This window comes from Nocardia sp. NBC_01377 (genome assembly GCF_045040005.1).
Classification (GTDB): Bacteria; Actinomycetota; Actinomycetes; order Mycobacteriales; family Mycobacteriaceae; genus Nocardia; species Nocardia noduli.
The window spans coordinates 574,520-1,497,265 of record NZ_CP109566.1 but is presented as its reverse complement, the minus strand read 5'-3'; the positions used below and the strand labels follow the sequence as shown (position 1 = coordinate 1,497,265).

General features: G+C 67.0%; 813 protein-coding genes, 4 tRNA genes, 6 rRNA genes, 1 other RNA gene, 33 pseudogenes and 1 riboswitch (2 of these 858 only partly in view). Of the genes and pseudogenes, 391 read left to right on the top strand and 466 right to left on the bottom strand.

What is annotated here, in order from left to right; genetic code table 11:
• The 5 genes and pseudogenes from OG225_RS06850 to OG225_RS06830 form a co-directional block, all read right to left on the bottom strand.
• A pseudogene (locus OG225_RS06850) lies at positions 1 to 2,474 on the bottom strand (type I polyketide synthase) (its annotated part extends 2,968 nt beyond the left edge of the window); the annotation flags it as partial.
• A gap of 74 nt (positions 2,475 to 2,548) precedes the next feature.
• Entirely contained in the window at positions 2,549 to 13,624 is an 11,076-nt protein-coding gene (locus OG225_RS06845; RefSeq protein WP_405180892.1) for a type I polyketide synthase, read from the bottom strand.
• 49 nt (positions 13,625 to 13,673) lie between these two features.
• Positions 13,674 to 25,706, bottom strand: coding sequence for an SDR family NAD(P)-dependent oxidoreductase (locus OG225_RS06840; RefSeq protein WP_405180891.1), 12,033 nt, complete (start codon positions 25,704 to 25,706; stop codon positions 13,674 to 13,676).
• Positions 25,707 to 25,747: 41 nt separating this feature from the next.
• Positions 25,748 to 35,125, bottom strand: a complete 9,378-nt coding sequence (locus tag OG225_RS06835; protein ID WP_405180890.1) for a type I polyketide synthase — start codon at positions 35,123 to 35,125, stop codon at positions 25,748 to 25,750.
• Positions 35,126 to 35,421: 296 nt separating this feature from the next.
• Entirely contained in the window at positions 35,422 to 36,663 is a 1,242-nt protein-coding gene (locus tag OG225_RS06830; protein WP_405180889.1) for a cytochrome P450, read from the bottom strand.
• A 1,098-nt stretch (positions 36,664 to 37,761) separates the two neighbouring features.
• Between OG225_RS06830 and OG225_RS06825 the strand changes: the two genes are divergently transcribed.
• From OG225_RS06825 to OG225_RS06780, 10 genes are all read left to right on the top strand, one after another.
• Entirely contained in the window at positions 37,762 to 38,745 is a 984-nt protein-coding gene (locus OG225_RS06825) for a patatin-like phospholipase family protein (RefSeq protein WP_405180888.1), read from the top strand.
• Positions 38,746 to 38,998: 253 nt separating this feature from the next.
• The gene (gene fabD / locus OG225_RS06820) at positions 38,999 to 39,901 is read left to right on the top strand and encodes an ACP S-malonyltransferase (protein ID WP_405180887.1); all 903 of its coding nucleotides are present in this window, start codon (positions 38,999 to 39,001) and stop codon (positions 39,899 to 39,901) included.
• A gap of 117 nt (positions 39,902 to 40,018) precedes the next feature.
• The gene (locus OG225_RS06815) at positions 40,019 to 41,281 is read left to right on the top strand and encodes a hydroxymethylglutaryl-CoA synthase family protein (protein ID WP_405180886.1); all 1,263 of its coding nucleotides are present in this window, start codon (positions 40,019 to 40,021) and stop codon (positions 41,279 to 41,281) included.
• Positions 41,269 to 42,060: an enoyl-CoA hydratase/isomerase gene (locus tag OG225_RS06810; RefSeq protein ID WP_405180885.1), complete on the top strand. Its 792-nt coding sequence runs from the start codon at positions 41,269 to 41,271 to the stop codon at positions 42,058 to 42,060. The genes OG225_RS06815 and OG225_RS06810 overlap by 13 nt, the downstream gene beginning before the upstream one ends.
• An 11-nt stretch (positions 42,061 to 42,071) precedes the next feature.
• The gene (locus tag OG225_RS06805; protein ID WP_405180884.1) at positions 42,072 to 42,317 is read left to right on the top strand and encodes an acyl carrier protein; all 246 of its coding nucleotides are present in this window, start codon (positions 42,072 to 42,074) and stop codon (positions 42,315 to 42,317) included.
• On the top strand, positions 42,298 to 43,548 hold the full coding sequence (locus tag OG225_RS06800; protein WP_405180883.1) for a beta-ketoacyl synthase N-terminal-like domain-containing protein: 1,251 nt from the start codon (positions 42,298 to 42,300) through the stop codon (positions 43,546 to 43,548). The genes OG225_RS06805 and OG225_RS06800 overlap by 20 nt, the downstream gene beginning before the upstream one ends.
• A 190-nt stretch (positions 43,549 to 43,738) precedes the next feature.
• The gene (locus OG225_RS06795; RefSeq protein WP_405180882.1) at positions 43,739 to 45,277 is read left to right on the top strand and encodes an acyl-CoA carboxylase subunit beta; all 1,539 of its coding nucleotides are present in this window, start codon (positions 43,739 to 43,741) and stop codon (positions 45,275 to 45,277) included.
• Between the two features lie 505 nt (positions 45,278 to 45,782).
• Positions 45,783 to 45,980, top strand: a complete 198-nt coding sequence (locus OG225_RS06790) for a hypothetical protein (RefSeq protein WP_405183530.1) — start codon at positions 45,783 to 45,785, stop codon at positions 45,978 to 45,980.
• Positions 45,902 to 47,293: an MFS transporter gene (locus OG225_RS06785; RefSeq protein WP_405180881.1), complete on the top strand. Its 1,392-nt coding sequence runs from the start codon at positions 45,902 to 45,904 to the stop codon at positions 47,291 to 47,293. Before OG225_RS06790 ends, OG225_RS06785 begins: the two co-directional genes overlap by 79 nt.
• A complete protein-coding gene (locus OG225_RS06780; RefSeq protein ID WP_405180880.1) occupies positions 47,283 to 48,053 on the top strand; it encodes a thioesterase II family protein in 771 nt (256 codons plus the stop codon). The genes OG225_RS06785 and OG225_RS06780 overlap by 11 nt, the downstream gene beginning before the upstream one ends.
• A gap of 737 nt (positions 48,054 to 48,790) precedes the next feature.
• On the opposite strand, the pseudogene OG225_RS06775 reads toward OG225_RS06780, so the two are convergent.
• From OG225_RS06775 to OG225_RS06765, 3 genes and pseudogenes are all read right to left on the bottom strand, one after another.
• Positions 48,791 to 50,053, bottom strand: a pseudogene (locus tag OG225_RS06775) (IS1380 family transposase); the annotation flags it as partial.
• A 72-nt stretch (positions 50,054 to 50,125) separates the two neighbouring features.
• Entirely contained in the window at positions 50,126 to 50,341 is a 216-nt protein-coding gene (locus tag OG225_RS06770) for a transposase (protein ID WP_405180879.1), read from the bottom strand.
• Positions 50,248 to 50,493 carry a hypothetical protein gene (locus OG225_RS06765; protein ID WP_405183529.1) on the bottom strand — a complete coding sequence of 82 codons (246 nt, stop codon included), beginning with the start codon at positions 50,491 to 50,493 and terminating at the stop codon, positions 50,248 to 50,250. The genes OG225_RS06770 and OG225_RS06765 overlap by 94 nt, the downstream gene beginning before the upstream one ends.
• A 303-nt stretch (positions 50,494 to 50,796) precedes the next feature.
• On the opposite strand from OG225_RS06765, the gene OG225_RS06760 reads away from it, so the two are divergent.
• Positions 50,797 to 51,069 carry a hypothetical protein gene (locus OG225_RS06760; protein ID WP_405183528.1) on the top strand — a complete coding sequence of 91 codons (273 nt, stop codon included), beginning with the start codon at positions 50,797 to 50,799 and terminating at the stop codon, positions 51,067 to 51,069.
• Between the two features lie 89 nt (positions 51,070 to 51,158).
• Here OG225_RS06760 and OG225_RS06755 read toward each other — a convergent pair.
• The 4 genes from OG225_RS06755 to OG225_RS06740 form a co-directional block, all read right to left on the bottom strand.
• Positions 51,159 to 52,303 (bottom strand): IS3 family transposase gene (locus tag OG225_RS06755; protein ID WP_405180878.1). Its coding sequence is split into 2 segments (ribosomal slippage): positions 51,159 to 52,027 and positions 52,027 to 52,303, totalling 1,146 coding nucleotides; the frame shifts between segments, so codons are not numbered across the junction.
• Between the two features lie 45 nt (positions 52,304 to 52,348).
• On the bottom strand, positions 52,349 to 52,549 hold the full coding sequence (locus OG225_RS06750; RefSeq protein ID WP_405183212.1) for a transposase: 201 nt from the start codon (positions 52,547 to 52,549) through the stop codon (positions 52,349 to 52,351).
• A 622-nt stretch (positions 52,550 to 53,171) separates the two neighbouring features.
• Positions 53,172 to 53,834: a hypothetical protein gene (locus tag OG225_RS06745; RefSeq protein ID WP_405180877.1), complete on the bottom strand. Its 663-nt coding sequence runs from the start codon at positions 53,832 to 53,834 to the stop codon at positions 53,172 to 53,174.
• A gap of 30 nt (positions 53,835 to 53,864) precedes the next feature.
• Entirely contained in the window at positions 53,865 to 54,530 is a 666-nt protein-coding gene (locus OG225_RS06740; protein ID WP_405180876.1) for a hypothetical protein, read from the bottom strand.
• Between the two features lie 270 nt (positions 54,531 to 54,800).
• On the opposite strand from OG225_RS06740, the gene OG225_RS06735 reads away from it, so the two are divergent.
• The 4 genes from OG225_RS06735 (at position 54,801) to OG225_RS06720 (ending at position 56,070) form a co-directional block, all read left to right on the top strand.
• Positions 54,801 to 54,965: a hypothetical protein gene (locus tag OG225_RS06735; protein WP_405180875.1), complete on the top strand. Its 165-nt coding sequence runs from the start codon at positions 54,801 to 54,803 to the stop codon at positions 54,963 to 54,965.
• Between the two features lie 282 nt (positions 54,966 to 55,247).
• Positions 55,248 to 55,526 (top strand): hypothetical protein, encoded by a 279-nt coding sequence (locus OG225_RS06730; protein ID WP_405180874.1) that lies wholly within the window; start codon positions 55,248 to 55,250, stop codon positions 55,524 to 55,526.
• A gap of 76 nt (positions 55,527 to 55,602) precedes the next feature.
• Positions 55,603 to 55,827 (top strand): hypothetical protein, encoded by a 225-nt coding sequence (locus tag OG225_RS06725; protein WP_405180873.1) that lies wholly within the window; start codon positions 55,603 to 55,605, stop codon positions 55,825 to 55,827.
• Positions 55,828 to 55,881: 54 nt separating this feature from the next.
• Positions 55,882 to 56,070, top strand: a complete 189-nt coding sequence (locus OG225_RS06720) for a hypothetical protein (RefSeq protein ID WP_405180872.1) — start codon at positions 55,882 to 55,884, stop codon at positions 56,068 to 56,070.
• A 1,424-nt stretch (positions 56,071 to 57,494) separates the two neighbouring features.
• Here the strand turns inward: OG225_RS06720 and OG225_RS06715 are convergent.
• Entirely contained in the window at positions 57,495 to 57,764 is a 270-nt protein-coding gene (locus OG225_RS06715) for a hypothetical protein (RefSeq protein ID WP_405180871.1), read from the bottom strand.
• Positions 57,765 to 58,164: 400 nt separating this feature from the next.
• On the opposite strand from OG225_RS06715, the gene OG225_RS06710 reads away from it, so the two are divergent.
• From OG225_RS06710 to OG225_RS06700, 3 genes and pseudogenes are all read left to right on the top strand, one after another.
• A complete protein-coding gene (locus tag OG225_RS06710) occupies positions 58,165 to 58,755 on the top strand; it encodes a recombinase family protein (protein WP_405180870.1) in 591 nt (196 codons plus the stop codon).
• Positions 58,752 to 59,243: a DUF5946 family protein gene (locus tag OG225_RS06705; protein ID WP_405180869.1), complete on the top strand. Its 492-nt coding sequence runs from the start codon at positions 58,752 to 58,754 to the stop codon at positions 59,241 to 59,243. The genes OG225_RS06710 and OG225_RS06705 overlap by 4 nt, the downstream gene beginning before the upstream one ends.
• Before the next feature lie 20 nt (positions 59,244 to 59,263).
• Positions 59,264 to 59,464, top strand: a pseudogene (locus OG225_RS06700) (ATP-binding protein); the annotation flags it as partial.
• 182 nt (positions 59,465 to 59,646) lie between these two features.
• On the opposite strand, the gene OG225_RS06695 reads toward OG225_RS06700, so the two are convergent.
• Together OG225_RS06695 and OG225_RS06690 are read right to left on the bottom strand one after the other, a co-directional pair.
• Positions 59,647 to 60,486 (bottom strand): aminoglycoside phosphotransferase family protein, encoded by an 840-nt coding sequence (locus OG225_RS06695; protein ID WP_405180868.1) that lies wholly within the window; start codon positions 60,484 to 60,486, stop codon positions 59,647 to 59,649.
• Positions 60,487 to 61,070: 584 nt separating this feature from the next.
• The gene (locus OG225_RS06690; RefSeq protein ID WP_405180867.1) at positions 61,071 to 61,952 is read right to left on the bottom strand and encodes an alpha/beta fold hydrolase; all 882 of its coding nucleotides are present in this window, start codon (positions 61,950 to 61,952) and stop codon (positions 61,071 to 61,073) included.
• A gap of 106 nt (positions 61,953 to 62,058) precedes the next feature.
• Here OG225_RS06690 and OG225_RS06685 point away from each other — a divergent pair, with 106 nt between their 5' ends.
• Both OG225_RS06685 and OG225_RS06680 read left to right on the top strand, forming a co-directional pair.
• Positions 62,059 to 62,697, top strand: a complete 639-nt coding sequence (locus tag OG225_RS06685) for a TetR/AcrR family transcriptional regulator (protein WP_405180866.1) — start codon at positions 62,059 to 62,061, stop codon at positions 62,695 to 62,697.
• A gap of 268 nt (positions 62,698 to 62,965) precedes the next feature.
• Positions 62,966 to 63,664, top strand: a complete 699-nt coding sequence (locus tag OG225_RS06680; RefSeq protein ID WP_405180865.1) for a hypothetical protein — start codon at positions 62,966 to 62,968, stop codon at positions 63,662 to 63,664.
• A gap of 89 nt (positions 63,665 to 63,753) precedes the next feature.
• Here OG225_RS06680 and OG225_RS06675 read toward each other — a convergent pair whose 3' ends face one another.
• Complete coding sequence (locus OG225_RS06675; protein ID WP_405180864.1) at positions 63,754 to 64,200, bottom strand: SRPBCC domain-containing protein; 447 nt, start codon at positions 64,198 to 64,200, stop codon at positions 63,754 to 63,756.
• Between the two features lie 144 nt (positions 64,201 to 64,344).
• Complete coding sequence (gene acpM, locus OG225_RS06670) at positions 64,345 to 64,671, bottom strand: meromycolate extension acyl carrier protein AcpM (RefSeq protein WP_405180863.1); 327 nt, start codon at positions 64,669 to 64,671, stop codon at positions 64,345 to 64,347.
• A gap of 162 nt (positions 64,672 to 64,833) precedes the next feature.
• On the opposite strand from acpM (OG225_RS06670), the gene OG225_RS06665 reads away from it, so the two are divergent.
• Together OG225_RS06665 and OG225_RS06660 are read left to right on the top strand one after the other, a co-directional pair.
• Positions 64,834 to 65,358: a TetR/AcrR family transcriptional regulator gene (locus OG225_RS06665; RefSeq protein ID WP_405183211.1), complete on the top strand. Its 525-nt coding sequence runs from the start codon at positions 64,834 to 64,836 to the stop codon at positions 65,356 to 65,358.
• A 246-nt stretch (positions 65,359 to 65,604) separates the two neighbouring features.
• Positions 65,605 to 67,128 (top strand): ArnT family glycosyltransferase, encoded by a 1,524-nt coding sequence (locus OG225_RS06660; RefSeq protein WP_405180862.1) that lies wholly within the window; start codon positions 65,605 to 65,607, stop codon positions 67,126 to 67,128.
• A gap of 596 nt (positions 67,129 to 67,724) precedes the next feature.
• On the opposite strand, the gene OG225_RS06655 is transcribed toward OG225_RS06660, so the two are convergent.
• A complete protein-coding gene (locus OG225_RS06655; protein WP_405180861.1) occupies positions 67,725 to 68,063 on the bottom strand; it encodes a hypothetical protein in 339 nt (112 codons plus the stop codon).
• 472 nt (positions 68,064 to 68,535) lie between these two features.
• On the opposite strand from OG225_RS06655, the gene OG225_RS06650 reads away from it, so the two are divergent.
• On the top strand, positions 68,536 to 69,138 hold the full coding sequence (locus OG225_RS06650; RefSeq protein WP_405180860.1) for a hypothetical protein: 603 nt from the start codon (positions 68,536 to 68,538) through the stop codon (positions 69,136 to 69,138).
• Between the two features lie 35 nt (positions 69,139 to 69,173).
• On the opposite strand, the gene OG225_RS06645 is transcribed toward OG225_RS06650, so the two are convergent.
• The gene (locus OG225_RS06645; RefSeq protein WP_405180859.1) at positions 69,174 to 69,626 is read right to left on the bottom strand and encodes a hypothetical protein; all 453 of its coding nucleotides are present in this window, start codon (positions 69,624 to 69,626) and stop codon (positions 69,174 to 69,176) included.
• 207 nt (positions 69,627 to 69,833) lie between these two features.
• Positions 69,834 to 70,475, bottom strand: coding sequence for a DUF6907 domain-containing protein (locus OG225_RS06640; RefSeq protein ID WP_405180858.1), 642 nt, complete (start codon positions 70,473 to 70,475; stop codon positions 69,834 to 69,836).
• Between the two features lie 80 nt (positions 70,476 to 70,555).
• On the opposite strand from OG225_RS06640, the gene OG225_RS06635 reads away from it, so the two are divergent.
• The 24 genes from OG225_RS06635 (at position 70,556) to OG225_RS06520 (ending at position 89,799) form a co-directional block, all read left to right on the top strand.
• A complete protein-coding gene (locus tag OG225_RS06635; protein ID WP_405180857.1) occupies positions 70,556 to 71,134 on the top strand; it encodes a DUF4192 domain-containing protein in 579 nt (192 codons plus the stop codon).
• 67 nt (positions 71,135 to 71,201) lie between these two features.
• The gene (locus OG225_RS06630) at positions 71,202 to 71,777 is read left to right on the top strand and encodes a hypothetical protein (protein WP_405180856.1); all 576 of its coding nucleotides are present in this window, start codon (positions 71,202 to 71,204) and stop codon (positions 71,775 to 71,777) included.
• 241 nt (positions 71,778 to 72,018) lie between these two features.
• Positions 72,019 to 72,189, top strand: coding sequence for a hypothetical protein (locus OG225_RS06625; protein ID WP_405180855.1), 171 nt, complete (start codon positions 72,019 to 72,021; stop codon positions 72,187 to 72,189).
• Positions 72,190 to 72,402 (top strand): hypothetical protein, encoded by a 213-nt coding sequence (locus tag OG225_RS06620; RefSeq protein WP_405180854.1) that lies wholly within the window; start codon positions 72,190 to 72,192, stop codon positions 72,400 to 72,402.
• A 453-nt stretch (positions 72,403 to 72,855) separates the two neighbouring features.
• A complete protein-coding gene (locus tag OG225_RS06615; protein WP_405180853.1) occupies positions 72,856 to 73,791 on the top strand; it encodes a hypothetical protein in 936 nt (311 codons plus the stop codon).
• Positions 73,779 to 74,588, top strand: a complete 810-nt coding sequence (locus tag OG225_RS06610) for a class II glutamine amidotransferase (protein WP_405180852.1) — start codon at positions 73,779 to 73,781, stop codon at positions 74,586 to 74,588. The genes OG225_RS06615 and OG225_RS06610 overlap by 13 nt, the downstream gene beginning before the upstream one ends.
• Positions 74,589 to 74,733: 145 nt before the next feature.
• On the top strand, positions 74,734 to 75,948 hold the full coding sequence (locus tag OG225_RS06605) for a hypothetical protein (protein ID WP_405180851.1): 1,215 nt from the start codon (positions 74,734 to 74,736) through the stop codon (positions 75,946 to 75,948).
• Positions 75,942 to 76,703, top strand: coding sequence for a hypothetical protein (locus OG225_RS06600; protein WP_405180850.1), 762 nt, complete (start codon positions 75,942 to 75,944; stop codon positions 76,701 to 76,703). The genes OG225_RS06605 and OG225_RS06600 overlap by 7 nt, the downstream gene beginning before the upstream one ends.
• 66 nt (positions 76,704 to 76,769) lie before the next feature.
• Entirely contained in the window at positions 76,770 to 77,108 is a 339-nt protein-coding gene (locus OG225_RS06595) for a hypothetical protein (RefSeq protein ID WP_405180849.1), read from the top strand.
• Between the two features lie 57 nt (positions 77,109 to 77,165).
• Complete coding sequence (locus tag OG225_RS06590) at positions 77,166 to 77,639, top strand: hypothetical protein (protein ID WP_405180848.1); 474 nt, start codon at positions 77,166 to 77,168, stop codon at positions 77,637 to 77,639.
• Positions 77,636 to 77,860: a hypothetical protein gene (locus OG225_RS06585; protein ID WP_405180847.1), complete on the top strand. Its 225-nt coding sequence runs from the start codon at positions 77,636 to 77,638 to the stop codon at positions 77,858 to 77,860. Before OG225_RS06590 ends, OG225_RS06585 begins: the two co-directional genes overlap by 4 nt.
• Before the next feature lie 54 nt (positions 77,861 to 77,914).
• A complete protein-coding gene (locus tag OG225_RS06580; protein ID WP_405180846.1) occupies positions 77,915 to 78,580 on the top strand; it encodes a hypothetical protein in 666 nt (221 codons plus the stop codon).
• A 41-nt stretch (positions 78,581 to 78,621) separates the two neighbouring features.
• Positions 78,622 to 79,206 carry a hypothetical protein gene (locus tag OG225_RS06575; protein WP_405180845.1) on the top strand — a complete coding sequence of 195 codons (585 nt, stop codon included), beginning with the start codon at positions 78,622 to 78,624 and terminating at the stop codon, positions 79,204 to 79,206.
• Positions 79,203 to 80,114 carry a bifunctional DNA primase/polymerase gene (locus tag OG225_RS06570; protein ID WP_405180844.1) on the top strand — a complete coding sequence of 304 codons (912 nt, stop codon included), beginning with the start codon at positions 79,203 to 79,205 and terminating at the stop codon, positions 80,112 to 80,114. The genes OG225_RS06575 and OG225_RS06570 overlap by 4 nt, the downstream gene beginning before the upstream one ends.
• A 107-nt stretch (positions 80,115 to 80,221) precedes the next feature.
• Entirely contained in the window at positions 80,222 to 80,389 is a 168-nt protein-coding gene (locus tag OG225_RS06565) for a hypothetical protein (protein WP_405180843.1), read from the top strand.
• A 243-nt stretch (positions 80,390 to 80,632) separates the two neighbouring features.
• A complete protein-coding gene (locus OG225_RS06560) occupies positions 80,633 to 81,661 on the top strand; it encodes a tyrosine-type recombinase/integrase (RefSeq protein WP_405183210.1) in 1,029 nt (342 codons plus the stop codon).
• Positions 81,658 to 81,984: a helix-turn-helix domain-containing protein gene (locus OG225_RS06555; protein ID WP_405180842.1), complete on the top strand. Its 327-nt coding sequence runs from the start codon at positions 81,658 to 81,660 to the stop codon at positions 81,982 to 81,984. Before OG225_RS06560 ends, OG225_RS06555 begins: the two co-directional genes overlap by 4 nt.
• On the top strand, positions 81,981 to 84,224 hold the full coding sequence (locus tag OG225_RS06550) for an XRE family transcriptional regulator (protein ID WP_405180841.1): 2,244 nt from the start codon (positions 81,981 to 81,983) through the stop codon (positions 84,222 to 84,224). Before OG225_RS06555 ends, OG225_RS06550 begins: the two co-directional genes overlap by 4 nt.
• A gap of 113 nt (positions 84,225 to 84,337) precedes the next feature.
• Entirely contained in the window at positions 84,338 to 84,559 is a 222-nt protein-coding gene (locus OG225_RS06545; protein WP_405180840.1) for a hypothetical protein, read from the top strand.
• A 138-nt stretch (positions 84,560 to 84,697) separates the two neighbouring features.
• Entirely contained in the window at positions 84,698 to 84,931 is a 234-nt protein-coding gene (locus OG225_RS06540; protein ID WP_405180839.1) for a hypothetical protein, read from the top strand.
• Positions 84,932 to 85,034: 103 nt separating this feature from the next.
• Positions 85,035 to 86,693 carry a ParB/RepB/Spo0J family partition protein gene (locus OG225_RS06535; protein WP_405180838.1) on the top strand — a complete coding sequence of 553 codons (1,659 nt, stop codon included), beginning with the start codon at positions 85,035 to 85,037 and terminating at the stop codon, positions 86,691 to 86,693.
• Positions 86,694 to 86,783: 90 nt separating this feature from the next.
• Positions 86,784 to 87,323 carry a single-stranded DNA-binding protein gene (locus OG225_RS06530; protein WP_405180837.1) on the top strand — a complete coding sequence of 180 codons (540 nt, stop codon included), beginning with the start codon at positions 86,784 to 86,786 and terminating at the stop codon, positions 87,321 to 87,323.
• 130 nt (positions 87,324 to 87,453) lie between these two features.
• Entirely contained in the window at positions 87,454 to 87,834 is a 381-nt protein-coding gene (locus OG225_RS06525) for a hypothetical protein (protein ID WP_405180836.1), read from the top strand.
• Between the two features lie 357 nt (positions 87,835 to 88,191).
• The gene (locus tag OG225_RS06520) at positions 88,192 to 89,799 is read left to right on the top strand and encodes a hypothetical protein (RefSeq protein WP_405180835.1); all 1,608 of its coding nucleotides are present in this window, start codon (positions 88,192 to 88,194) and stop codon (positions 89,797 to 89,799) included.
• Positions 89,800 to 90,090: 291 nt separating this feature from the next.
• On the opposite strand, the gene OG225_RS06515 is transcribed toward OG225_RS06520, so the two are convergent.
• From OG225_RS06515 to OG225_RS06500, 4 genes are all read right to left on the bottom strand, one after another.
• Complete coding sequence (locus OG225_RS06515; protein WP_331758286.1) at positions 90,091 to 91,218, bottom strand: TniQ family protein; 1,128 nt, start codon at positions 91,216 to 91,218, stop codon at positions 90,091 to 90,093.
• Positions 91,215 to 92,330 carry an ATP-binding protein gene (locus tag OG225_RS06510; RefSeq protein WP_331758288.1) on the bottom strand — a complete coding sequence of 372 codons (1,116 nt, stop codon included), beginning with the start codon at positions 92,328 to 92,330 and terminating at the stop codon, positions 91,215 to 91,217. Before OG225_RS06510 ends, OG225_RS06515 begins: the two co-directional genes overlap by 4 nt.
• A complete protein-coding gene (locus OG225_RS06505; RefSeq protein ID WP_405176979.1) occupies positions 92,327 to 94,285 on the bottom strand; it encodes a Mu transposase C-terminal domain-containing protein in 1,959 nt (652 codons plus the stop codon). The genes OG225_RS06510 and OG225_RS06505 overlap by 4 nt, the downstream gene beginning before the upstream one ends.
• 74 nt (positions 94,286 to 94,359) lie before the next feature.
• Positions 94,360 to 95,121, bottom strand: coding sequence for a TnsA-like heteromeric transposase endonuclease subunit (locus OG225_RS06500; protein ID WP_331764093.1), 762 nt, complete (start codon positions 95,119 to 95,121; stop codon positions 94,360 to 94,362).
• A gap of 432 nt (positions 95,122 to 95,553) precedes the next feature.
• Between OG225_RS06500 and mobF the strand changes: the two genes are divergently transcribed.
• Positions 95,554 to 101,619 (top strand): MobF family relaxase, encoded by a 6,066-nt coding sequence (mobF, locus tag OG225_RS06495; RefSeq protein ID WP_405180834.1) that lies wholly within the window; start codon positions 95,554 to 95,556, stop codon positions 101,617 to 101,619.
• Between the two features lie 154 nt (positions 101,620 to 101,773).
• Here the strand turns inward: mobF and OG225_RS06490 are convergent, their stop codons facing one another.
• From OG225_RS06490 to OG225_RS06480, 3 genes are read right to left on the bottom strand one after another with little or no spacing between them, the layout of a single operon-like run.
• Positions 101,774 to 102,178: a hypothetical protein gene (locus OG225_RS06490; RefSeq protein WP_405180833.1), complete on the bottom strand. Its 405-nt coding sequence runs from the start codon at positions 102,176 to 102,178 to the stop codon at positions 101,774 to 101,776.
• Positions 102,179 to 102,238: 60 nt separating this feature from the next.
• Complete coding sequence (locus OG225_RS06485; RefSeq protein WP_405180832.1) at positions 102,239 to 103,063, bottom strand: SAM-dependent methyltransferase; 825 nt, start codon at positions 103,061 to 103,063, stop codon at positions 102,239 to 102,241.
• A gap of 37 nt (positions 103,064 to 103,100) precedes the next feature.
• Entirely contained in the window at positions 103,101 to 103,994 is an 894-nt protein-coding gene (locus OG225_RS06480) for a helix-turn-helix domain-containing protein (protein WP_405180831.1), read from the bottom strand.
• A 621-nt stretch (positions 103,995 to 104,615) separates the two neighbouring features.
• Between OG225_RS06480 and OG225_RS06475 the strand changes: the two genes are divergently transcribed.
• Together OG225_RS06475 and OG225_RS06470 are read left to right on the top strand one after the other, a co-directional pair.
• Positions 104,616 to 105,692 carry a hypothetical protein gene (locus tag OG225_RS06475; protein ID WP_405180830.1) on the top strand — a complete coding sequence of 359 codons (1,077 nt, stop codon included), beginning with the start codon at positions 104,616 to 104,618 and terminating at the stop codon, positions 105,690 to 105,692.
• A 9-nt stretch (positions 105,693 to 105,701) separates the two neighbouring features.
• Positions 105,702 to 106,610, top strand: coding sequence for a phosphotransferase (locus tag OG225_RS06470; protein ID WP_405180829.1), 909 nt, complete (start codon positions 105,702 to 105,704; stop codon positions 106,608 to 106,610).
• A 459-nt stretch (positions 106,611 to 107,069) separates the two neighbouring features.
• Here the strand turns inward: OG225_RS06470 and OG225_RS06465 are convergent, their stop codons facing one another.
• Positions 107,070 to 107,507 carry a hypothetical protein gene (locus OG225_RS06465; RefSeq protein ID WP_405180828.1) on the bottom strand — a complete coding sequence of 146 codons (438 nt, stop codon included), beginning with the start codon at positions 107,505 to 107,507 and terminating at the stop codon, positions 107,070 to 107,072.
• Positions 107,508 to 107,953: 446 nt separating this feature from the next.
• Between OG225_RS06465 and OG225_RS06460 the strand changes: the two genes are divergently transcribed.
• The 9 genes from OG225_RS06460 to OG225_RS06420 all read left to right on the top strand — a co-directional run bounded on the left by OG225_RS06460 (position 107,954) and on the right by OG225_RS06420 (position 112,821).
• Positions 107,954 to 108,502 carry a hypothetical protein gene (locus OG225_RS06460; RefSeq protein WP_405180827.1) on the top strand — a complete coding sequence of 183 codons (549 nt, stop codon included), beginning with the start codon at positions 107,954 to 107,956 and terminating at the stop codon, positions 108,500 to 108,502.
• 80 nt (positions 108,503 to 108,582) lie between these two features.
• Positions 108,583 to 109,131 (top strand): hypothetical protein, encoded by a 549-nt coding sequence (locus OG225_RS06455; protein ID WP_405180826.1) that lies wholly within the window; start codon positions 108,583 to 108,585, stop codon positions 109,129 to 109,131.
• Between the two features lie 197 nt (positions 109,132 to 109,328).
• Complete coding sequence (locus OG225_RS06450; protein WP_405180825.1) at positions 109,329 to 109,454, top strand: hypothetical protein; 126 nt, start codon at positions 109,329 to 109,331, stop codon at positions 109,452 to 109,454.
• Between the two features lie 29 nt (positions 109,455 to 109,483).
• Positions 109,484 to 109,687 carry a cold-shock protein gene (locus OG225_RS06445; RefSeq protein ID WP_405180824.1) on the top strand — a complete coding sequence of 68 codons (204 nt, stop codon included), beginning with the start codon at positions 109,484 to 109,486 and terminating at the stop codon, positions 109,685 to 109,687.
• On the top strand, positions 109,684 to 110,274 hold the full coding sequence (locus tag OG225_RS06440) for a TetR/AcrR family transcriptional regulator (RefSeq protein WP_405180823.1): 591 nt from the start codon (positions 109,684 to 109,686) through the stop codon (positions 110,272 to 110,274). The genes OG225_RS06445 and OG225_RS06440 overlap by 4 nt, the downstream gene beginning before the upstream one ends.
• 46 nt (positions 110,275 to 110,320) lie before the next feature.
• On the top strand, positions 110,321 to 110,509 hold the full coding sequence (locus OG225_RS06435) for a hypothetical protein (protein WP_405180822.1): 189 nt from the start codon (positions 110,321 to 110,323) through the stop codon (positions 110,507 to 110,509).
• Positions 110,510 to 111,036: 527 nt separating this feature from the next.
• Positions 111,037 to 111,279: a hypothetical protein gene (locus OG225_RS06430; RefSeq protein WP_405180821.1), complete on the top strand. Its 243-nt coding sequence runs from the start codon at positions 111,037 to 111,039 to the stop codon at positions 111,277 to 111,279.
• A 363-nt stretch (positions 111,280 to 111,642) separates the two neighbouring features.
• Positions 111,643 to 112,068 (top strand): GNAT family N-acetyltransferase, encoded by a 426-nt coding sequence (locus tag OG225_RS06425; protein WP_405180820.1) that lies wholly within the window; start codon positions 111,643 to 111,645, stop codon positions 112,066 to 112,068.
• A gap of 129 nt (positions 112,069 to 112,197) precedes the next feature.
• On the top strand, positions 112,198 to 112,821 hold the full coding sequence (locus tag OG225_RS06420) for an NUDIX hydrolase N-terminal domain-containing protein (protein ID WP_405180819.1): 624 nt from the start codon (positions 112,198 to 112,200) through the stop codon (positions 112,819 to 112,821).
• Between the two features lie 19 nt (positions 112,822 to 112,840).
• Here the strand turns inward: OG225_RS06420 and OG225_RS06415 are convergent, their stop codons facing one another.
• The 9 genes from OG225_RS06415 to OG225_RS06375 all read right to left on the bottom strand — a co-directional run bounded on the left by OG225_RS06415 (position 112,841) and on the right by OG225_RS06375 (position 122,188).
• Positions 112,841 to 113,515, bottom strand: coding sequence for a ribulose-phosphate 3-epimerase (locus OG225_RS06415; RefSeq protein WP_405180818.1), 675 nt, complete (start codon positions 113,513 to 113,515; stop codon positions 112,841 to 112,843).
• Complete coding sequence (locus OG225_RS06410; protein ID WP_405180817.1) at positions 113,512 to 114,636, bottom strand: DegT/DnrJ/EryC1/StrS family aminotransferase; 1,125 nt, start codon at positions 114,634 to 114,636, stop codon at positions 113,512 to 113,514. Before OG225_RS06410 ends, OG225_RS06415 begins: the two co-directional genes overlap by 4 nt.
• Positions 114,633 to 115,703 carry a hypothetical protein gene (locus tag OG225_RS06405; RefSeq protein WP_405180816.1) on the bottom strand — a complete coding sequence of 357 codons (1,071 nt, stop codon included), beginning with the start codon at positions 115,701 to 115,703 and terminating at the stop codon, positions 114,633 to 114,635. Before OG225_RS06405 ends, OG225_RS06410 begins: the two co-directional genes overlap by 4 nt.
• On the bottom strand, positions 115,700 to 116,818 hold the full coding sequence (locus tag OG225_RS06400; protein WP_405180815.1) for a hypothetical protein: 1,119 nt from the start codon (positions 116,816 to 116,818) through the stop codon (positions 115,700 to 115,702). The genes OG225_RS06405 and OG225_RS06400 overlap by 4 nt, the downstream gene beginning before the upstream one ends.
• Before the next feature lie 5 nt (positions 116,819 to 116,823).
• Positions 116,824 to 117,951, bottom strand: a complete 1,128-nt coding sequence (locus OG225_RS06395; protein ID WP_405180814.1) for a sedoheptulose 7-phosphate cyclase — start codon at positions 117,949 to 117,951, stop codon at positions 116,824 to 116,826.
• Positions 117,952 to 117,957: 6 nt separating this feature from the next.
• Complete coding sequence (locus OG225_RS06390; RefSeq protein WP_405180813.1) at positions 117,958 to 119,022, bottom strand: ROK family protein; 1,065 nt, start codon at positions 119,020 to 119,022, stop codon at positions 117,958 to 117,960.
• On the bottom strand, positions 119,019 to 119,711 hold the full coding sequence (locus tag OG225_RS06385; protein ID WP_405180812.1) for a 6-phosphogluconolactonase: 693 nt from the start codon (positions 119,709 to 119,711) through the stop codon (positions 119,019 to 119,021). Before OG225_RS06385 ends, OG225_RS06390 begins: the two co-directional genes overlap by 4 nt.
• 14 nt (positions 119,712 to 119,725) lie before the next feature.
• Positions 119,726 to 120,979, bottom strand: coding sequence for a cytochrome P450 (locus OG225_RS06380; RefSeq protein ID WP_405180811.1), 1,254 nt, complete (start codon positions 120,977 to 120,979; stop codon positions 119,726 to 119,728).
• A 66-nt stretch (positions 120,980 to 121,045) separates the two neighbouring features.
• Positions 121,046 to 122,188, bottom strand: coding sequence for a cytochrome P450 (locus OG225_RS06375; protein WP_405180810.1), 1,143 nt, complete (start codon positions 122,186 to 122,188; stop codon positions 121,046 to 121,048).
• A 488-nt stretch (positions 122,189 to 122,676) separates the two neighbouring features.
• Between OG225_RS06375 and OG225_RS06370 the strand changes: the two genes are divergently transcribed.
• From OG225_RS06370 to OG225_RS06355, 4 genes are all read left to right on the top strand, one after another.
• Positions 122,677 to 124,023, top strand: a complete 1,347-nt coding sequence (locus OG225_RS06370) for a hypothetical protein (protein ID WP_405180809.1) — start codon at positions 122,677 to 122,679, stop codon at positions 124,021 to 124,023.
• Positions 124,020 to 124,343, top strand: coding sequence for a 4a-hydroxytetrahydrobiopterin dehydratase (locus tag OG225_RS06365; RefSeq protein ID WP_405180808.1), 324 nt, complete (start codon positions 124,020 to 124,022; stop codon positions 124,341 to 124,343). The genes OG225_RS06370 and OG225_RS06365 overlap by 4 nt, the downstream gene beginning before the upstream one ends.
• Positions 124,344 to 125,074: 731 nt before the next feature.
• Positions 125,075 to 126,400, top strand: coding sequence for an esterase/lipase family protein (locus OG225_RS06360; RefSeq protein ID WP_405180807.1), 1,326 nt, complete (start codon positions 125,075 to 125,077; stop codon positions 126,398 to 126,400).
• Positions 126,401 to 126,642: 242 nt separating this feature from the next.
• Entirely contained in the window at positions 126,643 to 130,965 is a 4,323-nt protein-coding gene (locus OG225_RS06355) for a hypothetical protein (protein WP_405180806.1), read from the top strand.
• A gap of 1,870 nt (positions 130,966 to 132,835) precedes the next feature.
• Here OG225_RS06355 and OG225_RS06350 read toward each other — a convergent pair.
• Positions 132,836 to 134,380: a DUF6119 family protein gene (locus OG225_RS06350; RefSeq protein ID WP_405180805.1), complete on the bottom strand. Its 1,545-nt coding sequence runs from the start codon at positions 134,378 to 134,380 to the stop codon at positions 132,836 to 132,838.
• A gap of 396 nt (positions 134,381 to 134,776) precedes the next feature.
• Here OG225_RS06350 and OG225_RS06345 point away from each other — a divergent pair, with 396 nt between their 5' ends.
• Entirely contained in the window at positions 134,777 to 137,635 is a 2,859-nt protein-coding gene (locus OG225_RS06345) for an NACHT domain-containing protein (protein ID WP_405180804.1), read from the top strand.
• A gap of 646 nt (positions 137,636 to 138,281) precedes the next feature.
• Here the strand turns inward: OG225_RS06345 and OG225_RS06340 are convergent.
• The 17 genes from OG225_RS06340 to OG225_RS06260 all read right to left on the bottom strand — a co-directional run bounded on the left by OG225_RS06340 (position 138,282) and on the right by OG225_RS06260 (position 154,617).
• The gene (locus tag OG225_RS06340) at positions 138,282 to 138,731 is read right to left on the bottom strand and encodes a hypothetical protein (RefSeq protein WP_405180803.1); all 450 of its coding nucleotides are present in this window, start codon (positions 138,729 to 138,731) and stop codon (positions 138,282 to 138,284) included.
• 2 nt (positions 138,732 to 138,733) lie between these two features.
• Positions 138,734 to 139,579 (bottom strand): hypothetical protein, encoded by an 846-nt coding sequence (locus tag OG225_RS06335; protein ID WP_405180802.1) that lies wholly within the window; start codon positions 139,577 to 139,579, stop codon positions 138,734 to 138,736.
• An 875-nt stretch (positions 139,580 to 140,454) separates the two neighbouring features.
• The gene (locus OG225_RS06330) at positions 140,455 to 141,129 is read right to left on the bottom strand and encodes a GNAT family N-acetyltransferase (RefSeq protein ID WP_405180801.1); all 675 of its coding nucleotides are present in this window, start codon (positions 141,127 to 141,129) and stop codon (positions 140,455 to 140,457) included.
• A gap of 65 nt (positions 141,130 to 141,194) precedes the next feature.
• Complete coding sequence (locus OG225_RS06325) at positions 141,195 to 142,061, bottom strand: MBL fold metallo-hydrolase (protein ID WP_405180800.1); 867 nt, start codon at positions 142,059 to 142,061, stop codon at positions 141,195 to 141,197.
• 172 nt (positions 142,062 to 142,233) lie between these two features.
• Positions 142,234 to 142,902 carry a hypothetical protein gene (locus OG225_RS06320; RefSeq protein WP_405180799.1) on the bottom strand — a complete coding sequence of 223 codons (669 nt, stop codon included), beginning with the start codon at positions 142,900 to 142,902 and terminating at the stop codon, positions 142,234 to 142,236.
• 216 nt (positions 142,903 to 143,118) lie between these two features.
• Positions 143,119 to 143,283, bottom strand: coding sequence for a hypothetical protein (locus tag OG225_RS06315; RefSeq protein ID WP_405178874.1), 165 nt, complete (start codon positions 143,281 to 143,283; stop codon positions 143,119 to 143,121).
• Positions 143,280 to 144,425, bottom strand: a complete 1,146-nt coding sequence (locus tag OG225_RS06310) for an IS701 family transposase (protein ID WP_405180798.1) — start codon at positions 144,423 to 144,425, stop codon at positions 143,280 to 143,282. The genes OG225_RS06315 and OG225_RS06310 overlap by 4 nt, the downstream gene beginning before the upstream one ends.
• A 105-nt stretch (positions 144,426 to 144,530) precedes the next feature.
• Positions 144,531 to 145,430 (bottom strand): hypothetical protein, encoded by a 900-nt coding sequence (locus OG225_RS06305; RefSeq protein ID WP_405180797.1) that lies wholly within the window; start codon positions 145,428 to 145,430, stop codon positions 144,531 to 144,533.
• Positions 145,427 to 146,338 carry a DUF4913 domain-containing protein gene (locus OG225_RS06300; RefSeq protein ID WP_405180796.1) on the bottom strand — a complete coding sequence of 304 codons (912 nt, stop codon included), beginning with the start codon at positions 146,336 to 146,338 and terminating at the stop codon, positions 145,427 to 145,429. The genes OG225_RS06305 and OG225_RS06300 overlap by 4 nt, the downstream gene beginning before the upstream one ends.
• Positions 146,335 to 148,218 carry a type IV secretory system conjugative DNA transfer family protein gene (locus tag OG225_RS06295; protein ID WP_405180795.1) on the bottom strand — a complete coding sequence of 628 codons (1,884 nt, stop codon included), beginning with the start codon at positions 148,216 to 148,218 and terminating at the stop codon, positions 146,335 to 146,337. Before OG225_RS06295 ends, OG225_RS06300 begins: the two co-directional genes overlap by 4 nt.
• 52 nt (positions 148,219 to 148,270) lie before the next feature.
• Positions 148,271 to 149,290, bottom strand: a complete 1,020-nt coding sequence (locus OG225_RS06290) for a hypothetical protein (RefSeq protein ID WP_405180794.1) — start codon at positions 149,288 to 149,290, stop codon at positions 148,271 to 148,273.
• Positions 149,291 to 149,470: 180 nt separating this feature from the next.
• On the bottom strand, positions 149,471 to 150,469 hold the full coding sequence (locus OG225_RS06285; protein WP_405180793.1) for a hypothetical protein: 999 nt from the start codon (positions 150,467 to 150,469) through the stop codon (positions 149,471 to 149,473).
• Between the two features lie 13 nt (positions 150,470 to 150,482).
• Positions 150,483 to 151,418 (bottom strand): hypothetical protein, encoded by a 936-nt coding sequence (locus tag OG225_RS06280; protein WP_405180792.1) that lies wholly within the window; start codon positions 151,416 to 151,418, stop codon positions 150,483 to 150,485.
• 71 nt (positions 151,419 to 151,489) lie between these two features.
• On the bottom strand, positions 151,490 to 152,398 hold the full coding sequence (locus tag OG225_RS06275; RefSeq protein ID WP_405180791.1) for a hypothetical protein: 909 nt from the start codon (positions 152,396 to 152,398) through the stop codon (positions 151,490 to 151,492).
• 46 nt (positions 152,399 to 152,444) lie between these two features.
• Positions 152,445 to 153,521: a hypothetical protein gene (locus OG225_RS06270; RefSeq protein ID WP_405180790.1), complete on the bottom strand. Its 1,077-nt coding sequence runs from the start codon at positions 153,519 to 153,521 to the stop codon at positions 152,445 to 152,447.
• A complete protein-coding gene (locus OG225_RS06265; RefSeq protein WP_405180789.1) occupies positions 153,518 to 154,051 on the bottom strand; it encodes a hypothetical protein in 534 nt (177 codons plus the stop codon). Before OG225_RS06265 ends, OG225_RS06270 begins: the two co-directional genes overlap by 4 nt.
• Positions 154,048 to 154,617 (bottom strand): hypothetical protein, encoded by a 570-nt coding sequence (locus OG225_RS06260; RefSeq protein WP_405180788.1) that lies wholly within the window; start codon positions 154,615 to 154,617, stop codon positions 154,048 to 154,050. The genes OG225_RS06265 and OG225_RS06260 overlap by 4 nt, the downstream gene beginning before the upstream one ends.
• A 360-nt stretch (positions 154,618 to 154,977) precedes the next feature.
• Between OG225_RS06260 and OG225_RS06255 the strand changes: the two genes are divergently transcribed.
• On the top strand, positions 154,978 to 155,412 hold the full coding sequence (locus tag OG225_RS06255) for a bleomycin resistance protein (RefSeq protein WP_405180787.1): 435 nt from the start codon (positions 154,978 to 154,980) through the stop codon (positions 155,410 to 155,412).
• A 70-nt stretch (positions 155,413 to 155,482) separates the two neighbouring features.
• Here the strand turns inward: OG225_RS06255 and OG225_RS06250 are convergent, their stop codons facing one another.
• The 7 genes from OG225_RS06250 to OG225_RS06220 form a co-directional block, all read right to left on the bottom strand.
• A complete protein-coding gene (locus OG225_RS06250) occupies positions 155,483 to 156,604 on the bottom strand; it encodes a C40 family peptidase (RefSeq protein ID WP_405180786.1) in 1,122 nt (373 codons plus the stop codon).
• A gap of 72 nt (positions 156,605 to 156,676) precedes the next feature.
• On the bottom strand, positions 156,677 to 158,374 hold the full coding sequence (locus tag OG225_RS06245) for an enoyl-CoA hydratase-related protein (RefSeq protein ID WP_405180785.1): 1,698 nt from the start codon (positions 158,372 to 158,374) through the stop codon (positions 156,677 to 156,679).
• A gap of 216 nt (positions 158,375 to 158,590) precedes the next feature.
• Positions 158,591 to 161,515 carry a TniQ family protein gene (locus OG225_RS06240; protein ID WP_331758360.1) on the bottom strand — a complete coding sequence of 975 codons (2,925 nt, stop codon included), beginning with the start codon at positions 161,513 to 161,515 and terminating at the stop codon, positions 158,591 to 158,593.
• Positions 161,515 to 162,603, bottom strand: a complete 1,089-nt coding sequence (locus tag OG225_RS06235; protein WP_331758362.1) for an ATP-binding protein — start codon at positions 162,601 to 162,603, stop codon at positions 161,515 to 161,517. Before OG225_RS06235 ends, OG225_RS06240 begins: the two co-directional genes overlap by 1 nt.
• Complete coding sequence (locus OG225_RS06230) at positions 162,600 to 164,660, bottom strand: helix-turn-helix domain-containing protein (protein WP_331758364.1); 2,061 nt, start codon at positions 164,658 to 164,660, stop codon at positions 162,600 to 162,602. The genes OG225_RS06235 and OG225_RS06230 overlap by 4 nt, the downstream gene beginning before the upstream one ends.
• Positions 164,657 to 165,448, bottom strand: coding sequence for a TnsA-like heteromeric transposase endonuclease subunit (locus OG225_RS06225; protein WP_331758366.1), 792 nt, complete (start codon positions 165,446 to 165,448; stop codon positions 164,657 to 164,659). Before OG225_RS06225 ends, OG225_RS06230 begins: the two co-directional genes overlap by 4 nt.
• Positions 165,449 to 165,580: 132 nt before the next feature.
• Positions 165,581 to 167,287, bottom strand: a complete 1,707-nt coding sequence (locus tag OG225_RS06220; RefSeq protein ID WP_405180784.1) for a hypothetical protein — start codon at positions 167,285 to 167,287, stop codon at positions 165,581 to 165,583.
• Between the two features lie 176 nt (positions 167,288 to 167,463).
• Here OG225_RS06220 and OG225_RS06215 point away from each other — a divergent pair, with 176 nt between their 5' ends.
• The 4 genes from OG225_RS06215 (at position 167,464) to OG225_RS06200 (ending at position 171,588) form a co-directional block, all read left to right on the top strand.
• Positions 167,464 to 168,537 carry a tyrosine-type recombinase/integrase gene (locus OG225_RS06215; RefSeq protein WP_405180783.1) on the top strand — a complete coding sequence of 358 codons (1,074 nt, stop codon included), beginning with the start codon at positions 167,464 to 167,466 and terminating at the stop codon, positions 168,535 to 168,537.
• Positions 168,538 to 168,864, top strand: coding sequence for a helix-turn-helix domain-containing protein (locus OG225_RS06210; RefSeq protein ID WP_405180782.1), 327 nt, complete (start codon positions 168,538 to 168,540; stop codon positions 168,862 to 168,864). It begins immediately after the preceding gene.
• Positions 168,865 to 168,966: 102 nt separating this feature from the next.
• Positions 168,967 to 170,493, top strand: a complete 1,527-nt coding sequence (gene xerC / locus OG225_RS06205) for a tyrosine recombinase XerC (protein ID WP_405180781.1) — start codon at positions 168,967 to 168,969, stop codon at positions 170,491 to 170,493.
• Between the two features lie 72 nt (positions 170,494 to 170,565).
• On the top strand, positions 170,566 to 171,588 hold the full coding sequence (locus OG225_RS06200) for a hypothetical protein (protein WP_405180780.1): 1,023 nt from the start codon (positions 170,566 to 170,568) through the stop codon (positions 171,586 to 171,588).
• A gap of 299 nt (positions 171,589 to 171,887) precedes the next feature.
• Here OG225_RS06200 and OG225_RS06195 read toward each other — a convergent pair whose 3' ends face one another.
• The 12 genes from OG225_RS06195 to OG225_RS06140 all read right to left on the bottom strand — a co-directional run bounded on the left by OG225_RS06195 (position 171,888) and on the right by OG225_RS06140 (position 183,092).
• Positions 171,888 to 173,360 (bottom strand): SCO6880 family protein, encoded by a 1,473-nt coding sequence (locus tag OG225_RS06195; protein WP_405180779.1) that lies wholly within the window; start codon positions 173,358 to 173,360, stop codon positions 171,888 to 171,890.
• On the bottom strand, positions 173,357 to 174,835 hold the full coding sequence (locus OG225_RS06190) for a hypothetical protein (protein WP_405180778.1): 1,479 nt from the start codon (positions 174,833 to 174,835) through the stop codon (positions 173,357 to 173,359). Before OG225_RS06190 ends, OG225_RS06195 begins: the two co-directional genes overlap by 4 nt.
• Entirely contained in the window at positions 174,832 to 175,626 is a 795-nt protein-coding gene (locus tag OG225_RS06185; protein WP_405180777.1) for a hypothetical protein, read from the bottom strand. Before OG225_RS06185 ends, OG225_RS06190 begins: the two co-directional genes overlap by 4 nt.
• A gap of 14 nt (positions 175,627 to 175,640) precedes the next feature.
• Positions 175,641 to 176,288, bottom strand: a complete 648-nt coding sequence (locus OG225_RS06180) for a hypothetical protein (RefSeq protein WP_405180776.1) — start codon at positions 176,286 to 176,288, stop codon at positions 175,641 to 175,643.
• A 20-nt stretch (positions 176,289 to 176,308) separates the two neighbouring features.
• Positions 176,309 to 176,611 (bottom strand): hypothetical protein, encoded by a 303-nt coding sequence (locus OG225_RS06175; RefSeq protein ID WP_405180775.1) that lies wholly within the window; start codon positions 176,609 to 176,611, stop codon positions 176,309 to 176,311.
• A 2-nt stretch (positions 176,612 to 176,613) separates the two neighbouring features.
• On the bottom strand, positions 176,614 to 176,910 hold the full coding sequence (locus OG225_RS06170; protein WP_405180774.1) for a hypothetical protein: 297 nt from the start codon (positions 176,908 to 176,910) through the stop codon (positions 176,614 to 176,616).
• A complete protein-coding gene (locus OG225_RS06165) occupies positions 176,907 to 177,566 on the bottom strand; it encodes a hypothetical protein (protein WP_405180773.1) in 660 nt (219 codons plus the stop codon). The genes OG225_RS06170 and OG225_RS06165 overlap by 4 nt, the downstream gene beginning before the upstream one ends.
• Positions 177,567 to 177,569: 3 nt before the next feature.
• The gene (locus tag OG225_RS06160; protein WP_405180772.1) at positions 177,570 to 178,277 is read right to left on the bottom strand and encodes a hypothetical protein; all 708 of its coding nucleotides are present in this window, start codon (positions 178,275 to 178,277) and stop codon (positions 177,570 to 177,572) included.
• 113 nt (positions 178,278 to 178,390) lie between these two features.
• The gene (locus OG225_RS06155; RefSeq protein WP_405180771.1) at positions 178,391 to 179,860 is read right to left on the bottom strand and encodes a cutinase family protein; all 1,470 of its coding nucleotides are present in this window, start codon (positions 179,858 to 179,860) and stop codon (positions 178,391 to 178,393) included.
• Positions 179,861 to 179,923: 63 nt separating this feature from the next.
• Complete coding sequence (locus OG225_RS06150; protein WP_405180770.1) at positions 179,924 to 181,063, bottom strand: lipase family protein; 1,140 nt, start codon at positions 181,061 to 181,063, stop codon at positions 179,924 to 179,926.
• Entirely contained in the window at positions 181,060 to 182,298 is a 1,239-nt protein-coding gene (locus tag OG225_RS06145; protein ID WP_405180769.1) for a cutinase family protein, read from the bottom strand. The genes OG225_RS06150 and OG225_RS06145 overlap by 4 nt, the downstream gene beginning before the upstream one ends.
• Positions 182,295 to 183,092 carry a hypothetical protein gene (locus OG225_RS06140; protein WP_405180768.1) on the bottom strand — a complete coding sequence of 266 codons (798 nt, stop codon included), beginning with the start codon at positions 183,090 to 183,092 and terminating at the stop codon, positions 182,295 to 182,297. The genes OG225_RS06145 and OG225_RS06140 overlap by 4 nt, the downstream gene beginning before the upstream one ends.
• Before the next feature lie 775 nt (positions 183,093 to 183,867).
• Here OG225_RS06140 and OG225_RS06135 point away from each other — a divergent pair.
• The gene (locus OG225_RS06135; protein WP_405180767.1) at positions 183,868 to 184,659 is read left to right on the top strand and encodes a hypothetical protein; all 792 of its coding nucleotides are present in this window, start codon (positions 183,868 to 183,870) and stop codon (positions 184,657 to 184,659) included.
• Positions 184,660 to 185,440: 781 nt separating this feature from the next.
• Here OG225_RS06135 and OG225_RS06130 read toward each other — a convergent pair.
• A complete protein-coding gene (locus OG225_RS06130) occupies positions 185,441 to 186,331 on the bottom strand; it encodes an alpha/beta hydrolase (RefSeq protein WP_405180766.1) in 891 nt (296 codons plus the stop codon).
• 614 nt (positions 186,332 to 186,945) lie between these two features.
• Between OG225_RS06130 and OG225_RS06125 the strand changes: the two genes are divergently transcribed.
• Positions 186,946 to 189,675: an ATP-binding protein gene (locus OG225_RS06125; RefSeq protein ID WP_405180765.1), complete on the top strand. Its 2,730-nt coding sequence runs from the start codon at positions 186,946 to 186,948 to the stop codon at positions 189,673 to 189,675.
• Between the two features lie 589 nt (positions 189,676 to 190,264).
• On the opposite strand, the gene OG225_RS06120 is transcribed toward OG225_RS06125, so the two are convergent.
• The 4 genes from OG225_RS06120 to OG225_RS06105 are packed head-to-tail and all read right to left on the bottom strand — an operon-like array spanning position 190,265 to position 192,940.
• Complete coding sequence (locus OG225_RS06120; protein WP_405180764.1) at positions 190,265 to 190,786, bottom strand: hypothetical protein; 522 nt, start codon at positions 190,784 to 190,786, stop codon at positions 190,265 to 190,267.
• A 17-nt stretch (positions 190,787 to 190,803) separates the two neighbouring features.
• On the bottom strand, positions 190,804 to 192,273 hold the full coding sequence (locus OG225_RS06115) for a hypothetical protein (protein WP_405180763.1): 1,470 nt from the start codon (positions 192,271 to 192,273) through the stop codon (positions 190,804 to 190,806).
• A 31-nt stretch (positions 192,274 to 192,304) separates the two neighbouring features.
• Positions 192,305 to 192,598 carry a WXG100 family type VII secretion target gene (locus OG225_RS06110; protein ID WP_405180762.1) on the bottom strand — a complete coding sequence of 98 codons (294 nt, stop codon included), beginning with the start codon at positions 192,596 to 192,598 and terminating at the stop codon, positions 192,305 to 192,307.
• 9 nt (positions 192,599 to 192,607) lie between these two features.
• A complete protein-coding gene (locus OG225_RS06105) occupies positions 192,608 to 192,940 on the bottom strand; it encodes a WXG100 family type VII secretion target (RefSeq protein ID WP_405180761.1) in 333 nt (110 codons plus the stop codon).
• 413 nt (positions 192,941 to 193,353) lie between these two features.
• On the opposite strand from OG225_RS06105, the gene OG225_RS06100 reads away from it, so the two are divergent.
• The 3 genes from OG225_RS06100 (at position 193,354) to OG225_RS06090 (ending at position 196,558) form a co-directional block, all read left to right on the top strand.
• Positions 193,354 to 193,692, top strand: a complete 339-nt coding sequence (locus tag OG225_RS06100; RefSeq protein WP_405180760.1) for a hypothetical protein — start codon at positions 193,354 to 193,356, stop codon at positions 193,690 to 193,692.
• 1,140 nt (positions 193,693 to 194,832) lie between these two features.
• Positions 194,833 to 195,051 carry a helix-turn-helix domain-containing protein gene (locus tag OG225_RS06095; RefSeq protein ID WP_405180759.1) on the top strand — a complete coding sequence of 73 codons (219 nt, stop codon included), beginning with the start codon at positions 194,833 to 194,835 and terminating at the stop codon, positions 195,049 to 195,051.
• A gap of 253 nt (positions 195,052 to 195,304) precedes the next feature.
• Entirely contained in the window at positions 195,305 to 196,558 is a 1,254-nt protein-coding gene (locus OG225_RS06090) for a hypothetical protein (RefSeq protein WP_405180758.1), read from the top strand.
• A gap of 85 nt (positions 196,559 to 196,643) precedes the next feature.
• On the opposite strand, the gene OG225_RS06085 is transcribed toward OG225_RS06090, so the two are convergent.
• The 3 genes and pseudogenes from OG225_RS06085 to OG225_RS06075 all read right to left on the bottom strand — a co-directional run bounded on the left by OG225_RS06085 (position 196,644) and on the right by OG225_RS06075 (position 199,976).
• Positions 196,644 to 196,717: transfer RNA gene (locus OG225_RS06085), tRNA-Pro, on the bottom strand.
• Positions 196,718 to 196,897: 180 nt separating this feature from the next.
• A pseudogene (locus OG225_RS06080) lies at positions 196,898 to 197,751 on the bottom strand (crotonase/enoyl-CoA hydratase family protein).
• A gap of 395 nt (positions 197,752 to 198,146) precedes the next feature.
• Positions 198,147 to 199,976, bottom strand: coding sequence for a flavin-containing monooxygenase (locus OG225_RS06075; RefSeq protein WP_405180757.1), 1,830 nt, complete (start codon positions 199,974 to 199,976; stop codon positions 198,147 to 198,149).
• A gap of 137 nt (positions 199,977 to 200,113) precedes the next feature.
• Between OG225_RS06075 and OG225_RS06070 the strand changes: the two genes are divergently transcribed.
• The 7 genes and pseudogenes from OG225_RS06070 to OG225_RS06040 all read left to right on the top strand — a co-directional run.
• Positions 200,114 to 201,403, top strand: a complete 1,290-nt coding sequence (locus tag OG225_RS06070; RefSeq protein ID WP_405183209.1) for a GAF domain-containing protein — start codon at positions 200,114 to 200,116, stop codon at positions 201,401 to 201,403.
• A 10-nt stretch (positions 201,404 to 201,413) separates the two neighbouring features.
• Positions 201,414 to 202,628 (top strand): transcriptional regulator, encoded by a 1,215-nt coding sequence (locus tag OG225_RS06065; protein ID WP_405180756.1) that lies wholly within the window; start codon positions 201,414 to 201,416, stop codon positions 202,626 to 202,628.
• 115 nt (positions 202,629 to 202,743) lie between these two features.
• Positions 202,744 to 204,261: an aldehyde dehydrogenase gene (gene adh, locus OG225_RS06060; RefSeq protein ID WP_405180755.1), complete on the top strand. Its 1,518-nt coding sequence runs from the start codon at positions 202,744 to 202,746 to the stop codon at positions 204,259 to 204,261.
• The gene (locus OG225_RS06055; protein WP_405180754.1) at positions 204,261 to 204,653 is read left to right on the top strand and encodes a DUF779 domain-containing protein; all 393 of its coding nucleotides are present in this window, start codon (positions 204,261 to 204,263) and stop codon (positions 204,651 to 204,653) included. Before adh ends, OG225_RS06055 begins: the two co-directional genes overlap by 1 nt.
• Before the next feature lie 96 nt (positions 204,654 to 204,749).
• A complete protein-coding gene (locus OG225_RS06050; protein WP_405180753.1) occupies positions 204,750 to 205,829 on the top strand; it encodes an alpha/beta hydrolase in 1,080 nt (359 codons plus the stop codon).
• Positions 205,830 to 205,943: 114 nt separating this feature from the next.
• The gene (locus OG225_RS06045; RefSeq protein WP_405180752.1) at positions 205,944 to 206,930 is read left to right on the top strand and encodes an alpha/beta hydrolase; all 987 of its coding nucleotides are present in this window, start codon (positions 205,944 to 205,946) and stop codon (positions 206,928 to 206,930) included.
• Between the two features lie 98 nt (positions 206,931 to 207,028).
• Positions 207,029 to 208,420 (top strand): annotated as a pseudogene (locus OG225_RS06040) (carotenoid oxygenase family protein); the annotation flags it as partial.
• A 33-nt stretch (positions 208,421 to 208,453) separates the two neighbouring features.
• On the opposite strand, the gene OG225_RS06035 reads toward OG225_RS06040, so the two are convergent.
• From OG225_RS06035 to OG225_RS06020, 4 genes are all read right to left on the bottom strand, one after another.
• Positions 208,454 to 208,765: a Rieske (2Fe-2S) protein gene (locus OG225_RS06035; protein WP_216907718.1), complete on the bottom strand. Its 312-nt coding sequence runs from the start codon at positions 208,763 to 208,765 to the stop codon at positions 208,454 to 208,456.
• On the bottom strand, positions 208,762 to 211,278 hold the full coding sequence (nirB, locus tag OG225_RS06030; RefSeq protein ID WP_405180751.1) for a nitrite reductase large subunit NirB: 2,517 nt from the start codon (positions 211,276 to 211,278) through the stop codon (positions 208,762 to 208,764). The genes OG225_RS06035 and nirB overlap by 4 nt, the downstream gene beginning before the upstream one ends.
• Positions 211,279 to 211,298: 20 nt before the next feature.
• Positions 211,299 to 211,652 carry a molybdopterin oxidoreductase gene (locus OG225_RS06025; RefSeq protein WP_216907720.1) on the bottom strand — a complete coding sequence of 118 codons (354 nt, stop codon included), beginning with the start codon at positions 211,650 to 211,652 and terminating at the stop codon, positions 211,299 to 211,301.
• Between the two features lie 100 nt (positions 211,653 to 211,752).
• A complete protein-coding gene (locus OG225_RS06020; RefSeq protein WP_405180750.1) occupies positions 211,753 to 212,280 on the bottom strand; it encodes a hypothetical protein in 528 nt (175 codons plus the stop codon).
• A 262-nt stretch (positions 212,281 to 212,542) separates the two neighbouring features.
• Here OG225_RS06020 and OG225_RS06015 point away from each other — a divergent pair, with 262 nt between their 5' ends.
• Complete coding sequence (locus OG225_RS06015; RefSeq protein ID WP_405180749.1) at positions 212,543 to 214,663, top strand: acyltransferase family protein; 2,121 nt, start codon at positions 212,543 to 212,545, stop codon at positions 214,661 to 214,663.
• A gap of 107 nt (positions 214,664 to 214,770) precedes the next feature.
• Here the strand turns inward: OG225_RS06015 and OG225_RS06010 are convergent, their stop codons facing one another.
• From OG225_RS06010 to OG225_RS06000, 3 genes are all read right to left on the bottom strand, one after another.
• Complete coding sequence (locus OG225_RS06010) at positions 214,771 to 217,302, bottom strand: DUF6493 family protein (protein ID WP_405180748.1); 2,532 nt, start codon at positions 217,300 to 217,302, stop codon at positions 214,771 to 214,773.
• A 2-nt stretch (positions 217,303 to 217,304) separates the two neighbouring features.
• Complete coding sequence (locus OG225_RS06005) at positions 217,305 to 218,630, bottom strand: SWIM zinc finger family protein (protein WP_405180747.1); 1,326 nt, start codon at positions 218,628 to 218,630, stop codon at positions 217,305 to 217,307.
• A 92-nt stretch (positions 218,631 to 218,722) separates the two neighbouring features.
• Entirely contained in the window at positions 218,723 to 219,010 is a 288-nt protein-coding gene (locus OG225_RS06000) for a hypothetical protein (protein WP_405180746.1), read from the bottom strand.
• Positions 219,011 to 219,190: 180 nt separating this feature from the next.
• Here OG225_RS06000 and OG225_RS05995 point away from each other — a divergent pair.
• Together OG225_RS05995 and OG225_RS05990 are read left to right on the top strand one after the other, a co-directional pair.
• Positions 219,191 to 219,769, top strand: a pseudogene (locus OG225_RS05995) (histidine kinase); the annotation flags it as partial.
• Positions 219,767 to 220,037 (top strand): annotated as a pseudogene (locus tag OG225_RS05990) (LuxR C-terminal-related transcriptional regulator); the annotation flags it as partial. The pseudogenes OG225_RS05995 and OG225_RS05990, both read left to right, overlap by 3 nt.
• A gap of 35 nt (positions 220,038 to 220,072) precedes the next feature.
• Here the strand turns inward: OG225_RS05990 and OG225_RS05985 are convergent.
• Positions 220,073 to 221,287: an amidohydrolase family protein gene (locus tag OG225_RS05985; protein ID WP_405180745.1), complete on the bottom strand. Its 1,215-nt coding sequence runs from the start codon at positions 221,285 to 221,287 to the stop codon at positions 220,073 to 220,075.
• Positions 221,288 to 221,500: 213 nt separating this feature from the next.
• Entirely contained in the window at positions 221,501 to 221,893 is a 393-nt protein-coding gene (locus tag OG225_RS05980) for a pyridoxamine 5'-phosphate oxidase family protein (protein WP_405180744.1), read from the bottom strand.
• Between the two features lie 226 nt (positions 221,894 to 222,119).
• On the opposite strand from OG225_RS05980, the gene OG225_RS05975 reads away from it, so the two are divergent.
• Positions 222,120 to 225,356, top strand: coding sequence for a BTAD domain-containing putative transcriptional regulator (locus OG225_RS05975; protein ID WP_405180743.1), 3,237 nt, complete (start codon positions 222,120 to 222,122; stop codon positions 225,354 to 225,356).
• Here the strand turns inward: OG225_RS05975 and OG225_RS05970 are convergent.
• The 4 genes and pseudogenes from OG225_RS05970 to OG225_RS05955 all read right to left on the bottom strand — a co-directional run.
• On the bottom strand, positions 225,343 to 226,017 hold the full coding sequence (locus tag OG225_RS05970; RefSeq protein ID WP_405180742.1) for a hemerythrin domain-containing protein: 675 nt from the start codon (positions 226,015 to 226,017) through the stop codon (positions 225,343 to 225,345). The two genes, OG225_RS05975 and OG225_RS05970, sit on opposite strands and share 14 nt — an antisense overlap.
• Before the next feature lie 306 nt (positions 226,018 to 226,323).
• Positions 226,324 to 226,569 (bottom strand): annotated as a pseudogene (locus OG225_RS05965) (SDR family oxidoreductase); the annotation flags it as partial.
• A 6-nt stretch (positions 226,570 to 226,575) separates the two neighbouring features.
• Positions 226,576 to 227,337: a crotonase/enoyl-CoA hydratase family protein gene (locus OG225_RS05960; RefSeq protein WP_405180741.1), complete on the bottom strand. Its 762-nt coding sequence runs from the start codon at positions 227,335 to 227,337 to the stop codon at positions 226,576 to 226,578.
• Positions 227,338 to 227,474: 137 nt separating this feature from the next.
• Positions 227,475 to 228,323, bottom strand: a pseudogene (locus OG225_RS05955) (thiolase family protein); the annotation flags it as partial.
• 128 nt (positions 228,324 to 228,451) lie between these two features.
• Between OG225_RS05955 and OG225_RS05950 the strand changes: the two are divergent.
• On the top strand, positions 228,452 to 229,873 hold the full coding sequence (locus OG225_RS05950; protein ID WP_331758060.1) for an NF041680 family putative transposase: 1,422 nt from the start codon (positions 228,452 to 228,454) through the stop codon (positions 229,871 to 229,873).
• A gap of 127 nt (positions 229,874 to 230,000) precedes the next feature.
• On the opposite strand, the gene OG225_RS05945 is transcribed toward OG225_RS05950, so the two are convergent.
• Positions 230,001 to 230,237, bottom strand: a complete 237-nt coding sequence (locus OG225_RS05945) for a rubredoxin (protein ID WP_405180740.1) — start codon at positions 230,235 to 230,237, stop codon at positions 230,001 to 230,003.
• Here OG225_RS05945 and OG225_RS05940 point away from each other — a divergent pair.
• Positions 230,169 to 230,339, top strand: a pseudogene (locus tag OG225_RS05940) (AMP-binding enzyme); the annotation flags it as partial. The gene OG225_RS05945 and the pseudogene OG225_RS05940 sit on opposite strands and share 69 nt — an antisense overlap.
• Positions 230,340 to 230,385: 46 nt before the next feature.
• Here OG225_RS05940 and OG225_RS05935 read toward each other — a convergent pair.
• Together OG225_RS05935 and OG225_RS05930 are read right to left on the bottom strand one after the other, a co-directional pair.
• A pseudogene (locus OG225_RS05935) lies at positions 230,386 to 231,672 on the bottom strand (acyl-CoA carboxylase subunit beta); the annotation flags it as partial.
• Positions 231,673 to 231,771: 99 nt separating this feature from the next.
• Positions 231,772 to 233,007 carry a cytochrome P450 gene (locus OG225_RS05930; RefSeq protein WP_405180739.1) on the bottom strand — a complete coding sequence of 412 codons (1,236 nt, stop codon included), beginning with the start codon at positions 233,005 to 233,007 and terminating at the stop codon, positions 231,772 to 231,774.
• A gap of 156 nt (positions 233,008 to 233,163) precedes the next feature.
• On the opposite strand from OG225_RS05930, the gene OG225_RS05925 reads away from it, so the two are divergent.
• From OG225_RS05925 to OG225_RS05915, 3 genes and pseudogenes are all read left to right on the top strand, one after another.
• Positions 233,164 to 233,961, top strand: coding sequence for an SDR family oxidoreductase (locus OG225_RS05925; RefSeq protein ID WP_405183208.1), 798 nt, complete (start codon positions 233,164 to 233,166; stop codon positions 233,959 to 233,961).
• Positions 233,962 to 234,137: 176 nt separating this feature from the next.
• Complete coding sequence (locus tag OG225_RS05920; RefSeq protein ID WP_405180738.1) at positions 234,138 to 235,346, top strand: cytochrome P450; 1,209 nt, start codon at positions 234,138 to 234,140, stop codon at positions 235,344 to 235,346.
• Between the two features lie 46 nt (positions 235,347 to 235,392).
• Positions 235,393 to 235,897: pseudogene (locus tag OG225_RS05915) on the top strand (CoA transferase); the annotation flags it as partial.
• Positions 235,898 to 235,949: 52 nt separating this feature from the next.
• On the opposite strand, the gene OG225_RS05910 reads toward OG225_RS05915, so the two are convergent.
• Positions 235,950 to 237,167, bottom strand: coding sequence for an IS110 family transposase (locus OG225_RS05910; RefSeq protein ID WP_405183207.1), 1,218 nt, complete (start codon positions 237,165 to 237,167; stop codon positions 235,950 to 235,952).
• 268 nt (positions 237,168 to 237,435) lie between these two features.
• On the opposite strand from OG225_RS05910, the gene OG225_RS05905 reads away from it, so the two are divergent.
• A complete protein-coding gene (locus OG225_RS05905; protein ID WP_405180737.1) occupies positions 237,436 to 238,236 on the top strand; it encodes an enoyl-CoA hydratase/isomerase family protein in 801 nt (266 codons plus the stop codon).
• A gap of 310 nt (positions 238,237 to 238,546) precedes the next feature.
• Entirely contained in the window at positions 238,547 to 239,302 is a 756-nt protein-coding gene (locus OG225_RS05900) for a TetR/AcrR family transcriptional regulator (RefSeq protein ID WP_216907792.1), read from the top strand.
• A 98-nt stretch (positions 239,303 to 239,400) separates the two neighbouring features.
• On the opposite strand, the gene OG225_RS05895 is transcribed toward OG225_RS05900, so the two are convergent.
• Positions 239,401 to 240,309: an enoyl-CoA hydratase/isomerase family protein gene (locus OG225_RS05895; protein ID WP_405180736.1), complete on the bottom strand. Its 909-nt coding sequence runs from the start codon at positions 240,307 to 240,309 to the stop codon at positions 239,401 to 239,403.
• Positions 240,310 to 240,332: 23 nt separating this feature from the next.
• Positions 240,333 to 241,040, bottom strand: coding sequence for a hypothetical protein (locus tag OG225_RS05890; RefSeq protein ID WP_405180735.1), 708 nt, complete (start codon positions 241,038 to 241,040; stop codon positions 240,333 to 240,335).
• 112 nt (positions 241,041 to 241,152) lie between these two features.
• Between OG225_RS05890 and OG225_RS05885 the strand changes: the two are divergent.
• From OG225_RS05885 to OG225_RS05855, 7 genes and pseudogenes are all read left to right on the top strand, one after another.
• Positions 241,153 to 241,954, top strand: a pseudogene (locus OG225_RS05885) (enoyl-CoA hydratase/isomerase family protein).
• Positions 241,951 to 242,796 (top strand): enoyl-CoA hydratase/isomerase family protein, encoded by an 846-nt coding sequence (locus OG225_RS05880; protein WP_405180734.1) that lies wholly within the window; start codon positions 241,951 to 241,953, stop codon positions 242,794 to 242,796. Before OG225_RS05885 ends, OG225_RS05880 begins: the two are co-directional and overlap by 4 nt.
• Positions 242,796 to 244,280 carry a class I adenylate-forming enzyme family protein gene (locus tag OG225_RS05875; RefSeq protein ID WP_405180733.1) on the top strand — a complete coding sequence of 495 codons (1,485 nt, stop codon included), beginning with the start codon at positions 242,796 to 242,798 and terminating at the stop codon, positions 244,278 to 244,280. The genes OG225_RS05880 and OG225_RS05875 overlap by 1 nt, the downstream gene beginning before the upstream one ends.
• Positions 244,270 to 245,481, top strand: a pseudogene (locus tag OG225_RS05870) (class I adenylate-forming enzyme family protein); the annotation flags it as partial. The gene OG225_RS05875 and the pseudogene OG225_RS05870, both read left to right, overlap by 11 nt.
• A gap of 51 nt (positions 245,482 to 245,532) precedes the next feature.
• On the top strand, positions 245,533 to 247,143 hold the full coding sequence (locus tag OG225_RS05865) for an AMP-binding protein (RefSeq protein WP_405183206.1): 1,611 nt from the start codon (positions 245,533 to 245,535) through the stop codon (positions 247,141 to 247,143).
• Complete coding sequence (locus OG225_RS05860; RefSeq protein WP_405180732.1) at positions 247,140 to 247,649, top strand: PaaI family thioesterase; 510 nt, start codon at positions 247,140 to 247,142, stop codon at positions 247,647 to 247,649. Before OG225_RS05865 ends, OG225_RS05860 begins: the two co-directional genes overlap by 4 nt.
• Entirely contained in the window at positions 247,646 to 248,251 is a 606-nt protein-coding gene (locus tag OG225_RS05855; RefSeq protein ID WP_405180731.1) for a TetR/AcrR family transcriptional regulator, read from the top strand. The genes OG225_RS05860 and OG225_RS05855 overlap by 4 nt, the downstream gene beginning before the upstream one ends.
• Positions 248,252 to 248,284: 33 nt before the next feature.
• On the opposite strand, the pseudogene OG225_RS05850 reads toward OG225_RS05855, so the two are convergent.
• A pseudogene (locus tag OG225_RS05850) lies at positions 248,285 to 248,917 on the bottom strand (LysR substrate-binding domain-containing protein); the annotation flags it as partial.
• Positions 248,918 to 249,326: 409 nt separating this feature from the next.
• On the opposite strand from OG225_RS05850, the gene OG225_RS05845 reads away from it, so the two are divergent.
• The 9 genes from OG225_RS05845 (at position 249,327) to OG225_RS05805 (ending at position 257,551) form a co-directional block, all read left to right on the top strand.
• Complete coding sequence (locus OG225_RS05845) at positions 249,327 to 250,148, top strand: mycofactocin-coupled SDR family oxidoreductase (RefSeq protein WP_405180730.1); 822 nt, start codon at positions 249,327 to 249,329, stop codon at positions 250,146 to 250,148.
• A gap of 112 nt (positions 250,149 to 250,260) precedes the next feature.
• Positions 250,261 to 250,989 carry a 3-oxoacyl-ACP reductase FabG gene (gene fabG, locus OG225_RS05840; RefSeq protein ID WP_405180729.1) on the top strand — a complete coding sequence of 243 codons (729 nt, stop codon included), beginning with the start codon at positions 250,261 to 250,263 and terminating at the stop codon, positions 250,987 to 250,989.
• Entirely contained in the window at positions 250,986 to 251,885 is a 900-nt protein-coding gene (locus OG225_RS05835; RefSeq protein WP_405180728.1) for a hypothetical protein, read from the top strand. Before fabG ends, OG225_RS05835 begins: the two co-directional genes overlap by 4 nt.
• Positions 251,878 to 253,089, top strand: coding sequence for an acetyl-CoA C-acetyltransferase (locus OG225_RS05830; RefSeq protein WP_405180727.1), 1,212 nt, complete (start codon positions 251,878 to 251,880; stop codon positions 253,087 to 253,089). Before OG225_RS05835 ends, OG225_RS05830 begins: the two co-directional genes overlap by 8 nt.
• A 2-nt stretch (positions 253,090 to 253,091) precedes the next feature.
• Positions 253,092 to 254,360, top strand: a complete 1,269-nt coding sequence (locus tag OG225_RS05825) for a CoA transferase (protein ID WP_405183205.1) — start codon at positions 253,092 to 253,094, stop codon at positions 254,358 to 254,360.
• Positions 254,357 to 255,547 (top strand): acyl-CoA dehydrogenase family protein, encoded by a 1,191-nt coding sequence (locus tag OG225_RS05820; RefSeq protein WP_405180726.1) that lies wholly within the window; start codon positions 254,357 to 254,359, stop codon positions 255,545 to 255,547. The genes OG225_RS05825 and OG225_RS05820 overlap by 4 nt, the downstream gene beginning before the upstream one ends.
• Before the next feature lie 123 nt (positions 255,548 to 255,670).
• On the top strand, positions 255,671 to 256,438 hold the full coding sequence (locus OG225_RS05815) for an alpha/beta fold hydrolase (RefSeq protein WP_405180725.1): 768 nt from the start codon (positions 255,671 to 255,673) through the stop codon (positions 256,436 to 256,438).
• Between the two features lie 220 nt (positions 256,439 to 256,658).
• Entirely contained in the window at positions 256,659 to 257,135 is a 477-nt protein-coding gene (locus OG225_RS05810; RefSeq protein WP_405180724.1) for a DNA-directed RNA polymerase subunit beta, read from the top strand.
• A gap of 152 nt (positions 257,136 to 257,287) precedes the next feature.
• Positions 257,288 to 257,551 (top strand): hypothetical protein, encoded by a 264-nt coding sequence (locus OG225_RS05805; RefSeq protein WP_405180723.1) that lies wholly within the window; start codon positions 257,288 to 257,290, stop codon positions 257,549 to 257,551.
• Between the two features lie 43 nt (positions 257,552 to 257,594).
• Here OG225_RS05805 and OG225_RS05800 read toward each other — a convergent pair whose 3' ends face one another.
• From OG225_RS05800 to OG225_RS05790, 3 genes are all read right to left on the bottom strand, one after another.
• On the bottom strand, positions 257,595 to 258,086 hold the full coding sequence (locus OG225_RS05800) for a hypothetical protein (protein ID WP_405180722.1): 492 nt from the start codon (positions 258,084 to 258,086) through the stop codon (positions 257,595 to 257,597).
• Between the two features lie 273 nt (positions 258,087 to 258,359).
• The gene (locus OG225_RS05795; protein WP_405180721.1) at positions 258,360 to 259,640 is read right to left on the bottom strand and encodes an MlaD family protein; all 1,281 of its coding nucleotides are present in this window, start codon (positions 259,638 to 259,640) and stop codon (positions 258,360 to 258,362) included.
• Positions 259,637 to 259,990: a hypothetical protein gene (locus tag OG225_RS05790; protein WP_405180720.1), complete on the bottom strand. Its 354-nt coding sequence runs from the start codon at positions 259,988 to 259,990 to the stop codon at positions 259,637 to 259,639. Before OG225_RS05790 ends, OG225_RS05795 begins: the two co-directional genes overlap by 4 nt.
• A 144-nt stretch (positions 259,991 to 260,134) precedes the next feature.
• Between OG225_RS05790 and OG225_RS05785 the strand changes: the two genes are divergently transcribed.
• The 3 genes from OG225_RS05785 to OG225_RS05775 are packed head-to-tail and all read left to right on the top strand — an operon-like array spanning position 260,135 to position 264,110.
• Positions 260,135 to 260,599, top strand: coding sequence for a hypothetical protein (locus OG225_RS05785; RefSeq protein WP_405180719.1), 465 nt, complete (start codon positions 260,135 to 260,137; stop codon positions 260,597 to 260,599).
• Positions 260,600 to 260,655: 56 nt separating this feature from the next.
• Positions 260,656 to 262,380 (top strand): ABC transporter ATP-binding protein, encoded by a 1,725-nt coding sequence (locus tag OG225_RS05780; protein ID WP_405180718.1) that lies wholly within the window; start codon positions 260,656 to 260,658, stop codon positions 262,378 to 262,380.
• On the top strand, positions 262,377 to 264,110 hold the full coding sequence (locus tag OG225_RS05775) for an ABC transporter ATP-binding protein (protein ID WP_405180717.1): 1,734 nt from the start codon (positions 262,377 to 262,379) through the stop codon (positions 264,108 to 264,110). The genes OG225_RS05780 and OG225_RS05775 overlap by 4 nt, the downstream gene beginning before the upstream one ends.
• Before the next feature lie 56 nt (positions 264,111 to 264,166).
• On the opposite strand, the gene OG225_RS05770 is transcribed toward OG225_RS05775, so the two are convergent.
• Positions 264,167 to 264,808 (bottom strand): TetR/AcrR family transcriptional regulator, encoded by a 642-nt coding sequence (locus tag OG225_RS05770; RefSeq protein ID WP_405180716.1) that lies wholly within the window; start codon positions 264,806 to 264,808, stop codon positions 264,167 to 264,169.
• A 74-nt stretch (positions 264,809 to 264,882) separates the two neighbouring features.
• Between OG225_RS05770 and OG225_RS05765 the strand changes: the two genes are divergently transcribed.
• The 4 genes and pseudogenes from OG225_RS05765 to OG225_RS05750 form a co-directional block, all read left to right on the top strand.
• Positions 264,883 to 265,710: an SDR family oxidoreductase gene (locus OG225_RS05765; protein ID WP_405180715.1), complete on the top strand. Its 828-nt coding sequence runs from the start codon at positions 264,883 to 264,885 to the stop codon at positions 265,708 to 265,710.
• A 124-nt stretch (positions 265,711 to 265,834) separates the two neighbouring features.
• Positions 265,835 to 266,437: a TetR family transcriptional regulator gene (locus OG225_RS05760; protein ID WP_405180714.1), complete on the top strand. Its 603-nt coding sequence runs from the start codon at positions 265,835 to 265,837 to the stop codon at positions 266,435 to 266,437.
• Positions 266,438 to 266,657: 220 nt separating this feature from the next.
• Positions 266,658 to 267,339: pseudogene (locus OG225_RS05755) on the top strand (hypothetical protein).
• Positions 267,336 to 267,707, top strand: a pseudogene (locus OG225_RS05750) (AAA family ATPase); the annotation flags it as partial. The pseudogenes OG225_RS05755 and OG225_RS05750, both read left to right, overlap by 4 nt.
• On the opposite strand, the pseudogene OG225_RS05745 reads toward OG225_RS05750, so the two are convergent.
• A pseudogene (locus OG225_RS05745) lies at positions 267,624 to 268,415 on the bottom strand (SDR family NAD(P)-dependent oxidoreductase); the annotation flags it as partial. The pseudogenes OG225_RS05750 and OG225_RS05745 sit on opposite strands and share 84 nt — an antisense overlap.
• Before the next feature lie 200 nt (positions 268,416 to 268,615).
• Between OG225_RS05745 and mftA the strand changes: the two are divergent.
• The 3 genes from mftA to mftC are packed head-to-tail and all read left to right on the top strand — an operon-like array spanning position 268,616 to position 270,228.
• The gene (gene mftA, locus OG225_RS05740) at positions 268,616 to 268,723 is read left to right on the top strand and encodes a mycofactocin precursor MftA (RefSeq protein ID WP_405180713.1); all 108 of its coding nucleotides are present in this window, start codon (positions 268,616 to 268,618) and stop codon (positions 268,721 to 268,723) included.
• Positions 268,713 to 269,006, top strand: a complete 294-nt coding sequence (gene mftB, locus OG225_RS05735; protein ID WP_109530701.1) for a mycofactocin biosynthesis chaperone MftB — start codon at positions 268,713 to 268,715, stop codon at positions 269,004 to 269,006. Before mftA ends, mftB begins: the two co-directional genes overlap by 11 nt.
• Before the next feature lie 16 nt (positions 269,007 to 269,022).
• The gene (mftC, locus tag OG225_RS05730) at positions 269,023 to 270,228 is read left to right on the top strand and encodes a mycofactocin radical SAM maturase (protein WP_405180712.1); all 1,206 of its coding nucleotides are present in this window, start codon (positions 269,023 to 269,025) and stop codon (positions 270,226 to 270,228) included.
• A gap of 19 nt (positions 270,229 to 270,247) precedes the next feature.
• Here mftC and OG225_RS05725 read toward each other — a convergent pair whose 3' ends face one another.
• The gene (locus OG225_RS05725) at positions 270,248 to 271,162 is read right to left on the bottom strand and encodes a formylglycine-generating enzyme family protein (protein ID WP_405183204.1); all 915 of its coding nucleotides are present in this window, start codon (positions 271,160 to 271,162) and stop codon (positions 270,248 to 270,250) included.
• A gap of 296 nt (positions 271,163 to 271,458) precedes the next feature.
• Here OG225_RS05725 and OG225_RS05720 point away from each other — a divergent pair, with 296 nt between their 5' ends.
• The 4 genes from OG225_RS05720 to OG225_RS05705 all read left to right on the top strand — a co-directional run bounded on the left by OG225_RS05720 (position 271,459) and on the right by OG225_RS05705 (position 276,438).
• Positions 271,459 to 272,436: an HAD family hydrolase gene (locus OG225_RS05720; RefSeq protein ID WP_405180711.1), complete on the top strand. Its 978-nt coding sequence runs from the start codon at positions 271,459 to 271,461 to the stop codon at positions 272,434 to 272,436.
• 132 nt (positions 272,437 to 272,568) lie between these two features.
• Positions 272,569 to 274,926, top strand: a complete 2,358-nt coding sequence (locus tag OG225_RS05715; protein ID WP_405180710.1) for an arylsulfatase — start codon at positions 272,569 to 272,571, stop codon at positions 274,924 to 274,926.
• Positions 274,927 to 274,996: 70 nt separating this feature from the next.
• Complete coding sequence (locus tag OG225_RS05710) at positions 274,997 to 276,166, top strand: DUF2254 family protein (protein ID WP_405180709.1); 1,170 nt, start codon at positions 274,997 to 274,999, stop codon at positions 276,164 to 276,166.
• Between the two features lie 107 nt (positions 276,167 to 276,273).
• On the top strand, positions 276,274 to 276,438 hold the full coding sequence (locus OG225_RS05705) for a hypothetical protein (RefSeq protein WP_405180708.1): 165 nt from the start codon (positions 276,274 to 276,276) through the stop codon (positions 276,436 to 276,438).
• 70 nt (positions 276,439 to 276,508) lie between these two features.
• Here OG225_RS05705 and OG225_RS05700 read toward each other — a convergent pair whose 3' ends face one another.
• The 3 genes from OG225_RS05700 to OG225_RS05690 all read right to left on the bottom strand — a co-directional run bounded on the left by OG225_RS05700 (position 276,509) and on the right by OG225_RS05690 (position 278,326).
• The gene (locus tag OG225_RS05700) at positions 276,509 to 277,105 is read right to left on the bottom strand and encodes a TetR/AcrR family transcriptional regulator (protein ID WP_405180707.1); all 597 of its coding nucleotides are present in this window, start codon (positions 277,103 to 277,105) and stop codon (positions 276,509 to 276,511) included.
• Between the two features lie 145 nt (positions 277,106 to 277,250).
• Positions 277,251 to 277,670 carry an ArsR/SmtB family transcription factor gene (locus OG225_RS05695; protein ID WP_405180706.1) on the bottom strand — a complete coding sequence of 140 codons (420 nt, stop codon included), beginning with the start codon at positions 277,668 to 277,670 and terminating at the stop codon, positions 277,251 to 277,253.
• Positions 277,670 to 278,326 carry an SRPBCC family protein gene (locus OG225_RS05690; protein ID WP_405180705.1) on the bottom strand — a complete coding sequence of 219 codons (657 nt, stop codon included), beginning with the start codon at positions 278,324 to 278,326 and terminating at the stop codon, positions 277,670 to 277,672. Before OG225_RS05690 ends, OG225_RS05695 begins: the two co-directional genes overlap by 1 nt.
• Between OG225_RS05690 and OG225_RS05685 the strand changes: the two genes are divergently transcribed.
• A complete protein-coding gene (locus tag OG225_RS05685; protein ID WP_405180704.1) occupies positions 278,325 to 278,939 on the top strand; it encodes an alpha/beta fold hydrolase in 615 nt (204 codons plus the stop codon). The genes OG225_RS05690 and OG225_RS05685 overlap by 2 nt on opposite strands.
• Here OG225_RS05685 and OG225_RS05680 read toward each other — a convergent pair.
• Complete coding sequence (locus tag OG225_RS05680) at positions 278,872 to 279,534, bottom strand: TetR/AcrR family transcriptional regulator (protein ID WP_405180703.1); 663 nt, start codon at positions 279,532 to 279,534, stop codon at positions 278,872 to 278,874. The two genes, OG225_RS05685 and OG225_RS05680, sit on opposite strands and share 68 nt — an antisense overlap.
• 134 nt (positions 279,535 to 279,668) lie before the next feature.
• On the opposite strand from OG225_RS05680, the gene OG225_RS05675 reads away from it, so the two are divergent.
• The 6 genes from OG225_RS05675 to OG225_RS05650 all read left to right on the top strand — a co-directional run bounded on the left by OG225_RS05675 (position 279,669) and on the right by OG225_RS05650 (position 286,549).
• Positions 279,669 to 280,814, top strand: coding sequence for an acyl-CoA dehydrogenase family protein (locus OG225_RS05675; RefSeq protein ID WP_405180702.1), 1,146 nt, complete (start codon positions 279,669 to 279,671; stop codon positions 280,812 to 280,814).
• A gap of 97 nt (positions 280,815 to 280,911) precedes the next feature.
• Positions 280,912 to 281,808, top strand: a complete 897-nt coding sequence (locus tag OG225_RS05670; protein WP_405180701.1) for an NAD(P)H-binding protein — start codon at positions 280,912 to 280,914, stop codon at positions 281,806 to 281,808.
• Positions 281,805 to 282,464: a CPBP family intramembrane glutamic endopeptidase gene (locus OG225_RS05665; protein ID WP_405180700.1), complete on the top strand. Its 660-nt coding sequence runs from the start codon at positions 281,805 to 281,807 to the stop codon at positions 282,462 to 282,464. The genes OG225_RS05670 and OG225_RS05665 overlap by 4 nt, the downstream gene beginning before the upstream one ends.
• Positions 282,465 to 282,554: 90 nt before the next feature.
• Positions 282,555 to 283,484 carry an ADP-ribosylglycohydrolase family protein gene (locus OG225_RS05660; RefSeq protein WP_405180699.1) on the top strand — a complete coding sequence of 310 codons (930 nt, stop codon included), beginning with the start codon at positions 282,555 to 282,557 and terminating at the stop codon, positions 283,482 to 283,484.
• A 121-nt stretch (positions 283,485 to 283,605) separates the two neighbouring features.
• The gene (locus tag OG225_RS05655; RefSeq protein ID WP_405180698.1) at positions 283,606 to 284,868 is read left to right on the top strand and encodes a TMEM143 family protein; all 1,263 of its coding nucleotides are present in this window, start codon (positions 283,606 to 283,608) and stop codon (positions 284,866 to 284,868) included.
• 427 nt (positions 284,869 to 285,295) lie between these two features.
• Positions 285,296 to 286,549 (top strand): PucR family transcriptional regulator, encoded by a 1,254-nt coding sequence (locus OG225_RS05650; RefSeq protein WP_405180697.1) that lies wholly within the window; start codon positions 285,296 to 285,298, stop codon positions 286,547 to 286,549.
• A gap of 91 nt (positions 286,550 to 286,640) precedes the next feature.
• Here OG225_RS05650 and OG225_RS05645 read toward each other — a convergent pair whose 3' ends face one another.
• Both OG225_RS05645 and OG225_RS05640 read right to left on the bottom strand, forming a co-directional pair.
• Entirely contained in the window at positions 286,641 to 288,056 is a 1,416-nt protein-coding gene (locus OG225_RS05645) for an FAD-dependent oxidoreductase (RefSeq protein WP_405180696.1), read from the bottom strand.
• A gap of 14 nt (positions 288,057 to 288,070) precedes the next feature.
• Entirely contained in the window at positions 288,071 to 288,958 is an 888-nt protein-coding gene (locus OG225_RS05640) for a diiron oxygenase (RefSeq protein ID WP_405180695.1), read from the bottom strand.
• A 332-nt stretch (positions 288,959 to 289,290) separates the two neighbouring features.
• Between OG225_RS05640 and OG225_RS05635 the strand changes: the two genes are divergently transcribed.
• Together OG225_RS05635 and OG225_RS05630 are read left to right on the top strand one after the other, a co-directional pair.
• A complete protein-coding gene (locus OG225_RS05635; RefSeq protein ID WP_405180694.1) occupies positions 289,291 to 290,175 on the top strand; it encodes an MFS transporter in 885 nt (294 codons plus the stop codon).
• On the top strand, positions 290,175 to 290,852 hold the full coding sequence (locus tag OG225_RS05630) for an MFS transporter (RefSeq protein ID WP_405180693.1): 678 nt from the start codon (positions 290,175 to 290,177) through the stop codon (positions 290,850 to 290,852). Before OG225_RS05635 ends, OG225_RS05630 begins: the two co-directional genes overlap by 1 nt.
• Here OG225_RS05630 and OG225_RS05625 read toward each other — a convergent pair whose 3' ends face one another.
• The gene (locus tag OG225_RS05625) at positions 290,853 to 291,599 is read right to left on the bottom strand and encodes an MBL fold metallo-hydrolase (RefSeq protein ID WP_405180692.1); all 747 of its coding nucleotides are present in this window, start codon (positions 291,597 to 291,599) and stop codon (positions 290,853 to 290,855) included. It abuts the gene before it with no gap.
• Between the two features lie 391 nt (positions 291,600 to 291,990).
• On the opposite strand from OG225_RS05625, the gene OG225_RS05620 reads away from it, so the two are divergent.
• A complete protein-coding gene (locus OG225_RS05620) occupies positions 291,991 to 294,540 on the top strand; it encodes an MFS transporter (protein WP_405180691.1) in 2,550 nt (849 codons plus the stop codon).
• On the opposite strand, the gene OG225_RS05615 is transcribed toward OG225_RS05620, so the two are convergent.
• The 3 genes from OG225_RS05615 to OG225_RS05605 are packed head-to-tail and all read right to left on the bottom strand — an operon-like array spanning position 294,525 to position 297,162.
• Positions 294,525 to 295,139: a TetR/AcrR family transcriptional regulator gene (locus tag OG225_RS05615; RefSeq protein WP_405180690.1), complete on the bottom strand. Its 615-nt coding sequence runs from the start codon at positions 295,137 to 295,139 to the stop codon at positions 294,525 to 294,527. The two genes, OG225_RS05620 and OG225_RS05615, sit on opposite strands and share 16 nt — an antisense overlap.
• A gap of 8 nt (positions 295,140 to 295,147) precedes the next feature.
• Positions 295,148 to 296,368, bottom strand: coding sequence for a cytochrome P450 (locus OG225_RS05610; RefSeq protein WP_405180689.1), 1,221 nt, complete (start codon positions 296,366 to 296,368; stop codon positions 295,148 to 295,150).
• A 53-nt stretch (positions 296,369 to 296,421) separates the two neighbouring features.
• A complete protein-coding gene (locus OG225_RS05605; protein ID WP_405180688.1) occupies positions 296,422 to 297,162 on the bottom strand; it encodes a helix-turn-helix transcriptional regulator in 741 nt (246 codons plus the stop codon).
• 716 nt (positions 297,163 to 297,878) lie between these two features.
• On the opposite strand from OG225_RS05605, the gene OG225_RS05600 reads away from it, so the two are divergent.
• The gene (locus OG225_RS05600) at positions 297,879 to 298,790 is read left to right on the top strand and encodes a helix-turn-helix domain-containing protein (protein ID WP_405180687.1); all 912 of its coding nucleotides are present in this window, start codon (positions 297,879 to 297,881) and stop codon (positions 298,788 to 298,790) included.
• A gap of 70 nt (positions 298,791 to 298,860) precedes the next feature.
• On the opposite strand, the gene OG225_RS05595 is transcribed toward OG225_RS05600, so the two are convergent.
• Positions 298,861 to 299,109 carry a DUF397 domain-containing protein gene (locus tag OG225_RS05595; protein WP_308165177.1) on the bottom strand — a complete coding sequence of 83 codons (249 nt, stop codon included), beginning with the start codon at positions 299,107 to 299,109 and terminating at the stop codon, positions 298,861 to 298,863.
• 122 nt (positions 299,110 to 299,231) lie between these two features.
• Here OG225_RS05595 and OG225_RS05590 point away from each other — a divergent pair, with 122 nt between their 5' ends.
• Complete coding sequence (locus OG225_RS05590) at positions 299,232 to 299,813, top strand: winged helix-turn-helix domain-containing protein (RefSeq protein WP_405180686.1); 582 nt, start codon at positions 299,232 to 299,234, stop codon at positions 299,811 to 299,813.
• Positions 299,814 to 299,848: 35 nt separating this feature from the next.
• Here OG225_RS05590 and der read toward each other — a convergent pair whose 3' ends face one another.
• The 10 genes from der to OG225_RS05540 all read right to left on the bottom strand — a co-directional run bounded on the left by der (position 299,849) and on the right by OG225_RS05540 (position 310,651).
• The gene (gene der, locus OG225_RS05585; protein ID WP_216907906.1) at positions 299,849 to 301,264 is read right to left on the bottom strand and encodes a ribosome biogenesis GTPase Der; all 1,416 of its coding nucleotides are present in this window, start codon (positions 301,262 to 301,264) and stop codon (positions 299,849 to 299,851) included.
• A complete protein-coding gene (gene cmk, locus OG225_RS05580) occupies positions 301,261 to 301,938 on the bottom strand; it encodes a (d)CMP kinase (RefSeq protein ID WP_405183203.1) in 678 nt (225 codons plus the stop codon). Before cmk ends, der begins: the two co-directional genes overlap by 4 nt.
• Positions 301,939 to 302,009: 71 nt before the next feature.
• Positions 302,010 to 303,338: a pseudouridine synthase gene (locus tag OG225_RS05575; protein ID WP_405180685.1), complete on the bottom strand. Its 1,329-nt coding sequence runs from the start codon at positions 303,336 to 303,338 to the stop codon at positions 302,010 to 302,012.
• An 8-nt stretch (positions 303,339 to 303,346) separates the two neighbouring features.
• Positions 303,347 to 303,991 (bottom strand): SMC-Scp complex subunit ScpB, encoded by a 645-nt coding sequence (scpB, locus tag OG225_RS05570; protein ID WP_405183202.1) that lies wholly within the window; start codon positions 303,989 to 303,991, stop codon positions 303,347 to 303,349.
• Between the two features lie 119 nt (positions 303,992 to 304,110).
• Complete coding sequence (locus tag OG225_RS05565; RefSeq protein WP_405180684.1) at positions 304,111 to 305,040, bottom strand: segregation and condensation protein A; 930 nt, start codon at positions 305,038 to 305,040, stop codon at positions 304,111 to 304,113.
• Positions 305,037 to 306,017 carry a ParA family protein gene (locus tag OG225_RS05560; protein WP_232840341.1) on the bottom strand — a complete coding sequence of 327 codons (981 nt, stop codon included), beginning with the start codon at positions 306,015 to 306,017 and terminating at the stop codon, positions 305,037 to 305,039. The genes OG225_RS05565 and OG225_RS05560 overlap by 4 nt, the downstream gene beginning before the upstream one ends.
• A 350-nt stretch (positions 306,018 to 306,367) precedes the next feature.
• Positions 306,368 to 307,345 carry a site-specific tyrosine recombinase XerD gene (locus OG225_RS05555; protein ID WP_405180683.1) on the bottom strand — a complete coding sequence of 326 codons (978 nt, stop codon included), beginning with the start codon at positions 307,343 to 307,345 and terminating at the stop codon, positions 306,368 to 306,370.
• A gap of 1 nt (position 307,346) precedes the next feature.
• Entirely contained in the window at positions 307,347 to 308,003 is a 657-nt protein-coding gene (locus tag OG225_RS05550) for an NUDIX domain-containing protein (protein WP_405180682.1), read from the bottom strand.
• Positions 308,004 to 308,250: 247 nt separating this feature from the next.
• A complete protein-coding gene (locus OG225_RS05545; protein WP_405180681.1) occupies positions 308,251 to 309,972 on the bottom strand; it encodes a CTP synthase in 1,722 nt (573 codons plus the stop codon).
• 97 nt (positions 309,973 to 310,069) lie between these two features.
• Positions 310,070 to 310,651 (bottom strand): TetR/AcrR family transcriptional regulator, encoded by a 582-nt coding sequence (locus OG225_RS05540; protein WP_405180680.1) that lies wholly within the window; start codon positions 310,649 to 310,651, stop codon positions 310,070 to 310,072.
• Positions 310,652 to 310,735: 84 nt separating this feature from the next.
• Here OG225_RS05540 and OG225_RS05535 point away from each other — a divergent pair, with 84 nt between their 5' ends.
• Complete coding sequence (locus OG225_RS05535) at positions 310,736 to 311,155, top strand: 4-oxalocrotonate tautomerase family protein (protein WP_405180679.1); 420 nt, start codon at positions 310,736 to 310,738, stop codon at positions 311,153 to 311,155.
• Between the two features lie 21 nt (positions 311,156 to 311,176).
• Here OG225_RS05535 and OG225_RS05530 read toward each other — a convergent pair whose 3' ends face one another.
• Positions 311,177 to 312,121 (bottom strand): copper transporter, encoded by a 945-nt coding sequence (locus tag OG225_RS05530; RefSeq protein WP_405180678.1) that lies wholly within the window; start codon positions 312,119 to 312,121, stop codon positions 311,177 to 311,179.
• 32 nt (positions 312,122 to 312,153) lie between these two features.
• Positions 312,154 to 313,362, bottom strand: coding sequence for a putative cytokinetic ring protein SteA (steA, locus tag OG225_RS05525; RefSeq protein WP_405180677.1), 1,209 nt, complete (start codon positions 313,360 to 313,362; stop codon positions 312,154 to 312,156).
• Positions 313,363 to 313,652: 290 nt separating this feature from the next.
• Between steA and OG225_RS05520 the strand changes: the two genes are divergently transcribed.
• Positions 313,653 to 314,027, top strand: coding sequence for an SHOCT domain-containing protein (locus OG225_RS05520; RefSeq protein WP_216907924.1), 375 nt, complete (start codon positions 313,653 to 313,655; stop codon positions 314,025 to 314,027).
• A 98-nt stretch (positions 314,028 to 314,125) separates the two neighbouring features.
• Entirely contained in the window at positions 314,126 to 314,506 is a 381-nt protein-coding gene (locus OG225_RS05515; RefSeq protein WP_405180676.1) for a nuclear transport factor 2 family protein, read from the top strand.
• On the opposite strand, the gene OG225_RS05510 is transcribed toward OG225_RS05515, so the two are convergent.
• Both OG225_RS05510 and OG225_RS05505 read right to left on the bottom strand, forming a co-directional pair.
• Positions 314,503 to 315,816: an NtaA/DmoA family FMN-dependent monooxygenase gene (locus OG225_RS05510; RefSeq protein ID WP_405180675.1), complete on the bottom strand. Its 1,314-nt coding sequence runs from the start codon at positions 315,814 to 315,816 to the stop codon at positions 314,503 to 314,505. The genes OG225_RS05515 and OG225_RS05510 overlap by 4 nt on opposite strands.
• Before the next feature lie 160 nt (positions 315,817 to 315,976).
• Positions 315,977 to 316,882 carry a LysR substrate-binding domain-containing protein gene (locus tag OG225_RS05505; RefSeq protein WP_405180674.1) on the bottom strand — a complete coding sequence of 302 codons (906 nt, stop codon included), beginning with the start codon at positions 316,880 to 316,882 and terminating at the stop codon, positions 315,977 to 315,979.
• 179 nt (positions 316,883 to 317,061) lie between these two features.
• On the opposite strand from OG225_RS05505, the gene OG225_RS05500 reads away from it, so the two are divergent.
• A complete protein-coding gene (locus OG225_RS05500; RefSeq protein WP_405180673.1) occupies positions 317,062 to 317,481 on the top strand; it encodes an SRPBCC family protein in 420 nt (139 codons plus the stop codon).
• Positions 317,482 to 317,521: 40 nt separating this feature from the next.
• Here OG225_RS05500 and recN read toward each other — a convergent pair whose 3' ends face one another.
• From recN to OG225_RS05415, 17 genes and pseudogenes are all read right to left on the bottom strand, one after another.
• Positions 317,522 to 319,291 carry a DNA repair protein RecN gene (recN, locus tag OG225_RS05495; RefSeq protein ID WP_405180672.1) on the bottom strand — a complete coding sequence of 590 codons (1,770 nt, stop codon included), beginning with the start codon at positions 319,289 to 319,291 and terminating at the stop codon, positions 317,522 to 317,524.
• Positions 319,269 to 320,261 (bottom strand): NAD kinase, encoded by a 993-nt coding sequence (locus OG225_RS05490; RefSeq protein ID WP_216907934.1) that lies wholly within the window; start codon positions 320,259 to 320,261, stop codon positions 319,269 to 319,271. Before OG225_RS05490 ends, recN begins: the two co-directional genes overlap by 23 nt.
• Positions 320,258 to 321,079 (bottom strand): TlyA family RNA methyltransferase, encoded by an 822-nt coding sequence (locus OG225_RS05485; protein ID WP_405180671.1) that lies wholly within the window; start codon positions 321,077 to 321,079, stop codon positions 320,258 to 320,260. The genes OG225_RS05490 and OG225_RS05485 overlap by 4 nt, the downstream gene beginning before the upstream one ends.
• A 1-nt stretch (position 321,080) precedes the next feature.
• Positions 321,081 to 321,353: a hypothetical protein gene (locus OG225_RS05480; RefSeq protein ID WP_216907939.1), complete on the bottom strand. Its 273-nt coding sequence runs from the start codon at positions 321,351 to 321,353 to the stop codon at positions 321,081 to 321,083.
• A gap of 48 nt (positions 321,354 to 321,401) precedes the next feature.
• Positions 321,402 to 322,301 (bottom strand): HAD-IIA family hydrolase, encoded by a 900-nt coding sequence (locus OG225_RS05475; RefSeq protein ID WP_405180670.1) that lies wholly within the window; start codon positions 322,299 to 322,301, stop codon positions 321,402 to 321,404.
• A gap of 290 nt (positions 322,302 to 322,591) precedes the next feature.
• Positions 322,592 to 323,245 carry a cutinase family protein gene (locus OG225_RS05470; RefSeq protein WP_405180669.1) on the bottom strand — a complete coding sequence of 218 codons (654 nt, stop codon included), beginning with the start codon at positions 323,243 to 323,245 and terminating at the stop codon, positions 322,592 to 322,594.
• A 648-nt stretch (positions 323,246 to 323,893) separates the two neighbouring features.
• Positions 323,894 to 324,904, bottom strand: a pseudogene (locus OG225_RS05465) (tetratricopeptide repeat protein); the annotation flags it as partial.
• Between the two features lie 1,156 nt (positions 324,905 to 326,060).
• Positions 326,061 to 326,177, bottom strand: a 5S ribosomal RNA gene (gene rrf / locus OG225_RS05460).
• Positions 326,178 to 326,381: 204 nt separating this feature from the next.
• Positions 326,382 to 329,515, bottom strand: a 23S ribosomal RNA gene (locus OG225_RS05455).
• A gap of 338 nt (positions 329,516 to 329,853) precedes the next feature.
• Positions 329,854 to 331,372, bottom strand: a 16S ribosomal RNA gene (locus tag OG225_RS05450).
• Together the 16S, 23S and 5S rRNA genes form the textbook arrangement of a ribosomal RNA operon.
• Before the next feature lie 554 nt (positions 331,373 to 331,926).
• Positions 331,927 to 333,216, bottom strand: coding sequence for a tyrosine--tRNA ligase (tyrS, locus tag OG225_RS05445; protein ID WP_405180668.1), 1,290 nt, complete (start codon positions 333,214 to 333,216; stop codon positions 331,927 to 331,929).
• Between the two features lie 180 nt (positions 333,217 to 333,396).
• Positions 333,397 to 333,822 (bottom strand): DoxX family protein, encoded by a 426-nt coding sequence (locus OG225_RS05440; RefSeq protein WP_405180667.1) that lies wholly within the window; start codon positions 333,820 to 333,822, stop codon positions 333,397 to 333,399.
• Positions 333,823 to 333,928: 106 nt separating this feature from the next.
• Positions 333,929 to 334,543, bottom strand: a complete 615-nt coding sequence (locus OG225_RS05435; protein ID WP_405180666.1) for a DNA-3-methyladenine glycosylase — start codon at positions 334,541 to 334,543, stop codon at positions 333,929 to 333,931.
• A 158-nt stretch (positions 334,544 to 334,701) separates the two neighbouring features.
• Positions 334,702 to 335,436 carry a hypothetical protein gene (locus OG225_RS05430; protein ID WP_405180665.1) on the bottom strand — a complete coding sequence of 245 codons (735 nt, stop codon included), beginning with the start codon at positions 335,434 to 335,436 and terminating at the stop codon, positions 334,702 to 334,704.
• Between the two features lie 139 nt (positions 335,437 to 335,575).
• Positions 335,576 to 336,466, bottom strand: coding sequence for an RNA polymerase sigma-70 factor (locus OG225_RS05425; protein WP_405180664.1), 891 nt, complete (start codon positions 336,464 to 336,466; stop codon positions 335,576 to 335,578).
• Positions 336,467 to 336,495: 29 nt separating this feature from the next.
• On the bottom strand, positions 336,496 to 337,227 hold the full coding sequence (locus OG225_RS05420; RefSeq protein ID WP_405180663.1) for an NAD(P)/FAD-dependent oxidoreductase: 732 nt from the start codon (positions 337,225 to 337,227) through the stop codon (positions 336,496 to 336,498).
• A complete protein-coding gene (locus OG225_RS05415) occupies positions 337,206 to 337,682 on the bottom strand; it encodes an FAD-dependent oxidoreductase (protein WP_405180662.1) in 477 nt (158 codons plus the stop codon). The genes OG225_RS05420 and OG225_RS05415 overlap by 22 nt, the downstream gene beginning before the upstream one ends.
• A 190-nt stretch (positions 337,683 to 337,872) precedes the next feature.
• Between OG225_RS05415 and OG225_RS05410 the strand changes: the two genes are divergently transcribed.
• The 4 genes from OG225_RS05410 (at position 337,873) to OG225_RS05395 (ending at position 341,811) form a co-directional block, all read left to right on the top strand.
• Positions 337,873 to 339,396, top strand: a complete 1,524-nt coding sequence (locus tag OG225_RS05410; protein ID WP_405180661.1) for a multicopper oxidase family protein — start codon at positions 337,873 to 337,875, stop codon at positions 339,394 to 339,396.
• A 95-nt stretch (positions 339,397 to 339,491) separates the two neighbouring features.
• The gene (locus OG225_RS05405) at positions 339,492 to 340,223 is read left to right on the top strand and encodes an ABC transporter ATP-binding protein (RefSeq protein ID WP_405180660.1); all 732 of its coding nucleotides are present in this window, start codon (positions 339,492 to 339,494) and stop codon (positions 340,221 to 340,223) included.
• Positions 340,220 to 341,002 carry an ABC transporter permease gene (locus tag OG225_RS05400; RefSeq protein WP_405180659.1) on the top strand — a complete coding sequence of 261 codons (783 nt, stop codon included), beginning with the start codon at positions 340,220 to 340,222 and terminating at the stop codon, positions 341,000 to 341,002. Before OG225_RS05405 ends, OG225_RS05400 begins: the two co-directional genes overlap by 4 nt.
• Positions 341,003 to 341,076: 74 nt before the next feature.
• Positions 341,077 to 341,811, top strand: a complete 735-nt coding sequence (locus OG225_RS05395) for a TetR family transcriptional regulator (protein WP_405183201.1) — start codon at positions 341,077 to 341,079, stop codon at positions 341,809 to 341,811.
• Here the strand turns inward: OG225_RS05395 and OG225_RS05390 are convergent.
• From OG225_RS05390 to OG225_RS05375, 4 genes are all read right to left on the bottom strand, one after another.
• The gene (locus OG225_RS05390) at positions 341,808 to 342,041 is read right to left on the bottom strand and encodes a Trm112 family protein (RefSeq protein WP_405180658.1); all 234 of its coding nucleotides are present in this window, start codon (positions 342,039 to 342,041) and stop codon (positions 341,808 to 341,810) included. The genes OG225_RS05395 and OG225_RS05390 overlap by 4 nt on opposite strands.
• A 10-nt stretch (positions 342,042 to 342,051) precedes the next feature.
• Positions 342,052 to 342,552, bottom strand: coding sequence for a GtrA family protein (locus OG225_RS05385; RefSeq protein WP_405180657.1), 501 nt, complete (start codon positions 342,550 to 342,552; stop codon positions 342,052 to 342,054).
• On the bottom strand, positions 342,549 to 344,783 hold the full coding sequence (locus tag OG225_RS05380; RefSeq protein WP_405180656.1) for a hypothetical protein: 2,235 nt from the start codon (positions 344,781 to 344,783) through the stop codon (positions 342,549 to 342,551). Before OG225_RS05380 ends, OG225_RS05385 begins: the two co-directional genes overlap by 4 nt.
• A gap of 116 nt (positions 344,784 to 344,899) precedes the next feature.
• Complete coding sequence (locus tag OG225_RS05375) at positions 344,900 to 347,101, bottom strand: hypothetical protein (RefSeq protein WP_405183200.1); 2,202 nt, start codon at positions 347,099 to 347,101, stop codon at positions 344,900 to 344,902.
• A 290-nt stretch (positions 347,102 to 347,391) separates the two neighbouring features.
• Here OG225_RS05375 and OG225_RS05370 point away from each other — a divergent pair, with 290 nt between their 5' ends.
• A complete protein-coding gene (locus tag OG225_RS05370; protein ID WP_405180655.1) occupies positions 347,392 to 348,537 on the top strand; it encodes a glycosyltransferase in 1,146 nt (381 codons plus the stop codon).
• Complete coding sequence (gene rffA, locus OG225_RS05365) at positions 348,527 to 349,666, top strand: dTDP-4-amino-4,6-dideoxygalactose transaminase (protein WP_405180654.1); 1,140 nt, start codon at positions 348,527 to 348,529, stop codon at positions 349,664 to 349,666. Before OG225_RS05370 ends, rffA begins: the two co-directional genes overlap by 11 nt.
• Before the next feature lie 4 nt (positions 349,667 to 349,670).
• On the opposite strand, the gene OG225_RS05360 is transcribed toward rffA, so the two are convergent.
• Together OG225_RS05360 and OG225_RS05355 are read right to left on the bottom strand one after the other, a co-directional pair.
• Complete coding sequence (locus OG225_RS05360) at positions 349,671 to 350,270, bottom strand: class I SAM-dependent methyltransferase (RefSeq protein ID WP_405180653.1); 600 nt, start codon at positions 350,268 to 350,270, stop codon at positions 349,671 to 349,673.
• A gap of 92 nt (positions 350,271 to 350,362) precedes the next feature.
• The gene (locus tag OG225_RS05355; RefSeq protein ID WP_405180652.1) at positions 350,363 to 353,332 is read right to left on the bottom strand and encodes an AMP-binding protein; all 2,970 of its coding nucleotides are present in this window, start codon (positions 353,330 to 353,332) and stop codon (positions 350,363 to 350,365) included.
• Positions 353,333 to 353,406: 74 nt separating this feature from the next.
• Here OG225_RS05355 and OG225_RS05350 point away from each other — a divergent pair, with 74 nt between their 5' ends.
• Positions 353,407 to 354,015 carry a TetR/AcrR family transcriptional regulator gene (locus tag OG225_RS05350; RefSeq protein ID WP_405180651.1) on the top strand — a complete coding sequence of 203 codons (609 nt, stop codon included), beginning with the start codon at positions 353,407 to 353,409 and terminating at the stop codon, positions 354,013 to 354,015.
• A 1-nt stretch (position 354,016) separates the two neighbouring features.
• Here the strand turns inward: OG225_RS05350 and OG225_RS05345 are convergent, their stop codons facing one another.
• Entirely contained in the window at positions 354,017 to 354,907 is an 891-nt protein-coding gene (locus OG225_RS05345) for an SGNH/GDSL hydrolase family protein (RefSeq protein WP_405180650.1), read from the bottom strand.
• Positions 354,908 to 355,196: 289 nt separating this feature from the next.
• On the opposite strand from OG225_RS05345, the gene OG225_RS05340 reads away from it, so the two are divergent.
• Complete coding sequence (locus OG225_RS05340; RefSeq protein WP_405180649.1) at positions 355,197 to 357,413, top strand: beta-glucosidase; 2,217 nt, start codon at positions 355,197 to 355,199, stop codon at positions 357,411 to 357,413.
• On the opposite strand, the gene OG225_RS05335 is transcribed toward OG225_RS05340, so the two are convergent.
• On the bottom strand, positions 357,391 to 358,179 hold the full coding sequence (locus OG225_RS05335; RefSeq protein ID WP_405180648.1) for a hypothetical protein: 789 nt from the start codon (positions 358,177 to 358,179) through the stop codon (positions 357,391 to 357,393). The genes OG225_RS05340 and OG225_RS05335 overlap by 23 nt on opposite strands.
• A 310-nt stretch (positions 358,180 to 358,489) precedes the next feature.
• On the opposite strand from OG225_RS05335, the gene OG225_RS05330 reads away from it, so the two are divergent.
• The 6 genes from OG225_RS05330 (at position 358,490) to OG225_RS05305 (ending at position 364,217) form a co-directional block, all read left to right on the top strand.
• Positions 358,490 to 359,890 carry a family 2B encapsulin nanocompartment shell protein gene (locus OG225_RS05330; protein WP_405180647.1) on the top strand — a complete coding sequence of 467 codons (1,401 nt, stop codon included), beginning with the start codon at positions 358,490 to 358,492 and terminating at the stop codon, positions 359,888 to 359,890.
• Between the two features lie 13 nt (positions 359,891 to 359,903).
• Positions 359,904 to 361,439, top strand: a complete 1,536-nt coding sequence (locus OG225_RS05325; RefSeq protein ID WP_405180646.1) for a family 2 encapsulin nanocompartment cargo protein terpene cyclase — start codon at positions 359,904 to 359,906, stop codon at positions 361,437 to 361,439.
• Positions 361,440 to 361,468: 29 nt separating this feature from the next.
• A complete protein-coding gene (locus OG225_RS05320; RefSeq protein ID WP_405180645.1) occupies positions 361,469 to 362,341 on the top strand; it encodes a geranyl diphosphate 2-C-methyltransferase in 873 nt (290 codons plus the stop codon).
• A complete protein-coding gene (gene idi / locus OG225_RS05315; RefSeq protein ID WP_405180644.1) occupies positions 362,338 to 362,907 on the top strand; it encodes an isopentenyl-diphosphate Delta-isomerase in 570 nt (189 codons plus the stop codon). The genes OG225_RS05320 and idi overlap by 4 nt, the downstream gene beginning before the upstream one ends.
• Before the next feature lie 137 nt (positions 362,908 to 363,044).
• Positions 363,045 to 363,593 (top strand): GrpB family protein, encoded by a 549-nt coding sequence (locus OG225_RS05310; RefSeq protein ID WP_405180643.1) that lies wholly within the window; start codon positions 363,045 to 363,047, stop codon positions 363,591 to 363,593.
• A gap of 273 nt (positions 363,594 to 363,866) precedes the next feature.
• Positions 363,867 to 364,217, top strand: coding sequence for a hypothetical protein (locus OG225_RS05305; protein WP_109530013.1), 351 nt, complete (start codon positions 363,867 to 363,869; stop codon positions 364,215 to 364,217).
• Positions 364,218 to 364,220: 3 nt separating this feature from the next.
• Here OG225_RS05305 and OG225_RS05300 read toward each other — a convergent pair whose 3' ends face one another.
• From OG225_RS05300 to OG225_RS05290, 3 genes are all read right to left on the bottom strand, one after another.
• The gene (locus tag OG225_RS05300) at positions 364,221 to 364,952 is read right to left on the bottom strand and encodes an aspartate/glutamate racemase family protein (protein ID WP_405180642.1); all 732 of its coding nucleotides are present in this window, start codon (positions 364,950 to 364,952) and stop codon (positions 364,221 to 364,223) included.
• Entirely contained in the window at positions 364,952 to 366,499 is a 1,548-nt protein-coding gene (locus tag OG225_RS05295; RefSeq protein ID WP_405180641.1) for an NCS1 family nucleobase:cation symporter-1, read from the bottom strand. Before OG225_RS05295 ends, OG225_RS05300 begins: the two co-directional genes overlap by 1 nt.
• Positions 366,500 to 366,583: 84 nt before the next feature.
• Entirely contained in the window at positions 366,584 to 367,309 is a 726-nt protein-coding gene (locus OG225_RS05290) for a GntR family transcriptional regulator (protein WP_405180640.1), read from the bottom strand.
• 146 nt (positions 367,310 to 367,455) lie between these two features.
• Here OG225_RS05290 and OG225_RS05285 point away from each other — a divergent pair, with 146 nt between their 5' ends.
• The gene (locus OG225_RS05285) at positions 367,456 to 368,631 is read left to right on the top strand and encodes a serine hydrolase domain-containing protein (protein ID WP_405180639.1); all 1,176 of its coding nucleotides are present in this window, start codon (positions 367,456 to 367,458) and stop codon (positions 368,629 to 368,631) included.
• A 10-nt stretch (positions 368,632 to 368,641) separates the two neighbouring features.
• Here the strand turns inward: OG225_RS05285 and OG225_RS05280 are convergent, their stop codons facing one another.
• Both OG225_RS05280 and OG225_RS05275 read right to left on the bottom strand, forming a co-directional pair.
• Positions 368,642 to 369,094, bottom strand: a complete 453-nt coding sequence (locus tag OG225_RS05280; protein WP_405180638.1) for a pyridoxamine 5'-phosphate oxidase family protein — start codon at positions 369,092 to 369,094, stop codon at positions 368,642 to 368,644.
• Between the two features lie 33 nt (positions 369,095 to 369,127).
• Entirely contained in the window at positions 369,128 to 369,946 is an 819-nt protein-coding gene (locus OG225_RS05275; protein WP_405180637.1) for an SDR family oxidoreductase, read from the bottom strand.
• A gap of 127 nt (positions 369,947 to 370,073) precedes the next feature.
• Here OG225_RS05275 and OG225_RS05270 point away from each other — a divergent pair, with 127 nt between their 5' ends.
• Positions 370,074 to 370,889 (top strand): TetR/AcrR family transcriptional regulator, encoded by an 816-nt coding sequence (locus OG225_RS05270; RefSeq protein ID WP_405180636.1) that lies wholly within the window; start codon positions 370,074 to 370,076, stop codon positions 370,887 to 370,889.
• A gap of 210 nt (positions 370,890 to 371,099) precedes the next feature.
• Positions 371,100 to 372,086 carry an alpha/beta hydrolase gene (locus OG225_RS05265; RefSeq protein ID WP_405180635.1) on the top strand — a complete coding sequence of 329 codons (987 nt, stop codon included), beginning with the start codon at positions 371,100 to 371,102 and terminating at the stop codon, positions 372,084 to 372,086.
• Position 372,087: 1 nt separating this feature from the next.
• Here the strand turns inward: OG225_RS05265 and OG225_RS05260 are convergent, their stop codons facing one another.
• Positions 372,088 to 372,411: a multidrug efflux SMR transporter gene (locus tag OG225_RS05260; RefSeq protein ID WP_216913022.1), complete on the bottom strand. Its 324-nt coding sequence runs from the start codon at positions 372,409 to 372,411 to the stop codon at positions 372,088 to 372,090.
• A gap of 78 nt (positions 372,412 to 372,489) precedes the next feature.
• On the opposite strand from OG225_RS05260, the gene OG225_RS05255 reads away from it, so the two are divergent.
• Positions 372,490 to 373,188, top strand: a complete 699-nt coding sequence (locus tag OG225_RS05255; protein WP_405180634.1) for a hypothetical protein — start codon at positions 372,490 to 372,492, stop codon at positions 373,186 to 373,188.
• A gap of 31 nt (positions 373,189 to 373,219) precedes the next feature.
• Here the strand turns inward: OG225_RS05255 and argH are convergent, their stop codons facing one another.
• Complete coding sequence (gene argH / locus OG225_RS05250; protein ID WP_405180633.1) at positions 373,220 to 374,656, bottom strand: argininosuccinate lyase; 1,437 nt, start codon at positions 374,654 to 374,656, stop codon at positions 373,220 to 373,222.
• 664 nt (positions 374,657 to 375,320) lie between these two features.
• Positions 375,321 to 376,523: an argininosuccinate synthase gene (locus OG225_RS05245; protein ID WP_109529977.1), complete on the bottom strand. Its 1,203-nt coding sequence runs from the start codon at positions 376,521 to 376,523 to the stop codon at positions 375,321 to 375,323.
• A 273-nt stretch (positions 376,524 to 376,796) separates the two neighbouring features.
• Between OG225_RS05245 and OG225_RS05240 the strand changes: the two genes are divergently transcribed.
• On the top strand, positions 376,797 to 376,973 hold the full coding sequence (locus OG225_RS05240; protein WP_198654665.1) for a hypothetical protein: 177 nt from the start codon (positions 376,797 to 376,799) through the stop codon (positions 376,971 to 376,973).
• 195 nt (positions 376,974 to 377,168) lie between these two features.
• Here the strand turns inward: OG225_RS05240 and OG225_RS05235 are convergent, their stop codons facing one another.
• The 7 genes from OG225_RS05235 to OG225_RS05205 all read right to left on the bottom strand — a co-directional run bounded on the left by OG225_RS05235 (position 377,169) and on the right by OG225_RS05205 (position 385,697).
• Positions 377,169 to 378,305, bottom strand: coding sequence for a Fic family protein (locus OG225_RS05235; protein WP_405180632.1), 1,137 nt, complete (start codon positions 378,303 to 378,305; stop codon positions 377,169 to 377,171).
• 404 nt (positions 378,306 to 378,709) lie between these two features.
• Positions 378,710 to 379,177 carry a type II toxin-antitoxin system VapC family toxin gene (locus OG225_RS05230; protein ID WP_405180631.1) on the bottom strand — a complete coding sequence of 156 codons (468 nt, stop codon included), beginning with the start codon at positions 379,175 to 379,177 and terminating at the stop codon, positions 378,710 to 378,712.
• Entirely contained in the window at positions 379,167 to 379,433 is a 267-nt protein-coding gene (locus OG225_RS05225) for a type II toxin-antitoxin system Phd/YefM family antitoxin (RefSeq protein WP_405180630.1), read from the bottom strand. The genes OG225_RS05230 and OG225_RS05225 overlap by 11 nt, the downstream gene beginning before the upstream one ends.
• A gap of 254 nt (positions 379,434 to 379,687) precedes the next feature.
• Positions 379,688 to 382,600, bottom strand: coding sequence for a hypothetical protein (locus OG225_RS05220; protein ID WP_405180629.1), 2,913 nt, complete (start codon positions 382,598 to 382,600; stop codon positions 379,688 to 379,690).
• A gap of 279 nt (positions 382,601 to 382,879) precedes the next feature.
• Positions 382,880 to 383,329 (bottom strand): hypothetical protein, encoded by a 450-nt coding sequence (locus OG225_RS05215; RefSeq protein WP_405180628.1) that lies wholly within the window; start codon positions 383,327 to 383,329, stop codon positions 382,880 to 382,882.
• Between the two features lie 263 nt (positions 383,330 to 383,592).
• The gene (locus OG225_RS05210; RefSeq protein WP_405180627.1) at positions 383,593 to 383,724 is read right to left on the bottom strand and encodes a hypothetical protein; all 132 of its coding nucleotides are present in this window, start codon (positions 383,722 to 383,724) and stop codon (positions 383,593 to 383,595) included.
• Entirely contained in the window at positions 383,721 to 385,697 is a 1,977-nt protein-coding gene (locus OG225_RS05205) for an N-6 DNA methylase (RefSeq protein ID WP_405180626.1), read from the bottom strand. The genes OG225_RS05210 and OG225_RS05205 overlap by 4 nt, the downstream gene beginning before the upstream one ends.
• A 162-nt stretch (positions 385,698 to 385,859) precedes the next feature.
• Here OG225_RS05205 and OG225_RS05200 point away from each other — a divergent pair, with 162 nt between their 5' ends.
• The 4 genes from OG225_RS05200 to OG225_RS05185 are packed head-to-tail and all read left to right on the top strand — an operon-like array spanning position 385,860 to position 393,913.
• Complete coding sequence (locus OG225_RS05200) at positions 385,860 to 387,389, top strand: TIGR02677 family protein (RefSeq protein WP_405180625.1); 1,530 nt, start codon at positions 385,860 to 385,862, stop codon at positions 387,387 to 387,389.
• Complete coding sequence (locus tag OG225_RS05195; RefSeq protein ID WP_405180624.1) at positions 387,386 to 388,549, top strand: TIGR02678 family protein; 1,164 nt, start codon at positions 387,386 to 387,388, stop codon at positions 388,547 to 388,549. Before OG225_RS05200 ends, OG225_RS05195 begins: the two co-directional genes overlap by 4 nt.
• A 13-nt stretch (positions 388,550 to 388,562) precedes the next feature.
• The gene (locus OG225_RS05190) at positions 388,563 to 392,690 is read left to right on the top strand and encodes a TIGR02680 family protein (RefSeq protein WP_405180623.1); all 4,128 of its coding nucleotides are present in this window, start codon (positions 388,563 to 388,565) and stop codon (positions 392,688 to 392,690) included.
• The gene (locus OG225_RS05185) at positions 392,687 to 393,913 is read left to right on the top strand and encodes a TIGR02679 family protein (RefSeq protein WP_405180622.1); all 1,227 of its coding nucleotides are present in this window, start codon (positions 392,687 to 392,689) and stop codon (positions 393,911 to 393,913) included. The genes OG225_RS05190 and OG225_RS05185 overlap by 4 nt, the downstream gene beginning before the upstream one ends.
• A gap of 977 nt (positions 393,914 to 394,890) precedes the next feature.
• Here OG225_RS05185 and OG225_RS05180 read toward each other — a convergent pair.
• The 4 genes from OG225_RS05180 to OG225_RS05165 form a co-directional block, all read right to left on the bottom strand.
• Entirely contained in the window at positions 394,891 to 398,253 is a 3,363-nt protein-coding gene (locus OG225_RS05180; RefSeq protein WP_405180621.1) for a DUF499 domain-containing protein, read from the bottom strand.
• A 2-nt stretch (positions 398,254 to 398,255) separates the two neighbouring features.
• Positions 398,256 to 398,534 carry an HNH endonuclease family protein gene (locus OG225_RS05175; protein ID WP_405180620.1) on the bottom strand — a complete coding sequence of 93 codons (279 nt, stop codon included), beginning with the start codon at positions 398,532 to 398,534 and terminating at the stop codon, positions 398,256 to 398,258.
• Positions 398,535 to 398,536: 2 nt separating this feature from the next.
• Positions 398,537 to 399,382: a transposase family protein gene (locus OG225_RS05170; protein WP_331758801.1), complete on the bottom strand. Its 846-nt coding sequence runs from the start codon at positions 399,380 to 399,382 to the stop codon at positions 398,537 to 398,539.
• Between the two features lie 115 nt (positions 399,383 to 399,497).
• Entirely contained in the window at positions 399,498 to 399,827 is a 330-nt protein-coding gene (locus tag OG225_RS05165; protein WP_405180619.1) for a DUF1524 domain-containing protein, read from the bottom strand.
• 62 nt (positions 399,828 to 399,889) lie between these two features.
• Here OG225_RS05165 and OG225_RS05160 point away from each other — a divergent pair, with 62 nt between their 5' ends.
• Positions 399,890 to 400,954 carry an IS630 family transposase gene (locus OG225_RS05160; protein WP_405180616.1) on the top strand — a complete coding sequence of 355 codons (1,065 nt, stop codon included), beginning with the start codon at positions 399,890 to 399,892 and terminating at the stop codon, positions 400,952 to 400,954.
• Here the strand turns inward: OG225_RS05160 and OG225_RS05155 are convergent.
• The 5 genes and pseudogenes from OG225_RS05155 to OG225_RS05135 all read right to left on the bottom strand — a co-directional run bounded on the left by OG225_RS05155 (position 400,851) and on the right by OG225_RS05135 (position 409,486).
• Positions 400,851 to 402,062, bottom strand: coding sequence for a DUF262 domain-containing protein (locus tag OG225_RS05155; protein ID WP_405180618.1), 1,212 nt, complete (start codon positions 402,060 to 402,062; stop codon positions 400,851 to 400,853). The two genes, OG225_RS05160 and OG225_RS05155, sit on opposite strands and share 104 nt — an antisense overlap.
• Entirely contained in the window at positions 402,062 to 404,515 is a 2,454-nt protein-coding gene (locus OG225_RS05150; RefSeq protein WP_405180617.1) for a DUF1156 domain-containing protein, read from the bottom strand. The genes OG225_RS05155 and OG225_RS05150 overlap by 1 nt, the downstream gene beginning before the upstream one ends.
• A gap of 56 nt (positions 404,516 to 404,571) precedes the next feature.
• Positions 404,572 to 405,636, bottom strand: a complete 1,065-nt coding sequence (locus OG225_RS05145; protein ID WP_405180616.1) for an IS630 family transposase — start codon at positions 405,634 to 405,636, stop codon at positions 404,572 to 404,574.
• 49 nt (positions 405,637 to 405,685) lie between these two features.
• A pseudogene (locus OG225_RS05140) lies at positions 405,686 to 405,943 on the bottom strand (DUF1156 domain-containing protein); the annotation flags it as partial.
• A 132-nt stretch (positions 405,944 to 406,075) separates the two neighbouring features.
• The gene (locus OG225_RS05135) at positions 406,076 to 409,486 is read right to left on the bottom strand and encodes a helicase-related protein (protein ID WP_405180615.1); all 3,411 of its coding nucleotides are present in this window, start codon (positions 409,484 to 409,486) and stop codon (positions 406,076 to 406,078) included.
• A gap of 130 nt (positions 409,487 to 409,616) precedes the next feature.
• Here OG225_RS05135 and OG225_RS05130 point away from each other — a divergent pair, with 130 nt between their 5' ends.
• Positions 409,617 to 412,253: a DEAD/DEAH box helicase gene (locus OG225_RS05130; RefSeq protein ID WP_405180614.1), complete on the top strand. Its 2,637-nt coding sequence runs from the start codon at positions 409,617 to 409,619 to the stop codon at positions 412,251 to 412,253.
• A 675-nt stretch (positions 412,254 to 412,928) separates the two neighbouring features.
• Here the strand turns inward: OG225_RS05130 and OG225_RS05125 are convergent.
• From OG225_RS05125 to OG225_RS05070, 12 genes are all read right to left on the bottom strand, one after another.
• Positions 412,929 to 413,462, bottom strand: coding sequence for a hypothetical protein (locus tag OG225_RS05125; RefSeq protein ID WP_405180613.1), 534 nt, complete (start codon positions 413,460 to 413,462; stop codon positions 412,929 to 412,931).
• A gap of 4 nt (positions 413,463 to 413,466) precedes the next feature.
• Positions 413,467 to 414,684, bottom strand: a complete 1,218-nt coding sequence (locus OG225_RS05120; RefSeq protein WP_405180612.1) for a DUF6973 domain-containing protein — start codon at positions 414,682 to 414,684, stop codon at positions 413,467 to 413,469.
• Complete coding sequence (locus OG225_RS05115; protein WP_405180611.1) at positions 414,681 to 414,947, bottom strand: hypothetical protein; 267 nt, start codon at positions 414,945 to 414,947, stop codon at positions 414,681 to 414,683. Before OG225_RS05115 ends, OG225_RS05120 begins: the two co-directional genes overlap by 4 nt.
• A 39-nt stretch (positions 414,948 to 414,986) precedes the next feature.
• Positions 414,987 to 415,298: a hypothetical protein gene (locus OG225_RS05110; RefSeq protein ID WP_405180610.1), complete on the bottom strand. Its 312-nt coding sequence runs from the start codon at positions 415,296 to 415,298 to the stop codon at positions 414,987 to 414,989.
• A 316-nt stretch (positions 415,299 to 415,614) separates the two neighbouring features.
• Positions 415,615 to 415,857, bottom strand: a complete 243-nt coding sequence (locus OG225_RS05105; protein WP_405180609.1) for a ribbon-helix-helix protein, CopG family — start codon at positions 415,855 to 415,857, stop codon at positions 415,615 to 415,617.
• A gap of 96 nt (positions 415,858 to 415,953) precedes the next feature.
• Positions 415,954 to 416,559, bottom strand: a complete 606-nt coding sequence (locus tag OG225_RS05100) for an arginine repressor (protein ID WP_405180608.1) — start codon at positions 416,557 to 416,559, stop codon at positions 415,954 to 415,956.
• A 192-nt stretch (positions 416,560 to 416,751) separates the two neighbouring features.
• Positions 416,752 to 417,708, bottom strand: a complete 957-nt coding sequence (gene argF / locus OG225_RS05095; protein WP_405180607.1) for an ornithine carbamoyltransferase — start codon at positions 417,706 to 417,708, stop codon at positions 416,752 to 416,754.
• Complete coding sequence (locus OG225_RS05090) at positions 417,705 to 418,919, bottom strand: acetylornithine transaminase (RefSeq protein ID WP_405180606.1); 1,215 nt, start codon at positions 418,917 to 418,919, stop codon at positions 417,705 to 417,707. Before OG225_RS05090 ends, argF begins: the two co-directional genes overlap by 4 nt.
• An 85-nt stretch (positions 418,920 to 419,004) precedes the next feature.
• Positions 419,005 to 419,913 (bottom strand): acetylglutamate kinase, encoded by a 909-nt coding sequence (argB, locus tag OG225_RS05085; protein WP_405180605.1) that lies wholly within the window; start codon positions 419,911 to 419,913, stop codon positions 419,005 to 419,007.
• Positions 419,910 to 421,121 carry a bifunctional glutamate N-acetyltransferase/amino-acid acetyltransferase ArgJ gene (gene argJ, locus OG225_RS05080; protein WP_405180604.1) on the bottom strand — a complete coding sequence of 404 codons (1,212 nt, stop codon included), beginning with the start codon at positions 421,119 to 421,121 and terminating at the stop codon, positions 419,910 to 419,912. Before argJ ends, argB begins: the two co-directional genes overlap by 4 nt.
• On the bottom strand, positions 421,118 to 422,176 hold the full coding sequence (argC, locus tag OG225_RS05075; RefSeq protein ID WP_405180603.1) for an N-acetyl-gamma-glutamyl-phosphate reductase: 1,059 nt from the start codon (positions 422,174 to 422,176) through the stop codon (positions 421,118 to 421,120). Before argC ends, argJ begins: the two co-directional genes overlap by 4 nt.
• Positions 422,177 to 422,207: 31 nt before the next feature.
• Positions 422,208 to 422,456, bottom strand: a complete 249-nt coding sequence (locus OG225_RS05070) for a hypothetical protein (protein WP_405180602.1) — start codon at positions 422,454 to 422,456, stop codon at positions 422,208 to 422,210.
• 222 nt (positions 422,457 to 422,678) lie between these two features.
• Between OG225_RS05070 and OG225_RS05065 the strand changes: the two genes are divergently transcribed.
• Entirely contained in the window at positions 422,679 to 423,452 is a 774-nt protein-coding gene (locus tag OG225_RS05065; protein WP_405180601.1) for an isocitrate lyase/phosphoenolpyruvate mutase family protein, read from the top strand.
• A 96-nt stretch (positions 423,453 to 423,548) separates the two neighbouring features.
• The gene (locus OG225_RS05060; RefSeq protein WP_405180600.1) at positions 423,549 to 424,718 is read left to right on the top strand and encodes an alpha/beta hydrolase fold domain-containing protein; all 1,170 of its coding nucleotides are present in this window, start codon (positions 423,549 to 423,551) and stop codon (positions 424,716 to 424,718) included.
• A gap of 62 nt (positions 424,719 to 424,780) precedes the next feature.
• Here the strand turns inward: OG225_RS05060 and OG225_RS05055 are convergent, their stop codons facing one another.
• A complete protein-coding gene (locus OG225_RS05055; RefSeq protein WP_405180599.1) occupies positions 424,781 to 425,269 on the bottom strand; it encodes a pyridoxamine 5'-phosphate oxidase family protein in 489 nt (162 codons plus the stop codon).
• Between the two features lie 62 nt (positions 425,270 to 425,331).
• On the opposite strand from OG225_RS05055, the gene OG225_RS05050 reads away from it, so the two are divergent.
• Complete coding sequence (locus OG225_RS05050) at positions 425,332 to 426,312, top strand: helix-turn-helix transcriptional regulator (protein WP_405180598.1); 981 nt, start codon at positions 425,332 to 425,334, stop codon at positions 426,310 to 426,312.
• Between the two features lie 37 nt (positions 426,313 to 426,349).
• Here the strand turns inward: OG225_RS05050 and OG225_RS05045 are convergent, their stop codons facing one another.
• A complete protein-coding gene (locus tag OG225_RS05045; RefSeq protein ID WP_405180597.1) occupies positions 426,350 to 427,525 on the bottom strand; it encodes an epoxide hydrolase family protein in 1,176 nt (391 codons plus the stop codon).
• A 62-nt stretch (positions 427,526 to 427,587) separates the two neighbouring features.
• On the opposite strand from OG225_RS05045, the gene OG225_RS05040 reads away from it, so the two are divergent.
• Entirely contained in the window at positions 427,588 to 428,553 is a 966-nt protein-coding gene (locus OG225_RS05040) for a helix-turn-helix transcriptional regulator (RefSeq protein ID WP_405180596.1), read from the top strand.
• On the opposite strand, the gene OG225_RS05035 is transcribed toward OG225_RS05040, so the two are convergent.
• On the bottom strand, positions 428,554 to 429,654 hold the full coding sequence (locus tag OG225_RS05035; protein ID WP_405180595.1) for an FAD-dependent oxidoreductase: 1,101 nt from the start codon (positions 429,652 to 429,654) through the stop codon (positions 428,554 to 428,556).
• A gap of 114 nt (positions 429,655 to 429,768) precedes the next feature.
• Here OG225_RS05035 and OG225_RS05030 point away from each other — a divergent pair, with 114 nt between their 5' ends.
• Positions 429,769 to 430,317: a TetR/AcrR family transcriptional regulator gene (locus tag OG225_RS05030; protein WP_405180594.1), complete on the top strand. Its 549-nt coding sequence runs from the start codon at positions 429,769 to 429,771 to the stop codon at positions 430,315 to 430,317.
• A 31-nt stretch (positions 430,318 to 430,348) separates the two neighbouring features.
• Here OG225_RS05030 and OG225_RS05025 read toward each other — a convergent pair whose 3' ends face one another.
• The 8 genes from OG225_RS05025 to OG225_RS04990 all read right to left on the bottom strand — a co-directional run bounded on the left by OG225_RS05025 (position 430,349) and on the right by OG225_RS04990 (position 440,978).
• Positions 430,349 to 431,656, bottom strand: coding sequence for an amino acid deaminase (locus OG225_RS05025; RefSeq protein WP_405180593.1), 1,308 nt, complete (start codon positions 431,654 to 431,656; stop codon positions 430,349 to 430,351).
• A gap of 22 nt (positions 431,657 to 431,678) precedes the next feature.
• Complete coding sequence (gene ppc, locus OG225_RS05020; RefSeq protein WP_405180592.1) at positions 431,679 to 434,498, bottom strand: phosphoenolpyruvate carboxylase; 2,820 nt, start codon at positions 434,496 to 434,498, stop codon at positions 431,679 to 431,681.
• 87 nt (positions 434,499 to 434,585) lie between these two features.
• The gene (locus tag OG225_RS05015) at positions 434,586 to 435,005 is read right to left on the bottom strand and encodes a VOC family protein (protein WP_405180591.1); all 420 of its coding nucleotides are present in this window, start codon (positions 435,003 to 435,005) and stop codon (positions 434,586 to 434,588) included.
• A gap of 117 nt (positions 435,006 to 435,122) precedes the next feature.
• Complete coding sequence (locus OG225_RS05010) at positions 435,123 to 435,680, bottom strand: sugar O-acetyltransferase (RefSeq protein WP_405180590.1); 558 nt, start codon at positions 435,678 to 435,680, stop codon at positions 435,123 to 435,125.
• Between the two features lie 35 nt (positions 435,681 to 435,715).
• Complete coding sequence (locus OG225_RS05005; protein ID WP_405180589.1) at positions 435,716 to 436,291, bottom strand: GTP-binding protein; 576 nt, start codon at positions 436,289 to 436,291, stop codon at positions 435,716 to 435,718.
• Positions 436,292 to 436,334: 43 nt separating this feature from the next.
• Positions 436,335 to 436,763, bottom strand: a complete 429-nt coding sequence (locus tag OG225_RS05000; RefSeq protein WP_405180588.1) for a DUF742 domain-containing protein — start codon at positions 436,761 to 436,763, stop codon at positions 436,335 to 436,337.
• Entirely contained in the window at positions 436,760 to 437,191 is a 432-nt protein-coding gene (locus tag OG225_RS04995; protein ID WP_109529904.1) for a roadblock/LC7 domain-containing protein, read from the bottom strand. The genes OG225_RS05000 and OG225_RS04995 overlap by 4 nt, the downstream gene beginning before the upstream one ends.
• A 64-nt stretch (positions 437,192 to 437,255) precedes the next feature.
• On the bottom strand, positions 437,256 to 440,978 hold the full coding sequence (locus OG225_RS04990) for a nitrate- and nitrite sensing domain-containing protein (RefSeq protein ID WP_405180587.1): 3,723 nt from the start codon (positions 440,976 to 440,978) through the stop codon (positions 437,256 to 437,258).
• Positions 440,979 to 441,641: 663 nt separating this feature from the next.
• Between OG225_RS04990 and OG225_RS04985 the strand changes: the two genes are divergently transcribed.
• From OG225_RS04985 to OG225_RS04970, 4 genes are read left to right on the top strand one after another with little or no spacing between them, the layout of a single operon-like run.
• On the top strand, positions 441,642 to 442,166 hold the full coding sequence (locus OG225_RS04985; RefSeq protein WP_405180586.1) for a DUF3558 domain-containing protein: 525 nt from the start codon (positions 441,642 to 441,644) through the stop codon (positions 442,164 to 442,166).
• A gap of 18 nt (positions 442,167 to 442,184) precedes the next feature.
• Positions 442,185 to 442,568: a hypothetical protein gene (locus tag OG225_RS04980; RefSeq protein WP_405180585.1), complete on the top strand. Its 384-nt coding sequence runs from the start codon at positions 442,185 to 442,187 to the stop codon at positions 442,566 to 442,568.
• 3 nt (positions 442,569 to 442,571) lie between these two features.
• Positions 442,572 to 443,903, top strand: coding sequence for a hypothetical protein (locus tag OG225_RS04975; protein ID WP_405180584.1), 1,332 nt, complete (start codon positions 442,572 to 442,574; stop codon positions 443,901 to 443,903).
• A gap of 22 nt (positions 443,904 to 443,925) precedes the next feature.
• Positions 443,926 to 444,699 (top strand): ESX secretion-associated protein EspG, encoded by a 774-nt coding sequence (locus OG225_RS04970; RefSeq protein ID WP_405180583.1) that lies wholly within the window; start codon positions 443,926 to 443,928, stop codon positions 444,697 to 444,699.
• A gap of 18 nt (positions 444,700 to 444,717) precedes the next feature.
• Here OG225_RS04970 and OG225_RS04965 read toward each other — a convergent pair whose 3' ends face one another.
• The 7 genes from OG225_RS04965 to OG225_RS04935 form a co-directional block, all read right to left on the bottom strand.
• Positions 444,718 to 445,737 carry a hypothetical protein gene (locus OG225_RS04965; protein ID WP_405180582.1) on the bottom strand — a complete coding sequence of 340 codons (1,020 nt, stop codon included), beginning with the start codon at positions 445,735 to 445,737 and terminating at the stop codon, positions 444,718 to 444,720.
• A gap of 36 nt (positions 445,738 to 445,773) precedes the next feature.
• On the bottom strand, positions 445,774 to 446,283 hold the full coding sequence (locus tag OG225_RS04960; protein WP_405180581.1) for a PspA/IM30 family protein: 510 nt from the start codon (positions 446,281 to 446,283) through the stop codon (positions 445,774 to 445,776).
• 53 nt (positions 446,284 to 446,336) lie between these two features.
• On the bottom strand, positions 446,337 to 447,104 hold the full coding sequence (locus tag OG225_RS04955) for an alpha/beta hydrolase (RefSeq protein WP_405180580.1): 768 nt from the start codon (positions 447,102 to 447,104) through the stop codon (positions 446,337 to 446,339).
• Positions 447,105 to 447,161: 57 nt separating this feature from the next.
• Positions 447,162 to 447,452, bottom strand: coding sequence for a DUF427 domain-containing protein (locus tag OG225_RS04950; RefSeq protein ID WP_109529956.1), 291 nt, complete (start codon positions 447,450 to 447,452; stop codon positions 447,162 to 447,164).
• Positions 447,453 to 447,700: 248 nt separating this feature from the next.
• Entirely contained in the window at positions 447,701 to 450,205 is a 2,505-nt protein-coding gene (gene pheT / locus OG225_RS04945) for a phenylalanine--tRNA ligase subunit beta (RefSeq protein ID WP_405180579.1), read from the bottom strand.
• 31 nt (positions 450,206 to 450,236) lie between these two features.
• A complete protein-coding gene (pheS, locus tag OG225_RS04940; RefSeq protein WP_198654650.1) occupies positions 450,237 to 451,301 on the bottom strand; it encodes a phenylalanine--tRNA ligase subunit alpha in 1,065 nt (354 codons plus the stop codon).
• A gap of 383 nt (positions 451,302 to 451,684) precedes the next feature.
• Positions 451,685 to 453,097 carry an MFS transporter gene (locus tag OG225_RS04935; RefSeq protein WP_405180578.1) on the bottom strand — a complete coding sequence of 471 codons (1,413 nt, stop codon included), beginning with the start codon at positions 453,095 to 453,097 and terminating at the stop codon, positions 451,685 to 451,687.
• A gap of 112 nt (positions 453,098 to 453,209) precedes the next feature.
• On the opposite strand from OG225_RS04935, the gene OG225_RS04930 reads away from it, so the two are divergent.
• Positions 453,210 to 453,764 (top strand): TetR/AcrR family transcriptional regulator, encoded by a 555-nt coding sequence (locus OG225_RS04930; RefSeq protein WP_405180577.1) that lies wholly within the window; start codon positions 453,210 to 453,212, stop codon positions 453,762 to 453,764.
• Between the two features lie 169 nt (positions 453,765 to 453,933).
• On the opposite strand, the gene OG225_RS04925 is transcribed toward OG225_RS04930, so the two are convergent.
• The 4 genes from OG225_RS04925 to infC form a co-directional block, all read right to left on the bottom strand.
• Entirely contained in the window at positions 453,934 to 454,761 is an 828-nt protein-coding gene (locus OG225_RS04925; RefSeq protein WP_405180576.1) for a TrmH family RNA methyltransferase, read from the bottom strand.
• A 43-nt stretch (positions 454,762 to 454,804) separates the two neighbouring features.
• Positions 454,805 to 455,185 (bottom strand): 50S ribosomal protein L20, encoded by a 381-nt coding sequence (gene rplT / locus OG225_RS04920; protein WP_109529892.1) that lies wholly within the window; start codon positions 455,183 to 455,185, stop codon positions 454,805 to 454,807.
• A gap of 101 nt (positions 455,186 to 455,286) precedes the next feature.
• Positions 455,287 to 455,481 (bottom strand): 50S ribosomal protein L35, encoded by a 195-nt coding sequence (gene rpmI / locus OG225_RS04915; protein WP_109529891.1) that lies wholly within the window; start codon positions 455,479 to 455,481, stop codon positions 455,287 to 455,289.
• A gap of 57 nt (positions 455,482 to 455,538) precedes the next feature.
• Positions 455,539 to 456,231: a translation initiation factor IF-3 gene (gene infC / locus OG225_RS04910; RefSeq protein ID WP_109529953.1), complete on the bottom strand. Its 693-nt coding sequence runs from the start codon at positions 456,229 to 456,231 to the stop codon at positions 455,539 to 455,541.
• 403 nt (positions 456,232 to 456,634) lie between these two features.
• Here infC and OG225_RS04905 point away from each other — a divergent pair, with 403 nt between their 5' ends.
• The 4 genes from OG225_RS04905 (at position 456,635) to OG225_RS04890 (ending at position 458,661) form a co-directional block, all read left to right on the top strand.
• Positions 456,635 to 456,973, top strand: a complete 339-nt coding sequence (locus tag OG225_RS04905; RefSeq protein WP_109529890.1) for a DUF1844 domain-containing protein — start codon at positions 456,635 to 456,637, stop codon at positions 456,971 to 456,973.
• A 68-nt stretch (positions 456,974 to 457,041) separates the two neighbouring features.
• Positions 457,042 to 457,281, top strand: a complete 240-nt coding sequence (locus tag OG225_RS04900; RefSeq protein ID WP_405180575.1) for a type II toxin-antitoxin system Phd/YefM family antitoxin — start codon at positions 457,042 to 457,044, stop codon at positions 457,279 to 457,281.
• Positions 457,278 to 457,670 carry a type II toxin-antitoxin system death-on-curing family toxin gene (locus OG225_RS04895; RefSeq protein ID WP_405180574.1) on the top strand — a complete coding sequence of 131 codons (393 nt, stop codon included), beginning with the start codon at positions 457,278 to 457,280 and terminating at the stop codon, positions 457,668 to 457,670. The genes OG225_RS04900 and OG225_RS04895 overlap by 4 nt, the downstream gene beginning before the upstream one ends.
• Positions 457,671 to 457,959: 289 nt before the next feature.
• Positions 457,960 to 458,661: an alpha/beta fold hydrolase gene (locus OG225_RS04890; RefSeq protein ID WP_405180573.1), complete on the top strand. Its 702-nt coding sequence runs from the start codon at positions 457,960 to 457,962 to the stop codon at positions 458,659 to 458,661.
• Between the two features lie 566 nt (positions 458,662 to 459,227).
• Here the strand turns inward: OG225_RS04890 and uvrA are convergent.
• A complete protein-coding gene (uvrA, locus tag OG225_RS04885; RefSeq protein WP_405180572.1) occupies positions 459,228 to 462,266 on the bottom strand; it encodes an excinuclease ABC subunit UvrA in 3,039 nt (1,012 codons plus the stop codon).
• 656 nt (positions 462,267 to 462,922) lie between these two features.
• On the opposite strand from uvrA, the gene OG225_RS04880 reads away from it, so the two are divergent.
• Positions 462,923 to 463,555: a response regulator gene (locus OG225_RS04880; RefSeq protein ID WP_405180571.1), complete on the top strand. Its 633-nt coding sequence runs from the start codon at positions 462,923 to 462,925 to the stop codon at positions 463,553 to 463,555.
• A 12-nt stretch (positions 463,556 to 463,567) separates the two neighbouring features.
• Here OG225_RS04880 and OG225_RS04875 read toward each other — a convergent pair whose 3' ends face one another.
• Positions 463,568 to 464,353 (bottom strand): sigma 54 modulation/S30EA ribosomal C-terminal domain-containing protein, encoded by a 786-nt coding sequence (locus tag OG225_RS04875; RefSeq protein WP_405180570.1) that lies wholly within the window; start codon positions 464,351 to 464,353, stop codon positions 463,568 to 463,570.
• Positions 464,354 to 464,491: 138 nt separating this feature from the next.
• Between OG225_RS04875 and OG225_RS04870 the strand changes: the two genes are divergently transcribed.
• Entirely contained in the window at positions 464,492 to 466,249 is a 1,758-nt protein-coding gene (locus tag OG225_RS04870; protein WP_405180569.1) for a GAF domain-containing protein, read from the top strand.
• On the opposite strand, the gene OG225_RS04865 is transcribed toward OG225_RS04870, so the two are convergent.
• Positions 466,250 to 467,440, bottom strand: coding sequence for a beta-ketoacyl synthase N-terminal-like domain-containing protein (locus tag OG225_RS04865; protein ID WP_405180568.1), 1,191 nt, complete (start codon positions 467,438 to 467,440; stop codon positions 466,250 to 466,252).
• 207 nt (positions 467,441 to 467,647) lie between these two features.
• Here OG225_RS04865 and OG225_RS04860 point away from each other — a divergent pair, with 207 nt between their 5' ends.
• The 3 genes from OG225_RS04860 to OG225_RS04850 all read left to right on the top strand — a co-directional run bounded on the left by OG225_RS04860 (position 467,648) and on the right by OG225_RS04850 (position 471,771).
• Complete coding sequence (locus OG225_RS04860) at positions 467,648 to 468,988, top strand: diguanylate cyclase domain-containing protein (RefSeq protein WP_405180567.1); 1,341 nt, start codon at positions 467,648 to 467,650, stop codon at positions 468,986 to 468,988.
• Between the two features lie 10 nt (positions 468,989 to 468,998).
• On the top strand, positions 468,999 to 469,337 hold the full coding sequence (locus OG225_RS04855) for an antibiotic biosynthesis monooxygenase family protein (RefSeq protein WP_405180566.1): 339 nt from the start codon (positions 468,999 to 469,001) through the stop codon (positions 469,335 to 469,337).
• 85 nt (positions 469,338 to 469,422) lie between these two features.
• A complete protein-coding gene (locus OG225_RS04850; protein WP_405180565.1) occupies positions 469,423 to 471,771 on the top strand; it encodes a HelD family protein in 2,349 nt (782 codons plus the stop codon).
• Positions 471,772 to 471,835: 64 nt separating this feature from the next.
• Here OG225_RS04850 and OG225_RS04845 read toward each other — a convergent pair whose 3' ends face one another.
• Both OG225_RS04845 and OG225_RS04840 read right to left on the bottom strand, forming a co-directional pair.
• The gene (locus OG225_RS04845; protein WP_216911167.1) at positions 471,836 to 472,288 is read right to left on the bottom strand and encodes a universal stress protein; all 453 of its coding nucleotides are present in this window, start codon (positions 472,286 to 472,288) and stop codon (positions 471,836 to 471,838) included.
• Between the two features lie 306 nt (positions 472,289 to 472,594).
• A complete protein-coding gene (locus OG225_RS04840; RefSeq protein ID WP_405180564.1) occupies positions 472,595 to 473,467 on the bottom strand; it encodes a helix-turn-helix domain-containing protein in 873 nt (290 codons plus the stop codon).
• 52 nt (positions 473,468 to 473,519) lie between these two features.
• On the opposite strand from OG225_RS04840, the gene OG225_RS04835 reads away from it, so the two are divergent.
• Complete coding sequence (locus OG225_RS04835) at positions 473,520 to 474,002, top strand: glyoxalase/bleomycin resistance/extradiol dioxygenase family protein (protein WP_216911169.1); 483 nt, start codon at positions 473,520 to 473,522, stop codon at positions 474,000 to 474,002.
• A 17-nt stretch (positions 474,003 to 474,019) separates the two neighbouring features.
• On the opposite strand, the gene uvrB is transcribed toward OG225_RS04835, so the two are convergent.
• Positions 474,020 to 476,209, bottom strand: coding sequence for an excinuclease ABC subunit UvrB (uvrB, locus tag OG225_RS04830; protein WP_405180563.1), 2,190 nt, complete (start codon positions 476,207 to 476,209; stop codon positions 474,020 to 474,022).
• A 297-nt stretch (positions 476,210 to 476,506) separates the two neighbouring features.
• On the opposite strand from uvrB, the gene OG225_RS04825 reads away from it, so the two are divergent.
• The 5 genes from OG225_RS04825 to OG225_RS04805 all read left to right on the top strand — a co-directional run bounded on the left by OG225_RS04825 (position 476,507) and on the right by OG225_RS04805 (position 479,193).
• Positions 476,507 to 477,127 (top strand): DUF402 domain-containing protein, encoded by a 621-nt coding sequence (locus tag OG225_RS04825; protein WP_405180562.1) that lies wholly within the window; start codon positions 476,507 to 476,509, stop codon positions 477,125 to 477,127.
• Between the two features lie 69 nt (positions 477,128 to 477,196).
• Complete coding sequence (locus OG225_RS04820) at positions 477,197 to 477,721, top strand: DUF402 domain-containing protein (protein WP_405180561.1); 525 nt, start codon at positions 477,197 to 477,199, stop codon at positions 477,719 to 477,721.
• 93 nt (positions 477,722 to 477,814) lie between these two features.
• Entirely contained in the window at positions 477,815 to 478,153 is a 339-nt protein-coding gene (locus OG225_RS04815; protein ID WP_405180560.1) for an ArsR/SmtB family transcription factor, read from the top strand.
• Positions 478,150 to 478,641 carry a pyridoxamine 5'-phosphate oxidase family protein gene (locus OG225_RS04810; RefSeq protein WP_405180559.1) on the top strand — a complete coding sequence of 164 codons (492 nt, stop codon included), beginning with the start codon at positions 478,150 to 478,152 and terminating at the stop codon, positions 478,639 to 478,641. Before OG225_RS04815 ends, OG225_RS04810 begins: the two co-directional genes overlap by 4 nt.
• A 63-nt stretch (positions 478,642 to 478,704) precedes the next feature.
• On the top strand, positions 478,705 to 479,193 hold the full coding sequence (locus OG225_RS04805; RefSeq protein WP_405180558.1) for an SRPBCC domain-containing protein: 489 nt from the start codon (positions 478,705 to 478,707) through the stop codon (positions 479,191 to 479,193).
• On the opposite strand, the gene coaE is transcribed toward OG225_RS04805, so the two are convergent.
• Positions 479,163 to 480,359 (bottom strand): dephospho-CoA kinase, encoded by a 1,197-nt coding sequence (gene coaE / locus OG225_RS04800; RefSeq protein ID WP_405180557.1) that lies wholly within the window; start codon positions 480,357 to 480,359, stop codon positions 479,163 to 479,165. The genes OG225_RS04805 and coaE overlap by 31 nt on opposite strands.
• A 320-nt stretch (positions 480,360 to 480,679) precedes the next feature.
• Here coaE and OG225_RS04795 point away from each other — a divergent pair, with 320 nt between their 5' ends.
• On the top strand, positions 480,680 to 480,892 hold the full coding sequence (locus OG225_RS04795) for a hypothetical protein (protein WP_157978896.1): 213 nt from the start codon (positions 480,680 to 480,682) through the stop codon (positions 480,890 to 480,892).
• A 64-nt stretch (positions 480,893 to 480,956) separates the two neighbouring features.
• On the opposite strand, the gene OG225_RS04790 is transcribed toward OG225_RS04795, so the two are convergent.
• Both OG225_RS04790 and OG225_RS04785 read right to left on the bottom strand, forming a co-directional pair.
• The gene (locus tag OG225_RS04790; protein WP_405180556.1) at positions 480,957 to 482,495 is read right to left on the bottom strand and encodes a phospholipase C; all 1,539 of its coding nucleotides are present in this window, start codon (positions 482,493 to 482,495) and stop codon (positions 480,957 to 480,959) included.
• A 148-nt stretch (positions 482,496 to 482,643) separates the two neighbouring features.
• On the bottom strand, positions 482,644 to 484,062 hold the full coding sequence (locus OG225_RS04785) for an SPFH domain-containing protein (RefSeq protein WP_405180555.1): 1,419 nt from the start codon (positions 484,060 to 484,062) through the stop codon (positions 482,644 to 482,646).
• 152 nt (positions 484,063 to 484,214) lie between these two features.
• Here OG225_RS04785 and OG225_RS04780 point away from each other — a divergent pair, with 152 nt between their 5' ends.
• Both OG225_RS04780 and OG225_RS04775 read left to right on the top strand, forming a co-directional pair.
• Positions 484,215 to 484,757, top strand: a complete 543-nt coding sequence (locus tag OG225_RS04780; protein ID WP_405180554.1) for a pentapeptide repeat-containing protein — start codon at positions 484,215 to 484,217, stop codon at positions 484,755 to 484,757.
• Positions 484,758 to 485,075 carry a pentapeptide repeat-containing protein gene (locus OG225_RS04775; RefSeq protein WP_405183199.1) on the top strand — a complete coding sequence of 106 codons (318 nt, stop codon included), beginning with the start codon at positions 484,758 to 484,760 and terminating at the stop codon, positions 485,073 to 485,075.
• Here OG225_RS04775 and OG225_RS04770 read toward each other — a convergent pair.
• Both OG225_RS04770 and OG225_RS04765 read right to left on the bottom strand, forming a co-directional pair.
• Complete coding sequence (locus OG225_RS04770; protein WP_405180553.1) at positions 485,060 to 485,890, bottom strand: GNAT family N-acetyltransferase; 831 nt, start codon at positions 485,888 to 485,890, stop codon at positions 485,060 to 485,062. The two genes, OG225_RS04775 and OG225_RS04770, sit on opposite strands and share 16 nt — an antisense overlap.
• Before the next feature lie 87 nt (positions 485,891 to 485,977).
• Complete coding sequence (locus OG225_RS04765; protein WP_405180552.1) at positions 485,978 to 486,100, bottom strand: hypothetical protein; 123 nt, start codon at positions 486,098 to 486,100, stop codon at positions 485,978 to 485,980.
• Positions 486,101 to 486,292: 192 nt separating this feature from the next.
• Here OG225_RS04765 and OG225_RS04760 point away from each other — a divergent pair, with 192 nt between their 5' ends.
• A complete protein-coding gene (locus OG225_RS04760; RefSeq protein ID WP_405180551.1) occupies positions 486,293 to 488,524 on the top strand; it encodes an MMPL family transporter in 2,232 nt (743 codons plus the stop codon).
• On the opposite strand, the gene OG225_RS04755 is transcribed toward OG225_RS04760, so the two are convergent.
• Positions 488,496 to 489,128 (bottom strand): TetR/AcrR family transcriptional regulator, encoded by a 633-nt coding sequence (locus OG225_RS04755; RefSeq protein WP_405180550.1) that lies wholly within the window; start codon positions 489,126 to 489,128, stop codon positions 488,496 to 488,498. The genes OG225_RS04760 and OG225_RS04755 overlap by 29 nt on opposite strands.
• A gap of 128 nt (positions 489,129 to 489,256) precedes the next feature.
• Positions 489,257 to 490,735, bottom strand: a complete 1,479-nt coding sequence (rpsA, locus tag OG225_RS04750; protein WP_109529865.1) for a 30S ribosomal protein S1 — start codon at positions 490,733 to 490,735, stop codon at positions 489,257 to 489,259.
• A gap of 290 nt (positions 490,736 to 491,025) precedes the next feature.
• Here rpsA and OG225_RS04745 point away from each other — a divergent pair, with 290 nt between their 5' ends.
• A complete protein-coding gene (locus OG225_RS04745) occupies positions 491,026 to 491,877 on the top strand; it encodes a class I SAM-dependent methyltransferase (protein ID WP_405180549.1) in 852 nt (283 codons plus the stop codon).
• 172 nt (positions 491,878 to 492,049) lie between these two features.
• On the opposite strand, the gene OG225_RS04740 is transcribed toward OG225_RS04745, so the two are convergent.
• The 3 genes from OG225_RS04740 to OG225_RS04730 form a co-directional block, all read right to left on the bottom strand.
• Complete coding sequence (locus tag OG225_RS04740) at positions 492,050 to 492,250, bottom strand: cold shock domain-containing protein (protein WP_109529863.1); 201 nt, start codon at positions 492,248 to 492,250, stop codon at positions 492,050 to 492,052.
• Between the two features lie 85 nt (positions 492,251 to 492,335).
• Positions 492,336 to 492,512 carry a hypothetical protein gene (locus OG225_RS04735; RefSeq protein WP_216909339.1) on the bottom strand — a complete coding sequence of 59 codons (177 nt, stop codon included), beginning with the start codon at positions 492,510 to 492,512 and terminating at the stop codon, positions 492,336 to 492,338.
• Between the two features lie 8 nt (positions 492,513 to 492,520).
• Positions 492,521 to 493,405 (bottom strand): SPFH domain-containing protein, encoded by an 885-nt coding sequence (locus OG225_RS04730; protein WP_216909337.1) that lies wholly within the window; start codon positions 493,403 to 493,405, stop codon positions 492,521 to 492,523.
• 192 nt (positions 493,406 to 493,597) lie between these two features.
• On the opposite strand from OG225_RS04730, the gene OG225_RS04725 reads away from it, so the two are divergent.
• Positions 493,598 to 494,281 (top strand): respiratory nitrate reductase subunit gamma, encoded by a 684-nt coding sequence (locus tag OG225_RS04725; protein WP_405180548.1) that lies wholly within the window; start codon positions 493,598 to 493,600, stop codon positions 494,279 to 494,281.
• 178 nt (positions 494,282 to 494,459) lie between these two features.
• Positions 494,460 to 494,999 carry a hypothetical protein gene (locus tag OG225_RS04720; RefSeq protein ID WP_405180547.1) on the top strand — a complete coding sequence of 180 codons (540 nt, stop codon included), beginning with the start codon at positions 494,460 to 494,462 and terminating at the stop codon, positions 494,997 to 494,999.
• Positions 495,000 to 495,082: 83 nt separating this feature from the next.
• On the opposite strand, the gene OG225_RS04715 is transcribed toward OG225_RS04720, so the two are convergent.
• Genes OG225_RS04715 through OG225_RS04705 form a run of 3 tightly spaced genes read right to left on the bottom strand, consistent with a single transcriptional unit; the run spans position 495,083 to position 497,760 of the window.
• Positions 495,083 to 495,835 (bottom strand): amino acid ABC transporter ATP-binding protein, encoded by a 753-nt coding sequence (locus OG225_RS04715; protein ID WP_405183198.1) that lies wholly within the window; start codon positions 495,833 to 495,835, stop codon positions 495,083 to 495,085.
• Between the two features lie 47 nt (positions 495,836 to 495,882).
• On the bottom strand, positions 495,883 to 496,836 hold the full coding sequence (locus OG225_RS04710) for an amino acid ABC transporter permease (RefSeq protein WP_405180546.1): 954 nt from the start codon (positions 496,834 to 496,836) through the stop codon (positions 495,883 to 495,885).
• 3 nt (positions 496,837 to 496,839) lie between these two features.
• Positions 496,840 to 497,760 carry an ABC transporter substrate-binding protein gene (locus tag OG225_RS04705; RefSeq protein ID WP_405180545.1) on the bottom strand — a complete coding sequence of 307 codons (921 nt, stop codon included), beginning with the start codon at positions 497,758 to 497,760 and terminating at the stop codon, positions 496,840 to 496,842.
• 378 nt (positions 497,761 to 498,138) lie between these two features.
• Here OG225_RS04705 and OG225_RS04700 point away from each other — a divergent pair, with 378 nt between their 5' ends.
• Both OG225_RS04700 and OG225_RS04695 read left to right on the top strand, forming a co-directional pair.
• A complete protein-coding gene (locus OG225_RS04700) occupies positions 498,139 to 498,468 on the top strand; it encodes a hypothetical protein (protein ID WP_157978895.1) in 330 nt (109 codons plus the stop codon).
• Between the two features lie 512 nt (positions 498,469 to 498,980).
• Positions 498,981 to 499,475 (top strand): DUF6764 family protein, encoded by a 495-nt coding sequence (locus OG225_RS04695; protein WP_405180544.1) that lies wholly within the window; start codon positions 498,981 to 498,983, stop codon positions 499,473 to 499,475.
• A 669-nt stretch (positions 499,476 to 500,144) separates the two neighbouring features.
• On the opposite strand, the gene OG225_RS04690 is transcribed toward OG225_RS04695, so the two are convergent.
• From OG225_RS04690 to OG225_RS04680, 3 genes are all read right to left on the bottom strand, one after another.
• A complete protein-coding gene (locus tag OG225_RS04690; protein ID WP_405180543.1) occupies positions 500,145 to 500,939 on the bottom strand; it encodes a hypothetical protein in 795 nt (264 codons plus the stop codon).
• Positions 500,940 to 501,176: 237 nt separating this feature from the next.
• Entirely contained in the window at positions 501,177 to 501,836 is a 660-nt protein-coding gene (locus tag OG225_RS04685; protein ID WP_405180542.1) for an ammonium transporter, read from the bottom strand.
• Between the two features lie 275 nt (positions 501,837 to 502,111).
• Positions 502,112 to 502,624: a hypothetical protein gene (locus tag OG225_RS04680; RefSeq protein WP_405180541.1), complete on the bottom strand. Its 513-nt coding sequence runs from the start codon at positions 502,622 to 502,624 to the stop codon at positions 502,112 to 502,114.
• Between the two features lie 831 nt (positions 502,625 to 503,455).
• Between OG225_RS04680 and OG225_RS04675 the strand changes: the two genes are divergently transcribed.
• Positions 503,456 to 503,734, top strand: a complete 279-nt coding sequence (locus tag OG225_RS04675; RefSeq protein ID WP_405180540.1) for a cold shock domain-containing protein — start codon at positions 503,456 to 503,458, stop codon at positions 503,732 to 503,734.
• Positions 503,735 to 503,798: 64 nt separating this feature from the next.
• Positions 503,799 to 504,503 carry a hypothetical protein gene (locus OG225_RS04670; protein WP_405180539.1) on the top strand — a complete coding sequence of 235 codons (705 nt, stop codon included), beginning with the start codon at positions 503,799 to 503,801 and terminating at the stop codon, positions 504,501 to 504,503.
• Positions 504,504 to 504,538: 35 nt separating this feature from the next.
• Here OG225_RS04670 and OG225_RS04665 read toward each other — a convergent pair.
• Together OG225_RS04665 and OG225_RS04660 are read right to left on the bottom strand one after the other, a co-directional pair.
• A pseudogene (locus tag OG225_RS04665) lies at positions 504,539 to 504,833 on the bottom strand (SDR family NAD(P)-dependent oxidoreductase); the annotation flags it as partial.
• A gap of 164 nt (positions 504,834 to 504,997) precedes the next feature.
• Entirely contained in the window at positions 504,998 to 506,125 is a 1,128-nt protein-coding gene (locus tag OG225_RS04660) for an MCE family protein (RefSeq protein WP_405183197.1), read from the bottom strand.
• 308 nt (positions 506,126 to 506,433) lie between these two features.
• On the opposite strand from OG225_RS04660, the gene OG225_RS04655 reads away from it, so the two are divergent.
• Positions 506,434 to 507,798, top strand: a complete 1,365-nt coding sequence (locus OG225_RS04655) for a cytochrome P450 (protein ID WP_405180538.1) — start codon at positions 506,434 to 506,436, stop codon at positions 507,796 to 507,798.
• Positions 507,799 to 507,886: 88 nt separating this feature from the next.
• On the opposite strand, the pseudogene OG225_RS04650 reads toward OG225_RS04655, so the two are convergent.
• The 7 genes and pseudogenes from OG225_RS04650 to OG225_RS04620 form a co-directional block, all read right to left on the bottom strand.
• Positions 507,887 to 508,961: pseudogene (locus OG225_RS04650) on the bottom strand (S-(hydroxymethyl)mycothiol dehydrogenase).
• Positions 508,946 to 510,070: a dihydrodipicolinate reductase gene (locus OG225_RS04645; protein ID WP_405180537.1), complete on the bottom strand. Its 1,125-nt coding sequence runs from the start codon at positions 510,068 to 510,070 to the stop codon at positions 508,946 to 508,948. Before OG225_RS04645 ends, OG225_RS04650 begins: the two are co-directional and overlap by 16 nt.
• Positions 510,070 to 511,686: an acyl-CoA synthetase gene (locus tag OG225_RS04640; protein ID WP_405180536.1), complete on the bottom strand. Its 1,617-nt coding sequence runs from the start codon at positions 511,684 to 511,686 to the stop codon at positions 510,070 to 510,072. Before OG225_RS04640 ends, OG225_RS04645 begins: the two co-directional genes overlap by 1 nt.
• A gap of 16 nt (positions 511,687 to 511,702) precedes the next feature.
• Entirely contained in the window at positions 511,703 to 512,947 is a 1,245-nt protein-coding gene (locus OG225_RS04635) for a hypothetical protein (RefSeq protein WP_405180535.1), read from the bottom strand.
• Between the two features lie 5 nt (positions 512,948 to 512,952).
• Positions 512,953 to 513,504 carry a nuclear transport factor 2 family protein gene (locus OG225_RS04630; RefSeq protein ID WP_405180534.1) on the bottom strand — a complete coding sequence of 184 codons (552 nt, stop codon included), beginning with the start codon at positions 513,502 to 513,504 and terminating at the stop codon, positions 512,953 to 512,955.
• On the bottom strand, positions 513,504 to 513,728 hold the full coding sequence (locus tag OG225_RS04625) for a ferredoxin (RefSeq protein ID WP_216909303.1): 225 nt from the start codon (positions 513,726 to 513,728) through the stop codon (positions 513,504 to 513,506). The genes OG225_RS04630 and OG225_RS04625 overlap by 1 nt, the downstream gene beginning before the upstream one ends.
• Positions 513,725 to 514,546, bottom strand: a complete 822-nt coding sequence (locus OG225_RS04620; RefSeq protein WP_405180533.1) for an SDR family oxidoreductase — start codon at positions 514,544 to 514,546, stop codon at positions 513,725 to 513,727. Before OG225_RS04620 ends, OG225_RS04625 begins: the two co-directional genes overlap by 4 nt.
• Before the next feature lie 387 nt (positions 514,547 to 514,933).
• Here OG225_RS04620 and OG225_RS04615 point away from each other — a divergent pair, with 387 nt between their 5' ends.
• The 7 genes and pseudogenes from OG225_RS04615 (at position 514,934) to OG225_RS04585 (ending at position 521,558) form a co-directional block, all read left to right on the top strand.
• Positions 514,934 to 516,400 carry an aldehyde dehydrogenase gene (locus tag OG225_RS04615; protein WP_405180532.1) on the top strand — a complete coding sequence of 489 codons (1,467 nt, stop codon included), beginning with the start codon at positions 514,934 to 514,936 and terminating at the stop codon, positions 516,398 to 516,400.
• Between the two features lie 96 nt (positions 516,401 to 516,496).
• Positions 516,497 to 517,243: an SDR family oxidoreductase gene (locus tag OG225_RS04610; RefSeq protein WP_405180531.1), complete on the top strand. Its 747-nt coding sequence runs from the start codon at positions 516,497 to 516,499 to the stop codon at positions 517,241 to 517,243.
• Positions 517,240 to 517,554 (top strand): annotated as a pseudogene (locus OG225_RS04605) (carboxymuconolactone decarboxylase family protein); the annotation flags it as partial. The gene OG225_RS04610 and the pseudogene OG225_RS04605, both read left to right, overlap by 4 nt.
• A gap of 81 nt (positions 517,555 to 517,635) precedes the next feature.
• Positions 517,636 to 518,508, top strand: coding sequence for an LLM class F420-dependent oxidoreductase (locus tag OG225_RS04600; protein ID WP_405183196.1), 873 nt, complete (start codon positions 517,636 to 517,638; stop codon positions 518,506 to 518,508).
• Positions 518,508 to 519,776, top strand: coding sequence for a glycosyltransferase family 4 protein (locus OG225_RS04595; protein ID WP_405180530.1), 1,269 nt, complete (start codon positions 518,508 to 518,510; stop codon positions 519,774 to 519,776). The genes OG225_RS04600 and OG225_RS04595 overlap by 1 nt, the downstream gene beginning before the upstream one ends.
• Positions 519,770 to 520,501, top strand: coding sequence for a class I SAM-dependent methyltransferase (locus OG225_RS04590; RefSeq protein WP_405180529.1), 732 nt, complete (start codon positions 519,770 to 519,772; stop codon positions 520,499 to 520,501). Before OG225_RS04595 ends, OG225_RS04590 begins: the two co-directional genes overlap by 7 nt.
• Positions 520,488 to 521,558: a prenyltransferase gene (locus OG225_RS04585; RefSeq protein WP_405180528.1), complete on the top strand. Its 1,071-nt coding sequence runs from the start codon at positions 520,488 to 520,490 to the stop codon at positions 521,556 to 521,558. Before OG225_RS04590 ends, OG225_RS04585 begins: the two co-directional genes overlap by 14 nt.
• 18 nt (positions 521,559 to 521,576) lie before the next feature.
• On the opposite strand, the gene OG225_RS04580 is transcribed toward OG225_RS04585, so the two are convergent.
• Positions 521,577 to 522,239, bottom strand: coding sequence for a class I SAM-dependent methyltransferase (locus tag OG225_RS04580; RefSeq protein ID WP_405180527.1), 663 nt, complete (start codon positions 522,237 to 522,239; stop codon positions 521,577 to 521,579).
• Between the two features lie 121 nt (positions 522,240 to 522,360).
• Here OG225_RS04580 and OG225_RS04575 point away from each other — a divergent pair, with 121 nt between their 5' ends.
• Positions 522,361 to 522,939 carry a TetR/AcrR family transcriptional regulator gene (locus OG225_RS04575; RefSeq protein ID WP_405180526.1) on the top strand — a complete coding sequence of 193 codons (579 nt, stop codon included), beginning with the start codon at positions 522,361 to 522,363 and terminating at the stop codon, positions 522,937 to 522,939.
• A gap of 3 nt (positions 522,940 to 522,942) precedes the next feature.
• On the opposite strand, the gene OG225_RS04570 is transcribed toward OG225_RS04575, so the two are convergent.
• Positions 522,943 to 523,548 carry a TetR/AcrR family transcriptional regulator gene (locus OG225_RS04570; RefSeq protein ID WP_405180525.1) on the bottom strand — a complete coding sequence of 202 codons (606 nt, stop codon included), beginning with the start codon at positions 523,546 to 523,548 and terminating at the stop codon, positions 522,943 to 522,945.
• A gap of 146 nt (positions 523,549 to 523,694) precedes the next feature.
• Between OG225_RS04570 and OG225_RS04565 the strand changes: the two genes are divergently transcribed.
• The 4 genes from OG225_RS04565 to OG225_RS04550 all read left to right on the top strand — a co-directional run bounded on the left by OG225_RS04565 (position 523,695) and on the right by OG225_RS04550 (position 527,374).
• Positions 523,695 to 525,071 (top strand): flavin-containing monooxygenase, encoded by a 1,377-nt coding sequence (locus OG225_RS04565; protein ID WP_405180524.1) that lies wholly within the window; start codon positions 523,695 to 523,697, stop codon positions 525,069 to 525,071.
• Positions 525,068 to 525,997 (top strand): alpha/beta hydrolase, encoded by a 930-nt coding sequence (locus tag OG225_RS04560; RefSeq protein WP_405180523.1) that lies wholly within the window; start codon positions 525,068 to 525,070, stop codon positions 525,995 to 525,997. Before OG225_RS04565 ends, OG225_RS04560 begins: the two co-directional genes overlap by 4 nt.
• Entirely contained in the window at positions 525,994 to 526,785 is a 792-nt protein-coding gene (locus tag OG225_RS04555) for an SDR family NAD(P)-dependent oxidoreductase (RefSeq protein WP_405180522.1), read from the top strand. Before OG225_RS04560 ends, OG225_RS04555 begins: the two co-directional genes overlap by 4 nt.
• Positions 526,786 to 526,882: 97 nt before the next feature.
• Entirely contained in the window at positions 526,883 to 527,374 is a 492-nt protein-coding gene (locus tag OG225_RS04550; protein ID WP_216909274.1) for a GyrI-like domain-containing protein, read from the top strand.
• 9 nt (positions 527,375 to 527,383) lie between these two features.
• Here OG225_RS04550 and fadD1 read toward each other — a convergent pair whose 3' ends face one another.
• Both fadD1 and OG225_RS04540 read right to left on the bottom strand, forming a co-directional pair.
• The gene (gene fadD1 / locus OG225_RS04545; protein WP_405180521.1) at positions 527,384 to 528,976 is read right to left on the bottom strand and encodes a fatty-acid--CoA ligase FadD1; all 1,593 of its coding nucleotides are present in this window, start codon (positions 528,974 to 528,976) and stop codon (positions 527,384 to 527,386) included.
• 72 nt (positions 528,977 to 529,048) lie between these two features.
• Complete coding sequence (locus OG225_RS04540) at positions 529,049 to 529,693, bottom strand: TetR/AcrR family transcriptional regulator (protein WP_405180520.1); 645 nt, start codon at positions 529,691 to 529,693, stop codon at positions 529,049 to 529,051.
• Positions 529,694 to 529,853: 160 nt separating this feature from the next.
• On the opposite strand from OG225_RS04540, the pseudogene OG225_RS04535 reads away from it, so the two are divergent.
• A pseudogene (locus OG225_RS04535) lies at positions 529,854 to 530,342 on the top strand (NAD(P)/FAD-dependent oxidoreductase); the annotation flags it as partial.
• A 202-nt stretch (positions 530,343 to 530,544) separates the two neighbouring features.
• Positions 530,545 to 531,915 carry an FAD-dependent oxidoreductase gene (locus tag OG225_RS04530; RefSeq protein WP_405183195.1) on the top strand — a complete coding sequence of 457 codons (1,371 nt, stop codon included), beginning with the start codon at positions 530,545 to 530,547 and terminating at the stop codon, positions 531,913 to 531,915.
• Between the two features lie 28 nt (positions 531,916 to 531,943).
• Here OG225_RS04530 and OG225_RS04525 read toward each other — a convergent pair whose 3' ends face one another.
• The 4 genes and pseudogenes from OG225_RS04525 to OG225_RS04510 form a co-directional block, all read right to left on the bottom strand.
• Positions 531,944 to 532,528 carry a hypothetical protein gene (locus OG225_RS04525; RefSeq protein WP_405180519.1) on the bottom strand — a complete coding sequence of 195 codons (585 nt, stop codon included), beginning with the start codon at positions 532,526 to 532,528 and terminating at the stop codon, positions 531,944 to 531,946.
• A gap of 288 nt (positions 532,529 to 532,816) precedes the next feature.
• Entirely contained in the window at positions 532,817 to 533,452 is a 636-nt protein-coding gene (locus tag OG225_RS04520) for a TetR family transcriptional regulator (RefSeq protein ID WP_405180518.1), read from the bottom strand.
• An 82-nt stretch (positions 533,453 to 533,534) separates the two neighbouring features.
• On the bottom strand, positions 533,535 to 533,837 hold the full coding sequence (locus OG225_RS04515; RefSeq protein ID WP_405183194.1) for an alpha/beta-hydrolase family protein: 303 nt from the start codon (positions 533,835 to 533,837) through the stop codon (positions 533,535 to 533,537).
• A gap of 72 nt (positions 533,838 to 533,909) precedes the next feature.
• Positions 533,910 to 534,636 (bottom strand): annotated as a pseudogene (locus tag OG225_RS04510) (alpha/beta-hydrolase N-terminal domain-containing protein); the annotation flags it as partial.
• A 322-nt stretch (positions 534,637 to 534,958) separates the two neighbouring features.
• On the opposite strand from OG225_RS04510, the gene OG225_RS04505 reads away from it, so the two are divergent.
• From OG225_RS04505 to OG225_RS04495, 3 genes are all read left to right on the top strand, one after another.
• On the top strand, positions 534,959 to 535,465 hold the full coding sequence (locus tag OG225_RS04505) for a flavin reductase family protein (RefSeq protein ID WP_405180517.1): 507 nt from the start codon (positions 534,959 to 534,961) through the stop codon (positions 535,463 to 535,465).
• A 118-nt stretch (positions 535,466 to 535,583) separates the two neighbouring features.
• Entirely contained in the window at positions 535,584 to 535,757 is a 174-nt protein-coding gene (locus tag OG225_RS04500; RefSeq protein ID WP_405180516.1) for a CsbD family protein, read from the top strand.
• 133 nt (positions 535,758 to 535,890) lie between these two features.
• On the top strand, positions 535,891 to 536,049 hold the full coding sequence (locus OG225_RS04495; protein WP_405180515.1) for a hypothetical protein: 159 nt from the start codon (positions 535,891 to 535,893) through the stop codon (positions 536,047 to 536,049).
• A gap of 68 nt (positions 536,050 to 536,117) precedes the next feature.
• Here OG225_RS04495 and OG225_RS04490 read toward each other — a convergent pair whose 3' ends face one another.
• Positions 536,118 to 536,363 (bottom strand): CsbD family protein, encoded by a 246-nt coding sequence (locus tag OG225_RS04490; RefSeq protein WP_216909256.1) that lies wholly within the window; start codon positions 536,361 to 536,363, stop codon positions 536,118 to 536,120.
• A 186-nt stretch (positions 536,364 to 536,549) separates the two neighbouring features.
• Positions 536,550 to 537,635 (bottom strand): isocitrate/isopropylmalate dehydrogenase family protein, encoded by a 1,086-nt coding sequence (locus OG225_RS04485; protein ID WP_405180514.1) that lies wholly within the window; start codon positions 537,633 to 537,635, stop codon positions 536,550 to 536,552.
• 79 nt (positions 537,636 to 537,714) lie between these two features.
• On the opposite strand from OG225_RS04485, the gene OG225_RS04480 reads away from it, so the two are divergent.
• Together OG225_RS04480 and trxA are read left to right on the top strand one after the other, a co-directional pair.
• Positions 537,715 to 538,281, top strand: coding sequence for a 2'-5' RNA ligase family protein (locus OG225_RS04480; RefSeq protein WP_405180513.1), 567 nt, complete (start codon positions 537,715 to 537,717; stop codon positions 538,279 to 538,281).
• A 43-nt stretch (positions 538,282 to 538,324) separates the two neighbouring features.
• Positions 538,325 to 538,696 carry a thioredoxin gene (gene trxA / locus OG225_RS04475; protein ID WP_216909250.1) on the top strand — a complete coding sequence of 124 codons (372 nt, stop codon included), beginning with the start codon at positions 538,325 to 538,327 and terminating at the stop codon, positions 538,694 to 538,696.
• A gap of 114 nt (positions 538,697 to 538,810) precedes the next feature.
• On the opposite strand, the gene OG225_RS04470 is transcribed toward trxA, so the two are convergent.
• Complete coding sequence (locus OG225_RS04470; RefSeq protein ID WP_216909248.1) at positions 538,811 to 539,248, bottom strand: alpha-isopropylmalate synthase regulatory domain-containing protein; 438 nt, start codon at positions 539,246 to 539,248, stop codon at positions 538,811 to 538,813.
• A 357-nt stretch (positions 539,249 to 539,605) separates the two neighbouring features.
• On the opposite strand from OG225_RS04470, the gene OG225_RS04465 reads away from it, so the two are divergent.
• Positions 539,606 to 539,914: a DUF6191 domain-containing protein gene (locus OG225_RS04465; RefSeq protein ID WP_405180512.1), complete on the top strand. Its 309-nt coding sequence runs from the start codon at positions 539,606 to 539,608 to the stop codon at positions 539,912 to 539,914.
• Positions 539,915 to 540,043: 129 nt separating this feature from the next.
• On the opposite strand, the gene OG225_RS04460 is transcribed toward OG225_RS04465, so the two are convergent.
• Entirely contained in the window at positions 540,044 to 541,348 is a 1,305-nt protein-coding gene (locus OG225_RS04460) for a DUF3533 domain-containing protein (protein WP_405180511.1), read from the bottom strand.
• A gap of 65 nt (positions 541,349 to 541,413) precedes the next feature.
• Here OG225_RS04460 and OG225_RS04455 point away from each other — a divergent pair, with 65 nt between their 5' ends.
• Positions 541,414 to 542,013 (top strand): TetR/AcrR family transcriptional regulator, encoded by a 600-nt coding sequence (locus OG225_RS04455; RefSeq protein WP_405180510.1) that lies wholly within the window; start codon positions 541,414 to 541,416, stop codon positions 542,011 to 542,013.
• A 6-nt stretch (positions 542,014 to 542,019) separates the two neighbouring features.
• On the opposite strand, the gene OG225_RS04450 is transcribed toward OG225_RS04455, so the two are convergent.
• From OG225_RS04450 to OG225_RS04410, 9 genes and pseudogenes are all read right to left on the bottom strand, one after another.
• Complete coding sequence (locus OG225_RS04450) at positions 542,020 to 542,511, bottom strand: beta-class carbonic anhydrase (protein WP_405180509.1); 492 nt, start codon at positions 542,509 to 542,511, stop codon at positions 542,020 to 542,022.
• A 201-nt stretch (positions 542,512 to 542,712) separates the two neighbouring features.
• Entirely contained in the window at positions 542,713 to 545,457 is a 2,745-nt protein-coding gene (gene polA / locus OG225_RS04445; protein ID WP_405180508.1) for a DNA polymerase I, read from the bottom strand.
• A gap of 66 nt (positions 545,458 to 545,523) precedes the next feature.
• A complete protein-coding gene (locus OG225_RS04440) occupies positions 545,524 to 546,540 on the bottom strand; it encodes a neutral zinc metallopeptidase (RefSeq protein ID WP_405180507.1) in 1,017 nt (338 codons plus the stop codon).
• 89 nt (positions 546,541 to 546,629) lie between these two features.
• Positions 546,630 to 547,403, bottom strand: a complete 774-nt coding sequence (locus OG225_RS04435; protein WP_405183193.1) for an ABC transporter ATP-binding protein — start codon at positions 547,401 to 547,403, stop codon at positions 546,630 to 546,632.
• A 153-nt stretch (positions 547,404 to 547,556) separates the two neighbouring features.
• Positions 547,557 to 548,510: pseudogene (locus OG225_RS04430) on the bottom strand (ABC transporter ATP-binding protein); the annotation flags it as partial.
• Positions 548,507 to 549,946 (bottom strand): branched-chain amino acid ABC transporter permease, encoded by a 1,440-nt coding sequence (locus OG225_RS04425; protein WP_405180506.1) that lies wholly within the window; start codon positions 549,944 to 549,946, stop codon positions 548,507 to 548,509. The gene OG225_RS04425 and the pseudogene OG225_RS04430, both read right to left, overlap by 4 nt.
• Positions 549,943 to 550,980 (bottom strand): branched-chain amino acid ABC transporter permease, encoded by a 1,038-nt coding sequence (locus tag OG225_RS04420; RefSeq protein ID WP_109529810.1) that lies wholly within the window; start codon positions 550,978 to 550,980, stop codon positions 549,943 to 549,945. The genes OG225_RS04425 and OG225_RS04420 overlap by 4 nt, the downstream gene beginning before the upstream one ends.
• Positions 550,981 to 551,058: 78 nt before the next feature.
• On the bottom strand, positions 551,059 to 552,285 hold the full coding sequence (locus tag OG225_RS04415; RefSeq protein ID WP_405180505.1) for a branched-chain amino acid ABC transporter substrate-binding protein: 1,227 nt from the start codon (positions 552,283 to 552,285) through the stop codon (positions 551,059 to 551,061).
• Positions 552,286 to 552,485: 200 nt separating this feature from the next.
• Positions 552,486 to 553,103, bottom strand: a complete 618-nt coding sequence (locus OG225_RS04410; protein ID WP_109529809.1) for an ANTAR domain-containing response regulator — start codon at positions 553,101 to 553,103, stop codon at positions 552,486 to 552,488.
• Positions 553,104 to 553,348: 245 nt separating this feature from the next.
• On the opposite strand from OG225_RS04410, the gene OG225_RS04405 reads away from it, so the two are divergent.
• The 4 genes from OG225_RS04405 to OG225_RS04390 all read left to right on the top strand — a co-directional run bounded on the left by OG225_RS04405 (position 553,349) and on the right by OG225_RS04390 (position 555,593).
• Positions 553,349 to 553,435 (top strand) — tRNA-Leu (locus OG225_RS04405).
• A 262-nt stretch (positions 553,436 to 553,697) separates the two neighbouring features.
• Positions 553,698 to 554,210 carry a monooxygenase family protein gene (locus OG225_RS04400; RefSeq protein ID WP_109529808.1) on the top strand — a complete coding sequence of 171 codons (513 nt, stop codon included), beginning with the start codon at positions 553,698 to 553,700 and terminating at the stop codon, positions 554,208 to 554,210.
• A gap of 236 nt (positions 554,211 to 554,446) precedes the next feature.
• Complete coding sequence (locus OG225_RS04395; RefSeq protein WP_405180504.1) at positions 554,447 to 555,067, top strand: low molecular weight phosphatase family protein; 621 nt, start codon at positions 554,447 to 554,449, stop codon at positions 555,065 to 555,067.
• Between the two features lie 154 nt (positions 555,068 to 555,221).
• A complete protein-coding gene (locus OG225_RS04390) occupies positions 555,222 to 555,593 on the top strand; it encodes a hypothetical protein (protein WP_405180503.1) in 372 nt (123 codons plus the stop codon).
• Between the two features lie 78 nt (positions 555,594 to 555,671).
• Here OG225_RS04390 and OG225_RS04385 read toward each other — a convergent pair whose 3' ends face one another.
• The 9 genes from OG225_RS04385 to OG225_RS04345 all read right to left on the bottom strand — a co-directional run bounded on the left by OG225_RS04385 (position 555,672) and on the right by OG225_RS04345 (position 566,146).
• The gene (locus tag OG225_RS04385; RefSeq protein ID WP_405180502.1) at positions 555,672 to 556,574 is read right to left on the bottom strand and encodes an acyl-CoA thioesterase; all 903 of its coding nucleotides are present in this window, start codon (positions 556,572 to 556,574) and stop codon (positions 555,672 to 555,674) included.
• Entirely contained in the window at positions 556,575 to 557,993 is a 1,419-nt protein-coding gene (pyk, locus tag OG225_RS04380) for a pyruvate kinase (RefSeq protein ID WP_355088820.1), read from the bottom strand.
• Between the two features lie 454 nt (positions 557,994 to 558,447).
• A complete protein-coding gene (locus OG225_RS04375; RefSeq protein WP_405180501.1) occupies positions 558,448 to 558,906 on the bottom strand; it encodes a TM2 domain-containing protein in 459 nt (152 codons plus the stop codon).
• Between the two features lie 377 nt (positions 558,907 to 559,283).
• Positions 559,284 to 560,654, bottom strand: a complete 1,371-nt coding sequence (gene lgt, locus OG225_RS04370; RefSeq protein ID WP_405180500.1) for a prolipoprotein diacylglyceryl transferase — start codon at positions 560,652 to 560,654, stop codon at positions 559,284 to 559,286.
• Between the two features lie 152 nt (positions 560,655 to 560,806).
• Positions 560,807 to 561,607 (bottom strand): tryptophan synthase subunit alpha, encoded by an 801-nt coding sequence (trpA, locus tag OG225_RS04365; RefSeq protein WP_405180499.1) that lies wholly within the window; start codon positions 561,605 to 561,607, stop codon positions 560,807 to 560,809.
• The gene (trpB, locus tag OG225_RS04360) at positions 561,604 to 562,869 is read right to left on the bottom strand and encodes a tryptophan synthase subunit beta (RefSeq protein ID WP_405180498.1); all 1,266 of its coding nucleotides are present in this window, start codon (positions 562,867 to 562,869) and stop codon (positions 561,604 to 561,606) included. Before trpB ends, trpA begins: the two co-directional genes overlap by 4 nt.
• Positions 562,869 to 563,687: an indole-3-glycerol phosphate synthase TrpC gene (gene trpC / locus OG225_RS04355; protein ID WP_216909217.1), complete on the bottom strand. Its 819-nt coding sequence runs from the start codon at positions 563,685 to 563,687 to the stop codon at positions 562,869 to 562,871. The genes trpB and trpC overlap by 1 nt, the downstream gene beginning before the upstream one ends.
• A 183-nt stretch (positions 563,688 to 563,870) precedes the next feature.
• Positions 563,871 to 564,566, bottom strand: a complete 696-nt coding sequence (locus OG225_RS04350) for a TIGR02234 family membrane protein (RefSeq protein ID WP_405180497.1) — start codon at positions 564,564 to 564,566, stop codon at positions 563,871 to 563,873.
• Positions 564,567 to 564,577: 11 nt separating this feature from the next.
• A complete protein-coding gene (locus tag OG225_RS04345) occupies positions 564,578 to 566,146 on the bottom strand; it encodes an anthranilate synthase component I (protein WP_405180496.1) in 1,569 nt (522 codons plus the stop codon).
• 175 nt (positions 566,147 to 566,321) lie between these two features.
• Here OG225_RS04345 and OG225_RS04340 point away from each other — a divergent pair, with 175 nt between their 5' ends.
• Positions 566,322 to 566,783: a peroxiredoxin gene (locus OG225_RS04340; RefSeq protein WP_405180495.1), complete on the top strand. Its 462-nt coding sequence runs from the start codon at positions 566,322 to 566,324 to the stop codon at positions 566,781 to 566,783.
• Between the two features lie 730 nt (positions 566,784 to 567,513).
• On the top strand, positions 567,514 to 568,011 hold the full coding sequence (locus tag OG225_RS04335; RefSeq protein ID WP_405180494.1) for a MarR family winged helix-turn-helix transcriptional regulator: 498 nt from the start codon (positions 567,514 to 567,516) through the stop codon (positions 568,009 to 568,011).
• Between the two features lie 10 nt (positions 568,012 to 568,021).
• Here the strand turns inward: OG225_RS04335 and hisI are convergent, their stop codons facing one another.
• Together hisI and OG225_RS04325 are read right to left on the bottom strand one after the other, a co-directional pair.
• Positions 568,022 to 568,369, bottom strand: a complete 348-nt coding sequence (hisI, locus tag OG225_RS04330; RefSeq protein WP_216909206.1) for a phosphoribosyl-AMP cyclohydrolase — start codon at positions 568,367 to 568,369, stop codon at positions 568,022 to 568,024.
• Between the two features lie 43 nt (positions 568,370 to 568,412).
• The gene (locus OG225_RS04325) at positions 568,413 to 569,708 is read right to left on the bottom strand and encodes a PucR family transcriptional regulator (RefSeq protein WP_405180493.1); all 1,296 of its coding nucleotides are present in this window, start codon (positions 569,706 to 569,708) and stop codon (positions 568,413 to 568,415) included.
• Positions 569,709 to 569,928: 220 nt separating this feature from the next.
• On the opposite strand from OG225_RS04325, the gene OG225_RS04320 reads away from it, so the two are divergent.
• The 6 genes from OG225_RS04320 (at position 569,929) to OG225_RS04295 (ending at position 575,445) form a co-directional block, all read left to right on the top strand.
• Positions 569,929 to 570,687 (top strand): ABC transporter ATP-binding protein, encoded by a 759-nt coding sequence (locus OG225_RS04320; protein WP_405180492.1) that lies wholly within the window; start codon positions 569,929 to 569,931, stop codon positions 570,685 to 570,687.
• A complete protein-coding gene (locus OG225_RS04315) occupies positions 570,684 to 571,409 on the top strand; it encodes an ABC transporter ATP-binding protein (protein ID WP_405180491.1) in 726 nt (241 codons plus the stop codon). The genes OG225_RS04320 and OG225_RS04315 overlap by 4 nt, the downstream gene beginning before the upstream one ends.
• Before the next feature lie 3 nt (positions 571,410 to 571,412).
• Positions 571,413 to 572,294 carry a branched-chain amino acid ABC transporter permease gene (locus OG225_RS04310; protein WP_405180490.1) on the top strand — a complete coding sequence of 294 codons (882 nt, stop codon included), beginning with the start codon at positions 571,413 to 571,415 and terminating at the stop codon, positions 572,292 to 572,294.
• Positions 572,291 to 573,370, top strand: a complete 1,080-nt coding sequence (locus OG225_RS04305; RefSeq protein WP_405180489.1) for a branched-chain amino acid ABC transporter permease — start codon at positions 572,291 to 572,293, stop codon at positions 573,368 to 573,370. The genes OG225_RS04310 and OG225_RS04305 overlap by 4 nt, the downstream gene beginning before the upstream one ends.
• Positions 573,360 to 574,616: an ABC transporter substrate-binding protein gene (locus OG225_RS04300; RefSeq protein WP_405180488.1), complete on the top strand. Its 1,257-nt coding sequence runs from the start codon at positions 573,360 to 573,362 to the stop codon at positions 574,614 to 574,616. The genes OG225_RS04305 and OG225_RS04300 overlap by 11 nt, the downstream gene beginning before the upstream one ends.
• A gap of 76 nt (positions 574,617 to 574,692) precedes the next feature.
• Complete coding sequence (locus OG225_RS04295) at positions 574,693 to 575,445, top strand: hypothetical protein (protein ID WP_216909192.1); 753 nt, start codon at positions 574,693 to 574,695, stop codon at positions 575,443 to 575,445.
• 66 nt (positions 575,446 to 575,511) lie between these two features.
• Here OG225_RS04295 and hisF read toward each other — a convergent pair whose 3' ends face one another.
• From hisF to OG225_RS04275, 4 genes are all read right to left on the bottom strand, one after another.
• Positions 575,512 to 576,285 (bottom strand): imidazole glycerol phosphate synthase subunit HisF, encoded by a 774-nt coding sequence (gene hisF / locus OG225_RS04290; protein ID WP_405180487.1) that lies wholly within the window; start codon positions 576,283 to 576,285, stop codon positions 575,512 to 575,514.
• Between the two features lie 70 nt (positions 576,286 to 576,355).
• Complete coding sequence (locus tag OG225_RS04285; RefSeq protein WP_405180486.1) at positions 576,356 to 577,168, bottom strand: inositol monophosphatase family protein; 813 nt, start codon at positions 577,166 to 577,168, stop codon at positions 576,356 to 576,358.
• A 7-nt stretch (positions 577,169 to 577,175) separates the two neighbouring features.
• Positions 577,176 to 577,907 carry a bifunctional 1-(5-phosphoribosyl)-5-((5-phosphoribosylamino)methylideneamino)imidazole-4-carboxamide isomerase/phosphoribosylanthranilate isomerase PriA gene (gene priA / locus OG225_RS04280; RefSeq protein WP_216909188.1) on the bottom strand — a complete coding sequence of 244 codons (732 nt, stop codon included), beginning with the start codon at positions 577,905 to 577,907 and terminating at the stop codon, positions 577,176 to 577,178.
• A gap of 86 nt (positions 577,908 to 577,993) precedes the next feature.
• Positions 577,994 to 578,446 carry a MarR family winged helix-turn-helix transcriptional regulator gene (locus tag OG225_RS04275; protein WP_405180485.1) on the bottom strand — a complete coding sequence of 151 codons (453 nt, stop codon included), beginning with the start codon at positions 578,444 to 578,446 and terminating at the stop codon, positions 577,994 to 577,996.
• Between the two features lie 98 nt (positions 578,447 to 578,544).
• Here OG225_RS04275 and OG225_RS04270 point away from each other — a divergent pair, with 98 nt between their 5' ends.
• Positions 578,545 to 579,075: a nuclear transport factor 2 family protein gene (locus OG225_RS04270; RefSeq protein ID WP_405180484.1), complete on the top strand. Its 531-nt coding sequence runs from the start codon at positions 578,545 to 578,547 to the stop codon at positions 579,073 to 579,075.
• A gap of 81 nt (positions 579,076 to 579,156) precedes the next feature.
• On the opposite strand, the gene hisH is transcribed toward OG225_RS04270, so the two are convergent.
• Genes hisH through hisD form a run of 4 tightly spaced genes read right to left on the bottom strand, consistent with a single transcriptional unit; the run spans position 579,157 to position 582,884 of the window.
• Positions 579,157 to 579,792, bottom strand: coding sequence for an imidazole glycerol phosphate synthase subunit HisH (gene hisH / locus OG225_RS04265; protein ID WP_405180483.1), 636 nt, complete (start codon positions 579,790 to 579,792; stop codon positions 579,157 to 579,159).
• Entirely contained in the window at positions 579,789 to 580,403 is a 615-nt protein-coding gene (hisB, locus tag OG225_RS04260; protein ID WP_405180482.1) for an imidazoleglycerol-phosphate dehydratase HisB, read from the bottom strand. Before hisB ends, hisH begins: the two co-directional genes overlap by 4 nt.
• A 19-nt stretch (positions 580,404 to 580,422) precedes the next feature.
• Positions 580,423 to 581,550 (bottom strand): histidinol-phosphate transaminase, encoded by a 1,128-nt coding sequence (locus OG225_RS04255; protein ID WP_405180481.1) that lies wholly within the window; start codon positions 581,548 to 581,550, stop codon positions 580,423 to 580,425.
• Complete coding sequence (gene hisD, locus OG225_RS04250; protein ID WP_405180480.1) at positions 581,547 to 582,884, bottom strand: histidinol dehydrogenase; 1,338 nt, start codon at positions 582,882 to 582,884, stop codon at positions 581,547 to 581,549. The genes OG225_RS04255 and hisD overlap by 4 nt, the downstream gene beginning before the upstream one ends.
• A gap of 329 nt (positions 582,885 to 583,213) precedes the next feature.
• Between hisD and OG225_RS04245 the strand changes: the two genes are divergently transcribed.
• Complete coding sequence (locus OG225_RS04245; RefSeq protein WP_216909174.1) at positions 583,214 to 583,795, top strand: TerD family protein; 582 nt, start codon at positions 583,214 to 583,216, stop codon at positions 583,793 to 583,795.
• 95 nt (positions 583,796 to 583,890) lie between these two features.
• Here the strand turns inward: OG225_RS04245 and OG225_RS04240 are convergent, their stop codons facing one another.
• From OG225_RS04240 to OG225_RS04225, 4 genes and pseudogenes are all read right to left on the bottom strand, one after another.
• Positions 583,891 to 585,513 carry a serine/threonine-protein kinase gene (locus OG225_RS04240; RefSeq protein ID WP_216909172.1) on the bottom strand — a complete coding sequence of 541 codons (1,623 nt, stop codon included), beginning with the start codon at positions 585,511 to 585,513 and terminating at the stop codon, positions 583,891 to 583,893.
• Positions 585,514 to 585,675: 162 nt separating this feature from the next.
• Positions 585,676 to 587,268: pseudogene (locus OG225_RS04235) on the bottom strand (penicillin-binding transpeptidase domain-containing protein).
• A 68-nt stretch (positions 587,269 to 587,336) separates the two neighbouring features.
• On the bottom strand, positions 587,337 to 588,194 hold the full coding sequence (locus tag OG225_RS04230; protein ID WP_405180479.1) for an arylamine N-acetyltransferase: 858 nt from the start codon (positions 588,192 to 588,194) through the stop codon (positions 587,337 to 587,339).
• A gap of 64 nt (positions 588,195 to 588,258) precedes the next feature.
• Entirely contained in the window at positions 588,259 to 589,260 is a 1,002-nt protein-coding gene (locus OG225_RS04225) for an alpha/beta hydrolase family protein (RefSeq protein WP_405180478.1), read from the bottom strand.
• 182 nt (positions 589,261 to 589,442) lie between these two features.
• On the opposite strand from OG225_RS04225, the gene OG225_RS04220 reads away from it, so the two are divergent.
• Both OG225_RS04220 and OG225_RS04215 read left to right on the top strand, forming a co-directional pair.
• Entirely contained in the window at positions 589,443 to 589,937 is a 495-nt protein-coding gene (locus tag OG225_RS04220) for a tellurite resistance TerB family protein (RefSeq protein WP_405180477.1), read from the top strand.
• 57 nt (positions 589,938 to 589,994) lie between these two features.
• Complete coding sequence (locus OG225_RS04215; RefSeq protein ID WP_405180476.1) at positions 589,995 to 591,176, top strand: winged helix DNA-binding domain-containing protein; 1,182 nt, start codon at positions 589,995 to 589,997, stop codon at positions 591,174 to 591,176.
• Positions 591,177 to 591,424: 248 nt separating this feature from the next.
• On the opposite strand, the gene nadC is transcribed toward OG225_RS04215, so the two are convergent.
• From nadC to nadA, 3 genes are all read right to left on the bottom strand, one after another.
• On the bottom strand, positions 591,425 to 592,285 hold the full coding sequence (gene nadC, locus OG225_RS04210) for a carboxylating nicotinate-nucleotide diphosphorylase (RefSeq protein WP_405180475.1): 861 nt from the start codon (positions 592,283 to 592,285) through the stop codon (positions 591,425 to 591,427).
• A 133-nt stretch (positions 592,286 to 592,418) separates the two neighbouring features.
• Positions 592,419 to 594,122: an L-aspartate oxidase gene (locus tag OG225_RS04205; protein ID WP_405180474.1), complete on the bottom strand. Its 1,704-nt coding sequence runs from the start codon at positions 594,120 to 594,122 to the stop codon at positions 592,419 to 592,421.
• Between the two features lie 117 nt (positions 594,123 to 594,239).
• The gene (gene nadA / locus OG225_RS04200; RefSeq protein WP_405183192.1) at positions 594,240 to 595,283 is read right to left on the bottom strand and encodes a quinolinate synthase NadA; all 1,044 of its coding nucleotides are present in this window, start codon (positions 595,281 to 595,283) and stop codon (positions 594,240 to 594,242) included.
• Positions 595,284 to 595,469: 186 nt separating this feature from the next.
• Here nadA and OG225_RS04195 point away from each other — a divergent pair, with 186 nt between their 5' ends.
• Positions 595,470 to 596,129, top strand: a complete 660-nt coding sequence (locus tag OG225_RS04195) for an NrtR DNA-binding winged helix domain-containing protein (RefSeq protein ID WP_405183191.1) — start codon at positions 595,470 to 595,472, stop codon at positions 596,127 to 596,129.
• Positions 596,130 to 596,213: 84 nt separating this feature from the next.
• On the opposite strand, the gene OG225_RS04190 is transcribed toward OG225_RS04195, so the two are convergent.
• From OG225_RS04190 to bioB, 4 genes are all read right to left on the bottom strand, one after another.
• A complete protein-coding gene (locus tag OG225_RS04190; protein ID WP_405180473.1) occupies positions 596,214 to 596,393 on the bottom strand; it encodes a hypothetical protein in 180 nt (59 codons plus the stop codon).
• A 283-nt stretch (positions 596,394 to 596,676) separates the two neighbouring features.
• The gene (locus OG225_RS04185) at positions 596,677 to 597,348 is read right to left on the bottom strand and encodes a DUF2567 domain-containing protein (protein WP_405180472.1); all 672 of its coding nucleotides are present in this window, start codon (positions 597,346 to 597,348) and stop codon (positions 596,677 to 596,679) included.
• Positions 597,348 to 597,575 carry a hypothetical protein gene (locus tag OG225_RS04180; RefSeq protein WP_254189595.1) on the bottom strand — a complete coding sequence of 76 codons (228 nt, stop codon included), beginning with the start codon at positions 597,573 to 597,575 and terminating at the stop codon, positions 597,348 to 597,350. The genes OG225_RS04185 and OG225_RS04180 overlap by 1 nt, the downstream gene beginning before the upstream one ends.
• A 9-nt stretch (positions 597,576 to 597,584) precedes the next feature.
• Positions 597,585 to 598,598: a biotin synthase BioB gene (bioB, locus tag OG225_RS04175; RefSeq protein WP_109529763.1), complete on the bottom strand. Its 1,014-nt coding sequence runs from the start codon at positions 598,596 to 598,598 to the stop codon at positions 597,585 to 597,587.
• 107 nt (positions 598,599 to 598,705) lie between these two features.
• Between bioB and OG225_RS04170 the strand changes: the two genes are divergently transcribed.
• Positions 598,706 to 599,290: a TetR/AcrR family transcriptional regulator C-terminal domain-containing protein gene (locus OG225_RS04170; protein WP_216909150.1), complete on the top strand. Its 585-nt coding sequence runs from the start codon at positions 598,706 to 598,708 to the stop codon at positions 599,288 to 599,290.
• A 12-nt stretch (positions 599,291 to 599,302) separates the two neighbouring features.
• On the opposite strand, the gene OG225_RS04165 is transcribed toward OG225_RS04170, so the two are convergent.
• The gene (locus OG225_RS04165; RefSeq protein ID WP_405180471.1) at positions 599,303 to 599,929 is read right to left on the bottom strand and encodes a TetR/AcrR family transcriptional regulator; all 627 of its coding nucleotides are present in this window, start codon (positions 599,927 to 599,929) and stop codon (positions 599,303 to 599,305) included.
• A 253-nt stretch (positions 599,930 to 600,182) separates the two neighbouring features.
• Here OG225_RS04165 and OG225_RS04160 point away from each other — a divergent pair, with 253 nt between their 5' ends.
• The 3 genes from OG225_RS04160 to OG225_RS04150 all read left to right on the top strand — a co-directional run bounded on the left by OG225_RS04160 (position 600,183) and on the right by OG225_RS04150 (position 602,375).
• Entirely contained in the window at positions 600,183 to 601,469 is a 1,287-nt protein-coding gene (locus OG225_RS04160; protein WP_405180470.1) for an oxygenase MpaB family protein, read from the top strand.
• Between the two features lie 100 nt (positions 601,470 to 601,569).
• Positions 601,570 to 601,782, top strand: coding sequence for a hypothetical protein (locus OG225_RS04155; RefSeq protein ID WP_405180469.1), 213 nt, complete (start codon positions 601,570 to 601,572; stop codon positions 601,780 to 601,782).
• The gene (locus tag OG225_RS04150; protein WP_405180468.1) at positions 601,779 to 602,375 is read left to right on the top strand and encodes a maleylpyruvate isomerase family mycothiol-dependent enzyme; all 597 of its coding nucleotides are present in this window, start codon (positions 601,779 to 601,781) and stop codon (positions 602,373 to 602,375) included. Before OG225_RS04155 ends, OG225_RS04150 begins: the two co-directional genes overlap by 4 nt.
• A gap of 211 nt (positions 602,376 to 602,586) precedes the next feature.
• Here OG225_RS04150 and OG225_RS04145 read toward each other — a convergent pair whose 3' ends face one another.
• From OG225_RS04145 to OG225_RS04075, 15 genes are all read right to left on the bottom strand, one after another.
• A complete protein-coding gene (locus OG225_RS04145) occupies positions 602,587 to 603,813 on the bottom strand; it encodes an MFS transporter (protein ID WP_405180467.1) in 1,227 nt (408 codons plus the stop codon).
• A 73-nt stretch (positions 603,814 to 603,886) separates the two neighbouring features.
• Complete coding sequence (locus OG225_RS04140) at positions 603,887 to 605,236, bottom strand: LLM class flavin-dependent oxidoreductase (RefSeq protein WP_405180466.1); 1,350 nt, start codon at positions 605,234 to 605,236, stop codon at positions 603,887 to 603,889.
• A complete protein-coding gene (locus OG225_RS04135) occupies positions 605,233 to 606,006 on the bottom strand; it encodes an ABC transporter ATP-binding protein (protein ID WP_405180465.1) in 774 nt (257 codons plus the stop codon). The genes OG225_RS04140 and OG225_RS04135 overlap by 4 nt, the downstream gene beginning before the upstream one ends.
• The gene (locus OG225_RS04130) at positions 605,982 to 606,854 is read right to left on the bottom strand and encodes an ABC transporter permease (RefSeq protein WP_216909138.1); all 873 of its coding nucleotides are present in this window, start codon (positions 606,852 to 606,854) and stop codon (positions 605,982 to 605,984) included. The genes OG225_RS04135 and OG225_RS04130 overlap by 25 nt, the downstream gene beginning before the upstream one ends.
• A gap of 1 nt (position 606,855) precedes the next feature.
• Positions 606,856 to 607,950, bottom strand: coding sequence for an ABC transporter substrate-binding protein (locus OG225_RS04125; protein WP_405180464.1), 1,095 nt, complete (start codon positions 607,948 to 607,950; stop codon positions 606,856 to 606,858).
• A gap of 104 nt (positions 607,951 to 608,054) precedes the next feature.
• Positions 608,055 to 608,195: a hypothetical protein gene (locus OG225_RS04120; RefSeq protein ID WP_405180463.1), complete on the bottom strand. Its 141-nt coding sequence runs from the start codon at positions 608,193 to 608,195 to the stop codon at positions 608,055 to 608,057.
• A complete protein-coding gene (locus OG225_RS04115) occupies positions 608,192 to 608,389 on the bottom strand; it encodes a hypothetical protein (protein WP_405180462.1) in 198 nt (65 codons plus the stop codon). Before OG225_RS04115 ends, OG225_RS04120 begins: the two co-directional genes overlap by 4 nt.
• Before the next feature lie 184 nt (positions 608,390 to 608,573).
• Positions 608,574 to 609,740, bottom strand: coding sequence for an alpha/beta hydrolase (locus OG225_RS04110; RefSeq protein ID WP_216918338.1), 1,167 nt, complete (start codon positions 609,738 to 609,740; stop codon positions 608,574 to 608,576).
• A gap of 385 nt (positions 609,741 to 610,125) precedes the next feature.
• Entirely contained in the window at positions 610,126 to 610,596 is a 471-nt protein-coding gene (locus OG225_RS04105; RefSeq protein WP_405180461.1) for an SRPBCC family protein, read from the bottom strand.
• A gap of 110 nt (positions 610,597 to 610,706) precedes the next feature.
• Positions 610,707 to 610,823: ribosomal RNA gene (gene rrf, locus OG225_RS04100) — 5S ribosomal RNA — on the bottom strand.
• Positions 610,824 to 611,027: 204 nt separating this feature from the next.
• Positions 611,028 to 614,161: ribosomal RNA gene (locus tag OG225_RS04095) — 23S ribosomal RNA — on the bottom strand.
• 338 nt (positions 614,162 to 614,499) lie between these two features.
• Positions 614,500 to 616,018: ribosomal RNA gene (locus tag OG225_RS04090) — 16S ribosomal RNA — on the bottom strand.
• 476 nt (positions 616,019 to 616,494) lie between these two features.
• Positions 616,495 to 617,172 carry a dethiobiotin synthase gene (bioD, locus tag OG225_RS04085; protein WP_405180460.1) on the bottom strand — a complete coding sequence of 226 codons (678 nt, stop codon included), beginning with the start codon at positions 617,170 to 617,172 and terminating at the stop codon, positions 616,495 to 616,497.
• Positions 617,173 to 617,224: 52 nt separating this feature from the next.
• Positions 617,225 to 618,379, bottom strand: a complete 1,155-nt coding sequence (locus tag OG225_RS04080; RefSeq protein WP_405180459.1) for an 8-amino-7-oxononanoate synthase — start codon at positions 618,377 to 618,379, stop codon at positions 617,225 to 617,227.
• Positions 618,380 to 618,507: 128 nt separating this feature from the next.
• On the bottom strand, positions 618,508 to 618,990 hold the full coding sequence (locus tag OG225_RS04075; RefSeq protein ID WP_405180458.1) for a MarR family winged helix-turn-helix transcriptional regulator: 483 nt from the start codon (positions 618,988 to 618,990) through the stop codon (positions 618,508 to 618,510).
• A 60-nt stretch (positions 618,991 to 619,050) separates the two neighbouring features.
• Between OG225_RS04075 and OG225_RS04070 the strand changes: the two genes are divergently transcribed.
• On the top strand, positions 619,051 to 619,425 hold the full coding sequence (locus OG225_RS04070) for a cupin domain-containing protein (protein WP_405180457.1): 375 nt from the start codon (positions 619,051 to 619,053) through the stop codon (positions 619,423 to 619,425).
• A 14-nt stretch (positions 619,426 to 619,439) separates the two neighbouring features.
• Here the strand turns inward: OG225_RS04070 and OG225_RS04065 are convergent, their stop codons facing one another.
• The gene (locus OG225_RS04065; protein WP_405180456.1) at positions 619,440 to 620,717 is read right to left on the bottom strand and encodes an adenosylmethionine--8-amino-7-oxononanoate transaminase; all 1,278 of its coding nucleotides are present in this window, start codon (positions 620,715 to 620,717) and stop codon (positions 619,440 to 619,442) included.
• Between the two features lie 544 nt (positions 620,718 to 621,261).
• On the opposite strand from OG225_RS04065, the gene glgX reads away from it, so the two are divergent.
• Both glgX and treY read left to right on the top strand, forming a co-directional pair.
• Positions 621,262 to 623,382 carry a glycogen debranching protein GlgX gene (gene glgX / locus OG225_RS04060; protein ID WP_405180455.1) on the top strand — a complete coding sequence of 707 codons (2,121 nt, stop codon included), beginning with the start codon at positions 621,262 to 621,264 and terminating at the stop codon, positions 623,380 to 623,382.
• Positions 623,383 to 623,395: 13 nt separating this feature from the next.
• The gene (gene treY / locus OG225_RS04055) at positions 623,396 to 625,831 is read left to right on the top strand and encodes a malto-oligosyltrehalose synthase (RefSeq protein ID WP_405180454.1); all 2,436 of its coding nucleotides are present in this window, start codon (positions 623,396 to 623,398) and stop codon (positions 625,829 to 625,831) included.
• A 78-nt stretch (positions 625,832 to 625,909) separates the two neighbouring features.
• Here treY and OG225_RS04050 read toward each other — a convergent pair whose 3' ends face one another.
• The gene (locus tag OG225_RS04050; protein WP_405180453.1) at positions 625,910 to 626,521 is read right to left on the bottom strand and encodes an MspA family porin; all 612 of its coding nucleotides are present in this window, start codon (positions 626,519 to 626,521) and stop codon (positions 625,910 to 625,912) included.
• A 100-nt stretch (positions 626,522 to 626,621) separates the two neighbouring features.
• Positions 626,622 to 626,978 (bottom strand): nuclear transport factor 2 family protein, encoded by a 357-nt coding sequence (locus tag OG225_RS04045; protein ID WP_405180452.1) that lies wholly within the window; start codon positions 626,976 to 626,978, stop codon positions 626,622 to 626,624.
• Between the two features lie 159 nt (positions 626,979 to 627,137).
• Between OG225_RS04045 and OG225_RS04040 the strand changes: the two genes are divergently transcribed.
• Entirely contained in the window at positions 627,138 to 629,816 is a 2,679-nt protein-coding gene (locus tag OG225_RS04040) for an ATP-binding protein (RefSeq protein ID WP_405180451.1), read from the top strand.
• A gap of 165 nt (positions 629,817 to 629,981) precedes the next feature.
• Here OG225_RS04040 and OG225_RS04035 read toward each other — a convergent pair whose 3' ends face one another.
• Positions 629,982 to 630,218 carry a hypothetical protein gene (locus OG225_RS04035; protein ID WP_405180450.1) on the bottom strand — a complete coding sequence of 79 codons (237 nt, stop codon included), beginning with the start codon at positions 630,216 to 630,218 and terminating at the stop codon, positions 629,982 to 629,984.
• An 87-nt stretch (positions 630,219 to 630,305) separates the two neighbouring features.
• On the opposite strand from OG225_RS04035, the gene OG225_RS04030 reads away from it, so the two are divergent.
• Positions 630,306 to 630,740: a nitroreductase family deazaflavin-dependent oxidoreductase gene (locus OG225_RS04030; RefSeq protein WP_405180449.1), complete on the top strand. Its 435-nt coding sequence runs from the start codon at positions 630,306 to 630,308 to the stop codon at positions 630,738 to 630,740.
• Positions 630,741 to 630,814: 74 nt separating this feature from the next.
• Entirely contained in the window at positions 630,815 to 632,167 is a 1,353-nt protein-coding gene (gene ilvA / locus OG225_RS04025) for a threonine ammonia-lyase IlvA (RefSeq protein WP_216916828.1), read from the top strand.
• 6 nt (positions 632,168 to 632,173) lie between these two features.
• Here the strand turns inward: ilvA and OG225_RS04020 are convergent, their stop codons facing one another.
• Both OG225_RS04020 and treZ read right to left on the bottom strand, forming a co-directional pair.
• Positions 632,174 to 633,427, bottom strand: a complete 1,254-nt coding sequence (locus OG225_RS04020; RefSeq protein ID WP_216916827.1) for a serine hydrolase domain-containing protein — start codon at positions 633,425 to 633,427, stop codon at positions 632,174 to 632,176.
• A 63-nt stretch (positions 633,428 to 633,490) separates the two neighbouring features.
• Positions 633,491 to 635,227 (bottom strand): malto-oligosyltrehalose trehalohydrolase, encoded by a 1,737-nt coding sequence (gene treZ / locus OG225_RS04015; RefSeq protein ID WP_405183190.1) that lies wholly within the window; start codon positions 635,225 to 635,227, stop codon positions 633,491 to 633,493.
• Between the two features lie 155 nt (positions 635,228 to 635,382).
• Between treZ and OG225_RS04010 the strand changes: the two genes are divergently transcribed.
• Positions 635,383 to 636,000 carry a class I SAM-dependent methyltransferase gene (locus OG225_RS04010; protein ID WP_405180448.1) on the top strand — a complete coding sequence of 206 codons (618 nt, stop codon included), beginning with the start codon at positions 635,383 to 635,385 and terminating at the stop codon, positions 635,998 to 636,000.
• Positions 636,001 to 636,021: 21 nt separating this feature from the next.
• Here OG225_RS04010 and dnaE read toward each other — a convergent pair whose 3' ends face one another.
• On the bottom strand, positions 636,022 to 639,588 hold the full coding sequence (dnaE, locus tag OG225_RS04005; protein WP_405180447.1) for a DNA polymerase III subunit alpha: 3,567 nt from the start codon (positions 639,586 to 639,588) through the stop codon (positions 636,022 to 636,024).
• Positions 639,589 to 640,090: 502 nt separating this feature from the next.
• Here dnaE and OG225_RS04000 point away from each other — a divergent pair.
• The 13 genes and pseudogenes from OG225_RS04000 to OG225_RS03940 all read left to right on the top strand — a co-directional run bounded on the left by OG225_RS04000 (position 640,091) and on the right by OG225_RS03940 (position 653,175).
• Positions 640,091 to 640,549: a hypothetical protein gene (locus OG225_RS04000; RefSeq protein ID WP_216916823.1), complete on the top strand. Its 459-nt coding sequence runs from the start codon at positions 640,091 to 640,093 to the stop codon at positions 640,547 to 640,549.
• 130 nt (positions 640,550 to 640,679) lie between these two features.
• On the top strand, positions 640,680 to 641,873 hold the full coding sequence (locus OG225_RS03995) for a sensor histidine kinase (RefSeq protein ID WP_405180446.1): 1,194 nt from the start codon (positions 640,680 to 640,682) through the stop codon (positions 641,871 to 641,873).
• Between the two features lie 57 nt (positions 641,874 to 641,930).
• Positions 641,931 to 642,728, top strand: coding sequence for a LytR/AlgR family response regulator transcription factor (locus OG225_RS03990; RefSeq protein WP_405180445.1), 798 nt, complete (start codon positions 641,931 to 641,933; stop codon positions 642,726 to 642,728).
• Positions 642,725 to 643,093 (top strand): hypothetical protein, encoded by a 369-nt coding sequence (locus tag OG225_RS03985; RefSeq protein ID WP_405180444.1) that lies wholly within the window; start codon positions 642,725 to 642,727, stop codon positions 643,091 to 643,093. Before OG225_RS03990 ends, OG225_RS03985 begins: the two co-directional genes overlap by 4 nt.
• A 45-nt stretch (positions 643,094 to 643,138) precedes the next feature.
• A complete protein-coding gene (locus tag OG225_RS03980; RefSeq protein ID WP_405180443.1) occupies positions 643,139 to 644,893 on the top strand; it encodes a cation acetate symporter in 1,755 nt (584 codons plus the stop codon).
• A 177-nt stretch (positions 644,894 to 645,070) separates the two neighbouring features.
• The gene (locus tag OG225_RS03975) at positions 645,071 to 645,433 is read left to right on the top strand and encodes a DUF485 domain-containing protein (protein ID WP_405180442.1); all 363 of its coding nucleotides are present in this window, start codon (positions 645,071 to 645,073) and stop codon (positions 645,431 to 645,433) included.
• Positions 645,430 to 647,064, top strand: a complete 1,635-nt coding sequence (locus tag OG225_RS03970) for a cation acetate symporter (protein WP_405180441.1) — start codon at positions 645,430 to 645,432, stop codon at positions 647,062 to 647,064. The genes OG225_RS03975 and OG225_RS03970 overlap by 4 nt, the downstream gene beginning before the upstream one ends.
• Positions 647,065 to 647,235: 171 nt before the next feature.
• Positions 647,236 to 647,316 (top strand): annotated as a pseudogene (locus tag OG225_RS03965) (hypothetical protein); the annotation flags it as partial.
• A 358-nt stretch (positions 647,317 to 647,674) separates the two neighbouring features.
• Complete coding sequence (locus OG225_RS03960; protein ID WP_405180440.1) at positions 647,675 to 648,121, top strand: SRPBCC family protein; 447 nt, start codon at positions 647,675 to 647,677, stop codon at positions 648,119 to 648,121.
• A 112-nt stretch (positions 648,122 to 648,233) separates the two neighbouring features.
• Positions 648,234 to 649,796 carry a serine hydrolase gene (locus tag OG225_RS03955; protein WP_405180439.1) on the top strand — a complete coding sequence of 521 codons (1,563 nt, stop codon included), beginning with the start codon at positions 648,234 to 648,236 and terminating at the stop codon, positions 649,794 to 649,796.
• 196 nt (positions 649,797 to 649,992) lie between these two features.
• A complete protein-coding gene (locus tag OG225_RS03950) occupies positions 649,993 to 651,972 on the top strand; it encodes a CocE/NonD family hydrolase (protein ID WP_405183189.1) in 1,980 nt (659 codons plus the stop codon).
• 5 nt (positions 651,973 to 651,977) lie between these two features.
• Positions 651,978 to 652,160 carry a hypothetical protein gene (locus tag OG225_RS03945; RefSeq protein ID WP_405180438.1) on the top strand — a complete coding sequence of 61 codons (183 nt, stop codon included), beginning with the start codon at positions 651,978 to 651,980 and terminating at the stop codon, positions 652,158 to 652,160.
• A 112-nt stretch (positions 652,161 to 652,272) separates the two neighbouring features.
• Positions 652,273 to 653,175 (top strand): dienelactone hydrolase family protein, encoded by a 903-nt coding sequence (locus tag OG225_RS03940; RefSeq protein ID WP_405180437.1) that lies wholly within the window; start codon positions 652,273 to 652,275, stop codon positions 653,173 to 653,175.
• A gap of 215 nt (positions 653,176 to 653,390) precedes the next feature.
• On the opposite strand, the gene OG225_RS03935 is transcribed toward OG225_RS03940, so the two are convergent.
• On the bottom strand, positions 653,391 to 654,164 hold the full coding sequence (locus OG225_RS03935; protein WP_405180436.1) for a maleylpyruvate isomerase family mycothiol-dependent enzyme: 774 nt from the start codon (positions 654,162 to 654,164) through the stop codon (positions 653,391 to 653,393).
• A gap of 247 nt (positions 654,165 to 654,411) precedes the next feature.
• Between OG225_RS03935 and OG225_RS03930 the strand changes: the two genes are divergently transcribed.
• The 3 genes from OG225_RS03930 to OG225_RS03920 are packed head-to-tail and all read left to right on the top strand — an operon-like array spanning position 654,412 to position 656,111.
• Positions 654,412 to 655,092 carry a hypothetical protein gene (locus tag OG225_RS03930; RefSeq protein ID WP_405180435.1) on the top strand — a complete coding sequence of 227 codons (681 nt, stop codon included), beginning with the start codon at positions 654,412 to 654,414 and terminating at the stop codon, positions 655,090 to 655,092.
• The gene (locus OG225_RS03925; protein ID WP_405180434.1) at positions 655,082 to 655,657 is read left to right on the top strand and encodes a DUF6529 family protein; all 576 of its coding nucleotides are present in this window, start codon (positions 655,082 to 655,084) and stop codon (positions 655,655 to 655,657) included. Before OG225_RS03930 ends, OG225_RS03925 begins: the two co-directional genes overlap by 11 nt.
• Positions 655,658 to 655,670: 13 nt before the next feature.
• Positions 655,671 to 656,111, top strand: a complete 441-nt coding sequence (locus OG225_RS03920; protein ID WP_405180433.1) for a Rieske (2Fe-2S) protein — start codon at positions 655,671 to 655,673, stop codon at positions 656,109 to 656,111.
• Between the two features lie 416 nt (positions 656,112 to 656,527).
• On the opposite strand, the gene OG225_RS03915 is transcribed toward OG225_RS03920, so the two are convergent.
• The 3 genes from OG225_RS03915 to OG225_RS03905 form a co-directional block, all read right to left on the bottom strand.
• Positions 656,528 to 656,989, bottom strand: coding sequence for a VOC family protein (locus OG225_RS03915; RefSeq protein WP_405180432.1), 462 nt, complete (start codon positions 656,987 to 656,989; stop codon positions 656,528 to 656,530).
• Between the two features lie 113 nt (positions 656,990 to 657,102).
• Entirely contained in the window at positions 657,103 to 657,816 is a 714-nt protein-coding gene (locus OG225_RS03910) for a hypothetical protein (protein WP_405180431.1), read from the bottom strand.
• Positions 657,813 to 658,700, bottom strand: coding sequence for a hypothetical protein (locus OG225_RS03905; protein ID WP_405183188.1), 888 nt, complete (start codon positions 658,698 to 658,700; stop codon positions 657,813 to 657,815). The genes OG225_RS03910 and OG225_RS03905 overlap by 4 nt, the downstream gene beginning before the upstream one ends.
• 178 nt (positions 658,701 to 658,878) lie before the next feature.
• Between OG225_RS03905 and lspA the strand changes: the two genes are divergently transcribed.
• The 3 genes from lspA to OG225_RS03890 are packed head-to-tail and all read left to right on the top strand — an operon-like array spanning position 658,879 to position 661,353.
• Entirely contained in the window at positions 658,879 to 659,670 is a 792-nt protein-coding gene (gene lspA, locus OG225_RS03900; protein ID WP_405180430.1) for a signal peptidase II, read from the top strand.
• Positions 659,667 to 660,593, top strand: a complete 927-nt coding sequence (locus tag OG225_RS03895) for an RluA family pseudouridine synthase (RefSeq protein WP_405180429.1) — start codon at positions 659,667 to 659,669, stop codon at positions 660,591 to 660,593. Before lspA ends, OG225_RS03895 begins: the two co-directional genes overlap by 4 nt.
• Positions 660,586 to 661,353: a hypothetical protein gene (locus tag OG225_RS03890; protein WP_405180428.1), complete on the top strand. Its 768-nt coding sequence runs from the start codon at positions 660,586 to 660,588 to the stop codon at positions 661,351 to 661,353. The genes OG225_RS03895 and OG225_RS03890 overlap by 8 nt, the downstream gene beginning before the upstream one ends.
• Here the strand turns inward: OG225_RS03890 and OG225_RS03885 are convergent.
• From OG225_RS03885 to OG225_RS03875, 3 genes are all read right to left on the bottom strand, one after another.
• The gene (locus tag OG225_RS03885) at positions 661,320 to 662,138 is read right to left on the bottom strand and encodes a PhzF family phenazine biosynthesis protein (protein WP_405180427.1); all 819 of its coding nucleotides are present in this window, start codon (positions 662,136 to 662,138) and stop codon (positions 661,320 to 661,322) included. The genes OG225_RS03890 and OG225_RS03885 overlap by 34 nt on opposite strands.
• A 92-nt stretch (positions 662,139 to 662,230) precedes the next feature.
• Positions 662,231 to 664,654 (bottom strand): HAD-IC family P-type ATPase, encoded by a 2,424-nt coding sequence (locus OG225_RS03880; RefSeq protein ID WP_405180426.1) that lies wholly within the window; start codon positions 664,652 to 664,654, stop codon positions 662,231 to 662,233.
• Positions 664,655 to 664,717: 63 nt separating this feature from the next.
• Positions 664,718 to 664,921, bottom strand: coding sequence for a hypothetical protein (locus OG225_RS03875; RefSeq protein ID WP_405180425.1), 204 nt, complete (start codon positions 664,919 to 664,921; stop codon positions 664,718 to 664,720).
• A gap of 134 nt (positions 664,922 to 665,055) precedes the next feature.
• Between OG225_RS03875 and rarD the strand changes: the two genes are divergently transcribed.
• Together rarD and OG225_RS03865 are read left to right on the top strand one after the other, a co-directional pair.
• Complete coding sequence (gene rarD / locus OG225_RS03870; RefSeq protein ID WP_216909885.1) at positions 665,056 to 665,967, top strand: EamA family transporter RarD; 912 nt, start codon at positions 665,056 to 665,058, stop codon at positions 665,965 to 665,967.
• 169 nt (positions 665,968 to 666,136) lie between these two features.
• Positions 666,137 to 667,051, top strand: coding sequence for an ADP-ribosylglycohydrolase family protein (locus OG225_RS03865; RefSeq protein ID WP_405183187.1), 915 nt, complete (start codon positions 666,137 to 666,139; stop codon positions 667,049 to 667,051).
• A gap of 479 nt (positions 667,052 to 667,530) precedes the next feature.
• Here OG225_RS03865 and OG225_RS03860 read toward each other — a convergent pair whose 3' ends face one another.
• The 3 genes from OG225_RS03860 to OG225_RS03850 form a co-directional block, all read right to left on the bottom strand.
• Positions 667,531 to 670,800: an arabinosyltransferase domain-containing protein gene (locus OG225_RS03860; protein ID WP_405180424.1), complete on the bottom strand. Its 3,270-nt coding sequence runs from the start codon at positions 670,798 to 670,800 to the stop codon at positions 667,531 to 667,533.
• 170 nt (positions 670,801 to 670,970) lie between these two features.
• On the bottom strand, positions 670,971 to 671,468 hold the full coding sequence (locus tag OG225_RS03855; protein WP_216910071.1) for a hypothetical protein: 498 nt from the start codon (positions 671,466 to 671,468) through the stop codon (positions 670,971 to 670,973).
• 106 nt (positions 671,469 to 671,574) lie between these two features.
• Positions 671,575 to 672,882 (bottom strand): DNA polymerase IV, encoded by a 1,308-nt coding sequence (locus OG225_RS03850; protein WP_405183186.1) that lies wholly within the window; start codon positions 672,880 to 672,882, stop codon positions 671,575 to 671,577.
• Positions 672,883 to 673,405: 523 nt separating this feature from the next.
• Here OG225_RS03850 and OG225_RS03845 point away from each other — a divergent pair.
• Complete coding sequence (locus tag OG225_RS03845) at positions 673,406 to 674,290, top strand: UTP--glucose-1-phosphate uridylyltransferase (RefSeq protein ID WP_405180423.1); 885 nt, start codon at positions 673,406 to 673,408, stop codon at positions 674,288 to 674,290.
• A 22-nt stretch (positions 674,291 to 674,312) separates the two neighbouring features.
• Here the strand turns inward: OG225_RS03845 and OG225_RS03840 are convergent, their stop codons facing one another.
• The 23 genes from OG225_RS03840 to OG225_RS03730 all read right to left on the bottom strand — a co-directional run bounded on the left by OG225_RS03840 (position 674,313) and on the right by OG225_RS03730 (position 701,726).
• The gene (locus OG225_RS03840) at positions 674,313 to 674,834 is read right to left on the bottom strand and encodes an NlpC/P60 family protein (protein WP_405180422.1); all 522 of its coding nucleotides are present in this window, start codon (positions 674,832 to 674,834) and stop codon (positions 674,313 to 674,315) included.
• Positions 674,835 to 675,371: 537 nt separating this feature from the next.
• Positions 675,372 to 678,521, bottom strand: coding sequence for an isoleucine--tRNA ligase (gene ileS / locus OG225_RS03835; protein ID WP_405180421.1), 3,150 nt, complete (start codon positions 678,519 to 678,521; stop codon positions 675,372 to 675,374).
• Positions 678,522 to 678,802: 281 nt separating this feature from the next.
• The gene (locus tag OG225_RS03830) at positions 678,803 to 679,003 is read right to left on the bottom strand and encodes a hypothetical protein (RefSeq protein ID WP_109526237.1); all 201 of its coding nucleotides are present in this window, start codon (positions 679,001 to 679,003) and stop codon (positions 678,803 to 678,805) included.
• A 102-nt stretch (positions 679,004 to 679,105) separates the two neighbouring features.
• Positions 679,106 to 679,963 (bottom strand): DivIVA domain-containing protein, encoded by an 858-nt coding sequence (locus tag OG225_RS03825; protein ID WP_109526238.1) that lies wholly within the window; start codon positions 679,961 to 679,963, stop codon positions 679,106 to 679,108.
• 66 nt (positions 679,964 to 680,029) lie between these two features.
• Positions 680,030 to 680,332 carry a YggT family protein gene (locus tag OG225_RS03820; protein WP_109526393.1) on the bottom strand — a complete coding sequence of 101 codons (303 nt, stop codon included), beginning with the start codon at positions 680,330 to 680,332 and terminating at the stop codon, positions 680,030 to 680,032.
• Positions 680,333 to 680,421: 89 nt separating this feature from the next.
• Positions 680,422 to 681,216 carry a cell division protein SepF gene (locus tag OG225_RS03815; protein ID WP_109526239.1) on the bottom strand — a complete coding sequence of 265 codons (795 nt, stop codon included), beginning with the start codon at positions 681,214 to 681,216 and terminating at the stop codon, positions 680,422 to 680,424.
• 188 nt (positions 681,217 to 681,404) lie between these two features.
• Complete coding sequence (locus OG225_RS03810) at positions 681,405 to 682,175, bottom strand: YggS family pyridoxal phosphate-dependent enzyme (RefSeq protein ID WP_405183185.1); 771 nt, start codon at positions 682,173 to 682,175, stop codon at positions 681,405 to 681,407.
• Positions 682,176 to 682,237: 62 nt separating this feature from the next.
• A complete protein-coding gene (pgeF, locus tag OG225_RS03805) occupies positions 682,238 to 682,966 on the bottom strand; it encodes a peptidoglycan editing factor PgeF (RefSeq protein ID WP_405180420.1) in 729 nt (242 codons plus the stop codon).
• Between the two features lie 189 nt (positions 682,967 to 683,155).
• A complete protein-coding gene (gene ftsZ, locus OG225_RS03800) occupies positions 683,156 to 684,379 on the bottom strand; it encodes a cell division protein FtsZ (RefSeq protein WP_405180419.1) in 1,224 nt (407 codons plus the stop codon).
• Between the two features lie 323 nt (positions 684,380 to 684,702).
• Positions 684,703 to 685,434, bottom strand: coding sequence for a cell division protein FtsQ/DivIB (locus tag OG225_RS03795; protein ID WP_405180418.1), 732 nt, complete (start codon positions 685,432 to 685,434; stop codon positions 684,703 to 684,705).
• 6 nt (positions 685,435 to 685,440) lie between these two features.
• Positions 685,441 to 686,880: a UDP-N-acetylmuramate--L-alanine ligase gene (gene murC, locus OG225_RS03790; RefSeq protein WP_405183184.1), complete on the bottom strand. Its 1,440-nt coding sequence runs from the start codon at positions 686,878 to 686,880 to the stop codon at positions 685,441 to 685,443.
• A gap of 163 nt (positions 686,881 to 687,043) precedes the next feature.
• Positions 687,044 to 688,162 (bottom strand): undecaprenyldiphospho-muramoylpentapeptide beta-N-acetylglucosaminyltransferase, encoded by a 1,119-nt coding sequence (gene murG / locus OG225_RS03785; RefSeq protein ID WP_405180417.1) that lies wholly within the window; start codon positions 688,160 to 688,162, stop codon positions 687,044 to 687,046.
• Positions 688,159 to 689,649 carry a putative lipid II flippase FtsW gene (gene ftsW / locus OG225_RS03780; protein ID WP_405180416.1) on the bottom strand — a complete coding sequence of 497 codons (1,491 nt, stop codon included), beginning with the start codon at positions 689,647 to 689,649 and terminating at the stop codon, positions 688,159 to 688,161. The genes murG and ftsW overlap by 4 nt, the downstream gene beginning before the upstream one ends.
• The gene (gene murD / locus OG225_RS03775) at positions 689,646 to 691,106 is read right to left on the bottom strand and encodes a UDP-N-acetylmuramoyl-L-alanine--D-glutamate ligase (protein WP_405183183.1); all 1,461 of its coding nucleotides are present in this window, start codon (positions 691,104 to 691,106) and stop codon (positions 689,646 to 689,648) included. Before murD ends, ftsW begins: the two co-directional genes overlap by 4 nt.
• Before the next feature lie 47 nt (positions 691,107 to 691,153).
• Positions 691,154 to 692,230, bottom strand: coding sequence for a phospho-N-acetylmuramoyl-pentapeptide-transferase (mraY, locus tag OG225_RS03770; RefSeq protein ID WP_109526247.1), 1,077 nt, complete (start codon positions 692,228 to 692,230; stop codon positions 691,154 to 691,156).
• Between the two features lie 70 nt (positions 692,231 to 692,300).
• Positions 692,301 to 693,815, bottom strand: coding sequence for a UDP-N-acetylmuramoyl-tripeptide--D-alanyl-D-alanine ligase (gene murF / locus OG225_RS03765; protein WP_405180415.1), 1,515 nt, complete (start codon positions 693,813 to 693,815; stop codon positions 692,301 to 692,303).
• Positions 693,816 to 693,936: 121 nt separating this feature from the next.
• Positions 693,937 to 695,604 (bottom strand): UDP-N-acetylmuramoyl-L-alanyl-D-glutamate--2,6-diaminopimelate ligase, encoded by a 1,668-nt coding sequence (locus OG225_RS03760; RefSeq protein WP_405180414.1) that lies wholly within the window; start codon positions 695,602 to 695,604, stop codon positions 693,937 to 693,939.
• 121 nt (positions 695,605 to 695,725) lie between these two features.
• Positions 695,726 to 697,618 carry a penicillin-binding protein 2 gene (locus OG225_RS03755; protein WP_216909922.1) on the bottom strand — a complete coding sequence of 631 codons (1,893 nt, stop codon included), beginning with the start codon at positions 697,616 to 697,618 and terminating at the stop codon, positions 695,726 to 695,728.
• Positions 697,615 to 698,484, bottom strand: a complete 870-nt coding sequence (locus OG225_RS03750; RefSeq protein WP_405180413.1) for a hypothetical protein — start codon at positions 698,482 to 698,484, stop codon at positions 697,615 to 697,617. The genes OG225_RS03755 and OG225_RS03750 overlap by 4 nt, the downstream gene beginning before the upstream one ends.
• Before the next feature lie 52 nt (positions 698,485 to 698,536).
• A complete protein-coding gene (rsmH, locus tag OG225_RS03745) occupies positions 698,537 to 699,526 on the bottom strand; it encodes a 16S rRNA (cytosine(1402)-N(4))-methyltransferase RsmH (protein ID WP_405183182.1) in 990 nt (329 codons plus the stop codon).
• 173 nt (positions 699,527 to 699,699) lie between these two features.
• A complete protein-coding gene (mraZ, locus tag OG225_RS03740) occupies positions 699,700 to 700,131 on the bottom strand; it encodes a division/cell wall cluster transcriptional repressor MraZ (protein ID WP_405180412.1) in 432 nt (143 codons plus the stop codon).
• Between the two features lie 599 nt (positions 700,132 to 700,730).
• Entirely contained in the window at positions 700,731 to 701,159 is a 429-nt protein-coding gene (locus OG225_RS03735; RefSeq protein ID WP_405180411.1) for a DUF3040 domain-containing protein, read from the bottom strand.
• Positions 701,160 to 701,285: 126 nt separating this feature from the next.
• On the bottom strand, positions 701,286 to 701,726 hold the full coding sequence (locus tag OG225_RS03730) for an SAV_6107 family HEPN domain-containing protein (protein WP_216909928.1): 441 nt from the start codon (positions 701,724 to 701,726) through the stop codon (positions 701,286 to 701,288).
• A gap of 147 nt (positions 701,727 to 701,873) precedes the next feature.
• Between OG225_RS03730 and OG225_RS03725 the strand changes: the two genes are divergently transcribed.
• From OG225_RS03725 to OG225_RS03705, 5 genes are all read left to right on the top strand, one after another.
• On the top strand, positions 701,874 to 702,491 hold the full coding sequence (locus OG225_RS03725) for a GNAT family N-acetyltransferase (RefSeq protein ID WP_405180410.1): 618 nt from the start codon (positions 701,874 to 701,876) through the stop codon (positions 702,489 to 702,491).
• A 7-nt stretch (positions 702,492 to 702,498) separates the two neighbouring features.
• Positions 702,499 to 704,067, top strand: coding sequence for a phytoene desaturase family protein (locus OG225_RS03720; RefSeq protein ID WP_405180409.1), 1,569 nt, complete (start codon positions 702,499 to 702,501; stop codon positions 704,065 to 704,067).
• 341 nt (positions 704,068 to 704,408) lie between these two features.
• Positions 704,409 to 705,209: a carotenoid biosynthesis protein gene (locus OG225_RS03715; protein WP_405183181.1), complete on the top strand. Its 801-nt coding sequence runs from the start codon at positions 704,409 to 704,411 to the stop codon at positions 705,207 to 705,209.
• Positions 705,210 to 705,485: 276 nt separating this feature from the next.
• Positions 705,486 to 706,226: an LppM family (lipo)protein gene (locus tag OG225_RS03710; protein WP_216909932.1), complete on the top strand. Its 741-nt coding sequence runs from the start codon at positions 705,486 to 705,488 to the stop codon at positions 706,224 to 706,226.
• Between the two features lie 47 nt (positions 706,227 to 706,273).
• Positions 706,274 to 707,422 carry a glycosyltransferase gene (locus OG225_RS03705; protein ID WP_405180408.1) on the top strand — a complete coding sequence of 383 codons (1,149 nt, stop codon included), beginning with the start codon at positions 706,274 to 706,276 and terminating at the stop codon, positions 707,420 to 707,422.
• 177 nt (positions 707,423 to 707,599) lie between these two features.
• On the opposite strand, the gene OG225_RS03700 is transcribed toward OG225_RS03705, so the two are convergent.
• Positions 707,600 to 708,286 carry a hypothetical protein gene (locus OG225_RS03700; RefSeq protein ID WP_405183180.1) on the bottom strand — a complete coding sequence of 229 codons (687 nt, stop codon included), beginning with the start codon at positions 708,284 to 708,286 and terminating at the stop codon, positions 707,600 to 707,602.
• A gap of 295 nt (positions 708,287 to 708,581) precedes the next feature.
• A riboswitch (SAM riboswitch) is annotated at positions 708,582 to 708,677 on the top strand.
• Positions 708,678 to 708,857: 180 nt separating this feature from the next.
• Here OG225_RS03700 and OG225_RS03695 point away from each other — a divergent pair.
• The 11 genes from OG225_RS03695 to OG225_RS03645 all read left to right on the top strand — a co-directional run bounded on the left by OG225_RS03695 (position 708,858) and on the right by OG225_RS03645 (position 719,788).
• Positions 708,858 to 709,877: an amino acid ABC transporter permease gene (locus OG225_RS03695; protein ID WP_405180407.1), complete on the top strand. Its 1,020-nt coding sequence runs from the start codon at positions 708,858 to 708,860 to the stop codon at positions 709,875 to 709,877.
• Positions 709,874 to 710,659 carry an amino acid ABC transporter ATP-binding protein gene (locus tag OG225_RS03690; protein ID WP_405180406.1) on the top strand — a complete coding sequence of 262 codons (786 nt, stop codon included), beginning with the start codon at positions 709,874 to 709,876 and terminating at the stop codon, positions 710,657 to 710,659. The genes OG225_RS03695 and OG225_RS03690 overlap by 4 nt, the downstream gene beginning before the upstream one ends.
• Before the next feature lie 33 nt (positions 710,660 to 710,692).
• Positions 710,693 to 711,652 (top strand): ABC transporter substrate-binding protein, encoded by a 960-nt coding sequence (locus tag OG225_RS03685; protein WP_405180405.1) that lies wholly within the window; start codon positions 710,693 to 710,695, stop codon positions 711,650 to 711,652.
• Positions 711,649 to 712,182 (top strand): GNAT family N-acetyltransferase, encoded by a 534-nt coding sequence (locus OG225_RS03680; RefSeq protein ID WP_405180404.1) that lies wholly within the window; start codon positions 711,649 to 711,651, stop codon positions 712,180 to 712,182. Before OG225_RS03685 ends, OG225_RS03680 begins: the two co-directional genes overlap by 4 nt.
• A 40-nt stretch (positions 712,183 to 712,222) precedes the next feature.
• Positions 712,223 to 713,842, top strand: coding sequence for an ABC transporter substrate-binding protein (locus OG225_RS03675; protein ID WP_405180403.1), 1,620 nt, complete (start codon positions 712,223 to 712,225; stop codon positions 713,840 to 713,842).
• A 3-nt stretch (positions 713,843 to 713,845) separates the two neighbouring features.
• A complete protein-coding gene (locus tag OG225_RS03670; RefSeq protein ID WP_405180402.1) occupies positions 713,846 to 714,853 on the top strand; it encodes an ABC transporter permease in 1,008 nt (335 codons plus the stop codon).
• Between the two features lie 41 nt (positions 714,854 to 714,894).
• Positions 714,895 to 715,767 carry an ABC transporter permease gene (locus OG225_RS03665; protein ID WP_405180401.1) on the top strand — a complete coding sequence of 291 codons (873 nt, stop codon included), beginning with the start codon at positions 714,895 to 714,897 and terminating at the stop codon, positions 715,765 to 715,767.
• Positions 715,764 to 717,422 (top strand): dipeptide ABC transporter ATP-binding protein, encoded by a 1,659-nt coding sequence (locus OG225_RS03660; RefSeq protein WP_405180400.1) that lies wholly within the window; start codon positions 715,764 to 715,766, stop codon positions 717,420 to 717,422. Before OG225_RS03665 ends, OG225_RS03660 begins: the two co-directional genes overlap by 4 nt.
• Positions 717,419 to 717,604: a hypothetical protein gene (locus OG225_RS03655; protein WP_405180399.1), complete on the top strand. Its 186-nt coding sequence runs from the start codon at positions 717,419 to 717,421 to the stop codon at positions 717,602 to 717,604. The genes OG225_RS03660 and OG225_RS03655 overlap by 4 nt, the downstream gene beginning before the upstream one ends.
• A 226-nt stretch (positions 717,605 to 717,830) precedes the next feature.
• Positions 717,831 to 718,640, top strand: a complete 810-nt coding sequence (locus OG225_RS03650) for a DUF1684 domain-containing protein (protein ID WP_405180398.1) — start codon at positions 717,831 to 717,833, stop codon at positions 718,638 to 718,640.
• On the top strand, positions 718,637 to 719,788 hold the full coding sequence (locus tag OG225_RS03645; RefSeq protein WP_405180397.1) for an LLM class flavin-dependent oxidoreductase: 1,152 nt from the start codon (positions 718,637 to 718,639) through the stop codon (positions 719,786 to 719,788). Before OG225_RS03650 ends, OG225_RS03645 begins: the two co-directional genes overlap by 4 nt.
• A gap of 20 nt (positions 719,789 to 719,808) precedes the next feature.
• Here OG225_RS03645 and OG225_RS03640 read toward each other — a convergent pair whose 3' ends face one another.
• Complete coding sequence (locus OG225_RS03640) at positions 719,809 to 720,810, bottom strand: methylenetetrahydrofolate reductase (RefSeq protein ID WP_405180396.1); 1,002 nt, start codon at positions 720,808 to 720,810, stop codon at positions 719,809 to 719,811.
• Positions 720,811 to 721,052: 242 nt separating this feature from the next.
• Here OG225_RS03640 and OG225_RS03635 point away from each other — a divergent pair, with 242 nt between their 5' ends.
• The 5 genes from OG225_RS03635 to OG225_RS03615 all read left to right on the top strand — a co-directional run bounded on the left by OG225_RS03635 (position 721,053) and on the right by OG225_RS03615 (position 727,121).
• A complete protein-coding gene (locus tag OG225_RS03635; protein ID WP_405183179.1) occupies positions 721,053 to 722,225 on the top strand; it encodes a polyprenyl synthetase family protein in 1,173 nt (390 codons plus the stop codon).
• Positions 722,222 to 722,425 carry a hypothetical protein gene (locus OG225_RS03630; RefSeq protein WP_109526272.1) on the top strand — a complete coding sequence of 68 codons (204 nt, stop codon included), beginning with the start codon at positions 722,222 to 722,224 and terminating at the stop codon, positions 722,423 to 722,425. Before OG225_RS03635 ends, OG225_RS03630 begins: the two co-directional genes overlap by 4 nt.
• Before the next feature lie 196 nt (positions 722,426 to 722,621).
• A complete protein-coding gene (crtI, locus tag OG225_RS03625) occupies positions 722,622 to 724,184 on the top strand; it encodes a phytoene desaturase family protein (protein ID WP_405180395.1) in 1,563 nt (520 codons plus the stop codon).
• 85 nt (positions 724,185 to 724,269) lie between these two features.
• On the top strand, positions 724,270 to 725,952 hold the full coding sequence (locus OG225_RS03620) for an alpha-(1->6)-mannopyranosyltransferase A (protein ID WP_405180394.1): 1,683 nt from the start codon (positions 724,270 to 724,272) through the stop codon (positions 725,950 to 725,952).
• Complete coding sequence (locus OG225_RS03615) at positions 725,949 to 727,121, top strand: phytoene/squalene synthase family protein (RefSeq protein WP_405180393.1); 1,173 nt, start codon at positions 725,949 to 725,951, stop codon at positions 727,119 to 727,121. The genes OG225_RS03620 and OG225_RS03615 overlap by 4 nt, the downstream gene beginning before the upstream one ends.
• Here the strand turns inward: OG225_RS03615 and OG225_RS03610 are convergent.
• Positions 727,093 to 727,461, bottom strand: a complete 369-nt coding sequence (locus OG225_RS03610) for an Rv2175c family DNA-binding protein (protein ID WP_405180392.1) — start codon at positions 727,459 to 727,461, stop codon at positions 727,093 to 727,095. The two genes, OG225_RS03615 and OG225_RS03610, sit on opposite strands and share 29 nt — an antisense overlap.
• A gap of 215 nt (positions 727,462 to 727,676) precedes the next feature.
• On the opposite strand from OG225_RS03610, the gene pknB reads away from it, so the two are divergent.
• Complete coding sequence (gene pknB / locus OG225_RS03605; RefSeq protein WP_405180391.1) at positions 727,677 to 729,644, top strand: Stk1 family PASTA domain-containing Ser/Thr kinase; 1,968 nt, start codon at positions 727,677 to 727,679, stop codon at positions 729,642 to 729,644.
• A gap of 65 nt (positions 729,645 to 729,709) precedes the next feature.
• Here pknB and OG225_RS03600 read toward each other — a convergent pair whose 3' ends face one another.
• Complete coding sequence (locus tag OG225_RS03600; RefSeq protein WP_405180390.1) at positions 729,710 to 730,342, bottom strand: glyoxalase; 633 nt, start codon at positions 730,340 to 730,342, stop codon at positions 729,710 to 729,712.
• 169 nt (positions 730,343 to 730,511) lie between these two features.
• Here OG225_RS03600 and OG225_RS03595 point away from each other — a divergent pair.
• A pseudogene (locus OG225_RS03595) lies at positions 730,512 to 731,480 on the top strand (ADP-ribosylglycohydrolase family protein).
• A 39-nt stretch (positions 731,481 to 731,519) separates the two neighbouring features.
• Here OG225_RS03595 and OG225_RS03590 read toward each other — a convergent pair.
• Positions 731,520 to 732,446, bottom strand: a complete 927-nt coding sequence (locus OG225_RS03590; RefSeq protein ID WP_405180389.1) for a LysR family transcriptional regulator — start codon at positions 732,444 to 732,446, stop codon at positions 731,520 to 731,522.
• Between the two features lie 133 nt (positions 732,447 to 732,579).
• Here OG225_RS03590 and OG225_RS03585 point away from each other — a divergent pair, with 133 nt between their 5' ends.
• A complete protein-coding gene (locus OG225_RS03585) occupies positions 732,580 to 733,827 on the top strand; it encodes an MFS transporter (protein WP_405180388.1) in 1,248 nt (415 codons plus the stop codon).
• Positions 733,828 to 733,963: 136 nt separating this feature from the next.
• Here the strand turns inward: OG225_RS03585 and OG225_RS03580 are convergent, their stop codons facing one another.
• Entirely contained in the window at positions 733,964 to 735,352 is a 1,389-nt protein-coding gene (locus tag OG225_RS03580) for a class II 3-deoxy-7-phosphoheptulonate synthase (RefSeq protein WP_216909972.1), read from the bottom strand.
• 186 nt (positions 735,353 to 735,538) lie between these two features.
• Between OG225_RS03580 and OG225_RS03575 the strand changes: the two genes are divergently transcribed.
• Positions 735,539 to 736,027 carry a polyadenylate-specific 3'-exoribonuclease AS gene (locus tag OG225_RS03575; protein ID WP_405183178.1) on the top strand — a complete coding sequence of 163 codons (489 nt, stop codon included), beginning with the start codon at positions 735,539 to 735,541 and terminating at the stop codon, positions 736,025 to 736,027.
• A 66-nt stretch (positions 736,028 to 736,093) separates the two neighbouring features.
• On the opposite strand, the gene OG225_RS03570 is transcribed toward OG225_RS03575, so the two are convergent.
• From OG225_RS03570 to OG225_RS03555, 4 genes are all read right to left on the bottom strand, one after another.
• Positions 736,094 to 737,713, bottom strand: a complete 1,620-nt coding sequence (locus OG225_RS03570; RefSeq protein ID WP_405180387.1) for a cytochrome bc complex cytochrome b subunit — start codon at positions 737,711 to 737,713, stop codon at positions 736,094 to 736,096.
• The gene (locus tag OG225_RS03565) at positions 737,710 to 738,885 is read right to left on the bottom strand and encodes a ubiquinol-cytochrome c reductase iron-sulfur subunit (protein WP_405180386.1); all 1,176 of its coding nucleotides are present in this window, start codon (positions 738,883 to 738,885) and stop codon (positions 737,710 to 737,712) included. Before OG225_RS03565 ends, OG225_RS03570 begins: the two co-directional genes overlap by 4 nt.
• A 20-nt stretch (positions 738,886 to 738,905) precedes the next feature.
• Positions 738,906 to 739,793, bottom strand: a complete 888-nt coding sequence (locus OG225_RS03560) for a c-type cytochrome (protein ID WP_216909984.1) — start codon at positions 739,791 to 739,793, stop codon at positions 738,906 to 738,908.
• Positions 739,794 to 739,854: 61 nt separating this feature from the next.
• Positions 739,855 to 740,463: a heme-copper oxidase subunit III gene (locus OG225_RS03555; protein ID WP_216909986.1), complete on the bottom strand. Its 609-nt coding sequence runs from the start codon at positions 740,461 to 740,463 to the stop codon at positions 739,855 to 739,857.
• Between the two features lie 220 nt (positions 740,464 to 740,683).
• Here OG225_RS03555 and OG225_RS03550 point away from each other — a divergent pair, with 220 nt between their 5' ends.
• The 3 genes from OG225_RS03550 (at position 740,684) to OG225_RS03540 (ending at position 742,790) form a co-directional block, all read left to right on the top strand.
• On the top strand, positions 740,684 to 741,109 hold the full coding sequence (locus OG225_RS03550; RefSeq protein ID WP_405180385.1) for a hypothetical protein: 426 nt from the start codon (positions 740,684 to 740,686) through the stop codon (positions 741,107 to 741,109).
• A gap of 53 nt (positions 741,110 to 741,162) precedes the next feature.
• Complete coding sequence (trpD, locus tag OG225_RS03545) at positions 741,163 to 742,224, top strand: anthranilate phosphoribosyltransferase (RefSeq protein ID WP_405180384.1); 1,062 nt, start codon at positions 741,163 to 741,165, stop codon at positions 742,222 to 742,224.
• A 284-nt stretch (positions 742,225 to 742,508) separates the two neighbouring features.
• On the top strand, positions 742,509 to 742,790 hold the full coding sequence (locus OG225_RS03540) for a hypothetical protein (protein WP_405180383.1): 282 nt from the start codon (positions 742,509 to 742,511) through the stop codon (positions 742,788 to 742,790).
• 6 nt (positions 742,791 to 742,796) lie between these two features.
• On the opposite strand, the gene OG225_RS03535 is transcribed toward OG225_RS03540, so the two are convergent.
• Both OG225_RS03535 and OG225_RS03530 read right to left on the bottom strand, forming a co-directional pair.
• Positions 742,797 to 743,072: an Lrp/AsnC family transcriptional regulator gene (locus OG225_RS03535; protein ID WP_405180382.1), complete on the bottom strand. Its 276-nt coding sequence runs from the start codon at positions 743,070 to 743,072 to the stop codon at positions 742,797 to 742,799.
• Between the two features lie 36 nt (positions 743,073 to 743,108).
• Positions 743,109 to 744,944, bottom strand: a complete 1,836-nt coding sequence (locus OG225_RS03530) for a DEDD exonuclease domain-containing protein (RefSeq protein ID WP_405180381.1) — start codon at positions 744,942 to 744,944, stop codon at positions 743,109 to 743,111.
• Between the two features lie 590 nt (positions 744,945 to 745,534).
• On the opposite strand from OG225_RS03530, the gene OG225_RS03525 reads away from it, so the two are divergent.
• The 15 genes from OG225_RS03525 to OG225_RS03455 all read left to right on the top strand — a co-directional run bounded on the left by OG225_RS03525 (position 745,535) and on the right by OG225_RS03455 (position 760,513).
• On the top strand, positions 745,535 to 746,101 hold the full coding sequence (locus OG225_RS03525; protein ID WP_405180380.1) for a C40 family peptidase: 567 nt from the start codon (positions 745,535 to 745,537) through the stop codon (positions 746,099 to 746,101).
• 257 nt (positions 746,102 to 746,358) lie between these two features.
• On the top strand, positions 746,359 to 747,420 hold the full coding sequence (locus OG225_RS03520) for an NlpC/P60 family protein (RefSeq protein WP_405180379.1): 1,062 nt from the start codon (positions 746,359 to 746,361) through the stop codon (positions 747,418 to 747,420).
• A 6-nt stretch (positions 747,421 to 747,426) separates the two neighbouring features.
• On the top strand, positions 747,427 to 748,425 hold the full coding sequence (locus OG225_RS03515; protein WP_405180378.1) for a hypothetical protein: 999 nt from the start codon (positions 747,427 to 747,429) through the stop codon (positions 748,423 to 748,425).
• Positions 748,426 to 748,520: 95 nt separating this feature from the next.
• Complete coding sequence (locus tag OG225_RS03510; protein ID WP_405180377.1) at positions 748,521 to 749,648, top strand: glycosyltransferase family 4 protein; 1,128 nt, start codon at positions 748,521 to 748,523, stop codon at positions 749,646 to 749,648.
• A gap of 86 nt (positions 749,649 to 749,734) precedes the next feature.
• The gene (locus OG225_RS03505; RefSeq protein WP_405180376.1) at positions 749,735 to 750,118 is read left to right on the top strand and encodes a polyketide cyclase / dehydrase and lipid transport; all 384 of its coding nucleotides are present in this window, start codon (positions 749,735 to 749,737) and stop codon (positions 750,116 to 750,118) included.
• Between the two features lie 82 nt (positions 750,119 to 750,200).
• Positions 750,201 to 750,638, top strand: coding sequence for an SRPBCC family protein (locus OG225_RS03500; protein WP_405183177.1), 438 nt, complete (start codon positions 750,201 to 750,203; stop codon positions 750,636 to 750,638).
• A complete protein-coding gene (locus OG225_RS03495; protein WP_405183176.1) occupies positions 750,635 to 751,900 on the top strand; it encodes an ArsA family ATPase in 1,266 nt (421 codons plus the stop codon). Before OG225_RS03500 ends, OG225_RS03495 begins: the two co-directional genes overlap by 4 nt.
• Positions 751,897 to 752,412, top strand: a complete 516-nt coding sequence (locus tag OG225_RS03490; protein ID WP_405180375.1) for a hypothetical protein — start codon at positions 751,897 to 751,899, stop codon at positions 752,410 to 752,412. Before OG225_RS03495 ends, OG225_RS03490 begins: the two co-directional genes overlap by 4 nt.
• Complete coding sequence (locus OG225_RS03485) at positions 752,409 to 753,422, top strand: ROK family glucokinase (protein WP_216910010.1); 1,014 nt, start codon at positions 752,409 to 752,411, stop codon at positions 753,420 to 753,422. The genes OG225_RS03490 and OG225_RS03485 overlap by 4 nt, the downstream gene beginning before the upstream one ends.
• 191 nt (positions 753,423 to 753,613) lie before the next feature.
• Entirely contained in the window at positions 753,614 to 754,339 is a 726-nt protein-coding gene (locus tag OG225_RS03480) for a lysophospholipid acyltransferase family protein (RefSeq protein WP_405180374.1), read from the top strand.
• Positions 754,340 to 754,469: 130 nt separating this feature from the next.
• The gene (locus OG225_RS03475; RefSeq protein ID WP_405180373.1) at positions 754,470 to 755,240 is read left to right on the top strand and encodes a sporulation protein; all 771 of its coding nucleotides are present in this window, start codon (positions 754,470 to 754,472) and stop codon (positions 755,238 to 755,240) included.
• A gap of 192 nt (positions 755,241 to 755,432) precedes the next feature.
• Positions 755,433 to 756,311: a hypothetical protein gene (locus OG225_RS03470; RefSeq protein WP_405180372.1), complete on the top strand. Its 879-nt coding sequence runs from the start codon at positions 755,433 to 755,435 to the stop codon at positions 756,309 to 756,311.
• Between the two features lie 130 nt (positions 756,312 to 756,441).
• A complete protein-coding gene (locus OG225_RS03465; RefSeq protein ID WP_405180371.1) occupies positions 756,442 to 757,833 on the top strand; it encodes an ABC1 kinase family protein in 1,392 nt (463 codons plus the stop codon).
• 407 nt (positions 757,834 to 758,240) lie between these two features.
• A complete protein-coding gene (locus OG225_RS03460) occupies positions 758,241 to 759,518 on the top strand; it encodes an FAD-binding oxidoreductase (RefSeq protein WP_216910020.1) in 1,278 nt (425 codons plus the stop codon).
• A 140-nt stretch (positions 759,519 to 759,658) separates the two neighbouring features.
• Positions 759,659 to 760,513 (top strand): SDR family NAD(P)-dependent oxidoreductase, encoded by an 855-nt coding sequence (locus OG225_RS03455; protein WP_405180370.1) that lies wholly within the window; start codon positions 759,659 to 759,661, stop codon positions 760,511 to 760,513.
• Positions 760,514 to 760,588: 75 nt separating this feature from the next.
• Here the strand turns inward: OG225_RS03455 and OG225_RS03450 are convergent, their stop codons facing one another.
• Both OG225_RS03450 and OG225_RS03445 read right to left on the bottom strand, forming a co-directional pair.
• Positions 760,589 to 761,005 (bottom strand): cytochrome c oxidase subunit 4, encoded by a 417-nt coding sequence (locus OG225_RS03450; RefSeq protein ID WP_109526301.1) that lies wholly within the window; start codon positions 761,003 to 761,005, stop codon positions 760,589 to 760,591.
• Between the two features lie 15 nt (positions 761,006 to 761,020).
• A complete protein-coding gene (locus OG225_RS03445; protein ID WP_405183175.1) occupies positions 761,021 to 762,001 on the bottom strand; it encodes a cytochrome c oxidase subunit II in 981 nt (326 codons plus the stop codon).
• A 617-nt stretch (positions 762,002 to 762,618) separates the two neighbouring features.
• Between OG225_RS03445 and asnB the strand changes: the two genes are divergently transcribed.
• Positions 762,619 to 764,562 carry an asparagine synthase (glutamine-hydrolyzing) gene (gene asnB / locus OG225_RS03440; RefSeq protein ID WP_405180369.1) on the top strand — a complete coding sequence of 648 codons (1,944 nt, stop codon included), beginning with the start codon at positions 762,619 to 762,621 and terminating at the stop codon, positions 764,560 to 764,562.
• Between the two features lie 63 nt (positions 764,563 to 764,625).
• Here the strand turns inward: asnB and OG225_RS03435 are convergent, their stop codons facing one another.
• Positions 764,626 to 765,594 carry a carbohydrate kinase family protein gene (locus OG225_RS03435; protein ID WP_405180368.1) on the bottom strand — a complete coding sequence of 323 codons (969 nt, stop codon included), beginning with the start codon at positions 765,592 to 765,594 and terminating at the stop codon, positions 764,626 to 764,628.
• Positions 765,595 to 765,677: 83 nt separating this feature from the next.
• Positions 765,678 to 766,028 carry an iron-sulfur cluster assembly accessory protein gene (locus tag OG225_RS03430; protein ID WP_109526305.1) on the bottom strand — a complete coding sequence of 117 codons (351 nt, stop codon included), beginning with the start codon at positions 766,026 to 766,028 and terminating at the stop codon, positions 765,678 to 765,680.
• Between the two features lie 223 nt (positions 766,029 to 766,251).
• On the opposite strand from OG225_RS03430, the gene OG225_RS03425 reads away from it, so the two are divergent.
• A complete protein-coding gene (locus tag OG225_RS03425) occupies positions 766,252 to 766,923 on the top strand; it encodes a DUF3043 domain-containing protein (RefSeq protein WP_109526306.1) in 672 nt (223 codons plus the stop codon).
• A gap of 91 nt (positions 766,924 to 767,014) precedes the next feature.
• Here OG225_RS03425 and OG225_RS03420 read toward each other — a convergent pair whose 3' ends face one another.
• Positions 767,015 to 767,176: a hypothetical protein gene (locus OG225_RS03420; protein WP_405180367.1), complete on the bottom strand. Its 162-nt coding sequence runs from the start codon at positions 767,174 to 767,176 to the stop codon at positions 767,015 to 767,017.
• Positions 767,177 to 767,262: 86 nt separating this feature from the next.
• On the opposite strand from OG225_RS03420, the gene OG225_RS03415 reads away from it, so the two are divergent.
• From OG225_RS03415 to OG225_RS03395, 5 genes are all read left to right on the top strand, one after another.
• Positions 767,263 to 768,261 carry a helix-turn-helix domain-containing protein gene (locus OG225_RS03415; protein WP_405180366.1) on the top strand — a complete coding sequence of 333 codons (999 nt, stop codon included), beginning with the start codon at positions 767,263 to 767,265 and terminating at the stop codon, positions 768,259 to 768,261.
• A 165-nt stretch (positions 768,262 to 768,426) separates the two neighbouring features.
• A complete protein-coding gene (locus OG225_RS03410) occupies positions 768,427 to 768,987 on the top strand; it encodes a bifunctional adenosylcobinamide kinase/adenosylcobinamide-phosphate guanylyltransferase (RefSeq protein WP_405180365.1) in 561 nt (186 codons plus the stop codon).
• Between the two features lie 134 nt (positions 768,988 to 769,121).
• Complete coding sequence (cobT, locus tag OG225_RS03405) at positions 769,122 to 770,315, top strand: nicotinate-nucleotide--dimethylbenzimidazole phosphoribosyltransferase (protein WP_405180364.1); 1,194 nt, start codon at positions 769,122 to 769,124, stop codon at positions 770,313 to 770,315.
• Positions 770,316 to 770,430: 115 nt separating this feature from the next.
• Positions 770,431 to 771,180 carry an adenosylcobinamide-GDP ribazoletransferase gene (locus OG225_RS03400; protein WP_405180363.1) on the top strand — a complete coding sequence of 250 codons (750 nt, stop codon included), beginning with the start codon at positions 770,431 to 770,433 and terminating at the stop codon, positions 771,178 to 771,180.
• A 290-nt stretch (positions 771,181 to 771,470) separates the two neighbouring features.
• Complete coding sequence (locus OG225_RS03395) at positions 771,471 to 772,184, top strand: MBL fold metallo-hydrolase (protein WP_216910047.1); 714 nt, start codon at positions 771,471 to 771,473, stop codon at positions 772,182 to 772,184.
• 52 nt (positions 772,185 to 772,236) lie between these two features.
• Here OG225_RS03395 and OG225_RS03390 read toward each other — a convergent pair whose 3' ends face one another.
• Positions 772,237 to 773,337, bottom strand: coding sequence for a branched-chain amino acid aminotransferase (locus OG225_RS03390; protein ID WP_405180362.1), 1,101 nt, complete (start codon positions 773,335 to 773,337; stop codon positions 772,237 to 772,239).
• A gap of 111 nt (positions 773,338 to 773,448) precedes the next feature.
• Positions 773,449 to 774,549, bottom strand: coding sequence for a glycine cleavage system aminomethyltransferase GcvT (gcvT, locus tag OG225_RS03385; RefSeq protein WP_405180361.1), 1,101 nt, complete (start codon positions 774,547 to 774,549; stop codon positions 773,449 to 773,451).
• 185 nt (positions 774,550 to 774,734) lie between these two features.
• Here gcvT and OG225_RS03380 point away from each other — a divergent pair, with 185 nt between their 5' ends.
• Complete coding sequence (locus OG225_RS03380) at positions 774,735 to 776,246, top strand: leucyl aminopeptidase (RefSeq protein WP_216910059.1); 1,512 nt, start codon at positions 774,735 to 774,737, stop codon at positions 776,244 to 776,246.
• Positions 776,247 to 776,377: 131 nt separating this feature from the next.
• Here the strand turns inward: OG225_RS03380 and OG225_RS03375 are convergent, their stop codons facing one another.
• A complete protein-coding gene (locus OG225_RS03375; protein WP_405180360.1) occupies positions 776,378 to 776,740 on the bottom strand; it encodes an oxidoreductase in 363 nt (120 codons plus the stop codon).
• 257 nt (positions 776,741 to 776,997) lie between these two features.
• On the opposite strand from OG225_RS03375, the gene sucB reads away from it, so the two are divergent.
• The 11 genes from sucB (at position 776,998) to OG225_RS03320 (ending at position 788,806) form a co-directional block, all read left to right on the top strand.
• Positions 776,998 to 778,791 carry a 2-oxoglutarate dehydrogenase, E2 component, dihydrolipoamide succinyltransferase gene (gene sucB, locus OG225_RS03370; protein ID WP_405180359.1) on the top strand — a complete coding sequence of 598 codons (1,794 nt, stop codon included), beginning with the start codon at positions 776,998 to 777,000 and terminating at the stop codon, positions 778,789 to 778,791.
• Between the two features lie 23 nt (positions 778,792 to 778,814).
• Entirely contained in the window at positions 778,815 to 779,723 is a 909-nt protein-coding gene (locus tag OG225_RS03365) for a TIGR01777 family oxidoreductase (protein WP_405180358.1), read from the top strand.
• Positions 779,720 to 780,244, top strand: coding sequence for a GNAT family N-acetyltransferase (locus OG225_RS03360; protein WP_405180357.1), 525 nt, complete (start codon positions 779,720 to 779,722; stop codon positions 780,242 to 780,244). Before OG225_RS03365 ends, OG225_RS03360 begins: the two co-directional genes overlap by 4 nt.
• Before the next feature lie 120 nt (positions 780,245 to 780,364).
• Positions 780,365 to 780,712, top strand: a complete 348-nt coding sequence (locus tag OG225_RS03355; RefSeq protein WP_405180356.1) for a DUF3024 domain-containing protein — start codon at positions 780,365 to 780,367, stop codon at positions 780,710 to 780,712.
• A gap of 87 nt (positions 780,713 to 780,799) precedes the next feature.
• A complete protein-coding gene (gene lipB / locus OG225_RS03350; RefSeq protein WP_405180355.1) occupies positions 780,800 to 781,570 on the top strand; it encodes a lipoyl(octanoyl) transferase LipB in 771 nt (256 codons plus the stop codon).
• On the top strand, positions 781,567 to 782,583 hold the full coding sequence (gene lipA, locus OG225_RS03345; protein ID WP_405180354.1) for a lipoyl synthase: 1,017 nt from the start codon (positions 781,567 to 781,569) through the stop codon (positions 782,581 to 782,583). Before lipB ends, lipA begins: the two co-directional genes overlap by 4 nt.
• Before the next feature lie 302 nt (positions 782,584 to 782,885).
• A complete protein-coding gene (locus OG225_RS03340) occupies positions 782,886 to 783,998 on the top strand; it encodes an ATP-binding protein (protein ID WP_405180353.1) in 1,113 nt (370 codons plus the stop codon).
• An 83-nt stretch (positions 783,999 to 784,081) separates the two neighbouring features.
• Positions 784,082 to 784,909, top strand: a complete 828-nt coding sequence (locus OG225_RS03335; protein WP_405180352.1) for a hypothetical protein — start codon at positions 784,082 to 784,084, stop codon at positions 784,907 to 784,909.
• Positions 784,909 to 785,994: a hypothetical protein gene (locus OG225_RS03330; RefSeq protein WP_405180351.1), complete on the top strand. Its 1,086-nt coding sequence runs from the start codon at positions 784,909 to 784,911 to the stop codon at positions 785,992 to 785,994. Before OG225_RS03335 ends, OG225_RS03330 begins: the two co-directional genes overlap by 1 nt.
• Positions 785,991 to 787,475, top strand: a complete 1,485-nt coding sequence (locus OG225_RS03325) for a hypothetical protein (protein WP_405180350.1) — start codon at positions 785,991 to 785,993, stop codon at positions 787,473 to 787,475. Before OG225_RS03330 ends, OG225_RS03325 begins: the two co-directional genes overlap by 4 nt.
• On the top strand, positions 787,472 to 788,806 hold the full coding sequence (locus OG225_RS03320) for an AAA domain-containing protein (protein ID WP_405180349.1): 1,335 nt from the start codon (positions 787,472 to 787,474) through the stop codon (positions 788,804 to 788,806). Before OG225_RS03325 ends, OG225_RS03320 begins: the two co-directional genes overlap by 4 nt.
• A gap of 79 nt (positions 788,807 to 788,885) precedes the next feature.
• Here the strand turns inward: OG225_RS03320 and OG225_RS03315 are convergent.
• From OG225_RS03315 to OG225_RS03305, 3 genes and pseudogenes are all read right to left on the bottom strand, one after another.
• Positions 788,886 to 789,500: pseudogene (locus OG225_RS03315) on the bottom strand (vWA domain-containing protein); the annotation flags it as partial.
• Positions 789,501 to 789,609: 109 nt separating this feature from the next.
• The gene (locus OG225_RS03310) at positions 789,610 to 790,440 is read right to left on the bottom strand and encodes a siderophore-interacting protein (RefSeq protein WP_405180348.1); all 831 of its coding nucleotides are present in this window, start codon (positions 790,438 to 790,440) and stop codon (positions 789,610 to 789,612) included.
• 109 nt (positions 790,441 to 790,549) lie between these two features.
• A complete protein-coding gene (locus tag OG225_RS03305) occupies positions 790,550 to 792,838 on the bottom strand; it encodes an NERD domain-containing protein (RefSeq protein ID WP_405180347.1) in 2,289 nt (762 codons plus the stop codon).
• 364 nt (positions 792,839 to 793,202) lie between these two features.
• Between OG225_RS03305 and OG225_RS03300 the strand changes: the two genes are divergently transcribed.
• The gene (locus OG225_RS03300; protein WP_109526324.1) at positions 793,203 to 793,457 is read left to right on the top strand and encodes an excalibur calcium-binding domain-containing protein; all 255 of its coding nucleotides are present in this window, start codon (positions 793,203 to 793,205) and stop codon (positions 793,455 to 793,457) included.
• A 54-nt stretch (positions 793,458 to 793,511) separates the two neighbouring features.
• Here the strand turns inward: OG225_RS03300 and OG225_RS03295 are convergent, their stop codons facing one another.
• Complete coding sequence (locus OG225_RS03295) at positions 793,512 to 794,375, bottom strand: Scr1 family TA system antitoxin-like transcriptional regulator (RefSeq protein ID WP_405180346.1); 864 nt, start codon at positions 794,373 to 794,375, stop codon at positions 793,512 to 793,514.
• A 200-nt stretch (positions 794,376 to 794,575) separates the two neighbouring features.
• On the opposite strand from OG225_RS03295, the gene OG225_RS03290 reads away from it, so the two are divergent.
• The 5 genes from OG225_RS03290 to OG225_RS03270 all read left to right on the top strand — a co-directional run bounded on the left by OG225_RS03290 (position 794,576) and on the right by OG225_RS03270 (position 799,061).
• Positions 794,576 to 794,854: a hypothetical protein gene (locus tag OG225_RS03290; protein WP_405180345.1), complete on the top strand. Its 279-nt coding sequence runs from the start codon at positions 794,576 to 794,578 to the stop codon at positions 794,852 to 794,854.
• 1 nt (position 794,855) lies between these two features.
• Positions 794,856 to 795,326, top strand: a complete 471-nt coding sequence (locus OG225_RS03285; protein WP_216911827.1) for a DUF4254 domain-containing protein — start codon at positions 794,856 to 794,858, stop codon at positions 795,324 to 795,326.
• A 114-nt stretch (positions 795,327 to 795,440) separates the two neighbouring features.
• Positions 795,441 to 795,902, top strand: a complete 462-nt coding sequence (locus OG225_RS03280; RefSeq protein ID WP_405180344.1) for a hypothetical protein — start codon at positions 795,441 to 795,443, stop codon at positions 795,900 to 795,902.
• Positions 795,903 to 796,026: 124 nt separating this feature from the next.
• Entirely contained in the window at positions 796,027 to 798,225 is a 2,199-nt protein-coding gene (locus OG225_RS03275; protein WP_405180343.1) for an elongation factor G-like protein EF-G2, read from the top strand.
• A gap of 92 nt (positions 798,226 to 798,317) precedes the next feature.
• The gene (locus OG225_RS03270; protein WP_109526330.1) at positions 798,318 to 799,061 is read left to right on the top strand and encodes a DUF4191 domain-containing protein; all 744 of its coding nucleotides are present in this window, start codon (positions 798,318 to 798,320) and stop codon (positions 799,059 to 799,061) included.
• Between the two features lie 12 nt (positions 799,062 to 799,073).
• Here OG225_RS03270 and OG225_RS03265 read toward each other — a convergent pair whose 3' ends face one another.
• On the bottom strand, positions 799,074 to 799,526 hold the full coding sequence (locus tag OG225_RS03265; protein ID WP_109526331.1) for an RDD family protein: 453 nt from the start codon (positions 799,524 to 799,526) through the stop codon (positions 799,074 to 799,076).
• 252 nt (positions 799,527 to 799,778) lie between these two features.
• On the opposite strand from OG225_RS03265, the gene glnA reads away from it, so the two are divergent.
• Positions 799,779 to 801,215: a type I glutamate--ammonia ligase gene (gene glnA / locus OG225_RS03260; protein ID WP_216911835.1), complete on the top strand. Its 1,437-nt coding sequence runs from the start codon at positions 799,779 to 799,781 to the stop codon at positions 801,213 to 801,215.
• A 153-nt stretch (positions 801,216 to 801,368) separates the two neighbouring features.
• Here the strand turns inward: glnA and OG225_RS03255 are convergent.
• From OG225_RS03255 to OG225_RS03245, 3 genes and pseudogenes are all read right to left on the bottom strand, one after another.
• Positions 801,369 to 801,905 (bottom strand): annotated as a pseudogene (locus OG225_RS03255) (IS630 family transposase); the annotation flags it as partial.
• Between the two features lie 119 nt (positions 801,906 to 802,024).
• On the bottom strand, positions 802,025 to 803,536 hold the full coding sequence (gene ltrA / locus OG225_RS03250; RefSeq protein ID WP_331758516.1) for a group II intron reverse transcriptase/maturase: 1,512 nt from the start codon (positions 803,534 to 803,536) through the stop codon (positions 802,025 to 802,027).
• 545 nt (positions 803,537 to 804,081) lie between these two features.
• On the bottom strand, positions 804,082 to 804,672 hold the full coding sequence (locus tag OG225_RS03245; protein ID WP_405179462.1) for an IS630 family transposase: 591 nt from the start codon (positions 804,670 to 804,672) through the stop codon (positions 804,082 to 804,084).
• A gap of 597 nt (positions 804,673 to 805,269) precedes the next feature.
• Between OG225_RS03245 and OG225_RS03240 the strand changes: the two genes are divergently transcribed.
• From OG225_RS03240 to OG225_RS03215, 6 genes are all read left to right on the top strand, one after another.
• Positions 805,270 to 805,917 carry a hypothetical protein gene (locus tag OG225_RS03240; RefSeq protein WP_405180342.1) on the top strand — a complete coding sequence of 216 codons (648 nt, stop codon included), beginning with the start codon at positions 805,270 to 805,272 and terminating at the stop codon, positions 805,915 to 805,917.
• Entirely contained in the window at positions 805,914 to 806,240 is a 327-nt protein-coding gene (locus tag OG225_RS03235) for a hypothetical protein (protein ID WP_405180341.1), read from the top strand. The genes OG225_RS03240 and OG225_RS03235 overlap by 4 nt, the downstream gene beginning before the upstream one ends.
• Positions 806,237 to 806,992, top strand: a complete 756-nt coding sequence (locus tag OG225_RS03230) for a hypothetical protein (protein ID WP_405180340.1) — start codon at positions 806,237 to 806,239, stop codon at positions 806,990 to 806,992. The genes OG225_RS03235 and OG225_RS03230 overlap by 4 nt, the downstream gene beginning before the upstream one ends.
• The gene (locus OG225_RS03225; RefSeq protein WP_405180339.1) at positions 806,989 to 807,534 is read left to right on the top strand and encodes a hypothetical protein; all 546 of its coding nucleotides are present in this window, start codon (positions 806,989 to 806,991) and stop codon (positions 807,532 to 807,534) included. The genes OG225_RS03230 and OG225_RS03225 overlap by 4 nt, the downstream gene beginning before the upstream one ends.
• Positions 807,535 to 807,931: 397 nt before the next feature.
• Entirely contained in the window at positions 807,932 to 808,324 is a 393-nt protein-coding gene (locus OG225_RS03220; RefSeq protein ID WP_216911868.1) for a YciI family protein, read from the top strand.
• A gap of 13 nt (positions 808,325 to 808,337) precedes the next feature.
• Positions 808,338 to 809,597, top strand: a complete 1,260-nt coding sequence (locus OG225_RS03215) for an RNA polymerase sigma factor (RefSeq protein WP_405180338.1) — start codon at positions 808,338 to 808,340, stop codon at positions 809,595 to 809,597.
• 183 nt (positions 809,598 to 809,780) lie between these two features.
• Here OG225_RS03215 and OG225_RS03210 read toward each other — a convergent pair whose 3' ends face one another.
• The gene (locus tag OG225_RS03210) at positions 809,781 to 810,308 is read right to left on the bottom strand and encodes a signal peptidase II (protein WP_216911872.1); all 528 of its coding nucleotides are present in this window, start codon (positions 810,306 to 810,308) and stop codon (positions 809,781 to 809,783) included.
• Positions 810,309 to 810,441: 133 nt separating this feature from the next.
• Here OG225_RS03210 and OG225_RS03205 point away from each other — a divergent pair, with 133 nt between their 5' ends.
• The 4 genes from OG225_RS03205 to OG225_RS03190 all read left to right on the top strand — a co-directional run bounded on the left by OG225_RS03205 (position 810,442) and on the right by OG225_RS03190 (position 815,915).
• Complete coding sequence (locus OG225_RS03205; RefSeq protein WP_405180337.1) at positions 810,442 to 811,302, top strand: hypothetical protein; 861 nt, start codon at positions 810,442 to 810,444, stop codon at positions 811,300 to 811,302.
• 188 nt (positions 811,303 to 811,490) lie between these two features.
• On the top strand, positions 811,491 to 814,571 hold the full coding sequence (locus OG225_RS03200) for a CocE/NonD family hydrolase (RefSeq protein ID WP_405180336.1): 3,081 nt from the start codon (positions 811,491 to 811,493) through the stop codon (positions 814,569 to 814,571).
• A 24-nt stretch (positions 814,572 to 814,595) separates the two neighbouring features.
• Entirely contained in the window at positions 814,596 to 815,438 is an 843-nt protein-coding gene (locus tag OG225_RS03195; protein WP_405180335.1) for an alpha/beta hydrolase, read from the top strand.
• 9 nt (positions 815,439 to 815,447) lie between these two features.
• Complete coding sequence (locus tag OG225_RS03190) at positions 815,448 to 815,915, top strand: 6,7-dimethyl-8-ribityllumazine synthase (RefSeq protein WP_109526341.1); 468 nt, start codon at positions 815,448 to 815,450, stop codon at positions 815,913 to 815,915.
• A 9-nt stretch (positions 815,916 to 815,924) separates the two neighbouring features.
• Here the strand turns inward: OG225_RS03190 and OG225_RS03185 are convergent, their stop codons facing one another.
• From OG225_RS03185 to OG225_RS03175, 3 genes are all read right to left on the bottom strand, one after another.
• On the bottom strand, positions 815,925 to 817,379 hold the full coding sequence (locus OG225_RS03185; protein ID WP_405180334.1) for a metallopeptidase: 1,455 nt from the start codon (positions 817,377 to 817,379) through the stop codon (positions 815,925 to 815,927).
• A 133-nt stretch (positions 817,380 to 817,512) separates the two neighbouring features.
• Positions 817,513 to 818,466 carry an endonuclease/exonuclease/phosphatase family protein gene (locus OG225_RS03180; protein ID WP_405180333.1) on the bottom strand — a complete coding sequence of 318 codons (954 nt, stop codon included), beginning with the start codon at positions 818,464 to 818,466 and terminating at the stop codon, positions 817,513 to 817,515.
• Between the two features lie 89 nt (positions 818,467 to 818,555).
• Positions 818,556 to 819,161, bottom strand: a complete 606-nt coding sequence (locus OG225_RS03175; protein WP_405180332.1) for a uridine kinase — start codon at positions 819,159 to 819,161, stop codon at positions 818,556 to 818,558.
• A 131-nt stretch (positions 819,162 to 819,292) separates the two neighbouring features.
• On the opposite strand from OG225_RS03175, the gene OG225_RS03170 reads away from it, so the two are divergent.
• Positions 819,293 to 819,571, top strand: a complete 279-nt coding sequence (locus OG225_RS03170) for a hypothetical protein (RefSeq protein ID WP_405180331.1) — start codon at positions 819,293 to 819,295, stop codon at positions 819,569 to 819,571.
• 214 nt (positions 819,572 to 819,785) lie between these two features.
• Here the strand turns inward: OG225_RS03170 and OG225_RS03165 are convergent, their stop codons facing one another.
• The 3 genes from OG225_RS03165 to OG225_RS03155 form a co-directional block, all read right to left on the bottom strand.
• The gene (locus tag OG225_RS03165) at positions 819,786 to 822,797 is read right to left on the bottom strand and encodes a bifunctional [glutamine synthetase] adenylyltransferase/[glutamine synthetase]-adenylyl-L-tyrosine phosphorylase (RefSeq protein WP_405180330.1); all 3,012 of its coding nucleotides are present in this window, start codon (positions 822,795 to 822,797) and stop codon (positions 819,786 to 819,788) included.
• 88 nt (positions 822,798 to 822,885) lie between these two features.
• Complete coding sequence (locus OG225_RS03160) at positions 822,886 to 824,226, bottom strand: glutamine synthetase family protein (protein ID WP_109526345.1); 1,341 nt, start codon at positions 824,224 to 824,226, stop codon at positions 822,886 to 822,888.
• Positions 824,227 to 824,383: 157 nt separating this feature from the next.
• The gene (locus tag OG225_RS03155; protein WP_405180329.1) at positions 824,384 to 825,931 is read right to left on the bottom strand and encodes an alpha/beta hydrolase; all 1,548 of its coding nucleotides are present in this window, start codon (positions 825,929 to 825,931) and stop codon (positions 824,384 to 824,386) included.
• Between the two features lie 239 nt (positions 825,932 to 826,170).
• Between OG225_RS03155 and panB the strand changes: the two genes are divergently transcribed.
• The 4 genes from panB to OG225_RS03135 all read left to right on the top strand — a co-directional run bounded on the left by panB (position 826,171) and on the right by OG225_RS03135 (position 829,538).
• Positions 826,171 to 827,028, top strand: a complete 858-nt coding sequence (panB, locus tag OG225_RS03150) for a 3-methyl-2-oxobutanoate hydroxymethyltransferase (RefSeq protein WP_405183174.1) — start codon at positions 826,171 to 826,173, stop codon at positions 827,026 to 827,028.
• A gap of 215 nt (positions 827,029 to 827,243) precedes the next feature.
• Entirely contained in the window at positions 827,244 to 827,687 is a 444-nt protein-coding gene (locus OG225_RS03145; RefSeq protein ID WP_405180328.1) for a hypothetical protein, read from the top strand.
• The gene (pip, locus tag OG225_RS03140) at positions 827,687 to 828,649 is read left to right on the top strand and encodes a prolyl aminopeptidase (RefSeq protein ID WP_405183173.1); all 963 of its coding nucleotides are present in this window, start codon (positions 827,687 to 827,689) and stop codon (positions 828,647 to 828,649) included. The genes OG225_RS03145 and pip overlap by 1 nt, the downstream gene beginning before the upstream one ends.
• Before the next feature lie 4 nt (positions 828,650 to 828,653).
• Positions 828,654 to 829,538: a CHAD domain-containing protein gene (locus OG225_RS03135; RefSeq protein ID WP_405180327.1), complete on the top strand. Its 885-nt coding sequence runs from the start codon at positions 828,654 to 828,656 to the stop codon at positions 829,536 to 829,538.
• A gap of 11 nt (positions 829,539 to 829,549) precedes the next feature.
• Here the strand turns inward: OG225_RS03135 and OG225_RS03130 are convergent, their stop codons facing one another.
• The 4 genes from OG225_RS03130 to OG225_RS03115 all read right to left on the bottom strand — a co-directional run bounded on the left by OG225_RS03130 (position 829,550) and on the right by OG225_RS03115 (position 832,557).
• On the bottom strand, positions 829,550 to 830,167 hold the full coding sequence (locus OG225_RS03130; protein ID WP_405180326.1) for a chloramphenicol phosphotransferase CPT family protein: 618 nt from the start codon (positions 830,165 to 830,167) through the stop codon (positions 829,550 to 829,552).
• A 47-nt stretch (positions 830,168 to 830,214) separates the two neighbouring features.
• Complete coding sequence (locus OG225_RS03125) at positions 830,215 to 830,637, bottom strand: hypothetical protein (protein ID WP_405180325.1); 423 nt, start codon at positions 830,635 to 830,637, stop codon at positions 830,215 to 830,217.
• 165 nt (positions 830,638 to 830,802) lie between these two features.
• Positions 830,803 to 832,239, bottom strand: a complete 1,437-nt coding sequence (locus tag OG225_RS03120) for an RNB domain-containing ribonuclease (RefSeq protein WP_405180324.1) — start codon at positions 832,237 to 832,239, stop codon at positions 830,803 to 830,805.
• Positions 832,240 to 832,242: 3 nt separating this feature from the next.
• Positions 832,243 to 832,557 (bottom strand): hypothetical protein, encoded by a 315-nt coding sequence (locus tag OG225_RS03115; RefSeq protein WP_232839872.1) that lies wholly within the window; start codon positions 832,555 to 832,557, stop codon positions 832,243 to 832,245.
• A gap of 455 nt (positions 832,558 to 833,012) precedes the next feature.
• Here OG225_RS03115 and OG225_RS03110 point away from each other — a divergent pair, with 455 nt between their 5' ends.
• Entirely contained in the window at positions 833,013 to 833,402 is a 390-nt protein-coding gene (locus OG225_RS03110) for a hypothetical protein (protein ID WP_405180323.1), read from the top strand.
• A 76-nt stretch (positions 833,403 to 833,478) separates the two neighbouring features.
• Here OG225_RS03110 and rnpB read toward each other — a convergent pair.
• An RNA gene (rnpB, locus tag OG225_RS03105) (RNase P RNA component class A) lies at positions 833,479 to 833,909 on the bottom strand.
• Positions 833,910 to 833,984: 75 nt separating this feature from the next.
• Between rnpB and OG225_RS03100 the strand changes: the two genes are divergently transcribed.
• The 4 genes from OG225_RS03100 (at position 833,985) to OG225_RS03085 (ending at position 836,485) form a co-directional block, all read left to right on the top strand.
• Entirely contained in the window at positions 833,985 to 834,872 is an 888-nt protein-coding gene (locus OG225_RS03100) for an alpha/beta fold hydrolase (protein ID WP_216911891.1), read from the top strand.
• A gap of 133 nt (positions 834,873 to 835,005) precedes the next feature.
• Positions 835,006 to 835,524, top strand: coding sequence for a TrmH family RNA methyltransferase (locus OG225_RS03095; RefSeq protein WP_216911892.1), 519 nt, complete (start codon positions 835,006 to 835,008; stop codon positions 835,522 to 835,524).
• 40 nt (positions 835,525 to 835,564) lie between these two features.
• The gene (locus OG225_RS03090; RefSeq protein ID WP_405180322.1) at positions 835,565 to 836,158 is read left to right on the top strand and encodes an NUDIX hydrolase; all 594 of its coding nucleotides are present in this window, start codon (positions 835,565 to 835,567) and stop codon (positions 836,156 to 836,158) included.
• Positions 836,159 to 836,200: 42 nt separating this feature from the next.
• The gene (locus OG225_RS03085) at positions 836,201 to 836,485 is read left to right on the top strand and encodes a hypothetical protein (protein ID WP_405180321.1); all 285 of its coding nucleotides are present in this window, start codon (positions 836,201 to 836,203) and stop codon (positions 836,483 to 836,485) included.
• A gap of 100 nt (positions 836,486 to 836,585) precedes the next feature.
• Here OG225_RS03085 and OG225_RS03080 read toward each other — a convergent pair whose 3' ends face one another.
• The 7 genes from OG225_RS03080 to cobC all read right to left on the bottom strand — a co-directional run bounded on the left by OG225_RS03080 (position 836,586) and on the right by cobC (position 843,371).
• Entirely contained in the window at positions 836,586 to 837,290 is a 705-nt protein-coding gene (locus OG225_RS03080; RefSeq protein ID WP_405180320.1) for a hypothetical protein, read from the bottom strand.
• Between the two features lie 163 nt (positions 837,291 to 837,453).
• Positions 837,454 to 838,578 carry a bifunctional RNase H/acid phosphatase gene (locus tag OG225_RS03075; RefSeq protein WP_405180319.1) on the bottom strand — a complete coding sequence of 375 codons (1,125 nt, stop codon included), beginning with the start codon at positions 838,576 to 838,578 and terminating at the stop codon, positions 837,454 to 837,456.
• A gap of 231 nt (positions 838,579 to 838,809) precedes the next feature.
• The gene (locus OG225_RS03070) at positions 838,810 to 839,547 is read right to left on the bottom strand and encodes a zinc ribbon domain-containing protein (protein WP_216911894.1); all 738 of its coding nucleotides are present in this window, start codon (positions 839,545 to 839,547) and stop codon (positions 838,810 to 838,812) included.
• A 142-nt stretch (positions 839,548 to 839,689) separates the two neighbouring features.
• Positions 839,690 to 840,331 carry a hypothetical protein gene (locus tag OG225_RS03065; RefSeq protein WP_405180318.1) on the bottom strand — a complete coding sequence of 214 codons (642 nt, stop codon included), beginning with the start codon at positions 840,329 to 840,331 and terminating at the stop codon, positions 839,690 to 839,692.
• Between the two features lie 97 nt (positions 840,332 to 840,428).
• Entirely contained in the window at positions 840,429 to 840,995 is a 567-nt protein-coding gene (locus tag OG225_RS03060; protein WP_405180317.1) for a hypothetical protein, read from the bottom strand.
• A 95-nt stretch (positions 840,996 to 841,090) separates the two neighbouring features.
• Positions 841,091 to 842,215: a Nif3-like dinuclear metal center hexameric protein gene (locus OG225_RS03055; RefSeq protein ID WP_405180316.1), complete on the bottom strand. Its 1,125-nt coding sequence runs from the start codon at positions 842,213 to 842,215 to the stop codon at positions 841,091 to 841,093.
• Between the two features lie 118 nt (positions 842,216 to 842,333).
• Positions 842,334 to 843,371, bottom strand: a complete 1,038-nt coding sequence (gene cobC, locus OG225_RS03050; protein WP_405180315.1) for an Rv2231c family pyridoxal phosphate-dependent protein CobC — start codon at positions 843,369 to 843,371, stop codon at positions 842,334 to 842,336.
• Positions 843,372 to 843,415: 44 nt separating this feature from the next.
• Between cobC and OG225_RS03045 the strand changes: the two genes are divergently transcribed.
• Together OG225_RS03045 and OG225_RS03040 are read left to right on the top strand one after the other, a co-directional pair.
• Complete coding sequence (locus OG225_RS03045) at positions 843,416 to 843,919, top strand: low molecular weight protein-tyrosine-phosphatase (protein ID WP_216911906.1); 504 nt, start codon at positions 843,416 to 843,418, stop codon at positions 843,917 to 843,919.
• Positions 843,919 to 844,785, top strand: a complete 867-nt coding sequence (locus tag OG225_RS03040) for an SURF1 family protein (RefSeq protein ID WP_405180314.1) — start codon at positions 843,919 to 843,921, stop codon at positions 844,783 to 844,785. Before OG225_RS03045 ends, OG225_RS03040 begins: the two co-directional genes overlap by 1 nt.
• Positions 844,786 to 844,791: 6 nt before the next feature.
• Here OG225_RS03040 and OG225_RS03035 read toward each other — a convergent pair whose 3' ends face one another.
• Positions 844,792 to 845,715 (bottom strand): cobalamin biosynthesis protein, encoded by a 924-nt coding sequence (locus OG225_RS03035; protein WP_405180313.1) that lies wholly within the window; start codon positions 845,713 to 845,715, stop codon positions 844,792 to 844,794.
• Between the two features lie 110 nt (positions 845,716 to 845,825).
• On the opposite strand from OG225_RS03035, the gene OG225_RS03030 reads away from it, so the two are divergent.
• Both OG225_RS03030 and sigJ read left to right on the top strand, forming a co-directional pair.
• Entirely contained in the window at positions 845,826 to 846,248 is a 423-nt protein-coding gene (locus OG225_RS03030; protein ID WP_405180312.1) for a TIGR03618 family F420-dependent PPOX class oxidoreductase, read from the top strand.
• 106 nt (positions 846,249 to 846,354) lie between these two features.
• On the top strand, positions 846,355 to 847,308 hold the full coding sequence (gene sigJ, locus OG225_RS03025; RefSeq protein WP_405180311.1) for an RNA polymerase sigma factor SigJ: 954 nt from the start codon (positions 846,355 to 846,357) through the stop codon (positions 847,306 to 847,308).
• 63 nt (positions 847,309 to 847,371) lie between these two features.
• On the opposite strand, the gene ald is transcribed toward sigJ, so the two are convergent.
• Complete coding sequence (ald, locus tag OG225_RS03020; protein ID WP_405180310.1) at positions 847,372 to 848,487, bottom strand: alanine dehydrogenase; 1,116 nt, start codon at positions 848,485 to 848,487, stop codon at positions 847,372 to 847,374.
• A 137-nt stretch (positions 848,488 to 848,624) separates the two neighbouring features.
• On the bottom strand, positions 848,625 to 849,389 hold the full coding sequence (locus OG225_RS03015; RefSeq protein ID WP_405180309.1) for an MBL fold metallo-hydrolase: 765 nt from the start codon (positions 849,387 to 849,389) through the stop codon (positions 848,625 to 848,627).
• 71 nt (positions 849,390 to 849,460) lie between these two features.
• Between OG225_RS03015 and OG225_RS03010 the strand changes: the two genes are divergently transcribed.
• From OG225_RS03010 to OG225_RS02995, 4 genes are all read left to right on the top strand, one after another.
• On the top strand, positions 849,461 to 850,441 hold the full coding sequence (locus tag OG225_RS03010) for a GlxA family transcriptional regulator (protein WP_405180308.1): 981 nt from the start codon (positions 849,461 to 849,463) through the stop codon (positions 850,439 to 850,441).
• Positions 850,438 to 850,953, top strand: coding sequence for a gamma carbonic anhydrase family protein (locus OG225_RS03005; RefSeq protein WP_405180307.1), 516 nt, complete (start codon positions 850,438 to 850,440; stop codon positions 850,951 to 850,953). The genes OG225_RS03010 and OG225_RS03005 overlap by 4 nt, the downstream gene beginning before the upstream one ends.
• Positions 850,954 to 851,136: 183 nt before the next feature.
• Entirely contained in the window at positions 851,137 to 851,301 is a 165-nt protein-coding gene (locus OG225_RS03000; RefSeq protein ID WP_254190344.1) for a hypothetical protein, read from the top strand.
• Between the two features lie 150 nt (positions 851,302 to 851,451).
• Positions 851,452 to 852,069, top strand: coding sequence for a TetR/AcrR family transcriptional regulator (locus OG225_RS02995; protein ID WP_232839877.1), 618 nt, complete (start codon positions 851,452 to 851,454; stop codon positions 852,067 to 852,069).
• Between the two features lie 1,047 nt (positions 852,070 to 853,116).
• Here OG225_RS02995 and OG225_RS02990 read toward each other — a convergent pair.
• Positions 853,117 to 853,728: pseudogene (locus OG225_RS02990) on the bottom strand (Eco57I restriction-modification methylase domain-containing protein); the annotation flags it as partial.
• Between the two features lie 151 nt (positions 853,729 to 853,879).
• Here OG225_RS02990 and OG225_RS02985 point away from each other — a divergent pair.
• The gene (locus tag OG225_RS02985) at positions 853,880 to 854,575 is read left to right on the top strand and encodes a nitroreductase (RefSeq protein ID WP_405180306.1); all 696 of its coding nucleotides are present in this window, start codon (positions 853,880 to 853,882) and stop codon (positions 854,573 to 854,575) included.
• Positions 854,576 to 854,688: 113 nt separating this feature from the next.
• Entirely contained in the window at positions 854,689 to 855,150 is a 462-nt protein-coding gene (locus OG225_RS02980; protein WP_405180305.1) for a hypothetical protein, read from the top strand.
• Here the strand turns inward: OG225_RS02980 and OG225_RS02975 are convergent, their stop codons facing one another.
• From OG225_RS02975 to aceE, 7 genes are all read right to left on the bottom strand, one after another.
• Complete coding sequence (locus tag OG225_RS02975; protein WP_109526373.1) at positions 855,151 to 855,618, bottom strand: helix-turn-helix domain-containing protein; 468 nt, start codon at positions 855,616 to 855,618, stop codon at positions 855,151 to 855,153.
• A gap of 124 nt (positions 855,619 to 855,742) precedes the next feature.
• Positions 855,743 to 857,176, bottom strand: a complete 1,434-nt coding sequence (locus OG225_RS02970) for an acyl-CoA carboxylase subunit beta (protein ID WP_405180304.1) — start codon at positions 857,174 to 857,176, stop codon at positions 855,743 to 855,745.
• Positions 857,177 to 857,285: 109 nt separating this feature from the next.
• A complete protein-coding gene (locus tag OG225_RS02965; protein WP_109526375.1) occupies positions 857,286 to 858,536 on the bottom strand; it encodes a KasA/KasB family beta-ketoacyl-ACP synthase in 1,251 nt (416 codons plus the stop codon).
• Positions 858,537 to 858,546: 10 nt separating this feature from the next.
• Positions 858,547 to 858,846, bottom strand: coding sequence for a meromycolate extension acyl carrier protein AcpM (gene acpM / locus OG225_RS02960; protein WP_109526376.1), 300 nt, complete (start codon positions 858,844 to 858,846; stop codon positions 858,547 to 858,549).
• A gap of 123 nt (positions 858,847 to 858,969) precedes the next feature.
• Entirely contained in the window at positions 858,970 to 859,884 is a 915-nt protein-coding gene (locus OG225_RS02955; protein WP_216914216.1) for an ACP S-malonyltransferase, read from the bottom strand.
• A 128-nt stretch (positions 859,885 to 860,012) separates the two neighbouring features.
• Entirely contained in the window at positions 860,013 to 861,314 is a 1,302-nt protein-coding gene (locus tag OG225_RS02950) for a PucR family transcriptional regulator (RefSeq protein WP_405183172.1), read from the bottom strand.
• A 44-nt stretch (positions 861,315 to 861,358) separates the two neighbouring features.
• A complete protein-coding gene (gene aceE, locus OG225_RS02945) occupies positions 861,359 to 864,259 on the bottom strand; it encodes a pyruvate dehydrogenase (acetyl-transferring), homodimeric type (RefSeq protein ID WP_405180303.1) in 2,901 nt (966 codons plus the stop codon).
• 271 nt (positions 864,260 to 864,530) lie between these two features.
• On the opposite strand from aceE, the gene OG225_RS02940 reads away from it, so the two are divergent.
• From OG225_RS02940 to OG225_RS02925, 4 genes are all read left to right on the top strand, one after another.
• Positions 864,531 to 865,088: a hypothetical protein gene (locus OG225_RS02940; protein ID WP_405180302.1), complete on the top strand. Its 558-nt coding sequence runs from the start codon at positions 864,531 to 864,533 to the stop codon at positions 865,086 to 865,088.
• A gap of 117 nt (positions 865,089 to 865,205) precedes the next feature.
• Positions 865,206 to 865,628, top strand: coding sequence for a DUF3052 domain-containing protein (locus OG225_RS02935; RefSeq protein WP_109526416.1), 423 nt, complete (start codon positions 865,206 to 865,208; stop codon positions 865,626 to 865,628).
• Between the two features lie 73 nt (positions 865,629 to 865,701).
• Positions 865,702 to 866,166, top strand: coding sequence for a peroxiredoxin (locus OG225_RS02930; protein ID WP_109526417.1), 465 nt, complete (start codon positions 865,702 to 865,704; stop codon positions 866,164 to 866,166).
• Positions 866,167 to 866,196: 30 nt separating this feature from the next.
• Positions 866,197 to 866,268 (top strand) — tRNA-Val (locus OG225_RS02925).
• Positions 866,269 to 866,419: 151 nt separating this feature from the next.
• Here the strand turns inward: OG225_RS02925 and OG225_RS02920 are convergent.
• The 5 genes from OG225_RS02920 to OG225_RS02900 all read right to left on the bottom strand — a co-directional run bounded on the left by OG225_RS02920 (position 866,420) and on the right by OG225_RS02900 (position 869,679).
• Entirely contained in the window at positions 866,420 to 866,959 is a 540-nt protein-coding gene (locus OG225_RS02920) for a hypothetical protein (RefSeq protein ID WP_405180301.1), read from the bottom strand.
• Between the two features lie 177 nt (positions 866,960 to 867,136).
• Positions 867,137 to 867,439 carry a hypothetical protein gene (locus OG225_RS02915; protein WP_405180300.1) on the bottom strand — a complete coding sequence of 101 codons (303 nt, stop codon included), beginning with the start codon at positions 867,437 to 867,439 and terminating at the stop codon, positions 867,137 to 867,139.
• Between the two features lie 591 nt (positions 867,440 to 868,030).
• Positions 868,031 to 868,165, bottom strand: coding sequence for a hypothetical protein (locus OG225_RS02910; protein WP_405180299.1), 135 nt, complete (start codon positions 868,163 to 868,165; stop codon positions 868,031 to 868,033).
• Between the two features lie 172 nt (positions 868,166 to 868,337).
• Positions 868,338 to 868,886 (bottom strand): hypothetical protein, encoded by a 549-nt coding sequence (locus OG225_RS02905; RefSeq protein ID WP_405180298.1) that lies wholly within the window; start codon positions 868,884 to 868,886, stop codon positions 868,338 to 868,340.
• A gap of 184 nt (positions 868,887 to 869,070) precedes the next feature.
• Positions 869,071 to 869,679: a TetR/AcrR family transcriptional regulator gene (locus OG225_RS02900; protein WP_405180297.1), complete on the bottom strand. Its 609-nt coding sequence runs from the start codon at positions 869,677 to 869,679 to the stop codon at positions 869,071 to 869,073.
• Positions 869,680 to 869,771: 92 nt separating this feature from the next.
• On the opposite strand from OG225_RS02900, the gene OG225_RS02895 reads away from it, so the two are divergent.
• Complete coding sequence (locus tag OG225_RS02895; protein ID WP_405180296.1) at positions 869,772 to 870,965, top strand: FAD-dependent oxidoreductase; 1,194 nt, start codon at positions 869,772 to 869,774, stop codon at positions 870,963 to 870,965.
• A 365-nt stretch (positions 870,966 to 871,330) separates the two neighbouring features.
• Here the strand turns inward: OG225_RS02895 and OG225_RS02890 are convergent, their stop codons facing one another.
• Positions 871,331 to 871,753, bottom strand: a complete 423-nt coding sequence (locus OG225_RS02890; RefSeq protein WP_216914234.1) for a DUF4189 domain-containing protein — start codon at positions 871,751 to 871,753, stop codon at positions 871,331 to 871,333.
• Between the two features lie 391 nt (positions 871,754 to 872,144).
• On the opposite strand from OG225_RS02890, the gene OG225_RS02885 reads away from it, so the two are divergent.
• Positions 872,145 to 872,813, top strand: coding sequence for an HAD family hydrolase (locus tag OG225_RS02885; RefSeq protein WP_405180295.1), 669 nt, complete (start codon positions 872,145 to 872,147; stop codon positions 872,811 to 872,813).
• Positions 872,814 to 872,841: 28 nt separating this feature from the next.
• Here the strand turns inward: OG225_RS02885 and OG225_RS02880 are convergent, their stop codons facing one another.
• The 4 genes from OG225_RS02880 to OG225_RS02865 form a co-directional block, all read right to left on the bottom strand.
• Positions 872,842 to 873,186: a toxin-antitoxin system YwqK family antitoxin gene (locus tag OG225_RS02880; RefSeq protein WP_405180294.1), complete on the bottom strand. Its 345-nt coding sequence runs from the start codon at positions 873,184 to 873,186 to the stop codon at positions 872,842 to 872,844.
• 107 nt (positions 873,187 to 873,293) lie between these two features.
• Positions 873,294 to 873,983, bottom strand: a complete 690-nt coding sequence (locus tag OG225_RS02875) for a lipase family alpha/beta hydrolase (protein ID WP_405180293.1) — start codon at positions 873,981 to 873,983, stop codon at positions 873,294 to 873,296.
• A gap of 253 nt (positions 873,984 to 874,236) precedes the next feature.
• On the bottom strand, positions 874,237 to 874,773 hold the full coding sequence (locus OG225_RS02870; protein ID WP_109523525.1) for a DUF3145 domain-containing protein: 537 nt from the start codon (positions 874,771 to 874,773) through the stop codon (positions 874,237 to 874,239).
• 97 nt (positions 874,774 to 874,870) lie between these two features.
• Positions 874,871 to 875,701, bottom strand: coding sequence for a serine hydrolase domain-containing protein (locus OG225_RS02865; protein WP_405180292.1), 831 nt, complete (start codon positions 875,699 to 875,701; stop codon positions 874,871 to 874,873).
• A 204-nt stretch (positions 875,702 to 875,905) separates the two neighbouring features.
• Here OG225_RS02865 and OG225_RS02860 point away from each other — a divergent pair, with 204 nt between their 5' ends.
• A complete protein-coding gene (locus OG225_RS02860) occupies positions 875,906 to 877,099 on the top strand; it encodes a serine hydrolase domain-containing protein (protein ID WP_405180291.1) in 1,194 nt (397 codons plus the stop codon).
• Positions 877,100 to 877,241: 142 nt separating this feature from the next.
• On the opposite strand, the gene OG225_RS02855 is transcribed toward OG225_RS02860, so the two are convergent.
• From OG225_RS02855 to OG225_RS02845, 3 genes are all read right to left on the bottom strand, one after another.
• Complete coding sequence (locus OG225_RS02855) at positions 877,242 to 878,372, bottom strand: NDMA-dependent alcohol dehydrogenase (protein WP_405180290.1); 1,131 nt, start codon at positions 878,370 to 878,372, stop codon at positions 877,242 to 877,244.
• 143 nt (positions 878,373 to 878,515) lie between these two features.
• On the bottom strand, positions 878,516 to 879,100 hold the full coding sequence (locus OG225_RS02850) for a DinB family protein (protein WP_405180289.1): 585 nt from the start codon (positions 879,098 to 879,100) through the stop codon (positions 878,516 to 878,518).
• A gap of 72 nt (positions 879,101 to 879,172) precedes the next feature.
• Positions 879,173 to 880,237 carry a phosphotransferase family protein gene (locus OG225_RS02845; protein ID WP_405180288.1) on the bottom strand — a complete coding sequence of 355 codons (1,065 nt, stop codon included), beginning with the start codon at positions 880,235 to 880,237 and terminating at the stop codon, positions 879,173 to 879,175.
• Positions 880,238 to 880,317: 80 nt separating this feature from the next.
• Here OG225_RS02845 and pabB point away from each other — a divergent pair, with 80 nt between their 5' ends.
• Complete coding sequence (gene pabB, locus OG225_RS02840; RefSeq protein ID WP_405180287.1) at positions 880,318 to 882,618, top strand: aminodeoxychorismate synthase component I; 2,301 nt, start codon at positions 880,318 to 880,320, stop codon at positions 882,616 to 882,618.
• On the opposite strand, the gene OG225_RS02835 is transcribed toward pabB, so the two are convergent.
• Positions 882,548 to 883,039, bottom strand: a complete 492-nt coding sequence (locus OG225_RS02835) for a hypothetical protein (protein ID WP_405180286.1) — start codon at positions 883,037 to 883,039, stop codon at positions 882,548 to 882,550. The genes pabB and OG225_RS02835 overlap by 71 nt on opposite strands.
• A 183-nt stretch (positions 883,040 to 883,222) precedes the next feature.
• On the opposite strand from OG225_RS02835, the gene OG225_RS02830 reads away from it, so the two are divergent.
• Positions 883,223 to 885,139, top strand: a complete 1,917-nt coding sequence (locus OG225_RS02830) for a TerD family protein (RefSeq protein WP_405180285.1) — start codon at positions 883,223 to 883,225, stop codon at positions 885,137 to 885,139.
• Positions 885,140 to 885,141: 2 nt separating this feature from the next.
• Here OG225_RS02830 and OG225_RS02825 read toward each other — a convergent pair whose 3' ends face one another.
• From OG225_RS02825 to OG225_RS02810, 4 genes are all read right to left on the bottom strand, one after another.
• Complete coding sequence (locus OG225_RS02825; protein WP_405180284.1) at positions 885,142 to 885,480, bottom strand: hypothetical protein; 339 nt, start codon at positions 885,478 to 885,480, stop codon at positions 885,142 to 885,144.
• A 121-nt stretch (positions 885,481 to 885,601) separates the two neighbouring features.
• Entirely contained in the window at positions 885,602 to 886,333 is a 732-nt protein-coding gene (locus tag OG225_RS02820; RefSeq protein WP_405180283.1) for a TetR/AcrR family transcriptional regulator, read from the bottom strand.
• A gap of 53 nt (positions 886,334 to 886,386) precedes the next feature.
• Positions 886,387 to 887,616 carry a cytochrome P450 gene (locus OG225_RS02815; RefSeq protein ID WP_405180282.1) on the bottom strand — a complete coding sequence of 410 codons (1,230 nt, stop codon included), beginning with the start codon at positions 887,614 to 887,616 and terminating at the stop codon, positions 886,387 to 886,389.
• 260 nt (positions 887,617 to 887,876) lie between these two features.
• Entirely contained in the window at positions 887,877 to 888,170 is a 294-nt protein-coding gene (locus tag OG225_RS02810; RefSeq protein ID WP_405180281.1) for a hypothetical protein, read from the bottom strand.
• Positions 888,171 to 888,418: 248 nt separating this feature from the next.
• On the opposite strand from OG225_RS02810, the gene OG225_RS02805 reads away from it, so the two are divergent.
• Complete coding sequence (locus tag OG225_RS02805; RefSeq protein ID WP_109523533.1) at positions 888,419 to 888,694, top strand: hypothetical protein; 276 nt, start codon at positions 888,419 to 888,421, stop codon at positions 888,692 to 888,694.
• Here the strand turns inward: OG225_RS02805 and OG225_RS02800 are convergent, their stop codons facing one another.
• The 4 genes and pseudogenes from OG225_RS02800 to OG225_RS02785 all read right to left on the bottom strand — a co-directional run.
• Positions 888,695 to 889,978, bottom strand: coding sequence for a vWA domain-containing protein (locus tag OG225_RS02800; RefSeq protein ID WP_405180280.1), 1,284 nt, complete (start codon positions 889,976 to 889,978; stop codon positions 888,695 to 888,697).
• 54 nt (positions 889,979 to 890,032) lie between these two features.
• Positions 890,033 to 891,106, bottom strand: a complete 1,074-nt coding sequence (locus OG225_RS02795; protein ID WP_405180279.1) for an alpha/beta hydrolase — start codon at positions 891,104 to 891,106, stop codon at positions 890,033 to 890,035.
• Between the two features lie 139 nt (positions 891,107 to 891,245).
• Complete coding sequence (locus OG225_RS02790; RefSeq protein WP_405180278.1) at positions 891,246 to 891,737, bottom strand: TetR/AcrR family transcriptional regulator; 492 nt, start codon at positions 891,735 to 891,737, stop codon at positions 891,246 to 891,248.
• Positions 891,738 to 891,818, bottom strand: a pseudogene (locus OG225_RS02785) (TetR family transcriptional regulator); the annotation flags it as partial. It abuts the gene before it with no gap.
• Positions 891,819 to 891,981: 163 nt separating this feature from the next.
• Here OG225_RS02785 and OG225_RS02780 point away from each other — a divergent pair.
• Complete coding sequence (locus tag OG225_RS02780) at positions 891,982 to 892,455, top strand: hypothetical protein (RefSeq protein ID WP_405180277.1); 474 nt, start codon at positions 891,982 to 891,984, stop codon at positions 892,453 to 892,455.
• 120 nt (positions 892,456 to 892,575) lie between these two features.
• Complete coding sequence (locus tag OG225_RS02775) at positions 892,576 to 892,746, top strand: hypothetical protein (RefSeq protein WP_405180276.1); 171 nt, start codon at positions 892,576 to 892,578, stop codon at positions 892,744 to 892,746.
• A 384-nt stretch (positions 892,747 to 893,130) separates the two neighbouring features.
• Here OG225_RS02775 and OG225_RS02770 read toward each other — a convergent pair whose 3' ends face one another.
• The 3 genes from OG225_RS02770 to OG225_RS02760 all read right to left on the bottom strand — a co-directional run bounded on the left by OG225_RS02770 (position 893,131) and on the right by OG225_RS02760 (position 894,879).
• Entirely contained in the window at positions 893,131 to 893,340 is a 210-nt protein-coding gene (locus OG225_RS02770; protein WP_405180275.1) for a hypothetical protein, read from the bottom strand.
• Positions 893,341 to 893,391: 51 nt separating this feature from the next.
• The gene (locus OG225_RS02765) at positions 893,392 to 893,829 is read right to left on the bottom strand and encodes a hypothetical protein (RefSeq protein ID WP_405180274.1); all 438 of its coding nucleotides are present in this window, start codon (positions 893,827 to 893,829) and stop codon (positions 893,392 to 893,394) included.
• Positions 893,830 to 894,300: 471 nt separating this feature from the next.
• On the bottom strand, positions 894,301 to 894,879 hold the full coding sequence (locus tag OG225_RS02760) for a dihydrofolate reductase family protein (RefSeq protein ID WP_405180273.1): 579 nt from the start codon (positions 894,877 to 894,879) through the stop codon (positions 894,301 to 894,303).
• Positions 894,880 to 895,058: 179 nt separating this feature from the next.
• On the opposite strand from OG225_RS02760, the gene OG225_RS02755 reads away from it, so the two are divergent.
• Entirely contained in the window at positions 895,059 to 895,370 is a 312-nt protein-coding gene (locus tag OG225_RS02755) for a hypothetical protein (protein ID WP_405180272.1), read from the top strand.
• 99 nt (positions 895,371 to 895,469) lie between these two features.
• The gene (locus OG225_RS02750; protein ID WP_405180271.1) at positions 895,470 to 895,925 is read left to right on the top strand and encodes a hypothetical protein; all 456 of its coding nucleotides are present in this window, start codon (positions 895,470 to 895,472) and stop codon (positions 895,923 to 895,925) included.
• Positions 895,926 to 896,074: 149 nt separating this feature from the next.
• On the opposite strand, the gene OG225_RS02745 is transcribed toward OG225_RS02750, so the two are convergent.
• The 4 genes from OG225_RS02745 to OG225_RS02730 form a co-directional block, all read right to left on the bottom strand.
• The gene (locus OG225_RS02745) at positions 896,075 to 896,392 is read right to left on the bottom strand and encodes a hypothetical protein (protein ID WP_405180270.1); all 318 of its coding nucleotides are present in this window, start codon (positions 896,390 to 896,392) and stop codon (positions 896,075 to 896,077) included.
• Between the two features lie 805 nt (positions 896,393 to 897,197).
• A complete protein-coding gene (locus tag OG225_RS02740) occupies positions 897,198 to 897,728 on the bottom strand; it encodes a hypothetical protein (protein WP_405180269.1) in 531 nt (176 codons plus the stop codon).
• Between the two features lie 354 nt (positions 897,729 to 898,082).
• Entirely contained in the window at positions 898,083 to 898,460 is a 378-nt protein-coding gene (locus tag OG225_RS02735) for a hypothetical protein (RefSeq protein WP_405180268.1), read from the bottom strand.
• Complete coding sequence (locus OG225_RS02730; RefSeq protein ID WP_405180267.1) at positions 898,457 to 898,729, bottom strand: hypothetical protein; 273 nt, start codon at positions 898,727 to 898,729, stop codon at positions 898,457 to 898,459. Before OG225_RS02730 ends, OG225_RS02735 begins: the two co-directional genes overlap by 4 nt.
• A 241-nt stretch (positions 898,730 to 898,970) precedes the next feature.
• Between OG225_RS02730 and OG225_RS02725 the strand changes: the two genes are divergently transcribed.
• On the top strand, positions 898,971 to 899,321 hold the full coding sequence (locus OG225_RS02725; RefSeq protein ID WP_405180266.1) for a hypothetical protein: 351 nt from the start codon (positions 898,971 to 898,973) through the stop codon (positions 899,319 to 899,321).
• 247 nt (positions 899,322 to 899,568) lie between these two features.
• Here OG225_RS02725 and OG225_RS02720 read toward each other — a convergent pair whose 3' ends face one another.
• Positions 899,569 to 900,027, bottom strand: a complete 459-nt coding sequence (locus OG225_RS02720) for a DUF4231 domain-containing protein (protein WP_405180265.1) — start codon at positions 900,025 to 900,027, stop codon at positions 899,569 to 899,571.
• Positions 900,028 to 900,198: 171 nt separating this feature from the next.
• On the opposite strand from OG225_RS02720, the gene OG225_RS02715 reads away from it, so the two are divergent.
• Positions 900,199 to 900,978, top strand: coding sequence for a TIR domain-containing protein (locus tag OG225_RS02715; protein WP_405180264.1), 780 nt, complete (start codon positions 900,199 to 900,201; stop codon positions 900,976 to 900,978).
• Positions 900,979 to 901,083: 105 nt separating this feature from the next.
• Positions 901,084 to 902,073, top strand: a complete 990-nt coding sequence (locus OG225_RS02710) for a hypothetical protein (RefSeq protein ID WP_405180263.1) — start codon at positions 901,084 to 901,086, stop codon at positions 902,071 to 902,073.
• 247 nt (positions 902,074 to 902,320) lie between these two features.
• Here OG225_RS02710 and OG225_RS02705 read toward each other — a convergent pair whose 3' ends face one another.
• The 17 genes from OG225_RS02705 to OG225_RS02625 form a co-directional block, all read right to left on the bottom strand.
• Positions 902,321 to 902,929, bottom strand: a complete 609-nt coding sequence (locus tag OG225_RS02705) for a hypothetical protein (RefSeq protein ID WP_405180262.1) — start codon at positions 902,927 to 902,929, stop codon at positions 902,321 to 902,323.
• Positions 902,930 to 903,836: 907 nt separating this feature from the next.
• Positions 903,837 to 904,307: a hypothetical protein gene (locus OG225_RS02700; RefSeq protein ID WP_405180261.1), complete on the bottom strand. Its 471-nt coding sequence runs from the start codon at positions 904,305 to 904,307 to the stop codon at positions 903,837 to 903,839.
• A gap of 137 nt (positions 904,308 to 904,444) precedes the next feature.
• Positions 904,445 to 905,389 carry a hypothetical protein gene (locus OG225_RS02695; RefSeq protein ID WP_405180260.1) on the bottom strand — a complete coding sequence of 315 codons (945 nt, stop codon included), beginning with the start codon at positions 905,387 to 905,389 and terminating at the stop codon, positions 904,445 to 904,447.
• Positions 905,390 to 905,403: 14 nt separating this feature from the next.
• Positions 905,404 to 906,123, bottom strand: coding sequence for a hypothetical protein (locus tag OG225_RS02690; RefSeq protein ID WP_405180259.1), 720 nt, complete (start codon positions 906,121 to 906,123; stop codon positions 905,404 to 905,406).
• A gap of 31 nt (positions 906,124 to 906,154) precedes the next feature.
• Positions 906,155 to 907,246, bottom strand: coding sequence for a toprim domain-containing protein (locus OG225_RS02685; protein WP_405180258.1), 1,092 nt, complete (start codon positions 907,244 to 907,246; stop codon positions 906,155 to 906,157).
• 8 nt (positions 907,247 to 907,254) lie between these two features.
• Complete coding sequence (locus OG225_RS02680; protein ID WP_405180257.1) at positions 907,255 to 907,623, bottom strand: hypothetical protein; 369 nt, start codon at positions 907,621 to 907,623, stop codon at positions 907,255 to 907,257.
• A 5-nt stretch (positions 907,624 to 907,628) separates the two neighbouring features.
• Entirely contained in the window at positions 907,629 to 907,985 is a 357-nt protein-coding gene (locus OG225_RS02675; RefSeq protein ID WP_405180256.1) for a hypothetical protein, read from the bottom strand.
• Positions 907,986 to 907,987: 2 nt separating this feature from the next.
• Positions 907,988 to 909,757, bottom strand: a complete 1,770-nt coding sequence (locus OG225_RS02670) for a hypothetical protein (RefSeq protein WP_405180255.1) — start codon at positions 909,755 to 909,757, stop codon at positions 907,988 to 907,990.
• Between the two features lie 59 nt (positions 909,758 to 909,816).
• On the bottom strand, positions 909,817 to 910,464 hold the full coding sequence (locus OG225_RS02665; protein WP_405180254.1) for a hypothetical protein: 648 nt from the start codon (positions 910,462 to 910,464) through the stop codon (positions 909,817 to 909,819).
• Between the two features lie 48 nt (positions 910,465 to 910,512).
• A complete protein-coding gene (locus tag OG225_RS02660; RefSeq protein WP_405180253.1) occupies positions 910,513 to 912,540 on the bottom strand; it encodes a hypothetical protein in 2,028 nt (675 codons plus the stop codon).
• Complete coding sequence (locus OG225_RS02655) at positions 912,537 to 913,631, bottom strand: hypothetical protein (protein WP_405180252.1); 1,095 nt, start codon at positions 913,629 to 913,631, stop codon at positions 912,537 to 912,539. The genes OG225_RS02660 and OG225_RS02655 overlap by 4 nt, the downstream gene beginning before the upstream one ends.
• On the bottom strand, positions 913,628 to 914,035 hold the full coding sequence (locus OG225_RS02650; protein WP_405180251.1) for a hypothetical protein: 408 nt from the start codon (positions 914,033 to 914,035) through the stop codon (positions 913,628 to 913,630). The genes OG225_RS02655 and OG225_RS02650 overlap by 4 nt, the downstream gene beginning before the upstream one ends.
• Complete coding sequence (locus tag OG225_RS02645) at positions 914,032 to 914,364, bottom strand: hypothetical protein (protein ID WP_405180250.1); 333 nt, start codon at positions 914,362 to 914,364, stop codon at positions 914,032 to 914,034. Before OG225_RS02645 ends, OG225_RS02650 begins: the two co-directional genes overlap by 4 nt.
• Positions 914,361 to 914,711, bottom strand: coding sequence for a hypothetical protein (locus OG225_RS02640; protein ID WP_405180249.1), 351 nt, complete (start codon positions 914,709 to 914,711; stop codon positions 914,361 to 914,363). The genes OG225_RS02645 and OG225_RS02640 overlap by 4 nt, the downstream gene beginning before the upstream one ends.
• Positions 914,708 to 914,857, bottom strand: a complete 150-nt coding sequence (locus OG225_RS02635) for a hypothetical protein (RefSeq protein WP_405180248.1) — start codon at positions 914,855 to 914,857, stop codon at positions 914,708 to 914,710. Before OG225_RS02635 ends, OG225_RS02640 begins: the two co-directional genes overlap by 4 nt.
• On the bottom strand, positions 914,857 to 915,126 hold the full coding sequence (locus OG225_RS02630; protein ID WP_405180247.1) for a hypothetical protein: 270 nt from the start codon (positions 915,124 to 915,126) through the stop codon (positions 914,857 to 914,859). Before OG225_RS02630 ends, OG225_RS02635 begins: the two co-directional genes overlap by 1 nt.
• Positions 915,123 to 915,404, bottom strand: a complete 282-nt coding sequence (locus OG225_RS02625) for a helix-turn-helix domain-containing protein (RefSeq protein ID WP_405180246.1) — start codon at positions 915,402 to 915,404, stop codon at positions 915,123 to 915,125. Before OG225_RS02625 ends, OG225_RS02630 begins: the two co-directional genes overlap by 4 nt.
• Positions 915,405 to 915,629: 225 nt before the next feature.
• Between OG225_RS02625 and OG225_RS02620 the strand changes: the two genes are divergently transcribed.
• Positions 915,630 to 916,241, top strand: coding sequence for an XRE family transcriptional regulator (locus OG225_RS02620; RefSeq protein ID WP_405180245.1), 612 nt, complete (start codon positions 915,630 to 915,632; stop codon positions 916,239 to 916,241).
• Entirely contained in the window at positions 916,216 to 916,683 is a 468-nt protein-coding gene (locus OG225_RS02615) for an NUDIX hydrolase (RefSeq protein WP_405180244.1), read from the top strand. The genes OG225_RS02620 and OG225_RS02615 overlap by 26 nt, the downstream gene beginning before the upstream one ends.
• On the opposite strand, the gene OG225_RS02610 is transcribed toward OG225_RS02615, so the two are convergent.
• From OG225_RS02610 to OG225_RS02600, 3 genes are all read right to left on the bottom strand, one after another.
• Positions 916,676 to 917,224, bottom strand: coding sequence for an HD domain-containing protein (locus OG225_RS02610; RefSeq protein WP_405180243.1), 549 nt, complete (start codon positions 917,222 to 917,224; stop codon positions 916,676 to 916,678). The genes OG225_RS02615 and OG225_RS02610 overlap by 8 nt on opposite strands.
• A gap of 59 nt (positions 917,225 to 917,283) precedes the next feature.
• Complete coding sequence (locus OG225_RS02605) at positions 917,284 to 918,216, bottom strand: tyrosine-type recombinase/integrase (protein WP_405180242.1); 933 nt, start codon at positions 918,214 to 918,216, stop codon at positions 917,284 to 917,286.
• Positions 918,217 to 918,314: 98 nt separating this feature from the next.
• Positions 918,315 to 918,388: transfer RNA gene (locus OG225_RS02600), tRNA-Ile, on the bottom strand.
• Between the two features lie 122 nt (positions 918,389 to 918,510).
• On the opposite strand from OG225_RS02600, the gene OG225_RS02595 reads away from it, so the two are divergent.
• Positions 918,511 to 918,942 carry a nitroreductase/quinone reductase family protein gene (locus OG225_RS02595; protein WP_405180241.1) on the top strand — a complete coding sequence of 144 codons (432 nt, stop codon included), beginning with the start codon at positions 918,511 to 918,513 and terminating at the stop codon, positions 918,940 to 918,942.
• A gap of 7 nt (positions 918,943 to 918,949) precedes the next feature.
• Here OG225_RS02595 and OG225_RS02590 read toward each other — a convergent pair whose 3' ends face one another.
• From OG225_RS02590 to OG225_RS02580, 3 genes are all read right to left on the bottom strand, one after another.
• Positions 918,950 to 919,117: a hypothetical protein gene (locus tag OG225_RS02590; RefSeq protein WP_216912502.1), complete on the bottom strand. Its 168-nt coding sequence runs from the start codon at positions 919,115 to 919,117 to the stop codon at positions 918,950 to 918,952.
• 67 nt (positions 919,118 to 919,184) lie between these two features.
• Positions 919,185 to 920,180: a zinc-binding dehydrogenase gene (locus OG225_RS02585; RefSeq protein ID WP_405180240.1), complete on the bottom strand. Its 996-nt coding sequence runs from the start codon at positions 920,178 to 920,180 to the stop codon at positions 919,185 to 919,187.
• Between the two features lie 112 nt (positions 920,181 to 920,292).
• Positions 920,293 to 920,691 carry a hypothetical protein gene (locus OG225_RS02580; RefSeq protein ID WP_405180239.1) on the bottom strand — a complete coding sequence of 133 codons (399 nt, stop codon included), beginning with the start codon at positions 920,689 to 920,691 and terminating at the stop codon, positions 920,293 to 920,295.
• Between the two features lie 85 nt (positions 920,692 to 920,776).
• Between OG225_RS02580 and OG225_RS02575 the strand changes: the two genes are divergently transcribed.
• Complete coding sequence (locus tag OG225_RS02575; protein WP_308165380.1) at positions 920,777 to 921,304, top strand: hypothetical protein; 528 nt, start codon at positions 920,777 to 920,779, stop codon at positions 921,302 to 921,304.
• On the opposite strand, the gene OG225_RS02570 is transcribed toward OG225_RS02575, so the two are convergent.
• Positions 921,301 to 922,746: the 3' portion of an SDR family oxidoreductase gene (locus OG225_RS02570; RefSeq protein WP_405180238.1), read on the bottom strand. It continues 336 nt past the right edge of the window; 1,446 of the gene's 1,782 nt are visible here — the last part of the coding sequence; the start codon falls outside the window, past its right edge — the gene reads right to left on this strand; its stop codon occupies positions 921,301 to 921,303. The genes OG225_RS02575 and OG225_RS02570 overlap by 4 nt on opposite strands.

Here is a 922,746-nt window from a genome sequence, read left to right as displayed (position 1 = left end):
GGCATCCGGACGTGGTCGACCCAATGGCGCGACGAACGAAAACCGGTGTCGGCAAGTTCACCGTTGAGCGTGGACACGATCGAGATCTCGGGCTGCTCGTAGGAGATGCCGTTGGCGATGGTCTCGAACTCCGCCAACATGGGTTCCATCAACGGGGAATGGAACGCATGAGAAACCGCCAACTGTTTCACGTGCCGCCCCAGCGCACGGAGTTTCGCCGCGATCTCGAGTACGGCGGTCTCCACACCCGACACCACGACCGACTCCGGTCCGTTGATCGCGGCCACGCCGACCTCGTCGGTCAACAGCGGCGCCACCTCGAACTCACTGGCCTGCGCGGCCACCATCGCCCCACCCGCCGGCAGCGCGTCCATCAACCGGCCACGCGCGGCGACCAGGACAGCGGCATCCTCGAGTGACAAGACCCCCGACACGTGAGCCGCGGCCAGCTCACCCACCGAATGCCCCGCGACGTAGTCCGGGCGCACACCCCAACTGGCGAGCAACCCGAACAACGCGACCTCGACCGCGAACAACCCCGCCTGCGTGAACAACGTCCTGTTCAACCGCGCATCGTCATCACCCCAGACGACCTCACGCAACGAGCACCCCAACTGGGCATCGAGCTCCGCGACCACGGCGTCGAACCCCACGGCGAACTCGGGGAAAGCCTCATACAACTCCCGCCCCATGCCCAACCACTGCGCGCCCTGGCCCGGAAAGACGAACGCCGTCTTACCGCTACCGGCCACCCCCTCGACCACACCGGCCACCGACCGACCCTCAGCCACCGCGACCAAACCGGCGAGCAAGTCCTCGCGGGCTCGGCCCAGTACGACGGCCCGATGTTCGAACCGTGATCGCGCCGACAACGATGGTCCGATATCGACGTGATGGAGCTCGGCTCGTTCGTTCACGAACCGCGTCAATCGGGCCGCCTGCCCCGCCAAGGCCTCCCGGCTGCGACCCGACACCACCCACGCAACCAGCGGCGCCGCCGCCGACGCGGTCGCCGTGCGCGTATCGAGGTCCTCCACCGCGGATTCCTCCACCGCGGAGCCGTCAACGGGCGATGTCGACACGGCGGGCGCTGAGTCTCGTGCCGGTGCCTGCTCGAGGATCACGTGGGCGTTGGTGCCGCCCAGGCCGAAGCTGGACACCGCCGCTCGTCGTGGGCGATCCACCTCTGGCCACGGCTGCTGCTCGGTCAACAACGCGACCGACCCCGAGGACCAATCCACGTGCGGGGACGGCGCGTCCACGTGCAGCGTGCGCGGCAACACACCCCCGCGCAACGCCATGACCATCTTGATCACGCCTGCCACGCCCGCCGCCGCTTGCGCGTGTCCGATGTTGGACTTGATCGACCCCAGCCACAGCGGACGATCGTGCGGACGGTCCTGACCGTAGGTCGCCAACAACGCCTGCGCCTCGATCGGATCACCCAGCGTCGTGCCGGTCCCGTGCGCCTCCACCACGTCGACCTCCGACGCCGCCACCCGCGCGTTGGCCAACGCCTGACGGATCACCCGCTGCTGAGCCGGTCCGTTCGGCGCGGTCAAACCATTCGACGCACCATCCTGATTCACCGCCGAACCGCGAATCACCGCCAACACCTCGTGCCCGTTGCGTTCGGCGTCGGACAAGCGTTCGACCAGCAGTACGCCGACACCTTCACCCCATCCGGTGCCGTCGGCGGCCGCGGCGAACGACTTGCAACGTCCGTCGGGGGACAGACCCCGCTGATAGGAGAACTCCACGAACGTTCCCGGGGTCGCCATCACCGTCACGCCGCCGGCCAGCGCCAGCCCGGATTCGCCCGATCGGACCGAGGCCACCGCGTGATGCAACGCCACCAATGACGACGAGCACGCGGTGTCCACCGTCACCGCGGGCCCTTCCAGTCCCAGCACGTAGGAGACGCGGCCCGAGGCCACGCTGCCGGTGCCGCCGGTACCCAGGTAGCCGTCGACCTCCGCGGGAACCTCCAATCCGCGCACCGTGTAGTCGTGGTACATCAACCCGGTGAAAACGCCGGTGTTGGTGCCCTTCAACGATTTCGGGTCGATCCCCGCTCGCTCGATCGCCTCCCATGACACTTCCAACAGCAGCCGCTGCTGCGGATCCATGGCCAACGCCTCGCGAGGGCTGATCCCGAAGAACCTCGCGTCGAATTCGTCGGCGTCGTAGAGGAATCCGCCCTCGCGTGTGTACGACTTCCCGCGTGCCGCGGGGTCCGGGTCGTACAGGTTATCCAGATCCCAGTACCGGTCGGTCGGGAACTCACCCACCGCGTCCGAGCCAGACACGACCAGATCCCACAGGTCCTGTGGTTCGGTCACGCCGCCGGGGAACCGGCACGCCATGCCGACCAGCGCGACCGGTTCGGTCAAGGAGTCGGCGAGTTCTTTGTTCCGTACTCGCAGATTCGCCGCGTCGACCAACGCGGCACGAAGCGCTTCGGCCAGTCTGTTGTCCGAACTTGTCAAGGGTAGGTCCACTCTTTCTCGATCATGCGTTCCGGCACACCGCTCCTGGGAGCGTTCGTCTATTCCCCGAAAGCCATACGGATGAGGGCTTCGTTGTCCATTTCCTGGATGCGCGCGATGGTGTCTTCGCTTTCGGACTTCTCCGGCGCGCCGGCGGAGGACGATGCCCTCACTCCGGCCAATTCGAGAAGGGTCTCCAATAGGCCCGCGTCACGAATCTTGCTGATCGGAATTGAATTGATCAGAACGTGCAATTCCGTATCGTCGTTTCGGCCCCCTCCCTCCGCTTTCTCGTACTCAGCGGCGAGGTGTTTGGCGAGGGTGTGGGGTGTGGGATGGTCGAAGATCAGGGTCGCCGTCAGCGACAGCCCCGTCCCCCGCGACAACGTGTTGCGCAGCTCGAGCGCGGTCAACGAATCGATACCGAGGTCCTTGAACGGTTGATCGGGACCGACCGTGTCCGGTGTCGGATGTCCCAGCAGTGTGGCCGTGGTATCACGCACCAGATCGGTCAGGTGACGATGGCGCTGCTCGGAGGTCAACGCCGCCAACTGTGAGATCAACACCGCGCTCGGGTCGACCGAACGACCCGCCGACGCCCGCGGACGAGCCGTGACCAACGCCGACAACACCGGCGCCAACGTGCCCTCGTGTGCCTGTTGGGTCAGCGCCCGCGTGTTGACCGGCGTGGCCGCCAACACCGCCACACCGCTGTCCAGGGCGGCGTCGAACATCGCCAGACCCGCCTGGTCGGTCACCGGACTCAAACCACTACGCGCGATACGCGCGGTATCGGCGCCGGACAGATGACCGGTCATACCCGACGCGGTGGCCCAGTAACCCCACACCAGACTCGTCGCGGGAAGACCCAGACCACGCCGGTACTCGGCCAGGGCGTCGAGAGCGGTGTTGGCCGCGGCGTAGTTGCCCTGACCGGCCCCACCCAACACACCCGCCACCGACGAGTAGAGAACGAACGCCGCCAGATCCAGATCCGCGGTGAGCTCGTGCAGATGCCAGGCCGCGTCGGTCTTGGCCGCCAGCACCCGATCCAACCGCTCGGCGGTCAGATCCGCGAGCGGCGCGTCGGCCAACACACCCGCGGTGTGCACAACCGCGGTCAACCGATGACGACTCGGGATCGACGCCAACAACGCCGCCACCGCGTCACGATCACCGATGTCGCAGGCACTGATCGTGACCTCGGCACCCAGCTCGCTCAACCGCCCAGCGAGCTCGGCGGCACCCGGCGCCGCCGACCCCCGACGAGACACCAACCACAGATGCCGCACACCGTGCGCGGTGACCAGATGCTCGGCCAACAACCCACCCAGCGTCCCGGTACCACCGGTGATCAACACCGTGCCCTCACCGTCGAAGACGAACGAGTCCTGCGATCCCGAGACCGCGGCGGGCACGAGTCGGGGGATGTGGATGGTGTCGCCCCGCAGGGCGAGTTGAGTTTCGTGGGGGCTGGTGGCCAGGACGCCGGCCAGCACCACCGGGATATCGGTGTCGGGTGTGTCGAGGTCGAGAAGGGTGATGGGATGGTTGGGGTGTTCGGTTTGGGTGCTACGGGTCAAACCCCACACCGCGGCCTGCGCGAGGTCGGGCGCGCGGTCGTGGGGGCCGACGGTGACCGCGCCGCGGCTGCGCATGAGCAGACGGACCCCGGCCAGCTCGGGGCGAGCCGTCCACGCCTGCAGCAGCGACAGGGCCTCACCGGTGACCGCGCGGATCCGCGCCGGAACATCGACACCGTCGTGGGTGGGAACCGGCCAGACCACGACCTCGGGAAGCGGACCCACCTCGAGCAGGGCGTCCAGATCACGATGCACCGCGAGCGCACCCAACGCGCCCTCGACCGGGCCTGCACTCAACACCGCCCACCGACCGGCCTCGAACACCCCGGTGGTGTCGGGTGTAGGGGCCGGTGACCAGGACATGTGCAGCAGGGTGGGTCGTTGCTGTCGGGTCGCGCCCTGATGCAGGGCTTCGGGCGACAGGCGCCGCACGGTCAGAGACTCGACGGTGGCCACGGGCGCGCCGGTGGAGTCGCTGGTGTGCAGGGCGACGGTCTCGGGTCCGGTACGTGTCATCCGTACCCGCAACGCGGTGGCGTCGGTGGCGTGCAGGCTGACCCCGGCGAACGCGAACGGCACCACCAACACATCGCCGTTGGCGACGTCGGCGTCGGTGCCCAGCAGGTGCAGGGCGGCGTCGAGCAGCGCCGGGTGGATGCTGTATCCGGTGGTGTCGGTGCCCGCGGGCAGTTCGACCTCGGCGTAGACGGTGCTGTCGTTGAGGCTGCGCCACAGGGTGCGCAGGCCCTGGAACATCGGCCCGTAGTCGTATCCGAGGTCGGACAGGTTCTGGTAGAAGCGGGCTTGGTCGACCTGTTCGATCCCGGCCGGCGGCCAGGTCGCTGCCCACGGCTCGACCACCACACCGGTGTCGGGTGTGAGCCGTCCGGTGGCGTGCAGTGTCCACTCGGGTCGTTCCCCGCCGCCGCCGTCGGTGTCGGGTCGGGTACGGATGACGATACGACGCTCGTCGAGCGCGTCGCCGGTGTCGGTGACGGTGATCCGCAGTTGCAGGTTGGTGTGTTCGGGAATCGACAACGGGGCCTGCAAGGCCAGTTCGGCCAGGCGGGGGTAACCGGTGTAGTGACCGGCATGCAGGGCTAGATCGACCAGTCCGGCACCGGGCACCACCGCGGTCCCGAACAGCGAGTGGTCCACCAGCCACGGGTGAGCGCGCAGCGAGAGCTGTCCGGTGAACACCCATCCCTGGTCCTCGCCCAGGTCGGTGACCGCGCCGAGCAGCGGGTGGGTGGCCGGGTCGAGTCCCGCGCTGGTCACGTCGGTGATCGGGGCGGCGTTGAGCCAGTACCGTTGGTGTTGGAAGGCGTAGGTGGGCAACGCGATCGCCGATGTTCGTGGCGAGAAGACCCGGGTCCAGTCCGGGCTGTGGCCGTGGACGTGCACGCGGGCGAGCGCGGTGGTGAACGCGACCGTGTCGGGATGGTTCTTGCGCAACGTCGCGATCGCCACCGAACCCATCCCCACACCGGCACCGGTCGAGTCGGCCCGCGCGGTACCGGCGTGGTGGTCTTCGATGCTCTCCGCGATCGACGCGGTCAGGATCGGATGCGCCGACAGTTCCACGAACGTGTGCTGTCCGCGCTCGAGCAACGTCGTCACCGCGTCGTGGAAACGCACCGTCTCCCGCAGGTTCCGACACCAGTACTCGGGTGAGCCGAGGTCCTCGTCGGTGGCGATCGCTCCGGTGACGGTGGAGACGATCCCCACGGTGGCCGGTCGGTAGGTCACCGCGGCGGCGATGTCATGGAACGGAGACAACGCCGAATCCATGTAGGGGGAATGGAAGGCGTTGCTGACCCGTAGCGGTTTGGTCTTGTGGCCCTGCGCGGTGAGTTGCTCGCCGAGCATGTCGATGTCGTGAGGGTCTCCCGACACCACGACCGAGGTAGGGCTGTTGACCACGGCGATCGCGACCCGCCCGTGGTTCTCAAGCAGGGAACGTACCTGCGGCTCGTCGGCTTGAACGGCGAGCATCACTCCCCCGACGGGGCAGGACTGCATCAGGCGCGCGCGGGCGGTGACCAGGATCGCCGCGTCGGTCAGGGAGAACACTCCGGCGACGTGGGCCGCGGTGAGTTCACCGATGGAATGGCCCAGCAGGTAGTCCGGAACGATCCCGAGCGAGGTGTAGAGCCGGTACAAGGCGACACCGAACGCGAACAACGCCGGCTGGGTGTAGACGGTCTGATCCAGCAACTGCGCGGTCGCGGTGCCCGCTTCGGCGAACATGACCTGCGACAACGCGACGTCCAGGTGTGGATCCAGCGCCGCGCACACCTGGTCGAGGGCGGTGCGGAACGCCGGGTAACTCTGGTAGAGGCCCATGCCCATGCCGAGGTGTTGGGCGCCTTGGCCCGGGAACACGAACACCGTCGCGCCCCGGCCCGCGGGACCCACCACACCGTGGACCAGTTGCGGATCCGGACGATCGGATTCGAGCGCGCCCAGTACCGCCAGCAACCGTTCCCGCGCGGTATCGGTGTCGGGATCCACGGTGATCGCGGCACGATAGGGGTGATGGGTTCGCGTGGTGGCCAGCGAATACGCCAGATCCGTCAAACCCGACTCAGGGTGGGTATGCACGTGTTCCCGCAACCGCGCGGCCTGATCGACCAACGCCTGCTCGGACTTGCCCGAGACCGTGAACACCCACGACGACACCGGGTCCTCGACATCGGATCGCTCGAGCGGTGTGGTGGTTCCCCCGTCACCAGCGCTGTCGACGGGATCGGCCGCCGGGGCCTGCTGCAGGATCAGGTGGGCGTTGGTCCCGGAGATACCGAACGAGGACACCGCCGCGGTCCGCGGGTGACCGTTGACCGGCCATTCGGTCGACTCGGTGAGCAGGCGTACCGCCCCGGCATCCCAATCGATGTGCGGCGACGGCGCGTCGACATGCAGAGTCCGCGGTAGCACACCGTGCTGCAGCGCCATCACCATCTTGATCATCCCGGCCGCACCCGCCGCGGCCTGCGTGTGACCGATGTTGGATTTGACCGACCCCAACCACAACGGTGTCACCACGCCCTCGGCGTCGGTGGGCCGGGTCTGACCGTAGGTCGCCAACAACGCACCGGCCTCGATCGGATCACCCAGCTTCGTGCCGGTCCCGTGCGCCTCCACCACGTCGACCTGGTCCGCGGAAACTCTCGCGTTGGCCAACGCCTGCGTGATCACCCGCTGCTGCGAGGGACCGTTGGGCGCGGACAACCCGTTGGAGGCCCCGTCCTGATTCACCGCCGAACCCCGGATCACCGCCAACACCCGACGACCCTCACGACGAGCATCCGACAACCGCTGCAGAACCAACACCGCCGAACCCTCACCCCAGCCGGTGCCGTCCGCCGCGGCCGCGAAGGACTTGCACCGCCCGTCGCGGGCCAGTCCCCGCTGGCGGGAGAACTCGCTGAACGCCCGCGGTGTGGCCATCACCGTGACGCCACCGGCCAGCGCCAGCGACGACTCACCGCTGCGCAGCGACTGACACGCCAGATGCGCGGCCACCAACGACGACGAACACGCGGTATCGACGGTGATCGCCGGACCCTGCAGTCCCAGGGTGTAGGCGATACGACCGGACGCGACACTGGTCGCGGTCCCGGTCAGCGAGTAACCCTCCGCGGACTCCGAACCGGCCGAACCGTATTCCTGACTCCAGATACCGGTGAACACACCGGTATCGCTACCGGCCACCCCGGCCGGATCGATCCCGGCGGCTTCCAGCGCCTCCCAGCACACCTCCAACAGCAACCGCTGCTGAGGATCCATCGACAAGGCCTCACGAGGAGAGATCCCGAAGAACGCCGCGTCGAACCCGGCCGCCTCCCGCAGGAACCCGCCGTGCCGGGCGTAGGACTTGCCCACCGCGTCCGGATCCGGATCGAACAAACCCTCCAGATCCCAGCCTCGATCGGTCGGGAACTCACCCACCGCGTCCGAACCCGACACGACCAGATCCCACAGATCCTGCGGACCGGCCACACCACCGGGGAACCGGCACGCCATCCCCACCACCGCCACCGGCTCGTCGGTACCGACGCCGACGGCGGCTGCGGGCGTGAACGTGGTCGTGGTCGTGGTCGGTGTCAGTCGTTCGGCGAGGTGTTTGGCGAGGGTGTGGGGTGTGGGATGGTCGAAGATCAGGGTCGCCGTCAGCGACAGCCCCGTCCCCCGCGACAACGTGTTGCGCAGCTCGAGCGCGGTCAACGAATCGATACCGAGGTCCTTGAACGGTTGATCGGGACCGACCGTGTCCGGTGTCGGATGTCCCAGCAGTGTGGCCGTGGTATCACGCACCAGATCGGTCAGGTGACGATGGCGCTGCTCGGAGGTCAACGCCGCCAACTGTGAGATCAACACCGCGCTCGGGTCGACCGAACGACCCGCCGACGCCCGCGGACGAGCCGTGACCAACGCCGACAACACCGGCGCCAACGTGCCCTCGTGTGCCTGTTGGGTCAGCGCCCGCGTGTTGACCGGCGTGGCCGCCAACACCGCCACACCGCTGTCCAGGGCGGCGTCGAACATCGCCAGACCCGCCTGGTCGGTCACCGGACTCAAACCACTACGCGCGATACGCGCGGTATCGGCGCCGGACAGATGACCGGTCATACCCGACGCGGTGGCCCAGTAACCCCACACCAGACTCGTCGCGGGAAGACCCAGACCACGCCGGTACTCGGCCAGGGCGTCGAGAGCGGTGTTGGCCGCGGCGTAGTTGCCCTGACCGGCCCCACCCAACACACCCGCCACCGACGAGTAGAGAACGAACGCCGCCAGATCCAGATCCGCGGTGAGCTCGTGCAGATGCCAGGCCGCGTCGGTCTTGGCCGCCAGCACCCGATCCAACCGCTCGGCGGTCAGATCCGCGAGCGGCGCGTCGGCCAACACACCCGCGGTGTGCACAACCGCGGTCAACCGATGACGACTCGGGATCGACGCCAACAACGCCGCCACCGCGTCACGATCACCGATGTCGCAGGCACTGATCGTGACCTCGGCACCCAGCTCGCTCAACCGCCCAGCGAGCTCGGCGGCACCCGGCGCCGCCGACCCCCGACGAGACACCAACCACAGATGCCGCACACCGTGCGCGGTGACCAGATGCTCGGCCAACAACCCACCCAGCGTCCCGGTACCACCGGTGATCAACACCGTGCCCTCACCGTCGAAGACGAACGAGTCCTGCGATCCCGAGACCGCGGCGGGCACGAGTCGGGGGATGTGGATGGTGTCGCCCCGCAGGGCGAGTTGAGTTTCGTGGGGGCTGGTGGCCAGGACGCCGGCCAGCACCACCGGGATATCGGTGTCGGGTGTGTCGAGGTCGAGAAGGGTGATGGGATGGTTGGGGTGTTCGGTTTGGGTGCTACGGGTCAAACCCCACACCGCGGCCTGCGCGAGGTCGGGCGCGCGGTCGTGGGGGCCGACGGTGACCGCGCCGCGGCTGCGCATGAGCAGACGGACCCCGGCCAGCTCGGGGCGAGCCGTCCACGCCTGCAGCAGCGACAGGGCCTCACCGGTGACCGCGCGGATCCGCGCCGGAACATCGACACCGTCGTGGGTGGGAACCGGCCAGACCACGACCTCGGGAAGCGGACCCACCTCGAGCAGGGCGTCCAGATCACGATGCACCGCGAGCGCACCCAACGCGCCCTCGACCGGGCCTGCACTCAACACCGCCCACCGACCGGCCTCGAACACCCCGGCGCGCGGGTCTGTCCGCAACAATGCCCAAGTCAGCGCCCACAGATCCGAGCGACGACGGCTGACGAGGGAGGACAGGACGGCCTCGGCGACGGGCCTGAGCGTCAAGGACTCGATGGTCAGAATCGGCTCGCCGGCGAAGTCGTCGGCGTAGAGAGCGACGGTGTCGGTGCTGGTACGGGTCATCCGCACCCGCAGCCGGGTCGCGTTGTCCGCGTGCAGGGTGACACCGGCGAACGCGTGAGGCAGCCGGATCGCGTCGGAGAGGTCATGGTTATCGAGCAGGGGATGCAAGGCGGCGTCGAGCAGCGCGGGATGGATTCCGTAGCCGACAGGATCACTCACCTCCGGCAACTCGATGTCGGCGTAGACGGTGTCGGTGACATCGTCACGCCAGACACCGCGGACACCTCGAAACAGACCGTGGTAGTCGTAGCCATCGTCGGTCAACCGCTCGTAGAAGTCCTCCATCACCGGCGGGTCGATCGCCACTGCGTCGAGCGGCGGCCAGATCGCGAGGTCGTCCGGGGTGTCAGGCGTGGATGGTGCCATGGACAAGGTGGCGGTGGCGTGCAACGTCCATGCCGTCGCGGCGGCCGGTTCGGCGAGGAGATCGCCCGCGCCGTGCGGACGGGAATGAATGGTGACGGGGCACCGGTCCGCGTCGGTGGTGTGCACGGCGATCTGCAAATCGACCACAGCGTGGTCGGACAGGACGAGTGGTGCGTGCACGACGAGCTCGTCCAGACGAGGGTGTCCCATACGGTCGCCCGCGTACAGCGCTAGGTCCAAGAGCGCGGTACCGGGCAGCACCACCGTTCCCCATAGGGCGTAGCCCTCCAACCAGGAGTGCGTCGAGGTCGACAGGCGACCGGACAACACGGTCAGGTCCTGATCCGCGACTTCGGTGACCGCGCCGAGCAGCGGGTGGGTGGCCGGGTCGAGTCCCGCGCTGGTCACGTCGGTGATCGGGGCGGCGTTGAGCCAGTACCGTTGGTGTTGGAAGGCGTAGGTGGGCAACGCGATCGCCGATGTTCGTGGCGAGAAGACCCGGGTCCAGTCCGGGCTGTGGCCGTGGACGTGCACGCGGGCGAGCGCGGTGGTGAACGCGACCGTGTCGGGATGGTTCTTGCGCAACGTCGCGATCGCCACCGAACCCATCCCCACACCGGCACCGGTCGAGTCGGCCCGCGCGGTACCGGCGTGGTGGTCTTCGATGCTCTCCGCGATCGACGCGGTCAGGATCGGATGCGCCGACAGTTCCACGAACGTGTGCTGTCCGCGCTCGAGCAACGTCGTCACCGCGTCGTGGAAACGCACCGTCTCCCGCAGGTTCCGACACCAGTACTCGGGTGAGCCGAGGTCCTCGTCGGTGGCGATCGCTCCGGTGACGGTGGAGACGATCCCCACGGTGGCCGGTCGGTAGGTCACCGCGGCGGCGATGTCATGGAACGGAGACAACGCCGAATCCATGTAGGGGGAATGGAAGGCGTTGCTGACCCGTAGCGGTTTGGTCTTGTGGCCCTGCGCGGTGAGTTGCTCGCCGAGCATGTCGATGTCGTGAGGGTCTCCCGACACCACGACCGAGGTAGGGCTGTTGACCACGGCGATCGCGACCCGCCCGTGGTTCTCAAGCAGGGAACGTACCTGCGGCTCGTCGGCTTGAACGGCGAGCATCACTCCCCCGACGGGGCAGGACTGCATCAGGCGCGCGCGGGCGGTGACCAGGATCGCCGCGTCGGTCAGGGAGAACACTCCGGCGACGTGGGCCGCGGTGAGTTCACCGATGGAATGGCCCAGCAGGTAGTCCGGAACGATCCCGAGCGAGGTGTAGAGCCGGTACAAGGCGACACCGAACGCGAACAACGCCGGCTGGGTGTAGACGGTCTGATCCAGCAACTGCGCGGTCGCGGTGCCCGCTTCGGCGAACATGACCTGCGACAACGCGACGTCCAGGTGTGGATCCAGCGCCGCGCACACCTGGTCGAGGGCGGTGCGGAACGCCGGGTAACTCTGGTAGAGGCCCATGCCCATGCCGAGGTGTTGGGCGCCTTGGCCCGGGAACACGAACACCGTCGCGCCCCGGCCCGCGGGACCCACCACACCGTGGACCAGTTGCGGATCCGGACGATCGGATTCGAGCGCGCCCAGTACCGCCAGCAACCGTTCCCGCGCGGTATCGGTGTCGGGATCCACGGTGATCGCGGCACGATAGGGGTGATGGGTTCGCGTGGTGGCCAGCGAATACGCCAGATCCGTCAAACCCGACTCAGGGTGGGTATGCACGTGTTCCCGCAACCGCGCGGCCTGATCGACCAACGCCTGCTCGGACTTGCCCGAGACCGTGAACACCCACGACGACACCGGGTCCTCGACATCGGATCGCTCGAGCGGTGTGGTGGTTCCCCCGTCACCAGCGCTGTCGACGGGATCGGCCGCCGGGGCCTGCTGCAGGATCAGGTGGGCGTTGGTCCCGGAGATACCGAACGAGGACACCGCCGCGGTCCGCGGGTGACCGTTGACCGGCCATTCGGTCGACTCGGTGAGCAGGCGTACCGCCCCGGCATCCCAATCGATGTGCGGCGACGGCGCGTCGACATGCAGAGTCCGCGGTAGCACACCGTGCTGCAGCGCCATCACCATCTTGATCATCCCGGCCGCACCCGCCGCGGCCTGCGTGTGACCGATGTTGGATTTGACCGACCCCAACCACAACGGTGTCACCACGCCCTCGGCGTCGGTGGGCCGGGTCTGACCGTAGGTCGCCAACAACGCACCGGCCTCGATCGGATCACCCAGCTTCGTGCCGGTCCCGTGCGCCTCCACCACGTCGACCTGGTCCGCGGAAACTCTCGCGTTGGCCAACGCCTGCGTGATCACCCGCTGCTGCGAGGGACCGTTGGGCGCGGACAACCCGTTGGAGGCCCCGTCCTGATTCACCGCCGAACCCCGGATCACCGCCAACACCCGACGACCCTCACGACGAGCATCCGACAACCGCTGCAGAACCAACACCGCCGAACCCTCACCCCAGCCGGTGCCGTCCGCCGCGGCCGCGAAGGACTTGCACCGCCCGTCGCGGGCCAGTCCCCGCTGGCGGGAGAACTCGCTGAACGCCCGCGGTGTGGCCATCACCGTGACGCCACCGGCCAGCGCCAGCGACGACTCACCGCTGCGCAGCGACTGACACGCCAGATGCGCGGCCACCAACGACGACGAACACGCGGTATCGACGGTGATCGCCGGACCCTGCAGTCCCAGGGTGTAGGCGATACGACCGGACGCGACACTGGTCGCGGTCCCGGTCAGCGAGTAACCCTCCGCGGACTCCGAACCGGCCGAACCGTATTCCTGACTCCAGATACCGGTGAACACACCGGTATCGCTACCGGCCACCCCGGCCGGATCGATCCCGGCGGCTTCCAGCGCCTCCCAGCACACCTCCAACAGCAACCGCTGCTGAGGATCCATCGACAAGGCCTCACGAGGAGAGATCCCGAAGAACGCCGCGTCGAACCCGGCCGCCTCCCGCAGGAACCCGCCGTGCCGGGCGTAGGACTTGCCCACCGCGTCCGGATCCGGATCGAACAAACCCTCCAGATCCCAGCCTCGATCGGTCGGGAACTCACCCACCGCGTCCGAACCCGACACGACCAGATCCCACAGATCCTGCGGACCGGCCACACCACCGGGGAACCGGCACGCCATCCCCACCACCGCCACCGGCTCGTGTCGGCTGGCTTCCACCTCCCGCAATCGACGACGAACGCTGTGAAGTTCACCGGATGCGCGTGCCAGGTAGTCTCTGAGTTTCTCTTCGTTCGACATTCCAGCTTCTTTCGGGACTGAGAGTTTGGTATCGGCGTCGACGACTCGGTCAGATGCCGAGTTCGTTGTCGAGAAATTCGAAAAGGTCGTCGTATGTCGACGATCGGAGCCTTGCCGTGACGGATTCACCGTTCGAGTCGTCTTCTGGCCCTTTGTGTTTCGACAGAATTTCCTGAAGCCGCTCGAGGTGCTCAGCCTTGGCGGCCCCGCTCGCGGCGTTCAACAGGGCGTCGACTCTCGCGAGGTCCACATACACCGGCGCGGCAGCCGAGCTCTCATCCGGTGTCAGTCGCTCGGCGAGGTGTTTGGCGAGGGTGTGGGGTGTGGGATGGTCGAAGATCAGGGTCGCCGTCAGCGACAGCCCCGTCCCCCGCGACAACGTGTTGCGCAGCTCGAGCGCGGTCAACGAATCGATACCGAGGTCCTTGAACGGTTGATCGGGACCGACCGTGTCCGGTGTCGGATGTCCCAGCAGTGTGGCCGTGGTATCACGCACCAGATCGGTCAGGTGACGATGGCGCTGCTCGGAGGTCAACGCCGCCAACTGTGAGATCAACACCGCGCTCGGGTCGACCGAACGACCCGCCGACGCCCGCGGACGAGCCGTGACCAACGCCGACAACACCGGCGCCAACGTGCCCTCGTGTGCCTGTTGGGTCAGCGCCCGCGTGTTGACCGGCGTGGCCGCCAACACCGCCACACCGCTGTCCAGGGCGGCGTCGAACATCGCCAGACCCGCCTGGTCGGTCACCGGACTCAAACCACTACGCGCGATACGCGCGGTATCGGCGCCGGACAGATGACCGGTCATACCCGACGCGGTGGCCCAGTAACCCCACACCAGACTCGTCGCGGGAAGACCCAGACCACGCCGGTACTCGGCCAGGGCGTCGAGAGCGGTGTTGGCCGCGGCGTAGTTGCCCTGACCGGCCCCACCCAACACACCCGCCACCGACGAGTAGAGAACGAACGCCGCCAGATCCAGATCCGCGGTGAGCTCGTGCAGATGCCAGGCCGCGTCGGTCTTGGCCGCCAGCACCCGATCCAACCGCTCGGCGGTCAGATCCGCGAGCGGCGCGTCGGCCAACACACCCGCGGTGTGCACAACCGCGGTCAACCGATGACGACTCGGGATCGACGCCAACAACGCCGCCACCGCGTCACCATCACCGATGTCGCAGGCACTGATCGTGACCTCGGCACCCAGCTCGCTCAACCGCCCAGCGAGCTCGGCGGCACCCGGCGCCGCCGACCCCCGACGAGACACCAACCACAGATGCCGCACACCGTGCGCGGTGACCAGATGCTCGGCCAACAACCCACCCAGCGTCCCGGTACCACCGGTGATCAACACCGTGCCCTCACCGTCGAAGGGGTGGGGGGTGGTGAGGACGATCTTGCCGGTGTGCCGTGCGGCGCTCATGTCGCGGAAGGCGTGTTGGGCTTGGCGCAGGTCGTAGCCGGTGATGGGCAGGGGTGTCAGGGTGGCCGCCGCGAAGAGGGCCTCGAGGTGTGCGAACGTCCGCTGGATGTCGTCGGGTGTGGCGACGGCCAGGTCGTAGGTGCGGTAGGTCACGTTCGGGTGGACGGTGGCGATGTGGTCGGGGTCGCGGATGTCGGTCTTGCCGATCTCGACGAACTGGCCGCCGTTCGGGAGCAGCCGCAAGGAGGCGTCGACGAATTCGCCGGCCAGGCAATCCAGGATCACGTCCATGCCCGCGCCGTCGGTGACCTCCAGGAAGGTATCGGCGAAGTCCAGGGTGCGAGAGGAAGCGATGTGGTCGTCCGGAATTCCCAGCGCCCGCAGCACACCCCACTTGTGGCGTGAGGCGGTGGCGAATACCTCGGCGCCCAGGTGGTGGGCGAGTTGGATCGCCGCGATGCCCACGCCGCCGGCACCGGCGTGGATCAGCACGCGTTGGCCGCGGGTCAGCCCCGCGATGTCGACCAGAGCCGGGTAGGCGGTGAGGAACACCGCCGGTACGGACGCCGCCTGCGCGAACGACCACCCCGGTGGGATCGGGATGACCATTCGGTGGTCGGTGACCGCGGTCGGGGCGAACGCGTCGGCGAAGATGCCCATCACCTCGTCGCCGACCGCCAGGTCATCGACGCCGGGGCCGATTTCGGTGATCACGCCGGCCGCTTCGGCGCCCAATCCCTCGTCGTCGATCAGTCCCAGGGCGATAACCACGTCTCGGAAGTTCAGGCCCGCGGCGCGCACCTGGATCCGGATCTGGCCTTCCGCTAGAGGGGTTGTCGCGACGGGCAGCAGCGCCAGATGCGCAAGGTGACCTTTGCCGGTCGTGTCCAGTCGCCAGGAGTCGGTCTCCGGGGGGACGAGAGCGTGAGTGTGGGTGAGTCGGGGGATGTGGATGGTGTCGCCCCGCAGGGCGAGTTGAGTTTCGTGGGGGCTGGTGGCCAGGACGCCGGCCAGCACCACCGGGATATCGGTGTCGGGTGTGTCGAGGTCGAGAAGGGTGATGGGATGGTTGGGGTGTTCGGTTTGGGTGCTACGGGTCAAACCCCACACCGCGGCCTGCGCGAGGTCGGGCGCGCGGTCGTGGGGGCCGACGGTGACCGCGCCGCGGCTGCGCATGAGCAGACGGACCCCGGCCAGCTCGGGGCGAGCCGTCCACGCCTGCAGCAGCGACAGGGCCTCACCGGTGACCGCGCGGATCCGCGCCGGAACATCGACACCGTCGTGGGTGGGAACCGGCCAGACCACGACCTCGGGAAGCGGACCCACCTCGAGCAGGGCGTCCAGATCACGATGCACCGCGAGCGCACCCAACGCGCCCTCGACCGGGCCTGCACTCAACACCGCCCACCGACCGGCCTCGAACACCCCGGTGGTGTCGGGTGTAGGGGCCGGTGACCAGGACATGTGCAGCAGGGTGGGTCGTTGCTGTCGGGTCGCGCCCTGATGCAGGGCTTCGGGCGACAGGCGCCGCACGGTCAGAGACTCGACGGTGGCCACGGGCGCGCCGGTGGAGTCGCTGGTGTGCAGGGCGACGGTCTCGGGTCCGGTACGTGTCATCCGTACCCGCAACGCGGTGGCGTCGGTGGCGTGCAGGCTGACCCCGGCGAACGCGAACGGCACCACCAACACATCGCCGTTGGCGACGTCGGCGTCGGTGCCCAGCAGGTGCAGGGCGGCGTCGAGCAGCGCCGGGTGGATGCTGTATCCGGTGGTGTCGGTGCCCGCGGGCAGTTCGACCTCGGCGTAGACGGTGCTGTCGTTGAGGCTGCGCCACAGGGTGCGCAGGCCCTGGAACATCGGCCCGTAGTCGTATCCGAGGTCGGACAGGTTCTGGTAGAAGCGGGCTTGGTCGACCTGTTCGATCCCGGCCGGCGGCCAGGTCGCTGCCCACGGCTCGACCACCACACCGGTGTCGGGTGTGAGCCGTCCGGTGGCGTGCAGTGTCCACTCGGGTCGTTCCCCGCCGCCGCCGTCGGTGTCGGGTCGGGTACGGATGACGATACGACGCTCGTCGAGCGCGTCGCCGGTGTCGGTGACGGTGATCCGCAGTTGCAGGTTGGTGTGTTCGGGAATCGACAACGGGGCCTGCAAGGCCAGTTCGGCCAGGCGGGGGTAACCGGTGTAGTGACCGGCATGCAGGGCTAGATCGACCAGTCCGGCACCGGGCACCACCGCGGTCCCGAACAGCGAGTGGTCCACCAGCCACGGGTGAGCGCGCAGCGAGAGCTGTCCGGTGAACACCCATCCCTGGTCCTCGCCCAGGTCGGTGACCGCGCCGAGCAGCGGGTGGGTGGCCGGGTCGAGTCCCGCGCTGGTCACGTCGGTGATCGGGGCGGCGTTGAGCCAGTACCGTTGGTGTTGGAAGGCGTAGGTGGGCAACGCGATCGCCGATGTTCGTGGCGAGAAGACCCGGGTCCAGTCCGGGCTGTGGCCGTGGACGTGCACGCGGGCGAGCGCGGTGGTGAACGCGACCGTGTCGGGATGGTTCTTGCGCAACGTCGCGATCGCCACCGAACCCATCCCCACACCGGCACCGGTCGAGTCGGCCCGCGCGGTACCGGCGTGGTGGTCTTCGATGCTCTCCGCGATCGACGCGGTCAGGATCGGATGCGCCGACAGTTCCACGAACGTGTGCTGTCCGCGCTCGAGCAACGTCGTCACCGCGTCGTGGAAACGCACCGTCTCCCGCAGGTTCCGACACCAGTACTCGGCGTCGAGGGTGTGGGGCGAGTGGTTGGGTTCGCCGTCGACGGTGGAGCGGAAAGCGATGGTCGGGGCTTGAGGGGTGATGTCGACGAGATCGGTGAGGAGCCGGTCGCGGAGTTGGTCGATACGCGCGGAATGGGCGGGGTAGTCGACCGGGATCAGGCGTGCCTGGATGTCGTGTTCGGCGCAGTGGGCGAGCAGTTCGGCGATGGCGGTGTTGTCGCCGGCGACGGTGGTGTTGGCCGGACCGTTGACCGCGGCGATCGAGATCGCGCCGTTCCATCGATCCAGCAGTTCTCGGAGGAGTTCTGCCGCGAGCAGGACCGAGGCCATGGTGCCGGTTCCGGCCAGTTCGATCAGGGCACGACTGCGCAGGGCCACGACTTTGGCAGCGTCGCGAAGCGACAGGGCGCCGGCGACGTGGGCCGCGGCGATCTCGCCTTGGGAGTGTCCGATCACCGCGTCGGGGGTGATGCCGATCGAGTCCCACAACGCGGCCAGCGACACCATGATCGCGAACAGGGCGGGTTGGACGACATCGACACGATCGAGCGACGGTGCGTCCGGTTCGCCGCGCAGCACCGCGAGCAGCGACCAGCCGGTGAACGGGGCCAGCGCCGCGTCGCAGTCGTCGAGGGCGGTGCGGAACGCCGGGTAACTCTGGTAGAGGCCCATGCCCATGCCGAGGTGTTGGGCGCCTTGGCCCGGGAACACGAACACCGTCGCGCCCCGGCCCGCGGGACCCACCACACCGTGGACCAGTTGCGGATCCGGACGATCGGATTCGAGCGCGCCCAGTACCGCCAGCAACCGTTCCCGCGCGGTATCGGTGTCGGGATCCACGGTGATCGCGGCACGATAGGGGTGATGGGTTCGCGTGGTGGCCAGCGAATACGCCAGATCCGTCAAACCCGACTCAGGGTGGGTATGCACGTGTTCCCGCAACCGCGCGGCCTGATCGACCAACGCCTGCTCGGACTTGCCCGAGACCGTGAACACCCACGACGACACCGGGTCCTCGACATCGGATCGCTCGAGCGGTGTGGTGGTTCCCCCGTCACCAGCGCTGTCGACGGGATCGGCCGCCGGGGCCTGCTGCAGGATCAGGTGGGCGTTGGTCCCGGAGATACCGAACGAGGACACCGCCGCGGTCCGCGGGTGACCGTTGACCGGCCATTCGGTCGACTCGGTGAGCAGGCGTACCGCCCCGGCATCCCAATCGATGTGCGGCGACGGCGCGTCGACATGCAGAGTCCGCGGTAGCACACCGTGCTGCAGCGCCATCACCATCTTGATCATCCCGGCCGCACCCGCCGCGGCCTGCGTGTGACCGATGTTGGATTTGACCGACCCCAACCACAACGGTGTCACCACGCCCTCGGCGTCGGTGGGCCGGGTCTGACCGTAGGTCGCCAACAACGCACCGGCCTCGATCGGATCACCCAGCTTCGTGCCGGTCCCGTGCGCCTCCACCACGTCGACCTGGTCCGCGGAAACTCTCGCGTTGGCCAACGCCTGCGTGATCACCCGCTGCTGCGAGGGACCGTTGGGCGCGGACAACCCGTTGGAGGCCCCGTCCTGATTCACCGCCGAACCCCGGATCACCGCCAACACCCGACGACCCTCACGACGAGCATCCGACAACCGCTGCAGAACCAACACCGCCGAACCCTCACCCCAGCCGGTGCCGTCCGCCGCGGCCGCGAAGGACTTGCACCGCCCGTCGCGGGCCAGTCCCCGCTGGCGGGAGAACTCGCTGAACGCCCGCGGTGTGGCCATCACCGTGACGCCACCGGCCAGCGCCAGCGACGACTCACCGCTGCGCAGCGACTGACACGCCAGATGCGCGGCCACCAACGACGACGAACACGCGGTATCGACGGTGATCGCCGGACCCTGCAGTCCCAGGGTGTAGGCGATACGACCGGACGCGACACTGGTCGCGGTCCCGGTCAGCGAGTAACCCTCCGCGGACTCCGAACCGGCCGAACCGTATTCCTGACTCCAGATACCGGTGAACACACCGGTATCGCTACCGGCCACCCCGGCCGGATCGATCCCGGCGGCTTCCAGCGCCTCCCAGCACACCTCCAACAGCAACCGCTGCTGAGGATCCATCGACAAGGCCTCACGAGGAGAGATCCCGAAGAACGCCGCGTCGAACCCGGCCGCCTCCCGCAGGAACCCGCCGTGCCGGGCGTAGGACTTGCCCACCGCGTCCGGATCCGGATCGAACAAACCCTCCAGATCCCAGCCTCGATCGGTCGGGAACTCACCCACCGCGTCCGAACCCGACACGACCAGATCCCACAGATCCTGCGGACCGGCCACACCACCGGGGAACCGGCACGCCATCCCCACCACCGCCACCGGCTCGTCGGTACCGACGCCGACGGCGGCTGCGGGCGTGAACGTGGTCGTGGTCGTGGTCGGTGTCAGTCGTTCGGCGAGGTGTTTGGCGAGGGTGTGGGGTGTGGGATGGTCGAAGATCAGGGTCGCCGTCAGCGACAGCCCCGTCCCCCGCGACAACGTGTTGCGCAGCTCGAGCGCGGTCAACGAATCGATACCGAGGTCCTTGAACGGTTGATCGGGACCGACCGTGTCCGGTGTCGGATGTCCCAGCAGTGTGGCCGTGGTATCACGCACCAGATCGGTCAGGTGACGATGGCGCTGCTCGGAGGTCAACGCCGCCAACTGTGAGATCAACACCGCGCTCGGGTCGACCGAACGACCCGCCGACGCCCGCGGACGAGCCGTGACCAACGCCGACAACACCGGCGCCAACGTGCCCTCGTGTGCCTGTTGGGTCAGCGCCCGCGTGTTGACCGGCGTGGCCGCCAACACCGCCACACCGCTGTCCAGGGCGGCGTCGAACATCGCCAGACCCGCCTGGTCGGTCACCGGACTCAAACCACTACGCGCGATACGCGCGGTATCGGCGCCGGACAGATGACCGGTCATACCCGACGCGGTGGCCCAGTAACCCCACACCAGACTCGTCGCGGGAAGACCCAGACCACGCCGGTACTCGGCCAGGGCGTCGAGAGCGGTGTTGGCCGCGGCGTAGTTGCCCTGACCGGCCCCACCCAACACACCCGCCACCGACGAGTAGAGAACGAACGCCGCCAGATCCAGATCCGCGGTGAGCTCGTGCAGATGCCAGGCCGCGTCGGTCTTGGCCGCCAGCACCCGATCCAACCGCTCGGCGGTCAGATCCGCGAGCGGCGCGTCGGCCAACACACCCGCGGTGTGCACAACCGCGGTCAACCGATGACGACTCGGGATCGACGCCAACAACGCCGCCACCGCGTCACGATCACCGATGTCGCAGGCACTGATCGTGACCTCGGCACCCAGCTCGCTCAACCGCCCAGCGAGCTCGGCGGCACCCGGCGCCGCCGACCCCCGACGAGACACCAACCACAGATGCCGCACACCGTGCGCGGTGACCAGATGCTCGGCCAACAACCCACCCAGCGTCCCGGTACCACCGGTGATCAACACCGTGCCCTCACCGTCGAAGACGAACGAGTCCTGCGATCCCGAGACCGCGGCGGGCACGAGTCGGGGGATGTGGATGGTGTCGCCCCGCAGGGCGAGTTGAGTTTCGTGGGGGCTGGTGGCCAGGACGCCGGCCAGCACCACCGGGATATCGGTGTCGGGTGTGTCGAGGTCGAGAAGGGTGATGGGATGGTTGGGGTGTTCGGTTTGGGTGCTACGGGTCAAACCCCACACCGCGGCCTGCGCGAGGTCGGGCGCGCGGTCGTGGGGGCCGACGGTGACCGCGCCGCGGCTGCGCATGAGCAGACGGACCCCGGCCAGCTCGGGGCGAGCCGTCCACGCCTGCAGCAGCGACAGGGCCTCACCGGTGACCGCGCGGATCCGCGCCGGAACATCGACACCGTCGTGGGTGGGAACCGGCCAGACCACGACCTCGGGAAGCGGACCCACCTCGAGCAGGGCGTCCAGATCACGATGCACCGCGAGCGCACCCAACGCGCCCTCGACCGGGCCTGCACTCAACACCGCCCACCGACCGGCCTCGAACACCCCGGTGGTGTCGGGTGTAGGGGCCGGTGACCAGGACATGTGCAGCAGGGTGGGTCGTTGCTGTCGGGTCGCGCCCTGATGCAGGGCTTCGGGCGACAGGCGCCGCACGGTCAGAGACTCGACGGTGGCCACGGGCGCGCCGGTGGAGTCGCTGGTGTGCAGGGCGACGGTCTCGGGTCCGGTACGTGTCATCCGTACCCGCAACGCGGTGGCGTCGGTGGCGTGCAGGCTGACCCCGGCGAACGCGAACGGCACCACCAACACATCGCCGTTGGCGACGTCGGCGTCGGTGCCCAGCAGGTGCAGGGCGGCGTCGAGCAGCGCCGGGTGGATGCTGTATCCGGTGGTGTCGGTGCCCGCGGGCAGTTCGACCTCGGCGTAGACGGTGCTGTCGTTGAGGCTGCGCCACAGGGTGCGCAGGCCCTGGAACATCGGCCCGTAGTCGTATCCGAGGTCGGACAGGTTCTGGTAGAAGCGGGCTTGGTCGACCTGTTCGATCCCGGCCGGCGGCCAGGTCGCTGCCCACGGCTCGACCACCACACCGGTGTCGGGTGTGAGCCGTCCGGTGGCGTGCAGTGTCCACTCGGGTCGTTCCCCGCCGCCGCCGTCGGTGTCGGGTCGGGTACGGATGACGATACGACGCTCGTCGAGCGCGTCGCCGGTGTCGGTGACGGTGATCCGCAGTTGCAGGTTGGTGTGTTCGGGAATCGACAACGGGGCCTGCAAGGCCAGTTCGGCCAGGCGGGGGTAACCGGTGTAGTGACCGGCATGCAGGGCTAGATCGACCAGTCCGGCACCGGGCACCACCGCGGTCCCGAACAGCGAGTGGTCCACCAGCCACGGGTGAGCGCGCAGCGAGAGCTGTCCGGTGAACACCCATCCCTGGTCCTCGCCCAGGTCGGTGACCGCGCCGAGCAGCGGGTGGGTGGCCGGGTCGAGTCCCGCGCTGGTCACGTCGGTGATCGGGGCGGCGTTGAGCCAGTACCGTTGGTGTTGGAAGGCGTAGGTGGGCAACGCGATCGCCGATGTTCGTGGCGAGAAGACCCGGGTCCAGTCCGGGCTGTGGCCGTGGACGTGCACGCGGGCGAGCGCGGTGGTGAACGCGACCGTGTCGGGATGGTTCTTGCGCAACGTCGCGATCGCCACCGAACCCATCCCCACACCGGCACCGGTCGAGTCGGCCCGCGCGGTACCGGCGTGGTGGTCTTCGATGCTCTCCGCGATCGACGCGGTCAGGATCGGATGCGCCGACAGTTCCACGAACGTGTGCTGTCCGCGCTCGAGCAACGTCGTCACCGCGTCGTGGAAACGCACCGTCTCCCGCAGGTTCCGACACCAGTACTCGGCGTCGAGGGTGTGGGGCGAGTGGTTGGGTTCGCCGTCGACGGTGGAGCGGAAAGCGATGGTCGGGGCTTGAGGGGTGATGTCGACGAGATCGGTGAGGAGCCGGTCGCGGAGTTGGTCGATACGCGCGGAATGGGCGGGGTAGTCGACCGGGATCAGGCGTGCCTGGATGTCGTGTTCGGCGCAGTGGGCGAGCAGTTCGGCGATGGCGGTGTTGTCGCCGGCGACGGTGGTGTTGGCCGGACCGTTGACCGCGGCGATCGAGATCGCGCCGTTCCATCGATCCAGCAGTTCTCGGAGGAGTTCTGCCGCGAGCAGGACCGAGGCCATGGTGCCGGTTCCGGCCAGTTCGATCAGGGCACGACTGCGCAGGGCCACGACTTTGGCAGCGTCGCGAAGCGACAGGGCGCCGGCGACGTGGGCCGCGGCGATCTCGCCTTGGGAGTGTCCGATCACCGCGTCGGGGGTGATGCCGATCGAGTCCCACAACGCGGCCAGCGACACCATGATCGCGAACAGGGCGGGTTGGACGACATCGACACGATCGAGCGACGGTGCGTCCGGTTCGCCGCGCAGCACCGCGAGCAGCGACCAGCCGGTGAACGGGGCCAGCGCCGCGTCGCAGTCGTCGAGGGCGGTGCGGAACGCCGGGTAACTCTGGTAGAGGCCCATGCCCATGCCGAGGTGTTGGGCGCCTTGGCCCGGGAACACGAACACCGTCGCGCCCCGGCCCGCGGGACCCACCACACCGTGGACCAGTTGCGGATCCGGACGATCGGATTCGAGCGCGCCCAGTACCGCCAGCAACCGTTCCCGCGCGGTATCGGTGTCGGGATCCACGGTGATCGCGGCACGATAGGGGTGATGGGTTCGCGTGGTGGCCAGCGAATACGCCAGATCCGTCAAACCCGACTCAGGGTGGGTATGCACGTGTTCCCGCAACCGCGCGGCCTGATCGACCAACGCCTGCTCGGACTTGCCCGAGACCGTGAACACCCACGACGACACCGGGTCCTCGACATCGGATCGCTCGAGCGGTGTGGTGGTTCCCCCGTCACCAGCGCTGTCGACGGGATCGGCCGCCGGGGCCTGCTGCAGGATCAGGTGGGCGTTGGTCCCGGAGATACCGAACGAGGACACCGCCGCGGTCCGCGGGTGACCGTTGACCGGCCATTCGGTCGACTCGGTGAGCAGGCGTACCGCCCCGGCATCCCAATCGATGTGCGGCGACGGCGCGTCGACATGCAGAGTCCGCGGTAGCACACCGTGCTGCAGCGCCATCACCATCTTGATCATCCCGGCCGCACCCGCCGCGGCCTGCGTGTGACCGATGTTGGATTTGACCGACCCCAACCACAACGGTGTCACCACGCCCTCGGCGTCGGTGGGCCGGGTCTGACCGTAGGTCGCCAACAACGCACCGGCCTCGATCGGATCACCCAGCTTCGTGCCGGTCCCGTGCGCCTCCACCACGTCGACCTGGTCCGCGGAAACTCTCGCGTTGGCCAACGCCTGCGTGATCACCCGCTGCTGCGAGGGACCGTTGGGCGCGGACAACCCGTTGGAGGCCCCGTCCTGATTCACCGCCGAACCCCGGATCACCGCCAACACCCGACGACCCTCACGACGAGCATCCGACAACCGCTGCACCAGCAGCAGGCCTACGCCTTCCGACCAGCCGGTGCCGTCCGCGGCGGCGGAGAACGATTTGCAGCGACCGTCACGAGCGAGCCCGCGCTGGCGGGAGAACTCCACGAACGTGGCCGGTGTCGACATCACCGTCGCTCCGCCGGCCAACGCCATCGAGCACTCCCCCGAGCGCAGCGCCTGCACCGCGAGGTGCATCGCCACCAACGTCGAGGAGCACGCCGTGTCCACGGTCACCGCCGGGCCCAGAAGCCCGAGGTTGTAGGCCACCCGTCCCGAGGTGACACTGCCGGCGTTGCCGGTGAGTACCGTGCCTTCCGTCTTGATCTGGGACTCATTGGCGCCCATGTTCAGGACATAGTCGTGATACATCTGGCCGACGTACACGCCGGTGTCGGTGCCCTTCAATACCGCCGGGTCGATGCCGGCGTTCTCGAGTGTCTCCCAGGCCACTTCCAACAGAAGTCGCTGTTGGGGATCCATGACGGCGGCCTCTCGTGGCGAGATTCCGAAGAATCCCGCGTCGAACTGCGCCGCTTCGTGCAGAAATCCGCCCTCGAAGGCGTAGCTTTTGCCGGTCGCGTCCGGATCGGGGTCGTAGAGGTCTTCGGGCCAGCCACGATCTGTCGGGAACGGTGAAACCGCGTCGGTTCCCTCGACGACCACGCGCCACAGGTCCTGAGCCGAGGCGACTCCTCCGGGGAATCGGCAGCCGATTCCCACGATGGCGATCGGCTCCTGGTATCGATCCTCCAATCGTCTGAGACGGTTTCTCGTCTTGAGGAGATCGGAGGTCACCTTGCGTAGGTATTCGGCGGTCTTGCTTTCCAGCGCTTCTTTTTTGTTCGTCATTTCTCGAACGATCCCCAGCCCTAATTCGTCAATGCGTCCAATTATCGAAAATCGTCGTCGATGAGATCGAAGAGATCTTCGATGGAACTGTCGATTATCAAGCTCTCCTGCATGTGGTCGGCTTGCGTCGAGGCACGGCCTCGCATATTCGCGAGTACTCGTTCCAAGCGCGTTTCCATCGCCTTGTTGCCGTGGTTACCGAATCTCTCGTCCGCGACGATGCTTTCCAACAGGCCGATTTGTTTGATCAGCATCTGATCGACGTCGAATTCCGAGTCATCCGTGTCGCCCAGGTGCTCGAGCAGATGGGTGGCCAGTGTGGCGGCGGTGGGGTAGTCGAACACGACACTGGCCGACAGAGACACTCCGGTCGCGGCCTTGAGTCGGTTACGCAGTTCGACCGCCGCCAGCGAGTCATATCCCAACTCCTTGAATGGCTGCTCGGGTGGGATCGCCCGCCCGGGCGGGTATCCCAGCACCGACCCGACCTCAGCGACGACCAGTCCCAGAACCTCGCCGTGTCGTTGCGCGGCGGTGAGGTCGGCGAGCCGTTCGTGCAGCCCGCGGTGTTGCGTGAGCGCCGCGATGGGGCGATGCCCCGGGCTTCGTGCGAGGCCACGCAATACCGTCGGCACGACGTCGGGAGTATCCGCCCACCCTCGAGTGTCGATCCGTACCGGCATCACGACCGGATGGGGGTCACCGGCGAGGACCGAGTCGAACAGTTCCATCGCGGCGTCCGAGGCGAGGGGGACGATGCCGGTGCGGGCCATGCGGCGGATGCCGATCTGGCCCAGATGAGCGGTGAGTCCGCTGGTCTGCTCCCACAGGCCCCACGCCAGTGACGTGGCAGGGAGTCCCAGCCCGGCACGATGAAGGGCCAATGCGTCGAGGAAGGAGTTGGCGGCCGCGTAGTTGGCTTGGCCTGCCGACCCGAGCACGCCCGACACCGAGGAGTAGACGACGAAGGCGGTCAGGTCGAGCGCCTTGGTGAGCTCGTGCAGGTGCCAGGCGGCGTCGACCTTCGGTGTCAGGACCCGTTCGAGCTGGTCTGGACTCATCGCGGTGACGGTGCTGTCCTCGACGACACCGGCGGTATGGATCACCGCTCGCAGCGGGTTGTGTCGGGGCAGAGACCCCAGCAAAGCGGCGAGCTGCGCGCGGTCGCTGACATCGCAGGCGGTGAGATCCACCCGCGCGCCGCGAGCTTGCAGCTGCTGTTGCAGCAGCACCGATTCGGGGGCGTGGGAGCCGCGACGGCTGACCAGCAGCAGGTGTCGCACGCCGTGTTCGTCCACCAGATGCCGCGCCACGAGACCGGCCAGTGTCCCGCTCGCTCCGGTGATCAACACCGTGGCGTCCGGATCGAAGGACGCACCGGCCGACGCGTCGTCGCTCCGGCCGGCGAGGGGGAGCGGCAGTCGGGCCAGCCGCGGTGCCCAGACCTCGCCGCCGCGTAGCGCCAGTTCGGGTTCGTCGAGGTCAGCCAGTGCGGCCAGCAGGCGCGAGGAGGGATGTTCGTCGATGTCGACGAGCAGGAATCGTCCCGGGTTCTCGGTCTGCGCGGTGCGCAGCAGCCCCCATACGGCGGCACCGGCAAGATCGGTGGGGACATCTCCGGTGGCGCCACAGGTGAGCAGCATCAGTCGTGAGTCGACGAACTGGTCGTCGTCGAGCCATGTCTGGACCAGTGCCAGGGCTTCGGCACTGCGTCGATGGGTGTCGGCGATCGGCTCGGGATCCACAGACAGCGAGGCCGCGATCACCACCGGTGGCACCGCCTCGCCGCTGTCGAGGAGTTCTCGCAGGGACGCCAGGTCAGCGCACACCCGCCCCACGTCCGCCTTGAGCGATTCCTCGATCGTCGTCTCATCGACCCCGGTGGTCGTCGAGGCGGTGAGCAGGGCCCAATCCTCGAGCGTGGTCGTGGGGTGGGTGGTGGCGAGACGAATCCAGTCGAGCCGGAACAGCGAGTCGTGTCCTGGTCGGCCCGCCGCGCGCAGCGCATCGGGCGAGATCGGCCTGGTTAACAGTGCCTCGACCGTCGCCACCGGCGTGCCCTCGGTGTCGGCCAGCGACACCGACATCGCTCCGCTGGCGGTCGGTGCCAGTCGCGCTCGCAACCGCGACGCGCCCGAGGCGTGAATGCGCACTCCGATCCAGGAGAACGGCAGCTCGCTCGGACGCGGGTGACCGGACACCGCGGGCAGCATCGCGTGCAGGGCCGCGTCGAACAACGCGGGGTGCAGCACGTAGGAGTCGAGGTCCTCGGCGAGGTCGGCGGGCAGGACGACCTCGGCGAAGGTTTCCTCGCCGCGGCGCCATAGCTGGCGCAATCCCTGGAAACCGGGACCGTAGCCGAACCCGTCGGCGGCGATGCGGGTGTAGACACCGCTGAGGTCCACCTCGATCGCGCCGACCGGTGGCCACGTCACCAGCTCGGTGATCGGCTGCCTGTGCTCAGCGACCGCACGCGCCATGCCGGCGGCATGCTCGGTCCATGTCGGGGGGGTGCTCGTGTCGGTTTCGGGCCGAGAATGCACCGAGACCTCGCACCGGCCCATCCGGTCGGGTTGGGAGACCACGACCTGGATTTGCACCGCGCCCTGCTCGGGGATCACCAACGGCGCCGTCAGAGTCAGTTCATCGATCTGATCGCACCCGAGACGGTCCGCGGCCGAGACCACGAGCTCCACGAACGCGGTGCCCGGCAGCAACACGGTGCCCCCGACCGTATGATCGGCCAGCCAGGGATGGGTGTCCAACCCCAATCGGCCGGTCATCAGCACTCCCCCGTCGAACATTTCCGTCACGGCTCCCGCCAGCGGATGGCTCGATGTCCCCGCACCCACCGCCGCGGCGTCGGCGGTGGTCGGCGAGGGCACCAACCAGAATCGTTCGTGTTGGAACGCGTAGGTGGGCAGATCGACCCGCTGCGCGCCGGTCGCGGCGAACGCCTGCCGCCAGTCCACCTCGATCCCCCGGGTGAACAACCGCGCCAGCGCGGTGCGGAACTGATCAGATGCGTCCTGGTCGATACGTGACAGCGATATCGCGGTATGGCTCTGGTCGGGCAGGCAGTCCGCGGTCATCGCCGCGAGGACCGTGTCCGGGCCCACCTCGAGGAAGGTGGTCGCCCCCTGGGCGGTGACGGTGGCGATGGCGTCGGCGAACCGCACCGATCGGCGCAGGTGCTCGACCCAGTAGTGCGGCGTGCTCCACGCCTGTCCACCGGCGTGCCCGCTAACTGTGGAGATCACCGACAGCTGGGCGGGGGCGAACTCCAGTCGCTCGACCACCCGCTGGAACCGGTCCATCATCGGTTCCATCAACGGGGAGTGGAAGGCGTGGGAAACGCGTAGCGGTTTGACGCGCCGCCCGCGCACTCGCAAGTGTTCGACGACCTGCTCGACCGCCTCGGCGGCTCCGGAGACCACCACCGACTCTGGGCCGTTGACCGCGGCGATCCCTACCAGCGATTCCCGTCCGGACAGCAGGTCGATGACCTCTTCTTCGGAGGCGGCGACCGCCACCATCGCCCCGCCTGTGGGCAACTCCGCCATCAACCGGCCACGGGCGGCGACCAGGGCGCACGCGTCCGGCAGCGACAACACTCCCGCGACGTGCGCGGCGGCGACCTCACCGACCGAGTGTCCGAACACCACGTCGGGCATCACGCCCCAGGACCGCAGCAGCGCGAACGCGGCGACCTCGACGGCGAACAACGCCGGCTGCGTCCATTCGGTCCGGTTCAGCAGAGCGTCGGGATCGGTGAAGACGACCTCGCGCAGCGATCGCCCGAGGTGAGGGTCGAATTCGTCGCAGATCGCGTCGAACGCCGCGGCGAAGACCGGAAACGCCCGGTACAGACCAGCGCCCATCCCGGCGCGCTGGGTGCCCTGCCCGGCAAACATCACCGCCAAACGCCCCCGAGCGGCCGATCCGGTGACGACGTTGTCGCCGTGCTCACCCGAGGCCACCGCCTCCAATCCGGCCACCAGGCCTCGCCGATCGGCGCCGAAGACCACCGCGCGATGCGCGAACAGCGACCGCGTCGTGACCAGCGACCATCCCACGTCGGTCGCGGCCTGGCTCGGCCAGCGCGCCAATCGTGCCGCTTGCTCGGCGAGTGCCTGCGGGCTGCGCGCCGAGAGCACCCAGGGCACCGTAGTAGATCCCGCGACCGGCTCTCTCGTACTCGCGTCCCCGAGGGTGTCGCGCTGCGCGGTCGTGGCCTCGACGAGCGGTGTCGGGGGTGATTCCTCGAGGATGAGATGCGCGTTGGTGCCGCTGATGCCGAAGGAGGAGATTCCGGCGCGCCGAGGGCGCTCACCGGCTGGCCAGGGCTGGGGCTGGGTGAGCAGTTCGACGCGGCCGGCCGACCAGTCCACGTGGGGTGTCGCGACATCTGCGTGCAGGGTGCGGGGCAGGGTCTCGTGGCGCAGCGCTTGCACCATCTTGATGACGCCGCCGACACCGGCGGCCGCGACGGCGTGACCGATGTTGGACTTGAGCGAGCCGATGCGCAGCGGGTGTGCGCGGTCGTCTCCGTAGGCGGCGATCAGTGCTTGGGCTTCGATCGGATCGCCCAGGGTCGTTCCGGTGCCGTGCGCTTCGACCGCGTCCACGTCGGAGGGTTCCAGGCCGGCATTGGCCAGCGCCTGGGCGATCACCCGTTCCTGTGACGGGCCGTTGGGCGCGGTCAACCCGTTGCTCGCGCCGTCTTGATTGATCGCGCTGCCAAGCACCACCGCCAACACCGGGTGGCCGAGTCGTCGGGCATCGGAGAGTCGCTCGACGACCAGCACGCCGACGCCCTCGGACCAGGTGACGCCGTCGGCGGCGGCGGCGAAGGCCTTGCTGCGACCGTCGGCGGCCAGGCCACGCTGGCGGGCGAAGTCGACATAAAGCCCGGGTCCGGCCGAGACGCTCACGCCACCGGCCAGCGCGAGGGAGGTCTCACCCTGACGGAGCGCCTGGCAAGCCAGGTGCAGGGCGACCAGCGACGACGAGCAAGCCGTGTCGACGGTCACCGCGGGGCCCTGCAGTCCCAGAACGTAGGCGATACGACCGGAGATCACGCTGTGGGAGGTGCCGGTCAACCGGAACGGTTCGTACTCACCGGTGACCGCGCGCGAATAGCCCGAGGCGCAGGCGCCGACGTACACGCCCGCGTCGCTGTCACGCAGCGAGGCCGGGTCGATTCCCGCGTGCTCCAACGCCTCCCAGGAAGTCTCCAGGATCAACCGCTGCTGGGGGTCCATCGCGGCGGCCTCGCGCGGACCGATCTCGAAGAATCCGGCGTCGAAACCGGCTGCGTCGGTGAGGAATCCGCCTTCACGCGTGTAGACGGTGCCCGGTGTGTCGGGGTCCGGGTCGAACAGTCGATCTAGGTCCCAGCCGCGGTCGGCGGGGAACGCGGTGATGGCGTCGGTACCGGCTGCCAGCAGGTCCCACAGATCCTCGGCCGAGTCGACTCCGCCGGGGAACCGGCAGCCGATACCGACGATCGCGATGGGCTCCTCGGAGCGGGTGCGTCCCATCGCGCGGGTCGAGCCACCGAGCAGGCCCTCGAGTCGCGAACGCACCAGCCGGGCCACCGCGGCGGGGGTGGGGTGGTCGAACATCAGCGTGCCCGGCAATTCCAGGCCAGTCGCGGTGACCAGCCTATCGCGTAGTCGCAGGCCACTGAGCGAGTCGAACCCGAACGCGGTGAACGGTTGATCCGGGTCGATCGCGTCAGCGCTGTCGTGGCCCAGCACCGCGGCGGCCTCGCCGAGCACGACGCTCAGGATCAACGCCTCACGCGTGGATTCCGGTGCCGCGAGCAGGCGCGGAGCCAGTGGACCCGTCGCGAGCGCACGTCGCGTACGGGGGGCATGAGAGTTCACGCGTGCGCCACTGGTCGCGGCGAGGGAATCGAGCTTCTCGCTTGCGGGCGGGTCGACCGGGGCCAGCAGCATCGATCGAATCGACAACACGGGCGCGCCGTCGGTGTCCTCGGCCGAGACCCGGACAACGTCCGCGTCGACCCGGGCGATACGTACCCGCACGGCGGTGGTGCCCGGGCGGTGCAGACGAACCTCGCTCGCCCTCGACGGCGTCGAGATCCGGTCCTCAGCGTGGCCGAACGCGTCAAGGGCGGCGTGGGTGAGCGCGTCCAGCAGGGCTGGATGGATACCGAATCGGTGTGCCGAGTCGACCGTCGTCTCGTCGAGGGAGACCTCGGCGAAGACCTCGTGCCCGCGCCGCCAGGCCGCGGTGACGCCCTGAAACGCGATCCCGTGGTCAAGGCCGCGTTCGGCCAACCGGTTATACAGCGCCTCGACGGGCACCGGGTCAGCCGGGGGGGGCCACGGGCCCACCGGCGCTGGCGCGCTATCGGTCGCCGGTGCGAGCACGCCGTGGGCGCAGCGCACCCACCCCGCCTCCTCGGCGTCCTCGGAGTCGTCGGCGGCGCGAACATGGATCGAGAACGTCCGGTGCCCGTCGCCATCGGGAACGGCGACACTGAGTTGGGTCACCAACACCTGCGCGTGGGTGGGTGCCGGTGCGTCGACGCGCAGGTCGGCCACCGTCGGGGCACCGACGCGGTCGCCGACGGCCAACGCCACCTCGAGCCACACCGCCACCGGGACGACGGGGGTGCCGAACAATCGATGCTCGGCGAGCCACGGGTGCCGCCCGAGCGTCAGACGCCCGGTGAACAGCCATTCATCGCGATCGGCCATCAACACCGCCGCGCCCAGGATCGGGTGGTCGGGATGGATCAATCCGGCGCCACGCAGATCTCCGGTCGCCGCCTGCGCCGAATCCGGGGTCCACGCCCGCTGCCGTTGGAAGGCGTAGGTGGGCAGATCGAGTCGGCGTGCGGTGGCCGCGACCGGCAGATCGACCGCGATACCGAGGCAGTGCGCGCGCACGAGCGAGGCCAGGAACTGTCGTGGTCCCCCGTGCTCGCGATGCAGGGTGCCAATCACCGCCACCCGGTCGGCTAAGCCGATCGACTCGGCGGTCTGCTGCATCGCCGGTGACACCACCGGGTGCGGGCTGACCTCGATGAATCCTGTCACGCCGTCCCGCAGCAGGGTCTCGATCGACTCGGCGAAGCGCACGGGCTCGCGCAGCGACCGGTACCAGTAGTCGGCGTCCAACCGCGCGGTATCGATGTAATCGGCGTGCACCGTGGAGAAGAACGGGATTTCGCTCGAGCGCGGACGGATCGAAGCCAGCTCGGCCAGCAGTCGGTCGCGGATGCGCTCGACCAGCTTCGAGTGGCCCGGCCAGGTCGCCGGTACGCGCCGGGCCCAAACGCCCTCGCCCGCGCACCGCGACACGAACTCGTCGAGGGCCGCGTTCTCGCCGGAGACCACCACCTGGGTGGGGCCGTTGACCGCCGCGAGCGACAGTCGATCGCCGAAAGGCGTCAACCGTGTCGCCACCGCCTCGGCCGACAAACCGACCGCAGCCATTCCTCCGAGTTGCACCAGCAGTTCGGCACCGGCCTGGGACCGCAGCGCGATCACGCGTGCGCCGTCCTCGACCGAGAGCGCCCCGATCGCCACGGCCGCAGCGAGCTCGCCCTGCGAATGCCCGATGACCACGCTCGGGTGCACTCCGTGCGCGCACCAGTGTCGCGCCAACGACACCATCACCGCGAACAGTGCCGGCTGTACGACGTCGACACGTTCCAGCGATGCCGCGCCGGACACTCCGCGCAGCACGTCGAGCAGCGACCAGTCCAGATACGGGTCCAAAGCCGCCTGGCACTCGGCCACCGATTCGGCGAATACGCCGCCGGCGTCGAGCATCTGCGCGGCCATGCCGAGCCATTGACTGCCTTGTCCCGGGAACACCAACGCGACGGTGCGTTCGGTCCCGCGGGCGAACACCACGCTCGACTCGCCGGACTCACCGCGCTCGGCGGCCCCGGCGAGCGCGTCGAGTCCGGCGCTCAGCTCGCCGAGCTCGCGACCGACGACCGCGCCGCGCCATTCCAGCGGCGCGCGCAACCGCAGCGCGTGAGCCACCTCCCCGGGGCGTGCCCGCGGGTTCTCCTGGACCCAGCGCCGTAGTCGCGCGGCCTGCGCGCGCAACGCCTCGCGACCACGTGCGGAGACTATCCAGGACACCACCGTCTGCTCATCGGTGTCCGCGTCGGCGCTCGACGCCGCCGCGGGAGCCTGTTCGAGCACGACATGGGCGTTGGTGCCGCCCATACCGAAGGCGGACACACCGGCGCGGCGTACCGGCGCGACCGGCCAGTCCTCGGTGCGGGTCACCACGCGCAATCCCAGTTCCGCCAACGGAATTCGCGGGTTCGGGTGACGGAAGTTCAGGCTGGCGACGAGTTCGCCGTGCCGCAGGCACAACGCGGTCTTGATCAGACCGGCGATACCGGCCGCGCCTTCGAGGTGTCCGATGTTGGTCTTGACCGAGCCCACCGCCAGCGGCGTCGCCGCCGCGCGGCCCAGGCCGTAGGTCTGTCCCAGACCATCCGCTTCCACGGGGTCACCCGCCGGAGTGCCGGTCCCGTGCAACTCGACGTACTGCACCGAGGCACCCTCGAGGGCGCCCGAGGCCAGCGCCGCGCGGATGACGGCCGCTTGCGCGGGCGCGCTCGGCGCGCTCAGTACCTGTCGTGCGTTGCCGTTGTTGACTGCGCTGCCGCGGACCACCGCGTAGATCCGGTCACCGTCGGCCAGTGCCCGTGCCAGCGGCTTGAGGACGACGATACCGCCGCCTTCCCCGCGCACGATGCCGTCGGCGCGGTCATCGAAGGTGTGGCAGGCCCCCGATTCCGAACCGGCGCCGAACTGGTGGATCCGCTGTACGCCCAGGTCGGAAAGGATCAGGTTCACACCACCGGCCAACGCGAGGTCGCATTCCCCACCGCGCAGCGCCTCACAGGCCAGGTGCACCGCGACCAGCGACGAGGACTGGCCGCTGTCGACTACCAGGCTCGGGCCGGTAAAGCCGTAGTGGTTGGAGATCCGGTTGGCGGTCACGCCACGTCCGACCGCCGCCAAAGTGTGACGCCCGATACCCGCGACACCGCGCGTGGCCACCAGTTCCGCGAAATCGGTGCCGCTGGCGCCCAGGAAGACCCCGGCACTCGTACCGGCGAGATGGCCGTAACCCGCGTCCTCGAGGGCGACCCAGCTCAGTTCGAGGCCGAGCAGCTGCTGCGGGTCGATCGCTTTGGCCTCCTTCGGCGACACGCCGAAGAAGTCTGCGTCGAACTCGGTCGCCGAGTCGAGAAATCCGGCCCGCTCACTGAGCCCGGGCCGGTCCGCGGGCGCGGCACCGATCGCGTCGCGTCCCTCCCGCAGCAGTCGCCAGTACTGCTCGAGATCGACAGCGCCCGGCAATCGGCACGCCATGCCGACGATAGCGATCTCATGCGCCGAATCGACCATGGAAATTCCTCTGTCTCGCAGTTTTCGAGGTTCGACACGCGTCGGAGGCACCCCCGGGTGGATCACCGTCGTGATCGGCGATCGGTTCGGCCAAGCCCGTGTCCGCGGCACCGGCGCGCCGGGGTCCCGCGACGCCGCGGTGACCGGATTCGAGCGGTGCGGCGACCGTCGCGGGCGCGTGGTCGCGGTCCGTCACGCCGTCGTCCCCAGCGATCGCGTGCTCTGTGGTCCGGGCACTCCGGCACCGAACCTTCGAGCACGAGGCACGGTCGCTCAGGGCCGACATCGTCGCCGGCTCAGATCTCGAGGAGCATGGTCGCCGGGCCGCGCAGGTTGACGTGAGGTCGATACGGCGGAGGATCGGCCCGCAGCCGCGGCGACTCGATACGTTGGGCGAATCGCCTGAGCGCGATGGCGGTCTCGAGGCGAGCCAACGGGGCGCCGAGGCAGAAATGCGGGCCCAGACCGAAGGCCAGATGTCGGCTGGCGCGGGTGGGGTCGAACCGGTCAGGGTCGGGGAAGGCCGAGCCGTCACGATGCGCGGCGGCGAACAGCAACACGACCATGTCCCCGCGATGGATGTCGATGCCACCGATCTCCAGGTCGTCCGCGGCGATCCGCGCGACCATCTGCCCGGGTGGGTCATAGCGCAGGGTTTCCTCGACCACGGCGTTGGCGAGGTTGGGGTCGGCCCGCAGCGCGTCGAGGTGCTCGCGGTTTCGCAGCAGCGCCAACACCGCGTTGGCGATCAGGTTGGCGGTGTTCTCGTGACCGGCGATCAGCAGCAGCGCGCAGATCGAGATCAGCTCGTTGTGACTGAGCTTGTCACCGGCTTCCTCGGCCGCGATCAGTTCCGAGAGCAGGTCGCTGCCCGGACTCGTGCGTCGGATCCGGGTGAGGTCCTCGAAGTAGGCATACATGTCCGCGGCTGCGTGCTGCAGTTCACGCGGGTCGACCCGGAACTGGGGGGCGAAGCGAGAGGCCGGGTCGAGACTGCGCGAGACGATGCTCGACCAGTGGCCCAACCGTTCCTCGTCGGCCAACGGCACGCCCAGCAACTCGCAGATCACGGTCACCGACAGCGGGTAGGCGAAGTCGGCGACGACATCGGAGGTGCCGGCGGCCAGCGCCGTGTCCAACAGCGCGTCGACGATCTCGGTGATGCGAGGCTGCAGCTGGGCTACGACACGGGGAGTGAAGGCCTTGGTGGACAGTCGCCGCAACCGCGTGTGGTCGGGCGGGTCGAGGAACAGGAACATCGGTGCCGCCTCCGAGGTCGGCGCACCGGGCGGGCCGTCGTAGGCCGGAAGGGTCTCGAGCGGCAGCGTGGACAGTGCCCGCTCGACGCTGGCGGCCGGATGCCGCAGCATCGCGGCGCAGTCCTCATACCTCGACAAAACGACGACCGGTGAGTTCGCCACCCGGAATGCTCCGGTGGCGCGGATGTCGGCGAATACGGGATACGGATCGGCGCGCACCGCCGGGTCCAGCAAACGGAGATAGGCGGTCGCACCGCCCTGCCGATCGTTCGTAATCATGCTTATTCGCCTCCAAAGCTACAAATACCGACGCGTGAACAACCTCACGCGCGATCGCCCGACGGACTCCCACCACGGAAACCCGGTCATCGGAACAGAGCCGCGATAAGGACACGCGTGCGCGTCCAAATCCGCGCTCAGACACGGAATTCGCTCATGTATCGACGCCCCACGCCACGAGGCGCGAATGACACGAGCACTTAGCGTGACGAGGATCGGTCGCGCCCACTTTCCGCGGCCGCGATACCCGATCATCGGAACACGGGCCCATCGACGTATGACACACCAATCCCGGATGGTTGACGCCTCGGATTCGAGGTCGTCGCGGAACGTCGAGTGTTCACCCGAGCTGTCCGAGACGGTATCGCCGCCATCGACGAGAAATTACCGACCTTCGTTTATCGACCGAATGCCACGAAATACGCCACATACCGGGATCGAGCCGGCGCAGCCGTACTCGACATGACGAATTCACCGTTCCGACACCGAACCCGTTGTCCACGCGGCGCCCGAATCGTGTCGTTCGCGCCTGAAATCGTTATCACAGCCGTCGGTTTCAACGTGAGACATCTCGTGGTGGTATCTACTTCACGCCGAAGACGACGCCACCCACCCGAACACCTCACCCGACGACGGCGACAAGCGGCCATGGGCTCATCGGCGAGTCGAACGACTAGGAGCTGGACTCCGTCACAGCATCAGCACTCGACAATCGCGCGAAGAATCTGGCACTCGAAGAAACTGAACATACAGGACCACGAGGCTCCCCCCCCTGGTAAGTGATTACTATCGAATTACGCAGCGCTCCAACAGCTTTGTGCCGCGCATCCTCAGCATCGTCCAGCGCCATAAATCTGTCAACTCGAACTGATCACCCGATCCTCACCGACGGCGACGCGACGCCAGGACCCTACCTACGGGCGCGCGCCGTGCGCTGGTATCGGCGGCACGCGACGAGGTGGCACGCGAATCACTTTGGCGTGGACGCTGTTTCCAGCCGCCACGCCGTCCGCCGCCGGGCGGCGACTCCGTGACAGAACGCTCGCGCCCGATCCGACAGGGCGATCGGTCGAGGTCGACGATGCCTGTGACGGCGCGATGTGCGTTGTGCCACTAACGGTTTTGCGTCCGCCGGCGCCCGCGGTTCGGTCGCGTTGCCAGTCCCGAACCCATCACCTAGGGTGGGATGCCATGGGGAGTTACAGTGCTGAAAATCTTTCTAACACCGCGATACAACGTTCAGTGGTGTTGGCGGGTGGGGCGGCATCGGGGACAGCGTGGATGATTGGATTGGTCGCCGAACTCAAGCGGCTGGGAATAGATTTCGGCAATGCCGAGCTGATCGTCGGCACGTCGGGAGGAGCGCTCGCCGGGGCGATGCTGGCGACCGGACGTGACCTCGACGTCCTCGCGGTCGCGTCACGATTCCCCGGAGGCGCCGAAGCGCCGATGCCAACGAATTTGACGCTGATGTCGGAGTCGCTGGCCATATTGTCGGGGCGCGTGCGTGACCGCACCGCGGCGCGACGGCGTCTGGGACGGCATGCGAAGGCCGAACGGCAGGCCTCGCCCGCCCAGATCGACCAGATCGCGGCGCTCGTCGGCGGCGACGCATGGCCGGATACCACGTTGCGGATCGTGGCGGTGGACGCCGAGACCGGTCAGCGTCGGGTGTTGGACGCGGCCAGCGGCGTGCCGATGGCGCAAGCGGTCGCGGCCAGCCGTGCCCTGCCTGGCCGATACCCTCCCGTCGTGATCGACGGCCGGCATTATCTCGACGGCGGGTTGTGGTCGTTCACCAGCGCCGATGTCGCCGACGCCGCGGGCGAGGTACTGGTCATAGACCCGCTGGCGAACGGATTTCCACGCGAACAACTCCAGGCCGAACTCGATGATCTCGGTGCCGAGTCCGTCGTGCATTTCAGCGCCGACCAAGCAGCGATCGACGCGTTCGGCACCTCATTGAGTGTCTGGGACTCGGCCTTCGCCGCGGGAGCCCGCCAGGCCACCGTGTTGGCGGGGCGACTCGACCCACGAGTCTGGACGCGGCCCAAGCAGGCGGCCCAGATCGCTACAAGCTAGGCGCCCGCCCGATCGCGGGCTTCTCGGGTACCGCCGTACGACCGCCGTCGGTCCACGGCCTCACCCCGCCCTCCGCCGGCAGGCTGAACACGCAGTCGGGCATTCCGGACCACGGCCACGTCGAACCGGTTCGCCTACCCGAATCCATCACAGCTATCACGAACAGCTAGAGAACAATGCTGGCACGCCGCGCGACGACACCACCCAGCGTCCATTCTGGCCAATTTCAGAATTCCACCGCAGGGGGTGCCGCATGAGAACGTTCATCTTTCCCGGCCAGGGATCCCAGACGAAGGGAATGGGCGCCGATCTATTCGACAGATTCGCACCATTGACCGACATCGCGGACTCGATCCTGGGTTACTCCCTACGAAGGCTGTGCCTCGACGATCCCGACGACCGCCTCAACGACACCGAGTTCGCCCAGCCCGCGCTATACGTGGTGAACGCGCTGTGCTACCTGGACAAGCTCGACGAGCGGGGACCCGAACCGGACTTCGTCGCCGGTCACAGTCTCGGCGAGTTCAACGCGCTTCTGGCCGCAAACTCGTTCGACTTCGAAACCGGCCTGCGGCTGGTGAAACGACGGGGCAAACTGATGGCCTGCGCCACCGGCGGAGCGATGGCAGCCATCCTCAACACCTCGGAAACCGAGGTGCGGTCCATCCTCGAGCGCGAGGACCTCACCGCCGTCGATATCGCGAACTACAACACGCCTTCGCAGATAGTGATCTCCGGTCGAACCGAGGACATCGAGGCCGCACGACAGGCGTTCCACGACGGACTGCACCTGTTCGTACCACTGAAGACCAGCGGCGCGTTCCATTCCCACTACATGGCCCAAGCTCGGGCCGAATTCGCGGAATTCCTCGAGCGCGTCCCCCTGGCCGAACCCACCATTCCGGTCATCTCGAACGTGACCGCGCGACCCTATCAGCGCACCACGATCAAAAAGCTTCTCACGCGACAGATCTCCAGCCCGGTTCGGTGGACCGAGACCATCGACTACCTCGCACGCTATCCAGGAATGGAATTCGAAGAGATCGGGTGGGGAACCACCCTCACCAAGCTGGTGCGAAAAATCCGAAGAGAGGCGCGTGAACCCGCCCGGACGAGCGACCCGCGGCCGGCCGCGAGCACCCCGGCGGATCGATGATCGACACCCCGGCAACCTGCCACCGATATGACCGTAAAACCCCGAGACAGACGCCATGTCGACCACAGCCCACCACGGGCCACGGGCCATTACGGCTCGACGGCCAGAGGAGAACCGATGACACGCACCGTCGGAATTGAAGCCTTGAACGTGTTCACTGGCACCTGCTATGTCGACGTCGACAAGCTCGCCGAACATCGAGGACTCGACAACGCGAGGTTCCGCAACCTTCTGATGAAGGAAAAGACCGTCGCCCTGCCCGACGAAGATCCGATCACCTACGGAATGACCGCGGCGAAACCCTTGATCGACGCCCTCAGCCCGGCCGAACGAAACAAGATCGAACTGGTGATCACCGCCACCGAATCCGCGTTCGACTTCAGCAAATCCATGAGCGCCTATTTCCACGACCTGCTCGGACTCAAACGCAATTGTCGCCTCCTGGAGGTGAAGAACGCGTGCTACTCGGGCGTCGCCGCACTGCAGATGGCCGCGAACATGGTCCTCTCCCAAACGTCACCCGGCGCGAAAGCCCTGGTCATCGCGACCGACATTGCGCGCCTGGCCTTCGCCGAAGGCGGCCAGACACTCTCGCACGACTGGTCGTTCGCCGAACCGACCGGCGGCGCCGGCGCCGTCGCCATGTTGATCAGCGACACCCCGCACGTCTTCCAGATCGACGTCGGCGCCAGCGGCTACTACGGCCACGAGGTGATGGACACCTGCCGTCCACTGCCCGACCGCGAAGCGGGCAACGCCGAGCTGTCGCTGCTGTCGTATCTGGACTGCAGCGAGAACGCCTTCGCCGCCTACCAGGAACGCGTCCGCAACATCGAGTTCGCCAAGAGCTTCGACTATCTCGCCTTCCACACCCCCTTCGCCGGCATGGTCAAGGGGGCCCACCGCAACCTGATGCGCAAGACGACCAAGACCAGCGCTGAGGACATCGAAACGGACTTCCGACGCCGGATGCACCCGGGCCTGCGGTACTGCCGACGCGTCGGCAACGTCATGGGAGCGACGACGCTGCTGGCGCTCACCAGCACAATCGACCACGCCGAACTGCGCGGCCCCGCGCGCATCGGCTGCTTCTCCTACGGTTCGGGTTGCTGCTCGGAATTCTTCAGCGGCGTGATTCGACCCGAGAGCCAGACCCGAGTGCGCGCATTCGACATCGCCCGACAACTCGACGCGCGATGCGAGCTGAGCCTGCCCGAGTACGAGATGCTCTTCACCGGCGCTCACCACGTCAAATTCGGGACCCGTGATTTCGTCCCCGATCAATCGATCGTCCCCCGATCCCGGATCGCGCTCGATACCAAACGCCTGGTCCTGAAGAGGATCACCGAATTCCATCGGGAGTACGAATGGATCTCCTGAACCCGCCGCGATACGACACCGTCAAAGTCAGATTCGACAACGAGATCTGCCACCTCCAGATCCACCGGCCCGACGCCGGAAATTCCATCGACTCCCGTCTGATCGAGGAATGCGCCGAGGTCGTTCGGGCCTGCGAGGAACACGCCAGGATACTGATCCTGGAAGGCCTGCCTGACGTGTTCTGCTCGGGCGCCGACTTCCGCGCCGTCAAGGCCGCGAACAACCGTCACGGCGACGATCGCGACCCGTCGAACGCCGCGGCCCTGTACGACCTATGGTTGGCGTTGGCGTTCGGATCGTTCGTCTCGATCGCCCACGTACGCGGCAAGGTCAACGCCGGAGGCGTGGGTTTCGTCGCCGCCTGCGACCTTGTGATCGCGGAAACCAGAGCGGTGTTCGGCCTGTCGGAGCTGCTGTTCGGTCTCACACCCGCGTGCGTGCTCCCCTTCCTCGAACGGAAGATCGGCTTCGCCCGCGCCAACCACATGACGCTGACCACGCGTCCGATCGACGCCGCCCAAGCCGCGCAGTGGCAGCTCGTCGACGCCCACGGCGACGACAGCGCGGCCCTGCTGTCCCGACACCTGCTGCGGCTGCGGTACCTCCCCAAGGCCGGTCTGCGCCGCCACAAGAACTACCTCCGAACCCTCGACACACACCTGCTCGTCTCCCGCGCGCATGCCATCAACACCAACATCGCGGCGTTCACCGACCCCGAGAACCGACGCGCGATCGCACGCTACGTGGAATTCGGACAATATCCCTGGGAACAAGACTAGGAACAATCACCATGTCGAACCAACACATCTTCGAGCTCGTTGTCAGCAACGTCCGCGAAGTCGTCCCCGAACTCGAGAACCATGACTTCTCGCGAACCGACTCGCTGCGCGACCTCGGCGCCAACTCGATCGACCGAGCCGAGATCATCATGCTGACCCTCGAATCGCTGTCGCTGCGCATCCCACTGGTCGAACTGGCGGGCGCGAAGAACCTCGACGAGCTTGTCATCGCCATCCATGCCAAATCACACCAGTAGCTCCGGCGACATCGTCATCACCGGCGTCGGTGTCACCTCCGCGATCGGCCAGGGCACGACCGACTTCACCACCGCCCTGCTCAACGGCGACCATGCCTTCTCGGTCATGCGGCGCCCCGGCCGCCAGGTCCCCACCGGCAAGGGGCACCCCGCCACGCCCTTCCTCGGCGCCGAACTCGCCGAGGTGGCGATGCCTCCCACCGTCCGCCGGGGCGTGCTGCGCGCGGCGTCGTTGTCCTCGCGCGTCGCGCTGACCACGCTCGACGAAGCCTGGCACGACGCGCGCCTGTCGGAGGTCGCGCCCGACCGTATCGGCCTGGTGGTCGGCGGATCCAACCTCCAGCAACGGGAACTGACCCAGTTGCACGCCCGCTACGCCGACACGCCCGAATTCCTGAGCCCCACCTACGGCATGACCTTCATGGACACCGACCTGTGCGGGTTCTGCACGCAGCTCTATCCCATCCGCGGCTTCGCTTACACCCTCGGTGGCGCCTCGGGCAGCGGCCTGCTCGCCGCCCTGCAAGCCATCCGCGCCGTCCAGTCCGGTTTGGTGGACGCCTGCGTCGCCGTCGGAGCGCTCTGCGACATCTCCTACTGGGAATGCCTGGCATTCCGGGCCATGGGCGCGATGGGCTCGGACCGCTACGCAGACGACGCCTCCTCGGCATGTCGACCGTTCGACCGACACCGTGACGGATTCGTCTACGGCGAAGCATGTGGCGCGATCGTCGTGGAACGCGACCGCACCCGACACCATCATGCACCGTACGCGCGGTTCCTGGGTGCGGGCACCGCCGTCGACGGCAACCGCAACCCCAACCCCTCGCTGGAAGGCGAGATCTCGGTCATCCAGGCAGCCTTACGGGAGGCGAAACTCAACGCCGACGAGATCGACTACGTCAACCCTCACGGCACCGGCTCGGTCATCGGCGACGAAATCGAACTCCAGGCTCTCCAACACTGCGGACTCGCCTCCGCCCGGATCAACGCGACCAAATCGATCACCGGACACGGTCTCACCGCCGCCGGCATGGTCGAGGTGATCGCGACGGTCTTGCAGATGAGAGAGCGGCGGCTCCATCCCACGCGTAACCTGTCCGAACCGATCGACACCTCGTTCAACTGGGTGGAGAAGGCAGCGGTGTCCGATCCCATCGACACCGCCGTCAGCCTCAGCATCGGATTCGGCGGAACCAGCTCGGCGATCTGCCTTCGACGATATTCCTGACCATCCACCGAGGAGCTCCCCACTCCGCTGTCCTGAATCCCCAACGACCCACATCCCACCACGGCACGCCGCGCGCCACCCCCACTCCCCACAGCACGCACCGGATCCGGCGCCAGTCCCCGTTCGGGCCGGGAACACACCGCGCATCCGCACCACCGCTGTCACAGCCACCAGTACAGAAAGTAGTTCGTTGACGACGACGGAAAAGCTCGCCCAACTCCACGAGAAACTCGAAGTCTCCAAAGAACCGGCCGGCCAGGTCGGCGTACTCAAACGCGCCAACAAAGGCATCCCGAGCGCCCGCGAACGCATCGCGATGCTGCTCGACCCGGGCACCTTCATGGAACTCGACGCGCTGGCCAAACAACCCGGTGACAACGCCCTCTACGGCGACGGCGTTGTGACCGGCCACGGCAGGATCGACGGGCGTCCGGTCGTGGTCATGTCCCACGACCAGACCGTCTACGGCGGCAGCGTCGGTGAGATCTTCGGCCGCAAGGTGGAAAAGGCGATGCAACTCGCTCACAAGATGCGGGTGCCATTCATCGGAATCAACGACTCCGGCGGCGCGCGAATCCAGGAGGCGGCGACCTCCCTGGCCTGGTACGCCCGCATGGGGCGCACCCTCGAACCTATGTCGGGATTCGTCCCCCGCATCTCGATCATGCTCGGCAAATGCGCCGCGGGCTCGGTGTATGCCCCCATCAACACCGACGTCCTCGTCGCGACCAGAGATTCCTACATGTTCGTCACCGGCCCCGACGTCATCCGCGACGCCACAGGCCAGGAAGTCGACATCGACGAGCTCGGCGGCGCCTACAACCAAGCCGAGTACGGCAACCTGCATCATGTGGCCGAGGATGAGGCCGGGGCCTACCTGTGGGTACGAAACTATCTGTCCTACATGCCCTCCAGCGTTCTCGACGCTCCTCCCGTGGTGAACCCCGGCCTCGAGCCGACGACCACCGAATCGGACCGGTCCCTCGACACGCTGATACCGGACTCCGACAACGCCTCCTACGACATGCACGACGTCCTGCTGCGCATCTTCGACGACGGCGAATTCCACGAGATCGCCGCCCAACGCGCGCAGAACATCATCACCGGATTCTCGCGCGTGGACGGCAGACCTGTCGGCGTGATCGCCAGCCAACCACTGGTCATGGCAGGCGCGGTCGACGCACGCGCCTGCGACAAGGCAGCGCACTTCATCCAGCTGTGCGACGCCTTCAACATCCCCCTGATCTTCGTCGTCGACACCCCCGGCGTGCTGCCCGGCGTCGAAGAGGAGAAACTCGGCGTCATCAAACGCGGTGGCCGGTTCCTGATCACCCTGGCCGGCGCCACTGTCCCGATCGTGACCGTGGTCATCCGCAAAGCCTACGGCGGCGCCTACGCGCTCATGGGCTGCAAACAGCTCGGCGCAGACCTAAACTTCGCCTGGCCCACCGCGCGCATCGCGGTGATGGGCGCCGAGAGCGCGGTGGGCATCATGGGCCGACGACAGCTGGCCGCGGCCCCCGAGGAACAACGCGCGACGATCCGCCAGGAGATGGTCGACTTCTACAACGCCACCATGGCCACGCCCTGGATCGCAGCGGAGAGCGGCTACATCGACGCGGTCATCGAGCCCAGCACCACACGACTGGAAATCCGCAAGGCCCTGAAACTCCTGAAATACAAGGACCTTCCGCCGAACCCCCGCAAGCACCCCGTCCTGCCGCTGTAGCGCTGGGCCCGCGGGTCCGGGCACGACCCCGGTCACTCGCTCACGACGGCTCCTCCGACCGTGGCGCCCACGACCCTGCCCGCCCACGCGCGAGGACGGCCGCGCGAGCGGTCGACTCGGACACGATCGGCGCGAAGGCCTCGATCGCGTCCTGGCGAACCTCCGCGTCGGCGGGCGGCACTCGCGCTGGGCCGGACACCCGCCGCCGCGGTCCGACACGAGCTCCACGACCACACGCCGCCCCGTCGGCACGTGCCCGCCGCCGGTCGCGATCCACCCAGCCCCTCACTCCCAAATACGAACCCCGCAGAGGACACCTCGTGAGCGGACACGCCGAAGCGGCCGAACCCGAGATCAATTCGGCCGGCTTCACCCACAAACAGATCCTGGTCATCATGAGCGGACTGCTCCTGGGCATGCTGCTGGCGCCCTGGATCAGACCATCGTCTCGACCTCGATCCGCACCATCGCCGATGAGCTGCACGGCTATTCGGCGCAGGCATGAGTGACCACCGCCTACCTGATTACCTCGACCCTGGCCACACCGCTCTACGGCAAACTCTCCGACATGTACGGCCGCAAACCGTTCTACCTGGCCGCCATCTCCATCTTCGTGGTCGGTTCATGGCATGCTCCCTGGCGACCTCCGTGTACGAGCTGGCCGTCTTCCGAGCACTGCAGGGACTGGGCGCGGGCGGCCTGATGTCGCTGGCGCTGACCATCGTGGGCGACATTGCCTCCGCCCGCGAACGTGCCCGCTACCAAAGCTATTTCCTGGCCGTGCTCGGCACCTCGAGCGTGGTGGGTCCGGTCGACGCCGGTGTCCTCTCCGGCACCGACCAGATCCTGGGCATCACCAGCTGGCGCTGGGTGTTCCTGGTGAACGTGCCCGTCGGCCTGGTCACGCTGGCCGTGGTGACCAGCCGTGCTGCGACTGCCCAAACGTTGCGTCACCGAGAGCCTCATCGGCTGGATGGGCATCTCGGGGCTCACCGCCGGCCTGTTCCTACTGCACTTCGTCACCGCCGACACCGACCTGCGGATCGTCATGGCCTTCATGGCCGTCGCCGGCTTCGGTCTGGGCAATCTGATGCAGCCACTGACCCTGGCGATGCAGAACGCGTTGCCGCCCACCGACATGGGCGTGTTTACCGCGGCCGCGACCTTCTCCCGACAGATCGGCGGCACACCGGGGGTGGCGGTATTCCTGTCGATGCTGTTCACGCTGCTGCCCACGAACATCACCACCTCACTCGAGACCGTCAGGTCCGATTCAACCTACCAACAGGCCGCCACCGACGCTGTGAAGGGCACCGACCCGGTCGACAAGAACGTCGTTCTCGGCCTGTCGAAGGAGACCACCGCCCCGGCGATCGTGGATTAGGTCCTCACCGACAGCTCGGTCATCCAACAGCTCGACCCGACTTTGGCCCACCCGTTCAAGGAGGGCTTCGCCAACTCCACAGACAAGGTGTTCCTTGCGTCCACCCTCGTAGTCCTGATCGCGTTCGTTCTGGTGCTGTTCTGGAAGGAGGTACCACTACGCACCGTCGGCGGACTCCGAACCCACGAGGCAAAGCCCGACACGGCCGACGACGCAGCCGTTTGATCCCACGACCGGCCCGCCACCGCGCCCACACGACCGGCGCACGACATCGCGAGCCGAAGGCCGTCGCTGGACCACCCCGACCACACTGGACACTGAGAGGTCGACCGTGCGCGCCCCGAGGGAACGAAGCCGAGCCCGAGCTCAAAGATGTTGCCGAGCAACATCTTTTGATACAATGTTCCGGTGGCGCGCCGGGGGGTGTTCGCAAACTGCGCGCCGACGAACCCCGCGGCGCTAGATACACCGATCTACCTCTTGAGCTGCTGCCGGGTCGCGAAGCGCGAGCAAGACTGGCCGCCGAGGGTCATCGCAAACGACATCCGAACCCGCCGTCGGCCGTCGGATCAGGACAAACACAAATCGTGATTTGTACCGTGCATGGAGTGGAGCAGATGAATGAACCGTGAGCCTTGGATCGTCCCGATGATCGGTGCCTCCGGACCAGCTGCCCGACTGGTGTTCTTTCCTCACGCGGGCGGCTCGGTGAACTTCTACCTACCACTCGCACGCTTGCTGTCCATCTCCGCGAGCATCAGTGGGATCCAGTACCCGGGACGACAGGAACGCCGGGCCGAACCCGGACTGGAAGACCTCACCGCCATCGCCGACCACGCCTACGACGCCCTCACCCGTGCCTTCGATGAACCCCTGATCCTTTTCGGCCACAGCATGGGAGCCATCGCAGCCTTCGAAACCGCGAGGCGATATGCGCGTGACGGCCGCCACGACGTCGCGGCGCTCGTCGTATCCGGACGGGCTGCACCCGATGTCAACCACTCCGCCGGACTCGAACTCCTCAACGACGACGACATGATCGCCGCACTGATCGCCCAGTCCGCGATCGATGCGGCACTGATACGCGAACCCGATGTCCGCGAAATGATCCTGGCACCCCTGCGCACCGACTACAGGGCCGTCGGACGCTACCGCCACGCGGGTGAGGACAGGCTTGAATGCCCTGTCCTGGCCTACTGGGGAGATCGTGATCCGGCGACGCCACCCGCCGATATTCCCGGGTGGGAGAAGTACACGACAGGCACGTTCTCGACCCGATCGTTCGACGGGGGCCATTTCTTCGTCAACGAGCTACGCACCGATGTCGCTCACCGACTGAGCCAGGATCTGCAAGGAATCGACTTCGGCACCTACTCCACCGCCCGCTCGTAGCCGCGATCCGCCCACAGCGTCCGGCTTACCATCGCCGGCCATCGCCCCGACGCGGTCGTCTCGTCGAGCCCCTGCCACGAGGCGCCTCATACGACGCCGACAAGACGCCGAGCCCACATCCGAAGTTCCAAATCCTCACGAGCGCAGCGACTCTCAGGACCTCAGTTTGCCGCTCGACCGGGGATCCTGGCCCGATAAACTCGCGCCGATCATGCGGTATCGCTTCTAGAACACCGTTGGGGCGTAACCTACCCCCGTGGCATCTGGGCTCGATCGAAAGGCTGCTACGTCGACGACCGCCAAGGCCACGAGGGAGATCGTGTATCGCTTGGAGATTCCCGTGTCGCTCCATCCCGTTTCTGGGTTGTGTGGGTCCTGTGCGGGATGTTATTGCTGATCGGCTCGGGCTTCTCAATCTGGTGCCGGCGCGATATCGCGGTCGCGTACAGCAAACAACTGCTGTGACTTCGAGCGTCGAACTCGTGGAAAGTCATCCTGCTCAGAGCGGGGTGTCACCGGTCGACCCCGGTTAGGATTCATATGTCGGCTGGGTAGGTCTCGGCTAGCCTCAATCTTTCGTGGGGCCGAGGTGCTTGCCTGAGCGGCTTCGGATTGGTGTTTCGATCGTAGTTCCCGATTGCGGGTGTGGTCGGCAGCCCGTGTAGCGGGCTGACTGCCGGGTTCCACGGACCGGGGGTGGTTGGTTTCTTGGTTGTCGGGACAGGTGAGGTAGCTGGTCAGCCGGGTTGCAGGCGCGTCGCGGCGGTGATGAGCAGGTCGGTGAAAGGCCCGTGCCGGACGAGGTGGAGCCGGGTTTTGCGGGCATGGCGGGCAATCCGCCCCGCTGCGGAGAACAAGCGCAGCCGCAGCGTTTTGGGTTCCCAGCGGCGCGCGTGGTGGTCGTGCAGGGCGAGGGTTTGTATCCAGGCGGTCAGGTCTATTGCGAGCATGACGAGCGCGAGCCAGATCTGGTTGGCGTCGAAGGAATGGAACGGAAGGTTGCGTAGTCCGGTGTCTTTCGCGGCGCGGATGCGGTCCTCGCAGCGGGCTCGGCGTCGGTGGCGTAGTTCCATGTCTGGGAGTTGCCCACGGGTGGTGTTGGTGACGAACGCGGTCAACCGCAACCTGTCGCGGTCGGTGAACCGTAGTTGAGCACCGGGATGGGGTCGTTCTTTCCGCACGACCAGGCGCATGCCGGGAGGCCGACCGGACAGGTCGGTGATGCCGGTGACTTCCACAACCCAGGCGCCGGGGCGGACCTGCCTGTCTGCGTCGTAGGCCGGGGTCCAGTCACGTTCGGTCAGGTGGGTGTCCATGGCTTCGACGATGTCGTCGGCGAGGATGAACCCGATCGAGTACTGCACCCTGCGGCGGTGGCAGTAGTCGAGGAACTGGTGGGTGCCGCCCCCGGAATCGATGCGCACCAACACTTTCCGTCCGACCCGCCACGACGGTCGCCACGGCAGCTGGGCGAGGGCGTCGTGCAGGACGCGTTTGTGGTCGGCGGCGGTGTTGGAACCGGCGTTGCCCGGGCGCAGTATCACTGTGGCAGGGTTCCCGGTCCCGGCGGGTCCGTGGTCGATGAACGACCACAGTGAGTGGAAACCGAATCCGCGTTTGAATGTCGGCGCCGCATACTGTTTTTCCGACCGCGCGTCGGTGAGGGTGGCGTCGATATCGATGATCACCGGATTGTCGATACCTATCCGATGATCGGGGGCGTTGGATCCGGACAGGGCCCACGCTCGGGCTCTCGCTCGCGCACGGGCCGAAGCGATGGCGTCCAACACTTTCGGTGCGTCGGCGGCCAGCGCGGTGATCGTGCGTGACACGGTCGAGTCCGAGGCCACCGAACCGAACACGCCCGGTTCGGTCCGTAACAACGACAGGTCCGCGGCGCAATCACCCCCGATCGCGAGGATGACCGCGAGATCGAGCACGATCTTGCCGGGGTCGTGGATGGCCATCGGCTTGCGCCAAGGCTCCAACAGTTCGGACAAACCACTGGTCTGTCAACGGCACGCCAATCCTGGTTCTGGCCCAAATTTCGTGAGGTCGATAGTTCTGCTTGCTCAGTCGCTCAGCAGGATTCGTTTTCTCAACAGGTCAAGCTTGGCCCGGCCGAACATCTGCCGTTTGAGCATCTTGATCCGGTTGACGTGGCCCTCGACCGTGCCGCTGCTCCAGTGCATGGTCAGGCCTGCGGTAACCGCGTCCTGATTGCGGCGCAGGCCACGACGAACGAGTGCAGTGCGGGCTGGTCGTCGGCATCGACGCATCTCATCCACTGTTCGAGCTGTTCGCCTTTCAGTTCGGTCATCATGACCGCGAACGCGCGGACATGGCTGGTGAGGGATTGCAACTCCGGGCTGGCGGTAAGGATCGCGTCGAGGTGCCGTAGGTCATCGGGATCATCGTGGCGGGATTGGTCATGATCCATGCCGCGACCCGACGTGCGGCCGGGGGCGGCGCCGGGACGTGAGCGGGCGTCCGGAACTGGTGCAGGTATGTGCGGACCATGCTCGCTTGGCCTCGGTAGCGGCGGGCGCGGATCTCCTCGAACAATCGGGTAGCGTTCGTGCAGCCCTCGTTCCAGCGTCGGTGTAGGTAGGGCTTGAATTCGTCGAGAAGACCCGCGCGGTAGCCGGTTCCGTTGGTGACCAGTAATTCCTCCGGCGACCCAGCGCGTGCGAATCGGCGGGCGGTGTTGCGCGCCAGACCCAGTCGGGTCCCGATGGCCCGGATGGTTTCGCCCTTCGGCCAGCAACGCGTGGACCTGCACGTAGCGTTCCCGAGTGCGGACCGCGACGCGGTCGCGGCGGTGCGACGGATCGGCCGGCCCGCGACGCATGGCCGCAGCGATCTCGCCTATATCGGGCAGTCGCTGCTCGTCGTGATGGGTGACCGCTGCGCTGAGATGGGCCCGGTGGCGAGCAACGGTGCGCTCGAATTCGCCGAGGTTGTGCCAGAGGTGCCAGCGATCCGCCACCTGGATCGCATCGGGTGCGCCCCGTGACCCGGCTTCGGCGTAAGCACTGGCGCGATTGAGCAGTCCCCGATAACGCGACCACCCGGGAATAGAGTCAGGTGATATTGGTGCGGTGTTCAGTTGGTTCCGCATCCCACCGGGTGGTGGGTGTGGGTGCAGGCCGCAGCGTACTCGGCCGGTGTCCGGTAGCCCAGCGCCGAATGCCGGTGCCGCCGGTTGTGGTCGGTCTTGAAATCTCCGATCACCACCCGGGCCTCGAGCAGGCTGGTCCAGTGGTTGCGGTTGAGGCACTCGGTCCGCAGCCGCCGGTTGAACGATTCGACGAACCCGTTGTTCCAGGGCGTGCCCGGTGGAATGTAGGAGATCCCGACCCTGTCAGCGCAAAACTGTTGCAGGGCATGAGAAATCATCTCCGGACCGTTGTCCATCCGTAATACCCTCGGCGGGCCGCCGGCCGCGGCGAATACTTTGTCCAACTCGGCGACGAGCCGGTCGGCGGTGATCGACCGTTCCACCAGGTGCAGCAGGCATTCGCGGGTGTGTTCATCGATCATCGACGCGATCTTCACCGCCCGACCGTCGGTGGTGGAGTCGAACTGGAAGTCCAACGCCCACACCACCTTCGGTGCATCGGCCTCGACCGGTGGGACCGAGGAGACCCCCGCTCGTTTGCGGGGATGATGTTGCCGGACCTGAAGGCCTTCCTCGCGCCAGAGCCGGTGGACCTTCTTGATATTGACCCACGCGCCCTCGTCGAACCGCAGAGCCGCCCAGGCGCGACGGAACCCGTGCCCCTGATTCTTGACCGCATACGAGCGCAGCCAGGCCCGCAAACCGGCGTCCGGATCGGTCGGGGTGTCCTTGATCGGCAGCCGCCGATAGGTCGACCGACTCAGCCCAACAACCTTGCACGCGAACCGTTCCGACACATTCAGTACCTCTTTGAGCATGTCCACGGCACGGCGTTTGGTCGCTGGGCTCAGAATTTTCCCCGTCCGATCTCCCGCAACGCGTCCTTCTCCAGCTCCGCATCCGCCAGCAACCGCTTCAACCGGGCGTTCTGCTCCCGCAACTCCTTGAGCTCCTTGGCCGCCTCGGTATCCACCCCGCCGTACTGGCGGCGCCAGTTATACAACGTCGCAGCCGAGATACCCAGATCGGCGGCGATCTCCTCGCCGGTCTTCCCTGCCGCGGTCAAATCGTCGGCACGGCGCAGCTTCCTCACGATGTCTTCCGCGGAATGCCGCTTGCGTCCTGCCATGTCCTCAGTGTCCCTTCTCGGCCCTCACCAGGCCAAACAAGGACTCTAATACCGGGCGGTCCCATCTACGGGGTACGGCCCACGATCACGGCAGATGATCTCGACGCCCGGATGGGCCAGCAGCCATGTGGTCAAGGTGTCAGCGGTGCGGTCGCGCAGGACCTCGACCGGGCGGCGGGTGTTCATGTCGATCAGGATCGTTGCGTAGCGGTGCCCGCGGCGCAGAGCGAAGTCGTCGACCCCCAGGACCCGCGATGTCTTTCGTTTCGGGTCCGGCAGTGCGCGGATCTGGCGTAGCAGGGTCGTCCGCCCCTTCCACGATCACCGTATCGCCGGGCCTGTCGACGCCTACGACCAAAATTAACGCCCAGCAGACGGCGGGTGACGGTCACGGCCATCCGCGGCGCGACCCCGCAGTACCCCGATAAGGTGTTCGCGCGGTGAACGTCCCCAGCCCACACGGCCAGGCGCGACCTCGGTGTGGCGTACCGCGGTTTCTCCGACGAGGTCCATTGGGTGGCCTTCGTGGTGGGCCCGCGAGATTCCTGAGGGCACCCAGATGCGGTTGGAGGTGACGCGACGGCGACCGTCGCATGTTGCGACCCCGGACGACGTTCACCGTCCACCCCCGCCACCGACCGTTCCGAACACCAGACAAGCGTCCACACCCGCGAGGCGACGGGTCACGAACCGACGCGGTGAAATCGCATTCGACGCATGCGCGAACGATCGGTGTCAGGATCGCGGACGCGGTCGTGTCCACACCATCGACATCGCGCACGACCGAATGATTCGTCACGTCGACGACCGAGCGACACGCTTTCTTCGAGTCGGTGCGACGCAGACCGAGGCTAAGACCGGTGCTACCTCACCGCGGGCGCAACGGCCGCGCGGATTTTGATGGCCAGGGACTGGCCAGTTTGCCTTGCTGTTGAAGAGATTTGATCCAGTCTTGAGCGATATGGTGGGGGATGTCGTAGTGCTTGGCCACTTTAGCGATGCTGCCGAGTCTCCAGTAGGTCACCCCGAAATCCGCCGGGGCTCCCGCCTTTTCCTCCGGAGAGGGTTTCGCTCGAACCGCGGTACTCGCGATTGTCTTGCGCGGGTCGCTATTTGCCGCCTCGCGACGACCAGCTACCACCGTGGAGGTAACCACGTCGTGGTTCGTCTTCGCCTGGTTCGGCTCGCCGGTACCAACGAGCGGTGAGGGCGACGTCGGGTCCGCCAGGTTCGGTTCGCTATCGCCGCCCGGAATCGGCGGCGAGGTCGGTGGTTCGGAATCGTCGGCACTGACGGGAGCCGGTGCCGACGAAGGGTCCGCAGGAGCGGACACGCTCGACAACATGCGTGCGGTTCGAACGAGCAGCGGAAAGTTTATACTTGCTAGGGCTTCAGGAACTGAGCCCTGGCCACTCGGTTCGGCGCGTACTTCGGTCAATCGCGCTCCAGCGGTATCGATCTCGACCGTGGCGGAGGCCACGACGATACCCGTTCGACTGTGAGAGATCGCGATCGTGTAGCTGTCTGCCATTACCAACCGAGTCCGTTCCAGGGTGACAGTCTAGTTGTTGGTCGCCGAGCCTGCGTCCACAGGCTGGTCAAGCTTACGCAACCGGCCCATCCACCCCTGGGCGGTATGTCGAGGAACACCGTAATGCTTGGCTACGGCGGTCACCGTCCCCAGATTCTCATACGCCGCGCGCAGTTCGCTGACGTCGGGCATTCTCCGATACGCCCTTCCAGCATCCTCGCCGGTCGCACCGGGCACCGCAGCCGCGGAAGTCACTGCCGTGGTGCGTGTAGGCACCGAAATCTCCTCCCGGACAATCCGTTCCGATGCCGACGCGGGGGCTCGATCCGAGACCGGGACGGCCGACTTCACTGCCGCGACGCGCGCGGTGGACGGCGGGAACCTGAGCGACAACGCGGTCGCGATCGCGGTCATGTCGATGACGTCCAGGCTCTGCGAGGTCAACCCGGTCGGCGCCGTTGTGCTGATGGCGATTTCGGTAACCCGCGCATCCTGGGCTGTCGCCTCGACCCGAACCGTGAGCTGCGGCGCATCACCGCTCTCCCCTTGATCACCCACCGAATCGGGAGTGATCACTACAGTGTAGTTAGGCATGTGTGATGCGTCCCTTGTGACGGCTTCGAGTGTCGGGTCTAATGCCTTCGAAAGATAGCATGTCCACCTACAATCTCGGCTTCGCGAGTAGGCACTCGGCATGGGATCACACAACGTACTCCAGTGGCGATTTTGCGCCGATACCCCGGGTCGGAGAATTGACGCACGTCGGAGGTGATCGTTGAGGTCGATGGCGGTGTCGGTGAGTCGCCATCGCTGGGGCAGTCCGAGCTCGGGAGTGATCTCCCTCTCGCGGTGCATCAGTCTGCGCGCAGCAGCGCGGATGGTGCCGGTGCGGGCGACGGCCGGGCAGTGCGCGGCGGCCCGCGCGCAATCCGGATTTCAGCCCGTCGGCTGCTACTTGGTACAAACGTGGTTCCAGATGGTGGCGCGAACGCCTGGGCTGTGATGGCCATCGTCGTGCTCATCGCCGCCGACACCGACAACGCCACCGACCGGGTGACAAGCCACATCCAATCTGTCCTGACCGGGGCTATGACACTGCTACTGCGACAGGGGGCCACACCTGTGGATTGACCGCCGAGCATGCTGCTGATCTGCTGTGTGTGCTGGACCGCGGAAGTCGGTGGGCTTAGAGGTGCCTGGTGGTCAACCGGTTCGGGTGTGTCCGGCGCGTGGCCGGGTGCACGACCGTACCCGTCACGATCTGTGCCCATCGCGTAGCACACGGCATATCGATCCCTGCGCGGTTATCACTGCTGATCGTGGCTGCTGCGGTGGATAATCGGCGGGTGCTCGACAACGTCTCACCGCAATCACCGGCGTCGGTCCCCGTGCAACGCACCGGGAGGTGCCACGGTGCTGATCGGGCCCGGCACTGCTGCGGCACAGCCGGTCTCCTACATCCCCGCCCACCACCCCGGGCTGGCGATGGCATTGATCCGCGTCGAGAACGCCGGGGCCTCACCCAGAACCGATCCCGACGGCACCCCCAGATGGGAGACCGATCCTTTCGGAATCGGCCTGCCCGAATTCGGGTGGCACCTGACCCCCGCTGAACACACCGGATCCCGGTGGGTCCTGGCCGCGGGCTGGTGGCTGCCAGTGGCCGCCAAGCTGTGCTCGCGCGCACGCTGACCACCCTGGTCCTCGGCGCACCGACGGTCGTGGCCGTGCACGATCACGACCCGCGCACCGGCCGCCGCTGGCAACCGTGATCGTCCACGCCAGCGACCTGCTCGCCTGGATCGAGGCGAACCTGCCCGCCCTCGACGCCGACCGCTACCACCCCTGGACCAGCGGCCCCGCCCCGCCCGGCGCGCTTACTGCCCGGATCGAGGTCACCATGACCAGCCCCGGACGCGAGGTTCGGCGCGTGTGTGTGCGGTTGTCCGCCGAACCCCTCGAGCCCACGACGCCGCCGCCCCGACCCACGTGACCGGGTCGGTCCTGGGGCTGTTTCCCGTACTCCCACTCAAGATTCGAGGTAGTCATGGTTCCCACGTCACCGTCGGGCCCGGATCGTGTGGCGGTCCCTGCCCGTCTGTCCGATGCGCGTCGGGCACGTGGCCTGGTCGTCCCCTACATCACGCTGAGCCACCGCGATCCGGCACGACCGGTGTGGGGAATGCTGGTCAATATCGACCGTGATCCATCCCTCGCCGAGCTGGAACCGACGTGAACCTACTGGAAACAATGGTTAGACCATCCGCGATGACCCATACGGCTTTCAACCGCAGAGGAGGCGGAACGATGACTCCCATCGACACGCAGGATCCGAACACGGCTTCACCCTCCCCGGACGGGTTACCCGGACCATGGCCAAGTTGCTACGAAAGTTCCTGGCCTCCCCCGATGAACCAGTCTTTGGGTTCGAGCTGATGCGCCAACGCGGCCTCCCCAGCGACGCTGTGTACCCGACGCTCGCCATCCTGGAGAAGGCTGGTTGGATCGAAGGCCATCTCGAGGCGACAGACTCGGAGGTCGATAGGCGACGCCCGCATCGGTACTACACAATGACACCTACCGGCGCGGTCAAGGGAGCCCGCGCTCTCGAACACTTCACCACCCAGCGTCGGGTTCCATTTTGGAGAAAGCGACCAGCGATCGGCGACGAACAGTGAATTCATTGACTAGCTCTGGCGTTTTTATGCGCTCCATTCTCAGGAGAGCCGTGCCAGATCCTATCGAAGGCGATAGCGGCACCGAAAAAGTCGGCTATATCCTGCTGCGTTTATACTGCCGACGCCTACCCGAAGAGCTACGCGCGCCCTATTATGAGTTGTGGGCTTCCGAACTGGAAGAACACTTTCAGGTAGAGCCACATCTGCTCAATAAGATATTTTGGGCCTTATGGTTTCCGGTAGTTATATTCTCCGCCGGGCTCAGAATCGCGAGAACCTTGAATCCGGAGGCCTTCCCGGCCACCTGGGTGCGGACATCCAATAGAGAAGTACTCGCACAAATTGCATAATCTCGTCGCTCGGTATTGCAACATCGCTAATGCTCCACGATATAGGAACACCATCCTGGATACGGATGGTCGTTCTCAGTGCAGGTGTTATTCCACTCATTGAACACCCTGGCACTATGCTTGAGAGAATAATTCTTCTATTCAAGGCAATAAAGAATCATTTGAGTTTGGGAGAGTAAACAACTACCGAATTCAGGCTGCCTCGGCTACGCACGACGCGCCCTGGCCTGAATCATGCCGGGGTAAGGGTGGATCTGGATGGACGGGGTTCCGGACAGACAGGGCGCGGCGAGGCGGCCGTTGAGCAGTTACCCGTTGATGAAGACGCCGGCGTCACCGCCACCGCCACGCCACGATCGAATAGATCCCCTTGGAGAACAACAGGTCCGGAACGGCGGAGGTGGCATCGGTCATGGCTCGGGACTGTACTAGAAAGGGCCGACAAGCCTTGTTGGACAGCAACAACTTTCCAACACGTTTTACGACACCACGCCAGCAGTCTCATGCTGGCGTGTGACTCGCAGCGGTAGATGGCGGTGTTCTCGCACCATCAGGTGGCGCTGATGAGACCGAACGCACCGTGCGCGTGCGCCCGGCCATCTGATCACACGGGCGAGCGGTATCGGCTGCGATCAAGGGTGCTGCACCGCGATCGCGATCCAGCCGACGCGGATTTGCCCCGGGGAGACTTTCCGAAGCCGCAGCCCCACGTTGTCGCCCGGCCACCCGGTGGGCTCGCCGACTCCCCGCCAGCAGAGAAATTCCACGCGCGCAACGGTTGCGGTGACCGTGCCGTCGTCGCCCGAGATCTCGATGACATCGCCGCCGCCGACCGTACCCTGTTCGGCGCGACCGCCGATGACGATGCACCGGTTGACCACGAAGACGTCCTCGACCGGCATCCGGAAGGGCGCCCTCGGCTCCTCCCTCATGACGAACAAGTCCGAGAATGTATGCGCACAAGAATCCTCTTCTCTGGAAACTCACGGTTCCCGTAGTATCGGCGGAAAATGTAGCGTATATGCTGGTCAAGGCGTAATTTCTGGTACGTGATAGCCCTCCGGTGTACTGCCGAGTGAGGCGCGACCACGGTCGACGCTGGTTGGGTTCGCCCGGAACCTGCAAATCTGCCCCAAAAATTCGGCGAGTTGTACCGGTACCCCGAACTACACCCGAGATGGATCGAAAACGATCGTTCACGAGACACCCTCCGCGACAGAGTGTTTCCGCAGGCGGGGTTTGTAACGCATGCCGTGTACGCGCCAAGGTAAACCTGTCGGGGGTTTCCGATACATTCCCGGCGTGAGAATCGGCTACGGACGCGTATCGACCACCGACCAGAACTCCGACGGGCAACATGACGCGCTCACCGCGGCCGGGTGCGAGCAGATCTTCCTCGACAAGGCCTCGGGCAAGTTGGCTGCGCGCCCGGAGTTGGACAAGGCGCTGCTGGTGGCGACCCGGCCCGGCGACCAACTGGTGGTCACCAAACTCGACCGCCTCGGACGCACTCTCGAGCATCTGATCGACCTTGCCGCCGACCTCGCCGAGCGGAAGGTGGATCTGGTGGTGCTCGATCAAGGCATCGACACCTCGACCGCGGTCGGGCGGATGTTCTTCCAGATCCTCGGTGCGATCGCCGAGTTCGAGCACGCACTGATGTCGGAGCGCACCCGCGACGGTCTGGCTGCCGCCCGTGCCCGTGGGCGCACCGGCGGGCAGAAACCGAAACTCGGACCCCGTCAGGTGACCCTGGCTCGGCAGATGTATGCCGAACTCGACGAGACCGGCCGCCGTCGCTACACCGTGGCCCAGATCGCCGCCGAGTTCGGGGTAACCCGTCCCACCATCTACCGGCACCTCACCGCGGCCGCCGAGAAAACAAGCGCGTGAGCCCGACGTTCGTGGCTGGAATTGAGGTACCGGCGTGCGAATGTGGTGCTGCGATGCCATGCATCGACTCCTGGCACGCCGCGTTGGCGGTTGAGCAATCAGACCCCATGATGTACGCATGGCACGCGCCTTTGGTGTGCGCATTCGTGCTCCAACATCGCTCGCGTCTCTTACCGCGCCACGCCGATGGGCAGTTTCGAATCCTCCAGTTCTATGTCGATCAGGGCATCGAAGCGACGAACCGCCTCGCTCAGCATCAGATCAGCCGCAACAGGCGATCCGCGAGCGGCTACGATATGGCGCCGTTGGCTCCATATACCGCTCTGCCGAAATCCGTCCCCCCAGCAGACTTTCCACTCGGCGTAAACGACCTCAGAGATTCGGCTGGCGGGTTCGTCAGCGACGGTCATCGGGCCTACGGCGACCGGATGTACCGTTTGGCCCAGACCACAATCCGCGCCTGGCTTCGACCACGTGAACAAAGTTGAACACCGCCCAGGCCGCGCACAAACTCGGCCTACAACTCGACCCCGACGACTTCACCGACACCCAAGCCATCGCCGCGGTCGCCCACACCAGCGGCAACTTCCGCCTCCTGCAACGCCTGTTCACCCAGATCCAACGCATCATGAAAATCAACGAACTCCACACCATCACCACCGACGTCGTCGAAACCGCCCGCAGCACCCTCGTCATCGGCACCACATAACGACACGAAAGACCGCCACCCAACGCGAGTGACAACGTTGTCAGGTGCCCCCACACCGACGAACGCAGGCGGATGGGTCCGGCTCCACAGTGGACGCGGGCCCCGGGGGGTTGAGGCTCATCCTTGAGAAAGTCACGCTAAGCAGGCGGGTGCGGTGATTGCTGCGCGGAGGAGCGGTGTGGCTAGGCGAAGGGTTCGGGGTGGCGGCTCGCTTGCGACTCCAGCCACGGAACGACGGCGCGGACGAAGCTGTCGGGGTTGGTCATGGGACGGCCGTTCATACACGCGACGAGGTGGCCGACACCGAGGAGTGCGTCCCAGGTGTGGGCTCGGTGGAACATCTCGGCGGGCACAGCCCGGCGGACGGTGTCCCAGCCGTGCCAGGCCATCGCGGCTACGTCGAGAGCGGGATCGCCGGGCATGGCCAGATCCCAGTCGAGGATGCCGAGCAACTCGCCTTCGGCTGACCAGTGGATGTTGGGACCGCAGAGGTCGCCGTGCACCAAGGCGTCGGGGACCGGTTCCAAGGCCAAGACGGCATCGAGGCGGCGAAGGATCTCGGGCTGCCACCGGCCCGGCAGGCGAGGAACGATGTCGGCGGTGATGATCTCCGCCCAGTGGCGGCCCTCGGGCCGGGTGTCGAGTACGGCCAGCAGGTCACCGTCGAGAGGTACTGAGCGCACAGCCGAGAGCACCTCGGCGATCTGGGCGACGGAACCCGCGCCTTCGGGCAGGGCGGTACCGTCGATCCAGGAGACGGCGACAGCGGCCCGGTCACCGAACATTGTGACCGGAGTCAACGGTTCCGGAACCTGAAACGGCAGCCCCGCCCCGGCCAATCGGCGCAACACCTCCACCCGCCGGGGCATGGCGGCCGCGGCCAAAGGGCGCTTGCTGACCCGGACGGCGGCGCTGCCCGGGATCAGCAGCACGTCGTGGACGTTGCCGTCGGCCGCGGGGATCGCCCGGTCGAGGCGGACACCGGGCAGGAGAGCCGCAGCGATCTCCAGCAAATTGTCCACAAGACCCCTTCCACGGCGGATCGGGCCAGCATCCGAAGACGGACCGATGCGCCGCTACCCCCGAGTGGTGATCCGGTACTACGGCAACGGTAGCGGGCGACTACCACAGCACGAGCACCTGGTCGGCGAGATCGATCGGTTCCAGGCCGGGGGCCTGCGGTCATTGCCGGGAGATGTGATGTTCAGGTGAAAAGTCACGCTTAGCGCGTTGCCACAGATAGCCGCGCACAATGTGCGGCAACTCGGCGGCCGAGCTGGCCTACCCGGCTCCTCGCCTATGGTCGACTCACGAAACTATCTGCAGCCGTTGTCAGTTCAGGCGCTCAGCTGCACTTCCCGAAGGGACGGACGGGCGCTACCGGAACATTTCGCGCCGATGTTCCCCAACCCCCGACTCCACCATGGCCGACGAAATACCCCTCCCAGACTGACCAACCCGATAGCAGCCCTTTTCGGAGGCCAGAATCAGGGGAGAGATCCGACACTGGCGCTCCGAGCTGAAGCTGTGACTTGCAGTGATGGGTGGCGGGATTCTCGCGTTGTCAGGTGGTGGGCGAGTGGTGATCGGTCGAGGGTGGGGTATTTCAGGCCTGGATGTGGTCGTGATGGTCGGCGAAGTCCAGGTAGCGGGGAATGATCTGTTCGGGGTTGGACCACAGTAGGTCGTGTCCGACTCCCGGGTAGATCTCGACCGTGACCGACGGGATGTGTTCACGAGCAGGGGCCGCAGCGCGTTCGACGTCGTTGACAACTGTCTCGGCGCCGAAGAAAACCAGGGTCGGGGCAGTGATGGCAGCCAACTGCTCGGCGGTGAACGGACGGTCCCAGGGCATGCCCGGCCGGAACTTCAGCGTGGCCAACGCCAGGGCGAATTCCTCGTCGTCGAGTTCGAAGCCGGGCATCGCCCACTTGTTGAATTTGCGCATTCGCTCGGGTGTAGGTCGCATCCCGGCCTTCAGTATTTTGAGCAGGAGACCCACCCGCGGTTTGACGAAGGTGCCCGCGCTCGGTTCGAACATGGTCAGACTCGCCAGCCGATCGCTGCGGTGCACAGCGACCGCTCCCGCCAGCCACGCCCCCAGGGAGTTTCCGGCCAGATGGGCACGGTCGACGCCGAGTCCGTCGAGCATCTGCACGATCCACGACGCGATGTCCTCGGTGTCGCGCACGGGAGCGGTCTGTACGCAGTGTCCCGCCCATCCCATGACATCGGGTGTGTAGACGACGCGCTCGCGGGACAGTTCCGCGATGAACCGCCACCACACCTGACCATTTCCCCCGATACCCGGCAGCAGCACGATCGGCGCGCCCGCGCCGTTTCCGGACCGGCGTACTCGTGTTGTCCCGAACGATGTCTCGACGTCGATCTGACTCGAGGGCACCGGCCACTTGGCGGCGACGGCGTCGTAGGCGCGATGGAAGGCTGCTTCGGCTTTCTCGTTGGTGAATCGTCCGATCTTCGGCATGAACATCCCCTTCGTCCTTTTTTGTTGATATGAACATACCATATACATGGTATGGGCGTACCATCCAAGTGGGAGAGCGTTCGACGAAGAGGAAGGTGTAGGTCGCGTGCCACGATTGGTCGACCATGAGGTGCGCCGCCGTCAGATCACCGATGCCGTGCGCCGAGTCATCGTCGACGGCGGACTGGAAGCGGTGACTTTTCAAACAGCGGCCGCCGAGGCAGGGATCTCGATACGGCTGGTGCAGTACTACTTCGGAACCAAGAACGAGTTCCTGCTGGCGACCCACCGTTCGGTCATGCACGACACCGGCGCCCGATTCACGCAACGGTGGACCACGCTGGGCGCGGACGCCACACCCCGCGAAGCGATCCGCGCGGTCCTGACCGAATTGCTACCCATGGACGAGCAAAGACGCGAAGAAGCCATCGTGCTCGGCGCTTTCGGCACCGCGGCGATCACCGGCAGAAGCGTCACCGCGGAAGAGACCTTCGCCGCACCCAACGCCCTCGTCGCGATCCTCACCGATCAACTCCGCCGAGCCCAACGGGCCGACGGATCAGGTCCTCGCGCACCCGAGCGCGACGCCGAACTCGTTCTCATGACCATGGGCGGACTCGCCCAGGCAATGCTCCAGGGGTACAGCACCACACAAGCCGCGCTCGAACTCCTCGACCATCTCCTCGATCACGTGCTGGGCACGCCCACCTCGGGTGTCGACTCGACCCGCTCGGCACCTGCCTGAGCGCCGTCGGGACGCTGTATCGGTAGGCGACCAAGGATCGATTCGATGGCAGACATGTCGTTTTGGGGTAGAACCCAGGCATACACTCGGTAGCCGCCCGAAATCGCATCAGACTGGGGTTGTTTCGCGTTCTCTGACGTTGTCCGGCTGGACCCTGAGCGCCTTCTGGTGACTGCGCCCGATGGGCCGTTTCGAGTTTCGCGGGCTCGGGCCGGAGGGCCTTTGGGGACACGCGGTAAACCCTGTCGGGACCTACTTCGATGGCGGAGTGTCCAACGCCAAAGCCCTGGGCACCTTTCTGGCATGGATGCTGGCACGTCGACTGATCACCGGCATCGAGGTGCCTCGCGAGAAGGACGGTCTGCCGTATCGGTTCCAAGATCAAGACGACCACTCCGCGCAACTACGGCGGTGCTTGACCGACAGCGAAGTCCCGCTGGAAGTCCGTGTCGTCGGCGCTCTGGTCCGGCTCTATGCCATACCGGTGGCCCGCATTGTCGCGCTGACCACAGACCGGTTCAGCCGCGACGAGACTCACTCCTATCTGATGATCGAGCAGAACGCGGTCATCCTTCCACCGTCACTTGCTGCTCTGATCGAGGAACTGATCGCGGCTAGGCAACGCGACGGCCTGAAACGACGCGGTATACGTGCAGGTGCGGGGCCGGGTGTGCCAGCCTTCATGTTCCCCGGCCGACCCCCGAGCCGGCCGCGCAACACGACATCGCTGGGTAAAGAGTTGAGAAGATTCGGACTGCCGACGCTGGCTGCTCGTAACTCGGCGATGATCGCCAACATTGTCGACCTGGAACCGGTCGTGGTCAGCGACCTATTCGGTATCGCTCCGCAGACAGCGCACAAGTGGGCCCAATACGCTCAAACCAGCTGGGCTACATACCTTGCGGCTCGATCCGCTGAAACAGCGTCAGGACACAACGTTCAGCGGTCCAGTCGGATGAGTGTTTGACGTGCTGGCACTGAGGCACGCGGCTTCGAAGCCATCGCGGCCGCCGTCACGAGCACGGCGTCGATAGGGTGTGAGCTCCGATCGACGCACTACAGGTCGTCGATTACGGCGACGAGCTTCGTCGATAGAACTTGTCGCCATCCGCGCTCCATCGCGTTGCGTGCCATCTTGTGCCGCTTGTTGTCGATATCGAACCCGCTGTGCGTGAGCACAAGTCGGGTACCCCGACCCTGGGCATGTACTTCCCAGGCCACAATCCAGCGTGGAGGGAGCGCGAAGCGTAGATCCATCCAGCTCCAGGTCATCGCCTCATGCGGAGAAGCGACAAGCACCACGCAGGCGATCTCCGCCGACGCATCGGAGGACACTGACAGGAGGAAATGAGTGCCGACCTCCGCAGTGAAACCGGTCGATGCCATCAACCACCGCTCGAGTAGGGCAGGTTCGGTCAGGGCCCGCCAAACGATCTCAGGCGGACGTGGGTAGAACCTTCCCAGCTCGATCCGTGAGGGGTCGGGCCGGAGTTCTGTCGTCACTGAATCGCCTCTCGGGACAGCAGACCATTGATATTGCCGCCGAGGCGGCTGACTGGCCCCTGGCGCTTTGGGTATTGTGATCGCATTCGCGCGCGCCGCTTGTTCTGAAAGTCCGGTTGAGGCTCACTCGCGCGGTCCACAACGTCACAGCTGAGTCGGCTGCCTGTCGGGCCCGTGGGTGTCGGCGAACTTGGTCTTGAGTTCGGCTGCCAGCGTTGAGTTTTCGAGTTCCATCCGTTGAACGAAGGCGACTGCGTCGCCCACCACCTTCAGATTGGACATCTCTTCATCCGGGATGCTCACCCCGTACTTGTCCTCAAGCTGTACAGCGATCTCGACCATCGACAACGAGTCGATCTCGAGGTCATCGATGAACGACTTCTCCGCAGTTACCTCCGTCGGGTCGACACCGGTCACCTCCTCGATGACCTCGGCGATACCCGCGACGATTTGTCCTTCGGTGATGGCCATGTGCATCCAATCTCAATGTTGGGAGGGTGCTGTACTTGCGAGACTCCGACGCCTCTGCATGAGACAATATTGTCTCGACATGGGATGCTATCAGCTCATCATGGTTCTCGATAGACTCGCAGCATGACAAGACGGCCCGCGCTACGTGACCACGTGGCGACGATGATCATGGAGCGTGCGGCCGCGGTGTTGGCCGAACGCGGCGACGCTGTGAGCATGACCGAGATTGCGAAAGCGGCCGACGTCGGCCGCGCGACGATCTATCGATACTTCCCGACGCGTGATGCCTTGTTTGCCGCTATGGCTGATGCCGCGCTCGAAGACTTGGGCGCTCGAGTGGAGGAAGCGGGCCTGCACAACGTCCCGGTCGACGAAGCCATCGCGCGAATCACCCGAGCATTCATCGGAAGTGGCCAGTACGCGGCATTGTTGCGGGGGCAACGCGACGAGTGTCTGAGTTCGGCCGAGATCGACCGACGTATCACCGAACCGATCCGATCATTGCTTCAGCGAGGCATCGACAGCGGCATACTCCGAAACGACATGTCCGCGGACGTGATGCTGACGATTTCCGGAGGCCTCCTGCAAGCCGGAATCACTTTGGCAACCAGCCTCGGTGGCGAGCAGGCCAGTGCGACCATCACGACCGTTCTGCTCGACGGCGTCAGTACACGCGCCCGCGGCTAGTAGCGAAGAACTGAGCCTCTTGTCGGCACCCGCCTCGAAATGCCTCCCGGCGCCTGTTCGCCACGACCGGCGAGCTCGACATCAGTAGCCGCACGCCCGGTTTGCGGTTGGCGGTCGTGCGCTGATCGAACTACTCACGGTTTGAAGACCCACGCTCCACCGGGCCGAGGCGCCTTGCAGACCTGTCGGTTCACGTTCGCTGTCATTGTGTACCTTTTTCTGGCAGTGCCGGTAGCGTCGGGCACCGTGACAGGGGTGGTTCTCGACTCAACTCAATCTTGTTCTGCGACCGATGATGCGAGCCCGCCGTTCGCGGTGGGTGCAGTCTCCGCAGTGGCGGCGCTCGCCGGGGTGGTAGCGGCGCTGTCCGCAACGCGGTACGGCTATTACTACGACGAGCTGTACTTCATAGCCGCCGGCAAGCGACCTTCCTTCAGCTACGCAGATCAGGGACCGGTACTGCCGCTACTGGCTTGGTCGATGGACTGGTTGTTTTCAGGATCGTTTGCCGCCCTGCGCATTCCCTCGATCGTCGCGGCATTGGTAGTGGTGATCTTCGGCGCTGCCACCGCGCGTGAGCTAAGTGGCGGGCGCGGTGCGCAGGTGCTCACCGCGACGGCCTGCAGCACATCGTTCTATCTGCTCGGCCAGGCCGGGACGTTATCAACCAACAGCATCGACACCGCGTTGTGGGTGGTGCTCACTTGGCTACTCGTGCGGTGGGTCCGCACCCGTCGCGACGTGCTGCTACTGGTGGCCGGGTTAGTCACTGCGGTGGACATGCAGGTGAAATGGCTCGTTCCGGTGTTCTGGGTCGCGGTGTTCGTCGCGGTTGCCTGGCTGGGGCCCAGGGAGCTGCTGCGCCGACCGGCACTGTGGTGGGGTGCGGGCTTCGTGGTGGTAGCGACGGCGCCAGCGGTCGTTTGGCAGGCTCGCCACGGGTGGCCGCAGCTGGGCATGGGTGCAGTAGTCCGTGGCCAAACCAACGGGTTCTCCGGATCGTTGATGTTCGTGCCGGCGGCGGCCCAGATGTGCGGCATCCTCGGTGGTGTGCTGTTGGTGTACGGCGCGTGGCGGCTGTGCCGGTCACCCCGTCTGCGTCCTTATCGGTTTCTGGGTGTGGCGTTTCTGCTTGTCGTCGCAGTTTTCGCGATCAGCGGTGGCCGTATTGGTTACGGCGTCGGCGCGTATGTGGCGATGATGGCCGCCGGGGCTGTGGAACTGACCGCGTTGGGCAAGCGGTGGCTCGTGTTCGCGGCCGTGCCCACAGTTGTGTTGTCGGTCCTGGCGTTCGTGGTGTTGACCACGCCGTGGCGTCCCGCATCCGAACTCACCCCGGCATCAAATTTCGCAGTTGCGGTCGCGTCACCGGTGTATGGCGAGTTCGGATGGGCGGAGCTGACTTCGGCGACCGTCGATGCCTACCGCGCATTGCCGGTAGACCAACGAAGCGCCGCCGTGATCGTCACCGACCGCTACATTCAGGCCAGCGCGCTGGACCACAGCCGTTCAGGTGCTGGTTTGCCTGCGGTCTTCAGCCCCCATCGTGGCTTCGGGTATTTCGGCACCCCTCCCGACACGGCCGTGACCGTCCTCTGGGTCGGCGGTGATGAATCCAAACTCCGCACCTTGTTCAGCTCGGTCGCACCGGCTGCGAAATCCGATGTTCGAGTGGGTATTCCGGGCATTACCACTGACGTCACGATCTGGGAGTGCAACGGACCGACCCTGCCATGGTCGGCCATGTGGCCGAGTTTGCGACAGCTCTGACATCAGACCGCACGAGGTTGCCTCACAGCGGCGGCCGGATCGACATCATCGCCGTCCTAATGGAACATCGCTGACAGGGAACTGCCGACACCGCACCGCATCCGCCGGAGAACGGGCATCAACCGCACGGGAATAGCGCACGGTTCGAATACCTACGCTCCACCAGACTTCACCGGAGACGGAGTACTGCGACACCCCAGCTTCCGTGGGCTGCGGCACGACCGCTCACCCGCCGAAGTTGTGCTTCCGACGCGGTAACCAAACGCGACACTCGAGCCTCCCGCATCGCCACGCCGAGGCCAGGAAGGTGCAGCACGGCAATCGGTCCGGTCGACTTTGTTGGATAGCCAGGCGGACCGCTACACGAGTCTCCACACCAATTCGCCGACGCTGAACCGTGTGACGCACTGCGATCAGTGCCGGTGATTTACGTCGCCTGGTGGCGCAACGTCTGACCGACAGGCCGGATGCGCGGTGTGGTTCGGTGTGCCTTCGGCTTCGGGGGTCGGAGCGGCCGATGACCGAGTGCGCTGGGGGCTGGGGGCTGGGGGCTGACAGGCAATCCAGCAGCTATTCCTACGAACGACAAATCCAATTTAACCGTTCATCGTTGCCATCTCGCGCAGGTCCGCGGCGTGGCTGTGCAGCACCGTGGGAAGATCCGTGAGGCCGATTGTTTCGGTGCGCTGCTCGACGATTTCGTGGTTCTGCCAGCCGACAGCCCTGTAGCAGACCTGCACGGCGCCTGATCGGCACGCCTGCGCGACAGCGGGATCGAGATGAACGCGTACGACCAGTTCATCGAGAGCAGCGGCGATCTGGATCGGGCTACCGAGATGTCGGGTCTTCCACCATGCCCGAGGTTCCGTGCGCCAGCGCAACTCCACCGTGTAGTGCAGTTCCGGACCAGCGCCCCTACTCGCCAATGTGTCCATCGCTGTCTATTCTTGCCGCCTCCGAGGCGCGATCACATCCCGCCGGATGGTGTGATCGACCACAGTCGCCAGTGAAAGCGGCTCTGCCAGCGCCCAATTCGTCCGCATTTCGCTGGGCGCGGCCCCGGTCCGCGCATACCTTGTTGCCGGAAGACATTCAGCCGTACGACAACTTCAGCGCCAACCCATCCCTGCGCCGACCCCGTGCGCAGCGGTCCGGCACGACGGCCTAGCGGTGCCCCTGAATGTCTGCGCGCGATCCGACCGATCAACAGGACCGCGACGCAGCGCCGCTCCGATCCACAACCCCGCTCACCGACTCGATTCCGAAGGAATCTCCATGAATCAGAGGTCGTTCAGCCATCGACAACACAGCCAGCAACCGCTTGGATACCAAGGAGAAGATCTATTGACGGCACCTGCCCCACAGACGCGCACTCCTGGCGCGATTGTTTCGGAGGGGGATCCACGGATGGACCTCGACATCACCTGCCCGCAGTGCCATCGGCTCGATCTGGTGCAGAGCATCACCGCTCTATGCTCCGATGGCCTGTTTACGAGCTACGGGTCCGGCCTGTATTCCGGGGTCGGTGTCTCGGCCGGTGGACTGGTGCCTGTGGTCGGTACCGCGACCATGCAACGCACACACACCAGCGCTCTTGCTCGCGTGTTCGACCGCGGTCCCGCTCAGGTTCGCACGGGCCGTCTCACCGTTTTCGGTGTGCTGCTGCTGATCCTGCCGTTGATCTCCCTCGGGAGTATCTTCGAGTTTCTGCGCCCGGAAAATCCTCACGACATCGTCACCTTCCTCGGGACGATGGCGGTCCCGTTCACGGTGGGCATTCCAGCGGCTGCCCTGTTGCTGGGTGCCCGAAGTCGCCGCCGCCTCAACGCCCGCATCGCGGCCGGTCGACCCCGCGCGCACGCCGTATGGGCGGCCGGGTTCTACTGCCACCGCTGCGGTCTCGCGTCCTGGCCGTACTCACCCGCCCCGGGTGTGCCCGCCCGGCAACCGGTGAGCCCGCAGCAGTTCCGGTGGTGGGTGTGGGAGGCGGCGGGCTACCACAACCTGTAACCCGACATCACGGGGACGAACACCCCGTGCAGGGGTCAATCAGGCGAGCCTCGATCGAGGGGGCCGGTCCCGAAATCAGCCCCGGTTGCGGGGACTTCTCCGCTTTCTGATTCCGGAGGAGCCTGCCTTCGTTCTCGGCGATCCTGCGAGCTTCCTCGCGATGTCCGAGGGTCGCTGGCGTGTGCCCGTGCCGTGCTGATCAGCTGGCGGACTTGCTTCGCGGAAATCTCGAGCAGGTCGGCGACGTCGTCGTCGCTCTGGCCCTGATCACGGATCAGCGCGGCGACCACGGCCTGCTCGGCACGTAACCGCGTGATCTCCTCGGTGGCGCGATTCTGCACCGCGCTGATCTGACCGCGCAGATCCGCGACCTCACGATCACGAGCGGCCTCGCACGCGTTGATCGCCTGCCAGGCTTGCAAGTAACCCCGCACCGCCGCGGCGATGGTCTGTTCGCGCTGGCGGGCGAGCACGCGGCGCTGACGCACCCGTTCACGCGAGCGTTCCAGACGTTCAGACAGTTCCGGTGATGCAGAATTCCGCGGAGACCGCGAAGGACGACGCGACGACATCGCTGAACCTCACAAACATTCGTTGAGTCAGCCCGCTGATCCGTCCGCCCACCAGGCTACGCCTCTTTCACACCGCCCCGCGTGGGCTCGGTGAGGCCTTCACAGAGCGGCGGCGGGTGGGCGCTACCCGGCGTCGATCTGGTCGGCAGCGTTGAGCAAATGGGCAGCGATCTTGCATGCCTCGCTCCCGGTCAGGTCGGTGGCGAGCCCGTGGGTGATCAACTCCAGACACACCTCGCGGCGATCATCGAAATCGAACGCGCTCACTCGCACCGCGATCGCGACACCGCAGGTGTAGGGGTGCGGGTGGCGCACCACCATGAACGGTCCGCGATGCTCCACGGCCGCGAGACCGAGTTCGTGGCCGACTTCGCTGTGGCCGAGGCACCACGACGGACAAGCCCCGTCAGCGGGCGCCAGCACCAGATCCGCGCCCAGGATGAGGATCCGTGCGGCTCGGCGCGCGTCGGCGGTACTCAACTCGACGCCCACGCCGTGCGGGTCGATCACACCGATCAGGCACTGGCGGTGCCCTTCACGGTCGTGAGCGCTCGACTGGATCCACACCTGGCGGGTCGTGTCGAACTCAAGTTGGTCGTACAGATTGACCGCGACTTCCGGACCGTAGTGCGCACCCCCACCCGGTGGATCACCGGGCAACGCGCCGCGATGGTCGACGCACCACGACGGACAGGAAAACACCACGGCCACAACGACTCCCCACAAGTCACCCGACACTCCGAGCCTGCCGAACCCCAGGCCCACCCGGCCACTGTAACCACGCCCTACGACACCGAGGGCGTAGGCCCACCCGATTCCCATTCCACAACCAGTAGGGAGTTTTGATGACTGCGCCCGACCCGCTGTTCCTTCGAGCCGGATCGGCACCGGATCCCGCGCTCGCCGACATGGTGACGGCGGTGCTTCCCGAGGCTCGTGCCGAGGCGTTACGACGCCGCGCCCAGGTGCAACACGAGGATGAAGAGTCCGGCTACGACGGCCGCGACCTCGAACTCGTACTGCACGCCATCGCTACTGTCGCCGACGAGACCGCGCTGCCCGCAACCGATCTCGCACGGTTGGGTGCGGTGCTCAGCATCCCGGCGGTGTCGCAGTGCCTGCCCGCGACCGCCACCGGCGCGCACGCCCACGAGGCCGAGAAATTGTGGACGCTGTTGACCCGCGTTCTCACCGGCACGCACCGCGCCAACCCCGCAGTCCTACTCTGCTACAGCGCATTCCTACGCGGCGACACCGCCCTCACCCAGACCTCGCTGTCGATCGCACTCGAGGCCGATCCCGGGCACGTGACTGCCCGACTGCTCGAGGCCGTCTACGAGGGTGTTCTCCCACCCACGACTCTGCCCCGGATCGCACGATTGGCCGCCGCGGCCGCCACCGACGTCGGCGTAACCATCGATTAGACCCTCGGACTCTCGGTAAGGAGACTCTCCATGCCCTCGACCAGTGAGGCGCGCCCTGGCAGGCTCGATGCCGGCCCTCAAAGCCCTGATCGATCACCCACGGACTCCGGACTACGAACGTGAAGTCGCGCGGGCCATGCTGGCACGACTACTCGACCAGCAGGACACCCCGACGCGTTCGGACTATATCGATCCCACCTGGTACGGCGCGAAGTACACCGAGGTCCCTCGTTTCTGTGCGACCTCGGTGATCTCCAAGGCGATCCGGGAGGAGATCGAGACCCTACGCAAGGTCGCGGGCAAGATCGGCGATCAGGGCGAGGTGAAGCTCTACGACCCCATCGGCGACGCGCACGCAGGGATCCGCTTCGCTGTCACCACCTCCAGGCACGGGTCAATCACCATCACGATCCGCGACATTCCCGACGAGTGGGGCTGGGTACGCGAAGACCGCCACCACACCGGCCATGTCGCTGACTGGCCGAGCCAGGCCCTGCGCGATGTGGGCCGCGCCCTGCGCGCGCTGGCGAACGCCTACAACCACGACAACAGCGACATCACCACCGACTACTTCGACCAACGCTTCTTCCTCAACATCACCGCCTGCAAGGGCAGCGACCGCTACGGCGTCTCCGTCAGCTGAGACCTCCCACAGCCCTCGCTCACGCACCCGACCACGCGCCGGACAAACCCGAACCGGTTGACCACCAGGCACCTCTAAGCCCACCGACTTCCGCGGTTCAGCACACATCCAATACATGCACTCATTCGCACTATTTTATCTTTCCGTCCTGTGCCTGCCAGGTCGCGAGCACCTAGGAACAGCCCATATCCGGGCCCCGAGGTGCCGCTGCCGCCGATCTCACTGCCGAAGGAGTCCGGAGATGACACCGCCACTGCCCACCGATGACAGCACCGCGCCGCTCCCGGGTCTGCCGGGACGCGTTGTGCGGGTGAGCGATCCGCACTTCGGTCAGGGTGATCCGTTCGTGGAGAACCTGGCCGATTTCCTGTTGTTCCTCGTGCCGCTGATGCTGGCCGCGATGCGGGAATGAATGCCCGAACAGCGCGCACGCAGTGCCGTGGACACCGCGACGATCATCGCCTCTCACGGCGACGACGCCCTCTACGGCGGTCGCCACCAGGGACCGGCCCGCACCGCCATCGCTCGCGCACTCGCCCTGGGCGCCTACTCCCCGGGCGGGATCACCCAGTTCGGAGTGCACGCCTGCCTGCACGACCATCCCGACTGCACCGCCACCCGATAACCGCCGCACCGGGCGACATCGTCCGCGAGGCCCTCGTCCTCCGAATGCCGGTCCTCGGCCGACGCTCGCCACCCATTCATGGCCGCGAACGCGCTGTCCCGCAGCGATTTCCGCCCGCCATCCGCGCTGGGTCGGGCGTTCACCGCTGGTCCCGGCTGTCCTTTCACTTCCGCCGAAAGGGGTTCTGTCATGCCCGAATCCGATCTTGCCGCCGCGTGTGCGGTGTGTGCAACGCGCCGGGCGGGTCCCCGATACCCCGTCGAGCAGCAACAGGTGTGTGGATCCTGCGTTGGCACGGTGGCGGTCTGTGACGGCTGCCACGAGCAGGCGCTGACACTGTCCGACACCGCGGAACAGACCCGGCTGTGCTCGCACTGCACGCCCGGCTGGTGCGACTGTGTCTCGTGTGCGCGGCTCAGCGCGCCGCACGAACGTACCGACTCCGATCACATCGTGTGTTGGAGGTGTGCGGAGGCGTTCTTCGACCGCTGCTTCGCCTGCGGGCGTCACAGCGCCGCGTCCCGCTACGTGTCCGGGGGTTTGCGGGCGTGCACGGTGTGCGCGGCCGGATTCGGCAGTTGTGACCGATGTGGGACGTTGCTGCGCGGATACGGCTCCTGTGACTGGTGCGCCAATCCCGCGCGGGTACGCAATTACAGCTTCAAACCCGATCCCCGCTTCCACGGCACCGGGCCGTTGTTCCTCGGCCTGGAACTCGAGATCGTGGTCCCCGACTACTGCCACGGCGACGCCGTGGAGGTGGCGACCGACCACTTGGACGGTCTCGGATATCTGAAGCGGGACTCCTCGATCCAGCCGGGTGGATTCGAGCTGGTCACACACCCGATGAGCTACCGGTATGCCTTGGCGTCGTTCCCGTGGACGTTGCTGGACGAGCTGGATGACCTCGGCTGCACGACCCATGCCGGAGTCGGGTTGCACGTGCACGCCTCCCGCGCCGGATTCGCCTCCCCCGCGCACATGTTCCGCTGGATGAAATTGTTGTACCGCAACGAATCCCAGCTCACCCGCCTGGCCGGGCGGCGCTCGCGTTACGCCCCGTTCGACCCGACCGCGCGCGCGAAGGTCAAAGACACCGCCAAGAACCACGTCCACGCGCTCGGGCTGGACCGGTATCAGGCGATCAACCCGCATCCGCGCCACACCCTGGAACTGCGGATCTTCTCTTCATCTCTTGAGGCAAGGCGGGTGCAAGCCGCGCTCGCGTTCACCGCAGCCTCGATCCACTACACCCGCGACCTGCGCATCGCCGATATCCGCGCCGGCGCGTGGGAGTGGGACGCCTTCGCCGCCTGGGTCGCCGCACGCCCGGTCTACCAGCCACTGTCCGACCAGCTACGTCACCTGGAGCTCGCATGTGCCTGCTGACCTACTTCCCACCCGGCGTCCAACCCGACCCCACGGCATTGCGGACCGGCGCGACGGTCAACCCGCACGGACACGGCTACGCGCTGATCATCGACGGCCGGATCCGCACCGGCCACAGCATGGAGCCCGACCCGCTGATCGCCGAATTCTTCGCGCTGCGCGCCGAACACCCGGAGGGGGCGGGGTTGTTCCATTCCCGCTACGCCACCCGCGGCGCCCGCTCGCTGGCCAACTGCCACCCTTTCCCATTCGGCCATGATCCGCGAACGGTGTTGGCGCACAACGGGACCCTGCCCAAACGGGTGCATCCACGCGCCTACGATCCGCGTTCGGACACCCGCATCGCCGCCGAGGACTATCTGCCGCACCAGCCGTTCGGGTCGATCGACACCCACCGCGGCGCACGCGGTCTGGCCTCCTGGCTGGGCAGCAGCAAACTGGTGATCCTGACCGTCGACCCCACCTACGCCCGCTGCGCCTACATCCTCAATGAGCAGGCCGGGATCTGGGAAGACGGGATCTGGTACTCCAACACCACCTACCAGCCGTTCTCACGGCGCAGACCGCAACACTTGCCGAGCGTGCGCTGCGACGGCTGCGGGCACGTCGACCTGTACCGATCCGGGCGCCACTGTGACACGTGCGGGTGGTGTTTCGACTGCTGGCAGAGCTTCCCCCACTGCGACTGCCTCACCACCACACCACGCACCACTACCCGCGCGGAAGCGATCGCTTTCCTGACCCGGTCCTCGGGCGGACGCCACCGCACCGCCCCTCTCTCCCCGACCAACGGCTGACACCCACCTCACACATCACCACATCCCGAGGATCCGCCGCTGCCGGTCCTCTGGAGTGCACCCCTTCCCTCGAAGCCCCGCGCACCGCCGACTCCCGGCCCGTGCGCGGGGCTTCGCCGTTTCCGTCGAAAGGTCGTGACCCGCCATGCCCACCGCCACCGTGCCCGAAGAGCAGTGCGAGGAGTGCTCACTGCCCGTGCCCGCCGATCACCTCGTGACCCTGATCGAGGGAGACCGATGGTGCCCGGACTGCGTATCCGACACCTACATCTGCCATGGTTGCGCCTCCCCGACGCGGCACACCAGCCACACCGTCGACGACACCTACCTGTGCTCACGCTGCCTGCTCGGCTGGCAGCGCTGCGAGCGCTGCGACCTGTTCGCCGAAGACCTCGTCTCGGTCGTGAGCGGCCCGCAGGTCTGCTCGGACTGCTCACAGCACTACGACCTGTGCACCGACTGCGGCGACCGCACCGACTTCACCTACACCGTCGACGGCGGCAGCGAGGTCTGCTCGGACTGCCGCAACGACTCCTACCACTACTGCTCCGACTGCGAACTGCTCATCCCTACCTGCGATTCGCGCTGCGAGGACTGCGCGCGCGGCAGCGACGACTACCGCGTGCACGACTACTACTACCGCCCGAACCCGGTCTTCCACGGCGACGGTCCGCTGTTCCTCGGCATGGAACTCGAACTCATCACCCCCAACTCGACCTTCACCGACGCCGTCGACCTCTCGATCGAGCACCTCGGTGGCCTGGGCTATCTGAAGGAGGACGGCTCGATCCGCCCGAACGGATTCGAGATGGTCACCCACCCGATGTCGTGGGACTACGCCCGCACCGACTTCCCGTGGCGGCTGTTGAACAAACTACGGCTGCTGGGCTGCCGCACCAACTCCTCGGTCGGCATCCACGTCCATGTCTCCCGCGCCGGATTCACCTCTTCCGCCCACATCTACCGGTGGCTGAAGTTCGTGTACCGCAACGAATCCCAGGTCTGCACCCTGGCGCGCCGCCGCGGCTCGGAGTGGGCGGAGTTCTCCCCCCAGGCGCGTGAGGCCGCGGCCGAGTTCGCGAAGGGCTCCACGGCCGGGTTCGGTCGCTACCAGGCGATCAACGTCTACCCCGAGCACACCTTCGAACTGCGGATCTTCGCCTCCTCGCTGGCTCCGCGCCAGGTCAAGGCGGCCCTCGGATTCGCCGCCGCCTCGGTCGAATACACCCGCACCCTCACTGCGGCCGAGGTCGCGCGCCGCCGCGGCTGGGAATGGTCGGCGTTCTGCGCCTGGCTGGGCGCGCGGCCCGAGTACAGCGATCTGCTCACCGAACTCCAGGAGCTGGCATGTGCATGCTGACCTTTTTCAAACCCGACACCACCCCCGATATGAACGCCCTGCGCAACGGCGCGGAATGTAACCCGCACGGACACGGCTACGCCCTGCTCACCGACAACGACACGATCACCGTCGGCCATAGTCTCGACGCCGAGACCGCGATCGGTGAATTCGCCGCCCTGCGTGTGCAATACCCGCACGGGCCCGCGCTGTTCCACTCCCGCTACGCCACCCACGGGCTACGCAGCCTCGATAACTGCCACCCGTTCCGTCTCGGTGGTGACGAGCGGACGGTGCTGGCACACAACGGTGTCCTGCCCTCCAACGTGCACCCGGCAGAGGGCGATCAGCGTTCCGATACCCGGATCGCGGCCGAGGACTTCCTACCCGCCGCGCCGTTCGGTTCGCTGGATTCCTGGACCGGCCGCGAGGGCCTCGAAAGATGGTTGGGCACCGACAAACTCGTACTGCTCACCGTCGATCCCGCCTACACCCACCGCGCCTACATCTTCAACGAGGCGCGCGGGCACTGGGAAACCGAAGCCGGGATCTGGTATTCGAATCGTGACTATCTCGACTACCGGTGGGGCTACGCCGCCGGCTGGGATTTCAGCTTCTGCGAGTTCTGCGGGGCGAACGACGACGACGGCGTCGGCCCGCACTGCGGGTTCTGTGGATTCTGCGCCGAATGCAAGAACCAGTTCCCGCACTGCGACTGCCCCGACCTCGACGGCCACGACCGCTACGCCGACCTGATCGACCTCGAATACGCCTGAGCCCCAGAGGGACCGGTTCCCCACCGAACCGGCCCCTCTGCTCACGCGTGGAACGGAGCACCGGCCATGCCCGACACTCTCAAACCATTACGTCTGCTGCTGGGCCTGCGTGGGCTGCTCTCCCGACAGATCACCACGGTCACCTCCACCGTCGGCACCAGTGCCGCGCTCGGTGATCCGGTGATCGGTCTGGTCACCGTCGAGTTGCACCGGCTGCGCCGCAGCGCGGGGCTGGCCACGATCACCACCCGCGGCGGACATCGCCACGACCGGGTCCGCGTCGCCGCGGTCGGCTGCCACCACACCGTCCTGCTGCGGCCCGGCGGCCGGATCCTGCTGCCGCTGCGCTTCATCGAAGCCCTCGCACCCCACACCCCCACGAGAGACGGAGTCCAACCGCGATGACCAACCTCGTCCCCAACCGCGGCTCCACCGCAGTGGTCACCGCGCGGGAGTCCACCGATGTCGACTGATCGCTACACCGCCCGGCTACGAGCCGACCCACGGTATGTGCCCTACCTACCCGAGATCGAGGCCGCCACCTCGGTCCTGGTCGTGGGTTATCACGCCGCCTTCGCGACCACGCCACGGCCCGGAACCCCGATCGCCGCGTTCGACGGCATCCCCGCCCACCACCCCGGGCTGGCGATGGCATTGATCCGCGTCGAGAACGCCGGGGCCTCAGCCAGAACCGATCCCGACGGCAACCCCAGGTGGGAGACCGATCCTTTCGGGATCGGCCTGCCCGAATTCGGGTGGCACCTGATCCCCGCCGAACACACCGGATCCCGGTGGGCCATCGCGGCGGGCTGGTGGGCTGCCGGTGGCCGCCAAGCCGTGCTCGCGCGCACGCTGACCACCCTGGTCCCCGGCACACCGACGGTCGTGGCCGTGCACGACCACGACCCGCACACCGGCCGCCGCTGGCAACCGTGATCGTCCACGCCACCGACCTGCTCGCCTGGATCGAGACGAACCTGCCCGACCTCGACACCGACCGCTACCACCCCTGGACCAGCGGCCCCACCCCGCCCGGCGCGCCCACCGCCCGGATCGAGGTCACCATCACCAGCCTCGGACACGAAGTTCGGCGGGTGTGCGTGCGGTTGTCCGCCGAACCCATCGAGCCCACGACGCCGTCGCCCCGGCCCCGGTGACCAGGACGGTCCTGGGGCTGTTTCCCGTACTCCCACTGAAGATTCGAGGTAGTCATGGTTCCCACGTCACCGTCGGGCCCGGATCGTGTGGCGGTCCCTGCCCGTCTGTCCGACGCGCGTCGGGCGCGTGGCCTAGTCGTCCCCTACATCACGCTGAGCCACCGCGATCCGGCACGACCGGTGTGGGGAATGCTGGATCCGGCCCGCGCACACCGGGCGCTGTGGGGTAAGCGGTGTCAGATCTGCGGTGAACCACTTACCGACCGGGTGGTGGTGTTCATCCGCTCGATCGACTACCTGCGTGGACTGGCGATCGAGCCCGGCAGCCACCCCGAATGCGGGCACTATTCCCGCCGTGCGTGCCCGATGCTGGCCGGGCAACAGCACCACTACCACGCCAACCCCGCGGTGCGGTTCGCCCGCTGCGACGATCCGGTCTGCGAATGCCGGTACTGGCAGCCGCGCGAGGCCGACCCGCGCGAACCCGCCCGCGACGGCCGACCCGCCGAAGCCTGGTACGAAGCATGGCTCGACCTCGCCGACTACCAAGTGATCGAAGACCCCGGCAACCAGACCACCGCACCCGCCGTCGGCATCGCACTGTCCAGGATCCGGTTCCTGCGGCTGCGCAAGATCCGCGACACCGCCGTCCCCGAGACCGACCGCCGTCGCGAGGCGCTCGATCAACTCATCGCCGCCAAAACACTGCTCGGCTTCTGACCACACCCCATTCCACGAGACGCGGAAGGAGTTCACCGCGTATGGATTTCGACGACCTCACCGCGCGGATCGCTACGGCGCTCGCGCCCGGGTGGCGCGTGCAGCGTCGCTCGACCGCTCTACGTCATGCCGTGCTGGCCGGTCCCGAAGACCAGTCACTGATCCTCGAACACGGCGACGATTCCCACCGCCGCAGCCGCCACGGACGCCTACTCATCGAAGGCGGCTACAGCCCGTTCGGCGCGTACCGGCACTCCGGGGACCCCGACCATCGCATCACCGTCGCGGCTCACCGGACACCCGAAGCGATCGCCGCCGACATCACCAGCCGCCTACTGCCCGACTACCGACAGACTCTCGCCGACTACCGGACCCGCGCCCACCACGACGCTGCCGCACTGACCCAGCGCGACGCGCTCGCCGATCAACTCGCGACGCTGCTGGCACCGGTCCGGCGTCCACAGCCCGACCACCTCGAATACGGCAGCACCGACGACCCGGTCTCCGGACGGATCCGTCTGCTCCACCATGGTGACGCCGAGGTCGAACTCCGGTTGAGTCGAGACCGCGTGGTCGAACTCGTCCGGCTTCTGGCCTCCCAACGCAAGAACACGAGGTCCTCGTGACCACCGCCCACCCCTCCACCGGTCACCTCGCCGATGCGCAGAAGCGGTGGCCCGCGGCGTTGGCGTGCGCGGCGCGCGGGTTTCGGGTGTTCCCACTGCACCCGGGCGCCAAGACACCCGCGATCGAGAACTGGAACGCCGCCGCGACCCTCGACGAGCGGCGTATCCGCTGGTGGTGGCACCGCTGGCCGGACGGCAACATCGGCATCGCCTGCGGGCCCAGTTCGTTGCACGTGCTCGATCTCGACACCGGCCACGACCAGCCACCACCCGCGCCGTGGACCGGAGCGCGCGACGGACGAGACGTGCTCGCGGACGTAGCCGACCAGGCCGGGCAGCCGCTTCCTGTGCCGACGTTCACCGTGGCTACCCCCTCTGGTGGCCTGCATCTGTATTACCGGGCTCCGCGAGAACCCTTGTTACGCAACACTGTGGCTCGTCTAGGCTGGCGGGTCGATAGCCGTGGCGAGGGCGGATACGTCGTCGCCCCCGGATCTGTCCTTCCCACCGGCCGGTACCGGGTCCTCGACGATCGCGCTCCCATACCGCTGCCGCAGTGGCTGATCCCCCTTCTCAGCCCACCACCACCACCGGCGCTCCCGGTATCGGCCGCGCAGATCACCCATCCCGACGCCTACGTCGCCGCCGCCCTGCGCAACCAAGCCGACCGGATCTCGCACGCGCGCACCGGGACCCGGCATCGGGCGGTGCTGCTGGCCGCCAACAGCCTGGGGCGGCTCGTCGGGGCGGGGGTGCTCGACCGCGACCACGCCTACACGGTTCTGTTCGACGCCGCCGCACGTCATGTCGGCGTCGACGGATTCACCGAGATCGAAGCCGCCCGCACCATCGACGACGGCCTCACCTACGCCGCGCACCGCACGGCGACCCGCCCACACCGGCACTGACACACCCCACCGCGTCGCCCCGGTACCGCCTTTCACACCGACGGTGTGCCGCGTTCCCGGCCCGCCAATCGGCGCGCGCTATTTCAGATGAGGAGTTGATTTCCGTGATGTCATCGATCGATTTGTGGTTTCCGTTGGATCAGGTGTGGCCGATCGCCGAGCACGCGATGGCCGCACCGGAGCATTCCTGGTCTCCCTACGACACCGAGAATCCGGCGGTTCCGGCGTTGATCTGGGCCAAGGACGAGGGCACCTACCTGCTCAGCAACAAATAGGCGGAATTGCATTCAACGCAACAATTGGTCACATGCGGACACCAGGATATCACCTGGTCAGTGCGGTGATCTTGTGAGGGTGTCTGCGATGTCCGGACTCTCCCAACTGCGCCTGGACACGCGGCACATCAATGTTGCATCGGTTACAACGCTCGTGTGACCTTGCAGCCACCTGGTTCGGCGCGGTTGGTACTGGTCGGGAACGTGGTCCACCTGGACCCGGCTCCGGCGGTGTTCGAGGCGATGTTGGAAGGCTGGCGCCGCCAGCAGTCGGCCCGATACCTGAAGGGTGCGACGATCGGGCCTCGCTTGCGTCTGATCCGGCGGATGGCCCTGTTCACCGGCTTGTATCCCTGGCAGTGGACACCGGTCGAGGGCGAGGCGTTCATCGATCAGCTGCGCAACGGCGACTGTCCGCGCGCGGTGTCGACGGCGCGGGGTTACGAAGTGACGATCGGCCTGTTCCTGGAATTCCTGCTCGATGCCCGCTACGGCTGGGCTCAGGTGTGTGAGCAGCGCTTCGGTGAGGTGCCCGCGCAGGTCTTCCACGAGGGCAACTCGATCCTTCACCGGGTCGACTACGAGGGAGATCCGCGGCGTCGACCGTTGACCTACGACGAGGTCCAAGCTCTGTTCGACGCAGCCGACGCCAGGCCGGGCCGGATCGTCGAACGCGGCGTGAAAGGTGCGCTCGGCGCGGCCCGCGACGCCGCGGTGCTGAAAACGGTCTACGCCTACGGCCTGCGCCGCACCGAGACATCGAAACTGGACTTGGTCGATCTGCGCCGAAACCCGAAAGCACCACAGTTCAACGGATTCGGATCGGTCATGGTCCGATACGGCAAGTCCTCGAAAGGGTCGCCGCCGAAGCGGCGCACCGTGCTGCTGGTGCCCGAAATGGACTGGATCGTCGATGTTCTCGACTATTGGCTGACCGATCTGCGGCCACGGTTCTGCCCGGGTCGGCATCCGGCACTCTGGATCACCGAACGCATCGGCCGACTTTCGCCGAGATCGATCAACGAGGCGTTCGTCGCGGCCAAACGCGCCGCGGGCCTCGAGGAGCACCTCGACGTCCACTGTCTACGACATTCGGCCGTCACGCACTGGACCGAATTCGGTTATCCCCCGAGGTTTGTCCAGGAGCAAGTCGGTCATGCGCATGCTGCCACGACTGCGATTTACACCGGCGTGTCCGACGAGTTCCGCAACCGGCTGCTACTCGCTTCGCTCAAAGGGCGTCTGGGCGCCGCTTGGGATGTGAGGGCATGAACAAGAAGATGGGCTACCGCTGGCGGCTGCGGGATTTGATGGCCGATCAGCAGATGTTCCAGACCTCGAATCTGGTCCCGTTGCTGGCCGAACGCGGCATCGTCTTGTCGCGCGAGCAGGTCTATCGCCTGGTCACCACCGCGCCGCAGCGGCTGAGTATGGACGTCCTGGTCGCGCTCTGCGACATTCTCGCCTGCACTCCCAACGACCTCATCCAGCCCGAGCCCGTCAATCAGCAGATCCGCAAAACCGCTGGCGCGCAGGCAGAACCGACTCCGATCGCTTCCCGCCGCAGCGTGATTCGCAAGCCGGGCAAGCAGTGACCCGCCCGGGAGCCCTCGCCGCCGCGCGGGAGCGGCTGATCGGCATTCTCCACGAGACCATCGGCCCCCAACTGACCACGGAGGCCGCCCAGACCATGCTCGAACAGGCCAAAGCCTGGAGCCCTGGCGGCGCGCGCACGCTGGATCGTCATATCGCCGAGCATCCGGACGCGTTCCTGACACCCTCGCCGCACTGCCCGACATCGTTGCCACGGCTGCTGAGAGCGCTCACGGCTTCCGGATTCGGCGACAAGGTCGTGCTGCTGGGCTGCGCCCGCTGCGGACGAACCGACGTCGTCCTGAACAGCCTCACTCCGGACGGACGATGCTGCCCCCGCTGCGCTGTCCGGTTGCGCCCCTGCGCGCGTTGTCATTCCGACGGCGAGATCGTCGCTCGCCGTCGCGAGGGGCCGATCTGTCGACGCTGCTACACCAAGGACCCGGAGTTCATCACCGAATGCGCAGGCTGCGGTCGCATCCGGATACCGGCCAAACGGCTCGACAACGGCGACGCGCTCTGCCAGACCTGCATCCCCAAGCAATTACAACCGTGTTCGCACTGCGGCCGGACCCGGCCCGTTCACGCCCACACCCTCAAGGGACCAACCTGCCGCAGCTGCCACACCACCCCGCCGAGGCTCTGCGGCGTCTGCGGACAGATCCGTCCGATCGGCGCCCGCGCCGACGGCAACGGGCGCCCGGACATCTGCCGCCGTTGCTATCGCCACCTGGGCGATTGTGTTGTCTGTGGTCGGCACCGTCATGGCAGCAATGTCGGAGGCGGGCAATTCCAGTGCAGTTCATGCAGCCCCAGACCGGTCCGAGCCTGCGCTCTCTGCGGAGCAACCGCAATCACCAACACGACATGGCCATTGGGGCCGGTCTGTCGTCGTTGCTACTACCAGCGGCGGGCCAATCCCGCGCCCTGCCGCGCCTGCGGACACACCAGAGTGCTGGTCGGGCCTGGCGATATCTGCGCCGTCTGCGCTGGAACCGACCTGGATCTCACCTGCAGGACCTGCGGCAAAGAGGGCCACAACTTCTTCGACGGCCGCTGCGAGGGATGCGTCGCGACCCAGCGAATCCACGATCTTCTCTCCGACAAGGACGGAACACTCCTTCCAGCCCTGCAACCACTCGCGCAAGCCCTCACCACCGCACATCCGAGCACAGTGCTCACCTGGCTCCAACGCAGCGCCTCCTCTCTGCTGCTGGCAGGACTGGTCGTCGACCGGGTCGAAATCTCCCATGCAGTGCTCGACAGACTTCCCCAGGACGCCAGCACTCGACGAGTCCGTGACCTGCTGGTCACCACCGCAATCCTGCAGCCCCGCAACGAGAATCTTGCCCAGCTGCAGCTCTGGGTCGAACGCACCACACCGACCCTGCCGCCCCAGCACCAGCCGGTCATCCGAGCTTTCGCCGAATGGTATGTCCTGCGCCGCGCCCGCCAGCGAGCCGACCGCAGACCCTATCGAGAAGCCGCTGCCGCCCAAGCCCGCTACCGAATTCGCACCGCCGCCCTGTTCCTTCAATGGCTCGACACCACCGACACCCCACTGGCCGACCTCACCCAGCACCACATCGACACCTGGTTCGACGCCAACCCCGGCAAATGCGGAGTAATCGTCGTGTTTCTCGACTGGCTTCGCCGACGCCACCTCATCGGCGACATAGACATCCCACGACGAAAAGACAGTCTGCCCAGACAATTCCACGATCAGCACGAGCAGGAGAGTCAGCTGCGCCGCTGTCTCACCGATGACTCCATTCCTTTACCGGTACGAGTCGCTGGCGCGTTGATCAGGCTCTACGCCCTGTCCCTGGTCCGCATCGTCGAAATCACCGCCGACCAACTCCACCGCGACGACACCCACAGCTATCTCCATATCGATCAACACCCAGTCATCCTGCCGCCAACACTTTCTCGGCTGTTCGATCAGCTGATCACCCAGGGCGGATTGACTTCCATGGTCCGGCACGTCACTCGAGACCAACCCACCTACCTGTTCCGCGGCCGGCCTGGCGGCCGTCCACGGAACAGCGCGGGCCTCGCCGTCCTGTTGAAGGAACACGGGCTTCCAAGCATCGCCGCAAGGAACACAGCGATGATGGCCAACATCACCGATCTCGACGCAGCAGTGGTCAGCGACCTGTTCGGAATTCACCCCGCGACCGCGCACCGATGGGCTCGATTCGCCAAAACAAGCTGGGCCGACTACCTCTCCCACGCACCCTGAAACCCCGGCCTACCAACAGGAATACCGCAACACTCGAATATCACTCTCCACCGGTTGGCCGCCCCCGCCAACTCGACCCACACCGGCCCGGCCACTCGATCACCTGCCACGCCGTGGGCTGGACCGACTCCCACACCGGCCTGGGCACCACCGCGGTCGGCGGTGACGACTTCGCCGAATACATCACCCTGACCGACCCCGACGAAACGACCCCACCGTTGATCGACCTGATCCGCGAATTCGCACCACACCACGGATGGCTCATCCTCCTCGTCGAGGAAAGCAAATACTCCATCGCCATTCAACGCCCCGGACCGACCGGTCCACACTCCTGACCCCTGCCGAAGACGCCCGAATCCGGCCTCTTCCACCGACGGTCACTTCCCGGTCGGTGATCGGTGACCGCTCTCCCTCATCGCGCACCACCCGCCGGGTGGTGTCTTCTTCCCGACTCACACCACGGAGGATCCGTCATGTCCAATCCTGTGACCGTGCAGGTCGTGACCCGCACCGAGTACGAGCAGCTGCTCGAGCGCGGGTATGCCGGTGCGCTCTCCGCGCTGACCGAGGACCGGGTCAGCGCGGACTGGCGGGATCGGTTCCCGGACTGGCGCGCCCGCAACTGGGTCTACACCGACACTGCCGGTGACGGGGTACTGCGCCTGGCCCCGCTCAACGTGACCCGCCAGCGCCGCGCCGCCGCCTGAGACCCGCACCCACCCAACCCATCCGGATATCGACGCCCACCCTTGCCCTCGGCGCGTTCACGCCCTCGGGTGGGCGTCGACTCACTTTCCGAGGAGTTCACCGATGAGTACCGCTTCCCTGTCCCTCGTCGCCGACACCATCGAGACATCCGACCAGCCCGACACCGACCAGACCACCACCACCGACACCGACCCCATCGGGGAGAACGCGGACGTGGAGTTGGTGGCGCCGCCGGAAGCGGTGGCGGAGTACAAGAATCCGCACGAGCTGATCATCGATGAGAACGTGCGGATGAGTTTCGATCTGGACGACTACCCCGAGCAGGAAGCCTCGATCCGCGTGCGGGGAGTGCGGGCACCGGCGCTGGCGCAGCGCGGAGCGGACGGAAAGATCCGTGTCTACGACGGGCAGCTGCGGGTCCTGTTGGCCCGCAGAGTCGGACTCGAGTCGGTGCCGGTGTGGATCACTCCCGCCGATCCCGATGTCGAAGACAACGAACAGCGTATCGAGCGCCTGCTGGATCAGATCACCCTCAACGACCGACGCATCCCACTACCCGAGGTCGACCGCGCCCGCGGGATCGCAATGATGCTCGAACTCGGCGCGACCCCGACCCGGATCGCGCAAGGGCTGGCACGCAAACGTGGCGAGGTCACCAAGACCGGTGCGATCGGCGCGTCCCAGACCGCGACCCGACTGCTGGCCGAGCAGCAGTTCGATCTCGACCAACTCGCGGTCATCGCCAACTACGACACCCGCGGCGACACCGACGCCGTGACACGTCTCGAAAACGCCGGACGCTGGAACTTCGCCTACACCCGCCGCCTGATTGACAACGAACGCACCACCACCAAGGATCGGCTCGAGACCGGGCTCGCCTACGCGGTCTACGGATTCGGCATCCTCACCAACGAACCCAACCCCGACACCGGATACCTGCCGATCGACCGGCTGGTCACCGAGGCGGGCGAGCCGGTCACCGTCGAGCACCTCTACACCGACCCGACCCTCTGGGTGGTATGGCTGGCCGTCGAACGCGGCCGACTGCTCATCGACACCGAAACCGGTGCCCACGTCGCGATCGAGGACGTGGACTGGAACACGCGCGGCAATCCCGCCGCCCAACCTGGCGAGGGGTTGCGCCACGTCGACACCGTCACCCGCGCCGACGAGTGGACACCGACCTACTACCTGCCCGAGAAAGCTTTGCCCGGTAGCGGATTCACCCTCGTCGCAACCGAGCCCGATCCGGAGGCCGAAGCCTCTGCCGTGGCTGCCCGGGAGCAGGCACGGTTGGATCGGCGGCGGGTACGCGTGCTCAACGAACGCGGCGAGGCGGCCAACGAACGTCGCCACGAGTTCCTGCCACGTTTACTCGCCGGAGCCACACTGCCGCGTGACACCGCGGCCTTCGTCGCCGAAACCCTCGCTCACCGACTCGGCGTCGACGAACGAGCACAAGTGAGCGCGCTGCTGGGTATCGAGGCCAGCAGCGAGGCACTCGTGGTCGCGATCAGGGCGGCGTCGCCGAATCGGGCGTGGAAGATCGTGCTCGCCATGCAGGTCGCCATCGCCGAACTGAAGATCGGCAAGAGCCTGTGGCGCGACGGGGGCGAGTCCACCGGGCGGTATCTGCGGTTTCTGTCCGAGGCCGCCACCGAACTCACCATACGCACCGGCGACACCGACTTCGCTCTGGTCGAGGTCGAACAAGCCGCCGCCGGACTCATCGACTACCGCGACATCAATATCGAGTCCTGAACCCACACAACCACCGACCGGCCCGCCACCGATCCTCGTGGCGGGCCGGTACGCGTTGTGTCCCAACCGAACAGAAAAGGAAACACCCTTATGGCCGGAGACACGAGCATCACCGTGACAGGAAATCTGACCGCCTCGCCAGAGCTGAGGTTCACACCCTCGGGCGTCGCTGTCGCCAATTTCACCGTCGCCTCGACCCCCCGGTATTTCGACCGCACCAGCAATGACTGGAAAGACGGCGATGCACTGTTCCTGCGCTGCAATGTCTGGCGCGAGGCCGCCGAGAACGTGGCTGAGAGCCTGACCAGGGGCTCACGGGTGATAGTCAGTGGGCGTCTGAAGCAGCGCAACTGGACAACCGACGACGGCCACAACCGCAGCACCATAGAACTCGAGATCGACGAGGTCGGCCCGTCGCTGCGTTACGCCACCGCCACGATCAACCGCGTCCCCCGCAACCCCGACCCGGGCGACAACAACAACCGTCGCTCGGCCGGACGGCCCGCCACGCAGGAGCGCTCCGGCGATCTCGTCGGCGCGAGTGTCGGTACCGGTTCCGGCTCCGAGGATCCGTGGGCGTTCACCGGATCGGATTCCTTCGGCGGGCCCGGCGAGTCGCCGTCCTTCTAACACAGCGCACCGACCTTGTGATGCCCGGCGCGGCCGATTCTGTGCTGCCGCCGGGCATCGTCGCGCCCCCGGACCTGTCAACGACACCGCTCGACCGCCAGCCTCACTGCCATCTCGAGGAGGAACCGCTATGCCCAGCACCACGATCCCAACCACCCACTCCCAGGATTTCAGCGCCGTGCCCGGATACCGCCCCGACGAACCGAATCCCGTCTACGCCGCGCTCGCCGGAGCGGTCATGGTCCCTATCGCCGACGAACTCGCCGCCTGGGCACGCCCGATACCCGAGTTCGGACACGATCTGCGACTGGTCGCAGCACCCAGTCCGGCCACCGACGCCGTGCGCACCGATCCGGACGCCGTCGCGGCCCGACGCGCCCGCCACACCCCGCGCGCGACCCCTGTGGCGTTGCGTCATCGGGTCCGTGACGCCCACACCGCGGCGAACCGCCGCAGGGCCGAGGCCGACCTCGACGCCTACTTCGCCGACCGCGAACCGTTAGCGGCCTGAGAAGAGGCCGGGTCGAGAAGGAGTCGGGTCGGGGTGTCCGGGGTGTTCGTCTGCCCGGGTGCCCCGCCTTCCTGAAGGGCTACCAGGGCGGTGCCCGCCACGCCTGCGGGCCCGCGCCCGGACCGCCCACGAATTTCCCCAGCGCGACGACCACATGCATGACCGGGTTCGGGGGTGTGCGCGGAAATTCGTGCTCGCCCGCAAGGGGCGCGTTCCCTCCGCCGTGTCGGTCCCCACCCTGGTCGGGCGCCCTTCAGGCGGGTCACCCGACCAGCCGCCCACCCCTCGTGTCGCGAAAAGCACACGCCAGCACCGGGGTCGGTTACCTGTTTCTCGCGCGAACGGAGAACCCCTTCCATGACACTGCGATTCCCCACCCTGTTCCAGACCGCGCTGTTCTGCCTGCACGGCCTCCACACCACCCACCCAGCCCTGGCCCGGCAGAAGTTCCCCGACATCCTGCCCCTGGCCTCCGAGGCCGAACGCGCGGTCCTCGACCAGATCGCCGACGCCTTCACCCAACACCCCTTCCAGACCGCGCACAAACGCATCGACGCCCTCTGGCGCAGTGTCGACGAGGATCTGAAGGACCTGGTCAACGCCGCCGCGTCCCTGTCCGACCCCGGCCTCTACCAACCCACCACACCCGAGTTCGTCGAGGTGTCGCTGGCGGCCGCAGAACTGCCACCCATGCCGATGCGGATGCGCTACCGCCCAGCCGTCACCACCCGACGACCCTCGCGAGCCATCGACGCCGCCCGCCACCACCCCGACGCCATCGCCGCACGCACCCAGACCCGGGCCCTGCGAAGCCGTCCGATTCCGGGCGATCACCGCGCGCCCATGCTCGCCTGCCTGATCGAGCGTGAACGCCGAGTCGACGAATACACAGACACGAACCTGTTCCGGGACGCCACCTCCATGCCCGACCCCGACGACAGCACCCTCGAACCCGAAACACCGCAGCGCCACCGACAACGGCCGACCGCGAACGAACCGGCCACCGCGAACGATCAGCCGGTCGAAAAGGAGGGCACGGTCGAGGACGAACAGCGGGCGCGGGAGTTGAAGCAGCGGCGGCGGCCCCGCGATCACGAAGAATCCACCACCGGGTGGGACCGCGAATACCTCAACTACGTCCTCGGCCAGCACGAGCACCTGCGCCGCGACACCGACCAGACCCTCGACCAAGCCACCACCGACTACCTCGCCGACCACGACACCGACGCCGAGTCCGCGCCGCAGGGTCGCCGCGCTCGACAGGGTGCGCGACGACGCGGGGACCGTGTCGCGTGGGGGGAGGCCGAGCATTTCGCCCGCCAGCGCACCGGACTGCGGGTGCGTGACGACGCCCGCCCCGAGATCCCGACCCAGGGCAACGGTCTGGACTACGACGCCGCCGCGATGGTGCCGGTCATGGGATGGCGGTGCGTGTCCTGCTTCATCGAACGCGCCATGACCGACCAACGCCCCCTCCACTCCCGTGGTGGACGGTTGGTCTCCGATGACGGACTGTGCGACAGCTGCCGCGCCGACGACCGTCCTGGGATCGCGCCGCTGCCCGAAAAGTTCACCCTCGAACAATTCGCGGTATCCCGCTGCGACTACCTCACCACCAACTACCCCACCGCAGCGCACGCGCTGATCATCGAAGTCTGGAACCGAGCCTCACCACACCCGATCTGCCGACACCTCACCCGCTACCTCGCCACCCACCCCGAACTGACACCCAACCCGAACCGCCCGTTCGAACTCACCACCGAGCCCGACGCCGACCGGACACACTCGCGACGCTCCACACCGACCAAGACCCGAAAGAACCGGGTGCGACTCGGAGCCGGTCAACGCCACGGCCGCTGCGAAGGATGCCTGAACCACACCGTCGTACACGCCGACAACTACTGCACCGGCTGCCGCATCGAGCTCGCAACGGTCATTCCCGCCCGCCGCACCCACGCGGCCTGACTACTCCACCCCCGATCGCCGGTCCGCCGCGGTGTCCATTCCCGCGGCGGACCGGACCACCAACCCCAGGACCGGACCACCGTCACCAACCGCCTACTCGGCAACTCCCGGCGATACCCTCACCTCACCCCTGCCCACAACGAACACTCCCCACTCGCTTCGCTCTCATCCACCCATCTACCCCTTACTCCACCTTCCACTGTCCGTTCCGAGTTTTGTTGGTGTGCGAGTTGCTCGTGAGCTGCGGTTCGCCATCTTGGTCTGGACGATGTTTGATGGTGGTGTCCAGGTCTAGTTGGCGGATTGTGGCTGCCTGAACCGCTTGTCAGTTCGTTGGCTGTTCCAAATCGCGCCGCGGAACTCCTGCATGTCGGGTGACCATTCTCGGATGATCACGGGGCGAAGTGTGACGTGGTGCAGGACGGCGTCACCCATCCCGCGGCGGTCTTTCAGCGCGAACCATGCCGCGGATCGGATGGTCCGTTCTGCGCTGGGTAGTTTCATTCGTCCGACCTGGCTGGGTTTGCGGTTTCCTCGTGCGGTGGCGAAGGTGTTCGGCGGCGTGGTCGGTGGTCGCCAGCAGTCGGTCGCGATCCAGTGCGCAATGGCGTCTTGTTCTGCCTGTGGCTGGTAGTCGTGGTCACGCAGTCTCCGACGAACCTCGGCAACGAACCGCGTGAGTTGGTCCCCGCCGCTTGCGGCGAATTGTCGCCAGCGGGGCGCGGCGATCAGCGGGGCGAGATCGACCGCTTCGGGATAGAGGCAGGCGAATAGTTTCGACGCGGTGAAACTCGACAGTTCAGCGCCCGCGGGCATGAACTGGAAGCTGCGTTCTCTCCAGATCTGTTGTTGCCGGTGTAGTCCGCTGGTGGGGCGGAATATTTCCCATCGATGGGCGCAGATCATGAAGGCGGTCAGCACGGCGTCGTAGGTCGCGCCCGGGCCGAAGTGTTGGACGAGGCGCAGGTGTTTGCGCTGGGCCGCGATCACCTCCCGGTTTCCCCGCAGCGAGGGACCGTGACTGTCGTTGTCGGGTGGGCCGATCCAATAGTGGTGCCGGGTGCAGACGTAGCGATGATGCGGCAGGATCCGCCAGACCGGTCCGCCCGGGTGGCGTGCGTCGCAGCGTGGGCAGCCCGGTTGCGGACGATGCCGAAACAGCGGCCAGTGCTCCGCGGTGGCCCGAAGCTCGGGCAATGCTCCCGCCAGATGCTCGGCTGGTCGGCCGGTCAGTGCCGACATTCGTTCGGCGGTCACGATCCGCCGGGCCGCTGTCGGGCCGGGAACGCTCACGCTTTTCCAGAGTTCGTCGCCGTCGAGGTGGTTCAGCGCAGCCAAGCGCGCCAGGTAGGAGGCGACGATCTCATGATGGGCGGGGGCGGCGGTGCGCGGCAGGCGCCGCGGAAGCGCGCGCCTCACCGGGGCGCTGCCGCAGACGTCCTCGATGTCGATGCCGCGATCGGTAGGTTGCTGCGTTGTGCGGCGTAGTCGACCGGGACCAGGTCGAGCAGGTTGCTGGTGATCTTCTCGGTGCCGTCCTCGATCGCGAGGATCGCTGCGCCGCGGATGATTTGGGAAAGGCTGCCGATCATGCCACCGCTGCGGCGGTAGAGCTGCTCGGCCATCGAGGCCAGCGTTCCCGGGATGTGGTCGCGCAACCGCAGCGTCGACTCGACCGCCGCGACCAGGGCTTGCCATTGCGTGCGTTGCTCGGCGGTGCCGTAGGCGAACGACGTGGCCGGGACGACGGTGAACCGCCCAGCGATCTGACGGCCGCGGGGACCGGCGAACAATCCTTGTGCTTCGACTTCGACCCCGGCGTAGATGAACGTCGCCGGAAGTCGTTCGGCGAAATATTTGAGTTGATCGGAGGCTTCCGCGCCGGAGCGGCTGGTCAGGGAGATGTTGTGGATCTCGTCGACCAGGACCAGGTCGACGTGAGTGTGCGCGGCGACCGAGCAGACGGCATCGGTGATGTCGGTGACGTTGGCGCGGGTCGGGAAGTCCAGGCCGAGGAAGCGCGCGAACTCGACGGCCAGCATCCGCGGTGTGGCCGCCGGTGGAACGGTGACGTAGATGATCGGCAACCGCTCACCTTGGCCGGGATAGCGTCGGCGGACCGCGATTTCGTGTGCGCGTCCGAGTTGAGTGAGCGCGGTGGTCTTGCCGGTTCCCGACATGCCGCTGATCACCATCCCGCGTCGGGCCGAGATCTGACGGCGGTTGAGTTGGACCAGCAGCCGTCCCGCCGAGATCACTTCCTGGATCGTCGGAGTGTTCACCAACGGGAGATCCGCGTGGTAGTCCAACAATCGGTCCTCGTGTGCGGCGCGATCCTGCGGTGTCATGCCCAGCAGTTGCGCGGCAGTGAGCAACGGTGGCGGCGCGGGGGTGTGCCCGACGAAACGGCCCCATCCTTCCTTGGTCGTCAACGGGCTGTCAGGCGGGATCGCAGTGATGGTCTTCGCGGACGACGCCGGGGTGTAGGCGGACTCGCGTCGGCGGACCGGTTTGCGGGTTCTGCTCGTCATCTCCACTTCTCGGCTTCAGTGGCGGCGTCGAAAATCCCGAACGGGATCACCGTCGCCTCAACAGATTCGATCGAGGTCGGTTCGACCGGTTCAGCATCGGATGTCGGTGGGCGATGTGTCGCGGCAGCGACCCTGCCGCGGGCAGCGGCTCTGCGGCCGGCGCGCTCGTTCGGCCGAACCGGTCCGTTCTCGCTGCGGGTCAGCAGATCATCGAGGGCGCGAGCGATGTTGGTCTCGTCGGTGTCGTCGACGCCGCGTTGGGCGAGCAGTCGGCGAGCTTCGCGCCAGGTGAAGTCAGCGAACGGTGCACTCACCATCGGCTTGTGCGTCCACTCGGCGGTGACCCAGCCGTTGGGGGTGCGGACGAACACCTGCGACAGATCGTAGGGGTCGTAGTGCACCTCCCAGAGATCCCTCTTCGCGGCGTTGCCCGAGGGCTGACGTCGGTGTGGCTCCAGCGCTTTCGCGTCGTAGGTGCGGTAGTCGAGGCGGATGCCGTAGTCGTTGATCGCCCGCCAGGTCACCGGCAGCAACTCGAGGTAATCGAGCCCGGTCAGCATCACCGGCAGATAGCCCGCCGCCGCGACCATCGCCGCATAGGCGTCGTTGGGCGACAACGCTCTGCGCGGGAAGTCCGGATCCCGCAGGCTGTCGTGCGGGCGCGGCTGCCAGCCCGCGATCACCCATTCGTCCAGCAATTCCTGCAACTCCGGGATCGTCCAGACCGCCTGCTCGTCGACGCGTTCCCCGCGGCGGCTGGTGTTGGCGCCGGTATAACCGGGCAGGTGCTGACACCACAGAGTGTTGATCGATCCGAACGTCGCTTCGACGATCGCCTTGTCGGTCGGGGTGCGTTTGCGTGCGCGCTGGATCGAGATGCCCAAGCGTTCGCAGGCCCGGGTGAAAGTCTCGGAGATGAAGACGTTCCCGCCGTCGATCGTGATCGTGTCCGCCACGATCACCGGCTTGGCTGCCGCGCGCGCCATCCGCTCATCGACCGACATCAGCCGATCGTGGGGCAGCCGTGACGCCGACATCGCCAACGTCGCCGACCATCCCGGTCGCATCGGCTCGGGAACCAGCATCCGCGCCAGCAGCAGCGCCGCATCGACCGCCTTCGTTCCGACCGGTCGCAGCACCGCCGCGCAGATCGTGCGGGTCGCGACGTCGACCGCGATCGTCAGGTCCGCGCGCGAGAGGACCCCGGGCTCCAACACCACCATCACATCCAGCGGTGTCGAATCGATCTGGATCTGCTCACCAGGCCGAGCCGCCAACGTCGGAGTAAACGGCCGCGCCGGACGATTCGCTGCCTGCCGCCGCGTCACCGCCGAGGCGAAGCTGTGCCGCCCCGTCGATAACGCCTCGATCAACGCATAGAAGGTGCTGCGGCCCGGCAACGGGACCACGTCTGGACCGTGCTCTTCCTCCAGAGCCTTGCTCACCCGCCGGATCACCCGCGACCGCGTGCCTGTCGAAGCACCGGTCTGCGCGTCCAACTCTCGGCGGACCGCAGTGACGACTCGCTCATCGACCCGACCGACCGCCGTCGACTCGCGCAGCACCCGTTGGTCGACCAGTCCCCAGAGTCCTTGCTCTGCATAGTTGGCGCGCAGCCGCTGGAGTGTCCGGACACCGACCCGCCGACCCGCGTCGGTCAGCTCGGCCGCCTTTGCCGTGTCCCGCTCATGCTGTGTCCGCGTCAGCGGATCGTAGGTCGCGCGGCGAGCCCCGTCCGGCGCGACGCCGGTGGTGATCTCGATGATGTGTTGTTCCCACTCACGGGCCGTAGCCAGGGCCGATTCGGGTAGCGAGTCCAGGATCCCGAATGGTGTCATCGGCTGCCGCGGTTCGGATCCGACGACTTCGAAGTCCGCCGAACCCATCAGATAGGCGGCGAGCACGACGGTCTCGACGCCGTCACCGGCCCGCAGCCGGACCGAGGTCCCGCTCACAGCGACTACTTGATGCTCGGTGTTGTCGAACACTATCCAGTCACCGACCCGGAGCACCGAATCCCTCTGGGCCATCATCGCATCGCCGTCACGATCGTCTCCCCGCGCAGCGGCAGGGAAAGGTCTGCGTTCAGTTCGTGTTGCCAGATCAGATGAAAGAGCACCGGCAACACCGCGATGCGATCCCCCACCGCCGTCGCGCCGTCCATCAGTGTCAGCGGATCAGCGAACGCAGCACGAAGTCGCTCGGCGATCTCGGAGATCCGATGACGAGGATGCCGATACCCGCTCAGCCATCGAAGGTTCGCGGTGACGATCGGGTCCGGGGCACCCAACAGCCGATACTCCCACCCGACGAGCTCGCAAGCACGGCGAGTCGATTCGAACGCCGCCAAGTCACGCGGCCCGCGCCGATCCACCGGTCGACAGTCGATCACCACCCCGGTCCCGTCGACCTTGCGGACAAAATAGTCCGGGGCGTGTGACCGCGGCCGAGGAGCCGGTTCCTCGGCCGACCAGAACAGCCAGAACGGTTGCGAGGCAATACCCACCACCGCCGGGTCGAAGTCCAGCGCCACCAGCTGGTCACGTTCCAGCCAGGACTCGAACCCCACGTGCCGCCCCGTCGTTGCCGACCACCACTGACCAGATAAATGCCTCTGGCCCCGATAAGAACGGAACCGACGCACCGGCCGCAGCGATTCCAACCGCAGCGACCACGCCTCCGCCAACGGAACCCGCACCTCGCCGACCGCATCGGCCGAGTAGGACAACTCGAACACCGACAGCGCGTATCGCGCGCCCCCTTCAACCACGTTCAGCCCCGCCGACGTCACGGGCTGTGATTCTCAACCACCCAGCAGCACAGCGCAACGCGTACCACCCAGCTCGCCCACGAACCTCCGAACACCGCCGACCTCCGGTCGGCGAAGCGAAGCGACGCGGTGGACCGAAAATCGCACCGACTCCTGTACCGGTCAGCCGATCACTTCGCGTACTCTGCTCGCCAACAAAACCTGGACTTCGCCACTCACTCGCCAACTACATCTGGACTTCGCCAACTAAAACTGTAACGGACATCCACACGCCCCCATCACCTTTCCCTCCTCCGCCTCCTCTTTTCTCAAGCACACCTCTTGCATTCAGGGTCATCCACGAGGGTGGTTTCGGTAACGATCCGGTCACCTCCTGGATAGTTGCTTGATCAACCACTAAATAGTTAATTAAATCCCCTCGACTTTTCGGGTCTTTTCGTGCTCGATGGAGTTATGACCGCGACGATCCATAAAGTCGTCGCAGGCAATGGCTATCAGTATTACCTGCGCAATGTAGCCGCAGGAGATAACGACTCCCGCGGTCGATCCTCGCTGTCCGATTATTATTCTGCCCACGGCGAGTCTCCGGGTGCTTGGCAGGGCTCCGGCTTGGCCTCCGTCGACATCGTCGCGGGTGCGGAAGTGACCGAGTCGCAGATGAAATCGCTGTTCGGACTGGGGCGACATCCGAACGCCGAACAGATCGAAGACGATGTCTACGACGCGCGCCTGACGATCGGTGATACGCCGCAAGCGGCGCACAAAGCGGCCGACAAAGCGTCACGTCTCGGCAATCCATTTCGCGTTTACACACCCACTTCCGATTATCGAAAACAGTGCGCGAAGGCGTACGAAGCACACAATATCGCGCAAGGAAAACCGCGAACCGATCGCATTGCTGATGAGGTGCGGGCGCAGATCCGGTCGTATGTCGCGTTCGATATGTTCACCGACGAGTACGAGCGGCCACCGTTGGATGAGCGGGAACTGTCGGGATGGATCGCCAAGAACTCACGCCCACCGACGACCGCGGTGGCGGGTTTCGACATCACTTTCTCCCCGGTGAAGTCGGTGTCGGCGCTGTGGGCGCTGGCCCCGCGCGGTATCTCGGAGAAGATCGAGGCCGCCCACCACGCGGCGATCGGGGATGCGTTGGGGTGGTTGCAGCGCGAGGGGATCTTCACTCGCCTGGGCCGAAACGGTGTCCGACAGGTCGATGTGGAGGGCATCGTCGCCGCGTGTTTCACCCACCGTGATAGCCGTGCTGGTGACCCGGACCTGCACACGCATGTGTTGATCGCCAACCGTGTCCGGACTGTCGACGGGCTGTGGCGCACTCTGGACGGCGCCACCCTGCATCACGTGGTGGTGACGGTGAGCGAGATCTACAACACCCGCCTCGAGCACCACCTCGAGGACACCGTCGGTGTCGAGTTCGCGCCACGGCCGGGCACCGACCCGACCAAACGTCCGATCCGCGAGATCGTCGGCATCCCCCTCCGGCTCATCGAGGCATGGTCGCGGCGCGAAACCGCGATCCGTGCCCGCGTCGGGGAACTGTCCGCCACCTTTCAACACCACCACGGCCGCGAACCCATCCCCAGCGAAGTGCGTGACCTGGCCCAGCAAGCCACCCTCGAAACCCGACCCACCAAACACGGTCTGCGGTCCTTCGCCCAGCAACGCAGCAGCTGGCGGGCCGAAGCGATCGCGCTCCTCGGTGACCGCGAGGCCCTCGCTCGGGTGGTCTCGACCGCGTTGAATCCGCTGCGCGCACCACGAGTTACGGCCACCGGTGAGTGGATCGCCGCCACCGCTGACCAGGTCCTCGAGGTCGTCGCCGAACACCGCTCGACCTGGCGGGCAGCCAACGTTCGTGCCGAGATCGAACGGCAGATCCGTGGCAAGATCCGCAGCAGGGACTGGGAACAGGTCGCCGCGGCCGTGCTCACCGAAGCTCTCGCCCCTTCTCGTTCGATCCCACGCGGTGACCCTGATATCGCCGCACAGCCCGACCTTGCGAGGGTTCCAGCAGCGTTGCGGCGCGCCGATGGCGCCAGCGTCTACCGACACGCGGGTTCGCAGATCTACACCTCCACACCGGTGTTGGCGGCGGAGAAGGCACTGATCGAGCTGTCGGTGCAGGCCGGGGCCCGCCAACTGGACCGGGCCACCGTCACCGCGGCGGTGCGTGACTACAACTCCGCAAATCCGGATCGGCCGTTGAACGCCGGACAGGCTGGGGTGATCGAAGGGTTCGCCACCTCCGGCCTGCGGGTCCATACCGCCAACGCGCCAGCGGGTTCGGGCAAGACCACCGCGATGGCGGTACTCACTGCGGCCTGGAATTCCAGCGGCGGTGTAGTGCTGGGGTTGGCGCCGACGGCCTCGGCCGCGGCGGTGCTCGGTGAGTCGATCGGCGCGCGGTGTGAGACCGTCGACAAACTTCTCGACGTCCTCACCCGGCATGCACCGAGCGCGAACAATCCCGCACCGGAGCGGGATCTCCCCGCGTCGTTGCCGCAGTGGGTGCTCGACATCGACGCTGACACGTTGGTGATCGTCGACGAACACGTCAAACTCGGCACCCTCAAACGCCTGCGCCTGCTGCAATTCCTGACCGATCGCGGCGCGACCATCCGGTGCATCGGCGACGATCACCAACTCCCCAGCATCGAGGCCGGCGGCGCGGACACCGACATGCACACCGCCGCACCCGAGCACACTCTCACGCTCACCCACGTCGTGCGGTTCGCCTCCACCGCCGAAGCATCAGCCAGCCTGGGCCTGCGCGAGGGCGATCCGGCAGCGCTGGGCTGGTACCTGGACAACCACAGGATCCACGCCGGACACGTCGGCGCCACCCACGACGACACCTACACCGGCTGGGCCGCCGATCACCTCGCCGGTCGCGACACCATCATGCTGGCCGCCAATCACGAAGTCGTCACCGCGTTGAACGAACGCGCCCGCGTCGACCGACTCGCGCGTGAGGGTGGGGTTGTCGGCGCGGAAGTGATGCTCGCCGACGGCCTGGCAGCGAGTGTCGGTGACACGATCCGTACCCGCCGCAACAACCCGCGCCTGCGGTTGGGTGACGCCGATTGGGTACGCAACGGCTACGTCTGGACCGTCGAGACCGTGCATTCCGACGGCAGTGTCACCGCGAGCCTGCACGGAAGAACGCGCGCGAGTGTGCGTCTTCCGGCCGACTACGTGCCACAGTTCGTGCGGTTGGGGTACGCGGCGACGATCGACTCCGCGCAAGGAATCACCGCGGACTCGTGTCACGTCGCGCTCACCGGGGGCGAAACCAGGCAGCAGCTGTATGTCGCGATGACGCGCGGTGTGCACACCAACGATGCCTACATTCCGACCGCGTTGAGCGGTGAAGAGGGCTCGTTCTGGACCGAACCGGCGGTGTATCCACGCACCGCCGTCGAAACTATCGTGGCGATCCTGGCGCGCGACGGCGCCCAGAAATCGGCGCACACGCAGTTGCGGGACGTGCTGGATCCGCACCGACGGCTCGGACGCGCACTCGATATCTACCTCGACTCCCTCGGCGTCACTGCGGAAAACACTCTCGGCGAACTCGGTCTAGCTCGTCTGGACGCCGCCGCTGAAGCGCTGGTGCCCAACCTGACCGACAGCCCCGCCTACCCGGTCCTGCGCCAACACCTCGCGATACTCGCCGCCTCCGGCCGCGACCCGATACATGAACTCCACACCGCCGCCGCCATGCACGAACTCGACACCGCCGCCGATCCCGCCGCCGTCTTGATCTGGCGACTCGACCCGACCGGGACGCACTCGGCCGGAACCGGGCCACTGCCCTGGACGCACGGCGTCCCGGCCGGTCTCGACTCCGATGCCACTCAGGTCGCTGCCCGCGCGCGGATCGTCGCCGACCTGGCCACACAAATCCGTCGCGACACACAGACATGGACACCCGTGACCGCGCCCGTGTGGGCGCGCCCGCTACTCGGCACGAAGGGCGACGTGCTCGCGGAGGTGGCGGTGTGGCGTGCCAGCCTGCACATCGACGACACCGACCTGCGGCCCACCGGACCGAACCGGTACGCGGTCCTCGAACGCGAACACCAGCATCGTCTCGACACCCGCGTCGAGGCCGCGCTCGGTGACATCACGCGCCCGATCCACCACTGGGCCGACACGATCGACCGTATCGAGCCCCGGATCCTGACCGACCCGTACTGGCCGGTCCTCGCCGACCGCATCGACCTCGCCGCCCTCGCCGGAATCGACATCACCCACCGGCTCACCGAGGCCGCCGCATTGCGGCCGTTGCCCGACGAGATGCCCGCCGCCGCGCTCTGGTCACGCCTGGAACTCGAACCCTCCGCCCTCGACGGCGACCTCAACCTGCGACCGGACTGGATCACCGACCTACACAACGTCCTCGGCCACGACCTCACCGACCGCGTCGTCAACGATCCCGCCTGGCCACGCCTGGTCGCCGCCATCGACCGCGCCACCAACACCAACTGGACACCACTGCAACTACTCACCACCGCCCACGAACTGCTCACCGCCGCCACCCCGGACGACAGCACCGCACTACGTCCCGACCAGATCGCCGCCGCACTCGCCTGGCGTATCGACGCACTCCTCCACCACACCCCCACCACACCCACCACAGAAAACCAGCCCACCACACCACGGGACGAACCACACATGACACAGCAACCCACCACAGAAACGCACGAGCCCGAGCACCCGCCGGACTCCGAACCCAGTCACGCCGAAGTCGAATTCGACGAGCCAATGCCGCCGCTCGAACCCGAACCTGACCGCAACCCCGAGACCGGCCACACCGACACGATCCGGACGATCGCCGAACTGTTCCACAGCGGCCACATCAATGCCGCGGTGCAACGATTCCGCGAATTCGACCACCACGCCACCGACGACCAACGCTGGGTCATCACCGAAGTCGCCGACACCCTCTACCGCAACGCCTTCCCCGTCGCCCGCGCGCGACTGCACTGGGCCGGTGAACGTTTCCCACAGCACCGCGCGCTCATCGATGCCTGCACGCCCGCAGAAGATCCCCACGTCTACCAACCCGACACCGCGCCTCGGCGATCCTCATTCGACCGCAGTCATCCAGCCCCGCGCGATCACACGGCCCGCCTCGACCGCACGCTCATCAGCGACCCGCTGCCCGACCCGATAGTCCGCGCACGACGCGCCGAACAGGAATATCAGGACACCCGCGCCGGAGTCGACGACCAGCCCTACGCTCGCCCCGACGCCGACGAAGTACGCCGACTCACCGGCGACCCGAACCAACGCCGACCGGGTCGCGAGCGCGCCGACGATGTCGATGACCGCCCCACAAACCCAGTGGCCGGACGCAGCTACCGCCGAGACGAAGCCAAAGACCTCGTCCCCGACGGCTACGCCCTCGACTACGACAAAGCCGGTGCCGCCCGCACCCGCAGTCTGGAATGCGTGTCCTGTGGCATCGAACGCCGACCCATCGACGCCACCCCCATCCCGCCACGCCGCAGCGACGACGGCCTGTGCGAAGACTGCCGCGAGGACAACCAACCTGCCATCCCCGACCACGACCCCACCCACCATGCGACGGCACGCGCGCAACACCTCGCCGCCACCAAACCCCTGCCCGCCGTGCACGCCATCCTGCGCCGCGACTGGCAAGCCACCCCCAGCCTGGTCTACCGCGCCAGAATCGAAGCCTGGGTACGCGCTCATCCCCTCCCTGACCCGGCTACTACTGTCGCCCCCGGCTACGAGCCGCCCGTCGGTGATCCGTTGTTCGCCTACACCGACGGCGAACTCGAAGACCGGATCACCGAACTCCAACAAGAACTCGCCCTGGCCGCTACCAACGCCGTCATCTACTCCCCCTCACTACCCGCCCCTGCCGACCACCCCGACGTAGACACCGTGGTCGCCCGCCATATGGCAGCCCAAGACGCGATTCGTGCCGCATTGGCGGCCAGTGATGAACTCCATCGTGCCGCACGAGCGATGTACGCCACACGCACCGAATTGGCCACCCACCGTGAACGCCTCGACACGACACCCACCCGCAAACGGACCACACGCCACACCCTGCGCACCCGCATCGATGAACTCATCGACGAACAAGCCACCCGCGAACGCGAACACACCAGCGCCCGCGACACAGCTCGCCTGACACGCAACAACGCCGTCGGCTACGCCGGAACTCCTGAGCACTGGGACGACGTACTCGCCACCAGCCCCCATCAGATCGAAACCGAAACCCGCGCACGGCAGCAGGGAAGTAACAACCTCGACACCAGGACAGAGGCATTTATCGCCGAAACGAACACCGAAATCGACCGCTACCGTGCCGAACAACACCGCCGCAGCGATCTCACCCCCGCCCAACGTCAGTACGAGCACGCGGTGCGACACACCACCGACGATGTCGATACGGCCACGGACACGCCACTCGATGAACCGCAACCCTGGAACGACACTGCGCCAGACCTCGGGATATGACCACGTAGAAGAACGCGAATCCTACCGCGCGACAACCATGCTCCAGTCCACGACACTTCACTTGCTCCGCAGCGTTCGCCCTCGCGCAGTATTGGCGATACCGGGCAGTTCAAGCCCACGATCCGATTCCGATGGCACACCGGCCCGTCGGACCTCAATCCAACGGAACCGGGGTGAAGAGTTCTCGTTCGAACTCTCGATCTCGTACCCCGGTTATAAAGGCGTGGTATTCGTGGCGATCGAAGTGCAATCTGGCCGATCCGGCGCTTCCGGCGAACTCAGCGGCAGCGCTGAAAATGAATGCTCCGCTACTTGTTTGGGTGATTGTGAGCGCATTGCGTACCGGTTCACCTGTCCGGATGGTGTGTTGGATTTGCTCGAACTGGTCGTGCTCGAAGGTCAAGCACTGCTCGGGGGAGACTTCGTGGTCGCCGATATCGGCCAGTTTGTCGTCCCAGAGAATGGCTCGGGTGGCATCGCGATAGATCATGACGCATGCCTGTTGGGGTGAGCTGGCGGCAGCCTTGCGGAATTGACTCACGGTCGGTGTCGGCAGCATGGAGGCTTCCTTTCGAGCGTGCGTGACCATGTCGTTTCGCGGTTCACGCACCAGTTCAGGCTACGGGAGGATGCCGGTAGCGGCGAAGTTGCAGGGACGTGCGTGGTCGGTAGTGTCGATGGGGGCGTCGGAATGCCAGTCGGTCGCGTAGGTGATACCGGGCTCGGTGAGTGTCCAGCCATCGAAGAAACCCAAGAACTGTTGCCGGGTTCGCAGAGTGACAGGGGTACTCGCATCGGTGAAGGCAGAGGCACCGGCAGCGACCTGGGCCTTGATTTCGGATCCCGCGTCTTCGAGGGAAACATGGCTCATCGCGATGCGGCTACCAGGTGGCAAGGCATCGCGTAGTTGTGCGAGAAGTTCGGCGGGTTCATCCGCGTCGGTGATCCACGGCAGTACGGATATCAGGAGCAACCCGACGGGCTGGGTAAAGTCGAGAAGTCTCCTGGTGTCGGGATGTTCGAGGATGCGTGTTGGTTCGCGCAAGTCGGCGTCCACCATTGCGGTGGTGCCGAGGAGCCCTTGCTGGCAGAGGAGGTCGCGGGCTCGGTTGATGGCTTCTTCGTCGTTGTCGACGTAGACCACCCGAGGGTCGGTAATGAGCTCGCGGGCGACTTCGTGGGTGTTCCCACCTGCTGGTAGTCCTGATCCGATGTCGAGGAATTGCCGGACGCCGTTGCCGACCATATGCCGGACTGCGCGGCCGAGGAAGGCGCGGTTGTGTCGAGCCCACTTGGGATAGAAGGGGATCGCGGTGTAGAGCTGTTGAATGAACGGTAGGTCGGCTTCGTAGATGACTTCACCGGTGATCATGTGGAGATAGATGCGCGCCGAGCTCGGCTTGGCGGTATCGAGGTGGCGAGGTTCGAACTCGGATTCAGACATCGAGCAATTTCCTATTCGGTTGTGGTTGCGCGGTCGGTTACCGCGCGACGGTGGGGCGGCTGCGCAGACCGCGGAGCAGGTGGTGCATGAATTTCCGTGAATCGGCTGGGCTGAGGGCGGTCATCGTGAGACGGTTGAAGATCTTGTCCCGGATGGCGACGGCAGGTTTGTCGTCTATATAGCGGATCTCGCCCTGCGCTTCGACGACGGCCATTTCGAGGTCACCGGCCGCTCCGGGGGAGGGAACACGGACCAGGATGTAGCGGTCCTCCATTCCGGCGCCGGGCGCTTGGTGGGTAAAGGGCATCACCTGGATCTGGATGTTGGACCGCTCGGACAGTTCGATGATGTGGCCGATCTGATCGACCATCACCTGGTCGCCGCCGTATATGCGGCGTAGGCAGGACTCCGACAGGATCGCGTGGAACTCCGGTGGATTGCGGGTGAAAAGGATCTGCTGGCGCGCTTCTCGAGCTTCGACGTAGTCATCGACTGTGATGGCATCCGGGTCGTGGTCGTCGGGCTGGAACGGTTGGTGCAGGGCACGGATGTAGTCGGGGTGTTGGAGTAGCCCGGGGATGATTTCGGCGGCCGTTTCGCGAAGTCGGTCGGCCACGGCTTCGAGATCGACAAGCAGTCGCAGGTCCTCGATGTAGGCGCGCCGGTACCCCGAGGTCCAGTACCCACGTCGATGGTTGTCCTCGCGGAGTTCGAGCAGGATCTGGAGATAGTTCTCATCGCCGATCTCCAGTCCGGTGATCAACTTTTCGAGTGCTTCGGCGGTGAGATTTCCAGTGCCCGCGATCGCAGCGGCGATGCGAGACTGCCCGACACCGATCAGCCTGCCAGCCTCGGCTTGTGTGACACGCGACCGCCGCAGCAGGTCATCGATTTCCCGTCCGAGCAACACTTTCCGCGCGGTCCTCGCCATGGTCTCCCACCGTATTAACGAACTCGATCGAACGCTTCCTGCCCTCAAATCTGATTATCAGGTTAGATTATCAGGCAGAATTATCTGACGGGTTGGACTGACTCGCGTTGGCGGCTCGGCTCCGATCCGGGCCGCTGATGCGCTGACGCAACCTCACGCTGAGTTGCACAGGCATCAGGGGCAACGAGTCAGGACTGAAGTCCGAAGGTTAAGGGGTGGCCAGTGGAGCCAGCGACGTTCCGCAATTCCGCAGCCGAGTCCCAGCCAGGCACGCGCACAGACGATCGATCCTGGGGCGATCGACTGCGGTCGTTCCGACGTGACCACCTACAGATCAGTCGAAAAGACTTTGCCGAACTGATCAACGCGCGTGGCCGCGACCAGCACATCAACATTGCCTGTTCTGAACGCCAAATCGCACGATGGGAAGACGGCGATGTCCAGACACCGAGCACACCGTATCGACGCCTGCTAGTTGCAATCGGCGCACCTGTCCCCCAGGACGACCGAACATCTGTACTCACGCGACCTGCCCCAGATGCCATGTCTTCGGCGGCGTCGATGTCGTGGTCTATCGGAACAGACGCACCAAGCCTGCATACCACGCGAGAATTGACGCTGATGGAGGCTGTCGCCGCAGCGGTCGTCGGCTCCCCCGCCGCTTTGCTCCCATGGCTACCCCGACTCGATGACATACCGTCGACCGGGAGGCTCGATCGTCGCGAGGTGCCGGACGCCGACGACATCCAATCGACCACAGCGCGATTGCGGACGCTCGATCAACAGCGTGGCGGCTTCGCCGTGGCCGATTCGGCAGCCGAGCTGTTGCGCTCGACCGCGGATCTGCGAAAGTTGTGCCGCCACGACACCGCTGATCAGGAGATACTGGTCGCCTCGGCTGACCTGGCCCGGTTGATCGGCTGGGCCAGTCACGATGCCGGGGATCAGTATCGTGCGCGCCAGTACGCCACCCTCTCCTTGGTCTTCGCGCGCCGAGCGGGCGCGGACAGTTTGGTCGCGTCGATCCTGTACGTACTGGGTCGCATCAGTTTGATCGAACGCGACCCGCGCACAGCACTGCGCATGTTCCAGCTCGGCCAACTTCCCGCTCAGGACGCCGCCGACAGCGGCGAATCCGCTCGCCTGTACGCCAACGAGGCGTGGGCACACGCGATGCTGGGCGATCAGAATCGCATGCACTTCGCCTTGGCTCGCGCCGAGGACGAAATCACCCGTGTCGGAGATATCGTCGCACCCTGGACTCGCGTCTTCTTCACGCCCGGCGAATTCACCGGAATCCAGGCTGTGATCTACAACGAATACGCGACCACTGCACCCCGCCCTATCGCCGAGCGCTATACCCGCGCCGCCATCGACAACGCCCGCGCTTCCCTGCAAGCCTCGGCCCCGAGCCGACCCGCCCGCAGCATCCTGTTCGACAACATCACCGCCGCCAGCGCCCACTTCCGACTGGGCGAGATCGACACCGGTCTGTCCTTCGCCAGCACCGCCATCGAGATGGCCGAGCAGGTCACCAGCGCCAGAGTCGCTGACCGCCTCGCCAACATGGTCCGTTGCGCCACCCACGCCTCACCGCGCAGCGACGTCCACGACATGTCCGACATGGTCCGAGGCACCCTACTGGCAATCCCACACGCATCACGCCACCCACTCCTCGGGAGAGTCACGACCGCATAGGCTGTGGTCGTGGCGACCGAGATCGCGGCGGGGCGTGCCGCCGAGCTGCACCGCATCGTCGAGCTGGCATGCGCTCGAATCGGATTGGACGCCAGCGGCGCCGAACTGATCAAGTACACCGTCAACGCCGTATACCGACTGCCCCGTGAGCAAGTCGTCGTGCGCGTCGCCTCCGACCGAAGCGGAGTTTCGCGCGGACAACGGGTCGTCACCGTGGCCCGCTGGTTGCAAACTCGGGGCGCGCCTATCGCAACGCTCTTGGACGGCGATCAGCCACTGAGCGTCGACGGCTACACCGTGACCTTCTGGCGCGAACTCCTCCGCCGAACGGACTGGTCCGCAGCCGATCTAGCGACACCGCTGCATCACCTCCACGCTCTCGAACTCGACAGCGACGACCGCACCGCACTGCCGCTCTGGGACCCGTTTTCCACTGCCCGCGAGCGGCTGGCACACGCCGACACCTCAGCCCTCGCTCGGGCGGACATAAGGTGGCTGACCGAGCAATGGGACGAAGCCGAACAGGGATACCGGGATGTCCGGGCCCGATTGCGAACCGGGATCATCCACGGCGACCCACACACCGGCAACCTGCTCAATCGACCCGACGGCGCAATCGTGCTGTGCGACCTCGATGAGTCCGGGATCGGGCCCCTCGCATACGATCTCGTCCCCCAAGCTGTCGGAGCAACACGGTTCCACCGACAGCACTTCTACCGTGAATTCGTCCAGGCATACGGCAGCGATGTCCGCGACGACTCAGCCTGGCCGACCCTGTCCCGCATCCGCGAATTGATCATGGTCACCAGCGTCCTGCCCGACCTCCAACACCGCCCGACCGTCGCCGTCCAACACGCACACCGCCTGGCCACACTCAAAGCTGGCCGGCACGGCGAGCCGTGGGACCTCTACACCTAACTCCACATCACGGCAGCAACAACCTCGCGCCGACACCGGCGGGGATCAACCAACGCGACCGGCACCGTTCCCGAACATGCTCGGGGCTCAGCGAGCCGAATGTCCGAAAGTGTCATCTAGCCACCCGTAAAGATGCCCGATTCTGACGGGCTCGATGTCATGGTGGCAGCTCTCCAGCGACGATTAACTCTGTCTATGAACGCAGTTGACGCACTGACCACCACAACGCATCTGCGCCGGACCGGGGCACCGCGGTAGATCTCGGCCCAACCGGCAGAAACGACCAGGCAGATCGTTGCCGGAGTTACATCCTCCAGATTCGGACCTCAAACGACTGCGTCATGACACCTGAGTCGTCGTCAGGCGAGGGAACCCGCCTTCGATCAGATCCTGAAACCTGCACTCGCAAAACATCATCTGTCACTCCCATTACCTCCTCGAGGAGAACCAGCTAAGGGGTCACACGAAATGTGGATTGGATATGCCCGTTCCGACATGCTGACCAGGCATGACGCCGACGCGCTCCAGCAGGTCGTGCACGACTTCGCCGCGCAACAACGATATGGCGACGGCCGCGTATATTTCGAGCCGGTAGCGCCGGAGATCCTCGTCCGCGACATGCTCGCTGAGGTCGACCGCAGCGTGCCGGTGATGAATCTCCTCAAGGCGCTGGCACCATCGTGGCGAGTGGACCTCGGACGGATCTTCGCGCCGACCCACCGGCGGGCCGACCTGCTCTGGCGGATCCTGCGGGGGATACCGGATGCGACCGACGTCGAGTTCATCGTTGCCTCGGAGCAGCATCTCAGCAATCTCGACTTCGCTGGACAGGCAGCTCTGTACCAGCTCACAAACCTGCCAGCGCTCACCGTGCACTATCTCGACGCAACCGATCACGCATCGGCTTCGGACTCGGGACTAGTCGCCGAAGTCGACACGCAGCATGAACGGGTGGTGGTCGAGTCTCGAGTGGGTGCAATTCCGGCTGCTGCGCAACTGGACGCTGCGGAAGCACTGACTCGCAACAGATGGCCCGAGGCTATGGGGTGCGTCGACGCGGTCTACGTAGCCCTTATCGCCGACAGAGTCCACACGACACCACAGTCCTTGTGGATAGAACCTAGTCCGACCCCCGACGCGATGATCCGACTGCTGGTCCACACCGCGACCGGAGCCCTGATCATCGAACTCGATGAACCCCACCCGCGACACGACCAACCTCCGGAAGCACTAGTCGCTTTGTGCGAGAACGTGCGACGCCATCCCAGCGGTGGACACACCATCACCCGATGCACATTGCCCACCCGTGTCAACACGACAGGTGAACCAGCAGCGAGTCCGCGATGAGCGCCACGACACCCGCCGCAGCGACAGGCCCGACTCCGAAGAACACCGGTGAGCATCATGATTCCGGCAGGACGGCCCTGGGTCTGCTCGACGCTCGACAACTTCACATGGCGGTAGCCGGTTGCCGTGTCAAGGGCCAGTCGCCGGTGATCCCGTGGTCACGGGAGTTGGCCGACATGCACGCGACATTGCTGAATGCCGCGCTGTCGGTGGAACGGCGTCCCGTCGGGTTCGACGAGCCTGCCATGCGCGACCGTATGACCGCAGTCGTGGCATTGATCGACGAGTGGGCGATATTTCATCTGCCTCGTCCGGTCAACGCCGTGCATCACACCCACTCTCTCGGTGAGGTGATCAGCCACTTCGCGCAGGTCTTCGCCCAGTCACAGTGCGCTCTACGCCGCGCGACCAACGCAGAACAGCAGCACGAGGCCGCCCTACGAATGGCCCAGACGCTACAAGGCTACGCCGACCTGGTCACCGCGATCCGCGCCCGACGGGTCCAACTGCCCCTGGGATGGCGCGGAATTCGGGTCATTCGATGAATCGGACCCACCCGGAACCGCTGTCCCGGACGCGCCACACCGTCCCACCTTCCGCACAACGAACACCGAGCGAGAAGCCCATGTCCACGAACGATGATCACCGCACCAACACGAACAACTCGACACTGGGCACGACAGCACACCGGGTCCGGGAGACCGTCATGGTTATGGTGCTGGCCCACATCCCGTTCTACTCGGGTCTCACCCACCTGTGGAGTTCGCTCGCTCTGCTCATCGCGATAGCCACGACTTCACTGCTGATCAGCGTCGGCATGCTACACAGAGTGGCGAGACCGCTGTGTGAGCAGTGCGCCGAGCAAGTGCCGAACGACCCGACCACGAGCGCTCGCCGAAATCGACTGCTGCTGTGGATCTACCACCGGCGATGGCACCGGTATTGGATGTGCGTCACAGCCTGCCTCCTCGTCGCCTACGCACTGAACCGCTATGCCGGTTTCCCGCGCCTGGCCTTCCTGCCCATGGACCTTCTGGCGGTGGCCCGCATGTACGGACACTGGCTACACCCCCAACTCACACCATGGTGCCCCTACTGCCGCTGGGGCCGCGACGACGAGGGCGACGCTATCACCGAACCAAGCCCCGATCCCTCGATGGCAGCGATCCGATGATCTGGGATCTCCTCCCGAAAGACCCGACTGTTCCTTAGCGGGATCAATTCTCGTGCCCAAGCCACTGGCACTGTCGGAAAACACGAACGCAAACCCTGATTCAGGACCCACACCGAAAAGGCCCCTGCACGATGCGCGTCTTCCGATCGATTCCCTCGCTCCTGCACACCGTTGTGCGGACCCTACTTCAAGCACTGATGTACACGTTTTTGGCCAGCTTCGTCATCGACATGGCCACAGCCGTGGCACGCCGCTCCAGCTTCACCAACGCCGCCCACGACGCCGTCATGCACTTCGGCGACAACCGTCCCGACCCGGTCTGATCCGGGACCCCTCAGAGAAAGGCGCATCCATGGCACGCGGAACTGTTCGATGGTTCAACAGCGACAGAGGCATCGGGTTCATCGCACCCGATGACGGCACCGACGACATCTTCGTCCACCACTCCGAAATCCAGGCCGAGGGGTTCCGTGCACTCGTCCAAGGCCAGGAGGTCGAGTACGAGCCCGGCCTCGGACCGAAAGGCACGGCAGCCAAGCAGGTCCGAGTGCTGTGAGGAGCACTGTCGATGCCCGCGACCGCGCCTACAGCGACCGAGATGGCACCTATCGCGCACTGCTGAACTCGGCAACGACGCTGTTTCTCACCCTGGGCTACGAGCAGACCGGCCTGGCCCGGATCAGTACTCACGCCGGACACTCCGAGGACACGGTTCGCGGCTACTACACCAGCAAGAACGATATCGGTCACGACGTCGCCGATCACCTGTGCCACCACGCCCTGCAACGCCTACACCGGACCCGCCCCGACGACAACGCCGAACTGGTCACTGTGCTGTCGCGATGGGCGCGGATCGCGATCCACCGTCCGGGATGGCTGCGACTGGAACTCGCACTCGCTGCCCACGACGGCGACGCCCCTCTGCAATACAGTCTCCGTCTGTCCCGGATCCGGACCGCGCTCACCCATCTCCTGACCGCGACTATCCCGGCTGCACCCGGCGCCGACAATCACCAGGTCACCGCCGATTTCCTGCTCACCATGGTCGCCGGACTCACCACCCTGCATCCCGGCGACGCCCACCCCGACCACCTCCAGATCAGCACACAAATCGAACTGGTTCTGCGTGGCGCAACCAACTGACACACCCGCATCCGCCGTTCACCCGCCCCCCAAGGGGAACCCGAACATGCCGATATCAACCAACCCCACTGCCTCGCTCGGGGACGGCCAGATCTATGACATCACCGACGCACGGGCACTGGTGATCACCACCCCCGTTGCCTCGGAACCGGATGTCGTCTACGCCGTCCTCAAGGGACTACACGCAGTCGACGATCAACAGTCGCTACAGTCCGCCCCCCACGCGGACCAGTGACTCCCAGCGGTACCCGAGCCACCATCAGCAGTTCCGATCTCGGCCGCTCCGATATCGCTCGCATGATCGACCACGACCTCCTCTATCGCCGAAACCGTCCACATCTGCCATCTGATGCCATGCCGACTCGGGCGCAGGCCCTGATCCAGAGGTAGATGCAGTCTGTGATTTGAATCGCCCCCCGCCCAGGGCTCAGGGGCTGCGAGGCGAATGTTGCACACACACCTACAGACCACCGGCCCCCGTCACCACTCGAGCGTGCCGCGCGCGATGTCCACCGAACGAAAGCCTTCGTGATGTTCGAACACTGTCATTCCACGTCCGAGGTCGCGGCCGTATATCGCGGGTTGGGGTTCACGGTGACGTGCTCGCTCGAACGTGTCTTTTTGATCGCCTCCGCGACCGTGGGCGCTATCGTGATGCCCGCCGATCTAGGGCGCGCTGTGCGTGGATTGGTCGCAGCCGAGAGCAAACATACGACGATGCCGATCCTCACCTACCCAGGTCCCCACAGGGAGTGGGTGTGCTTGGTAGGCCCGGTGGCCCGTGGCGGCAAACTCAGCGCACGAACGCTGGCCGACCTCGAGGAACAGCGTGTACGGATCTTCGAATCCGGCCAACGGGTATGGCTACCAACGACCGACTACTCCACCGGCTGGTCCTGGATAACCCCACCGGGCAAGGCCAGCGAGATGCCGCCACGCAGCACCCTGATTTCGAGGACGATCGAGTCCTTGCACCGGGCTCGTCTTTCCGCAGCATGGACGTGACCAGCTCTTCCATGCCTGGCGCGGCGCGCAGGGCAACCCCAGTTTCCGCTCAGGTGCGGTCGATTCCGCTTAAATCGGTTCGGAGTCTGACTAATTCGCTGACACACTGCTTCATCAACGAATCCGACGGTCGGAACTTCCGCGATGAAATCGCCGAGTTCACCGACGGGAGTTCCGCGCTGCGATCGGTCCGAGGGATACCGCGGGGACGCACTGTTCACAGATAGGCTGTGCAGTCGCCGCCAGTATTTTGAGGTTGTGTTTTGTCAGTGAGGCCGGGGGCCTACGCGGGGGATCCGAGGACTGCGCTGTATTCAGGATCGAACAGGAGGTGTGTTGTTGGGCCACGTAGAACCAAGCCCGGTGGTGGTCAAGCTGGTGACCGAACCTACACAAGACATATTGACCGCGTTGGGCGGGCTTGTCTCGCAGTTGTCCACCTCGGCACCGCCGCTGAGTCTGGTCATGCTGGAGCAGATCGTGAATTCGCCTGCCACACGCTTGTTTCTCGCGCACCACGACGGCGACGTGGTTGGCGCGTTGACGTTGGTGTTGTACGCGATTCCGACGGGTCTGCGGGGAAGGATCGAGGACGTCGTGGTCGACCACGCCATGCGGGGCCGGGGTATCGGTTCGGCGTTGACCGAGGCCGCGATCGAGCTGGCCCGTGCCACCAACGTGCGCACTCTCGACTTGACCTCGAGTCCCGCCCGAGAATCGGCGAATCGCCTGTATCGGCGTCTGGGTTTTGCTGCCCGCGACTCCGTGGTCTACCGGTTGCAGCCGTGACCTGACCGACCCGGCAGAGGTCGCGCAAGCGTAGCCAGCACAGCGGATCCAGCGATTGATGCTTGTCGGCGGCCGTATTGTTCATCCCTACTCGCAAAGGAAGCATTCGTGAATGGACCGCAGTCGTCGGTGGAGGAGCAGATTCGTACTGCTGCTTTGACTTTGGCCTCGATCGCCAACAACGGTTTGGTGTTCGCTACCGATGTGTTCGACCGGCAGCGCTATGAGCAGACCAGTGCGATTTCGATGCAGTTGCTGTCGTTGATCAGCGCCGGTACTCCGCAGCAGTTGAACGAGATCGTGTCCTTGGAGTCGGGGTACATGACCCCCAAGGTCGACGTGCGTGGGGGTGTGTTCGACAAGGCGGGCCGGATCTTGCTGATCCGCGATCGCAGCGATGAGCGATGGACGTTGCCTGGCGGGTGGTGCGACATCCTCGAGCCGCCGTCACAGGCGATCGAGCGCGAGGTCGAGGAGGAATCAGGGCTGGTCGTGCGCGCGGGCAAGTTGGTGGCCTTGCTGGATCGTGACGTTCAAGGCCACCATCCCGTATTCCCGTATCACGTCTACAAGCTGTTCTTCCTGTGCGAGAAGATCTCCGACGGAGAACCCAGTCCCGTCGAGACGATGGAGGTGGGTTGGTTCGACGTCGAGGAGCTTCCCGAGTTGTCCACCACACGGGTTCTCGCGAGCCAGATCCGATTGCTGCATGAGCATTGGGGCAAGGCCGAGTTGCCCACGGTGTTCGACTGACCTGTTGGATCGGTCCCCGCTATTGGGGTGCGGTCGAACGGTTCGCATGTGCGAGCCGTTCGACCGCCGCGTGCGGGTCTGCGTCGGCAGCGCGGAAGACGGCGCTTGCGGCGACGAGTGTGTCGATTCCGGCGGCGATCACGTGTGGTGCGGTGTGGTCGGTGATTCCGCCGTCAGCGACGAGTTCGGTGGTGTCGAGGAACCGTTCGGTCAACAGCGCGCGCAGTTCTTTGATCTTCGTAACAACGGTGGGGTCGAACGTGCTGGTGCCAGGTTGGCTGGTCATCAGGATGACGAAGTCGAGCCGGTCCAGATGCGGTTCGAGCCGGTGCAGTGGCAGGTCGGGGTTGAGGACGAGCCCTTTTCCGACACCTGCGGATTGCAGCGTGTCCAAGGCGGTGGCGATCCGGTCGCAGGCGTCGACGTGTATCGACACTCGTTCGACGCCGATGTCGATCAGCGCTTCGAGGTAGCGTTCGGGTTGCAGGGTTTGCAGGTGTATATCCAGGGGCATCGTTGTGCGTTCGCGGATTGCGGCGATGGTGCGTAGCCCGAAGTTGATGTCGTTGGTGTAGTGCCCGTCCATGACGTCGAGGTGCAGGTACGGCACGTCGATGCGTTCGACGTGGGTGATCGCGGTGTCGAGGTTGAGCGGATCGGCTCCGAGCAGGGCTGGCGCGACGCGAATAGTCATGTCGTGGGGTTCCTTTCGCTGTTGATGATCGCGGCTTCGAGGCGATCACTGACGTAGTCGATGTCGGGTTCGGTGAGATCCGGTCGCATCGGCAGGCAGAGGGTCGTCGCGGCCTGCTGCTCGGCGTTCGGGTAGTGGTGCCGTGCGAACGGCTGCTGACCGAAGGCAGTTTGGTGGTGGATAGGGACCGGGTAGCGCACCACGGCATCGACCCCGTCACCGCGCAGACGCTTCACGATGGTGTCGCGGTTGGGTACCTCGACCTGGAACAGATGGTGGACGTGATCACCAGGCGGCTGGGCAAGCGCGGACCCCGCCAGTCGTGGGTTGGTGAGGCTTTCGTGGTAGCCCAGCGCCACCCGGCGGCGGGCTTGGTTCCATTCGTCGAGGTGGCCGAGTTTGCTGTGCAGGATGATCGCTTGGATTGCGTCGAGTTTCGAGTTCATTCCGACGGTGACGTGATTGTCTTGTCCGTCCTGTCCCAGTCCGCGCAGGATCCGAAGTTGTTGGGCGAGTTTGTCATCGCTGGTGGTGACGGCGCCGGCGTCTCCGGCTGCGGCCAGGTTCTTACTCGGATGGAAGCTGAAACACCCTAGTGCGCCGAAGGTTCCGACTCGTTGCGTGCCCCACCGGGCGCCGACAGCCTGGGCACAGTCTTCGATGAGCAGCAGGCCGTGTCGGTGGGTCAGTGCGGTGAGTCGGTCCATGTCGAGGGTCCGGCCGAACAGGTGCACGGCCATGATCGCGCAGGTCCGCGGCCCGATTGCGGCCTCGACCGCGTGCAGGTCCATCAGATAGGTCCTGGGTTCGCTGTCGACCAGGATCGGTCTGGCACCGACAGCGACGATCGCGGCGACGGTGGCGTGGAAGGTGTTCGCGACGGTGATCACTTCATCACCGGCCTCGACTCCGGCCGCGATGAGAGCCAGCGCAAGAGCATCGGTGCCGGAGTTGACACCGACCACGTGCGCGGCACCGAGGTAGTCGGCGAACGCCTGCTCGAATCGGGCGACCGACTCTCCCAAGATGTAGTCGCCATCGAGTAGTGCCCGCCCGATTCGGGCTTGTACGGTGTCCAGGTCGGGGAACTGGGCCGGGTAGTTGTAGCGGGGAACCTTCATTGCCGCTCGCTCGGGCCGGTGGTGATGTGGACGACAGCTTTGCCGAGGTATCCGCTGGTGGCGGCGGCGGTGAGGTATGCGGGCGCCTCCGATAGTTCCAGTCGCCGGGCGATCAATCGGTGTGCGCAGTCCGCCAGCGACCACTGCCCTGCGGTGGTGGGGGCGCTGAGCAGGGTGAGTGCTTCGGTGAAGTCGGCGCGGGTGGCGCCGTAGGTCCCGGCGAGGGTGAATAGTTTGCCGGGGACGGCCCCGGCCTGGGTCAGTTCGTGGCGGCGGATCTGGTCGATGTCGAGGTCGTACAGCCGGTCACCAGGCCGGGTTCCGGCGAACAGCATCAGCAATCCGCCCTCGGCGAGCAATCGCACGCTGGTGTCCAGATACCCGGGTGATGCGTGGGCGGTGGCCAGAATGACGTGTTCGAAACTCGTTCTACTGAGGTCGGTTTCGGCAACTTTTGACGGGAGGGCTCCGCGGTCGAGCAGGAATCGGATTCTGTCAGCGCGGCGGTTGAACAGGGTGCACCGGTATCCGAGGGCGAGCAGCGTCGCCGCGATCAGGGTGCCCGCGATCCCGGCCCCCACGACGGCCACCGGCGAGGAGAGGGGTGTGCCGCGATCTTCGGTGACGGCGAGCAGGCGGCGCACACAATGCACGGCACACGCCAGTGGTTCACCCAGGACCGCGCTCTCGGTGGGCACACCAGGCGGGGCCGGGACGAGCGCGGCACGTAGTTGAGTGGGTTCGGCGACGAGTTCGACCAGCTGAGCGAACCCGGAGGTGCGGTGACGCAGCAGCGGGTGCGGATCGAACAGCACTGTGCGTCCGCGCAGGTCCGCCAGCGCCTGTGGGGCGTCCAGAACGGTGCCGAGGATTTCGTGTCCGAAGTCGCGTCTGCCGAATCGTTCACCGCGGATCTCACGCAGGTCCGATCGACACACGCCGACCACACGAGGAGCCAACAGCACTGTCTCGCCCTCGGATTCCGAACCGTCATAACGAGTTTGGGCGGTGGTGAGGAAGGCGAGGCCGTCGGCGTGGTCGATGCGCTGGTAGGTGTGAGTGTTCATCGCAGCTGCCTGAGGTGTTGGGCGACGGTGGTGTGGATGTCGGCGGGCCGTGTCGGTTCGGTCATGGTCGGGTCGATGACGACCTTGATGTGCTCGCCGTGTGCGCGGTCCCGCTCGGCGAGCGCGGGGATACGGGTCGCGGCCTCCTCGAGGGAGATCACATGGGTCACCAGTGCCCCGTATCGTGCGGGATCGTCGATGAGCTGCTGCTGGGCGGCGTCGAGTTGTTGTGGGGAGCTGCCGCGATGCCCGGTCACCCAGACCGGTTTTCCCGTCGCGGTGCTCACCAGCTCGCTCGCGCTTCCTCGGGTGTGTCCGCACACGTTGCGCCGTCGGATCGCGGCGAGATGCACGCCGGACAGGTCAGGATGGTCGAACGCGGCGGGGATACCGCCGAACAGATTCAGTACTCCTCCAGCGCGCAGGGACGCGACGGCGCTGTCGAGGGCCGGGTGGACAGCTTCGCGAGGCAGGCACACGATCGCGCCGTCGGCGCTGTCCGCCGCGGCGTGTGGACGAAGTTCTGTCGTGCCCAGGATGGAAAGTCCGGTGAGGAATTGCGCCCGTTCGGGCCGAGGGTGGATCAGTTCGATCCGGTACCCCAGCTGTTCTCCGGTGAGGGCCAGTAGAAGTGCGGCGCTGCCCGCACCGAAGATCGCCACCCGCCCCGGTGGGCGCAACTGTTCGCCGATCAACTCCCACCCGTAAAGGGCGGTAGCGAGCGGTTCGGTCAGGGGTGCGAGGTCCAACGGCAACAGATCCTGCGCGGCCACCACTGAGTAGGGGTGGCCGCTGGTGGTGAGGTAGTCGCGCAGCAGACCGTCGTAGCTGTGCCCGAGGATCGTGTCCTGGTCGTGCCGGTCGACTGGGTTGAAGATCTCGCACGCCGGGATCGTCTCGTGGTCGGTGTCGGATAGGCGGACGCCGATGCCTTCGTGCCCCAGAATTCGAGCTCGGTCGCCGCGGACACCGCGTTGGATCTGTAGGTCGGTTCCGCATACTCCTACCCGCAGCATCCGGTGCGTTACCTCCGTACTCGGGTGGAACCTGGTGCGCCGCAGTTGCAGAGCGGTGCCGGTGCGCACGAGTGATCTGTTTTCGAGCAAGGCTTCCACGATGCTCACCCTCGCCCGAGCCGAACATGGAGGGGGTGCAGTGCGTGTGCGGCGTCGACCAGTTCCTCGACGCGGATGTCTTGGGCGAAGATGGCGGTTCCGATCTTGGTGAGCAGGGGGATGTTCTGGCGTCCGTCGCGATGTCGGGTCGAGTCGGCCAGTCCGGCGGCGAGGAGGTCTTGGTTCAGGCAGGGATGTGTCAACGGCAGCCCGATCCTGGCCATGAGAGCCAGGATCCGGGTGAGGGATTCCTCGTCGATGAGTGCGCGGTGGTGGGCGATCAGGCACGACACCGCCATATCGATCGCGACGGCTTCCCCGTGGAAGAGCATCGGTGTGGCAGCCAGTTCGAATGCGGGGCTGAAGGTGTGCCCGAAGTCGGGCAGACGTTGCAAATCGTCTTCCCACAGGTTGGGTTCGAGTTCGGCCAGGATCGCGGTGATCGCGGCGTCGATCACCGGCCCGCTCACCGTCGCGTCGGCCGCGAAGCTGTTCGCGCTGACCCATTCGCGGTGAATCACCTCGAACAGGGCCTGGTCTTTGACCAGTGCCATTTTCATGATTTCGGCCATTCCATTGGCGATCTGCCGGGCGGGCAGGGTTGCCAGGAAGTCGGGATCGATAAGGGTGTGAGTGGCCGGGAAGTAGGTGCCAAGGCGGTTCTTTCGCCCGTTGAAGTTGATACCGGTCTTGACCCCGACAGCGGCGTCGACCATCCCCAACAGCGTGGTCGGCACCCGAACGTAGGGGACACCGCGCCGGTAGATACTCGCGGCGAACCCGACCAGATCGGTGAGCACCCCACCACCCACGGCCACGACGGCGTCACGGCGACGGCTGAGCCCGAACTTGTCGAACTCGCGCACGATCCGCCCGACCGTGTCGGCATTCTTGCCGACCTCGCCGGTCTCGATCGGCAGCACCGTGTACGGCGCGCTGTAGTTGCCGAAGTAGCCGCGAATGCGGTCACCGTAGAGATGGGTCACCGCGGAGTCGACGATGATCAGGGATCGCCGGTTGTCGATTCCCACAACGTCGGCCAGATCCGGATTCGCAGGCTCCAGGCAGCCGCGGGTGCGCCGGATCGCATACGACATCGCCTGTGTCGCATCAACCGACCATTGACGTTCCATTCCTCGTCACTCCTTTCCCGGTACTAAGGGGCCGCCGTCGAGTCGGCGGCGTGTGTATTCGCCCGCCCCGCGCAGGGGATCGAGACCATCGGAAACCCACCGGGATATCCGGTCGCGGAACACCGTCGGCTGGTAGGTGGAGATCAGATACAGCCCGTCGGCCTCGGCATTGCGATACACACTCGCGAGGTAGTGCTCCCCCAGACTGTCGAGAACCCCACCAGCCAGCACTACCTGCTCGACACGGGCATCGACCGCCATCAGATACAGCAACGCCCGAGTCAGAGGAGCGGTCACATAGTCGAGGAACGCCCGCGCTGAATCCGAGCCCGCGTCGAGTCCGGCCCGCAACCGCGCAAGCCTCGACCCCGTATCAGGGTCGGCCAAGCCCAAGACGTCGGCCAGGCCCGCGAGTTGTTTGTCGATCGCGGTCCCCGAGGAAATCGCGGCGACGTGCCCAACGGCCGCGCAGTCGCATACCGGCGGCTCACCCCACAGTGATGACGCCGTCGTGAGGCTGGGGAGATGCCCGATTTCGCCCTGGATTCCGTGGACGGGATCCAGGTCCACCCAGCCGGTCTCGACGTTGATGGTGCGGGCGCCGATACCACTGCTCACCGTTACCGCGGTCAGGAATCTCGGGCCGCGCTCCCGCACAAGCGGATTGCTGGCGATCGCTATCGCCAGGCTGGTGAGATCGTTGACGATCCACCACCGCAACGTTGGTTCGGCCGTGGACAGCGCCGCGTGGAGGTCGACCGGATCGGTGCAGTCACCCCATAGCGGGGCGCTGGCCAGGACTTGCCCGGTGTGGCCGTTGGTCGCCGCGCCGATCGAGATCCCGACAGCCACAGCATCCGGCTGGCGGGCAGCCAACTCCCGAGACCGGTCGAGCACGTGTCGAATCAGCAACTCTTGCAGGGACGCCGCGTTGCTGCCGGTACGCGCTCGCGTCACGGCCGGATGAATCTCGACCTCGAATAGGACGCCGTCGGTGTTCAGGATCGCTGAGCGCCACCAGGTTCCACCGAGGTCGAAGACGATGACCGGAGCGAGCGCTTCCTGCCTCACGGTCGGGTTCCCGCGGCCGGCTCGTCGACGAGCAGGTAGCCGTCGTCGCCCAGGATCACCGCGGCCGGAGACAATGGGGTTGCGGCACTGCGGATTGCGGCCACGGCGGCGGCTTTGGCCGGTCCCATCGCGAGGATGAGGCGGGTTGGCACAGCCTGGAGATACGGCACGTTCAAACTCACGCGCGGCTGCCCGTCGCAGCTCGTAGCGATCGCGCGTTCGGGACGCTGCGCGTTGAGGTCTCGGGGAAAGATCGATGCGGTGTGGCCGTCGACGCCCACACCCAATATCGCGATATCCGGCACGCCCACCGGGCGCACGACCGACAGTTGTTTGTCGTAGAGGGCCGCGATCTGCTCAGCGGGCCCATCCGGGATCGGAAACCAGTTCGGGCGATTTCCACGCTCACCGTGCGTTGTGAGGCCGAAGATCTCCTCGATCCCCGCCGAACTGCGGACATCGGGATCGACGAGCATGCGTTCGTCGGTCTGGACCAGACAGATTCGTGTCCAGTCCACATCCAAACGAGCCAACCGACGGTAGGTCTCCACCGGGGTCGAGCCACCTGTCAACGCGATCACGCATTCACCCCGGTCGGTGATCGCCTCCTCGATCTTCGCGCCGACTATCCCAGCGGCGGCCACGGCGACGGTCCTGGCGGTTTCCAGTACTCGGCAGGTGAACGACATCGGGTACTCCTTTCCTATCGGCCATTCGCAGACGCGGGGACGCGGGTCAGCTGCACCGGTAGTTCCTGGTGGCCGTGGCTGATGAAACTGTCCAGCGTCGTCAAGGTCGCCGGTTCGACGGCGAGCGTCAGGTCCGGGAACCGGGCGAACAGGGCGGGCAGCGCGACAGCGGCCTCGAGACGGGCCAGACCGGCCCCGAGGCAGTAGTGCGGTCCGTAGCCGAAGCTCAGATGTTCGGTCGTCGGCCTGCTGGGATCGAATTCGTCGGCGTCGGGACCAGACGGGTTCGCGGTGCGGTTGGCGGCGGCGATCGCGGCGACGATGGGATCACCGGCAGTGACGTGTTGGTCGGCTATGTCGAAATCGGTGACCGCGTAGCGCAGGGGCAAGGTCGCCACCGGTGGCGCGTAGCGCAGTGCCTCCTCGATCAGATGCGGCCATTTCACGGCGTCCGCGCGGACTCGAGCGAGGAGTCCGGGCCGGGTCAACAGCTCATAGATCGCCTGGTCGAGCAGATTCACCGTCGTCTCGAACCCAGCGGTGATCACCAACAGCAGCGTGTGCACGAGTTCTTCTTCGGTGAGCCGGTCCCCCTCGTCGCGGTGATCGATCAGCAGACTGGTCATGTCCTCGCCCGGCCTCGCGCGGCGCAGCGCCACCAGAGTGGTCAACAACTCCAGCATCTCGGCGAAGGTGAGCGCCGGATCGCGACGAGGGGCCGTGGAGAAGATCTCCTCCACGCACACCCGCAACCGTGGCTGGAGCAGATCGGGCACGCCCATCAACCCGGTGATCACCCGGACCGGCACCTGGGCGGCGAATTCCTCACGCAGATCGACCACCTCACCGTCAGGACGCGCAGCCAACCCGTCGAGGAGATCGTTGACGATCTGATGGACCTGTAGTTGTAGTGCGGCGATTCTGCGACCTGTGAAGGCGGGACCGACGAGTTTGCGCAGCCGCTGATGGTCTTTGCCGTGCGCGGTGAACATGTTCCGGACGCTGACCCACGTGATCAGCGGCCAATCTGGCGGGATCTCGCCAGCGAGGAAGGCTGGCCAGTGTCGGTAGGTGTCCTTCGACACCCGGTGATCGATGAACAGCTCTTTGAGCAGGTCGGGGGTGGTGATCGCCCAGGCGCGTATTTCGCCTGGCAGCACAACCGGAACCAATGGTCCCCGTTCGCGAAGCTGAGTCGCTTCACCGGGTATATCGGCGCCGCTGACATCGAGCACGTACGGGCCGGAAGCGGATTTCAGATCGGTCATGCCAGGGCTCCAAGAGACGAGAGGTGTCGGGTCGTACGTGGACGGGAGGTCGCTCGGCTGCATCGGTCAGCAGTGGGTGTGCGGCGTGGTCGGGGTGAAGACCACCGGCAGGATTTCGAGTGCGTGATGGAACGGCCCGGCCCGCCACACCAACTCCTCCACCGAGCAAGCCAGTCGCAGATCGGGCAGCCGATCGAGCAACTCATCGATGGCGTCGACCGCGCACTGATAGGCGAGGGTGCGGGCCGGACACGAATGCGGCCCCGCCGAGAACGACAGGTGTGAGGCGTTGCGTCCGACCCGACCGAAACGGTCGGACTCGGGGGCACGGTTGCGGGGGTCGGTGTTGCAGGCCGCCATACCGATGAGCACCGGCTGATCCGCAGGCAAGGTGACACCATCGACCAGCACAGGCCGAGGCGGATACCGCACACACAAGTTCGCCAACGGCGGATTCCGACACAGCACCTCGTTCAACGCGTCCTCGGTCCGACACGCCCCACTCACGACCTGGTCACCGAAACCCCGATCGGTCACCATCAACAGCGCAGCGTTCGCGATCAGGTGTTGCAGCGGTTCGATCGCTGCCGCGTACATGGTCAGGACCTGCTCCCGCAGCTCCTGCTCGCTCATCCGGTCGGCGTGCGCGATCAACCGCGTCGGGATATCGCGGCCCGGTTGGGCGCGTTTGAGATCGATCAACGCACCCAACGCGCCATCGATGACCGCATCGACCACACCGGGGTCGGTGTCGGCCTCGAACATCATCGCGAAACCGCGAGCCAACTCTGCGCCGATCTCGGGTGGGCAGCCCATCATCGTGTTGATCGTCCGAAACGCGAGCGGTCCCGCGTAGTCGGCGATGAGGTCCATCGCGCCGTCGGCGGCGACCGCCGCGACGAGGTCGTGGCCGTGTCCGGCGACCACCGCGTGCAACTCGTGTAGGTCCACTCCCGCCAGCGCGGCGTTGGTGGCCTGCCGATAGAGAGCATGGGCATGCCCGTCGCTCCGCAAGGCGTTCTTGCGGGCTCCCATCATCGGCAGCACCGGGCACCGTGGATCCATCGTGGCCTGCCAGCGGCTCGGGTCCGCCCGGAAACGGTCCGTGTCGTGCAGGATCGCCACTGCCATCCGCCACCCGATCACCAGCGTCGCCGTAACTCCCGGGGCGAGTTCGACGTGCGCGAAATCAGGGTGGTAGCGGCGCATCTCGGCATACACGCGGTGCGGAGCGCTCGCGAAATCCGGTGAATATAACCGGAAGAGGGGACCGTCCAGGCCGTAGGGTCCCGGTTCCTGTCTGACCGGGCACCGCGGCGAGGGCGACAGCGGGCCATGGTTTGCGGGCGGCCGAGGGGCGGTGATGGTCATGAAGCGAACCCCGAAATCTGTTGCGACGACTGGCTCTGCCTGTCAGTTCATCGACTTCGATGTCGATGAACTGGCCGGAGTTGTAGCGGCAAGGGAGCTTTGATGCTGTGGTCGACCGCGCGAGGGTGCGTGGTGGCCGCCTCAGCCCCGATGCCGGGTACCGCATTCACAGTGGTTCAGAATGATTTCCAGTGGTATCGGACAACGTTGGGATACTGTTCGGATAGCGTGTGGATTTGCCTGGTCAGGCGGTTGAACCGGTGGGGGCGGTGATGGTCAGAGGGCGGGAATGGACCGGCTTCGAAGCGGTAGCTCTGCAGGAGGCGATGCGTCGGTCGATCCGTGAGTTCGCCGCGATGCTCGGCATCGACACCACCACGATCGCCAACTGGCGCTCCGGCCTCGCCGCGGTGACTCCACGACCTCGAACCCAAGCGATCCTCGACACCACGCTCGAACGACGCGCGACACCCGAAGACCGAGCCCGATTCGAGCAGATCGTGGCTGAAGGCCACACGGTCTGGCGCGAACGGCACCCTGGAACCAACCCCCGCACACTGATCCCAACGCAACCCCCACAGCCTCCCGACACCACGACTACCGCACCTGCGCCGAGCACGGCTAGCGTGGAGGTCAGCTATCCACGTGTGAAAGGCGAGGATCCTGTGGAGCGCACGGCATTCCTCCGGGTGATGACCGGCTCGGCCGCCGGGCTGATCCTCGGCGCAACCGGGCTCAACGAGCCCCACGAACCTCTCGACACACTCGAAAGCGCGCATATCGCACCCGAACTCGTGGACTACTTCCGCACCCAGCTCACCGGGCATTACACAGCGGACGCTGCCCTGGGACCACGGCACCTCATTCCCACCGTGCACGCTCAAACTGAACTGATCATCGGCCTGGCCAGCCGAGCCGATCCCCGCACACGCGGCGACTTACTCGAAACCGGTGCCGCCTACGCCGCTCTGCTCGGATGGCTACACCAAGACGCGGGCGACCTCGCCACGTCCACGCAATGGCGCCACACGACCTTGACCCTCGCACACCGTGCCGGTGCCCCGCAGATAATCTCCTACGCACTGTCCAACATGGCGATGCTCGCACTGGACCAACACGACGGCCGCGTCGTGGTCGAATACGCCCAAGCCGCCCAAGCCGCCGGACCCGCGCTGTCCCCGAAATGCCGCGTCATCGCGCTCCAACATGAAGCACACGGCCACGCCATGCTCGCCGACCGCGCCACCGCCGACCGCCTCCTCGATTACGTCGCCACCCTCATCCCCAGAGTCGATGACCAACACCCCTGGGGCAACGCGTGCCGCCGTACCCCGCACCACGTCGAAGTCCAACGCGCGATCAGCTACGGCCGCACCGGCACAACGCGAGACGCCACCGACGCCGTGGTCCTCTGGGACGAAATCATCGACTTACTGCCCGAATCGGGCCGCCGCGACAACGCGGTCTTCCGCGCCCGGCAGTCCACCGCGCTCGCCAAAATCCCCGACCCCGAGCGCGCCGTCTGGGCCGCCACCAAAGCCGCTACAGCCCTCGAAACGACCGGATCGGCCAGACTCCGCCGCGAATTGAAAGCCCTCCCCGGCCATGCCAGCGCATGGGCGCATACCTCAGCCGGTAGCGAACTCCACGCCGTCGTAGGGTCGCTGCCATGACCACCCCGCCCGCACCCTTGAACGACGAACAGATCGCCACCGCCCTCACCGGGCTGCCCGGCTGGAAACGCGACGGCCACGAGATCACACGCACCTTCGCCCACAGCTACCACGAATGCGTACACCTGGCGGTTTACGTCGCTGCCAAGGCCCGCGAGGTCAGCCACCACCCCGACATGCTGATCACCTGGCAACGCATCGAGTTCCGCATCACCACCCACGACTCCGGACGCAAACTCACCGAACTCGACTTCGACCTCGCACGACAAATCGATCAGATCGCCGCCGCCGCCGGAGCCACACCCGCCAGCGATATGTAATGCCGATTGCCGTTCGACCTGAGACGGACATTGGTGACCCCAGCCCAGGGAACGGCTCGTGAATCGCGCTCACCAGCGACCTTGAGCCCGCAGTTCGCCCTTGTCGCAGCTGATCAGCTCACAGCACGCTGAGCGTGGCCCTGACTTGGTCGATGCACGTTCAACGCCCCGACAGCGATAGTTGGTGCCGCCAGCAACGGAGCTGCACCGATTGCGCGACTACGTTTCCAGGACCGCGATTTCGCCGTTAGTACTCGGAATCAGTCTCACGCGATCCCTTCCACCAGAGAACGATCTCTCAGACACCGGCCGGACTCACTCAGAGCGAATCCAGGACGGTGGGTGGGCACCCGCACAAGCACGACTCCTCGCCCCTACCGCAGAGGTGCTGATGAATCTTCCACCGCGCCAAATCCCGCCACGTTGACCGACTTGAGGCTTGTCGAGGAACCTCACCGCCGACACCTGGGAGCGCCGATTGCCTGCGCCGGGAGTTGAAACACGCCGATAGTGCGGCTGATTCGCGCCGAATTGCGGCTGAGAGGGTCAGATCAGGTCGCTCCACGTCCACTCCGGGGCATCGCTCCCGGCGGGCTCGCGCCCGAACCGAAATCGCCCCAAGATCGAGATGTCGTTCACGACGAAGTGTGGGACAGAGCCTATAAATCCACAGTCCCCAGGAGGCTGGTTTAGGGTCGCTGGAGGACATGTCGAGGGCGGGAGCCGCATCTGTGAGCGCTGATGTTGTTGTGATCGTGCCGGGTATCACCGGCAGTGTTCTGGCTCGCGGACAGCGTGAGTTGTGGAGTCTGTCCGCCGCAGCGTTGCGTCGGGGTGTGCTGCACACCAGCGAGGTCCTCGATGAATTGCGGTTGCCTGCCGTGCCCGGGGATCGCGATGAGTACGCCGAGTTGGCGTTGGACAGCCCGGAGGTGATTCGAGGCATTCATGTATGGCCGGGGTTCTGGCACGGCTCGGGCTATGGCACGCTGATTGACAGGCTGACCAAGGCCGTCCCCGGTCGGGTACTGACCTTCGCCTACGACTGGCGACTGCCGAACGCCTACACTGCCTCGAATCTCAAACAGTTCGTCGAGGACTCGTTGACCCGGTTTCCAGGCAGCCGAATCACTTTCGTATGTCACTCGATGGGCGGGTTGATCACCCGCTACTACCTCGACGTGCTGGGCGGTCACGTGCATGCCGCGCGGTTAATCACGATCGGCACCCCGTTCAGCGGGTCGGTCAAAGCGGTGAAAGCGTTGACCGGAGACCTCTACCCCCGCATCCCTGGACTGGGCGAACGAGTCGCGCGGGTCGCGCGCACGTTCCCGTCGGTGGCCGAATTGCTGCCCACCTATAGGTGCGTCGACACCGGCCCGAACAGCGAACCAGTGGGACTCACCGACATCGAGATCCCCGGCCTCCCGGTCGAGACAGTGCTGCGGGGTCGACGTTTCCACGACGATCTGAATGCGGCGGTCGCCAGCGGCGGCAGTGGTTCGTACGCGTTGCACGTGTTCGCGGGCAAGCTTCAAGCCACCGACCAGAGCATCACTGTCAACGGCGCCAGCCTCGGATTTCAGCGGACCCAGCGCGGGATCGACCACGCCGGAGACGGCACGGTGTCGAGTTTCAGCGCGGTCCCGCCGGAGTGGGAACGCGACGAGCACGCTCTGTTCCGCCCCGCTAAACACGGACCGTTGGCCAAGCACCGAGATCTGCTCGACGACGTGATCGCCAAGGCCACCGCCCGCGAACTCGGCGCCATCCTCGCCCCGCTCGACGAACTGTCTCTGGACCTTCCCGAAGCCGCAGCGGCCGAGGGGCCGGTGGAGCTCGTGGTGACCAGCGGGTCGGCGAATCTGCGATTGCAGGCCACTGTTTTCGACGCCGACGACAACCCGCACGACACTCATATACCCGTTCGTCCGGACGAGAGCGGTCACCGGTACCGGACTGCGTTGCGGTTGCCGCCCGGGTTGTGGCAGATCCGCGTCGAGGAAATAACCAGACAGCCACGCGCCTTCGTCGAAGACCTCATCACCGTGCTGTGACTCCGGTTTCGGTGACGGCGGCAACAATCGATCGGTGTCCGCTGCCGCGCAATTGGACCCGGTCGAAGGCGCACGCGGCAACCGTCCCGCCTGTGCGAGTGCAGCGGCGACAGTCTCGCTATCCTTATCTGGTTCTGGCAGGACCGCCATGTCAGCGCTCCAGTCGAGCGAAGGTCCTCAGCACAACGATCGGATGACACCGTAACGAACTGCGGGCGATTGGCGAGGAGGGCACGCGTCCGGTGGAAGCGCAGGATGTGCACGGCTGGTTCACTACTGTGGTCATCGACGCATACGGTGACCACACGCTGAACCTGCCCAATGCTGCCGAGCATGCAGAACTCATCGCCGATGTGCTGCATGAACGCGGTTTCATGGAGAACCCGCGAATCGGTAGCACCGCGACTCACGATGTGCACAATTGGCTCAACGGTTGGAAACCGGTCGGACCCCGAATGTTGTTGTATTGGACAGGACATGCTCAGGCATCCGTTGATGATATCGCGTTGTTCTGCGGCGACTACGAACCGAGTAAACCTGCCAACAAAGTGACCGGTCGGCTGCTCGCGGAAGTGCTGGCACAGCAGGCCGCGATACAGATCGTGGTGATCCTCGACACCTGCAAAGCAGGGATCGGCGTGGACTCGATCACCGAAACATTCCGCCGCCATGTCAAGAGCCGTTCCTATCCGGTTGGGCGAGAACCACAACTCGCTGTTCTGAGTTCGGCCGGAAACCAAGAATTCGCACGGGACGGCGTTTTCGCTGAAGCCATGGCACACGTCCTACGTCATGGCCCCCCGGCCTCGACTGCCACCTACAACAGTTGGACACAACACGACATCCTGATCACACCCTACGAACTGTTCGATGCCATCCGACAACGTCTGCACGACATCGACGCCCACCAACAACCCGATTTCAATCAGGCGATTTCTGTCCCCGGCTTCTTCCCGTTCTTGCCCAACCGTCGCCACAATCCGTACCGCCCCGACGCGATCGTGGAAACTCTGCGTCAGCGAGCATTTGCCGAGTCCGACCTGCTCGAACACTTCCTCATCAAATTTCGTGGCATCGACACCCTGACTGCCGACGGTTGGCACTACTCACCGCGACCCGAACCTCAGGCCCGGATCACGCGGTGGTTGCTCGATGGAGACGGAATCCTCATCGTCACAGGACCACCGGGCTCCGGCAAGTCAGCGCTGCTGGGTTGGCTGGCAGCGATATCGATGCCCGAATATCGTGGTCATGTAGCGGCCATGCTCAGCGATGGGGGAATCGAGCTCCCACCCCCCGATGTGGTGGACGCCGGTATTCACGCCAAGCAACGCACCCTGCAGGAATGCGTGAGCTTTCTCGGCGACGCGCTCAACCTGCCTCAACCGGACAGAGGATGGCAGGAGCCAGGTCCGCTGGTCAACGCTATCGGTCTCCTCCCCCTCCAGAAGGGACGGAAGGTCACTATCCTCCTCGACGCGCTCGATGAAGCTTACGCGGCTGACCAAACGCGGATCGCTCGCGATCTGCTCGTCGCTCTGGCCGCGCTCGAAGGAGTACGAGTGATTGTGGGTACGCGGCCCAACCGCGAAGACCACGCCGACCCGACCCACGCGACACCAGACGGAGCATGGAGCTCCGACGGCCCGCTCATCCGGGCTCTCACCACCACAGAAGATCGGATACTGCGCCTGGACACCGACCCCGGCGCAGCCCATGCGATCACAACCTATGTGTCTCATCGCCTGCTCGACTCCACCACCAATTCTCCCTATCGCGGCCGATCAGACCTCGCCGAGTCCGTCGCAGAAGTCATAGCCAAGAAAAGCGACGGAATCTTCCTGTTCGCCCGTCTGGTAACCCGCGCCCTGATCAGACGCAGCACCGTCCTCACCCCATCCGATCCCGAAGCCAACGCGGTATTCAACGGCGGCGTCGCCGAGGCATTCGACGCCGACCTCACTAGCTACGGAACCGACCGCAATCGTGTACACGACCTGCTCAAACCCCTCGCATGGGCACAAGGGGCCGGACTACCACGTCGCGATATCTGGTTGACGATCGCCAACGCCATCGCACCTGTCGGCGCGCGCTATCACGGAGACGACCTGGCATGGGTTCTCGAATATGCCGGTGCTCACATCATCGAGTCCGGCGAGGACGGCCAAACCGTCTACCGCCTCTACCACCAAGCCTTCAACGACTACTTCCAACATGGCATAGATCCCATCCAAGTCCAGACAGCCATCACCGACGCTCTGATCACTCTCGTCGAAGCGGTGCCCAACCAAGCTCGGGACTGGGCACACGCCAACGCCTACCTGCACCGTCATCTCACCACCCATGCCACCGCCGCTGGCACCCTGGCCGAACTACTTACCGACACGCGTCTCTGGCTCTATACCGATATCGACCGTCTCGCCCGTGCACTCGTCAGCACCAAACTTCTCAACACTCCCAGCACGCGCCTGCTTCGAAGGGCACTCGACACCCTCCGCGCCGCCCACACTGCCGCCGAGCGAGCCACGATCCTCGCCGAGTTCGGTCTTCGCGATGAACCGCAGTCACTTCGGGATCTGACCACCAGACCTGAACTCGATTGGGAGCCCTGCTGGACGACAGCTCAACCGACATCGTTCCATCGCACGTTTCCCGAGCACTCCGGACAGATGAATTCTGTCGCCTTCGCACACAGACCCGGGAAGACTGCATTACTGGTCGGTGGCTCCAGTGAGGGGTATCTGCGGGTCTGGGACGCGGAAACAGGTGAGCCGATCGGAGCACCTATCGAGACCGCCGTCGGCCCGGTGTGGTCGATCGCAACGGTGACCTGTTCAGAGCATTCAGTGTTGGTGGCCAGCGGCTCAAGCGATGGAATTGTGGCGGTATGGAATGCCCTGACGGGAGAGCTTGAGGGAGCAATATTGGAGCACAGCGATTCAGTGTTTTCGGTCGCAATGACAACTCGCTCTGATGGCTCACCGATACTTGCGAGCGGTTCAATCGATGGAACCGTGACCATGTGGGATGTAATTTCAGGTGAGCAATTGAAACAAACGATTTCCGCGCACAACGAGCCCGTCTACTCGGTGGCACTCGGAACTCGCGCCGCCGACTCAATGGTTCTCGCGAGCGGCGCCGAGGACGGAACCATTCGATTGTGGGACGTGCAGTCGCTCGAGCCTCTCGGACAACCTCTTGTCGGGCACACCGAAGCGGTGCTGGCAGTAGCCTTCGGAACTACGGCCGACGGCCAGTTCATACTTGCCAGCAGTTCTGCCGATCAAACGGCACGACTTTGGGATGTCCAGTCGGGGGGGCCTATCGGCGCACCATTGGCGGGCCACACAGGCGCGGTGAATTCTGTAGCGCTCGGCTATCTCCCGAACGCTCACCTGCTATTGGCCAGCGGCTCAATTGATCGGACAGTGCGGGTTTGGGATGTCAGCTCCGGGAAACTGGTCGCGCCGCCGCTGACCGGACACACCGATGAGATCGTATCGGTGTCCTGTGCACCACACGGTGATTCCATACTGTTGGCAAGCGCGTCCAACGATCGAACCGTGAGAGTCTGGGACGTCGACGTCGGCTACATGATCGGATCACCTTCGGTCGAATCAACACAGCTCGTGAATGCTGTCGCCATCGTGTCACGCGACGCTGATTCCGCGCTGGTAGCAAGTGGTTCAACGGACCGAACCGTGCAGGTATGGGATGCGACTTCGGGTGTGCCTCTCACCGCACCTATACGAGGTCACACCAATGAAGTACTCGCCGTGACCTTGGGGCAAGCGACTGACGGGCGGGTTCTGCTGGCCAGCGGATCGGCCGATCGGACCATTCGCGTCTGGGACGCAGAGACTGGTGAACCTGTCGGCCATCCTCTGACGGGCCACAGCGGCGATGTCCTGTCGGTAGCCCTTGTGCCTCTCCCTGACAACAATGTGCTCCTCGCAAGCGGATCGAGCGACCGGACCATCAGGCTCTGGGGTTCGATGAGAGGAAGGCCCATCAGGAGAGAAATAGCAGGGCACTCGGGTGCGGTTACATCGGTCGCTATCGCACCCAGGCCGAACGGATCGATACTGCTGGTCAGCGGTTCCACCGATGGAACCGTACGGATGTGGGATGTCGACACCGGCGCGCCGATCAGACAACCTGTGACCAACCGTCACGATAGGGTGAACGCGGTCTCGGTAGCGACTTGCTCGAACGGTCGGGTGCTTGTGGCCTGCGGATGCTCGAATGGCTCCGTGTGGATCTGGGAAGTCGAGTCCGGAAAACTCGTCCGATCGCTCCTCATCAAGCACCCTGACGAGGTCTGGTCGGTGGCATTGGCCACCAAAGCAGACGGATCCGCAGTCCTTGTCAGCGGCTGCGGTGACCAAACGATGCGCTTGTGGGATGCAATGACAGGTCGAGAAATGGGACCACCCATAACTGGCCACACCGGCACTACCAACGCGACAGCGTTGACAACTCAGTCGGACTCGACAATCCTGCTGGCCAGCAGTTCAGGCAACCTGTACATGCGCGCTATCCCCGACGTACCGCAATCTCCTTAGGCGGTGAACGCGCAGTTCATCAAGTCCACAGTCGTGTTGACCCGACCCCGTTGGTGCGTTCCCGTGGACGAACACTGCCGCCGCACTGTACGCACACACCGGCCGATGCTGGCTTGCCTCCGAGATCGCGATCATCGGCGCTGCCTCCCCCTTTCCAACCGCTTACACGAAACAGCCCGACGAAAGGCCGTTCGGAAACACCGGGCATCCCGCCGAACTCCATGCCCAAACCCGCACGAACAATCACAATGCCGAATGGTGGCGCGAGCAACTCGGTACCCTCGACAATGAACTTGCCCAAGCAGAGTGGGCGCTCGCGCTGTGGAGCATCGCCACCGGACCAGTCGTCTCAGAACTGCTACCTACGCTGGAAACGTGCTCGGCCAGCTTCCTGAACCACGCAGCATCGTACTGAGTGCCGCGGAACGGATCTCTCGCTTCGGTTGGCTGAATAATCGACCTCTCACAGCCGCTCCGGACGGCCAGGAGTTGGCTGCACTACACAAACTCCGCGCCGAGCTGTCGCCACCGGAACGACGTCACGCGATGCCCACATGGCCTGAACGTTCCGCACAACCGTCTTCGTTGCTCAGCGTTGCGAGGCAGGAGTCATGGCTGAAAGTCGACGCGAAGCCCACATAACGATAGCAAGACCGCGCCTACACCGCAGGCGCGGTCACAAGTACTCGCACAGGCCACAACTCGTCACCTTGAGTCGCATGAAGGTGATCCCTGTCGGGCATACCCGTCCAAGAAGATAAGAATGCCCGACAAACTATTCACCCAATTGAGAAATAGGACTAATCCGGCCGCAAGTAGTCGAATCCCGCTTCAATCGTCAGCATGCCCCAGGAAAAACGCTGTTCAGCGCCGGTCCCATCCGTGTGGTACCCCGCCGAGAGCTCGAACCTGCGACATCCGGGATCGTCTCGTCGCTGCTATTTGCCGATGACCAGCAGTTTTCGATGTTGAAACAGGTTGGCGTACTGGTCGATCCCCCCTCCGGCCACAACGCTTATTATTGATTTACCCCTTTTGACCTGTGCATATAGATGCGAGTCAAAGCTGTATCCGTGCCGTGCGAGTCGCGAAACCGCAGGCAGGAGCCCGTGGGGGCCAACACGGGTCAATCTGAGAGATCCTTGAGAAACCGACGACATCAGCGGATCATCGGACCTCCCTACCGCAGACGACATCAACCGATCGCATCCACCGCAGGCAACCCTGGCTGCACCGCTTCCGAAGGTGGACCCAATGCAGAAACCGGACCTGTCCCAGAACTCTTCACCGACGCACGCCACCCGCCGAGGAGGCCGGCACCGAGCCTGCAGAGCTCGAAGTCATAATCCCGACGAATCCGCCCGACCCCACACCCGCCGCGGCTTGAGCATTGCTGGATCTCCTCACCAACCTCGTAACCAGGCCGCTATAGCCGAACCCGCGAAACAGATGACGATCCCCACGGCGCAGACCGAGCACAAGAGTTGTTCGCCGACGCGACGGGCAAGTTCCGGTAGCGGCTCGAGGCGTGCAACGGCGAGATCATCGCCCGGTCCCAGACCAACGTCGGTCCAGCGGACGATCGCGCGGACGCCGTCGGATTTCATTTCCGCGTACCAGCCAGCGGCCGCGGGGCCGTCCAGGTTTGGCCAGCATCGGTGCTGGCATCGCCAGACCCATAACCAATAACCGTATGTGAGGTTCCCCGCTAATCCGGGGGAAAACCAAACCGCCCGAACGCGCTGACTCTGCGCCAGGCCTGGCGCGACAGAGTCGCCGAGTTCATGCGACCGGTGACAGCCGCGTCCACGCAGGCGTCATCAACGTCATGACCCACAACAACCTAGTAGGTATCGGGCCCACTCATTTTCTAGAAGCTCAGCGTCGGGTCACTTCCGGCGTGCCTACTCAGTTTGATGACCGGGACAACTCCGACGTCGAGGCACAGCTTTGCCCAGTCGGCAATCTTCTGCTTCAGGATCACCGATTTGATGTCGGCGATGTTGGCGGGCAGCTTCTTCGCCTTGTAGCCGAGCCACAGGCAGTATCGTTCAGGTTTGGCTAGGTCGGTGACAGTGGCTTTGTTCCGGATGAGTTCCAGGACCGTTGTCGCCTGGTCGCAGACATAGCCGAGCTTCTGTGCGGTGCCGAACTTCACGGCGAACACGGTCTTTTCGAGGCTCAGGTCCCATGCTTCGACCGGTGTGCCGGACGCGATCACCGCCAGACTGAAATCCTTGTCGGCCTTCTTATAACCCGCCCCGCCGACCTGATCGGAATCATTGAATGACGGTTCTGTTCCGGTGAGCACCTCGAAGATCTCCTCGGTCGGCTCGACCTTGATTTCCCGCACGTATTTATCGATGAAAGCCAGGTAGTCCTGGTTGAATTGCTTCCAGACGCCGCCGGACAGTGTCGCCCTGTGCGAGTCGACCGTGTATTCCAGGGCCTGTTTCAAGGTTAGGTGCGGCTTGTGCCAGTCACCGTCGTCCGTGAACCGTGTGATCTCTATGGCGAGTATTTCGTCGCGCGTCAGTTGTCGGGAACTTATATACAGGCGGAGGTCTGCGACGGTGAGGTCGTGGTCGAAACCCTTCTCCGGGAACAGCATCGACTTCTTGTGGCGGGCTTTCAGGTCATATTTTCCGGGCTTTCCAAACAGAGAGTTGAAGTCGGCATCACACAGATCCAAGCTGTTTGTGGCGAATTCACCCTGGTCGCCGATTCCGAGAATAGCATCGAGGAGGAGGTCGTCCAGTACGGCCAGCAGTTGCTTGTCCTTCACCGGTGTTTCGCGGGGCAGACTGAACTGTTCCGGGTTTTTCAGTTCCGTCTCGATAGACGACAGAAACGCGGGGATCCCTCTTATATCGATAGGCGGCGACAGGGCGGCAGAGGCGCTGAAATTGCCGGCCGTCCCGTACATATCCCGCTTCGATCCGATGATTGCCGCACGGATCTGGTCGATCGACTCGCCGCCCTCGATGTCGAGGTGGGTGTGCGACCGGTAGACCCGGCTCTCCCTCCTCCTGACGCTGTGGGACCGCTTCGTCCCGGTTTGCTTGACATCGCGTTCGTTGGCGATCCGTTTGGCCAGGTCGAGACCGAACTCGTAGTCACACAGCGACCGGGCCTGGTGATGGCCTGATCCATAGGACGCGGCATAGCACGAGGAGTCATGGTGGAAGATGTGCAGGCCCGCATGCTCCTTCCTAGTGGGAACTTCCCGGTTCTGGAAGAACGACTCGTACCGCTTCACCCACCCCGTAACAGCATCCTCGCCCTCCTCGAACCAGAATTCCGAATCCCATCCGCCGTCAGCGTATGCGTGGATCAACGTATAGCCGTCGTCTTGGAGACGTGCGCGAAGTGCCTCCAGCGAATTTCGTGGAATCTTGAAGATGCTCAGTTCCATCCCGTGGCTCCCGGCCGGTGCTCGTGGTCGAACGTTGAGCGCTGTCACGGCAAGTCGCGATCTACACCACCGTGATCCATTGCCCGGCGCTACCCCGCCTCGAAAAGTACCGCATCCCGACGGAATCGGTAACGGGAACACTCGGCGGTACCGGATGGACTCGGCGATCTCAAGGTCGGTGGTGGAACGTCCAAGGCCGAACGCGAGCGGGGCCACACCGGTCCAAGCACTACACCCCCACCCACAGTCGCCGCCTACTGCGAAGCCACCGACTCACCCTCACCGGCCACACCGGCATGGTGAACTCGGTGGCGTGCACCACCCTCGACGGGCACCCCGTCACCGCCAGCACCGATGAGACGGTGCGGGGACCGCCACACCGGCCATGAAGACACTGTGCTCACGCCGTTCACAGCACCGATTCCGGACCGTCTGGCTCAGCCGGTCAGACCTTCAGAGCAAACCTTTCGTGGTCAACCCGCGCCAGCGGCATCCGATCACGTAGCTTTGGACGCCATGACCTACGACCTGTCCCGGCTCGGCAGCAACCGATTCGAACACATGGTGCAGGCGCTGGCGTTGGCCAAACTCGGGCCCGGAATCCAGATCTTCGGGGCCGGGCCGGACGGTGGGCGTGAAGCGACCTTCCGCGGCGAGATCGCCATGGAGGGCAGGGGTACGTGGAACGGCTACGGAGTGATTCAGGCGAAATACAAAGAGCGGCTGGGTGAAACGGCAGCGGACCAAAAGTGGTTCTTCGAACAGATCACCGCCGAGCTCAACGATTGGATCGATCCGAAGAAGAAGCGTCACCACAACAAGCCCGACTATCTCATCCTCGTCACCAATGTCGCGCTGACCGGCGTCTCCCAGACGGGAGGACTGGACCGTCTCGACCGAATGTTCTCGCAATACCGCGAAATGGGCGAAAAGCAGTCGGACGGAACCCTCCGGAAGACCGGTATGCCCGACTTCCGGGACTACCACGTGTGGCACGCTGAGTACCTGGACCGCCTACTGGAGGCCCATGCCGAGATACGCCGGTGTTACGCGGATCTGGTCCTGCCCGGAGACATACTGACGCGACTGCTCGGTCAGGTCGAAGAGGACGACGCGCGGATCGCCCACGCATGGATCGGCCACGTCGCGGGCGCCATGAAATCCGATACCACCGTAGAACTCGGTGAATCCGGCGATAATACCAACTCGAAGTTGTCACTCGCAGAAGTCGCTGTGGACCTTCCTGCTTCGTCCGTGGCGGGTTCCCGAAAGACCTCGCCGGTACTGAAGGCACTCGTCGAACGAGGCGATCAAGTCCTCTCGCCCGCGCATAGACCCGCCGCGAAAGATCGAATGGTGGTCCTGGGCGGACCCGGCTCCGGCAAATCGACGATCTCCCGACTGCTGTGCCAACTCTATCGGGTGCCACTACTGGAGAACTCAGCCTCCGGCCGGATCACTGCGCAGACAGCCGAACGCGCGAACCGGATACGCATTAGTTTCGAGGCCGCCGGTCTGCCGGATCCGACCCTGCACCGCCTTCCAGTCCGGGTGGTGTTGAGCAAGTTCGCCGACCTGGTGAGCCGAGACACCGACCTGACCCTGCTCCAGCACATCGTCAGCCTGATCAACCACCGCGCGTCGGATCCGATCACCGTGGTACAGGCCAAGCGCCTGCTGAACGCCTGGCCTGTGCTCGTGGTCCTCGACGGCATGGACGAGGTGGCTTCCGCCGTCATCCGTGAGGAAGTGTCAGCGCGGATCGCGGACTTCCTGAACGAGATGGCGGCCCTGCGAGCCGATGTCTTCACCGTGTGCACCTCCCGGCCGATAGGCTTCGACCGCGACCCGGACATCGACTACGAAGAACTGCATCTCGCTTCGCTGACAACCACAGACGCGATGCACTACGCCTCACGTCTATTGGCGTGTCGATTCGCGGACAACCTCGACCGGCAGGAACAAGTAGTCGAACGGTTGACCACGGCCTCGCGCAGTGAGGACACGGCTCGATTGATGACCTCACCGCTGCAAGTGACGATTCTGAGTCTCCTGCTCGAGCAACGGCGTCAGGCGCCCGCCAGTCGATATGCCCTGTTCAAGAACTACTACGACATCATCTACGCACGTGAGTGCGACAAGCCAGAAGGCATCGGCGACGTCCTCGAGATGTACCGTTCTCAATTCGATCAGCTTCACGAACAATGCGGACTGGCGATCCACGCGCGCGCCGAGCGTGGCGGTGCCGCCGAATCGATCCTGCCGGTCGATGAACTGGAGAACATCGCACGCGGGATCCTCGAAGCCGAGGGACACCAGGAATCGCAGCAAGAAACCCTGATCGAGAAGATCCTGCACCTCGCCAGGCAACGACTCGTTCTGTTGGTCGCGCGAGGAGATGGCCTTGCCTTCGAGGTCCGCAGTCTCACCGAGTTCTTCGCAGCACGCTGCCTCATGGCCAAAGAGGACGCCGCCGACAAGCTCGAACTCATGGTCCCCTCCGCCCACTGGCGCCATACCTGGCTGCTGGCGGCGGGCTACATCTTCTCCGAAAGGCACTGGCTGCGAGACACGGTATTGAACCGCCTGAACACCGTGGACAACCGGGACGCGGTGAATCGGCTCGTGATGCCCGGCGCGGTCCTGGCCATCGATGCCCTTCAGGATGGATTCGCCGCCAACGCGCCGAGATTCGAGCAGGACCTGGCGCAGGCCGCCATGAAGCTGTTGAAAGGCCCCATCGGCAGCCACATAACGTGGCTCGCCGACGCGCTCGCTCCATTCATGGATCGTTCCGACAATATCGCGCGATCCGTGTGGCGCGAAGTCGAAGCCCTCCTGGCCGACCAGAGCCCCGGCGCGACCCGGGCGTTTCTCACAGGTCTGGGAACAACCGAATTCGAGGCGATAGCGGCCCGCGCGACCAACAGACTCGTCGAGTACAGCGAACGCAACAGCACTGCTTCCACCGATGACGCCCCAACCGACCTCTCAGCCATCGCAACCCTCCGCGGTCAACTCCTCGAGATGGGCTTTACCGACCTCTCACCGGCGATCAGCATCCGAGCCGATCTGGATTTCTTCGATGCCGTCGTGCGCCAAAGCATCGACGATGGCCCGGCCGACGTAGCCGTCGTCAAAGCGCGAGAACTCATCATCGAGGGCGTACGAAACAACTACCGCCACAGATCGAGAATCCGCGCCCGCCTCGCCGAAGCGATCGCCCACGACTACATCGGTCATCACCTCATCTGACTCAGCTCAAGGCCAGGCAGGCTCGCTCAAGCATCTCGGGATCGGTCCGTCAGTCGCGATTGATGGCTGTGCCGAGCCGTGCACGTATTTCAGCTCACCTCGGCACAACTCGCCGTAACGAACCGGGATTTGACCGGTCGATGAGGAAGGGGTCGCGGTCGATGATCGTTTAGTCGCCCCTGGAATCGGCGGGTGTTGCCATGCTGCGTGTGCTGATAGAACGGTGTGAGATCCCGCAACGGAAGGAACCCGATGGGGCGAATAACTCCCGCAACTGCCGCGCCGGTACTCCGCACCCTGGTTGTAGCGCTGATTGCCGCGACGATCGGGGCGCCGAGCGCGGTGACGACGACCGCCGAGGCGCCTCCGACTCGGGATGACGGCTTTTGCATCGATGAGAAGACGCGCGTGCGCAACGGGTTGCGCGTCAGTGACCCCAGTTGCCTTCATGACCACGGCCGCTTCCACAATCACGAGCGCTTCCATATTCCGCCGACTCTTCTTGAACCCGGCTATCTCCCGAAGGTTGGGGCTTCGTGACCACAGACGCGCACGCGGTACAAGATCAGGTGCCCGTTCGTCGCGGCCACCTCGGCAGTTAGACGGGGCCGCTGTCCCGACTGTCGACGATTCACTCGGCACAGAGTCAGGTATTCGTAAAAATAACGGACAAGCATGTGTCCATCTCATTCAAAATGGTGTTGGCTTCGAGTCGATTCGGCATGGTGCCTGCCTGGTGCATATATCGATTTCTTTTGTCGACGATGGCCTTCTGAAAATTGTCTCGTTGTCTCGGTGTCAGAACGCCGTGGATCTGGAGCTCGATGAGATAGGCCCCCAAGCCGAACTTCGGCTTTCCGGTTTTCTTGTCTGTGGGTGTCCATCCCTTGTGTGCCAGCACTTCCTTGAGCGAGGTGTCCAGTGCGCGGGTGGTGTGAAGGACCTTCAGCAGCCAACTGTCGGTCTTGTCGGAGCGCTCAGCAGCCGCGATCCGGTTGAGCTCGTGGATGATGTCGTTCAGGAGTAGCGAGCCTCTGAGCGCGGGATGAGCACTCGCAAGGACACGCATTGTGTTGAGACGGTTCTTCTTCGGCACCCTCATACCCCATCGTTGATCATCTGGAAGCCCGCGAACGCGGCAGCGCGGTACGGCTTGAGAATGTCGGACGCCACGCCCTCGATCACCGGCCCTGTACGTGCGTGATGCAACGGCAGGTACGCGTCTTGTGAGTACAGTGCCTCGACGGCTGCGGACAATGTGTCCGAATTCGACGAGTAGTCGAGGTTGACCGCAGCGGAGATCCACTGTCCGATAACGCGGATTACGGCTGAGCGCGTGGGTAGAGGTGTCCGGGGGGCCGCGTAGAGAATTCCATTGTCAAGGTCGATGGTTGGCGGCAGGCGGTGTCTTCGACCGACAGTATTACGGCCCAAGTAGGAGATCGGCACCCCTTGCGCCCGTCGCTCAGGAACGGCGTCTCGCGTGAACACCAGTTCGTCTTCCCCGGTGCCATCCCGCATCGCCCAAGCGTCACCGAAGCGGCGCATGTGGAACGGCCTCAGCTCGGCGACGATTCCCCTCGGGGCGTAGCCCGACGGCTCCAGGCGGCTGCGATGCGACTGCACGGTCGTTACGCCGTACCGGATCGCATCGAACAATTCGACGTCCCCGTCGGACAACTCCCGAGTCGGTGGCTCGCACACCAGCACGAACTCGGTGTTCTTCGGTAGGGCAAGCCGAGACAACAGCGTCCGCGCACGCCCGGCGGACAGACCCGGTCTCGGGTCGCCCGACGCGTACACGAAGTAGGCCACCAACCCCTCGTCATCGCGGGCCAGTACGTCGGGACCGCGGACAAGGAACGGGTGGTCCGGATAGGCGACGATGTTGTCCTGATCTGGAGTAGACCTGCACAGAGCTTGCACGAGATCGCGACGACGCATGCCCTACAGAATATTTGCCCAGCAAGGCGGACTCCCGCCCCCTCCCGCTACACCGATCCGCCACAACGGTTACACGAGCGAACACAACGGCACAGCACGGTCCTGCGCGACCGAAAACGCGGGGTCGCCGCGCAATCTCGCCCCTCGAAGCAGGTGAGGGAGAAGTTTCTGCGGGCAACCGAAGCTGACCCGCGCATCCTGTACGAGTCACCGACACCCATAATGCCGTATCGCTATCAAACACCAGTGAAGGGTCGGCACTGTTTTCGGCATTGAAGAAGGTCAACGTGTTGGTCGATTCCCCTCTCTGAACACCTCTTCTGGGAAGTCCGGCACCCCCAATACGAAAGGCGCTTTGAGTAGCGTGGCCTTCAACTCCGCTTTGATATTCTTATCAGCCGATGACCAGCAGTTTTCGGTTTTGCAAGATGTCGGCGTACTGGTCGATTCCCCCTACGGACACAGACACTACGCACACGGGAGGTGGAGCGGCTTCAGCGACGAGACTGTATTGGTGGCCACGCCTTCCAATGAATTGTCAGCGATACAGCTCCCGGGCAGACCGTCGGGGATACGTAACTATGAAAAGATCAGGCCTACCCGACGGTCCGGTCTCGAAATGGCGAATGGGTTAATCCGACTTCAGATATCCGAATCCTGCTTCAATCGACAGTGTGCCCCAGGAAAACCGCTGTTCATCGCCGGTCCCATCCTTGTGGTGCCCCGCCAAGGGCTCGAACCTTCGACAGCAATCCCCGATCGCTCCATTCCCAGCACTGGGCCGCGTCGAAGCGACTCTCGTGCTGCACACACAGAATTTCGCCGTGCCAGTCCCGGCCATCGGGGCGATGTGTGGGCGTAGTCCTGTGGATCGATCAGCGCAGGACGCGCGTGAGGAATCGTTGCTCGTCCTCGATGGTGACGGTGAGGTCGATGGCGGCGAGTTCGGTGAAGTCGATCCCGGTTCCTGGGCGATGAACTGTCAGTCCGCAGCCTCGATAGAAACTGGCCAGGCTCGGGTCGTCGAGGATCTGCCCGTGCAGGACATGGGCTTTCATGGTGCGGGCCGCGGCGAGAGCGGCGCGGACGAGTACGGTTCCGATACCTCGGCGTTGGTATTGGTCATCGACTGCAAGGACTTGGATTTCGACGGTGCGCAACAACGCGGGCAGCAGTTGGTCGGGGTTGTTGGCCAAGACCCGGGTCAGCAGCCAGACCGCGGGTCCGGCGATGATCCCTCCAACGAGTTGGCCGTCGAGGACCGCGACGGCCACCGTGGTGCGGGTGGCTGCGGCAGAGGGCACACCGTGGCTGTCGAGGGTTTCCGCGATGGTGTGCGGGGTCGTGTCGGCGGCGACGCCGAGTAGCCCGTTGCGGTGGGACCCGAGTAGCTGATCGACCAGGGACTCCGGGTCACCCACCCCGGACTCTTGCGACCAGCCCACGAACCGATGTAATTCGGATTCGCTGTCCACGGAGCGGACGGCGATACGTCGAGGGGGCCGGTCGATGTCGACGCGGGGGCGTCCCGTGAGGTGTTGTCCGAGCATGGATGTCTCCCTTCGTGCACCGAGGCGGGCGTGGCAGCCCGCCTCGGTGGTGATGGTTTGTGGGGCTATTCCGCGGTCCATTGCTGTTGGCCGTCACGGGTGTTGGTAATGCGGCCGTATTGGATGTCGGCGAAGTGGATTCCGAATCCCCAGGTGTCGGGGCGGGTGAGTTCATCCAGTAGCCAGGCGGCGGTGCGGCGGGAGGCGGCGGGGTCGTCGTCGCCTCGGGCGGTCAGTTCGGGGTATTGGATTTGGGCGGGGGTGGTGAACGCGTCGCCGAACACGATCAGTCGTCGCGGACCGGAACACAGCAGGTAGCCGGTGTGGCCGAGGCTGTGCCCGGGGGTGGCGATCGGGGTCACGCCGGGGAAGATCTCACGGTCGTGGTCGGTGAGGGGTTGGACTCGGGATGCGAAGCTTTCGAGGACTTCTCGGGGTGTGAGGTCTGCGATCGCCAGATCCTGACGTGCCCATTCGAGGTCACCGACCAGAATCGGGATCCCGGCGAACAGCAGGTCGCTGGTGTCGGGGTGGGTTTGCCACAGCCAGCCGATGTGGTCCATGTGCAGGTGGGTGATCGCGACCAATTCGATGCCGGACACCGACTTCCCGGCGGCGGACAGGCTGTTGAGGAGTTGGCCGCCGGTGAGGGTGCCGACGTCGGTGGGCACTGCCAGTGGCCCGAATCCGGCGTCGATCAGCATGGCCCGGTCGCCGTGTTCGATCATGACCGCACCGACGCTGGCGGCGAGGTAGCCGTCGGCGTCGATCAGACTGCGATATTCGGACCAGATCGTGTCGTCGGCCTCGGGCAGCCACAGGTGCGGGTCGATCCGGGCCACCCCGTCGGGGAGGTAGGTGACTCGATGCTCGCCGAAGTCGATGCTGCGCAAACCGGCGGCGCTGGTGAGGGAATCGTTGCTGGTGGTCATGAAATGTCCTCCTGAATATCGCATCCGAGACCGGTCGTCTCGGATCATGGGTGGTCGCCGACGCCGGTGGCGTCGGTGGATGTCGGGGTGAGTGCAGGCGCGTCGTCCGTGAGGCCGAGTCACGCCCACTCGCTGATGAAATCGGCAGTTGCGCGACAGAATCGACCTGTGGTCACGGGTCGGGTCCGGTCTCTGCCGAGTACTGCGGACCGATGGGTTCACCGGCGTTCGGATCGGTGCTCGGGTCCCAGTACTCGGGCGATCCCAGCTCGGCGACAGCGGCGGCCACCGCGGCGGCGATTCGATCGCCAGGTTCGGCGGTGCTGTCGCTGTCGAGGCTGGTGCGGGCGTGGTCGAGCCACTGTTGCGGTGAGAGCAGGATCGGGTCCTCGCCAGTGTGGAGGCCGAGGCTGTTTCGGTCGGGGTGTTTGCGCAGTGAGCTGCGGACTTCGTCACCGAGGCGGCCGCTGGTGTAGGGGTGCCACAGGGTGTCGATGTCGTCGAGGCTGTAGTCCCGGTAAGCGCTGACCCGTCGAGTCAGATCGGTCTTGGCGGTCTCGATGAGGCGGGTGCGGTGGTTGGGGTCCATGTCGATGGCGTTGGCGGTGACGACAGCGCGTTGCCACACTGCGGTCATGTTGCGCCGGAACTGGTGGGCGTCGGCGGAGTCTGGGTCGGCAGTTATGCGGTGGTGCTGATATTTGTGGGCGCGCACGACCTCGACGGCGGCCATGTCGGCCAGAAGATGAGTATCGGCGGCGACGCGGCTGCCGTTGCGACGCATGATGGTGGGGCGTTGCGGGGGCAGGATCTGGGTGTCGGTCCAGGGTTGGCGGTTCACGCCGAGTCGGCGTGCGACGTCGATCCAATTCGCGGGGACACCGTCGGCGCGGGTACGGATTTCGAGTAGGCCGCGATCATGGTCGAGGGCGTTGATCTGTTCGAGGCGTTCGAGCCGATCACGGTCGCTCGCCCCGGGCGCGGAAGCATTGCGTAGGCGGCTGCTCTCCGAGGCTAGGCGATGGATCTCCCCTAATACTGCAACGGCACTCGGCGCTCAGGTAAGTGGATGTCCGCGTCGCCGGTAGTGGCTGAGGCGGGCTTGGTGCTGGCGTCGTCGTCGCCAGGTCGACCATGACCAGATGTGATCGGCGGCATGGCGTGGGGTGAGGACGAACGCGATGAGCAGGCGGCGGATCTCCGGTAGCGTGAGAGCGATCATGCCCTCGTCGAGGTCACTGGTTCCCCTTTTGCAGCAAGGGTTTTCGACGCGGCGAGCCATGCCAGGGCGAGCATCGACAGGGTGATGTGGGCGTGCCAGGCCCGCCAGCTGCGGACTTGGTAGTGATCGAGTCCGGCTTCCCCTTTGGCCTGCTGGAACGCCTCTTCCACATGCCAGCGTGACCCGGCCGTCCAGGCCAGATCGACCAGCCGGGCGGTGGCGGGGCCGTAACAGATGTAGTAGGCGATCTCGAGTTCGCCTCTGCTGTTGGGTGTGAGCGAACGTCGCGCCAGCAGCCAGTGTCCTCGCCCGGCGGCCCAGGTGCCCTCGATTTGGCGGCGCGCCCAGTCGTATTCGCGCGGTCCGTGCGCGCCGGCGCCGACCGAGAGCCGCTGCCAGGTGCGGCCGCCGAACTCGGCGACCAGATCATCGGCGCGCGCGACACGGTCGGCGCGGGTGGCCATCTGGTGGTCGCAGCGGGTGGCCATCACGTAGAACACGTCGTGGTCTTCGCACCAGTCCCGTAGGTAACCGGCCTGCCCGTAGGCCTCATCGGCGGTGAACCACCCGAACGGCACCTTCGCGGCCAACGCGCGTTCGAGCATGGCGATCATCAGCCGGGGTTTGGTGGCGAACTCGACCTCGTCGGGAATCCCAGCGTCGCGGCAACGCTCGCGATCGCTGGTCCACGACTCGGGAACATAGAGTTCCCGATCGATCAGCGCGTGCCCCTGCTTCGACGCGTACGCCAGGAACACCCCGATCTGACAGTTCTCCGTACGCCCGGCTGTGCCCGAGTATTGGCGTTGCACCCCAGCAGATTTGGTGCCCTTCTTCAAGAACCCGGTCTCGTCACCGGCCAGCACAGCGTCAGGGTCGCCGAGGTGTTCGACCACGTAGTCCCGCACATCGTCACGCACCCCCTCGACATCCCAATCGGCTTTGCGCAGCAGCCGCTGCATCCCGTCCGGGCACCCCTCACCAGCGCGTTCGGCCAGAGTCCACCCGTTCTTGCGTTCCAAACCGGCCAGCAGGCCCGACACGTACTCCCGCGCCCGCTGCCGCGGCTCGGACCGCGCGAACCGGGAACCTATCCGAGACATCAACGAATCCAACTCGGCCACAACACGATCCAACACCACATGCCAGATCTACCAGCACACACTCAACCGAGTGCCGTTGCAGTACTAATGCCTCAGCTTGTCGTGCGGGTATATCGCGCACCCGTAGTGGCATCGGTACGGCGTTCACAGTTCGGCTCCGTCTGCGGACAGGAACAACGGGACGGCCTCGAGGTCGCTCGGGTCGTAGCCGGATACGGGTTCGGGTTCGGCCGGGTGGCTGAAGGCCACGGCTGGGTCGAGGTCTTGTGGGAGAGCAGCCGCGACCGCCGCATCGATACCGACCGCGGCCTCGGCGCCGCGCGCGGAGACGAACAGCGGTGCGACCGGGTCGAGTTCGGCGCTGATCGCCTCGTAGAGTTCCTCGGACGAGGGCAGCGCGGCAGCGGTATCGACCGCGATACCGGCCAGCGAGAGCGCGGTTGCTTGCCCCGTTAAGTTGCGGGTGTCGGTCTCGGCGGCGGCGTGCCACCGGTGGGTGATCTGTTCAGCGGGAACCTCGGCGAGCGTGGCTGCGACTTCCTGTGCCCAAACGGTGGTGTCTCCCCACAGCAGTTCGCCTTCTTCGGCGTCGAGTCCGAGGAGATTCGCGACCCCGGCGGTGCGCATTCGTAGCGCCTCGATATTGGTTCGCAGCGCTGCCGCCCGGGAGTCCGGGGCCAGGTCGCGGTGCGCGACGTCCAGGCCCGCCCATTCCCGCAACCGGGTGACGTCGGTGGTGAGGTCGCCGAGCACTCGGTCCCAATCGGTGGGGTCGGGTTCGCGCAGGTACATCTCGGGCCGATAGGCGATCCCACGTTCTCCGCGGGCTTGGACATGTTCGATCCACACCGGCGGTACCCCGCCCGCTGCCGCGGCGGTGGCGAGGTCGGTGCGGGCGACGGCGTGGTGGTGGTAGTCGACCAGCCAGGACTGCGGGGCGGGTCCGTCGAATTTCGTGGCCTGGGTAAGGAGTTCGGTGATGGCGACGGTGTGGTTCTGCAACGCCTCGAGCACGGCGGCTTGCCGCTGGGTCGGCTCGATCACGACGATCCCCCCTCACCGGGTGTCCGGTAGGCGCGGAAGTCGGGGGCGAACCCGAGACGTTCGGTCGGGATCCGGGCGTGCGCCGGGCCGAACCAGTGGCGGGGCACCCGCGCGGACCCCAGGCTGGGCAGCAGTTGGTGGTCGCCCGGTTTGCAGCGGTGTAGGGGGCCGTTGGCGGCGTCGAGGATCAAGCGCATGGCGGGGTCGATCTGGCGGGTGAACAGACTCGACATCGCGGTCTTGTCCTCGGCGATCACCGCGGCCTCGAACGCTCTGTGCAACAGAGCGAATCGCAGTTCGACACCGTGATGCTCGAACCAGCGCGTGCACCAGGTGTAGGTGTTCTCCCGGTGGTTGCCCGAGATCCGCACCGCGGTCACCGGCAGCAGCCACTGCCGCACCCACAGCGTGTGATGGGCGAACCTCGGCGGCGGCGGGGGCTTCTTCTGCTCCTTGTCCGTAGCCTCACTGGTCGGCGGTGTGGTCTCGGATTCACCGGCAGGTGGTGGACCGGTTTTGTCGGCGGGTACCGGTTCGCTGGGCAGCCAGGGTGTCTCGATGTGTTCGCGGGGAGTGCAGCGGTGTAGGGGGCCTTTGGCGGCGTCGAGGATGACCCGGAAGTGGGCATCGACATGAGTGCCGACGAACGCGCTGGCGCCGGGGCCGCGGGAGGCTTCGAACGCGGCGTGCAGGTGCGCGATCCGGACCGCGACGGGGCGGTGTTCCCACCACTGTTCACACCAGGTGTAGGTGTTCTCCCGCTGCCCCTCGGCCAAGCGCACACTGATCAACGGCAACAGCCACTTCTCGGCGAAGTCCACGAAATGCGGATACGACGGCTTCGCCGGCTGCTTCTTCGGCGGTTTACTCGGATTCGCGGCCGCGGGCGGCGGATTCGTGGCGTTCACGATGCCCCCGCCTCGACGTCGCCATCGCCGTCACCGTCGTCGGGTACCGAGACCGTGAGGACGGTGTCGGTTCGGGCGGTGAACCGTTGCAGGGACTGGTGGATCTGGGGTGCGTATTCGGTGTCCTGCCACCAGGTTTTGGACACCACGACCGGGCCGTGTCCGGGGAGCCGGACCAGGGCGCGGTCTTTGGGGAGGGCTGCGAGGTGAGAGATGTCGAGGATGGGTTCCGCGCGCCAGGACAGGGTGCGGTTGACGCCGTTGGCGCCGTGGCTGCGGGAGCGGTCGGCGACATCGTGTTGTCCGGTCATCTGTGACCAGTGCTGCAGGTAGTCGACTGCGGCGATGCCGCCGCCGTAGACCTCGATGGATTGGGCGCGCATGGTCTTCAAACCGTTGACCCCCCACAGGTCTTCGCCCTGTTCGAGGACTTGCAGGATGGTCATGAGGATGATCCCGCAGCCGCCCGCGTAGGTGTAGTAGGACGGCAGTTCGGAGATCCGCGCGCAGTTGGCGGCCTCGTCGAGCACCCCGAGCAGGGGTACCGCCAACCGCCCATCCGGACGGGCACGCGCGGTGGTCAGGGCGGCTTCGAGGATTTGTCCGACCAGCGCCGAGGTGAGCGGTGTGGCGCCGTCGGGTCCTGCCATCGACAGTGCGTAGACGGTGTCGTGGGAGGTGACGAACTCGGCGGGTTCGAATTGGGGCAGGTTGTGGGTGGCGGGTTGTTCGGTCTTTTCCACCACGACGGCGGGTTTGCCGGTCCGCTCATCGATTTCCTCGATAGCGCGTAGGTGGGTGCGGGCGGGTGGGGTGATCATGCGGGCGTAGTCAGAGTCGGCCAACACGTTGAGGAACCGGCGTGCCATGTCGTAGAGACCGTCGCGTTGACGGGCGTAGAGGGCCTGGGATTCACGGATGCGGTCGGCGGGGCGCGCCTGGCCGTAGGCGTCCAGGATCATCGCCGGGGTCGCGTCCTGGTCACGGCCCAGCCATTCGGCCACATGCAACAAGTCCCCGTCCGCGCAGGCCGCCGCGAACATGTAGAGCGCGAGGAGTTCTTGGGCACCGCCGTCGAAATACGAATCCACTTTCGCGTTTGCGGCTTGGGAGGCAGATCCGGAGGCGGCGGAGACGAAGAACCCGGCCAGTTTCCGTGCGGCGGGCAGGTTGGTGACCTGACCGAGGAGGTTGACCCAGAACCCGCACACCGGGGTCCCGGTGACACCTTGCAGGTCCGAGAGCCAGATCGTGCCGTGTTCTTCGCGTCCGCCGACGGTGTGCCGGTACAGGTCGGGCTTGTTGCTCGTGGCCAGGCACGGCCCCCACGCCGCCAGGACCGCCGGGATCGCCCACGCCATCGTTTTGCCGGTGCGGGTGCCCGCCGCGATCGTCACTCCGAGTTCGGCCGGAACGAACAGTTCGACACCGCCGACCACGGTCTTTCCCAAGGGCGGCCCCATTTTCCCTCGTATCTCCGGTGCCGCGTCGAGCAACAACCGCTGATTGGCCGCGAGGTTGTCCTGCACGCGGCCGACTCGGATCTTGTGGGGTCGCTGCATAGTTCGCGCGGCGGCATCGAGTTCACTCGGTGTCCGCAGCAGCCGCCAGCAGCCCACCACCGACAAGGCTTCGGCGAGAAGGAACAGCACGAGCAGGACGGTGGCCTGCCAAGGCCACCGATGCTGGCCGAGGACGACTTGCAGCAGCGCGGTCACCGGATGTTTGGTGACCGGCAGCCCGGCCCCCCAGCTACCCAGTGCCAACGCTGCCCACACGGTGACCGCGACCGCGATCACCGCAAGGACCAACAGCAGGAGGGTGGTTTCCTCGCCGAGCCCGGCCTTGTTGCGGCGGCGGGTCTCACGTGTCGAGATCATGACCGGACTCCTCGGGGTGTGTTCAGGGAAAGTGACTGGAGTGCTGGAGTTTTCACACCGCCACCCCTAGATCGGGATCGATTCCGTACTCCTGCACGGCGTCGACGTCGGCGTCGACACTGCGTTGCTCGCTCGCCGGGTCGAGATCGCTCATGGCGGCAGCGACAGCCGCGTCGACTCCGGTTGCGGGGCTCGTATCGTGGGCGCCGACGGTCTCGCTGGTGCTGTGGTGGGTGTAGGTGCCGTCGCGTCCGGCGAGGTAGGCGGCATCGATGTCGGGCTGGCTGGCACCGGCGGTCACGGCCTCGATCCGCGCGTCACGGACCTGACCGAGCAGATCCTCCAGCCGCTCCAGCAGGTCCTGGTCGTGGCTGACGACACCGGCGAACCGCTCGCTCGTGCGGGTGTGTTCGGCGGTGAGGTCCTGGACCCGGCGTAGCGCGGCTCGTTGCGCGACCTCGCGTTCGACGGCGCCGGCGTCGCTGTCGCCGTAATGTTCCTCCGCATCGAGGAGTTCGTCGGTGGCGGCGATGATCGCGTCGACTTCGGTCAGGCTGGCGATCTCGGGTCCGCGACCGCCCAGGGCGCGGTCGAGGACGCTGGCCGGGTCGGGCGTGCGGCCCGCGGATCGGTCTTGGGGGCGGGAGCGTGCACCGTCCTGGGTCGAGCCGTTGATCCCGGGTTCGATCCGGCCGGTGATCTGCGCTGCTTGCCGCAGGGTCCGCCACGTCAGCTCGTCGACGGTCGGGTCGCCGTCGGCCTGGGCTTGTGCGAGTCTGCCGTAGGCGGCGACAGCGGTGACCGGGCGTGACTGGAAGGTGGCGCTGGCGGCATCGAGTTGGGACCACAGCCGCTGTTCGGCGTGTCCGGCGGTACGCCATTTCGCGGCCAGGTCGTGGGCTTGGTTCATGAATTCGGTGACCTGGTCGGGTGTTTCACCGAACGGTGCGATCAATCGCAGTTGATGGAACCGGGTGAAGTCCGCGCGCAGTTGCGCTTCCCGAGGGTCGGCGGCGTCGCGGTAGTAGGCGGGGTCGGTGGTCGATTCCGGTGGTGTATCAGGCCAACTCACGACGGTCGGCCTCGGTCGGATGTGGTGGTGTTGGTAGGCATGGGGTGCCTCCGATCAACAGAAGAGATGTCGAAGCTGTCCCCGGCGATACAGGTTCGATGCCCCGGCCAGTACCCGTGACCGATACATCGACGAAAAATAGTGCTCTGGAAGGGCTTTCATGTCGTGCGTATCACCCGTTCATGGGTCCTTGCCGACGTCGGGGTGATTCCTGCCGTCCACGGATTCGGGGTCGCTGTCGGAGTGGGGGTCAGCGGCCCAGTCTGCGGAGCCATCGTGGCCGAGCGCGTCGTCGACGGCGGCGCTGATCGCGGATGCGGCGTCGACGGTATCGACGGTCTGCTCGGCAGTGTCGCTGGCGACGGCGGTGTCGATGAATCCGGCGCGTAGCGATGCCTGCGCGGCGGCGATCATCTGTCGGGGTGTCGGTGGCAGTGCGTGGGCGCCAGCGATCGGGGTGCCGGTAGCGGGGTCGAGGGGAACATACGGCGGGATCTTCAGTTCGGTGCTGGGTTTGGTGTAGGAATTCCATGCCGCGACCACCCCGAGTTCGTCTCTGTTCTCCAGCCACACCGCATGCTCACGCCGGTAGGGTTCGGCCGAATCTCCCCACAGCAAGCCGGCTTCGGTTTCGGTGATGGCCGCGGCGTGCGTGAGTGCGACCACCCGTTGGTAGCGCAGGTCCATGTTCGCCGCGAACTGCTTCTCCCCTATCGGGTCGCTGCCGTAACTCCAGCGGCCGGTGGCGATCCGGTCGGCGCGTTCAGCGACCAGGGCGGCCATGCGGTCCAGATGCCACAGGTCCAGCCCGAGCATGTCGACGAAGAATCCCTGGGCGGCTTCGTCACGCCAGGGCATCGATTCGGCGCGGGTGAAGGCGTCGAAACGAGGTTGGGTGTGGTGTTCGCCGAGCGCGGCGGCGTCGGTGATCCACGCTTGCGGCAGTCCCGCGCTCAACGCGGTCTGTTTGATCTGTTCACGTTCCCCGGCCAAAGCGTCCAGATGGTGACGCCACGCCGATTCCGCGCCGCCGTGCGGGTCGAGCGGTTCGAACCCTTCCCAACCCGCGTCCAGGATCCGGGCGTGTTCCTCGGCCAGCAGCCGAATCTGGGACAGCAGGTGCGCTTGCCACTGCACCACCGTCTGCCGAATCGGCGGTGAAGGCTCTGAAGTCGTCATCGCCTGCGTCCCTTCACCAGTCAGGTCCGGTCGCGGGGTCGGGTTCGGGGGGCCGCTCGATCACCTCACCGACCGGTTTACTCCCCCAGGTCGGAGTCGCGGTCGCGTCGACGGCGGCGGCGTCGACGGCACGATCGATACTGCGACCGTGGTCATCGAGGATGTCTGGGTCGAGGGTTTCGTGGACGAAGTACCCGGCGCGGTCGAGTAGCTCTTCCGGTGTGGGCGGACGTATTTCGGGTGGGGCGAGATTGCTCACATCGGCGTTGAGGTTCTCGGTGGTACGCATGACGTCCCATTCGATCCCGGGCCACGAATACGCCCGATACTGCTCGAGCAATTGGGCGTCGTCGTATCCGGCCACGGTCTCGACCAATTGCTGCCAGCCTTGTTCGTCGCGGCCCCACAGATCCGCGCGTTCGCCCGGGGTGAGGTCGGCGAGCATGGCCTGTGCGTCGACTCGATGCCACAACGAGCCCATCCCGACCAGATACTGGCGGGGTCCCTCGGCGTCCATGACATCACCCAGGAACCGGAACTCGGTGGCGACCGAGACCGCGGCCATGTGCTCGAGAGTCCACATGTCCTCGGCCATCGCCGCGATCATCTGCCCCCTGATCGGGTCCTCACCATGACGAGTCGTCGGCGGATTCGACCGGTTGTGCTCCCATCTCTTCCCCCGCGCCCCCGCCTCCACCGCCGCGCTGATCGCCGCCTCCGGGACACCGGAAGCAGCGGCACGGACGGCCAACTCGTCACGATCCGCAGCGAGGTCACGCAGGTTCGAGCGCCACCGTTGCAGGGCCACGTCACCGCGCCCGTACTCGGTCTTGTATTCGGGGAAGCCTTGACGCAGGACGCGGGCGTGGTCGGCGGTCCGGTCCTGGATGCGGGCGAGTAACCCAACTCTCCAACCCGATAGCTCACCACTCCAGTTCGGATAATTCATGACAGGTCTTCCTTTGTTGTGAAAAGTTGTTGGACTGTGGATCCCGCCGTCGGGGCGCGGCAGCACCGCGGTCACAGCGCTGTCCCGGGATCGACGTCGGAGTCGGGTATCGCGGTGGCGGCGTCGCCGAGGCCGTCCTCGGTCGAGGACATCGCCACGTCGAGTGCTGGGTTGTCGGCACCGGCGGCTTCGACCGCGGCGCTGATCGCGACGGCCTCGGGCGTGCGGGACGGGTCGGTCACCGCCAGCGCGGAATCCGCGCGCTGTTCGGCGGCGGCCAGGGCGTCGGCGACGTGGGCAACCATGTCGTCGGGGGAGATCGGCATCGCCGCGGCCAGATCTTCGGCGGTGATACCGGCGGCTTGCAGCACGATCACCGGAACGGTCAACGCACTGAAATCGGTGGCCACGATGCGGTTCCAGCTCTGCGCGAGCGAGCGGGCGTCCGCAGTGCGGACCTGGTCGGCGACCGCGGTGGACCAGTGCCGGTCACCGCGCGCCCACACCTGATGCTGCTCCTCACGCGTCAAACCCAGGGCGTGGGAGATAGCTCCCAGTCGCTGCCAGGTCATCCCCATGACCCGGCGGAAGCGGGCCACGACGTTGGAGTCGAGGCCGCCGTGGCGGGTGAACACCGCCCCGACCCCGGCCATGTGCTGCAGTTCGCGTACCTCCCGCCCCAGTCCAGTCAGCAGGCGGTCGCGGTCGACGAATCCCGAACCCAGCAACTGCTGACCGGGACGCCACCGGTCACCGCGCTCCCCTGCCGCTCGGCTGTAGGCGATCCACGCCTGGGGCACACCGACGCCCGCCGCGACCTGCTCCAACAAGATCAGGGAACGTTCCCCGATCAGCAGCTGCGCCAACACCTCCGCCGACTGACCGGATACGGAGAATTCGATGCGGCGCTGCTGGTGGTCCAACGCCAGGTTCTGGATTCCCCGCAGCAGATGCGCCTGCAAACGACTCGGTGTATCCATCACCGACCCCCACACGTGGTCGGCCGCAACCGACCTTCATGGCCGGTCACAGTTCCAACCCCACATCCGCCACCACATCGACGGCATCAACAACGACCTCATCGGCCGGATCGACCACCATCGGGTTCTCACCGGGAACCACAGCCGCAGCCACCGCTTCGGCGAGGACATCGACCGCATCCGGCTCCGAGCCCGGATCCGCTACCGAGCCGCTGGATTCGTGGGTGAGATAGGTGTCGAGGGTCAGTTCCTCGGCCAACTCACGCACAGCCTCCAGCGACACCCGGTATTCCGGCTCGACCTCCTCTGCCACCGAACCGACAACCTCATCACCGCTGATGTCGACGACCTCGGCATCGATCACCGCCAGGTCGAGCTCCGCCCCCGGTGCGGCGGTCGTCGTGGCGGTTTCCGGGTCCGGATCTTCAAGGGTCACGTCGACGATGTCTCGGTAGTCGCGGCCTGTGTCTGCGTGGAAGCGTCGCTCGTAGGCGGCGGCGTCGGCGGCGTGCTCGTCGGACAAGCCCTCGCTGGCATTCGCGGCGGCGAACGCCGCGGTCGAGGTCGCGGCGTCACCGACCACACCGGAACTGGTCAGGGTGTCGCTGAAACCGGCGGCGCGGCGGCGGATATCGATCAGCAGTTGCTTGTACTCGACCTCGAGGCCGTGGACCTCGCCCGCACGGGTCTCACGACCGGTATAGGCATCGACCTTGGCTGTGTGCACGGCTTCGTTGTGTCGATACTCCTGACGGCCCAACCGGTTACGACGCCGCAGATCGGATTCGGCACGCGAGATCCGAGCCTTCGTCTCGTCCTGACCCAGCTCGTGGTTCTTCTGACCGTGGTCGATGCGAGCACGGATCTCCTCCACACGCGCCTGCGCGATCGTGTGGTCGTCGCCGGCTTTGTCGATCGCGGTCCCGACCCGCACGTTGTGCTCGACGATCGAACGCCGCTCTCGCGCCGCGGCGAGCTCGACGCGCTGATCGTGTTCGGACTTCGAGCGGCTCTCACCACCGCGCCCACGCATCAACGCCGCGGTCGTGTGCGCCATCTGGAACGCCTGCACCGCGCCCTGGCGCAGCGCCTGGCCGCTCTCCTCGACCGGATCCCCGCTCACGAGAGCACCCGCAATCCCGACAACAACCAGCCTGTGGCGGGGCCGGGTCGGCTCACCGTGGCGTACACCGGGAACGTGGTCGGTGCGGCGCCGGTGGCGTCGAGTTCGACCACCGCGACCCGCGCGAGAGTGGTGGCTGTATCGGGCGGGTGATCGTCATGACTGACCCGCACATGGGTGTGGACCGATGTCCGCTCTTCGCGCCAGCGCTGCCAGACAGTGGCGGTGACCGGTCCCCACGTTACTGCCGAGGTCTCGGCCTGCTCGGCCAGCCTGGCTGTGAGCAGGGGCTGTGCCGCGGCGGCGGTGTCGCGTTGATCGGCCTGCTCGACGGGGCGATAGCCGAACACCGCTACGAGCGCAGTGGTGAGCACCGCTTCACCATCACAGGGATCGACTGCGTTGAACGGTGCGGCGAAACCGGTTTCACGGCAGTGCTGTTCGCTCCCGTCCGATGTGGACTGTGCGGCGCATCCGGTCAGGTACACAGCGCTCAGCGCGATGGTTGCGAACAACATTGTCCTGTTCATCGCACCTCCCGGTCGGAGGCGATGAGGGTGAGGAAATCGCTGCGATCCCAGGGCACAGTCCGAGAGCCGGTTTTGCGGCTGGCAGGGTTGTCGATCGGGTCGGTGACCAACTCGAGCAGCAGATTCGCCGCGACGGCGGCGTGATGCAGGTCAACCAAAGCCAGACCATGGGAGCGCTCCATCGTCAAACGCAGGATGCCCGCGTCCCACCTCGACCGCCCGAGAGCCTGACCGGCCAACCAGATCGCCTGCAGAGCTGCCGATTCCGCCGCCCGTACAGCATTGATCACGACACGGTCGGGAGGATGATGGTCACGCCACAGCACCTGCCCACCCCGGCGTGCCACCGTGAAACGACGGGTGGTGCCCGCACACCACAACATCTGGCGAGGCCCTCGGCGGGCGCGGGCGACCAATACCGGATCGACCTGCCGTTGAGCGAAGCCCAACGCGCGGACCGCGGCCAGATCGACACCGGCGACCACCCGCAACGCACTCACATATCGAGCGAAGTCGGGCGGGGCGTTCAACCCGTGCGCGACAGCGAAATCCTCCAACTCGAACACACGAGTACAGCGACGCAACCGCCGCACATGCGCAGCAACCAAACCGCGAACCGCGGGACCGGACGGGATGTCAGTGAGAGTGTCGTGGTTCATGATCAACCTCGTGATGCTGGACTGTTAGGATGAATTAATCTGTGCGGCACAGGAATTGTTGACAGTGGCGAGCACCGGGTGGCGCGCTGGCAATTTGACGACGCGGCGGTGTAGGTTCCCCGTTCCCTGTTGGTGAGTGGCAGGCAGGGCTGCGATCAAGGCCGGAGCCGGTCGGAGCGAGTCGCGTCGGGCCAGATACGGGAGGGCATGGACTGTGCTCTCGGTGTGCCGGGGCGGTTGGGCTGTTGAGCCCTTTACCATCGAGCCATGTCGAAAATCGGGCGTCGCGAAGGTCCTGCCGTGCCGATCCTCCCGTCGCGCAACATCGCCGCGACGCTCAAGTTCTACAGCCAACTCGGGTTCGAGACCGAGGCATACGGCACCGAGTACGGGTTCGCGCAACGAGACGCGATAGAACTGCACTACTCGCACACGCCCGACCACGACCCATGGATGAGCGCCGGTGCGGCATTCGTCGCCGTGGACGACGTCGACCACGTACGCGCCGAGTTCGTCGCCGCCGGGGTATGGGCGACCGACTCGCAAGATCCGCCATGCACCGACACGGAACTGCATCGCAGATGGGACGCCGGTGAGGGCCTGGCCCGAGTGACTCCTGTCGAGGACAAGCCTTGGGGCATACAGGAATTCGCGTTGATGGATATCGACAACAACTTGCTCAGGTTCGGCAGCCCGGACTGAGCACCACCACAGCGTTCGCACCGGTTCTGCGTGAACGCAATACCGAGGCGAAATGATCGAGAAGACGCAATCAGGCACGGGCACCTCCAGGCGGGGTGGAGGCGTAGCGGCGGACATCCATGCGTTCGCCCTCCCACGCGCTCAGTGGCGTGATGGTGACGGTCTGCCCGGTTTGCGGCGCGTGTAGCAGCAGGTCGCGGGCCTGTTCGTCGCGGCCGTAATAGACCCCGACGTGATGGGAATCCCCATCCCCGGGAGTGGTGAAGAAGATCAGGTCTCCCGGTGCGCGCTGTGCGAACGGGATCACTTGGGCGGTGGGGTGGTCTTGTTGGGCTTGGGTGTAGTGCGGGAGCCGGATCTGCCCGCCTGAGGCGTGATAGACCGCGTACAAGGTGAGTCCGGAGCAGTCGAAGCCACCCGAGGTCGGGCCGCTGGTGTCGCCGCCGCCCCACACGTACGGGGTGCCGATCCAGCGTGCCGCGTACTCGATCACCGCACGCCCGAACTCGCTGGCCTCGGCCGCGCTGAGCGGCGTACCCGAGCCCGAACCGCATCCATGGGCAGAGGTCGCGGCCTGTGTGCGGGAGGTCGTGCCGACTTCGATGTCGGCGAATACACCGTAGAGTTGGCGCGCCAGCTCGAGTTGCCCGGCGTAGGCGTTGGGTGCGGAGCGTTCAATTTCCTGCGCCAACTCCGCAGGTGACATTGCCTCGGCGGCCGAACCCAGTTCCTGGGCGCGGTCGTAGAACCAGTTGATCTGGTAGGTCGGGTTCATGAGTGTGGCGATACCGACCGAGCCCCAGACGCTCGCCCGCATCTGATGCGGCCCCACCGAATCGTGGTTGGTGCCGAGACCGTCGTTGCTGTAGGTCAACGACTCCGGTACCGACGGGTTCGCCAGATTCCGGAACGAGGACTCCGTCGCCGCAGCCGCCAACTCGGCGATGATCACCGACTTCCCCAGCCCACGTTGCTTGCCGATCGCGACCCCGTCACGGGCCAGCCGTAACTGCGACTCGGACAGCCCCGCCACCGTCTGCCCGGTCGACCCGCTGACCGCAGCGCCCGCCGCCAGCGGTGTCGCGCACGAGGTCGCGGGTTCGGCGCCGATGAGAACGACCAACGGCAGGAGAAGGAGCGCGATAGGCAGTGAGATCGCGGTGGCGGTTATGGTCTTCGAGGTCGAATCCATCTGCTGTGCTCCTCCTTTCCGGAACTGCTTCTGACGGAGAATTTCGGGTTGCGCGGGACTGGGTGGGCTGGATCAGGACTGGTGGCCGACCAGCGCATGGGCACGCGGCGGTGTCGGCAGGGCCGAGGGCACCTTGAGGAATTCCTGTCGGTGTTTTCCGAATCCGTGTCGATCGGCGAAGAGGTCTTCGGCCATGTTCACCAGTTCGGCGGCTTCGTACGCGTCGATCGGTTTGGTGAGCTCGGATCGGCGATCAGCCCTGCGGCGCAGGGCTTCTCGGTACACGTGCGGTTCGGTGTATCGGCGCGACAACCTGTCGAGCCAGTAGTCGAACTCGCTGTCGTCGTCGGGGCCGATACCGTCGAGCAGCCCGATCTCGCGGGCGGTCGTGGTGTCGAGCGCGTCACCACGTTCCAGCAGTGTCTCGGCCGTGTGCGGGCCAACCCGGCACGGGAGAGTGACGGTGTGCAGCTCTGAACCTGTCAGCCCCATCGGCCGGTAGGCCGGCGTCAGGGTCGCTCGACGACGCGCCACGACCACGTCGGCCGCCAGCGGCAGTGCCACACCACCGGCACCGGCGTTGCCGGTGATCGCCGCGATCGTGACCTGCGGGCAGTCCAGCAACGCCCGGCAGACGCGGTTGATCGCCTTGATGTTCTCCCACCCCTCCAGAGCGGGACTTTGCGCGAGTTCGATAGCGCCCAAATGGATTCCGGTCAGGAAGAAGTGCCCGACGCCACCGCGCAGGACGAGCACATCGGTGTCCTGCTCGCTCGCGGTGTGCAGCGCCGCGGCGAGGCGATCGCATTGCCAGGTTGTCAGGGCACCGTTGTAGGCGGTCACGGTGAGCGTGCCGATCCCACCGTCGCGGCGGTACACGATGTCGTGGCTGTCGAATTCCTCACGCACGGGCACGGCGTCGAGGCCGACACCGAGGTGGGCGAGCACGCTGGCAGCTGGTCCTTTGCAGGTCATCGCGTTCTCCGAGCGTGCGCGCAGATGCCCTACCCAGATCGTTTCCTGTCCACCGCAAGCGATTTCGATGCCGTGGTGTCGGCGGCCGGTGATGGTCCCGGGTTCGGCTGCCACTGCGCTGCGTCCGGGATGGGCGTCGTAGAGGTGGACGGTGTGACCGGCGAGCTCGACCCGTAGACCGGGAGCGCCGTCCGCGGCGTCGATGCGAGCCAGGATCGCGGTCGCGGGCGCGGTCCAGGGCACGTGGCGATCCCGCTGCCGCATCGGCGCGCGGGTCCGAGCGTCGGGTACCGGTCGCGGCGCGTCGGCTTGGTCGACCGGAACGAATGCGGGGTCCTCAACATGCGCGGCCGTCTCGAGGATGCATTCGATGGCGGCGTCAGCGATGGTCGTGTTGTAGAGCGTGGACTTTCGCTGCGGATACTCCACCTCGACCGCCCGCCACGCCCACACCGGGCCCGCGTCCATCTCGGCGACCGCGCCGATCGCGGTCACGCCCCACCGGGTCCGGCCCTCGGTCAACGCCCAGTCCAGACTGCTGGGCCCTCGATCCCCGACCGGTCCGGGATGGATGATCACCACACGGTGGTGCTCGTAGATCCTCGCCGGGATCGCGGCGGTCAAGAACGGGCAGATGATCACGTCGAAGTCCCCTTCTGCGACTGCGTCATCCATCGCGGACGCGTCAGCGACGACGGCGGTGCGCACGTGATGGCCGCGGAAGCGCAAAGCGAGTTCCGCGCGTTGGGTCAGCGAGTTGCGGGCACTGGACATCAGCAGAATGCATTGGGACATAAAGACTTTCTCCTCAGACTGGCGCGGTTCGAATTGCGCGGACAGGGCGATGGGCGTGGTTCCTCCGCTGTCGCGTTGCGGGCAGGGCACGCGGTACGCGCAGGCACCGCGCCGGGAGCCGCTGTGGGCGTGAAAAACCGCCCAGATGCCTCGATATGGGTCGCATCGGCATATGTGGTCACTGTAGGTTTCGCCCGTAGTTGGCGGTCACCGCGTTTATCTCCTGGGCGAATCATGGGTTTTCCCATCGTTTTGTCGCCGTTGCTTTCTCATTGGTTTGTCGCTTTCTGTGAGGTGGAGTGATCGGAGGGCGGCTTTGTGGCCGTCGGGTGTGAAGCGGTAGTAGATGCGTTGGCGTGCACGGCTGTTGGTGCGCACGCGTGTCTCGCGTTCGGTCTCGGTCTCTTCGCGTCGTGTCACCCAGTTCGCTGCGGCCATGCGTATGAGCAGTCGGTTCGTGGTCGAGTTGTGGGCGTTGGCTTGTGCCGCGATTTCGATGCAGCAGAACTCGGTGTCGAGTCCGTGGCCGGCGATGATCCGTAGTAGCTTTTCCTGTCCGCGGTAGTGCGAGAGTGGTTGCACTGCAAGGTCATCGAAGGGACGGATGGTGGAGAGTGACGTTGGTGGTGGCATCGGTGGGCAGTTGGTTTCGCCGAGGGCGGTGACCATCTGTGTGTGGACCGGTTCGCTTGCCAGCTCGTCGAGCAGGTTTCGCCCGAGCGTGGTCGGTTGCTGCGCTGTGGGGCGTTTGTAGCGGGTGAAGAGTGCGTCGCCGAGGTGTCGTTCGAGCAGTTCGAGCTGGCTGGCCAGGTTCGCCTGTTTGATTCCGAGGTAGGCGGCGGCGGGTTTGAGTGCGGGGAACTGCATGGTTATCTGGAAGCGGCGCAGGCGTTCCCAGCCGTTGTAGGTTCCTTCGAGGGCTGCGCGGACGCCGTCGGGCAGGTTGTCGTAGGTGCGGTTGGTCTCGGTCCAGCTGGCGACGCCGGTTGTGGGGCGAGCGGGGATGTCGAATCGCTCCAGCGCGTTGGCGATGACGCCGTGGATCGTGCCGAGTTCGGCGGCGATGTCGGACATGTTGCGTCGACGATCGAGGTATTGCTCCCGTAACCAGGTCGGGTCGATTCGGGTCGGCGCCTGTCCCTTGCGGATGGTGACGCCGCGGCGTCGCGCGTATTGGGACAGTTCGGTGATGCTGAATCCTGTTTCGGCGCTGAGCTGTTTGAGGCTGCGCTGACCGTCGATGTGTTCGCGTTCGAAGAATTCCCGGGTCAGCAGCGCTTGGGCTTGTTGTTCGCGTCGCCGTGCCCCTGGCGGTGTGCCTTTGGGCCAGGCTCGTTGGGGCCGGTCGAGTCGTTCGAGAGCGAAGCGAATGTGTTCGATGTGGACTCCGATGATGTCGGCGACGTCGACCAGGCGCCGTTTCTCGACGATGACCAGCTGTTCGATCTTGTCGATGTCGAGTTCAGCGACCTCGATGCCGGGCAGGGTGAGCCCGTCGGCGAGACCGGCGGGCGGCGACCAGGTCAAGGGCTCGTCGATGTCGAGCCGGGCGAGCACCGCGGCGGCGTGTTCGCGCAGTGCCTGCCGCAATCCCATGGTCATGTTGAGGGTGAAGCGCAGGTGGTGGCTGCGGTCGTCACTGCCGGTGAATGCCAGCCGGTGTCGTGGATCGGCGAGGTCGGCGCCGGTCAACAACTGGTTGAGGTAGCGGTTGACGTTGAGCAGTCGTTGTCCGGTGGCTTCGTCGCCGGGGTGGGCGTCGGCCGAGCAGGCCAACTCCCACCAAGTTCGCCAGTCGATCGTTTCGCCGGGAATCCGCCGACGTCGGCGGTGGTAGTCGATGGGCGATCCGTGCTCGTCGAGGTAGGCCGCGATGCGGGCCAGTGCCCGGATCACCTGGTCGTGGCCGCGCAACGGCATTGCGATGGCGGCGCGGCTGATCCGGGCGTTGAAGCCCGCGATCTCCTCGGATTGATTGCGTTCGGGGTGGCCGGGAATCAGCAGTGCTGCGCTCATCACACCGCGGTGCAGGTCGGCCCAATGCCCTTCCGAGGGCAGCAGGCGCCCTGCCCAGTCCGGCCAGATCAGTTGCGGGATCATGTGGGTCCGTGACGGTGCTCGGTCGCCGGGCAGGCCGGCCTCGGGCAACGTGGATCGCAGCCGCAGTCGTTCGGTGGGTGCCAGGTCGGTGTCGACGGCGCGTAGATAACGGTTCTGGAATCGAGCGGTGGTGCCCGAATACCAGACGGGGTTGTTCATTCGCGGTGGCGGAATTCTCTTGCCGCGCCCGCTGATGTCCACGAGGTGGCGGATCGAGCGGCTCGCGACGTGCTCGTCCGGGCCGAGGATCGTTTTCGCGCGGATCAGCATGGCCGCGGTCAGGGCCGGATCGCCTCCCGAGGCGTCCATCGCCGCCCGGCTGCGGGTGCGGCCGGGGTCCATCCGGTCGGCTGCGGCGAGCAGTGATGCTTCGTCGTTGCGCAGCAACCATGCGCAGACGGCGTGCAGGTCGGCGATGATCCCCCGGGCTTGCGCGCCGGTGCGATCGTGGGCTTGGGCGAGCAGGGTTTCGATCCAGGTCTGGGCGTCGATCGCTTCGGCGGTCGCGCTCACCGTGACCGCGTCGGCCAGGTCGGTGCGGCAGCGTTGCTGTGTCCGCTTGTCGAGGATGTGTTCGCAGCGCGCGGGTGGCCGCTCGCGTGAGGCGCTGATCAACCCTCGCCGCGGGATGGTGTCGCAGGCCGGGCAGGTCTCGCGCAGCAACGTCCGGTGGTGCAGGCAGGCGACGGTCCACTTGGTTCGCCAGATCAACTGCCAGCGGCCACCACTCTCGGCCAAACACGCAGGGCAGTAACGCGAGCCCCGCGACCGCAGGTGCGCGGCTCCGGCCAGCCCGGCCGCGACCGCGGCGTCCAACCGGTGCGGCGCCAAGCCGGTGGCGGCTTCGATGTGGCGCAGCCGTGCGTCGCTGGTGTGGTCGAGCAGTTGCGCGACGGTGTGGGCGGGATAGTCGATTCCCAACGCGCGCAGCACCTCCCGCGGCGAGATCTGACTGCGTCGAGCGAACGCGTCGATCCAGGAGTCCAGGCTCTCCCCGTCGCGGATCGGGGTGCGCAAAGGCAGCGAAAGCAACACGGCCATCACAGCCCCGCCTTCAGCGGCGCGCCGGATGCGGGAGGCTTGCGCCGCGGTCTGCGCTGCCGGGAAACGGCCTCGTTGCGGCGCCGTCCCTTCTCGGCGGTCTCATCGATGGGGACGGTGTCGAGCAGGTCGCGGGTGATCGCCTCGCCGCCGGTGCGGATCGCTCGGACGGTGGCGCGGTTGACCAGCGTCATCAACGACCCGATGTGCCCGCCGGTGCGGTCGAACAGATATTCCGCGTGCCGCGACAGCTGCCCCGGCCGCCAACGGGTGAGGATCAGTTGCTTGTCGATGGCCTTGATCAGCGCCGTCCACTGGTCGTCGAACTCGAAGAACCCGACCCCGATGCGCGTCCAGCGCCGCCCGGACTGGGCCAGCGCACTCGACCGGCCCGAGAGCCCCTCTTCGAAGAACCGCCGCTCCTCGAGCCCGACCCCGGCATAGATGAAGGTCACCGGGAGCTCGTTGGCCAGCCACTTCAAATGGTTGGAGACCGCCAGCCCGTCCTTGGACTGCTGGTTGATGAAGTGAACATCGTCGATGATCCCGATGCGGGTCGAACACGACAGCACGCAGTCCAGCGCGTAGGCGCCCAGCTGGGCGGCGTTGCCGCGGTCGGCTCCCGGGTGGGCGTAGAACTGGCAGATCCGGTGGTTGAGCTCGCGCAGGGTGGTGTGGGAGGTCAGCCCGACACGGAACACCGGAATGTGTTCGTCACCGCCATCGGTGACCAGGCCGTGGCGCCGAATCGCCTTGCGGTGATAGTCACGCCCGAACAGGTTGACCAGTGTGGTCTTGCCCAGCCCCGGCAGGCCGTCGATGACCGCGGCGCCACGAACCCGATCCGAATCCTGGCGGTTGGAATCGACGATCAACTCCAACTGATCACGCGCGTGACTCAGCTGCGGAGTGGCGATGGTGCCGAAATTGGCGTGCCAGTCCATCCGCTTGTCGTTGTGTTCCTCGAGCGCGTCCTCCCCCAGCGCCGCAAGCGCTTTCCGGGTCAGGACTTCCGGGCGGACGCGTCCGGGAGTGTCGCAGAATCGCTGCCATCCGTCCTTGCGGGACAGGCTGTAGCCGCCTCTCATTCCAGCACCTCCAGCGCGTCGGCGTAGAACTCCTCGGCTGCTGCGCTGTCGAAATCCTCACTGTCGTCGAATATCTCGTCCTCGTTGTCGCCATCGCCGGGTGGCGCTGCGCCGGGATCGACGTAGGCAGGCAGAGCTGGTGTCCGATCGGCGGCCGACTCCAGTTCCGCAGCTGCGGCCAGCCCAGCGCGTTCGGCGGACAGCCGCGCGGCCATCCGCCGCTCGCGGCGGTCGAGGACCTCCCCGACGTCCCAACGAGCCAACACCTCGGCGAGGGCTTCGACCGGATCGACGAAGCGATCCGAACGTTGGGTCAGGATGCGGGCGTAGCGGGCGGCCTCGTCAGAGAACGGGGTGTCCAGCATCGGGGCGTGTTCCCAGTCCAGCCGGTGCCAGTCACCGCTGTCTGGATCCTGGAACCAGACGTAACGGACGTCGTCGTCGTTGACCCGGATCGGCCACTTCCCCGGTTCGGCTCCGCCGTAGGGGCTGGTCGCGTTGCGGTGCCCGTCCAGACCCGCTCCGTTGTAGCGGCGCGTGCCGATGTCGACGCCGTAGTGCTGGATGCTGCGGTGGACCACCCGCAGGAATTCGAAGGCCAGCGTCGGGTCCGCCGGGATCCGCATCAGGCCCGACTTCGCGATGCCGACGGCGAACATGTCGTTGGGCGACATCTCCAGCTCGGGCCAGTCCGCGACCACGAGCCCGTCGTGCTCGCCGCGGTGGTAAGCCGTGGTGACCCAGTCGCGGATGGTGTCCTCGAGCTCGTGCAGGAACAGGAATGCCTGCTCCTCGAGTCCTTCACCGCGGCTGTGCAGATCCGGGCCCTTGTAGGCGGGAAGGTGCTGGATCAGCCCTTCGCGCAGTGTGCGGAAGAACCGCTCGACGGTCGGTTTGTCGGTCGGCTTGCGCGACTGCGCCGGTTGGATGGAGATCCCCAGCCGCGCGCAGACCCCGATCACATGCGAGGACAAGAACGCCCTGCCGTGGTCGATCACCAATGTTTCCGGCGGGCACCAGATCTCGGAGATCTCGCCGGTCTCGGTGAAGACCAGGTGATCGGGCAGCCCGTGCGCGGGCCCCAGCGTCGGACGCCCGGAACCCCGACCGGTCACCGCTTCGAACAGGACCCCGGCGACGTCGATCGCCTTGGTCGAGACGGGGGTGACCTTCAGCCCGAGGATCTGGCGATCGAACAGGTCCTGGGCGACGGTCAGCTGAGCGCGAACCCACCGACACGTCACCGGCTCCATCGCGAAGACGTCGAGATCCTGGGTGTCCAGGATCAGGTACTCCCCCGGCCTGCTCGCGCGCAGCCGACCGTAAACCCCTTGCGGGCGATCGGCTATCGACCGGCGGGCCTTCGCCGAACCACTGACCGCGTTGGTGCCCTTGGTCAGCTCCGCGAGCCTGCGGTATGCGGTCGTCTTCGCCGGGATCGCGACCACGCCGACTCCGTGCTCGCGGTCCAATCGCTGTGCCACTCGTAGCAACACCGCCGAACGGGTGAGCGTGGAGTCCGACACTCGCGCCGCCAACTCGGCCCGGACAGCGGCGTCCCACCGTGGATCGACCCTCGACCGCCGCCCCCGGCGCGCCCGGTCATCGACCAGTCCCGCCTCCCCCGCGTCCCGATAAGCGGCCAACCACCGCTCGATCGTGCGCATCGACACCGATAACTCCCGCGCTTTCGCCACGCACCGAGCTGCCAACAGCTGCCCCGCCGCATAGTCCGGACGCGGTTCGCCTTCCGCCGCAGCTTCGGCATAGCCCGACCGATAGCCACTCAGAACCTCCCGGATGTGCCCGCCCCGCTCAGCGGCCTGCTCCCGCTCCTGCAGCGTCAACCCCTCGAGCACCAACCCCGGGTCGCAGTCACGCTCGACGGGCTCCAGACTCCTCGCCCGGGAAACGAATTCCGCCATCGCGAAGCTGGCGTAGCGGTCATCGGAATAACGGACGACCACCTTGCGGCCGTCGAACTCGACGACCCGCGCCCCTTCCCCGTCGATCAGCAAAGTCGCGCCGACCGCGACCCTCACCGTGCGCGCGTTCATGCCGAGACCCCCGCCGGGGTCGCAGCCGCGGCCAAAACAGTGGAGCGACCGAGATTTCGCGTCAGATCCGTCGACAACCATGACCGCCACAGCAGATGCAAGATCACCGGCCGGATCACCGCAGGCGGCGCCATCCGAACCAAACTCCGCTCCAGCAAACCGAACTCGATCGGATCGACCGCGAACGACATCACCGCTTCGACCCATTCCAACGCGATCGTCACCGGTCGCCGGAAACCGGCCAGAAACCGCACATTGCTCAGCAACACCGGGTCACAACCGGTCCAGACCTCGAAGCCGACGCCGTGCGCCTCGCAGACATCTCGTGCCCACGCAAATTGCGAAGCAACCTTCGGATCCGACAGGCGAGCAACTGCTTTGACATCCACGACGGTCAACCCACCGTCCGCCCTGGCCAGCAGAAGGTCCGGCACGTGCCTGCGCACGCGACCACCGTCGATTCCTTCCAGGACAAACGGCTGCGCAGCGATCGCCACGACATCCCCGTCATGGTCCGCCAGAAGAATCCTCGCCAGCTCCAACCGACTCTCGTAGACCACATGCCCGCCGGTCGTCGATGACCAGTACCAGCCCGAATAGTGGCGCTTGCCCTTCCACCACCGGAACTCGCGGACAGGCTTACCTGCCAAGACATCGTCAAACGGCAACCGCCGCAGGGTCATATCTACGAACTCGCCGTTGTCCATCCGAAAGCGCACGGCCACATCAGAATCCGAGACGACACCCGCGCTACCGGCCCAAAAGTGGGCTGTTCCTTCATAAGTCATGACCGACACCCAACTCCTTTCGCCGAATATGAGGGCAATGACACGCCGGACTCGATTCCCACCGACCTGTCGTAAACGACAGGTCACCGACAAATGGATGGGACTACCGACAAAAATCATGGGAATCTACAGTCACTGCGCTGCTCCCCCAGAAACACCCAGGTTCTGGAAACGACGATTCGTGTTATGAATGTCGGTTTTCCGCTCCGAGGCCGTGAATTCCATGCGGAAGGGAATTCCTGGTTCGGCGGCTTCTCCGGTTTTCAACAGGAAGCACCCGGTCCCAGGCGGGGTTTCACGCCGTGAGGGGTCGAGGTCGTCGTCGGTGGGTGGGCGCGGTGCGGCCCAGGAGGTGACCAACAGCTTCTCGGTGTCGGTGATCCCGACCGCGGTACGGAGACGGTTGATTTCTTCCGGGCCGACGGGGCCGATGATCTTGGCGCGGGCTCGTTCGAAGAATCCAAGCGCTTTGGCTTGTGCTGCTGGGGAGTCGAAGGCGGCGAGGTCCTTGATCGTGTGGGAGCACATGATCAGCCCGGTGCCGAGGGTGCGGTTTAGTCGGGTCAAGGCGTCGACGCGGTCGACCATGAATTCACCGACACCGAGCACGCGCCAGATCTCGTCCATGACGACCTCGAAGGTGCGCGGCGACTGCAATCCGGCGTCGGAGAGCGCGTGCGCGGCGGCGACGGCACCGAAACCCTCACTCCAGCAGACCATCAACACCGCAGCGAGGAGTTTGGTGTCTCCCTCGGGAATTCGGGACACGTCCACACACACCGCCGAGCTATCGAGGTTCAGGCGGGTGCTGGTGGGACCGTTGAAGATCGCCCCGAACGGACCCTCCACCAGCGCACGCAACGATCGCCGCAGGGTTTTGGTGCTGGCACGGTAGGTGATCGTGTCGTCTTCCTCGGCGAAGCGACGCAGCCGGTCACCACCGGTGGAGATCACGTCGAGGAGGTCTTGCAGCAGTGGGGGCTGCTCGTAGCTGAATCCGCTGTCCAGGCCGTACAACTCCCGTAGCCCGGCGGCGATCAAGACTTCTTCGTAGTCCGCGACCCGTGATCCGCGTACGAGTTCGATCAGTCCGGCGACCACGTTGATCTGACCGGCCTCGACGCGGGCGGTGACCTGGCGGCGCTGATCCGGATCGGTGAGCCGCTCGACGATCGCGCCGAGCGCACCGACATCGAGCGGGTTGACGGTGCCGTGCCCGTAACCGACATCGACGACCTGCCCACCGAGGCGTTGCACGAGATCGCGGTAGTCGGGTTTGGTGTCGCCCATGCACAGCACCGTCTCCCCCGCCGCGACCGCACCGGTCACCATGCGACGGATCAGGCTGGATTTGCCGAAACCGTTGAGCGCCAGCACGAACGCGATCGGGGCGGTGATGAACCCTTTCAGAAACCAGGACATCGGGTCGAAATGCACCGGCGCACCGGTGATGTAATGCGAACCGACCGGGGTACCGACCGTCGGGGCGCTGGCACCGACCGCGAAAGGCCACAACCCGACGACCTGGGCGGTGGTGGCACGCCATTCCGGAGTCGCCGGCACGACGGAAGCGCGTCCGCCGCCCGGCCCGCGATAGCCGCGGTCGGTGAGCTCGGCGGTCGATCGGTCGAAGCCATCTCCCGCACCGGTGTCGGTGCGGCGGGCGACCGAGGCCCGACGATGATCATCAGACGATATCGCCGCCCTGGCCCGCCAACCACGCACCCCGGGCCGGGCCGCGGCAGCCTCTGTCGCCGCCCGTGCGGACGCGGTCAGCACCCGTACTCCCGCGACCGTCTCGGTCCGTGCACTGCGGCGTGGGTTCTTGTTTGTGGTCATGCGAGTTCCCCATCACTCAGGTTCGATTGGTGGTGGGCGAGGGTGGTGAGCCGCAGACCAGGGGCCTTAACCGTGAAATGTGCTGCGATCGGCGCGTTGAGGTTGTCTCGGCTTTTCTGAAGTGATCTCATGCTTCTCGAGCTCCTTCCACGTCGGGTGAAGGCGAGGTGTATCGGTTGGGCGTCACGGCGGTCCGGGATCTGCGGTCGGTTCGGCCGGCGGCCTCGGCCGAGGAGTTGGAAAGGTTCGAGACCGATGTGCTGGCCGAGTTCGTACTCGCGCGCTCGGCGGCAGGGCTTGCCGACGCGACGATCCGGGCTAACCTGAGCAATCTCGAACAGATACGGATCTGGTTCGGTCGCCCGTTGTGGGAGATGGAGCCGTCGGACGCGGACAGCTACTTCGGGCGGGTGCTGCGCAAGTCGCCGAGCGGCACGCGGTTGGCGCGATGTGCGGCGTTGTCGGTGTACTTCGAGTTCATCGAGCTCCGGCACAAGGTCGAGTTGCATACGATGACCGGCCGGGTGGTGGAATGCCCGATCGATGAGATGAACCGTCCTCGTGGCCACAAGGACACCCGGGTGCGGATCCCACCGTCGCGCGAGGAAGTTCAGACCTTGTTCGCCGGGTGGGCGCAGGAGCTGGGGACGTGCAGGAAGTTCGCACCAGCTGCCCGCAACTACACCGCGTCGCGCCTGATGGCCGATGTCGGACTGCGGATCAACGAGGCCAGGCATCTCGATTTGAACGACATCCATTGGGAGCTGGGTTATTTCGGAAAGCTCCATGTCCGCATCGGCAAAGGCGCCCGAGGGTCGGGACCGCGCCAGCGGATGGTGCCGTTGCTCAACGGTGCCGACCGCACGCTGCGCTGGTATGTCGAGGACGTGTGGGGACAGTTCGGCGACGATCACACACGACCGGGCGCGCCGCTGCTGCCCACCGAACGCATCAGCACCGACGGGTCGCGAAATCGCGTCGGCTACAACGCCTTGCGCTGTGGCTTGGCCGAGGCGACGACCGCGTATCTGCCGGAATGGGTGGGACGCATGTCGCCGCACGTGCTGCGCCACTACTGCGCCTCGCAACTGTATCTGGAGGGCGTGGACCTGATCTCGATCCAGGAGATGTATGGACACGCATGGGTGAGCACCACGATGAAATACGTTCACGTGCACCGAAATCGGATCGATGACGCCTGGATCGCCGGTCAACAACGCGTCGGCAAGCGCTTGAAGGGGCTGATGTGAATGCAGTGGAATCTGCGTCTGGCCGCTGCCAACCGCGGCATCTGGCAAGCCTCCCAGTTGCAGCGCCTGCTGGCCGAGCGCGGCCTGGTCATTTCCGCGGGCAAGATGTCGCACCTGTGGTCGGGCCAGCCCGCCTCGATCAAGCTCGCCGATCTGGACGTGATCTGCGCCGTGCTGGTCTGCGAGATCAGCGAACTGCTTATCCCGGAACCGAATTCGGTTCCCCGCGCAGACTCCGGCAGCGACAACGAGGCCGTGGCGGCGGCACAACCTCGTCCCAGGGTGGTCCCCCGCCGCCGGGACGGGCGTTCGATGCCGCCGGCCTGAGCGATGGCCGCCCGAAATGGTTCCCGGCCGCCGATCGCGCGCTCGGTGACCAGCTGCTCGGATTGTCTGGCGTGGGGCCGGACCTACGCTCAGGGTGTATGCATGGCCTGCTACAACTTCGCTGTCGGCTACCGCCGCCCCACCGGCGACTGCCTGGCCTGCCACCGCCGGGTCCCGCTCAGGGACGGATACTGCCGCCTGTGCTGGTGTCAGGCCCGGCTCGATCGGGCTGCCGACGCCGAAAGCGCCCGCGACAGAACTGTTCTCGCTCCTTACGTAGCTGAAGTCCGCTATCATCAGCTGTTCCTGGCCGACCTCTATCGACCTCACGCGCCACCGCCGACGACGCCACGCCAACGCGGGGCCAAGGGGCGCCGACCCCAGCAAGCACCACCGGTCGCGTCCCGCCCCAGCCCCGACTCCGCGCAGCTGATGTTGCTGACAGATCTGCCCCGCACCTATCGGCGTGGCAATGTCGATCTGAGATCGACTGCCCCGCCGGATAATCCGTGGCTCGCCTGGGCCCTGCACTTGGCCTGGACCACGGCCGAGGCACACGGCTTCGCCCCCAACGTGCGCTATGCGCTCAATCGAAACCTGATCATGCTGCTGGCCACACACGCCGACGGTGACCTCGTGCGGGTCTCCCAGTTCCACCAGTTCTGCCGCAACGGTGGCGGAGCGCTCGTCCACGTCATCGACATCCTGTCGGCGATGGAAATCCTCGTCGATGATCGACCTGCGGTGTTCGACATCTGGCTCGGCACCAAACTCGACGGCCTCGCCCCGGCAATCGCCCATCAAGCCGAACGCTGGGTCCGCACGCTGCACGACGGCGGGCCCCGCTGGCACCGCCGCGAACCCGCGAGCGCGATGGCCTACTTCAACGGGACGCGACCCGCGCTGCAAATCTGGTCGGCCAGCCACGATCACCTGCGTGAGATCACCCGTGACGAGGTCATCACCTATCTCGCCGGGCTGCACGGCGAGCCGAGGATGCTCGCCTTGACAGGGCTTCGGTCGTTGTTCGGCTGGGCCAAACGCAACAGCGTCATCTTCCAGAATCCCTGCACCCGGATCTGGCACGCACCACGAGTCCGACGGATCTGGCAACCACTGTCCGACAACGACATAGCTGCCGCCCTGCGCGCCGCCGACACCCCACCGGCACGGGTGTCTGTTGCCTTGGCCGCCATCTACGCCGCCCGGCCCGGCCAGATCCGAGCCCTTCTCCTCGACGACGTGGACCTGGGCAACCGGCGCATCACGCTGGCCGGGCGCGACCTCCCGATCGACGAAATCACCGCCACGGTGCTTCGCGAATGGCTCGACCACCGGCACAGTCGCTGGCCGCGCACCGCGAACCCACACCTGCTCATCAGCAAAGAGACCGCGCTGCGCACCGGACCGGTCAGCGCCGGCTTCATACCCAACCTGCGCCGCCTGGCAACGACCTTGGAACAACTGCGCATCGACCGCAAACTTGAGGAAGCCATCTCCTGCGGCGCCGACCCACTGCATCTGTCGGTGATGTTCGGGATCTCCGCCACCAACGCGATACGGTGGGCCACCAATGCCCGGCAATTGCAGGCATTCTCTGCACCACACAACCCGACACACTCGGATTGAGCGCTTCTCTTTGGACGGGTGACTGGCCAGCCGTTCCAGCCGAGAGCAAGTGCCGACATACAATGCTGAGCCATGGCCACACCACCGAAAGCGCCACGACGTCCCACGGTTGTACGTCTGTTCGCTGTGTCGATGAACCGGTGCGCATTTCCCGGTTGTCGCACACCGTTGATCAGTCCGACCGGCGTCGTTCTGGGGCGAGTGGCACACATCAAGGCGCAAAGCGTCGGCGGTCCGCGATATGACGCGAACCAAACCGCGGAAGAGCGACACGGTTTCGACAACTTGATACTGCTGTGCGCCGTCCACCACATCGAGATCGACGCCGATGGCAACCTTGACACCTACACGGTCGACCGGCTTCTTGAGATCAAACGAGCGCACGAGGTGGAAGGCGCGGCGTCGGGTCAACCAATCGCTGAACTTTCGGAAGCAGCGGTCAACGGCCTCATCATCCAAGGGGTCGTCAACGAGGCAAGTGTGCACATGGACTTCCGCCAAGCCGTTTTCAAGGTTGGAGGCGAGGGCGGTCAACCACTCGGTGGCGGTGGTCAGGGCGGCGTGCTGACGATCGTTGGCGTGGCAAGCCTGCCACCGGCCCTCGAGCTCGAGTTGGACGGGAAACCAGGCCAGTTCCCCGGCGGTGGAGGCGGAGGAGGCGGCGGCGTGCGATTCGAGGGCAGAACGATCACTGCGGCCGACTTGACCAACGGCGTAAGCGTTTCCAGCTTCTTCGCCGCCAACTCGACCAGCTGGCGCGACAACATGTTCAACGTGCTCGACGGTGGCTGTTCCTGGTATCCAAAACCCTTCCCGGAACAGCCATTGAGGGTCCCCGTGGTCATCGTGCTCGAATGTGGCACAACTAAACCGAACGAGCTCCTCCGACTGGATATCGTCACCGAGTCGCCTTCGGGTGCCGAAGGGCAGCCCCAGCCAGTCGATATTCGGATGACACACGACGAACATGACCTTGTCAGGCGAGCCTGCGTCGCACCGATAGCGTCGTTTTCGGTCACCGACACCGGCAAATACACTCTGCGCGTTAAGTCCGAGGGGATCGTCATGGCCTCGTGCCCGATCGAGGTCCGATGATGAGCTCGCCCGACCGATACTTGGTGGGTGAAGAGGCGGCTGTACGAAAGTCATTGAGCCACCTCTGAAATGAAGACGGGAAGTCCGAGCTGGATTTCTTGATCGGTGCCAGGGAGCTCCATCCCGTTTCGTATGCAGGAAAAGCCCTGTTCGACGTCCACGAAGGGCGTGTGATGTTGCAGATAACCGATCGGCCCCCGCACCCCCTTGTGTCCACACCGACCCGAGGCCCCCGCACCCCAATGCCACCGCGGGTACTCGGGTTCCCCCCGGAAACGCTTCAGTTTCGGTGAACCCGTTCACAAGGTCACCCGCTTGGAGATGGAGGTGTGCTCGGGCAGGACCAGCCCGATACCCAAGCTCGCGGCGAACGCGGCACCCTGGGAGCCATAGCAGCGGCGCACCGACAGCCGCGACGCCGCGCTCATCGCCTTGACCGACGCCTCGATCCCCGGCAAATCCCCGTCGAGGTGATCGGTCACCGTCACCAACACCCCGAACCTGGTCAACCCCGCACCACGCGCCTGCTCCTCCCGAGCGGCCTGGGTGTTGCCGACCCGGATCCGCGCCGACGCACTGGCGATACCGCGCTCGGTCTGCTCCGCGGCGACCGCATCGCGGAAGTCGGAATCGACCAACGAAGTCGCCTCGGCGGCCGAGTGCAGGCGGTAGACGATCGCGACCCGTTTACGAGGGACATCCGCGCGGGGGCGCAGGAGTTCTTCCAGGACGGTTTCCATGACCGCACCCCGGGGAGCGGCGTCCATTTCCCAGGTGATCGAGCGCGCGCCGTCGTGCAAATAGTGATCCCAGCCGTCCACGTGGGCGATCGGGCCGACCGAATCCCAGGACTGCGTCCGCACCAACTGCGCGCCAGCGGCTTCCACATCCCGCTGGGAGGCCAGGTCGTAGCGGGTGCGGACCAACGCCAAGACTTCCCAGGCTTGCAGCGGGGTGGCGGGCAGGCCGGCGCGCGCGAGTTGGGACAGGACTCCTTGGAGGCGTTGCCCGATCTCGCGGGCTTGTTCGGCTTCGTCGCGGCGCACGCGGCCTTTGCCGATCGCGCGGTAGGTGATCGCGATCCGCGCCTCGATCCGCACCCCCACCCCACCGATATCGGCGGCAGCCTCGGCCATCACCGCCCGCGCGAACGACGGTGCGTCCGGACGGACGAGGCGGGTGACTTCGCGGGATTGTTTGAGGCGGGTTTCGACGACGTTGTCCAGTACCGCGGTCACCGCGACCACTTCCCCACCACGGCTCTGGGTGGCCAGGAACTGCCCGTAACCCTCCACCCACGCATCGATCTGGGACTGATCGACCAATTCCTTGCCGCGCGGGATCACCCGCAACACGACCGTGTAGTGATCCGAGCGGCGGATATGCAGCATCCCGAAACGGCGACCACCCGCGGTCTCGTACTCACTGAGCCGCGAATCCGCCAACAAACCAGGAAGTTTCGCGATACCCGGTATGCGGGAGAACCGGCCCGAGCGATACAGATGCTCGCCACGAGACCGCGCGGCAGCGAACTGGACACGCAGCAGCGCCAGTTCCCACCCGGTGCGGCCGTTGACGGTGATCGCCAATGGGGTGAACACCGCGGCGGCGGCCACGATCGACCCGAGGGCGGTGGTCAGGGAGCGGGTGAGCATGAACCCGGCCATCACCACGATCACCAACCCCAGCCCGAGCATCGACACACCCCACGTCAACCCGAAGAACCCCGCCGAACGCGGCCGTTCCCACCGCCCATACATGCGCGCGGTCATCGCCGCACCTCCCCCGGGCTCAGCGAATCCGCGTTCCAGCCACCTTCAGCCGCATCGGCGGTCTGGGCCTCAAAAGAGGAAATAGCTTGTGTACCAGTGTCTTTGACTGCTTGGGTGGCCATCATCGCCGCACCGGCCACACCACCACCAGCAGCAGCAGCACCGGAAGCGCCACCGGCCTCACTACCGGAGCCCGGAGCAGCGCCGGAGCCTTCCGAGGTCTTGTCCGCTGCCGCACTGGACCTGGCAGTTCCGCCACTGGTGCTGCTACTGCCGCTATTGCCGCCCCCGCTGTCGGGGCTCGAGCTGCGGCTTCCTGGCGAACCTCCGTCGGATGCGCCGCTGCCTCCGCTCATCGGACGGCCACCCCCGCCAGGAGGTGGACCGCTCCCGCCGCCGCCTCCTCCACCGCCGCCGCCTCCGGTGCCCGTGCCGCCGGGGGCGTTTTCGCCTTCGCTGACCTTGCGGGCGCCGCCGCCCTCCCCCGCTGAGCCCATCGCGACGCCGGCGAGACCACCGGCCATGACGGCGGTGGCTCCACCGCCGCCGCCGAGGGTGGCGACCGCCGGAGCGACCAGGCGCACCAGTGCGGGTAGCACGACCACGGCCATCACCAGCAGGATCAGTCCGAGCAGGATCTGCTGTGGATCGGTCTGTTTCTCGGTGCCGATGACGGTGAACGCGATCGCATAGACGAGTGCGCCGACGGGTTTGTAGAGCACGAACGCCAACGACCAGGACAGAAGTTTCTTGTATGCCTGCGACCCCGGGCCGGTCCCCGACGCCGCAGCGGCGAGCGGGATCACCGCGACCACGAGGATCAGCAGGGCTTGGCGGATCACCAGCATCACGAGTTGGACCAGTGTGCTGATCACCCCGAGCAGCGCGACCACCAACAGCAGGCCCGACCCCAGACCGACTGTCGAGCTGTCTATTTGAGTGACGCGGTCGACAGCTCCGGTCAGGTCACCGCGGCTGGCATCGAAGATCACCCAGTCGGCGAACTGATCGCCCGCGCGAGTACCCAAAGTGATCACTGCGGCGAAGACCATTGACGCGAACACGGCGCGAGCGAGCATCAGGAAGCTCTCTTGCGCTTCTCCCGCGACCCCTCCGCGTTTGGCCAACGCCAGACGCGCGGCAGCGAATATGATCCCGGTCGTGAGCAACAGCACTTGCAGCCCACCGCTGTAGTCCCGAATAACCATCAGCGCTGGACCAGGTTCTCCTCCGGCCGCAGTGAGCTCAGGCGCGGGCAGATCCGTCCACCAGCCGATCGCGAGCCGCAACAGGAATGCGAACCCCTCGGCCATCGTGTCGCTGAGCTCGTCGATCACCGAACCCGCCGCGTCTTGCGCGGCTTGTCCGAGTTGTTCACACGCCTGCTGCGGGCCCAGCGGAACATCACAGACATTCGGCACCAGTTGCTCTCGCCCGAGACCATTAGCCGGGAACGCGTAGACCGTAGTTGTCATGACACGGTCTTCCACGAGCCGAATCCTGCGAGGTTCGTGACGTAAGTACCTGGTCCCCAGAGGGTTTCGATGTCGGCGGGCACGCGGACGCGCCAGTCACCCTCGATCCAGGCCATCGGCCAGGTCGCGACCCGGTACCCGAGATCGTCACGGGCGGCGAACTCGACCACGGCGAGGTCGTCGCGGTAGCCGGGACGGACACGGACGCCGTCGGGGACCACAACGTAGCGGCCTGCGTCGCGAGTGCGTTCGCGGGAGCGGGCGAACCGGTCCAGCAGTGGGGTTCCGCCGCCGTAGTAGCGGTCGCGCACCACCTGCTGCCACACCGGTTCTGGTGCGGCGAGCGCGCGAGCCAGGGCATCGGCGGCGGCCAGGGCCGCGCCTTGTGGGGTGCGGGCGAATCCGGTCGCGATGCCGTCACGGATCGTGGTGGGCCCGTCGCTGCTCGAGATCGGCATCGCCGCGCCACTCCATCCGCGCTGCCAGCGCAAACCAGCGGGCGGAGTGCTCAGATAGTCGGGACTGCCCGGGTCCGGCCGACCGGCAATCATCTGCGGTACCGCGATTCCGGATTCGATGCCGGGAACCTCGAGGCGGTTGCCGAACAGATCCGTGCCCGGCGGCAACACTGATTCGGACGGACTCGGCTTCACCGCAGCCGGAGATGCCGCGGGGGTGCTGGGCGCGGTCTGCTCGTGGTCGGAGTCGCGGGTGATGGTCAGCACGAACACGGCCACAACGACAGCGGTGATCGCGACGAAGGCGATGAACAAGGGCCGATAGGAACGCATGTGGCTGAGTCCTTTCAGCGCGGCGTGAGTACGACGAGGTCCGGCGGTGTCACCGCGACAGCAGTCACCGGCGGCGCGGTCGCGCTGACGGTGTCGGGTAGAGCGAGTCGCCAGTCGTCGTGTTGCCACAGCACGGTGGTGTGGTTGCGGGTCAGTGAGTTGTCCGGGTGCAGGCTGTAGATGTCGACTTCGCTGGCGTCGAGGGTGTATCGGCTCACGACGTAGCCCAGGATTTTCGGTGCGCCGTCGAGGATGGGGGCGGTGATCGAGATCTGTGCACGGGCGACGGCCCACGCGTCTCGAGCGGGTCCGGGGGCGAGCATGCGGGCGCCGATCTGGGGCCATTGAGCATCGGTGGCGATCGAGGTCCGCACTGTCGCCTGGATCGCGGCGACCGCGGCACCGGCGGGCGAGCGATCGAATCCCGAGGCGACTGCCCATTCGACCGTGCGTGGTCCCTGGTTGGTCACCGGCAGGTCCACGCCTTGGAAGGGCCACCATCGGAGGCCGGTGGGTGGTGTGCGGGCGGCGCCGACCGTTGTCGTGGTGTGGTGCTGGTTGGGGGTGTCGGTGCCGCAGCCGAGCAGGGCCGCGGCGGCGATGGGGCCGGTGAACGCGATCACGGCGAGCACGCCCCAGCGGTGGATGCGGTCGGGATTCACAGTCGGTCGTCTCCTCGACATCAGGTGGAGGGCAGGACAGCCAGGGCCAGCGAACTGGCCGAGCCGAGCAGCGCCGCACCGAGCAGGGCGCCGATGAGTCCTTCGATGCTTTCCTCGCGGTAGGCGCGGATCGCGAGGAGCCCGCCGACCCAGACCGCGCGGGCTATGCACAGCAGCAGCACGCACCAGGCGAGGTAACCCAACAGTTGGGTCAGAGGCGAAAGGACCTGCGTGGGAAGTTGTTTGGCGGCGTCGACCACGGTCTCCCGGTCAGGCCCAGCGCCGAGGCCGGTGGTGGTCGGCGGGTCGGTGAGCGGACGCATCGCTATGTACCGCCGGTAACGACGGCGTTCATGATTCCCCCGGCGCCGGTGGCGATGATCCCGCCGACCAGGGCGCCGAGGATGATCTTGGGGGATTCGATCGCGCCGCCGTGGAAGCGTTCCCACCCGAATTTTCCGCCCGCGTAGATCAGCGCGGCGATCCCGGCGAGCATGACGATCCAGGACAGATAGTTGACCAGGTTCAGCAACTGGGGCGCCCCGGGAGGCACGGTGGGTGTGACCTTGATATCTTGGGCCAGCACGGTCACCGCCGCGCCGAGCGCCGCGACGGTGCTCATGAGGTTGTCTCCGAATTCTGCTGTGCGGCAACCGGTCCACGGTCGGCTGCGAGTCGGGTGATGATCTGGTGCCCGGCAGAGTGCACGTCAGCGGGGACGGCCTCACGCAGTCGCACGCGGCGGGCCGGGGCAGGATCGAAGGGTGTGTACTGAGCGAGGTCGACCAGTTCGGTGACCACGAGTTCGTCGTGCCAGCCGATCTCGTAGACCGCCTCGACCAGCTCGGCGATCACGCTGCGGTAGCGGCGCACCGCCACGGGAACCTTTCCCGGCCGTGCCGCGGTCAACGCGAGCCCGATCACCGTGACACCGTCGGGAGCGAGTCCCGCGTGCCATTCCCGCAGACGCTCGGCCGCGGCGGCCATTCCGGGTATACACAATCGGGCGGCGACGATCACCCGTTGCGTGGTGGCCGTGGAGGCGGGCCAGGCCGAGCCGGTATCAGCGGCAGGCGCCCACCAGCGGGCGAGGGTGGAGGTCCCCGCGCCACCGTGGGCCCCCATCACCGCGAACAGCGGTGGATATTTGCCGGAGGTCGGCAGCGGCGCCTCGCGCACCGGCGCGGTCCTGGTCGGGACTTCGACGGTCTCGGGGTCGAGGCGGTTCGCGCGGCGTTCGACACGCTGGTCGGCGTGCAGGCGAAGAGGGGCGGCCATCGGTCAGCCCTGCTTCTGAAAGTTGGTGATGACCATGCGGTCGGGACCGTCGGGGCGGGCATTGATCAATTGCAGGTAGTCGAGTCGTTGGCCGTCGGGGCGCGCCTCGACCAGGTGCACCTGCGCGGCGGTCGGCCCGATCGGGGTGATCGCGACGCAGTGCGTGGTCCCTTCGGGGATCGAAGCGATACCGGCAGCGAGGGATTCGAGTATCAACCCTGCTTCGGCCGACACCAGGCCGAGCGCTGTGGCGGCGTCACGTTGCCGGTAGTAGGCGTAGTCGAATGCGGCGATCACCCCGGTCACGGTGTGCGGATCGGCTGTTCCGTCGGTGATGGTCGCCCCGGACAATCCTGCGCACGCTCCTACCGCGGGGGCTGTGGTGGCCGGTGGTGCGGTCGTAATCGTCGGGATCGCGGTCGGCGCAGCGGGTGGCTCGGTCACCGACCTGATGCCGAATCCGACCATGACTAGGGCCGCAGCGAGAGCGATGGTCAGGCACACCCAGACCCGGGTCCGACCTGTGCGGGAGTTGTGGATCTCGACCTGCCTTGGAGATGTTCGATCCGCAGCGGTGGGTTGGTCGTGCAGCCACTGCCATTCGCTGTCGGTGTGGGGCTCGTCGGTGGTCGGTTGCAGTGCAACTGGTTCGGTGTGTTGGCTCAGCCATCCGATGCCGTGGTCGTGGTCGGTGTGAGTGGTGGGGTTCATGGGTGTCACCTCCTTTCAGCAGAGTTGGGTTGGTGGGCCCTTCGGGCGGCTCGCCGGAACGGGATCAGCGGCCTGTTGGGTACGGCCCTGATCGGCCTCCGCCCGAAGGGGTCTCAGGGACCGGGCGTAGCTGGGATCGAACTCGCCGGTGGCGTGGCGGTGATGCTGGGCAGCGGGGTCGCTGTCCGGCTCGGTGCGGGCGACGCTGGTGCTGTGCTCAGGTCGCGGGCGGCGGCGGTGAACCAGTGCGCGGTGGCGGCGACTGCGGATTCGCCGGATTGTGTGGTGGGTACGGTTTGGTAGGAGTTGTGGCGGCCGGCGGTGTCGCTGTAGCGGGCGGTCCCGGCCAGGGTGTAGAGCTCGCTGGGTTCGGTGACCGCGGTGGTGATAGCGGTGAAGGCTTCGTTGACCCAGCGGTTGGCTGTCTGTGGCGGGACGAGTTCGACGACGGCGGCCGCGAGTTTGGTGCCCAGTACCGCGACCGCAGCGAGCGGGTCGGCCATGCCGACGGTCGCCAGTTCGGCCACGGCTGCCGGGGTGATCACCGTGCGAGCGACCGTGATCACAGCGTTGAGCCCGATCGTGCCGATCTTGAACAACGCCGAGAGCGCCTCGTCCGGTGTCGGAACGACGGTGCCCGCTTGAGAGGCTTGGGCCAGGCGCGTCGCGATGGGAGTGGCGGGCTGGTAGGACAGCTGGTCGAGGCTGGTGCCGCTGATGTCCTCGTTCACCACATCCACGGCGGTTCGGAACACCGTCGTCGACAGTGCGTCGGCCAGGGTCGACATCGCCGCGATCGGGTCGCGCAGGTCGGTGCGACCGGCGATGTTGGTGACCGCGGTCGCCAACGGGCCGCCGGGGGTGGTGTTGCAGGTCGCGTCGGCGGCCACGCACAGATCGGCGACGCGGCCGGTCAGTGCCCCGTAGCTGGTCGTCGGTGCCGATCCGGCGGTGATTCCGGCGCCGGTCAGCGCCGGATTCACCAATTGGATCTTCGTGACCTGGTCACCGCCTGTTCCCGGCACCGGTGACGGGGTCGTGGAGTCCGCGTGGCCGGGCAGCACCGGGCTGCCGGAGCGACGTTCGGGGTTGGCCAGTAGCGCAACAGCGGCGACTTGGTCCGGGCGGACTGCGGATGAGCCCGCACCGACCCAGGCAGCGAACTCCGAGGCCGAGGCCGCTCCGTGTGCATACCCGGCGACGGCGATACGTGTGTTCGGGCAGCGTGTCACCACCTCGACCGCCGCCTCCTCCAACTGTTGCGCGGCGTCGATGACTGCGGTGTCGAACGCCAGTGCCGCGCCGTCGCGTGCCGTGCCGAAGGGAATGTAGGTTCGCCGCACTAGATCTCCGGCCACCCCGGTGACGGAGCCGAACAGTTTGCCCAGCGTTCCGCTGTCACTGGCTGCCGTGGCCGCGGTGGTGCCTTCCTCGGCACCCTGGACACCCAACACGTGCAGACGTGGACAGTCTCCGCTCACGGGCGTGGTCGGTTCGGCACCGGCGATACCGGCGCCGGTGAGAATGCTCAGCATCGCCAGGACGGCGGTGACGGTACAGTGGCGGGTCTTGTTGGTACGCATCGGTATTCACCTCGTTTCGGGCGCCCGCCCGCATCAGGGGAAGCGCTAGTGCGGGCGCGCTACTCAGTTGGTCAGGGGGTCGGTGAAGGGCGGTCGGGTCAACCGGGGTGAGCGCAGGTAGCTCGCGAGCCGGGATATCGCTTCTCGGGCGCCGTCGATTGCAGTCTGGGCGTGTCCGGTGTTGTATTCGCGCCAGCTCAGATCCACTCCGCGAGTGCGGTATTCGGCGAACAGGCCACGTCCCATCGCGACGGGGACGAGCATGTCTTGGGTGCCGTGGTAGAGATGAACCCGCGCGTGTGGTGTGCCGTGCCCGGCGGTCTCGTTGGCAAGTACGTAGCGCCAGAGCGGGTCGTTCCAGGGGTCGGGCCGTTCACACCACGCGCCCAGGGGTGTCTGTTCGAACGTCGTGATGACCTCGGCGGCGGTCATGGTCTGGGCTTGCTCGATCGCGCGGCGCCCCTCGGCGGTGATCAGGTGCTCGACCGGCAGGTGGGTGTAGGCGCGGGCGAGTCCGATCAGCCCGGCCAGGGTCAGACCCGCCAGTGGCCCGCCGTCCACGTCCGCGGCGAGGCTGCCCGGGTCAGCGATCACCGCTCCTGCGGCGATGCCGCGCAGGTCGAGTTCGGGGGCGTAGTCGGGTTGAAGTTCAGCAGCCCATACCGCGGCGCGACCGCCGTCGGCGTATCCCCATGCCGCGCAGGGGGCTTCGGCGGCGAGCATCTCCGGTAGCCGCAGTGTGGCACGAGCCAGGTCGAGAACGGCGTGCGCGGCGGCGCGCCCCGCCAGGAAAGGGTGTGCACCGAGCCCCCTCAACCCCATCCCCTGCCCGTCGGGCACAGCCACCGTCCATCCCCGTTCCAGCGCGCTGGAGATGAACTCTGTCTCCGGTTCGGATTCGTCACGTGTCAGTAGTTGCGAGGCGGCTGCGGCGCCGCCGAGTCCGCGGAAGACCGGGCAGTACAGCAGGATCGGAGCCTTGTCGGTGGTGCTGATCGGGCCGGCGGCGATCACGATTCCGGAGGCGGGAATCGGCGCTTTCCGGGAAGTGCGCGTGGCGTAGACCAATTGCCACGCCCGGTGCGCGCCGGGCAGACTCGGAGTAGGGACGCTGCGGCGGCGCAGCAGCTTTCCGGGCAGTGAGTAGGCGTCGACGTCGGGTGCCCGATAGAACTCGTCATCGGTAGCGGTGTCGTTCATCATCGGCTCCCGGCGATGTCGTGGGCCAAGGCGACCATCCAGGCGATCCCGGAACCGAGTTGCCCGGATGTGGCGTAGCCGTTGTGGCGGGCGACGGTGTCGGCGTAGCGCAACAGCACTGCCGGGTTGACCAGGTCGACGTTGTCGGCCAGGAGTTGCCCCCAAGCAGCGGTGAGCTGACCAGCGAGTTTGGGCAACAGCACGATCGGGTTCGCGGCGACGGTGGCGACGATCTCGTCCCACCGGCCCGCCGCGGCATCGCCGTCGGGGACCGGAGTGCGGGGGTCGGCGGCCTCGACCAGCCGAGCCGCGAGCCCCTCCTGCGGGAGGTAGTCGACATTGCCGCCGCCGACGGCGAAGTCTCCCAGCAGCACCGTCATCCAGGCGTCGCCGAGGGCAGCGTGCAAGAGTCCGTTGAGGGTGCCCAGAGCGGCGATCGGGTTTCGCAGGTCGGCTTGGGCGGCGATCTCCGCCCCCACCCGTAGGAACGCGGCGCGGTCCGGTGCCGAGCAGGCCAGGTCACCCTCGGTGCAGATGTCGGCGACCCGGCCGGTCAGATCGCCGTAGCCGATCGCCCCGGCGATACCTGCGCCGCCGGCGGGCGGGTTGGTGATCGCGACCTGGGACACGGCAGCACCGCTGGTGCCCGGTGCCGGATCGGGGACGAGTTGTCCCGGTCTCCCGGGGATCACCGGCGCACCGAGAGCGCGGTCGGGGTTGGCGTACAACGCGATCCCCGCGATCCTGTCCGCACCGATCGGCCCCACGCCCGCGCCGATGTCGGCGGCGAAGTCCGACATGGCCTGCGCGCCTTGCGAGTAGCCGACACCGGCGACGAGAGTGTCGGGGCAGGCGTCGGCGATCTGGGTGGCGGCGGCGTCGAGCTGGTTACGGGCGTCGGTCACCGACACCGTGTACGGGTCCGGACCGCCACCGGGCACGACACCGCCGAACCCTGCGCCGTAGGGGATGTAGGAACGTTGCACCAGCCCGGGAGCCGCCGAGAGCACGGGCGCCAACAGTGCACCCACGACTCCGGTATCGGCGAGCGGGTCTGCGGTCGGTGAGGACTGACCGGTGCCTTGGACTCCGAGGATGTAGAGGGCCGGGCAGCCGGGGCCGATCGGCACTGCCCCGGCAGGGGCGGCACCGGTCGTGGCTGCCACGGTCGAACAGATCGCCGCAGCTGCCAGGGTGGCGGCTAATCGGCGGGCGCTGGTCGTGGAGGTGAGGGTCACGGCTGGCCCACCCCGACTCCGGCTCCGAAGCCCGCACCGACTGTCCCCGCCGCGACCGCACCGACCACGGCGACCGGGACACCGGCCACGAGCGCACCCGCCGCCGCACCGGCCGCACCGCCGAGCGCGGTCCCGGCGACACCGGAGGTCACCGTGCCGATGACCGGGACCGGAACTACCGTGCCCAGGGCCGCGCCCGCGATACCGCCGATGGTGCCGCCGACCAGCGCACCGACCACGGCACCCGCGACAGCGGCCGGCGCGCCCACGACGACCGCTCCTGCCGCGCCGCCGATTCCGGCACCGGCCAACGTCGCCCCGGACACTCGGTCCGAGCGCCCGGCGGGGATGCCGACGGAGTCCAGTGCGGTGGCGACCTGGGCCTCCAGCCCGGCAGCGGTCTCGTTGATCACGTCCGCGTATTCCGGAGACAGCCATTCCGGGCGCGGGGCCTGCCATTGACCGACCCGGATCGTGTTCTCCGGTGCCTCGATCGGCGCGACCGGCTCGACCGGTTCGGGCAGGTGCAGGTCCTCGATCCGGATCGGTTCGACCGGAGCCTCCGGCGGCGGAGCGGGGCGCGAGGGGGCATCGTTGCGGACTTCGGGGGGCTGGGAGTAGTAGACCAGCGGCGGTTCCGGTTCGGGCGCAGCCGGTTCGGGCGCGGGCGCCGGAGCCGGTGGGGGTGGCGGGGCGGTGGTGCCGGGCTGGGCAGGGCCGGTGACGCCGGGCTGATCGGCGATGGCCGACGGGGGCTCGGCGGCGGTCGCGGTCGCGGCGGCGGCAAGGATCATCGCGACCGGGACCGCGGTGATGAGCGCGACTCGACGGCCTCTGACAATGGCACCGCACGGGCGATTCCGTGTCGACGAGCGCATTCTTCGGTACGGAACGGCGGCCGTGTTGGTGGGTGGTATAAGGAATTCAGGCATGCCAAATAGCCCTTCGCTGTGAAGGTGAAAGAACGACGGATTTATGGCGCGAGCGCGCGCAGGTGGTTCGGTGTCACGATGCGGCCTCTCAGCGCGGGATCGCTACTGGGAGGCCGCTTTTCATGCGAGATGCGTCACATGATCAGATGAAGGGCAGGATCAGCGTCAATGCCTGTGCCGCCACGGACAATCCGTTGGAAATCACGGACAATCCGGCGTTCACCCACCCCAGAATCAGATACGGGTCCATCGTGGTGTCCTCTCGATCGGTTCGGTCTTGCGCTTTCAACCAAACCGCGAAAACCACCGAAGCACCAGGGGTTTCGTTGCCTACTTTTTCATTAACGAAAAAGTAGGCACTGAGTTTCTAACCCGTACGCAGGCAGTTTGCCAGCTGATTCACCACAAAATCTTCACCTCGAGTAATCAGACGATTCCCTGCACTCCGGTGGGCTCCTTCGAGAACGCGAGTGTTCACGAAGCTCGGCAGCAACATCGTCCGATTACCTGATCGCCGGAGGTGTTGCCGCGCCCTACCCGCTCTGGTAAGACGGAAACACACAAATCTTGGGGGCAACACTCGATCTTATCTTCGCTTGCCCCGTCAGGGGAAGACCCAGGGAAGGGGGAACCCGGCATGCGCCGGAATCCCAAACTCGTACCGACGCCGGGGATCCCGACGTTCGGGACCACGCTCCGCCTGATCAGGGAAGATCAGGACCACACACGCCACACCGCAGCCAATCTGCACGGCATCAGTTCGGGGTATCTGTTCTCGATCGAGTCCGACGCGAAGAAGCCGAAACTCGAGACAATTTCCAAGATGCTCGAGGGGTACAAGGTCGGACCGTTACTCACTCGGCATCTGCACGAACTCCGCGCTCCGGCGCTGCTCCTACCGACATCGGACAAGCTGTGCCAGCAGGTGCGCGGCCACGACGACTGGATCAAACACCTCGACGACCTGGAAGAACGACGCACACTCGCGGCGTACGTCGACCCGTTCTGGAACATATTGGCCTGCAACGAAACCTGGCTCGCAGCACTGCCCGGGATCGAGGAAACCCACTCGATCGCACGATGGCTCTTCAGCGCCATCGCGAAAGAGGTCTTCGTGCAATGGGAACGCGAAGCCGCCCACAACGTCGCCTACGACAAGGCAATGCTGGGACTGTTCCGCCACTCCGCCCAAGCCCGCGAACTCATCGCACATCTCCAGTCCCGCCCCGACTATCGCCGACTATGGGCCGCCAGCATCGACGTCAACTACGGCCGCCACACCGACGATCTACTGCACCACCGCGATCCGGCCACCGGCACACTGACCTCCTACCGCCTCAGCATCGCCCCGATGGACGAATCAGGGACTGTGCATTTGGTCACAGCGATAGCAAAACCATACTCCGGCCCACCATTCACCCCCCGCTAACCACCCCACACGACATCCAGGAAGCGCGATCGGCACACGAAATCAGTGACCAACCTCAATCGTGGTTATTGCGTCGGCTAGCTGCACCCGACGTTCAGCAAACCCACAGCCTCGATCACGGCGCCTAACCCCATCAGGACAATGGCGTCGCCAGCATCCCTTCGTTCTCGCAATAGATCGAATTTGCTCGCACAATACAAGATATTCACATTCGATAGCCGGAGTCGGATCCATACGCAATCGAGAAGGTGTATCGATTGGCCTCGGTACACGCAGCGCGCGGACCATCGGTGTTCGGCCATCAGCGGCGTGGTCGAAGCGGCAGTCGCCCGACAGTCGGCTACCGCACCGCGGCGGGGGATGACCGCGATGACCACCGGTTCGACGGATTCGTCACCCTCCTCCGGTTCGGCCGCATCCGCGTTGCCCGAGACGACAACGACCTACTCAAGCCCCGATGTTGCCCGCGCACTGCACAAATCACGCCGTTGGTACGAAGAGGTGCTGAAGGCCGGCCGCCTGCCCGGCCACAGAGCCGGTCGGACCTGGTTCCTCACCGCCGGTGACATCGCCGCGGCGCTGGAACTCACTCGACGACCAGCGACTTCGGTAGGCCGACGCCGATCAGCAACCGCTGCGACGCCTCCGGATTCCACGCGGTCACCACGGCGGCGTACGGCACGACACCACCGCACGCCGCCGCAAAAAGACCAGCCGCAGTCGCCAGTCCGCCCACAAACTTGAGGGTGCGTCGGATCTGACAGAGGGGCAGTCCGGCGTTCTATGTGTTCAGTGCGGTGACGAGGAAGTCGCGTGCGGTGCTGGAGGCTCGCTCGAACTTGTCCTCATACACCGCGAAGTGCGGACCCGAAATCAACTCCAACTGTTTGGGTTCCAACGCTTCGGCGTAGCTCGCCAACGCGATATCGGCGGGCGCCAGGGTGTCCTGGTCCGCGACGATCATCAACAGCGGTGTCGGAGAGACCCGACGCACGAACGATTCCGGCGCATAGCTCTGGAACTTGTCGATACTCGACACGGTGACCTCGTTACGCCAGGTCGGCACCTGCGGCCCGTTGTCCATCAACCACTGATACGCCTCCAGGCCCGGCATCGCGACCATCTCGGTCGGATCATCCGACGCCGCTTTGATCGTCAACGCCGGTTTCCCCGCCGCGCGCGCGTGCCGATCCGCGGCGATCGCCGCGTGCATCAAGGGATGGACGACGCTGGGGACCAAGCTACAGAAGTTGGCCCACCCGTTGGTGGTCGGCACCTGCGAGACCACCGCGCGCACCCGCCGATCGGTCGCCGCGACCACCAGAACATGACCACCGGAAAAGCTCGTACCCCAAACACCGATACGGGTCGGATCGATACCGTCCAGGGATTGCGCGAAAGTGATCGCGTCGCGGTAACCCTCGATCTGCGCGGGCGGATCGACCTCGAACCGCGGCTCCCCCTCGGAAGTGCCGAATCCCGGATGGTCATAGACCAGACATGCCAGACCGGCCTTACTGAATACTTCCGCGAACGGGACCACCCACTCCTTGACCCCGGCGAAACCATGAGTCATCACCACAAGCGGAACCGGACCCGAGACATCCTCGGGCCGGTACAGCCATCCTCGAAGTATCGTTGCCCCACTTGAGAACTCGACATCAACACGCATATCCGGATCCCCTTCCCAAGAACTCCCTGCACCTTGCAACGTACGGCCTGAACTTGCTTCTGTCGCATCAATCGCAGACATCGCTGGTCACACCCATTGCCGGCAGGATCTGCCCACCGCAGCTCAGGGCAACGCGCTGGTCCAGATGATGGCCACCGTTGCGAGCGTGATCACTACAATGCATACCGTAAGCCGGGCAGTGGCACCCCAATCTGAAATTGCCCGACGAATGGTTTTGCCGATCTCGGCCCACATACTCTCCCCCTACTTCTGAGGCGACGCTGCTGCATCGCGTGGATCGAGCAGATCAGAGGTGAGGGTTTGTCCAAAAGGACTCCGGACGATCCGGTTCGTTTTGGCCCGTGAAACCCGGTTATTATCAATGTCTTTCGGATGTCCGGGACAGATCTCGGACAGCGGCGGACACTGGTGGAGGGCAACCGATGGCGATACCGCGTCCGGGCCCGGTCCGCGACGTCGATCTCGATCACGCTGAGAATCTTCAGCAACTCGGTGCACTTCTACGTCAAGCGATGGACCACGCAGGGCTTTCGATCCGAGCATTGGAGAGCGCTACCGCACGGACCGTACCTGGCGCGTCGCCACGAGTTAGATTGACGCGCACCGTGATCGGCGACATGGTCAAGGGCCGCTACATCACCGCTGAGCGTCTGCGTGTCGCCGTACACGCCTGCGGGGTGCCTGGCCTTCAGGTCAGCAGGTGGCTCGAAACATTTTCCCTGATCAGCCGTCGTGCCGCTGGTGCATCCAGCTTTGTGAGGGTACCTGTTCCATCGGGCATCCACGGTCAGGGGCAGCATCTGCCTTCGTTAGTTCCGGTGGTCGCGGGTTTGCCTCGCGATGTCCCAGATCTGATTGGCCGCAGTGAGGAGTTGGACGCCTTGCTCGGGCAGACCGGCGGTGGTCGGGTGATGTCGATTCACACCGTTGACGGGATGGCTGGCGTAGGTAAAACCGCGTTGGTCATCCATGCGTCCTATCGTCTGGCCGAGCGGTTTCCCGATGGCCAGTTCTTCGTCGATCTGCACGCACATACACCCGGCAAGGCTTTCACTGATCCCGCTGATGTTCTCGCCGACCTGCTGACCGACATCGGAGTTGATCCTCAGCAGCTTCCCGATACCCTGGCCAGTCGTCGCACGATGTGGCGTGATTACACGGCGACCCACCGAATTCTGTTGGTGCTCGATGATGCTGCCGACCACGCCCAGGTAGAGCCGCTACTCCCTTCTGGGCAGGGTTGCCTGACTCTGATTACCAGCCGCAGCAGATTGGTCGCACTCGACGCCGCTGTGCCGTTGGCCGTCGACATTCTCGATCCCACAGGTGCTGCCGAGTTGTTCTGGATGCTGTCGCGGCGAGTACCGGGAACGGGCGAGGATGCTGCGGTCGAGCAGATCGTGCGCCTGTGCGGATACCTTCCACTGGCGATCGTGCTGCTGGCCGGCCGCCTCGCCCATCACCCGAAGTGGTCGATCAGCATCTTGGCGACCGAGTTCGCGACCACCCAGAACCGCCTCAGCGAACTCGCTGCCGGACCGCGGGCAGTGCACGCCGCGTTCGACATGTCCTACCGCAATCTGCCACCCCATCGGCAACGGCTGTTCCGGCGTCTGGGCCTACACCCAGGACGCGATATCGACGCCTACGCCGTTACCGCCCTCGATGACATCACCCTCGACAGCGCGCGAAGTGAACTCGACTCCCTCTACACCGACAATCTGATCGAGGAAACATCCCCGGGGCGATACCGCATGCACGACCTTCTTCGGGAATACGCCCGCACCCTCGCTCGCGCCGAATCCGAAGACCACAGCGCCCGGCCGATCGACCGACTACTCAGTTACTTCCAATTCACCGCTCACACAGCCAACCAATACCTGACACGGTCATCCCACCGGGTAGTCCTGAATCTCGAGTCCCCGCCATCGGAGTCACCCGGGTTTCCGGATTCGACAGCAGCGTTGACGTGGTTGCAGAGCGAACGACTCAATCTTCTGGCCTGCATCGACTTCGCGGTCAACACCGATCGCCGCGCCCAAACGGTCGGCTTGACATACGCGATTTCCAGTTTTCTCCGATCCCAAGTACCGCGGCCACATGCGATATCGCTCCATCAACAAGCCACAGCCGCTGCTCACCAGATCGGCGACCGCATCGGCGAGGCCAGTTCATTACTCGCCTTGGCAGATCTGCGCCAATTGCTCGGTGACTACTCCTCCACCGCCGAACTGTCCCAACAAGCCCTGACGATCTTTCGCGGAATCGATCACCGACTGGGCACCGCCGACGCGCTCGGCAGTCTCGGCTGGGCACTGTGGCGACTCGGCGACCTCGCAGGCGCCGCCGACCTGCATCAGCAAGCACTCACAATTTTCCGGCGAATCGGTGAACGGCTCGGCGAGGCCAACGCTCTCGATGACCTCGGTCGGATCGAGGGACAAATCGGCAACTATCAGACTGCCCACCAGCTTCACGCCCAAGCATTGACGATCTATCGCGACCTGGAAAACCACATCGGCCACGCGGGGGCGCTTCATGGGCTAGGCCTAACCAGCCATCGTCTCGGGGACTACCCCAGGGCCATCGAACTGCACACCCAAGCTCTGCGAATGTATCGCGCCCTGCGCGAACGGCTCGGCGAGGCAAGCGCCTTACACGACCTCGCCCGAACACACCGCCAGATCGGCGACTACACCACCGCCACCGACCTGCAAACCCATGCACTCGATATCTATCGCGACCTCGCCCACCACCACGGCGAAGCGAACGCACTCCACGAGATCGCCTGCACACACCACCAGATCGGCGATCACGACCACGCTAGCGAACTCCACACCCGTGCCCTCGACATCTACCGGCGAATCGGCAACCTCGCCGGAGAAGCCCAAGCGCTAGCCGGAATCGCTCGGGCACAAGCCGCCACCAGTACCAACACCCAATCCGCCACCGAGTTGTTCGAACGTGCACTGAGCATCTACCGCCAGATCGGCAGCCGCGAAGGCGAAGCGGAAACCCTCAACGATCTGGGTACGTTGATGACCCAGATTCGCGAACCAACCAAAGGACAACAGTTCCACCAGCAGGCGCTCGAACTAGCTCGCGAGATGCAAAGCCCCTTGGAGGAGGCTCGCGCCAGGGAAGGACTGGCGCGGTGCTGGGTCCAGCGGGGATCCCCAGCCCACGCCATCGACGAACTGCGAGACGCAACCGCGATGTACACCCGCATTGGAGCAGCCGAAAAGGAACGCGCCACGACCTACATGGCCCAGCTGCAGCACCTCCAACAGGAGAGCACTGCCGAAACGGTCATCGAGACATAAAAGTACTCGAAACGTACGGTTAGCGAGCCATATACCGGAATGACAGCGACCTGGATCCGAGCCACTCCTACTCGCATCGGTGTGGCGGCTTCCGCTCGAAGTCCTCCGGCAGCGAGCGCCTCAGCATCGACGGCATCACCCGCATCGGGGGGCGCACGGGACGAAGATCAGGTTCTATTGAAGTGAATGGATCAGCGGCTTGGACAGCAAGGAAGTGTCCGTGCCCTATTTTCAATGCCAGCCAGTGCGGGCCCCCAGCGCGAAGTCGGCGTGCAGCCGCATTGCGAATCGCTACGCGCGTCTTTCGGCCGTCTTTGCTATCTATCTCATGGTCGGCAAGGTCCATGTCCGCTGCTGTGCCATCAACACGGACCAGTCGACGGCCGCATCGCCACCAATCCCTTCGCATGCTCGGACATGCAGACACGTCCGCTCAAAACTCTTCTCACAGATGTTGTTGCGGTCGGTGAATCCGAGCGGGTGAAACTATCGAAAATAGCCGTCGTTCGGCGACGCTGTTCAACACGATGTCCGCTGACCCTCGCATGCACGGCTACCTGCCTCCGTGCACTCATTCTGAACTGATTGCTTACAGATAACCGTCCCACGTCCCTCGCGCGGGACGGCCCAGGTCGACCCATTGCGTGTACCGGGCCAATGCGCGATCGTAGATCTGCGTGAGTTCCTTACCAGTTCGACGTTGTAGGACAAAACCAATCTGGTGGCCTGGGTTGAAAAAGGTTGACTTGAACTCGACATCAACGACGGTCGCGGGGATGCCCTTCGGTTCCTCAGGCGGAAGTGCCACCCAAGTTCCCTCGAAGTTTCGACGAAAGGTCTCTCCTATGAAATACAAAAATCTAGTGCCGAGTTTGTAATTCTCTTCAGAAAACGGATTAGAATCGGCGTAACGGACGAGTATTTCCTGCTCGGCCGCGACAAGGCCCTCTCGCGTGAACTCGATACCGCTCAATGATGGCACTTCGAATACGGTGAACTCGATTTCTATCGCGGCTTCCTGCATCAGTAGCCAGCTGCGAAATTTGGAGTCTTGCTGAAGGTTCCTGAACTCAGGGCTCTCGCGAACGCTTCTCGTCGAACTGCTTCCCATGTTGTTCTCCTACAACGTCAGAACTGGTTTATTGTCAACTGGTCGCCGTAAATAGACTTCAGCCTGGCAAGAGCTGCCTGGTCGCTCGGCGAAAGCTCTTTCTGTAGATTATAGGTCACTTTGTAACCGTCTTCGAGCGCGGCCTCGTCTTTGGTCAACTGCTCACGGTCCAGTCGGCCACTCTTGTTCTCGATCAACTCGTCAGGCAGGCCATTTTCATCGTAGTGCACGAAATCGTACCGTCGACCATCGACACCCTCCACATGCTTCTGGGCCTTGTATCCATTTTCTTCGGAGTACCCGAGAAGCTCCTTTACCTCGTTGTCCCACTCGGATCCGTTGCCTGTATTCTCCATTAGTTGGTCGTATAAGCGGCTCCACTCCTCCATTGTCTTACATCCACCTGGCCGTAGATGACAGGTCGCGAGGTAGCGTTCCCATGCCTCCTGTTTCCACTTCGGGAAGGTAATCGTCAGCTTCCGTTCGCCGGAATCGCGATCGATATCGACCTTGACGACCGGTTTCTGGATGGTCTTGGTCATCATCTGGATGGCTGTATTGGACAGCTTGACAAGGGCGAACGTCGACCGTGCGAGCCGAACCACTGTGATGAGCAGTTCGATTGTCGTTCGAATCCGATTCGCGCAAGCGGTAACCCGGGTCGCCGTGATAACGCCGGCGGCAACATCGGACCCACCAACCGTGACAACTGTGCCTGCAAGACCGATCGCGATCGTGACGCCCGCTTCGGCCAGGAACTGGTAACACTCGTTCTTCATGCCTTCGCGTTGACTGACGATCTGCTCACCGAATGTGGTAGAAGCCGAAGCGAGAGTGTTCGCATCCGAGGCAAGCATCCCTGAAGGGCCGAGGACCCCCTCGACGTACTCGTCATACAACTTGTGGGCATCTTCAGAATCTCGCGAACCGGGTTCATGCCCGTGCTTCCGCACCGCGTCGGTCTGCTCTTGGATTACCGTCGCGAGCGACTTGAGCGCCGTGCCGACCTTCTTCAACTTCTCGTCGTTGCCGGTCGGCAAAGGAATTCCGATTTGCTCGACCAAACCGGAAATACTGCTGATCAGCGGATCACCTGTAGCTCCGATCGAAGTCGGCATATTTCCATAAGGCTGCCGCTGGTCCGCATTTTGAGGCGGGCTGGTCGGTGGCTGTGGTACCGCACCAGTCCGTCCGTTGGCAACCCACTCCGCATACATTTGATTGACGCCGGCATAGTAGGCTCGATTGCTGATTGCACCGTAGGCGTCGGCCAGTTGACAAGCTGCCGGCAGAAAGCGGTTGAACGCCGTATCCCATTCTTTGCCCCATACCTGGCCGACTTTTTCATCAGCGCCGGCCATGCCCGAGGCAGTGTATTCGATATCGGCTGCGTGGGTGTCGATCGCCTCGCGTATTTTGCCTGAGGCTGTATCGGCCGCTGCGGCGAACTCGAAGAAATTGAACCAGTTGTAATATGCGGTCGGCATAGGTCCCCCTAATCGGCTGGTGCTGGGCGCATCAGCCGAACATCTGGTTATTCGCGTCCAGCGACGCCTGATAGGCGGTGCGCGCGTTCGTCAACCGGGTACGGATCTGGTCCAGAGCTTCGATCGCGGTCGAAGCTTGCTTTGCCCAGTCCGAATGCCTCGCGCGGTAGGCGTCTGCTGCTGATCCGGTCCACCGCTCTGGTGTCGAGCCGATCAGCTTCTCTGCGGCGAGCAGTTGATCCCTCGCGAACCCGACGAACCCCTCCAACCGTCGCTCGGTCGTCTCCAGCATCTCCAAGTCGACGGCATAACCATCCTGGCTCACCCCACACCCCTACAGGTCGAGCGAACTCTGGACGGTACGCATATCGCCCGCATGGGTGTTGTCTGACTTGGTGAGGGTATCGACCACGGTCGGTACCGCGGCCATGATCGAGGATCCTTCGGTCATCAACTGCTCGAAATTGGCTCGGCCTTCTTGGTACAAGGTGCGGAAGCTGTCGGCGGCCTCGCCGATCCAACCGCCTTGTAACAGTTGCTCGATGTCGGCCGCGACCGAACGCAGCCCGCTCTCCAACGATTGGTTTATCCCGGTCAGTGAGTTAGTAGCGGCAATGATCGCCGCACCGTCCACTAGCAGATCGTCACTCGACATCTTGTCCCCCATAGCTCAGACCGTGATGGCCGCTGACGCAAGGCGGCCCTCCCCGGGTCGAGTCGGAATACTACCGGGACTCGACACGTGAGAAACGGGGACCAGCACGCGACGAGATGACCACGGCAGCGAACTCACCACGGCCGCCAGCGTGTGTATTCCCACACCTCTGTCGAGTCAGGCCCGGACGGTGTCGAGACGTGGCACAAACCGACCTTCTCGAAATACATACCCCGAGTCTCTGCCGCGGTCGGTGACGGATCCAGAAGGACCCACCGGCCCTACTGGAATCAACTCGCGACCCTATGGCCGGATCACGCACTCGACGAAACCACAGCGCTGGAACTACAACAGGTCGTTGAGGCCACCGCACTCAACGCGGTCATACGCCGCAACAGCCGCGGGGGCGGTCCGCCGCGGAGCACATGGTCTCGGCGATCCGCTACCTGTACCGCTTCGCCGTCCAGGACCACCACCTCGACACCTCCACCGCCCCCTCCGTGCACCTCGACAAACCCCGCAGGCTACCCGGCACACGCCGTGCCCCGTCGGCACACCAACTCACCCAGATCAACCACGTCGCCGCCACCACAGGAGACGACCCGGACCTCGACACCCTCGTCCTGCGTATCCACCTCGAAACCACCTGCCGCACCGCGAGCGCGCTCACACTGCGCGGACGGGATCCGATCCCAACCAATGCTCGATCCGACTGTCAGGCAAAGACGGAACCCTGCACTGGCAGCCCGTCTCCCCCACATTGATGACCAGACTCACCCGACACCGCGACCGCGGCCCTGATCCGAGCAAGCAACTCCTGCCATATCACCCGGCAGGCCCATCATCCGCCGCCGCTACGACTATCTGTGGAAGCGGCTCGCGCACGCCCTCCATTGGGTCGCCACCCAACATATATCGCCCCACTGGCTCCGCTACACCACACTCACCTGGGTCGAACGCAACTTCGGATACGGCACCGCCCGAGCCTTCGCCGCACACGCCGAACCCACCGGACACGACGCCACCACCCTCACCTACATCCGCGCGTCCATCGAAGAAGTCGCCGCCGTCGCCGCCCTCACCGGCGACCACCACTCCATCACACAACAACAACCCCCAAACCCCGTCCAGACCCGTCTTCCGCCCGACACCCCGGACCACCCGCCACCTCCCGAGCGCGAGCAATCATGCGAACCCCCGGGACACGGCCTGATCAACGTTTCCGTGCCGACGTAGCTCGAAAGACCACCCGTGCGCCACATTTCCGCAGGCAACCGCCGAACAGTTCCGCTAAAAGATCTTATACCACCTCCATGGACAATCGATCGGCTCCAATGGGTTTCACACGAACACCCGACGGCCGAACAAACGAATTTGTGCCGGAGCGAGAGATCTGTGCAGAATATGGTGCTTCGGACCGGGACGCACGCCCGGCCCGAAGCACCATTCCGAATCCCCTGCCAGGTGCTACGGCGGATGTTTCCCGAACATGGGTCGCTCACCAGCGCGTAGAACGCACACCTGACAGCGACCTTGTCGAGGTATCGACGCGCGGCCTCGCCGCGAATGAGCCGGGCCGCCCGGTAATCAGAGGTCCGGGCGGCCCGCTTCCCCTGATCACTGAGCAGTGCCGCCACAGCCGCTCAGCCCGGCCATTGTAGGTGCGCCACAACGCAAATGACCGACTGCCACGCCGCCGTCGAGAAAGGCGCGCACCCGCGTGCCAAAGGACGAGCCTGTGGCGCACCTGGCGGGGACCGCCGATCTTGGTGTTCAATGGTGTGGAGTGCGAGATGCGTCATGAAAGCCGAGAGAGGTATTTCTCATGCCGCAAATACTTCCAGCACAACCAGCGTTCTCGTCGAGACCAAGCGCTCCCGACATCCCTCACGATCGCGCCCCCCATGGCGGGTGAGGAAGTCTGGCTGAGCACCTCGGATGTCGCGCAACGGTTGCAGATCCCGCCGAAGACCCTGGCCGCATGGGCCAGTGCCGGGCGCGGCCCGCGATTCGCCCGCATGGGCAGGTATCGCCGCTACCGACTCAGCGACCTCCTGGCCTGGGAACAAGAACAACTCGACCACGGCGGCGGAACAGGCACCGGATCGGTCAGACGCGACTGACCGATCCGGGCGAGCCACAACCTCACCTACGACAGCAGTGGCCGGAATAGCTCCTAAGAATCAATCGATTGGCTACTTTTCAGCTACTTTTTGGCTCTTGTGGCGTCCCCCGTGGCCTGCTCAAGATTCTTGTGCGAGTCGACTCCTGAGCGCATCGACATGACGGCTCATCGCGACGTAACTACTGGATGTGATCGCTGCTCGTGAACTGTTGGCAATCATTGATATCGGAGAGGGTGTGATGAGCGGTAGGTTGCCCAAGCCGGTTGGGACATTCGGGGTTCCGACCAAGCCGAAGAAGCAGCGCAACGGGCGCTGGAGAACTACGGTCCGCTACTACGGTTCGGGTGGGGCGCAGCAACTCGAGCGCATGGGCGTCAGCGCCGACGACGCCCGAAACCGGTTGGCCGAGGCCATGCGTGACTTCCGCGAGCAGCTCGGTCGGGATCAGATCACGCGCAACACCAAGCTGATCGCGTTGGCCAAGGAACTACTCGTCGAACTCGCCGGCGACGACGCCTACACCGCGGGCAATATCGAGGACTACCGGCGCGAGATCTACGTCTCCACCGACCGACGTGCCAACAAGGCCACGATCAAGATCGAGAACTCGATCGGGCACCTGCAGATCTGGCAGGCCACCCCCGGCGAACTCGACCGACACCTCAAACACCTCGTCTCCCTCGGCCTGCGACGCAAAGCCAAGCAGCACAAGATCATCCTGCGCGCGATGATGCAGATCGCGGTCCGACACGGCGTCCTCGACACCAACCCCATCGACGGCGTCGCCGCCTTCACCCGACGCCGAGTTCCCGCACGCGGCAAGATCCAGGACCACGCCGCGTTACCCGCGTTCCGGGCACAGGTACGGGCGTGGGCACGAGGCGAGGAGATCCCGGGCACCCCCGCCCACACCAGCGGACCCACCCGGGACTGGACCGTGGTCTGGGTGGTCGACGTGATCACCGGCACCGGAATGCGCCCCCACGAAGTCTTCGCGCTCCTGCTCGACGACATCGACCTCGACGCCAACGACCCCTACCTCGACGTCACCGGAACCTTGGTGGAAGTCAAGGGCTCCGGCGCCGGAGGCTGGGTGCGTAAACCCGCACCGAAGTCCGAGAACGGGTGGCGACGGATCCTGTTGCCCGAACACACCGTCCAAGCCCTCCGCGAAGCCATCAAGGACCTCGAGGTCACCGCGGGCCCGAACCCGGACCGACTGCTCTTCCCCGCACGCAACGGATCGGTACGTAACCCCAACAACTTCGGCCGCATCTGGCGCGCGGCACGTGGCGAGGACTTCGCCTGGGTCACCCCACGCACCTTCCGCAAAGGCGTAGCCACCGCCGTCGACCACGCCTACGACAACCCCGAACGCGCCGCCCGACAACTCGGCAACACCCGCGAGGTCGCCAAGACCCACTACATCGACGTGCCCGAAACCGTCCCCGACAACCGCGCCGTCCTCGAAGCCTGGGCACGCGGACCGGGAACGAAAACGTGAGATTTATGTGAGAACGCTCAAATTCCGACGTCTCTCCGGAAACGAGAAAACCCCTTCCGATGCTGGTCGGAAGGGGTTTACACTGTCGGGCTGACAGGATTTGAACCTGCGACCACCTGACCCCCAGTCAGGTGCGCTACCAAGCTGCGCCACAGCCCGTTGCCCCCGCTCGGCGGGTGCTTGACGAGGTTACCCCATCACCCCCCTGCTGGACCAAATCGGCTGGATGCGGCACGGCGGGGCGCGGTTGACGTGCGAGGAAGGCAATCTCGTTATCGATGTCGGGCGGCACGAAATCGGGCTCGCCGGACCGAATAGGCAGCAGCAAAAGCGGACGAGTCAGTGCGACGGTCGGAACGGCGGTACCGCGAGGTCGGGGCCGAAGATGTCGGGTACGTCGCGGTCGACGCTGTCGGGGAATCGGGCGGGCCGTTTTTCCAGGAAGGACGAGACGCCTTCCAACGCGTCGGCGCTGACGCCGCGGGAGAGGAGGGCGCGGGATTCGATGCGGTGGGCGATCATCGGGTGGTCGGCTCCCAGTCCGCGCCAGAGCATTTGGCGGGAGAGGGCGACGGAGACGGGGGCGGTGTGGTCGGTGAGGCGGCGGGCGAGGGTGTCGGCTCGTGCGAGGAGGGTTTCGGCGGGGTGTAGGGCGTAGAAGAGGCCGGCGGTGAGGGCTTCTTCGGCGTCGACGAGGCGGCCGGAGTAGACCAGTCGAGTGCGGTCTGCATCGGGACGAGGCGGGGTAGGAATCAGCTGGAACAGGATTCGGGGACGATGCCGCGGCGGTTGAAGACGAAGCCGATGCGGGTGGTGTCGGTGGCCAGGCGGAAGTCGGCGGCGAGGGTCATGGTGATGCCGACGCCGACGGCGGGGCCGTTGATGGCGGCGATGACGGGTTTGCGGAATTCGAATATGCGCAGGACGACTTCGCCGCCGATGTCGCGGAAGTCGCCGGGGTCGCCGGGGTCGGCGACGAAGGTCTGCGCGCCCGCGGAGAGGTCCGCGCCCGCGCAGAAGGCTCGTCCGGCGCCGGTGAGGACGACGGCGCGGATCCGGTCGTCGCGGTCACAGGTGTCGAACGCTTCGATCAGTTCGAGTGCCATGGCGGTGGTGAAGGCGTTGAGCTGTTTCGGGCGGTCGAGGGTGATGGTGGCGATGGCGTCGGTGACATCCAGGCGAATATCGGGCATGGCGGTCAGCATGCCATTCGGGCGGGCGCGGTCGACCCGGTTCGGTACGTGGGCGGCGGGCACCGCGGGGGTTCCACCACGCGTGGCGGGGCGGGTCAGCGTATTCGGCATCAATACGACCGGTCACCGGTGGTCGTCCTTCGAAGCACTATTCCGCTTCGCCGAGTCGCTGTTCGGCCTACGGTGTACCGGCCCGCCGATCGACGTCCAGTCCTCGTCGCCCCACTCCACCGGCCGGTTCGGCACGGCGAGCCCGTGATCGTCACGGATTTCATCTGAGGTGACGACTTGCTCGCGGGACGGCTTTCTACCGTACAGAGGCGGTCGCTGCCCTGGATCGTCGGACAGATCGGTATCGGTGATGGAGATCGGAAAGCGCGTGCGCACTGAGTTTTTCAGCTGCGGTGGTGTACTTCCTGTAGTCCGTATACCGGTGTCGGAATGCTCTCGTATCGGGCTTTCAATTGCAGCGCGAGGTACAGCGAATAGTGCCGGGACTGGTGCAGGTTGCCGCCGTGGAACCACAGTCCTTCCTGCTGTGTCGGCTTCCACATGTTGCGGAGTTCGCCTTCCCACGGTCCGGGGTCCTTGGTGGTGCCCGATCCGTAGCCCCAGCATTTGCCGACTTTGTCGGCGACGTCCTGTCCGATGAGGTCGGCGGCCCAGCCGTTCATCGATCCGTAGCCGGTCGCGTAGACGACGAGGTCGGCGGGGAGTTCGGTGCCCTCGTCGAGGACGACGGCGGTTTCGGTCAGCTCGCGCACTTCCCCGTGCGCGAGGGTGATGTCGCCGTCGGCGACCATTTCGGCGGCGCCGACGTCGATGTAGTAGCCGGATCCGCGGCGCAGGTATTTCATGAAGAGTCCGGAATCGTCGTCGCCCCAGTCGATTCGGAATCCGGCGCGTTCCAGTCGTCGATAAAATTCGGCGTCGCGTTCGCCGATGGCGCGGTAGAGGGGGCGCTGGAATTCGGGCATGAGGCGGTAGGGCATCGAGGCGAAGGCGAGATCTGCTTTGTCCGTGGTGATTCCGGCATCGATCGCGCGTTCGGAGTACAGGTCGCCGAAGACGAGGTCCATCAGTGACTCGGATTTCACGACGTGGGTCGAGGAGCGCTGCACCATGGTGACCGAGACGGCACCCGCTTCCCACAGGGCGGCGCAGATGTCGTGCGCGGAATTGTTCGAACCGATGACGACCGCGCGTTTGCCGGCATATCCGTCGGGGCCGGGGTGGGCGCTGGAATGGTGCTGGTCGCCCGTGAAGCGGTCCATGCCGGGGAAGTCGGGGATATTCGGTTTGCCCGACATTCCGGTGGCGAGTACCAGGTGTCGGGGCCGGAGTTCGACGGCCGCGCCTTCGCGTTCGACGGCGACGGTCCACTCCCCCGCGAGGTCGTCGTAGCGGGCGGAGCTGCAGGTGGTCGACGACCAGTACGGTACCTCCATCACCGTGGTGTACATCTCCAGCCAGTCGGCGATCTTGTCCTTGGGCGCGAAGACGGGCCAGTTGTCGGGAAACGGGAGGTAGGGCATGTGGTCGTACCAGACGGGGTCGTGCAGGCACAGCGATTTGTAGCGGTTTCGCCACTGGTCGCCGGGGCGGTCGTGGGCGTCGACGACCAGGGCGGGCACGCCGAGCTGGCGCATGCGGGCGCCGAGCGCGATGCCTGCCTGGCCACCGCCGACGATCAGGGTGTAGGGCTGGCGGGTGTAGCCGAGTTCCCGATCTTCCAGGGCGCGCTGTTCGGACCAGGTGACCCGGCTGGGGTCCGCGCCGTGTCGCACTCCGGTGGGGCGGCGGGTTCGGGTTCCCTCCTCGAAACCTTTCAGTTCCCGCAGGGCGGTGAGCAGGGTCCAGGCGCCGTCGTCGGCGAGTCGCAGGTGTCCGGCGCCGCGGCCCGCGGCGGTCTCGAAGCCGATCCAGGCGGTGACGACGCCGTCGTTCTCGGTCGGCGGCTCGGTGGTGTGGAATCCGGAGGGGTTGGTGGCGTCCGGATCGGCGCGCAGCAGGTCGGCGATGCCGGCGCGGCCCTCGACGGTGGTGATGTTCCAGGTGAAGGCGATGAGGTCGCGCCAGAAGCTGTCGGTGGCGAACAGGGCGGCGGCGGCATCGGCATCGCGGGCGGCGAGTGCGGTCTCGAAGGCGGCCAGCCAGGCGTCCACGCGCTGCTGTGGCGTCGGAGCCGCCGAGTCGCGCACTATGTGATCGAGTGTCTGGGTCATGAATACTCCTCGGCATGGATCTGTGAGCTACAGCACAGCGCATGGCGCGTAATGTCACAATCGTTGCAGCGCGTTGCGACCGACGCGGGCAAGACCCGGTTGCGCGATCGGGACCGCACGGACGAGGGATGAAGATCGTGGGTGACTTCGCCGCCATCGAACCCGGTACCGACCTGTCCGGCTACGCCCGCCAGTTGATCCGGATGCACGGCGCGTTGATCGGCGGCAGCCGGTCGACCCTGCGGCCCCGGCCTCTCGTCGGCAGATCGTGGTCTCGCGCGCTGGACGCGGGGCTCGCGCCCGACCACACGAACGCACGCTCGGTACTCGGATTCGACGAGGTGGAGATCCGTCGACGTACCTCGGTCCTGGCCGATGTCGCCGACGATATGCGGAATGTGATCTTCGGCGTCGGTGACGACTCGAATATGCTGCTCGTCGTCGCCGACGCCGAGGGGGTGGTGCTGTGGCGGCACGGTTCGACGCGAGTTCGCCGCCAGGCCGACACGCTCGGCTTCCAGGAGGGGACGCGGTGGAGCGAGGCCGCGGTCGGCACCAACGGCATCGGCACCGCGATCACGGAAGCCACTCCGGTGCAACTGTTCTCGGCGGAGCATTTCGAACGCAACCAGCACCCCTGGTATTGCACGGGGGCGCCGGTACACGATCCGCGGGCCGGGGATCTGCTCGGCATCATCGACATCAGCGGGCCCGCGCTCTCGCTGCATCCGGCGGTCACCGCGCTGGTGGCGACCTCGGCACGGCTCGCGGAGACGCAACTGTGGCGTCATCACGAGGACAGGCTCGAACGATTGCGGACCTCGGCGGGGCCGGTGATGGCCGCGTCCACGGGGCCCGCGCTGGTGGTCGATGACGACGGGTGGGTCGCGCACGCGGTCGGTGTCGCGCCGGTCCGGCGGATCCCGGTGCCGCGCACGGGCAAGGCGGTGAGCGTGCCGGGGCTGGGCATGTGTGTCGCGGAGCAGATCGTCGACGGCTGGCTCGTGCGACCGGAAGCGGGCGGCCTGACGGTGCGCGTCGAACTGGCGCTGACCGATCCGCCGACCGTCGCGGTGCAGGGCAGCGGGTCGGGCTGGCGCAGCGCCGTCTCGGTGCGGCACGCGGAAATTCTTGTACTACTTCATCTTTCGGGTCGACTTGGGATGACGGTGACGCAGTTGAGCCAGGCGTTGCACGGAGACCCCGATCACGAGGTCGCGGTCAGGGCGGAGATCTCACGACTGCGCCGGATCCTGGGATCCGTACTGGCGAGCAGGCCGTATCGGTTGGCGGACGGCGTCGAGCTGTCGGTGAGCTACGGCGATGCCGAGGGTTTGGCTGGTTCGGATTTCATCCGTCGGGTGGCCGGGCCCGATGTGCGGGCGTTCGCGATGGCCGGTGGACCCGGTCTGCCCGACGAGATGTGAGGGGCGACCGTTGGCGCAACGTCGGATCCTGTCCCAGCAGCGAGCCGCGCTGGAGGACGCGTGGGCACGGTGGCTGACACGCGGGGCGGAGGGCACGCCCGCCGGTGATGACGCGCCGCCGCGCGGCGAGGTCGAGCGGTCGTGGCAGCGATCGCTGCGCACCGTGGATCCGGCGCGCGACTGCGCGCCCAGCGCCGGGGATATCGACGCGCGATGGGCCGACTCGGCCTTGCGGGCCCCGGTCACCGAGTTGACCGGGGAATTGCGCACCATCGCCGACGACGCCGATTTCGTGGCCGCGGTGACCGACGAGACGGGCACGATCCTGTGGTCCTGCGGCGGCCGGGTGATGCGGCGGCGGGCGGAGCGGGTGAATTTCGCGCCGGGCGGGCAGTGGGACGAACCGCATATGAGCACCAACGCGCTGTCGCTGGCGTTGCGGACCGATCAGCCGCACATCGTCTTCTCCGCCGAACATCTCGTGGCCGCCCTGCACGGGTGGGTCTGCTACTGCGCGCCGATCCGGGCGGCGGACGGTCGTCAACTCGGTGTGCTCGACCTGTCGACCACGTGGGATCGTTCACATCCGCTGGCGATATCGACAGTGCGGACATTGGCGACCGCCATCGAGAGCAAATTGCAGACGCGCAGCGCGATGGCGTCCGGGGTGGCGCTGCGATGTCTCGGGACCGGCAGTCTGACACGCGACGGGGCGCCGGTCCGATTGCGTCCGCGGCACCTGGAGATCCTGGTTCTGCTCGCGCTCGACCCGGAGGGGTATTCGCACGAGCGATTGCATTTCGCGATCTACGGCGATCGGCCGGTCGGGGCGAGCACGTTGAAATCGGAGATGTCGTATCTGCAGCGTGCGACCGGCGGTGACATAACGAACCGGGTCTATCGGCTGGTCAGTCCGATTTCCTGCGACGCGGTCGATGTGGCGGCGGCATTGGCCGCGGGCGATACGGCCACCGCGGTGCGGCTCTATCGCGGTCCGCTGCTGCCGGGGTCGGAGACGCCGGGGATCCTCGGGTGGCGGCAGTTCCTCGAGGTCGGTGTCCGGACCGCGGTATTGTCCAGCGGCGAGGCGGAGTTCGCGCTGCGCTACGGCCGGTACGCGCCCGACGATATCGAGGTGCACGAACACGCCCTGCGGCTACTGCCCAAACACGACGCGCGGCGCGCGGTGGCCGCGGCCCGTTCGCACCACGCGCTGCGCGACTGAGTCGCGGCCGGATCGCGCGGCAGTTCTCCTCAACGTTTCCTCAACCCTCGCCGACGATAGTGACACCCGTCACGGCATCCACCGTGTACCAGCACTCGTCGAGGAGTTATCCGCAATGATCTACGCAAAGCCGGGGACCGACGGCAGCATCGTCGATTACGCAGCCCGATACGAGAATTTCATCGGTGGCGAATGGCGCGCGCCGGTGGAAGGACGCTACTTCGAGAATCCCTCCCCTGTCGACGGGGCTACGTTCTGCGAGGTCGCGCGTTCCTCGGCGGCGGATGTCGAACTCGCGCTCGATGCCGCGCATCGGGCCGCGGACGCGTGGGGCCGGACCTCGACCACCGATCGCGCCAATATCCTCAACCGGATCGCCGACCGCATCGAGGAGAATCTCGAAGCGCTCGCGGTGGCCGAGACCTGGGAGAACGGGAAACCGGTCCGGGAGACGCTCGCCGCCGATCTGCCGCTCGCGGTCGACCATTTCCGGTATTTCGCCGGGGCGCTGCGCGGTCAGGAGGGCGCGATCTCCCAGATCGACGCCGACACGGTCGCCTACCACTTCCACGAACCGCTCGGCGTCGTCGGGCAGATCATTCCGTGGAATTTCCCGATCCTCATGGCGACATGGAAACTCGCGCCCGCACTCGCCGCGGGCAACTGCGTGGTCCTCAAACCCGCGGAGCAGACTCCGGCGTCCATCCTGAAGGTGGTCGAACTCATCGCGGATCTGCTTCCGCCGGGAGTTCTCAACGTGGTCAACGGATTCGGTGTCGAAGCCGGTAAACCGCTGGCCTCGAGCAGCCGGGTCGCGAAGATCGCCTTCACCGGCGAGACGACCACCGGCCGACTGATCATGCAGTACGCCAGCGAGAACATCATCCCGGTCACGCTGGAACTCGGCGGCAAGAGTCCCAATATCTTCCTGCCCGATGTGATGGCCGCCGACGACGAATTCTTGGACAAGGCGGTCGAGGGATTCGTGATGTTCGCCCTCAATCAGGGTGAGGTCTGTACCTGTCCGTCACGCGCGCTGATCCATTCGTTCATCTACGACGAGTTCATAGCCCGGTGCGTGGAGCGGACCAGGGCCATCGTGAGCGGCAATCCGCTCGACGAGGCCACCATGATCGGGGCCCAGGCCAGTAACGATCAGTTCGAGAAGATCATGTCCTATATCGATATCGGCCGGAAGGAAGGCGCCGAGATCCTGACCGGCGGCAATCCGCGCAAGGTCGCCGACTTCCCGGACGGCTTCTACGTGGAACCGACGATCTTCAAAGGCCGCAACGATATGCGGATCTTCCAGGAGGAGATTTTCGGACCGGTCGTCTCGGTGACGACCTTCGATTCCACCGACGAAGCGCTCACCATCGCCAACGACACGCTCTACGGCCTCGGCGCGGGACTGTGGACGCGGGATATGAACACCGCCTACCGGTTGGGCCGCGAGATCAAGGCGGGCCGGGTGTGGACCAATTGCTACCACGCGTATCCCGCGCACGCCGCGTTCGGCGGATACAAGAAATCGGGGATCGGCCGGGAGAACCACAAGATGATGCTGGAGCACTACCAGCAGACCAAGAATCTCCTGGTCAGCTATTCGCCGAATAAACTCGGCTTCTTCTGATGCCGGAGGATGTCCGTCGCGTCGAACTCACCGGATCGGCGGAGGAGATGCTGCGGACGCTGATCGGGGCGCACGGTGCGGTGATGTTCCATCAGTCGGGTGGCTGCTGCGACGGCAGTTCCCCGATGTGTTATCCCCTGGGTGAATTCCGAGTCGGCGCGTCGGATGTCCTGCTCGGATATGTCGCCGAGCAGACGCCGTTCTGGATGAGCGCCGATCAGTTCGCGTACTGGCAGCACACCCATCTCACGATCGATGTGGTGGCCGGGCGCGGCGGCGGGTTCTCGTTGGAAGCGCCGGAGGGTGTGCGATTCCTGATCCGCTCGCGGTTGTTCACCGACGACGAGGTGGCGGCGCTGCGCCCGCCGCCGACCGGGGAGCAGGTGTATTGAGCGCGCGGGTCCGTGGCCGGGCGAGCGGTCGCGGACCCGCGGATATTCGGGTGGCCGGTAGCATCCGGGTCTGTACCGCAGACGAACGAGGTGCCCGTGACGGTCGAAACTTCTCTCCCACCCGAGCGGGTCGGCACCCGTATCGCCGTCGCGGCCGTGCGCGGGCTGCTGCGGCTGCCCCGGGGCGTGAAACGTGCGCTGGCGGGGCCGGTGATCGTGCGTGACGGCCGGGAACTGGATCTCGACGCCCAGCTGATCGTGCGCGTCACCGGGCTGTTCTCGCGTCGGTCGACCGATCCCGCAGTCGGGTCTGCCCGGCGGCGCGCGCAGGCGCGGCGGATGTCGGCGATCGGGGCGGGGTACCGCGCGGTCGTCGACGTCACGGAGGCGACGGTCGCGGGGGCGGCGGGGCCGCTGGCGGCGCGGGTGTACGACCCCGGTCACGCGGATGCCGTGCTCGTGTATTTCCACGGCGGCGGCTGGGTGATCGGCGATCTCGACACCCACGATGGATTCTGTCGAACCCTGGCCCGCCGCGGCGGAATTCGGGTCGTCGCTGTCGACTATCGGCTCGCGCCGGAGCATCCCTTTCCGGCCGCCGTCGAGGACGCCGAATCCGCGTTCCGCGATATCGTCGCGCGCGCGGGCGAATTCGGTGTCGCGCCCGAGCGGGTCGCGGTCGGGGGCGATAGTGCGGGCGGATATCTCGCGACGATGCTGTGTCAGCGGGTACTCGCCGACGGTGGCCCGAATCCGCTGCTGCAATTGCTGATCTATCCGCCGACCGAACTGACGGGGAAATCGGAATCACGCGCGACGTTCGCGGAGGGTTTCGCGTTGACCCGCCACGATATCGACTTCTACGACAATTGTTTCCTGGCGCCGGAGATCGATCGGGCCAGACCGGATGTGTCACCGTTCTACGCGGATTCGACGGCGGGACTTCCGCCCGCCGTGGTCGTCACCGCGGGTTTCGATCCGCTGCGTGACGAGGGCGAGGCGTATGCCGAGCGCCTGCGGGCCGACGGTGTGCCGGTGGTGCTGCGCCGTTTCGACGGGTACATGCACGCCTTCGTCAACAATGCGCTGGCCTTCGGCGCGGCGGTGGAGGAAATCGCCGGATTACTCGCGGACGCCGTTCCCGCCGAATCACGCGATACCGCCGCGGAGTCGTAGCGCGAACCGATTCGCCGCACGAATCGTTGTCGAACCGAGCGATACTTGCGTGCTTCCCCCGGATACCGCCGTCCTACCCATAGGCTCGGCTCGGCACGGTATACGCGCGCCGGAATGCCGTCACGGAAGGACAGCGCTGTGGAGAGACCGCTCTATTACCGGGATCAGTCCGATTGGCGGGCGCTGCAACGCTATCTGCCGCCGCGGCTGCGTCTGAACGATGCGACGGCGCCGACCGAGGATTTCTGGGAATGGCGCGGCAATACCGTGCACCTGGACCGCTATCCCGATCCGGAGGCCCCCGCCAAAGTGGTGTTGCATCACGGCGTCGGCACGAACGGCAGGCAGATGAGCCTGATCCTGGGTGCGCCGCTGGCGCGGCGCGGATTCGAGACGGTCGCCATCGACAATCTGGGCTACGGACTGACGAAGACGCGGCCCGGCGCGGTGCACTCCTATGACGACTGGGTCGATCTCGTCGTGGATTTCCTGGCATTCGAGCGGACCCGGGACGACCGGCCGATCGTGCTGTTCGGGCTCAGCGCGGGCGGCATGCTGGCCTATCACGTGGCGGCCAAGGCACCGGCCGAGACATTACGCGGCCTGGTCGGCACGACATTTCTCGATCAGCGCGAACAGAAGGTGCGTGACAGCACCTCGCACGACATCGTCCAGTCCCGACTCGGGCTGCCGTTCCTCGGTCTGGTGGCCAAGACCCCGGCGGCCGGGGTCGAATATCCGATGCGACTCGGTGCGAAGATGTCGGCGCTGGTCAACGATCGCGGTGCGCTGCGCGTAATGACGCGGGACAGGACCTCGGGCGGCAATTGGGCGTCGGCGCGTTTCCTGGCCACCTACAGCACCTACACCCCGGCGGTGGAGCCCGAGCAATTCGACGCGTGCCCGATTCTGCTGACCCAGCCGCACCGGGATCGCTGGTCGCCGCTACCGCTGAGCGAATGGTTCCTCTCGCGCGTCACTCACGTTCCGGTGCGCACCGTGCTGCTCGACGACGCCGGTCACTATCCGATCGAGGACACGGGACTTCGACTGCTCGAGGACGCGGTCGCCGATTTCACGACGGAGGTCTGCGCGCCCTGACCGGACGCGGGGATTCCCTCGCGCGCGGATTTCCGGCATCGTGGACGGTGAGCGATCGGCACCAGGCCGTGCCGGCACCGGCCAGCCCGAGGAGTCGTATGACCACCGCATCCCCGGCTCCACCCCCGGTGAACATGGTCGGGCACGCCCACCTGTCGGGAGTGTTCGCACCGCAGCGCACCGAGGTCGATGTGGACGAGTCGGCCGTGGTCGGCGAGCTCCCCGCGGACCTGAACGGCACCTATTTCCGCAACGGACCCAATCCGAGGTTCGATCCGATCGGGCGGTACGTGTATCCACTCGACGGTGACGGCATGGTGCACCGGCTGCGCATCGGTGCGGGGCGCGCCGGGTACTCCAACCGATTCGTGCGTACGCCGATGGTGCTCGCGGAGGAGAAGGCGGGCCGCGCGCTGTGGGGTGGGATCACCGATACGTACTCCCCCGGTCCGGAACTGGTCGGGCCGGAGTTGGCCGGGACCAGCCGTCAGCTGCCCGATATCAATGTGGTCGCGCACGGCGGGCGGTTGCTGGCGATGGCGGAGAGCGATCTGCCCTACCGTCTCGACCCCGCAGACCTGGCCACCCTCGGCCGTACCGACTGTGACGGGGCGATGGCGCTCGGCAGCACCGCGCATCCGAAGATCGATCCGGCGACAGGTGAGCTGGTGCTGTTCACCTACCGGTTGCAGGCCCCGTACCTGGCTTGGTCGGTGCTGGGTCCGGACGGGTCGACGCGGCGGGCGCCGACCGCGATCGAGGGTGTCGACGAGCCGGTCATGGTCCACGACATGGCATTGACCGCGCGCTACATCGCGCTGTTCCTGTGTCCGCTGGTCTTCGACGTACCGGGCATGCTGCGCGGTGCGTCACTGCTGGACTGGCGGCCCGCGCGGGGCACACGGATCGCGCTGATCCCCCGCGACGGCACGGCGGTGCGGTGGGCCGAGACCGATGCGTTCTGGGTGTGGCATTTCGCGAACGCCTACGACGAGGCCGACGGCACCGTCGTGGTCGACTACGTGCAGTGGGCCCACCCGGGTGGGCTGGCCGATGTCGACACACCGCAGCGCGGCGGGCTGGTCCGCGCGGTACTTGATCCGCGCACCGGAGGTGTCGATCGCACCGAACTCGCGATGCGGCCGGTCGAATTCCCCCGCATCGATGACCGGGACCTCACCGCGCGGCATACCGTGATCGCCACCGCGGGCACCTCCGGTACCGACCGGACCAGGGACGGGCTGATGTTCCTCGATCCGCGGCGCGGCACCGAAATATGTTGGAACGCGGGACGTTTCGCGGTCAGCGAGCCGGTGTTCATGCCGGGTGAGCAGCACGCGTACCGGGGCACGCTCGGCACCGATCTGCGCGATATGACGTCCTGGTTCCATATCCTGGCCGCGCAGGACCCCGCGGCGGGTCCGGTGGCCTCGATCCGGATGCCGATCCGGGTGCCCGCGGGATTGCACGGGTCCTGGCTGCCGTCCGACAGTGGTCTGCTCGATCCCGGCGAGCGGTGCGAGTCAGGTGACGCCCGCGACGCGGATGGCGCCGTCGGTGTCCACGGTCGCCCGATACGCGCACACCCCCGGCCCGCCGCCGGTCTCCGCCCCGGTGGCCAGGTCGAAGGCGCGGCCGTGCAGCGGGCATACGACGACGTGGTTGTCGGCCAGTCCGTCGGCGAGCGGGCCGCCCAGATGCGGGCAGACCGCGTCGAGGGCGCGCACGGTGCCGTCGCGCAGCCGGTAGACGGCGACCTGCGTTCCGTCGACGGCGTACGCGCGGCCCTCGCCGACCGGGATCTCGTCCAGATGCCCGACGATGTCGCCGGTCATCGGATCGGCACCTGAGGCAGCACCGTCAGCGGCAGCGAGGTGCGGAATTGTCCAGGGGTGCTGGGTTCTTCGCGATCCTTCCACGGGTCGCGGTAGGCGTCGACCGCCTTCTGCATCTCGGCGTCGAGGCGGGCCGCGTCGCCGTCGCGATCCTCGACGACGACCGCGCGGATCACGTCGATGCCGACACGCGGCACCCAGGCGTAGGTCCGTTCGAGCCAGTTGGCCTGTTCGCGGTAGTACTGGAGGAAACGTCCGGCCAGTTCGATGACACGTTCCGGGGCATCGATGGTGGCGAGCAGATCGCCCTTGCGGATATGCGCGCCCGCCGCGCCGCCGACGTAGATCTCCCATCGTCCACCGTCGACGGCGACGACGCCGAGGTCCTTGCACAGCGCTTCGGCGCAGTTGCGCGGGCAGCCGGTGACGGCCAGTTTCATCTTCCCCGGACCGGCGATACCCTGGAATCGCTGTTCGAGCGCGATGCCGAGCGTGGTGGAATCGCCGACCCCGTAGCGGCAGAAGTCCGATCCCACACAGGTTTTCACGGTGCGGAAACTCTTGCCGTAGGCGAAACCCGACGGCATGTCGAGATCGGCCCAGACCTCGGGCAGATCCTCTTTGCGTACGCCGAGCAGATCGATGCGCTGCCCGCCGGTCACCTTGATCATCGGGACCGCGAATTTGTCGGCGACGTCGGCGATCTTGCGCAACTGGGCGGAATCGGTGACCCCGCCCTTCATCTGCGGCACCACCGAGAACGTGCCGTCGCGTTGGATATTGGCGTGCACGCGATCGTTGACGAACCGGGCGTCGCGTTCATCGATGAATTCATCGGACCACATCATCTGCAACAGCGAGGCCAGTCCCATCTTGGAATTGGCGTCCTCGCGACCGTCGGGGGCGAGTGCGGCGAAAACCGAAGAGACCGAATGTAATCGGAGCTCCCTGATCAGCCGCATCAGTTCCGGTTTCTCGTAGGGGACGCCGGGCACGTACCAGCGCGCCGACGGATCCTCGGCGATCTCGCCGCCCGCCGCCCATTCCACGATCTGGGCGACGAGGGTTTTACACGATCCGCATCCCTTGCCCGCCTTGGTCGCGGCCATCACCCCCGCCACCGTCTGCTGGCCGCCCTGCACGCAGCCGACCAGCGTGGCCTTGCTGACGCCGTTGCAATTGCAGACCTGGGTGTCGTCGGCCAGTTCCGCGACGCCGACCTCCACGTCGGGGGTGCCGATATCGAACATCAGCGAAATGCGCTCCTCGGGCAGCGGCAGGCCACGATCGAACGCCTGGGTCAGGAAGGCTACCTTGCGGACGTCACCGACGAGGGTGGCGCCGACGAGTTTGCCGTCGCGTACCACGATGGTCTTGTAGACGCCGTGTTTGGGCTCGGAGAACTGGACGAACTCGTCGTCGGGATGTTCGGGCGCCTTGAGCCCCATCGCCGCGACGTCGACCCCGGCGACCTTCAGCTTGGTCGCCATCCTGGAACCGTGATAGGCCGCGCGGCGGTCAGCGCCGGTGAGATGGTCGGCGAGTACTTTGGCCTGGTCCCAGAGCGGGGCGACCAGGCCGTAGACCTGGCCGCGGTGCTGGGCGCATTCGCCGACGACGTAGATGTCGTCGGCGTCGATCGAGCGCATGTGGTCGTCGACGACGATGGCGCGCTCGACGGTCAGGCCCGCGCGCTGGGCCAGACCGACGTTCGGCCTGATCCCCGCGGAGACGACGAGCATGTCGCAGGGGATCTCGGTGCCGTCGGCGAAGGCGACGCCGGTGATCTGGCCGTCGCGCGAGAGCACGCGTTTGGTGCTCTGTCCGGTACGGACACGGATCCCCAGATTCTCGACCGATCTGCGGACGATCTCGCCCGCCGCCGTGTCCAGCTGGGCGTTCATGAGCGTCATCGCCGAATGCACGACGTCGACCTCGAGGCCGCGGTTCTGGAGGCCGCGCGCCGCCTCGAGTCCGAGCAGACCGCCGCCGATGACGACCGCCTTCTTCCGCCCCGCCGCGTAATCGATCATCGCGGTGCAGTCGTCGAGGCTGCGGAATCCGAAGATGCCCGCCGTGAGCGTTCTGTCGTCGGCCCACATGCCGTCCATGGGCGGGAAGAACGACCGACTGCCGGTGGCGAGGATCAGCCGGTCGTAGTGCAGCGTGGTGCCGTCGTCGGCCTGGACCACCCGGGCGAAACGGTCGATGCGGACCACGCGGCCGCCTGCCCGCAGGTCGATATCGTTGTCGGTGTACCAGTCCAGCGGGTTCAGGAAGATCTCGTCGGTGTCCTCCGATCCGGCGAGCACATTGGACAGCAGGATGCGGTTGTAGTTGCCGTAGGGTTCGTCGCCGAAGACGGTGATGTCGAACATCTCCCGTCCGTCGCGCGAGAGGATCTCCTCGACGGCGCGCACCCCGGCCATCCCGTTGCCGACGACCACCAGACGGGCTTTCGCCGTCGGTGACGCGCCGTTGCCGGTGCCGGATGCGGTCATGGTCGCGGTCATCGCACTGTCCTTCCCACGACTCAGATCTCGACGAGACCGAGGTCGACGATCACGGTGCCGTCGACCCCGGCCGGGGCGGCGACGAACAGTTCGAGCACGGTATCGGCGAGCAGGTCTTCCACCACGCGCAACGAGACGTGGGTCGCGCCCTTCGCGGCGATCGGGAAGTACCGCATGGGGCTGCCGTCGCGCATGAGCAGTACCGAGATCATGTCGTCGGTGCTGTTGCCGCCGCGGAAGTACACCGGCTGGATGATCGCGCCCGGGGGCACCACGTAACGCAGCGTCGGGTCCAGCGGCAGCGGATTGTCCAAGCCCTTGCCTTCGAAGACGAAGGCGCCCTGCAGGAATCGGGGCGTGCTGGTATCGGGCATCTGCATTCCTCCGAATGTCGAGCACTGCTGGCCGGTTCAGCCAAAGTAGTTGCGCGACATTGCGGTCACATTGCCCGCAGGATTCGACCGTGGGTCCGAGTCAGGACCGCGTGGTACGACGCCCCCACGGCTTGAGCACCGAGATCACCGTGCACAGCGTGTAGGTCGCCGAGGCCACGGCGAGCGCCACCGCGAGGGTGACCGGAAGGCGATCGAAACCGGTCGAGGCCGGGTCCGCCGAAATCGCGGCGGCGTCGTCGAGATGGCCGCGCAGCACGGTCAGTGACGCGGTCAGCCCGCCGATGGTCAGCACCAGCTTCACGATCACCCACCAGTACCGAAGCAGCCCCCATTTGCTGCCGACGCCGAGCAGCACGCCCGAGACCGCCGCCGTCAGACCGAGCGGGACGATGAGCAGATCACCCACCAGATCGTCGGCCCGGTAGGCCGCTCTGGTGAGGGTGTCGTCACCGGTGGCGACGGCCGAGACGGCGAGCGTCAGCATCGCCAGCGTGACGCCGAGCCAGGCCACCGAGCTGAGGGTGTGGACGACCAGGATCCCCCGGTGCGCACGGCGCGGGAGCCGGAGTCGGATCACCGGTCGGTTGGCTGTCAGTTGCGCGGTCATCGCGAATTCCCCTCGTCGTGCGGCGTCTGGCACACCGTTCGTCAGCAATTCTGGAATCCGGACCCCCACCCCGTCATCGGCCCAGCGGCGTCGACTCCGGTACGCGCGCACGCGTACGGCGCCGCGATCGGCGCGAGACCGGTGCGAGCGCAGTCGTTTTGCCATCGAGCGCCGTTTGCGGCATCTTTACTGTTCGACTACCCGGCGCTCACCGGCCGGCGACTCGCGGCCAGGGTCGGCGCGAGGGTCGGAAAGGAGCAGCGTGGTACCGGTATCCCCGGACGCGGCCACTCGCGGTAGCGCGATCGTCCCCGAGTCGGCGACCTCCCTGGATCCACCGGGACATCGGGTCTCGCAGGATATTCCGGAATATCGCGACGACCTGGACGGATTGCGCGGTATCGCGATCGCGCTCGTGGTCGGGTTCCACGTGTGGATGGGCCGGGTGTCCGGTGGCGTCGACATCTTCCTGGTGCTGTCCGGGTTCCTGTTCACCGGAATGCTGTTGCGCCGCAGCGCGACGACGGGCGGCCCCGGCATCGGGGCGACCTTGCGCCGAACCGCCCGCAGACTGACGCCCGCGCTGGTGGTGGTGCTGGCGGCCGTCGTGATCGCGACCGTGGCGGCCAGGCCGTACACCCAGTGGGGCAATATCTCGATCCAGACGCTGGCTTCGACGTTCTACGTGCAGAACTGGTTCCTGGCCAGGGCCGAACTGGATTACCTGGCGCCGAATCCGTCGGTGAGTCCGCTGCAACATCTGTGGTCGATGTCGGTGCAGGGGCAGTTCTACCTGGCGATACTGCTCGTCGTCGCCGTATGGGCGTGGATCGCGCGCGGTTCGACGCGCGACCGGTGGCGGATCGGTTTGACCGTGCTGCTCGTCGCGGGCGCGGCGCTGTCGTTCTGGTACGCGGCCGACGGGGCGCAGCGGCACCAGCCGTGGACCTACTACGACACCGGCGCCCGGATGTGGGAACTGCTCGCGGGCGCCGTACTGGCGGGCGCGGCGCCCTGGATCCGGCTGCCGCGAGTGGTGCGGACGCTGCTGGCGATGGCCGGGATCGCCGGGGTGCTGACCTGCGGGGTGCTGATCGACGGCGCGACCGAATTCCCCGGCCCCACCGCCCTGTATCCGGTGCTGTCGGCGGTGGCGCTGATCGTGGCGGGCATGAACGCCGAACCGGCGCGGCGGCCCTGGGTGAACCGGTTGCTCGGCACCAGGGTGTTCGTGGCCCTCGGATCGGTGGCCTACGCCTTCTACCTGTGGCACTGGCCGATCCTGATCTTCTACCTGTCCGAATACGGGGCGCCTTCGGCCGGACTCACCGACGGTCTCGTGGTCATCGCGGCGGCGCTGGTCCTGGCCGTGGTCACGCAGCGGCTGGTCGAAACGCCGCTACGTCGTCCGGCGGGCGCCGACGACTATTCCGCCACCGTGCGACGTTCGCTCACCACCGCGGTCTCGATCATGGCGGTGGCGGTAGTGGGCTCGACTGTGACCTGGCAGGTCATCCTGCGCGCGAATCCGGCGAGGCCGCCGGCCGAGCTGAAATTGGAGAAGTATCCCGGCGGTGCGGCGCTGGTGCCCGGTGTCGCCTTCGAACCGGCTCCGATGCGCCCGACGGTACTCGAGGGCTGGGCCGACTCGCCGCCACCGACGCGCGACGGCTGCATCACGCCGGACCGGGAGGTGCGCAGCTGCGTCTACGGCGACCCGGCCGCCGAACGCACCATCGCGGTGGTCGGCGGCTCGCATTCCGAACACTGGATTCCCGCCTTCGAGATCCTCGCCCGCGACCACGGTCTGCGGATCGTCACCTACCTCAAGGAAGGGTGTCCGCTCACCCTCGTCGACCAGCCCGTGTACTACGACTCGCCGTGGCCCGAATGCCGGGAGTGGTCGGTGGAGGTGATCGACCGGCTGGCCGAGACCAGACCGGACTGGGTCTTCACCCTCGCGACCTATTACCGCGTCGAAGGCGCGGGTGACGAGGTGCCCGCCGAATTCGCGGCGGTGTGGTCGGAACTGGGCGAACGCGGTCTCAATGTGCTGGCGATGCGCGATACGCCCCGTCTGCGCCGCGACGGAGTGCTGTACCGCGCGATCGACTGCCTCGGCGGGCACGGCACCGCCCAGAGTTGCGGGGTCGACCGCGCGGTGGTGCTGGACCCGGTGAATCCGGCGATCGCGGCCGATGCGAGTCATCCGAACATCTTCCCGATCGATCTCTCGGATTCGGTGTGCCGACCCGACCGCTGCCTGGTGGTGGAAGGCAATGTCCTGATCTACCGCGACGAACACCACCTCACCGCCAGCTACGCCCGTTCGCTGGCTCCCGAACTCGGGCGGCAGATCGGAACCATCACCGGGTGGTGGTAGCGGACCGGAGGTACTCGGTCATGGTTGTCGGCAGTCGAAATAGGCCGTGCGGAACGGGCCTGGGAACTCCGGCGGGGGCTCGGTCGGGCCGTGCCTGGTTCGCCCGGTCAAGGGCCGGTCAGGAGGGTGTCCAGGCGGGCGGCCTCCTTCGCCGCACGAGTCGAGCGCGATTTGGGCGTCCACACCGTCAGCGCGGGTATCGCGCCCCGGATCCGGTGCAGGTCGGCCGCTTCGCCCGCCGCGGCCAGCAGGTCGGCCAGGCCCGTGGGTGGCGCGGTGTCCGGTGTGGGGAGCAGGGAGGTGATGGCGGCGGTGAAGAGGGGCCACAGGTGTGCCCCGGCCCGTACCGCCTCGATGAGCGAGGGCACCACGCGGCCGAGGATTACGTCGCCGGTGCCGATGAACACACCGAGGTGATGGCCGAGTTCGGCGGCCGGGAGCGCGTTCTGAGCGGCGAGGGCGAGCAAGGCGTCCAGGGCGGCGGCCCGGTCGATCGCTCGCTGTGAGGCCAGCGCGTACAGCAGGACGGTCGCCGTCGCCCGGTCGGTCGCACCGGTCGCCTCCGACAGCGCGAGGATGGTGCCGTCCTGTTCGTACTCACCCATCGGCCAGCAGGCCGCTTGGTCGAGCAGGTGCGCGGCGATCACCTCGCGGTGCGAGGGCAGCACCGACGGCCACCATCGGGCCGACCATTCCAAGGTGTCGGATCTCTTGCGGGAGGTGTCCAACGTGAAGAGCCGGGCCGCCGAACCCAGATCGGACGCGCAGGTTCCGGTCACCACCAGGCGGGTGACCCTGTCGTCGGCGCGTCTGCGATCCCAGTGATCCGGACCCCAGGCCTTGATCTTCGCGAGGCGGTAGGTCAGGTCGATGGGGCCGGGGCCGTCCGCCGACATCCACGCGCGGGCCGTCGCGGCGGCGGGTGAGACGAGGCCGTCGAGCAGACGCACCCGATCTCCGTCCAGCGGCAGACGGAGCAGGGCCTGCTCCAGATCGAAACGGCCCGGCTGCCTGCCCGCCGCTTCCCAGGCGCGCAGGCGCGCGGCGAAGATCTCGGGATCGAGGTGACCGGTGGCGCTCGTCGGCGTCGCGAGCAATGCCGGACCGCCGAGCAGGTCGGCGGCCTCCCGGAACCGGCGCCGGAACAGGGCATCGGGGGCGGGCGCGGATTCGAGCACGTCGTCGACCGGAGGCGGCGACCCGGCCAGCAGTGCGTTCAGCAGGATGTCGTTACCTTCCGGATGGTAGAACCCGCTGTACTGGTCGATATCGAGCCGCAGTTCATCGATCGCGGCGGGGCCGTGGTTGACCAGTCCCGCCATGAGCCGTTCCGCCTCGGGCCAGGCCGGATCCCAGCCGTGGTACTCCTCGATGATCGCCTCGCGCAATTCGGCGGACGAGGCGATGGGTGGATCGAGGTCACGCGGCACGACGGGAGCGAGTACCGGGACCTCGATCGTGTCCGCCTCCACGGCACCGTAGGCGGCGGCGATCGCGCTTCGTTCGGTCGACGGCAGGACCGACGCGGACTGCCGGACCGTCTCGGCGGTGAGCGGATCGGCGGATTTCACGCGCTTGGTGACGATCCGGACGGCGCGCTCGCGGATCTCGGAATGTTCGTGCCCGAACACCCCGGCCGCCAGTTCGATCGACATTCCCTGCCGGTCCCGGCTCGCGGCGGTGCGGTCCAACCACGACAGCGCGGCGTTGGCGATGCGGCGTTCGGGCCGGAACAGCAGAGCCTGCGCCGCCTCCCGGAAGATCTCCGGTGCGAGCGGTTCGGCCTCGTCCACGGCCCGCACCTGGGTGAACGCCAGGTCGGCGACGGTCGACGCCGAGGCGGGCAGCAACCGGAGGTAGTCACGCACCCGCGCGGCCGCCTCCTGCGGTGTGAGAGCGAGCAGATCGTGCAGGTCGACGAACCACGCGAGATCGCGCGCCTTGCCACCGCGCAGGAAACGCCGCAGGCAGCGGTCGAGCAGATCGTCGCGTTTCATGGTCTCGAACAGGCCGGTGATCAGGGAGTCCATCGGATTCGCCCGGCCGGGAACATAATCCGTGCCCGCGAACCGCGAGAGGTATTCCGCCACCCCGTCCGCCTCGAGGATCGCGGGGGCCATCGTCGCGAAGAGCGCGTCTTCGCTCGGCGGGGTGGAGACGCGCCTGCTCAACCAGCCGAGGACGAACGCGTCGGTCGCAGGCGGGGCCTGCTCCGCTTCCAGGAACAACCCCGCGGCAACCTCCCAGCTCATGTAATCGGGCCGCCAGCCGATGAAATCGGCCGAGCGCAGCCGATCGGACAACCGCCGCGCCAGGTCCAGTCGCCAGGCGGGGGGCCGATGGGAGACCGCCCTCAGCACGTGCGCGGCAATGCCTTCGGTGTCGCTCACCGAGCGCAGATCCCGACGCGTGAGCCAGGCGGCGACGGCGGCAGCGCCGCCGAGGCAGCCCGCGCCTGCCACCCGAAGCGGCATGGTCCGCAGGTCGTTCCAATCCAGTGGCGCGCACTCGCGCAGGTAGACGGGAAGTGCGGCGGCCACCTCCTTGCGCTCCGCCTCGTCGATCCTCGCCGCGAGCATCGCGACTCCGGCCGAATTCCCGGTCCGGATGCGGGTGCGCATCTCCTCCCAGACACTCATCGTCACGCCTGCCTTCCGGCGTGCAGGCGGGTGGCCAGTACGTGTTTGCACGGGCCGCGTCCGCCCCTGTGGTCGATCCACCAGGCGCAGGTGCACGACCCGTTCTCCACGCGCACGTGATAGACGTGTTCGCCGGAGGTCACGGCGGCGACCCCGCCGTCGCCGAGGCGCACCGCGCCCTGTTCGGTGAGGGCGCGCGCGGCGCGCAATCGCGGGTTCATCGCGGCGACGCGCTCGACGTCGTAGGGCAGTTCGCGGTGGAAGAAGGCGGCTTCGGCGGTGTCGTAGCCGACTTTGCCGCCCGTGCCGAGTTGGGTGAGGGCGGCGCGCACCCGGGCGATGGGCAGCCCGGCGCGGTCGGCGAGGTCGGCCGGGTCCAGGCGCGGTTCGAAGGACAGCGACGCGACGACGACTTCGGCGTCCTCGGCGGTCTCGTCGCTGATCAGGGATTCCAGCACGGCTCCTTCGCCGGAGAACCCACGCCGATTCTCCGGGGAAAGCGTGAGAACGTAACGCATGCCGGGCAATTCGAGTTCCCACACGGAGGCGACCGGACCCGAGTTCGCGGTGACAGCGGGGCCGTACAGCCGCAGGCCGGTGGCGAAGCGCAGCAGGGGCAACAGGGTCGTCAGCCGTTCGGCGCCCGCCAGGCAGAGTGCGCCGGGCGCGGGTCTTGCGGTGGGCCGCAGGCTCCGTCCGGACGGCTGGACCCACAGGTGGCCGCCGCCTCGGGGCAGTCCGCGCAGGAATCGCACGGCCTCGGCGGCGGACAATTCCGCGCGCAGGTCGAAACCGGAGACGATGGCCTGGACCTCGGCGAAGGAACGCAGCCAGCGCTCCGGCAGCGGCACCTTCTTCTCCACCGTCGCGCCGTCGAGCGTGGTGACGACGAGTTCGTCGGCGCCGACGGCGAGGTGCAACGGATCGGACCCGCCGACACGCGCGAGTGCTTCGCGCAGTGGGCCGTTCACGTCGACGTTGGTGGTGCCGCGCGCGGTGACCTCACCGTCGAGTGCCTCCGACAGCACGTCGAGCCTGGCGTAGACCCCCGCGCACGCGGAGAACGATTCCATCCGCAACCGGTCGCCGTTGCAGGTGACCACCGGGTCGCGCATGGACGTCGGCTTCGGCTGGTAGTACCTGGTCTGCGCGACGTCGGCGAGCGCGAGCAGACCCGCCGCCGCCACATCGCCGCGAGTGAGCAGGCCGCTGAAGAACCGGGGGTGGGCGACCGCGCCCTCGGTGCTCACCCCGCCCGATGTCGCGAGGCCGAGCCGCCCGTCGGAAAGGCCGGAGGGGGCGGCGTAGGAATAAGCCTGAGTGGTCATGCGGAGGAAGGTAGACGCGGGCACCGACAAGTTCGGATGGGCCCGAATCACCTTTCGGCACAAGGGGTCACGGCATCGAGGGAAACCCGAGGTCACCGGTGCGCGGTCGCGATCCCACGGCGGTCGCGGGTGAGCAGATCCAGGCGTCGTTCCACCCGGGTCAGCCGATCGCCGACCGGGCGGCTGCGCAGGAGGTCGGCGAGCCGGTCGGCGCCCTCGGCGCGCAGTGCGATATCGGCGATCGGCTCGTCGGACTCGCCGTAGAGCAGCAGGCGACGGGTGCCGCCGGTTTCCAGCAGCAACGCGAAATGCGCGCCCGCGGGGGTGCGAAGGTGGAAGAGCACACCGGTGCCTGGGACTGTTGTCCGGTCGATATCCATTCGCGAAACTCCTTTCACCGCCGCGCGTCTTCGGCGTCGTGCCCCAGTCTCGGACCTCGCGCGCGCCGTGGGTATCGGCCGTGGCACCCATTCCGCCGGGGCCAACGCACGCACCAGCCGCGACCGAATGGGTATCGGGCCCCATGGACAGCGCGGCGGCGATGCGGCCATGCTGGATTCATGACGACGCTCGCGGCGCCACGGAAGCGGTGGGGTCGGCGTGGCCGCACACCCGTGCACGCGCTGTTCCGCCGGGTGTGCGTCATCAACGGCCTCGTCTTCGCCCTCGGGACGCTGGTGCTCGCGCTGTCACCGGCGACGGTGTCGGCGCGCGTGCGATCGACCGAGTTGCCGGTGCTGGTGCTGGTGATCGGGCTGGCCGTCATCCTGGCCGCGAACGCCTTCCTGCTCCGGTCGAGTCTCGCGCCACTGGACGCGTTGATCGCCTCGATGCGCCGGGTGGATCCGCCGCATCCGGCGAACCGGGTCGACCGCAGCGGTAACGGCGATCTCAACGATCTGATCGAGACGTTCAACGCGATGCTGGACCGGCTCGAATCGAAACGTTCGGTCGCGGGCGCGGCCGCGCTGACGGCGCAGGAGGGTAAGCGTCAGCGCATCGCGCGCGAACTGCACGACGAGATCGGCCAGAGCCTGACCGTCGCGCTGCTTCGGCTCAGAGGCGTGGTGGATCGTGCGCCGGAACCGTTGCGCGAACAGGCATGCGACGCACAGGAAACCGTGGGCGCGTGCCTGGAGTCGTTCCTGTATCCGGGCGCGGTGACGGCGCTGGTCCGCGACTATCTGCAATTGGTGCGCCAGGGCCGTTCCCTGCCCGACGCCCCGCGAGGAGGAGGTGCTCGAACTGGTGGCGGAGGGTCATGCGACCCGTGAGATCGCCGAGACGCTCGTCATCAGCACCAAGACCGTCGATCGGCACCGCGCCAACATGCTCCAGAAACTCGGCCCGCGCGACCGTCTCGCCCTCACCCGCTACGCCATCCGCGCCGGCCTGATCGAACCGTGACCCGCGTCGGGGCGTAGCGGCTCTCCCGCCGCCGGTTACGCGGTCTCGACGGGAACCCGTGAGCCGAGCAGTTCGAGCGCGTTGTCGCGCATCACCTTTCGGGTGTCCTCGTAGGAGAATTCCGGGAACTGCGGGATATCGGCGGTGAAGGTCGTGGGATAGGCGAGGCCTTCGCCGTGCGGCCAATCGGAGCCGAACAGGATCTTGTCCACGCCGATGGTCGCGGCGAGCAACTTGACGTCGTCCTCGTAGTACGGCGCGATCCAGACGTTGTTCTTCAGTTGCTCCACCGGATCCTCCTTGAAGTGGTACGGCGCGGTGTTCGCGGCCTTCTTCAAGCGTTTGATCAGCCGGTGGACGAAGTACGAACCGTTCTCGATGCTGACCACCTTGAGGTTCGGGTGGCGGGTGAAGACCTGGTGCACGATCAGCGAGGCCATGGTGTCGTGGATGGCGCGGTCGTCGAGCAGGATCTGATCGAGCGGATCCTTCTTGCCGAAGCCCTCGAATGTCGCCTGGCCGCCCCACAGCGCGTTGATGGCGAGGTATCCGCTGTCGGAGAGGTGGAAGCCGACGGGCACGCCCGCTTCGGCCAGCCGCGCCCACACCGGGTCGTGCAGCGGATCGCCCAGGGAGCGCGGCTTGGCCACACCGGGCACGGGCGCGGGGCGGACCAGCACCATCTTGGCGCCACGCGCCAGCACGAATTCGACTTCCTCGACCGCGGCGACCGGGTCTGCGAGGGAGATGATCGGCGCGGAGATCATCCGATGGTCGGGACGATCGAAGCCCCAGTCCTCGTCGAGCCACAGGTTGAACGCGTGCAGCGAGGCCATCGTCGCGGGGATGTCGTGTTTGAGCGCTTCCTCGACACCGCAGGCGAAGGTCGGCAGCATGAAGACCGTTTCCAGACTCTGCCGGTCCATGACGCGCACGCGGGCGTCGCGGTTCTGGTATTCGGGGTGGTCCGCCATGCGGTCCACCTTCATCAACGAGGCGGGGTCGACCCCTTCGGGAATCTCGCCGCGGAACAGCAGATCGAGGCAACCGGGCTCGATGATCGGGTCGAAGGTCGGGTTCGGGACGAAGTTGTTGACCTTGCCCGCCATCACCGCGAGCGTGCGTTTGCCGTCGTTGACCATGCGCACGCCGCGCTGCCTGAACTCCTTGGGCAAATGGCGAGTGAACGCGTCCAGCGTCTCGTAGTAGTGGTTGTCGACATCGACCGCCAGATAATCGAGCTTCGTCATTTCTTGTCCCTTTCGCTCCGGACAGGGCGCCCATCGCCGCAACCGGGTGGCCGCGACCGCCCGGCAGGCCGTCGCGGGCTTGCACGTATTCCTTACTGTATACCTATCGGTAGCGCGGTCCGCAAGTCACTCGGGAACGGTCGGGGGCCGCTCACCGACGCCACACCCCGCCGCGACGGCACGTGTCGAGGCCGAAACAGCGGGGGCGGGATATCACTTCACGGTGAACTTGGTCGCGTCGAGGATCAGGATGACGCGATCGTAGACATCGTCGGGCAGTGCGCTGTCGGTGTCGCCGTAGCGATCATTGAGCTCGCGATAGAACTCCCCCTTCGGATCACCGAGGACGGTGATCAGCCATCCCCGCGTCTCCAGACAGCGCGAGGGCACGTCCGGATCGGTGATGAGAAAGGCGTAGTTCGGGTTCGCCTGCAAGCTCGTGAACTTGCGACGCGGGATCGTGTGACTCATGCGCAGGCGCGCGCCGTCCCACGTGAAGCGCATCGGCGTCAGTTCGGGGGCCCCGTGCGGGGTCACGGTCGCGAGCACACCGACGATCGGACGTTGCAGCAGATCCTCGTATCCGGCAGGCACTTTTGAGATCATGAATGACTCCACCATAGGTCGACAGGCGCGAAAGTTGGTTCAACTGTAATTGATACAGTACGTGGATTGGCCGGGTCGGCGTCGTGTCCTCGCGCAGACCGGGTGACGAGGCGGGACAACGCGGCGGGCGTACTCGAGCGATCATGTGTCGGGAATCGTCGTGCGAAACGGTGCGCGGCGCGGGTCGCGAGAGGTGAGCGGACGTGGCTGGTCACGGGAGTCGACCGTGAGGATCTCGGTGCTCGGACCGATCCGGGTGGAGTCCGGCGCGGGTGTGGCAGATCCGGGCACCGGCCGTCAACTCGCGGTGCTGATCAGACTGCTCGCCGCGGGCGGACGGGTGGTCTCCACCGATCGCCTCATCGACGATCTGTGGAACGGCGAACCGCCACCGAAAGCGCTCGCGGCCCTTCAGGTGCACGTCTCGAATCTACGCCGGATCCTCGAACCGGACCGGCCACCGCGCGCACCGGCCAGGATCCTGGTCAGCGAGCAGCCCGGCTACGCGCTGCGACTGCCCGAACACGGGGTGGACGCGTGGGAGTTCGACGCGCTGATCTCGGCGGAGGCCGATGACGATCCGACCGCGCGATACCGGCGTCTGACGACCGCGCTCGCGCTGTGGCGCGGTGATCCCTTCGGCGCCTTCGCGTCGGAGTCGTGGGCCGGGGCCGAGGGCGCGCGCCTGCACGCGCTGCGCCTGTCCGCCGTGGAATATCGCGCGGCGACCGCGCTGGAACTCGGCAGAGCCGACGAGGTCGCCCATCTGCTTCCGGCCGAATGCGCGCAGCATCCGGCGCGTGAGGAACTGTTCCGGCTGCTCGCGCTCGCCCAGTACCGGCTCGGGCGTCAGGCCGACGCGCTGGCGACGCTGCGGACGGTGCGCGAATACCTGTCCGAGGAACTCGGCGTCGATCCCGGCCCCGCGGTCCGGCAACTCGAGGTCGACATCCTCGGCCACTCCCCCGCCCTGGTCGCCCGCCCGGCCGAGCCCGAGGTGGTCGCCGAACCGCGCGGCGGCGATACCCGCGCCGGAACCGAACAACGCGAATTCGCCGGGCGCGAAGCGGAATTGGCGACACTGACGCGGACCGCCGAAGCCGTCCGGACGTCGGGTCTGCGGGTGGTGTGGATCGTCGCCGAGGCGGGCGGCGGCAAATCCACCTTCGCCGAGACCCTGGCCGCGCGGCTGCGAGCGCGGGGGTGGACCGCGGCGACCGCCCACTGCCCCGAGGTGGACGGCGCGCCCGCGGCGTGGGCGTGGCGCGAACTGCTCGGCGAATTGGGCGACGGCGCCGATGTCGCCGACCCCTTCGACATCGCCCGCGCGGTCGTCGCCGCCTGCCGGGACCACCCGGACGGTGTGCTGCTCGTCGTCGACGATGTCCACCGCGCCGACAGCGCGACCTTGCAGGTGCTGCGACAGACTATCGCGTGGATGCGGCAGTTGCCGGTGCTCGTCGTCGCCACCTATCGACCGTCCGAAGCCGGGGCCGAACTCTCGGCGACGGCCGCCGCGCTGGTCGCGGTCACCGCAGACCGGCTCGAACTGGCCGGTCTGTCCGACGACGGGATCAGGGAGGTCGCCCGATCGGCCGGTCTCGACCCGCTGGACACCCCGACCCTGGAGATGTTGCGCGCCAGGACCGACGGCAATCCGCTCTTCGTCGGAGAGCTGGCGAAATGGGTGGCCTCGCGCGGTGCGCGCGACGCGCTGACCTCGATGCCGAGCGGTATCCGCGATGTGCTGCTGCGCCGGGTCGATCGGCTGCCCGCCGAGGTCGGACGGATGTTGCGGCTCGCGTCGGTCTGCGGGCGCAGTACCGCGATCGACACCCTGCTCGCGCTGTGGGCGAGTCCCGGTTCGACCGACGGCGAGGACGAGCTGCTCGACGCCATCGACACCGCGGCGGTGGCGGGTCTGCTCACCGCCGACACCGACCTGGTCGTCTTCCAGCACGTGCTGATACGCGACGCCCTCTACGAGAGCATCCCGGCGTTGCGCCTGCGCAGACTGCACTGGCGCACCATGGGCTACCTGGAATCGCTGCCGAGCCCCGACGCGGACGAACTCGCCTATCACGCGGCACGCGGCGCGACCCCGCAGACGGTCGAGCACGCACTCGGGCATGTCGAGACGGCGGCGCGGGCCCGGTTCGACTCGGAGTTCAGGGCCGATTCCGCGCCGCTGTGGCGCTTCGCCGTCGAATTGCGTGACAGCGCGGGGCACGGCGAACCCGGTGCGGCGGCAGCGGATCGCGCGGCCCTGGTCACCGCGTTGTGCGCGCTCGTCACCGCGCTCGCGCATCGCGGCGAGGTCTCGGACGCGCGTTCGGTGCGGGCGCGGGCGTTGTCGCTGGCACAGCGCGACGGCGACGAGCGGCTGGCGTTGCTCGCCCTGACCTCGTGGCGCACACCGCGAATCTGGACCACGCGCGAACAGCGTCTCGCCGATACCCAGATGACCTCGGCGGTGCTCGCGGCACTGCCCGGCACGACCGGAGCCGATCGGGTCCGGCTGCTCGTCACCGCGGTCTTCGAATTCGAGGGCAACGACACCCCTTTCACCATCGAATGCGCCACCGAGGCCGCGCGCCTGGCCCGCGAAATCGGTGATTCCGAATTGTCGTGCGCCGCGCTCAACGCGCTCGCGTACACCGCGCTCGGGCCCGACCTGAGTACCGAACTCCCCGCCATCACCGCGGAATTCCTCACGGTGGCAGCGGATTCCGGCATCGTCGTCTACCGCGCCGCCGCGCACTACTATCGCTTCCTCGCGCACCTGTCCCGCACCGATCTGCTGTCGGCCGCCTCGGAAGTTCGACTCGGACTCGAGACCGCCTCCAGCGGCCGGGTCGGCGAACTGGTCGTGGTGCTGTCGGCATTCGACGCCGTACTCGACGTGCTGCGCGGCGATCTCGACCGGGCCGCGGGCCGCTATGCCGACCTGGCGGCGCGGCTCACCGCCGCCGGTTTGGCCAACGGCGCCGAGATCGGGCTGGTCGGACAGATGGTGATCGCCTGGTTCCGCGGGTCCTCGGCGCATCTGGTCGAACCGCTGTCGCTGTCCTATCACTATGCGCCGCAGACGATCTCGTGGGTGTATGTGGTCGCGTTGCTCGACGCGGGGCGGGAGGCCGAGGCCCGGGTGGTGGCCGAGCGCGACCACGAGGTCGGTCGCGATTTCTATTGGACGGCGCTGTCGGTCTTCCAGGCCCGCGCGCTGGTGCGGTTGCGGATGCGCGACCGGGCCTCGGTCCTCTACGACGAACTGCGGCACTGGTCGGGCACGGTCGCCGGGTTGAATTCCGCGTCGGTGACCTTCGGGCCGATGGACGATGTGCTGGCCGAACTCGCCGAACTGCTCGATGACACCGACGCCGCGACCGCCCACCGCGCCCGTGCCGCCGAAGTGCGGGAGCGGGTCGCCACCGCGTTGGCCGCGATGGTCAGCCCGCGATGATCGCCTCGCGCTTGTCGAAGGAGCGCACCAGCACCTTCAGCATCAGCCGGATCACCACACCGGCCTCGGCCCGCATCTTCGCGAGTTCCCGTTCGTCGGCGTAACGGACTACCCTCGGCACCTCGAATCTCATATCGCCGCCCTTCTTCGCGGCCTGCTCGACCCGATCCCACTCCGCGACGCCGACGTACCGGTCGACCACGGGGAATACGATCTTCTCCTCCTCACCGATATGTTCGGAGAGCAACGCGTGCGCCGAATCCAGCGCGACGGAGAGATCGCCCGCCGCCCTTCGCCGGTCGGCACCGGCGGCGCGGAACCCGGTCGCCCGGTCGCGCAGTGTCGCCAGCACGGCCTCGAGTTGGACGTGGTCGTCGGAGAGTTCGTGCACGTCGATGGCCGAACCCGCCGCCGCGACGAGAATCGGCCAGACGATGTCGTCCTCGATGCTGTGGTGATGGTGGATCGAGTCGCACAGCAGGTGCACGTACTCGGCGATGGCATCGGCCCGCCGCTGTCCGCACACCGATCCGGCGGCGATCGCGCCCGCGATACGCGCGAATCGGGCGGTGTCGGCGAGCATGCCGCGATGGGCGATCTTCATACCGGTGACATCGGGGGTCACACGGGCGGTGACGGCGGTTTCGGGCGTGCGTGTCATGGCGCCTCCTGGGCTGTTGGCGGGATCTCGGGCTTGTTCGCCCCGTGTGGATCCCACCTTGCGCCAGGCAACTTGCGGCACACTTGTCTCCCGCTTGCGCACCCGGTCGCGAACTCGGGTCGCCTCGGTGTTCGTCGACAGCCGTGGTCCTCGTCCGGCGTACATCGTTCCCGTGCAACACGTTCGGGCCCTGCCGACCGGCGTAGCCGGACAGCGCGGTACCCGGGGCCGTCGATGACCCCGGGTACCGATCACGCCTTGTCCCGACACTCGGAGTCCGGCATCCGCCGCGGGAGTGTCGGGCGCCTACTTGGGCTGGAACCGCTGTCCGCCGTCGATGCGCACGACCTCACCGTTGATGTAGGGGTTCTCCAGCAGGTGCTGGGCCAGGAAGGCGTATTCGTCCGGGGTGCCGAGGCGCTTGGGGAACGGGACCGCTTTGGCGAACTGGCCGAGTTTCTCCTCGCCGAGGAAATCCATGATCGGGGTGTGCATCGTGCCGGGGGCGATGCTGTTGACGCGGATGCCGATGGCGCTCAGGTCGCGGGCGGCGCGGGCTCACTGACCGGTCCAGACGGGGGGCCGTTTCTCGGCGAAGGCCTTCGCGCCTTCCTTCGCGTCCTTCGTTCCGAACACCGGGGCGATGAGCTCGATCTGCTTCTGCCACATCTCGGCGGTGCTCCACTCGGCGGATTTCACCATGACCTCTTTGGTCACCGCGACCGCGATCGGACCGTTGGCCGTGATCCGGTCCGCCAGCGCCAACGCCTGCTCGAGCGCTTCCCCGGGTTCGGCCAGAACATTCACGAAACCCCAGCCCGCGGCCTCTTCGGCGGTGAAATTGTCGCCGGTCAGCGCCAATTCGAGCGCCTTCTGATACGGAATGCGGTGCTGGAGCCGCAACAAGGCGCCGCCGCCCGCTACCAGGCCGCGTTTGACTTCCGGGATGCCGAATTTCGCGGTCTTGGCGGCCACGACCAGATCGGTGGCAAGCACCAGTTCCGTGCCGCCCGCCAGGGCGTAACCCTCGACCGCCGCGATGAGTGGCTTGATCGGCGGCTTCCCGGTGAACCCGAGACCGCGACCGGGGATATAGGGGTAGTCGCCCGCCGCGAAAGCCTTCAGATCCATTCCCGCACTGAAGTTCCCACCGCTTCCGGTGAGCACCGCGACCGACAGTTCGGGGCTGCCGTCGAGCTCGTCGAGCGCTTCGGCCAAGCCCTGGCTGACCGCCAGATTGACCGCATTACGCGCGTCGGGCCGGTTGATCGTGATGACCAACGTGCGCCCGCGGCGTTCCAGCAGCACTTCGTCCGACACCGGTACCTCCACTGGTCCTTATTATAGAAAACGCTACTATAAGTATTACTGTAAGAAAAGGAATGCTCGCCGACCGGCGTGGGTCGCCCCGGCAGCGAGCATCCGCGAAGCGATCGGTCAGACCTCGATGACCAGGGCCCCACCCATGCCGCCGCCCGCGCACATCGCCGAGACGCCGATGCCGCCGCCGCGGCGTAGTCGTCGGCGGTGACCGTGACGGCCGCGGCGGCGTCGTTGATACCGCTGCTGTTACCCGCGGTGACCGAGAAGCCCTCGATCTCCGGATGCAGGACCGGAAGCGAGGCCAGCCGCTCGAGGGTGGTGTCACGCCTGGGGTGTTCGTCGGCGGCGAAGTCGATGACCGAACCGTCGGCCTGCGTGATCTTCAGCGGCAGGATCTCCTCGGCGAATTTGCCCGCGTCGGCGGCGGCGACGGCGCGCTGATGCGACCGCAAAGCCCATTCGTCCATGGCCTGCCTGCTGATGCCGACCTTCTCGGCGGTGTTCCAGCCGACGGTGATCGACATGTCCAGGGCGGGCGCGTCGGGGGTCTCCGGATGCGACGGCGGCATCCACGGCTCCTTGAACTCCATCGGGTCCGAACCCGGCACCCGCCACTTCATCAGCGGCGAGGTCGACAGCGACTGCACGCCACCGGCGACGATCACCCGCTCCGCGCCCGCGCCGATATGGGCGGCCGCGTTGGCGATCGAGGTCAGACTGCCCGCGCAGTGCCGGTTCACCGCCTGGCCGGGCACGCTCTCCATACCGCTGGCCACGGCGGCGTGACGAGCCAGATCACCACCGCCGTAATTCAATTCGGCGAGGATGACGTCGTCCACCTCGGACGGATCGACCCCGGAGCGGCGGACCGCTTCGGTCAGGATGTTGATCGCGAGCGTCTCCGAGGACACGTTCACGAGCGCACCCTTGAAGGATCGGCCGATCGCGGTCCTGACGGCGCTGACGATGACGGGTTTGGCCATATCACTCAACCTCTGAGCTTGAGATTTAACCTCTGAGCTGGGGTAGGTCGCCCCGGTTGATCATGGGTGAAGCCCTTGGTTGATGATTCATCTTGCTACAGAACGAATCTCATGAACCAAGGGCTTCGATGAACAGTGTGCACGATCCTGGTCGCGAGGGTGCGGCCGGGGAGTTGTCGGCGTTTCGGCAGGAGTTGTACCGGTGTGCGAGCGCGCGAGCGGATGCGTTGTTCGAGCTGTGTGAGGCGGTGTTGTGCGCGGACGGGCCGGTGACCACGCTGGTCGGGTTGTCTCTGGTGGCCGAGCATCGCCGTGGTCATGGCGGTATGTACGACGCGCTGGCGGCGGGCCGGCTCGATGTCACCAGGCTGCGGCGGGCGGTGACCGGATTGCCGGTCCCGTGTGAGCGCGGCGGCCGGATCAGGCTGGCGGTGGATGTGTCACCGTGGCTGCGGCCCGACGCTATGACCAGTGCCGACCGTTGTTTCTGTCATACCTATGGGCGCGGCAAGGGCAACGCGCAGCTGATCCCGGGCTGGCCGTACTCGTTCGTCGCCGCGCTCGAGTCCGGGGCGTCGAGCTGGTGCGCGCTGCTGGACGCGCAGCGTATCGGCCGTGACGAGGACCTCACCGCGGTGACCGCCGCCCAGGTCCGCGACGTGGTTGCCCGGCTGCGCGCGGCCGGGCATCATCGGCCCGGGGATCGCGACATCGTGATCGTGTTCGACGCCGGCTACGATATCTGCCGCTTGGCGTGGCTGTTGGCGGATCTGCCGGTTGAGCTGGTAGGTAGGGTGCGGTCGGATCGGGTGTTCTGCTTCCCCGCCGCCGCGCGGGCCCGCACGGGCCGCCCGCCGCGCCACGGCCCGGTGTTCACCCTCGCCGACCCGGCGACCCATCCCGAGCCCGCGGTCACGACCAGCACCGACACCCTTCGCTACGGCACCGCCCGCACCACTGCCTGGCACCGGTTGCATCCCCGGCTCACCCACCGCGGCCCCTGGGCCGACCTCGACGGTCCGCCACCGATCATCGAGGGCGCCCTGATCCGGTTGACCGTGGATCGGCTACCCGGCGACCGAAACCCGAAACCGGTGTGGCTGTGGACATCCCGTGCCGAAAGCGCCGCAGCGGACGTGGACCGCTACTGGCAGGCGTTCCTGCGCCGCTTCGACATCGAGCACACCTTCCGGTTCCTGAAACAAACCCTCGGCTGGACCCGGCCCCGGGTCCGTACCGCCGCCCAGGGCGACCGCTGGACCTGGCTGATCCTCACCGCCCACACCCAGCTGCGGCTCGCACGCGGCCTCACCACCGACCTGCGCCGCCCCTGGGAGAAACCCGTCACCGACCCGCACCGGCTCACCCCCGCCCGCGTCCGTCGCGGGTTTCGCCACCTCCGCCGGAAAACCCCCAATCCGGCCAGCGCGCCGAAACCCTCACGCCCCGGCCCCGGCCGCCCGAAAGGCAGCAAGAACCGGCACATCGCGCCACATCCAGAGGTCGGCAAAACCCGTGTGGCCCCGGCTACGCCGGGGCCACAACCTTAAATCTCAAGCTAAGTTATCGAGCCGCACCCGCTGGCGCGGCGTCCATGATGGGAGATTCAACTACAGTATTTCATACAGTATTGTCGACAAACGAGGGTCGACGTCGCGCGACCGGATCGCGGGACCGTCATCGTGAGACCTCCACCATGTCGAAATCGGCCTTCTCGGCGCCGCAGTCGGGGCAGGTCCAGTCGGCGGGGATGTCTTCCCAACGGGTGCCCGGCGCGAGGCCGTCGTCGGGCAGGCCGAGTCGACCTCGGCGACGAGTTCGGTTCGCAATGGCGTCAAAGTGGTCGACGACACCATCATCCGCGGCGGCGAGAACATCGCGCCGGCCGAACTGGAGGATGTGCTCGTCGAGCATCCCGAGGTGCGCGAGACCGCCGTCATCGGCTTGCCCGACCCCCAATGGGGCCAGATCATCGTCGCCGTCGTCGTACCGGCCCCCGGCTGCGATCCCGATCCGGTCGCCGCGTCGACACGGGTGTCGAGGGCGACCAGTTGCCTGCCCTCAGCGCCGCGGCGCTCATCGCCCCCATCGTCGCGCCCGGGTAGGCGAAAGTGGCGGTCTGGCTGTCGAATCCGATCAACGACATCACCATCGAGCCGAAGCCGTACGCCTTGCGCAACGTGACGTGCAATTTCAGCGTGGTGGCCGCGGTCTGGGCGACGAACATCCTCGCACCGCTGCGCAGCACCCCTTCGGCTTCGGATTCGCTGCCGGGCAGCATGCCCGGGTTGTCGGCGAGGAAGATGATCGGCAGGTGGAACGAATCGGCGACCTGGATGAAGTGGGCGGCCTTGTCCGCGGCGTCACTGTCGATCGAACCCGCGAGCACCTCGGGCTGATTGGCCACCACCGCGACGGGATGACCGCCGAGATGGGCGAGCGCGCAGACGATGGCCGTGCCGAATTCGGGCTGCACCTCGAACCAGTCGGTGTCGTCGAAGACCACGTCCAGCACTGCGCGCATGTCGTAGGTGCTGCGATTGTCGCGGGACACGATGTTCAGCAGTTCCGGTGTCGCCCTGGCGCCGGTCGAATCGTCGGGCAGATAGACCGGCGGATAGGACCACGCGCTCGACGGGAAATAGGACAGATAGCGGCGGATCTCGTCGAGGACCTCCTCGTCGGTCTCGCCGAGATTGTGGACGACCCCTCTGGGCAGCGCCACGTTCGGCCCGCCCAGATCCTCCTTGGTGACGTCCTCGCCCGTCGACATCTTCACCACCGGCGGCCCGGCGGTGAAGATCGCGCCCTGACGGCTCATGATCGCGAAATCCGACACCGGCGCGATCAGCGCACCGTGACCGGCCGACGGTCCGAGTACTCCGGTGACCATCGGAATCCGGCCGGAACACTGCGCCTGGGCGAGTAGATCGGTGGGGGTGCGCCCGTAGTGGGCGCCGGTGGGACGAAATCCCGCGCCTTCGAGCAGCATCACCAACGGCACCTTGTTCCGCACCGCCAGTTCGGCCAGCCGGTAGCGTTTGGAATTGCTGCCCGGCGCGATGGTGCCCGCGAGCGTCGTGAAATCCTCGGCCCCCACCATCACCGGCGACCCGTTGATCAGACCGGAGCCGGTCACGATCGCGTCGGCGGGGACCTCACCACCGACCAGGGTGCCGAATTCCTGGAACGTGCCGGGATCGAGCAGTCGCTCGATCCGCGCACGCGCGTCGAGTTTGCCCTTGCCCCGATGTTTGGCGACCCGCTCCGGCCCGCCCATCGCCTGCGCGAGGGCACGGCGGCGCCCGAGGTCGTCGAGTGGTTCGTCCCAGGTCTGGGCATTGGTCATTTCCGAATCCTTTTTCCTGTGCCGACTCCTCGACCAGGGCACGTCGATGGGTCGGTGCCGCGTATCGCACCCGCGGTGCTGCGGTGGTGTTGCCGACGGTCAGGTCAGCGAGTATCGAATCGGAAGGTGCTTGAGACCGCCGACGAAAGTCGTCGCGGTGAGTTCGGGCTCACCCGCGAGTTCGATCGACTTCAGCCGGGGCAGCAATTCCGCGAGGAACTTTCCGATCTCCATGCGCGCCAGACCCGCGCCCAGGCAGAAATGTACGCCGAATCCGAAGGCGACATGCTTGTTCGGCTCGCGTTCGATATCGAAGCGGAACGGATCGACGAAGGCGTCCTCGTCGCGATTCGCCGATACGTAGGAGAGCAACAGCGAATCACCCGCCGGAATCGTCACGCCGTTTACCACCGAGTCCTCGGCGGCGGTGCGCATGAAGGCCTTGACCGGTGTCACCCAGCGGATGATCTCCTCGGTCGCCTGCGGGATGAGGTCGAGATTGCCGCGCAGCAGATCGAGCTGTTCGGGATGTTCGGCGAGGGCGCGCAGGCCGCCGGAGATGCTGCTGCTGGTGGTGTCGTGTCCGGCGGTGGCGATGATCGCGTAGTAGGACATCGTGTCGATATCGGAGAGCGGCGCACCGTCCAACGTGGCGTTGGCGATCGTCGAGGCGAGATCGTCGGTCGGATGCTCGCGCCGCGCGTCGGTCAGCGTCTTGAAGTAGGCGAACATCTCCAGCAGCGAGTTCATCGTCTCGTCCGACGGCGTCGACCGCTTCAGTTCGTCGTCGTCGCTGCCGACCAGTTCCTGGGTGAGTTCGAGCATGAGCGGAAAGTCGGCCTCGGGGACGCCGAGCAGCGACATGATCACGTAGAGCGGGAAGTTGACCGCGACCTCCTGGACGAAATCGCATTCACCGCCCGCGTCCCGCATCTTGTCCACGTAGCGTTTCGCGAGTTCGTCGATCCGAACCCCCATCGCGCGCATGGCCTTCGGACTGAACCAGTCCGCCGCGATGGCGCGCACGATCCGGTGCTGCGGATCGTCCATGTGGATCAGCGTGCGAATCCCCACGGCCGCCTGCATCTCGTCGGACTGGGCGGTCATCAGCACCGGCCGCGGCCAGTTGGTGAACGCGTGGTTGGCGCGTTCGACCGCCATCACGTCGGCGTGTTTGGTGATCGCCCAGAACGGCTTGTACGACGGCGCCTCCACCAGCGAAACGGGTGCGGTCGCACGCGCCCTCGCCAACGCGTCGTGCAGCCGCTTCTCGTCGGTGTACGCGGTCGGGTCGGCGAGGACGTTCGCGGCTTCGTCGACGATCGGCATGCTCATCAGCGGCCCTTCCGTTTCTTGGGGATTTCCCGCGATCCGGGCGCCGCGCACGCGACGTCCCGATCGTTGTGTGGACCACAAGCGTGATTTATAGTGACCCTTACTGTCAAGCATTCTGTAATGGATGCCAGTGAACGTATCGAAGCGGCGGTCCCCATGGTTTCCGAGCAGCTTTCCGAGCAACGCAAAGTCGTCGTGGTCGGCGCCGGATCGGGCATCGGAGCAGCGACGGCCGCGCATTTCCACGAGCGCGGCGACTACGTGCTCGCGGTGGACGTCCGCCCGAACGAGACACCCGCCTCGCGGCACGAACTGTGTGATCTGCGCGACGCAGCCGCGATCGCCGCGCTGCTCGATCGGATCGGACCGCAGTCGGATCTGCTGGCCTACGTCGCGGGCGTGCCCGGCACCGCCCTCGCCGCGGACGTACTGAAGGTCAACTACCTCGGCATGCGACTGTTCACCACCGGGATGCTGCCGCTGTTGCGGCAGGGCGGCGCGATCGTCACCGTCGCCTCGGTCGCGGCGCTGGGCTGGCAACAGCGCGTCGACGACCTGAAAGGCCTACTGGAGGCGACCGACGCCGAGACCGTCGAACAGTGGCAGGCGACCCAGGATCCGAACTACCCGGTGTACAGCACCTCGAAGCAGGCCGCGATCATCTTCGCGAAGCGGCTGGCGCCCGCGGCCTGGCAGAAATACGGAATCCGCGTGAACACCGTGAGCCCGGGGCCGACCGAGACGCCGATCCTCACCGATTTCGAGGATTCGATGGGCAAGGAGGTCCTCGACACCGTCAAGGCCATGGTCGGCAGGTATGCCACCGTCGCCGATATCGTGCCGGTGATCGCCTTCCTCGGCTCCCCCGAAGCACGCTGGATCAAAGCCCAGGACATCCACGTCGACGGCGGATTCGTCGCACCGATGTCGGTCGGCGCGCCGATCGAGCTCTGACCGGACGGCACGATCCGAGCGACAGTCGGCGCCGACCGGCGCGGTGATCCCCACCGCGACACCGCGCGCCGACCCCGAATTACACATTGCCGCGAGAACTGAGGCCATATACTGTATCTATTACAGTAATAGATACTCTTCGAGAGTCGTGCGGTGTGACGAGTCAGAGGTGAGCTGTGGACAGCCCTGTTCAGGACAAATCGGCAGCGAGTGGCGACACTCTCGATCTGCGTGATCCCTACCCGTTCTTCACCGCGAGACGGCGCGAGGGCGGCGTCTTCCACGGAACGGTCATGGACTACTCCAAGACCCCGGAATCGTTGCGCCCCGCCGATTCCTACGCCGCGCTGTCCTGGACGGCGGTGAACAAGGCCCTGCGCAACAGCAAGGTCTTCAGCACCGCGCTCTACGACTCGACGATCGGCGTCTTCATGGGGCCGACCATCCTCGCGATGGACGGCAGCACGCACAGGGCGCACCGGAACCTGGTGTCGGCGGCGTTCAAACCGCAGTCGCTCTCGGTCTGGGAGCCCGACGTCGTGCGACCGATCTGCGAATCGCTGATCGACGAATTCATCGACGAGGGCCGCGCGGATCTGGTGAAGGATTTCACCTTCGAATTCCCCACCAGGGTCATCGCGAAGTTGCTCGGTCTGCCCGCCGAGGATCTGCCGTTCTTCCGCCGGGCCGCCGTGTCGATCATCAGCTACGCGGGCAATGTCCCGCGCGCGCTGGAGGCGTCCAAGGAACTGAAGGAATACTTCCTCGGACATATCGAACAGCGCAGGTCGAATCCGACCGGCGACATCATCAGCGATCTGGTGACCGCCGAGATCGACGGCGAGAAACTCAGCGATCGGGCGATCTACTCGTTCCTGCGATTGCTGTTGCCCGCGGGTCTGGAAACCACCTACCGATCCTCCGGGAATCTGCTGCACCTGCTGCTGACCCATCCCGAGCAATTCGCCGCCCTCGAGCAGAACCACGATCTGCTCCCCCAGGCGATCGAAGAGGGACTCCGGTACGAGACGCCGCTGACCCTCGTGCAGCGCTATGTCACCGAGGACACCGAATTGGAGGGCGTCGCCATTCCCCAGGGCGCCGTACTCGATCTGGTCCTCGGCGCGGCCAATCGCGACGAGAATCGCTGGGAGCGGCCGGAGGAATTCGATATCCACCGCACCCACATTCCGCACATCAGTTTCACCGCGGGTGCGCACACCTGCCTCGGACTGCATCTCGCGCGCATGGAAACCCGCGCGGCGATGGAGGCGCTGTTGCGGCGGCTGACGAATATCACCCTGCTGACCGACGGCGACCCGCACATCTTCGGTCAGCCGTTCCGCTCCCCGACCTCGATTCCGGTGACCTTCGATGTCCGCTGAACCGCGCCACCGCGACCTCTTCGATCTGTCCGGGCGCTCGGCGCTGGTCACCGGCGCGGCGGGTGGTATCCCCCTGTCGCACAAACGTGCCTACGATCTGCTGATCCAGGCCGAATCGGGGGTATGCGCGGTCACCGGTTTCGCGGGCGCACCCGCGAAACCGGGTCCACCGATCGCCGATATCTGCTCGGGACTGTATGCGGCACTGACGATTCTGGCGGTGATCTGCGCCAGGCGCGCGGACGGGGCCGGCGCGCCCCACCCCGCGGCGGCCTCGGCGAGTCTGTTCGACACCGCCGCGGAACTGATGGGGTACGCGCTGAACTACACCCGCCACACCGGGGTGTCGATCCGCCGCCCGCGACCGCTGGCGGCGGATCGACACCCCGGTGGGCCCGGTGCCCGCCCTGCTGCCGCCGCCGATCATCGCGGGCTTCCAGCCGCCCATGGGCGCGATCCCCGGTCTCGGGCAACATACCGATACCGCGCTGGCGGGCGCGGGATTCACCACCGACGAGATCGCTCGTATGCGTGCGGCCGGGGCGATCGGCTCCGGCGCGCACGACGCGGCGCAAGTGAAAGACATCCCAGGAGGGTTGAATGTCAAGCAGCAGCCTTCTGAGCCGACAGCGGCCAGGCTGTGGCCTCGTCGTAGGGGGTTCCGGTTTTGAGGCAGCCGTGCAGGATTCCCACGAGTCGGTTGGCGAGTTGACGCAGGGCGGGGTAGTGGTTGACGCCGCGGGCTCGCTGCTTGTCGTAGTAGGCGCGGGCGTCCGGGGAACGCATCATCGCGGTCTGGGCCTGGGCGGTGAGGGCGTCGATCAGGCGGTCGTTGTGCACGAACCGCGCCAGGGCGACTTTCTTCTTGCCCGACGCGCGGGTGATCGGGGAGGTGCCCGCGTAGTTCTTGCGGGCCTTGGCGCTGGCGTAGCGGGTCGGGTCGTCACCGAATTCTGCGAGCACCCGGGCGCCGAGGATTGTCCCCAGTCCCGGCTGGGACAGGATGATCTCAGCGGCCGGGTGCTGCCCAAAATGGGCATCGACCTGCTCGGCGAGGGTCTTGATCTGGGTGTTCAGCACGCCCGGGACAGCCAGCAGCGAATGAACAGAGGCGGCATAGGCTTGTGTGACGATCTCGGGTTGTCCGAGGTGATCGGCGCGCAGCGCGGCCTGGATGATCGGGGCCTTGTCGGCGATGTTCTTGCGGCGTGCTCGTTTCATCGCGGCACTGATCTGGGCGATCGTCAGCCGGGCGGCCCGGGCCGGGGTGGGTGCTTTGCCCAGCAGTTCCAGGGTGTCGGCGGCGTCGAGGTCGTCGAACGCATCCAGCGCTGCGGGGAAGTAGTCGCGCAGGGTGTGTCGCAGCCGCTGGGTGTGGCGGGTTCGTTCCCAGATCATGCTCTTGTGGGTTCGGGCCACGACTTCGACCGCCTCGGCGCGGTCGGAGTCACCGGCGACCGGGCGCAGCTCGTGGGCGTGGGTGCGGACCATGTCCGCCAGCACGTGCGCGTCGGCGGCGTCGCTTTTCGCCCTCGACACCCCGAGCCGGTCACGAAACCTCGCCGCTTGCAACGGATTCACCGCCAGCACCGCGTATCCGGCGGCGACCAAGGCACTCACCCACGGGCCGCGATCGGTCTCGATCCCGATCAGCACCTCGACCTCATCGGCATCCTCGCCTACCAGGTCGCCGATGATCGCGTGCAGCTTCGCCATCCCGGCCACGCCCTCGGGCAGCCGGGCCTTGGCCAGGCGGCGGCCCGAATTGTCCATCACCTCCACATCGTGATGCGCCTCAGCCCAGTCATCACCAACGAACAACCTCAACGATTCTCCCGTACTCGATATCGATCACCACCTCTTCGGCAGCCCGCAGGAGAACTATCAGCGACCTAATCAAGCAATGCCCACGCCGCCGAAGCGGCAGGCACGACATCCCAGCAGCGATCAACTCTCCCGACCCACCGGCAGGGGCACTGTCTTTCATCAGGACTCGATGTCCAGGAACCACGAGTGCTCACCTACCAGCCGGCTACCACCAAGGAGTTTGCCGGACGGCTTACTCCCAGAACTGATTAGGAACGACGTCGTGACCGACGATTCTGTACTGCTCATCGAGGATGTCGGCAATGTCAGGACGTTGACGTTGAATCGCCCGCACCGCAAGAACGCGATCACCAACGCCATGTGGGCCGCGCTGCGGGATACCCTGCACGAGGTGGCTTTCGGCGGGCGGATCCGCGCCGTGGTGCTGACCGGAGCGGGCGGGGCGTTCTGTTCGGGCGCCGATATCTCCGACACCGCCGGTATGGACGAATTCCCTGATCCGAGCCGGGATATGCGCGCCATCAACGAGACGGTGCTGCGCCTGCACGATCTCCAGGTACCGACCATCGCGAAGGTCGACGGCGTCGCGGCCGGCGCCGGGTGGAATCTGGCGCTCGGCTGCGATCTCGTCGTGGCGACGCCGGAATCGCGGTTCTGCCAGATATTCAGCCGCAGGGCACTGTCGCTGGATTGCGGCGGTTCCTGGCTGCTGCCCAAACTGGCCGGACTCCAGCAGGCCAAGCGACTGGCCTTCCTCGCCGACATGATCAGCGCCGAGGAGGCGCACGCCCTGGGTCTGGTGACCTGGATCCAACCCCGCGACGGTATCGACACATTCGTCGACGACCTCGCCGTCCGCCTGGCCTCGGGTCCGCCGACCGCCCTGGCCCAGACCAAGGCACTGCTGAACGGCGGCACCGATCACACGATGCGCGAAGCGCTCGCCCACGAGGCACGCGCGCAGACGATCAATCTGTCCGGCCGCGACGTCCTGGAAGCCTTCGCGGCCTTTTCCGAGAAACGCGATCCGGTGTTCACCGGAACCTGGGGACCGACCGGGTAGGTTGTCTCACCGGAATTCCTTGTCACCGGTGGCCGAATACATTTCGAGAACGTTCTCGAACTGTGAGCCAGGTAACTCCGGAACGCTCCGGGGCAATGGCTCGGGGTGCCGTTCACCGTCCACTTCCCGCCCCTTGAAACAGTCCGACAGTAACCTCCGTGGTACGATTTACTGTGCCGCTTTCAGTCCCGTTACCGGATAGTCGAAACGTGTTTCGCGGACCGAGCTCTGGCACCGGCTCATCAGTCGAGACCTGAAGTGACGTGTTCGTGTTCAGGTAAGTAGACCTTTCACGGAAGTGGGATCTGGAATGACGAAACGAAGCGCCGCAGCAAAGCGGCCGAGGCGCGAGCGCGGCTCTCTCAATCCAGAGGACATCATCGAGGGCGCTTTCGAGCTGGCCGAACAGGTGTCGATCGACGGTCTGAGCATGCCGCTGCTCGGCAAGCACCTCGACGTGGGAGTCACGAGTATTTACTGGTACTTCCGCAAGAAGGACGACCTGCTCAACGCGATGACCGACCGCGCGCTGAGCCAGTACGTCTTCGCCACGCCGTTCATCGAGGCCCGCGACTGGCGCGAATCGCTGACCAACCACGCGCGCACCATGCGCAGCGCGTTCCTCGGCAATCCCATTCTGTGCGATCTGATCCTGATCAGGTCCGCGCTGAGCCCGCACGCCGCCCAGCTGGGCGCGCGGCAGACCGAACACGCGGTGGCCAGCCTGGTCGAGGCGGGTTTGTCGGTGGACGAGGCCTTCGACACCTATTCCGCGATCAGCCTGCATATCCGCGGCTCGGTGGTGCTGCAACGTCTCTACGACAAGAACAAAGAGCAGGACGCGCAGGCGGGCGCGTATTACGACGATATCGTCGTCGAACCCGAGACCACGCCACTGCTCGCCGAGGCAATGGCCAAGGGACGCAAGTCGGGCGCGCCGGACGACCACAACTTCGAATACGGTTTGAAATGCATTCTCGATCACGCCAGTTCGCTGATCGGCACCCAGCAACCCGCGGCGACATCGACGCCACGGCGCGCGAGTAAAGCGGCCGCGGCCGGGTAGGACTCACTCGACGCCGTCGCATGCGAGAGGACCGGGATCGGATACGAGGAAGAGGCCGACGCGATTCGCGTCGGCCTCTTCTCTTGTTTCAGCGGAGGCTACGGCGCGTCGGGTTCCGGAACATGGAAATGCTCGTCCCGTAGTTTGAATGCCTCCTTGGTGCCGTGTTCCGCGCGGGTCTTCACGAAATTGAATTCACCCGGCGCGAATTGCAGATTCGTGCCGAATGCGTGGAACAGATAACTCGCCACTTCCTCACCCTGGTAGACCTGGCTCTGTTCGACCAACCGGAATGCCTCCTTCGCGATGACGACACCGTCGGCGGGCATCTTGGCGGCCTTCTCGGCCCAGTAGCGCGCCCGCGCGGTCACCGCGGCCGGATCGCAGGTCTCGGTGAACACGCCGAGATGCTCGAGGGTCCCCGCTTCGATGATGTCACCGGTCAACAGCATCCGGCGCGCGAGAACCGGGCCGAGCCGGTGGAAGAACATGTGCAGGCTGCCGAGCGCGGGGCCGAGGAAGCGGGTGGCGGGCATGCCGATCTTGGCATCGCGCGCGATCACCGAGATATCGGTCATCAGCGCCATTTCGAAGCCGCCGCCGAGCGCGTAACCGCCGATCTCGCCGACGGTGATCTTCGGGAAGCCCAGGAAATTGTGGTAGAAGCCGAACGACTTTCGGTCGACGGTGAGTCTGCGTCGCTGGCTCGGCCTGCTCTTTGCGGGCTGACCGCCGTTGGCTCCGTTGCCCTGTCCGCGCTCGCCGTACCAGCCGTAGGCGTTGTTCATATCCGCGCCGGTGCTGAACACCCCTTCCGCACCGCGCAACAGGACGACGGTGATGTCGTCGTTCTCGGCCACCTCGTCCAGATAGCGCGCCAGGCCGTCGCGCATGGCGGCGTCGTAGGAATTGCGCTGCGCGGGATTGTTCAGCGTGACGGTCGCGATCCGACGATCGGGATCCACCTCGTAGAGAACCCGGCCGTCGGCGGCGCTGGAACTGGTCACCGGTATGCCTCTTCCTTCTGTGGTCATGTGCGGATCCGGCGCTTTCCGTAGCGCGATGTCCCCAACGGGTCGAGCGGAACGGCCACCGTCCGCACGACCGCTCGGCACAGCACCTCGCCCGCGCGCAGCAGCCTGGCCGTCGATTCGATACCCGCCTCCCCCACTGTTCGGGTGATGTCGGAGTCCAGTTCGACCAGAATCGGGGTGGGGCGGCGATAGGTGATGTTCATCGAGCGCGTCTTACCGGACAGGCCGACCGCACAACTCTGCTGCTGGATGACGGCGTCGAAGAACACCCCGAGGAATCCGCCGTGCACCAGGCCCGGCGGTCCTTCGTGCACCAGCGGAAAGGTGATGCGCCCGTGCGCTTTCTCGGCGTCGATGTGGTCGAACTCGTATTCGGGGAAACACGGATTGAACGCGCCGATATCGGCGGCGTGGTCCAGGTAGACGCGCTGGGTGCCGCTGCTCGCCGCCCCGATCCGAGGCGCGGGATCGGGTGGAGTCGCCGCGGCGAGTTCGCGTTCCCATTCCTCGATCCTGGTGACGAGTGCATCCACCGTCGGGTGCGGATGCTCGAGCGACAACAGCACGCCCGCGAGCCTGCGGACGGCCGCGGCGGCCGCCACGGTCTGCGGCAGCGGCCGTTCACCGAAATGCAGTTCGGGACCGCGCGGCCCGGGCTCGGCGGGCGCCGCGTCGCCCGGGAGGGTCTGCCCGTTCTCGGCCATCGGACCTCTTTCCTCGTCGGCGCTTTCCGCCACCTTCGCAGGGGCTGACGGTATTGTCTACTGTACATATAACAGTAAGGTTCAGGCACGGCCCGGCCCAGGAGGAACAACGATGCCGTTCGACACCATCGGATACGAGGTCGACGGGCATACGGCGACCACCACGCTGAACCGCCCCGACGCCCTCAACGCGCTCAGCCCGCATATGATCACCGAGCTGCGCGCCGCCTACGACGAGGCCGAGAACGACGACAAGGTCTGGCTGCTCGTCGTCACCGGCTCCGGCCGTGCCTTCTGCACCGGCGCCGACGTCAAGGCGATTCCCGGCGACGGCAAGGTGCTGACCGAACGGCCGTACCTGTCCAGCTACGAACAATGGGAGGCGCCCCAGGAGGGCACCCCGCCGTTCCGCAGCATGACCAAACCGATCCTGGTCGCCGTCAACGGAATCTGTTGCGGCGCGGGCCTGAACTGGGTGACCACCGGCGATATCGTCATCGCCTCGGACAAGGCCGCCTTCTTCGATCCGCACGTGAGCATCGGACTGGTCGCGGGCCGGGAGGTGGTCCGGCTGGCGCGGGTGCTGCCGCGCACGGTCGCGCTGCGCATGGCGCTGATGGGCAAGCACGAGCGGATGAGCGCCGAGCGCGCCTACGAACTGGGCATGGTCACCGAGGTGGTCGAGCACGAACGTCTGCTCGAACGCGCACGAGATCGGCGACATCCTCAATTCCAATGCCCCACTGGCTGTTCGGGGCACGCGGCTGGCGATCATCAAGGGACTCGGCGTGCCGCTGCACGAAGCCGAGATGCTGGCCGAATCCTTCCGCGAACGCGTCACCCGCACCGAGGACGCGCTCGAAGGCCCCGAAGCCTTCATCGAGAAGCGGACACCGGATTGGCAGTGCCGATGAGTGCCGGGGGCGGGCCCGGTGCGGAAGGAGCAGCGGCGAGCGCGACCGGTTTCGAGACGATCCTGGTGGAGACCGACGAGATAGATCACGTCGCCACCATCACCCTGAACCGGCCGGATCGGCTCAACGCCTTCAACCGCGTGATGTGCGAGGAGATACGCGACGCCTGGCATCTGCTCAAACTCGACGACTCGGTGCACGCCGTGGTGCTGCGCGCGGCGGGTGATCGGGCCTTCAGCGCCGGTCTGGACATCAAGACGCCCTACGGGCAGCCGTCGAGCGTGTGGCACCACGACGATCCGGGCGAGGCGCTCAGCCCCAAATGGCAGAAGATGTGGAAGCCGGTGGTGTGTGCCGTGCAGGGCATGTGCACGGCGGGAGCGTTCTATTTCGTCAACGAGGCCGACGTGGTGATCTGCTCGCGGGAGGCCACCTTCTTCGACTCCCACGTGTCGGCCGGACTGGTCAGCGCGCTGGAACCGGTGGGACTCATGCGCCGCGTCGGTCTCGGTGAGACCCTGCGCATCGCGCTCATGGGTAACGACGAACGCGTGAGCGCCGAGACCGCGCTGCGCATCGGCCTGGTCTCGGAAGTCGTCGCGCGCGAACAACTCTGGGCACGCGCGCACGAGATCGCCGCGACCATCGCGGCCAAACCGCCCGCGGCGACGCAGGGCACCGTCAAGGCAATCTGGGAATCGCTCGACATGCCCTATCGTGCCGCGATGGACCACGGACTCATCTACACCCGCCTGGGCAATCCGATCGCCACAGCAGAACTGGCGGCCGCCGCGAACGACGCGGACGGGCGCGCTGTCCCGACCGAACCGAGGATCCGTTGATGACCGCTCATTCCCTGAATCGCCGCATCGCCGACGTGCTCGCGCTAGAACCCGACGCGCCCGCTGTCGAATACGACGACATCGGGTATTCGTGGCGCGCGCTCGGCGACCTGGCGCACCGCGTCCACGCGCGGATGGGAGCGCCGCGCCAGGTCGGCATCCTGCTGCGCAATCGGCCCGAACATGTGGCCGCCCTGCTCGGCGTGCTGCTCGGCGGCGGCACCGTCGTGGTGATCAACCCCTCGCGCGGCGACGACCGGACCCGCGCCGATATCGCCGCGCTGCGCCTGCCGCTGATCGTCGGCGGCCCCGAAGACCTCGCCGCACTGGTCACGCCCGGATCCGGCACGGCGACGCTGACGATCACCGATCTCGGTGCCGAACCCGCGGCCTGCCCGTCCGAAAACAGTTCCGATTCGGCAGTTTCCGGCGTCGCGGTGCGCATGCTGACCTCGGGCACGACCGGTCCGCCCAAACGGGTCGACATCACCTACGACATGTTGGCCCGCTCGGTGATGGGCCCCGAGCCCGACCGCTCGCCGTCGCCGACACAACCGCGGCGCGGCGTCGCGATCGTCAACGCGCCGCTGGTCCACATCGGCGGGGTCTTCCGAATCCTGCAATGCGTCACCGAGGCTCGCCCCTTCGTCTTCCTGCCGCGATTCGAGCTCGACCGCTGGGCGGCGGCGGTGCGCAAGCATCGGCCCGCCGCGGTGTCGCTGGTACCCGCGGCCCTTCGTATGGTGCTGCACTCGGACCTCGACAGGGCCGACCTGGACGGCGTGCGCGTCGCGACCTCGGGCACCGCGCCGCTGTCGGCCGCCGACGCCGACGCCTTCCACGAGAAATTCGGCATCCCCGTCCTGACCTCCTACGCCGCGACGGAATTCGGCGGCGGTGTCGCGGGCTGGACGCTGCCCGACCACCAGAAGTACTGGAATGCCAAACGAGGCAGTGTCGGCCGCGCGAGCGGAGGCGCACAACTGCGCGTCGTCGACGACGCGGGCACCGTCGTGCGGACCGACGAGACCGGTCTGCTCGAGGTGAAGCCGGGACAACTCGGGTCGGGGGCGGACTGGATCCGCACCACCGATATCGCGCGGATCGACGCCGACGGATTCCTCAATATCCTCGGCCGCGCCGATCAGGCGATCATCCGCGGCGGATTCAAGATCATGCCCGACGATGTGCGCGGCGCACTGGAGAGCCATCCGTCGGTGCGCGGCGCGGCCGTGGTCGCACGACCCGACGAACGGCTCGGCGAGACACCGGTGGCGCTGGTGGAATTGCGCGCCGGGCATTCGGCCGATGCCGACGATCTGGTCGAATATCTCGGCACCGTGCTGGCTCGCTACGAGATCCCCACCGAGATCGCGATCGTGGACGCCATTCCGCGTACCCCGTCCGGCAAGGCGGATCTGATCGCGGTCCGACGTCATTTCACCGAAGCCACGTCGTCCGTTCGAGGCGATCATGTCCGATGAATCCCGCACCGTGGCCCGCGTCCTGCGCGAGCACGCGCGGACCCGTCCCGCTCATCCGTTGCTGATCTGCAATGACGAGCGCCTCGATTACGCTACCGCGCAACGGCTTTCGGCGCGGATGGCCCGGGGACTGATCGCGCTCGGCGTCGGGAAGGGAACCCATATCGGGTTGCTGTATCCCGACGGCGTCGATTTCGTCGTCGGCGCGCTCGGGGCCGCGCGGATCGGCGCGGTGGTCGTTCCCTTCTCGACTGTCGGCACCACCACGGAACTGCGTGAGCGGTTGATCGACGCCGATATCCGAATACTGTTGGCCGCCCACACGTATCGCTCCCACGACTACGTGCGACAGCTGACCGAGGTGGTCAGCGAAACCGAATTCGGAACCGGTGATCGTCTGCTCTGTGCGGCGGTTCCGCAACTGCGCCATATCGCTGTCAGCTACCGCACCGGTACCCGCGACCGGGTCCGCGATATCGCCGCACTGCACCGCCTCGCGGATTCGGTGGACGACGCGCTGCTCACCGCCTCGGAAGACGATGTCGCCCAGGCGGATACGCTGGGCATCGTCTACACCTCCGGTCCGTCCGGGACCGCGAGGGGCGCGGTGCACACCCACGGCGCACTTCTGGACCATCAGGCGAATCTCAACGCGATTCGCGGCCTGACCGAGGCTGACATCGTCTCCTGCGCTTCACCGTTGTTCTCGATCGGCGGTTTCGCCTCCGGACTGCTCGCGACGCTGGTGGCGGGTGCGACCCTGCGCTGTTCGAACGCCGCCGATGTGAGGGCGGCAGTCGATCGGCTCGGCGCGACCGAGTCGGGCGGCGTGGTGTTCCTCGGCGGTGACGAGGCCGACCAGCCGGGGTCCTGCGGCAAACCCGCACCCGGCTTCGGTGTCCGCGTCGTCGACCCGGACACGGGCGACGAGGTGGCGGCGGGTGCGAGCGGCGAATTATGTCTTCGCGGCCCATACCTCATGCAGAGCTACCACAAGCGCGGCCGCGAGGAATGCTTCGACGCCGACGGCTGGTTCCACACAGGCGATCTGGTGCGGGTCGACGACGAGGGGTTCGTCCACGACCTCGGACAACGCGGATCGCCGACCGAGCCCCGACTCTCCCCCGTCGAAATCGAGCGGGCTCGCGCCGGGATCACCGATTCCGTGGCACCGGTGATCGGGGGGCCCGACAGGGGCCGGGAGGCGCACCGGCATGGTCGCCGGTCCGTAGCGGGTGAATCCGGCACAGACCTGTTCGACGCCGCGGCGGTCGTTGCGCGTACCGTCGACGAACTGGTGCGGTCGCGTGCCGTCGCGAACGCGGGGCAGCCCGCGGTGATCGACCCGACGGCACAGCTGACCTACGCCGAACTCGACACCACGACAGAGCAATTGGCGGCCGCGTTCATCGAGGCCGGGATCGCCGAGGGCACCAGGGTCGGCCTGGTCATGCCCAACGGCATCGCCTGGGTGCGGATCGCGATCGCCCTCACCAGGATCGGCGCTGTCCTCGTACCGCTCAGCACCCTGCTGAAGACCCCGGAGCTGATCGCCCAACTGCGGGTCGCCGCGGTGCAGATCCTCGTAGCGGCCGAGGAATTCCGTGGGCACCGCTATCCCGACCGATTGCGCTCCGCCCTGGCACTGCCCGACGACGACGCGACGATCCTGCACCCGGAACTGCCCGCGCTGCAACAGATCTGGACCGTCGAGCACACCGAAGAGCTGCCGGTCACGCCGGAGGCGGCGGCGGTCGCGCGGAGTTCGGCCGCGACCGTCACCGCGGCCGATCCGCTGACCATCATGTTCACCTCCGGCAGCCGTGGCCTGCCCAAGGGCGTGATCCACTCGCACGGCAACGCGTTCGGCGCGGTCCGGTCCGGGCTCGCGGGCCGCTGCATCGACGGCGACACCCGGTTGTACCTGCCGATGCCGTTCTTCTGGGTGGGCGGATTCGGCGGCGGCGTGCTCTCGGCGCTACTGGCGGGCGCGACCCTGGTCACCGAGGAGATTCCCCGACCGGAGACGACGTTGCGTCTGCTGGAACGCGAACGCGTCACCCTGTTCCGCGGCTGGCCCGACCAGGCCGAAGCACTTGCGCGCCGAGCGGATTCGATCGACGCCGATCTCTCGGCGCTGCGTCCGGGCAGCCTGGACGCGCTACTGCCCGCGAACCAGCGTGCCCGCCCCGGCACCAGGGCCAACCTGTTCGGCATGACGGAATCGTTCGGCCCGTACTGCGGCTACCCGGCCGACACCGATATGCCCGAATCCGCGTTCGGAAGCTGCGGTAGAGCCTTCGACGGGACGCAGGTGCGCATCGCCGACCCGGCGGACGGCGCCCCCGCCCCCACCGGGTCGATCGGCGAAATCCTGCTGCGCGGCCCGCATATGTTGCGCGGCATGTGCGGGCGGAGTCGTGAAGACCTGCTCACCGAGGACGGTTTCTATCGCACCGGCGATCTGGGCAGGGTCGACGAGGCCGGATTCCTCTTCTACCACGGACGTTCCGACGACATGTTCAAAGTCAGCGGTGCGACGGTCTACCCGAGCGAGGTGGAGAAGGCGCTGTGTGGCGTCGCCGGTGTCGAGAACGCGTTCGTCACCTCGGTCGACGAGGGACGCGGCGATCAGGTGGCCGCCGCGGTGGTCTGCGAGCGCGCCGCCACCGCCGCGCGGATACGCGCGGGCGCGCGAGATCTGCTCAGCGCGTTCAAGATTCCGACGATCTGGCTGCTGCTGGAATCCGACGAGAGCATCCCGCGCGGGTCGACGGGCAAAGTCGACATCAACGGCCTGCGCGATCTGCTGTCCCGCAAGGGATACGCGGCCGACGAACTACGGAGTGAGCCGACACCATGACATCGATACAGCAGATCAGCGGGCTGTTCGACCACATCGGGTACCGCAAGGAACGCAGCGCGGACGGATCCCTGGTCTGGGAACTCCCGGTAGCCCCGCACGTGGTCAATACGGCGGGCGGACTCCAGGGCGGCCTCATCGCGACCCTCGCCGATATCGCGGCGGGCACCCTCGCCCTGGAGACCCGCCCACCGAACGCGGGCGTGGTCACCTCGGACCTGAGCGTGCGCTATTTCCGCCCCATCACCAGCGGCGCGGCCCGCGCGGTCAGCAGGATCGTGCACGCGATCGCCGAGGCACCGCCGGAGCGCAGCCGCTCGGCGGCCCGCGCGGTGTCCGCTGTCGAGCACTTCGCGCGACCTCCTGCTCGCCCGGCCGACAGCCGGTCCCCGAGCCGCCATAGACTGGAAACCGCCCGAAATTCACTCACCCGCCGCATGCGCAACCGGGCCGCAAACGGCAACCGCAGGCTTCGCGCCTCGCATATCCGGGAGGCCACACGATGAAGCCAGCCCGCGGCTCCGACGCCGAGGATTCGCCGACGCGCACCGCGCTCCTCGACGCCGCCGAACTGATCATGCGAGAAGAGGGCTACGCCGCGGTCAGCACCCGACGGCTCGCGGCGCGGGCAGAGACGAATTCCGCCCTCTACCACTACTACTTCGGCAATATGGACAATCTGTTCATCGAACTCTTCCGTCGCGGGGCCGAACGCAGCTACCACCGCCAACTCGAAGCGCTGGCCTCACCCCAACCACTGTGGTCGCTGTGGGAAGCCATCCACGACCAATCCCACACCGCGATGACCATGGAATTCGTCGCCCTCGCCAACCACCGCAAAGCCATCCGCACCGAGATCGCCGACTCCTCGCGACGCTTCCGAACCCTCCAACTCGACGCCGTGACCAAGATTCTCGCCGACTACGGCAAACCCGCCGAAACCTACACCCCCGGCGCGCTGGTCCTGCTGATGTCCAGCGTCTCGCGCTTCCTTCGCATGGAAGAAGCCTTCGCCGTCGACACCGCCCACGACGAGGCGATCGAACTGATCGAATCCTTCCTCCGCAACGTCGAAGGCGAACGCCGACACCCCGTAGGCGAACGCTGACCACAGCGGCCGCAGGCGAACGCGATTCGACTTCTATCGCCTGTTCGTTCGCGCCGACTCGATGTGCGCGGCGAGTTCGACCAGATCCTCGGCCGCGCCACTGGGAGGGGTTCTGCGATGCCAGATGGCGCGGAACTTCCTGGTCAGCGCGATCGAATCGGCGAGAGGGACCTCGCGCAGCGTGCCCGCGCGCAACTCGTGCGCCACGATCACGCGGCTGACAACCGCGGGCGCGACACCGCCGCGCGCGGTGGCGAGAATGGCCGCGGCCGAGCCGAATTCGGCCGCGGGCCGGGCCGGGGCGCCGTGGATCTCCAGCGCCTCCCACACCGTATCGCGGGTTCCGGACCCCTTCTCCCGCCACAGCAGCGGGGTGGCCGCGAGTTCGCGCGAGGCCACCGCGCGACGGCGGGACGCCCACGGGTGCGTCGGCGCGACGACCACGACGAGTTCGTCGGCGACCAGGACGCGACTGCCCAAACCTTCCGGTGCGCGAGGTCCTTCGATGAACCCGATTTCGGCCTCGCGGTCACGCACGACCGCGGTCACCTGTCGGGAGTTGGCGACATCGAGTTCCACCGCCAGGTCGGGACGGAGTTTGCGCAATGCCGTCAGCCATTGCGGAATACGATGGTCGGCAATGGTTTTCGACGCCATGACGCGCAGGCTCTGCCCGGCCCCGACAAACCCGACGACCTGCGACATCCGCGCACTCCTTCTTCGCGATCGGCCCGGGTCCACCGCCGCGTCGAGACGGGGGGAAGCCGCGAACAGATAACCATCCAGTAATGGCAACTGTAACAGCGGACACAAGATCGGGACAGTGATACGGGGAGTCTCCCTCGCCCACCCGCGAACTGGTACGACTAGGTTGGAATACGGCCTCGCGGCGCACCTTGCCTCGAGGTCGTCAACACCATAAAGTTACATCCCGGAAGGTTACCGTTGTGCTTACCATATATCATACGATAGGCACTGCCCCTGTTCCGCGCATCGCTTCGGGACAGACCGCCTTCCGGTCAACGCGCCGGACATCCCAGCGATATCCGACGCTCGACACACACGAGGAGCACATGTGACCGGCCGACTCACGGACAGGGTGGCGTTCATCACGGGGGCGGCACGAGGTCAGGGCCGCGCGCACGCGGTGCGCATGGCGACCGACGGCGCCGACATCATCGCCGTCGATATCGCGGGCCCGCTCCCCGAAGCGGTGCCCTACGATTCGGCCACGCCCGACGATCTCGCCGAAACCGCGCGCCTGGTCGAGGCGACCGGCCGACGCATCGTCACCTCCACGGTCGACACCAGGGATCTGGACGGCCTACGCGAAGTCGTGGACGAGGGCGTCGCGACCCTGGGACGGCTCGACGTCATCGTGGCCAACGCCGGAATCTGCATTCCGGAGCCGTGGAACGTCATCACGCCCGAATCCTTCCGCGACGTGATGGATGTCAATGTCACCGGCACCTGGAACACCGTCATCGCGGGCGCGCAGCACATCATCGACGGCGGGCGCGGCGGCTCCATCATCCTGATCAGCTCTGCCGCCGGAGTGAAGATGCAGCCCTTCATGGTGCACTACACGGCCAGCAAGCACGCGGTCACCGGAATGGCGCGCGGCTTGGCCGCCGAACTCGGCAAACACGATATCCGCGTCAACAGCGTGCATCCCGGCGCGGTCAATACCCCGATGGGCAGCGGTGACATGGTGGCCGCACTCGGCCGCGCACTGGAAACCAATCCGCAGCTGGCGAATATGACCACGCCGTTCCTGCCCGCCTGGATCGCCGAGGCGGAGGATATCGCCGACACCGTCGCCTGGCTCGCGAGCGACGAATCGCGCTACATCACGGCCACCCAGATCTCGGTGGACCTGGGTTCGACCCAATACTGATCTCCGGCCGCGCGGACGCGGTCGGCGGTCCTCGGTCCCGACCGCGTCCGCTCGCGGCCGACAGCGCGCACTCGGCGTCGAGTGGGCGGCAACGCGGAAAGGATATTCGCTCATGTCACTTCTCGAGGGCCGGGTCGCGGTCGTCACCGGCGGCACCCAGGGCATCGGACTCGCCATCGCCGAGGCGTTCGTGCGTGAGGGCGCGCGCGTCGTGGTCGGCGACCTGGATCCCGGTACCGCGCGCGAGACCCTCGGATCCGAGGTGGCACGTGCGGTGCGGTGCGATGTCACCAGCGCGGCGGATGTCTCCGCACTGCTCGACACCGCGCTCACCGAATTCGGTTCCGTCGACGTCATGGTCAACAACGCGGGAATCACCCGCGACGCCACCATGCGCAAGATGAGCGAAGAGGATTTCGACCAGGTGATCTCGGTCCACCTGAAGGGAACCTGGCACGGCACCCGGCTGGCCTCGGCGATCATGCGCGAACAGCAGCGCGGCAGCATCGTCGACATCTCCTCGCTCTCGGGCAAGGTCGGCATGGCGGGCCAGACCAACTATTCGGCCGCCAAGGCGGGCATCATCGGGCTGACCAAGGCCGCCGCCAAGGAGACAGCCCGATACGGCGTGCGGGTCAACGCGATCCAGCCCGGTCTGATCCGCTCCCCCATGACCACCGCGATGCCCCAGCACGTCTGGGATCAGAAGATGGCCGAGATCCCGATGACGCGCGCGGGCGAACCCGAGGAGGTCGCCAACGTCGCGCTGTTCCTGGCCTCGGACCTGTCCTCCTATATGACCGGCACCATGCTGGAAGTGACCGGCGGGCGGTTCATGTGAGCGCGTGGGAACCGCACACCGTCGTCACCGAGGAATACGTCGATCCGACCCCGGTGGCCGCGCTGGGCGCGGTACTCGATTCGGGAGCGCCGCTGCTCGCCGCCGGTGATCCGCTGCCGCCGCTGTGGCACTGGGCCGCGCTCGCGCGTTGGCCGATGTCCTCGGCGATCGGGCCGGACGGACATCCCGTGCGCGGCAGTTTCCTTCCGCCGGTGGAATTGCCGCGCCGCATGTTCGCCGGTGGCGACGTGCGCATCGACGGCACCGTGACGATCGGTTCGACGGTGCGGCGCGAGGCGCGCGTGGTCTCGGTGACGCCGAAGACCGGACGCAGCGGTTCACTCGTCGTCGTCGACGTCGAGATCCGGCTGTACGCCCTGAACAACACTGCCAACGCTGCCGACACCGCCGCCGTGGTGGAACGCCAGAACCTGATCTACCGCGAGGCCGGACCGGGCCGGACCGCTCCGGAATTCCCGCCCCCGATCGAACCGGTCGGCGCGCCGCTGCGGCGGCTGCGGGAATGGGAGTGGGAGTTGCGCACCGATCCCACGGTGTTGATGCGTTTCAGCGCCGCGACCGCGAATCCGCATCGCATCCATTACGACTGGCCCTACGCGACCGGGGTCGAGGGCTATCCGGGACTGGTGGTGCACGGTCCGCTGATGACCCTGGCGCTGGCCGAGACCCTCCGCGGGGAGCGTCCCGACGCGACGCCCGTCCGTCTGCGGCACCGCAACCTCGCCCCGCTGTTCTGCCCCGAGCCCGCCCGGATCCGCCGCGGCGACACTGCCGACGCCGATCTCTCGGTGGCCGTCGTGAGCGGGGACGCCGACAAGCCCGTTGAACACACGGTTCTGACCGCCGATTTTCCTGGAGACCGAATCCATGCGTGAAGTAGTGATCTGCGAACCCGTCCGCACCCCGATCGGACGGTACGGCGGACTGTTCCGATCTCTGTCCGCCGTCGATCTCGGGGTCACCGCCCTGCGAGGTCTGCTGGCGCGCACCGGAATCAGCCCCGACGTCATCGAGGACGTCGTCCTCGGGCATTGCTATCCCAACAGCGAGGCGCCTGCCATCGGCCGGGTGATCGCGCTCGACGCGGGCCTGCCGGTGACCGTCGGCGGTATGCAGGTCGACCGGCGCTGCGGTTCGGGATTGCAGGCGGTCATCCAGGCCGTCATGCAGGTATCCAGCGGCGCGAACGACGTGGTGGTCGCCGGTGGCGCGGAGAGTATGAGCAACGTTCCCTTCTATTCGCTGGATATGCGGTGGGGCGGCGCACGCGGCGGTGTGCGGGTGCACGACGGTCTGTCCAGGGGCCGCGAAACGGCGGGCGGGCGGCACTATCCGGTCCCGGGCGGAATGCTCGAGACCGCCGAGAACCTGCGGCGCGCGTACTCGATTCCGCGCGAGGAACAGGACCGGCTCGCGGTGACCTCGCATCGACGCGCCGTGGCCGCCGCGCAGAGCGGTGCGAGCGCCGAACAGATCATCCCGGTGACGGTGTCGTCGCGCACGGGCGAGACGATCGTCGACACCGACGAACATCCCCGCGCCGACACCACACTCGAATCCCTGGCGGCGTTGAAAGCCGTTCGGGCGAAGATCGATCCGGAGTCGACCGTGACCGCGGGCAATTCCAGCGGACAGAACGACGCCGCCGCGATGTGCCTGGTGACCACGCGGGAGAAGGCCGACGAACTCGGACTCACGCCGCTGGTCGCGTTGAAGGCGTGGGCGGTGGCCGGTGTTCCGCCCGACAGCATGGGGATCGGTCCGGTGCCCGCCACCGACGCCGCCTTGCGGCGCGCCGGGCTCACCCTGGCCGATATCGACCTGATCGAATTGAACGAGGCGTTCGCCGCGCAGGCGCTGGCCGTCATGCGGGAGTGGAAATTCGGCGAGGCCGATCTGGAGCGCACCAATGTGCACGGCTCCGGCATCGCCCTCGGCCACCCGGTCGGCGCGACCGGCGGACGAATGCTGGCCACCCTCGCCAGGGAGATGCACCGACGCGAGAGCCGCTACGGGCTGGAGACGATGTGCATCGGCGGCGGCCAGGGTCTCGCCGCGATCTTCGAGAGGGTGGTGTGAGCATGCGCCCGGACCAGCACGGTGGTGAACCTGTGACCGGCGGCGCGGCGCAACCGCTGGCCGGTCTGCGTATCGTCGAGATCTCCAGTTTCGTCGCCGCGCCCCTGGCCGGAATGACGTTGGCGCAGTTGGGCGCCGAGGTGATCCGGATCGATCCGATCGGCGGAGCGGCCGACTGTCATCGGTGGCCGCTCACCGAGACCGGCGCGAGCATCTACTGGACCGGGCTGAACAAGGGCAAGCGCTCGCTGGTCGCCGATCTGCGCGCACCCGCCGGGCAGGAACTGGTCGCGCGGGTGATCACCGAGAGCGGGCCGAGCGGAGGAATTCTGCTCACCAACGCGGCGGGCCGTGCCTGGCACGGATACGACGCGCTGGCGAAACGCCGTCCGGATCTGATCCACCTGGAGATCCCCGGCCGGGCCGACGGGTCGACGGCGGTCGACTACACGGTCAACGCGGCCATCGGCTTTCCGCTCGTCACCGGACCACCCGAACACGACGGCCCGATCAATCACGTCGTCCCGGTGTGGGATGTGGCGTGCGGCCTGTACGCCGCGCTGGCGATCACGGCGGCGGTGCGCCACCGTGAGGCGACCGGCGAGGGCAGTCGTATCGTGCTGCCGCTCGAGGACGTCGCGCTCGCGACCGCGGGCAATCTCGGATTCCTCACCGAGGCCGCGATCAACGGGACCGACCGACCGCGTATCGGCAACGCCATCTACGGGCAGTACGGGCAGCATTTCACCAGCGCCGACGGTATCGCGTTCATGGTCGTCACGTTGACGGGCAGGCATTTCCGGGATCTGACCGAGGTCACCGGCACCGCGAGCGTGGTCGCGGCGCTGGCCGCCGCACTCGACGCGGATTTCTCCGACGAGGGCACCCGCTACCGGCATCGCGACGTCCTCACGGGTCTGTTCACCACCTGGTTCCGTGAGCATTCCGCCGACGACATCACCGAGGCGCTCGGCGCGACATCGATCCTGTGGGATCGCTATCGCAGCTTCCGCGAGGTCGCCGCCGACGCCAGGGTCACCGCCAATCCGATGTTCAGCGTGCTGAACCAGCCCGAACTCGGTGACTACCTCGCACCCGGCTCGCCGATCTCGGTGAACGGCAACCATATTCCCGCCCGTCAGGCGCCGAGGCTGGGCGAGCACACCGAAGCCGTCCTGCGCGACGACCTCACCCTGGCCGAGGACGCCATCGCCGAACTGCGCGGCCTCGGCACCGTGGCCACCGACTCTCCGGAACGGATCTCCTCGTGAAACTCGCACAAACACTGGGTCTGACCGAGGTCCAGACCGAAATCCTCTCCACGGTACGCACTTTCGTGGACAAAGAGATCATCCCCAACGCCCAGGAACTCGAGCACGCCGACACCTACCCGCAGGCGATCGTCGACCGGATGGCGCAGATGGGTCTGTTCGGGCTCATGATCTCCGAGGAATACGGCGGACTCGGCGAATCACTGCTCACCTACGCGCTGTGCGTCGAGGAACTCGCGCGCGGCTGGATGAGCGTCTCCGGGGTGATCAACACCCATTTCATCCTCGCGTATCTGCTCGCCCAGCACGGCACCCCCGAACAGAAGCGGCATTTCCTGCCCCGCATGGCCACCGGCGAGGTGCGCGGCGCGTTCTCCATGTCGGAGCCCGAACTCGGCTCCGACGTGGCGGCCATCCGCACCAAGGCGGTCCGCGACGAGTCGGGCGACTACACCCTCGACGGACGAAAGATGTGGATCACCAACGGTTCCACCTCGACGGTCGTCGCCGTGCTCGTGCGCACCGAGGAGGGCCACGAGCGCGCACACGATAACCTCACCACGTTCCTGCTCGAGAAGCCCACCGGCTACGGCGAGGTCTCGCCGGGACTCACCATCCCCGGCAAGATCCACAAGATGGGTTACAAGGGCGTCGACACCACCGAGATGCTGTTCGACGGCTACCGCACCGGCGCGGACACCATCCTCGGCGGCGCACCCGGCAACGGTTTCAAACAGATGATGGACGGCATCGAGGTCGGCCGGGTCAACGTGGCCGCGCGCGCGTGCGGAATAGCGTTGCGCGCCTTCGAACTCGGCGCCCGCTACGCCCAGCAGCGTTCGACCTTCGGCAAACCCATCGTCGAACACCAGGCCATCGGCTTCTCCCTGGCCGAGATGGCGACGAAAGTCGAAGCGGCGCATCTCATGATGGTCAACGCCGCGCGGCTCAAGGATTCCGGTCAGCGCAACGACGTCGCCGCGGGTATGGCGAAATATCTGGCGAGCGAGTTCTGCAACGAGGTCACCCAGGCCAGCTTCCGGATCCACGGCGGTTACGGGTATTCCACCGAATACGAGATCGAACGCCTCATGCGCGAGGCGCCCTTCATGCTGATCGGCGAAGGGACCAGCGAGATCCAGAAGCGCATCATCAGCAAGGGCGTGCTGCGCGACTACCGGCTCTGATCCGGGGAGGGAGCGGGACGGGGAACGCGCGCCGCGCCGCGGTTGCTATCGTCCGGGATACCCATGGCACCCGCCGGGTCCGCCGTCGGCGCGGGCCGGGCTCCCGGAAAGCGCAGGACACAGATGACACCCACCGACTCGCCGTTGCTCCTCCTGCACGGCGTCATGATGTCGGAGACGGTGTGGGCCCGCGTGATTCCCCGGCTCGGCGATGGCCGCGAGGTGATCCCCCTGACCGCGATGGGGCACCGGGGTGGTCCGGCCGCGCTCGATCGTCCCGTGCTCGTCGAACATCTCGTCGACGACGTGGAACGGCGGCTCGACGCGCTCGGGCTGGCGCGGGTGCATATCGCGGGCAATTCCCTGGGCGGCTGGATGGCAATCGAACTGGCGCGGCGCGGGCGTGCCGCGAGCGTCTGCGCGATCTCGCCCGCCGGATTCTGGGACGCGGGCGCGGCGAGCAACAGCGACGCGACGGCCACGCTGCGCCGCGAGGTCATCCTCGCGCGCGTCGGCGGAGTACTGGCCGCACCCGCCATGCGGGTGCGGCCGCTGCGCCGCGTGCTGTTGCGCAATATCGCCGAACACGGCGATCGGATCGGCGCGGCCGAGGCCGCGAAGATCGCGGGCGATGTCAGCGCGTGCACCGTGTCCGCCGATCTGCTGTCGACACCGGAACAGGTCGCCCCGATGCGCACGCTCCCCTGTCCGATCACTCTCGCCTGGGCCGGAAGCGACCGGGTCTTTCCGCCGTCGGTCAACGGCGTGATCGCGCGGCTGCGACTGCCCGACGCCCGATTCCTGCTACTCGACGGTGTCGGACATGTGCCGATGATCGATGATCCGGCGCTCGTCGCCGTGACGATCCTCGATGTGGTCGAGTCGGCCTGATTCCGAACGGCATCCCGTGTCGAGTGACCGGTAGCCATCCGGTGGCCCAACGCGATTCGGCCACGAGAGAAAGTTCCGGCCGAAACTTGTCGCGGACGACGCCGGAATGGTCTGCTTGACCCGCGACCGGTGTGAAAAGCCTCGAAAGCTTCCGCCCATCAGGAGTTTTCACGAGCCGGGAGCACCATGTACCACCACTGCGAGCAAAGGCGCTTTTCGCATGGACCACCCTGCTTCGGGAGACGAGTCCTCCCGGTGCGATTACTACCGGCGTATCTGTGATCTCCCCGCCGCATTCGATCCGTCCCGTCCCGACCGGATCGTCATGCCAACCACCACGGTGTGGGGTCTGATCATGCCCACCGCACTCGGGCAAGCGGTACAGGCCGAGATGAGGAAACGACAGGCCGAACTCGGGCCGATACTGTCGCACCCTCGTTCCCACCGCTGGACGTTCCTGATCCAGCCGGATCTACCGGAGGACGACCGATCCTTCGCCGAGATGTTCCGTTCGAATGTCTCGGTCGTGCGGACCGGCGGCACGATCGCACTACCAGGCCCTTCCGAGCGAGGCTCCGAATTCCGGGTGTGGGTGGAACCGCCGCGATCGGCGTTCCGGCCGTCGGGGCGCGCGGTACTGGACGCGGTGCGCGCGTGTGGGCCGAATCGGGAGCGCCGGACCGGGGCCTCGGCCTGATCCCGGTCGCCCGAGTGCTCGCCGGCCGGAATGTCCCGGGCGGCGAGCCACCGGCCCGCGATTGCCCCCGCTACCGCGCGGCAAAACTACGTTTCGGCCTTTGCCGTTGCAGGACAACTCTTTTCGACGCTCACACTGCTACCTTGACACCTGTGAAGCGCCTACCTACCGATACCGGAGCACGCGGCGAGGATATCCGGACCACCGAGCACGACGGGATCACGGCGACGTGGTTCGCCCGCGACGGTGTCATCCGTGTCGTCGGCGTCCGCGATACCGACGACGCCGAAACGCTTTTCGACGGTGCGCCATCGCTGGGGGAATGCTTCGACCGGATGCCGCGCAAGCTGTGGGATCGGGTGCGGTTCCAGCACCGGGACGAGCGCGTGTCCGAAGGCGCGCGGTCACCGAACTAGCGACTTCTGAACATCCAGTACACCAATATATTTCGTGCCTTTGTCAGACGAGGGTGACCCGGCTCGCCAGCCACCGGCCGTCGACCAGTTCCATCGTCATCGCCACCCGGGTGCGGTCCACCTGCGGGGTAGTCGAGGCGGTGTTGGTGACCGTCTGGTCGATGAACAACAGCACCTCGACCTTCGTCGTCGACGCCGATTTCACCGCCGCGTCGAGTACGGTGCCGGTGCCGGTCGCCTTGTTGTCCAGCAGCAGTTGACGCAACTGCCCGCTCGACCGGGTGTACATATCCTTGAACTCACCGGTCGAGCCGTCCAGGACCGCCGTGAAATCCCGGTCGAGATTGCCCGAATCGACGCTGGTCAACGTCACCCCGTAGGCCCGCGCGGCGGCCAGACCCGCGGCGGCCGCGTCGTCTTCGTCGCTCTGCGCCTTCGCGTTCCACCCGAAGATCGCCGCGAGCACCACCGCGACCACGGCGACCAGGATCAGCAACGGCAGCCGGATCTTGCGCCACAGCAGCAGCGCGATCATCTTACGAATCTGCTATGTGGACGGCATGACGAATTCCGGCTGCGTGGAGGTGGTTTCGGCCGTGCCCGCGTCGGCGGCTGCGGCGGGGTCGCCCGCAGGTTCGGCGGACTCCGATTCGGAGGTCTTCTTCGCGACCGATACCGAGTTCCGCGGTCTCCACCGTCGCGTCCCCGTCGGTCCCCTTGTCATCGAGGGCCGTTCCGGTGGGTTCGTTCATGACTTTCTCTCCTAGCGTCGAACGGATTGCGCGGTCGTGCGGGGCGTGTGGCGTATCTATCGGGTCGGTGGCAGCGGGAGGGGGATGGACAACGGGCCGAGCGGGGTGGGCGAGGCGGTCCGGTCGGCGGGTTCGCCCGGCGGTGGTCCGTTCGGAATCTGCTCGCCCGGCGGTCGCGGCGCGTTGCGCGCGCCACGCACGGGGATGGACGGGTCGTCGTCCGGGCAGAACGGGTACAGGTACGGCTCCGGATAGTCGGCGATCGCGGGCGCCCGATTCGGCAGTTCGTACTGGCAGGTGGCCCGCGGATACAGATTGACCAGTCCCCACAGGCCGCCGTCGTGCATCACCGTGACCAGCGCGTCCAAGGTGGACCCGCCGCGTATGGTCGGGAAGAAGAATTCCCGCAACGCCGGAACGCGCGAATTCGTCAGCCGTGCGACCGTGGACAGATTCGTCAGCAATCCGACGACCTCGGCGGAATTGTCCGACAGCACCGCGTCCAGCGCGGCGAGGGTGCCGGGCGCGGCGCCGAGCAGATCCACGAACCCGCCTGTCTTCGCCTCGGCGCCGCGCATGAATTCGGCGGCATCACGGGAGAACGCCGTCAGGCCCGCCGAACCGTCGCCCAGGGTGGCCAGCACCGTCTTGCTGTCGCGCAGCGGGGCGACCGTCCGCGGGAGCACCGAGTCCACTGTCGACACCAGGAAGATGCCGCCGTCGATGATGTCGGTGAGTTTGCGCGGACCATCCGGGCCGACGCCGAGTTGATCCACCACCGCCGCCAGTTGCGCCGGATCGACCTGTGCCAGTGTGGAATCCAGTTTGCCGAGCATCTGCCACAGCGGCACCGGCGCCGATGTCCGGTCGACGGCGATCTCCGCGCCGTCCACCAGGAACGGACCGTCGTCGCGGGCGGGACGGAAATCGAGGTACTGCTCCCCCGCCGGCGACAGACTCGTGACGTCGACGGTGCCGTCGACGGGCACCCGCACCTCGGCGTCGATGGTCGCGACGGCGACCACACCCGTCGGCGTGAAATCGACCGATCTCACCTCACCGATCGGCACACCGCGCAATGTCACGTCCTGACCGGCGAGCAGTCCGCCGGACTGCTCCAGTTGCACGCGCACGGTGTAGGTGGCGGCCGTCGGACCGACGCCGAGTGCCCCGAACACGAGATACGTCGCGCCGAGGACCGCCGTGACTCCCAGCGCCACCGCCGACAGCGCCAGCCTGTAGGGCCGTCCGCCCCGGACCGCGCCGACCACGATCCGGGCGGGAGCGTCGGCCACCGTCGCGGCGAATCCGCCGAATCCGCCGAATCCGCCGCTCACCGGCCCGCTCCGAATACGCGATCACGCAGTTTCAGCAGGGTGTAGGTCAGCGTGCCGACCAGCGCCTGCCAATCGCTCGCGTCCGGAAGGCGATTGCCCGGATCCGCGGAGTGGTCGATATCGGGCAGCGCGCCCACCGCGAAGTCGGCGAGGTCGACATTGCCGTGCGCCGAGGTGCCACTGGTCAGTTTCAGGATGGTGGGCAGCATCGCGTTCATCGCGGCGAGGCTGGCGTCGGGACTGGTCGCGGCGTTGTTCAACTGCGCGGCAAGTTCGTCGAGATTCGCGATCAGGCCGCCGATCTCACCGCCCTGCACGGACCATCGGGCGGGACGACGTGGCCCGGGCACGGCGAACAGGTGGCGGCGGAGCGGCACGCTCGCCGACGCCGCGGCGGACTCTCGGCCGCAATCCCCGCGAACCGCCGATTCGCCCCGAATCATCCCGCTCGGCAGTATGATTCGTAGACACCGCGCTGTATTCAGGAGGTCGCCGTGGCCACGTCGAAGAAGCGGGATCGCACCGCGCCCATCGCCGGACTCGGCCCGCACACCGTCGAAACCCTGATCGATGCGGGCGAGACGCTGGCCCGCAAGGTGCGCCACGAGACCCTGCACAGCCCGCGCCCGGTGTTCCTCTATTACATCGCCCAGACCTTCGACACCCTGACCGCGAAACTGTCGGCAGCCAAACGTCCGCGACCCGCGACCCCCGCCCAACAGTTGTGCCTGCACCTGATGATCGCGGTACTCGAGGAGCGGGAGCCGGACGATTCCGTTCTCGCACAGGTCCGCTCGACGCTGATGCCGGAAGGCACCCACGAATCACTCGCCGCGATCGGCCGAATCCCGCTGCGCCCGGACCGTTCCTTCGATTTCGTCGCCCTCGGCGACACCCTGTACGGCCACGGCATGGGCGCGTTCTTCGCCCCGTTCGAATCCGACGACCTGGTCGCCTAGGAAGTTTCGACACCTCGGTGGCCCGAGGTGGAACGGGTCTGCGGTATCGAACAGGTATGCGCGACAACCGTGATGATCCCGGCGACCCCGACACCGGGGGACACTGGCGCTACCTGTGGTGGCTGGTGACCTGCCAATGGCGACGTGTCCTGGTGGGCGCGGTGCTGGCCTGTGCGTACATGGTGCTGCTGACGGTGCCGCCGCAACTGCTCGCGCGCGCGATCGACGGTGTGCGAGACCGCGACAGCGCCGCCGTCATCGGGTTCGCCGGAGCTCTGCTCGGTACGGGTGCGCTGCTGGCTGTCGTATCGGTACTCCAGTACCGGGCGATGACACTCGCGTGCGCCGACGCCTACCGGCGGACCGTCCGGGTGCTGACCCGCGCGGTGACCCGGCTCGGTCCCACGCTGCACCGCAGGATCGGCGCGGGCGAGATCGTCGTGATCGGCAGCACCGACGTCGAACAGATCACCCGCACGATCATGATCGTCGGCCCCGGCGCGGCCGGAATCCTCGGCTACTGCGCGGTCGCGGTCGCGCTCCTGTGCATCTCCCCCGCCTTGGCCGCCGTCGTGCTGCTGGGCGTGCCGGTGCTGATGGTCGTGATGAAACCGCTGCTCGGACGCCTGCGACGGACCGAAGACAGCTACCGCGCGCAGCAGGGCGAGTTGACCGCCATGGTCGGCGATATCGTCACGGGTCTGCGTGTGCTGTGCGGTATCGGCGGCAAGGAGGTGTTCGCCGACCGGTATCGAACGCGGTCGGCGACGTTGCGCGAGGAGGGATATCGAGTCGCCGCGGTGACGAGTTGGATCGGAGCGGTCGCGCTCGCGCTGCCGACGGTCTTCGTGGCGGTGGTGATCTGGTCTGCCGCGCGCATGGCGGCCTCCGGGCAGATCGGGCTCGGCGAGATGGTCGCGGTGTACGGATATGTGGCGACACTGTCGGTACCGGTATCCGCGATCCTGCACGGCATCGATGACATCGGTCGCTATCCCGTGTCCGCGCGCAGGCTGCTCGCGGTCCTCACCCTCCGGGACGATATCGCCGACACCGGCACCCGGCACTGGCCCGAGGAATCCTGGGAGCTGTACGACCCGGTCGCGGACCTGCGCCTGCCCGCGTCCGGGATGGTCGCCGTCGTCACCGCGAACCGGGCCGACGTCATCGCCGTGTTCGAGCGATTCGCGCGATTCACCGATTCGGCGGCCCGCTACGGCCCGAATCCCCTCCGGGAAATCCGGCTGGAGGAGGTGCGGCGGCATATCGTGCTCGTCGACAACGACGCGTACCTGTTCGTCGGTCCCCTGCGCGAGATCATCGCCGGAGCCACCGAACCCGACGATGCGCGCGTCCTCGGCGCGCTGCGGGTCGCCGCCGCCGAGGATGTGGCGGCCGGACTGCCCGACGGGCTGAGCACGGTGTTACCGGACCGGGCGACCACCCTCTCCGGCGGCCAACGGCAACGGTTGCGACTGGCGCGCGCGATCTGCGCGGAGCCCGACGTCTTGCTGCTGGTCGACCCGACCTCGGCCGTCGACGCGCACACCGAAGCGCTTGTCGCGGCGCGTATCCACGCCGCGCGGAGCCGACGGACGACGGTGATCGCGACGACCTCGCCGACCGTGCTCGAACGGTGCGACATGGTCGTCCACCTTCGCGACGACGCGCCCGCCGTCGTCGGAACACATCGGGAGCTGATCCGCGACCGGCCGGACTATCGCGCGCTGGTGCTGCGCGAGACCGCCCGGGACGCGATCGAACGCGAGGCGGCGCGATGATCGCCCGCCTGCCGGTCGGTGACCGTCGCGCGGTGCGGGCGGCTGTCCGGCAACTGGTCGAGCGCGAACCGGCAACCGCCGCGCGCGTCGTATTGCTCTACGGCGCGGCGGCTTTCGCCGGACTCGGCCCGCCGTGGCTGCTCGGAACGGTCGTCGACAGCATTCGATCAGGGCACGCCGAGTCGGTGAATCGGCTCCTGCCTGCGGTACTCGCCTGCGCGCTGGCGCAGATGCTGTTCACCCGGTACGCGATCGACGCGGGCAGACGATTCGGCGAGCGTTCGTTGACCTACCTGCGGGAGGACCTGCTCGACAGGGTGCTCGCGCTGCCGACCGCGATCGTCGAGCAGGCGGGCGGCGGCGATCTCATGACCCGTGGCACCACCGACGTGGCAACGGTCGGTGTGGCGGTGCGGGAGGCACTTCCGGAGATGCTGATCGCGGGTATTCGAGTCGTGCTCCCGCTCGCGGTGATCTTCGTGCTGGACTGGCGCCTCGGGGCGGGGGCACTGGCGGGCGTTCCCCTGCTGTTGTTCGTCTGCCGGTGGTATCTGCGTACCGCCCGAACCGCCTATCTGACCGAAGCCGCGGCCGGGACCGAGATCTCCGACACCCTGATGGCCACCACGAGCGGCGCGCGGACGGTCGCCGCCCTGGGAATGGGGGTGCGGCGTATCGGCGCGGGCGACGAGACGACCTCGGTCCACCTGGCGGCGCAGATCACCACCCTGCGGCTACGGACACTGCTGTATTCGTCGAAGGACGTCGCCGGGGTCCTGCCGGTGACGGTGGTCCTGATCATCGGCGGTCTTCTGCACGACGGACATTCGGTGCCGCTCGGTACGGTGGTCGCGGCGGCACTGTACGTTCAGCAGCTCGGCTCCCCGCTGGACACTCTCGTCGGTCGCGCCGAACAACTTCAGCGCGCGGGCGCGGCGATGGCCCGCCTGGTCGGCGTGCCTGCCGCGCCCGCCGCGAAGACCTCCGAGGGCCCGATCCCCGCCGACGATCGCGTGCGACTGTCCTCGGTGCGTTTCGCCTACCGCTCGGGACGCGATGTCCTGCGCGATATCGACCTCGACGTCGGACCGGGCGAACGGATCGCGGTGGTCGGACCGTCAGGATCGGGCAAGACCACGCTGGCGCGATTGCTGGCGGGCATCGACCGCCCGTCGTCGGGTGCGGTGACCGTGGGCGGGGTGTCGGTGTCGGATCTGGCGCCGGAAACACTGCGTCGCCGAATCGTGCTTGTCACCCAGGAACATCACGTCTTCCTCGGCACCGTGCGGGAGAACCTCGTCATCGCCGCTCCGACCGCCGACGACGACGCGTTGAGAGACGCGCTGCGCACCGTCGGCGCCGACTGGGTCGACACCCTGTCCGACGGGATGGGCACAGTGCTCGGCCCCGGTGCCACCGTCCTCGACGCGGCACGCGAACAGCAACTGGCACTGGCGCGAATCGTGCTCGCCGACCCCCGGGTGATCCTGCTGGACGAAGCGACATCGCTGCTGGATCCGGCGACCGCGCGCGACGCCGAGCGATCACTGTCGGCGGTGCTGGAGGGCAGAACCGTCATCGCGTTCGCGCACCGACTGCATACCGCCCGTGACGCCGATCGCGTGATCGTCCTGGAGGACGGACGTATCACCGAACAGGGCACCCACGACGAATTACGCTCGGCGGGCGGTGTTTACGCAGATCTCTGGCACGCGCAAGTCGGCACGTGAACCCACCGGGAACTTCGTCACCGGACCCGTGTCCTTTCGACGCCGGTGCCGCGCCGTTACCCGCGCTCCCCCGCCCCTTCGGCAACCTCGTTCGATGCTCGCCGCGACGCCGGATTCGCCAGACCCGCGAAAAGTAGGTCGAGCAGCCCCTCGGCGCTGCGGTATCCGGTCGGCGGGCGACCCGCCAGCGCGCGATAGAGCAGCGTGCCGATCACCGCGTCGGCCGCGGCGTCCAGATCGGCGTCGGCGCGGATCTGGCCCGTCTCCACGCCCGCGGCCATCCGCCGGATCAGGTGATCGCGGCTCGGACCGGTCAGTTCGCCGTAGAGTCGCTCCGCGTCGGCGGCGCTGTCGGCGGCGGCAGCGGCGAGCCCGCGAACCATCGCGACGGAGGCGGCGTCGTCCATCCGCCGGAATTGCCGATCCAGCCAGGCGCGCAGATCGGCTTCGACATCGCCCGTATCGGGGGGTACGCCTCCGCTGGTGTCGAGGTAGCCGGACAGGACCGCTTCGGTGACGACCGCCGCCTTGGAAGGCCACCAGCGGTACACCGTCTGCTTGCCGACGCCCGCGCCCGCCGCGATCGCCTCCATCGTCATCTGTTCGTAGCCGACGGATCCCAGCAGGTCACGGGCGGTTTCCAGAATCGCGCCGTGGGCGCGCGCGCTTCGCGGCCGACCTCGCTGCGTACCCGACATGTCTCGAAACCTTAGGGGACGCGCATACTGTCATTACGATACGATCCGTCTCGTAATACTGGATAGGAGTCCCCGTGGACAGAGATGTAGCGGTTGTCATCGGCATCGGCGGCATGGGCCGAGCCATCGCCGGTCGCATCGGCAGCGGGCGTTCGATACTGCTCGCCGATTTCGACGAAGCCGCGCTGACGGCCGTCGCCGGACAACTCCGCGATGCCGGACATCTGGTCACCGCGCGCGTGGTCGATGTGGCCGATCAGGATTCGGTGCGATCCCTCGCCGATGCCGCCGCCGCGCTCGGCCCGGTCACCCACCTCGCCCACACGGCGGGACTCTCGCCGACGCAGGCCACGGCCGAGCGGATCCTGCGGGTGGATCTCGCCGGCGTCGCCTACGTACTCGACGAATTCGCCCGGGTGATCGCTCCCGGCGGGGCCGGGGTGGTCGTCGCGAGCATGGCGGCGCACATGGCGGGCGCGCATTTCGCCGAGCACGACCGCGCGCTGGCGACCACTCCGTCCGCGCGACTGCTGGCGCTACCCTTCCTGTCCTCCGATGAGCTGAGCCATCCGACCGTGGCCTACGCACTCGCCAAGCACGCCAATGTTCTTCGGGTCCAGGCCGCGGCGGGGGCGTGGGGCGAACGCGGCGCCCGCGTCAACTCGATCAGCCCCGGCATCATCTCCACGCCGATGGGTCAGCAGGAACTCGACGGAGCTACCGGCGAGCACATGCGCGCCTTGGTGGAGATGTCGGCTACCGGCCGCCTCGGCACCCCGGACGATATCGCCGCGGCGACGGCGTTCCTGCTCGATCCGCAGGCGAGTTTCGTCACCGGGACGGATCTGCTCGTCGACGGCGGCGTGGTCGCGGCGGCCCGCGCGCTCGCACCCGCGGAGTAGGGCGCGCACCGCGCGGGAAGGACGGTCGGCGCTCGATATCGCCCTCGGCGAGGGCGATCGCGCCACCGCCCGTCCCCCGAGTCGCCGCCCAATCTCGGCAGCGACTTTCTACTGACTCGATTCAATGACACAGGACAGGCCACGAGGCCGCGAAGCCCAGCGCCTACAGACCCGCCAGCGCGTGCTCGACGCCGCCGTCGCCGAGTTCAAGGAGACCGGAATGGCCGAGGCCGACGTGGGCGCGATCGTCGAATCCGCCGGAGTGGCGCGCGACACCTTCTACTTCCACTTCCCGACCAAAGAGCATGTCCTGCTCGAACTGCAGGCGCGGGAGGAAGCCGGGATCGCCCAGCAGCCGACCCGCTTCCTCGCCGAACCGCGTGACCTGCCGACGGCCCTGTCGAAGACGATCCAGCTGGTCGCGGCGATGGAAGGCAGGCTGGGCAGCCTGCTGTTCAAAGACCTTCTGGCCGTGCACTTCTCACCGACCAGACCGCTGACCGACGAGTGGATGGAACATCGCGTCATCGTGCTGGTCGTGCGGATATTGGAGAACGCGCGCGACGCGGGTGAGGCCGAACTCGCGGTCGACCCCTACCACAGCGCGGTGTTCTTCCTGCTCGGTCTCTACGCCCTGCTGACCACGACGACCAGCACCGAACAGTTGCGCGACGTGGCGCTCGACAGCTACCTGACCACCGTGCTGCGCAGTCTGGAGCCGCGATGAGTCCGGCGCCACCACCATCAGCCGACCGATGCCGGGCATCGGCGCACCGAAGGATACGGAGATACGGGTATGTGGCAAGACATCTTTCGCCTGGCGGTCGCGTGGGGCGGCGTCATCGGGATCATCGCCTTCTGGTACAGGGTGATGAAGAATATCGAGACCTTCTGATCGTGTGCGGATCCGACGATCGTCGACGGCCGCGCGGGTGACGGTGACGGCGATGACCGATAGCGCTGCGGCGCACGAGTTATCGATCGAACGTAGTTGCGCGGTGACGGCCGTGGCGTTCTCCGAACGCCGCCGCGAGGGTGTTCGCCTGATGACCGGGAAACGCCGTGGTTTCGGGTTGAACGCGACGCGTCGTGCACGTCCCGTATCCGCCGGTCGGCCCCGACTGGACCCGCACGACGCTGAGCCGCGGGGTGGCATTGCAGTGCGCGCCGTCCAAGGACCGGATCGCCCGCTACGCCCTGCACGAACTGTCACCGCGGCAACTCGGCGCGCTGTCGCTGGTCGAGGGCGGGGTGGCCGCGGGCTGGATCGGTGACCGATTCCCCGGGCTGGTCCCGGAGTTGCGGCGGATGCTGCCCGATCTCGAGATCGCCGACCACGACCTCGAGGGTGACGAAATACTCGACCGGGCCATGGATCTCACGCGTGAACGCCACGGCATCTTCGTGTTCACCGGCAACACCCGCCACCGCGTCGAGGTCGACTGCCTCAACGATTTCCACGATACCCATTTCGTCGATCCGAGCAGTCCGGGATTGCGGACCGGCGGATACACCCGCGTCGATCCCCTGCCCGAGGTCTTCGGCCCCCGCCGCTCCCGCCGCATCCGGCGCGCCGAAGAGCTTCCCCGCGTACTCGCCCATATCCACCGGGAGTTGGTTACTCGATGACGAACGATCTCTACTACGCCAACGGCACCGAGGGGCAACTGTCCGAATGGGCTTTCCAGCAACACATGCCGGTGATGCTGACCGGCCCGACCGGATGCGGTAAGACGCGTTTCGTCGAACACATGGGGCAACTGCTCGGCCGCCCCGTGGTCACCAACAGCTGCCACGACGATCTCACCAGTTCCGATCTCGTCGGCCGGTTCCTCGTCTCCGGCGGCGATGTCGTCTGGAACGACGGGCCCCTGGCCAGGGCCGTGAATTCCGGCGCTATCCGCTACCTGGACGAAGTCGTCGAAGCCCGCCACGACTCGCTGGCCATCCTGCATTCGCTCACCGACCACCGGCGCACGCTGTTCCTCGACCGTGCCGATCTCCTCGGGCAGTCCGGCGCGCGGCAGTTGCGCGGGGTGGCCGTAGTGGGTGTCGATCGCCTCCATGAGGCGGTAGGGGTCTTCGGTGTCGATGCCGACCGAGCGCGCCCACGCGGTCAGCGCCGGGGTGACGAAGGTGCCGGGCGAGACCACGTTGACCAGGATCTCGTCCTTGGCCAGCAGGAGCGACAGATTCTTCGACACGCTCGTGACCATCGCCTTGGCCGCGGTGTAGGCCACCAGCGAAACCGTCTGCCGCTGAGTCGAATGCGCCGAGAAGTTGACGATGCGGGCCCAGTCGGCGCTGCGCAACAGCGGCAGCGCGGCGTTGACGCAGTGCACGATGGAGAGCACGCCGTGGTCGACGGCCTCGCGCCACTGATCGTCGGTCAGTTCCTCGACGGTGCCCTGCACATTCGGTCCGACGGTATTGATCAGCGCGTTGAGTTCACCGTTCCAGCGCAGGCGCAGTTGCGCGAAGACGGCCTCGACCTGCGCGATGTCCATGACGTCGGCGGCCAGTCCGACCGCGTCGGGACTGCCGAGACGGGCCAGCTCCTCGGCCGCCGATTCCACGTCCGCGCGCGAGCGGCCGACCACGGAGACCCGCGCGCCCTCCTGCGCCAGGCAGCGCGCGGTGGCGAGCCCCATGCCGCGGCTGCCGCCGACCACCACGGTCGCCGCGCCGTCGAATCCCAGATCCATCTGTGCTCCTCTTCCGCCGTCGCTGGGCCGGAACCCGGAGCCGCGATACGGCGCCACGCCGGACCGTCCTCACTACTGTAGTTCATTCGGTAATGGAGACGACAGCTATCCGCGATGCCGGGCGGGCACTCCCCCTTCCATTTTGTCATTGGGTGCCATTATGCTGGCGGTCACATCTCTACAGCCTCCGAGGAGTACCCATGAGCGACGCGCCTGCCAACGAGACGGTTGCCACCGACGACACCCTGATCGAGGCCGACGTCCTCGTCGAGGAGGTCTCGATCGACGGAATGTGCGGTGTCTACTGACCCCGCCGCACCATTCGACCCGGCCCTGCCCTACACCTTGGCGGGGTCGGTATCGTTGCGGCCAGAACCTTTCGGCGCGCTGGTCTACGACTACGCGACCCGACGGCTTTCCTTTCTGAAGACACCCCTGCTGGTGAATGTGGTCCGTGAGCTGGAGAACCATCCCGACGCCGCGAGCACCCTCGTCGCCGTGGATGTCCCCGCCGCCGACCACGACCGGTATCTACACGCTCTCGCCGGACTGTGCGAGTCGGGCACGATCGCGCTTCGCACAGCCTCCTGAAGCGGACGGGAACATCATGAAACTTGTCGATCATTTCGAATACGGCCTCGACGCCCCCATCTGTCTGACCTGGGAGTTGACCTACGCCTGCAACCTGGCGTGCACGCACTGCCTGTCCTCGTCGGGCCGTAGGGACCCGCGCGAGCTGAGCACCGAAGAATGCAAGGCCGTGATCGACGAGTTCCAGCGCATGCAGGTGTTCTACGTCAATATCGGCGGCGGCGAACCGACGGTGCGCCAAGACTTCTGGGAACTGCTCGACTACGCGGTCGACCACGGCGTCGGCGTCAAATTCTCCACCAACGGCGTGCGCATCACCCCGGAGCGGGCCGAACAGCTCGCCGCCAGTGACTACGTCGACGTGCAGATCTCACTCGACGGCGCGACCGCGGAGGTCAACGACGCCGTGCGCGGCGCGGGCTCGTTCGCCACCGCGTGGAAGGCCATGGAGAATCTCGCCGCGGCGGGTAAGACCGGCTTCAAGATCTCGGTGGTGATGACCCGCCAGAATGTCGGTCAGCTCGACGAGTTCAAGGCCATCGCCGACCGTTTCGGCGCGCAACTGCGTATCACCCGGCTGCGGCCCTCCGGTCGCGGTGCCGATGTCTGGCAGGATCTGCATCCCACCGCCGACCAGCAGCTGGTCATCTACAACTGGCTGATCGCCAACGGCGAGAAGGTGCTGACCGGTGATTCGTTCTTCCACCTCAACGCGCTGGGCTCCACCCCGCTGCCCGGCCTGAACCTGTGCGGCGCCGGTCGCGTGGTCTGCCTCATCGATCCCGTCGGCGATGTGTACGCCTGCCCGTTCGCCATCCACGACGAGTTCCTCGCGGGCAATGTCCGCGACAAGGGCGGGTTCGAAACGGTGTGGCGCGGATCGGAACTGTTCACCCGCCTGCGTGAACCGCAGACCGGCGGCGGCTGCACCTCGTGCTCGGCGTTCGATTCCTGCCGTGGCGGCTGCATGGCCGCGAAATTCTTCACCGGCCTGCCGCTGGACGGTCCCGATCCGGAATGCGTGCGCGGCAATGCCGAACTGGCACTGGTCGGCGCGGGCGCCAACCGGCCCCAGCCCGACAAGGACCATTCGCGCACCGGTAAGCGCCGCAGCAAGTCGGTGGCGCTCGGCCTGCCCGCGCCGTCGCGGGCGACCGCGGTGATGGTCGCGCCCGATCGCGCCTGCGACACCAGCCCGCTGGCCGGATTCGGCGGCCTCTGACGGCGTAGGACCGGCCCGCTCAGGGCCGGGCGATCAACCGGAAGCCCAGGTGCGACGTCGAGGTCTCGACGGCCTGGGCCATCCGGGCCGCGGGCCGGTACCGCCTGCAATAGTTCGGGGCGCACAGATGTGAGCCGCCCTTGATGACGCGGCGGCCGATCCGCGGCTGCGCCCGGTCGGCCTGTGCCCGATCGACGCTGTCGGCTTCGGTGCCGCCCCTGGGATCGACGGCGACGCAGCAGGCGTGTGCCTGGCCCTGGTGGGCGGTGTACCAGTCCTGGGTCCACTCCCACACGTTTCCGACCATATCCACCAGGCCGTAGCCGTTGGGCGGGAAGGAACCCACCGGCGAGGTGCCCTCGAATCGGTCCACTCGCGTGTTGTGGTGCGGGAATTCGCCGTGCCAGGTATTGGCCATCAGCGTGTTCTCCGGTGTGAATTCGTCGCCCCACGCGAACTCCGCGCCGTCGAGTCCGCCTCGGCACGCGTACTCCCATTCTGCCTCGGTCGGCACCTCCTTACCCGCCCACTCGGCGTAGGCGACGACGTCGTCCCAGGCGACGTGGACCACGGGATGGTCGGGCCGCTTGCGGATGGAGGTGCCAGGCCCCTGCGGATGCCGCCAATCCGCGCCGGGAACCCAATGCCACCACCGGTACGGGAGGTTCATGCGCACCGGCCGGTCCGGCTTGACGAATACCGAGGAGCCCGCGACCAGTTGGTCGGGATCGGCGTCGGGATAGTCGGCGGCGCTGGGCGTCCGCTCGGCGACGGTGCGGTAGCGCGTGCGGGAGACGAACCGGGCGAATTCGGCATTCGTCACCGGACGCGGATCGATCCAGAATCCACCGACCGACACCCGGTGGGTCGGCGCTTCCTCGGGATAGTGGCTGTCCGAGCCCATGGTGAAGGTACCGCCGACGATCCACACCATCCCGCGGTGTGGGGCCGGGTCAGGAACTGTCCGAGCACCCGGTGCGTCGCCCCGATGGTCGTCGTGTCGTAGCCCGTTCGCGACTCCACTACTCATGCGGTCCCACTCTCCACACGTCGACGAAGATTCCGGCCTGTGCGCCCAGTGTGACCGCCGCGGCCCCGAAATCCCTCGCACGGCACGGGTGAACCCCGGCCGTATCGGCGCGTGTCACCCGTAGGGGGTGATGCCCGTGGTTCCACGACTGCGCCACAGTCGCATCCAGTGCCTCGGCAGCTCGAACAAGGAGTCGGTCCATGGTGGTGGAAAATCCGGCGGCGGCTACCGTCCGCGCCTCCTCGAGTTCCCCGGCAGCGGCCCCGGGCGGCGACCCGCTGCCCAGTTGGCGGGAGGGTGCGGCCAAACGCGCCGTGCTCGATTTCGTGGAGCGGGTGGCGGCCGAGGCCGTGCCGCCCGAGGATCGGGTCGCTGTCTTCGACAACGACGGCACGCTGTGGTGTGAGAAGCCGATGCCGATCCAGCTCGACTTCATCCTGCGTCGGCTGGTCGCGATGTGCGAGAAGGTGCCCGCCCTTCGGACTCGCCAGCCCTGGCAGGCGGCCTACACGCGCGACTACGACTGGCTGAACGAGGTGATCACCAAGCACTATCGCGGCGACGACAGCGAGGTCGCGGTACTGGCTTCCGGAATGCTCACGGCGTTCGCGGGAGTCACCGTGGAGGAATTCGAGGCCCAGGCCGACCGGTTCCTGCGCACCACCGAACACCCGACTCTCGCCCGCCCGTACACCGCGTGCGCCTACGCGCCGATGGTCGAATTGCTCGGGGTGCTCGAAGCCAACGGATTCGCCAACTACATCGCCTCCGGCGGTGGTCGCGATTTCATGCGGCCGATCAGTCAGGAGATGTACGGCATCCCCCGTGAACGGGTCATCGGCAGCAGCGTCTCGCTGGCATGGAAGGACAGCACGGTCGTCCACACCGCGGAATTGGATTTCCTCGACGACGGTCCGGAGAAACCCGTGCGTATCTGGAGCCGAGTCGGCCGACGCCCCCTGCTCGCCGTGGGAAATACCAACGGGGATATCCCGATGCTGCGATTCACCGAGCGCGACGGTGTTCCGTCGCTGCGGATGCTGGTGCTCCACGACGACCCCGACCGCGAGTTCGATTACGAGACGGGTTGCGAGCAGGCACTCGAAGCAGCCGACGCCGAGGGCTGGGCGGTGGTCAGCATGAAAGACGACTGGTCGACCGTGTTCGAAGCCCGGTAGCGGACAACTCCTGATTTCCAAACCCGAAAGTTGTTCTCACCCATCGTGGGTGAGGTGGGCCGGGAGGTGGGCGCTTATGTTCGATCGGGGGGCGAACCGTCGGGGGGCCGTCCATCAATGAGGAGAACGCCAATGGCAGTTCCTTTCCGCGGTGTGGTCAACCTCGATATCCGTGATTCGATCCCGGACTGGGGCCCGTACGAGCAGCCCAAGGCGGCGCCGGGATCGCCCAATATCGTCTACATCGTGCTCGACGACGTCGGCTTCGGCGCGATGAGCTGCTACGGCGGCCCGATCGAGACGCCGAATATCGACCGGATCGCCGCCAACGGATTGCGCTACAGCCAGTGGCACACCACCGCGCTGTGCTCACCGACCCGTTCCTGTCTGCTCACCGGCCGCAACCACACCACCAACGGCATGGCCTGCATCAGTGAGGCCGCGGTCGGATTCCCCGGCGGCAACGGCCACATTCCCCCGGAATGCGCCACTCTCGCCGAGGTCCTGGTCGACCAGGGTTTCAGTACCGCGATGGTCGGTAAATGGCATCTGTGCGCCGAGGACGAGATGAATCTGGCGTCCACCAAACGCAATTGGCCGGTCGGTCGCGGTTTCGAGCGCTTCTACGGATTCCTCGGCGCCGAGACCAACCAGTGGTATCCGGATCTGGTGCACGACAACCATCCCGTCGAACAGCCGTCGACGCCGGAACAGGGCTACCACCTCAGCGTCGACATCACCGACCGGGCCATCGAGTACATCGATGACGTCAAGTCCATCGCCCCGGACCGTCCGGTATTCCTCTACTACGCACCCGGTTGCGCGCACGCGCCGCATCACGCGCCGCGCGAATGGATCGAGCGCTACCGGGGACGGTTCGACGCGGGCTACGAGGCGATGCGCGCGGAGATCCTGGAACGGCAGAAACAGATGGGCCTTGTCCCGATGAACACCGAACTGCCGCCGCTGAATCCGATCGGCACCCCCGATACCAGGAGCGGGCCGGAGGGTCAGCCGTTCCCGCCGCTGGACTACACCCGCCCGTGGGACAGCCTCGACGACGACGAGAAGCGACTGTTCGCCCGGATGGCCGAGGTGTACGCCGGATTCCTCTCGCACTGCGACGATCAGATCGGGCGACTGCTCGACTATCTGGAGAGTATCGAGGAACTCGACAACACCATGATCGTCGTGGTCTCGGACAACGGAGCCAGCGGCGAGGGCGGTTCGGACGGCTCGGTCAACGAGAACAAGATCGCGAACAGCGTCCCGGACGACCTGGCCGAGAATATGGCCGCACTCGACCAACTCGGCAGCCCGATGACCTACAACCACTACCCCAACGGGTGGGCTGTGGCGTTCAACGCCCCGTTCAAGATGTGGAAGCGGTACTCGTTCAACGGCGGCACCTGCGACCCGTGCGTCATCTCCTGGCCCGCCGGGATCAACGCCCACGGTGAGATCCGCGACCAGTACCACCACGCCGTCGATCTGGTGCCGACCCTGCTGGACTGCCTCGGCATCGAACTGCCCGACATGGTCAAGGGCCACACCCAGGTGCCGTTGCAGGGCGTGAGCATGCGCTACAGCTTCGACGCCGCCAATATCCCGACCGCCAAGCACACGCAGTTCTACTCGATGCTCGGCGGACGCGGGATCTGGCACGACGGCTGGAAAGCCGTCACCACCCATCCCACGCTCAGCGGCTGGAGCCACTTCCCCGACGACACCTGGGAGCTGTACCACACCGAGGTGGACCGCTCGGAGATGCACGATCTCGCCGCCGAGGAACCGGGCAGACTCGCCGAACTGATCGGGCTGTGGTTCTACGAGGCGGGCGTGAACCAGGCGTTCCCGCTCGACGACCGCTCGGCCGTGGAGATCCTCACCACCACCCGTCCCCAGCTCGCGCCACCGCGCAACCGCTACGTGTACCGCCCCGGCGGCGCCGAGGTGCCGGAGTCGGTCGCGGTGAACATCCGCAACCGCTCCTACTCGATCGGCGCGCTGGTCGACCTGCCGGGTCCGACCGCCTCCGGTGTGCTGTTCTCCCAGGGTGGCCGATTCGGCGGGCACGCGCTCTATGTGAAGAACAATCGTCTGCACTACGTCTACAACTTCCTCGGCAGCGAGGAACAGCGGATCAGCGCGACCGAGGATCTGCCGACCGGCCGCGACCTGATCCTGGCCGCGTCCTTCGACAAGGACGGCGAGGATCCGCCCGGCACCGCCCGGGGGCTGATCAGCCTCTACTACGGTGATCGCAAGGTCGGTGAGGGCCGAATCCGTACTCAGCCGGGCAAATTCAGTATCGCCGGGACGGGCCTGCACGCGGGCCGCGACAACGCCGAAGCCGTCACCGACGACTATTCGGGTGAATTCCCGTGGTCGTTCACGGGCGGGACCCTGCACCGGGTGGCCGTCGATGTCAGCGGCGAGCCCTACGTCGATCTCGAGCGCGAGGCTGTCGCCATGCTCTCGCGCGAGTAGCACGGCGCATGGTCGTTGTCTCGAAGCCGCCGGGGCGTCGCGCCCCGGCAGTCGAGCCGGTGGGCCGACGGTGCCCACCCGGGTGATCCGCGCGCGCCGTCGCCTGCGCGCCGGGGTGACCCAGCTCGTCTTCGTCCTGGCCGGGCTGGGCGCGGGCGCGTCGGTACCGAGAATCGGTCGCGGGCCGCGCGCGCCCACCGCCCAGGTCATCGACACGCTGCTGGCGATCGGACTCGGACTCCTCGGTGCGGTGGCGCTGATCTTCTCCGTGCTGTTCCTGGTCGTCCAGTGGGTGAGCACCACGTTCTCGCCGCGGCTGATGCTGTTCCGCGACGACCCGATCGTCTGGCGTACCTTCGGCTTCGCCGTCGGACTCGTCGTGTTCTGCGTCACGGCCGCCCTGAGCATCGGCAAGCGCGCCGATGTCTCGGTGGCCGTGCCGGTACTCGCGATGTTGTTGCTGTTCGTGCTGATCGCACTGTTGCGGACATTGCAGTTGCGTGCCTTCTCCGCCATTCAACTGGCGCCCGCGCTCGGCTCGATCGCCGCGCGCGGGCGCGAGGTGCTCGACGCCCTGTACGTCACCGACGTCACCGAGGTCCCGGCGACCCCACTACCGCCGCCGCGCGCCACCGTCACCTGGCCCCATCCGCCCGCGGTGTTGCAGCGGGTGTGGATGGAGCGACTGGTCGACGCCGCCCGATCCGCCGACGTGGTCATCGTGCTGCGCGAAGCTCCGGGCGCCACATTGCATTTCGGCGATCCCGTCGCCGATGTGCACGGCGGTGAACTTCCGGGCGAGGTCGTCCTGCGCGGGCTGGCGCTCGGCGACGAACGCACCTTCGAACAGGATCCGCTGTTCGCTTTCCGCCTACTCGCCGACGTCGCGTTACGCGCGTTGTCGGCGGCCGTGAACGATCCGGCGACGGCGGTGCAGACCTTCGACGGGTTGGGTGACCTGCTCGGGCGGGTGGCGGCGATGCCGCACGGACCGCTGCGCCTGACCGACCGGGACGGCGTGCCGCGACTCGTCATCCCCCTGCCCGAATGCGAGGAATTCGTCCGGACCGGCGTCGACGACATCCTCTTCGCCGCCCGCTCGCCGATGGTGGTCGCGGGTCTGCGGACCATGCTGCGACGTGCGCGCGAGCGCGCCGCGCCGGAGAACGCCGGACTGTTCGACGAACGCTCGGCGTTGTTGGACGGCCGGTTCGCCGCCCCACCGCCGGAACCTCTATGACAGAATCAGCGAACCCAGACAACGGCGTCGAAGTAACTGTGCCAGATCAGAATTCAACCACCGGCGGGCCGCCTGCCCGGACCGGTTCGAGGAAGCGGGAACACGTCTTGTTCTGGGGAATCATCACGACCGTCATCGTCATCGCACTGCTACTGCTCGTCGCCACGGCCATGAAACCGCGCGAGCGTCACGACAGCCGCGTGCGGTTCGCACCGGAAACGCCCGCCGGGAGCAGGGAGAGTTCACGTCCCGCACCGGCGATGCACCACTGACCCGTACCCGGGCCGACCGAGTCGATCGCCTGCGTCCCGACGTCGCGACGCAGGCGATCGATTACTCGAATCACGGTGTGGTCGAACTCGGTTCATCCATCTGACGCAAACGCTGTTCGACGAATTCCATGGTCTCGGCATGTCCGCCGTGCACCCCGAGCGATTCCTCGAGCATGAGAAACCGTGAGACACCCGACAGCGCGACGACCACGACCTCCGCGGGCCAGGTCTTCTCCTGCGCGGCGTACTTCTCCATGAACTCGCGTAGCGCTGTCATCTCGGCTTCGCGGAAGCGATTCGAATAGTCGGTGAGGGCGGCCCGAATCACCTTGCGATGGTTGGCCAATGCGGCGAACTCCATGGTGAGCGCGGCGGCCGCGGCCTCTGTGTTGAATTCCCACAGCGCGCGCAGCGGGTTGGGCGAGGCGAGCGCGACCGCTTGCCGCGCCAGGCCCTCCTCCGCGCGGCGGGTGAAGACTTCCAGCAGCAGATCGTCCATGGTCCGGAAGTAGTAGTAGACGAGCTGATACTTCAGGCCCGCCTTGCGAGCGACAGCGCGCGAGGTGACGGCCGCGTAGCCCTCGTCGAGCATGAGCTGCTCGGCGGCGTCCAGCAGGACCGTGCGATTCTTCGCATCGGGCGCACCGAACCTTCTCGGCGATGTCATCTCGATAACCTCCGTGACTCGTGATCACCGCTCACCGCATTCGGTGCCGACCGCACGCGATCGAGCGAATGCCGATGACCAGCATCTTCTCTTCCGATGCTAGGCGTCGACCCGGTACGACCATCGCCGAGCACCCGGAGGAAATCTAACCCAACCGCCGCGATCCGCCCTCGTCCTCACCTCCGGCGCTTCCCCGATCGCGCTCGTACCCGGCTCGGCGCGCCGCGCGTTTTCCACGGGCGACCTCGGTGGCGAGCGCGTCGAGCGGCTGCGCGAAGAGTTCGATCGAGGGGATGAGGCCGCCCAACCACGTCCTGGCGACCTCGATCCCGGCGGTGTCGATCGCGTAGATCCGGCGGGTGCCCTCGGCCCGAACGGTCACGATCCCGGCCTCCCGCAGCACTTTCAGATGCTGGGAAACAGCGGGCTGGGAGATCGGCGCGTACGCGCGCACGGCCTCGGCCACCGCGCCCGCCGACATCTCGCCACCCGCCACCAGTTCGAGGATGCCGCGGCGGACGGGATCGCCCAGCGCCTCGAAGATCTTCGCCGCCGCCGTCATCATCAGGACTCGGGGCCGTCCTCGGGAACGGTGGTGTAGAACACGATGGTCTGCTCGGCGGCGGTATGCGCCTCCGTGGGATCGTCACCGTCGCCGATGGCCGCGTCCGCCCAGCCGCTCGCGCAAGTCCTGATGAAGGTGATGCCCTCGGGGGTGGTGTGGAGTTCCTCCGCCGCCGCGTGATCGACGGCCGCGCCGGTCGACAGATGCAGTCCGAGTCCCATCAGCGCCAGATCCCAGCCCACGCCGACGGCGCCCGGTCCGTACTGCGTCCAGAATTCCGGATCGACCTCGGCCTCGTGCACCAGTTCGAGCCGGGTGCCCTCCCCCTCGGGGCTGAGGTTCACCTCCACCCACGACACCTGCGGCCCCATTTCCCAGGTCACCGCGAACCGCTTCGGCTCCTCGCACACTTCGACGACACCGCCCGCGTTGCCTTCGAGTTGATAGCTCCCGCCCACCCGCAATTCGCCACTGACGGGCATGAACCAGCGCGGCAGCCGTTCGGCGTTTGTCAGCGCGTCCCACAGATCGGCCTGGTCGGTCGGGTACGTGCGCCGCGCCACGGCGATCCGCGTCGGCGTGCCCGCGCGCGAGCCGGAGCGGACCTCGCGGGTCACCAGGCCGGCCACGGTGGCCGGATCGGTCAGCAATGTCATGACAACCTCCTTCTATAAGTTTCTACTTATATTATCAGGTACGCGCCGCGACGCCGTCACCCCCCGACGACGCGCGCATGGCGTGTCCGAGCGCCGACGGCCAGGATGGACCTCATGGCGACAACCCGAGAGACCGCCGAAACCCCGCCCGCGCTCGGCTTCCCACCGATCGAATGACCATCTGCTCGCCGATATGGAACGGCTGCGCGAACATCTCGGCGTCGAGTGCTGGCTGATGTACGGCGGATCCTGGGGCGCGACACTGACACTCGCCTACGCCGAGCGGTTTCCGCGACGCGTCGACGCGATCGTGCTCGTCGCCGTCACCACGACGCGACTGGAGGAGATCGACTGGCTCTACCACGGGCCGGCCCGGCTGCTGCCCGCCGAATGGGAGATCTTCCGTGGCGGCGTCCCGCCCGAAGACCGCGACGACGACCTCGTCGTCGCCTACGATCGCCTGTCCCATCGCCGGGCACACCGGAAGCGCGGCGATGGGACAGGCGATCATGCGAGCGATCGACGCGTTCGGCCGACGCTGAACGTCACGGGGGCGACAGCGGCGCGCGGGGATCGATGGCAATGCCGAGCGCGCGCAGGCGATGGTCGATGAGCAACCACGATTCCACGACGAGGGTTTCGACCAATTCCTCCTCGGTGCTGCCCCGATGGGTCAGCCACCAGCGCACCGAGGCGTCGATGAGACCGAGCAGCGCCACGACCAGCCGGTCCGCGGCCGCGCGGTCGGCGCCGAAACGCGGGATGTAGCGGGTGGCGGCGGTCGAGATCTCGGAGGCGAAGGCGCTGCCGCCGATACTCGAATCGTCGTTGCCGCGGCGATAGTTGCGCCCGAGCAGGAACCGGTACAGGTTGGGATGTTCGTTGGCCCAGCCGACGTGCTCGGCGACCGGTGCGCGAATGATGTCGAGCGGGGTGCCGTCGATCGCGAGCGCGGCGCGGATGCGTTCGGTCAACTCCTCGTGCGCGCGCCGGGCGATGGCCAGATCCAGTTCTTCCTTGCTCGCGAAATGCCGGTAGAAGTGGGTGCGGTTGAGACCGGCGCGATCGGCGATCTGGCCGGTGAGCGCGTTGGGCCCCTGTTCCTCGATGGCGGCGACGGCGGCATCGACGATGGCCAGGCGACGGTCTTCGCCGCGATTGCCCGAACGCCGGGTGACGGCGGTATCGGTCCAGCGCTGATCTGTCACACCGATCACGCTAGCCGACCCTTCGGGCCGCTCAGAGGTATTCCTTGCCTCCCGGCATCATCTGGTACACACTGTACCCGCTAATTCTGGTTACAAATATGTACCCAGTGCTGTGCCGAGCCTGAGGAGTCTCGATGACCGCGCACCGGTCCCCGTGGATGAACGACGATCTCGACGCGCTGCGCGACCTCGCGCGGGCGTTCTTCGAGAAGGAGGTCGCACCGAACGTCGACAGGTACATCCAGCAGCATCACGTCGACCGGGAGCTGTGGAGCAAGGCGGGCGAACTCGGCCTGCTCTGCCTGTCCATCCCGGAGGAGTACGGCGGCGGTGGCGGCACCTTCGCGCACGAGGCCGTCCTCATCGAGGAGCAGGCACGGGTCGTCGACACCGCGTGGGGTCAGAGCCTGCACAACGGCATCGTCGCGCACTACCTGCTGCACTACGGCACCGAAGAACAGAAACAGACCTGGCTGCCGAAGATGGCCGGCGGCGAAGTCGTCGGCGCGATCGCCATGACCGAGCCCGGCACCGGATCCGACCTCCAGAACGTCAAGGCCAAGGCGATCCGCGACGGCGACGAGTACGTCGTCAACGGATCGAAGACCTTCATCACCAACGGCGCACAGGCCGATCTGATCATCGTCGTCGTCAAGACCGACACCAGCCAGGGCGCCGCGGGCATCAGCCTGGTGCTGGTCGAGGCCGACCGTCCCGGCTTCCGTCGCGGCCGCGTGCTCGACAAGATCGGGCAGAAGGGCCAGGACACCTCCGAACTGTTCTTCGAGGACGTCCGGATCCCGGTCACCAACCTGCTCGGCGCCGCCGAGGGCCAGGGTTTCGTCCAGCTCATGCAGCAATTACCGCAGGAACGGCTGATCATCGCCGTCGGTTCGGTGGCGGGGATGGAAGCGGCGCTGGAGCACACCGTGCGCTACACCAAGGAGCGCGAGGCGTTCGGCCGCAGCGTCTTCAACTTCCAGAACACCAAATTCAAACTCGCCGAGGTGGCGACCGAGGCCAGGGTGGCTCGGGTGTTCGCCGACGACTGCATCGTCAAGCACATCGCGGGCGAACTCGACATTCCCACGGTCGCGATGGCCAAGTGGTGGACCACCGACCGCGCGCTGTCGGTGGCCAGTGAATGTCTGCAACTGCACGGCGGGTACGGCTACATGACCGAGTACCCGATCTCACGGATGTGGGTCGACAGCCGCGTACAGATGATCTACGCGGGTACCAACGAGATCATGAAGGAGATCATCGCGCGCACCCTGTGATCGACGCCCGCGGCGCGCTCCGGTCTCAGTAGTGTGGCAGGAGCACCATCCCGGGTCGGCCCGGCCCGGTCCACTCCCACCACGGAGAGGATGCGAGATGACCGTGCTCGTCGCGGGGTCGACAGGTTTCATCGGTGGGCGGCTGTGCCCGGCGCTGGAGGAGGCCGGGCATACGGTCCGCGCCATGACCAGGCATCCCGACACCTACCGGGGTGCGGGCACGCCGGTACGCGGAGACGTCGGCGACCCGCAATCGCTGCGCGCGGCCATGGACGGAACCGAGGCCGCCTACTACCTCGTCCATTCGCTGGCCGCGGCCGATTTCGAGCGCCGCGATGCCGAGGCGGCGCGCAATTTCGGGCGAGCCGCCGCCGAGGCGGGTATCGGGCGCATCATCTACCTGGGCGGCCTCGGCGAGGACGGCGACCAGCTGTCCGCGCATCTGCGCAGCCGCCGCGAGGTCGAAGGACTGCTCGGCACCGCGGGCGTTCCCGTCACCACATTGCGCGCCGGGATCATCGTCGGCCACGGCGGTATCTCGTGGGAGATCACCCGGCAACTCGTCGAACACCTGCCCGCGATGGTGACCCCGCGCTGGGTGCGGACCCGGACCCAGCCCATCGCGGTCGACGATGTGATCCGCTACCTGGTCGGCGTCCTCGACCGGGAGGAAGCCACCGGGCGCACCTTCGACATCGGCGGACCCGATGTCCTGGAATACATCGATATGCTGCGCCGAGTCGCCGCGATCGAGGGCAGGCCGCTGCTGGTCGTTCCGGTTCCCCTGCTGTCGCCCCGGCTGTCGTCGGCGTGGCTGTCGCTGGTCACCGATGTCGACAACCGCACCGGACGCTCACTGGTCGACTCGATGGTGAACGAGGTGCTCGTCCGCGATACCGCCATCAGGGAGCTGGTGCCCTTCGAGCCGATCGGCTACGACGAAGCGGTGCTGCGTGCCCTCGCCGAGCGGGCGGGAGTGCGGCCCTCCTCATGAATCGCAGCGCGAAACGTCCGTGGCGCAGGATGATCGACGGACGCGACCGGTATCGGCTCGCGACCGCGGGCGTCTGGGGCGTCGGCACCGGACTGCTCGGCGCGTCGCTCGCCTCGCGACCCGACAGCGCCGAGTTCTACGGATTCACCCTCGCCACCGCCGCCACCTTCACCCTCGGCGGCCTCGCCGCGACACCGCCCGCGGCCGGACCCTCGAAGCGGCAGGTGCTCACCCCGGTCGTCATCGGGGTCGGCGCCTTCGGCGTCTTCTACGGCTGTGCCCTGGTCGTCCGGCGGATCCCCTTCCTGCGCAACGCGATCGCGGGTGTCCTCCAGTACGCCGAACGTGGCCCGACTCCCCCGGTGCTGCTGATCGCGCTCGCCAACGGCGCGGCCGAGGAGATCTTCTTCCGCGGCGCCGTCTACGCCGCCGTCCCCCGGCGTCCGATCGCGGTGTCGACCCTGGTCTACATGGGCACGACCGCCGCCACCCGCAATCCCGCCCTCGTCCTCGCCGCCGCCGTGATGGGCGCCCTGTTCGGCGCGCAACGCCGCTGGACCGGCGGGGTGCGAGCGCCGATGATCACCCACCTCACCTGGTCGACGCTGATGATCCAGTACCTCCCGCCCCTGTTCGCCCCGGCGGCGAGCGCGTGAGCCGATACCGAGCGTTGACCAGCCGACGATTTCGCGCGCGGGGGCGAGTGTCTTGCGGACGACAGTCCCGCTTGGCAGGATTACCCCCGCATGCCGAATACCGATCCCGCCCGTGACAGCCTCGACGGCCTGTCCGTCGGCGACGCGCTGGGAGCTCAGTTCTTCGTCCCCGGCACCTCCGTGACCGAATTTCTCGCGGGCCGAACGCCCACGCCTCCGTGGCCGTGGACCGACGACACCGAGATGGCCTGTTCGGTGTACGCCGAACTCCGCGAACACGGCCGGATCGACCGGGACAGGCTCGCCGCCGTGTTCGCCGATCGCTGCGAACCCTATCGCGGTTACGACGCGGGCACGGTCGTCGTGCTGCACGAGATCCGCGACGGACGCCCCTGGGCCGACGCGGCGGGCGCGGGCTTCGACGGGCGAGGATCCTGGGGCAACGGCGCGGCGATGCGCGTCGCGCCGCTCGGTGCGTATTTCGCGGGCGACCCGGACCGAGCGGCGGCGCAGGCCGCGCTGTCCGCCGAGGTCACCCATCGGCATCCGGAAGCGATCGTGGGCGCGATGGCGGTCGCGGTCGCGGCGAGTCACGCGGCGGCGACCCGTGCGAGCGCGTGCGCGCCCGACGAATTGCTGCGGGCGGTCGAGCCGTATCTGGTCGACGGACGGACCGCCGACGGCATCCGACGCGCCGGAACACTACTGGGCCGATCGGTCGCCGAAGCGGCGTATCAGCTCGGCAACGGCGCGCAGGTCAGCGCCGCGGACACGGTGCCGTTCACGCTGTGGGCGGCGGCGACCTTCCTCGACGACTATCCGTCCGCCGTCACCGCGTGCGTCGAGGCGGGCAGGGATGTGGATACGACGGCCGCGATCGTCGGGGGAATCGTCGCGGCGCGTACCGGCGTCGGGCAGCGCAGTCGACTACGTGGCGTACCGCAGCGGTGGTGTTCGGCGCGTGAACCCCTACCCCCGTGGGCCGAGTCACCGCGCCGATCACCGACGAACGCCGACTGATATCACGGACCGCCGAAGCACCCGCGCCGTGTCGGGAATCCGGACGGCCATGGGGCGGTCGATCATCCGCGTCATGCCGTGATGGAATCCGACGGGCCCGCCCGCCGAAAAGGAGTTGCCGATGGATACCGAACACTTCCTGCCGTTTCGCAAGAGCGCGGTGATCTCACTGTGCGCCGAGGAGTGGCCCGACGAGGAGCGCGCATCGTTCCTGGAGTTCGCGCGTCTGCTGGCGGCCCTGGTGCACTACGGATTCCACGCGCGCGGTGACGCCGCGCTCGATGCCTATCAACTGGTCGATCCGGCCGAGGACGTGCGGATGATCCGCGCGGCGACAGCGCGGGACCGGGCGGCGGCGCGGGCGATCGTCGAACGTGAACTCGTCGCGCTCGCCGAGGCTGCCGACTTCACCCGTATCGATGCCGCCGAGATCGACCGCGCCTTCGCCGAACACTCCCTGGTGAAGGTGCGGCTGGATGTCGACGACGACGATATCGACACCGTGATGTTCTTCCGGCGCGGAGTGACACAGCGCAGCGAGCAGGTGAAGTCGCTCTACGGGTTGCGGCGACGCAGCATCGAATTCACCAGCTATTCCAAGGTTCTGGTCTACATCGCCTTCACCGAGCGCGCGGAGCCGGACGGGGATCGGCCCAACGGCGGCGTTCTGCTGAAACTGTTCCAGAACGTCCCGAGAAACGACCTCGAAATGCTGTATCCGCGCGTCCGCGTGCGGATGAGGCCGCTGGACAAGTTGCTGATCGGCGTGCCCGCGGTGATCTCGGGGATCATCGTGCTGGTCACCAAGTTGGTCGCTTCGCTGGGACTGCTGGTGTTGTTGCTCGCGTTCTGGGTCGGTCTCCGTGAGGAATCGGTGCGGCTGGATCAGACCGCGCTCGTCACCCTCGGCGCCGGGCTGGCGGCCTTCGGCGGCTATCTGGTGCGCCAGTTCTCCAAGTTCAAGAACCGCAAGATCGAACTGATGAAGACGCTGTCCGAACACCTCTACTTCCGCAATCTGGACAACGACGCCGGAGTCTTCCACCATCTACTCGGTGCCGCCGAGGAATCCGAGGTGAAGGAAACCGTGCTGGCCTACCACTTCCTCCGCACCGCCGAGCGCCCGCTCACCGCCGCCGAACTCGATCAACGGATCGAGGGCTGGTTCCGGCAGCGGTGGGACACCACCTTCGATTTCGAGATCCGCGACGGCCTGCGCACCCTGCGGAGGCTGGATCTACTCACCGAGGACGAGCACGGCGGGCTCGGCGCGGTGACGGTGCCGCAGGCGCGACAGCGGCTGGATCGGCACTGGGACGACGTGTTCGGTCTCGACTCGTCGACCGCTGCGCTACCGGACAGCGAGCGCGTACAAACCATATGAGAATATAATTCTCATATGCGACATACCCGCAGCCGCCACGCGGTGGAATAGTCAATACATCTTTCTCGCAATGACTCAAACCGCCGCGTCGAGCACGGTGACAGACTCGGACCAGCAAACATCGGCCTCGATGGAAATGCGGGGCGAATGCGGTCCCAACTGCGCCGAAGCACCTTCCGGCAACCCGGAACACAGTTCTCCCGAGGCCCTGTACGTTCTGGGGTCAGACTGCTATATTCTCTCCTGAGAGAATGCAGTTTCCATACTCGATGTGGCCGAGGTCGAACGCGAATCCGAGGCGACTCTCAGGTCAGACTGCGCCGGGTGGTCGTGCCGCGTTCGCGGCGCGCGTACATCGGCACTTTCGCATGATCCGAACCATTCGGGCACAGGTCGGCACGCCCGCACGGGATGGGAGCGACACGTCATGACCTACTCCACGGCGCACCGGCCCCACGGTCGGTCCCGGTCGGTACTGCGGATCGGCGGGCGCGCCGCATCGACACCGCTGCGCAACGCGGACCGGATCGCCGAACACGTGCTCCGATACTTCCAAACCTCGGTGGCCCCGTCCGGCACGCTGCCCGCCGAGCAGTTGCGCGAGGACGTAACCCAGCTCACCCGGACCTGCCTCGAACTCGTCACCGAAATGCTGGACAAGCGCGAAGTACCCGGCCCCGACCAGTTGGGCGTCGTCTGCGAGGCCGCGACCCAGTGGGCACACGACGGCGTGCCGCTCAGCACCGTCCTGCGCGCCTGCCACGAAGGCGTGCGGGTCGCGTTCGGACTGGTGACCGCGCCCGCGAAGGCGGCCGACGTCGACGAACTGCTGATCGCGGGCGATCTCATGCTCGAGATGCTCAACGCGATCATCGCGGGCGCCTCCGACGCCTACGTCGCCGAACAACTCCTGGTCGCGAAGGAACAGCATTCCGCCGCCGAGACCCTGGCCTCGGCTCTGCTCAGCGGCCGAGGCAGCGCCGCGCTCTCGCGCCAGGCCGGCGTGCAGGTCGCCGACTCGTACCAGGTGGTGGCGCTGTCGATACCCGCCGACAACGACGTGAGCATCACCGCCACGGTCGCCGCTCGGCGCCGACTCCGCCGACTACGGGCCGCGATAGCGACGGTCTTCTCCCCGCACGCCCTCGCCGTCCTCAGCGCGACCGGCGGCACACTGCTCGTCCCGCTCGGCGAGGAGAACGCCCCGATATTCGAGGCCGACACCCTGGCCGCGCTCACCGAATCCGCCGAGGTCACCCTCACCGCGACGGTCGTCATCAGCGGCACCGAGCAGATACCGGAATCGGCCGATCAGGCGCACGAATTGCTGACCCTGATCCACGCGGGCCAGCGCGCGCCCGGTCTGTACCACATGTCGGATCTCGACATCGAGTTCCAACTCACCCGGGGCGGGTCGGTGACCCGGCGGATCGCCACCATCCTGGATCCGCTGCGCAGCTATCCCGAACTCCTCGACACCGTGCGGGCCTACCTCGCCAACGACATGAACCGGCAACGCACCGCCCGCAGGCTCTATGTGCATCCCAACACCGTCGACCATCGGCTCCGGCGTGTCGCGCAGCTGACGACGATCGATCTGGCGACCTCGACCGGAATCTGCCGGGCAGCCATCGCCCTGCTCGCCTACGACCACGGACGCAACGACCCCGGTCAGACCTGATCGGCGGGCGAATCCGGATCCGGTCGAATACCACGGATCCGACCCGGCTGAGAACACCGCCGCGGATATTCGCCCGCGTCTCGGCGATCGGTCAACGTTCGAACAGCGCGTCGGGTGACATACGCGCGAGATCCATGGCCAACTGCGCGACGGTTTCTTCAGCGCACACCCGGTTGTCACCGATTCCGCCGGTCGAACCACGTTTCGCCCAACCGGTCACGTACAGGCCTTCGACGGCGTCGCCCGTTCGGGGAGAGATCACCCGTCCGCCGCGATTGAGCACCACGCCGTTCTCATCGATGAAAACGCCGTCCATTTCCTTCATTCGGAATCCCGCGGCACCGATAACGGAACTCGACTCGAATACTCGCCCCGATGCGGTCACGATGCGAGCCGCCCCTCGGTCCGAATGCCGGATATCCACGACTTCGTTTCCGAAGGAGAAGGTCACCCGGACCTGTCCGGGTTTCGCCGCGATATCGTCGGGGTCCGAGAGGTCCACCGAAACCAGGCCGGGCACATCCCGCAGAAAACGGCCGGAGCCGAATATGTCCACTGGAGTTCCGGCCCGATCGATGGCGAGGTCCACATTGTCCAGATCTGCGATCTCGTCGAACGCGGCGGGGGTGAAAGCCACGCGATTCGACCGGGCCAGAATCACCACATCGGTCACCGCGTCGTCGACCGGATCCGCGCTGCCACGCTCGGCGATATAGCGGACGATATCCAGCGCCACATTCCCCGCACCGACGACCAGACACCGCGGGCCGAGCCCTTCGGGACGAATCGGAACGGGAAGACCTCGGTTATCGGAGGAGAGAATATCGATGGCCTGGTAGAAACGCCCGGAAAGTTCCGGATCCGCCGGACCGAACGACCGGGGCTCGGAAGCGCCGCAGGCGAGTATCACGGCATCGAAATCTCGCCGGAGATCTTCGATCGAGACGTCGACGCCGACTTCGGTCTCGTAGACGACCGAAACGCGATCGTCCTTGAACGGAACGTCGTACAACCGATCCATCTCGCGAACTCGCGGATGATGACGCGAAACCCCGCGACGCAGCAGACCGCCGGTCTCGCCGAATTTCTCGAATACGGTGACGCGCACCGAACTCGACCGTTGCAGAATCTCGCGGACCGAATACAGCGCGGCCGGGCCGGAACCTACGACGGCGATGCTCAGGCGGCCGCCGGGGCCGCCGAGCGCCTTCCGGTCGGTGTCCCTGGACGCGGGCACGCCGGACATGATCGTCCTGCCCAGGAAGAACGCCTCGTTGCGCCGGGCGTCACGCTGCTCGAGCAGGGTGAGGTCACGTGCGGGTTTGATCGCGGAAGCCGGGCACGCCTCCACGCACGCGGTGCAGTCGATACACGACCGCGGATCGATGAACAACGTCTCCGCGGTGTCGAACCCGACCTCGCCCGGAGCCGGATGGATGCAGTTCTGCGGGCAGACCCGCACGCACGACGCATCCTTGCAGCAGTGGCCCAGAATAACGTGGGTCAAGATCGCTCACATTTCTAGAGAAGGTTCGACTTGCGGTAGATCCATCGAGCGCCGCCTGTCAGCAGACCTTCTTTGCTCAAGAATTCGATGAACGGCTCGGCCGCTTTCCGGAACATCATCCGGTGATGCTCGCTGCCGTCGATCTCACGCTTCACGACATCCCAGTCGAATCCCAGGTCTTCGTAGACCCGGCGGTTGATCAGGCCTTTGGCGATGATATGAGTTCCGATCGCGATGATCAGGGAGCTGAACGACCGTCGCAACGCCGACGCACCCGCGAGGCAATCGCGGATATTTCGCCGCGCGAAGGGCATATGCCGGGATTCCTCGACGACATGAATATACGACGTGCGGCGAATCGGGGCGGCGACATCGTCGCTCGCCATCCAGTCGCGCTGCATGACGTCGAACATCTCTTCGCCCGCCAGAATGATTCCGTATGCCACCTCCGACCAGGCGAAGGTGCGGAACAGCCAACCGAAAACGCCGAACGACCGGTCCCGCGGGTAGAACCGCGCACCGATACTGCTGATGGCGTTGACGAACATCAACGAATGCAGATTCTCGTCCGCGCATTCGTTGAGCAGGAATCTGACGTCGGCCCGGGACGGATCGGCGCTGTGATTGCGCCGCAACAGTGCCACCTGTAGCCCCAATTCGAGCCAGATACCGACGCCCAGATACTGAGCGACCTCACTTCTGGTGAGCTCCGATCGCTCCGCTTCCGACAGGGAGGCCCAGGTCCGGGTCCCGAACAGCGGCGACCACTCGGGCGACATTCCGTACGAACCCTCGTTATCGAGATCGACCTCGTAGACAGCCGGGTTTCGGGGATCGAAGGACAGTCGGTTCGCCGAGACCAGCAGGTCCTCGAATAGCGAGTTACTGTCTGAAACCGTCATTCCCACTCCTTGTCACCTCGTCGATGAGACGCCGGTCCACGATAAGTCGACACCGGCGGCGCAAGCTACGGATTCTCGCGCCGATGGAAAAGATGAATACGCGTTCCGAAACTGCTGGAGTAATTCACAACGCCTTGTGACTCATCCCGGCAGGCGATTCGGACGACCCACGGACGAGCCGTGCCGGACGCCCTCCGGGGCGGCGATCACCGTCCCGAACTGCGCGGACGCGCCGAGAGGCGACCGCAACAACCCTACTTCGCATCGCCGGTACGGTGACGCTGCCCGACACGGTAGCTCCGACCGACGACTTCGGCCAGTAGCCTGTGCGCGTGGGGTCCAGGGACGACGCGCACGACACGGCACGACCGCGGATCGCGCTGGCGGCGGTCACCACCGTACTGTTCGTCACCTTCCTCGACACCACCGTCGTCAGCGTCGCACTCGGCGATATCCAGCGCGAGCTGGGTGCCGACGTGGTCCTGCTGCAATGGGTGGTCAACGCCTACACGGTGGTCTTCGCCGGTCTGATGCTCGCGGGCGGATCACTCGGTGACCGTTGGGGGCGCAAGCGGGTCATGATCGTCGGACTCGTCGTCTTCTGCGCCGGATCGGTGATCGCGGCGCTCGCGGCGAGCACGCCCGCGCTCATCGCCGGTCGAGCCGTCATGGGGGTCGGAGCCGCCGCCGCCGAACCCGGCACCCTCTCGGTGCTGCGGCATATCTTCCCGCGCGAGCGGGCACGCGCCAGGGCGATCGGGGTGTGGGCGGCGGTGTCGGGACTGGCGCTCGCGGCCGGACCGGTGGTGGGCGCCGCGCTGGTCGACACCTACGGCCGGCGCTCGATCTTCTGGTTCGATCTGATCATCGGCGCGGGGGCACTCGCCGCCGCGGCGTGGTCGGTCCCGGAGAGTGTCGATCCGAATCCGGGCCCCTTCGACCGGGCCGGACTGCTGCTCGGCGCGTTATTCCTGGCGGCGGTGATCTACGCCGCGACCGCGGGCGCGGATCAGGGATATACCGCGGCCCCGGTGCTGTCGTTGTTCGCACTCGGCGCGATCGCCTTCGCCGGTTTCGTCGCCGTCGAATCGCGGGCTCGCGCTCCCCTGCTGGATTTCCGGTACCTGCGCCCGCCCGCGGCGCGCTCGTCGTCGCCTTCGCCGTCTATTTCGGCATATTCTCGATCTTCTTCTTCACCGCGCTGTATCTGCAAGTGATGCAGTCCTATTCGGGCGCGCGCACCGCGGCGGTCTTCGCGCCGATGGCCGTCGCGATCGTCGGCGGATCGCTGGCAGCGGGTTCGTGGGTGGCGCGACGCGGGGCGCACGGTCCGATGATCATCGGGTGCGTGGTCGGGGCGTGCGGGATCCCGCTGACCCGACGGGTTCTCGCGGGCCCACTGCACGATCCGCCGCTCGCGGCGGCGATGGCGGTGGCCGGAGCCGGATTCGGTCTCGCCGTCGTGCCGCTGACCTCGTCGGTGCTGTCAGGGGTGCCCGCGCGGCGTTCGGGGATGGCCGCCGCGGTGACCAACACGATGCGCCAGGTCGGTTCGGCGGTCGGTGTCGCCGTGCTCGGGGCGGTGGTGAATTCTTTCCTCACCTCCGATCTGCGGATCCGGATGAGCGGATTGGGATTGCCCGCCGAATTGCAGCCCGACGCCATCGATGCCGTCGAACGCGGCCGCATCCCCGAAGGTGTCGACATCACCGCCTATCTCCGGTACGCGTCGAAGGTGTCGGAGGTACTGGAGACCGGAAAGGTCGCCTTCCACCACGGACTCGATGTGGCACTACTGATTTCGGCGATCCTGATCCTCGCCGCGGCGGCGTTCACCGCCGTCGACACGGCCGCCTCGCGCCGCGCGGGAGGCCCACCGCTCCGGCACGAGTAGTCAGTTCCCGGCGGCTCGGCCGCGAGCGATCTCGGCGGCCCGCCGGATGCCTTCCTTCCACAGCGGGCCGTGGCCCGGCACGACCAGGTCCGCCTCGATCGCGTCGAAGGCGGCGAGGCCGTCCAGCGCGCCGCCGGTCGAGTGGTTGAAGAAATCCGGAAGCAGTTGTGGCCCCTCGATATTCGAGGTGGGATGCGCGGTGACCAGGGCGTCGCCGGTGGCGACGACTCCCGCGGCGGGCAGGTGGAACGCGCTGTGTCCGGAGGTGTGGCCCGCACACGGGATCGGCACCGGCGCGCCGGGCAGATCCAAGGCGCCTCCGGTGGGAAACGGCTGGATGTGCGGGGCGCTGTTCTCGCGCAGGCCGCCCGCCGCGGCGATACGCACGGCCCACGCCAGGGTTCGCGGCTTCCAGGCACGGCGGATGACGTCGAGCGGTGTCGCCGACTCGTGGTACTCGCCGCGCGCGTGGCCGACCTCCGCCGGGGCGGTATAGGCCGGGATTCCGTAGCGGTCGTGTAGATGCCTCAGCGCGCCGATGTGGTCGAGATGGGCATGGCTGAGCAGTACCGCGACGATATCCTCCGGGCGGTGGCCGAGCGCGCGCACCGACCGCTCGATCGCGTCGGCGTCCTTCAACCATCCCGCGTCGATCAAGGTCAGCGCACCGCCCTCGCGCGCGAGCACCATGTTGACGTCGGTGCCTCGGAGGCAGAACACACCATCGGCCACCTGGTAGTACTGCACGCGAATCCTCCTCCGCCGGAACAATCGCTCCGAATGTAGTCCGGGTCCGTAGACCGCGAATACACCTCGCTCGGCCTGTCGCCCGGCCACACGGCCTCCGACCCGGTATCGGTATGTATAGTGGGCCACCGCGACCGGCTGGTTCGCCCATATCAAATCTGCTGGTGGGGAACGGGACTCGCGGGTGCCGTACGGCCACGTCCGCCCTGGGGCGACGATGCGCCGGGAGGCCGCTTGCCCGAAAATCCGTGCCGGTCGGTATTTCGCTCGCAGCACTCGGCTCCACCTCCGAGACAGACCGTCGGAGATACAGCGTCGGAGACATGCCGTCGGGCTACGCCGCCGGGGCATGCCGTCGGGGACACACCACTGACAGGACCAGGGCTCTTCAATGACGAATTCCACCACGACCACGCCGGATCCGAGCGCGACGCTGTCGCATCGGCAGATCATGACGATACTGTCCGGTCTGCTACTAGGCATCTTCCTTGCCGCGCTCGACCAGAACATCGTGAGCGTGGCCATCGTCCAGATCGCCAACAGTCTGCACGGATTCGACGAGCAGGCGTGGGCGACAACGGCCTACCTGATCACCGCGACGATCACCACACCGCTGTACGGCAAGCTCGCCGACATCTACGGGCGAAAGCCGTTCTATCTCCTGGCGATCGGACTGTTCGTCCTCGGATCGGTGGCCTGCACCTTCGCGACCTCGATGCACCAATTGGCCGCTTTCCGCGCGTTCCAGGGACTCGGCGCCGGTGGTCTGATGTCGCTGGCGTTCACCATCATCGGCGATATCGTCCCGGCCCGGGAGCGGGTGCGCTACCAGGGCTATTTCATGATCGTGTTCGGCTCGGCCACGGTACTCGGCCCGGTGCTCGGCGGATTCTTCTCGCATTACGCCGAACTCGGCGGGCTCGAGGGCTGGCGGTGGGTGTTCCTGGTCAATGTCCCGGTCGGTGTGATCGCGTTCCTCGTGGTCGCGAAGGTGCTGAATGTTCCGCATCGGCGTCAGCGTCATCGCATCGACTGGTTCGGCGCGCTGACGCTCACACTGTGCGCGGCGCCGCTACTGCTGGTGGCCGAGCAGGGCAGGCAATGGGGATGGAATTCCGATCGCGCACTGCTGTGCTACGGCATCGGCGCGGCCGGGCTGGCCCTGTTCGTCTTCGTCGAACTCGTGATGAAGGACGCGGCGTTGATTCCGCTGCGGCTGTTCCGCAGCGGGACGTTCAGTGTCGCCACCGTGGGCGGCTTCATCGTCGGTATCGCGATGTTCGGCGCTATCGCGCTGGTGCCCCTGTATTTCCAGGTGGTACGCGGATACGCGCCGACCACCGCGGGTCTGCTGATGCTGCCGCTGGTGTCGGGCATCATGGTCGGCTCACAGATCGCCGGAACGATCACCAAGCGGTCGGGCCGCTACAAGATGCTGCCGGTCACCGGATCTTTCATGATCGCGCTCGGCGCGGCCCTGCACGCGGGGGTGGACTATCACAGCCCGTTGTGGCAGCCGCTCGCCTGCGGGGCCGTCATCGGTTTCGGGCTCGGCTGCTGCATGCAGACGCTGATCATCGCCGCCCAGAACGCGGTATCACCGTCGGATATGGGCGTTTCCACCGCGACGGCGACCTTCTTCCGCCAGATCGGCGGCACCCTCGGTGTCGCGGTCTTCCTGACGATCCTGTTCAACCTGCTGCCGCACCGGATCCTCGACGCGTTCGGCGGACGCCTCCCCGACGGCTTCGACGCCGCGCAGTTGGCGACCGTGCAGAGCAGCACCAACGGAATCGCCGCGCTGCCCGAGGAATTGCGGGTGCCGATCCTGACCGGCTTCACCGAATCCATGCAGTCGGTCTTCCTGGTCGCCGCGGGCGTGGCGGTGCTGGCGGGCGCGGTGCTGCTGTTCATGAAGGAGATCCCGCTACAGAGCATCGCGGCAGCGCTGGTCGACCCGGTGGCGGAAGATGCCCGGAAGACCGTCGAGCGCGGTCATACCGACCGGCGGATCCGCGCGGACGGGCCGATGCGCAAGGAGCCCGCGGTCAAGATGATGGCGAAACCGGAACGGGTGGGGGCCGGGGCGACCTGCCGCAACGGCGGGACCGGTTCCCTCGGCACGACCTCGGTCGACCTGATGACCGAGATCCGCGCCTCCGAGCGCTGCGCGATCTCCGGGCGGGTGCACCGGGAGGACGGACATCCGGTCGCCGCCGTCGCGCTCACCCTCATCGACCAGTGCGGTCGCCAGTGCGCGCGCACGACCGGCGCGGACGACGGCTCCTACACCGTTCTCGCGCCCGCGCCCGGCGAATACGTCCTGATCGCGGCGACGACGGGACATCAGCCCGCCGCCGTCGGTGTCACGGTCGGCGGACGCAAACAACGCCTCGACGTCCCCCTGCTCGGGTCGGGCGAGGTGTCGGGCGAGGTGCGCTCGGCCCGCAAGGGCACTCCCATCTCGGGAGCGACCATCACCCTCACCGATACCGGCGGCGAGGTGGTCGGGGCCGCCGTCAGCACCGGCGACGGCGAGTACCTGTGCCGGGGCGTGGTGCCCGGCACCTACACCCTCGTGGCGATCGCCGACCACATGCGTCCCTGCGCCGCGACCCTCACCGTGCCCGACAGCGGGCTGCTCCGCCACGATGTCGACCTCGCGCCGATGGCGGTACTCGCCGGATCGGCCATGGCCGACGACGATCGGGCCGTCGCCGATATCCAGATCACCGTCCTGGACGCCGCGGGCGATATGACCGCGTCGGCCCGCACCGACGAACACGGCCGTTACGTGGTGCCCGATCTGCCCGAGGGGCAGTACACCGTCGTCGCGCGCGGCTATCCGCCGGTGACGAGCCGGGTCACGGTCGCGGGTGGCGAGGTCGCCCACGATGTGCGGCTCGGATATCGTCCGATTTCCGGTCAGCTGTCCCGATAGCCCTGCGCCGCAGGGCTTTCCACGACTCCGACCACGACGGGAGCGACGAACTGTTCCAGCATCGCGCGCTCGTCGTCACCGTCGCGTCCCGGCGCGGTGAGCAGCGACATGATCACCCGAGCCGCCCACCTGGCCGAACGGGAACGGCGGGAATCGTCGGCGACGGCATCGGCGAGCAGCCCGGCCGCGATCGCCTCGATGACCTCGGAGGTCTGCCCGATCTCGTTGGCGATCCCCGCGTCCCCGGCGGTGAACCACGCGATCAGGGTCGGGTCGTCGCGCACCGACCGGATCGAGGCCGTCATCGCGGTGACGACCCGTTCGCGCGGGTCGGCGATATCGGCGACTTCCCGTGCGACGGCCGCGGCGACGCGGCGCGCTTCGCGATGGACGAAAGCGATTCGCAGGGACTGCCGGTTCGGGAAGTACCGGTACAGGGTCGCGCGGGAACATCCCGCGGCCGCGGCCACCTCGCCCATCCCGGTATTCGCCACACCGCGCTCGACGAAAAGCCGCGCGGCGGCGTCGAGTATCTGCTCGGCGGCGATATCGGCGCGGGTCGGGCGCAGCCAGTCGTTCATGCCACCACCGCTTTTCATGCCACCGCTCATGCCACGGCCGCGAACGGCACCCGATCCGGCCAACGCACATAGCTGCCCGGGGCGTAGCGCACGTTCTCGATGTCGATGCCGAAATCCGGACACCGCGCGAGCAATTCCTCCAGCGCGACCCGCGCGACCATTCTGGCGGCGGCGGCGCCGAGGCAATGGTGGTTGCCGTGGCTGAAGGTGAGGATGCTCTTGGGTTTGCGCAGCACGTTGGGTTCGCCCGCGGTGGGACCGTATTCGCGTTCGTCGTGATTGGCCGACGCGTACAGCAGCAGCGCCCGGCGTCCGGCGGCGATGGTGGTGCCCGAGATCTCCATGTCCCGGGTAAGGGTGCGCGCCAGACCCTGCACCGGCGAGGTGACGCGCAGGAACTCCTCCACCGCGTCGGGGATCAGCGCGGGATTCTCGATCAGCAGCCGACGCTGGTCCGGGTATCGGGCGAGCAGTTGCACCGCGCCGCCCAGATTGCCGGTGGTGGTGTCGTTCCCGCCGGTGATCATGGTGAAGGCGAATCCGAGAATCGAGATGATGCCTTCGTAGTCACCGTCGGCCCCGAACCCCGAGGCGACCAGATGGGAGATGGTGTCGTCGCCCGGTTCGACGCGGCGACGGTCGATGAGTCCGCTGAAATACCGCATCAACTCACCGATGGCCTCCTGGGCGCCCATCGGGCTGCCACCCGCCGACGCGGCCATGATGAGATCGGTCCATTCGTCGAAGCGGGCCCGATCCTCTTCCGGCACACCGAGATAGTGCGCGACGACCATACTCGGCAGCGGTTTGAACAGGTCCACGACGATATCGCCGCCACCCGCCGCGCGCAGCCGCTCCAACCGCTCCACGACGAACGCCCGCACCTCGGGTTCGACCGACCGGACCTGACGCGGGGTGAAACCCTTCATCACCTGTCTGCGGAAGGCGGTGTGGTCGGGCGGGTCGGCGAAGACCAACGGTCGCGGCCGCGGGATGCCGATCTCGTCGAGATCGGTGTAGTCCACCGTCAGCCCCTGCGCGGAGGAGAACGTGGTGACGTCGCGGGCGGCCGCGTAGACGTCGGAATACCTCGACAGCACGTAGTAGTCGCCGCTCGGATCGTCCTCCGGGACCACGTGGTGGACCGGATCGTGGTCGCGAAGTGCCCGATACATGGGCCACGGGTCACACCAACTCTGTCCGGAACGTAGCTCGAAGCGCGGTCGGTGAGACAACTCTGTCGGCATGAGTCGAGACTAAGACAGAATGACAATATTGTCTAGAACATGTTTCAGCCGCACTACGCGGACCTAGCCCCGAAGAAGTGGACCCATCCCGGATAACTTCCGCTGTCGACGTCGTAGATCTGGAAGTCGTAGTCGCGGCATTCGCCGGTTGTCAGATCACGGAATCGCAGGTGCGGGTGCTCGCTGAAATACGTGACGTCGCCGCGCTCCCACAGTGCGCGAAACTCCGGATACACCCCGAGTTCGCCCAGGAATCCGGCGAAATGCTCACCGGCCTGCAATCGACCGATCCGACCGCGCAGGCCCGCCACCGACAGCGCGACCGCGTGCTCCCAGTCGACCACCGCGCGCCGCGCGAGTTCGTGACCGAAGAACCAGTGCAGGATATTGGCCTCCTCGCGCAATCCGGGAAAGAGAACCCCGACGGTCGCGTTCGCGGCGAGCAGATTCCAGCGGGAGTCGAAATACGCCGCCGCGTACGGCTCGTGCAGGTCGAGCGCCCGCCGCATATCCGGCGTGATCTCGGCGCGCAACTGCGCGACGGTCGGGACGACGGTCTCGACCAGGCCCGCGAGTTCGAACAGATGCCTGCGGTCGTGACGCGCCAATTCCCGCACGCCGTCGAGGTGACGAACCAGGCCGTCCACCACGGTCCGCGTCGGCCGGTCACGTTCACCACGCTCGAGATGGGTGAGATAGCTGACGCTCACACCCGCGCCGATCGCGAGCTTCTCCCGCGAGATCGCTCGACCGTGCCGCAACCGGCGCAACAGCTCCCCGAACGTCGGCGGCATCAAGGTGATCCCCGAAACACTCCCGCCCGACCTGTCGACCACTCGCCATCCCCTCCAATACTGTGCGAGTCGAAGACTCGTGACCAGTGATGATGCGGTTACTGAAAGATCCCTCCGCACCCTAGTCCCCGAACTCCTTCCGACATGTGCATTTTCGTAATGCTTTCATACGAAAGCAATGCGGTGACGGGGCCGACCGGGATCCGCTCGCCGATCCGGGTCGAGTCGAAACTTTCGGATACCTGTCGGACATCTTTCAGCAATCGATCGTGCGTGTCTGAAACACCAGTTTCTCAGCAAACATTCACAGTTCGTGTCGCCCATGCCATTACGGAGAGAGTCACGACCGGCAGTCTCGCTATTCTTGTGCAAAGATGTGGCAATCAGACCGCAAGTCCTGCCGCGTTCGAAGCGAGGAATGCCATGCCCGCAACGACCGAATACGACGCCCGCACCGTGCCGTCCCGGAGCGAGAAGAGGCCGCCCGTGACGGCCGACGGGTGTCGAAAGGCTCGTACCGACAGCAGGTATCCGGTTCGCGTCGAATCGACGCGGGGGCAGGCGATTCCGATCCTCGGCGCGGGCGATGACGCACCGGCCGATCACCGATCCCGTACGACTCCGATCCGCGGTGAATCACGACACGACCAGCGGGAAAGGGCATATTCTTGACGACAGCGAATCGTAGTGATTCAATTCGACCCGCCATGGGTCAGATGAATCGAGCCGGAAACGACGCGGGGGTGGGAGTGTCCACCGTCTCCGACCCGGATCCCCCCGATACGGAACCGCGCGCCCGGCTAGGGGCCGAACTCCGGCGTCTGCGCGATCTCGCCGGGATCTCCGGGCGCGATCTCGCGCATCGGGTCGGAATCAGTCAATCCAAACTCTCGCGGATCGAGAAGGGGAACGCCGTTCCCTCGATCCCGCAGGTACTGGATTGGGCCAGAGAGGTCGACGCGAGCCCCGAAACTCTGCGTGCCCTGCGACTTTTGACCGAAGCGGCGCATTCCGAAGTCGATACCTGGCGGTCCGCACTGGCGACGCGCAGACATCTCCAGCACGAGGTCCGCGAGCGCGAATCCGCGGCCGACGTGGTCTCCACCTTCCAGCCCTCGGTGGTGCCCGGCCTGCTCCAAACCGCCGAATACGCCCGCAGAGTTTTCGCGACCTTCCAATTGCCCTACGCCAAAGATGATCTCGCGGCCGCGCTGGCGGCCCGGCTCGACAGGCAACTGGCACTGTACGACTCGGACAGGCGATACGAGTTCCTCATCACCGAGGCCGCGCTGCGCCTGCGTCCCGGTCCGCATCGGGTGGTGCTCGGCCAGTTGGACCGCATCTCCTCGCTCAGCACACTCGACAATGTCTCGATCGGCGTCATACCCAACGACATCGAGGCGACGACGACAGTTCCGCACGGTTTCGTCATCTACGACACCGGCTACGACGACACCCTCGTCTCGCTCGAATTGATCGACGCGAGCAGGCTGGTCCGCGCGCCCGAGGAGATCGAACTGTATCGCCGGTGCTGGGAACTGCTGGGCAGGATGGCACTCTTCGGCGACGCCGCCAGGGAGTTCCTCGCCGGACTCGCCGTCGAGATCCGCGGGTCTGCGGGCGATTGAGATGTCGAATTCCGCAACACCGGCCAGGGTGGTGCCGCGGCAACCCCGCTGCGGCACCACCCTGGCGGCGTCATGTGCCGAAATCGAATTCACCGGCACGCACGCCGGCGAGGAAGGCTCGCCATTCCGAGGTCGTGAACCACAACACCGGACCGGACGGATCCTTCGAATCGCGCACAGCGATCCGCCCGTTGCCCGACGCGACCTCGACGCACCCTCCGCCGCCATCACTGAAGGTACTCTTTGCGAACTTCGCATTGAAGTCCCCCTCATCGAATGTGTTGTCTCTCATGATGTCTCCTAGATCGCGGAGGACCACTACCTCCGCTCCGATATCCAGGAAAGCCCCCCGGACGGCCGCGCGTACTGAAATCGACAGGTGTGCAATCGGATCCGAATTCGCGATATTTCGGTCCGATTCATGCAGTGAGGGAGAATTCCATGGCGATCGGTAACCGCGCGTTCCTCCGCTCCGTGGTGCAATTCCGATTGCTCGGCACCGTCGAGGCCGAGAAGAACGGTCGGCGTGCCGAACTCGGCACCGCGCGCGAACAGCGCCTGCTCACCGCACTGCTGTCGGTGATGGGCCAGCCCGTCTCGCGCGAGGAAGTGATCGACTGGGTGTGGGACGATCCGCCCACCGACGCCGACGCCGCGCTGGACGAGATCGTCGCCGTGCTACGGGATCTGCTGCGCCCGCTCGGCCTTGGCGACGCGCTGATCAGCGGCGACGGGGTGTTCCGCCTCGACGTTCCGGCGGAATGGGTCGACGTGCATCAGTTCCGCATCCTGACCGAACGCGCGGCCCAGCTCGACGACGCCGAAGGCCGCGAATTCCTGGCCGCCGCACTACAATCAGTGCGCGGTTTCCCGCTCAGCGATCTGTCCGGACGCCGGATCGCCGAGTACCGACGCGAACTCGCCGACCAATTGCAGGCCGCGGAAATCCGATTCAACGGAATCCAGATCGGGCAGAGCCGGGCCGCGACGATGCACCGGGTGGAAATCGCACAGGCCCTGTGACGACACCGGTCACAGGGCCTGCCGACGAAACAGACCTACTTCTTGCGTTCCCGCTTTTCGCGCACACGCACCGAAACACGAACCGGTGAGCCGTCGAATCCGAATTCCTCACGCAGCCTGCGCTCGATGAATCGACGGTAACCCGCCTCCAGGAAGCCGGTGGTGAACAGCACGAACGTCGGCGGTCGCGTCGACGCCTGGGTGGCGAAGAGAACCCTGGGCAGGCGCCCGCCACGCATCGGCGGCGGCGTCGCCGCGACGACTTCCTTGAGCCAGGTGTTCAGGCGACCGGTCGAGATCCGCTTGTCCCACGACTCCAGCGCGGTTTCCATGGCGGGAACCAGCTTCTGGACGGCCCGCCCGGTCTGGGCGGAGATGTTGACCCGGCCCGCCCACGGCACCCGGTTCAGGTCGCGGTCCACTTCCTTCTCCAGCATGAGACGCCGGTCCTCGTCGACCAGATCCCATTTGTTGAAGGCGAGCACCAGCGCGCGACCCGAGTCGGCGACCAGGCTGATCACGCGAAGATCCTGCTCGGTGATCGGCTGGGAGGCGTCGATCAGCATGATCGCGACCTCGGAGGCCTCCAGCGCGGATTTGGTGCGCAGCGACGCGTAGAACTCGGTGCCGCTGGCATTGGACACCTTGCGCCGCAAGCCCGCCGTATCGACGAACTTCCAGATCTTGCCGCCCAGATCGACGAGACTGTCCACCGGATCGACCGTGGTGCCCGCGACATCGTGCACCACCGAACGCTCGTCGCCCGCTAATTTGTTGAGCAGGCTCGACTTACCGACATTCGGCTTGCCGACCAACGCGACGCGACGCGGTCCGCCACCGCCGCCACCCTCGCGGGGAGTCTCGGGCAGCGCCGCGAGCACATCGTCGAGCAGATCGCCGGTGCCACGTCCGTGCGCGGCGCTGACCATGCGCGGCTCGCCGAGCCCGAGCGACCACAGCGTCGCCGCCTCGGATTCGACCCGCTGATCGTCGACCTTGTTGGCCACCAGGATCACCGGGATCTTGGAGCGACGCAGCTTCTTGACCGCGGCCTCGTCGGTCGCGGTCGCGCCGACGGTGGCGTCGACCACGAGCAGGATGGCGTCGGCGGTGTCCATGGCCAGTTCGGCCTGCCGGGCGACATGCTGCTGCAAACCCTTGGCGTCGGGTTCCCAGCCGCCGGTGTCCTGGACCCAGAAACGCCGGCCCGACCAGTTGGCCTCGTAGGAGACCCGGTCGCGGGTGACGCCGGGGATGTCCTCCACGACGGCCTCGCGCCTGCCGAGGATGCGGTTGACCAGCGTGGACTTGCCGACATTGGGCCTGCCGACCACCGCGAGGGTCGGCATGGCGAGTTCTTCGCCCTCCTCCGACTCCTCGGCGAAATCGAGGACTTCCCAGTCGGTCTCGTCACTCCATACGCCGTCGCCGGCGAGTACGTCTTCGTTCATCGGGCGCCTCCCGGCGAGCTCGTGGTGATCTGATGTGCGACAACGCGGTACAACTCGTCGATGACCTCGTCCTTGCTCAGTTCGCTGGTGTCGACGATGACCGCGTCATCGGCCGGGCGCAGCGGGGAGACCTTGCGGGTCGAATCGAGATTGTCACGACGCTGGACATCGGCCAGGACGGCTTCGTAGTCGTCGCCGCGTCCTTCGTCGATGTTCTGCTGATTGCGGCGCTGGGCCCTGGCCTCGGCGGAGGCGGTCAGGTAGATCTTGGCATCCGCGTCGGGCAGCACCACGGTACCGATATCGCGGCCCTCGACCACGATCCGCTGCGCGCTGTAGGTGATCTCCCGCTGCAACGCGACAAGCAGTTCGCGCACCTCGGCCACCGCCGACACCGCCGACACCGCCTTGGTCACCGCGTCGCCGCGGATCTCACCGGACACGTCCTCGCCGTCGAGTTCGATGATCTCGTGGCCGGGATCGGTGCCGATGGTCAGCGGCAGTTCCTTGACGGACGCGGCGACCGCCGCGGAGTCGGTGAGGTCGATACCCGCGCGCAGCACCCGCAGGGTCGCCACCCGGTACATCGCCCCGGTGTCCAGGTAGCGGGCGTCGAGACGGCCCGCGAGCCGGCGGGAGACGCTCGACTTGCCCGTGCCGGACGGTCCGTCCATCGCCACGACCAACGACTCGGTGCCCGAAAGCTTTCCCGCTGCGACACTCTGCACCGGAACCTCCACACCGTTCACAACGACACCGCCTCGTAGAGTTTGCCAACTTCGTCGCGGCCGAGCACTCGCAGCGTGCCCGGCCGTTGATCGCCCAGCAGCACCGGGCCGATATGGGTGCGAACCAGCCTGGTGACCGGATGCCCGACCTCGTCGAGCAGTCTGCGCACGATGTGCTTGCGCCCTTCGTGCAACACGAGTTTCACCAGGGAGCGTCCCTCGCCGATCTCTAGCACCTGGAAGCGGTCGACCTTGGCCGGGCCGTCCTCCAGTTCCACGCCGTCGCGCAGTCGCTTGCTGATGATCTTGTTGTTGACTTCGCCGTTCACCGTGGCCAGGTAGGTCTTGGACACCTCGAACGACGGGTGCATGAGCCGGTGCGCGAGGTCGCCGTCGTTGGTCAGCAGCAGCAGGCCCTCGGTGTCCGCGTCGAGCCGTCCGACGTGGAACAATCGCTGACCTGCCGCGATCCGCTCGGCGACGATATCGCCGACGCAGGGGCGGCCGAGATCGTCGGACATGGTCGACTGCCAGCCCTTGGGTTTGTTCAGTGCCAGGTGCACCAGTTCCGCGCGCACCATGACGCGCGTTCCGTCGACCCGGACCACCGCGTTCTGCGGATCGATGCGCAGACCCTGTTCGCGCACGATGAGCCCGTCGACCTCGACGCGGCCCTGATCGATCAGGTCCTCGGCGGCGCGGCGCGAGGCGACGCCCGCCTTGGCGAGCACCTTCTGCAACCGCTCCCCCTCGCCCCACGGCATCTTGGTGTGGGTTTCGGTGCTGTCGGTTTCGACGTGCTGGCGACGCGCCGGTTTGGCATTGCTCAGCAGCGGCGGTCCGCTGACCTGACGCTGCGGTTTCGGATTCTTGGCTTTGCGACCGGCGGGAGCCTGCGCCTGCGCGGGACGCCGTGCGCCACGCGGCGCCGAACCGGATTGCGGGGTCGCGGAAGGCCCGCGGCCACCCGAAGCGCCCGAAGCGGTGCCGCCCTGCCCGTGTCCACCGCGCTGGGGCGAGTCACCCTGCCCATAACCGCCGCGACCGGAACCACGCTGGGCCGAAACACCCTGCGAGTACCCGTCACGACCGGAACCACGCTGGGGCGAGTCACCCTGCCCGTAACCGCCGCGACCGGAACCACGCTGAGGGGAATCGCTCTGGGAACCGCCGCGCCTGCCGTTGCCGCGCTGGTCGTTGTCCCGGGCTCCGCGCTCGGCGGCGGCGCCGCGCTGTGCGGCGCGAGCGCCGCGCGAACCGGTGCTGCGATTCGCGCCACCCGATGCGGGCTGGTCGCTACGTTTTCTTCGATCCGGTGTGCCATCTCGGCGAGCGGAAGTATTCATCTGTCCTGTCAATTCTCGGTGCCGAGATCCAGGTCGGATTCGGCGGGTTTTCTCAGCCTGGTGTAACGGGGATCCGTCTCCAGGCTCTCGTTGATCTCATCGATCAGGTCGACGCCCGGAAGTAGGGGCGCCAGCGCGGGCAGGTCGGACAACGACGCGAGTCCGATCCGTTCGAGGAACAGTTCGGTCGTGCTGTACTGCGTGCCGTTGGTCTCCGGGTCCACCCCGGCCTCGGCGATCAATCCACGTGCGAGCAAGGTGCGCATGACACCGTCGACATTCACACCGCGAACCCCGCTGACCCTGGTCCTGGTCACCGGTTGGCGGTAGGCGACCACCGCCAGGGTTTCCAGCGCCGCCCGGGTCAATTTGGTCCGGGCGCCGTCGAGCAGCACCCGTTCCACATATGGCGCGTACTCGCTGCGAGTATAGAAGCGCCACCCGTCTCCCACGAAACGCAGGTCGATGCCACTGCCCCTGGCGGAGAATCCGGCCGACATCTCGCGCAGGGCCGCCTCGACCCGCTCGGTGGTGTCGTCCAAAGCCGCCGCCAGCTGTTCTACCGGGGCGGGAGCGTCGACGACGAGCAACATCGCCTCGAGCGCGGACCGGAATTCGGTCTCGTCGAGAGTCGCGGGAGTGAACTCCGCCACGGAAGGCTCGGGAACGGGCACGGCGGGTGTGATCGTGTCCGAGATCTCGGGGGTCGCGACCTCCGCGGCGTCGGATGCGATGACCTCGGTGGAGTCCGCCGCGTGCGCGCTGGGCTGGTTCACCCGTAGTCCTCCTCGATCGTGATGGTCTCGGTCTCCTCGGCGCCGGGGTCGAGCTCACCGATCCAGCTCACCGCGAGCGGACCGAGCGGATCGGGCTGCTCGAATTCGATCGTCTTACCCCGGTACAGCTCGAGCAGCGCCAGGAAGCGGGCCACGATCTGCACCGCCACCTCGCAGTCGGCGACCAGTTCCGCGAAGGTCGTCCAACCGCCCTTCCCGCGTTCCTTGAGCCGTTCCAACACCCACGCCGCCTCCTCCGCCACCGAGATCGCGTGCGCGTGCAGGTGGTCGAGTCCGACCCGAGGGATCGGTCTGGGCCGGAAAGCCACGGCGGCGATCTGCGCGAAAGCCGCGGCGTCCACCCCCAGGGTAACCTCGGGCATCAGCCCGGCGAAGCGCTCCTCCAGTCCGACCGAACGCGGATAGCGCCGCAGCGCCACCGCCTCCAGTTCCGCGAACAGTTCCGCGACCTGCTTGAACGCACGATATTGCAGCAGGCGCGCGAACAGCAGATCGCGGGCCTCCAGCAATTCCAGATCCTCGGAATCGGTCATCTCGCCGGAGGGCAGCAACCGCGCCGCTTTCAGATCGAGCAGGGTCGCGGCGACGACGAGGAATTCGGTGGTCTGGTCCAGGATCTTGTCCGCGCGCAGGCCCGATTCTCCCGCGCTCGCCGCGGTCAAAGCCTTCGTGTAGGCGATGAATTCATCGGTGACCTGGGCCAACGCGACTTCGGTCACGTCCAGCCTGCGCGAGCTGATCAGGGTGAGCAGCAGGTCGAACGGGCCCTGGAAGTTGCTCAGCGACAGGTGGAAGCCCGCCGCGCGCGCGGGTTCCTCCGGCGGGATGTCGGACGCCGGGCCGTCATCGGGTTCGTGCGGGTCCTCGGTGGTCGTCTGCGGCGCCGGGGTTCTCGCCTCGCTCACCGTCCGGACCGGTGGATGACTTCCCGCGCCATCGCCCGATACGCCTCGGCTCCACCGGATTTCGGGGCCCACGTGGTGATGGGCTCGCCCGCGACACTGGCATCGGGAAAACGGACCGTGCGCGAGATGGCGGTGTCGTACACCAGCTCACCGAAAACCTCGACGACGCGCGCCATCACCTGTCGCGAATGTAGTAGACGGGCGTCGAACATCGTCACCACGATGCCGTACAGGCTCAGTCGTGGATTCAGCCGGTCGCGCACCTTCTCCACGGTGTCGTTGAGCAGTGCGAGACCGCGCAACGAGAAGTATTCGCATTCCATCGGAATGATGACGCCGTCCGAACAGGCCAGCGCGTTCACCGTGAGCAGACCGAGCGAGGGCTGGCAGTCGATGAGGATGTAATCGTAGCGATCGCGCACCGGTTCCAGCGCGCGGCCGAGCGTCTGTTCCCTGCCGACTTCGTTGACCAGCTGGATCTCCGCGGCGGACAGATCGATATTGCTCGGCAGCAGATCCATGTTCTCGACCCGGGTCTGCATCAGTACGTCGTCGATGGAGGTGCGCGAGCCGATCAGGAGGTTGTGCACGGTCTGGTCGAGGTCGTGGTGGGCGACGCCGAGCCCGGCCGAGAGCGCGCCCTGCGGGTCGAGATCCACCAGCAGCACGCGGCGCCCGTATTCGGCCAGCGCGGCACCGAGATTGATGGTCGAGGTCGTCTTGCCGACCCCGCCCTTCTGGTTGCACATGGCGACGATCAGCGCGTCACCGTGCCTGCCCAGCGGCGGCGGGTGCGGGACCAGGCGCAACGGACGGCCCGTCGGGCCGAGTTCCGCGCTCTCCGCGGGAACCGGCTGGGCTCCTTTGCCCCACAGCGTTTCCGCCGCGGCGTCCGAGTACGGTTCCGAACGGGGGCCTGTAAGCGGTTGCGCCCCAGCACCCATCTGCGGCTCCTGCGCCGCACCGGCTGTCGTCACGATCCGCTGCTCCTTATGCTTCTGCCCGTTGCCTCGCCGAGCGTAGCGAGACCGATCAGGCCCGACCTCGCTTTCGTACGGTCCAGCTCTCGATAGACGCTACCGCTTGACAAGACGAGACCCACGTTCGGACACGCGACACCGTGTTCGGAGCACACGCCGAGCTCGATCGACTCCGATGTGGGCAGTCCCTCCATGCTGTCTCATTCCGCTCCTTCGCGCGACGCGATGTCTCGCGGCGAGATGCGGCCTGCGGATACCTTCGATCCGGACGATACCCCGTGTGCGATCGGTGAGGAACCGCGCGCGCATATCGGCACCGCCCCGACCCCGGTGGCATCGCACCGTTTTCATCGTGCCCGAGGGTGCGCGGTCGCCCACACTTCGCGCAGGGTGTTGACGGTGACGAGGGTGTAGATCTGGGTCGTCGTCACCGACGCGTGGCCGAGCAACTCCTGCACGACCCTGACATCGGCGCCGCCGTCCAGCAAATGGGTGGCGAACGAATGACGCAGCGTGTGCGGCGAAACGGCCGAGCCGATACCCGCGCGTTCGGCGGCGATCCGCAACACCTGCCAGGCGCTCTGGCGAGACAGCCTGCCACCGCGCGCGTTCAGGAACAGCGCGCCCCCGTTACCTTTCGTCCCGCTTCTTCCACCCGCCGCCAGCGTCGGACGACCGCGGATCAGATAGGCCTCGACCGCAGCGATGGCGGGACGACCGATGGGCACCATCCGTTGTCTACCGCCCTTGCCGTGCAAGGTGACCGTGCGTTCGCCGGTGTCGAGGTCGTCCACGTCTAGTCCGACCATCTCCGAAATCCGCGCCCCCGTGGAATACAACAGTTCCAGCAGCGCGCGATCACGCAGACCGCGCGGACCGCCGTCAGCGCCCGGCGCGGTGTCGGGCGAATCCGCCGCGCCGCCGCCCGCCGCCTCGAGCAAGCGCGACACTTGGTCGTAGGGCAGCGCTTTCGGCAGTCGGCGGCCGGGGGCCGGGGGTTTCACCCCGTGCGCGACATCGGTGGCGCTCATCCCCTCGGCGGCCGCGAAACGGTGCAACCCGCGTACCGCGATCAACGCGCGCGCCACCGAACTCGCGGCGAGCGGCGGATGCCCGGTCCCGCCCGCCCGCAGCGCGACGGTGAATTCGGCGACATCGGATTCGGCCGCGCGGTCGAGTTCGGTGATGCCGCGTCGGGTCAGGAATTCCCGGTAGCGGTCGAGATCGCGGCGGTACGCGCCGAGCGTGTTGCGCGCGGCGCCACGCTCGACCGCGAGATGGTCGAGGTAGGCGGCGATTTCACGCGCGAGTACCCCGTCGGACATCTCAGTCTCCGGATCGTGAGCGCGCCTGGCGGCGCAGGAAACCCGTCGGCTGACCCGGCCACGGCGCGTTGGCCGGGCGCAGCGCGATGTCGTCGGCGCGTGCCGCCGCGAGGGCGAGCACACCGGCCACCGCTGTCGCGTTGACGATCTCGCCCGCGAGCGCGGCGCGCACCGCGGCGCCGACCGGCATGCGGATCACGCGCAGATCCGCTTCCTCGTTCTCCGGTTCCGGACGGTCGACCTCGCGCAGATCGCGTGCGACGTAGACGCGCAGCGCCTCGTCGGTGAATCCAGGCGACAGTGCCACGTCGACGAGCACCGACCACTCCGCCGCGGCCAGTCCGGTCTCCTCGGCGAGTTCACGCCGCGCGGCCTCGAGGGGATCCTCGCCCTGCACGTCGAGCAGTCCGGCGGGCAGTTCGAGCAGCCTGGCGCCGATCGGATGCCGGTACTGGTCGATGAGCACCAGTTCGTCGTTCTCGTCGATCGCCGCGACCGCCACCGCCGCGTGATGTTCGATGACCTCGCGTTCGACCACCTTGCCGCCCGGCATCGCGACCTGGTCCAGTCGCAGCGCCAGAATCGCTCCGCTGTAGACGGTCCGGCTCGACACTGTGTCGAAATCGTGGCTGCCCGCCGCTGTTTCGTTCTTCGTCACGACCGTGCCTCACTCCCACTCGGCGTCACCGCCCGCGCTCACACCCACTCGCTCCCGTCCGGACCTCCCGGACGCGAGAGCGCGGTACCCGTCGACCGGACCGCCGATCACGTCCGAGCCGACATCCCCGCACCCGAGCACGCTATACCCACGATCGGCCCGCCGCATACGGACACGGCACGCGCCGCGCCAGTGCGCGTCGCGTGCCGCGCGTCGAGGGGGGTTCGCGTCGCAGCGACCCCGCGTATCAGGAGCTCTGGTCGGCCGCGGCCAGTTCCTCGTCCGAGATGTCCACCGGAAGTCGTTCGGCCAGTTTGTATTTCAATGCCGCGGACACCAGTGCCGCGAACAGCGGATGCGGGCGGGTCGGACGGCTCTTGAGTTCCGGATGCGCCTGGGTGGCGACGAGGAACGGATGCACATCCGCCGGGTACTCGACGAATTCGACCAGGTGTCCGTCCGGCGAGGTGCCGCTGAACCGCAGGCCGCTCGCGGCGATCTTGTCGCGGTAGGCGTTATTCACCTCGTAGCGGTGCCGATGACGTTCCGAGACGCTGTCCGAGCCGTAGGCCTTCGCCACGACCGATCCCTTGACCAGCGCCGCCGGGTACGCGCCCAAACGCATGGTGCCGCCGAGATCGGCCTCACCGGCGACGATCTGTTCCTGGTCGGCCATGGTCGAGATCACCGGATGCGGGGTGTCGGGTTCGAATTCCGCCGAGTTGGCCTCGACCAGCCCGACCGAACGCGCCGCCTCGATCACCACGCACTGCAGGCCCAGGCACAGCCCGAGCAGCGGGATACCGCGCAGGCGGGCGAAACGGATGGCGCCGACCTTGCCCTCGATACCGCGGATGCCGAAACCGCCGGGGATCAGCACCGCGTCCACGTCGCGCAGCGCGGCGACCGCGCCCGCCTCGGTCTCGCATTCGTCGGAGGGCACCCAGCGGATCTGCACCCTGGCCCGCGAGGCGAACCCGCCCGCGCGCAACGCCTCGGTCACCGAGAGGTACGCGTCGGGCAGGTCGACGTACTTGCCGACCAGCGCCACCTCGACGGTCTCGCGCGGGGAGTGCACCCGGTCGAGGAGATCGCCCCACACGGTCCAGTCGACATCCCGGAACGGCAGGCCGAGCCTGCGCACCACGTACGCGTCGAGACCTTCCCGATGCAGCACCTTGGGGATGTCGTAGATGGACGGCGCGTCCGGGGTGGAGATGCAAGCGTCGACCTCGACGTCGCACATGAGCGCGATCTTGCTCTTGAGCGCCTGGGGCACCTCGCGGTCGCAGCGCAGGATCAGCGCGTCGGGCTGGATACCGATATTGCGCAGCGCCGCCACCGAATGCTGGGTCGGCTTGGTCTTCAGCTCGCCCGACGGCGCCAGGTAGGGCACCAGCGAGACGTGCAGGAAGAAGACGTTGTCACGACCGACGTCGTGGCGGATCTGGCGAGCCGCCTCGAGGAAGGGCTGCGATTCGATGTCTCCGACGGTGCCGCCGATCTCGGTGATCACCACGTCAGGCACCTGGCCCTGGAGATCGGGGCCCTGCATCGCGAGAATGCGGTCCTTGATCTCGTCGGTGATGTGCGGGATCACCTGCACTGTGTCGCCGAGGTACTCGCCGCGCCGCTCCTTGGCGATGACCGTCGAATAGATTTGCCCCGTGGTGACATTCGCGTCCTTGGACAGGTCGCGATCGAGGAATCTCTCGTAGTGTCCGACGTCGAGATCGGTCTCGGCGCCGTCCTCCGTCACGAACACCTCTCCGTGTTGGAACGGATTCATGGTGCCCGGATCGACGTTCAGATACGGGTCGAGTTTCTGCATGGTGACGCGCAGCCCGCGCGCTGTCAGCAGCTGACCGAGGCTGGAAGCCGTCAGGCCTTTGCCCAATGAGGAGGCGACTCCACCACTGACGAAGATATGTTTCGTGGCAGTTCGCGCCTGAATCCGTGTTTGACCCACGGGTCTTCACGGTAACACGGATGCACCCGGTCGCTCGACCGCCACGCCCGTTTGCCCGGAAGTCGCTGCCGTGCCGTTTTCGGCCGCGGTCCCGGTTTCAGCGGACAGGTCGGCCGATGACACCGCGCACGACCTCTTCCAGGGCGTCGGCTGTCCGATCCAGCGCCGCCGTGTCGCGCTGCGCTCGACAGATCGCGACGCAACCCTCGAGCGCGGCCACGATCAACGTGGCGGTCCGGGTCGCGACGGTGTCGGCCGCGCCGTGGGCACGTAGCGAATCGGCCAGCAATCCGGTCCACCGATCGAAGGCGGCGGCAGCGGCCAGGCGCGGATCGTCGGTATCGGGCAGATCTTCCACCGAGACGGCCAGCACCGGGCAACCCGCGCGAAAATCGCTGTCGAGCACGACCTTTCTCCACATGTCGACGAATTCACGCAGCGCGACGATCGGCCCGGCGGGCAGATCCTTCGCCAGCTTCCGCGCGACGAGACCGTCCGCGAAGCGGACCGCTTCGGTGGCCAGCTGGGATTTGCCGCCGGGAAAGTAGTGGTAGGTCGACCCGAGGGGCGCACCTGCGTGTTTCGCCAGTTCGCGGACGCTGGTCGCGTTCAGACCACGTCGGCGCAGCATGTCGGCCGCCGCGACCACCATCCGGTCCCGTGCCCGCGACTCGGCCATTCGCATCTCCCTGTCTATAACGACTGTCATAGCGTACCGTCTTCGGAATATAACAGTCGTTATACTCAGGGAGTTCCCATGCCGATGATCCAACTCACACTTCCCGCCGGAGTGCTGCCAGCCCCGACCCGGGCCGAATTGCAGAAAACCCTCATCGCCACGCTGTTGCACTGGGAGGGCGCACCCGACACCCGGTTCTTCCGCGCGCAGTCCTGGTGCCTCGTCGAGGAGGTGGCGCCCGGCGGATTCGTCAATGCCGGGGACGAGCTGCCCCGGTTCCGGGTCGATGTGACCGTGCCGGAAGGCGCGCTGTCCGACCGTCGCAAAGCGGGCCTGGTCCAGCAGGTGACCGCCGAGGTACTCGCGGCCGCCGGACTCGGCGAGAGCGACGGCCTGCGGGTGTGGGTCCTGATCCACGAACAGCCCGAGGGCACCTGGGGCGCGGCGGGCAATATCGTGCGGTTCGCGGAGTTGAAGGCGCTCGCGGTGGCCGAGCGCGGCTGAGGCGATACGAGCCGATTCCGATCAGCGTGGTGGCGCGGCGAGTGTCAACGAGGTCGCCCTCGTCCCCGTGCCGTAACGCCCGGCGGCCCCGTTCAGCTGTTCGGTCAGTCCGAGCACCGCGGTGACCCGACCGATCTCGCGGTCCAGATTGTCGACGGTAGTGACGGCGGCGGCCATCGCCGGGTCGGAACGGATGACACCGATCGGACCGGGATCATCCGCCGCCCCGGCGCGGCCCGCCAGAATCGCCCCTGAGCCGCGACCGCGCAACGCGCCGGTGAACCGGGCGATATTGGCCCCCTGGGCGTTCTCGGCGGCCTTGGCGCCGTTGCCGGTGATCACCACGGCGAGCTGGGCGGGCGCGATCGGCGCGTCCGCTTCGGCGACGAAGCCCCCGCCGCGCAATGTCTCCAGCACCAGGCTCAGTTCCTGCGGGGTGCTGCGCGGCGCGCCGTTGCCCGGGTCGAGCAGCAACACAAGCCCGAGCAGATCGCCCGCCATACTGCCCTGATCGACCGCGCCGGTGCGCAGCTGCGCCCCGGCCGGGATCACATTGGTCATGGCGGCACGCATCCGGTCGCCCTCGCCCGAGTCCAGGAACGCGTCGGTCAGCGCGAGACGCCCGGTCACCGGCGCGCCCGCGGTCTCCAGCCCCCTGATCACCGATTCGACGTCGGCCGGATCGGCGTCGGGCGTGGTGAATACCACGACGCTGCGGCCGGTGAGCGTTCCCCCGAGGACGCGTCCCACCGACCCCGCGATGAAACGATCCGCGGCATTGAGTTCGTCGGTCAACTGCCGATTCCGCGCGGAGTACTCCTCGACCCGCCTGCTCAGCTCGGTCCGGTCCGAGCGCAGTCCGGACAGCATGTCCGCCGCGAGCGTCTGGGATCCGAGCACCACCCCGATCGCGAGGGCGAGGAAGATCGCGACGATCGATATCGCGTGCTGGCGAAACGAGATCATGACGCTCCTACGCTCGTGACGGACCGATCGCGCTAGCTGCTACCCGCCAGGCCCTGCACCCACAGCGCGAACCGGTTCCAGGTGTCGATCGTCCAGTTCAGGGTTTCGCCGCCGGTGTTTGAGGCGAGCAGGACCACGATCACCGCGACCAGGGCCGCGAGCACCACCATGGCGATGGCCACGCCGGACATGCGGTTGCGGTAGAGCGTGCCGACGGCCTTGGCGTCCATCAGTTTGGTGCCGACCTTGAGCCGGGTCAGGAAGGTCGCCGGATTGCTGTCGCGCCTGCCGCGGTCGAAGAAGTCGTCCAGGGAGGCGGCAGCGCCCGCGGTCACGATCAGCGCCGCGCCGTGATGATCCGCGAGCAGCAGGGCCAGATCGGCGGGAGCGCCCGAGGACGGGAAGGTGGTCGCGCCGATTCCGAGATCCTGGATCCGCTCCAGTCCCCTGGCGTGACCGTCGGTATCGGCGGGCAGGATCACCTCGGCGCCGCATTTGAGTGTGGCCGTGGTGATCTCGTCCGGATCGCCGACGATCAGATCCGGCCGGTAGCCGTGTTTCACCAGGGTGTCGGCGCCACGCCCGACGCCGACCATTATCGGGGCGTACTCCTTGATGAACGGCTTGAGCCGCTTGAGGTCCTCCGCGTGGTCGGAGCCGTCGGCGACCACGACCACGTGCCGGTTCTTCATGGACAGTTCGAGTTCGGGTACGCCGATGCCGTCGATCAGCAACGCGCTCTCGGTGCGGACGAATTCGATCGTGTTTCCGGCGAACGCCTCGAGATGGTCCGCGAGACCGCTGCGGGCGGCGACCATCCGTTCCGCGATCGCCGCTTCGGTCAGTTCGATGGTCTCGACCAGGACCTCGGGTTCCTTCTTGCCGAATTTGTCCGCGTAGACGACGCCGTCGGTGATGCGGACCTTGGCGCCGTCCTTGATCTTGGTGAAGGCGTCCGAGGTCACCGTGTCGAGCAGCAGGATGCCGTTGGCCACGAGCACTTCCGGGCCGAGGTTGGGGTAGCGCCCCGAGATCGAGGGCGAGGTGTTGATCACCGCGACGACGCCGGCCTCGATGAGGCGGTCTGCGGTCATCCGATCCAGGTCCATCTCGTCGATGACCACGACGTCACCGGCCCCTGCGCGCCGCAGCAAACGACGAGTATTGCGATCGACCCGGGCCACCCCGGTCAGGCCTGGCAGCGATTCGGTCGTCCTCGACAGCAGCGCCGGCATCTTCATGGCCCGATAATGGCTGTTGGAACACGACTTTCGATGGAGGCGCGCCGCACCAGCCCGCACATTCGTCACTGTGATACCGTCCGCGCCGAAATCGGACCGGAGGGTCCGTGTCGCCGTGACGACCTCGAGATCCCGACTTCGGCTAATTACCGGCATCGCGACCGGAATCACCCGCATCGTGTGAGGAAATCCGGGCGCGTGGGCGGGAAAGTGATGCCACGTCGTATCACAACGCGACCACATCGTGCTGAGGGCGCACACGCGCCGCAGCCTCCGGAAGGGCGAACGACATGGATTTTTGGGACATTATCTGGTTCATCGTGGTGAGCTTCTTCTTCATCGCCTATCTGATGGTGATGTTCTCGATCCTGATGGACCTGTTCCGGGATCACGAGACCTCGGGCTGGGCGAAGGCGATCTGGGTGGTCTTCCTGCTCATATTCCCGTTCATCACCGCCCTGGTCTACCTGGTGGTGCGCGGCAAGAGCATGGCCGAGCGCCGCACCGCGGACACGATCCAAATGAAACAGGCCCAGGACGCCTACATCAGGCAGGTCGCGGGCTCCGATCCGACAGCGCAGATCGCCAACGGCAAGAAACTGCTGGACGACGGCGCGATCACCGCGGAGGAATTCGAACAGATCAAGCGCACCGCACTGCAATAGACCGCGTGCACACGGTTCCGACGATGCGAGCGCGTCGCCGGAACCGTGCTGTTCCATTCGTCCAAGACCACCGGTCGCCGAGGTCCTAGCGTGGCGATATGACTTCCACCGACCACGCGCTGACACTCCGCTACGACGACTGGCTGACCGCCATCGTCGCCAACGACGCCGACCGCATCGCCGAATTCGTCACCGACGAATGGGTTTTCGTCGGCGAGACCGGCATCACCGAGGGCACCCGATTTCTCGAACTCGTGCGCGCGGGCACGCTGACACATTCCGCCATGGCACGGGTCGGCGCACCCCGGATCCGGTGTCACGGCGAGGTCGCGGTGTTCTCGGTCCGCGTGCGCAACACGGCACGGTTCGACGACCGGGAGTTCGATTCCGACGAATGGACCACGGACGTGTTCGTCGAACGCGACGGTGATTGGTACTGCGTTCTCACCCAACTCACCACCGTTCGCCCCGGCGACTAGCGGCCCCGCGATCGGTCCGGGATCGCGGGCAGCGGCGGGAGTTCGAGATTCGCGCGGAAGGTGTCGCCGACGTAGTCGTCACCGACGATTCCCCGGCGGCGCAATTCGGGAAGCAGCCCGTTCAGCAGGAAGTCACGGGTGCGCGGGTCGGCGAGTCCGCCGAGTGAGATGACATCGAGCACTCCCGCGTCATAGCGTTCCTGGACCGCGTCGGCGAGTTGTTCCGGAGTGCTGGCCACCGCCCAGTGCCCGGTGTCCTTGCTCGCGATGATCAACTCGCGCAACGTCTTTCCCGAACGCGCGAGTTTGCCGAAGATCTCCACCCGACCGCGTCTGCGGTTGACCGAGGTGAGCTCGGGCAGCAGATGCTCCGGAATCGGCCGGTCCAGCGGCAAACCCGACAGGTCGATACCGCCGCCGAACATATCCTCCAGCGCCACCCGTCCCGCGTCGAGATCGAAGGCCTCGGCCTGCTCGCGCACGATCCGGCCGACCTCCTCCTCGGACGCGCCGTAGGTCGCGTGGAAGGAACTCATGATCAGCGGAAGCCCGTCCGCGCGTCCCGACTCGGCGGCGCGGGTGCGGATCCGCTTGGTGTAGGTGACGGCGTCCTCCAACGTCGGCAACGAGGTGAACACCACTTCGGCGAACCGCGCGCCCAGTTCGATCCCGCCCTCGGACTGCCCGGCTTGGAACTGCACCGGTCTGCGCTGCGGCAGCACCGGGATGTTGAGCGGTCCGCGCACCGTGAAGAACTGCCCTCGATAATCGATCGGAACCACCAGATCCCGGTCGAGTACCGCGCCGCCGTGACCGTCGGAGGTGAGCGAACCCGGCCGCCAGCTGTCGAAGAGCGCGTTGACGACCTCGAGGGATTCGGTGGCCCGCGCGTAGCGCTGCTCGGGGCTCGGCAACTCCTGGTCGCCGTAGTTCTCCTCACCGACCGAGGAGGTGACGGCGTTCCAGGCCGCGCGACCGTTGCTGATGTGATCGAGCGTCCCGAACAGCCTGGCGAGGTTGAACGGATGGTGGAAAGTCGTGGTCACCGTGGCGATCAGGCCGACGTGCGAGGTCACCGAACTCAGCGCGGACAGGAAGATCAGCGGTTCCTGCGCGCCGATCGCGCCCTGCGCGCCGAAGGTCAGCAGATCGGCCGCGAACAGGGCGTCGAATTTGTTCGCCTCGGCGATTTTCGCGATCTCGATCGAGGAGGCGACCGTGGACACCGCCGGGTCGATCGCGGCCGAATACACACTCACCGCCCCGCTGACACCGGTTACCGTCTTGAGCGGTCGACGTCGTGAGCCCATGCGCTGTCTCCTCCGTGCGATGGTCGTCCCGGTCACGCCCGGCTCATCCCGGGCCACCTTTCACGCTGTGTCACGAGACGGTTCGGAACAACGGACTCGATCACCGTGATTCCAATCGGTCACCGATTCACCGGCGAATCACGCGGGTGCGCCGGGAAACTCACGAAGCCAGCTGTGTCGGGAGCACGGTCAGCCGTAGCGCGCGGATCGCGGCCGACACGGCCGGTCGTTCCAGCGATGCCTGGCGATAGGTGACCCCGATCTGACGTGAGCCGTCGGCGATGGTGCACGCGATCAACTCCCGATGATGTTCGGCCACCGACATTTCCGGAACGATGGCGACACCCAGACCGTGCGCCACCATCTCCGCCATCCCGTCGAAACTGCCACTGCGATGTTCGATCCTCGGCGCGAAACCGGCTTCGCCGCAGGCGTATACGACCGACACGATGGAGGGCGCGCCGTCGCGGGCCGCGATCCAGTCGGCATCGCGCGCGGCGACCAGCCCCTGCTGCGCGGCGCGCTCACGGAGACCGGGCGGGGCGAGCAGCACGAGCGGATCGCTGAAGAGGAATTCCGACGACAGTCCGAACGGCAGATCCCTGGCCCGGAACGAGTAGGAGTAGGTGATCGCCAGATCGACCTCCTGCTGGCGCACGGCGGGAACCGAGTCGACGGGCATCTGGTCGACCAGGCGAATGCGCAGCGCCGGGTACTCGCGCTTGAGCCTGGCCGCGGCGGGTAGCGCGAGCCGGGTCTGCGCCGTCCGGAACGTCGCCAGTGTGAGTACCCCGGTGACCGCCTCGGCCGTGGCCGCGACCGCGCTCTCGGCCTCCTCCAGCGCCGCGACGATCCGCGAGGTGTGGTCGACGAGTATGCGACCGGCCGGGGTCAGCCGAAGCACCCTGCCCTCACGCCGGGTCAGCACGGTGCCGACCTCGTCTTCCAGAATCCGCAATTGCTGTGACACGGCCGAGGTGGTGATGCCGTGCAACTCCGAAACCGCCGTCATGGTGTTGCGCTCCGCCAGGTCGCGCAACAGGATGAGGCGTCGAATGTCGTACATGAACCCTCGCTTCGACTGCTGCCGGCACCCGGCATCCATCATGCGCAGTCGCGACCGTCCCGGAAATCCTTACGATCAGAACGATTCTGTACACCCTCGCCGCGGGCGATATCGTCTCGCGGGATTTCGTCAGGGTACCTATACACTTCCTGTCACAGACAGTTCGTAGAGGAGACAACATGGCAAGCACGACCGTCGAAGCCGTCATCGCCGCCCCGCGTGAAGTCGTCTATCAATTCTTCGCCGCACGTGACGGGATCAATCCCTACGTGCCGGTCGATTTCACGCTCAAGCGGCCGGGCTCGCCCACCCCCGAGGGTGTCGGCGCGCAGTACCTCATCGGCAAGGGCGGCGTGGGCCTGCTGGAGGAGACCACGAAACTGGTCCCGGGCGAGCGCATGGAATACAAGATCGTCAAGGGCGCGCCGGTGAAACGCCACGTCGGCATCATCACCTTCACCGACGCCGACAACGGCACCCTCGTCTCGTACACGATGGAGTCCGAGCCGAGCCTGCCCGTTCCGGCGAAGGTGCTCGAATTCGGACTGAAGAACCTGATCAACCAGTTCATCAAGGGTGCGCAGAAAGCCCTGCGCTGATAACCCTCGGAACCCATCCGGCGTGCGAGGGGTTCCGAGATCAGGCCGGGGTTCGCTCGGCGCGCGCCGTCTCCAACAATTCCTCCGCGTGCGCGCGACCGGTCTCGGTATCGTCCAGACCCGCCAGCATGCGGGCCAGTTCGATGACCCGCTCGTCCTCGGTCAACGCCCGGACGCCGCTGTCGACCGTGCCCTCGCCGTCATCGGATTTGTGGACCACCAGGTGGGTGTCGGCGAAAGCCGCCACCTGGGGCAGGTGGGTCACCACGATCACCTGGTGGGTTCGGGCCAGACGGGCCAGGCGCCGCCCGATCTCCACCGCCGCGCGACCGCCGACCCCGGCGTCGACCTCGTCGAAGACCATCGTCGCGCCGTGATCGGAGCTGGAGAGCACCACTTCGAGCGCGAGCATCACCCGGGAGAGCTCACCACCGGACGCGCTTTTGCTCAGCGGCAGCGACTGCGCGCCGGAATGCGCGGACAGTCGGAACCCCACCTCGTCGACACCGGAGCCGCCCGCGTGCAGTTCCTTGCCCGCGACGGTCAGCGGCGACGAATCCTGCGCGCCCGCGAGCACCGGCCGGACCTCGACCTCCAGCCGCGCCTTCCCCATGGCCAGACCGCCGAGTTCGGCGCTGACCGCGGTCGCCAGTTTGCCCGCGGCCTTGGTCCGCGCCGCGGTCAACTTGCGTGCCGATTCACGGACCTTCTCCGCGGCGATATCGACCTCCGCGGCGAGTTTGGTCAGCGTCTCCTCCGAGACGTCGAGCGAATCGAGCCGGGTACGCGATTCCTCGGCCCAGGCGATGACACCGTCGATATCCGGGGCATACTTGCGGGTCAGGGACTTGAGTTCGGCCTGGCGGGTCAGCAGGGAGTCCAGCGCGCCGGGATCGGACGGCAGATCCGACAGGTAGCCGCTCAATTCGGTGGTCAGATCGACGACGACGGCGATGGCCTCGCCCAGTCGCGGGCCGAGCGCCGAGAGCGCGGGATCATCGGCCGATTCGATGCGGCCGCGCGCCGTTCCGAGCAATTCCAGCGCGCCGGAACCGGCTTCGGGCGAATCGGCCGGACCCGCGAGCGCGTCGTGCGCGGTCGCGGCGGCCTCGCGCAGCGAATCCAGATCGCCGAGCCTGCGCACCTCGTGCACGATGCGCGTGTCCTCACCGGGTTCCGGTGCGATGGAGTCGATCTCGTTGAGCGAATGTTTGAGCCGATCGGCCTCCAGCGCGAGTTCGCGACTGCGCGCGGTGCGTTCGAGTAATTCGTTGCGCGCGTCGAGCCAGGAACGCCGGTACACCTGGTATTTGGCCAACAGCGGACCGACGGTGTCGACCGCGAACTGATCGAGCGCGTTCAACTGCTGATCGGAACGCTGTAGCCGCAGTTGGTCGTTCTGGCCGTGCACCGTCAGCAGCGGCGCGGTGAATTCGGCGAGTACCGAAGCGGGGACACCGCGGCCACCGAGATGCGCACGCGAACGTCCGTCGCTGTTCACGGTGCGCACGGCGATGATGCTGCCGTCGTCGTCGGGTTCGGCCGCCGCCGATTCGAGCACACCGGCCACGTCGGCTCGGGCGCTCTCGTTGACGTCGTCGACGGTGAACCGGCCCTCCACCACCGCGCGCTGGGCGCCGAGCCTGACCCGGCCCGCGTCGGCGCGCGCCCCGCTCAGCAGATGCAGGCTGGTGACGACCATGGTCTTACCCGCACCGGTCTCGCCGGTCAGCACGGTCAATCCCGAGTGGAACTGCGCGGTGGCGGTGGATATGACGCCGAGGCCGTCAATCCTGATCTCTGTCAGCACGTGTGCTCTCCGTTCGCCGTCGGCCACGCCAGCCGGTCACGGGCAATTGGAACTTGCGCACCATCCGGTCGGCGAACGGCGCGGAATCCAAACGCACCCAGCGCACCGGTTCCGCGCCACGGACCGCTTCCACCCGGCCACCACGAGGCAGCGCGATGGTGCGCCTGCCGTCAAGGAAAACTATCGCATCGTGTCCGGTCGCCACCGACTCGACCGCGATACGGGATTCGGGGCTGGTCACCAGCGGCCGCGCGAACAGCGCGTGGGCATTGCTCGGAATCACCAGCAGCGCCTCCAGTTCCGGCCACACCACCGGGCCGCCCGCGGAGAAGGCGTAGGCGGTGGAACCGGTCGGGGTGGAGAGCAGGATGCCGTCGCAGCCGAACGAGGACACCGGCCTGCCGTCGACTTCGAGTACCACCTCCAGTACGCCCATCCGCGAGGCGTTCTCGATACTCGCCTCGTTCAGCGCCCAGCCGGATTCCACGATCTCGTCGTCGACGCGCACCGTCACGTCGATCGTCATCCGATCCTCGACCCGGTAATCACCGCGCACCACCTGCGCCAACGCGTCATCGAGGTGTTCGGCTTCGGCTTCGGTGAGAAATCCGATGCGGCCCAGATTGATTCCGAGCACCGGCACCGCGGCGGGCCTCGCCAGTTCGGCGGCGCGCAGGAAGGTGCCGTCGCCGCCGAGCACCAGCACCATCTCGCATCCGATCGCCGCGCCCGGATCGTGCGGGACCACCCGCGCGGGATAACCCCCCGGTTCGGCGACGGCCCGTACGGTGGCGCTGGGATCCTCGAATTCGAATCGGGTGCTGTCGGCCTCGTCGGCGAGTACCCGCAGACCGATACCGGCGTCGGCGAAGATCTTCGCGACCCGGTGCGCGGTTTCGATGATCTCGGCGCGCCCGGGATGTGAGACGAGCAGGATCTCCCGCCTGCCGTGCGCGGTCGGCGCGTTCACCGTGGCCCCTCCTCAACCGCACGCTCGACGAGGGCCGCGACCTGCTCGTCGTCGTATTCGAACTGTCCGTCTCTGCGCAGCCACAAGAAGTATTCGACATTGCCGGACGGTCCCGGCAGCGGGCTGGCCACCGCCGCGAGGGTCCGCAATCCGTGCGCGGCCGCGACCCTGGCGACCTCGCGCACCGCCTCGGCGCGCAACCCGGGATCCCGGACGACGCCTCCGGTTCCGACGCGGTCCTTGCCCACCTCGAACTGGGGTTTCACCATGGGCAGCAGATCCGCTCCCGGCGCGACGCAGGCGGCGAGCGCGGGCAGCACCAGTCCGAGGGAGATGAACGACAGATCGCCGACCACCAGTTCGACGGTGCCGCCGACGAGCTCGGGCGTCACTGTGCGCACGTTGGTGCGGTCGAGCACCGTCACTCTGTCGTCGCTCTGCAAGCGCCAGACGAGCTGGCCGTAACCGACGTCGACGGCGACCACCTCGCGCGCGCCCTTCGACAGCAGCACATCGGTGAAACCGCCCGTCGACGCGCCCGCGTCCAGACATCTCTTGCCCTCGACCTCGACGCCGAGCGGCTCGAACGCCGCCAGCGCGCCGAGAAGTTTGTGCGCCCCCCGCGATGCCCACGACACCTCGTCGGGTTCCTCGCGCACCAGCAGGGGGGTGCCGGTCTCCACCGCGGTCGCCGGTTTCACGGCGACCGTTCCGGCTATCAGGACGCGGCCGGCGCCGATCAGCTCGACCGCGTGCTCTCGCGATCGAGCCAACCCGCGGCGAACGAGTTCGGCGTCCACCCGTGCACGCCTGGCCACCTCAGATCTTGTCCACCGTGGCGAGCGCCTGGACGAGCACATCGTGCGCCTGTTCCAGGATGCGGGCGCGACGGGTGATATCCGCGCCGGATTCGACGCTGTCCGCCGCCGGAGTCCCCCACTGCGGACGGGAATCCAGTTCGGCGAGCAGTTCATCGATCTCGGCGCGGATCCGAGCCGGATCCGCGAGCTCCGTCTGCCCCTGCGCGCCGGGCAGGTGCCGACCGGGCAGCGGGACGCCGGGGCGGGGTCCATTCGAGCCTGGTGCGGTCATACCGGGTCCATTCGGGCGGGTTTCGGAGTACTCATCGTGGTGACAACGCTATCGGATTTCCGAATCGACCGCGCGGACCGTCACCGCCCTGCCCGGATTGCCGACCGACAGTTCGGCCAGCGCCTGCCTCGGATCGCCGTCGACATCGAATTCGAGGGGCGGGTGGTTGAGCGCGGCCAGCGAGTCGGCCACGAACGTCGGGACCCGTTCGGGTGGGGCCGCGCGGAGTTCGTCCAAGGTGCTGACGCCGGTGAGCACGAGCAGCGATTCCAGTCCGACCCGGTTCGCACCTTCGATATCGGTGTCCATCCGGTCCCCCACCACCAGCGCGCTGCGCGTGCCCGCCCGCGTCAGCGCGTCCTCCAGCAACGGCGCGTACGGTTTGCCCGCGACGATCGGCTCCCGATCGGAGGCGGCGACCAGGGCCGCGACCATCGACCCGTTACCCGGCGCGAGACCGCGTTCGTTCGGCAGCGTCCGGTCGGTGTTGGCCGCCACCCACAGCGCGCCCGCGCGCAGGGCGTAGGCCGCCTCGGCCAGATCCGGCCATGCCGTCTGCGGCGAATGACCCTGCACCACGGCGGCCGGAGCGTCCTCGTCGAATCGGCGGATCGACGTCAACCCGACGGCGTCCACCTCGCGGGCCAGGTCATCGGTTCCGACGACGAGCACCGTCGAGCCGGGTGACAGACGCTCGGCCAGCAACCCGGCGGCCGCCTGGGCACTGGTCACGACGTCCTCGGTGCTCGCGGGGAAACCGAGCTCGCTCAGATGTTCGGCGACCGTCTTCGGGGCACGGCTGGCATTGTTGGTGACGTACACGAGCCGTTGCCCGCCGACATCGTCGACCAATGCCTCCGGGGCGCCCTCGATCACCACCGGACCCCTGTACAGGGTTCCGTCCAGATCGAGCAGCAGGGCCTCATAGCGATCCCGTAGTCGCGTCACACCACTCTCACTCCCTGGCCGATCGGCGCCCGCCGGTCGCACCTCGTGCCGATCGAACACGACACGGGGCAGTCCGCCCCCACAACCGCCGTTCCGACCATCCCGGCAGCGCACCGAGACGACTCGCACCCTACGCCAGCGCACCGATGGGCCGCGCCCGCGATTCGATCGCCGGACGACGTCGCCGGTCGCGGTCGTGTGTCGGCCTGCGACACAACGGTGCTCGGCGTCACACGACGGACAGCCGTCGCGCGAGGCCGAGCACCGCTCGCCTCACCGTCTGTGCGGTGTCAGAGTCTTCCGGCGATGAATCCCGCCGCCTCGTCGACGGCGGCGCCGTAGGCGACGTGCGCCAGCGGCAGGGCGCCACCGAGCTGGCAGACCGGATCGCCCGAGGCGCAATAGGTCCGGGTGTGATCGCGATGTCTCTGCGGCACTCCCGTCCGCCAGATGAGGCCGGGGTCGCCGAACAGGGCGACCGCGACGATCGGCGCCTGGTACCGGGATTCGAGCGGCGCGATCGAGGACGGGACGAGCGGGGCCGCCTCACCCAGGACACCGTGCATGACGATGGCGCCCTCCGAATAGCCGACCATGACGAAACGCTGATTCGGGCATTTGTTCAGCGCGACCGTCACATACTCGACGACATCGGCCACTCCTTTCCGCACCGATGTCGGATCGGCCGGGTTCGCCGGATAGTCCACGGCATAGGAGGTGGTCGTGACCTGGGCCGAGCCACGTACCTTCGCGTACAGCGGATCGCCGACGATCGTGCCGAGGGTGCCCGGCTCGTTGGTTCCACGTGCGACCACGACGGCGACATCGGCGCACCCGGGATCGGCCTGCGCCTGCGCCGACCAGAACACGGGCAGAGTCGCGGAGCACAGCGCACCGATCAGCATACCTTTCAGAGCGGCGCGGCCGATGGTTCGAGAACTCATGGTTCCTCCAGATATTCGCGAGCGTTCCCGTTGCCGCGGCGGATCCGCGCGGATCGACAGAGTCGCGAAATCATTTCGCCGCGAATTCTTCTCGCCACTCGACAGGCGAAATAGGCTGCAACGCAACGCACTTTACTGAGCGAGAAACGCAAGTCAACAGGCCAGGACGCCGAATCGGGGGAATCGTGAATCCTCACAGTAATTCGAGTAGTTCTCACAAAAGTGGCGCAGGCGAATTCGCCGCTATCAACCGATTCCGTGGACACTCAGGATATTCGGGAGGCGGCACCGTAGGTTCGGAATCGATGAGCAATACCGCAGCGGAGAACCGTCGCGCCGCAGCACCACCGAGCCACTCGTCGAGCTCGAGCCACACCGGAAGCGTGCGATCGATGCGCCCGCACCCGGATCTCACCGCTTCCCGGGAAATCCCGGTCCCTCGGGACGGAACGACGACAGTAAACCAGCGAATGCCCAGCGCCCACCACGCGGACGTCGCCAATCCCCGAGCGGCCCGGCCGTACCGGGGGACGATGCGTTGCGCGAGTGCCGAACACGAGCCGGTCGCGGAACGCGGGTCAGCCGCCGAGCCGGGGCCGTCACCTTTTCGTGGTTCCGGTGCGACGGGCGAGTCCCGACTCCTGCGGCCTACTGGTCGCCGGTGAGTTCGGCGGCGCGCTCTTCGGCGTCGGTCTCGCCGTCCAGATCGGCGGAGGCCGAATTGAGGAACCACTCCAGGCCTTCGGCCGTACGGCCCGCCGCGACCAAGGCGTCGGCGTACGCGTAGAACAGGCGGGCAGCGGAGGAGCCGGTACGGGAGGCGTCGAGATCGGAGCCCTGCAGGGTGACCACGGCCTGGTCGAACTCGCCGAGGTCCATGCGAGCGCCCGCGACGACGATCCGGAGTTCGGCTGCCTCGTCACCGGACAGTTCCCGGGCCTCGTCGCTGCGGCCGAGTTCGATCGCCCGCTCGGGGCGTCCGAGACCACGTTCGCAATCCGCCATGACGGCGAGCAGTCCGGAACCGCCCGACATGCGGCGCGCGGTGCGCAACTCCGACAACGCCTCGGCCCACTCACCGGCGTGATAGGCGGTCACTCCCGCGGTCTCCCTGACCACGGCGACACGTCCCGCGCGCTGACGAGCGGCGCGTGCGTGCGCCAAGGCCAGTCGCGGATCGTCGTCGATGAGACGCACCGCCATCACCAGGTGCCTGGCGACGGCCTCGGCATTGGTCTTGTCCAGACTCAGCAGGTCGCGGCGGACCGTCGGGTCGAGATCGGAAGCCTGGATGTCATCGGGCAGATCCGGTTCCTCCGGACGGGGCGGACGCCGCTCGCCGCCGCGACCACCCTGGCCGCCGCCGGTACGCGCGCCTTCACCGCCACGTCGACGGTCGTCACCACCGTCTCGTCGTTCGAAGCCGCCACGGTCACCGGAACCACGCTGGAAACCACCGCGATCGCCGGAACCACCGCGGTTCTCGCCGCTACGATCACTCGCGCCGCGTTTGAAACCACCGCGCTCGGACCCGCCGCCTTCGCCCGATCCACCACGGTTCGACGTACCCCGATCATCGGACCCGCCGCGGTCACTCGCGCGTTTGAACCCGCCGCGATCACGTGAATCCGCACCGCGATCGGAACCGGAACGGTCACCGGAAGCACCGCGGTTCGCCGCGCTCCGATCGTCGGAGTCGCGCCTGAACCCACCGCGATCGTCGCCACCGCGCTGATAACCTCCACCGCGCTGCGCGCCGGTGCGGTCGTCGTCGCGACGCTGAGATCCACGATCGGAACCGCCACGGTCACCGGAATCACGACCGGAAGATCCGGTCCGCTCGCCGGAACCGCGGCTGAATCCACCACGGTCACCGCCGCGATCACCCGAGCCACCACCGCGCTTGAATCCACCGCGTTCACCGGAATCGCCGCCGCGGCTGCTGCCACGATCGGAGTCACCGCCGCGGTTGTGGCCGCCACGATCGCCGGAATCGCTACTTCGGTTGTAACCATCGCGATCAGCGGAATCTCCGCTACGCCCATTGCTGCCACGACTGCCGGAGTCGCGGTTGTATCCACCGCGATCGCTCGAATTCCCGCGACCGGAACCACCACGATCACCGGAGTCGCCACGGCTGTAACCGCCGCGATCGCTCGATTCGCCGCGTTTGAATCCACCCTGGCCGGAGTCACGCTGGCCGCTGCGATCTGCGGAGCCACCACGGTTGTCGCCACCGGAATCGGAACGACCGAATCCGCCACCGCGGCCGGATTCGCGATGATAGCCACCGCGATCGTCGGAACCGCCGCCGCGTTTGAAACCGCCACGTTCGCCGGAGCTGTCACCACGGGAATCACCGCCGCGGCTTCCGGAATCATCGCCGCGGCGGAAGCCGCCCCTCGGCGCCGAATTCTCGCCGCGCTGGAAACCACCACTTCGGGTGCCGCCGTCACGATCGCCCGAGCCACCACGGTTGTACCCGCCGCGGTCGCCGGAGCCACCGCGCTGGTCGCCGCCGCGTCCACCGGACGAATCGGGCCGGCCTGCGCCGCGATCGGGACGACCGCTGTCGGAGCCGCCGGTTCCGCGGGACGGACGATCGGATCCGTCGCCGCGTCGGAAAGACTTCCGACCGTCGTTATCTTCCGACACGGTGATCCCTTTCTGAGATTCCGGAGGCCGCTACGGGCTCCATGGCAAATTCAATCACGCGCCGGGCTCTAGCCGTGGACGGGGCAACGTGGAGGAGCACGAAAAGGTGCTCAAACGACGATAGGGGACCCAGATTCTGGGTCCCCTATCGTGAACGATGTTCCGGCGGTGTCCTACTCTCCCACACCCTGTCGAGTGCAGTACCATCGGCGCTGGCAGGCTTAGCTTCCGGGTTCGGAATGGGACCGGGCGTTTCCCTGCCGCTATGGCCGCCGTAACTCTATGAAACTATCCACACAACAGCGCCGACACCCCACCACACTCCGTGTGTGCACGAACCCGGGATCCACACTCCCTGCACCGTTTTCACGGTCGAGACAGTGTCTTCCGGGTTCGCATACACACCGAAAGTGTTTTCGGGTGTCTGCCGCAGTGTCTGTGTGTTGTTTCAGATACCGCACAGTGGACGCGTAGCTTCTTTGTTGGTAAGTCCTCGGCCTATTAGTACCAGTCACCTACACCCGTTACCGAGCTTCCAGTTCTGGCCTATCAACCCCATGGTCTGTAGGGGGCCTTAACCACTCGAAGGTGGTGAGAAACCTCATCTTGGAACAGGCTTCCCGCTTAGATGCTTTCAGCGGTTATCCCTTCCGAACGTAGCTAACCAGCAGTGCCCTTGGCAGGACAACTGGCACACCAGAGGTTCGTCCGTCCCGGTCCTCTCGTACTAGGGACAGCCTTCCTCAAGTTTCTGACGCGCGCGGCGGATAGAGACCGAACTGTCTCACGACGTTCTAAACCCAGCTCGCGTGCCGCTTTAATGGGCGAACAGCCCAACCCTTGGGACCTACTCCAGCCCCAGGATGCGACGAGCCGACATCGAGGTGCCAAACCATCCCGTCGATATGGACTCTTGGGGAAGATCAGCCTGTTATCCCCGGGGTACCTTTTATCCGTTGAGCGACACCGCTTCCACTTGCCGGTGCCGGATCACTAGTCCCGACTTTCGTCCCTGCTCGAGCTGTCGCTCTCACAGTCAAGCTCCCTTGTGCACTTGCACTCGACACCTGATTGCCAACCAGGCTGAGGGAACCTTTGGGCGCCTCCGTTACATTTTAGGAGGCAACCGCCCCAGTTAAACTACCCACCAGGCACTGTCCCTGAACCAGATCATGGTCCGAGGTTAGAAGTCCAATACGATCAGAGTGGTATTTCAACGATGACTCCACAAACACTGGCGTGCCCGCTTCACAGTCTCCCACCTATCCTACACAAACCGTACCGAACACCAATACCAAGCTATAGTGAAGGTCCCGGGGTCTTTTCGTCCTGCCGCGCGTAACGAGCATCTTTACTCGTAATGCAATTTCGCCGAGTCTGTGGTTGAGACAGCTGAGAAGTCGTTACGCCATTCGTGCAGGTCGGAACTTACCCGACAAGGAATTTCGCTACCTTAGGATGGTTATAGTTACCACCGCCGTTTACCGGGGCTTAAATTCTCAGCTTCGCCATTACTGGCTAACCGGTCCTCTTAACCTTCCGGCACCGGGCAGGCGTCAGTCCGTATACATCGTCTTACGACTTCGCACGGACCTGTGTTTTTAGTAAACAGTCGCTTCTCACTGGTCTCTGCGACCACCACCAGCTCAGGAAGCAAGTTCCGTCACCAGCGTTGGTCCCCCTTCTCCCGAAGTTACGGGGGCATTTTGCCGAGTTCCTTAACCACAGTTCTCTCGATCGCCTTAGTATTCTCTACCTGACCACCTGTGTCGGTTTGGGGTACGGGCCGTGTACCAACTCACTAGAGGCTTTTCTCGGCAGCATAGGATCACTGAATTCGCCTCAATCGGCTACGCATCACCTCTCAGGCACATGAGACACGGATTTGCCTATGTCTCGCCCTACAGGCTTACACCAGTACAACCACTGACTGGCCCAGCTACCTTCCTGCGTCACCCCATCGCTTGACTACTACAGCCAGGATCGTATGCAGCCACATCCGGCCTCCCGAAGGAGGTCCATCCGCTTTTGGATACTTAGCACAACTGATTCACCATTTGGCGCGGATACACGGGTACGGGAATATCAACCCGTTGTCCATCGACTACGCCTGTCGGCCTCGCCTTAGGTCCCGACTCACCCTGGGCGGATTAACCTGGCCCAGGAACCCTTGGTCATTCGGCGGACGAGTTTCTCACTCGTCTTTCGCTACTCATGCCTGCATTCTCACTCCTGTAGCCTCCACGGCTGGATCACTCCGCCGCTTCCATGGCCACAGGACGCTCCCCTACCCATCCACACCACTGCACAACCCCCCGCAAGGAGAAGTGAATGTATTGCGTGAATGCCGCGGCTTCGGCGGTGTACTTGAGCCCCGCTACATTGTCGGCGCAGGATCACTTGACCAGTGAGCTATTACGCACTCTTTCAAGGGTGGCTGCTTCTAAGCCAACCTCCTGGTTGTCTTCGCGACCCCACATCCTTTTCCACTTAGTACACGCTTAGGGGCCTTAGCCGGCGATCTGGGCTGTTTCCCTCTCGACTACGAAGCTTATCCCCCGCAGTCTCACTGCCACGCTCTCACACACCGGCATTCGGAGTTTGGCTGATTTCGGTAAGCTTGTAGGCCCCCTAGACCATCCAGTAGCTCTACCTCCGGTGTGAAACACGTGACGCTGCACCTAAATGCATTTCGGGGAGAACCAGCTATCACGGAGTTTGATTGGCCTTTCACCCCTACCCACAACTCATCCCCTCAGTTTTCAACCTAAGTGGGTTCGGGCCTCCACGACGTCTTACCGTCGCTTCACCCTGGCCATGGGTAGATCACTCCGCTTCGGGTCTAGAACATGCGACTCGAACCGCCCTATTCGGACTCGCTTTCGCTACGGCTACCCCACACGGGTTAACCTCGCCACATGCCACTAACTCGCAGGCTCATTCTTCAAAAGGCACGCCATCACCCACCACCCACTAAAGGATGCACAGGCTTTGACGGATTGTAAGCGCACGGTTTCAGGTACTATTTCACTCCCCTCCCGGGGTACTTTTCACCTTTCCCTCACGGTACTAGTCCGCTATCGGTCACCAGGGAGTATTCAGGCTTACCGGGTGGTCCCGGCAGATTCACAGCAGATTTCACGGGCCCGCTGCTACTCGGGCATCATCCACAACAGCCGCTCGGTTTTCGTCTACGGGACTCTCACCCTCTACGACAGGCCGTTCCAGACCACTTCGACTAACCCAACGGTTTCTGACTGTTGCTCGACTCGGCAGAATCGAGAAGAATGACCCCACTACCCCACACGGACAACCCCTGCCGGGTATCACATCCGCATGGTTTAGCCTCATCCGCTTTCGCTCGCCACTACTCACGGAATCACTGTTGTTTTCTCTTCCTGTGGGTACTGAGATGTTTCACTTCCCCACGTTCCCTCCACACACCCTATATATTCAGATGCGGGTAACACGACATCACTCGTGCTGGGTTTCCCCATTCGGAAATCCTCGGATCTCAGCTCGGTTGACAGCTCCCCGAGGCTTATCGCAGCCTCCTACGTCCTTCATCGGCTCCTGGTGCCAAGGCATCCACCGTACGCTCTTAAACACTTACTAACAAAGATGCTCGCGTCCACTGTGCAGTTCTCAAACAACACACCCACTCGAATCCGAACCCCGCACCAGCAGAAGACTTTCCAGCCTCCCCGGTATGAACAAGAAATCCGAGCAGATCGTTATCGTTTCCCATGAAAGAAACACTCGCGTGTTCTCTCAGGACCCAACAGTGTGCCGATATATTCGAACGCCGGCCCTCCACTGAGGAAGAACCATACGACGACGAAGATTGCCAGTGTTCCACCCATGAGCGTCCGCCGGAAAACGAATGTTCCCGAAACGGTCTCTGACGCAACCACACTCACCTATGTGACGGATTACGTAGAAGTGCTCCTTAGAAAGGAGGTGATCCAGCCGCACCTTCCGGTACGGCTACCTTGTTACGACTTCGTCCCAATCGCCAATCCCACCTTCGACGGCTCCCTCCCACAAGGGGTTAGGCCACCGGCTTCGGGTGTTACCGACTTTCATGACGTGACGGGCGGTGTGTACAAGGCCCGGGAACGTATTCACCGCAGCGTTGCTGATCTGCGATTACTAGCGACTCCAACTTCACGGGGTCGAGTTGCAGACCCCGATCCGAACTGAGACCGGCTTTAAGGGATTCGCTCCACCTCACGGTATCGCAGCCCTCTGTACCGGCCATTGTAGCATGTGTGAAGCCCTGGACATAAGGGGCATGATGACTTGACGTCGTCCCCACCTTCCTCCGAGTTGACCCCGGCAGTCTCCTGCGAGTCCCCGGCATAATCCGCTGGCAACACAGGACAAGGGTTGCGCTCGTTGCGGGACTTAACCCAACATCTCACGACACGAGCTGACGACAGCCATGCACCACCTGTACACCGACCACAAGGGGGCCTACATCTCTGCAGGTTTCCGGTGTATGTCAAACCCAGGTAAGGTTCTTCGCGTTGCATCGAATTAATCCACATGCTCCGCCGCTTGTGCGGGCCCCCGTCAATTCCTTTGAGTTTTAGCCTTGCGGCCGTACTCCCCAGGCGGGGTACTTAATGCGTTAGCTACGGCACGGATCCCGTGGAAGGAAACCCACACCTAGTACCCACCGTTTACGGCGTGGACTACCAGGGTATCTAATCCTGTTCGCTACCCACGCTTTCGCTTCTCAGCGTCAGTTACTTCCCAGAGACCCGCCTTCGCCACCGGTGTTCCTCCTGATATCTGCGCATTTCACCGCTACACCAGGAATTCCAGTCTCCCCTGAAGTACTCTAGTCTGCCCGTATCCCCTGCAAGCTTAAGGTTGAGCCCCAAGTTTTCACAGAAGACGCGACAAACCGCCTACAAGCTCTTTACGCCCAGTAATTCCGGACAACGCTCGCACCCTACGTATTACCGCGGCTGCTGGCACGTAGTTGGCCGGTGCTTCTTCTACAGGTACCGTCACTTGCGCTTCGTCCCTGTCGAAAGAGGTTTACAACCCGAAGGCCGTCATCCCTCACGCGGCGTCGCTGCATCAGGCTTCCGCCCATTGTGCAATATTCCCCACTGCTGCCTCCCGTAGGAGTCTGGGCCGTGTCTCAGTCCCAGTGTGGCCGGTCACCCTCTCAGGTCGGCTACCCGTCGTCGCCTTGGTAGGCCATTACCCCACCAACAAGCTGATAGGCCGCGGGCCCATCTCGCACCGATAAATCTTTCCACCAAGGAACATGCATCCCCAGGTCATATCCGGTATTAGACCCAGTTTCCCAGGCTTATCCCGAAGTGCGAGGCAGATCACCCACGTGTTACTCACCCGTTCGCCGCTCGTGTACCCCGAAGGGCCTTACCGCTCGACTTGCATGTGTTAAGCACGCCGCCAGCGTTCGTCCTGAGCCAGGATCAAACTCTCCGTTGAAGACTCACGAAACACCCCGAAAGGCGAATCAGAAATATCTAACCAGAGTCCGAAAACCCAGCAAAACAAAACGCCAACAAAAAAACTTTTGCTGACTAATATCCAACCCATCCCATACGGGGGTACGAAAGGGCCGGAACCAAATAAAACATTTGGCACTGACATTCATCGACACACTATTGAGTTCTCAAAGAACACACGCACACACATCCGCGCCGGTTTATATCCGACTACTTCCGTGAGGCAACTTTTCCAGCCTAACCGACCTCCCTCGCGGAGTCAAGCCGCTCGGTCGTTCGTGTCCCTGCTGGTGTTCTATAGGTTGGCCAGGCGCTCATCGTCCTACCTCGTTTCCCGGTCCCTATTTCCAGCTTCTGAGCTGGGCGTTTGGGCTCCGGGTCGGTGTCCGTGTCGCTCTGACTTGGACTAAGTTACGCGGCGGAGAACGCGCCGTCAAATCCGCACTACACCGATGTGATTCCGCTGGTCAGAGGCTTGCGCGAGAGCGATTTCGACGCTTGGGCCACGAAACTGTGACCCAAGCCACGAAAACTTCAGCCGAAGGCGCGTCGTACGCCCGCGATATTGCGCTTGCCCCGTCGCAACGCCAACCAGCGTCCGTGCAGGTAGTCGCCCTCGGCGGGGGTCCATTCGAGGTCGGAGATCTTCTCGTTGTTCACGTACGCGCCGCCCTCGTTGACCGCGCGCCTGGCCGCTCCGCGACTTTCGGACAGTCCGCTCGTCACGAGCAGATCCACGATGGTCACCGCCTGGTCCACGGCGATCTCGGCGACGGCTCCGTCCACGGCGGCCTCACTCAACGCGGCGCCGAGGGTCTTCTCGTCGAGTTCACGCAGTTCACCGCGGCCGAACAGGGCCTGGCTCGCCAGCTGCACCGCGCGGGTGTTCTCCTCGCCGTGCACCAGGGTGGTCATCTCGGCGGCGAGCGTGCGCTGCGCTTCCCTCGCGTGCGGGCGTTCCAGCGTCGCCCGCTCGAGTTCGTCCAGTTCCTCGCGGGAGAGGAAGGTGAACCACCGCAGGTAGCGGACGACGTCGGCGTCGGCGGTGTTCACGAAGTACTGGTACCAGGCGTAGGGGCTGGTCATCTCCGGATCGAGCCACAGGCTGCCGCCGCCGGTGGACTTGCCGAATTTCTTGCCGTCGGCCGAGGTCACCAACGGCACGGTGAGAGCGTGGACCGATTCGCCGTCGACGCGACGATTCAGTTCCACGCCCGCGATGATGTTGCCCCACTGGTCCGAGCCGCCGACCTGCAGTCGGCACCCGTGCGCGCGGCGCAGCTGGAGGTAGTCGTTGGCCTGCAACAGCATGTAGCTGAACTCGGTGTAGGACATGCCGTCGCCGTCGAGACGACGTTTGACCGTATCGCGCGCCAACATGACGTTCACCGAGAAGTGTTTACCGATGTCGCGCAGGAAATGGACGGTCGAGAGCGGACCGGTCCAGTCCATGTTGTCGGCGATGATCGCCCCCGTCGGCGAATCGTCGATGTCGACGAAGCGCTCGAGCTGTGAGCGGATGCGCAGTGCCCAGTCGGCCACGGTGTCGGTCGAGTTCATGGTCCGCTCGCCGACGTCGCGCGGGTCACCGATGAGCCCGGTGGCGCCGCCGGCCAGCACGATCGGCCGATTGCCCGCGCGCTGGAAACGTTTCAACGCCAGCAGCGGCACCAGGTGGCCCGCGTGCAGACTGGCGGCAGTCGGATCGAAGCCCGCGTAGAGCGTCAGCGGCCCGTCGGCCAGCGCCTTGCGCAGGGCGTCGAGGTCGGTGGACTGCGCGATCAGTCCGCGCCAGGTCAGTTCATCGATGATGTCGCCGCTCACGCTGTCCCATCTTTCCGCACTACTGTCCTGCGCCGATGCGCAGGTGGGCGGCAGCGACACCGAACCGGGAGTGCGTTGCGCGACGATCGCCGCCGACCCTGACGGGCGACCGTCGCGCAACGCGCAATGCGGCAACCGGCGGGGGTCATCCCGCCGGTTGCCGGTCGATCGTGGGGACCGTCAGCGCCGCACTCGCGCCGACAAGGCCGCGATGGTGTCGCGGCGCTGATAGCCGATCCAGCCGAAGATCACGGCCAGCACCAGCGGGAAGATCGACAGGCCGGGCGCGTCGAGCAGGAACGCCTGCGTGGCGGCGGCCAGGACCGTGGTGATCGACAGGCCGACCGCGGCCGGGCCGCTCAGCCTGCGGACCATCAGGCCGACACCGCCCGCCACCTCGACCACGCCGGTGAAATACATGAACCAGGTGCCGAAGCCGATCGCGGCGAAGCTCTGCGCGGCGTCGGCCTGGCCGACGAGTTTCGGGGCGCCCGAGGCGAGGATGAAGAACAGTCCGAGCACGATCTGCAGGGTCCACAGGGTGCGGTCGAGGCCCTTACCGGGACGGGAGGCGGAGGCGATCGGGGCGGCGGTGATGGCGGTCATGATGTCGTCCTTCTGGTCGGTCGCGCCGAGTCGGTAGCGCGTTCAACAGGTAGGACGGGCGACCCCGCGAGAACTCATCGCACGGCGCGAAATTCTTTTTCGAGGATCAGGTAGCCGGTCGCGGCGCGCGCGGACTGCGCCGGTAGGCCGAGACGGCGGCCGATTCGGGCAACCAGAATCGCCACGCCACGTCGGCCGCGAGTCTCACTCCTACCCTCGGACCCGATACGATCCGCTCCGCGGCGATCGGCTCGTTCAGCGCCAGGCGGACGGGGGCGGACCGCTCGAAGAGATCGGTTCCGTAGTCCGCCAGCGTGATCCCCATGGCGCTTCCGAAATTGCCAGGACCCCTTGCCAAATCGTGATCGCGACGAGCGGTCGGGCGGCGCGCGCGTGCGGTGTCGAGCCCTGCCACGACTTCGCCGGAACGCAGGAGGACCGCGCTCGCCACACCGTCCGGGCCGCTGGTCACGTTCACACAGAAATGAGTGCCGTAACTGAGGTAGACGTAGAGCACTCCCGCGGGACCGAACATGACCGCGTTGCGCGTGGTCGGGCCGCGACCGGAATGCGAGGCGGGATCCGGCCACGGTCCGGCGGTATCGCCGCCGTAGGCCTCCACCTCGACGATCCGCACGCCCACCGGCCCCGACCACAGCACCGAGCCGAGCAGCCGACGGGCGGCGTCGGCGGGCGGCACGGCGAGCTGATCAACGGACACAGCGGGTCATTCTGCTGGACGGCTTCCTATCGTGGCGCACCGGCGAACCGGCTTCGAACAGCGGACGACACCGCGGCGGATCGAGAACGCGCCCACCGGACGACGATCGCGCGACGGTGACGGTCGACTGCTCGAGGCCCGTGCGCCTACCGGCCGCTTCAGGAGGCGGACGTGACGGCCGACCATGCCTGGGCCTCACCGAACCGCCAGGCCGTGGTGACCGGGTGCGGGAGGTAACCGTGGGACGGGTCGTCGGTGCCGAGGTGGTAGGCGCCGTAGGCGCGGGCATAGTCCTCGGTGCGGAACAGATTGCGCAGGTGGTCGGCCAACGCGGAGTCGTCCAACTCGGCGAAGCGTCTGTTCCAGCGCTTGCGCACACCCGCTTCGGGATCGAGGGGGAAGAGATGGTCGCGGCCCCGATGGGTACCGGTCAGGGCTTGGATCGCGCCGAAGAGCGAGCCGTCGGTGTGGACGCGGAACAGCACCGTGGGATACGCGTCGGCGAGCTTCTTCGCCTTCACCTTCCGGGCGATGAGCTCGGTTCCCAGTTCGCGGCCCGATATCGCGGCCTCCACTTCGCGCCCGGGCAGAAGTTCGTCGTCCTCGCCGAAGAACAGGGACGCGCCCAGATCGATCGACCAGTGCGGGGCGAACAGATCCCATCCCTCGAAGAGTTTCCCCAGAACCGGGATCGAGGCGAACGGGTCGCCGACGACCTCGCCCGCCGCGAGCGGTTCGAGCGGGAAACCCGCATCGAAGAGTTCGGAGGACAGATCCGAGCAGGAGTACCACGCGGCGTACTCGCCGGTGTCCTCGAGAACCGGGCGTTCCAGGACGAGCGAGAAAGCGGCGGCGAGGGATTCTTCCCACGGCGAGCGGACAGGTTCGGGCATAGCTGCACTCCGGGTTCGGGCGGTCGATACGCCCACAGTGTGCACGGTGGGTCCGACGAACCGGAGGCGGCATGCCTCGATCACGCTGCGGCACAGCACATATCGGCGGACAACGGATCGAGGAGGAGATCTCCTGGACTCAGCCGAGCGTGTCGGTCCCCCGGTACAGCCCGGCCAGTTTGTGCGGGTTGACCTGCAAGCGCAGGTTGCGGATCTGTCCGTCGACGAGATCGTAGGTGAAGGCCGCGACCGGGTTGTCGCCCACGACGGCCAGCGCGCCGAGTTCACCGTTGATGGTGGCGGAGCGGAAGGTGATGCCCGCCGAGCTGGGTTTGGCGAGAACGCCGAGGGTCCACCGGGCGATGTGGTCCTTGCCGAACAGCGGGCGGAGAGCGGCGGTGACGACGCCACCGCCGTCGGACCACAGGGTCGCGTCGGGGGCGAGCAGATCCATCAGTGCATTCAGGTCGCCGCCCGCGCAGGCGGCCATGAATCGCGCGGTGACCTGTTCCCTTTCGACTCGGTCGGTGTCGTATCGGGGACGACGCGCCCGCACGTGGGCGCGGGCCCGGTGCGCGATCTGTCGGACGTTGACCTCCGATTTGTCCAGGGTTTCGGCGATTTCGGCATGGCTGTAGCCGAAGACCTCGTGCAGCAGGAATACCGCGCGCTCCAGCGGGGCGAGGGTTTCCAGCACCACGAGCATCGCGGTGGAGACGGTGTCGGCCAACTCGGTCTCCTCCGCGATATTCGGCGTGGTGAGCAGGGGTTCTGGCAGCCAGGGACCGACGTAGGTCTCGCGGGTCTCGCGGGTCGCGCGGGTCGAGGTGAGACGGGTGAGGGCGAGGTTGGTCACCGTGCGCACGAGGTAGGACTTGGGATGTTCGACCCGGGCGTGGTCGACGGCGTGCCATCTGAGCCAGGCGTCCTGGAGGGCGTCCTCGGTATCGGTGACGGTGCCGAGCATCCGGTAGGCGGTGGCGAAGATCAGCCGCCGGTGTTCGAGGAAGGGATCGCGCTCGTCGTCCATCGGCTGCTGCTCCTCGCTGTGTTCCGGTTCTAGGCAAGCCGCGCGGTGGCCCTGCCGCCTTTGTACAGCTGGACCGGGACGGCGAATCTGCGGCTCAGCCCGAAGATCGGGATCGGGCTCCGGCTGACGGTTTCCTTGTACAGCACGGCGGCCTTCCCGGTCAGGTGGAAACGGCCCGGGGTGTCGTCGGCCTTCGTGAACTGGATGACCGCGTCCGCGCGGCCCAGGCTGACCGGCTGGTGGATGTAGCCGAATCGGAACGGGGCGATCTTCTTGCCTCGGAACCTGCGCGCGATCTCGTCGGCGACATAGGCGGCGGTCGGCATCCCGGACTGACAGGTTCCGTGGATCTCACCCCAGGCCTGGCGGACCGCGGCAGCGTCACCGATGGCGTGGATGTTCGGATGCGAGACCGAGCGCAGCGTGGCGTCGACGACGATCCGGCCGCGCGGGTCGGTGTCGATCCCGGATTCGGCGGCAAGCGGCGGCACCCGCATCCCGGTGGTGATCAGGGTCAGGTCGGCCGGAATCAGGGTCGAGTCGGCGAGTTCCACGGCGTCCGGCAGAACTTTGGTGATGTGGTGCCCGATGACCCTTGTGATACCGAGGCGGTCGGGCGCGCGGCCGAGGTACGCGCGGGCCTTCGCGCCCATCATCGCCCCCGGTTCGTCGGTGCCGACGAGGGTGACCCGCAGTGCGGGGAAGCGTTCGGCGATCTCGGTCGCGGCCTCGATACCGGTCAGGCCCGCACCGCCGACCACGACGGCGCCGCCACGGGATTCGACCCGCGCGAGTCGGTCGGCGAAGCGGTGCGCGGATCGTTCAGGGTCCAGGCGTGTTCGGCCGCGCCGGGGATGACCGAGGTATCCGTGCCGCTGCCGAGGGCGTAGATCAGTTCGTCGTAGCCGAAGGTGACGGTGTCGTCGACGGTGACCTGCGCCGCGACGGTGTCGATGGCGGTGGCCCGGCCCCGGACGAATTCGATGCCCGTACCGTCGACGATGTCGGCGATCCGGTGTTCGGGGAGCCGCTGACCGGTGGCGATCTGGTGCATGCGCAGCCGTTCGGTGAAGCGGGCCGACGGATCGACCAGGGTGATCCGCACATTTCCGCCGCGGGTCCGCCCGGCCAGCCGGACCGCGGCCAGCATGCCGGTGTAACCCGCGCCGAGGACGACGAGGCGATAGGGGGTGTTCATGGTGTTCATGGTGTTCATGGCGTTCGCTCCCGGTGGTCGCGATTCGGAATGGTGACGACCAAGGGACTGCCGTCCCCCTCTCACCGCGACACTTCCATGGAGTGATGTGGATCACACCTGATGCCGAGGGGAGAATCAGGGCGGACCGGGGGCGAAATGGGGACGCTCACGGATGTGCCGCGATGCCGCCGATTCCTATCGTGAAGCCATGCCTTCGCTCGATCGTCGTCCGCATACGTTGCGGCGCTTGTTGTTCGGTGCCCTCACACTCGTGACCGCCGTGGCGACGACGGTGGGCGGGTGCGTCGCCCTGACGTACACCCGCGCGGACATATCCACCGTCGGGAAGGTGGATTTCACCCGAGAACTCGCGATCCCGCCGCTGGCCACCGGCGTGACCGAACCCGACGGAACCCGGGTGTTCACACTCGATATGCGCCGGGGGCGCACGGAGTTCCGACCGGGTGAGCCGACGAATACCTGGGGGTTCAACGGCGACCATCTCGGACCGACGCTGCGCGCCCGGCGCGGGGATCGGGTCCGTGTCGACATCACCAATTCGCTGCCGGAGGCGTCGACGGTGCACTGGCACGGCATGCGCCTGCCCGCCGCCATGGACGGCGGACCGCACCAGCCGATCCCGGCGGGCGGCAGGTGGTCACCGGAGTGGACGGTGGCCCAGCCCGCGGCGTCGCTCTGGTACCACCCGCATCCGCACGGCACCACCGAATCCCATGTCCGGCGCGGGCTCGCGGGGATGTTCATCCTCGATGACGCCGCGTCGGAATCATTGCCGCTGCCGAGTGCGTACGGTGTCGACGACCTCCCGGTCATCGTGCAGGACGTGCGCTTCGCCGGTGACGAGCTGGACGGCGCGCATCGCATGTTCCGCAACGCCGGTTTCCTCGGTGATCAGATCCTGGTCAACGGAACCCTCGGCCCGTATCGGGAGGTCGGCGACGAACTCGTCCGGTTGCGGCTGCTCAACGCCTCCACCGCGCGCGTCTACGATTTCGGCTTCGCCGATGACCGGGCCTTCGCGCAGATCGGCACCGACGGCGGACTGCTGGAGGCTCCGATCACCGTCGACCGGGTGCGGCTGTCGCCGGGCGAGCGCGCGGAGATCGTCGTCCGCATGCGACCGGGTGAGCGAACGGTACTGCGCGCGGGCCCGCTCGACGCCGGTCTCGATTTCTGGAATCAGCGGTTCTCCGGCGGCGACGACAGTTTCGACATCCTCGAATTACGCGCGGCCGCCACCCTGCGCTCCTCCTCCGACCTCCCCGCCACCCTGGTCGCCTCGTCCACTCCCGACGGGACCGACTCGGTACAGGAGCGAACGTTCGACCTCGAATTCGCGGGTATCAACGGGCGGCCGATGGATATGAACCGCATCGATTTCGCTGTCACCCGTGGCACGGCGGAGACGTGGACCGTGCGCAACGGCGACGGTATGCCGCACAACTTCCACGTCCACGACGTGCGGTTCCGGGTGCTGACGGTCGACGGCGCGCCACCGCCGCCGGAACTCGCCGGCCCGAAGGACACCGTTTTCGTACCACCGGGAGCGACCCTGCGACTGGCCCTGCGTTTCGACGGGCCGGCCGACCCGAACACGCCGTACATGTATCACTGCCACCTGTTGTGGCACGAGGACCAGGCGATGATGGGGCAATTCGTGGTGGTCGAGCCCGGCGGGAGCGCGGGAGTCGTGCCGCGCCACGGTCACTGAATTCCACTGATCTCCGGCCTATCCCTTGCCCACGCGGGTGTCGCGCGCTAAATTCATCACACAGTGAATTCAACACTCGATGAATTGAGGCGACCATGTCGCAGCCCTCGTCGTCCGCGGCCGTCGAAGTTCGGAATCTGACCGTCCGACGCGGTAAACGCCAAGTCCTGCACGATATTTCGCTGACGATCCCGAAAGGTTCGATCACCGGACTGCTCGGGCCGTCCGGATGCGGCAAGACCACGCTGATGCGCAGTATCGTCGGCACCCAGGTCGTGGCGTCCGGTGAGATCACCGCGCTCGGCCTGCCCGCGGGCTCCCCCGAATTACGCAGGCGCATCGGCTACGTCACGCAGGCACCGAGTATCTACAGCGATATCAGCGTGCGCGACAACGTCGGGTATTACGCGGCGCTCTACGGACGCGATCGCGACGATATCGATGACGCCATCACGGCCGTCGGCCTGCTCGAGCACGCGCGGCAACGCGGCGACGAATTGTCCGGCGGCCAGCAGACCCGCGTGTCGCTGGCCTGCGCCCTGGTCGCCCAGCCGGACATGCTGGTACTCGACGAACCGACGGTCGGACTCGATCCGGTTCTGCGGGTGGAGTTGTGGAAGCAGTTCCACGACCTGGCCGCCAACGGGACGACCCTGCTCGTCTCGAGCCACGTCATGGACGAGGCCGAGCATTGCGATCGGCTGCTGCTGATGCGCGACGGCGCTCTGCTCGCCGAATCCAGTCCCGACGAACTGCGTGAGCGCACCGGCGAACAGAACCTCGAACAGGCCTTCCTCACCCTCATCACGACGGGAACGAACGCATGACCACCACCGTGGTACCCGCCCGCTCGCCGCTGCGGCCCTACCTCTCGACCACCGGCCGCATCCTGCGGCAACTGCGCAACGACCACCGCACGGTCGGCATGATCCTCGTGGTGCCCGCGCTGCTGATGACGCTGCTGTTCTTCATCTACCAGGACGCACCGCATCCACCGCACGGTCCGACGCTGTTCGATCGGGTCGGCATCAGCATGCTCGGCATCCTTCCGTTCATCGTGATGTTCCTGATCACCGCGATCGCCATGCAACGCGAACGCAGTTCGGGCACCTTGGAACGGTTGCTGACGACACCGCTGTCGAAATTCGATCTGCTCGGCGGATACGGCACCGCCTTCTCCCTCGCCGCCGCCGCTCAGGCCGTGGTGGCCTGCCTGGTGTCGTTCGGACTGCTGGATCTCGACGCGGCGGGCAATCCGGCCTGGGTGGTGCTGATCGCGGTGGTCGACGCGATCAGCGGTGTCGCGCTCGGCCTGCTGGCCAGCGCTTTCGCCCGCACCGAATTCCAGGCCGTACAGTTCATGCCGGTGGTCGTCGCGCCGCAGATCTTCCTGTGCGGCCTGCTCGTTCCGCGTGATCAGCTCCCCGACTGGCTGCAACCGATCAGCGATCTGATGCCACTGAGCTACGCGGTCGACGCGCTGCAACAGGTTTCACAGAATCCGGAGGTGACCGGCGAGATGTTGGGTGACCTCGGGGTCGTCGCGGCGTTCGCGATCGTGGCACTCGCGCTCGGCGCGGCGACACTACGGCGACGCACCGCATGAGTACGGCCGGGTCCGGCAACGGCGCTCGCCCTGGCGCGAAGGCGAACTCGCTCGACGCGCCCTCCGCCGACATCGTGGGCCGATCCGGCGACGAGTCGCCCGATTCGGACGCGGCGCGGAACGACGAGCCGGACCCGGCCGAGGGCGGACCAGCGGACCCTGCCGAGGGCGAACGGCCGGGACGCTCCGGCCGCAGGCGAGGACGGTCGGGGGCCAAGGAGAAGATCCTCGCGGCCGCCAGGGCCCGATTCGCCGAGAACGGTTTCGACAAGACCTCGATCCGTGCCGTCGCCACCGACGCGGGCGTGGATCCCGCGCTCGTCCATCACTACTTCGGCACCAAACAGCAGTTGTTCACCTCCGCGATCCAATTGCCGTTCGACCCGGAGGCCACACTGCGGACGATCCTGGGAGTCCCGACGGACGAACTCGGGACAACGATTCTGCGCGAGGTTGTCGGTATCTGGGATTCACCGGCGGGACCGGGTGTCATCGCGTCGTTCCGCAGCATGCTCGCCAGCGGTGATCTGTCGCTGGCGCGCACCTTCGTGTTGGAAGTGGTGCTCGAACGCGTGCGTCTGCGGATCGCCACCCCCGAGGACGACGGTCGCGCCAGGGTCGCGCTCGTCGCCTCGCAGATGATGGGTGTGCTGGTGGCGCGCAAACTCGTCGGAGTCGAACCGCTGGCCTCCATGCCGCTGCCCGCGCTGGTCGCCGCGGTCGGGCCGACGTTGCAGCGCTATCTCACCGGTCCGCTGGAGTCGGCCGGCGAAGACGTGAAGAGCGGAACGGGCCGCGATGTTCGCTAAGCGTCGGCGTGCTGGGCGGTGAAGGCCTGGTGTTCGGCCTCGGTCGCGTCGCGGGCGTCATCGATGAGCAGCACCGGGATGCCGTTGTCGATGTGGTAGACGCGGCGCAGACGCGGGTTGTAGAGCAGGCTTCCGCCGTTGTCACCGCGCACCAGCAGTAGCGGGCCCTTGTCCTGGGGACAGGCGAGCAGGCTCAACAGTGTGGCGTCCAAGGCGGTGTCTTCCGGCATGACCGATAACCTACCCGGCCGCCGGATCCGGTCCGCCACCGTCCGCCGGACGGTGGAACGAGATGTAGCGGTGGCCGAAGAAGCTGGCGACCGCGACCAGACCCATGACGATCACCGCCGACGGGGTTTCCGGGAAGTGCATGACCGTGACCGCGAGTTGGATCAGCGCCGCGTTCAACACCAGACCGCCGGAATTCACCGCGCAGAATCGCAGGAAGTCGCCGATCACGTGTCCGTGCACCCGGAAGACCAGGGTGCGGTGCAACCCGAAGGCCACCACCATGCCGACGGCGTAGGCGAGCGCGACCGCGACGAAGGGCTGGATGTGATCTCCGAGCACATGCAGCCACAGGACCGTCAGGCCGATGCCGAGCGCGGTGTTGAATCCGCCGACCGCCGCGAATGCGAGTTCCTGCCTGCGGAACAGACGCAGCAGCGGTCCCGGTTCCTCGGTTCCGGTGACTCCCGCCGCGTGGGCCGCCGTCTCGCTGCCGATCGGATCGGCGCTCATCGCGGCGCGCCCGCGAGATCGATGGATTCGGCGGCGGGCGCGGCGGCGGGGACGCTCTCGGACCGACGACGACGTTCTCGCAGAGAGAGCCATTGCAGCGCACCGACACCGAGCACCCCGAGCAGCGCGGCGCCCGCGCCGAGTTTCCAGCCGGGCGGCTGCCAGGACAGTTCGAGTTCGCCGTCGCGGGTGCCCGCGGGGATGTCCACGGCGGCGAAGGTCTTCCCGACCAGTTGCACCGGGATCTCGTTCCCGTCGAGGGTCGCCCGGTAACCGGGCCAGCCCAGTCTGGCGAAGACCACCCGACCGCCGAGGTCGGAGTTCACCCGCGCACGGCTGGTCCGGTCGGATTCCGACTCCGACACCGCTGTCACGCCGTCGGCCGCGGCGATACGTCCGTCGCGGGTCGAGAGCGGACCGTCCTGTCGTTCGAGGACCGCGATGTACCCGTCGTGACCGGGGTGGTCGACCCACCTCCAGCCGGTCGGCGCGGGTTGGTTGCGTGCCTCGGGGAAGAGCGCTTTGTGCAGTACCACGCGATCCACCTTCATCAGGTCGACGATGCTCCTACCGGTGGTCGGCTCGATCGCGAACGCCCTGCGGTACGCGTCCGGACAGACGCTGGTGTCCCAGCGCATGCACAGTGTCTCGCCGAACCAGTAGTGCCCATTGGGGGTATAGCCGCTCACATAGGTCAACTCCAGGTCCTTGGCGTAATTGCCGAAGACCAGTGATCCGTACGCGCCGTCCGGTGTCCGTTCCGCGGGCGGAATCAGGGCACGGTCGGCCAATTGCAGGGTAGTGCCGGTGAAGTCGGGGAAGGCCGCTTTCATCTCCGATCGCTTCTCGGGCAGATTCCACCCCATCGGCGTCGGCTGCGCGGCGTGGACCTGGAGATAGGCGATGGGGAAGATCGAGACGATGATCAGCGCGCAGGCCGTGGCGATCCCCCTGGTCCGGCCGAGCCATACGACCACAGCGCCGAGCGCGGCGATGCCGAGCACCGACAGCACATGCCATACGACCTCGTCCGGGGCGGCCGAGAATGTCCGCACCCAGAGCAATCCGATCAGTACCGCGGCCGCGATCGCGCGCTGACGCGGATCGCGGACCGTCGCATAGCGCCCGAGCAGGACGCAGACCAGCAGCAACAGTCCGAGCGCCACCATCGGCAGCACCCGCGCGGGCCAGCGCAGCGGACCGATCGCACCAGGCCCCGCGGTCCACATCAACGCCATCAGCGCGAAGAGTCCGATCGCGCCGAACTCGCGCCAGTTCTCCCGCGCTTTTCGCCAGTCGACGAAGGCGAGGGCGGGGATCAGGAACCACGCGATATAGGTGACCGGCATCGGCTGCACATAGCCCCACCAGGAGTTGTAGGCGGGCAGGGTGCTGGGCAGGCTCGCGTTGAGCGATTCCGACCAGGGCACGGTCAGGAACTGGTCGTTGTTGATCTGGGCGGTGCCGCGCCAGGTCACCTTCGCCGAGAGCATGCTCGGCAGGTAGGTCGCGAGTCCGGCCAGGGCCGCGCACGCCGAGACCGCGAGTACCCGCAGCGACGGCCGCCACGCGCGCTGGTAGACGAATTCGCCGACGACGACGGCGAGAACCATCAGGCCCGCTTCGACCGCGGGGAAGATGTACTGCACCGAGATGGCGAGGTACAGGAACACGAACGTCGGTATCGGACCGGCGCGGCCGCGCGCGTAACGCACCGCCGACGCCCACGCCTGCACCAACCACGCGGTGCCGGTGAGCGCGGTGTACCAACTGGCTTCGTCGAAGAACAACAGCCAGCCGGTGAACGGCATCGCCACACCGGCGACCGCGGCCCACGGCAGCGCCGCCCCGTATTCCTTGCACACCCGGTAGACGCCGAGTCCGAGGATGATCGCGAAGATCAGTTTGACGACCGTGGCGTAGAGCGCGACATTGTCCACCGACGGCGCGATCAGATCGATCAGCAGCTGCGGTGGATTCAGCAGTCCCGCTTCCTCGATGGCGTAGTTGCCCGCCATCCAGTGCTCGGGAACCATCGTGGGGTAATGCCCGTCGCGCAGATTTCGGCCGAGCATCACCCACAGTGGCGCGTACTGCGATTCGGTGTCATCGGTATAGAAATGCCGGGCATTGGCGAAAAGGACGGCAACATATCCCGCGATCACACCGAGCGCGGTCACCAGACCCCACGTGTATGCGTCCCGCCGTGCGGGGGCGTTGCTTTCCACCACGAGTCCCAGACCATACAGTGCCGGGTTCGGTCCTCATTCCGGACTCGGTGAACGAGTCCGGCGGTACCGGGCGGAATTACGGTGTCCGCCCGGATTCTCGATCCGGGACGCCGGGACTAGGAGACCGCGTCGGCCAGTTCGCGTTCCGGCTCGCGCGGTGACGGATCCGAGACGGCAGGGGCGTCACGGCGACGCGAGCGGATGTACAGCCACTGGAGCAGACCGATACCGGCCAGGCCCGCGACCATCGTCGCGATACCGATCTTCCAGCCGGGCGGACGCCAGGTGAGTTCCAGTTCGGCGTTCCGGGTTCCGGCGGGGATGTTCACGGCGACGAACGATTTGGCGACCGTGGTGAAACCGATCGGGGAACCGTTGAGGGTCGCCCGGTAACCCGGCCAGCCCAGGCGTGAGAAGACCACCCTGCCGCCCTCGGCGGAGGATACCCGCACCCGGCTGGTGGCATCGGTTTCCGAGAGGGAGGTCGCGGTGACCTTGTCGGCGTCCGATACGCGACCGTTCACCGTCGAGATGGGGCCGTCCTGACGTTCGAGGACCGCGATGTACTTCTCGTGTCCGGGATAGTCCACCCACTTCCAGCCCTCCGGCGCGGGCTGGGCCGCGGCGTCGGGGAACAGCGCGCGCTGCACCACGACCCGATCCAGTTTCATCAGGTCGACCAGCGGTTTCCCGGTGCTCGCCTCGGGGGCGAACATCCGGCGGTAGGCGTCGGGGCAGACGCTGCCGTCCCAGCGCATGCACAGCAGTTCACCGAAATAGAAGTGTCCGGTAGGGGTGTAGCCGTTGACGTAGCTCAGCTCCAGACCCTTGGCGTAGTTGCCGAAGACCAGGGAGCCGTACGCGCCCTGCACGCTCTTGTCGGCCGGTCCGATCAGGCCGCGATCGGCCAACTGGATGGTGTTGCCCGTGAAATCCGGGAACGCCGCCTTCGCGTCGGAGCGTTTCACCGGCAGGTTCCATGCCATCGGCGTCGGCTGGGCGGCGTGCACCTGGACGTAGGCGATCGGGAACATCGCGACGATGGTCAGCGCGCAGGCCGTGGCGACCCCCTTGGTCCGGCCGAGTAGGACGACGCCGGCGCCGAGCGCGGCGACCGCGGCCGCGGCGAGCAGATGCCACAGCCAATCGTGCGGATCCGCCGAGAACGTCCGCACCCACAGCAGCCCGATGAGCACCGCGGCGGCGACCGCCCGGTTCTTCGACCGACCGAAGGTCCCGAAACGTCCGAGCAGCACGCAGACCAAGACCAACAGACCGATGGCGAGCATCGGCAGCACGCGGACCGGCCAGCGCAGCGGACCCACCGATCCCGGGCCCGCGGTCCACATCAGCATCATGATGGCGAACAGTCCGACCGCGCTCAGCTCCCGCCACGCTCCGCGCGCCCGTTCCCAGTCGACGAAGGCGAGGGCCGGGATCAGGAACCACGCGATATAGGTGACCGGCATCGGCTGCACATAGCCCCACCACGAGGTGAAGGCGGGCAGGGAACTGGGCAGGCTCGCGTTGAGTGATTCCGACCACGGCACGGTCAGGAACTGGTCGTTGATGATCTGCGCGGTGCCGCGCCAGGTCACCTTCGCCGAGAGCATGCTGGGCAGGAAGGTGAGCAGGCCCGCGAGCCCGGCACAGCCCGACGCGAGCGTCAGGCGCAGCACCGGCCGCCATCTGCGCTGGTAGATCAGTTCGCCGACGGCGACGGCGAGCAGCATCAGCGCGGCCTCGACGGCGGGGAAGATGTACTGCGTCGAAATCGTCAGGTAGAGGAAGACGAAGACCGGGATCGGTCCGGAGGTGCCGCGGGTGTAGCGCACCGCCGACGCCCACGCGTGGACGAGCCACGCGGTGCCGGTCAGCGCGGTCATCCAGCTGGCCTGGTCGAAGAACAGGAAGAAACCCGACAGCGGGAAGGCGATACCGGCGACCGCGGACCAGGCCGGTCTGCCGCCGTAGGCGAGTCCGATCCGGTAGACGCCCAGCGCGGCGATGATCGCGAAGATCAGTTTGACCACGGTCGCGTACAGCGCCACGTTGTCCACCGACGGCGCGATCAGATCGATCAGCAGCTGCGGCGGGTTGAACAACCCGGCGTCGTCCATGGTGTTGTTACCGGCCATCCACTGCTCGGGCACCATGAGCGGGAAGTTCCCGTCCCGCAGCGAACGGCCGAGCCCGACCCACAGCGACGTGTACTGGGATTCGGTGTCGTCGGTGAAGTAATGCCTGGCGTTGGCCAGGAGCACCGCGAGATATCCCGCGATCACGCCGACGGTGGTGACGAAGCCCCACCGCAGCACGTCGCGGCGCGAATCACGTTCCACGACAATCGGATCGGAGCCGGAGGCCGCATCCCCGTCGACCCGTTCGGGTCGTTCGTGCGCCGCCTTCGTTACTGCACTATCGGTCACGAGTTCCAAACCCTACAGGGGGCGGGAACGCTTGGCATCGCCCCTGGACGCCACCATGATGGTGTGATGATCAGGCCCGGATCGCGCGGCGACAGCCGTGCTAGAGTTCACGGCGGCTCGGGCTCCGCTGTTGCGCGGAGAATTCCGGCACGCACCGTCATCGAAAGTCGATCCAGCTGATGCCGATTCCCCCCACACGCCCGCACCGCTCCGCCGAACCGGCGTCGAGCGGTCGTCCCGGCACCGACCGGCCGCACACGGTATCGGTCGTCGTCCCGGTCTATCGCGGCGAGGACACGATCGGCCAACTGGTCGCCGAACTGCATCGACTGACCGACCCCGGCCTGACACCGTCGGGCACACCGTTCGTCGTCGACGAGATCATCCTGGTGCACGACAACGGCCCCGACCGCTCCGACGTGGTGTTGCAGGAGCTGGAACAGAGCCACAAGTACGTGCGCACGGTCTGGCTCAGCCGCAATTTCGGCCAGGACGCCGCCACCATCGCGGGTATGACGGTCGCCGCGGGCGACTGGATCGTCACCATGGACGAGGACGGCCAGCACGACCCGGCGTTCATCGGTACCTTCCTGGACGCGGCGCTGTCCGAACGCGCCGATCTGGTGTACTCGAAACCGAGCAATACCCGGCCGCACGGATTCCTGCGCAACCTCACCTCGCGCGGCGCCAAACTGGTGCTGGCCACAGTGTTCGCCTTCCCCGATTCCACCCGGTTCGAGAGCTACCGCCTGATCCGCGGGGATATCGGCCGTCAGCTGGCCGAGGTCGCCTCCAACGGCGTCTACCTCGACGTCGCGCTGACCTGGGTGGTCGGCAGGGTCGCGCAGGTTCCGGTGGAACTGCGCGCCGAGGGCCGCGAGGAATCCGGCTACAACTACCGACGGCTGTTCTCCCTGTTCTGGAAGATGGTGCTGTGCAGCGGCACCCGCGGCCTGCGCCTGGTCAGCATGCTCGGGGTGACGCTGGCACTCGGCGGTGTCGTCATGGCCGGGGTGGTGGTGTTCGAAGCGCTGACCGCCAACGACTGGGCTCCCGAAGGCTGGGCCTCGACCATCGTCGTGCTGCTGCTGTGTTCGGGCGCCGTGCTGTTCTCCCTCGGTCTGATCGCCGAATATCTCGGGGTCGCACTGCATATCCTCGTCGGCAAACCGCTCTACCTGACCGTCGAGACGCCGACGCCGCGACCGGTGCGCGCGACCGAACCGGTAGCCTCCGTATCCATGCCGGAATCCACGGACACCGCGGGAGCGCGGGAACTGTCGAACACCGCCGCCAGCAGGGGGACCGACCGGGTTGAGCACTGATCGCGTCATCTTCAGCCGACCGTTCCGGGCCCCCCGGGAACTCGCGAATCTGGAGGCCGTCCTCGCCTCCGACCACAGTCACGGTGACGGGCAGTTCACGGCCGCCGCCACGGCGAAGCTGAAAACCATCACCGGGGCGCCGCACGCGCTGCTGACCACCTCGTGCACGTCCGCGCTGGAAATGGCCGGGTTGCTGCTCGAACTGGGCCCCGACGACGAAGTGATCGTGCCGAGTTTCGCGTTCACCTCCACCGCGACCTCCATGGCGCTGCGCGGGGCGACCTGTGTCTTCGCCGATATCGATCTCGCCACCGGCAACCTCGCCCCCGAAGCGGTCGCCGCAGTGATCACCGAGCGGACCAAGGCCGTCGTCGTCATCCACTACGGCGGTGTGGCTGCCGATATGGCCGGGCTGCTGGAACTGGCGAGCACGCACGGTTTCGCGATCATCGAGGACAACGCGCACGGACTCGGCGGCGCGTGGCGCGGCAGGCGGCTGGGCACCATCGGCACGATGGGCTCGCTGAGCTTCCACGACACCAAGAACGTGCACTGCGGTGAGGGCGGCGCGCTGCTGCTCACCGACGAGATCCTGATGGCGCGCGCGGAGATCATCCGGGAGAAGGGCACCGACCGGGCCCGCTTCCTGCGCGGTGCGGTGGACAAGTACTCCTGGCAGGACATCGGCTCCAGTTATCTGCCGAGTGAATTGAACGCCGCCGTCCTGGACGCCCAGCTCGACGAATTCGACACCATCCAGGCCGGACGGCACCGGGTGTGGGACGCCTACGCGGCCGCGCTGCCGGAATGGGCCGCGCGCAACGACGTCGGGCTGATGTGGGTTCCCGCCGATCGCGAGCACACCGCACACTTGTTCTACCTGCGCACACCCACCGAGCAACGGCGCGACGACCTGATCGCGCATCTGGGCGCGCGCGGGATCTCGGCGCCGTTCCACTACGTGCCGCTCGATTCGAGTCCAGCGGGGTTGAAACTCGGCCGCACCCCCGTGCCCTGCGCGAACAGCGCGGAGTTCTCGGGCACGGTCGTCCGACTGCCGCTGTGGCCCGCGCTGAGCGACGAGCAGGTGGACCGCGTGGTCGACGCGGTCACCGCCTTCACGGTCTAGGGCGCTAGGCCTTCAGCACGTAGAGCTTCTCGCGACCACCGGCGATCAGCGTCCGCTCCGCCACGCGCGACTCGTAGGCCCGGAAGAATCGGTCCAGGCTCGACTCGACGAACCGGTGTTCCTGCGCGCCGTCACCCGCGTCGGTGAAGCGGCGCGCGGCCGCGGCGAGGACCCGATTGTCGCTGGTGGCCATATTGCGGACCGGCTCCGCGACGATCACCTGTTTACGCGCCGCGCCGAGCATGCGGTCGATGACGGGGGCCGGATCGGGCAGGAAGTGGTAGAGACTCGCCTGCATGACCACGTAGTCGGCCGCGGGCAGTTCGTCGTCGGAATGCATATTCCACACCCGCCCGGTGCCACCCGCCTCGTTGAGCCGAGCGATGAAACCCTCGTTCAGATCCAGGCCGGTGTAATCGACACCCTTGTCACGCAGGTAGTGGCTGTACAGCGTCGCGGGCCCGCAGCAGACGTCCACCACGGACGCTCCCCCCGGAACGAGTTCCGCGATGGCCCGGTACCGAGCTCCGTAATGGCGACCGTAGAGTCCCCGCATCAGTAGTTCGTAGGTTGTCCGATTACGGTAGATGACGCTCGAGCTCACACCTTCGGATGCTACGTGCTGAATCGGTTCGGCACACGGTGGAAGATTCACGCCCAGGTGAACCCCTTGTTCGACAACACGTTTCGATAACGTCAGTCGGCGAACAGCGTTCGTGCCGCGTCCTCGGTGAGGATTTCGTAGGTCTCACTCGACCGGTCGTACCGCCAGGTGTCCCGTCCCGGTCGCGGTCTGCCCGCCGCCTGTACGGCGCGGGTCGACGGACGGTAGGTGGAACTGCGCGGGATCTCGTCGACGACGTGGACAAGATCGGGACGCTGACCGGGTTCGAGCGCGCGAACCGCCTCGGTGACGTCGCCGGGCGACAGCCGATAGCCCGCGCGCACGCTCAGCGCCGCCACCGCGATCGTGCCGTCGCGGGACGCCAGCCCGTAGGCGACCTCCAGGTCGACGGCGGTGACGGCGTTGAGGGCGTCGACGATCGGCTGGGTGTAGACCGGACCGCGCGCGGTCTTGATCACGGTGTCGGCGCGGTCGACCAGCCAGTAGTCGCCGTCGCTGTCACGCCGGAACAGGTTCTCGGTCGGCATCCAGGAATCGCCCGCGACGAAAACCCCGCGCAGGCCGCCGTCGGAGATGTCCATCCCCTCGGAAGCCTTGCCGAGCAGCAGGCCCACCTCGTTGTCGGCGCAGCGGCGGGCGAATCCGGATTCGTCGGTGAGAACGCGTTCGGTGATCGGGTCGTAGGCGACCAGTTCGACCCTCGCGGTACCCGGCACCGGCCTGCCCTTGCATCCGGCCTTGGCACCGGTCACGTTGGCCAGCACCACATCTCCCTCGATGGAGGCGTAGAACTCCAGCACCCGGGCGGGTTCGAATTTCTCGGTCGTGCGCCGCCACAGTCCGGCGGGCATGCCCGAGCCGATGAACAACCGGATCGGATGCGCGTGACCCGCGGGGAACACCTCGGCGTCGAGGATTTCGCGCAGCATCGTCCAGGTGTAGGTGACGACGGTGACGCCGTAGCGGTGCACCTCCTCGGCGAAACGCTCCGGAACCAGCGAGCGGGCCAGCGCGATCCGGCTGCCGCCCGCGATGGCGCCGCCGAGACTGACCAGCAGACCCGAGGAATGGTGCAGCGGCGCGAGGCAGTAGACGGTATCGCTGCGATCCAGGTCGGCGGAGGTCGCGGTACCGAAGGCCGACAGCGCCCACCGATGGTTGGTGATGTACTTCAATTCCAGCCGGTCACCGGTTCCGGTGACGAGGACGAACGCCAACTCGCGGGCCAGACCGGGGTCGGGGCTGTACCAGGCGGGCAGTCGCACCTCACTCGGATCGATCTGTTCGAGATCGATGACATTCTCGCTCGACGGAATATCGAGGGTGCGCGCGCTGCCGCCGCCGAGTACCAGCACCCGCCGCCCGGTCTCGACGGACTGGCACACATTCTCGGGGTCGGTGACGACCGTCCTGACACCGGTGCGCTCCATCGCGCGACCCAGTTCGCTGCCCGGCGCGAGCAGGACGGCCACCGCGCCGAGGCGCGAGAGCGCGGCCACCGTGGCCAGCGCGCTCGGCCTGGTCTCCATCACGACGGCCACCCGCTCGGCGGGCCGGATGCCGACCGAGATCAGTCCGCGCACCACATTGTCGATGCGGGCGTCCACGGCGGCGTTGGTGTGCACCCGATCGTCGAAGAGGAAGCATTCGCGCAGCGGGGCACGGCGGGCCTGCTCGGCGATCAAGCGGCCCAACGAGATCCGGGTGTTCGGCTGGATCATGCCGAGTCGCGTCAGCCGGGGCAGTGCCCGCGCCGCCTCGCCCGCCAGTTCGACCGAACCGCGCACCGCGCTGCTGGCGATATTCTCCAGCGCCTTGCCCATGCCCGCCCCGGCTTCGGCCAGCGCCGCGGCGTTGTGCAGTACCCGCGTCGCCGCCGAACGCGGGGCGTTGGTCTCGACATGTTCTGTCATGCGCGAGATCTCGGGCGGCAGCGGTGTGTCGTTGTCCATCCAGTCGATCCACTGCCGCACCAGCGGCCAGGTGCGGTTGGTCGCCGTACTACCCGCAACCAGACCGAAATGTCCTGCCACCAAACCGGCTTCGTACACTTCGGCGTTCGGCGCGGCGCGCAGGATGCCGCGCACCGCCGCGGGCTGACCGATATCGTCCACCTCGCCGAGGAAGGCCAGGATCGGGCATTTCAGCTCCGCCAGCGACACCGGGTGGTCGCGGATCACGAAACCGCCCGACATCAGCCGGTTGTGCACGACGAACTGTTTGAGCAGATCGGCGGCGGCGGGCCCCGCGTAGCCGACCCAGCCGTCGTTGTTGAGGAATCGACGCTGACGTTCCTTGGGCAGCAACGCTTCCCGGTCGTGCAGCTGACGAAGGAAATCGATCCGGGATTTCGCGGTCTTGACCGGATCCAGCATCTGGAAGCCGAAACGGACCATCGAATCGGTGATGGGCAGTCTGGTCACGACGTGATCGGCGACGAAGTCCGCGACATCGGAGACCAGCCCGTACGGCAGTCCGAACGGCATGCCCGCGACGATGTCGACGGGACTGCCGAAGGTCACGATGCTGGCCACGCTCTTGCCGTAGCGGTACGCCGCGGTCTGATAGGCGAACATGCCGCCCTGGGAGTACCCCATCAGATGTACCGGCGCGCCGGTGGCCTCGCTGACGGTGTCGACGGCGCTGTTCACCGCGAGCACGTGATCGGCGAGATCGCGTTTCCAGCCGCCCTCCTCGGTCGCGGGCGAGCCGAAATCGACGACCCAGCAATCGATGCCGCCGCGGTTCAGGATGCCGACCGCCCCGTCCTCGGCGTTCACATCCCAGATGTCGGCGTTGACCATGAGCGGTGGCACCAGCAGCGCGACCGGACGTCCGGGGGTGGCGTCGTCGGGGAAGTAGTGACGCAGCCGATACACGCGTCTGCGTTCGACCACCTCGAAGGGGGACGACTCCACATCGGTGGTCAATCCGCCGAAACGGATCACCTCCAGCCCGTTCTGCGCGGTCGACATCAGCCGCTGAACCGAGCTCACCAAATCCTTCGCACTCAACTTCACGATCGCTCCTGGCCTAGCCATCACACGAGCTTTCCACATCGTCTGTCCATTATGGGTCGGCCGTGACCGGATCCGTGCACCGATAGGCTCCAGCTGTGACTGCGCGACAGCGGGGCGGCCGGGCCGCTCAGGCCGAGGAACGTCGGGAAGCGATCCTGCGCGCGGCGATGGACGTGATCGCCGAGCGCGGGTATCGGGGCGCGTCGCTGGCCGCGGTCGCCGAGCGTGTCGGGCTGACCCAGCCCGGACTGCTGCACTACTTCCCCAGCAAGGAATTACTGCTGGTCGCGGTATTGGAGGCGCGCGATCGTTGGGACACCGCCGCCGTTCCGACGCAGCGGCGCGGTGACTGGCGGCTGCGCCACCTCGAGCAGCTGGTGGAGTACAACGCGTCCAGGCGCGGTCTCGTGCAGACCTTCACCGCGCTGGTCGGGGAGAGCGTCACCGGGGCCGACCATCCGGCGCGGGAGTTCTTCCGGCAGCGCTACAGCAACGCGCGGGCGGTGTTCACCGAGATACTGGCCGCCGAATTCGGCCAGCGCCTGCCGGGCGGACTCACCCCGGAGCAGGCTGCGCCGCTGCTCATCGCCGTGCTCGACGGCCTACAGATCCAGTGGTTGCTCGACCCGGAGGCGGTCGACATGACGGCCGCCTTCCGGGCGTTCCTCGACCTGCTCGGCACGACCGAGCAGGCGAGTCGCTAGGTCAGAGTCCGAGCGTGGCGAGCACGGCTCCCGCCATCGCCCGCTCCCCGTGCACGTTCGGATGCACCGGCACGGCGGGCTGGAACGGGATGAGCCCCTCCACCCAGCGGTCGGCGGGCGGCTTGCAGATGTCGTGGCCGATGGTCGTGGGGTAGGTGTCGACGTAGGTCGCGCCGTTGGCCGCGGCCTGTGCGGCGAGCATGACGGCGAATTCGCGCATCGTCGAACGGACGAAGGCGATATCACCGACGGCGATGAGTTGATCGGTGCCGCAGCCGGTGTCCTCCTCCGGCAGGGTCGCCGGGTAGCCGACGAGCAGGACCTGCGCCTTCGGTGACCGCTGCTTGACGGCACGCAGGGTTTCGCCGATGCGCGGGGCGATCCGCGCGGTGCGCTCGGTCAGTTCCGATCCGAAGGCCGCGGCGCAGGGCGCGCCCTTCGGGTCGTTGGCGAAGACGGCGGCGCAGCGGGTCACGATATCGACGAAGCCGAGATCGTTGCCGCCGATGGTGAGCGTGACCAGGGTGGTGTCCGCGCTGAGCGCGTCGAGTTGGGGTGCGTTGATCGCGCTGCCGGTGAGCAGACTCTTCTGCGGCTCGGTCATGTCCTTGATGACCGCCGCGCCACAGGTCACGTCGCGCACCGTCGTCGGCCGCAGCGTGGCCGCGACCACGCTCGCGTAGTTCTGGTCCGAGCGGGTGCACAGACCCGCGGTCTGGTTGGGCACCCCCGACGCCGCCGCGTACGAATCGCCGAGCGCCACGTAGACGTCGGTTCCGGGGCGGGCGGTCGCGGGGGTGAGCACCGCGCCGACGAAGGCGATCGCGGCGACGCCGACGAGGGCGGCTCTCGCGGCTCGGCGCAGACGAGTACGGGCAGGGCTGAAGCGCATGAATGATCCTCTGCGGTGCGGTTTCGCCGACCTGGTGATAGGCAGACGCAACGAGAATCGCCGCTCGGGCCGAGGGGCGTCAACGTACGCGACGGACAAACGCGCGACGTATTTCCGCGAGCGTCCACCCGAATTTATGGTAACGAACCAATAACTTCACCTACCGATCACTAGGTGTTCATGGCAGGCTCCTCCTGTCCACGCCGCGCCGCGATCGCACGTTCCGCGGTGGCCCGTGCCCCGATGCCGTCTCCCTCGGCCGGACGAACGACAAAAGGCGACCGACAGCATGATCAGGTCGGATACCGATCACGACGCGGCGATCGAGGCCGCCGTCGGACGGCTCGATCTCGACGCCGAGACCTCGCTCCTCGCGGGCCGCGACGTGTGGTCGCTGCCCGCGTTACCGCAGGTAGGTCTGCGATCGATCGTCATGTCCGACGGCCCGATCGGCGTGCGCGGCGTGCGCTGGGCCGGCGACGACCCGTCGGTCGCCCTGCCGTCGCCGACCGCGCTCGCCGCGACCTGGGCCCCCGACCTGGCCGCGCGGGCCGGACGGCTGCTCGCCCAGGAAGCCCGGCGCAAGGGCGTCGACGTACTGCTCGCCCCCACCGTCAACCTGCATCGATCGCCGCTGGGCGGACGCCATTTCGAGTGCTACTCAGAGGACCCGTACCTGACCGGCGTCATCGGCACCGGCTTTGTGCGCGGCGTACAAGAAGGGGGCGTCGCGGCGACCGTCGAACATTTCGTCGCCAACGACGCCGAGACCGACCGGTTCACCGTGGACAACGCCATCGCGGCGCGCCCGTTGCGCGAGCTCTACCTGGCCCCGTTCGAGGCCATCGTCCGCGACGCGCGGCCGTGGGCGATCATGGCCGCCTACAACAGCGTCAACGGCACCACCATGACCGAACACCGCGAACTCGTCCGCGGGGTACTGCGCGGCGAGTGGGGTTTCGACGGCTGTGTCGTCTCCGACTGGCTCGCGGCGCGCAGCACCGAGGGCGCGCTGCGCGGCGGACTCGATATCGCGATGCCGGGACCGGTCACCGTCTACGGCGCGCAACTGGCCGACGCGGGCCGGGCGGGCCGGGCGGGCCGGGTCGACGAGGCCGACGTCGACGACGTGGTCCGGCGGGTCCTGCGACTGGCCGCCAGGGTCGGCGCGTTGGCGGCGGTGCCGCCCGCCGTCCCCGCCGACCGATTGCCCGCGTCGATCGACGGACGCGCGCTCGCCCGCGAAATCGCCTGCCGCGGTGTCGTTCTGGTGCGCAATGCCGAACTCGACGGCCGTCCCGCGCTGCCGCTGGAGGCCACCGGTTTGCGGCACGTCGCGGTTCTCGGCCGAGCGGCGATCGACGCGCGCATCCTCGGCGGCGGTTCGGCGACCGTCTATCCCGAACAGGTCGTCTCACCGCTGGACGGCCTCACGGCGGCGCTGCCCGATACCGCCGTCACCTTCGCCGTCGGAGCCGACCCGAGCGACGAGATGGGCGAGGCGAACACCGGCTTCACACTGCGGGCGGTCGTCCGTGACGCGGCGGGCGAGATCATCGGCACCTATCCCCTGCCGAACGGCAGCATCACCTGGCTCGGCGAGGTGCCGGAGGGCGTCACCTACGACGCCCTGCGCAGCGTCGAGATCGCGGGCACGTTCACACCGCGCGACAGTGGCGAACACGCCTTCGGCACAAAAGGACTGGGCCGGCACGAACTGGTCGTCGACGGCACCGTCCTCTTCGCGGGTACCCAGGAGTTCAGCGGCGACCAACTCGAAGGGTTCTTCGCTCCGCCGGTCGAGCGCGGCCGGGTCGCCCTGTCCGCGGGCCAGGTCGTCGTGGTCAACGCCGGTTCGCCGGTCGCCATGCCGTGGCGCGACGATGTCGCCGCCGTCCTGCTCGGCTGGTTCCCCGGGCAGGAGGCAGGCGCGGCGCCGGCCGATGTGCTGCTCGGCCACGAGGAGCCCGGTGGACGACTCCCGACGACCTGGCCCGCGACCCTGGCCGACGCGCCGGTCACCGAGGTGGCACCGGTCGATGGCGTATTGCCCTACAGCGAGGGTGTTTTCATCGGATACCGGGCCTGGGATCGCGGCGACACCGCACCCGCCTACCCGTTCGGCCACGGAACGGGTTACACGACCTGGGAATACGACTCGATTTGCGGTGACGCGAACACGGTCACCGTCCGGCTGCGCAATACCGGGGACCGCCACGGGCGCGAGATCGTGCAGATCTATCTGACCCTCGGCGACGATTCGGTGCCGCGCCCCCGGCGCTGGCTGGCGGGTTTCGCTCCCGTCGAGGCCGCGGCCGGTACCTCCGTCGACATCTCGATCCCGCTGCCCCCGAGGGCTTTCCGAGATCTGGGACGAGACGTCGAACGCCTGGACCACGGTGCCGGGCGAGTACCGGATCGACGCCGCCCGATCGTTCACCGACAGCAGGGTCGCCATGCACGTCACGCTGGGATGAGATCGGTCACGTCACGCCCATCACGTTGATGTACATACTCTCGAACGGCTCCGGGTCGACGCTGAGTTCACTGCGGAACGGGAAGTCCAGGATCGCGATCAGGAAGATCATCGCGCCGAGGAAGAAGGCGAACAGGCCACCGAGGACGAGGTGCGCACCGCGATCGAGACTGAACAGGCACAGCAACACCAGGTTGATCACGCCGCCGACCAGGATCACCGCCCACAGCACGTCGGGAATGCCACCGGAGGCGGCGTTGATCCGATGCCGCCGCTCCTGGTCGAACCGCGCGAACTGGTCGATGGTCGCGGCGTGCACGATCCCCTCCGCGGCGGTCTCGGGCTGGAACGCCAGCAGATGTTCCTGGAACCGAGTGACCAACGCCGTCCCGCCCGCGGGTTCCTCGCCGCGGCGCAGCGCGGGAAAGCACACGAGCAGCATATTGTCGGTGTAGTCGATCAGATCCTGGCGCAGCACCGCGCGTTCAGGTTCCGGATAGGCGCTGACCTCGCGATACAGGGTGCCGACCGCCGCGGCCTCATCGGCGACGAGACCCTGTGCCACGTCGGCGTTCTCGTAGGTGGCCGCCGCGACGAGACCGAGCAGCAGACCGTAGAAGACACCGCCGACCGTGAGCACCATGGTCACGGTCTCGTTCTTCCCCGGCTCGGGGCCGAAGAGCCGGAGCACGAGCGGGCGAGCGAACCAGATACCCGTACACGCCACCAGCACCGCCGTCGCGGTGATGATGACGAAGTCCAACCAGACGGGCAACCCGTACATCCAGGTGAACATGGGAATCCACGATAGCTATCTCGTGGACATCTGGCAGCGAATCCCGGTTCAGGACCCGATCTTCTGTGTGTCCGCGTCGTCGACGGCGTGTCGCGTACGCATGATCGGGAATCGGCCATTCTGCGAATTCCCCTGCGCCGCCGAGTATCCGCGACCTAGCATCGTCTCGTCTGGAACGCAGTGTCGTGTAAGTCAATTCGTTCGAGTGACTGTATCCACCTGCTCGTGCCCCTCCGCAATTCCGAACAGCCATCGATTCGCAAAATTTCGGCGAACGTCTCTTCGGCCATCTCTGAGGTGAGGACCACGCATGACCATCGAAATGCCAGTCAATACGGAAAACGCTGCGCGGCAGTCGCTGTCGACCACCGCCGCCCACCAGCTCGCCACCACCACCAAATCCGAACCCCAGATGCAGGGCATCAGCTCACGCTGGCTGACCCGCATGCTGCCGTGGACACAGGTCAACGGCGGCGTCTACCGCGTCAACCGACGGCTGTCCCACACCGTCGGCAACGGCGAGGTGGAATTCGTCATCGACGGGCCGAACGCCCGCGTCATCCCGCTCGAACTCACGGAAATCCCCGCGCTGCACGGCGTCACCGATGTCGACACCCTCTCCGCGGTCGCCGACCGATTCGAACAGCACGATCTGCCGCCCGGCACCGTCGTCACCGAATTCGGCAACCCGATGAACCAGCTCATCCTCATCGTGCACGGGAAGATCGCCACCATCGGCACCGATGAATACGGCGAACACACGCGACACCGTGTTCTCGCCGCGGGCGACTACTACGGCGATGCCACCCTCACCGATCCCGACACGATCTGGCCCCACACCCTCAAAACCCTGACCAAGACCACCCTGCTCACGCTGTCGCGCGGCGCCCTGGACGGCTTGCTCGACCGGCACCCCGCTCTCGGCGAGCACCTCGCCCACCACCGGGAGAAGCCGCCGCAGAACACCAAGGGCGAGGCCGATATCGAGATCACTTCCGGTCATACCGGAGAGCCCGTACTGCAACCGACCTACGTCGACTACGACACCAACCCGCGCGAATACGAACTCAGCCTGGCCCAGTCGGTACTGCGCATCCACACCCGCGTCGCCGACCTCTTCAACGACCCGATGAACCAGACCCAGCAGCAGTTGCGCCTCACCATCGAAGCGCTCTACGAACGTCGCGAGCACGACCTCGTCAACAATCCGGAATTCGGGCTGCTGAACAACTGCGATCTCAAACAGCGCATCCACACCCAGTCCGGACCGCCCACGCCCGACGATCTCGATGAACTGATCTCCATGCGCCGCAACACCACCCTGCTGCTGGCACATCCCAAGGCCATCGCCGCGTTCGCCCGCGAATGCACCAAGGCGCACATCTACCCCACCCCCACCGTGGTCGACGGACACCAGGTCCCCGCCTGGCGCGGCATTCCGCTACTGCCCTGCAACAAGATTCCCGTCAGCCCGACGAATACGACCAGCATCTTGGCGCTGCGTACCGGCGAGAAGAACCAGGGCGTCATCGGACTGCACCAGACCGGCATTCCCGACGAGTACGAACCAAGTCTCAACGTCCGCTTCACGGGTATCGACAACCAATCCATCATCACCTACCTCGTCAGCTGCTACTACTCGACCGCGGTGCTCACCCCCGACGCCCTCGGGATACTCGACAACATCCAGATCGCCCGGCAAGCCGACTGACCGGGCGCGGAGCATGTCGGTCATCTCCCGTGCGACGGCGCCACCGGTGACGAACGATCTGGCATCAATCGTCGCGACCCTGCTGTCACTCGCCGATACCGCCGCTCCCACCGATCCATTCGGCGACGCGCGGCCCATATCCGCAGTGGCGGAAGCGGTTTCGAAGACCATCGAAGGCGGTCCCGTCCCGTCACGCGCTCCGGGACTGCTCGGCCCCACCGGTCCGGGCACCGCAGCACTGCGACTGCCCGCCTCGGCTACCCCGTCACCGATGATCGCACCGCGCCACACGGCGACCCACCGGTCGCCGGCCTCGTCCGCTGCCGCCCCACCCCGGCGGCCCGAAACCGCGGCGGCGCGGTCCGATTCACCATCGATTGGACATTCCGACGATCATCCCGCTATCCCGATACCGCGCGCATTCCCCCGAGTTCCCGTCGGATCGGCACAGGGGGTCGATCCGACGGGTTTTCATCCACCGTCGGTCCTCCCGCCTCCCGGTGGACCCGTCACACCCGCGACGGTCGTTCGCGTACCTCGCGCATCGGAACCGATCGGGCACGGCCAGCGGGTGGCACCTACCGCCGCCGGGGACATCCCCCCGCTGTACTGCCCGCCGCCGACACGTGACGATCCGGCACTCGCCGAATTGGTGAACGACGGACTCCTCGCCTGGGCCCGCGACATCGGTCTGTACGAAGGCCGGACGCGGGAGTTGCGCGAGGCGGATTTCGGCCGACTGATCATGCTCGCCCATCCGGATTGCGACGATCCGGACCGGCTGCTCGCGGCGGCCAAATGCGCGGTCTCGGAATGGTCGGTCGACGACTACTACTGCGAGGAAGGAGCGGAGGGCTCCGCCGCCGAACTCGGGCCGCGGCTCGAACTCGTCGCCGCCGCCATTGATCCCGTCCACCTGCCGGTGCGCTACCTCGCGGAATCGGAGGCGGCGATGCGCGCAGACCCCGTTCTGCGCGCCTTTCGTACCTCGTTCGACCATCTCGCGCGCTACGCCTCGCCCGCTCAACTGGCACGGCTACGCACCGAGATCGCGGGCTGGTTCATCGCACTCGGTGCGGAGGCGGGCTGGCGGGCGATGGGGCGGATGCCGCCGGTATGGGAATACCTCGCCAACCGGCAACCACACAGCTTCCTTCCGTGTATGGCTCTGTGCGATGTGGTCGGCGGCTACGAACTCGGGGCAGCGGAATACACCGACCCCGTGGTGCGGCGGGTGGTCACCACCGCCGCGCTGGCGGGTCAGCTGGTGAACGATCTCTATTCGATGGCCCGTGAAGACCGATCCGAGCACCGGGAATTCAATCTTCCGACGGTTCTCGCCGCCGAGGAGAACTGCTCACGACGGGAGGCGGTGCTGCGAACGGCAGCCGCGCACGACGAACTGATGCACCGGTTCGAGAGCGAGGCAACCCCGCTCGCCGCGACGGGTTCGCCCGAATTGCACAGATTTTTTGCCGGATTGTGGGCCTGGATGGGCGGCAGCCGGGCGTGGCATACCGGCAGCAAGCGCTATCAGGATGTGAAATAGCCAGTACCGCAACGAGAGGATGATCGCGAATGACCATGCTCGGCCCCGGCACCACTGCCGTACTGCACACCAGTTACCAGAAATCCGTCGCCGACTATTGGAACAACAATCCCAACGACGACCGCGTCAACACCGAACTCGGCAAGGTGGACGGCCTCTACCATCATCACTACGGGATCGGTGACCCCGATCTCTCGGTGCTGGAAGGTCCTGAGGACACCAGGCAGGAACGCATCGTCGAGGAACTGCATCGACTCGAGACAGCCCAGGCCGACCTGCTGCTCGATCACCTCGGGCAGGTGCGGCCCGGTGATCGCCTGATGGACGGCGGTTCCGGCCGCGGCGGTACCAGCTTCATGGCACATCAGCGGTTCGGTTGCCGCGTGGACGGCGTCACCATCTCCGAGTACCAGGTGGGTTTCGCCAATGAGCAAGCGCGGCATCGCGGTATCGCCGACCAGGTGAATTTCCACTTCAGCAATATGCTCGAGACCGGATTCGAGTCCGGCGCGATGCAGGGGATCTGGACCGACGAAACCACCATGTACGTCGATCTTTTCGACCTGTTCGCCGAATTCTCCCGGCTACTGAGACGCGGCGGACGCTACGCCTGCATCACCGGCTGCTCCAACGATGTCGCCGGCGGGCGTTCGTCCTCGGTCAGCCGGATCGACGCGCACTACGGGTGCATGATCCATCCGCGCAGCGAATATTTCCGTGCGCTCGCCCGCAACGGCCTCGCGCCGATCTCGGTGGTCGATCTCACCCCGGCGACGATTCCGTACTGGGAACTGCGCACGAAATCCGAGCTCGCGACCGGTATCGAGGAGCCCTTCCTCACCGCGTACCGGGACGGTAGCTTCCAATACCTGCTGATCGTCGCCGATAAGGTGGGGCGGTGACCGAGACCCTGGCCGAACCACTGACCGATCGCGAGGCCCTGCCCGTCGAACTCGTCGATGACGCGGGCCACGCGATCGGCGCGTGCCCGGTCTCGCAGGCGCATCAACCGCCGGGACTGCTGCACCGCGCGTTCTCGGTGCTGCTCTTCGACGCCACGGGCCGCGTGCTGTTGCAGCAACGGGCCGCGGTCAAGACCCGGTTCCCCCTGGTCTGGGCCAATACCTGCTGCGGCCACCCGGCTCCGGGCGAATCGGTGACCGACGCGGCCGCGAACCGTCTCGCCGAGGAATTGGGCCTGGCCGCCGACCTCACCGAGGTCGGCGTCTTCCGCTACCAAGCCGAGGACGCCGACAGCGGGCGGGTCGAGCACGAATGGGATCACGTCCTCATCGGAAGGCTCGGCTCGGCGCGACCGCGTCCCGATCCGGCCGAGGTCGCCGATTTCGCGTGGGTCCAGCCCGACGCCCTGCGCATGCGTCTGTGCGACGACCCCGCGAACTACTCCCCCTGGCTCGGGGGTGTGCTGGAGATCGCCGACGAGGCGTACCACCGGACCGAAGGGTAGTCCGACGTATCCGACGCCGAACCAGTCGAGACGAGCCCGTGGATACGCGGACTCTCGACCGGTTCGGCGCACGGCCCCGATCCTCCGGACCAGATCGACGTGCCTCGCTCGTCGGTTGTCCGCGTCAGCGTGGCGTCATGAGTGATGGCGTTCCGGCGTGGGCGTACGAGCGGGTGAGCGTGCGCCCGTTCGATCCTCGGTGGGCCGATCGGGCGCGGGTCGAGCGCGCGCGGTTGATCGAACTGCTGGCGCCGTGGCTGGTCGACGGTGTCGAACATGTCGGGTCGACAGCGGTTCCGGGGTTGGCCGCCAAACCGATCATCGATCTCATGGCCTCGGTGAACGATCTCGATGTCGTCGTTGTCGATGCCGCGCGACGATTCACCGTCGACGGCTGGTGCTTCGTGCCGCCGGAACTGGACGGTCGGCCGTGGCGTCGTTTCTTCGTCAAGCCGGACGAAACCGGGCAGCACCGAATCGCCCACCTGCACCTGGTCACCTCCGGTCACCCGCGTTGGGGCGAACAGATCGCCTTTCGCGACGCCCTGAGACGGGACGGGACGCTGGCCGACGACTACGAACAGCTCAAACGGCGGTTGGCCGACCGACACGAAGATGACCGCGAGGCCTACACGAACGCCAAAGCGGGATTCATCGTGAAGGCGCTCGGACTCGCGCCCGACTGACCGGCGTCCCCCGCCTTGTTTTTCGGTGACGCGCGTGCGTTTCGCCGTTTCCCGATGCGATCGAACATTCGTTGATGCGCATATCAGCGTACTGACATGTAGTTCCCTCCGGAGTGTCGCCTTCCGCTCACGGGTGCGGATCGGCGGGAAGTTCCCGGCCGCCCGACGATCCGCGCGGAAGCTTGGGTAAATCACAGGTTTGCCACAGGGTCACACCAGGCGCGCAGTGGATCGTTGAGGGGTACGCAATTCCAGCGGCAAGTGAGGTGCACCATGGTCGAGGTCGAAGTCACGCAGGACAAGGTGACGGTGAACGTACTCGGGATGGACCGGATCCTTTCGCTGCGCGAACAGGTGACCGTCGACCTGTCCGACATCACCGAGATCGCCCTCGCCGAAGTCGATCTGCGCCCGCCGTGGGTGCGTGCGCCCGGCGCTTTCTTCCCGGGCGTGATCGCGGCGGGCACCTATCGGGGTAGACGCCGGAAAGAGTTCTGGGACACCCGATTCGGCGGCCGTGCCATTCGCATAGATCTGGCGGGCACCGAATTCACCCGCATCGTCGTCGACGTCGCCGATCCGGATCTCGCACTGGAGGAACTGACCTCGGCCGTCGCCGCCTGATACTCAGGGACTGCCGAAGGGGCGGAGGACGCCGCGATACGTTTTCCACGGGGGCGCGGCGAACTCCCCCCGCCCGGATTTCCTGAGACCGAGGGTGACCAGCGACTGCACCGTGAGGGTGGCGGCGGTGACCCCGTCGACCACCGGGACACCGATCTCGGCACGTATGTGCGCGCACAGGTCGGCCATGCCCGCGCAGCCGAGCACGATCGCGTCGGAACCGTCGGCTTCGACCGCCTCCCGGCAGGCCTCGGTGACGATCTTGCGCGCGTTCGGATCGGTGTCGAGCGCGAGCACCGGGATCTCACAGGCATGGATGCCGCGACAGAAACGGCGCATCCCATAGTGTTCGGCGAGATCCTCCGCGCGGCCGATGGTGCGATCCAGCGTGGTGACGATGCTGAAACCACGCCCGAGGTGGGAGGCCGCGCGCATGGCGGCCTCCGCGATCCCGATCACCGGTCCCGCCGCGAGTTCACGGGCGGCGTCGAGGCCCGGGTCGCCGAAGCAGGCGATCACATAGCCGTCGACACCGTCACGTTCCCCGCGCGCGATGGCATCGAGGATGCCGGGAATGCTGAGGGCCTCGTCGTAGTGACTTTCGATCGACGCCGGTCCCATCGCGCTGGTGACCGCGTCGAGCAGTGTGCCGGGGCCGACGACGGCCCCGGCACACTGCTCGATCGTGTCGGTCATCGCCCGCGTCGTGTTGGGGTTGACGACACGGATGCGCATCAGGCAGGAACCTCCCCCACGGCAGGCTCCTGGACGGCCTTGCCCGCCGCCGCGGTACGCGCGGCCAGCAGGTAGTAGACGACGAATCCGAGCCCGCACCCGATGAACCAGCTGTACTGCGCGGCGGTGTGCATCCCGGTCACGTCCTTGGCCAGCACCGGGAACATCGCGACGGCGGCGCCGACGGCTGTCGCGATGATCGCGTTCACGTTGTAACCCTTGCTGTACCAATAGGTTCCGGTGGTCGACATGGTGAACAGATCGTCGACCCGCACCTGCTGCTTCTTGATCAGGTAGTAGTCGGCGATCAGCACGCCGAACAGCGGGCCGATGAACGCGCCGAGCACCTCGAGCGTGTAGTGGATGACGTCGGGGTTGTTGTACAGGTTCCAGGGCGTGATCAGCACGGACCCGGCCGCCGCGATCATGCCGCCCGCCCGCCAGCTGATCCGCTGCGGACTGACATTGGAGAAGTCGAAGGCGGGCGAGATGAAGTTGGCGACGATATTGATGCCGACGGTCGCGATGGTGAAGGTCAGCGCGCCGAGGACGATCGCGAAGGTGCTGTCGATCCGCGCCACCGTGGTGACCGGATCGGTGATCAGCTCACCGTAGACGGGCACCGTCAACGACGCGGTGATCACCACGAGCAGCGAGAACAGCAGGAAGTTGACCGGGAGTCCGAGCAGGTTGCCGCGCTTGACCGCGCTGAAGGACTTTCCGTAACGGGAGAAGTCGCCGAAGTTCAGCATGGGACCGGAGAAGTAGGACACCACGAGCGCGATCGCGCCGAGCATCACCGGCAGCGCGTCCCAGCCGGTGTAGGTCACCTCGCCGAGGTTGAGATCGATGGCGCTCCAACCGGCCTTGGCGATCAGGTATCCGCAGAGCAGGAACATCACCACGTAGACCGCGGGACCGCAGAAGTCGATGAATTTCCTGATGGCTTCCATGCCGCGCCAGAACACGCACGCCTGCACCACCCACAGCAGCAGATAGCTGCCCCAGCCCAGAAGCGACAGCCCGAGGAAGCCGTAGTCGTCGACCACCGCGTACGGGGCGAGATCGGGGAACAGCTTGATCAGCACCACGTCCAGCGCCGCCGATGCCAGGAACGTCTGGATGCCGTACCACGCCACCGCGATCAGACCACGGATGATGGCCGGGACGTTCGCGCCGAGCACACCGAACGCGCTGCGGCACATGACCGGATACGGAACGCCGGTCACCTGACTCGGCTTGGCCACCAAGTTACAGAAGAAGTAGACGATGGTGATGCCGACCAGCAGCGAGACGAGCACCTGCCAGCTGGCGAGTCCGAGCGCAAACAGACTGCCCGCGGTGACGTAACCGCCGACGCTGTGCACGTCCGACATCCAGAAGGCGAAGATGTTGTACGAGCCCCACTTCTGCTCACGCAGCGGGGCCAGATCCTCGTTCGTCAGCCGGGGATCGTAATCCTTTGTCGCCGTTACGGGTTGCGTCGCCGGTCCCGGATCTCCCGGTGTGGTGGCCGAGGACCCGGCCGGGGCGAGTGTTTCGGTCATGGTGATTCCCATCCGAAGGTGAAACTGTGATGGTTCGACGGTAGGAATCCCGCATTGCCCGACAATTGCGCCGTTATTGCCCGGCTATTGCACGACAGATATATCTTCCGCGGGCGCAAGCAGCCCGGTGTCGGTGGGCAGGGTCGCGATCACCTTCTCGAGCCTGCGGTGGTGACCTTCGGCGATGAGCAGCAGCCGGTCGATGTCGCGGGCGAGGAAGGCATCGAGCATGAGCGCGTGATCGGTGTGCAGGCGCACCCGGTCGGCGCGCCCGATATGCACCATCGACTGCACCGGCTCGGTGACGTTCCACGCCGATTCCAGCATGTGCAGCAACCGGAACATGCGTGAGGGCCGGGTCAGCGCCACATGGAAATGCCGGGACTGCCGGTGGTAGGCGGCCGGATCGTCGTCGCGGATCGCCTGTTCCAGTAGGGCGTTGATCTCCCGTAGTTCCTCGCGGTCGGCATCGCTGGCGTTGGCGACCGCAGCGGCGAGCGACGCGTTCTCCAAAGTCTCACGCACGATGTACATTTCGCGAAGTTCGGCGGCGGTCAGCTGTGCCACGGTGTAGCCGCCGTGCGGCTCGTGGGTGACCAGCCCCTCCCCCAGCAGGGTTTTGAGCGCCTCGCGCACGGGAATGTGGCTGACACCGAATAATTCGGCCACTTCGCGCAGCGGTATCGCCGTACACGGCGGCACCGCCCCGTCGAGGATCACCCGGCGCAGTTCGCCGAGAATGATCTGTGGCCTACCCGGCTCGTCGACAACCAACCTCGCGAGCAGGGCCGAACGTCTCCGTGGAGGCATGGACCCACCGTAGGACAGACGTGTTGCGATCTCGGTTCCTGATGTGACGCTCAGGAAAATGCACAACCACTCGCTGCGGGCGGCGGGATGACGATTCGACCACAGGTCTTACGCTGTACGAGATGACGGAAGGGAGGACACCACCGATGACCACGATTCCGACCACGCAATTCGTCGACCGCCGCTACGCGACCCTCGTCGCCGAATTCGACCGGCTGTTCCGCCGCCCCTCGGACGGCGGCGGCGCCCTCGCGGTCTACCGACACGGCGAACCCGTCGTCGACGTCTGGGCCGGTTACGCGGCCCCCGACCAGCCGTGGCAGCACGACACCGTGGCTATGGCCTACTCGACCGGCAAGAGTGTCGCGTCCACCCTGCTGCACCGCCTCGCCGAACGCGGCCTGCTCGACTACGACGCGCCGGTGGCCGAGTACTGGCCGGAATTCGCGGCGGCGGGCAAGGAACGGATCACCGTCCGCGAACTGCTGACGCATCGGGCCGGACTGCATCGCCTGCGCGGTCTGCTGCCGGGACCGGCGCAGACGTTCCTCGACGACGCCGCGGTCACCGAAGCGCTGGCCGCCGCGACACCCGATCCGCGACATACGGTGACCAGCGGATACCACGGCATCAGCTTCGGACATCTGGTCGCCGAACTCGTGCGCCGGGTGAGCGGCGCCGATTTCACCGAACTCCTGCGCACCGAGATCGCCGAACCGCTCGGCGCCGAGGAACTCTGGTTCCGGGTGCCGGAATCCGAGCGCCATCGCATCGCCCCCAACTTCCCGCGTCTCACCATCGCGGGTATGAGCTGGGACGCCAGCGCGAACTTGCTCGGCCGCACCCGTTTCACCTCGGCCGCCGCCGAGACCACCCCGCAGGGGTTCGCCGATCTGGTCGCCGATCCGCGCCTGCACGATTCGGTCATGCCCGGCGTCAACGGCGTGTTCTCCGCCCGCGCGCTGGCCAGGATGTACGGCGCGCTCGCCGACGGCGGCACGATCGACGGCTACCAACTGCTCCGGTCTGAGACCATCGAGGCGATCAGCACCCGTCAGGTGTTCACCCCCGACTACGTGCTGGCGTTCCGCATTCCGTGGGGCCTCGGATATCACGGTGTGCCGATGAAACCGTCGAAAGCGGAACCGATTTCGGCGTTCGGTCATTTCGGGCTCGGCGGCTCGGGCGCGTTCGCCGATCCGAGCACCGGCATGTCGCTCGGATTCGTCACCAATCGACTCGGCGGCAGGCTGACCCCGCTCGGCGACGCGCGGCTGGCACGGCTGGGCGCGGTCGCCCACAATCTGGCCAAGAAGGGCTAGCCTTCGGGCACTACATCTTCCGGAAATCCCAACTCGTGAATTTGGTGGGTTCCAGACGCAGCCAGGCATGGCGGCCGTCGTAGTGCATCTCGTCGCGGCCCGCGTATTTGCGGGCGAACAACAGTTCGGGGGTCGCCAGGTCCGGGTCGGGCGCGCCGGTCCGGGGAGCCTCGCCCACCGGGGTCAGCACCCCGCGAACCTCCACCCCGCGCAACTCGTTGAACTCACGGCCCGCGTCGATGAGCACGGCGACCTTGGGGTCGCGCACGACATCGGTCCAGCGTTGACTCTTCACCACGGAATTGAGCCACAGCGCCGTTCCGTCCCAGACGAACCACAGGGGCGTCAGGTGCGGCCCGTCCGCGCCGGTCGTCGCCACGCGACAGGTCCGTTCCTCGGCGAGGAAGGCGTCGACCTCGGCCGGTGTCATGGCGATCTTGCGTCCTCGCCGTTGTTCTTTCATCGAATACGACCTCTTTCGGTTGCCGTGTGGCGCTCATCGCCCGAGCATGAAGTTGACCACGGGCGTCGCGGCGGGGAACGATCCGGCCATCCCGGAACTGAAGTATCCGGAATCGGAGGTCAGGGTAATGCCGTTGACGGCGGAGGCGGCGTCGCTGCACAGGAACAGCAGCGGACGAGCCTGTTCGATCGGTCGCGCCGGTTCGGTTCCCGCCACCGCGCGGAAGTCGGCACCGAAGCCGAGCCAGCTGGCGGCGTTGGCGCGGGCCAGCGGGGTGTCCGGGCCGGGGCAGATGGCGTTGATCCGGATTCCCCTGCTGCGCAAGGGCAGTGCCTGCGTCGCGATGTAGGCGCAGACCGCCTGCTTGCTGAACTTGTAGTCCGCTTTGCCGTGCTCCACCGCCCACCGCGCCGCGTCGTGGAAGTCGGTGATCGACAGATACTCCCGCAACAGCGTCAGATTCGACTCCCACCCCAGACCCGCCGAGGAGGAGATGAATCCGATCGCCGCGCCGGACGGCAGCAGATCGGCGGCGAGCAACCGGTCGATCAGGTAGCGGTGGCCGAGGAAGTTGATCCGCTCGATGCCCGGGGTACCGTCGGCGACCCCGGCGGCCACCAGCGCGTGCACCGGCCCGCCGATCTGTTCGAGCGCGGCATCGATGGTGGCGGAGTCGGCCAGATCGAGCGCGATCGTCCGCACGCCTGCCATGGTGATGGGCGCACAGTCGGCGACGATGACCTCCGCGCCCGCGGCGAGCGCGAGTTCGGCGGTGGCGGCGCCCATTCCGGTCGCACCGCCGACCACGAGCACCCGTTTGCCGTCGAATCGGAAGGCGTCGAACAACGTCATTGTGTTCTCCTGTGCCGCGCTGTGCGGTGTCGTGCGAAGCGGCCGGGGTGACGACGCCACCGCAATGCGATCGCCGCTCCCATTTCCGATTCGGTAGTATGCGAGCGCTGATCGCATACTGTCAAGGGTGCTGCCCGACGAGCGGATGGAGGCGAATGCGCTGCTACCGACCCGACCTCGCGCCGTCCACGGCGCCATGACCCGCCCCGACCGCCGGGATCCCGACGCGCCCGAGCCCGGATCGGCGCAGTGGTGGGTCGAACGCGCCGCGACGGAGAACCGGCGCAGGCCGCGCGACGGCGGCCTGTCGAGCACCAAGATCGTCACGGCCGCGGTGGACCTGCTGCGCGAGGACGGCGTCGACGCGCTGACCGTGCGCCGGGTCGCCGAACGTCTCGATACCAGCAGCGCCTCGCTCTATCGCCACATCGCGGGCCGTGACGAACTGATCGCGCTGATCGCCGACCACGTCATGGGCGACATCCGCCTCGCGCGCACCGGCCGCGGCTGGCGCGCCGACGCAGAAGCGCTGATGCACGAGACGCGGCGCGTCATCCTGTCGCAGCCACTGCCCCCGTCGGTGGGCCGCGGCACGGCGGGGTACGGACCCAACACCCTGCGCCTGGTCGACGCCGCGCTGGAATTGTTCCTCGAAGCGGGCAGCGACCCCGAACAGGCCGCTTTCAACACCACCACGATGATCCAATTCGTCGCGGGAGCGGCCGATATCCAGCGCAGTGTCGCCGGTCGCGGCCCACTCGGGGCCTCCCGCTCGGACGGGTTCGACCGCTTGCTCGCCAGCCTGCCCGCCGAGCGCTACATCGCCCTGCGCACCGCGGGCGCCGCGTATGTCGCCGCACCCGCCGACGATGTGTTCGCGCACGGGGTCGCGATGTTCCTCGACGGCGTCGCCAGTCGACTGCCCGCCTCCGACGCGGGGTAGCGCGCAGCGGACCGTCGCACGAGCGCGTAGCCGTGATTCCGAGCCGGAGTTCGAGTGCTCGGGCTCGACCATTCCGCCCTTTCGGGCGCCAGCACCGACTCGGTCCCGAGAGCACGGAACGTCGCTTTCCGGGAAGCGATCGATGATTGCCGATACCCCACAAGATTGTTATTCTCACGATTCAGAATTTCATTCTCGAAGGAGGCGGTCGTGACGATCGACCGGTCGCTACCGAAATTGCGGATCAAGGAACGCGAAATCCCGGTACCTACTTCGGTGAGCGAACAAGCCCGAGCGATCCTCGCACTCGGCCCACTGGCCCCCATCCCCGACTGGCCCGCGCTCGACGACACCGAGGCCTGGCGAAAACTGATCGCCGAGATGGATCGAATGGCCCTCTCGATGGCCCCCACCTCCGAAACAGCAAGCCGGGTCGAGGTCGAGGAGATCTCCGCCGGACACGCACCGGTGTACATCATCACCCCCGACACCTGCGCCCCCGACGACCGTCGCGTCTACCTCGAATTCCACGGCGGCGCGTTCACCCAGGGCGGCGGCGAGATCTGCCGCCGCCGGGGCATCGACAACGCGCTACGCGTCGGCGTCCGGTCCTGGTCGGTCGACTACCGGATGCCGCCGGACCATCCCTACCCGGCACCCCTCGATGACTGTCTCGCCGCCTACCGCGCACTGCTGGAACAACGCGATCCCGCCGATATCATGGTCGGCGGCGTATCGGCGGGAGCGAACCTGGCCGCGGCGATGATCCTCCGAGCCCGCGACGAGGGACTGCCCCTACCAGCGGGAGCCGTCCTGGCCACCCCGGCGGCTGATCTCACCGAATCCGGCGACACCTGGCAGACCAACCTCGGACTCGACAACATCCTCACTGCTCCCGCACCCTCTACACTGCTCTACGCGGGCGCCGCAGACCTGCGCGACCCCTACGTCTCACCACTGTTCGGCGACTTCCACGCAGGCTTCCCGCCAACCCTGCTGCTCTCCGGCACCCGCGACATGCTGCTCTCCGACACCGTCCGCCTACACCGCGCGCTGCGTTCGGCGGGCGTGCGGGCCGAACTGCACGTCTGGGAAGCGGCCGGACACGGCGGATTCCTCGGCCGGGCACCGGAGGACGACGACCGCGCCGAGGAGATCCGCCGCTTCACCACCGCATGCTGGAGTGGCAGCGCGTAACTCAGTGCGCCCCACCGAGTTCCAATGCCAGCACGCCCAGGATCACCAGTGCGACGCCACCGACCTGCACCAGGGTCAATTTCTCGTCCAGGAACAGCGCGCCGATCGTGGCGACCGCCGCCACGCCGATCGCGGACCAGATGCCGTAGGCGACGCCGATCGCCATACCGCGTTTGAGCGCCTGGGCGAGGAAGAAGAACGCGGCGCAGTATCCGATCACCACGATGATCGACGGAATCACCTTGCTGAACCCCTCGGACAGTTTCAACGAGATGGTCGCGGAGATCTCGGAAACGATCGCGAGGGCCAGGAACAGAAAGGTCATGACGGCACCCTAGCGAGGATACGATCGGGTGCGCGGGGACCGGGTCGTCCCCGGGACCGAGAACTTGGGGGATCGGCCGTGGACCTGCCCATGCACGTGGCGGTGGGCACATTGTGCGTCGTGCCGCTGGTCGTCGTCCTGTCCGCGGTCCTCGGCGTCGTCGGCGTACACGCCGAGCACCGCAGGCGTCACGCGCTGCGGCAGTGGGCGGCGGGCAACGGATGGCAGTACGCCGAGGGACCCCACGCGCTGTGGACAGCGCGGATGCCCGGTGCGAACGCGCGCGGCGTCGGCGTCGTCCTCACCCGCGTGCTGGACGGCAGGCGAGTCACGGTCGCGGACTATCACTATCGGACGACAACGAACGAGCGGTCGACGGACGGGACGACACGCACGACCACCCGGACGCACCACTTCGTCGTGACGGTCGTACATCTGGACCGTCCGCATCCGCCGATCGCGGTCGTGCAGCGCGGCACGCTCGGAATACTGCAACGCTCGATATTCGGTGACAAACCGACCGCGACCGGCAATATCTGGTTCGACAACCGCTTCTGGATCGCGAGCCGCGACCCGGGCTACGTCCGCCACCTGGTCGGGCCGGACCTGATCGACGCCCACATCGCGGGTGCCGTGCCCCTGTGGAGCGTCGCGGGCAACGATCTGATGACCTACTCGGCGGGACGCCTGAACCGCGTCCGCGCGATACCCGAGCACATCACCCCGCTGCTACGGGTGGCGAATCTGCTGGGCCGAACGGACGCGTGGTCGACCTGACCGGTGCGGCATCCCGGTCCGGTCGCCGATCTCAGCGCAGCCAGTCACGCAATGCCGACGCCTGCGTCCGCACCTCGTCGAGCTGAGCCATGACCTGCACACCGGCCGTGCCGCCGCGAGCGTTGCGCGAGGCGATGGAACCCTGCACCGTCAGCACCTCGCGCACCTGCGGCGTGAGAGCGGCGTCGACGGCGGTGAATTCCTCGTCGGTGAGTTCGTCGAGTCCGACACCACGGGCTTCGGCCGTCCGGACGCATCCGCCCGCCGCCTCGTGCGCGACACGGAACGGAACACCCTGGCGCACCAGCCATTCGGCGATATCGGTGGCGAGGGTGAAACCCGCGGGGGCGAGCTCGGCCATGCGATCGGTGTGGAAGGTGAGGGTGGCGACCAGGCCCGCGATGGCGGGCAGCAGCAGTTCCAGTTGGGCGACCGAATCGAACAGCGGTTCCTTGTCTTCCTGCAGGTCACGGTTGTAGGCCAGCGGCTGTGCCTTGAGGGTGGCGAGCAGTCCGGTGAGATTGCCGATGAGCCGTCCCGCCTTGCCCCGGGTGAGTTCGGAGACATCGGGATTCTTCTTCTGCGGCATGATCGACGAGCCGGTGGACCACGCGTCGGCGAGAGTGATGTAGCCGAATTCCGGTGTGCTCCAGATGACGACCTCCTCGGCCATCCGGCTCAGATCGACACCGATCATCGCCAGCACGAAGGCCGCCTCCGCCGCGAAATCGCGCGAGGACGTCGCGTCGATCGAATTGGCCGCGGCGGCGGTGAAATCCAGTTCCGACGCGATCTGTTCCGGATCCAGACCGAGCGAGGACCCCGCCAGCGCGCCCGAGCCGTAGGGCGAGACGGCGGCGCGTTTGTCGAAATCACGCAGCCGGTCGATATCACGCAGCAGCGGATGCGCGTGCGCGAGCAGGTGGTGGGAGAGCAGAACCGGTTGCGCCGCTTGCAGATGCGTCTTACCCGGCATCACCGCGTCGGGATGCGCGGCCGCCTGCGCGACGAGCGCGTCGACCACTTCCAGCAGTCCGAAGGCGACGCGACGGACCGCGTCGCGCAACCACATCCGGAACAGCGTGGCGACCTGGTCGTTGCGGGAACGTCCCGCCCGCAACCGGCCGCCGAGTTCGGTGCCGACCCGTTCGATGAGTCCGCGTTCCAACGCGCCGTGCACGTCCTCGTCGGATTCCAGCGGACCGAACGCACCCGAATCAACTTCCGCCGCAAGGCGATCCAGTCCGGCGAGCATGCCGGACAGGTCGCTGTCGGACAGCAGTCCCGCCTTGTGCAGCACGCGCGCGTGCGCTTTGGACGCGCGGACATCGTAGGGGGCGAGCACCCAGTCGAAATGCGTCGACTTGCTCAGCGCGGCCATGGCGGCGGCGGGGCCCGACGCGAAGCGGCCACCCCAGAGCGCACCCTCGTTCGTGCCGCTGTGTGACGAGTGCTCGCTCGATGTCATCGTTGGCTCTCCTTCGGTCGGATGGGGAAGTCGGTCGTCGGGTGGCCGGGTCGGTGGCCACACGGTCGTGACCATCGAACCAGCAGAGCCGAACGTCACCGGCACGCAGGGTCCGTGTGCAGTGTCCGCTGGGGTGTGGATTCCGGGGCGTGCGTCGAAGTGTTCGGGCCGGGTCGAGCCCACCCGACGGTTACCGCAGACCGAGCACCTCCGGAGTGACGACCTGACACCGTCCGTTCCGGCCGATCCGACCGAGATCCGCCGGTCCGTCGATGCCGGACCGGATGGTCCGTGACCAGCCGAACGGTCGACACCGACCGGACCGTCGCTGCCCGCCGACCATCGGCGCCGGCCGATCTGTGGACACCGACCGACCTGTCGGCGCTGGTCGAACTGTCGGTGACCCACCGATCTCCTGCGACGAGTCGATCCGAAACCGGTGGATCTCCACTCGATCGGGGTCGTCCAACGCTGCCCGTGACTGATCAGCGTCCAGGCGGCCGTCCGGCGGTACGCCGATCGTCACCGCGCTCGCGCCCGACAGTCCCGCCGACGTCATCCGGTAGACCGACAGCGGTACCGCGAATCGCGTCGCCCGGTGCCGCCGGGCGAAGCACGCCGACGACGTCGGTGGCTTCATGACACCGACGCCGCGCCCGTGCGACTATTTCTGGTTCAGATCCCGACGCGCGGCGACCTTCGAGGACAGGCCGTGGATCTGCACGAAACCCTTGGCCAGCGACTGGTCGAAGGTGTCACCCTCGTCGTAGGTGGCCAGGTTGAAGTCGTAGAGCGACTGATCCGAGCGACGCCCGTTGACCACGACGGAACCACCGTGCAGCACCATCCGGATATCGCCGGAGACGTGCTGCTGGGTGTCCTGGACGAAGGCGTCCAGCGCGCGCTTGAGTGGGGAGAACCACAGGCCGTCGTAGGCCAGCTCGCTCCAGCGCTGCTCGACCTGACGCTTGTAGCGGCCCAGTTCACGCTCGATGGTGACGTGCTCGAGCGCCTGGTGCGCGGTGATCAGGGCGATCGCGCCCGGCGCCTCGTAGATCTCGCGGCTCTTGATGCCGACGAGCCGGTCCTCGACCATGTCCAGGCGGCCGACGCCCTGGCGGCCCGCGCGGTGGTTCAGTTCGACGATGGCTTCGAGCACGCTGACCTGGCGGCCGTCGATGGCGACCGGTACGCCCTTGTCGAAGCTGACGATGAGTTCGTCGGGGGCTTCGAAGTTGACGGTCGGGTCGGCGGTGTAGTCGTAGACGTCCTTGGTCGGCGCGTTCCACAGATCCTCGAGGAACCCGGTCTCGACCGCGCGGCCCCACACGTTCTGGTCGATGGAGAACGGCGACTTCTTGGTGACGTTGATCGGGAGTTTGTTCTCCTCGGCGAAGGCGATGGCCTTCTCCCTGGTCCACGCGTAGTCGCGGACCGGCGCGATGACGTTCAGATCGGGCGCGAGCGCGCCGATGCCGACCTCGAAGCGGACCTGGTCGTTGCCCTTGCCGGTGCAGCCGTGCGCGACGGTGGTGGCGCCGTGGAACTTGGCCGCTTCCACCAGATGCTTCACGATCAGCGGTCGGCTGATCGCCGAGACCAGCGGGTATTCACCCATGTACATGGCGTTGGCCTGGATGGTGGGCAGGCAGTACTCTTCGGCGAACTCGTCACGCGCGTCGACGACGACGGCCTCGACCGCACCGCAGTCGATGGCTCGCTGGCGCACCACGTTCATGTCCTCGCCGCCCTGACCGAGATCGATGGCGACGGCCACGACCTCGGCGCCGGTCTCCTTGCCGATCCAGCTGATGGCGACGGAGGTGTCAAGCCCACCGGAGTAGGCGAGTACGACGCGATCGGACATGTCTGTGTGCTCCTCGGTTCTCTTCGTGTCTCAGCAGTATGAGGCCCGCGCCTGCGAGCGGTGAGCGCGACCCGGACCCGGCACATCGGGACCTCTTCGACCGGCCCGCGCCGTCATACAAATGATTATGCACGATGATGCAAGCTCATTCATAACCGGGGGTGGCCACTCTGCCTGCCTGCACATATTGTGTCCGAAACCAGCCTTGGCCGCGCCCCCACGCTGTGGAAGTCTGGACCTATCCATCCGGCTCGGATGCGAAAGGACCGACCTATGTTCAGCACCATCATCGAACCCCTCCGGGATCTGGCCGAACAGAATCGCGACCTTCTCGGTTTCGTCGTCATCGGCCTCGGCAACTTCGGCCTCGGAGTCACCAAATTCGGCCTCGACCTGGCGACGCCCCTGCTCCAGCAGTTCTTCTCCGAGTATCCGCCGGGCCACTACTGACCGGCGCCGCCGCACGCCCCTCGGCCACGGTGTGCTGCGGCGGACGGGGCCGGCCTGAACGGACATTCTTCGACGGAAAAGACAGAAACCCGTCGCTCGCGGTCGACTTTGTCCGCCCAAGCCGGAACCTACGCGACAAGGGCGCCGTCGAGTAGCGCGGTCACCACGTCCCGCTGCGCCGCGGACGATCACCCGCTACGAACGATAGGGATCGACCAAGCCGCTGGGGGTTCGTGCGAGCTCCAGCACAGCATCCGGAAAGCGTTCCCCCGCGACGTAATAGCGTGCCCTCGTCCGTCCGACCGGAGTCAATACAGCGCGTTCGGTCAATGCCTTCAGGTCTCGTTGAGCTTGCTGCACGCTCAGCCCCTCGCTCGCTCCGTACCGAGACCTGCGAACCCTGCCTGCCATCGCGACGTCGTGCAGTGCGGACACGATGCGCTCGTCGAGTCCGGAGCGCATCGCGAATTCCGACGATCGCTCCCACACCCGACCCGATCGTTCGAACCTCGCGCGCACCGTCTGCGCCTGCTGGTGGTAGGCGAGCAAGTTGAAGCTGATCCATTCGGAGACATCCTGATCCGGCCGGTAGTGCGCGCCGCGGCGGGCCAGCACCTGGTAGTACTCCCACGTGTTTCCCGGCCGTCCGAGCCACGCCTCGATCGATGAGAACTCGGGCGCCAGCACACCCTCCCGGGCGATCAACAGCGTCTGCAAAGAGCGTGACATGCGGCCGTTGCCATCGCACCAGGGATGGATCGACACCAGATGAAGGTGGGCCATGGCGGCCCGAACGAGCGCATGCGTGTCGTCGCGAGCGTTCAGCCAGTCCACCAGTTCCTCTGCCAGTGCGGGGATCTGCTCGACGGGAGGCGCGGTGTAGGCAGCGATGCTGGGGTCACGCGCGTCCGTCACGTAGACCGGGCCGCCGCGCCATCGACCGGCAGGCTTTCGGGATGTATGCCGGTGCCCCTGCAAGATCCAGTGGAGCGCGTTCAATTGCCCCTTGTCGAATCGGAAGTCGGGCGCGTCGTGCAGCGATTGAAGGTAGGTCATCATCCGCTGATAGGCGAGAGTTTCCTCGCGGTTCTCGTCGGAGACGTCCACATCCTGCTCACCGGCCATCAGGTCCTCGACGTCGACCGTCGACACCTTGAACCCCTCGATCGAGTTCGATGCGGCGACCGCGTCGGCGGTAAGAAACTTCCGAAGCCCGCCCGTCCATTTCGCGGGGACACTCTGCACCTGATGACGAAGCTGGTCACGCATGCCCTCGACCTCCGCCAAGACCCGCTCGTCCTGCTCGGTCAGCCGCGGAGTCGGATACAACATCTCTCCATGATTCATTGATGTGATCATTACGTCAACAAGGCCGTGAGACGCGCCGCGTCGGAAGCGCGGCTGTGATACCGCGGCCCGCCGCGTCGTAATGTGCGGCCGTCATTTCGTTGCGGGTGCCGATAGCAGGAGGGCACAGGACTCTGAACCGCCACGTCCCGCAATTGCATGGCGACCGCCGACAGACTGGGCAGACGATCACCTGTCTCGGCGACGCGCACGGTGTCGTGGAAGAGACCGGAGGCGTCGTAGCCGAATCCGAGACGATCCCCGACCTAGGACGGTCTGTCCGTCCACAGGACGTCGGGATATCCGCGCAGGTCCGCGATGAGGTCGGGCACCGTGTCGCACAGGGCCAGATTGATCAAGCACGACCACCGAGGATCGCCGGCTGCGAGTCAGTTCTCGCGGGGCACCACGGGCCGGGTGACGGGCACAACGGTCAACAGGTTCTCGAGTCCTTTGAAATCGTCGGGGTTGGTGGTGAAAAGCGGCAGGCCTTCGGCGATGGCGATCGCGGCGATCATCAGATCGGCAACACGACGCCGCGGTTTGCGACCGGCGCTGATGACCGCCGCGCTGACGCGTCCATAAATACGTGCCGCCTCCGCATCGAACGGGATGGGGTCGAATTCATGCTCGGCACGTTGAAGCACATCGAGGCGGCGGGCGCGCTCGGCATGTTCGTCATAGTCACTCTGTTCGTCTCCACGCCGAACTTCGTGCGGGCCGGCGGATAGTTCGGCGAGAGTGATGGCCGTGATCGCCAGTTCGTCCGGCAACTCGGCCGGATCCACCCATCGTCTCAGGATCATGATGTTGGTGTCGACCAAACCCTGGGTGGGAGTGTGCGATTCAGCGGTCATAGGGGTCGTCCATGTAATGGTCGACGGTAAGTTCCTGGTCCGCCCGGAAGACAGCGAGGTCGACATCGGGAGCGGTCCTCGACATCGCCGCGAATTCGTCGCGGGAGACGAAACGGCGACGTCGGCGCAGCGGAACGAGTTGGCCGATCTGATGCCCGTCGCGGGTGACCGTGAACGTCTGCCCATTCTGGACCGCGTCCATGATTTCCCTGGACCTGCTGCGCAGATCGCGCTGAGTGATCTCGGGCACGCTCATGAGGACGACGATACCGCAGTGTGCCACACGGTGCTACAGGGTGGCGCATACCCGGCCAGTCCGCAACTCCGTTCTCGGTCACCGTAGCGACGAGATCGTCAACTCCGGCACCTGAAATGACCGCCTCGACACAGCAACTGCACTCGACGAGATCGAGCGAGTCGCACAGAATTCATGAGAACGCTGTCGGATATCGCCTGGGGAAAAGGCTCGATCGTCGTCGGCGGCACACCAATATCCCGCCGACTTCGAATTCAGCCAGCCGATTTAGGCGGCTTCACCCAGTCCTCGAGATCGCTGTCATCTGACGATTTCGCGCCGCCCCCGCTATCGGTAGCCCCGGTCTTGCCGGTTCCGGCCGGGCACCCATCGCCACCCGGGGCACCTTTCTCACCGGCCGAGATCGGAAACATCACCAGACACCGGTGCGGGACCTTTCCACCCGCCTCGGTGACCAGCACCGCCAGGGACGAGGTCTTCGCGACGCGCCCGGAAGTGAAGTCGATGTACCCGGTAACACCCTGAACCGCCGTATCCCGCAACTGCATGGCGACCGCCGACCGACTGGGCAGACGATCACCGGTCTCGGCGACGCGCACGGTGTTGAGGAAAAGACCAGAAGCGTCGTAACCGAGTCCGAGACGATCCCCGGCCCAGGACGGTCTGTCCGTCCACAGGACGTCGGGATATCCACGCAGGTCCGCGACGAGGTCGGGCACCGTGTCACACAGGGCCGCATACACGGCGGGCACCTTCGCGGTACCGACTTCGGCTCTACCTTCGAGACAGGCACGACCACCGAGGATCGCCGGTGCGGCCTTGGCGACATACCGCACGGTCAGGCCGGGGGGCAGACCCTTGCTCACCTCGGGATCGGCGATCACCCGGGTGAGGGTGTCGTTGCCGAGGATCACGGGACTGTCACCGCTGAGACAGCCGTTGGCGACCGAGCCCGCGAAGGCCGGGAAGTCGTCGTTACGCCCCGCGTAGAACAGCAGGGTCTCCCGATCGAACTGGGGTGTGCAGAACGCGGGGAATCGGTTGAGTTCGTGCTGCGTGGTCCACGTGCGCCGTTCGATCTCGATATTTCGCCGTGCCAGCTTGTCGGTCAGGCTGTCGACCAGGGTGGTCACGTAGAGGTCGGTGGGAACCTGCGGGTAGTACAGGATCACTTTCCGGAAACGGGGCTGCCCCGCCTTGTCGGACGAGCGTGGATAGCGCGCGCCCTCGACGTAGTCGGCGATGAGTTCCGCGTGTTCGGCGTTGCTCGGCGTGGCCTGGAAGTAGAGGGGTGAGGCATTGGCGAGGTCGTTCGCCGTCAGCGTCGTCGCCACCACCGGCACGCCCAGATCACCGAGACGGGTGATGGCCGTGCGGGTCGCGGTACTGCTGCGATCCATCCCGACAACACCGAGCACACTCGCGTCGTCGGCGAAAAGCCCGCGCAGGTGTTTGTCCACCACGCGCGGCGCGTGCCGCATCTCCGTACCGCCGTTGGCGATCACCACGCGCACCAGCGGCTCGGATTCGGAGCGTTTCATCAACGCCAGCCGCTGCTGCACCGCGATCCCCGCCAATTCTTCGACCTGCGCCGACGGGTAGCGCGCATTGGCGTCGGAATAACTGAGACCGGCGAAATAGACCAGCGTCATCAGCGGCCTGCGCGGATTGGTCCTGCGCGCGCCCTCGGCCTCGCCGTTCAACCAGAAGACTTCCCGCTGGATCGCTTTCAGATAGGGGTCGTCGGTGAACACCTGACGGGCGTTGTCGCTGTAACCGACGCATTCACCCTCGTGCATTTCCACCGAGACGCCCGACGTCCACGGCCAATGCGTGCACGGCACCCCGCGCAGGGCGGGCACGGCCACGAGTGTCGCGGCCACCAGGAGAAGGACCGGCAGCAGCACCGACATCATCACGACCCCGCGACGCGCGGCGGGCGGCGGCGACGGCGGCACCGCCAGGTGGGCGTAGCGCGGGTCGCGCACCGTCCCGTTCAGCGGGTCGGGTAGTCGCACCCGCAGCGGCAGCGACCAGGCGTGGGGCAGCCGATTGGTGCGCATGTGGTCGATATTGCGCAGCCAGCGCTGGAGCGGATCCGGTTCCACGTCCGAGGACGGCCGGTCGACGAGACTCTCCAGCGTGTCGAGATTGGTCAGGTCACCGATCCGACCGAGGTCACGGGCCTGTGGCCGGGCGGGTGCCGACTCCAGACAGGCCAGCACCACCAGCGGATCGAACAAGCCGGTCTCGTTGCGGATGTCGTTGATACGCGTGAGAAGTCGAACGCCCGCGCTGTCGGGAGCGACCGGCCCGAGCAACGCCACCGGATAGGCGGTGCGCCGCCAGCCGGACGGGCGCCAGAGCGGACGACGGTAGGCGGCGCGCATATCCTCGAGGAAGGCGTGCACGAGCAGTTTGGCGATCTGCTCGTCGTTCTCGTCGCTGCGCCCCGACGCCGTGAGGCGGGTCGCGAAACCCAGGAAACTGTCCGACAGTTCGGGTGCGAGATAGCGCTGGCGCATGAACCAACGGGTCACCTTCGACATGCCGGGGATGCGGCCACCGCTGATCCACAACCACAGCCGCAGCACCGGCCACAGCGCCAGCACCGCGAACACCGTGCGCGACAGCACATCCCCCGCGGCCGCCTCACTCGCGCCATCCGCCGACCTCGCGGGCGAACCGCTGCGCAGCAACCTCGGCAACCGGGTACGCAGTTCCACCGCTGCCTCGGTCTCGTCACTGGTCACCCGCTGTCGGGTCAACCAGTCTGCGGTGCGGTAGCGCGGAAACCTGATCGGACCCATCGCGGTGTCATCGGTGGAGAAGCCCTCGACCAATCGCTGGACGATCGGCAGGCAATGCCCCTCGATCTCCTGACCGGTGGCGTTGGGATCCGGAGCCAACGCGTCCGGCGGCAACCCCGCCGCCGAAAGATCCACTCGCGCACGCGGACTTGCCCGCCGACCTCCGGATTCACCGAGCCAGCGGTAGATCTCGACCAGGAGCGCACTCGAGGGCGGCACGTCGACCAGGCCGACGAGGGGGCGCGGCAATGGCCGTCGGCGACGGATCAGCGTGCGAAACACCCGCGGGCGCGAATCCGGAACATTGAGCGCTCGAACGAATTCGAGCAGTTTGCCGATGTCGTTTGCCTCTGGCACCCGACGGCCTCCCCCACTTGCCCAGAACTACGGCCGCGTATGGAATTGCGTCCGCATGTAACGGGCGACTGTACCGCGCGGTGCGGAACCGGGCATCAGATCGAATTCACGGACGCCCGTGAGCCGCACCGAATTCATCGCGCCGCGGGCAGCGGATCATCCCCGGGCGTTGTCGCCGCCGTGTGGTTCGTCGGCACCGGCGAACAGCCGCGCCGCTCCGGGGACCACGGCCGTGCGACCATCCGGGACGGGGCCGCACACGATTCCGCCGCCGCGTTCTCACGCGGTCGGGGTGGCTACACCCGCCGCGACGAGTACCCGGGCCACAGCGTCGGGATCCGTCGGCCTGGCGGCGCGCAGGGAATCCAGCAGCACGCGGGCTTTCAGCCGATACGCCTCGGCATCGGACAGCAGGTGGTGCGCGCTCGGCCCGTGATCGCCATCGATCAGGTAGAGACGCAACTCGCCGAGCACGTCCTCCCGATCCACGAAACGGCTCATCCCGCAGTCCAGACCATCGTCGCGGAGATCATCCGGATAGGAAGCACGAGCCCAGACACCGCTGTCGTACCAGTAGACACAGCCCAGCTCGTACCCCTCCAGCCGGTCGTGCAGTTCCTCGAACGGGAGCCAGTCCGGCGCGCCCGCGAGCATATCGATTCTCGGCTCGTGGAGCTTCACACCGCTCGCTTCGTCCTCGCCGTAGAGCACGAAACGGCCGTCCCCCATTCGAGACATGGTCCACCACGTGCAACCGCAGTCATCGAGGTGCAGCCCTCGGCGTCGAGCCAGATACCGTTGCGATAACCGGTTTTCGACTCGTCTGCCGAGCTCGCGTCGACAGCCGCGAGCAATGCCCGACGTGCCCAGAGTATCTCGGCCGCGGGCAGATCCTCCGGCACACCTGGACGGTGAATGGTCATGAACAGTCCCCCTTCTGTCGTCGCGGGTGACTACGACCCGCTGAGCGCGATCCGACCTGACCGGAACACTCAGGCTGCTTCGATATTTCTGATCGAGACAGCGCCCCGTGGTGTCGCGACGGCCAGTTCGGGCGGCATCGCGATCGGTTCGTCCCGCAGCGTCGCGGACAACGCGACGTAGTCACCGAGGTTGTCGATCATGGTCGACCCGCGGGGTTCGGATCGCCCGGCGCGAGCGCCCCCGCGGTCAGTCCGGTCGTCATGAGTTCGGTGACGTGTTCGGCCGTGGCGAATGCGGCTCCCGCCGTGGTTCTCAGCTGGAACAGTTGCCGGAACACGGCGCCGTACCGTCGTTGTTCCGCGAGCGCGACGACCGGAATGCGAAGCCTGCTCGGGTCGAACCGCACGGTGGATGTTCTTGTCGCGGAGATATTCTCGCTGCCGGTGAGGAATCCTGCCACGAACCACGGATCGAGTTGGGCACTGTCGACGCGCAAGAGATGGATATGCGGCCCGAGTAGCGCACCGGCGTCCTGCGGCCCCGCGACCCGCGCAGTCCTCGCGCTGCCGCGGTCACTGCGTATCGTCGGAATCAGGACATCGCCGGATCGGACCTCGAACTCTTCGGAGGGCCATGCCGATTCCACCGTCGCCGAGGCCGATGCGCCGGTGGCGACGTCGGGGGCTGTCAGTACCGGCCTCGTATCTCCGGCCGTCGCCCGATCCGCACTCGCCGGTAGGGCGCGTATCCACTTCAGCCGGCCGTGCGAGGCCAGATCCGCGACCGCGACGAACCGCCAGGGGACACCCACTGTCTCCGACCAGCCGGTGATCCCGGCGGCCATCGTGGTCAATTCCGAGGCTGCCGCACCGAGGGTGTCCAGGGCCGCGGTGAGTTGACCGGAGATCGCACCGCCGTCCAGCGACGACCGCACATAGCGGGCGGGAGTGAGGTCGACCTCGTCGTCGAGTACGTCCACCGCCCGTATCACGGCGGCGACACCGGATACTTCGGAGCGCTCGACATCCCCTCCATCGAATTCCCGCCACAGCCGGACGATGTTGTCGCCGAGGCGATCCCAGTCCATCCGCTCCTCGCGGACGACATCTGGCAATGCGGTCGCGTCGACGAACAACAGGGCGTCGGGAACGGCGACACCGTGCTCCGGCCTTCGCACGATCCAGATCTGTAGACCGACATGCCAGGGCTGGGCCACCCCGGGTGGTAGGCCGATCACGACGCGCAGCGCACCGGTCCTGACGAGATTGGCCCGAATCTTACGACCGCCGGTGCGCGTCGCGACGGCAGGCGGCAGCAGCAGGACGGCGTCCGCTCCCGGATTCAGGTGGGCGATCGCGTGCTGGACCCAGGCCAGTTCCGGTTCGCCCCGTGGCGGCAGGCCGTAATCCCAGCGGCTGTCGAGCGCGAGTTCGCCGGAACCCCAATCACGTTGCCCGTACGGGGGATTGCACAGCACGGCATCGTATCGTCGGCCCTCGAAGGCATCGGCGAGCAGACTGTCACCCTGGCGGATCTCGGCCGCGACGGCAGGTTCCGAGGCCAGCAGCAGCCGGGCGCGTTCGACCTGCACCGGCACGAGATCCTGGCCCGATACTTCGGAGGCGCCGCCCTCGGCAGCCGCGAGAAGTAGCGAACCGCTCCCGCAAGCGGGGTCGAGCACACGCGCTCCGGACCGATTCGCCGACAGCGCGACCATCAGTGCGGCGACTTCCGGCGGTGTGGTGTAGACCCCGGTGGCGGCGATACCGTCCATCGCCCGTTCGGCGAGGATGTCGAAGGCGACGCGAGCGCCGTCGGTCTCGACCGTGCGTGTCACCGCCTTCGCGACCTGCGCCGCGAATTCCGCGTCGGTCGTGTCCGGTTCCGACACCTCCCAGCCGTCATCGGTGCGACGGATCGCTCGCATGACCTCGGTGATGGCTCCCGGCTCTCGGGACCGAAGGAGAGTACGCAGGTCGGTGGCCGGTGATTCCGACACCTGTATCCCATGCTCGGACAGCCATTCCTGTACCTGACGCAGGTCGAACAGCGGGCGGGTATCGGTGCCCGCGACGGCGCCGGGGAAGTCGTCGTATCGGCGCCGCCAGTTGCTGACCGTCGCCCTGGTGACGCCCGCGAGCCGTGAGATCTCGGACGCGCTGACCTCCGACATGCCCTCTCCTGTTCTGTTGCCCGAGGCAACCCTGACTCAGACCTAAGCAAAAGCAATCTCCCGTCCTGATTGACATTGCTTTCTCATTCCAGTCTTGCACGCGACCGTGTATCCGGAGCGGAAGTTACGCGCTCGGCGACGCCCGCGCCTATCGTGGTCGGAATGCGGGGTGGGCAGCGGGTCGGGACCGGGTCGGAAGCGGGTGCAACGGCGAACCTGGATCTCTACCGATATCTGACAGCGGACGAGCGCGACGATTACGTCACGATCATGTCCTTGTTCACGGCATCGCTGCTCGCGGATATGTCGGCGGCGACGGTCGCCGACCAACTGGTCTCGGCCGGGACGGCGCTGACGGCCGATGTGGTGGAGAGCCGCTGCAAACAGCTCGTCCGCTGGGGCAACCTGGTGCCTTCGCTGCGGGACGCGCGAGTGAACACCGTCGCCGAATATCTGAAGGCACGTTCGCGGTATCAGGTATCCAGCCTGGGCGGGCGGGTCCATCGCGGCGCACTCGAGATCATGTCCGCCACGGACGGCGCTCGCGAAGTCGCCCGAGAACTCCTGGGCCGGATCGCCGAGGCGTTGCGGGAAATCCCGGCGCTTCTGGATTCCGTGGGTGGCACGGAACGGGACGAACGATTGGCGGGGATCGTGACCACGGTGTTCAACAACCAGCGGCTGTTCACCGCCAGCGTCACCGACTTCTACGCGTACCTCTCCGGTGTGCTGTCCCGATTCGATCTCGGGGGCGACGAATACACCCGGTTCAAAACCCTGCTGCTGGATTACGTCGATCTCATCAACGCCGATGTGAATCGGCACGCGCCGCTCATCGCCCGTGCCCTCGAGCAGGTGCTGCCCCGACTGGATCAGCTCCTTGCCACGCTCGACGCGCTACCGGGATTGAGTCTGGGCGGACAGGTGTCGATCGAACGCTCGGAAGGCCGCTCCCGCACGGACTGGACGCAACTGCACCAATGGTATTCGGGCGCCGAGTCCGGTCCTGGACAACTGCGCCACGCGGCAGGCCAGGCGCTCGGGCAACTGATCGCCAATGCCAAACGCATACTCGATTCCTCACGTACGGGCTACTCGCGGCGAGCCGATCTGCTGCGACTGGCATCGTGGCTGGATCGGTCCTCCGACGAGGAAGCAGGTCGCCTGTTCGCTGCCGCTTTCGGCGCGTGGCCCGCGCGGCATCTCGGCCTCGGCCCCGAGGAGCCCGATCCGCGGATGACGCCCACCACCTCGTGGACCGTGGCCGACCCGATCGAGGTGCCGGTTTCGCTGCGTGAGCGCGGCAACCGGGTGGCGCGCGGGCGCACCTCCCGCGTCCCCGACTCCGCCGCCGATCGCCGACTGGTCGAAGCCGCCGCGCGCGAGGAGGCCCAGCGCCACCGCGAAGCGGCCGCCGAACTGATCGCGTGCGGCGATCTGAACGGGTCCCGACTGTCCCCCGCGGCCCGCGCGGTGCTGCTGGATCAGCTGGCGCGGCTGCTGGCCGTGCAATCAGAACCCGAGGAAGCGACGTCGCTCACCGACCACGATCTCGGCTTGGTGCTCGAGGCCGTGCCCGGCGGCCGTACACATATCGAATCCCACGACGGCACATTGACCGTCGAGGATCTGACCCTGTCGGTCCGCTCCATCGACGCCGACAGCGCGCGGGCTCGGCGGACGGCCCGATGAACAGCGGACGAGGTCGCACCCTCGGCACCCGCTCCCAGGACGCGTCCGGAGTCCGCGAAGCGGCGCGGATATTGCTGTCCACGCCGATCGTGACCGCTACCCGGTCTCCGGAATCCCTTGCCCTGATCCGTCGGCACACCACAGCCCTGCGGGCGGCATTCGGTGCGCAACTCGGCTATCACCTCATCATCGAGCCGGGTTTCGCGCGACTGGTCAAGACACCTCCCGAGGCCACCGCACCGCCGCGCACGCTCACCCGGCGCAGCGGCGTCGCGCTGGACGCGCAGACCTACACTCTCGTCGCCTTGGCCTGCGCGGCCCTGCTCGCGCCCGGAGTGGGCGAGCAGATCCTGATCTCGCAGCTGGTCGCCCTGATTCGCGCCGATGCGGTCGAGCAGGGAATCACGCTGTCCGACGAATTGTCCGAACGTCGGCGGCTGGTCGCGGCATTGGCCGTGCTGGCCGACTGGGGAGTGCTGGCCGAAACCGATGGCACGATCGCGCAGTGGGGCGACGCCAAGGGCGGCGAGGCGTTGTTGACCGTGTGCCGACCGCTGCTGCCGCATCTGCTGGTCCGGGCGATCGGACCGTCCGCCGTGCCCGATGACGTGCTGGCTCCGGAAAGCGGCGCACCGCGCAGACGGTTACGTCGCAGACTCACCGAGGATCCGGCGGTGCTGCGTGAACATCTGACCCCGGAAGAACTCGATGTGCTGTCCCGTGAGCGCAGTGAACTCGCGCGGCTGCTCAATGACAATTTCGGTTTGACGCTGGAAGTCCGCGCCGAAGGCGCGCTCGCCTACGATCCCGCCGACTCGCTCAGCGATATCGATTTCCCCGGCTCCGGCACCGTCAAGCAGGCGGCACTGTTGCTGATCGGGGAGCTGGTCGACCGCGACAACGGGCAGCCGTGCCCTGACGACGAATTCGCTTGGGACACTGTCGAAAAGGTGCTGACCGTGCTGATCGAGCGACACCAGCGGGTATGGAAGGCCGAATACGCCGGTGCCCCGCACCGGCTTCGAGCCGACATCGTCGTCCTACTGGCGGCGCTGGGCTTGGCCGAATCTCGGCCGACCGGAATGCGATTGCTCGCACCGGCCTACCGGTATCGGCCGCGCGTCACGACCAGCACTCAACTCACTCTTTCGACCGAATGACAGGGGATCTGTCTTGAGCGCCGAACCGGCGAAGTATTTCAACGAGCGCTGGCGTCTCGCGCGGGCCGGGGTCGTGAATGTCTGGCATTACCTGGACTCCGAATTCGCCATCTCCGGTGGCCGGTTGATTCTGCGCGGCGCCAACGGCTCCGGTAAATCGCGTGCGCTCGAGATGCTGTTGCCATTTCTGCTCGACGCCGACCGACGTCGCATGGATGCCACCGGCTCCCAGAAGGTCAGCCTCGACGAACTGATGCGCACCGGCGCACGCGGTCAAACCAATCGCGTGGGATACCTGTGGCTGGAACTCGCCCGTCCGGGCGAATACCTGACGCTGGGCGCCTACATCAAATACAGTGGGTCGGCGCACCGCAGCGATGTGCAGTTCTTCGTCACCGACAAACGGGTCGGGGTGGAACTACGGCTACTCGACGACAATCGTGACGCGTTGTCGAGAGATCAACTGCGCGCGGTCATCGGCATCGATAACCTCACCGACGCCGAACATCATCGCGAGAATGTGCGGGCTCGGGTTTTCGGACTGCACCGTGAGGCCGACCGGGACAGGTTCACCGGGCTCATCCAGTTGTTGCACACCCTGCGCTCCCCCGATGTCGGCAACCGCATCGACGAGGGCAAACTGCCGCAGATCCTGTCCGACGCGCTGCCGCCGCTGAGCGAGCAGACCATGGAATCGGCCGGTGACCGACTCGACGGACTCACCGCCACTCGGCTGGCGCAGGAGCAGCTGGTGGGAACCCTCGACCATGTGCGACGGTTCCACACCGTGTACAGCGGGTACGCGGCGAGCGTTCTCACCGACAGCGCCACTACGTTGCGCCGCGCCGCAGACGACCTCGACACCGTGCGGGATACCCGTGACGATCTCGAAAGACAGCTGCGCGAGCTCCGGGAAATCGAGAGCGCCGCCACCGCGGAGGTGGTCGAATCGACGGCGACCGCCGCCGAACTGGACAGTGCGATCACCGCGCTGCGCTCGGCCCCGTTGTTCACGAAGGTCGCCGATCTCGAACAGCGGCAGAAAGCCGTCGACGCGTCACGTGGGTCCGCCGAACTGGCGCTGAACAACGCTCGGCGCGCGCGCGGCGACGAATACGGCGCGGCACGACATCACCTCGAACAGGCCGACGATCTGCGCGCGGCGGTCGAGGACGCCGCGACAGCGTTGAGCCGGACGATCAGCGCGCTCGCCGCCGTGGAACTCCCGTACGGTCGGCTCCCGGCCTCGATCGGTGTGACGACTCGCGACGAGCCGGAGACCATCGATACCGTGATGGATTCGCTGGACCAGGCGCCCGCGTCGATCACCCGCCCGTCGGTGTCGACGCTGACCGTCTTCCCGGAAGACCTCGACGAAATCCATTCGAGTGCACAGGATTGCGGACGCGCCGCCACCGACCGCAAGAGCAGGGCGGTCAGACGTGAGCAGGAGGCGCGCCGACTCGACAACGAGCACCTTCGGGTGCTCGGACTCGAAGACACCGCCGAGGCCAAAGAACACGACGCCCGCACCGCGGAAGCCGCCGCGATCGATGCCGCGATAACACGCGACGATCTCGCGGTCGCGCTGAACCGGAATTGGCGGGCATGGATCGACTCACCGGAAACCGTCCTCTCGATGCCCGACGCGGACCGATCCCACCCGACGGTGCTGGCGCTGTTCTCCGATACCGAGGTCCTCTGCGGCGACAGCGACGACGACTCGCTGTCGGACGAACTCTCCGGCCTCGCCATCGGACTGGCCCAGCCCATTCGTGACGAACTCACCGCGCGAGCGGCCGATCTGCTGCGCGATATCCGCGAGCACGAACAGACCGCGCGGACGTTGCGCGAACAGCGAAGCCGACTCGAGGCCGAGGAGGATCCCGAACCTCCGATGCCGCCGTGGCAGCGCCTCGACCACCGGATACCGCTGTGGCGAGCCATCGACTTCCACGACGAGGTGAGCCCGCCCGTCCGCGCCGGAATCGAAGGCGCACTCCTGGCATCGGGGCTGTTGACGGCTTCGCTGACCGAGGACGGTGACATACGCGGTCAGGACGGCGAGATACTGCTCCGCCCAGCGCTTTCCACGGTCAGCTCGCCGCTTTCCCAGGTGCTGCGCCACGATCCGACCGTGCCCGAGGCCGCCGCCGCGGTCGTGCGGGTTCTCGCCGCGGTGGGTTGGGAGGATGACCAGGCGACCACCTCGATCGCCGGAGACGGCCGGTGGCGCAACGGCACGCTGTGCGGCCTCCACCGACCCGACACCGCCCGCCATATCGGCGCGACCGCGCGGGCCGCCGCCCGCCGCGAGGAGTTGGCACGGATCGACCGGCGGCTCACCGAGATCGCGGTGTCCATCGACGAGTTGCGCGCGCGGGAAACGGAATTACGCGAACGCCGGGACCGACTCGACGCTCACGTCGGCACCGCCCCACGAACCCGGCCCCTGGTCGCCGCCCGCGAGGCCGCGCGCACCCGGTCGGAACAGGCCGCGAAGATGCTCGACGCGGCACGCGACGCCAGAGAAGAGGCGGGTCGGCAACGGTCGCTGTGGAGTGCGCAGGAACGTGACCATCGGGCACTGTGCGATGGAATGGCCCTACCGGCCGATGCGGAAAGTCTGGCCGCGCTGCGAGAAGCCTGCGATACCGCGATCATGGCGTGCGAAGAACTGGCTCGAACCTGTCGAGCCGTGACGCGACCGCGCACCGCGGCGGCGACGGCATACGACCGACTCGACGCCGCGCGCGCTCGACGCCGCGAGGACGAGGATCTCGCCGAGCAACGCCGTCGGCAGTGGTCCGAACAGGCCACCGGACTCGCGGCTTTGCACGACGCGCTCGACCTGCCACTGCAACAGTTGAATTCGGAGATCGACGCCAGCGAGAAAGCGCGTGAACGCGTCCGGGAACAGTTGCGTGACAGCGAGAAAGCGCGTGACAGCGCAGCCAGGAACGCGGTCGGCATCGCCGCCAGACTCGAACTGACCCACACCGACCTGAGCAACCGCGCCGACGACCTTCGCCGTGTCGCCGAACTGTGCAACGCCCGGCTGCACCTGCCGGGTCTGCGCCCCGCCGCGGTAGCCGAGGAGATCCTTCCCGTCCGCAATGTGAACGATGCCGACGAATGCAGGCTCGTGGCGGATTCCATCACGGCATGCCTGCGTGGCCGCAAACCCGCGAACATCACACAGCTGCTCAACGCACTGACCAGATTCGGGACCGACACCTCCGGCCACCTCGAGGTATCCCAGAGTGTCGAGCACGAAGTACATCTCGTGCACATCGACGGCGCCGAACACCACCACAACATCCCGGATGTGTTGGTCTACCTCACCGACCGGGTGGAACGCGGACAGCAGGCGCTGACCGAACGCGAGCGCGAAGTCTTCACCGAATTCGTGCTCGGCAGCGTCACCGATGAATTGCACCGCCGGGTCCGCCAGGCCAACCACCTCATCGGCGCCATGAACGCCAGTCTCGCCGGTACGAGAACCAGTCACGGCATCGGTGTCAGGATCAGCTGGGAACTCGACAGCGCCGACCAGGAACTGCGCCGTCTCATGGAACTCGTCGAAATCGCCGACCAGGTGCGTTCGGAGCGGGACGACGACGAGTTGGTCGCGCTGGTCCGCGAACGCGTCGACCGATTGCACGCCTCCGACTCCGCCACGGGCTACGCCGCCCATCTGCGCGAAGCCCTGGACTATCGCACCTGGCACAGCGTCGAGGTCACCATCCTCGGCCCCGAACCGAACCAGACCCGACGGATCTCACGCCGTGCCAAGATCTCGCAGGGCGAGACCCGATTCGTCTCCTACGTCACCCTTTTCGCGGCCGCCGACGGCTACCTGTCCGGCCTGCCCGACGCCGACCGCGCCCTGCGCCTGGTACTGCTCGACGACGCCTTCGCCAAAGTCGACGAACGCGCCATCGGTGAACTCATGGGCCTGCTGGTGCGCCTCGATATCGACTTCGTGATGACCGGCCACGCCCTGTGGGGCACCGTGCGCGAAGTCCCGGCACTCGACATCTACGAAATTCGGCGTATCGGTGACAGCAGCGTGATTCCCACCCATATCCACTGGGACGGCCACAAGAAGACCGAACTGTTCTCGGTGCCGCGCCGATGACCCTGCCCGAGCGTTTCCGCGACTATCTCGGCGCACCGAACCTGACCGACCTGTGGCAGCGGCTGCGCGTACGTCTGGAACGCACCGGACATTCGATCACCGGCACGATTCGAGCGGAATTGGACGCCGATGCCGCCGATCGGCTCTCCGGCCTACTCGGCCGCAATATCGCGGCGGGTCGGCGGACGGTGTCGTTGAGTGAACTGGACACGGCGCTGCTGCGCAGTAGCGCCGCGTGCGGACTCGTTCCGGTCATCGCCGAACTGACCGGTGGTCCGTTGCGCGACCGTCCTTCCGAACGTCTGGCCCGCCAGGACGCCGTCACCGCGCTGTGGGCAGAAGTGGAGACAGTGCTGGACGAACACGGGCTGCTGTCCGCGCCGTGGGTCGGGCTGTGGACTCGGTGGCTGCACGCCACCGGACTGCTGCTGCGTTCGCCGGAGACCGCCCGCATCGAATTCGACACCGCCGCAAAGGCCGTGGCCTCCGTCCTCGATCCCAGCAGCCCGCCTCGAATGCTCGGCCAGCTCGCCACCGCTGTCGCCGGTGACGCGCACGCACTCGACAACGACCGTCTCGCCGGACGCCTCGCCGTCCGCGCCCTGGGTTTCGCCTTCGACCGGCCGGACCCGGTCGGACCGCGCGACCGAATCGCGGTGTGGCAACTCGCCGGAATCACCGCCGACACCGTGTCCGGCACCGTACTCACCTGGGGTCTGCGGCCACCCGGTGATGATCCGTGGTCGGCGATGATGCGCGCTCGCGCCGAGCTCGGTCTGGTCACACATCTCACACTCGCCGAACTGTCATCTGTCACAGCATTTTTGGCCGCTCCCGATGCCACTGTCGCGGCGTGTGAGAATCCGCAGGTTCTGCAACGAGCGGCCGAACTCGGTGTACGGCAGCCGCTTGTGTGCTTCAGCGGTAATCCCTCATCGGCGGGTGCCGCTCTCGCCGAGCGCGTCCGACTTCGATATCACGGTGATTTCGACTGGCCGGGGATCGCCATCGCGGCCCGATTACACGGTCTCGGCGCCGAACTGTGGCGGATGAACGCTCGCGACTACCTCGACGCTGTCGGAGTCGGGACCACTCGGCTTCCACTGGGGAGTAATCCGGTACCTACCCCGTGGGATCCGGAACTCTCGTCGGTGATGAGTCGTGCGGGGGTTGTCGTGCACGAGGAGTCGGTTCTGGATGTCCTCATCGCCGATCTGCGCTGAGCCGACCCGCCATTCATCGAGGATTCAGCTGACATCCGCCGTGGTGGTTGTCCACGGCCCTGCGGCGACGAACTCACTCGCACACGCTGATTCCTCGCGCCGCTCGCGGATAACCTCCGGAGTCGGTCAGGCGTCGACAGCGGGGCAGTTCACAGCCCCAACAGGGGCGGGCTTGGTTCCCGAGACGGTGCGGTGCGAAGTCGCATCGGCGCTGCCGGGTGCTGACCGCCGCCTCGGTGGGGCCCGAGGGCTGTGAGATCTCGGACGCGACCTCCGACGTGCATCTGCCCACCTGCCGGTCGAGGCCAGTTCGACCCCGGGGCGTGTGCAGAGGGCGGAGTCGATGGATATGAGTGACGAATCAGGCAGTCCCGACTCAGTTTTCGCTCTGGTCCCTGACTGCGTCACGGACGCGGGTAAATTCCCGGTGAACGAACACCGACGACATCCGAATCCGGCTGGTCGGCGTCCGTGGCAAGAAGGTCACGTCGGTGCGGCGGATCTTCTCCTCCGGTGAACGACCGCTACTTCCCGGCGTCCCGCACACGCTCCGAGCAAGTGGTTCGAGGCTGGGTTTCTCTCGCGCGGAACGCGTTCAGTGGCGGGTAGTCTGGGGCTATAGGCAGACCGGGAAAGGGCGAATCGCGGGCGGTGCCCGACAGGTCCGTGACGTACGCGATTACGTGTACGGACCCGCGGACACCCTACGCGCAACCCTTGACTCGGCCACCGGTCAGGTTCGACGCCTGCGCCGAAGTGAGCTGGATCGGCCGCGCGGCTTCCGGCTGGACCGAGACCCGCACCGGTAGCCTTGCGATCATCGATGCGCTGACCGAGATGGCCGGAAACTCGGCGTCACCGCAGGCACCTACACCCGACGCGACGAAACCGGTTCCGCCGCACTCGCCGCATCCAGCGGCGACAACGGAGCCGGTATGGTGATCGCGTCCGCCGGACGGAGCCCGCAGCCCCCTGACTCAGCTCTCCTCGAATCCAGACTGGTCGAACTTGAGTGTCCTGGCGTTCTCGGAGACGGTTCGCACACGGCTCTCGTTGAAGCCTTCGGAGTCGGTCGCCTCGATCTCGATACGCACCGTCACACTTGTGTTCTCGCCCGAACGAAGGCACGCGAGCACCTCGTCGGCAACATTCTTGAACTCCTGCGCGATCTTGTCGGAATTGAGGGTCTTCACCCCGTAGAAGCGGGTTGGCCAGGCGATGTCCAGCTTCGGCTGTACTGGGGACGAACCGGAGCCCGACTGCGGGCTTGGTCCGTTGCCGGGCTGCGGTCCGGTACCCGACTCAGGCGCGGGCCCCGGCTCCTGTACTCGTTGCATTTCCGCGACATCGGGGCGGACAAGCAGGAGCGAGTCGGTTGCCACCGGAGCGCCGTCGTTGTCCCCCGGCGTCCAGAGACCGATGTACCGGCTGGCGGCCTCATCGTAGCCAGCTGCGAGCGCGAATGCGTCCGTCTGCCAAATCATCGGCAGGTCAAGGATTCCCGCGTCGAGAACGGACCGATCGCGCAGGCGCGGCATGTAGGGGTACTGCGAGTAGAGGCCCCACAACGTACCCAATGAGACGTGGCCGTCCTTCCAGATCTGCGGGATCTTGCCGATCGCGAGACGGATTGTCGCCGCGGCCTGCCGCGTCGAAAGATCACCATCGTTGCCCAGGCGCCGCGAAACGCGCTCTGCAAGAGCGTCCGACTGACCCTCGACCTTGGTCTCTTTGATCAGGAACGGCGCGCCCGCGTCAGGCTGTGCGGGAACCAGCGCCCACGTGAAGCTCTGCAGCAAACGGGCGGTAACAGTCTGGTCGGCCTGAGCCGCCCTCTGCGACGCCTGGTTCTTCTGGTTCTGGGTCAGATCGAGATCGGCCTCGTTGGCGAGGACATGCGTCCAACCGAGGTAGTCACGCGTCGCATTATCGAGCTCCTCGAGCCGAGCCTCGTCCGCCGCCAGATAGACCAATGCGTTGCGGTGCGTTCGATTCGAGCTGCCACGATGCTCGGTCGCCTTGTGCGCGAATTCCTTTGCCACAGAATCCGTACCCCGTTTATGGGCGACTTTCGGATGCAGAATGACAAGTCGCGCCTCGTCTGTGTCGGGGATATCCCCGTTCGACTCTGGGCAAATGTGAACGCCGGCGAAGTCGCCCCGTTTGCGGCCTTGGCTCTGGAGTCGCCGAACGATCTCCGCCCAGACGTCTTCCTTGTGCAGGCGCTCAGCCTGATCCTTCGCGGTACGGGTGATGTTGGGCTGGACGTCGTACCAGTACTTGCCCGAGCCCGAGTAGAAGTATGTGGCACGGTCGCCGAGCTGGGTCAGCGCGGAATGAAAGTTGCCGGGGACGTCGCCGGGGATGGCCGTGCCGAGAAAGACCCGCTGGGTGCCGATGCCCTTGTGGACCGACCCAGGCGCGATTGTCGGGGCCGCACCGAAGAAAACCGTACGTGCGAGCCGCTTGGTCAACGCCCGCTGACCGAAGAGCGGCTTCTCCTTATCGATACGAGCCGGCTCCGAGTTGGGGCCGTCGACGTCGGCGTCGATGATCGTCTTCCAGGAGTCCTGGAGGTATTGCGTCAGCTCGGAGTTCACGTTCGATGTAGCGAGTGGAATCGATCCAGGCATGATCAACGGCGATGCGTCCTCACCCGCCCAGAGGGCATGAATGACCGTGCTCATCAGGCGCAAGACACCGCGCGTGCGCTGAAAGCGTTCCAACGACGACCATTCCTCGTAGAGGGTGTCGAACAGCTCCGGGTGGATCGGGTAGGTCCGCTTGATCCGATCCTCATAGGCGCCGTCGCGGGCTTCGCGCGGGAAGTCGTCGGAAAACTTCCGGTACATCTCGACGTACGCGCGGGAGGTCGCGCCTATAGCCGCGAGTGCCGACGCATCCGGCTGTTTGAAGAGCCGCTGCTTGACGATGTGATACGCCTCGTTGGACGACGCGGGGCGCCACTGGTCCGCCACACGACGAACGACGTTCTGCAGGCGCTTGAGTGCCTCCAGGCCATTCTGTCCGCCTACCTCTTCCGCATTACCCGCGGTGATCTTGTCGGGGGCGTCCCCGGTCTCCGACGCCGGAATCGAGATCGCGAGCAGCACGCCCCTGGTGCCTTTGGCAGCCTCGGTAAGCGACTGCGCGAACGTGAACTGGTCATCGAACGTGCCGCCAGCGAGGTCGTCACGCCCGACCAGTGACCGCGCATACGCGACCCACTCGTCGATGAGGATGACGGCAGGCGCGTACTTGGCCAGCAACTCGTGGAGAGCCTCGCCGGGATGGGTCCTATCGCGGTCCGCCTTCGCCACGACCGCGTAGGCATCCGGGCCACCAAGCTGCCATGCGAGCTCACCCCAGATTGTGTTCACATGGGTGCCGTCGTCTTTCGTGACGCCCGACGGGCTGAAGTGATTACCGACGATGGCCACGCGGTTGACCTTGATGGCCGAGTACCCATTGGCAGTGAGGAGTTCCTGGGTCTCCTGCGGGAAGTTGCCAACGGGCAGGCCTGCGGCGACGTGCCACAACGAGAGCATCGAGTGGGTCTTGCCGCCACCAAAGTTGGTCTGCAAGTTGATCACCGGCGACACATTGTCGTCACCCGCGAGGCGACGCACAGCCCGGCCGATGAGGTCGCGGAGACCCTCGGTCAGGTAGGTACGGCCGAAGAACTCGACTGGGTCGGCGTAATCGGAGTCGACCTCGCCGCCCGTGGCGACCTTGTAGAGATCGGCCGCGAACTCGGAGGCGTGGAAGTTACCGGTTGCTACATCGTCGTGGGGTTGGAGTACCTCACGCCAAGGCCGAAGGCCAGCAGCCTCGGGGTTGTCGACCGCGGCCTTCAGTACCTTCTTGTCGTCCTTGTCGGCGGTGACACGACGAAGATTGAGACGGATAGCTCGGACCTGATCGGCTTCCTTCGCGGCACCGATCAGCTTGAGGAACCGTTCGCCTGTGTCGAGGGCGCGGTAGGCATCGTCATCGGTGAACGTGCCGTTGTGTGCCCAGTCGTTGCGCACCTCGCGGAGTTCGTTTGCAAAAGTCTCACCGGTACGGCCGATAGCCTGCTTGAAGGGGTACCACCCCGACTTGAACCCGGCGGTGATGTTGCCCTCGGTCAGAATCCTGAACTGCACCTGGGGGTCCAGGGCGTCATACGTCTTCGTCGACGGGGCCCCATTTTTGCTGTCCTTGGCCTGAACGAGCTTGGTCCACGCGGCTCCGAGCGACGGGTCGCCCTGACCGACCACGGTCGAAATAAAATCATCCACTGCTGGCGCCAGCACCTGGAACATTCGATCGATACGGTCACGATTACTCAGTGCCATTACTAAATCAACTTCCATTCCTTGGCCAGCAGGCCGGTAAGCTGTTCTTGCCGTGCCTCGATGGCCTCAGGCGTCCACTCGGAGTAACCCAGAACTTGGGTGGTCAATGCGAACACAGCCGACCCGGTTGACGTCTTGAAGTACTTGCCCTTCTTCGTCGCGTAGTCGTAGTTGTTCGCCTGAGCATTCTTCCGGTGATTCAGCAACAGCAGGTTGCCGAGTTTGTGCGTGAGATCAGCACGCTGATCGTCAGTGAGCCTTTCCGAGTAGCGGCGTGTCACGGTCAGACGCTGCGGCCGTGTTGAAGATGCAGCAACACCAGCGCGGCTGCGGCGATGGCACCGATCCGGCACGGGCACAAGCTGACTCGACGCAATGCCTTGAACCATTTGAGCAGTGCGTTACCGCGCTCACCGACCGCGCGAACCTGGTTGTGGGCCTTGTTCGCCGTTTTCTGTTCGTCGGTCAGCTGCCCGCCCTTGGGCTTCTTGACCGCGACCGTGATCGTTGTGGCCTCGCCCAAGTATCCGAGATCGCCCAGCACGGGCAGGTTTTCACCGGTCCAGTCCGTGAGCGCGGGCAGCATCTCGGGGTGGGCGCGCAGCGCGGTGACATCGTGCTCACGTCCCGGACGAACCTCGGAGGTCCACATCGGCCACCCGTCCGGGGCGGTAACGACCTGGATGTTCCCGCCGTGGCGGCCGTGTTTTCCCGACCACCAGAGGTCGACTTTGACCCGGCGTGGCACCGAGGTGGCTTTGGCGGTGGTGGGGCCGGCTTGGCCGACCCGGTCGGTGTGGATGAGCGTACCGTCCACGCTGATGTGCTGGTGCCCAGCGACTTTCGCGGCCAGCAGCACGTTGTGCAAGGCCGGGGCCTGGGCGGCGAGAGTATCGATCACCTCGTGGAGGCTGTCGTAGGCGGTGGTGCGGCCGATCGCGTTGTCCAGGGCGAGCTGCTCGACACGGGTGCCGTCGGTGAACCACCGCAACCCCAGCACTGCCTGTTCGAGGCAGGTCAACGCCCTCCAGCGGGTCCCCAAGGCCTGGCGGCGCGCGGCCAGCAAGCCCGCGACGTGGGCGACGGTGGACTCGGGCAACGGCAGGATGGCGATGTATGCGACACTCATGACGCGCGGAACCTCTGTGAAGTTGATCTTTAGTCGGACCTCCTTCATACGCCAGAGGTTCCGCGTTTCGCGTTCCACCCCAACATCTTTCAGCACCGCCGCAGCAACCGATCCGTCAGACCACTACTCGGAAACGTTCAGTGAAGTCAGTGCGCCACTTACTCGGATCCTTGGGATTCTGTGGCAGTACGTGTTCGATCGAGATGATCTTGTGGTCATACGTCGCACCCGGGACCTTAGCGAGCAGTTCGTCCAGACGAAGCAGCACATATCTGGCGCGTCTCGTCTGCATCCGATAAATTTCGCCCCGCAACGCCGTCATCGAGAGCACACGTTCGTCGTCGCTGAGGTTGAAGGCACGCGCATCGAGGCCGGCTCCTGCCTTGAGTTGGTTGAGTAGTTCCAGATAGCGCGCGATTCGCGGAGTGCTGTAGGCCTGATGCAATAGGAAACTAGTGGGTCGATTTCGAAGTTGTTGGGCAGTACTCGATCTGGTTGAATCGGCTGGTGCGAGCTGCCCCGCTGGTGTTGCGTGATGGTGACCGAGAGATCCTGCAAGCCTGGATCCGGTCGACGACGATGAAGTCCGGACTCGTCCTACGAGCCCGGATCATCACTCTGGCCGCCGATGGTGTGGCCCATGCCGAGATCGCTCGCCGGTTCGATATCTCGCGCCAGACCGTGATCAACTGGCGGTCCCGCTACCAGACCCATGGGATCGACGGGTTGCACGACGAGCACCGGTCAGGACGGCCACGGACTCTGGACCGGGACAAACTGATCACCACCACGTTGACCCCACCTCCGCGCAAATACGGTGTCACGCACTGGAGTTCGCGTCTTCTGGCCGACCATCTGGGTATCGCGCACGGGACCGTGTCGAAGGTGTGGAGCGAGTACGGGGTCCAACCGTGGCGAGCCGAGACGTTCAAGTTCTCCACCGATCCAGAACTCGCCGGCAAGGTCACCGACATCGTCGGGCTCTACATGAACCCGCCAGAGAACGCGATCGTGCTCTGCGTCGACGAGAAATCCCAGATCCAAGCCCTGGACCGGACTGCGCCGACGTTGCCGATGCAGATCGGGATCCCGCAACGGCAAACCCACGACTACGTCCGCAACGGCACCACGACCCTGTTCGCGGCGCTGGAGATCGCTACAGGCAAGGTCACCGGGGTGTGTAAACCCAGGCACCGCCACCAGGAGTTTCTTGCTTTCCTGCGTCACGTGGCCCGCGCCTATCCGGCCGGTGAGCTGCACCTGGTGATGGACAACTACGCCGCCCACAAGAAGGCTGAGGTCCGGGCCTGGCTCGCCGAGAACCCGCGTATCCGAGTGCATTTCACCCCGACCTCGGCGTCGTGGATGAACCTGGTCGAAGTCTGGTTCGGCATCATCGAACGCCAAGCCATCCACCGCGGGACCTTCCGCAACGTCCGCGAGCTGACTACCAAGATCCGCGAGTTCATCAACGGCTGGAACCCGCGAGCGAAGCCCTTCGTCTGGACCAAGACCGCCGAGCAGATCCTGGCGAAGGCTGACCGCCGAAGAACTTCAAATACGGCCCACTAGCCGCAAGCCGCTCCAGACGTTTCAGGAATCGAGCGAGGAACTCCGCGTCGTCCGGGTGCTCGACCATTGCCCACAGTGCACACGGTCGCCAGTCCTTGTTGTCGACCATATCCAGCCGCTTGAGCCAAAGATTGACAGGCTTCCACTCGTCGCCGGGCCCGAAGTCAAAGGCAATGGTCCGCTCAAACGCCTTGGCGTAAGGCAGGAGCAGATCGTCCACGAAGTTCGCGGCAGCGCCCTTCTCGATGAACGGATCGAGCACCTGACTTGGAAACTCAACGAGAAGTTCGCGGCGGGCACGGTCCCCGCTCACGACCGTCCGAATATCCCGAAAAATCTCGGTAAACGAGTCACTTCCAAGCGACTCCTCAGCAAGCTCCCAGCGTTTGGAATAGTCGCCCCTGTCGGCAACCTGGCCAATGACCCGCGATTTGAAAATATCTGCCGGGGTGAGGTCGAGACCTCGGGCATTCATGACACTGAAGATGCGGTAGGCGCTGTCAAGATTCGGAGTGCTGACAACAACGAGATATGTCCGGGTGCTTGCAAGCGTCGCCAAGGCTCGGCGGCGCTCGTCTTCCCATCCACTCAAGCGGGCTAGGAAGGCTGCAGCGTTGTCGCGAATTGCCCGCTGCGGCTCCGGTTTCGCGGCCGCGTCGCTCAGGCCCACGAGCGCAGCGATGTTTCCTGGCTCTTGGACGTACTTCCGGAAGAATTCCGCGTCTTGCTTTCGCAACGTCAGCCGTGGGCGCGACGGGATGCCGTCCAGTTCGTTGCCAGGGTCCAAGACCCTGGCACCAAGGTTTCGAGCAAACTCCTCTCCCTTCACGAGATCCCTCAGCACTGAGAACAGCAGCGTGAGCGTTGTCAGTCGCTGCTGGCCGTCGATCACGTCGAACGCGGTATCATCCCGCTCAACAAGTACGAGGGAGCCGAGAAAGTACGGCTCTTCATCACCGCGATCCAGTGTCTCTTCAAGGTCGTCCAGCAGCTGAAGGGCTTGGTCCTTACCCCACCGATACGGCCGCTGGTACTCCGGGATCTTGAACTCAAAGTCACTCGAGAAGATCTTTCGCAGCGGGTGTTCGTGGGCAGTCAGCTTCTGCATCAGTCATCCTCCTCTTCGAAGTCGAACGCACTCTGATCGGCCGCAGGCGTTTTGACGCTCCTCGCGACTTCGAGTATCTCGGGCCAACTGGTGACGAGCGTGTTGAAGCTGAGTGCATCTTTGGTCCAGCCATTGGCCTCGGCGATGCGGAACAACAGGTGGGCGAGTTCCTTCACTAGGTCGGCGTCGATGGCGCCATCCGCCCGTGTGAGTGATGCTTGCAGAAAGTCGCCGGCGGGTGCGATGCCGTCGCGCTCCAGCACCTTGATCAAGTGATGCAATGCTTCCCAGTTGCTCGTGTGCATGTCTTTGAGGACGTCGTAATCCCACGACAGGTCGAACGGCTTGATTAGCTGGACGTGGCCGGCACGGCTCGTAAGAATCTCGTCGCGATCCATCGTGTCGACACTTGTGTTGCGAGCACGGGCAAGGCTGTCCGCGTCGCCAAACTTGCCAACGCCGTAGCCGTGCTGGCGGTACCAAGCGATCGCGAAGCGCGACTTCGAATCGAAATCGCCTTCTTGCTCGTTGAGCACCTGGTCGAGGATCTCGTTGATCCGCGCCAGAGCCGACCGAACCGTCATCTTGTCCCCGTTTGGTTCGAGTACGGCGCCAAATCGGCTAAAAACTGCCATGCCTGGGCCAATTGCTGCCTGCGGCAAGTCGACAGGGGCGATCTGCCCATGCTGGAGCCTGCGCAGGGCGCGCGGGAGCTCGGATTCGAGAACAGCAATAAAACCTCTGCGGTCCGTAGTGGCCGCATTACTCGCCCGCGGGCGAAGTGACAACACTATCGCCGATGCCAGGGCATTAGTCCCAACGCTGATCATCCGACCATTGCGTTCGCTGCGCATTGGCCAGGTAGAGGTAATCTCCCAGCCGGACCGGATCATTCCTTCGAGCAAGGTCTCCCAACCAGTCGACGCCTCGCCGGCCGAATCAGACTCGCTTTGCTTAAACGCATACCAAACCGTAATCGGATGGTCGGAAGTCGCCGTGCTCCGAGCATTGGCAAAGACCCGCCGAAATCCCGATTCGAAGAAATCCTCGGCGCCTGCACGCCCTCCGTGACGGTAGGGATTTGCCACTAACTCCTCGGCTTTCGGCACGAGCATCGTGGACAAGAGGTCCGGGTAGTAGCAACGCAGACTTCGCCTCAGCCAAACATAGAAATAGTCCGAGAGGTCGGAGTAGCCGATGTTGTCGTAGTAGGGCGGGTCGGTAGCAATTAGCACGTTCTCAAACGAGCGACTGGCGGCATCGGCTTGTTCCACCCGTCCGCCCCCGGCAGGGAGCCACTCAAGCGCTCGCGCAACCCAACCGACACTCCACGCCAGCTCGGGCGGGCCTGGGTAGAACGGATTTCCCTCGGCATAGTCCCAAACCATCGGGAGTGCCTGACGGCTGAATGTGTCACTCACGCTCTCCTTCGACGGAGCCGAGTTCCACCGACAGATGGTTGAGTTGGTAGAGGACAGTCTGCTTACTGCGAATCCAAGGTACGTCGCGATAGCTGTTGCGTAGGCCGGATCAGCCTTGTCGGCGATTGCTTTCGCGTGAACACTGGCAACCAAGTCACTAAAGGTGGTGAGTGCAGTGAGCTGTCGATCGGTAAAGAGGTCCGAAAAGTCGGTAAGCCCGTACGCGGGTGGCGAGAACCACCTGGGATTGTCGGCAATCTCGCCCGCGATGGATTCCTCGGGTTTTCCAACCCGTGCCGCAGCTTCTTGGTTTCCATCTGGCGCGACATAAACCCGACGTCGATTGCCTTCGATGACGACCGCCATCAGCTGCTGGCCGCCGCGGCACGCCTTGCCTTCAGCCCGAAGGTAGTCCACCGGCGCGTGACCACGGCATGCCAAGCAGACAGCTCCGGTCCTACCTGACACCGTCCCGTCGTCGGTTGCTGTCGGAGCGTTGGCCTTTCCATGACCGATCTCAAACTTGACCCGCAGGCCGGAACTCGTCGACGAATCGCTGACCACGCTCGGTACGACGTATGCCTCCTTTCCCGGCTTCTTTCCCAACCACCACGATCGAACCAGGGGCATCTGGATTCCGCACGCGGGGTTCGGACAGGTCACTGTCCGTGCCCAGATCCATGCGATCACACGGGCTGGGGTGCCGTCAGGATGAGTGGCCATTGGGTATAGCGAACCGATCTTCGCTTCCGCCTCGTCACGCATCCACGCCCCGTAGGCCCTTACATCGGCGGCAATCCCTTCGGTGCCCGTCCACGATCGAAATTCCGACGCCGCGAGGCCTGGATAGATCGGAGCTTGATCCCGGTGCACCGATGGAATCTCGATCAACGCTTTGTTGATGAGTACCGCCACTGGATTCAGATCTGATGCCTCAGCTTTCAGACCGAGTCGCTGGGCTTCCAGAGGTATTGCTCCGCCACCAGCAAAAGGATCGAGGATGGTCGGCGGATCGCCTGCCGTCGATCGCATGATTTCAGTTCTAGCCTGAGCCAGGAGGTCTTGGTCGCGCAGGTTCTCCCAGACGACTAGTGGGCCGTATTTGAAGTTCTTCGGCGGTCAGCCTTCGCCAGGATCTGCTCGGCGGTCTTGGTCCAGACGAAGGGCTTCGCTCGCGGGTTCCAGCCGTTGATGAACTCGCGGATCTTGGTAGTCAGCTCGCGGACGTTGCGGAAGGTCCCGCGGTGGATGGCTTGGCGTTCGATGATGCCGAACCAGACTTCGACCAGGTTCATCCACGACGCCGAGGTCGGGGTGAAATGCACTCGGATACGCGGGTTCTCGGCGAGCCAGGCCCGGACCTCAGCCTTCTTGTGGGCGGCGTAGTTGTCCATCACCAGGTGCAGCTCACCGGCCGGATAGGCGCGGGCCACGTGACGCAGGAAAGCAAGAAACTCCTGGTGGCGGTGCCTGGGTTTACACACCCCGGTGACCTTGCCTGTAGCGATCTCCAGCGCCGCGAACAGGGTCGTGGTGCCGTTGCGGACGTAGTCGTGGGTTTGCCGTTGCGGGATCCCGATCTGCATCGGCAACGTCGGCGCAGTCCGGTCCAGGGCTTGGATCTGGGATTTCTCGTCGACGCAGAGCACGATCGCGTTCTCTGGCGGGTTCATGTAGAGCCCGACGATGTCGGTGACCTTGCCGGCGAGTTCTGGATCGGTGGAGAACTTGAACGTCTCGGCTCGCCACGGTTGGACCCCGTACTCGCTCCACACCTTCGACACGGTCCCGTGCGCGATACCCAGATGGTCGGCCAGAAGACGCGAACTCCAGTGCGTGACACCGTATTTGCGCGGAGGTGGGGTCAACGTGGTGGTGATCAGTTTGTCCCGGTCCAGAGTCCGTGGCCGTCCTGACCGGTGCTCGTCGTGCAACCCGTCGATCCCATGGGTCTGGTAGCGGGACCGCCAGTTGATCACGGTCTGGCGCGAGATATCGAACCGGCGAGCGATCTCGGCATGGGCCACACCATCGGCGGCCAGAGTGATGATCCGGGCTCGTAGGACGAGTCCGGACTTCATCGTCGTCGACCGGATCCAGGCTTGCAGGATCTCTCGGTCACCATCACGCAACACCAGCGGGGCAGCTCGCACCAGCCGATTCAACCAGATCGAGTACTGCCCAACAACTTCGAAATCGACCCACTAGGCGCTCGATCAACCGGTGGAGGCGATCACGCTCCTCGCGTTGGAGTTCCTCCGTTGGGAACTCGTTGGGCCGGGCGCTCGGATCGTCCACGAGCTGCGCAAACAGCACCGCCCGCGCTGCGGCCAGGGGCCGACGGGCCCACCAGAGGTGCATAGTCGAGGGGTGCCCGTGCCGGATCGACTTCTCCCGAGCGGACTCTCGGTTGATCGCCTCTAGCGGCAGAGCCACCTCAATCAGCTTGCGCTTGTGCACTAGTTCCTCGCCCCTTCGTGCCCGAGTTGCCGGGCGAACTTCGCCAAAGACTCGGCGTGTGATGTGTGCATGAATTTACCGATGGCTCATCCGCATTCGGTGGGCCTCAGTGGTTCGTAGAACCCGAGAGCATTAGAACGGGCGCTTTCCCTTGGCCCACTGCTTCACCCAGTCTCCCCGGATGCCGGTGGCCTCGAAGTCGCCGAGATCTGTTTGCGCGAAAGGATCGTCGAGGTAGCGCACCTCGTCGAACCGAGCGCCGCGCGGATCGACCTTGACCAGCGCGAGTCGGTAGCGGGGGACGGCGTTCTTGCCGGTCATGACTTCGTTGTGGGTGACGAAGAAGTCCTTGGCACCTTCGATGCGGGCCTTGACCTCGATCCGGTAGGTATCGCCGTTGGCGTCGGTCGAGAGGATATCGAAGCCTTTGTTGTTGAATGCCTGCTCGACGGGCTTACGGCCAAGCTCGCGCTCACGAGTCATGACGAGATCGACTCCGCGACGCTCGACCTTCTTGGTCTCCTTGGCGTGAATCGGAGCAGCCGCCGGGATCTCGCCTTCGACCATCTCGATCGGAAGCACCAGCGCCGCGGTCACGATACGCGGCGGCTTGGTCGACATCAGCTGCTGCTGGTCAAGCAGCGCGAGGCGCTTGCGGAGCCGGGAGTCCAGTTCGACGGCCTTGCGGTTGAGGCTGTCGGAAGACTCCTTCGGCTTGTCGCCCTTGCGCTCCTTCTCCGAGGCCACTGCGGCGTCCAGCAGTAGTCGCTCGCTCTCGGCGCTCAGCCGCTTCGTGACAAGGTCGCGTGCCTTGGTGAGTTCCTCGAGTCGACGCGGTTGCACCTCGGCGAGGTATTCCGGGAGCTGGTTGGCAATGATCCAACTCATCGCCTTGTCCTCTGCGTCCCCGAGCCAACTCATACGACGCGCGGCGTCGGTCGCTGGACCAGCCGGTGCGGCAACGCAATCCAGGTAAGGCGCCGGGCCGGCCGGGCTGACGGTGCCGAAGCTGTCGACGTAGGCGTAGCCGAAGCGTCGGGAGACGGACTCGCCGGTCGCGTCGGAGACCTCTTCGATGACACCGACGAGAAGCCGCGGCTCCTCCAGGGTGGAGGAGACGAGGACCGTGCCCTGGTTGAGGGCGCCGCCGAAGGTGCGGATGGCCTCGCCCATGACCGCGTCGTGCAAGGGGTGTCCCGGCGCGAGGAGGTCGGCGCGGGTGTGATCGCCGGGCTGGACGTAGCTGAGGTCGAAGGTGACCCTGTCGTATTTGGTGGCGATGGGTCCGGTGCCGGCGGAGCGGATGTGTTGCGGCACATTGGCGATCTCGTAGCGGCCCTGTTCCCGCTTGACGATGCGTCCACCGAGTTTGGCGAAGGCCGCCTTGAAGGCGAGCTCGATGTAGTGCGGCTGCAGCCTGCGTGCACGTGCTTCGTCCATCGCGGCCCGGAGGGCGTGGAGGTCGGCCTCTGCGAGGTGCTCGGAGGCGAGGGCACGTTCGTCGAGCAGCTCCTTGAGTCCGTCGCCGACGGAAGCGTCGATGACCTCGTGCATCTTCGCCTTCACATCAGCGCGCTCGCCGTACTGGATGGCTTCCAGCAGCAGATTGCGCAGCGGGATGTCGGAAAAGGCTTCGCCGAGAACATCGAAGACCTTGCCGCCGTAGGTCTCTCGCATCTGGTCGAGCTTCTCCAGGAGACGAGTGAAGACCTCGCCCTCGCGGGTGTTCGCGGCGACCAGGTTCCAGAGGCGACAGACCTCCTCCTGGCCGATGCGGTGGACGCGGCCGAAGCGCTGCTCGATGCGGTTGGGGTTCCACGGGAGGTCGTAGTTGACCATCAGATGCGCTGCCTGGAGGTTCAGGCCTTCACCGGCGGCGTCGGTGGCCAAGAGGATCTGGCAGTCGCGGTTCTTGGTGAACTCCTCGGTGATCTGGCGTCGCTCGGCTCGACGTACACCGCCGTGGATAGCCCGCACTGCGTCGGGACGACCGATCAGCGAGCCGATCTTGCCCTGCAGATAGTCGAGCGTGTCGCGGTGCTCGGTGAAGATGATGAACTTGCGCGGCCAACCGTTGGCGTCGGTGACCAGCGCGTTGTCCTGGAGGATGTTGGACAGTTCGGTCCACTTGCGGTCGGTCCCGGCTTCGCGGACGCGACGCGCGGTGTTGATCAATTCGGCGAGCTCGATCAGCTCGGCGTTGAGTTCCTCGACCGTCTGAGCCGCAGTGGCAGCGTCGAGAAGTTCCTCCTCGGCTGCTTCGATCTCTTCGGCGTTGAACTCACCGTCGTCGATCTCGCTCAGATTGATATCCGGCTCGGTGTCGCGATAGGTGCCGTTCTGGATTTCCTGCTTCTTGCGCTCCAGTCGTTCGGAGCGTCGCACGAGGCTCTTGTAGATCGCCTCCGGGCTGGAGGCCAGGCGGCGCTGGAGGACGGTCAGGGCGAAACCGACAGTGTTCTTGCGCTTGCCGCCGACCCGGTCTGCACGGTTCATCCCCTCCCGCACGTAGTGGGTGACGTCTTCGTAGAGGTCGTACTCGAGCGCGGTGAGTTCGTAGGGAACGGTCTCGGCAATGCGCTCGGGGAACAGCTTCTTGCCCTCGAAGGTCAGGAGGTCTTCCTTGACCATGCGGCGCATGATGCCGCTGACGTCCGCGCTCTTCTTCTGTTTGCCCGCGAAGCGGTCGCGGTCGAGCAGGGTGAGGAACAGCTGGAAGTCCTCCTCCTTGCCCGAGTGTGGGGTCGCGGTCATCAGCAGCAGGTGGCGAGTGATCTTGCCGAGCATCTCGCCGAGAAGGAACCGCTTGGTCTTACGCAGCTCGCCGCCGAAGTAGTGCGCGCCCATCCGGTGCGCTTCGTCGACGACGATCAGGTCCCACTCGGTTTCCCGGAGTTGGGCCTGGAGCTGCTCGTTGCGCGATAGCTGGTCCATCCGCGCGATGAGCAGCGGGTTGGTCTCGAAGACGTTGAAGTTGGCCTGGGCGTCGATCAGCTGGTTGGTGAGCAAGTCGAACCGGAGGCCGAACTTGAAGAAAAGCTCGTCCTGCCACTGCTCCACGAGTCCGCCAGGCGCGATGATCAGACACTGCTTCACGTCATCGCGCAGCAGCAGTTCCTTGATGTACAGGCCGGCCATGATCGTCTTGCCGGCACCGGGGTCGTCGGCCAGCAGGAACCGCAGCGGCGTGCGCGGCAACAACTCGCCGTACACGGCGCGGATCTGATGAGGCAGCGGCTGAACATCGCTGGTCGCTACCGCGAGCATTGGGTCGAACAGCCCTGCGAGGGAGATCCGCTGCGCCTCGGCGACGAGCTTGAAGTCGCCTGTGGCGGCATCGAAGGCACGGCTGCCGCTCTGGGCAACCGCGAGCTTGTCCTGATCCTTTCGAAAGACGACCTGCTGGCCGAGCCCGCCAGCGGCGTTCTTGTAGGTCAGCTCGAGCGCATGGGTGCCGTGCCACTGCGCGGCGATCACCGTGATGACCTCAGCGGGGATGAGCCCGTCGATACGCAGACCGGGCTTCAGCTCTTCAAGCTGCACGAACGAACCTCCTGGTTTGACAGCCCTCGAACGCTACCGGAGACCGCCGACAAGTTCCGCGGATCCCGCGTAGGTATGTGTCGGGCCTGGTTAATAATCTTGGCAGCGTCGGGTCGAGTTGGTAGGGGTCATGGAGCGAGAAGAACGTCAACGCGTGAAAGGTGTCACTGAGGACGTCAACGGGTGGTCGAAGCGCGCGGTGAAGCTAGCCGAGGTACGCCAGCACATCACCAACGATCAAGCGAAAGCCACCGACATCTTTACCGCTGCGCTGCGGCCCTGCGCCAGCGGGCACGAGATCCTGTGGAGGACACTGAGTCTGAACCCCGGCGATGGAGACCTGGTGACCGCGATAGCTCGCGGCAATCTCATGCCAGCCTACTCCCCGGACTTGACGTTCGCGATCGATGAACTGACCGGTGATCGAGTCGCCCAAGCGCTGCACGATGCAAAGTCGGTGGTCGGTGCTCGACGAATATTCTCGGGCAGAGACAAGAAGGACGCGGGCGCCAAGGCAGGCGAATGGTTGGCTGGGTTTCACAGCCGTCTCAGCAGCTCAGGCCTCATCAGCGAACTGGAACGCCTCGAGTCTTGGGACGAGAAGTCGGTATCCCCGCTGGGGACGTCGTCCATCCTGACCGAGAGCGTCGGGCTGGTGCCTGCTTTGGGACGCGGCGCCGAGCTTCTCGAACGACATGAGATCGCTTCGGCAGCCAAGTCAATCACCGCGATCGACCGAGCCCTCGAACGCGAAGGCGAATTCCGCTCGGTGGTCACCTCCGCAGGCAATGCTGTACGCCAGGCCGAGGCTCGAAAGCTGGTCACGGAGATGCCCGTTGAACGACTCAAGGACGCCACCAACGGCCGGCTCAATATCAAGGCTCTTACCGATGCAGGCATCACGAACGTGCAGCAGGTACTTGACCAAAGCGGACGGATCTTCGCCCTCCCGCGCGTTGGAGAGACCATCGGAAACCGCATGGCCGGCGCCGCACAAACGATCTGGCAAACAACAGTCGATGAGATGCCGGTCCGGATCGACATCAAGAATCGCACCAGCACAACAACTCGATTGCTCAAGGCCATGCGTGCCTGGGACGCGGCCCGCTCGATCAAGAGTGCGACTTCAGATCTGGAAGCTGCCGATTCCCTGCGGCCTGTCGTCTCATCCTTGGGTGCAACGGTCTCGCACATCGTTGTCGTACCCGAAAGGCGCTCTCTAACAGACCTACGTACTGCAATCGCGGCGGTCAATCAACGGGCGTCGCTGCTTACCGGAGGCGGCTCGTCAGCCGACGGCGACCCGTGGGACGACTTCATCGCGCGCCCCGCCGACTACTACGCGATGCTCTCCGAGTTGGGCTTCCTGCCTGACGACGACGAAAAGAGTCAAGGCGACCTTGCCGTTGAGATCGTGGAAGCAATCCGGGATCTCAAGTTGGAAACGTCCCACCTCAAGGCCTCGCTCCGCGGATACCAGTCATTCGGTGCGCGTTTTGCGATCGTGCAGCGCAAAGTGATCATCGGTGACGAGATGGGCCTCGGAAAGACCGTCGAGTCGCTCGCCGTACTGACCCATCTCCGCGCCAAGGGCGCCCATCACTTCCTCGTCGTGTGCCCTGCTGCGGTCGTGACCAACTGGGTCCGCGAGGTCGGCGCGAAGTCCGATCTGCGGGCACACCGGTTGCACGGCCCCGGCCGTGCCGCCTCCCTGACGTCGTGGATCCGCACCGGCGGTGTCGCCGTGACGACCTACGACATCCTCGGCTGGTTGGAGGGGCAGATCCCGGACAACGCCAAGCCGGCCTGTCTCGTGTTCGACGAGGCGCACTACATCAAGAACCCAGGCGCGCAGCGTACGCGTCGATCGCTCGCCCTCATACGAGACTGCGAGCGAGCAGTCCTGCTCACCGGAACACCCCTCGAGAACAGGATCGACGAGTTCCGCAACCTAGTCGGCTACCTACGCCCCGATCTCACCGTGAGCGCCACCGAGATCGCCCCGCGTCAATTCCGCAAGCAGGTCGCACCGGCGTATCTCCGTCGAAATCAGGAAGACGTCCTCACCGAGCTTCCGGAGCTCGTCGAGGTCGACGAGTGGATTCCGTTGTCGGCGGCCGACGATCAGCACTACCGAGCCGCGGTCGCTGAGGGGAATTTCATGGCCATGCGCCAAGCAGCGCTCCGCGCGGGCACTGGTTCCCAAAAGATGCAGCGGCTCATCGACATTGTCGAGGAGGCCGAGGACAACGAGCGCCGGGTCCTCGTGTTCTCCCACTTCCGAGACGTGCTCGATGACATCGCCGCAGCATTGCCGGGCAGAGTCTTCGGCCCATTGACCGGCTCGGTCCCGGCCGCCACGCGCCAGCAGATGGTCGACAAATTCTCGCGAGCAGGACACGGCGCTGTCTTGGTCGCGCAGATCGTTGCCGGAGGCGTCGGCCTGAACATCCAGGCGGCCTCCGTCGTCGTGATCTGCGAGCCGCAACTCAAGCCAACAACCGAATGGCAGGCGATCGCCCGCGCCCGACGCATGGGCCAGCTGGAATCTGTGCAAGTCCACCGGCTCCTCTCCGAGGTAGGCGTCGATCTGCGAATAACCGACATCCTCGCGCGGAAGAGCCAACTGTTCGCCGAGTTCGCACGCGTCTCCGAGACCGCGGACAGCGCTCCCGAAGCCTTCGACATCTCCGACGGAGAGGTCGCGCGAGAGATCGTCGCGGCTGAGCGCGAGAGGCTGATGAGCAGTACCGCTCTCGGCGATTGAGTTGCCGACTACGCGATTGCACTGCCCGCTTCCGGCAGTCACCGAGCACGGACGCGCTGTCAAGGCAATGGCACCTCAGCACCAAGAGGCGATCTGGGCATTGCATCAAACGTCAGCCGCCGACGCGCAGTGCTGCTGGAGTTCTACCCCAGGCGCTGCAGGTCTTTGCCAACCTTCGACACCTCGCCGCGACAGCGGTCCTGGCCGTTGCCCCGACTACTGCCGCCGCGGCGAAACTCACCCGTGCCCGGATCGTGTCGCTGCTCAAACGGTGCGGACGCGGCAATCACCCAGCTCTGGTCGAGCAGATCCTCACCGATCTGAAGACACCAGCACTTCGCCAGCCGCCGCGGGTCGAGCAAGCTCTAGGCCGGACCGTCAGCGACCTGCTGAAGACTCTGCTCACCACGAGCAGGCGGTCGATCAGCTCGAATCCGCGATGGCAACCGATCTCGATACCCATTGCAGGGCAAAGCTTTAGGGGTCGTGATGCCCCCGTATAGCGCTCGACTCCATCCGATCCTGCCCGGCGGTCGGCCGACATATGGATCGAACGATCCAGCACTGGCGGCTGAACGATTCGACACCATCACGAGACCGACCGCAGCCCTTCAGCGCCCGTGAACATCGATGCCTGCACAACCAAAAGCCGGCGACCCGCCATGCGGTATGAACTTACTCGGGCCTGAGGGCCGTACTCCCGGCTCTTACCAGCGGTGTGTCCGCGAAAATCTGATCGCGACCTTGAAAATCGAACGGACGCTGCCCCGGATCGAACCAGGGAGTACTTTGAATCGGCTGGTTACCGTTGAGGAACAGATAGTACCCATGCCTCGGGCCGTCGTATTCCGAACCTGTTCTCCTCGGCAGGCTCTTCCAGCAGACGCCGGCGGTACCGGCGCGGCGATCGAGTTCGGCGGCGGTGATGTCCTGTGGAACATCGACGACGCGATCCCAATCATCGCGCCAGCCGACCGACCTCGTCAGCTCCCGAAATGTCGTGGAAGTCCCTGCTGCGGCGGCGTCTATCGCACGGTCACTGAACTTGAACATGGACCCGAGCGGCCCTTCGGTATCGCCGAGGTGGAACTCTGACACGCAGGTGGCAGCATCGCTCTGTTTGTCAGGTGCCGCGATGGAAACACATCCAGTGTTCGCAAGCACGGTAGCGCTGATCACTGCAACAAGTACCGGAATTCTTCGGCTCACCGAATCACTTCTTTCCAGGCAATGGTATTCCGACGCCCGGCGCGAGCCCGGTATTACCTTCCGCGATATTACTGAACGCCAGCTTCGGCGCATGTTCTGTGCCATTGGCATCTTTGGTCTCCAACACCAGCAGAGTGCCGTTTTCTATCTCCGTCTTGATGATCTGCTGCAATTCGGCCGGGCTCGCACCGGGGTTCGCGAGTGCGATTTGACGACCACGCTCGTTGTTGTACAGATCCATTGCTTCACGTTGCGGCACATTGCCACCGCTCTTCTCGTGCGCGGTGGCGAATTCCGTTGTCCACTCTTCGCCGAATCGCTGGGTCATCAATGCATTCCAGTACGCATGCCTGAAGGCATCGCCTTGACCGTCCGCGGTCGAGGCGGGGAAGGTGGACTTCGCGGTGTCGGTCGCGTCGGACGCGAACCCGAAATGGTCCCCGACGCCCCCGATTCCATAGCGGAGGAGCAGAGTCTTCATGGCAGACATCTCCTCGGATGTCATCATCGACGGATTGACGTCCGGATACTTCAGCCGAAGAACTTCCAGCTCCCATCCGGTCGGCCAGAGCTCCGAACTCTTCGACGCGGCATCGGTCTGATAGTTCTCGAGGATAGAGTCCAAGATCGGATTACTTGTTCCAACCGACTTAGCTACCCCCAACTTCACCGAATCCGGAAGCAATTCGAGAAATCTGACAAGCTGCTCGGCGCCTTCTTGATCGTCACGTTGAATAGAATCCAACGCGTCCTTTATCGTCGAAGTGAGTCGAGCGGTCTCGATCTCTTTCACCATGACGGCCGCCGCCCCGAAGGGCGCGTACTCGCTCGAAGTTTCGGCGTTCGACTTATGTGATCGAACCGCACCGTCGTCCCGGACGAAGAGATCCCACCGCGATTCCGCGGCGTCGGCGACGCCCGCCTTGATTGTGGCGATGTTCGTAGCGATGCTCGCTGCCAGCGACGCGGTCTTCGTTGCCATCTGGGCCAATAGATCCGCCGTCGCGGTGATTTCATTGCGATCGGATTGTCCGCGCACCCGAGCCGCGTCACCGGCGGAACCTTTGAAGTAGTCGATCGACCGTGAGACTTTACCTTCGGCAGAGTTGGCTTCTGCTTCCAGGATCTCCGCGCAGGCCGTCATCTGGATGGCAGCTTGGGCCATATGCGCCATATTCCACTCGACGACGATCGGAACGGTCAGTAGATCGACCCCGCTCATCGCGGCTCCAACTGGTTCATCTGCGCGCCGAGCGCCCGGTCCAATTCCTCTTGTACCGCAGCAACATAGTCGGTGTCTGTACAGAAGTTACGCACATTCGTTGTATGGTATTTTACGACCGTGTCGAGCGCTTGGAGTGATTCCTGTAGCTTGGTCGCTAAATTGGAACCCTCCATTGCACGCCGAGCGTTCACGTGCTGCTCGCGAGCGATGGGCATAACAGCATCGATGACATCGGCGTTATGCCGTACATCATTCGCCATTGCACGCATTCTAGCCGGATCGATCTCGAACGACATCTGTCACCCGCGCCGAAGATGCGATGGGGTATAACCGAATTCACCGCCGACGCTCTGAGGTATTTCCTCCCGCGCCGAACTCCAGCCCACTCCAGGCTTGACCGGCGCAGGAAGCGACTCGAAGAGGTCGACAACTTTCGACTCGACATCGTTCATCGCAGCCCGATGCCGGTCGGTGATGAGATTCGCCAATCCATCCGGTCCATTGTCCATCGCGTAGTCTGCGAGGTACAGATAGGTGATCCGCCCGCTGGGGTCGGTCTCGATGATGACGCTGCCGTCCACGGCCCGGGACGACCCGCGCAACTCGGCCAACTGTGTGTTGATGCGATCGATCTCATCCTGCGAGGCTCCGACGCCCATCCCAAGGTCCCCCATGTATCGGATCCGGTTATTCTTTCAGCCGACATCGTAGACCAGCAGTGAGAGTGCTGCTTTCGACCGGTTCCGATGTCGATCGAATTCGGCGCCGTGCGCGGCGGACTCGCGAGTCTACGTGCACAGCCGACCTGGCTGCGCCACAGAACAACCGAACCGGAGACTGCTGTTGATCTAGCGGCACGCCGGATTCAGCCGGGCCGACACTACATGTCGGTCGGCAGGATTCGAGCCGAGGTATCCGCGACAACGATCATCGACGGGCTGCCCGCTGCTTGATATGGGCATAGATTTCGTCGTCCATCTCGGATGCGTCGCGCGACCGCCCGCTACGAAACACCGGCAACGAAGTATCGCGTTTCGAGTGACTCGATGAGTCGAGGAGCAACGCGATCCCCCGACGAACCAGCTCGGCCTTGCTCACGCCGCTCGCAGCAGCTTCGGCTTCCAGTCGAGCCTCCAAGTCCTCCGGGAGATAGACCGTAGTCTTGTTCACGGGGTATATGGTAAGACCCACCACAGTTTCGATGGCGTCGTCTGCTGTAGTTGACCTCCGACAATGCCCCGCTGTCCATCAATCTCTCGTGATCGCTCAGGCCAATTCCTCGATCTTTGCCGCCAACTCCGCCCCCGTGAGCGGTTCGCGCGCGATGACAGCGATCGTGTCATCCCCCGCGATCGTGCCGACGATGAACGGCAACGCCGCACGATCCAGCGCACTCGCGAGATAATGAGCAGCACCCGGCGGCGTGCGCAGGACCGCGATATTCCCACTGGAATCCGTGGACACCATCAGATCCCCGAGCAGTTTGGACAGCCGATCGGTGCCACCGGTGACCCCTCGAACGGGGCTACCGTCCTCGGGAACCAGATACACCCCAGCACCCCCGTCGGCCGCACGCAATTTGACCGCGCCGAGTTCGTCCAGGTCACGCGACAACGTCGCCTGGGTGGTCTCGATCCCTTCGGCGGCGAGCAGCGCGGCAAGCTCGGTCTGACTGCGGACCGCGTGGGCCGATAGCAGTTCGACGATGCGGGATTGGCGGCCAGCGCGGGTGCGGGCGATCGCAGCGCCCTTTACAGCGGCACCCCTCGGTATCCCCGGGCTCCTCGATACGACGGCATCCCGTACCGCCGACGCGGCTTCAGCGGCTTCTTTCGCTGTGCTGCTTCCGCCGTTGTCCGGTCGCCCGGTCATGATTCGACTATCTCCCTGCGTCGGAGGACGAGGGCATTCCGTCTCGCGGCGAAAGGTTCCTTGTTCATCGAGAACTCCCTTCACGCCCGGTGGCGCGGGCGGCGCGCTCCGTCCGCCAGCCGCATCCCTCGGTCCGAAGGCGGTTCCCGTTCGATCTGTGGCACAGCGGATCACGCCGCGCCGTCGGGTCGCTCACAACGCGCCTCCGCGATGCTTGTCCAGGAGCCACACCAGCAGTGCCTTCTGCGCGTGCAGCCGGTTCTCGGCTTCGTCCCAGACCGCGCTGTGCGGTCCGTCGAGCACGTCGTCGGTGATCTCCTCACCGCGGTGGGCCGGAAGGCAGTGCAGCACTACGGCATCGGGCGCGGCCTTGGCCAGCAGGTCGGCGTTCAGCTGGAACGGGCGGAACGGGCCGACGCGGTCGAGGCCGTCGTTCTCCTGGCCCATGGAGGTCCAGGTGTCGGTGACGAGGGCGTCGGCTCCGGAGGCGGCGGCGATGGGGTCGCCGGTCAGGGTGATGGTCGCGCCGGTTTCGGCGGCCCGTTTGCGTGCCGCGTCCAGGATCCACGGCAGCGGTTCGAAATTCGAGGGCGCGGCGATGGTCACGTTCAGGCCCGCGGTGACGCCGCCGAGCAGTAGCGAATGCGCCATGTTGTTGGCGCCGTCGCCGAAGTAGGTGAGGTTGCGTCCGGTGAGATCGCCGATGCGTTCCTTCAGGGTCAGCAGATCGGCGAGCACCTGGCACGGGTGGAATTCGTTGGACAGCGCGTTGACCATCGGAACCGTTGCGGCCTGTGCCATTTCGTCGAGGCGGACCTGTTCGAAGGTGCGCCACACGATGGCGTCGACGTAGCGCGAGAGTACCCGTCCGGTGTCGCCGAGGGTTTCCTCCCTGCCCAGTTGGGTGTCGCGGCCGTCGACGACGACCGCGTGCCCGCCGAGTTGGGCGATCCCCATCTCGAAGGAGAAGCGGGTGCGGGTCGAGTTCTTCTCGAAGATCACTCCCACGCCGCGCGGGCCGTCCAGCGGACGGCGCGAGAACGGCGACGCCTTGAGTTCGGCTGCCAGGGTGAGGATTTCGGCTTGTTCGGCCGGGGACATATCATCGTCGCGCAGGAAATGCCGTAGCCGCGCGGTGGCCTCGCTCATGCCGGTTTTCCCTTCGCGTCGTCGGCCGCGCCGTCCAGGATTTCCGGGAGGTCGGCGACGAAATTATCGGATTGGGTCTCGGTGAGCACCAGCGGCGGGGCCAGCCGGATGATGTTCGGCTTCGGCGCGTTCACCAGATAGCCCGCTTCTCGCGCCCGGTTCTCGACCTCGGCCGAAATATCCTGGGTGAGGACGATTCCCAGCAGCAGACCGGCCCCACGCACATGGTCGACGAGGGGGTGTTCGAGCAGTTCGATACCGTCGCTGAGCCGTTTGCCCACCGATTCGACGTGCGAGAGCAGATCCTGCTCGTCGATGGTGCGCAAGACCGCCAGCGCGGCAGCGGCGCAGACCGCGTTACCGCCGAAGGTGGTGCCGTGCAGGCCGGGGGTGAGCAGATCCGCCGCGGGGCCGGTGGCGAGGACCGCGCCGATCGGCAGACCTCCGCCGAGCCCCTTCGCCAGGGTGATCACGTCGGGCACGATGCCGCAGGACTGGTGCGCGTAGAACTTGCCGGTGCGACCGATACCGGTCTGCACCTCGTCGAGTATCAGCAGCGTGCCGTGGCGTGCGGTGACCTCCCTGGCCTTGACCAGGTAGTCCAGCGGCGGTACCACGACGCCGCTCTCCCCCATCATCGGTTCGAGGAAGACGGCGGCGGTGTCGTCGTCGACGACGGCTTCGAGCGCGGCGGCGTCACCGTAGGGGACGTGCACGACGCCGGGCGGCATCGGCGCGAACGGTTCGCGTTTGGATGCCTGCCCGGTCAGCGCGAGCGCGCCCATGGTCCGGCCGTGGAAGGCCTCCTCGGCGGCGACGATCTTGCTGCGGCCGGTCAGGCGCGCCATCTTGAAGGCGGCTTCGTTGGCCTCGGTGCCGGAGTTGCAGAAGAACGCGCGGCCGTGTCCGTCACCGAATTCACCGTCGCCGAAATGCGCGAGCAGCCGTTCGGCCAGTTCGATGACCGGTTCGTTGGCGTAGAGGTTGGAGGTGTGGCCGAGGGTGCCCAACTGGTTGGTGACAGCCTCGAGGATGGCGGGATGGCCGTGGCCGAGACTGTTGACCGCGATGCCGCCGAGGAAATCGACGTAGCGATTGCCGTCGGCGTCGTAGACGACGGCTCCGGCCCCGCGTACCAGCGCGATCTTCGGGGTGCCGTAGTTCTTCATCAGCGCGGCCGACCACCGCTGCTGTAGGTCTGCTGTACTCATTCGTCGACTCCGTAATCGCTGCGGCCCCGGACCTCGCGGCGCGTATCAGGTTCGTTCATGACAGGGGTTTTCGTCGGCGGTACTTTCACGATCGGGCCCGGCTCGCGGTGGGCGTCACCATAGTGCCGATTCCCTCGCCGGTGAACAGTTCCAGTAGTACCGAATGCGGGACGCGGCCGTCGATGACGTGCGCCGTCGGCACCCCGCCCTGCACGGCGCGCAGGCACGCCTCCATTTTCGGCACCATGCCCGCGTCCAGGCGCGGCAGCAGCGTCGCGAGATCCGTCGCGTCGATACTCGAGGTGAGCGAGGAACGGTCCGGCCAGTCGGTGTAGAGGCCCTCGACGTCGGTGAGGATCACCAATTTCTCCGCGCCGATCCCCTCGGCGAGTGCCGCGGCGGCGGTGTCGGCGTTGATGTTGTGCACGACGCCGTCGATATCGGGGGCGATGGTGGAGACGACCGGAATCCGTCCCGCGCCGATCAGATCGAGGACGGCGTCCGGGTTCACCCGGGTGACATCGCCGACCAGACCGATATCGGTCGGTTCGCCGTCCACGTCGACGGTGCGGCGGGTCGCGGTGAACAGTCGCGCGTCCTCGCCGGAGATGCCGACCGCGTATGGTCCGTGCGCGTTGATCAGCCCGACGAGTTCGCGGCCGACCTGACCGAACAGCACCATCCGCACCACATCCATGACCTCGGGTGTGGTTACCCGGAATCCGCCGCGGAATTCCCCTTGCAGCCCGAGTTTCTTCAGCATCGCGCTGATCTGCGGGCCGCCGCCGTGCACGACGACCGGATGCACGCCGACGGTGCGCAGGAAGGCCATGTCGGCGGCGAACGCGCGTTTGAGTTCGTCGTCGATCATGGCGTTGCCGCCGTATTTCACGACGACGATCTTGTCGCGGAATTTCTGCAACCACGGCAGTGCTCCCGCCAGCACGTGTGCCTTGTCCAGCGCCGAGAGATCGTGCAGCAGTGAGCTGTTCATGAGCTGTAGGCCGAATTCTCTTCGACGTAACCGTGCGAGAGATCGGTGGTGCGGATCGTCGCCGCCCCGTCACCGACATTCAGCGCGATCCGCACCTCGATATCCATGCCGGACAGATCGACCTCGCGCGCGCCCGGCGCGCCGACACCGTCGACGCAGACCGGATTTCCGTTGAACGACACCGAGATCCGGTTCGGATCGAGGGTGATGGGCGCGATGCCGACGGCGGCGAGTACCCGGCCCCAGTTCGGGTCGGAACCGAAAAGCGCGGTCTTGACCAGGGAGTCACGGGCGACGGCGCGCGCGGCGATCAGCGCCTCGTCCTCGGTGAGCGCACCCGTCACGGTGACGAGTACGCGCTTGGTGATCCCTTCCGCGTCGGCCATCAGCTGCGTGGCCAGATCGTCGCAGACCGCGAGTACCGCGGCGTCGAGTTCGGCCTGCGACGGCGTCACCGCGCTCGCGCCGTTGGCGAGTAGCAGCACGGTGTCGTTGGTGGAACAGGAACCGTCCACGTCGAGCCGGTCGAAGGTGAGCCGGGTGGCGTTGCGCAGCGCCTGATCCAGTTGTTCGGGGGTGGCGCGGGCATCGGTGGTCAGTACCACCAGCATGGTCGCCAGCGACGGGGCGAGCATGCCCGCGCCCTTGGCCATGCCGCCCACATTCCATTTGTCGTTGTGGTGGAACGCCGCTTCCTTGGGCACGGTGTCGGTGGTCATGATGGCGTAGGCGGCGTCCAGGCCACCGGACAGTCCGCCGCCCATCTCGTGCACGATCTCGGTGACGGCGGGGATCAGTTTGTCCATCGGGAGCCGGTCACCGATCAAACCCGTCGAACAGACCGCGATCTCGCCCGCGCCGGTCTCGGTGCCCCAGTTGCTCAGCGCCGTCGCCAATTCCTCGGCGGTGCGGTGGGTGTCCTGGAATCCGCCCGGTCCGGTGCACGCGTTCGCGCCGCCGGAGTTGAGGATGACCGCGCGCAACCGGCCCGAGGACAGCACCTGCTGCGACCACAGCACCGGGGCGGCCTTGACCTGGTTGCGGGTGAAGACGCCCGCCGCCGCGTAATCCGGGCCCTCGCTGAACACCAGTGCCAGGTCCGGGTTTCCGCTGGCCTTGATGCCCGCGGCGATACCCGCGGCGCGGAAGCCGAGCGGGCCGGTGACGCCCTGGGTCCGAACCAGTTTCCCGCTCTCGACTGTTGTCACGGTGCCACTCCTACGGTGGAAAGTCCTTCGGTCTCGTCGAATCCGACGGCCAGGTTCATGGATTGGACCGCGGCGCCCGCGGTGCCCTTGGTCAGGTTGTCGATCGCGCCGATCACCACGAGCAGTCCGGCGTCGGCGTCGACGGCCACCTGGAGGGTGACCGCGTTGGAGCCGAGGACCGAACCGGTCTGGGGCAGCACCCCTTCGGGCAGCAGATGCACGAAAGGTTCGTCGGCGTAGGCCTTCTCGTATACGGCCCGGGCCTGGTCGGCGTCGACGCGCACCGGCGCGGTGCAGGTCGCGAGGATGCCGCGCGGCATGGGCGCGAGCACCGGGGTGAACGACACTTTGATGTCCGTTCCGGCGACCGCGCCGAGATTCTGCGCGATCTCGGGGGTGTGCCGGTGCGCACCCGCGATGCCGTAGGCGCGCACGGAACCCATCACCTCGGAACCGAGCAGGCCGACGTCGAGTTTGCGGCCCGCGCCGGAGGTGCCACTGACGGCCACCACGTTCACCGTCGGTTCGACGATGCCCGCCGCGACGGCGGGGGCCAGGGCGAGGCTGGCGACGGTCGGATAGCAGCCGGGCACCGCGATCCGGCGCGCGCCACGCAGGGCGTCGCGGCCGCCGGGCAGTTCCGGCAGGCCGTAGGGCCAGCTGCCCGCGTGTTCGGTGCCGTAGTACTTGGTCCACGCCGCCGCGTCGCGGAGCCGGAAATCCGCGCCGCAGTCGATGATCACGGTCGATTCGGGCAGGGCGTTCGCCAGCGCGGCGGACTGACCGTGCGGGAGTCCGAGGAAGACCACATCGTGCCCGGCCAGTTCCTCGGCGGTACTCGGCGCGAGGACGCGGTCGGCGAGCGGCAGCAGGTGCGGCTGATGCTCGCCCAGCCTGCTGCCCGCGTTCGAGCCTGCGGTGACGGCGCCGATCTCCAGGCGACCGGCGCGGTATCGGGGATGACCGAGCAGCAGGCGCAGCACTTCGCCGCCCGCGTATCCGCTGGCACCGGCAACGGCGACCCGCACGACGGGTTCGTCCGACGTATCAACCATGAAATGATTATGCACGATCATGCAAGCTCATTCATAAACGGGGGGCGAACTCCGCCGCCGATTCGTCGGCGCGACCGGCGATCAGCCGCGCGATCAGGGGAAACAGCAGTACCGTCGTCGCGCCCGCCGCTACCAGTGTCGAGGCGATCTCCTCCGACATCAACCCCGCTCCGGTCGCGACCCGGGCGACGGCCACGATGATCGCGATCGACCGCGACCCACGTGCTGACCGCCGCGTCCCGGTCAACAACCGCGACCGGACCGAAGTCGCGATAGCCATCCAGTAGCCATAATCCGGTCGGCGCGACCGAAGTGTCCGGCGCGACCCGGATGAGCGAGACGATCGCCGACGACGAAACTCCCGTATCTGCGACTGCCAACAGGCGCATCCGATAATCCTGGCACACGAACGAGCGGCGAACCGAGGATCGACGACCAGATTGCCTCGCCGTAGCCGGATATTCCCCTGACCGCCGCACCCGATCGGGGATACCGTCGAAGGATGACCAAAGCGAAGGCCTTCCACGAGCTGCACCATCGGGAAACGCCGCTGGTCCTGCCCAACGCCTGGGATTTCGGTTCGGCGGCGATGCTGGTGGCCGAGGGATTCCCCGCCGTCGGGACCACGAGTCTCGGCGTCGCGGCGGGAGCCGGGCTGGCCGACGGCGCGGGCGTCACCCGGGACGAGACCCTCGCCCTCGCCGCGCGGCTGGCCCTGCTGTCGGTGCCGGTGACCGTCGATATCGAAGGCGGTTTCAGCGAGGATCCGGGAACGGTCGCCGATTACGTCGCCCGGTTGTCCGAACTGGGGATCGCCGGGGTGAATCTGGAAGACGGCCGCGGCGAAGCCGGTCTCGCCGTCCCCGGACAGCAGGCCGAGTTGATCGCGGCGGTCAAGGACCGTTCGCCGGAGATCTTCGTCAACGCGCGGGTCGACACCCACTGGCTCCAGCTCGACGAGGACGCCACCCTCGCGCGCGCCGACGCCTATGCCCGCGCGGGCGCCGACGGCATCTTCGTGCCGGGCCTGCGCGATCCCGAGGAGATCGCCGCGACGGTCGCCGCGGTGCCACTGCCGGTGAATGTCCTCTATCTGACGACGGGTCCGTCGGTCGCCGAACTGGCCGCGCTCGGGGTGCAGCGGGTGAGCACCGGTTCGCTGCTGTATCGGGCGGCGTTGGCCGCGACGGTGGATATCGCCCGCGCGGTGCGCGACGGCGCACCGGTCGCGGGCGGGATACCGAGCTATCGGGATGTGCAGCACCGCACACCATGACCGCGGTGCTCGTCCACCGCGACGACAACGCGCCGGAGGGCCGGTAGGCGGCGCGCCAGGCGGGGGTGGGCGGGGCGGCGTGGGTTAATGGGGCCCATGGTCATTCGCTGGATCATCGCCCTGGCCGGGGTGGTACTCGCCGTCGCGTTGGGCGCGGTCACCTTCGTGATCGTGTCGGCGACGATTCCCGAATCATTGGTACCGCTGTCGTTCGCGGTCAGCAATTACGGCCTCTATCTGATTCCGGCGGGGCTGCTCGGCATGGGGATCGGACTGATCCTCGCGCAGCGACGCAACGCTGCCGTGTTGCGGATCCTGGGCATGCTGGTCGGGATGGTCTGTATCGTCGCGACGGTGGCGGCCTGCGTACCGCTCGTCGCCTCCTGGCGGGAGGCGGGCAGGCAGGGCACGCAACTGTCGATCATGAAGTACCTGACCGGCGGCACCAATACCGGCGATCCGGTGGAGACACTGAGTACTCCGTACGCGTCCGTCGACGGCACCGACCTGCTGATGGACGTCAAGATGCCCACCGATCTGGTCGACGGGCGACGGGCCGCGGTGATCTGGGTGCACGGCGGCGGATTCACCGGTGGCGACCGGGGTGAGGGCCCCGAATGGCACAAATGGCTCAACGACCGGGGTTACGCGGTTTTCGCGATCGAGTACCGACTGGCGGCACCGCCGCGCTGGGAGCAGGCATCGGGAGATATCCGATGCGCGGTCGGCCGAATCAAGGAGCGGGCCACCGAATTCGGGATCGACCCGGCCCGCGTCATGCTCGCGGGCGGTTCGGCGGGCGGCAATCTCGCCCTGATGGGGGCCTACGCCGACGAACGCGTCGCGCCGAGTTGCCCGGTCGGCGATACGTCCATCGCCGCTGTCGCCGCGTTCTATCCGCCGACCGATCTGGCGTCGGGCTGGTACGGCACCGGTAGTCCCGAGTATTCCCACCGCACCCTCACCGACTATCTCGGTGGTGCGCCCGACGTCCATCCGGACCGCTACGCCGCCGCCTCACCCCGCACGTATGTCCGCCCCGGTCTGCCGCCGACCCTGCTCATGCACGGCACCCGCGACCATGTCGTGCCCTTCGACCAATCGGCCGCTCTGACAAGCGAACTCGAATCCGCGAGCGTCCCGGTGACACGCGTGCCGCTCCCCTACGCCGACCACGGATTCGACGTCACCTGGGGTGACTGGGCCACGCAGATCTCCCGCGACACCTTCGACGATTTCCTCACCAGGTACTTCCCCGCGCCGTGACATCGACCGGGAAGCGCCTTCTCGACGGGCGGATCCCCAGGCGGGCAGCACGATCGACCGGTTCAGCGTTCCACGACGCGTTCCCCCTCGCCCGGCTTCCAGATCGTGATGTGCAGTTTGTCGTTCACGATTTCGACGGTGGACGCACTCGTCAGATCGGCGACGAAGAAGTGGTCGAATTCCTCCCCGCGGATATCGAAACCGTTCTCCTCGAACAGCGCCTGGGCGAAGCGGCGGTGAACTTCCTTGTCGGGCAGGTCGGTGACGGTGCCGAACAGTTTCGCGTCGCCGTCGCCGACCATGGTGTCCACGGTCGCGGTGTGCAGGCAGAAACGCGGGTCGCGGGCCAGATCCTTGAATTTGGTGGTGCCCGGCATCCCGGCGATGACGAGCATGTCCTCGAAGACGCGCGGTTCGACGGGACTGATCCGAGGGGAGCCGTCGGCGCGCAGGGTGGCGAGCATGCAGAGATTGCCCGTCGCCCGGTGCCGACGCGTGAAGATGTTCGCGATCTCGGGTGCTTGCGCGGTGAACTCGCTCCACGTGGTCATGTGAAGGACCGTACGACAAAAACCTGTCATCTTCTGTCAGGTTTGCCGGATAGTGTCGAGGGGTGCGTGCGAGTCGGCTTGTGCAGCTGCTGCTGATCCTCCAGACCAGGGGGCAGGTCACCGCACCCGAACTCGCGGCCGAACTCGAGGTGTCGGTGCGCACGGTGTATCGCGACGTCGAAGCCCTCTCGGCGGCCGGTGTGCCCGTGTACAGCGAGCCGGGCCGCGCGGGCGGGGTACGGCTCGTCGACGGCTATCGCACCCGCCTGACCGGTCTGACCTCCGACGAGGCCGACGCGGTCCTGCTGGCGGGACTCCCAGATGCCGCCGCCGACCTCGGTCTGGGCACCGTGCTGGCGACCGCGCAATTGAAGGTACTCGCCGCGCTGCCGCCGGAATTGCGCGGGCGCGCCACCCGCATCGCCGAACGGGTGCACGTGGACGCGCCGGGATGGTTCCGCAGACCGGAGCAGACCCCGACCCTGACAACCGTCACCGATGCGCTGTGGCACGACCACCGGCTCCTGGTGCGCTACCGGCGCGGCGACCGTGTCGTCGAGCGTCGACTGGATCCGCTGGGCCTGGTACTCAAGGCGGGCACCTGGTATCTGGTGGCCCGGCAGAGTGCCGATATCCGTTCGTATCGGGTCGGGCGGATCGAGGCGGCGCACGCTCTCGACGAAACCTTCACCCGCCCCGATGATTTCGAGCTGTCGGCGCATTGGGCGCGGGCCCAGGAGGATTTCGCGCGGTCGATGTTGCGGGTGCGCGCCCGGTGCCGCATCGATCCCGCGCATCTGCGCATGCTCGCCCTGACCTTCGAACCGGCCGCCGTCACCGAGGCCTACGAGTCGATGTCGGAACCCGACGCCGAGGGCTGGGTCGAGATCGTCCTCGCGTCCGAGGCGTATCGCGTACTCCTGCACGGCATTCTGCAACTAGGCGAACACGTCGAGATTCTCGCGCCGCCCGAGTTGCGCGCGGATATCTCGGCGACCGCCCTGGCGATGGCGAAACGCTACGGCACGGTCGGCGACGCGTGAGGATATCGGTCGACCGATCGTGCCGCGGCGATCCGGGTCAGCGCAGGGTGCGGAAGAATTCGCGGATGTCGGTCGTCAGCAGATCGGGCGCTTCCATGGCGGCGAAATGACCACCTCGGTCGTATTCGGTCCAGCGCACGATCTCGTGCTGCTCCTCGGCGATCTTCCGGATGGACAGATCGCCGGGAAAGATCGCCGCCGCGGTGGGCACGCCCGAACTCTTCGACGCCGCTCCCCATGCCTCGGATTCACTGTAGAGCCGGATCGAGGAGGCGAAAGTCCTGGTGAACCAGTACAGGCTGACGTTGGCGAGCAACGCGTCACGATCCACGGCGTCCTCGGGCAGTTCGATGGCCGGGTTCGTCCAGCGCTGAAACATGTCGACCAGCCAGGACAGCAGTCCCGCCGGTGAATCGTGCATGCCGATCGCCAATGTCTGCGGGCGACCCGCCTGCACCATCGCGTAGCCGTATCTGGTGAAACTGTCCGGACCGGTCAGCTTCGACAGTTTCGCCTCATCCTCCGGGCTGTATTCGGAATCACCCGTCCCCCGATCCTGTTCGGCGCTGTCCTCGCCGTCCCAGGACGGCAGGGTGATCGGGCCGTTGACGTGGATGCCGATCAGATGTTCCGGCGCGATGCGGCCGAGTTCGGTGGCGGTGAAGAAACCCGCGTCGCCGCCTTGGGCACCGTAGCGGTCGTAGCCGAGCCGGGCCATCAGACGTGCGATGACCTGCGCATAGCGCTCGGTCCCGCCCGCGCCGACCTGCGGTGCCACACCCGAGAACGCGAAACCCGGCAGCGAGGGGATCACCAGGTGGAAGGCGTCGCGCGGATCGCCGCCGTGTGCGCGAGGATCGCTGAGCGGCCCGATGACCTCCAGGAATTCGATGAAGGACGCGGGCCATCCGTGATTGAGGACCAGCGGCACGGCATCGGGTTCGGGTGAGCGCACATGCAGGAAGTGCACGGGCTGTCCGTCGATATCGGTGTGGAAATGCGGCAGGTCGTTCAATCGCGCTTCCATGGCGCGCCAATCGAATTCGGTCCGCCAGTATTCGGCCAGCGGCTTCAGATACGAGACGGGCATGCCCTTGTCCCACCCGACGCCGGGCAGTTCGTCGGGCCACAAGGTGTCGGCGAGCCGGGTGTGCAGTTCATCGATGCGTGCCTGCGGAATCTCGATGCGGAAGGGCCTGATGTCGTTGCTCATGAAATCCACGCTAGGAGGTCCTTAGGACAGTTATGTTCCTAACCTCGCGCCATACTGGATTCATGCTCGAAACCTCCGCGCGACTGCTGAAACTGCTCGCGCTGTTGCAGACGCACCGCGAGTGGGCCGGTGCGGAACTGGCGGAACGACTCGACGTCACCGGCCGCACGATTCGGCGCGATGTGGAACGGTTGCGCGATCTCGGCTATCCCGTGCACGCGACCCGGGGCACCTCGGGATACCGGCTCGGCGCGGGCGCGGCACTGCCGCCCCTGCTGCTCGACGACGAGGAGGCGGTGGCCGTCACGGTGAGTCTGCGCAGCGCCGCCGACGGCAGTGTGGGCGGGATCGAGGAATCGGCGTTGCGCGCCCTGTCGAAGCTGGAACAGGTACTGCCGCCGCGACTTCGGCATCGGGTCGCCACGTTGCGCGCCGCGACGGTCCGGGTCGGCGCCCCGGCGGCGCGGGTGGATCCGGACACGCTGATGGCCATCGCCGAGGCGTGTCAACGACGTGAGCAGCTGCGTTTCGACTACTCCTCCCACGGCGGGGCGGGTTCGATCCGTAAGACCGAGCCGCACAGCCTCGTGCATTTCAGCAGACGGTGGTATCTGGTGGCCTGGGATGTCGACCGCGGCGATTGGCGCACCTTTCGGGTGGACCGCATGACACCGCGCGTTCCCACCGGTCCACGGTTCACGCCACGCGAACTGCCGGAAGGCGATGTCGCCACCCATCTTTCGCGCGGTCTGTCCCAGCACGCCTGGCCGCAACAGGCCACCGTGCTGCTGCACGCGTCCGCCGAGACCGCCACCGCGCGGGTCTGGCCGGGTATGGGCGTGGTCGAAGCCGTCGACGACAGCACCTGCCACCTGCACGTCGGCGCGGAGACACCGGAAGCGCTCGTGTGGGTGATCTCCTCGGTGGATCTGGACTTCACGCTGATCAGCGGTCCACCGGAACTCGCGAGCGCGCTCGAGGCCCAGTCCGTCCGCTGTCGTCGTGCCGTCGAGGGATTTCCCCGGTAGTCAAGGGGTCCAGTCGAGTACCGTCGCGAGTGCCCTGACCTGTGCCGACGGCGGGACGAGCCGCAGCGCGGCATTGCGCACCGCCACCACCGGCCGCGAGGACAGTTGGGCGACGGTGCCGATGCGCCGCGAGCGCACCGCGATCATCCGGCTGCGCGGGCGGCGTTCCCTGTCGTAGCGGGTGAGGTCGCCTCCCTCATCGGCGACGCGCGCGAGGACCACCGCGTCTTCCAGCGCCTGACAGGCGCCTTGGCCGAGGTTCGGGGTCATGGCGTGGGCGGCGTCGCCGAGCAGGGCGACGGTCCCGCGCACATAGGTCGGCAGGGGCGGCAGTTCGCAGATGTCGTGTTTCAGGACCGTCGCCGGATCGGCGGCGGCGAGGAGCGCGGGGATCGGCGCGTGCCAGTCGCCGAAGCGGCGGCGGAGTTCGGCGAGTCCACCGGATTCGGTTCCGGCGGGCAGGTTCGCGGTGGCGAAACAGTAGACGCGGCCGTCGGGGAGCGCGGCGAAACCGAAACGTTCGCCCCGGCCCCAGCTTTCGCCGAGGTCACCGATCGGCTCGCTCGGCGCGACCACCATCCGCCATGCGGCGTACCCGGCGTAGACGGGCGTGATGTCACCGCAGACCGCGCGCCGGACGACGCTGTGGATTCCGTCGGCGCCGACGATCAGATCCCCGTCCGACTCGCCCTCCGAATGTGTCACCGCACCGTCCGCGCTCACCCCGGTCACCGAGATCCCGGTCCGCACAGCCGATTCCGGGACGGCGGCGCGCAGGATCTCCAGCAGGTCGGCGCGGTGCAGCATGATCGGGAGCCCGTAGCGATCCCGGATCGCCGCGATATCGGTGCGCGACAACAGTCTGCCTCGCTCGTCCCTGATTCCCGCCGAACCCTCTTCTCTGGCACGCGACCGCACCTCGGCGCCGACACCGATGGCATCGAGCGCGCGAAGGGCGTTGGGCCACAGCGACAGTCCGGCGCCGACCGCTTCGATACGCGGTGCGCGCTCGAGCACTTCGACCTTCCAGCCGCGCCGGGACAGCGCGGCGGCCGTGGCGAGACCACCGATACCGCCACCGACTATGACCGCCTCGGACATGTGCCCTCCTCCGTGCGCAGGCCGACCGATCGCGTCGACTCGGAACGAGATTGCTACATATGTAGTTTTTCCACAACAAGTGCAGTGTCTGGACTACTGGCATAGTGTTCATCCGTGCCTACGAAACGTGAACTCGTTCTCGACGGGGCGATCGAACTACTCGGCACCCGAGGCCTGCGCGCGCTCACCCATCGCGCGGTCGACGAGGCCGCCGCCATGCCGCCGGGGTCGACATCGAACTATTTCCGCACCAGGGAGGCCCTGCTGAGCGGGGTGGCCGAGCGGATGGAGGAACGCGACCACCTCGATTGGGCGATCCTGAGCCGACTGCCCGATCCGACCACCATCGACCAACTCGTGGACGGCATGACCCTGTTCGCCCGACACGCCGTCGGCACCGACCGCATCAGGACCCTCGCCCGCTACACCCTGTTCACGGAGGCGCAGGCCTCACCCGCCCTGCTGGAGTCGGTGCGGCGCGGACACGAACGGCTGATCGCCTGGGCCGCGACCATGCTGGAATCATTCGGCGCGCACCCCTCGATCGCGAAGATCCTGGTCGACTACCTCGACGGGGTCATCCTGCACCAATTGCTCGGCTCCGCCGCTGATTTCGATCCCGCGCCGAATCTGGACAGGACGGTCCGAGCTCTCCTGAGATGACGCTGTCGCGACCAGATATCGGCCTGCGTGGTCAGAAGAAGGTTTCCACGAGGTCGACCACACGCGGTCGCGCGGACGACGCGTCGTCGACGACCGGGATCAGCCGCCATTTGTCGAACGCCGTGCACGGATGAGACAGGCCGAGCCGGACGACGGATCCGACCGGCAGATCGGACGCGGACGCACCGGGCAGGCGCAGGAAAGCGTGTTGATCGTTGAGGGCGCTGACGACGGCGTCGACACCGAGCGGAACCGAAACCCCCCGCACCACGGCATATTGCGGGACCGGCAAACCCTTGTCGTAGGGGACGTCGCGCTTACCCGCGTCGAGCAGCGCCAGTTCCGGTTCCGGACGTGACACCGTCCGCGCCCACGCGTGCATCGCCGACCGCAGCGGATGCTCGGACCGGGCGGGCGTCATCGGCGAGATGTCGGCGTAGAAACCGTCGTCGTGGACGAGGTACGCGCCGCAGCGCAACACGACGGTGGTCGCGACACCCCGAACGCCCTGTTCGTCGGCGAGTCCCGCGAGATGCTCGACCACCAGGTCCTGATAGGCGCTGCCGCCCGCGGTGACGATCGCCGCACCGGAATACCGGCCCCGGTCGGCCAATTCCCGGTGCAGACGGGCCAATTCGTTCAGGTAGTACCGGACCGTGGCCAGCGATTCCGGCCCGCGATCGTCCGCGAGCGCCGCCTCGTAGCCGCCGACCCCGGCCAGGACCAGCCGTTCGGAACGCAGCACCGCCTCGGCGACGGCGTGCGCGTCCTCAACCCGGCGCACGCCCGTCCGGCCGCGTGGACCGCCCAGTTCGACCAGCACCCGCAGTCGCGCGGCTCCGGATGTCGCGCGCAGGTGCCGGTCCATCAGTTCGACGGTCTCGACACCGTCGACCCAGCAGACGAAGTCGAAATCCGGATCGCGTTCGGATTCCGCGGCGGCCCATGCCAATCCGACGGGGTCGACCAGCGCGTTGGCGAGCACTATCCGGCCGACACCGAACGCTCGGGCGAGCTGGGCCTGCCACCCGGTGGCCAGGGTGATCCCCCAGCATCCCGCGGCCAACTGCTCGGCCCACAGTTTCGGCGCCATCGTGGTCTTCCCGTGCGGTGCCAGACGCACCCCTGCTTCGGCGGCCCACGCGCCCATCACCGCACTGTTGGCGTCGAGTACCGAGCGATCCAGGGTCAGCAGTGGTGTCTGGAAATCGTCGAGATGCGGTGCGGTCGCGAGGAAATCGCGCACCGTTCGACCCCACGCGGCCGGCGGCAGACCCTTGTGTTCGGGTCCGGGGATCCGGTCCGCGAATGTCGCTACGGCTTTCTCGTCGATCGCCACGGTGCCCTTCCGAGCTGGTGTCCTATCCCGAGTTCCGCAGTGCGGTCGCCAGACCGTTCATGGTCAGCAGGATGCCGCGTTTGACCAGTTCGGAATCCTCGCCCGCGCGCAGTCGCCGCAACAGTTCCACCTGCATCTGGTTCAGCGGCTCCAGATAGGGGAAACGGTTGTGGATCGACTCGGCCAGCGACGGGTTGTCCGCGAGCAGATGATCGTTGCCGGTGACGGCGGCGTGCATACGGATGGTGCGGGCGTGCTCGTCGCGGATCATGCCGAAGATGGTGTCGCGCAACGTCTCGTTCTCGACGAGTTCGGCGTAGCGGGCCGCGATGTCGAGATCGCTCTTGGCCATCACCTGGGCCAGATTGGACAGCACCGTCCGGAAGAAGGGCCAGCGCCGGTACAGGTCAGACAGCGTCGCCAACCGGGCATCGTCACCGCCGATCCATTCCTCGAGCGCGGTCCCCGTCCCGTACCAACCGGGCAGCATGACCCTGGCCTGACTCCACGACATCACCCACGGGATGGCGCGCAGATCCGAGACCGAACTGGTGGGTTTACGGGAGGCGGGCCGACTTCCGATATTGAGATCGCCGACCTCGGCCACCGGCGTGGACTGCCGGAAATACTCGACGAATCCGGGGGTCTCGTGCACCAGCCGGGTATAGGCCGCGCGCGCACGGGCGGCCAGCTCGTCCATCAACTCGTAGGAAGGCTCGGCTTCGGACCCGAGACCTTCGACGTCGAGCAGTGTCGACTCCAGCGTCCCGGCGATCAACGATTCCAGATTACGGTGCGCCGCACCGGGTTCCGCGTACTTCGCCGCGATGACCTCGCCCTGTTCGGTGAGGCGCAGCGATCCGCGCACCGCACCGGCGGGCTGGGCCAGGATCGCGTCGTAACTGCGCCCGCCGCCACGCCCGACGGTGCCGCCGCGACCGTGGAACAGCCGCAATCGGATCCCGGTCTTGCGCACCACCTCGACCAGATCCAGTTCGGCGCGGTAGAGCGCCCAGTTCGCCGCCAGGTATCCGCCGTCCTTGTTGGAATCGGAATACCCGAGCATGACCTCTTGGCGCATATCGGCGGCGGCCACCAGGTCGCGATAGACCGGCACTTCGAGCGCGGCGGCCAATGTCGCCGCGCCCGCGCCCAGATCTTCGATGGTCTCGAACAGCGGCACGATCCCGACCGCGCAGATCGGCGGGCCGTCGGGTTCCCCCGGATCGAGCAGGCCGCCCTCCTTGAGCAGCAGGGCCGCCTCGAGCATGTCGCTGACCGAGGTGCACATGCTGATGATGTAGTTCGGCACCGCCTCGGGGCCGAGTGTATCGACGACATCGCGGGCCGCGCGGACGATGCCGAGTTCCTTGGCGGCGAGTTCGCCGAGCCGGGCGTGCGGACCGAGCAGCGGTCGACGGGTGCGCAACTCGGCCGAAAGCAGTTCCACCCGTGCGTGTTCGGACAGGCTCGGATAGTCCTGGTGCACCCCGGCCCAGGCCAGCAATTCGGCGACGACCTGTTCGTGCACCTCCGAGTTCTGCCGCATGTCCAGACCCTGAAGGTGGAAACCGAAGGTCTCCACCGCGTGCCGTAGCGCGGCCAGCCGATCGTCGGCCAGCAGGCCGTCGCCGCCCGCGCGCATGGAAGCGTCGATCGCGTCCAGATCGTCGAGTATCGACTGCGGAGTCGGATACACCGCGGCGGCGTCGGTCTGCGGACCGGTCACCGCACCGGGCAGCGTCTCCAGCGACACCCCGGCCGCGTGGTCGACGGCGATGGCGCCGAGGGCGCGCGCCGCCGTCGCGGAGAGCCTGACCCGAATGGCGTGCAGCGCACGGCGATACGGTTCGTCGGCGTGGGTGGCCGGGTCCGGGTAGCCCGCGGCCGCCAGTTCGGCGACGCGCGAACTGACCCGAACCAGCCGCGACGACTGCGACAGCGACTTCTCCAACACCTCCAGTTCCCCCAGGTAGCGGCCGAACGCGACGCCCGCCGCCTGCCCGGCGGCCTGACGCACGACCTCGGCCGTCACGTAGGGATTGCCGTCACGGTCGCCGCCGATCCACGAACCGGGCCGCAGTATGGGCCGCGGCAACAGTTCCACGCCGGGCCATCGGGACCGCAGTGCGGCACGCACTTCCGCGTTGATCGCGGGGATCACGTCGAACAGCGTCAGTTCGTAATAGCGCAGCCCGACCGCGATCTCGTCCTGAATGCGCAACCGCTGCAACCGGATCAACGCCGTGCGCCACAGTGCGAGCACCTGCCTGCGGATCTGCGATTCGGAGGCGGCGCGTTCGCGTTCGGTCTCGGTGTAGCGCTGCCTGCGGCGCATCAGTTCGGTGATGGCGGTCTGCACGTCGAATACCGTGCGCCGCCTGGTCTCGGTGGGATGGGCGGTGATCACCGGCGACACCAGCGCGTCGGCGAGCAGGTCGGCGACCGCCGCGCCGTCGAGCGCCGCGGCGTCCAGTTTCCGATAGGTCGCCGCCAGCGAGGAGCTCTGCGGTGGCTCACCGGCCGCTTCGTGGGCGGCCCGCCGACGATCGCGCTGGATATCCTCGGCAAGGTTCGCCAACAGCACGAAATAGCTGAAAGCCCTGATCAGCGGCAACGCCACCGCGATATCGACGCCTTCGAGTATCTGCGCGACCGCGCTGCGCCCGACCTCTTCGCGCCGAACCCGGAACGCCTCGATGCGCACGCGTTCGATCAGGTCGAAGACCTCGGGGCCCTCGTGGTCGCGAATGGTGTCACCGAGCACGCCACCGAGGAATCGGATGTCGTCGCGCAGCGGCCGGATGGCGTCCTGTTCGGTCTCGATCCGCGATTCGGTCATCCTCCGACCCTACTGCCGAAAAGGCTCGAGCGAGCGCCCTGGAGCGCACAGATCACAGTCGCCCGCAGAGCGTCTCGACCCGGAAAGTCAGCCCAGAACCTGGGAGAACCGCAGATGATTACCCCACGGATCCCGGAAGCCGCAGTCGCGTACCCCGTACGGCTGGGTCAGCGGCTCCTGCCCCACCGCGACACCGGCGTCACGCAGTCGGGCGAACACCGCGTCGACATCCTCGGTGGTGAAGATCAGCGTGCTCTGCGCACCCGAGGCGAGCCGGGCGCGGGAAGCCTCGGCCATCTCCGGCACCGGAACCATCTCGGGATTCTCCAGGATGAATTCGACACCGGGTTGGGCCACCGGGCCGACCGTCAGCCAGCGACCTCCGCCGAACGCCATGTCCTGGCGGACCTCGAGGCCGATGACGTCACGGTAGAACTCCAGGGCCTGCTGCTGGTCGCCGACCAGCAGGGAGACGTGGGTCAGGACGAAATCTTTTCCGTTGCTCATGGGATTCTCTTTCCTCGATGTCGAGCGGGACAGTACTGAGGACGGAGGTCGCGCACGAAGCTCATCGGTCGCCGCGAAGAAATTTTCCGCGTGATCCTCACCGTCGCCCGGGCCGGACTACAGCGACCTGATGACCCGTGCCGGATTCCCCGCGGCGAAGACCCGGTCGGGCAGATCGCGGGTGACCACACTGCCCGCGCCTACGACGGTGTCCTCACCCACGGTGACGCCGGGACAGACGATCACCCCACCACCGAACCACACATTGTCACCGATTCGGATGGGGGCAGCGGATTCCCAACGCTGCCTGCGCATCTCGTGATCGCTCATCGGATGCAGCGCGGTCAGCAACTGGCAGCGCGGGCCGATCGAGACATCGTCGCCGATGACGATCGGCGCGCAATCCAACAGGATCGCGTCGTAGTTCAGGAAACTGTTCGCGCCGATCTCGATGAGGAAACCGTAGTCGCACTGGAATCGGGGCATGATCCAGGAGCCCGCGCCGAACGCGCCGAACAACTCGCGCAGCAGTTCGCCACGCCGCTGCTCCTGCTCGGCGTCGGTCCTGTTGAACGCGTCGCAGAGCCGCTGGGCCCGGCGACGGTCGGCCACCAGTTCCGGATCACTGTCGCGGTAGAGCTCGCCGCGTAGCATCCGTTGCTTCTGCTCGCCCATTCGGCCAGGCTAGCGGTGCGGGACCGGCGAACCGGTCAACCCGCCGAATTGACCCCGACGCGGCGGTCCGCGTTCCGGTTCGACAGGACCAGCTCGAGCAGTGCCACCAGCACGTTCCGCACCGAATCACGATGTCTGGCATCGCATTCCAGCAGCGGAATTCGCTCTTCCAGGCCGAGTGCCTCGCGCACCTCGTCCAGTTCGAACTGCTCGCCGTTCTCGAAGCGGTTGACCGCGACCACGAACGGGGTCTTGTGCTCCTCGAAGTAGTCGAGCACCGGATAGCAGTCCTCGACCCGACTGGTGTCGAGCACGATCACCGCGCCGAGCGCGCCGTCGATCAGGTCGTCCCACAGGAAGACGAAACGATCCTGGCCCGGGGTGCCGAACAGGTACAAAATCAGCGAACTGTCCAGCGTGATGCGCCCGAAATCGAGCGCGACGGTGGTCGTGGTCTTCTCGGTGCGGTGACCCGGGTCGTCGACACCGAGCGCCATATCGGTCATCGCGGCCTCGGTGACGAGGGGTTCGATCTCGGAGATGGCGCCGATGAAAGTGGTCTTTCCGACGCCGAATCCGCCGCTGACGACGATTTTCACGGAGGAGGGCATAGGACCCTCGTCCGACGGCTCCCCGGCGGTGGGCGGCCGATTTTCAGAGTGCCCGTACAAGGTCTCTGATCCTCTCGATGGCAGCGGTGGAAAGTTCTGGTTCCTGGCGAACCGTAACGTACCCTCGGCTCGCCAGGTCACTGACGACGACCGTAGCGACGCCGACCGGCACCCGCAGGACCGTCGCGATCTCGGCAATGGAATGCGGTGCCTGACAGAGTATTACGACGGTGCGCTGTTCGAAACGCAGCGGTGCCGACAGCGCGGCGCGTGACGCCTGCACGAGGGTCTCGATACGCAGTCCGTCCACCAGTGGCGTGGTCCGGCCCTCGGTCACCATGAAGGGCCGGACGACCGGCTCGTAGCCCTCCGGCGAACCCGGGTTCGGTTCGTCCGGCCCGAACCACCCCGAGGACCGTGTCGCGGGATTCGTCCGATGCTCCGGCGGCCTCGGCCGGTCGGAATCTCTCATCTGCGCAACTTCTCTCGTAATTCGGTGATCAGCGCTGGTTCGAGAAGCGCACCGGCCCGGTCCGCCAGTACCGCCATCTCGTATCCGACCAAGCCGACATCGCATCCGCCGTCGGCGATGACCCCGAGGCAGCTGCCGTCACCGAGCGCCGAGACCAACAGGAAACCGCGTTTCATCTCGATCATGATCAGCTTCAGTCCGTCGAACTCGTAACTGCGCGAAGCGCTTCTGGCGAGCCCCGCCAAACCGGACACCATCGCGGCGAGGCGATCGGCCCCCGCCCGGTCCAGCCCGTCCGACATGGCGATCAGGAGTCCGTCGGAGGACACGGCGACGGTATCGCGCACACCGTCGGTATTGCGGACGAAATTCGCCAGCAGCCAGTTGAAGGCGTGCGGGTCCGTCGCGGTCTGCAGATGTGTGGTCACAAACTCCCCTTGCTCGATCTCGATAGGACTGGTCCCGCGCCGGGCGGACGTTCCCGGCCCGGGTTCACGTCTCGGTGGCGCCGGTGCCCTCGTCTCGCGAGAGCACCCTGCGCTGCGGTAGGCGCGGCTGCTCGTCGGGTGCCGCGACCGACGGCGTCGGCCGCGTTCGTGGCAGTTGCCCGCCCCGCACGGGCGGGGTCCGCGGTGGCGCGCCCGGCCGTCGCGACATCTCGTCCGCCGTCACCGCCCCGGTCGATGTCGAAGGCGAATCCGCGGGTGTATTCCCGGGCGGCGAGTCTCCCCCGGCTTCGCGCGAGGGTGCGCGGAACCCCGGCGACGGTGCACGCTGCCCCCGAAACGCGGCGGAGCGCACCGCGTCGGAACGCTGAGGCAGCGCGGGGAACGCCGGGACGGCCCCGTTCCCGCGCGCAGCGGCATTCGACAGGTCCGCGCCGGTCGGAGTTCGCGCCGCGCCCGCAAACCCTGTCGAATTCGGTTCCGATCCCTCCGAACGTGACCCCGTACCCGACGGGACGGTGCCCGACGTACCCGCAGGCACAATCCCTGCCGGACCCGACCCCGTATCCGACGGCAGGGTGCCGATCGGACGCGCGTGTTCAGCCGAGGACGCCGGTCGGCCTTCGCGCGGCGGAGCGGCCCCGGGGAGCAGCGCGGCCGCGGCGGACGACACAGCTCCGGGGGGAGACACACCTCCGGTCGGCGACACAGCCGCGATGGGCGCACCTCGGGTCGGCGGCACGGGCGCGATGGGTGACACACCACCGGTCGCCGACATGGCTGTGCTCGGCGGCACACTTCCGGTCGCCGACGCGGCTCCGGTCGGCGGCCGAACCGCAGCCGGGGGCACGGCCGCACTCGGGCGTTGCGGTACCTCCGCTCTCGGCCGTTGCGGCGTGGCCGACGGCAGTGCGTCACCTGGTGGCGGCACGGCACCCACCGGGCGCGAAAAGCCCTCCAACGGCCCTTGCTGCCGCTGCGCGCCCCCGGGGGCTGTCTGGATCGGGCGCGTCGGCGTATCCGACGCCACCGACCCGGCCGGGGCGGAGGGGGCACCGCCGCGTCGAGGCCCGGTACTCGTCACGGGAGCACGACGTTGCGGCACGGGCGCGGAGGCCGGGCCACTCGCGCAGGGCGGGACCGGACCGGCCGGTGACTCCACGGGGGTGGGGCGCGAGGACGAGGGTCGGTTCACCGGTGGGCGGTCGTCGGTCTGCACGCCCTTCTGCATTCCGGTGCGGAACGCGGACAGCATGCCGCGTACTTCGTCGGGCGAGCGGTCGGGGATGGGGGTGCTCGGCGGACGCGGTGGCATCGGTCGTGCGGCGGGGGCGGCTGCGCCCCGGTTGCGTTTGACGCGTTTGACCAGGCCGTTGCGGGTGCGCTCGACGGGGGGTGCGGGTTCGGCTGCCGGACTCTCCTCGTCGGCGACGTTCCACCAGGCGGTGGTGCTCGGCGTCGACTGTTCGGCGGCGCGCGGTGTCGAATCCGTTCCGGTCGACGGGGCGACTCGACCCGCCGCCGATGGTGAAGCGATGTCCTGCCGGTTCCCGTTCTCGTCGTGCTCCGACACGGATCGTCCGGTCGAAACCGAGGAAACCGGAGCGGACGTTGTCGCGGGCGGGTCGTCCGCTCGCCGGGAAGTGCGGGAGGTCCCCGCCGCGTGGGCGGGAGTTCCGCTCGCCCAACCGTTACGGGCCGCCGCGGCGGCAGATCCGGGAACGTCATCGGCGGGGGCGGAATGTGCGGGGCGACGCTCACCGGATTCGTGCGCCTCGCCGTTCGCATCGTCGGACGAACGGACCGCGACGATGACGCCACTCTCGGACTCGGCGGATTCTGATGTCGATGAGTCATGTGGAACAGAAGATTCGCCCATCGGCGCACTCTCACCCGATTGACCGCGGTTGCCGACGAGAATCTCCGGCGGAATGCGCAATCGCGCCACGATTCCACTCACGGGCGAGGTATTCAATTCGATATCGATACCGTGGCGCCCGGCCAGGCGGCCGACCACATAGTGGCCGAGGTAGCGGGTGGGAGCCACCAGGAAATCGCGGTCACCGCGCAACCGGGCATTGGCTTCGGCCAGATGGTCGGCCGACATACCGACACCGTGGTCGACGACCGCGATCACATAGTCGTTCCCGGTTTTGCGGCCGTAGACCTCCACCTCCATATCCGGCGGGGAGAAGGCCAATCCGTTCTCGATGAGTTCGGCGAGAATATGCGCCAGCTCACTGACCACCGCACCGGTGACCGTCACTTCATCGATGCGCCGCAGCACCACCCGGCGATAGTCGTCGACTTCGGACAAACCGGCACGGATCACGTCGACCAGCGGAATCGGCTCGGCCCAGCGGCGCGGACTCTCCGAACCCACCAGCACGAGCAGACTTTCGGCATTGCGGCGCATGCGGGTGGCGAGATGGTCGAGTTCGAAAAGGTTGGACAGGGTCTTGGGATCCAACTCGCCCTTCTCGAATTCGCTGATCAGGCCCAATTGGCGGCGCACCAGATTCTGATTGCGCCTGGCCAGGTTGGACATGGATTCGGTGCTGTTGCGACGCAATACCGCCTGCTGCGAGGCGAGTTCGAACGCGGTGGCCTGCACCCGGTCGAGAGCGCCTGCCACGGCGGCGATCTCGATACCGGCACCGGAGGGCACCCGCACCGGTTCGGGGGGATCCGGCGGGGTATCGCCCGCGGTGTGCCAGGCAGCGATCACGTCGGGCAGGCGATGGCTCGCGACCTCGTCGGCTTCGGCGGCCAACGCGGCCAACGGCCGCACGATGGCCCGCATACTCGCGAGCACCAGCGCGATCTCGGCGGCGACGGCGATCAGCGCGACGACGAGGAGTCCGCCGAGCCACAACGCCGCGTCCCGGCGCAATTCGGCCGCGCGGGCACGCACCGCGTCGCCGATCGTCTGCTGGACCGCGCGTTCCTGATCGATGACCGCGGTCATCTGCGACCACCACGCGATCGCGTCCACCTTCCGGACCAGCGGTCCGGCCGCGGATTCGATCGCGACATTCTCCGATTCCGTTGCCTGCACCGCGTTCTCGCTGAGCAACGCCGCGTCGAGCATGGACTGCTGCGCGGGCGTGGCGTCGCGGGCGAACGCCGACAGCGCCGCGCCCTTCGCCGCGCGGATGTCGAGGAATTGCACGTACTCGCCCGGCGCGAATTCCTCCGCCGCGAAGACTCCGTTGAGGAATCCGCGCTCCTTGGCCGTCTGCTCTTTGGCTTCACCGAGCGCGTAGAGCGTCTGCAATCCGTGCCTGACCTCGGCATCACTGGCCTGATCGAGTCCGAGCCGCAGGTGGTTGAGCGCGTTGATGCCGTCGGTATAGAACTGGAAAGCGGCGGGGCGCGCGATCCGCCGCGCGTCGATCTGGACCCGCGTCGCACCCAGGGCGGCGAACTGCCCCACCGCCGAACGCACCTGCGCCGTACCGGGTGCCATGCCCGCCATCGCGTCGTCGAGCGCCCGCAGGGCACGGTCGGTATTGCCGCGTTGGTCGACAACCGCGTTCTGCAACCTGCCGTCACCGCCGAGCCAGCCGTTGCTGAGGCCGCGTTCGCGCTGCGCCTCGTGCAGCACGTCCTGCACGGTCAGCGCCAGGGCGACCGCGTCGACGGTGTCACCGCTGTCCCGGTAGTCCCCCGCGTACCGGGCGATACTCAATCCGAGCAGCGCCGAGACCAAAGCCAGCGATACCAACACGATTCGGGCGAGCTGCCCGCGAATGGTGCGGGGCCGCATCGGACTTCCCGTACGGAGGAGCCGCGTCCGACGGGGACTGTGATGCGCGACACTTGTTGAGCCACCGGGCTTTTCCGTACCGAAAGGTAACCGCACCACCTTGCTCCTCCGAACTCCAGCGCACCGCCCTCCCCCGCCGATCGGACGGAAAGTGAGGAGAACGCTGCCACAGTGGAGCGAAGCGCGTCAACGCGAAATACGGACAAAACGGACACCTGGAATGTTTGTAAACACGCTGGTAATCAGTAGGTTCCGGAATGTCCATCCGCTCACAAGACAGGCCTGCTCGATGTGACTTTCGAGCGATTGCCGAACGGACGCGCGAACCGGGCGCGTCGGCGCACCGGAATCCCCGATCCAGCGGCTTCCTCGGCCCGGCCGCGTCGTTCCGCCGCGGTGCCGACCTCGATCGACGAAAGCGCGCACAGTCCGAACCCGTGGCGAACTCCCACGAGGGCACCGGCAGGTCGGCGCGCGAACAGTCGCCGATCAGCGGGTGATCAGGATGATCGTCCACCCGGCCCATTCGGGGCGCTTTTGTCAAACCCCAGGCGTACGGCGATTTCCCAGGCGATCACAGTGGGCGGTCTCGCCCGGATCCGGGTGTCGTCCGCCCCTGATAAAGTCGGGCAATCCGAGTCGTCGCGGGTCGAGAGGGTGGGGATGACGCATCGATGGAAGTTCGCGCTGGTTGCTGCTGTGATCGCGCCCGGGTTGATGGCGTGTGAGAGTTCGACCAGTGGGAGTCCGACCAGCGTGAGTGCCGCGCCGGTCGAGCTCTTCGATCCGTGCACGGGGATACCGGATGATGCGCTTCAGTCCGCCGGTGTCGACCCGGCATCTGAAGAGCGTGGAATAGCAGGTGTCGATCAGTCAGGCTGGAAAATCTGCACTTGGAAGGGCGCGAGATACTACATCACCGTGTTCTCCACCGGCCGGACTGTATCGGAGTTCGAGCAGAAGCCCGGCAACGTCGACTTTCGGGATGTGACAATCGCTGGCCGCAACGGCAGGGAATTCCGCGTTGCCGGTGCCAGCAAAGAACTCGGCTGCGACGTTCTGCTACCTGCACAACAAGGTGTCCTGCAACTTCGGATCACCAATAAGGCGTCATCGGGTAATCCCGAGGATCCATGCAGCGTGATCAACCGAGTCGGTGATTCGGTAATACCGGTTCTACCGAACTGAGCACAAGGGGGGGATCGAATGAGTGCTGAGGACATATCACGCTGGCAGCAGTTCGCTGAGCAGGCACGGTCAGGCGAGTTGTACCTCGAGAGCGAGGAAGCAGCGCGACAGTGCCTGGCCGCCTGCGACAAGCGCGTCGATGAACTCGATGACCTTCTGGTGTACGCCAGAAACGCACAGAACGTCTCCGGCTTCGGCGATTTCGATATGGCCAATGACCTCGTCAAACAGTTCCTCGGCCAAGCCACCGGCGAAGACAATTCGATCGACAAGATCATTCTCGAGCACATCGAGGTGGTCAAAGATATGGGGGAAATCATGGCGTTGTCGATCAAACGCATTACCGGTCAGGACGTCACCAACACCGCGAACTTCAACACCAACACCGAGGCGATGGGATAACCCATGGGATTCGGAATGTTCGAATGGAGCGCTGGCGACCTCGGCTCCGCCATGCTCGAGAACCTCACCGACTTCATCGCGGGCGAGGAACGCAAACCCGGTGTCGATCCCGCCGCGGTCCAGAACAAGTACAACCAGCAGCGCGACGGGGTGCGCGACGATGCGTCCGGCATCGGGCTCCAAGGCGCCTACCGACCGCAATCGGTGCATCGGACCGATGATTTCGACCGCCCGGGCACCGCGGAACTGCGAGCGAAAGTCGACCGGATCGACATCGCGGCGGTGGACAACCTCGCCACCGCGTGGAACGAGATCGGCAAACGTGCCGAGACCTCGCTGAACAATTTCACCAACGCGATGAAACGCGCGACGGACGAAGGCATTTGGCGGGGCGCTTCGCGGAATGCGGCAGCGAAGGCCGTCAGCGATTACGGCACCGAGGCGGTGCAACTGTCCAATGCCGCGAAGTTGACCGCCAACAAGGTGGCCGAACTCAAATCCGGTCTGGAGCCGACCAAAGCCCTGGTACCGCACGCCCCCGACCTGCGCTCCAATGTCGAGAACACCCGCCATTGGATCGCCGGGCGCGGATGGCGCGACAACCAGGAGGCGATCGATACCGCGCACACCGAAGCGGTGCGGGTTTTGCGGACGGTGTACGCCCCCGTCATCAAGGAGACCGACACCAACGTCCCGGTGATCCCCAAACCGACCAACCCGACCTCGAACAACACCGATATCCCCACCGGCGGCGGCGATCCCACGCAACAGCGGAGCAAGAGCCCGACGACGAATCCGGCGTCCGGTTCCGAGAATCCGCAGAGTGAGAAGCCCTCGGAAACCCCCACGAATCCGCAGGGCTCCGACCAGGCTTCGCCGACTTCCTCGCAGTCGACGAATCCGTCATCGCAGCAGCAGAGCGCCAAATCCGATTCTCCCGCCACCAATCCGGCGGGCGCGAACCCCACGGGGACCAATCCGGCGTCGGCGAATCCGACGGGGACCAATCCCGGCTCCCGGGGCGGTTCGGGATCCGGTTCGCCGAGGTCGGGCAGCCCCGGTAACGGTTCGTCCACGCCGTCGCCCGGACGCTCGGTGACTGGCACTCCGGTCGCGGCCGGTCTGTCGGCGGGTGCCGCGACGAACGCGGCCGCGGCGTCGAGCACGGGGCGTAACGGCATGGGCGGTATGGGTTCTCCCGGTTCGCGCGGCGGCGGCAAGGACGACGAGTCGAGCAAAGGTATCCCGGACTATCTGATCAATCAGGAGAACGGCGAGCAGGTCACCGGACTGGATTCCCTCCCGGGAACCGTCCCGCCGGTCATCGGCGCGTGAGACAGAACGGCGGGAATCTCGCATGACGACGCTGCGGCGGTGGCGTTTCACCGCGCTCGAATTCCGGGTGCTCTGGGAGTCGACCGGGCGTGATGTGCTGCCCTACCCACTCCAGCATCGTTCGACCGAGCGATTCCAGGAGGATTTCGATCGTCTGCGCCGGGCCGCCGCGCAGACCGTGGTCCCGCAGATGGACGACGATCTGGTGCGGGCGGTGGAGGTACTGCTGAATCCCGAGGCCAGGGTAGAGGTTGCCGGATTTCGTGGCGGCGCCGACCGTCGCAAGATCAGGGCGCACGGCGGGGCACATTTCCAGCACGCGGCGGTCGCCGTCCAAGCGCCCGGGATCGACCACGACCGCGGCGCCGAGGTCGACCTGCTGCTGCTCGATGCCGACGATCTCGCTCCCGCCGTGCTCACCGCGATTCCGGATTGCCGTGCCGGACAGGGGAAACCGATGCAGGTTCCGGTCGAGGAATTGGAGAAGCCGCCGCCGGTGGTCCGCGACGCGTGGCGGCCGACGGTGCGTGAGGAATTCGACCGGTTCTTCGCGCGCGGGACCACGGCGACCACCCATATCGGTGTGTATCCGCTCGGCAGCGTCGACAATCGGCATATCGGTGGGCGTAAGGATTTCCAGATCACCGATTTCGAGGACTACGGCCGCTACGTCAGTTTCGGCAGTCGCGTGGTCACCGTGAAACCCACCGACAGGCAACGGATCACCGCGACCATGCGCGAGATGATCAGCCGTACCGTCACCGAGGTCCGCAACGGCGATCACCGGCCGCGCTGAGCGAGCGCCGCGAACGGCTCATCCCGCGAGGATCGCGAGTACCGCCTCCGAGGTGTAGAACGGCGCGAGACGTTCCCTGATCAGCCCGGCCAGGACCCCGTCGCGCTTGGCGCCCTCGATGACGGCGGGACCGTAGCGCAGGATCTCGGTGGCGATATCGTCCCCGGTCAGACCGAGTTCGGGCAGCATGGCCGCGAGGGTGTAGTCGCCGTACTTCTGGAAGAAGACCTCGACGCATTCGTCGAGAAGCAGGCCGAAATACGGCTTCTCCCTGGTGGTGACGGCGATCTCGTAGCAGAGCAGGACGAGTTCGTTCAGATCCTTGCGGGTCAGGTATTCGCGCAACCCGCTGACGGGCTCGTCGGCGTGCAGATCCCAGAATTCCATCGCGGCCGAATGTACCGGCGCGTCACGCAACATCTCTCGGATGGCGTTGTTCGTGCGTTTGAGGGCGAACAGGGCGCCCTTGCCCGCGAGATCCCCGACGAAACTGTTGTCGGCGACCTTCTTGGCCCGATTGGCCGCCGACTGGCCCAGCGACATCAGCGAGGAGACACCGGGAATTTTCTCGGCGCGCTCCCGATTAGCGGCGACGAAATCGTTGATGAGTTTGTCCACGAATTTCGCGGCGACGGTGGCGACCAGCGGGCTCTCGGTCAGCCGGTCCAGGATGCGTTCCTGGGCCTGGTGCATGGCGAAGATCTTCTCCAGCAGCGCCTCGACCGGCTCCCGGTCGACCACCTGACCGAGCGTGTACTCGTTGTTCTCGGCGATGTTGTCGTAGATCGAATCGGCGAAGACGCCGACCATATCCGCGATGACCGGGCTGCCGCCGATCAGGTCGACGATGGTGCGCACTGTCCGCTTCGCCTGGTCGATGTCCACGATCTCGCGGAACACGAGGGTGTCGGCGACCCCGAGTACGGACTCGATATCGCGGCCGACGACCTCCGCGAAGCGGTCGCCGGTCACCTCGCCGAGCAGGAATTCCACTTGGGCGTCGAGCAGCCGTTCGGCGATCTCACGCGGTTCGCTCATCGAGTTCCATCCATATCTGCGGTCCGGGCCGCGCTGTCACGAATCGACGTCGTTGCCGCGCACCGATTTCCGTATCTGGTCCAGACGGTCGCGCGCGGCTTTCTCACGCGCCTCGAATTGTTCTTCGGCGCTGCGGCCCGCCGGGGTCTGCCGGTCGAGTTCGCCCATCCCCTGCGCGGTGCCGAAGCGCTGCTCGACCTTATCGCGAACGGAGTCGAAGGATGGCACCCCCGAGGGCGAATATCCGCCGATCGTAGTGCTGCCGGGAATACCGGTCGGCGGTACCGGTACCGCCGGTACCGGAATTCCGCCCCCTACCTGCCGCGATCCCGGGTCCGGCGCGGGCGCGTCATGCGACGTCGACGGACCGGTGGTGGGACTCACATCATCGATCAGTTCCGCATGATGGACGCCCGAGGACTCCTCCAGCGCGTTTCGCAGCGCCCAGAGGCCGGGCCGTCCGGCCACCACGGGTCGCAGGACAGCCACCAGTTCCGCGTCCGACAACGCCGCCAGTCTCGCGGCGATATCGCTGTAATCACTCATGTGGCCAGGTTACGCAGCACCCATGCCCGACCCGATGACCTCGGCGAACACCGTCAGGTGCCGAGAACGTCCCCGGCGAAGCCACGCACAAGTCCCATCCATCGTCCGCCGTCGCAGGCGATCAGGTCGTTGTGGCCCGCGCCGGGGAACACCTCCAACCGCTTCGGCTCGGGCGCGGCGGCGTACAGCCGTTCGGCGTGACGTAGCGGGAGCAGTTCGTCGCGATCGCCGTGCATGATCAGCACCGGTGCGCGCAGCGCGCGGATCCGTCGCAGACTCGGGTAGGCGTCGGGAACGAACGGGCTCGGCAGGTACGGGTAGACCGACCGGGCGGCGTCGCGGATTCCGGTGAAAGTGGACATCAGGATCAGCCCGGCGGGCGGATGCTCGGTGCACAGTTCGAGCATGACGCCGCCGCCCAGCGACTTGCCCAGATACAGCACCCGTTCGGGGTCGACGCCCCGTTGCCCGAGCAGACTCCGGCGCGCGGCGCGTACGTCGAGATAGGTGCCGTGTTCGGTCGGGCGGCCGGTGCTTCGCCCGTATCCGCGATAGTCGAATGCCAGAACGTCCAGGCCCATTTCGGTGAGCAGCGCGAAGATCGGCACGCGATCGCCGATGGTGCCGCCGTTGCCGTGGGCGAACAGGATGTGCCCCCGGGAGCGCGGTGCGGGCATCCACCAGCCGTGCAGGGATTCGCCGTCGTCGGTTCGCAACGACAGATCGGTATACGACATACCGAGGACGGCGGGTGTGCGCGAGACCTGCCGCTCGGGCATGAACGTCAGCGCGTTGAGAATCGGGGCGGCTGGATGTCGCATGTCCTCTTCATACTCGGCCCGCGCCGTCGGCGACAGTTCGCCGGACCGGAAATCCGGTCAGTTCTCGACGACGTCGACCCCGCGCCAGAACGCGACCCGGTCGCGGATCTGCTCGGCGGCGCTCTTCGGTTCCGGATAGAACCAGGCGGCATCGGGATTCTGCCGACCGTCGACCGTCACGGTGTAGTACGAGGCCGTGCCCTTCCACGGGCATACCGAGTGGGTGTCGCTCGCGGTGAAGTACTCCCTGTTGATCGACTCCGCCGGGAAATAGTGATTGCCCTCCACCACGACCGTGTCGGCGCTCTCGGCCAGTACCACGTCGTTCCACAGTGCTCGCACGCTCATCGGAACCTCCGCTGTGATCGCCACGGCCACGCCGGTCACGTCGCCGTCCCTGTTATCGGAGAACCGTCCACACGGCTCGCGAAATTCCCCGCTGACCACACCGGCGCACATAGCGGCCGCACCGGCTCCGCTGCGTCGGCGGGTGATCAGCGAATACGGTCTCCGCCCGTCGAGCACGCGATTCGCGAACTCTCGCTCACCCCGCGCCGCGGAGACCCCACCGCGCGGATGGGGTCTCCGTGACGGCATCAGCCGCGCAGTACGGCTCCGACGGATTCCGCGGCAGCGGCGACCGCGGCGTCACGCGCCGCACTCGCCTCGTCCTCGGTGAGGGTCCGGTCCTGCGCGCGGAAGCGCAGCGCGTAGGTGAGGGATTTGCGGCCCTCACCGGCCTGCGCGCCCTCGTAGACGTCGAACAGGGCGATGTCCTCCAGCAGTTCGCCGCCACCACCGCGCAGCGCGGATTCGACCGACGCGGCGGCGACGGTCTTCTCCACACTCACCGACACGTCCTGCAAGACCGCGGGGAACGGGGACACCACGGGCACGGGACGCGCCTCGACCAGCGGCAGCGCGTCCAGGTCGAGTTCGAGCGCGCAGGTGCGCGGGGGCAGACCGGCGCGCTCGAGCACCGCCGGATGCAGTTCACCGGCGTGACCGACGACCACGCCGTCGACCAGCAGTTCCGCGCAGCGACCCGGATGCCACGGCAGGTAGTTCGCCGCGCGGCGCTCGAATGTCACTCCGGCCGCGTCGGCGACCGTATCCGCGAGGGCGAACGCGTCGGCGGCCTCGGCCTGACGTCCCGGACCCCACGGCCCGCGCGGCTCGCGACGCCCGGTCAGCACCGCGCCGACGTGCACCGGCTGGGCGGGCAGCGAGCCGATGAGTTCGGCGATCTGCTCGTCGGTCGGCCTGCGGTCGACCGGCAGCGCCGCCACGGCCCTGGTGTCCGCGCCGGGCAGCACGACCTGCGCGATGCCGTAGAGGGTGAGGTCGCGCGCGCCGCGCGAGATATTGCGGGCCGCCACCTCCAGCAGTCCGGGCAGCAGGGTGGTGACCAGTTCGGCGCGCTCGACGTCGAGCGGGTTCAGCACCCGGGTGGTCGCCCGGCGCGGGTCGTCGGCATCGAGGCCCCAGACATCGAAGACACCGGCGGCGAGGAACGGCGGCGCGGGCACTTCGATTCCGCCCGCGAAGGCGAGCGCGCGGCTGACCGCACGACGGCGACGCTGGGTCGCGGTCAGTCCACGACCGGCCGGGGCACTGGGCAGCACGGACGGGATCTGCTCGAGGCCCTCCAGCCGCAGCACCTCCTCCACCAGGTCGGCGGGCTGGGTAAGATCCGGCCGCCAACTCGGCGGGGTCACGACGAGCTGACCGTGTCCGGTCTGCTCGTCGACGGAAACCTCGACCGTGCAACCGATCTGGGCCAGACGACGCGCCGAGGTACCGGTCGGGTAGGTGATACCGGCGACCCGATCGGCCAGGTCGATATCGATGCGGATCGGCGCGGGCGCCGCCACCGGAACCCGGACATCGGTCAGTTCGGCCGCGATGGTGCCGCCGGTGATATCGGCCAACAGGGAGGCCGCGCGATCGAGCGCGGCGATATTGATCTCCGGATCGACGACGCGCTCGTACCGCTTCCCCGCCTCGGACACCAGTTTGTGCCTGCGCGAGGTCCGGTAGATCATCAGCGGGTTCCAGGTCGCGGCCTCGAGCAGCACGTCGACGGTGTCGTGGCCGACCTCGGTGGTCGCCCCGCCCATCACACCCGCCAGCGAGATGACGCCGGAATCGTCGGCGATGACCACGTCCTCGGCGTCGAGGGTGCGTTCCACCTCGTCCAGGGTGCGCAGCGTCTCACCCCGGTTGGCCGTCCGCACCACCAGCGCGCCGTTGACCTTCGCGGCGTCGAAGGCGTGCAGCGGCTGACCGAGTTCGAGCATCACGTAGTTGGTGACGTCGACCGCGGGCGAGATCGGGCGTACTCCGGCCAGCAGCAGTCGACGCTGCAACCACCACGGACTCACCGCCGACTGGTCGATGCCGATGACCCGACGCGCGGCGAAACGGGTGCACTGCGACGACGACTCCAACCGCACCGCCCAGGCGTCCTTCTCGTCGTCGGGCAGGGTGCGTACCGCGAGGTCGGCGTATTCCAGGTCGAAACCGCAGGCCAGTTCCCTGGCCAGCCCGCGCGCGGAGAAGCAGTAGCCGCGGTCGGGGGTGATGTTCAGTTCGATGACGGTGTCGCCGAGGCCGAGCAGTTCGTTGGCGTCGGTGCCCGGTTCCGCGGTTCCCGGCTCGAGCACCAGGATGCCGCTGTGATCCTTGCCGATGCCGAGTTCGGCGACCGAGCAGATCATGCCGTTGGAGACGTGACCGTAGGTCTTGCGCGAGGAGATCGCGAAACCGTCGGGCAGCACCCCGCCCGGCAGCACCACCACGACCAGATCGCCCACGGCGAAATTACTCGCGCCGCAGACGATCTCCTGCGGTTCGGGTTTGCCGACGTCGACCTTGCAGAAGCGGATCGGCTTCTTGAACTCGGTCAGTTCGGTGATCTCGGCGACCCGGCCGACGACAAGGGGTTTGTCGATATCGCCTGTCACCCGCCGGAGTTCGTCGACCTCCTCGACCTCGAGGCCGACTCGGACGAATCCGGCATCCAGTTCCTCCGGCGTCACCGACCACTCGGGGGTGGTGCGCTGGATGATTTCGGTCAGCCAGGACTGCGCTACTCGCACTTGACGTTTCGCTCTCTCGATCGAAGGAGGGTCAGGACCGGATACCGAAGGGCTGCGTGAAACGCACGTCGCCCTCGACGATGTCGCGCATGTCCGGGATGCCGTTGCGGAACTGCAACGTCCGCTCCAGGCCCATGCCGAACGCGAACCCGCTGTACACCTCGGGATCGATCCCGCTGGCGATCAGCACCTTCGGGTTCACCATGCCGCAGCCGCCCCATTCGACCCAGCCCGCGCCGCCCTTCTTGTCCGGGAACCACACGTCGACCTCGGCGGAGGGCTCGGTGAACGGGAAGTAGTTGGGGCGCATACGAGTACGCGTCTGCGGCCCGAACAGCGCGCGCGCGAACGCGTCGAGTGTTCCGCGCAGATGCGCCATGGTCAGGCCCTTGTCCACGGCCAGCCCCTCGACCTGGGAGAAGACCGGGGTGTGGGTGGCGTCGAGTTCGTCGGTGCGGAAGGTCCGGCCGGGACACACCACGTAGATGGGCAGTTCGCGCGACAGCATGGAGCGGACCTGCACCGGGGAGGTGTGGGTGCGCAGCACCTGGCGCGACCCCTCGGGGGCGATGTGGAAGGTGTCCTGCATGGTGCGGGCCGGGTGATCGGGGAGGAAATTGAGCGCGTCGAAGTTGAAATGCTCGGTCTCGACCTCGGGCCCCTCGGCGACCTCCCAGCCCATCGCGACGAAGACGTCGGCGACCTGCTCGGAAATGACGGTGATCGGATGACGCGCGCCCACGGGCAGTCGCCGCGCGGGCAGGGTCACGTCGATCGCCTCGGCGACGAGCACCGCCGCGTCGCGTTCGGCCAGCAGGGCCGCGCGCCGCGCCTCGAACGCCTCGGAGACGCGCGCACGGGCGACGTTCACCCGCTTGCCGGCGTCGGCCTTCTCCGATTTGGGCAGACCGCCCAGCGCGCGCTGGGCCAGCGCGATCGCGGCCTTGCCGCCGAGATGCTCGGTCTTGGCCACCGCCAGCGCGTCCAGATCGGCGGCGGCAGCGAACGCCTTCTCGGCCGCCGCCGCGGCAGCGGCCAGCGACTCCTCGGTCAGCGCCGGATCCTGCACGGCGGCGTCTTTCGTGTCGTCGGCCACGATGGTTCGTCTCTCCCGTTGGGGTCGGTTCACACGGGCTCGGCTGATTGCCCACCCACATTGCTGCTGGTGGAATCCTATTGGATGGGGCATTTCGGATTCACATGGATTACCCGGTGCCCGCGGCCCCACTCGTCGACCACGCATGTCGACGCCGTGATTTGCGGATATCCGCCCAGGCGACGGCGTGTTCGGACCGGGTTCACCCGGTCCGGCCGACCGGGCGCGGCGTAGCGGAAGCGCCGACACACCGACCACGTCGGGGTTCGTCGCGCCCCGGGCGCGGTCGCCATTCGACTTCCCGGTCGAGCGATCCGCACGCGAACGCGTCCGGCGGGAACGACACGGTGCCGTTCTCGCCGGACGCGCCGGTCGAAGACCTGTCAGAGCGATGCCTCGATACGGCGCGGCAGCATCAGCGAGACCACCGTGCCGACACCGACGATGCCCGCGCCGACCCAGACCGCGGGCACGAGACCGTCGACGTAGTCCTGCGGGGAGGTATAGGAACCGCGCGAGGCGAAGACCGAGGCGAGGACCGCGACGCCCATCGCCACGCCGACCTCGCGGATCGTGCTGTTGGTCCCCGAGGCCATCGCGCGATCCTGCGGCACGGCACTGGCCATGATGACGGTCGAAGTCGGCGCGAAGGTGAGACCCATCCCGATGCCGGCGAGCAGGAACGGGGGCACCAGGTTCACGTAGTCGAGATCGACGGTGGTGACGAGGGCGATCCAGGCCAGCGCGGCGGTCAGCAGCAACTGTCCGGCGGCGAGCAGGGTGCGCGCGCCGACGCGGTCGATGATCAGACCCGCGATGGGCGCGACCACCATCGGCGCGAGCGTCCACGGCATCGTGCGGATCCCGGATTCGAGCGGGTTGTAGCCCTGCACCACCTGGAAATACTGCGCGAGCAGGAAGATCGAGCCGAAGACGCCCACCGAGAACGTGAACCCGGTGACATTGCCGACCCGGAAGGCGCGCGAACGGAACAGGCGCAGCGGCAGCATGGGGTTCGGGGTGCGCAGTTCCCAGTAGATCAGGGCCGCCAGCAGTGCCGTGCCGCCGACGAAGGCGCCGAGCACGCCCGCCGAGGTCCAGCCGTCCTCCGCGCCGTGGATCACGCCCCACACCAGCGCGAGCACGCCACCCGCCGCGAGCACCAACCCCAGCGGGTCGAGTCGCCGCGCGGCGCCGAACGATTCACCGAGGACCCGTGCCGCGAAGATCAGCGCGAGCAGTCCGATCGGCACGTTCACCCAGAAGATCCACTGCCAGTTCAGGCCTTCCACCACGGCACCACCGACCAGCGGCCCGACCGCGACGCCGAGACCGGCGATGCCGCCCCAGATGCCGATCGCCGCACTGCGCATCCGTTCGGGCACCGCCGCCGACAACAGGGTGAGCGACAGCGGCATCACACCCGCCGCGCCGAGCCCCTGCACCGCCCGCGCCGTGATCAGCGTCCACGGATCCGCGGCCAGCGCGCACGCCGCCGAGGCGATCGTGAACAGCGCGATCCCGGCGAGGAACACACGTCGGTGACCGAGCCGATCACCGACTGCCGACGCGGTGAGCAGTAACGACGCGAACGACAGCGTGTAGGCGTTGACGAACCATTGCAGATCGCTCAGCGAGGCGCCGAGTTCGGTGCGAATGATCGGCAGCGCGTTCGTGACCACCAGATTGTCCAGCGTGACCATGAACATCGGAATGCCGACTGCGACCAGTACCGCGGCGAGCGGCCACGTGCGGGCGACCGCGGGCGCGGCGACCTCTTCGTCGGTTTCGGTCATGCCCACTCCTACTAGTTGTTATTCACTGATAACTAATCGAGAGTATGCATTCACTGATAACATGTCAACGCCGAGTGGAAGGAGCATGATGACCGGTTCGACCAAGCCCAGAATGACCGCGACCGAACGCAGCGCCGAGGTACTGACCGCGGCGGTGACCGCCTTCTCGGAATCCGGCTACGCCGCGACGAAAACCGACGACATCGCCCGGCGCGCAGGCGTGTCCCAGCCGTATGTCATCCGGCTGTTCGGCACCAAACAGCAACTGTTCCTGGCCGCCGTCCGCAGCGCGTGCGACCGGATCGAGGAGGTGTTCCGCGAAGCCGGGAATTCGATCCAACCCGACGCCACACCCGAACAGGCGTTGTGCGAACTCGGCGCCGCCTACGACGTCTTCCTGGCCGAACGCGAACTACCGCTGGTCATGCTGCAAGGCTTCGCCGCCAGCGCCGACCCCGCCATCGGCGGTCCGGTCCGCGAGCGCTTCGGGCAGATCTTCGCCCTGATCAAGGAGCTCAGCGGCGCCCCGACCGCGGATACGCGCCGCTTCCTTTCCACCGGAATGCTGCTCACGGTGATGACAGCCATGCGGGTCGCGGGCCCCGACGCGATCGCCGTCGACTGGGCGACCGAACTACTCGACGATCTCGTCGACCGGCCGGATTGAACGCATGCCTTCGCCACCGAGCCGAAAACGGTTCAGCCGGTGGCAGCACGGAGGCAACGGGAGGCCGCGCGAGCGGGCGGTATGCAGCGGGACATGGCACGGCGATCAGCGGCCGAGGGGTCGGGCGCACCGAAATAGGGCAGTACACCCGAGAATCCCACCGGCCCGACTATTTCGCGTGCCGCACGCGCGAACTCGCGTACAGGCAGATCGCGGCAGCGGCGGCGAGATTGAGACTTTCCGCGCGCCCGTGGATGGGGATGCGGATGCGGTGATCGGCGCGAGCGGCGGCGGCGGGATCGAGGCCGTGCGCCTCGTTGCCGAACAGCCAGGCGACCGGGCCCGCGAGCAATTCGTCGGCCTCTTCCAGATCGACCTCACCGTCGGCGGCCGTCGCGAGGAGCGAGATGCCCGACGCGGCAATCGAATCCAGGGTTTCGGCGATATCGCGCCCGCGTGCCACCGGCACGTGGAAAAGGCTGCCCGCGCTCGCGCGCACGCATTTGCCGTTGTGCGGATCGACGGTCTCCCCCGCCAGCACGACGCCGTCGACGCCGACCGCGTCGGCGACCCGGATCAGCGTGCCCGCGTTGCCCGGTTCGGCGATCTCGACGGGAACGGCGAGGATGCGCGGGCCGGAGGCGAGCACGTCTGTCAGCGGCACGTCGACCAGATCGCACACCGCGACCAGTCCCGGTGCGGTGACGGTCTCGCCGAGCTGCTGCGCCGCGCGATCACCCACCAGGGTGACGCGCACTCCGCGGGCGGCGGCACCGGCGACCAGTTCGTGTTCCCGGTGCGCGGCGGCGGCGGAGTAGAACAGTTCGCGCACCCGCCCGGTGTCGAGGGCGGCGGCGACCGAATTCGCTCCCTCGGCGAGGAACTTCCCGGTTTTGCGGCGCTGCGCCCCGCGATGGAGCTTCACAGCCGAAACGACCCGCGGGTTGCGCTCGGAAAGCGCGTCCGCGGGTCGTTCCGGAGAAGATGTCGAGCTCATGACGTCGTCATGCCTCGGCACACAGCGATATCGCCGTGTCGATTCACGCAGCAGGCGCGTTGACGTCGGCGGGCAGCGCGGCCTTGGCGACCGCGACCAGGCCCGCGAACGCCTCGGCGTCGGAGACGGCGAGCTCGGCGAGGATCTTGCGGTCCACCTCGACACCCGCGGCCTTCAGGCCCTGGATGAAGCGGTTGTAGGTGATGTCGTTGAGGCGCGCCGCGGCGTTGATGCGGGCGATCCACAGCTTGCGGAAGTCACCCTTGCGCGCCCGGCGGTCCCGGTAGGCGTAGGCGAGCGAGTGCAGCTGCTGTTCCTTGGCCTTGCGGTAAAGCCGTGAGCGCTGGCCCCGGTAGCCCTTGGAGGCCTCGAGGATGGAACGGCGCTTCTTCTGAGCGTTGACGGCCCTTTTGACGCGTGCCACTGGTCAGTCCTGTTCGAAGTAGGGGGCGCGGTCGTCGCGCCCGAAATGTGGTCGGTACGGCACCGGAAGATATCCGGTCGCGGTGTGCTGCGAAGCGGGTGTCAGAGACCCAGCAGCTTCTTCACGCGACGGACGTCGGCAGCCGCGACGACCTCCGTGCCGTCCAGACGACGAGTCCGACGAGTCGACTTGTGCTCGAGCAGGTGGCGACGGTTCGCCTGCTGACGCAGCAGCTTGCCTTTACCCGACACCTTGAATCGCTTCGAGGCGCCGCTGTGGCTCTTCATCTTCGGCATGGATTCCTCTATCTGTCTCGTGCCGGTGGTCCTCGCGGACCACCGGTTCTGTCGGTATTACTGCGGCGCGGCCGGCGGGGCCTGTTCCGCGGCGGGCGCGACGGCAGCAGGTGCGGGTGCGGCGGGCTGCGCGGGCGCAGTCGGCTGCGGTCGCGGAGCCGTCGACTCCTGCTGGGCCTTCACCCGCGTCTTCGCACCCTTGTGGGGCGCGAGGACCATGGTCATATTGCGACCGTCCTGCTTGGCAGAGGTCTCGACGAAACCCAGTTCGGCGACGTCGGAGGCGAGGCGCTGCAACAACCGGAAACCCAGTTCGGGACGCGACTGCTCGCGACCGCGGAACATGATCGTCACCTTGACCTTGGACCCGGCATCGAGGAAGCGAACGACGTTGCGCTTCTTGGTCTCGTAGTCGTGGTCATCGATCTTGGGGCGGAGCTTCTGCTCCTTGATCACGGTCTGCACTTGGTTCTTCCGAGACTCACGCGCCTTCTGCGCTGTCTCGTACTTGAACTTGCCGTAGTCCATGATCTTGCAGACCGGTGGACGGGCATCCGGGGCCACCTCGACGAGGTCGAGGTCGGCTTCGAGGGCGACGCGTAATGCATCTTCAACACGCACGATCCCAACCTGTTCGCCGCCAGGTCCGATGAGTCGAACCTCGGGAACACGGATGCGATCGTTGATGCGGGTCTCAGTGCTGATGGGGCCTCCTAGGTCAAACGGTGTCGTCGGACGACCGCGTGCAATAACTGCAACCCCTTGTTCAACACGAAAGCCCCGCGGTGATATTTCCACCACGAGGCCCGAGTCGACCGATCATCGACGCACGAACAACGCTCACGTCGACCTCCGTGCGTGAAAAAATGCCTTCCGCACGAAGAACCCGACCTCTCGCGAGGCGGGCGACCGGACCGTGTGACCTGTACGATTACTCGTCGGCAACGGTGGGAGTCGGGCTCCACTTATCAGCCCCGAGGCAAGCCCGAGGCGGTCGTCGCCGAAAAGTCTAACATTGCCGAACGCTATCGCCGAATCGTGCCTGGTGGGCACTCCCCGACCGGGGCCGCCACCTGCGACGACGGCGATCGGCGCGCCAACACACCGGAGGGCGCTCGACCCCGCCCCGACTCCCCCGCCTAGCCTTCTCCCCATGACTGAACAGCCGGACACCGTTCGCGATCTCGCCGATATCCCCGCGGTGGAGGTCATCAGCCGGGCGGCCGTGATGCTGATGAGCTCGGCGGCCGAGAAGCTCGGACTGGCCGACGAGGATCCGGACACCAGCCCCCGCCGCGATCTCGACGAGGCCCGACGCGTCATCACCGCGCTCGCGGGCCTGGTCACCGCTTCGGTCGAATACCTCGGTCCGCACGCCGGCCCGATCCGCGACGGACTGCAATCGTTGCAGCGCGCTTTCCGCGAGACCTCGGCGCACCCGGACGAACCGGGCAAGGGTCCGGGCGAGAAGTACACCGGCCCGGTCTACTGACCCGTTCGGCCGCTCACCCGGCCGCCATCTTTCGTACAGAAATGCGATCCATACGTACAATTCGGAACGTGACTGCCGCACCCACACCCGAGAGCTGGGATCTACCTGTCAGCGAGGCCAGAGAACGCCTCGCCGAGGTCATCGCAGCGGCCGAGGCGGGCACGGTCGTACATCTGACCCGGCACGGACGCCGGGTGGCGGCAGTCGTACCGGAGCCGATGGCCGAAACCGCGGACAGTCAGGTCCGCGCGCTGTCGAAAGGTTTCGCCGACAAGCACCGGAGTCTGCTCGATCGACTCGCCGAATGACCGAGCCGTCGGTCTACTACCTCACGATGGCCGACCTCCGCGCGATCGCCTCCGACGCGGCGGGTGATTACGCACTACGCGACCCCGGTTTGCTGGCATCGGCCGCGGCGAGATCGCAGGCCACGGTCTTCGGCGCCGACGCCTACCCCACGCTGTGGGAGAAAGCGGCGGCGTTGCTGCACTCGATCGCGAGTAATCATCCGCTGATCGACGGGAACAAGCGATTGGCGATCGTCGCGGCGGTCGTCTTCTTGGCGCGCAACGGAATCGACGTCGATCACCTGAACGAGGATCGTGCCTACGACCTCATGATCGCCGTGGCGAAAAGCGAATCGGCCGAGGTAGCGGATATCGCGAGTGCGCTGATCGGAATGTTCGACCGCGAGTGATCACCGCTCAGGCGGCGATGTTTTCGTAGGCCGACGGCGCGAAAAGCCCCGGTGTACTTCGACCGTGTCGCACCGGGTCGGGTTGCGCACCACGTCCCGCGATCAGCTCGCCCCCGGATCGAACACCGGTTCCGCCCGTTCCCCGGCGCGGCCCGCCCTCGGCGACTGTTCTGCCGGGGTATGTCGGCGGCAGTACTCCGCTCCGGGCGGCGGGGCGGTCCGCGGACGTGAGCGCACCGATCCCGAAACGCCCGGGCGGCATGTCGGCCGGATGCGGCATGCTGACTGTATGGGTACTCGAATTCTGCTCGTCCCCGGATTCTGGCTCGGTGCGTGGGCGTGGGACGAGGTCGCCGAGGAGCTGCGGGGGCGGGGGCACGATGTGTGCGCGCTGACGTTGCCGGGGCTCGATCCCGAGGACGAATCCCGATTCGACGCGACATTGGAGCAGCAGGCGCGGACGATCGTCGAGGCCATCGATCCGGCCGAAAAGGCTGTGCTGGTGGCACATTCGGGTGCCGCGGTGCCGGTGTACCTGGCGACGGATCTCGTGCCGGAGCGGATCGGCCACGCGATCTATGTGGACAGCGCGCCGATTCCGAACGGTTTCGTGCTGCGCGACGATCTGGGGTCGGCGCGGGAATTCGAATTGCCGTCGTGGGCGGAATTGGAGGCCGAGGGCAACAGCCTGACCGGCCTGGACGATATCGCGCTGGCGCGGTTCAGGGAGAGGGCCGTCTCGCAGCCCGCGCGAATCGCGGGATCACCGTTGCGGATGAGTGATTCGATCGCGCGCCTCGCCGTGCCGACGACGGTCGTGTGCACGAGTATCGCGGCGGAATTGGTGCGGCAGTTGAGCACCAGTGGGGAAGCCCCGATTTTCAGCGAATTGCCGCGTGTCGCGGCGAATTTGATGGATCTGCCGACCGGGCACTGGCCGATGTGGTCGGAACCGAAAAGGTTGGCGGAGGTGATTCATTCGGTTGCTTAGGGCAACCGGCCGCACCGGACACTCACGCCGATTTCCGACAGGATTCCGGCATTCGCGGGCGAGATCGTCCGCCCGGGCCGGGGCGTGGTGACAGGGTCGGCCGCGCGCCGACCCTGTCATGCACTCACGTCCCGGGTGTCACCGAGATGGATGAGCCCGTGGCGATCGCATTGGCGAGAGCGGCGAAAAGGGCGCTGAAGCCCGCGCTTCCGGTGTCCATGATCTGATTCCTTTCGTCGGTCGCTCAGGCGCCCGGTGTGTAGTTGATGGACGAGCCCGTGGCGAGAAATCCGAGGATCAGGGCGACCAACGCGGCGATATCGACGCCTTCCATGCAATTCCTTTCTTCACACCGGATTCGGCCCGTCGGCAGGTGCCGCGAACGCGCCCGATCCGGCTCACGTATCTGTACTGTTCGGTCACATCCGAACAGGTGAGCCGAATCTTACACACGGATGTTTCACTTTTTCGCCGGTTTCGGACTGTGACCGAGCGCACCCCTCTGAACAGCACGAAACCCGGTGGGGCCGCTCGCGCGCGGCACCCACCGGGTCGGGTGAAAAGACTCAGCGCAGCGCGGCCGCCTTGCGAGCCAGACGTTTGGCGGCCGCGGGCTCGGCAGCCGCCTTCTTGGCCGCCGCCACCTTGGTGCCCGCGGCCTCGGCGGTCGCGGAGGTTCCGGGGGTCGCAGTCTTGGCCGCGGACGCCTTCTTCGCCACTTTCTTGGCGGGCGCTTTCTTCGACGCGGGCGGGGCCGCCAGGACGTCCTTCAGGAACTGGCCGGTGTAGCTGTCGGCGACGGCGGCCACATCCTCCGGCGATCCCTCCGCGACCAGGGTGCCGCCGCCGGAACCGCCTTCGGGGCCCATATCGATCACCCAGTCCGAGGTCTTGATGACATCGAGATTGTGCTCGATGACGATCACCGTATTGCCCTTGTCGACCAGTCCGTTGATCACCAGGAGCAGTTTGCGGATGTCCTCGAAATGCAGACCCGTCGTCGGCTCGTCGAGAATGTAGACGGTGCGCCCGGTGGAACGTTTCTGGAGCTCGGCGGCCAGTTTGACGCGCTGCGCCTCACCGCCGGACAGCGTGGGCGCGCTCTGCCCGAGACGCACGTAACCGAGGCCGACGTCGACCAGCGTCTTGAGGTAGCGGTGGATCGAGGTGACCGGCTCGAAGAAATCGGCGGCCTCGTCGATCGGCATGTCCAGCACCTCGGCGATGGTCTTGCCCTTGTAGTGCACTTCGAGGGTTTCCCGGTTGTACCTGGCGCCCTGGCACACCTCGCACGGCACGTAGACATCCGGCAGGAAGTTCATCTCGATCTTCAAGGTGCCGTCGCCCGAACACGCCTCGCAGCGACCGCCCTTGACGTTGAACGAGAAACGTCCCGGCTGGTAGCCGCGCACCTTCGCCTCGGTGGTCGCCGCGAACAGGGTGCGGATCTTGTCGAAGACGCCGGTGTAGGTCGCCGGGTTGGAACGCGGCGTGCGCCCGATCGGCGACTGGTCGACCTGAACCAGTTTGTCCAGATGATCCAGCCCGTTGACCCGCGTGTGCCGACCCGGTACCTGCCGCGCGCCGTTGAGTTTGTTCGCCAGCACGGTCGCCAGGATGTCGTTGACGAGTGTCGACTTCCCCGAGCCCGAGACGCCGGTGACGGAGGTGACGACGCCGAGCGGGAACGACACGTCGATATTCTGCAGATTGTGCTCGGTCGCGCCGACGACGGTGAGCCTGCGCTTCTTGTCGATCGGACGCCGCACCATCGGCACCTCGATCCGCTCGCGGCCCGAAAGATACGCGCCGGTCAGCGAATTCGGGTCGGTGAGCAGATCCTGATAAGTGCCGCTGTGCACCACCCGGCCGCCGTGCTCGCCCGCGAGCGGACCGATGTCGACCACCCAGTCCGAGGCCCGGATGGTGTCCTCGTCGTGTTCGACGACGATCAGCGTATTGCCGAGATTGCGCAGCCGAGTGAGGGTTTCGATGAGTCTGCGATTGTCGCGCTGGTGCAGGCCGATGGACGGTTCGTCGAGCACGTACAGGACACCCACGAGGCCGGAGCCGATCTGGGTGGCGAGCCGGATCCGCTGTGCCTCGCCGCCGGACAGGGTGGCGGCGGCACGCGAGAGCGACAGGTACTGCAACCCCACGTCGAGCAGGAAGCCCAGCCGCGCCTGCACCTCCTTGAGCACCTGGCCCGCGATCGCGGTCTCGCGCTCCCCCAGGGTCAGCGACCCGAGGAATTCCGCGCAATCCGCGATGGACAGTTCACTGACGTCGGCGATGGATTTACGGTCGCCGCCCGAATTGATGGTGACGGCGAGAATCTCCGGGCGCAGCCGCGCGCCGTCGCAGACCGGGCACGGCACATCGCGCATGTACCCGTCGTAATGCTCTTTCATCTGCTCAGATTCGGTGTTCTCCATGCGCCGCTGTAGGAACGGCATCACGCCCTCGAAATCGGCGTAGTACGACCGCTTCCGTCCGTAGCGATTGGTGTAGGAGACGTGCACCTGGTCAGAACTGCCCTCGAGTACGGCCTTGCGCGCCTTGAGCGGCAATTCCTCCCACGGGGTGTCCATCGAGAATCCGACGGCCTCGGCCAGACCGGAGAGCAGGCGGGTGAAATATTCGGCGGTCTGCCCGCGCGACCACGGCGCGATGGCGCCCTCGCTCAGGCTCAGCTCCGCGTCCGGCACCACCAGATCCGGATCGACCTCCTTGCGGATGCCGAGGCCGGTGCAGTCCGGGCAGGCGCCGTAGGGCGAGTTGAAGGAGAACGACCGGGGTTCGAGATCCTCGATATCGAGCGGATGGCCGTTCGGGCAGGCCAGGCGTTCGGAGAAACGGCGCTCGCGATCGTGCGCGTGCTCGTCACGGTCGACGAAATCCAGCACGACGATGCCGTCGGCCAGACGCAGCGCCGTCTCGATCGAGTCGGTGAGCCGCTGCTTGGAGTTCGGTTTGACGGCGAGCCGGTCGACGACCACCTCGACGTCGTGCTTCTCCTGTTTCTTCAGCTTCGGCGGATCGGTGAGGGGATAGACGACGCCGTCGACCCGAACGCGCGAATAGCCCTGCGTGTTCAACTGGTCGAACAGGTCGACGAATTCGCCCTTGCGGGTGCGCACCACCGGCGCGAGCACCTGGAATTTGATGCCCTCCTCCATGGCGAGCACCTGATCGACGATCTGCTGCGGCGTCTGCTTCTCGATCAGCTCGTGGCAGACCGGGCAGTGCGGGGTGCCCGCGCGCGCGTAGAGCAGACGTAGATAGTCGTAGACCTCGGTGATGGTGCCGACCGTGGAGCGAGGATTGCGATTGGTCGATTTCTGGTCGATGGACACCGCGGGCGAGAGACCCTCGATGAAGTCGACGTCCGGCTTGTCCATCTGCCCGAGGAATTGCCTGGCGTAGGCCGACAGCGATTCCACATACCGGCGCTGGCCCTCGGCGAAGATGGTGTCGAAGGCGAGGCTGGATTTGCCGGAGCCGGACAGACCGGTGAACACGATGAGACTGTCGCGGGGCAGATCCAGGTCGACCCCCTTGAGGTTGTGCTCCCGAGCTCCGCGCACAGTGAGGCGTTCCGCCACCAGGTGAGTCCCTTCTCGATCGTGTCGGCGTTCGTATAAATCACGGTGTCCGGGCGGGTCACCGACCCACCCGGCGGCACCCGGACCCCACCCCGCCGTGATGCTAGACCCGACCACCGACAAGTTTCGTCGACCGTGGCCTCCGCTCCCCCGACCAGCGCCGTACCGACCACGCGGAGTCCGATCCCGCGCCGAGGCGTCGCGAGTCGTGCCCGCATCCACAGTATCCTTCCCGCTCCCCGACCGTCGGCCGCCGTTCGCTCGAGTTATAGCCTCCGCACATCGAATGTGAGCATTGCCATGGCCACTCGCCCGCTCGGGCGAAAGGCCGGGCGGACGCGGCAGCAACCCGCCCGGACGCACACCCGCCGTCGGACGTACCGATCGGCCCGGATGAAACGGGCGAGCGCGCGGTGCGGTGATCCAATTCCTTACTACGCCAACAGCTTCGATACGATGACCACTTCGACCGGGTCGACCGACGGCGGTCGACGGCCCGAAACAGACTGCGACGCCGACAATCCCACCGCCCTGCCGATTCCGCCGTATGCAATCGAGGACGAGGGCTACGGTTATCCCAGGGGGATATCGGCAGCAGGCCCGGCGAGGTCGTCCGCCCGGGGTGAGCCGACGTCCGAGAACGCTGGGAGGCGAGCGTGATCAAGGTGTTCCTGGTCGATGACCACGAGATAGTGCGGCGTGGGCTGATCGACCTGCTGAACAGCGATCCCGAACTCAGTGTGATCGGCGAGGCGGGCGATGTCGCCCAGGCCATGACCGGAATCCCCCGTGTGCGCCCCGACGTCGCGGTTCTCGATGTGCGCCTGCCCGACGGCAACGGGATCGAACTGTGCCGGGACCTGCTCGCGGGCATGGAGGGATTGCACTGCCTGATCCTCACCTCCTACACCGACGAACACGCGATGCTCGACGCGATCCTGGCCGGGGCCAGCGGTTATGTGGTGAAGAACATCAAAGGTATGGAGTTGGCCGAGGCCATCAAAGCGGTCGGTTCGGGCCGCTCGCTGCTCGATACCCGTGCGGCGGCCGCGCTGCGGGCGCGGTTGCGCAGCAGTACCGAGAACGACGGCCCACTGGCGGGGCTCACCGAACAGGAACGCCGACTGCTCGCCCTGCTCGGCGAGGGCCTGACCAATCGGCAGATCGCCGCGCGCATGTTCCTGGCGGAGAAGACGGTGAAGAACTACGTCTCGCGGCTGCTCGCCAAACTCGGCATGGAACGGCGCACCCAGGCCGCCGTGCTGGCGTCCCGGCTGCGCGAATCCTGAGGCGTCCGCCGATCAGGCGGGCGCCACCACCGTCAGGTCGCCGTCGTAGCGGCGGTACAGCAGTTTGCCGCGGCCGGTCCGCTCGTCGGTGAAGAACAGGAACGCCAGGCCCGACCGGCACAGCCAGGTCGACGCCTCGTCCTCGGTGAGGGTCGGCGTCGGATCGGGGCGCACCATCACCGGCAGCGCATGTGTGGTGAGGGGCTGGTCGGCGGACGGAGCCGGCGCGATCGTCGCCCGCTGTCGCGCGAGCGCGATACCCGCCGAACCGTTCCAGTGCACGACCGCGTCCTCACCGGTCTGGGAGTCGGTGAACAGGTACGAGTCGTAATCCATCGCGTCCATCACCGAGGCGGCTTCGGTGGGGGTGCCGGTGAGCAGCGCGCATTCCTTGCGGCGCACGATCGGGCGCCGTTCGGTCACCCTGGCCAGCGGCGGGCGGGCCGGATCGGGCCACGACCGCGATTCGTGCGAGACCAGGCGACTGATCTGGCGGTCGAGGCGCTCGACGGCGAAGGTGACCGCGAATCCGCGCGGACCTGTCACTTGGACGCGGGTCGGGGTATCGTGCATCCGGATGTTGGCCTGCACGACGGTCGGCTGATCGAGATCATCGGGTGCGGTCACTCGCACCCTGGCTGGTACGTCGAGGTGATGACGGCGCAGTACGCGGCCGATGGCGCGCACCGCTCTCGTGACATCGGCGGGGGGAACCGCACCGCGGGTGGTGACCGCGAGGTCCGGGTCCGCCGCGGTGGTCCACTGCTCCGACAGGTACAACGGCTGCGACGAATTCATAGGACACCTCTGCTATCTAATCCTCCGGTCCGCTCATCCCACCGTGACGACGCCGTCGCGTACAGGGCCGAAAGTCCCTGATCCGGGAATTAGACTGAATCGAGCGCAGCGAATTGCGTTTCCGCGAGGGGGATCCAGATGACCGACGACAGCGCAGGCGACCTGTACTCGGTGCGCGACACGCTGTCCCAGCTGCGATTGCGTGAATTGCTCAGCGAGGTCAAGGAACGCGTCGAGCTGATCATCGATTCCCGTGACCGAATGGACGGCCTCGTCGAAGCGATGCTCACCGTCACCTCCGGCCTCGATCTGGACGACACGCTGCGCGCCATCGTCCGCACCGCGACGAGTCTGGTCGACGCGCGATACGGCGCGCTCGCGGTCCGCGGGCACGACCAGCAGGTGACCCAGTTCATCGACGAGGGCATGGACGACGGGACGCGCCAGAAGATCGGCAGGCTGCCCGTCGGACTCGGCGTGCTCGGCGCGGTATTCGACGTGTCCAAACCGCTGCGCCTGGACGACCTGACCGAACATCCCTCCTCGATCGGCCTGCCGCCGGGACATCCGCCGATGCACACCTTTCTCGGTGTGCCCGTTCGGATCCGCGACGAGGTGTTCGGGGCGCTGTATCTCACGGAGAAGGCGGGCGGGCAGCCGTTCACCGAGGACGACGACGTGCTGGTGCGGGCGCTGGCCTCGGCCGCGGGTATCGCGGTCGACAACGCCAGGCTCTACGAATCGGCGCGCACCAGGCAGGCCTGGATCGAGGCGACCCGCGATATCGCGACCGAATTCCTCGCGGGCACCGAACCGGACCGGGTGCTGGCCCAGGTGGTCGATCACGCGCGCACGCTGACCGGATCCCATCGCGCCTTCCTGGCGGGAGCCACCGGCAAACAGACCGAGGGAAGCGACGACCTGCTGCTGAGCCAGTGGTCGGGACCGAGCGCGGGACACGAGGGCAGGCCGGTGCCGACGGAGGGGACGGCCCTGGGCGAGGCGCTCGCCTGCCGGGTTCCGCTGCGCTTCGACGACGCCGCGCGGATCGATCTCGGTGTCACGATCGAGGATCTCGGCCCCGCGTTGATCCTGCCGCTGTGCACGCCGGATTCGACCCTCGGCGTTCTGGTCACGGTCCGGCCCGCGGGCTCACCGCCCTACACCGACGAACTCGTCGAGCTGACCGCTGCCTTCACCGATCAGGCCGCACTGGCCCTGCGACTGGCGGGAACCCAGCGGCGGGTACGGGAACTCGACCTGCTCGCCGACCGCGACCGCATCGCGCGCGATCTGCACGACCACGTCATCCAGCGGCTGTTCGCCATCGGGCTCACCCTACAGGGCGCTGTGCCGAAGGCGGTGGTTCCCGAAGTGCGGCAACGACTTACGACGGTGGTCAACGAATTGCAGGAGGTGGTGCAGGAAATCCGCACCTCGATCTTCGACCTGCACGGCGGCGACGGGGACGGCACGCGTCTGCAACACCGCATCGAACAGGCGGTCCGGCAACAGACCACCGACGCGCCGTTGCACGCGACGGTCCAGGTGACCGGGCCGCTGTCGGTGGTCGAGGCCGAATTGGCCGATCACGCCGAGGCGGTGGTGCGCGAGGCGCTCAGCAACGCGGTGCGCCATTCCGGCGCGGACACGGTCGGGGTGGAGATCAGCGTCGACGACAATCTGACGATCGTCGTCACCGACAACGGCTGGGGTATCCCGAATCACGTGATCCGCAGCGGCCTGCGCAATCTGGAACAGCGGGCCGAGAAATCACACGGTGAATTCGTCATCGGTCCCGCGGGCACCACCGAAGGCCCGGCGGGCGATACCGACAGCGAGGCCGCGATGCCGGGCACCCGGCTGTGCTGGTCGGTTCCGCTGCCGACCGCGTGATCAGCGCGCCGGACCGAGCACGACCATCGAATTGTGCCCGCCCATGCCGAGGGAGAGTTTGGCGGTGATACCGCCCGCGAAGGGGGTCGTACCGTCGAGCAGACGCCCGTAGGCGGGCGCGACGACGGGCGCCGCGGGCACCACTCCTCGTTCGTAACCCAGTGCGGCGGCGGCGATCTCGACGGCGGCGGCCGCGCCCTGGCAGTGTCCGGTCAGCGGTTTGATCGCGTACACCTCGGGGCGATCGGCGAACATCCGCGCCAGCAGATCGCGTTCCGCCTTGTCGCACTGCGCGGTGCCGGTGCCGTGGGCGTTGAAGTACCGGACGTCCTCGGGGGTGATTCCGGCATCGCGCAGCGCGCGCCGGGCGCATTCGAAGATCTGTTCGTGCGTCGGCTCGACCGAGACCACGTGATAGGCGTCGTTGGACATCCCGCCGCCGAGCACCGCCGCGTACGGACGTTCGCCCCTGCGGCTCAGCACGAAGGCCACCGACGCCTCCGCCATCGTGAAGCCGCGGCTGCCCCGCTGGAACGGGCGGGTGGCATCGAGCGGCTCGCTGTCGATCACCGCCGCGCCGAGTCGGACGAAATGGTCGACGAGGTCGGGTGTCGCGGACATATCGGTCGCGACACAAATGACATCGTCGGCGATTCCGCTGTCGATCCACAGTTGGGCGGTGATGAGTGCGACGTTGGCCGAACTGCACGCGGCCGAGATGCTCATCGACGGCCCGTGGAACCCGTATTCCTGCATGAGCACCGAAACCGGCGTCGAAGGTAGTAGTCGGAGGAAATCACGGGGTCGGCGGCGGCCGCCGTCGACCAGGTAGAAATCGCGCCAGTTCACCACGTCGCCGAGCACGATCGCGTGCAACAGCCCCACCGTGCGGCCCGCGCGCCAGCCCCGGTCGGTGGCGTCGGCGATCGCCTCGCGCGCCGACTCGTGCACGGCACGCCCGTAGCGACTACTGCTGACGGCGTGATCGCCGCCGTCGGGCACCAACGCCACCCAGGCGTGTTCGTCGCCGTCGCTCCCGTATCCGGATTCGAGGGTGGCCGCGGGTTTGGCGCTCATCAGACCGCGCCACAGCGCTTCGCGGCCCCAGCCGTATCCGGTGACGGCCCCTATCCCGGCGATCGTCATATGATCGCGAGAGTGCTCTACGGTGGTCGAAGTGGCGCTCGACATGGCATCGCTCCTCCGCCGGTCCGCGGGCCGGACGCACCTCGGCCGGGGGCCCGGAAAGTCCGGCTTTCTGTAATGATCACCGAGGGCGCACAATGGAATGCCCACGACATGATCGAAGCAAGACAGAAGTCGGTGTGGTCTTGTACAGATACCAGAAATATCCCGTGTTCCAATGGCCATGAAACGGTCGACGATCGGGGGTTCCGAGTGGGTGAGGACAGGGCGGCGAACAGTTCGGCGGATGCCGAGCAGCTGGCCCAGCGGTACCGGTCCCTGGTCGAGCACACCCCGGACGGGATCTGTGTGCACGAGGACGGCGTGGTCGTCTATGTCAACCGGGCTACCGTGCGATTACTCGCGGCCGAGGACGCCGACGAGCTGATCGGCCAGCCGCTCACCCGCTTCGTCCACCCCGATTCCGTGTCGGCCATGCTCGAGCGCATCGACAGTCTCGAGGACGAGGGGTCCGCGTCCAAACCCACCGAGATGGCGCTGTTGCGCCTGGACGGGCGCACCGTTCAGGTCGAGACCGTCTCCGTGCGCACGCCGTGGTTCGATCGGCTGGCCTACCAGGTCGTCATCCACGATCTGACCGCCCAGCGCACCGCCGAGGCGGCCCAGCGCAAGGCCGAACAGCATTTCACCACCGTCGTCTCCCAACTGGAGGAGGGCGTGGTGGTGATCGACCGCAACGGCCGGATCGAATCCGCCAATCCCGCCGCGCTCAGGATCTTCGGCAGCAATCCGCGCACCGGGGATCTGACCGGCTCGACCATCGACGACCTGCCCCTGGTGTTGCTCGACGCCAACGCCAAACCGCTGCCGACCGCGCGCCATCCGGTGGCGCGCACGCTGGCGACCGGCGAGACCATCACCGGTTACGTCTTCGGCGTCGACCGCGAGGACGGGCAGCGGCGCTGGCTCTCCGGGAGCAGCCGATTGCTCAATCCGGGCGATCCACACTCCGCGGCCGTCTCCTCCTTCGCCGATATCACCGAATTCCGCGCCAGCCGCAGGCAGCTCGAGTACCAGGCCACCCACGATTCGCTGACCGGACTGGCCAACCGCTCGCTGATCCTGGCTCAGCTGGCCGGAGCGCTCGCGGGCAGCGAGGATCTCCCGGTCTCGACGGTGCTCTTCATCGACCTGGACGATTTCAAGGTCATCAACGACACCCTGGGCCACGCCATCGGCGATACCGTGTTGCAGATCGTGGCGCAGCGCCTGCAACGCGCGCTGCGGGCCGAGGACCTGGTCGGACGGCTGGGCGGCGACGAATTCCTGGTACTGCTCTCCGGCGCCCCCCGCGCGGTCGACCTCGACTCGCTCGTGGAACGGGTGCGCTCGAAGATGTCGGAACCGATCATCGCGCGCGGGCATCGCATCGAGGTGAACGCCTCCATCGGGGTCACCGCGCTGTCCTCGGAAGAGCACCGCACGCCGGAGGCCGTCCTGCACGACGCCGATCTGGCCATGTACCGGGCCAAGACCAACCGCGACGACGCACTCGGCGCGACCCGCCTGCCGAACAGCACCCACGCTTCCTAGGCTCGACGCCATGATCATCGAACACGTCCTGCTGCCCGTCCGGCCGGACCGCGCCGCGCAATTCGAGGCGGCCTTCGCGCGGGCACGCCTGATCATCGAATCCATGCCCGGTTTCCGAACACTGTCGCTGTCACGCTGTGTCGAGACGCCGGGAACGTATCTGCTGCTCGTCGAATGGGACACGCTGCGCGATCACGTCGACGGCTTTCGCGGATCGCCGGAATACGAGAAGTGGTCCCGATTGCTGCACCATTTCTACGATCCCTTCCCCACCGTGCGCCACTTCGAACCGGTCCCGGCTTCCGGGGTTCCACCTGCGGTTGCGGCGAACGTGCCGGAAGCACAGTAGACTCGACAACTCTGTTTTCACTCGCGCGCGAGCCACAACCTTTTCGCGCGCTGCCCGGCTCATCGCGGTGACAAGGAGTTCAGTTTTGCCCGACCGCCTCACCCAGGACCGTGCCGAGCCCGACGGCGCTCCCGAGCGGAACCGCGACCTGCAGATCGCACAGGAGCAGGCATACCTGTCCGTACTGTACGACCGGCTCGACGGCATGCGCGAATACGCCAAGAACCGGCTCAAGGCCGTGCTGCTCGAAACCGGCGGCACGCCGCAGGCCCGCACCGAGCGGGAATCGTTCAGTCAGCTCTACAACGAGGACCTGTCCAAATACGACGCCGCCGAGCACGGGCTGTGCTTCGGTCGCATCGACTTGGAAGCCACTGCGGCCGATTCCGCTGATGTGACCGATTCGGTCGCCGCCGGCGACGGTGAGACCCGTTATATCGGCAGGCTCGGCATCCTCGACGAGAAGGACGACTACGAGACCCTGCTGCTCGACTGGCGCGCCCCGCTGGCCCGCCCGTTCTACCTCGCCACCACGGCCACCCCCGACGGGGTGATCCGGCGCAGGCATATCCGATCGCGCAGCCGCAAGGTGACCGCGATCAACGACGAATACCTGGATCTCGACGCGGCGAGGCGGGCCGGGACGTCCGAGGGCGACGGCGGTGTCGGTAGCGAGAGCGCCCTGCTCGCGGCACTGAACGCGGCCCGCACCGGCCATATGAACGACATCGTCGAGACGATCCAGACCGAGCAGGACGCGATCATCCGCTCCGAGCACAAGAGCGTGCTCGTCGTCCAGGGCGGACCGGGCACCGGCAAGACCGCGGTGGCCCTGCACCGCGCGGCCTACCTGCTCTACACCTATCGCCAGCAACTGGCCAAGAGCGGCGTGCTCATCATCGGTCCCAACGCCACCTTCCTCGACTACATCGGGCAGGTGCTGCCCTCGCTGGGCGAGACGGGTGTGCTCCTGTCCACCATCGGCGACCTGTACCCGGGGGTGAAGGCCACCCGCGCGGATTCCCTGCGAGCGGGCGAGGTGAAGGGTTCGACGGCGATCCTGGAGGTGCTCAAACAGGCGGTGCGCGACCGTCAGGAGATCCCGGCCGACCCGATCCGGCTCGCCTTCGACGGCTATCCGGTGCTGCTGGACCGCAAGATCGCCACCAAGGCCAGGGGCCGGGCCAGATCCTCGCGGCGTCCGCACAACCTGGCGCGCCCGATCTTCGCGAGTTCGGTGATCGACGCGCTCACCGAACAGCTCGCCCAGACCATGGGCGCGGATCTGTCCGGCGGCCAGAGTCTGCTCAGCGGTACCGATCTCGCCGAGATCAGGGACGAGATGAAATCCGATCCCGCCGTGCAGGCGGCGATCGGACGGCTGTGGCCGATCCTGGCGCCGCAGGACGTCCTCGCGGACCTGTTCGCCGATCCGAAACGCCTGGATCGGGTGGCGTCCTCGCTCGACCCCGCAGATCGCGCCGAACTGGTCCGCGACGACGACGGCGAGTTCAGCGCCGCCGACGCGCCTCTGCTAGACGAGCTCGCCGAACTGCTCGGCGTCGACGACACCGAGGATCGCGAACGCGCGCGGCGTCGCTGGCGCGCCCAATTGGCAGAAGCCCAGGACGCGCTCGACATCCTCACCGGTTCGGCCCCGCAGGATCTCGAAGACGAACTCGATCCCGAGATCCTGATGGCCTACGACCTGATCGACGCGAGTCAGCTCGCCGAGCGCCAGGACGTGCGGGCCAGGCAGACCACGGCAGAACGTGCCGCGGGCGACCGCACCTGGACCTACGGGCATGTCATCGTCGACGAGGCACAGGAACTGTCGGGGATGGCGTGGCGCATGGTGATGCGGCGTATTCCGAACAGGTGGATCACCGTCGTCGGCGATGTGGCCCAGACCGGTGATCCCGCGGGTGCGTCGTCGTGGCAGTCGATGCTGGAACCGTATGTGGCACAACGCTGGAAGCTGACCGAGTTGACCGTCAACTACCGCACGCCCGCCGAGATCATGGCGGTCGCCGCCGATGTGCTCGCCGCCATCGATCCCGGTACCGCCGTACCGCGTTCGGTACGCGAATCGGGTAACGCGCCGCGCGCGATCCGGGTCGCCGCGGCCGAATTGCCCACCGCGCTGGCGGATTCGGTCGCCGCGGAGCCCGGGCCCGGCACCACGGCCGTCATCGCCCCGCACGACCTGGTTCCCGAATTGTCGGGGCTGGCCGCGGAATCGGTGCGGGTGCTGACCGTGCACGACGTGAAGGGCCTGGAATTCGACGGGGTGTATCTGGTGGAACCGCATCGGATACTCGACGAATCACCGCGCGGTCTCAACGATCTCTACGTCGCGCTGACCCGCGCCACCCAGCGGTTGACCGTGGTGCACTCCGAGGCGCTGCCGCCGGTGCTCGGCGCGCTGGCCTGACACGCGAAAGCCCCGCATCCGCACCGATGAACGGGCGGTATGCGGGGCCTCGCGGATTCGCCGTCTAGCGGACGGTGTGCACGATCAGGACGTCCGAACGCGACTTGCGCGCCACATCGGAGGGCACCGACCCCAGCAGTCGTCCCGCCAGGGTGTTCAGGCCGCGGTTACCGACCACGAGCAGATCGGCCTGTACCTCCTTGACCAGGTCGAGCAGCGATTCGACGGGCTCGCCGACGATGGCGCGTTCGACGATCTCCTTCGCGCCCGCCGAGGTGGCGCGGTCGCGGGCGACCCGCAGGATCTCGCTGGTGGGAGCGGACCCGCGTACCTGGTACGCCTCGTCCTTGAGTACATCGGCGGCGGCGGCCACGTCGCGATCGTCGGTCGGGTAGAAGGCGCACGCGACGACGAGGGTCGCACCCGAGGCGCCGGCCAGCGAAGCGGCCTTTTCGACGGCGACGTACGACGAGTCCGAGCCATCGGTACCGACAACAATGGTCCGGTAGGCGGTCATGAGTCCTCCAACTATGTGGGTCGGGTGCCTGCAGCAGCGCTACCCGGACGAGTCGGGAGCACCGTTGCGGCGACTGCGCTCGACCATAGCGGCAAATCACCCCGAAATTTCACAAATCGCAGCACATCACACTCGGTGGCGTCGCGGCTTTCACACGCCCGGGTCACTCGACAGAATCCACGGGGCACGAACTACCAGGGCCGATTCAATTCCGCGGATCGAATTCTGTGACCCGTCACAAGTCGGGCGAACCAAGTTGCGGCCCTGGGATATTCATCACAGCGGGGTCTCGGCGACGCCAGCGCGCTACCGCCCCGGCGGAAAAACTTTGGCAGTAACTTCGTTACGCGATCGTACCGAATTCTTCGCGTATTCCAACGGCGGCATTCCGACTTCGGCGGTGAACTCCCGCGAGAAATGCGCCTGATCGAAGTAGCCCAGTTCGGCGGCGAGCGCGGCCAGGTCCTCGGTCCGGCCGCGGGCGAGCAGATCCGCGCCGTCCTGCAGCCGATACCTGCGCAGCACCCATTTCGGGCCCGCCCCCACGTAGCGACGGAACATCCGTTGCAGTGTGCGTACCGGGATCCCGAACCGGTCGGCGACCTGATCGACCCGCGTCAGCTCGAGATCACGCTCCATCGCGGCGACGACGCGCAGCACGAGCCGATAGGTCGGGTCGTCGGGACACGACCGCGTGCCGAAGAATTCCTCGATGATCGCCCGGCGTTCGGCATCGGATGATGCCTCCAGCACACGATCGGTGAGCCCGGCCGCCTCGGGTATTACCTCGGCCAGTTCGACGGCGGAATCACGGAACGCGCCGACATCCAATCCGGTATAGGCGCCGAAACCGCCCGCACGGAAACGGATGCCGAATGTCTCACCGAGTCCGCCGAGTTCGCGAATGTATTTGGTCGTGCCGACACCGTTGACGAATCCCCCGGTGCGGGTCTCGGTGCGCTCGAAAGTGATGTTCACACACGGATAGGAGAGCACCTCGGCGAAATACGGCGGGCGTCCGCGCAGATCCCAGCGCACCGACCAATACCACTCGATGAAGCGGTCGACCGACGGTCCCGCGGGCAGCCGCGCCAGCGTGCGGTGCCTGGCCTGCTCGACCGGGTGCAGGATGCCCTTGACGTCGTCCGCGCCCGGAACGCCCCCGACCCCGTCAGACACCGTGTCGCTTTCTTACAAGACCGCGCCTCGACCGTCGAGCAGAGTTGTCCCCATGAGCGATACAGAGATTTCGACAGTGCGACCCATCCCCGACGGCTACCACTCGATCACCTGTTTCCTCGCTGTCCCCGACGGCAGGAAGGCGATCGAATTCTACGGCGCGGTCTTCGGCGCCGAGGTGATCAGCCGCAACGATATGCCCGACGGCCAACCCGCCCACGCCGAGCTGAAGATCGGCGACTCGATCCTGCAGATGGGTATGCCGATTCCGGACAACGGCGTGCTCGCCCCCAACGGCGAGTGGGTGCACACCTCGATGGTGCACTACTGCCCCGACGTGGACGCCGTCATCGAACGCGCCGTCGCGCACGGCGCGCGCAGCGCGGAACCGCCGCAGACCTTCGTCACCGGTGACCGCTACGGCGTCGTCATCGACCCGTTCGGTCATCGCTGGGCGGTGATGACCAGGGTCGAGGACGTCTCGCGTGAGGAGGCCGAGCGGCGCGTGAACGAATGGATGGCGACGCAGGTGTGATCGGGACCGGCCGGTGCTCAACTGAGCCCGGCCGCGTCCATGCCTCGCAGTTCCTTCTTCAGGTCCGAGATCTCGTCGCGGAGCCTGCCCGCCAGTTCGAACTGCAGTTCCCTGGCCGCGTTCATCATCTGCGCGGTGAGTTCCTTGACCAGGTCGGCGAGTTCGGCGCGCGGCATCGACTTGATGTCGCGCCCCTCGTACACCCCGGCGCTGACCGCACGGCCCGGCTCGCCCTGGGCACGTCTGCCGCGGCTGGCGTTGCGTCCCGATCCGCCGACCGCGACCTCGTCGTCGGCCTCCTGATATACCTGATCGAGGATGTCGGCGATCTTCTTGCGCAGCGGCTGCGGGTCGATGCCCCTCTCGGTGTTGTAGGCGACCTGTTTGGCCCGGCGCCGATCCGTCTCATCGATGGCGTGACGCATCGAGTCGGTGATCTTGTCGGCGTACATGTGCACTTCGCCGGAGACGTTGCGGGCGGCGCGGCCGATGGTCTGGATCAGGCTGGTGCTGCTGCGCAGGAAACCCTCCTTGTCGGCGTCGAGAATCGCCACCAGCGACACCTCCGGCAGGTCGAGACCCTCGCGCAGCAGGTTGATGCCGACCAGGACGTCGTATTCGCCCAACCGCAGCTGGCGGAGCAGTTCCACGCGGCGCAGGGTGTCGATCTCCGAGTGCAGGTACCGCACCCGGACGCCGAGGCCGAGCAGGTAATCGGTGAGATCCTCGGCCATCTTCTTGGTCAGGGTGGTGACCAGGACGCGCTCGTCGCGTTCGGTGCGCGCGCGGATCTCGTGCAGGAGATCGTCGATCTGGCCCTTGGTCGGTTTCACGACCACCTTCGGATCGACCAGGCCGGTCGGGCGGATGACCTGCTCGACCACCTCGCCGCCCGCCTGCCCCAGCTCGTACGGGCCGGGCGTCGCCGACAGATAGACGGTCTGGCCGATGCGGTCGGCGAATTCCTCCCAGGTCAGCGGCCGGTTGTCGACGGCGGACGGCAGGCGGAAGCCGAAATCGACCAGATTCCGCTTCCGCGACATATCGCCCTCGTACATGCCGCCGATCTGCGGGACCGTGACATGGGATTCGTCGATGACGAGCAGGAAATCCTCGGGGAAATAGTCGATCAGCGTGGCGGGCGCCGTCCCGGGCCCGCGGCCGTCGATATGGCGCGAATAGTTCTCGATGCCGGAACAGAAACCGACCTGGCGGATCATCTCCAGGTCGTACTGGGTGCGCATCCGCAGGCGTTGCGCTTCGAGCAGTTTGCCCTGCCGTTCCAGTTCGGTCAGCCGCTCCTCCAACTCCCGCTCGATATCGCCGACCGCGCGTTCCATGCGCTCCTGGCCCGCGACGTAGTGGGTGGCGGGGAAGATGCGCAGCGTGTCCACCTGACGCACCACGTCGCCGGTGAGCGGGTGCAGGTAGTACAGCGCCTCGATCTCGTCACCGAAGAATTCGATGCGCACCGCGAGTTCCTCGTAGGACGGGATGATCTCGACGGTGTCGCCGCGCACCCGGAACGAGCCGCGCACGAAGGACATGTCGTTGCGGGTGTACTGCACGTCGACCAGCAGCCGCAGCAGCGCGTCGCGGTCGATCTCGGCGCCGACCTCGAGTTGCACGGACCGGTCCAGATAGGACTGCGGTGTGCCCAGGCCGTAGATGCACGACACCGAGGCGACCACGACCACGTCACGCCGCGAGAGCAGACTCGATGTCGCCGAGTGACGCAGCCGCTCCACGTCGTCGTTGATCGAGCTGTCCTTCTCGATATAGGTATCGGTCTGGGCGATGTACGCCTCGGGTTGGTAGTAGTCGTAGTACGAGACGAAATACTCGACGGCGTTGTTGGGCAACATCTCCCGCAACTCGTTGGCCAACTGCGCGGCCAGCGTCTTGTTCGGCGCCATCAACAACGTCGGTCGCTGCAATTTCTCGATCAGCCACGCGGTGGTCGCCGATTTACCCGTACCGGTCGCGCCGAGCAGGACCACATCGCGCTCCCCCGCCTCGATCCTGCGCTGCAACTCGGCGATGGCGGTGGGCTGATCACCCGCGGGCTTGTGGTCGCTGACGACCTGGAAGCGGCCGTCGGCACGCTCGATCACACCGACCGGACGGAACTCCGAATGCGCGAGCGGCGTCTCACCGTGGGCCCGGTCCTCGTAGCCCTCGGCCGGAATCTCGGTTGCGAATGCCATGTTCACCAGCGTAGGCGGACCCACCGACAGATTTCCCGGCATGTGCGCACCGCCGCAGTGCCCGTGTGGTCCCGACCACGGGGAATCGGCCGACGGCACCGGAGTCGGGCCATACCCGCGACCGGCTGCCGGGAACGAGAGACGACTCACAGCGACGACGACGCGCCCCGCATGGTACGCCGCGAAACATACCGGGCGGCAACTCTATTCGGGCCGCGACCGGATATTTCCGCACCGCACGCCGAGACCGTGCCGGGTGTAGCCTGATTGTTTACCGGACCTGCCGAAGGACTCGCCATGAGTGTTCTGGTTCCCCTGCTCGTCGCCGCACCGACGATGTCCGGAATAGCCGGCTATATGGCCCGTGATCTGCGGCGCGGCAGCGCCGAGCCGGCGCAGGCGCCACCGGGGAACCCGGTCCGCAGACCGCTCGTCGAATATTTCGACCTCGCGGACCTGACCTGCACCGACAGCAGGGGCTACATCACCTCGGTCGACCGCTGCCATCGGGAATCGTGGGGGTTGTACATCTCGCGCGCCGCCGACCGGCCCGAACGCCGTCACACCGAAACCTGGCTGCTGCCCGATCTCGGGATCAGGGCGACCAGGGAGCACACCCGCCCGGCCCGGTTCGGCAAACACGACTATCGGCTCGATATCGGCGAATTCTCCGAGGTCACGCCGAAACGATGGCGGGCGACCGACCTCTACCTCGACGTCGTCGTACGTCAGGGCAGGCCCGCCGAATTGCACGGCGCCGAGCAACTGCTCGCGGCGCACGCGGCCGGTTTCCTCGACGCCGCGGGGGCCCGGCGGGCCTTCGACCGGGCCACGAAGGTCGTGGACGGATGCGCGTCGCACGAGCACGACCTCGAGCAGTGGCTCGCCTCGGAGGGCATCGTGCTGACCTGGATGTAGCCATCTCCACCGCCCGGCCGAGCCCTGTCCGACTCGACGCCGGGCGGTACACCGGTAGATTCTGAGGACATGACGCAGGCACCAACAGTGGACGTGCACCGGCCCAAGGTCGAGTACTTCGATCTCGAGAGCCTGACCAATACCGACCCCAAGGGGTTCGTCCGGGCGGTCGAGCAGTACCACGTGGAATCGTGGGGCCTGTACATGGCACGGACCGCCGATCATCCGCAGTTCCACTACATCGAATCGTGGCTGCTGCCCGATCTGGGGCTGCGGGTGTCGATCTTCCACTACCACCCCGAACATCAGCGCGATCAGGACTACTACCTCGATATCGGCGAGTTCACCCGGGTGACCGACGAACGCTGGACCTCGGTGGACCACTACCTCGACATCGTGGTCCGCACCGGACGCGACACCGAATTGCTCGATGTGGACGAATTGCTGGCCGCCCACACCGCGGGACTGCTCGGAGCGGCCGAATCCCAGGCCGCGATCGAACGTGCCGCCACCGCGATCGACGGCATCGCGGCCAACGGCTATTCGCTGGAGCGCTGGACGGAATCGCTCGGCATCACGCTGACCTGGAAGTAGTTCTCCACCTCGTTCGGCCACCCTTGACAACCCGTTCCGTCGGATGCAGCATTTAACCATCCAGTTAATTAGCTAGGTGGTTAAATACAAGCCATGACGGGCGACGAACTCAGCAGAACCTTCGCGGCACTCGCGGATCCGACCAGGCGGGCGATCCTCGCGAGTCTGGCCGAGGGCCAGGCCACCGTGACCGAACTCGCGGAACCGTTCGCGATGAGCCTGCCCGCCATCTCCAAACATCTGAAGGTCCTCGAACGCGCCGGACTCATCACCCGAGGGCAACACGCGCAGTGGCGCCCGTGCCGGTTGGAGGCAGCGCCGCTGGGCACGGCCACCGACTGGCTGGACCGATACCGGCAGTTCTGGGACGGCCGCTTCGACCGCCTGGACGAACATCTGCGCCGCATACAGCACAAGGAGAGCGACCGATGACCGCATCGACCGAACTGCCCCAGGGCGATATCCGCCTGTTGGAGACCGATACCGCGCGGCGCCTGCTCGCGGCGAATCTGCCCGCCCGCCTGGCCTTCACCGCCGCCGACGGCACCCCGAGAGTACTGCCGATCAATTTCTGGTGGAACGGGTCGGAATTGATCATGGCCGGTTTCGCGCCGTCGAAGAAAGCGCGAATGCTGCGCAGGCACCCCGATGTCGCGATCACGATCGACACCGAATCCGCACCACCGGAAGTTCTGCTGATACGCGGCCGGGCGGAAATTCACGAAATCGACGGATTGGCACCGGAGTACGCGCTGGCGATGAACAAGGGCGGCGGCGAGGGCGCCGCCGAACGGCTCGAATTCCTGCGCGCGATGGCGCCTCGCATGGAACGAATCGTCGTGCGCCCCACCTGGGTCGGCGTCATGGATTTCCGGAATCGCTTCCCCTCCGGCGCCCCCGACTGGATGAAGGGCGCGTAGCGCCGCACCTCACAGCCCCACACCGAATGCACGAATCCACCATGCCGAGAGGACTTTTCGATTATGAGCGACCGAGAATTCACCATAGTCCGTACCTTCGACGCGCCCCGCGAGCTGGTGTTCGAGTCCTGGCTCGATCCCGACCAACTGGTGCTGTGGGCCGGTCCGCACGGGTTCTCGACACCGCGCGACACCATCGTCGTCGAGCCGCGCGTCGGTGGCCGCTACGACTCGGTCATGGTCTCCGACACCGACGGCGCCCGCTATCCGAGCGCGGGCGTGTTCCGCGAGATCGTCGCACCGGAACGCCTGGTCTTCACCTGGGGTGATCCGACAGGTGACGGCAGCGCGGACAGCGAATCCGTCGCCACGGTGACCTTCGCCGAAACCGAGGCGAACAAGACCACGATGACCTTCCACCTGCTCGCCCCCGGACCACTCGCCCCGGAGGACGGCGCGCGAGAGGGCTGGGACCAGAGCCTGGACCGACTGGTCGCGCTGCTGCGACAGCGCGCGGTCACTCAGTCCGCCGCGCCGCGAATCCGCTCGTAGACGTCGTCGAACCACGGCTCCTTCACCGCGTAGTACGCCTCGGCCGCGGCCTCTCCGGAGCTGTCGGCCGCCGCCGCTTCGGCCTTCCGCTTCACGGTGAGGTATTCCGACCGCAGGTCGGCGTCGGCGCGCAGCCGGTCACGCAATGCCAGGGCGAACTCCGCCCCCGGTGATCCTTCGACGCGAAGATGGACGTTGGCGGGTCGTCCCGGATCGGCGCTGCCGTGCACGCGCTTGGCCCAGAGCGCGGTATCGGTGCCCGCGGGATCGGCCCCGGTCGGCTTCGGGTTGTCGTGCGCCAGGTGCGATTTGACCGGAAAACCCGCGGCTCCCAGCGCATCTCGCAATCCATCGGCGGCCGTGAGATCCGCGACGGTGATCTGGATGTCGATGACATCCTTGGCGGGCAGATCCGGTACGGCGGTCGATCCGATGTGGTCGATCCGGATCGCGGCCGACCCGCAGGCCGCCGCCAGCCGGGCGATCAGCCGCTGCGCCTGGGCCGCCCATTCCGGATCGGCGGGAACCAGCCGCAGTTCCCGCGCCGCGACCGTTCCGGCACGCAGATTACGTTCGAACGGCACCAGTCGCCGCTCCCACAGCCGATGCACCACCGGCTCGATCGCACCGGGCTCGCCGCTGTTGTCGAGCAGCACATCGGCGACGGCGTGACGCTGTTCATCGGTGGCCTGTGCCGAAATCCTGGCCCGCGCATCGGCTTCGGGAACCCCCCGGAATTCGACGAGTCGGCGAATTCGAGTTTCCGCGTCGACGTCGACCACCAATACCAGATGGAGATACGGCGCCATTCCGCTCTCGACCAGCAGCGGAATATCCTGCACCAGAATCGCGTCGGATTCCGCCGCGTCGATCAATTCCTTCGTGCGCTTTCCGACCAGGGGATGAGTTATCGAATTCAGCTTCTTCCTGGATTCTTCGTCGGCGAATGCGCGGGCCGCGAGCGCGGGCCGATCCAGGCTGCCGTCCGCCGCCAGGATCTCCGGTCCGAACGCCTGCGCCAACGCCGCGAGGCCCTCGGTGCCGGGCGCGACGACCTCGCGCGCGATGGCGTCGGCATCGATGACCACCGCGCCCCGTTCGGCCAGGATCCGCGCCACCGTCGACTTACCCGCTCCCATGCCTCCGGTGAGGCCGATCCGCAACATGCCCACAGTCTCGCATTCGCGATTCCCCGCACCGCCGACCACCCGCGTGCCGACGCCGTCCCGCGGTGACGCGAGTGGCGCGCTCCGAAGCGCGTGATTACCCATCGCGGATCCCGAATTCACCTCCACTCGCCGGTTTTGCCCGATCCGTGATGACGCCGAGACCGATTCGCAACATTTCCGCCCGGCCCCCGCACCCGCGCGTCGAACTTCCGACACGCCGAGGCAATTACTCGCGCAAAATACTCTGCGGCGCCCTTTTTGTCGGCTAATCTTCGCCGTGGCGATCCAGGCCAGAACCAGCTAGCAAAGGAAACTCATTGGGCACCAGAATCAACCAGTCGGGTCGCCACCGCCTGGGAATGGCGGGAGGCGTGCACTGCATCCAGATCCCCGCTGTCGCGGCCGCGCTCGCCGAGCACCGCCGCTCATGGTTCACCGCTTTGATCAGTCCGGCACGGCACAGTTTCGCGGCCATGCGAAAACGTCCAGCTTTCGCATCCGTGCGCTGGGTTCCCGCCACCGCCGGCTGACCTCTCCTTCGGGCAGTGGCCCCACCCGCTTCGGGTCGGGCCACTGTCGCATGTCCGGGATGTGTCATACCAGCCCACTCGGGCTCCGACGCGCACCCGGCCGCTGCTCCGGCATCGCGTTGGGCGGAACCGGGTAGGGGATGCCGAGATTCGCGGTGCCGAGCGCGACATTGGGACCGCATTGCGCCGCGGCCGCGCCGATTCGCGGTCCGGGATCGGTCAGTACCGGGGACGTCGGATCCGGCGCGGTACCGAAGTCGAAAGCCGATGTCATATCCCCCGTGACACCACGTCGCCACGCCGTCAGATTCGGCACCTCGACACCGAACCTGGTTTCGAGCAAACGTAACTGCGAGGTGTGGTCGAACGTCTCCGAGGCGACGAGTCCGCCGCGACTGTAGGGCGAGATGACAAGGCCGGGAACGCGATAGCCCAGTCCGATCGGCCCCGCGATACCCGCCGACGACGACACCCGATCCAAGGGAACCGTCAGGAACTCCCCCGGTGTTCCCGGTGGCGCGGTCGGCGGGGCGACGTGGTCGAAGAAGCCGCCGTTCTCGTCATAGCTCACGATGAGCGCGGTCTTCTCCCATACCGCCGGATTCGAGGTGAGGATGTCGAGCAGCTGGACGATGCCGAAAGCGCCGAACGCGGCGGGCAGCGCGGGATGTTCGCAGGTGAGCACCGACGGAACCACCCAGGAGACGGCGGGCAGCCGGTCGGCGGCGACGTCGGCCTGGAAATCGTTCGGGTACGTCGGGGCTGTCCCGCGCCGCGCGAGTTCCGAATTCGGGTCCGAGGACTGGGTGAAACAGCCGATCATCCCGTCCAGCAGCACCGAGGCGAGCGGACCGAAGTCGCGATTGTTGTAGATCTTCCAGTCCACGCCCGCCTCGGACAGGTTCTCCGGGTAGGTCCGCCAGCTGTAGGCATGACGCGGGAGCAGCAGCGGCGTTTCGACCAGCGGACCGCCCGCGGCGCCGTCGGGGTCGACGGTCGCGCCGATCCAGTACAGCCGGTTCGGGTCGGTGGGGCCCAGGACCGAGCAGTGGTAGTTGTCGCACAGGGTGAACGCGTCCGCGAGTTCGTGATGGATCGGAATATCTTCTCGCAGGTGATACCCCATGGCGGCGGGAGCGTTGGCCGGTCCGACGCTGTCGATCGACATCGGCATCCACCGGTCGTTCGCGCCACCGTTCCACGCCCGGTGCATGCCACCCCAGCTGTGGTCGGGATCGTTGACGCATTCGCCGTCCAGCGTGGGCCCGCGCGTGGTGTCGAGACGGAACGGATTCACGAAACCGTCCGGGGCGGGACCGATTCCGGGCGTCCACCCGTACTGCCGCCAGGCGGTGGACGCCTCGCCGAAACCGCGCACGCCGGAGAACGCTCCGAAATAGTGGTCGAAGGAACGGTTCTCCTGCATCAGCAGGACGAAATGCTCGATATCGCCCAGCCCGCCCTGCCCCGCAGGATCGGCCGCATGGGCGCGTTCGATGATCGGATTCGCCCACGAGGCCAATGCACCCACCGCACCGGCCGCCATCGCCTTCGTCAGGAAGCGCCTACGGTCGAGACCGCCGAACGGACCCGATGCGCCCATGTTCGATCAACCCTTCTGCCGGAATGTCCTAGCCAGGTTCACGATCGGCGCAGACCCTACCCGACGCGCGGCGCGGCGCTACCACCGCCACCTGCGGCGCAGCGGCGGACGGACGGCGTCGGCTCGCCCTCGGCGGAAGGCGACCGCGTCAGGAGGAAAGCCGGTCGCGCGTCTCCCCCTGGCCGTCCGTCGCGGTCCATGCCTTCAGCAGACCGGAGATCTGGGCGAGCAGGGGTGCCAGGCCGGACAGGTCGCCACCGAGTTGGTAGGTCTTGAGCTCGGCGGGGGCGGGGAGCTGCGACACGATCTGCGGCAGGTTGTCGATCAGTCTGGCCTGGATATTGGCGCTGTTCTGCTCGTTGGCGGTGCTGACGCGGACCCGATCTCGTTCCAGGTCCAGCAGTTCTCCTTCGTGCGCGGCGCGGCGGCGAGCGGCGGCGAGCGACAGTTCGCCGTCCAGTTCCTCGCGGCGCAATTCCTGACGCCCGCGCAGGTTCTCGGCCTGTTCGGCGTGCTGCTCGCGCTCGAGGCGCAGCGCGTGCAGCGCCGTCTCGGCGGCCAGATCGGCGACGGTGCGCTGATCGTCGTGTTCGCGGGTGGTGCGGCGCAGCTGTTCCGCGGTCTCCCTGTCGAAACGGGACGCCTCGTGTCCGGCCCGCAGATCGGCGAGTTCGCGTTCGTTCTCGATGCGCCGTTCCTCCGCCGTGCGGTGCGCGGCGGTTTCCCGCGCCGAGATCACCTCCTGCGCGGACAGTTCCGCGAGGCGGGCGATCTGGTTCTGTTCGCTGCGATAGGGCTTCTGCAAGTTCTCCCACAGCGTCGACGAGCTCACCACCGCCTCTTTGATCTGCACGGTGACGATCCGCAGCCCCAGCCCGTGATCGCCGCGTCCGTCGGCCGCGTCCGCCGCGCCCTCGGCGACCGCGCGCAGCCGTGCGGTCAGCTCCTCGATGATGGGCTGCTTATCGCTGAGCACGTCACGCACGCCCATCGTGGAGACCTTGTCCTTGATCGCGGCCTCGGCCTGTTCGCGCAGCTGGATGTTGACCAGCCGCATGGGATCCTCGGCGTCGGAGAAATCCAGTTTTCGGTAGGCGGTGCCGAAATCCTCGATGATCCACTGCACATATCCCTGGACGAGGACGCCCTGTAGTTCGCTGCATATGCAGTAGGCGTTGATCAGAATCGTCTGCATCGCGCCGGGCACGACGAGATAGGAATCGGTGGCCGGATTGAACCGGAAGGACACACCCAATCCGATGTGCAGCGGTTCGCCGCGGCCCCGACGGGTATGCACGACAAAGGCATTCGGCGGAACCAGGACGGTGCGCCGACGCCAGAATCCGGTGACCCTGACCTCGACCGGACCGGGGCCCGAGCCCGGTGTGCTCGGGCCGATCGCCTCGGCCCGCTTCGCCATCGCGCCGCGCGGTGCCGGTGCGCCGGGTGGCGGCGGCATCGAGGCCGCGGCCGGTGCGGGTTTGCGCGTGCGCAGATCGTCCTCCAGCGCGGCCTGTTGCGCCACGACCTGGTCGAGGTAGGAGTTCTTACCCGAATTGGAGCCCATGCCGGTGGAGACTACCGGCGAATCCCGCACGCGCGAATCTTTGTGCTGTCGGTCCATATTCGAGCCCGATCCGCGCCGCACGTCCCGGGAACCACCACGATCCTCCAGCGGGGGATCACGTCGACTCGAAACGACCGATCTATGGTGTGCGGGTGGTCGATACCGGGGATCCGACGAAGCGAGATCCGAGCGGGACGGATCTGTCCGGCCACGATCTCCGCGGCGAGGATTTCGGCGGCGCGAACCTCGACGGCGCGAGACTGGCGGGCGCGAACCTCGAATACGCGACCCTGGACGACGCGAGCCTCATCGGCGCGGACCTGACCGGAGCCGTTCTCGCCGACGCCGACATGCGAAACGCCGATCTGCGACACGCGAAACTCCACCGTGCCGATCTGGACCTCGCGACCCTGAACGGTTCGAACCTCAACGACGCCGACCTGAGTCACGCGAAATTACTCCGTATGAGCGCGACGGGCACGCGATTCCGAGGCTCGAACCTGAACTACGCGGACCTGCGCGGCGCCGACCTGACGGAGGCGATTCTGAGCGGCGCGAGCCTGGTCGAAGCCGACCTCGAACACACGATCATGACCGACGCCGTGCTGGACAGCGCCGACCTGAGCGGCGCGAACATCTACGGCACCGTGATGGTGTCGGCGAGATCGACCGGCGCGACACTGAATGCCGCCTGACTGGACGAGGCAAGCCTACGAGGCGCGGACCTCACGGGCGCGAGTCTTCGAGACGCGCGGCTCTATCTCGTCGATCTCACCGACGCCGACCTCACCGACGCGGACCTGGCAACAACCGAGTTGGATCGAGTCGTGCTCAGTGGTGCGCGGCTGATCCGGACCGCACTGCCCCCGATCTCGTCCATGGCTCGGGTGTCCTGGACGGAGAGCACCGATTGGAACGGGTGCCGGGACGAGATCTTCCGAAGGTCGATCAGGTTGGGAGAGCACAAATTCCTCCTGAATCCCGACGGTCGTGACGGTCAGCCGAACGCGTAGTGGGCGAAATCGCAGACGAGTTCGAACCCGATGGCGCAATAGATCTTGTTCGATGTCGGATTGTCGGCCGCCGCGAACAGACACGCGCCGAGCCCTTCCGTGCCGATAATGCGGGCCACGTGCGCCGTGAGGATCGAGGCGTAACCGTTACCGCGTTCACCGGGAGGCGTGTAGACCGGGCCGATACGGGACCAGCCGTGCGCCGGCGCCTGATGCGCGGCCAGACCGACCGGGCGGCCGTCGCGTTCCCACAACCACCAGCGCCCGGTCGCGATCCGACGGCGCAGGGCGGCCGTATTTCCGCCGCCGGGACCGATACCCGATTCGTCGTGCATCGCCCACAGCCATTCCGCGCACAGCGCCAGATCCGCGTCCGTGGCGCACCGCGCGGATCCCGGCACATCGGGAAACCGCAGCGGGCCCGATCGGTACAGGTGGTTGACGAACGCGAGCCGGGACGGCACCCCCGAGATCCGCGTCCACCGCCGCGCGAATGCCGCCGCGACGTCGGCCACGCCTTCCACACCGCCGGCTTGTGGCGCGACGCGCACCAGAGCCTCGACGACCGCGTCCAGACTCGCGGCCTGCAATTCCCCCAGGAAGATCTCGCGACCGGCGACCTTGATCGCGAAACCGACCGTTGTCGCGTCGTCGTGCGCCGAGAGGAAGACCGACGGCTCGGAGGCGGTGTCGAGCCCGGAACGGCGGTTGGCGACGGCCGTGGCGATGACGGTGTGCCGCAACGGATCACGACGGAGCATGCCGTCGATGCGATCCGCGAACACGCCGACGTCGTCGGTGATCTCGACCTTCAAGGACTCCCCCTGGATCACGACCGCCCCCGGCCTCCGAATCCGTTGCGCACCGCGGATTCTCGCGCGCGCACTCCCGATCGCACCATATCAGTCGCGGTCGCCGTCGTGGTCGCCGTCGTGGTCACGGTCACGGTCACGGTCGCGGTCGCGGTCGCGGTCACGGTCGCTGCCGCTGCCGCTGCCGCTGCCGCTGCCGCTGCGACGATCCATCGGGACAGCCGGTGCTCAGGTCTCGGATGCCGCACGGAATCGAATCCGGCGCGACGGCATACCTGGGCGCGAACGACGCGGTACCACGCGGTACCGATCCACCCGGGCATTGCCCTTGCGTCTCACTCGCCGGAGTTCCTAGACTGAGGAAAATCTGATAGTGACTTTCAGGTAGGGATTCCGGGAGGGCCGATGACAACGCACGCCACCGTGGAACGATCACAACCGGCGACTCGACCGGGGGCGGTCGGCCGGTGGGGTGAGTTCATGGCCCGCCATCGCCGGATCGTGCTCGGCGGCTGGGTGCTGCTGGTCCTGCTCTGCGGCGCCGGCTACCAGGCACTGCACGATCGCCTCGGCGCGCCCGACTACACGGTGCCCGGATCCGGCTCGAACCGCGTCGAACAGCTTGCCGCCGAATATTTCTCGCAGCTGGGCGCGGAACAGGACGTGATCGTCTTCCATTCCGACCGATACCGCGCCGACGCACCCGAATTCCGGGCCGCCGTCGATTCCGCCGTCGCCACCACACGCGCGACCGAGGGCGTCGCCGGGGTGGTCGGGCCCTTCGACGGGATCCCCTCGATCCAGATCTCCGAGGACAGGCATACGGCCTTCGGCATCGTCGGCCTGAACGGGTCGATGGCCGAGCGGGTCGACGTGGCGATCCGTGTGCAATCCGCGCTGGGCTCCGAACCGGGCATCGGCGATGGCGAGATCGAAGCGTCGATCACCGGCTACGCGCCGATCCAGGCGGATCTGATGGCGATCGAGACCGCCGACATGCAGCGCGCCGAGGGGATCGGCCTGCCGGTCGCGGCGGCGGTGCTGGTTCTCGCGTTGGGCGCGGCGGTCGCCGCCACGATCCCGATCACGGTCACCGTCGCCGGAATCGCGGTCGGTGTCGGCGTCCTGTTCGGACTCACCACCTTCCTCACCTTCGATTCGCTGATGCTCTCGGTGGCGACCATGATCGCCACCGGCACCGCCATCGACTACGCGATGTTCATCGTCAGCAGGTTCAACGAGGAATCGACCCGCCGCGACATCAGGGATCGCAGGGCGCGAGCCGATATCGAGGCCGCGATCGGCGTCGCCCTCGACACCACCGGCCGCACGGTGCTGGCGTCGGGGATCATCGTCATGATCTCGCTGTGCTCGCTCGCGGTGGTCGGGTTGCCGATGCTCACCGGAATCGCGATCGGCGTGGTCACCGCGGTCGTCGCCACGCTCGCCGCCGCGTTCACGCTACTGCCCGCCCTTCTCGCCGTACTCGGGCCCGCGATCAATCGCGGCGCACTGCCCGCACGGCTGCGACCGGCCGAGACCCGTTCGGCGACAGCGTCGAACAACTGGGCGCGGTGGGCGCGCCTGGTGATGGGCAGACCGGTGCTGTTCGGCGCGCTCGGCGTCGGCACGTTGCTGTTGGCCGCGTTCCCGATCACCGGTATCCAGTACGGCGTCGACATGGGGATCGGCTCGCTCGGGGAACGGCCGAGCGGCCGGGCCACCACCCTCGTCGAGGACAATTTCGGGCCGGGACTGCTCGGACCGATCACTCTCGTCGCGACCGGTCCCGACGAGGGCCCACTCACCGCGTCGGCCTCGACCGGTGTCGCGGCGTTCGTCGACGGCCTCTCCGCGGACGAACGGGTCGTCCGGGTCATCCCGCAACAGGCGAACGGGCGCGTGCTGGCCACCGTCGTGCCACGCGACACCTTCGACTCGACCGCCGTCGCCGAACTGACCGCCGATATCCGTGCCGAGGCCGATGGGGTCACCGGCGCGCAGATCCACATCGGCGGCACCTCGGCCGCCTTCGCCGACGTCTCCGAACGCATCACCGATCGACTGTTCCTGGTGATCGGGCTGGTGCTGACGGTCTCGCTGGCCTTCCTCGTGTTCGCGTTCCGCAGTATCGTGCTGGCGTTCAAGGCGATTCTGCTGAATCTGCTGGCTACCGGTGCGGCACTGGGAATCACGGTCGCGGTCTTCCAGCACGGCATCGGCGAATCGTTGCTCGGCTTCGAGAGCACCGGATTCCTCCAGGTCTATCTGCCGATGCTGGTCTTCGCCGTATTGTTCGGCCTGTCCATGGATTACGAGGTGTTCCTGATCCGGCGGATGAAGGAGGCGTGGGATCGCAATCCGGACAACGCCGTCGCCGTCGCCGAGGGATTGCAGCGCACCGCCCGGCCCATCACGGCCGCCGCGGCGATCATGGTCGCGGTGTTCGCCAGTTTCGTCACCGCGGATGTGCTGGAACTCCAGCAGATCGGATTCGCGCTCGCGGTGGCGATCGCGCTCGACGCGCTGATCGTGCGCCTGGTGCTGGTGCCCGCGTTCATGCAGATGTTCGGGCGTTGGAATTGGTGGTTGCCGCGATTCGGTTCCGCTAGAGAAGAATCCGTTCGATCGCACTGAGGACGGCGTCGACCGCGTCGGTGTAGACCTCACGCAGCGGGCGAACGAAATCCGCTGTCGTCCAATGATTCAGCGCGGCGATGATCCCCCAGACACCGGTCGCCGCCGCGACGCGCAGCCGCAGATCGTTGGGATCTCCGCCGGTGCGCTCGGCGAACAACGCGACGATCCGTGATTCCAGATCCCGCATCTGCCGGTTCTGCGCGTCGGCGATCTCCGGAATGGTCGTCACGTACCGCATCCGCCTGCGCAGCCGCAGTTCGGTCTCGCGCGTCAGCATCGATTCGATCAGCATCGGCGCCAGTAGCCTGGCGGCCGCGATCAGGTCCGCGGGCGGCATGGGTTCGCCACCGCCGCTGTCCCTGATCGCCTCGAGAATCCGCAGATCGTGTTCGTCGTAGAGGACCAGCATCTCCTTGACACCGAAATACCGGTACACCGAACTGGCCGACACCCCGGCCGCGCTCGCGATCCGCTCGACCGTCACCGCCCGGTAGCCGTACTCCTCGAACAGATCCAGTGCCACCGCCTGGATACGGCTCATCGCCTCGCGCTTCCTGCGCTCCCACACGCCCGCCGAGGACTCCACGCTGACATCGGACATCGCAGCTCAGGGTACCCGCCCGACATGCGGAAGCGGTCTCGATCGCGAGCGAGGAAAGGGGCCGGGACGCGGGGAAGGCCCCGGTCCGTGTGGACCGGGGCCTTCCGCCGTGGTGTCTACTACTCGAATCAGGCGTTGCCGGAGAGCTTCTCCCGCAGGGCCGCGAGCTGGGCGTCGCTGGCCAGCGAACCGCCGGCGGACTCGGCCGGGCTGGAGGAGGACGACGACTGCGCGCCGCCACCGCTCTCGGAGGAGTAGTTGGACGAACCGCCGCCGTTCGCGGCCTCGGCCGCGGCGTCGGCCGCCATCTTCTCCATCTGCGCGGTGTGCATCTTGTGACGACGCTCCGCCTCGGCGTAACGGCCTTCCCACTCTTCGCGCTGCTTGTCGAAGCCGTCCAACCATTCGTTGGTGTCGGGATCGAAGCCCTCGGGGAAGATGTAGTTGCCCTGGTCGTCGTAGCTGTCGGCCATGCCGTACTTCGACGGGTCGAACTCGGCGTGGTAGTCCTCGTTCGCCTGCTTCAGCGACAGCGAGATCCGACGACGCTCGAGGTCGATGTCGATGACCTTGACCATCGCGTCGTCACCGACGGCGACGACCTGGTCCGGAACCTCGACGTGGCGCTCGGCCAGCTCGGAGATGTGCACCAGGCCCTCGATGCCCTCTTCGACGCGCACGAACGCACCGAACGGAACCAGCTTGGTGACCTTGCCCGGAACGATCTGACCGATCGCGTGGGTGCGGGCGAACTGACGCCACGGATCTTCCTGGGTCGCCTTGAGCGACAGCGAAACCCGCTCGCGATCCAGATCGACGTCGAGAACCTCGACGGTGACCTCGTTGCCGACCTCGACGACCTCGGAGGGGTGGTCGATGTGCTTCCAGGACAGCTCGGAGACGTGCACCAGGCCGTCCACGCCGCCCAGATCGACGAAGGCGCCGAAGTTGACGATCGAGGAGACCACACCCTTGCGGACCTGGCCCTTCTGCAGCTGGTGCAGGAACTCGGAGCGCACCTCGGACTGGGTCTGCTCGAGCCACGCGCGGCGGGACAGGACCACGTTGTTGCGGTTCTTGTCCAGCTCGATGATCTTGGCCTCGATCTCCTTGCCGACGTACGGCTGGAGGTCGCGGACACGACGCATCTCGACGAGCGACGCCGGGAGGAAGCCGCGCAAACCGATGTCCAGGATCAGGCCGCCCTTGACGACCTCGATGACGGTGCCCTTGACGGCCTCGTCCTTCTCCTTGAGCTCCTCGATCGTGCCCCACGCGCGCTCGTACTGCGCCCGTTTCTTCGACAGGATCAGGCGGCCTTCCTTGTCCTCCTTGGTGAGGACGAGGGCCTCCACCTCATCACCCACGGAAACGACCTCATTCGGGTCGACATCGTGTTTGATGGAGAGTTCGCGGGAGGGGATGACGCCTTCGGTCTTGTAACCGATGTCGAGCAGGACCTCGTCGCGATCGACCTTGACGATGGTTCCCTCAACGATGTCGCCGTCGTTGAAGTACTTGATCGTGGCATCGATGGCGGCGAGGAAGTCCTCGGCGGAGCCGATGTCGTTGACGGCTACCTGCGGCGAGGTGACGGTGGTGGGCATGTGTCGGTTTGCTCCGGACGGATTGTGGTCGGTTGCGGACATTGGAACTTTCGGTACGCTGCGAGATCACCGCGACGATGCGACGACGGACACTGAGGAACGTACCGCACTCACCAACTGTGAAACTCAGCACGGGCCCCCTGTTACTCACTACACTGTAGCCGTCGGTGGATCGTCACCTTCGACTACATCGGTACGCCAGTACAGAAGGCACTCGCTGGTTCAGCGTACGCGACCTTGGTCGGCACGGGCAAACCGGTCCGCACGCCACGCCGGGATAAGGTTTCAGCGTGTCGGAAGATCGCCATGCGCAAGCAAACGCACTGCTGGGAACCACCGGAACCGCGCGCACACGAATCGGTTCCGCCGCCAGTCAGCACGCCAGTCGCCGGTGGTGGGACGCCGACGCGATCCAGTACCACGAGACCCACGCCGACTTCCTCGGCGTCGACTCCCCCGGTGGCGAGTTCGTCTGGTGTCCGGAGGGTCTGCACGAGGGCGATATGCGCCTGCTCGGCGATATCGAGGGTAAGCGGATCCTGGAGATCGGGTGCGGTTCGGCGCCCTGTTCGCGCTGGCTGGCCGGACACGGCGGACTGCCGGTCGGCCTGGACCTGTCGCGGGGAATGCTGGAGCGCGGACTCGCGGCGATGGCGCGCGGCGGACCGACGGTGCCGCTGGTCCAGGCGGGCGCCGAGGATCTGCCCTTCGCCGACGCCAGTTTCGACCTCGCCTGTTCGGCCTTCGGCGCCATTCCGTTCGTCGCCGATTCCGCGCGGGTGATGCGCGAGGTGGCCAGGGTGCTCCGCCCCGGCGGACGCTGGGTGTTCTCGGTGAACCACCCGCTGCGCTGGATCTTCCCCGACGATCCGGGCAGGGCCGGGCTGACCGCGGCCATCCCGTACTTCGACCGCACCCCGTATGTGGAGGTGGACGCGGACGGCACACCGACCTACGTCGAACACCATCGCACGATCGGTGATCGGGTCAGGGAACTCGTCGCCGCCGGCCTCGTCGTCGAGGACATCGTCGAACCCGACTGGCCGGAATGGCTCGACCGGGAATGGGGGCAGTGGAGTCCGCTGCGCGGCGAGATCTTCCCGGGAACCGCCATCTTCGTCAGCGCCAAACCGGCGAGCTGACGGCATCCGCCCCGATCACACAGCCGGGCGGGTGTTTGCCGGTGGATTACTACCGAGGCCGACCCGATCGAGGACAGGCGATCGATGATCAGGTTGCGGCCTCGTTCGCCGAATGCGATGCCAGGACCCGGCAGGCGCTGCTGTCACGAGTCCGTGGCATCGACCGACGAGATCAGAGCAGGCGGACGTTATCGGCCTGCGGACCCTTCGGGCCCTGCGTCACCTCGAATTCCACGCGCTGTTCATCATCGAGGCTGCGGAAACCGCTGCCACCGATGGCGCTGAAATGGACGAACACATCCGCGCTTCCGTCGTCAGGGGCGATGAAGCCGAAGCCCTTGTCCGCGTTGAACCATTTGACAGTGCCTTGCATCGCTCGCTCCTGAAGTAGGGGATTGCTGGTGGATCGCTGTACATCCTGCCCGCTCCCACCCCGGAAACGCGGTATTTGGCCGCGTTCATGTCGCGGTGTCATCGCCCCTGCGTCTCGGTGGACGTCCCGCCTGTTCGAGCGCGAGGCGTAACGCGAATTCGATCTGGGCGTTGATGCTGCGCAAGTCGTCGGCCGCCCACTTGGCCATGGCCTCGTGGACGGCCGGGTCGAGACGGAGCAGTAGCTTCTTGCGTTCGACCATGCCGGGACTCAGTTGTAGAGAGTGCCGGCGTTGACGACGGGCTGGGTCGCGCGGTCGCCACACAGCACCACCAGCAGATTGGAAACCATTGCGGCCCTTCGCTCCTCGTCGAGTTGCACGACACCCTGGGCGGTGAGTCGATCCAGGGCGAGACCGACCATACCGACCGCGCCCTCCACGATGTGGGTGCGGGCCGCGACGACCTGGGCGGCCTGCTGACGCACCAGCATCGCCTGGGCGATCTCGGGGGCGTAGGCGAGGTGGGTGATGCGGGCCTCCAGCACCTCGATACCCGCCAGCTCGGTGCGCTCGCGCAACTCGACGGTCAGTTCCTCCGCCACTTCGGCGCCGTCACGCAGGCTGGTGCGCTCGGCGTCGTGCGCGTCGTAGGGGTGGGTCGTGGCCAGATGCCGGACTGCGGCCTCGGACTGGGTCTCGACGTACTCCTCGTAGTCGTCGACGGCGAATGCCGCCTTGAAACTGTCGACCACGCGGTAGACGACCACCGCGGCGATTTCGACCGGATTGCCGTCCGCGTCGTTGACCTTGAGTTTCTGGGTCTCGAAATTGCGCACGCGCAGCGAGATGCTCTTGCGATCGGTCAGGGGCACGACCGAGTAGAAGCCCGGTTCGCTCACCGACCCGATGTAGCGGCCGAAGAACTGCACCACCTTCGCCTCGTTCGGGTTGATCACCGTCAACCCGGTCGCCAGCAGCAGGAGCACCACCACGACGACGGTCGCCACGATCGCGGCGACCAGCGCGGGGACATTCCCGCCGTCCGCCGCGGCGACATAGCCGACGGCGGCCGCGGCGCCGAAGAAGAGGGTGAGCACCAACCAGGCCAACAGCACGAGAAAACCGTTGACGTGGAAAGCGGACCTGAGCTTCATGACATCCTCCGGGTATCAAAGTGATATCACTACGATAGCGCATTCGGCCGTGGCGGCAAGACCCGATCGCGCGCTCGGCCGAGGCGCGGGGCCTGACTCCCGGGTAGGTGCCATTGGCCCCTAGATGGGCGGCGCGCACCCTGACACAGTGGTGCGCGCCGTTGCCCCCGATGCCGAAAGTGATCGCGAACGATGCTGCCGCAGCTCTGGATCATCCTGCCGTACACGGCATTTGCCTCGTTCGTCATCGGCCACGTCTGGCAGTACCGCCGCGATCGGTTCCGTGCCTTCACCGCCGCGCCCGACACCGATCGTGCGCAGCGCACGGGTCGGGCGGCGTTCCGGACCGGATTCGCGCTCGTGATCGCGGCGCGGGTGATCGACCTGCTCACCTCCGGGCCCGACAACCATCCCGTCGGCGGACTGTTCATCGGCCTGGTCGTCGTGGAATGCGCGGGTGTCGTGGCGGCGTCGGCAGGCGCGGTGCTGCTGTTCCTGCCCGATCTGATCGCCGCGCCGCCGCGCGAGAGCGTCACCCCGCTCGACCGGATCACCTTGCCCGCGCTGGCGGCGGGCCTGTTCTCGGGGATCATCGTCCGGTTCGACCCGAATTCGACCGGGGATCGCTATCGCACGGCGGAAACCCTTTTCGCCTGGGTCCGCTCGCTGTTCACCCTGCACCCGCAGACCGAAACCATCCGGGACGCGCCGTTCATCTACCAGGCGCGCGGTCTGATCCTGCTGCTCATCGTCGGAATCTGGCCCTACACCCGGCTTTCCGGGATGTTCGCCGGACCGGTGGTGCGATGGATACGCCGGAATCCGGGGGTGGCGCGCGTCGGGCGCGACGACTCGTCTCCGGTCGCCGAGAAATAGATCAGCGCGGCACGGTCGCATCGGAGGCCGTTCCCCGTGGGGGACGAAACAAACCGGAATTCGGGGGCAGCGAATACCGCGAACTCGCACTCGAAATCGCGTGATCGCCGTGAAGATCACATCTGCATCGTCCGGTGCCGTTCGTCGGGGAACGTCCAACGGTAAGGAATGGAGACCCATGTTTATCAAGAAATTGGTGACGACGGCGTTCATGGCCATCGCCGCCACCGGAATCGCGACCGCGACAGCGCAGGGAGAAGCCGGACTGGCCGACGTCTCCTTCGACGCGACCGACGGCCCGATCGCCTACACGGCGAGTCTGGCCGCCGACCACTCGAGCGCGCTGGTCTCGTTGGCTTCCGGCACGTTCGTCGTGACACCCGACGCGGTCGAGGTCCGCGCGGACGACGGCGCGGTGGTCGGCAGCATTCCGACGACACTGCGCACGGACGCGGGACAGAGTTTCGAGGTCACCCCCGTCGTCGACGCCTCGGCCACGAAGCTGAGTCTGACCCCGGTCGGCGGTCCGCTCTCGCGCGACATTCCCGGTACCCACGAGGTGGGCGGCCCGATCACCGTTCTCGCGGGCGCCGGTATCGGCTGTTTGATCGGCATCGCGCTCGGCATCTGGTTCTTCGTCGTCGGCGCGATCGCCGGCTGCGCCATCGGCGCGGTCATCGGCGCCGGGGTGGGATTCCTCTTCGTCCCCGGACCGTGATGCGGTAGCACCGAATACGCTGTGGGCCGGGCCGCCGTCGCGCACCCGGCCCACAGCCGTAATTTCTTGTCGCTACACAGTTTTCAGAGCAGTCGGGAGAGAAACGCTTTCGTGCGTTCGTGTTCCGGGTTGGCCAGCACCTCGCGGGGCACGCCCGCCTCGACGACCACCCCGCCGTCCATGAACACCAGACGATCGGCGACCTCGCGCGCGAAACCCATCTCGTGGGTCACCACGACCATGGTCATACCGTCGCGGGCGAGTTCACGCATCACTTCGAGTACCTCGCCGACCAGTTCCGGATCCAGCGCCGAGGTCGGTTCGTCGAAGAGCATCAATTTCGGATCCATCGCCAGGGCGCGCGCGATGGCGACACGCTGCTGCTGGCCGCCCGAGAGCTGCGCCGGATAGGCATTCGCCTTGTCGCCCATACCGACCCGGTCCAGCAATTCGTTCGCCCTCGCGACGGCTTCGGCCTTGCGAATCCTCTTGACCTGCGTCGGCGCCTCGATGATGTTCTCCAGGGCCGTCCGGTGCGGGAACAGGTTGAAATGCTGGAAGACCATGCCGATGTCACGGCGCTGCGCGGCGGCGACGCGCGGATGCAGTTCGTAGAGTTTGTCGCCCTTCTCCCGGTAGCCGACCAGGTCGCCGTCGACGTAGAGCCGTCCGGCGTTGACCCGCTCCAGATGGTTGATACACCGCAGGAACGTCGACTTACCCGAACCGGACGGCCCGATCAGGCACAGCACCTCACCGCGTGCCACCTCGAGCGAGATGCCGTTGAGCACCTGGAGCGCACCGAAACTCTTGCACACCCGGTCGGCGAGGATCATCGGCGGAGTGTCGACCCCGACCTCCGCACCCTTCGAGAGATCATGACTCATTTCGGATTCACCACACCCCGCGCGTCGGCCAATTGCCGCAATTGCTTGGCGGTCAACTGCCTGGATATCCCGCGCGAGTAGTAGCGCTCCAGGTAGAACTGCCCGACCATCAGCACGCTGGTGATGACCAGGTACCAGGTGGCGGTGACCATGAGCAGCGGAATCGGCTGGAAGTTCACGCCGTAGATATCGCGGGCACGGCCGAACAGGTCCGTACTCAACGGAATCGCGGTCACCAGCGACGTGGTCTTGAGCATGCCGATGAATTCGTTGCCGGTCGGCGGGATGATCACCCGCATCGCCTGCGGCAACACCGTGCGGCGCATGGTCTGCGTCCACGACATGCCGAGCGCGGTCGACGCCTCGCGCTGCCCCTCACCGACGGAATTGATTCCGGCGCGCACGATCTCGGCCATGTACGCGGCCTCGTTCAGGCCGAGCCCGAGGACGGCGAAGGCGAAGGCCGCCTGCAACCCCTGCACGTCGAGATGGAAGAACTGCGGGCCGAACGGGATGCCGAGAGCGATCTGACGGTACAGCGAGGGCACCAGGCCCCAGAACACCAACTGCACGTAGACCGGCGTACCGCGGAAGATCCACAGGTACACCCACGCGGTCGAGCGCAGCACCGGATTCGGCGAGAGCCGCATCACCGACAGGATTGTTCCGAGCACGACGGCGATGGCCATGGCGATCACCGTCAGCTCGAGGGTGACGACCACGCCCGCGAGGATCCTGGTGTCGAACAGGTACTTGCCGTAGGTGTTCCACTGGTAGGCCTCGTTGGTGGCGGCGCCGTAGAGGAACAGTCCCAGCAGCACGAGGACGACGGCGGCGGCGATCCAGCGGCCGGGGCGGCGCAGCGGAACCGCTCTGATCGGTTCCGGTTCGCCCCCTGCCGCACCGCGTCCGGGTTCGCCGGACACGGTGCCGGGCACGGAATCCGACATCGATCAGCTCTCGGCGCCGTTGATGACCGATTCGGTGATCGCGCCCTCCTGCACACCCCAGTTCTCGGTGATGGTCTTGTACTGCCCGTTCTTGATCAGATGATTGAGTGCCGACTGGAGCGCCTTCGCCAGCGGCGAATTCTTCGGAACGGCCCAGCCGTAGGGGGCGGAGTCGAACACCGAACCCGCGGCCTCGATCTTGCCGTCGCTCTTCTTGATCGCGTACGCCGTCACCGGCGAATCGGCGGACATCGCGTCGACCTGCCCGAGAACCAGCGCATTGGTCGCGGCGCTCTGCTCGTCGAACGGTTTGATATCGATCGCGGGCTTACCCGCGGCGACACAGGCTTCGCTCTTGGCGGGCACCTCTTCGGTGTGCTCGATGGTGGTGGCCTGCACGGCGACCTTCTTGCCGCAGGCGTTGTCCGGGTCGACCGGCTTGCCGATCTGCTGCGCCCACTGGACGCCCGCCTTGAAGTAGTCGGTGAAGTCGACCTGCTGCTGACGTTCCTTGGTATCGGTGATCGACGACATGCCGACGTCGTAGGTGCCCGCCTGGATCGCCGGGATGATCTTCTCGAACGCGGACTCGACGTATTCGACCTTCACGCCGAGGACGGAGCCGACGGCGTCCAGGAGGTCGACATCGAATCCGACGATCTTGCCGTCGGCGTCCTTGTACTCGTTGGGCTGATACGGGACGTTCACGCCGACGACGAGTTTGCCGGACTGCGTGATCTTCTCGGGAAGTGTCGCCGCGATCGCGTCGACCTTGTCCACCGACACCTTCGGAACGGCCGGGCCGGATTCCTCGGTGTTGTTGGTACAGCCCGTCAGTATCAGCGCACCACCCGCCACGACGCATACGGCCCGTAGGGCGCCCCTGCCAAGAACCGTTCGAACAGACACAGCAGCCCTCCACATTTCGGATAAGGGAAACCCGGGTGTCACCACCCGTTTCCGGAAATGTAGGCGACCGGATCGCTTCGCGCTGGACACCGGGCCCACAGCGTCACGAACTCGTTGCATGTCGTCGAGCTGCCGAAACACCGCACCCGCAGCGCCGCACCCCGAACCTCACAGCCTGACCAGTGGGTTTGTGATATTCGATGCCCGAACCCGCGTCCGCGGCGTGCGGCGCGCCCCCTGAACGAGTTTTCCGGATGGTAACCGGACCGGTCTTCGATATCGGCCGCCGACCGCCGATCGGACGCGGCACGCCGAAGCGGTTTTCGGACAGGAAACGCCGCGCGATCCCGAAGATGAGCACGTATCGACGGCTCACGGGACAAAATGCTTCCGATGGTCACACGGCCCGAATCCGATCCCGCCGAGCAGCTGGACTGCCTGGTGGAATTGACGTGGCCCGCGAGCAGGCATCTGTGGTGGCGGGCGCGTCACAGCGGCACCGGCGCTCAGATCGCGGCGGCCCTGGACGAACTCGCGGTGCGCGTCGGCATCGACCCGCTGGCCCGCACGCTGCTGCTGCTCGAACGGGCGGGTATCGGGTACAGCCTCGCGGTATGGGCGCAGGCGTGCGTCATCGAACACCGCGCCGATACCGTCGATCTGGCGGACCTGCCCGCCGCGCTGCGCGCGCACGCCGATTCGATTCGCGCCCGCGTGCACTGACGATCCGTCGGCCGAGGATCACCCGAACGGATTTCCTCGTGCATGAACGGGAGCCGACTGCTGACCGTCGCGGAAGGTGACAGGCTCGGTGCCGTCGATTGTCGGAGGCAAGTCGCCGGGGCCGGGTGGGCGCTCCCGAGGGATCCGGAAAATGGCGATGCTCACCTACGGCAAGCCGGGTGAGCATCTCGGGAGATAGTAGCCCGCCGCGGTTTCGGGCAGTAGCGAATTTCCGAAACCGGAGATGCCGAGATTTCCGGCGAAATGCCTTCCGCCGGGCCGTCTCGCTCGTGCGGAACACCGATACCAGGTTCCGGCCCGGCCTCGGTCCGGATCCGATTCGCTGGATGCATCGAAATTGCATCGAATAGCGGCTACCGTGGATGGTGCGGCGCCGGGATGCGTCGGCGCGGCACACCGATATCCGCATGATCGAGTTCCCGTGATCGCCGTGGGCGAGCGGTCCGCATCGGCCGATCCGTCGACCGGCGGGATCGCGGGCAGGAGTTGCGATGAACACTTCCCTCACCCGCCGAGGAACGGCCACGGTGCTCGCGGTGGCCCCCGCGGCAATCGGCCTGTGCCTATTGGGCACCGCGACCGCGAACGCGGAGACCACGGCGTGTCCGGCTCCCGGCACGAGCGCCACCGCGGCCGACGCCGACGGAGCCAGCTGTTCGGCCACCAGCGCGGGCGGCGCCGCGGCCGCTTACGGATTGGACGGCGACGCCTCGGCCGACGCGGGCCCGACGAGCCTGTCACTGGCTATCGCCCAGAACGGCGGCGTCGCGACATCGACGTCGACGACGCTGTCCGGCCCCGCGGCGATCGCGCTCGGCCCCGGCGCGACGGTGACAGCGGCGGGCGTACGGCCTGGACTCGCCATCGGCATCGCGGGACCGGGCGCGACCGTGACGGTCCCCGGCACAACCGTGCCGACCTGCACCGGCGGTGTGGGATTCGCCGGAGATTTCCAAACCTTGCAGGGCTGCCTGTCGGTCGGGTGAGTGCCGAAAGTTCTTGGTGACGTCGAGCACGGACGCACGGACGCACGCTTACCCGAAACCTGGCGGTCGCGGACGCGCTACCGCCGCACTCCCCTCCTCTGCGGCCGACGAACCGGATGATCGGTTCGTCGGCCGAGCGGGAACTCGACGTGCGCGGAACCCCGGTAACCACATTCGAGCGCCAGCGGCCCACCCCGACCCGGCCATGGCTCTGACTCAGCCCTGCCCGGCGGCAACTCGACCCGGCCCCGGCTGGGCCGCGGCCCAGCGACAACGTGGCGACACGGCCCGGCGGCGACACGGCCTCGCCTCAGCAGGTCCGGCGGCGACACGGCCCCGCCCGCAGCACGGCCGAGGCCCGGCCCTGTGGTGTCGCAATACGAGCGCAACCCGACCCAGCACGGACTGGCAGACCCGCCGCCGAGAACTTCGCGCAGGACGGTGGGGTACGTGGGTCGGCCACCGCTCGAAGAAGCGCGCATGATCCGACTGTGTGCTCGTCGGTCCGGTAGCACCGAAGTACAATTTCGAGGCCGCGTGGGCCAACTGTTCAGAATCCGCCAAGCAGGTGCGGGCGTGTCCCCCACCGCCGGTGATTCGACGTCTCATATGACGCAATTTCGATGCACACCCCCGGGAGTGGTCACGTCCTGCCCTGCGGCGGAACGACTACTGGACGGGCGGCATCACCGGTGTGTTGTCGGTATACCCCTGGACCGCGCCGACGACGGCGCCCGCCGCCGCGCCGACGAGCATGAACGGCGCCGCGACCATGCCGTATCCGATGGCGGCGCCGACGGGTGTCAGTACGAACCATCCGGCGGGCGCGAAGACGGTGCCCGCGATGAAACCGGAGACGGCGCCGATGACCGCGCCCGGTGCGGCGATCGGGCTGGCCAATGTCGAACCGACCGACGCGCCGATGGCCGCCGAACCGAGGACGTTCGCGGCGATGCGGTCCGACCGGCCGGGGTCGAAGCCGGCCGAGTCGAGCACCTGGGCGAGCCCCGCCTCGGCACCCGCCGCGGCGTCGTTGACCTGATCGATGGGCTCGGCGGGAATCCAGTCCGGCACACCGACCTGCATGGTCCCGATGCGGACCTGGCCTTCCGGCGCTTCGATCGGAGCGACGGGGGGCGCCATGGCGAAGATGTCGGGGACGCGCAGCTGGCCCGGGTCGACGTGGACCATCTCGAACGCGGACGGACCCTGCCGTTTGTGGGTGAGGTCGTTGCGCGCGGTCTGCGCGTCGAGCACCTGTTCGGCGATCGCGGTGTACGAGCCGTCCCGGGCGGAGGCCGATTCGTCACCGGATGTCAGGTAGGAGGTGCCCGCGCCCGGTCCCTCGATCGGCGCGGCCGTCGCCACGGAGTGTGCGAGCACCGGCGCCACACCGGCGAACGCCACGACCGCCGCACGAGCGGCCAATGTCCGGCGGGCCGCCGTGTCACGATTTCCCTGCATTACTCAACCTCTCTGATACATCGAAAAAATGGATCTGGTGGGTCGATATCCGTGCATCCTCACCCCGTGCCACTCCGAACCGCCCTGTGCGGCACTGCGAAACGCTTCGGAATTCGGTAGCAAACCACCGGCTCCGACGAGGTAGGTCCATCGAACGCTGAAAGTGCGAGGGCGAATCACCGTTGCCACCCGATATCAGCGCGATCATGCTACCGACAGAGAGGGTTGGCGGGCAGACTAATTCGCCGGTTGGAGATAATAGTTCTGCGCCCATTTGCTCGAACCGGCGGGAGCGTTGAGCGTGTTGAGCAACTCTACCGCCGACACCACCATAACCGGACCACCGACGGCGATCGTTCCGAGTATTCCGCCGAGTCCCGCTCCCGCCGCCGCGCCCGCCAGGCATCCGAATCCGAACAGCGGCATGCCGAAGACACATCCGACGACGAGTCCGGCCGCACTGCCGACCATCGCGCCGATCGCGGTGGCGAGACCGAACCGGGTCGAGAACTCGTTCAACGCGGCGTTGTCCTCGAGCGGGGAAGCGACGGGTTCGACAACGGGGGTGGTGGAGGGCTTCGGCGCGCCGGGGACCAACCGCAATTCGGTTCCGTTCGCACCCAGCGCCGGTTCGGCCGTCACCTCCCTGTCCCCCATCGTGAATCGCGTCGGCACGCGGACGACCGGCGCGCCGGTGCGATCGAGCACCGTGAAGGCGCGGTGGTCTTCTTCGATCACGAAGGTCCCGCCCGTAAGTGTGGTTTTCACAAGGTGATCCGACGAAGTGATCTTGTATTCGATGTCATGGTCGACGGATTCGTCCGCGTGCGCGGTCACCGGCACGACCACCGCGACCACAGCGCAAGCGACCGACGCGATACGCGAGATTTCGATCACGAAGTATCCTTCTCGATTTCGTGGTTGCGGCCCGAGACATCGGGCCGACGCAGTCCACGGCCGGGTTCGGCCGCTCCGAGCGACGACAAAACCACAGCAGTTATCGAGTGAACGGCTCGTCGGGGAGAAATAGGTGATCGGCCCGAGCAAACGTCGGGAAACGCGGACACTCACGTACCGAAAGTTGGCTTACCCCAAGTTATACGGCCGGACAGAAATCGGTGATACGGCGCGAATCGGTATTGGATCCCCCTGCCACCTCGCGAAATGCCCGGCTACGACACGTCGGTCAGGCGGGCCGTGTGCCGGAGCGTCGGCAGGTCGGCGTCGCCCGGCCTGATCCGCTCGGCCAGATCGGCGAGCATGGACAACGACGGTGAAGACAGGTCGATGGCCGCGAGCAGCAGCCGCCGCAGCGGGTAGTGCGAGACGGTCGCGACGGCACTGACGTCGGTGCGCCGCTCCCCCCGGCGGATTCCGGTCCGGAGCCAGTGCGCGTCGGCGTCGAAGAATTCGGCGAGCGCCTCGACCAGTTCGGGCCGCGGATGGCGGCGGTGCCCGCGACGCAGCATCGATACGTAGGACGCGGAGGTCACCTGCCCCCTGTGCGCCAGCGCTTCGACCAGCGAACGATATTGGAGCGGGCGGCCGTGCCCCGACTCCCACGCGGTGATCAGCCCGTCGAGACGGGCGGCGAATTCGGCATCCTCCTGCGACGTGGCGTGTTCGCTCGCCTGCGGGACGTACATGGGCGGCAGATCGGCCCAGGCTACCTGTTCACTTCTCATGCCGTACCTCCGTGAAGTTGCGGGGAACACCTCCGCGGTATCGCCTCGCGGATCGGTCGTCGCCGAGGCGGACGGGAGGAGGTTCCCGTTTTCGTATGCACGATCGCTCTGACTCTTCGACAGTGGCGCCGCACCGTTACACAGCGGCCACCACGACCACGGCTCTCGATTGCCGGTGGATCGCACACGGGGGTGCCATCGCACGCGCCGCCATATCCGTCGGTCATAGCCGTGGACTCTAGCGAGCAGATCCATGCAGATCACGGATTTACCGGATTGATATCAATCAAATTTTTCGGCACACTGTTTCCGGTAGCCGAGGCTTTGCGTCATGCCAACCGGTCGGTTATCAGCAACCGTTTCCGCGGATCCGCGAGGGCACGATCGAATCAGCCCTCAGGTCCACGACGACCGGGCCGAACAGACTCGAATCCCGAAAATCACGACTGGCACAAGGCGATTGCCCGCTGCACTCCCCCATTCGCTCCCCGGGCGTAACACCGCGTCCCACCTCGATCGACGTCTTGACGAGCACTCGTTCCACGATCACCGCCGATATTCGAGAGGGACGGCACACCTATTGCGATACCGACGGAATCCGAGCGCCACCGCGTTCCGGTGCCGGGATCATCGGCGCCGCTCGCGCATGGCGTACCTTCAACGCTGCACCGCGGGATTCGATCGACACTCGGAACTGTTGTCCGAGGAGATGTCACCGAGAGGGCGGGTCACCTGAGCAATCCGTGACCGTGAGCCACGCGAACTACCCCCGAACACAGATTGACCGCTCCGATTTCCGAAGTCATGTCTCTGTACACGTCAGGAGTATTCATGCAGGGCACGGTGAAATGGTTCGACGAGACCAAGCATTTCGGCTTCATCGCCGCCGCGGACGGCAGCGCCGATCTGCTCGTCGAGAGCAAGGACATCCCCGACGAGTTCCGCCATCTGATCGAGGAGGGCTGCCCCGTCGATTTCCGAGTCGTCGTCGGCATGAAGGGCCCGCAGGCGCAGCAGGTCCAGCCGAGCGGCGTGCGATTCCAGTCGGCACCCGCACCGCTGGTCACCGATACCGACGAAGCCGCGGCAGCGCAGGCGCGGTGCGCGTGAGCGCGCGCCCGTGCGCACCGGCGTGTCCGATCCGGTGACACTCCCGGGAACGGCTGGTCTCGATGTGGCGACCAGTCCAGCACCGGATTCCGAACCTGTCGATCGACGACTGGCGCTCATCGAGCAGAAGTTGATCGAGCAATGGGAAGCGGCGCCGTTTCCCCGGCTCGCGGAAACCCCCGCCGACAAGGGTGTCGGCGACCACACCGCGGACGACCCGTACTGGCGGTTCCTGCGCCTGATGCCGCGCGCGGGTGTCGAACCGGGCGATCGCTGGGCCGTCGCGTTCAGCGATTCCGTGCGCGATCTGCTGGTACGCACCTACGCGTCGTCGATACCCTCCCCCGCCGACATCTCCTGGATCCGCGAGGTATCGGAGGGACGCGATCTGCTCGAGATCGGCGCGGGCCGCGGCTACTGGGCGTGGCAACTGCGTCAGGCCGGAGCCGACGTGATCGCGGTGGACAACAAATCCGCGACGTGGGACCACCTGTGGACCGATGTCGCGTTCGGCAATACCGCCGATGCCTGCCTGCACGCCCAGCGCGCGCTGCTGCTCGTCCACCCGCCGCGCGAATCCGCCATGGCCCAGGCCGCACTGGACTTCTACGACGGCGATCTGCTGGTCTACGCCGGGGACGAGACCACCGCAGCCTCCCGAGGCTTCCATGCCACCCTCACGCAGGAGTGGATCGAGATCGGCGCCGCTCCCCACCATCCGACCTATGTCGGCATCCCCTGTCGACTGCGGGCGTTCCAACGCCGCTGACCGGGGTCAACCGGCTTGTTCGACGCGTTCTCGTCGATCAGGTCGTGCAGCTCCGCGAGACTCCATGGCGGGGATTCCGCGTGGTCGCGGTAGCCGAGCACGGCGGTCTCGGGGCGCTTGAATCGCCCGATGAAACCGCCCGCCCCGATGGGTCTTCGCGCCGGGACACACGCTATTGGCCCGGATGCCGTACTCGCGTAGTTCGGCGGCCATCGCCAGGGTCAGGCTGGTCACCGCGCCCTTACCCGCCGCGTACCCGGTCCCGCCGTAGTCGCCGAGGTAGGCCAAGGAACTCGTGTTGATGATCGATCCTCGGCCCTGCTCGACCATCGCACGGCTTTCGCCACGATCCCGGCATGAACACTATTGCAGACAGCTGTCCAGACATCTATCAGCCCGACGAGTTCGTGTCAGCCGTATCCCTGGACCGGAAACAATCCGCCGGATCCCGCTCGACTGTCGATCCGACAGGATCCCCCGGCCCGATCACCGAGTCAAAAACCCGAATCGACGCCGGCGAAGAGAATCTCGAAGACCAGCGGGGTCTTCGGACTGTTCACCGTCGGCGGCACGTACGGGGCGCCCTGATTCGTATCGGTGACCAGGTAGTCGGAATGGCTTCCGCGCACCGGATCCACGACACCGTCGCAGTGCGGACCGCCGGTCGCGTTCACCTTGGGCAGGTCGTTCGGGTACTCGTACGGCGGAGCGGGGAACATGAAATTGGTGTTGAACGCGGCACCCGGTTGCAGGCCGCCGACGAAACCCTCGGCTTCCGGCATGACCTGCGCGATTCCGACGATGACGCAGGTGAGCACCGGCGAGTAGTCGTTCAGCAGCGCGGCGGTCGGGCGCAGCAGATCCAGCGCCGTGCCGAGGGGCCGCTCGTTCTCCGCGAGGACGCTCCCACCGGTGTCGGCCAGTCCGATCAGATCGAGCAACAGCGCGTCCAATCGCTGCTGATTCTCGGCCACGGTCGCGCTCGTATATGTCGCGTTGTCGACCGTGCGCAGCAGATCGGTCGCGGCGTCGGCGTAGAGATCGCCGACCTGCCCGGTCGCGGCCAGATCCCGTCGCAACGCGGGCAGGCTCGGATTGATCTCGCGCAGGACCGAATCCGCTCTGGTCAGCAGTTCGCCGAGGGTGTCGCCCCGTCCTTCGAGCGCGGTGCCGAGTGCGGCGAGCGTGGCGTTGAGCCGACCGGGTTCCACCTGGGCGAGGACCGCCGACAATCGCTCGAACAGAGTGTTCCACTCCACCGTCACGGATTCGGCCCGCACGAGCGCACCCGGTCGCAGCGACGCCGTCGACGGCGCGGGCGGCGCGACGAAATTGACATACTTCGCGCCGAACACGGTGGTGGAACGAATCTCGACCAGCGCGTTGGTCGGAACCCTGCGCAACGCGTCGGGATCGATCGCCAGTCGCAGCGCGACCCGATCGGCCCGATAGTCGATCGAGGCGACCCGGCCGATCTCGACACCGCGCATACGCACCTTCGCGTCCGGGTCGAGCACGAGACCGCTGCGCGGCGCCTCGACCGTCACCGCGACCGTCGAGGTGAAACCGCCCGCGAAGGAGATCATCGCCAGCGCCGCCACGGTGACGATCGTGAGGATCATCGCCAACCCGGCGAGTTTGAGCCGTAGTGCCGACCACAGCCATTCCGCCCACCCCTGCCGAGGTGGTGTCGACGGACGCGGACCGTCGACCTGCGTGTCGGACGCGATGTGCTGTCGTGAATTCACTACTCACCTCTTGGAGAACGACGCGCGACGGGCTGTTTCGCGCACGCCTTCGGTTCGTTGGGGGGACCATCGATCCATAGCGGGATCTCCCACGGTTCCCTTGCCCGCGCCCAGCCGGCCACAGTACTGTCCAGACACATGTCCATCATATGTATGGACAGCAATCTCGGGGAAGGAATCCAATGACTCTGCTGAAACCGAGGCGGGTGTCCGGAGGCGAGCACGAACACGGCCACCTCGAGGAATTTCGGGTCGACCCCATCGCCCTGATGCGTCGCGTCCGCGAGGAATGCGGCGACGTCGGATCCTTCGAACTCGCCGGTCGCCACGTGATCATGCTGTCCGGCGCGGAAGCCAACGAATTCTTCTTCCGGGCCGGCGACGAGGATATGGACCAGGGCGCGGCCTACCCCTTCATGAAACCCATCTTCGGCGAGGGCGTGATCTTCGACGCGCCACCGGAGCGGCGCAAGGAAATGCTGCACAACCAGGCACTACGCGCCGAACACATGCGTGGGCACGCCGCGACCATCGCCCGCGAGGTCGACCAGATGCTGGCGGGCTGGGATGACGAGGGCGAGATCGATCTGCTCGACTTCTTCGCCGAACTCACCATCTACACGTCCTCGGCGTGCCTGATCGGTACCAAGTTCCGCAACGAACTCGATGACCGGTTCGCGCACCTCTACCACGATCTCGAGCGCGGCACCGACGCACTCGCCTACGTCGACCCGTACGCGCCGATCGAGAGTTTCCGTCGGCGCGACGAGGCACGCGTGGAGCTGGTCGCGCTGGTCCAGGGCATCATGGACGCCCGCAAGGCCAAGCCGCCCGCGACCAAGGCCGATCGCGACATGCTCGACGTGCTGGTGTCGGTGCCCGACGAGGACGGCAATCCGCGTTTCAGCGCCAGCGAGATCACCGGCATCTTCATCTCGATGATGTTCGCCGGGCATCACACAACCTCCGGCACCGCGGCGTGGTCGATCATCGAACTGCTGCGCCATCCCGAAGTGCTGGAGTCGGTGGTCACCGAGCTCGACGAGCTCTACGCCGACGGCTCCGAGGTGAGCTTCAACGCGCTGCGCCAGATCCCGCAGCTGGAGGCGGTGTTGAAGGAGACCCTGCGCCTGCATCCGCCGCTGATCATCCTGATGCGCATCGCCCAGGGCGAATTCGACGTCTGCGGACATCGGATCGCCCCCGGTGACATGGTGGCGGCCACCCCCGCGATCTCCAACCGGCTGGCCGAGGACTTCCCCGAGCCCGACCGGTTCGATCCGAGCCGCTACATCGATCCGAACCAGGCCGATCTGATCAACCGGTGGACCTGGATTCCGTTCGGCGCGGGTCGCCATCGGTGCGTCGGCGCGGCCTTCGCGCTCATGCAGCTCAAGGCGATCTTCTCGATTCTGTTGCGGGACTGGGAGTTCGAGATGGCCCAGCCGTCGGAGAGCTACCGCAACGATCACAGCAAGATGGTGGTGCAGTTGCAGAAGCCGTGCACGGTCCGTTATCGCCGCCGACGACGCACCGAGGAAAACTGACCGATGGCCGACCGCGCGTCGCGGTTAGCGCCGACAGCGGTGATCGCCCTCTGAGAATTCTCGGAGGGCGACCCGCTCGGGCGACGATTCAGAGCAGCACCACCGAACGCAGCACGTCACCGTGATGCATCCGGGTGAAGGCGTTCTCGACCTCGTCGAGGCCGATGGTCTCGGTGACGAAGGCGTCCAGCGGCAGTCGGCCCTGGAGGAACAGGTCGATGAGCATCGGGAAATCCCGCGACGGCAGGCAGTCGCCGTACCACGACGATTTCAACGCGCCGCCGCGCTCGAACAGGTGCAACAGCGGCAGTTCCAGCGACATCTCCGGCGTCGGCACCCCGACCAGGACCACCGTGCCCGCGAGATCGCGCGCGTAGAACGACTGGGTGTAGGTTTCCGGCCTGCCCACTGCGTCGATCACGACATCGGCACCGAAACCGCCGGTCAGTGCCTGGATGGCGGCCACCACGTCCCCCGAGCCCGCGTGCACCGTATCGGTCACGCCGAATCCCTTGGCCATCAACAGTTTTCGCTCGTCGAGGTCGACGGCGATGATCTTCGCCGCACCCGCGAGCGACGCGCCGAGGACCGCGGCCGCGCCGACACCGCCGCAGCCGATGACGGCCACCGAATCGCCACGCGAGACATTGCCGGTATTGAGCGCCGCGCCCAGCCCGGCCATCACACCGCAGCCGAGCAGACCCGCGACCTGCGGCGGAGCCGCCGGGTCGACCTCGGTACACTGCCCGGCGGCCACCAGGGTCTTCTCGGCGAACGCCCCGATGCCGAGCGCGGGACTCAACGGCGTGCCGTCGGCGAGTGTCATCACGCCGGTGGCGTCGGCCGTGTCGAAGCAGTACCACGGGCGTCCGCGCTTGCAGGCCCGGCATTGCCCGCAGACCGCGCGCCAGTTGAGGATCACGTAATCGCCCGGGGCCACCTCGGTGACGCCGGGACCGACCGCGGACACGATTCCGGCCGCCTCGTGACCGAGCAGGTACGGGTAGTTCGTGCCGATCCCGCCTTCGCGGTAATGCAGGTCGGTGTGGCAGACCCCGCACGCCTCGATATCGACGACGACCTCACCGGGCCCCCGGATCCGGTACGAGAATCGTTTCGACGGAGACGGTTTCGCCCTTTCCCCGGGCTACCACTCCGCGCACTTTCGTAGGTCATGTAGAGCCTTTGTCTCGACGGCGGATCGGGCGTGGTCACGCCGGGAGCGGTGCAACCCGGCCGCGGCACGCCCGGCCACCGGCGGCAGATCCAGATAGGTGCGCAGGCCGGGTTCGGCCGCGACGACATAGGGAATCGCGTTGACGCAATGCATCGCGGTGGCGACGATGCCCGGATTCGGCGCGGTCGAATCGGATACGTGCCCGTGCATTCCGGTGAAGGTCGTCATCGATCCGGGATCGCCGACGATCTCGATCTCGTAGCGCTGGCCCGCCGGGCCGAAACGCCAGGGCGGATCGAGATGCTCCTCCCCCATGAACCAGTTCACCGCGGCGGTGATCACCGGGGTTCCGTCGACGGTGCCCTGCCAGCGGTAGCGCTGAGCCGCGACGTGGCCGGGCGCTATCTCCCCGATCGGCGAGTCGATCGGTGCGGTGGCGACGGCGATGTCGTGCGTGACGGTCAGATCCGGATCGAGGTCGAACCCGAGTTCGTCGGCGATCATCCAGACCGATTGGCTGTAGCCGCCCGCGAGCATCTGGATCATCGGACTCGCCGCGGCCTTGTCGGGCGTCGCGCCGAACAGCATCCAGTCCCGCACCACCTCGGGCGCGGCGTAGGTACGGATATCGGAGAACTCCTCGGCGCGCACCGCCGTCACCGAGCCGGACAGCGCCGAGATCACCAGCGGCAGCCGCTCGGTGATGCCACCCGGATGAATTCCGGTGCCGTGCAGCGTGACTCCCGCTTCACGACAGAGCGCGTCGTAGCGTGCGCGTTCGCCGCGGCGCGGATAGAACCAGCCGAGCGGGGTGACGACGTTCTTGCCCGAGGACAGGATGGCGCGCAACACCGCCGGATCGGCCATGAACGGGCTGTACAGCACACAGTCGGCGTCGATGGCGAGCAGTGCGTCGATATCGGTGGTCGCCCGGACTCCGATCGGCGCGCGGCCGATCAGTTCGCCCAGATCGAGGCCTTCCTTGTGCGCGCTGTGCACCCACGCACCGACCAGTTCGAGGTCTGGGTGGTCGAGGACGGCGCCGATCGCGGCCTGCCCGAGGCCGCCGGTCGCCCATTGGATCACCCGTGGCATCAGTCCTCCCGGTGATCCGGCGGACGGGCGGCGACGCGGTTCCTGGCCCATCCGTAGTCGGGTTTGCCGCTGGGTGAGCGCACGATGGTTTCGGTGACCCAGATCTGTTTGGGCACTTTGTATCCGGCCAGATAGCGTCGCACGTGCGCGAGTACGGCCGCGAATTCGACGGGTTCGGTGCCGACCGGCGAGACCACCGCGGCGACCTGCTGCCCCCACCGCTCGTGCGCGACGCCGACGACCACGGCGTCGTAGATCGCGTCGTGTGATTTCACGACGCCCTCGACCTCTTCGACGAACACTTTCTCGCCGCCGGTGTTGATCACCATATTGCCTCGACCGAGCAGGGTGATCGAGCCGTCGAGTTCGGAGCGGGCCCGATCGTCGGTCACCACGATGCGCGCGCCGTCGACGGTTTTGAACAGGCGGTCGGTCTTGACGGGGTCCTTGTGGTACCCGATGGGTACCGCGCCCTTCTTGGCCAGCCAGCCCTCGGCACCCGACTCGACCGGCACACCGTCGGCGTCGACCACCACGGCTCCGCGGCCGGTCTGCACGCGCGGACCGCGCGCGGGATCGTCGTCCTTCTGGGCGAATCCGATTCCGCCGAAACCGGTTTCGGACGAGCCGATCGAATCGGAGACCACCGAGGACGGGAACTGTTCGAGCAGCGCGTTCTTCACCGGCTGCGACAACAGTGCCGCGCCGGAGGCGATCGCGAGCAGCGAGGAGGTGTCGACCGGCTCCGCCGCGTAGCTGTCGAGCAACGGACGGGCCATCGCGTCACCGGTGATCACCAGAACGTGCGCCCGATGGGTCGCCACCGCCTTCCAGACCGCTCCCGGCTCGAACCGCGGCGACAGGATCACCGCGTTGCCCGACCACAGCGCCGCGAAGGTCGGCATCATGGCCGCGGCGTGGATCAGCGGCGGCAGGACGAACCAGGTACTCGGGTCGCCCTGCGCACCGGTGCGCGACTGCTGGTATTCGTCGGCGACGGGTTCACCGGAGTAGAAGTCGATACCGCCGCCGAGGACCCGCCACATGTCCTCCTGATGCCACATCACGCCCTTGGGCATTCCTGTGGTGCCGCCGGTGTACATCATGAAGAGGTCGTCGCCGCCGCGGTCGATCACCGGACGCGCGGGCGATCCGGTCACGATGACGGTCTCGTAGTGCGCGACACCGGATTCCGCGTCGGGCACGCCCGCGCCGGAATCGTCGTCGACCTGGATCACGTAGCGCAGCAGTGGCGCCGCCGACCGCGCCTGCCCGACCGCCTCGCGGTAGCGGGCGTGATGGACGAGCACCGCGATATCGGAGTTCTCGTACAGGTAGGACAACTCCGCCGCGCCGTAGCGGTAGTTGACGTTGATGGGGACCGCCGCGAGTTTGAAGCAGGCGATCAGGGTTTCGATGGTCTCCACGCTGTTGTGCATCTGGAATCCGACGTGGGTGCCGTTGCCGACACCCACGCTCGCGAGGTGGTGTGCCAGCCGGTTGGCCCTGGCGTCCAGATCCGCGAAGGTGACCCGATGATCCTCGTGGATCAGCGCGATCCGCTCGGGCATCGCGTCGACGGCGTGTTCGAACAGATCGGCGAAATTCTCGGCCATATCACTTCATCTCCGGTCACACGACCGTCAGGGGCAGCGGGATGCCACGATCGGTGAAGGCGAAATCGGCGCCGGTACTGAACCGGGTGATCGCCACCTCCGACGCCTCGCGGAAGGTTTTGTCGCCGAGGGTGATCTCGACGGTGAAACCGTCCGCTGACGCGCAGATGACCCGCGGCGTGAATCGCGGGTTCACCCCGCGCACCATCGCCTCGAGCGGGCCCGGGCGGTCCGGGGTGAGCATGGCGGGCCAGGTGCCGTCACGATGGGCGCCGGTGTCGTTCGGCACATGCAGTTGCACCGCACCGGGTGTTTCGGTGATCTCGATTCCCGTGTAGGACAGCGGATTCAAGGCCGGATGCAGGCGCAGCACCTGGACCAGCGCCGCGACGTCGTCACCGAGACGCAGGCTGTTGCGGATGCGTTCGGAGGCCAGTCCCGCGATGCCGGTGAACTGCTTGCGGCCGATCTCGGCGGCGGCGTCCGCGTCGGCGCGCGAGCGGACCGCGATCATGAACCCGAGCGTGAGCAGGTGCTGCTGCAAGCAGACCTCTTCGGCCATGCGTACCAGGGCGGACTGCGAGAAGTCCGGGAAACGCAGATCGCTCAGCAGCGGGCCCGAGTAGTCGGACATGCCCTCCGACGCGGGGGCGACGGCAGGCAATTCCACCCCGGCCGCGACCGACTCGGCGACCAGTTCCGAGTTGGGCGGAATCGGCGGCGGCACATGCGAATCGGAGATGATGACGGTCCACGCGCAGACCGGGCGCCGATCGGCGGGCCGACGCGGCGGCCGGTGGATCGGGCGGACCTGCGCGTGCGGGTTGGTGGCGAGCGCGGTGGCGTCGAAGGTCGGATCCTCGATGTCGTGACACATCGAGACGACGAATTCCTCGCCCATCGGTTCCACGTCGGCGAGCGCGCCGCAGTGATCGAGCCAGAATTCGCCGTGATCGTGGTCGTCGACGCGGTAGCGGAAATCCATGAACTGCGGCGGGGCGCCGATATCGAGCTGGAGCCCCTTGAAGATGGTTTCCACACTGTCGCCGGTGAATTTCAGCGCCCGCTGCATGCGCCGGGTGTAGACGGGGCTGGCGGTCTGCCATTCCTCGATCGCGATCTGGGCCATCCCCTCGCGACCGAACGCGCCGATCGAATGCGCCATGCCTGAGCGGTCGATGAGATGTCCGCACAGCAGCAGTTCGGGCACGAGAATCGCCAGGTCGGCCCGGGACAGGCCCTGGTACCTGCTGGTCGGCACGTTGTTCACCACAGCGCGACCGGTGCTTCACCGATGCGGTACCAGCCCGGCAGCCGCTTGGTCGACACCGAGCGCTCGATGCGCTTGTGCATCCCCGGTGACAGCGTGTTCGCCGTGATCATCTCCATGAACAGGGCGGAGACATTGCCGAAGTCGAAGAAGTCGCGCTGCCACGACCACTGGAAATCGCCGCCGTAGCGGAACCAGCTGCCGCCGATCCCGTCGACGGTGTAACTGCGCCCGTCGGGCCGCCGCGCGTCGGCGACCTGCTTCCACAGACCGATCACGTTGCCGCTGCGCTCGTCGACGACGAAGTCCTGGTACGGGTACGTCCAGCCCTCGAGTCCGTCCATTTCCTGACCGAGGGCGATATCGCGGATCTCGTCGCGGCCGACGGCCATGAACTCCTGGGTGGGACCGTAGTTCCAGCCGTAGGTGGCGTCGACGGTGTACATCTGCGCCAGCGGCTTCCAGTCACCTTTCTCCTCACAGCGCTGATTCTCGGTGATCCAGCGCTGGATCATCTCGTCGAGTTCCGCGCGGTCGAAATCGGGCATCAGTCGGTACCTTTCGGGGAGGAGACGTCGCCGTCGTCGGCGAGTGAGAGAGCTTGGGTCGGGCAGTAGCGGACGGCGTTCCCGACATCGGCGCTCAGCTCGGAACCCGGTGTGGCGTCGAGGATTTCGACGTGGCCGCGCTTGGGCACGGCGAAGACGGTCGGGGCTTCGGCTTGGCAGACCGCGTGGCCCTGGCACAGATCGGTGTCCACGGAGATCTTCACGACGGCGTCCCCACCGCTTCGGCGGGCGCGGTCGGTGTGACCCGTTCGCGCGGCGGAGCTTCCGGCTGGACCTCGACCAGGGCCATGTGCACGCCGCGCGCGGCGCTGACCACGGCGACGACGGCGGCCGCCATATCCGCGGCCCGCAGCAGATACGGGTGGCGCGCGAAACCCCAGTGCACCCAGTCCTCGAGCAGTGGACCGACGACTTCGGCGTCGGCCTGTGTGCCCATGCCGGTCCGAGTGGGGCCCGGGCGCACCAGCGAGGCGCGTATTCCGGCGCCCTCCAACTCCATCCGCAATTGCAGGCCCATGGACTCGACGGCCGCCTTGGACGAGCTGTATGCGCCGGTGCGCGGACGCGGGGTCGGGGCGCAGTCCGAGCTGATCAGCACGACATCACCGCGTCTGCGCTCGAGCATGCCCGGCAGCACGCGGTGCGTCATCCGGTGCGCGCCGATCAGGTGCACCTGCACCTGGTCCAGGAATCGGTCGGGATCCATCGCCTCGATCAACGAGAATTCGATATCGCCCGCGCCGGAGACCAGGATCTCGGCGGGTCCGTTCGTCGCTTCGGCGGCGGTGACGAACGCGTCGACGGATTCGCCGCTGGTGACGTCGAGTCGGTGCGCGAACGCCTGGCCGCCGTCGGCCCTGATCCCCTCGGCGATCTGTTCGCAGACCTCCACCCGGCGCGCGCCGAGCGCGACGGGATGGCCGAGCGCGGCCAGCGCGACGGCGGTCGCGGCGCCGATGCCGGAGGACGCGCCCGCGACGAGGACCGGCCTGCGCGCGGGATGAGGTTCGAAACGTGGCATTACCCGGCCTCCATGGTGTACAGATCCTCGTGACAGAGGTGGTCGTGCGGGTCGAGTATCGACGGCTCCGAGGAGTCGGCTGCCATCGCGCGCACCCCGATTCAGATAACACGTTCCCTACCGCGGACGTCCCGAAGAAACGTCCTAGAGACATGTAGCTGGACATGTGTCTGGACGGTACCACCGACCATGATCCAGGACAACGGGGATCAGTGGAGAATTTCCACGGCCCGTCCGAATCCATCATGGAACAGGCGCGGCCCTCGCGGACGAGAATTCACGGTGCCCCCCATGTCGATACGCTGCGCGACAAGAACATGTTCTTGCATACCCCTAAAAGTCCGGACTATATTCCATACACCTGTCCAGACACTGTGGGAGTAGTTCATGAGCCTTCTGACCGCCGATAGTTCGCAGCTCCTCATCGGAGGTGAGCTGCGGCCCGGGGGCGGCGGCACCTTCGACACAGTGAACCCCGCCACCGAGGAAGTCCTCGGCCATGCCGCCGACGCCGACAGCGCCGACCTCGACGCGGCCATCGGCGCCGCCCGCACCGCGTTCGACGACACCGACTGGTCGCGCGACCACGCCTTCCGCACCCACTGCCTGCGCCAGCTGCGCACCGCGTTGCAGGCCAATGCCGAGGCATTACGCGAGATCACCATCGCCGAGGTGGGCGCGCCGCTCATGCTGACTCGCGGCCCCCAGCTCGAAGGTCCGGTCGACGATCTCGAATACGCCGCCGGACTCGCCGAAAGCTACGCGTGGGAGACCGATCTGGGCACCGCGTCGCCGATGGGCATCAAGAGTTCGCGGGTGCTGCGACGCGAGGCGATCGGCGTCGTCGGCGCGATCACGCCGTGGAATTTCCCGCACCAGATCAACTTCGCCAAACTCGGCCCCGCCCTGGCCGCGGGCAATACCGTCGTCCTGAAACCCGCACCGGACACCCCGTGGTGCGCGACCTCGGTCGGCGCGATCATCGCCGAGTACACCGATATCCCGCCGGGCGTGGTCAACATCGTCACCTCCTCGGCCCACGAGATCGGCAGCGCGCTGACCAGCGACCCACGGGTCGACATGATCAGCTTCACCGGCTCGACCGCCACCGGCCGCGCGGTCATGACCAATGCCGCCGCCACACTCAAGAAGACCTTCCTCGAACTCGGCGGCAAATCCGCGTTCGTCATCCTCGACGACGCCGATATCGCCGCGGCCGCGGGATTCGCCGCCTTCTCGGTCTGCGTGCACGCCGGACAGGGGTGCGCGCTCACCACCCGTCTGCTGGTCCCCCGGGCCTCCTACGAACAGGCCATCGAGGCCGCCGCCGCGACCATGGGCGGTATCCGGCCGGGCGACCCCACCACACCGGGCACCATCTGCGGACCGCTCATCTCCTCGGCCCAGCGCGCCCGCGTGGAGCACTACCTGTCGCTGGCCCGCGCCGAAGGCGGACGCATCGTGGTCGGCGGCGGGCGGCCCGCGGGACTCGACCGTGGCTTCTTCATCGAGCCCACCCTCATCGCCGATCTCGACAACGGGTCCACCGTCGCGCGCGAGGAGATCTTCGGGCCGGTGCTGGTCGTCATCCCGCACGACGGCGACGACGACGCCATCCGCATCGCCAACGACTCCCCCTACGGGCTGTCCGGTTCGGTGTGGGGTACCGAACCCGCCCGGATCGACCACGTGACCAGCCGCATCCGCACCGGAACCCTCGGCGTCAACGGCGGCATCTGGTATTCCGCCGACGCGCCGTTCGGCGGCTACAAACAGTCGGGCAACGGACGTGAGATGGGCGTCGCCGGTTTCGAGGAGTACCTCGAGACCAAACTCATCGCCACCTCCGGATGATCCGGCCGATCGCCACCGCCGGGTAGCCGGCTCATCGCCGGGGTTCACCCCGGAACGACCCATTCGTTCGCATCACCGATCAGCAGGAGCTGGTACATGTCTCGTTTCACCGGAAAATCCGTCATAGTCACCGGTGCGGCCCAGGGCATCGGGGCCGCCTACGCCGCTGCGCTGGCCGCCGAGGGCGCCAAGGTCGTCGTCGCGGATCTCAACGCCGAAGTCGGCACGGCCACCGCGGAGAAGATCGTCGCCTCGGGCGGCACCGCGGTCTTCGCCCGGGTCGATGTCTCCGATCCCGAATCCGCGGTCGCGCTCGCCGAATTCACCGTCGCCGAATTCGGCGGCATCGACCACCTGGTCAACAACGCGGCCATCTACGGGGATATGAAACTCGATCTCCTGCTCACCGTCCCGTGGGACTACTACAAGAAGTTCATGAGCGTGAACATGGACGGCGCGCTGAACGTGACCCGCGCGGTCTGGCCGCATATGCGGAAGAAGGGCGGATCGATCGTGAACCAGTCCTCCACCGCCGCCTGGCTGTACTCGGGCTTCTACGGACTGGCCAAGGTGGGCGTCAACGGGCTCACCCAGCAGCTGGCCACCGAACTCGGCGGCAACATCCGGGTCAACGCCATCGCGCCGGGCCCCATCGACACCGAAGCCACCAAGAACGTCACCCCGGGATCCATCGTCGACGACATGGTCAAACGCCTGCCGCTCAAGCGCATGGGCACACCGGACGACCTGATCGGCGCCTGCCTGTTCCTGCTGTCCGACGACGCGGGCTGGGTCACCGGCCAGATCTTCAATATCGACGGCGGACAGATCTTCCGCTCATGACCGACAACACGCCCCCAGAGATCTCCGAGGTCCGCAAGCGCGGACTCGCCAAGATGTCCCAGGTCTACGGCTGGGAATTACGGGACGGGCCCGGCGAGCATTTCGCGGTCACCGCCGACCATCTCTTCGCCGACATCTGGTCGCGTCCCGCGCTGTCGGTGCGTGACCGTCGCCTGCTTCTGCTCGGCGCGCTCGCCGCGCAGGGCCTTTTCGATGTCGCCGATATCCAGGTGGGCGCGGCCTATCGCAACGGCGAACTCGACGAGACGCAATTGCGCGAGGCCGCCCTGTTCCTGTGCCATTACGTCGGCTGGCCGCAGGGCACCGCCCTCGACGGTGTCGTCGGCTCGATCGTCGGCAAGGAGAAGAAGAAGGTGCGCACCGGCGATCGGCTGCGCTACGGCATCGTGCTGTTCACCAGCGACCGCGGCATCACCCCGGCCGCGGCCGCCCGCGCGGCCGAGCAGACCGGTTTCCATTCCTTCTACGTCCCCGAGCACACCCATATCCCGGTGCGCCGCGACGCCGCCCACCCCCAGACCGGCGACGCGAGCCTGCCCGACGACAGGTATATGCGCACCCTCGATCCGTGGGTCGCGCTGTCGATGGCGGCGGCGGTGACCGACCGCATCGAACTCGCGACGGCGGTGGCGCTGCCGGTCGAACACGATCCGATCACCCTGGCCAAGACCATCGCCTCGCTCGATCACCTGTCCGGCGGTCGCGTCGTCCTCGGCGCGGGATTCGGGTGGAATACCGACGAGCTCACCGACCACGGTGTTCCGCCGGGTAAGCGTCGCACGGTGCTGCGCGAGTACCTGGAGGCCATGCGCGCGTTGTGGAGCGAGGACGAGGCCAGCTATTCCGGGGAGTATGTCCAGTTCGGCCCCAGTTGGGCGTGGCCGAAGCCGCCGCAACGGTCGGTGCCGGTCCTCATCGGCGCGGCGGGGACCGAGCGCACCTTCCAGTGGATCGCCGAATCGGCGGACGGCTGGATCACCACGCCGGGCGAAACCGATGTCACCGCTCGACTCGAATCGTTGCAGCGTATCTGGCGTGAGGCCGGTCGGAAGGGGCGTCCGCGCGTGGTCGCGCTGGATCTCAAACCGGATAAAGCGCGCCTGTCGGAGTGGGCGGAGGCCGGGGTCACCGACGTACTGTATGGATTGCCGGACAAATCCGATTCCGAAGTGCGGGCATACCTGGATCGGCTGTCGGGCAAACTGCCCGATATCGAGTTGCCCGCCGACGGAGGAACCCTCTAGTGCGCATTGCTTTGTTGTCCTACCGCAGCAAAGCCCACTGCGGCGGCCAGGGTGTCTACATCCGCAGGCTGAGCACCGGGCTGGTCGAACTCGGTCACGAGGTGGAGGTCTTCTCGGGTCCGCCCTATCCCGAGGATCTCGACGACCGGGTGCGGCTGACCCGGGTACCGAGCCTGGATCTCTACCGCGATCCCGACCCGTTCCGCACACCGCGCCCGAGCGAGATCCACGACCGGATCGATCTGCTGGAACTGGCGACCATGTGGACGGCGGGCTTCCCCGAACCGCGCACGTTCAGCCTGCGGGCCGCCAGGCTGCTGCGCGCGCGGGCCAGGGAGTTCGACGTCGTCCACGACAACCAGTGCCTCGGCTCGGGACTGCTCGACATCCAACAGCTACTGCCACTGGTCGCGACCATCCATCACCCGATCACCAAGGATCGCGAGGTCGATCTTGCCGCCGCGATCTGGCGCAAGAAACCGCTCGTGCGCCGCTGGTACGGCTTCCTGGGGATGCAGCGGCGGGTGGCGACCCGGATTCCGGATCTGCTGACCGTCTCGTCGTCGTCGGCGGCCGATATCGTCGCCGATTTCGATATCGCGCCCGAGCAGTTGAAGGTGGTGCCGCTCGGTGTGGACACCGAACTGTTCACCCCGGGCGCCGGGCCGCGCCATCCCGGGCGGATCGTCGCGGTGGCCAGCGCCGACAAACCGCTCAAGGGGATCAACCATCTCCTCCAGGCACTGGTACGGCTGCGGGTGACCCACACGGTGGAACTGCAATTGGTCGCCAAACTGGAACCGAACGGCGCCACCGAGAAGGCGATCGCCGAACTCGGTCTCTCCGATATCGTCAACGTCCGCAGCGGGCTCACCGATCTCGCACTGGCCGAACTGCTCCGGTCCGCCGAAATCGCCTGTATCCCTTCGCTGTACGAGGGATTCTCGCTGCCCGCGGTCGAGGCGATGGCCAGCGGGACACCGCTGGTCGTCAGTCGGACCGGCGCGCTGCCCGAGGTCGTCGGCGAACCGGGGGTGTGCGCCGAACTCATCGAGCCGGGCGACCACCTCGAACTGGCCCGCGCGCTCGGCGGACTGCTGGATGCCCCGCAGCAGCGGGCCCGCATGGGGATCGCCTGCCGCGAGCGGGCGGTGTCGGTCTTCAGCTGGGAATCGGTGGCCGCCCAGACCGCGCAGGTGTACCAGCGGGCCATCGACCGTCGTTCGGCCCGCTCCGACGACGACATCGCAGGAGGACAGTCGTGCTGACCGTCGATTTCGATCGTCTGGGCATCGGCCCAGGGACCCGCGTCATCGACGTCGGCTGCGGCGCGGGCCGTCACTCCTTCGAGGCCTACCGCCGCGGGGCCGACATCATCGCCTTCGACCAGGACGCCGAGGAACTGTCCGGGGTCGATCTGATGCTGCGGGCCATGGCCGAGGCCGAGGAGGCGCCGGCGGGAGCGGCGGCGCGGACGGTGTGCGGCGACGCGCTGGCCCTGCCGTTCGCCGACGGGGAATTCGACTGCGTCATCGCCTCGGAGATCCTCGAGCACATCCCCGAGGACGACGCGGCCATCGCCGAACTCATCCGCGTGCTTCGCCCCGGCGGCACGCTGGTGGTGACGGTGCCGCGCTGGCTGCCCGAACGGGTGTGCTGGGCGCTGTCGACCGAATACCACAGCAACGAGGGCGGTCACGTCCGCATCTATCGCGCCGACGAACTGCGCGCCAAGATCGGCGGGCGCGGTGTGCGTTTCGCCCATCGCCATCACGCGCACGCGCTGCACGCGCCGTACTGGTGGCTCAAATGCGCTGTGGGCGTGCGCAAGGACGACCACGTGCTGGTCCGCGCCTATCACCGACTGCTGGTCTGGGACATGATGGGCAGGCCGCGCACCACCCGGCTGGCGGAGAAATTGCTCGACCCACTGGTCGGCAAGAGTGTCGCGCTGTATTTCAGCAAACCGGTGGTCGACCGTGTCGCGGCGTGAACTGCCGTTCGTCCCCGGGGTACTGAGCAGGCGGCAGAGTCTGCGGACCGGTGAATCCATCGCCGCCGAACAGGAACCCTCCGGCGCCATCCCGTGGTTCGGCGGCGGGCATACCGATCCGTGGGATCACATCGAATCGGCGATGGCGCTCAGTGCGACCGGACTGCTCGACGAGGCGAAAGCCGCCTACCGGTGGTCGGCCTCGACCCAGCGGCCCGATGGTTCCTGGCCGAGGCAGTTCCGGCTCGGCGTCGTCGAGGACGCCGGTACCGAGAGCAATTTCTGCGCCTACATCGCGACCGGTGTCTGGCATCACCTGCTGTGCACGGGCGATACCGACTTCGCCCGCGAGATGTGGCCGACGGTGCGCGCCGCCATCGATTACGTCCTGGAACTCCAGGGTGAACACGGCCAGATCTATTGGGCGCGTGACGACAACGGAATCTTCGACGAGGCGCTGCTGACCGGATGTTCGAGCATGCACCACAGCATCGGCTGCGCGTCGGCGCTGGCCGGGGCGCTCGGCATCGAACGCCCCGACTGGGAATCGGCCCGCGCGCGACTGGGTTCGGCGATCCGGCAGCGTCCGGAGGTCTTCGCGGTCAAGGACCGCTACTCGATGGACTGGTATTACCCGATCCTCGGCGGGGCGATCACCGGTGACGCCGGTCGGGCCAGGATCGCCGAGCGGTGGCGGGATTTCGTTGTCGGCAATATCGGCATCCGCTGCGTCTCGGATCGGCCGTGGGTGACCGGGGCCGAAACCTGCGAACTGGTCATGGCGCTGGACTGTCTCGACGAGCGCGCACGCGCGCTCGATCTGTTCGCCGCCATGCAGCATCTTCGCGAAGCCGACGGTTCCTACTGGACCGGACTCGTGTTCGCCGACGGTAAACGCTGGCCCGAGGAGCGCACGACGTGGACCGGCGCCGCGGTCGTGCTCGCCGCCGACGCCCTGTCGCGCGCTACGCCGGGCAGCGGGATATTCCGCGACGCCGTCTTCCGGGACGCGGTCGCCGGGGTCACGTCGACGGGCGCCGGATACGTCATCGCCTGAATCCGGTGCCCCGCTGGTTCAGGCCGGCGCGGGCGCCGCGATCCGTTCGAGAACGCGCAGCGAACCCGTGCAGGACATTTCGCGGAATTCGCCGCTGTCCAGCGCGCGCCGGTAGATGCCGTAGGGGGCCTGACCGCCGTCGTTCGGGTCCGGGAAGACATCGTGGATGGCCAGGGCCGAGCCGAGGGCGACCCATTTCGCCCAACCCTCGTAGTCGCGCTGCGCGGCGATCTCGGTGTGGCCGCCGTCGATGAAGAGCAGCGAGATCGGCGCCCGCCAGATCGGGGCGACGCGCACGGATTCGCCGACGATCGCGATCACGGTGTCGTCGAGTCCGGCGCGGACCATGGTCCTGCGGAATTCGGTGACGGTGTCGAAGCGTCCGGTCACCTCGTCGACCAGCGCAGTGTCGTGGTATTCCCAGCCCGGCTGGTGTTCCTCGGAACCGCGGTGGTGGTCGATCGTGAACACCTGCGCATTTCGTGAACGCGCGGCGGCGCCGAGCCATATGGCGGATTTACCGCAATATGTGCCGATTTCCACGATCGTCCCGTCGGCCGAATATCGCAGGGCCGCCTCGTAGAGCGCTTTGCCCTCCTCGAAAGGCATGAATCCGGGAACATCCGCCGCCAGATCGGCCCACTGTGAAATATCCGACGATCGAACAGAACTCGACACCATATCGTCGACCTAACCCTAGGTCCCTGAGCACGGCATTCGCGAAAAATCGAACCGCGTCGTCAGGGAAAATATGAGCGGAGCGTATTGCTCCCGACCAGGCATAACAGTATCATCCAGACACATGTCCAGAGGCGATTCCAAGACTGTCGAAGCCACCCGTAGGCGCTTGACGGGAAAGCAGGCCGACACCGTCGAAAAACTCACAAGAGCCGCGGTGGAGGTCCTGTCACGCGAGGGTTTCGCCGGCATGACCATTCGTATGGTCGCCACCGCGGCCGGGGTGGGCACGGCCACCGCGTACACCTACTTCTCGTCGAAGGAACATCTCGTCGCGGAGATATTCTGGCGCCGTCTGCGCAACACGGATTCGCCCGCTTCCGACGATGCCGACCCGACGGTGCGCGTGGTGGCGGAACTGCGCAGCATCGCCCTGCTCGTCGCCGACGAACAGGAATTGTCCGGTGCGGTGAACAGTGCACTGCTCGGTCGCGATCCCGATGTCGAACATCTGCGCGTGCGCATAGGGGCGGAAATTCGCAAGCGTATTTCCCGCGCACTCGGAGAGGATCCCGATCCGGAAGTCGTCGAATCGCTGGAATTACTGTATGCGGGCGCGCTGGTCAGAGCGGGCATGGGTTACGAATCGTATTCGGATATCGCGGATCGCCTGGAGCGGTCCGCGTTGCTCCTGCTGAAATGAATGTCAGGTCGTGGCGGGGTCGGCGGACAGCGCGGGAAGTATGTAGCGGCGCACATGCCGCCGCACCGACGCGGCGTCGTCCGGATCGATGGCGGTGCTCGGCATCGTGCCGAGGCTGATCAGCAGCCGCGCGACCCATTCCGACACCTCCGCGAGGTCGTGGCCGGGATGGATCTCGCCGCGCACCGCCGCGGCTTCGACGTAGGGACGCCAGAACGAGGCCAGGTCGGGGACGAAACCCGAGACGCCCGCACCGGCGCAGACCGCGAATTCCCCCGGTTCGTCCAGGCGCAATCGCATGAGCAGGGTGCCGGGGTCGTCGTAGGCGCCGCGGCCGATACGCACACCGGCCGTGACCTGCTCACCGAAGGTGTCGAGCGTGTCCAGTTCGGCGCGAGCGTCGGTCCAGAAGGCATCGGTCAGCCGGACGATCGCCGCGCCGAGCAGGGCCGTCTTGTCGGGGAAATGCCGGTAGAGCCAGGCACGCGAAACCCCCGCGGCCTCGGCGACCTCGCTGACCGTCGTCGCCCGGATCCCCTTGGTCGCCAACAACTTCTGCGCGGCGTCGAGCAGCCGATCCACCACCGTCGCCGTCGGTGCTTCGGTCACGCGCCTCGCTCTCCGGTTCGGCGTTCCCGAGGGAACGACATCGAGTTTCCCGAAAACCCTAGCAAGTTGTGGACAGATCTGAGAATGTGACTACTAGTAGACACTCTTCAAATTCTGTCTACTGCTCGGCTCGGAAGGATCGGGATATGTATCAACCGCGGACCGCGGTCATCGGCGCCGGTATCAGCGGACTCACCGCGGGAAAGATGCTCAACGACTACGGCGTGCCGTACGTGTGTTTCGAGTCGTCGGACCGGGTGGGCGGCAACTGGGCCTTCGGCAATCCGAACGGGCACAGCAGCGCCTATCGATCGCTGCATATCGACACGTCCAAACATCAACTGTCGTTCCGGGACTTCCCGATGCCCGAGAAGTTCCCCGACTTCCCGCACCACACCCAGATCAAGCAGTACCTCGACGACTACTCCACCGCGTTCGGCCTCGGCGAGCACATCCAGTTCGAGAACGGTGTCGAACACGCCCGCCGCCTGCCCGACGGCGGTTGGGAACTGCGCACCCAGCGCACCGGAACCCAGTACTTCGATCTGCTCGTCGTCGCGAACGGCCACCACTGGGATCCGCGCTACCCCAGCTTCCCCGGCGAATTCACCGGAACCACCATGCACGCGCACCACTACATCGATCCACGCACGCCGATGGATTTCACCGGAAAACGGATCCTGGTGGTCGGCCTCGGCAACAGCGCGGCCGATATCGCCGTCGAACTGTCCTCGAAGGCGCTACAGAACACGCTGAGCCTGTCCACCCGCTCCGGCGCGTGGATCGTGCCCAAATACATCGCGGGCAAGCCCGCGGACAAGTACTACCGGACCAGCCCGTACATCCCGTATTCGTGGCAGCGCAAGATCGCTCAGTGGGGCCAACCGCTCGCCGCGGGCCGCCCGGAGAACTTCGGCTTGCCGACACCCAATCACAAGTTCTTCGAAGCGCATCCGACCCAATCGGTGGAACTGCCGCTACGCCTCGGATCCGGTGACGTGCTCCCGAAACCCGATATCGCGCGTTTCGACGGGCAGACCGTGCATTTCACCGACGGCACCGCCGACGATTTCGACGTGATCATCTACGCCACCGGCTACAACATCACCTTCCCGTTCTTCGATCCCGAATTCCTCAGCGCGCCCCACAATCGGATCGACCTGTACAAGCGGATGTTCGTGCCGGGGATCGAGGACTTGGTCTTCGCCGGGTTCGCCCAGTCGACGCCCGCGCTGTTCCCGTTCGTGGAATGCCAGGCCCGGCTGATCGGCGCCTACGCGGTCGGCCGGTACCGGCTGCCCGAACCGGAGCGGATGCGCGAGGTGATCGTCTCCGATCAGCAGCACTACACCGGGCATATGCTCGACCGCCCCCGCCACACCCAGCAGGTCGACTACTTCCTCTACGAACACGATATGCGGACACGCGAACTGCCCGCGGGCGCGCGGAGATCCCGCGTCCTCGGGCCGCCGAAGTGGGCCGCGGTCAGTGACACGGTGACGAACACGGGAGTGCGACAGTGACGAAGGACTATCGGGAAATCTCGTTCGAATCACACGGAACCAGGTGCGACGCCTGGCTTTTCGGTGCCGACGGCGCCGACCGTCGCCCCGTGGTCGTCATGGCGCACGGTTTCGGCGGCACCAAGGATTCCGGTCTCGCGCCGTTCGCCCGACGGCTCGCGGCGGCGGGTGTCGCGGTATTCGCCTTCGACTACCGCGGTTTCGGCGCCTCGGAGGGCGAACCGCGACAACGGGTCTCGATGACGGCGCAGGTTCAGGACTACCACGCCGCCATCGTCGCGGCCGCGCGGCAACCGGGCGTCGATGCGAAGCGCGTTGTGCTGTGGGGTATCTCGCAGTCCGGCGGCCACGCGCTGACGGTGGCGGCGGACCGATCCGATATCCACGGCGTCATCGCGATGGTGCCGCTGGTCGACGGACTCGCCGCGGGCCGCACCGCGCTGACCCAGATCGGCGCCGCCGCGATGGCCCGATCCACGGTGACCGGGGTGTGCAGCGCGCTGGCCGGGCGGTTCGGCCGCACCCCGACGATGATGCCGCTGGTCGGCAGACCGGGCGAACACGCCGCGCTCACCGCCGACGGCTACTACGAGAGCTACCTCGCCCTGGCGGGTCCGACCTGGCGCAACGAGGTCGACGCCGCGGTCGGACTCGAACTGGGCGGATACCGGGCCGATCGCAAGGCCGACCGCATCACCGCCCCGGTTCTCGTGCAGATCGCCGATTTCGACCGCGCCGCACCACCGCATTCCGCGACGAAGGCGGCCTTCAAGGCGAAGGCCGAAGTCAGGCACTACCCGTGCGACCACTTCGACCTCTTCTCGGGCAATCCGTATTTCGATGCCGCGGTCGACCATCAGGTGCGCTTCCTGCGCCGTCATCTGCGGCTGGACGCAGCCGTTCCAGCGATCGAGGAGTCGGTATGAACGTTATTGACGGAAGCGCGGACAAGCGCTCGGCGCTGGTGATCGGCGGCGCGTCGGGCATCGGTTTCGCCACCGCGCGCACCCTGGCGGCGGAGGGTTATCGGGTGGTGATCGCCGATGTGAACGAGGCGGGCGCTCGGGACGCGGCCACCCGACTGGGCGGCGAGGTGACCGCGATCGCCATGGACGTCACCGACGAGGCATCGGTGCAGCGAGGATTCGAGGCCGAACAGGGCGTGCACGCCGTGGTCGACTGCGCCGGACTCTCCATGCCGGGCACACTCACCGAACTCGAACTCGCGCACTGGCGCACCACCATCGACGTCTGTCTGACCGGTACCTTCCTCGTCCTCAAACACGCGGGCAGGCAGATGGCAGACGGCGGCAGCATCATCTGTATCGCCTCGCTCAACGCACGCCGGCCCGGCACCGGCATGGCCGCCTACTGCGCCGCCAAGGCGGGCGTGCTGATGCTGGTCGAGGTCGCCGCACTCGAACTCGCCGAACGCGGTATCCGCGTCAACGCGATCTCCCCCGGCCTGGTCGACACCCCGCTGGTCGCGGGGGCCGCGCTGGTGCCGGGCCTGATCGAGGAATACCTGGAGAACACCCCCCTCGGCCGCAGCGGACAACCCGAGGAGATCGCCGACGCGGTGGCCTGCCTCGCGTCGAGCCGAGCGTCCTGGATGACCGGGTCAACCATCGATCTGAACGGCGGCGCGCACCTGCGCAGATACCCCGACGTCGTCGGCCGGGTGAAGGCGATGATGGAACAGGCCACGCCATAACGGCAGAAGCTACCGACCGATGTCCAGCGGCTGACCCGCGGTTCCGAGGACGGTGACTACTGTGTTCGTGGAATATCCCACGACATCGAGGAGAGTCATGTCCGACGACGGCAGTGTCGATCCGACGGCCGGTCCGGTGGTGGTCGAGGTGGGCGAGGTGGTGACGGCGATCGTTCGGGGTGAAGTGGCGGTGAGCGGGCTGCGGGACTTCTTCGACTCGTCGTTCCAGGTGCTGCCGCAGGTCATCGGCGAGCAGGGGGCGACGATCGTCGGGCCCGCGTACGCGCTGTTCCGGTCCATCTCCGAGGAATCGTGGGATCTCGATGTGGGCTTCGCCGTGGATCGGGAGTTGCGGCCGCAGGGTGAGGTCGTCGCGGATCGACTGCCCGCGGGGCGGGTCGCGCGGGTGGTGCACGTCGGTGGCTTCGACGGACTCGGCGACGCGTGGGATCGGCTGGGATCGTGGATCGAGGAACAGGGCGCCAATGCCGGGCCGGTGCGGTGGGAGGTCTACCACACGCGGCCCGCTCCCGATATGGATCCTTCGCTGTTGCGCACGGAACTGAACTGGCTGATCAGTCCCTCCTGAGGCGGCGGGTCAGCGCGGGACGGGTTCGCCGACCTCGTAGGTGGTCGACCGGGATTCGCGTCGCCACAGGGTTCCTCCCTCACCCGCGGTCGCGCCTTGCTGGACGAGTGCGCGTTTGAGGATTTTGTTGGTGGCCGTGGTGGGTAGGTCGGTGGCCAGGCGGACGAATCGCGGCCAGGCCTTGGGTGAGAGGTCGGCTTGCTCGCCGAGGAAGGCGGTCAACTCGCCGGGTGTGAGAGAAGCGTTGTCGCGCAGGACGATCGCGGCCATGACCGCGTCACCGACGTGTTCGTCGGGTACGGCGTAGACCGCGACTCGGCTGACGGCGTCGAGGCGTTGCAGGATCCGTTCGATCGGCCCTGCGGCGAGGTTCTCTCCGTCCACGCGCATCCAGTCCGCGGTGCGTCCGGCGAGGTAGATATATCCGGCGGTGTCCTTGTAGGCCAGATCACCGGACCAATACAGGCCACCGCGGGTGCGTTCGGCGGTGGCGGCCTCGTCGCCGTAGTAGCCCATGAACAGGCCGGTGCCGTCGGCGTTGACGAGTTCGCCGATGGCCTCGTCGGGATTGGTCAACGCGCCGTATGTGTCGAAGAGCGCGGGTGGGCATTCGGTGACGGTCCGCGAGTTGTACACGGCCACACCGGGATAGCCTTTCCCGATCGACCCGGGCGGGGTGCCGGGCTCCCGGGTGATGATGATCGCCAGTTCGGTCGAGCCGAATCCGTCCCATACCGTGCACCCGAAACGGCGGGTGAATTCGTCGATGTCGCGGTCGGTGGCCTCGTTGCCGAACGCCACCCGCAGCGGGTTGTCGGCGTCGTCGGGTCGCTGGGCGGTGGCGAGGATGTAGGCCAGGGGTTTGCCGACGTAGTTCATATAGGTCGCGCCGTAGCGGCGGATGTCGTCGAGGAAGGTCGAGGCCGAGAATTTGGCCGGCGCCATCGCCGCTCCGCTGACCAGCGCGACGCAGTAGCCGCCCAGGATCGCCGCGGAATGGAACAGCGGCATCGACAGGTAACAGACGTCCTCGGCGCCGATACCGAATCGCTCGACCAAGGGCGGGCCCGCGAAGGGCACCATCATGTGCGCCAACCGCACCGGTTTCGGGTTCCCGCTGGTGCCGGAAGTGAAGATCAGCATGAACGGGTCCGACGCGCCCGGCACACTGTACGGGGTCAATTCCCCCGCACCGGCCAGCAGTTGCGCCCAGTCCGGTGAGGACAGGTCGAACACGATGACACCGTCGATGTCGAGCCCCTCGAGCAGCCCACGATGCTCGGCGTCGGTCAGCAGGATCTGCACATCGGCGCGCCGGATGTCGTCGGCCAGGGCCGCACCACGGCGGGTGTTGTTGACCCCGACCGTGACGTACCCACCCAACGCCCCGGCCGCGAGGCTGGTCAGCATGTCCGGGGTATTGCCCAACAGCGCGCCCACATGCATCGGGCGCGCGGGATCGGCGACCGACAGGATAGCGGCGGCCCGGCCACGCGCCTCCGTGATGTGCTCACGCCAGGTCCAGGTCCGTCCGGAACAGGTGATCGCGAGGCAATCATCGTCGGCTCGCGCGAGCAGAAGTTCGGTGACCGTTGCAGCCATGGGCACAATCTAGAACGGGTTCCAGGAATCTGTATACAGATTCGAAAAATTGTCTACTGCCCCGTGTGACGGTCACTTCCGGGGCGCGTCGCCGTAGACCACCAACCAGATCGCCCGACCCAACGCGGCGGCCAGCGCCTCGTCGGCGATTCCCGAGGACGGCGCGAACGCGACGGTGATCGACCGCTCCACCATCGACGTCAACACGATCGCGGTCGCCGCCGGATCGACCGAGGCATGGATCAGGCCGCGCTCACGATCCGATTCCAGTCGCGCGCGAACCATGTCGACGAAGGTGGCGACCCGCTCGCGCCAGTACGCGCCGACGTCACGGTCGTAGGCGGCCACCTCGCTCAGCGCGAGCAGCAGATACCGATGCTGCCGAAAGCCCGCGATCATCGCGCCGATCGCCGCGACGACCCCGGATTCGTGGTCGGCGTGCTCGGTCTCCCACCACTGCTCCGCGGCGGCGAACAGATCCGCGGTGGCCAGGTCCGCCATGCGGATCAACAGTTGACTCTTGTCGGGAAAGTACCGATAGAAGGTCGATCTGGCCGCCTGCGACGCCACCGCGATCTTCTGCACCGCGATCTCGGTGTAGGGCGTGCCGTCCGCGAGCAATTCCTCGACGGCGCGCAGCACGCGCTGCTCGAAATCGGCTCGGCGATCGTCGGACTGCTTGCGCGACGCCCGTGGCACGCGGGTCAGCGACGACATTCGCAGTCCACTGGCCACCGCCCGGCCGCTGCGCGCGGCGATCGTCCGATCGAAGGGTCCATGGGGCCCATTGTGCCGTGACCGTTTCGTCGTTGACATTCGGCGGCCTTCGAAACACCATGTATCGGACATAGTGTCCGATACAAGTTTCGACGAGGCGATGACGATGAACGAGTCCCCCGTTACCCGCGTCGAGGACACCGATGTCGTCGTGGTCGGCGCGCGTTGCGCCGGATCGGCCACCGCGATCGCGCTCGCCCGCGCGGGCCGTCGCGTAATCGCCCTGGACAGCGCCGTTTTCCCGTCCGACACGCTGTCGACGCATCTGCCGTGGCCCGCCGGCGTCGCCGAACTCCAGCGACTCGGCGCGCTCGGGCGAGTCGAGGACGCGGGCGCGCCGCACCTCACGCGGGCACACGCCGACGGAGCGGGCCACGTGATATCGACAGCGTTCACCCCCGTAGACGGAATCGGCTACGCGATGTGCGTCCGGCGCGTTCGCCTCGACGCCGCGCTGGTCGCGACCGCCCGCGCGGCGGATGTCGACATCCGCGAGAAATGCCGTGTCCTGGAACTCATCTGGGAGCGCGGACGCTGCCGTGGGGTCCGCTATCGCGACCCCGAAGGCAAGATACGCGAGGTGCGCGCCGCTCTCGTCGTCGGCGCCGACGGACGGCGCAGCACGGTGGCGCAACTGGTCGGCTCGCGAGAACCGTTCGCGGACAAGCCCAGTGGGCGCGACTGCTATTTCGCCTACTGGCGCGACAGCGAGAACGCGCAACGCCACATCGCGGCGCAGTGGCGCGCGAATCCCGTTCCCCGGCAATCGCAACGGCGTCGCCGACAATCTCGTGCGCGTCGAGGGGGCGGTGGCCGGATTCCGTGGCAGGCCACCGATCTTCGCACCGGTGGAAGCGGGATCACTGGACCAGCTGACACTGGAACTGTTGCAGAACAGCATCATCGGCGCGTTCAGCTTCATCCCGGAGTTACCGCCCGCCGAACTCGCGTTCTTCGCCGAACAGATGATGGTGTGGTTCACCTCGAGTCCCGAACGCCGTTTCGGGCAGTGGGAGTACGTCACCTGGGAGCAGATCATGCACGCGAACGGCAAGTCGCGCGCGTATCAGGATTACCTGGTCAACGCGCTGACCCGCATCACGGTCGCCGCGAAACCGCATCTCAGCTCCGCGCGCACCATCGGCACGATCGGCGAGGCCCTCGTACTCGCCGCGACCGGACTCATCCCCCAGTTCTCCGGCGGTGTCGACCGCGTCCTCAACCGCCCCACCAACGAGGCCTGGATCGATCCGTGGGTGGATTATCTCGGCGGGCGCGGGGTCCGATTCGTCCTCGGACAGCGGGCGACGACGTTGCGGCTGCGTGACGGCGTGATCGGTTCGGCCACGGTCGTGGATTCGCGTGGCGTCGCCTCCACGGTGACCGCGGACTGGTTCGTCTGCGCGATTCCGGTGGAGCGGGCCGTGGACCTGCTCGGCGACGAGATCATCGACGCCGACCCGCGACTGGCGGGTATGCGCGAACTCCAGACCGATTGGATGGTCGGGATCCAGTACTACCTGACCTCGGCGACCGAGATCCCCGAAGGCCATATCGCCGCGCTCGGCACGCCGTGGGCTCTCACCGCGCTACGGCAGGCCCCCATGTGGGTCGGCGATTTCGCGGCGCGCTACAGCGACGGCTCGGTTCGCGAATGCCTGTCGGTCGACATCTCCGACTGGGATTCGCCGGGCATCCTGTACGGCCGGTCCGCGAAACAGTGCACCGCGACCGAGGTCGCCGCCGAGGTCTGGGCACAGCTGTCGGAGTGGCTCAACACCGGAACCGATTGGCTGCGGCGCGAGGACATTCATTCCTGGCATATCGATCCCGGTATCACCTGGTCCGGCGGGACGACGCGCAACGCGACGCCGCTGCTGGTGAATACGGTCGGGTCCTACGATCACCGCCCCGACGCCCACTGCGCGATCCCGAACCTGTTCTTCGGCGGCGATCACGTCCGCAGTCATATCGACCTGGCGACGATGGAGAGCGCCAACGAATCGGGACGGGCGGCGGCCAACGCGATACTCGACGCCGCCGACAATCCGGCCGCGCGCGCGACGATCTTCCCGCTCGTGGCGTTGCCGATATTCGAACCGGCCAAACGGATCGACGCCGATCGGTTCCGGGCCGGGCTTCCCCACCTCTTGGAGGGTTGAGCCCGGCCTGTCGGGACCCGGGTCGGATCTAGCTCGCGGGAAGGAGCGCGGCGAGCCTGCGGATATCGCGCGCGGTCCAGATGGTCTCGGTGTGGGCGGTGGCCTCGACGAGTCCCGCCGCCCGCATGGCACACGAGGTGAACGCACGGGCCGCCACGCTCACCCGATGCCGCGTGGTCTCGGTGGCGTCGTCGAATTCCACCGGCAGTTCGTCACCCCAGAACATGGTCCTGGTCGCGCCGCGTTGCATACAGTCGAGCACCCCGTCACGCACCCGGTCGTCGAAGCTGTAACTGCTGGTCGCGACGGCGATGGTGTCCGCGCGCAGTTCGTGCAGCGGAGCGTCGAGTACCTGGTCGAGATCGACCACGAGCAGGCCGAGGATCTCCAGCGAGCGGATATCACGGTGGTCGGCGACGGCGACGGTGACTTCCCATCCCGCAGTGGTCATATCGAACATCCACCCACCCAGATCGCGCACGGCATCGGCCGCCGTGGGGGCGATGACGATGAGTCTGCGGCGCAGTGGACGGCGGTCGATGTCGGCCCGCCAGTCGGCAACGGATCGGAAGCCGATGCGGCGATCGACGGATTCTGCGATGTGTCGAGCCATAATTATCATTCCGTTCTCGTGCGATCACGACAGACCTGCCACCGAAGCGCTCCGCGCGCGGCGACCGTCGTACGGCATCGAGGCAGCACGAAGTCGGTGCCGCGGTCGCGGCGGGGTTCGGATGTCAGGCCGAGGGACATACGCGCGATGCTGAGGACTGGGGGTGCATCGGCTTCCTCGGACGCCTGTCGAAGGCAACAGTAACCGGGTTATCGCTTGCAATCCAGCCGTTGCGCATATCACATGTGTGATATCTGTCACACATAGCAGAAAGATAGCGGGAACGAGTCAGTGATTGTACGGCGACGAGTAGTTGGGGTCGATCTCGTTGACTCGACTTCCCGAACGCGCCGCGGTCGCGTCGACAGTATTGTCGTTGGTCAGGCGAAACACCGCCCGTTCCAGCGTCGGCAGGATCTCGGTGATCTCGATCTGCTTGTCGACGAATCGGCCGATCAGCGCGAACGACATATTTGCCAGTACGAGACCGACATCCTCCGCGTAGCGCGGATCAGCGGCCTCGAATAGCGGGATCGCGATAGGCATTACCGCGCTCACCCCCTGGTTGTCCAGGCCGTCGCCACCCGCCCCGTGGCGCGCACGGTAGTACGCCTCGAGCATCTTGGGGTTGTCCTCCCACGGGGAAAAGATGTAGGTCAGCAAGCGCATCATGCCGTCGTAGAGCGACTCGTTCGGACCGGGCGGCCTTACCGCCGAATACGCGTTGACGGCCATCCAGCGCCCGACGGCGGCCACGAGCAACGCGTCCCTCGTGGCGAAATGCTTGTAGACAGTCGCCAACGACATGTGGGCCCGCTTGGCCACCTCTCTCAGCTGGACGGCGTCGTAACCGTCCGACTCGAGCAGTTCGATCACCACGGCGATGATCTGCTCGCATGTCGCCTCGTCCCGTTGCCGACTCACGCATTCACCCTAAACGGCAGGTCACAGTAACTGCATTACTCTCGGCGAATTCGGTCGGCCGAATTCACACCCCGCGCCCACATCACGCCGATCCGGTCAGAACAGCGCGCAGTCGCAGCGTGTCGGCTTCGCTCCAGCCCGCAGGCGCGACGATGGCGGCCCAGGAATCGGCGATCGCGGCGTGGAAGGTGTGGCCGTGGCCGCCCGGGACATCGACCGATACCGCCATATCGGCGGAAACCTGAAAGAAGGTCACGACAGGGTACCAGCGCGTCGCGGGCAGGACGTCGTCGCCGCGTGGTTCGCGCAGCCAATCCGGTTCGCGGAACAGCAATTCCGGTGTCCACCAGGTGATGGGATCGGAGGCGTGCTGGAGATAGACCACGCGCCCGCTGGAATCCGCCCGCGCGCTCCAACTCGGCGACCGCGAGAGCGGCCTCCTCCTCCGGTGTCGGCGCCGACGCCAACCCGGTGTAGACGCGTACCGGCGTGCTCGCGGGTCGGCCGCTGGAGGTGGCCGGCTGCGCGGCGGTCGGTCCGCCCGCGACGAAGATTCGGCCCTGGCGACCGAGCGATTCCCAGGTCACCAGCGACCCGGGTCCACCGGAACGCTCCGGCCCCTCCGGTGCGTCGATCTCGGCGCCGATCTCGTTGTTCACGTTCTTGAACACGTCGTTGAGCAGCGTCATCCCCGCGTCGGCGACGACACCGTTCAGAATGCCGACGGTCCCGACGACCACGACCAGGCACGCGGCCACCACCGCGACCCGATCCGGCAGCACCCGGCCGAGCACACCCGCGATCGCGCGCGCCACCCACACCACCGCCCTCGCGGTCAGCAGCAATGCCGCGAAGATGATCACCGCGACGATCACGATGGTCGGATAGGCGCGCCAGGACAGACCGTCGACCTCCATGAGGGTGCGCAGCTCCCGCTGCCAGCGGGCGAACCACACGAAAACCCCCAAACCCGCCACCGCGAGCACGGCCAGTCCCGACCACACCGCCCCGTTGGGGCGCGGGGGTCGGCGGCGCACCATCCAGAACGCCACGGCCGCGAGCAGTGTCCCGATGCCGTAGCCGACGAATGCCGCGGCGCCCGACACGATGCCCTGGAACAGCGGTCCGCGTGGCAGCAGTGACGGCGTCAGCGAGATCCATGCCACGAGCAGGGCCAGCACCATTCCGGTGAACGACAGGCCGTGCGGATCCCGTGGCGACCGGGCGGCCTCGGACTCCGGTTCGGTCGGCGAATTCCGCACGCGCGGTCCTGAATCCATTCGCATTCCTTTGCGATTCGACCGGTCTCCCGCGCGACCGGCACGTCAGCGGGATATTCGCCACAGATCCGCGAGCAGGTTGCCACATGGTCGCCGCTGCGGACCGCACGCGCAAGCACCTCCGCCGGTGTCGTCACCGCGTGGTGCCCGGCCATCCTCGTGGTGCGTCGGCGCCGCACCGGGTATCCGCCCTACCATCGGTTTGTCCGAACGCGAAGGAGTAGACATGCCCGAGGGCAGCGCACACGCCGGGTCGGTTCTCGACGCTTTCGTCGCGAGTGCCGACTACCCGGTCGTCGTGGTGACGACCCGCAAAGGGCCACTGCGCGCCGGATGCCTGGTGGGGTTCGCCACCCAGGTGAGTATCGACCCGCCCCGTTTCCTCGTCGCCCTTTCCAAGAAGAACCACACCTACACCCTCGCCCGCGAGGCCCACCACCTCGCGGTTCACCTGCTCGACAGCCGACAGACCTCGCTGGCGACCCTGTTCGGCGCCGAAACGGGTGACGACATCGACAAATTCGCGCACTGCGACTGGCACCCCGGCCCCGCCACACTGCCGATCCTCGACGCCGCCGCGGGCTGGTTCTGCGGACGGATCCTCGACAAACACGATCTCGGCGACCACGTCGGCTTCGTCCTCGCGCCGGAAACCGGTTCCGCTCCGGCACCCGATATCACCGCCCTGCGTTACGACCGGGTGGCCGCGCTCGAGCCCGGTCACGAAGCCTGATCCGGGTCGCGGGAAATCGGTGGTCGCGATGCTCGGATGTTTGCCCGCCCCGAACCGGGCTATGCGGTAAGAGACCGGTCGATACCGAGACCGGTTCGCCTCAGGAAAGGGGATCTTCGTGAGCACCACCGACAAGGCGAAGAACAAGGCCGACGAACTCGCCGGTCAGGCCAAGGAGAAGTTCGGCCAGGTCACCGGCGACGACGAGAAGCGCAACGAAGGCAAGGCCGACCAGGCCAAGTCGAATCTGAAGGACGCGGGCGAAAAGGTCAAGGACGCGTTCCGCCACTGATCCACCGAAGACATCGCGGGCGCGCGGGTACAGGTCATCCGGACCTGTACCCGCGCGTCGTTCGTTTCGCTCGGGCAGCACGTTCCCGGTCATCGACGCGCTGGTTTCGCGCCACCACGCCGGGTACCCGCTGATGGAGGAGGTGCGAGATGCCGAAGGAATGGGCCGCGAGGGTCCGAAGGGGCCGACCAGGGATCAGCTGTACGACGAGGCCGGACAGCGCGGGATCGAGGGCCGCTCGACGATGAACAAAGCGCAGCTGGCGGCGGCGCTGGCGCGCAAGAAGGGGTAGCGGTCGGCGTCACGGACGAAAGGGGTGCGAACCGGATCGGTTCGCACCCCTTGTCGCGGGTATCGCGGTCAGTTGTCCTTCTGCTTGGCGGCCTGCCGCGCCTCGTTCAGGTCGGCGGCGGCACGCGCGGACTCCGCTTCGGCTTCCTTGCGGGCCGCCTCCCGCTGTGACGCGGCCTTGTCCTGCTGGGCCGAACCCTCGTCCTTCAGATCGCGGTCGCCGGTGACGGCGCCCGCCGCCTCCTTGGCCCGACCCTTGATATCCTCGATGACGCCTTCGACGGCCTCTCGGGGCCCACTCGCATGTTCAGACACATCTACCTCCGGGTCTCGGAACGGCTTACTCCGGTCGCATACCCGGTGGGCCGGGTTCAAACATGAGACGTCGCGGCACCACACCACAGAAATCGACTCCTACCTGCACCGACAGCTTCGCTCATGGTGAGAACCACCACCTTCGGGCCACGGTGCGGCCAGCAACACAGCCGCCCGGGTGGCCGACTAGCGACGGTGCACCCTGGCGCAGACCTGTTCGGTGAATTCGCTCATCGACGCCAACCCGCCGAGGTCGGCGGTGGCGATCCCCGCCTCGAACGCCGACGCGGCGGCATGCCGGATACGGTCACCCGCGTACCCGTAGAGCGCGTTGCCGTCACGGGTGCCGAGCCAATGCAGCAGCATCGCCGCCGACAGTTGCAACGCGACCGGGTTGGCGCGATTGTGCCCGGCGAGCCCGGGGGCGGCCCCGTGCACGGCCTGGGCCATCGCCCTGGTCGCCGAGCAGTTGAGCGAGGCCGCCATGCCGAGCGATCCGCTCAGTTCCCCCGCCAGGTCGGAGAGGATGTCGCCGAAGAGGTTCTCGGTGACGATCACATCGAAATCGCCGGGTGCGCGCACCAGATGCGCGGCGGTGGCGTCGACATGCTCCTCGAGTACCTCCACCCCCGGGTAGGCGTGTCCGATCTCGAAACACACGTCGCGGAACAGTCCCATGGTCATCGGCAGCACATTGGCCTTGTGCACGATGGTGACCCGTTTGCGCCGGGTAGCGGCGAGCCGGAACGCCTCGTGCGCGATCAACTCGCAGGCGCGGCGGGTCACCACGCCGACGGCCATCGCGATATCCGGGGTCGGCCGGAACTCCCCCGATCCGGCGTACATATTGCGATCGGCGTAGAAACCTTCACTGTTCTCCCGCACGATCACCAGATCGATATCGGGCGCGATCGCTCGCACGCCGGTGAACGCCCTGGCCGGGCGGATATTCGCGTAGAGGCCGAAATGTTTGCGAATGGCCCCGCCCGGTGCGACACCGCGCCGGTGTTCGTCCGGGTAGGAGACATTGTCGTGCGGTCCGAGAATCCAGGCGTCGAGACCCTCCAGTGCCCGCAGCGTCTGCTCCGGGACCGGATCGCCGTATTCGGCGATCGCGGCGTGGCCGACCAGCAGCGGCACCCATTCGATCGCGGGCGCGCCGACCGCGACCAGCGCCGCGTCCACCGCCGACCGGGCGGCACGCACCACCTCCGGGCCGATACCGTCCCCCTCGATCAGGCCGAGTCGTAGCGGTTCACTCACATGGTTCACCCGGTCATCCTGCCGCCGGGGCGCGTATGCGATTCGAACCGCCTCGCTGACACGCCGGGAGCGCTAGTTTCGGAAGACGATGGTGCAATCGGTCGAACTGCTACTGGACGACGCGGCCGACGCCGAGATCCGGCGGCAGTGGGAATCACTGGCACAGGCGGGCGTCACCGGCCCGTCCGCGCATCGCCGCGCCACCGATCGACCGCATATCACCGTGGCGGTGGCGCACGAGATCTGGCCGCGTATCGATCGCGCGCTCGAACGCTGCGCCTTCGCACCGATCCCGGTGCGCCTCGGCGGATTGCTGATCTTCGGGAAGCGGCGCCCGATCCTGGTCCGCCACGTCGTGCCGACCGAATCGTTGCTCGCGCTGCACCGCCTGATCCACCGGACGGTCGCGCCGTGTCCCGGGATCCCCGCGAATGTGCGGCCCGACGAATGGACCCCGCACGTCACCCTCGCGCGCCGGGTTCCGGTCACGGGACTGGGCGAGGCGATCGACGCCGTCGCCCACGATCGTGATTTCCCGGCGACCGTGGTGGGTATTCGGCGGTGGGACGGTGAGCAACGGCGGGCGTGGCTCGTCACCGACGCGACGGGCCGTACCGGACCGAGCACGCTCGAGGACGTGGAAGATAAACAGTGAGCCGGGCGTTGGAATCTGGCGACACACGAAACGAGAGGACGTCATGGCCACCCAGACGCTGACCCAAAAGAACTTCGATGAGGTAGTCACCGGAAACGACGTGGTACTCGTCGATTTCTGGGCATCGTGGTGCGGTCCGTGTAAGAGCTTCGCACCCACCTTCGAGGCTTCCTCCGACCAGCATCCCGATGTCGTGCACGGCAAAGTGGACACCGAGGCGGAGCAGAGCTTGGCCGCCGCCGCGAATATCCGCTCCATCCCGACCATCATGGCCTTCCGCGAAGGCGTGCTGGTCTTCGCGCAGCCGGGCGCGCTTCCACCGGCGGCGCTGGAGGATCTGGTCACCCAGGTCAAGGCACTCGACATGGACGATGTGCGCAAGCAACTCGCCGAGCAGCAGGCGACCGCCGAGTAATCGGCGTCCGACCGAATATCCCGACGGGCCCGCGAAGCCGATGCTTCGCGGGCCCGTCGGCGTAGGTGGCTCCCTGTTCGACCGCCCGGGAGAACCGGGGGCGGCCGGACGGGACTAGGAGCGGTTGTCGAGGCGGTTGATGCTCGAAATCATCGCCCGCACAGTGGATTCCCCGCTGTCGTCGGCGAGGGCGGCGCCCCAGCCGCGCTTGCCGTCGAACTCGCACCGCACGAACGTCGCGGTGCCGTCGGCGGTACGGCGCTGATGGAATTGCAGGATCTCGACCGGGTAGCCCTCGTCGTAGAGCGCCGAGGTCAGTGCGGCGACCGGGCTGCCCGTCGTCGCGACCGATCGGAGGTGATCATCGAATTCCAGGGTCGCGGTACATTCCGAGCCGTGGCCCGCGCCCGCCCAATCGGAGAGCCGGACCGGCCCGGACTGCACGCAGTACCGGTCGAAGAATTCCGCCGAGGTCAGCTCTGTGGTTTCCGCGCGCAGCCCCTTGGGGGCGGCGGCGATGAACGTGGTCGTATCGAGAGTCAGGATCGTCATTGCAGTAGAGGTCTTCCCGAAGAATGTCGGTGTAAGGGGACCAGCATCAACAATCAACGGCCCGCAGCGAGGGGGCCGGTCCGAATCAGACCCCGCTGCGGCGGGCTACTACGAGAAGTCGCGCCTGCGCCACCTTCGCGGTTAGCGAAGGCACCACGCGGTCGCGGTCTGCGACAGTCAGCGCGGCGCTGCGGCTCTGGGCGGGATTCGGCACGCGTCCGAGAATAGGCATATCGCAGCGCGATAGCAACCTTATTCGATACCCGTTTTCCGCTACTCGCGCGTACCGTCGCCGCAGCTCACGCTGTACGCCGTTCGATCGTCGCCGCGACAGCTCACTCGAGTACCGTGGATCACATGGGTCTCCTCGTGGCCATGACCATTCCCGGCCTCGCCTGCCTGCTCATCGCGCTGGCATTCGCCGAAGTGCTCTGGAATCGCCTCACCGGCGGCCGTGTACTGCCCTGGTCCCGGCGTTCGGGCCGCCCGGTGGCCGCCGCGGGTTTCGAAGAGGTCACCGCGCTGTTCCAGGGGTCCAAGCACCACGAGTTCGAACAGCGACAGACGGCGTTGATGCACCGCGAGGATCTCTCCGACGGCGCGCCGCCGCGTGACGAGATCGACCTGGGCGTCGGAGCGGCGCGATTGCTGCGCCGCTCCGAATAACGCTGCCGCGCCGGGCGAGTCGCGCTTCGAGCGCCTCGCACCACCGACGACGGTCAGCGAGTTCCCGCGGTCGAGCCGAGATATCGTCGCACCGGACAGGCCACCGCCGGGGCCGCCCTCACACGTGGCTCAGCCCGCGACCGACGTCGCCAACACTTTCGGTGGCTTCACCTCGCCGTCGGCTGTGCGGTGCAGGCCGCGGCGGTCGTAGGTCAGCGTCGCCGCCACCCCGAGCACCAGCCCGACCGCGAGACCGACGACGGTCATCCAGACCCCGTGGGACAGACCGGCTTCCGCGTCGCCGTCGAAGAACATGATGGCGCGCACGGCCAGGTAGATCTGATGCATCGGTTCGAAGCGCGCGAGGACGGCGATATAGCCGGGCACCGCCTCCAGCGGTACCGTCGCCGCCGACGACGGCAATCCGAGCACCACGAACAGCACCAGGTTGACCAGCAGTCCCGCGGTACCGAAGGTGGCGAGTACCGCCAGCGCCGTGACGCCGACCGCGAGGATGGCCAGCGTGCCGTAGAGCCACAGCAGCAGCGGACCGGGCACCGGCACGTCCAGCAGTCGCGCGACACCGAGGAATATCCCCGACAGCAGTGGGGCGGCGAGGCCTACGACGGCCCATTTGATCAGCAGCGTCCGGAACCGGCTCATACCGGTGGCGGGTTGGTGCACGAACCACGGACCGTATTCGGTCGGGATGAATCCGAGGAGCGAGTCGACCAGGGTGTGGATGATCATGGCGCCGGTGAATCCGGCCAGGAGCAGGATCAGCGTGTAGAAGAACGCGACCAATCCCTGTCCGGCGCCGTCGGCCAGCGGACGGTAGGGCGCTTCGATCACGTCGATCGGATCGGCGATCATCAGCCGCGCCGCGCCGCTGATTCGGTCGCCCGCTGGAGCGGCGGGACCGGCCGCGAGCGTGGCCTCGACCCGCTCGGTGAGACTCTTACCCACGGTGTCGTCGACCTGCCCGAGGGCGGTGTCGGCGATGCGCTGCATGATCCCCGTGGTGTACGGACCGACGCGGGGATTGGTGTGCACCGTGATGACCGGACGTTCCATCTCACCCGGTACGACCGCGCCCGCGCCGAGGATGACCAGGCGTTTGGTGAAATCCGACGGGATCACGATGGCCCCGTACACCCGGCCCGACTTCAATTGCGCTCGGGCTTCGGAGATTCCGAGGACGCGCAGATCGACCTTGTCGGCGGGAACGCCTTCGACCAGCGCCGCGGCGATCTGGTCGCCGAAGTTCTCCCGCGCGCCGTCGACGGTCTCACCGACGTCCTGATTCACCAGCGCGACCGGGAAGTCGTGCAGATTCTTCTCCGTATTGCTGGCATAGCCGAGGTACATGGTGGCGAGCAGCGCCGCGAAGACCGCGAGCAGCGCGATCGGGGCGGTGAAGATCCGGACCGTCATGAACCTGAATGTAGGCAGTGCCTACAAAGTAGTCAACGCCTACATCTTGTTATCCTGCACTCACGATGTCACTGACCCGCGCCCGCTCCTATCACCACGGCGACCTGCGCGCCGAGTTACTGCAACGCGCGGAGACCACGCTGCGCGAATCCGGTGTCGACGGGCTGTCGCTGCGACAACTCGCCCGCGACGTCGGCGTCAGCCATGCCGCCCCGACCCGGCATTTCCGGGACAAGCAGGCGTTGCTCGACGCGCTCGCCGTCGCCGGATTCGAACGGCTCGGCGCGTCCTTCGACGCGCTCACCCCCGCCGAATCGTTCGCCGAGCCGATGCGCGCGATGGCGCTGACCTACCTCCGGTTCGCCACCGAGAACTCCGCGCTGCTCGCGCTCATGTTCGCCCGCAGGCACAGCCCGGTCGCCGGTGACGAGATGTCACGGGCCGTCGACCACGCCTTCGCGCGGCCGGTCTCCCTGATCGCGAACGCCCAAACCCGCGGCGAGATCATCCCCGGCGACCCGCGGCGCATCGCGCTCACCGCCGTCGCGGCCCTCCAGGGTCTGGCGACCTTCCTCGGCTCCGGACTGGTGTTCCCGGAAGCCGCGGACGCCTGGCTCGACGACACGGTCACCCATGTCATGCTCGGCCTGCGCCCGCGGCCGTAGCGACCGCTAGACGGTCACCTCGTTCAGCTTGCCGGTGGCGACGTCGAAGACGAACCCGCGAATGGAATCCTTGTGCGGGATGAACGCGCTATCCACGATCCGCGCGATCGATTGGCGCACATCGGTTTCCAGATCGGAGAAGGCCTCGGCGGCCCATTCGGGTTTGATACCGGTCTCGGCCTGGATGGCGGCCTTGAAATCATCGTCGGTGAAGGTGAGCATGCCGCAGTCGGTGTGGTGGATCAGGATGATCTCCCTGGTGCCGAGCAGCCGCTGACTGATGGCGAGCGAACGGATCTCGTCGGCGGTGATCACGCCACCGGCGTTGCGGATCACGTGGGCCTCGCCCTCGGCGAGTCCGAGCACCCCGTAGACGTTGATTCTGGCATCCATGCAGGCGACGACGGCTACCCCCTTCGACGGCGGCAGCGGCAGCGGTCCGGCGAAGGTGCTCGCGTACTCCGAGTTGTTCTCCAGGTACTGATCGGTGACGGTCATGTCGTTTCATCCCTCGGCGATCGGTATGCGTGCGTGCGAATTCGGTGATCCGAACGCTAGTGCAGCAATGTGCGAGCGGTGGACAGTCCGATCCGCCGATTTTCCCCAGCGTCGCTCCGGTAAATTCCGGCCGAATCCACCGACGGCGACCCTCGCCGCGGTGGATTCGTTGCCATACAGCTATTTTCACGCGCCCGACCGTCAGTGGGCGGCGGAATCCCAGCTGCGGCCGGTCCCGACGGAGACGTCGAGCGGCACCGAGAGGGCGATGGCCGAGGACATGCGTTCCCTGGCGAGGGTTTCCAGCGCCTCCCGTTCCCCGTCGGCGACCTCGAAGACGAGTTCGTCGTGGATCTGGAGCAGCATGCGCGAACGCAGACCGGCCTCGCGCACGGCACGGTGCACATCGATCATCGCCACCTTGATGATGTCGGCGGCGGTGCCCTGGATGGGCGCGTTCAGCGCCATGCGCTCGGCCGCCTCGCGGCGCTGCCTGTTGCTCGAGTCCAGATCGGGCAGGTAGCGGCGGCGACCGAAGAGGGTTTGGGTGTAGCCGACCTTGCGTGCCTGTTCGACGACTTCGTAGAGGTAGTCGCGGATCCGGCCGAAACGATCGAAGTAGACGTCCATCTGCTCCTTCGCCTCACCGGTGCTGATCTTCAGCTGTGCCGCCAGACCGTAGGAACTCAGTCCGTAGGCCAGACCGTAGGACATCGCCTTGATTCGGCGGCGCACTTCGGGGGTGACCTCGGAGATCGGGATGTCGAAGGCCTTGGACGCGACGAAAGTATGCAGGTCCTCGCCCGAATTGAAGGCTTCGATCAAACCCTCGTCGCCGGAGAGGTGCGCCATGATCCGCATTTCGATCTGGCTGTAGTCGGCGGTCATCAGTTCCGAGTAGCCGGGACCGACGACGAAGGTGTCGCGGATCTCGCGCCCGGTGTCGGTGCGGATCGGGATGTTCTGCAGATTCGGCTCGGTGGAGGAGAGCCTGCCGGTCGCGGCGATGGTCTGGTTGAACGTGGTGTGGACGCGGCCGTCGTCGGCGACCGATTTCAGCAGCCCGTCCACGGTGACCTTGAGGCGGGTGGCGTCGCGGTGTTCGAGCAGGTGCGCCAGGAACGGGTGCTCGGTCTTCTCGAACAGCGATTCCAGCGCGTCGGCGTCGGTGGTGTAACCGGTCTTGGTGCGCTTGGTCTTGGGCATATCGAGTTCGTCGAACAGCACCACCTGCAACTGCTTCGGCGAGCCGAGATTGATCTGCTTGCCGATCACCCCGTAGGCGGCGTCGGCGGCGTCGGCCACCTTGTCGGCGAACCGGCGCTGCAAGGATTCCAGCTGCGCGACATCGACCGCGATACCCGAGTTCTCCAGTTCGGCGAGCACGCCGAGCAGCGGTAGTTCCATCTCCGCGAGCAGGGGGGTGGATTCGATCGTGCCGAGTTCGGTGTCGAGCGCCCCGGCCAGATCGAGAACGGCTCTGGCACGCAACATCTCGGTCTGCGCGAGTTGCGCGTCGACGCTGTCCTCGTCGTCGAGCAACGACAACTGCTGGGTCTCGTCGGTTTCCGCGCGCAGTTCCCGGTGCAGGTAGCGCAGCGAGAGATCGTCGAGATTGAAGGTGCGCTGTCCCGGCCGCACCAGATAGGCGGCCAGCGCGGTGTCACTGGTCAGGCCGTGCAGCGACCAGCCGCGACCGCGCAGCGCGTGCACGGCGGATTTGGCCTCGTGCAACGCCTTGGGCACCGCGGCGTCGGCCAGCCACGCGCCGAGCGCGGCCTCGTCCTCGGGCGTCAGCACCGTGACGTCGATATAGCCGCTCTCGCCGTCGCCCGCCGCGATCGCGAGCGCCTTCACATCACCGTCGACCGGCGTGCCCGTGCCGACCACCGACACGCCGTGCCGGGTCCCCGCGACGGCGTGCTCGGCCAGCCAGTCCGCGACGGCGCCCACTTCGAGTGCGCCACCGCTGATGTCGAATCCGGCCTCGGCCTCGGGTTCCGGCGGCACCAGGGTCTCGAAGAGACGATCGCGCAGCACCCGGAATTCCAGATCGTCGAACAGCTGGTGGATCTTGTTGCGATCCCACGGCTGCTGGGCCAGCTGCTCAGGGGTGTAGGGCAGCGGCACATCCTTCACCATCTCGGTGAGCTGACGGTTGAGCACCACGCTGCTGAGATTGGCGCGCAACGAGTCGCCGACCTTGCCCTTGACCTCGTCGACCTTGTCGACCAGCGTCGCGAGATCGCCGAATTCGCGCACCCACTTCGCCGCGGTCTTCTCCCCCACCCCGGGAATGCCGGGCAGGTTGTCGCTCGGGTCGCCGCGCAGTGCCGCGTAATCGGGGTACTGGGTCGGGGTGAGACCGTATTTGGTCATCACCTCGTCCGGGGTGAACCTGGTCAGATCCGAGACGCCCTTGCGCGGGTAGAGCACCGTGACATCGTCGTTGACCAACTGGATCGCGTCGCGATCGCCGGTGACGATGAGGATGCGGAAACCCTCCGACAGCGCCTGGGTGGTGAGTGTGGCGATCACGTCGTCGGCCTCGTAGCCGTCGATCGCCATCACCGGAATCCCCATCGCGCCGAGGACATCCTTGGTGAGTTCGACCTGGCCCCGGAATTCGTCGGGCGTCTGGCTGCGATTGGCCTTGTATTCCGGATACGCCTCGGTGCGGAACGTCTTGCGCGAGACGTCGAACGCGGCGGCGACGTGCGTCGGCTTCTCGTCGCGCAGCAGGTTGATCAGCATCGCGGTGAATCCGTAGACGGCGTTGGTGGTCTGCCCGGTCACCGTTTTGAAGTTCTCCGCCGGTAGCGCGAAGAACGCGCGGTAGGCGATCGAATGCCCGTCCAGCAGGAGCAGAGTCGGCCGGTCCCCACCGGCGGAGTCGCTGGAACCGGAGCCGGTGGCTGGACGCTGCGCAGTCGTGGGTGAACTCACGCCCCCGAGTCTAGGGACCGGCACCGACAAGGCACTACGCCGACACCCGGGCGGGCCGCGCACCGCTCAGTCGACGTTCACCTGGGCGGCGTACCAGGTGTTGCACTCCCAGGTGTCGCCCTTGTCCGACCCCCACTTCCACCACCCCCAGGCATTGGCGTCGGTGCCGTACCCACGCGGTTCGCCCGGCCGGTCACCGGCGGAGCGGTTGACGCGGGCGGCCTCCTCCCAGGTCTGTTCATCGATATCGCCGCGATCGAAACCGGTGCCGAGGAACATTCCGGAGAAACATCCCGCCTGCAACTCCCAGCGCCTGCCCTGTTCCTGGCCCGCCGACGAATTCCAGCCGAGCGCGGCACGCTTGTCGGTGTAGGCGCGGGTGAGCCCGATGATGGTCTGGATGTGGTGGCCGTATTCGCGCGCGACGACCGCCAGTTGCGCGCCACGGCGTGAGCCGACGGCCAACGGGCGCACCGTGTCGAACGGCAGCAGAATGGTCTCGTCGGTCGCGCAATAGGAACCCTCGCGGATCTCGGAGACGTTCGGCGCGCACGGACTGTTGACCGATCCGGCCTGTTGCGGCGCGAGCAGCCTCGGGGTGCGGAACGGCAAACCCGCCCCGCGTAGCGTCGGCTCCCAGGCGGCGTCGAGGCAGCCGATCGCCGCCTTGTAGAAATCCTGCGCGGTCAGCGCGTCGTCATGCCATCGCGGCAGCGCGCAGTCGACCCGCTCCAGCCCGATATGCTGCGCGAAGAGCGGATGATCGACCAGCGCCGAGACCGCTCGGCTCGACGCGAGCGGCGGGACGCCCACCCGCGACACGCCGGCCAGCGGACCGGACGCGATCGGCGGGGCGCCGTCGCGCGCCGGATTCGGATCCTCGGTCACCGTGCCCTGGAATCCGGGCACCCCCTCGACCGCGGCGGCATGGTGCGTACTGCGCGGATCCTTGGGCTCGAGCGTTCTTCCCGCGGCGACCAGCGCCGCCGCGGCCAGAATTCCGACCACTCCGAATGCCACCAGGATCGGGAATCGTCGACGACGCCGCATCCGCAGCCATCGAGTCGTCAGCGGCGTGTTCATGACTATTCCCTGACCCAGCTTCGTCGACGCATCGTGTTCCATCATGTCGTGCGCGGTCCGGCACGATTTCCCGTGCCGGACCCGACCACTCAGCCGACGCCGAGATAGGCCGATTTCACCGCCGAATCGGTGAGCAGTTCACCGCCGGTACCGGTTTTGGTCACCTCACCGGTTTCCAGGATGTAGGCGCGATCACTGCGGGCGAGCGCCTGCTGCGCGTTCTGCTCGACCAGCAGCACCGTGGTGCCCTGCTGGTTGATCTCGCTGATGATCCGGAAGATCTGCTGAATCACCATGGGCGCCAACCCCATCGACGGTTCGTCGAGCAGCAGCAGGCGCGGACGCGCCATCAGCGACCGGCCGATGGCCAGCATCTGCTGCTCACCGCCGGACAGCGTGCCGCCGACCTGTTTACGCCGCTCCGAGAGCCGAGGAAACAGTTCGAAAACCCAGTCCAAGGTGCTGGAGTACTCGGCTTTCTGTTTGAATCCCCGGCCGTAGCAGCCCATGTCGAGATTCTCCTGCACCGTCATGCCCGGGAAAACACCCCGGCCTTCCGGCGCCTGGATCAATCCGCCGATCACCCGTTCGTGGGCCTTCAGTTTGGTGATGTCGCGGCCCTCGAACAGGATCCGCCCCTTGGTCAGCGGCAGCAGGCCCGACAGCGCGCGCATGGTCGTGGTCTTGCCCGCGCCGTTCGCCCCGAGCAGGGTGACCAGTTCACCTTCGGCCACCTTCAGCGAAATCCCGTGCAGTGCCTGGATTCTGCCGTAGTTGACGACCATGTCCTCGACTTCGAGCAGCGGGGGCGCCGCGCTGAAGTCACGGGTGGCACCGGGGACCGGCCGCTCGCCCGCCGACATCGGCGGCGGACCCTGGCCCGGCTGCACGATCGGCAGTTTCTGCGTCGGCTGATCGACGGTGAAGAACCCTCCGGCCTGCGGTTCGGGCGCGGTGTCCTCGGATTCGCCACTCGCCGTGGCGATCTCGATCCCGGCGTCGGCCGCCGCCTGCTCGACCTCGTCATCGGGCACACCGAGGTAGGCCGCGATCACCGAGGGATCCTCGCGAATATCGGCGGGCAGTCCGTCGGCGATCTTGCGGCCGAATTCCAGGACGACGATGCGATCGGTCACGCCCATGACCAGACGCATGTCGTGCTCGATGAGCAGGACCGTGAACCCGTCGTCGCGGATCTTGCGGATCAGATCCATCAGCGCCGCCTTCTCGCTGGGATTGAATCCCGCGGCGGGTTCGTCCAGGCACAGCAGCTTCGGCTCGGTGGCCAGCGCGCGGGCGATCTCGAGTCTGCGCTGATCGCCGTAGGACAGATTGCGCGCCTTCTCCACGGCATGCGGTGCGATACCGACGAATTCGAGCAGTGCCATACCGCGCTCGATGGCGTCGTGTTCCTCGCGGCGGTGCCGCCGAGTACGGAACACGGCACCGGGCACCGAGGTCTTGTGCCTGGCGTCGGTGCCGACGACCACGTTCTCCAGCGCCGTCATCTCACCGAAGAGCCGGATGTTCTGGAAGGTTCGCGCGATGCCGAGGCGGGTGATCTCGTTGCGCGAGGTCTTCGTCAGCGGTTTGCCGTCGAAGAACACCGCGCCCGCCGAGGGTTGGTAGACGCCGGTGATCGCGTTGAAACAGGTGGTCTTTCCCGCGCCGTTGGGTCCGATCAGGCCGAGGATCTCGCCGCGGCGGATCTCGAAACTGACCTTGTTCAAGGCGGTCAGGCCGCCGAACTGCACCGTCAACTCGTCGGTTCGCAGCAGCGGCGCACCGATCTCGGTGTCGATAGCCCGATTCGTCGCGACGACCTCGGCGACGGTCTCGGCATCGCCGAGGGCCGGGAGCACCGCGGTGACCTCGACCATGCCCGCGCTGCCGATCTGTTCCTGATCTGCGTATCCCGCCGCCATGTCCTCGTTGTCGAAGAGCGCACCGCCCGGGCCCGGCCCGGTCATCGGCCCGCTCCGGCAGCCACCGGCTCCGGCGCCGGACGGCGCACCGCCCGATACACCTGCCGACCGTAGGCCAGCAGTTTCTGCCGAGCCGGGAACAGACCCTGCGGACGCAGAATCATCATCACCACCAGCGCTATTCCGAAATACAGATATTTGAGGTCACCGAGCGACTGCGCGCCGCCCTTGCGGAACAACAGCACACTACCGAGCAGCAGCAGACCCATCACACCGGTGAAGACCGTCGCGGTGATGACGCCGCGCTGGATCCACGGACCCATGTGCTGCACCCGGTAACGCCACGTGACCAGCAGACCGACGAACGCGGCCACGTCCAGGGCGAGGAGCACATACCCCGTCGATTCCTCGGAGACCAGTTGCACCGACTGCAACCGCAGCGGCAGGTAGGCGATCAGGAACGCGCCGACGATCACGCCGAGTTTGTTGCCCTTGCCGCCGAGGACCACCGCGCACAGGAACAGCATCGAGGTGATGATGTCGAATTGGCGCGGATTGACGTAGGTCACCTGCCCGGCGTACATCGCACCGGACAGACCGCCGACGGCCGCGCCGATGGTGAAGGCCCACAGCTTGAATTTGAAGGTGGGCACGCCCATGATCTCGGCGGCGTCCTCGTCCTCGCGAATGGCGACCCAGGCGCGTCCGACCCGGCTGCGCTCGAGGTTGCCGACGATCAACAGGACGATGATCACCAGCACCAGGCCGAGCCAGAACCACCAGGTGCCGTTGTTGGCCCGCACGAACGGATTCCAGCTGCTGGTGTCACCGAGATTGCCCGGCGAGAAGACCCCGCCCGGCCGGGTCTCGGATTCGCCGAGCTGCGGGTAGGCGATCTGCGAGAGTCCGAGACTGCCGTTGGTGACCTCGCCGAGATTGTCGGCGAGCAACCGGACGATCTCACCGAATCCGAGGGTGACGATGGCGAGGTAGTCGCCGCGCAGCCGCAGCGTCGGGGTGCCGAGCACCAGGCCCGACAGCGCGGTCACCGCGATCGCGAGCGGTACGCAGGCCAGCCAGGCCCAGCTCGGATTCAGCCAGCCGCCGTCTGTTTGATTCCACGGACTGTTCGGGCTGGTGAGCAGGCCGACGGTGTAGGCGCCGACCGCGTAGAAGCCGACGTAACCGAGGTCGAGCAGACCCGCTTGGCCGACAACCACATTCAGTCCGACGGCGATGAGCGCGTACATGGCGAACTGCGCCATCACACCGCCGAAGCTCACCGCCGGGGTGTCGAGCAGCGGCGGCGGATACAGCGGGAGCAGCGCCAGCGCGATGATCGCGGGGACGCCGACGGCCCATTGCGCGGGCCGGGACAATCCGCCCCACCAGTCGCGAATCGTGTCGCCGAGACCGGCTTTCGACGGCGCGGTGGGTTCTGCGGAGGGTTCTCCGATGGGTTCTTTGATCACGTCGGTCATGCGCGTGCCCTTCCGAGGCTTTCACCCAGAATGCCGGTCGGCCGGAACATCAGCACGGTCACCAACAGGACGAACGCGACCACGTCGCGCCATTCGGTGCCGAACAGGATCTGGCCGTACTGTTCGGCGATTCCGAGGATCAGCCCGCCGAGCAGCGCGCCGCGCAGATTGCCGATGCCACCGAGCACCGCGGCGCTGAATGCCTTGATACCGAGGATGAATCCGCCGGAGTAGATGATGCCGGTCGGCACCCGCAGGGTGTAGAGCAGCGCGGCCGCGCCCGCGAGCACACCGCCGATGAGGAAGGTCAGCATGATGACCCGTTCCCGCGAAACGCCCATCAGCGTCGCGGTATCGGGATCCTGGGCGACGGCGCGAATGCCGCGCCCGAATTTGGTCTGGTTGATCAGCACTTCGGTCACGATCGCGAGAAAGACCGCGGAGACCACGATCACGATGGCGACATTGGTGACGTCGGCGCCGAGAAAGCTGAACTGCACCTTGGGATCGACGAGCCGGATGCCGGTCTGAGCGTTGGTGCCGCCGAGACCCGGTTTGATCTTCGGCAGGATATAGTGCACGAATTCCTGGATCACGAACGACATACCGATCGCGGTGATCAGGAAGGCGAGGGGTTTCGCGCCGCGTTTGCGCAGGGGCCGGTAGGCGACACGCTCCAAACCCACCGCGGCCGCGCCGGAGACCGCCATACCGAACAGCATGGCGAGCCCGAGGAAGACGATGGTCATCACCACGCCTTGGGAATACACATCACCACTCGGTGCGAAGCCGAGTAATTCCAGCCCCACGTAGGAGCCGAACATACCCAACATGAATATTTCCGAATGGGCGAAATTTATCAGCCGCAGCACGCCGTAGACCAATGTGTAGCCCACGGCGACGAGGGCGTAGATCGACCCGTAAGTCAGTCCGTCCACGGTGAGGCGCCAGAACTGGTCCACCACCCCGGAGACATTGAAGTCGATCGACCCGTTGGCAAGCAGGGCCACGCCGACCGAAGCGGTTGAAGGCATTCGTATCTCTCGCGTCGGGAAACGGCGTGTGCGGGTCCTCGCAGGACCCGCACACGCCGCTCATACTCGTAGTTCGAACTACTTGACCTGGTACATCCAGATCTGGATGTTCGACAGTTCCCCGGTCTCGTTCCACTTGTACTGACGGGCCACACCGGTGCCGTCGTAGGTGCGCACATAGTCGACGAGATCCGCGCGGGTCACCTTACCCGCGGCGATACCCTTCAGCACGATGGTGGTGAGGTCGTAGCCTTCGACCGAGTAGACGCCGGGCGCCTGACCGTTGAGCGCCTTGTATTCCGCGGTGAACTTCTCCGGGGCCGGGCTGCACGGGCACGACAGGTACGCGTCCTTGGCCGAACCGCCTGCCTGGCGGACGAATTCGGGATCGTTGCTGCCGTCGGCGGACGCGAAGGTCGCCGTCACGCCACCGGTGCGCAACTGCTGCACGAACGGTGCCGACTCGGCGTAGTAGCCCGAGTAGAAGATCGCGTCCGGCTTGGCGGCCGCCAGCTTGGACACCGCGGCGGAGAAGTCCTTGTCGCCTTCCTTGACGCCGACCGAGCAACTCGGGTCGACCGCCGAACCCGCCGAGGCGGTGAACGCGTCGGCCAGGCCCTTGCCGTAGTCGGTGTTGTCGACGACGACGCAGATCTTCTTGTAGCCGAGTTTGCCGGTCAGGTACTTCGCGACCGCGGGGCCCTGCGAATTGTCGTTGCCCAGACCGCGGAAGAAGGTCTTCCAGCCGTTCTCGGTCAGCGTCGGGTTGGTGGCGGACGCCGTCAGCGTCGGCATACCCGCCTCGCTGAGGATGCCGCCGGTGGCCTTGGTCTCACCGGAGAAGGTGGGGCCGATCAGCGCGACGATATTGGGATCGCTGACGATCGTCGGAATGACCTGGGTGGCGATCTGCGCCTTACCCTCGGTGTCGAATTCCTTGACCTTGATCTGACAGTCCGGGTTGGCCTTGTTGTGCTTGTCGAGCGCGAGTTTCACGCCCATCACGACGTTGATGCCGAGAGCCGCGTTGCCGCCGGTGAGCGGGCCCGCCATGCCGATCGTCAGCGGAGCGCACTTGGCCTTGCCGTCGCCGGCCGGATCCGCCGCGGTGCCACCGTCGCTCGCGGGAACTTCGTTGCCTTCGGTGTCGAGTTGCACGACCGGCTGGATGGACAGGTCGGCGCTGCCACCGCCGCCACCGTTGTCGGTCGACTTATCACTGCACCCCGACAGCACCAGCGCGGCGGCCGCGCCGATCACCACTACGCCACGCGTCGTACGACTGCGCCATGTCGAACTAAGCACGTCTCACCTCTACGTCCTGTGCTCCCCCCGGCTCCCGGAGGAGGCCGACCACGTCAGCCCGGACAGAACATAGCGTTGGTACGTTAGATCCGCATCACATTCGCATCATGGCTGCGACATCGTGTCGAATTCTTTTTTACGATTACGTGTCGAATGAGTAAAGTTTTCCGGCCACGCCCCGATGCGGGGCGAATTTCCGGTCACTTGGGAGTCAGATTCTCCAGCACCACCTCGGCTACCGCCTTCATGGTGGTGCGCCGGTCCATGGCGGTCCGCTGAATCCATTTGAAGGCCTGCGGCTCCGACAAACCCTGGGTCTGCATCAGCACACCCTTGGCGCGTTCGACCAGCTTACGGGTCTCCAGACGATCGGTGAGGTTGGCGACCTCACTCTCCAGCGCGGCGATCTCGTGGAACCGGCTGGCCGCCAACTCGATGGCGGGCACCAGGTCCGATTTGGTGAACGGCTTCACCAGATATGCCATCGCGCCGGCGTCACGCGCCCGCTCGACCAGGTCGCGCTGACTGAACGCGGTAAGAATCACCACCGGCGCAACACGTTTGGACGCGATCTCGGCCGCGGCGTCGATTCCGTCACGGCGCGGCATCTTCACATCCATGATGACCAGATCCGGTCGATGCTCGATCGCGAGATCGACGGCCTGCTGACCATCGCCCGCCTCGCCGACGACCTGATAGCCCTCTTCGGTCAGCATCTCGACCAGGTCCATGCGGATGAGCGCCTCGTCCTCGGCGACGACGACCCGCTTCGCCCCGGCGTCGCGCTTCGTGCCGGCGCCCCCTGCTGCAGTGCTCATAGGTAGACCCCTCTGGTTCCGATGCCTGTCCCGACACGCCGGACGGAGCGACAGCGGCAGACCCGGATCCTGTCGAACACCAGGCCTCGCCATCGCGCCACCCGGTACGCATTCGAGTGATGTAGAGAGTACCTTTCAGTTTCTCGGAGAACGTAGATACCCTGCGCAAAGAGCGGACGGCGTGGTGCAAGTCGCAACCCGTTCGCGATAGGCGCCCCCGACCCGCTATAGTTCTCCTCCGGTGCGCCGGGTTGGCGGAACTGGCAGACGCGACGGTCTCAAAAACCGTTGTCCGGAAGGACGTGTGGGTTCGAGTCCCACACTCGGCACCAGGGTGAAGGGCGGTTGCGAAGCAACCGCCCTTCCTGTTCTCCGCTCCGATTCCGCAATCGGTCCGCTACGTGCCCGGCACCGATATACCCGGTCAGGGCTTCGAAAACGAATGAGCGCGCCGAGGCCGCGTTCGCGCGTACCGCGCGGTCCACTCTCCCGTCGGTTGAACCGTGGCGAGGTCTCGTTCGTAGTCCCTATGTGGTGGCCGGTGGCCGAGTCCGGTAACAGCTGTCGCCTTCGGCGGCGGAGAGGTGGGGTCGGATGCGTGTGAACAGGACGACGGTCGATCTGTCCGGATATCCGGATCTCGTCGTCATCTATCTGGGGATGCGGGTGCGTAAACCGCGCGGGATCGCGCGCCTGCTGGGATTGGGGCCGAAACTGTACCGCTCGCATCGGGACCGGCCCGACGGGCTGTTGCTGCACGAGGACGTGGTGTGGGGGCTCTTTCCGCCGCACTGGGGAGCACGGCAGTACTGGCGCGACCTGGACAGCCTGGAACGGTGGACGCGTTCGGCGCCGCACCGGGATTGGTGGCAGAAATTCCTCGCCGATTCCGGCGGCACCGGGTTCTGGCACGAGGCCTATTTCGCGCGCGGCGGTATCGACGCCATGTACGACGATATGGATCCGGGAACCGGGCTCGCGCGATTCGCGCCGGTCGTGTCATCGCGCGGGCGGATGTTCTCCACGCGGGGGCGGGTATACGACAAACCCGCGGGCGTCGCGCCGGTGGTTCCCGAATCGACTTATTACCGAACCGAATCCGAGTGAGTGACACCACATTACCGACCTGTTTATGGGACACAGGATTGGGATCGGAAACGGTGGGGTAAGTAGTCGCGGAACGCCCCGGCGGCTCTGGATCGTGACGAGTAGCGAGCGACAGTGCGAATACCCGGGTGCGTTTCGTGTACGGCATCCGACCCGCAGGTGAATATATCGGCGCGCACCTGTGATTCGCCCTTTTCGGCCCGATGGACCGATAACGGGCAGATTACGGTGAACCTATGCACGTCCTGTTCGTCTGCAACGGCAATGTCTGTCGCTCGGTGATCGCCGAGCGGGTCGCCCGCGCCGTCGCGGCCGAACACCGGCTACACGGGCTGACCGCGGAGAGCGCGGGAACCCGCGCGCTGGTCGGCTTCCCCGTCGAACCGCTCGCCGCGCAGACCATCACCGGCCTGGGCGCCGATCCGGCGGGGTTCCGGGCGCGGAAACTGAAGCCGGAGATGATCGACAGGGCGGATCTGGTTCTCGCCATGACCGAACAGTTGCGCGACCAGGCGGCGGCACTGGCCTTCGGGGCCGCTCCGCGCACCTTCACCCTGCTCGAAGCGCACCGGATCGGCAAGGTCACCGGTGCGCGCACCATCGCCGAGCTGCACCGGTCGCGTGACAATCTGTCGCTGGTCGGACGGGAGAACATCGCCGACCCGGTCGGCCTGTCCGAAGCCGCGTTCTGCGAGGTCGGCGACCGGATCGCCGAAGCCCTCGTCCCACTGTTGCTGGCCCTGGCGCCACACGAACCGACGCATCGCGATGCCGAGCGGGGCCCGGGGCTGGTGATGCGACCGGCGGTCCGTTCGGCCCCGCTCGCGTCGTTCCTGGCGGCACAGCACATCCGTTGAGTGGGACGCACACAACAATTCCGCCCCGACTGTGTCGTCGGCGGGCATCGAGGGATTACACTCCCGGCGAACAGACTTCCGCCGTTGATGGTTCGACACACGACAGGAATCAGACATGCCGAAACGAATTTCGGATGTTTCTCTCCATGTTTATGTGACACCGGAAGCCCTGGAACGTGTCGTCGAGACGGTGCGCGGGGTGGTCGACGATCATTTGGAGGACCGCGATGTCTTCGCGTGGCGGTTCACCCTGCCCGTCGACACCGAGGATCCCGTCCACATCGTGCTCGAATCCCAGTGGCGCGTAGACCATCCCGACGCGGAGCCAGGTGATCGCCGGACCTACGAGATCGCCCTGAGCCTGGTCGGCGCGCAACGCGACCTGAGCGCGCCCGGGCTGGCGGCGCTGGAGCGCAGGCTGGTGCTGGAGACCGCGGGCGGGATCACCGGTCCCGAGATCCCGCGCACCATCCGGACGCAGCGCCGCGACACCTTCGACTTCGAGACCGAACGGGAAAGCCTGTAGGACAGCCGGATACGACCCGGATACGACAACGGCCCCGCCGCACCTCGAATACCCGAGGACGACGGGGCCCTTCTCGTTTCAGCGACGCGGCGGAAAATGCCGGATCATGCCTTCCTGCACCACGGTGGCGAGCAGGTCGCCGCCGCGCGAGTAGAACCGGCCGGTGGCCAGGCCGCGTGACCCCGCGGCGACCGGGGATTCGGTGGCGTAGAGCGCCCACTCGTCGAAGCGGAACGGGCGATGGAACCAGATGGAGTGGTTCACCGTCGCGGCGACGATGCGATCCAGACCCCAGGAAAGTCCGTGCGTGGTGATGATGGAGTCCAGAATCGTCGTGTCCGACGAATACCCCAGTGTCGCAACGTGGATCAGCGGATCGTCGGGCAGCGTGCCGTCGGCCTTCATCCAGACCCGATTGTGATTGAGCTGCTCCCCGGTGCCCTTCATGATCCAGGCGGGGTCGTTCGTGTACCGCATATCGATCGGATGCGGCGCCTTGACGAACATCTGCAACTTGTCCTCGAAGCCCGCGAAATGCTCTTCTACCCGTAGCAGCCCGTCCGGATCCGGCACTTCGGGCTTGTCGTGGGCGTGTTCGAGCCCCTTGGCCCACTCCTGGAACGCGGCGAGCATGACGAACAGTTCCTGTCCGTCCTGGCTCGCGGTCACGGTCCGGTTGGCCAGTGAACGGCCGTCCCGGTGCCGGTCCACGCGGTACTCGATCGGCTGCTTGGGGTCGCCACCGCGCACGAAATGCGCGTTGACGACGTGCAGCGGGCGATCACCCGCGGTGCGTCCCGCCGCGATGATGCCCTGCGAGACCAGTTGCCCGCCGAAGGTCCTGCTCGCCACCTTCGCCGGATGCTGACCGACGAAGACGTCCTCGTCGACCTGCTCGAGATCCAGCAGGCCGAGCAGGATGTCAAGATCGGTCCCATCCGTCGATTCGATGCCGACGGTGCCACCTAGGGCAGCTGACATTTAATGATCCTCCTCGCCGATCCGGTGCACATGGATCAGATTGGTCGAACCGACAGTACCGGGCGGGGACCCCGCCACGATGACCACCAGGTCTCCCTTCTCGTATCGGCCCATCGACAGAAGTGATACATCGACCTGGTGGATCATGGCGTCGGTGCTGTTCACCGTCGGCACGATGAAGGTCTCGGTGCCCCAGGTCAAGGCCAGCTGACTGCGCACCTCGGGCAGCGGGGTGAACGCGAGCAGCGGCAGGTGGGTGTGCAGGCGGGCCAGCCGTCGCACGGTGTCGCCGGACTGGGTGAAGGCGACCAGTGCCTTGGCGTTGAGCCGCTCGCCGATATCGCGGGCGGCGTAGGAGATGACGCCGCGCTTGGTGCGGGGCACGTGGGTCAGCGGAGGTACCCGCGTCGACTCCATCTCCACGGCCTGCACGATCCGCGCCATGGTCCGCACGGTCTCGATCGGATACGCGCCGACCGAGGTCTCGCCGGACAGCATCACCGCGTCGGCGCCGTCGAGCACGGCGTTCGCGACATCGGAGGCCTCGGCCCTGGTCGGGCGCGAGTTCTCGATCATCGACTCGAGCATCTGCGTCGCCACGATGACGGGTTTGGCGTTCTCCCTTGCCATCTGGATGGCGCGCTTCTGCACCAGCGGCACCTGCTCGAGCGGCAGCTCCACACCGAGATCGCCGCGCGCCACCATGACGGCGTCGAAGGCGAGCACGACGGCCTCGAGATTGTCGATGGCCTCCGGCTTCTCGAGTTTGCCGATGACCGGCACCCGGCGACCGACGCGGTCCATGATGTCGTGCACCAGTTCGACGTCGGAGGGCGAGCGCACGAACGAGAGCGCGATGAAATCGACGCCGAGTTTCAGCGCGAATTCCAGATCCTCGATGTCCTTCTCGGACAGAGCGGGTACCGAGATGTCCATGCCGGGCAGCGAGACGCCCTTGTTGTTGGAGACGGGGCCGCCCTCGGTGACCCGGCAGATCACGTCGTTACCGTCGACACCGGTGACGGTCAGGCCGATCTTGCCGTCGTCGACGAGCAGCCGGTCGCCCGCCTTGGCGTCGGTGGCCAATTCCTTGTAGGTGGTGGAGACCCGGTCGTGCGTGCCGTCGACTTCGTCCACGGTGATGCGGACTTCTTCGCCGGTGGCCCAGACCGTGCGGCCCTCGATGAACCGACCGAGGCGGATCTTGGGCCCCTGTAGGTCGGCGAGGATGCCGACGGCTCTGCCGAGATGATCGGAGGCCTGACGCACCTTCTTATAGTTCTCGGCATGGTCGGCGTGTTCCCCGTGGCTGAAATTCAGCCGGGCAACGTCCATGCCGCTCTCGACGAGTTCGCGGATACGGTCCTCGGTGGCAGTGGCCGGGCCGAGCGTGCACACAATCTTCGTCCGTCGCATCACGGGTTAGAGCCTAATCCCGTTGGTGTACCGGGGCCTGTGCTGGCCTCGGTGAAACCTGGGTGAAAACAATGCGCACGCAACGATGCACCGCGTGGGGAGAACTCTCACCGGGCGCGACCTCGGGCTGTTCGGTGGCAGGTGTGCGGGCGAAACCGAGTTACAGCGCAACATTCCGGTGGCGACCGGCGTCGGCGCCGAAGTTGTCACGTGTAAGGCCGATGTTCGTGGGGACGGAGGGAACGCGGTCGCCGCGCGGTCTCGCCGACCTTCGATGTCCATGCCCCTTGACAACGGGGTATTACGCAGGCGTGACAGCGCGCTCGCCCCGCCCGCGCGATCCCCGATCCACATGCCGTCGAGGCGACGCGGTGACCCCGGATCGTGAGACCCCGGGAATGCGAACGGGCACCCCGCCGTGCAGCGGAGTGCCCTTCTCATGCCTTCGATCGGGAGGTCAGCCGCGCAGCGGGCGACCTTCGGCGTCGGGCACCTTGCCGGTGAGCATCATGATGCCGTCGATCAGCGCCCAGATACCGCAGCCACCGCAGGTGACGAGTTGCAGGATGCCGATGGTGGTGTGGCCGGTGTAGAAGCGGCCCACGCCCAGGGTGCCGACGAACAGCTGCAACAGACCCGCGGTCAGCTTCTCCTTGTCGGAGAACGGCGTGCCGTACTGGTCGCGGCCGTAGGGCGCTTCGGCATCGCCGGGGTACCCGCCCGGCTGACCGCCGTACGGCGAGGGCGCGTAGCCACCCGGCTGCTGGCCGTACTGGGGCTGCTGCCCGTAGGGATCGCTCGGCGGCTGGTTGTACTGCGGCTGTCCCGGTGCGGCCCCCGGCTTGTTCAGGTCAGGCCCCGTGCCCTGCGGGCCGTACTGGGGTCCGCCGGGGTTCTGCTGATAGGGGTCGGTCACGAAATGTCCTCCTCATTTTGTGCGGGCGCTCCCCCGCCTGTGGCGCGTCCTGTCGGACGCCGGAAACCGTGACCATATTCGCCACGGACCGGCGGGTTCGACGACGAGCGTGTCCGACTGGATCCTGCGGGCGCCGAATCGGCTGTCCCGCTCGGATTCCACCCCGAAACCTGCTCGAAGTCGTGTCCGACTCGGCGGCTTCGCCAGACTCTACTGTCTTCGGCTCCGCGACGCCGACCTCGGCCGACTCGTCGTCCGGCGAACGGTTCGCCGGACCCGATACGGTTATCGCACGGCGTGACCGATCCGTTGCCTTTTCGGCCGAGAAATTTGCCGGAGGCACGGAATCCGTGCGCGCCCGCGAATGCCGGGGCGACTCAGGACCTGTCGGCGGTGTCGCCCTCGGCGGCGGTGGAGGCGTTGCTGCCGGTCGCGGCCGAATTCTTCATGCCGTTGACGCCGTTCGCCGCGGACTTGCCGGATTCGGTGGCGGACGGTGTCTTCGAGGTAGCGGGGTTCTTCTCGCTCGGCGCGGCCTCCGAATCCGGTTCGGCCGTCATCCCTCCCGCGGACTCTCCGGACTCGGTGGTCGCGTCGGATTCGCTCGGCTTCGCGGCGGTGGCGGATTGCGCTCCGGCGGCGGATTTCCCGAGGGCGACCGGTGTCGCCTCCGACTCGTCCTCCGTGGATTTCACGTCCGTATCGGATTCGACCTTCGCCTCGGCTTCGTCGGCGGTCTCGGACTTCGCGTCGTCGTCGGATTCCGCTTCCGCCTCGGCGTCGAGTTCGATCACCTCCGGATTCGCGCCCACCGCACGCAGTTCGGCGAACTGCCACGGCCACGGACGGCGCACGGGGTCGGGTTGCAGCATCTGCGCGGTCTCACGGCCCTTGGTCGCGAAGACGAAGTAGGCGATGGCGGCGAGGAATACCAGGGCGGCGGTGAAGGAGTTGATGCGGATACCGGCGATATGGGTCGCCTCGTCGTCACGCAGCAGTTCGACCACGAAACGACCGACGCAGTAGCCCGCGACGTAGAGCGCGAACAGGCGACCGTGCCCGATGCGGAAACGCTTGTCGATCTGCACCAACAGCACGACCACGATCAGGTTCCAGACCATCTCGTAGAGGAATGTCGGCTGCACGACCTTCTCCACGACGCCGGTGGAGACACCGTTCATCATGTCCAGCTTGCCGTCGTCGTCGAAACGCAGGTTGATCTCGAGTCCCCACGGCAGATCGGTCTCCCGGCCGTAGAGTTCCTGGTTGAAATAGTTGCCGAGCCTGCCGATGGCCTGCGCGAGCAGGATCGGCGGCGCGATGGCATCACCGAACGCGGGCAACGGGATTCGGTAGATCCGGCAGCCGATCCAGGCGCCGATGCCGCCGAGGAAGACCGCGCCCCAGATACCGAGACCGCCCTGGTAGATCTTCAGCGCGTCGAGCGGATCACCGCCCTCACCGAAGTATTTCTGCCAGTCCGTCGCCACGTGGTAGAGCCGTCCGCCGACGAGTCCGAACGGTACGGCGAACATCGCGACGTCGAGTACCGTGCCGGATCTTCCGCCGCGCTCCTGCCAGCGGCGTTCGCCCCACCAGATGGCGACGACGATGCCGATGATGATGCACAGGGCATAGGCCCGTAGCGGGAACGGACCGATCTGCCACACGCCCTGCGAGGGGCTGGGAATGTAGGCCAGCACGTCGCTGTTGGCCACGACACTGTCTGCCAGGACTCGTAAGGTCACGGTCGCCACCGTAGCGGAGGCACGACCCCCGGCGAGCGTCGCGGTCCGATCACACGCCGCTCATCCGCGCGAGCCGACGAAGACCGGAACGGAAACGGCGGTCGCCACGCGCCACGGACCGCGGCCGCGACAGCGCGAACCACGGCAGCGGATCAGGACCGTACGGTTGCGGAGCGAACACCCTCGGCGAGTTCGGCGGTGAGCGCGTGGACCGCGTCCAGCCCTTCGGCGGCGGCGCTGACCAGCGCCGAACCGACGATGACGCCGTCCGCGTACGAAGCGATCTCGGCGGCCTGCGCGCCCGATCGAACACCGAGGCCGACGCCGATCGGTATATCGGAATGCGCGCGGATCCGCGCGCACAGCGCGGGCGCGGCCGAGGAGACCATGTCGCGCGCTCCGGTCACGCCCATCGTCGACGCCGCGTAGATGAATCCGCGCGAGGCCTCCAGGGTCTTGACCAGTCGCTCCTCGGTGGAGGACGGCGCGACCAGGAAGATCCGGTCCAGATCGTGGGCGGCGGAGGCGACGAACCAGTCGTCGGCTTCCTCCGGGATGAGATTCGGGGTGATGATGCCCGCGCCGCCCGCACCGGCGAGATCGCGCGCGAACCGGTCGACGCCGTAGCTCAGCACCGGATTCCAGTAGCTCATGACCACGGCCTGACCGCCCGCGGCCGTGATCGCCTCGACCACGGAGAACACGTCGCGCACGCGGACGCCGCCGCGCAGCGCCTGTTCTGCGGCGGCCTGGATCGTCGGACCGTCCATGACGGGATCGGAGTAGGCGACGCCGACTTCGATGATGTCGCATCCGGATTCGACCATCGCCCGGCACACGGCGATGGACCCGGCCAGGTCGGGATAACCGGCGGGCAGGTAGCCGATGAGCGCCGCCCTGCCCTCGCCGCGCGCGGCGGCGAAGGTGTTGGCGAGGCGGGACTGCTGACTCATGCGCCGGTCTCCTCGTCGTTCTCCTCGAACAGACCGAACCAGCGGGCCGCGGTGTCCATGTCCTTGTCGCCGCGCCCGGACAGGTTGACCAGGATGATCGCCCCCGGTCCGAGTTCGCTACCCAGTTTCAGCGCACCGGCCACGGCGTGCGCCGATTCGATGGCCGGGATGATGCCTTCGGCGCGGCTCAGCAGCAGCAGCGCGTCCATCGCCTCGGTATCGGTGATCGGCCGGTACTCGGCGCGCCCGACATCCTTGAGGTAGGCGTGTTCCGGACCGACGCCCGGGTAGTCCAGGCCCGCCGAGATCGAATGCGATTCGATCGTCTGGCCGTCCTCGTCCTGCAAGAGGTAGGAGTACGCGCCCTGGAACGCGCCCGGTGTACCGCCGGTGAAGGTGGCGGCGTGCCTGCCGGTGTCGACGCCGTCGCCCGCCGCCTCGTAGCCGATCAGCCTGACGTCGGTGTCGTCGAGGAAGGGGTGGAAGATGCCGATGGCGTTGGATCCGCCACCGACGCAGGCCACGACCGCCGCGGGCAGCCCGCCGGTGAGCGCGCGTACCTGGGCTTTCGCCTCCATGCCGACGATGCGCTGGAAATCGCGCACCATCATCGGGAACGGATGCGGGCCCGCCGCGGTGCCGAAGCAGTAGTAGGTGGCGTCGGCGTTGGTGACCCAGTCGCGCAACGCCTCGTTGATGGCGTCCTTGAGGGTCTGCGAACCGGTCGTCACCGAGACGACCCGGGCGCCGAGCAGACGCATGCGCGCCACGTTCAGCGCCTGCCGCGCGGTGTCGACCGCGCCCATGTAGACGACGCATTCGAGGCCGAGCAGCGCGCACGCGGTCGCGGTCGCGACGCCGTGCTGGCCCGCGCCGGTCTCGGCGATGACGCGGGTCTTGCCCATCCGCTTGGCGAGCAGTGCCTGGCCGAGCACGTTGTTGATCTTGTGCGAGCCGGTGTGGTTGAGATCCTCGCGCTTGAGCAGGATGCGCGCGCCGCCCGCGTGTTCGGCCAGCCGCGTGCATTCGAAGACCGGCGAGGGCCGACCCGTGTAGTCGCGCTGCAATCGGTCGAGTTCGTCGAGGAAGACCGGGTCGAGTCTGCACTTGTCGTATTCGGCGGTGACTTCCTCGATGACCGCCATCAACGCCTCGGGCACGTGCCTACCGCCGTAGACGCCCCAGTGGCCGCCCGGATCGGGCTCGTGCGCGCTGCGCTCGTGGACGCCCTGACTGGCCTTGGGCAGCGAACCCGTCGCCATCACCGGCCCCTGCGGGCCGGTTTGGGGCAGGACGGGTGGGTGCCCGCCGTCACCAGCTGCAACACCGCCGCGCGGGGGTCACCGCTGGTCACCAGGCCCTCGCCGACGAGAACGGCATCCGCGCCCGCGCCCGCGTAGGCGAGCAGGTCCGCGGTGCCGCGCACGCCGGATTCGGCGATCCGGATGACCTCGGTCGGCAGGCCGGGGGCGATCCGGGCGAAGACGTCGCGATCGACCTCGAGGGTTTTGAGATTGCGCGCGTTCACCCCGATCACCGAGGCGCCCGCCTCGAGCGCGCGGTCGGCCTCTTCCTCGGTGTGCACCTCGACCAGCGCGGTCATGCCGAGCGATTCGGTGCGGTCGATCAGCGAGGAGAGCACGTCCTGTTCCAGGGCGGCGACGATCAGCAGGATCACGTCGGCGCCGTGCGCGCGGGCCTCGTGGATCTGGTACGGGCCGATCACGAAATCCTTGCGCAGGATCGGGATGCTCACCGAGGCGCGCACCGCGTCCAGATCATCGAGGGAACCGCCGAAACGACGGCCTTCGGTGAGGACGCTGATGATGCGCGCGCCGCCGTCCTCGTAGGCCTTGGCCAGACTGGCCGGGTCGGGGATGTCGGCGAGAGCGCCCTTGGACGGGCTGGATCGCTTGACCTCGGCGATGACGCCGATGCCGTCCTCCAGGAGTGCGGCACGGCCGTCGAGCGGCGACGAGGCACGGGTCGCGGCGGCTTTGATGGCCTGGAAGTCCAGGACGGCTTCGCGAGCGGCCACATCCGCGCGGACCCCGTCGAGAATCGAGTCGAGTACCGTCATCTGGCTCGAATCCTTTCTGGGGAGACGGACTTGCTGCCTGAGAATCCCCCCAGGCGCTGTCTCACCGATGCTGACAAAGAATAAATGGCGTGCTCTTTCCCGATCGCGGCGGGGTTGGCCCGGCCACGACACCTCCGGTCGGGTATACCGCGCGCGGCGTGGCGCGCGGTGCCCGCGATGACGTCAACGGTCATGGCCGCCCGGTTCGTCCGTGGTCTCCTCGGTCGGGTCGGTACCCGCGTCGAGCGCGTCCCACAGCACCCGTTCGGACAGACCGCCGGCCGGGGCGTCGGCGTCCCGCTTGGCGACCTGCTCGGTGGCGGCGGCGCGGCGGAACACCGGATTGTCGTATTTGCCGGACAGTCGCGCGGACTGTTCGGGCATCCGCGCCAGCAGGACCGCCGCGACGAAGGCGGCGGCGGCAGCGGCGAGGGTGAGCCAGGCCGGGAACGGCGCGACGACCACGTCGGTGACCGTGGCACGCCCCGGCAGTTCGGCCAGTGTCGCGGCACGTTCCTCGGTCGCGCCGGAACCGGTCAGCAACGCGAAGGACGGCACGGCGGTCACCGCGGCGACCAGGCCGACGAGGATGCCGACGATGCGACGCGGCCAGCCGCGCGTGGCGAGCACCGCCGCGACGGCGGTCAGCAGGACCAGGGCGAGCGGGGTGAGCGCGCCGAACCAGTCGCTGCCGAGGAGTTCGTCGGTTCTGGGCTGGGTCAGACCGTCGGTGGACGACACGGTGACCCAGGTCAAGCGCGAAGAACCCCACATGGCCGCCGCGGCCAGTGCCATGAGCACGATCGCGCCGACCGGATACCTGCGCGCCTGCCGCGCCGCGCTCGGCGCGGCGCTCGAATCGGGCTGCTGATCTGTCACGGCGGGATCCGTCATCGTCGGCTTCCGTCCGGCGCGGGCGGGCCGCCCGGCTCCGTGCCGTAGGCGCGCAGGGTTTTCGCCGCGGCGACGGCCTTGAGTACCGCCATCGCCTTGTTCCTCGCCTCGACGTCCTCGTATTCGGGATCGGAATCGGCGACGACGCCCGCGCCCGCCTGCACATAGGCCGTGCCGTCCTTGAGCAGGGCGGTGCGGATGGCGATGGCGGTATCGGCGTCGCCCGCGAAATCGAGATACCCGACGACGCCGCCGTAGACGCCGCGGCGGGTCGGCTCCAATTCCTCGATGAGCTGCATCGCCCGCACCTTCGGCGCGCCGGACAGCGTGCCCGCCGGGAAGCAGGCGTTGACCGCGTCGAGCGCGATCCGCCCGGGAGCGAGACGGCCGGACACGGTCGAGACCAGGTGCATGACGTGGCTGTAGCGCTCGATGTGGCGGTAGTCGGTGACCCGGACGGTGCCCGGCTGACAGACCCGGCCCAGATCGTTGCGGCCCAGATCGACCAGCATCAGATGCTCGGCGTTCTCCTTCTCGTCGGCCAGCAGGCCCTTCTCGAGCAGTAGATCGTCCTCCTCGGTGACACCGCGCCAGCGGGTGCCCGCGATCGGGTGGGTCGTCGCGACGCCGTCCTGCACCGTCACCAGGGATTCCGGACTCGACCCGACGATGGAGAAGGCGGTGCCGCCGTCGCCGTCGGGGATGTGGATCAGGTACATGTACGGACTCGGGTTGGAGGCACGCAGCATCCGGTACAGGTCGATCGGCGCGCCGTCGTAATCCATCTCGAAGCGTTGCGACAGCACCACCTGGAAGGCTTCGCCCGCCTCGATCTCCTTGATCAGCCGTCGCACGCCCGCGCCGAATTCCTCGGTGGTGCGCCTGCGCAGGTATTCCGGTTCGGGCTGATCGAAGACCGACACCGTGGACGGTGACGGCGCGGCGAGCGCCGAGGTCATCCGGTCCAATCGCGCGACGGCGTCGTCGTAGGCCTCGTCCACCCGTTCGGCGGTGCCGTTCCAGTTCACGGCGTTGGCGATCAGCGTGATCGCGCCCTCGTGGTGATCGAACGCGGCCAGATCGGTCGCGAGCAGCAGCACCATCTCGGGCAGTCCCAGATCGTCGGTCGCGATTTCGGGCAGACGTTCGATCCTGCGGACCGCGTCGTAGCCCAGATATCCGACCATGCCTCCGGTCAGCGGGGGCAGATCGGGCAGCCGCTCGGTGCGCAGCAATTCCAGCGTCTCGCGCAGCGCGAGCAGCGGATCGCCGCCCGACGGCGCGTCCACCGGGATATTGCCGAGCCACGTCGCCTCACCGTCGACGACGGTCAGCGCCGACGGACTGCCCGCGCCGATGAAGGACCAGCGCGACCAGGACCGGCCGTTCTCCGCGGACTCGAACAGGAAGGTGCCCGCCCGGTCGCCGCCGAGCTTGCGGTACGCGGACAGCGGAGTTTCCGAGTCGGCCAGCACCTTTCGGGTCACCGGGACGACCCGATGCTCCGCGGCGAGGGCGTGGAACTGTGCACGGGTCGTGGTTGTCGGTGTCGACGCGCCTGGCATGGCCCCATCATCCCAGCACCGGCTGCCCCGCCGACGAGCGGTGTCCACCCACGTTCGCCGAAGGCGCCCCCGGCCCGAACCACACCGGAGTCGCCGTCCGGGGCCCGTGCCCGGATCTCCGCCGTAACTTTTTCCGCGACGCGGCAATTCGTCGGCGGCGGGTAATGTCCGAGTCATGCAGACAGGTCAACTCGCCCCAATTTTCGAGCTCCCCGATCAGTCCGGTACGCCCCGTTCGCTCGAAGCACTGCTCGCGGACGGTCCTCTGGTTCTGTTCTTCTATCCCGCCGCCAACACGCCCCTGTGCACCGCCGAGGCCTGCCATTTCCGTGATCTCGCCGCCGAATTCCAGAAGATCGGCGCGTCCTGCGTGGGAATCAGCGCCGACGGCGTCGACACCCAGGCGGGGTTCGCCACCAAACAGGGCCTCGGCTACCCGCTGCTGTCCGATTCCGACGGCGCGGTCGCCGCGCAGTTCGGCGTCAAGCGTGGACTGCTCGGCAAACTCGCGCCCGTCAAACGCCAGACCTTCGTCATCGATACCGACCGCACCGTGCTGAAGGTCATCGCCAGCGAGATCCGCGCGGGCGTGCACGCCGACGACGCGCTGGAATTCCTGACCAAGCGCGCCGGATAGGAACAGCCTCGCGCGACCCGTGACGGGGTCGTACGCCGTGACACGGCGCCGGCCTCCGTCGAATCCGTAGCCGGTGCCGCGCGCCCGGCGCGAAACTCCCTCTCATCGAGAGGGATTCGGTCGCCCGCCGACAAGGATTCGGCCGTCACGATCGTGAACGAGGCGACGAGGTCGGTGTCGGCCGCGCCGGGGAAGCTGGATCCCTTCGACGTGGCACCGGGTCGATCCGGCCCTGCGGCGGAACTGCTGGACCCCCCATCACACCGAACGCCATCAGCGGTGCGGGCGGCGGCCCTCCATGTCATGCCGGGCCGCGCACCTGATGCCCAGCCTCGGGCGAGGGCAGCAACACGGCGAGGGCAGCGCCGACGATCGGCCGATGCAGTCTCGATCCGCCGAAATGCCCCGATCGCCGGGGCTGGGGCCGTCGACACTCTCACCGAACCGTCGCGACAACCGCGTGTGAGCGGCCGGTTCAGCGCGCCCGTAAGGGGCACGGCACCGGCTACCGGCAGTCACCTCCGAAACAGGGGCGACCCATACCGCTACCTCCACGCGATCGAGCAGCAACCGTGCGGAAATCTCGGTGGAGATTTCACCCATCCTGTGAATGACCTCACGACATCCGGCAACTCTGAGACGGTCGAGCGAAGTCGTGGCAAACTCGATATTCGCAGGTGACAGTGACTATCGGACTTGTGAACGCACGTCGCTGGCTCGAGAGAGGCACATGGTGACGAAGTGGCTCGACCCCGTCGAACAGCGGGCGTGGCGCGCGATCGTCGCGCTCATGACCCGGTTGCCCGGCGCCCTCGATACGCAGTTGCAGCGTGAGTCCGGAGTCACCCATTTCGAGTACTGGGTGCTGACCCTGTTGTCCGAGGAACCGGGTCACCGCCTCCAGATGAGCGATCTGGCGCACAAGGCGAACGCGTCGCTGTCACGGCTGTCGCACGTGATCTCCAAGTTGGAGCGGATGGGGTTGGCGGAACGAGTCGCGACCCAGGGCCGACGCGGCGTGCACGCGGTCCTGACCGACAACGGCTACCTGAAGGTGGTCGAATCGGCCCCCGGCTACCTGGACACCGTGCGTCGCCTGGTGTTCGACGGCTTGGCCGCCGACGAGACCGCGCGATTGGCCGATTTGAGCGAACTCCTGTCCACCCGGCTGACCGAGGTGCTGTCCAGGCCGGACACGGCCGCCGGGACCGCGGACGACGGCGGCTGACCGGCGCGGCTCAGGCGGGCTCGCCCAACAGCAGGTCGGCGTCGAAGCAGGTGTGCGTGCCGGTATGGCAGGCGGCGCCCTCCTGGTCGACGACCAGCAGGATCGTGTCGCCGTCACAGTCGAGCCGGACCTGGTGGACGTATTGGGTGTGGCCCGAGGTCTCCCCCTTGACCCAGTACTCGCTGCGGGAACGCGAATAGTAGGTCGCCTTTCGGGTCGCCAGCGTGCGCGCCAGCGCCTCGTCGTCCATCCACGCGACCATCAGGACGTCGCCGGTCGCCCGCTCCTGCGCGACGGCGGCCACCAGACCGGCCTCGTTGCGCTTGAGCCTGGCGGCGATATCGGGGTCGAGTGTCATGTCCCCCGTTATAACAAGGCGCGGCAGACGCGACGTCGTCGCCCTACTCCTGGGGGCTGGTCTGCAACTCGATCGCCACCAGGAGTTCGACCAGGTCGTTGATACTGCGGACATTGCGCCCGGTCAGTTCCTGAATGCGCCCGAGGCGGTATTTGGCGGTGTTGTGGTGGATGCGCAGTTCGTCGGCCGCCTCGCGCAGGTTCATATCGGCGGCGGCGAAGGCCCGGATGGTGTCGGCCAGCACGCCGCCGCGGGTGCGGTCGTCGGTCAGTGCGGCGCCGATGCGCGGGTCGACGAGATGACGGGCGGTGTCGTCGGCGCGCAACATCAGATAGCGGAACGGACTCAACTGCGGCAGGGCGAGCACACCGCCGTCCTCCGGTAGGAGTTCCAGCGCGGCCTGGGCCTGCTGGTAGGCCCTGGGGATTCCCGCCACCTCGGAGACCGACGGACTGATGCCGATGGCGAGGGAGATCCCTTCCGAGCGCAGTTTCTCCCGCATCACCCGCAGTCGCTCGCACAGTTCGTCGCTGCTGCCGCTGCGCCCGAGAACCGGAACGGCGACGACCTCGCCGCCGCGCACCACCGACAGCGTGCGCAGCCCGTTGACCCCGATGCGCGAGGTCGAGGCGCAGACCAGATGCCTGACCTCGGCGTCGGAATCGGAGGATTCCCCGCGCCGGGTCGCCGTGCCGAGGACCACCGCCCTGACCACGACCATCGGCGCGGTGCGATCGGCGACGATGCCGTGCGCGTTGGCCGTCACCAACTGGGTGCCGCGCTCGGGCAGCACGCCGTCGAGCAGGGATTCGAGCAGTTCCCTGCTGTCACCGCCGACCTCGGCCGAGAGGTACTGCTGGAATTCCAGGTAGGCGTGCGCCGCCTGGGTGCTGATCAGATCGCAGAAGCGGGTGAGCGGGGCGACCATCGACAGGGTGGCCTCGCGGGCGGCCTGGGACTCCCCCGCGTGCGCGAGCATGGTCTTCCAGGTGGCCTGCTGCCCCAGCCGGAAGGCGTTGATGTAGTCGACGAGGGTGAGTCCGGACTGGGCCCGGCGCGCCGCGGCCCGGCGAACGTAGGCGAAATCTTCCGAGGTGACCCTGCGTTTGTCGAGCATCGCCTCGAAGCCGGTCCGGTTCAACCGGGCGAGCTGATCGTGCACATCGGCGCGGAAGCCGGTGTCGCGGGCCGAGTAGCCGGGAATCTGAGTGGTGATCGCGGAGATCCCGGCATCGGCGATATCGCGCGCGTGCTCGAAAACCGTGCCTGCGATCCGCCTGCGCTCGGCGTACACAGTCTCCGGATCCGAGGTGGCGCGCGGGTGTGATCCAGATGACATAGTCGGATACTCCACGGCGACGCCCCGGGGTGTCAACACACCCGATTCGCGAACCGTCCATGTCCGCAGAGGACAAATTCATCGGTGGAGTTTGAGCCACAAAGCCCAATGTGTCTCCCAACCTGCGATTTTACGCTGGCACGACCAGATACGCCGGTAGCAGAACCGCGTTGTCCCGCACGGATTTCGCCCGCGAAAAAAATCGCGGGCCGGAGGACGAATGCTCGAGATATCCCACCTGACCGTCCGCTTCGGCGGCATCACCGCATTGCACGATGTCGGATTCGCGGTAGCACCCGGCGAGATGGTCGGGCTGATCGGACCGAACGGCGCAGGTAAGACGACGCTGTTCAATTGCATGACCCGTCGCTACACGCCGAATTCGGGCACCGTGCACTACCTGGGTGAAGACCTGGGCGGGGTGCGACCGGACGCGCTGGCAGGCCTGGGCGTAGCACGGACCTTCCAGAATCTGGGCCTTTTTCCGCATTTGTCGGTCAGAGACAATGTGTTGGTCGGCGCGCACCATCGCGCCGGAGCCGGTTTCGTCTCGGCGGCACTGCGACTGCCGAAGGTCCGCCGCGAAGAGCGGCGGCTGCGCGCCGAGGTGGACGCCCTGCTCGCGCGGCTGGATCTGGACGACCTCGCCGAACATCCCGCCAGCGGCCTGCCCTTCGGCACGCTCAAGCGCATCGAGCTGGCCCGCGCGCTCGCGGTCGAGCCGCGACTGCTGCTGCTCGACGAGCCGGTCAACGGACTCAGCCACGGCGAAGTCGGCGAATTCGCGAACCTGTTGCGGTCGCTGCGCGACGAACTGGATCTCACGGTCGTCGTCGTCGAACACCACATGGGTTTCGTCATGGGTCTGTGTGATCGGGTGGTGTGCCTGGAATTCGGCAAGGTGATCGCCGAGGGCACCCCCGAAGTCGTGCAGAGCGATCCCGCCGTTATCGCGGCCTACCTCGGGACAGCGGCATGAGCGCTGACCCCTACCTACACGTCACCGATCTGCACGCCGGCTACGGCGCCGCGAAGGTTCTGCACGGACTGAGCTTCTCGGTCGCCGAAGGCGAAGTCACCGCCATCCTCGGGCCGAACGGCGCGGGTAAGACGACACTGCTGCGCGCGCTGTGCGGAATGGTCAAGGTGCGCGGCGAGATCCGTCTCGGCGGCACCTCGGTCGCGGGCCGCGCGCCGGACGCCATGGCGCGCCTCGGCGTCGCCCATGTCCCCGAGGGCCGCGGCACCTTCGGCCAGCTCAGCGTCGAGGAGAATCTGCGCCTCGGCGCCTACCGGCACCGCGACCGCGTGCGTATCGACGCCGATCTGCGGCGCGTTCTCGACTACTTCCCGGTTCTGAGGGAACGCCTCGGCGAGGCGGCGGGCGGATTGTCCGGCGGTCAGCAGCAGATGCTCGCGATCGGCCGGGCGCTGATGCTTCGCCCGACACTGCTGCTGCTCGACGAACCGTCCCTCGGCCTGTCCCCCGTGGTCACGCAGGAGCTTTTCCAGATCGTGCACACCATCAACCAGGAGGAACGCACCACCGTGATCGTCGTCGAGCAGAACGCTCACCTGGCACTGGCCACCGCACACAACGCGCACGTCCTCGAAACCGGCCGAATCGTTCTGTCCGGCACCGCAGCGGAGATCCGCGCCGACGAACGAGTGGTGCAGTCCTACCTCGGATACCAGGTCTGACCGATGGCCGAATTCCTACAGCAACTCATCGAGGGGATCACCGCGGGGGCGATCTACGCGGGCCTCGCCCTCGCCCTCGTCCTCATCTATCGGTTCACCGGAATCGTGAACTTCGCCCAGGGTGAGCTGGCCATGTTCTCGGCCTTCCTCGCCTGGCAGTTCGTCGAGTCGGGTATGCCCTTCTGGCTCGCACTGCCCGCGACGCTGGCGATCTCGTTCATCGGCGGCATGCTGATCGAGCGGGTGATCATCCGGCCGGTGGAGGGCGCACCCGAACTGACGCTGGTGATCGTCACGGTCGGGCTGTTCTTCTTCATCAACGCCGCGGCGGGCTGGATCTGGTCGTTCCAGGTGAAATCCTTCCCGAATCCCTTCCCGGAGGGCGCGATCCGCGCGGGCGGAGTGACCGCCGGATACAACAGCCTCGGCGTGGTGGCCGTCGTCGCCGTGGTCATGGCGCTGCTCTACCTGCTGTTCCGCTACACCAAGATCGGCCTCGCCATGCGGGCCGTCGCGAACAATCCGCAGTCGGCCGAACTCGTCGGCATCAGGGTCGGCACCGTACTCGCCCTCGGGTGGGGCCTGGCCGCGCTGGTCGGCGCGGTGTCGGGGGTGCTGTCGGCGCCGCTGCTGTTCCTCGAACCCAACATGATGGGCGGGGTTCTGATCTACGCCTTCGCCGCCGCGACACTCGGCGGATTCGACAGTCCGGGTGGCGCGGTCGTCGGCGGCGTCATCGTCGGGGTCGCCGAGACGCTGACCGGCGCCTACGTCGACGCCATCGGCACCGAACTCAAGGTCGGAGTCCCGCTGGTGATCATTCTCGGGGTACTGCTGTTGCGACCGCAGGGTCTCTTCGGAACCGCGGTGGTGGAACGCGTATGACCGCCGTATCCCGCAGTGAGTCTCCCGCTGCCGCCGTCCCCGCTGCGCCCACCGTGCCGGAGCCGAGGAAATCCCCGCTGAGCAGGCTCGTCACCGCCGGACGTTGGCACTGGCTGCTCGTCGGCGTCGTCGTCCTCGTCGCCTGCTACGCGCCGTTCGAACTCGCACCGTTCCGCACCTTCCAGCTCGCCATGGCGATGATCTACGCGATCGCGCTGCTCGGGCTGAATCTGATCGTCGGCCACACCGGCCAGATCTCGCTGGGCCACGGCGCGTTCTTCGCGGTCGGCGCGTACACCGCGGCGGTGCTCATGGACCGCTGGGACACCCCGTACCTGGCGACCCTGCCGATCGCGGCCGTTGTCACCTTCGTCATCGGCTTCGCGCTCGGCATCCCGGTCCTGCGATTGCGCGGGCTCTATCTCGCCCTCGTGACGCTGGCCATCGCCATCTTCATGGTGCCGCTGCTCAAACGATTCGACGATGTCACCGGCGGGTCCATGGGTCTGACCCTGCCCAAGCCGCAGCCGCCCGAGTGGACCGGGCTGGCCGAGGACCAGTGGCTGTACTTCCTCGCCCTCGGCACGACGCTGATCAGCTTCCTGCTGGTCGCCGGGGTGCTGCGGTCACGGGTTGGGCGCGCGCTGCACGCCATCCGCGACAACGAGATCGCCGCCGAGGTACTCGGCGTCCGGCTCGCGTTCTACAAGACGCTCGCCTTCGCGTGGAGCGCGACCTTCGCCGGGGTGGCCGGCTGTGTCTACACCTGGGTGATCGCCTACGTCTCCCCCGACTCGTTCGCGGTCGGACTGTCGATCACGCTGCTGGCCGGACTGGTCGTCGGCGGACTCGGCACCCAGTGGGGACCGGTACTGGGCGGACTGTTCGTCATGTACGTGCCGAACTTCGCCCAGGACATCAATCAAGCCGCACCCGGCGTCATCTTCGGACTGCTGATCATCGCGGTCATGTACCTCGCGCCGAACGGATTGGCCGGCCTGGTCGGCCGCGCGGCGTGGTGGCTCGGCCGGCGAGGTCGGCCAGTTCTTCGGAAAGGGAATACCAATGCGCACTAGGGCGATTCGCCTGATAAGTCTGGCGGCGGCCGTGCTGTTCGCGACCACGGCCTGCGGAGGCGGCCGAGACGGGGACAGCGGCGGAACCATCGGCCAGGGTGACTGCAAGGGGCAGCAGACCACCGGCATCACCGATACCACTATCAAGATCGGCGGCGCCTACCCCCTGTCCGGCCCCGCGTCCGCGTACGCCGAACTGCCCAAGGGCATCCGGGCCTACTTCGACTACGTCAACGCCGAGAAGGGCGGCATCGACGGACACAAGGTCGAGTACCTGGTGCGCGACGACGGCTACCAGCCCCCGAAGACCGTCGAGGAGATCCGTCGCCTCGTCGAACAGGACCAGGTCTTCGCGGTCTTCCAGACCCTCGGCACCCCGACCTCGTCGGCGGTCTGGGACTACCTGAACCAGCGTCAGGTGCCGCAGATCTTCGTCGCCGGTGGCGCGACGCAGTGGGGCGCGAATTCCGAGCACCCGTGGACCATCGGCTGGCAGCCCAGCTACCTCGCCGAAGGCCAGGTGTTCGCACAGTACGTGCGCCAGCAGAAGCCGGACGCGAAGGTCGCCGTCCTCTACCAGAACGACGACTTCGGCAAGGATCTGCTGAGCAGTTTCACCAAGAACGTCGCGGGCAGCGGCGTCTCGATCGTGGCCGAACAGAGCTACGAGGCCACCGATCCCACCGTCGAGCCTCAGCTGCGCAACCTGGCCAACTCGAAAGCCGATGTGCTGCTGAACTTCGCGACGCCGAAGTTCGCCGCCCAGACGCTGGCCGCCGACGCGCGCAATATCGACTGGAACCCGCTGCACATCCTGACCGTGGTCTCCAACCCGATGACCACGCTCAAGCCGGTCGGACTCGAGAACGTCCAGGGCATCGTCTCGGCGGCGTTCCTCAAGGATCCGGCCGATCCGCAGTTCGCCAACGATCCCGCGGTCGCCCTGTACCGGGAGAAGCTGGCCAAGTACGCGCCCGGCGCCGATCCGACCAACCAGTACACCACCTCGGGCTGGGCGGTCGCGGAGAGCTTCGCCAAGACCTTCGAGGCCGCGAAATGCAAGACCCGCGAAGGTCTTCGGGATTCGGTGCGCGCCCTGAACGACGTGACCATCGACCTGATGCTGCCCGGCATCACGCTCGAGACCGGCCCCGGCGACGCGTTCCCGCTCGAGGCCATGCGAATCCAGAAGTTCGAGGGTGACCGCTGGGTTCTGAACGGCGATGTGATCCGCACCAGCAAGTGATCCACCAACGCTTCGTGCTTCGGCGCACTCCAGCGCCGTAGCCGGCCCCGAAGAAATCAGATAGATGAGGAAACAGATGAAGTTCCGCAGTTCCATCATGACCGCCGCGCTGGCGGCGGTCGCCCTCGGCGTCAGCGCGGGCGCGAGCCACGCCGCACCGGCGCCCGAGCCGCAGCAGGACATCTCCTACGAGGTCACCCGCCAGGGCGATTCGGCCGTCGTCACCCTCGACAGCGGCAAACTGCGCGTGGTCGCCGATCAGCTCGTCATCACCGATGATCGCGACACCCCCGTCGCGGCCCTGCCGCTGAGCTACCGGATGGACGCTCTCGCCTTCCCGATCTCGGCGAATATCGACGGACGCACCGCGACCCTCACCCCGACCAAGGACGCGGGCACGCCGGTCGCTGCCGTCTCGCCGAGCCAGATCGTCACCGCCGATCAGGTCGCCGAATCCTTCACCCCGCGTGACCTGACCGCGCTCGGCGCGCTCGCCCAGCGCATCACCATCGGCAGCGCCGTCAGCGCGGTCGTTGGCGCCGTGCTCGGCGGCGGCGTCGGCTGTCTGCTCGGCGCCGCGGGTGGCGCCGCGATCGCCAGCCCGGTCATCGCCCTGCTGCTGCCCTTCGTCGGTGCCGCCATCGCGGGCTGTGTCCTGGGTGCGGCCACCTTCGGCGCGGTCGGCGGCATGGTCGGCCTGATCACCGTCGGCGGTCCGCTGGCGCTGTTCGCCGCCTTCCAGTACTTCTCCACCATTCTCGCGCCGTGCCCGGCCGAGCTGCCGTACTGCAAGGATCCCGCCGTCCCGGCGCCCGCTCCCGCGAAGTAACCGAAACCGCCAGGCCGCGCCTGCCCACCCGAGTGCCCGGGTGGGCAGGCGCTTCCGCGTGCGACCTCAGCGCACGACGATGGATTCCGCGCGCATGGAATCCTTGACCTCGCCGATGGTCAGGTCACCGAAGTGGAAGACACTGGCCGCGAGTACCGCGTCCGCGCCCGCCGCGACGGCCGGGGCGAAATGTTCGACCGCGCCCGCGCCACCGCTGGCGATGACGGGCACCGTGACCGCCGCGCGCACCGCGCGGATCATCGGAAGATCGAAACCGACCTTGGTCCCGTCGGCGTCCATCGAGTTGAGCAGGATCTCCCCGACGCCCAATTCGGCGCCACGCACGGCCCATTCGACGGCGTCGATGCCGGTGCCGCGTTTACCGCCGTGCGTGGTGACCTCCCACCCCGACGGGGTGTCGGGGTGGCCTTCCGGCACGGTGCGGGCGTCGACGGACAGTACGATGCACTGCGATCCGAACCGCTGCGACATCTCCCACAGCACCTCCGGCCTGGCGATCGCGGCGGTGTTCACCGACACCTTGTCCGCGCCCGCGCGCAACAGCCGGTCCACGTCCTCCACGGTCCGCACGCCGCCGCCGACGGTGAGCGGGATGAAGATCTGCTCCGCCGTGCGGGTGACGACATCGATCATGGTGCCGCGGTCGCCGGTGGAGGCCGAGACGTCGAGGAAGGTCAGTTCGTCGGCGCCCTGGGCGTCGTAGAGGGCCGCGAGTTCCACGGGATCGCCCGCGTCACGCAGATTCTCGAAATTGACGCCTTTGACCACCCGTCCCGCGTCCACATCCAGACACGGGATCACGCGTACCGCCAACGTCATTGACTCACCCTTCGAATTCGTCTGTTCCGGCGCGTGCGGACCGCGCCCCGGTGAGCTTCGCACCCACCGCTCATGCCGTGCTGACCATGCTGATCATGTCCAGCAGTTCTTCGTGCACCCCCGGCGCGGCCGCGAGCACCGACCCGGAGGTGATATGCCACGGATCGCCCGCGAGGTCGGTGACGACGCCGCCCGCCGCGCGGATCAGCGCGACACCGGCCGCGTTGTCCCACGGATGATGTCCGAACACGATCGCGCCGCCGAGCACCCCCGACGCGGTGAACGCCAGGTCGATACCGGTGGATCCGTGCATGCGCACCCGCGAGGAGAGTCTGCTGAGCGGACCGAGCAGATCGAAGCGGAAACGGCCGGGGATGCGCCCGGTGGCGTCGACATTGAAGGCGCCGAAACCGATCATGGCCTCGGCGAGCCTGCCGCGCGGCAGCGGCGGCAACGGCGTGCCGTTGAGGGTGACCGGCCCGCCGAGCGCGGCGGCGGCGTAACGCCTGCCCAGAATCGGCAGCCAGGTCAGCCCGAGTACCGGCTCACCCTCGTGCACCAGCGCGAGCAGCATGCCCGAGAGCGGATGGCCCGAGGAGTAGTTGAAGGTGCCGTCGATCGGGTCGAGCACCCAGGCGGTGCCCGAGGTCAGCTGCGGACCGCCGAATTCCTCGCCGTGCACCTCGATTCCGGTCCGCTGCTCGAGCCGGTCGGAGATGGTGCGTTCCAACTCCAGGTCGAGTTCGGTCGCGAAATCGTTGCCGCCCTTGCTGATCGCGCTCGGCGCGCCGATACCCTCGACGAAGCGCGGGGCCGCCGCGTCGAGGATGTCGCTCGCCGTGGCGAGCAGGGCCGAGAGATCGGCGATCGGGTCGGCGGTCATCGGGTGCTCAGCGCACCGCTGCCAGCGCCTCGGGCAGCGTGAAGCGGCCCGCGTAGAGCGCTTTGCCGACGATCGAACCCTCGACGCCGTCGTCGACCAGTCCCGCGATGGCGACCAGATCCGCGACGGTGGACACGCCGCCCGAGGCGATCACGGGCGCGTCGGTGGCGGCGCAGACCTCGCGCAGCAGTTCGAGATTGGGGCCGGTCAGGGTGCCGTCCTTGGTCACGTCGGTGACGACGTAGCGGGAGCAGCCGTCACGTTCGAGGCGCTCGAGCACCTCCCACAGGTCACCGCCGTCGCTCACCCAGCCGCGACCGCGCAACCGGTATTCGCCGTCGATGATCCTGACATCGAGACCGACCGCGACACGTTCGCCGTGCTCGGCGATGGCCTTGGCGCACCACACCGGATCCTCCAGCGCGGCGGTGCCCAGGTTCACCCGCGCGCAGCCGGTGGCCAGGGCGGCACGCAGCGATTCGTCGTCACGGATACCGCCGGACAGTTCGACCTTCACATCGAGTTCGCCGACGACACCGGCCAGCAGCTCCCGGTTCGAGCCGCGTCCGAAGGCCGCGTCCAAGTCGACCAGATGGACCCATTCGGCACCGGCCTCCTGCCAGGCCAGCGCGGCGTCACGGGGCGAACCGTAGCTGGTTTCGCTGCCCGCCTCCCCCTGCACGAGGCGCACGGCCTCTCCATTGGCGACATCGACGGCGGGAAGCAGTACAAGACTCACTCCGAGCAGCTTAGTTGCTGTCCCGTGGCATTCGAGCTCCGGGCCTGCGCTGATGCGACGGCGGTCACCGCGGGGGCCGATGCCGCTCAGCCGCGCGCGTGGTGATCGAGGATCCTGGTGAGCAACTCGACCAGCTGCGCGCGCTCGGCGGCGGAGAATCCGGCCAGCAATTCGTCCTGGGCGGTGTCGAGGCGCCGATCGAGTTCCGCGAGGTGGCGGGCGCCGGAATCGGTCATGGTAACGATATTGCGGCGGCGGTCGGCGGGGTCGGGGCTGCGCTCGACGAATTCGCGTTCGGCCAGGTCGTTGAGCGCGGCCACGATATCGCTGCGGTCGATGCGGGTGCGACGACCGAGTTCGGCCTGGCTGTCCGGTCCGAACGCCTGGAGCGTGGTGAGCAGCGCGTAGTGGTGCCTGCGCGACCCGGTGTGCTCGAGCGCCCGGTCGGTGGCCCGGTCCGCGAGGAGCGCGACCTGGTTGACCAGCCTCGTCGGTAGGGCGCGAAGCCTGCTCGCCGCGCCTTCGTCGGAGATTTCCATGCGCCTACATTACAAGACTTGTTGGTGCGACCTACATTCTGATATCGTTGGCTTCACCAACATTGGACAGGCCAACGATTATCCGAAAGGTTCCCCCGATGAACAGATTCCGCGCCGTGGCCCTCACCGCCCTCCCGCTGGCACTGCTGGCCGCCTGCTCGACGACGGCCACCGCGACCGATGACACCGCGCAGCGCGAAACGCGCGAACCCCGCGACCGCGACCAGATCACGCAACTGGTCTACCGGCTCGGCCGCGCCCTCGACGAAGGCCGCTTCGACGACCTGCGCGCCATCTACACCCCCGACGCCACCGCGCGAACTCCCGGCGGAACCGCCGAAGGCCGCGACGCCCTCATCGCCCAGGCACGCCGCAACCACACCGACGCGCACCGGATTCAGCACTTCTTCAGCAATGTGATCGTCGACGTACACGGCGACAGCGCCGATGTCCGCGCCAATATCGTGGCGATCTTCACCCCCGCCGCGGAGACGCCGGGACGAGTCGCCCCGAAACCCGCGTTCACCCTCGGCGTGGTGTACCGCATCGACGCCGTCCGCTCCGGAGAAGGCTGGAGCATGTCCCGGGTCGATATGACGCCCCAGTGGTCGACCGGCACCCGCCCGTGACCCGTGTGGACCTCCTATCGCGTACCCGTACGACCTCCGGGTACGCGAACAACCCTGCCGAACCGGCGGGTATCGCGGCGATTACAGGGAGGCGACCCAGTTGCGGAGAAGTTGTGCGCCCGCGTCGCCCGACTTCTCGGGGTGGAACTGGGTCGCGGACAACGCGCCGTTCTCGACGGCGGCGAGGAACGGGACGCCGTGTTCGGCCCAGGTGAGGCGCGGGTTGGCGAAATGTTCGCTCGGGGGCAGGTCCCAGGTCTGGGCGGCATAGGAGTGCACGAAGTAGAAGCGGGTGTCGCGGTCCATTCCGGCGAACAGGGTGCTGTCGGTGGGGGCCGAGACGGTGTTCCAGCCCATATGGGGCAGTACCGGGGCGGAGAGGCGTTCGACGGTGCCGGGCCATTCGGCGCACCCGTCGGTCTCCACGCCGAATTCCACGCCGCGCTCGAACAGGATCTGCATGCCGACGCAGATGCCGAGTACCGGACGACCGCCCGCCAGGCGCTGGCCGATGATGCGTTCACCGCGCACGGCACGCAGACCGGCCATACACGCCTCGAACGCGCCGACGCCGGGAACGACCAAACCGTCCGCGGCCAAGGCGATCTCGGGATCGGCCGTCACCTCGACGGTCGCGCCCGCGCGCACCAGCGCGCGCTCGGCGGAATGCAGATTGCCGGAACCGTAGTCGAGCAGCGCGACGGTTGTTGTGCTCACAGCGTTCCCTTCGTCGACGGCACGCCGTGCACGCGCGGGTCCGGTTCGACGGCGGCGCGCAGCGCCCGTGCCACAGCCTTGAATTCGGCTTCGGTGACGTGATGCTGGTCGCGGCCGTAGAGCACCCGCACGTGCAGCGCGATGCGGGCGTTGAGCGCGATCGACTCGAAGACGTGGCGGTTGAGCACGGTGGAATACGGCGCGCCGGGCGCGGCACCCGGAATCACCGTGTGCAGCAGGTGATCCGGTTCGCCGGTGTGCACGCAGTAGGGCCGCCCGGAGACGTCGACCGCGGCGTGCGCGAGGGTTTCGTCCATCGGGATGAAGGCGTCGCCGAAACGGCGGATTCCCGATTTGTCGCCCAGCGCCTGTCCGAGGGCCTGTCCGAAGACGATCGCGGTGTCCTCGACGGTGTGATGCGCCTCGATCTCGATATCGCCCTGCGCGCGCACCGTCAGATCGAAACTCGCGTGCGCGCCGAGCGCGGTGAGCATGTGATCGTAGAAGGGGATGCCCGTGGAGATCTCGGTCTTGCCGGTGCCGTCCAGATCCAGTTCGACCAGAATGCTGGATTCCTTGGTCACGCGTTCGACCCGCGCGGTCCTGCTCATGCTGTCACCTCGCTGAGATTCATCGTGGGACCAGTTCGGTCGCGGCCAGTTTCGCGCTGACGCGCAGGAATTCGTCGTTCTCGGCGACGAGGCCGATGGTGGCGCGCAGATAGCCGGTGATCCCGACGTCGCGGATCAGGACACCGTCGTCCAGGTAGCGCTGCCAAGCGCGCGGCGCGTCGGCGAACCGGCCGAAGAGCACGAAGTTGGCGTCGCTGGGCACCACGTCGTAGCCCTGTTCGGTCAGTGCCGCGGCGACGCGATCGCGCTGGGCGGCCAATTCGGCAACACTGCCCAAGGTCTCGTCGGCATGGCGCAGCGCGGCGCGGGCGGCGGCCTGGGTGACCACCGACAGGTGGTAGGGCAGGCGCACCAGCAGCAGCGCGTCGATGACGGCGGGCGCGGCGACCAGGTATCCGAGGCGTCCGCCCGCGAAGGCGAACGCCTTGCTCATCGTGCGGGTGACCACCAGCTTCGCCGCGAATCGGTCGATCAGCGCGAGCGCGCTCGGCTCGGCGGAGAACTCGCCGTACGCCTCGTCGACGACCACGATGCCCGGCGCCGCCTCGAGCAGGCGGACCAGGTCGGCGGCCGGAATGCTGTGCCCGGTGGGATTGTTCGGGCTGGTCACGAACACCACGTCGGGACGACGTTCGGCGATGACGGCCACCGCGTAGTCGATATCGAGGGAGAAATCGGCGCTGCGCTCGGCCTCCACCCATTCGGTGTCGATGCCCTCGGAGATGATCGGGTGCATCGAATAGGAGGGCACGAAACCCAGCGCGCTGCGACCCGGTCCGCCGAAGGCCTGCAACAGCTGTTGCAGGATCTCGTTGGATCCGTTGGCCGCCCACACGTTGACGGTGTCGACGGTGACGCCGGTCTGCTCGCTGAGGTAGGCGGCCAGATCGGCGCGTAGCGCCACCGCGTCCCGATCCGGATAGCGGTGCAGGTCGGCGGCGGCGGTGCGAATGGATTCGGCGACGTCATCGATGAGCGCGCGGGTCGGCGGGTGCGGGTTCTCGTTCGTGTTCAGCTGCACCGGCACCGTCAATTGCGGTGCGCCGTAGGGTTTCTTGCCGCGCAGGTTCTCGCGCAGCGGCAGATCGTCGAGTCCGATGGCCGAGCCCGGAGCGGTCGCGCTCATGACAGCGCCTCGAAACGCGCCGTGACGGCCTGGCCGTGCGCGGGCAGATCCTCGGCCGTGGCCAGTGCAACCACGTGCCCGGCGACATCCTTCAGCGCCGCCTCGGTGTACTCGACCACGTGGATGCCGCGCAGGAAGGTCTGCACGCTGAGCCCGGAGGAATGCCGCGCACAGCCCGCGGTCGGCAGGACGTGGTTGGACCCCGCGCAGTAGTCGCCGAGGCTGACCGGCGCGAACGCGCCGACGAAGATCGCGCCCGCGCTGCGCACCCGCGCCGCCACGGCGGACGCGTCGACGGTCTGGATCTCGAGGTGTTCGGCCGCGTAGGCGTTGACCACGCGCAGGCCCTGATCGATATCGTCGACGAGGACGGTGCCGGACTGCGCGCCGGTCAGCGCCTCACGCACCCGGGCGGCGTGTTCGACCACGGTCATCTGCGCGCTGAGCGCGGCGTCGACGGCGTCGGCGAGTTCCGCGCTGTCGGTGACGAGCACGCTGGCGGCGAGGACATCGTGTTCGGCCTGGCTGATCAGGTCGGCCGCGACGTGTACCGGATCGGCGGTGGCGTCGGCCAGGATCGCGATCTCGGTCGGGCCCGCCTCGGCGTCGATGCCGACCAGTCCTCGGCACAGCCGCTTGGCGGCGGTCACGTAGATATTGCCCGGTCCGGTGATCAGGTCGACCGGTTCCAGCCCGGCGCCGTCGGTATCGGTGCCGCCGTAGGCGAGCAGCGCGACCGCCTGCGCGCCACCGACCGCCCACACCTCCTCGACACCGAGCAGCCGAGCGGCGGCGAGGATCGTCGGATGGGGCAGCCCGCCGAACTGTGCCTGCGGCGGCGAGGCGACGACCAGGGATTCGACACCGGCGGCCTGGGCGGGCACCACGTTCATCACGACGCTGGAGGGATAGACGGCGTTTCCGCCGGGCACGTACAGCCCGACGCGCTCCACCGGCACCCACCGCTCGGTGACGACGCCGCCGGGCACCACTTCGGTGACCGTGTCGGTGCGCCGCTGGTCGGCGTGCACCTTGCGGGTCCGCTCGATCGCGACCTCGAGCGCGGCGCGCACCGCCGGTTCGAGTTCGTCGAGTGCTCGCGCCAACTCGGCGGCCGGAACCCGGACCGAGGCCGGGACCACCCCGTCGAACCGCTCGCTGAATTCGAGCGCCGCCGCGACACCGCGATCCCGGATGGCCTCGACCACCGGGCGCACATGGGGCAGCACCGAGTCCACGTCGACTCCCCCGCGCGGCAGCGCGGTGCGCAGCTCGGCAGCGGAAGGAGTGCGACCGCGCAGATCGACGCGGGCGAGCTCGATGCGGGATGTCATATCGGTCGGCTGTCCTGTCTGTGCTGGGCTTTGTCCGGTACCAGCCTAATGGTCGGCATCAACCGGGTTTCCGGCCCGGTCTCACCGCGCGACGCCGCGGTGACCTGGATCTCAGCCGGGGCGGGCGCGCTCGCGCGGACGCCGGGCCGTCGATGCCCGCGCGCGCCCGCCCGATCGGGTCGGCGACAGGTCTTCGGCGCGGGCGCGCGTCGACCGATATTCCTTCGCCCCCGGCCGGTTCCGAGTGCCGAAAATCGTCCCCGTTCGGCTGTTGACCAGCGATAATGGTGTGCCCCACGGGTATTCGGCAAGGCCGGTAGTCTGATGCCATGATCACGCTCAAGAAAGAAGACGGCGCCGCGGATCTCGCCGGCATCACCAAACTGAGTGTCGGGGTGAGCTGGGATCCGTCGGCGGGTACCAGCGGTGGCGCACTCGGGTGGGCACGCAGGAAGAAGGGGGTCGATCTCGACCTCATCGCCATCCTGATGCAGGGCGCGGAACCGGTCCGGTTCGCCGGCCTGGACTCGCTCGATCCGCTCGGCAACGGCTCGGTGCTGCACTCCGGCGACGAGCAGACCGGCGCGGCCGTCGGCGACGACGAGACCGTCACCGTCACGTTCGCCGATGTGCCCGGCGGTATCGACGCCATCATCTTCGTCGCGGTGGCCTTCAAGAAGGGCAGTTCCTTCGAGAAGGCCAACAACATCTCGTTCAAGGTCTACGACGCCTCCGGCGGCAGCAGCCAGCAGGTCGCCGATATCTGGCCCTCGCTGCTCGGCAACGAGAACGCCAACGCGGTCGCGCGGGCGTTCCGCAACGGCCCGGTCTGGCAACTCGAGGTTCTCAACCGCAAGGGCAAGGTCAAGCAGGGCGACAAGCAGAACCTGCTGCGTTTCGCGATGGCCTGATCGGATCCGGTAGACCGCGCGGGTATCGACGCAGGCGACTTCGCCGTCGGTCCCGCGTTCCTTCCGTCCCGAACTCCCGATCGAACGCCGTGGTGCTAGGCCACCGTCGGTCGAGTCTCGCTGTCGATCAGCAGTCTGCCGCCGCTACCGGCGACGACGTGCAACACCATCGAGGTGGTCTGCCCGTCCATGGTCAGCTGGGCCAGCCTGATATCGAGCGAACCGTCCGCGTAGGTGCCGCGGTTACTGCCGTTGACGCCGGCGAACGTGTCGATGGTGCGTGATCCCCAGTACTCCCGATACGCCTGTTCGCTGCCGTACTGCTTCTGCGCCGCCGGGGTCAGCGACGACCAGGAACCCGCCGGATTGCTGTAGAAATCGACGATCAGCTCGGCCGCCGGACCCAGATCGACGGCGCCGACGCTCGGCGTCTTGCCGAGTTGCGCGACGGCGGCCTGCGTGGTGGGACCGGCCGACGATGTCGACGCCGACGGTGGAGCGGCCTGCGGCGCGGGAGTGTCGGAACCGGACTGGCTCATCGCGACGATCACGATCGCGACCACGGCGATCACGGCGCCGACCGCGCCGCCGATCAGCACGGCCCCGCGCTTACCGCCGGATTTACGCGGCGGCTGTGGACGCGGCTGGGCCTGGGTGCGCGGGTGCGCCATCGTATTCGGATGCGTGCCACCGCGAGTCGGATGCGGTGTCGGCCGGTTGTGCCATTCGGCGGGCTGATGCGGCGGCGGGGCGACCGGCGAGGATCGCAGCGCGCGGGTCGCCGCCTCCTCGTGCCCGCGCTGCCTGCGCGCGAAAGCCTCACTGGCGGGGACGAATCCGGCGTGCACGGGCGCGGTCCCGGAATCCGCCAGCGCGGCGAGATGTTCGCGTGCCGTACGCATGGTCGGCCGGTGCTCGGGTTCCGGATCGAGCAGTTGCAACAGGAAATCGGTGGCGGCGCCCGCGTTTCGCGGTTCGCTCACCTGACCGTTGGCCGCGGCGTAGAGCACCGCGAGCGGGTTGGCGCTCGCGCCGTAGGGCGGTTCACCCTCCAGCGCGTGGAACAGCGTCGCGCCGAGCGCGAACACGTCGGCGGCCGGGGTGGGGTCCGCGCCGCGCGCCACCTCGGGCGCGAGATAGGCGGCGGTGCCGCAGATCAGGCCGGTCTCGGTGAGCGTCACGTCACCGGTGGCGCGTGAGATGCCGAAGTCGGTGATCTTCACGGTGCCGTTGTCGTCGAGCAGGATGTTGCCCGGTTTCACGTCGCGGTGCACGATACCCGCCTGGTGCGCCGAGATCAGCGCCGAGGCCACCTGCTCGCCGATACGCGATACCTGCGTCAACGGCAGCGTGCCCTGCGCGGACAGCACGGCCGCCAGGCTCTTGGACTTCATGAATTCCATCACCAGGCACGGATCGCCGTCGTGCTCGGTGATGTCGAAGACCACGATCGCGTTCGGATGCTGGAACCGTGCCGCGTTCCGCGCCTCGCGGATGGCGCGCTGACGCACCACGTCGCGTTCGGACTCCGGCAGGCTCGCCTTGATGTGGATCTGCTTGACCGCGACCGAGCGTTGCAGTCGTTCGTCGACGGCACGCCAAACAACGCCTGTGCCGCCGCTACCAATCCGCTCGACCAGGCGGTAATGCTCCGCGATCAACTGACCGGTATCGATGGCGCCTACTCCGAACCTTCTCGAAATCGTGACATCCCGCATATTGACCGCGTACGCGGCCCGCCGACGAGTGTAGCTGGCTTATGGGCCGAGCCATGCGTCAGCACGGAAGTATTTCCGGCCGCTCCGGCGGAGGGCCGTCACAGGCGGTGACCACGCTGTGCGTTTACTGCCACACGGTGTCCGGCGCGCTGCCGCGCCACGTTAGCGCGGCGCGCGCAACATGCGTCCGGCGGCCTCCACCGCGGGCGCCGAACTCCCCGCGTCGGCGACGAAAACGGCGAACGCGAGATCCGCCGAGGCGTCGATGCCGACGAACCAGCCGTGCGCGTGGGTGTTGTCGCCGTATTCGGCCGTGCCCGTCTTGCCGAGCAGGCCGGGGATGTCGCCGAGCTGCGTCGCGGTGCCACCTGTCACGGTTTCGCGCATCATCGTCTCGATCTGTTCGGCGGTCGCGGGCGGGAGAGGTTGCGGTGTCCGGTCGGCGACGCCCGGCTGACCGGCGACCAGCACCGGCGCGGGCACCGATCCGCGCGCGATGGAGGCCGCGACGAGCGCCATACCGAACGGCGACGCTGTCACCCGGCCTTGACCGATACTCGACTCCACGCGCATGGCCGGGGTGTCCGCGGTCGGCACCTTGCCGGTCACCGTGGTCAGGCCCGGCGTGACGAAGTCGACGCCGAGACCCAGCTGCGCGGCCGCGGTCGTCAGCCCGTCCGGCGGCAAACCCACACCGAGCGCCGCCATCGTCGTGTTGCAGGAGCGGGCGAACGCCGTGTGCAACGCGACCGGACCGAGATCGAAATTGTCGTCGTTGGGGATGCGGCGCCCTTCGATATCGGCCACGCCGGGGCACGGCAGCCCGGTGTCCGGCGTGACCTCGCCCGCCTGCATCGCGGCCGAGACCGTCACGGTCTTGAAGGTCGACCCCGGCGGGTACAGGCCGGTGAGCGCGATCGGTCCCTGCGCGTCGGCCGCCGCGTTCTGCGCCATCGCGACGACAGCGCCGGTGGATGGCCGCAGCGCCACGACGGCGGCGGGCTGTGCGATCGCGTCGAGCGCGGCTTCGGCGTCGCGCTGTATCGCGGGATCGAGGGTGGTCCGGATGTCGGGGGTCGGGCGCGGATCCCCGCCCGCGACGCGTCCGGACACATCGGGATTCACCGGATGAACCGACCAGCCCGTCGCCGCGTCGGTGGTGGACTGCCACAGGTCGGCCAGACCCGACAGCGTCGGCGAGGACAGCGCCTTGTCGGTGGTCAGCAATCGGGTCTGCGGGGCGAGGGTGACGCCGCGGATGGCGGCCAGTTCACCAGCGTCACCACCTGCTGGGTCATCAATTCGCCGCCCGCGGAATCCAGCATCCGGGCGGGAGCCGGGGCGAGCGGGCTGTATTCGAGCGGACCCATCGCCAGTCCCGGGGCGATCGTCGCCGGATCCCAGTGGATCTTCCAGCCGTCGCGGTCCCGCGCGGTCCCGGTGGCGGTGTAATTCCACTCCCCCCGCCGCGCCTTTGCCGAATTTCCAGGTGGCGGCCGGGGTGAATTCGTCGTCGTCGGTCGAGTCGACCTGGAATTCCACCTGTTTGCCGAGACCGTCGTAGAGCTGGTCCAGTGCCGATATCGCCGCGGCGGGATCGTCGGTCAGCGCGGCGGCCGCGGCGATATCGGCGCGGGTCAGCGCATCGGCGAAATCCCCGGCGACGGTCTGCGGCTGGTCGGGACCGGAACCGCAGCCGAGGAGAACCAGCGCGGGTGCGGCGAACAGGGCGAAGAGCTTCCGTTGGGTACGCACCCGGCCGACTGTATCGGGAGCGCGGTCACCCGCAGGTCAGGTCGGAAAGCGCGATTCCGGCGAATTCGTCAGCGGAGCAGCCATCCGCCCTCGGACAGCTTCGCCGCGTCCGCCTCGTCCAGATCGATATCGAAGATCTCCGACAGGACTTTCGGGAGTTCGGCGAGTTCGAGTTCGCGGGTGTCGCCGGAACCGTCCGGATATTCGGTGGTCATGGTCGTGCCGTCGATGACGTAGTGCACGTCGGGCAGGAAACGCTGCACGAAGGGCCGCGTGGTGAACGGCGACCGCGGCGCGGTCGAGACGAAATGATTGCCGACCTCGAAATCGATGCGGTACTGCGGTTGGGTGCCGAAGGTGTAGCGCTCCAGCCAGCCGTCACGGCCGAACTGGTGCAGCGCCCAGAGTTCGGTGTCCAGTTCGCCGACCCGGCGTTCCAGTCGGAAGCACCACCGGCCCAGCGTGAATTCCCCCGCGCTCGGGACCAATTCGTAGGGCTCGAGCGGGCCCGCCCCGAATCCGACGTCGACCATCCACACGCGATCGTCGTCGGCGGTGGTGACGCGCAGCAGCGCGTGGGTGGCGGGGCGCAGGCCCTCGGTGGCGCCCATGGTGACCCGTCCGCTCACGCCGGTCACACCGAAACCGAGCCGTTCGAGCACAGCCGCGAAGATTCCGACGTTCTCGTAGCAGTACCCGCCGCGACGGCGCCCGATCAATTTGTCCTGTAGCGCCGGTGGATCGAGCGGGATCGTGCGCCCGAGGATGATCTCGAGGTTCTCGAACGGGATCGTCGTGGTGTGCAGGTACACCAGTCGGCGCAAGGTCGCCGAGGTCGGCGCGCGCTCGCCGTCGAAGCCGATCCGCGCCAGATAGGCGTCGAGATCGATGGCCGCACCGTCCCACCGATATGCCGGATCCGTCACCGTGTCCTCCTCGACGTGCTCACCCCCTATGGAGAACCACGCCGCCCCCGGAACTGTTCCGCGCTCATGCCGCGCATTTCGCGCCCTGCGGGGCGCCGGGCGCGGTGACGGTTCCGCTCGCCACGTCGACGAGGTAATCGCGGTCGGGACCGTCGGCGGGTTCGGTGCCGAGCAGCAGCCGTTCCACCACGCAGCCGCCCTCGAAGAAGGCGGGACCGATGCTGTGATCGCCGGGCACGATCGCGCCGTTCAGGTCGCGGCCGGTCACGACGGTGTACATCGAGGTCGGCTTCCCCGCGGCGAGCAGGGCCGCGCGCATCTCGACACTGGTCACGTAGGGGACCACCGTGTCCGCGATGCCGTGCACGAGGAACGCGCGCCGCATATCCATCCGCCCCGCGAGCAGCGCGGGCGACCGTTCGACGTAGGCCTGCGGGCAGACGATCGGCGTGCACCCTCCGGCGTCGCGCTCGATCTGGCCGGGCAGGTCGGGATCGACGAGCCCGCCCGCGGCCCACATCGTGAAATCGTCGCCGGGGCCGTAATTGTCGACCCAGTAGTCGAACAGCCCGCGCGGTGCGTGCGCGACGGCCAGCCCGCTCATGATTCCGCCCTGGCTCCAGCCCCACAGCACCGTCCGCGTGATCCCCGGATGCTCGGCCCGATACCACAGGGTCGAGGCGACGATATCGCGCCATCCCGCCCACAGGTTCCAGTCGCCGGTCCGCCAGACACCGGTGTCGTTGCGCAGATCCATGGCCAGGAACGGGGTTTCGGTGCGGTGCGCGATCGAGGTGACATACGCGGAATAGTCGGCCGAGGTGCCGGTGTGCCCGTGTACCGCGATCGCCAGCTGCTCCGGCGGCAGATCGCCGGGAACGCACCGGTAGGGCTCGTACACCCGGCCGGTCGCCTCCTCGCCGTCCACGGTGACCGTCACGGGGCGTACGTCCACCCCGGCCTCGCAGACGGGTTCGGCCGCAGCAGGTGACGCGGTGAGGCCGCTCGCCGTGAAAGCCCCCCACAGTACACAGCACACGACCAGCAATCCGCGTCCACGCCTCATCACCGAATGATCCCACGGTGGCACGGTGATCCGGTCCGGCTCGAAGCATTAACACCGGTCGAATACGGGCCGATAATCGAAGCGCGCGGGCCGGATGTCCTTCTGCTAGCGTGCCGATGTCGATACGGAGTCCCGACCGCCGTTTGCGCCGGTCCCGACCCACTTTCCGGGGAGCAGAGCACATGGCCTTCTTGAACAAAATCGTGTCCAACGCGCACACCTTCGGCCGGTTGATGGACGTGGTCGACAAGGCCCCGCAGTGGCGCAAGCAGTTGCTGTCCAAGAAGAACGAATTGCGCGGCGGCGCCTTCCGTGACGCGGCGATGGGGATGTGTGCCCTGGTCGCCGCCGCCGACGGTTCGATCGAATCGAACGAGCGGATGCGGGTGGCCGGACTGATCGGCACCGAACCCGCGCTGTCGAATTTCTCCGCCGACGAATTGCGGCAACTGTTCGAGGACAACTGCAATCGCCTCGTCGCCGACGCCGCCTTCGGACGCGCCCACGTCCTGCAACAGATCGCCAAGGTCGCCGGGAAGTCGACCGAGGCGGAGGCGGTGGTACAGATCGGCATCCTGATCGGCAACGCCGACGGCGATTTCGACCAGGCCGAGGTCGCCGCCGTCCGTGAGGCGTGCCAGGCATTGCGGGTCGACCGGCGCCAGTTCGGGCTCTGACCGGCGCCGACCGGTAGTCACGCGTACCTGTCGGACCACACGGCTATCATGCCGCCCATGCGTTCGATCGACGCCGCCGAACGGCGGGCAAGACTGGCCGTGCGGCACCGGCTCGCGAACGATTCGCGCACCGACGACGTCGCGGACGTCGTCCGGTCACTGGTGGTGTTGCACGCGACCGATCCCGCGACCGTGTACCTCTCGGTCGGTGCGCGCTCGCACGCCGCCACCCCCGCGCATCTCGAGAAGGCGCTCTACGACGACCGCGCGCTGGTCCGGATGCTGGCCATGCGGCGCACCATGTTCGTCGCGCCCGTCGAGCTGGTCCCCGCGTTGCAGGCGTCCTGCGCGAACGCGCTCGCGCACAAGCAACGTCGCACCTACGGCCGCTATATCGAACAGGCGGGCGTGATCGACGGCGATGTGTCGACGTGGCTGGCCGAGGTGGAGGCCGAGACGCACGCGGCACTGCTCGCGCGGGGGCTCGCGACGGGTGCCCAGTTGTCCAAGGACGTCCCCAGGTTGCGCACCCAGGTGAACGCGGCCCCGGACAAGGCCTATTCGCGGCCGACCAATATCACCACGTGGGTGCTGGTGACACTCGGGTGCGAAGGCCGCATCGTGCGCGGGCGGCCGAACGGAAGCTGGACGAGCAGCCAGTACAGCTGGGCTCCCGTCGAATCCTGGCTCCCCGACGGGGTGGCGGCGCTGTCGGTCGAGCAGGCGCGCGCCGAGTTGGTGCGGAAATGGTTGTACGCCTTCGGACCCGCACCGGTCTCCGACATCAAATGGTGGACCGGGTGGACTCTCGGCGAAGTCCGGGCAACCCTGGCCGAACTCGATCTCGTCGAGGTCGACCTCGACGGCACCGTCGGCGTCCTGCTCGCCGAGGACATCGATCCCGTGGCCACACCGGAACAACCCTGGGCGGCACTGCTGCCCGCACTCGACCCGACCCCCATGGGCTGGCAGGCGCGCGGCTGGTACCTGGGCCCGCACGCGCCCGCACTCTTCGACCGCAACGGCAATATCGGTCCGAGCATCTGGTGCGACGGCCGGATCGTCGGCGGGTGGGCGCAGCGCAAGGACGGCGAGATCGTCCACCGTCTGCTCGAGGATGTCGGGTCCGAGCACGTGGCGCTGATCGAGCGGGAGGTCGCGAAGACGGCGGCCTGGTACGGCGATATCCGTGCGATTCCGCGCTTCCGGACTCCGCTGGAACGTGAGCTGACCGCCTGACGGTGGGACCGGCGCGCGCGAATCTCGGCTCCGTGGGTCGAACCTGGGCGATCGTGATGTCGGCGTATCCGGATGTCGCCAACGCCTCGAATACCCGCGCTCCATCTCGCGACAGGGATGAACAGCAGCACCCGGTGGTCGGTGGGACACAGCGGGCGATATCACCGATCTGCTGTTGCTGATCACCGGCCCCACCGTGGGGCAGGCGGCCCCGGCCCGTGAGAACTCGCGGCGCGCTGATCGGCGACCTACATGTCCAATCCGAGGTCGAGTACCCGCACCGAATGGGTGAGCGCGCCGACGGCGAGGTAGTCGACGCCGGTGCGCGCGTAGTCGGCGGCGACCTCGATGCTCAGCCCTCCCGAGGATTCGAGCTTGGTGTCCGGCGCGACGGCATTGCGGCGCTGGACGGCGGCCTGGGTCTGCCAGAGCGGGAAATTGTCCAGCAGAACCAGTTCTACGTTCTCGGCGAGTACGGCGTCGAGCTGTTCCAGGCTGTCGACCTCCACTTCGCACGCGATATCGGGGGCCAGTTCGCGCACCGCCCGCAGCGCGTCGACCACCGAACCCGCGGCGAACACGTGGTTGTCCTTGATCAGCGCGGCGTCGCCGAGTCCCATCCGGTGATTGACACCGCCGCCGACCCGGACCGCGTATTTCTGGAGGGCGCGCAGGCCGGGCAGTGTCTTGCGGCTGTCGCGGATGCGGCAGTGGGTGCCTTCGACCTCTTCGACCCAGGCGGCGGTCGCGGTGGCGATCCCGGACAGGTGACAGACCAGATTGAGCATGGTGCGCTCGGCGGTGAGCAACGCCCGCGTCGGCGCGACGAGGCCGAGTACCGCACCGCCTGCCCCCACCCGGGTGCCATCGGCGACCCGATCGGTGATCTCGTAGTTGCCCACGCCGATCACCTCGTCCAGCACGAGCAACCCGACGTCGAGTCCCGCGACGATCCCCGGCTGCCGCGACACCATCGACGCCTTGACCACCGCGTCGGCGGGCACCGTCGCCACGGTGGTGATATCGGGTCCGTAGCGCAGATCCTCATCGAGCGCGGTGCGGATCAGCGCGACCACTTCGTCCTGGTTCAACGCGGTATCGAGCGTCATGGGTGCACTCCTAACGTGTTCTCGCCGAAGCGAATCTGCGGTGGGGACGGCTCGGCGCGGCACGCCCGAGCGTCGGTCGTCCGATGGTCCGAAACCCGTCGATCCAGCCGGAAGCGCTGTCCGATCGCCGTGCTCACGGCACCGCGATCGACAGTTCCGGCGCGTCCGGATCGGCGGCGAGCCGGGTCGCCAGCAGCGGACCCTCGGGAGCGCCCGCCATCGGACGCACGTCGGGATGTCCGTCGCTGTCCAGGCGGATCGGAATACTGTGCCGCAGTGCCGGATCCGACGCGGGATGGTCGGAGCGGGTGTGGCAGCCCCTACTCTCGGTGCGGGCCGCCGCGGCGAGCAGCAGGACGCGCGCCGTCAGGGTGAGCGCCCCGTCTTCGATATCGGCGATGCGCTGGGCGGCCAACGCCTCCGGTGACACCGCGGCGGAATCGCCCGTCGCGTTGCGTATCGACTGGGTGAAACGTGTCGACATACTGCGCAGGACAGCGCGTTCCAGGCGCGCGTTCGCCTCGTCGAGACCGTCGCGGTCCCTGACCACCGACGCGTGGGCCGTCATCACCTGTTGCAGGGCCGCGCGCGCCACCCTCGGCATGGTCCGGGTTCTGATCTCGGTCACCTCGGCGGGCATATCCCTGCGCTCGGCGACCGCCGCACCGACCCGCTCACCGACGACGAGACCTTCGAGCAGACTGTTGGAGGCCAACCGGTTCGCGCCGTGCAGTCCGGTCCGCGCCACTTCGCCCGCCGCGTACAGGCCGGGAACCCCGGTGCGGCCGTGCGGATCGGTGACCACGCCGCCGCACTGATAGTGCGCGGCGGGGGCGACCGGGATGAGATCGACGCGCGGATCCAGCCCCGCGGCGCGACAGCTGGCGGTGATGGTCGGGAAGCGTTCGACGAATCCGTCGATCGCGCGGCCGTCGAGATAGACGTGATCGGTGCCGAGTTCGCGCATGCGCGCGGCGATGGCCCGAGAGACCACATCGCGCGGGGCGAGATCGCCCCGTGGATGCACGCCCGCGGTGACCGAATCCCCCGCGGAGTCGACCAGTATCGCGCCTTCGCCGCGCACCGCCTCGCTGATCAGCGGACGCCGTCCGGTGCCGCCGGGGGTGTAGAGCACGGTGGGATGGAACTGCACGAATTCCAGGTCCGCGACCGCGGCCCCGGCCCACAGCGCGAGCGCGATCCCGTCCGCCGTCGCGCCGGAGGGGTTGGTGCTCAGCGCGTACAGCTGACCGAGACCGCCGGTCGCGAGCAGTACCGCCGGGGTGTGCACGACACCGAAACCCCGCTCCGACACCGCGATCACCCCGCGCACCCCGGTCGGCCCGGTCACCACCTCGCAGGCGGCCGCGCCGAACAGCACGGGCAGTCCGGCCGCGTTGAGCGCGCGCTGCACCTCCGCGCCGGTGGCGTCACCACCGGCGTGGATGATCCTGCGGGTGCTGTGCCCGCCCTCGCGGGTACGCGAGATCTGGCCGTCGCGGCCGAGATCGAAGACCGCGCCGAGATCGGTCAGCGCGGCGACCGCGTCCTGACCGCCGGAGACGATGGAGCGCACCGCCTCCACTTCGCACAGGCCCGCGCCCGCCTCGACGGTGTCGAGGACGTGGGATTCGATCGAATCCTCTTGCGGCGCCACCACGGCGATACCGCCCTGGGCGTACTGGGTCGACGTATCGGTGGGTCCGCCCTTGCTGAGCACCAGCACCCGCGCCCCGTGCAGTGACGCCGTGCGCGCCGCTGTCAGACCGGCGACACCGCCGCCGATCACCACGAGATCGGCGGCGGCTTCCCACTCGATCGATACCGGAGCCGTCATCTCTCCACGCCTCTCGCTCCGGGCCCACCCGGCCCGGCGGCCGCCCAGCGGCGGCCTCCATAGATCACGCGCGCGCCGACCCTCGGGTCCGCGCGCGCCCTGCGCCCGGAAGGGCCGTCACTCGCCCCCGCCGGGATTGCCGATCTCGATCATCCGTTGCACCGAGCTACGGCCGCGAGCGGCGGTTTCCAGGTCGACGTGCACTTCGTCGGCGCCCTCGACCAGGCAGCGCAGCAGCGCGGCCGGGGTGATCATCTTCATGTACTTGCAGGAGGCGCGATCGTTGACGGCCTTGAAGTCGATCCCGGGCGCGGCCTTGCGCAACTGGTGCAGCATGCCGACCTCGGTGGCGACGAGCACCTGGCTCGACTTGGCCGCCTTGGCCGCGTCGATCATGCCGCCGGTCGAGAGGATGTGCACCCGGTCGGCCGGGAAGGAACCCTCGCCCGCCAGGTACAGCGCCGACGTCGCGCAACCGCATTCGGGGTGCACGAACAGTTCGGCGTCGGGGTGCGCGCGCGCCTGCTCGGTGAGCTCGTCGCCGTTGATGCCCGCGTGGACGTGGCATTCGCCCGCCCAGATGTGTATGTTCTCGCGCCCGGTGACGCGTTTGACGTGCGCGCCGAGGAACTGGTCCGGTAGGAACAGCACCTCGCGATCGGGGTCGATGGAGGCGACGACGTCGACCGCGTTCGACGATGTGCAGCAGATGTCGGTGAGCGCCTTCACCTCGGCCGTGGTGTTCACGTACGACACGACCATGGCGTTCGGGAATTCGGCTTTCCACGCGCGCAGTTCGTCGGCGGTGATCGAATCCGCCAGTGAGCAGCCCGCCCGCTGATCCGGGATGAGGACGGTTTTCTCCGGGCTGAGGATCTTCGCCGTCTCGGCCATGAAGTGCACGCCGCAGAACACGATGGTGTCCTCGGCGGCCTCGGCCGCGATCCGGGACAGCGCCAGCGAGTCGCCGACGTGATCGGCCACGTCCTGGATCTCGGGCAGCTGGTAGTTGTGCGCGAGGATCGTCGCGTTGCGCGCACGCGCAAGCCGCTTGACCTCTTCCGCCCACTGCGGTGTCGCGTCGACACCGGTGAATCCCGATGGTCCGTCGACCACCTGTTCCATCAGCGCAGGCGCGAGCTGTGCACCCATTGTCGCCATGATGGCTCCCTTCCTCGTGCGGCTGGCCTCTTCGCCGTAATTCGCACCAAACCAGGTTTTCGACTTACAATCGAAAACGTGGCCCATAGTAGCACCATCCATGAAACGCTCACCGCGGTGTTCCAGGTTCGTCGATTCTCGAAGGACATCACCGCAGGTAGCGGCGTTGTCGAGGCCGTCGAGATAATGGAGGCCGCGTTCGCCCCGTGCGGACCCGATCAGCGAACAGAATTGGCCGTGCTGCTGTGGGAGCGCGCCCTCGACCCGCAGAAGGACACCTGGTCGCTACCCGGCGGCAGACTCCGCGACGACGAGGAACTCGACATCTCTGCCCGGCGTCAACTCGCCGAGAAGGTCGACGTGCGCGAACTGGCCCACCTCGAACAACTCGCGGTGTTCAGCGCCCCCGACCGGGTCCCCGCGCCGCGCCGCATCGCCTCGGCCTACCTCGGGCTCGTTCCCCTCACCATCGACCCCGAGCTCCCCGCCGACACCACCTGGCATCCGGTCTCGGCCCTGCCGACCATGTCCTTCGACCACGGCACCGTCGTGGAACACGCCAGAACCCGGCTCGCCGCCAAACTCTCCTACACCAATATCGCCTTCGCCCTTGCCCCGTCGACGTTCACGATGTCGACACTGCGCGCGATCTATTGCGCCGCACTGGGTTACGACGTCGACACCACCAACCTCCAGCGGGTCCTGACCCGGCGCAAGGTCATCACGCCCACCGGAGCCACCGCCGCCCCCGGGCGCGCGGGGGGACGTCCCGCCGCCCTCTACCGTTTCAGTGACTCGGGAATCCGCGTCACCGACGAGTTCGCCGCACTGCGTCCACCGACCTGAATCACCGTGTGAGACCGGCCGATTCGAGATGCCTCCCGGCGATCTCGCGACCGTTCGGACACCGTGGGCTGCGTGACCGTTTCGTCAGGAATCCATCGACCGTTTGCGATGTTTGGCGCCGCGCCGATACTTCCGCTCGTTGCGGACCGGCTGCGCGGCACTGCTCTGCCGCAGCGCGTGACGCCGACGCCACGCGGCCAGATCCGGTCGCTCGTCGCGCTGGGCGGCACCCGGTTCGGGCACGGCACGCGTCTCGGCTTTCATCGACGACACCCCCTCTCCACGATCGATGCTCCCCCGACCGTGTCTTCACGGAACACGCCACGGCGACTACACATTCCCGCGAAAGGTCGCCCGGGGCGGACATCCACCGTAACCGCACCGCTCCCCCGCTTCCACCGATTATTCGCCGTCGATCACCGGACGCCCCACGACATGCCTGGGCGTCGGCGGCTCGATGGGCGACCGGTCCGCAGCGTTGCCGATCCGCGACTCCCGACGGGGTCGAGTCGCAGTCGGACCGCCCGGAGCCGGGCGCATTCCCGTGTCAGCGAGCCGGGCGACTCTCCCGCACCGCGACCGTGCCCGCGGCGGGGTCATACCCGCCGTGACCACCGTTCGGGCCGTACGGCGTGTACGAAGCCCCGGGATCGAGATCAGGGACGAAGCGTTGCACCGGTCGCGTCGCACCGAAGGGACCGCCGAATCCGGTGCCGAGATCCTCGGACGGGCTAAGAGCGGCCAGGAACATCAGCACCAGCGACGCCAGCAGCGGCTGGACGATCATCGCGAGCGCGCTCCCCAGTTCGGGGGCGATATCGATGATCTGGCCCACCGGCGGATCGTCGGGGCGGGCGTGATGCCATTCGGCCACCGCCTCGCCGATGGTCCGCATGGCGAAGGCACCGAGCAACGATCCGGCCAGCAGTCCGAGCTGGAGGACGGGTCCGCGCACCGAGCGCAGCCGCCACGCCCCCGCGGCCGACAGCACACCGACCACCGCCCCGACGCAGACGAATATCGCGAGAGCGTCGAACTGGTGGACGCTCTCCCCCGTGAGCACGACCCCGCGCCCGGCTTCGGTGACCAGCAATTGTTCGACGGGCGCGAGATACCCCCAGATCGCGCCGCCGACCGCACTCGCCAGCACGACACCGGCGACGGTCAGCAGTCCAGCGACCACTTCGCGTCGCAGGCCGCCGGATCTCACCGCCGCCACTACCGGTATTCCAGACGCGCCGAATCGATGACGCCGTGGCGCGAGCATTTCGCCCACCAGCCGTCGGGGCTCACCTGCACGATCATGCGCCTGCCGCACTGTTCACAGAAGCGCGGCGGCTCCAGGCCCATCGCCGCGGACGCGGGAACCACGTCGTCGACCCCGGGCACTATCCGTTTGCCGGTGAACGGGTTGTAGCGCTCGTCCATGTCCATGACATTACTCATGGTCGCGGCTCACAGCGTTTCGTTGAGCGCCTTGATCGGCATCTTCAGCTCACCGAGCAGATCCAGGTCGGCTTCGGCGGGACGCCCGAGCGTGGTCAGGTAGTTACCGACGATGACGGCGTTGATGCCGCCGAGGATGCCCTGTTTCGCGCCGAGGTCGCCGAGGGTGATCTCGCGTCCGCCCGCGAAGCGCAGCATGGTGCGCGGCAGCGCCAGGCGGAAGGCGGCGACGGCGCGCAGCGCGTCGGACGCGGGCAGCACATCGAGGTCGCCGAAGGGGGTGCCCGGACGCGGGTTGAGGAAGTTCAGCGGCACCTCGTCCGGTTCGAGCACCGCGAGGTTCGCCGCGAATTCCGCACGCTGCTCCAGCGTTTCGCCCATGCCGAGGATGCCGCCGCAGCAGACTTCCATCCCGGCCTCGCGCACCATGCGCAGGGTGTCCCAGCGCTCCTCCCAGGTGTGGGTGGTGACCACGTTCGGGAAGTACGACTTCGAGGTCTCGAGATTGTGGTTGTAGCGGTGCACGCCCATCGCGGCCAGCTGATCGACTTGTTCCTGGGTGAGCATGCCCAGCGAACACGCGACCTGGATGTCGACTTCGTTGCGGATCGCCTCGACACCCGCGGCGACCTGGGCCATCAGACGTTCGTCGGGCCCGCGGACGGCCGCGACGATGCAGAACTCGGTGGCGCCGGATTTGGCGGTCTGTTTGGCGGCCTCGACCAGGCTCGGGATATCGAGCCACGCGGCGCGGACCGGGGACTGGAACAGGCCCGACTGCGAACAGAAGTGGCAGTCCTCGGGGCAGCCGCCGGTCTTGAGCGAGATGATGCCCTCGACCTCGACCTCGGGGCCACACCATCGCATGCGGACCTCGTGCGCGAGGGCGAGCAGATCCTCCAGCCTGTCGTCGCCCAGGCGCAGCACTTCCAGCGTCTGCTCCTGACTCAACCCCTCGCCGCGCACGAGCACCTGCTCGCGGGCGACAGCCAGAATATCGGTGGTCACTGGTGCCTGGGTCACTGCACGAATCCCTTCGTCCGGCCGAGGTGGCCGTGCAACTTGAACGGTGTTCAGGCTAGGGTAGCGGTAGACAGCGAGTCAAACATCCACACCGGGGAGGGCTTCGGGTGCAACTGCACAGAGCGGACGTGGTCGACGGCGCGATCGCCATCCTGGACCAGTACGGTCTCGGCGATCTGACGATGCGTCGGCTGGCGGGATCACTACAGGTCCAGCCCGGCGCGCTCTACTGGCATTTCCCGAACAAACAGGCGCTGCTCGGCGCGGTCGCCGACCGGATCCTCGCGCCGATGGACGAACCCGTCGCCGCCGAGGAGTGGTCGGCCCAGATCACCGAACTGGCCCACCGGCTGCGCGATTGCCTGCTCACCTACCGCGACGGCGCCGAACTGGTTTCGGCCACCTACGCGTCGAGGCTGACCACGAGCAAGGGTCGCGAGCGCATGGTCAGCGCCGTGATCCGCGCGGGAATGCCACGCCCGGAAGCCGAATCGGCCGCGTTCACGCTGCTGTACTACGTCCTCGGCCAGACCGTCGACGAGCAATCGCGCATGCAGATGGATTCGGTCGGCGCGCTCGCCGAGGACACCTCGCCGCTGGACGAAACCCCGGACGCCACCGCGACTTTCGATTTCGGTCTGCAATTGTTCGTCGGCGGTGTGCGCCACCTGCTCGGCACCCGGGTGCGCTGAGGCGGCTTCCGGTCAGGGTCGGGTGATGAAATCGAAAGTCGCCCTGATCTGTTCGGCGTTCGGCGTCGGCAGCGTCTCACGCCCGTGGACGAATCCGATTCCGATGAACGACAGGATTCCGGCCCGCATCCGCGCGTCGGCGGCGGCGAAACCGAGTTCGGTCAGGGTCTGTTCCAATACCGCGAAGATCCGCTGATCGAGGGATCGCACCGCGTCGAACACCTTGGGATTGGTGCGGGCCCAGTCGCGGACCGCGTACTCGACCTTCCACAACTCGTCACCGGCGAGCAGTTCACCCATGCGCTGGAGCCGCCGATCCGGTGACAGGGCCTCCAGCCCCTGCAAGCCGCGGACGCTGTCGTTCTGCGCGGCGCACCAGTGGTCGGCCGTCGCCTCGAGCAGATGCTCCAGATCGTCGAAATGCCAGTAGAAACTGCCCTTGGTGACGCCGAGGTGTTCACACAGCCGGGGAATCGAGATCGCGGCGACACCCTCGCTCAGCAGGACCGACATCGCCGCGTCGACCCAGTTCGAGACCGTGAGCTTGGGCGCGCGCCGTGTCCTTCGCGCGGCGGCAGCGGCTTTGCGTTTGGACACCTCGACAACGGGCGACGGGCGCTGTTCCGACGCTTCTGTCATCGCCGCCTTCTCGTTGTAGGGACGAGTCGATTCCGGCGCCGTCGCCCGCGTCCGGTTCCGCTCCACCGGCCCGGATACGGCCGTTCACGGGGCGCGGCGAGCGCGCGTCGACTCCGATGCGGTCCCAGATTAGCAGTGCCGCCCGCGCCCGAGACATGCCGACATACTTGAGGGTATGTTGTGACATACCTTAAGGTATGCGAGGCCGGGGTTCCGGTCGCCTCATCCAGCTCTGTCGAAAGCGCGGTTCAGCATGGAGATCTCGGTACCGGTCGGCGCGGAAACGCCGTGGACCGCCGCGGCACACCACCCGACCTCGTTCCGATACCGGGAACGCCGCGAGAGCCGCCATATCCGCCGGATCCGGGAAAGCTTCATGACGCTGTTCCGCACCGACCTCTTCCCGGCCGACGACATCGCCGAGGCGTTCCGCGCCGACCTCTACCGCGGTGATCCGACCGCCGAACGCTTCGTCGCCGAGGTGTTCGACGGCGAGACCGGCGCCAAACGCGGCCGCAAACAGCTGGAGACGGCATTGCGCGACGGCGTGGACGCGGTTCCCGACGCGCACGAGGCGATGCGCGAGTTGTTCCGGGAATTCGAGACGGTCCCCGACTGGGTCCGCCCCGAACTCGTGGAACAGGGCGCGGCGATCTGGCGGCGGTGGGGCACCATGCTCTTCGCGATGGCGGGCGCGGAAACACTCGAGATGTACACCGAGGCCGCCGTCGCCACCCCACTGTCGCTGGCAGGCGGCTACGCCGGAGACAACGCGCTCAGGAGATTCCTCGAAACGACCCGATTCTGGATCGACGTCTCCGAGCCCGGCGCGATCCTGACACCGGGATCGGCGGGCCGGGCCACCGCCCTCGAAGTCCGGATCATGCACGTCTCGGTGCGTAAACGCGTTGCCCGACACCGGGAATGGGACCCGCAGCGCTGGGGACTTCCCATCAGCCAGAGCTATATGCTGCTCACCCTGCTGGCGGGAAGCATCACACCCGCGCTGGGTTTGTGGCCGCTCGGTCATTTCACCAGCCCCGGCGAAATGCGCGCGCTGCTGCATTTCCAACGCTATATGGGACATCTGCTCGGCGTGCGCGTCGACTGGTATCCCGAGACCATCGGCGACGCCCTGCGCATTCTCGCGATGGTCATGATCTCGCGCGCCGACGACGCCGGTGAGCAGGGCCGCGAATTGATCGAATCCTATCCGGCCGCCTTCGCGCCGCGCCCCGACCAGCGCGGCCTGCGCCGACTGCGCCAGGCGTACAACTACCGGCTGCATTCGGCCTACACCGCGCTGTACATGTCGCCGATCACCCGCCGCCGATACGACCTGCCCAGCGCGTTCCCCTGGATTCTGTGGCCACTGGCCCGCACCCCGTTCGTCGCCGTCGCCGAGATCGCCCGTCGCACGGTGCCGGGTCTGGACCGCCTGCACGAACGCGTCACCCGGGCGCATCGCGAGAACTGGTACCGCTCGCAGATGCGCGGGCGCCGTGCGCAATTCGACGCGACCGGCGCGCTGCGCCGCTGAGTCTCCCGCGCCCGCTGTCGGGGGTCACCGATGAATTTCCGGTCCGGTACCGGTCCATACCCGCATGGGCACCGTACTGCCGTTTCGGAAGGATCCCCGGATGGTCGACACCGACGAGTCCGCCGCGCGCACCACGACTTACCGGCGGGAACCGCTCGCGTACTGCTCTCGCTTGCTCGGCTCGGTCGACGACGCCGAGGATCTCGTGTGGGAGACGCTGCCGCGGGCCCGGCCCGGCTACGACGATGTCGAGGGCCGCAGCTCGCCGCGCGACCTGTCCGAACGTTTCGACCTGCCGAAAACACGCCCGTGAGCGCCCTGCCGTTCGACGGTCCCACCACCGACGAAATCAGCGACCACCCTCCGCTGCCCCTGGCAGTCGAATTCCTTCGGGAGACACTGGAACACGTCGGGACCGACCTGTCGGTCCCGACCCCGTGTCACGGCTGGGATCTGCGCATGTTGCTCGCGCACCTGGACGAATCCATCGCGACCCTTCGGGAGGGCTTGACCACCGGCAGAATCGGCCCACCCCCGACTCGCCCCCGTCCGAATTGCGCGGGCACGGAACCGATCCGCCTGCGCGCCGAGGGACTCCTCGCCGACTGGACCCGCCTTCGCCCGCACCCGGTCACCATTGGCGACCTACCGATCCCCACGACCGTGCTCGGTGCGGCCGCCGCCCTCGAATTGACCGCCCACGCCTGGGATCTCGGTCAATCCACCGGCCAACCGACCCTCATCCCCGACGGCTTGGCCCACGAACTACTGCCCGTCGCACACCAATTGGTTCCGATCATCGGCCGATCCCCCCTGTTCGCTCCCCCGCTCCGATCCAGCGCGGCGACCGCAGGCGACCGACTCCTGTCCCACCTCGGCCGCACACCACGGCCCGACACGGCATGATCGAGCGTCGACTCGAGGTCACCGTGTCACGCGACCGGCCACCGCGCGGCCACGAGGATCCCGAACGCTATCCGGACAATCCGGTCGACCGGGCTGCCGGTTCTCCGTAGTACCGGCCCGGCGGGAATCCCCTCACCACGTCATCGCCGAAATCACACACCGCGCGGCGGACTATTTTCCGCCCGTGTGTATTTCGATCCCACTCTCGACGTCACGATCTCGCCGCCCGCCCCGCCGATCCTGGTCCATTCCCCGAGGACGGCACCCCCGGGAACCAGCGGTACATGGTCGCCGCACCCAGCACCGACGTCACCGCGAGCGCGACCGCCGATCCCGCGAGCACCGTGACCACGCTGATGGCCCCGACCGCGATCGGGCCGACGAAGGCCCCCGCGTCATGGGTGAGCCGCCACGCCCCGAGGAATTCCGCACGCCTGGCCTCCGGGGCCACATCCGCGCCCACGGTCATGATCAGCCCGTTGCTCAGACCGTTGGCGGCACCCAGGATGAACGCCGACACTCCGATCGTGACAGCCGACGAGGTCAGCGGTAGGCAGGCGTAGCCGAGCGCGAACAGCGCCATGGCGGGGACGCCGGTCGCGCGTCGTCCGTAGCGATCCAGCCAGATTCCCGCCGGATACGACATCAGGACATCGACAGCCCCGGCGACGCCGAAGATCAGACTGATGGTCGCCGCGTTCACTCCGATATGTGCCGCCCACAGCGGCAGCAGCGCGAGTCTGGCCGCGCGTGCCGCGCCGACGAGCAACGCCGAGGAACCCAAGGTGGCGAGGACGCGACGGTTCTCGACGATCACCGCGCGCAACGGCTGGGCGGTGCCGTCGAAATGCTCGCCGTCCGCCGACGGGATCGCCACCATGGCGGCCGCCGAGATCGCGGTCGCGACGAGTTGCAGCCACAGGGCCCCGTTCGGCCCGAAGAAATGCACCGGAACCGTGCCGAGGAACGGTCCGCAGAACAACCCGAACCGCGAGGAAGCCGCCAGCAGCGACATCGCCCTGCCGCGATCGGCCGGCGCGACGACGGTCACCAGATACGACTGGCGCGCCAGCCCCCACACCGCACCGGACGCTCCGACGAGCAGCATACCCACCGCGAGTACCCCGACATTCGGCGCGCACAGCGCCGCGGCCACCCCGACCATGCCGACACCCGACCCGACCGCGATGGCGCCGCGCTCACCGATCCGCGCCACGATCCCGCCCGCGGGCAGATCGGCGAGCACCATGCCGAGCCCGGTGAGCGCGACGATCACACCGGCCTGGCCCGCCGAGGCGCCGAGATCGACGGCACGCAGCACATACATCGGTCCCGCCGCGCCGTAGCCGACGCTGTAGATCGCCATCGGCACGAACATCGTCCACGCCAGCCGACGCAGCGCGACCGAGGTGTCGGCGGATATAGATCCGCCGGTCACCGGCCCGCCGTCGCGACGTCGAGCCGGTCCGACCGCACCGGGTGTCCGGCGCCGGTACAGCAGCTCGCGGCGCTCACCCGGCCAGTGCCGGGCGGCGCGCGTAGCGGCTCTCGGGCCTGGTCAGCCCGAAATGATCGCGCAGCGTGGTGCCGGTGTACTCGGTCCGGAAGATGCCGCGTTCCTGCAGAATCGGCACGACGGTCCGCGCGAACACCTCGAGACCTCCCGGGTAGTACGGCGGCATCACGTTGAAACCGTCGGCCGCGCCGTTGCGGAACCATTCCTCGATGGTATCGGCCACCTGCTCGGGCGTCCCGGCGAAGACGCGGTGCCCGCGTGCACCGGCGAGGCGGTGCAGCAGCCCGCGAACCGTCGGCCGTTCCCGCTCCACGATGCCCGCGACGACCTGCAAACGGCTGCGACTGTTATCGGTGACATCCCCCGCGTCGCTGAACAATTCGAGGGGAACCGGCCCGTCCAGCGGCAGATGGCGCAGACTCGTGCCCGCGATGGACTCCAACTGCTTGAGGCCGTAGTCGGGAACGGTGAGTTCGTTGAACTCGCGCTCCAGTTTCTTGGCCTCGGCCTCGGTGTCGGCGATGAACGGGCTGATGCCCGGCAGGATCTTGATCTGGTCGGGATCGCGGCCGAACGCCCGGGCCTGGGCCTTGATATCGGAGTAGAAGGCCTGTGCGTCCACGAGCCGCTGGTGGGCGGTGAAGATGGCCTCGGCGTATTTGCCCGCGAAGGCGCGGCCGTCGTTGGACGCGCCCGCCTGCACGAGCACCGGATGCCCCTGCGGGGTGCGGGGAGCGTTGAAAGGCCCACGCACCTTGAGGTGTTCGCCGACGAAGTCGATCTGATGGATCTTGTCCGGATCGGCGTAGATACCCGCTTCCTTGTCGAGCAGGATCGCGTCGTCTTCCCAGCTGTCCCACAGCGAGACCACCGCGTCGACGAATTCCCTTGCCCGCGCGTAACGTTCGGCATGATCGGGATGCGCTTCCAGCCCGAAATTGGCCGCGGCGAGATCGGTGCCGGTGGTGACGATATTCCAGCCCGCGCGACCACCGGAGATATGATCGAGGGTGGAGAACAGGCGAGCCAGGTTGTAGGGCTCGTAGTAGGTGGTCGACGCCGTCGCGATCAGACCCAGATGCGTGGTGGCCGTGGCGATCGCGGTGAGCAGCGTGATGGGCTCCAGTCCGGAAACCGCGTTGTGCTTCACATCGGCGCGCAACGCCGGGCCGTCGGCGAAGAAGACAGCGTCCAGCTTGGCCGCTTCGGCGGTCCGGCCGATCTCCTGGTAATAACTGACGTCGTAGATCCGCTCCGGCCTGCTCTGCGGATGCCGCCACGCGGCTTCGTGATGTCCGGACGGGTAGATGAAGGCGTTGAGGCTGAGCTGACGTGGCTCGGTCATGAAGGCTGTTTCGCTTCCTCGCGAGTATTCGACGGGATCCCTTCGGCACCGACACCGAGGCCGGCGAGCAGGATCTCGCGCAAACGAACGAATTCCGGATCACCGTGGCGGCGTGGACGCCCCAACTCGATGCGCTGATCGAGCACGATCTGCCCCTCGTCGAGGACCAACACCCGATCGGCGAGCAGCACCGCCTCGTCCACATCGTGGGTGACCAGCAGGACCGCGGGCTTGTGCTTGGCGCACAACTCCTGCAGCAGTACATGCATCTTGATCCGGGTGAGCGCGTCGAGCGCGCCGAAAGGCTCGTCGGCCAGCAGCAATTCCGGTTCCCTGACCAGGGAACGGGCCAGCGCCACGCGCTGCTGCTCACCACCGGACAGTTCCTTGGGCCAGGCCCGTTCGCGCCCGGCCAGACCCACTTCGGCCAGCGCCGTGCGCCCGCGTCCCGCGGCGTCGGATCCGCCGAGACCGAGTGTCACGTTGTCCAGCACCCGCAACCACGGCAGCAGTCGCGAATCCTGGAACACCACGGCGCGTTCGGACGGCACGGTCAGGTCGCCCGAACCCGGTACGTCGTAGTCGAGTTCGGCCAGCGCGCGCAACAGCGTGCTCTTGCCCGAACCGCTGCGCCCTAGCAGCGCGACGAATTCACCGCGCGCGATATCGATATCGATCCCGCGCAACACCACGCGCTCACCGAAACCACGACTGAGGTTGCGCAACCGGACGATGGCGGATTTGTTCAGTCTCCCAAGGTCTGTCGCCATGACAGCGCCCTCCTCTCGGTCGCGCGCACGGCGATATCACCGAGCAGGCCGAGCAGGCCGTAGATCACCAGGCCGACGACGATGACGTCGATCTGGCCGTAGGTGCGGGCCTGCGTCATCAGGTAGCCGATACCGCTGGTGGCGTTGACCTGTTCCACCACGACCAGCGCCAGCCACGCGATGGTGACGGCGAGGCGAAGTCCGGTGAAGAATCCCGGCAGTGAGCCGGGCAGCGCTACCTTGCGGATGAAACCCCAGCGGGAAAGCCCCACGGTCTGAGCCAATTCCACGTAGCGGGCATCGACACTGCGCAGATGCGCGTGGGTGTTGATGTAGATCGGAATCGCCACGCTGGTGGTGATGACGATGAGCTTCATCTCCTCGCCGATGCCGAACCACACGATGAACAATGGAATCAGCGCCAACGTCGGAATCGACCGCTTGATCTGGATCGGGCCGTCCACCACCGCCTCACCGACTCGGCTCAGACCCGCGACGAGCGCGAGCACCAGTCCGACCAGCACACCGATGCCGAGACCCCAGCCCGCCCGCTGCACCGAGGTGAGCAGATTCGATTGCAGCCTGCCGTCCGCGATCAGGTCGCCCGCGGTCTGGGCCACCGTCCACGGCGCGGGCAAGGTCTCCGGATCCAATGATCCGGTCGCCGAGCCGATCACCCAGGCCGCGATCAGCAGCACCGGGCCGATCGCGATTCCCCCGGGGATCGCCCGCCCCGGGCCCAGCCTCGGACGCGCGGGCCTGCGCTGGGCGAGCACCTTCGTCGACGCGGCCCTGTCCGCGCGTTGCAGCCTCCCGAATACGCCTGCGTCGGCCGTCCTGATAGCCATATCAGTTCTTCTCTCGCACGAATGTGGCTCCCGCCGCGGGCACGGTCTCGGAGATGACCGCTTCGAAGCGAAGATCGAAGCCGTTGGACGCCTTCACCTTCCTCGGCGACTGACCCGCCGCGTCGATCACATCGATGGTCGACTGCTGCTGGTCGACCAGCGCCTGGTCCAGATGCGGGAACGTGTAGGTGCCCAGCGAATCGATGATCCGCTTCGCGTCCTCGGGACCGACCTTCTGGTTGTCCACGTAGTACTTCTGCGCCCACTCCTCCGGATGGGTGTTCACCCACTGATAGGCCCGCACATAGGCGCCGACGAGCGCGCGCGTCGCGGCCGCCTCGGCCGGATCCTGCACCACCGCACGCCGGGCGTACAGGTAGGCCAGACCGCTGTAGATACCGGTCGTCTCCGAATCCGGAATCAAGGACGCGCCCTGGGTACGAAGGAACCGGGTCACGTTCGGCTCGATGAGCGGCGCGACGTCGACCTGTCCGGTCCGGACCGCGTCGGGGAATTCGGCCAACTGCAATCGGACGAGCTGCACGTCATCGGGTTTCAGATTCGCCTTGTTCAACGCGCGCAATACCGCCGCCTGCTGAGCGGTGCCCTCGGCGTAGGCGATCTTCTTCCCCTTCAGATCCACCAGGCGGGTGATCGAACGCCCCGGCGCCACCGCGAGTTTCATCGCGCTCGGCGCGGTCTGGTACGCCGCGATGATCGGCACGTCCTGACCGGCGATCAACGCGTGGATCGGGGGAACGTCACCGACCGGCGCCACATCCGCCGCCTCGGCACGGAACGCCTCGAGGATCGCGGGCCCGCCGACGAAATTGGCGAACTGCACCTTGAACGGCAGCTTGTCCAACTCGCCCGAAATTCGCAGCGCACTCTGCAAGCGCTCGGACTGATCAGCAATGGTCAGGGTGGTACCGGCGGGGATCTCGGTGGGCAGCGGAGCATCAGCATTGGTGGTACCGACCGGTTCGTCATTACTCGCGCACCCGGTCAGACCAAGGCTCGCAACAGTAGCCACGGCGAGCAACGCGGCGATCGTGCGGCCACGAAGGCCGGGGAACATCGTACTTGGTCGATACATGCCGGTGATTCAAACAAGTTGCCACGCCCCTGCATACGGTTTGGTTTGCCCTGATTCGAACTCCGAACCCGGCGGTTCGACCTCCCTCGTTACTCCGTCGCCCGTCACTCGACGTCGACGAACCGCAGCGCACCGATTTCGGCATCCCCCGGATTCCCGGCGGTACTCGCCACCTTGCAACTCGGCCTGGTGCTCGCCCAGCACTCGGCGCTCAGTCTCGCCACTCCAGTTCGATCGGCGCTCACCGCTCGATGCTCCAGGAGGCGGTCGTGACCTGGGCTGAGCCGCGAACCTTCGCGTACAGCGGATCACCGACGAACGTGCCCGGCTCGTTGGTCCCGCACGCGACCACGACGGCGACATCGGCGCAGCCGGGATCGGCCCGCGCCTGCGCCGACCAGAACACGGGCAGAGTCGCGGTGCTGGGCCCACGCGTCACGGTCGATCGGGAGGTCAGTGGCACCGGCAGCAGCAACGTTGGCGGTGGCGGTGGCGGTGGCGGGCTCGGGGCTCGGGGCTCGGGGCTCGGGGCTCGGGGCTCGGGGCTCGGGGCTCGGGGCTCGGGGCTCGGGGCTCGGGGCTCGGGGCTCGGGGCTCGGGGCTCGGGGCTCGGGAGGATGGTCTCAGCGCGGGGCGGCAGTGTTCTGGGTGGCCCTGGCTTGCGCTTGGTAGCGCTGGACGAATGGCAGCACCTGGTCGGTGATCACCCGGTTGTACTCGCTGGGCCGCTGTCGGGGGTTGGCGTGGCCCGTATTGCGTGGGAATGCGACGAGCAGGGTTCCGTCTACGCCACCGACCTGCTCGACCAGGACCCGGTGCGAATATTCGACGTCGACCACGCCGTCCGCGGCGGGATCGCGCGGACGCAGGAAAACGATGGCGGGGGGCGGTTTTCCATCGACAGGCTCGGACAGCGCACGCAGATCGTTCACCGCGCCGCCCGCCACGATCGCCAGGAATTGCGCTTCGATCAGACCGTTACTCGCCGCGTCGGCCGAGTAGATCTTCTCGCGCAACACCTCGTCGAGGACCGAACGCAATTCGTCGAACCGTATGCCGGGCAGTCCGTAGCCGGTCTCGTCGACGAATTGCTCTCGACGCGCATAGGTTTCGACAAGCAGTCGCAACCCGCGGCTCTCTCTCGCGCCCGGCAGCCACCCCATCCAGCGCACCATATCCTCACCGCGGCCCCGACTTTCGGGACGCACGGCGTTGAGATCCATCGGCGTGCAATCCAGCAGCACCGCCACCAGCCGCCGATCGCTGTCGGTGTGGATATGTTTGGCGACTTCGAGCGCGATCACCCCACCCATACTGTGCCCGACGAGGATCACGTTCTTCAGACCCGACATCTGCGCCGCGCGGGTGATCAGATCCGCGATGACCTTGGTATCGATACCGCGGTTGTCGTATTTGATCGCCCACACCACACCCATGCGACTCAGCGAGGGGAGCGCGGCGGCGGTATCACTGGCATTGAGCCCACCCAACCCGACCATGTCGACGACGACCGTATCCCAGTTCCGGCTGTCGGCGGGCGCGGCGATAGGCAGTACGGCCGGCTCGGTGCGTGCCAGACGCGCGCGTTCCGGGGCCACGTCGATCGCCCAGTACTGCGCGAACACGATGAGCCCCGCGACGAGCAGCGCGGCGACCCGTAGCAGCATCAGCCTGGTGCGGCGCAACGTCAGCCAGTCGTGTCCGAGGCGAGTCGCTCGGAATCGAGCCTTCCGTCGCGCATCGTCCCAGTCCGAAATGCTGGACGGATGCCGATCGTCCAACGGCGACATCACTCCACTGTGCCTCCATTCCGTCCCCGCCGCCTCTCGACCCGCGAGCGCCCCTCCCTCGTCGTGCACATCCCTCGGATCCACGCGGCCGCGCCGATCACAACATCGGCGGCGATACCCACCCCTGTTCGGCTCAATCAGTTCGGCACCCACGAACGAGGAGACACAGCGTGAAAAGCGACGGCTGATCAGGCAGTTCGATCTACGGCGCACCGTTCTGGAACCAAGCCGGGACGCCACAGCGTCACCCTCACCTGTCGACGGCCGTAGGGCCACGGCCATCAGGCGATCGGCGACGGTCACCCCACCCGCAGCGCGACAGCGCGACAGCGCCGAAATAACGCTTACGCGGCCTGTTGCCAGCCGCTTGTATGGCCGCCAAGGATCAGGGGGCCGACAACGATTCCGCCAGCTCCGCGAGTTTGCCGAGTGAGATCCGCCAGCCCAATTCGTTGTCGTCCGGCGCCACCCCCGGCGGGAGGCCGTCGTGTAGTGCCATCAGGTCGGTGCCGCCCTGCTCCGCGTCGGCCAGGCGGTAGGTGATGGTCATCTCGCCGCGGATATCCGGATCTTCGGTCTCGAATTCGACGACCTGTACGACCTGTTCATCGGGAACGAGGGTGACGAAGCGGCCGCCGAACGTGTCGGTGTGCGCGGTGGTCTTGCCGATAGCCGTCGGATCGTCGTAGGTCAGCGAAATACGGAAGGCCCCGCCCGGCTTCGGATCGAATTCGTGGACACGACTGGTCATTCCGGTGGGAACCATCCAGGTCCGCACCGCGTCCGCATCGATCAACACGCGATAGACCACCGACCGCGGTGCGCCGATATGTCTGCCGATTCTGGTGGTGGCCACGCGCTCCACCGTAGTCGGCGAGCACTCGGCCGCAAGGGCGCCGACGAGCGGTGAGAAGTCGTGGAACGCGGAAAGGCCCCCAACAGTGTTGGGGGCCTTTCGCAATGATGTTCCGGCGGTGTCCTACTCTCCCACACCCTGTCGAGTGCAGTACCATCGGCGCTGGCAGGCTTAGCTTCCGGGTTCGGAATGGGACCGGGCGTTTCCCTGCCGCTATGGCCGCCGTAACTCTATGAAACTATCCACACAACAGCGCCGACACCCCACCACACTCCGTGTGTGCACGAACCCGGGATCCACACTCCCTGCACCGTTTTCACGGTCGAGACAGTGTCTTCCGGGTTCGCATACACACCGAAAGTGTTTTCGGGTGTCTGCCGCAGTGTCTGTGTGTTGTTTCAGATACCGCACAGTGGACGCGTAGCTTCTTTGTTGGTAAGTCCTCGGCCTATTAGTACCAGTCACCTACACCCGTTACCGAGCTTCCAGTTCTGGCCTATCAACCCCATGGTCTGTAGGGGGCCTTAACCACTCGAAGGTGGTGAGAAACCTCATCTTGGAACAGGCTTCCCGCTTAGATGCTTTCAGCGGTTATCCCTTCCGAACGTAGCTAACCAGCAGTGCCCTTGGCAGGACAACTGGCACACCAGAGGTTCGTCCGTCCCGGTCCTCTCGTACTAGGGACAGCCTTCCTCAAGTTTCTGACGCGCGCGGCGGATAGAGACCGAACTGTCTCACGACGTTCTAAACCCAGCTCGCGTGCCGCTTTAATGGGCGAACAGCCCAACCCTTGGGACCTACTCCAGCCCCAGGATGCGACGAGCCGACATCGAGGTGCCAAACCATCCCGTCGATATGGACTCTTGGGGAAGATCAGCCTGTTATCCCCGGGGTACCTTTTATCCGTTGAGCGACACCGCTTCCACTTGCCGGTGCCGGATCACTAGTCCCGACTTTCGTCCCTGCTCGAGCTGTCGCTCTCACAGTCAAGCTCCCTTGTGCACTTGCACTCGACACCTGATTGCCAACCAGGCTGAGGGAACCTTTGGGCGCCTCCGTTACATTTTAGGAGGCAACCGCCCCAGTTAAACTACCCACCAGGCACTGTCCCTGAACCAGATCATGGTCCGAGGTTAGAAGTCCAATACGATCAGAGTGGTATTTCAACGATGACTCCACAAACACTGGCGTGCCCGCTTCACAGTCTCCCACCTATCCTACACAAACCGTACCGAACACCAATACCAAGCTATAGTGAAGGTCCCGGGGTCTTTTCGTCCTGCCGCGCGTAACGAGCATCTTTACTCGTAATGCAATTTCGCCGAGTCTGTGGTTGAGACAGCTGAGAAGTCGTTACGCCATTCGTGCAGGTCGGAACTTACCCGACAAGGAATTTCGCTACCTTAGGATGGTTATAGTTACCACCGCCGTTTACCGGGGCTTAAATTCTCAGCTTCGCCATTACTGGCTAACCGGTCCTCTTAACCTTCCGGCACCGGGCAGGCGTCAGTCCGTATACATCGTCTTACGACTTCGCACGGACCTGTGTTTTTAGTAAACAGTCGCTTCTCACTGGTCTCTGCGACCACCACCAGCTCAGGAAGCAAGTTCCGTCACCAGCGTTGGTCCCCCTTCTCCCGAAGTTACGGGGGCATTTTGCCGAGTTCCTTAACCACAGTTCTCTCGATCGCCTTAGTATTCTCTACCTGACCACCTGTGTCGGTTTGGGGTACGGGCCGTGTACCAACTCACTAGAGGCTTTTCTCGGCAGCATAGGATCACTGAATTCGCCTCAATCGGCTACGCATCACCTCTCAGGCACATGAGACACGGATTTGCCTATGTCTCGCCCTACAGGCTTACACCAGTACAACCACTGACTGGCCCAGCTACCTTCCTGCGTCACCCCATCGCTTGACTACTACAGCCAGGATCGTATGCAGCCACATCCGGCCTCCCGAAGGAGGTCCATCCGCTTTTGGATACTTAGCACAACTGATTCACCATTTGGCGCGGATACACGGGTACGGGAATATCAACCCGTTGTCCATCGACTACGCCTGTCGGCCTCGCCTTAGGTCCCGACTCACCCTGGGCGGATTAACCTGGCCCAGGAACCCTTGGTCATTCGGCGGACGAGTTTCTCACTCGTCTTTCGCTACTCATGCCTGCATTCTCACTCCTGTAGCCTCCACGGCTGGATCACTCCGCCGCTTCCATGGCCACAGGACGCTCCCCTACCCATCCACACCACTGCACAACCCCCCGCAAGGAGAAGTGAATGTATTGCGTGAATGCCGCGGCTTCGGCGGTGTACTTGAGCCCCGCTACATTGTCGGCGCAGGATCACTTGACCAGTGAGCTATTACGCACTCTTTCAAGGGTGGCTGCTTCTAAGCCAACCTCCTGGTTGTCTTCGCGACCCCACATCCTTTTCCACTTAGTACACGCTTAGGGGCCTTAGCCGGCGATCTGGGCTGTTTCCCTCTCGACTACGAAGCTTATCCCCCGCAGTCTCACTGCCACGCTCTCACACACCGGCATTCGGAGTTTGGCTGATTTCGGTAAGCTTGTAGGCCCCCTAGACCATCCAGTAGCTCTACCTCCGGTGTGAAACACGTGACGCTGCACCTAAATGCATTTCGGGGAGAACCAGCTATCACGGAGTTTGATTGGCCTTTCACCCCTACCCACAACTCATCCCCTCAGTTTTCAACCTAAGTGGGTTCGGGCCTCCACGACGTCTTACCGTCGCTTCACCCTGGCCATGGGTAGATCACTCCGCTTCGGGTCTAGAACATGCGACTCGAACCGCCCTATTCGGACTCGCTTTCGCTACGGCTACCCCACACGGGTTAACCTCGCCACATGCCACTAACTCGCAGGCTCATTCTTCAAAAGGCACGCCATCACCCACCACCCACTAAAGGATGCACAGGCTTTGACGGATTGTAAGCGCACGGTTTCAGGTACTATTTCACTCCCCTCCCGGGGTACTTTTCACCTTTCCCTCACGGTACTAGTCCGCTATCGGTCACCAGGGAGTATTCAGGCTTACCGGGTGGTCCCGGCAGATTCACAGCAGATTTCACGGGCCCGCTGCTACTCGGGCATCATCCACAACAGCCGCTCGGTTTTCGTCTACGGGACTCTCACCCTCTACGACAGGCCGTTCCAGACCACTTCGACTAACCCAACGGTTTCTGACTGTTGCTCGACTCGGCAGAATCGAGAAGAATGACCCCACTACCCCACACGGACAACCCCTGCCGGGTATCACATCCGCATGGTTTAGCCTCATCCGCTTTCGCTCGCCACTACTCACGGAATCACTGTTGTTTTCTCTTCCTGTGGGTACTGAGATGTTTCACTTCCCCACGTTCCCTCCACACACCCTATATATTCAGATGCGGGTAACACGACATCACTCGTGCTGGGTTTCCCCATTCGGAAATCCTCGGATCTCAGCTCGGTTGACAGCTCCCCGAGGCTTATCGCAGCCTCCTACGTCCTTCATCGGCTCCTGGTGCCAAGGCATCCACCGTACGCTCTTAAACACTTACTAACAAAGATGCTCGCGTCCACTGTGCAGTTCTCAAACAACACACCCACTCGAATCCGAACCCCGCACCAGCAGAAGACTTTCCAGCCTCCCCGGTATGAACAAGAAATCCGAGCAGATCGTTATCGTTTCCCATGAAAGAAACACTCGCGTGTTCTCTCAGGACCCAACAGTGTGCCGATATATTCGAACGCCGGCCCTCCACTGAGGAAGAACCATACGACGACGAAGATTGCCAGTGTTCCACCCATGAGCGTCCGCCGGAAAACGAATGTTCCCGAAACGGTCTCTGACGCAACCACACTCACCTATGTGACGGATTACGTAGAAGTGCTCCTTAGAAAGGAGGTGATCCAGCCGCACCTTCCGGTACGGCTACCTTGTTACGACTTCGTCCCAATCGCCAATCCCACCTTCGACGGCTCCCTCCCACAAGGGGTTAGGCCACCGGCTTCGGGTGTTACCGACTTTCATGACGTGACGGGCGGTGTGTACAAGGCCCGGGAACGTATTCACCGCAGCGTTGCTGATCTGCGATTACTAGCGACTCCAACTTCACGGGGTCGAGTTGCAGACCCCGATCCGAACTGAGACCGGCTTTAAGGGATTCGCTCCACCTCACGGTATCGCAGCCCTCTGTACCGGCCATTGTAGCATGTGTGAAGCCCTGGACATAAGGGGCATGATGACTTGACGTCGTCCCCACCTTCCTCCGAGTTGACCCCGGCAGTCTCCTGCGAGTCCCCGGCATAATCCGCTGGCAACACAGGACAAGGGTTGCGCTCGTTGCGGGACTTAACCCAACATCTCACGACACGAGCTGACGACAGCCATGCACCACCTGTACACCGACCACAAGGGGGCCTACATCTCTGCAGGTTTCCGGTGTATGTCAAACCCAGGTAAGGTTCTTCGCGTTGCATCGAATTAATCCACATGCTCCGCCGCTTGTGCGGGCCCCCGTCAATTCCTTTGAGTTTTAGCCTTGCGGCCGTACTCCCCAGGCGGGGTACTTAATGCGTTAGCTACGGCACGGATCCCGTGGAAGGAAACCCACACCTAGTACCCACCGTTTACGGCGTGGACTACCAGGGTATCTAATCCTGTTCGCTACCCACGCTTTCGCTTCTCAGCGTCAGTTACTTCCCAGAGACCCGCCTTCGCCACCGGTGTTCCTCCTGATATCTGCGCATTTCACCGCTACACCAGGAATTCCAGTCTCCCCTGAAGTACTCTAGTCTGCCCGTATCCCCTGCAAGCTTAAGGTTGAGCCCCAAGTTTTCACAGAAGACGCGACAAACCGCCTACAAGCTCTTTACGCCCAGTAATTCCGGACAACGCTCGCACCCTACGTATTACCGCGGCTGCTGGCACGTAGTTGGCCGGTGCTTCTTCTACAGGTACCGTCACTTGCGCTTCGTCCCTGTCGAAAGAGGTTTACAACCCGAAGGCCGTCATCCCTCACGCGGCGTCGCTGCATCAGGCTTCCGCCCATTGTGCAATATTCCCCACTGCTGCCTCCCGTAGGAGTCTGGGCCGTGTCTCAGTCCCAGTGTGGCCGGTCACCCTCTCAGGTCGGCTACCCGTCGTCGCCTTGGTAGGCCATTACCCCACCAACAAGCTGATAGGCCGCGGGCCCATCTCGCACCGATAAATCTTTCCACCAAGGAACATGCATCCCCAGGTCATATCCGGTATTAGACCCAGTTTCCCAGGCTTATCCCGAAGTGCGAGGCAGATCACCCACGTGTTACTCACCCGTTCGCCGCTCGTGTACCCCGAAGGGCCTTACCGCTCGACTTGCATGTGTTAAGCACGCCGCCAGCGTTCGTCCTGAGCCAGGATCAAACTCTCCGTTGAAGACTCACGAAACACCCCGAAAGGCGAATCAGAAATATCTAACCAGAGTCCGAAAACCCAGCAAAACAAAACGCCAACAAAAAACTTTTGCTGACTAATGTCCAACCCATCCCATACGGGGGTACGAAAGGGCCGGAACCAAATAAAACATTTGGCACTGACATTCATCGACACACTATTGAGTTCTCAAAGAACACACGCACACACCATCTCACAAGCAATCCGCTCGATCAATCAGCGAGGCAACTTAACCAGCTTAGCGCAGCCAATCACCCGAAACCAAATCCAGGATCTCAACCGAACCAGTGCGATCGCCAGGCGCTCCTCGTACTACCTCGTTTCCCAGGCCTCGCCCAGCCTCTCGGCTCTGCGTGGCGGCTCCGGGTCGGTGTCCGTGTCGCTCTGACTTGGATAAAGTTACGTAGCCGTGTGCACGATGTCAAATCGCCTGGTAGACGGCCTGGATCGACCATTCTTCAACGGTGGGCGGTCAGAAACGCCGGTTCGAACCAGCCCCGGGCGGTCTCGGTGAATCGAAAACGGTCCCAAGCGCCCGCGCCCTCCGGAATCGCGCCGACGAGTTCCACTCCGGTGACCCTCGGCAGATCGTCGCGATTGCATTCCGAGGCGAGGTCCGGGTCCGCGGGCCACGCGCCGATGACCAGTCCCGCACATCGCACGCCGGCTGCCGAGAGCGCGCGGGTCGTCAGTTCGCTGTGGTTCAGGGTGCCCAGGCCCGCCGCGGCGACGACGAGCACCGGGGCGTCGAGTTCCCTCGCCAGATCGGTCAGGGTGAATTCACCGAGCCGGACCAGCAGACCGCCCGCACCCTCGACCAGGGTGAGGTCGGCATCGCCCAGCTCGCGGATCGCGGCGACGGTCTCCCGCAGGGTCAACAGGGGTTGCCCGCAGCGCACGGCGGCGGTGTCCGGCGCGAGCGGGTCCGGGTAGCGCGCGAGTTCGATGCCGCGATCGATGCCACTCAGCCGGGCGATGTCGGCGAGGTCGCCGGGCTCCCCGGGGTCGACTCCGGTCTGCGCCGGTTTGCATACCGCGACCGAACGGCCATCGGCCGCCGCGGCGGCGGCCACGGCGGCGGTGACCACCGTTTTACCGACACCCGTCGAGGTTCCGGTGACGAGCAGGATGCTCATGCCCGGCTCCCTTCCACGCGCGTGGAAGGGAGGCGACGCGACGCGGATCGCCTCACGCGGGCACCGCGTCCAGGCCTCGGGCGCCGGCCAGGACCTCACCGAGAACCGTCGCGATGGTGTCCATCTCCGCGGCTGTCAGGTCGGCGCGAGCGGTGAGCCGCAACCGGGAAGTGCCCTCCGGTACCGACGGCGGCCGGAAACATCCGACCTCGAGGCCGCGCGCCCGACAGGCCTGGGCGGCTTCGTGGGCGACATGTGTCTGTCCGAGCACCACCGAGACGACCGCCGAATCCGGCGTTCCCACGCCGGCGATCCGCGCGATGTCGGCGGCACGGTCCAGCACGCGCCCCGCCATCGCCGGTTCGGCGCGCAACAGGCGCAGAGCGGCGCGCGCGGCGCCGACGGCGGCCGGAGCGAGTCCGGTGTCGAAGATGAAGGTGCGGGCCGTGTCGATCAGATGGGCGCGTACGTTCTCGCCCGCGAGTACGGCGCCGCCCTGCGCCGCGAACGCTTTGGACAGGGTCGCGGTGATCACCAGATCCGGTGCGCCGGACAGCCCGACCTCCTCGACGAGACCGCGGCCGCCCGTGCCGCGCACGCCGAGCCCGTGCGCCTCGTCGACGATCAACACCGCGCCGTTGGACCGGGTGACCCGGTGCAATTCGGCCAGCGGCGCGAGATCGCCGTCCGCGCTGAATACCGAATCGGTGAGTACCAGCGCCCGTTCCTCGGTGCGCGCGGACAGTAGGCGGTCCACCGCGTCGACGTCGCGGTGCGGCGCGATCTCCACCCGCGCCCGCGACAGCCTGCAGGCATCGACCAGCGACGCGTGACTACCCGCGTCGGAGACGACCAGGGAACCTCGGCCCGACAGCGCGGTCACGGCGCCCAGGTTGGCGGCGTACCCGGAGGCGAAGACCAGGCCCGCCTCGGCGCCGACGAAGTCGGCGAGTTCGGCTTCCAATTCCTCGTGTTCAGTGGTGGTGCCGGTGACCAGACGCGACCCGGTGGATCCGGTGCCCCAGCGCCGCACGGATTCGATCGCCGCTTCCATCACCTCGGGGTGGTGCACCAGGCCGAGGTAGTCGTTGGACGCGAGATCGATCGATGCCGATACCGGCGGCCTCGGGCGGAGATCACGATGCAGGCCTGCGGTTGCGCGGTCGGCGGCCCGTTCGTCCAGCCAACTCGACAGATCGGTATTCACAGCTCCGCAGCATACTTGAACACCGTTCAGGGCGGTATGGGCCAGACCCGGACCGACGATCCGGGGCGATGGTTCCACGGTGTCCGCGATCGTCGGATCGGGCCCGAATCGTCGCGCCGACCGGTCGACTACGACACCCCGAACCAGTTCGGGGTGTCGAACCGGAAGAGATCTCCCGGGGTGACCTTGCGCAGATCCTCCTCCAGCGCGGCGAGGCGATCGGCGCCCAGGATGTCGGCCCAGCGGCGGTGTATCCGGTCGAAGGCGCGGGCGGATTCGGTCAGCGCGTCGGTCGCGCGGTCGGTCAGGGTGTACACCTTGCGCCGCGCGTCCTGCGGGTCGTGGCCCCGACGCAGGTAACCGAGGCGTTCCAGCGCTTCGATGTGTTTACCCGCCGCCTGTTTCGAGACGCCGAGCGCCCGCCCGAGGTCGGCTGCGGTGCATCCGTACCGCCCTCCGACCCGACCGACGGCCTGGAAGACGAATCCGTGCATGGGTCGCATTTCGGCGTGCCCCCGCTCGGCCAATTCGGCGTGCACCTCGTCGACGATGCTCCGAAAGCCGAGCAGCAGGCGCAGCGGCAGTTCGTAGCCGCCCTCATCACTTGACATGATAGACAACCTCATTGACCATATAGACAACCTCGTTGTCTATTATAAGGAGATTCGGGAATGACACTCATTCGCCACACCGACACCCGGCGCACCGAAACCCCCGGCGGCGTGATGACCACCCTCGCCTCCCCCACCCAGGGCGATACCGGACAGGCGCTGTGGCAGGTGCGGGTTCGCCCCGGAGTCGCCGGCCCGGTGCACACCATCGACGCCGAACAGATCTGGACCGTACTGGCCGGACAGCTGACCATCGCCCTGGACGACACGAAAATCACCGCGACAGAGGGAGATACCGTGGTGCTGCGCGCCAACGCGACGCGGCAGGTCCTCGCGGGCGACGACGGATTCACCGCGATCGTCACCGGTCCCGCCGGATCGCGGGCGAGAACGCCGGGCGGCGACGAGGCCGTCGTGCCGCCCTGGATCGCCTGAACGCACGCTCGTCGCTATGCCGCCTGCGCCGCCACCGCGGCGAGCATGCCCGAGGTGATGATCTCGATATCCGCGCCGGTGCTGACGAACGGTGGCATGCAGTAGACGAGATCGCGGAACGGACGAAGCCACGCGCCCGCCCGCACCGCCGCGTCGGTCGCGCGTCGCATCTCGACCGGTTCGGCCAATTCGATGACGCCGATCGCACCGAGCACCCGCACGTCGACCACGCCCGGCAGGTCGTGTGCGGGCGCGAGACCCTCGATCAGTCCGGCTTCGATCCGACCGACCTCGCCGCGCCAGTCACGCTCGAGCAGCAATTCGATGGACGCCACCGCCACCGCGCAGGCCAGCGGATTGCCCATGAAGGTCGGGCCGTGCATGAGTCCGCCGTGGGCGGCGCTGAGCGTCTCGGCGATCACCGTCGTGCACAGGGCCGCGGCGAGGGTGAGGTAGCCGCCGGTGATTGCCTTGCCCACGCACATCACGTCGGGGGCGACACCGACGTGATCGGCCGCGAAGAAGGCTCCGGTCCGGCCGAATCCCGTGGCGATCTCGTCGAAGATCAGCAGGACACCGTGCTCGTCACAGAGACGGCGCAGGTCGAGCAGGTAGCGCGGATCGTGCCAGTGCATGCCGCCCGCGCCCTGCACGACCGGTTCGACGATGATCGCGGCCAGTTCGTGGGCGTGCGCGCCCACCAGCCGTTCCAGTTCCTCGACGTATTCGGGTCGGTAGTCGCGTGGCGGCGGCGGGGCGAAGATCTGGGCCGCGAGCACATCGGTCCACAGTGAATGCATGCCGCCGTCCGGGTCGCAGACGCTCATGGGCGTGAAGGTGTCGCCGTGGTAGCCGCCGCGCCAGGTCAGCAGCCGGGATTTGCCCGGCTTTCCGAGCGCGCGCCAGTACTGCAGGCACATCTTCACCGCGACCTCGACCGAGACCGATCCGGAATCGCACAGGAAGACCTTGTCCAATCCCTCGGGCGTGTGCGCCACGAGCAGCTCCGCGAGGCGCGCGGCGGGTTCGTGGGTCAGCCCGCCGAACATCACGTGACTCATCCGCCGCGACTGCGCGAGCAGGGCCGCGTCCAGAACCGGGTGACCGTAGCCGTGGACGGCCGCCCACCACGAACTCATGCCGTCGACGAGGACCCGGCCGTCGGCCAGCGTCAGCCGCGTACCTTCGGCGGAAGCGACGATCAGCGGTTCGGTGGTCGCCGGAAAGCCACCGTAGGGGTGCCAGACATGTTCGGCGTCGATGCGGGTGATCTCGTCGGGGGTCAGTGCCACTGCATTCCTCGCGGTCGAGCGACAGCCCCGGATTCCCCGAGGCAAGCTTGAACGGTGTTCAAGTTATCACCCCGGTGATGGCCGCTCGCCGTGGGCGACGACGGCGTCACACCCGAACGGGCGGGAACCTCGGGAGACCCTCGTCACGCGGATAGTCGGTAACTATCTCGATTCCGAGGACCGCGAGCCGGACAGTTGCCGCTTACGCGGTGTCATCGCACGGTCCGTCATCGGAGAATCCGGCCGCTCGAATCCGGCGACGTGACAGACCCGACCATCGCGACCGGCCGCACGCCGACCGACGCGGTACCGATTCTGCCTGGTCGACCTGTCCGAAGACCGGATATCGCACCTGTTGTCGCATCGCGTGGCGGTCAGTCGCCGTGACTTCACAGCGCGGGTCCGGCCTGTACGCGGACCGGTGCCGTACCCGACCACCCAACCCGCCGGACCGGAGGCCGCGCACCCTCGATGACCTCTGTGGGCGCGCCCGCCCGCGCACACCCGCGAGAGCTATCGCGTGACTGCCGCTACTGTCATTTGTATGCCTGAGCCCGACGTATCGCCCGGTGACCTGACGCCACTCGGTGTGTGGCCCGGCACGCCCTATCCGCTCGGCGCCACCTATGACGGCGCGGGCACGAATTTCTCGGTGTTCTCCGAGGTCGCCGAGTCGGTGGAACTGTGCCTGATCGGTCGTGACGGCGCGGAAACCCGTATCCCGCTCGATGAAGTCGACACCTACGTCTGGCACGCCTATCTCCCGACTATCGGGCCGGGCCAGCGCTACGGGTTCCGCGTGCACGGGCCCTACGATCCGGAACAGGGATTGCGTTGTGATCCGAGCAAATTGCTGCTCGATCCGTACGGCAAGTCCTTCGACGGCGATTTCGACGACGACCCGTCCCTGCACACCTACGGGCTGGATTCGCTGGGCCACACCATGACCGGCGTGGTGATCAACCCCTTCTTCGACTGGGGCGCCGATCGCCCGCCGAACCGGCCCTATCACGAGACGGTCATCTACGAGGCGCACGTCAAGGGCATGACGATGACGCACCCCGATATTCCCGACGAATTGCGCGGCACCTACGCGGGTATCGCGCATCCGGCGATCGTGGGTCACCTGAAGAGTCTCGGTATCACCGCGATCGAACTGATGCCGGTACACCAGTTCCTGCAGGACCGGGTGCTGCTCGACCAGGGACTGCGGAACTACTGGGGGTACAACAGCTTCGGCTATCTCGCACCGCACAACGGGTACGCCGCGAGCCCGCGCGGCGGTGCGGCGGTCACCGAATTCAAGGCGATGGTGCGCGCGTTGCACGCCGAGGGCATCGAGGTGATCCTCGACGTGGTCTACAACCACACCGCCGAAGGCAACCACCTCGGCCCGACCATCGCCTTCCGCGGTATCGACAATGCCGCGTATTACCGTCTGCTGGACAAGGATCCGTCCCGGTACATGGATTACACCGGTACCGGCAACAGTCTCAATGTGCGTCATCCGCACACACTGCAACTGATCATGGATTCGCTGCGGTACTGGATCCTCGACATGCACGTCGACGGGTTCCGCTTCGACCTGGCCGCCACTCTCGCGCGCGAACTGCACGACGTGGACCGGCTGTCCACGTTCTTCGATCTGGTGCAACAGGATCCGGTGGTCAGCCAGGTGAAACTGATCGCCGAACCGTGGGATGTCGGCGAGGGCGGCTACCAGGTCGGCAACTTCCCCGGACAGTGGACCGAATGGAACGGCAAGTACCGCGACACCGTTCGTGACTACTGGCGCGGCGAACCGGCCACCCTCGGCGAATTCGCGTCCCGGCTCACCGGTTCGTCGGATCTGTACGAGGCCACCGGGCGCAGGCCGAGCGCCAGTATCAACTTCATCATCGCCCACGACGGCTTCACGCTGCGGGATCTGGTGTCCTACAACGAGAAACACAACTCGGCCAACGGCGAGGACAACCGCGACGGCGAGAGTCACAATCGTTCGTGGAACTGCGGAGTCGAGGGACCGACCGACGATCCGGACATTCTCGCCCTGCGCGCCAAGCAATCCCGCAATCTGCTCGCGACGCTGGTGTTGTCCCAGGGCACGCCGATGCTCGCGCACGGCGACGAGATGGGCCGCACCCAGCGCGGCAACAACAATGTCTACTGCCAGGATTCCGAGATCGCCTGGATGGACTGGTCGCTGCTGAAATCCAACGAGGATCTGTTCGACTTCACCCGGCACGTGATCGCGCTGCGTACCGCCCACCCCATCTTCCGTCGCCGACGCTTCCTGGAGGGCAGGCCGATCCGGTCGAAGGATCACGCCAGGGATATCGCCTGGCTGACCCCGGCGGGCGAGGAGATGACACCGGCCGATTGGGACAGCGGGTTCGGCAAATCGCTCACCGTCTACCTGAACGGGCTCGGCATCCCCGAGCCGGGTCCGCGCGGCGAACGCATCACCGACGATTCGTTCCTGATGTGTTTCAACGCGCACGATTCCGCACTCGACTTCGTGCTGCCCGGCGCCGACTACGGCGCCGAATGGTCGGTGGCACTGGACTGTTCGATTCCCGACGGCCTCTCCGAGGCCTCCTACCCGGCATCGGCGACCCTGCCGGTTCCCGCCCGCTGCCTGCTCGTGCTCCGCTGCCCTGCTTAATCGGACAACCCATATGACTACATCCAACGCCTCCCAGCAGACCCACCACACCGATCCGATCGTCCGCGCCAAATCCCGGGTCCGCGCACTCTCGATCCGCAGCACCTACCGTCTGCAACTGCGGCCGGACGCGCTGACCTTCACCGATGCCCGCACGATCGCGGAATACCTGCAACAGCTGGGAATCTCGCATCTGTATCTGTCGCCGATCCTGACACCGATGCACGGGTCGACGCACGGCTACGACATCGCCGACCCGACCACGGTCTCGGCGGCACTCGGCGGGCCGGGCGGACTCAAGGCGCTGGCCGACGAGGTGCGCAGTCGAGGTATGGGCCTGATCGTCGACCTGGTGCCCAATCATGTCGGCGTCGCCGATCCGCGTCAGAATCCCTGGTGGTGGGATGTCCTGCGCAACGGCAAGGAATCTGCCTACCAGCACTATTTCGATATCGATTGGAGTTCGTCCAACGGCGCGGGCGGCAGGCTGGCCCTGCCGATACTGCAGAGCGAGAACGATCCGGCCTCGCTGACCGTCGACCGGTCCGGCGCGGAACCGATGCTGGCCCTGCGTGATCTGCGATTCCCGATAGCGCCGGGCACCGACGGCGACAACGCGCTGCGCATCCACGACAAACAGCACTACCGCTTGGTGAGTTGGAAATCGGGTTTGTGCACCTACCGGCGATTCTTCGCGGTCAGCAGTCTCGCGGCGGTGCGCCAGGAGGATCCGGAAGTCTTCGAGATCACCCACCGCGAACTGGCGGCGTGGTGCGAACACGATCTCATCGACGGCGTGCGGGTCGATCATCCGGACGGATTATCCGATCCCGCGGCCTACCTGGTCGGGCTGCGTCAGCTCATCGGGCCGAATCGCCTGCTGCTGGTGGAGAAGATCCTCGCCAACCGCGAACCGCTCGACGCCACCCTCCCGGTGGACGGCACCACCGGTTACGACGCGCTGGCCGGACTCGGCGGTGTGCTGATCGACCCCGACGGGGAATCGGTGCTGACCGAGCTCTCACGCCGGTTCGCCGGGCACGGCAGTGATCGCGCCTGGGTCGGCGAGACCGAGCATCGGATCAAACGCGCGGTCGCCGAGAGCATTTTGACGCCCGAGGTGCGCAGACTGGTCGCCGCGATCAAACGTGACGCCGCCGCCGAGAGTTTCGACACCCTCGCGCTCACGAACGCCACCATCGAGGTGCTCGCCTTCATGCCGGTGTACCGGGCGGATTACGCGCCACTGGCCGGAATGACCGGCGCGGTGATCGCCGAGGTCGAGAAACGCAACAGCGAACTGACCGCGCCGCTTTCGGTCCTGGTGACCGCGTTGGCCGTGGACGGCGAGGCGGCGGTGCGGTTCGGCCAGGTCTGCGGGGCGATCACCGCGAAGGCCGTCGAGGACACCATGTTCTACCAGGGCGCGCGGCTGGTCTCGTTGCAGGAGGTCGGCGGCAATCCCGCGCGTTTCGGTCATTCGCTCAACGAATTCCACCTCGCCAACACCGAACGCGCGGAGCGCTGGCCCGCCGCGATGACGACCCTGTCGACCCACGACACGAAACGCGGCGAGGATGTGCGCGCCAGGATCGGGGTGCTGTCGCAGGCGGCGAGTATCTGGGCGCGGTCGGTCGAATCCTGGATGGAACGGACCCCGGCGCCGGACGGCGCGACGGCACTGTTCCTGCTACAGAACATGTTCGGAGTCTGGCCCGCGGATGGTCGCCCGGCCTCCTCGGTGCCGGGCCTGCGCGAGCGACTGCACATGTTCGCGGAGAAGGCGACCCGCGAGGCGGGTACCAGAACATCCTGGGAGGAGCCGGATTCGGAATTCGAATCGGCGGTGCACGGCTGGCTGGACACGGTCATCGACGGGCCCATCGGCGCGGAGTTGAGCGATCTGGTGCACGATCTCGCCCCGCACGCCTGGTCGGATTCGCTGGCGCAGAAGCTGTTACAGCTGTGCATCCCCGGCATCCCGGATATCTACCAGGGCTGCGAACTCTGGGAGGACTCGCTGGTCGATCCGGACAATCGGCGTCCGGTGGATTTCGGGGCACGCACCGGCATGCTGCAATCGCTCACCGGCACACCGGCTTTGGATACCTCGGGGGCGGTCAAGATGTGGATCGTCGCCTATGCGCTGTGGTTGCGCAGGGAACGGCCGGAATGTTTCGTCGGCGGCAGCTACCTGCCGTTGTTCGCCACCGGCGAGCAGGCGAGCAGGCTCGTTTCCTACGCCCGAGGCAAGCCGGGCGAAGCGCCGGAGGTCATCGTGGCGGCCACCAGGCACAGTGTGGGGCTCGTCGAATCCGGCTGGGGTGACACCACACTGGATCTGCCGTCGGGCAGTTGGACCGACCGTCTCACCGGTCACACCTTCCAGGGACGAGCCCGGTTGGAGAAGTTGTTCGCGCGGCTGCCGGTCGCGCTGCTGGTGCGCTGAGGCCACGGCCGAGCGCGGGCCACACACGTCCGCGCCCCGGACCTCCCGGGGCGCGGACGCGCTCGTATCGCATGGACCTCAGAGCCAGGTGGGGTCGCCGAACACGGCTCCCGAGTCGTCGGCCTCTTCGGAGGCCACGTTGACATAGGTGAACTGGCGCAGAGTCACCGGGCCGGTGCAGGAGTTGACCCTGATGTGATAGTCGCGAATACCGGCGTAGATGGTCTTGCCCGGCACCATCGCCTTCTCGGCCATGCTGAGTTCGCCCACCTCACCGGGATTGAGCGTCAGTGTCGCGACCGGGACGATATTGAACGGATTCGTGGTGGGGTCGAGGTCGTCGAGGAATACGTTCGGGGTGACGCCGAAGGTGCCCGAGCCGATGTTCACCGCGCATCCGACGTGGTAGCCGACCCGCAGTGTTCCGGTCGCCTTGCCGTCGATCCGGCCGTAGGAGACACTGCTCACCAGCGCCTCGCGGGTGGTGCCCATCATGTTCAGCGGCGGAATCCTGTTGATGAACTCGTCCCGGTTACCCACGGTGAACGGAATCCCGTTCGGCGAGACGAAGGATTTCTCGTGCGGCGGCATGGGAACTATCTCGGCATTCGCCTGCGGCAGCGCCACGGACGACACACACGCGACGGCGGCCCCGGCAAGGGCCAGGGCCGCTCTTTGGAGGGTCGACATGCGGCACACTCTATTAGCCGATCGCTATGGCGATGATCTGCGACACGGCCAACGACGGTGAGCGTCCGTCACGACCCGCACCGGGACGGGATGCCTCGGATCACGCGGCGGCGGGCACCTTGTCGAGGAAGCCGTACACGTGGGCGATGCGACCGTCGCGCACGATCGCGACATCGAAACCGACGACAACGGCCGGTGCGCCCGCCGGTCCCAGTTCCCAGGTGAAACGCACCTGTTCGTGGTGCGCGTCGACCGGTCCGGCCGGTGTGAAGACCCAACCGGGGAACTGGGCCTGCACCCCGGCGATGGCGGCGTCGATTCCGTCGTGGCCCGCGACCTCGATCAGCGGATCGATGTACTCGGCGTCGGCGGCGAAGATTTCGGCCACGGCGGCTTTGCGGGCAGCGGCGTCGGTGGTGTTCCAGGCTTGCAGGTACTGCGCGACAATGGTGTTCACGGTGTCCTCCGAAAATGGTGGTGAGCTGCGGTTTCTCCGACGCTCTCGGTACCGGGACTACGTTATGGGCGAAGCCGGTCGCCTCGAATCAGTCGCCTATAGGTACTTTCGGGGCCCGCATCGGTACCTGGTCGTGAGCCGTCTCGATACGGTGAACGGATGCTGCACGGACGGGAAGCCGAACAGGAACGCATCGATCGGCTTCTCGAAGCGGCCCGGCAGGGTCGAAGCGGCACGCTCGTACTGCGCGGCGAACCCGGTATCGGAAAAACCGCGCTGCTGGATTATGCCGCGGCCCAAGGTATTCCGACGGTACGCGGGGCCGGGATCGAATCCGAGGCCGAACTGCCCTACGCGGCACTGCATCTGCTCGTCCGCCCCGGTATGGCGCTGGTCGACGGACTGCCGGGCCCGCAACGTGACGCGATGCGCGCCGCGTTCGGCATGACGGACCGGGCGGCTGTCGCCGACCCGATGTCGATCGGACTCGCGGTGCTGTCGCTGTTCGCCGAGGAAGCCGCCGACGGGCCCCTGCTCTGCCTCGTCGACGACGCGCACTGGCTGGACCGGGCCACAGCGTCGGCCCTGCTGTTCGCGGCCCGCAGACTCGATTCCGAAGGCGTGGTGATCCTCTTCGCCACCCGCACCGGCGATCACGATTCTCCGGCGACCGGACTGCCGGAGCTGGAGATCTCCGGCCTGCGCCAGGACGCTGCCGCGGCACTGGTCGACAGGCGGGCCCCGGATCTGTCCCCCACCGTGCGATACCGACTGCTCGCCGAAGCGGCGGGCAATCCACTGGCCCTGCTGGAATTGCCCGCCGTCCTCGCGGCCGAATCACCGATCGCGGGACCGAATCCGCTCCCGCTGACCGAGCGCCTGCGCGTCGCCTTCCACGGCCGGGTCGGCGGAATGCCGGACCGCACCCGCACCCTGCTGCTCCTCGCGGCCGCCGCGAATACGCCCGAACTCGGGCCGGTGCTCGTGGCCGCGACGGCATCGGGTGTCGACCTGTCGGATCTGGCCCCCGCGGAGGAGAGCGGTCTGGTGCGCAGCGATGGACGGACCCTGACGTTCCGGCACCCGCTGCTCCGTTCGGCGATCTACCGGGGCGCGCCCGTCGCGCAGCGCCTCGCGGCACACCGCGCCCTCGCGGACGCGCTCACCGACGACGCGGACACCGACCTGCGGGCCTGGCATCTGGCCTCGGCGGCGACCGGCCCCGACGACACCGCGGCCGACGCCCTGGAGGCGACCGCGCACCGGGCCCGGATCCGCCACGGCTACGACGGCGCGGTCGCCGCCTACGAGCGAGCGGCCGATCTCAGCACCGACACCGGCGCGCGGGTCCGCCGACTGGTGCTCGCCGCCGAAACCGCCGCCGAAACCGGGCGGGTAGACCTGGCGGGGTCACTCTCCGAACGGGCGGCCGCGCAGACCGTGGACCCGCTGCTCGGCGCTCGGCTGGATCTGGTGCGCGCGACAGCGGCGTTCGGGGCGGGGAAACCGCGCGCCGCACATCGGCTCCTGCTCGGGGCGGCCACGGCGATGCGCGAACACGAACCCCATCGCGCGGCCGGGATGCTGTCGCAGGCCGTGCACACCGCCTGGTATCTCGGGGAAGCTGAACTCGCCGAAGTGAGCGCGCTGTGGGCCGAGCTGCCGCTCGACGATACCGATCCGATGGCACCCGTCGCCCGCTACGTACTCGGCGCGATCGACCGTCGATACACCGTGCCACTACACGACGCCGCCGCAGACGCCAGGGCCAACGGCGCGGACAGTCCACGAGATCTGGTCCAGATGTGCGGGGCCGGGCTGGTCGTCGGCCAGGACGATCAGGTCACCGAACTCGTCGCCGCACTCGTCGCGGAATGCCGTGACCAGGGACGTATCGCGGCGCTGCCCTCGCTGCTGTTCTTCCGCGCCGAGGCCGAGTCCTTCCTCGGCAGACCGCGTGAGGGCAAGCTGGCGGCGACGGAGGGCCTGCGGATCGCCGAGGATCTCGGTCAGACCCATTGGATCAGCCAGCAGCGGAGTTTTCTCTGCTATCTGGCCGCGATCGAGGGATCCGACGCGGAATGCGAGAACCTGGCCGCCGCGGCCGTCGTCGAAGAACTCGGCGGTGCGACGGCGGCAGGCGCACCGTGGACGCACGCGGCGCTCGGACTGCTCGATCTCGGGCGCGGCAGGGTGGAGAGCGCGCTGACCCGGCTGGAACCACTCACCGAGGAACCCGCGCGGCACTACGTGATCGGATTGCGCGCACTGCCCGATCTCGTCGAAACGGCGGTGCGGATCGGAGCACCGGACCGTGCGGGCGACGCCCTCGACCGGCTGCGGGCCTGGGCCGACACCGCCGGGCAGAGCTGGATCGAGGCGCTCGCGCACCGCTGTCACGCGCTGACCACCGTCGGCGACGACGCCGAAACCGGCTACCGCGCGGCGCTACGACTCGGCGGACACCCCTTCGACCTGGCCAGGACGCAACTGCTGTACGGGGAATGGCTGCGCAGGGCCAAACGCAGAATCGATGCGCGCGTACCCCTGGAACAGGCGTTGGACACCTTCGATCGTCTCGGTGCCGTCCCGTGGGCGGAACGTGCCCGGATCGAACTCGCGGCGCTCGGCGTCGGCGCGGCGCAGCGCCCTGCCGACGGGCTGTCGGCACGGCTCACGCCACAGGAACTACAGATCGTGCGACTGGCCGCGCGAGGGCTGTCGAATCGGGATATCGCCGCGCAATTGTTCCTGAGCCCGCGCACGGTCGGCCATCATTTGTACAAGGCGTATCCGAAACTCGGTGTGCTGTCACGAAACGAATTGCGGGAAATTTAGCGGCCGGGGCCGCGGGTTCGCGGCCCTCGTAAGACTCGCTCCGTGGGGGGTGTTCGGGTTGCTATCGAGGCTCGCACGGTGAGGGTGGGCGGCGGCCGTTGCTCGGGAAGGTTGCGCCGTGGGGTCGGCGGTGTCGGGTGTTTGTGGCGGTCGCGACCGGGAGAGTCAGTGGGCTGACAGGACTCGGTGGGTGCGGCGTACCGGGTGGCGGCGGGTCGTGGCGTATCCGATCGACCAGCGGGTGACCAGGATTGCGGCGCCGATGAGGACGGCGAGCTGGGCCGAACCGGTGATCAATGCCAGGATCAGGCAGGTCAACAGGCCCGCGGCCAAGGCCTCCAGCTTGTAGACCGGCCATGCGGTACCCGCGATATCGACCGAAGAAGGGTGAACCGTCGCCATTCGATCAGGATATACGGACGTGGAAGTTCGGTCCACCTAACATTTGCGAGTGGGAACACTCGGGTACCGGCCTGCGTTGCCCGATGTATGCCACTCACAGGAGAGTACGCACCGAGCACATCCGATTGGGCCCGCGAGCAGGCCGAGATCTACGACGGGTCGGGAGGCACCGAAGGCGCTTCGTTGCAGGGCAAACCCATCATCCTGCTGACCACCGTCGGCGCGAAATCCGGCAAGCTGCGCAAGACTCCGTTGATGCGCGTCGAGCACGACGGTGAGTACGCCGTCGTCGCCTCGTTGGGCGGCGCGCCCAAGCACCCGGTCTGGTACTACAACATCAAGGCCGACCCGCACGTCGAACTTCGCGACGGCGCGGTGACCGAGGACTACACGGCGCGCGAAGTCACCGGCGACGAGAAGGCGGTGTGGTGGGAACGCGCGGTCGCGGCGTGGCCCGCATACGCCGATTACCAGACGAAGACCACCCGGGAGATCCCCGTTTTCGTGCTCACGCCGCGCTGACCTGCGGCCCCGTGTAGCGACACTCACCCCACCCGCCGCGTCCACCCGATGCGACGGGTGGCAGCATAATTCGGATGTCCGATCCGCTGGTCCTCGACGAACTGTCCTCTTCCCGTCCCGCGCTCACCGCGGACGAGATCGACGCCGCCGCGAAGCGTATTGCCGACATTATCGAGCCGACTCCGTTGCAGTACAGCCCGAGGCTGTCCGCGGAGACCGGCGCGCAGGTGTACCTCAAGCGCGAAGATCTCACCGCGGTGCGGTCCTACAAACTGCGCGGCGCCTACAACCTGATCGTGCAACTCACCGCAGGCGAACGCGCGGCGGGCGTGGTGGCGGCGAGCGCGGGCAATCACGCCCAGGGCGTCGCCTACGCCTGCCAGGCCATGGGCATCCGCGGCCGCATCTACGTGCCCACCACCACGCCCAAGCAGAAACGTGACCGTATCCGCGTGCACGGCGGCGAATTCGTCGAACTGATCGCCGTCGGCGAGACCTACGACGCCGCGGCCGCCGCGGCCGTGGCCGACGTCGAACGCACCGGCGCGACCATGGTCCCGCCGTTCGACGATCCGCGCACCGCCGCCGGGCAGGGCACCATCGCCGCCGAATTCCTCGAACAACTCGGCACCGCCCCGGATCTGGTCATCGTTCCGGTCGGCGGCGGCGGCTGCCTGGCGGGGGTGGGAACCTACCTGCGCGAGCGCGCGCCCGAAACCGGAATTCTCGGTGTCGAGCCCGCGGGCGCGGCCTCGATGACGGCGGCGCTGGTCGCGGGCGGACCGGTGACACTGCCGACGATCGATCCGTTCGTCGACGGCGCGGCCGTGCGCCGCATCGGCACGGTGCCCTACGCCGCGGCGGCCGGATTCGGGAGCCGGGTCGTCTCGCACGCGTCGCTGCCGTTGCTGACCGCGACCGAATCACCGAAGGGCGCGGGGCAGTTCCGGATGATGCACGTCGACGAGGGCGCGATCTGCACCACGATGCTCGACCTCTACCAGAACGAGGGCATCATCGCCGAACCCGCGGGCGCGCTGTCGGTCACCGCGCTCGGCGAGATCGAGATCGAGCCAGGATCGACGGTGGTGTGCCTGGTCTCCGGCGGCAACAACGACGTCTCGCGCTACGGCGAGATCATCGAACGCTCGCTGGTGCATCGGGGTATCAAGCACTATTTCCTGGTCGATTTCCCCCAGGAGCCCGGTGCGCTGCGGCGATTCCTGGACGAGGTGCTCGGGCCCGACGACGACGTCACCCTGTTCGAATACGTCAAACGCAACAACAGGGAGACCGGCGCGGCGCTGGTCGGCATCGAACTCGGCGGACGCGACGGCCTCGCCCCGCTGCTGGATCGGATGCGCGAGTCACCCATCCGGTGCGAGCGCCTCGATCCGGGTTCGTCGGCCTACCGCTATCTGACCTGAGCTGAGCTAGGCGGCCGCCTCCCGCGTGACGGCGGGGGCGGTCCGCTTGGCGCCGCGCACACAGTTCATCATCAGCGGCAGCAGCCACAGCGCGGACATCTGGTCGACGCTCATCTGCGGTACCGACATCCTGTTGTGCACGAACCCGACCGACAGCCCCAGCCGCGGTTCGGCCCAGCCGAACGATCCGCCGAGTCCGATATGCCCGAGACCTTCGTGCGCGTAGGGAACCGGCAGCGAGTGATAGCCGAGGTGCCACAGCATCGGTACGTAGAACAGCGCGTGGTCGAGCTGATAGCTGCGGATCCGGCGCAGCTCGGCGATGGTGCGGGCGGTGAGGTAGCGGCGACCGTCGACCATGCCGCCGTTGGCGAGCGCCCCGTACACGCTCGCGAGTCCGTGCGCCGTGCACACACCGTTACCCGCGCCGAGTTCGGTGTTCAGGATCGGTGGGGCGTCGCCTTCGAGGATGGCTTCGACTCCCGGCATGAGCAGGGCGCGGGCCGCTGCGCCGGGGGCACCGGGGAAACCGAAGGTGCGGCCGAGAATCCGCGCGCCGAGCGGTCCGCCGAAGAGTCGCAGCTGATTGCCCGCGAGCGGGGCGAAACTCGTCGACGATCCCGGCGGCGGCGCGCCCAGGTGGACGCCGTCGATGCCGAGCGGTTCGGCAACCTCGGTGCGGAACAGTTCGGCCATGCCGCGCCCGGTGATCGCCCTGGCCAGACCGGCCATGAGCCAGCCGAAGGTGAGCGCGTGATAGGTGGGGACCCCGAACAGCCGGTCGGGTTTCGCGGCGGCGAGACGTTCCTCCATGAGGCGGTGATCGAGTATCTCGGAGACCTCGGAGGCGACCGTGCCGAGCGAGGACAGTCCGGCGCGATGGGTCATCACCTGTTCGACCGTGATCGCGCCTTTGCCGTTGGCGGCGAATTCCGGCCAGTATTCGGCGACGGGCGCGGAGTAGTCGAGCAGGCCGCGATCGGCGAGCCGATGCATGACGGTGGAGGTGATGCCCTTGGTGGCGGAGAAGACGATGGTCCCGGTCTGCCCGGTCCATCCGACCGATCCCGAATGCTGTCCGGTCCAGATGTCGACCAGCGTCTCACCGTGACGGTGGATCGCCAGCGCGGCGCCCGCCCCGCGGCGATGCCCGAAAGTTCTCGCGAACGCCCGTACCAGGGGGGCGAACTCAGCGCTCGCGCTGCCGCCGACCCCCTCGGGTAGATCCACGAAATCCCCGGACCAAGCCACATTGCTCATTATTCAACGTTACGGCCGGTACCACGTCCGGTGGACCCGTCCCGGACAGCTGAGGCCACAATGTTATTGCCCTGACATCGCGGTGTCGACGACGGTGAACGAGTGCCCCGGCACCGTCGTGCCCGTGTCCGCCTGCTCCGGATCGTCCCAGGACAGGATCGCCGCGCCCGCGTATCCGACCGTCACCGGCAGTTCGGACAGATTGCAGATCAGCACCAGCGGACCGCGCCGCACCGCGATCCACCGAGCGCCTTCGTCGTAGTCGACCTCGACGTGGGAGAGCCACGGATCGGTGATCTCGGCGCGGGTCCGCCGCAGTTCGAGCAGCGCCCGGTAGCAGCCGAGGAGTCGGGCGTGGCCGTCGCGCGACGGTTCGGTCCAGTCCAGTTTCGAACGCAGGAAGGTCGCGGGATGCTGCGGGTCCGGCACCTCGTCGCTAGACCAGCCGTGTTCGGCGAATTCGGCCTTGCGACCGGTGGCGGTGGCGGCCCCGATCACCGGGTCGGTGTGCGAGGTGAAGAACAGGAACGGGGTGCGCGCTCCCCATTCCTCGCCCATGAACAGCATCGGCGTGAACGCCGAGAACAGGACGAGCGCGGCCTTCAGCGCGAGTTGGCCGTCGCCGAGATAGGCACTCGGACGATCGCCGATGGCCCGGTTGCCGATCTGATCGTGGGTGCACGTGTAGGCCAGCAGCGCGCTCGCCGGAATCAGGCTCCGGTCGATGGGCCTGCCGTGGACGCGCCCACGGAAACTCGACCACGTGCCCGCGTGGAAGAACCCGTGGGTGAGGGTTTTCGCCAGCGATTCCAGCGCGCCGAAATCGGCGTAGTAGCCCTGCCGTTCACCGGATACCGCGGTGTGCACGGCGTGATGCAGATCGTCGTTCCACTGCCCGGCCAAGCCGTACCCTCCCGCCGCGGGCGGGGTGAGCAGGCGCGGATCGTTCTGATCGCTCTCCGCGACGAGGGTGAGCGGTCTGCGCACGTGGGCGGCCAGGGCCGTGGTCTCGGTCGCCAGTTCGGCGAGCAGGTGGGTCGCGGTGCGGTCGACCAGAGCGTGCACCGCGTCCAGGCGCAGCGCGTCGATATGGAAATCGCGCAGCCAGCGCAGGGCGTTGTCGATGATGTGGCGACGCACCGGACCGGAATCGGGTCCGTCCAGATTCAGGCTCTGGCCCCAGGTGTTGCGCCCGTCGGTGAGGTACGGGCCGAAACGCGGCAGGTAGTTGCCCGACGGCCCGAGGTGGTTGTATACCACATCGAGAGCGACCGCCAAACCCCTTGCGTGACAGGCGTTCACGAACCGTTGTAGACCGTCGGGCCCACCGTAGGGTTCGTGCACGGCGTACCAGAGCACACCGTCGTAGCCCCAGTTGTGGCTGCCGTCGAAGGCGTTGACAGGCATCACCTCGACCACCGTGACACCGAGGTCGACCAGGTGATCGAGCCGCTCGACGGCGGAATCGAAGGTGCCGGTCGGGGTGAAGGTGCCGATATGCAGTTCGTAGTAGACCGCGCCTGCCAGCGGGCGGCCGGTCCATCCGTCATCGGTCCAGCGATCGGGGTCGACGGTGTGCACCGCCGAGCGGGCGTGCACCCCCTCCGGCTGTCTGGGCGAACGCGGGTCCGGCAGCACCGTGGGGTCGTCGTCGAGCAGGTAGCCGTAGCGCGTCCCGGATTCGGCGGGCAGTTCGGCGCGCCACCAGCCCTCGGCGGAGCGGGTCATGGGATGCGCGATCCCCTCCAGATCCAACCGCACCGACTCCGCCCGCGGAGCCCACACCTCGAAGGCAGTCACCGCGCCAGCATCGCACGGGAGGCGCGATCCGGCCCGCCGGGCGAGCGCCCCCTCCGGGCCGTCGGGCGCCACCGCGCTGCGGCCGTCGGCCGCGGGGCGAGACCGGCTCGCGCCGGGCGCGTGCATCCGTACCTCCTGGCTGACACAGTGGAAGCGTGGGATTCTACGGAGATCGGATCGTGCCGCGCCTGATAGAAGTGGCGTGCGGATTGAAGGCCAACGATCCGCAGCGCGAACGCGCCTGCGCCGGACTGCACGGCAGAGTGGTGGAGATCGGATTCGGCTCCGGGTTGAATGTGCCGTTCTATCCGGCCACGGTCGGATCGGTCAGCGCGGTGGAACCGGCCGACCTCGGATGGCGGCTCGCGGGCAAACGTCTCGCGGCGGCCACGGTGCCGATCGAGCGGGCGGGTCTCGACGGCCAATCGCTGCCCTTCCCCGACGACAGCTTCGACAGCGCGCTGTCCACCTGGACCATGTGCACCATCCCGGATATCGCCGCCGCGCTGGCGGAGGTGCGCCGGGTACTCGTGCCGGGCGGCGCCCTGCATTTCGTGGAACACGGACTCGCGCCCGACGCCTCGGTGCGCCGCTGGCAGAACCGGCTGAATCCGGTCCAGAAGGCCGTGGCGGGCGGCTGCAATCTGAACCGCGATATCCGCGGACTCCTCGAGACGGCGGGTTACCGGATCCGCGAGATCGACGTGTTCTACGCCGAGGACACGCCGAAGATCGTCGGCGCTCTCTCCCTCGGGGTCGCGGTTCCCGCCTGACGACGGGTCCCGCGCCGTGGATCAGACCGCGAGACAGCCAGGACCGAGTAACGCCTTCAGGTCGCCCATCAAGGCGGACGACGGTGAAACGCGCAGACTGTCATCGAGTTTCAGCAGGGTGGTCTTCTCACGCGCCCCGACGTGGCGCACGTGCACGTCCGAAGTTCCCGGATGACGTGACAGCACCCGCTTGAGTTCACCGATCTTGTCCGGGGTGCACATCCGCGTGGTGACGATGACCGCGAGCGGTTTGGCGACACCGATCGCGGACAGGTCGGGAACGACGAGATCGTTGGCGATCAACGAGATCCGATCGTCGCGCACCGAGACCCGCGCCTTGACCAGCACCACCGCGTCCTCGACCACGTCCATGCCGAACACCGAATACGACTGCGGGAAGAACAGCACCTCGACGCCACCGGTCAGATCCTCCAGCTGCGCGGAGGCCCAGGCCAGACCGTTCTTGTTGATGCGCCGGTTCACCGAGGCGAGGATGCCGCCGATGGTGACCTGGGCGCCGTCCTTGACATCGCCTCCCAGGATCGCCGGGATCGGGGTGTCCACCTGCGAGGCGAGTACGTGTTCGACACCGTTGAGCGGATGCCCGGAGACGTAGAGTCCGAGCATCTCGCGCTCGAGGGCCAGTTTGTGCTTGGTCTCCCACTCGTCGGCGGGTACGGCCACATTGAAGACCGAGGACACCGACTCGTCGGCGTCCAGCCCGCCGAACAGGTCGAACTGTCCGATCGCCTCGGCCTTCTTGGTGGTCATCACCGCGTCGATGGCGTCGGAGTGGATCAGCAACAGGCCCTTGCGCGGATGGCCCAGCGAGTCGAAAGCACCGGCCTTGATCAGGGATTCGGTGACCTTCTTGGTGCAGGCGACGGCGTCGATCTTGTTCAGATAGTCGGAGAAGTCGGTGAATTTCGACTTGTCCTTGCGCGCCTGGATGATCGAGGACACGACATTGGTGCCGACGTTGCGGACCGCGCCGAGTCCGAAGCGGATGTCCTTGCCGACCGAGGCGAAGTTCAACTCCGATTCGTTGACATCCGGCGGGAGGACGGTGATGCCGAGTTTGCGGCAGTCCGACAGGTAGATCGCGGCCTTGTCCTTGTCGTCACCGACGGAGGTGAGCAGGCCGGCCATGTATTCGGCCGGGTAGTTGGCCTTGAGGTAGGCGGTCCAGTAGGAGATCAGGCCGTAGGCGGCGGCGTGCGATTTGTTGAAGGCGTAGCCGGCGAACGGGAGGATCGTGTCCCACAGCGCCTTGATCGCGGCCTTGGAATATCCGTTGGCCTGCATGCCCTCTTCGAAGCCCTCGAACTCCGCGGCCAGCACTTCGGCCTTCTTCTTACCCATCGCGCGGCGCAGGATGTCGGCTCGACCGAGCGAGTATCCGGCCACTTTCTGCGCGACGTGCATGATCTGCTCTTGGTAGACGATCAGACCGTAGGTCTCGCCGAGGATCTCCTTCAGCGGCTCGGCCAGCTCCGGATGGATCGGCTTGACCTCTTGACGATCGTTCTTGCGGTCGGCGTAGTCGTTGTGCGCGTTCATGCCCATCGGACCGGGGCGATACAGCGCGCCGACGGCGACGATGTCCTCGAACGCGTTCGGCTGCATCCGGCGCAGCAGATCGCGCATGGGGCCACCGTCGAGCTGGAACACGCCGAGGGTGTCACCGCGCGAGAGCAGTTCGTAGGTCGGTGCGTCGTCGAGCGGCAGGGTGTCCATGTCCAGCTCGATACCGCGGTTGGCCTTGATGTTCTCCAGCGCGTCACCGATGACGGTGAGGTTGCGCAGGCCCAGGAAGTCCATCTTCAGCAGGCCGATGGCCTCGCAGGACGGGTAGTCCCATCCGGTGATCAGCGCGCCGTCCTGCGGCCGCTTCCACAGCGGGATCGCCTCCATGAGCGGATCACAGGACATGATGACCGCGCAGGCGTGCACGCCCGCGTTGCGGATCAGACCTTCGAGTCCGCGCGCGGTCTCGTAGATCTTGGCGATATCCGGATTGGTGTTGATCAGTTCACGGACCTCGGCGGCTTCCTTGTACCGCTCGTGATCCGGGTCGGTGATGCCGGAGACCGAGATGTCCTTGGCCATGATCGGCGGCGGCAGGGCCTTGGTGATCTGGTCGGCGATGGCGAATCCGGGCTGGCCGAACAGCACTCGCGCCGAGTCCTTGATCGCGGCCTTGGTCTTGATGGTGCCGAAGGTGATGACCTGGGCGACCCGGTCGGTGCCCCATTTCTCGCTCGCGTAACGCACCATCTCACCGCGGCGGCGATCGTCGAAGTCGATATCGATATCGGGCATCGACACGCGCTCGGGGTTGAGGAACCGCTCGAACAGCAGGCCGTGCGGCAGCGGATCGATATTGGTGATGCCGAGTGCGTAGGCGACCAGGGAACCGGCCGCCGAACCACGACCGGGACCGACCCGGATACCGACCTCGCGCGCGTGGTTGATGAGGTCGCCGACCACGAGGAAGTAGGCCGGGAAACCCATTTCCAGGATGACGCCGATCTCGTAGGCGGCGCGATCGAGGTAATCGCGGGGAGCGCCGTCCGGGAAGCGGCGCGCCAGCCCGAGGTCGACCTCGCGGCGCAGCCAGCTGGCCTGGTCGTGGCCCTCGGGCACCGGGAAGATCGGCATCCGGTCGCTGTGCGCCCACACCTCGTCGTAGGGCTGCACGCGTTCGCCGATGAGCACGGTGTTGTCGCAGGCGTCGGGGACTTCCGCGTCCCAGATCGCCCGCATCTCCTCGGCGGATTTCAGGTAGTAGCCGTCACCGTCGAATTTGAACCGGGTCGGGTCGCTGAGCGTCTTGCCGGTCTGAATACACAGCAGCGCTTCGTGATTGGTCGACGCGTCCTTGGTGACGTAGTGGCAGTCATTGGTGGCGATGGCCGGGATGCCGAGCTGTTTGCCGACCGAGATCAGGCCCTCGCGGACCCGGCGCTCGATGGAGAGCCCGTGGTCCATCACCTCGAGGAAGAAATTGTCCGGGCCGAAGATCTCCTGCCATTTGGCGGCGGCCTCGAGCGCCTCGCGCTCGTGACCGAGCCGCAGCCGGGTCTGCACCTCGCCGGAGGGGCAGCCGGTGGTGGCGATGATGCCCTCGGCGTGCTGGGCGATGATCTCCTCGTCCATGCGCGCCCACTTGCCGAGCTGTCCTTCGAGCGAGGCCAGCGAGGACAGTTTGAACAGGTTGCGCAGACCGGTCGCGTTCTCGGCGACCATGGTCATATGGGTGTAGGCGCCCGAACCCGAGACGTCGTCGCCCTTCTGCCCCGGATCGCCCCACTGCACGCGTTTGGTGTCGAACCGGGAACCCGGCGCGATGTAGGCCTCTATGCCGATGATCGGCTTGATGCCCGCCTTCTTCGCGGAGTTGTAGAACTCCGAGGCGCCGTACATGTTGCCGTGATCGGTCATCCCGACCGCGCCCATTCCCAGCCGATTCGCCTCGGCGAACAGGGGCGAGATCTTCGCCGCGCCGTCGAGCATGGAGTACTCGGTGTGGTTGTGCAGATGAACGAACGATCCGGACGAGGCGGCCAAGACGGTCCTTCCTCCCATGGGTCTCGACGGGGGTTGGCCTAGCGATTCTAGGCACGTCGGTATGACAGGTTTCGACCGCCACGCGTGCCGAACCCGGACGTCGCAGGAGAGCTCGGCGTGTCGGTGTCGAAGATCACCGGCGCGTCGAAGGACTCGCCGTGTAGCCGTCCGATTTCCGCCATGGCGACGCATTTTCGGGGACCGCCCACCCTACGCGATCCCCGAACCACGGCCGCTCCCGCCGGAGGAATCCAGAGCCGGACCGGTCGAGGAAACGCCGACCGGACCGTCACAGAAACTCGGACCGGACCGGTCGCGGGAACTTCGGTCCGGTCGGCGCGAGCCCCGCACCCGTCACATCGACGACGCCGAATCACGAACAACCCCTTACCTCGCCAAGGGTGTCCGCGAGCATCCGGGGTCGGTGATAGGCAGACTGTATGACGCGTGATCGCCCGGGCCGCAGGACCGCCGCACCACGGGCACGACCGACTCCACATCCGAACACGAAGAGGTGCCGATGATTTCGATCAGGACAGGATTCGCGCTCGCCGCCGCCTCGGCGGTCGCCGCTGTCGTACCGCTCGCGGGCGCGAGTCCGGCGGGGGCCGTGGTTGAGGGCCCGTTCGCCACCATCTACGCGCTCACAGACGGTCCGTGCGCCGCGCAGGTCGACGCCTCGGTGAGCGGCAACGGCTATCCCGACCACGCCGCGTTCACCGTCAGCACGAATATGGTCGGGGTCGGCGACATGGGCGCGTGCAGCCTGCCCGTCACGCTGAACTGGCGCAATCTCACGACCGGGCAGAGCGGTGCGTTCACCACCGTCGCGCGCGGCCCCGGGTACTGGAGCAACGGCGGATACTCCGCGATCTTCGCCCCCGGCATCGGGAATTTCACCGGCAACGTCACCGTCGGCAACGCGTATGCCCCCGAGTCGGGCGGCGTCGACTTCACGGTGAAGAAGTACCGGCCATAGGGATTCGCTTCCTGTCCTCGGCGTCGTCCGAGGACAGGACGACACCGTTCGCCTGGACGACGCCGCCCGCCCGACAGACCGGTCGGCGGGATAATCGGCCGATGAGCCCATCGACGCGCCGCGCTCCCCGATGACGACAGCCGTCGCGATCATCGTCGGGGCGGCCCTGATCGCCGGGGCACTGCTGTTGTGGCCGCGTACGCGCCGGTCGGTGACCACACCCGCCGAACGGGCGGTGCACACCGCATTGCACACCGCCTCGCTGGCGGCGCGACCGCTGCGCGGCGGGCTCACCGCCGCCTCGGCGCAGGAGGCCGCCCCGCATCTGCGGATCCTGACCGGCGCGCAGGCACTCGGCGTCGCCGACGCCGACGGGGTGTTGCTGGCGTGGAACGGGCCGCACGCCGAACTCGTCGAGCGCTTCACCGACGCCGCCGCACGCGCCGTCGCGACCGAGCGCCCCGTGCTGGTCGTACTGCCGGGACGCGGCGATCAGGCCGGACGCACCCTGGTCGCGCAACCGCTGTCGATCGAGAACGCCGGGGTGGCGGGCGCGCTGGGCGTGGTGACGACCGAGCAGCCGGGGCCGGGGCGGCTCGGCGGCATCGCCGAGGTCGCCAGATACGTGTGCGGTCAGCTGGAACTGGCCGAACTCGACGCCTCGCGCGCACGGCTCGACCGCGCCGAGGTGCGCGCGCTGCGTGCCCAGATCAGTCCGCATTTCATCTACAACGCGCTCAATACGATCGCCTCGTTCGTGCGGACCGACCCGGACCGCGCCCGCGAATTGATCATCGAATTCGCTGATTTCACGCGCTATTCGTTCCGCACGGCGGGCGAATTCACGGTGCTCGCCGACGAATTGCGCAATATTGAGCGCTATCTCGCGTTGGAACGCGCCCGATTCGGCGACGCGCTCGAGGTGCGATTGCAGATCGCGCCGGAGGTACTCGGTGTCGTCCTGCCATTTCTCGCATTGCAGCCGCTGGTCGAGAACGCGGTGCGCCACGGACTGGCGGGCGCGCGGCGCGGCACCATTTCGATCGTCGCCGACGACGCGGGCACCGATTGCGTGATCACCGTCGAGGACGACGGCGCGGGCATGGATCCGGAACTGCTGCGTTCGGGGGCGCTCGACGCGGTCGCGGCGGGATCGGGATCGACGGGTCCCACCGAATCCGCCCACGTGGGGCTGGCGAACGTGGACGATCGATTACGTGCCGCGTTCGGCAACGACTACGGCCTCGTCGTGGAGACCGCGCCCGGCGCGGGCACCAAGGTCGGCCTGCGCGTCCCGAAGTTCCGCGCCGGAATTCAGGCGTGAGGACGTGCGGATACCGGAATCGGCACGCACCGCACCGCGCTTTACGATGGAGCGATCGTGACACGCACCACCGATACCACGCCGACCGCCCTGCGCGTACTGGCCGTCGACGACGAGAAACCCGCGCTCGACGAGTTGGTATATCTGTTGCGCGCGCAATCGGAGGTCGGTGAGATCCACCCCGCGGGCGACGCGACCGAGGCCTTGCGACTGCTGCGGGTCCATCCGGTGGACGCGGTCTTCCTCGATATCAATATGCCCGGCCTCGACGGGATGGAACTGGCCGGAATCCTGTCGGAATTCGCGAATCCGCCCGCCGTGGTATTCGTTACCGCCCACGAGGATCGCGCGGTGGCCGCCTTCGATCTCGGCGCGATCGACTATCTGTTGAAACCGTTGCGGGAGGCGCGTCTCGGCGAGGCGGTGCGCCGCATCATCGGCGCGCGCGTGGCGCGGACACCGGATACCGGGCAACCCCGAACGGATCCGAACGAGGTCATCCCGGTGGAACTGGGCGGGGTCACCACGCTGGTGCACCGATCGAGCGTGAGCTGGGTGGAGGCCGACGGCGATTACGCGCGACTGCACACCAGCGCCGGATCGCATCTGGTCCGCATCCCCCTGTCCGCCCTCGAATCCCGATGGGAGAACGCGGGTTTCCTGCGGGTGCACCGGTCGTATCTGGTGGCATTGCGCCTGGTGACCGGATTGCGCGCGATCGGTTCGGGAACCGTGGTGTGCCTGCGCGCCGAGGGCACCGCGGCGGCCGTGGAACTGCCGGTGAGCCGACGGCAGGTCCGCGAGCTCAAACAGCGCCTCGTCCACGGCCCGCGCCACATCTGGACCAACCGATGACCGGACCGGCGCCGCGGCCGGTCCGCACCCGCGTGGTGCTGGCCGAACGCCGCGGGGCGCGGCGGGCGCGGACCAGGGTGGAGGTCGCCGAGCAGACCGAGATCGGCGAGGCCATGGTCGCGGGCCTGATCCGCGCGCAACTCGGGCTGGCATTGCGGATCGCGCTGGTCTCGACCCTGATCCTGTGTTCGCTGCCGCTGCTCTTGCGGATCGAGGCGATCGGCTCGGTGGTGATCCTCGGTGTCCGGCTGCCCTGGCTGCTGCTCGGCCTTGCCGTCTATCCGGCGCTGTACGCGATGGGCCGGATCTACGTCCGTCTGGCCGAACGCAACGACCAGGACTTCCTCGATCTGGCCGAGGACTGACATGTCCGCGTCACCGGTCGGGTGTGGCCCGCGCGCGGCGGCGCGATGAATTCGGCGCCCGCACCGGCCATGACCGTCGTCGCCCTGCTGCTCGCCGCCCTCGCCACCGTGGCGATCGGCGCGTACGGGGTGCGCCTGGCGCGCACGACCTCGGATTTCCTCGTCGCCTCGCGCAGTGTCGGCCCGCGCTGGAACGCCGCGGCCATCTCCGGTGAGTATCTCTCGGCCGCGTCGTTCCTCGGCGTGGCCGGACTGATCGCCAAGTACGGGGCCGACGCGCTGTGGTACCCGGTCGGCTTCACGGCGGGCTATCTGGGCCTGCTGCTGTTCGTGGCGGCTCCGCTTCGCCGATCCGGCGCGTACACGGTGCCGGATTTCGCGGAGTTCCGGCTCGGCTCGGTGCGGCTGCGCCGGTTGGCGGCGGTGGTCGTCGTGCTGATCTGCGGGGTGTATCTGATTCCGCAGTTCCAGGGCGCGGGATTGACGTTGCGGATTCTGCTCGGGGTGCCGAGCTGGGTCGGAGCGCTCGCCGTCGGCGCGATCGTCATCGCGAACGTGGCGGGCGGCGGCATGCGCTCGATCACCCTGGTGCAGGCGTTCCAGTACTGGCTCAAACTCACCGCCGTCGCCCTGCCCGCACTCGTGCTGCTCGGGTATTTCCTCGTCGAGGACCGGGAATTGGGCTCGCCCGCGCCCCCGGTCGTCACCGAGCGCACGACCGTCGAGGTGACCACCGATGTCAGGGTGCGGGTCGCCGCGCCGCAACAGGTGACGATCACCGGCACCCTGGACGGCGACGCGGTGGACGCGGTCGTCCGGCTCGACCCCGGCACACACGACGTCGCGGCGGGCACCACACTCGTGCTGGAACCGGGCGCGGCGGTGCCCGTGGTCGCGGGCGCACCCGCCGACGGCGCGACCTGGCTGCGGCCCGGCGGCGGATTCGGCGGCAGTCATCCCACCTACCAGGTGTATTCGCTGATGATCGCGACCTTCCTCGGGACGATGGGACTGCCGCACGTGCTGGTGCGCTTCTATACGAATCCGGACGGCAGGGCCGCGCGATCCACCGCGCTGGCCGTCATCGCGCTGGTCGGGCTCTTCTACCTGTTCCCGATTCTGCTCGGGGTGTTCGCCCGGCTCTACGTTCCGCGCCTGCTGATCACCGGGACCTCCGACGCCGCCGTGGTGCTGCTGCCGGGGTCGGTGCTCAGCGGCCTGCCGGGTCAACTGCTCGCGGCGCTGGCCGCGGCGGGCGCGATCGCGGCATTCCTTTCCACCTCGTCCGGACTGCTCGTCAGCATCGCCGGTGTGCTCAGTACCGACATGTTGCGCGGGCGGATCCGAGACTTCCGGATCGCGGCGCTGGGCGCGGGCGTGGTGCCGCTGTCGATATCGCTGGCGGTGGCTTCGCTCGACCTGTCCAGGACTGTCGCACTGGCCTTCTCGGTCGCCGCGTCGACGCTGTGCCCGCTGCTCGTCCTCGGGATCTGGTGGCGCGGGCTGACCGCCGCGGGCGCGGCAACCGGGCTGATCCTGGGCGGCCTCGCTTCCGGCGGTGCGACGGCCGTCTCGGTCGCGGGCGGGGTGTCCGACGAACCGGCGGGCGGATGGCCCGCCGCACTGCTCAGCTATCCGGCGGCGATCAGCGTGCCCCTCGCCTTCGCGGCGATGGTCCTGGTCAGCATGGTGACGCGCGGGCAGGACAGCCGGACCGTCGGACGCGTCTTCGTCCGCATGCACGCACCGGAGCGACTGGGCATGGGCGCGGACCGCGAAGGCCGTTTGCGCACAAGATAACCGGGAAACTCGCCGCGTCGGCCTCGGCGGCCCCGCGACCGTTCGTCGCGGCCCGGCGACCGTTCACCGCACAGATCGGCGCCTTCACGGAGTGACCTCCGCCACACCATCAACGGCGGACTTCGGCGCGGTTACGGTCAGCGCACGTAAGCCACGTCACACGCTAGGACCCCTCGGATGACCAGTATCGACCTCGACAAGGACGGCCCAGCCCCGCGGCGCGCGCGGACCGCCGAGGAATTCGCCGCCGTGCACGAGAGCCCGCAATTCCAGGAACTGCGCAGCCGCCTACGGCGCTTCGTGTTCCCGATGACCGCGCTGTTCCTGTTCTGGTACCTCAGTTACGTCCTGCTCGGCGCCTACGCGCACGACTTCATGGCCACCGAGGTGTTCGGCAATATCAACGCGGGCCTGCTGCTCGGACTCGGGCAGTTCCTCTCCACCTTCGTCATCACCGCCGTCTACGTCCGGTTCGCCAACAGGGAACTGGACCCGCGCGCCGCGGCCATCCGCAACGAGCTCGAGGAGGGCCGGGCGTGAGCACGAATTACCTCGCGGCGGAGACCATCGGCGAACCGGTCGCCAATATCGCGATCTTCGCGCTGTTCGTCGCGGTCACCATGATCGTCGTCATCCGGGCCAGCCGTCACAACAACACCGCGGCCGACTACTTCACCGGCGGGCGCGGCTTCTCCGGACCGCAAAACGGTATCGCCATCGCGGGCGATTACCTCTCGGCCGCGAGTTTCCTCGGCATCGCCGGAGCCATCGCCGTCTACGGCTACGACGGCTTCCTCTACTCCATCGGCTTCCTGGTCGCCTGGCTGGTCGCCCTGCTGCTCGTCGCCGAAATGCTGAGGAACACCGGCAAATTCACCATGGCCGATGTGCTGAGCTTCCGATTGCGGGAACGCCCGGTGCGCACGGCGGCGGCACTGTCGACGCTGACCGTCTCGCTGTTCTACCTGCTGGCGCAGATGGCGGGAGCGGGCGGCTTGGTCGCGCTACTGCTCGATATCGATTCCAAGTCGGGGCAATCGGTCGTGATCGCCGTGGTCGGCCTGCTGATGATCGTCTACGTGCTGGTCGGCGGCATGAAGGGCACCACATGGGTGCAGATCATCAAGGCGGTGCTGCTCATCACCGGCGCCGCGCTGATGACGGTGATGGTGCTGGCGAAGTACGGATTCAATTTCTCCGACATCCTCGGCTCGGCCCAGGACGCGGTCTCCGAATCCACGAACAGGGCGGTCGCGAGCCGCGATGTGCTCGCGCCGGGCGCACAGTACGGCGCCAACGAGACCTCGAAGCTGAACTTCGTCTCGCTCGGGCTGGCGCTGGTGCTGGGCACCGCGGGTCTGCCGCACGTGCTGATGCGGTTCTATACGGTTCCGACGGCGAAGGAAGCCCGTCGCTCGGTGGTGTGGGCCATCGGCCTGATCGGCGCGTTCTACCTGTTCACGCTGGTACTCGGTTACGGAGCGGCGGCCATCGTCGGACCGGATCGCATCCTGGCCTCGGCGGGCGGACAGAATTCGGCGGCGCCACTGCTCGCCTTCGAACTGGGCGGGGTGATCCTGCTCGGGGTCATCTCGGCGGTCGCCTTCGCCACCATCCTCGCGGTGGTCGCGGGTCTGACCATCACCGCGTCGGCGTCCTTCGCGCACGACATCTACGCCAGCGTCATCAAGCGCGGTAATGCCGACGAGTCGGCGCAGGTGCGGGTCTCGCGGATCACCGCGGTGGTCATCGGTGTCATGGCTATCGGCCTCGGCATCCTCGCCAACGGGCAGAACATCGCCTTCCTGGTGGCCCTGGCGTTCGCGGTCGCGGCGGCGGCGAATCTGCCGACCATCGTGTACTCGCTGTTCTGGCGGCGGTTCAACACCACCGGCGCGCTGTGGAGCATGTACGGCGGGTTGATCTCGACCATCGTCCTGATCGTCTTCTCCCCCGCGGTATCCGGGACGAAGACCTCCATGCTGCCCGGTTCTGATTTCGACTGGTTCCCGCTGTCGAACCCCGGCATCGTGTCCATCCCGCTGGCCTTCGTGCTCGGCATCGTCGGCACCTGGCTGGGCGGGCGCAGAGCCGAGGATCCGGCCAAGGCGGTCGAAATGGAAGTTCGTTCGCTCACCGGTGTCGGTGCGGAGCAGGCGATCTCGCACTGACCGCCGGGAACGACCGGCCGCAACGGCGCGGCCACCGTTGGGCCTCGGCACGCGCCGGGGCCCAACGGCGATCCTCGCGCCACTCGTCTCGTCGACAGGAGATCTACGTTGACCAGCGCATCCACCGACCGCGACGTCCCCGCGGCCTACCCCGTCCCCGCCGAGTTCGCGGTGACCGCCAACGCCGATGTCTCGTTGTCTGCGCGGGCTACCGCCGACCGTGAGGGATTCTGGGCCGAGCAAGCCAACCGCCTGCACTGGCACCAATCCTTCACCAAATCCTGGACTGGACCAACCCACCCGTCGCCCGATGGTTCCACGACGGAAAACTCGACGCCGCCCACCACGCGAAATCCACATCGTCCCCGAACTCCCCAAAACCCGCAGCGGCAAATCATGCGCAGACTCCTGCGCGACATCGCCGAAGGACGCGAACTGGGTGACACCTCCACCCTCGTCGACCCCACCGTCTTCGAATCCATCGCCCGCAGGTGATCCGTCGCGCGGACCCGGCGGCGATGAGGGGGCCGGGTCCGTCCGCGCGATCAGCACTCCCACTTTCGATGAACGGACTACTATTGGCTGTAGTAGACGAGTCGGGAGTTCTCGTATGGAAACCATCACTGTCGAACGCGTGATCGACGCACCGATCGACCGGGTCTTCGAATGGCTTTCCGTCGCAAGCAATTACACGCGGGCACCGATCGTGTTGCGGGAGCGGTTGGTGCGGCCCGGCACGGACGCGCCCTACGGCGAGGGCGCGGTCCGCGTGCTGACCTGGGTCATCGGACGGTTCCGCGAACGCATCACCGCGTATCGACCGCCACACGAATTCGAGTACCTGGTCGAGCGCAGTTTTCCACCCTCGCGCCACGAGGGCGGAAAACTCGCCTTCACCGAGGTCGACGGTGGCACGTCGGTGGTATGGACCACCGTGGCCGAGGTGCGACCGCCCTTCGGCGTGGGCGTCGTCACCCGGATAGTGGTGAAGCCGGTGATCTCGTACGTCTTCCGCAGGGTGCTCGCCGCCGCCGCGGACCGAGACCTGCGCACCTGACACCTCTCGGAAGCTCGCCGACCGCCGACGAAATGTAACGACAACATTGCTGTAGACGGCTCGGGACCGCCGACACCTCCTCGCGCGGCCGGGTACGGACTACCGTTGCGCCATGACGCGACGCCTCCGCGCGGTAGCCATGATCTCCCTGTTCGCCCTGGCAGCGGGCTGTGCGTCGCCCGCCGACGACGCCACCACCGCCACCGCCACCGCTCCCGCCACCACGACCACCGGACAGGTGCCACCCAATCGGGTGGTCGGGCTGGCCCTGCCGGACAACGCCGTCGAGGTTGCCGTGGGTCGACTGGACGGACTGGTCGAATCGCTGATGACCGAATCCGGGATACCGGGGATGGCGGTGGCCGTCGTCCACGGCGGGAAGACCGTGTACAGCAAGGGGTTCGGTGTGCGCGCGGCGGGCGGTGCCGAACGCGTCGACGCCGACACCGTGTTCCAGCTGGCCTCGGTGTCGAAATCCGTGGCGGCGGCGGTGGTCGCGCACCAGGTGGGGACCGGGTCGGTGGAGTGGGAGACCCCCATCGTGTCGAAATTGCCGTGGTTCGCACTCGGCGATCCGTACGTGACGGCGAACGTCACCGTCGGCGATATGTTCTCCCACCGCAGCGGGCTGCCCGATCACGCGGGCGACCGCCTCGAGGATATGGGCTTCGACCGTCGGCAGGTGCTGGAGAAATTGCGGCTCGAACCGCTGGACCCGTTCCGGATCACCTACCAGTACACCAATTTCGGTGTGACCGCCGCTGCCGAGGCCGTCGCGGCGGCGGCGGGCACGGACTGGGCGCGACTGTCCGACGACACCGTCTACGCGCCGCTCGGCATGACATCGACGAGTTCACGTTTCGCCGATTTCGTCGCGCGACCGAACCGGGCCGTGGGACATATGTCGGTCGACGGCCGCTGGGTCGCCCGGGCCGTCCGCGATCCCGACCCGCAGTCCCCCGCGGGCGGCGTGAGTTCCTCGGTGAACGATATGACCCGGTGGCTGACGATGCTGCTCGCGCCGCCGCAGGCGCTACTGCCCGCGATCACCCCCCAGATCATCTCCACCCCGGCCACCGCCCCCGACGCGCGGGCGGGGTTCTACGGATTCGGCTACAACGTCTCGACCACCTCGGCGGGGCGCGTCACCTACAGCCATTCCGGGGCCTTCGCCCTCGGCGCGGCCACGAATTTCCTGGTCGTACCGTCCGCCGACGTGGCGATCGTGGCCCTGACCAATGCCGCGCCGATCGGCGTGCCCGAGACGTTGACGGCCGAATTCGCCGACATCCTGCAATACGGCGAGGTCCGCGAGGACTGGCGCGCGCTGTACCGCGACGCCTTCGCGGGAATGGATCGGCCCGAAGGCGACCTGGTCGGTACACCGGCACCGGCGAATCCCGCGCCACCGCGGCCATTGGCTTCCTACGTCGGAATTTACGCCAACGACTACTGGGGACCGGCGACCGTCACCGACAACGCGGGCACGCTGACATTGACGCTCGGCCCCGCGAACCGGACCTACCCGTTGAAGCACTGGGACGGCGACACCTTCACCTTCGAGTTGCTGGGCGAGAACGCCGCGCCGGGCACCATCTCCCGGGCGACTTTCGCGGGCGACACCATGACCGCGGAGTATTTCGACGAGGAAGGACTCGGCGTCTTCCGCCGCTGAGGCGCCCCGGCTCGGACAACACCGCAGCGCATCCGGTTCCACGGTTTACCGGTAGCGGATTGCTATGGTCACAGGTATCAGTGACCGGCGGCAGCTGAGGTGGAGGACGCGAGTGGCTCCGAAACGTTGTTCGGCCAAGAGTTTTCGGGTGGTGCTGGGAACGGCGCTCGCGGTGGTCCTCGCCGCCGGACTGGCGATGGGCGCGACACGCGCGCCCGCACCGGCGCTGGCCTCCTCGGTCGAGGAATGGACCGCACTGCACGACGGACCGCAGCCCTTCCCCGACATCCGCATCGAATCCGACGTGCCGATCACCATGAACGACGGCGTCGTGCTCAAGGCGAACGTGTACCGGCCCGTCGACGCGGCGGGCCGCACTCCCGAGACGCCGATGCCCGCGCTTGTCACCATGACGCCCTACACCAAACTCATGGCCAACCTCATCGACTCGGCGCTGGCGGTGCCAGGATTACAACCGCTCACCGTCGACCTGGCGAACCGGTTCAATCTGTCCGGCACCCCCATCAGCGGTTTCGGTGACCTGCTGCACGCCTTGGACGGAGGCACGGTGCAGACGGTGCTCGGCGTCGACCGAAAACTGGTGCGCAGTGGCTACACGCTCGTCGTCGTCGACGTGCGCGGCACCGGATTCTCGCAGGGCGCGTGGGACACCCTCGGCGCACGCGAACAACTCGACACCCGCGAGGTGATCGAGTGGGCGGCGCGCCAGAGTTGGTCGGACGGAAACGTCGGCATGACCGGCGGTTCCTACGCGGGGATCAACCAACTCCGGGCCGCCGAGGACGCGCCGCGACCGCTGAAGGCCATCTTCCCCGTCGTTCCCGGTAGCGACCTCATGCGCGACGTGGTCGCCCCGGGTGGCGGTGTCGGAGCCACCTTCCTGCCGATGTGGCTCAACTCGATCAACCGCGCCAAGATGGTGCCCGACGTGTCGTCGATGCTGCGCGGCACCTTCGACTGGGCATGGCTCGACGAGCGCGTCTCCGACCCGCTGACCAATTACGATCTGCTCGTCCAGGCGCTGACCACACCGGCCATCGACGAGATGCAGCCCGAGCTGGAATCGGCGCTGGACGAATCGAGCGCGTTCCGGCAGGGCATTCTCGGTCAGCCGGAGCGAATCACGGTGCCCACCTTCGTCTACGGGGGTTGGCACGACATCTTCGCCAACAGCGCGACCACGATCTACAACGCGATTCCACTGCCCGCCACACCGGCCGCCGGTGGTGCGATGAAGAAACTCGTCGTCGGGAACACCTACCACGCCAATCCCGGCGCGGGCACCGGCGTCGCTGGCGCACCGCCCCGGCTGGACGTGCTGCAACGCGCCTGGCTGGACCACTGGCTCAAGGGAATCGACAACGGTATCGATGACTTCGGTCCGGTGGTGGTCTGGGAGCAGGGCGGAAGTTGGGTCACGCTGCCCGAATTCCCGCAGCCCGGCGTCACCCACCGCCGCGTCTACCTGTCGCCGGACGCCAGCACGACCACGATCGACAGCCTGCACGACGGATCGCTCACCGTGACCGCTCCCGCCGCCGCGCGCACCCTGACCGTCGCACCCGGACTGTCCAACGCGTGTTCGCGCGACGCGGCCCAGGGATCGGCGGGTATCGCGTCCGCACTCGACGTGTGCGCCAAGGATTCCCGGGTCGCGGAGACCGACGCGCTCACCTTCACCAGCGCCCCCGTCACCGCCGACACGGTGATCTCGGGCCCGATCAACGCCCACCTCACGACCGTCTACGACACCACCGACGGCTACTGGAGTGTGACCGTCAACGACGTCGCGCCCGACGGCACCTCCACCGTGCTGAGCACCGGCCAGCTGACCGCGTCGATGCGCGCGATCGACGAGACGAGGAGCACCCGCTCGGCCAACGGCGATCTCACCGCGCCGTTCAACCCGATCACCGCGGCGAGTCACCTGCCCGTGGTCCCCGGCGAACCGGTCGCACTCGATATCGCCGTCATCCCCACCCAGGCGGTACTGCGCCCCGGCCACCGTCTGCGGGTCGACGTCTTCGCAGCGAACGCGCCCAAGGCCGTGCCCTTCCGGCCGCTGCTCAATGCCTCCGAGCTGAAACCCCAGCATCTGCTACTGGATCCGAACGCGCCGAGTTTCGTCAATATCCCGACCGATCGACCGCTGTAGTCGCGGTGGCTGTCGGTCACCCGGTCGGCGGGAAACGCGCCTTCCTCACCACCGTCGCGGTGGTGATCATCGCGTGCGCGGTGCACTACGGCAGTGGTGACGACCATTCCGGGATCGCGATCGCCTTCGCGGGGGTGGCGGTGCTGGCGATCTTCGAGCTGGTGGTCAGGATGGGCCGTCGTGGCTGAGCGTGCCGCCGTGGTTGCGGACGGCACGGGCACGGTGAATTTCGCGAGAATTGCCGTGAACCGCGAGTTCGACGCCACGGCGCGCGCGGTGGATCCGATCTACCGTTGACCCGTGGAGCCATTGCAGCGCTATGTCGCCGAAGAGATCGCCACCGACCACGCCGAGGGATTGCTGCCTCGCCGCGAAGCATTGCGCCGACTCGGTCTACTGGGCCTCGGCGTGGGCGCGGCCACCGCACTGCTGGCCGCGTGCTCCTCCGGTGACGACACACCGGCCACCGCACCGGCTCCCGCCGCGACCACGACCGCCGTACCGCCCGGCAGTGCCGCGGCGCTGCCGACGACACCGATCACCTATCCCGGTCAGGACGGCCGGACTCTCCAGGGCGCGTGGGCAGCGGCGGCGCAACCGAAGGGCGCGGTGCTCGTCATCCACGAGAATCGCGGCCTCACCGATCACCACCGTTCGGTGGCGGGCAGGTTCGCGGGCGCGGGGTACAGCGCGCTGGCCGTCGATCTGCTCTCCGACCACGGCGGCACCGCCACCTTCACCGATCCGGCCGCGGCGACCGCCGCGCTGACCGGCACACCACAGGATCGTCTGCTGGGCGATCTGCGCTCGGGCCTGGAGGAACTGGGCAGACGCGCACCGGGAAAGAAGCTCGGCGCCACCGGATTCTGCTTCGGCGGCGGGCTGACCTGGCTGCTGCTCGCCACGGGCACACCGGGATTGGCCGCCGCCACACCGTTCTACGGCCCCTTCCCCGACAACGGTGACCTCGCGGGCACGCGGGCCGCGACGCTCGGGATCTATGCCGCTCAGGACGATCGGGTCAACGCCTCGCGTCCCGCCGCCGAGGCGGCCCTGCAACGCGCGGGCCTGCCGCACCGCGTCTTCACCGCGCCCGAGGCGAATCACGCCTTCTTCAACGACACGGGTACCCGCTACCAGCCCGATGCCGCCGCCGAGGCGTGGCGTCAGGTCATCGACTGGTACGGAACCCATCTCGCCTGACCGCGCCGTCGATGATCGGCGGGAGCGGGCGGATTCGCTCGCCCCCGGCGAAGCATCACGCCCGCGTGGTGCCCGCTACCGAATCCGACGATCGAATCCGTCGCCGACAGACAGGGCAGGCTTCGGCGATTCGTGCCCGACGCAGGGCAGGATGAAAAGCGCTGTGGTTCGACGTGAACCGAATCGGCCCGGGCGCCCTCCCGTGGGCGCATCGGTCAGAACGGGGTCGTGTCCAACCATCGGTCGAAAATGGCTGTGTCACCGTAGATCTCGAGACCCGGATCGTCGGTGGGGATGCGCCGCAGGATCGCCAGTAGCAGCGCGACGGCCGTACCGCGCAGGGCGACAGCGCCTTTGGCGTGGCCGTGATCCCATTCGATGCCGGTTCCCGCCCCGCGGACGGTCCACTCGCCCGCGGCGTCGAGACCGGGATCGGTGGCGTGCAGGTGCAGCGTCGCGCCGTCGGGGAGGACGGGAACGGGACTGCCGACCAGGGCGGTTTCGAGCAGGCCGAGCCATTCGGAGATGCCGTCGGCGGCGAGTTCGGGGCTCAAGGTCACCTCGCGGCCCAGAGCGAGCAGGGCGTCCGCGCGGTGCACGGTGGCCTCGTGCAGTCGACGCCGGATCCACCACTCGGCCGGACGCGGCGGGCCGAACGGCGTCCAGATCTCGACATGGCCGCCGGTCCGGTCGACCGCGTCCAGAACCAGCCGGGCGCTGTCGCTCAGCCACTTCGCGGCGGCGTCGGGTTCCTTGGGCATCGCACCGTCGGGGACCGCGCGGAAGTCGATGCGTTCGGTGGCGCGATCGGTGATCATCGCGGCGGCCCAGCGATGGCCGCGACCGACGTGGGTCATCAGATTGGCGAGCGACCAGCTGGGGCAGGCCGGGATCGGCGTGGCGGGATCGGCGGTCCGCATCAGTTCGGCGAGCGAGTCGGTTTCGGCGGGCAACGCCGCCCGATAGGCAGCCGTGAGGGATGTCGTCACCGAAACGACACTATCCCTGCCGATTCCGACGGGCACTCCGGCATCGGGGCGCCGTGCGCGCTCGGGCGGAGCCCGTCACGCGAATTACCGCGCCGACACGGCGACACGCCGAACGGAGTTGGTCGAAATTCGATCTGAACCTGCGGATGCGCTGTCCCGTTGTCAGTCTGAACAGCGATACCGGCCAGCGTCGAGTCCGGGGATCGCTCGGCCGTATACGGAATCGGCCGACAATCGAGGAGATCCAATGAAACGTCTCGGGCCATGGCTCACCCTCGGGGTGGTCGCCGTCCTCGGCCTCATCCTGCTCAGCGTCAACATGTCCAAGGAACCCGAACCGACGGCCGCGCAGCCGACCGCGACACCCGCGGCGGCGACCACGACCGTCGCCCCGGCGGCGAGTGCTACCGCCGCACCGCCGACGACGAGCGCCGCTCCCGCACCGGGCGCGTTCCCGGCGCAGGCGGATTACGTCGGCAAGATCGCGCCCGCCGCCGGTGGCGCGCTCACCCTGGAGATCACCGTCGAGGGTGATCGAGCGGTCGCCTACCTGTGCGACGGCGCGTCGATCGAGTCCTGGCTGCGTGGCAGCGCGGTGAACGGTCGCCTCCAGCTGACCGGGAAGAACGACGCGACACTCGACGGCGCCGCCACCCGTTCCGGGGTCGGGGGCAGCGTCAGCGTCGCGGGTAAGCGGTGGGATTACACCGCCGCACCCGTGACCCCGCCCGCCGGGCTCTACGTCTACTCCGACAACGGAGTACGGCAGAGCTGGATCGTGGACTCCTCCGGTGCGGTGACCGGCGTGCAGCGCGCCGCCGACGGCACCACCTCCCCCGCACCCGCCCTCGCGCCGGACGCGACGGCGCTGGTCGGCGGCAAGAAGATCACGGCGAACAAAGTGAGCGGTGGCGACGATGTCGGCTGAGAACACCCTGCCCGGTCCCGGAACTCGTTCCGCCACACCGGCACTCGCCATCGTGGTGGCCGTATTGATCGGCGCGGCCGTCGCGGTCGCGCTCGGCGTGTACGGCAAAGCGCACGATCCGCGGTTCTTCTCGATCAATGTCGCGGGCTTCTCCAGTCCGACCGCGGTGAAATCCTGGCTCGCCACCCTGGCGGCGGCGCTGGCCGTCTTCCAATTCGGTTCGGCCCTGGCCATGTACGGCAAGATCCCCGGGATCGGCTCACCCCGGTGGCTCGGGCCCGCGCACGTCTGGTCGGGACGGCTCGCCGTCGTGGCGACCGTGCCGGTCGCGGTGCACTGCCTGTACGCGTTGGGTTTTCAGGATTACGAGCCCCGCGTGCTGTGGCATTCGCTGCTCGGCTGCTTCTTCTACGGCGCCTTCGTCACCAAGATGCTGCTGCTCACCCGCAAGGGCCTGCCCGGCTGGGCTCTCCCCCTCGCGGGCGGCCTGGTCCTGACCGGCCTCATCGGTATCTGGCTCACCTCCGCGCTGTGGTTCTTCCAGAACAACGGCATCATCCTCTGATCGGAACTCCCCCATGAACAACAGCACGACCGACAATCTCGACCGCCGCACCGTGGTCGCCGGTGCGGGCATCCTCGCCGCCGCCACCGCCCTGACCGCCTGCTCAACCTACGGGGAAACCGCCACCCCACCCCCCGCCACCGCCGCACCCCCCGCCGCCCAGCCCGGCGGCCCCGCCAACGCCCTCGCCAAAACCGCCGACATCCCCGTCGGCGGCGGCGTGATCGTCGGCGCCACGGTGGTCACCCAACCCACCGCAGGCACCTTCGTCGGCCTCGACAGCACCTGTACCCACGCCGGCTGCAAAGTCACCAAGATCACCGACGGCGCGCTCGAATGCGTATGTCACGGCAGCAAATTCGGCCTCGACGGCTCCGTGGTCACCGGCCCCGCGAAACGCCCCCTCGCCACGAAACCTGTTCGTGTCGAAGGTGACTCGATAGTCAGCGGCTGACCTGTGTGCCCCGGACATCCGGGGCCCATCCGCTCGCCGAGCAGACCCCGCGAACGATCCCAACGACACCGCTCACGGCGTCAACGATTCGACAGTCACCACCATCACTCACTCACCCACCCCACCCCAACAGCAACCCGACCCCCCTTCGTTCCCACACCATCGCCAGCCACCCCCGGCATACAACCAACCCCTCACCGACCAACGAAACGCCCCCACCAGGGAGCGAGCCCGACGAGCGACGGTTCGCGGCCGTCTCGCGTCCGAGCGGTCGAAGCGCATGCGCCGAAGGCGCGAGTCTCGACCGCTCGGACGCGAGACATCAAGGCCGCGAACCACGCCGCGCCAGCGGCCAATATCACAGCATCTCGAGACCCACCCCTCACATACAAGAAATCAAGCGGCGGGCCCCGACCTCACCCGAACATATCGGCCATCCGCCGGTCCATCTCCTCCGGCGACACATCCTCCACATGTGTGGCCACCGTCCACCGGTGCCCCCACGGATCCTCGAACGTCCCGCTGCGGTCACCGTAGAACTGGTCCGTCATGGGAGTGAGTTCCCTCCCACCCCCCGACAGCGCGGCGGCGAACGCCGCGTCGGCGTCCGCCACGTAGACGTGCAGGTTCACCGGTGTACCACCGACCGTCTTCGGGTCGAGGAATTCCATGTCGGGTGCGGGGTCGCCGAGCATGATGACCGACTCGCCCAGCGTCAGTTCGCAGTGCGCGATCTTGCCGTCGGGACGCGGCATCCGCATCCGTTCTACGGCTCCGAACACGGTTTTGTAGTAATCGATGGCGTCGGCGGCTCCGTCGACCGCCAGCCCGGGTGAGACCACCGGATATCCATCGGGAACTGATTTGACAGTCGGCATGGCAGACCTCCGATCGTGGCGAATATCGGCTTTGTTGCGAGCCTATTCCCCGCGCGTCTCGGATCGAGGCCTGTTCGACCGAAAGGTCCGCGAATTCTCGATATCGATCGGCGTTAGGAGTCGGGGACCTGTTTCAGGCTGCGGACCTGCGCGGCGGTGAGATCGGTGAGCACGCCGGGGTCGACCGATTCCGGTGCGGTCACCGACACCTGGGTGAGGGTATTGCCGACCTGGACCAGTGTCACCAGCGAGACGAGGGTGAATCCTTCGCTGGTCAGCCGGAGCTGGAACGAAGTCGACGCGTCGCCCGCCGCGGGTTGTTCGAGTCCGCCGAGGCGATAGTCGATCGCCGCCTGGTCGGCATCGGTTCCGGAATAGCTGATGCATCGACGCAATGTCTGCTGCACCTCGTCGAACGCACCGGAGAGTTTGTCGTTCGGGAAAGTCGCGGCGTCGATATCGATACTCGAGAAGTTCGGCCCGTTGAATCCGACCGCGTATCTGGTGAGCGCGTCCGGGCGCTGTCGAGCAAGCGGTTGCAGTACTTCGGCGCATTCCGCGGGCCGGGTCGCCGCGCCACCGGAGCCGGAGAGTCCGAGAGCGGATTCGGGCACCTGTTCCATGCCCGACGGCAGGTCCTCCGGGCCGAGCAACAGCTGACCGAGGACGACCACCTCGGTGATGGGCGGTCCCGTCGCGGGCGCCGCGGCGACGATCGGGCCGAGCGCGGGCAGCGCCGGGCCGTCGTCGTCGGTCGAATCCGATCCGCATCCGGCCAGCAGTGCCGTGCTCACGGCGGCGAGCAGCACCGCCCCGCCCCTGGTCACTCGGTCCACGTGACCTGCGTCGTGATCGTCTGTTGCAGATTGCTCGCGCTGCGCGGGTCGCGATAGGCCTGGTGGCCGCCGACGGTGATCGATCCCGACACCGGCAGCGGCAGTCCGAGATCGACCGTGATGGTGCCGGTGCCCTCCATCGTGTAGTCCTCGATGTCGAGGATGCCCGCGTCGTTGGGCAGCGCCCACACCTCGGCCTTGGGCATCTGCACCACGTGCAGATCGATGGTGAGTCGATCGCCGTCGATGCCGGTCAGGGTCGCGGTCGTCACCTGGTCGAGTGTGACGCCACCGTCCACCTCCTGGTGCACGGTCCAGATCGCGCCTTCGCCGATCGGCTCGTCGGGGAACATGATCGAGCGATAGACCGCTTGGTAGAAGGCCTGTTCCAGGGCCGCGCGCGCCGAGTTGGAGGTGTCGGGCGACGGCGCGAGCCGCAGCGCGGTGATGGCGCCGTCGTCGCTGAAGTCGAATCCGGCGTGGGTTCCGCCGATGGCGGTGAGCGCCTTGCTGAGCGAGGGGTCGGGGCTGGTGACCGCGCCGATCGTCAGGTCGACGCCCTCGACGCCCGCTTGCGCCGTCATCGGAATGGTCAGCGCGGGCGTCGAGAAGTCGCGCACCGGTTGATCGTTGATCTGCTGTTGGATCCGATGGTCGGTACACAGGGTGACCTGCTGGGTGGTGCCCGCGGCATAGCGCGGCCGCAGTACCGCGCGCGGTTCGGCGCCGGGCGAGACGATGCTCGCGGCCGACGCCGAGATCGGCACGGTCACTTCCTTGCCGATGCCGAGTGGTTCGGTGCCGTCGGTGGCGACCGCCGCGTCGGAATCGTCGCCGCAGCCGACGCCGAAGGCCGAGAGCCCGACCGCGAGCATCACGAGCAGTACGCCCGAGCGCGCGATGCGGGGTACGTGGGGGGAAGACAACACCGTCACATGGCACAGCGTACGACCGCTTCCTGAGTGTCAGCTGGGACATCCCGATACCCGCTCGCCACACCGTCGCGAACACGCCGCACCGGAGGCGCGGAGCGGGCGGGTACGCGCTCGAGAGATGATGAACGTCGTGAGTGACGACCGGCCGACCGAGGACAACACCGCTGACCGCGCGGTGCCACTACCCGACGACGCGCAATCGCCGACCGGGGAACCGGCTCCGGCCGCCGCGCCGACCGACGACGTGGCACCACTCGCGACCGACGGACGGCCCCGGCGACTCAAGTCCCTCTTGCTCGTCGCGGTCGTGCTGTACGGACTCGATCTGCTGACCAAGACCATCGTGGTCGCCAATCTCACCCCGGGCGAGCCGGTCTCGATCATCGGCGATTTCGCCCGTTTCACCCTGGTGCGCAACCCGGGCGCGGCGTTCTCCATGGCGACCGGCATGACCTGGCTGCTGACCCTGGTCGCCGCCGCCGTGGTGATCGGCGTGATCAGGATCGGCCGTACGCTGCGCTCCCCGTGGTGGGCGATCGGGCTCGGCATGGTTCTCGGCGGCGCTCTCGGCAATCTGACCGACCGGCTGTTCCGCGCGCCGGGCCCGTTGCAGGGGCACGTGGTCGATTTCGTCGCGGTCGGCTGGTGGCCGGTGTTCAACGTGGCGGATTCGGCGATCGTGTGCGGCGCGATCCTGCTGGTGGTGCTGACCGTTTTCGGTTTCGAACCGGACGGCACCAGGACCGGGCGCGATTCCGTGGACGGCGGCACCGACGAGGCGAAGCCGGACGACCGGACGATCACGAACGATTCGAACGACTCCGGCGACACCGCGTCCGACCGGCCCCCGACCGAGGGTTCGGCCGGGGCGAGCGGTGCGAAGAGCGCCGGACAGGAGAACGCCGCGTGAGGGAAACCAGAACGATGCCGGTGCCGGACGGACTCGACGGGATGCGGGTGGACGCGGGGCTGTCGCGGCTGCTCGGCCTCTCGCGCACCGCGGTGGTGGCGCTGACCTCCGACGGTGCGGTCCACCTGGACGGCGTGCCCGCGGGCAAATCCGACCGGCTGGTCGCGGGCGCGTGGCTCGAAGTCGAATTCCCCGAACCCAAACGCGAATTGGCCATCGAGGCCGAACCGGTCGAGGGGATGCGGATCCTCTACGCCGACGACGATATCGTCGCGGTCGACAAACCGGTCGGCGTCGCCGCCCATACCGGCGTCGGCTGGACCGGACCGACCGTGGTCGGCGGACTCGCCGCGGCGGGCTACCGGATCTCCACCTCGGGCGCGCACGAGCGCCAGGGCATCGTGCACCGGCTCGATGTCGGCACCTCCGGGGTGATGGTGGTCGCGCAGTCCGAGCACGCCTACACCGTGCTCAAGCGCGCGTTCAAACAGCGGACCGTCGACAAGCGCTATCACGCGCTGGTGCAGGGTCATCCCGATCCGAGCAGCGGCACCATCGACGCGCCGATCGGCCGGGCGCGCGGCAACGCCTGGAAATTCGCCGTCACCGCCGACGGACGGCCGAGCATCACCCATTACGACACCATCGAGGCGTTCCAGGCCGCGAGTCTGCTCGACATCCATCTGGAAACCGGCCGCACCCATCAGATCCGGGTGCATTTCTCGGCGGTCCGCCACCCCTGCTGCGGTGATCTCACCTACGGCGCCGATCCGCGTCTGGCCGAACGGCTCGGCCTGCAACGGCAGTGGCTGCACGCCCACACCCTCGGCTTCCATCATCCCGCCGACGGCCGGTACCTCGAGATCGCCAGCGAGTACCCCGACGATCTGAAACACGCGCTGAGCGTCCTGCGCGATGCCTGATCCGTCCGCTTCCGAACGCGACGCCGACCGTGCGGCGGCCCTCGCCGCGCGGTCTGATGTCGCCGAATCGGAAGCGGGCAGGCCGCTCATCGTGCGTGCCGCGCTGATCGCGCTCGGCGTGATCGCGCTGATGGCTGGCATGGTGGTGCTCGGTGAGCTGAATCCGCCTCGGCCGATCGCCGTCTCGACCGACCGGCTCGGCCTCGAACGTGAAGAGCCGGTGGCGGACTATCTGACGCGGGCGCGCGATTCGATCGCGGGCGCCGACGACGGCGAACGGTGGGCGCTGGTGTCGTTCACCGAGGAGATCCGACCCGAACGGATTCCGGCATACGGCGGCGGCCTGCGGATCGCGCAGGTGCTGCACCGGGTGCCGACCCCCGACGCCCGATCCCCGCTGGTGACCGTCGCGGTGCCCGCCGGGGACGCGGTGGCCGTCGCCTCCGCGCGGTCGGCGGCGTCGCAACTGCTCGCCACGCTCGACCCGAGCGATCCCGGCGCGGTGGACGACGGCTCCCGCGAGGCGGTCACCGAATCGGCGCGGGCGCTCGAGGCCGGATGTGCCTGCACGGTCGGACTCGTCGTCCGCGGCCGACTGCCACAGCTGCGGGATGTGGCCACCGTCGCGGGGGTGCGCGCGGTCGAGGCGCTGCCCGCCGACGCGGTCGCCGGACGGTTCGCGGTGACGCCGCTGCTGCCCGCCCGGCACACCCCCGAGCCGGATGCTCAGTCCGGCAGCGTCACCACGCCGTCCAGATAGCGACGGCACCGGCCGAGCAGCAGCACCCGGTCCCCGACCAGTTCACAGCGCAGGGTGCCGCCGCGCCGGGACAGTTGTCGTGCCACCAGCCCTGTGCGACCGATCGTGCGCGCCCACAGCGGAACCAGTTGGGCGTGCGCGGATCCGGTGACCGAATCCTCCGGGACGCCGAGTCCGGGCGCGAAGACGCGCGAGACGATATCGACGTCGTCACCGCGCGCGGTCAGCACCGCGGCGCCCGGCAGCGGCGGAAACGCGGCGAGTATCGGACGGGCGCGGCGCACTTCGGCCTCGGTGGCGACCACGATCACCTCGTCCGGACCGGAGAACGCGCGCACCGGCCGCACGCCGAGTGCGGCGACCAGCGCGGGCGGCGGCTCGATCTCCACGGATTCGACCGAGGGCAGATCGAGGACGTACTCGTCGTCGTCGGTGCGGTCGACGTGCACCCAACCGCCCCTGGTGTAGAAACTGACCATATCGGCGCCGGGGTGGGCGTCCTCCAGGATCTGCGCCGCGGCGGCCAGGGTCGCGTGACCGCACATGTCGATCTCGGCCGCCGGACTGAACCACCGCAGATGGAAAACCGGTCTGCCCTCGGGCGGTTTCCCCGCCTCGGGGGGCAGCCGCGAGGTGTAGAAGGCTGTTTCGGCGAGGCTGTTCCCCTCCGCCAGATTTCGCAGCAACTCGTCCGGCAGCCAGCTACGCAGCGGCATGACCGCGGCCGGGGTGCCCGAGAACGGTGCGTCGGCGAACGCGTCGATCCGGTGCAGCAGAACCTCCATATCGGAGAAGGTACTCCAACACCGAATGACCGCTTCGCACAAGGTTTCTCGTGGCGCGGCGGGTCGGGTGTCCAGTTGCCCGCCGCGTGGACTCAGGCGCTGCCGCCGGGCGAGACCGGAATGAGCGTGGGCTGCTCTCCGCTGATCGCCGTGCTGATCCACCAGGCGATCTCGACCAGGACGATGCCGACGGCGCCGCAGATGAACGCCGCGGTGGTGAGCCCGACATTCGACGGATCGAGTTTGAAGAACTCCCGGGTGAACGGCACCGTGAACAGCACCAGATAGGCCAGGATCGAGGTCGCGATGAGGACGACCTTCCACCACACGTAGGGCCGCGCCACGATGGCGAGGACCCAGACCGCGATCATGATCAATGTGATGAGCGCGGTCGTACCCGCCTGCACCTTCTGCTCCTCGGTCGCGTCCGCTCCCGCGTAGGCGATCAGGTAGGCCACGAAGGTGGCGACGCCGATCACGATGCCCGACGGAATCGCCAATCGCATGACGCGCCCGACGAATCCGCTGCGCGCCCGTTCGTTGTTCGGGGCCAGCGACAGGATGAAGGCCGGGATGCCGATGGTGAACCAGGCCGCGATCGTGACGTGCCTGGGCAGGAACGGGTAACCGATCGGGTCGTAGCCGAAGATCTGCGATCCGACACCGGCCAGCCCGACCAGGAAGGCGAGCAGCACCGAGTAGACGGTCTTGGTGAGGAACAGGTTCGAGACCCGCTCGATATTGCCGATCACCCGGCGGCCCTCGCCGACCACGTAGGGCAGCGTCGCGAATTTGTTGTCGAGCAGCACGATCTGGGCCACGGCGCGGGTCGCCGGACTGCCCGAACCCATCGCCACGCCGATATCGGCGTCCTTGAGCGCCAGTACGTCGTTCACGCCGTCACCGGTCATGGCGACGGTGTGGCCGCGCGATTGCAGCGCGGCCACCATGGCGCGCTTCTGATCGGGGCGGACCCGGCCGAAGGTGGTCTCGCGTTCCAGCACATCGGCGAGTCGCGCACGGTCCTCGGGCAATTCGCGCGCGTCGACCGCGTGATCGCCGCCCGGCAGTTCCAGCGACGTCGCCACCGCGCCGACCGACACCGCGTTGTCGCCGGAGATCACCTTGATCGAAACATTCTGCTCGGCAAAGTATTCGAGGGTTTCCCTGGCGTCGGGGCGCACCTTCTGTTCGAGCACGATCAGGGCGGCGGGCCGCACCGTGCCCGGCGCGTCGGCCGCGTCGACGGGACGGTCGCCGCGGGCGAGCAGAAGGATGCGCAGGCCCGACGATCCCAGTTCCTCCGCGACGCGGGCATCCTCGGAGGACGGGTCGAGCAGTACATCCGGCGCTCCGAGCAGCCAGTCGCCGTGCTCGCCGTAGGAGATGCCACTCCACTTCTTGGCCGAGGAGAACGGCGCGACGGCCGCGCTCTGCCAGCCCGGTCCCGCGTCGAGGCCTTCGCCGATGGCCTGCACGCTGGCGTTGGGGCGCGGATCGTCGGCGGCCAGCGCGCTCGCCGCCCGGCGCACCTCGTCGTCGTCGAAACCGTCGAGTGTCACGATCCGCGAGAGCCGCATGCCGTTCTCGGTGAGCGTGCCGGTCTTGTCCGCGCAGACCACGTCGACGCGCGCCAAACCCTCGATCGCGGGCAGTTCCTGGACCAGGCACTGCCTGCGTCCGAGCCGGACCACACCGACCGCGAAGGCCACCGAGGTCATCAGCACGAGCCCTTCGGGCACCATCGGCACCAACGCCGCGACCATGCCCGTCACGGCGGGCCGCCAGCTCTCACCGCTCGAGACCAGCTGGTTGTAGATGCTCAGCAGACCGGCGGGAATCAGCAGGTAGGTGATGACCTTGAGGATGGTGTCGATGCCGCTGCGCAGCTCCGATTTCACCAGGGTGAACTTGCTCGCCTCGTCGGCGAGTTTGGCGGCGTAGGCCTCGCGGCCGACTTTGGTCGCCCGGTAGGCGCCGCTGCCCGAGACCACGTAACTACCCGACATCACCTGGCTGCCGATCGCCTTGTCGACCGGGTCGGCCTCGCCGGTGAGCAGCGATTCGTCCACTTCGAGCAGCGCGGATTCCTCGGTCACGCCGTCGACGACGATCTGATCGCCCGGGCCGAGTTCGATCAGGTCGTCGAGCACCACCTCGCGCGGCGCGATCTGGGCCGCGATCCCGTCCCTGCGCACCGTCGGCTTGGCCTGGCTCACGATCGCGAGTTGATCCAGTGTCCGCTTCGCCCGGACCTCCTGGATGATGCCCACCGCGCTGTTGGCGACGATCAGCAAGCCGAACATGCCGTCGATCACCGATCCGGTGGACAGGACAAGGACGAACAGCACACCGAGAATGGCGTTGATCCGGGTGAAGACATTGGCCCGGATGATCTCGCGCACCGAGCGACTGGCCCGGTCCGGCACGTCGTTGGTCAGTCCGTCGCTACGACGTCGCTCGACCTCCGCAGCCGTGAGTCCGTTGGCTTTCGGCGCCTGCACCGTTGTCGACATGCAGGCAAGCCTAGCCACGGTCTCGGCCCCACAGGGGACCGAGGCCGTGGGGATTTCCCGCCGTCAGGGCAGGGTCACCAACTCGACCCGCGCCCTGACATCGGAACCGCTGGTGCACTCGATCTGCACGGTGCTCCCCGGCGGGAAATGCAGGTCCTGCGGCAGCGGCGCACCCCGGGGCGCGGCGAAGTAGGTGGGTGGATTGAGCGAGGCCCCACCGCACCACCATCCGGTCGGCGGACCACCCGGTCCCGGCTCTATGCGCACGATCCCGCCCGGTAACAGCGTGTGCGGAACCGCGGACCCTGGCGAAAACGACGACGGCGACCTCGTACACCGTCCCCGAGCAAACAGACTGATCGGTTCCTAACGGTTCACGGGGGCGAAGTACCGTGAGACGAGTGCGGCGAGTCGAGGTTCCCGGTGTTGCGTTCGGCGCGAGCGCCTATCTGATCTGGGGGCTGTTTCCCGCGTTCTTCGGGCTGCTCGCCTTCGCGAGCGCCGCCGAGGTGGTGGCGCAGCGGATCGTGTGGACGCTGGTGCTGGTATCGATCGTGCTCGTCGTCTCCGGGCGGCTGCGCGAGTTGCGCGGCATCGACGGCAGGACATGGCGAATGGCGGCGCTGGCCTCGGCGGCGCTGTCGATCAATTGGGGCACCTACGTCTTCGGCGTGACCTCGGGACACGTGGTGGAATGCGCGCTCGGCTACTTCATCAACCCGCTGGTCACCGTCGCGTTCGGGGTGGTCATCTTCCGCGAGCGGCTCGCGAAGGCGCAGTGGGCGGCGCTCGGGCTCGGCGCGGTCGCCGTGGCGGTACTGACCGTCGACTACGGCAGGCCACCCGTCATCGCGCTGGTGCTCGCGTGTTCCTTCGCCGTCTACGGACTGGTCAAGAAGGTCATCCGGCTCGACGCGCTGCGCGGGATCGCCGCCGAAGGTATCGTCGCCGCGCCGTTCGCGCTCGGCTTCATCCTGGTACTCGTGCTGACCGGCCGCAGCGAATTCGATTCCGGCCCCGCCCACACCGCACTGATGGTCTCGACCGGTCCGGTGACACTGGTTCCGCTGCTGCTGTTCGCGATTGCCGCGCAACGGGTTCCGCTGTCGACCATGGGGCTGCTGCAATACCTGACACCCGCGTTGCAGATGGCGTGGGGCGTCGCGGTCGTCCACGAACCGATGCCCGCCTCGCGCTGGGCCGGTTTCGCCCTGATCTGGGCCGCACTGGCGATCTTCACCGCCGACGCCCTCACCCGCGCCCGCCGCGCCCGGCGCCCCGCCTCGAAACCGGTCCCCGAAGCCCCGATCTGACAGACCCACTGCGCGAGACCCATTCCGTCCACCGCCGAACCGGGTTCGCGCGGAGCATCTTTCGTCACCGCCAGACAGAAAAACCGGCCCACCTCTGTCACATCGGGACAGCGGAACAACAGCCCGATCTCGGGTACATTGTCCGATCGACGCGGTATCGAGGGGTTGGATCAGGTTGGACGACAGGCAGTGGGACCGGGTAGCCGGAGCCTTGCTCGGAACCGCGGCGGGCGACGCGCTCGGCGCCGGATACGAATTCACCTATCCGGACGCCGAAGCCGAAATCGGCATGATCGGCGGCGGCATGTGCCGCTGGGCGCCCGGCGAATGGACCGACGACACATCGATGGCTATCGCGGTCGCCCACGCCGCCGAACCCGGCCCCGGCATCGACCTCGACGCGGTGGCCGCGGGCTTCGTCCGCTGGTTCGATTTCGACCCGCCCGACATCGGCGTCCAGACCGCCAAAGTACTCGCCACCCGCCCGAAATCCGCGCGCGAGATGCAGATACAGGCCATGACGATCGAAGGCCGCACCGGCGGCAACGGATCGCTCATGCGCACCGCCCCCGTCGCGCTCGCCTACCTCGACGACGCCGAGGAATGCGTCCGCATGGCCGGAATCGTCAGCGCGCTCACCCACCACGACCAGCAGGCGATCGAAGCCTGCAAGATCTGGACCTACGCCATCCGGCACGCCGTACTCGCCGGAAATTTCGACGGCGTACGCGACTACGTCGCACGATCCGCGAGCGCCGACTACTGGAACCGCCTGCTCGACGCCGCCGAAACCGGGGCACCCACCGACTTCGCGCACAACGGCTGGGTCGTCCACGCCCTCCAGACAGCGTGGTGGGCCATCACCACCGCCGACGCCTCCTGCCCCGCCCACCTACCACTGGCCTTGGAACTGTGCGTACGCGCGGGCGGCGACACCGACACCACCGCCGCCATCGCGGGCGCACTGCTCGGCGCCCGATGGGGTGCGTCCGCCGTACCGCAACGCTGGCGGTCCCTGCTGCACGGCTACCCCGGCCTCACCGGCGAAGACCTCGTCGCCCTCGCCATCCGCGTGGCTGGGTGATTGGCGGCCGGGGCCGCAGGTTCGCGGCCCCCTTTGTCTCGCGTCCGAGCGGTCGAGACTCGCGCCTTCGGCGCATGCGCTTCGACCGCTCGGACGCGAGACGGGCCGCGAACAGTCGCTCGTAAGACTCGCTCCGTGGGGCTGAGTTGAGCGCGCTGGGTTGTCACACGGAGTCGGACCGTGTGGGAGGTTATGGGGGCGCGAACAGTCATCGACGAAGGTCGCTTCGTGGGCACTGGGTCCGGCGCGCTGGTTATCCCGCGGAGCCGGACCACGACGGAGGTCGGTGGAGCACAACCAGCCGCTGCAAAGCTCTTCGGGGCGCTGGGCCCGGGACGCTGGGTTGTCAGACGGCGCCGGACCGCATGGGGGGCGTCGAGGTCGTCGCGGTGCCGGACATGGACCGAGGTCGTCGAGTGACGACATCGGCACCACACGAGCCGAGGTGTCGGATACGGCTCGACGCCGAAAACGGTCGGCTACCAGACGGTGCTGAGTTCTCCCGGGGTCCAGAGTCCGGAGTGGTCCCGTTGGGTGATCGCCGGATCGGCGGGGACGGCGCCGGGGGCGATCCTGGTCAGCTGCTGCAATTCGCCCCAGTCCCTGCGCCAGTCGTGGTTCAGGTAGGTGGCAAGGGTTCGGGCGCGCAGCAGCATGTCCGACCAGCCGAGGGGGCCGCCCTTGTCGTGGCTCTGCCACAGCGTGGTGATCTCGGCGCCGGGGCGGTCGGGCAGGATGCGGTAGGCGGGGATCTCGGCGATGCCGTGGCGGTGGTCGTAGGGGCGCTGGCCGGGGAATTGCAGGCCGACCATCCAGTCGGTGAGGACCGGGGTGCGGGAGCCGACCAGGTCGCGCAGTGTGGTTGTCTGCGGCACGCGCGGCGGGGTCAGGGCCAACCACTGGGCCGGGTTGCGGTCGCGGTCGACGGCGACGACGCGGATGACGTCGGCCGAGGCCGGGATATCGGTGAACGGCACCCGCAGGTTGCGCCACGAGGGCGCGGGGCCGATATCGATCGGGACCACCCGGCCCGCGGCGCGCGCGGTCGAATCGGAATCGGTCGTGCCGTATTCGATGTCGAGCGTCTGGCCCGCGGTGACGACACCGTCGGCGTCCACCGAGCGGATCCGGCCCGCCGCGCTCAGCGCGACGATGCCCGCGCGCTGGTCCGGCGCGGGCAGCCGGTACCAGCCGGTGGTGAGTTCGGCGGGGCCCGCGTCACCGGATCGGTAGCTGCCGAGCACCGGGGTGGTGGCGGGATCGAGGCCGAACGGAAGGGCGGCGCTCGCGGTGCCGGATCCCGTTCCGGCGCGGGAACTGTCGGTGTTCAACGCGTCGGCGATGCTGCCGACCGAACCGGTCGCCTCGTCGTCGGGGCGCAGGTCGTTCGCCACGCCGGACGGGGTGAATCCGGTTCCGGTCCCCGCCAGCGTGGTGAACGCGTCGCCGGTGAGCGGACGTAGCATTCCCGCGTTCGGGTCCGCTTCGACCAGTACGTGTCCGGCCAGGCCCGACGGGTCGCCGGTGACGGCGTCGAGGTTGGAGCGCGCGAGCGAGAACGCGGGGCCCTGGGCGACGGCGGCCTTCGCGAAGGACCCCAGATCCCACACCACGAGCAGCGCGAGCGCGATGGTCAGTGGCGGCAACAGCGAGACCCGCCAGGCGAGACGCGAAACCCGATGCGGGGTACCGGGTTCCGGTGCCCGTACCTGCCACCAGGCCGCCACCGCGAGCAGCGCGAGCGCCAGCCACAGGAACAGCCGATTCACCGCGAAACCGGCCACCACCGGCGGTTTGTCCCACCACGGCATGCCGTAGGAGGACACGTACCACCACTCGTTGGGACCGGAGAACACCAGCGCGAGCAGGAAGGCGACCACAGCGGCGAACAGTGCCCGATTACGCGGCGTGCGCAGTACCCGGGGGCCGACCGCCATCGCGGTCAGCACCGCGACGGCGCCCGCGACACCGGCGAAGACCCCGAAGTGGTGGGTCCACTTGGTCGGCGTGATCATGATGAGCACCAGCGCGCCCGCGGTGGTGCCGAGTATCCGCCGCGACGGCCCGGCCGCGGTACGCGGAATCCGGCCGCCCTTGCGCAGCACCATCACCACGCAGACCACGAGACCGGCGAGCAGCGCGAAGATACCGATCCGCCGACCGACCGAACCGTCGGTCTCGCCCTGGAACAGGTACTGATAGCGCAGATACTCCTGGTACCAGGGCACATCGGGGCCGATGACATGGTGCACGCGCTGCATCTCGAGCGCGGCGGCGATCGGCTGGTCGGCGAACGCGATCGCCAGCACCAGCAGTCCGGCCGCGACCAGGGGCGCGAGCAGCACGGCGAAACCGAGCAGCCACCGCCCCGGACGCAGGCCCGGGCCGACGCGCCCGATGACGATGCGCGCCACCGGCCGCAATCCCGCGAGCAGCGCCGCGATACAGATGACACCGGACGGTCCCGCCGTCACGGTGAAGGCCGCGACCAGTACCGCGACCGCGGCGGGCAGCATCCGCCGCGTCGCGATCGCGCGCTCGACCGCGCACCACGTCAGCAGCAGGCCCAGCGCGACGGGCGGTTCCGGGCGCAGACCGTTGTCGTAGGCCATCCACACGGTGAGGAAGCCGAACGCGCCGGTCCACCGGGCGACCGCGCTGTGACGCGCCGCGACCCCGAGCCGGGGCACGACGACGCGGCTGAGCAGCAGCCAGATGAACACCCCGCACAGCAGGGCGGGCAGGCGTACCCACGGACTCGCCGTCGATATCTGCGCCATGACCCGGATGAGGTCGTAGTAGGGCGTGCCGACGGGATTCTCGGGGACGCCGAAGTAGGCGAAATAGTTGGCCATGTAGCCCGAAGCGCCCGAAGCGCGGGCCATGCCGAGTTGATAACCGTCGTCGGAGGTGGTCGAACCGATGAAATGCCAGATCACCAGTGTCGACACGACGACGCCGTCGAGAATCGTGAACTGCCGCAGCAGCGAGAAGGGACGCCGTCGCGTCGGCCGCATGCCGTCACGCCGGTCCAGCCGCGCCAGCGCGATCAGCGATACCGCGGTCGCCAGCACGGCCAGCCAGATCGCCGCGCGTTTGAGCGGCGTCGGGGACGAGGAGAACCTGGTATCGAGTTCGGCCGTGACCCGAGTGCCGTCGGCAACGGCCAGATCGCTGAAGATCCCGACCATCTGCGGACGGAAATCCCCGGTCAGGGTGACCGGCGCGACGCCGGAGGCGCTGAGGGTCGCGGTCGCCGTCGCATTGTCGGCGTCCACGGTGAGGACGCAGCCGGGTTCGAGTCGATCGAGCGCGACGGTGAACAACGCCTGATTGCGCAACACCACGTCGAGCCGGGCCGGGGTGTCCTCGGAGCGAGCCTGCACCTGGGCGATGAATCCGTACCTGGCCAGGTCGGGGGCGCCGGTCGGGCCTGTCGCCGCGAGCACTCCGCCGTCGGCCGCGAGCCGATCGATAGCCGCACACGGCACCGTCGCGTGGAAGGTGGACGGCGCGTAGGCGATCAGCGGCGCCTCGATACTGCGCGTCGAATCCGCCTGCGGCCAGGACAGCGTCGCCGCGTCCACCCGGATCGGGAGCAGCGGCACCGCGATCGCGCAGAGCGCGCCGATCAGTGCCGCGATGAGGGCGACAGGAGCAGCCCAGCCTCCGCGCGCGACGAGCGGTCCCGTCCCGTTGTCGATTTCCCGGACGGACGGCTGCCCCGCCCACACCATCGTGTCAGCCACGGAGGGTGATGGTAACCATCATTCCTGAGAGCGAAAACCGTTGCCGGTACCGCACAGTCGCTCTCGTCCCCGGCTCCGGCCTTCTGGCCTGCGCGTTCACCGGAAATAATCGACCGGAAACACGTGGAGGGCGCCCGGCCCGATGGACCGGAACGCCCTCTACATCGATCTCAGCTGCAGGCGGTCGACTGCTGACCGAGGGCGGCCAGCATCTGGCAGGCCCACGCCTTCTGGACCTTCCACACACCGTCCTCGGCGACGAACGGCACGTCGGCGATGTTCTCCTGGCCGTTCAGGACGACCTTGGCCTTGGCGTTGATGGTGTCACCGAAGGCCGTGACCTCGGTGACCTCGACCGAGGCATTGGTGGCCGTGTACGCCTCGGCCAAGCGGTTCGGCAGTTCCGGATCGGCCTCGGCGCCCTGCACCATGTTCAGCTTCTCGGAGTTGGGCACCGAGGGGTCGAGCGCTTTCTGCAACTGTGCGTTCAACTCCGCCACGCTCGGAACCGGCGGCACGTTCGCCGCGGCGGTGGCCTTCGCACTGGTCGACGTCTTGGTCGGCTTGGCGGTGTCGCTCTTGTCGTCGCTGCCGCATGCGGTCATGCTCAGAGCGGCGACAACGGCGAGGCCGGCGATCGCGATGCGTCCAGTCTTACGAAGCTTCAACTGCTCGTCCTTTGCGTTCGAGTAGGTGGTCACGGGAAGTACCCCGACATCGCCGCGCGGCAACGATGTTCACCGGCGGCGCTGCACGGCTCACACAGGCTACCGGTCAGTGGAGACTGCCGAGCGGATCCGCCCGGGACAGACCGATGTCGTCGGCGCTGAAGGTACGCGCTGGACCCGGCCCTGTCGAGCTTGTCTCGAACCGTACGGTAACCACGCCGAGTCCCGCGCCCTGCACCCACCCGTGTCCGAATTCCGGATGTGACACATCCATTCCGGGAAACCAGTGCGCGCGACGGTTACCACCCGCGCCTACCGACTCGGCGACAGGCTCTGAGCCCCAACCGGTTTCGGTGACGTCCTCGATCGGCATCTGGTCGAGTTCGGGGAACAGCGATTCCTGGCGCACCGTCGAGAGTCCGCCGAATCCCACGCCCACCAGCCGGATCGGGCCGAGTTCGGCCGGATCGATCGCCGAACGCTGCGCCGCGGTGCCGAGGGTGATCGGATCGGTGGTCGCGTACGGGAGTGTGAACGATCGGGTCACGATGCTCATATCCGATTTCCTGAGTTTGAGCACCACGGTGCGCGCGGCGCGTCCGTCCTTCTCCAGGCGACGGTGCGCGGCGGCCGTCATCGCCTCGATCGCGGATCTGAGTCCGGCCATGGTGACGATATCGGTGGCGAAGGTGGTCTCGGCGCTGATCTGTTTGGCCTCCGCGCGTTCGGCGACCGGGCGATCGTCGATTCCGCGCGCCAGCCGGTGCATCGATGACCCCACGCTGCCGCCGAGAATCGACACCGCCTCCTGCTCGGGCAGTGCCGCGAACGCGCCGACGGTCTCGATGCCGAGCGATCGCAGTTTCGCCTCGGCCACCGGGCCGATCCCCCACAGCTTGCGCACCGGCAGCCCTTCCAGCAGTTCTCGCTGTTCGACGGGCGAAATCACGCGGATACCATCGGGTTTGGCCAGTCCGGAGGCGATCTTGGCGAGTTGTTTCCCGGTACCCGCGCCGACCGAGGCCACGAGTCCGGTCCGTTCGAGGATCAGCGACCGCAGTTCGGCGCAGAATTCGTGCACGGCGGCGGTACTCGCCCCGGCGAGTTCGACGGGTTCGCCGAACGCCTCGTCGAACGACAACGTCTCCAGCACCGGAATCCGGCCGCGCAGCGCGTCGAAGACCCGGCCGCTGACGACGCCGTAGACGACACCGCGCGCGGGCACCACCACGGCCGCGGCCCCGACGAGCCGCCTGGCCTGATGCATCGGCATCGCCGAGCGCGCGCCGAAAACCCGCGCCTCGTAACTCGCGCCGGCCACCACGCCGCGACCGCCCGCGCCGCCGACGAGCACCGGCCGACCGCGCAGGGTCGGCCGGGTCAGCTGTTCGACCGAGGCGAAGAAGGCATCCATATCGATGTGGAGCACCCAGCGGCGCGCGACCCGATCGGCGTGATCGGGTGGGTAGGGCTGTCGCACGGTCGCGTTCACCGCGGAGTCGCCGAATATTTCCCGGACCGAAATTCCCCGGGTCCGGCGGACACCCCGAGGTCGCGCCGAGGCGCCCGCCGTCGAGGGCGGGCGCGCACGTCACCGCTCACGGCCGTTGTCCGGTGCGTCCACTCACGCACCGGAATCTACGCCGCCCTACCGACACGTCCACGCCCTCGGCGAGCCGTCGCGTCCCGGAGGAATCCGGTACACCCGTGGCAGGTCCGGGCGGCGCGTCGCGGACCCCGCGGCCGGACGCGCCACGCTCGTCACCGGCCGGTAGCTGTAGATCCGCTGCGAGTGTGCGAGCGCCCGCACCGGCGAGCTCGCACCCACCGAATGGGCCGTGACCTGGACCGATACCTACATTGTTCAAGATCGACACGGGCGCGCGGACGCCCGCCGAACGGGCGTGGGAGCACCGCGGATATGTGATGATCGGTTCATGAAGATCCGCAAAGCCGTCATCCCGGCTGCCGGAATCGGCTCACGCCTACTCCCGCTGACCAAGGCCATCCCCAAAGAGATGCTGCCGGTCGGCGACAAACCCGTCATCGAGCACACCGTCCGCGAGTTGGTGGCTTCCGGCATCACCGATATCACGATCGTGGTCAGCGGCGGCAAGTCGTTGATCCAGGACCATTTCCGTCCGAACCCCGCGCTCGTCGCCCAGTTGCGCGCCGACGGAAAGACCGCGTACGCCGACGCCGTCGCCGAGGTCGGCGATCTGTCCCGGCTGGGCCACATCACCTACCTCGATCAGCACGGCCCCTACGGCAACGGCACACCCGTGCTGAACGCCGCCCGCAACGCCGGTGACGAACCCATGCTGGTGCTCTGGCCCGACGATGTGTTCGTCGCCGACGTGCCGCGTGCCCAGCAGTTGATCGACGCGTACGAGTCCACCGGCGCGCCGGTGCTCGCGCTGATGCCGATGGCACCGTCCGATTCCCAGCGCTACGGCGTGCCCGTGGTCGCCGACGATCGCGGCGACGGTCTGCTGCGCATCACCGGTCTGATGGAGAAGCCCAAGCCCGAAGACGCGCCGTCGGCCTTCGCCGCGATCGGCGGCTATGTCGTGACCCCCGGCATCGTCGACGAACTGCGACGGCAGACCGAGCGCTGGTATCAGCACCGCGAGGGCGAGGTCTATCTGACCGATGCCATCAACGTGCACGCCTCGCGCAACCCGGTCTTCGGTCAGGTCATCAGCGGCCGCTGGTACGACACCGGCAATCCGGCCGACTACCTGGTCGCCCAATTCGCTTCCGCGCTCGCGCATCCGGAGTACGGGCCGCTGTTGCACCAACTGGTCGCGGATACCGTCTAACGCCCGTCCACGGCCCGGTCGGTCAGAAGCGGCGGATCGCGTAGATGTCGAACCTGTCCAGCGGAGTCAGGCCGACCGGGACGCCCCAGTCGAAGGCGTTGAGCACCTGGCCGAATCCGGCGTAGATGCCGACGTGTGAACCGTCGCTGTTTAGGACGACGACGTCGCCGGGTGACAGCGCGTAGCGCGGGACCGGCGCACCGACCGTCGCCTGCTGCCACGTGGTACGCGGAAGGCTCACGCCTACCTGCCGGAACGCCCACTGCACCAGCCCGGAGCAATCCCACGAATTCGGGCCGACACCGCCCCATTCGTAGGGCTTGCCGGTCTGGGTGGTTGCCGCGGCCAGCGCGCCGAGTCCGGCGATACTCGACACCGGAAGTGCCGCCGATCCGCTGGAACTGCCGGAGCCGGAACCGGATGCCGATCCGGAGCTGCCCGATACGCTCTCGGTATCCGATAACGCGGGCCCGGCCAGCAGCAGAGTGGCCGTGGCGGAGATGAAGAAGCCGAAGATCATCCGGCGCAACGATTTCCTGTTCACGTGCTCGCCCCTCACTGTCGGCCTAGCTGTCGGTCGCCGAACGGCGGCCTGGCTAACTCTCGGCAACCATCCCACGATGGGAAGGGAGCCGCAGACCACAGCGCGTAATCGGACTGTCGAAGTCCGGAAAACGCGGTTCACACAGAACAAACCACTGATCATGCACCGAGTTGCCTAGAGTGCCTCTCGACCACACCGGTCACATCCGTAAATTCTGCCGCCCTCGGCAAGATCGCCACAATGCTTCCAGCAAATATTCAGCGTGTGACCTTTATCACAAGAGTCCGCTTGCAAATTGCAATCAGTCCGGCGGAGCGGAAACCGGCATCGTCAGCGGACGACCGGCGATCGGGGCGATCGCGAAGCGTGCGGATGGCGATGGGCGAATACCGGCGGAGGCGAACACGGGCGGAGGCGAAGACCGGCCGGACGCGAACACCGGCGGGGGCGGTGACAGCGAGCGGCGTGATCGACAGCACCGGTCACGAGCGAACAGGCCTGTCGGGGCGAGCGTGAGCCCGCCCCGACGGGCTCCGATCACGCCTTGACGATCGAAACCTTGACACCACCGACGATTTCGGCGGCATCGACGCCGGGATCACCGAATGTCAGGTCGGTGGCGAGGATTTCGCCCGCCACCAGATCGCGATGCGTGCGCGCCCAGTCCAGCCGATCGTCGGGCACCCCGAGCACCACCGTGATGCGGTCGGAGACGTCGAGACCGAGCGATTTCCTGGTCTCCTGCAGATCGCGGATCAGATCGCGGGCCCAACCCTCGGCTTCCAGTTCCTCGGTGACCACCGAATCCAGCACGACCAGACCGGCATTGCCCGGCAGTGCGGCGGTGGACTCGGGTTCGGCGGCGACCAGCCGCTGGGTGTACTCCTCCGGCAGCAGCGTGATACCGGCCGCGCTGACGACACCTTCGGCGTCCTCGGACCATTCGCCCGCCTTGACCGCCTTGATCACCGTCTGCACCTGCTTGCCCAGACGCGGACCCGCAGCCCTGGCATTGACGACCAGCTCGAAGCGGCCGTGCACGGCGACATCGGTCGTCAGGTCGACCTTCTTGACGTTCACCTCGTCGGCGATGATGTCGGCGTAGGGGCGCAGACGCTCGGCATCGGCCGCGGCGATGGTGACCTCGGCCAGCGGCAGCCGCACCCGCAGGTTCTGCGCCTTGCGCAGGCCGAGCACCGTCGAGCAGACCGTGCGGACCTCGTCCATCGCGGCCACCAGCTCCGGATCACGCGGCAACGCGGCGGCCGACGAGGCGGATTCGGGCCAATCGGTCAGATGCACCGAGCGTCCACCGGTCAGTCCACGCCAGATCACCTCGGAGATCAGCGGCAACAGCGGCGCGGCGAGCCTGGTGGCGACCTCGAGCACCGTGTGCAGGGTGTCGACGGCGTCGCGGTCCTCCGACCAGAACCGCGAACGTGACCGGCGCACATACCAATTGGTGAGCGCGTCGGCGAAGGAGCGCAATTCCTCGCAGGCTCCGGCGATGTCGTAGCTCTCCAGCGCCTCGGTCATGACGTCGCGGGTCGCCGCGAGCTTCGCCAGGATGTAGCGGTCGAGCACGTTGGGGGAATCGGTACGCCACGTGCCGGGGGCCGAGGCGTAGAGCTGAAGGAAAGTCCACGCGTTCCACAGCGGGCGCAGCGCGTGGCTGACCCCCTCGCGGATACCGCGTTCGGTGACGATGAGATTGCCGCCGCGCAGGATGGGCGAACTCATCAGGAACCAGCGCATGGCGTCGGACCCGTCCCGGTCGAACACCTCGTTCACATCGGGGTAGTTGCCCTTGGACTTCGACATCTTCAGCCCGTCGTCGCCGAGCACGATGCCGTGCGCGGCGACGGTCTTGAAGGCCGGGCTGTCGAACAGCGCGGTCGACAGCACGTGCAGGGTGTAGAACCAGCCGCGGGTCTGCCCGTTGTACTCGACGATGAAATCGCCGGGGAAGTGCGAGTCGAACCACTCCTTGTTCTCGAACGGGTAGTGCACCTGCGCGTACGGCATGGACCCGGACTCGAACCAGCAGTCCAGCACCTCGGGCACCCGGCGCATGGTCGACTGTCCGGTCGGGTCGTCCGGATTCGGGCGGGTCAGCTCATCGATCATCGGGCGGTGCAGATCGGTTGGCCGCACGCCGAAATCGCGTTCCAGCTCGTCGAGCGAGCCGTACACGTCGATCCTCGGATGGGCCGGGTCGTCGGAGACCCAGACCGGGATCGGGCTTCCCCAGTAGCGGTTGCGGCTGATGTTCCAGTCGCGCGCGCCTTCGAGCCATTTGCCGAACTGGCCGTCGCGGATGTGCTCGGGGACCCATTCGATCTGCTTGTTCAGCTCCACCATCCGGTCGCGGAATCGGGTGACCGCGACGAACCAGGACGGTACGGCCATGTAGATCAGCGGCTGGCCCGAACGCCAGCTGTGCGGATAGGAGTGCTCGATCGTCTCGTGGCGCAACAGTTTTCCCGCCGCCTTGAGATCCTTGATGATCACCGGATTGGCGTCGAAGACCATCAGCCCCTCGTAGGGCGGGACCATCGAGGTGAACTTGCCGCCCTGATCGAGCGGCTGCACGATCGTGATGCCGTTGGCCGCGGCGACGTCCATGTCCTCCTCGCCGAACGCGGGCGCGAGGTGCACGATGCCGGTGCCGGAATCGGTGGTCACGTAGTCGGCGTTCAGCACCCGGTGCGCGTTCGGGTGGCCGAGGAAGAAGTCGAACGGGGGCGCGTACGCCAGCCCGGCCAGCGCGGCGCCGTCGTATTCGCCGAGCACCTCCGGCTGCTCGCCGAATTCGCGGGCATAGTGCGAGACCCGTTCGGCCGCCAGCAGATACCGCTTGCCGTCCTCGGTCCGCACCTGCACGTAGCGCACGTCGGGATGCACCGCGATCGCGAGGTTGGAGGGCAGCGTCCACGGTGTCGTCGTCCAGATGAGCGCGTTCGCGCCGTCGAGTTCACGCAGCGGATGGTCCGGATCGACCGACAGCACCATGTCGACGGTGACCGCCGGATCCTGGCGCATCTTGTAGGCGTCGTCGAGGCGGGTCTCCTGGTTCGACAGCGGGGTCTGCTCGTACCAGCTGTAGGGAAGGACGCGGAACCCTTGGTAGATCAGGCCCTTGTCGTGCAGCGACTTGAAGGCCCACATCACCGACTCCATGAAGTCGAGATCGAGGGTCTTGTAGTCGTTGTCGAAGTCGACCCAGCGCGCCTGCCTGGTGACGTAGTCGCGCCATTCACCGGTATACCGGAGCACCGAGGATTTGCAGGCGGCATTGAATTCCGCCAACCCCATGTCATCGATCTGTGATTTGTCCGTGATACCCAGCTGCTTTTCAGCTTCGATTTCCGCGGGCAGTCCGTGACAGTCCCAGCCGAAACGGCGGTCGACACGCTTACCGCGCATCGTCTGGAAACGCGGAACAAGATCTTTGACGTATCCGGTGAGCAAGTGACCGTAATGCGGCAGACCGTTGGCAAACGGCGGTCCGTCGTAGAACACGAACTCCTCGCCCGGCCCGGTACCGGCGCGATTGTCGATGCTGGCGCGGAAGGTGTCGTCGGCGGCCCATGCGTCCAGCACGCGTCGTTCCAGGTCGGGGAACGTGCCGTCGCTGCCTGCGCCCAGGTCTACGCGGGGATATGCGCTCTTGCTGTCGTCCGCCATCGCGGATACGTCTCCTCGTGCCACCGCGCCACCCGGCGCGTTCGGTGTCGGCACGGGGACGATGACGGCGCCCACTGCGCCGCAACCGCGGTACCACCCCGCTTGTCCGGCGACGATCGGGCCGGACCTCTCGTGACGAGCTGTGACGGGCTCACCCGTTCGGTTCTACTTGGCGCGAACGCGCCGTTCTTCCGAAAGCTCCCCGGTGATGGCCGGATCGACGCCGTGTAGTTCTTCGATTCTAACCAGTGCTGTCGAACGGATTCCCGGCGGACAGCGGATCACCGCTTCGCGTGGCGCCTCGGTGGCGGCGGTGCGTCGCCATCCGGCCTGCGCATCGACAATGCGCTGACCAGCAACATCACAGCACCGATCACGCAGACGACGATGCAACCCCAAGCCCACAGCACCGACCCGGTGGTCAATGCGGTCACGAGCAGGGCGAATCCGATGGCGGCAAGGACGAGCGTCAAGACGAGCATGATGACCCCCTAGGCGTCCCAGGCGGTTCGACTGTACTTCCAGCTACTCGAACAGCGGTTCAGGCGACATGCGATGCGGGGCCCGCATCGCCCGCAGCCAGGTTACTTGCCGCCCTTGGCGAACGAGGCGGGCGCGAGGTTGTTCGCGGTGTTGGCGTCGGCGAATGCCTCGCCGCCGTCCACCGGGACCGCCGAGCCGCGGTTCTCCAACTCCTCGAGCTGCGATTCCAGGTACGACTTCAGCCGCACGCGGTACTCCCGCTCGAAGGTCTTGAGCTGCTCGATCCGGCTTTCCAGCACGCTGCGCTGCTGGGTGATGGTCGCCATGATCTCGGTGTGCTTGCGCTCGGCGTCGGCCTGCAGGGCGTCGGCCTTCTCCTTGGCCTGCCGCAACTGGCTGTCCGACCGGCTCTGGGCGTCCGACAGCATGGCGTCCGACTTCTGGCGCGCGTCGGCGATCATCGCCTCCGAGCGGGTGCGGGCGTCGCCCACCAGTCGCTCCGAGTTTGCCCGCGCGTTGGACAGCAAATTCTCCGACTCGGTCTTCGCGTCACTGGTGAGCCTGTCCGCCATCTCCTGGGCGAGGCTGAGCACCTTGGCTGCCTGCAGATTCGCGTCCGCGCCCGGCGCGTCCTTGGGAATCGGGGCGGCGACCGGCATCGGCACCGGCGGCGCTTGCTGAACCGGGGGTTTGATCGGTTCGGGTGGGGGCGGCGGCGCCTGTTGTATCGGAGCCTTGACCTGCGCGGGCGCGGCGGGGCGGTTCGACTTGGCGTCGGCGAGCTCGGCATCGAGTTCGGCAACCCGCTGGCGCAGGTCCGCATTCTCTTCGATCAGACGCGAGAGCTCCTGCTCCACGAGATCCAGGAAGGCATCTACTTCGTCCTCGTTGTAGCCGCGCTTCCCGATCGGCGGTTTGCTGAACGCGACGTTGTGCACATCGGCTGGGGTCAGCGGCATGGAAGGATCCCTTCACGCGTCTTTTGGAGATCGAGCAGATCTAGCAAGGTATCTGAGCCCATTCTGTCACACCGGAGCTACCGGTTGGCCGAGCCTGCTCACGATCGACATCAGGATGAAGACGACGAATAGCAGGACCATTATCGACAGGTCCAGGCGAATTCCCCCCAGAGACACCGGCGGTATCAACCGTCTCAGCAGTTTCACCGGCGGGTCGGTGATCGTGAAGATCACCTCCAGGATGACGACCACGACGCCTGTGGGACGCCAGTCGCGGGCAAAACTGCGCACGAACTCGACGATCACCCGGCTGATCAGCAACAGCCAGAAGATGAACAGTACGAAGTACAGCACCGCGAACAAGGCCACCAGATCACTCTGCCCCAAAATCCGCGCCGCGCAAAATGACCACACCGCCCCGGACGCGAACGAACCGCGTCACCCCCCGGATCGAACTGTTATTTCTGGTTGTAGAAGCCGGTTTCCGCGATGCGACGGCGTTCCTCCGCCGATACGTCCACGTCGGCCGGTGAGAGCAGGAACACCTTTGTCGCGACCTTGTCGAACGAGCCACGCAGCGCGAACGCGAGTCCTGCCGCGAAATCGACCAACCGCTTGGCGTCGGCGTTGCTCAGGTCGACCAGGTCCATGATCACCGGATTGCCCTCACGGAACCGCTCGCCGATGATGCGGGCCTCGCTGTAATCGCGCGGGCGCAGCGTGGTGATCTTGGACAAGGGGCCTCCGTCCTCGAAGATCCCGGGCCTGCGGGCCACGACGGGCTCGGGGCGCACGCGCTCCTCGAGCCTGCGCTCCTCGGCGTCGGGATCCACGGCGAGCGCACCCCTGGTGGCTCCCCGCATCATCGGCGCACCGCCGCCTGCCCGGAATCGGCTGCCCGACGAAGGGGCGGCATCGATACGGGTGGGGCGCCTCGGCGCCTCGTAGCGGTCGTCGCCGTACGGCTCGTCGGCGTAGTCGCGCGAACTCGGGTAGCCGCCCTTGTAGGGCGACTTGTACGCGGGCTCGGGGTAGCCGGACTCGTCGTCGAACCGGTCGGCGCCGAATCGTTCGGCGCCGTAACGATCTTCGGGGTAGCGGTCGCCGTAGCCACCGCGATCGGAATACCCGCGGGGCCGAGGTCCACCACGGTCGCCCGCGCCACGGGGTGCGCGGTCGTCGACGTAGTCGTCCTCGTAGTCCTCGAGCGGGACCATGCCGAAGTACGCCTTGAACTTGTGCAGCGTGCTCATGATCGCGCCTCGCTGTCGCTAGGCGGCGTCATGACCACGACGGTGGCTGCGACGATTGTTCGCTCGCTGCGCTCGCTCATACTGGTCGACCTTCCTTCGGCCCCGGTGGCGGCCGGGTGTTGAAGTCTTGCTCAGCCCCTCGTCCGTCCCAAGCATATGTGTCATATGTGACTGATGAGGTTTCTTTGCTACGCCGAGGTTATCGGTCGCGCGCCCATCAGAGCGGTACCGACACGCACACATGTCGAACCATGTTCGACGGCGGCCTCCAGATCCCCCGACATTCCTGCGGAAAGCTCGGTCGCTTCGGGGTGTCGGGCCAGCAGCGACGTGTGCAAGGTCGCAAGTCGAGCAAATGCGCTATCGGCCGGAACATCCAGTGGCGCGATAGCCATCAGGCCACCGAGCCGCAGTCCCGGCAAACTCGCGATCCGGTCCGCGAGAGCGTCGAGATCCCGTGCCACGACACCGCCGCGGGCGGGATCGTCATCCAGGCTGATTTGCACGAGTACCCGCAGTGGATCGGAGCGCTCCCCCGCGTCGAGCGCGGCGCGTGCGGCGGTGTCCAGGGTCGTTGCCAACCGTTCGCTGTCCACCGAATGCACGGTGTGCGCCCACCGCGCGACGACGCGGGCCTTGTTGCGCTGGAGCCGGCCGATCATATGCCAGCGAATGTCCGAATCGTCCTGTACTGCCAGGTATTCGCCGAGTGCCGCGACCTTGGCGCTCGCCTCCTGCTCTCTCGACTCGCCGAAGTCGCGGCGGCCGAGTCCGTACAGGATCTCCACGTCGGCGGCGGGGAAGAATTTCGTCACCGGCAGCAGGCGCACCGATCCGGGATCACGTCCCGCCGCCTCGCATGCCGCGTCGATCCTGTGCAGCAGCGCGTCGAGCCTGGTCGACAATGCCGTCGTCCTCGATTCGACCGTCGACTCCGCGGTCCCGCTCACACCTACCAGCCCTTCCCGTCACCGACCCGCGCACCGGGCCGCGAAACCCGGCCGTGCGCAGGCACTTCCACTCACATACCCGCTTGCATCCAGATCACACCGGCAATCCGACCGGTCGGTGCGCCACGCCGGTGACTGAACAACGTCTTGTCCTCGATGGTGCACCTCGGGTCGACCGCCACCCCGCCGACGCCCGCCTCGGTGAGCTGTCGGCGGATACCCGCGCGCAGATCCAGTGACGGCGTGCCGCGCACGGTGGTCGCCGCGCTGCCGGGCAGATGCTTTTCGACATCCGTGCGCATGGCGGCGGGCACCTCGTACTGCCGCCCGGAGGCCGCCGGTCCGAGGAACGCGCCGATCCGATCGATCCGCGCGCCGAGCGTGACCATCACCTCGAGCACCCGCGGCACGATCCCGATCCGCGCGCCGATACGACCGGCGTGCACCGCGGCGATCACCCCGGCCTCGTCGTCGGACAGCAGCACCGGCACGCAATCGGCCGACAGTGTGACCAATGCCAGATTCGGCACGGTGGTGACCAGCGCGTCGGTCGCGGGCACCGGCTCGGATCGCGGGCCGTCGACGATCTCGATATTGCGGCCGTGGATCTGCTCCATCCACACCAGCCGTTCCGGGGTCAGCCCGATCCCCTCGGCGAGGCGTTCGCGATTGTGCCGCACCGCGACCGGGTCGTCGCCGACATGATCACCGAGATTGAACGAATCGTACGGTGGCTCCGAGAAACCGCCGGTCCTCGTCGTTGTCACCCGTCGGACGGTCAGGGTCGTCGCAGCAGTCATACTGCCGAGGGTAGTAGCCCTCGGCGCGGTCCACCGAAATCCGCAGCGCCGTGGCGCGCGGAACACCGGAAACAGACGGAGGCTGATCCGGCACGGACCAGCCTCGTGGCAGACAACCGCACCCCCGCGTCGAGGGTGACGGTGTGACAGACCTCCCGCCGACGGTTTCAGCGGGAGCGGCGGCGCGAACTAGCGCCGCATGAACGACGGCACGTCGACGTCGTCATCGTCGTCGGGATCCGGCGGGTTGGCGCGCGCGCGAGAGGCCTCGGCGTTCTTGACCCGGATCTCCTCGGACTCCTGATAGCTCGGCACCGTCCGACTCGGAGGGCGCGAAGAGGGCGAGGAGGTGTCGCGTGTCACGGGTTCGTAGGAACGCGACGATCTCCCGATCTCCCCCGCCGTGCTCGATCCGATGGTGCTGCTCGACTTGTTCGGCGGTTCGTACGTGGGCCGCCGGGAAGGACCGCCGCCGTCGAATCCGGCCGCGATCACCGTGACGCGCACCTCGTCACCGAGCGAATCGTCGATGACCGTACCGAAGATGATGTTGGCCTCTATATGCGCGGCTTCCTGGACCAGCGAGGCCGCCTCGTTGATCTCGAACAGCCCGAGATCCGAACCGCCCGCGATCGACAGCAGCACACCGTGCGCGCCGTCCATGGACGCCTCGAGCAGCGGCGAGTTGATCGCGGATTCGGCCGCCTTGACCGAACGGCCCTCCCCGCGCGCCGAACCGATGCCCATCAGCGCGCTGCCCGCACCGGACATCACGCTCTTGACGTCGGCGAAGTCGACGTTGATCAGGCCCGGGGTGGTGATCAGGTCGGTGATGCCCTGAACACCGTTGAGCAACACCTCGTCCGCGGAACGGAAGGCGTCCATCAGGCTCACCGCCGCGTCGCCGAGCTGGAGCAGCCGGTCGTTCGGGATGACGATGAGGGTGTCGCAGGATTCGCGCAGCAGGTTGATACCGGTTTCGGCCTGTCCGCCGCGCCGCTTGCCCTCGAACGAGAAGGGACGCGTGACGACACCGATGGTGAGCGCGCCGAGTTTGCGGGCGATGCTGGCGACGACGGGCGCGCCGCCGGTGCCGGTGCCGCCGCCTTCGCCCGCGGTCACGAAGACCATGTCGGCGCCCTTGAGCACCTCTTCGATCTCGTCCTTGTGGTCCTCGGCGGCGCGGCGGCCGACTTCGGGGTCGGCACCGGCGCCGAGTCCGCGGGTGAGTTCACGGCCGACGTCGAGTTTGACGTCGGCATCACTCATCAGCAGGGCCTGCGCGTCGGTGTTCACCGCGATGAACTCGACACCTTTGAGTCCCTGTTCGATCATCCGGTTGACGGCATTCACACCGCCGCCGCCGATACCGACGACCTTGATCACAGCAAGGTAGTTGTGCGGGGGCGTCATGGGCTCTCGCCTTCCTTCGATCTAAAGCCTGTCGTTTTCGGATTCGGGACATGCCGCCGAGGAAACCCGGGGGGCGAGCTTCACGCGCCGCCGCCCGGGCCAACCCTAAAGTTCAACCATAGGGTTAGCGTTATGTCAAGTATCCGACTGGTGCGGAACGCTATTCGCAGCCGCCTCGATACGCGCGCAGGCGCGCCGAGACGAGTCACAGAATCTTGTGTGATCCCTCTCGTCTCGCCGCGCGATACGTCGTATCGTGAACGGTTGCCCCCGCCCCACTTCTCCGGTACCACCGAAAAAACCCTGGGCGCAATGGGTGTGGATCACTTTACCGTGACCAGATGAGGACTCGATACGTCGAACACCGTTCCCTCGCGCGTCAGCAGCGGTAACACCACCTGCGCCTTGCGTTCGGCGTCGTCCGCTCCACCCCACAGTACCGTGCGGCCGTCCTGGAGTTTCAGGGAGATATCCGAAATCGACCGTGCCACAACCTCGCCCACCTGGATGTTCAGTGCGGGCGGCAGCACCGCGACCACGGCGACCGCGGCCCTGGTCACCGGATCGGCGCTACCCGGGTTTCCGGTGATCAGCTGCGGCACCCCGATCGGCGCGGCCTCGATCGCGAATTCGGTGCTCTGCGCGTCGACCAGGTGCGCGCCCTGCGGGCTCTCGAAATACAGCACCGGCGTGCGCTCGACGACCGACACCCGCACGGAGGAAGGGAATTCCCGCTGCACCCGCACGCTGCTCACCTTGGGGATGTCGGCGACCCGCCGCGCCATCGCGTCGGTGTCGATCCGCAGCATCGAACGCCCCGAGGGAATCTGCAACCGCTCGTGCACCTCGGCGTCACCGACCGCGGAGAGGCCGTCGATGTCGACCGTGCGCACCGACAGCACGGGTGTGAACCAGGCGAGCACCGCGACGACGGTGAGCACACCGACCCCGAGCACACTCCACAGCCGCACCTGCCGCAGTCCGCCGACCCGCTCCGGACGCAGCCTGTCGGCGATCTCCTCCCACCACGCGCGCCGCTCGTCCGCGGATCGCATCGCGGGTCAGCGCCCGTACTGCGGCCGAGCCCGGAGGCCGTCGAGAATCTGGCTGCCGAGCATCGTCACATCGCCCGCGCCCATGGTGATCACGACATCGCCCGGCAGCGTCAACCCGGCCACCTGGCGACCGACCCTCGACATATCGGGCTGGTAGTGCACGGGCGCGGTCACCGACTGCGCGACCAGCGCGCCGTTCACACCGGGCAGCGGCTCCTCGCGCGCGCCGAAGACATCGAGAACGACCACCTCGTCGGCCAGACTCAGCGCCGCGCCGAATTCGGCGGCGAATGTCGCGGTGCGACTGTAGAGATGCGGTTGGAACACCACGATCACCCGGCCCTGGCGCGAACGAGCGCCGTCGCGGGCCTCCTGCTCGACCAGTTCGACGGCGGCGCCCAGTACGGCGCGTACCTCGGTCGGATGGTGGGCGTAGTCGTCGAAGACCCGGACGCCGTTCTCCCTGCCGACGAACTGGAAGCGACGGTGCACACCGCCGAAACCCTCCAGCCCCTGGATGATCTCGTCGATATCCGCACCGGAGGCACGGGCGGCCAGCAGCGCGCCCAACGCGTTGAGCGCCATATGCCTGCCTGGCACCGACAGTCGCAGCGAACGCGGCGAGGTCTCGTCACCCAGTTGGAACTGGGCGACACCGCCGACATCGCGCGGCTCCCAGCTGTGCAGCCGGACACCGACCGGCACCGGCGCGTCGGCCAGTTCGCCGGAGCCGTAACCGAGTACCTCGACACCGCGTTCGGCCAGCCGCGGCGCGACCCGCTCGGCCAGCGCCCGCGAGCCTGGATCGTCCAGGCACACCACCAACAGACCGCCCTCGGTCAGCCGGTCGGCGAAATCGTCGAAGACCTGGACGTAGGCCTCGTCGGTGCCGAAGAAGTCCAGGTGGTCGGATTCGATATTGGTCACCACGGCGACGTCGGGGTCGTATTGCAGCAGCGAGCCGTCGCTCTCGTCGGCCTCGGCCACGAAGATGTCACCGGTGCCGTGGTGGGCGTTGGTGCCCGCCTCGTTGAGTTCACCACCGACCGCGAAGGACGGATCGAATCCGCAGTGCTGCAACGACACGATCAGCATCGAGGTGGTCGAGGTCTTGCCGTGAGTGCCCGAGACCAGCAGCGTCCGGTGCCCGCGCATCAGCGACGCGAGGACCGCCGGGCGCAACAGCACCGGAATATCGCGCCGGTTCGCCTCCACCAGTTCCGGATTCGTCTTGGGGATGGCGGCGTAGGTGGTCACCACCACGGTCGGACCACCGGGCAGCAGATCGAGGGCGCTGGCATCGTGGCCGATCCGCACCTGCGCGCCACGAGCGCGCAACGCGAGCACACCCCGGCTCTCCTTGGCGTCCGAACCCGATACCGCGCCACCGCGCGACAGCAGGATCCGGGCGATTCCCGACATGCCCGCGCCGCCGATGCCGACCATGTGAACCCGCGCCAGATCGGCGGGTAGCGCCGAACGATCCTCGCTCACGACTGCTCCTCGCCGATGCTCGGCCGCCGCACTCGTGTCGACGCCGTCGCGGTTGTCGTAGATGTGGCTGTCGCTGTTGCTGTAGCTGTGTTCATGGGTCGCCCGCTCCGCTCGTTCACGACTGCGCCACCTCCACCGCGATCCGCGCCACCGCGTCGGCGGCGTCGCGGTGGCCCGCGCCCGCGGCGGCCAGGCCCATCTCGCTCAACCGGGTCGGATCGATCAGCAGCGGAATCACCTCGTCGATGACGTACTTCGGAGTCAGTTCCGAATCGGGGACGATTCTGCCACCCCCCTTCGCGACCACCGGTCCGGCGTTGAGTTCCTGCTCGCCGTTTCCGTGCGGCAGCGGGACGTAGAAGGCGGGCAGGCCCACCGCCGACACCTCCGCGACCGTCATCGCGCCGGAACGGCACACCACCGCGTCGGCCGCGGCGTAGGCCAGATCCATCCGCGACAGGTACGGCACCGCGACATAGCGCGCGTCACCACCGGATTCGGCGACATCGACGCTGTTCTTCGGCCCGTGCGCGTGCAGCACCGAGATCCCGGCCGCCGACAGCTGCGGCGCGGCCGCGGCGACCGCCTCGTTGAGCGAACGCGCACCCTGGGAGCCGCCGAAGACCAGCAGTACCGGTCCGTCGGACGGCAACCCGAAATGCGCGCGCGCCTCGGCGCGCAGGCTCGCGCGATCCAGGGTGGTGATCGTGGCGCGGACCGGGATCCCGACGACCTCGGCACGCGACAGACCCGAATCCGCCACCGCGGCCAGGACCCGGGACGCGCGCCGTGCGCCGATCTTGTTCGCGATACCCGCCTTGGCGTTCGCCTCGTGCACCAGGACCGGCACCGCGCGACGTCGGCCGAATATTCCGCCGCCCGCGGCCAGATAGGCGGGCAGCGCGACGTATCCGCCGAAGCCGATGATCACATCGGCCTGCACGGTGTCGATCACCTCGCGGGTCCGCGCCACCGACGCGCGCACCCGGCCGGGCAGGCGAAGCAGATCGAGGCTGGGTTTACGCGGCAGCGGCACCGGCGGAATCAGCTCGAGCGGGTAGCCGCGCTCGGGGACAAGTCGTGTCTCCAGACCGCGCTCGGTGCCCAACGCCGTCACCCGGATCGAATCGTCGAGTCGGCGTAAGGCGTCCGCGACGGCGAGTGCCGGCTCGATATGTCCCGCGGTACCACCACCCGCGACGATCACCGAAAGTCCGGACCGCACGTCACTCACCTGGATCTACCCCGTTCTCTTGCATGTGGCATCGGATAATTCGGTTCCCAGGCGCGGGTCGCGCGCGCGGAGCTGGTGCCGCGGCTCTCGGGCGAACGGCGACGCTGTTCCGGCGGCTGACGTCGACCGGACTGCGACTGCGCGCGCGGATCGGGCCTGCGTGGCCGCTGACCGGACCGGGCCGCCGCAGAGCGAGCCCGCGCCGATTCCGCCTTCGCGGGTGAGTACACCTCGGGTTTGGGCAATCGCAGCAGACGGCTGAACCGGCCGTCCTGGCCCGCGTGCAGGGCGGAGACCGCCTCGGGCTCGTGCCGGGCCGCGTTGGCGATGATGCCGAACATGAACAGCGTGATCGCGAGCGACGAGCCGCCCGCCGAGACCAGCGGCAACTGCAAGCCGGTCACCGGGAGCAAGCCGACGACGTAGCCGATATTGATCAGCGCCTGCGCGGTGATCCAGGTGGTCGCGGTCGCGGTGAGCAGGCGCAGGAAGGGGTCGACCGACCGGCTCGCGATACGCAGGCCGGTGTAGACGAACAGCGCGAACAGTCCGAGTACCAGCGCGCAGCCCAGGAAGCCGAGTTCCTCGCCGATGATGGCGAAGATGAAGTCGTTGTGCGAGTTGGGCAGATAGCTCCACTTGGCCCGGCTCTGACCGAGTCCTCGGCCCCAGATACCGCCGTCGGCCAGTGAGTAGAGCGCTTGGCGGGCCTGGTACCCGATGCCCTGCGGATCATCGCCCGGATTGAAGAACGCGCGCATGCGGTCGGAGCGATACCCCGCCGACAGGGCGAGCACCCCGGCGGCGACCACGCCCGAGATCGCGATGGTGATGAACAGTCGCACCGGCAGCCCGCCGAACCACAGCAGCGCGGCGAGCACGATCCCGAGCGCGATGGTCGTCGACAGGTTCGGTTGCAGAACGACGAGCAGGCAGACCAGCAGACCGGCGGGCACCAGCGGAACCAGGATGTCCTTGAGGCTCGCGTGTTCCGATCGCCGCGAGGCCAGCAGATGCGCGCCCCACACCACCAGCGACACCTTGATGATCTCCGACGGCTGCACCGAGATCGGGCCGAAGGCGAACCAGCGCCGCGCGCCCTGTACCTCGCTGCCGATACCGGGGATCAGCACCAGGACCAGGGCGAGCACCGACAGCGCGAACACCGGGAACGACCACTGGCGCAGCCGCTTCAACGAGATCCGCAGCGCCAGGTAGAACAGGACGCAGCCGATGGCCGCGAACATGGCCTGCTGGATGAACAGCGAGTAGGCCGAGCCGCCGTCGGCATAGGCCTCGACGCTGGACGCCGACAGCACCATGACGAGTCCGAGCACGGTCAACAGGGTCGCGATGGCGACGATCAGATGGAACGACGCGAGCGGGCGGGCCAGCCAGGCGCCGAAACGGGTACCCGGGCTCGCATTGGCGGCTGCCGGGCGCGCGGCCTTGCGGCCGTTCCAGTTCCGTCGCGTCGCTTCCGTCATGGCTGCCGTCCGATGTCACCGTCTTCCAGCGCGTGCACCGCGGCGGCGAAGCTGCGTCCGCGATGGGTGTAGTCGGCGAACATGTCCAGTGAGGCCGCGGCAGGCGCGAGCAGCACCGTGTCGCCGTTGCCCGCCAATCCCGCCGCCGTCCGGACCGCCTCGGCCATGACGGCATCGGCCTTCTCGGATCTCGACGGGTCGTCACGCATCGAGATATCGTCTCCCGCGCGCACCTCGACCACGGGGACTTCGGGTGCGTGTCGCGCCAACGCGGCCGCGATCACCGGCGCGTCGGCCCCGATCAGCACGGCGGCGACGAGCCGTTCGGCCACTTCCTCGACCAGATCCTCGACACTCGCGCCCTTGAGCTGTCCGCCCGCGAGCCAGACCACGTGCGGATGCGCCAGGATCGACGACCGGGCCGCGTGCGGGTTGGTGGCCTTGGAGTCATCGATGAAATCGACGCCGCCGAGTTCACGGACGAAGGCGGCGCGATGCGGGCCGACCTTGTGTTCGATGAGTCCCTCGCGCACGAACTGCGGAGCGACGTCGATGGCCCTGGTCAGCGCGGACGCGGCCAGCGCGTCGGCGACACCGGCGGGACCGGGCGGGCTGATATCGGCGGTCTCGGCCAGGATCGCGGCCTTGGTGAAGGCGCGATCGAGCAGTTTGCCGTCCACCACGCCGAGTTCACCGTCGGCGGGCACCCCGATCCGGAAACCGATGACACGCTTGGCCTTCGCCCGCCGCGCCAGCGAGGCCGCCACCGGATCGTCGAGACCGACGACTCCGACCCGGCCGTACAGCGCGCGCGCCTTGGCCGCGGCGTAGGCGTCGAGCCCGCCGTGCCAGTCCAGGTGATCCTCGGCGACATTCAGCACGACGCCCGCCTCCGGACGCACCGACGGCGCCCAGTGCAACTGGAACGAGGAGAGTTCCACCGCGAGCACTTGCGGGCCGGGATTGCGCCGCAGCGCGTCGAGGATCGGCAGGCCGATATTGCCGCAGGCCACGCTCGGGATTCCCGCGGCGCGCAGGATCGCGTGGGTCATCTGGGTGGTCGTGGTCTTGCCGTTGGTTCCGGTGATCACCAGCCATTTACGCACCGGACCGTAGATCCTGGCCTGATCGACCCACCAGGCGAATTCGACGTCGCCCCAGACCGGGATGCCCTCGGTCACCGCCGCGGCGAGTACCGGGGAGTCCGGGCGCCAGCCGGGGCTGGTGATGACGAGCGCGAACCGGCTCAGGCCGGTCGGATCACTCGGTTCGGTGGATTCCAGTTGGACGCACGACGCGACCTCCAGCCCGAGTTCGGCGGCCTCGGCCAGCGCCGTCGCGCCCGCGTCGGTGACCACCGGGTTGGCGCCGATATCGCGCAGCGGCTCGATGAGCGAGCGTCCCGAGACGCCCCAGCCCGCGACGAGCACGTCACGACCGCGCAGGAATTCGAGCATGGGTCCGGGGGACCGCAGGGCTCGCGGAGAATGTTCGACCATCTGTTTCACCCGACCGCGGAGAGATATTCGCTGTAGAACAAGCCGAGACCGACCGCGGAGGCCATGGCGGCCAACAGCCAGAATCTGATGATCACAGTCGTCTCGGCCCATTTACTGAGCTCGAAGTGATGATGGAAAGGCGCCATCTTGAACAATCGATTGCGCGTGGTGCGATACACGGCAACCTGCAGGATCACCGAGAGCGCCTCGGCGACGAAGAGCGCGGCCAGCACCACCATCAGCAGTTCGGTGCGGGTGGTGATGGCCATACCGGCGAGCAGTCCGCCCAGCGCGAGCGAACCGGTGTCGCCCATGAAGATCTTGGCCGGGGCGGCGTTCCACCAGAGGAATCCGATACACGCCGCCGCACCGGCCGCGGCGACGAGCGCCAGGTCGAGCGGGTCGCGGACGTTGTAACAACCGGCCTCGGGTTTGGTGGCGCAGGCGTGGTAGTACTGCCAGAAGGTGATGATGACGTAGCCGCCCATGACCAGGCTCATCGAACCCGCGGCGAGACCGTCGAGGCCATCGGTGAGGTTGACCGCGTTCGATGTCGCCACCACGATCAGGCTCACGAACAGCAGGAAGAACACGATCCCCATCGACACCGTGGTGATATCGCGGACATAGGAGATATGCCTGCTCGCGGGAGTGAGCCCGTAGTTGTTGCGGTATTGCAGCGCGAGCACACCGAAGACGACGGCGGCGGTCAACTGACCGACGTACTTGCCCGCGGCCGTCAACCCGAGGTTGCGGCCCTTGCGGATCTTGATGAAATCGTCGATGAATCCGACCGCGCCCAGCGCGGTGGTGAGCCCGAGGACGAGCAGTCCCGACGCGGTCGGCCCCTCGGCGTTGTATCCGATGCCGATCAGGTGGGAACCGAGATAACCGGCCCACATGCCGATCAGAATGGCGACGCCACCCATGGTCGGGGTGCCGCGTTTGGCCTGGTGACTGGCCGGGCCGTCGACCCGGATCTCCTGGCCGAATCCCTGCTTGGCGAAGAATTTGATCAGCAACGGGGTCAACAGGATCGACACCGCCAGGGCGATGGCGGCCGAGAAGAGAATCTGTCTCACAACCGCGCCTCGCTGACCTTCGACCCGGTCGCGCGCGTCGCCGCGGGGGTCGTCGTCCCGATTCGCTCGCTCACTGCGTCGCCTCCGTGCTGCCCCTGCGATCGTCCGCCGGTGCCGCGCTCGTCAAATGCTCGGCGACCTCCCACAGGCCAACCGACTTGGACGCCTTGACCAGCACCACATCACCCGTCTCTACTTCGTCGTCGAGTAACGCGATGGCCGCGCCGATATCTGGAACGAGAATCGATTCCTCGCCCCATGAGCCTTCCATCACCGCTCCCTGGTGCATCGCGCGGGACGGCCTTCCGGTCCCGACGACGATCAGACGGTGAACATCCAGGCGTACCGCGAGCCTGCCGATCCGATCGTGTTCGATCACCGATTCCTCGCCGAGCTCCCCCATCTCACCGAGCACCGCCCAGCTGCGCCGCGGCGTCGCGCCCGCCCTGGACATGGTGACGAGCGCCTTGAGCGCGGCCCGCACCGAATCGGGGTTGGCGTTGTAGGAGTCGTTGACGACGGTGATGCCGTCGTCGGTGGTGCGCACGTCCATGCGGCGCGCCGAAGCGGCGGTCGCACCGGACAGCGCCGTGGCGACGGTCTCCAGATCCGCCCCGCACGCCAAGGCCACCGCGACGGCGGACAGCGCGTTGCCGACCTGGTGTTCGCCGTGCACGGCCAGCCGGATATCGGTGCTGCCCAGCGGCGTGTGCAGGGTGAAACCCGCGCGAGCCTGTTCGTCGAGATGGATGTCGGTGGCCCTGATATCGGCGCTCGCCGCCTGTCCGACCGTCGTCACCGGAGCCGAGGTGCGCGAGGCCATCGCGGCGACCTGGGAATCGTCGGCGTTGAGCACGGCCACGCCGTCGGCGGGAAGCGCCTCGACCAGTTCGCCCTTGGTCTTCGCGATCGCCTCGCGGCTGCCGAATTCCCCGAGGTGCGCGGTGCCCACATTGAGCACGACGCCGATCTTCGGCGGCGCGACCTCGGCCAGGGCTGCGATATGGCCCGGTCCGCGGGCCGACATCTCCAGGACGAGGAAGCGGGTGTCGGCGTCGGCGCGCAGCGCGGTCCACGGGTGGCCGAGTTCGTTGTTGAACGAGCCGGGCGGCGCGATGACGGGCCCGAGCGGGGCCAGTACGGCCGCGAGCAGATCCTTGGTCGAGGTCTTGCCCGAGGACCCGGTGACGCCGACGACGGTGAGCCCGCCCGCGGCGGTGAGCCGATCCACGCTGACGCGGGCCAGCGCGGCCAGCGCGGCCAGCACCGCCGCGCCGGAACCGTCCGAATCACCGGCCAGCGCAACCGATCTCGACGGGACGGTGGCAGGCGTCGGGCTGACGACGATGGCGGGCACACCCACCGGGCGTGCCGCGAGCACGGCGACCGCGCCCGACGCCATCGCGGCGGCCGCGTAGTCGTGCCCGTCGGATCGTTCGCCCGGCAGCGCGAGGAACAGACCCCCTGAACCGATGCGCCGCGAATCGAATTCGACCGAACCGGTCACCCGCGCCTGTGGGTCCGGTACGTCGTGCAGCGTCCCGCCGACGACGTCCGCGATCTCCCGCAGTGTCATCTCGATCATGAAATCGTCAAGTCCTCCGCGTCCGTTCTCTGCGGACTTCGCTGTGCCGACCGAACACGTCGCTGTGTCGACTGAATATTGTGCGCCGACCCGATGTCGTTGCGGCAGTAGGGTATCCCGTTCATCGCAGTACCCTCGACACTCCCGCGTTCGGGCCGTCGGCCCGCGTGGCGTCACCGGTGCCCGACCCCGAGCGGCCGCGCTCGCCCGTCAGCGCCTCCAGCGCCTCGGCCAGCACGTCCCTGTCGTCGAACGGGTGTTTGACGCCGTTGATCTCCTGGCCCGACTCGTGCCCTTTACCGGCGACCAGCACCACGTCGCCGGAGCGCGCCCATGCCACGGCCGCGGCGATGGCCTCGGCCCGGTCGCCGATCTCGCGCACTTCACCGCGCTCCTCGGCGGGTACCTCGAGCGCGCCGGCGCGCAGCGCCGCCCTGATGGCAGCCGGATCCTCGCTGCGCGGATTGTCGTCGGTGATGATCAGCAGATCCGCGCCGCGCGCGCCCGCCGCGCCCATGAGCGCGCGTTTGCCCGCGTCGCGATCGCCGCCCGCGCCGACCACCACCGCGAGTCTGCCGGGCGATTCGGGGGAATCGGTGAGCAGATGCGCGCGCAGCGTGGCGACGACCGATTCGACGGCGGCGGGTTTGTGCGCGTAGTCGACGACGGCGAGGAAATCCTGTCCCCGTTCGATGCGCTGCATCCGGCCCGGCACGTCGACCGTGGCGAGCGCGGGCGCGGCGATATCGGCCTCGACCCCGGCGGCGGCGCAGACCGCGACCGCGAGCAGTCCGTTGGCGACGTTGTAGCGGCCCGGCAGGCGCAGGCTCATATCGATGGAGTGCCCGGGACCGGCGGCGGTGAACCGCTGTTCGCCGCCGTCCGCCGTCACCTCGCCCGCGACGGTCCAGGTGGCCGGGGTCGCCGTGGTCGAGATCGTGACCGGATCGGCCAGATCGGCGGCCAGTCGCGCACCCCATTCGTCGTCGACGCAGACGACCGGAACGCGTGCGGCCACCGACGACCGAGGATCGAACAGGCGACGTTTGGCGGCGAAGTAGTCCTCGAAGTCACGGTGGAAATCCAGGTGGTCCTGCGACAGGTTCGTGAATCCGCCCACCGCGAACCGGACACCGTCCACGCGGCCCAGTGCCAGCGCGTGGCTGGAGACCTCCATGACCACCGCGTCGACACCCTGCTCGACCATCAGCGCGAACATCGCGTGCAGCTGCGGCGCCTCGGGCGTGGTGAGCGCGCTCGGCACCCGGCGCCCGCCGATCCTGGTCTCGATGGTGCCGATCAGCGCGGTGGAGAGTCCGGCGGCGGCGAGCCCGGCCTCGACCAGGTAGGACGTGGTCGTCTTACCGGAGGTGCCGGTGATGCCGATGATGCGCAGCCGCTGCGACGGATTGCCGTACAGGGTCGCGGACAATTCGCCGAGGACCGCGCGCGGTGTCTCGCGCACCAGCACCGGCACGCCGAGATCACCCGCGAGTTCGGCTCCGGCCGCGTCGGTGAACACCGCGACGGCGCCGCGTTCGACCGCGTCACGCGCGAAACGCGCGCCGTGGGCCTGCGCGCCCGGCAGCGCGGCGAACAGGTCGCCGGGCAGAACCGCGTTCGAACGCTGCTCGATACCGGTCACCACCGTGTCCGCGGGGATCGGCCCCGACCCACGGGCGCCTGTCGACTCCAGCACGGTGGACAGCCGCGTCGACGGCGGTCCGGCGGGCCGGAGCGCGTGCGAGCTGGACTGCGCGGGCACCTTGCTCCTCTCAGAACGGGACATTGGATATAAGGAACGCATCGTGGGACGACGAGTCAGGTTACCGACGTACGGTCACCGGGGAACAACGCGCCTCGGTGTTGCGGCGCGGTTGTCCCCGGTTCGTGTGCGTGGACTACTCGAATCACACACCGGCCTGCAGAACGAACTGCCGGACCGGCTCCGGCGATGGCGGAATACGGTCACGCTGCAATGCCCAGGAGGCAATGCTGTGGAACAGCGGCGCGGCGGACTGACCGCCGCTGCCGTCGGAGCTGCGCACCGGGTTGTCGAGCATCAGCCCCACCACGTAGCGCGGGTTGTCGGCGGGAGCGATACCGGCGAAGGTGATCCAGTAGCTGGAGCTGGAATAGCACGCGCACTTGGCATCGATCTTCTGCGCGGTGCCGGTCTTCCCCGCGATCTGATAGCCCTCGATGGCGGCGGGCCAGCCGGTGCCGTTCTGCGCCGCGTCGGTCTTGTCGCGCTGCACCACGGCCTGGAACATGGTGCGCAACGTGGCCGCCGTCTGCGGGCTCACCACCCGGACACCCTCCGGCTGCGGCTCCTCGGTGCGCGCGCCGTCCGGGGCGACCGTGGCCCTGACGATGCGCGGCGGAATACGCAGTCCGTCGTTCGCGATGGCCTGGTACATACCGGTCATCTGCAACGTCGACATCGAAAGGCCCTGTCCGATGGGCAGGTTGGCGAAGGTGCCGCCGGACCACTGGTCTCGTGCGGGCACCTGGCCCGCGGTCTCACCCGGCAGTCCGACGCCGGTGCGCTGCCCGAGTCCGAAACGGTTCACCATATCGGCGTAGCGGTCCTCACCGACCCGCTGCGCGAGCATCAGCGTGCCGACATTGGAGGATTTCCCGAAGACGCCGGTGGTCGTATACGGCGCGGTGCCGTGTTCCCACGCGTCGCCGACGGTCACGCCCGCCATCCGGATCGCGCCGGGAACCTGCAGGATCTCGTCCGGGTTCGTGAGGCCGTATTCGATGGCCGCGGCCGCGGTGACGATCTTGTTCACCGAACCGGGTTCGAAGGGATCACTGACCGACGGGTTGTTGGTCTTCTGGGTGCCCCAGTTCTGCGGACCGAGAGCCGGATTGAAGGTGCTGTCGTTGGCCATGGCGAGCACCTGGCCGGTCTTCGCGTCGAGCACCACCGCGGAAGCGCCCTGCGCGCCCGACATCTCGCGGGCCTGCTGCACCTGCTGCTGCACGTAGTACTGCAGATCCGAATCCAGCGTCAGCTCGACGCCGTTGCCGTTCACCGCGGGCTGTTTGTCGCGCCAGCTGCCCGGGATGACCGCGCCGTCCGAGCCGCGATCGTAGGTGACCGAACCGTCGGTGCCTGCCAGCACGGCGTCCAGCGACGATTCGAGGCCGATCAGGCCGTGGCCGTCCCAGCCGGTGGCGCCGACGATATTGGCGCCGAGCGAACCGCCCGGATACTCCCGCAGCGACTGCGCCTCGGTGCCGACCTCGCGGAACTGCGCCCTGATATCGCCCGCGACGCGCGCGTCCACATTCCGGGCCAGGTAGACGAATTCCTCGTCGCTGCGCAGTTTGTCGAGCACTTCGTTCACCGACGGCGCGCGCGGGCCGAGTTTGGCGTGGATCACCTCGGCGATCGCCTTCAGCCGCTCGCCCGGATCGGGCGCCTTCTCGCTCTTGGCGCGGGCTTCCTCGAGTTCGGCGCGAACCCGGACCGGTTGGAAGGTGAGGGCTTTCGCGACGGTGGTGAAGGCCACCGCCTTGCCGTTGCGGTCGGTGATCGGACCGCGGATGGCGATCTCGGGATCCCTGGTGGTGCGCTGGCTGGCGGCCTGCTCGGAGAGCGCGGGCGCGGAAATGCTCTGGATCCACAGCAATTGCAGGGCCACCACCGCGAGCGCGACCAACATCACGATCCGGCCGACCCCGAGACGCAACCGCAGCGGCCGATCCGAGGCGGCCGCGGTGCGCGGTCGACGTCCCCCGGACGGTGTCGGCCCGCGTCGCCTGCGCGGCGCGGGCCGAGTCTGCGTCATCGAGCGCCCCCGTCCGGCGACGGCTCGTCCGGCAAGGCCTCCGTCTGGGAGGTTTCGGCCGGAATCGGCTCCGCCGGGGGTGTTTCGGCCTGTGAGGAATCCGGCCGGGTCTGCGGTTCCGCGAGCTGCGGTGTCTCCGGCGCGCCGGGAACCGGTGCGACGGGCGACGGATCCTGACCCGCCGCGAGCGGGACCGGCGACCCGGGCGGCACGGCCGCGGGTTCCTGACCGACCGCGGGCGCGACCGGTGCGGGTACGGGGGCGGACGTGTTGGCGCCGTAGGCGGCATTGGTCTGCGGTGCGGCGGGCTGCTGGCGCACGGTGCTGACCGGTACGACCCGTTCCCCCTGGGCCGGACCCGTCGAACCGTTCAGCGGCGGCGCGGGCGCGCCCTGCGCCGGGGTGGGATCGCCGATCACCGTGACGGTCCCGTCCGAGGCGATGACCAGCCGGGCCGGATCCTTGGCCGGGATCATGCCGAGTTCGCGTGCGCGCGCGGCGAGTTCGGGCGCCGAATCGGCGGCCTCGACATCGCGTTGCAGTGCGGCGCGTTCCTCGGCCAGCGTCCGGTTGAGTTGACGGGCGTCGCCGAGCTGGTAGCTGTCCTCGGCGGCGCGGGTGGTCAGCAGCAGGGTGAGCGCGAGTCCGCAACCGAGCATCGCGATGATCGCGGCGACGAACGGAATACGCGCGGCCATCACCGATCCGCGCCGGCGCGGCAGCGAGGGAGTATCGGACTGCTGCTCGGCCCGCGTCCTGCGCTTGGCGTAGGCGCGCTGTGCCGCACCGGATTTCACTCTTTCGGCGGCTTGAACCCGCCGGGCGACCCGACCCGGCGCGGGCACGGCGCGTGTCCGAATACTCATGCTGTCCCCTCCACTAGTCCGCGGGACCCGCGGGTCGAACATCCCGAGTCCGTCACGCCGCCGCCTGAATTCGTTCGGCGGCGCGCATGCGGACCGGGGCCGACCTCGGGTTCTCCTCGATTTCCTGCTCGGTGGCCTTCTCCGCGCCACGGGTAAGCATCCGGAATTCCGGTCCCATGCCGGGCAGTTCGACCGGCAGATCCACCGGTGTCCTCGACGTGATCCGCGGTGCCAGTTCGTGTTTGACGACGCGGTCCTCCAGCGACTGGTAGGACATGATCACGATGCGGCCGCCGAGCCGCAGCGAAGCCAATGCCGCAGGCAGTGCGGCGCGCAACGAATCGAGCTCGCCGTTGACCTCGACCCGCAACGCCTGGAAGGTGCGCTTGGCCGGGTGACCACCGGTGCGCCGCGCCGCCGCCGGTATGGCGGCGTAGAGCAGTTCGACGAGTTCGGCGCTCGTGGTGAAGGGCCGTTGCTGGCGACGCCGGAGCACCTCGCTGGCGATCTTGCCCGCGAAGCGTTCCTCGCCATAGGTTTTGAGCACCCGCGCGAGGTCGCCGTGACTGTAGGTGTTGAGTACGTCGGCCGCGGTGATACCGGTGGTGGGATCCATCCGCATATCCAGCGGCGCGTCGACGGAATAGGCGAACCCGCGGTCCGCCTCGTCCAATTGCATCGAGGAGACTCCGAGATCCATCAGGATCCCGCTCACCGAGCCGACCGGATCGAGTCCGGCCTGTTTCACCGCGTCGGCGATCCCGTCGTAACGGGTGTGCACCAGGGTGATCCGGTCTTCGAACGGCCGCAATCGGTCTCCTGCCAGACCGAGCGCCGTGGTGTCGCGGTCGAGACCGACTAGGCGCAACTGCGGATAGGTACGCAGGAAATATTCGGCATGCCCGCCCAATCCGAGGGTGGCATCGATGTAGACGGCACCTGGTTCGGCCAACGCGGGCCCGAGTAGCTCGTCGGCTCTGTGCAGGAGCACCGGCACATGGCGGGGGCCGGGCTGTGCACGATTCACCTCGACCTCCCGGATCCTGCCTCGCGTCGTCGCTTGCACGGGTCGCCTTGTTCCACAGTGTTGTCGCCGGCTGCGCTGAGAGAAAACGAATGCCGCGGGGTCTCTGACCGAATTCGACACCTGGCGTCGGGGAAGTACGTCAGGGTTCGCCTCCGGGCAGAGGCCGCGTGGCACTCGTTCCGTTCGGGCTAGAAGATTCCGCCCAGCGACTCGTCTCTCGCTTCCGCGTAATCCTCCTCGTGCTCGGCGAGGTAGGACTCCCACGCCTGCTTATCCCATATCTCCAGGAAGTCGACCGAGCCGATCACCACGCAATCCCGATCGAGATTCGCGTAGCGGCGATGTTCGGCGGACAACACGATCCGGCCCTGACCGTCGAGACTTTGTTCGTCTGTACCGGCGGCGAGTGCCCGGACGAACGCGCGCGCCCGCGGATTGCTTCGAGACGCCGCCGCGGCTCGACGAGCGAGCGCGGCGAACTCTTCTTTCGGGTAGACGGCAAGGCTGTGGTCCTGACCCTTGGTGACCATCAACCCTCCCGCCAGATCGTCTCGAAACTTCGCGGGCAACGTGAGCCGCCCTTTGTCGTCCAGCCGGGGTGTGTAGGTACCGAGGAACATCCCGATACCTCCTGCGGATCACCCCGCGGTAGCGGGGAGCACGATCACCTCGGATGTACGACTCTCCAGTAGTGCGCGCTCCACATTACCCCACTTTCCCCCACTTTCAATCGAAACAACCGGTGATCTCGCTCCCCGCGTCACCGATTTCGCAGGTCATCCCAGCTATCACGCAGTGGAGAACTTTTTCCGTGTTCCACCGACACGCCTGGCACAGATGGACAATCACCCGAAAACACTCAGCAAACCTTCCGGAGGCCCCGATCGGACCCCGTGATCGACGGCTTCGATCCACGACGGCCTTGCTATGCACGGTTTTTGTCGCGCGCCGGGTTTGCGGAAGGCGTGCCGGACGGCGCGAACGCCGACGCGGGCGGTCCGCCGAACGCGCGATCACGGCACGTGCGAGCGCCGAGGTGGGGAGAGGTGGGGCCGACGGTGGCGCGAAGTGGGGGAAGAACCGGCCGGCGGCGGTGAGTCCGGCGCGGTCGCCGTCACCGGGACGACCCTCGGCGCGCAGGAGAACGCGACGCCGCACCTGGTCGGTGCGGCGTCGCGTTCGGTATGCGGTTGTCGGCCGAGGGTCGTGACGAGTCGGACTATTCCTGCTCGAATCGTCTCCGGAAGCGATCTTCCATACGTTCGGAGAAACCTCCGGACTTGCGCTGACGGCCGGGCCCGCCGGCCCGACCACCACCGCCCGGTCCGCCGGACGGCGCGTCGGTGGAGCGATTGCCCTTGCCCGCGGCCTTCGAACCACCGACCAACAGCAGTACGCCGGCACCGAACATGACGATGAACCCGACCAAGCTGATGATCGGGAAGCCACCGGGCTTCACCGGAGCGGCGATCCCTGCGACGAGTAGAAACAGACCGAGGACGAACAAGGCCGCGGCCTGGAGTCTGCGACGACTCGAGGTCGAACGAAGCCGTCCGCCGCGGACGGACGAGGCGAACTTCGGATCCTCAGCATAGAGCGCGCTCTCGATTTGTTCGAGCATGCGCTGCTCGTGCTCGGAGAGTGGCACGGTACCTCCCCCGGCACTAGGACGTGGCTGCCGCCTCCGGGTAGGCGACAAATAGCCGACCTTGGCGGCTATCTGACACCAATGATACGAGTTCGATGAAGGCCGTACCACCTACTCGCCGATAAGTTACGCGGTCATGCCGTTCGAGAGGCCTCTCGGAGGTCGCAAACGGGACGCCGTGGCGAGCAGATCCTCCACATCGTGCAGGAATGCGCCCACCCGCGAACAGAACTCGTCGGCCGTGTGATCATCGACATCCCGGTCGAATCCCGCCTCCAGCGCGGCGCGCAGTTCCGAGCGCGCGCCGAAGTAGTCGGCCCACATGACGAACTCGGGCATCGCGCGTTGCAACAGCACCCACGCGTTGCGCGAGCGGGCCCTCGGCGCGGCGTCGGCCCCGGTGAACGCGAGCACCGCGCCTGCGCCACGCAGCGCGGCCAGGTAGGCCGTGCGGAAACGCTCGCGCGGGTCGGTTTCCCCCGCCGCCTCCATCAGCAGCCCATCGGCTTTCTTCAGGAGTTTCCCCGCCCTGCCGGGTTCTCCCGAATGTTCGATCCGACCAGACATCAGTCGTCCCTTCGCTGTCGTACACCCCGGCCGGACGGTGTTCCATGACCACCGCGCGGACCGAACAGGTATTCGAACGTTTGAATTGAGATTGAATATAGGGACACCCACCGACAACTTTCCGCGTCCGCGCGGCCGACGAGAGCCATGACAGCCGTCAAGCCCAAGCACACCCCCGCACCCGCACCGGTCGTCGTCGACTTCTCGGTGGCCGATCTGCGCTATCGATTGCACGACGTGCTCTCGGTCTACGTCGCGGCGATGGACTATCCGCGCGGCACCGAGAACCATCGCGCGCCCATGTGGACCGAACACACCACCCGTGTCGGTTGGCAGGCTGTCGCGGCGCTGCTGCCCGACGATTCCGGCCACGTCGACCTACGGACCTCGCCGATCGTCGCCATCGCCTACGGATATCGCGGCGCGCCGCACCAGTGGTGGCATCAGCAGGTGCACACCGGCCTACGACGTTCGGGCAGGGCGGAGCAGGCGACGCGCGAACTGCTCGCCGACTACTTCGAGTTGACCGAACTCCACGTGCATCCCTCCGCGCAGGGCGCGGGCCTCGGCGCGATCCTGTTGCACCGCCTGCTCGAGAATCGACCGGAGGCGGCCGTACTCCTGTCGACGCCGGAGGTCAGCGGTGAGGACAACCGCGCCTGGCGTCTGTACCGGCGTGTCGGTTTCGACGACGTGATCAGGAATTTCGTCTTCGCCGGGGACACCCGGCCCTTCGCGATCCTGGGACGACGGCTGCCGCTGTGAGGTTCACGTGACGGTGCTCGTGCTCGGATCGGGCCACAATGCCCTGGTGGCCGCCTGCTACCTGGCGCGGGCGGGCGAACCGGTCGAAGTGCTCGAACGCGACGAGGTGCTCGGCGGCGCCGTCTCCACGGTGGAGCGTTTTCCCGGGCACCTGGTCGACCGTGGCTCCTCCGCGCACATCATGATCCGGCACACCGGCATCGTCGAGGAACTGGAACTCGAACGCTTCGGCCTGCGCTATATCGACTGTGATCCGTGGGGATTCACCCCCGCCGACCCGTCGACGGGCGCGCCGCCGATCGTGTTCCACCGCGACCTGGACCGGACCTGTTCGGTGATCGCGGCGTCGTGCGGGGAACGAGATGCCGTCGCGTACCGGCGTTTCGTGCGGGTCTGGGGCGAACGCAGCGCCCGGGTGATGCGTGCGTTCGGCGGAACACCGACGCCGGGGCGACTGCTGCGCTCGTTCTGGGGGCTGGACGCGAAGGGCGGTGGCAGCGCGCTGTCGCGCGAATTCCTGCAATCCGGGGACGCGCTGCTCGATACCTGTTTTCACGATGAACGGCTCAAGGCGTCGCTGGCGTGGTTCGGTGCCCAGTCCGGGCCGCCGATGTCGGAACCGGGCACCGCGCCGATGGTCGGTTTCGCCGCGCTCATGCACACCCTTCCGCCCGGCCGCGCGGTGGGCGGAAGTGGGGCGTTGGCCGCGGCGCTGGTCGCTCGATTGCGCGCCGACGGCGGGGTGGTGTCGGCCGGGGACGCGGTCACCGCCGTCACCCGCGCGGGTGACGGCTGGCGGGTGCGGACCGAATCCGGGCGGAATCTGACGGCGAAGACCGTCATCGCGGGCACGCATGTGCTGACCACCCTCGATCTGTTGCGCGCGGGCGGTTTCGACGAACACGCGCTGGCGGGGTGGGAGCGACGCATCAGAGTCGGTCCCGGTATCGGGATGGTGGTGCGCTTGGCGACCTCGGATCTGCCCCGGTACCCGGACGCGACCGTCACCGAATCCGCGCGCGGACTGCAATTCCTGGTCTCCGACCGCAGGCAGGCGCGACTCGCGCACGGCGCCGCGCTCGCCGGTGATCTGCCGCCGCGCCCGGTGGTCCTGGCCATGAGTTTCAGCGCCGTCGATCCGAGCATCGCCCCGCCGGGACAGCATCAGCTCTCGCTGTGGGCCCAGTGGCATCCGTACCGACTCGCCGACGGCACCGACTGGTCGGCCCACGCCGAGGATGAGGCCGATCGGATCGTCGCCGAAGTCGATGCGTACGCCCCCGGCTTCGCCGAGACGATCCTGCGCCGTCATATCCAGACCCCGGTCGATCTGGAGCGGGAAATGGGTTTGCGCGGCGGCAATGTCATGCACGTCGAGATGTCGCTCGACCAGATGATGATGTGGCGGCCGATTCCGGAACTATCCGGTCAGCGCGTGCCGGGCGCGCCCGGCCTCTATCTCACCGGCGCGTCGACCCACCCCGGCGGAGGTGTGTCCGGGGCGAGCGGTCGCAGCGCGGCCCGGCTGGTCCTGCGCGATACCCGCCGCCGATTCGCGCTGTCCCCGAGGCGGTGAGCGAAACGGCGCGCACCGCGTCCACGGATCCGGTATCCGCGGACGTCGTGGGCGGGGCTACGGACAGCAAGCCCGAGGCCCGCGAGCCGACAAGTGGCGAACCGGAGACCCATAGAGTCGCCGGAACCACCACGGCGACTGCGTGCGCCCACACCACCGGGGCCGACGGCGAACCCCCGGTCCGCGAGACAAGTGGCGAACTGGAGACCTATGGGGTCGCCACGGCTGTCCCGCAGGCCGAGACCATCGGAGTCGACGGCATCGAGATCGGCCGCGCGGCTCGTACAGCCACCCCGGTGAACACCCGACCGCGTCGAGTGGAATCGGTACGCGGACAGGTCCTGGTGCTGACACGGCATCGGGTGCCCGCGTTGTTCGCGGCGCTGCTGGTGGTGGTGCAGATCGGGTATCCGCTGACCGAGGGGGCCGTGCGGGACCGGGTGACGGTGGCGGTGGTGCTGTTGGCGGCGGCGGGGGCGCTGTCCCACGCGGCGGTGACGCGCGGGAGGCGTTTCGCGGCGGGGACGCTGGTGATCGTTTCCGGTGTCGGGTTGCTCGCCGAGGCGGTGGGGACCACTACCGGGGTTCCCTTCGGGTGTTACGAGTACGCGGTCGGCCGCATCGGTCCCGAACTCTGGTCGGTGCCGCTGATCGTTCCGCTCGCGTGGGTCGGCGGGTTGTATCCGGTGTGGGTCGTGGCCGGGATGCTGAGTCGACGGGCGGTGTCGTGGATCGGGCTGACGGCGGTCGGAGCGGTGGGGTGGGATCTGTTCCTCGATCCGCAGATGGTCGCCGATGGTCAGTGGTCGTGGTGTTCTTCGGAATCCGGGTTGCCGGGGCTCGCGCATATCCCGGTGACGAATTACCTCGGGTGGTTCGCGGTGGGGCTGGTCATGGCGGCGCTGCTGTGGTGGTGGGATGGGGTCGCCGCGAGGACGGCGGTCCCCGCGCCGATGTGGAACGACACGACCGCCTTGCCGGTGGCCGTATTCCTGTGGACGTGGCTCGGATCGATACTCGCCCACGCCGTCTTTCTCGGCCTGCCCACGTCCGCCGGTTACGGCGCTGTCGGAATGGGGCTGCTGGGGGTTCCGCTCCTCGTCCGGCTGAGGCGAGCTCGCTACCTGTGTCCTGGACGGTGACGAGTCGACACACCACGTGGTGGGCCGAAGGCGGCACACCGGATCGTCTCGTGACGTCGAGGTGGTGGGTGTCGTCCCCGCAGTGCGGTCGGATCGGCCTCTGGTTCGCGGCGAGATGATGCGCCACGCCCGGGGGAAAGCCCGCGTCACGAGGTCGGCGAGTGGCCCGACACGGCCCGGGGCGAGGCTCGTCGCGTGCCCTTGCGCCCGTCGCGTGGCAATTGTCACGCCATGCCTGGCACGATGTGATCCGTGCACCCGAGCCCCATGCCAACGATGCCCGCTCCCCCGGCCCCCGCGCGACGACGGCGGACCGGGACGCGGTTAGCGGCTGCCGCCCTGCTCGCGGCCTTCGTGGTGCCGATGTTGGTCGGCTGCCTGCGCGTCCAGGTGTCGATGGGCGTGTCGTCCAACGACAAGGTGTCCGGGCGGATCGTGGCCGCGGTGGTGCCGACGAGCGCCGAGGACAAGGGACCGGAGCTGAAGGCGCCCGATTCCCTCGCGGCCAAGGTGCGCGTCGAGCCGTACAATCAGGACGGTTATGTCGGCAGCAAGGTGTTCTTCGAGGAGCTGACCTTCGGCGAGGTCTCGCAGCTGGGCGGACTCTCCGAGCAGACCCAGGGCATGTTCCAGCTGCAATTCCAGCGCACCGGCGATCTGGTCAGCCTGACCGGGCGGGTCGATCTGAAATCGGTTCCGCCGCACGGGTCCGACGTGCAGTTCACCGTCGCCTTCCCGGCCAGGGTCGCCAAGACCAACGGTAACCGCGAAGGCGATTCCACCGTGTCGTGGAAACTTCCGCCCGGCGATGTCTCCACGCTGCGCGCCGAGGTGAGTTACGCCGACCCCAACACCAGGTCCTTCGCGGGCTGGGCGGGCATCGTCGGCGGTATCACCCTCGCCGTCGCCGCCATCGTCGCCGCGATGGCCTTCATGGATCGCAACCCCAACGCGCCGCATCCCGAAGGCAGCTTCTCCTTGAGCCGCTGGGTGCGGCTGGTCATCGACGGCCGCTGATAGACCGGCGAAGCGTCCGATCCGTGCGCGATACCGAGGTACGGGCAATGACAGACGGCGCGACCACCGTGCTCGCCCGGGCGGGCGCGGCCGTCGCGGTACTCGGCTGCGCGACAGCGCTGTTCAATCGGCTGACGGTGCGGCGGCTGCCCGAATCCGCGGCGGTGATCGAGCCGATCACCGTCTGCGTGCCCGCGCGCGACGAGGCGCACCGGTTGCCGGAACTCATCGCAGATCTGCGCGCGCAGTCGGGTGCGCCGCGCCTACAGGTGCTCGTACTCGACGACGCGTCCACCGACGGCACCGCCGAGGCGGCGGAGAAGGCCATCGACGGCGACCCGCGTTTCCTGGTGATCCGCTCGCGGGACGAACCCGAGCCGGGGTGGACCGGCAAGGCCGCGGCCTGCGCCCGACTGGCCGAGGCGGCGGATACGGCCGTGCTCGTCTTCCTCGACGCCGATGTGCGGTTGGCGCCCGGCGCGATCGCGGCGGCGGTGGCCGAATTGCGCAGGGGACCCGCGGCATTGGTCTCGGTCTGGCCGCGCCAGGACGCCGGGTCGGTCGCCGAGGCGGTGGCGCAGCCGTTGCTGTGCTGGTCGTGGGCGTCGACCTTGCCCGTCGCGGTGGCGAATCGGAGCCTGTGGCCGTCGACGGCGGTCGCCTGCGGGCAGTTCCTGGTCTTCGACGCCGCCGCCTATCGCGCGGTCGGCGGGCACGCGACGGTGGCGGGGGCGGCGACCGAGGATCTCGATATCGCCCGCGCGGTGCGGCGCAGCGGCAGGCAGACCGTGCTCGTCGTCGCGGGTAGGCTGGCCCGGACCAGGATGTACCGGGGCGCGGTCGAACTCGACGCCGGGTACACCCGGTGGCTGTGGTCGGCCTACGGCGGCTCGCGTCCGGCGAGCGCGGCGGTCGGCGCGGTCGCCCTGCTCGGATACGTGGTCGCGCCGATCGCGGCTGTGGCGGGGCGTGGACGCGCCCGCCGCGCCGGAATCGTCGGTTACGTCGCCGCCGTCACCGGTCGACTCCTGGCCCGATCGATCGAATCCGGCGCGACGCCGAGCCGCGCCGATGTCGTTGCGGCACTGGCGCATCCCGTCTCGGTTCTCGCCTACACGACCCTGTCGATCAGATCGCATCGCGCGCACCGCCGGGACACGCTCACCTGGAAGGGCCGCTCCCTGCCCCGCCGGTGACCGTTCGGCCGGTTCGGCGCGACCTCGTCGACGCGGCGCCGCCGTACGGACCGACCCCTCCGCGCGGCGGCCGGGAGTATGTGGACGTGTACGCCGACGGGCCTCGAGAAGGATGTGCCCTCGGGTACCAGCCCCGAGGTGACCCTAGCGACCACCGATGGAGGACCCGGCGAATCGTCAGGCGACGGTGGTCATGCCGACGGTCGGCAGGAAGAAACAGGACTGCTTACCGTTCTGGACCGTGCCGAAGACCGCGGCCAGGACGGTGCCCTTACCGGTGTCGACGGGAACCGCACGGACACCGCCGACCGGGAGAGCGGAGAGGAAGAAGTCCTGGACGGCCTTCTCGGCCAGCGGACGGACCTCGGCGGGTACTTCCGGCGGGATCATGGCGACCAGGATGTTCCCGATCGGTCCCATCGCCGCCGACCCGGTGCGGCCGTTGCTGACATTGAGCCACACCACGCGCATCCCGGTGTCGGACGGTGTGTCGGACACGACGCCCAGGGGCACGAAGGTGAACATGGTCTGGCCCGCTTCGACGGCGGTCATGTCGAGGCCGGGGATGGCGACCGTGGTCTTGGGCCACGGTCCCGGCACCGCGCCCGCTACCGCGGGGACGAGTCCGAAGGTCGACGCGTTGTTGCAGAACGCCGCGGCCGTGGGGTAGAGGAACGGCTCCATGCCGAACTTCTTCAGCGCGTCGATATTGGCCTGGTAGGCGCCGAGTAGATCACCGGGTCCGGCAATCGGCGCGGGCGTGACGGTGTCGGCGGTCGGGGCGCCCACCGCGTTGCCCGGTAGACCCCACGCCAGTGCGACAGCACCGGTCGCGACAGCGGCAAACGTGGTGAGACGGCGCATTACGGTCACAACAGACCTCCTCATCGTCGGCACGATCGAGAAGGAGGGTACTCCCGCAAACCTGTTCAACAGCGTTTATCGGGTCGGGCAATCTTTCGGCGCGTCGCGAGGACGCGACGGACGCGGGGCGGCTCGGCGCAGGGCTGTCCGATCGACGGGGGTAATTGTCGTCGGCGAGGACGGTCGCCGGAAGGACTGTGCTCACCATGATTTGTACCCTTGCGAAGCACTTGCCCGTCTTCGCATGATGTTTCGGCTCGACACGTGTTCCCGCGGCATCCGTGCCACGGGGATCTCACCATCCAGAGCGACCGAGAGACCTGGCTCACCGACGTCGCAGCAACCCCCCGGCGACGTCGGGTGCGGGTGCTTCCGCCGGGAACGATGGAGGACCGAAGTGACTATCCACCGCAGTGGCCACCGTTGGGGCCGTCGCCATGTCGACCAGTGCCGTGTCACCTCCACCGGCTGTCGCGGCTGACCGCCGCCAGATCGTGCGCCCGACACTGGCCGGGTGCGGCGACCGCTGCCCGACCGGGGCGGTCGCGTCCGATGCTCGTAAGGACTCGCCATGAGTGCGCCGCCCGCCTCCGACGCCACCGCCCCACCGGGCGAATCCGGTGCAGCCACCCCCGATACGTCGACCGAACACCTCGTTGCCGCGCCCGCGTCCTCGGACGCGCCCCGCGTCGCGAAGGCGCGACACCCGTGGCGCTGGGTCGCCGGCGCGGCGGCACTCGTCGTCGTAGCGCAGTTCGCGCACGGGTTGGCCACCAATCCGGGCTGGGACTGGGGGACGTTCGCGCAGTACGTCACCGCGAAATCGGTGCTGTCGGCGCTGAAGCTGACCCTCGAGTTGACATTGTGGGGCACCGCGCTCGGATTCCTGCTCGGTACCGCGCTGGCCGTGGCCCGACTGTCGAACAATCCGGTGCTGCGGGTGATCTCGTGGGTCTACATCTGGGCGTTCCGCTCCATCCCGCTGATCGTGCAACTGCTGTTCTGGTTCAACATCGCCTACCTGTACCGCACGATGTCGATCGGAATTCCGTTCGGGCCCGCCTTCTTCAGTTTCGACGTCAACGGTGTCATCAGCGGGTTCACCGCGGCGGTGATCGGATTGGCGCTGCATCAGGCGGCGTACTCGGCCGAGATCATCCGGGCCGGATTCATCTCGGTGGACCCGGCTCAGTTGGAAGCCTCGGCGGCGCTGGGCATCCCGCGTTGGCGGCAGTTTCGCACGGTGGTGGTGCCGCAGGCCATGCGCTCGATCCTGCCGAACGCGAGCAACGAGGTGATCAGCCTGTTCAAGGGCACCTCGATCGTGTCGGTGATGGCGATCGCGGAACTCTTCTACCAGGTGCAGGTGATCTACGGCCGCAACGGCCGGGTCGTGCCGCTGCTGATGGTGGCCACCGTCTGGTACATCGTGCTGACCACGGCGCTCTCGATCGTCCAGTTCTACATCGAACGCCACTACGCCAAGGGCGCGCAGCGGACCACACCGCCGACCCCGATACAGCGGTTGCGCGCGAAATTCCGCGAGATCGCCGCCATCGATGTCGCCTCCCCGCGCGGAGCGACCCGATGAGCGCGGCCGGACGGGTCGAGACCGCGGTCGCCGTGGAGGTGCGCGGCGTGCGCAAGGCCTACGGAACCAGCGAAGTGCTGCGCGGCATCGATCTGACGGTGCGCGCGGGCGAGGTCGTCGCGGTGATCGGGCCGTCGGGTTCAGGCAAGTCGACGTTGCTGCGCGTGGTCAATCACCTCGAACCGCTGGACTCGGGCACCGTGCACATCGACGGTGAACTGATCGGATACCGCCTGCGCCGCAATGTGCTGTATCCGCTGCCGGATCGCGAGGTGCGTCGACAGCGTTCCCGCATCGGTTTCGTATTCCAGCAGTTCAACCTCTTCCCGCATCTGACGGCACTGGAGAACGTGACGCTGGCGCCGCTGTCCGCGCAGCGCCGCCCGCGCGCCGAGGTGGAACGCGAGGCGCGGGAACTGCTCGACCGGGTCGGTATCGGCGAGTTCGCCGACGCGTATCCGCGCCGACTCTCGGGCGGCCAGCAGCAGCGGGTGGCCATCGCGCGGGCGCTGGCGCTGCGGCCCCGGGTCATCCTCTTCGACGAACCGACCTCGGCCCTCGATCCGGAACTGGTCGGCGAGGTGCTCGACGTGATCCGCGATCTCGCCGACGGCGGCACCGCGCTGGTGATCGTCACCCACGAGATCGGCTTCGCCCGCGAGGTCGCCGACACCGTGTTGTTCCTCGACGCGGGCGTGATCGTCGAGCAGGGACCGCCCGCCTCGGTACTCGACAATCCCGAACATCCCCGCACCAGGGCTTTCCTGTCCAGGGTCCGCTGAGCCATGAAATCCCCGACGACGAACAGGTATTCGATGAAGTTCACCGCCCTGGTCTCCGTGGCGGCCGCCGTGGCGCTGCTCGCCACCGGCTGCGGCACCGACCCCGACGCGGACCAGACCGTCCAGGGAACCGGATCGGTCACCTTCGACCTCAGTCCCGCGCAATCAGGCCGGGTACGCACCGACAAGGTGGACGCCCTCGCCGCCCAGGTACCGCAGGCGATCCGCGACCGCGGCACCCTGATCGTCACCGGCTCGTCGGGAGCCGCGCCGCCGCTGCGCTTCTACGCCAGCGACGACAAGACCACCGTCGGCTCCGAGGTCGATTTCGCCTCGCTGGTCGCCGATGTCCTCGGATTGGAACTCGAGGTGCAGGTGGCGGATTGGTCGCAGAACTTCGTGCGGGTCGACTCCGGCGCGGTCGACGCGTTCATCTCCAACGTCACGGTGACCGAGGAGCGCAAGGAGAAGTACGACTTCGCCACCTACCGCACCGACAATGTCGCCCTCGAGGTGCCGTTGAACGGCACGATCGACTACAAGGACCGTAAGAGCCTGGCGGGCAAGCGGATCGGGGTCGGCAGCGGCACCAATCAGGAGCAGCTGCTGGTCAAGTGGAGCGAGCAGAACCGCGCCGACGGCCTGGCGCCCATCGATATCGCCTACTTCCAGCAGGCCACCGACTACTACCTGGCCCTGGCCTCCGGTCGGCTCGACGGCTACATCGGCCCGAACCCGTCCGCGATCTACCACGCCGCCACGGCGAAGCAGACGAAGATCGTGGCCACCTTCTCCGGTGCGGGCGAGGCGTTGCAAGGCGAGATCGGCGTGCTGACCAAGAAGGGCAACGGCCTGATCACCCCCATCCACCAGGCCCTCGAACATCTCATCGCGAACGGCTCCTACCAGAAGGTCATCGACCGCTGGGGGCTGAACACCGAAGCGCTCACCGATTCGCGGATCAATCCGCCCGGCCTGCCGAAGAAGGGGTGAGCGCGGTGGCCCCACGTTTCCCCGACAACGGATTGCGGGTGCACCGCGTCGCCCAATCCGATCCGCTCGCCGCCCCGCTGCTGGCGGAGTTGGCGGTCGAGTACAGCACCCGCTACGGCAGATCCCCCGGCCAGGTGCACGCCTCGCTGGTGGAGTATCCGGCGGACGAGTTCGCGCCACCGCACGGGGATCTGCTCGTCGTCACCCGGGATTCGGAACCGGTGGCGGGTGGCGCCTTCCAACGTCACGACGAGGACACCGCCGAACTCAAGCGCATCTGGACCTCGCGCGAACATCGCAGGCAGGGCCTCGGCCGGTATGTCCTGGAGCAGTTGGAGGCCGAGATCGCCCGTCGCGGCTATCGGCGTATCTACCTGACGACCGGACCGCGCCAGCCCGAGGCCGTCGCCCTGTACCTGGCGGCCGGGTACACCGCGCTCTACGACCCCGACCTGCCCGCCGAGCAGATCGGCAAACATCCGTTCGAAAAATACGTGCGCGTATCCGATTCCATCGGAGCCGTGGCGTGAATCCGCATGTCGACCATCTCGAAAACCTGGGAGTAGCACAGTGATCCGATCCCGCCTCCGAATCGCGGCCATCGCCGCCGCCGTCACCGCGGCGGCGAGTCTGGCGGCCTGCGGCAGCGATTCGGGCAGTTCCGGTGGCGCAGCCGGGCCTCCGCAGCCGGGCGGCACGTTGCGCTACGGACTCTCCCAGGCGCCGACCTGCTCGGATCCGGCGCAGTCCGGCACCAACCAGACCATCTACGTCGCCCGGCAGATCGTCGACTCGCTGACCGATCAGGATCCGGCGACCGGTGCGATCAAGCCGTGGCTCGCCCGCACCTGGGAGGTGAGCCCGGACGCGAAGGTTTTCACCTATCACCTGGCCGACGGTGTCACCTTCAGTGACGGCACCCCGGTCACGGCCGAATCCGTCAAACGCAATTTCGACGCGATCGTGAAGCTCGGCGGGGCGAAGGCACCGCTGGGCACCAGCTATCTGACCAACTACGTCGGCACGACCGCGGTGGACCGATTGACCGCCAGGGTCGAGTTCAGCAAACCGAACGCGCAATTCCTGCAAGCCAGCTCGACCACGCAGCTCGGTCTGCTCGCCGACAGCACCACCGCGAAAACCGCCGAGCAGAGATGCGTGGGCGACAATATCGGCAGCGGGCCGTTCACCTACGCGGGCTGGCGTCAGGACGCCTCGGCGACGCTGGCCAAACGCGCCGGATACAACTGGGGTTCGGATGTCTTCGCCCATCGCGGTGAGGCGTATCTGGACCGCATCGAATTCACCGTCGTCCCCGAATCCGGGGTGCGCACGGGCAGTCTCACCTCCGGTCAGCTCGACGCGATCAGCGACGCGCTCGTCCAGGACGTCCCGCAGCTCGAGGCCGCGGGCGGCCGACTGCTGAGCACCCCCAATCCGGGCGTCACGTTCGGTTTGCAGCCCAATGTGACCCGGGGTCCGCTGCGCGATCCCGCCGTGCGCCAGGCGCTGCTGCCCGCGATCGACAGGCAGCAGCTGATCGATACCGTGCTCGGGCCGCAGTTCAAGCCCGCCACGAGCGTGCTGGCCGCCAATACCCCCGGCTACAAGGATCTCTCGGCCCAGCTGAGCTACGACCCGGCCAAGGCGAAGACCCTCCTCGATCAGGCGGGCTGGACGCCGGGCGGTGACGGGATCCGGGTGAAGAACGGCGAGCGGCTGTCCTTCGGTGTGCTGTTCAGCCAGGTGTTCGGCGGTAACCAGGCGATTCTCGAGCTGGTGCAGCAGCAACTGCGCCAGGTCGGCGTCGATCTGAAACTGGACCTGGCCTCGATCTCCGAGGTGACGGCCAGACAGAACTCCAAGGATTTCGACAGCGTCTACTACAACTCGACCCGGGCCGACGGGGACATCCTGCGCACCTCGTTCGGACTCGCTGGGCGTAATTTCAGTGCGCGCGAAGCTATTCCGGCGCTCGACGAAGTTCTCGACAGCCAGTTGAGCGCGGGCGACACCGCCGCGCGCGCCCAACTGATCCAGACCGCCCAGCAGCGCATCTTCGAGGCCGGTCTGTGGGTACCCACGGTCGAACTCTCGCAGGCCATCGGCGCGTCCGGGACCGTGCGGGATCTCAAATTCGAGGCGTCGGCACGTCTGCAGTTCTTCGACACCTGGTTGAGCGGGCGCTGACCCATGGCGCGCTATCTGGCCCTTCGCGTCCTGCAGGCGATCTGGGTGCTGTGGGCGGCGTTCACCCTCTCGTTCGTGGTGCTGTTCCTGCTGCCCGCCGACCCGGTCTCGATCGCGGCCGACGGGGGCGGCGCGGGCACCCCGGTGGACAAGGCCGCCGTCGCCGAACTACAGGCGCGTTACGGGCTGGACAAGCCGCTGTGGGACCAGTACCTGACCGCCCTGGGGCACGGGGTGCGCGGGGATCTCGGCCATTCCATCGTCACCGGTCAGCCGGTGACGCGGGCGATCGGCGACGCCCTGCCGGACACGCTCGCGCTGGCCGGGCTCGCGCTGCTGTTCGCGACGGTCGGCGGGGTCGCGCTGGCTTTCGCCGCGACCTACACCCGGCGGCCGTGGCTGCGCAACGGTTTGGCCGCGTTGCCGTCGCTCGGGGTGTCGGTGCCGACCTTCTGGACCGGATTGCTGCTGCTGCAACTGTTCTCGTTCCACTGGCGGCTCGCGCCCGCGTTCGGCGGGCACGGTTTCGCGGGCACGGTGCTCCCCGCGCTGACGCTGGCCGTCCCGATCGGGGCCGTCATCGCCCAGGTGCTCGCCGCCGGACTCGAATCGACATGGCGTCAGCCGTTCGTCGAGGTGGCACTGGCCAAGGGCGGGTCGCGCTGGTGGGTGCAGCGGACCCACGTGCTGCGCCCGGCCAGCGTGCCGACTTTCACCATCGCCGGTGTGCTCGTGGGCAATATGCTCGCCGGCTCGGTGGTGGTGGAGACGGTGTTCGCCCGCGCCGGGGTCGGCAGGCTGACCCAGACCTCGGTCATGGCCCAGGACATTCCCATGGTTCAGGGCATCGTGCTGTTCACCTCGGTGGTGTTCGTGAGCGTCAACCTTCTCGTCGACCTGCTCTATCCCCTGCTCGATCCGCGTATCGCGGGTAGGGCGCGGCGTGCGGGAGACCCGGCCGCCGAGACATCCACCGACAAGACCATCGAGGAGGTGGCGGTTCGTGTCTGAATCCCGCTACGACCCGTCGGGTGACACGGGGGTGACGGCGCATGGTCGACGTCGCTGAGGATTCCCGGCGCGCCACGCTGCCGCTGTCGATCCGCCCCGCGGTGCGGTGGCGGAGCCTGCTCGACAACGCTGGTCTGCTGGTCGCCGCCGCGGTGGCACTGCTCGCCGTCGGCTGGGCGCTGTTCCCCTCGGTGTTCGCCGGTGGCGATCCGCTGACCGGGGTGCCCTCGGACAAACTCCAGGGGCCGAGCGCCGAACACTGGTTCGGCACCGACAATATCGGGCGCGACCTCTACACGCGGATGGTGCACGGGGCCGGGCTCTCGCTCACCGCGACACTGTCGGCGGTGGCGATCGCGCTGATCGCCGGAACGCTGCTCGGCTTGCTGGCCGGGGCGGTCGGCGGTCTGGTCGACACCGCCATCATGCGCGTGGTCGACGTCCTGCTGTCGATTCCGTCGCTGCTGCTCTCGCTGGCGCTGGTCACCGCACTCGGCTTCGGCACCCGCAATGTGGCGATCGCCGTCGGTGTCTCGCTGGTCGCGAATTTCGCCAGGGTGATGCGCTCGGAAGTGCTTCGGGTCAAGCAGGCGACCTACGTGGAGGCGGCACACGCGTCGGGGGTGCGCTGGTACACGGTGCTCGCACGGCACGTGCTGCCCAATTCCTATCAGCCGGTCGTCGCGCTGGCCGCGGTGGAATTCGGTATGGCGGTGCTTGCGGTCTCGGCCCTGAGCTTCCTCGGCTACGGCGCGAAGCCGCCCACCCCCGAATGGGGTTCGCTGATCTCCGAGGGCCGCAACTACCTCGCCACCGCCTGGTGGCTCACCACGCTTCCCGGCCTGGTGATCATCGCCGTCGTGATCGCCGCCCAGCGGCTCGGCCGCGCCGCGGGAAGGGATTCCGACCGATGAGCCGCTCACTCGACGTCGATATCGCACGCGCCGACGAGAACACGCCCGCCGATGCCCCCGCTCTGCTGCGCGTCGACGATCTGCGCGTGCGCTACCGGGGTGAGAACAGCCCGGTGACGGCACTCGACGGTGTCTCGCTGACCATCGCGAAGGGCGAAGTGGTCGCCCTGGTCGGCGAATCCGGTTCGGGAAAATCGACATTGGCGCAGGCGGTGATCGGACTGCTCGGGTCGGCGGGTGAGATCACCGGCGGCACCGTGGTTTTCGACGGAAAGCCGGTGCGCCCCGACGACGAGCGCACGCTGCGCGCACTACGCGGGGCCAGGATCGGTTTCGTTCCGCAGGATCCCGGACTGTCGTTGAATCCGGTGCGCCGCGTCGGCGACCAGGTGGCCGAAACGCTGATCGTGCACGGCATCGCAGACCGGCGCTCGGCCCGTGACCGCGCACTGCGGCTGCTCGCCGACGCCGGACTCGACCGGCCGGAACTGCGCGCGAGCCAGTACCCCCACGAACTGTCGGGCGGGCAACGCCAGCGGGTGCTGATCGCCTCGGCGCTCATCGCCGAACCGGATCTGGTCATCGCGGACGAGCCGACCAGCGCGCTGGACGCCACCGTCGCGCGCCGGGTGCTCGACCGACTGGCCGAGCAGACCGCGGCGCGCGGGACAGCCGTACTGCTCATCACCCACGATCTGGCCATCGCGGCCGAACGCGCGGATCGGGTGGTGGTGCTCGAAGGCGGCGAGATCGTGGAATCCGGGCCGACCTCGACGGTGCTTCGGCATCCGCGCCACCCGTACACCAAGCGGCTGTTCGCGGCGTCGCCGAGCCTCGCGCCGTTCGACGGTTTCCGTCCGGCCCGCGCCGACGCCGGTCCCCCGCTGCTGACGCTGCGCGACGTGCACAAGAGTTTCCGCGCGCGCGGCGCGACGGTGACGGCGGTCTCCGGTGTGGGATTCGAACTGGCGCGCGGCGAAACCCTGTCGCTGGTCGGCGAATCCGGTTCGGGCAAATCGACGACGGCGCGTATCGCGTTGCGCCTCACCGAACCCGACAGCGGCACCGTGACCTTCGACGGCCACGATCTGAACGGCCTGCGCGGGTCGCGGCTGCGACGACTACGCCAGCGGTTCCAGATCGTCTACCAGAATCCCTACGCCTCACTCGACCCGCGCTGGCGGGTGGCGCGGATCGTGGAGGAACCGTTGCGCGCCTATGGCGTCGGCGACAGCGCGCAGCGGCGGGCGCGGGTTCGGGAACTGCTCGATCAGGTCTCCCTGCCCGGCGGTTACGACCAGCGCCGCCCCGCGGAACTGTCCGGCGGACAGCGTCAGCGCGTCGCCATCGCCCGCGCGCTCGCCCTGCACCCGGATCTGCTCGTCCTCGACGAACCGGTCTCCGCGCTCGACGCCTCGGTGCAGGCCCAGATCCTGGAACTGCTCGACCGCCTGCAAACCGAGTTGAACCTGAGCTACCTGTTCATCTCCCACGACCTCGCGGTGGTGCGCCGCATCAGCGACCGGGTGGCGGTCATGCGTCACGGCCGCGTCGTCGAGACAGGGACGACCGAGGCGATCTTCGACAACCCGCGACACGACTACACCCGCGAACTGCTCTCCGCCATTCCCACACTCGAGGACTCGCGCCGATGACGAATTCCGAGCAGCACACCGGACGACCAGCGATATCGGCGCGCCTGCGCGCCTTCTTCCGGGCGCGCACGCGGTCGGAATCGCGTTCGGCCCTGTGGCATTCCGCGTACCTGTTCGCCCCCGATCTCGCGGGTGCCGCCGGGCCCACGGCGCACCGGCTCATCGATTGGGAGGCGCGATGAGCAAGTCGATCCTTCTCACCCGCCGGCGGACCCCGAGTTCCTGTCGGCGGCCCCCGGTCAGCGCGCGCTTGGCGACGATGCCGCCCGCCTCGCCGCCTACCGGCCACACGGGATCACCCCGTCCGGCATCACCGCAGCCCCGCGACCGGCATCGTCTCGGCCCCCGCCACCTCCGGATCCTCTCAATCACTCATATCCGCCCAGTCCACGAAGGAGCCCCAGCGTCATGACCACCACCACCGCACCGCATTTCGAGACCGAGTGGGCACACTGGCACAGCGACCGGGAGGAACGACTGCGCGACCCGCTCGGCTTCCTGAGCCTGACCGCGCTCATCTGGCTCACTGATCAACCCGAGCGCCTGCCCGACCTACCCGGAACCTGGTGGGTGACCGACAACAAGGTGTTCATCACCGCCCGGCCCGCCGACCGTCTGATCCACGAGGGCGAGGGCATCGCGGGCGTGCAGATCCTGCGGCCCGCCGAGGGCGCTCCCGGGCTGCACGTGCGCCACGAGGGCCGGGTGCTCGAAGTGATCCGGCGCAGCGGTCGATACGCGGTGCGCGTGCACGATCCGGCGGCGCCCACCCTGCGCGCGTTCACCGGCGTCACCTCCTACGCTCCCGATCAGCGCTGGGTGGTGACCGGCCGTTTCCTGCCCTTCGACGAGCCGCGCACCGTCACCACCGGCGCGGTGGTCGACGGGCTCGAACACCACCACAGCGCCGTCGGGACCATCGAATTCACCCTCGGCACGGTGACCGAGCAGCTCGTCGCCTTCGGCGTCGCCGATGATCTGCGGGTGCTGTTCACCGACGCGACCAGCGGCGTCACCACCTACCCCGCGGCGCGGTCGCTGTCGGTCGGCGCGGTCGGCGACGACGGCACGGTCGTACTCGATTTCAATCGCGCGGCGAATCTGCCCTGCGCCTTCACCGACTTCGCGACCTGCCCGGTGGCCCCGGAGCAGAACCGGCTGCGCATCGCGATCGAGGCGGGCGAGCAGGATCCGAAGCTGGGCGGTGCGCACGCATGAGCGTTCCGCTGTCCATCCTGGATCTGGCCCCCGTCAGTGCCGGATCGACACCGCAGCAGGCATTGCGCAACACCGTCGAACTGGCCCAGCGGGCCGAACAGTGGGGCTACCACCGCTATTGGCTGGCCGAACATCATTTCGTCGCGGTGGCCAGCTCGTCGTCGATCACCCTCATCGGGCTGGTCGCGGCGGCCACCTCGCGGATCCGGGTCGGGTCGGCGGCGGTCCAGGTCGGTCACCACACCTCGGCCTCCATCGTCGAGGCGTTCGGCACGATAGACGCCCTCCATCCGGGTCGCCTCGACCTCGGCCTCGGTCGTTCCGGACATCGGCGCGCGCAGTTCGGCAGCGAGCCCTCCCACCCCAAGGTCGGGCGGCCGGTGGTCGACACGGTCACCGGCCGGACCAGGATCGTCGACGGCGTCGTGGTGCCGCCGCCGTTCGAACCCGGCCGCATCGTGGACAGGACCAAATTCCTCGCCTCCGTGCACGCCCTGCAACAGGAGGGCGCGCAGCCGCCGGAATTCTCCGACCAGGTGGACGAGGTGCTCGCCCTGCTCGACGGCACCTACACGACACCCGGCGGTGTCGCGCTGCACGCCGTTCCCGGTGAGGGCGCGCAGGTGCAGGTGTGGTTGTTCGGCAGTTCGGGCGGCGCGAGCGCGCAGGTGGCAGGCAGCCTCGGACTGCCCTTCGCCGCGAACTACCACGTCTCGCCCGGCACATCGCTCGAAGCGGTCGATGCCTACCGCGCGGCCTTCCGGCCGTCGCGGTATCTGAGCGAGCCGTACGTGGTCGTCTCGGCCGATGTCGTCGTCGCCCCCGACGACGCCACCGCCCGGCACCGCGCCTCGACCTACGGGCACTGGGTGCACAGCATCCGATCCGGCGCGGGCGCGGTCGAATACATCGATCCGGACACGGCCACCCCGCTCACCGCCGAGCAGCGGCGGCTGGTCGACGACCGGTTGGCGACCCAGTTCGTCGGGTCACCGGCCACGGTGGTGGAACGGCTTTCCGCGCTGCGGCGGGTCACCGGCGCGGACGAACTGCTCGTCACCAGCGTCACCCACGATCACGAGCAGCGACTCGAATCGCACCGCCTGCTGGCCGACGCCTGGGGGCTGAGTTCGGCCAAGGCCGCGTGACGCTCAGGCGCTCGTGACACTCAGGCGCTGAGGGGCGCCGCGGTGACGCCGTAGCCGAGGTTGGTCAGCACCTCGCTGGTCGCCTTGGCGAAATTCAAGGTGATGAAGTGCAGGCACGGCGCGCCCTCGTCGATGAGACGTTGCGCCATCTCGGTGGCGATCTGGATACCGACCTCGCGCACCGCGGCGCGATCCTCTTCCTTACCGTCACCGGCCGCCCGACGCAGACGCGTGAGCACCGAATCGGGCAGCGGACGACCGCACAGTTCCTCGGCGCGCTCGACGGTGCGCAGCGAGGTGATGGGCATCAACTCGGGGATGATCGGTTTGGCGCCCTCGATCGGATCGAAGGCCGCGAGCCGATCGCGCAACCGCAGGTAGTGCTCGACCTCGAAGAACATCTGGGTGATCGAGTATTCCGCGCCCGCGCGCAATTTCGCCGCCAGGTATTCGGTATCGCACGCCAGGTCGGGCGAGCGGTGGTGTCCCTGCGGGAACGAGGCGACACCGACGTGGAAATCGCCCAGATCGCGCACGATGCGCACCAGCTCGTCGGCGTACTCGACACCCTCGGGGTGCCTGCGCCACTCGCCGAGCGGATCACCGGGCGGATCGCCGCGCAGCACGAGGATGTTGCGGATTCCCGAATCGGCGTAGGAGCCGACCAGCGACCGCAGTTCCGCCACGCTGTGACCGACCGCGGTCAGATGCGCCACCGGCAGCAGGGTGGTCTCCCGCGCCAGCTGGCCGGTGACCCGGACCGTGCGGTCCTTGGTCGATCCGCCCGCGCCGTAGGTCATGGAGACGAAAGCCGGATGCATCCGCTCGAACTCGCGGACCGCGCGCCACAGCCTGGCCTCCCCCGCCGCGTCGCGCGGCGGGTTGAACTCCACCGAGAACGGCACGGAACCGCCCGGGTGAGCCCGCAGACTCTGCACGACCGAGGGGGTCCCCGAGACGATCGGCGGCGTCGAGGACGGGCTCCCAGGGGTCGGGCGTCCCGGGACGGAATCGAAAGTCACCGACCCAGTGTAGAGGTGCGGTCGGACCCGTAGGGCAGGCCCGTGGACAGGGCGAGCGAGCGCGTGGCGCGCGACAGGTGTACCGCGCGCAGGCGTGCCGGAGCGCACGGGTATTCTAGACAACTGGGCAGTATCCTCGCGGCGGCCCGGATCACGCACGGTGTGCATGGCATCGAAACGGCACGCCCGAGCACGACGAGACCTTTCGCCGCGCGCGCCGCGCGGCACCACCGAAATGACCCCTGGAGGTTGCACTGTCCGCCGGATCCGGTACTCCGACGCGAACCCCGTCGGCGGCGCTCCACGGACCCGCCGACTCGACCGGGGCACCGTCGGCGACCCTCGGGTCGGCCGCGTTCGTCGCCGCCACCGAATCCGCGCTCGACGAATTCTTCGCCTCCCGACGCGACACCGTGGAACAGCTCGGCCCGATCTTCGTCGAAGCCGCCGAAGCGCTGCGCCAGTTCGTCCTTCGCGGCGGCAAACGCACCAGGCCCGCTTTCGCGTGGATCGGATGGCTCGGCGCGGGCGGTGACGCCGACGGCCCCGAGGCGGCGGCGGTGACCAACGCCTGCGCCGCGCTGGAACTCGTGCAGGCCTGCGCGCTCATCCACGACGACATCATCGATGCCTCGCGCACGCGGCGCCGTTTCCCGACCGTGCACGTCGACTTCGAACAGCGCCACCGTGAGCGGGGCTGGGCGGGCGACGCCGACCGGTTCGGCACCAGCGTGGCCATCCTGATCGGCGATCTCGCCCTGGCCTGGGCCGACGACATGGTCCACGCCTCCGGCCTCGATCCGGCCGCCATCACCCGCTTCGCACCGGTCTGGGCGCTCATGCGCACCGAGGTGCTCGGCGGACAACTGCTCGACATCAACGGCCACGCGGGCGGAGACGAATCCGTCGACGCCGCGTTGCGCATCAACCGCTACAAGACCGCCGCCTATACCGTCGAGCGACCGCTGCACCTCGGTGCGGCGATCGCCGACGCCGACCCGGCCCTGATCGCGGCCTACCGGGAATTCGGCACCGATATCGGGATCGCGTTCCAGCTCCGAGACGACCTGCTCGGGGTGTTCGGCGATCCCGAGGTCACCGGCAAACCCTCCGGCGACGATCTGCGCGAGGGTAAGCGCACCGTACTACTGGCCGAAGCGCTGCAGCGCGCCGACGCCACCGACCCGCTTTCCGCGAAACTGCTGCGCACCAGTCTCGGCACCGATCTCGGCGCCGAGGAAGTAGAACGCTTACGCGCCGTACTCACCGATCTCGGCGCCGTCGACGATGTGGAACGCCGCATCGCCGATCTCACCGATCGCGGTCTCGCCGCCATCGAAACCAGCTCGGCCACTTCCTCCGCCAAGAAGACCTTGCGCGCGATGGCACTGGCCGCAACCAGGAGGACCGCATGAAAGCCGTCATGGGACCAGCCGATCGCGCCATCGCCGTCGGCGCAGGCCCTGCCCCTCGCACCACGGGAAAGCGTCGCCGCACCGTCGTACAGACGGAACGCCGGTTGATCATGGCGGCGGGCCTGCCCGCGCGCCGTGCGATCCGACTACCTCGTTCCTGCGCCGCGACCCCGGTCGAAGAGCGCACCGACGACGAGTGAAATCCGTTGCGGGAGAAGATACTTCCGCAACACTTCGGCCCCGGCGGAGTGCATCCGCACCGTCGCGCCGAGCGGGCGCGCACAGCGCGGCCCACGTGAGAACCGATGACCCGACGGGCGTACAGGCATGTTCCCGTCCGGTCACGGCGGCAGCGGTACATTCGCTGTGCGCCGCGCAGGTATCGAGGAGAATCCGATGAAGACGGTCCCCGGACCGACCGAGCACGTGGTCGTGGTCGGCGCGGGACTGTCCGGATTGGCAGCGGCACTGTATCTGCGCGGCGCCGGACGCACCGTCACCCTGCTCGAACAGGCCGACCACCCCGGCGGCCGGGTCGGGCGCTACGCCGGTCCGGACTACGAAATCGACTCCGGCGCAACGGTTCTGACCCTGCCCGAACTCATCGACGACGCACTGGCGGCGGTGGGGCACACCAGGGACACCTGCACACCGCCGTTGCGCATCGACCTGCTCGCGCCGAGCTATCACGCGCGCTTCGCCGACGATTCGACCATCCGTGTCTTCGCCGACCCCGACCGGATGGCCGAGGAGGTCGAGCGGACCTGCGGGCCCCGCGAGGCACGCGGCTACCGGCGGTTGCGCGACTGGCTCGGCCGGATCTATCGCGCCGAGTTCACCGAATTCATGGACACCAACTTCGATTCGCCCCTGGACATGATCCGGCGGCCGGAGAAACGGGCCGCGCTGCTCGAACTCGTCCGCCTGGGTGGGTTCGGCAGGCTCGGTCCGCGCGTCGGCAGATTCCTGCGCGATCCACGACTGGCCCGCCTGTTCACCTTCCAGGCCCTCTACGCGGGGATGGCGCCCGCCGAGGCCCTCGCGGTCTACGGCGCGATCCCGCATATGGACACCTCCCTCGGCGTGTACTTCCCGCGCGGCGGCATGCGTGCCGTCGCGGCCGCCATGGCCGACGCCTTCACCTCGGCGGGCGGCACCGTGCAACTGAACACCGAGGTCGTCGGGCTCGAATACGACGACCGCAGGGCCAGGCGGGTGCGACTCGCCGACGGCAGCGCGCTGTCCTGCGACGCGGTGGTGCTGACCGCCGATCTCGGCGTCATCGAACGGTTCGGGATCCGGCGGCGACGGGGGCTGCGCGCCGCGCCGTCCGCGGTCGTGGCGCACGGGACCGTTCCCGCCTCGGTCGCCGCGACCTGGCCGGTGCGGGCCCACCACACCATCGAGTTCGGGGCCGCGTGGGACCGCACCTTCGCCGAGATCGCGGCCGGGCGTGGGAAGGGCACGACGATGAGTGATCCGTCACTGCTGTTGACGCGCCCCGCCCTCACCGACCCCGCGCTGTACATCGAGCGCGAGGACGGACGACACGAACCGTTCTCACTGCTGGCGCCGTGCCCGAATCTGGTGTCCGCGCCGCTGGACTGGGATCGGCTCGGCGCGCCCTATCTGCGCGAACTGCTCGGCGTCCTGGAAGCGCGCGGCTACCGGGGGATCGCCACGCATTTCACCGTGGACCATCTGGACACCCCGAAGACATGGCGCGACAAGGGGATGATCGCGGGCACACCCTTCTCCGCCGCGCATCTGTTCCGGCAGACCGGACCATTTCGAACTCGTAATTTTCCGACGTCCAGCGACAATGTGGTTATCGCCGGTTGCGGCACGACACCCGGCGTCGGCGTGCCCACCGCGTTGCTGTCCGGGAAACTCGCGGCAAACCGGATGACCGGTGCCACGATTCCACTCGGGATGAAACCCCACGCACCAGCGGGATAGTGTTCCCGACGAACCATTAAACTGATCGCCGACCTAATTCGCTCGCGGTTGCGACCGCCGACCTGACCGGGGGGACCGACACCACATGCCACCCCCGGATACCCGCGCCCCCGAAAGCTCGGCAGGTTCGCGCGACACCGCTTCGCAGCCCGAATCCTCGGTACGCGCCGACACGCTGCGCGCACGCGTGCAGACCTACACCGATTTCGTCCGGAGTCCGGAGGGCCACTCGGCGCTACTGGGTCTCTTCGGCGCGGTGATGATCACCTTCGGCGGCTTCGGCGCGGGCAGCGTCCGCAAACGCGATCCGCTGCTGGAGGCGATGCACCTGTCGTGGCTGCGCTTCGGCCACGGCTACGCCCTCTCGACCATGGTGATCTGGGTCGGCGTACTGCTGATGATCACCGCGTGGGTTCGCCTCGGCCGCACCACCATCGGACTCGGTGACCGTCCGGGCGCGGGGGTGACCCTGAACGAGTTGCGGGCGATCGTCGGCATCTGGATCTTCCCGCTGCTGTTCGCGGTGCCCATGTTCAGCCGCGACGCCTACTCCTATCTGGCGCAGGGCGCGCTGCTGCGCGACGGTTTCGATCCCTACCAGGTCGGCCCCGTCGCCAATCCCGGCGTGCTGCTGGACAATGTGAGCCCGGTCTGGACCACCACCACCGCGCCCTACGGCCCGGTCTTCCTGCTGCTCGGCCGGGCCATCACCGCCATCACCGGCGACAACGTGATCGCGGGCACCATCGCGCTGCGGCTGGTCATGCTGCCCGGACTCGCGCTGATGATGTGGGCGGTACCGTATCTGACCAAACATCTGGGCGGCAAGCCGACGGTCGCGCTGTGGCTGGCCGTGCTCAACCCGCTGGTGCTGATCCATCTGATCGGCGGCGTCCACAACGAGATGCTGATGGTCGGGCTGATGTGCGCCGGTATCGCGCTGGTGCTGGAACGTCACCACGTGGCGGGCATCGTCGTGGTCGCGATCGGCGTCGCCATCAAGGCGACGGCGGGTATCGCGCTGCCCTTCCTGGTGTGGATCTGGATGCTGCACGAGAAGGAACGCCGCGCCGCCCAGCGCGCCGGACTCGATCCGTCGCAGGTCACCGATTCCGAACACGACGACGCGGCTCGGCCATCCCAGGACAACCCCAATCCGGCCCTGATGTTCGCCAAGATCGCCGGGCTCGGACTCGGCGTCTTCGCCGTGGTGTTCGTCGCCGCCTCGGCCATCGCCGGTGTCGGCATCGGCTGGCTGACGGCGCTGTCGGGATCGAAGAAGATCATCAACTGGCTGTCGCTGCCGACGATCATGGCGCACGCCGTCACCTGGGTGACCCCGTTCAACACCGATCCGGTGCTGGTGATCACCCGGGCGCTGTGCGCGCTCGCCCTGGTCGCGGTGCTGGTGGCGACCTGGTGGCGATTCCGGCACAGCGAACGCGAGGCTGTGCTCGGCATCCTGATCGCCTTCGTCGCGATCGTCATCCTCTCCCCCGCCGCGCTGCCCTGGTACTACTCCTGGCCGCTCGCGCTGGCCGCCGGTTTCGCGCTCTCGACGACGACGCTGATGGTACTTGTCGGCTTGTGCGCGTGGCTGATGCTGGTATTCCAGCCCGACGGCTCGATCGGGCTCTACAGCTTCTGGCACGTCGCCGCCGCGACCTTCGCCGCCGTGGTCGCCGCGTCGTCACTGCGCAAGGTCGACCCGTTGCGGCTCCGGGCCACTCCCCCGGCGGAACTGCCGACAGTACCCGCCCGAACATGACCGCGGCCCTGGCTTCCGGGGCAGCGATCGGCGGGTCGTCGGGTGCGGCTTCCGCATTGGCCGACGCCTACGAACTCTGCGGGCGGATCGCGGCCGAACACGGCCGCACCTACCATCTCGCGACCCGCCTGCTCGGTCCGTCGCGGCGTTCGGCCGTGCACGCGCTCTACGCCTTCGCCCGCATGGTCGACGATATCGTCGACGTCGAAAACGGTTCCGGCGGTGCGATATCCGCAGATCGGGGGGCCCGGTCGGGCGTGGACCCGGAGACAGCGGCGGACGCGACCGAGCAACTCGACTCGATCGAGCGGCAACTGTGGGCGAGCATCGAGCGCCACGTGCCCGCGATCGGCCGCACCGGGATCCGCGCCCGGACCGGCGACGACGCGAAGACGGCTGGCGCGGGCGCCGCCCCCTCGACATCCCAGGCACCGCCGCCGACCTCTCCGGTGACGCGACCCGAACTCCCCGGGGCCGATGCGTACCGCGACCAGGTGCTGCTCGCGGTCACCGACACCATTCGCCGCTACGACATCGCACCCGCGCATTTCCGCGTGTTCCTGGCGTCGATGCGCATGGACATTCCCGGTACCTCGCAATTCCGCGACCACTACCCGACGATGGATGACCTGCGCGAATACATGCGCGGCTCGGCGGCCGCGATCGGGCTGCAACTACTGCCAGTACTCGGCACGGTGGTTCCGGTCGAAGCGGCCGAACCCGCGGCGGCCGCGCTCGGCGAGGCCTTCCAGCTCACCAACTTCCTGCGCGATGTCGCGGAGGATCTCGATCGCGGACGGCTGTACCTGCCCGACGCCGAACTCGCCGCGTTCGGCGTCGATCGCGCACTGCTCGCGCACTGCCGCGACACCGGCCGCACCGATCCGAGGGTGCGCCGCGCGCTGTCGCACCTGATCGCGATCAACCGTGACATCTACCGGCGCGCGAATCCCGGCATCGACCTGCTCGATCCCCGGGTGCGCCCCGCGATCCGCACCGCGAGCACCCTCTACGCGGGAATTCTCGATCGCGTCGAATCCGGCGGCTACGACATCTTCCGGACCCGCGCGGCGGTACCCCGCCGCGTGCGGTTGCGCGTCGCGGCCGCCGAATTCGCGGCATCGGCCGTGCGCGAGCGCCTCAGAACGGCTCGGCGGCCGCTCGCCTGATGACTTCGCGGGCCAGCGTTCCGTGCAGGGCGTCGACCGGTCTGCCGGGCAGCGTGTCGTCGTCGGTGAAGATCCATCGCAGGATCTCCACGTCGGAGTACTTGCCGTCCTTCATCACGGTGATCAGGCCGGGCAGGAATCGCGTGACATTGCCGTCCGTGTCGAAGAAACGCTCGGGAATCCCGGCGACGCCGTCACGGCGGACGGCGAGCAACTGGTAGTCACGCAACATCTGGTGTACCCGTGTCACCACGATGCCGAGTCGATCCGCGACTTCGGGCAGGGGCAACAGGGTTACCGACTCGGGCAGAACGTCCTCGCTACAGGGAAATGCGCTCACCGGGTAAACGGTAGACCGTCGCCGCCGCGCGCCATGAGACACCCGGGGGCAACCCCGCGTGCGCGGGTCGACGGAGAAACACACACGGCGGATCGAAGACACCGCCGGGTCGGACACCTGTTCCCGGTTACGATCGTGGTGCCGCACCGGGCGGCGGTTCGCTTGTCGCGTAATCGGCGAGGGGTGAGAACTTTGTGAAAGCCGGAGGACATCACTTGATCGGGCAGATGCTGGAAGGGCGCTACCGGATTGACGCGCCGATCGCGCGTGGCGGCATGTCCATGGTCTTCCGCGGGGTCGACACGCGACTGGATCGTCCGGTCGCCATCAAGGTGATGGATCCCAAATTCGCCTCCGATCCGCAGTTCCTGTCCCGGTTCGAATTCGAGGCCCGCGCGGTGGCCAAACTCAAGCACCCGTCCCTGGTCGCGGTATACGACCAGGGCGTCGACGGCGACTACCCGTTTCTGATCATGGAACTGGTCGAAGGTGGCACACTGCGCGAACTGCTGCGCGAACGCGGTCCGATGCCGCCGCACGCGGTGCGCGCGGTCGCCGATCCGGTACTCGCGGCGATCGGCGTCGCCCACGCGGCCGGTCTCGTGCACCGCGACATCAAACCGGAGAACGTGCTGATCTCCGACGCGGGCGAAGTGAAGATCGCCGACTTCGGGCTGGTGCGCGCGGTGGCCGCGGCGAACACCACCTCGGCCAGCGTCATCCTCGGCACGGCGGCGTACCTATCCCCGGAACAGGTCACCGCGGGCACCGCCGATTCCCGCAGCGACGTCTACTCGTTCGGCATCCTGATCTTCGAATTGCTCACCGGCCGTGTGCCGTTCACCGGCGATACCTCGCTGTCGGTGGCCTACCAGCGCATCGAGAACGACGTGCCCAGTCCGAGCACCTTCATCTCGGGTGTGCCGCCGGAATTCGACGAACTGGTGGCCCGGGCCACCGCCCGCGAACCCGCGCACCGTTTCGCCGACGCCAATCAGATGGTGTCCGAACTGCGTGCCGTCGCGGCCGCGTTGCGGTTGCCGCCCTACCGCGTGCCCGCGCCACAGGAATCGGCCGAACATCTGAGCGCCGGATTCGCGTCGGTGGCCGATCTCGACCCGCGCCAGGCCCCCGCGCCGCGTCCGGCGATGGAATCGCACGACCCGCAGCACACCAAGGTCGTGACGACCCAGCGGCCGCGAGTGCCGGATTACGGTCCGCCCGACGACTACGATCCGCGCGCCCACGATCATCAGCGCGCCGATATGCGCCAGCCCGCACCGCACCAGAACTACGAGCCCGGCCGTAAACGCTCGCGCACCACCCTGGTGTGGGTGGCCGTTGTCGCCGTGCTGACCCTGATCGTCGGCGTCGGCGGCTGGTGGCTCGGCGTCGGCCGCTACGAGTCGGTGCCGCCCATCGCGGGCCTCACCAGCGACAAGGCCACCGCCACATTGCAGGACGCCGGATTCGTGACCGAGATCAGACAGAAGGCGTCCGACACCATCCCCGTCGGCGGCGTGGTCGGCAGCGACCCGTCCGCCGGTTCCAAGGTGACCAAGGGTTCCACCGTCGCGGTGCTGGTCTCCAGCGGCAAACCCGCCGTCCCCCCGGTCACGCCGGGTGACGATGTGAAGAAGGTCAACCAGCTGATCCGCGACGCCGGACTACTGCCGGTCGACGCGGGCGAGACGGGCAGTAGCGCGCCGAAAGGCACTGTCGCGCGGGTCGATCCCGGTCCGGGCACCGTGCTGCCGATGGGCGGGCAGGTCAAGGTCTACCGCAGTAGCGGCGCCCAGCCGGTGAAGGTGCCCGACGTCCGTGGCAAGACCACCGAAGAGGCGATCGAAGCGCTCGGCAAAGCCGGGATCAAGGTCAGCGAGACCAGGACCGAATACGACAAGGGCATCGACGCCGACCAGGTCATCGGCACCGATCCGGCCGCGGGAAGTACCGTCGGCAACGGCGAGGGCGTGGCCCTGATCGTCTCCAACGCGGTGAAGGTGCCGTTCCTGGTCAGCCAGAATGTGGGCTCGGCCCGCGCGAAGCTGGAAGCTCTCGGCCTGAACGTCCAGGTCCAGCAGTTGACGCCGTCCGAAAGTTCGGTGGTGATCGGGCAGAGTCCCGGTGCGGGCAGCAAGGTGACTCCCGGCAGCACCGTCACCCTGACCGCGCTGCCCTGACACCCGCTCGGGTCGCATCGCCGTAGTTCGTCGGCGCCCGCGACGGGTCCCCCGGCCCGCCTGCATCAGGCGTCGGCGGCTTCCCAGGCGAAGCCGTCCGGATCGGTGAACGCGCCCACGCCACCGGTGAGCGCGAGGCGATGCGAACCCGAACCCTCCGCCGACACTCCCGCGTCCTTGGCGGCGGCGCGACGGCCGTACAGCGCCAGCTTCACCGTCGACGGCGCGGTATCGAACTCGACGTACTTACTGCCGAAACTCTTGCCGACCCGAAGACCCCGGTCGACGTAGAACCGCTTGGTCGCTTTCACGTCCTCCACCCCGAGCAACACCACGAAATCCTGGATTTCGCGGGTGAACGGGCCGGTGTCCTTCTTCGCCGAGGTCGCGATCTTCCAGATCGCGCCGTCGGGAGCCTGCACTACCCCGCCGTACCCCCAGAAACTCTTCTTCGCGGGCGTGAGCACCGACGCTCCCGCCGCCACGGCGGTGCCGATGAGACTGTCCACCGCCCCCGGCTGCGCCACCACCAGCGACAGGATGAACCCCCGGAACCCGGACGTGGCAGCCGCGGACTCACGCACCCGCAACCGGTCTCCGAGCCCGAACGCGGCCTCGTAGAAGGCAGCGGCCGCCGCAGGATCTTCCGCCTCGAGAACGATGGCTTCGATAACGCTCTGATCAGCAATGATGTTCATACCGACAACGGTAATTCGCACCGGGCCACCCGTGCTTCTCGATTCCTGACCGTTCTCCGGTTCCCTCTGATGACCCGCTTCGAACCACCGTGTCGACGCGACGAACGAGAGCCGCAGCATCGAGTAGCCCCGCGCAATCGCCGATTCGAGACGGCTACCATCTGCCCCGATGCGCACCGATGCGATGCTCGATTCACTGGACGGGCTTTCCGTCGGGCACGCGGTGGGGGCGGAGTTCCCCGGCATGCGCCGGTCGATCTCGGAACTTCTCGCGGGCGATCTCCCCGACGGGCCCTGGCGATGGACCGACGACACCGAAATGGCCTGCACGGTCGTCGCCGAAATCGCCCTCCACGGAGACATCGATCGCACGCGCCTGGCCGCCGCCTTCGCCCGTCGCCTCGACCGGGGCCGCGACTACGGTTTCGTCACCGTCGACACCTTGCGCCGCATCCGGGAGGGGACGGATTGGCACGTGGCGTCCGCGGCCGCGTACGACCACCGGGGCTCCTGCGGCAACGGTGCCGCCATGCGGGTCGCTCCACTCGGCGCGTTCTAGGCGGGCGATCCGAAAAGAATTGTCGCCGAAGCGATACGGTCCGCTACGGTGACCCACCTACATCCCGAAGGCATCATCGGCGCGGTCGCGGCAGCACTGGCCTCCGGTCAGGCCGCACATACCCGACGAAACGGGATACGGCTCACCCCAACGGAATTCGTCGACACACTGATCGACCACCTCGATGACGGTGCCACGACGCGCCTGATCCGCCGAGCCCGCACACTGCTCGGCATACCCGCCGCGGAAGCCGCGGCCGAACTGGGCAACGGATCACTCGTCACCGCGCAGAACACGGTGCCGTTCACGATCTGGGTCGCCGCCACCCACCTGGGCGACTACCCCCGCGCGATCGCCACCTGTATCGCGGCGGACGGAGATATCGACACCACCTGCGCCATCGCCGGCGGAATCGTCGCGGCCCACAACGGTATCGGTGCCGACCGGAATGGGATCTCCGGAGTCCCGCCCACGTGGCTCGCCGCGGGCGAACCGCTACCCGACGTGTTCGACGGAGTCCGTCGAACACGGCGTCGGCACTCCGGCCGGATCCGAAGGTGGTTGTCCGGGCGGCCGTGAGGTCGGGACCGACGTTCGAGGCCGAACTCGGGGCAGGTCTCAGCGGGCCCAGTCGGGTACCCAGATGTCGTCGCGGGCGCTCGCCGCGTAGTTCGTCCGGAGGTAGGCGAGGAAATCGGCGAGGACCGGGTGGGGGTTGTCGGCGCGCCAGATCACCGACAGGGGGTAGACGGGGATCGGGTCGACGATCGGGATGCGGCGCAGGTCGTAGCTTTCCGGCCAGAGATAGCGCGAGCCCTCGCCCAGGAAGGTGGCGAGGCGGGGTGAATCGGCGAGTTCGGCGAGCAGGGGTTCGACGCCGAAACTCGGGCCGATGGTGTCGACGGTGAGTCCGAACGCCGACGCGAGATCCTCGTAGTAGCCGATCGGCTCGCTGTCGGTCATGCCTGGCATCCAGATGGGGTAGTCACCGAGTTCGGCGGGTGTCACGGTCCTGGCGTCGGCCAGTGGATGGCGTGGTCCCACCAGCAGGTTGTGTCGGTCATCGATGGCGCGCGCCGCGCGCAGGCCGTCCGGCGCCTTGCCCGCGCGCAGCGATCGGAAGGTGGCGTCGACGGCGCCCGCGCTCACCTCGGCCAGCGCCTGGTCCGCCTCGAGGTGGGTGAGGGTGACGACATCCAGTTCGATGCCCGGATGTTGCTGATAGAAGGCGTGCAGGACACCGGCGGTGACGATCCTGCGGCTGACGACGTCGATCCGGAGGGCTCTGCGCCCCGGTATCACCGCGGACCGCACCCGTTCGGCGGCACGCAGGAGTTCACGCGCGTGCGTCAGCAGCGCCTGCCCGTCGACGGTGGGCTGCGCGCCGCGCGCGGTGCGCGCGAACAGGCGGACGCCGAGTTCGCGCTCCAGACCGGCTATGCGTTTCGACACCGCTTGCTGGGTGATCCGCAGGTCGTCCGCGGCGGCCTGGAACTGGCCGGTCTCCACGACCGCGACGAAGGTGCGCACAGCGTCCAGATCCACGAGGCCGAACCTACCCCCACAACGAGAAGTTGTGACACGCAACCCATTCCGTTGTTGGCACCGACGTCCACCGACCGGCTTCAATCACTCGGACAACACTGTGTTGTCGCGGTGATGAGCGAAGGGTCGGGATATGCGGCGGAAGGCGGCCTCGGGCGGGGCGTTCGGGTGGTTGTGGGCCGCCTACGCGGTCAGCGCCTACGGGACCGGACTCGGATTCGGCGCGTTCTCGATCGTCGCCATCGAGATCCTGGGCGCGGGCCCGGCCCGGGTGGCCGTGCTGTCCGCCTCCGGGCTAGCGATCGGGGCGCTGCTGGCGATCCCGCTCGGGCCGTGGATCGAGTTCCGCGCCAAACGGCCGATCATGATCACCGCGGACCTGGTCCGTTTCGCGGCGCTGGCGTCGATCCCGTTCGCCTACCTCCTCGGGGTGCTGTCGTTCGCGCAACTTCTGGCGGTCGCCGTGGTCACCGCGACGGCGAAGATCGCGTTCACCGCGGCCAGTGGCGCGTACCTGAAGACCATCGTCCCCGACGACCGGCTTCTGGTCGCCACCAGCCGTTTCGAGTCGACCACGTGGTCGGCGACGATCGTCGGACCGCCGCTGGGCGGTGCCGCCATCGGACTGTTCGGGCCCGCGATCACCGTCCTGGTGGATGGCGTGAGCTACCTGCTGTCGGCGCTGGCCGTCACCGCGATCCGGGAACCCGAGCCGCGCCCCGCCCCGAAACCGACCGCGACGAGATGGGGCGACATCGTCGAGGGATGGCGCTACATCCTCGGCCATCCGACCCTGCGGCCGCTGTTCTTCAATACCGCGCTGTTCAACGGCCTGATCATGGCGATGGAACCGCTCCTGGCCGTTCTCATGCTCTCCCACATGGGGTTTCCGGCATGGCAGTACGGTCTGGCGTTCGCCGTTCCCTGTGTCGGCGGGCTGATCGGATCGCGACTCGCCCGCCACGTCGTCGCCCGCCACGGCGAACGGCGGGTGTTGCGCGGTTTCGGCGCGATGCGCGCCTGCTGGCCGATCGGACTCGCCTTCGTCCAGCCCGGCCCCGTCGGCCTCCTGATCGTGATGGCCACCCAGTTCGGACTGATCGTGTGCGCGAGCATTTTCACCCCGGCCGTCGGCGCCTACCGGCTGCGCAACACCGACGACAGCCGCCGCGCCCGGGTACTCACCGCGTGGACGATCACCGGCAGCCTCAGCACCGCGTTGATCACCGTGACGTGGGGGTTGATGGCCGGCTACACCGGCCCCCGCGCGGCCATCGCCGCCGCCGGAATCCTGCTCTTCGCCACGCCCTTCCTGCTTCCGAAGCGGGTGAGCACCGCGCATTCCCGACGGGGTCAGACCGTGTTCGTCCACACGCGATAGAACGCTTCCTGTATCGCGGCCCAGGCGATACCGGTGGTCCGGCGGACGATCTCGAAGACGAAATCCTCGTCCACCTCGTCGAGGGCGTCCTCCTCCGGTCGGCGCCGATACTCGACGCCGCCGTTTCCGATCGGGCTCAGCGCAGCATTTCCGCGACCAGGAAGGCCAGTTCCAGCGACTGCTGGGTGTTCAGGCGCGGATCGCAGGCGGTCTCGTAGCGACCGCTCAGGTCCAGATCGGAGATGTCCTGCGCGCCGCCGAGGCATTCGGTGACGTTCTCGCCGGTCAGCTCGATGTGCAGGCCGCCGGGATGGGTGCCGAGGGCGTGGTGCACCTCGAAGAAGCCCTGCACCTCGTCGACGATGCGGTCGAAGTGGCGGGTCTTGTAGCCGGTCGACGCCTCGTGGGTGTTGCCGTGCATGGGATCGCACTGCCAGATCACCTGATGACCGGTGGCCTGCACCTTCTCGATGATGGGCGGCAGCACCTCGCGGACCTTCGAATTGCCCATGCGGGACACGATGGTCAGGCGGCCGGGCTCGTTGTTCGGGTCGAGCCGCTCGACGTATTCGACGGCCTGGTCCGGCGTGGTGGTCGGGCCGATCTTGAGCCCGATCGGGTTGGCGAGCAGTTCGGCCAGCGCGATATGGGCACCGTCGAGCTGACGGGTGCGTTCACCGATCCACAGGAAATGCGCGGACAGGTCGTAGAGCAGCGGCTCACCGGTCGCCGGGTCCGCACCGAGGCGCAGCATCGCGCGCTCGTAGTCGAGCACGAGCGCCTCGTGGCTGGCGTAGATACGCGCGGATTGCAGGCTCGGGTCGTTGACCCGGCACGCGGTCATGAAGGCCAGGCCGCGGTCGATCTCCTCGGCCAGGGCCTCGTATCGAGCGCCCGCGGGCGACTGCGAGACGAAATCGCGATTCCAGTCGTGCACCTTGTGCAGGTCGGCCATGCCCGCGCTGGTCAGCGCGCGCACCAGATTCATCGCGGCGCTCGCGTTGGCGTAGGCGCGCACCAGGCGCGAGGGATCGTGTTCGCGCAATGCCGCGTCGGGGTGCAGCGAGTTCACCATGTCGCCGCGGTAGGACTTGAGACCGAGGGCGTCGGTATCGGAGGAACGCGGTTTCGCGTACTGGCCCGCGATCCGCGCGACCTTCACCACCGGCAGGCTGGCGCCGTAGGTCAGCACCACCGCCATTTGCAGCAGCGTCCGGATATTGCCCCGGATATGCGGCTCGGTGTTGTCGGCGAAGGTTTCGGCGCAGTCACCGCCCTGCATGAGGAACGCCTCGCCCCTCGCCACCTCGGCGAGGCGCTCGCGCAGCTCCACGACTTCGGCGGGCATGCAGATGGGTGGCACGCTCTCGAGCACGGTGCGCATGTTCGCGGCCTGCTCGGGGTCCCACGACGGCTGCTGGAGGGCGGGTCTGGCCAGCGCGGCGTCCAGGCGCCTGCGCAGCTCCGCGGGCAGCGGCGGCAGTTCCGGCAAGCGATCGATGGGTACGTCGACGGTCCAGTTCACCACTTCAGAATACGGACCGATCAGTCCCGCGAATACCCGGAGGTAGGGGTCGAATCAGTACCACCGAGTGTTCGAATCCGCACCCCGGGTGCCCTTGCGCGCGCTCCGCCCGCCGTCCCGCATAGGGTTGGGCACCGGCACCAAGTCCACCAACCGGACCAGATCATCGAGGAGAGGTCGATCTCGCTGAGATATTTCTATGACTGCGAGTTCATCGAGGACGGCGTGGTGATCGACCTGGTGTCGATCGGCGTCGTCTGCGAGGACGGACGCGAGTATTACGCGGTTTCCACCGAGTTCGATCCCGCCAAAGCGGGCCCGTGGGTGCGCAAGTACGTGCTGCCGCAGCTGCCGCCCCCCGCCTCACCGCTGTGGCGCAGCCGCGAACAGATCCGTACGGACCTCTACAGGTTCCTTGTTCCGCGCCCCACCGTGCAGCCCGAACTGTGGGCCTGGGTCAGTGCCTACGACCACGTCGCCCTGTGTCAGCTGTGGGGTTCGATGGTCGACCTGCCCAACACCCTGCCCCGCTACACCAACGAACTGCGCCAGCACTGGGAGTTCCACGGCAGGCCGGAACTGCCCCCGGTCCCGCCCGACGCCCACGACGCCCTCGCCGACGCCCGCCACAACTACGCCAAGTTCGAGGCGATCGAGGCCGCGCGCCGCCGCTGACCCCTTCGACGCGAGAGGCCCCCGAGTCGATTCGACTCGGGGGCCTCTCACATATCGGACCGGCTGTCAGTGACCGTGATGGCCGTTGCCGTTCGCCCGGTCCTGAGCCGCCTGCAGCACCTTGAGCTGTTTGTGCTCTTCCTCGTGCTCGAGCCTGAAGTGCTCGTCGGATTCCGCCTTCGGATCGGCCCGCAGGAACGAACCGGTGCCGGGCTTGCCCGCCGAACCCAGTTTGCTCATCTTCTTCGGGACGCTCGCGCCCTGGTACTCCAGCGGGATCGGGTGGCCGTGATCGTCGACCGGGCCGAGCGGCTGGTGCACCTCGATGTACTCTCCGTGCGGCAGCCGCTTGATCACACCGGTCTCGATGCCGTGCTCGAGTACCGCGCGGTCACTGCGCTGCAGACCGATGCAGAACCGGTAGGCGACGAAGTAGGCCAGCGGCGGCACCACAAGCAGACCGATACGGCCCGCCCAGGTGGTCGCGTTCAGCGAGATGTCGAATTTCAGCGCGATGATGTCGTTGACGCAGGACAGCGTCAGCACCACGTAGAAGGCGATCGACATGGCACCGATCGCGGTACGCACCGGCACGTCACGCGGACGCTGCAACAGGTTGTGCGGCGCGGTATCACCGGTGAGGCGTTTCTCGATCCACGGGTAGGCGATCAGGACCGTGAACACCAGACCCATGATGAGCGCGACCCAGAACACGGCCGGAATCGTGTAGCGGCCCAGGTACAGCTCCCACGGCGGCATCAGTCGCGCCATGCCGTCGGTCCACATCATGTAGAAGTCGGGCTGCGAACCCGCCGAGACCTGCGACGGGTTGTACGGACCGAGGTTCCAGATCGGGTTGATCTGGAGCACGCCGCCCATGATGCCGACGATGCCGAGGGTGAAGGCGAAGAACGCGCCCTGGTCGGCGGCGAACACCGGGACGATGCGCGCGCCGATGACGTTGTTCTCGGTGCGGCCGGGGCCGGGGAACTGGGTGTGCTTCTGGTACCAGACCAGGGCCACGTGCGCCGCGATCAGCGCCAGGATGATGCCGGGGAACAGCAGCACGTGCGCGATGTAGAGGCGCGGGATGATGATGTCGCCGGGGAAGTCGCCGCCGAACATCAGCCAGTGCATCCAGGTGCCGATGACCGGGATCGAGATCGTGATACCGGAGAACGCGGCGCGCAGACCCGTGCCGGACAGCAGATCGTCGGGCAGCGAGTAGCCGAAGAAACCCTCGAACATCGCCAGGATGAGCAGCAGGCAGCCGATCACCCAGTTGGCCTCACGCGGTTTACGGAACGCGCCGGTGAAGAAGATGCGGAACAGGTGGACGATGATCGACGCCGCGAACAGCAGCGCCGCCCAGTGGTGCACCTGGCGCACGAACAGACCGCCGCGCACCTCGAAGGAGATGTTCAGCGCGGTCTCGTAGGCCCGCGACATGGTGACGCCGCGCAACGGCTGGTAGGCGCCGTTGTAGACGACCTCGCTCATCGACGGATCGAAGAACAGCGTGAGATACACGCCCGACAGCAACAGGATGATGAAGCTGTACATCGCGATCTCACCGAGCAGGAACGACCAGTGGGTCGGGAAGACCTTGTTGATCGAACGCTTCATGAACGCGGCGGCGCGATACCGCTCGTCCATCTCGTTGGCTTGCGTTGCCACACGACTCATGATCGACGCTCCCAGTAAGCCGGGCCGAGCGGCTCGATGAAGTCGCCGTTGGCGACGAGATAGCCCTCGGAATTTACGGTGATCGGCAGCTGCGGCAGTGCGCGAGCGGCGGGACCGAAGACCGGCTTACCCCATTCGGTCGCGAGGAACTGCGACTGATGGCAGGGGCAGAGGATCTTGTTGGTCTGCTGCTCGAACAGCGACGTCGGGCAACCGAGGTGGGTGCAGATCTTCGAGTAGGCGAAGTAATCGCCGAAGTTGAAGCTCTCCTGACCCTTGCGCTTGATCGCCTTCTGCGCGTCTTCGGTGCGCAACCTGATCAGCATGACGGCGTTGCGGATGCCGCGCAGCGACTGGAAGGTCGCGTGCTCGTCACCGCGCCAGCTCTCTTTCCACGGGAACACCGTCTCCATGGAACCGGCGTCCAGATCCTCCGGGCGCACGAGTACGACATCCTCGGGGCGACCGGTGTCGCGACGGATGTAGACGGTCTCGCCCTCGAAATCCGGGGTCCAGCCCGACACCCACAGCGGGGATTTGTCGCCCTTGGCCCACGGGTTCTTGATCATGCCGCCGACGAAGACCAACAGCGCGCCGACACCGAGCACGCCGACACCGGCGCCCGCGGTGCGGGTGATCATCTTGCGGCGTCCGAGGGTCGTGGTCTCCCCCGAGTCGGAGAGCTGAGCGGCCAGGGTGCGGCGCTCGACCAGGGGCGACGGCCCGTCGTGACGGGTCTGGATCGACAGCTCCGGCGGGATGAACTTCTTGCGGATCAGCACGACGGCGATACCGATGGCGAGCACCGAGACACCGAAGGCGACACCGACCAGCGGGGTGTAGAGCAGGTACTTGCCGTGGTCCTTGTTGCCCTCGCCCTTGAACTCCCAGGGCCAGAACAGGTAGACACCGATCAGTGCCGCGCCGAACAGGCCGGAGATCGCGAACCAGAAGGTGACCTCGCGCTCGGCACGCTTCTCGGCACGGGTGCCGGGGATCGGGAAGCGTTCGGCGCGATAGGCGACATCGACGCCGTCACGTTCGGTGCCGAGCTTGACCAGCTCGTCCCGCGTCATCGCGTCGAGTTCGGCCTCGGTGGGATCGGCCGCGAGCGCGGCTTTCTCCGTCTTCGACAACGTGACGTCGTCGTGGCCCTCATCCGGCCGACCCATGTCGTTAGGCTCCTTGTCCGTCATGACCGTGATCCGATCCACATCGCGGCACCGACGACGAGCGTGATGCCGACCACCCAGATGGCGAGCCCCTCGGTCGCGGGGCCCAAGCCACCGAGGCCGTAACCGCCGGGCGCGCCTTCTTCCTGCGCGTTCTTGATATAGGCGATGATGTCGCGCTTCTCTTCCGCGGACAACTGCCGGTCGGAGAATTTCGGCATGTTCTCGGGGCCGGACACCATCGCGGTCCACAGCTGCGCCTCGGAGGCCTCGTCCAGCGGGGGCGCGTACTTGCCCGAGGACAGCGCGCCACCACGGCCGGTGAAGTTGTGGCAGGACGCGCAGTTCATCCGGAACAGCTCCGAACCGCGGCCGATGTCGTCACCGCGCAGCGACTCTTGCGCGATCTCGCCGTTGGCGTCGCGGACCACGGTGGGTCCGCCGCCGTTGGAGGCGACGTAGGCCATCAGCGCGTCGGTCTGCTGCGCGTCGAATTTGACCGGCTTGCGGGTGGCCTGCGCCTGGTTGGCGGCCAGCGGCATACGGCCGGTCGACACCTGGAAGTACACCGCGGCCTCGCCGACGCCGATCAGGCTGGGACCACGATCGAGCACACCCTGCAGGTTCGCGCCGTGGCAGGTGATGCAGGACGTCTCGTAGAGCTGCTTACCCTCGCGAATCAGCGCGGACTGGTCCTCGTGCGCGGTCGCGACCTGCGGCTCCGGGGTCAGGGCTGTGGCCAGGAAACCCGCTGAGACCAGACCCACCAGCAGCGCGAGACCGCCCGCGATACGCCGACGGGTGCGACGCTGCTTGCGGATCCTGCCTGCCGCCGCGGCAGTGCCGTCGGGGCTGGACGCCGCGCTGGTGCCTGCGGGCTCTGGCGCTGACGGGGGAGATGAACTCATCTGTGTCCCTTTGGAGTAGACGGAACCGACTTGTACAAATGCTGTGGGGCGCGGACCGCGATCAGCGGACGAAGTAGATCGTCGCGAACAGACCGATCCAGACGATGTCGACGAAATGCCAGTAATAGGAGACGACGATCGCGGCCGTGGCCTGCGCCGGGGTGAACTTACTGGCCTTGGTGCGCAGCAGCAGGAACACGAAGGCGATGAGACCGCCGATGACGTGCAGACCGTGGAAGCCGGTGGTGATGTAGAACACCGAGCCGTAGGAACTGCTGGAGATCGAGGTGCCCTCGTGCACGAGGTGGTAGTACTCGTATCCCTGGCCGCTCACGAAGAACGCGCCCATGATCAGCGTGATGACGTACCAGCGGCGCAGACCGAAGACATCGCCGCGCTCGGCGGCGAACACGCCCATCTGGCAGGTGAACGACGAGGCCACCAGCACGGCCGTGACCGGAACGGCGAGCTTCAGATTGAGCTCGGTCGGCTCCGGCGGCCACTCGGTGGCCTGCGCGCGCGCGACGAAGTACATCGCGAAGAGGCCGGCGAAGAACATCAGCTCGCTGGACAGCCAGATAATGGTACCGACGCTGACCATGTTGGGCCGGTTCAGCGAGTGCACACGCTGGGTAATGGCCGATCCTGGGGTCCCTACTGCGGTCGTCACGGGCTAAGTATGACTCGTCGTAGTACGACAGGAGTACCCGGGTGGGAAAGTTCTCGCCCCGTGTCGGATATCGCACGGACGGACCGACTCTCACCCCGCGGCGGCGTGTCAGCATTTGCCCAGTTCGGACCTGATCCACGCGTCGGATCGCCCGCGATGCCCCCCGTCGTGACGCGACGACACGGGCAACTATGACAGCCTCGGGTAAGGAGAAGCTGAGATGGAGGCGAATGTGGCGACCGGACTGTGGCAGCGGCTCTTCGGACGGAAGGGGCCCGAACCGCTCGACTCGTCGCGGACCGATCTGGTGGTGGTCGCCTCGAGTTTCGACGACGCGGAGGCGTGTTCGGCCGCACTCGCCCGCGCGACCGGATTCGCCCCCGACGCCGCCGTGGTGTTGCGCCATCACCTGCGGATTCCGGCCGACCGGCACGAGCGGGTGTGCGAGATCGCCGCGCAGGACGGCTACGCGCCGGAACCGAATCCGGTCGCCGGGGACGCGCTCGCGCCGCTGATCCTGCGACGAGTCCAGGTGCTCGACGCCCTGCACTGTTCGCAGGAGCGCTCCAGGATGGCGGGTCTGGCCCAGCGCCACGACGGATTCGCCGACGGTTGGGACGCGCTGCAACCGGGCGCGGCCAACTAGGCTGCATCGCGACGAACTGGTGCGCGAGCCGGTGGTGACGGGAGTATGTGGAGATGACCGTGCGTAGTTGGCCCCAGGTGTTGGGCACCCTCGCCGACGGTGGCGATCTGGCCGCCGACGACACGACCTGGGTGATCAACGAGATCTTCACCGACAACGCGACGCAGGCGCAGATCGCGGCGTTCGGCGTCGCCATGAAGATCAAGGGTCCGACGCCGGAGGAACTGTCGGGGTTGGCGACCGGCATGCTCGGGCACGCGCGGCTGGTCCATATCGACGGTGACGCGGTCGATATCGTCGGCACCGGCGGCGACCGGTCCGGTTCGGTGAACATCTCCACCATGTCCTCGATCGTGGTGGCTTCGGCGGGTGTGCCCGTGGTCAAGCACGGTAGCCGCGCGGCCTCGTCCAAGAGCGGCGGCGCCGATGTGCTGGAGGCGCTCGGGGTGAAACTCGCCCTCGGCCCCGAATCGGTCGCGCGTTCGGTGCGCGAGGCCGGGATCGGCTTCTGTTTCGCGCCGCTGTTCCATCCGGCCCTGCGGTTCGCCGGACCGGCACGCAAGGAGATCGGTATCCCCACCGTCTTCAATGTGCTCGGCCCGCTCACCAATCCGGCGCAACCGCGCGCGGGTCTGATCGGCTGCGCGTTCCCCGATCTGCTGCCCGTCATCGCCGGGGTCTTCGCCGAACGCGGCGCGAGCGCCCTCGTGGTGCGAGGTGACGACGGGCTCGACGAGATCACCACCTCCGACACCACCTCCGCCTGGGTGGTGTCGGGCGGACGGCTGCGCGAGACCACGATCGACCCCACCCGGCTCGGCATCGCCCGCGTCGACCTGGACGCGCTGCGCGGCGGTGACGCGAATGTCAACGCCGGGGTGGCACGGGATGTGCTCGCGGGCACCGCGGGCGCGGTCCGCGACGCGGTGCTGGTGAATTCGGCCGCGGCGATCGTCGCCTACGACCTGTCCCAGGGCACACACGAATTCGATGTCGATATCCACGAAGCGCTGGCCGCGGGCATCGAACGCGCCGCCGCCGCGATCGATAACGGGCAGGCCGCGGCCCTGCTGGACAACTGGGCCGAACTCACCTGCACCCTCGGCGAGGACTGAGAACGCGGGCGTCCCGCGACGGTGGGGCGCCGAACGGCGGACGGCTCGAGAGCCGGGCTCGTCAACCGGGCCGAGCGTAGAATATTGCCTGGTAGCGCGGTTTCCGATGGTGGAACCGCGGCGGTGATTACATACCGACCGGTCTTAAACAGCGACCGGGCAACGCACCAGGCACAATCCTCGGTACAGCGGGCGACCGCCGCTACAGTTGCGGCACCCGGTCCCCGGGATCGGCCAGCGCGAACGGTGCCCGCCGGTCGGAACGATTCGCAAGGAGTTCAGGCATGATGCGCGCGGTATTCGGTGCGCTGGCGGTGGCGGGCGCGCTCGTCATCGCCCCATCGGCCTACGCCGCCCAGGGCAGCGTCGTCATGGACGGCTCCGTACTCCGCGATCCGGTCGGATGCCTCGAGGCGACCGCGGGCAGGCCGCAACTGACGGTCGAGAACCACACCGACACCACCGTGACCGTCTACAGCAGGCCGGGATGCCGAGGCGAGGTGACCGCGGTCCTCACCCCGAGTCAGATCGCGACGACGAACGGCGCGTCGCTCCAGATCTCCTGAGCCGGATCACTCGCCGAGTGAGAACCCGGCTTCCACATCCGCGCTCGAATACGACTTGAACGCGATATGGGTGACGGTGCGCAGCACGCCGGGGGTCTTGTCGATCCGGCCGGTCACCACGTCGGCGATCCGCGCGTGGTCGCGAACCCGCACGATGGCGATCAGATCCACATCGCCCGCGCACGAATAGACCTCGGCGACACCGTCGGTGTCGGCGAGCGCCTGCGCGGTCTCCGGAATGCGGCCGTTGTCGGCCTGGATCAGCACGATCGCGTTAATCATGATCGCCAGCCTAGGCCGCCTACCGGCCCGCGTAGGTCACGGGCGCGATCCCGTCCGGCCCGTCCCCGCCGAGGCATCGATGTAGTCCGCGCCCTCCGATTCCCCGGCCGTCGCGGCCGCGTTCTCCGCGATCTCGACCCACGCCGTCCACCGCGCGGCGCCGTGGACGGGTTCGCAGTACCCCTCGGCGGTCCGCACGATCCGCACCCCCGGCCGCGTCAGCCACCGTACGACCAGGCCCACTTCCTCCGGGGACGCGCCGCGCAGCGGTGGACCCGCCCCGGCACGCGCGACCTCCGGTGGCTGCATCCACGCCGCCGTGGAATCACCTTCCGGGACAACGGTTTCCGCGGCGGCCACCAGGTGTTCGACCACCGGCATGGGCGGCGTGCCCCGCGCCGCGGTACCCGAGGCGGCCAAGCGGCCGTACCGGATCACCGCGAACTCCCATCCGCCCGCACCGTCCGGGCCCGCCACGATGATCTCGGTCAACCGGGCCAGGGCAGCGAGGCGCTGTACGCGGCGCAGCGCGCGGACCACGGCGACCGTGCGGTCGCGCAATCGGGCCGCGGCCTCGAAAAGCTCGGCGCGGGCGTAGGTGTCGATCGTGTCGACCATCCGGCACAGGACGACGTCGGAATATCCACTGAACAGGGCGCGCACCGCGGCGGGAGCGGCGGCGTAATCGGCCATGGCCGTGGGATTTCCGGACGGGGCGGCGGCGGGGCAGCCGCCGACGGCCGTGGGCGGACAGTCGTGGACCCCGTCGCGCGGCAACCGCGCGGTGCAGGTTCGCAGCCCGGAATGCTCGGCCATGGTGGCCGCGATATCGGCGGCGTCCTGGCGGGAACGGAAGGGGCCGAGCGCATCCGCGGTCGGGGTGCGGACCACCGCGAATCGCGGGAACGGCTCATCGGTCAGCGTCAGCCACCACGCCCGCTTCGGAAATTTGGAGCGCCGGTTGTACGGCGGGGCGTGCGCGACGAGCAGTCGCAGTTCCCGCACGCCCGCCTCGAGACCGTGGGCGCACACGACGTGGTCGACCCGGGTGGCGAGCGCGACCATCTCCTTCATCCGGCCCCTGGTCTCCGAACCTGTGAAGTAGTTGCGCACGCGGCGACGCAGATTCACCGCGGTGCCTATGTAGAGGACTTCGTCGGCGGGGCCGCGGAAGAGGTAGACACCGGGCGCCTGCGGCAGGTCGGTGGCGAAAATCCGTTTGGCGCGCTGGCCGGTGGTGACGCCGGGGAGGTAGTCCATCAGTTCGGTGAGACTGTGCACGCCCTGATTGCCGACACGGGCGATCAGGGCGTGCAGTACGTCGACGGTGGCCTTGGCGTCGTCGAGGGCGCGGTGGGTCGGTTCGGTGCTCGCGCCGAGCACCCGCGCCAGGACGCCGAGTCGCACCGAGGGCGCCTCGTCGCGGGTCAGTACCCGCCGCGCCAGCTTCACCGTGCACAGCACCGGGAAATTCGGCCACGGGGTTTCCAGCCGTGCCGCCGCCGCACGCAGGAACGCGGTGTCGAAACGGGCGTTGTGCGCGACCAGGACCGCGCCCGCGGCGAATTCCAGGAATCCGGGCAGCACCGCGTCGATGCGGGGCGCGGCGTAGACCATGGCCGTGGTGATCCCGGTGACGTGCACGATCGTGGGCGGAATCTCGCGGCCGGGGTTGATCAGGGTGGCGAATTCGCCGAGCACGACACCGCCGCGCACTTTCACGGCGCCGATCTCGGTGATCGCGTCGCCGTCCGGGCTCGTTCCCGTGGTCTCCAGATCGACGACGACGAAGGTGGTGTCGTAGAGCGGGGTGTCGAGTTCGTCGAACGCCAACTGCTTGGCGGCGGCCGTTGGCGCTGCGGGGTCGGGCACGGCGTGCAGCCTAGGGCCCGGGTCCGACAGATATGGGCGCGCGAAAACTCCCGCGAAATGACCGAATTACAACACGGGGATTTCGTTTCGATGCCCGCTGAATGATCTAGTACACCCAAAAGAGAGGCAGCTCACAGTCGATCTGAATATGAATCAATTGTCCGGCTGACGCCTCTCGAGCACGGGCGACACCGAAGGCGAACCCCGCGATCCGATCGGGCTATTCGGACACTTGTCCGATTTCGGGACGGTCGTACCATCGGAACACGCGTGGCGAACTGGGGGAACGCCGATTCGACACGCCGTCGGCAACCCGAGCGAAACGGGGAGACACGCCCGGGATTCCACCGGGAGTGGACGCGCGAAAATTGCTAGTTATCGTTTCGTGATTGTCTGTGAGATATCTCCCACGTGCGGTGTCGACCTTCTGTTGAGCGTTGGCATTTCGGATTGTCACGGCTTTACAAACACCCGTGATGTGTTCGTAACCTTTTCGAGACCTCACGGAGTCCCGCCGCGTCGAAGCGGTAGGCACGCAGTCCGCCGCACCACCGGGTGCGGCGTCGTGGGGCAGATTGGAAGTACGCATCATGGCGTCCAACACCGTCAAGCGACAGGCGCGGCGTGCCGTCGCCGCCGGAGCCGTCGGCGCTGCCACCATCGGCGCGATCCTCCTGCCCGCCGCTCCGGCGTCGGCCCAGCCGGTGACCATCCCCGGCGTCGGAACCTTCGAGGTTCCCAACGAGATCCAGATCCCGGCCATCCCCGGTATCGAACTGCCCGGCGGCCCGCTGCCCTTCGTGGCCCCCCAGAAGAGCCTCGGCGAGGTCGCCCTCGACGCCGCCGTGAGCAAACTCGGCGCACCGTACGTGTACGGCGCGGCGGGGCCCAACGCCTTCGACTGCTCCGGCCTCGTGCAGTGGGCCTACCGCGAAGCGGGCATGGAGCTACCGCGCACCAGTGGCGCCCAGCTCAACGCGGGCGCACCGGTCTCGCTCGACGCGCTCCAGCCCGGCGACCTGATCTCGTTCTACGGCGGCGGCCACTCCGGCCTGTACGCCGGTGACGGCAACGTCGTCCACGCCTCCACCTCCGGCACCCCGGTCATGATCGCCCCGATCTCGTCGATGCCGGTCACGGGCGCGCGCCACTTCTGATCGGTCCGCCCGGCGAGTAGCCCCGGTTCGCTCCATCGCTCCGACGGGCGGCTCACCGGGGACGCTCCCGCGGCCGCGGAACTACGTCACAGCCATGCCTCCGGATGGCGAATGTGATGTGTTTGTGCCCTACTGGACACGGAGATACGCTGTTCCGTAACCTAATCGAGACCTACGCGGGTCACAGGGCCGTCCGCCCCGTTACTTCGGCCCGTCCGCTGAACATCGTCGCTCGAGAGAACGGGGCAACGTACACCGTGGCACCACACCGGAGACATTCGCCGAAGCGTCTGGCGGGAGGGATTCTGGCGGCCGCGGTGCTCGCCACCGCCCCGTGCGCCGCCGGTCCGGCCGCGGCCGATCCCGTCGCCCTGCCCTCGACGGCGAGCGAAGCGGTCGCGCGCATGATCGAACTGTCGCGAAGCTCCGATCAGCTCAATCAGCAGGCGCTGGACGCCCAGACCGATCTGGACGCCAAACTGGCCATCCAGAACGACGCCGAGGCGTTGCTCGCCACCAAGACCGACGCGGTGAACGCCGCCCGCGACGAGGTCAGGAAATTCCAGCCGGTCATCGATCGCACCGCGATCGCCGCCTATCAGGGCGCGCGCACCAACCGGATGTTCGCGGTCCTGGTCAGCGATTCACCGCAGCGGCTGCTCGACCAGATGTCGATGCTCGATGTGGTGGAGACCCAGACCACCGATCAACTCAAGCAGTTCAAGAAGGCGGGCGACGCCGCCGCTGCCGCCGAGGCCGCGGCGCATTCGGCCGCCGACGCCGCCCGCGCGGCCGCCACCCGCGCCGAGGAGGTGCGCGCCGACCTCGAGCGCAAACAAAGCGAACTCGGGGGCGCCATCGCCCAGGTGGTCGAGGCGTGGACCTCGCTGTCGGTCAGGGACAAAGCCGCGTGGGCCGGTTCGCCCTTCCCTCCCGGCTTCGACCGCGACACCCTGTTGCAGGGACTCGTCCCCGGCAGCGGCACCAGCGCGCTCGCGGCGGGCCTGACCCGCGTCGGCGATCCCTACGTCTGGGGCGCGACCGGCCCCGACCAGTTCGACTGCTCCGGCCTGGTGCAGTGGGCGTTCAAGCAGGTCGGCAAGAACGTCCCGCGCACGAGCTCCCAGCAGGCCAATTTCGGCACGCCGGTGAAGAAGAGCGATATGCAGCCCGGTGACGTCGTGTTCTTCTATCCCGAGATCTCCCACGTCGGGATCTACGCGGGCAACGGCCTGATGTTGCACGCCTCCACCTTCGGCGTCCCCGTCGCCGTGGCCCCCATCTCCTCGACACCGTTTCATTCCGCTCGGCGATACTGATCTGCTATGCGGATACGCGGGTTACGTGCCTGGTGCACGGCGCGCGGACGCGGCCAGTTCGCCCTGACCCTCACGACGGTGGTGATGCTGACCTGCGCCTGCGGTGCGCTGGTCGTCCTGCCGAATTTCGCGCTGCCCGAGATCCGCGCCGCGCAGCCCGCGTCCGCGCTGTCGCTCGGACAGGTCGCCGCCGACGATCCGCGACTGGCGACCGTGCGCCGGATCCTCGAACCGTTCGGCGAGATCAGCACCGAGCGGATCGCGACCGGCGACGGGCAGGAGTCGCTGGTCGTCGGCCACGAGAACGGGCAGGCCGAGATGACGGTCCTCGGTGACGAACTGCCGCGAGCCGTCGCCGCCGTCACCGAACTGTGGGGGCCGCAGTGGCCACGTTCGGCGATGATCGTCGTCGCGGGCAATGCCTCGGAATTCGCGGCCCTGGTGCGCGCGGGTTCGCTGCTGCCCGGTGAGGTCGCCGCGGTCACGGTCACCGACCCGTTCGCGCCCGGCGCCATGCCTACCGGTCAGCGGGTGGTGTTCAGCCCCGACGCCGGCGCACGGCTGACCCCCGATCAATTGCGGACCCTGCTCCGCCACGAACTCACCCACGTGGCGACCCGCGCCGTCACCGTCGACGGCGCCGCGCGGTGGATGCTCGAAGGGTTCGCCGAATACGCCGCGCACCGGGCCCAGGGGCACCGCTTCGGCGATATCGCACCGACGGTCGCCGCCCGGATCCGCGCGGGCGAACTCCCGACCGGCCTGCCCTCCGACGCCGATTTCAGCGGGAGCCGGGCCACGGAGACCTACGAGTCGGCGTGGTCGGCGTGCGCGTTCGTCGCGGAGAAGTACGGCCAAACCGACCTGGTCGATCTGTACCGCCGGATCGCGGCGGGTCCAGCGGATTCCGCCGCGCAGGATCGGATGCTGCGCGAAGTCCTCGGCACCGACACCGCCGAGTTCGTGGCGCGGTGGCGCGAGTGGCTTTCGGCGCAACCGCGATAACCGCGGATCCCGAACCGAGCGGCGGCGATCATCGGCCGCCGAAACGAACACGCCGCGCCGAAAACGCGGCCCCTCCGACACAGTAGGTTTATCCCATGGCCCGAACTCTGCTGGTTACCAATGATTTCCCGCCACGGCCGGGCGGTATCCAGTCGTATCTGCAGGCGCTCACCGGACAGCTGCCGCCCGACGATCTGGTCGTCTACGCGCCGCGCTGGCGCGGGGATTCGCATCTGAAATTCGACGCCGCGCAGAAGTTCCAGGTCGTGCGCCATCCCACCACCCTGATGCTGCCGACACCGCTGGTGCTGCGCCGGGCGGCGCGGCTGCTGCGGAGCGAGAATTGCGACACCGTGTGGTTCGGCGCCGCCGCGCCGCTGGCATTGCTGTCGCCGATGCTGCGCCGGGCGGGCGCGGAACGCATTCTCGCCAGCACGCACGGACACGAGGTCGGCTGGTCCATGCTGCCCGGCGCGCGACAGGCGCTGCGGGCGATCGGGACGAACACCGACGTCGTCACCTATGTCAGCAAGTACACGCGCGGACGCTTCGCCTCGGCGTTCGGACCGACCGCGGCGCTGGAATATCTACCGCCCGGCGTCGACACCGAGGTGTTCCGTCCCGATCCGGGCGCCCGCGCCGAATTGCGCGCCCGCTACGGACTCGACGACCGCCCCACCGTGCTCTGCCTGTCCCGCCTGGTGCCGCGCAAGGGCCAGGACGCGCTGATCGTCGCCATGCGCGAGATCCGCGAACGCGTCGACGGCGCGGTGTTGGTGATCGCGGGCGGTGGCCCGTACGAGCAGAAATTGCGCGGGCTGGCCGCCGCGACGGGGGTCGCCGACGATGTGGTGTTCACCGGGCGGGTGCCCTCGGCCGAACTCGCCGCGCATCACACCATCGCCGACGTGTTCGCGATGCCGAGCCGTACCCGCGGGGCCGGGCTCGACGTCGAAGGCCTGGGCATCGTCTATCTGGAAGCCTCGGCCACCGGGGTTCCCGTGGTCGCGGGCAATTCCGGCGGTGCGCCCGAGACGGTGCTCGAAGGCAAGACCGGGCATGTGGTCGACGGTCGCGACGCCACCCGCATCGCCAACGCCATCGTGGACATCCTCTCCGACCGCGACGCCGCGGCGAAGATGGGCGCGGCCGGTCGCGAATTCGTCGAGCGGCAGTGGCGCTGGGACAGCCTGGGAGCGCGGCTGCGGCACCTGTTGCGCTGAGTGGTCGGCGCCGGGTGCGCGGCGGCGATCCGCACCCGGTGACAGTCGCGTATGCGCACATAACCGGATCAACTACGCTCAGCGGTGTGAGCAGTATTCAGGTCGCGGATCAGACATTCGTCGCCGCCGACGGCGCCGCTGTCGCCGAGGTGCTCGGCGGGCCGAACCGTTGGCGCGAGTGGTGGCCGGATCTCGAACTCGAGGTCAGGGAAGATCGCGGTGACAAGGGGATTCGCTGGACGGTGAGCGGCGGGCTGACCGGCACCATGGAGGTGTGGTTGCAGCCGGCGCTGGACGGGGTGATCCTGCACTACTTCCTGCATGCCGAGCCGTCGGGTGTCGAGCGGATGTCGCCGCGCCGATTGCTCGCGGTCATCCGTACGCGCCGGGTCGCGGGCAAACGGATGTCGTTCGAGATCAAGGCACGCCTGGAAGCGGGTCGCGCCGCGGGCGTGACCCCCGCCGCGTGAACCCCACCGCCTGAACCACGCTTCGCCGACCGCGACCCGTCACCGGGACGAGCACGTCGCTGGAAAGGAACCGTTGACCACCATGGCCGACCGGACCCAGAGGTCGATCCTCATCGCGGCACCTTCGCGGCGGGTGATGGCCGTCATCGCCGACCTGGAGTCCTACCCGGAATGGGTCGCGGCGGCGAAATCCGTCGAGGTGCTGGAGAAAGGGGCCGACGGCCGTGCGCTGACCGCGCGGTTCGTGCTCGACGCGGGCGTCGTGAAGGACACCTATGTGCTCTCCTACACCTGGCGTCCCGACGACAAGGCGGTCAGCTGGCGGATGACCAGCGGTGAGCTACAGAAGGCGCAGGACGGCACCTACGAACTGCGCGAACTGCCCGACGGCACCACCGAGGTCACCTACAAGCTGACCGTCGACCTGAACATCCCGATGATCGGCATGTTCAAACGCAAGGCCGAGAAGGTGATCACCGATACCGCGCTGAAAGAACTGAAGAAACGGGTCGAAGGCTGACCGCCGCGCGAACCCGTCTGGAACTGTTCATCGGCAAGGGCGGGGTCGGCAAGACGACACTGGCGTGCGCGACGGCGATCGCCCACGCCCGCGCGGGCCGTCGGGCGCTGCTCGCCTCGATGGACCAGTCGCATTCGCTCGGTGACGCGTTCGGCTTCCGCTTCCCGCACGACGCGGGAACGATCGCCGGAATCGTGAACGTCGCGCCCGATCTCGATGTGATCGAGTTGGATTCGCTCGCGCTGCTGGAGGATCGGTTCCGCGAGGTGGTCCATGTGCTCGGCGCGGACACCGGACACGACCACGGCATCGATATCGCCGCACTCGATCCGGCCGAGTTGACCGGTCTGCCCGGCGTCCAGGAACTGCTGATGCTGGTGGAAGTGGCCCAGTTGGCGAGCGAGGACGACTGGGACGTGATCGTCCTGGACTGCCCGCCGTCGGCCGACACGCTGCGCGTGCTGAGCGCGCCGCCGACGCTGCTCGGCTATGTGGAGCGGATCTGGCCGCCGCACGCGCGCACGATGAGCGGAATCGGCGCCGACCTGCGTCGCGCGGTCCTGGCGGCGGCGGTGGAGCGGATCGTCGCCGCGGTCACCGAGGTGAACGACCTGCTCGGCGATCACGACCGCACCGAGGCGCGGCTGGTCACCCTCGCCGAACAACTCGCCGTCGCCGAGACCGCGCGGCTGCGGTCGGCGGCGGTCCTGCTCGGGCTTCGGGTGACCGAGGTGATCGTCAACAAGCTGCTGCCGCCCGCGCCGCCACCATCGGGCCCCTCGGAACATCCTGCGGCGCACTGGTATCTGAACCGGCGCGCCGAACAACTCGACGTCATCGCGCGAATGCGACAAGCCGTGCCGGGTATCCCGGTGCTGACGGCCCAGCACACCGGCTCGGAGCCGGTCGGCTACGGGTCGCTGTCCGCCCTGTCGTACGCGGTGGACGCGCATCCTATGCTTGGCGACAATCCAACGGAAGTACGGGAGGTTCACGCGAGTTCCGCTGTGCCGGTGGTTCGATGTGAGTCGGGCACCGGCCTGCATTCGGTGTACTCGCTGCGGCTGCCCCTGCCCGTCGCCGATCCGGCGACGCTGCGACTGGGACGAGTGGAGGACGATTTGATCGTGGGAGCGGACGGGGTGCGGCGCCGGGTGCGCCTGGCTCCGGTGTTGCGACGGTGCATGGTCGACGGCGCCGAACTCGATGGCGGATACCTGGTCGTACGCTTCGTCCCGGATCCGGAAATGTGGCCGCGATGACGCGGCCCCGTGATTCCCGCCCGGGGCCCGACGAGGAACCCGGTGACGGCTTCGGCGAATTCGCCGAGGAACTCAAACTACTGGCCGAAACCGTCCTGGAGCGGGTCGAACCCGTCCTGCGGCACGCGGCGGACCAACCGGGCGAATGGTCGAGTTGCAGTTGGTGCCCGGTCTGCGCCGCGGCGGCGCTGATGCGCGGTGAACATCACCAGGTCGTGGCGGCGATCGCCGATCACGGCACGGCCATCGTGACGGTGCTGCGCGAAGCACTGGCCGGCGCGCCGGTCGAGCCGGTGCCCGCCGACGCCGAGTCCGAAGGCGCCAGGCATGAAGGCGGCGGGTCCGCAAGCGGCGGGTCCGCAAGCGGCGGGTCCGAAGATGCTGCGCCACACCAGCATACGCATCGTCATCGCGAGTCCGACGCGGCGGACCGGCCGCGACCGGAGCGCACCGCGGCCGCGGGCCGGGCGCGATCGAAGTACGTCGGCATTCCCGTGACGATCAAGGCATGACCGATCGGACCTCACCCGTCACTCCGCTGACCGTCGGTATCGACGTCGGGGGCACCAATATCCGCGCCTCGGTCGTCGACGGCGACGGCGAGGTGCTCGACACCGTCCAGGCCCCGACCCCGCATTCGGCCCGCGCGCTGGAGAACGCGCTGGAACGGGCCGTGCACGAACTGCGCGAACGTCATCCGATCGGCGCGGTCGGGCTCGCGGTGGCGGGTTTCATCAACGCCGACCGTTCCACGGTGCGCTTCGCCCCGCATCTGCCGTGGCAGGACACCCCCGTGGCGCAGCGGCTCACCAGGCGACTGGATCTGCCCGTCATCCTCGAACACGACGCGAACGCCGCGGCCTGGGCCGAGTACCGCTTCGGGGCCGCGGCGGGCGGGCACAACGTGGTGCTGGTGGCGATCGGCACCGGGATCGGCGCGGCGCTGCTCATCGACGGCACGCTGTATCGCGGAAGTCACGGCGTCGCACCGGAACTCGGGCATCTCCAGGTGGTGCCGGACGGCCGGGCCTGCCCGTGCGGCAAACGCGGGTGCTGGGAGCGGTATTGCAGCGGTACCGCGCTCGCCGACACCGCGATCGAATTGCTGGCGACCGATCCGGTGCGGTCCACCGTGCTCGCCCGCGAGGTGTTCCGCGATCCCGGTTCGCTGACCGGTCGCCGGGTGGCGGGCGCCGCGCAGGACGGCGACCCGATCGCGGTGCGCGCCGTGGCCGATTTCGCCCGGTGGCTCGGCCTCGGACTCGCGTTCGTCAGCGATATCTTCGATCCGGATCTGGTGGTGATCGCGGGCGGAGTCAGCAGTTCGGCTCCGCTGTTCCTCGATGAGGCGCGCGAGGAGTACGCGCGCGCGGTCACCGGAGCCGGTCACCGGCCGCTCGCTCGCATCCGCACCACGCAGTTGGGCGAGGCGGCGGGGATGATCGGCGCCGCGGAACTGGCGCGCGCGGTCCTCGTCGACACCGACCCGCATCCGAATCACGTCGCACCCACCCGCCGCTGACGAACCCGCAAAACCGGACATACGTTCGAATACGGGTACCTGTCAAGGGGACTGATGCCATGGGATTGCGGAATGGATCACGCCAATGTGGTGACATACCTCGCTGCGATTGGATGTGATCTCCGACCAGCGGTAAAGTCGGCAACTACGCAGGTTGCCCACTTCTATCCCGGTCCCGGGGGAAGGACGTCATGTTCTACTGGCTGCTGAAGTACGTGCTGCTGGGACCGTTGATGCATCTCTACAACCGGCCGACGGTCCAAGGCCTGGAAAATGTCCCCACCGACGGGCCCGCCATCATGGCGGGTAACCACCTCTCCTTCGCCGACTGGCTGTTCGCGCCACTGATGAGCCCCCGCCGGATCAATTACCTGGCCAAGGCCGAATATTTCAACACCCCGGGATTCAAGGGCCGCTTGCAGAAGTGGTTCTTCACCACCTCCGGTCAGTATCCGATCGACCGCACCGGCGCCAGCGCCGCAGAAGACGCGCTCAGCGCCGCGCGCAAACTGCTCGACGAAGGGCGGCTCGTCGGTCTCTATCCGGAGGGCACCCGCTCCCCCGACGGCCGCCTCTACAAGGGCAAGACCGGCATGGCCCGGCTCGCGCTCGAGACCGGCGTTCCCGTCATCCCGGTCGCCGTCATCGGCACCGACGGCGTCTCGCCTCCCGGCCCGTTCCGCTGGCGTCGTCAGAAGGTGACCGTCAAATTCGGCACCCCGATCGACTTCTCCCGGTACGAGGGCATGGGCGGCAACCGCTTCGTCGAACGCGCCGTCACCGACGAGGTGATGTACGACCTGATGCAGCTCGGCGGGCAGGAATACGTGGACGTGTACGCCCACAGCCTCAAGAAGGGCGTGCCCTCGGGTAGCAGCCCCGAGGCGACCCGCATTCCCGAATCGAAGGCGGGCTGAGCGAATCCGTCTGCCGAGAAAGCCCCGAGCCGCGCTCGGGGCTTTTCTCGTTCCCGGCCCCGATGAGGTTGCTCACACCCCCAAGCGAACGACAAGGCGCTCTTATGGTGCGACGGTAAGACTTCCGGACATGTTCAAGAAATTGTTGGCTGCCGCGGGGGTCGGCGGCGCGGAAGTCGAGACCGAACTGTTCACCCACGGTGTGCAGCCGGGCGGCATCGTCGAGGGTGTCATCCGGTTGCGCGGCGGCAATGTCGCGCAGGACATCTCGCGGATCGCCGTCGAATTCGTGACCAGGGTGGAGCAGGAGTACGAGGATCACGAGGGTCTTCGTGACACCGGCTTCGGGTGGACGGCGGTGCACGGACCGCTGCACCTGCCGGTCGGCGCGCCGCTGGAATTCCGGTTCGGGGCCAGAGCGCCGATGGAAACTCCCATCACCTTCTACAACGGACGCCATCTGCCCGGCACCCAGGTCGCGCTGCGCACCGTCGTCGAGATCCAGGGCGCGGTCGACGCCGCCGACACCGACCCCATCGGCGTGGGAGCGCTGCCCGCGCAGCATGTGCTGCTGGAGGCGGTGGAACGCTTGGGATTTCCGCTGCGCAGCGCCGACGTGGAGGCGGGCCGGATCAGGAATTCCGCGCAGCAGTTGCCGTTCTACCAGGAGATCGAATTCGGCGGCTCGCACAACTATCCGCAGTTGAACCAGCTCGAGCTCACCTTCATCGCCGCCGACCACGGCATGAGCGTGGTGCTGGAGGCGGATAAGCGCGGTACCTGGTATTCCGAGGGCAGCGATGTCTTCGACGCGCTGTGGGTCGACTACGCCGCACTGGGACACCGGGATTGGGCAGGCGAATTACATCACCGACTGGCCGGTATGATCTCGCGGCGCTGATCGTTCCGGGGCGGTCCTCGCTCCCCACCGGGGGCCGTCCGGCTCCGCGCCCGGGCCCGATCCTGGCCAACCCCGGACACGATCCGCGTCCGCGGTGCACAATCACTGTGTACGACTTCCCGGGGTCATTCGCGGAGCGTCGGCGCGGCAGCGCGAAACCCGATGTTCCGCAATACGAGCGAGGGGGCCGTTGTGTCCGAGTCATCGCCCGATCTGCTCATGTCGCTGACCGTCGCGGCCGCGCACCAGCTGGGATATTCCTGCCGGACCGCGGCCGCCGCCGACGACGTGATCCTTTCCGGGCCCGGCGGCAACGTGCTGGTCGGTCTGACGAATCTGCGGCGAATGGCCGACGACGAACCCCGCGAACAGTGGCCCGCCCTTGTCGCGGATTATCTGAGCACCAGCCTGATCCAGGTCACCGCCGACCACGATCCGCTCGATACCAGCGATTTCGCGATGATGCGCCATCTCATCCGTACCCGGCTCTACTCCGCGGAGGCGACCGCGCCCGAGGTCGTGCACCGGCCGGTGGCGCCGGGCCTGGTGCAGCGAGTACTCATCGACCAGGTGCACACCATGGCTCCGGTCACCTACCCGATGCTCGCGAACTGGCCGATCGACGCGGCGGGACTGTTCGAACTGGCCGAATACAACACCCGCGCCGACGGTCCGCTCGACGTGGTCACCCACGATTTCGACAGCCCGCGCCAAGCCCGTATCGAACTCACGATGCTGTGCGGCATCTCGGACTACACCACCGCGCACGCCCGCTGGCTCGGCGACGACTATCCGGTGGCGGGAACGGCGGGAACGGTTTTCGTCATCCCCTCCCAACGCCATATCTACGCCTACCCGGTGACCGACGTCCAGGTGATCCGGGCGACCACGCTGCTGGCCCAGCTCGCCGTCCTCGAATACACCAAGCGGCCGTGGCCGGTCAGCCAGGACGTGTATTGGTGGCATCACGGCGCTATCGACCTCGCGGCCTCCATCCGCCACGAAGCCGATCAGCTCTGTATCTATCCCGAGGAGCGCTTCCTCGCGACGTTGGACCGGTTGTCCTCGTGAGCGAACCCGAATCCGCCGCGTCGGCAGCGTTGTTCGGGCACGATAGCGATCGGGGGTACAGCTGAGTTGTCGTGCGGCTGAGTTGTTCCCGTCCGAGGCGTTCGGTACGCGCGTGTGAGGTGAGGTGTGCATGGTCCGCCGCGATCCCGGTGGTCGACTTTTCCAGCTGTCCCGGCGGACGCCGGCCGGACAGTCCGACGTTCCGCCGACCGGCGCGGCCGTACGCAGCGCGAAACTGGCCGCGCTGCCGGTCGCCTACGCGGGCAGGCGGGTCGCGGGTGCGGGCCGTCGCGCGATCGGCCGATCGGCGGCCGAGGTCGACCGGGATATCCGCGAGCGCACCGCGCAGCACGTCTTCGCGGTACTCGGTGAGATGAAGGGCTGCGTCGCCAAACTCGGCCAGATGCTCGCGATCTACGAATTCGCCCTGCCCGCCGATGTGGCAGGCCCCTACCGGGAAGCCCTCGCGCGACTGCAGGATTCGGCCCCGTCGATGCTGCCCGCCACCGTGCACGCCGTACTCGCCGACCAGATGGGTCCGCGATGGCGGAGCATGTTCCTCGATTTCGACGACCGCCGTCCCGCCGCCGCCTCGGTCGGTCAGGTGCACCGCGCGATCTGGCACGACGGCGGGGCCGTCGCGGTCAAGGTGATGTATCCCGGTGCGCGCCAGGCCATCGGCAACGACCTGACGGCATTGCGGCGAATGGCGCCGCTGTTCAACGCGCTGCTGCCCGGCGCGGACTCGCGCGCGGTCATCGAGCGGTTGTGCGCCTACATCAGCGAAGAACTCGACTACGAACTCGAGGCGGCGCACCAGAGCAGATTCGCCGAAGCCTATGCCGACGACCCCGATTTCGTGGTGCCGCGCGTCATCGCGCAATACCCCGACGTCCTGGTCACCGAATGGCTCGACGGCACGTCGCTGTCGCGGCTCATCGCGCGCGGCACGCCCTTCGAACGTGACCGCGTCGGCCTGCTCATCCTGCGGTTCCTGTTCTCCGGACCCACCCGCGCCGGACTCCTCTACGGCGACCCGCACCCGGGGAATTTCCGCGTCATGCCCGACGGGCGGCTCGGCGTGGTCGATTTCGGTGCCTGCGCGCCCTGGCCGCCCGGATACCTGGACATGGTCAAGGATTTCGCCCCGGCCATGCTGCGGTGCGCCCCGGACGAACTGGAGGCGGCCATCCGCCGCAACGGCTATGTCGCGCCGGGACGGCCGCTCGACATGGACACCGTCGTCGCGAGGATCGCCCCGCTTCGCGATGCCGTCCTCGCGCCGACCCTCGAACTGGATTCGCGGTGGATGCGCAGGCAGATGGCGGCGGTCACCGATCTCAGCGTCACCAATGTGCTGCGCCAACTGACTATGCCGTCCGAGCACACCACGGTCGCGCGCACCGCCGTCGCCGGACTCGGCGTGCTCGGCCAGTTGCGGGCCGCGATCCCGCTGCGCCGCGAGTACGAGCGATGGTTCCCCGAGGTCGTGGCGACCCTGGCGGACGTCCGTCCCGGCTGAGACGCGAGGTGCGGATCGGACGGAGTCCGACGTTCTCGGCCACCGACCGGCAACCCTTCACCGACCGCGTGTACAGACCGTCCGGTAGCACCGGTGTCGGATGATCGGACAGCGCGCCCCCGTATCGCCGAAAGGTAGCCGACCGCCGTTGAGCCGACCGTTCGGTCTGCTCGAAAGTTCGTACGCCGAGTCCGCCGCCACCGACGGCGAGGCCGTCGGTCCGACACCGGCGGCAGACGGGTTCGGCGCTCGCCGACCGTCCGATCCCGAACCGGTTCGCGGAAACCGGCCATAGCCGCCGGAAGGGCCTCCATCACCGCAGGTCGGAGCGGGTGTGCGCGGAGTCTCGCAAGCCCCCCTTGATTCGGGTGCACATCGAGGGCCCGGCTGTGGTTAGCTTTCGTGCCATGAGCACGCCGCACTCTGTCTCCGCCGAAGAATTTCTACCTCGTGACACCGCGGATGTCGTTCGCACTGTGCGGGATTCACGGGGGCGCGTGGCTCGGCTGACGGTGAGCGGCGGCGAGCTGCTCGACGACGGCCTCGCACTGCCCGATCACCGGGCCGTGGTGTCGCTGCGCCGGATGAATTCGGTGCTCGACATCAACCTGGGCAAACGGACCGTTCGGGTTCAGGCGGGCGCCAAACTCTCCGATATCGATCGACGCCTCGGCGCGCACGGCCTCGGCCTGCCGATCGTCGGCGACCACCGCGACATCACCGCGGGCGGTTTCGCCTCGGTCGGCGGCGTCAGCAGCGCCTCGCACCGGTTCGGCCTGTTCGCCGACCAGATCGTCGATCTGGAATACGTCGACCCCGACGGGCGGATCGGCACCTGCGGGCGCAACCACCACACCGAGCGGTTCCACCGGATCCTCGGCGCGGGCGGACGCGCGGGCATCATCACGGCGCTGACCCTCGACGCGATCGATATCGACAAGGACCACACCTGGCTCACCACCGACGCCGACCGGTTCCTGGATTTCGATTCCTTCGTCGAACACGCGCACGCCGAGATCCTGCGGCCCGCCAACGCGGCGTTGCAGGTCGGCCGCTGGGTCGACACCGCGCCGCTGAAGGTGTCCCGGCCGGTCGGCACCGGACACGTGCAACTCGGCACGGTCCGCTTCGGCCAGTGGTCGAGCCTCTACCCCACCACCCCGACGCGCTCGCTGCGCGCCAGGCGCGAGGTCGGCACGAGGACCAGGAAATCGCTGGGCGCGATCGCCTCGGCCGCGGGCGGACGCGCGGGCATGCCGGTGCGCAACGCGGCGGCGGGCGCGCTGATGTTCGCGCCCAAGGTGCTGACACTGCGTGACGCCGAATACCTGGCCGACACGGTGATCAGCTCCTCCGAACGCGGTCCCGCCTACCGGGTGGGCATCTTCGCGCCCCTGTCGAGTTACAGCTCGGTCTTCTACCGCCTGCACGATCTGTTCTCGGGGCACCGTGAGCGCACCGGCTGCTTCACGGTCATCTCCGCGATGACCTACGGCGTGCGCTCGGCGTATCTGCGGGCCGAGGCCGAGGGGCGCAACCTGCCCACCGAGGACCACGGTCTGATCACCTTCACCTGTCGACTCCGGCCCTCGGCACTGCCGTCGGAACTGTTGCGCGACATCGTTTCCGCGATCGACGACATCTGCGTCTCCGAACACGCCCTGCGGTACGACTCGGCCGATTAGACTGTGCCGCACCGTGAAGTCGCTGGGCGGTAGCTCCCCTCCGGGCTCTGCCGCCGGTCGGCGGGTCGTGGCTTCGACACCGTCGACGGGGTGCCGAAGCGTGTGATCAGCGTTCATCGACTGTGAAGGTTGCTGTTCCGATGCTCGAAATCCGCCCCGCGCCCGTCCGATTCACCGATCGTCTCCGCCCCGGCGGTCTGCGTCCCGATCGCGCTCCGCGCTGCCCCGCCGATTCCCTCGGCGGACTCTGCGTCCTGGTCACCGACGCCTGTTCCGATGTCGGCCGCGCCACCGCGACCAGGCTCGCCATGCGCGGCGCGCGACTGGTGCTCGTGGCGCGACGCTCCGATCAACTGGTCGGCGTCTGCGAGGAGATCACCGCGACCGGCGGGCTCGCGCGCTGGCACCGGTGCGACCTGTCCGCGCTCGGCGATATCGACCAGCTGGTGGACTGGGTGCGCGGTGAATTCGGCGCCGTCGACGTCCTCGTCAACAACGCGACCCGCCCGCAGCGCCGCCCCGTCACGCAATCGCTGGATCGCTTCCGCGACTACCAGCGCACCATGGCCGCCAACTACTTCGGCCCGCTGCGCCTGACCCTCGGCCTGCTACCCGCGATGCTGCAATCCGGGTCGGGCCATGTCATCAATGTCGGGCCGTTGCACCCGAATGCCGCCGCCACCCCGTATTTCGCGTCCTACGCCAGCTCCGTGGCGGCGTGGACCACCTTCGGTCAGTGCGCCGACGCCGAGCTGGCGCCGCACGGTATCCAGGTGAGCGCGGTGCGCTACCCGGTGACGGGCACCGACACCGAGGACGACACCGCCGATTTCGCGGTCACCGCCGCCGAGTCGGCCCGAACCATCGAGAACACCATCCGCGAGCGCTACGACACCCCGCGGAGCCGCCAGCCCCGGCTGACCCGAGCGTTGCGCGGCCTCGCGGACGCGGCCCCGCGTTCCACCCAGCGTCTCATCGACACCTTCAGCAGGTGATCTCGCGACAGGCTGGCGCACAACGAAAAGCGCCCCGCCGGTGAGCGGGGCGCTTCGTTGTCTCGCGGTACGAGTTCAGTGCTTCTCCGGGCCGAGGTAGTACTCGAAGACCAGTCCGCCCGCCGCGGCCAGCACGCAGACCACGCCGATGCCGATCAACCAGAACTGGAAGAACGCCAGGCCCAGCGCGGTGATCGAGCCCGCGCCCGCGAGCAGGATCGGCCAGGGGCTACCCGGCGAGAAGAAGCCGAGGTCACCGGCGCCGTCCACGATCTCGGCATCCTCGTAATCCTCGGGACGCAGGTCGAGACGACGGGCGACGAACCGGAAGTAGGTGCCGATGATCAGCGACAGACCCGCGGTCAGCACGATCGCGGTGGTGCCCGCCCACTCGACGCCGGTGCGCGACCTACCGGTGAAGAATCCGTAGATGATGCCGGTGATCACGAAGAACACCGTGAGCAGCTCGAAAATCCGCGCTTCGATCTTCATATCGGAATCAGTCCCTTACTTGGCTTCGACCGCGGTCTTGGTCGTGCGATCGGTGTTGAACGGACGGGTCGAGGTGGCGACCGGGGACTCACCGATGGACTCGAGCGCCTGGGCGTTGGTCTTGCCCGCCTTGCGCGCGTCGAGGTACTTGGTGAAGTTCTCCGGCGACACCGCGCGGACCTCGAAGTTCATCATCGAGTGGTAGGTACCGCACATCTCCGCGCAGCGGCCGACGAACGCGCCTTCCTTCTCGATCTCGGTGATCTGGAAGACGTTGTCGGAATGGTTTTCCTTCGGGTTCGGCATCACGTCGCGCTTGAACAGGAATTCCGGCACCCAGAAGGCGTGGATGACGTCCGCGGCGGCGAGCTGGAACTCGATGACCTTGCCGGTCGGCAGCACCAGGACCGGGATCTCGCTCGACGAGCCGACGGTCTCGATCTTGTCGTAGTGCAGGAACGAGAGGATGTCGTTGGCGGGCTTGCCGTGCAGCGGACCCGGCTGCGGGTGGCCGTCCTTGGTGAGGTGCTCGTATTCCTCGAGCTGCTCCTTGGCGGCATCCTCGCGGACGGAGTCGATACCGTCGAACTTGTAGCCGTCCTTGAAGTCGATATCGCGGTAGCCGAACTTCCAGTTCCACTGGAAGGCGGTCACGTCGATGGTGACGTCCGGATCCGGCACCTTCTCGTGCACGTAGTTCTGCACGACGACGGTGAAGTAGAACAGCACCGCGATGATGACGAACGGAATCGCCGTGTAGGTCAGCTCCAGCGGCACGTTGTAGCCGGTCTGGCGCGGGAACTCCGGCGAGTCCTTCTTCTTGCGGTGGAAGATGATGGTCCAGAAGGTCAGACCCCACACCAGGACGCCCATCACCAAGGCGGCGAGGATGGACCAGGTCCACAGCTCCCGCATCCGGGTGCCCTGCGGCGTGATGCCGGAAGGCCAGCCGAACCGCAGCCAGACATTGTCGATCGAGCAGCCCGAGACGAGCATCGCGGTGATCCCGAGGGATACCGCCAGCCCGGCCCGCCGGAGGACTCGGCCCCTGGCGGGTCGTGCCCCGATCTCTTCGCTCGCCTTGTGCGCCACGCTCACGCCTTCCTGGTCGCCACACATTCCGACATATGCGCCGCCGAGGGTGCGATCTCCCCGGCGACACGTTCCAAGCACGTTTCAGGCCGTCCGCCACCGGCACGACGTGGTGCACACGCCAGCTGAGAATGACCTGAGTACTACGCAGCGTAGACCAAACCGGCGCACAGTTCGTCGTCGGGTCGTCTTCGACACTCCGCCCGCCGGGACCGGGCCGGGCAGGTCCGGCAAAAGCCCTGGATACCGGTGGACAGCACCGTGATCGCGTGCCGCGACGGGCGGCGAGCCTGTCATCACAGCCGAGGAAATCCGGTGCCGGGCGGGACTGCCGTGACGCGCGGATCCGGTGCGTGCGGCATACTCGGACACGAGTTTTCGGCCGCTGCGCTCCGCCCGTTTCCGGCCCGGCCCCACCGGGCACGCAGGTCTGAGGGCGGAGACCGCGCACCGTCCCCCGCAAGATACTTCGGACGCCTCGACTGAGGCGTCCCGACCGGAGAAACGAGGTTGCCGACACCGTGTGCGGACTGCTCGGATTCCTGACAGCTGATGCGGCGACATCCGATGTGGTCGACCAGGTCTACGACGCCCTGCATTGCATGCGCCACCGCGGCCCCGACGAGCGCGGCACCTGGCACGACGACCACATGATCTTCGGCTTCAACCGGCTCTCGATCATCGATATCGAACATTCGCACCAGCCGCTGCGCTGGGGTCCGGCCGATAACCCGCAGCGATACGCGCTGACCTTCAACGGGGAGATCTACAACTACCTCGAACTGCGCGAAGAACTCGCCGCCGACCACGGGGCGGAATTCCCAGACGGCACGATGTTCGCCACCGAGGGCGATTCCGAGGCCATCGTGGCCGCGTACCACTACTGGGGCGCCGACGCGGTGAAACGCCTGCGCGGCATGTTCGCCTTCGCGATCTGGGATACCGAGACCGAGGAACTGTTCCTGGCTCGCGATCCGTTCGGAATCAAACCGTTGTTCCTGGCCACGGGCCCCGGCGGCACCGCCTTCGCCAGCGAGAAGAAGAGCCTGCTCGACCTGCTGCCCGCCCTCGGCCTGTCCGACGCCCTCGATCCGCGGGCACTGGAGCACTACACGGTGCTGCAATACGTGCCGGAGCCGGAAACGCTGCACGCGGGGATCAGGCGCCTGGAATCGGGCACCTACGCGACCGTGCGCGAAGGCGGCGAGCCGAAGTCGACCCGATACTTCCGGCCGGATTTCCGGGTGCGCTCCTTCGCGGCCGGGTCGGAGGCCGCGCGCTACCGCGAGATCGCCGCGGCGTTGGAGGACTCGGTCGCGAAACACATGCGCGCCGATGTCACCGTCGGATCGTTCCTGTCCGGCGGCATCGACTCGACCGCCATCGCGGCGCTGGCCATGCGGCACAACCCGAAGCTCATCACCTTCACGACGGGTTTCGAGCGCGAGGGCTATTCGGAGGTCGACGTGGCCGCCGAGAGCGCCGAGGCGATCGGCGCCCGCCACATCGTCAAGGTGGTCTCCCCGGCCGAATTCGCCGCGGCGATTCCCGAAATCGTCTGGTACCTCGACGATCCGGTGGCCGATCCGGCGCTGGTCCCTTTGTATTTCGTGGCCAAGGAAGCCCGCAAGCACGTCAAGGTGGTGCTCTCGGGCGAGGGCGCCGACGAACTGTTCGGCGGATACACGATCTACCGGGAACCGCTGTCGCTCAAGCCCTTCGAATATCTGCCGAAGGGGCTGCGACGGCTGGCGGGCCGATTGTCGGAGCGGATTCCGGACGGCACCCGAGGTAAGAGTTTGCTGCACCGCGGCTCGCTCGGCCTGGAGGAGCGCTACTACGGCAACGCCCGCAGTTTCAGCGACGCCCAGTTGCGTTCGGTGCTGCGTGAATTCCGTCCCGAATGGACCCATCAGGACGTGACCGCCCCGCTGTACGCGCAATCGGCCGCCTGGGATCCGGTGGCGCGGATGCAGCATCTGGACCTGTTCACCTGGCTGCGCGGCGACATCCTGGTCAAGGCCGACAAGATGACGATGGCCAATTCGCTGGAACTGCGGGTGCCGTTCCTGGATTCGGAAGTGCTGAAGGTCGCCGAGGGCCTGCCCTACGACCAGAAGATCACCAAGGAGACCACCAAGTACGCGCTGCGCCAGGCACTCGAGGGCATCGTCCCGTCGCATGTGCTGCATCGCGCCAAACTGGGATTCCCCGTGCCGCTGCGGCACTGGCTGCGCGGCACCGAACTGTTCGACTGGGCCCAGGCCCAGATCGCCGATTCGCAGACCGATCACCTGCTCGACAAGGCCGCGATCAAGACCATGCTCGACGATCACCGCGCCGGACGCTCCGATCACAGTCGCAGGCTGTGGACGCTGCTGGTGTTCATGGTGTGGCACGGCATCTTCGTCGAGGACCGGATCAAGCCGGAGATCCAGGAGCCGACCTACCCGGTCTCCTTGTAAACCCTCGAATACACCGAATGCCCCCGGACGCGCGAGTCCGGGGGCATCAGTCTCCGCTCGGTGTCAGAGCAGCGGCTTGATCTCCGCGGCCGCGTCCGCGCCGTACGCCTCGGTCAGCCGCTCGAGCGCGTCGTCCTTGTTCAGCGACCATTCCTGGGTGCCCATCGTCTCCAGCACCAGCACCGCGATCAGGGATCCGAGCTGGGCCGAACGCTCCAGGCTCAGACCGGCGGTGTGGCCGGTCAGGAATCCGGCGCGGAACGCGTCGCCGACGCCGGTCGGCTCGATCTTCTCGCGCTCGGGGACGACACCGACGCGCACCTCGGTGCCGTCGCGGTCGACGATCTGCACGCCTTCGGCGCCGAGTGTGGTGATCCGGATACCGACCTTGGCGGCCACCTCGGCCTCGCTCAGACCGGTCTTCTGCAACAGCAGCGCCCACTCGTACTTGTTCGTGAACAGGTAGGTGGCGCCCTCGATCAGCCGTACGGCCTGGTCGCCGTCGAGGCGGGCGAGCTGCTGGGACGGATCGGCGACGAAGGGGATGCCGACCTCGCGGCATTCCTCGGTGTGGCGCAGCATCGCCTCGGGATCGTTCGCGCCGACCAGCACCAGGTCGAGGGTGTTCGATTCGGCGAGTTCGATGATGGAGATGTCGCGGGCCTCGCTCATCGCGCCCGGATAGAACGACGCGATCTGGGCCATGTCGTCGTCGGTGGTGCACACGAACCGCGCGGTGTGGGCGCGGTCGGAGGTGAGCACTGTCGAGCAGTCGACACCGTGCTTCTCCAGCCAGGCGCGATATTCGCCGAAATCGGCGCCGACCGCCCCGACGAGCAACGGCGCGCGATTGAGGATGCCCATGGCGTAGGCGATGTTTCCCGCCACGCCACCGCGGCGAATCTGGAGATCATCGACCAGGAAGCTCAGCGACACATGGTCGAGCTGATCGGCCAGGAGTACGTCGGCGAACCGTCCGGGGAAACGCATGAGATGGTCGGTCGCGATGGACGCGGACACGGCGATTGACACGAGGCTGAGCCCTTCAACGGTAGGCAACAGAAAGTGAGGACGGGGACGAGAAATGTCCCTGCCCTCACCGTATCAACCAGAAGTCAGTTGAAGGAGTCTCCGCACGCGCACGAACCCGTGGCGTTGGGGTTGTCGATCGTGAAGCCCTGCTTCTCGATGGTGTCGACGAAGTCGATCGACGCGCCCTGGATGTAGGGGGCGCTCATCCGATCGACGGCCAGCTTGACGCCGGAGAAATCGACGACCAGGTCTCCGTCGAGCGAGCGGTCGTCGAAGAAGAGCTGGTAGCGCAGGCCCGCGCAACCGCCGGGCTGTACCGCGATACGCAGCGCCAGATCGTCGCGGCCTTCCTGATCCAGGAGCGCCTTCGCCTTGAGGGCGGCGGCTTCGGTCAGAGTCGCGCCGTGGGTGGTCGTCTCGTTCTGCACAGTCATGAACTCTCCTAAGGACAGCTGTCGTCAACCCGTGAACAGCGCACGGCTTGGTGGTCCAACGCCACTCAGCGGGCTGCTATTCCCTATCTTGCCACCACCGCACCCCGGCGTGAGCACAACCTCCATTGTGCCCGGCCTCTCCTACACCCGCCGGAGACATGCCCCACACCCCCTCGGCGGACCGCATTTCCTGCCGCGTGGAGCATCGAATAGCCTGGTCGGTGTGAAATTGTTCCGTCGCGGCGAGTCCAGCAGCACCGACGCGACCGCCGACACCACGGCGGACGCGAACGGTAGCGAGACCGCCGGTACCACTCGAAGTTCCACCACCGCGACCCTCGGAAAGGGCCGCCCCACACCGAAACGTCGTGACGCGCAAGGTAAGCGGCGCGGCCCCGTCGCGCCCGCGCCCCTCACCTCCAAGGAGGCGAGGGCACGCCGCAAGGCGACCCGCGGCACCAGGGAAGACCGCAAATCGGCCTCGGCCGAGCGGCGGCTCGCGGCCCAGGATCGCCGTAACCGGATGCTCGCGGGCGAGGACAAATTCCTGCTGCCGCGCGACAAGGGTCCGGTCCGGGCCCACGTGCGCGACGTGGTCGACGGTCGACGCAATCTCGTCGGGCTGTTCATGCCGATGGCCGTCGTGCTGCTGCTGTCGATGTTCGCCGCGCCGCGCCTGCAATCGATCCTGACCCTCGGCATGCTCGTCATGATGCTGTTCATGATGATCGAAGGCTTCGTGCTCGGCCGGATCGTCAACAACCGGGTTCGCGAGCGCTTCCCCGACACCGCAGACACCGGGTTCAAACTCGGTTGGTACGCCTTCGTCCGCGCGTCCCAGATCCGCAAGATGCGCGCGCCCAAACCCCGAGTGAGCCCCGGCGACGCCGTCTGACCTCGACAGACGCATACGGGCCTCTCCGTCACCGCACCCCTTCGGATGCGGCCACGGAGAGGCCCGTGGCATATCCGGACCTGGTCCGGGGTCAGTGGTGCTGAGAGGCACGGCCGAGGATGACGTCCAGTTCGGCGCGCACACGCTGGGCGTCGCGATCGATGACATCGCGGGAACCCGCCGGGGTGCGGCCACGGACCAGGAATACGCCGAAGGCCACGATGATCGCCATGGTGAGGAGAAAAGTAATCATGGCAGTAATTTTGCGTCCATAGATTTTCCGCCGAAAGTGGCTGTTCTGCCGTTGTCCGCAAATATTCGGCCAGGTACGCTGAGCCCATGCTCTCCAAGGTGGCCGTCGCGCTGTCCGAACCACTCGCCATGTTCGAATTCGGCGTCGTCTGCGAGGTCTTCGGCCTCGACCGCACCATGGACGGGCTGCCGGGATTCGACTTCAGGGTCTGCGGCGCCGAACCCGGGAAGCCGTTGCGCTCCACCACCCCCGGCGTCACGGTCACCCCGGATCACGGGCTCGACGCACTGCTCGACGCCGACCTCGTCGCCATCGCGGCGTTCCACGTCTCGGGCCTGGACAACCCCGAGAACCAGCCGATCATCGACGCGGTCCGCGCCGCCTACGACGCGGGCGCGATCGTGCTCACCGTCTGTTCCGGCGCGTTCATGGCGGGCGCGGCCGGTCTGCTGGACGGGCGCAAATGCACCACGCACTGGAAATACGTCGACCAACTCGCCGCCCGCTTCCCCGAGGCGACCATCGATCCCGACGTGCTGTTCGTCGACGAGGGCAATCTGATCACCAGCGCGGGCACCGCCGCGGGGATCGACGCCTGTCTGCACCTGGTGCGCAGGGAGATCGGCAGCAATGCCGCCAACGCCATCGCCCGCCGCATGGTGGTGCCGCCCCAGCGTGACGGCGGTCAGCGCCAGTTCATCGAACGCCCCGTCGCCGCGTGCAGTTCGGAAAGTCTCGGCGAGACCCTCCAGTGGATGAACGAGCACCTCGAACTCCAGCACACCGTCGAGGATCTGGCCGCCCGCTCGACGATGTCCACCAGGACCTTCGCCCGCCGCTTCGCCGCCGAAACCGGGACGACACCGGTGAAATGGCTCACCAACCAGCGCGTTCTCTACGCGAAGCAGCTGCTGGAGGAATCCGATCTCGGACTGGAGCAGATCGCCGGACGCGCGGGTTTCGGTTCGGGCGCGCTGCTGCGTCACCACTTCCAGCGACTGGTCGGAATAGCGCCCACCGAGTACCGCCGACGCTTCGGTTCGTCCTCGGAAGGGCAGCGATCGGACCCGGCCCCGATCGGGTGAACGCGCTCCGCCGCTGATCGCGTCGCCTCGGCGTTCCCACGTCCCGGGCTCGGGCACCGTCGGCAACGGCGAACCGCCCGGCGGATCCGGGCACATTCGTTCCGGCCGACTTCGACACGTGCCGAGATGGTTCCACGCGGGGCCGACGACCACGTGGTTGATAGATTGCCGACCGTGCCACCGCCGAGCGCCGACCCCGTCCGCCCACCGCGCACGCTCGTGCTCGGCGGAGCCAGGTCGGGGAAATCCGCGTACGCCGAAAACCTGGCCGGGGCGGACGAGCCGGTGCGTTACGTGGCGACCTCGGTTCCCGACCCCGCCGATCTCGATTTCGCCGAGCGCATCGCCGTCCATCGGCAACGGCGTCCGTCGGATTGGTCCGTCATCGAAAGTATCGACCCGGCAGGTGTTCTCGCCGATCCGTCGACCGGTGCGACGCTCATCGACGATATCGGCACCTGGCTCACCGCCCGCATCGATGCGCGCGCGGCCTGGGACGCCCCACGCGGCACCGTAGGACCGGACGCGGATGAACTGGTCGCGGCGGTGGCCGCGTATCCGGGGCACCTGGTGATCGTGAGCCCCGAGGTCGGCATGGGCGTCATCCCGGCGACGCGTTCCGGGCGACTGTTCCGCGACGAGATCGGCGCGCTCAATCAACGGCTGGCCGCCGCGTGCGACGAAGCGTTCCTCGTCGTCGCGGGTCTGCCGCTGCGCCTGAAATAGGCGACCGCTCGCCGTCGGCGCACGTGGTGAGCAGTGCGAACGAGTCGGGCGCTGTCACCGCGCGAGAACCGGCCGGGCAAGATTGGTCGGCGGAACCACGCGCGGCACAGACGCCCCGACCGAGAGGCTCGACAGTGATAGACGGATTCGGACCGGTCACACCCCCCGACCCGGAGATTCGTGCGGCGGCGGCGCGACGGCAGCAGCAGTTGACCAAGCCCGCCGGGGCGCTCGGGCGGTTGGAGGACCTCGGCAACTGGGTCGCGGCCTGCCAGGGCGTGTGCCCGCCGGAACAGTTCCGGCGCGCGCGGGTGGTGGTCTTCGCCGGAGACCACGGGATCGCGCGCCACGGTGTGTCCGCCTATCCGAGCGAGGTGACCGCGCAGATGGTCGCCAACTTCCGCGCGGGCGGCGCCGCCGTGAACGCCCTGGCCGCGGTGGCGGGCGCGACGGTGCGCGTGGTCGATATCGCCGTCGACGCCGAAACCGACGAGGTCGTCGGCGCGCACAAGGTGCGCCGGTCCAGCGGATCCATCGATCGGGAGGACGCGCTCACCCTCGACGAGATCGACGCGGCGCTCGCCGTCGGCCGGGCCATCGCCGACGAGGAGATCGACGCGGGCGCGGATCTGCTCGTCGCGGGCGATATGGGTATCGGCAACACCACCCCGGCCACCGTGCTCATCGCCACGCTCACCGATACCGAACCGGTCCGCGCGGTGGGCCGCGGCACCGGCATCGACGACGCGGGCTGGTCGCGCAAGGTCGCCGCGATCCGTGACGCCATGCGCCGCGCGCGGCCCGTCGCCAAGGATCCGGTCGAACTGCTGCGCGTGGCCGGCGGCGCGGATATCGCCGCCATGGCGGGATTCCTGGCGCACGCCGCGAGCAGGCGCACGCCCGTCATCCTCGACGGTGTCGTCGTGACCGCCGCCGCGCTGGTCGCCGAGGATCTCGCCGCGGGCGCGCGCGACTGGTGGCTCGCGGGCCACCGTTCCACCGAACCGGCCCACGCCCTCGCACTCGGCCGCCTGCGTCTGGAACCGCTGATCGACCTCGGCATGCGCCTCGGCGAAGGTTCCGGCGCTCTCACCGCACTGCCGATCCTGCGCGCGGCCGTCGCCACCCTCGCCGAGATGTCGACTTTCGCCGAGGCGGGGGTGAGCACGTCCGATGACAGTGCCGAAGCCGAGGCGGGCACCAACACATCCGACACCCCTGAAGCCAAGGCGGGCGTTGGCACATCCGGTGGCAGTGCCGAGGTCGGCATCGATACGTCCGGTGACGGCCCCGAGACCGAGGCGGCGCGGCCGAATCTGACGAAATGAGTGGCTGCCCCGAAGGGCGTGACGCGACCGAAACGGGCATCGGGCCGGCCGTGTGCAAGAAGATCGTGGAGGGTCACGGCGGCAAGATCCGGATCGACAGCGAGCGCGCGCCGATATGAACGGGTTGCGGCTCGCCGTGTCCTGGCTGACGGTGCTGCCGGTGCGCGGCCCCGACGACGTCGATCGGAACGTCGCCGGACGCGCGATCGCGCTGGCCCCGGTCGTCGGCGCGCTGCTCGGCGCCGGGGCGGCCGGGCTGCTGTGGCTGTTCATCTCGGTCGGCGCGAGCACGCTGCTCGCGGGCCTGCTCGTCGTCGTCGCACTCGCGGCGGCGACCCGCGGCATGCACATGGACGGGCTGGCCGACACCGTGGACGGACTCGGCAGTTACGGTCCGCCGGAGCGGGCGCGGGAGATCATGAAGGGCGGTGCGGCCGGGCCGTTCGGCGTCGCCGCGATCGTCTTCGTCGTCGGCCTCCAGGCGGTCTCGTTCGCGGCGCTCGCGGACCACGAACGGTGGTACGCCGTCGCGCTCGCGGTCGCGGTCGGGCGCACGCTCGTCGTGCTCGCCTGCCGACGCGGTGCGCCCGCCGCCCCCGGCACCGGCTTCGGCGCGCTGGTGGCGGACACGCAATCTCCGGTCACCGGGGCAGTGTGGACGACCGCCGCGGTCGCCGCCGCGATCTTCGCGGTGCCCGAGCGTCCGTGGCTCGGTCCGCTGGTCGTCCTCGTCGCCATCGGGGCGGCGACGGTACTCGTCCGGCACACCGCGCGGCGTTTCGGCGGGCTTTCCGGTGATGTTCTCGGCGCGGTGGTGGAGATCTCGGTCGCAATATCCGCGATCGGGTTCTCCCTCGCGCTCTAGCGACGAACGCCACAGCGTTCCCTCCGGCATCCGCGCCCTCTCCTGTCACATCCGTCGGCGCGTCGACGGCCCGTACCGCTGGTTATGACCGTTCAGAGCGACGGTTGCCTTCGTCACCGCGCCGTCGGTACCCACCGGTACTCCCGGCCAGAACCGGAGATCCGTATTCGCGCTCGACTCAAGCGAATTCGCCGCACACCCCGCGCGACGGCGACGCGTGCGCACCGGGCAACGGAATGTTTGCGGCACCGAGATGCCAACCGTCTGGGTCAGGACATAAGGTGAGCGGCATGTCTTCCGAGCGCATCTACTTCCGACAGCTGCTGTCCGGCCGTGACTACGCAGTCGGCGACCCCATCGCGACGCAGATGCGAAATTTCGCGTACCTGATCGGCGATCGGGAGACCGGCGAAGCCGTCGTCATCGACCCCGCCTACGCGGCCTCCGACCTGGCCGGGATCGCCGAGAGCGACGGTATGCGGCTGACCGGTGTGCTGGCCACCCACCACCACCCCGACCACGTCGGCGGGACCATGATGGGTTTCACCCTGGGCGGTGTGCGCGAACTCCTCGAAACCGTCAGCGTGCCGGTCCACGTGAACGCCCACGAACTGGACTGGGTCGCCAATGTCACCGGGATCGCGCCCAGCGAGCTCACCGGCCACGAACACGGTGACAAGGTCTCGGTCGGCGCCTTCGACATCGAGTTACTACATACCCCCGGTCACACTCCCGGCAGTCAGTGCTTCCTGTTCGACAACCGGCTCATCGCGGGCGACACGCTGTTCGTCGACGGCTGTGGGCGCACCGATTTCCCCGGCGGCGACTCCGACGAGATGTTCCGCAGCCTGCGCCACCTGGCCGCCCTCGACGGTGACCCGGTCGTCTACCCCGGCCACTGGTACTCCCAGGAACCCAGCGCCACCCTGTCCAGCATCAAGGACAACAACTACGTCATGCGACCGCAGACCCTGGAGCAGTGGCAGATGCTCATGCCCGGCTGAGCGAGCCGGGGAACGACACCCAGGACGGCCGGGCCGAACAGCCCGGCCGATCTCACATTCCGCGCATCCACCCGTGGATATCTTCGAAGGTGCCGCGCTGGATACCCGTGAGCGTGTCGCGCAGCGCCATCGTCACTTCACCGGGTTCGCCGCCGCCGATGGTGAACTCCCCCTCGGCGGAGCGGACCCAGCCGACCGGGGTGATGACCGCCGCGGTGCCGCAGGCGAACACCTCGGAGATGTCGCCGGATTCGGCGCCCTTGCGCCACTCCTCCACCGACACCTTGCGCTCCTCCACCGGGTAGCCCGAGTCGGCGGCCAGCGTGAGCAGCGAATCGCGGGTGATACCGGGCAGCAGCGATCCGGACAGTTCCGGGGTCACCAGACGGGCTTCCGAACCCGAGCCGAAGACGAAGAACAGATTGTTGGTGCCCATCTCCTCGACATAGCGGCGTTCGACGGCGTCGAGCCAGACCACCTGGTCGCAGCCCTTTTCGGAAGCCTGCGACTGGGCGAGCAGCGACGCCGCGTAGTTACCGGCCACCTTCGCCTCGCCGGTGCCGCCGGGAGCCGCGCGCACGTATTCGGTGGACAGCCACACCCGCACCGGCTTCACCCCGCGCGGGAAGTACGCGCCCGCCGGGGAGCCGAGCAGCAGGTATTTGTAGGAGGCCGCGGGCTTCACACCGAGCCCCGTCTCGGTCGCGAACATGAACGGCCGCAGGTACAGCGAGTCCTCGCCGCCCGCTTGCGGCACCCAGTTCCCGTCGGCCTCCAGCAGTTGGCGCACCGACTCGATGAACAGTTCCTCGGGCAGTTCGGCCATCGCCATCCGCCGGGCGGACCGCCGGAAACGCGCGGCGTTGGCATCGATCCGGAAACAGGAGACGCTGCCGTCGGCCTGCCGGTAGGCCTTGAGTCCCTCGAAGATCGCCTGCCCGTAGTGGAAGACCATGGTCGACGGGTCCATCGCGAGCGATCCGTACGGCTCCAGCCGCGCGTTGCTCCACCCCTCACCCTCGGTGTAATCGATCGACACCATGTGGTCGGTGAAGAACCGGCCGAATCCGGGTGCCGCCAGAATCTCCTGTACCCGCTGCGCCGGGGTGGGCGCAGGATGAGGGATACGGGTGAACTGTGCAGCAGCGGTCATGGAATGGATCTTATCTGCCACCCTTTCCCGACGTTTACCGCCTTGGTCACGACTCGGCAGAGGCGACGGCGGTCGCCGGGAACGACCGCCGAGCGGTATCGGTGGAGGACCTCAGGCGGTGCGGGTCTCGACGAACGGCGGTTTGACGACCGAGCAGCGCAGCCGTCGCCCGCGTACGTCCACCTCGACCTCGATATCGGGCAGCAGATCGCGCACGGTGTCGACGAGGGCCAGCGCGATACCCACCTTCAGGGTGGGCGAGAAGGTTCCCGAAGTGGTTTCGCCCACCGGTTCCCCGTCCAGCAGCACTTCCTGCCCCTGGCGCAATACCCCGCGATCGATGGCTTTGAGTCCCACCAGGGTTCGGCGCGGACCGGCCGCCTTCTCGGCCTCCAGCGCCGCCTTGCCCCAGAATTCGGGTTTCTTCCAACCGACCGCCCATCCGCAGCGCGCCTGTACCGGCGTGATGTCGGTCGACAGTTCGTGGCCGTGCAGCGGATAACCCATCTCGGTGCGCAGGGTGTCGCGCGCGCCGAGTCCGGCGGGCTGACCGCCCGCGGCGCGCACCGCGTCGACCAGCGCGCGGAACAGCGGCTCGGCATCGTCCCAGCGCGGCAGCAGTTCGTAGCCGTGCTCGCCGGTGTATCCGGTGCGGCACACGCGGACCGCGCGACCGTCCCACTCGGCGTCGGCGTAGGCCATGTACTCGAGATCGGTGGGCAGTCCGAGCGCGGTCAGCACGTCGGCCGATTTCGGGCCCTGCACGGCGAACACGGCGAAATCGCGGTGTTCGTCGGTCACCGTGACACCCTGCGGCGCGGCCTTGCGCAATTCGGCGACCACGGTCGCGGTATTCGCCGCGTTGGGCACGAGGAAGATCTCGTCCTCGCCGACGTAGTAGGCGATCAGATCGTCGACCACGCCGCCCTCTTCGGTGCAGCACAGCGTGTACTGGGCCTTACCCGGCCGGATTCGGCCGAGATCGTTGGTCAGCGCGGAGTTCACGAATTCCGCCGCGCCCGGCCCGCGCACGGTCGCCTTGCCGAGATGACTCACGTCGAACAGACCGACCGCGGCGCGCACCGCCTGGTGTTCGGTGACCGTCCCCGCGTACGACACCGGCATCTCCCACCCGCCGAAGGGCGCGAAAGTCGCACCCAACTCGGCGTGCACTCCGCGGATCGGGCCTTGCAGCAGGTTCGTCTCGGTCACCCGGCGAGCTTAACCGCCGCAGAACCGCCATCGGGGTGCCACGCGATCGAACCCGTGCGGCGGCGCTCGCGGCGGCCGACAGGGAAACCGTGGCGTGTCGGTGACGTTCGTTTCGACAGGCGTTCGGCCCGCTACTCGGTGGCGTCGCGCTGCGATACCGGAAGCGAACCGAATAACCTGTGCCAATGACAGCTGTTGCAGATCGCTCGCTCGGACCGGAACTGGCGCGTACCGAAACAATCGGCCCGGACACCGACGTCCTCGTCATCGGGTTGACCTCTTCGGAGAACGGCCCGGCCATCGCGCCCGACGACTTGTTCAGTGACGTGCTCGGCGCCGACATACGCGCGGAGCTGCTGGATCAGCTCGGCGCGGTCGGCGCCAAAGGTAAACCCGAAGAACTCACCCGGGTCCCCGCTCCCGCCGGGCTGGAAGGCGTGACCAGTGTGCTCGCGGTCGGGCTCGGCTCTCCCGATAAGGTCGACGCGGAACAGATCCGTCGCTCGGCGGGTGTGGCGGCCCGCTCGCTCAGCGGCACCGAACTGGTCGTGACCACCCTGTCCGGACTCGATCTCGGGGCCGCCGCCGAAGGGTTCTACCTGGGCGCGTACACCTTCACCCCGTTCAAATCCGGCAAATCCGCGCCGAAGCCGGACGAGCGTCCCGTGGTACGGGTCGAATTGCTCGTCCCCGAACCGGAATTCGGGACCACCGAACTCCTGCGCGCGCAACTCGTCGCCGAAGCCGTCGCCACAGCGCGCGATTTCGTCAATACTCCGCCGAGCCATCTGTTCCCCGCCGAATTCGCCACGCGCGCGGCGACGCTCGCCGAGGCCGCGGGGCTGGAGGTCGAGGTCCTCGACGAGAACGCTCTGGAAGCGGGCGGTTACGGCGGTGTGCTCGGCGTCGGCAAGGGTTCGTCGCGACCGCCGCGGCTGGTCCGGCTCACCTACGCGGGCGGTGACAAGAAGGTCGCGCTGGTCGGCAAGGGCGTCACCTTCGACACCGGCGGTATCTCGATCAAGCCCGCGCAGAACATGGAGAACATGACCTCGGATATGGCGGGAGCGGCGGCGGTCATCGCGGCCACCCTGCTCGCGGCGCGGCTCGGCCTGCCGATCACGGTGACCGCCGTCGTCCCGATGGCCGAGAACATGCCGTCCTCCACCGCGCAGCGTCCGGGTGACGTGCTCACCCAGTACGGCGGCACCACCGTCGAAGTGATCAACACCGACGCCGAGGGCCGCCTGATCCTGGCCGACGCCATCGTGCGGGCGGGCGAGGACTCCCCCGAGTACATCATCGACGTCGCCACCCTCACCGGCGCCCAACTGGTCGCGCTCGGCACCCGCACCCCGGGCGTCATGGGCACCGACGATTTCCGCGACCGGGTCGCCCGCATCTCCCGCGAGGTCGGCGAGAACGGGTGGGCCATGCCGCTTCCCACCGAACTGCGGGCCGACCTGAATTCCAAGGTCGCCGATCTGGCCAATGTCGCGCCGCACCGGTGGGGCGGCATGCTCTCGGCCGCGCTGTTCCTCAAGGAGTTCGTCCCCGAGGGCGTGCAGTGGGCCCACCTCGACGTCGCGGGTCCGGCCTACAACACCGGTGGGCCCTTCGGCTATGTCGGCAAGGGCGGTACCGGGGTTCCGGTGCGCACCCTGATCGCCGTCATCGAGGACATCGCGGCGGAATAGCCGGGTCGCCCGGGCACACGCGGCCCGGGCACACGTCGGATTTCCAGCGACGGCGACCACGCGCCTCCGGACGACGAAGGATTGCCGCGCGCTCGGTCGAGTCGGATCGGACACCGATCGAGCACGCGGGCTCAGAGATCGCGCAGTTCGTCGTCGAAGGCGCGCTGCCGCTCGATCCGCTTGCGCGCGTCGTGGTCACGCATCCGCTGCGGGTAGCCGGTCTTGCCGACGTCGTAGACGGGGATCCGCAGATCCGAGGCCAAGCGCCGCGCCCCGCGTTCGCCGACGATCCGGCGGGTCCATTCCCCGTCGGAGGCGACGAGTACGACAGTGACATCGGTCACTGTCGTCTTGGGTTCGAGGAACCCCTCCACCCCTTCGCGGGCGCGCACCCAGTCGGCCAGGTAGCGAGTATCCGCGTTACCCGTACTCCCCCGATCCCCCGTACCTCTACCCCCGGTCACAGCGCCACGGAAACGATCCAGCAAACCCATCGACGCCGACCTCCTCACGGCACGGCGGAAACCTCACCACCGGTCTTTCCATCTTGCCAGCTGGGCGGCAGATGGACGCCCTGTGCTACATGCCACGCGATCGAGTGCAAGGATGGATCGCGGTACAAGAACCACACGGATCTCCGGTGCCGCCGAATGGTCGGTGGCTTGCGGACTTTCGCCGCGACCCGCGGCGCGAGGTCCGCCGGAGATCAACTGTTGTAGAACCCGTCGAGCAGTCAGAGGAGTCAACGGACATGGCCTTCTCCGTCCAGATGCCGGCTCTTGGTGAGAGCGTCACCGAGGGAACGGTGACCAGGTGGCTGAAGCAGGAAGGAGACACGGTCGAGGTCGACGAGCCGCTGCTCGAAGTCTCCACCGATAAGGTCGACACCGAAATCCCGTCGCCGGTGGCGGGCGTGCTGTCGAAGATCGTCGCCGCCGAAGACGACGTTGTCGAGGTCGGCGGTGAACTCGGCGTGATCAGCGACGCCGGCGAAGCACCCGCGGCCGAGTCTTCCCCCGAGCCCGAGGCCGCAGCGCCCGAGCCGGAACCCGAACCCGAGCCGGAACCCACCCCGGCGCCCGCCGCGCAGTCGGCCCCCGCACCCGCCGCGGCCTCGGCCGCACCGGCCGCCGGATCGGGAACCCCCGTCAAGATGCCCGAACTCGGCGAGTCGGTCACCGAGGGCACGGTCACGCGGTGGCTCAAGGCCGTCGGTGACGAAGTCGCCGTCGACGAGCCGCTGCTCGAAGTGTCGACCGACAAGGTGGATACCGAGATCCCGTCTCCCGTCGCGGGCACCCTGCTGGAGATCAGCGCACAGGAAGACGATGTCGTCGAGGTCGGCGGACAGCTCGGCGTGATCGGCAGCGGATCCCCCGCCGCCGCGGCGCCCGAGCCCGAGCCCACCCCCGCTCCGGCACCGGAGCCCGCGCCCGCTGCCGCCGCGCCCGCACCGAAACCGGCCCCCGCCCCCGCAACGGCACCCGCCAAGGCTCCGGCCCCGGCGCCCGCTCCGGCCCCGGCGCCCGCTCCGGCCAAGGCCCCCGTGGCCACCGCCACCGCGGATTCCTCCGGTAACGGCGCGACCCCGTACGTCACCCCGCTGGTCAGGAAACTGGCCGAGGAGAACGGCGTCGACCTGGGTTCGCTCAGCGGTTCCGGAGTCGGCGGACGCATCCGCAAGCAGGATGTCATCGCCGCCGCCGAGGCCAAGAAGGCCCCGGAGCCCGCCCCGGCTCCGGCCGCCGCACCCGCCGCACCCGCCGCACCCGCGGCGAAGGCTCCCGCCGCCGCTGCCGCGCCGTCGCCCAAGCTGGCGCATCTGCGCGGCACCGTGCAGAAGGCCAGCCGCATCCGGCAGATCACGGCCACCAAGACCAGGGAATCGCTGCAGACCACCGCGCAGCTCACCCAGGTGCACGAGGCCGACGTCACCAAGATCGCGTCGCTGCGCAGCCAGGCCAAGGCCGGTTTCAAGAGCCGCGAGGGCGTCAACCTGACGTTCCTGCCGTTCTTCGCCAAGGCCGTGGTCGAGGCGCTCGGGGTGCACCCGAACGTCAACGCCAGCTACGACGAGGCGAGCAAGGAGATCACCTACCACGCGTCGGTGCACCTCGGCATCGCCGTGGACACCGAGCAGGGTCTGCTCTCCCCGGTGATCCACAACGCCAGTGACCTGTCGCTGGCCGGCTTGGCGCGTGCCATCGCCGATATCGCCGACCGGGCCCGCAACGGCGGACTCAAGCCGGACGAGTTGGCCGGCGGCACCTTCACCGTCACCAATATCGGCAGCCAGGGCGCGCTGTTCGACACCCCGATCCTGCTCCCGCCGCAGGTGGGCATGCTCGGGACCGGCGCGATCGTCAAGCGCCCGGTGGTCGTGACCGACGAGACCGGCAACGAATCCATCGGCGTCCGGTCGATGTGCTACCTGCCGCTCACTTACGATCACCGCCTCATCGACGGTGCGGATGCCGGTCGCTTCCTGACCACCATCCGGCATCGACTCGAGGAAGCGGCGTTCGAAGCGGACCTCGGCCTGTAGTTCGGGAAGGTCGCCTGTCACCCATGAAAGTCGTGATCGCCGGTTCATCCGGGCTGATCGGGACGGCGCTCGTCGCGGCACTGCGCCGCGACGGGCACGAGGTGGCTCGTCTGGTGCGTCGCCGCGCCGCCGCACCCGACGAATTCGTGTGGGATCCCGCCCGTGCCGAACTGGACGGGCGGGCCCTGCGCGACGCCGACGCCGTCGTCAACCTCTGCGGCGCGAGCATCGGCCGCCGTCGCTGGAACGGCCACTACAAACAGGAATTGCGCGACAGCCGCATCACCCCGACCGACGTCCTCGCCGACAAGGTCGCCGACGCGGGCGTGCCCGTTCTGGTCAACGCCAGCGGCGTGCACTATTACGGCGGCGACACCGGCGACCGCGTCGTCGACGAGACCTCCCCCGCCGGAACGAGTTTCCTCGCCACGCTGTGCCGCGACTGGGAAGCCGCGACCAAACCTGCCGTCGCCGCGGGCGTGCGCACGGTGCTGTTGCGCAGCGCCGTCGTGCTGTCCAGGAACGGCGGGATGCTCGACGCCCTGCGCCCGCTGTACTCCCTGGGCCTGGGCGGCCGACTGGGCAGCGGACGCCAGTACGCGCCGTGGATCTCCCTCGACGACGAGATCGGCGCCATCGTCTTCGCCCTCACCAACGAGTCCGTCAGCGGCCCCGTCAATTCGGTCGGCCCGGCCCCGGTCACCAACGCCGAATTCAACCGTGCCCTCGGCAAGGCCCTGCACCGCCCGACCCCGCTCGTGGTACCCGCCTTCGCGCTGCGCGCCGTCATCGGCGAATTCGCCGACGAGGCCGTGCTCAGCGGCCCGCGCGCCATCCCGACGGCGCTGGAGGAAGCCGGATACACCTTCCGTCACCCGACCATAGGCGCGGCGCTCGCGTCGGTGATCGGCCGCGGCGGAGACGACCGGTGACCGACTCCGATCCCCACCTGATCAGGGATGCCAGGCACGCGGATCTGCCCGCCATCCTCGCCATCCACAACGCGAATATCGCCACCTCCACCGCGATCTGGGATATCGACCAGGTCGGGATCGAGGAACGCGAGAACTGGTTCGGGGATCGCCGCGCGGCGGGGATGCCGGTTCTGGTCGCCGAGGTCGACGGCGAAGTCGCCGGTTACGCCGGCTACGGCCAGTGGCGCCCCAAGGTCGGATACCGCTTCTCCGTGGAGAATTCGGTGTACATCGACGAGCGGTTCCACCGGCGCGGCCTCGCCACAGCGCTGCTCGCCGAATTGATCTCCCGCGCGTCGTCCTCCGGGCGCGTGCACGCGATGATCGCGGCCGTCGAATCGAGTAACGAGGCGTCGGTCGTCCTGCACGAACGCTTCGGTTTCGTCATCGTCGGCCGGTTGCCCGAGGTCGGATACAAATTCGATCGCTGGATGGATCTCACCCTGATGCAATTGACCCTGCCCGTGGACCCTCGCTAGATCCCGCCTCCGGGACGGCTCCCCATCGGGGTGTCCGCGCGCGACGCGGCGCGTTCCCGCCCGCGCGGGGTGTCGGGCCGCGACTGGCACCCTCGCGGACAGGTTGCGATCATGATCCTCATGGCTACCCGAGGACTACCCGAACTGGATGTGGCCCGCGCGCAACGCTGGGCCGCGAACCAGGTCCCCGAACACGTGCGCGACGAGATCCGCGTCGAATGCGATATCGCCGCACGTCATCTGACGATCTGCGAATGCAGGCCGCCCTGGCGCGAGGATTTCGGCCCGGAATGGACACGGTTCCCGATCGCACGGCTGCACTTCACCAAGACCACCGGCCTGTGGACGTTGTACTGGCGCGACCGGAACCTGAAATTCCACCGCTACCGCTACCTGGAACCCAGCCCCCACATCCACGACCTGCTCGAATATCTCGACCAACGATCCGACCCGATCTTCTGGGGTTGATCGCCGCCGAGCACACCGGCAACCCTGTGGCATTACCCACACCACGTCCATTCCGCCGTCGATCCGCCTGGGCGTAACGTCAACGGGGTGAACGACACGCGCACCGTGCGGTCCGCTCGATTCGATACCACCCCGATCGTGATCGAGGACCTCGGACTCATCGACTACCACTCGGCCTGGGATCTACAGCGCGAATACGCCGCCGAACGCGCCGACGGCATCGGAGCGGACCACCTCCTGCTCCTGGAGCACCCGTCGGTCTACACCGCGGGCCGCCGCACCGAGACCGAGGACCTGCCGATCGACGGCAGTCCGGTCGTCGAGGTCGACCGCGGCGGCAAGATCACCTGGCACGGCCCCGGCCAGCTCGTCGGCTACCCGATCGTGCGCCTGGCCGCACCGGTCGACGTCGTCGCCTACGTGCGCCGCCTGGAAGAAGCGCTGATCTCGGTCGTCACCGGCTTCGGCATCACCTGCGGCCGCATCGACGGCCGCTCCGGCGTGTGGCTGCCCGCCACCGACCTGCTGGCCGAACGCAAGATCGCCGCGATCGGCGTGCGCGTGCAACGCGGCGTCGCGCTGCACGGCATCTCCCTGAACTGCAATTCCGCGATGGACGGCTTCCAGGCGATCGTCCCCTGCGGCATTCGCGACGCGGGCGTCACCACCCTGACCCGCGAACTCGGTCGCGAGGTCACCGTCGCGGAGGTCAAGCCGCTGGTCGCCGACGCCATCGCGCGCGCGTTGAACGGCGAACTGCCGGTGACCGCCCACGACATCGCGCGCGTCGACCCTGCCGCGCCGAGCCCAACGTCCCCGTCGGCGACCGACACCGAAAGCGTAAGGTCGACCCTGTGACCTCAGCCGACGCCCCCGCTGGCCGCAAACTCCTGCGGATCGAAGCGCGCAACGCGGAGACCCCGATCGAGCGCAAGCCCAAGTGGATCCGCACCCGCGCCACCATGGGCCCCGAGTACACCGAACTCAAGGGCCTGGTCAAGCGCGAGGGCCTGCACACCGTGTGCGAGGAAGCGGGCTGCCCCAATATCTTCGAATGCTGGGAAGACCGCGAGGCCACCTTCCTCATCGGCGGCGAACAGTGCACCCGCCGCTGCGACTTCTGCCAGATCGACACCGGCAGACCCGCCGCCCTCGACCGCGACGAACCCCGCCGCGTCGCCGAGAGCGTCCAGGCCATGGGCCTGCGCTACTCCACCATCACCGGCGTCGCCCGCGACGACCTCGACGACGGCGGCGCCTGGCTCTACGCCGAAACCGTCCGCGCCATCAAGGGTTTGAACCCGAACACCGGCGTGGAACTGCTCATCCCCGACTTCAACGCCGACCCCGACCAACTCGCCGAGGTGTTCTCCTCGCGCCCGGAGGTCTTGGCCCACAACCTCGAAACGGTGCCGCGCATCTTCAAGCGCATCCGGCCCGCGTTCCGCTACGAACGGTCGCTCGCGGTGCTCACCGCCGCACGAGAGGCCGGACTCGTCACCAAATCCAACCTCATCCTCGGCATGGGCGAGACGCCGGAAGAGGTCACCCAGGCGATGCGCGATCTGCACGAAGCTGGCTGCGACATCCTCACCATCACCCAGTACCTGCGGCCCTCGCCCCGCCATCATCCGGTGGACCGATGGGTGAAGCCGGAAGAGTTCGTGGAGCATTCGAAGATGGCCGAGGAGATCGGTTACGCCGGGGTGATGGCCGGGCCGCTGGTTCGCTCCTCGTACCGTGCGGGTCGCTTGTACGCACAGGCGATGGCCCACCACGGTCGCGAAATCCCTTCGGCCATGGCCCATCTCGCCCAGGAAGGCAGCGCTTCGCAGGAAGCCGGCTCGGTACTGGCCCGCTTCGGCAGCTGAACAACTCACCCGGAGACCGTGCCGGGTCAGGCCGCCTCATGACACTCGTGCGCCCGTGAGTTTCTCCGAGGAAATCGCGGAGAACGTCAGCGGGCACGTACACGGGTCCAGCCCTGTTGTGGTCAGTCGTACGCACGGCTACCCTCCGGCCGCCGCCCGGTGTGTCGAGATGGCCTGCTCGCCGGAAGCGCAGGCCGACGAAAGCTCGGAGAGCGCGACGACCTGTCATCGACCACAATCTCCTCAAATAAACTAAGATAGAATCTTAGTAAGATTGCGTCTTAGCTAACATCGCGATCGCGTTGCCCGACAACGCACCGAGCATCGTCGTCCTCGATGAAATCCCCTGGCTCATAGAACAGGATTCCGCCTTCGAGGGCGCTTTGCAGACGGTGTGGGATCGGCACCTGTCGGATAAACCGGTCCTGCTCCTGCTGGTCGGCAGCGATATCTCCGTGATGGAGTCGCTGGGCACCCGGGAGCGGCCGTTCTTCGGACGCGCGACGAAGATGACCGTCGAGCCACTACATCTCGCCGACGTACAGTCGCTGACTGAACTGGACGCCGCCGACAGTATCGACGCGCTGCTGATCACCGGCGGATTCCCGGAAATCGTGAAGTCGTGGCGCCCTGGAATGAGCCGCATCGACTTCCTCCGCGACGCCACATCCAATCCCCTGGCTCCGCTGCTGGTGGCGGGCGAACTATCGCTACTCGGCGAATTCCCCGAGGGCGCGCGATCACGAGCGATCCTCGAGGCTATCGGCAGCGGTGAACGCACGTTCAGCACCATAGCGGCCGAAGCGGGCGGTGCGAACGCACTCGCGGCCGGAACCCTGAATCCACTGCTGAACACCTTGCAAGCCAAACGAATCGTTGACGCCGACCTTCCGCTGTCCACGAAGCCGGACACGAAGAACAAGCGCTACCGAATCTCGGATTCCTATCTCCGATTCTGGCTGGCATTCCTCCGGCGTGGTATTCCACTGATCGAACGCGGTCGCGGTGACGTCGCGATGGCGCGGATCGAACGCTCATGGACAGCATGGCGCGGGCGCGCCATCGAGCCCGTCGTCCGAGAATCTCTGCTGCGCCTTCTCCCCGACGAACGATGGCCCGACACCGAGGCTGTCGGAGGCTGGTGGAACCGGCAGAACAATCCGGAAATCGACCTGATCGGCGCGGATCGCGGCCCCGTCGCCAGGACAATACATTTCGCGGGCTCGATCAAATGGCTCGAAGACCGCGCTTTCGACCGACACGACTACGACGCTCTCATCCGCGGTCTGCTCGCGATACCCGGCACCGCGATCGATACTCCGCTGGTCGCGGTCAGCAGATCGGGAGTGGCCGACAACGTGCCGCTCGCTACGCATTGGGGACCGGAAGATCTCGTCCGCGCCTGGCGACGATGAGAAGCCGAATGCGGCACCACTCACGACACGCAGAACACTGGTAAATGCTGGACTTCACTGGAACCTCTGCGTACGTTGCCCGCATGACGGATTCAGCGGTCGAGCTGGAGGACCGGATCGCCGGACTACGTGCGGATGTTCGGCGGGCGGCCTCGGCGGGCGATCGTGCCACGGCGCGACAGTTGCGGGCGGAGTTACGGCGGGTGGAGAACCTGTGGGAGACAGCGGTGCTCGGTGAGACACCCGTGGTGCGTACCGAGGAGGCGGAGGTGGAGGACACGTCGGGGACGTGCGGTGGTGACGGCGCTCCCGTGGTCGCGGTCCGTGATCATGTGCATCGCGCCCTGACGCTCCTGTCGGCCCCCGCGTCGCCGAAGGTGGTGATGGCGGTCCACGAAGGCTTCTTCTCCGGCCAACTCGTGGCAGCGCGCCTGACCAGCCTGCGCCGCGACGAGGAACGTTCCTTCCGCGCCGCGCCCTTCGCGCGCCCCTTCTACATCTGCGCCGCACTCACCACCGATCTCATCGCACCGGCCCGTGGTTTGCTGGCCGTGAGCACTTGGTCACTGCCTCGCCGTATGATCGGGCCGCTCAGTCCGCGCGTGGATTTGCTGACCGCGGTGATCAGGTTGTCCGAGCACATGATCGACCAGGGTGCGACAGGTCCCGCGGCGCAGCGGGTGCTGTGGCGGCTCGCGGTGTCGGTGCCGGGAGTGGCGGGGTCGCCGGATTCGCTGGATCCGGCGGCGGTGTCGGAGGCGGCGCGGCGCGAACTCGCGGTGCACGTCGACGACGACACCGGTCATCGCGAGCAGGCGGCGCAACGGGTTACGCGTCAGCTCGACGACGCGGCTGGGCAACTGTTCGGTGTTCGGCTGCGTGCGGCCGGACGGCGCGGAAACGAGTTGTGATGAACGATCTTTCGGCCCGATTGGACCGGTTGCGCGATGATGCCCCGACGTGTCGGCACAATGCCCGCACGATCGCGGCGCTGACCACCAACCCGGGCTGTGTGCGCCGTGCCCTATTGGACGCGGCGGCGGTGGACAAGGCCGAGATCGCGCGTGAGCTGGGGCATCCGCCGCAGTTCGGTCAGTCGCAGTTCGCCATCACCCGTGGCAACACCTTCGAGGCGATGGTGAAGGCCAACGGATGCGCGGAATTGCTCGCGTTGCTGCGCGAGAAGTTGGGGCTGTCGATTCCCGAGGTCGGCTACGTCGATCTGAACACGGTGGGCGACAACGCGGGCAACGCCGTGCGGCACCAGCGCACGCGCCAACTGCTGGGCCGGGCGATCCGCGACAACGACGCCACCCTGTTCGATCACCCGCTGTTGCGTCTCGATGTCGCAGGCGCTCCGGCGTATCTGGAGCCCGACGTGGTGGCGGTGCAGCTGGACGGCCTGTTCCATGTCATCGAGATCAAATCCTTCCCGGTCATCGACGAGCAGGCCGATCCGACCCAGGTCGCGGTCGCGGCGAAACAGTCGGCGGTCTATGTGCTCGCGCTGCGCCAGCTGTTCGAGGATCTGGGCGAGGACCCGGAGCTGGTGTCGCACCGGGCGATTCTGGTGTGCGCGCGGGATTTCACGAACCGCCCGACCGCCGCGCTCGTGGATCTGCGCAAACAGCTGGCGGTGGTCTCGCGGCAGCTGTCACGGCTGACCTCGATCGAACAGCTACTCGAATTACTGCCGCCCGGAGCGAGTTTCGCACCGGGTCCCGATCTGGCCGACACCATCGCCGCGATCCCGGCACGGTATGCCCCGGACTGCATGTCCCACTGCGACATGGCGTTCGCGTGCCGGTCCGAAGCGCGCTCGTCGGGTTCGGTCGACGCACTGGGCCGCGGTGTCTGCGACGACCTGGGCGGTATCGACAGTGTCGAGACCGCGCTCGGCCTCGCCGACGGCTCCTTCACCCCCGGCCCCGAACACGCGGATATCGCGGGGGTGCTGCGCGCCGCCCACCGCCTGCAACTGGAGATCGCCGGATGAGTGTGCTGACCGCGCTGGCCCGGGTGCGGGCCGCGCACACCGGTCGCGCCGAGCCGCTGGCCACGGTCCGGCACTATCACCTCTCGCAACGTCCGTTCGTGCTCATCCCCCTGCGACTGGCCGGTGAGGCCGCGGCACCGTTGGCGGTGATGTTCGGCACCGACCGCGACGAGCCGACCGTGCTGATCGTGCCGCAGCCCCGCGACCGGGTGCTGCGGCTCCGTTTCATCGAAGCCCTGGCCGGGCAGATACTGCCGCATGTGGCCGCGTACCTGGACGCGGCGGAGAACATCACCGACAAATCCGGCGAGGTGATCGGCCGCCGCTGTCTCGACGCCGCCCAACTCTGGGTGCCCAATACCGGTGGCGTGGATTTCCTTCGGCTGCTGGGACGTTCGGTGCGGTACCACAGGGTCGACGGACCGAATCCGATCCCCGCCGAGGTGCCGCTGCTCGGCCGGTGGCTGACCTGGTTCGCCGAACGGGCCGAACGTCCCGGCTCCGCGGTCCTGCTGCCGATGACCTCGGTGCTGGCGATGCACTGGGCCACCGGGCAATCCGCGCTCGAGGACGCCAATCTCGCCTCACTGCTCGGTTGGATCGCCCCGCCGCCCGGGATGTCGGGCGCCCAGGCCGCCGCGCTCGCCGAGGATCCCCTGCTGAGCCCGCCCGCCGGACCCGCGACCGACCCCGGATTCGACAACGAAGAACTGGCTCCGCTGGTCAACGCCTACGACAACGCGATCGAGGATATCGACGGCACCGCCAAAACCGTGGCGGCCCAACGCCTCGAACTGGCATTGCGCGGCCAGCTCGAACCGACATGGCAGCTGATGTGGCGCGGCATCGAGTTGCTGTCCGCGCTCCCCGAGGCCGCCAACGTACCGACCCGCTGGCAGCGTGACCGAGGTTCGTTCACCTATTTCGCCGATACCATCGACGACGGGGTCGCCCAGGCTCGCCGTGACGCCGCCGTCTCCGCGGTGCGCAGGTTGCTGGATCGAGAGGCGGCGGCCGAGGCCTTCCAGGCCCAGCGCGCCTACGACGACCCGCGCGTGATGGCCGAACATCGACTCTCCGGCACCGCGTTTCGCGGCACCGTCACCGAATGCGATCCGAACCGATGCGACACCTCCGGCAAACGAGCCCTGCTGCGCCCGATGCTCGAGGTCAAATCCGACGACCCCTTCATCCCGACCCCCGGTGAGACCCTGCACAGCACCGAACGGCCGAACCAGAAGGCGAAGGTGCTCGATTTCGACAGCGGCACACTGACTCTGGAACTCTCCGGCGGAATGGGCAACGGTCGCACCGCGAAACCCGGCAGCATCCCCGAGGTGGGCGACTCGATCGGTTTCACCCGCTTCCCGCTCAACAATTCCAGCGGCAAACTGGCCCTGCCCGAACCGGAGGAGACCCCGTGGACCCACGGCGGTCCCCCGCCGGAGTTCGACCCCGACCACGCCGAGGAGCAGTGGTGACGAAAACCGCCGACGAGGTCACCGCGGATATCCTCGCCGACCTGGAGAATCCCACGCACCGCGCGATCGTGGTCGACTCCCCGCCCGGCGCGGGCAAATCCACCCTGGTCGTGCGCGCCGCCCGTCAACTGGCCTCCGAAGGCACGCAACGCATGATCGTCGCGCAGACCAACGAACAGGTCGACGACCTCATCGACCGCCTCGCCCAGGCCGATCCGGCGCTGCTCATCGGCCGCCTCTCGGCCACCACCTACGTCACCTCCGACCGCGTCGCGGCCCACCCCAACGTCACGGTGTTCTCCCGTGCCGCCGATCTCGCCGACCGTGCGATCGTCATCGGCACCGCCGCGAAATGGGCCACCATCGATGACGGCACCTGGGAATGGGCCATCATCGACGAGGCCTATCAGATGCGCTCGGATATGTTGCTGCGCATCGCGAATCGCTTCCAGCACGGACTGTTCGTCGGGGATCCCGGCCAGCTCGACCCCTTCGCCACCGTCGAGGTGGACCGGTGGAAGGGTTTGTCGTGGGACCCGACCATGAGCGCGGTCAGCGTCATGCTCGCCAACAATCCCGGCATCCCCATCCATCGCCTTCCGGTCTCCTGGCGGCTGCCCGCCTCGGCCGCTCCCGTCGTGTCGGCCGCCTTCTACCCGTTCACCGGTTTCCGCGCGGGCATCGAACCCGGCACGCGGAGAATGGAATTCACGACCTCGGGCATGCTCGGACCGCTGGACGACGCCCTCGACGAGGCCGCCCGGTCCGGGTGGGCCTGGTACGAACTGCCCGCCCGCCACACCCTGCGCACCGATGCCGAAGCGGTCGCGGCCTTGGCCACGCTCACGAACCGACTCCTCGCCCGCGGCGCTGTCGCGCACTCCGAACAGGGCACCCGGGCAGTCACGGCGGATCGTGTCGCCATCGGCACCGCCCACCGCGACCAGGCCGAAGCCTTGCGCACCGCTCTGCGCGATACCCCCGGCGCCGCCGTCACCGTCGACACGGCCAATCGCCTGCAAGGCCGCGAATACGACGTCACCTTCGTCCTGCACCCGCTGTCCGGCCGCCGCGACGCGGGAGCGTTCCACCTCGAAGCCGGACGGCTCTGTGTCCTGACCTCACGGCACCGGCACGCCTGCATCGTCGTCGGACGCGCGGGAATTCCGGAGCTGCTCGACGCGCATCCCTCGGCCGAGCCGGTGCACTTGGGCGTCGAGGTGAAGTTTCCCGACGGGTGGGAAGCGAATCAGGCACTGCTGACGCATCTTTCGCGGCATCGCGTGGTCGCCACGATATCCGAGTCACCTCGAGCGGAGGGCATCGGCTGAGCAGGGTGGGGCAGATCGTCGTGCCGTACTTCCCGCCGTGTCGCGGACACCGATCGGTAGTAGCGCCTCTGGCGTGCGATTACCGAAGAACCCCCGCGGAGCGAGCGGCGCGCAACCAGTCCGGGAATTCGCCGAGCAATCGCTGGTAGAGGTCGTCGTCTCCGATCCGGTCGATATCGTCGACCGCGAAGAATCCGGCGTTGTCGACCACGCGACCGTCCATGGTGTCGAGGGTGCGCAGCAGACCGTAGTTGGCCGCGCCGAGGCCGATGAACTGCCAGAAGATCGGGAGCCCGGACGCAGCGCGCATGGGGTCGGTGATCTTGCGTTTCTCGTGGAATCCGCCGTCGGTGAAGAAGAGCACAAGGGTGGGGTCAGCGGTGGGATCGAGAGTGTCCATGATCTCGCGCATGATCGGGATCTCGTTGTTGACCCCGCCGATGCGGGCATAGTCGACGCCACCGTGCCTGCCGGACATGTGCAGGTAGGTGTCGCACCAGTGTTCGGCGGCATCGACGGCGACCGGGGGCAGCGCGGCGAAGTTCTTGGCGTAGAGATACGGCTCGAGGCGACCGTCGTCGTCGAGTTGGATCGCGACCGGGATCATCCGCTGGACGACTCTGTGGACCACGCCGGTCCGGTAGAGGGTCGACATACTGCCGGACTTGTCGATCACCAGCACGACGCGTGCCCGCGCCGGACGGATTACCGAGACTGTCGCGCATCGTCAGCGGGTCATATGCCGACGGCCCGGAGTTTATTGGCACGTTCGGGGCAGAGTGGTCACAGGCCCTGATCGGGCCTCAGCTGGGGGCGGCCTTGCCGAAACGCCAGTAGCCGGTGAAGGTGATGTCGGCCTTGGGGACTCCGCGGTCGTTGGCCAGGTGCCTGCGCGCGCCGGTGGCCAGACTCTGTTCGCCCGCGACGAAGCCGTAGACGCCGGAGGTGGGCAGGTCGGATTCGCGGACGGTTTCGAGGGCGAGTTCGCCTACCGCGTCGTCCGGATTCTTTCGCGTCAGCCAGTGCACCTGCACGCCCTCGGGCGCGCCGAGTTCTTGAACGTCGTCGGCGGCGGGGATCTCGATGTAGGCCGCGCCACGCAGGTCGCGCGGCGCCGAGCGCAGCACACCCGCGAGGGCGGGCAGCGCGCTCTCGTCACCCACGAGCAATGACCAGTTCGTGTGCTCGGGCGGCTGGTACATGAGGCCCTCGTCGAACAGGCCGACCGGCGTCCCGGTGCTCACATTGTTCGCCCAGGCCGAGGCGGGGCTGTCGTCGCCGTGGGAGACGAAGTCGATATCGATCTCGGGATGGTCGCCGTATTCTCCGGAACCCGCCGGACGGAAATCGCGCACCGTGTAGTTGCGTACCAAGGGACGGGAGTCCTTGCTCATCATCAGGTATTGGGCATACCAGAGGTTGTTCGCGACGGTCGGCAGTCGTAGTTCGCTCTGCTGTTCCCTGCGGAGGAACAGGCGAAACCACTGGTCGTAGCCCATGGCGGTGAAATCGTGCAGGTCGGGACCTCCGACGGTCACCCGCACGAAATTGGTGCTGATTCGCTTCGACGTCAGGGTCTCGGCGGACCGGATCCGCCGCGCCTCCGGCTTGACGTACTTCACGCGCTTGGCCATGTGTTTAGGTTAGCAAACCCTAAGTATGTTCGTGCAGGTGCCGGGTGTCGTTCAGTTGAAAGAGCACGCCGAACCGGCGAGTGTGTCCGGGACGTGTGCCCGAATGCGGTCAGCAGCTCGTCGGGAGCGGAAAGCACACCGCGGGCAGCGATATCGGTGACCGGCCCGGCGTCTCCGCACCGGGCGGACCGACGACTTCGGCGTTCTGGTTCTGCTGGGCCGGTGGGGTCACCGAAGCCCCCTCCTCGGCGGCTCCCGTGGAGACGATGACCCAGATCGCGCCGACGCTCAACGCGATGACGGCGAGCGCGGCGAGTTGCTGCGGGAGACGGTCCCCCAGTTTCAGGCTCGGCATACGCGTGGGGACGTGGTCGCGGATCGTGGTCACCGCGGCGTGAAGTGGGTTCGCGGAACGATTTTCGGGCTCGACGACGGTCACATTCCTGCGCAGGAACCGCGGCTCGTCGACGGGTGCGGACACATCCGCGAGCACCGGACGGGACGCGCGGACAGGCAACGAAGCATCCACGTGCGGCCCGCGGGTGGACGGTTCCGCCACCGTGCGCTCCGAGGGCGGCGGGGCGACATCCCGGTACGCGAACGGCGGAGCTCCGCTCGACCGGGCGACATTCCCGTACACGGGCAGGGGCTCGTTCGGCTCCGGCCGGACCGGGACGGTCCTGCGCGGCAGGGGCGCGGGGCGGTCGTCGTCGATCCACGACGTCCATCGGTCGGTGAACTCCGACGCCGGGTGAGCGATCGGGGACGGATCGACCTCCGCCTCGGGTGCGCTCTCGCGGAATTCCCCCGATGTTCCGGTCGGCCGGGCGGGCTCGACGGGTGCGGGCGGCGTCGGGCTCTTGTCGAGGACGAGCGCACGTACATCGTCGGAATCCGGCTCCGGGTGACCTCGCTGGACGTCCATTGCGGGCGGGGACGCCAAGGCGTCGTCATCGGGCGGAATCCAGGGCGGACGCACGTAGGTGGACGGCACTCGCGGAACCGGCGACGAGTCCGTGTCGGGATCCGGCGCTATCCACGGCAATTGATGGTCGGCCCGAGGCGACAGCGAATGGGGCGGACGCTGACCGCCCGATTCCGGCAGACGCCGCGGTTCGAGATCCGTGGGAATGTCCTCCAGGCCGTCCGGATACGGCGCGGCGCCGGGACGAACAGGTGGTGCGGTATCCAGGTCGGACACACTGTCATCCCTCGGCCCGTGTTCTGTCCCGGTGGGCGGATGGTCGGCCCCGCCGGATTCGTCTGCTTCGTACGGCGCGGGAGACCCCGGTGGCGGCGAGTCGGTATGGGCCGATACCGCGTACGCCAATGGGGCGACGTAATTCAGTACCCCCTCGATCGGCACTCGGACACCGGATTCGTCGGCCCGGTCCGTGACGACGACCAACTGCTCCGACATCGCCGCCTGCGAGGAATCCCGCTGCTGGACGGCAGACGGTGTCGCGAGCGCGGTATCCACGGTCGACGCGGAGCTCGCGAGCCGGTGTGCGGGTGATTCCGGCATCCGCGCACCATCGATCACCGCGGACGCGTATTCGACCATCGGCGAATCCGCCGGGGCCGTGGTCACCGGTGTGGCACCGACCTCGGCGTCCTGCGCTGCAGTGCGGCGAGCGAACTGTCCGGACAGGTGATCCGGATATGCCTGCGCGACAGCGGCACCCGACACCTCGGTCACCGATTCCTCCCGGCCCGCGACCGATTCGCCACTCACCGCGGCCGAGCGCTGGACGCGACGACCGGTCGCCGACGGAAACCCCTCGGCCAGAAGGTCTTCGACCGTGAGCTGATCGCCGATGTTCATATCGACCAACAGCGCGTGCACCGCCTCCGCCGTCCACAGCAGTTTGCGATTCGAGGTGCGGTGCAACCACGCCCGCAACTCGCCCGGTGTGGATCCGAGGACGACACCGCAGCCGTGCTGCCGCGATTCGACCTCGAGGGTGATGGTCGATTCCCAGGACGGAACGACGACGATCAACCCGTCCACGTAGGCATCGGGGTGGTGTCCGCGCACCAGCGTCTTGAGGTTGAACACATTGTTCGTCACCTGGTCGAACGGGCTGGTGTCGTTGTCGCGCACGTGGATCGGGTCGCCCTCGAAGCCCGACAGCCGCCAGCGACCGTCGGCCTGTACCGACAGCACACCCGAGGTCGCGTCGGGAACCGTGCCCTTGACCTCGATCACGACCACCGCCCGTGGCGTGATGACGACGAGGTCGGCTTCCTGGGTATCGCCCTCGCGGTGTCTCTCGGGGACATGACATCCCGAGATCGCAAGGCCGACAATGATGTATTGACCCGTCCAGGTCCGCATCCAGTCGAGAACTCGCTGTTCGGATCGCGGCAGGGCCGCCCGTTCGTTGATGACCAGCATCGGCGGTCACCCTCCATCACGCTCGCACAATCGACCAGTCGACAGTATCCGGCGCATGAACGCGCGGGAAACCCGAAAGGCACTGTAAGAGCAGGGCATTGGCATCACAAAGTCGGGCGTGGCGCAGTGTGAGAGTCGACACAGCACCGCACGGGATCCGACGCCGGGAATCGAGGTTCAGGGGGCATCCCGATGATTGCCCACCGACGCGCTCCCGTGCCGACACCGGCGCGAGGCTCCGCGCGGATCACGCGGCGAGCTGCGGCGCGTGTCGATCGTTCGCTCGACAGCGGCCCGGTTGCCCGGTCGATGCCCGCGCCGCTGTGCCACACTGTCCCCCGCTGTAATTCTCGAATGGAGCACTATGCGATTCACTGCCGCCCTCGGCGCTTCCACCCTTGCCCTGGGCTTCGCCCTCACCGCGACCGGCGCGGCCACCGCCGCACCCGAGTCCGGCTGCCACCCTTCCTACACCCCGTGCGTTCCGTACGCGAGCGACGTCGACTGCAAGGGCGGCAGCGGCAACGGGCCCGCCTACACCGGACGGGTGCAGGTCATCGGCCCCGACGAATACGACCTCGACCGCGACGGTGACGGCATCGCCTGCGAGAAGAGCTGAGCCTCGGCGCGCGATCCGTTCCGGCGCCAGCCGAACGGATCGCGCGCGACGCGACTACCCCGCCATCCCCCGCTCGATCTCCTCGATCAACGCCACCGAATCCTCCAGTTCCAGCGCCGAGGACCGCGCGCGCAGATACTGGTACTTCAACTGCTCGACGATCCTGGGTTCCTCGATCAATTCCGACCAGGTCGCCGATTCCAGTCGACCGATGGTCGGCAGCCGCTCACTCGCGAACTCGAGGACGGTGAAGGTCGCCGCATTGACCGCCGCGGCCGTGTCCACCTCGAACGGGATCACCCGAATGTCGACCGTGCCCGGCAGATCCTCGATCGCCGAGACCAACGCGCGCAACTGCGCGCGCTGCACGCCGACACCGCCCACCTGCTGCATCAGCGCCGCCTGTCCCAGAACCACGGTGAGCAGCACCGGATGCTCACCGCGCAGTCGCCGCTGTCGTTCCAGCCTGGCCCTGACCAGTTCCTCCGCCTCCGCGGGTCGCGCGGCCACCGTCGAGGTCATCAGCGCGCGAATGTAGTCCTCGGTCTGCAAAAGCGCGGGGACGACCGAACTCTCGTAACTCTTGACGTGGGTCGCGCCCGCCTCAAGTCCGAGGTAGCGCAGCGTGCCCTCGTCGAACAGTGCCGAGTACCGGTTCCACCAGCCGCGCTCCTTCGCCAGGCCGCGCAGTTCGACCAGTTCGCGCCGTTCGCCCGCGGGGAATTCGAGCAGGGCGGCGAGCTGGTCGAGTTTGTTCTCGGCGAGGACCCCTTTGTAATTGGTGATCTGCGACCAGTAGGTGGGTCCGATGCCGAGCGTCTTCTGGATCTCGCGGGACGTGAGGCCGAGTTCGTTGACGCGCTGACGTATTCGGAGCACCAGTTCCCAACCCGCGACGGTCGGGGAGGTCGGCGCCATCGGTACTCCTCAGCTCGGTCCGGCCGCTGGGGCCCGCTCGTGCGGGAGAATACCGATATTCACGATTGTCACCTCGTGTGAATTTCAGTGCTGTAGATTCACTCTCTGATTCAGTGGACCCGGGGGCTGATCTGCGGGAGGGCTGAGCAGCGGACCTGAGCAGCGGTGGCACGCCGAGCATTCGGCGAGATCGGGGAACCATGTCGGTGCAGGTAGTCAATCGTGTACATGTCATCAGCGATCGGAGCGGGCACAATGCCAGAACCGTCGGGGACGGCCGGTGGGTGGTGTCGTACCTACCGGGCCGCACGGTGTCGCTGGAACAGGCCGTCGCTGCCGTGCAATTCGCCGAATTCGTCTGCGAAGCAGCAGAATTCGCCCGACTCATCGGATTGACCACGCGGGAGGCAGTGTATTACGCCCTCGCCGATCCGCCGTGGCGAACAGAGACGCCGGGTGTCACGCGAAGGCGGCGCTGAGATGAGCGCGAGTCGACAACCGGGGACCCCGTCGAACCTGTTCCCCTCGAAGGAGTTGCTCCTCGATTCCTGCGCCGGTAAGCGCGGCGCGTCCCATCCGGTGCTGTGGGCGGCCGGCGAGCTGGCCCTCGCCCATACCGAATTACGAACCGCCGCGGGTCCACGCGGGGAGATCGCGATCCGTCGCACGAGCCTGGTCCGCCATATCGATCGCTGGCTCGCGGCCGAACTACCCTCCGCGCACGGCGGGGCGCACCTGCACACCGAATCGGTTGGCGCCGTGGTCGATCGACTCGCCCGATACAGCGTGCTCGCCCGCGGCGCGCTGACCGATCGTCATCCGGAACCGGAACTGCATCACGCCTGGCACCGGCTCTCCGAACTCGCCCTCGGCTACCGTGACCTCGCCTTCGAGGTCGGCGCGGGGTTGCGGCGAATCCCCGATCTCACCGATCCCGGGCTGACGCTCTGACCGTGCCGCGCGAACGACCGATAGGCTTACCACCCATCCGGAACGAACACCTCGGAGCAGACGACATACAGAACGATTCCTTTCCGCGACACACGAGACGTCAGGAGAGTTCGAATGAAACGTATGGCGAATATGGTCGGCGCGGTTCTCGGCACGGCGGCACTGGCCGCGGCGACGGCGGCGACATTCTCCACCGGTATCGCGCAGGCCGACCCCGGCCCGGTCTTCTTCAACGCGGGCAGCGCCAACTGCGCCATCTTCGACGACGGGACCGTCGGCTGTGACCTGGGCGGACCGGTCCCGGTGCAGTACAGCTTCCTGCCCGCAACGGTGAAGATGAACAAGATCGTCATCAGCCAGCCGTGGCTGCCCGCCCACCCCTCCACCGACCCGGGCACCCCGTACACCCTCGCGGGCGGCAATCCCGCCCTCGCGGACGTGAAATCCGGCGACGGACAGTGGGGGCCCTACGTCGAGTACGCGGGCGCGAAATGCGAGGCCGGTTTCCACGGCAGTTTCACCTGTTCGTCGAAGGGCCGGTCCTGGACCTGGTTCGCCGGGGTGATCTCGGCCTGATCCGGCGGCGCGACCGGGGCGGGGCCCCCTCCCCGGTCGCCGCCTTCCGCGGAATCGTCCACGTTCGGCATCCGATGGTGGGAAGCTCGAAGTACCGCGGTGTCGAGGCGAGGAAGCGTGACACATGGTGGACAAGACGAGTGGATCTGCCGGGGGCAACGGCAGAGTGGTGACGGTCGACCGGCCCGAACGCATTCGGAATGTGGTGCTGGTCGGTCATTGCGGGGCGGGTAAGACGACACTGGTCGACGCGCTGGCGTTGACCGCGGGGGCCGTGAATCGCGCCGGGCGGGTGGAGGACGGGACCTCCCTGTCCGATTACGACGACATCGAACATCGTCAGCGCCGATCCGTGCAGCTGTCGGTGGTGCCGATGGCCTGGGACGGCATGAAGATCAACCTGGTCGACACCCCCGGTTACGCCGATTTCGTCGGCGAGTTGCGGGCCGGGCTGCGCGCGGCGGACGCGGCCCTGTTCGTCGTCTCGGCGGCCGAGGGGCCGGAGGGGGTGAGCGGGGCGACGCAGGCGCTGTGGGAGGAATGCGCGGCGGTGGGTATGCCGCGCGCGATCGTCATCACCCATCTCGACACCGCACGCGGGGATTTCGACGATATGGTGCGGACCTGCGGCGAGGTACTCGGCGGTGGGGCCGAGCACGTGCTGCCGCTGCATATGCCCGTCTACGGGACGAAGAGTCCGGACGGACATCGCCCGGTGACCGGGCTGATCGAATTACTGCCGAATTGCGTCGTCGACTATTCCTCGGGCGTCGCCGAGCGGACCGCCCCGTCGGAGGAACAGCGCGCGGTGCTCGAGGACGCGCGTAATCGGCTGATCGAGGGAATCATCGCCGAGAGCGAGGACGAATCGCTGATGGAGCGATATCTCGCCGGTGACGATATCGAACTCGGCACCTTGACCGCCGATCTCGAGCGGGCCGTCGCGCACGGCAGTTTCCACCCGGTGCTGTTCGGCGCGCCCGCGGTCGAAGGCGCGAAACAGGGGCTCGGCACGGTGGAACTGCTCGATCTGATCGTCGGCGGATTCCCGACACCGACCGAACACGTGGTCCGTGCCGCGCCCGCGACCAACGGCAGCGAACCGCGCCCGCTGTCGTGCGACCCGGGCGCGGCCCTGGCGGCGGAGGTGATCCGCACCGCGTCGGACCCCTACGTCGGGCGGGTATCGCTGGTCCGGGTCTTCTCGGGAACCCTGCACACCGACGACACCGTGCACGTCTGCGGGCACGGCCTGGAGGAGCGCGGGCATCCCGATCACGACGTCGACGAACGCGTCGGCTCGGTGACCGCGCCGTTCGGCAAGCGGCAGTTCGCGCTGGGGCAGGTCATCGCGGGCGATATCGCCTATGTCGGCAAACTGGGGCACGCGGAAACCGGCGACACGCTGTCGGAGACCGGGGCTCCGCTGCTCATCCAACCGTGGCCGATGCCGGATCCGCTGCTGCCCATCGCGATTCGCGCGCACGGCAAATCCGACGAGGACAAACTGTCACACGGCCTCGCCCGGCTGGCCGCCGAGGATCCGACTCTGCGCGTCGAACACAACGCGCTGACCGAACAACTGGTGCTGTGGTGTCTGGGCGAAGCGCACCGGGATGTGGCGCTCGAGCGGCTGCGGAGCCGTTTCGGCGTCCAGGTGGACGTGGTCGAGCACCGGGTGGCGCTGCGCGAGACCTTCGCCGGGAAGGCCACCGCGCGCGGCAGGCATGTGAAGCAGTCCGGCGGGCACGGCCAGTACGCGGTCTGCGAGATCGAGGTGGAACCGCTGCCGGGCGGGTCGGGGATCGAGTTCGTCGACCGGGTGGTCGGCGGCGTGGTGCCGCGCCAGTTCATCCCCTCGGTCGAGAAGGGTGTGCGGGCGCAGGCGGCGCGCGGCGTCGCGGCCGGATATCCGCTGGTCGACGTCCGGGTGACGCTGTTCGACGGCAAGGCCCATTCGGTCGACTCCTCCGATTCGGCGTTCCAGACCGCGGGGGCGCTCGCGCTGCGCGAGGCCGCCGCCACCGCCGGAGTCGCGCTGCTCGAGCCGGTCGCGGAGGTCGCGGTCGTGGTGTCCGACGACTATGTCGGCTCGGTCCTGAGCGATCTGTCCGCGCGGCGCGGGCGGGTACTCGGCACCGAACCGCACGGTGACGGACGAACCCGGGTGCGCGCGGAGGTACCCGAACTCGCGCTGAGCCGCTACGCGATCGACCTGCGGTCGCTCTCGCACGGAACCGGCGACTTCAGCAGGAACTACGTCCGTCACGAGTCGATGCCCGCGGCCGTCGCGGAGGCGATCCGCGACGAGGCCGACCGCTGAGGTGACGGTGCGTCACGGTTACCGCTCCCGGCATTCGGGAGCAGTCCGTCCCGCCGCCGACCGGCCCCTACGCTGCCACTATCCTGGGAACCATGGCAGCAGGTAAGGGCGGCACGCAGTCCAAGGAAGCGAAAGCCGCGGCTAAGGCGGCGCGCAAACAGGCGTCGAAACAGCGGCGTCAGCAGCTGTGGCAGGCATTCCAGATGCAGCGCAAAGAGGACAAACTGCTGCTGCCGCTGATGATCGGCGCACTCGTCGGCATCACCGCGGTGTTCCTTGTCATCGGACTGATCTTCGGCATCCTGCTGTTCCTGCTGCCGCTGGGCATCTTGCTCGGCGTCCTGGCCGCCTTCATCATCTTCGGCCGCCGGGTGCAGAAGAACGTCTACGCCAAGGCCGAGGGCCAGGCGGGTGCGGCCGCGTGGGTGCTCGACAACCTGCAGGGCAAATGGCGGGTGAACAACGGCATCGCCGCGACAACCCAACTGGACGCCGTGCACCGGGTGATCGGGCTGCCCGGCGTCGTCTTCGTCGGCGAGGGCTCCCCGCAGCGGCTCAAGTCCCTGCTCGCGCAGGAGAAGAAGAAGACCGCCCGCCTGGTCGGCGACACCCCCATCTACGACGTGATCATCGGCAACGACGAGGGCCAGGTGCCGCTCAAGGAACTACAGCGCTACCTCACGAAGTTGCCACGCAATATCGACGTCAAGCGGATCGATCTCATCGAGGGCAGGCTGGCCGCGCTCGGTGCGCGCAGCGGACCCGCGATGCCGAAGGGGCCGATGCCCGCGGGCGCCAAGATGCGCGGTGTGCAGCGGACCATCCGCAGGCGCTGATCGCTTCGGCGATCAGCGCGCGTTGACGACCGCCGTTCCCGTCGCCCGGTCGTGCATGCCGCGACCGTCGGCGTCGGTGAACAACGCCGGTACCACGAAGATCAACAGCACCTGCCTGGCCAGCGCTCGCACGAACCCGACGGGCACCGCGGCATCGACCCGCAGGACCCGCAGCCGCAGGAAGTACTGACCGGGCGTGAACCCGAACAGCGTCACCGCGGCGACACCGACCACGAACCAGATCAGCAACGGCAGATTCGCGTTCACATGACGCAGGATCAGCAGCGATATCCCGACGGCCATCAGCCAGTCGACGAACATCGCCGCGATCCGGCGACCCTGCCCCGCGATCGACCCGGCGCCGGACTTCGGCAGGCCGAGGTGTTCGCCGGGAAACTCGGGCGTAGCCGAGTCCCCGGACTCGGCCGAGGGTCCGGAAAGCCAGCTACCGGTAATGCGCGCCATGGCTTCCAGGGTAGGCGGCGGCGACCACGGGGCCCGCATCGCATAAGGGGAGTTCAGCGTCACCGGGCGATGAACGGATGGCAGGATTACGATGCTGGACGAGCCGGGGTGAGCATCCACACCCCGCCAGCCGCACGTGTAACACTGGCGAAACACAGCCTTGATTGCCAGGAAACACCGCGTCCATAGCGTCTGGACGCGACGAACCCATGCAATCGACACTCGCTGGGAACCGATCCGTAAGGAGAACAAGTGACGTTCAGCACGGCCGACGAGGTCATCCAGTACATCAAGGAGCAGGAGGTCGAATACGTCGATATCCGCTTCAGCGATCTTCCGGGTGTACAGCAGCATTTCTCGATCCCGGGGAAGGCTTTCACCGCTGACCTCGCCGAGGAAGGGCTAGCCTTCGATGGCTCCTCCGTTCGTGGCTTCCAGTCGATCGACGAGTCGGACATGCTGCTGCTGCCGGACTTCAGCACCGCGCGCCTCGACCCGTTCCGCGCCGCCAAGACGCTGAACCTGAACTTCTTCGTGCATGATCCGTTCACCCGCGAGGCCTACTCCCGCGACCCGCGCAACATCGCGCGCAAGGCGGAGGAGTACCTGCGTTCGACCGGTATCGCCGACACCGCGTACTTCGGCGCCGAGGCGGAGTTCTACATCTTCGACTCGGTCCGCTACGACTCGACGATGAACAGCTCGTTCTACGAGATCGACTCGGTCTCGGGCTCCTGGAACACCGGCGCCAAGACCAACCCGGACGGCACCGCCAACCGTGGTTACAAGGTGCGCAACAAGGGTGGTTACTTCCCCGTCGCGCCGTACGACCACTACGTCGACCTGCGCGACAAGATCGCGACCAACCTGCAGAACGCGGGCTTCGAACTCGAGCGCGGCCACCACGAGGTCGGCACCGCCGGTCAGGCCGAGATCAACTACAAGTTCAACACCCTGCTCGGCGCGGCCGACGACCTGCAGCTCTTCAAGTACATCGTGAAGAACACCGCGTGGGCCGACGGCAAGACCGTCACCTTCATGCCGAAGCCCCTCTTCGGTGACAACGGCTCGGGCATGCACGCGCACCAGTCGCTGTGGAAGGACGGCAAGCCGCTGTTCCACGATGAGGCCGGCTACGGTGGCCTGTCCGATATCGCGCGCCACTACATCGGCGGCATCCTGCACCACGCGCCGTCGCTGCTCGCGTTCACCAACCCGACCGTGAACTCCTACCACCGCCTGGTGCCGGGCTACGAAGCCCCCATCAACCTGGTGTACTCGCAGCGCAACCGCTCGGCCGCGGTCCGCATCCCGGTCACCGGCAACAACCCCAAGGCCAAGCGCATCGAGTTCCGCGCGCCGGACTCCTCGGGCAACCCGTACCTGGCCTTCGCCGCCATGCTGATGGCGGGCCTGGACGGCATCAAGAAGAAGATCGAGCCGCTGGCCCCCGTCGACAAGGACCTCTACGAGCTCCCGCCGGAGGAGGCCAAGAACATCCCCCAGGCCCCCACCAGCCTGGCCTCGGTCATCGACCGCCTCGAGCAGGATCACGACTACCTGACCGAAGGCAACGTCTTCACCCCCGACCTGATCGAAACCTGGATCGACATCAAGCGCACCCAGGAAATCGCCCCGGTCAACCTGCGTCCGCACCCGTACGAGTTCGAGCTCTACTTCGACGTGTAAGGGTTCGTAGTGGTGTGAGCTGCGGCGGAGCATCTGTTTCAGGTCGTCCGTCCGCAGTTCGTACGCGGTAGTTCCAGTCGAGTCCATCCACTCCGTGATCGCTTCACCGATCGCGAAGCGGGTGGACTCGTCTGCGTCTGTGCACAGACGCTCCTAGTGGGCCGTATTTGAAGTTCTTCGGCGGTCAGCCTTCGCCAGGATCTGCTCGGCGGTCTTGGTCCAGACGAAGGGCTTCGCTCGCGGGTTCCAGCCGTTGATGAACTCGCGGATCTTGGTAGTCAGCTCGCGGACGTTGCGGAAGGTCCCGCGGTGGATGGCTTGGCGTTCGATGATGCCGAACCAGACTTCGACCAGGTTCATCCACGACGCCGAGGTCGGGGTGAAATGCACTCGGATACGCGGGTTCTCGGCGAGCCAGGCCCGGACCTCAGCCTTCTTGTGGGCGGCGTAGTTGTCCATCACCAGGTGCAGCTCACCGGCCGGATAGGCGCGGGCCACGTGACGCAGGAAAGCAAGAAACTCCTGGTGGCGGTGCCTGGGTTTACACACCCCGGTGACCTTGCCTGTAGCGATCTCCAGCGCCGCGAACAGGGTCGTGGTGCCGTTGCGGACGTAGTCGTGGGTTTGCCGTTGCGGGATCCCGATCTGCATCGGCAACGTCGGCGCAGTCCGGTCCAGGGCTTGGATCTGTTGGGTCGAGGACGGGACGCCGTGCAGCGTTTCAGCTGTCGGTTTCCCCGTCCCCGCCCGCCGAACCCGGCGTGCGAGTTGTCCCCGCACCGGGCTCTCCACGTGTCCCGAAAGGGGTTTTATGCGATGAGTTCGGACAGGTAGCCGACGAAGACGACATCGTCGTGGTCGGTCCGGCGGTAGCGTGCTCCCGCTGGGTCGACCGCATCGAGGTTGAACGGCGTGGAGATCTTCGTTCCGCGGTAGCGGTAACGCTCCACGCGCATCTTCGCCGGGTTGTAGAGGGTGACACTGTTGTCGCTGATCCGGTCGGCGCCGTAGAAGCGTCGGCGGACCTGCTTCCAGGTCAGGTGGGGGTGCTTGCGGCGAATCCAGTAGATCACCCGCCACCAGGCATACCAGCCCAGGTAGGAGAAGGTTTTCTTGGACACGCCGTAGCGGAAGTAGGCGGCCCAACCCCGAAGTATCGGGTTGATCTTCCGCAGTAACTGCCCCAGCCGCAGCGACGTCGTCGCTGCCCCGGTTGCCCGCTTGATCTTGCGCATCACCCCGGCCAAAGCGTTCTTGGACGGGATGGTCAGCACGACGCGACGGCCATCGCCCCGTGTCCACCGCTGGACGCGGAAGCCGAGGAATACATAGCCGGAATCGACGTGCGTGACGTGTGTCTTCTCCACCGAGAGAGTCATCTTCAGCTCCCGGCCCAACAACTCGCCGATCTCGGATCGCAACGCTTCGGCGTCGGACCGTTCGCCGTGCACGAGCACGACGAAGTCGTCAGCGAAACGCACCAGCCGATAGTTCGGCAGCCCTTTGCGGCGGCGCTGTTGACGCCGCCACGGCGGGCTCATGTCCCGTTCCTGGATCAGCATGAAATGCCGATCCAGAACCGACAGGTAGATGTTGGCCAGCAGCGGCGAAGCGACTCCACCCTGCGGCGTGCCGGTCAGGCTCGCCGCGAAACCCCCGTGTTCGCTGATGATCCCGGCCCGCAGGAACGCACGGACCAGGCCCAGCACCTTGCGATCGGTGACACGCTCAGCCACCAAGCCCATCAGGACCTGGTGATCGACGTTGTCGAAACACGCGGTGATGTCCCCTTCGACCACCCATTCATAGCCTTGGGTGTGCATCTTGTGGATCTCGGCGATGGCATCCTGCGCCCGTCGCCCAGGCCGATACCCGTAGGAATGCGGGTAGAACTCGGCCTCGAAGATCGGTTCCAGAACCAGCTTGAGCGCCATCTGCGCCACCCGATCCCGCAAGGTCGGTATCCCGAGATGACGGAGTTTGCCGCCCTTCTTCGGGATCGTCACCCGCCGGACCGGCAGCGCGGTGAACGTGCCTTCTCTCAAGGAATTTCGCAGTTCCTCCAGAAAGGGCAGCACCCCGACGACGTCCTCGACGTGACTGCGGATGACCGCATCCACCCCTGCCGTCCGGGAGCCCCGGTTGCCCGACACACGATCCCAGGCAACCAGCAAAGTCGCCCGATCACAGACCAGATTGAACACATCATCGAACCGCTTACACGGTTCGTCTTTCGCCCATCGGTGCAGTTTGCGCTGGTGACCGAGTACCCGACGTTCGGCCATGAACAGCACCGTCTCGTCCAGCGCACCGCTATTCAACGATGACCTCCTCCTCACCGGTCGTCACTGCCGATCACGCTGTCGCCCTTCCCCAAGTGCACGGGCTTTCCCCGGCTCGAAGTACTACGGCGACTCCGCCACGACCCGATACCCACAGCGGGCGTCGCGCCTGCCCACCGACCGGTCGATGACCGGTTCGGTTCGGGCGGCATCGGGCCGCTTCCCACGTTCACTGATGTCCGTTACGACGGTGTCGGCATCCAGCTATACCCCGGCGGCATCGCCACCGGCCGCACATCGCAGTCTTGGCCGGGGCCTCCCACCACCCAAAACCCACAGGCGATGAGAGCGAGCAGATCAAGACACACGACCTGCCCAGCGCCGCAAGCGATCCATCCGCCAGATTTCGCGGATCGCTGACGACTGACGGGGCTTCTGCCACTGGTTCGGTTTCCCTATGCCTTTCCGTCCTCGCTCGCGGGCACGAGCCGTCTGACAGTTCCGGCTCGCCCCTACATTGTCGAGGCTGCTCCCGGCCTCCCCCTCAACCCAGGGCTCGACCTGCCTCCAGCTTCGACCGGTCGCTACGACGACCGGCGGCGGGCACCACCTCCCGCACGGCTTTCATCAGCGCCTCGTGGCGCACGGGATTTCTCGTCGACGCAGAGCACGATCGCGTTCTCTGGCGGGTTCATGTAGAGCCCGACGATGTCGGTGACCTTGCCGGCGAGTTCTGGATCGGTGGAGAACTTGAACGTCTCGGCTCGCCACGGTTGGACCCCGTACTCGCTCCACACCTTCGACACGGTCCCGTGCGCGATACCCAGATGGTCGGCCAGAAGACGCGAACTCCAGTGCGTGACACCGTATTTGCGCGGAGGTGGGGTCAACGTGGTGGTGATCAGTTTGTCCCGGTCCAGAGTCCGTGGCCGTCCTGACCGGTGCTCGTCGTGCAACCCGTCGATCCCATGGGTCTGGTAGCGGGATCGCCAGTTGATCACGGTCTGGCGCGAGATATCGAACCGGCGAGCGATCTCGGCATGGGCCACACCATCGGCGGCCAGAGTGATGATCCGGGCTCGTAGGACGAGTCCGGACTTCATCGTCGTCGACCGGATCCAGGCTTGCAGGATCTCTCGGTCACCATCACGCAACACCAGCGGGGCAGCTCGCACCAGCCGATTCAACCAGATCGAGTACTGCCCAACAACTTCGAAATCGACCCACTAGGTTTCCGATGTCGTCTGGCGCTGGCACGGCGACCCATTTGATGGCCGCCCGCGGGCTTTCCTCGCCATTCGCGGCCATGTATACCCCTACGGCCACTTCATCACCGCTGTCAACAACGGCAACGTCATTTCACGCGGGAATCTGGTCTTCGCCTCCATTCACAGTTGCTCTGTCACGACGCGTCCCTCATCGAACAGCGTTGCCCGAACGACTATCGGCGACCTCGCCCGGGCCAGCTGAGAAAGTTCCATGGAACCGATTCGGGCACAGTTGCGTCCAATACCAATGATGCTCGATTCACCAGGACCGAGTTGTTGCTATTCCGTTGGCGGGACGTCAGCAACAGACCGACGAGAGGATGCCGATAACGCCGTGATCAGTCCGATCGAAACTATCCATACCGCGAGCAACACCACTCAACTTTCTTGCAGCCCATCAATGATCGACGATGGACTCGTCGCGCGATGCCGGATCCATCTGCCGCCCGCTTCGCGTGGCAGATCCCTCGGCCAACTTCGAGAAGAGAGCAGGCCCTTATATCTATGTCCGGTTATCGACCAGCGAACGCGGCGGAGAACTACGACAATGACACCGCGGCCGAGAAGCCGGGATATCAAATACCGCAGCGAGCCAGTTTTGTCGATGTAGAGGTCGGCGAAGATCGGTTACCGACCGTAGTCCACCTCGGGCGCAGTTGGGGCTCCTCCTATACGCCTTCCGAGTATGCCGCCTCCATCATGAAAGGTTACCGATACGCACTCTACGAGAGGTTGATGAAGCTTATAGATTCGGGGGGAAGTCCCGCCCCGGTCCAGCTGCCGCTCCGACAAATCGTACCAGCGCTATTACAAACGCGCAGCTACGAAGAATACGTCGCCCAGTACAAAAAGTTGTTCGGTGTCGGCGAATGCTATGTGGCGCACGGTCGAGACCGAAATGAGTTCGATGAGGTCGTACTGACTATTCGCGCAAGCAGGGTCGAATTGACCGAAATATGGATAGATCCGCAATGGGCAGCGTCGGTCGACTCGTTTACGATTGCTCACGATATCGTCGAATGCGCCGACCAGATACGGTCCATGAAACCCGCTCTTCAACATGATATGTACTTGGATCAGGAAACAGACGACGAGTTGTTCACGCGACTGACAAGACATCAATGGTACCTGCTCGGAAATGAGAACCTATGAGTGGCGAACTCAAAGTAGAACTTGGGATAATAGAAAGTCTCGGTAAGGCATGGGCCAACGAAGTAGAACCCGGATTGACAAACGCGGCAAATCAGATCGACGCCCTCAAGTTTTCACAGATCAGATTCGGAATCTTCTACAACGCCTGGGAAGCATATAGAGACACAGCACAGTATCTGCAGGACAGGCTCCGGGAAGGGGCGACCCGGACCGATGAGATCGGTGCCGCGCTCTACAAAGTGGCAACCACGTTTGAGCAGCAGGATATAGCAGGGCAAACAGAGTTCAAGAAGACCGAGGGCGAGATGGACTTCAGCATATGAGTACGACCGACCTCGACGAAGCTGTCAAGCAGATCAGGGATCAGGTGATCGAATGGAAAAAGATGCCTGACGAGATAAACGATACATTCGATAAATTAAAGGTCCTCTCATTCGCGTTATGGTGGAAACTCACCGACGAACGCGACAAAGCAAATGAACACATTCAGAAGCTGCTCGATAAGCTCGATGAGATCATGGACGGAATCGATGCCCCCTACCTGTTCATAGGGTATGCCGCCGACTGGCAGACAGTTGCCGGAACGATACGAGGCGCGAAGAACACTCAGAACCAGGCGACTTTCATTCTGGATGGACACTGGACAGGGGATGCACAGCTGAGATACGCAGCGTCGCGGACGCTGCAGGATACAGCGATGGGAACCACTCAGGAGATGGCAGAGAAGGTGCATGAGCAGCTTCTCAAGCTGGCCGAATCCGGAAGGAATCTGTACAAGGCGGTCGTCGACGCCATTGGAGAATTCCTGACGAACATCGGATCAGCGTTGGTACAAATAATGGGTTTGGTGACGGCGATCGAAGGCGCCAGCCTGATGGTCGACGCGGCGTTCTCGGCCCTCGATTCCGCCAACAAGCTGTATACGTTGGCATTCAACGAGATCCAGGGCCACAAGATCGCGGCCAACGAATTGATCAATTTAACGGACAATCCAAATGGCCTGCCGAACAATCAGTGGCCCGTCTCAGTCTCGACGACGTTCGAAGATCCAAAACTCTGGAAGCAGACAGAATGAACAAGTGGTTGGCCGCATTGACGGCTGCGAGCTCGATTATAGTTGCCGCGACGGCGGGGTGCGGGTCATCGGACCAGACTGATCCGTCGTCGGAGAAGGTGGCTGAGCACGCGACCGAGATCGAAGTTTGTGAGCACGCCATCGAATTGATGCGCGATACCTGGGGCGAGCACCGGGAAGTTGTACTCAGACCGGTGCGCCTCGGTACGAATCCAGACAAGAGATTCGGTGAGGGCGGGTCAGGGTTATCGTGCCAGTACGACCGAGACGAAAGTCTTTACGCCGTGTTGACTATTGTCCGAGCAGACGACGGCACGGCTATCGCCCCGGGTGAGAAAAGGGTGCTCGTCGAAGGCAACTCGGTAGAGGTCAGGTGGGCAAATCTGATTCGGCCGCACTTCGAGACCATCGTCGGAGATTGGCACGCAGAACTGGATATGACACTGGCCAACAGCAAAGAGTCCTTCCAGGTCCCTGATAACAACCAGGCGGAAGCGGGCGCGAAGGTACTGGTCGGAATCCTTCAAAAGGCGAATGGCTGACCCGGCAAAGGTGAGGCCTCCGGTAAGTGCTTCGACTACCGAACCGCAATACCGGAGACTTCGTCGCTGACATATTCTCGCCACACAGGTAGCTGAATCGGAGCAGCTCAGCGGGCGCACCTGGACCGCCCGTCTGGTCGTCCACCAGACCGCAGAACTTGCTGGGATCGGAAGGTGATATACCCAGCTGTACAGGGGCAGAGCCGTTTCGGTCGATGATGCACGGCAACACGACGTGTACGCACGCCTGCACACGCCCGCGCTCTGCCGAAGATCTCGGGCGCGGAAATTTCTCGGGGGCGATGTCGAAACCGGTGCTTGCCGATCGACGTAGGGGTGAGTCAGGGTTGAGACGGTCCGCGAACAGTGGGTCGGCCCCGGCGGCGAAGGAGCGTTCATGCGAGTCATGGTTCTGGGGAAAGCGACCGAGGAGACCGAGCGTGGGGTGCCGCCCACCGCCGAGGAGTTCGCCGAGATGGAGGCGTTCAACGACGAACTCACCAAGGCGGGGGTGATTCTGGCCGGTGAGGGGCTGAAGCCGAGTTCGGCGGGCAAGCGGGTCGCTTTCGACACGGACGGCGGTTCGTCCGTGCTCGACGGACCGTTCGCCGAGACCAAGGAGTTGATCGCCGGGTACCAGATCTGGGAGGTGTCCTCGCTAGAGGAGGCGCTCGAGTGGGTGCGCCGGGCACCGATCCGCAACGGTGTGGTCGAGGTGCGGCCGTTGTATGGTCCCGAGGATTTCGGCGAGGCGCTGACCGCCGAACTGCGTGAGGCGACCGGGCTGTAGGACGAGGCATCGGGTGACCAGTGCGACCCAGCGGACCGTCGAGGCGATCTGGCGGATCGAGTCGGCGTGGTTGACCGCCTCGCTGGCGCGAACCGTGAACGACCTGGATCTGGCCGAGGACTTGGCCCAGGACGCGCTGATCGCGGCGCTGGAACAGTGGCCGGAGTCGGGCGTCCCGGATAAGCCGGGCGCCTGGCTCCTGGCTGTCGCCCGGCGGCGCGCGGTCGACGCCGTCCGCCGCCGGGTGAACCTGGAGCGCAAACTCGCACTGCTCGCCCGCGAGATGCCCGACGGCGACGATCCGATGGACGCCGTCGAATTCGACAGGCATGTCGGCGACGACGTCCTGCGGCTGATGTTCACCGCCTGCCACCCGATGCTCGGCCGCGACGCGCGGGTGGCGCTCACGCTCAAGACCGTGGCGGGACTGTCCACGGACGAGATAGCGCACGCCTTCCTGATCCCGCCCACCACGCTCGGCCAGCGGATCTCGCGGGCGAAGAAGACGTTGTCGAACGCGGGAGTTCCGTTCGAGGTCCCGGTCGGCGACGAGCTGACCGCGCGGTTGGCCTCGGTACTCGAGGTCGTCTACCTCGTCTTCAACGAGGGATATTCCGCCACCAGCGGCGATTCGTGGACGCGTGCCGAACTGTGCGCGGAGGCGATGCGGCTCGGCCGGATGCTCGCCGCCCTCGCACCCGACGAACCGGAGCCGCACGGGCTGGTGGCACTGATGGAATTCCAGGCGTCACGGCTGCGTGCCCGAACCGATGCCGGCGGTCGGCCGGTGCCGCTCGACCGTCAGGACCGGACCCGCTGGGACCGCTTGCTGATCACCCACGCCGAGGGCGCGCTGCGGCGGGCCGATCGACTCGGCGGACGCGGGTCCTACGTGCTGCAAGCCTCGATCGCCGCCTGCCATGCCCGCGCGACCAGCGCCGAAGCCACCGACTGGCATCGCATCGCCGCGCGCTATCGCGAGCTCGGCGCGCTCACCGGCTCGCCGGTGGTGGAGCTGAACCGGGCTGTCGCGGTGTCGATGGCCGACGGACCCGCGGTCGCGTTGTCCATCGTCGACGAACTGTCCACCGTCGCCGCCCTGCGCGGTTACCACTTGCTGCCCGCCGTCCGGGGTGACCTGCTGCTCAAACTCGAACGTCGCGACGAGGCTCGCTCGGAATTCGAACGGGCCGCGGCGATGACCGGCAACGAGGCCGAGCGGACGCTGCTGCTCGAGCGGGCGGCGTCCTGCCGAACGGGTGGCGACAGATAGCCGCGTGCGTCGCGTCGTCAGCACAGGGACCGCGAAGCACACATGCCGCAAGCCTCGATCGCCGCCTGTCATGCCCGCGCGACCAGCGCCCGGAGCGCGGCGATGCGGTGCCAGTCGGTGCATCGACCGTCCGGTCCGGAGCCCGGGAGAAGCGCCGAGCGAACGGGGCGTCGGCGCCACGGGTCACGCCGCGTTGTCGAGGCGTGCAGGCTCCGGTGACGCGGCGGGTTCGAGACGCAGCACGGTGAGCAGTGCCAGCGCCGCGGCCCCGCCGACGATCGCGATATCGGCGACGTTGCCGACGAAATAGCCGTTGTAGTCGATGAAGTCGACGATGTGGCCTCGGGCGAAGCCGGGGGCGCGCAGCAGTCGATCCGCGAAATGGCTGATCGCGCCGCCGAGCAGGACGCCGACGGCTGTCGCGCCGGGGTAGGTGTGTACGCGGCGCGCCAGTGCGCACAGACCGATGACGGCGACGCCCGCGATGACGGTCAGGATCCAGGTGTACGCGGCGGCCGTGCCGAAGGCCGCGCCCGGGTTGTACACGAGCCGCCATTGGAGGAATTCGCCTGCGACCGGGGTCGCGGTGCCCGGCGTCAGGCTGGTCTGCGCCCACCACTTGGTGAGCTGGTCGGCGGCGACGACCGCGGCCGCGAGGACGGGGATCGACAGGCGTGTTCCGCGGAATACGCTCACGGGTGGGCGTTTCATGGTCTCGTTTCTCCCTGCACCTCGAACAGGATGCAATCTACCCGTGTCCTCGACCGCGGTCGGAGCCGATCTCGGGCGCTAACACCGCCTCCGTTCCGAAAGATATTCCCGTGTGGGTGGAACGAGACGAGCCGTGCTGGGCACCGTGGTGGCTCTGTGCGCGCTGACAGGCTGTGACGCGCGAGCCGTACCGCCGGAAGTCGGTCCCGCCGGGGTGGATTTCGATGCCGAAGTGGTGGAGTTCGATCCGTCCGGCTTCAACGGACCGCCCTTCACGGCGCTCATCGACAGTGAGTCCTCCGCCGAGGCGTTCACCGGGTGGTTCTCGGCACGGCGCGGGTCGACGCTGCCGCGGGTCGTCGAGCACCCCGAACTCCTCGCTGACACGGACACCTACGCCTATCTGGCACTGGTGACCAGCACCGGTTGCCGTGCGCCGACCAGCGCGGAGTTGGGACGAGTCGGCACCGATCTGCGACCGGAGTTGCTCGGTGGCACCGATCATCCGGAGTGTGTACGCGCCTACACGCCGTTCGTGGTGTTCAAGGTGCCGCGGGCCGCGATCGATGGCGTCACCACGGTCGACGGGGCCGCCGCCGACCGTGACGGTCCGGCCGAAGCGGTCGGAAGCGTCGAACTCTCCCCCACCGCGCCGGGCTTCACGCCACGCGAGGTCACCGATCCCGCGCGGCGCACCGAACTCGCCGACGAGCTCGCCGCGACGGGCAGCGACCGCGCCCGCGTGCTCGCGACACTCGACCGGAGTTCGGGGCTCCTCGACGAATACGGCCCGACGGCCCTGCGCCGCTACGCTTTTCCGGTCCGGTCCTGCCCCGACGATCTCCTCGTCCTCGACATCGGCCGGACCGAACTCCGCGCCCGAGCGCTCGCCCGCGTCGACGCTCCACTGACCTGCGAAGCGCCGACCACCCACCTGGCCGTGTTCGATGTGCGCTCGATCCATATTCCGGACGGAGCCCGACCGGCGAGCTGAGCGCCGCGCCCCAGGGGACCGGCTCGGTCTCGGGTGGCGAACGTGCGGCTCGATCCGGTCGGGCGGGGCGGTTTGCGCTGGGCGCACGAGTTGAGGGTGGGCGACACGGTCCGCATATCGCGCACCCCGAACCGGACCCCCGGTTCCGGGGGCTGGACTCGCCGATGACATGCGGCGATAGTCCATGGGTGAGTTCGGTGGCGGTCGTGGTGCGGGTGTTGGCGGGTCTGATGCTGGCCGTCGGGGTGACGGCCCCGGTGACGGTGGCAGAGCCACAGCCGGTCGCCGATCCGTGGTCGGACGGGGTTCCGGTGACGCACCAGTATCGCCAGACCTACCTGACCACGCTGGACGGCACGCGGCTGCACGCGGACATCCTGCGCCCCGCCAACCTGCCCGAGGACGCCCGGACCCCGGTGATCCTGACGGTCAGCCCGTACCGATCGCACACCGCCTATATCTCGTTGCCCCGTCTGACGGGTGGGCCGTCCACCGAATCCCTCCCGGTGGAGATGGCGTTGCGGGCGGGCTACACCTACGTCATCGTCGACCTGCGCGGTTTCGGCGGTTCCGACGGCTGCCCGGATTACGGCGGGCCGGGCGAGCGTTCGGATGTGGTCACGGCGGTGGAGTGGGCGGCGAGCCAACCGTGGTCGACGGGTCGGGTCGGCATGGTCGGGGTGTCCTACGAAGCCTGGACCGGGCTGCTGGGCCTTGCCGCGAAGCCGAAAGGGCTCGCGGCGGTGGCGGCGTTCTCCCCGGTGGTCGATCCGTACTCGTATCTGTACATGCGGGGCGTTTCGTGGAAGTTCTCGGGAAAGCCGGTGACCGAGAACGGAATACGTCCCGCGGATCAGGTCGGGCTGGAACATCTCGCGATCGCGTCGACACCGGGTCGGCCCGAGGATTCCGCCGAATACCAGGCCAACGCGATCGCCATGACGCAGCGGTGCGCCGAGGACTATCTGTCGCTGACCGGCGACCACGATGCGAACCGGCCCGGCTGGCGGGAACGCGATCTGGTGACGGCCACCCGTGGCAATACGATTCCGCTGTTCCTCGGGCAGGGTTTCCTCGACGCCAACACCCGCCCGGATCGCGTATTCGACCTGTGGCAGGCGCAGGGGCCCGGTGAGCATCGCGCGTGGTTCGGCCAGTGGGGCCACAGCGACTGTCACGCCAAATGCGGCACACCGAATTTCGAGACCGAACTGCTGGCGTTCTTCGACCGGCATGTGGCACTGCGGACGGTCGAGATTCCGGGACCGATGGTGACGGTCGGCCAGTTCGACGGCGGGTGGCGTGCCGAATCCGCCTGGCCCCCGGCGGATTCGCGCCGGTACCCGGTCGAGCTGCGGACCGGGGCCTATACCGATCGCGGTTTCCTTCCCGGTCCGGACCGGGAGATCTGGTCGATCTCGCAGCCGTTCGACCGGGTGACACACCTGTCCGGGATCGCGACCGCGTCGCTGCGGCTAGGCGGTCCCTCGTCCGCGACGGCGACGATCGAGATCTACGACGTCGAACCGAGCGGGCGCGCCACACTCGTCACCCGGGGCATCGCGCCGGTCGTCGCCGACACTCGGATCCGGACGCTGGCCCAGGACTGGCCGCTGGCCGCTGGCCGCCGGACATCGACTCGGGGTGCGGATCACCGATGTCGTGGACGACGTGTGGTCGCACGCACCGGCCGACGCACTGGTGACCGTCGAAGCCGCCCGACTCGAACTCCCACTGCTCACCGACACCAGGGTGCCCGATCTGACCGGCGGCACCAGCGAGGCCCACGCGAAGTGGCGCGTGGAGAAGACGACGACGCTCGCGCCCGAGGTGTTGAACAATGCAGTGATGTTCATGAACTTGCCGAACGAGACGGGCCGACCGTGAACGCCGGTGGGCCCGCGCCGACCACCCCCGTGACGAACACGGTCGACGACGCTGTCGCCGAGCGCTTGGCGCGGGCGCTGCGCTGCGTCACGATCTCCACCGAGGAACCGACCGACGCCGCCGACGGCGAGTTCGCGCGCCTGGCCGAGCACCTGGAGCGGTCCTTCCCGCTGACGCACGCCGAACTCGAGCTGGAGACCTTCGGTCGCAGCAGGCTCTACCGCTGGGCGGGTGCGGAGCCGGATCGGGTATCGGCGATTCTGCTCGCGCACCAGGACGTGGTTCCGGTCGGTGACGAACCGGGCTGGACGCATCCGCCGTTCGACGGCGTGGTGGACGCGGACCAGATCTGGGGTCGCGGCGCCATCGACGACAAGAGCAGGCTGATGGCGATCCTGGAGGCGGTGGAGGCCGCGCTCGCCGACGGTGTGCGGCCCCGGCACACCGTCTACCTGGCCTTCGGCCACGACGAGGAGGTGTTCGGCGACGACGGCGCGGTCCGCATGGCGCGGCGGTTGCGCGAGGCGGGGGTGCGCGCGGATCTGCTGCTCGACGAGGGCGGCGTGATCACCCGGGGCGTCGCCGACGGGGTGGATCGACCGGTGGCGTCCATCATGCTGGGCGAGAAGGGCTATGCCACCGTCCGGCTGTCGGTGCGGGAAGTGGGCGGGCATTCCTCGATGCCGGGGAAGCAGACCGCGGTGGGCAGGCTCGCCCGCGCGGTGGCGCGCGTCCAGGACAATCCGATGCCGTTGCGGCTCACCCCCGGCGCGATCGACATGCTCTCGCGGCTGCGCCACGCGATGCCCGAGGCCAGGCGACGTCTGCTCGGTCTGGCGTCGGTCGGTGTCGTCGCGCCGCTCATCACCCGGATCCTGGCGCGGACTCCGCAGACCGAGGCGATGGTCCGCACGACCACGGCGCCCACCGTCATCCGCGGCGGTGTGAAGGCGAACGTCCTTCCCCAGCACGCCGAGGCGCTGGTCAATTTCCGGATTCTGCCCGGCGACTCGGTGGACACGGTGCTCGCGCACTGCCGCGAGGTCGTGCGTGACGCCGACATCCGCATCGAACTGGTCGGGATGTCGTCGGAACCTTCCGGCAGCGCCACTCCCGGTCCCGCCTACGAGATGATCGCCGCGCTCGCCGAGGCGGTGGTGCCGGGTATCGCGGTCACCACCGGCATCGTGCCGGGGGCCACCGATTCCCGGCACTACGACGATCTGGCCGTCACCCGCTGCAATTTCGCGCCGATCGTGCTGACCGCCGCGGACCTGGCGACGATCCACGGAACCGACGAGCGGATCTCCCGGGTGAACTACGCTCGGCTCATCGAGTTCAACAGACGGCTGATCGACGCGCTCGCGACGGGCCCCGAGTAGTCGACGCGACTGGAAGGAGCGCGGGTGACCCGCACCGAAGAAGGCGTTTTCGAGGGCAGTGGCAGCCGGATCGCTTGGCGCGCATGGCTTCCCGAGACGGCGACGCGCGCGGTGGTCGTGCTCGTGCACGGTGTCGCCGAACATTCGGGTCGCTACGCCCATGTGGGCACCCGGCTGGCCGACGCAGGTTTCGCCGTCTACGCGCTCGATCACCTCGGGCACGGGAAATCCGCGGGCGGCGGCGGGGCGAATATCGGGTCGATGGACGCCTCGGCCGACAATGTCGCGGCCATGCTCGCACTCGCGATCCGCGAGCAACCGGATGTGCCGACCTTCCTGCTCGGGCATTCGATGGGCAGTTTGATCACGCTGTATCTGGCGACCCGCGGACCCGTCGACGTCACCGGAATCATCCTGTCGGCTCCCCCGCTCGACATCCCGGTCGGCAATCCGTTGCAGCGCCTGTTCGCGCCGGTGCTGAGCACGCTGACACCGAATCTCGGTGTGCTGACCCTGGATTCCTCGATGATCAGCCGCGATCCGGCGGTGGTCAGCGCCTACGACAACGATCCGCTGGTGTTCCGGGGCAAACTGCCCGCCCGCACGGGTGCGGAGATCCTGCGCGGCACCGACCTGGTCAAGAAACGGCTCGGCAAGCTCACCCAGCCGCTGCTGGTGCTGCACGGCACGGCCGACGCGCTGGCCGCGCCGTCGAGCACCGATCTGGTCGAGCGCGGCGCCGGATCCAAGGATCTGACGGTGATCCGATACGAGGGCTTCTACCACGAGGTATTCAACGAACCGGAGCAGGACAGGGTTCTGACCGACGTGGTCGAATGGCTGGAGCGCCACATTACCGGGCAGTAGACTCCCGGCATGGGAACCACATCCACCGGGTCGGTCGCCTTCGTTCGCGCTATGTGGCACAGCTCGATCGTCGGTAAGGCTTTAGAGGGCTTCACCGCCGAATTGTCCGATCTCGGCTTCGACCCCGACACCGTCGACGTCTTCGAGGTGCCCGGGGCCTTCGAGATCCCGCTGCACGCCAAACGGCTCGCCGCCAGCGGGAAGTACTCGGCCGTCGTCGCCGCCGCGCTGGTCGTCGACGGCGGCATCTACCGGCATGATTTCGTCGCCTCCGCGGTGATCGACGGACTGATGCGCGTGCAGCTCGACACCGATGTCCCGGTGTTCTCGGTGGTGCTCACCCCGCATCATTTCCACGAGCACAGCGAGCACGTCACCTATTTCACCGACCATTTCGTCACCAAGGGGGCCGAGGCCGCCCGCGCGCTGGCGACCACGCTCAACTCGCTGCGGTCGCTGCCCGCCGTCGCCGACTGATCCGACGGCTCAGGCGAATTTCGTCAGGCAGGCCCGCTCACCGTCGAGTACACCGGTCCGGAACGCCTCGAGCCGCTGATACCCGCTCGTCACGATCTTGCCGTCGACATCGGCGGCGGCGAGACCATCCGACAGCAGTCCGGAGACCGCCTCGTCGAGATCCTTGGCCGACAGCCGGGGGTCACTGCTCGGTTCGCTCAAGTCGGTGGTGAAAGCGCCGCTCAGGCAGGCCGTGCGCAGACCCGCGGTGTCCGCGCCGGTCAGTTTCAGCCCGCGATCCTGTTGCACGGCGAGCATGTAGCGCGAGACGAACACGATGAAGGCGTTGTAGTCGCCCGCCACCGTGTCGGAGAGGACTTCGTCCTCGCTGGTCGGCGCGCCGCGCTTGGCCAGCGTGCGCACATCGGTGCCGATCGTATTCGAGGTCGGGCAGAAGGACACCGGCGCGGTCGCGGTGACCTTCGGGCAGTTCTTCACCACGCCCGAGTAGTCGAATTTCGGGGTCTGACGGATCGGGAACGCCTTGGCGAGCGCCTGGCTCACACTCGACAGCGAGGCCACGTCGACGGGCAGTTGCTGCTGTTCCTCGTCCTCGATCTCGAAGGTGGTCGGCAGGGTGCCGCGACGGCTCTCCAGCTCGTTGCGATCGATCTTCTTGCAGGCGACGGCGCCGTCGTTGTAGCCGAGCTGTACCGCCGTCACCCGTTCGAAGGCCGAACCGTGGACATTGTCGGGATCGCTGGGATCGGTATCGCGGATGGCGACCGTCACGCCGAGCACCCCGTCGAGTCCGTCGGTCATGTTCATCGTGAAATGTTTCGAATTGCCCTCGGCCACGTGGCGCAGGAAGACCCCGGCGAGGCAGTCGGCCTGCTGTTCCTGCACCAGTACCGGGGTCAGGAAACCCGCGATCTTGGCCTGGCCCTGGATGGCGTGACCGTATTCGTGCGCGAGCACCATCACCACCGCCATCGCGCCGTACTTCTTCTGCACCTCGGGCAGCAGTACCCCGCGATCCCAGCCGATGGTGTGATCACCCGAGCAGTAGGCGGCGTTGACCACCTGGTAGGTGTCGGAGCGGCAGAACTTCACCGATTTCTGTTCCGGCGCCTTCGCATCCCAGGAGATGAAGCGGCTCACCGGCTTCAAGGTTCCGGGAAAAGTCTTGGCGTACTCCGCTTTCCAGTACTCCTCGATATCGGCGATGGCGTTGAGCGACAGCCGGTCGATCACGCCGCCGTCCCCGTTCTCGGCCGTCAGCGGCGCGTCCGGGACGCCGGGGCGCGGGCCGCTCGTACCGCTGCTGGTCGCGGCGGCGGCGAGCTCCCACGGATTCTCCGTGATCGTGGGAGCGGCGGCGTTCTCGCCGGTGACGGTGACGGTGACGGCGTCGCAGGCCGTCAGCGTGACGCCGAACACGACGAGAGCCGCGATCACCCCGACGCGCAGTCGCGCGAACCTCATCAGGTACCTCCCCGAAATCCTGTGCGGGACCCGCATGTTCGCGGACCCCGCCGGCGGATCCGCACATCCACCATCGAGCGTTCCCATGGTAATCGCAGAGATCGCGCCGCGCGCAGCGCGACCGGCCGCTCGATCAGCTGTTCAGGCGTGTCCTGGCCAGCACGGCCCGGTGATCGGATCCGGTGACGGTCATCGCCCTGACCTCTTCCGCGCTGCCCCCGGAGATCAGGATGTGGTCGATACCGATGAGCGGCCCCCAGCTCTTGTCGGTCGGATAGGTCGGCAGTGGGCCCGCGCCGACCAGTTCGGCGGTCGAGGCGAACCCGCCGCGCAGCAGGTCGCGGAAGGCGGTGTGATCGCGTGTCGCGTTGAAATCCGCGCCGACCAGCGCCGGACCGGTGGTGGCGTCGAGGATGTCGCGGATGCGGCGCATCTCGGAATTCCACGCCTCGAAGTCCAGCGGCGGCGGCATCGGATGGAAGGCGAACACCGCGACCGCGCCACGCTCCGGATGTTCCATCACCGCGCCGAGATTGTTCATGACGAAACCGTCGTATTTCCTGGTGTCGCGCAAGGGGTATCGGCTGTAGATGCCGGTGCCCGCGCCCCAACTCGCCGTCTCGACGTAGCGGTACGGCAGTAGTTCGGCGATTCCGGCCGCGTCCAGGCGCGTCACCGCCTCGGCGGTCAGTTCCTCGACGGTCAGCAGGTCGACCCGGTCGTCGCGGACCGTCCGCACGACCTGCGTCACGTCCGCGCCGCCGAACAGCAGATTGGACTGGAGCACGGTGACCACCGGACCGTTGCCCGCCGCCCTGCCGTCCGCCACGAAGATCGGCAACTGCGTCCACAGCGCCCCCGCGACGACAAGTCCGGCCGCGACCGCGCTGCGCCAACCGCGTGCCAGCAGGAACAACAGCAGACCGACGATCGCGCCGAGCATCAGGTAGGAAGCACCCGACGCGAGCAGCACCGGAATCTCGCGTTGGCGGAACGCGCCGAAATACAGCACTATTCCCACGATTGCCGTCACGAGGGCGCCCCACCCCAGACCGAGCAGCGCTCGGTTCATCCATATACGCACCATGATCTGCACTCTAGGTGGGCGCGGTGACAACGGAACCCGGCGCGTGTGGAGACTTCGTGTAGATCGGCGGGCGACGCGGGGTTCGAACGCTAGCTCTGCGCGGTCGGCGCGAACCCATATCCCCCGTCACGCTGTGTGATCAGCAGATCGGCATGGGGCCGTGCGGGATCGGAGGCGAAGTGACCGCGCTCGGCCACGATCCAGGCGTCCCAGAACTCGGACAGTCCCGGACCGTCGCGTCGACGGCCACGGCGCCACGATTCGTCGGCGTCGAGTTCCATCCACAGCAGGTGCGACAGCCACGGGCGCAGATCGCGCCGCCCCGCGCCGACGCCCTCGAGCAGGACCACCGGCGCCGGGGCGAGGTGTCCGACGGTCGTGAACGCCCGGGCGTTCCAGTCGTAGATGCCGTAATCGGCGGTGCGGTCCCGCGCGAGCGCGGTCAGCACCTGGTCGCGCAGACGATCGGTCCAGCCGAAGAATTCGTCGTGGGTGGCGAGGTCGTCGACGTGCAGGATCGGTGCGTCACCGAGGGCATGTGCCAGTCGAAGGGCGAAACCGCTCTTCCCCGAACCGGCGTGGCCGTCGATCGCGACGAGGCGGACCCGCCCGCAGGAAGGCGGCCGTGCGCGAAGGCGTCCTACGAGGTCGTCGAGGTCGGACGCGTTCTCGGCGGACTGTGACGGGCGGTCCATCCGGCCCACTCTAGGTGTGCGGAGGACAGTGACGAGGGGTGCGACCTGCCTTGTCGGTGTGCGCACGGGGGTTGCCGGCGGCGGCATACAGTGGCGGAAAGGTCGGCGCGGAAGTTTGCGAGGTGGTCCGAATGTATTTCGAGGAGTTCATGGCGACGCGGGCGCTCACCGATGACGACGCGCAGGATCTGGCCGATGTCGCGGCCCGGTTCACCTCGCGTATCACGGTGACCAGTAACGGACGCAGCGTGCACGCGCCGGTCCTACCGACGTGCTGGGACGTCCTCGCGGTACGACCCGGCAGTGTGGTGGCGGTGACGGCCGAGGCGGGACATCATCCGCCGGATACCGAGGACCGCAGAGCGATTCGCGCGTTCGTCTCCCGATTCCGGGAGACGGCGCAGCGCTGAGGGGTCATTCCTTCGGGAAGCCGAGGACGAATCCGATGGCGATGAGAACGGCGCTGACGACAGAAATCGGGACGATACTCCACATGGACGTCAAGGTTACGAAGCCGACAGTTCCGCAGTAGCGTTTTGCCCGATTCGCCTGATATTCGGCCTCGCCCGAGTGCGGCCGAACAGTCGGCACCGCGCACCCGAGCAGGGATCGGCAGGCTCGCGACTACCCGCCGAAAACCCTTTCCACCACGCGTTTCCCACGCCTGGTCACCCGCATGTAATTGTCGAGGAATTCGCTGCCGTCGTCGTTGGGCCAGCCCGCGACACGGGCCACCGCCGAGAGCAGACGCCCCGGCGCGGGCAATTGATCGGCGGGCTTGCCCCGGACCAGGACCAGGGCGTTGCGGGCCTTGGTCGCGGTCAGCCAGGCGTCGCGCAGCAGTGCCACGTCGGAGGCATCGAGCAGTTTCGTCTGCTCGATGACATCCAGCGATTCCAGCGTCGAGGTGTTGTGCAGCGCCGGGATCTCGTGGGCGTGACGCAACTGCATCAGCTGCACCGTCCATTCGATATCGGCCAGGCCGCCGCGACCGAGTTTGGTGTGGGTCGTCGGATCCGCGCCGCGCGGAAGCCGTTCGGCGTCGACCCGCGCCTTGATCCGCCGGATCTCGCGCACCGCCTCGACCGAGACACCGCCGACCGGATAGCGCACTTTGTCGATGACGTGCAGGAAGCGCACGCCGAGTTCCTGATCACCGGCCACCTGGTGGGCACGCAGCAATGCCTGCATCTCCCACGGCTGGGCCCACTGCTGGTAGTAGGCGGTGTAGGCGGCGAGGGTGCGCACCAAGGCGCCGTTGCGCCCCTCCGGTCGCAGGCCCGCGTCCACGTGCAGCGGCGGGTCGGTGCTGGGGGCGCCGAGCAGTTTCTGTACCCGGTCGGCCACCGAATTCGACCATTTCACGGCCTTGGTCTCATCGACGCCCGGCCGTGGATCGCAGACGAACAGCACATCGGCGTCGGAGCCGTAACCGAGTTCGAGGCCGCCGAGTCGGCCCATGCCGATCACCGCGAAGTCGGCGGGCGCGGGTTCACCGGTCTCGGCCTCGTCGGCCCTGATCACGGCGGTGAGGGAGGCTTCGAGGACCGCGACCCAGACCGAGGAGAGCGCGCGGCACACCTGCGGGACGTCGAGCATGCCCAGCAGATCGGCCGAGGCCACCCTGGCCAGTTCGTGGCGACGCAGCGAACGCGCCGCCGCCACCGCGCGCCAGGGATCCTCGTAACGCGCGGCGGCGGTGAGGATGCCGCGGGAGACGTCCTCCTGTTTCGGGCTGAGCAGCAGCGGCCCACTCGGACCGTCGGCGTACATGCGAATGGTGTCGGGCGCGTTGATCAGCAGGTCCGGCAGGTATTCCGAGGAGCCGAGCACGATCATGAGCCGTTGCGCGATCGCGCCTTCGTCACGCAGTTCGCGCAGAAACCAGATCTGGTCGTCCAGCCCCTCGGATACGCGACGGTAGGCCAGCAGGCCCGCGTCGGGATTCGGTGTGTCACCGAGCCATTCGAGCAGCGTCGGCAACAGCAGAGCCTGGATCCTGCCCTTGCGCGACACCCCGCCGGTCAGGGCCTTCAGATGTCCGAGCGCGTGTTCGGGCGAGGTGTAGCCGAGCGCGGCCAGCTGGCGGATCGCCGCGTCCGGGCTCAGCCTCAGCGCGTCCGAATCCAGTTTCGCCACCGATTCCAGCAGCGGGCGGTAGAAGAGTTTGGCGTGTAATCGCCGCACCCGCACCGCGTTGCGGCGGATCTCCGCGGCCAGCACGCCGACCGCGTCCTGTCTGCCGTCGGGACGGACATGGGCCGCACGGGCCAGCCAGCGCATACCCTCGTCGTCGTCGGCGGGCGGCAGGGTGTGGGTCCGCTTGAGCCGCTGCAATTGCAGCCGATGTTCGAGCAGGCGCAGGAATTCGTAGGAGGCGGTCAGATTCGCCGCATCGTCGCGGCCGACGTAACCACCGGCCGCCAAGGCGGTCAGCGCTTCGACGGTGCCCTGCACGTGCAGGGTCTCGTCCACCCGGCCGTGCACCAACTGCAGCAACTGCACGGCGAATTCGACGTCGCGCAGGCTGCCGTGGCCGAGTTTGAGTTCGCGCTCACGCAGATCCTCCGGCACCAGATCCTCGACGCGGCGGCGCATGGCCTGCACGTCGGGCACGAAATCCGGACGCTCCGAAGCGGCCCACACCATGGGCATGAGCGCGTCCCGATACTGCTGCCCGAGTTCGAGATCACCGGTCATCGGACGGTTCTTCAACAGCGCCTGGAATTCCCAGGTGCGGGCCCATCTCCGGTAGTACGCGAGATGCGATTCCAGCGTGCGCACCAACGCGCCCGCCTTACCCTCGGGACGCAACGCCGCGTCGACGTCGAAGAAGGCCTGGCTGCCCACGCTCATCATCTCGGCGGCCAGCCTGGTCGCCACCGGGTCGGCGGGCTCGGCGACGAAGACCACATCGACATCGCTGACGTAGTTCAGTTCCCGCGCACCGCACTTGCCCATCGCGACGACCGCCAACCTGACCTCGCACGGACCGTCCTTGCACACCCTGGCCACCGCGACCGACAGCGCGGCGGTGAGCGCGGCGTCGGCGAGGTCGGTCAGGTGCCGCCCGACAAGCTGGTACGGCAGTACCGGTTCGTTCTCCACGGTGGCGGCCAGATCGAGCGCGGCGAGCAGCATGAGCTGATCGCGGTAGCTCCTGCGCAGCAGTGCCACCGCTTCGGGCCCGGCGATCTGCGCCCGGAACAGCATCGGCCCGGCGCGCGGGCCCTCCTCGGGGACGGCCTTGACCACCTCGAGCAGATCGGCGATCAGTTCGTCGCGATCGGGCAGGTCACGGCGTTGCAGGACCAGCCACGACGACGGGTCGGCCACCAGGTGGTCGGCGAAGGCGCTCGACGCGCCGAGCAGCGCGAAAAGCCTACCGCGCAACGAGGTATCGGTGCGCACCGCCGAATCCAGTGCCGTCCATTCGGTTCCGAGCTGCTCACGCAGTTTTACCATCGTGTTCAGCGCCAGGTCCGCGTCCGGTGCGCGCGACAGCGCCCACAGCACGGGGATACTTTCGACGTTGTCCCAGGCCAATTCGCGTAGCGAATCGGCGGCTGTCGGCTCGAGCAATCCGAGCCGACCGACACCTGGAACAGCGGAGCGGGCAGACGGTGGCCGGACCATGGTTCTTAAATTACATGGCCCGGGTGAAGAAAGGTGCTCGGCCGGTCGACAGCAGGCCGAGCACAGGTTGCAGTGTGATCTCTTCGATCTAGAGACCCAGGTATTCCTTCAGTTCGTACGGCGTGACCTGGCTGCGGTAGTCGGCCCACTCCCGGCGCTTGTTGCGCAGGAAGAAGTCGAACACGTGCTCGCCGAGGGTCTCGGCGACCAGTTCGGACCGCTCCATGGCCTGCAACGCCTCGTCCAGGGTGCCGGGAAGTTCCCGGAAACCCATCGCGCGACGTTCGGCCACCGTCAGCGACCACACGTCGTCCTCCGCCTCCGGCGGCAACGTGTAGCCCTTCTCGATACCGCGCAGACCGGCCGCGAGCAGCACCGCGAAGGTCAGGTACGGATTGCAGGCCGAATCGGGGCTGCGGATCTCGACGCGTCGCGACGAGGACTTGTTCGGCGTGTACATGGGCACGCGCACCAGCGCGGACCGGTTCGACCGGCCCCACGAGGCCGCGGTGGGCGCCTCGCCGCCGTGGATCAGGCGCTTGTAGGAGTTCACCCACTGGTTGGTGATCGCGCTGATCTCCGGCGCGTGCTCCAGAATGCCCGCGATGAACGCGCGCGCGGTGCTCGACAGGTTGATCGGATCGTCGGGGTCGTGGAAGGCGTTGGCCTCGCCCTCGAACAGGCTCATGTGGGTGTGCATGGCCGAACCCGGGTAGGCGGCGAACGGCTTGGGCATGAACGTCGCGCGCACGCCCTCGTCGATGGCCACTTCCTTGATCAGGTAGCGGAAGGTCATCACGTTGTCGGCCATGGACAGCGCGTCGGCGTAGCGCAGGTCGATCTCCTGCTGGCCGGGCGCGCCCTCGTGGTGGCTGAACTCGACCGAGATGCCCATCGATTCCAGCGCGTCGATGGCGTGACGGCGGAAGTTGGGGGCCGAATCGTGCACGGCCTGGTCGAAGAAGCCGCCGGAGTCTGCGGGCCGGGGCGGGGTGCCGTCCTGCGGGCTGTTCTCCAGCAGGAAGAACTCGATCTCGGGGTGCACGTAGCAGCTGAAGCCCACGTCGGCGGCTTTGTTCAACTGTCTGCGCAGCACGTGGCGCGGGTCGGCCCAGGACGGTGAGCCGTCCGGCATGGTGATGTCGCAGAACATGCGGGCCGAATGCTGATGCCCCTTGGAGGTGGCCCACGGCAGCACCTGGAAGGTGGACGGATCCGGCCGGGCGACCATATCGGCCTCCGAGACGCGGGCGAAGCCCTCGATGGCCGAGCCGTCGAATCCGATGCCCTCCTCGAACGCGCCTTCCAGTTCGGCGGGCGCGATCGCGACGGACTTCAGATAACCCAAAACGTCGGTGAACCAGAGACGCACGAAGCGGATGTCCCGCTCTTCGAGCGTCCGCAGCACGAATTCCTTCTGGCGATCCATGTCCGCGAGAGTAAAGACCTGGCGTTAAATCCGTGTTACATACAGGCTGAGGTTTGCAATGTCGGTAGCTGAGGGGCTTTCCGGTACCTAGTTCGCGTCCGAACTGCCGCGAATGTGAGGTATGACGCGGGTTGGACACGGCCGCGCCGCCGCGCTGTCAGCAGGTGAGTCCGGGTGCGGGTTCGGTGAGGTCGACGAGGTAGGCGACGACGGCGTCATCGAGACATTTGTCGCCCGCGACGAGCGCGGCGGTGTGCCGATTCCCGCGATAGGTGATGAGGGAGGCCCCGAGTTGCTGGGCCAGATCGACACCGGCCTGATACGGAGTCGCCGGATCCTCGGTCGTGGAGACCACCACCGTCTCGGGCAGACCCGTCACCGATATCCGATGCGGTTCGCTCGTATTGGGGACCGGCCACGACACACAGAGGTCGAGCGGGGCCGCGCCGGTGCCACGACCGTCGTCGATGAAAGGCGCGGCCTTGCGGTATTCCATGTCCTGGCGACCCGTGAGAGCCGGATCGGCGATCCGGGGATCGTCCACGCAGCGGATGGCGTTGAAGGCGTCGTCGGTATTGCGATAGGTGCCGTCCTCGCGGCGGCCGTCGTACATATCGGCCAGTTGCAACAGGGTGTCGCCGCGCCCCTTGCCGAGTTCGTCGAGGCCCATCGTCAGCACCTGCCACAGTTCGTCGGTGTAGAGGGCTTGCCGGACGCCGGTGATCGCGTCGTCGTAGGTCAGCCCGCGCGGGTCGGTGGTCGCGGCGGGCGTCGTCCACAGCGGGTCGACCAGGGCGCGGAAACGGGCTACTGCTCGAGTCGGATCGGAGCCGAGCGGGCAGTCGGGTTTGCTCGCGCACTGGGCGCTGTAGGCCTCGAACACGCCCTGGAATCCGGCGGCCTGGCGCAGTGATTCCTGGACCGGGTCCTGCGAGGAGTCGACCGCGCCGTCGAGCACGAGCGCGCGCACCCGTTCGGGGAATCGCTCGGCGTAGGCCGAACCGAGCCTGGTGCCGTAGGAGTAGCCCAGGTAGTTCAGCCCCGGATCGCCGAGCACGGCCCGGATGACGTCCATGTCCTGCACGACCTCGCGGGTGCCGACGTGGGCGAGGAATTCCGTGCCGGTCCGCTCCGCGCATTTGTCCGCGTAGGCCTTGTTCTCGGCCTCCATCTCGGCGATCCCCGCCGGGGAGTTGTCCTCGGGCGGATCGGCCCGCTCGGCGTCGGACTCCTGCGGCGTCAGGCAGGAGATGGTCGGCGTCGAGGATCCGATCCCGCGCGGGTCGAACCCGACCCGGTCGAAACGTTCGGCCAGCTCGCCGCGCCCGGCGATGCTGACCATCGACAATCCGGAACCGCCGGGACCGCCGGGATTCAGCAGCAGTGATCCGATCTTGTCTCCCGAGGCCGGGATCCGCGACAGCGCGATCTGCGCGGTGGCGCCGTCGGGTTTCGCGTAGTCGACCGGAACGGTGATCTTCGCGCATTCGGCGCTGGGCGGGAGACGATCCTCCGGATCGCCGAAGCCGTCGCAGTCACCCCACTGCACCGACTGGCTGTAGAAGGGCTCCAGTCCGGCGGGCGCCGGGGGCGAGGGCACCGGTGTCGTCTTCGGCTCGGCCGTACCGCCGCACCCCGCGACGACCAGCAGCATCCCGGCCACACCTGTCACCAGCAACCCACGACCGCTCCGCACCCGACCCATGCCGATGATCCTGCCAGGAGCGCGGCGCTTCCCCGCGCGCCACCACCCGGGCCGCCGATCATGCCGCGCGGTCGCCACCGTCCACGGCGGCCGCGGAGGGGCAGGCCGGTCACCGCCTGTGACCAATTGCACCGGCGACCGGCCCTATTGCCCGGGTCGCCGCAGTGGCACACTGGAGCTGTCAGAGAACCCGGGGACCCGACAGGGCCTCGAGGCGACACGTAGCGAAAGGGACGATGATGTCCGTATCCGATTCGGAAACCCCTGCCTACGGTGCGGCTCCTGCCGAGCCGAAGAAGACCGCGCGCAAGACACGGGTGCATCACCTCCAGCAGATGAAGGCCGACGGCGAGCGCTGGGCCATGCTGACGGCCTACGACTACTCGTCGGCCCGCCTGTTCGAAGAGGCCGGGATCCCCGTCCTGCTGGTCGGTGACTCGGCCGCGAACGTGGTGTACGGCTACGACACCACCGTGCCCATCACGGTGGACGAGCTGATCCCCCTCGTTCGCGGCGTCGTGCGCGGCGCGCCGAACGCCCTCGTCGTCGCCGACCTGCCGTTCGGGACCTACGAGAGTTCCCCGCAGCAGGCCCTCGCGACCGCGACCCGATTCATGAAGGAGGGCCAGGCGCACGCGGTGAAACTCGAGGGCGGAGAGCGTGTGGCCGAGCAGATCGCGCTGATCAGCGCGTCCGGCATCCCGGTGATGGCGCATATCGGTTTCACCCCGCAGAGCGTCAACGGGCTCGGCGGTTTCCGGGTGCAGGGCCGCGGTGACGGCGCCGAACAGCTCATCGCCGACGCCATCGCCGTGCAGGAGGCGGGCGCGTTCTCGGTGGTCATGGAGATGGTTCCCGCCGAACTCGCCGGACAGGTCACCCGCAAACTGACCATTCCGACCGTCGGCATCGGCGCGGGCGCGGAATGCGACGCCCAGGTCCTGGTCTGGCAGGACATGGCCGGATACACCAGCGGCAAGACAGCGAAATTCGTCAAGCGTTTCGGCGATATCGGCGGTCAGCTGCGCACCGCGGCGGCGAGCTACGCCGACGAGGTGCGGCGCGGCACCTTCCCCGGTCCCGAACACAGCTTCTGATCTCGCGGGCGGGTCGGGCGGTGGACGTTCCCACGACACTGCTCGACCTGCCGTCCGCGCCAGTCCTCGAACCCGTTGCGATACAACGAGAACGGGGCCTGATCAAAGAGTTGCGCGACAACTTCGGCTGAACCGGACCTCCCGAGGCGCGCACCGGACCGGTCGAATCAGTGGCAGTATCGAAATCGACCGATTCGACACGATCAGAGGTACCGATGCCGCACAGCCGATGGATTTCCCGCAGCACGCTGCTCGCGGCAGGAGTTCTCACCGTCGCGGCGCTGGCCGCCTGCGGACCCACCGACGACCCGAGTCCCACCGGAAATTCCGGTTCGGTCACCTCGATCCCGCAGGCCACCACGGGCGCGGGCAGCGGCGGCAGTCAGAAGCCGACCGCCCAGGTGACCGACGCGGCGGGCAAAGCGCTCTGCGACGCGATCCGCCCCGAGCTGTCGAATTTCCGGGTGCAGGGTCCCACGCTCGGCGGGGTCGGCATGAACCTGATCGTGCATCCGTGGGGACTGCAATACGGCATCGACGTTCTCGGCAACAAGGCCGTCGTCGACACCGCCACCTCGAAGAGCTGTCCCGATGTGCGCCAGCAGGCGATCGAGGCGTTGTCGGCGCCGGATCTGGCCTCGGTGATCGTGGGGCTGTGATGCGCACGCTGTATCCCGAGATCGAACCGTACGACTCCGGCATGCTCGACGTCGGCGCGGGCCAGTCCGTGTACTGGGAGGTCAGCGGCAACCCCGAGGGTAAGCCGGTGGTGTTCCTGCACGGTGGTCCCGGCGGCGGCACCTCGCCCGCGCAACGGCGGTTCTTCGATCCGTCGGCCTACCGGATCGTGCTGCTCGATCAGCGCGGCTGCGGTCGCTCCACCCCGCACCTGGCCGACGGCGCGTCACTGGAGACCAACACCACCCGGCATCTGATCGCCGATATCGAAGCGCTGCGTGCCCATCTCGCCATCGATCGGTGGCAGGTCTTCGGCGGCTCGTGGGGTTCCACGCTCGCCCTCGCCTACGCCCAGCAATATCCCGAGCGGGTCACCGAACTGGTGCTGCGCGGCATATTCCTGCTGCGGCGCAAGGAAATCGACTGGTACTACAACGGCGCCGCCGGATACGTCTACCCGGACGAGTGGGAGAAATTCCTGGCCCCGGTGCCGGAATCCGAACGCGGCGAGGATCTGGTCGAGGTCTACCATCGGCTGCTGCACTCCCCTGACGACCGGATCGCGACCGCCGCCGCCATCGCCTGGTCCACCTGGGAAGGTTCGACGAGTTCGCTGCTGCCGCAGCCGGACCGCGTGGCCGAGACCGCCGCTCCCCGGTTCGCGCTCGCCTTCGCCAGGATCGAGAACCACTACTTCCGCCACGGCGGTTTCCTCGAAGAAGGACAGCTGCTGCGCGATATCGGCATCATCTCCCATATTCCGGCGATCATCGTCCAGGGGCGTCACGACATCGTCTGCCCCGCGGTCAGCGCCTGGGATCTGCATCGCGCCTGGCCCGGTTCGACGTTGCACATCGTCGACGACGCCGGTCACTCGGCGAACGAACCCGGCATCACCCACCATCTCGTCGAGGCGACCGACGGATTCTCGAAAGTGAGTTGATCGCATGGGGGTCACCGCAGGAACCGCGCTGATCACGGCGCTCGGCGACGACGTCGACCGGCTCACCGCCGCCGAACCCGACGTGCGCGCCGACGCCGACGATTCGGTGCACCAGATGCGGGTGGCGACGCGACGGCTGCGCAGTGTGCTGCGGTCGTACAAGACGCTGCTCCAGCGAGATCCGGTGACGGCGGCGAATATCGAGTTGAAATGGCTGGCCGATCTGCTCGGTGTCGCGCGTGACGCCGAGGTGCGCGCCGATCGTTTCGTCACCCTGCTCGACAAACAGGCGGCGGATCTCTCCCCCGACGACCTGGCCACCGCGACCGCCCGGCTCGTCACCGCGGAGCGCGCCCGCTACGAGTCCGCGCACACCGACATCCTCACCGCGTTGGACGCCGACCGCTACCGCGCGCTGCACGACCTGCTGATCCGATGGCGTACCGCGCCGCCGCTGCGCTCCTCGCGCGCCGCCGCCCCCGCCGCCGGATTCTTCGGTTTCGTACTGCACCGCGACCGGAAACGCGTCGAAGCGCTCATCAGGACCGAGCCGACCGTCTCCCCCGCCGACCGCGTCGAACTGCTGCACGACATCCGCAAAAGCGCCAAACGCCTGCGGTATTCGTGCGAAGCGGCCGAAAGCGTCCTCGGGGAGCAGGCGACCACGCTCGGCTCGCGCGCCAAACGACTACAGACGGTGCTCGGCGACCACCGCGACGCCGTCGAATCGCGCGAGGCGATCCTCGAACGCGCCGCCGCGGCCGAGGCCGCCGGGGAATCCACCGAGATCTACCACCGCCTCGCCGCCGTCGAACAGAGCGCCGCCGATCGCGAATTGGACCGCTACCCCGTCGCCGCCCGAGCACTGTCGACCGGGAAGCCGCAGTAGGGTCCGCCGCGTCACGGTTGCGCCGCGGCGCGAAGACGATCGAAAGCTCGCGGCATCGGTCCTCGCTCGAGGAACTCCGCGACCCGGGCCGAGCAGACCTCGACGGTATCGCGGCCGGTGTCGACTTCCAGATCGTAGATCCCGTGTGCGTGGACCACATCGACCTGCGCGGCGGCCGTACCGACGACGCGATCTCCGCGCCGCCGTTCTCGACGACGCAATGCGTCGAGGGAGCAGTGCACACCGACGAGAACGACATCGATGCCCGCCATCACCGTCAGACAGTCCCGCAGCCGCCACGGCTCACCGAGGACATGGTCCACGACGATGTCGTTACCCGCCAGCGCCATTCCCGCGACCGCCCGATGGAAACCCGCACGGGTGCGTCGCAGAACTTCGGCGAGCGCCGCCGGATCGAGTTCGCCGGTGCGCGTTTCCGACCGCATCGCGCCGATCATGTCGACACCCATGTGGAAGAAGGGCCGGTCCAGATCGATCAGCAGTCGGCGCGCGAGGCTGGACTTGCCCGAGCTCGACGCACCGTTGAGGAACACGATCTGTCCAGGAGCGACCGCACCGCGAGCATCGAAGGTTTCCGCGAGGTCGAAGAAGCTGCGCACAACTTCCATGGTGGCGGCGTGGTCGGTTTCGGCGGCACGGAGCCGGAAGAGTCGGCTCAGGTCGTGGTCTGGTCGCGCAGAGCGGCGCGCTCGGCCGCACGGGCGGCGCGACGTTCACGACTGGCCGCCGATCGGCGGGGTTGCGGTTGCGGGGCGCTGGACTGCCGCACGTCGGGCTGCCGATCGCGGCGTTGGCGACGGCGGCGTTCGTGGGCGGGGAGTGAATCCTCCGACACGCTGTAGAGGTCGATCGAGCGGACGAAGTCCACCAGGAGCACGATGGGCAATATCAAGACCCACAGGCTCATCACCGCTTGGCCGCCGTCGTGGAAGAACGCCAGGTAGCAGGCGTAGCCCAGGAACGCGACCCCGAAGACACCGTTGACGATCCGGCGCGCGAGTCTCACTTCCTTCGCGGCGAGCGAGAGCAGTACCAGCATGATGCCGCTGGCCGTATGCGCGAAAATGAAGAAACCCACGGCCGAAACCCCCACGGAGACACTGGCGGACACGCCGCGCGATCGAACGAGCGACAGCGTAGCAACTGTGCGTGGGATCGCACAGCGGTCCCGTTCGAGTGCCCCTCCGGGAAGAGTGCGCTCGGCAGGCTCTGCGCCCATGCGGCGAGAGGCGAGTAGGCCCGCTCAGGCGGGAAAGGTGAAGGCGATCTTGCGGGTGGCGGGATCGGCCGTGACGAGACGGACGCGGACCGAGGTCCCTTCCGGGAGTGAGCCCGCGCAGCGGCCGAGTACGGGCGGGTCGGCGACGAAGATCTCGGCGGGCCGGTTGCCGTTGCCCTCGCGGAGGACGACGGCGTCGAATTCGCCGCCGGTGCGCGAGGCGAGCAGGGTCGATTCGGTGAGGTCGATGCAGGCGCGCTCGACCTTGCCCGCGACGGCGTCGCTGCGTTTCATCGATTCGGCGGTCGGTGCGAGACCCTCGCGCACCCATTCCGGGATCGGTGTCCCGGCGCAACGGGCCAGGCAGATCTCGGTGCCGAAGCGGTCGGCCAGTCGGCGCAGCGGTGCGGTCACATGGGCGTACGGTGCGCCGATCGCGCTGTGGCGCAATGTCTCCGGTGACAGATCGGTGTCGCCGAGCACGGTGTAGGCGGCTCCGCGCAGCAGGCCGGTCGCCTCCGACATGAGCACGAGGGCGGCGGGGGTGTTCGGATCCAGTTCGGCGAGCATCCGGCCGACCGGTTTGTCGGTGGGCCAGGCGACCCCGACGGCCGCGGCGGTGCGGCGCAGGGATTGGATGGCCGATTCGGGCGGGGGCGGCATCGTGCGCAACAGACCGGCCCGGCCCCCGTCGGAATTGTCCACCATGATGCGGGCGGCGCACATCCCGGTGAGCAGCGAGATCTGTTCGTTCCAGTCGTCGGCGGCGGTGCGCGGCTCCAGCACCAACTGCCAGTGCCCGTCGGTGGCGTCGTCGCGGATGACGCTCTGCGACGGCAGCCGCAATCCGATCACGCCACGGGCCAGCCCCGTTTCGATGCGCCGCGTGCCGAATTCCGGCAGGGCCGCGACCGAGGGGTGTGGGCGACCGGCGTCGGCGTCGGCCTGCACACCGGCGTAGTCGAGCCGGGCGCGGGAGCGGACGGTGGCCCGCACGACCGAGTACCGCAGCGGTTCGGCCTTCTCGTCGCATTCGATGGTCCACAGCGCGGCGGGTCTGGTGCGGTCGGGCAGCAGGCTCGCCGAACCCTCCGAGAGCACCGGCGGATGCAGCGGCACGGTGGTGTCGGGCATGTAGAAGGTCTGGCCTCGCGCGCCTGCCTCACGGGCGAGCGCGCCATCGGGGGCGATGACGGCGCCGAGGTCGGCGATCGCGTAGTGCACGGTGAAACCGGTGCCGGTGCGCTCGAGATGGACGGCCTGGTCCAGGTCCATCGAGCCCGGCGGGTCTATGGTCACGAATTCGATATCGGTGCGATCGATCCGGTCGCCCGCGAACACGTCGTTCGCGTCGCGGGCTTCCGCGGTGGCCTCGGCGGGATACGTCGAGGCCAAGCCGAATTCGGATCTGACGGCGCCGAAGTCGACCGGCGCCGAGATGATCCGCTGGTGTAATTCCACCAGCTACTGCAACGCCAGCATGGTGCCGTTCAGTTCGTTGAACGGACCGAAGACGGTGAAGGTGACCCGTCCCGTCGGGTAGGCCGACGACACGGCGGCAGCCCCGTCCAGCGCCTCACCGAACGACGCGGCCGACGGATGCGGAAGGCCCGCGATCGTGCGACCGAAGTGGGTCTGGTGCACCCACTGGGTATCGGCCGGGCTGAGATCGACCTGAACCCCACCCGGCAGCGGGGTGACGGCGACCGCGCTTGCGGACCCGGCACCGAGCACTGCGAAAACCGATGCGGCCCCGGCGATGAGAGCACCGGCGACCATAGAACGAACTACCCGCATGGAGTTGAGACCTGCTTCCGCGATCGAAATTCGAAAGGCCCGATGCAGCCCGGCAACGGGCCTTGCCAACGGCGACCACTCTATGACGTCGATCACGATCGGGGCCAGTAGGAGATGAATTGTTATGCCCGACCCGCAGCCGTCGGCGCGTCGTCGGCGGCTGCTAACGTTCCGGGGCGGCGCGGGCTGTCCGGTTCTCGGCACATCCCGCGTGTTCCGAAGTGACCCCGTACGTCGATATTTGGGAGTACCGCACTGATGTCATCGATCATCTTCGACTACCTGATGCCGCTGCTCGGCCCCGACCAGGCCGCCTACTGGGCTCAGGTATTCCTGATCGAACCGGTCTGACCTCACAGTTTCGGTCCACGCAATCGTCGCCTTCCGTTAACCACACGGAGGGCGACTTTTGTTCGCGGCGGCTAGCATCCCGCTCCGTGAGAAGAACCTCCGCCGCTCTCGCGGCCAGCGCCTCCGTATTCGCCCTGCTCCTCGCCGGTTGCAACGACGACACAGCCACATCCTCCGCGGCGGCCGGTACCTCGGCGGCCGCGGAGGCCGCCTCGAGCGTCGCCCGGGTCGTCGACGGCGCGAAGGCGGGCACCTTCGTCGTCAGTTTCAAGAGCGCTTTCCCGAAGTTGGCGCAGGGCAGGAGCGACGTCCAGATCAGCGACATCCTCAATCAGACCTGCTCGGACCTGAAGTCGGGTAAAGCCGAGGACGCCGTGATCAGCGGTGTCGCCACGCACGCCAAGAACGGCTCGACGGAGGTGACGAAGGACGAGGCAGCGGCCATCTACCAGATGGCCAAACTCATGTGCGGGTAGTCGCTCCCGCTGATTCACCGTGATCGGCCGCATATCCTCGGACAGCGGCCGGGCACGTATCCCGCCGGGGCGGGGGCGGACGAGTTGGCGTGTAAGCCGGATCCTGTACCCGGTTCGCACCGGGTGACGACCATCCATCTGGACACACCGTCGCCGGGTGCCTCGAGCGGTCCACCCGCAGGCTCGGGCGAGCAGCCCTCGAACACCTGCGCAGCCGCACCGCGAGCGGTGCGACCTTCGACCTTGCTCCGGGCGGGGTTTACCTAGCCGCCCCGGTCACCCGGGGCGCTGGTGCGCTCTTACCGCACCGTTTCACCCTCACCGCACGATCGAGCCGTGTTCGCACACGACGCGACCGTGGGCGGTCTGTTCTCTGTGGCACTGTCCCGCGGGTCACCCCGGGTTGCCGTTAGCAACCGCCCTGCTCTGTGGAGTCCGGACTTTCCTCGGCGCGGGGCGGCGGCACAGAGTGCCCGTTCCCAGCGCCGCGGTCGCCCGGCCAACTCGTCCGCGCCCCAAGGGTACGCGACCGGGCAACCACCGGTCCGCGCGCCCACGACCGACCCAGTACGGTAAATATCCATGGAGCGTGTCGAGGTCGGTTTCACGTCGGGCGGGGATCAATGCGCGGCGTGGCTGTATCCTCCCGACGGCGTCCCCAAACCCCGCCCACTGGTGGTGATGGGTCATGGTCTCGGGGGTACCAGGGAGATGGGATTGGACAGGTACGCACGGCGGTTCGCGGCGGCGGGCATGGCCGTGCTGGTCTTCGATTACCGTCATTTCGGCGCGAGTCAGGGCACGCCGCGTCAGGTGGTGAACATCGCGAGACAGCGTGAGGACTGGCGCAACGCCATCGCCTTCGCCCGCACCCTGCGCGGGATCGACAAGACGCGAATCGCGCTGTGGGGCACAGCCCTCGGTGGCGGGCACGTGCTCACGATCGCACCGCAGGACGATTACATCGCGGCGGTCGTCGCGCAGGCGCCGTGCACCAGCGGATGGGCCTCGACCATGGTGAAGGGCCCGATCAATGTGACGAAGGTCGTCACGATCGCGGCCACCGACCTGTTGATCGGGCCGATCCGGCGCAAGCCGGTCGGGATCAAACTCGCGGGCCGCAAACGGTCCGCGGCCCTGATGAGCGCCCGCGATGTTCCCGAGGGTTACGGCAGGCTCGCCGAGGACAGCGAGAGCTGGCAGCCGAAAGTGGCGGCGCGCTTCGCCTTTCCCGCGTTGTTCAACGCACCGGGACGCCGGGCCAAAGCCCTGAAGATGCCGGTCTTCTACGCCATCGCCGACAACGACTCGGTGGCACCGGCGAAACCGGCGCTCAAGGCCGCGGAGCGAACCAAACACGCTGTGGTCAAACGATATCCGGTGGGCCATTTCGATCTGTACTTCGACGACGTCTTCGAACAGGTCGTCTACGACCAGACCGAATTCCTGGTCTCGGTGTTGCGGCCCTGAGCGCACCTGTCGCGGACACGTGGCGACCGGGTATCATCGATGGCAATATTCCCGTCGATGGCCCCGGTGCGCCGCGAAGTACCGTCACGATGAAATCTGTTCTCTCCCCGGGGAAGGCTCTCCCCTTCCGTTCATGACGGCCGCGCGGGTCCGCACCCGCCCCGAATTGCGTAGACAACGGCGCAGGCGCGCGCACGGCTGCTGGAATCACCTGATCGCGGCGCCGCTGTGGCCCAAGCACAGCGTCAATCTCGGTACCCTGCTTCGCACCTGCGACGCGGTCGGCGCCTGCATGGCGGTACCGCGCCAACCGTGGGTGCCCGACGCGCTCGCCCAGGGCAACACCTTGCGCACACGGCCGTGCGTGCACTGGATCGACGGACGCGTCGACCGCTGGCTGGAACGTCAGCGCCGGGGCGGATCCGCCATCGTCGGTGTCGAACTCACCGACGAATCGATCCGGCTCGCCGACGTCGAACCGGCGAACAGACGCACCGTCATGGTGCTCGGTCACGAATCCGACGGTATCCCGCCCGAGGGCGTGGAACTGCTGGATTTCGCCGTCGAGATCCCGATGGTCGGCTCGGGACACAGTCTCAACGTCGCGGTGGCCGGTTCGCTGGTCCTGTACAAACTCGCCGGGCTGTGCTGATTCGCGAACCTGTCGGTACCTGCCGCTACGGTCTCGATCCATGAATTCGGTGACAGCGGAAATCGCCGAGATCGTCGGCGGGATCGAAGCATTCGACGACCTGGAACGCGCCCATATCGCGACGACACTGTCGTGGATGGCCGCCACCGACGACGTGTTCCGTCGCGTGAAACCGGCGGAGCCGCCGCGGCATCTGGTGTCCTACGTCGTCCTGGTCGATCCGGACGCCGGGGCGGTCTTCCTGGGCAGTCACCTGCTCGCGGGGCTGTGGCTGCCCACCGGCGGCCACGTCGACCCCGGCGAGTCACCGTCGACCGCGGCGCGGCGTGAGACGTTCGAGGAATTGGGGATCGAGGCCGATTTCGATGTGGTCGGCACGGATCCGCTGTTCCTCACCGTCACCACGGTCGGGCCGAGCGGCGGGCACGAGGATGTCAGCCTCTGGTACGTCATCCGTGGTGACCGCACCCGCGAATACGCCCTCGACCCACGTGAATTCGGCGAGGGCAGGTGGTTCGACATCGGGGAAATCGTCCACCTCGAATCCGACCCGCACATATCCCGTTTCCTCGCCAAGCTCGACTCGGCGATCAGGGCGTCGGGTAGGACGCCGTCGCGGAGGGGACGGGGGTAGATTGCGAGTGTCGTGGTCCCGCAGGAGAATCGAGCGCACATCATGACCGATCCGCAACTGCTCGACGCACGCCGCGCGGGCATCCTCGCCCAGGTGACGGAATTACGCCGCGCCCTGGCGGATTTGACCGAGGACTACCGCGCCCTGCCCGCGTCGGGACTTCTGCTCGACACCGAGGGCATCGGCGCACTCATCACGCCCGCGTACTGCGTGGCGGGCGCGCGTGAGGTCTTCGAGGAGGCGACGATCGAACTCGACGCCGCCATCGACGCACTCGGCCGCGCCGGTACCTACACCTCGCGGCTGCGGCTGGCCGTATTCGACTGACTCGGTGAGTTCAGGCCGATCCGGCCACGTAGGGACGACGGAAACGACTCGCCGCCGCGACCCGTTCGGGCACGCGGCGGCGAGGGTGGAACTCTCCGGCTCAGAAGGTCCGGAATCCGCTGCCGACGCCACCGGTGGCGTTGACGGCGGCGAGGATGATGTCGATCGGCGCGAAGAACGCGGGCGAATGGATCGGGTTCGCCGCCGTCGCGCAGGGCAGGTCGAAGCCGATCCCGGCAAGGCCGGTGAGCCTGCCCTGGTTCATGCCGACCAGCTTGTCACCCACGGTGACCGGACCGCCCGAATCACCCGGCTTGGAGCACGCCTGGTTGATGGTGACCGACTCGTCGAGGGTTCCCCAGACGACACCGCAGCCCGGACCGCTGGTGCGGCCGTTGGAGCACACGGTCGTTCCCGGACCCGGCTGTCCACCGATGCCGTTGATGGTGGTGGCGCCGATGACCCGCGCCGGGGTGACCTTCGCCGGGTCGAATTGCAGAACCGCGTAATCCAGACCCTCCCCGTTGTCGGAGTACGCCACGACACCGACGGCGCCCGCCTCCATCGCGCCCTCCGAGGCCAGCCGCGCACCGGCGGGCGCGCAGTGACCCGCGGTCAGCCCGACGAGCCGATTGGCGTTGTCGTAGCCGATGGCGGTCAGCGAGCACGCCGAGTTGTTGTCGAAGACGAGGCCCGAACTGCCGCCGAGGACCACACTCCCCGGCGCGGCCTGCGCCATACCCGCCACGACGGCACCGACACTCGCGATGACGGCAACAACGGCCGCCACCCCTCTGAATCTCACAGCAGTTACTCTCCTTCTCCAAGAATCCGGGCCGACACCCGGATTCGCCCGGGTGTGACCGCACCACACCTCGCGGCAGTATTCCCCCACCAACCCCGCACGAAATGTACTACCGCGCTGGGAGATCGGCCATTCTTTCGCGGATCCGCCCGCATCACGGCTTCTAGTTCAGGTACGAGGTGTCGTTGACCAGGCGCACCGACGAACCACCGTCCGGATAGAACTCCGCGATCGACAACGATGCCAGATCCAGGTGCAGCCGGTACAGCAGCGACGGCCCGACCCCCAGCGCCAGTTGCAGCAGGGTCTTGATCGGCGTCACGTGGCTGACCGTGACCACGTTCTGTCCCGGATACAGGGCGACGAGGTCGCGGCGGACCGATTCGATCCGCTCGCGCACCCGGTCGAAACTCTCGCCGCCGGGCGGTGACACCGCGGTGTCGCCGAGCCAGCGGGCGTGCAGTTCGGGGTCGCGCTGAGCGGCCTCGGCGAAGGTCAGGCCGTCCCACTCGCCGAAATCGGTTTCGATCAGACCGTCGAGTACCCGCACCGGTGCGCCGAGCGCGGCACCGGCCGCCTCGGCGGTTTCCCTGGCGCGATCCAGCGGCGAACTGACGACCGCGGCGATATCGCCCTTGGTCGGGAGCATCTTGGCGGCCCGTGCGGCCTGTTCGCGACCGAGTTCGGTCAGCGGCGGATTGCCGCGTCCGGAATATCGGCGTTCCACGGACAGGGCGGTCTGGCCGTGCCGCAGCAGCAGCAGCCGCGTCGGGCTGCCGACGGCGCCGGTCCAGCCGGGCGAGGACGGGGCGGCGGCCAGTGCGAGCTTGCGCTCCTCGGCGGGCGTCGACAGGGCTCCGCGCACCTCGTCGACCACGCTCGCGTCGTCCATGGCCTCGTTGGCCAGCCGGTCGGCGTGGGAGTTCTCGGCGCGTGGGATCCAGGTGAAACCCACCCGATCGAAGGCCGCGGCCAGTCTGCGCGCGCGGTCGGCCAGCGGAATCATGGACGCGTGCTTGATCTTCCAGCGTCCCGACATCTGTTCGACGACGAGTTTGGAGTCCATGCGGACCTCGACCACGCGCGCGCCCAGTTCGGTCGCGGCCTCGAGGCCCGCGATCAGACCTCGGTACTCGGCGACATTGTTGGTCGCGACGCCGATGAATTCGCGGCGTTCGGCGAGTACCCGCGCGTGGTCGTCGGCGAAGACCACCGCGCCGTAGCCGGCGGGTCCCGGATTGCCGCGCGACCCTCCGTCCGCCTCGATGATCACGTGTTCGTTGCTCACTACCCGAACTCCTCGCTCATGACGGACGCCGACGCCGAGCCGCTTCGACCGGTCCCGGCCGCCGCGCTCGCACACCCGGTCGGCCACGACCTCACGCTAGCCGCCCACTTCGACAGCGAGCCCGTTTCGACCGGACCGGGCCGTTTCCGTGCGAAGTGTGCTTACCACCACACGCTCAGCGCCTGTCATCCGCCATGCCCGAAGCCGGGGCGGCGATGGGATCGGAGCAGGTCACAGACCCGATTCCTTGGTGCGAACGAGAATCGCACCGCATTCCGAGCAGCGGACCACCACATCGGGCGCGGTCTTGGCGATCCGCGCGATCTCACCGCGGTCGAGTTCGATGCGGCACGCGCCGCACCGCCTGGCCTGGAGCAGCGCGGCGCCCGCACCCTGCTGGGCGCGCTGCTTGTCGTAGACGGTCAGCAGTTCACCGGGAAAGAGCTGGATCAGATCCGCCCGGTCCCGCTCGCACCGCTGCTGGGCCACATCGAGATCGGCCACGGCCTCGTCCCGCTGGCGTTGCGCGTCGGCCAGTTCCTCCTCGGTCTTGCTGAGACGGGCGCCCGCGTGATCGTGATCGGCGGCGGAGGCCTCGCGCCGTTCCATCACCTCGAGCAGTTCGTCCTCCAGGACCGAACGCCGCCGCTCCAGGCTGCCCAGCTCGTGTTGGAGTTCCGAAAGCTGTTTGGCGTTCACGGTTCCGGCGCTCAGCATGCCGCGATCACGATCCTCGCGCTTGCGTACCGCGTCGACCTCGCCCTCGAGCTTCTTGATGTCGCGATCGAGATCGTCCAGCTGGATCTCCACCGCCACGGCGGCGTCCTTGTGCGCATTGCGCTCCGCCTCCAATCGGGCGACCTCCTGCTGCTCGGGCAGCACGTTGCGACGATGCGCGATCCGCGTCGACTCGGCGTCGACAGCGGCGAGCCGGAGCAGCTTGGCCTGGATCGATGATTCGACATTCAACGCGGGGAAGCTCCTGAACGCTATGGGAAGGGTGGAAGTACCCGAACCGCCCCTCGGGCGTCGAATACCAGTGCTCAACCGTACCCCGGCGTCGGCGCGATCGGACGCGAGGCCGGTGACCGGCCCCACCCCCGACCGCCTACTACCCCGCCGCGCGGGTCTTGATGGCGTCACGGGAGATGAACACGTCGTACTCACCCGGTGTCGAGATGACCGCGTTGCCATAGGCGGAGCGAACGAAAGGTTCGGTGTACCACTTGCCCTCGCGCATGTCGGCGAAGAAATCCTTGTCGTCCCCGTTGACGAAGAGCTGGTTCTGGGTGGTCGCGACACCGTCGAGGCGCTGACCGTAGAGCCGGGTGACCTGGTATCCGGAGTGGAATCCGAGCGCGTTCACCCACGGCTCCAGTTCCACGATATTGGCCTGGAGCACCCACAGATCGCCCTGGACCCGGTAGGTCTCCTTGCGCTCGTCGTGGTTCTCGTCACCGTAGAGGGTGAGTTCGACTTCCAGCTGATGTTCCTGCCCGGCAACCTCTTTCACGACGACGTGGGCGGCCTTGATCTCGCCGCTCAATCCGAGATATGTCTGCATCAGGGTCGCTATCCAGAGCAGGCCCACGGCGGCGACGAGTAGGACCAACCCACCCGCACCCCGTCCGAGCAGCACACGCGGCCCCACTTTGCGCACCATTACCAACGCCGAGACGATCAGCGCCACTGCGATCAGGATGAGCAGGATCAGGCCGACCTGCACGAACCCGAAGTCCACCGGGTAGTTCATGCGGTAGTTGTACCCGGTCCGGAGGTTTCGATTCGGGTGAACATCGCGACACACCGACAACACGCGCAAATAGGACAGAGGCGGGGTCGCGCGGGGCCTAGAACTTCACCATCGGCGCCGGGTGCAGCGGATGACGCAGCGCGCCCGCGGTCGCCAGTCTGACCAGTTTCCAATGGAATCCGGAACTGGGAAAGGCGCGGCGCACCGCGCGATAGTCGCGCGCCGACAGACCGAAGCGCACGATGCCACTCGTGAAATCGACGGTGTCGGCCTTGCGGAACAGTTCCACGGGCGACAGCGGCCCGGCCGCGGCGCGTAGTTTGTGGTGATCGTCGATCATGGTCGTCACCAGTGGTATTCGGGTCTCGTCGCCGGTGTCGCGCAACCACCGCTGGGCGCGTTCGATGGACGGCGGCAGATAGTCCCAGGTGCCGTCGCTCCAGATACCGAGATCGTGGAAGGCGGCGGCCACCACGAATTCCGGCAGCGCGCTCGGCAGTTCCGCCTCGCCGCCGCCCGCGCGCAGATGCAGCAGGTCGGCGACCTGCACGACACGGATGGCGTGATTCAGATAGCCGCGGTAGTCACCGCCGAGCGCGGAAGCCCAGGTCTCGAGAATGTCGGCGATCCCGGTCGCCGCGCCGTCGTTCACCGTGAGTTCCATGCAGAACAGTCCCTTCGTGCGGCGATCCGACCTGCACATATCCTCGGCGTGAACCGCCGGATGCGCCATTCGAATCGCCGGTGCTCAGGTCACGTTCACTCGGCGCCGCTCACCGTCCACGGGTCGGTGCGCAGGTTCGAGACGTGGGTTTCCAGCGTGGGGAACGCGCGGCGCACGATATCGGCGGCCTGGGCGCACCACGGGAATTCCGTGGCCCAGTGGGCGGCGTCGACCAGCGCGGGACCGCCCGCGCGCAGATGTTCGTCGGCCGGATGGTGACGCAGATCGGAGGTGACATAGGCGTCGACCTCGAGCCGCGCCACCTTCCCGAGATAGGAATCGCCGGCACCGCCGCAGACGGCGACGTTCTCGATCATCCGATCCGGATCACCCGCCGCGCGGACACCCCAGACGGTCTGCGGCAGCGCGGCGCGCACCCCGGCGGTGAAGGCGCGCAATGTCTGCGGTCGCGGCAGAACGCCGACCCGGCCGATGCCGACGCCGGAGGGGAACGGCGCGCGCTCGGTGACGTGATAGGCGGGTTCCTCGTACGGGTGGGCGGCGCGCAACGCGGTGAGCAGCGCGCCACGGGCCGCGGGCGGCGCGATGACCTCGATCCGGTCCTCGTCCACGCGCTGGAGTTCGCCGACGGTGCCGATCGCGGGATTCGCGCCGGGCATCGGACGGAACTGGCCGACGCTGGGCACGTGGACCGCGCAGTCGTGGTAGTTGCCGGACCCGCCCGCGCCCGCGCCGAACAACGCCGCGAGCACCGCCTCGGTATGGGTGCGCGGTACCTGCACCACCCAGCTGTCGACCGCGGCCGTGGGTTTCGGGTCGAGCACCCCGGTGACGGTGAGACCGAGCGCGTTCGCGAGCGCGTCGGAGACGCCGGGAGCGGCGGAATCGGCGTTGGTGTGCGCGGAGAACAGCGCGCAGCCCGATCGGATCAGCCGGTGCACCAGCGCGCCCTTCGGGGTGTCGGCCGCCACCGTGTCGACGCCGCGCAGCAGCAGCGGATGGTGCACGATCAGCGCCTGCGCGCGTTCCCCGATCGCCGCGTCCACCACGTCCGCTGTCGCGTCGACGGCGAACAGGACCCGGCTCACCTCGTCGGAGGGATCACCGCAGACCAGCCCGACCGAATCCCACGATTCCGCCAGTTTCGGCGGGTAGGCCGCGTCCAGCACCCCGATGAGTTCCGCCAGCGTCGTCACCATCAGCCTCTCCCTGCTCCGGACTCACACCTGTCGATTCGCCGCCGTCGGCGTCGGCCCACATCCGCGCCCCGGATATTCCGAGGTCCGTACGCCGCGACCTCCGATGACCGCGCGGCTGTCACAGACCCGCCTGCTCGATCGCCTCGACCAGGCGATCCACCTCGGCGGCCCCGCGCACCGCGACCCGCAGGTGGTTCGGGCCGAGGCCGGGAAACGTATCCGCGCGGCGGACCGCGACGCCGAGGTCGGCGAGGTGTTTGCGCAGCAGTTCGCCGTCCGGCACCCGCAGCAGCAGGAAGGGGCCCTGCGCGGGGGTGTGCACGTCGACGCCGAGCGCGGTCAGACGCCCGATCATCGCGGCGCGCTCCTCGGCGATCACGGCCGCGCGGCGCTGAGCCCAGGCGACGGCGTCGGGTGCGGCGGTCGCGGTGATCGCCTCCAGTTGCAGACTGCCGAGCGGCCAGTGCGGACGCCCCTGGCCGAGCCGGGTCAGTACCTCGGGCGCGCCGAGGAAGTACCCGCACCGCAAGCCCGCGAGCGCCCAGGTCTTGGTGAGGCTGCGCAGCACGAGCACGTCCGGTGTGGCGTCGGCGGCCAGGGATTCCGGTTCGCCGACCACCGCGTCGGTGAACGCTTCGTCGACCACGACGAGTCGGCCCGGGCGGCGCAGGGCACGCAGGGTGTCGGCGGGATGCAGCACCGAGGTGGGGTTGGTCGGGTTACCGAGGACCACCATGTCGGCGTCGGCGGGGACGGCGGCCGGATCCAGGGTGTAGGGCGGTTCGAGGACGACCCGCGTCACCGGGATGTCCGCCTCGCGCAGCGCCAGTTCCGGTTCGGTGAACGACGGGTGGATCACCGCGGCCAGTCGCGGCGTGAACCGGGGCAGCATCGCGAACCCCTCGGCCGCGCCCGCGAGCAGCAGGACCTCCTCCGGAGCGCGACCGTGCCTGGCCGCCACCGCCGCGCGCGCGGCGGATTCCGCGTCGGCGCTCGGGTAGCGGCCGAGGTCGGTCAGGCAGGCCGCCAGCCGCTCGCGCAACCACCGCGGCGGGGCGCTGCCCTGCACGTTCACCGCGAAATCGAGCAGTCCGGGGTGTGCGTCCACATCGCCGTGGTGGCGTAGTTTCGCATGATCGACCGGGTCCGATGGCACGATCCAACACCCTACGTGGCGGCCTCGCGGCGTCACCGGCCAGAATGGTTGTCGTGGGTGAGCTGCACATATCGTTCGTCTGTACCGGCAACATCTGCCGTTCGCCGATGGCGGAGAAGATATTCGCGCACCATCTGAGCGAAGAGGGTCTGACCGATCGGGTGCGGGTGAGCAGCGCGGGCACCGGCGGCTGGCACGTCGGAGACGACGCCGACCCGCGCACCACGTCGACGCTGCGCCGATACGGCTATCCGATCGGACACGCGGCGGCACTGCTCGGGCCCGACCATCGCGGTGCGGATCTGCTGATCGCCATGGACCGTGGCCACGAACGCGCGCTGGCCGAGGCCGGAGTGCCCTCGGACCGGCGCAGACTCCTGCGCAGCTTCGACCCGGACGCCGACGGACCCGACGTTCCCGACCCGTACTACGGCGACACCTCGGATTTCGAGATCGTCCGCGAGCAGATCGAAGCCGCGATGCCCGGCCTGCTGGAGTGGACCCACACCGCCCTCGGCGACGCGGCCCCCGACGGACGACGACGCTGATGCGCAGAATCGCCTTCCTGCTTCGGCCGAGCTGGGTCATCCTGGCCGCGCTCGTGGTCGCGTTCGCCTACCTGTGTTTCACGGTGCTCGCGCCGTGGCAGCTCGGCAAGAACACCTCGACCTCGCATCGCAATCAGCTGATCGCCGATTCGGTCCGAGCGGATCCGGTCGATATCACCACCATGCTCGACGACGCCGACAACGGCACCGAATGGCGTCGGGTCACCGCGACCGGCAGTTTCGTCCCGAATTCGACGGTGCTGGTCCGGCTCCGTCATCTGGACGGCGCGCCCGGCTATTCGGTGCTGACCGCCTTCGCGTTGACCGACGGGCGCGTACTTCTGGTCGATCGCGGCCTCGTCGCGGGTGTCGACGGCGGTTCGCGACCACCGGCGATTCCGGATCCGCCCGCCGGGTCGCAGCGTGTCGAAGGCCGCGTCCGGGCATCCGAAGGTGTCACGCCGGGGCGGGAACCGGTGACCGAGGACGGTTTCCGGCAGGTGTACTCGATCGACACCACCCAGGAGGCCGGGGTGATCGGCCTGCCGCTGACCCCGATCCCGGCCGGTGACCGAAGTGGCTATCTCCAGCTCTCGCAGGACCAGCCCGGCGCGTTCTCCCCCACGCCGCTGCCGCAACTCGACGCCGGACCGTACCTGTCCTACGGGTTGCAGTGGCTCGCGTTCGGCATCATGGCGCCCCTCGGCCTCGGCTACTTCGTGTACGCGGAGATCAGGGAGCGGCGCAAGGAGAAGTCCGCCGCCGAACGGGTCGCCACCGGGCCGACCGCCACCGAACCGCTCGAACCCGAATCGGTGGTGCCGCGAGATCGCCTGGCCGACCGTTACGGACGCACCAGGTCCTGAGAGCGGTCAGCGTCGTCCGGCGGCGAGCGCGTAGCCCGCGGCCACCAGCACCGCCGCCGCCTGCACGGCTTCGGACATGCGCACCGCGCGACGCAGGTCGGGGACGGTCGGGGCGGGCCCGTCGCCCAGCCGCGGCCGCGATTCGGTGCCGTGGCGGTACCGGGTGACCCCGCCGAGTCCGACGCCGAGCGCACCCGCCATCGTCGCTTCGACCACCCCCGCGTTCGGGCTCGGGTGTCCGGCCGCGTCCCGTCGCCACGCGGCCAGCGAGTCGGCGGCGCGACCGCCCGCGACCGGGGCGAGGGCGGCCGTCAGCAGACCGGTGACCCGCGCGGGAACCAGATTCGCCACATCGTCGGTCCGCGCCGCGGCCCACCCGAACCGCTGGTAACGATCGTTGCGGTAGCCGATCATGGCGTCGAGGGTGTTGATCGCGCGGTATCCGAGCAGGCCCGGCACCCCCGCGACCGCACCCCACAGCAGCGGCGCGACCGTCGCGTCGGAGGTGTTCTCCGCGATCGATTCGAGTGCGGCGCGGGCGAGTCCGTCCGCGTCGAGCACCTCGGGGTCACGCCCGCACAGCGAGGGCAGCAATCGCCTGGCCCCGTCCAGATCACCGGATTCCAGCCTCTCCGCCATCTCCCGCCCGGTCCCCGCGAGAGTGCGACCACCGAGCACGGTCCAGGTGGCCAGCGCCGTCGCCACCACCCCGCCCCGGCGCAGCACCAGCCCGAGCCCGACCACGCCGCCCACAGCCACGATCTCGTGCACCACCCCCGCCGACCGCCGATCGGCGTAGGTCCGCCGTTCCAACGCCAGCGCCGCGCTACCGAACCCGGCGACCGGATGCCAACGCCGCGGATCACCGAACACCCGATCCAGCGCGAACCCGAGTACCAGCCCGGCCGCGTTCGCAAACCCGTTCCGCATCCGGCGAGGGTATCCGCCCCTCCCCTCCCCGCCCTCGACCGGCCGGATCATCACCTGCCACCGATCACGGACCGGGAATGAATCCGCCGGGCGCACTGTAGAACTTGCACATGAGACTCGATGACGCCGCTCGCGCGCTGATCGGCGGCGGGGCCGACGCGACGCTGGTGACCCTCAATCCGAACGGCAGTCCGCAGGTCAGTGTGGTGTGGGTGGCCTTGCGATCCACCCCCGAAGGCGACGAACTCGTCACCGCGCATCTGGGCGAATATCGGAAGGTGCGCAATGTGCGGCGTGACGGACGGGTCGCGGTGACCATCCTGTCGCACGAGGGCGGCGACATCATGCGGCCGTACCTGGCGATCACCGGCACCGCCCGGATCGAGGAAGGCGGCGCGCCCGAACTGCTGGCCGAACTCGCCGAAACGCTCGCGGCGCCGGGCGCCGGATTCCCGCCGGACGACGCCCCACCCGGTTTCCTCACCCGCATCCGCATCGACGAGGTGGGTGGCATCGGCCCCTGGTCCTCCTGACCCGATCGCGATGTCACACTCGGGACACTCGCATCGTCACCTCGGTGTCAGCATCCGACACGCGTCCGCCAGTCCGGGCGTCGACACGATCGAAACGGTGGTTGCAGTGACCGACGACAGACCCGCCGAACAGCTCGATGCCGCCGAACTGGCTCGAAGGTTCGAGGAGCATCGCCCGTATCTGCGCAGGCTCGCCTACAGCACGCTGGGCAGTCTGACCGATGCCGACGATGTGGTGCAGGAGGCGTGGCTGCGCCTGCAACGTCAGCACGCGGCGGGTCGAGCCGACGAGATCGACAATCTGCGCGCCTGGCTCAGCACCGTCACCGGCAGGCTCGCCCTCGATCTGCTGGGTTCGGCGCGCGCCCGCAGGGAGCAGTACGTCGGCGAGTGGCTGCCGGAACCGGAGGTCACCAGCTGGGACGATCCGGCCGATCGGATCGCGCAGGACGAGCGGGTCACCACCGCGCTGCTCGTGGTCCTGGAATCGCTGTCACCGGCCGAGCGCACCGCCTTCGTGTTGCAGGACGTGTTCGGCATGAGCGGCCCCGACGTCGCCGAAGTGGTCGGACGCACGCCCGCGGCGGTGCGGCAGCTGGCCTCGCGCGCTCGCAAACGCGTCGAGGACGGCACCCCGCGCTTCCCCGCCTCGTCCGACGAGCAGGAGAAGGTGGTGTCGGCGTTCGCGCTGGCCTGGCGTTCGGGCGATCTGAGCGCGTTGCTCGGTGTGCTGGACGCGAACGTCAGCCTCACCGCGGACGGCGGCGGCAAGGTGCCCGCCATTCGCAAACCCGTGCACGGCGCGGAACTCATCGCGAAGATGCTGCTCGGCTGGTATCACGCGCCCTCGGCGCAGGGCGGCTGGGGCCGCGCGGTCCTGGTCAACGGCCGCCCCGGCCTGGTGGTCTTCGACGGCAACCACACCGGGGTCTTCGATTTCACCGTCGACGCGGGCCGGATCGTCGCGATCAATGTCGTCCGCAATCCCGATAAATTGCACGACCTGCCGACCAGCGGCGTCCCCGACTGGTATTTGGGACGCAGCGAGAAGACCGAGTAGTCGAACGCGCGGTCGTCGGCCGACCGCGCGGGCCGGGCCGATCGGCGCACCCCCGTGTCGGCCCTACCCGACAGACCCCACCACCGTGGGTGCCGAATACCCGTGCGCCGCAGCCACTTCCACCGACAGCAACCGCCCCGCTTCGGCCGTCATCCCGCGAGCAAGTTCCGGGTACTCCACGCACGCCTGCCGCGAACCGCGGTCCGCGATGGCGAGCACGTAGGGCAGTGTCGCGTTGGTGAGTGCGACGGTCGAGGTGTGCGGTACCGCGCCCGGCATGTTCGCCACGCAGTAGTACAGCGAATTCGCCACCCGGAAGGTGGGATTCGCGTGCGTGGTCGGGCGCGAACCTTCGAAACATCCGCCCTGGTCGATGGCGATGTCGACCAGTACCGACCCCGGTCGCATGCGGGCGACGAGTTCCTCGGAGATCAGTTTCGGCGCCCGTGCGCCCGGCACCAGCACGGACCCGATCACCAGATCCGCTCCGAGTACCGCCCGCTCGATCTCGACCGCGTTGGACGCCAGCGTCGTCAGCCGCCCCTGGAATCGGGCGTCGAGCGCGCGCAGACGGTTCAGGTTCGTGTCGAGGACGGTCACCCGCGCGCCCATCCCCACCGCCACGCTCGCCGCGTCGGTTCCCGCGACGCCCCCGCCGAGCACGACCACATCGGCGGGACGCACCCCGGGCACCCCGCCGAGCAGCACACCAGCTCCGCCCAGCGGCGCCATGAGGTGATACGCCCCGACCTGGGTGCCGAGTTTGCCCGCGACTTCGCTCATCGGCGCGAGCAGCGGTAGCGAGCCGTCCGCCGCGCGCACGGTCTCGTAGGCGATGGCGGTGATCGCCGAGCGCAGGATCGCGTCGGTGCATTCGCGCGACGCCGCCAGGTGCAGATAGGTGAACAGCACCTGCCCCGAGCGCATGCGCGGATACTCCGGCGCGATCGGCTCCTTCACCTTCAAGACCAGTTCCGCCGTCCGCCACACCTCCTCGGCGGTGGACGCGAGCCGGGCGCCCGCGCCGGTGTAGTCGATATCGCCGAACCCCGACCCGACGCCCGCCCCCGCCTCGATCAGCACCTGGTGCCCGTGCCTGACCAGTTCGCCCGCGCCCGCCGGTGTCAGCGCGACCCGGAACTCCTGTTCCTTGATCTCACGCGGAACTCCGATCTTCATAACGCCATCGTGGCCCACACCCGCCGTGTTCGCCACGAGGGCGCGCGCATCGACGTCCCGGTCCACGCGGACGAATTCGGCCGAACTCGCCGGATATCGGTCGATCGCCGGGCGGAATGTCCGCGGGGGCCGCCCGTTCAGATCGCCGTCGCCTCCCCCGCCCGAAGCACGCGCAACCGCCCCGCGCTGCCCGCGTAGTCGAACACCCGCGTCAGATAGTCCAGGGTCTCGCTGAAATGCGCCCAGCCCTCGGCGTGGACGGGGACGATCACCGCGTCGCCGAGCAGTTCGGCGGCCCGCAGCGCGCTGCGCCCGTTCAGGGTGACGTCGGTGTCGCCGAAGATATCGACATTGGCGGCGCCCACGTGCAGGACGGCGATATCGATGGGGCCGACGCGGTCGACGATCTCCCGCACCAGGTCCACCGACGCGTTGTCACCGGAGATGTACACGGTCGGCTCGCCGTCGGCCCGCAGGACGAATCCGGTGACGACGCCGGTCACCGGCTCGCATCCGGGCGGGCCGTGCAACGCGGGCACGCCGGTCACCTGTGCCGCGCCGATCGTCACGGTCTCCCAATTCTCCAGCGCCCGAACGCCGTCCAACCGACTCGCGGCGTCGGCGGTCGAGAGCACGGTATCGACGCCATCGAGGAAGGCGCGGCCCGAGGTGTCGAGATTGTCGGCGTGCTGATCGTGGGAGAGCAGGACCACGTCGACCGCGCCGACCTCGTCCGGGCCGATCGCGGGTCCGGCGATCTTGTGCAGGGTGACGGGGCCCGGGTAGTCGCCGGGGGCGTCGAAGGTGGGGTCGGTGAGCCAGGTGAGTCCGGCGTAGCGCAGTCGCAGTGTCGGTCCGCCGACGAGCAGGGCTTCGACTGTGCGGGTGATCGTCTCGGTCATGGCGTCGATCGTCCGACGAATCCTGGACCGCCGACAGTGGCCCGCGAGCCACCTATCGCTAATATCGGGCCATGCGTTTCGTGGCGGTTCTGGCCTTCGACGGCATCAGCCCGTTCCATCTCTCCGTGCCGACGCTCGTCTTCGGCCGCGTCGGGGCACAGGGCCCGGCGCCGTATGTGGTGCGCGTGTGCGCCGAACAGCCGGGCACCCTGCGCACCCCGGCCGGTTTCGACATCCACGTCGAGCACGGACTCGAGGTGTTCGACGCGGCCGACACCGTGGTGATCCCGAGTTGGCCGCCCGGCGAGGGCATCTCCGACGAACTCCGCGCCGCCCTGCGCGCCGCCCACGCGCGCGGCGCCCGGATCGTCGGCCTCTGCCTCGGCGCGTGGGCTGTCGCGGCGAGCGGTCTGGCCGACGGGCGTGAGATCACCACGCACTGGTCCGCCGCCGCCGATCTGGGCCGCGCCTACCCGGCGGTGCGGGTGCGCGCCGACACCCTGTGGTCGGATCTCGGCGACGTCGTCACCTCGGCCGGGGTGGCGGCGGCACTCGATTGCTGCCTGCACCTGGTCCGCGCCGACCTCGGCAGCCGCGCCGCGACCGAACTGGCCCGCGCGCTGGTCACGGCACCGCATCGCAGCGGTTCGCAGGCCCAGTACATTCCGGTGGCCGTTCCCGACGACGCGGCCGACGACCCGATCGAACGCGCGATGGTGTGGGCGCGAACCCATCTCGGCGATCCGGTCGACCTCGATCGGTGGGCGCGGGTCGCACTCATGTCACGGCGCACCTTCACCCGCAGATTCCGCGAACGCACCGGAAGCAGTCCGCAACAGTGGCTGCTGCACCAGCGCACCGACCGCGCGCGGCTGCTGCTCGAATCCACCGACGAGACGGTGGACCGCATCGCCGAGTCGACCGGTTTCCATACCGCGGTCAGCCTACGTCACCACTTCCACCGCCTGCTCGGTACCAGTCCGGCGGCGCATCGCGCGCTGTTCCGGACCGCGGATCGACCGCGCGGCGGGTCGGCTAAGTTGCCCCCATGATGATTGAGTTCGGCGGCGTCGCCCCCACTATCGACGACAGTTCCTGGATCGCGCCCACCGCCACCGTGATCGGACGGGTGACGCTCGGCGCCGAGGTCAGCGTCTGGTACGGCGCGGTGCTGCGCGCCGATCTCGAGGACATCACCATCGGACCCGCGACCAACATCCAGGACGGTTGCGTGCTGCACGCCGATCCCGGCTTCCCGTTGACCGTGGGCACGGGGGTATCGGTGGGCCACAACGCGATCCTGCACGGCTGCACCGTCGGCGACAACGTTCTGGTCGGCATGGGCGCCACCGTGCTCAACGGCGCGGTGATCGGCGAGGGCAGCCTGATCGCCGCCAACGCGCTGATTCCCGAGGGCGCGCGGATCCCGCCGGGTTCGCTCGTGGCCGGGGTGCCGGGCAAAGTCCGCCGGGAATTGAGCGACGACGAACGCGACGGCCTCCGCCTCAACAGCTCCGTCTACGTGCACAATATGGTCGGTCACCGGGACGCGAAGATTCTGTGAGTCATCGCACAACGGTCGAATGACCTGCACGGGCGGCTGATAACATTCGGGGTGCGTGCCCGGCGTCCCGGGGGCTCCGGCCGAGACGTTTGCCAGCGGTTTTCGTCGAGATGGTCCCCCAGGGACGGCGAGCGACGCGGCGTGCGGGCAGGAGGTATCACGATGGTGTGCAGGGATACGAATATGCACCGGCCGAAGGGGCGGATCAGCGTCGCCGACATCGCGGCACAACCGGGGGGTATCGAGGCGCTCCAGCGCCGGGTTCACGAACTGCGATCCAGCGGTGTCGATTTCGCGGCCAACGCGATCGAGCAGGAAATGGCCGATCTGGATCTGCCGCGTCCGTAGCTCACCGCGCGAGAGCCTCCGACGATAGAGTGAGATGCTTGATATGCCTTCCACTCACCTTTCGGCCGATCCGGGACCGCGACGGCGTATGCCGGTGGGATAATGAACGACCCACCCCGCCCCGTCGGCGCGCCCCTGACTGGAGACTCGATGCCCACCGTTCCGCCCATGCTCCAGCGGATTCTCGACAAGCCCGTGAAAGACGGGGAGAAACTACTGGAGAGCGCACTGTCGGCATTCCTGGATTTCGGCATCAAACGCACCAGCATGGGTGAGATCGCCCGGCGAGCCGGGATCAGCCCCGCCACCCTCTACCGCCGATTCGAATCCAAGAACGACCTGGTCGAGGCGGTCAGCGTGCGCGAGGCACAGCGTTTCGTCGCCGATATCGACAAGCGGGTGCAGACGGTCGAAGGCACCGAGAACCAACTCGTGGAGATCTTCGTCGCCTTCATCGGGGCGATCGCGGGTAACGAACTACTGCGCCGCCTGCTGCGGACCGAACCGGATCTGATCCTGCCGAGGCTCACCACCGAGGGTGGCCCGATCCTCGCCGTCGGCCGCACGTACCTGGCGGGCAAACTGGGCGAATTGCGCGGCGCCGACGACGACTTCGACGCCGATCTGGTCGCCGAGATCATGGCCCGCCTGGCGCTGTCGCTCGCCCTCACCCCCGACGGCCTGATCCCGCTCGGCGATGCCGAGGCCGGGCGTGAGTTCGCGCGGCGCACGCTGCTCCCGATGGTCGGCGTCAGGGCGACGACCTGAGCCGACCCCGAACGCGGCCGCGACCAACTCGTCGAGTGTCCGCTGCGCGTCCGGCTCGACCGGACGTCCGCCGACGAATTCGCCGACCAGTCCCACTATCTCGGCGGCCGCCGCCGACCCGGGATCCGGCAACGGCAACCGCGACACGTACTGGGTGATCCACCGCCGCCTGCCCGCGTAGAGGCGGTTACCGCAGACCGCGTCGTAGAAACGCACTCCGAGCGCGGAATTCGCCACGCCCATCAGCAGATGGGCCAGGTGGTCCCCGGCCCCGAGATCAGCGAGCGAGATCCAATAGCAGTCGCCGTTCACCACCGCCCCCGAGCGGTCGAGCGCGAACCTGGGACGTTCGCTGATATCCGGGAAGACCAGTTTGGGCACCCGCCACAGGTGCGGACGCTGCGGCACCCAGATCTCGAACCAACTCCTGCCGCTGTCCACCAGATACCGACGGGCCGTCAGCGCTTCTTCGTGCGTTCGGAGATAGGCGGCGGCGTCGGGGAATTCGCGCAGGTCGACCGGCGTACGCCTGGACACGTCGGTGTCGTAGGGATAGAGGACCCTCGTCTCGCGCTCGCGGTCGATGCGCCACGGCGCGAGATCGTGGTGGGTGATGAGATCCAGCAGCAGTTCCTGTTCCGGACACGGATCCGCCTCGTGCCAGCGGTCGGAGATGAAGACTCGATCGGCGGTCGTCTTGATCCCCACCCTGATGCGCGCGACCTCACCGAACGTGCGCCATGTGCGCTCACCGATCCGGGCCAGCCACGCGTCGACGCCGGGACGCGACATCCGCCAGGTGCTGTCCGCACGGTGCGCGAGCACCGGCCCCTCGGAGCACAGCGTGCCGACCTCCACCGCGAAAGTACGCCCGTCGTGGGCGACGCTGCCGCCGGTGTCACGGGTCAACGCTTCGAAAAGCCCCGGTACGGACACGGTTTCGGATTCGGGCACCTCGTAGGCAGAGACGAAACGACAGTCGGGTCGGGTTCCGGTCCTGGTCGCGATGGTGATCGCGGGCAGTACGGCCGCCTCGAAAAGTTTGGTGTCGCCCAGGTCGTAGAGTTCCACCGGCGCGAGTTCGGCGCACAGGATCGCGCGGATATTGGCGCCCGCCCTGGTGGTGATGAACCTGTTGGCGCACAACAGACCGAGCACGCCGCCTTGGCGCAACAGTCGCGGCGCGACGGCGACGAAGGGGTGGGTCAGGTCGATCCGGCCGCGCAGTCCGAAGCGCTCGGCCAGCGATCGCGCGGCCACGGTGCCAAGCTGCTGGGTGCGCACATACGGCGGGTTGGTGATGATCGCGTCGAAACTGTTGTCGGCCAGCCGTTCCGACTCCGACAGGAAATCTCCCGAATGCCATCGCACGTCGACACCGGCTGCCCGCGCCCTGGCGCCGGCCACCGCGAGTGCCGTCTCGTCGAGATCGAATCCGATCAGTTCCACCCGGACGCCGGGGAGTCCGGCGGTGATCTCGCGATGGAGCGAGAGCAGCAGTTCCCCGTCTCCGCAGGCGGGATCCAGGACTCGCAGCGTGCCCGCGCGGCGCGGTTCCGGCATATGCGCCAACAGGCGTCGCGCCAGGAACTGCGCGAGCGCGGGCGGCGTGTAGTGCCTGCCGTGCCGCTTACGCGCGTCACGGGCCTCGGACCCCATGGGTCGGATTCTGCCAGCACGCACCCTCCGATAACTGGATTTTGCTGTGCCGCGCTGGGGTGTGATTTCTCGACCGCATCCAGTTCCGAAATGAGACCATTCACGCTAGCATTCAGTCTCGAAATAGAACCGAATACGAGAGGGTGGGCCGATGAACCCGACGGATGTGCGGACCGACGAATACGAGGCGTTGCACCGGATCCTCGAACAACGGTGGACATGCAGGCAGTTCACCACCCACCCGGTCGCCCGCGAGAGCATCGAGGCGCTGCTGCGCCTGGCCGGGCGCACACCGTCGTGGTGCAACACCCAGCCCTGGCAGGTGGCGATCACCGAGGGCGCGGGCACCGACCGATTCCGAAAAGCACTGCTCGAGCATGTCGCGGGCGCGATTCCCGAACCCGATTTCCCGTTCCCGACGGCCTATACCGGCGTCTACCGCGATCGCAGGCGTGAATGCGGCCTGCAACTCTACGACAGCGTCGGTATCGCCAAGGGCGACAACGCGGGCACCATGCGCCAGGCCGTCCGCAACTTCGAACTCTTCGACGCCCCCCACGTCGCGATCGTCACCAGCGAAGCCGACCTCGGCGTCTACGGCGCCGTCGACTGCGGCCTCTACATCGGCAATTTCCTGCTCGCCGCCCAGAGCCTGGGCCTCGGCGCCGCACCCCAGGCCGCCCTCGCCTCCTACTCCCCCTTCCTGCGCGCCCACTTCGGCATCCCCGACCATCGCCGAGTCGTCGCCGCCATCTCCTTCGGCCATCCCGACGTCGACCACCCGGTGAACAGTTTCCGCACCACCCGAGCCGATCTCGACCACGTCGTCGCCTGGCACAGCGACTGAGGCGGGCGATCGTCGCGCCGATACCGGCACTCGCCCGCCGACCGCGCTAGGGTGAGCGCAGGTCGGGGGGCGATCAGCGGCTCCGGCGTCGACCGCGCGACACAGGAGGCTTCATGCGTTCTTCCGGCGTACTGCCCGCGGCCGTCGCCGCGGTCGCGCTCACCGCGGGCCTCACCGGCTGCGACGACGCCGAGGGCGAAGTCCTCGGCGCGACGCCGACCGCGAGCGCCGCGGCGACCACCGCGGCCGTGATCGTCCCCACCACGACCGCACCCGCCCGAGCCGTGCACGTCGCGCACCCCGTCCTGGAACCGATCGAGATCTCCTGCGGCACAGCGGAGTTCGGTCAGAGCATCACCGCGATCACGATCAGGGGCGACACCGCGTGCGACGCCGCCCTCACGGTGGCCGAGATCTACGCGGCCAGGTCACGAACGTCGGGCGAGAATGTCGTGATCACCGTCGCCGTCGGCACCGGGGTATGGAACTGCCGGATTTCCCCGGCCGTCCCGAATCCGTTCCAGGAGTGTGTGAATCAGGACAATCCGGCCGAAAAGATCCGGTCCGGTTCCTGATCAGCCCGCCGCGACACTTTCTCCGGTCAATCCGGGACCGAGTTCGGGGGCGATATCACGGGCGGTCAATTCACTTCCGCAGGAATCGCATTCGAGTTTCACATGCGCTTCTCCGGCACATCCGCGATGACGGTATTCGACCGGCGGCCCGGCGGGCGCCATATACGTGTCGCCCCAATCCCGGATCGCCATCAGGATCGGATAGATATCGTGCCCCTTCGGCGTCAGCCGGTACTCCTCGTGCGCGCCGACCTCGGCCTTCTGCTTCACCAGGATGCCGTGCTCGATCAACCGGTCCAGCCGATCCTGCAATCGACTGCGGGAAATACCGAGCGCGCTCTGGAAAGTGTTGAAGCGACGGATACCGGCGAACGAGTGCTTGAGAATCACCAGTGTCCACCGGTCACCCAGAATCACCAGCGGCCGGGTAATCGAACACGGCTCCTCGGAAAGCTCCTCGTAACGCACAACCCGATGCTACCCAGCGGTGACACCCCCGCCCCCGTGATCGCTCGACAGAGACGAACCTCGACGGAGACGAACAACGAAAACGGGCCCGGGGATTTCCCGGGCCCGTTTCGCGACACTCACCTCACAGCGGAATGTTCTTGTGGTGGCTCTTGCGCGACGGCGCGGCGGCCAGCGCGGCGGCGATCGTGCTCCGGGTCTTGGCCGGGTCGATGACCTGGTCGACGACCCCGATCGCGATGGCGCGCTCGACACCGCCCGCGATCTGCTCGTGCTCGACGGTCAGGCGCTCGTGCAGCGCCTCGCGCTCGTCGTCCGGCGCGGCGGCGAGTGCCTTCTTGTGCAGGATGCCGACCGCGGCCTTGGCGCCCATCACCGCGACCTCCGAACCCGGCCACGCGTACACGGCGGTCGCACCGAGCGAACGGGCGTTCATCGCGATGTAGGCGCCGCCGTAGATCTTGCGGGTGACCAGTGTGACCCGGGGAACCCGCGCCTCGGCGAAGGCGTGCAGCAGTTTCGCGCCGCGCCGCACCACGCCCTCCCACTCCTGGCTGACGCCGGGCAGGTAACCGGGCACATCGGTGATCACGATCAGCGGGATGCCGAACGCGTCGCACAGGCGCACGAACCGCGCGGCCTTCTCCGCGCTCTCCGAGTTGAGGCAGCCGCCCAGGCGCAACGGGTTGTTGGCCAGCACACCGACGGTACGACCGCCGAGACGACCGAGCCCGGTCACCATGCTGCGCGCGTAACCGCCTTGCAATTCCTCGAAGGAGGACTCGCCGTTGATATTGTCGAGCAGCTCGTGCACCAGCGGTTTCACGTCGTAGGCGCGCTTGGCCGATTCCGGCAGCAGCGCCTTCAAGTCGACATCACCGTGCTCGGCGGCGAGCAGATCGAATTCGCCCTGCTCGGCGAACATCGACACCAGCCTGCGGGCGCGATGCATGGCATCGGATTCGCTGTCGGCGATGATATGGGTGACACCGGACTTCTTGCCGTGGGTGACCGGCCCGCCGAGGGTTTCCATGTCGACCTGTTCACCGGTGACGCTGCGCACCACATCGGGTCCGGTCACGAAAACGCGGCCTTCGGGAGCCATGATGACGATATCGGTCAGCGCGGGCCCGTAGGCGGCGCCGCCCGCGGCGAATCCGAGCACCACCGAGAGCTGCGGGACCAGGCCGGACGCGCGGACCATGGCCTCGAAGACCAGTCCGACAGCGTGCAGGGCCTCCACACCCTCGGCCAGCCGGGCGCCGCCGGAATGCCAGATGCCGACCACGGGAGCACCGGAATCGATGGCCGTATCGATGGCGGCGACGATGTGTTTGCATCCGTCGACGCCCATCGCGCCGCCCATGACGGTGGCATCGGAGCAGTAGGCGACGGTGCGGACACCGTCGACCTCGCCGATCGCGGCGAGAATGCCGGATTTGTCGCGCGGATGCAGCGGAAGAACCGTGCCGGGATCGAAGAAGCGCTGGAGCCTGCCCAGCGGATCACGCGGATCTGTCGTCGTCTCCTGTGGGAACGCCGGAGCCATGATGGTCATCGCGTTATCTCCTCGATAAGAGTGTTGCCGCGAGCGCGGCCGCGTATGTCGAATCAGGCGGGGGCCGATACCGGCCCCCGCCTGATTCGTTGTGCAGTCGATCGAGCGGCTATGCGCGACCGAAGGCGAGCGCGACGTTGTGCCCACCGAAACCGAAGGAATTGTTGATCGCGTACTCGATCTCCTGGCGACGGGCTTCGCCGTGCACCACATCGAGGTCGATCTCCGGATCCTGGTTCTCCAGGTTCAGCGTCGGCGGCACGATGCCGTCGCGGATGCTGAGCACGGTGAGCACGGACTCGAGGGCGCCGACCGCGCCGATCGAGTGGCCCAGTGCCGACTTCGGAGCGTAGACCGAGGCGTGATTGCCGATGGCCTTGTTGATCGCGTTCGCCTCGGCGGTGTCACCGATCGGCGTCGCGGTCGCGTGTGCGTTGACATGGGTGATGTCAGCGGCGGTCAGACCCGCCGTCTGCAGCGCGCGCTTGATGGCACGCGAGGCACCGTCGCCCGTGGGATCGGGGGCGACGAGATGGAAACCGTCCGAGGTGATGCCCGCGCCGAGCAGACGCGCGTGGATGGTGGCTCCACGAGCCTTGGCGTGCTCCTCGGTCTCGATGACCATGAGGGCGCCCGCCTCACCGAAGACGAATCCGTCACGATCCTTGTCGAAGGGCCGCGAGGCGCCCTTGGGATCGTCGTTGCGGTTGCTCATCGCACGCATCATGGAGAATGCCGCGATCGGCACGGCGTCGATGTAACCCTCGACGCCACCGGCGACGACGATATCGGCGTCACCCATGACGATCATCCGCCACGCGTTGGCGATGGCCTCGGAGCCGGACGAGCATGCCGAGACCGGAGTGACCACTCCTGCCCTGGCCTTCAATTCGAGACCGACCACGGCCGAAGGGCCGTTCGGCATGACCATCTGAACAGCCAGGGGCGAAATCTTTCGATAGCCGCCGTTCTTCAGCTTGTCGACCGAGTCGATGAGGGCGTCGCCGCCGCCGATCCCGGTTCCGATGGCCACACCGAGCCGCTCGGGATCGACTTCCGGGCTGCCCGCGTTGCGCCAGACTTCACGACCGAGAACGGTCGCGAGCTGCTCGACGTAGGCCATGCGCCGACATTCGACCCGGGTGAGCAGGGTGTCCGGTCGGACCTTCAGGTGTCCGCCGATGCGGACGGGAAGGTCGTATTCCTCGACGAAGGAATCCTCGAGAACGTCGATACCGCTCTCGCCGTTGAGGAGTCCCTTCCACGTCGCATCGACGTCACCCGCGATCGACGTGGTCGCCGCCAGGCTAGTGACGACGACGTTGGGGAAATTCCCGTTCAAGGTGGAAGGAGTGGTCACTGTTTCGGCCCTACTCGGAGTCGAACTTGGCCTTGAGCTCCGCGGCGGCTTCGCTGTTCTCCGCCTCGAGCTTCTGGATGTAGCCGACAGCGTCGCCGACCGTCTTCAAGCTGGCCAGATCCTCGTCCGGGATCTTCACGCCGTACTTGTCCTCGGTCTGTACCGCGATCTCGACCATGGACAGCGAGTCGATGTCCAGGTCATCGACGAAGGACTTCTCGATGGTCACCTCGGAGGGTTCGATACCCGTAACCTCTTCGATGATCCTGCCGAGTTCCTCGACGATTTGTTCCTGGGTCAGAGCGGCCACGGTGTGGCTCCCTTCTTGTTTCTATTTGTAGGGCTCTTGTGTTTATTTCGGATCGAAGCGGCGGTTGGTTACCGCCGATTCGGTCACGACTGTGCGAATTTCTCCGCACCGTCGCGGGGAAAGCTAGCCGGAGGTCGTGAACCCGGCCAACGCGGGGAGGTCTTCGGGCGTTTTCAGGGCCAGCGTCGGCGTGCCCTTCAGTTCCCGTTTGGCGATGCCGACCAGCGTGCCCGCCGGCGGCAACTCCGCCACTGCCGACACCGCGGCGGCGCGGATGGTCTCGGTGCACAGATCCCAGCGAACAGGTCGGGTGACCTGCGCGGCGAGCTTATCGATCGCGTCCTGTCCCGAGGCGACCGGCTGCCCGTCGAAGTTCGACAGCAGCACGCGGGTCGGCTCGTCCGGCGCGATCTTGCCGATGGCCTCGGCCACCGCGTCCTGGGCCGGAGCCATGTACGCGGTGTGGAAAGCGCCCGCGACGGGAAGCGCGCGGACCCGCGCCTTCTCCGGCGGGTTCGCCGCCAGTTCCGCCAACGCGTCGAGTGTGCCCGCGGCCACGATCTGACCGGCCGCGTTGCGATTGGCGGGCACGAGGTTCAATTCCGCGAGCCGTGCGAGTACGGCGGCCTCATCGCCGCCGAGCACCGCGGACATTCCGGTCGGCTCCAGCGCGCACGCCTTGGCCATCTCCGCACCGCGGATGGCGGCCAGCACCACCGCGTCGTCAGGGGAGATTACCCCGGCGACAGCGGCGGCGGCGAACTCGCCGACCGAATGTCCGGCGACGATGGTAGCGGCGGGCAGTGAATTCTGCTCGACTTCGGCGAAGGCCAGCAGTGCGGCGGCGACAACGAGGGGTTGCGTCACAGCGGTGTCGACGATCTCCTCGGCCGTCGCGGTGGTGCCGAGACGAACGAGATCCAGGCCCGAGGCCTTGGACCAGAGGGCGAGGCGTTCTCCCGCGCCGGGAAGGTCGAGCCAGGGCGCGAGCATGCCGGGTGTCTGGGACCCCTGTCCTGGGGCAAGTAACGCGATCACGCCTCTAAGAAAACACTGTGAGGTGCCTTCTACGAGATGTCGACGCGACCGAAGCTTCTCGATCCCTTTTGTAGGGGTCCCACAAAATCCCATGTGGGATGTCCCGATCGACCGATTCGCCTTCTGCGTTACAGCCCATCGGGACCCACAGCGACATGTGGTGCTTCTGGGTCGGATGTCGATGATTCGTTACGGGTTCGTGTCAAACGACCCACCGTTGCCGCGATCCGGAGCACGTAGGCGTCACGGGGATTCATCGGATCACGTCCCGTGATCTCCCCGATTCGCTTGAGCCGGTAGCGCACCGTATTTGGATGGACGTACAGCTGACGGGCGCAGGTCTCGACCGCTCCACCGCAATCGAGGTAGGCGTCGAGGGTGTCGGCGAGCGAGGATCCCGCAGCGGCCAACGGGAGGACAAGATACTCGTTCAGCGCGTCGACCGCAGCTCGATCACCCAGTAATGCGCGTTCGGGCAGTAATTCGGTCGCGTGCACCGGCCGCGGCGCACCGCGCCACCCCACGACCGCCTCCATACCGGCCAGCGCCTCCACCGCGCTGGCGTGGGCCGCGCCGAGGGTGCGCATGGTCGGTCCGATCACCACCGGCCCGTCCGAGAAGACCTCGGCGAGCAGATCGGAGAGGAAGGCCGATATATGGGTGGTATCGCTGAGATGACCGCTCACCACCATCACCAGCCGAGCGCCCTGCACCACCGCGAGCGCCGCGCGCCCGTGCCTGGCGGCGATGTTGTGCACCGCGCCGACCATGGACACGCTCTGATCCTTGGGCGGCGTGCCGACCAGCACCGTCGCGGGCGCGGTGGCGTCCCAGTTCAACGTCGCGGCCCGCGACAGCATGTCCGGGCCGGTATCGCCGCGCACCACCGCGTCGACGACCAGCGCCTCCAGCCTGGTGTCCCACGCGCCGCGTGATTCCGCGGCGCTGGCGTATACCGAGGCGGCCGCGAAGCCGAGCTCACGCCCGTATCGCAACACCGCCTCGGTGAGCGCGACCAGCTGCCTGTCGTTGCGCGCGAGCGCGGGCAGCCACTGTTCGAAGAACTCCATGGCCACGCGGACCATGTCCACGGTCTGGCGCAACGTCAACCGCCGCGCCAGATCCTGCGGAATGACCTGGAAGGCGTCCAGGCTGAACCGGATATCGCTTTCCGGGTCCTGGAGCCATTCGAGGAAGTTCACCACCGCGGTCTGCACCAGCATCTGGACCCCGGCCCGCTGGGCGGCATCCAGATCGGCGAAGAACGGCAACCGATCCTGCATGGATCCGACAGCCTCGGTCGACAGTCGGCCGGAGAACTGTTTGACCCGCTTGAGCAGCGTGTCCGGGAGCGGGTCCCGGTTCTGCCGATTCGGGGACAGTGCCCCGGTCGGCAGATACACCTCGTGCTCGGAGGAGCCTTCGGAGATCCGTCGGGGCCGCGGCGGTTTACGTTCCACGTTCCAATAGTCCGCTACGCGAGTTCTTCCTCACCGCTTGCGGCCGACTTCGGCGCGGCGTCGACATCGCCGATCCGATATTCGGCCGCCGCCTCGAGCACCGTGGACTGGTCGATCCTGCCCACCCGGGCCAGACCTTCCAGCGCCGCGAGCGCGATCGACTGCGCGTCGACGTTGAATACCCGCCGCGCCGCCGCCCTGGTATCGGAGAAGCCGAACCCGTCGGTGCCGAGGGTGGTGAAATCACCCGGTACCCACTTGCGGACCTGATCCGGCACCGCGCGCATCCAATCGGTCGCGGCGATGTAGGGACCGTCGACCCGCGACAGCGCCTCGGTGACATAGGGCACGCCGACCTCCGCGCTCGGATCACGCAGTGCCGCGATCTCCTTGGCGAGCGCGTCCTTGCGGAGTTCACCCCACGAGGTCACCGACCACACATCGGCCTGCACACCCCACCGCTGCGCGAGCAGCGCCTGCGCGCGCAGACCATCGGGCACGGTGACGCCGGAGACCAGGATCTGCGCGCGCACATCACCGGCCTCACCCGCCTTGTACAGGTAGATGCCCTTGAGCAGACCCGCGATATCGAGACCTTCCGGCTCGGCCGGCTGCTGGTAGGGGTCGTTGTAGAGGGTGATGTAGTAGAAGATGTCCTCGCCGCCGAAGGTGTCCTCGGCGCGACGAACCGTCTCCGTACCCGGCAGCGCCGTCTGCGCCGACGGCTTCGGCACACCGCCGCCGTACATCCGGCGCAGACCGTCGCGCACGATATGGGCGAGTTCGAAGGCGAACGCCGGATCGTAGGTGACCACGGCGGGATTACTCGACGCCAGCAACAGCGAATGGCCGTCGTTGTGCTGCAATCCCTCACCGGTCAACGTAGTTCGCCCGGCGGTTGCTCCGAGCACGAATCCGCGGGCGAGCTGATCCGCCGCCGCCCACAGTCCGTCACCGGTGCGCTGGAAACCGAACATCGAGTAGAAGATGTAGAGCGGGATCATCGGCTCGCCGTGGGTGGCGTACGAGGTGCCGACCGCGGTGAACGACGCGGTCGATCCGGCCTCGTTGATGCCCTCGTGCAGGATCTGGCCGGTGGTGCTCTCTTTGTAGGCAAGCATCAATTCCGCGTCGACCGATGTGTACAACTGGCCGTTGCGGTTGTAGATCTTCAACGAAGGGAACCACGAGTCCATACCGAAGGTCCTGGCCTCGTCCGGGATGATCGGCACGATCCGCTTGCCGATCTCCTTGTCCCGCAGCAGTTCCTTCATCAAGCGGACCAGCGCCATCGTGGTGGCGACATTCTGCTTGCCCGAACCCTTGCGCACCGAGCGATATGCCTCGTCGCCGGGAAGTTGCAGAGGCTTTGCCACGGAACGCCGTTCGGGCAGGAAACCGCCGAGCGCCTTGCGGCGATCCAGCATGTACTGGACCTCGCGGGTGTCGATGCCGGGATGGTAGTACGGCGGCAGGTACGGATCCTTCTCCAACTCCGCGTCGGTGATCGGGATCCGCTGCAGATCGCGGAAATCCTTGAGGTCCTGCAACGTCAGCTTCTTCATCTGATGGGTGGCGTTGCGGCCCTCGAAATGCTTGCCGAGGGTATAGCCCTTGATGGTCTTGGCCAGGATGACCGTCGGCTGACCCTTGTGCGCCATCGCCGCGGCGTAGGCGGCGTAGACCTTGCGGTAGTCGTGGCCGCCGCGCTTGAGGTTCCAGATCTCCGGATTCGACAGATCCTGCACCAGTGCCTTGGTCCTCGGGTCGCGACCGAAGAAATGGTCGCGCACGTAGGCGCCGTCATTGGCCTTGTAGGTCTGGAAATCACCGTCGGGCGTGGTGTTCATCAGATTCACCAGCGCGCCGTCGCGATCCGCGCCGAGCAGCGCGTCCCACTCGCGGCCCCAGATCACCTTGATGACATTCCAGCCCGCGCCGCGGAAGAACGACTCGAGTTCCTGGATGATCTTGCCGTTGCCGCGCACCGGGCCGTCGAGACGCTGCAGGTTGCAGTTGACGACGAAGGTCAGGTTGTCCAGCCCCTCCATCGCCGCGACGTGCGCGAGACCGCGCGACTCCGGCTCGTCCATCTCGCCGTCGCCGAGGAACGCCCACACGTGCTGGTCGGAGGTGTCCTTGATACCGCGATCGTGCAGGTAGTGGTTGAACCTGGCCTGGTAGATGGCGTTCATCGGGCCCAGACCCATGGAGACGGTCGGGAATTCCCAGAAGTTGTTCAGCAGCCGGGGATGCGGATACGACGGCAGACCGTGCCCGGGCCCGCCGTGGCTGTACTCCTGACGGAACCCGTCCATCTGGCTCTCGCTGAGCCTGCCCTCGAGGAAGGCGCGGGCGTAGATGCCGGGCGAGGCGTGGCCCTGGATGAAGATCGAGTCACCGCCGCCGGAATGATCCTTGCCGCGGAAGAAGTGGTTGAAGCCGACCTCGTAGAGCGCCGCCGAGGACGCGTAGGTCGAGATGTGCCCGCCGACACCGATGCCGGGACGCTGCGCGCGATGCACCATGATCGCGGCGTTCCAGCGAATCCAGGCGCGGAACCGACGCTCCACCTCTTCGTCGCCGGGAAACCACGGCTCGTTCTCGGTGGGAATGGTGTTCACATAATCGGTGGAAGTCAACGCGGGAATGGAGACCCGGCGCTCACCCGCTCGCTCCAACAATCGGAGCATCAGGTAGCGCGCACGGCCCGGACCTTCCCGGTCGAGCATCTCGTCGAATGATTCGAGCCATTCGCTGGTTTCCTCCGGGTCGATATCCGGCAGGTAGGACGCCACCCCCTCGCGGATCACCCTCACCCGGCCTGCCGGCTGTGCGTGCGACCCGTTCGGGGCGGAGACGGTGTCGGGACCAGCGGGTTTCGCCGGAACGGACGAGTGGATCACGTCTGTCAAGTCTGCTCCTCGTACAGGGGTGGACAAGCTGATGGCTTCTTTTTCCCCGGGCGGAGCGCTGGTTGGCGGACCACCCGTTACGAAAGTCCGGGCGCACCTTCCATCCTTGCCGACGGTGCGTCCCAGGTCATCATGTCAGCAGCGAATCCAGTACGGTTTCCTCGGCAAAGGGTTACCCGGTAGTTTTTCCGGCGCGGGCCGGTTTCGGCACCCCACGAGCCACCCGAGCACGAACTGTTCGATGCGAATACAGAGCAAGAGCGGGAGGACGATGAAGGTGCTCGACCCACGCCGGTTCGGATTGGTATGTGCTGCCGCGGCGGTCGTCGCCGGGCTCACGGTCGCCGGATGCGCGGAAACGTTGGAGGGAACCGCTACTCCGAACGCCGCGGAACTCTCCTCCTACAAGACCGAAGCAGCCGCGTCCTCCGCGGCGGCGACCTCGTCGCGGCGGGCGGCAGCGCAGGCCCAGGCCATCAGCGAGAACTGCGCGCAGTTCCCCACCACATCCGGCCTCGGGGTGAAGGCGTACAACGACTTCGTCGACGCGCACGACTCCAATGCGCCAGACTACGCCGCCAAACGCGATGCCGCCTCCACGACGCTGGAGGACGCCGCGACGAAGGTCGAGACCGGAGTGACTGCCGCGGCGGGCGCGTTGCCCGATGATCTTGCCGCGAAATTCTCCGAGTACGTCACAGGGGCCAGGGCGCTCGCCGCCGAAACCCGTCGCATGACCTATACGGCGCAGGTAGGGCCCCTGAACGACGCCAGCAAACGCGTCAACGACGCCAGGAACGCGGTCCGGGAAACGTGCCCGAAACGCTGAAATTTCGTACCGGTCGCGCGACATTCGGAGGGTATTTCGTCCGATCAGCTTGCGCTCGGGCCGATAACCATGTTCGCTTGCAACTACCTACTGTCGGGAGTTGAGGAGGACACCACCGTGGTCGCCGCGGCGGACGCGCAGAACTACGCTCAGAAGCTTGGCATTACACACGGCATGGTCGTCCAGGAACTGGGCTGGGACGAGGACACCGACGACGACCTGCGGGCCGATGTCGAAGACGCCAGTGGCGGTGAAATGGTGGACGAGGACTCCGATGAAGTCGTCGACGCCGTACTGCTCTGGTGGCGAGAGGGAGACGGCGATCTGGCCGACGAGCTGATGGAAGTCATCAGCCCGCTGGCGGACGACGGATTCATCTGGGTTCTCACCCCCAAGACCGGTCAGCCTGGCCATGTCGATCCGAGCGAGATCGCCGAAGCCGCGCCCACGGCGGGCCTGACGCAGACTTCTGCGATCAGCCTCGGCGCTTGGGCCGGAAGCCGATTGGTACAACCCAAGGCTCCTTCGAAGCAACGCTGACCCTTTCGCTATGGTTTCCGCCGGGTGGCGCATCACCACCCGGTGGAGACCCGACACGATGGAGGATTCGCGTATGCCGCTCGAAGTTGGCACTGTCGCGCCGGATTTCACGCTCAAGGATCAGAACAACCAGGAAGTCTCATTGTCGGACTTCCGGGGCAAGAAGAACGTGCTCATCGTCTTCTACCCGCTCGCCTTCACCGGCATCTGCCAGGGGGAACTCTGCAAGGTGCGAGACGAGCTGCCCAAATTCCAGAACGACGACGCGGAAATCCTCGCGATCTCCGTCGGCCCGCCGCCCACCCACAAGATCTGGGCCGCCGAACAGGGCTACACCTTCCCCCTGCTGTCCGATTTCTGGCCGCACGGCGCCATCGCCCAGGCCTACGGCGTCTTCAACGAGAAAACCGGCTTCCCCAACCGCGGCACTTTCGTCGTGGACAAGGACGGCACGGTCCGTTTCGCGGAGATGAACGGTCCCGGAGAGGCCCGTGACCAGGCGGCTTGGGAGAAAGCGCTCGCCGCGCTAGATTCATAAGCCGCACCGTCGGAAGCACCGACGGAGTGCGGGCGTATAGCTCAGCGGTAGAGCACTGGTTTTACACACCAGCGGTCGGGGGTTCGATCCCCTCTGCGCCCACCGAGAACATGCGGGTAGACGGCAAGTCTCGCCCCGGCGTTTGCCCCGCACCCCCTTCCATGGGGCAAACGTAGGGCACATGTCGCCCGTCATTCGGCCTTCGTACTCGAGTTCGTCGTGACAGGGTCGGGGAGTCTTCGACGGAACCGAGTCAGCGATCGACCGACCCGTAGACGAAGACCTCCAACTCGGCGGTCGTGGCTAGAGCAATGAACCGCTCCAGTTTGCCATCGGGCAGGAAACCGGGCACCAAGCCGTCCTTGCCGCAGAAAACGCCTATCAACGCGATGCCGATCGCGCGGCAGTGATCGCCCAGCGATCGCAGGTAGGTCCGGAGATCGGTCTCGGTGTTCCAGGCCTCGATATCGCCGTCTTGCCACGTGCGGGTCAACTCTTCCGGGCAGGCGGGCAGCAACGTCAGGTAGCCGCGAATCGCTTCGGGATCGGCGCCCACGGAAGGGAAGTAGGCGCACCCACCGTCGACGCCGTCGAGCAGGGCCTCGATCAGCGCGTCCTCGGGATCGAACGCCGACCACGACGCGTTCTCGAGAACGTTCTCCAATCTGCCACGGGCCTTCTCGACATCGGGCGCCAGGAGTTCGACCAGGTCGATGAGCGCCGCCCGTTGTGATGCGGCGATGTGCCCGGTCCGGAATCTGTCGGCGGGCCCGGGCAGGAAGTCGATGACCACGACATAGTCTCGCGGGTAACTGTCGAGGTCGTCGACCAGCCAGCTTTCCTCGGGCCGGATCCGTTGAAACCTGAACGTGCCGTTGGTTTCGCCGGTCGAGATGATGCATCGCAGCGGAATCGGCGTGCTCAGTTCGCCGGCCAGTCACCCGACCTCCCGAGCCAGTGCGACCCCCTGTCAGAGCAGGGTTCGCTGTGCGTCGACGCCGATGATCGGCCCATCGGCATACGCACGCTCTATGGGCACGAAATCTTCGAGGTGGAGTTTGGTTTCGAAGCAATCCCACCAGGTGAGATCGAACAGTCTCCTAGGTGCGTCGTCGGCGTGTTCGGGGACCGGAGCCCAGCAGACCACATCGCCACGGCATGCGATTCCACCGTCGACCCAGGTGGTCCGCATGCCGGATACCAATTCCTCGTCCGGATCGAGACCACCGAAGCCGTTCCGCAGACCGAGCAGTCTCGCCGCTCGGTCGTTCATCGTCACCGTGAGCACGGCCAAAGCTATCGTTCGTACTGAGCTTGGTCATGCGAATTTGCGTGACCGTACGCAGTTCTCGGCAACCGCTACTCACAGTCCTCGCATCGGTAAGCCCCGAGTGAGTTTCGACGTGCACGAGTTCATGTGGCCGCGCGACACACCCTCGCCAGACCTTGGCGTGATGTGGCGGACGACCTGGTGCCCGTTCACTCACGTTCGACCTCGGAATCACCGCCCGTCTGGATTCGGATCCTTGGACAGCCCAGCTCGCAGATCGGTGATCCTGACGACGCCCTGCACGTCCACACGCCACCGCAGAATCACCGACCCTCCAGGGACGCAGTCATCGACAACCCGGCTCGCAGGTTTACGCCGCGAACGAGGCCGTGTAGTTCACATTGGGCCGCGAATCACCCGACCCTCGAGATTCGGATCATCGACAGTCCCGCTCGCAGGTTCACGATCCGGATGACGCTGTGCACGTTCACATTCTGCCTCGGAATCATGGCCCTCACGGACTCGGATCATCGACAACCCGGCTCGCAGTTTCACGATGCGGACGACGCGGTGCGCGTTCACATCGGCTGCAAATCACGGCCCCTGAGGGTTCGGATCATCGACGGCCCCGCTCGCCGATTCGTGATCCGGGCGACGCTCGGGCCAGATGAGGGTGGCCACGAGCACTACCGACGGCACGCTGATCGCCGCGACGAACCCTGTCGTCACCCAGGCGCTCACCTCTCCCCCACTCCGTCGGCCTGCGGGCGCGGTCCGTCCTCGAGATCTACGGCGACCGGTGACGTGACGGCGGCTGTCGCCCGGTGTGCGGCATACACGAATCGCATGACCCTCCTGACCTCGGTGACCGAATTCGGCGATACATCAGAGTTGGACGCGACTACCGCAGGATCGGTTCCACCCGATCCGAGAGACCTGTTGTCCGTCGCCGTGATTGCGGCGTATCCACCGCGACGGACATGGCGTATCCAGCACGACGTGCGCGACGTATCCGCCGCGACGTGCACGGCATGTCCACCGCGACCTGCACGGCGTGTTCACCGCGACCTGCGCGACGTATCCAACGCAACGTGCACGGCGTGTCCAGCACGACGCGCGCGACGCATCCACCGCGACGTGCACGGCGTGTCCATCGCGACGTGCGCAACGTATCCACCGCGACGTGCGCGGGAATCGGATCGAGGAAACCCCAACGCATGGCGTGCTCCGGAATCGTGGCGAGCGAGGCCTGTGCCACAGGGGTGGGTTCAGTGCCCAGCCCGACCGATGTGCCGCGACGCACCGAGGGTCGAGGACTGCCTTCGCCCCTCGGTGCTGGCCGCTCGACGGCGGCGCGCCGACCTGCCGACTGGGTGTCGAGGATGAGCGGCAGCAGATCGTCGTTGCCGATCACCTCGGTCATGTCGGGGCGCGGGTCGGAGGCGGTCATGAAGCGCACCCGACTATCGATCGCGAGGAAACGGTCGGCGACGCGACGGGATGACGGTCGCGGGCCGCGCGGATCCGCGCGGTGTAGGTGTCGAGTCCGGCGGCGGGTCCGTCGTGCAGACCGGTGAGCCGCGGTAGCAGGTCGCCGAACACATCGACCTCGCCGATAGCCGAGCGAACCGGACCTACAAGACTCGGCCCGAGGGCGATGACCCCGCCGAGCGAGGTCCGATGGAGATCCCATCCAGTAGCAGATCCACCACGCGCGCGATCGCCGCGGTGGGTTCTTCGTCGGGCCGGGAGTAGATCTGCACCGTCATCAGGCGGGCGACATCGCCGACGTCGACATCGGGGCGCAGCGTCCCATCGGCGTGGGCCCGCGTGACCAGATCGCCGATCGCGGCGACAACGGTCGCGCGCACCTCGGTCAGATGCGCGTCGACGCGAATCCTGCTGTGCAGTACCGGTTCCACCGACGAGGCGAACGCGCCGACCCCGGTCCGGGCACATTCGTGCAGAAACCTTCGCAGGGCGGACCAGGCGTCGGGTTCCTCGCGTGCCGCCGTCGTGACGCCCTCCGCCAGACCGGTCAGGTAGGCGTGCGAGGCGGCGTAGATCAGCGCTTCACGGTCGGGGAAACGCCGGTACAGCGTGCCGACGCCGACGCGGGCGTGATCGGCGACCTCTTTCATGGACACGTCTATTCCCTTGTCCCGGAACAGGATCAGGGCCGACGCGACGATCTGGTCGCGGTTGCTGCGGGCATCGGCGCGCAGGCCATCGGCCGTCATCATTACCTCCTCGAGCACATCTGGACGAAATTCTTCCACTTATGCTACCTTCGCCGTAACGGACGAAAATCGTCCGGTTATCGGAGGTAGAGAAGATGGGCAAGAAAGTGCTGATCTCCGGTGCCGGGGTCGCCGGGGCCACCGCGGCGTACTGGCTGGCCAGGGCGGGATTCGAGGTGACGGTCGTCGAGCGGGCCACGGGTGCGCGGAGCAGCGGCAGTCCGGTCGATGTCAAAGGGCCCGCGGTCGACGTGGTGGAGAAGATGGGCGTCATGGCGCGGCTTCGCGAGGTCGCCTCGCCCGCAGATCGGATGACATTCATCGACGCGAGGGGACGGCGGCTCGCGGGTATCCCCCTGCGGGCTTTCGCGGGTGAGGCAGGGACGCGGGAGATCGAGGTGGCGCGGGCCGACCTCGCGACGATCCTGGTCGACGCGGGACGCGACAGCGTCGAATACCGCTGGGGTGACACGATTACCGACCTCGTTCACGACGACGCGGGCGTCGATGTCACCTTCGCCGCCGCGCCGCCGTCACGGTTCGACGCGGTGATCGGCGCCGACGGCCTGCACTCGACGGTCCGTCACCTGACCTTCGGACCGGAGGGGTCGTTCATCCGGCATACCGGAATGTATGTGGCGACCATGCCGATCGATGAGCCGATGGGCGACGGCACCGAGGTGCTGATATACAACACGCCCGGTCGGGCGGTGGCCGTGCACCCGAACCGGGGTCGCGCGATCGCCGTGTTCATGTTCCGGCGGCCCGAGGTTCCCGGCTACGACCACCGCGACCTCGATCAGCATAAAAGGGTGGTGGTGGAGGCCTTTCCGGACACGGGCTGGCTACTGCCGAATCTGCTCGACCGACTGCGCGAGACCGACGACCTCTACTTCGACTCCATCAGTCGGATGCGGCTACCGCGCTGGTCCGACGGGCGGGTCGGACTGGTCGGGGACGCGGCCGCGGCGGTGTCGCTGTTCGGCGACGGCAGCACCCTCGCCATCGCGGGCGGCCACCGGCTCGCCGAGGAATTGGGTGGCTCGCCGTCGCAGGTCGCCGCCGCGCTGCGCCGGTACGAGACACGGCACCGGCCGTTGGTGCGATCCAAGCAACAGGCCTTCCGAGTGGCCCGCGCCCTGCTGCTTCCCGCGACGGGGCCGGGGATCGCGCTGCGCAATGCCGTCGCGCGCGTCACCCCTGTACTCGCCGGACTCACCCGCGAAGGCGGCCGTCGGGCTCGCGGTTCGGCGGCGGGCACCGGTCGTGCGGCGAACCGGGTGAGGTAAACGCGGCCGCGCCGACCGAGCGCCCGGTCGCTCGGCGACAGACGACACGCACTGATATTTCGCCGACAACTCGACCGTCAGACGAACATCGGGTTCATCGCCTCGCGTCCGGTGGGCACCACCGCGGCGGGTCTGCGAAGAACTCGGCGGCGCGCTCAGCCAGGGCATCCCGGCGTTCGGTGAACATACGGCTCTGTCGTCACGGCGGCGTTCTGGACCCGCAGCGGCGTCGGACACGCGCTTACCCCGCCGGCCGACGAATCGCCGCGCACGCGTACTCGCCGCCGACACCCGCGGCGATGGCACCTCCTCGCAGGCCGAGGTCGACCCGCTCGACAACCCCCGACACCCGTTTGATCCCTGCGTCACTCCGAATTCGGTGTGCAGGCGACATAGCCGATGGACGCGGGCAGCGGGATGGGCCCCGGAACCCCGACCGCGTTGGACAGTCTCAGCGCGTTGGCGGTCGCTTCCGCCCGATTCGCTCCCTCCGCCCACTGATAGTCGACTCCGCGAGTAGCGGCGGCCACGCACGCGTTGGCCCAGGTGACCAGATCGCAGACCGCTTCCCTGTTCCCGGTGGCCGAGCCGCACCTGGCCGAGGCGGCCGCCCTCGCCGCTTCGCGGGTATCGGCCCACGAACCGTAGAAATGCGTCACACCATAGGGATTCGTGGCCTTCTCGACCGTGATCGCCCCGAATTGATCTCCCGTGGCATGCGCCGTCCCGGCGCCGATCGCGGCGACGGCGAGCAGGGCGATGAAGAGACTTCGAACGAGATACTTCACGGTCACTCCTCGAATTATTTTCCGGCGGGCGAGATCTCACTGATTCCACCCGGTGTGCGCGGTCGAACTCGACGACGGAAAGAGCTTCCGGTCGGCGACGAACACGGAATATGCGTCAGCCCACGGCAGACGGATCGAGATACCACGGCAGCACCACGGAATGAATGTTTCGCACGTGCGAATCCCCCTTCTACCGGATGTTCGACCTCGGCGGGCCGCTACTCCGTACTCCCCGGCAGGGAACGTATCCGAGCCGGAAGGGATTGTCAAAGGGGTCGTCAGCGCTCGATCCGATGTGGGACTGCGTAACCGATTGCGCCGCAGTCACTTCGGTCAGGCATCCGACGACGACCGGGCGTCGCTGTCGGAGACCGCGTGTAGCTTGTCGAATGTGCCTCTGAGAGCGATGATCTTCGACTTCGACGGCCTCATCCTGGATACCGAGACGCCCGAATTCACGGCGTGGCAGGAGGTGTACGCGGCGCACGGTGCGACGCTCGAACAGCAGATCTGGGCTCAGGTGATCGGCACGACGGAGTCGAGTTGGGATCCGTGGCTGCACCTGGAGGGTCTGATCGGCTATCCGGTGGACCGCGAAGCGCTGCGGGCCGGTCGACAGGCCCGCCATCACGCGTTGATCGCCGCCGAAGTGTCGCGCCCCGGTGTCGAGTCATGGCTCGACGAGGCTCGCGACCTCGGCCTGGCGGTCGGACTCGCGTCGAGTTCCAGTCGCGAATGGGTCACCACGCACCTGGACCGGCTGGGACTGCTCGACCGTTTCGCGGTCATCGCCACCGGCGATCGGGTTCGGCACACCAAACCCGATCCGGCCGTCTACCTTCTCGCCCTGGCCGAATTGGGTGTGGATGCCGCCGAGGCCATCGCGGTGGAGGATTCGGCGAACGGCATCGCGGCGGCGAAGGCGGCGGGACTCGTCTGCGTCGCCATCCCGAACCCGATGACGGCCTGCCTCGATCTGTCGCGCGCCGACCTGGTGCTGGATTCGCCCGCGGATATGACGATCCGAGATGTCGCGCGCCGCACGGCATCGGATACGTGAGCCTGAGCGCGGTTCACCGGATGTCCGGTCAACGGTAGACCTTTCGTTTCGCCTCGACGCCGGCCTTGTCATAGGTGACCCATTCGCCGGACTTCTTTCCGCGCTCGAAGAAGCCGTCGTCCAAGCGATTTCCGGTGTCGTGCCACCGCTGCCAACGCCCGTGCTGCAAACCGTCGACGAATGCGCCCTGTTGGAGCAGACCACCGGCTTCGCGATGCCAGATCCACTCGCCGTCGAGTTGCCCGGAGTCGTATGACCCCCGCGCTTTCACGGACCCGTTCTTGAAATAGAACGTCCACGGCCCGTGCCGTTCCCCGTCGAGGTATTCACCCACGCCCGACACCGTGCCGTCCTTGAAGTACTCCTCCGCCATCCGATGAGCGTACGAGGATGCGGGCGTGGGATCGATCGCGACACATACGGCGCCGGACGGTCGTGACCCGCGGCGCGGATCACGACCGTCCTGATCAGTCGGAAACGCTAGGCGACGAAGTCTCGGATCTGGCTGATCACCCTGACCGCGCCGAGCAGTGAGACGTGGCCGATACAGCCGGTGATGGTGTTGGTCGCACCGTCGAGAAGGACACTGTTGTTCGGCGTGATGATCTCGTCGCAGGGCGACCACCAGGTGCCGTACTTGACGTCACCGGGGGTTTCGTCACCGTTGTTCAACTGCTGGAGCATATTCGAACCGGGGCGCATGTCCTCGCAGCCGTCGTCGTAGCAGCCGAGGGCGACGGTGGTGCCGTGGTTGGGCCCGCCGATGGAGACCCAGTCGTCGACATAGCGGGCGCCGTCGAGGAATTTCAGGTACCAGCGAGTGTTCAGGCCGCCCATCGAGTGGCTGATGATGTCGATCTTCTCGGCGCCGGTGGAGGCGCGCAGCGCGTCGGCCTCGGCTTTGACCTCGTCGGCGGTCAGCCTGTTCGATTGCGCGGTGTTGTAGGTGAAGGCTCGCAGTTCGTTGGCACTGTAGCCCGCGGCTCTGAAGCGGGAGATCATGAAATCCCAATTCGAGTCGGCCCCATTCCATCCGTGTACGAAGAGGATCGGATTTCGGGTCGGCGCGGCGGACGCTTGCTGCGGTGTGACCATCAGGACAGCCGTGGCTGTCGCGACGAAAGTGAGTGCGATGATGCCGATTCGGCGCATCGTTGATCGGATTGGCATGCTCGGTCTCCTTGTTCCGTCCGCCGTCTGAGACGGACGCAGCGAAACAGTAACAAACACCTACGCATGTCTCATATGCCTTCGAGCGCACATCGTCCAACTTTTCGAAAGGTGACGTTCAACCAATCGATAGTGTTGAGACAGAACACATCTCGTCGGCTAACCGACCGCGATCACCGAGCTATATCGAGGCGGCCGTCACCGATCGCACCGAAGAACGACGGGCGTACCGAGACGATTCGAAGGGGAGACTTCAGCCGACGTCGCGACGCAACCAGGTCACCTCGGCGCCGATCGGATCCACGCCGGAACGGTATAGCTCGAGATCTTCGTCCCACGGCGTGCCGAGGGCGCGGTCGATTTCGGCGGCCAGATCGTAGGTCGTGTATTTTCCGAGTTCGCGTGATGCCTGGAGCATGGCGCGCAAACGCATCTCACCGAGCGTGACGTCACCGCACGCCGAGGTGGAACCGTGCCACAGACCGAGGGCTGGAACGAAACTGTAGCGCTCGCCGTCGATCCCGTCGCTCGGATCCTCGGTCACCTCGAAGCGCAGCACCGGCCACGACCGCAAGGATTGGGCAATGCGCGCGGCGGTCCCGACGGGGCCGATCCAATCGCTGGTTGCGCGCAGTTGGCCGTCGGCCGGCTGGGTGGTCCACCGCAACTTCGCGGGGGAACCGAGGGCCGAGGTCAGCGCCCACTCCACATGCGGGCACAGCGCGGCAGGCGACGAGTGGATCCACACCACACCCGCCGACACGTCCGCGAACTGACTCGATGCGCGCACCCTGATACCTCCAGCTTCGACGAGGACCGTCTTCCCCAACGAACCCGTCTACAGCTGGCGTTGCCTGAGTGTACTGGAGTGCCCGATGTTACGCGTGTTACTTCGCGAGCGTGTTGCCTTCGTGTGTCGACTCGGCGATGATCGCGTCACTGAGGGTCGGCCACGCGGTTCGCGCCCAGTCGCCGAAATTCTCGTCCGCCAGGGCGATACCCGCCACCCCAATCACCGGATCGACCCAGAGAAATGTTCCGGATTGACCGAAATGGCCATAGGTTCGAGGGGAATTCGTCGCGCCGGTCCAGTGCGGTGACTTGTCGTCGCGGATCTCGAAGCCCAGGCCCCAGTCGTTCGGGCGCTGCGATCCGTAACCGGGCAGCACGCCGTTGACCCCGGGGAATTGCACCGATATCGCCTCGGCGTGGGTCTGCTCGGAGATCAGCCGCGGCGAGAGCAATTCCCTCGCGAACCGGACGAGATCGGCGACGGTGGAACGGCAGGCGTGACCGGCCGGACCCGCAAGCACCGAACCCGTCATCCCGAGCGGGGCGAAGACCGCGTCGCGCAGATAATCGTCGAACGCGATGCCGGTCTGCTCGGTGACGAACCCGGCGAGGAGTTCGTAGCCCGCGCTGGAATAGATCCGTTTGGCGCCGGGCGCGGCGAGGACTTCGGTGGTGTCGAAGGCGATGCCGGAGGTGTGCGCCAGCAGGTGCCGGACGGTCGCGCCGGGCGGTCCGGCGGGCTGGTCCAATTCGATCGCGCCCTCTTCGACCGCGACCAGCACCGCGTAGGCAACCAGCGGTTTGGTCACCGAGGCGAGGGGGAAGACTCGGTCGACGTCACCTTCGGTCGTCACACCGAACGGGCCGAGCACTCCCGCCGCCGCGTGCCGCACCGGCCATTCCCTGATCTGCTCGAGTGAACGCACCCCCCGAGCCTACGAGACGATCCTCGAGGTGCCCGGCGCGGGCGGACAACCCACAGCGCGCCCGCGGTGTCCGGCTCCAGCGGACATTCCCGTTCCCGGTCGCCAGGTTCCCGCGATCCAGCCCGAGGATTGTCCGCGTGGACCGGACCACCCCCGCGACGCACACCCACCAACACCTGGTACCGCCGGTACCATCGACTCACCATGACTGAACAGCCCACGATCCACGGTGATGCGGCGGCCGGTTTCGGCCCCGTCGCCGACGCCTTCCGCCGCAATTTCGCCCAGCACGGCGAAATCGGCGCGGCCGTGGCCGTTTACGCGGGTGATCGTCCGGTCGTCGACCTGTGGGCGGGATACCGCGACCGGCGGCGCACGCTGCCGTGGGAACGCGACACCATCGTGCCGGTGTTCTCCTCGACCAAGGGGATGGCGGCGTTCGTCGTCGCGGCGGCGGTGTCGAAGGGGCTGCTGGATTACGAGGAGCCGGTCGCGACCTACTGGCCCGAGTTCGCGGCACAGGGCAAGGACGCGGTGACCGTCCGGCAACTGATCGACCACCAGGCGGGGCTGTCCGGTCTCGACACGGTGGTGCGACTCGCGCAGATCGCCGATCTCGACGGTCTCGCACCGATTCTGGCCGCACAGAAACCCGCGTGGAAACCCGGCACGCGCCACGGCTACCACGCCATCACGCTCGGGCTGTACCAGGGTGAACTGGTGCGGCGCGTCGATCCGGGACACCGCACGCTCGGCCGGATCTTCGCCGAGGATTTCGCCGGGCCGCTCGGCCTCGACTTCTTCATCGGCCTTCCCGCCGCCGAACCGATGGAGCGCATCGCCACGCTCGCCGCGGCGCGCGGCCTGGATCTGCTGCGCTACGAACGCGATATCCCGCTGCGGATCGGCGCGGAGATCTACACCAAACGCGGCTATTCGCACGCGGCGCTGACCAATCCGCGCTGCGGCGCGCCTGTGCGGGCGACGCGGCGCGAATTCCTCGAGGTCGAACTGCCCGGGTCGAACGGTGTCGGTGATGCCCGCGCCCTGGCCAAGGTCTACGGCGCCGCGGCCGCGAGTACCGGCGCGCTCCCCGTCGACGACGCGCTCCTGGAACGACTGGCGGCCGCCGATACCGCCGACGATGTTCCCGCCGACGACCTGGTGCTGAAGACCAAGAGCCGCTACCACCTGGGTTTCCGTAAATCACGCGGCACGTTCCGATTCGGCTCGGACAAACGCGCCTACGGCACCACCGGCCTCGGCGGCTCCTTCGGTTTCGCCGATCCGGCGACCGGACTCGGCTTCGGCTATTCGATGAACCGGCTGGGCATGGCGGTCCTCGACGACGTCCGAAGTCGCAATCTGCGCGAGGCGCTACTGCGCTGCCACATCTGAGCCCGGAACGCGTCATCCACGCGAGCGCCGGGATCCACCGACCAAGGAACAGATCCCGACGCTCGCACGGGTGACGCCGCCGGCGCCCCGCGATCTCGTCGCCGAGATCGCGGCCCGGCTCGCCGCACGATGAGCGTGCGAACTACCAGTCGGCTTCGGTGTAGCGGATGATGCCGCGAATGTTCTTGCCGTCCAGCATGTCCTTGTAGCCCTGGTTGATCTCCTCGAGCGAGTAGCTGCGGGTGACCATGTCGTCGAGATTCAACTGCCCCGCCTTGTACAGCGCGAGCAGGCGCGGCGCGTCCTGCCTGGCGTTGCCGCCGCCGAAGATGCAACCCTTGATCGTCTTCTGCAACATCGACAGCAGGAAGCTGTTGAGTTTGACGTCGCTCTCGTCCATGCGCCCCATCGAGGTGACGACCAGCGTCCCGGCCTTGCCGGTGAGGATCAGTCCCTCTTCGATGTATTCGCCGTGCATCTCACCCATGGTCAGGATGACGTTCTCCGCCATCCGCCCCTCGGTGGCCTCCATCAGCGGCATGATCGCCTCGGCCATGGAGGCGTAGGCGTGGGTGGCGCCGAATTTCTGCGCCTGCTCGCGCTTCCACGGATTCGGGTCGATGGCGACGACCTTGGACGCGCCCGCGAGCACCGCGCCCTGCAACGCGCTCATGCCGACGCCGCCGATGCCGACGATCACGGCGGTCTCACCCGGCTGCACCTGCGCGACATGGGTGGACGATCCGAAACCGGTCGGCACGCCGCAGCCGACGAGGCAGGCGACCTCGAACGGGATCGTCGGATCGATCTTGACGACCGAGGTGTGGTGCACCGTCATATACGGCGCGAATGTGCCGAGCAGGCACATCGGGATGACGTTCTGGCCCCGCGCCTGGATCCGGTAGGTGCCGTCGCTGATCGCCTGTCCCATCAGCAGACCCGCGCCGAGATCGCACAGCGCCATATTGCCGCTCACGCACGCCGGACAGCGTCCGCAGGCAGGGATGAACGACAGGATCACGTGATCACCGATTTGCAGGTCGGCCGGACAGTTCGGCCCGAGCGCGGTGATCACGCCCGCGCCCTCGTGGCCGCCCATGACCGGGTAGCCGGGCATCGGTGTGGCGCCGGTGACGATGTGATGATCGGAATGGCACATACCGGCGGTTTCCATCCGGATCTGCACCTCGCCCGCGACGGGATCGCCGACCTCGATCTCCTCCACCGACCACGGCTCTTCGATCCCCCACAGGATCGCGCCCTTCGTCTTCATTCCTGTCGACCCTCTCGAATGCACGTGCTTATATGTGACTGCACCCACAGTACGAGAAAAGTGGAACGCGTTCTAGTACTGACACGGAAATTCCTGTGAAAACGCCTTCGGGCCGAAGGGAACACGTTCCAGAAAGGCTCCCTTCAGCCCCGTACATCGTGCACGTGATGGATCACGTCGTGCACGAAATACCGGGCCAGCGATTCGACCGTGAAGGCCGAGCCGTCACCGCGTCGCACCTGCCGCCCGCGATCGGCCGGGGGCACCGATTCGATGGCGCGCGCGACGATCTCGGCCGCGTCGACCAATTCCCGCGCCACCGTCGCCGGGTCCTGCTCGCCGTAGCGGTCGGCGATCGCGGTGGCGTCCTGATCCCAATCCGAGAACACCGGCACACCGTCGGCGGCCTCCGCGGCGCTCACCCCGCGCGCGTCGAAAGCGGGCACGCGCGGATCGGACGCGACCGCGCGCGCGGCGATCGCCGTGCGGTAGGCGAAGATCCGGCACACATCGCGCACGTGCGCGGCGTATTCCAGCGGAGACCACACCGAATCCGTCGGCCGCAGTGCCGCTTCGGGGCGGGTCAGCGTCGCCGCCAGCCGTCCCGAGTATTCGCGAGCGAGCGGCGGCACCGCCTCGTAGGCGGTGCCGTCCGCCGCGAATCCGCATTCGGGACAGGTCTTGTCGAGCACCCAGGTCCAGTTCTTGACATCGGGAACGATCGGCATGAGCCCATGCTAGGTATGACTGTATCTATTCGACCATATATATTCAGCCAATCAGCGCCGAGATCCGGACGCTCACTCCATGAGCTCGCACGCCTTCTCGAACAGCTCCAGCGTGACCGCGTGCAGGAAATCGCCGACCTGCTTGGGCGCTTCGCCCGCAAAGGCGCGCGCGTGCGTCCCCTCGAGCACGATGCCGAGTTTGAAGCACGCGAGCACCGTGTACCAGGGGACGGCGCTCAGATCCCGATCGGAGAACCGGCCGTAGTGCTCGATCATCTCCTCCGGCGTCGGCAGTCCACCCGCGGCGCCGAGTCTGCCGACCAGCGCCGAACCCGTTGTCCCCGGCACCGGTCGGGTGGCGAGCTGCCAGCCGAGATCGAGCAGCGGGTCGCCGATGGTCGACATCTCCCAGTCGACCAGCGCGGCGACCTCGGGACCGTCGTAGGTGAACATGATGTTGGCCAGATGGCAGTCGCCGTGCAGGATTCCCGGCGTCCACCGCTGCGGCCGGTTGCGCTCGAGCCACTCGCCCACCTGCGTCACGCCGGGGATCTCCGGGCCGGGATAGCCCGCGTTGGCCGAATAGGATTCGAGTTCACCCAGCCAACGCGGCACCTGCCGTTCCAGGAACCCTTCCGGCTTCCCGTAGTCCGACAGACCGATCGCCCGATAGTCGATGGCGCCGAGCCGTGCGATGGCCTCCACCGCAGACAGGCCCATCTGCCGCCTGATCTCCGGATCGCCCGCGTGCAAATCGGGCAGTTCGTTCTGCAGGTTGAAGCCGACGATCGGCTCCATCAGATAGAAGACCGCGCCGATCACCGATTCGTCGGTGCACGCGGCGATCACCCGGGGCGCGCGCACCTCGGTGCCGTCCAGCGCACGCAACAGCACCGATTCCCTGCGGATGACCTCGTTGCTCTTGGCCCGCAGATGCCGGGGTCCGCGCCGCAGCACATACGAGCGACCACCGCGATCGAACCGGAGCATGATGTTCTGGGTCCCGCCCCCCAGCGATGTCACCCCCTCGAAATCACCGGCGGGCAACCCCTGTTCATCCATCCACTTCCCGACGATCGAGAAGTCGACGACCTCGCGATCCACTTCCACCGGCTGCGCAACAGACATGTCACACATTGTGCACGACACCTCCGCTTAAACTGCGGGCATCCGACAACAGTTACTCGTGACCGGTCAGGCGTAGGGTTTTGCACACCATGCGCACGTTGCTCATCGACAACTACGACTCGTTCACCTATAACCTGTTCCAGCTGATCAGCGAGGTGAACGGGATCGAGCCGACCGTCGTGCGCAACGACGAGGTTCGCGATATCGCCCGGCTGGACCTGGCCGGTTACGACAATATCGTCATCTCCCCCGGTCCCGGCCGACCCGATATCGCGCGCGATATCGGGATCTCCGCGGCGCTCATCGCCGAGGCGGACCTGCCGTTGCTCGGCGTCTGCCTCGGCCATCAGGGCATCGTCATCGGCGCGGGCGGAGTGGTCGACCTCGCACCCGCCGCCCGGCACGGATACCTGGACCGGATCTCACACAACGGACGCGACCTCTTCGCCGGACTCCCCCAGGATTTCACCGCCGTGCGCTACCACTCGCTGTGTGCCAGGCGGCCGCTGCCCGACGCCCTGGAGATCACCGCGGCGACCGCCGACGGCGTCGTCATGGGCGTGCGGCACCGCTCACGTCCGCAATGGGGCGTGCAGTTCCATCCGGAATCCGTCGCTGGCGAGTACGGGGCCGCCCTGCTGCGCAACTTCGCCGAGCTCACCGCACGCCATCACGGTGATCGACGTCCGACCCCTGCGACCGAGAGGGAAGCCGAACGCCTGGTCGAGGCGGTGGCGCGATCGGCGCCGGTGGGCCGGTCCGCGCGCTCGGTACCCGATCCGGTCCGATTCGTCCGCGACGACGTCGGATCCGGTGGCCCGCGACCGGAACGACTCGACGACGCCACGGTCCGGGTGGGCGAACTGGGCCGCCCCTGGCAGTTGCGGCACCGGGTGATCGAGCGGGCGATCGACACCGAGGCGGCCTTCGTCCGGCTCTTCGGTGGTTCCGCCACGGCGTTCTGGCTCGACAGCGAACACGTCGAGCCGGGACTCGACCGCTTCTCCTTCCTCGGCGACGCGAGCGGCCCGCTCGCCGAAGTGGTCCGCTACCGGGTCGAGACCGCCGAGGTGATCATCGAGACCTCCGGGGGCGGCCGCCGGGTCTTCGCAGGCGACGTCCTGGAATATCTCGCCACCGAATTGCGCTGGCGCTGCGCCGATATCCCCGACCTTCCCTTCGATTTCGCCTGCGGTTACGTCGGCTATCTGGGCTACGAGGTGAAGGCCGACTGCGGCGCGGCGGCGGCGCACCGCTCGTCCACCCCGGACGCGCAGTGGATTTTCGCCGACCGGCTCGTCGTCGTCGACCATGTCACCGGACACACCCACCTGCTCGCCCTCACCGATACGGCGGCCGAGAGCACGAGAGCCGCGCTCGATTGGCTGCGCGATACCGGTGAAGTGCTGGAATCGCTTCCCACATGGGTGAATCCGACCACCATCGAGGTCGCCCCCGATACCGGAGCGGTCGCCGGACTATTCGCGCGCGGAAGTGACAGATACCTGGCAGATATCGCGGTGTGCATGGACAAATTGCGCGTCGGCGAATCCTACGAGATCTGCCTCACCGACAGCCTGACCTTTCCCTCGGACGACACCGTCGAATCCGACGGACTCGACTTCTACCGTGCCCTTCGCCGCTGCAATCCCGCACCGTACGCGGCCTATCTGCGTTTCGACGATCTCGAAATCGCGTGCTCCTCACCGGAACGCTTCCTCAAGGTCGACCGTGCCCGCACCGTGGAGAGCAAACCGATCAAGGGCACCGCACCGCGCGGGAGCACCCCGGCCGAGGACGAACGGCTGCGCAGGGAACTCGCCGACAGTCCCAAGACCCGGGCCGAGAACCTGATGATCGTCGACCTGCTGCGCAACGACCTCGGCCGGGTCTGCCGCGTCGGCAGCGTGCACGTCCCCGAACTGATGGCCACCGAGACCTATACGACACTGCACCAGTTGGTCTCGACCGTGCGCGGAACACTGCGTCCCGACGTCGACGTGATCGACTGCGTGCGCGCCTGCTTCCCCGGCGGCTCGATGACCGGCGCTCCCAAGCTGCGCACCATGGAGATCATCGACGAACTCGAAACCGAGGCCAGGGGCGTCTATTCGGGCACCATCGGTTTCCTCGGGCTCGGCGGCACGGCCGACCTCAATATCGTCATCCGCACGGCGGTACGTCACGACGGACAGTGGCGGATCGGGGCGGGCGGAGCCATCGTGCTCGACTCCGATCCCGCCGAGGAGTACCGCGAGATGCTGCTCAAGGCGGCAGCCACCTACCGCGCGGACACCGCACGGCGGGCAGGACCCGAACTCACCGACGCCGCTTCGACACGGCGGGAGGGGGCGGCTCGGCCTGCCCCGATTTCGCGCCGATCCCGGTGACCCGGCCCAGGATCGAGACGCCGGGCAGCCGCGCGAGCGCGCCGAAGACGTCCTCGCCGAGCGCGATCACCGCTTCCAGCCGGGGCAGCAGCCGGTCGTAGGCGGCGAAAGCTGGGTCGGCCAGGGCCAGGGTGCGATCGAGGCGGTCGATGGTGGAGTTGAGACGGTCGACGGCGATCGTGAGATTGTCGATGAGACCGGGCAGTTGCGCGGCCAATTGCGCGGAGGCGGGCGGCAGGCGCACCGCGGCGTCGAAGGCGTGGCCTGCGGTGAGCTGCGCGGATTCCAGCGCCTGACCGGCCGCCGACTGCGCGGCTTCGACCGCGGCCGTCGCGGCGGCGAGCAGGTCGGCGGGGCGTATCCGGGCACCCGGCGCTCTCGCGGTGGTCCCTTCGTCGTCCGGCCCTTTCGGCGTGGTCATGGACAACACTGTGCCCGAGTTCGGCGGGAACTTCCGGACCGCGCGCTGTGTGTCGCGCACGGATCTGCCTGCGGTTTCACCACGGGCCATCGGTGTCGGACGCTCGGCCCGCACCGGGGTCGCGGCGGTGACGGCGGCCGAGCCGTCGGGCGTGTCGGAGGGGCGTGGCAATATTCGAGCACGATGAAACTCAGCAAGGGCGCGAACGCGCCGGTACCGACATCTCTTCTAGCCGTGGTTGTTTCATGGCGATCCGAGCATGTCGTCGACGCGCACGCACTGTTGCTGACGGAATCGGGCGCCGTGCGCTCGGATCGCGATCTCGTCTTCTTCAACGCGCCCCGTCACGTCTCCCAGGCCGTGACGATCGATCAGGAACCGGCACCGGGCACGGCGCGGCTGAGTGTGTCGCTGCCGCGTACCGAATCCGAGGTGGCGCGGATCGTGGTGAGCGGTTCGCTCGACGACGGGACCTTCAACGAGGTCGGGGACCTCGCGGTGACGGTGTTCGACGCGCGGGGGCCGGTGGCGCGTTTCGACATCGAAGATCCCGACGCGGTCGACGCGATGATGTTCGGTGAGTTCTACCGTCGCGACGAGCAATGGCGTTTCCGCGCGATCGGTCAGGGGTGGACCACCGGACTCGCCGGAATGGTCACCGAGTTCGGTGTCACGGTCGACGACAGCGACGGGCAGGCCGGATCGAAACGCGAGTCGAATCCGTTCGCCAGTCCCGGCCGGACCGACTCCTATCCGGCTGCTCGGTGGACCGACCCGCCCTCGCCCGGTGTGCCGACCGTCGCGCGCGCCCAGCACACCCGGTCCCCCGAGGCCGCCTCGGACCGGGTACCCACCGGGGTCTCCGCCGCCTCCGGGACCGATCCCGCCACGGCCGACGATCCTCGCGCGTCGACCGACACGCCCCGCGACCCCGTGCCGCCGACCCACGCGGCGACCCGTCCGCACCCGTATCACCGCGCTGTCGATCTCACCCGCCGCTCCACCGAGCGTCTGCCCGCTGCCCCGCCACCGCCGCCCTACCCGGAACGGGCCGACTGGCATCGCGATCCCCAGGACGGGGCGCGTATGCGCTGGTGGGACGGCACGCAGTGGTCAACGGCGACCCACCCGCGACGGCCCGTCGACGCGCGACACTGCACACGGTGCGGAAACCCGCTGCGCCGCAAACTGTTCGGCGGACATTCCGGGTGTGATCGGTGCGCCGCCGAGATCGAGGAATTCCTGACCCACTGGGGCACGAGGGCACGGCGGACGCTCACCGCCTCCGGCCCATCCGGCCCCGAGTGGTCGCAACTGTGGGCGACGCTGCGGTATCAGCGCATCGACGAGAACATCGGCCGGACGATGCTGCGGGACCCCGGTCTCGGCTATGTCGAGCGACTGGCGACCTTCGCCTTCGCCGACGGGGAGATCGCCCAGCCGGAATTGGACGCCTTCGAAGCCGCCGTCGACGAACTGAGGTTGACCGGTCCGCTGATCGAGGATCTGCGCAGGCGGATGCACCGCGGGCGGGTGCTGTCGCGGATGCGCGAAGGAGAACTGCCGGTGGTGCGCACGCCCGGGCTGCACCTGGATCCGGAGGAACGGGTGCATCTCGACCTGCCCGCCACCCACGTGCGCCACCTGGCTCGCGGCCCGAAGGTCACCACCGGACGACTGATCGCGAGCAATAAGAAACTCCGGTTCGTCGGAGCGGGCGCGGGCACCGAAATGCCCTGGAACCGGGTGGTTTCGGTGCACGTCGAACATGACTCGGTGATCATCGCGGCGACCTCGGCGCGCGGTGGCGCGATCTTCGACGTCGCCGACCCCGACTACGTGGCCGCCGCGCTGGAGGGTGCGCTGCGGGTGGCGAAACGCCTGGTCCTGACCCCGGGCCAACGCGATTCACGCAGTATCCCGCAGGAGGTGAAAGCCGAGGTGTGGCAGCGCGACGGCGGCAGATGCGTGGAATGCGGCAGCGGGCACTACCTGGAGTTCGACCACGTCATCCCGCTCAGCCGCGGCGGAGCGACCAGCGCGTCGAATCTGCAAATACTGTGCCGGTCGTGCAACCGCACCAAGGGCGCGCGGATCTGAGGTCAGCGCGCGTACGGATTTCCCTCGTTCGCTGCGACGTACCGCGCGAACGTCACGGTGCCGTCCCGATGGTCAGGGCAGGTGTTCACCCCGCGGCGGAACGCGCTCGCGACCCGGCCCGGCAGCCGAAGCCGGACGGTACGTCGCGGGACACCGTGGGCGGCGCGCCACACCCGGACCGACTCCCCGAGCGTGAGCACCTCCGGCCCGCCGAAATCGGCGGCCCTGCCCACCGGTTCGCCGTCGGCGAGTTCCGCTACCCGTGCCGCGACCTCGGGAGTGGCGACGGGTTGGAATCGGAAATCCAGGGGTAGCGGGGCGATGGGCAGTTTCGCGGCCACGCTCAGCGCGGCGGCGACATGCGGGCGACAATCCGCCGTCGACGTCTCGGGTTTCGGTCGGCAGCGGCCTCCGCATCGGCCGACCGTGGCTACCGTCGGCCGTGGTTGGCCGGGACCGCGCTCAGCCCGAGACCAGCCCCGCCGTGCGCCCCAGATCGGTGAGCATCGCGTCGAACAGGAATTCCGGACTCGACAGCGGGATCGGATAGTTGCCGAACACCTCGAGGGTCACGTGTCCGTACAGGCGGGCCCAGATCTGGATCATCAGGTAGGTGACGCCCAGATCCAGTTTCTCGGCGGGAAATTTCTGTCCGGCCTCGGACAGCGCCGCCAGCAGCTCGGTCTGGAACAGGACGAGGTCCTCGCGCAGTTCCCCCGGGATGACGTCGGTCGACGGGGTCACGATGTCGTAGGTCGCGAGCAGTCGGCCCGCCGCGGCCAGGAACACCCGGCCGAACGGCTCGTCGAAACGGCGCATCAGTGCCGTCCGCCCGGCGCCGGGCGAGGCGAATACCAGGGCGTATTCCGCGGTATGGGCCAGCGCCCAGCGCCGGAAACCCCGGCAGATGGCGAAGAACTGGACCGCGCCGTCGTCGGGCAGGGTGGCGATCTCGGCGGTCAACTCGTCGGCGAGATCGGCACAGAACTCGAGCCGCAGACTTTCCAGCAGGTCGTCGCGGCTCTTGTAATACCGATACAGCGCGGGCGCGGTGATTCCGAGATCGCGCGCGATGGCACGCAGGCTCAGTGCGTCGGGACCGTGCTCGACGAGTAGCGCGCGGGCGACCCGCCGGATATCGGCGTCGGTGACGACCGGCGCGCGGCCACGCGGTTTGGGTTGTGTCTGTCCCACGGCATCCCGCCTCGAATGTCGCCCGGGCACCGTTGCGCGGGCTCACCCTCGATTCAAGCGTATTCGACTTCCCACCGCTTGATTCCGTTGAGCCAACCCGAACGCAATCGCACCGGATCGGCGATCTGGCGCATATTCGGCATCGCGTCGGCGATGGCGTTGAACATCAGATCGATCTGCAAGCGGGCCAGATTCGCGCCGACGCAGTATTGGGTTCCGGTACCGCCGAATCCGACGTGCGGATTGGGATCGCGCAGCACATCGAAGGTGAACGGATCGGCGAATCCGTCCTCGTCGAAATTGGCCGAGCTGTAGAACAATCCGACTCGCTGCCCCTTCCTGATCGCCTGCCCGCCGATCTCGGTGTCCTGGGTGGCGGTGCGCTGGAACGCGGTCACGGGGGTGGCCCACCGGACGATCTCGTCGGGGGCGGTGCGCGGACGCTGCTGTTTGTACAGCTCCCACTGCGCCGGATTGTCGATGAGGGCCTTCATGCCGTGGGTGATCGAGTTGCGGGTGGTCTCGTTGCCCGCGACCGACAACAGGATGACGAAGAAGGCGAATTCGTCCGAACCGAGCTGTTCGCCGTTGATATCGGCGTTGATGAGCTGGGTGACGATATCGTCGGCCGGACACCTGCGCCGCTCCTCGGCCATATTCCAGGCGTAGCCCATCACCTCGGCGGTGGCGACGTGGTGATTGCCGTCGAACTCCGGATCGTCGTAGGAGATCATCTGGTTGGTCCAGTCGAAGAGTTTCTTGCGATCCTCCTGCGGAATGCCGATGAGTTCGGCGATGGCCTGCAACGGCAGTTCACAGGCGATCTGTTCGACGAAATCGCCGCGGCCGCTCTTCTTGGCCTCGTGCACGATCCGCGCGGCGCGTTCGGCGAGCGCGGCGCGCAGGCTCTCCACCGCGCGCGGGGTGAACCCCTTGGAGATGATGCGGCGAACCTTGGTGTGCTGCGGCGGGTCCAGATTCAACAGCAGCATATTGCCGAGCATGTCGATCTGTTCGCGCGTGGTCTCCTCGTTGAACCTGATGATCGCGGTGTTCTCGTACGAGGAGAAGATCTCGGGCTTCTTCGAGATCTCCTTGACGTCGGCGAGTTTTGACACCACCCAGTAGCCCCCATCGTCGAATCCGCTGGCCCGGTCGGGTTGGGCGCACCACCACACCGGCGCGGACCTACGCAGTTCGGCGAATTCCTCGATGGGCAGGCGGGTGGCGAGCAGGTCGGGGTCGGTGAAATCGAATCCGACGGGAATCGAGGTTACGGTCACGGCAATCTCCCTACCGGTCTGGCTTCAAACCTCACAACGCTGTGTCGGCCGGACGGTGCCGTCGGGAGCCCACGCTCGAATGGGTCCGATCACGCGGCGGGCAGGTCACTCGCACCGCCGGGTATACGCCGTCCAAGGAGATGGAACCACACTCCGGATAGTTTGTGAACAGTATTTAGTAAATCATGTTCACTTTTTCTCGGCGCGTGTGTGGGCCGTCGGTTTCCACCGATGCGGAGGGAGCTACCGGGGCACCCCCGTCAGGCGCCGATCACCGCGTTCATGATGGTGCCCGCACTGGTCGCGACCACCCCGCCGATCATGGCTCCGGCCACCATCTTCGGTGATTCCAGACCGCTGCCCCGCCACTTCTCCCAGGCGAACTTGCCTCCGGCGTAGACGATCGCGAGGATGCCGGACAGCAGGGCGAACCAGGTGATGTAGCGAACGAACTGCATGATCTTGTCCGACAGGGGCGGCGCCTCGGGAGTCGGGTTACCGATCTGGGCCAGCGTTTCGACACTGTCGCCGAATGTTGTCAGCACGATACTCACCGCGAGATCCTCCCTGTATCCCCCGAAGGGCGAAAGCTGCTCGGGTGCCGACGCATTCGCCGACGACACCGCCGGGCGGAACCACCGGCCACGACGAACCGATGACCGGCCGCCGCGCAGTACCCATCATCCAGAGCGACTCGGTCTCGTGCAACCAGGCGCCTGCGTCGCCCCCGAGAACCCGATACCATCCATAGGGACGCCCCACCGGTCCCGAGCCCGCCCGAATCAGAATGAGCAGCACGCCAATGATACTGGTCTCCACCTATGACGTTCTTGCCCAGATCGGCAACCCCTCGCCCGAGGCGCCGCCCGTGGCCGACAAGATCCTCCAACTCGTCCAGTACCTGACCTGGTTCGTCCTGCTGTCGGGCATCATCGCCATCGTCTACGCGGGCGGTCGATTCGCCTGGGAGAAGTGGTCCGGTGGCGGTCTGGAATCACCGAAGATGGTGGCCGGAGCGATGATCGGCGGGGTGGTCGCGACCAGTGCGGGCACCATCATGAATGCCGTGATCGGCTGATCAGGCGGTGATTCCGGCCGCGCGGGCGGCGCGAAGCCAGTCCGGGAACTCACCGAGCATCCTGGCATAGAGTTCGCCGTCGTCGACCTTGTCGATGTCGTCGAGCGCGAAGAAGCCCGCGTTGTCGACGATTCGGCCTTCCAGTTCGTCGAGGCTGCGCAACAGACCGTAGTTGGCCTTACCCAGTCCGACGAACTGCCAGAACGCGGGCAGATGCGAGGCTTCACGCATCAACTCGGCGATTTCGCGTTTCTTCGCGAATCCGCCGTCGGTGAAGAACAGCACCAGTGTCGGCAGGTCGCCGGAACGCAGCGAGTCGATGATGTCGCGCATGATCGGCACTTCCTCGTTGCGCGCGCCGAGTGCGTCGTAGTCGACGCCCTCGTGCGTTCCGCCCAGGTGCAGGAAGGTCTGCGCCCACTGCTCGCCGTGCTGCACAGCGATATCGGGCAGTTTGACGAACATGCGCGCGTAGAGATACGCCTCCAGGGTGCCGTCGCCGTCGAGTTGGGTGGCGATCGGGATCATCCGTTCGACCACCCGGTGTACCACCCGGTTGCGGTACTGCGCGAGCATGCTTCCGGTCTTGTCGATGACGAGCACCACCCTGGCGCGGATGTCCGAGGCGGACTTCTGCTCCAGTACCTCGGCGACGGCGCGTTTGCGCAGGTCGAGTTTCGCGCGCTTCTCCAGCGACAGCGCCGCCTCGCCGGGAACGGTGCGCACCCGCGGTCCGGCGGCAGCGGACGGTGTCGCGACCGCGTTCGTGGCGGCGGGTTCGGCGGCATCGTCGTCCACGCTCACACCGTGATCGGTGACCAGCGCAGCGAAGCCACCCGCGTACCCCTGCCCCACCGCCCGCACCTTCCACTCGGCCCCGCGGCGATAGAGTTCCAGTGCGATGACGACGGATTCGCTACCGAGCCCGTCGATCGAGTACTCGTAGAGCAGATTTCCGGCGGCGTCGGTGACGGTCGCCACGGGGGCCGCGAACTGCCCGAAGGTGGCCCGCTGATCGTCGAGGGTGATCACGACACGGACCTGCGCGATATCGGCGGGGATCTCCGCCGGTGACAGCGTGAGCGAGGCGGGCGTCCCCGGTCGCAGTCGGACCCCGGGCGCGTCGGGCTGGTTGAAGAAGACGAAATCGGCGTCCGAGCGGACCTTGCCGGATTCTGTGACGAGCAACGCGGAGACATCGGCGGGGGCGCCGAGCCGGACCGACACCTCGGCGCGGGGAACCGATAACGGGCCGTTCTGCCCTTTGACCAGCGAATGAACCACCGAGACTCCTGTTTTCGACGCGTCGGAGCTCAGCGTACGGCAGCGAGCATCCGGCTACTCGTGAAGTGCCGCGCGCAGGACCGGCCACGAATTGTGCAGATCCTCCTGCCAGTACCCCCACGAATGGGTGCCGTTCTCCCGGAAATCGAAGGTCGCCGCGATCCCCAATTCCTGGAAACGGTCGCGCAACTGCTGCGTGCAGGACCACGTCATCGCGTCGAGCGCACCGCCGATGAGCAACTGGTCCAGCAGTTTTCGGGAATCCGAATCGATACCTGGACCGTTCATGGTGTCGAGCGGGCCCGGCTGCCCGGTGCCGGTCGACACGTAGATGACGGTGCCGCGCAACCGTTCGGCATGCAGGTACGGGTCGTTGGCTGCCCATGCCGGATCCGACGGCGGCCCCCACATATTGGCCGGATTGCCGCGTTTGCCGGTCACGATCGTGCTGACCATCGCCTGCCCGAGTGGATCACTGGTCCGCACGCAGCCGCTGTAGGAGCCGATCGCGCGATAGAGCCCCGGTGCGGCCAGCGCCATCCGGAACACCGCCGAACTCGCCATCGACAGTCCCGCGATGGCGTTCACCCCGTTGCCGCCGAACGCCGAATCGATGATCGGCGGCAGCTCGCCGGTGAGGAAGGTGGTCCAGCGCTGCTTGCCCATCACCGGATCCTCGGCCCGCCAATCCGCGAAGAACGTGCCGCCGCCACCGACCGGCATCACCACATTCACCCGCTCACCCGCGAAGAACTGTTCCGCGTCGGTCTTGGTGAGCCAGTTGCTCCCGTCGCGCCACTGCCCCGTCTCGCTACCGCCGTCGACGCCGTTGAGCAGATACAGGCTCGGCGCGGCCATCGAATCGTCGGCCGCCGGGAGCACCGCGACGTGTACCTCGCTGCCCATCGCCTCCGAACGCACCGTCAGATTCACGACCCGCCCCGGCCCCGCCTCCGCCGCCGTCAATCGGGAACCGTCGGGCGCGGGCCGTGCCGTCGCCATGGCGCGCGCCGCGACCGACGTCTGCGGCGCGGCCGCCGCCGACCAGCACACCGCGTCGGCCCCCACCACAACGGCGACGAGAAGGACCGCGCCGCGCACAGCGGCCAGTCCGTACCGGACACCCACGCGGCACCTCCATCGACGCGGCATCTTTCGGCCCGACCCTAGCCCCGTCGAACGCACCGCGACGTCGCCCGGCGCGCCTTTGGCTCATCTCGTCAACCCGAGCGTCCGCCATTGGCACAGAACACAATCGCGCGCCGGTTCATCCCGGCGCCGAGGACGGTTCGGCATGATCGCGGCGCAGATACGCACCGAGCAGAACGACCAATTCGTCCTCGAGTTGCCCCGCCTCCACCGGCACCCGCGCGGTGATGAGCCGATGCACGAGCGACTCCACCGCCGCCACGACGATCCGAGCACCGAGTGCGTTGTTCGTGACAGCCACCTCCGGATGACCGTCGAGCAGATGCGCGACCGCGCCGACGGCCAGATTCTCGCTGTCGTGCAGCCGGGCCAGCAGCTCCGCCGAACGCGGCGCCTCCTCGAACAACACCCGGTGCAATCCCGGATCGGCGCGATGATTGTCGATCGTCGCGCCGATGAACAGCCGAAGGATGTCGTCGAGCCCCGCGGGCAGACCGCCCGCGAGCCGTTCCCGCAGAATCCGGCCACCCGCGTCGATATGCTCCTCCATCAGCGCGCGCAGTATCGCGTCCTTGTTCGGGAAATATTGGTACAGCGATCCGATCGACACCCCGGCCCGCTCCGCGATCCGATTGGTCGTCCCCGCCGCGTACCCGTGCTCGGAGAAAACGTGAGCCGCCGCATCGAGGATCCACCGCCTCGTCTGGGCGGCACGCTGCTGTTTGGGCTGCTTACGCGGCCGAAACCGGTCCGTCGGCGTGATGGCGGCCTCCCCTGTCGAAAGCGAGTAGTCGACCTACCCATGATCACACAGAATTAGGCAACCCTAACTACCTATCCGGCGGGAGTCCACGATGCGAACCATCCGATTACAGACCGAACCGCCGACCGACGCCGACCGGGTCTGGCAGGCGATGCGGTCACCGGCGACATTCCTCTATCTTTGCCGCGGACTGTTCGGCATCCTCGCGCTCGCCGGACGCGTCGAACCGTTCCGCGTCGGCGAACGCGGCACCGCATGGCTGTTCGCGTTCCACATCATTCCCGCGTACCGGCACACCATCGGCGTCATCGACATCGACGACGCCACCACGACGATTCGCACCAACGAACACGGCGGCATCCTCGAGACCTGGAACCACACCCTGCACGTCGAGCGACTCGGCGCGGACCTGTGCCGCTACACCGACACCGTCGAGATCGACGCGGGGTTCGCGACGCCGGTCGTGGCCCTGGCCGCGGTCGAGATCTTCCGCTATCGGCAACGGCGGTGGCGGAAACTGGTCGATAAGCATCTGCTGCGGCAGGGGCCCGCCTATGAGAGATGAGCGCTGGGATCCCGCTGCGTATTTCGGTCAGGTGGTCGTCGAGGTGTGCCGAGGCCGGGATTCGGGTACGCGAATTTCATCAGTATGTCCTGCGCCGCACAATGATCGGAGGAGTTCACCGTGCGGAAACTCGATAGGAAACCGTCGTCGACGGAACTGGCCGCCTTCGTGTTCGCGTTGCTCGTCGGATTCGGGGTAGCTGCTTTTTGGGGCTCCCTCGTGTCAGGTATCGCGGTTGCGATCGCGGTGGTCATCGGGGGTTTCGCCTTCTTCTATACGCGAAAGGCTTGATGTCGACTGCGGTTCGAGGGTTCCGGTGTGTGTCCGGGGCCACCGGATCAGCGCTTCGCAACGCCGTCGACCGGTGTCGGCGAGCAGCGGTCGGCGTCAGCGAGCAGCGGTCGGCATGCAGCGGTCGGCGGCGGCATGCAGCGGTTGCGGTTGGCGGGCGGCTGAGCGGGTCCGGTTGCGGTTGGCGGCGGTCAGCGTCGACGGGCGGCAGCGGTCAGCGGACGGCTGCGGGTCCGGTTGCGGTTGACGACGGCGGTCAGCGTCGACGGACGGCAGCAGCGGGCGGCTGCGAATTCCCGGACCCACACCGTGCGCGGCCGCCGAGCCGCGCCGCAGAACAATGCGACTCTTCGCCGTCGATAGCTGTCGGAGCGCGCTACAGGATCAGCGGCATCTCGAATTCGGTACGGGGATCATGGGGCGCGACCGTGCTCCGAATACCTGTGCGGCGGACCCCGTGGGGCGCGCCGAACAGGTACAGAGGGCCTCGAGGTTGCCGACCACTTCTTCCTCGGTCAGCGGTTCACCACCGTCGGTGGCCTGGATCAGGGCACTGGCCAGGTCGTCGGTCGGATCGGCGGTCTTCTTGCGCACCAGGGTGGTGAAATAGGACCGCTGACGCGTGACCCGCCGGGTCAGCCGTGGTCAGTCCACGTGGAACTCGATCGTGCCCGGCTCCGGCAGATGCGCGGTGCCGACGGTCAGGGTGGCGGTGAAATGACCGACGCCACCGGGGCGGAACATGGCCGAGCGGCCGATTCCCCAAGAGCCCGGGCCCGGCACCGCGACGGTGCGCGAACCTGTCTCACCGGTGTCGAGGTTGCGCCAGTCGAGCGTGATCGGCACCGAGCATGCGCCGACCCCGTAGGTATCCGACCGGACCAGGAAACTGGCCAGGCCTCGACTTTCCGGGCCGACACCCGCGTCGATCTGCGCGAGGCAGAGACCGCCTTCGGCGAGGGCGTAGACGGTCGGGAAGTTACGCACGTCGTACACCGCGGAGGCCGGTGCGGCAGTGGCGCACAACCCCGCCGCGGCAACAGAAGCGATGCCGATCGTCAAGGCTGACCTTGTTGAATTCATCGATATCCTTTCGGGTGAATCCGTGCTGACCGGGCTGGGGAGAAAGGTCTTACGAAGGACTACCCGTGTATCGGCATAGCGAACAATTTGGTACACCAATGGAATTGGGGTCGTGTGAGCGGTGATACCGGCGTGGTATCGAGCCGTCGACAGCTCGAGACCCAGAACCTGGAACCTCTGTTCGAGTTTCGAATAGTTTGCCGACTTCTGCCGGAGTCAGCGGCACGTCGTATTCGAGGCGGAATCGGCCCAGATTCTCATTGCCGAATCGGGCCCGGATTCGGGTTCCACTGCTTCCACTGCGGACTGGAAGCGTCGACGAACCGGCAGCAACGGCGGAGCCTACACCGCCGGGCACAGCGTTGGAGTACCGACCAACACGTCGCAGGCAATCGCTACACGGAACCCCGTCGCCCACCGTCCGCAACGGCAGGCTGGCTCGCAAGGCGGGTCCACCCCCGGGCATGGACCTCAGCCGTGCAGGGTGGGCCGGTAGACGAGTTCTTGGATATTGCCGTCCAGTGTCCGGCTCTCGATCAGCTCCAGGTCGAAGTCGGCCGCGCCTCGGAAGATCGGGTCGGAACCGGTCCGACCTGTGATGACAGGGAAGATCGTCACCTGGACGCGGTCGACCAGGCCTGCGGCCATCAGCGCCCGGTTCATCGACAAACTGCCGTGCGAGCGCAACGGCACCTCGGACTCCTTCTCGAGCCGGGCGACGATATCGACGGCATCACCGCTGACGACGGTCGCGTCCGGCCAATCGAGAGGTCCCTCCAGGGTGGTCGACACCACCGTCGCCGGGAGACTCCTCCTCCGGGTGACCCAGGGATCGCCTACCGACTCCTCGGTAGCGTCGGCCAGAATCTGGGTGAACGCCCGATAGGTGTTGGCCCCGAATACCATCCGCTGCTCCGCTTCGTACAGGTCGAGTCGGTGGTCGAGCAGTTCGGGACCTTGTTTTCCCCAGTGGCCGCCCCAATCGCCGCTGCTGGCGGTGCCGTAGCCGTCGAGGCTGGAAAAGACATCGAAGGTGTAGGTGGCGGTCATGGCGCTCTCCTCGGGTGCGGTTGATCCTGTCTATGGGTAATGACCGGGGGCAACGGCGAAACTCATCGCCGGTGGCCTCCCGGAGCCCGGCTGCCCCGGATGCGGTGCAGGACTCGACCGCAGCGATCGACCAGCGGTGACAGTGTTTGCGGCCATGCTGGCACGCCGGATGCGTCTTGATGGCTCAACCTCGCGAGCAGGCGAGCGTGTGTCCGCAGTTCAACCTCTGGTCGATGCCCGAGCGGACCGGCCACCTTCACAATGCGGCGCGGGACCGCACGGACCAGCAGCCGAGCTTACGGCCGACGCAGTGTCCGGCCTCCCACGAGCACAAGCCGTGCTCCGATGCTCAGGAAATCACCCGGGAACCGAATGCGGCGACTCTGAGAGAGAATGTAGAGGTGAGTGCAATCGGCAATGAGATCAGATATGAACTCGATGAACCGGCAATCGGCGAATCGACGGCCACAACCGAACTCGACGGCGGCTGACCCATGTCTGATCAGGAAGTACCGGGACGGCATTCCGCGCCACGGGTCGAAGGGAAGAGATCCGACGCGCGGGACCAGCTACGCCGGGAACTCGAAGGAATGAGGTCCGCCGAAACCGATTCGACGGGGACCGGAGAAGGCGCGTCGAAAGTCGTCCGGCTGCCGCGTCGCCCGCGTCGCGTGACCGATGACGCCGACGGTCGTCCCCACAAGACCTGGCGTTCGGAAGGTGACAGCGTCTCCGATCCGCCACCGACCAGGCCCGTGCTCCGCTCGGAACTACAGCGCGAGACAGGGTGGTGGCCGGTCGACCCAGGCCCGCCCCGGCCCGCCACCCCGGCGGCGGACCCAGACGATGCGGACCACGAGGCGACCGTCTTCGATCTCGACGTACTGCGACGGAAACGCGCCGGTGGCGACGCCGCGGCCCTCGATATCCGCCCCTTGGCCGAACCCCGCCGAGTCGACAACAGCACCGGCAAGAGGTCCAACACCGACCGGGACCGCAGGGGTGGCCCCGAGTCTCCGCCGACGGACGGACCTGCTCGGCGATGATGACTTCCCACGATGCCGTCACCGCTACCTGCGTACCCGGGAATCACACTTACGTCGCGTGACAAAGTGCGGAAGCACCTGTGTTCCGGAGGTACACGGTGTCGATTCCGTCCACCGAATCGGTGGTGACATCCGGCCCCGAGCGCGACCTACGCCTGGACAACCTCGATCTGCACCAACGCATTGAACGAATCGCAACTGGCCCACGACTGATTCTGGCCGTACTGCGCGGGCCCGTACTTCCAGTAGACGAACGGGACAGGCCACGCGACGCACGTGAGTTTCACCTGATGCCAGGTCGGCAACTCACAATTCGCCATCCCCCCGGTATTGAAGACGTTGTAGAGGTGGCAGTTCGCCTGCCACACCGGTACGTCGGCCTGCGCCACACCGCCACCAGCGAGCACAGAGGCAGCGGTTGCGGCAACGACGACAGCGCCTGCGGCGAATCGCTTCGCAGAGAACATTTCGAAACCTCCTGAATCGATGTTGTCTGAAAGATCGCCAGCGGGTCGCAAATGTTACTCGAACCGTCATCGACGGTGCGGCGCGTGACATTCGAGAGCCTTGCATACACCTGCTCAATCACTGGATAACACCACGACTTCCAGCCATGGCCGAGGCTGGTGAGATACCTCCACCTGCAGGCGTTCGCGAGTTGCCAAGAATGAGCCACGCTGCGCCCACCGGTCCCCGGAGATCTCGAACGTCGACACCCACAGGTATCTCCCGCCGACTACAGCAGCATGCAGCATCGGAGTCCTCGCCGAATCTCACAATTGCGGCACCGTCCGGCCAGCCAGAGCGGACGACGATACCAACCCCAGGTCAGCGCTTCAGCTCGGAAGCCGAGCGACCAGCCACAGATTCCCGAAAATGTCTCTGCCGGAAGAATTTTCAGTCTCGAAGCAGTAAATCGCCGTTGATCAATTCGACCACCGAACAGTCGTCTACCGTCACGAACCGCATAACTGCGGCGGTCACACTTCTGGTGCCCGCAGATTCTCGCAAAATCTATTGGTGACGGAGCGCTGTTCTAGATCGAAACCTCTCCAGAAAAACAAAAACCCGCTGTTCAGCGGGTGTTTGTGGGGCGGGCGGGGCTCGAACCCGCGACCAATGGATTATGAGATCAAACACTCCGAACGGTGTCCTGACCTGGAGGTATGCAGGTCGGACAGGACCATTCCAATAAAATACATTGCTGTCGCGCCGCTGGAGATTGCCCCTCCCCGCACCGCAGATACCGAGATGCGCTCAACGTAGCCGCACCTATCCCCATCGCAGCCCTCTCACTACGAACCCTGGTGCCGCTACGTCGTGCTTGCCGGGAATCGTTGGCTCAATCATCGAACCCACGATGTCGTACTCCTCCAACTGGTCCACTTGCTCCGTCCCCGCTGAGACCCATACCCGACGGCCGCTAGTCAACGTCAGTGGTCCGCCCACCCGCCTATCAGCGTCGAAATCGATGCCCGGCTCCGTCATCCAGACGTAGGCAACCGCGATCTGGTCCCATCGATCCTCAACTGCGATATGCACGTCTTTCGTATCGATCTCGCGCGGCAGATACGACGCTCGCAACGGGGCTATCGCGAAGGCCATACGTCCGCCGTCTTCGAACGGGACCGGATCGAACTCCCACAGATTGCGCCCGATACTCGGGTCGATGATCGGGTTCTCCGACCGCGCATTTTCGCTCGTCTGCGCGATACGCCATGCGACGTCACCATGAAGCGACGCCTTCCAGATCCCACCAATACTCGCAGCGGCGATGTAGGTGTCCTCCTTGTTGACCCACACCCTCCACGAACCAGACGTCCACCCCGCGTGCTGCCCTTCCCTGATCGTGAAGGCAAAGCGCAGCCGGTTCCTACTTGACATCCAATGATCATTTCAGCCGACGGTGGACTTGCACAGCTATTTTCATCGACGCCCGAGGGGTGTGAACTTGGCGTTAAGCCAACCGTCCACATCGCCCACCGCCCATCGCGAAGATGCTTCGGAGCAGGGAGACGGCCGAGAGGTCAAACTGACCAACTCTCGCTTACAAGGTCAATCCGCTTGTACGCTGTGCCGACCTCGAAACTTCCAGCGTACTCGCGAGCGTCGACACGAAAGTTTAGTGGTCTTCAAACGGACTCTTCAGACTGCCGGTCAGAGGACTTCCAGGTCGATCGGCGCGTTCACATGCTCATACGCGGCGGGGGTGTCGGTCAGCACCGGATACCCCGTCACCTGCGCCTCCCACACGACATGCGCGACATCCGGCGCTATGGGTGCGGTGGCGCCTTGGGCGACCAGGGCGACGCCCGGCACGATCGCCTGACTGAACGGAATCACCGTGTACCCGTGGGCATCGAAATCCGCCGGATCGGCACCAGCCAGGACAGCCACGTACAGACTCGTGGCCGGGATCACCAGCGGGCGGTGCTCACGCACGCTGAACTGAACTACCGTCTGCGCGAAGATGCTGCGGCGCAACGCGACAAGCACGGACGCATCGAGGATGGTCCCGGCGGCGGTCGGCCTCACGCGGCGCCGTGGGCACGGTGCCCGCGGTCGGCGCGGTCGAACAGCGCTCGCGTGCGGGCCTCAGCCGCGGCCAACTCGGCGGCGGTCGGCTCGCCGTTCTCGGCACGCCACCGCGCGATCACCTCATCCACCGTCGCGCGGGCCTCACCAGAGCCTGCCGCCGCGGCGATGTAGGCGCTGACCGAACGGGCTTGCCCGTCCCTGACCGCCTTCTCCGCGCGCGTCACCAACTCCTCGGGCAGGGTCAGACTGACCTTTCGCGTACTCATGCCCACAATCCTACCTTTATCGCACCTTTGCTGTGAGCACTTCCCTGCTGTCGACTCAAACAGCCTCGATCTACGGTTTGTGATGCCTAGTCATCAATTTTGGCCGTATAAGTTTCTCCATTTCCGACATTCGACCTTATCCGGAGAAGCTTCGATCTTGATTCAACGGAATACTTCCGACGCGACCCCGTGAGGCGGACTTCTCGGCGCGGCGGTAGCCATACTTTGATTGAGAGCCGCTATGACCGCTGGCACCTTCAGCGGCGGGGCGTTCGGAATGGCCGGGGGTACCACGATGACCGATCAACTCGAGCCGACGACCAACTCCGAACCGCAGGAGTACCTGGCTGCGGCGACGGACATCATCCTCAATCTTCCGGCGCGCCACGAATTCGTGAACGCCGATATCCACCGCGCGATGCGCGCCAACGGATGGCCGGAACTGCGGGAGCCGCGCCATTTCGGGCCGATGCTGATACGGCTGCGCAATGCAGGATTCATCGTGAAGGTGGACGAGCGGTCGACTCGAGCCCGTTCGCACGGCGGGATGACATCAGTGTGGCGGCGCACAGTACAGCCGCCGCAATCTTGATTCCTAGGCATCACTGTGTGTTGATGCCTATGCCTCACTCCTCGGGGTTGATGACTGCGAACGCCTGCGCGCCGACGGCCCCCGGCTCGGGTTAGCCCCACCTTGAGCGAGCGTTGCGCGGCCCAGGTAACGACGGACCGGATCGCAAGCGCACCCCAGCACGCTCCCGTTGCGAGGCGCGTGTTCCCTGGCGCCGCCTCCGGGCCTCTCGTCGTCTGCCTCGCTGCCGGTGCGCCGAAAGCACAGATCAGGCGTCCAAATTCGATTGCGGCTGAGGGTTCTTCGACTGAACCGACCACTCGTCGTTTTCCCGCCGAATCACGGCTTCCATTCGCAACGCCAGGACCTTATGTCGATCTGCTCCAGAATACGGGTCTGCCTCGGCAAGATAAAGGAAACTCTCACGCTTCAACTCTTCTGCCGTAGCGCGATAGGACAGCCAATTAACATGCCACTGGAACAGTTGCTGAGCGCCCTCCGCAACCACAACTGAGGCCGCGATTGTCGCGGTAACTAGCGCGGGCGCCCCGACACCTGCCAGCACTGGCACACCGGCGCCGACAACAATCTGCCCGAGTTTCACACGCAGATACATACCGCGCGCCTTACGACTCTTCGCTGCGTACCACTTCCTCTGCTCTTCGAGCCGACCCCACACAGTCATGTGCGGGTCAGAACTACCAGCAGATTCAATATCATCGCTCATTCGACTATAGATAGCATGCATACAGGTCATGGCGCGAGGTCACCCGGTAGCGGTCACGCTCCGTCCAAGATTATCTGGAGCAATGGTCGGCCCAGCTAAGCAACCCACACCTTCTCAACCGACCGCATCCCGATCCTCTGGTTGACCTACAGCTCGTGTATTCTCTCGCCGGTGGACACAGAGCAAAAGATCGCGCTGCTACAGGAGCGCATCGAGGACATCGAGTCTCCAACACCTCTCGACGTGAGCACATGGCGTCCACTCGTGGAAGTAGCAATTCGCCTGACGGTAGGCGACGCTCATCCGCAATATAAAGCCTATATGATGGTGAAATTTAGACCACGAGCAATTGCACTTGGTTCCGGGGGCGAAGACACCGCCTTTCGAAATGCAAAAAATAACGGAATAAAAGAAACGCTCGCAATACTGAAGGCCGTCAAACGCGAAGTGGAGCTCACAGGAGAGGTGCCTAGCTTGCCTACAGACGCAAAAGGAGTTGGGGGAACGATATTTTTGATTCACGGCCACAATGCGGCCCTAAAACACGAAGTGGCGAGGGTTGTGTCGCACCTGACAGGCAATGAGCCTGTCATTCTTCAAGAAGAAGTATCAGCTGGTCAGACACTAATTGAGAAGTTCGAGCAATCTGCATCTCAAGCTGCATATGCGATTGCGCTTGCCACTGCTGACGATGAAGCTCGAGTGCGTTCCGAGCCCGATTCTCCTTTGAAATCCCGCGCGCGACAGAATGTCATCTTTGAACTGGGATTCTTCTTCGGTGCGATTGGGCGAAAGAATGTGGCGCTGCTGTACGAGGAAGGTGTCGAGCGCCCCTCCGACACAAACGGAATGGTACATATACGGCTGGATTACGGTGGTGGCTGGAAGATGACCCTGGCAAACGAAATTGAGGCTTCTGGAATCCCGGTCGACAGAACCAAACTGCGGTAGACAAAGCCGCTCAGACAAAAGGGGTCGAAGGAGAGTAATTTCAGCTCATTTAGATATGATCTCATAACTACATAAATACAATTCGAGACTAGCAAGGGATCGGATATGGCCCCCGAATCGCATTCAAATTTTCCGACGGTTGTCCTCTATCAGAATTCCGATTTCGTTTCGGGAATGCTTCAAGAACTACAAGAGGAAGGCCTGCTCGAAGCATCCGAAACAAGCTCAAAACGAGCGACAACGGATCGCGAAGGCACGAGCGATGCTATTGGTACGACCGTTGACCGACAAAACCGCAACGCATCGACTGCCGTACCGGCTTTGATAAAAGAGCAGCTCCAATCTGACGAGATTGCAACGGCAGATAGAAAGAAATTTGTCTATTCTCAATCTTTCTACCTGGACGGCGTCCGCCGGGCGCTTCGAGAGCGCGCCCTCATTCGCACTCTGGACAAACTCGCCGATACAGAAGATATGCCAATTGGCGCGATTGTTCAGTTTACCGCCAAGTTCGCAGCAAATGAAGTTAATGCCATTCTCGATATTGCAACGCCGACACTGACTTCAGAAATCGCCCGATACATGATCTTGAAGGAGGGCACCGATAGTCTGAACGAGATAGGCGAGCATGCGGATCTGAGCGAATTTGCCAAAGTTCGTCAACTCAGCGAGGCAAAGGCAGCCGATCGCGCCAGCCTGGTTGGAACATTGACTTCCGCTTTGCGCGCCGATTTCAGAGGTGACCACACAAAAGAATACTACGCGAGCTTAGACAAACTAACCGTGATCGTCGTTTGCGAAACTGAGCATTTTATTACGCGCGATGCAGATAGGCTCCTCGATGGGAGTTTCACGGTGCTGGCAAAGGTTATCTCCAAAGTCGAGAAGGACGTACCGATCCTTGCGCGAAATAAACTTCTCAATCGAATTGAAAGCGGATTTCTTGATCACATGCTTGACTTGCTTTCCGAAGCGGGTGATAAGCAATTTGCCGGAGAAAGTTCCAGCTACTCCGGGTCAATTTTGAATACTGATTTCGCTGCTACAGTTGACGGTCACTGCCTAACTGTGATGCCGATCGCAATTTTCGTTTGACACCGAAGCCGATCAACTACTCGGAGTCGCATGTTGCGCCCCCGTGTTCGTCGGTAAACGTGTAGTACCCACGGGAGCCGCGCCGGTTCGGGTAGGTACTCCTGCGGGCTGCGAAATGCAGGGTTCATCGTGAAGGTGGATGAACGGTTGAGCCGTCCAAACGGCGAGATGACGTCAGTATGGCGACGCACGGCACAGCCGTGTCAATCTTGATTCATAGGCATCATCCAGCGTTGATGTCTATGAATCAATCCTCGGGTTCTGTAACCGTGAACGCCTGGGTGCACACCCCGCATAGGATCGGCCCCACCTTGAGCGCTCGTTGCGCGGCCCGGATACGGCGGACCGGATCGCAGCCGCACACCAGCACGTGCCCGTTGCGAGGCGCGTGTTCCTTGTCGCCGTCTCCGGTCCCCTCGTCGTTTGCCTCCCCGCCAGTCGGTGCCCCCGGAGGCGGTTCGTGCTCGCTTCGTCGGTGCGCAATCAACACCTTGGACAGGCCATCGATTTGGCGGCGGTAGCGCTTCGCCGTCGCGTCGGGCAGCACGGTTTCCGACCAACCGCGGTTGGCCTGGCGCGTCACGGTCAGTCCGAGTTCCTCGGCGATCTTCTTGTACCGGCCGTTATGGTAGGCACCGCCACGGCTGACGTCCTGCACAGCCCGTGTCTTCGCGATCCCGTGGGCGGCCTCGTGCAGCAGCGTGCCGAACACCTCACGGGCACCGAACGCGAAACCTTCCCCGCCGACGAACAATTCCGGCATCCAATCCGTGCCTCGCACCCACCGGTCCGCGCCGAAATGCCCCAGCCGCAGCCCGCGCGGCGAACCGATCGACCCTGACGCCATGGTCACCACCACATCGGGAACCTCGGGGTTTTCGGCGCGGATCGCGGCCCATGTCGACTCAATCGCCACCACGACCGACCCTGCGAATCTACTCATCGAACAACCTCCCCAGTTTGATGCCTAGAACTCAATTTTACCATCGAAAACTACTGTCTACCAGCAGTTTTCATCAAAATGTGGTCTGATCGGAGCCACTTACGCGGCACTAGATTGACGACTACTCATCAATCACAATTGATGCGTACGCATCAACTAATCGGCCCGAACTGACGCCTATTCCTCAACTACCTCACGGCGATGCACGCACCCTTTCAGCGCGTAGGCATCAATCCACTGGACGCCTACGCGGCACTACTCGCTCCCGGCTCCCACCGACCCTCCTCTTGTGGTCATCTCTTCTCCCACCGCTTTCCCGCACACGCCCCACCCGATCCTGCCTATCCCCTGGACCCGCGTGCCCTATACGCGACTCTCCCCACCCGACGCGCCCACGCTCCCAACCCTCCCCCTTGTGGTCATCTCTTCTTCTTGCGGTCTCCCTCCCCCCTTCTGGTCATCTCTTGTCTTTGTCTCTTTGTGTTTTGTGTTGTCTGCTGCCTTGCCCGGCCGACACTCTCTAGAAACAGCGAAGCGCTAGAGAGTGTCGGCCGGGCAAGGCAGCAGACGGCGCAAAACACCCTGCTCAAACGGAGTTTGAGCGAAACGTGCCGGGATAGTGCCGGGACTTGAAAATCCCGGCAGAGTCCCGGCACTATCCCGGCAGAGTCCCGGCGCTGTCCCGGCAGGAAATGCCCCGAACATGCAGATAGGCCCGCCGGGCGGATGCCTGGCGGGCCTATCGATTCGGCGTTCTGGAGTGTTCAGGTCCCAGGGTCCCGGGCGCTGATCGGGGCTGAAGGTGGGTGACTTGTCGCGACTACTCGGCGACGGCTGGGCTCGCAATGGCGAGCAAGCCGAAGAGTCCGTTGATGATGGCCAGGTAGATCAGAATCGGCAGGCTCCAGCTGTTCAGATCGCCTCCGCCGAGACTCGTCAGCGGTCCGGCCATCATGACGAACGCGAGCCCGATGAGCACGACGGAGAACCCGACGAACAGTTGACGATACCAAGGTCTCACCTGGAGTTGGTCAGCGAGGAGGGCAGCACGGGCAAGGAGGTACACGAACACCGCCGGTATCGTCCCTACCGACGCAGCAGCCCAGCGAGGGAGTTGCGTGGGCTCCCCCGTATAGGCGTGAATCGCACCGCCAGCAGCAAGGCCGATGCAGCCGAATACGAGCCATCCCCAAAAGTAGCGTCGTCCGGGCTGGAATCTGTTTCCGAGCATTGGTTCAGCTCCTCCTTCACTGAACATCGCCGTGCCTGTCCGGTACGGCGCGGTGGTCATACCCAAGAAGTATCGCTGGCCAACCACCGCGATGTCTGATGTTGCCGACTGCGGCCCGATTGCCGAATGCCTTGCTCGCCCTGCCATTTCGCGGCGTGCGGAACACCCGCCGCGACGCGGCCTCATGGTCTCCCCGCTCATTTCATGGCCTCCGTTTCGAGATCGCTGAGGCTGCGAGCGGCGGTGAGAGTACGGGTGACCGCGGAGGTGGACTGTCCGACCTCCTCGGCGACGCGGGCCAGTGCCCAGCCCTGCTCGTGGCGAAGTCGCAGGATCGTGGCGACCTTGTGCGGGTCTCGGCGCCCGCCGATGTCGGTGGCGCACACACGCGCGGCGATGTTGTCCCACCGATCACCCAGCGCCACCGCAGGCGTTTCGATGACAGGTTCGGGGTGATCAGCGCGCACCGACACCGCGTGCACCGGTTCAGGGTCGGCGTCGTCGTGCAGCGTCGGATCAGCGTCGGTAGGCGTCAGGTCGGCATCATCGGGCGTGGGGTCGGCGTCGGCGCGCTGCGCCTCATCGGTGGTGCGCGTCGGCGCGCTGGTGTGGTGCTCGCGCGCGATCATGTGCGCCAACGCCGCACCCATGCCGAGTACCACGACCGGCAGGCACGCCACCCCGACCGTCACCGGCCACGGCGCCGCAACGATCTCGGCCGCTTCCATCAAGTGATAGGCGACCTGCCCGACCGCACCCAACCCGAGGCTGCCGAACGCCGACCACTTCGCATACGCCCGGGTTCGATCGGAATGAATCCGCCCGGACAACCACACGTAGAGGGCGTAGGAGGCATAGGTTTCCATGCCGATCGGCAGCGTGATCGCGGTATTCACACTGAATCCGTCCGCAATCCCAGGCAACGGGTGGACGGGTCCGAAGCCGGTGAGTTCACCCAGGCCGACCCAGCCGGACCAGATCGCGACGAACGCCGGAAGCGCCAACAGCAGCACTGGCCACGTCCGGGGCGGCTTCACAGGCGTCGGCGCGCTGGCATGCGCACGCGGCGCGTCAGGGGTGTACGGGGTGGTGGTCACGGCGCGCGAGCCTTCCTGGCTGTCGGGCTCAGTGATCGAGTTCATGAGCGGATGCCTCCTCAACGGCTTCGGGTGCGGGACTGCCCGCGGTCGACCGGCGCCGAACGCTCGCGCTCGGTTTCGGGGTCGCCGGTGTAGGTGCGCGCGTCGGTGATGTCCAGCCCTTCCGCGGCCATGCTGTCCAGCGCCATGTAGGCGCCGCGGAACTCCGGATCGCTGCCGAGCGTGGCGCGGTGTTCGGCGAGGTAGGTATAGAAATCGGTCTCGGTCTCGATTTCACGGCTCGGCGGATACGGCTGATCGGCAGGCCAGTCCGGATAGGCCAGATCGGGGTTGTTGTCGGCGGTGACAGCGCTGCGGTAGAGGGACAACAGGACACGGGCGCGGTCGGCGATATCGGTGTGGTTGGGCGTGGTGTGGTGCGGCAGGTCTGTTCGCGGCCTCGTCTGGCGGTCGAGTTTCGCGATCCATGCCTGTGCGATGGCGGCGACCTGCACCAACTCGGTGCGGAGTTTGGTCGGGTCGGTCTCGGCGAAGGCTTCGGCGACCTCCTCGGAGAGGATGTGACGGAAGGTCAACCGGCCATTGCGGGCGGCATCGTCGCACTGCGCCCGCATCACACGGACTTGGTCGTGTGCGGCTTTGCCGCCGGTGCCGTCCGCATGGTCCTGCACACCCCAACGGGCGTCCTGGCGGGCACGTTCGGCGAGAACTTCCGCGCCGATCGAGCTGTCGGCGTCCCCGGTCATATCCGGGTCCGGTTCGGTGTTGTGGTTCATCGGTGCTCTCCTTCGGTGGTGGTCGACGTGGTCAGCGGCTGCGCTGACGGGACTGCCCGCGGTTCACGGGCGCGGACCGAAACCGGGCCTGGGACGGCCGATCCAGGTACTTGACGGGTTCCAGATCGGCGAGGTCGTATCCGGCGTCGAAATGGTCGGAGAGGTCCTTGCCGTCACGGGCCTGGACCACCCGCACCTCCCCCACCCGCTCGGCCAGGGAATCGGCGACCTTGGCGGCGTGGCGGTATCCGGGGCGGTCGCGGTCGGCGACCACGATCACCCGCGCGGCCCCGGCCAACCAGCGGGCGTGCTCGGGAGTCCAGGAACCGGCGCCCATCGCGTTGCAGGTCGCGATCTGCCCGGCCTGGTTGGCGCGTTGAACGTCCTTCTCGCCCTCGCAGACATAGATCTCGCGGCCGGTGTCGAGTGCTTCGCGGATGTCTGCGAGCTTCCACGGGATCGGCGCGAAACCCGTGCGCTCCCACTCGCTCCCAGTCCAATGCGCCTGCCAGAAGGACTTGGCGTAGCCGTGCTCGTGCGGGGTCCGCACTCGATGCACCGCACCCTCGACCCGACCATTGGGCCAGCGGTAGATGTAGGAATCCACCGTCTCCGGACGACCTGTCTGCACTCCCAGATCCGGCTTGGACAGGATCGGAAAATGGGCGGCAAGGATGGCTTTCTCCACCGGGGACACGACCTGCCCCGCCGACTTCTGCCCCGCCGATTGCGGGCGGGCGGACCGCCCGCCGGTCCCGAAGGACCGGCGAGCAGAACCGTTGGATGTTGTCGTGCTGGTACGGGTGTTGTTCCTGCCGGTGTTGGTGTTGTTCCGGGCGCGTTCGGGAAGGCGGTCGAACATGTCCCGCACCCGTAACCCGATGCGTGCCACGACTTCTTCGTCGTCGCACCTGGCCCAGCAGCGCACAATCGTGCGTTCCTGGGCGGCGTCGTAGCGGACCCCAAGAGAGGGGTTGTGGTGCTGTCCGTCGTCCTCATGGACCGGGCACAGATAGTTGGTCCACTGCTCGGGTGAGCGCGGGTACCGCGGCGGACCCATCTTCCGAGTGAGGGCATCGGTGACGATCTCATACGAGCGGCCCTGCTCATGGCGATGCTCCATGACCCGTTTCACCGCCCCCGCTGCGGACGCTGACGCGGGCGGGGCCGGTCGTTGCCGGTCAACGCCCGCGCCTGTTCCTGGCTGCGCAACTGCACATCAGTCAGCTCCGCCAACCCGGTCTGGTGTTCGCGGTTGAACGCGACGTTGTCCATGAACCGGGCCATCGTGTCCGGCGAGCGCTGCCAGTCGTGCTCGCAATCTTCGAGGTACGCCCAGTGCTCGGCGTGCGGGCCGTCCTCCCACCTGCGTGCGATCTGTCCGCGCTGCTGATCGATGCGGTCGATCTCGGCCTCGCTACCGACCTCGAACATGTCGCGGCCGAGCCGGTAGAAGGTCTCGTACTCGGCGCGCATGTGGTCTTCGTGCTCGGAATGCATCACCGTCACCGCCCACGCTGCGGACGCTGACGCGGCCGGTCGTTGCCGGTCAATCGGCGGGCCTGTTCCTGGCTGCGCAGCTGCACGTCGGTCAGCTCCGACCCGGCCCGCGCACGGTTGAACTCGTCACCCTCCACGAACCGGCGCATCGCGTTCGGCGTCCACCGCCAATCACGATGCGCCTGTTCCAGATAGCCCCACTGCTCGGCGTGCGGACCATCGGCCCAACGCTGCGCGATCTGCTCTCGCTCACCACCGATACGGGCGATCTCGGCCCGGTCGCGGACCTCGAACAACTCACCTTCGAGCCGATACGCGGTGTCGTAATCGGCGCGCATGTGATCTTCGTGCTCGGAATACATGATCAGCGGCTCCGTTCGATCCCGTTGCGGCGGTGCCCGTTACGCTCCGACCCCGGCGCTTCCTGCTCGGGCTGCCACCCTTGGGTGTGCTCGGGCTGGCGGGCCTGGGCGGCGTCGTGGGCCGCCCAGTACTGCTCGGCGCCTTCGGCCGCCCACCACCGCGCCAGCTCGTCGGCACTGTCGGAGCCGTCGGTGAACCGCCCCCAATCCACCTGCCCCAGATCACGTTCGGCGATCTCGGGGTGATCCGGAATGTCAGCGAGCGATTCGGCCATGTTCTGGCCTACCACCTGGTTCCACTCGGCCACTGCCTCCTGAAGAGACTGCTGGATATCCTCGGGACGCCTACGCTCCTGGCCCTGGTCCTGGATACGTTCGCGGCTACCGAACCGCTCCGGCTCCGGGGTGGATCGAGCGAGTTTGCGCACCGCTTCGTCCCGTTCGGCCTTGTATCGGTCGCGTTCGCGCCGTGCCTGGTCGCGTTCGCCTTCGATGTGGCGCACGTGCTCGGCTACTCCGGGCGATAGTTGCGGGCCGGTGGTGCGGTCGCGGACTTCGCCGATCTCGGCGGCGAGGCGCTGGTTACGGGTCTTGAGCGCCGCTACCTGGGCTTCGGCGGTATCGAAACGGCGCCGGATCTCGTCACGCTCACCGGTGACCGCGTCCAGACCACGTTGCAGCATCTGCACGCGGGAACCGAGCCGGTCCCGGTCGGCTTGGAGGTCGGCGAGCTGCTGTTCGACCGCGGCCAACCGATCCGGTTCGACCTCGGCCTCGCCTTTCTGGTCTCTGGTCGTGGGGTCGGGAGGCGGCGTGCTCGGCTGTTCGACAACGTCGGCACGCGCGGTTTGGATCTGACGCATTTCGGTGAGTCCGTCGGCCAGCTGCTCGCGGACCTCGTCCGGGCTACCGGCGGCGATGTATTCCGGTACGGGCTGCCCGTTGTTCCATGCCGCGGCCGATACCTGGGTACCGGACTTGATCTGCAATCCCTCGACCGTGTCGGCCGCCCACTGCATCGATTCGATGCCGTCGCGGTGCCAACCCCGTTCGACCGACACCGTGTCCGGGCCGACGCTCTCGGGGCGGTGGTAGCGGACGGTGGTCTCCCACGTCGCTCCCGTATCGATCCTGCCCTGCTGCCGCTCGGTATCCCGGACGCTGGTCGGAACCGCGGGGCTGGACTGCTCTGCCCGTGCGTGCTGCTGGGCCGCCGAGGGTTGCTGCTGCTGTCGTTGGGGTTGCAGTTGCTGGGTGTAGGTGTCGGCGCCGAGTACGCGGGCGACTTGCGCCCGGTATTTCAGCGCCTCGATCCCGCGCACCTTGTGCGCGTTCTTGAACAACCGGCCTGGTTCGAACCGCGGGAACGTCGTTGCCGCGTCCAGTCCGTCCAGGGCGATACCGCGTTCGGTGACCGTGAGCCGGTCGTTGACCGCGATGCGGTGACGCAGATTGTTGGCGTGTTCGGTCAGGGCTTGGTGGTCGCGGTAGCGGCGTTCGTGATCCACGCTCGGATCGGTGGCGCGTTCGGTCACGGCCAGGGCGTGGCCGCGGTATCGGTCGACCATCTGCTGCGTGTAGGACAGGTGATGGGTGCGGGAGGTTTCCTCGGCGCGGCGCTGCTCGCGCAACGACACACTGATCTGCTTGCGGATACGGCGACGCTCCAACCAGGTACCCGATTGGGCGAGCAGGCGCAGCAGGTGCGGCAGGGCGTGGGCGAACTGGCTGAACTCGGCGCGGATCTCGTCTTCGGTACTGCGATCGGACATTGAACAGAATTCCTCTCAAGAATGCGGATATGCGGAGATATGTTGTTGGGCAGTGTTTTTCACTGGCTGTCGATGTCGGGCTTGTTCACCTCCTCGACCGAAACGGCCGTTTTCGCGGCCTCACTGCGCGTGGTGGCGGCGCTGGTTTCGGGGCGGTCGGATTTGCTGGTGAGGGTGGCGAAAGCACCGGACACGCCCCGCCCGATTCCGTCGGAGACGGTGGCTACGGCGTCGGGGAAGCTGGGGCGCAGGGCGGCGTTCCACCACAGGTAACCGACCCAGCCCGTCCCGTAGACGGCCATCGGACCGGTCACCACGACCGATTCGCCCCAGCACGCGAGCGCTGCGGCCAGAGCCACGAGAGCGGAGCCGCCCGCGGCGCGGCGCATCATCTGTGTTCGCGCGGACCGGCCCGCTTCGATTGCGGCTTCGGGGTCCAGTGCGGCGGCGGCGTCCCGATCGGCGTCGTGGTCGTCGTCGTTCGGGACCAGGTGCAGGGCGGGGCGTTTCGGTCCGATCGGGCGACGCGACCGCGACGGCGGAACATAGGGCGGGGCTTCACCATCCAGCGGCGGCACACCTTCGAGGACGTGGGCCAGATAGTCCTCGAAATCGTCACCGAGCATTTCCCCGATCACGCTCGGGTCTGTCGGGAGCCGGTCGTCATCGTCGCCGTCGTCGCGGGGATTGGGTGGTTTGATACGCATAGTCGTTGCCTCACAATCGAATACAGAGATAGGGGAAAGTGGTGCGGCTCAGGCGGCGCTGCCCGCGGCCTTCGGGTCGGCCGCGACGGGCTTCTTGCCGGTGCTGGTCTTCGTGGCGGTGTGGGCGGGTGTGCCCGGCATCGGGCGCATCCGGTCCGGGGTGACCTGCACGACCTGGCCCCAGTCGGCGCGGCGGGCGCGGGCGTAGACGAACTGGCCGGTGTGCAGTTCGCGGAGCCGGTCCGGGTCGACCAACCACCGGTCTCCTACCGAGACCTGGCCTTCGTCGCCGGTGCGTTGGCCCTTGATCAGATGCCGTGACGGCAGCATGAACCGGACGGTGCCGAGGTGTTCGCACAGGTCACCGGCGTTCTCGTTGTAGCCGAGGATCAGCCCGCCAGCGCACGCCTTGAGCAGCCTGTTCAACCGCCACTTGTCCAGGGCCAGACCTTCTTGGGACTGGGCCGCGAACGCGAGTGCGATGCCTTGGGAGCGGCCCCGCTCGCATACGTCGACCAGGTTCAACGCACCCGAGTCCGTGGTCGTCGCGGACGCTTCATCGATGATCACGCTGACCGAACGCCGCTTGTCCTTGGCCGTGCGGCCCGCTTTCTGCATCACCATGCGCAGGATCGCGGCGACCTGAGCGCGGGCGGCGTCCTTGTCCAACCCCGGGACGGTCACATACAAGACATCGAGGTCATCGAGGTCTTTGCCGCCGTCGAAGACCATCGCCCCGTTCTGGTCCTGAAGCAGGTCGAACAGGTTGGTGGCTTTGATCAGGGCGTCATCGATCTGGGGGACCTTCTCGGCCTGCAACGCGTCGATCATGCGTTTCACATCCGGGGCGCCGCCCCACAGATCGAGGAGTTTGTCCGCGTTGAGCCGTTCCAGGAACTCTGTTGAAGAGCGCGGCGGACCGCCCGGGGCGCCGGTCACCAACGACACGATTCGGCGGCGCATCTCGTCGAAATGCTGCCCCTCCGCGGTCGTGGCCGCACCGGCGTTGAGCATCTCCCCCACCACCCCGCGCATATCGCGGGCGGTCAAGGTCTTGAACAGCTCCAGCCGGTCACCACCGGGGGCGACAGTGGCGATCCGATTCGACTCGATACCCATACGGCGAGCCAGATCACGAACTTCGACGCCCAGGGCCAAGTCGTCGGCGCCGCCCTTGCACGAGATCACCACCATCAACGGGCGCGGATGCTTGTTCCGCATCCCGGGCACGGTCTTCCACTGCTGCCACGCGGTCCACTCGTATTCGAGCATCCCCACGAAATACCGCTTGATCAGCTCCGTTTTACCGCCACCGGTCGTGGAGACGAGCGCGAGATGACGCCGCGCCTGCTTGTGCGGAATCACCAGCCAGTCCTCGTGCCGCGCGGTCAACTCCTGCAACAAACTCGTGGTCTTGGCCGTGGTCGTCTTCGCCAACCGGCCTAAAACGATCCCCTGGCCGGTGGTCGTGGGGGCACCGGCCCGCGCGGCCCGGGCGGCGCTGGCGAACCGGCGGGCGTGGATGGCGTCCTTCACCCGTTCGGTGCGCTCCAGCGACTTCAACCCGACAGTGTTGGTCTTGTGTACGAACTGCGCCCAGTAATAGGTGGCCAGCAGTGCGGCGACCGGGGCGCCGAGGATCAGCATCTGGCGCAGTCCGGCGAGGTCACCGGCGGTGATCCGGGCTGCGCCGGACCACAAGAGGGAGGCGGGTACCGACCAGGAACCACCGGCGAGCGCGGACATGGCGGGCAGCAGCAGCGACGCGATGGCGAAGTTCCGCAGCCGCGCCGGTGGCAGCCACGCCGCGGCAATGGCGAGGATCATCACCAGCATGCCGACCACGACGACCCCGCACACGGTCGCGGTGGTGACGACATGGCCGGCCGCGGCCAGATCAATGCTCGGCATGTCCCAGCCTTCGACGCCTTTGATCGGCGGGGCCTGCGGGGTGATCGCCGGGGGCGGTGCGGCCGGATCGACCGGCGCCACCATCGCCGGATCGGGTTCGGGGGCGCTGCCGTAGGGCGTGCAGTCGGTGGGGGTGATGATGGGCTTGCAGTGCGGGTTGCTCATGATGCTTCGGCTTCCTGGGTGAGATGAACGAGAGTGCGGCGACGCCGGTTCGGGCTCGCGGCCTTGGCCGCGTCGCGGCGGGTGTTGTAGTCGCGCAGCCATTTCGACCACTCCAGATCGAAATCGCGGATCACCAAATCCAGTGACAGGCGCGCGAATTCGGCTTGCGGAAGGCGTTCGGAAGCGGCGGTGACGTTGTCTGCGACCTTGGCCGAACGGCACAGATACAGCACCCCGACCATGGACTCGGTCACGCTGTCGCGGGCCGCACGGATCGCACCCCGCAAGGCGATATCCATGTACTCGGGGTCCTTGCGGGACAACTCCACTTCCAGCGCCCACCACCCGCGCAAACCGTCCACCACGCCGAGGAATCGGCCGTCGTGCACGTGCGGGTGGCCCATCTTCGGGTCACGACCGGTCGACACCTCGAACTCCGCGCCGCGCTTACCACCGGCGGTCTTGCCGATCCGATGCCGCAAGATCCGCTCGGACACAAACAAGTCCGGGTCCGAGCCGACGAGCATGATCCGCGCCTGGGCCACCGCGCGGTAGTGCTCGGCCAACCCGTTCGGCGGCATCCAGTCCGCGGTCCGCCACCCCAGATACTTCGACGCCGTGCCCCGAGTCGGGATCACCCACTTCTGACCCGACAACACATCTTCGAGAGGCTTGATGTGCCCCTCTGCGAGGAGGCGCTGAGTCAGTTCGTAGACATGGTTGCGTTCCATGCCCAGAAACCAGCCCAACACGTCGAGCTGCATCGCGTGCATCTCCGACGTCCCGCGCAACACCATCGTCTTACGCGGTGTCGACCGCGGCGCCCGCTCCTTACGCAACAGGTCCTGCACCGTCGTGCGGGGCAGTCCGACGCGGCGACCGATCTCGACCTGACTGGTTTCGCGACCGTGCAACGCGGCGACCTCACCGAGGACGGCTTCGACCTGACGGGCACGAATCCCCAACAGTCCCGCGATATCCCGATACGACAGCCCGCAGTTGCGCAGTCCGGCGATGATCTGGTCACGGTGCTCGAACTCCAGCACCGCCCACCGATCTAACCGTGGCGGGTTCTTCGTCTTGTGGTTCATCTGCTTCGCTCCCTTCCCTGCTCGGGGCGCTGATCGCGACGATTGGCGCGGCGGGCGGCGATATCGGCGCGGGCCTGCAAGATCACCTCGCGCATCTCGGCGGTATCGATCCCGCGGCGCTCGGCCGCGTTCACCGACCGCTGCCACCGCGCCAGCTTGAGTGCCTCCAACTGCGCTTCGGTCGGTTCCCGTTTGGGCACAGCCGATTCCGCGTCGTAGAGGTCGGCACGCAACGGACCCCGATCACCACCACGCGAACGCAGCACCTGGCCCTCACGCTCACTGGCGGGACGGCGGCCGTCGTTGGCGAGCTGGCGGCGGGTCCGCAGATGCTGCGGCGCCAACCGCCACGGCCACGTCGGAACACCGAACCGCTTACCTTCCGGATCCAGGAACCTGCTCATCGCGACCGCCCCGGACGCTGCCGTGCGGCTTCGCGCTCACGCTGTCGTTCGGCGACGCGAGCGCGGATCTGGGCGGCCCGCTCGGGGGTGAACTGGTAATCCAGCAGTCGGTCCCGCACCTCCGACCGCTCGACGTGGACCGGCCGCAACGACGCGAAAGCCTGGGCATGACGCGAGTTCTCGAACCCGACACCACGCAAGTCCTTCGACCATGCGACAGCGAAGGCCGCGTCCTGCATGTCGGCCAACACCTCGAAGACGGTGTCCAGACGCTGGAACTCCGCCTCCAACTCCGCACGTGCGCGGCGACGCTCGTCCTCGGCGCTCATCGCGTCACCACCTGCGGCAACTGCTCACGCGGAACGCACGAACCCACCGGCTCCGGTGGCACCCCGGAATCGACCGAGCGGCACACGTCCACCGACGGGGTGTCGTGCTTGTAATCGACCCACGCCGCGGTGCAACCACCCATGCCGATCACGACCAACACCGCCAACACGATCAGACGGGGGCCGACCGGCAGGGCGCCGAGCGGGGCGTACACCGCACCGACCCCGGTGAACTCGGGACCGGTCATCGACGTCAACGCGCTGTGCCCGACACCGCGACCGCGGTCGTACCCAGTGACGGTGTAGCTGTGATGCGCGGGTGGCTCCGACCTGAACTGCGCGCTCATCGCCGGACTCCCCACCGACGCGAAGCACGCCAGAAAGCGATCGCACCCAGCAGCATCACCGTGAAACCGACAACGCCCGGCGCGGTCAACACCAGATAGCCCACCGCGACTGCGGCAAGCGCGAATCCGAAAGTCTTGGCGCGCATCACAGATCACCACCTTCGGCACGCGTCCGACGACGACGTGCCTGAGCCGATTTCAGCGCCAACCGTGTGTAATGCGCCTTCCGGGCCTGTTCCGCGCGGTACGCGCGCTCCTCCGGGCTGAGCAGTCCATCCGGATCGACCAAACGATCGAACTTGCTCAGCAGTGCGTCACGCGCCTTCGCGGTCCGTGCTGCGCGGTCCGGTGTGCGTGACCACGACTCGTGAGCGGCGATCTTGGCCTGCAACGTGCGCTCCGTGGGGGTGCTCACTTCACACCGCCCGTGGTCAGTTCCGCCGGACGCACCAGCGCCAGCAGTTCGGAGCGCTCGACCCGGAGCAGACGTCCGTTAATCCGGTACCCGGCGATATCGCCTGATGCGATCCAATTCCGAATCGTCTTCGAGTCGACGTCGATCAGTGCAGCTGCCGTTTTCAGACTGATGAGATTCCGCGACTCGGATGCGGAGTTATCCACGTTCCATCTCCTGTAAAAGTGGGAAAGTTCCTGTCTTTCATCACTTTTCGGGAATTCACGGGACTTCTTCACCGCATAGCTGGATCTCTGAGGACGTCCAGCGTAAAGTTAAGACGTCCCTAGAAGTCCCTTGGAGGAATGATGGCGAACGAGCGACTTCGTGAGGCACTGCTGCGCAACGGTCTCGACATCTCCGACGTCGCCGAACGCACTGGCGTGGAACCGAAGACAGTCGAGCGGTGGATAACCAAGGGACGAGTTCCGTATCCGCGACATCGCCACACCCTCGCGGCACTCGTGCGCGAGACCGAGAACTACCTCTGGCCGGACGCAGTGTCCCCCGAGCGAAGGGCCGAAGTCAGCGAGTCCGAAGTAATCACGGTGTATCCGCACCGGAATGACATCCCGTCGGATCTATGGCGGCGGTTGCTGGCATCCGCGACGGAACGGCTCGACATCCTTGTGCTCGCGGGGCTGTTCCTCGCCGAGGAGCCCGAGTTCACGAAAGCGGTCCGGAAGCGCACCCGCGACGGATTGAAGGTGCGGATGATGTTCGGCCGGCCGACCGCACCGGAGGCCGACAAGCGCAGCGCCGAGGAGCGGCTGGCATCAGGAACGGTCGGCGCCCGGATCAACAACGCGCTGGCATTGGTCGGGCACCTCGGCGATATAGAGGGCGTGGAACTTCGCTATCACGACACGACGCTGTACAACTCGATCTTCCGGTTCGATGACGAAATGATCGTCAACATGCATGCGTACGGCCTGCCAGGCGCGCACGCCCCGGCCATGCATATCCGCCAGCTGCCCGCTGGCGACCTCTTCGACACGTATATGAGTAGTTTCGAGTACGTCTGGGCAACCGCGACGGAGGACGACGGCAATGGGACGAACCGACTACTTCCATGACCCGAAAGCACCGCAGCCGAACGCCATCAAGGTGGCGGTCAGCGCCGTGGTGTTGGACGATTCGGGACGCATCTTGATGATCCGGCGAACAGACAACGATCTCTACGCCATCCCTGGCGGAGGGCTCGAGGCTGGCGAAACAGTCAGCGAAGCGGTGGCCCGAGAGGTGCTCGAGGAGACCGGGATCAACGTCCAGGTCACCGACCTCGTTGGGGTCTTCTCAAACCCTGAGCATGTCATCGCATACGACGATGGCGAAGTACGGCAGGAGTTCTCGATCTGTTTCCGCGCACGACCCATCGGCGGATCACTACGCACCAGCGAGGAGTCCAAGGAGGTCCTGTGGATCGAGCCCGCGGCGGTCGAATCGCTCAATGTCCATCCCTCGATCAAGTTGCGAATCACGCGCGGCCTGGAGAATGCGTCACCGTATTTCACCTGAAGTCGACGCCAGCGGCCCGTGCTGTGACCTCGGTACGTTCGGCGGCAGCGATCAACTGCGGTGCCGACTCCGCGACGGATGCGGCAACAACGTGTTCAGGGCCGTAGCGGTCGAGAACCTCCGCAATCCTGGCCTGGACATTCGTTGGCTCGCCCGTCGGGGTCGTGGTCATGTCCGCCCACCACAGGGCATCCCGCAGGGGCGTCAACTCGTCCTCCCAGCGCAACGGAATACCTCGGCGACGGGCTTCGACACACGCACACGAGTGATTCGCGACCAGGGCACACAGCCTCCGAGATACCCCCTGCCCATGCAGGAACTCGGCGCCGTCGACCGGATGAAACCCCGTCGTTGCCAACTCGGCGCCGTATCCGATGTCGTGCAACCAGGCTGCGGCGACGAGCAACTCCGGATCGTCCATCGCGTCAGCAACCATCATCGCGCGTCGCGCCACGCCCTCAACGTGCCGGAGTCGGCGTGGGAGATCGCGCAGGCAAGTCCGGGCGACTTGCTCTGCCCAAACAACGAGGTCGGCGGTCATGCTCTACACGGTATCGACCCGCTCGTCGGCTCACTACCGCTACTTATCGGGCGACGGGATCAGAGTTTGTCACCGAGCCGTGCGCGGCGGTGTGCTGATTTCGCACGGCTATCGGCGACGGCCGCCCCGTACCGGGCAAGCATCTGACGTGATCGCCATCCCGCGAGCATCATGAGGTCTTGCTCCTGGCCACCGCTGTCGAGCCAGGTGTGGGCGAAGAAGTGCCGCAGCTGGTGGGGATGCAATCGCTCGATCCCGGCCGCGTCGCATCGCCGCTCGAGCATCTGACGGATACCGGAGTCGGTCATTGCACCGCGGTTGCCGAGCCACAGTGCTGGGTTGTCCTTCTTCGCTCCGGGGTGTTTGGCCCTGACCCGGAGATATCGGCGCAGCGCCGTTCGGGTCTTGTCGCCGAACGGGCACGTCCGCGGCCGATTGCCCTTGCCTATCACCAAGACGGTGTTCTCGTTGAAGTCCAGCGAATCCACTCCGAGCGGAGCCAGTTCGCCACAACGCATTCCGGTGTCGGCGAACAGTCTGATGATCGCGTTGTCACGCCGGTCTGCGAAGTCGGTCCCGTCGCACTCGGCGAGCAGCGCCTTGACCGCATCCATGCCCGGTACCGGCACCTGCTTGTCAGGGACCGCGGGCGGACTCATCTTGTCGAACGGGTTCGTGTCGATGATCTCTTCGACGGCAAGGTATTTGAAGAACTGTTGCAGTGACCGATACTGCCCGCGGGCGTACTCCGGCGACAGCGGTTGGCCGCTACGTCGGTTCGGGCGCGTAAGCAAGTCCTCGATGTACCCACCGAGGTGGGCGCGGGTGATGTCCGGTGCCGTGGTCGGCAAGTCGTTGGCTTGGAGGAAGTCGGCAAAGTATCCGATCCGCGTGAGGTACCCGTCGATCGTCAGCTTGCTGCGGTTCTTCCGACGTAGCTCGGTGGCGAAGTCCTCCGCCAGCTCACGTATGTCGTCCAGATCCATCCCCATGCGTGCGATTCTACTCGCAAAATACATTGGTGAAGAAGCGCTGTTCTGGACCAACTCGGCTGTAGATATACAAAAACCCGCTGGTCAGCGGGTGTTTGTGGGGCGGGCGGGGCTCGAACCCGCGACCAATGGATTATGAGTCCACGGCTCTAACCGACTGAGCTACCGCCCCTGTTCCGCGATGCTATCGCGGCGGTGGGGATGCTACCGGCTCCGGCGGGGCGTGCACCACTCGGATACCGGGGAGTGGATAGGGTGGCCCGGTATCCTCGACGAATCTGGAGGGCCGGGGTCATGGGTGGCGTGTTCGTGAATGTGTTGAAGGCGCATCAGTGGGTGTACGAGCACAGCCGTGGGATGGTGGGGCATCGGGTGTTGTTCGGTAATCCGACGTTGTTGTTGCGGACGGTGGGGCGTAAGACGGGGGTCGACCGTACGTCGGCGCTGACGTACGGGCGGGACGGGGACGATTATCTGGTGACGGCGTCGAACGGTGGGTCGCCGCGGCCGCCGGGGTGGTTGGCGAACGCGAAGGCGGAGCCGCTGTGCGAGATTCAGGTCGGGACGAACAGGATCACGGTGACGGCGCGGGCGACGTATCCCGATGATCCGAATTACGAGCGACGGTGGCGGATCGTGGACGAGGTCAATCAGGGGCGGTACACGGAGTATCAGAAGCAGACGAAGCGACCGATCGCGGTGGTGGTGCTGACGCCGGCTCGCTGAACGATTTTCAGCGGCCGACGCCGCGGGGGTGGTCGTAGCCGTAGTCCGCGCTGTCGGCGGGATTTGGTCGCTCCCAATGGTTTACGTCGTTCGGGGGCTTGCTCGCGTAGCGGACGACGGCGAAGACCAGGATGAGTACGGCGATGATCACGGCGAATACGATCAGTGTGTGCACCGACGCACATTAACGGTCGCCGAATTGCCGCAGGGAATCTCGATGACAGGTCACAAATCGGGGATGCTCAGTTTGTCAGCAGGGTGCGTCCCAAGGCGGTTCGATCGTCGATGGCGCTGTGCGCGTCGGTCGCGCGGTCGAGGGGGAAGGTCTGGCCGATGACCACTTCGATTTCCCCGGCGGCGACGGCGGACTGTGCGCGTTCGGCGAGGGCGTGCCAGTCGGTGTCGTCGCCGGTGATATCGAACAGGCCGAGTGCGACGATTCGGCGGGCGGCCAGAGCTTCTCGGTCCAGGTCTGCGAAATTTCCTGCGGCTGAACCGTATCCGATGAAGCGGCCGCCGTCGGCGAGTGCGTCGGTGGCATTCGCGCCGAGTGCGCCGCCCGCGCCGTCGAGCACGATGTTCACCTCGGAACCGCCGGTGGCGGCACGCGCCTTGTCGACCCAGTCGGGCTCGGAGTAGTCGACGACGACGTCGGCGCCGAGACGTTCGGCCAGTTCGAGTTTGGCCGAACCTCTGGCGGCCGCGACGACGTGTGTGCCTGCGGCACGGGCGAATTGGATGAGCAGCGTGCCGAGACCGCCGCCTGCCGCGGTGATGAGTACCCATTCGCCCGGTCGCGGTGCGGCCCGGTCGAATATCGCCAGAGCGGTCTTGCCGTCGTGGGTCAACGCGACGGCTTGGGCGAAGGTGAGTGGGTCGGGGATTTCGATCAGGGTTCGCGCTTTGGCCGCCGCGCGTTCGGCGTAGCCGCCGATCGGCAGTCCACCGCCGATTCCGCTGGCGGCCGTCGCGGTGGCGACGCGTTTGCCGATCCACGACGGGTCGACGTCGGGCCCGACCTCGGTGACGACGCCTGCGACCGCTCCGCCGGGGACGTACGGCGGTTCGACAGCGAAATAGTCCGTGCCCCAACCACTTCGCAACCGGGCGTCGAGGAACATCACGTCGGCCGCGGCGACGGCCACGATCACCTCTCCGGCCTCGGCGACCGGTTCCGGCACCTCGCGCACCTCGAGTACTTCCGGTCCGCCGAATTGCGTCACGTGGACTGCCCGCATGGTCTGCCTCCTACGATTCCTTGTCGCTGACAACAACCAGCATGGAACCTGAAGCGGACTCGAGGTCAAACGCTACGGGCGGATTTCGCTCGGCGCGAAATGTGGGGTCGGATCAGGATCCGCCACCGCAACTACTGCTACTGCCGCCACCGCAGCTACTACTGCTGCCGCCACCACACGAACTGCTGCTGCCGCCGCTACAGCTACTGCCGCTTCCCCCGCCGCAACTGCTCGCGCTGCCGCCGCCACCGCATCCGTGGTGGTGGCCGTCGTGATGCCCACCGTGGTGGCCGCCGGTCCAGTTGTCACCCGAGCCGCCCCAGAATGTTCCGGAGCCGGAATCGAATTCGGCACCCGAACCGCTCGCCGACCAGGGACCGTGCCCGGCTCCGAAACGCGCCGCGCCGTCGCGGAACTGCCCGGTCGCCTGGTTGATCATGTAGACGACGAAGGCGATGATGCCGCCGACCAGCAGCAGCGCGATCACCAGGATGACGAGAACCAGCACCATGCCGGAATGGTAACCGCGTTCGCTCTCGACGTCCGTGTGGCCGATCCCGCTGCGGCGCGCCCGCGCCGCCGTACAGTGAGTCGTGGTGCTTTTTCGAACCAGAGAGCGGCGCCGGATCGATCTGGGCGAGGTCGATCGGGCTGTGGCGGCACTCGAACTCCCCGAAGCGGTCTTCAAGACCTGCCCGTGGCAGCCTCGGGAGCTGGTCGAGACCGGATTGCGTCAATGGTTGCGCTGCTGCGGCGCGGCGATGCGCGACGGCCAGGTGGTCGGTATGCCGTCGCACGCGGTGGACGAGGCGTGGCACGGGCTGATCCTGTGCACGCAGCGGTACGGGGCCTTCTGCACGGCCGCCTACGGGCGGTTCCTGCACCATTTCCCCGACGGCGACGATTTCGTCGTCTCCGGCGCGACCTCGGGCGGGTCCAACGGCTCGATGACCGAACAGCTCGGCCGCACGGTGGTGGCCTGGTCGCTGGTCGCGAAACCGGGCGAGGACTGCGTGCTGTGGGATCTGGACCGCCGGGTCGGCGTCGATCACCCATGGGGAATCGACGCGCGACGGGTGGCCGCGATCGAGGCGGAACTCGGGCGGCCGGCCGCCGTCGACTAGGTGAGTTTCACCCGCGCGGCGACGAACCGGAAAGCGGCGGGCGCCAAGCGGCTGATCTGGAGTTGCAGCCGGGCCTCGGGGGTGATCGGGACGATGCTGCGGTCGCGTTCGACGGCGCGCACGATCTGTTCGGCGACCTTGTCCGGTGTGTAGCGCCGTCTGCGGTAGAGATCGTCGTAGCGGGCTTGTCTGCGCTTCTCCTCTTCGGCGCTGACGCCGGAGAACGTGGTGGTCGAGACGATATTGGTATGTACGACTCCGGGGCAGACGGTGTGCACCGATATCCCGCGCCCGGCCAGTTCCGTGCGCAGGCAGTCCGAGAACATGAATACCGCCGACTTGCTGGTCGAATACGCGCTGAAGCCCTGTTGCGGGCTGTAGGCGGCCATGCTGGACACATTGACGATATGTCCGCCGAGACCTCTGGCCGCCATCGCGGCGCCGAAGGCCCGGCAGCCGTTCACCACGCCGCCGAGGTTGATCCGCATGACCCGGTCGAATTCGGCGGACGGTGTGTCGAAGAATCCGCCCGCTTGGCCGATGCCCGCGTTGTTGATCAGGATGTCGGGCACGCCGTGCACCGTGCCGACCTCGCTCGCGTGCGACCGGACCTGTTCCTCGTCGGCGACGTCGAGCTGGTAGGCGTGCGCCGCCCCGCCGTCGGCGACGATCAGTTCCGCGGTTTCCTTCGCGGCGTCCAGGTTGATATCGGAGAGCACGATCTCGGCGCCGCGGCGGGCGAAGGCTCGCGCGGTCTCACGACCGATTCCGCTGCCCGCTCCGGTGATGACGACCAGTTGATCTTCGAAACGTCCTTTGTCGCTGTCGGTTTCGGCGCGGCGGAGACCCCTGGGCGTGACGCCGTCGCGGATCGCGTCGATCAGTTCGGTGGTCGCGGTCGCGAGCAGTTCCGGGTGGGAGAACGGCATCCAGTGTCCGGCGGGCACATCGCGACGCCACAGCCGTGACACCCACTTGTGCGCGTCGTCGTAGCCCGCGGGCCGGATCGCGACGTCACGACCGGCGACGATCAACTGGACCGGCACCTCGGTCCTGCGCTCACGCGGGGCGAGCATGCGCGGCAGGATGTTGGCCCGATAGATGAGCAGGCCCTCGATCGCGTCGCGCCGGAAGGTCGGACCGAGGGAGATGTTCGCGGCCGGGGTGTCGTTCATGATCGACACGATCCGCTGCCAGCGATTCTCCTGCGCGACCACGCGGAAGATCCGGTCGAGTCCCGGTGTCATGGAGAAGACGGTGTAACCCGAGGACAGCAGTTGGGTGAACGGCTGCCACAGGTTGCGCGGGGTCGGCCGAGAGAGCTTGGCACGCACCCACTTTCCGAGATGATCGAGGTTCGGACCGGATACCGAGGTGAACGAGGCGACCCGCGCGTCGGCGCCGGGTTCGCAGACGGCTTCCCATACCTGGATCGAGCCCCA

What these genes read in the sequence shown, in the direction of transcription:
- OG225_RS06845 (WP_405180892.1), bottom strand. Translation starts at nt 13,624, where the DNA reads ATGTCGAACGAAGAGAAACTCAGAGACTACCTGGCACGCGCATCCGGT.
- OG225_RS06840 (WP_405180891.1), bottom strand. Translation starts at nt 25,706, where the DNA reads ATGACGAACAAAAAAGAAGCGCTGGAAAGCAAGACCGCCGAATACCTA.
- OG225_RS06835 (WP_405180890.1), bottom strand. Translation starts at nt 35,125, where the DNA reads ATGGTCGATTCGGCGCATGAGATCGCTATCGTCGGCATGGCGTGCCGA.
- OG225_RS06830 (WP_405180889.1), bottom strand. Translation starts at nt 36,663, where the DNA reads ATGATTACGAACGATCGGCAGGGCGGTGCGACCGCCTATCTCCGTTTG.
- OG225_RS06825 (WP_405180888.1), top strand. Translation starts at nt 37,762, where the DNA reads ATGTGCGTTGTGCCACTAACGGTTTTGCGTCCGCCGGCGCCCGCGGTT.
- fabD (WP_405180887.1), top strand. Translation starts at nt 38,999, where the DNA reads ATGAGAACGTTCATCTTTCCCGGCCAGGGATCCCAGACGAAGGGAATG.
- OG225_RS06815 (WP_405180886.1), top strand. Translation starts at nt 40,019, where the DNA reads ATGACACGCACCGTCGGAATTGAAGCCTTGAACGTGTTCACTGGCACC.
- OG225_RS06810 (WP_405180885.1), top strand. Translation starts at nt 41,269, where the DNA reads ATGGATCTCCTGAACCCGCCGCGATACGACACCGTCAAAGTCAGATTC.
- OG225_RS06805 (WP_405180884.1), top strand. Translation starts at nt 42,072, where the DNA reads ATGTCGAACCAACACATCTTCGAGCTCGTTGTCAGCAACGTCCGCGAA.
- OG225_RS06800 (WP_405180883.1), top strand. Translation starts at nt 42,298, where the DNA reads ATGCCAAATCACACCAGTAGCTCCGGCGACATCGTCATCACCGGCGTC.
- OG225_RS06785 (WP_405180881.1), top strand. Translation starts at nt 45,902, where the DNA reads ATGGCATGCTCCCTGGCGACCTCCGTGTACGAGCTGGCCGTCTTCCGA.
- OG225_RS06780 (WP_405180880.1), top strand. Translation starts at nt 47,283, where the DNA reads ATGAACCGTGAGCCTTGGATCGTCCCGATGATCGGTGCCTCCGGACCA.
- OG225_RS06765 (WP_405183529.1), bottom strand. Translation starts at nt 50,493, where the DNA reads ATGGATCATGACCAATCCCGCCACGATGATCCCGATGACCTACGGCAC.
- OG225_RS06760 (WP_405183528.1), top strand. Translation starts at nt 50,797, where the DNA reads ATGGTTTCGCCCTTCGGCCAGCAACGCGTGGACCTGCACGTAGCGTTC.
- OG225_RS06745 (WP_405180877.1), bottom strand. Translation starts at nt 53,834, where the DNA reads ATGGCAGACAGCTACACGATCGCGATCTCTCACAGTCGAACGGGTATC.
- OG225_RS06740 (WP_405180876.1), bottom strand. Translation starts at nt 54,530, where the DNA reads ATGCCGAGTGCCTACTCGCGAAGCCGAGATTGTAGGTGGACATGCTAT.
- OG225_RS06720 (WP_405180872.1), top strand. Translation starts at nt 55,882, where the DNA reads ATGGTTCCCACGTCACCGTCGGGCCCGGATCGTGTGGCGGTCCCTGCC.
- OG225_RS06715 (WP_405180871.1), bottom strand. Translation starts at nt 57,764, where the DNA reads ATGCCGGTCGAGGACGTCTTCGTGGTCAACCGGTGCATCGTCATCGGC.
- OG225_RS06690 (WP_405180867.1), bottom strand. Translation starts at nt 61,952, where the DNA reads ATGCCGAAGATCGGACGATTCACCAACGAGAAAGCCGAAGCAGCCTTC.
- acpM (WP_405180863.1), bottom strand. Translation starts at nt 64,671, where the DNA reads ATGGCCATCACCGAAGGACAAATCGTCGCGGGTATCGCCGAGGTCATC.
- OG225_RS06665 (WP_405183211.1), top strand. Translation starts at nt 64,834, where the DNA reads ATGATCATGGAGCGTGCGGCCGCGGTGTTGGCCGAACGCGGCGACGCT.
- OG225_RS06655 (WP_405180861.1), bottom strand. Translation starts at nt 68,063, where the DNA reads ATGGACACATTGGCGAGTAGGGGCGCTGGTCCGGAACTGCACTACACG.
- OG225_RS06650 (WP_405180860.1), top strand. Translation starts at nt 68,536, where the DNA reads ATGGACCTCGACATCACCTGCCCGCAGTGCCATCGGCTCGATCTGGTG.
- OG225_RS06635 (WP_405180857.1), top strand. Translation starts at nt 70,556, where the DNA reads ATGACTGCGCCCGACCCGCTGTTCCTTCGAGCCGGATCGGCACCGGAT.
- OG225_RS06630 (WP_405180856.1), top strand. Translation starts at nt 71,202, where the DNA reads ATGCCGGCCCTCAAAGCCCTGATCGATCACCCACGGACTCCGGACTAC.
- OG225_RS06625 (WP_405180855.1), top strand. Translation starts at nt 72,019, where the DNA reads ATGACACCGCCACTGCCCACCGATGACAGCACCGCGCCGCTCCCGGGT.
- OG225_RS06620 (WP_405180854.1), top strand. Translation starts at nt 72,190, where the DNA reads ATGCCCGAACAGCGCGCACGCAGTGCCGTGGACACCGCGACGATCATC.
- OG225_RS06610 (WP_405180852.1), top strand. Translation starts at nt 73,779, where the DNA reads ATGTGCCTGCTGACCTACTTCCCACCCGGCGTCCAACCCGACCCCACG.
- OG225_RS06605 (WP_405180851.1), top strand. Translation starts at nt 74,734, where the DNA reads ATGCCCACCGCCACCGTGCCCGAAGAGCAGTGCGAGGAGTGCTCACTG.
- OG225_RS06600 (WP_405180850.1), top strand. Translation starts at nt 75,942, where the DNA reads ATGCTGACCTTTTTCAAACCCGACACCACCCCCGATATGAACGCCCTG.
- OG225_RS06595 (WP_405180849.1), top strand. Translation starts at nt 76,770, where the DNA reads ATGCCCGACACTCTCAAACCATTACGTCTGCTGCTGGGCCTGCGTGGG.
- OG225_RS06590 (WP_405180848.1), top strand. Translation starts at nt 77,166, where the DNA reads ATGTCGACTGATCGCTACACCGCCCGGCTACGAGCCGACCCACGGTAT.
- OG225_RS06580 (WP_405180846.1), top strand. Translation starts at nt 77,915, where the DNA reads ATGGTTCCCACGTCACCGTCGGGCCCGGATCGTGTGGCGGTCCCTGCC.
- OG225_RS06575 (WP_405180845.1), top strand. Translation starts at nt 78,622, where the DNA reads ATGGATTTCGACGACCTCACCGCGCGGATCGCTACGGCGCTCGCGCCC.
- OG225_RS06565 (WP_405180843.1), top strand. Translation starts at nt 80,222, where the DNA reads ATGTCATCGATCGATTTGTGGTTTCCGTTGGATCAGGTGTGGCCGATC.
- OG225_RS06560 (WP_405183210.1), top strand. Translation starts at nt 80,633, where the DNA reads ATGTTGGAAGGCTGGCGCCGCCAGCAGTCGGCCCGATACCTGAAGGGT.
- OG225_RS06555 (WP_405180842.1), top strand. Translation starts at nt 81,658, where the DNA reads ATGAACAAGAAGATGGGCTACCGCTGGCGGCTGCGGGATTTGATGGCC.
- OG225_RS06540 (WP_405180839.1), top strand. Translation starts at nt 84,698, where the DNA reads ATGTCCAATCCTGTGACCGTGCAGGTCGTGACCCGCACCGAGTACGAG.
- OG225_RS06535 (WP_405180838.1), top strand. Translation starts at nt 85,035, where the DNA reads ATGAGTACCGCTTCCCTGTCCCTCGTCGCCGACACCATCGAGACATCC.
- OG225_RS06530 (WP_405180837.1), top strand. Translation starts at nt 86,784, where the DNA reads ATGGCCGGAGACACGAGCATCACCGTGACAGGAAATCTGACCGCCTCG.
- OG225_RS06525 (WP_405180836.1), top strand. Translation starts at nt 87,454, where the DNA reads ATGCCCAGCACCACGATCCCAACCACCCACTCCCAGGATTTCAGCGCC.
- OG225_RS06520 (WP_405180835.1), top strand. Translation starts at nt 88,192, where the DNA reads ATGACACTGCGATTCCCCACCCTGTTCCAGACCGCGCTGTTCTGCCTG.
- OG225_RS06510 (WP_331758288.1), bottom strand. Translation starts at nt 92,330, where the DNA reads ATGACGAGCAGAACCCGCAAACCGGTCCGCCGACGCGAGTCCGCCTAC.
- mobF (WP_405180834.1), top strand. Translation starts at nt 95,554, where the DNA reads ATGACCGCGACGATCCATAAAGTCGTCGCAGGCAATGGCTATCAGTAT.
- OG225_RS06490 (WP_405180833.1), bottom strand. Translation starts at nt 102,178, where the DNA reads ATGCTGCCGACACCGACCGTGAGTCAATTCCGCAAGGCTGCCGCCAGC.
- OG225_RS06485 (WP_405180832.1), bottom strand. Translation starts at nt 103,063, where the DNA reads ATGTCTGAATCCGAGTTCGAACCTCGCCACCTCGATACCGCCAAGCCG.
- OG225_RS06480 (WP_405180831.1), bottom strand. Translation starts at nt 103,994, where the DNA reads ATGGCGAGGACCGCGCGGAAAGTGTTGCTCGGACGGGAAATCGATGAC.
- OG225_RS06475 (WP_405180830.1), top strand. Translation starts at nt 104,616, where the DNA reads ATGGAGGCTGTCGCCGCAGCGGTCGTCGGCTCCCCCGCCGCTTTGCTC.
- OG225_RS06460 (WP_405180827.1), top strand. Translation starts at nt 107,954, where the DNA reads ATGAGCGCCACGACACCCGCCGCAGCGACAGGCCCGACTCCGAAGAAC.
- OG225_RS06455 (WP_405180826.1), top strand. Translation starts at nt 108,583, where the DNA reads ATGTCCACGAACGATGATCACCGCACCAACACGAACAACTCGACACTG.
- OG225_RS06450 (WP_405180825.1), top strand. Translation starts at nt 109,329, where the DNA reads ATGTACACGTTTTTGGCCAGCTTCGTCATCGACATGGCCACAGCCGTG.
- OG225_RS06445 (WP_405180824.1), top strand. Translation starts at nt 109,484, where the DNA reads ATGGCACGCGGAACTGTTCGATGGTTCAACAGCGACAGAGGCATCGGG.
- OG225_RS06435 (WP_405180822.1), top strand. Translation starts at nt 110,321, where the DNA reads ATGCCGATATCAACCAACCCCACTGCCTCGCTCGGGGACGGCCAGATC.
- OG225_RS06415 (WP_405180818.1), bottom strand. Translation starts at nt 113,515, where the DNA reads ATGACTATTCGCGTCGCGCCAGCCCTGCTCGGAGCCGATCCGCTCAAC.
- OG225_RS06410 (WP_405180817.1), bottom strand. Translation starts at nt 114,636, where the DNA reads ATGAAGGTTCCCCGCTACAACTACCCGGCCCAGTTCCCCGACCTGGAC.
- OG225_RS06405 (WP_405180816.1), bottom strand. Translation starts at nt 115,703, where the DNA reads ATGAACACTCACACCTACCAGCGCATCGACCACGCCGACGGCCTCGCC.
- OG225_RS06395 (WP_405180814.1), bottom strand. Translation starts at nt 117,951, where the DNA reads ATGGAACGTCAATGGTCGGTTGATGCGACACAGGCGATGTCGTATGCG.
- OG225_RS06385 (WP_405180812.1), bottom strand. Translation starts at nt 119,711, where the DNA reads ATGTCGTTCACCTGCCGAGTACTGGAAACCGCCAGGACCGTCGCCGTG.
- OG225_RS06380 (WP_405180811.1), bottom strand. Translation starts at nt 120,979, where the DNA reads ATGACCGATCTGAAATCCGCTTCCGGCCCGTACGTGCTCGATGTCAGC.
- OG225_RS06375 (WP_405180810.1), bottom strand. Translation starts at nt 122,188, where the DNA reads ATGCGCCGCTACCACCCTGATTTCGCGCACGTCGAACTCGCCCCGGGA.
- OG225_RS06370 (WP_405180809.1), top strand. Translation starts at nt 122,677, where the DNA reads ATGCGTCGGTCGATCCGTGAGTTCGCCGCGATGCTCGGCATCGACACC.
- OG225_RS06365 (WP_405180808.1), top strand. Translation starts at nt 124,020, where the DNA reads ATGACCACCCCGCCCGCACCCTTGAACGACGAACAGATCGCCACCGCC.
- OG225_RS06350 (WP_405180805.1), bottom strand. Translation starts at nt 134,380, where the DNA reads ATGGAACTGAGCATCTTCAAGATTCCACGAAATTCGCTGGAGGCACTT.
- OG225_RS06335 (WP_405180802.1), bottom strand. Translation starts at nt 139,579, where the DNA reads ATGCGTCGTCGCGATCTCGTGCAAGCTCTGTGCAGGTCTACTCCAGAT.
- OG225_RS06330 (WP_405180801.1), bottom strand. Translation starts at nt 141,129, where the DNA reads ATGCTCGGACAACACCTCACGGGACGCCCCCGCGTCGACATCGACCGG.
- OG225_RS06325 (WP_405180800.1), bottom strand. Translation starts at nt 142,061, where the DNA reads ATGACCACCAGCAACGATTCCCTCACCAGCGCCGCCGGTTTGCGCAGC.
- OG225_RS06315 (WP_405178874.1), bottom strand. Translation starts at nt 143,283, where the DNA reads ATGATCGCTCTCACGCTACCGGAGATCCGCCGCCTGCTCATCGCGTTC.
- OG225_RS06295 (WP_405180795.1), bottom strand. Translation starts at nt 148,218, where the DNA reads ATGATCTCGACACGTGAGACCCGCCGCCGCAACAAGGCCGGGCTCGGC.
- OG225_RS06285 (WP_405180793.1), bottom strand. Translation starts at nt 150,469, where the DNA reads ATGACGACTTCAGAGCCTTCACCGCCGATTCGGCAGACGGTGGTGCAG.
- OG225_RS06280 (WP_405180792.1), bottom strand. Translation starts at nt 151,418, where the DNA reads ATGAATTATCCGAACTGGAGTGGTGAGCTATCGGGTTGGAGAGTTGGG.
- OG225_RS06275 (WP_405180791.1), bottom strand. Translation starts at nt 152,398, where the DNA reads ATGGATACACCGAGTCGTTTGCAGGCGCATCTGCTGCGGGGAATCCAG.
- OG225_RS06265 (WP_405180789.1), bottom strand. Translation starts at nt 154,051, where the DNA reads ATGAACAGGACAATGTTGTTCGCAACCATCGCGCTGAGCGCTGTGTAC.
- OG225_RS06255 (WP_405180787.1), top strand. Translation starts at nt 154,978, where the DNA reads ATGTCGAAAATCGGGCGTCGCGAAGGTCCTGCCGTGCCGATCCTCCCG.
- OG225_RS06250 (WP_405180786.1), bottom strand. Translation starts at nt 156,604, where the DNA reads ATGGATTCGACCTCGAAGACCATAACCGCCACCGCGATCTCACTGCCT.
- OG225_RS06245 (WP_405180785.1), bottom strand. Translation starts at nt 158,374, where the DNA reads ATGTCCCAATGCATTCTGCTGATGTCCAGTGCCCGCAACTCGCTGACC.
- OG225_RS06240 (WP_331758360.1), bottom strand. Translation starts at nt 161,515, where the DNA reads ATGGCCGTGTTGCTTTCGCTGCCTTTGCGCACCCCGATCCGCGACGGG.
- OG225_RS06235 (WP_331758362.1), bottom strand. Translation starts at nt 162,603, where the DNA reads ATGAGAGGCGGCTACAGCCTGTCCCGCAAGGACGGATGGCAGCGATTC.
- OG225_RS06230 (WP_331758364.1), bottom strand. Translation starts at nt 164,660, where the DNA reads ATGAACGCGCGCACGGTGAGGGTCGCGGTCGGCGCGACTTTGCTGATC.
- OG225_RS06225 (WP_331758366.1), bottom strand. Translation starts at nt 165,448, where the DNA reads ATGACTTATGAAGGAACAGCCCACTTTTGGGCCGGTAGCGCGGGTGTC.
- OG225_RS06220 (WP_405180784.1), bottom strand. Translation starts at nt 167,287, where the DNA reads ATGACCACAAACAAGAACCCACGCCGCAGTGCACGGACCGAGACGGTC.
- OG225_RS06210 (WP_405180782.1), top strand. Translation starts at nt 168,538, where the DNA reads ATGCAGTGGAATCTGCGTCTGGCCGCTGCCAACCGCGGCATCTGGCAA.
- xerC (WP_405180781.1), top strand. Translation starts at nt 168,967, where the DNA reads ATGGCCTGCTACAACTTCGCTGTCGGCTACCGCCGCCCCACCGGCGAC.
- OG225_RS06200 (WP_405180780.1), top strand. Translation starts at nt 170,566, where the DNA reads ATGGCCACACCACCGAAAGCGCCACGACGTCCCACGGTTGTACGTCTG.
- OG225_RS06195 (WP_405180779.1), bottom strand. Translation starts at nt 173,360, where the DNA reads ATGACCGCGCGCATGTATGGGCGGTGGGAACGGCCGCGTTCGGCGGGG.
- OG225_RS06190 (WP_405180778.1), bottom strand. Translation starts at nt 174,835, where the DNA reads ATGACAACTACGGTCTACGCGTTCCCGGCTAATGGTCTCGGGCGAGAG.
- OG225_RS06185 (WP_405180777.1), bottom strand. Translation starts at nt 175,626, where the DNA reads ATGCGTTCCTATCGGCCCTTGTTCATCGCCTTCGTCGCGATCACCGCT.
- OG225_RS06175 (WP_405180775.1), bottom strand. Translation starts at nt 176,611, where the DNA reads ATGCGTCCGCTCACCGACCCGCCGACCACCACCGGCCTCGGCGCTGGG.
- OG225_RS06170 (WP_405180774.1), bottom strand. Translation starts at nt 176,910, where the DNA reads ATGAGCACCGTCGCGGCGCTCGGCGCGGCGGTGACCGTGCTGGCCCAA.
- OG225_RS06165 (WP_405180773.1), bottom strand. Translation starts at nt 177,566, where the DNA reads ATGGCCGCCCCTCTTCGCCTGCACGCCGACCAGCGTGTCGAACGCCGC.
- OG225_RS06160 (WP_405180772.1), bottom strand. Translation starts at nt 178,277, where the DNA reads ATGAACCCCACCACTCACACCGACCACGACCACGGCATCGGATGGCTG.
- OG225_RS06155 (WP_405180771.1), bottom strand. Translation starts at nt 179,860, where the DNA reads ATGCGTACCAACAAGACCCGCCACTGTACCGTCACCGCCGTCCTGGCG.
- OG225_RS06150 (WP_405180770.1), bottom strand. Translation starts at nt 181,063, where the DNA reads ATGATGAACGACACCGCTACCGATGACGAGTTCTATCGGGCACCCGAC.
- OG225_RS06140 (WP_405180768.1), bottom strand. Translation starts at nt 183,092, where the DNA reads ATGATCCTTGCCGCCGCCGCGACCGCGACCGCCGCCGAGCCCCCGTCG.
- OG225_RS06135 (WP_405180767.1), top strand. Translation starts at nt 183,868, where the DNA reads ATGCGCCGGAATCCCAAACTCGTACCGACGCCGGGGATCCCGACGTTC.
- OG225_RS06130 (WP_405180766.1), bottom strand. Translation starts at nt 186,331, where the DNA reads ATGCGTGTTGATGTCGAGTTCTCAAGTGGGGCAACGATACTTCGAGGA.
- OG225_RS06120 (WP_405180764.1), bottom strand. Translation starts at nt 190,786, where the DNA reads ATGGGAAGCAGTTCGACGAGAAGCGTTCGCGAGAGCCCTGAGTTCAGG.
- OG225_RS06115 (WP_405180763.1), bottom strand. Translation starts at nt 192,273, where the DNA reads ATGCCGACCGCATATTACAACTGGTTCAATTTCTTCGAGTTCGCCGCA.
- OG225_RS06105 (WP_405180761.1), bottom strand. Translation starts at nt 192,940, where the DNA reads ATGGGGGACAAGATGTCGAGTGACGATCTGCTAGTGGACGGTGCGGCG.
- OG225_RS06100 (WP_405180760.1), top strand. Translation starts at nt 193,354, where the DNA reads ATGGTCTCGGCGATCCGCTACCTGTACCGCTTCGCCGTCCAGGACCAC.
- OG225_RS06095 (WP_405180759.1), top strand. Translation starts at nt 194,833, where the DNA reads ATGGCGGGTGAGGAAGTCTGGCTGAGCACCTCGGATGTCGCGCAACGG.
- OG225_RS06075 (WP_405180757.1), bottom strand. Translation starts at nt 199,976, where the DNA reads ATGACCCAGACACTCGATCACATAGTGCGCGACTCGGCGGCTCCGACG.
- adh (WP_405180755.1), top strand. Translation starts at nt 202,744, where the DNA reads ATGATCTACGCAAAGCCGGGGACCGACGGCAGCATCGTCGATTACGCA.
- OG225_RS06055 (WP_405180754.1), top strand. Translation starts at nt 204,261, where the DNA reads ATGCCGGAGGATGTCCGTCGCGTCGAACTCACCGGATCGGCGGAGGAG.
- OG225_RS06045 (WP_405180752.1), top strand. Translation starts at nt 205,944, where the DNA reads ATGCCGTCACGGAAGGACAGCGCTGTGGAGAGACCGCTCTATTACCGG.
- OG225_RS06035 (WP_216907718.1), bottom strand. Translation starts at nt 208,765, where the DNA reads ATGACCGGCGACATCGTCGGGCATCTGGACGAGATCCCGGTCGGCGAG.
- nirB (WP_405180751.1), bottom strand. Translation starts at nt 211,278, where the DNA reads ATGACCGCGACCATGACCGCATCCGGCACCGGCAACGGCGCGTCACCG.
- OG225_RS06025 (WP_216907720.1), bottom strand. Translation starts at nt 211,652, where the DNA reads ATGCCCGATACCAGCACGCCCCGATTCCTGCAGGGCGCCTTCGTCTTC.
- OG225_RS06020 (WP_405180750.1), bottom strand. Translation starts at nt 212,280, where the DNA reads ATGACCGCGCAACTGACAGCCAACCGACCGGTGATCCGACTCCGGCTC.
- OG225_RS06010 (WP_405180748.1), bottom strand. Translation starts at nt 217,302, where the DNA reads ATGAGTGTCTGGGAGGAGATGCGCACCCGCATCCGGACCGGGAATTCG.
- OG225_RS06005 (WP_405180747.1), bottom strand. Translation starts at nt 218,630, where the DNA reads ATGACCACTCAGGCTTATTCCTACGCCGCCCCCTCCGGCCTTTCCGAC.
- OG225_RS06000 (WP_405180746.1), bottom strand. Translation starts at nt 219,010, where the DNA reads ATGGATATCGACCGGACAACAGTCCCAGGCACCGGTGTGCTCTTCCAC.
- OG225_RS05985 (WP_405180745.1), bottom strand. Translation starts at nt 221,287, where the DNA reads ATGACGAAGCTCGATTATCTGGCGGTCGATGTCGACAACCACTACTAC.
- OG225_RS05980 (WP_405180744.1), bottom strand. Translation starts at nt 221,893, where the DNA reads ATGATCTCAAAAGTGCCTGCCGGATACGAGGATCTGCTGCAACGTCCG.
- OG225_RS05970 (WP_405180742.1), bottom strand. Translation starts at nt 226,017, where the DNA reads ATGACACGCACGCCCGAAACCGCCGTCACCGCCCGTGTGACCCCCGAT.
- OG225_RS05950 (WP_331758060.1), top strand. Translation starts at nt 228,452, where the DNA reads ATGAACAGTGTGCACGATCCTGGTCGCGAGGGTGCGGCCGGGGAGTTG.
- OG225_RS05945 (WP_405180740.1), bottom strand. Translation starts at nt 230,237, where the DNA reads ATGCTCGACGAGCACATCCTCCAGTTCGGCCGGCGCGATGTTCTCGCC.
- OG225_RS05930 (WP_405180739.1), bottom strand. Translation starts at nt 233,007, where the DNA reads ATGAGCATGCCGATCGTCGACGAAGCCGCGAACGTCCTCGCCGACCCG.
- OG225_RS05925 (WP_405183208.1), top strand. Translation starts at nt 233,164, where the DNA reads ATGGTTTCCGAGCAGCTTTCCGAGCAACGCAAAGTCGTCGTGGTCGGC.
- OG225_RS05900 (WP_216907792.1), top strand. Translation starts at nt 238,547, where the DNA reads ATGACGAAACGAAGCGCCGCAGCAAAGCGGCCGAGGCGCGAGCGCGGC.
- OG225_RS05890 (WP_405180735.1), bottom strand. Translation starts at nt 241,040, where the DNA reads ATGGCCGAGAACGGGCAGACCCTCCCGGGCGACGCGGCGCCCGCCGAG.
- OG225_RS05880 (WP_405180734.1), top strand. Translation starts at nt 241,951, where the DNA reads ATGAGTGCCGGGGGCGGGCCCGGTGCGGAAGGAGCAGCGGCGAGCGCG.
- OG225_RS05875 (WP_405180733.1), top strand. Translation starts at nt 242,796, where the DNA reads ATGACCGCTCATTCCCTGAATCGCCGCATCGCCGACGTGCTCGCGCTA.
- OG225_RS05860 (WP_405180732.1), top strand. Translation starts at nt 247,140, where the DNA reads ATGACATCGATACAGCAGATCAGCGGGCTGTTCGACCACATCGGGTAC.
- OG225_RS05855 (WP_405180731.1), top strand. Translation starts at nt 247,646, where the DNA reads ATGAAGCCAGCCCGCGGCTCCGACGCCGAGGATTCGCCGACGCGCACC.
- fabG (WP_405180729.1), top strand. Translation starts at nt 250,261, where the DNA reads ATGTCACTTCTCGAGGGCCGGGTCGCGGTCGTCACCGGCGGCACCCAG.
- OG225_RS05830 (WP_405180727.1), top strand. Translation starts at nt 251,878, where the DNA reads ATGCGTGAAGTAGTGATCTGCGAACCCGTCCGCACCCCGATCGGACGG.
- OG225_RS05825 (WP_405183205.1), top strand. Translation starts at nt 253,092, where the DNA reads ATGCGCCCGGACCAGCACGGTGGTGAACCTGTGACCGGCGGCGCGGCG.
- OG225_RS05815 (WP_405180725.1), top strand. Translation starts at nt 255,671, where the DNA reads ATGACACCCACCGACTCGCCGTTGCTCCTCCTGCACGGCGTCATGATG.
- OG225_RS05810 (WP_405180724.1), top strand. Translation starts at nt 256,659, where the DNA reads ATGGACCACCCTGCTTCGGGAGACGAGTCCTCCCGGTGCGATTACTAC.
- OG225_RS05800 (WP_405180722.1), bottom strand. Translation starts at nt 258,086, where the DNA reads ATGATCGCGCTGCTGCTGTGGCGCAAGATCCGGCTGCCGTTGCTGATC.
- OG225_RS05780 (WP_405180718.1), top strand. Translation starts at nt 260,656, where the DNA reads ATGCGCGACAACCGTGATGATCCCGGCGACCCCGACACCGGGGGACAC.
- OG225_RS05775 (WP_405180717.1), top strand. Translation starts at nt 262,377, where the DNA reads ATGATCGCCCGCCTGCCGGTCGGTGACCGTCGCGCGGTGCGGGCGGCT.
- OG225_RS05770 (WP_405180716.1), bottom strand. Translation starts at nt 264,808, where the DNA reads ATGTCGGGTACGCAGCGAGGTCGGCCGCGAAGCGCGCGCGCCCACGGC.
- OG225_RS05760 (WP_405180714.1), top strand. Translation starts at nt 265,835, where the DNA reads ATGACACAGGACAGGCCACGAGGCCGCGAAGCCCAGCGCCTACAGACC.
- mftA (WP_405180713.1), top strand. Translation starts at nt 268,616, where the DNA reads ATGAGCGACGCGCCTGCCAACGAGACGGTTGCCACCGACGACACCCTG.
- mftC (WP_405180712.1), top strand. Translation starts at nt 269,023, where the DNA reads ATGAAACTTGTCGATCATTTCGAATACGGCCTCGACGCCCCCATCTGT.
- OG225_RS05725 (WP_405183204.1), bottom strand. Translation starts at nt 271,162, where the DNA reads ATGGTGTGGATCGTCGGCGGTACCTTCACCATGGGCTCGGACAGCCAC.
- OG225_RS05720 (WP_405180711.1), top strand. Translation starts at nt 271,459, where the DNA reads ATGGTGGTGGAAAATCCGGCGGCGGCTACCGTCCGCGCCTCCTCGAGT.
- OG225_RS05715 (WP_405180710.1), top strand. Translation starts at nt 272,569, where the DNA reads ATGGCAGTTCCTTTCCGCGGTGTGGTCAACCTCGATATCCGTGATTCG.
- OG225_RS05700 (WP_405180707.1), bottom strand. Translation starts at nt 277,105, where the DNA reads ATGACATCGCCGAGAAGGTTCGGTGCGCCCGATGCGAAGAATCGCACG.
- OG225_RS05695 (WP_405180706.1), bottom strand. Translation starts at nt 277,670, where the DNA reads ATGATGACGGCGGCGGCGAAGATCTTCGAGGCGCTGGGCGATCCCGTC.
- OG225_RS05685 (WP_405180704.1), top strand. Translation starts at nt 278,325, where the DNA reads ATGACAACCTCCTTCTATAAGTTTCTACTTATATTATCAGGTACGCGC.
- OG225_RS05690 (WP_405180705.1), bottom strand. Translation starts at nt 278,326, where the DNA reads ATGACATTGCTGACCGATCCGGCCACCGTGGCCGGCCTGGTGACCCGC.
- OG225_RS05675 (WP_405180702.1), top strand. Translation starts at nt 279,669, where the DNA reads ATGACCGCGCACCGGTCCCCGTGGATGAACGACGATCTCGACGCGCTG.
- OG225_RS05670 (WP_405180701.1), top strand. Translation starts at nt 280,912, where the DNA reads ATGACCGTGCTCGTCGCGGGGTCGACAGGTTTCATCGGTGGGCGGCTG.
- OG225_RS05665 (WP_405180700.1), top strand. Translation starts at nt 281,805, where the DNA reads ATGAATCGCAGCGCGAAACGTCCGTGGCGCAGGATGATCGACGGACGC.
- OG225_RS05660 (WP_405180699.1), top strand. Translation starts at nt 282,555, where the DNA reads ATGCCGAATACCGATCCCGCCCGTGACAGCCTCGACGGCCTGTCCGTC.
- OG225_RS05655 (WP_405180698.1), top strand. Translation starts at nt 283,606, where the DNA reads ATGGATACCGAACACTTCCTGCCGTTTCGCAAGAGCGCGGTGATCTCA.
- OG225_RS05650 (WP_405180697.1), top strand. Translation starts at nt 285,296, where the DNA reads ATGACCTACTCCACGGCGCACCGGCCCCACGGTCGGTCCCGGTCGGTA.
- OG225_RS05640 (WP_405180695.1), bottom strand. Translation starts at nt 288,958, where the DNA reads ATGACGGTTTCAGACAGTAACTCGCTATTCGAGGACCTGCTGGTCTCG.
- OG225_RS05630 (WP_405180693.1), top strand. Translation starts at nt 290,175, where the DNA reads ATGCAGTCCTATTCGGGCGCGCGCACCGCGGCGGTCTTCGCGCCGATG.
- OG225_RS05620 (WP_405180691.1), top strand. Translation starts at nt 291,991, where the DNA reads ATGACGAATTCCACCACGACCACGCCGGATCCGAGCGCGACGCTGTCG.
- OG225_RS05615 (WP_405180690.1), bottom strand. Translation starts at nt 295,139, where the DNA reads ATGAAAAGCGGTGGTGGCATGAACGACTGGCTGCGCCCGACCCGCGCC.
- OG225_RS05610 (WP_405180689.1), bottom strand. Translation starts at nt 296,368, where the DNA reads ATGCCGACAGAGTTGTCTCACCGACCGCGCTTCGAGCTACGTTCCGGA.
- OG225_RS05605 (WP_405180688.1), bottom strand. Translation starts at nt 297,162, where the DNA reads ATGCCGCCGACGTTCGGGGAGCTGTTGCGCCGGTTGCGGCACGGTCGA.
- OG225_RS05600 (WP_405180687.1), top strand. Translation starts at nt 297,879, where the DNA reads ATGAATCGAGCCGGAAACGACGCGGGGGTGGGAGTGTCCACCGTCTCC.
- OG225_RS05590 (WP_405180686.1), top strand. Translation starts at nt 299,232, where the DNA reads ATGGCGATCGGTAACCGCGCGTTCCTCCGCTCCGTGGTGCAATTCCGA.
- der (WP_216907906.1), bottom strand. Translation starts at nt 301,264, where the DNA reads ATGAACGAAGACGTACTCGCCGGCGACGGCGTATGGAGTGACGAGACC.
- cmk (WP_405183203.1), bottom strand. Translation starts at nt 301,938, where the DNA reads ATGGACGGACCGTCCGGCACGGGCAAGTCGAGCGTCTCCCGCCGGCTC.
- OG225_RS05575 (WP_405180685.1), bottom strand. Translation starts at nt 303,338, where the DNA reads ATGAATACTTCCGCTCGCCGAGATGGCACACCGGATCGAAGAAAACGT.
- OG225_RS05555 (WP_405180683.1), bottom strand. Translation starts at nt 307,345, where the DNA reads ATGTCCGACGGGGTACTCGCGCGTGAAATCGCCGCCTACCTCGACCAT.
- OG225_RS05540 (WP_405180680.1), bottom strand. Translation starts at nt 310,651, where the DNA reads ATGGCCGAGTCGCGGGCACGGGACCGGATGGTGGTCGCGGCGGCCGAC.
- OG225_RS05535 (WP_405180679.1), top strand. Translation starts at nt 310,736, where the DNA reads ATGATCCAACTCACACTTCCCGCCGGAGTGCTGCCAGCCCCGACCCGG.
- OG225_RS05530 (WP_405180678.1), bottom strand. Translation starts at nt 312,121, where the DNA reads ATGATCTCGTTTCGCCAGCACGCGATATCGATCGTCGCGATCTTCCTC.
- steA (WP_405180677.1), bottom strand. Translation starts at nt 313,362, where the DNA reads ATGAAGATGCCGGCGCTGCTGTCGAGGACGACCGAATCGCTGCCAGGC.
- OG225_RS05520 (WP_216907924.1), top strand. Translation starts at nt 313,653, where the DNA reads ATGGATTTTTGGGACATTATCTGGTTCATCGTGGTGAGCTTCTTCTTC.
- OG225_RS05515 (WP_405180676.1), top strand. Translation starts at nt 314,126, where the DNA reads ATGACTTCCACCGACCACGCGCTGACACTCCGCTACGACGACTGGCTG.
- OG225_RS05510 (WP_405180675.1), bottom strand. Translation starts at nt 315,816, where the DNA reads ATGGGCTCACGACGTCGACCGCTCAAGACGGTAACCGGTGTCAGCGGG.
- OG225_RS05505 (WP_405180674.1), bottom strand. Translation starts at nt 316,882, where the DNA reads ATGTACGACATTCGACGCCTCATCCTGTTGCGCGACCTGGCGGAGCGC.
- OG225_RS05500 (WP_405180673.1), top strand. Translation starts at nt 317,062, where the DNA reads ATGGCAAGCACGACCGTCGAAGCCGTCATCGCCGCCCCGCGTGAAGTC.
- OG225_RS05480 (WP_216907939.1), bottom strand. Translation starts at nt 321,353, where the DNA reads ATGACCGCACCAGGCTCGAATGGACCCCGCCCCGGCGTCCCGCTGCCC.
- OG225_RS05470 (WP_405180669.1), bottom strand. Translation starts at nt 323,245, where the DNA reads ATGAGTTCTCGAACCATCGGCCGCGCCGCTCTGAAAGGTATGCTGATC.
- OG225_RS05440 (WP_405180667.1), bottom strand. Translation starts at nt 333,822, where the DNA reads ATGACCGCCATCACCGCCGCCCCGATCGCCTCCGCCTCCCGTCCCGGT.
- OG225_RS05430 (WP_405180665.1), bottom strand. Translation starts at nt 335,436, where the DNA reads ATGCCCGAACCTGTCCGCTCGCCGTGGGAAGAATCCCTCGCCGCCGCT.
- OG225_RS05425 (WP_405180664.1), bottom strand. Translation starts at nt 336,466, where the DNA reads ATGGACGACGAGCGCGATCCCTTCCTCGAACACCGGCGGCTGATCTTC.
- OG225_RS05415 (WP_405180662.1), bottom strand. Translation starts at nt 337,682, where the DNA reads ATGAACACCATGAACACCATGAACACCCCCTATCGCCTCGTCGTCCTC.
- OG225_RS05410 (WP_405180661.1), top strand. Translation starts at nt 337,873, where the DNA reads ATGCCTTCGCTCGATCGTCGTCCGCATACGTTGCGGCGCTTGTTGTTC.
- OG225_RS05405 (WP_405180660.1), top strand. Translation starts at nt 339,492, where the DNA reads ATGTCGCAGCCCTCGTCGTCCGCGGCCGTCGAAGTTCGGAATCTGACC.
- OG225_RS05400 (WP_405180659.1), top strand. Translation starts at nt 340,220, where the DNA reads ATGACCACCACCGTGGTACCCGCCCGCTCGCCGCTGCGGCCCTACCTC.
- OG225_RS05390 (WP_405180658.1), bottom strand. Translation starts at nt 342,041, where the DNA reads ATGCCGGAAGACACCGCCTTGGACGCCACACTGTTGAGCCTGCTCGCC.
- OG225_RS05385 (WP_405180657.1), bottom strand. Translation starts at nt 342,552, where the DNA reads ATGAGCGCCGATCCGATCGGCAGCGAGACGGCGGCCCACGCGGCGGGA.
- OG225_RS05370 (WP_405180655.1), top strand. Translation starts at nt 347,392, where the DNA reads ATGCCGATTCCCCCCACACGCCCGCACCGCTCCGCCGAACCGGCGTCG.
- OG225_RS05355 (WP_405180652.1), bottom strand. Translation starts at nt 353,332, where the DNA reads ATGGCTAGGCCAGGAGCGATCGTGAAGTTGAGTGCGAAGGATTTGGTG.
- OG225_RS05345 (WP_405180650.1), bottom strand. Translation starts at nt 354,907, where the DNA reads ATGCGCTTCAGCCCTGCCCGTACTCGTCTGCGCCGAGCCGCGAGAGCC.
- OG225_RS05340 (WP_405180649.1), top strand. Translation starts at nt 355,197, where the DNA reads ATGATCAGGTCGGATACCGATCACGACGCGGCGATCGAGGCCGCCGTC.
- OG225_RS05335 (WP_405180648.1), bottom strand. Translation starts at nt 358,179, where the DNA reads ATGTTCACCTGGATGTACGGGTTGCCCGTCTGGTTGGACTTCGTCATC.
- OG225_RS05330 (WP_405180647.1), top strand. Translation starts at nt 358,490, where the DNA reads ATGACCATCGAAATGCCAGTCAATACGGAAAACGCTGCGCGGCAGTCG.
- OG225_RS05325 (WP_405180646.1), top strand. Translation starts at nt 359,904, where the DNA reads ATGTCGGTCATCTCCCGTGCGACGGCGCCACCGGTGACGAACGATCTG.
- OG225_RS05320 (WP_405180645.1), top strand. Translation starts at nt 361,469, where the DNA reads ATGACCATGCTCGGCCCCGGCACCACTGCCGTACTGCACACCAGTTAC.
- OG225_RS05310 (WP_405180643.1), top strand. Translation starts at nt 363,045, where the DNA reads ATGAGTGATGGCGTTCCGGCGTGGGCGTACGAGCGGGTGAGCGTGCGC.
- OG225_RS05305 (WP_109530013.1), top strand. Translation starts at nt 363,867, where the DNA reads ATGGTCGAGGTCGAAGTCACGCAGGACAAGGTGACGGTGAACGTACTC.
- OG225_RS05300 (WP_405180642.1), bottom strand. Translation starts at nt 364,952, where the DNA reads ATGCGCATCCGTGTCGTCAACCCCAACACGACGCGGGCGATGACCGAC.
- OG225_RS05295 (WP_405180641.1), bottom strand. Translation starts at nt 366,499, where the DNA reads ATGACCGAAACACTCGCCCCGGCCGGGTCCTCGGCCACCACACCGGGA.
- OG225_RS05290 (WP_405180640.1), bottom strand. Translation starts at nt 367,309, where the DNA reads ATGCCTCCACGGAGACGTTCGGCCCTGCTCGCGAGGTTGGTTGTCGAC.
- OG225_RS05285 (WP_405180639.1), top strand. Translation starts at nt 367,456, where the DNA reads ATGACCACGATTCCGACCACGCAATTCGTCGACCGCCGCTACGCGACC.
- OG225_RS05280 (WP_405180638.1), bottom strand. Translation starts at nt 369,094, where the DNA reads ATGAAAGAACAACGGCGAGGACGCAAGATCGCCATGACACCGGCCGAG.
- OG225_RS05275 (WP_405180637.1), bottom strand. Translation starts at nt 369,946, where the DNA reads ATGACGTTGTTCGACGCCTTCCGATTCGACGGCAAACGGGTGCTCGTG.
- OG225_RS05260 (WP_216913022.1), bottom strand. Translation starts at nt 372,411, where the DNA reads ATGACCTTTCTGTTCCTGGCCCTCGCGATCGTTTCCGAGATCTCCGCG.
- argH (WP_405180633.1), bottom strand. Translation starts at nt 374,656, where the DNA reads ATGACATCGAGCGAGCACTCGTCACACAGCGGCACGAACGAGGGTGCG.
- OG225_RS05245 (WP_109529977.1), bottom strand. Translation starts at nt 376,523, where the DNA reads ATGTCCGATCGCGTCGTACTCGCCTACTCCGGTGGGCTTGACACCTCC.
- OG225_RS05240 (WP_198654665.1), top strand. Translation starts at nt 376,797, where the DNA reads ATGTTCAGCACCATCATCGAACCCCTCCGGGATCTGGCCGAACAGAAT.
- OG225_RS05235 (WP_405180632.1), bottom strand. Translation starts at nt 378,305, where the DNA reads ATGTTGTATCCGACTCCGCGGCTGACCGAGCAGGACGAGCGGGTCTTG.
- OG225_RS05230 (WP_405180631.1), bottom strand. Translation starts at nt 379,177, where the DNA reads ATGACCGCTGAATCGCACACTCCCACCCAGGGTTTGGTCGACACCAAC.
- OG225_RS05225 (WP_405180630.1), bottom strand. Translation starts at nt 379,433, where the DNA reads ATGAGCGTGCCCGAGATCACTCAGCGCGATCTGCGCAGCAGGTCCAGG.
- OG225_RS05215 (WP_405180628.1), bottom strand. Translation starts at nt 383,329, where the DNA reads ATGGGGGACGGCCGTTTCGTGCTCTACGGCGAGGACGAAGCGAGCGGT.
- OG225_RS05210 (WP_405180627.1), bottom strand. Translation starts at nt 383,724, where the DNA reads ATGATCGACAACCTCGGTGACTACGTCGCGTTGTCCGCGACGCTGCGG.
- OG225_RS05205 (WP_405180626.1), bottom strand. Translation starts at nt 385,697, where the DNA reads ATGTCGGAGGTCAGCGCGTCCGAGATCTCACGGCTCGCGGGCGTCACC.
- OG225_RS05200 (WP_405180625.1), top strand. Translation starts at nt 385,860, where the DNA reads ATGCGGGGTGGGCAGCGGGTCGGGACCGGGTCGGAAGCGGGTGCAACG.
- OG225_RS05195 (WP_405180624.1), top strand. Translation starts at nt 387,386, where the DNA reads ATGAACAGCGGACGAGGTCGCACCCTCGGCACCCGCTCCCAGGACGCG.
- OG225_RS05185 (WP_405180622.1), top strand. Translation starts at nt 392,687, where the DNA reads ATGACCCTGCCCGAGCGTTTCCGCGACTATCTCGGCGCACCGAACCTG.
- OG225_RS05180 (WP_405180621.1), bottom strand. Translation starts at nt 398,253, where the DNA reads ATGGCACTGAGTAATCGTGACCGTATCGATCGAATGTTCCAGGTGCTG.
- OG225_RS05170 (WP_331758801.1), bottom strand. Translation starts at nt 399,382, where the DNA reads ATGAGTGTCGCATACATCGCCATCCTGCCGTTGCCCGAGTCCACCGTC.
- OG225_RS05155 (WP_405180618.1), bottom strand. Translation starts at nt 402,062, where the DNA reads ATGCAGAAGCTGACTGCCCACGAACACCCGCTGCGAAAGATCTTCTCG.
- OG225_RS05150 (WP_405180617.1), bottom strand. Translation starts at nt 404,515, where the DNA reads ATGCGATCGACGGCAGGCGATCCGCCGACCATCCTCGATCCTTTTGCT.
- OG225_RS05130 (WP_405180614.1), top strand. Translation starts at nt 409,617, where the DNA reads ATGGAGCGAGAAGAACGTCAACGCGTGAAAGGTGTCACTGAGGACGTC.
- OG225_RS05120 (WP_405180612.1), bottom strand. Translation starts at nt 414,684, where the DNA reads ATGAGCGGGGTCGATCTACTGACCGTTCCGATCGTCGTCGAGTGGAAT.
- OG225_RS05115 (WP_405180611.1), bottom strand. Translation starts at nt 414,947, where the DNA reads ATGGCGAATGATGTACGGCATAACGCCGATGTCATCGATGCTGTTATG.
- OG225_RS05100 (WP_405180608.1), bottom strand. Translation starts at nt 416,559, where the DNA reads ATGACCGGGCGACCGGACAACGGCGGAAGCAGCACAGCGAAAGAAGCC.
- argF (WP_405180607.1), bottom strand. Translation starts at nt 417,708, where the DNA reads ATGAGCGAGGCCACCGCGCGGCTACGGCATTTCCTGCGCGACGATGAT.
- OG225_RS05090 (WP_405180606.1), bottom strand. Translation starts at nt 418,919, where the DNA reads ATGAGTACAGCAGACCTACAGCAGCGGTGGTCGGCCGCGCTGATGAAG.
- argB (WP_405180605.1), bottom strand. Translation starts at nt 419,913, where the DNA reads ATGAACAGCTCACTGCTGCACGATCTCTCGGCGCTGGACAAGGCACAC.
- argC (WP_405180603.1), bottom strand. Translation starts at nt 422,176, where the DNA reads ATGGTTGATACGTCGGACGAACCCGTCGTGCGGGTCGCCGTTGCCGGT.
- OG225_RS05070 (WP_405180602.1), bottom strand. Translation starts at nt 422,456, where the DNA reads ATGGCTATCGCGACTTCGGTCCGGTCGCGGTTGTTGACCGGGACGCGG.
- OG225_RS05065 (WP_405180601.1), top strand. Translation starts at nt 422,679, where the DNA reads ATGACCAAAGCGAAGGCCTTCCACGAGCTGCACCATCGGGAAACGCCG.
- OG225_RS05060 (WP_405180600.1), top strand. Translation starts at nt 423,549, where the DNA reads ATGGTCATTCGCTGGATCATCGCCCTGGCCGGGGTGGTACTCGCCGTC.
- OG225_RS05055 (WP_405180599.1), bottom strand. Translation starts at nt 425,269, where the DNA reads ATGACCACGTGGAGCGAGTTCACCGCGCAAGCACCCGAGATCGCGAAC.
- OG225_RS05045 (WP_405180597.1), bottom strand. Translation starts at nt 427,525, where the DNA reads ATGAGCAACGACATCAGGCCCTTCCGCATCGAGATTCCGCAGGCACGC.
- OG225_RS05040 (WP_405180596.1), top strand. Translation starts at nt 427,588, where the DNA reads ATGCTCGAAACCTCCGCGCGACTGCTGAAACTGCTCGCGCTGTTGCAG.
- OG225_RS05035 (WP_405180595.1), bottom strand. Translation starts at nt 429,654, where the DNA reads ATGTCCGAGGCGGTCATAGTCGGTGGCGGTATCGGTGGTCTCGCCACG.
- ppc (WP_405180592.1), bottom strand. Translation starts at nt 434,498, where the DNA reads ATGACCGAATCGCGGATCGAGACCGAACAGGACGCCATCCGGCCGCTG.
- OG225_RS05015 (WP_405180591.1), bottom strand. Translation starts at nt 435,005, where the DNA reads ATGAGCAACGGAAAAGATTTCGTCCTGACCCACGTCTCCCTGCTGGTC.
- OG225_RS05010 (WP_405180590.1), bottom strand. Translation starts at nt 435,680, where the DNA reads ATGGGCGAGCAGAAGCAACGGATGCTACGCGGCGAGCTCTACCGCGAC.
- OG225_RS05005 (WP_405180589.1), bottom strand. Translation starts at nt 436,291, where the DNA reads ATGCCCTCCTCCGTGAAAATCGTCGTCAGCGGCGGATTCGGCGTCGGA.
- OG225_RS05000 (WP_405180588.1), bottom strand. Translation starts at nt 436,763, where the DNA reads ATGAGAGATTCCGACCGGCCGAGGCCGCCGGAGCATCGGACGAATCCC.
- OG225_RS04990 (WP_405180587.1), bottom strand. Translation starts at nt 440,978, where the DNA reads ATGCGGCCCCGCACCATTCGCGGGCAGCTCGCCCGAATCGTGTTGGTA.
- OG225_RS04985 (WP_405180586.1), top strand. Translation starts at nt 441,642, where the DNA reads ATGACGCATCGATGGAAGTTCGCGCTGGTTGCTGCTGTGATCGCGCCC.
- OG225_RS04980 (WP_405180585.1), top strand. Translation starts at nt 442,185, where the DNA reads ATGAGTGCTGAGGACATATCACGCTGGCAGCAGTTCGCTGAGCAGGCA.
- OG225_RS04975 (WP_405180584.1), top strand. Translation starts at nt 442,572, where the DNA reads ATGGGATTCGGAATGTTCGAATGGAGCGCTGGCGACCTCGGCTCCGCC.
- OG225_RS04970 (WP_405180583.1), top strand. Translation starts at nt 443,926, where the DNA reads ATGACGACGCTGCGGCGGTGGCGTTTCACCGCGCTCGAATTCCGGGTG.
- OG225_RS04965 (WP_405180582.1), bottom strand. Translation starts at nt 445,737, where the DNA reads ATGAGCGAACCGCGTGAGATCGCCGAACGGCTGCTCGACGCCCAAGTG.
- OG225_RS04960 (WP_405180581.1), bottom strand. Translation starts at nt 446,283, where the DNA reads ATGAGTGATTACAGCGATATCGCCGCGAGACTGGCGGCGTTGTCGGAC.
- OG225_RS04955 (WP_405180580.1), bottom strand. Translation starts at nt 447,104, where the DNA reads ATGCGACATCCAGCCGCCCCGATTCTCAACGCGCTGACGTTCATGCCC.
- OG225_RS04950 (WP_109529956.1), bottom strand. Translation starts at nt 447,452, where the DNA reads ATGAGCGTGCGAGCACTGTGGAACGACGTGGTACTGGCCGAGAGCGCC.
- OG225_RS04935 (WP_405180578.1), bottom strand. Translation starts at nt 453,097, where the DNA reads ATGACCGAAACCGACGAAGAGGTCGCCGCGCCCGCGGTCGCCCGCACG.
- OG225_RS04930 (WP_405180577.1), top strand. Translation starts at nt 453,210, where the DNA reads ATGACCGCGACCGAACGCAGCGCCGAGGTACTGACCGCGGCGGTGACC.
- OG225_RS04925 (WP_405180576.1), bottom strand. Translation starts at nt 454,761, where the DNA reads ATGAGCTCGACATCTTCTCCGGAACGACCCGCGGACGCGCTTTCCGAG.
- rpmI (WP_109529891.1), bottom strand. Translation starts at nt 455,481, where the DNA reads ATGCCGAAGATGAAGAGCCACAGCGGCGCCTCGAAGCGATTCAAGGTG.
- OG225_RS04905 (WP_109529890.1), top strand. Translation starts at nt 456,635, where the DNA reads ATGACTGAACAGCCGGACACCGTTCGCGATCTCGCCGATATCCCCGCG.
- OG225_RS04895 (WP_405180574.1), top strand. Translation starts at nt 457,278, where the DNA reads ATGACCGAGCCGTCGGTCTACTACCTCACGATGGCCGACCTCCGCGCG.
- OG225_RS04890 (WP_405180573.1), top strand. Translation starts at nt 457,960, where the DNA reads ATGGGTACTCGAATTCTGCTCGTCCCCGGATTCTGGCTCGGTGCGTGG.
- OG225_RS04875 (WP_405180570.1), bottom strand. Translation starts at nt 464,353, where the DNA reads ATGAATTCGTCGCAGCCGTTGTACCTGTCGGAGCAGTGGACCACCGCG.
- OG225_RS04870 (WP_405180569.1), top strand. Translation starts at nt 464,492, where the DNA reads ATGACCGACGACAGCGCAGGCGACCTGTACTCGGTGCGCGACACGCTG.
- OG225_RS04865 (WP_405180568.1), bottom strand. Translation starts at nt 467,440, where the DNA reads ATGTCGAGCGCCACTTCGACCACCGTAGAGCACTCTCGCGATCATATG.
- OG225_RS04855 (WP_405180566.1), top strand. Translation starts at nt 468,999, where the DNA reads ATGATCATCGAACACGTCCTGCTGCCCGTCCGGCCGGACCGCGCCGCG.
- OG225_RS04845 (WP_216911167.1), bottom strand. Translation starts at nt 472,288, where the DNA reads ATGACCGCCTACCGGACCATTGTTGTCGGTACCGATGGCTCGGACTCG.
- OG225_RS04835 (WP_216911169.1), top strand. Translation starts at nt 473,520, where the DNA reads ATGAGCGATACAGAGATTTCGACAGTGCGACCCATCCCCGACGGCTAC.
- uvrB (WP_405180563.1), bottom strand. Translation starts at nt 476,209, where the DNA reads ATGGCATTCGCAACCGAGATTCCGGCCGAGGGCTACGAGGACCGGGCC.
- OG225_RS04825 (WP_405180562.1), top strand. Translation starts at nt 476,507, where the DNA reads ATGAGTGTTCTGGTTCCCCTGCTCGTCGCCGCACCGACGATGTCCGGA.
- OG225_RS04820 (WP_405180561.1), top strand. Translation starts at nt 477,197, where the DNA reads ATGACGCAGGCACCAACAGTGGACGTGCACCGGCCCAAGGTCGAGTAC.
- OG225_RS04815 (WP_405180560.1), top strand. Translation starts at nt 477,815, where the DNA reads ATGACGGGCGACGAACTCAGCAGAACCTTCGCGGCACTCGCGGATCCG.
- OG225_RS04810 (WP_405180559.1), top strand. Translation starts at nt 478,150, where the DNA reads ATGACCGCATCGACCGAACTGCCCCAGGGCGATATCCGCCTGTTGGAG.
- OG225_RS04805 (WP_405180558.1), top strand. Translation starts at nt 478,705, where the DNA reads ATGAGCGACCGAGAATTCACCATAGTCCGTACCTTCGACGCGCCCCGC.
- coaE (WP_405180557.1), bottom strand. Translation starts at nt 480,359, where the DNA reads ATGTTGCGGATCGGCCTCACCGGAGGCATGGGAGCGGGTAAGTCGACG.
- OG225_RS04790 (WP_405180556.1), bottom strand. Translation starts at nt 482,495, where the DNA reads ATGGGCGCATCGGGTCCGTTCGGCGGTCTCGACCGTAGGCGCTTCCTG.
- OG225_RS04785 (WP_405180555.1), bottom strand. Translation starts at nt 484,062, where the DNA reads ATGGGCTCCAATTCGGGTAAGAACTCCTACCTCGACCAGGTCGTGGCG.
- OG225_RS04765 (WP_405180552.1), bottom strand. Translation starts at nt 486,100, where the DNA reads ATGGATCGTCGCAGCGGCAGCGGCAGCGGCAGCGGCAGCGGCAGCGAC.
- OG225_RS04760 (WP_405180551.1), top strand. Translation starts at nt 486,293, where the DNA reads ATGACAACGCACGCCACCGTGGAACGATCACAACCGGCGACTCGACCG.
- OG225_RS04755 (WP_405180550.1), bottom strand. Translation starts at nt 489,128, where the DNA reads ATGTCCGATGTCAGCGTGGAGTCCTCGGCGGGCGTGTGGGAGCGCAGG.
- rpsA (WP_109529865.1), bottom strand. Translation starts at nt 490,735, where the DNA reads ATGCCCACCACCGTCACCTCGCCGCAGGTAGCCGTCAACGACATCGGC.
- OG225_RS04740 (WP_109529863.1), bottom strand. Translation starts at nt 492,250, where the DNA reads ATGCAAGGCACTGTCAAATGGTTCAACGCGGACAAGGGCTTCGGCTTC.
- OG225_RS04735 (WP_216909339.1), bottom strand. Translation starts at nt 492,512, where the DNA reads ATGGTCGAACGCAAGAAGCTACTGCTCCGTCTCGACCCGGCCGTCCAC.
- OG225_RS04730 (WP_216909337.1), bottom strand. Translation starts at nt 493,405, where the DNA reads ATGAAGCTCAGGTCCGCTTTCCACGTCAACGGTTTTCTCGTGCTGTTG.
- OG225_RS04725 (WP_405180548.1), top strand. Translation starts at nt 493,598, where the DNA reads ATGCTGCCGCAGCTCTGGATCATCCTGCCGTACACGGCATTTGCCTCG.
- OG225_RS04720 (WP_405180547.1), top strand. Translation starts at nt 494,460, where the DNA reads ATGTTTATCAAGAAATTGGTGACGACGGCGTTCATGGCCATCGCCGCC.
- OG225_RS04715 (WP_405183198.1), bottom strand. Translation starts at nt 495,835, where the DNA reads ATGATCCTCGCCGACCGGGTGTGCAAGAGTTTCGGTGCGCTCCAGGTG.
- OG225_RS04710 (WP_405180546.1), bottom strand. Translation starts at nt 496,836, where the DNA reads ATGTCGGATTCCGTGCCCGGCACCGTGTCCGGCGAACCCGGACGCGGT.
- OG225_RS04705 (WP_405180545.1), bottom strand. Translation starts at nt 497,760, where the DNA reads ATGTGGAGGGCTGCTGTGTCTGTTCGAACGGTTCTTGGCAGGGGCGCC.
- OG225_RS04700 (WP_157978895.1), top strand. Translation starts at nt 498,139, where the DNA reads ATGGTCACACGGCCCGAATCCGATCCCGCCGAGCAGCTGGACTGCCTG.
- OG225_RS04695 (WP_405180544.1), top strand. Translation starts at nt 498,981, where the DNA reads ATGAACACTTCCCTCACCCGCCGAGGAACGGCCACGGTGCTCGCGGTG.
- OG225_RS04690 (WP_405180543.1), bottom strand. Translation starts at nt 500,939, where the DNA reads ATGCAGGGAAATCGTGACACGGCGGCCCGCCGGACATTGGCCGCTCGT.
- OG225_RS04680 (WP_405180541.1), bottom strand. Translation starts at nt 502,624, where the DNA reads ATGAGAAGTGAACAGGTAGCCTGGGCCGATCTGCCGCCCATGTACGTC.
- OG225_RS04675 (WP_405180540.1), top strand. Translation starts at nt 503,456, where the DNA reads ATGCAGGGCACGGTGAAATGGTTCGACGAGACCAAGCATTTCGGCTTC.
- OG225_RS04660 (WP_405183197.1), bottom strand. Translation starts at nt 506,125, where the DNA reads ATGATCCTCACGATCGTCACCGTGGCGGCGCTGGCGATGATCTCCTTC.
- OG225_RS04655 (WP_405180538.1), top strand. Translation starts at nt 506,434, where the DNA reads ATGACTCTGCTGAAACCGAGGCGGGTGTCCGGAGGCGAGCACGAACAC.
- OG225_RS04645 (WP_405180537.1), bottom strand. Translation starts at nt 510,070, where the DNA reads ATGCCACGGGTGATCCAATGGGCGACCGGCGGCCTCGGGCAGGCCGCG.
- OG225_RS04640 (WP_405180536.1), bottom strand. Translation starts at nt 511,686, where the DNA reads ATGGCCGAGAATTTCGCCGATCTGTTCGAACACGCCGTCGACGCGATG.
- OG225_RS04630 (WP_405180534.1), bottom strand. Translation starts at nt 513,504, where the DNA reads ATGCCCGATTTCGACCGCGCGGAACTCGACGAGATGATCCAGCGCTGG.
- OG225_RS04620 (WP_405180533.1), bottom strand. Translation starts at nt 514,546, where the DNA reads ATGCCACGTTTCGAACCTCATCCCGCGCGCAGGCCGGTCCTCGTCGCG.
- OG225_RS04615 (WP_405180532.1), top strand. Translation starts at nt 514,934, where the DNA reads ATGAGCCTTCTGACCGCCGATAGTTCGCAGCTCCTCATCGGAGGTGAG.
- OG225_RS04610 (WP_405180531.1), top strand. Translation starts at nt 516,497, where the DNA reads ATGTCTCGTTTCACCGGAAAATCCGTCATAGTCACCGGTGCGGCCCAG.
- OG225_RS04580 (WP_405180527.1), bottom strand. Translation starts at nt 522,239, where the DNA reads ATGGTGTCGAGTTCTGTTCGATCGTCGGATATTTCACAGTGGGCCGAT.
- OG225_RS04575 (WP_405180526.1), top strand. Translation starts at nt 522,361, where the DNA reads ATGTCCAGAGGCGATTCCAAGACTGTCGAAGCCACCCGTAGGCGCTTG.
- OG225_RS04565 (WP_405180524.1), top strand. Translation starts at nt 523,695, where the DNA reads ATGTATCAACCGCGGACCGCGGTCATCGGCGCCGGTATCAGCGGACTC.
- OG225_RS04555 (WP_405180522.1), top strand. Translation starts at nt 525,994, where the DNA reads ATGAACGTTATTGACGGAAGCGCGGACAAGCGCTCGGCGCTGGTGATC.
- OG225_RS04550 (WP_216909274.1), top strand. Translation starts at nt 526,883, where the DNA reads ATGTCCGACGACGGCAGTGTCGATCCGACGGCCGGTCCGGTGGTGGTC.
- fadD1 (WP_405180521.1), bottom strand. Translation starts at nt 528,976, where the DNA reads ATGGCTGCAACGGTCACCGAACTTCTGCTCGCGCGAGCCGACGATGAT.
- OG225_RS04540 (WP_405180520.1), bottom strand. Translation starts at nt 529,693, where the DNA reads ATGTCGTCGCTGACCCGCGTGCCACGGGCGTCGCGCAAGCAGTCCGAC.
- OG225_RS04525 (WP_405180519.1), bottom strand. Translation starts at nt 532,528, where the DNA reads ATGGCTCGACACATCGCAGAATCCGTCGATCGCCGCATCGGCTTCCGA.
- OG225_RS04505 (WP_405180517.1), top strand. Translation starts at nt 534,959, where the DNA reads ATGCCCGAGGGCAGCGCACACGCCGGGTCGGTTCTCGACGCTTTCGTC.
- OG225_RS04495 (WP_405180515.1), top strand. Translation starts at nt 535,891, where the DNA reads ATGGAGGAGGTGCGAGATGCCGAAGGAATGGGCCGCGAGGGTCCGAAG.
- OG225_RS04480 (WP_405180513.1), top strand. Translation starts at nt 537,715, where the DNA reads ATGGTGCAATCGGTCGAACTGCTACTGGACGACGCGGCCGACGCCGAG.
- trxA (WP_216909250.1), top strand. Translation starts at nt 538,325, where the DNA reads ATGGCCACCCAGACGCTGACCCAAAAGAACTTCGATGAGGTAGTCACC.
- OG225_RS04470 (WP_216909248.1), bottom strand. Translation starts at nt 539,248, where the DNA reads ATGACGATCCTGACTCTCGATACGACCACGTTCATCGCCGCCGCCCCC.
- OG225_RS04465 (WP_405180512.1), top strand. Translation starts at nt 539,606, where the DNA reads ATGGGTCTCCTCGTGGCCATGACCATTCCCGGCCTCGCCTGCCTGCTC.
- OG225_RS04460 (WP_405180511.1), bottom strand. Translation starts at nt 541,348, where the DNA reads ATGACGGTCCGGATCTTCACCGCCCCGATCGCGCTGCTCGCGGTCTTC.
- OG225_RS04455 (WP_405180510.1), top strand. Translation starts at nt 541,414, where the DNA reads ATGTCACTGACCCGCGCCCGCTCCTATCACCACGGCGACCTGCGCGCC.
- OG225_RS04450 (WP_405180509.1), bottom strand. Translation starts at nt 542,511, where the DNA reads ATGACCGTCACCGATCAGTACCTGGAGAACAACTCGGAGTACGCGAGC.
- OG225_RS04440 (WP_405180507.1), bottom strand. Translation starts at nt 546,540, where the DNA reads ATGAACACGCCGCTGACGACTCGATGGCTGCGGATGCGGCGTCGTCGA.
- OG225_RS04435 (WP_405183193.1), bottom strand. Translation starts at nt 547,403, where the DNA reads ATGTCGGCGGGCGAGCGGCCGGTCCCCGGTGCCACCCGTGACTTCAGC.
- OG225_RS04425 (WP_405180506.1), bottom strand. Translation starts at nt 549,946, where the DNA reads ATGACCGACGTGATCAAAGAACCCATCGGAGAACCCTCCGCAGAACCC.
- OG225_RS04420 (WP_109529810.1), bottom strand. Translation starts at nt 550,980, where the DNA reads ATGCCTTCAACCGCTTCGGTCGGCGTGGCCCTGCTTGCCAACGGGTCG.
- OG225_RS04410 (WP_109529809.1), bottom strand. Translation starts at nt 553,103, where the DNA reads ATGAGCACTGCAGCAGGGGGCGCCGGCACGAAGCGCGACGCCGGGGCG.
- OG225_RS04400 (WP_109529808.1), top strand. Translation starts at nt 553,698, where the DNA reads ATGCGTGTGAACAGGACGACGGTCGATCTGTCCGGATATCCGGATCTC.
- OG225_RS04395 (WP_405180504.1), top strand. Translation starts at nt 554,447, where the DNA reads ATGCACGTCCTGTTCGTCTGCAACGGCAATGTCTGTCGCTCGGTGATC.
- OG225_RS04385 (WP_405180502.1), bottom strand. Translation starts at nt 556,574, where the DNA reads ATGTCAGCTGCCCTAGGTGGCACCGTCGGCATCGAATCGACGGATGGG.
- trpA (WP_405180499.1), bottom strand. Translation starts at nt 561,607, where the DNA reads ATGAGTCAGCAGTCCCGCCTCGCCAACACCTTCGCCGCCGCGCGCGGC.
- trpB (WP_405180498.1), bottom strand. Translation starts at nt 562,869, where the DNA reads ATGGCGACGGGTTCGCTGCCCAAGGCCAGTCAGGGCGTCCACGAGCGC.
- trpC (WP_216909217.1), bottom strand. Translation starts at nt 563,687, where the DNA reads ATGACGGTACTCGACTCGATTCTCGACGGGGTCCGCGCGGATGTGGCC.
- OG225_RS04345 (WP_405180496.1), bottom strand. Translation starts at nt 566,146, where the DNA reads ATGCCAGGCGCGTCGACACCGACAACCACGACCCGTGCACAGTTCCAC.
- OG225_RS04340 (WP_405180495.1), top strand. Translation starts at nt 566,322, where the DNA reads ATGCAGACAGGTCAACTCGCCCCAATTTTCGAGCTCCCCGATCAGTCC.
- OG225_RS04335 (WP_405180494.1), top strand. Translation starts at nt 567,514, where the DNA reads ATGGTGACGAAGTGGCTCGACCCCGTCGAACAGCGGGCGTGGCGCGCG.
- hisI (WP_216909206.1), bottom strand. Translation starts at nt 568,369, where the DNA reads ATGACACTCGACCCCGATATCGCCGCCAGGCTCAAGCGCAACGAGGCC.
- OG225_RS04325 (WP_405180493.1), bottom strand. Translation starts at nt 569,708, where the DNA reads ATGTCATCTGGATCACACCCGCGCGCCACCTCGGATCCGGAGACTGTG.
- OG225_RS04320 (WP_405180492.1), top strand. Translation starts at nt 569,929, where the DNA reads ATGCTCGAGATATCCCACCTGACCGTCCGCTTCGGCGGCATCACCGCA.
- OG225_RS04315 (WP_405180491.1), top strand. Translation starts at nt 570,684, where the DNA reads ATGAGCGCTGACCCCTACCTACACGTCACCGATCTGCACGCCGGCTAC.
- OG225_RS04310 (WP_405180490.1), top strand. Translation starts at nt 571,413, where the DNA reads ATGGCCGAATTCCTACAGCAACTCATCGAGGGGATCACCGCGGGGGCG.
- OG225_RS04305 (WP_405180489.1), top strand. Translation starts at nt 572,291, where the DNA reads ATGACCGCCGTATCCCGCAGTGAGTCTCCCGCTGCCGCCGTCCCCGCT.
- OG225_RS04300 (WP_405180488.1), top strand. Translation starts at nt 573,360, where the DNA reads ATGCGCACTAGGGCGATTCGCCTGATAAGTCTGGCGGCGGCCGTGCTG.
- OG225_RS04295 (WP_216909192.1), top strand. Translation starts at nt 574,693, where the DNA reads ATGAAGTTCCGCAGTTCCATCATGACCGCCGCGCTGGCGGCGGTCGCC.
- hisF (WP_405180487.1), bottom strand. Translation starts at nt 576,285, where the DNA reads ATGACGTTGGCGGTACGCGTGATCCCGTGTCTGGATGTGGACGCGGGA.
- OG225_RS04285 (WP_405180486.1), bottom strand. Translation starts at nt 577,168, where the DNA reads ATGACCGCCGACCCGATCGCCGATCTCTCGGCCCTGCTCGCCACGGCG.
- OG225_RS04275 (WP_405180485.1), bottom strand. Translation starts at nt 578,446, where the DNA reads ATGGAAATCTCCGACGAAGGCGCGGCGAGCAGGCTTCGCGCCCTACCG.
- OG225_RS04270 (WP_405180484.1), top strand. Translation starts at nt 578,545, where the DNA reads ATGAACAGATTCCGCGCCGTGGCCCTCACCGCCCTCCCGCTGGCACTG.
- hisB (WP_405180482.1), bottom strand. Translation starts at nt 580,403, where the DNA reads ATGAGCAGGACCGCGCGGGTCGAACGCGTGACCAAGGAATCCAGCATT.
- OG225_RS04255 (WP_405180481.1), bottom strand. Translation starts at nt 581,550, where the DNA reads ATGAGCGCGACCGCTCCGGGCTCGGCCATCGGACTCGACGATCTGCCG.
- hisD (WP_405180480.1), bottom strand. Translation starts at nt 582,884, where the DNA reads ATGACATCCCGCATCGAGCTCGCCCGCGTCGATCTGCGCGGTCGCACT.
- OG225_RS04245 (WP_216909174.1), top strand. Translation starts at nt 583,214, where the DNA reads ATGATCACGCTCAAGAAAGAAGACGGCGCCGCGGATCTCGCCGGCATC.
- OG225_RS04240 (WP_216909172.1), bottom strand. Translation starts at nt 585,513, where the DNA reads ATGCGGGATGTCACGATTTCGAGAAGGTTCGGAGTAGGCGCCATCGAT.
- OG225_RS04225 (WP_405180478.1), bottom strand. Translation starts at nt 589,260, where the DNA reads ATGAGGCGTGGACGCGGATTGCTGGTCGTGTGCTGTGTACTGTGGGGG.
- OG225_RS04220 (WP_405180477.1), top strand. Translation starts at nt 589,443, where the DNA reads ATGGCCTTCTTGAACAAAATCGTGTCCAACGCGCACACCTTCGGCCGG.
- OG225_RS04215 (WP_405180476.1), top strand. Translation starts at nt 589,995, where the DNA reads ATGCGTTCGATCGACGCCGCCGAACGGCGGGCAAGACTGGCCGTGCGG.
- nadC (WP_405180475.1), bottom strand. Translation starts at nt 592,285, where the DNA reads ATGACGCTCGATACCGCGTTGAACCAGGACGAAGTGGTCGCGCTGATC.
- OG225_RS04205 (WP_405180474.1), bottom strand. Translation starts at nt 594,122, where the DNA reads ATGACGGCTCCGGTATCGATCGAGTGGGAAGCCGCCGCCGATCTCGTG.
- nadA (WP_405183192.1), bottom strand. Translation starts at nt 595,283, where the DNA reads ATGGCGACAATGGGTGCACAGCTCGCGCCTGCGCTGATGGAACAGGTG.
- OG225_RS04195 (WP_405183191.1), top strand. Translation starts at nt 595,470, where the DNA reads ATGGAGGCCGCGTTCGCCCCGTGCGGACCCGATCAGCGAACAGAATTG.
- OG225_RS04190 (WP_405180473.1), bottom strand. Translation starts at nt 596,393, where the DNA reads ATGAAAGCCGAGACGCGTGCCGTGCCCGAACCGGGTGCCGCCCAGCGC.
- OG225_RS04180 (WP_254189595.1), bottom strand. Translation starts at nt 597,575, where the DNA reads ATGAGTAATGTCATGGACATGGACGAGCGCTACAACCCGTTCACCGGC.
- OG225_RS04165 (WP_405180471.1), bottom strand. Translation starts at nt 599,929, where the DNA reads ATGACAGAAGCGTCGGAACAGCGCCCGTCGCCCGTTGTCGAGGTGTCC.
- OG225_RS04160 (WP_405180470.1), top strand. Translation starts at nt 600,183, where the DNA reads ATGGAGATCTCGGTACCGGTCGGCGCGGAAACGCCGTGGACCGCCGCG.
- OG225_RS04155 (WP_405180469.1), top strand. Translation starts at nt 601,570, where the DNA reads ATGGTCGACACCGACGAGTCCGCCGCGCGCACCACGACTTACCGGCGG.
- OG225_RS04140 (WP_405180466.1), bottom strand. Translation starts at nt 605,236, where the DNA reads ATGACCGAGCCACGTCAGCTCAGCCTCAACGCCTTCATCTACCCGTCC.
- OG225_RS04135 (WP_405180465.1), bottom strand. Translation starts at nt 606,006, where the DNA reads ATGGCGACAGACCTTGGGAGACTGAACAAATCCGCCATCGTCCGGTTG.
- OG225_RS04130 (WP_216909138.1), bottom strand. Translation starts at nt 606,854, where the DNA reads ATGGCTATCAGGACGGCCGACGCAGGCGTATTCGGGAGGCTGCAACGC.
- OG225_RS04125 (WP_405180464.1), bottom strand. Translation starts at nt 607,950, where the DNA reads ATGTATCGACCAAGTACGATGTTCCCCGGCCTTCGTGGCCGCACGATC.
- OG225_RS04110 (WP_216918338.1), bottom strand. Translation starts at nt 609,740, where the DNA reads ATGTCGCCGTTGGACGATCGGCATCCGTCCAGCATTTCGGACTGGGAC.
- bioD (WP_405180460.1), bottom strand. Translation starts at nt 617,172, where the DNA reads ATGAGCATCCTGCTCGTCACCGGAACCTCGACGGGTGTCGGTAAAACG.
- OG225_RS04075 (WP_405180458.1), bottom strand. Translation starts at nt 618,990, where the DNA reads ATGTCAAGTGATGAGGGCGGCTACGAACTGCCGCTGCGCCTGCTGCTC.
- OG225_RS04070 (WP_405180457.1), top strand. Translation starts at nt 619,051, where the DNA reads ATGACACTCATTCGCCACACCGACACCCGGCGCACCGAAACCCCCGGC.
- glgX (WP_405180455.1), top strand. Translation starts at nt 621,262, where the DNA reads ATGCCTGAGCCCGACGTATCGCCCGGTGACCTGACGCCACTCGGTGTG.
- treY (WP_405180454.1), top strand. Translation starts at nt 623,396, where the DNA reads ATGACTACATCCAACGCCTCCCAGCAGACCCACCACACCGATCCGATC.
- OG225_RS04050 (WP_405180453.1), bottom strand. Translation starts at nt 626,521, where the DNA reads ATGTCGACCCTCCAAAGAGCGGCCCTGGCCCTTGCCGGGGCCGCCGTC.
- OG225_RS04040 (WP_405180451.1), top strand. Translation starts at nt 627,138, where the DNA reads ATGCTGCACGGACGGGAAGCCGAACAGGAACGCATCGATCGGCTTCTC.
- OG225_RS04035 (WP_405180450.1), bottom strand. Translation starts at nt 630,218, where the DNA reads ATGGCGACGGTTCACCCTTCTTCGGTCGATATCGCGGGTACCGCATGG.
- OG225_RS04030 (WP_405180449.1), top strand. Translation starts at nt 630,306, where the DNA reads ATGCCACTCACAGGAGAGTACGCACCGAGCACATCCGATTGGGCCCGC.
- ilvA (WP_216916828.1), top strand. Translation starts at nt 630,815, where the DNA reads ATGTCCGATCCGCTGGTCCTCGACGAACTGTCCTCTTCCCGTCCCGCG.
- OG225_RS04020 (WP_216916827.1), bottom strand. Translation starts at nt 633,427, where the DNA reads ATGAGCAATGTGGCTTGGTCCGGGGATTTCGTGGATCTACCCGAGGGG.
- dnaE (WP_405180447.1), bottom strand. Translation starts at nt 639,588, where the DNA reads ATGGGAGGAAGGACCGTCTTGGCCGCCTCGTCCGGATCGTTCGTTCAT.
- OG225_RS04000 (WP_216916823.1), top strand. Translation starts at nt 640,091, where the DNA reads ATGATTTCGATCAGGACAGGATTCGCGCTCGCCGCCGCCTCGGCGGTC.
- OG225_RS03995 (WP_405180446.1), top strand. Translation starts at nt 640,680, where the DNA reads ATGACGACAGCCGTCGCGATCATCGTCGGGGCGGCCCTGATCGCCGGG.
- OG225_RS03985 (WP_405180444.1), top strand. Translation starts at nt 642,725, where the DNA reads ATGACCGGACCGGCGCCGCGGCCGGTCCGCACCCGCGTGGTGCTGGCC.
- OG225_RS03980 (WP_405180443.1), top strand. Translation starts at nt 643,139, where the DNA reads ATGAATTCGGCGCCCGCACCGGCCATGACCGTCGTCGCCCTGCTGCTC.
- OG225_RS03975 (WP_405180442.1), top strand. Translation starts at nt 645,071, where the DNA reads ATGACCAGTATCGACCTCGACAAGGACGGCCCAGCCCCGCGGCGCGCG.
- OG225_RS03960 (WP_405180440.1), top strand. Translation starts at nt 647,675, where the DNA reads ATGGAAACCATCACTGTCGAACGCGTGATCGACGCACCGATCGACCGG.
- OG225_RS03955 (WP_405180439.1), top strand. Translation starts at nt 648,234, where the DNA reads ATGACGCGACGCCTCCGCGCGGTAGCCATGATCTCCCTGTTCGCCCTG.
- OG225_RS03950 (WP_405183189.1), top strand. Translation starts at nt 649,993, where the DNA reads ATGGGCGCGACACGCGCGCCCGCACCGGCGCTGGCCTCCTCGGTCGAG.
- OG225_RS03930 (WP_405180435.1), top strand. Translation starts at nt 654,412, where the DNA reads ATGAAACGTCTCGGGCCATGGCTCACCCTCGGGGTGGTCGCCGTCCTC.
- OG225_RS03925 (WP_405180434.1), top strand. Translation starts at nt 655,082, where the DNA reads ATGTCGGCTGAGAACACCCTGCCCGGTCCCGGAACTCGTTCCGCCACA.
- OG225_RS03920 (WP_405180433.1), top strand. Translation starts at nt 655,671, where the DNA reads ATGAACAACAGCACGACCGACAATCTCGACCGCCGCACCGTGGTCGCC.
- OG225_RS03915 (WP_405180432.1), bottom strand. Translation starts at nt 656,989, where the DNA reads ATGCCGACTGTCAAATCAGTTCCCGATGGATATCCGGTGGTCTCACCC.
- OG225_RS03905 (WP_405183188.1), bottom strand. Translation starts at nt 658,700, where the DNA reads ATGCTCGCGGTCGGGCTCTCGGCCTTCGGCGTCGGCTGCGGCGACGAT.
- lspA (WP_405180430.1), top strand. Translation starts at nt 658,879, where the DNA reads ATGATGAACGTCGTGAGTGACGACCGGCCGACCGAGGACAACACCGCT.
- OG225_RS03890 (WP_405180428.1), top strand. Translation starts at nt 660,586, where the DNA reads ATGCCTGATCCGTCCGCTTCCGAACGCGACGCCGACCGTGCGGCGGCC.
- OG225_RS03885 (WP_405180427.1), bottom strand. Translation starts at nt 662,138, where the DNA reads ATGGAGGTTCTGCTGCACCGGATCGACGCGTTCGCCGACGCACCGTTC.
- OG225_RS03880 (WP_405180426.1), bottom strand. Translation starts at nt 664,654, where the DNA reads ATGTCGACAACGGTGCAGGCGCCGAAAGCCAACGGACTCACGGCTGCG.
- OG225_RS03850 (WP_405183186.1), bottom strand. Translation starts at nt 672,882, where the DNA reads ATGGATGCCTTCTTCGCCTCGGTCGAACAGCTGACCCGGCCGACCCTG.
- OG225_RS03845 (WP_405180423.1), top strand. Translation starts at nt 673,406, where the DNA reads ATGAAGATCCGCAAAGCCGTCATCCCGGCTGCCGGAATCGGCTCACGC.
- ileS (WP_405180421.1), bottom strand. Translation starts at nt 678,521, where the DNA reads ATGGCGGACGACAGCAAGAGCGCATATCCCCGCGTAGACCTGGGCGCA.
- OG225_RS03830 (WP_109526237.1), bottom strand. Translation starts at nt 679,003, where the DNA reads ATGCTCGTCTTGACGCTCGTCCTTGCCGCCATCGGATTCGCCCTGCTC.
- OG225_RS03825 (WP_109526238.1), bottom strand. Translation starts at nt 679,963, where the DNA reads ATGCCGCTGACCCCAGCCGATGTGCACAACGTCGCGTTCAGCAAACCG.
- OG225_RS03815 (WP_109526239.1), bottom strand. Translation starts at nt 681,216, where the DNA reads ATGAGCACGCTGCACAAGTTCAAGGCGTACTTCGGCATGGTCCCGCTC.
- pgeF (WP_405180420.1), bottom strand. Translation starts at nt 682,966, where the DNA reads ATGACTGCTGCGACGACCCTGACCGTCCGACGGGTGACAACGACGAGG.
- ftsZ (WP_405180419.1), bottom strand. Translation starts at nt 684,379, where the DNA reads ATGACGCCCCCGCACAACTACCTTGCTGTGATCAAGGTCGTCGGTATC.
- OG225_RS03795 (WP_405180418.1), bottom strand. Translation starts at nt 685,434, where the DNA reads ATGCGATCCGCGGACGAGCGGCGCGCGTGGTGGGAGGAGATCGCCGAC.
- murC (WP_405183184.1), bottom strand. Translation starts at nt 686,880, where the DNA reads ATGGTCGGCATCGGCGGCGCGGGCATGTCGGGAATCGCCCGGATCCTG.
- ftsW (WP_405180416.1), bottom strand. Translation starts at nt 689,649, where the DNA reads ATGACGGAAGCGACGCGACGGAACTGGAACGGCCGCAAGGCCGCGCGC.
- murD (WP_405183183.1), bottom strand. Translation starts at nt 691,106, where the DNA reads ATGCTCGAATTCCTGCGCGGTCGTGACGTGCTCGTCGCGGGCTGGGGC.
- murF (WP_405180415.1), bottom strand. Translation starts at nt 693,815, where the DNA reads ATGATCGAGATGACACTGCGGGAGATCGCGGACGTCGTCGGCGGGACG.
- OG225_RS03760 (WP_405180414.1), bottom strand. Translation starts at nt 695,604, where the DNA reads ATGTCCCGTTCTGAGAGGAGCAAGGTGCCCGCGCAGTCCAGCTCGCAC.
- OG225_RS03755 (WP_216909922.1), bottom strand. Translation starts at nt 697,618, where the DNA reads ATGACGCAGACTCGGCCCGCGCCGCGCAGGCGACGCGGGCCGACACCG.
- OG225_RS03750 (WP_405180413.1), bottom strand. Translation starts at nt 698,484, where the DNA reads ATGAGTATTCGGACACGCGCCGTGCCCGCGCCGGGTCGGGTCGCCCGG.
- mraZ (WP_405180412.1), bottom strand. Translation starts at nt 700,131, where the DNA reads ATGTTCCTCGGTACCTACACACCCCGGCTGGACGACAAAGGGCGGCTC.
- OG225_RS03730 (WP_216909928.1), bottom strand. Translation starts at nt 701,726, where the DNA reads ATGTCTGGTCGGATCGAACATTCGGGAGAACCCGGCAGGGCGGGGAAA.
- OG225_RS03725 (WP_405180410.1), top strand. Translation starts at nt 701,874, where the DNA reads ATGACAGCCGTCAAGCCCAAGCACACCCCCGCACCCGCACCGGTCGTC.
- OG225_RS03710 (WP_216909932.1), top strand. Translation starts at nt 705,486, where the DNA reads ATGCCCGCTCCCCCGGCCCCCGCGCGACGACGGCGGACCGGGACGCGG.
- OG225_RS03705 (WP_405180408.1), top strand. Translation starts at nt 706,274, where the DNA reads ATGACAGACGGCGCGACCACCGTGCTCGCCCGGGCGGGCGCGGCCGTC.
- OG225_RS03700 (WP_405183180.1), bottom strand. Translation starts at nt 708,286, where the DNA reads ATGCGCCGTCTCACCACGTTTGCCGCTGTCGCGACCGGTGCTGTCGCA.
- OG225_RS03695 (WP_405180407.1), top strand. Translation starts at nt 708,858, where the DNA reads ATGAGTGCGCCGCCCGCCTCCGACGCCACCGCCCCACCGGGCGAATCC.
- OG225_RS03690 (WP_405180406.1), top strand. Translation starts at nt 709,874, where the DNA reads ATGAGCGCGGCCGGACGGGTCGAGACCGCGGTCGCCGTGGAGGTGCGC.
- OG225_RS03685 (WP_405180405.1), top strand. Translation starts at nt 710,693, where the DNA reads ATGAAGTTCACCGCCCTGGTCTCCGTGGCGGCCGCCGTGGCGCTGCTC.
- OG225_RS03670 (WP_405180402.1), top strand. Translation starts at nt 713,846, where the DNA reads ATGGCGCGCTATCTGGCCCTTCGCGTCCTGCAGGCGATCTGGGTGCTG.
- OG225_RS03665 (WP_405180401.1), top strand. Translation starts at nt 714,895, where the DNA reads ATGGTCGACGTCGCTGAGGATTCCCGGCGCGCCACGCTGCCGCTGTCG.
- OG225_RS03660 (WP_405180400.1), top strand. Translation starts at nt 715,764, where the DNA reads ATGAGCCGCTCACTCGACGTCGATATCGCACGCGCCGACGAGAACACG.
- OG225_RS03655 (WP_405180399.1), top strand. Translation starts at nt 717,419, where the DNA reads ATGACGAATTCCGAGCAGCACACCGGACGACCAGCGATATCGGCGCGC.
- OG225_RS03650 (WP_405180398.1), top strand. Translation starts at nt 717,831, where the DNA reads ATGACCACCACCACCGCACCGCATTTCGAGACCGAGTGGGCACACTGG.
- OG225_RS03645 (WP_405180397.1), top strand. Translation starts at nt 718,637, where the DNA reads ATGAGCGTTCCGCTGTCCATCCTGGATCTGGCCCCCGTCAGTGCCGGA.
- OG225_RS03630 (WP_109526272.1), top strand. Translation starts at nt 722,222, where the DNA reads ATGAAAGCCGTCATGGGACCAGCCGATCGCGCCATCGCCGTCGGCGCA.
- crtI (WP_405180395.1), top strand. Translation starts at nt 722,622, where the DNA reads ATGAAGACGGTCCCCGGACCGACCGAGCACGTGGTCGTGGTCGGCGCG.
- OG225_RS03620 (WP_405180394.1), top strand. Translation starts at nt 724,270, where the DNA reads ATGCCACCCCCGGATACCCGCGCCCCCGAAAGCTCGGCAGGTTCGCGC.
- OG225_RS03615 (WP_405180393.1), top strand. Translation starts at nt 725,949, where the DNA reads ATGACCGCGGCCCTGGCTTCCGGGGCAGCGATCGGCGGGTCGTCGGGT.
- OG225_RS03600 (WP_405180390.1), bottom strand. Translation starts at nt 730,342, where the DNA reads ATGAACATCATTGCTGATCAGAGCGTTATCGAAGCCATCGTTCTCGAG.
- OG225_RS03585 (WP_405180388.1), top strand. Translation starts at nt 732,580, where the DNA reads ATGCGGCGGAAGGCGGCCTCGGGCGGGGCGTTCGGGTGGTTGTGGGCC.
- OG225_RS03570 (WP_405180387.1), bottom strand. Translation starts at nt 737,713, where the DNA reads ATGAGTCGTGTGGCAACGCAAGCCAACGAGATGGACGAGCGGTATCGC.
- OG225_RS03565 (WP_405180386.1), bottom strand. Translation starts at nt 738,885, where the DNA reads ATGGGTCGGCCGGATGAGGGCCACGACGACGTCACGTTGTCGAAGACG.
- OG225_RS03560 (WP_216909984.1), bottom strand. Translation starts at nt 739,793, where the DNA reads ATGAGTTCATCTCCCCCGTCAGCGCCAGAGCCCGCAGGCACCAGCGCG.
- OG225_RS03550 (WP_405180385.1), top strand. Translation starts at nt 740,684, where the DNA reads ATGGAGGCGAATGTGGCGACCGGACTGTGGCAGCGGCTCTTCGGACGG.
- trpD (WP_405180384.1), top strand. Translation starts at nt 741,163, where the DNA reads ATGACCGTGCGTAGTTGGCCCCAGGTGTTGGGCACCCTCGCCGACGGT.
- OG225_RS03540 (WP_405180383.1), top strand. Translation starts at nt 742,509, where the DNA reads ATGATGCGCGCGGTATTCGGTGCGCTGGCGGTGGCGGGCGCGCTCGTC.
- OG225_RS03535 (WP_405180382.1), bottom strand. Translation starts at nt 743,072, where the DNA reads ATGATTAACGCGATCGTGCTGATCCAGGCCGACAACGGCCGCATTCCG.
- OG225_RS03525 (WP_405180380.1), top strand. Translation starts at nt 745,535, where the DNA reads ATGGCGTCCAACACCGTCAAGCGACAGGCGCGGCGTGCCGTCGCCGCC.
- OG225_RS03515 (WP_405180378.1), top strand. Translation starts at nt 747,427, where the DNA reads ATGCGGATACGCGGGTTACGTGCCTGGTGCACGGCGCGCGGACGCGGC.
- OG225_RS03510 (WP_405180377.1), top strand. Translation starts at nt 748,521, where the DNA reads ATGGCCCGAACTCTGCTGGTTACCAATGATTTCCCGCCACGGCCGGGC.
- OG225_RS03500 (WP_405183177.1), top strand. Translation starts at nt 750,201, where the DNA reads ATGGCCGACCGGACCCAGAGGTCGATCCTCATCGCGGCACCTTCGCGG.
- OG225_RS03490 (WP_405180375.1), top strand. Translation starts at nt 751,897, where the DNA reads ATGACGCGGCCCCGTGATTCCCGCCCGGGGCCCGACGAGGAACCCGGT.
- OG225_RS03485 (WP_216910010.1), top strand. Translation starts at nt 752,409, where the DNA reads ATGACCGATCGGACCTCACCCGTCACTCCGCTGACCGTCGGTATCGAC.
- OG225_RS03480 (WP_405180374.1), top strand. Translation starts at nt 753,614, where the DNA reads ATGTTCTACTGGCTGCTGAAGTACGTGCTGCTGGGACCGTTGATGCAT.
- OG225_RS03475 (WP_405180373.1), top strand. Translation starts at nt 754,470, where the DNA reads ATGTTCAAGAAATTGTTGGCTGCCGCGGGGGTCGGCGGCGCGGAAGTC.
- OG225_RS03465 (WP_405180371.1), top strand. Translation starts at nt 756,442, where the DNA reads ATGGTCCGCCGCGATCCCGGTGGTCGACTTTTCCAGCTGTCCCGGCGG.
- OG225_RS03460 (WP_216910020.1), top strand. Translation starts at nt 758,241, where the DNA reads ATGAGCACGCCGCACTCTGTCTCCGCCGAAGAATTTCTACCTCGTGAC.
- OG225_RS03455 (WP_405180370.1), top strand. Translation starts at nt 759,659, where the DNA reads ATGCTCGAAATCCGCCCCGCGCCCGTCCGATTCACCGATCGTCTCCGC.
- OG225_RS03450 (WP_109526301.1), bottom strand. Translation starts at nt 761,005, where the DNA reads ATGAAGATCGAAGCGCGGATTTTCGAGCTGCTCACGGTGTTCTTCGTG.
- OG225_RS03445 (WP_405183175.1), bottom strand. Translation starts at nt 762,001, where the DNA reads ATGCTCGTCTCGGGCTGCTCGATCGACAATGTCTGGCTGCGGTTCGGC.
- OG225_RS03430 (WP_109526305.1), bottom strand. Translation starts at nt 766,028, where the DNA reads ATGACTGTGCAGAACGAGACGACCACCCACGGCGCGACTCTGACCGAA.
- OG225_RS03420 (WP_405180367.1), bottom strand. Translation starts at nt 767,176, where the DNA reads ATGATTACTTTTCTCCTCACCATGGCGATCATCGTGGCCTTCGGCGTA.
- OG225_RS03415 (WP_405180366.1), top strand. Translation starts at nt 767,263, where the DNA reads ATGCTCTCCAAGGTGGCCGTCGCGCTGTCCGAACCACTCGCCATGTTC.
- OG225_RS03400 (WP_405180363.1), top strand. Translation starts at nt 770,431, where the DNA reads ATGAACGGGTTGCGGCTCGCCGTGTCCTGGCTGACGGTGCTGCCGGTG.
- OG225_RS03395 (WP_216910047.1), top strand. Translation starts at nt 771,471, where the DNA reads ATGTCTTCCGAGCGCATCTACTTCCGACAGCTGCTGTCCGGCCGTGAC.
- OG225_RS03390 (WP_405180362.1), bottom strand. Translation starts at nt 773,337, where the DNA reads ATGACCGCTGCTGCACAGTTCACCCGTATCCCTCATCCTGCGCCCACC.
- OG225_RS03380 (WP_216910059.1), top strand. Translation starts at nt 774,735, where the DNA reads ATGACAGCTGTTGCAGATCGCTCGCTCGGACCGGAACTGGCGCGTACC.
- OG225_RS03375 (WP_405180360.1), bottom strand. Translation starts at nt 776,740, where the DNA reads ATGGGTTTGCTGGATCGTTTCCGTGGCGCTGTGACCGGGGGTAGAGGT.
- sucB (WP_405180359.1), top strand. Translation starts at nt 776,998, where the DNA reads ATGGCCTTCTCCGTCCAGATGCCGGCTCTTGGTGAGAGCGTCACCGAG.
- OG225_RS03365 (WP_405180358.1), top strand. Translation starts at nt 778,815, where the DNA reads ATGAAAGTCGTGATCGCCGGTTCATCCGGGCTGATCGGGACGGCGCTC.
- OG225_RS03355 (WP_405180356.1), top strand. Translation starts at nt 780,365, where the DNA reads ATGGCTACCCGAGGACTACCCGAACTGGATGTGGCCCGCGCGCAACGC.
- OG225_RS03335 (WP_405180352.1), top strand. Translation starts at nt 784,082, where the DNA reads ATGACGGATTCAGCGGTCGAGCTGGAGGACCGGATCGCCGGACTACGT.
- OG225_RS03330 (WP_405180351.1), top strand. Translation starts at nt 784,909, where the DNA reads ATGAACGATCTTTCGGCCCGATTGGACCGGTTGCGCGATGATGCCCCG.
- OG225_RS03325 (WP_405180350.1), top strand. Translation starts at nt 785,991, where the DNA reads ATGAGTGTGCTGACCGCGCTGGCCCGGGTGCGGGCCGCGCACACCGGT.
- OG225_RS03310 (WP_405180348.1), bottom strand. Translation starts at nt 790,440, where the DNA reads ATGGCCAAGCGCGTGAAGTACGTCAAGCCGGAGGCGCGGCGGATCCGG.
- OG225_RS03305 (WP_405180347.1), bottom strand. Translation starts at nt 792,838, where the DNA reads ATGCTGGTCATCAACGAACGGGCGGCCCTGCCGCGATCCGAACAGCGA.
- OG225_RS03300 (WP_109526324.1), top strand. Translation starts at nt 793,203, where the DNA reads ATGCGATTCACTGCCGCCCTCGGCGCTTCCACCCTTGCCCTGGGCTTC.
- OG225_RS03295 (WP_405180346.1), bottom strand. Translation starts at nt 794,375, where the DNA reads ATGGCGCCGACCTCCCCGACCGTCGCGGGTTGGGAACTGGTGCTCCGA.
- OG225_RS03290 (WP_405180345.1), top strand. Translation starts at nt 794,576, where the DNA reads ATGTCGGTGCAGGTAGTCAATCGTGTACATGTCATCAGCGATCGGAGC.
- OG225_RS03285 (WP_216911827.1), top strand. Translation starts at nt 794,856, where the DNA reads ATGAGCGCGAGTCGACAACCGGGGACCCCGTCGAACCTGTTCCCCTCG.
- OG225_RS03280 (WP_405180344.1), top strand. Translation starts at nt 795,441, where the DNA reads ATGAAACGTATGGCGAATATGGTCGGCGCGGTTCTCGGCACGGCGGCA.
- OG225_RS03275 (WP_405180343.1), top strand. Translation starts at nt 796,027, where the DNA reads ATGGTGGACAAGACGAGTGGATCTGCCGGGGGCAACGGCAGAGTGGTG.
- OG225_RS03270 (WP_109526330.1), top strand. Translation starts at nt 798,318, where the DNA reads ATGGCAGCAGGTAAGGGCGGCACGCAGTCCAAGGAAGCGAAAGCCGCG.
- OG225_RS03265 (WP_109526331.1), bottom strand. Translation starts at nt 799,526, where the DNA reads ATGGCGCGCATTACCGGTAGCTGGCTTTCCGGACCCTCGGCCGAGTCC.
- OG225_RS03240 (WP_405180342.1), top strand. Translation starts at nt 805,270, where the DNA reads ATGTCCGGTTATCGACCAGCGAACGCGGCGGAGAACTACGACAATGAC.
- OG225_RS03235 (WP_405180341.1), top strand. Translation starts at nt 805,914, where the DNA reads ATGAGTGGCGAACTCAAAGTAGAACTTGGGATAATAGAAAGTCTCGGT.
- OG225_RS03230 (WP_405180340.1), top strand. Translation starts at nt 806,237, where the DNA reads ATGAGTACGACCGACCTCGACGAAGCTGTCAAGCAGATCAGGGATCAG.
- OG225_RS03225 (WP_405180339.1), top strand. Translation starts at nt 806,989, where the DNA reads ATGAACAAGTGGTTGGCCGCATTGACGGCTGCGAGCTCGATTATAGTT.
- OG225_RS03220 (WP_216911868.1), top strand. Translation starts at nt 807,932, where the DNA reads ATGCGAGTCATGGTTCTGGGGAAAGCGACCGAGGAGACCGAGCGTGGG.
- OG225_RS03210 (WP_216911872.1), bottom strand. Translation starts at nt 810,308, where the DNA reads ATGAAACGCCCACCCGTGAGCGTATTCCGCGGAACACGCCTGTCGATC.
- OG225_RS03190 (WP_109526341.1), top strand. Translation starts at nt 815,448, where the DNA reads ATGGGAACCACATCCACCGGGTCGGTCGCCTTCGTTCGCGCTATGTGG.
- OG225_RS03185 (WP_405180334.1), bottom strand. Translation starts at nt 817,379, where the DNA reads ATGAGGTTCGCGCGACTGCGCGTCGGGGTGATCGCGGCTCTCGTCGTG.
- OG225_RS03180 (WP_405180333.1), bottom strand. Translation starts at nt 818,466, where the DNA reads ATGGTGCGTATATGGATGAACCGAGCGCTGCTCGGTCTGGGGTGGGGC.
- OG225_RS03175 (WP_405180332.1), bottom strand. Translation starts at nt 819,161, where the DNA reads ATGGACCGCCCGTCACAGTCCGCCGAGAACGCGTCCGACCTCGACGAC.
- OG225_RS03170 (WP_405180331.1), top strand. Translation starts at nt 819,293, where the DNA reads ATGTATTTCGAGGAGTTCATGGCGACGCGGGCGCTCACCGATGACGAC.
- OG225_RS03165 (WP_405180330.1), bottom strand. Translation starts at nt 822,797, where the DNA reads ATGGTCCGGCCACCGTCTGCCCGCTCCGCTGTTCCAGGTGTCGGTCGG.
- OG225_RS03160 (WP_109526345.1), bottom strand. Translation starts at nt 824,226, where the DNA reads ATGGATCGCCAGAAGGAATTCGTGCTGCGGACGCTCGAAGAGCGGGAC.
- OG225_RS03155 (WP_405180329.1), bottom strand. Translation starts at nt 825,931, where the DNA reads ATGGGTCGGGTGCGGAGCGGTCGTGGGTTGCTGGTGACAGGTGTGGCC.
- panB (WP_405183174.1), top strand. Translation starts at nt 826,171, where the DNA reads ATGTCCGTATCCGATTCGGAAACCCCTGCCTACGGTGCGGCTCCTGCC.
- OG225_RS03145 (WP_405180328.1), top strand. Translation starts at nt 827,244, where the DNA reads ATGCCGCACAGCCGATGGATTTCCCGCAGCACGCTGCTCGCGGCAGGA.
- pip (WP_405183173.1), top strand. Translation starts at nt 827,687, where the DNA reads ATGCGCACGCTGTATCCCGAGATCGAACCGTACGACTCCGGCATGCTC.
- OG225_RS03135 (WP_405180327.1), top strand. Translation starts at nt 828,654, where the DNA reads ATGGGGGTCACCGCAGGAACCGCGCTGATCACGGCGCTCGGCGACGAC.
- OG225_RS03130 (WP_405180326.1), bottom strand. Translation starts at nt 830,167, where the DNA reads ATGGAAGTTGTGCGCAGCTTCTTCGACCTCGCGGAAACCTTCGATGCT.
- OG225_RS03115 (WP_232839872.1), bottom strand. Translation starts at nt 832,557, where the DNA reads ATGGTCGCCGGTGCTCTCATCGCCGGGGCCGCATCGGTTTTCGCAGTG.
- OG225_RS03100 (WP_216911891.1), top strand. Translation starts at nt 833,985, where the DNA reads ATGGAGCGTGTCGAGGTCGGTTTCACGTCGGGCGGGGATCAATGCGCG.
- OG225_RS03095 (WP_216911892.1), top strand. Translation starts at nt 835,006, where the DNA reads ATGACGGCCGCGCGGGTCCGCACCCGCCCCGAATTGCGTAGACAACGG.
- OG225_RS03090 (WP_405180322.1), top strand. Translation starts at nt 835,565, where the DNA reads ATGAATTCGGTGACAGCGGAAATCGCCGAGATCGTCGGCGGGATCGAA.
- OG225_RS03085 (WP_405180321.1), top strand. Translation starts at nt 836,201, where the DNA reads ATGACCGATCCGCAACTGCTCGACGCACGCCGCGCGGGCATCCTCGCC.
- OG225_RS03065 (WP_405180318.1), bottom strand. Translation starts at nt 840,331, where the DNA reads ATGAACTACCCGGTGGACTTCGGGTTCGTGCAGGTCGGCCTGATCCTG.
- OG225_RS03060 (WP_405180317.1), bottom strand. Translation starts at nt 840,995, where the DNA reads ATGGAACTCACGGTGAACGACGGCGCGGCGACCGGGATCGCCGACATT.
- OG225_RS03055 (WP_405180316.1), bottom strand. Translation starts at nt 842,215, where the DNA reads ATGGTGACGACGCTGGCGGAACTCATCGGGGTGCTGGACGCGGCCTAC.
- OG225_RS03045 (WP_216911906.1), top strand. Translation starts at nt 843,416, where the DNA reads ATGGTTGTCGTGGGTGAGCTGCACATATCGTTCGTCTGTACCGGCAAC.
- OG225_RS03040 (WP_405180314.1), top strand. Translation starts at nt 843,919, where the DNA reads ATGCGCAGAATCGCCTTCCTGCTTCGGCCGAGCTGGGTCATCCTGGCC.
- OG225_RS03035 (WP_405180313.1), bottom strand. Translation starts at nt 845,715, where the DNA reads ATGCGGAACGGGTTTGCGAACGCGGCCGGGCTGGTACTCGGGTTCGCG.
- OG225_RS03030 (WP_405180312.1), top strand. Translation starts at nt 845,826, where the DNA reads ATGAGACTCGATGACGCCGCTCGCGCGCTGATCGGCGGCGGGGCCGAC.
- ald (WP_405180310.1), bottom strand. Translation starts at nt 848,487, where the DNA reads ATGAAGATCGGAGTTCCGCGTGAGATCAAGGAACAGGAGTTCCGGGTC.
- OG225_RS03015 (WP_405180309.1), bottom strand. Translation starts at nt 849,389, where the DNA reads ATGACCGAGACGATCACCCGCACAGTCGAAGCCCTGCTCGTCGGCGGA.
- OG225_RS03010 (WP_405180308.1), top strand. Translation starts at nt 849,461, where the DNA reads ATGCGTTTCGTGGCGGTTCTGGCCTTCGACGGCATCAGCCCGTTCCAT.
- OG225_RS03005 (WP_405180307.1), top strand. Translation starts at nt 850,438, where the DNA reads ATGATGATTGAGTTCGGCGGCGTCGCCCCCACTATCGACGACAGTTCC.
- OG225_RS03000 (WP_254190344.1), top strand. Translation starts at nt 851,137, where the DNA reads ATGCACCGGCCGAAGGGGCGGATCAGCGTCGCCGACATCGCGGCACAA.
- OG225_RS02995 (WP_232839877.1), top strand. Translation starts at nt 851,452, where the DNA reads ATGCCCACCGTTCCGCCCATGCTCCAGCGGATTCTCGACAAGCCCGTG.
- OG225_RS02985 (WP_405180306.1), top strand. Translation starts at nt 853,880, where the DNA reads ATGAACCCGACGGATGTGCGGACCGACGAATACGAGGCGTTGCACCGG.
- OG225_RS02980 (WP_405180305.1), top strand. Translation starts at nt 854,689, where the DNA reads ATGCGTTCTTCCGGCGTACTGCCCGCGGCCGTCGCCGCGGTCGCGCTC.
- OG225_RS02970 (WP_405180304.1), bottom strand. Translation starts at nt 857,176, where the DNA reads ATGACCATCATGGCTCCGGCGTTCCCACAGGAGACGACGACAGATCCG.
- OG225_RS02940 (WP_405180302.1), top strand. Translation starts at nt 864,531, where the DNA reads ATGAAGGTGCTCGACCCACGCCGGTTCGGATTGGTATGTGCTGCCGCG.
- OG225_RS02930 (WP_109526417.1), top strand. Translation starts at nt 865,702, where the DNA reads ATGCCGCTCGAAGTTGGCACTGTCGCGCCGGATTTCACGCTCAAGGAT.
- OG225_RS02915 (WP_405180300.1), bottom strand. Translation starts at nt 867,439, where the DNA reads ATGAACGACCGAGCGGCGAGACTGCTCGGTCTGCGGAACGGCTTCGGT.
- OG225_RS02905 (WP_405180298.1), bottom strand. Translation starts at nt 868,886, where the DNA reads ATGACCGCCTCCGACCCGCGCCCCGACATGACCGAGGTGATCGGCAAC.
- OG225_RS02900 (WP_405180297.1), bottom strand. Translation starts at nt 869,679, where the DNA reads ATGATGACGGCCGATGGCCTGCGCGCCGATGCCCGCAGCAACCGCGAC.
- OG225_RS02895 (WP_405180296.1), top strand. Translation starts at nt 869,772, where the DNA reads ATGGGCAAGAAAGTGCTGATCTCCGGTGCCGGGGTCGCCGGGGCCACC.
- OG225_RS02880 (WP_405180294.1), bottom strand. Translation starts at nt 873,186, where the DNA reads ATGGCGGAGGAGTACTTCAAGGACGGCACGGTGTCGGGCGTGGGTGAA.
- OG225_RS02875 (WP_405180293.1), bottom strand. Translation starts at nt 873,983, where the DNA reads ATGCCAATCCGATCAACGATGCGCCGAATCGGCATCATCGCACTCACT.
- OG225_RS02860 (WP_405180291.1), top strand. Translation starts at nt 875,906, where the DNA reads ATGACTGAACAGCCCACGATCCACGGTGATGCGGCGGCCGGTTTCGGC.
- OG225_RS02855 (WP_405180290.1), bottom strand. Translation starts at nt 878,372, where the DNA reads ATGAAGACGAAGGGCGCGATCCTGTGGGGGATCGAAGAGCCGTGGTCG.
- OG225_RS02850 (WP_405180289.1), bottom strand. Translation starts at nt 879,100, where the DNA reads ATGCCGATCGTTCCCGATGTCAAGAACTGGACCTGGGTGCTCGACAAG.
- OG225_RS02845 (WP_405180288.1), bottom strand. Translation starts at nt 880,237, where the DNA reads ATGTGTGACATGTCTGTTGCGCAGCCGGTGGAAGTGGATCGCGAGGTC.
- pabB (WP_405180287.1), top strand. Translation starts at nt 880,318, where the DNA reads ATGCGCACGTTGCTCATCGACAACTACGACTCGTTCACCTATAACCTG.
- OG225_RS02835 (WP_405180286.1), bottom strand. Translation starts at nt 883,039, where the DNA reads ATGACCACGCCGAAAGGGCCGGACGACGAAGGGACCACCGCGAGAGCG.
- OG225_RS02830 (WP_405180285.1), top strand. Translation starts at nt 883,223, where the DNA reads ATGAAACTCAGCAAGGGCGCGAACGCGCCGGTACCGACATCTCTTCTA.
- OG225_RS02805 (WP_109523533.1), top strand. Translation starts at nt 888,419, where the DNA reads ATGATACTGGTCTCCACCTATGACGTTCTTGCCCAGATCGGCAACCCC.
- OG225_RS02780 (WP_405180277.1), top strand. Translation starts at nt 891,982, where the DNA reads ATGCGAACCATCCGATTACAGACCGAACCGCCGACCGACGCCGACCGG.
- OG225_RS02765 (WP_405180274.1), bottom strand. Translation starts at nt 893,829, where the DNA reads ATGAATTCAACAAGGTCAGCCTTGACGATCGGCATCGCTTCTGTTGCC.
- OG225_RS02760 (WP_405180273.1), bottom strand. Translation starts at nt 894,879, where the DNA reads ATGACCGCCACCTACACCTTCGATGTCTTTTCCAGCCTCGACGGCTAC.
- OG225_RS02755 (WP_405180272.1), top strand. Translation starts at nt 895,059, where the DNA reads ATGGCTCAACCTCGCGAGCAGGCGAGCGTGTGTCCGCAGTTCAACCTC.
- OG225_RS02750 (WP_405180271.1), top strand. Translation starts at nt 895,470, where the DNA reads ATGAGGTCCGCCGAAACCGATTCGACGGGGACCGGAGAAGGCGCGTCG.
- OG225_RS02745 (WP_405180270.1), bottom strand. Translation starts at nt 896,392, where the DNA reads ATGTTCTCTGCGAAGCGATTCGCCGCAGGCGCTGTCGTCGTTGCCGCA.
- OG225_RS02730 (WP_405180267.1), bottom strand. Translation starts at nt 898,729, where the DNA reads ATGAGTACGCGAAAGGTCAGTCTGACCCTGCCCGAGGAGTTGGTGACG.
- OG225_RS02725 (WP_405180266.1), top strand. Translation starts at nt 898,971, where the DNA reads ATGACCGCTGGCACCTTCAGCGGCGGGGCGTTCGGAATGGCCGGGGGT.
- OG225_RS02720 (WP_405180265.1), bottom strand. Translation starts at nt 900,027, where the DNA reads ATGAGCGATGATATTGAATCTGCTGGTAGTTCTGACCCGCACATGACT.
- OG225_RS02710 (WP_405180263.1), top strand. Translation starts at nt 901,084, where the DNA reads ATGGCCCCCGAATCGCATTCAAATTTTCCGACGGTTGTCCTCTATCAG.
- OG225_RS02700 (WP_405180261.1), bottom strand. Translation starts at nt 904,307, where the DNA reads ATGACCACCGCGCCGTACCGGACAGGCACGGCGATGTTCAGTGAAGGA.
- OG225_RS02695 (WP_405180260.1), bottom strand. Translation starts at nt 905,389, where the DNA reads ATGAACTCGATCACTGAGCCCGACAGCCAGGAAGGCTCGCGCGCCGTG.
- OG225_RS02690 (WP_405180259.1), bottom strand. Translation starts at nt 906,123, where the DNA reads ATGAACCACAACACCGAACCGGACCCGGATATGACCGGGGACGCCGAC.
- OG225_RS02685 (WP_405180258.1), bottom strand. Translation starts at nt 907,246, where the DNA reads ATGGAGCATCGCCATGAGCAGGGCCGCTCGTATGAGATCGTCACCGAT.
- OG225_RS02680 (WP_405180257.1), bottom strand. Translation starts at nt 907,623, where the DNA reads ATGCATTCCGAGCACGAAGACCACATGCGCGCCGAGTACGAGACCTTC.
- OG225_RS02675 (WP_405180256.1), bottom strand. Translation starts at nt 907,985, where the DNA reads ATGTATTCCGAGCACGAAGATCACATGCGCGCCGATTACGACACCGCG.
- OG225_RS02670 (WP_405180255.1), bottom strand. Translation starts at nt 909,757, where the DNA reads ATGTCCGATCGCAGTACCGAAGACGAGATCCGCGCCGAGTTCAGCCAG.
- OG225_RS02665 (WP_405180254.1), bottom strand. Translation starts at nt 910,464, where the DNA reads ATGCGTATCAAACCACCCAATCCCCGCGACGACGGCGACGATGACGAC.
- OG225_RS02660 (WP_405180253.1), bottom strand. Translation starts at nt 912,540, where the DNA reads ATGAGCAACCCGCACTGCAAGCCCATCATCACCCCCACCGACTGCACG.
- OG225_RS02655 (WP_405180252.1), bottom strand. Translation starts at nt 913,631, where the DNA reads ATGAACCACAAGACGAAGAACCCGCCACGGTTAGATCGGTGGGCGGTG.
- OG225_RS02650 (WP_405180251.1), bottom strand. Translation starts at nt 914,035, where the DNA reads ATGAGCAGGTTCCTGGATCCGGAAGGTAAGCGGTTCGGTGTTCCGACG.
- OG225_RS02645 (WP_405180250.1), bottom strand. Translation starts at nt 914,364, where the DNA reads ATGAGCGCCGAGGACGAGCGTCGCCGCGCACGTGCGGAGTTGGAGGCG.
- OG225_RS02640 (WP_405180249.1), bottom strand. Translation starts at nt 914,711, where the DNA reads ATGAGCGCGCAGTTCAGGTCGGAGCCACCCGCGCATCACAGCTACACC.
- OG225_RS02635 (WP_405180248.1), bottom strand. Translation starts at nt 914,857, where the DNA reads ATGCGCGCCAAGACTTTCGGATTCGCGCTTGCCGCAGTCGCGGTGGGC.
- OG225_RS02615 (WP_405180244.1), top strand. Translation starts at nt 916,216, where the DNA reads ATGGGACGAACCGACTACTTCCATGACCCGAAAGCACCGCAGCCGAAC.
- OG225_RS02610 (WP_405180243.1), bottom strand. Translation starts at nt 917,224, where the DNA reads ATGACCGCCGACCTCGTTGTTTGGGCAGAGCAAGTCGCCCGGACTTGC.
- OG225_RS02605 (WP_405180242.1), bottom strand. Translation starts at nt 918,216, where the DNA reads ATGGGGATGGATCTGGACGACATACGTGAGCTGGCGGAGGACTTCGCC.
- OG225_RS02595 (WP_405180241.1), top strand. Translation starts at nt 918,511, where the DNA reads ATGGGTGGCGTGTTCGTGAATGTGTTGAAGGCGCATCAGTGGGTGTAC.
- OG225_RS02585 (WP_405180240.1), bottom strand. Translation starts at nt 920,180, where the DNA reads ATGCGGGCAGTCCACGTGACGCAATTCGGCGGACCGGAAGTACTCGAG.
- OG225_RS02580 (WP_405180239.1), bottom strand. Translation starts at nt 920,691, where the DNA reads ATGGTGCTGGTTCTCGTCATCCTGGTGATCGCGCTGCTGCTGGTCGGC.